This window comes from Winslowiella sp. 2C04, assembly GCF_050037805.1.
In the GTDB taxonomy this organism is placed as follows: domain Bacteria; phylum Pseudomonadota; class Gammaproteobacteria; order Enterobacterales; family Enterobacteriaceae; genus Erwinia; species Erwinia toletana_A.
The window spans coordinates 806,306-1,729,051 of record NZ_CP188300.1; the positions used below are offsets into that span (position 1 = coordinate 806,306).

Annotated in this window: 772 protein-coding genes, 17 tRNA genes, 3 rRNA genes, 1 other RNA gene, 9 pseudogenes, 1 riboswitch and 2 other annotated features (2 of these 805 only partly in view); of the genes and pseudogenes, 486 read left to right on the plus strand and 316 right to left on the minus strand. The window is 51.7% G+C overall.

The window, feature by feature from the left end; genetic code table 11:
- A protein-coding gene (locus ACP3TC_RS03475) for an MFS transporter (RefSeq protein ID WP_313853539.1) crosses the window boundary here: on the plus strand, nucleotides 1-203 show its 3' end. It extends 961 nt beyond the left edge of the window; the window shows 203 of its 1,164 coding nt (coding positions 962-1,164); its start codon lies beyond the left edge, outside the window; the stop codon is at nucleotides 201-203.
- Here the strand turns inward: ACP3TC_RS03475 and ACP3TC_RS03480 are convergent.
- Complete coding sequence (locus ACP3TC_RS03480) at nucleotides 200-1,120, minus strand: LysR family transcriptional regulator (protein ID WP_426817528.1); 921 nt, start codon at nucleotides 1,118-1,120, stop codon at nucleotides 200-202. The genes ACP3TC_RS03475 and ACP3TC_RS03480 overlap by 4 nt on opposite strands.
- A gap of 115 nt (nucleotides 1,121-1,235) precedes the next feature.
- Here ACP3TC_RS03480 and lysA point away from each other — a divergent pair, with 115 nt between their 5' ends.
- A complete protein-coding gene (lysA, locus tag ACP3TC_RS03485) occupies nucleotides 1,236-2,489 on the plus strand; it encodes a diaminopimelate decarboxylase (protein WP_313853536.1) in 1,254 nt (417 codons plus the stop codon).
- A 59-nt stretch (nucleotides 2,490-2,548) separates the two neighbouring features.
- Here lysA and ACP3TC_RS03490 read toward each other — a convergent pair whose 3' ends face one another.
- A complete protein-coding gene (locus tag ACP3TC_RS03490; RefSeq protein ID WP_313853535.1) occupies nucleotides 2,549-2,860 on the minus strand; it encodes a PTS lactose/cellobiose transporter subunit IIA in 312 nt (103 codons plus the stop codon).
- 185 nt (nucleotides 2,861-3,045) lie between these two features.
- Here ACP3TC_RS03490 and ACP3TC_RS03495 point away from each other — a divergent pair, with 185 nt between their 5' ends.
- The 5 genes from ACP3TC_RS03495 (at nucleotide 3,046) to ACP3TC_RS03515 (ending at nucleotide 8,212) form a co-directional block, all read left to right on the plus strand.
- On the plus strand, nucleotides 3,046-4,383 hold the full coding sequence (locus tag ACP3TC_RS03495; protein ID WP_313853534.1) for a PTS sugar transporter subunit IIC: 1,338 nt from the start codon (nucleotides 3,046-3,048) through the stop codon (nucleotides 4,381-4,383).
- Entirely contained in the window at nucleotides 4,380-5,807 is a 1,428-nt protein-coding gene (locus tag ACP3TC_RS03500; protein WP_426817529.1) for a glycoside hydrolase family 1 protein, read from the plus strand. The genes ACP3TC_RS03495 and ACP3TC_RS03500 overlap by 4 nt, the downstream gene beginning before the upstream one ends.
- An 11-nt stretch (nucleotides 5,808-5,818) precedes the next feature.
- Nucleotides 5,819-6,136, plus strand: a complete 318-nt coding sequence (locus ACP3TC_RS03505; RefSeq protein WP_313857794.1) for a PTS sugar transporter subunit IIB — start codon at nucleotides 5,819-5,821, stop codon at nucleotides 6,134-6,136.
- A 118-nt stretch (nucleotides 6,137-6,254) separates the two neighbouring features.
- Nucleotides 6,255-7,028, plus strand: coding sequence for an FCD domain-containing protein (locus ACP3TC_RS03510; RefSeq protein WP_313853531.1), 774 nt, complete (start codon nucleotides 6,255-6,257; stop codon nucleotides 7,026-7,028).
- 128 nt (nucleotides 7,029-7,156) lie between these two features.
- The gene (locus tag ACP3TC_RS03515) at nucleotides 7,157-8,212 is read left to right on the plus strand and encodes an RHS repeat-associated core domain-containing protein (protein WP_426817530.1); all 1,056 of its coding nucleotides are present in this window, start codon (nucleotides 7,157-7,159) and stop codon (nucleotides 8,210-8,212) included.
- A gap of 34 nt (nucleotides 8,213-8,246) precedes the next feature.
- Here ACP3TC_RS03515 and galR read toward each other — a convergent pair whose 3' ends face one another.
- Nucleotides 8,247-9,248 carry an HTH-type transcriptional regulator GalR gene (galR, locus tag ACP3TC_RS03520; protein ID WP_313853526.1) on the minus strand — a complete coding sequence of 334 codons (1,002 nt, stop codon included), beginning with the start codon at nucleotides 9,246-9,248 and terminating at the stop codon, nucleotides 8,247-8,249.
- 220 nt (nucleotides 9,249-9,468) lie between these two features.
- Between galR and ACP3TC_RS03525 the strand changes: the two genes are divergently transcribed.
- Nucleotides 9,469-11,748 (plus strand): molybdopterin-dependent oxidoreductase, encoded by a 2,280-nt coding sequence (locus ACP3TC_RS03525; protein ID WP_313853525.1) that lies wholly within the window; start codon nucleotides 9,469-9,471, stop codon nucleotides 11,746-11,748.
- Between the two features lie 277 nt (nucleotides 11,749-12,025).
- A complete protein-coding gene (locus tag ACP3TC_RS03530) occupies nucleotides 12,026-13,741 on the plus strand; it encodes a penicillin-binding transpeptidase domain-containing protein (protein ID WP_313853524.1) in 1,716 nt (571 codons plus the stop codon).
- Nucleotides 13,742-13,851: 110 nt separating this feature from the next.
- On the opposite strand, the gene ACP3TC_RS03535 is transcribed toward ACP3TC_RS03530, so the two are convergent.
- Entirely contained in the window at nucleotides 13,852-21,630 is a 7,779-nt protein-coding gene (locus ACP3TC_RS03535; RefSeq protein ID WP_426817531.1) for a hypothetical protein, read from the minus strand.
- Between the two features lie 283 nt (nucleotides 21,631-21,913).
- On the opposite strand from ACP3TC_RS03535, the gene aas reads away from it, so the two are divergent.
- Both aas and lplT read left to right on the plus strand, forming a co-directional pair.
- Nucleotides 21,914-24,070, plus strand: a complete 2,157-nt coding sequence (gene aas / locus ACP3TC_RS03540; RefSeq protein WP_426817532.1) for a bifunctional acyl-ACP--phospholipid O-acyltransferase/long-chain-fatty-acid--ACP ligase — start codon at nucleotides 21,914-21,916, stop codon at nucleotides 24,068-24,070.
- Complete coding sequence (lplT, locus tag ACP3TC_RS03545) at nucleotides 24,067-25,275, plus strand: lysophospholipid transporter LplT (RefSeq protein WP_313853518.1); 1,209 nt, start codon at nucleotides 24,067-24,069, stop codon at nucleotides 25,273-25,275. The genes aas and lplT overlap by 4 nt, the downstream gene beginning before the upstream one ends.
- A 116-nt stretch (nucleotides 25,276-25,391) precedes the next feature.
- On the opposite strand, the gene ACP3TC_RS03550 is transcribed toward lplT, so the two are convergent.
- The 3 genes from ACP3TC_RS03550 to mutH all read right to left on the minus strand — a co-directional run bounded on the left by ACP3TC_RS03550 (nucleotide 25,392) and on the right by mutH (nucleotide 27,601).
- Nucleotides 25,392-26,432: an NADP(H)-dependent aldo-keto reductase gene (locus tag ACP3TC_RS03550; protein ID WP_313853516.1), complete on the minus strand. Its 1,041-nt coding sequence runs from the start codon at nucleotides 26,430-26,432 to the stop codon at nucleotides 25,392-25,394.
- A 162-nt stretch (nucleotides 26,433-26,594) separates the two neighbouring features.
- The gene (locus ACP3TC_RS03555; RefSeq protein ID WP_313853513.1) at nucleotides 26,595-26,804 is read right to left on the minus strand and encodes a YgdI/YgdR family lipoprotein; all 210 of its coding nucleotides are present in this window, start codon (nucleotides 26,802-26,804) and stop codon (nucleotides 26,595-26,597) included.
- A gap of 110 nt (nucleotides 26,805-26,914) precedes the next feature.
- On the minus strand, nucleotides 26,915-27,601 hold the full coding sequence (mutH, locus tag ACP3TC_RS03560) for a DNA mismatch repair endonuclease MutH (protein WP_313853511.1): 687 nt from the start codon (nucleotides 27,599-27,601) through the stop codon (nucleotides 26,915-26,917).
- A gap of 686 nt (nucleotides 27,602-28,287) precedes the next feature.
- Between mutH and rppH the strand changes: the two genes are divergently transcribed.
- The 12 genes from rppH (at nucleotide 28,288) to recD (ending at nucleotide 46,703) form a co-directional block, all read left to right on the plus strand.
- Nucleotides 28,288-28,815: an RNA pyrophosphohydrolase gene (gene rppH, locus ACP3TC_RS03565; protein WP_017803569.1), complete on the plus strand. Its 528-nt coding sequence runs from the start codon at nucleotides 28,288-28,290 to the stop codon at nucleotides 28,813-28,815.
- 12 nt (nucleotides 28,816-28,827) lie between these two features.
- Nucleotides 28,828-31,074 carry a phosphoenolpyruvate--protein phosphotransferase gene (gene ptsP, locus ACP3TC_RS03570; RefSeq protein ID WP_426817533.1) on the plus strand — a complete coding sequence of 749 codons (2,247 nt, stop codon included), beginning with the start codon at nucleotides 28,828-28,830 and terminating at the stop codon, nucleotides 31,072-31,074.
- A 116-nt stretch (nucleotides 31,075-31,190) separates the two neighbouring features.
- Complete coding sequence (lgt, locus tag ACP3TC_RS03575) at nucleotides 31,191-32,063, plus strand: prolipoprotein diacylglyceryl transferase (protein WP_313853508.1); 873 nt, start codon at nucleotides 31,191-31,193, stop codon at nucleotides 32,061-32,063.
- A gap of 6 nt (nucleotides 32,064-32,069) precedes the next feature.
- Nucleotides 32,070-32,864 (plus strand): thymidylate synthase, encoded by a 795-nt coding sequence (thyA, locus tag ACP3TC_RS03580; RefSeq protein ID WP_313853507.1) that lies wholly within the window; start codon nucleotides 32,070-32,072, stop codon nucleotides 32,862-32,864.
- 192 nt (nucleotides 32,865-33,056) lie between these two features.
- On the plus strand, nucleotides 33,057-33,530 hold the full coding sequence (locus tag ACP3TC_RS03585) for a prepilin peptidase-dependent protein (RefSeq protein WP_426817534.1): 474 nt from the start codon (nucleotides 33,057-33,059) through the stop codon (nucleotides 33,528-33,530).
- Nucleotides 33,521-34,069 (plus strand): prepilin peptidase-dependent protein, encoded by a 549-nt coding sequence (locus tag ACP3TC_RS03590; protein ID WP_426818232.1) that lies wholly within the window; start codon nucleotides 33,521-33,523, stop codon nucleotides 34,067-34,069. The genes ACP3TC_RS03585 and ACP3TC_RS03590 overlap by 10 nt, the downstream gene beginning before the upstream one ends.
- Nucleotides 34,066-34,503: a DUF2509 family protein gene (locus ACP3TC_RS03595; RefSeq protein ID WP_313853505.1), complete on the plus strand. Its 438-nt coding sequence runs from the start codon at nucleotides 34,066-34,068 to the stop codon at nucleotides 34,501-34,503. The genes ACP3TC_RS03590 and ACP3TC_RS03595 overlap by 4 nt, the downstream gene beginning before the upstream one ends.
- On the plus strand, nucleotides 34,493-34,798 hold the full coding sequence (locus tag ACP3TC_RS03600) for a prepilin-type N-terminal cleavage/methylation domain-containing protein (RefSeq protein ID WP_313853504.1): 306 nt from the start codon (nucleotides 34,493-34,495) through the stop codon (nucleotides 34,796-34,798). The genes ACP3TC_RS03595 and ACP3TC_RS03600 overlap by 11 nt, the downstream gene beginning before the upstream one ends.
- A gap of 121 nt (nucleotides 34,799-34,919) precedes the next feature.
- On the plus strand, nucleotides 34,920-38,288 hold the full coding sequence (gene recC / locus ACP3TC_RS03605; protein ID WP_426817535.1) for an exodeoxyribonuclease V subunit gamma: 3,369 nt from the start codon (nucleotides 34,920-34,922) through the stop codon (nucleotides 38,286-38,288).
- A 146-nt stretch (nucleotides 38,289-38,434) separates the two neighbouring features.
- Nucleotides 38,435-41,326: a pitrilysin gene (gene ptrA, locus ACP3TC_RS03610; RefSeq protein WP_426817536.1), complete on the plus strand. Its 2,892-nt coding sequence runs from the start codon at nucleotides 38,435-38,437 to the stop codon at nucleotides 41,324-41,326.
- Nucleotides 41,323-44,874: an exodeoxyribonuclease V subunit beta gene (gene recB / locus ACP3TC_RS03615; protein ID WP_426817537.1), complete on the plus strand. Its 3,552-nt coding sequence runs from the start codon at nucleotides 41,323-41,325 to the stop codon at nucleotides 44,872-44,874. Before ptrA ends, recB begins: the two co-directional genes overlap by 4 nt.
- Complete coding sequence (gene recD, locus ACP3TC_RS03620) at nucleotides 44,862-46,703, plus strand: exodeoxyribonuclease V subunit alpha (protein ID WP_426817538.1); 1,842 nt, start codon at nucleotides 44,862-44,864, stop codon at nucleotides 46,701-46,703. The genes recB and recD overlap by 13 nt, the downstream gene beginning before the upstream one ends.
- An 81-nt stretch (nucleotides 46,704-46,784) precedes the next feature.
- Here recD and argA read toward each other — a convergent pair whose 3' ends face one another.
- Entirely contained in the window at nucleotides 46,785-48,131 is a 1,347-nt protein-coding gene (argA, locus tag ACP3TC_RS03625; RefSeq protein ID WP_313853496.1) for an amino-acid N-acetyltransferase, read from the minus strand.
- Nucleotides 48,132-48,346: 215 nt separating this feature from the next.
- Between argA and amiC the strand changes: the two genes are divergently transcribed.
- Nucleotides 48,347-49,591: an N-acetylmuramoyl-L-alanine amidase AmiC gene (gene amiC / locus ACP3TC_RS03630; protein ID WP_313853494.1), complete on the plus strand. Its 1,245-nt coding sequence runs from the start codon at nucleotides 48,347-48,349 to the stop codon at nucleotides 49,589-49,591.
- A 115-nt stretch (nucleotides 49,592-49,706) separates the two neighbouring features.
- On the opposite strand, the gene ACP3TC_RS03635 is transcribed toward amiC, so the two are convergent.
- The 3 genes from ACP3TC_RS03635 to ACP3TC_RS03645 form a co-directional block, all read right to left on the minus strand.
- Nucleotides 49,707-49,783 (minus strand) — tRNA-Met (locus ACP3TC_RS03635).
- A gap of 60 nt (nucleotides 49,784-49,843) precedes the next feature.
- Nucleotides 49,844-49,920, minus strand: a tRNA-Met gene (locus ACP3TC_RS03640).
- Between the two features lie 50 nt (nucleotides 49,921-49,970).
- Nucleotides 49,971-50,047 (minus strand) — tRNA-Met (locus ACP3TC_RS03645).
- Between the two features lie 205 nt (nucleotides 50,048-50,252).
- On the opposite strand from ACP3TC_RS03645, the gene mltA reads away from it, so the two are divergent.
- Both mltA and tcdA read left to right on the plus strand, forming a co-directional pair.
- The gene (mltA, locus tag ACP3TC_RS03650; protein WP_313853493.1) at nucleotides 50,253-51,362 is read left to right on the plus strand and encodes a murein transglycosylase A; all 1,110 of its coding nucleotides are present in this window, start codon (nucleotides 50,253-50,255) and stop codon (nucleotides 51,360-51,362) included.
- 121 nt (nucleotides 51,363-51,483) lie between these two features.
- Nucleotides 51,484-52,287 carry a tRNA cyclic N6-threonylcarbamoyladenosine(37) synthase TcdA gene (gene tcdA, locus ACP3TC_RS03655; protein ID WP_313853491.1) on the plus strand — a complete coding sequence of 268 codons (804 nt, stop codon included), beginning with the start codon at nucleotides 51,484-51,486 and terminating at the stop codon, nucleotides 52,285-52,287.
- A gap of 14 nt (nucleotides 52,288-52,301) precedes the next feature.
- Here tcdA and csdE read toward each other — a convergent pair whose 3' ends face one another.
- Nucleotides 52,302-52,739 (minus strand): cysteine desulfurase sulfur acceptor subunit CsdE, encoded by a 438-nt coding sequence (gene csdE, locus ACP3TC_RS03660; protein WP_426818233.1) that lies wholly within the window; start codon nucleotides 52,737-52,739, stop codon nucleotides 52,302-52,304.
- A gap of 2 nt (nucleotides 52,740-52,741) precedes the next feature.
- Nucleotides 52,742-53,947: a cysteine desulfurase CsdA gene (gene csdA, locus ACP3TC_RS03665; protein WP_426817539.1), complete on the minus strand. Its 1,206-nt coding sequence runs from the start codon at nucleotides 53,945-53,947 to the stop codon at nucleotides 52,742-52,744.
- Nucleotides 53,948-54,156: 209 nt separating this feature from the next.
- On the opposite strand from csdA, the gene ACP3TC_RS03670 reads away from it, so the two are divergent.
- The 4 genes from ACP3TC_RS03670 (at nucleotide 54,157) to rlmM (ending at nucleotide 57,207) form a co-directional block, all read left to right on the plus strand.
- Nucleotides 54,157-54,381, plus strand: a complete 225-nt coding sequence (locus tag ACP3TC_RS03670; protein WP_313853488.1) for a YgdI/YgdR family lipoprotein — start codon at nucleotides 54,157-54,159, stop codon at nucleotides 54,379-54,381.
- A gap of 348 nt (nucleotides 54,382-54,729) precedes the next feature.
- Nucleotides 54,730-55,647, plus strand: a complete 918-nt coding sequence (locus ACP3TC_RS03675) for a transcriptional regulator GcvA (protein ID WP_426817540.1) — start codon at nucleotides 54,730-54,732, stop codon at nucleotides 55,645-55,647.
- A gap of 68 nt (nucleotides 55,648-55,715) precedes the next feature.
- Nucleotides 55,716-56,111 (plus strand): DUF423 domain-containing protein, encoded by a 396-nt coding sequence (locus ACP3TC_RS03680; RefSeq protein WP_052899522.1) that lies wholly within the window; start codon nucleotides 55,716-55,718, stop codon nucleotides 56,109-56,111.
- A complete protein-coding gene (gene rlmM, locus ACP3TC_RS03685; RefSeq protein ID WP_426817541.1) occupies nucleotides 56,104-57,207 on the plus strand; it encodes a 23S rRNA (cytidine(2498)-2'-O)-methyltransferase RlmM in 1,104 nt (367 codons plus the stop codon). Before ACP3TC_RS03680 ends, rlmM begins: the two co-directional genes overlap by 8 nt.
- 82 nt (nucleotides 57,208-57,289) lie before the next feature.
- Here the strand turns inward: rlmM and ACP3TC_RS03690 are convergent, their stop codons facing one another.
- The 5 genes from ACP3TC_RS03690 to queF form a co-directional block, all read right to left on the minus strand.
- Nucleotides 57,290-57,727, minus strand: a complete 438-nt coding sequence (locus ACP3TC_RS03690; RefSeq protein ID WP_426817542.1) for a DUF943 family protein — start codon at nucleotides 57,725-57,727, stop codon at nucleotides 57,290-57,292.
- Nucleotides 57,684-58,481: a DUF3289 family protein gene (locus ACP3TC_RS03695; RefSeq protein ID WP_426817543.1), complete on the minus strand. Its 798-nt coding sequence runs from the start codon at nucleotides 58,479-58,481 to the stop codon at nucleotides 57,684-57,686. The genes ACP3TC_RS03690 and ACP3TC_RS03695 overlap by 44 nt, the downstream gene beginning before the upstream one ends.
- A 211-nt stretch (nucleotides 58,482-58,692) precedes the next feature.
- On the minus strand, nucleotides 58,693-59,451 hold the full coding sequence (gene xni, locus ACP3TC_RS03700; RefSeq protein ID WP_426817544.1) for a flap endonuclease Xni: 759 nt from the start codon (nucleotides 59,449-59,451) through the stop codon (nucleotides 58,693-58,695).
- 42 nt (nucleotides 59,452-59,493) lie between these two features.
- Nucleotides 59,494-60,858 (minus strand): nucleotide 5'-monophosphate nucleosidase PpnN, encoded by a 1,365-nt coding sequence (ppnN, locus tag ACP3TC_RS03705; RefSeq protein ID WP_313853478.1) that lies wholly within the window; start codon nucleotides 60,856-60,858, stop codon nucleotides 59,494-59,496.
- Nucleotides 60,859-61,040: 182 nt separating this feature from the next.
- Nucleotides 61,041-61,886, minus strand: a complete 846-nt coding sequence (gene queF / locus ACP3TC_RS03710) for an NADPH-dependent 7-cyano-7-deazaguanine reductase QueF (protein WP_426817545.1) — start codon at nucleotides 61,884-61,886, stop codon at nucleotides 61,041-61,043.
- A 213-nt stretch (nucleotides 61,887-62,099) separates the two neighbouring features.
- Here queF and syd point away from each other — a divergent pair, with 213 nt between their 5' ends.
- The 5 genes from syd (at nucleotide 62,100) to ACP3TC_RS03735 (ending at nucleotide 64,828) form a co-directional block, all read left to right on the plus strand.
- The gene (gene syd / locus ACP3TC_RS03715) at nucleotides 62,100-62,642 is read left to right on the plus strand and encodes a SecY-interacting protein (protein WP_313853476.1); all 543 of its coding nucleotides are present in this window, start codon (nucleotides 62,100-62,102) and stop codon (nucleotides 62,640-62,642) included.
- A gap of 167 nt (nucleotides 62,643-62,809) precedes the next feature.
- The gene (locus tag ACP3TC_RS03720; protein ID WP_313853475.1) at nucleotides 62,810-63,007 is read left to right on the plus strand and encodes a hypothetical protein; all 198 of its coding nucleotides are present in this window, start codon (nucleotides 62,810-62,812) and stop codon (nucleotides 63,005-63,007) included.
- Between the two features lie 254 nt (nucleotides 63,008-63,261).
- The gene (locus ACP3TC_RS03725) at nucleotides 63,262-63,591 is read left to right on the plus strand and encodes a YqcC family protein (protein WP_313853474.1); all 330 of its coding nucleotides are present in this window, start codon (nucleotides 63,262-63,264) and stop codon (nucleotides 63,589-63,591) included.
- Nucleotides 63,591-64,370 carry a tRNA pseudouridine(65) synthase TruC gene (truC, locus tag ACP3TC_RS03730; RefSeq protein ID WP_313853473.1) on the plus strand — a complete coding sequence of 260 codons (780 nt, stop codon included), beginning with the start codon at nucleotides 63,591-63,593 and terminating at the stop codon, nucleotides 64,368-64,370. Before ACP3TC_RS03725 ends, truC begins: the two co-directional genes overlap by 1 nt.
- Nucleotides 64,371-64,381: 11 nt before the next feature.
- Nucleotides 64,382-64,828 carry a flavodoxin gene (locus ACP3TC_RS03735; protein ID WP_313853472.1) on the plus strand — a complete coding sequence of 149 codons (447 nt, stop codon included), beginning with the start codon at nucleotides 64,382-64,384 and terminating at the stop codon, nucleotides 64,826-64,828.
- Nucleotides 64,829-64,864: 36 nt separating this feature from the next.
- Here the strand turns inward: ACP3TC_RS03735 and garD are convergent, their stop codons facing one another.
- The gene (garD, locus tag ACP3TC_RS03740) at nucleotides 64,865-66,424 is read right to left on the minus strand and encodes a galactarate dehydratase (protein WP_426817546.1); all 1,560 of its coding nucleotides are present in this window, start codon (nucleotides 66,422-66,424) and stop codon (nucleotides 64,865-64,867) included.
- A 518-nt stretch (nucleotides 66,425-66,942) separates the two neighbouring features.
- Between garD and ACP3TC_RS03745 the strand changes: the two genes are divergently transcribed.
- The 6 genes from ACP3TC_RS03745 to ACP3TC_RS03770 all read left to right on the plus strand — a co-directional run bounded on the left by ACP3TC_RS03745 (nucleotide 66,943) and on the right by ACP3TC_RS03770 (nucleotide 73,953).
- On the plus strand, nucleotides 66,943-68,289 hold the full coding sequence (locus ACP3TC_RS03745) for an MFS transporter (protein ID WP_313853468.1): 1,347 nt from the start codon (nucleotides 66,943-66,945) through the stop codon (nucleotides 68,287-68,289).
- Nucleotides 68,290-68,298: 9 nt separating this feature from the next.
- Complete coding sequence (locus ACP3TC_RS03750) at nucleotides 68,299-69,636, plus strand: enolase C-terminal domain-like protein (protein ID WP_426817547.1); 1,338 nt, start codon at nucleotides 68,299-68,301, stop codon at nucleotides 69,634-69,636.
- A gap of 29 nt (nucleotides 69,637-69,665) precedes the next feature.
- Nucleotides 69,666-71,006 (plus strand): glucarate dehydratase, encoded by a 1,341-nt coding sequence (gene gudD / locus ACP3TC_RS03755; protein ID WP_313853466.1) that lies wholly within the window; start codon nucleotides 69,666-69,668, stop codon nucleotides 71,004-71,006.
- A gap of 48 nt (nucleotides 71,007-71,054) precedes the next feature.
- On the plus strand, nucleotides 71,055-71,825 hold the full coding sequence (gene garL, locus ACP3TC_RS03760; protein ID WP_426817548.1) for a 2-dehydro-3-deoxyglucarate aldolase: 771 nt from the start codon (nucleotides 71,055-71,057) through the stop codon (nucleotides 71,823-71,825).
- Nucleotides 71,826-71,850: 25 nt separating this feature from the next.
- Entirely contained in the window at nucleotides 71,851-72,735 is an 885-nt protein-coding gene (gene garR, locus ACP3TC_RS03765; protein ID WP_313853464.1) for a 2-hydroxy-3-oxopropionate reductase, read from the plus strand.
- A gap of 72 nt (nucleotides 72,736-72,807) precedes the next feature.
- Nucleotides 72,808-73,953, plus strand: coding sequence for a glycerate kinase (locus ACP3TC_RS03770; RefSeq protein ID WP_426817549.1), 1,146 nt, complete (start codon nucleotides 72,808-72,810; stop codon nucleotides 73,951-73,953).
- A 53-nt stretch (nucleotides 73,954-74,006) separates the two neighbouring features.
- On the opposite strand, the gene barA is transcribed toward ACP3TC_RS03770, so the two are convergent.
- The gene (gene barA, locus ACP3TC_RS03775) at nucleotides 74,007-76,748 is read right to left on the minus strand and encodes a two-component sensor histidine kinase BarA (RefSeq protein ID WP_426817550.1); all 2,742 of its coding nucleotides are present in this window, start codon (nucleotides 76,746-76,748) and stop codon (nucleotides 74,007-74,009) included.
- A gap of 107 nt (nucleotides 76,749-76,855) precedes the next feature.
- Between barA and rlmD the strand changes: the two genes are divergently transcribed.
- The 6 genes from rlmD (at nucleotide 76,856) to ACP3TC_RS03805 (ending at nucleotide 86,707) form a co-directional block, all read left to right on the plus strand.
- The gene (gene rlmD, locus ACP3TC_RS03780; RefSeq protein ID WP_313853460.1) at nucleotides 76,856-78,172 is read left to right on the plus strand and encodes a 23S rRNA (uracil(1939)-C(5))-methyltransferase RlmD; all 1,317 of its coding nucleotides are present in this window, start codon (nucleotides 76,856-76,858) and stop codon (nucleotides 78,170-78,172) included.
- 33 nt (nucleotides 78,173-78,205) lie between these two features.
- Complete coding sequence (gene relA / locus ACP3TC_RS03785; protein ID WP_313853459.1) at nucleotides 78,206-80,443, plus strand: GTP diphosphokinase; 2,238 nt, start codon at nucleotides 78,206-78,208, stop codon at nucleotides 80,441-80,443.
- 54 nt (nucleotides 80,444-80,497) lie between these two features.
- Nucleotides 80,498-81,280, plus strand: coding sequence for a nucleoside triphosphate pyrophosphohydrolase (mazG, locus tag ACP3TC_RS03790; protein ID WP_426817551.1), 783 nt, complete (start codon nucleotides 80,498-80,500; stop codon nucleotides 81,278-81,280).
- 269 nt (nucleotides 81,281-81,549) lie between these two features.
- Nucleotides 81,550-83,187, plus strand: a complete 1,638-nt coding sequence (gene pyrG, locus ACP3TC_RS03795) for a glutamine hydrolyzing CTP synthase (RefSeq protein WP_313853457.1) — start codon at nucleotides 81,550-81,552, stop codon at nucleotides 83,185-83,187.
- 128 nt (nucleotides 83,188-83,315) lie between these two features.
- Entirely contained in the window at nucleotides 83,316-84,611 is a 1,296-nt protein-coding gene (gene eno, locus ACP3TC_RS03800) for a phosphopyruvate hydratase (RefSeq protein ID WP_313853455.1), read from the plus strand.
- A gap of 209 nt (nucleotides 84,612-84,820) precedes the next feature.
- Entirely contained in the window at nucleotides 84,821-86,707 is a 1,887-nt protein-coding gene (locus ACP3TC_RS03805) for an acyltransferase family protein (protein WP_426817552.1), read from the plus strand.
- 44 nt (nucleotides 86,708-86,751) lie between these two features.
- On the opposite strand, the gene ACP3TC_RS03810 is transcribed toward ACP3TC_RS03805, so the two are convergent.
- Nucleotides 86,752-87,630 carry an MBL fold metallo-hydrolase gene (locus ACP3TC_RS03810; protein ID WP_390902400.1) on the minus strand — a complete coding sequence of 293 codons (879 nt, stop codon included), beginning with the start codon at nucleotides 87,628-87,630 and terminating at the stop codon, nucleotides 86,752-86,754.
- Between the two features lie 103 nt (nucleotides 87,631-87,733).
- Between ACP3TC_RS03810 and ACP3TC_RS03815 the strand changes: the two genes are divergently transcribed.
- On the plus strand, nucleotides 87,734-88,645 hold the full coding sequence (locus ACP3TC_RS03815) for a LysR family transcriptional regulator (RefSeq protein WP_313853453.1): 912 nt from the start codon (nucleotides 87,734-87,736) through the stop codon (nucleotides 88,643-88,645).
- 95 nt (nucleotides 88,646-88,740) lie between these two features.
- The gene (queE, locus tag ACP3TC_RS03820) at nucleotides 88,741-89,412 is read left to right on the plus strand and encodes a 7-carboxy-7-deazaguanine synthase QueE (protein ID WP_313853452.1); all 672 of its coding nucleotides are present in this window, start codon (nucleotides 88,741-88,743) and stop codon (nucleotides 89,410-89,412) included.
- 42 nt (nucleotides 89,413-89,454) lie between these two features.
- On the opposite strand, the gene queD is transcribed toward queE, so the two are convergent.
- Entirely contained in the window at nucleotides 89,455-89,814 is a 360-nt protein-coding gene (gene queD, locus ACP3TC_RS03825; RefSeq protein ID WP_313853451.1) for a 6-carboxytetrahydropterin synthase QueD, read from the minus strand.
- A 295-nt stretch (nucleotides 89,815-90,109) separates the two neighbouring features.
- Between queD and cysJ the strand changes: the two genes are divergently transcribed.
- The 4 genes from cysJ (at nucleotide 90,110) to ACP3TC_RS03845 (ending at nucleotide 95,401) form a co-directional block, all read left to right on the plus strand.
- Nucleotides 90,110-91,915 carry an NADPH-dependent assimilatory sulfite reductase flavoprotein subunit gene (gene cysJ / locus ACP3TC_RS03830; RefSeq protein ID WP_313853449.1) on the plus strand — a complete coding sequence of 602 codons (1,806 nt, stop codon included), beginning with the start codon at nucleotides 90,110-90,112 and terminating at the stop codon, nucleotides 91,913-91,915.
- Complete coding sequence (gene cysI, locus ACP3TC_RS03835; RefSeq protein ID WP_426817553.1) at nucleotides 91,915-93,627, plus strand: assimilatory sulfite reductase (NADPH) hemoprotein subunit; 1,713 nt, start codon at nucleotides 91,915-91,917, stop codon at nucleotides 93,625-93,627. Before cysJ ends, cysI begins: the two co-directional genes overlap by 1 nt.
- A 10-nt stretch (nucleotides 93,628-93,637) precedes the next feature.
- A complete protein-coding gene (locus ACP3TC_RS03840; protein ID WP_313853447.1) occupies nucleotides 93,638-94,372 on the plus strand; it encodes a phosphoadenylyl-sulfate reductase in 735 nt (244 codons plus the stop codon).
- A gap of 165 nt (nucleotides 94,373-94,537) precedes the next feature.
- A complete protein-coding gene (locus ACP3TC_RS03845; RefSeq protein WP_426817554.1) occupies nucleotides 94,538-95,401 on the plus strand; it encodes a GNAT family N-acetyltransferase in 864 nt (287 codons plus the stop codon).
- 52 nt (nucleotides 95,402-95,453) lie between these two features.
- On the opposite strand, the gene ACP3TC_RS03850 is transcribed toward ACP3TC_RS03845, so the two are convergent.
- Nucleotides 95,454-95,738, minus strand: a complete 285-nt coding sequence (locus ACP3TC_RS03850; RefSeq protein WP_313853445.1) for a YciI family protein — start codon at nucleotides 95,736-95,738, stop codon at nucleotides 95,454-95,456.
- The gene (locus ACP3TC_RS03855; RefSeq protein ID WP_313853444.1) at nucleotides 95,738-96,757 is read right to left on the minus strand and encodes an aminopeptidase; all 1,020 of its coding nucleotides are present in this window, start codon (nucleotides 96,755-96,757) and stop codon (nucleotides 95,738-95,740) included. The genes ACP3TC_RS03850 and ACP3TC_RS03855 overlap by 1 nt, the downstream gene beginning before the upstream one ends.
- Nucleotides 96,758-97,011: 254 nt before the next feature.
- On the opposite strand from ACP3TC_RS03855, the gene cysG reads away from it, so the two are divergent.
- The 5 genes from cysG to ACP3TC_RS03880 all read left to right on the plus strand — a co-directional run bounded on the left by cysG (nucleotide 97,012) and on the right by ACP3TC_RS03880 (nucleotide 101,840).
- The gene (cysG, locus tag ACP3TC_RS03860) at nucleotides 97,012-98,427 is read left to right on the plus strand and encodes a siroheme synthase CysG (protein ID WP_313853443.1); all 1,416 of its coding nucleotides are present in this window, start codon (nucleotides 97,012-97,014) and stop codon (nucleotides 98,425-98,427) included.
- A gap of 9 nt (nucleotides 98,428-98,436) precedes the next feature.
- Nucleotides 98,437-99,345 (plus strand): sulfate adenylyltransferase subunit CysD, encoded by a 909-nt coding sequence (cysD, locus tag ACP3TC_RS03865; RefSeq protein WP_313853442.1) that lies wholly within the window; start codon nucleotides 98,437-98,439, stop codon nucleotides 99,343-99,345.
- An 11-nt stretch (nucleotides 99,346-99,356) separates the two neighbouring features.
- Nucleotides 99,357-100,784 (plus strand): sulfate adenylyltransferase subunit CysN, encoded by a 1,428-nt coding sequence (gene cysN / locus ACP3TC_RS03870; RefSeq protein ID WP_313853441.1) that lies wholly within the window; start codon nucleotides 99,357-99,359, stop codon nucleotides 100,782-100,784.
- A complete protein-coding gene (gene cysC / locus ACP3TC_RS03875; protein ID WP_313853439.1) occupies nucleotides 100,785-101,393 on the plus strand; it encodes an adenylyl-sulfate kinase in 609 nt (202 codons plus the stop codon).
- 126 nt (nucleotides 101,394-101,519) lie between these two features.
- On the plus strand, nucleotides 101,520-101,840 hold the full coding sequence (locus ACP3TC_RS03880; RefSeq protein ID WP_313853438.1) for a DUF3561 family protein: 321 nt from the start codon (nucleotides 101,520-101,522) through the stop codon (nucleotides 101,838-101,840).
- Between the two features lie 44 nt (nucleotides 101,841-101,884).
- Here the strand turns inward: ACP3TC_RS03880 and ACP3TC_RS03885 are convergent, their stop codons facing one another.
- From ACP3TC_RS03885 to ACP3TC_RS03895, 3 genes are read right to left on the minus strand one after another with little or no spacing between them, the layout of a single operon-like run.
- Nucleotides 101,885-102,607, minus strand: a complete 723-nt coding sequence (locus ACP3TC_RS03885; RefSeq protein WP_313853437.1) for an amino acid ABC transporter ATP-binding protein — start codon at nucleotides 102,605-102,607, stop codon at nucleotides 101,885-101,887.
- On the minus strand, nucleotides 102,594-103,358 hold the full coding sequence (locus tag ACP3TC_RS03890) for an amino acid ABC transporter permease (RefSeq protein ID WP_313853436.1): 765 nt from the start codon (nucleotides 103,356-103,358) through the stop codon (nucleotides 102,594-102,596). The genes ACP3TC_RS03885 and ACP3TC_RS03890 overlap by 14 nt, the downstream gene beginning before the upstream one ends.
- A gap of 51 nt (nucleotides 103,359-103,409) precedes the next feature.
- Nucleotides 103,410-104,171: a basic amino acid ABC transporter substrate-binding protein gene (locus ACP3TC_RS03895; RefSeq protein ID WP_313853434.1), complete on the minus strand. Its 762-nt coding sequence runs from the start codon at nucleotides 104,169-104,171 to the stop codon at nucleotides 103,410-103,412.
- A gap of 182 nt (nucleotides 104,172-104,353) precedes the next feature.
- Between ACP3TC_RS03895 and ftsB the strand changes: the two genes are divergently transcribed.
- The 8 genes from ftsB (at nucleotide 104,354) to rpoS (ending at nucleotide 110,565) form a co-directional block, all read left to right on the plus strand.
- Entirely contained in the window at nucleotides 104,354-104,671 is a 318-nt protein-coding gene (gene ftsB / locus ACP3TC_RS03900) for a cell division protein FtsB (RefSeq protein ID WP_017803635.1), read from the plus strand.
- 3 nt (nucleotides 104,672-104,674) lie between these two features.
- Nucleotides 104,675-105,382 carry a 2-C-methyl-D-erythritol 4-phosphate cytidylyltransferase gene (gene ispD / locus ACP3TC_RS03905; RefSeq protein ID WP_313853433.1) on the plus strand — a complete coding sequence of 236 codons (708 nt, stop codon included), beginning with the start codon at nucleotides 104,675-104,677 and terminating at the stop codon, nucleotides 105,380-105,382.
- Between the two features lie 12 nt (nucleotides 105,383-105,394).
- On the plus strand, nucleotides 105,395-105,874 hold the full coding sequence (ispF, locus tag ACP3TC_RS03910; RefSeq protein ID WP_313853432.1) for a 2-C-methyl-D-erythritol 2,4-cyclodiphosphate synthase: 480 nt from the start codon (nucleotides 105,395-105,397) through the stop codon (nucleotides 105,872-105,874).
- The gene (gene truD / locus ACP3TC_RS03915) at nucleotides 105,874-106,923 is read left to right on the plus strand and encodes a tRNA pseudouridine(13) synthase TruD (RefSeq protein WP_313853431.1); all 1,050 of its coding nucleotides are present in this window, start codon (nucleotides 105,874-105,876) and stop codon (nucleotides 106,921-106,923) included. Before ispF ends, truD begins: the two co-directional genes overlap by 1 nt.
- Nucleotides 106,904-107,665 carry a 5'/3'-nucleotidase SurE gene (gene surE / locus ACP3TC_RS03920; protein ID WP_313853430.1) on the plus strand — a complete coding sequence of 254 codons (762 nt, stop codon included), beginning with the start codon at nucleotides 106,904-106,906 and terminating at the stop codon, nucleotides 107,663-107,665. Before truD ends, surE begins: the two co-directional genes overlap by 20 nt.
- Complete coding sequence (locus tag ACP3TC_RS03925) at nucleotides 107,659-108,285, plus strand: protein-L-isoaspartate(D-aspartate) O-methyltransferase (protein WP_426817555.1); 627 nt, start codon at nucleotides 107,659-107,661, stop codon at nucleotides 108,283-108,285. The genes surE and ACP3TC_RS03925 overlap by 7 nt, the downstream gene beginning before the upstream one ends.
- A 183-nt stretch (nucleotides 108,286-108,468) precedes the next feature.
- Complete coding sequence (nlpD, locus tag ACP3TC_RS03930; protein WP_313853427.1) at nucleotides 108,469-109,515, plus strand: murein hydrolase activator NlpD; 1,047 nt, start codon at nucleotides 108,469-108,471, stop codon at nucleotides 109,513-109,515.
- A 57-nt stretch (nucleotides 109,516-109,572) separates the two neighbouring features.
- On the plus strand, nucleotides 109,573-110,565 hold the full coding sequence (gene rpoS / locus ACP3TC_RS03935) for an RNA polymerase sigma factor RpoS (RefSeq protein ID WP_426817556.1): 993 nt from the start codon (nucleotides 109,573-109,575) through the stop codon (nucleotides 110,563-110,565).
- Between the two features lie 84 nt (nucleotides 110,566-110,649).
- Here rpoS and mutS read toward each other — a convergent pair whose 3' ends face one another.
- On the minus strand, nucleotides 110,650-113,205 hold the full coding sequence (gene mutS / locus ACP3TC_RS03940) for a DNA mismatch repair protein MutS (RefSeq protein WP_313853425.1): 2,556 nt from the start codon (nucleotides 113,203-113,205) through the stop codon (nucleotides 110,650-110,652).
- Between the two features lie 1,462 nt (nucleotides 113,206-114,667).
- Here mutS and ACP3TC_RS03945 point away from each other — a divergent pair.
- From ACP3TC_RS03945 to ACP3TC_RS03980, 8 genes are all read left to right on the plus strand, one after another.
- Nucleotides 114,668-115,321 (plus strand): helix-turn-helix transcriptional regulator, encoded by a 654-nt coding sequence (locus tag ACP3TC_RS03945; RefSeq protein ID WP_426817557.1) that lies wholly within the window; start codon nucleotides 114,668-114,670, stop codon nucleotides 115,319-115,321.
- Between the two features lie 1,399 nt (nucleotides 115,322-116,720).
- A complete protein-coding gene (locus ACP3TC_RS03950; RefSeq protein ID WP_313853422.1) occupies nucleotides 116,721-117,305 on the plus strand; it encodes a fimbrial protein in 585 nt (194 codons plus the stop codon).
- A gap of 69 nt (nucleotides 117,306-117,374) precedes the next feature.
- Nucleotides 117,375-118,058 carry a fimbrial biogenesis chaperone gene (locus ACP3TC_RS03955; protein ID WP_426817558.1) on the plus strand — a complete coding sequence of 228 codons (684 nt, stop codon included), beginning with the start codon at nucleotides 117,375-117,377 and terminating at the stop codon, nucleotides 118,056-118,058.
- Nucleotides 118,059-118,077: 19 nt separating this feature from the next.
- On the plus strand, nucleotides 118,078-120,552 hold the full coding sequence (locus tag ACP3TC_RS03960) for a fimbria/pilus outer membrane usher protein (protein ID WP_426817559.1): 2,475 nt from the start codon (nucleotides 118,078-118,080) through the stop codon (nucleotides 120,550-120,552).
- Nucleotides 120,553-120,571: 19 nt separating this feature from the next.
- Nucleotides 120,572-121,105 (plus strand): fimbrial protein, encoded by a 534-nt coding sequence (locus tag ACP3TC_RS03965; RefSeq protein WP_313853419.1) that lies wholly within the window; start codon nucleotides 120,572-120,574, stop codon nucleotides 121,103-121,105.
- 90 nt (nucleotides 121,106-121,195) lie between these two features.
- Nucleotides 121,196-121,621 (plus strand): fimbrial protein, encoded by a 426-nt coding sequence (locus ACP3TC_RS03970; protein ID WP_426817560.1) that lies wholly within the window; start codon nucleotides 121,196-121,198, stop codon nucleotides 121,619-121,621.
- Nucleotides 121,614-122,261 (plus strand): fimbrial biogenesis chaperone, encoded by a 648-nt coding sequence (locus ACP3TC_RS03975; RefSeq protein WP_426817561.1) that lies wholly within the window; start codon nucleotides 121,614-121,616, stop codon nucleotides 122,259-122,261. Before ACP3TC_RS03970 ends, ACP3TC_RS03975 begins: the two co-directional genes overlap by 8 nt.
- A 7-nt stretch (nucleotides 122,262-122,268) precedes the next feature.
- Nucleotides 122,269-123,327, plus strand: coding sequence for a type 1 fimbrial protein (locus tag ACP3TC_RS03980; protein ID WP_313853416.1), 1,059 nt, complete (start codon nucleotides 122,269-122,271; stop codon nucleotides 123,325-123,327).
- 177 nt (nucleotides 123,328-123,504) lie between these two features.
- Here the strand turns inward: ACP3TC_RS03980 and ACP3TC_RS03985 are convergent, their stop codons facing one another.
- The 3 genes from ACP3TC_RS03985 to ACP3TC_RS03995 form a co-directional block, all read right to left on the minus strand.
- Nucleotides 123,505-124,656, minus strand: a complete 1,152-nt coding sequence (locus ACP3TC_RS03985; RefSeq protein ID WP_426817562.1) for a porin — start codon at nucleotides 124,654-124,656, stop codon at nucleotides 123,505-123,507.
- Nucleotides 124,657-124,995: 339 nt separating this feature from the next.
- On the minus strand, nucleotides 124,996-125,385 hold the full coding sequence (locus tag ACP3TC_RS03990) for a winged helix-turn-helix domain-containing protein (RefSeq protein WP_313853413.1): 390 nt from the start codon (nucleotides 125,383-125,385) through the stop codon (nucleotides 124,996-124,998).
- Nucleotides 125,386-125,898: 513 nt separating this feature from the next.
- The gene (locus ACP3TC_RS03995) at nucleotides 125,899-127,962 is read right to left on the minus strand and encodes an alpha-amylase (RefSeq protein WP_426817563.1); all 2,064 of its coding nucleotides are present in this window, start codon (nucleotides 127,960-127,962) and stop codon (nucleotides 125,899-125,901) included.
- Between the two features lie 296 nt (nucleotides 127,963-128,258).
- On the opposite strand from ACP3TC_RS03995, the gene ACP3TC_RS04000 reads away from it, so the two are divergent.
- Nucleotides 128,259-128,600, plus strand: coding sequence for a zinc ribbon domain-containing protein YjdM (locus ACP3TC_RS04000; protein WP_313853411.1), 342 nt, complete (start codon nucleotides 128,259-128,261; stop codon nucleotides 128,598-128,600).
- Nucleotides 128,601-128,663: 63 nt separating this feature from the next.
- On the opposite strand, the gene ACP3TC_RS04005 is transcribed toward ACP3TC_RS04000, so the two are convergent.
- Nucleotides 128,664-129,566 (minus strand): dihydrodipicolinate synthase family protein, encoded by a 903-nt coding sequence (locus tag ACP3TC_RS04005; RefSeq protein ID WP_426818234.1) that lies wholly within the window; start codon nucleotides 129,564-129,566, stop codon nucleotides 128,664-128,666.
- Between the two features lie 123 nt (nucleotides 129,567-129,689).
- On the opposite strand from ACP3TC_RS04005, the gene tam reads away from it, so the two are divergent.
- From tam to luxS, 15 genes are all read left to right on the plus strand, one after another.
- Entirely contained in the window at nucleotides 129,690-130,463 is a 774-nt protein-coding gene (tam, locus tag ACP3TC_RS04010) for a trans-aconitate 2-methyltransferase (RefSeq protein WP_426817564.1), read from the plus strand.
- Nucleotides 130,464-130,628: 165 nt separating this feature from the next.
- The gene (gene pncC, locus ACP3TC_RS04015) at nucleotides 130,629-131,138 is read left to right on the plus strand and encodes a nicotinamide-nucleotide amidase (RefSeq protein ID WP_426817565.1); all 510 of its coding nucleotides are present in this window, start codon (nucleotides 130,629-130,631) and stop codon (nucleotides 131,136-131,138) included.
- 80 nt (nucleotides 131,139-131,218) lie between these two features.
- Nucleotides 131,219-132,283, plus strand: a complete 1,065-nt coding sequence (recA, locus tag ACP3TC_RS04020) for a recombinase RecA (RefSeq protein ID WP_313853407.1) — start codon at nucleotides 131,219-131,221, stop codon at nucleotides 132,281-132,283.
- 299 nt (nucleotides 132,284-132,582) lie between these two features.
- The gene (locus ACP3TC_RS04025) at nucleotides 132,583-133,092 is read left to right on the plus strand and encodes a regulatory protein RecX (RefSeq protein WP_426817566.1); all 510 of its coding nucleotides are present in this window, start codon (nucleotides 132,583-132,585) and stop codon (nucleotides 133,090-133,092) included.
- 138 nt (nucleotides 133,093-133,230) lie between these two features.
- Nucleotides 133,231-135,858, plus strand: a complete 2,628-nt coding sequence (gene alaS / locus ACP3TC_RS04030; protein WP_426817567.1) for an alanine--tRNA ligase — start codon at nucleotides 133,231-133,233, stop codon at nucleotides 135,856-135,858.
- Between the two features lie 247 nt (nucleotides 135,859-136,105).
- Nucleotides 136,106-136,291, plus strand: coding sequence for a carbon storage regulator CsrA (csrA, locus tag ACP3TC_RS04035; RefSeq protein ID WP_026112062.1), 186 nt, complete (start codon nucleotides 136,106-136,108; stop codon nucleotides 136,289-136,291).
- A 295-nt stretch (nucleotides 136,292-136,586) separates the two neighbouring features.
- Nucleotides 136,587-136,679: transfer RNA gene (locus ACP3TC_RS04040), tRNA-Ser, on the plus strand.
- Nucleotides 136,680-136,687: 8 nt separating this feature from the next.
- Nucleotides 136,688-136,764 (plus strand) — tRNA-Arg (locus ACP3TC_RS04045).
- A 107-nt stretch (nucleotides 136,765-136,871) separates the two neighbouring features.
- A tRNA-Arg gene (locus ACP3TC_RS04050) sits at nucleotides 136,872-136,948 on the plus strand.
- Between the two features lie 54 nt (nucleotides 136,949-137,002).
- Nucleotides 137,003-137,079 (plus strand) — tRNA-Arg (locus tag ACP3TC_RS04055).
- Nucleotides 137,080-137,134: 55 nt separating this feature from the next.
- Nucleotides 137,135-137,211 (plus strand) — tRNA-Arg (locus tag ACP3TC_RS04060).
- Between the two features lie 216 nt (nucleotides 137,212-137,427).
- On the plus strand, nucleotides 137,428-137,994 hold the full coding sequence (gene yqaB, locus ACP3TC_RS04065; protein WP_426817568.1) for a fructose-1-phosphate/6-phosphogluconate phosphatase: 567 nt from the start codon (nucleotides 137,428-137,430) through the stop codon (nucleotides 137,992-137,994).
- Entirely contained in the window at nucleotides 137,991-138,419 is a 429-nt protein-coding gene (locus ACP3TC_RS04070) for a YqaA family protein (protein ID WP_313853402.1), read from the plus strand. Before yqaB ends, ACP3TC_RS04070 begins: the two co-directional genes overlap by 4 nt.
- Nucleotides 138,420-138,491: 72 nt before the next feature.
- Nucleotides 138,492-140,054, plus strand: coding sequence for a glutamate--cysteine ligase (gene gshA, locus ACP3TC_RS04075; protein WP_313853401.1), 1,563 nt, complete (start codon nucleotides 138,492-138,494; stop codon nucleotides 140,052-140,054).
- 150 nt (nucleotides 140,055-140,204) lie between these two features.
- A complete protein-coding gene (gene luxS / locus ACP3TC_RS04080; protein WP_313853399.1) occupies nucleotides 140,205-140,720 on the plus strand; it encodes an S-ribosylhomocysteine lyase in 516 nt (171 codons plus the stop codon).
- Nucleotides 140,721-140,829: 109 nt separating this feature from the next.
- On the opposite strand, the gene ACP3TC_RS04085 is transcribed toward luxS, so the two are convergent.
- Together ACP3TC_RS04085 and ACP3TC_RS04090 are read right to left on the minus strand one after the other, a co-directional pair.
- The gene (locus ACP3TC_RS04085) at nucleotides 140,830-142,116 is read right to left on the minus strand and encodes an HlyC/CorC family transporter (RefSeq protein WP_313853397.1); all 1,287 of its coding nucleotides are present in this window, start codon (nucleotides 142,114-142,116) and stop codon (nucleotides 140,830-140,832) included.
- Nucleotides 142,117-142,141: 25 nt separating this feature from the next.
- Nucleotides 142,142-142,930: a cytochrome C assembly family protein gene (locus ACP3TC_RS04090; protein ID WP_052900044.1), complete on the minus strand. Its 789-nt coding sequence runs from the start codon at nucleotides 142,928-142,930 to the stop codon at nucleotides 142,142-142,144.
- A gap of 168 nt (nucleotides 142,931-143,098) precedes the next feature.
- Here ACP3TC_RS04090 and ffh point away from each other — a divergent pair, with 168 nt between their 5' ends.
- The 6 genes and pseudogenes from ffh to ACP3TC_RS04120 all read left to right on the plus strand — a co-directional run.
- On the plus strand, nucleotides 143,099-144,460 hold the full coding sequence (ffh, locus tag ACP3TC_RS04095; protein ID WP_313853395.1) for a signal recognition particle protein: 1,362 nt from the start codon (nucleotides 143,099-143,101) through the stop codon (nucleotides 144,458-144,460).
- Nucleotides 144,461-144,608: 148 nt separating this feature from the next.
- Entirely contained in the window at nucleotides 144,609-144,857 is a 249-nt protein-coding gene (gene rpsP / locus ACP3TC_RS04100) for a 30S ribosomal protein S16 (RefSeq protein WP_012442365.1), read from the plus strand.
- An 18-nt stretch (nucleotides 144,858-144,875) separates the two neighbouring features.
- Nucleotides 144,876-145,424: a ribosome maturation factor RimM gene (gene rimM, locus ACP3TC_RS04105; RefSeq protein ID WP_313853392.1), complete on the plus strand. Its 549-nt coding sequence runs from the start codon at nucleotides 144,876-144,878 to the stop codon at nucleotides 145,422-145,424.
- A 35-nt stretch (nucleotides 145,425-145,459) separates the two neighbouring features.
- Complete coding sequence (gene trmD / locus ACP3TC_RS04110) at nucleotides 145,460-146,224, plus strand: tRNA (guanosine(37)-N1)-methyltransferase TrmD (protein ID WP_426817569.1); 765 nt, start codon at nucleotides 145,460-145,462, stop codon at nucleotides 146,222-146,224.
- A 52-nt stretch (nucleotides 146,225-146,276) separates the two neighbouring features.
- Nucleotides 146,277-146,624: a 50S ribosomal protein L19 gene (gene rplS / locus ACP3TC_RS04115; protein ID WP_031374778.1), complete on the plus strand. Its 348-nt coding sequence runs from the start codon at nucleotides 146,277-146,279 to the stop codon at nucleotides 146,622-146,624.
- A gap of 205 nt (nucleotides 146,625-146,829) precedes the next feature.
- Nucleotides 146,830-147,105: pseudogene (locus ACP3TC_RS04120) on the plus strand (GNAT family N-acetyltransferase); the annotation flags it as partial.
- On the opposite strand, the gene ACP3TC_RS04125 reads toward ACP3TC_RS04120, so the two are convergent.
- Entirely contained in the window at nucleotides 147,076-147,603 is a 528-nt protein-coding gene (locus ACP3TC_RS04125) for a GNAT family N-acetyltransferase (RefSeq protein ID WP_426817570.1), read from the minus strand. The pseudogene ACP3TC_RS04120 and the gene ACP3TC_RS04125 overlap by 30 nt on opposite strands.
- Before the next feature lie 351 nt (nucleotides 147,604-147,954).
- On the opposite strand from ACP3TC_RS04125, the gene ACP3TC_RS04130 reads away from it, so the two are divergent.
- Together ACP3TC_RS04130 and tyrA are read left to right on the plus strand one after the other, a co-directional pair.
- On the plus strand, nucleotides 147,955-149,034 hold the full coding sequence (locus tag ACP3TC_RS04130; protein WP_313853385.1) for a 3-deoxy-7-phosphoheptulonate synthase: 1,080 nt from the start codon (nucleotides 147,955-147,957) through the stop codon (nucleotides 149,032-149,034).
- 2 nt (nucleotides 149,035-149,036) lie between these two features.
- Nucleotides 149,037-150,158 carry a bifunctional chorismate mutase/prephenate dehydrogenase gene (gene tyrA / locus ACP3TC_RS04135; RefSeq protein ID WP_313853383.1) on the plus strand — a complete coding sequence of 374 codons (1,122 nt, stop codon included), beginning with the start codon at nucleotides 149,037-149,039 and terminating at the stop codon, nucleotides 150,156-150,158.
- A gap of 130 nt (nucleotides 150,159-150,288) precedes the next feature.
- On the opposite strand, the gene ACP3TC_RS04140 is transcribed toward tyrA, so the two are convergent.
- From ACP3TC_RS04140 to bamD, 5 genes are all read right to left on the minus strand, one after another.
- A complete protein-coding gene (locus ACP3TC_RS04140; protein ID WP_426817571.1) occupies nucleotides 150,289-151,341 on the minus strand; it encodes an ABC transporter substrate-binding protein in 1,053 nt (350 codons plus the stop codon).
- A gap of 107 nt (nucleotides 151,342-151,448) precedes the next feature.
- A complete protein-coding gene (pheA, locus tag ACP3TC_RS04145; RefSeq protein ID WP_313853380.1) occupies nucleotides 151,449-152,609 on the minus strand; it encodes a bifunctional chorismate mutase/prephenate dehydratase in 1,161 nt (386 codons plus the stop codon).
- A 22-nt stretch (nucleotides 152,610-152,631) separates the two neighbouring features.
- Nucleotides 152,632-152,756: a sequence feature (Phe leader region), on the minus strand.
- Nucleotides 152,708-152,755 (minus strand): hypothetical protein, encoded by a 48-nt coding sequence (locus ACP3TC_RS04150; protein ID WP_313857788.1) that lies wholly within the window; start codon nucleotides 152,753-152,755, stop codon nucleotides 152,708-152,710. Its footprint overlaps the feature before it by 48 nt.
- A 93-nt stretch (nucleotides 152,757-152,849) precedes the next feature.
- Nucleotides 152,850-153,185, minus strand: a complete 336-nt coding sequence (gene raiA, locus ACP3TC_RS04155) for a ribosome-associated translation inhibitor RaiA (RefSeq protein WP_313853379.1) — start codon at nucleotides 153,183-153,185, stop codon at nucleotides 152,850-152,852.
- Between the two features lie 268 nt (nucleotides 153,186-153,453).
- A complete protein-coding gene (gene bamD / locus ACP3TC_RS04160; protein ID WP_313853378.1) occupies nucleotides 153,454-154,185 on the minus strand; it encodes an outer membrane protein assembly factor BamD in 732 nt (243 codons plus the stop codon).
- Nucleotides 154,186-154,315: 130 nt separating this feature from the next.
- On the opposite strand from bamD, the gene rluD reads away from it, so the two are divergent.
- The 8 genes from rluD (at nucleotide 154,316) to ACP3TC_RS04200 (ending at nucleotide 165,773) form a co-directional block, all read left to right on the plus strand.
- The gene (gene rluD, locus ACP3TC_RS04165; RefSeq protein WP_313853377.1) at nucleotides 154,316-155,296 is read left to right on the plus strand and encodes a 23S rRNA pseudouridine(1911/1915/1917) synthase RluD; all 981 of its coding nucleotides are present in this window, start codon (nucleotides 154,316-154,318) and stop codon (nucleotides 155,294-155,296) included.
- Nucleotides 155,293-156,024, plus strand: a complete 732-nt coding sequence (yfiH, locus tag ACP3TC_RS04170) for a purine nucleoside phosphorylase YfiH (RefSeq protein WP_426817572.1) — start codon at nucleotides 155,293-155,295, stop codon at nucleotides 156,022-156,024. Before rluD ends, yfiH begins: the two co-directional genes overlap by 4 nt.
- Nucleotides 156,025-156,138: 114 nt before the next feature.
- Nucleotides 156,139-158,724, plus strand: a complete 2,586-nt coding sequence (gene clpB, locus ACP3TC_RS04175; protein WP_313853375.1) for an ATP-dependent chaperone ClpB — start codon at nucleotides 156,139-156,141, stop codon at nucleotides 158,722-158,724.
- A gap of 472 nt (nucleotides 158,725-159,196) precedes the next feature.
- Nucleotides 159,197-160,739 (plus strand): 16S ribosomal RNA (locus tag ACP3TC_RS04180).
- A gap of 88 nt (nucleotides 160,740-160,827) precedes the next feature.
- A tRNA-Glu gene (locus ACP3TC_RS04185) sits at nucleotides 160,828-160,902 on the plus strand.
- Nucleotides 160,903-161,111: 209 nt separating this feature from the next.
- Nucleotides 161,112-164,020: ribosomal RNA gene (locus ACP3TC_RS04190) — 23S ribosomal RNA — on the plus strand.
- A 140-nt stretch (nucleotides 164,021-164,160) separates the two neighbouring features.
- A 5S ribosomal RNA gene (gene rrf, locus ACP3TC_RS04195) occupies nucleotides 164,161-164,276 on the plus strand.
- Together the 16S, 23S and 5S rRNA genes with 1 tRNA gene alongside form the textbook arrangement of a ribosomal RNA operon.
- 195 nt (nucleotides 164,277-164,471) lie before the next feature.
- Nucleotides 164,472-165,773: an MFS transporter gene (locus ACP3TC_RS04200; RefSeq protein WP_426817573.1), complete on the plus strand. Its 1,302-nt coding sequence runs from the start codon at nucleotides 164,472-164,474 to the stop codon at nucleotides 165,771-165,773.
- Here ACP3TC_RS04200 and ACP3TC_RS04205 read toward each other — a convergent pair whose 3' ends face one another.
- From ACP3TC_RS04205 to trxC, 5 genes are all read right to left on the minus strand, one after another.
- On the minus strand, nucleotides 165,774-166,094 hold the full coding sequence (locus ACP3TC_RS04205) for a YfiM family lipoprotein (RefSeq protein ID WP_313857787.1): 321 nt from the start codon (nucleotides 166,092-166,094) through the stop codon (nucleotides 165,774-165,776). It lies immediately after the preceding gene.
- 49 nt (nucleotides 166,095-166,143) lie between these two features.
- Nucleotides 166,144-167,502, minus strand: coding sequence for a CDP-diacylglycerol--serine O-phosphatidyltransferase (pssA, locus tag ACP3TC_RS04210; protein ID WP_426817574.1), 1,359 nt, complete (start codon nucleotides 167,500-167,502; stop codon nucleotides 166,144-166,146).
- Nucleotides 167,503-167,598: 96 nt separating this feature from the next.
- Complete coding sequence (locus ACP3TC_RS04215; RefSeq protein WP_426817575.1) at nucleotides 167,599-170,274, minus strand: bifunctional acetate--CoA ligase family protein/GNAT family N-acetyltransferase; 2,676 nt, start codon at nucleotides 170,272-170,274, stop codon at nucleotides 167,599-167,601.
- A 33-nt stretch (nucleotides 170,275-170,307) separates the two neighbouring features.
- Nucleotides 170,308-171,009: a tRNA-uridine aminocarboxypropyltransferase gene (locus tag ACP3TC_RS04220; protein ID WP_313853371.1), complete on the minus strand. Its 702-nt coding sequence runs from the start codon at nucleotides 171,007-171,009 to the stop codon at nucleotides 170,308-170,310.
- 88 nt (nucleotides 171,010-171,097) lie between these two features.
- Nucleotides 171,098-171,517, minus strand: coding sequence for a thioredoxin TrxC (gene trxC, locus ACP3TC_RS04225; protein WP_313853370.1), 420 nt, complete (start codon nucleotides 171,515-171,517; stop codon nucleotides 171,098-171,100).
- A gap of 206 nt (nucleotides 171,518-171,723) precedes the next feature.
- Here trxC and ACP3TC_RS04230 point away from each other — a divergent pair, with 206 nt between their 5' ends.
- Nucleotides 171,724-172,758 carry a tRNA/rRNA methyltransferase gene (locus tag ACP3TC_RS04230; protein WP_313853368.1) on the plus strand — a complete coding sequence of 345 codons (1,035 nt, stop codon included), beginning with the start codon at nucleotides 171,724-171,726 and terminating at the stop codon, nucleotides 172,756-172,758.
- Nucleotides 172,759-172,836: 78 nt separating this feature from the next.
- Here ACP3TC_RS04230 and emrB read toward each other — a convergent pair whose 3' ends face one another.
- The 12 genes from emrB to ACP3TC_RS04290 form a co-directional block, all read right to left on the minus strand.
- Nucleotides 172,837-174,372, minus strand: coding sequence for a multidrug efflux MFS transporter permease subunit EmrB (emrB, locus tag ACP3TC_RS04235; protein WP_313853367.1), 1,536 nt, complete (start codon nucleotides 174,370-174,372; stop codon nucleotides 172,837-172,839).
- Nucleotides 174,373-174,389: 17 nt separating this feature from the next.
- Nucleotides 174,390-175,562, minus strand: coding sequence for a multidrug efflux MFS transporter periplasmic adaptor subunit EmrA (gene emrA / locus ACP3TC_RS04240; RefSeq protein WP_313853365.1), 1,173 nt, complete (start codon nucleotides 175,560-175,562; stop codon nucleotides 174,390-174,392).
- A gap of 153 nt (nucleotides 175,563-175,715) precedes the next feature.
- Nucleotides 175,716-176,246, minus strand: coding sequence for a transcriptional repressor MprA (gene mprA, locus ACP3TC_RS04245; protein WP_313853364.1), 531 nt, complete (start codon nucleotides 176,244-176,246; stop codon nucleotides 175,716-175,718).
- 451 nt (nucleotides 176,247-176,697) lie between these two features.
- Nucleotides 176,698-177,882 carry an MFS transporter gene (locus tag ACP3TC_RS04250; protein WP_313853363.1) on the minus strand — a complete coding sequence of 395 codons (1,185 nt, stop codon included), beginning with the start codon at nucleotides 177,880-177,882 and terminating at the stop codon, nucleotides 176,698-176,700.
- Nucleotides 177,883-178,039: 157 nt separating this feature from the next.
- Nucleotides 178,040-179,038 (minus strand): glycine betaine/L-proline ABC transporter substrate-binding protein ProX, encoded by a 999-nt coding sequence (gene proX / locus ACP3TC_RS04255; RefSeq protein ID WP_426817576.1) that lies wholly within the window; start codon nucleotides 179,036-179,038, stop codon nucleotides 178,040-178,042.
- 67 nt (nucleotides 179,039-179,105) lie between these two features.
- The gene (gene proW, locus ACP3TC_RS04260; RefSeq protein ID WP_313853359.1) at nucleotides 179,106-180,281 is read right to left on the minus strand and encodes a glycine betaine/L-proline ABC transporter permease ProW; all 1,176 of its coding nucleotides are present in this window, start codon (nucleotides 180,279-180,281) and stop codon (nucleotides 179,106-179,108) included.
- Nucleotides 180,274-181,473, minus strand: coding sequence for a glycine betaine/L-proline ABC transporter ATP-binding protein ProV (gene proV / locus ACP3TC_RS04265; RefSeq protein ID WP_313853358.1), 1,200 nt, complete (start codon nucleotides 181,471-181,473; stop codon nucleotides 180,274-180,276). Before proV ends, proW begins: the two co-directional genes overlap by 8 nt.
- A 396-nt stretch (nucleotides 181,474-181,869) precedes the next feature.
- Complete coding sequence (gene nrdF / locus ACP3TC_RS04270) at nucleotides 181,870-182,832, minus strand: class 1b ribonucleoside-diphosphate reductase subunit beta (RefSeq protein WP_313853357.1); 963 nt, start codon at nucleotides 182,830-182,832, stop codon at nucleotides 181,870-181,872.
- Between the two features lie 30 nt (nucleotides 182,833-182,862).
- Nucleotides 182,863-185,013: a class 1b ribonucleoside-diphosphate reductase subunit alpha gene (nrdE, locus tag ACP3TC_RS04275; RefSeq protein WP_426817577.1), complete on the minus strand. Its 2,151-nt coding sequence runs from the start codon at nucleotides 185,011-185,013 to the stop codon at nucleotides 182,863-182,865.
- Nucleotides 184,986-185,396: a class Ib ribonucleoside-diphosphate reductase assembly flavoprotein NrdI gene (gene nrdI, locus ACP3TC_RS04280; RefSeq protein WP_313853355.1), complete on the minus strand. Its 411-nt coding sequence runs from the start codon at nucleotides 185,394-185,396 to the stop codon at nucleotides 184,986-184,988. Before nrdI ends, nrdE begins: the two co-directional genes overlap by 28 nt.
- A 4-nt stretch (nucleotides 185,397-185,400) precedes the next feature.
- Nucleotides 185,401-185,637, minus strand: a complete 237-nt coding sequence (gene nrdH, locus ACP3TC_RS04285) for a glutaredoxin-like protein NrdH (RefSeq protein ID WP_426817578.1) — start codon at nucleotides 185,635-185,637, stop codon at nucleotides 185,401-185,403.
- A 288-nt stretch (nucleotides 185,638-185,925) separates the two neighbouring features.
- Nucleotides 185,926-186,240: a DUF883 family protein gene (locus ACP3TC_RS04290; protein WP_426817579.1), complete on the minus strand. Its 315-nt coding sequence runs from the start codon at nucleotides 186,238-186,240 to the stop codon at nucleotides 185,926-185,928.
- Between the two features lie 163 nt (nucleotides 186,241-186,403).
- Between ACP3TC_RS04290 and ACP3TC_RS04295 the strand changes: the two genes are divergently transcribed.
- The 4 genes from ACP3TC_RS04295 to ACP3TC_RS04310 all read left to right on the plus strand — a co-directional run bounded on the left by ACP3TC_RS04295 (nucleotide 186,404) and on the right by ACP3TC_RS04310 (nucleotide 189,764).
- Complete coding sequence (locus ACP3TC_RS04295; RefSeq protein WP_313853352.1) at nucleotides 186,404-186,739, plus strand: DUF2002 family protein; 336 nt, start codon at nucleotides 186,404-186,406, stop codon at nucleotides 186,737-186,739.
- A 150-nt stretch (nucleotides 186,740-186,889) separates the two neighbouring features.
- Nucleotides 186,890-188,308: an S-methylmethionine permease gene (gene mmuP, locus ACP3TC_RS04300; protein ID WP_313853351.1), complete on the plus strand. Its 1,419-nt coding sequence runs from the start codon at nucleotides 186,890-186,892 to the stop codon at nucleotides 188,306-188,308.
- Entirely contained in the window at nucleotides 188,298-189,236 is a 939-nt protein-coding gene (mmuM, locus tag ACP3TC_RS04305) for a homocysteine S-methyltransferase (protein ID WP_426817580.1), read from the plus strand. The genes mmuP and mmuM overlap by 11 nt, the downstream gene beginning before the upstream one ends.
- Nucleotides 189,237-189,344: 108 nt before the next feature.
- Nucleotides 189,345-189,764 carry a hypothetical protein gene (locus ACP3TC_RS04310; RefSeq protein WP_426818235.1) on the plus strand — a complete coding sequence of 140 codons (420 nt, stop codon included), beginning with the start codon at nucleotides 189,345-189,347 and terminating at the stop codon, nucleotides 189,762-189,764.
- 92 nt (nucleotides 189,765-189,856) lie between these two features.
- Here the strand turns inward: ACP3TC_RS04310 and speG are convergent, their stop codons facing one another.
- From speG to ACP3TC_RS04340, 6 genes are all read right to left on the minus strand, one after another.
- Nucleotides 189,857-190,414: a spermidine N1-acetyltransferase gene (speG, locus tag ACP3TC_RS04315; RefSeq protein WP_313853349.1), complete on the minus strand. Its 558-nt coding sequence runs from the start codon at nucleotides 190,412-190,414 to the stop codon at nucleotides 189,857-189,859.
- A gap of 161 nt (nucleotides 190,415-190,575) precedes the next feature.
- Nucleotides 190,576-191,262, minus strand: a complete 687-nt coding sequence (locus tag ACP3TC_RS04320; protein WP_313853348.1) for a sugar phosphate nucleotidyltransferase — start codon at nucleotides 191,260-191,262, stop codon at nucleotides 190,576-190,578.
- A gap of 60 nt (nucleotides 191,263-191,322) precedes the next feature.
- Nucleotides 191,323-192,312 carry an aminotransferase class V-fold PLP-dependent enzyme gene (locus ACP3TC_RS04325; RefSeq protein ID WP_426817581.1) on the minus strand — a complete coding sequence of 330 codons (990 nt, stop codon included), beginning with the start codon at nucleotides 192,310-192,312 and terminating at the stop codon, nucleotides 191,323-191,325.
- Between the two features lie 474 nt (nucleotides 192,313-192,786).
- Complete coding sequence (locus tag ACP3TC_RS04330) at nucleotides 192,787-193,857, minus strand: iron-containing redox enzyme family protein (protein WP_313853345.1); 1,071 nt, start codon at nucleotides 193,855-193,857, stop codon at nucleotides 192,787-192,789.
- Between the two features lie 397 nt (nucleotides 193,858-194,254).
- Nucleotides 194,255-194,806, minus strand: a complete 552-nt coding sequence (locus ACP3TC_RS04335) for a TetR/AcrR family transcriptional regulator (RefSeq protein ID WP_426817582.1) — start codon at nucleotides 194,804-194,806, stop codon at nucleotides 194,255-194,257.
- Nucleotides 194,807-195,081: 275 nt separating this feature from the next.
- A complete protein-coding gene (locus ACP3TC_RS04340; RefSeq protein ID WP_313853343.1) occupies nucleotides 195,082-195,417 on the minus strand; it encodes an SMR family transporter in 336 nt (111 codons plus the stop codon).
- A 373-nt stretch (nucleotides 195,418-195,790) separates the two neighbouring features.
- On the opposite strand from ACP3TC_RS04340, the gene ACP3TC_RS04345 reads away from it, so the two are divergent.
- From ACP3TC_RS04345 to ACP3TC_RS04365, 5 genes are all read left to right on the plus strand, one after another.
- Nucleotides 195,791-197,227, plus strand: coding sequence for a glycoside hydrolase family 1 protein (locus ACP3TC_RS04345; protein WP_426817583.1), 1,437 nt, complete (start codon nucleotides 195,791-195,793; stop codon nucleotides 197,225-197,227).
- 1,121 nt (nucleotides 197,228-198,348) lie between these two features.
- Nucleotides 198,349-199,575, plus strand: coding sequence for a TolC family outer membrane protein (locus tag ACP3TC_RS04350; RefSeq protein ID WP_313853340.1), 1,227 nt, complete (start codon nucleotides 198,349-198,351; stop codon nucleotides 199,573-199,575).
- 122 nt (nucleotides 199,576-199,697) lie between these two features.
- A complete protein-coding gene (locus ACP3TC_RS04355) occupies nucleotides 199,698-222,191 on the plus strand; it encodes an Ig-like domain-containing protein (protein WP_426817584.1) in 22,494 nt (7,497 codons plus the stop codon).
- A gap of 175 nt (nucleotides 222,192-222,366) precedes the next feature.
- The gene (locus ACP3TC_RS04360) at nucleotides 222,367-224,571 is read left to right on the plus strand and encodes a type I secretion system permease/ATPase (protein ID WP_313853334.1); all 2,205 of its coding nucleotides are present in this window, start codon (nucleotides 222,367-222,369) and stop codon (nucleotides 224,569-224,571) included.
- On the plus strand, nucleotides 224,568-225,743 hold the full coding sequence (locus ACP3TC_RS04365) for an HlyD family type I secretion periplasmic adaptor subunit (protein ID WP_313853332.1): 1,176 nt from the start codon (nucleotides 224,568-224,570) through the stop codon (nucleotides 225,741-225,743). Before ACP3TC_RS04360 ends, ACP3TC_RS04365 begins: the two co-directional genes overlap by 4 nt.
- Nucleotides 225,744-225,836: 93 nt before the next feature.
- Here the strand turns inward: ACP3TC_RS04365 and ACP3TC_RS04370 are convergent, their stop codons facing one another.
- Nucleotides 225,837-226,688 (minus strand): MarR family transcriptional regulator, encoded by an 852-nt coding sequence (locus ACP3TC_RS04370; protein WP_313853330.1) that lies wholly within the window; start codon nucleotides 226,686-226,688, stop codon nucleotides 225,837-225,839.
- Nucleotides 226,689-227,268: 580 nt separating this feature from the next.
- Here ACP3TC_RS04370 and ACP3TC_RS04375 point away from each other — a divergent pair.
- The gene (locus ACP3TC_RS04375) at nucleotides 227,269-228,720 is read left to right on the plus strand and encodes an EAL domain-containing protein (protein ID WP_426817585.1); all 1,452 of its coding nucleotides are present in this window, start codon (nucleotides 227,269-227,271) and stop codon (nucleotides 228,718-228,720) included.
- A gap of 8 nt (nucleotides 228,721-228,728) precedes the next feature.
- Here the strand turns inward: ACP3TC_RS04375 and ACP3TC_RS04380 are convergent, their stop codons facing one another.
- From ACP3TC_RS04380 to ACP3TC_RS04400, 5 genes are all read right to left on the minus strand, one after another.
- Nucleotides 228,729-230,183, minus strand: a complete 1,455-nt coding sequence (locus ACP3TC_RS04380) for a TolC family protein (RefSeq protein WP_426818236.1) — start codon at nucleotides 230,181-230,183, stop codon at nucleotides 228,729-228,731.
- A 29-nt stretch (nucleotides 230,184-230,212) separates the two neighbouring features.
- On the minus strand, nucleotides 230,213-232,102 hold the full coding sequence (locus ACP3TC_RS04385; protein ID WP_426817586.1) for an FUSC family protein: 1,890 nt from the start codon (nucleotides 232,100-232,102) through the stop codon (nucleotides 230,213-230,215).
- Nucleotides 232,086-233,135 (minus strand): multidrug transporter subunit MdtN, encoded by a 1,050-nt coding sequence (mdtN, locus tag ACP3TC_RS04390; RefSeq protein ID WP_313853327.1) that lies wholly within the window; start codon nucleotides 233,133-233,135, stop codon nucleotides 232,086-232,088. The genes ACP3TC_RS04385 and mdtN overlap by 17 nt, the downstream gene beginning before the upstream one ends.
- A gap of 4 nt (nucleotides 233,136-233,139) precedes the next feature.
- Entirely contained in the window at nucleotides 233,140-233,385 is a 246-nt protein-coding gene (locus ACP3TC_RS04395; RefSeq protein WP_313853326.1) for a hypothetical protein, read from the minus strand.
- 117 nt (nucleotides 233,386-233,502) lie between these two features.
- Nucleotides 233,503-234,969, minus strand: coding sequence for an amidohydrolase family protein (locus tag ACP3TC_RS04400; RefSeq protein WP_426817587.1), 1,467 nt, complete (start codon nucleotides 234,967-234,969; stop codon nucleotides 233,503-233,505).
- A gap of 675 nt (nucleotides 234,970-235,644) precedes the next feature.
- Here ACP3TC_RS04400 and ACP3TC_RS04405 point away from each other — a divergent pair.
- Together ACP3TC_RS04405 and gadC are read left to right on the plus strand one after the other, a co-directional pair.
- Nucleotides 235,645-237,045: a glutamate decarboxylase gene (locus ACP3TC_RS04405; RefSeq protein ID WP_313853322.1), complete on the plus strand. Its 1,401-nt coding sequence runs from the start codon at nucleotides 235,645-235,647 to the stop codon at nucleotides 237,043-237,045.
- A gap of 98 nt (nucleotides 237,046-237,143) precedes the next feature.
- The gene (gadC, locus tag ACP3TC_RS04410) at nucleotides 237,144-238,682 is read left to right on the plus strand and encodes a glutamate:gamma-aminobutyrate antiporter (RefSeq protein WP_426817588.1); all 1,539 of its coding nucleotides are present in this window, start codon (nucleotides 237,144-237,146) and stop codon (nucleotides 238,680-238,682) included.
- 345 nt (nucleotides 238,683-239,027) lie between these two features.
- On the opposite strand, the gene ACP3TC_RS04415 is transcribed toward gadC, so the two are convergent.
- Nucleotides 239,028-239,771, minus strand: coding sequence for a DNA -binding domain-containing protein (locus tag ACP3TC_RS04415; RefSeq protein ID WP_390902397.1), 744 nt, complete (start codon nucleotides 239,769-239,771; stop codon nucleotides 239,028-239,030).
- A 180-nt stretch (nucleotides 239,772-239,951) separates the two neighbouring features.
- On the opposite strand from ACP3TC_RS04415, the gene ACP3TC_RS04420 reads away from it, so the two are divergent.
- The 18 genes from ACP3TC_RS04420 to ACP3TC_RS04505 all read left to right on the plus strand — a co-directional run bounded on the left by ACP3TC_RS04420 (nucleotide 239,952) and on the right by ACP3TC_RS04505 (nucleotide 263,678).
- Nucleotides 239,952-240,947: an ImpA family type VI secretion system protein gene (locus ACP3TC_RS04420; protein ID WP_426817589.1), complete on the plus strand. Its 996-nt coding sequence runs from the start codon at nucleotides 239,952-239,954 to the stop codon at nucleotides 240,945-240,947.
- Between the two features lie 9 nt (nucleotides 240,948-240,956).
- Nucleotides 240,957-241,511 carry a type VI secretion system contractile sheath small subunit gene (tssB, locus tag ACP3TC_RS04425; RefSeq protein WP_313853316.1) on the plus strand — a complete coding sequence of 185 codons (555 nt, stop codon included), beginning with the start codon at nucleotides 240,957-240,959 and terminating at the stop codon, nucleotides 241,509-241,511.
- 8 nt (nucleotides 241,512-241,519) lie between these two features.
- Complete coding sequence (gene tssC, locus ACP3TC_RS04430) at nucleotides 241,520-243,022, plus strand: type VI secretion system contractile sheath large subunit (RefSeq protein WP_426817590.1); 1,503 nt, start codon at nucleotides 241,520-241,522, stop codon at nucleotides 243,020-243,022.
- Between the two features lie 177 nt (nucleotides 243,023-243,199).
- Nucleotides 243,200-243,718 (plus strand): Hcp family type VI secretion system effector, encoded by a 519-nt coding sequence (locus ACP3TC_RS04435; protein ID WP_313853312.1) that lies wholly within the window; start codon nucleotides 243,200-243,202, stop codon nucleotides 243,716-243,718.
- A gap of 71 nt (nucleotides 243,719-243,789) precedes the next feature.
- Complete coding sequence (locus ACP3TC_RS04440) at nucleotides 243,790-244,233, plus strand: type VI secretion system baseplate subunit TssE (RefSeq protein WP_313853310.1); 444 nt, start codon at nucleotides 243,790-243,792, stop codon at nucleotides 244,231-244,233.
- Between the two features lie 33 nt (nucleotides 244,234-244,266).
- Complete coding sequence (gene tssF, locus ACP3TC_RS04445; RefSeq protein WP_426817591.1) at nucleotides 244,267-246,111, plus strand: type VI secretion system baseplate subunit TssF; 1,845 nt, start codon at nucleotides 244,267-244,269, stop codon at nucleotides 246,109-246,111.
- On the plus strand, nucleotides 246,104-247,087 hold the full coding sequence (gene tssG / locus ACP3TC_RS04450) for a type VI secretion system baseplate subunit TssG (RefSeq protein WP_426817592.1): 984 nt from the start codon (nucleotides 246,104-246,106) through the stop codon (nucleotides 247,085-247,087). The genes tssF (ACP3TC_RS04445) and tssG (ACP3TC_RS04450) overlap by 8 nt, the downstream gene beginning before the upstream one ends.
- A gap of 18 nt (nucleotides 247,088-247,105) precedes the next feature.
- Nucleotides 247,106-249,694, plus strand: a complete 2,589-nt coding sequence (gene tssH / locus ACP3TC_RS04455; protein WP_426817593.1) for a type VI secretion system ATPase TssH — start codon at nucleotides 247,106-247,108, stop codon at nucleotides 249,692-249,694.
- Between the two features lie 37 nt (nucleotides 249,695-249,731).
- Entirely contained in the window at nucleotides 249,732-252,080 is a 2,349-nt protein-coding gene (gene vgrG, locus ACP3TC_RS04460; protein WP_426817594.1) for a type VI secretion system tip protein VgrG, read from the plus strand.
- 12 nt (nucleotides 252,081-252,092) lie between these two features.
- Entirely contained in the window at nucleotides 252,093-254,312 is a 2,220-nt protein-coding gene (locus tag ACP3TC_RS04465; RefSeq protein ID WP_313853298.1) for a DUF2169 family type VI secretion system accessory protein, read from the plus strand.
- A 24-nt stretch (nucleotides 254,313-254,336) separates the two neighbouring features.
- Nucleotides 254,337-255,440, plus strand: a complete 1,104-nt coding sequence (locus ACP3TC_RS04470; RefSeq protein ID WP_426817595.1) for a pentapeptide repeat-containing protein — start codon at nucleotides 254,337-254,339, stop codon at nucleotides 255,438-255,440.
- Nucleotides 255,433-256,050 carry a DUF3540 domain-containing protein gene (locus ACP3TC_RS04475; RefSeq protein ID WP_426817596.1) on the plus strand — a complete coding sequence of 206 codons (618 nt, stop codon included), beginning with the start codon at nucleotides 255,433-255,435 and terminating at the stop codon, nucleotides 256,048-256,050. The genes ACP3TC_RS04470 and ACP3TC_RS04475 overlap by 8 nt, the downstream gene beginning before the upstream one ends.
- A gap of 5 nt (nucleotides 256,051-256,055) precedes the next feature.
- Nucleotides 256,056-256,421: a PAAR-like domain-containing protein gene (locus ACP3TC_RS04480; protein ID WP_313853291.1), complete on the plus strand. Its 366-nt coding sequence runs from the start codon at nucleotides 256,056-256,058 to the stop codon at nucleotides 256,419-256,421.
- The gene (locus ACP3TC_RS04485; RefSeq protein ID WP_426817597.1) at nucleotides 256,414-256,923 is read left to right on the plus strand and encodes a type VI secretion lipoprotein TssJ; all 510 of its coding nucleotides are present in this window, start codon (nucleotides 256,414-256,416) and stop codon (nucleotides 256,921-256,923) included. Before ACP3TC_RS04480 ends, ACP3TC_RS04485 begins: the two co-directional genes overlap by 8 nt.
- Before the next feature lie 4 nt (nucleotides 256,924-256,927).
- The gene (gene tssK, locus ACP3TC_RS04490; protein WP_313853288.1) at nucleotides 256,928-258,283 is read left to right on the plus strand and encodes a type VI secretion system baseplate subunit TssK; all 1,356 of its coding nucleotides are present in this window, start codon (nucleotides 256,928-256,930) and stop codon (nucleotides 258,281-258,283) included.
- The gene (icmH, locus tag ACP3TC_RS04495) at nucleotides 258,280-259,800 is read left to right on the plus strand and encodes a type IVB secretion system protein IcmH/DotU (protein ID WP_313853287.1); all 1,521 of its coding nucleotides are present in this window, start codon (nucleotides 258,280-258,282) and stop codon (nucleotides 259,798-259,800) included. Before tssK (ACP3TC_RS04490) ends, icmH begins: the two co-directional genes overlap by 4 nt.
- Before the next feature lie 8 nt (nucleotides 259,801-259,808).
- The gene (gene tssM / locus ACP3TC_RS04500; RefSeq protein WP_426817598.1) at nucleotides 259,809-263,303 is read left to right on the plus strand and encodes a type VI secretion system membrane subunit TssM; all 3,495 of its coding nucleotides are present in this window, start codon (nucleotides 259,809-259,811) and stop codon (nucleotides 263,301-263,303) included.
- A 21-nt stretch (nucleotides 263,304-263,324) separates the two neighbouring features.
- A complete protein-coding gene (locus tag ACP3TC_RS04505) occupies nucleotides 263,325-263,678 on the plus strand; it encodes a DUF6277 family protein (RefSeq protein ID WP_313853283.1) in 354 nt (117 codons plus the stop codon).
- A gap of 268 nt (nucleotides 263,679-263,946) precedes the next feature.
- Here ACP3TC_RS04505 and ACP3TC_RS04510 read toward each other — a convergent pair whose 3' ends face one another.
- From ACP3TC_RS04510 to ACP3TC_RS04535, 6 genes are all read right to left on the minus strand, one after another.
- The gene (locus ACP3TC_RS04510; RefSeq protein ID WP_426817599.1) at nucleotides 263,947-264,630 is read right to left on the minus strand and encodes an outer membrane protein; all 684 of its coding nucleotides are present in this window, start codon (nucleotides 264,628-264,630) and stop codon (nucleotides 263,947-263,949) included.
- A gap of 218 nt (nucleotides 264,631-264,848) precedes the next feature.
- Entirely contained in the window at nucleotides 264,849-265,466 is a 618-nt protein-coding gene (locus tag ACP3TC_RS04515; RefSeq protein WP_426817600.1) for a response regulator transcription factor, read from the minus strand.
- Nucleotides 265,466-266,785 (minus strand): sensor histidine kinase, encoded by a 1,320-nt coding sequence (locus ACP3TC_RS04520; protein WP_426817601.1) that lies wholly within the window; start codon nucleotides 266,783-266,785, stop codon nucleotides 265,466-265,468. Before ACP3TC_RS04520 ends, ACP3TC_RS04515 begins: the two co-directional genes overlap by 1 nt.
- A gap of 329 nt (nucleotides 266,786-267,114) precedes the next feature.
- Complete coding sequence (locus ACP3TC_RS04525; protein ID WP_426817602.1) at nucleotides 267,115-267,531, minus strand: hypothetical protein; 417 nt, start codon at nucleotides 267,529-267,531, stop codon at nucleotides 267,115-267,117.
- A gap of 172 nt (nucleotides 267,532-267,703) precedes the next feature.
- On the minus strand, nucleotides 267,704-268,006 hold the full coding sequence (gene hdeB, locus ACP3TC_RS04530; RefSeq protein ID WP_313853272.1) for an acid-activated periplasmic chaperone HdeB: 303 nt from the start codon (nucleotides 268,004-268,006) through the stop codon (nucleotides 267,704-267,706).
- 48 nt (nucleotides 268,007-268,054) lie between these two features.
- On the minus strand, nucleotides 268,055-268,651 hold the full coding sequence (locus tag ACP3TC_RS04535) for a DUF308 domain-containing protein (protein ID WP_426817603.1): 597 nt from the start codon (nucleotides 268,649-268,651) through the stop codon (nucleotides 268,055-268,057).
- A 242-nt stretch (nucleotides 268,652-268,893) separates the two neighbouring features.
- Here ACP3TC_RS04535 and ACP3TC_RS04540 point away from each other — a divergent pair, with 242 nt between their 5' ends.
- The 5 genes from ACP3TC_RS04540 (at nucleotide 268,894) to yfdE (ending at nucleotide 274,876) form a co-directional block, all read left to right on the plus strand.
- Nucleotides 268,894-269,520 (plus strand): YfdX family protein, encoded by a 627-nt coding sequence (locus ACP3TC_RS04540; protein ID WP_426817604.1) that lies wholly within the window; start codon nucleotides 268,894-268,896, stop codon nucleotides 269,518-269,520.
- Nucleotides 269,521-269,644: 124 nt separating this feature from the next.
- Entirely contained in the window at nucleotides 269,645-270,895 is a 1,251-nt protein-coding gene (gene frc, locus ACP3TC_RS04545; RefSeq protein ID WP_313853269.1) for a formyl-CoA transferase, read from the plus strand.
- Nucleotides 270,896-270,948: 53 nt separating this feature from the next.
- Entirely contained in the window at nucleotides 270,949-272,643 is a 1,695-nt protein-coding gene (gene oxc / locus ACP3TC_RS04550) for an oxalyl-CoA decarboxylase (protein WP_313853267.1), read from the plus strand.
- A 67-nt stretch (nucleotides 272,644-272,710) separates the two neighbouring features.
- Nucleotides 272,711-273,655, plus strand: coding sequence for a transporter YfdV (gene yfdV, locus ACP3TC_RS04555; protein WP_313853265.1), 945 nt, complete (start codon nucleotides 272,711-272,713; stop codon nucleotides 273,653-273,655).
- A 78-nt stretch (nucleotides 273,656-273,733) separates the two neighbouring features.
- Entirely contained in the window at nucleotides 273,734-274,876 is a 1,143-nt protein-coding gene (gene yfdE / locus ACP3TC_RS04560; RefSeq protein ID WP_313853263.1) for a CoA:oxalate CoA-transferase, read from the plus strand.
- A 48-nt stretch (nucleotides 274,877-274,924) separates the two neighbouring features.
- Here yfdE and ACP3TC_RS04565 read toward each other — a convergent pair whose 3' ends face one another.
- Both ACP3TC_RS04565 and evgA read right to left on the minus strand, forming a co-directional pair.
- Nucleotides 274,925-278,509, minus strand: coding sequence for a response regulator (locus ACP3TC_RS04565; RefSeq protein WP_426817605.1), 3,585 nt, complete (start codon nucleotides 278,507-278,509; stop codon nucleotides 274,925-274,927).
- A gap of 4 nt (nucleotides 278,510-278,513) precedes the next feature.
- Nucleotides 278,514-279,128, minus strand: a complete 615-nt coding sequence (gene evgA, locus ACP3TC_RS04570) for an acid-sensing system DNA-binding response regulator EvgA (protein ID WP_313853258.1) — start codon at nucleotides 279,126-279,128, stop codon at nucleotides 278,514-278,516.
- 426 nt (nucleotides 279,129-279,554) lie between these two features.
- Between evgA and ACP3TC_RS04575 the strand changes: the two genes are divergently transcribed.
- From ACP3TC_RS04575 to ACP3TC_RS04585, 3 genes are all read left to right on the plus strand, one after another.
- The gene (locus ACP3TC_RS04575; RefSeq protein WP_426817606.1) at nucleotides 279,555-280,718 is read left to right on the plus strand and encodes an EmrA/EmrK family multidrug efflux transporter periplasmic adaptor subunit; all 1,164 of its coding nucleotides are present in this window, start codon (nucleotides 279,555-279,557) and stop codon (nucleotides 280,716-280,718) included.
- Nucleotides 280,718-282,250 (plus strand): DHA2 family efflux MFS transporter permease subunit, encoded by a 1,533-nt coding sequence (locus ACP3TC_RS04580; RefSeq protein ID WP_313853254.1) that lies wholly within the window; start codon nucleotides 280,718-280,720, stop codon nucleotides 282,248-282,250. The genes ACP3TC_RS04575 and ACP3TC_RS04580 overlap by 1 nt, the downstream gene beginning before the upstream one ends.
- 279 nt (nucleotides 282,251-282,529) lie before the next feature.
- Nucleotides 282,530-283,114: a Slp family lipoprotein gene (locus ACP3TC_RS04585; protein WP_426817607.1), complete on the plus strand. Its 585-nt coding sequence runs from the start codon at nucleotides 282,530-282,532 to the stop codon at nucleotides 283,112-283,114.
- 700 nt (nucleotides 283,115-283,814) lie between these two features.
- On the opposite strand, the gene ACP3TC_RS04590 is transcribed toward ACP3TC_RS04585, so the two are convergent.
- Together ACP3TC_RS04590 and ACP3TC_RS04595 are read right to left on the minus strand one after the other, a co-directional pair.
- Entirely contained in the window at nucleotides 283,815-289,238 is a 5,424-nt protein-coding gene (locus tag ACP3TC_RS04590) for a hypothetical protein (RefSeq protein WP_426817608.1), read from the minus strand.
- A 138-nt stretch (nucleotides 289,239-289,376) separates the two neighbouring features.
- The gene (locus ACP3TC_RS04595; protein ID WP_313853250.1) at nucleotides 289,377-289,553 is read right to left on the minus strand and encodes a helix-turn-helix domain-containing protein; all 177 of its coding nucleotides are present in this window, start codon (nucleotides 289,551-289,553) and stop codon (nucleotides 289,377-289,379) included.
- Nucleotides 289,554-290,280: 727 nt separating this feature from the next.
- Between ACP3TC_RS04595 and ACP3TC_RS04600 the strand changes: the two genes are divergently transcribed.
- Complete coding sequence (locus ACP3TC_RS04600) at nucleotides 290,281-290,502, plus strand: hypothetical protein (protein ID WP_426817609.1); 222 nt, start codon at nucleotides 290,281-290,283, stop codon at nucleotides 290,500-290,502.
- A 287-nt stretch (nucleotides 290,503-290,789) separates the two neighbouring features.
- Here ACP3TC_RS04600 and ACP3TC_RS04605 read toward each other — a convergent pair whose 3' ends face one another.
- The 9 genes from ACP3TC_RS04605 to ACP3TC_RS04645 form a co-directional block, all read right to left on the minus strand.
- Entirely contained in the window at nucleotides 290,790-291,164 is a 375-nt protein-coding gene (locus tag ACP3TC_RS04605) for a TA system toxin CbtA family protein (RefSeq protein ID WP_426817610.1), read from the minus strand.
- A 49-nt stretch (nucleotides 291,165-291,213) separates the two neighbouring features.
- On the minus strand, nucleotides 291,214-291,573 hold the full coding sequence (locus ACP3TC_RS04610; RefSeq protein WP_426817611.1) for a type IV toxin-antitoxin system YeeU family antitoxin: 360 nt from the start codon (nucleotides 291,571-291,573) through the stop codon (nucleotides 291,214-291,216).
- A gap of 20 nt (nucleotides 291,574-291,593) precedes the next feature.
- Complete coding sequence (locus ACP3TC_RS04615; protein ID WP_426818237.1) at nucleotides 291,594-291,815, minus strand: DUF987 domain-containing protein; 222 nt, start codon at nucleotides 291,813-291,815, stop codon at nucleotides 291,594-291,596.
- Nucleotides 291,816-291,828: 13 nt separating this feature from the next.
- Nucleotides 291,829-292,308, minus strand: a complete 480-nt coding sequence (gene radC, locus ACP3TC_RS04620; RefSeq protein WP_426817612.1) for a RadC family protein — start codon at nucleotides 292,306-292,308, stop codon at nucleotides 291,829-291,831.
- 7 nt (nucleotides 292,309-292,315) lie between these two features.
- On the minus strand, nucleotides 292,316-292,780 hold the full coding sequence (locus ACP3TC_RS04625; RefSeq protein WP_426817613.1) for an antirestriction protein: 465 nt from the start codon (nucleotides 292,778-292,780) through the stop codon (nucleotides 292,316-292,318).
- A 344-nt stretch (nucleotides 292,781-293,124) separates the two neighbouring features.
- A complete protein-coding gene (locus ACP3TC_RS04630; protein WP_426817614.1) occupies nucleotides 293,125-293,943 on the minus strand; it encodes a DUF932 domain-containing protein in 819 nt (272 codons plus the stop codon).
- A gap of 617 nt (nucleotides 293,944-294,560) precedes the next feature.
- Nucleotides 294,561-295,595 (minus strand): hypothetical protein, encoded by a 1,035-nt coding sequence (locus ACP3TC_RS04635; RefSeq protein WP_426817615.1) that lies wholly within the window; start codon nucleotides 295,593-295,595, stop codon nucleotides 294,561-294,563.
- A gap of 101 nt (nucleotides 295,596-295,696) precedes the next feature.
- Nucleotides 295,697-296,209 carry a DUF4234 domain-containing protein gene (locus tag ACP3TC_RS04640; RefSeq protein ID WP_426817616.1) on the minus strand — a complete coding sequence of 171 codons (513 nt, stop codon included), beginning with the start codon at nucleotides 296,207-296,209 and terminating at the stop codon, nucleotides 295,697-295,699.
- A gap of 59 nt (nucleotides 296,210-296,268) precedes the next feature.
- A complete protein-coding gene (locus ACP3TC_RS04645) occupies nucleotides 296,269-296,733 on the minus strand; it encodes a hypothetical protein (RefSeq protein ID WP_426817617.1) in 465 nt (154 codons plus the stop codon).
- A gap of 126 nt (nucleotides 296,734-296,859) precedes the next feature.
- Here ACP3TC_RS04645 and ACP3TC_RS04650 point away from each other — a divergent pair, with 126 nt between their 5' ends.
- Nucleotides 296,860-296,997: a hypothetical protein gene (locus ACP3TC_RS04650; protein ID WP_426817618.1), complete on the plus strand. Its 138-nt coding sequence runs from the start codon at nucleotides 296,860-296,862 to the stop codon at nucleotides 296,995-296,997.
- A 633-nt stretch (nucleotides 296,998-297,630) separates the two neighbouring features.
- Nucleotides 297,631-298,260, plus strand: coding sequence for an inovirus Gp2 family protein (locus ACP3TC_RS04655; RefSeq protein ID WP_426817619.1), 630 nt, complete (start codon nucleotides 297,631-297,633; stop codon nucleotides 298,258-298,260).
- A gap of 218 nt (nucleotides 298,261-298,478) precedes the next feature.
- Here ACP3TC_RS04655 and ACP3TC_RS04660 read toward each other — a convergent pair whose 3' ends face one another.
- Complete coding sequence (locus ACP3TC_RS04660; protein ID WP_426817620.1) at nucleotides 298,479-300,086, minus strand: YfjI family protein; 1,608 nt, start codon at nucleotides 300,084-300,086, stop codon at nucleotides 298,479-298,481.
- Nucleotides 300,087-300,330: 244 nt separating this feature from the next.
- On the minus strand, nucleotides 300,331-300,543 hold the full coding sequence (locus ACP3TC_RS04665) for a helix-turn-helix transcriptional regulator (RefSeq protein ID WP_426817621.1): 213 nt from the start codon (nucleotides 300,541-300,543) through the stop codon (nucleotides 300,331-300,333).
- Between the two features lie 117 nt (nucleotides 300,544-300,660).
- Between ACP3TC_RS04665 and ACP3TC_RS04670 the strand changes: the two genes are divergently transcribed.
- The 4 genes from ACP3TC_RS04670 (at nucleotide 300,661) to ACP3TC_RS04685 (ending at nucleotide 307,413) form a co-directional block, all read left to right on the plus strand.
- Nucleotides 300,661-301,368 carry a hypothetical protein gene (locus ACP3TC_RS04670; RefSeq protein ID WP_426817622.1) on the plus strand — a complete coding sequence of 236 codons (708 nt, stop codon included), beginning with the start codon at nucleotides 300,661-300,663 and terminating at the stop codon, nucleotides 301,366-301,368.
- A gap of 531 nt (nucleotides 301,369-301,899) precedes the next feature.
- Nucleotides 301,900-303,888 (plus strand): ABC-three component system protein, encoded by a 1,989-nt coding sequence (locus ACP3TC_RS04675; protein WP_426817623.1) that lies wholly within the window; start codon nucleotides 301,900-301,902, stop codon nucleotides 303,886-303,888.
- Nucleotides 303,878-304,477, plus strand: a complete 600-nt coding sequence (locus ACP3TC_RS04680) for a hypothetical protein (protein WP_426817624.1) — start codon at nucleotides 303,878-303,880, stop codon at nucleotides 304,475-304,477. Before ACP3TC_RS04675 ends, ACP3TC_RS04680 begins: the two co-directional genes overlap by 11 nt.
- Nucleotides 304,474-307,413 carry an AAA family ATPase gene (locus ACP3TC_RS04685; RefSeq protein ID WP_426817625.1) on the plus strand — a complete coding sequence of 980 codons (2,940 nt, stop codon included), beginning with the start codon at nucleotides 304,474-304,476 and terminating at the stop codon, nucleotides 307,411-307,413. Before ACP3TC_RS04680 ends, ACP3TC_RS04685 begins: the two co-directional genes overlap by 4 nt.
- Nucleotides 307,414-307,659: 246 nt before the next feature.
- On the opposite strand, the gene ACP3TC_RS04690 is transcribed toward ACP3TC_RS04685, so the two are convergent.
- The 3 genes from ACP3TC_RS04690 to smpB form a co-directional block, all read right to left on the minus strand.
- Nucleotides 307,660-308,901, minus strand: coding sequence for an integrase (locus ACP3TC_RS04690; RefSeq protein ID WP_426817626.1), 1,242 nt, complete (start codon nucleotides 308,899-308,901; stop codon nucleotides 307,660-307,662).
- A 204-nt stretch (nucleotides 308,902-309,105) separates the two neighbouring features.
- Nucleotides 309,106-309,469: a transfer-messenger RNA gene (gene ssrA / locus ACP3TC_RS04695) on the minus strand.
- 49 nt (nucleotides 309,470-309,518) lie between these two features.
- Nucleotides 309,519-310,001, minus strand: coding sequence for an SsrA-binding protein SmpB (gene smpB, locus ACP3TC_RS04700; protein WP_313853241.1), 483 nt, complete (start codon nucleotides 309,999-310,001; stop codon nucleotides 309,519-309,521).
- Nucleotides 310,002-310,160: 159 nt separating this feature from the next.
- On the opposite strand from smpB, the gene ACP3TC_RS04705 reads away from it, so the two are divergent.
- The gene (locus ACP3TC_RS04705; RefSeq protein WP_313853240.1) at nucleotides 310,161-310,595 is read left to right on the plus strand and encodes a type II toxin-antitoxin system RatA family toxin; all 435 of its coding nucleotides are present in this window, start codon (nucleotides 310,161-310,163) and stop codon (nucleotides 310,593-310,595) included.
- A complete protein-coding gene (locus ACP3TC_RS04710) occupies nucleotides 310,588-310,875 on the plus strand; it encodes an RnfH family protein (protein WP_426817627.1) in 288 nt (95 codons plus the stop codon). The genes ACP3TC_RS04705 and ACP3TC_RS04710 overlap by 8 nt, the downstream gene beginning before the upstream one ends.
- A 42-nt stretch (nucleotides 310,876-310,917) precedes the next feature.
- Here the strand turns inward: ACP3TC_RS04710 and bamE are convergent, their stop codons facing one another.
- From bamE to nadK, 3 genes are all read right to left on the minus strand, one after another.
- Complete coding sequence (gene bamE / locus ACP3TC_RS04715; protein ID WP_313853238.1) at nucleotides 310,918-311,265, minus strand: outer membrane protein assembly factor BamE; 348 nt, start codon at nucleotides 311,263-311,265, stop codon at nucleotides 310,918-310,920.
- 177 nt (nucleotides 311,266-311,442) lie between these two features.
- A complete protein-coding gene (gene recN, locus ACP3TC_RS04720) occupies nucleotides 311,443-313,104 on the minus strand; it encodes a DNA repair protein RecN (RefSeq protein ID WP_426817628.1) in 1,662 nt (553 codons plus the stop codon).
- 87 nt (nucleotides 313,105-313,191) lie between these two features.
- Nucleotides 313,192-314,070 carry an NAD(+) kinase gene (gene nadK, locus ACP3TC_RS04725; protein WP_313853236.1) on the minus strand — a complete coding sequence of 293 codons (879 nt, stop codon included), beginning with the start codon at nucleotides 314,068-314,070 and terminating at the stop codon, nucleotides 313,192-313,194.
- Nucleotides 314,071-314,194: 124 nt separating this feature from the next.
- On the opposite strand from nadK, the gene grpE reads away from it, so the two are divergent.
- Nucleotides 314,195-314,773: a nucleotide exchange factor GrpE gene (gene grpE, locus ACP3TC_RS04730; RefSeq protein ID WP_313853235.1), complete on the plus strand. Its 579-nt coding sequence runs from the start codon at nucleotides 314,195-314,197 to the stop codon at nucleotides 314,771-314,773.
- Between the two features lie 68 nt (nucleotides 314,774-314,841).
- Here grpE and ung read toward each other — a convergent pair whose 3' ends face one another.
- Nucleotides 314,842-315,522, minus strand: coding sequence for a uracil-DNA glycosylase (gene ung / locus ACP3TC_RS04735; RefSeq protein ID WP_426817629.1), 681 nt, complete (start codon nucleotides 315,520-315,522; stop codon nucleotides 314,842-314,844).
- A 304-nt stretch (nucleotides 315,523-315,826) separates the two neighbouring features.
- Here ung and grcA point away from each other — a divergent pair, with 304 nt between their 5' ends.
- Nucleotides 315,827-316,210, plus strand: a complete 384-nt coding sequence (gene grcA / locus ACP3TC_RS04740; RefSeq protein WP_426817630.1) for an autonomous glycyl radical cofactor GrcA — start codon at nucleotides 315,827-315,829, stop codon at nucleotides 316,208-316,210.
- Nucleotides 316,211-316,454: 244 nt separating this feature from the next.
- On the opposite strand, the gene srmB is transcribed toward grcA, so the two are convergent.
- Nucleotides 316,455-317,780, minus strand: a complete 1,326-nt coding sequence (gene srmB / locus ACP3TC_RS04745) for an ATP-dependent RNA helicase SrmB (RefSeq protein ID WP_313853231.1) — start codon at nucleotides 317,778-317,780, stop codon at nucleotides 316,455-316,457.
- A gap of 132 nt (nucleotides 317,781-317,912) precedes the next feature.
- Between srmB and trmN the strand changes: the two genes are divergently transcribed.
- Nucleotides 317,913-318,650, plus strand: a complete 738-nt coding sequence (trmN, locus tag ACP3TC_RS04750) for a tRNA(1)(Val) (adenine(37)-N(6))-methyltransferase TrmN (protein ID WP_426817631.1) — start codon at nucleotides 317,913-317,915, stop codon at nucleotides 318,648-318,650.
- On the opposite strand, the gene nadB is transcribed toward trmN, so the two are convergent.
- The gene (gene nadB, locus ACP3TC_RS04755) at nucleotides 318,643-320,253 is read right to left on the minus strand and encodes an L-aspartate oxidase (protein WP_313853228.1); all 1,611 of its coding nucleotides are present in this window, start codon (nucleotides 320,251-320,253) and stop codon (nucleotides 318,643-318,645) included. The genes trmN and nadB overlap by 8 nt on opposite strands.
- A 467-nt stretch (nucleotides 320,254-320,720) precedes the next feature.
- On the opposite strand from nadB, the gene rpoE reads away from it, so the two are divergent.
- The 5 genes from rpoE to ACP3TC_RS04780 all read left to right on the plus strand — a co-directional run bounded on the left by rpoE (nucleotide 320,721) and on the right by ACP3TC_RS04780 (nucleotide 325,114).
- The gene (rpoE, locus tag ACP3TC_RS04760) at nucleotides 320,721-321,296 is read left to right on the plus strand and encodes an RNA polymerase sigma factor RpoE (protein ID WP_052901323.1); all 576 of its coding nucleotides are present in this window, start codon (nucleotides 320,721-320,723) and stop codon (nucleotides 321,294-321,296) included.
- Between the two features lie 29 nt (nucleotides 321,297-321,325).
- Nucleotides 321,326-321,979 carry an anti-sigma-E factor RseA gene (gene rseA, locus ACP3TC_RS04765; protein WP_313853227.1) on the plus strand — a complete coding sequence of 218 codons (654 nt, stop codon included), beginning with the start codon at nucleotides 321,326-321,328 and terminating at the stop codon, nucleotides 321,977-321,979.
- Complete coding sequence (gene rseB, locus ACP3TC_RS04770; protein ID WP_426817632.1) at nucleotides 321,979-322,932, plus strand: sigma-E factor regulatory protein RseB; 954 nt, start codon at nucleotides 321,979-321,981, stop codon at nucleotides 322,930-322,932. Before rseA ends, rseB begins: the two co-directional genes overlap by 1 nt.
- The gene (gene rseC / locus ACP3TC_RS04775) at nucleotides 322,929-323,393 is read left to right on the plus strand and encodes a SoxR-reducing system protein RseC (protein ID WP_313853224.1); all 465 of its coding nucleotides are present in this window, start codon (nucleotides 322,929-322,931) and stop codon (nucleotides 323,391-323,393) included. The genes rseB and rseC overlap by 4 nt, the downstream gene beginning before the upstream one ends.
- Before the next feature lie 491 nt (nucleotides 323,394-323,884).
- Nucleotides 323,885-325,114: a tyrosine-type recombinase/integrase gene (locus tag ACP3TC_RS04780; protein WP_426817633.1), complete on the plus strand. Its 1,230-nt coding sequence runs from the start codon at nucleotides 323,885-323,887 to the stop codon at nucleotides 325,112-325,114.
- Here the strand turns inward: ACP3TC_RS04780 and xis are convergent.
- The 19 genes from xis to ACP3TC_RS04875 form a co-directional block, all read right to left on the minus strand.
- On the minus strand, nucleotides 325,092-325,373 hold the full coding sequence (xis, locus tag ACP3TC_RS04785; protein ID WP_426817634.1) for an excisionase Xis: 282 nt from the start codon (nucleotides 325,371-325,373) through the stop codon (nucleotides 325,092-325,094). The two genes, ACP3TC_RS04780 and xis, sit on opposite strands and share 23 nt — an antisense overlap.
- Nucleotides 325,370-327,223, minus strand: coding sequence for a DNA cytosine methyltransferase (locus ACP3TC_RS04790; RefSeq protein WP_426817635.1), 1,854 nt, complete (start codon nucleotides 327,221-327,223; stop codon nucleotides 325,370-325,372). Before ACP3TC_RS04790 ends, xis begins: the two co-directional genes overlap by 4 nt.
- The gene (locus ACP3TC_RS04795; protein ID WP_426817636.1) at nucleotides 327,220-328,104 is read right to left on the minus strand and encodes a phage N-6-adenine-methyltransferase; all 885 of its coding nucleotides are present in this window, start codon (nucleotides 328,102-328,104) and stop codon (nucleotides 327,220-327,222) included. The genes ACP3TC_RS04790 and ACP3TC_RS04795 overlap by 4 nt, the downstream gene beginning before the upstream one ends.
- 91 nt (nucleotides 328,105-328,195) lie before the next feature.
- Nucleotides 328,196-328,390 carry a hypothetical protein gene (locus ACP3TC_RS04800; protein ID WP_426817637.1) on the minus strand — a complete coding sequence of 65 codons (195 nt, stop codon included), beginning with the start codon at nucleotides 328,388-328,390 and terminating at the stop codon, nucleotides 328,196-328,198.
- Between the two features lie 199 nt (nucleotides 328,391-328,589).
- Nucleotides 328,590-328,934 (minus strand): hypothetical protein, encoded by a 345-nt coding sequence (locus ACP3TC_RS04805; protein WP_426817638.1) that lies wholly within the window; start codon nucleotides 328,932-328,934, stop codon nucleotides 328,590-328,592.
- Complete coding sequence (locus ACP3TC_RS04810) at nucleotides 328,927-329,622, minus strand: hypothetical protein (RefSeq protein WP_426817639.1); 696 nt, start codon at nucleotides 329,620-329,622, stop codon at nucleotides 328,927-328,929. Before ACP3TC_RS04810 ends, ACP3TC_RS04805 begins: the two co-directional genes overlap by 8 nt.
- Nucleotides 329,622-330,098, minus strand: a complete 477-nt coding sequence (locus ACP3TC_RS04815) for a class I SAM-dependent methyltransferase (protein ID WP_426817640.1) — start codon at nucleotides 330,096-330,098, stop codon at nucleotides 329,622-329,624. The genes ACP3TC_RS04810 and ACP3TC_RS04815 overlap by 1 nt, the downstream gene beginning before the upstream one ends.
- Before the next feature lie 33 nt (nucleotides 330,099-330,131).
- On the minus strand, nucleotides 330,132-330,641 hold the full coding sequence (locus ACP3TC_RS04820; protein WP_426817641.1) for a hypothetical protein: 510 nt from the start codon (nucleotides 330,639-330,641) through the stop codon (nucleotides 330,132-330,134).
- Complete coding sequence (locus tag ACP3TC_RS04825; RefSeq protein WP_426817642.1) at nucleotides 330,613-331,167, minus strand: HD family hydrolase; 555 nt, start codon at nucleotides 331,165-331,167, stop codon at nucleotides 330,613-330,615. The genes ACP3TC_RS04820 and ACP3TC_RS04825 overlap by 29 nt, the downstream gene beginning before the upstream one ends.
- 62 nt (nucleotides 331,168-331,229) lie before the next feature.
- Nucleotides 331,230-331,925 carry a hypothetical protein gene (locus ACP3TC_RS04830; RefSeq protein WP_426817643.1) on the minus strand — a complete coding sequence of 232 codons (696 nt, stop codon included), beginning with the start codon at nucleotides 331,923-331,925 and terminating at the stop codon, nucleotides 331,230-331,232.
- Nucleotides 331,925-332,590, minus strand: a complete 666-nt coding sequence (locus tag ACP3TC_RS04835; protein ID WP_426817644.1) for an ATP-binding protein — start codon at nucleotides 332,588-332,590, stop codon at nucleotides 331,925-331,927. The genes ACP3TC_RS04830 and ACP3TC_RS04835 overlap by 1 nt, the downstream gene beginning before the upstream one ends.
- Nucleotide 332,591: 1 nt before the next feature.
- Nucleotides 332,592-333,257 (minus strand): exodeoxyribonuclease X, encoded by a 666-nt coding sequence (exoX, locus tag ACP3TC_RS04840; RefSeq protein ID WP_426817645.1) that lies wholly within the window; start codon nucleotides 333,255-333,257, stop codon nucleotides 332,592-332,594.
- Complete coding sequence (locus ACP3TC_RS04845) at nucleotides 333,235-333,435, minus strand: hypothetical protein (RefSeq protein ID WP_426817646.1); 201 nt, start codon at nucleotides 333,433-333,435, stop codon at nucleotides 333,235-333,237. The genes exoX and ACP3TC_RS04845 overlap by 23 nt, the downstream gene beginning before the upstream one ends.
- Nucleotides 333,426-333,560 (minus strand): hypothetical protein, encoded by a 135-nt coding sequence (locus ACP3TC_RS04850; RefSeq protein ID WP_426817647.1) that lies wholly within the window; start codon nucleotides 333,558-333,560, stop codon nucleotides 333,426-333,428. The genes ACP3TC_RS04845 and ACP3TC_RS04850 overlap by 10 nt, the downstream gene beginning before the upstream one ends.
- The gene (locus ACP3TC_RS04855) at nucleotides 333,557-333,964 is read right to left on the minus strand and encodes a hypothetical protein (RefSeq protein ID WP_426817648.1); all 408 of its coding nucleotides are present in this window, start codon (nucleotides 333,962-333,964) and stop codon (nucleotides 333,557-333,559) included. The genes ACP3TC_RS04850 and ACP3TC_RS04855 overlap by 4 nt, the downstream gene beginning before the upstream one ends.
- Nucleotides 333,965-334,087: 123 nt before the next feature.
- A complete protein-coding gene (locus tag ACP3TC_RS04860) occupies nucleotides 334,088-334,228 on the minus strand; it encodes a hypothetical protein (RefSeq protein ID WP_426817649.1) in 141 nt (46 codons plus the stop codon).
- A 132-nt stretch (nucleotides 334,229-334,360) separates the two neighbouring features.
- Nucleotides 334,361-334,558, minus strand: coding sequence for a hypothetical protein (locus tag ACP3TC_RS04865; RefSeq protein WP_426817650.1), 198 nt, complete (start codon nucleotides 334,556-334,558; stop codon nucleotides 334,361-334,363).
- A gap of 198 nt (nucleotides 334,559-334,756) precedes the next feature.
- The gene (locus ACP3TC_RS04870) at nucleotides 334,757-334,954 is read right to left on the minus strand and encodes a hypothetical protein (RefSeq protein WP_426817651.1); all 198 of its coding nucleotides are present in this window, start codon (nucleotides 334,952-334,954) and stop codon (nucleotides 334,757-334,759) included.
- A 790-nt stretch (nucleotides 334,955-335,744) separates the two neighbouring features.
- Nucleotides 335,745-336,386: a helix-turn-helix domain-containing protein gene (locus tag ACP3TC_RS04875; protein ID WP_426817652.1), complete on the minus strand. Its 642-nt coding sequence runs from the start codon at nucleotides 336,384-336,386 to the stop codon at nucleotides 335,745-335,747.
- Between the two features lie 109 nt (nucleotides 336,387-336,495).
- Here ACP3TC_RS04875 and ACP3TC_RS04880 point away from each other — a divergent pair, with 109 nt between their 5' ends.
- The 40 genes and pseudogenes from ACP3TC_RS04880 to ACP3TC_RS05075 all read left to right on the plus strand — a co-directional run bounded on the left by ACP3TC_RS04880 (nucleotide 336,496) and on the right by ACP3TC_RS05075 (nucleotide 368,450).
- Nucleotides 336,496-336,723 (plus strand): transcriptional regulator, encoded by a 228-nt coding sequence (locus ACP3TC_RS04880; protein WP_426817653.1) that lies wholly within the window; start codon nucleotides 336,496-336,498, stop codon nucleotides 336,721-336,723.
- 24 nt (nucleotides 336,724-336,747) lie between these two features.
- On the plus strand, nucleotides 336,748-337,071 hold the full coding sequence (locus ACP3TC_RS04885; RefSeq protein ID WP_426817654.1) for a hypothetical protein: 324 nt from the start codon (nucleotides 336,748-336,750) through the stop codon (nucleotides 337,069-337,071).
- A complete protein-coding gene (locus ACP3TC_RS04890; protein WP_426817655.1) occupies nucleotides 337,064-337,252 on the plus strand; it encodes a DUF4222 domain-containing protein in 189 nt (62 codons plus the stop codon). The genes ACP3TC_RS04885 and ACP3TC_RS04890 overlap by 8 nt, the downstream gene beginning before the upstream one ends.
- Nucleotides 337,253-337,452: 200 nt before the next feature.
- Nucleotides 337,453-337,950: pseudogene (locus ACP3TC_RS04895) on the plus strand (replication protein); the annotation flags it as partial.
- Nucleotides 337,951-338,504: 554 nt separating this feature from the next.
- The gene (locus tag ACP3TC_RS04900; protein ID WP_426817656.1) at nucleotides 338,505-339,890 is read left to right on the plus strand and encodes a replicative DNA helicase; all 1,386 of its coding nucleotides are present in this window, start codon (nucleotides 338,505-338,507) and stop codon (nucleotides 339,888-339,890) included.
- Nucleotides 339,890-340,246, plus strand: coding sequence for a RusA family crossover junction endodeoxyribonuclease (locus tag ACP3TC_RS04905; RefSeq protein WP_426817657.1), 357 nt, complete (start codon nucleotides 339,890-339,892; stop codon nucleotides 340,244-340,246). The genes ACP3TC_RS04900 and ACP3TC_RS04905 overlap by 1 nt, the downstream gene beginning before the upstream one ends.
- A gap of 97 nt (nucleotides 340,247-340,343) precedes the next feature.
- Nucleotides 340,344-341,078, plus strand: coding sequence for an antitermination protein (locus tag ACP3TC_RS04910; RefSeq protein WP_426817658.1), 735 nt, complete (start codon nucleotides 340,344-340,346; stop codon nucleotides 341,076-341,078).
- A 166-nt stretch (nucleotides 341,079-341,244) separates the two neighbouring features.
- The gene (locus ACP3TC_RS04915) at nucleotides 341,245-341,586 is read left to right on the plus strand and encodes a phage holin (RefSeq protein WP_426817659.1); all 342 of its coding nucleotides are present in this window, start codon (nucleotides 341,245-341,247) and stop codon (nucleotides 341,584-341,586) included.
- Nucleotides 341,587-341,588: 2 nt separating this feature from the next.
- Nucleotides 341,589-342,101 (plus strand): lysozyme, encoded by a 513-nt coding sequence (locus ACP3TC_RS04920; protein ID WP_426817660.1) that lies wholly within the window; start codon nucleotides 341,589-341,591, stop codon nucleotides 342,099-342,101.
- Nucleotides 342,082-342,624, plus strand: coding sequence for a hypothetical protein (locus ACP3TC_RS04925; protein WP_426817661.1), 543 nt, complete (start codon nucleotides 342,082-342,084; stop codon nucleotides 342,622-342,624). The genes ACP3TC_RS04920 and ACP3TC_RS04925 overlap by 20 nt, the downstream gene beginning before the upstream one ends.
- Nucleotides 342,625-342,627: 3 nt before the next feature.
- Complete coding sequence (locus ACP3TC_RS04930) at nucleotides 342,628-342,864, plus strand: DUF7681 family protein (protein WP_426817662.1); 237 nt, start codon at nucleotides 342,628-342,630, stop codon at nucleotides 342,862-342,864.
- A gap of 421 nt (nucleotides 342,865-343,285) precedes the next feature.
- Complete coding sequence (locus tag ACP3TC_RS04935; RefSeq protein ID WP_426817663.1) at nucleotides 343,286-343,579, plus strand: hypothetical protein; 294 nt, start codon at nucleotides 343,286-343,288, stop codon at nucleotides 343,577-343,579.
- Nucleotides 343,580-343,714: 135 nt separating this feature from the next.
- Nucleotides 343,715-344,599: a hypothetical protein gene (locus tag ACP3TC_RS04940; protein ID WP_426817664.1), complete on the plus strand. Its 885-nt coding sequence runs from the start codon at nucleotides 343,715-343,717 to the stop codon at nucleotides 344,597-344,599.
- A 6-nt stretch (nucleotides 344,600-344,605) separates the two neighbouring features.
- Nucleotides 344,606-344,854, plus strand: a complete 249-nt coding sequence (locus ACP3TC_RS04945; RefSeq protein ID WP_426817665.1) for a hypothetical protein — start codon at nucleotides 344,606-344,608, stop codon at nucleotides 344,852-344,854.
- A 6-nt stretch (nucleotides 344,855-344,860) separates the two neighbouring features.
- Entirely contained in the window at nucleotides 344,861-345,877 is a 1,017-nt protein-coding gene (locus ACP3TC_RS04950) for a terminase small subunit (RefSeq protein ID WP_426817666.1), read from the plus strand.
- On the plus strand, nucleotides 345,816-347,162 hold the full coding sequence (locus ACP3TC_RS04955) for a terminase large subunit domain-containing protein (RefSeq protein WP_342098396.1): 1,347 nt from the start codon (nucleotides 345,816-345,818) through the stop codon (nucleotides 347,160-347,162). The genes ACP3TC_RS04950 and ACP3TC_RS04955 overlap by 62 nt, the downstream gene beginning before the upstream one ends.
- Nucleotides 347,163-347,165: 3 nt before the next feature.
- Nucleotides 347,166-348,584: a DUF4055 domain-containing protein gene (locus tag ACP3TC_RS04960; protein ID WP_426817667.1), complete on the plus strand. Its 1,419-nt coding sequence runs from the start codon at nucleotides 347,166-347,168 to the stop codon at nucleotides 348,582-348,584.
- Nucleotides 348,556-349,641, plus strand: a complete 1,086-nt coding sequence (locus tag ACP3TC_RS04965) for a phage minor head protein (RefSeq protein WP_426817668.1) — start codon at nucleotides 348,556-348,558, stop codon at nucleotides 349,639-349,641. The genes ACP3TC_RS04960 and ACP3TC_RS04965 overlap by 29 nt, the downstream gene beginning before the upstream one ends.
- A 125-nt stretch (nucleotides 349,642-349,766) precedes the next feature.
- Nucleotides 349,767-350,519, plus strand: a complete 753-nt coding sequence (locus ACP3TC_RS04970) for a DUF6651 domain-containing protein (protein WP_426818238.1) — start codon at nucleotides 349,767-349,769, stop codon at nucleotides 350,517-350,519.
- An 84-nt stretch (nucleotides 350,520-350,603) separates the two neighbouring features.
- Nucleotides 350,604-351,740 (plus strand): P22 phage major capsid protein family protein, encoded by a 1,137-nt coding sequence (locus ACP3TC_RS04975; protein ID WP_426817669.1) that lies wholly within the window; start codon nucleotides 350,604-350,606, stop codon nucleotides 351,738-351,740.
- A gap of 39 nt (nucleotides 351,741-351,779) precedes the next feature.
- Nucleotides 351,780-352,022, plus strand: a complete 243-nt coding sequence (locus tag ACP3TC_RS04980) for a hypothetical protein (RefSeq protein WP_426817670.1) — start codon at nucleotides 351,780-351,782, stop codon at nucleotides 352,020-352,022.
- Nucleotides 352,022-352,504: a DnaT-like ssDNA-binding protein gene (locus tag ACP3TC_RS04985; protein ID WP_426817671.1), complete on the plus strand. Its 483-nt coding sequence runs from the start codon at nucleotides 352,022-352,024 to the stop codon at nucleotides 352,502-352,504. The genes ACP3TC_RS04980 and ACP3TC_RS04985 overlap by 1 nt, the downstream gene beginning before the upstream one ends.
- Before the next feature lies 1 nt (nucleotide 352,505).
- Nucleotides 352,506-352,856 carry a hypothetical protein gene (locus tag ACP3TC_RS04990; protein WP_426817672.1) on the plus strand — a complete coding sequence of 117 codons (351 nt, stop codon included), beginning with the start codon at nucleotides 352,506-352,508 and terminating at the stop codon, nucleotides 352,854-352,856.
- Nucleotide 352,857: 1 nt separating this feature from the next.
- On the plus strand, nucleotides 352,858-353,442 hold the full coding sequence (locus ACP3TC_RS04995; protein WP_426817673.1) for a hypothetical protein: 585 nt from the start codon (nucleotides 352,858-352,860) through the stop codon (nucleotides 353,440-353,442).
- Nucleotides 353,439-353,849, plus strand: a complete 411-nt coding sequence (locus ACP3TC_RS05000) for a DUF4128 domain-containing protein (protein WP_426817674.1) — start codon at nucleotides 353,439-353,441, stop codon at nucleotides 353,847-353,849. Before ACP3TC_RS04995 ends, ACP3TC_RS05000 begins: the two co-directional genes overlap by 4 nt.
- Nucleotides 353,850-353,902: 53 nt before the next feature.
- Complete coding sequence (locus ACP3TC_RS05005; protein ID WP_426817675.1) at nucleotides 353,903-354,580, plus strand: phage tail protein; 678 nt, start codon at nucleotides 353,903-353,905, stop codon at nucleotides 354,578-354,580.
- A gap of 47 nt (nucleotides 354,581-354,627) precedes the next feature.
- A complete protein-coding gene (locus tag ACP3TC_RS05010) occupies nucleotides 354,628-354,939 on the plus strand; it encodes a phage tail assembly chaperone (protein WP_426817676.1) in 312 nt (103 codons plus the stop codon).
- On the plus strand, nucleotides 354,939-355,250 hold the full coding sequence (locus ACP3TC_RS05015) for a DUF1799 domain-containing protein (protein ID WP_426818239.1): 312 nt from the start codon (nucleotides 354,939-354,941) through the stop codon (nucleotides 355,248-355,250). Before ACP3TC_RS05010 ends, ACP3TC_RS05015 begins: the two co-directional genes overlap by 1 nt.
- Nucleotides 355,250-358,618, plus strand: coding sequence for a phage tail tape measure protein (locus ACP3TC_RS05020; protein ID WP_426817677.1), 3,369 nt, complete (start codon nucleotides 355,250-355,252; stop codon nucleotides 358,616-358,618). The genes ACP3TC_RS05015 and ACP3TC_RS05020 overlap by 1 nt, the downstream gene beginning before the upstream one ends.
- 40 nt (nucleotides 358,619-358,658) lie before the next feature.
- Nucleotides 358,659-359,006 (plus strand): phage tail protein, encoded by a 348-nt coding sequence (locus ACP3TC_RS05025; protein WP_426817678.1) that lies wholly within the window; start codon nucleotides 358,659-358,661, stop codon nucleotides 359,004-359,006.
- An 8-nt stretch (nucleotides 359,007-359,014) separates the two neighbouring features.
- A complete protein-coding gene (locus ACP3TC_RS05030; protein ID WP_426817679.1) occupies nucleotides 359,015-359,767 on the plus strand; it encodes a phage minor tail protein L in 753 nt (250 codons plus the stop codon).
- 2 nt (nucleotides 359,768-359,769) lie between these two features.
- Nucleotides 359,770-360,492 (plus strand): C40 family peptidase, encoded by a 723-nt coding sequence (locus tag ACP3TC_RS05035; protein ID WP_426817680.1) that lies wholly within the window; start codon nucleotides 359,770-359,772, stop codon nucleotides 360,490-360,492.
- A 339-nt stretch (nucleotides 360,493-360,831) separates the two neighbouring features.
- A complete protein-coding gene (locus ACP3TC_RS05040; RefSeq protein WP_426817681.1) occupies nucleotides 360,832-361,374 on the plus strand; it encodes a hypothetical protein in 543 nt (180 codons plus the stop codon).
- Nucleotides 361,375-361,386: 12 nt separating this feature from the next.
- Entirely contained in the window at nucleotides 361,387-361,824 is a 438-nt protein-coding gene (locus ACP3TC_RS05045; RefSeq protein WP_426817682.1) for a type II toxin-antitoxin system YafO family toxin, read from the plus strand.
- An 85-nt stretch (nucleotides 361,825-361,909) separates the two neighbouring features.
- Entirely contained in the window at nucleotides 361,910-362,308 is a 399-nt protein-coding gene (locus tag ACP3TC_RS05050; RefSeq protein ID WP_426817683.1) for a hypothetical protein, read from the plus strand.
- Nucleotides 362,309-362,350: 42 nt separating this feature from the next.
- Nucleotides 362,351-362,956 carry a tail assembly protein gene (locus ACP3TC_RS05055; RefSeq protein ID WP_426817684.1) on the plus strand — a complete coding sequence of 202 codons (606 nt, stop codon included), beginning with the start codon at nucleotides 362,351-362,353 and terminating at the stop codon, nucleotides 362,954-362,956.
- Between the two features lie 56 nt (nucleotides 362,957-363,012).
- Nucleotides 363,013-366,192, plus strand: a complete 3,180-nt coding sequence (locus tag ACP3TC_RS05060) for a host specificity protein J (RefSeq protein WP_426817685.1) — start codon at nucleotides 363,013-363,015, stop codon at nucleotides 366,190-366,192.
- Complete coding sequence (locus ACP3TC_RS05065) at nucleotides 366,192-366,452, plus strand: hypothetical protein (RefSeq protein WP_426817686.1); 261 nt, start codon at nucleotides 366,192-366,194, stop codon at nucleotides 366,450-366,452. The genes ACP3TC_RS05060 and ACP3TC_RS05065 overlap by 1 nt, the downstream gene beginning before the upstream one ends.
- Nucleotides 366,452-367,132 (plus strand): hypothetical protein, encoded by a 681-nt coding sequence (locus ACP3TC_RS05070; RefSeq protein WP_426817687.1) that lies wholly within the window; start codon nucleotides 366,452-366,454, stop codon nucleotides 367,130-367,132. The genes ACP3TC_RS05065 and ACP3TC_RS05070 overlap by 1 nt, the downstream gene beginning before the upstream one ends.
- A gap of 46 nt (nucleotides 367,133-367,178) precedes the next feature.
- Nucleotides 367,179-368,450 carry a phage tail protein gene (locus ACP3TC_RS05075; protein WP_426817688.1) on the plus strand — a complete coding sequence of 424 codons (1,272 nt, stop codon included), beginning with the start codon at nucleotides 367,179-367,181 and terminating at the stop codon, nucleotides 368,448-368,450.
- A gap of 244 nt (nucleotides 368,451-368,694) precedes the next feature.
- Here the strand turns inward: ACP3TC_RS05075 and ACP3TC_RS05080 are convergent, their stop codons facing one another.
- From ACP3TC_RS05080 to ACP3TC_RS05090, 3 genes are all read right to left on the minus strand, one after another.
- Nucleotides 368,695-369,210: a hypothetical protein gene (locus ACP3TC_RS05080; RefSeq protein ID WP_426817689.1), complete on the minus strand. Its 516-nt coding sequence runs from the start codon at nucleotides 369,208-369,210 to the stop codon at nucleotides 368,695-368,697.
- On the minus strand, nucleotides 369,207-369,458 hold the full coding sequence (locus ACP3TC_RS05085; protein WP_426817690.1) for a hypothetical protein: 252 nt from the start codon (nucleotides 369,456-369,458) through the stop codon (nucleotides 369,207-369,209). Before ACP3TC_RS05085 ends, ACP3TC_RS05080 begins: the two co-directional genes overlap by 4 nt.
- Nucleotides 369,459-369,575: 117 nt before the next feature.
- On the minus strand, nucleotides 369,576-369,788 hold the full coding sequence (locus tag ACP3TC_RS05090) for a hypothetical protein (protein ID WP_426817691.1): 213 nt from the start codon (nucleotides 369,786-369,788) through the stop codon (nucleotides 369,576-369,578).
- A 387-nt stretch (nucleotides 369,789-370,175) separates the two neighbouring features.
- Between ACP3TC_RS05090 and ACP3TC_RS05095 the strand changes: the two genes are divergently transcribed.
- The 9 genes from ACP3TC_RS05095 (at nucleotide 370,176) to acpS (ending at nucleotide 377,417) form a co-directional block, all read left to right on the plus strand.
- Nucleotides 370,176-370,412, plus strand: coding sequence for a DNA polymerase V (locus ACP3TC_RS05095; RefSeq protein WP_313852463.1), 237 nt, complete (start codon nucleotides 370,176-370,178; stop codon nucleotides 370,410-370,412).
- Between the two features lie 2 nt (nucleotides 370,413-370,414).
- Complete coding sequence (locus ACP3TC_RS05100) at nucleotides 370,415-370,738, plus strand: hypothetical protein (protein WP_426817692.1); 324 nt, start codon at nucleotides 370,415-370,417, stop codon at nucleotides 370,736-370,738.
- Between the two features lie 172 nt (nucleotides 370,739-370,910).
- Nucleotides 370,911-372,710 (plus strand): translation elongation factor 4, encoded by a 1,800-nt coding sequence (lepA, locus tag ACP3TC_RS05105; RefSeq protein WP_313853223.1) that lies wholly within the window; start codon nucleotides 370,911-370,913, stop codon nucleotides 372,708-372,710.
- A 12-nt stretch (nucleotides 372,711-372,722) separates the two neighbouring features.
- A complete protein-coding gene (gene lepB, locus ACP3TC_RS05110; RefSeq protein WP_426817693.1) occupies nucleotides 372,723-373,697 on the plus strand; it encodes a signal peptidase I in 975 nt (324 codons plus the stop codon).
- Between the two features lie 146 nt (nucleotides 373,698-373,843).
- Nucleotides 373,844-374,524: a ribonuclease III gene (gene rnc, locus ACP3TC_RS05115; protein WP_313853221.1), complete on the plus strand. Its 681-nt coding sequence runs from the start codon at nucleotides 373,844-373,846 to the stop codon at nucleotides 374,522-374,524.
- A 56-nt stretch (nucleotides 374,525-374,580) separates the two neighbouring features.
- Nucleotides 374,581-375,486 (plus strand): GTPase Era, encoded by a 906-nt coding sequence (era, locus tag ACP3TC_RS05120; protein ID WP_313853219.1) that lies wholly within the window; start codon nucleotides 374,581-374,583, stop codon nucleotides 375,484-375,486.
- 7 nt (nucleotides 375,487-375,493) lie between these two features.
- Nucleotides 375,494-376,231, plus strand: coding sequence for a DNA repair protein RecO (gene recO, locus ACP3TC_RS05125; RefSeq protein WP_313853217.1), 738 nt, complete (start codon nucleotides 375,494-375,496; stop codon nucleotides 376,229-376,231).
- A gap of 74 nt (nucleotides 376,232-376,305) precedes the next feature.
- A complete protein-coding gene (gene pdxJ, locus ACP3TC_RS05130) occupies nucleotides 376,306-377,037 on the plus strand; it encodes a pyridoxine 5'-phosphate synthase (protein WP_313853216.1) in 732 nt (243 codons plus the stop codon).
- Nucleotides 377,037-377,417 carry a holo-ACP synthase gene (gene acpS / locus ACP3TC_RS05135; RefSeq protein ID WP_313853214.1) on the plus strand — a complete coding sequence of 127 codons (381 nt, stop codon included), beginning with the start codon at nucleotides 377,037-377,039 and terminating at the stop codon, nucleotides 377,415-377,417. The genes pdxJ and acpS overlap by 1 nt, the downstream gene beginning before the upstream one ends.
- 43 nt (nucleotides 377,418-377,460) lie before the next feature.
- Here acpS and ACP3TC_RS05140 read toward each other — a convergent pair whose 3' ends face one another.
- Both ACP3TC_RS05140 and ACP3TC_RS05145 read right to left on the minus strand, forming a co-directional pair.
- Nucleotides 377,461-377,715, minus strand: coding sequence for a YfhL family 4Fe-4S dicluster ferredoxin (locus ACP3TC_RS05140; RefSeq protein ID WP_426817694.1), 255 nt, complete (start codon nucleotides 377,713-377,715; stop codon nucleotides 377,461-377,463).
- A gap of 408 nt (nucleotides 377,716-378,123) precedes the next feature.
- Nucleotides 378,124-378,963 (minus strand): MurR/RpiR family transcriptional regulator, encoded by an 840-nt coding sequence (locus ACP3TC_RS05145; RefSeq protein WP_313853210.1) that lies wholly within the window; start codon nucleotides 378,961-378,963, stop codon nucleotides 378,124-378,126.
- Nucleotides 378,964-379,208: 245 nt separating this feature from the next.
- Between ACP3TC_RS05145 and yfhb the strand changes: the two genes are divergently transcribed.
- Complete coding sequence (gene yfhb / locus ACP3TC_RS05150; protein WP_313853208.1) at nucleotides 379,209-379,847, plus strand: phosphatidylglycerophosphatase C; 639 nt, start codon at nucleotides 379,209-379,211, stop codon at nucleotides 379,845-379,847.
- Between the two features lie 68 nt (nucleotides 379,848-379,915).
- A complete protein-coding gene (gene tadA, locus ACP3TC_RS05155; protein ID WP_313853206.1) occupies nucleotides 379,916-380,446 on the plus strand; it encodes a tRNA adenosine(34) deaminase TadA in 531 nt (176 codons plus the stop codon).
- A gap of 27 nt (nucleotides 380,447-380,473) precedes the next feature.
- Here tadA and mltF read toward each other — a convergent pair whose 3' ends face one another.
- Nucleotides 380,474-381,931, minus strand: coding sequence for a membrane-bound lytic murein transglycosylase MltF (mltF, locus tag ACP3TC_RS05160; RefSeq protein ID WP_313853204.1), 1,458 nt, complete (start codon nucleotides 381,929-381,931; stop codon nucleotides 380,474-380,476).
- A gap of 268 nt (nucleotides 381,932-382,199) precedes the next feature.
- On the opposite strand from mltF, the gene purL reads away from it, so the two are divergent.
- From purL to glnB, 5 genes are all read left to right on the plus strand, one after another.
- Nucleotides 382,200-386,090, plus strand: coding sequence for a phosphoribosylformylglycinamidine synthase (purL, locus tag ACP3TC_RS05165; protein ID WP_426817695.1), 3,891 nt, complete (start codon nucleotides 382,200-382,202; stop codon nucleotides 386,088-386,090).
- A 601-nt stretch (nucleotides 386,091-386,691) separates the two neighbouring features.
- Nucleotides 386,692-388,119 carry a sensor histidine kinase gene (locus tag ACP3TC_RS05170; RefSeq protein WP_313853202.1) on the plus strand — a complete coding sequence of 476 codons (1,428 nt, stop codon included), beginning with the start codon at nucleotides 386,692-386,694 and terminating at the stop codon, nucleotides 388,117-388,119.
- A gap of 4 nt (nucleotides 388,120-388,123) precedes the next feature.
- Nucleotides 388,124-388,894, plus strand: coding sequence for a two-component system QseEF-associated lipoprotein QseG (gene qseG / locus ACP3TC_RS05175; RefSeq protein WP_313853200.1), 771 nt, complete (start codon nucleotides 388,124-388,126; stop codon nucleotides 388,892-388,894).
- On the plus strand, nucleotides 388,891-390,228 hold the full coding sequence (gene glrR, locus ACP3TC_RS05180) for a two-component system response regulator GlrR (protein WP_390902395.1): 1,338 nt from the start codon (nucleotides 388,891-388,893) through the stop codon (nucleotides 390,226-390,228). Before qseG ends, glrR begins: the two co-directional genes overlap by 4 nt.
- A gap of 137 nt (nucleotides 390,229-390,365) precedes the next feature.
- Complete coding sequence (glnB, locus tag ACP3TC_RS05185) at nucleotides 390,366-390,704, plus strand: nitrogen regulatory protein P-II (RefSeq protein ID WP_052901288.1); 339 nt, start codon at nucleotides 390,366-390,368, stop codon at nucleotides 390,702-390,704.
- A 36-nt stretch (nucleotides 390,705-390,740) separates the two neighbouring features.
- Here glnB and hmpA read toward each other — a convergent pair whose 3' ends face one another.
- Nucleotides 390,741-391,925 carry an NO-inducible flavohemoprotein gene (gene hmpA / locus ACP3TC_RS05190; protein WP_426817696.1) on the minus strand — a complete coding sequence of 395 codons (1,185 nt, stop codon included), beginning with the start codon at nucleotides 391,923-391,925 and terminating at the stop codon, nucleotides 390,741-390,743.
- A gap of 341 nt (nucleotides 391,926-392,266) precedes the next feature.
- On the opposite strand from hmpA, the gene glyA reads away from it, so the two are divergent.
- A complete protein-coding gene (glyA, locus tag ACP3TC_RS05195; protein ID WP_313853195.1) occupies nucleotides 392,267-393,520 on the plus strand; it encodes a serine hydroxymethyltransferase in 1,254 nt (417 codons plus the stop codon).
- A gap of 122 nt (nucleotides 393,521-393,642) precedes the next feature.
- Nucleotides 393,643-394,800 carry a 3-phenylpropionate MFS transporter gene (locus ACP3TC_RS05200; RefSeq protein WP_426817697.1) on the plus strand — a complete coding sequence of 386 codons (1,158 nt, stop codon included), beginning with the start codon at nucleotides 393,643-393,645 and terminating at the stop codon, nucleotides 394,798-394,800.
- Here ACP3TC_RS05200 and csiE read toward each other — a convergent pair.
- On the minus strand, nucleotides 394,786-396,054 hold the full coding sequence (csiE, locus tag ACP3TC_RS05205) for a stationary phase inducible protein CsiE (RefSeq protein WP_313857782.1): 1,269 nt from the start codon (nucleotides 396,052-396,054) through the stop codon (nucleotides 394,786-394,788). The genes ACP3TC_RS05200 and csiE overlap by 15 nt on opposite strands.
- A 126-nt stretch (nucleotides 396,055-396,180) precedes the next feature.
- Here csiE and ACP3TC_RS05210 point away from each other — a divergent pair, with 126 nt between their 5' ends.
- Nucleotides 396,181-396,843 carry a DUF1007 family protein gene (locus ACP3TC_RS05210; RefSeq protein WP_390902394.1) on the plus strand — a complete coding sequence of 221 codons (663 nt, stop codon included), beginning with the start codon at nucleotides 396,181-396,183 and terminating at the stop codon, nucleotides 396,841-396,843.
- Nucleotides 396,834-397,835, plus strand: coding sequence for a nickel/cobalt transporter (locus tag ACP3TC_RS05215; protein ID WP_426817698.1), 1,002 nt, complete (start codon nucleotides 396,834-396,836; stop codon nucleotides 397,833-397,835). The genes ACP3TC_RS05210 and ACP3TC_RS05215 overlap by 10 nt, the downstream gene beginning before the upstream one ends.
- Nucleotides 397,836-397,873: 38 nt before the next feature.
- Here the strand turns inward: ACP3TC_RS05215 and suhB are convergent, their stop codons facing one another.
- Nucleotides 397,874-398,677 carry an inositol-1-monophosphatase gene (gene suhB / locus ACP3TC_RS05220; RefSeq protein WP_313853190.1) on the minus strand — a complete coding sequence of 268 codons (804 nt, stop codon included), beginning with the start codon at nucleotides 398,675-398,677 and terminating at the stop codon, nucleotides 397,874-397,876.
- A gap of 122 nt (nucleotides 398,678-398,799) precedes the next feature.
- On the opposite strand from suhB, the gene trmJ reads away from it, so the two are divergent.
- From trmJ to sseB, 5 genes are all read left to right on the plus strand, one after another.
- Nucleotides 398,800-399,528 (plus strand): tRNA (cytosine(32)/uridine(32)-2'-O)-methyltransferase TrmJ, encoded by a 729-nt coding sequence (trmJ, locus tag ACP3TC_RS05225; RefSeq protein WP_313853188.1) that lies wholly within the window; start codon nucleotides 398,800-398,802, stop codon nucleotides 399,526-399,528.
- Between the two features lie 174 nt (nucleotides 399,529-399,702).
- Nucleotides 399,703-400,209, plus strand: a complete 507-nt coding sequence (iscR, locus tag ACP3TC_RS05230) for a Fe-S cluster assembly transcriptional regulator IscR (protein WP_313853187.1) — start codon at nucleotides 399,703-399,705, stop codon at nucleotides 400,207-400,209.
- A 133-nt stretch (nucleotides 400,210-400,342) separates the two neighbouring features.
- A complete protein-coding gene (locus tag ACP3TC_RS05235) occupies nucleotides 400,343-401,536 on the plus strand; it encodes an IscS subfamily cysteine desulfurase (protein ID WP_313853186.1) in 1,194 nt (397 codons plus the stop codon).
- A 288-nt stretch (nucleotides 401,537-401,824) separates the two neighbouring features.
- Nucleotides 401,825-403,111: an aminopeptidase PepB gene (pepB, locus tag ACP3TC_RS05240; RefSeq protein ID WP_313853185.1), complete on the plus strand. Its 1,287-nt coding sequence runs from the start codon at nucleotides 401,825-401,827 to the stop codon at nucleotides 403,109-403,111.
- A gap of 86 nt (nucleotides 403,112-403,197) precedes the next feature.
- Entirely contained in the window at nucleotides 403,198-403,965 is a 768-nt protein-coding gene (gene sseB, locus ACP3TC_RS05245; protein ID WP_313853184.1) for an enhanced serine sensitivity protein SseB, read from the plus strand.
- A 41-nt stretch (nucleotides 403,966-404,006) separates the two neighbouring features.
- Here sseB and sseA read toward each other — a convergent pair whose 3' ends face one another.
- On the minus strand, nucleotides 404,007-404,855 hold the full coding sequence (sseA, locus tag ACP3TC_RS05250; protein WP_313853182.1) for a 3-mercaptopyruvate sulfurtransferase: 849 nt from the start codon (nucleotides 404,853-404,855) through the stop codon (nucleotides 404,007-404,009).
- Nucleotides 404,856-405,119: 264 nt separating this feature from the next.
- Here sseA and ACP3TC_RS05255 point away from each other — a divergent pair, with 264 nt between their 5' ends.
- The 11 genes from ACP3TC_RS05255 (at nucleotide 405,120) to der (ending at nucleotide 422,436) form a co-directional block, all read left to right on the plus strand.
- Nucleotides 405,120-410,099, plus strand: coding sequence for an alpha-2-macroglobulin family protein (locus tag ACP3TC_RS05255; RefSeq protein WP_426817699.1), 4,980 nt, complete (start codon nucleotides 405,120-405,122; stop codon nucleotides 410,097-410,099).
- Between the two features lie 36 nt (nucleotides 410,100-410,135).
- Nucleotides 410,136-412,457 carry a peptidoglycan glycosyltransferase PbpC gene (pbpC, locus tag ACP3TC_RS05260; protein WP_426817700.1) on the plus strand — a complete coding sequence of 774 codons (2,322 nt, stop codon included), beginning with the start codon at nucleotides 410,136-410,138 and terminating at the stop codon, nucleotides 412,455-412,457.
- 241 nt (nucleotides 412,458-412,698) lie between these two features.
- Nucleotides 412,699-413,130: a nucleoside-diphosphate kinase gene (gene ndk / locus ACP3TC_RS05265; protein ID WP_052901254.1), complete on the plus strand. Its 432-nt coding sequence runs from the start codon at nucleotides 412,699-412,701 to the stop codon at nucleotides 413,128-413,130.
- A gap of 194 nt (nucleotides 413,131-413,324) precedes the next feature.
- Nucleotides 413,325-414,491 carry a bifunctional tRNA (adenosine(37)-C2)-methyltransferase TrmG/ribosomal RNA large subunit methyltransferase RlmN gene (locus ACP3TC_RS05270; RefSeq protein WP_313853178.1) on the plus strand — a complete coding sequence of 389 codons (1,167 nt, stop codon included), beginning with the start codon at nucleotides 413,325-413,327 and terminating at the stop codon, nucleotides 414,489-414,491.
- Between the two features lie 95 nt (nucleotides 414,492-414,586).
- Nucleotides 414,587-415,321 (plus strand): type IV pilus biogenesis/stability protein PilW, encoded by a 735-nt coding sequence (gene pilW / locus ACP3TC_RS05275; protein WP_313853177.1) that lies wholly within the window; start codon nucleotides 414,587-414,589, stop codon nucleotides 415,319-415,321.
- The gene (rodZ, locus tag ACP3TC_RS05280) at nucleotides 415,311-416,294 is read left to right on the plus strand and encodes a cytoskeleton protein RodZ (RefSeq protein ID WP_426817701.1); all 984 of its coding nucleotides are present in this window, start codon (nucleotides 415,311-415,313) and stop codon (nucleotides 416,292-416,294) included. Before pilW ends, rodZ begins: the two co-directional genes overlap by 11 nt.
- A 39-nt stretch (nucleotides 416,295-416,333) precedes the next feature.
- Nucleotides 416,334-417,455: a flavodoxin-dependent (E)-4-hydroxy-3-methylbut-2-enyl-diphosphate synthase gene (gene ispG / locus ACP3TC_RS05285; RefSeq protein ID WP_313853174.1), complete on the plus strand. Its 1,122-nt coding sequence runs from the start codon at nucleotides 416,334-416,336 to the stop codon at nucleotides 417,453-417,455.
- A gap of 192 nt (nucleotides 417,456-417,647) precedes the next feature.
- Nucleotides 417,648-418,922: a histidine--tRNA ligase gene (gene hisS, locus ACP3TC_RS05290; RefSeq protein WP_426817702.1), complete on the plus strand. Its 1,275-nt coding sequence runs from the start codon at nucleotides 417,648-417,650 to the stop codon at nucleotides 418,920-418,922.
- Nucleotides 418,923-418,955: 33 nt separating this feature from the next.
- Nucleotides 418,956-419,573, plus strand: coding sequence for a YfgM family protein (locus ACP3TC_RS05295; RefSeq protein WP_313853171.1), 618 nt, complete (start codon nucleotides 418,956-418,958; stop codon nucleotides 419,571-419,573).
- Between the two features lie 19 nt (nucleotides 419,574-419,592).
- Nucleotides 419,593-420,774 (plus strand): outer membrane protein assembly factor BamB, encoded by a 1,182-nt coding sequence (gene bamB / locus ACP3TC_RS05300; protein WP_313853170.1) that lies wholly within the window; start codon nucleotides 419,593-419,595, stop codon nucleotides 420,772-420,774.
- 165 nt (nucleotides 420,775-420,939) lie between these two features.
- Complete coding sequence (gene der, locus ACP3TC_RS05305; protein WP_313853169.1) at nucleotides 420,940-422,436, plus strand: ribosome biogenesis GTPase Der; 1,497 nt, start codon at nucleotides 420,940-420,942, stop codon at nucleotides 422,434-422,436.
- 53 nt (nucleotides 422,437-422,489) lie between these two features.
- Here the strand turns inward: der and xseA are convergent, their stop codons facing one another.
- Nucleotides 422,490-423,851, minus strand: coding sequence for an exodeoxyribonuclease VII large subunit (gene xseA, locus ACP3TC_RS05310; protein ID WP_426818240.1), 1,362 nt, complete (start codon nucleotides 423,849-423,851; stop codon nucleotides 422,490-422,492).
- A 169-nt stretch (nucleotides 423,852-424,020) separates the two neighbouring features.
- Here xseA and guaB point away from each other — a divergent pair, with 169 nt between their 5' ends.
- From guaB to ACP3TC_RS05330, 4 genes are all read left to right on the plus strand, one after another.
- Nucleotides 424,021-425,487, plus strand: a complete 1,467-nt coding sequence (guaB, locus tag ACP3TC_RS05315; RefSeq protein ID WP_426817703.1) for an IMP dehydrogenase — start codon at nucleotides 424,021-424,023, stop codon at nucleotides 425,485-425,487.
- 78 nt (nucleotides 425,488-425,565) lie between these two features.
- Nucleotides 425,566-427,146: a glutamine-hydrolyzing GMP synthase gene (guaA, locus tag ACP3TC_RS05320; protein ID WP_313853166.1), complete on the plus strand. Its 1,581-nt coding sequence runs from the start codon at nucleotides 425,566-425,568 to the stop codon at nucleotides 427,144-427,146.
- A gap of 365 nt (nucleotides 427,147-427,511) precedes the next feature.
- The gene (locus tag ACP3TC_RS05325; RefSeq protein ID WP_426817704.1) at nucleotides 427,512-428,453 is read left to right on the plus strand and encodes an Rpn family recombination-promoting nuclease/putative transposase; all 942 of its coding nucleotides are present in this window, start codon (nucleotides 427,512-427,514) and stop codon (nucleotides 428,451-428,453) included.
- Between the two features lie 259 nt (nucleotides 428,454-428,712).
- Nucleotides 428,713-429,639, plus strand: a complete 927-nt coding sequence (locus ACP3TC_RS05330; RefSeq protein ID WP_426817705.1) for a LysR family transcriptional regulator — start codon at nucleotides 428,713-428,715, stop codon at nucleotides 429,637-429,639.
- Here the strand turns inward: ACP3TC_RS05330 and mdcH are convergent.
- The 8 genes from mdcH to mdcA form a co-directional block, all read right to left on the minus strand.
- The gene (gene mdcH / locus ACP3TC_RS05335) at nucleotides 429,629-430,531 is read right to left on the minus strand and encodes a malonate decarboxylase subunit epsilon (protein ID WP_426817706.1); all 903 of its coding nucleotides are present in this window, start codon (nucleotides 430,529-430,531) and stop codon (nucleotides 429,629-429,631) included. The genes ACP3TC_RS05330 and mdcH overlap by 11 nt on opposite strands.
- Nucleotides 430,528-431,148 (minus strand): malonate decarboxylase holo-ACP synthase, encoded by a 621-nt coding sequence (locus ACP3TC_RS05340; protein WP_426817707.1) that lies wholly within the window; start codon nucleotides 431,146-431,148, stop codon nucleotides 430,528-430,530. Before ACP3TC_RS05340 ends, mdcH begins: the two co-directional genes overlap by 4 nt.
- 1 nt (nucleotide 431,149) lies before the next feature.
- The gene (locus ACP3TC_RS05345) at nucleotides 431,150-432,109 is read right to left on the minus strand and encodes an AEC family transporter (RefSeq protein ID WP_313853159.1); all 960 of its coding nucleotides are present in this window, start codon (nucleotides 432,107-432,109) and stop codon (nucleotides 431,150-431,152) included.
- Nucleotides 432,110-432,241: 132 nt separating this feature from the next.
- Nucleotides 432,242-433,042, minus strand: a complete 801-nt coding sequence (mdcE, locus tag ACP3TC_RS05350; protein ID WP_313857777.1) for a biotin-independent malonate decarboxylase subunit gamma — start codon at nucleotides 433,040-433,042, stop codon at nucleotides 432,242-432,244.
- Nucleotides 433,043-433,046: 4 nt separating this feature from the next.
- Nucleotides 433,047-433,874 carry a biotin-independent malonate decarboxylase subunit beta gene (locus ACP3TC_RS05355; RefSeq protein WP_426817708.1) on the minus strand — a complete coding sequence of 276 codons (828 nt, stop codon included), beginning with the start codon at nucleotides 433,872-433,874 and terminating at the stop codon, nucleotides 433,047-433,049.
- Nucleotides 433,864-434,166, minus strand: coding sequence for a malonate decarboxylase acyl carrier protein (gene mdcC / locus ACP3TC_RS05360; protein WP_313853157.1), 303 nt, complete (start codon nucleotides 434,164-434,166; stop codon nucleotides 433,864-433,866). The genes ACP3TC_RS05355 and mdcC overlap by 11 nt, the downstream gene beginning before the upstream one ends.
- 8 nt (nucleotides 434,167-434,174) lie before the next feature.
- Nucleotides 434,175-435,038, minus strand: coding sequence for a triphosphoribosyl-dephospho-CoA synthase (locus ACP3TC_RS05365; protein WP_426817709.1), 864 nt, complete (start codon nucleotides 435,036-435,038; stop codon nucleotides 434,175-434,177).
- On the minus strand, nucleotides 435,038-436,693 hold the full coding sequence (gene mdcA / locus ACP3TC_RS05370; protein ID WP_313853155.1) for a malonate decarboxylase subunit alpha: 1,656 nt from the start codon (nucleotides 436,691-436,693) through the stop codon (nucleotides 435,038-435,040). The genes ACP3TC_RS05365 and mdcA overlap by 1 nt, the downstream gene beginning before the upstream one ends.
- 518 nt (nucleotides 436,694-437,211) lie before the next feature.
- Here mdcA and ACP3TC_RS05375 point away from each other — a divergent pair.
- Entirely contained in the window at nucleotides 437,212-437,985 is a 774-nt protein-coding gene (locus tag ACP3TC_RS05375; protein WP_313853154.1) for a DUF3750 domain-containing protein, read from the plus strand.
- A gap of 37 nt (nucleotides 437,986-438,022) precedes the next feature.
- Here ACP3TC_RS05375 and mgtE read toward each other — a convergent pair whose 3' ends face one another.
- Both mgtE and ACP3TC_RS05385 read right to left on the minus strand, forming a co-directional pair.
- A complete protein-coding gene (mgtE, locus tag ACP3TC_RS05380; RefSeq protein ID WP_426817710.1) occupies nucleotides 438,023-439,459 on the minus strand; it encodes a magnesium transporter in 1,437 nt (478 codons plus the stop codon).
- Nucleotides 439,460-439,587: 128 nt separating this feature from the next.
- Nucleotides 439,588-439,776, minus strand: coding sequence for a YfgG family protein (locus ACP3TC_RS05385; RefSeq protein WP_313853151.1), 189 nt, complete (start codon nucleotides 439,774-439,776; stop codon nucleotides 439,588-439,590).
- Nucleotides 439,777-440,090: 314 nt separating this feature from the next.
- Between ACP3TC_RS05385 and ACP3TC_RS05390 the strand changes: the two genes are divergently transcribed.
- A complete protein-coding gene (locus ACP3TC_RS05390) occupies nucleotides 440,091-442,325 on the plus strand; it encodes a sensor domain-containing phosphodiesterase (protein ID WP_313853150.1) in 2,235 nt (744 codons plus the stop codon).
- Here ACP3TC_RS05390 and tehB read toward each other — a convergent pair.
- The 3 genes from tehB to ppk1 form a co-directional block, all read right to left on the minus strand.
- Nucleotides 442,315-442,923, minus strand: a complete 609-nt coding sequence (gene tehB, locus ACP3TC_RS05395) for a tellurite resistance methyltransferase TehB (protein ID WP_426817711.1) — start codon at nucleotides 442,921-442,923, stop codon at nucleotides 442,315-442,317. The genes ACP3TC_RS05390 and tehB overlap by 11 nt on opposite strands.
- A 91-nt stretch (nucleotides 442,924-443,014) precedes the next feature.
- Complete coding sequence (gene ppx / locus ACP3TC_RS05400) at nucleotides 443,015-444,541, minus strand: exopolyphosphatase (RefSeq protein WP_313853147.1); 1,527 nt, start codon at nucleotides 444,539-444,541, stop codon at nucleotides 443,015-443,017.
- A 6-nt stretch (nucleotides 444,542-444,547) separates the two neighbouring features.
- Nucleotides 444,548-446,608, minus strand: coding sequence for a polyphosphate kinase 1 (gene ppk1 / locus ACP3TC_RS05405; RefSeq protein WP_313853146.1), 2,061 nt, complete (start codon nucleotides 446,606-446,608; stop codon nucleotides 444,548-444,550).
- Between the two features lie 154 nt (nucleotides 446,609-446,762).
- Between ppk1 and ACP3TC_RS05410 the strand changes: the two genes are divergently transcribed.
- The 3 genes from ACP3TC_RS05410 to pstB are packed head-to-tail and all read left to right on the plus strand — an operon-like array spanning nucleotide 446,763 to nucleotide 451,344.
- A complete protein-coding gene (locus ACP3TC_RS05410; protein ID WP_426817712.1) occupies nucleotides 446,763-448,898 on the plus strand; it encodes an ABC transporter permease subunit in 2,136 nt (711 codons plus the stop codon).
- Complete coding sequence (pstA, locus tag ACP3TC_RS05415; protein ID WP_426817713.1) at nucleotides 448,895-450,547, plus strand: phosphate ABC transporter permease PstA; 1,653 nt, start codon at nucleotides 448,895-448,897, stop codon at nucleotides 450,545-450,547. Before ACP3TC_RS05410 ends, pstA begins: the two co-directional genes overlap by 4 nt.
- A gap of 14 nt (nucleotides 450,548-450,561) precedes the next feature.
- On the plus strand, nucleotides 450,562-451,344 hold the full coding sequence (gene pstB / locus ACP3TC_RS05420; protein WP_426817714.1) for a phosphate ABC transporter ATP-binding protein PstB: 783 nt from the start codon (nucleotides 450,562-450,564) through the stop codon (nucleotides 451,342-451,344).
- Between the two features lie 55 nt (nucleotides 451,345-451,399).
- Here pstB and purN read toward each other — a convergent pair whose 3' ends face one another.
- Together purN and purM are read right to left on the minus strand one after the other, a co-directional pair.
- A complete protein-coding gene (purN, locus tag ACP3TC_RS05425) occupies nucleotides 451,400-452,038 on the minus strand; it encodes a phosphoribosylglycinamide formyltransferase (protein WP_313853142.1) in 639 nt (212 codons plus the stop codon).
- Complete coding sequence (purM, locus tag ACP3TC_RS05430; protein ID WP_313853141.1) at nucleotides 452,035-453,075, minus strand: phosphoribosylformylglycinamidine cyclo-ligase; 1,041 nt, start codon at nucleotides 453,073-453,075, stop codon at nucleotides 452,035-452,037. The genes purN and purM overlap by 4 nt, the downstream gene beginning before the upstream one ends.
- Before the next feature lie 229 nt (nucleotides 453,076-453,304).
- On the opposite strand from purM, the gene upp reads away from it, so the two are divergent.
- The 3 genes from upp to hda all read left to right on the plus strand — a co-directional run bounded on the left by upp (nucleotide 453,305) and on the right by hda (nucleotide 456,083).
- A complete protein-coding gene (gene upp, locus ACP3TC_RS05435; protein WP_313853139.1) occupies nucleotides 453,305-453,931 on the plus strand; it encodes a uracil phosphoribosyltransferase in 627 nt (208 codons plus the stop codon).
- A 71-nt stretch (nucleotides 453,932-454,002) separates the two neighbouring features.
- Nucleotides 454,003-455,286: a uracil permease gene (gene uraA / locus ACP3TC_RS05440; protein WP_313853138.1), complete on the plus strand. Its 1,284-nt coding sequence runs from the start codon at nucleotides 454,003-454,005 to the stop codon at nucleotides 455,284-455,286.
- A gap of 89 nt (nucleotides 455,287-455,375) precedes the next feature.
- Nucleotides 455,376-456,083 (plus strand): DnaA inactivator Hda, encoded by a 708-nt coding sequence (hda, locus tag ACP3TC_RS05445; protein WP_313853137.1) that lies wholly within the window; start codon nucleotides 455,376-455,378, stop codon nucleotides 456,081-456,083.
- 36 nt (nucleotides 456,084-456,119) lie between these two features.
- Here hda and arsC read toward each other — a convergent pair whose 3' ends face one another.
- Together arsC and ACP3TC_RS05455 are read right to left on the minus strand one after the other, a co-directional pair.
- The gene (arsC, locus tag ACP3TC_RS05450) at nucleotides 456,120-456,467 is read right to left on the minus strand and encodes an arsenate reductase (glutaredoxin) (protein WP_313853135.1); all 348 of its coding nucleotides are present in this window, start codon (nucleotides 456,465-456,467) and stop codon (nucleotides 456,120-456,122) included.
- Between the two features lie 10 nt (nucleotides 456,468-456,477).
- Nucleotides 456,478-457,944, minus strand: a complete 1,467-nt coding sequence (locus tag ACP3TC_RS05455) for a beta-barrel assembly-enhancing protease (protein ID WP_313853134.1) — start codon at nucleotides 457,942-457,944, stop codon at nucleotides 456,478-456,480.
- 45 nt (nucleotides 457,945-457,989) lie between these two features.
- Here ACP3TC_RS05455 and ACP3TC_RS05460 point away from each other — a divergent pair, with 45 nt between their 5' ends.
- The 3 genes from ACP3TC_RS05460 to ACP3TC_RS05470 all read left to right on the plus strand — a co-directional run bounded on the left by ACP3TC_RS05460 (nucleotide 457,990) and on the right by ACP3TC_RS05470 (nucleotide 461,028).
- Nucleotides 457,990-458,184 carry a hypothetical protein gene (locus tag ACP3TC_RS05460; RefSeq protein WP_426817715.1) on the plus strand — a complete coding sequence of 65 codons (195 nt, stop codon included), beginning with the start codon at nucleotides 457,990-457,992 and terminating at the stop codon, nucleotides 458,182-458,184.
- A gap of 49 nt (nucleotides 458,185-458,233) precedes the next feature.
- Nucleotides 458,234-459,805 (plus strand): sensor domain-containing diguanylate cyclase, encoded by a 1,572-nt coding sequence (locus ACP3TC_RS05465; RefSeq protein WP_426817716.1) that lies wholly within the window; start codon nucleotides 458,234-458,236, stop codon nucleotides 459,803-459,805.
- Nucleotides 459,806-459,945: 140 nt separating this feature from the next.
- Complete coding sequence (locus ACP3TC_RS05470) at nucleotides 459,946-461,028, plus strand: AI-2E family transporter (protein WP_313853129.1); 1,083 nt, start codon at nucleotides 459,946-459,948, stop codon at nucleotides 461,026-461,028.
- A gap of 82 nt (nucleotides 461,029-461,110) precedes the next feature.
- Here ACP3TC_RS05470 and bcp read toward each other — a convergent pair whose 3' ends face one another.
- Both bcp and ACP3TC_RS05480 read right to left on the minus strand, forming a co-directional pair.
- The gene (gene bcp / locus ACP3TC_RS05475; protein ID WP_313853127.1) at nucleotides 461,111-461,578 is read right to left on the minus strand and encodes a thioredoxin-dependent thiol peroxidase; all 468 of its coding nucleotides are present in this window, start codon (nucleotides 461,576-461,578) and stop codon (nucleotides 461,111-461,113) included.
- A complete protein-coding gene (locus ACP3TC_RS05480; RefSeq protein WP_313853126.1) occupies nucleotides 461,556-462,149 on the minus strand; it encodes a glycine cleavage system transcriptional repressor in 594 nt (197 codons plus the stop codon). Before ACP3TC_RS05480 ends, bcp begins: the two co-directional genes overlap by 23 nt.
- A 158-nt stretch (nucleotides 462,150-462,307) precedes the next feature.
- Here ACP3TC_RS05480 and dapA point away from each other — a divergent pair, with 158 nt between their 5' ends.
- From dapA to ypfH, 6 genes are all read left to right on the plus strand, one after another.
- Nucleotides 462,308-463,186 (plus strand): 4-hydroxy-tetrahydrodipicolinate synthase, encoded by an 879-nt coding sequence (gene dapA / locus ACP3TC_RS05485; protein ID WP_313853125.1) that lies wholly within the window; start codon nucleotides 462,308-462,310, stop codon nucleotides 463,184-463,186.
- 14 nt (nucleotides 463,187-463,200) lie between these two features.
- Complete coding sequence (gene bamC, locus ACP3TC_RS05490) at nucleotides 463,201-464,235, plus strand: outer membrane protein assembly factor BamC (protein WP_313853124.1); 1,035 nt, start codon at nucleotides 463,201-463,203, stop codon at nucleotides 464,233-464,235.
- Nucleotides 464,236-464,359: 124 nt separating this feature from the next.
- Nucleotides 464,360-465,073, plus strand: a complete 714-nt coding sequence (gene purC / locus ACP3TC_RS05495) for a phosphoribosylaminoimidazolesuccinocarboxamide synthase (RefSeq protein WP_313853123.1) — start codon at nucleotides 464,360-464,362, stop codon at nucleotides 465,071-465,073.
- 139 nt (nucleotides 465,074-465,212) lie between these two features.
- Nucleotides 465,213-466,067, plus strand: a complete 855-nt coding sequence (ypfJ, locus tag ACP3TC_RS05500; protein ID WP_313853122.1) for a KPN_02809 family neutral zinc metallopeptidase — start codon at nucleotides 465,213-465,215, stop codon at nucleotides 466,065-466,067.
- A gap of 32 nt (nucleotides 466,068-466,099) precedes the next feature.
- Nucleotides 466,100-468,070 (plus strand): tRNA(Met) cytidine acetyltransferase TmcA, encoded by a 1,971-nt coding sequence (locus tag ACP3TC_RS05505; RefSeq protein WP_426817717.1) that lies wholly within the window; start codon nucleotides 466,100-466,102, stop codon nucleotides 468,068-468,070.
- Between the two features lie 80 nt (nucleotides 468,071-468,150).
- Nucleotides 468,151-468,849 (plus strand): esterase, encoded by a 699-nt coding sequence (ypfH, locus tag ACP3TC_RS05510; RefSeq protein WP_426818241.1) that lies wholly within the window; start codon nucleotides 468,151-468,153, stop codon nucleotides 468,847-468,849.
- A 46-nt stretch (nucleotides 468,850-468,895) separates the two neighbouring features.
- Here ypfH and ACP3TC_RS05515 read toward each other — a convergent pair whose 3' ends face one another.
- From ACP3TC_RS05515 to ACP3TC_RS05525, 3 genes are read right to left on the minus strand one after another with little or no spacing between them, the layout of a single operon-like run.
- Nucleotides 468,896-469,084 (minus strand): YpfN family protein, encoded by a 189-nt coding sequence (locus ACP3TC_RS05515; RefSeq protein WP_313853120.1) that lies wholly within the window; start codon nucleotides 469,082-469,084, stop codon nucleotides 468,896-468,898.
- 24 nt (nucleotides 469,085-469,108) lie between these two features.
- The gene (gene dapE, locus ACP3TC_RS05520) at nucleotides 469,109-470,236 is read right to left on the minus strand and encodes a succinyl-diaminopimelate desuccinylase (protein ID WP_426817718.1); all 1,128 of its coding nucleotides are present in this window, start codon (nucleotides 470,234-470,236) and stop codon (nucleotides 469,109-469,111) included.
- Nucleotide 470,237: 1 nt separating this feature from the next.
- A complete protein-coding gene (locus ACP3TC_RS05525; RefSeq protein WP_426817719.1) occupies nucleotides 470,238-470,621 on the minus strand; it encodes an ArsC family reductase in 384 nt (127 codons plus the stop codon).
- Between the two features lie 317 nt (nucleotides 470,622-470,938).
- Here ACP3TC_RS05525 and ACP3TC_RS05530 point away from each other — a divergent pair, with 317 nt between their 5' ends.
- Together ACP3TC_RS05530 and ypfM are read left to right on the plus strand one after the other, a co-directional pair.
- Complete coding sequence (locus ACP3TC_RS05530; protein ID WP_313853117.1) at nucleotides 470,939-471,091, plus strand: Hok/Gef family protein; 153 nt, start codon at nucleotides 470,939-470,941, stop codon at nucleotides 471,089-471,091.
- A gap of 413 nt (nucleotides 471,092-471,504) precedes the next feature.
- Nucleotides 471,505-471,564: a protein YpfM gene (gene ypfM / locus ACP3TC_RS05535; RefSeq protein WP_101505280.1), complete on the plus strand. Its 60-nt coding sequence runs from the start codon at nucleotides 471,505-471,507 to the stop codon at nucleotides 471,562-471,564.
- Between the two features lie 99 nt (nucleotides 471,565-471,663).
- Here ypfM and acrD read toward each other — a convergent pair whose 3' ends face one another.
- From acrD to ACP3TC_RS05570, 7 genes are all read right to left on the minus strand, one after another.
- Nucleotides 471,664-474,780 (minus strand): multidrug efflux RND transporter permease AcrD, encoded by a 3,117-nt coding sequence (acrD, locus tag ACP3TC_RS05540; protein WP_426817720.1) that lies wholly within the window; start codon nucleotides 474,778-474,780, stop codon nucleotides 471,664-471,666.
- Nucleotides 474,781-475,010: 230 nt separating this feature from the next.
- Complete coding sequence (locus ACP3TC_RS05545; RefSeq protein ID WP_313853114.1) at nucleotides 475,011-475,643, minus strand: response regulator; 633 nt, start codon at nucleotides 475,641-475,643, stop codon at nucleotides 475,011-475,013.
- Nucleotides 475,644-475,723: 80 nt separating this feature from the next.
- Nucleotides 475,724-477,418, minus strand: a complete 1,695-nt coding sequence (gene narQ / locus ACP3TC_RS05550) for a nitrate/nitrite two-component system sensor histidine kinase NarQ (RefSeq protein WP_426817721.1) — start codon at nucleotides 477,416-477,418, stop codon at nucleotides 475,724-475,726.
- A gap of 51 nt (nucleotides 477,419-477,469) precedes the next feature.
- Entirely contained in the window at nucleotides 477,470-478,330 is an 861-nt protein-coding gene (locus ACP3TC_RS05555) for a metal ABC transporter permease (protein WP_313853112.1), read from the minus strand.
- The gene (locus ACP3TC_RS05560) at nucleotides 478,327-479,178 is read right to left on the minus strand and encodes a metal ABC transporter permease (protein WP_313853111.1); all 852 of its coding nucleotides are present in this window, start codon (nucleotides 479,176-479,178) and stop codon (nucleotides 478,327-478,329) included. Before ACP3TC_RS05560 ends, ACP3TC_RS05555 begins: the two co-directional genes overlap by 4 nt.
- A complete protein-coding gene (locus ACP3TC_RS05565; RefSeq protein ID WP_313853110.1) occupies nucleotides 479,175-479,963 on the minus strand; it encodes a metal ABC transporter ATP-binding protein in 789 nt (262 codons plus the stop codon). The genes ACP3TC_RS05560 and ACP3TC_RS05565 overlap by 4 nt, the downstream gene beginning before the upstream one ends.
- Nucleotides 479,960-480,811 carry a metal ABC transporter substrate-binding protein gene (locus ACP3TC_RS05570; protein WP_313857774.1) on the minus strand — a complete coding sequence of 284 codons (852 nt, stop codon included), beginning with the start codon at nucleotides 480,809-480,811 and terminating at the stop codon, nucleotides 479,960-479,962. The genes ACP3TC_RS05565 and ACP3TC_RS05570 overlap by 4 nt, the downstream gene beginning before the upstream one ends.
- Before the next feature lie 538 nt (nucleotides 480,812-481,349).
- On the opposite strand from ACP3TC_RS05570, the gene ACP3TC_RS05575 reads away from it, so the two are divergent.
- The 4 genes from ACP3TC_RS05575 to ACP3TC_RS05590 all read left to right on the plus strand — a co-directional run bounded on the left by ACP3TC_RS05575 (nucleotide 481,350) and on the right by ACP3TC_RS05590 (nucleotide 485,441).
- Nucleotides 481,350-481,625, plus strand: a complete 276-nt coding sequence (locus ACP3TC_RS05575; protein WP_313853109.1) for a YdgH/BhsA/McbA-like domain containing protein — start codon at nucleotides 481,350-481,352, stop codon at nucleotides 481,623-481,625.
- A gap of 327 nt (nucleotides 481,626-481,952) precedes the next feature.
- The gene (gene ansP, locus ACP3TC_RS05580; protein ID WP_426817722.1) at nucleotides 481,953-483,449 is read left to right on the plus strand and encodes an L-asparagine permease; all 1,497 of its coding nucleotides are present in this window, start codon (nucleotides 481,953-481,955) and stop codon (nucleotides 483,447-483,449) included.
- A 119-nt stretch (nucleotides 483,450-483,568) separates the two neighbouring features.
- Nucleotides 483,569-484,147 carry a GDP-mannose pyrophosphatase NudK gene (nudK, locus tag ACP3TC_RS05585; RefSeq protein WP_313853106.1) on the plus strand — a complete coding sequence of 193 codons (579 nt, stop codon included), beginning with the start codon at nucleotides 483,569-483,571 and terminating at the stop codon, nucleotides 484,145-484,147.
- Nucleotides 484,148-484,382: 235 nt separating this feature from the next.
- A complete protein-coding gene (locus ACP3TC_RS05590; protein WP_426817723.1) occupies nucleotides 484,383-485,441 on the plus strand; it encodes a DUF1176 domain-containing protein in 1,059 nt (352 codons plus the stop codon).
- Nucleotides 485,442-485,622: 181 nt separating this feature from the next.
- Here the strand turns inward: ACP3TC_RS05590 and tkt are convergent, their stop codons facing one another.
- The 3 genes from tkt to rpiB form a co-directional block, all read right to left on the minus strand.
- Nucleotides 485,623-487,623 (minus strand): transketolase, encoded by a 2,001-nt coding sequence (tkt, locus tag ACP3TC_RS05595; protein WP_426817724.1) that lies wholly within the window; start codon nucleotides 487,621-487,623, stop codon nucleotides 485,623-485,625.
- Between the two features lie 93 nt (nucleotides 487,624-487,716).
- On the minus strand, nucleotides 487,717-488,667 hold the full coding sequence (gene tal, locus ACP3TC_RS05600; protein ID WP_313853103.1) for a transaldolase: 951 nt from the start codon (nucleotides 488,665-488,667) through the stop codon (nucleotides 487,717-487,719).
- A gap of 358 nt (nucleotides 488,668-489,025) precedes the next feature.
- Nucleotides 489,026-489,487 (minus strand): ribose 5-phosphate isomerase B, encoded by a 462-nt coding sequence (gene rpiB, locus ACP3TC_RS05605; RefSeq protein WP_313853102.1) that lies wholly within the window; start codon nucleotides 489,485-489,487, stop codon nucleotides 489,026-489,028.
- Nucleotides 489,488-489,929: 442 nt separating this feature from the next.
- On the opposite strand from rpiB, the gene ACP3TC_RS05610 reads away from it, so the two are divergent.
- The 7 genes from ACP3TC_RS05610 (at nucleotide 489,930) to maeB (ending at nucleotide 499,121) form a co-directional block, all read left to right on the plus strand.
- A complete protein-coding gene (locus tag ACP3TC_RS05610; RefSeq protein ID WP_426817725.1) occupies nucleotides 489,930-491,270 on the plus strand; it encodes an MFS transporter in 1,341 nt (446 codons plus the stop codon).
- The gene (locus ACP3TC_RS05615) at nucleotides 491,267-493,024 is read left to right on the plus strand and encodes a dihydroxyacetone kinase family protein (RefSeq protein WP_426817726.1); all 1,758 of its coding nucleotides are present in this window, start codon (nucleotides 491,267-491,269) and stop codon (nucleotides 493,022-493,024) included. Before ACP3TC_RS05610 ends, ACP3TC_RS05615 begins: the two co-directional genes overlap by 4 nt.
- Nucleotides 493,021-493,812: a triose-phosphate isomerase family protein gene (locus tag ACP3TC_RS05620; protein ID WP_426817727.1), complete on the plus strand. Its 792-nt coding sequence runs from the start codon at nucleotides 493,021-493,023 to the stop codon at nucleotides 493,810-493,812. Before ACP3TC_RS05615 ends, ACP3TC_RS05620 begins: the two co-directional genes overlap by 4 nt.
- Nucleotides 493,813-494,619, plus strand: a complete 807-nt coding sequence (locus ACP3TC_RS05625; RefSeq protein ID WP_426817728.1) for a sugar phosphate isomerase/epimerase family protein — start codon at nucleotides 493,813-493,815, stop codon at nucleotides 494,617-494,619.
- A 3-nt stretch (nucleotides 494,620-494,622) separates the two neighbouring features.
- The gene (locus ACP3TC_RS05630) at nucleotides 494,623-495,480 is read left to right on the plus strand and encodes a phosphogluconate dehydrogenase C-terminal domain-containing protein (RefSeq protein WP_313853097.1); all 858 of its coding nucleotides are present in this window, start codon (nucleotides 494,623-494,625) and stop codon (nucleotides 495,478-495,480) included.
- Nucleotides 495,481-495,662: 182 nt separating this feature from the next.
- Entirely contained in the window at nucleotides 495,663-496,625 is a 963-nt protein-coding gene (locus ACP3TC_RS05635) for a sugar-binding transcriptional regulator (RefSeq protein WP_313853095.1), read from the plus strand.
- A gap of 216 nt (nucleotides 496,626-496,841) precedes the next feature.
- Nucleotides 496,842-499,121 carry an NADP-dependent oxaloacetate-decarboxylating malate dehydrogenase gene (gene maeB, locus ACP3TC_RS05640; RefSeq protein WP_426817729.1) on the plus strand — a complete coding sequence of 760 codons (2,280 nt, stop codon included), beginning with the start codon at nucleotides 496,842-496,844 and terminating at the stop codon, nucleotides 499,119-499,121.
- A 41-nt stretch (nucleotides 499,122-499,162) separates the two neighbouring features.
- On the opposite strand, the gene hemF is transcribed toward maeB, so the two are convergent.
- Together hemF and amiA are read right to left on the minus strand one after the other, a co-directional pair.
- Nucleotides 499,163-500,077, minus strand: a complete 915-nt coding sequence (gene hemF, locus ACP3TC_RS05645; RefSeq protein ID WP_426817730.1) for an oxygen-dependent coproporphyrinogen oxidase — start codon at nucleotides 500,075-500,077, stop codon at nucleotides 499,163-499,165.
- A 36-nt stretch (nucleotides 500,078-500,113) separates the two neighbouring features.
- Nucleotides 500,114-500,983: an N-acetylmuramoyl-L-alanine amidase AmiA gene (amiA, locus tag ACP3TC_RS05650; RefSeq protein ID WP_426817731.1), complete on the minus strand. Its 870-nt coding sequence runs from the start codon at nucleotides 500,981-500,983 to the stop codon at nucleotides 500,114-500,116.
- A 207-nt stretch (nucleotides 500,984-501,190) separates the two neighbouring features.
- Here amiA and ACP3TC_RS05655 point away from each other — a divergent pair, with 207 nt between their 5' ends.
- From ACP3TC_RS05655 to ACP3TC_RS05670, 4 genes are all read left to right on the plus strand, one after another.
- Nucleotides 501,191-501,616 (plus strand): GNAT family acetyltransferase, encoded by a 426-nt coding sequence (locus tag ACP3TC_RS05655; protein ID WP_313853090.1) that lies wholly within the window; start codon nucleotides 501,191-501,193, stop codon nucleotides 501,614-501,616.
- A 59-nt stretch (nucleotides 501,617-501,675) separates the two neighbouring features.
- Nucleotides 501,676-502,125 (plus strand): DUF2919 domain-containing protein, encoded by a 450-nt coding sequence (locus tag ACP3TC_RS05660; protein ID WP_426817732.1) that lies wholly within the window; start codon nucleotides 501,676-501,678, stop codon nucleotides 502,123-502,125.
- A gap of 66 nt (nucleotides 502,126-502,191) precedes the next feature.
- Nucleotides 502,192-502,806 carry an RpoE-regulated lipoprotein gene (locus ACP3TC_RS05665; protein WP_426817733.1) on the plus strand — a complete coding sequence of 205 codons (615 nt, stop codon included), beginning with the start codon at nucleotides 502,192-502,194 and terminating at the stop codon, nucleotides 502,804-502,806.
- A gap of 111 nt (nucleotides 502,807-502,917) precedes the next feature.
- Nucleotides 502,918-503,814 (plus strand): Dyp-type peroxidase, encoded by an 897-nt coding sequence (locus ACP3TC_RS05670; protein WP_426817734.1) that lies wholly within the window; start codon nucleotides 502,918-502,920, stop codon nucleotides 503,812-503,814.
- 98 nt (nucleotides 503,815-503,912) lie between these two features.
- Here the strand turns inward: ACP3TC_RS05670 and ACP3TC_RS05675 are convergent, their stop codons facing one another.
- Nucleotides 503,913-505,373 (minus strand): PhoPQ-activated pathogenicity-related family protein, encoded by a 1,461-nt coding sequence (locus ACP3TC_RS05675; protein WP_426817735.1) that lies wholly within the window; start codon nucleotides 505,371-505,373, stop codon nucleotides 503,913-503,915.
- 375 nt (nucleotides 505,374-505,748) lie between these two features.
- Between ACP3TC_RS05675 and ACP3TC_RS05680 the strand changes: the two genes are divergently transcribed.
- The 5 genes from ACP3TC_RS05680 (at nucleotide 505,749) to cysM (ending at nucleotide 510,520) form a co-directional block, all read left to right on the plus strand.
- Nucleotides 505,749-506,765: a sulfate ABC transporter substrate-binding protein gene (locus ACP3TC_RS05680; RefSeq protein ID WP_313853084.1), complete on the plus strand. Its 1,017-nt coding sequence runs from the start codon at nucleotides 505,749-505,751 to the stop codon at nucleotides 506,763-506,765.
- Nucleotides 506,765-507,598 carry a sulfate/thiosulfate ABC transporter permease CysT gene (gene cysT / locus ACP3TC_RS05685; protein ID WP_313853083.1) on the plus strand — a complete coding sequence of 278 codons (834 nt, stop codon included), beginning with the start codon at nucleotides 506,765-506,767 and terminating at the stop codon, nucleotides 507,596-507,598. Before ACP3TC_RS05680 ends, cysT begins: the two co-directional genes overlap by 1 nt.
- Complete coding sequence (cysW, locus tag ACP3TC_RS05690) at nucleotides 507,598-508,473, plus strand: sulfate/thiosulfate ABC transporter permease CysW (protein ID WP_426817736.1); 876 nt, start codon at nucleotides 507,598-507,600, stop codon at nucleotides 508,471-508,473. Before cysT ends, cysW begins: the two co-directional genes overlap by 1 nt.
- Nucleotides 508,463-509,551, plus strand: coding sequence for a sulfate/thiosulfate ABC transporter ATP-binding protein CysA (gene cysA / locus ACP3TC_RS05695; protein WP_313853080.1), 1,089 nt, complete (start codon nucleotides 508,463-508,465; stop codon nucleotides 509,549-509,551). The genes cysW and cysA overlap by 11 nt, the downstream gene beginning before the upstream one ends.
- A gap of 84 nt (nucleotides 509,552-509,635) precedes the next feature.
- A complete protein-coding gene (cysM, locus tag ACP3TC_RS05700; RefSeq protein ID WP_426817737.1) occupies nucleotides 509,636-510,520 on the plus strand; it encodes a cysteine synthase CysM in 885 nt (294 codons plus the stop codon).
- A gap of 66 nt (nucleotides 510,521-510,586) precedes the next feature.
- Here cysM and ACP3TC_RS05705 read toward each other — a convergent pair whose 3' ends face one another.
- A complete protein-coding gene (locus tag ACP3TC_RS05705) occupies nucleotides 510,587-512,527 on the minus strand; it encodes a MacB family efflux pump subunit (protein WP_426817738.1) in 1,941 nt (646 codons plus the stop codon).
- Nucleotides 512,528-512,530: 3 nt separating this feature from the next.
- Entirely contained in the window at nucleotides 512,531-513,721 is a 1,191-nt protein-coding gene (locus tag ACP3TC_RS05710; RefSeq protein WP_426817739.1) for an efflux RND transporter periplasmic adaptor subunit, read from the minus strand.
- 171 nt (nucleotides 513,722-513,892) lie between these two features.
- Here ACP3TC_RS05710 and ACP3TC_RS05715 point away from each other — a divergent pair, with 171 nt between their 5' ends.
- Nucleotides 513,893-514,573, plus strand: coding sequence for a response regulator transcription factor (locus ACP3TC_RS05715; protein ID WP_313853073.1), 681 nt, complete (start codon nucleotides 513,893-513,895; stop codon nucleotides 514,571-514,573).
- Nucleotides 514,570-515,916 carry an ATP-binding protein gene (locus ACP3TC_RS05720; protein ID WP_313853071.1) on the plus strand — a complete coding sequence of 449 codons (1,347 nt, stop codon included), beginning with the start codon at nucleotides 514,570-514,572 and terminating at the stop codon, nucleotides 515,914-515,916. Before ACP3TC_RS05715 ends, ACP3TC_RS05720 begins: the two co-directional genes overlap by 4 nt.
- Nucleotides 515,917-515,968: 52 nt before the next feature.
- On the opposite strand, the gene crr is transcribed toward ACP3TC_RS05720, so the two are convergent.
- The 5 genes from crr to cysZ form a co-directional block, all read right to left on the minus strand.
- Complete coding sequence (crr, locus tag ACP3TC_RS05725; RefSeq protein ID WP_313853070.1) at nucleotides 515,969-516,472, minus strand: PTS glucose transporter subunit IIA; 504 nt, start codon at nucleotides 516,470-516,472, stop codon at nucleotides 515,969-515,971.
- A 43-nt stretch (nucleotides 516,473-516,515) separates the two neighbouring features.
- Entirely contained in the window at nucleotides 516,516-518,243 is a 1,728-nt protein-coding gene (ptsI, locus tag ACP3TC_RS05730) for a phosphoenolpyruvate-protein phosphotransferase PtsI (RefSeq protein WP_313853069.1), read from the minus strand.
- Nucleotides 518,244-518,402: 159 nt separating this feature from the next.
- Nucleotides 518,403-518,660: a phosphocarrier protein Hpr gene (gene ptsH / locus ACP3TC_RS05735; protein ID WP_128179220.1), complete on the minus strand. Its 258-nt coding sequence runs from the start codon at nucleotides 518,658-518,660 to the stop codon at nucleotides 518,403-518,405.
- 535 nt (nucleotides 518,661-519,195) lie between these two features.
- Nucleotides 519,196-520,167: a cysteine synthase A gene (gene cysK / locus ACP3TC_RS05740; RefSeq protein WP_313853068.1), complete on the minus strand. Its 972-nt coding sequence runs from the start codon at nucleotides 520,165-520,167 to the stop codon at nucleotides 519,196-519,198.
- Between the two features lie 182 nt (nucleotides 520,168-520,349).
- Entirely contained in the window at nucleotides 520,350-521,120 is a 771-nt protein-coding gene (gene cysZ, locus ACP3TC_RS05745) for a sulfate transporter CysZ (RefSeq protein WP_313853066.1), read from the minus strand.
- A 218-nt stretch (nucleotides 521,121-521,338) separates the two neighbouring features.
- Between cysZ and zipA the strand changes: the two genes are divergently transcribed.
- The 3 genes from zipA (at nucleotide 521,339) to ACP3TC_RS05760 (ending at nucleotide 524,624) form a co-directional block, all read left to right on the plus strand.
- Nucleotides 521,339-522,316, plus strand: a complete 978-nt coding sequence (gene zipA / locus ACP3TC_RS05750) for a cell division protein ZipA (RefSeq protein ID WP_313853064.1) — start codon at nucleotides 521,339-521,341, stop codon at nucleotides 522,314-522,316.
- Between the two features lie 69 nt (nucleotides 522,317-522,385).
- Complete coding sequence (ligA, locus tag ACP3TC_RS05755) at nucleotides 522,386-524,404, plus strand: NAD-dependent DNA ligase LigA (RefSeq protein ID WP_313853062.1); 2,019 nt, start codon at nucleotides 522,386-522,388, stop codon at nucleotides 524,402-524,404.
- Nucleotide 524,405: 1 nt separating this feature from the next.
- Complete coding sequence (locus ACP3TC_RS05760; RefSeq protein WP_313853061.1) at nucleotides 524,406-524,624, plus strand: DUF3820 family protein; 219 nt, start codon at nucleotides 524,406-524,408, stop codon at nucleotides 524,622-524,624.
- Between the two features lie 32 nt (nucleotides 524,625-524,656).
- Here the strand turns inward: ACP3TC_RS05760 and ACP3TC_RS05765 are convergent, their stop codons facing one another.
- Nucleotides 524,657-525,679, minus strand: coding sequence for a bile acid:sodium symporter family protein (locus ACP3TC_RS05765; RefSeq protein WP_313853060.1), 1,023 nt, complete (start codon nucleotides 525,677-525,679; stop codon nucleotides 524,657-524,659).
- A 97-nt stretch (nucleotides 525,680-525,776) separates the two neighbouring features.
- On the opposite strand from ACP3TC_RS05765, the gene ACP3TC_RS05770 reads away from it, so the two are divergent.
- Nucleotides 525,777-526,697 (plus strand): LysR family transcriptional regulator, encoded by a 921-nt coding sequence (locus ACP3TC_RS05770; RefSeq protein WP_426817740.1) that lies wholly within the window; start codon nucleotides 525,777-525,779, stop codon nucleotides 526,695-526,697.
- A gap of 24 nt (nucleotides 526,698-526,721) precedes the next feature.
- On the opposite strand, the gene ACP3TC_RS05775 is transcribed toward ACP3TC_RS05770, so the two are convergent.
- The 5 genes from ACP3TC_RS05775 to ACP3TC_RS05795 form a co-directional block, all read right to left on the minus strand.
- The gene (locus ACP3TC_RS05775) at nucleotides 526,722-528,275 is read right to left on the minus strand and encodes a methyl-accepting chemotaxis protein (RefSeq protein WP_313853057.1); all 1,554 of its coding nucleotides are present in this window, start codon (nucleotides 528,273-528,275) and stop codon (nucleotides 526,722-526,724) included.
- A 214-nt stretch (nucleotides 528,276-528,489) separates the two neighbouring features.
- Nucleotides 528,490-528,565 (minus strand) — tRNA-Lys (locus ACP3TC_RS05780).
- Nucleotides 528,566-528,569: 4 nt separating this feature from the next.
- Nucleotides 528,570-528,645, minus strand: a tRNA-Val gene (locus tag ACP3TC_RS05785).
- Nucleotides 528,646-528,687: 42 nt separating this feature from the next.
- Nucleotides 528,688-528,763 (minus strand) — tRNA-Val (locus ACP3TC_RS05790).
- Nucleotides 528,764-528,804: 41 nt separating this feature from the next.
- A tRNA-Val gene (locus ACP3TC_RS05795) sits at nucleotides 528,805-528,880 on the minus strand.
- Between the two features lie 271 nt (nucleotides 528,881-529,151).
- On the opposite strand from ACP3TC_RS05795, the gene gltX reads away from it, so the two are divergent.
- Entirely contained in the window at nucleotides 529,152-530,567 is a 1,416-nt protein-coding gene (gltX, locus tag ACP3TC_RS05800) for a glutamate--tRNA ligase (protein WP_313853055.1), read from the plus strand.
- A gap of 53 nt (nucleotides 530,568-530,620) precedes the next feature.
- Here the strand turns inward: gltX and ACP3TC_RS05805 are convergent, their stop codons facing one another.
- Nucleotides 530,621-530,974: a YfeC-like transcriptional regulator gene (locus ACP3TC_RS05805; protein WP_313853053.1), complete on the minus strand. Its 354-nt coding sequence runs from the start codon at nucleotides 530,972-530,974 to the stop codon at nucleotides 530,621-530,623.
- Between the two features lie 130 nt (nucleotides 530,975-531,104).
- Nucleotides 531,105-531,893: a formate/nitrite transporter family protein gene (locus tag ACP3TC_RS05810; protein WP_313853052.1), complete on the minus strand. Its 789-nt coding sequence runs from the start codon at nucleotides 531,891-531,893 to the stop codon at nucleotides 531,105-531,107.
- A gap of 397 nt (nucleotides 531,894-532,290) precedes the next feature.
- Between ACP3TC_RS05810 and ACP3TC_RS05815 the strand changes: the two genes are divergently transcribed.
- Together ACP3TC_RS05815 and ACP3TC_RS05820 are read left to right on the plus strand one after the other, a co-directional pair.
- Nucleotides 532,291-532,366: transfer RNA gene (locus tag ACP3TC_RS05815), tRNA-Ala, on the plus strand.
- A gap of 45 nt (nucleotides 532,367-532,411) precedes the next feature.
- Nucleotides 532,412-532,487 (plus strand) — tRNA-Ala (locus tag ACP3TC_RS05820).
- A 170-nt stretch (nucleotides 532,488-532,657) separates the two neighbouring features.
- Here ACP3TC_RS05820 and ACP3TC_RS05825 read toward each other — a convergent pair.
- The gene (locus ACP3TC_RS05825; protein ID WP_313853050.1) at nucleotides 532,658-533,842 is read right to left on the minus strand and encodes a NupC/NupG family nucleoside CNT transporter; all 1,185 of its coding nucleotides are present in this window, start codon (nucleotides 533,840-533,842) and stop codon (nucleotides 532,658-532,660) included.
- 358 nt (nucleotides 533,843-534,200) lie between these two features.
- Here ACP3TC_RS05825 and ACP3TC_RS05830 point away from each other — a divergent pair, with 358 nt between their 5' ends.
- Nucleotides 534,201-535,439: an Nramp family divalent metal transporter gene (locus ACP3TC_RS05830; protein ID WP_313853049.1), complete on the plus strand. Its 1,239-nt coding sequence runs from the start codon at nucleotides 534,201-534,203 to the stop codon at nucleotides 535,437-535,439.
- Nucleotides 535,440-535,484: 45 nt separating this feature from the next.
- Here ACP3TC_RS05830 and ACP3TC_RS05835 read toward each other — a convergent pair whose 3' ends face one another.
- Together ACP3TC_RS05835 and mgrA are read right to left on the minus strand one after the other, a co-directional pair.
- A complete protein-coding gene (locus ACP3TC_RS05835; protein ID WP_426817741.1) occupies nucleotides 535,485-535,853 on the minus strand; it encodes a DUF2502 domain-containing protein in 369 nt (122 codons plus the stop codon).
- Nucleotides 535,854-536,014: 161 nt separating this feature from the next.
- The gene (mgrA, locus tag ACP3TC_RS05840; protein WP_426817742.1) at nucleotides 536,015-537,004 is read right to left on the minus strand and encodes an L-glyceraldehyde 3-phosphate reductase; all 990 of its coding nucleotides are present in this window, start codon (nucleotides 537,002-537,004) and stop codon (nucleotides 536,015-536,017) included.
- A 218-nt stretch (nucleotides 537,005-537,222) separates the two neighbouring features.
- Between mgrA and ACP3TC_RS05845 the strand changes: the two genes are divergently transcribed.
- On the plus strand, nucleotides 537,223-538,878 hold the full coding sequence (locus tag ACP3TC_RS05845; RefSeq protein WP_426817743.1) for an alpha-keto acid decarboxylase family protein: 1,656 nt from the start codon (nucleotides 537,223-537,225) through the stop codon (nucleotides 538,876-538,878).
- Between the two features lie 157 nt (nucleotides 538,879-539,035).
- Entirely contained in the window at nucleotides 539,036-540,001 is a 966-nt protein-coding gene (glk, locus tag ACP3TC_RS05850; RefSeq protein WP_313853045.1) for a glucokinase, read from the plus strand.
- A gap of 51 nt (nucleotides 540,002-540,052) precedes the next feature.
- Here glk and ACP3TC_RS05855 read toward each other — a convergent pair whose 3' ends face one another.
- From ACP3TC_RS05855 to ACP3TC_RS05865, 3 genes are all read right to left on the minus strand, one after another.
- A complete protein-coding gene (locus tag ACP3TC_RS05855; RefSeq protein ID WP_313853044.1) occupies nucleotides 540,053-540,790 on the minus strand; it encodes a LytR/AlgR family response regulator transcription factor in 738 nt (245 codons plus the stop codon).
- A gap of 25 nt (nucleotides 540,791-540,815) precedes the next feature.
- Nucleotides 540,816-542,498: a LytS/YhcK type 5TM receptor domain-containing protein gene (locus tag ACP3TC_RS05860; RefSeq protein ID WP_426818242.1), complete on the minus strand. Its 1,683-nt coding sequence runs from the start codon at nucleotides 542,496-542,498 to the stop codon at nucleotides 540,816-540,818.
- 167 nt (nucleotides 542,499-542,665) lie between these two features.
- On the minus strand, nucleotides 542,666-543,907 hold the full coding sequence (locus ACP3TC_RS05865) for a DUF1479 domain-containing protein (RefSeq protein WP_426817744.1): 1,242 nt from the start codon (nucleotides 543,905-543,907) through the stop codon (nucleotides 542,666-542,668).
- Between the two features lie 134 nt (nucleotides 543,908-544,041).
- On the opposite strand from ACP3TC_RS05865, the gene ACP3TC_RS05870 reads away from it, so the two are divergent.
- The gene (locus ACP3TC_RS05870) at nucleotides 544,042-544,569 is read left to right on the plus strand and encodes a GNAT family N-acetyltransferase (protein WP_313853042.1); all 528 of its coding nucleotides are present in this window, start codon (nucleotides 544,042-544,044) and stop codon (nucleotides 544,567-544,569) included.
- Between the two features lie 120 nt (nucleotides 544,570-544,689).
- On the plus strand, nucleotides 544,690-545,901 hold the full coding sequence (gene alaC, locus ACP3TC_RS05875) for an alanine transaminase (RefSeq protein ID WP_313853041.1): 1,212 nt from the start codon (nucleotides 544,690-544,692) through the stop codon (nucleotides 545,899-545,901).
- Between the two features lie 58 nt (nucleotides 545,902-545,959).
- On the opposite strand, the gene ypdK is transcribed toward alaC, so the two are convergent.
- The 3 genes from ypdK to ACP3TC_RS05890 all read right to left on the minus strand — a co-directional run bounded on the left by ypdK (nucleotide 545,960) and on the right by ACP3TC_RS05890 (nucleotide 548,865).
- On the minus strand, nucleotides 545,960-546,031 hold the full coding sequence (ypdK, locus tag ACP3TC_RS05880; protein WP_156322224.1) for a membrane protein YpdK: 72 nt from the start codon (nucleotides 546,029-546,031) through the stop codon (nucleotides 545,960-545,962).
- Nucleotides 546,032-546,229: 198 nt separating this feature from the next.
- Nucleotides 546,230-547,258, minus strand: coding sequence for an HlyD family secretion protein (locus tag ACP3TC_RS05885; RefSeq protein ID WP_426817745.1), 1,029 nt, complete (start codon nucleotides 547,256-547,258; stop codon nucleotides 546,230-546,232).
- Nucleotides 547,259-547,260: 2 nt separating this feature from the next.
- Entirely contained in the window at nucleotides 547,261-548,865 is a 1,605-nt protein-coding gene (locus ACP3TC_RS05890; protein WP_426817746.1) for an MFS transporter, read from the minus strand.
- Nucleotides 548,866-549,030: 165 nt separating this feature from the next.
- Here ACP3TC_RS05890 and ACP3TC_RS05895 point away from each other — a divergent pair, with 165 nt between their 5' ends.
- The 4 genes from ACP3TC_RS05895 to ACP3TC_RS05910 all read left to right on the plus strand — a co-directional run bounded on the left by ACP3TC_RS05895 (nucleotide 549,031) and on the right by ACP3TC_RS05910 (nucleotide 551,732).
- Nucleotides 549,031-549,819 (plus strand): IclR family transcriptional regulator, encoded by a 789-nt coding sequence (locus ACP3TC_RS05895; RefSeq protein WP_313853036.1) that lies wholly within the window; start codon nucleotides 549,031-549,033, stop codon nucleotides 549,817-549,819.
- Nucleotides 549,820-549,830: 11 nt separating this feature from the next.
- Nucleotides 549,831-550,283: a universal stress protein gene (locus ACP3TC_RS05900; protein WP_426817747.1), complete on the plus strand. Its 453-nt coding sequence runs from the start codon at nucleotides 549,831-549,833 to the stop codon at nucleotides 550,281-550,283.
- 63 nt (nucleotides 550,284-550,346) lie between these two features.
- Entirely contained in the window at nucleotides 550,347-551,198 is an 852-nt protein-coding gene (locus tag ACP3TC_RS05905; protein WP_426817748.1) for a hypothetical protein, read from the plus strand.
- A gap of 252 nt (nucleotides 551,199-551,450) precedes the next feature.
- Nucleotides 551,451-551,732 (plus strand): hypothetical protein, encoded by a 282-nt coding sequence (locus ACP3TC_RS05910; protein WP_426817749.1) that lies wholly within the window; start codon nucleotides 551,451-551,453, stop codon nucleotides 551,730-551,732.
- 474 nt (nucleotides 551,733-552,206) lie between these two features.
- Here ACP3TC_RS05910 and ACP3TC_RS05915 read toward each other — a convergent pair whose 3' ends face one another.
- Nucleotides 552,207-552,362 (minus strand): hypothetical protein, encoded by a 156-nt coding sequence (locus ACP3TC_RS05915; RefSeq protein ID WP_426817750.1) that lies wholly within the window; start codon nucleotides 552,360-552,362, stop codon nucleotides 552,207-552,209.
- A gap of 276 nt (nucleotides 552,363-552,638) precedes the next feature.
- On the opposite strand from ACP3TC_RS05915, the gene ACP3TC_RS05920 reads away from it, so the two are divergent.
- Nucleotides 552,639-553,529, plus strand: coding sequence for an SMP-30/gluconolactonase/LRE family protein (locus ACP3TC_RS05920; RefSeq protein WP_426817751.1), 891 nt, complete (start codon nucleotides 552,639-552,641; stop codon nucleotides 553,527-553,529).
- 33 nt (nucleotides 553,530-553,562) lie between these two features.
- Here ACP3TC_RS05920 and ACP3TC_RS05925 read toward each other — a convergent pair whose 3' ends face one another.
- Nucleotides 553,563-554,798 (minus strand): L-lactate MFS transporter, encoded by a 1,236-nt coding sequence (locus tag ACP3TC_RS05925; protein ID WP_313853031.1) that lies wholly within the window; start codon nucleotides 554,796-554,798, stop codon nucleotides 553,563-553,565.
- A gap of 306 nt (nucleotides 554,799-555,104) precedes the next feature.
- A complete protein-coding gene (locus ACP3TC_RS05930; RefSeq protein WP_313853030.1) occupies nucleotides 555,105-555,263 on the minus strand; it encodes a hypothetical protein in 159 nt (52 codons plus the stop codon).
- Between the two features lie 209 nt (nucleotides 555,264-555,472).
- Between ACP3TC_RS05930 and ACP3TC_RS05935 the strand changes: the two genes are divergently transcribed.
- From ACP3TC_RS05935 to ACP3TC_RS06145, 43 genes and pseudogenes are all read left to right on the plus strand, one after another.
- Entirely contained in the window at nucleotides 555,473-555,721 is a 249-nt protein-coding gene (locus ACP3TC_RS05935) for a hypothetical protein (protein ID WP_052897134.1), read from the plus strand.
- A 249-nt stretch (nucleotides 555,722-555,970) separates the two neighbouring features.
- The gene (locus tag ACP3TC_RS05940) at nucleotides 555,971-556,705 is read left to right on the plus strand and encodes a PAS domain-containing protein (protein WP_313853025.1); all 735 of its coding nucleotides are present in this window, start codon (nucleotides 555,971-555,973) and stop codon (nucleotides 556,703-556,705) included.
- An 82-nt stretch (nucleotides 556,706-556,787) separates the two neighbouring features.
- A complete protein-coding gene (locus tag ACP3TC_RS05945; protein WP_426817752.1) occupies nucleotides 556,788-557,525 on the plus strand; it encodes a PAS domain-containing protein in 738 nt (245 codons plus the stop codon).
- Between the two features lie 1,068 nt (nucleotides 557,526-558,593).
- Entirely contained in the window at nucleotides 558,594-559,091 is a 498-nt protein-coding gene (gene tssB, locus ACP3TC_RS05950) for a type VI secretion system contractile sheath small subunit (protein ID WP_313853021.1), read from the plus strand.
- Nucleotides 559,092-559,124: 33 nt separating this feature from the next.
- On the plus strand, nucleotides 559,125-560,672 hold the full coding sequence (gene tssC / locus ACP3TC_RS05955) for a type VI secretion system contractile sheath large subunit (protein ID WP_313853020.1): 1,548 nt from the start codon (nucleotides 559,125-559,127) through the stop codon (nucleotides 560,670-560,672).
- Between the two features lie 12 nt (nucleotides 560,673-560,684).
- Nucleotides 560,685-562,025: a type VI secretion system baseplate subunit TssK gene (gene tssK, locus ACP3TC_RS05960; protein WP_426817753.1), complete on the plus strand. Its 1,341-nt coding sequence runs from the start codon at nucleotides 560,685-560,687 to the stop codon at nucleotides 562,023-562,025.
- On the plus strand, nucleotides 562,022-562,711 hold the full coding sequence (tssL, locus tag ACP3TC_RS05965; RefSeq protein ID WP_313853016.1) for a type VI secretion system protein TssL, short form: 690 nt from the start codon (nucleotides 562,022-562,024) through the stop codon (nucleotides 562,709-562,711). Before tssK (ACP3TC_RS05960) ends, tssL begins: the two co-directional genes overlap by 4 nt.
- Nucleotides 562,708-564,426, plus strand: coding sequence for an OmpA family protein (locus tag ACP3TC_RS05970; RefSeq protein ID WP_426817754.1), 1,719 nt, complete (start codon nucleotides 562,708-562,710; stop codon nucleotides 564,424-564,426). The genes tssL and ACP3TC_RS05970 overlap by 4 nt, the downstream gene beginning before the upstream one ends.
- 5 nt (nucleotides 564,427-564,431) lie before the next feature.
- Nucleotides 564,432-564,923 (plus strand): type VI secretion system effector Hcp, encoded by a 492-nt coding sequence (gene hcp, locus ACP3TC_RS05975; RefSeq protein WP_313853013.1) that lies wholly within the window; start codon nucleotides 564,432-564,434, stop codon nucleotides 564,921-564,923.
- Between the two features lie 162 nt (nucleotides 564,924-565,085).
- Nucleotides 565,086-567,752 carry a type VI secretion system ATPase TssH gene (tssH, locus tag ACP3TC_RS05980; RefSeq protein ID WP_426818243.1) on the plus strand — a complete coding sequence of 889 codons (2,667 nt, stop codon included), beginning with the start codon at nucleotides 565,086-565,088 and terminating at the stop codon, nucleotides 567,750-567,752.
- The gene (locus ACP3TC_RS05985; RefSeq protein ID WP_426817755.1) at nucleotides 567,749-570,124 is read left to right on the plus strand and encodes a type VI secretion system Vgr family protein; all 2,376 of its coding nucleotides are present in this window, start codon (nucleotides 567,749-567,751) and stop codon (nucleotides 570,122-570,124) included. Before tssH (ACP3TC_RS05980) ends, ACP3TC_RS05985 begins: the two co-directional genes overlap by 4 nt.
- A gap of 9 nt (nucleotides 570,125-570,133) precedes the next feature.
- Nucleotides 570,134-570,970 carry a DUF4123 domain-containing protein gene (locus tag ACP3TC_RS05990; RefSeq protein WP_426817756.1) on the plus strand — a complete coding sequence of 279 codons (837 nt, stop codon included), beginning with the start codon at nucleotides 570,134-570,136 and terminating at the stop codon, nucleotides 570,968-570,970.
- Nucleotides 570,971-570,998: 28 nt separating this feature from the next.
- On the plus strand, nucleotides 570,999-573,587 hold the full coding sequence (locus ACP3TC_RS05995) for a T6SS effector BTH_I2691 family protein (RefSeq protein WP_426817757.1): 2,589 nt from the start codon (nucleotides 570,999-571,001) through the stop codon (nucleotides 573,585-573,587).
- Between the two features lies 1 nt (nucleotide 573,588).
- Entirely contained in the window at nucleotides 573,589-574,560 is a 972-nt protein-coding gene (locus ACP3TC_RS06000; protein ID WP_426817758.1) for a DUF6708 domain-containing protein, read from the plus strand.
- A gap of 63 nt (nucleotides 574,561-574,623) precedes the next feature.
- Nucleotides 574,624-575,595, plus strand: coding sequence for a DUF6708 domain-containing protein (locus ACP3TC_RS06005; RefSeq protein ID WP_426817759.1), 972 nt, complete (start codon nucleotides 574,624-574,626; stop codon nucleotides 575,593-575,595).
- Nucleotides 575,596-575,658: 63 nt separating this feature from the next.
- On the plus strand, nucleotides 575,659-576,630 hold the full coding sequence (locus ACP3TC_RS06010) for a DUF6708 domain-containing protein (RefSeq protein WP_426817760.1): 972 nt from the start codon (nucleotides 575,659-575,661) through the stop codon (nucleotides 576,628-576,630).
- Nucleotides 576,631-576,693: 63 nt separating this feature from the next.
- On the plus strand, nucleotides 576,694-577,665 hold the full coding sequence (locus tag ACP3TC_RS06015) for a DUF6708 domain-containing protein (protein ID WP_426817761.1): 972 nt from the start codon (nucleotides 576,694-576,696) through the stop codon (nucleotides 577,663-577,665).
- Between the two features lie 61 nt (nucleotides 577,666-577,726).
- Nucleotides 577,727-578,698, plus strand: coding sequence for a DUF6708 domain-containing protein (locus tag ACP3TC_RS06020; RefSeq protein WP_313852998.1), 972 nt, complete (start codon nucleotides 577,727-577,729; stop codon nucleotides 578,696-578,698).
- Between the two features lie 77 nt (nucleotides 578,699-578,775).
- On the plus strand, nucleotides 578,776-579,747 hold the full coding sequence (locus tag ACP3TC_RS06025; RefSeq protein ID WP_426817762.1) for a DUF6708 domain-containing protein: 972 nt from the start codon (nucleotides 578,776-578,778) through the stop codon (nucleotides 579,745-579,747).
- Nucleotides 579,748-580,155: 408 nt separating this feature from the next.
- Nucleotides 580,156-580,782, plus strand: a complete 627-nt coding sequence (locus tag ACP3TC_RS06030) for a DUF6708 domain-containing protein (RefSeq protein ID WP_426817763.1) — start codon at nucleotides 580,156-580,158, stop codon at nucleotides 580,780-580,782.
- A 61-nt stretch (nucleotides 580,783-580,843) separates the two neighbouring features.
- Nucleotides 580,844-581,197: a hypothetical protein gene (locus ACP3TC_RS06035; protein ID WP_426817764.1), complete on the plus strand. Its 354-nt coding sequence runs from the start codon at nucleotides 580,844-580,846 to the stop codon at nucleotides 581,195-581,197.
- A 743-nt stretch (nucleotides 581,198-581,940) separates the two neighbouring features.
- Nucleotides 581,941-582,207, plus strand: a complete 267-nt coding sequence (locus ACP3TC_RS06040; protein WP_313852994.1) for a PAAR domain-containing protein — start codon at nucleotides 581,941-581,943, stop codon at nucleotides 582,205-582,207.
- Nucleotides 582,204-583,427, plus strand: coding sequence for a hypothetical protein (locus tag ACP3TC_RS06045; protein ID WP_426817765.1), 1,224 nt, complete (start codon nucleotides 582,204-582,206; stop codon nucleotides 583,425-583,427). Before ACP3TC_RS06040 ends, ACP3TC_RS06045 begins: the two co-directional genes overlap by 4 nt.
- Nucleotides 583,428-583,495: 68 nt before the next feature.
- Nucleotides 583,496-586,954, plus strand: coding sequence for an ImcF-related family protein (locus tag ACP3TC_RS06050; RefSeq protein ID WP_426817766.1), 3,459 nt, complete (start codon nucleotides 583,496-583,498; stop codon nucleotides 586,952-586,954).
- Nucleotides 586,954-588,549 (plus strand): type VI secretion system protein TssA, encoded by a 1,596-nt coding sequence (gene tssA / locus ACP3TC_RS06055; RefSeq protein ID WP_426817767.1) that lies wholly within the window; start codon nucleotides 586,954-586,956, stop codon nucleotides 588,547-588,549. Before ACP3TC_RS06050 ends, tssA begins: the two co-directional genes overlap by 1 nt.
- Before the next feature lie 159 nt (nucleotides 588,550-588,708).
- Nucleotides 588,709-588,972, plus strand: coding sequence for a hypothetical protein (locus tag ACP3TC_RS06060; protein ID WP_426817768.1), 264 nt, complete (start codon nucleotides 588,709-588,711; stop codon nucleotides 588,970-588,972).
- Between the two features lie 185 nt (nucleotides 588,973-589,157).
- Nucleotides 589,158-590,912: a type VI secretion system baseplate subunit TssF gene (tssF, locus tag ACP3TC_RS06065; RefSeq protein ID WP_426817769.1), complete on the plus strand. Its 1,755-nt coding sequence runs from the start codon at nucleotides 589,158-589,160 to the stop codon at nucleotides 590,910-590,912.
- The gene (gene tssG, locus ACP3TC_RS06070; protein WP_426817770.1) at nucleotides 590,876-591,961 is read left to right on the plus strand and encodes a type VI secretion system baseplate subunit TssG; all 1,086 of its coding nucleotides are present in this window, start codon (nucleotides 590,876-590,878) and stop codon (nucleotides 591,959-591,961) included. The genes tssF (ACP3TC_RS06065) and tssG (ACP3TC_RS06070) overlap by 37 nt, the downstream gene beginning before the upstream one ends.
- The gene (tssJ, locus tag ACP3TC_RS06075; protein WP_426817771.1) at nucleotides 591,939-592,484 is read left to right on the plus strand and encodes a type VI secretion system lipoprotein TssJ; all 546 of its coding nucleotides are present in this window, start codon (nucleotides 591,939-591,941) and stop codon (nucleotides 592,482-592,484) included. Before tssG (ACP3TC_RS06070) ends, tssJ begins: the two co-directional genes overlap by 23 nt.
- Entirely contained in the window at nucleotides 592,484-592,939 is a 456-nt protein-coding gene (gene tssE / locus ACP3TC_RS06080; RefSeq protein ID WP_313852982.1) for a type VI secretion system baseplate subunit TssE, read from the plus strand. The genes tssJ and tssE overlap by 1 nt, the downstream gene beginning before the upstream one ends.
- 39 nt (nucleotides 592,940-592,978) lie before the next feature.
- Nucleotides 592,979-593,449, plus strand: a complete 471-nt coding sequence (locus tag ACP3TC_RS06085) for a hypothetical protein (RefSeq protein WP_313852980.1) — start codon at nucleotides 592,979-592,981, stop codon at nucleotides 593,447-593,449.
- 53 nt (nucleotides 593,450-593,502) lie between these two features.
- The gene (locus ACP3TC_RS06090; protein WP_426817772.1) at nucleotides 593,503-594,750 is read left to right on the plus strand and encodes a VasL domain-containing protein; all 1,248 of its coding nucleotides are present in this window, start codon (nucleotides 593,503-593,505) and stop codon (nucleotides 594,748-594,750) included.
- Between the two features lie 84 nt (nucleotides 594,751-594,834).
- Nucleotides 594,835-595,236, plus strand: coding sequence for a hypothetical protein (locus tag ACP3TC_RS06095; protein ID WP_426817773.1), 402 nt, complete (start codon nucleotides 594,835-594,837; stop codon nucleotides 595,234-595,236).
- A gap of 331 nt (nucleotides 595,237-595,567) precedes the next feature.
- Nucleotides 595,568-596,380, plus strand: a complete 813-nt coding sequence (locus tag ACP3TC_RS06100) for a DUF6387 family protein (RefSeq protein WP_426817774.1) — start codon at nucleotides 595,568-595,570, stop codon at nucleotides 596,378-596,380.
- A 281-nt stretch (nucleotides 596,381-596,661) separates the two neighbouring features.
- Nucleotides 596,662-597,861 carry a GTPase gene (locus tag ACP3TC_RS06105; protein WP_426817775.1) on the plus strand — a complete coding sequence of 400 codons (1,200 nt, stop codon included), beginning with the start codon at nucleotides 596,662-596,664 and terminating at the stop codon, nucleotides 597,859-597,861.
- A gap of 254 nt (nucleotides 597,862-598,115) precedes the next feature.
- Nucleotides 598,116-598,328 carry a helix-turn-helix transcriptional regulator gene (locus ACP3TC_RS06110; protein ID WP_426817776.1) on the plus strand — a complete coding sequence of 71 codons (213 nt, stop codon included), beginning with the start codon at nucleotides 598,116-598,118 and terminating at the stop codon, nucleotides 598,326-598,328.
- A 40-nt stretch (nucleotides 598,329-598,368) separates the two neighbouring features.
- Complete coding sequence (locus ACP3TC_RS06115) at nucleotides 598,369-598,794, plus strand: hypothetical protein (protein ID WP_426817777.1); 426 nt, start codon at nucleotides 598,369-598,371, stop codon at nucleotides 598,792-598,794.
- Nucleotides 598,791-598,991 carry a hypothetical protein gene (locus ACP3TC_RS06120; protein WP_426817778.1) on the plus strand — a complete coding sequence of 67 codons (201 nt, stop codon included), beginning with the start codon at nucleotides 598,791-598,793 and terminating at the stop codon, nucleotides 598,989-598,991. The genes ACP3TC_RS06115 and ACP3TC_RS06120 overlap by 4 nt, the downstream gene beginning before the upstream one ends.
- Nucleotides 598,992-599,306: 315 nt before the next feature.
- Nucleotides 599,307-600,527, plus strand: a complete 1,221-nt coding sequence (locus tag ACP3TC_RS06125) for a tyrosine-type recombinase/integrase (protein WP_426817779.1) — start codon at nucleotides 599,307-599,309, stop codon at nucleotides 600,525-600,527.
- Nucleotides 600,514-601,828: pseudogene (locus ACP3TC_RS06130) on the plus strand (tyrosine-type recombinase/integrase). Before ACP3TC_RS06125 ends, ACP3TC_RS06130 begins: the two are co-directional and overlap by 14 nt.
- Nucleotides 601,825-603,456: a DNA-binding protein gene (locus ACP3TC_RS06135; protein ID WP_426817780.1), complete on the plus strand. Its 1,632-nt coding sequence runs from the start codon at nucleotides 601,825-601,827 to the stop codon at nucleotides 603,454-603,456. The pseudogene ACP3TC_RS06130 and the gene ACP3TC_RS06135 overlap by 4 nt, the downstream one beginning before the upstream one ends.
- Nucleotides 603,457-603,873 carry a hypothetical protein gene (locus ACP3TC_RS06140; RefSeq protein WP_426817781.1) on the plus strand — a complete coding sequence of 139 codons (417 nt, stop codon included), beginning with the start codon at nucleotides 603,457-603,459 and terminating at the stop codon, nucleotides 603,871-603,873. It abuts the gene before it with no gap.
- An 83-nt stretch (nucleotides 603,874-603,956) separates the two neighbouring features.
- Nucleotides 603,957-604,364 (plus strand): hypothetical protein, encoded by a 408-nt coding sequence (locus ACP3TC_RS06145; protein WP_426817782.1) that lies wholly within the window; start codon nucleotides 603,957-603,959, stop codon nucleotides 604,362-604,364.
- 185 nt (nucleotides 604,365-604,549) lie between these two features.
- On the opposite strand, the gene ACP3TC_RS06150 is transcribed toward ACP3TC_RS06145, so the two are convergent.
- The 6 genes from ACP3TC_RS06150 to ACP3TC_RS06175 form a co-directional block, all read right to left on the minus strand.
- Nucleotides 604,550-605,704 (minus strand): hypothetical protein, encoded by a 1,155-nt coding sequence (locus ACP3TC_RS06150; RefSeq protein WP_426817783.1) that lies wholly within the window; start codon nucleotides 605,702-605,704, stop codon nucleotides 604,550-604,552.
- A gap of 249 nt (nucleotides 605,705-605,953) precedes the next feature.
- Complete coding sequence (locus ACP3TC_RS06155; protein WP_301253493.1) at nucleotides 605,954-606,535, minus strand: DUF4755 domain-containing protein; 582 nt, start codon at nucleotides 606,533-606,535, stop codon at nucleotides 605,954-605,956.
- A gap of 296 nt (nucleotides 606,536-606,831) precedes the next feature.
- Nucleotides 606,832-607,938, minus strand: a complete 1,107-nt coding sequence (locus ACP3TC_RS06160) for a relaxase/mobilization nuclease domain-containing protein (protein ID WP_426817784.1) — start codon at nucleotides 607,936-607,938, stop codon at nucleotides 606,832-606,834.
- 9 nt (nucleotides 607,939-607,947) lie between these two features.
- Nucleotides 607,948-608,340: a hypothetical protein gene (locus tag ACP3TC_RS06165; RefSeq protein WP_426817785.1), complete on the minus strand. Its 393-nt coding sequence runs from the start codon at nucleotides 608,338-608,340 to the stop codon at nucleotides 607,948-607,950.
- A gap of 229 nt (nucleotides 608,341-608,569) precedes the next feature.
- Nucleotides 608,570-608,764 (minus strand): hypothetical protein, encoded by a 195-nt coding sequence (locus ACP3TC_RS06170; protein WP_426817786.1) that lies wholly within the window; start codon nucleotides 608,762-608,764, stop codon nucleotides 608,570-608,572.
- Nucleotides 608,757-610,388 carry a patatin-like phospholipase family protein gene (locus ACP3TC_RS06175; protein ID WP_426817787.1) on the minus strand — a complete coding sequence of 544 codons (1,632 nt, stop codon included), beginning with the start codon at nucleotides 610,386-610,388 and terminating at the stop codon, nucleotides 608,757-608,759. The genes ACP3TC_RS06170 and ACP3TC_RS06175 overlap by 8 nt, the downstream gene beginning before the upstream one ends.
- A gap of 622 nt (nucleotides 610,389-611,010) precedes the next feature.
- Here ACP3TC_RS06175 and ACP3TC_RS06180 point away from each other — a divergent pair.
- Nucleotides 611,011-613,038, plus strand: a complete 2,028-nt coding sequence (locus ACP3TC_RS06180; RefSeq protein ID WP_311972908.1) for an ATP-dependent nuclease — start codon at nucleotides 611,011-611,013, stop codon at nucleotides 613,036-613,038.
- On the plus strand, nucleotides 613,035-614,711 hold the full coding sequence (locus tag ACP3TC_RS06185) for a UvrD-helicase domain-containing protein (RefSeq protein WP_426817788.1): 1,677 nt from the start codon (nucleotides 613,035-613,037) through the stop codon (nucleotides 614,709-614,711). Before ACP3TC_RS06180 ends, ACP3TC_RS06185 begins: the two co-directional genes overlap by 4 nt.
- 165 nt (nucleotides 614,712-614,876) lie before the next feature.
- Here the strand turns inward: ACP3TC_RS06185 and ACP3TC_RS06190 are convergent, their stop codons facing one another.
- The 5 genes from ACP3TC_RS06190 to ACP3TC_RS06210 all read right to left on the minus strand — a co-directional run bounded on the left by ACP3TC_RS06190 (nucleotide 614,877) and on the right by ACP3TC_RS06210 (nucleotide 619,590).
- Nucleotides 614,877-615,803, minus strand: a complete 927-nt coding sequence (locus ACP3TC_RS06190; RefSeq protein WP_426817789.1) for a sce7725 family protein — start codon at nucleotides 615,801-615,803, stop codon at nucleotides 614,877-614,879.
- Complete coding sequence (locus tag ACP3TC_RS06195) at nucleotides 615,785-616,651, minus strand: sce7726 family protein (protein ID WP_426817790.1); 867 nt, start codon at nucleotides 616,649-616,651, stop codon at nucleotides 615,785-615,787. Before ACP3TC_RS06195 ends, ACP3TC_RS06190 begins: the two co-directional genes overlap by 19 nt.
- Nucleotides 616,652-617,069: 418 nt before the next feature.
- Complete coding sequence (locus ACP3TC_RS06200) at nucleotides 617,070-618,329, minus strand: tyrosine-type recombinase/integrase (protein WP_311972912.1); 1,260 nt, start codon at nucleotides 618,327-618,329, stop codon at nucleotides 617,070-617,072.
- Nucleotides 618,330-618,508: 179 nt separating this feature from the next.
- Nucleotides 618,509-618,583: transfer RNA gene (locus tag ACP3TC_RS06205), tRNA-Arg, on the minus strand.
- Nucleotides 618,584-618,657: 74 nt separating this feature from the next.
- On the minus strand, nucleotides 618,658-619,590 hold the full coding sequence (locus ACP3TC_RS06210) for a formate/nitrite transporter family protein (RefSeq protein WP_426817791.1): 933 nt from the start codon (nucleotides 619,588-619,590) through the stop codon (nucleotides 618,658-618,660).
- A gap of 250 nt (nucleotides 619,591-619,840) precedes the next feature.
- On the opposite strand from ACP3TC_RS06210, the gene ccmA reads away from it, so the two are divergent.
- From ccmA to mlaA, 10 genes are read left to right on the plus strand one after another with little or no spacing between them, the layout of a single operon-like run.
- Nucleotides 619,841-620,458 carry a cytochrome c biogenesis heme-transporting ATPase CcmA gene (ccmA, locus tag ACP3TC_RS06215; protein ID WP_313852975.1) on the plus strand — a complete coding sequence of 206 codons (618 nt, stop codon included), beginning with the start codon at nucleotides 619,841-619,843 and terminating at the stop codon, nucleotides 620,456-620,458.
- Entirely contained in the window at nucleotides 620,458-621,117 is a 660-nt protein-coding gene (gene ccmB, locus ACP3TC_RS06220) for a heme exporter protein CcmB (RefSeq protein ID WP_426818244.1), read from the plus strand. The genes ccmA and ccmB overlap by 1 nt, the downstream gene beginning before the upstream one ends.
- 59 nt (nucleotides 621,118-621,176) lie before the next feature.
- Nucleotides 621,177-621,920, plus strand: a complete 744-nt coding sequence (locus tag ACP3TC_RS06225) for a heme ABC transporter permease (protein ID WP_313852973.1) — start codon at nucleotides 621,177-621,179, stop codon at nucleotides 621,918-621,920.
- Nucleotides 621,917-622,144, plus strand: a complete 228-nt coding sequence (gene ccmD / locus ACP3TC_RS06230; RefSeq protein ID WP_426817792.1) for a heme exporter protein CcmD — start codon at nucleotides 621,917-621,919, stop codon at nucleotides 622,142-622,144. Before ACP3TC_RS06225 ends, ccmD begins: the two co-directional genes overlap by 4 nt.
- A gap of 2 nt (nucleotides 622,145-622,146) precedes the next feature.
- Nucleotides 622,147-622,635 (plus strand): cytochrome c maturation protein CcmE, encoded by a 489-nt coding sequence (gene ccmE / locus ACP3TC_RS06235; protein WP_426817793.1) that lies wholly within the window; start codon nucleotides 622,147-622,149, stop codon nucleotides 622,633-622,635.
- On the plus strand, nucleotides 622,632-624,587 hold the full coding sequence (locus ACP3TC_RS06240; RefSeq protein WP_426817794.1) for a heme lyase CcmF/NrfE family subunit: 1,956 nt from the start codon (nucleotides 622,632-622,634) through the stop codon (nucleotides 624,585-624,587). The genes ccmE and ACP3TC_RS06240 overlap by 4 nt, the downstream gene beginning before the upstream one ends.
- Nucleotides 624,584-625,141 (plus strand): DsbE family thiol:disulfide interchange protein, encoded by a 558-nt coding sequence (locus tag ACP3TC_RS06245; protein ID WP_313852968.1) that lies wholly within the window; start codon nucleotides 624,584-624,586, stop codon nucleotides 625,139-625,141. The genes ACP3TC_RS06240 and ACP3TC_RS06245 overlap by 4 nt, the downstream gene beginning before the upstream one ends.
- Nucleotides 625,138-625,605 carry a cytochrome c-type biogenesis protein gene (locus ACP3TC_RS06250; protein ID WP_313852966.1) on the plus strand — a complete coding sequence of 156 codons (468 nt, stop codon included), beginning with the start codon at nucleotides 625,138-625,140 and terminating at the stop codon, nucleotides 625,603-625,605. The genes ACP3TC_RS06245 and ACP3TC_RS06250 overlap by 4 nt, the downstream gene beginning before the upstream one ends.
- The gene (gene ccmI, locus ACP3TC_RS06255) at nucleotides 625,602-626,822 is read left to right on the plus strand and encodes a c-type cytochrome biogenesis protein CcmI (RefSeq protein ID WP_313852964.1); all 1,221 of its coding nucleotides are present in this window, start codon (nucleotides 625,602-625,604) and stop codon (nucleotides 626,820-626,822) included. Before ACP3TC_RS06250 ends, ccmI begins: the two co-directional genes overlap by 4 nt.
- Nucleotides 626,823-626,845: 23 nt before the next feature.
- Nucleotides 626,846-627,607 carry a phospholipid-binding lipoprotein MlaA gene (mlaA, locus tag ACP3TC_RS06260; protein ID WP_313852962.1) on the plus strand — a complete coding sequence of 254 codons (762 nt, stop codon included), beginning with the start codon at nucleotides 626,846-626,848 and terminating at the stop codon, nucleotides 627,605-627,607.
- A gap of 81 nt (nucleotides 627,608-627,688) precedes the next feature.
- Here mlaA and fadL read toward each other — a convergent pair whose 3' ends face one another.
- Nucleotides 627,689-628,966: a long-chain fatty acid transporter FadL gene (fadL, locus tag ACP3TC_RS06265; protein WP_313852961.1), complete on the minus strand. Its 1,278-nt coding sequence runs from the start codon at nucleotides 628,964-628,966 to the stop codon at nucleotides 627,689-627,691.
- Nucleotides 628,967-629,341: 375 nt separating this feature from the next.
- Between fadL and ACP3TC_RS06270 the strand changes: the two genes are divergently transcribed.
- The 4 genes from ACP3TC_RS06270 to sixA all read left to right on the plus strand — a co-directional run bounded on the left by ACP3TC_RS06270 (nucleotide 629,342) and on the right by sixA (nucleotide 633,928).
- Nucleotides 629,342-629,638 (plus strand): YfcZ/YiiS family protein, encoded by a 297-nt coding sequence (locus ACP3TC_RS06270; protein WP_313852960.1) that lies wholly within the window; start codon nucleotides 629,342-629,344, stop codon nucleotides 629,636-629,638.
- A 168-nt stretch (nucleotides 629,639-629,806) separates the two neighbouring features.
- Nucleotides 629,807-631,117, plus strand: a complete 1,311-nt coding sequence (gene fadI / locus ACP3TC_RS06275) for an acetyl-CoA C-acyltransferase FadI (RefSeq protein WP_426817795.1) — start codon at nucleotides 629,807-629,809, stop codon at nucleotides 631,115-631,117.
- Complete coding sequence (gene fadJ, locus ACP3TC_RS06280; protein WP_426817796.1) at nucleotides 631,117-633,276, plus strand: fatty acid oxidation complex subunit alpha FadJ; 2,160 nt, start codon at nucleotides 631,117-631,119, stop codon at nucleotides 633,274-633,276. The genes fadI and fadJ overlap by 1 nt, the downstream gene beginning before the upstream one ends.
- A 169-nt stretch (nucleotides 633,277-633,445) precedes the next feature.
- Nucleotides 633,446-633,928 (plus strand): phosphohistidine phosphatase SixA, encoded by a 483-nt coding sequence (sixA, locus tag ACP3TC_RS06285; protein WP_313852956.1) that lies wholly within the window; start codon nucleotides 633,446-633,448, stop codon nucleotides 633,926-633,928.
- Between the two features lie 85 nt (nucleotides 633,929-634,013).
- Here sixA and smrB read toward each other — a convergent pair whose 3' ends face one another.
- The gene (smrB, locus tag ACP3TC_RS06290; protein ID WP_313852955.1) at nucleotides 634,014-634,568 is read right to left on the minus strand and encodes an endonuclease SmrB; all 555 of its coding nucleotides are present in this window, start codon (nucleotides 634,566-634,568) and stop codon (nucleotides 634,014-634,016) included.
- 178 nt (nucleotides 634,569-634,746) lie between these two features.
- On the opposite strand from smrB, the gene prmB reads away from it, so the two are divergent.
- The 6 genes from prmB to ACP3TC_RS06320 all read left to right on the plus strand — a co-directional run bounded on the left by prmB (nucleotide 634,747) and on the right by ACP3TC_RS06320 (nucleotide 639,390).
- Nucleotides 634,747-635,679: a 50S ribosomal protein L3 N(5)-glutamine methyltransferase gene (gene prmB / locus ACP3TC_RS06295; protein WP_313852954.1), complete on the plus strand. Its 933-nt coding sequence runs from the start codon at nucleotides 634,747-634,749 to the stop codon at nucleotides 635,677-635,679.
- Nucleotides 635,680-635,717: 38 nt separating this feature from the next.
- Nucleotides 635,718-636,803: a chorismate synthase gene (aroC, locus tag ACP3TC_RS06300; protein ID WP_426817797.1), complete on the plus strand. Its 1,086-nt coding sequence runs from the start codon at nucleotides 635,718-635,720 to the stop codon at nucleotides 636,801-636,803.
- 4 nt (nucleotides 636,804-636,807) lie between these two features.
- On the plus strand, nucleotides 636,808-637,632 hold the full coding sequence (gene mepA / locus ACP3TC_RS06305) for a penicillin-insensitive murein endopeptidase (protein WP_426817798.1): 825 nt from the start codon (nucleotides 636,808-636,810) through the stop codon (nucleotides 637,630-637,632).
- An 8-nt stretch (nucleotides 637,633-637,640) separates the two neighbouring features.
- Nucleotides 637,641-638,441 (plus strand): sulfite exporter TauE/SafE family protein, encoded by an 801-nt coding sequence (locus ACP3TC_RS06310; protein WP_313852949.1) that lies wholly within the window; start codon nucleotides 637,641-637,643, stop codon nucleotides 638,439-638,441.
- A gap of 84 nt (nucleotides 638,442-638,525) precedes the next feature.
- Complete coding sequence (locus ACP3TC_RS06315; protein WP_313852948.1) at nucleotides 638,526-639,071, plus strand: elongation factor P hydroxylase; 546 nt, start codon at nucleotides 638,526-638,528, stop codon at nucleotides 639,069-639,071.
- Between the two features lie 37 nt (nucleotides 639,072-639,108).
- Nucleotides 639,109-639,390 (plus strand): YfcL family protein, encoded by a 282-nt coding sequence (locus ACP3TC_RS06320; protein ID WP_313852946.1) that lies wholly within the window; start codon nucleotides 639,109-639,111, stop codon nucleotides 639,388-639,390.
- 38 nt (nucleotides 639,391-639,428) lie between these two features.
- On the opposite strand, the gene mnmC is transcribed toward ACP3TC_RS06320, so the two are convergent.
- Nucleotides 639,429-641,438 carry a bifunctional tRNA (5-methylaminomethyl-2-thiouridine)(34)-methyltransferase MnmD/FAD-dependent 5-carboxymethylaminomethyl-2-thiouridine(34) oxidoreductase MnmC gene (mnmC, locus tag ACP3TC_RS06325; protein ID WP_426817799.1) on the minus strand — a complete coding sequence of 670 codons (2,010 nt, stop codon included), beginning with the start codon at nucleotides 641,436-641,438 and terminating at the stop codon, nucleotides 639,429-639,431.
- Between the two features lie 156 nt (nucleotides 641,439-641,594).
- Between mnmC and fabB the strand changes: the two genes are divergently transcribed.
- Together fabB and ACP3TC_RS06335 are read left to right on the plus strand one after the other, a co-directional pair.
- On the plus strand, nucleotides 641,595-642,818 hold the full coding sequence (gene fabB / locus ACP3TC_RS06330; protein ID WP_313852944.1) for a beta-ketoacyl-ACP synthase I: 1,224 nt from the start codon (nucleotides 641,595-641,597) through the stop codon (nucleotides 642,816-642,818).
- Between the two features lie 301 nt (nucleotides 642,819-643,119).
- Nucleotides 643,120-643,359, plus strand: a pseudogene (locus ACP3TC_RS06335) (arabinose transporter); the annotation flags it as partial.
- Here ACP3TC_RS06335 and ACP3TC_RS06340 read toward each other — a convergent pair.
- Nucleotides 643,348-644,778 carry a PLP-dependent aminotransferase family protein gene (locus ACP3TC_RS06340; protein WP_426817800.1) on the minus strand — a complete coding sequence of 477 codons (1,431 nt, stop codon included), beginning with the start codon at nucleotides 644,776-644,778 and terminating at the stop codon, nucleotides 643,348-643,350. The pseudogene ACP3TC_RS06335 and the gene ACP3TC_RS06340 sit on opposite strands and share 12 nt — an antisense overlap.
- 89 nt (nucleotides 644,779-644,867) lie before the next feature.
- Here ACP3TC_RS06340 and ACP3TC_RS06345 point away from each other — a divergent pair, with 89 nt between their 5' ends.
- Both ACP3TC_RS06345 and ACP3TC_RS06350 read left to right on the plus strand, forming a co-directional pair.
- The gene (locus ACP3TC_RS06345) at nucleotides 644,868-645,317 is read left to right on the plus strand and encodes a rhodanese-like domain-containing protein (protein WP_426817801.1); all 450 of its coding nucleotides are present in this window, start codon (nucleotides 644,868-644,870) and stop codon (nucleotides 645,315-645,317) included.
- Between the two features lie 111 nt (nucleotides 645,318-645,428).
- Nucleotides 645,429-646,085: a hypothetical protein gene (locus ACP3TC_RS06350; RefSeq protein ID WP_426817802.1), complete on the plus strand. Its 657-nt coding sequence runs from the start codon at nucleotides 645,429-645,431 to the stop codon at nucleotides 646,083-646,085.
- 257 nt (nucleotides 646,086-646,342) lie between these two features.
- Here ACP3TC_RS06350 and flk read toward each other — a convergent pair whose 3' ends face one another.
- The 4 genes from flk to ACP3TC_RS06370 form a co-directional block, all read right to left on the minus strand.
- Nucleotides 646,343-647,383, minus strand: coding sequence for a flagella biosynthesis regulator Flk (flk, locus tag ACP3TC_RS06355; protein ID WP_313852939.1), 1,041 nt, complete (start codon nucleotides 647,381-647,383; stop codon nucleotides 646,343-646,345).
- A 148-nt stretch (nucleotides 647,384-647,531) separates the two neighbouring features.
- Entirely contained in the window at nucleotides 647,532-649,037 is a 1,506-nt protein-coding gene (locus tag ACP3TC_RS06360; RefSeq protein WP_313852938.1) for a tripartite tricarboxylate transporter permease, read from the minus strand.
- Nucleotides 649,038-649,047: 10 nt separating this feature from the next.
- Nucleotides 649,048-649,479: a tripartite tricarboxylate transporter TctB family protein gene (locus ACP3TC_RS06365; protein WP_426818245.1), complete on the minus strand. Its 432-nt coding sequence runs from the start codon at nucleotides 649,477-649,479 to the stop codon at nucleotides 649,048-649,050.
- A gap of 12 nt (nucleotides 649,480-649,491) precedes the next feature.
- Nucleotides 649,492-650,463 carry a Bug family tripartite tricarboxylate transporter substrate binding protein gene (locus ACP3TC_RS06370; protein WP_426818246.1) on the minus strand — a complete coding sequence of 324 codons (972 nt, stop codon included), beginning with the start codon at nucleotides 650,461-650,463 and terminating at the stop codon, nucleotides 649,492-649,494.
- Nucleotides 650,464-650,594: 131 nt separating this feature from the next.
- On the opposite strand from ACP3TC_RS06370, the gene tctD reads away from it, so the two are divergent.
- Entirely contained in the window at nucleotides 650,595-651,266 is a 672-nt protein-coding gene (tctD, locus tag ACP3TC_RS06375) for a transcriptional regulator TctD (RefSeq protein ID WP_313852935.1), read from the plus strand.
- Entirely contained in the window at nucleotides 651,257-652,663 is a 1,407-nt protein-coding gene (locus ACP3TC_RS06380) for a sensor histidine kinase (RefSeq protein ID WP_313852934.1), read from the plus strand. Before tctD ends, ACP3TC_RS06380 begins: the two co-directional genes overlap by 10 nt.
- On the opposite strand, the gene ACP3TC_RS06385 is transcribed toward ACP3TC_RS06380, so the two are convergent.
- A complete protein-coding gene (locus ACP3TC_RS06385) occupies nucleotides 652,647-653,546 on the minus strand; it encodes a DMT family transporter (protein ID WP_426817803.1) in 900 nt (299 codons plus the stop codon). The genes ACP3TC_RS06380 and ACP3TC_RS06385 overlap by 17 nt on opposite strands.
- A 97-nt stretch (nucleotides 653,547-653,643) precedes the next feature.
- Here ACP3TC_RS06385 and ACP3TC_RS06390 point away from each other — a divergent pair, with 97 nt between their 5' ends.
- The 16 genes from ACP3TC_RS06390 (at nucleotide 653,644) to hisP (ending at nucleotide 668,889) form a co-directional block, all read left to right on the plus strand.
- A complete protein-coding gene (locus ACP3TC_RS06390) occupies nucleotides 653,644-654,423 on the plus strand; it encodes an AraC family transcriptional regulator (RefSeq protein ID WP_313852932.1) in 780 nt (259 codons plus the stop codon).
- 80 nt (nucleotides 654,424-654,503) lie between these two features.
- A complete protein-coding gene (gene pdxB / locus ACP3TC_RS06395) occupies nucleotides 654,504-655,643 on the plus strand; it encodes a 4-phosphoerythronate dehydrogenase PdxB (RefSeq protein ID WP_426817804.1) in 1,140 nt (379 codons plus the stop codon).
- A 91-nt stretch (nucleotides 655,644-655,734) separates the two neighbouring features.
- Nucleotides 655,735-656,745, plus strand: a complete 1,011-nt coding sequence (locus ACP3TC_RS06400; protein ID WP_313852931.1) for an aspartate-semialdehyde dehydrogenase — start codon at nucleotides 655,735-655,737, stop codon at nucleotides 656,743-656,745.
- Complete coding sequence (gene truA / locus ACP3TC_RS06405) at nucleotides 656,745-657,566, plus strand: tRNA pseudouridine(38-40) synthase TruA (RefSeq protein ID WP_313852930.1); 822 nt, start codon at nucleotides 656,745-656,747, stop codon at nucleotides 657,564-657,566. The genes ACP3TC_RS06400 and truA overlap by 1 nt, the downstream gene beginning before the upstream one ends.
- A 30-nt stretch (nucleotides 657,567-657,596) precedes the next feature.
- Nucleotides 657,597-658,256 carry a DedA family protein gene (locus ACP3TC_RS06410; protein ID WP_313852928.1) on the plus strand — a complete coding sequence of 220 codons (660 nt, stop codon included), beginning with the start codon at nucleotides 657,597-657,599 and terminating at the stop codon, nucleotides 658,254-658,256.
- 164 nt (nucleotides 658,257-658,420) lie between these two features.
- Nucleotides 658,421-659,332 carry an acetyl-CoA carboxylase, carboxyltransferase subunit beta gene (gene accD / locus ACP3TC_RS06415; RefSeq protein ID WP_313852926.1) on the plus strand — a complete coding sequence of 304 codons (912 nt, stop codon included), beginning with the start codon at nucleotides 658,421-658,423 and terminating at the stop codon, nucleotides 659,330-659,332.
- An 83-nt stretch (nucleotides 659,333-659,415) separates the two neighbouring features.
- Nucleotides 659,416-660,684, plus strand: coding sequence for a bifunctional tetrahydrofolate synthase/dihydrofolate synthase (gene folC / locus ACP3TC_RS06420; protein ID WP_426817805.1), 1,269 nt, complete (start codon nucleotides 659,416-659,418; stop codon nucleotides 660,682-660,684).
- Complete coding sequence (dedD, locus tag ACP3TC_RS06425; protein WP_313852923.1) at nucleotides 660,674-661,414, plus strand: cell division protein DedD; 741 nt, start codon at nucleotides 660,674-660,676, stop codon at nucleotides 661,412-661,414. Before folC ends, dedD begins: the two co-directional genes overlap by 11 nt.
- Nucleotides 661,415-661,651: 237 nt before the next feature.
- On the plus strand, nucleotides 661,652-662,137 hold the full coding sequence (gene cvpA / locus ACP3TC_RS06430) for a colicin V production protein (protein ID WP_052897382.1): 486 nt from the start codon (nucleotides 661,652-661,654) through the stop codon (nucleotides 662,135-662,137).
- Between the two features lie 36 nt (nucleotides 662,138-662,173).
- Complete coding sequence (gene purF / locus ACP3TC_RS06435) at nucleotides 662,174-663,691, plus strand: amidophosphoribosyltransferase (protein ID WP_313852921.1); 1,518 nt, start codon at nucleotides 662,174-662,176, stop codon at nucleotides 663,689-663,691.
- Between the two features lie 143 nt (nucleotides 663,692-663,834).
- A complete protein-coding gene (locus ACP3TC_RS06440; protein ID WP_426817806.1) occupies nucleotides 663,835-664,821 on the plus strand; it encodes a LacI family DNA-binding transcriptional regulator in 987 nt (328 codons plus the stop codon).
- Nucleotides 664,822-664,962: 141 nt separating this feature from the next.
- Nucleotides 664,963-665,532 carry a UbiX family flavin prenyltransferase gene (locus tag ACP3TC_RS06445; protein WP_313852917.1) on the plus strand — a complete coding sequence of 190 codons (570 nt, stop codon included), beginning with the start codon at nucleotides 664,963-664,965 and terminating at the stop codon, nucleotides 665,530-665,532.
- A gap of 276 nt (nucleotides 665,533-665,808) precedes the next feature.
- A complete protein-coding gene (gene hisJ / locus ACP3TC_RS06450; RefSeq protein WP_313852916.1) occupies nucleotides 665,809-666,591 on the plus strand; it encodes a histidine ABC transporter substrate-binding protein HisJ in 783 nt (260 codons plus the stop codon).
- A gap of 112 nt (nucleotides 666,592-666,703) precedes the next feature.
- Nucleotides 666,704-667,390, plus strand: a complete 687-nt coding sequence (locus ACP3TC_RS06455) for a histidine ABC transporter permease HisQ (RefSeq protein ID WP_313852915.1) — start codon at nucleotides 666,704-666,706, stop codon at nucleotides 667,388-667,390.
- Entirely contained in the window at nucleotides 667,387-668,103 is a 717-nt protein-coding gene (locus ACP3TC_RS06460) for an ABC transporter permease (protein WP_313852914.1), read from the plus strand. The genes ACP3TC_RS06455 and ACP3TC_RS06460 overlap by 4 nt, the downstream gene beginning before the upstream one ends.
- 12 nt (nucleotides 668,104-668,115) lie before the next feature.
- Nucleotides 668,116-668,889 carry a histidine ABC transporter ATP-binding protein HisP gene (gene hisP, locus ACP3TC_RS06465; RefSeq protein ID WP_313852913.1) on the plus strand — a complete coding sequence of 258 codons (774 nt, stop codon included), beginning with the start codon at nucleotides 668,116-668,118 and terminating at the stop codon, nucleotides 668,887-668,889.
- 64 nt (nucleotides 668,890-668,953) lie between these two features.
- Here the strand turns inward: hisP and ACP3TC_RS06470 are convergent, their stop codons facing one another.
- Nucleotides 668,954-669,847 (minus strand): TIGR01777 family oxidoreductase, encoded by an 894-nt coding sequence (locus ACP3TC_RS06470; protein ID WP_313852911.1) that lies wholly within the window; start codon nucleotides 669,845-669,847, stop codon nucleotides 668,954-668,956.
- 202 nt (nucleotides 669,848-670,049) lie between these two features.
- Between ACP3TC_RS06470 and yfcF the strand changes: the two genes are divergently transcribed.
- Together yfcF and yfcD are read left to right on the plus strand one after the other, a co-directional pair.
- Nucleotides 670,050-670,691 (plus strand): glutathione transferase, encoded by a 642-nt coding sequence (yfcF, locus tag ACP3TC_RS06475; protein ID WP_313852909.1) that lies wholly within the window; start codon nucleotides 670,050-670,052, stop codon nucleotides 670,689-670,691.
- Nucleotides 670,692-670,796: 105 nt separating this feature from the next.
- The gene (yfcD, locus tag ACP3TC_RS06480) at nucleotides 670,797-671,318 is read left to right on the plus strand and encodes an NUDIX hydrolase YfcD (protein WP_426817807.1); all 522 of its coding nucleotides are present in this window, start codon (nucleotides 670,797-670,799) and stop codon (nucleotides 671,316-671,318) included.
- Between the two features lie 44 nt (nucleotides 671,319-671,362).
- Here the strand turns inward: yfcD and pta are convergent, their stop codons facing one another.
- Together pta and ackA are read right to left on the minus strand one after the other, a co-directional pair.
- Nucleotides 671,363-673,507, minus strand: a complete 2,145-nt coding sequence (gene pta / locus ACP3TC_RS06485) for a phosphate acetyltransferase (protein WP_426817808.1) — start codon at nucleotides 673,505-673,507, stop codon at nucleotides 671,363-671,365.
- A 69-nt stretch (nucleotides 673,508-673,576) separates the two neighbouring features.
- Nucleotides 673,577-674,779 carry an acetate kinase gene (gene ackA / locus ACP3TC_RS06490; protein WP_313852904.1) on the minus strand — a complete coding sequence of 401 codons (1,203 nt, stop codon included), beginning with the start codon at nucleotides 674,777-674,779 and terminating at the stop codon, nucleotides 673,577-673,579.
- Nucleotides 674,780-675,115: 336 nt separating this feature from the next.
- Between ackA and yfbV the strand changes: the two genes are divergently transcribed.
- The 4 genes from yfbV to ACP3TC_RS06510 all read left to right on the plus strand — a co-directional run bounded on the left by yfbV (nucleotide 675,116) and on the right by ACP3TC_RS06510 (nucleotide 677,106).
- Nucleotides 675,116-675,568: a terminus macrodomain insulation protein YfbV gene (gene yfbV / locus ACP3TC_RS06495; RefSeq protein WP_313852903.1), complete on the plus strand. Its 453-nt coding sequence runs from the start codon at nucleotides 675,116-675,118 to the stop codon at nucleotides 675,566-675,568.
- A 150-nt stretch (nucleotides 675,569-675,718) separates the two neighbouring features.
- Complete coding sequence (locus ACP3TC_RS06500) at nucleotides 675,719-676,213, plus strand: YfbU family protein (protein ID WP_313852902.1); 495 nt, start codon at nucleotides 675,719-675,721, stop codon at nucleotides 676,211-676,213.
- Between the two features lie 13 nt (nucleotides 676,214-676,226).
- A complete protein-coding gene (locus ACP3TC_RS06505) occupies nucleotides 676,227-676,886 on the plus strand; it encodes a sugar phosphatase (protein ID WP_313852901.1) in 660 nt (219 codons plus the stop codon).
- A 70-nt stretch (nucleotides 676,887-676,956) separates the two neighbouring features.
- A complete protein-coding gene (locus ACP3TC_RS06510) occupies nucleotides 676,957-677,106 on the plus strand; it encodes a hypothetical protein (RefSeq protein WP_426817809.1) in 150 nt (49 codons plus the stop codon).
- Between the two features lie 112 nt (nucleotides 677,107-677,218).
- Here ACP3TC_RS06510 and yfbR read toward each other — a convergent pair whose 3' ends face one another.
- Entirely contained in the window at nucleotides 677,219-677,818 is a 600-nt protein-coding gene (yfbR, locus tag ACP3TC_RS06515; protein ID WP_426817810.1) for a 5'-deoxynucleotidase, read from the minus strand.
- A 79-nt stretch (nucleotides 677,819-677,897) separates the two neighbouring features.
- The gene (locus tag ACP3TC_RS06520; RefSeq protein WP_313852896.1) at nucleotides 677,898-679,115 is read right to left on the minus strand and encodes a pyridoxal phosphate-dependent aminotransferase; all 1,218 of its coding nucleotides are present in this window, start codon (nucleotides 679,113-679,115) and stop codon (nucleotides 677,898-677,900) included.
- A gap of 1,022 nt (nucleotides 679,116-680,137) precedes the next feature.
- Between ACP3TC_RS06520 and lrhA the strand changes: the two genes are divergently transcribed.
- From lrhA to ACP3TC_RS06605, 17 genes are all read left to right on the plus strand, one after another.
- Nucleotides 680,138-681,064, plus strand: a complete 927-nt coding sequence (gene lrhA, locus ACP3TC_RS06525) for a transcriptional regulator LrhA (RefSeq protein WP_313852895.1) — start codon at nucleotides 680,138-680,140, stop codon at nucleotides 681,062-681,064.
- A 667-nt stretch (nucleotides 681,065-681,731) separates the two neighbouring features.
- Nucleotides 681,732-682,169 (plus strand): NADH-quinone oxidoreductase subunit A, encoded by a 438-nt coding sequence (locus ACP3TC_RS06530; RefSeq protein ID WP_052897292.1) that lies wholly within the window; start codon nucleotides 681,732-681,734, stop codon nucleotides 682,167-682,169.
- A gap of 15 nt (nucleotides 682,170-682,184) precedes the next feature.
- A complete protein-coding gene (locus ACP3TC_RS06535; RefSeq protein WP_052897294.1) occupies nucleotides 682,185-682,859 on the plus strand; it encodes a NuoB/complex I 20 kDa subunit family protein in 675 nt (224 codons plus the stop codon).
- A gap of 106 nt (nucleotides 682,860-682,965) precedes the next feature.
- Nucleotides 682,966-684,780 carry an NADH-quinone oxidoreductase subunit C/D gene (gene nuoC / locus ACP3TC_RS06540; protein ID WP_313852894.1) on the plus strand — a complete coding sequence of 605 codons (1,815 nt, stop codon included), beginning with the start codon at nucleotides 682,966-682,968 and terminating at the stop codon, nucleotides 684,778-684,780.
- Nucleotides 684,781-684,782: 2 nt separating this feature from the next.
- Complete coding sequence (gene nuoE / locus ACP3TC_RS06545; protein WP_052897296.1) at nucleotides 684,783-685,298, plus strand: NADH-quinone oxidoreductase subunit NuoE; 516 nt, start codon at nucleotides 684,783-684,785, stop codon at nucleotides 685,296-685,298.
- The gene (gene nuoF, locus ACP3TC_RS06550; protein ID WP_313852892.1) at nucleotides 685,295-686,635 is read left to right on the plus strand and encodes an NADH-quinone oxidoreductase subunit NuoF; all 1,341 of its coding nucleotides are present in this window, start codon (nucleotides 685,295-685,297) and stop codon (nucleotides 686,633-686,635) included. The genes nuoE and nuoF overlap by 4 nt, the downstream gene beginning before the upstream one ends.
- A 100-nt stretch (nucleotides 686,636-686,735) precedes the next feature.
- The gene (gene nuoG, locus ACP3TC_RS06555; protein WP_313852890.1) at nucleotides 686,736-689,462 is read left to right on the plus strand and encodes an NADH-quinone oxidoreductase subunit NuoG; all 2,727 of its coding nucleotides are present in this window, start codon (nucleotides 686,736-686,738) and stop codon (nucleotides 689,460-689,462) included.
- Nucleotides 689,459-690,436: an NADH-quinone oxidoreductase subunit NuoH gene (gene nuoH, locus ACP3TC_RS06560; protein ID WP_313852889.1), complete on the plus strand. Its 978-nt coding sequence runs from the start codon at nucleotides 689,459-689,461 to the stop codon at nucleotides 690,434-690,436. Before nuoG ends, nuoH begins: the two co-directional genes overlap by 4 nt.
- A 12-nt stretch (nucleotides 690,437-690,448) precedes the next feature.
- Nucleotides 690,449-690,991, plus strand: a complete 543-nt coding sequence (nuoI, locus tag ACP3TC_RS06565; RefSeq protein WP_313852887.1) for an NADH-quinone oxidoreductase subunit NuoI — start codon at nucleotides 690,449-690,451, stop codon at nucleotides 690,989-690,991.
- 10 nt (nucleotides 690,992-691,001) lie between these two features.
- Nucleotides 691,002-691,556: an NADH-quinone oxidoreductase subunit J gene (gene nuoJ, locus ACP3TC_RS06570; protein ID WP_313852886.1), complete on the plus strand. Its 555-nt coding sequence runs from the start codon at nucleotides 691,002-691,004 to the stop codon at nucleotides 691,554-691,556.
- Nucleotides 691,553-691,855 carry an NADH-quinone oxidoreductase subunit NuoK gene (gene nuoK / locus ACP3TC_RS06575; RefSeq protein ID WP_052897308.1) on the plus strand — a complete coding sequence of 101 codons (303 nt, stop codon included), beginning with the start codon at nucleotides 691,553-691,555 and terminating at the stop codon, nucleotides 691,853-691,855. Before nuoJ ends, nuoK begins: the two co-directional genes overlap by 4 nt.
- On the plus strand, nucleotides 691,852-693,690 hold the full coding sequence (gene nuoL / locus ACP3TC_RS06580; protein ID WP_426817811.1) for an NADH-quinone oxidoreductase subunit L: 1,839 nt from the start codon (nucleotides 691,852-691,854) through the stop codon (nucleotides 693,688-693,690). Before nuoK ends, nuoL begins: the two co-directional genes overlap by 4 nt.
- 217 nt (nucleotides 693,691-693,907) lie before the next feature.
- Nucleotides 693,908-695,428, plus strand: a complete 1,521-nt coding sequence (gene nuoM / locus ACP3TC_RS06585; protein ID WP_426817812.1) for an NADH-quinone oxidoreductase subunit M — start codon at nucleotides 693,908-693,910, stop codon at nucleotides 695,426-695,428.
- Between the two features lie 6 nt (nucleotides 695,429-695,434).
- Nucleotides 695,435-696,892 carry an NADH-quinone oxidoreductase subunit NuoN gene (nuoN, locus tag ACP3TC_RS06590; protein WP_313852882.1) on the plus strand — a complete coding sequence of 486 codons (1,458 nt, stop codon included), beginning with the start codon at nucleotides 695,435-695,437 and terminating at the stop codon, nucleotides 696,890-696,892.
- 155 nt (nucleotides 696,893-697,047) lie between these two features.
- Entirely contained in the window at nucleotides 697,048-698,424 is a 1,377-nt protein-coding gene (locus tag ACP3TC_RS06595) for an HdeD family acid-resistance protein (RefSeq protein WP_313852881.1), read from the plus strand.
- Nucleotides 698,421-699,548, plus strand: a complete 1,128-nt coding sequence (locus tag ACP3TC_RS06600; protein WP_426817813.1) for an MFS transporter — start codon at nucleotides 698,421-698,423, stop codon at nucleotides 699,546-699,548. The genes ACP3TC_RS06595 and ACP3TC_RS06600 overlap by 4 nt, the downstream gene beginning before the upstream one ends.
- Before the next feature lie 23 nt (nucleotides 699,549-699,571).
- Complete coding sequence (locus ACP3TC_RS06605) at nucleotides 699,572-700,021, plus strand: GNAT family N-acetyltransferase (RefSeq protein WP_313852879.1); 450 nt, start codon at nucleotides 699,572-699,574, stop codon at nucleotides 700,019-700,021.
- 46 nt (nucleotides 700,022-700,067) lie between these two features.
- Here ACP3TC_RS06605 and ACP3TC_RS06610 read toward each other — a convergent pair whose 3' ends face one another.
- Nucleotides 700,068-701,726, minus strand: coding sequence for a glucan biosynthesis protein D (locus ACP3TC_RS06610; protein ID WP_313852878.1), 1,659 nt, complete (start codon nucleotides 701,724-701,726; stop codon nucleotides 700,068-700,070).
- Nucleotides 701,727-702,122: 396 nt separating this feature from the next.
- On the opposite strand from ACP3TC_RS06610, the gene elaB reads away from it, so the two are divergent.
- The 3 genes from elaB to ACP3TC_RS06625 all read left to right on the plus strand — a co-directional run bounded on the left by elaB (nucleotide 702,123) and on the right by ACP3TC_RS06625 (nucleotide 709,361).
- Nucleotides 702,123-702,434, plus strand: a complete 312-nt coding sequence (gene elaB, locus ACP3TC_RS06615; RefSeq protein ID WP_313852877.1) for a stress response protein ElaB — start codon at nucleotides 702,123-702,125, stop codon at nucleotides 702,432-702,434.
- 304 nt (nucleotides 702,435-702,738) lie between these two features.
- Nucleotides 702,739-708,012: a hypothetical protein gene (locus ACP3TC_RS06620; protein WP_426817814.1), complete on the plus strand. Its 5,274-nt coding sequence runs from the start codon at nucleotides 702,739-702,741 to the stop codon at nucleotides 708,010-708,012.
- Nucleotides 708,013-708,164: 152 nt separating this feature from the next.
- Nucleotides 708,165-709,361 (plus strand): nicotinamide mononucleotide deamidase-related protein YfaY, encoded by a 1,197-nt coding sequence (locus ACP3TC_RS06625; RefSeq protein WP_426817815.1) that lies wholly within the window; start codon nucleotides 708,165-708,167, stop codon nucleotides 709,359-709,361.
- Between the two features lie 74 nt (nucleotides 709,362-709,435).
- On the opposite strand, the gene yfaE is transcribed toward ACP3TC_RS06625, so the two are convergent.
- The 4 genes from yfaE to ubiG form a co-directional block, all read right to left on the minus strand.
- Nucleotides 709,436-709,696 carry a class I ribonucleotide reductase maintenance protein YfaE gene (yfaE, locus tag ACP3TC_RS06630; RefSeq protein ID WP_313852873.1) on the minus strand — a complete coding sequence of 87 codons (261 nt, stop codon included), beginning with the start codon at nucleotides 709,694-709,696 and terminating at the stop codon, nucleotides 709,436-709,438.
- Nucleotides 709,697-709,699: 3 nt separating this feature from the next.
- Nucleotides 709,700-710,830 carry a class Ia ribonucleoside-diphosphate reductase subunit beta gene (gene nrdB / locus ACP3TC_RS06635; RefSeq protein WP_313852872.1) on the minus strand — a complete coding sequence of 377 codons (1,131 nt, stop codon included), beginning with the start codon at nucleotides 710,828-710,830 and terminating at the stop codon, nucleotides 709,700-709,702.
- 71 nt (nucleotides 710,831-710,901) lie between these two features.
- A complete protein-coding gene (gene nrdA, locus ACP3TC_RS06640; RefSeq protein ID WP_313852871.1) occupies nucleotides 710,902-713,187 on the minus strand; it encodes a class 1a ribonucleoside-diphosphate reductase subunit alpha in 2,286 nt (761 codons plus the stop codon).
- 540 nt (nucleotides 713,188-713,727) lie between these two features.
- Complete coding sequence (gene ubiG / locus ACP3TC_RS06645; RefSeq protein WP_313852870.1) at nucleotides 713,728-714,456, minus strand: bifunctional 2-polyprenyl-6-hydroxyphenol methylase/3-demethylubiquinol 3-O-methyltransferase UbiG; 729 nt, start codon at nucleotides 714,454-714,456, stop codon at nucleotides 713,728-713,730.
- Between the two features lie 181 nt (nucleotides 714,457-714,637).
- Between ubiG and gyrA the strand changes: the two genes are divergently transcribed.
- Entirely contained in the window at nucleotides 714,638-717,274 is a 2,637-nt protein-coding gene (gyrA, locus tag ACP3TC_RS06650) for a DNA topoisomerase (ATP-hydrolyzing) subunit A (RefSeq protein WP_426817816.1), read from the plus strand.
- A 58-nt stretch (nucleotides 717,275-717,332) separates the two neighbouring features.
- Here gyrA and ACP3TC_RS06655 read toward each other — a convergent pair whose 3' ends face one another.
- Nucleotides 717,333-717,650, minus strand: a complete 318-nt coding sequence (locus ACP3TC_RS06655; protein ID WP_426817817.1) for a hypothetical protein — start codon at nucleotides 717,648-717,650, stop codon at nucleotides 717,333-717,335.
- A gap of 155 nt (nucleotides 717,651-717,805) precedes the next feature.
- On the opposite strand from ACP3TC_RS06655, the gene rcsC reads away from it, so the two are divergent.
- Nucleotides 717,806-720,655 (plus strand): two-component system sensor histidine kinase RcsC, encoded by a 2,850-nt coding sequence (rcsC, locus tag ACP3TC_RS06660; protein ID WP_426817818.1) that lies wholly within the window; start codon nucleotides 717,806-717,808, stop codon nucleotides 720,653-720,655.
- A 75-nt stretch (nucleotides 720,656-720,730) separates the two neighbouring features.
- On the opposite strand, the gene rcsB is transcribed toward rcsC, so the two are convergent.
- From rcsB to ACP3TC_RS06675, 3 genes are read right to left on the minus strand one after another with little or no spacing between them, the layout of a single operon-like run.
- Nucleotides 720,731-721,381, minus strand: coding sequence for a response regulator transcription factor RcsB (gene rcsB, locus ACP3TC_RS06665; RefSeq protein WP_052897352.1), 651 nt, complete (start codon nucleotides 721,379-721,381; stop codon nucleotides 720,731-720,733).
- A 1-nt stretch (nucleotide 721,382) separates the two neighbouring features.
- The gene (gene rcsD, locus ACP3TC_RS06670; RefSeq protein ID WP_313857767.1) at nucleotides 721,383-724,043 is read right to left on the minus strand and encodes a phosphotransferase RcsD; all 2,661 of its coding nucleotides are present in this window, start codon (nucleotides 724,041-724,043) and stop codon (nucleotides 721,383-721,385) included.
- 21 nt (nucleotides 724,044-724,064) lie between these two features.
- Complete coding sequence (locus tag ACP3TC_RS06675) at nucleotides 724,065-725,219, minus strand: MFS transporter (RefSeq protein WP_426817819.1); 1,155 nt, start codon at nucleotides 725,217-725,219, stop codon at nucleotides 724,065-724,067.
- 830 nt (nucleotides 725,220-726,049) lie between these two features.
- Between ACP3TC_RS06675 and ACP3TC_RS06680 the strand changes: the two genes are divergently transcribed.
- The 5 genes from ACP3TC_RS06680 to ompC all read left to right on the plus strand — a co-directional run bounded on the left by ACP3TC_RS06680 (nucleotide 726,050) and on the right by ompC (nucleotide 751,260).
- Nucleotides 726,050-744,763, plus strand: a complete 18,714-nt coding sequence (locus tag ACP3TC_RS06680; RefSeq protein WP_426817820.1) for an Ig-like domain-containing protein — start codon at nucleotides 726,050-726,052, stop codon at nucleotides 744,761-744,763.
- Between the two features lie 83 nt (nucleotides 744,764-744,846).
- Nucleotides 744,847-746,199 carry a TolC family outer membrane protein gene (locus tag ACP3TC_RS06685; protein WP_426817821.1) on the plus strand — a complete coding sequence of 451 codons (1,353 nt, stop codon included), beginning with the start codon at nucleotides 744,847-744,849 and terminating at the stop codon, nucleotides 746,197-746,199.
- A gap of 37 nt (nucleotides 746,200-746,236) precedes the next feature.
- Entirely contained in the window at nucleotides 746,237-748,387 is a 2,151-nt protein-coding gene (locus ACP3TC_RS06690) for a type I secretion system permease/ATPase (RefSeq protein ID WP_313852862.1), read from the plus strand.
- Complete coding sequence (locus ACP3TC_RS06695) at nucleotides 748,384-749,553, plus strand: HlyD family efflux transporter periplasmic adaptor subunit (protein ID WP_313852861.1); 1,170 nt, start codon at nucleotides 748,384-748,386, stop codon at nucleotides 749,551-749,553. Before ACP3TC_RS06690 ends, ACP3TC_RS06695 begins: the two co-directional genes overlap by 4 nt.
- Nucleotides 749,554-750,153: 600 nt before the next feature.
- Nucleotides 750,154-751,260 (plus strand): porin OmpC, encoded by a 1,107-nt coding sequence (ompC, locus tag ACP3TC_RS06700; protein WP_313852859.1) that lies wholly within the window; start codon nucleotides 750,154-750,156, stop codon nucleotides 751,258-751,260.
- A gap of 85 nt (nucleotides 751,261-751,345) precedes the next feature.
- Here ompC and ACP3TC_RS06705 read toward each other — a convergent pair whose 3' ends face one another.
- The 3 genes from ACP3TC_RS06705 to ACP3TC_RS06715 are packed head-to-tail and all read right to left on the minus strand — an operon-like array spanning nucleotide 751,346 to nucleotide 753,938.
- Entirely contained in the window at nucleotides 751,346-752,146 is an 801-nt protein-coding gene (locus tag ACP3TC_RS06705) for an ABC transporter ATP-binding protein (protein WP_313852857.1), read from the minus strand.
- Complete coding sequence (locus ACP3TC_RS06710) at nucleotides 752,143-752,907, minus strand: ABC transporter permease (protein ID WP_313852856.1); 765 nt, start codon at nucleotides 752,905-752,907, stop codon at nucleotides 752,143-752,145. Before ACP3TC_RS06710 ends, ACP3TC_RS06705 begins: the two co-directional genes overlap by 4 nt.
- A gap of 11 nt (nucleotides 752,908-752,918) precedes the next feature.
- A complete protein-coding gene (locus ACP3TC_RS06715; protein WP_313852855.1) occupies nucleotides 752,919-753,938 on the minus strand; it encodes an ABC transporter substrate-binding protein in 1,020 nt (339 codons plus the stop codon).
- Between the two features lie 499 nt (nucleotides 753,939-754,437).
- Here ACP3TC_RS06715 and apbE point away from each other — a divergent pair, with 499 nt between their 5' ends.
- The 3 genes from apbE (at nucleotide 754,438) to ACP3TC_RS06730 (ending at nucleotide 757,895) form a co-directional block, all read left to right on the plus strand.
- Nucleotides 754,438-755,457 (plus strand): FAD:protein FMN transferase ApbE, encoded by a 1,020-nt coding sequence (gene apbE, locus ACP3TC_RS06720; protein ID WP_426818247.1) that lies wholly within the window; start codon nucleotides 754,438-754,440, stop codon nucleotides 755,455-755,457.
- A 21-nt stretch (nucleotides 755,458-755,478) separates the two neighbouring features.
- On the plus strand, nucleotides 755,479-756,120 hold the full coding sequence (gene alkB / locus ACP3TC_RS06725; protein ID WP_426817822.1) for a DNA oxidative demethylase AlkB: 642 nt from the start codon (nucleotides 755,479-755,481) through the stop codon (nucleotides 756,118-756,120).
- A gap of 122 nt (nucleotides 756,121-756,242) precedes the next feature.
- On the plus strand, nucleotides 756,243-757,895 hold the full coding sequence (locus ACP3TC_RS06730) for a multidrug ABC transporter permease/ATP-binding protein (protein ID WP_313852852.1): 1,653 nt from the start codon (nucleotides 756,243-756,245) through the stop codon (nucleotides 757,893-757,895).
- A gap of 178 nt (nucleotides 757,896-758,073) precedes the next feature.
- Here ACP3TC_RS06730 and ACP3TC_RS06735 read toward each other — a convergent pair whose 3' ends face one another.
- Entirely contained in the window at nucleotides 758,074-758,955 is an 882-nt protein-coding gene (locus ACP3TC_RS06735) for a LysR family transcriptional regulator (protein WP_426817823.1), read from the minus strand.
- Nucleotides 758,956-759,054: 99 nt separating this feature from the next.
- On the opposite strand from ACP3TC_RS06735, the gene ACP3TC_RS06740 reads away from it, so the two are divergent.
- Nucleotides 759,055-759,561, plus strand: a complete 507-nt coding sequence (locus ACP3TC_RS06740) for a phenolic acid decarboxylase (RefSeq protein ID WP_313852850.1) — start codon at nucleotides 759,055-759,057, stop codon at nucleotides 759,559-759,561.
- Nucleotides 759,562-759,627: 66 nt separating this feature from the next.
- On the opposite strand, the gene ACP3TC_RS06745 is transcribed toward ACP3TC_RS06740, so the two are convergent.
- From ACP3TC_RS06745 to ACP3TC_RS06775, 7 genes are all read right to left on the minus strand, one after another.
- On the minus strand, nucleotides 759,628-760,422 hold the full coding sequence (locus ACP3TC_RS06745) for an amino acid ABC transporter ATP-binding protein (RefSeq protein WP_313852849.1): 795 nt from the start codon (nucleotides 760,420-760,422) through the stop codon (nucleotides 759,628-759,630).
- A complete protein-coding gene (locus tag ACP3TC_RS06750; RefSeq protein ID WP_426818248.1) occupies nucleotides 760,406-761,350 on the minus strand; it encodes an amino acid ABC transporter permease in 945 nt (314 codons plus the stop codon). The genes ACP3TC_RS06745 and ACP3TC_RS06750 overlap by 17 nt, the downstream gene beginning before the upstream one ends.
- A gap of 10 nt (nucleotides 761,351-761,360) precedes the next feature.
- Complete coding sequence (locus ACP3TC_RS06755; protein WP_426817824.1) at nucleotides 761,361-761,873, minus strand: GNAT family N-acetyltransferase; 513 nt, start codon at nucleotides 761,871-761,873, stop codon at nucleotides 761,361-761,363.
- A gap of 10 nt (nucleotides 761,874-761,883) precedes the next feature.
- The gene (locus ACP3TC_RS06760; RefSeq protein WP_313852847.1) at nucleotides 761,884-762,825 is read right to left on the minus strand and encodes an ABC transporter substrate-binding protein; all 942 of its coding nucleotides are present in this window, start codon (nucleotides 762,823-762,825) and stop codon (nucleotides 761,884-761,886) included.
- 12 nt (nucleotides 762,826-762,837) lie between these two features.
- On the minus strand, nucleotides 762,838-764,154 hold the full coding sequence (locus ACP3TC_RS06765) for an LLM class flavin-dependent oxidoreductase (protein ID WP_426817825.1): 1,317 nt from the start codon (nucleotides 764,152-764,154) through the stop codon (nucleotides 762,838-762,840).
- A 127-nt stretch (nucleotides 764,155-764,281) separates the two neighbouring features.
- Nucleotides 764,282-765,439 (minus strand): amidohydrolase, encoded by a 1,158-nt coding sequence (locus ACP3TC_RS06770; RefSeq protein WP_313852844.1) that lies wholly within the window; start codon nucleotides 765,437-765,439, stop codon nucleotides 764,282-764,284.
- 69 nt (nucleotides 765,440-765,508) lie between these two features.
- Nucleotides 765,509-766,507: an LLM class flavin-dependent oxidoreductase gene (locus tag ACP3TC_RS06775; protein WP_426817826.1), complete on the minus strand. Its 999-nt coding sequence runs from the start codon at nucleotides 766,505-766,507 to the stop codon at nucleotides 765,509-765,511.
- 206 nt (nucleotides 766,508-766,713) lie between these two features.
- Here ACP3TC_RS06775 and ACP3TC_RS06780 point away from each other — a divergent pair, with 206 nt between their 5' ends.
- On the plus strand, nucleotides 766,714-766,890 hold the full coding sequence (locus tag ACP3TC_RS06780) for a hypothetical protein (RefSeq protein ID WP_313852842.1): 177 nt from the start codon (nucleotides 766,714-766,716) through the stop codon (nucleotides 766,888-766,890).
- Here the strand turns inward: ACP3TC_RS06780 and ACP3TC_RS06785 are convergent.
- Complete coding sequence (locus ACP3TC_RS06785; RefSeq protein WP_313852841.1) at nucleotides 766,887-767,636, minus strand: 4'-phosphopantetheinyl transferase family protein; 750 nt, start codon at nucleotides 767,634-767,636, stop codon at nucleotides 766,887-766,889. The genes ACP3TC_RS06780 and ACP3TC_RS06785 overlap by 4 nt on opposite strands.
- 136 nt (nucleotides 767,637-767,772) lie before the next feature.
- Nucleotides 767,773-767,979, minus strand: a complete 207-nt coding sequence (locus tag ACP3TC_RS06790) for a hypothetical protein (RefSeq protein WP_313852839.1) — start codon at nucleotides 767,977-767,979, stop codon at nucleotides 767,773-767,775.
- A gap of 226 nt (nucleotides 767,980-768,205) precedes the next feature.
- Between ACP3TC_RS06790 and ACP3TC_RS06795 the strand changes: the two genes are divergently transcribed.
- Nucleotides 768,206-768,442: a putative hemolysin gene (locus ACP3TC_RS06795; protein ID WP_313852837.1), complete on the plus strand. Its 237-nt coding sequence runs from the start codon at nucleotides 768,206-768,208 to the stop codon at nucleotides 768,440-768,442.
- A 209-nt stretch (nucleotides 768,443-768,651) separates the two neighbouring features.
- Here the strand turns inward: ACP3TC_RS06795 and ACP3TC_RS06800 are convergent, their stop codons facing one another.
- From ACP3TC_RS06800 to ACP3TC_RS06860, 13 genes and pseudogenes are all read right to left on the minus strand, one after another.
- Complete coding sequence (locus tag ACP3TC_RS06800) at nucleotides 768,652-768,999, minus strand: DUF1493 family protein (RefSeq protein WP_426817827.1); 348 nt, start codon at nucleotides 768,997-768,999, stop codon at nucleotides 768,652-768,654.
- Nucleotides 768,984-769,433 (minus strand): STM2901 family protein, encoded by a 450-nt coding sequence (locus ACP3TC_RS06805; protein WP_313852834.1) that lies wholly within the window; start codon nucleotides 769,431-769,433, stop codon nucleotides 768,984-768,986. The genes ACP3TC_RS06800 and ACP3TC_RS06805 overlap by 16 nt, the downstream gene beginning before the upstream one ends.
- Before the next feature lie 11 nt (nucleotides 769,434-769,444).
- Nucleotides 769,445-769,588, minus strand: a pseudogene (locus ACP3TC_RS06810) (type VI secretion system tube protein Hcp); the annotation flags it as partial.
- Between the two features lie 51 nt (nucleotides 769,589-769,639).
- A pseudogene (locus ACP3TC_RS06815) lies at nucleotides 769,640-770,733 on the minus strand (IS3 family transposase); the annotation flags it as partial.
- A gap of 364 nt (nucleotides 770,734-771,097) precedes the next feature.
- Nucleotides 771,098-771,811 (minus strand): hypothetical protein, encoded by a 714-nt coding sequence (locus ACP3TC_RS06820; protein ID WP_426817828.1) that lies wholly within the window; start codon nucleotides 771,809-771,811, stop codon nucleotides 771,098-771,100.
- 10 nt (nucleotides 771,812-771,821) lie between these two features.
- Entirely contained in the window at nucleotides 771,822-772,022 is a 201-nt protein-coding gene (locus tag ACP3TC_RS06825) for a hypothetical protein (RefSeq protein ID WP_426817829.1), read from the minus strand.
- 333 nt (nucleotides 772,023-772,355) lie between these two features.
- Nucleotides 772,356-774,677, minus strand: coding sequence for a chromosome segregation protein SMC (locus ACP3TC_RS06830; RefSeq protein WP_426817830.1), 2,322 nt, complete (start codon nucleotides 774,675-774,677; stop codon nucleotides 772,356-772,358).
- The gene (locus ACP3TC_RS06835; RefSeq protein ID WP_426817831.1) at nucleotides 774,640-775,326 is read right to left on the minus strand and encodes an ABC-three component system middle component 1; all 687 of its coding nucleotides are present in this window, start codon (nucleotides 775,324-775,326) and stop codon (nucleotides 774,640-774,642) included. Before ACP3TC_RS06835 ends, ACP3TC_RS06830 begins: the two co-directional genes overlap by 38 nt.
- Nucleotides 775,316-776,554: an ABC-three component system protein gene (locus ACP3TC_RS06840; RefSeq protein WP_426817832.1), complete on the minus strand. Its 1,239-nt coding sequence runs from the start codon at nucleotides 776,552-776,554 to the stop codon at nucleotides 775,316-775,318. The genes ACP3TC_RS06835 and ACP3TC_RS06840 overlap by 11 nt, the downstream gene beginning before the upstream one ends.
- A gap of 151 nt (nucleotides 776,555-776,705) precedes the next feature.
- Nucleotides 776,706-777,962, minus strand: a pseudogene (locus tag ACP3TC_RS06845) (integrase domain-containing protein).
- A gap of 206 nt (nucleotides 777,963-778,168) precedes the next feature.
- Nucleotides 778,169-778,245: transfer RNA gene (locus ACP3TC_RS06850), tRNA-Pro, on the minus strand.
- Nucleotides 778,246-778,316: 71 nt separating this feature from the next.
- Entirely contained in the window at nucleotides 778,317-780,071 is a 1,755-nt protein-coding gene (gene yejM / locus ACP3TC_RS06855) for an LPS biosynthesis-modulating metalloenzyme YejM (protein WP_313852821.1), read from the minus strand.
- 21 nt (nucleotides 780,072-780,092) lie between these two features.
- Nucleotides 780,093-780,320 carry a YejL family protein gene (locus ACP3TC_RS06860; protein WP_313852820.1) on the minus strand — a complete coding sequence of 76 codons (228 nt, stop codon included), beginning with the start codon at nucleotides 780,318-780,320 and terminating at the stop codon, nucleotides 780,093-780,095.
- 152 nt (nucleotides 780,321-780,472) lie between these two features.
- Between ACP3TC_RS06860 and yejK the strand changes: the two genes are divergently transcribed.
- Complete coding sequence (gene yejK / locus ACP3TC_RS06865) at nucleotides 780,473-781,477, plus strand: nucleoid-associated protein YejK (protein ID WP_313852819.1); 1,005 nt, start codon at nucleotides 780,473-780,475, stop codon at nucleotides 781,475-781,477.
- 86 nt (nucleotides 781,478-781,563) lie between these two features.
- Here yejK and rplY read toward each other — a convergent pair whose 3' ends face one another.
- A complete protein-coding gene (gene rplY, locus ACP3TC_RS06870; protein ID WP_313852817.1) occupies nucleotides 781,564-781,848 on the minus strand; it encodes a 50S ribosomal protein L25 in 285 nt (94 codons plus the stop codon).
- 141 nt (nucleotides 781,849-781,989) lie between these two features.
- Nucleotides 781,990-783,744 carry a DEAD/DEAH box helicase gene (locus tag ACP3TC_RS06875; RefSeq protein ID WP_426817833.1) on the minus strand — a complete coding sequence of 585 codons (1,755 nt, stop codon included), beginning with the start codon at nucleotides 783,742-783,744 and terminating at the stop codon, nucleotides 781,990-781,992.
- Between the two features lie 194 nt (nucleotides 783,745-783,938).
- Between ACP3TC_RS06875 and rsuA the strand changes: the two genes are divergently transcribed.
- The 3 genes from rsuA to ACP3TC_RS06890 all read left to right on the plus strand — a co-directional run bounded on the left by rsuA (nucleotide 783,939) and on the right by ACP3TC_RS06890 (nucleotide 786,629).
- Nucleotides 783,939-784,643, plus strand: coding sequence for a 16S rRNA pseudouridine(516) synthase RsuA (rsuA, locus tag ACP3TC_RS06880; protein ID WP_426817834.1), 705 nt, complete (start codon nucleotides 783,939-783,941; stop codon nucleotides 784,641-784,643).
- Nucleotides 784,644-784,681: 38 nt separating this feature from the next.
- The gene (locus ACP3TC_RS06885; RefSeq protein ID WP_313852814.1) at nucleotides 784,682-785,881 is read left to right on the plus strand and encodes a Bcr/CflA family multidrug efflux MFS transporter; all 1,200 of its coding nucleotides are present in this window, start codon (nucleotides 784,682-784,684) and stop codon (nucleotides 785,879-785,881) included.
- A gap of 403 nt (nucleotides 785,882-786,284) precedes the next feature.
- Entirely contained in the window at nucleotides 786,285-786,629 is a 345-nt protein-coding gene (locus ACP3TC_RS06890) for a YejG family protein (RefSeq protein ID WP_313852813.1), read from the plus strand.
- A gap of 5 nt (nucleotides 786,630-786,634) precedes the next feature.
- Here ACP3TC_RS06890 and yejF read toward each other — a convergent pair whose 3' ends face one another.
- From yejF to ACP3TC_RS06930, 8 genes are all read right to left on the minus strand, one after another.
- Entirely contained in the window at nucleotides 786,635-788,224 is a 1,590-nt protein-coding gene (gene yejF / locus ACP3TC_RS06895) for a microcin C ABC transporter ATP-binding protein YejF (protein WP_313852812.1), read from the minus strand.
- Between the two features lies 1 nt (nucleotide 788,225).
- On the minus strand, nucleotides 788,226-789,251 hold the full coding sequence (locus ACP3TC_RS06900; RefSeq protein WP_313852811.1) for a microcin C ABC transporter permease: 1,026 nt from the start codon (nucleotides 789,249-789,251) through the stop codon (nucleotides 788,226-788,228).
- Nucleotides 789,248-790,345 carry a microcin C ABC transporter permease YejB gene (locus tag ACP3TC_RS06905; protein ID WP_426817835.1) on the minus strand — a complete coding sequence of 366 codons (1,098 nt, stop codon included), beginning with the start codon at nucleotides 790,343-790,345 and terminating at the stop codon, nucleotides 789,248-789,250. Before ACP3TC_RS06905 ends, ACP3TC_RS06900 begins: the two co-directional genes overlap by 4 nt.
- A gap of 10 nt (nucleotides 790,346-790,355) precedes the next feature.
- Nucleotides 790,356-792,164 carry an extracellular solute-binding protein gene (locus ACP3TC_RS06910; RefSeq protein WP_313852808.1) on the minus strand — a complete coding sequence of 603 codons (1,809 nt, stop codon included), beginning with the start codon at nucleotides 792,162-792,164 and terminating at the stop codon, nucleotides 790,356-790,358.
- 117 nt (nucleotides 792,165-792,281) lie between these two features.
- Nucleotides 792,282-793,853, minus strand: coding sequence for a cyclic di-GMP phosphodiesterase (locus ACP3TC_RS06915; RefSeq protein ID WP_426817836.1), 1,572 nt, complete (start codon nucleotides 793,851-793,853; stop codon nucleotides 792,282-792,284).
- A gap of 265 nt (nucleotides 793,854-794,118) precedes the next feature.
- A complete protein-coding gene (gene mepS, locus ACP3TC_RS06920; protein WP_313852806.1) occupies nucleotides 794,119-794,691 on the minus strand; it encodes a bifunctional murein DD-endopeptidase/murein LD-carboxypeptidase in 573 nt (190 codons plus the stop codon).
- Nucleotides 794,692-795,196: 505 nt separating this feature from the next.
- The gene (locus tag ACP3TC_RS06925; protein WP_426817837.1) at nucleotides 795,197-795,904 is read right to left on the minus strand and encodes a phosphatase PAP2 family protein; all 708 of its coding nucleotides are present in this window, start codon (nucleotides 795,902-795,904) and stop codon (nucleotides 795,197-795,199) included.
- Between the two features lie 35 nt (nucleotides 795,905-795,939).
- Nucleotides 795,940-796,923 carry a CobW family GTP-binding protein gene (locus ACP3TC_RS06930; protein WP_313852804.1) on the minus strand — a complete coding sequence of 328 codons (984 nt, stop codon included), beginning with the start codon at nucleotides 796,921-796,923 and terminating at the stop codon, nucleotides 795,940-795,942.
- A gap of 112 nt (nucleotides 796,924-797,035) precedes the next feature.
- Between ACP3TC_RS06930 and ACP3TC_RS06935 the strand changes: the two genes are divergently transcribed.
- Complete coding sequence (locus tag ACP3TC_RS06935) at nucleotides 797,036-797,368, plus strand: hypothetical protein (protein ID WP_313852802.1); 333 nt, start codon at nucleotides 797,036-797,038, stop codon at nucleotides 797,366-797,368.
- Nucleotides 797,369-797,464: 96 nt separating this feature from the next.
- Here the strand turns inward: ACP3TC_RS06935 and yeiP are convergent, their stop codons facing one another.
- The gene (yeiP, locus tag ACP3TC_RS06940; protein ID WP_313852801.1) at nucleotides 797,465-798,037 is read right to left on the minus strand and encodes an elongation factor P-like protein YeiP; all 573 of its coding nucleotides are present in this window, start codon (nucleotides 798,035-798,037) and stop codon (nucleotides 797,465-797,467) included.
- 193 nt (nucleotides 798,038-798,230) lie between these two features.
- On the opposite strand from yeiP, the gene ACP3TC_RS06945 reads away from it, so the two are divergent.
- Nucleotides 798,231-798,485, plus strand: coding sequence for a YkgJ family cysteine cluster protein (locus tag ACP3TC_RS06945; protein ID WP_426818249.1), 255 nt, complete (start codon nucleotides 798,231-798,233; stop codon nucleotides 798,483-798,485).
- A gap of 6 nt (nucleotides 798,486-798,491) precedes the next feature.
- On the opposite strand, the gene ACP3TC_RS06950 is transcribed toward ACP3TC_RS06945, so the two are convergent.
- A complete protein-coding gene (locus ACP3TC_RS06950) occupies nucleotides 798,492-799,670 on the minus strand; it encodes a sugar efflux transporter (protein ID WP_426817838.1) in 1,179 nt (392 codons plus the stop codon).
- 406 nt (nucleotides 799,671-800,076) lie between these two features.
- On the opposite strand from ACP3TC_RS06950, the gene fruB reads away from it, so the two are divergent.
- From fruB to fruA, 3 genes are read left to right on the plus strand one after another with little or no spacing between them, the layout of a single operon-like run.
- Nucleotides 800,077-801,210 carry a fused PTS fructose transporter subunit IIA/HPr protein gene (gene fruB, locus ACP3TC_RS06955; RefSeq protein WP_426817839.1) on the plus strand — a complete coding sequence of 378 codons (1,134 nt, stop codon included), beginning with the start codon at nucleotides 800,077-800,079 and terminating at the stop codon, nucleotides 801,208-801,210.
- The gene (gene fruK, locus ACP3TC_RS06960) at nucleotides 801,207-802,145 is read left to right on the plus strand and encodes a 1-phosphofructokinase (RefSeq protein ID WP_313852797.1); all 939 of its coding nucleotides are present in this window, start codon (nucleotides 801,207-801,209) and stop codon (nucleotides 802,143-802,145) included. Before fruB ends, fruK begins: the two co-directional genes overlap by 4 nt.
- Nucleotides 802,146-802,161: 16 nt before the next feature.
- Nucleotides 802,162-803,862 carry a PTS fructose transporter subunit IIBC gene (gene fruA, locus ACP3TC_RS06965; RefSeq protein WP_426817840.1) on the plus strand — a complete coding sequence of 567 codons (1,701 nt, stop codon included), beginning with the start codon at nucleotides 802,162-802,164 and terminating at the stop codon, nucleotides 803,860-803,862.
- Nucleotides 803,863-803,916: 54 nt separating this feature from the next.
- Here fruA and nfo read toward each other — a convergent pair whose 3' ends face one another.
- Nucleotides 803,917-804,759, minus strand: a complete 843-nt coding sequence (gene nfo, locus ACP3TC_RS06970) for a deoxyribonuclease IV (RefSeq protein WP_313852793.1) — start codon at nucleotides 804,757-804,759, stop codon at nucleotides 803,917-803,919.
- Nucleotides 804,760-804,815: 56 nt separating this feature from the next.
- The gene (locus ACP3TC_RS06975) at nucleotides 804,816-805,871 is read right to left on the minus strand and encodes a YeiH family putative sulfate export transporter (RefSeq protein WP_426817841.1); all 1,056 of its coding nucleotides are present in this window, start codon (nucleotides 805,869-805,871) and stop codon (nucleotides 804,816-804,818) included.
- Nucleotides 805,872-805,979: 108 nt separating this feature from the next.
- On the opposite strand from ACP3TC_RS06975, the gene ACP3TC_RS06980 reads away from it, so the two are divergent.
- The 6 genes and pseudogenes from ACP3TC_RS06980 to cirA all read left to right on the plus strand — a co-directional run bounded on the left by ACP3TC_RS06980 (nucleotide 805,980) and on the right by cirA (nucleotide 813,145).
- Nucleotides 805,980-806,345 (plus strand): YkvA family protein, encoded by a 366-nt coding sequence (locus ACP3TC_RS06980; RefSeq protein ID WP_426817842.1) that lies wholly within the window; start codon nucleotides 805,980-805,982, stop codon nucleotides 806,343-806,345.
- Nucleotides 806,346-806,354: 9 nt separating this feature from the next.
- Complete coding sequence (gene yieE / locus ACP3TC_RS06985; protein WP_313852789.1) at nucleotides 806,355-807,221, plus strand: DNA-binding transcriptional regulator YeiE; 867 nt, start codon at nucleotides 806,355-806,357, stop codon at nucleotides 807,219-807,221.
- Between the two features lie 146 nt (nucleotides 807,222-807,367).
- Nucleotides 807,368-808,834, plus strand: coding sequence for an amino acid permease (locus tag ACP3TC_RS06990; protein WP_313852788.1), 1,467 nt, complete (start codon nucleotides 807,368-807,370; stop codon nucleotides 808,832-808,834).
- Nucleotides 808,835-809,113: 279 nt separating this feature from the next.
- Nucleotides 809,114-810,196 (plus strand): FecCD family ABC transporter permease, encoded by a 1,083-nt coding sequence (locus ACP3TC_RS06995; protein WP_313852786.1) that lies wholly within the window; start codon nucleotides 809,114-809,116, stop codon nucleotides 810,194-810,196.
- Nucleotides 810,196-810,987 carry an ABC transporter ATP-binding protein gene (locus ACP3TC_RS07000; protein ID WP_313852785.1) on the plus strand — a complete coding sequence of 264 codons (792 nt, stop codon included), beginning with the start codon at nucleotides 810,196-810,198 and terminating at the stop codon, nucleotides 810,985-810,987. Before ACP3TC_RS06995 ends, ACP3TC_RS07000 begins: the two co-directional genes overlap by 1 nt.
- Nucleotides 810,988-811,173: 186 nt before the next feature.
- A pseudogene (cirA, locus tag ACP3TC_RS07005) lies at nucleotides 811,174-813,145 on the plus strand (catecholate siderophore receptor CirA).
- An 87-nt stretch (nucleotides 813,146-813,232) separates the two neighbouring features.
- Here cirA and fghA read toward each other — a convergent pair.
- From fghA to ptrR, 3 genes are all read right to left on the minus strand, one after another.
- The gene (fghA, locus tag ACP3TC_RS07010) at nucleotides 813,233-814,075 is read right to left on the minus strand and encodes an S-formylglutathione hydrolase (RefSeq protein WP_313852782.1); all 843 of its coding nucleotides are present in this window, start codon (nucleotides 814,073-814,075) and stop codon (nucleotides 813,233-813,235) included.
- A 12-nt stretch (nucleotides 814,076-814,087) separates the two neighbouring features.
- The gene (locus ACP3TC_RS07015; RefSeq protein WP_313852781.1) at nucleotides 814,088-815,212 is read right to left on the minus strand and encodes an S-(hydroxymethyl)glutathione dehydrogenase/class III alcohol dehydrogenase; all 1,125 of its coding nucleotides are present in this window, start codon (nucleotides 815,210-815,212) and stop codon (nucleotides 814,088-814,090) included.
- Nucleotides 815,213-815,308: 96 nt separating this feature from the next.
- Complete coding sequence (gene ptrR / locus ACP3TC_RS07020) at nucleotides 815,309-816,190, minus strand: putrescine utilization regulator PtrR (protein ID WP_313852780.1); 882 nt, start codon at nucleotides 816,188-816,190, stop codon at nucleotides 815,309-815,311.
- Between the two features lie 151 nt (nucleotides 816,191-816,341).
- Between ptrR and ACP3TC_RS07025 the strand changes: the two genes are divergently transcribed.
- The 7 genes from ACP3TC_RS07025 to mglC all read left to right on the plus strand — a co-directional run bounded on the left by ACP3TC_RS07025 (nucleotide 816,342) and on the right by mglC (nucleotide 824,620).
- Nucleotides 816,342-817,469, plus strand: a complete 1,128-nt coding sequence (locus tag ACP3TC_RS07025) for a YbfB/YjiJ family MFS transporter (RefSeq protein WP_313857763.1) — start codon at nucleotides 816,342-816,344, stop codon at nucleotides 817,467-817,469.
- A gap of 135 nt (nucleotides 817,470-817,604) precedes the next feature.
- Nucleotides 817,605-818,270: a GTP cyclohydrolase I FolE gene (folE, locus tag ACP3TC_RS07030; protein ID WP_313852779.1), complete on the plus strand. Its 666-nt coding sequence runs from the start codon at nucleotides 817,605-817,607 to the stop codon at nucleotides 818,268-818,270.
- Nucleotides 818,271-818,330: 60 nt separating this feature from the next.
- The gene (gene yeiB, locus ACP3TC_RS07035) at nucleotides 818,331-819,491 is read left to right on the plus strand and encodes a DUF418 domain-containing protein YeiB (RefSeq protein WP_426817843.1); all 1,161 of its coding nucleotides are present in this window, start codon (nucleotides 818,331-818,333) and stop codon (nucleotides 819,489-819,491) included.
- 159 nt (nucleotides 819,492-819,650) lie between these two features.
- Complete coding sequence (gene galS / locus ACP3TC_RS07040) at nucleotides 819,651-820,673, plus strand: HTH-type transcriptional regulator GalS (RefSeq protein ID WP_426817844.1); 1,023 nt, start codon at nucleotides 819,651-819,653, stop codon at nucleotides 820,671-820,673.
- 342 nt (nucleotides 820,674-821,015) lie between these two features.
- Nucleotides 821,016-822,011: a galactose/glucose ABC transporter substrate-binding protein MglB gene (gene mglB / locus ACP3TC_RS07045; RefSeq protein WP_313852774.1), complete on the plus strand. Its 996-nt coding sequence runs from the start codon at nucleotides 821,016-821,018 to the stop codon at nucleotides 822,009-822,011.
- A gap of 58 nt (nucleotides 822,012-822,069) precedes the next feature.
- A complete protein-coding gene (mglA, locus tag ACP3TC_RS07050; protein ID WP_313852773.1) occupies nucleotides 822,070-823,590 on the plus strand; it encodes a galactose/methyl galactoside ABC transporter ATP-binding protein MglA in 1,521 nt (506 codons plus the stop codon).
- A gap of 19 nt (nucleotides 823,591-823,609) precedes the next feature.
- Nucleotides 823,610-824,620, plus strand: a complete 1,011-nt coding sequence (mglC, locus tag ACP3TC_RS07055) for a galactose/methyl galactoside ABC transporter permease MglC (protein ID WP_313852772.1) — start codon at nucleotides 823,610-823,612, stop codon at nucleotides 824,618-824,620.
- A gap of 96 nt (nucleotides 824,621-824,716) precedes the next feature.
- On the opposite strand, the gene sanA is transcribed toward mglC, so the two are convergent.
- The 6 genes from sanA to metG form a co-directional block, all read right to left on the minus strand.
- Nucleotides 824,717-825,439 carry an outer membrane permeability protein SanA gene (sanA, locus tag ACP3TC_RS07060; protein ID WP_426817845.1) on the minus strand — a complete coding sequence of 241 codons (723 nt, stop codon included), beginning with the start codon at nucleotides 825,437-825,439 and terminating at the stop codon, nucleotides 824,717-824,719.
- A gap of 133 nt (nucleotides 825,440-825,572) precedes the next feature.
- A complete protein-coding gene (locus tag ACP3TC_RS07065; protein WP_313852770.1) occupies nucleotides 825,573-827,270 on the minus strand; it encodes an NAD-dependent malic enzyme in 1,698 nt (565 codons plus the stop codon).
- Nucleotides 827,271-827,398: 128 nt separating this feature from the next.
- Complete coding sequence (gene cdd, locus ACP3TC_RS07070; RefSeq protein WP_426817846.1) at nucleotides 827,399-828,289, minus strand: cytidine deaminase; 891 nt, start codon at nucleotides 828,287-828,289, stop codon at nucleotides 827,399-827,401.
- 129 nt (nucleotides 828,290-828,418) lie between these two features.
- Nucleotides 828,419-829,111, minus strand: a complete 693-nt coding sequence (locus tag ACP3TC_RS07075) for a CidB/LrgB family autolysis modulator (RefSeq protein ID WP_313852768.1) — start codon at nucleotides 829,109-829,111, stop codon at nucleotides 828,419-828,421.
- On the minus strand, nucleotides 829,104-829,496 hold the full coding sequence (locus tag ACP3TC_RS07080; RefSeq protein ID WP_313852766.1) for a CidA/LrgA family protein: 393 nt from the start codon (nucleotides 829,494-829,496) through the stop codon (nucleotides 829,104-829,106). The genes ACP3TC_RS07075 and ACP3TC_RS07080 overlap by 8 nt, the downstream gene beginning before the upstream one ends.
- 92 nt (nucleotides 829,497-829,588) lie before the next feature.
- Complete coding sequence (gene metG / locus ACP3TC_RS07085; protein WP_426817847.1) at nucleotides 829,589-831,622, minus strand: methionine--tRNA ligase; 2,034 nt, start codon at nucleotides 831,620-831,622, stop codon at nucleotides 829,589-829,591.
- Between the two features lie 172 nt (nucleotides 831,623-831,794).
- Here metG and apbC point away from each other — a divergent pair, with 172 nt between their 5' ends.
- On the plus strand, nucleotides 831,795-832,907 hold the full coding sequence (apbC, locus tag ACP3TC_RS07090) for an iron-sulfur cluster carrier protein ApbC (RefSeq protein WP_313852763.1): 1,113 nt from the start codon (nucleotides 831,795-831,797) through the stop codon (nucleotides 832,905-832,907).
- 41 nt (nucleotides 832,908-832,948) lie between these two features.
- On the opposite strand, the gene ACP3TC_RS07095 is transcribed toward apbC, so the two are convergent.
- Nucleotides 832,949-833,374: a GNAT family N-acetyltransferase gene (locus tag ACP3TC_RS07095; protein WP_313852762.1), complete on the minus strand. Its 426-nt coding sequence runs from the start codon at nucleotides 833,372-833,374 to the stop codon at nucleotides 832,949-832,951.
- A gap of 198 nt (nucleotides 833,375-833,572) precedes the next feature.
- On the opposite strand from ACP3TC_RS07095, the gene mltB reads away from it, so the two are divergent.
- Nucleotides 833,573-834,652 (plus strand): lytic murein transglycosylase B, encoded by a 1,080-nt coding sequence (mltB, locus tag ACP3TC_RS07100; protein WP_313852760.1) that lies wholly within the window; start codon nucleotides 833,573-833,575, stop codon nucleotides 834,650-834,652.
- A gap of 71 nt (nucleotides 834,653-834,723) precedes the next feature.
- Here the strand turns inward: mltB and ACP3TC_RS07105 are convergent, their stop codons facing one another.
- Nucleotides 834,724-835,056, minus strand: a complete 333-nt coding sequence (locus tag ACP3TC_RS07105) for an RcnB family protein (RefSeq protein WP_426817848.1) — start codon at nucleotides 835,054-835,056, stop codon at nucleotides 834,724-834,726.
- 213 nt (nucleotides 835,057-835,269) lie between these two features.
- A riboswitch (TPP riboswitch) is annotated at nucleotides 835,270-835,370 on the plus strand.
- A 32-nt stretch (nucleotides 835,371-835,402) separates the two neighbouring features.
- On the opposite strand from ACP3TC_RS07105, the gene thiM reads away from it, so the two are divergent.
- From thiM to fbaB, 3 genes are all read left to right on the plus strand, one after another.
- Nucleotides 835,403-836,197 carry a hydroxyethylthiazole kinase gene (thiM, locus tag ACP3TC_RS07110; RefSeq protein ID WP_426817849.1) on the plus strand — a complete coding sequence of 265 codons (795 nt, stop codon included), beginning with the start codon at nucleotides 835,403-835,405 and terminating at the stop codon, nucleotides 836,195-836,197.
- Nucleotides 836,194-836,994, plus strand: a complete 801-nt coding sequence (gene thiD, locus ACP3TC_RS07115) for a bifunctional hydroxymethylpyrimidine kinase/phosphomethylpyrimidine kinase (RefSeq protein ID WP_313852755.1) — start codon at nucleotides 836,194-836,196, stop codon at nucleotides 836,992-836,994. The genes thiM and thiD overlap by 4 nt, the downstream gene beginning before the upstream one ends.
- A gap of 163 nt (nucleotides 836,995-837,157) precedes the next feature.
- Complete coding sequence (gene fbaB / locus ACP3TC_RS07120) at nucleotides 837,158-838,210, plus strand: class I fructose-bisphosphate aldolase (RefSeq protein ID WP_313852754.1); 1,053 nt, start codon at nucleotides 837,158-837,160, stop codon at nucleotides 838,208-838,210.
- A gap of 44 nt (nucleotides 838,211-838,254) precedes the next feature.
- Here the strand turns inward: fbaB and ACP3TC_RS07125 are convergent, their stop codons facing one another.
- From ACP3TC_RS07125 to ACP3TC_RS07185, 13 genes and pseudogenes are all read right to left on the minus strand, one after another.
- The gene (locus tag ACP3TC_RS07125) at nucleotides 838,255-838,941 is read right to left on the minus strand and encodes a GntR family transcriptional regulator (protein WP_313852753.1); all 687 of its coding nucleotides are present in this window, start codon (nucleotides 838,939-838,941) and stop codon (nucleotides 838,255-838,257) included.
- A gap of 90 nt (nucleotides 838,942-839,031) precedes the next feature.
- Entirely contained in the window at nucleotides 839,032-840,477 is a 1,446-nt protein-coding gene (locus ACP3TC_RS07130) for a mannitol dehydrogenase family protein (RefSeq protein WP_426817850.1), read from the minus strand.
- 45 nt (nucleotides 840,478-840,522) lie between these two features.
- Entirely contained in the window at nucleotides 840,523-841,806 is a 1,284-nt protein-coding gene (locus ACP3TC_RS07135; RefSeq protein WP_313852751.1) for an MFS transporter, read from the minus strand.
- 78 nt (nucleotides 841,807-841,884) lie between these two features.
- Nucleotides 841,885-842,895: a Zn-dependent oxidoreductase gene (locus tag ACP3TC_RS07140; RefSeq protein WP_313852749.1), complete on the minus strand. Its 1,011-nt coding sequence runs from the start codon at nucleotides 842,893-842,895 to the stop codon at nucleotides 841,885-841,887.
- Nucleotides 842,896-842,905: 10 nt separating this feature from the next.
- Nucleotides 842,906-844,120: a D-mannonate dehydratase ManD gene (gene manD / locus ACP3TC_RS07145; RefSeq protein ID WP_313852748.1), complete on the minus strand. Its 1,215-nt coding sequence runs from the start codon at nucleotides 844,118-844,120 to the stop codon at nucleotides 842,906-842,908.
- A 266-nt stretch (nucleotides 844,121-844,386) separates the two neighbouring features.
- Nucleotides 844,387-844,584: pseudogene (locus tag ACP3TC_RS07150) on the minus strand (DUF2645 family protein); the annotation flags it as partial.
- Nucleotides 844,585-844,728: 144 nt separating this feature from the next.
- Nucleotides 844,729-845,628 carry a lipid kinase YegS gene (yegS, locus tag ACP3TC_RS07155; RefSeq protein ID WP_313852747.1) on the minus strand — a complete coding sequence of 300 codons (900 nt, stop codon included), beginning with the start codon at nucleotides 845,626-845,628 and terminating at the stop codon, nucleotides 844,729-844,731.
- A gap of 302 nt (nucleotides 845,629-845,930) precedes the next feature.
- Nucleotides 845,931-847,262 carry a tRNA 5-hydroxyuridine modification protein YegQ gene (gene yegQ / locus ACP3TC_RS07160; RefSeq protein WP_426817851.1) on the minus strand — a complete coding sequence of 444 codons (1,332 nt, stop codon included), beginning with the start codon at nucleotides 847,260-847,262 and terminating at the stop codon, nucleotides 845,931-845,933.
- A 127-nt stretch (nucleotides 847,263-847,389) separates the two neighbouring features.
- Nucleotides 847,390-848,094, minus strand: a complete 705-nt coding sequence (gene baeR, locus ACP3TC_RS07165) for a two-component system response regulator BaeR (protein ID WP_313852745.1) — start codon at nucleotides 848,092-848,094, stop codon at nucleotides 847,390-847,392.
- A 10-nt stretch (nucleotides 848,095-848,104) separates the two neighbouring features.
- Entirely contained in the window at nucleotides 848,105-849,487 is a 1,383-nt protein-coding gene (baeS, locus tag ACP3TC_RS07170) for a two-component system sensor histidine kinase BaeS (RefSeq protein ID WP_426817852.1), read from the minus strand.
- A 54-nt stretch (nucleotides 849,488-849,541) separates the two neighbouring features.
- A complete protein-coding gene (gene mdtC / locus ACP3TC_RS07175) occupies nucleotides 849,542-852,613 on the minus strand; it encodes a multidrug efflux RND transporter permease subunit MdtC (RefSeq protein ID WP_426817853.1) in 3,072 nt (1,023 codons plus the stop codon).
- Nucleotides 852,610-855,732, minus strand: coding sequence for an MdtB/MuxB family multidrug efflux RND transporter permease subunit (locus ACP3TC_RS07180; protein WP_426817854.1), 3,123 nt, complete (start codon nucleotides 855,730-855,732; stop codon nucleotides 852,610-852,612). Before ACP3TC_RS07180 ends, mdtC begins: the two co-directional genes overlap by 4 nt.
- Nucleotides 855,732-856,964 (minus strand): MdtA/MuxA family multidrug efflux RND transporter periplasmic adaptor subunit, encoded by a 1,233-nt coding sequence (locus tag ACP3TC_RS07185; protein WP_426818250.1) that lies wholly within the window; start codon nucleotides 856,962-856,964, stop codon nucleotides 855,732-855,734. The genes ACP3TC_RS07180 and ACP3TC_RS07185 overlap by 1 nt, the downstream gene beginning before the upstream one ends.
- 295 nt (nucleotides 856,965-857,259) lie before the next feature.
- Between ACP3TC_RS07185 and ACP3TC_RS07190 the strand changes: the two genes are divergently transcribed.
- On the plus strand, nucleotides 857,260-858,219 hold the full coding sequence (locus ACP3TC_RS07190; RefSeq protein WP_313852741.1) for an aldo/keto reductase: 960 nt from the start codon (nucleotides 857,260-857,262) through the stop codon (nucleotides 858,217-858,219).
- On the opposite strand, the gene yegD is transcribed toward ACP3TC_RS07190, so the two are convergent.
- From yegD to ACP3TC_RS07205, 3 genes are all read right to left on the minus strand, one after another.
- On the minus strand, nucleotides 858,220-859,575 hold the full coding sequence (gene yegD, locus ACP3TC_RS07195) for a molecular chaperone (RefSeq protein WP_426817855.1): 1,356 nt from the start codon (nucleotides 859,573-859,575) through the stop codon (nucleotides 858,220-858,222).
- Between the two features lie 110 nt (nucleotides 859,576-859,685).
- Nucleotides 859,686-863,024: a diguanylate cyclase gene (locus tag ACP3TC_RS07200; protein WP_426818251.1), complete on the minus strand. Its 3,339-nt coding sequence runs from the start codon at nucleotides 863,022-863,024 to the stop codon at nucleotides 859,686-859,688.
- Nucleotides 863,025-863,201: 177 nt separating this feature from the next.
- Nucleotides 863,202-863,819, minus strand: a complete 618-nt coding sequence (locus ACP3TC_RS07205; RefSeq protein WP_313852737.1) for a phosphatase PAP2 family protein — start codon at nucleotides 863,817-863,819, stop codon at nucleotides 863,202-863,204.
- 248 nt (nucleotides 863,820-864,067) lie between these two features.
- On the opposite strand from ACP3TC_RS07205, the gene udk reads away from it, so the two are divergent.
- The 3 genes from udk (at nucleotide 864,068) to asmA (ending at nucleotide 867,288) form a co-directional block, all read left to right on the plus strand.
- On the plus strand, nucleotides 864,068-864,709 hold the full coding sequence (udk, locus tag ACP3TC_RS07210; protein ID WP_313852736.1) for a uridine kinase: 642 nt from the start codon (nucleotides 864,068-864,070) through the stop codon (nucleotides 864,707-864,709).
- Between the two features lie 116 nt (nucleotides 864,710-864,825).
- Nucleotides 864,826-865,407, plus strand: coding sequence for a dCTP deaminase (dcd, locus tag ACP3TC_RS07215; protein ID WP_313852734.1), 582 nt, complete (start codon nucleotides 864,826-864,828; stop codon nucleotides 865,405-865,407).
- A 33-nt stretch (nucleotides 865,408-865,440) separates the two neighbouring features.
- On the plus strand, nucleotides 865,441-867,288 hold the full coding sequence (asmA, locus tag ACP3TC_RS07220) for an outer membrane assembly protein AsmA (protein ID WP_426817856.1): 1,848 nt from the start codon (nucleotides 865,441-865,443) through the stop codon (nucleotides 867,286-867,288).
- A 52-nt stretch (nucleotides 867,289-867,340) separates the two neighbouring features.
- Here asmA and ACP3TC_RS07225 read toward each other — a convergent pair whose 3' ends face one another.
- Nucleotides 867,341-868,912 carry a TerC family protein gene (locus tag ACP3TC_RS07225; protein ID WP_426817857.1) on the minus strand — a complete coding sequence of 524 codons (1,572 nt, stop codon included), beginning with the start codon at nucleotides 868,910-868,912 and terminating at the stop codon, nucleotides 867,341-867,343.
- 964 nt (nucleotides 868,913-869,876) lie between these two features.
- On the opposite strand from ACP3TC_RS07225, the gene ACP3TC_RS07230 reads away from it, so the two are divergent.
- From ACP3TC_RS07230 to galE, 14 genes are all read left to right on the plus strand, one after another.
- Nucleotides 869,877-871,007 carry a polysaccharide export protein gene (locus ACP3TC_RS07230; RefSeq protein ID WP_426817858.1) on the plus strand — a complete coding sequence of 377 codons (1,131 nt, stop codon included), beginning with the start codon at nucleotides 869,877-869,879 and terminating at the stop codon, nucleotides 871,005-871,007.
- A gap of 5 nt (nucleotides 871,008-871,012) precedes the next feature.
- Nucleotides 871,013-871,441 carry a protein tyrosine phosphatase gene (locus tag ACP3TC_RS07235; RefSeq protein WP_426817859.1) on the plus strand — a complete coding sequence of 143 codons (429 nt, stop codon included), beginning with the start codon at nucleotides 871,013-871,015 and terminating at the stop codon, nucleotides 871,439-871,441.
- A gap of 19 nt (nucleotides 871,442-871,460) precedes the next feature.
- Entirely contained in the window at nucleotides 871,461-873,620 is a 2,160-nt protein-coding gene (wzc, locus tag ACP3TC_RS07240; RefSeq protein ID WP_426817860.1) for a tyrosine-protein kinase Wzc, read from the plus strand.
- Nucleotides 873,621-873,654: 34 nt separating this feature from the next.
- Nucleotides 873,655-874,926, plus strand: a complete 1,272-nt coding sequence (wcaK, locus tag ACP3TC_RS07245) for a colanic acid biosynthesis pyruvyl transferase WcaK (RefSeq protein ID WP_426817861.1) — start codon at nucleotides 873,655-873,657, stop codon at nucleotides 874,924-874,926.
- A gap of 1 nt (nucleotide 874,927) precedes the next feature.
- The gene (locus ACP3TC_RS07250) at nucleotides 874,928-876,157 is read left to right on the plus strand and encodes a glycosyltransferase (protein ID WP_426817862.1); all 1,230 of its coding nucleotides are present in this window, start codon (nucleotides 874,928-874,930) and stop codon (nucleotides 876,155-876,157) included.
- Nucleotides 876,150-877,484 (plus strand): lipopolysaccharide biosynthesis protein, encoded by a 1,335-nt coding sequence (locus ACP3TC_RS07255; RefSeq protein WP_426817863.1) that lies wholly within the window; start codon nucleotides 876,150-876,152, stop codon nucleotides 877,482-877,484. Before ACP3TC_RS07250 ends, ACP3TC_RS07255 begins: the two co-directional genes overlap by 8 nt.
- A 25-nt stretch (nucleotides 877,485-877,509) precedes the next feature.
- The gene (locus ACP3TC_RS07260; RefSeq protein ID WP_426817864.1) at nucleotides 877,510-878,427 is read left to right on the plus strand and encodes a glycosyltransferase family 2 protein; all 918 of its coding nucleotides are present in this window, start codon (nucleotides 877,510-877,512) and stop codon (nucleotides 878,425-878,427) included.
- 12 nt (nucleotides 878,428-878,439) lie between these two features.
- The gene (locus ACP3TC_RS07265; protein ID WP_426817865.1) at nucleotides 878,440-879,531 is read left to right on the plus strand and encodes a glycosyltransferase; all 1,092 of its coding nucleotides are present in this window, start codon (nucleotides 878,440-878,442) and stop codon (nucleotides 879,529-879,531) included.
- Nucleotides 879,531-880,628, plus strand: a complete 1,098-nt coding sequence (locus ACP3TC_RS07270) for a hypothetical protein (RefSeq protein ID WP_426817866.1) — start codon at nucleotides 879,531-879,533, stop codon at nucleotides 880,626-880,628. Before ACP3TC_RS07265 ends, ACP3TC_RS07270 begins: the two co-directional genes overlap by 1 nt.
- Before the next feature lie 12 nt (nucleotides 880,629-880,640).
- On the plus strand, nucleotides 880,641-881,726 hold the full coding sequence (locus ACP3TC_RS07275) for a glycosyltransferase (RefSeq protein ID WP_426817867.1): 1,086 nt from the start codon (nucleotides 880,641-880,643) through the stop codon (nucleotides 881,724-881,726).
- Nucleotides 881,727-881,798: 72 nt separating this feature from the next.
- On the plus strand, nucleotides 881,799-883,205 hold the full coding sequence (gene wcaJ / locus ACP3TC_RS07280) for an undecaprenyl-phosphate glucose phosphotransferase (RefSeq protein WP_426817868.1): 1,407 nt from the start codon (nucleotides 881,799-881,801) through the stop codon (nucleotides 883,203-883,205).
- A gap of 200 nt (nucleotides 883,206-883,405) precedes the next feature.
- Nucleotides 883,406-885,925, plus strand: a complete 2,520-nt coding sequence (locus ACP3TC_RS07285) for a hypothetical protein (protein ID WP_426817869.1) — start codon at nucleotides 883,406-883,408, stop codon at nucleotides 885,923-885,925.
- A gap of 178 nt (nucleotides 885,926-886,103) precedes the next feature.
- Nucleotides 886,104-887,000 carry a UTP--glucose-1-phosphate uridylyltransferase GalF gene (gene galF / locus ACP3TC_RS07290; RefSeq protein WP_313852711.1) on the plus strand — a complete coding sequence of 299 codons (897 nt, stop codon included), beginning with the start codon at nucleotides 886,104-886,106 and terminating at the stop codon, nucleotides 886,998-887,000.
- Nucleotides 887,001-887,045: 45 nt separating this feature from the next.
- Nucleotides 887,046-888,059, plus strand: a complete 1,014-nt coding sequence (gene galE / locus ACP3TC_RS07295; RefSeq protein WP_426817870.1) for a UDP-glucose 4-epimerase GalE — start codon at nucleotides 887,046-887,048, stop codon at nucleotides 888,057-888,059.
- 67 nt (nucleotides 888,060-888,126) lie between these two features.
- On the opposite strand, the gene ACP3TC_RS07300 is transcribed toward galE, so the two are convergent.
- Nucleotides 888,127-889,185, minus strand: a complete 1,059-nt coding sequence (locus ACP3TC_RS07300; RefSeq protein WP_426817871.1) for an acyltransferase family protein — start codon at nucleotides 889,183-889,185, stop codon at nucleotides 888,127-888,129.
- Between the two features lie 1,027 nt (nucleotides 889,186-890,212).
- Between ACP3TC_RS07300 and ACP3TC_RS07305 the strand changes: the two genes are divergently transcribed.
- The 8 genes from ACP3TC_RS07305 (at nucleotide 890,213) to wzzB (ending at nucleotide 898,689) form a co-directional block, all read left to right on the plus strand.
- Nucleotides 890,213-890,971, plus strand: a complete 759-nt coding sequence (locus tag ACP3TC_RS07305; RefSeq protein WP_426817872.1) for a glycosyltransferase family 2 protein — start codon at nucleotides 890,213-890,215, stop codon at nucleotides 890,969-890,971.
- Between the two features lies 1 nt (nucleotide 890,972).
- Nucleotides 890,973-891,791 (plus strand): glycosyltransferase, encoded by an 819-nt coding sequence (locus tag ACP3TC_RS07310; RefSeq protein WP_426817873.1) that lies wholly within the window; start codon nucleotides 890,973-890,975, stop codon nucleotides 891,789-891,791.
- Nucleotides 891,778-893,034 carry an EpsG family protein gene (locus ACP3TC_RS07315; protein WP_426817874.1) on the plus strand — a complete coding sequence of 419 codons (1,257 nt, stop codon included), beginning with the start codon at nucleotides 891,778-891,780 and terminating at the stop codon, nucleotides 893,032-893,034. The genes ACP3TC_RS07310 and ACP3TC_RS07315 overlap by 14 nt, the downstream gene beginning before the upstream one ends.
- A gap of 5 nt (nucleotides 893,035-893,039) precedes the next feature.
- Nucleotides 893,040-894,350, plus strand: coding sequence for a flippase (locus tag ACP3TC_RS07320; protein WP_426817875.1), 1,311 nt, complete (start codon nucleotides 893,040-893,042; stop codon nucleotides 894,348-894,350).
- Nucleotides 894,332-895,207: a glycosyltransferase family A protein gene (locus ACP3TC_RS07325; RefSeq protein ID WP_426817876.1), complete on the plus strand. Its 876-nt coding sequence runs from the start codon at nucleotides 894,332-894,334 to the stop codon at nucleotides 895,205-895,207. Before ACP3TC_RS07320 ends, ACP3TC_RS07325 begins: the two co-directional genes overlap by 19 nt.
- Nucleotides 895,204-895,863 (plus strand): glycosyltransferase family 32 protein, encoded by a 660-nt coding sequence (locus tag ACP3TC_RS07330; RefSeq protein ID WP_313852699.1) that lies wholly within the window; start codon nucleotides 895,204-895,206, stop codon nucleotides 895,861-895,863. Before ACP3TC_RS07325 ends, ACP3TC_RS07330 begins: the two co-directional genes overlap by 4 nt.
- 232 nt (nucleotides 895,864-896,095) lie before the next feature.
- Nucleotides 896,096-897,502, plus strand: a complete 1,407-nt coding sequence (gndA, locus tag ACP3TC_RS07335) for an NADP-dependent phosphogluconate dehydrogenase (protein ID WP_052897548.1) — start codon at nucleotides 896,096-896,098, stop codon at nucleotides 897,500-897,502.
- A 173-nt stretch (nucleotides 897,503-897,675) separates the two neighbouring features.
- Complete coding sequence (gene wzzB / locus ACP3TC_RS07340) at nucleotides 897,676-898,689, plus strand: LPS O-antigen chain length determinant protein WzzB (RefSeq protein WP_313852697.1); 1,014 nt, start codon at nucleotides 897,676-897,678, stop codon at nucleotides 898,687-898,689.
- A gap of 134 nt (nucleotides 898,690-898,823) precedes the next feature.
- On the opposite strand, the gene hisIE is transcribed toward wzzB, so the two are convergent.
- From hisIE to hisL, 9 genes are all read right to left on the minus strand, one after another.
- Nucleotides 898,824-899,435 carry a bifunctional phosphoribosyl-AMP cyclohydrolase/phosphoribosyl-ATP diphosphatase HisIE gene (gene hisIE, locus ACP3TC_RS07345; protein WP_313852696.1) on the minus strand — a complete coding sequence of 204 codons (612 nt, stop codon included), beginning with the start codon at nucleotides 899,433-899,435 and terminating at the stop codon, nucleotides 898,824-898,826.
- The gene (gene hisF / locus ACP3TC_RS07350) at nucleotides 899,429-900,205 is read right to left on the minus strand and encodes an imidazole glycerol phosphate synthase subunit HisF (RefSeq protein ID WP_426817877.1); all 777 of its coding nucleotides are present in this window, start codon (nucleotides 900,203-900,205) and stop codon (nucleotides 899,429-899,431) included. The genes hisIE and hisF overlap by 7 nt, the downstream gene beginning before the upstream one ends.
- Nucleotides 900,187-900,924, minus strand: coding sequence for a 1-(5-phosphoribosyl)-5-[(5-phosphoribosylamino)methylideneamino]imidazole-4-carboxamide isomerase (hisA, locus tag ACP3TC_RS07355; protein ID WP_426817878.1), 738 nt, complete (start codon nucleotides 900,922-900,924; stop codon nucleotides 900,187-900,189). Before hisA ends, hisF begins: the two co-directional genes overlap by 19 nt.
- 5 nt (nucleotides 900,925-900,929) lie before the next feature.
- Nucleotides 900,930-901,520, minus strand: coding sequence for an imidazole glycerol phosphate synthase subunit HisH (gene hisH, locus ACP3TC_RS07360; RefSeq protein WP_313852693.1), 591 nt, complete (start codon nucleotides 901,518-901,520; stop codon nucleotides 900,930-900,932).
- Entirely contained in the window at nucleotides 901,520-902,587 is a 1,068-nt protein-coding gene (gene hisB, locus ACP3TC_RS07365) for a bifunctional histidinol-phosphatase/imidazoleglycerol-phosphate dehydratase HisB (RefSeq protein ID WP_313852692.1), read from the minus strand. Before hisB ends, hisH begins: the two co-directional genes overlap by 1 nt.
- The gene (gene hisC, locus ACP3TC_RS07370) at nucleotides 902,584-903,678 is read right to left on the minus strand and encodes a histidinol-phosphate transaminase (RefSeq protein ID WP_426817879.1); all 1,095 of its coding nucleotides are present in this window, start codon (nucleotides 903,676-903,678) and stop codon (nucleotides 902,584-902,586) included. The genes hisB and hisC overlap by 4 nt, the downstream gene beginning before the upstream one ends.
- A complete protein-coding gene (gene hisD / locus ACP3TC_RS07375; protein WP_426817880.1) occupies nucleotides 903,675-904,982 on the minus strand; it encodes a histidinol dehydrogenase in 1,308 nt (435 codons plus the stop codon). Before hisD ends, hisC begins: the two co-directional genes overlap by 4 nt.
- A gap of 4 nt (nucleotides 904,983-904,986) precedes the next feature.
- A complete protein-coding gene (gene hisG, locus ACP3TC_RS07380) occupies nucleotides 904,987-905,886 on the minus strand; it encodes an ATP phosphoribosyltransferase (protein ID WP_313852688.1) in 900 nt (299 codons plus the stop codon).
- A 68-nt stretch (nucleotides 905,887-905,954) separates the two neighbouring features.
- Nucleotides 905,955-906,076, minus strand: a sequence feature (His leader region).
- Entirely contained in the window at nucleotides 906,052-906,099 is a 48-nt protein-coding gene (hisL, locus tag ACP3TC_RS07385; RefSeq protein ID WP_124231649.1) for a his operon leader peptide, read from the minus strand. It overlaps the preceding feature by 25 nt.
- A gap of 184 nt (nucleotides 906,100-906,283) precedes the next feature.
- Here hisL and ACP3TC_RS07390 point away from each other — a divergent pair, with 184 nt between their 5' ends.
- Nucleotides 906,284-907,111: an SDR family oxidoreductase gene (locus tag ACP3TC_RS07390; protein ID WP_313852687.1), complete on the plus strand. Its 828-nt coding sequence runs from the start codon at nucleotides 906,284-906,286 to the stop codon at nucleotides 907,109-907,111.
- 57 nt (nucleotides 907,112-907,168) lie between these two features.
- On the opposite strand, the gene ACP3TC_RS07395 is transcribed toward ACP3TC_RS07390, so the two are convergent.
- Together ACP3TC_RS07395 and puuD are read right to left on the minus strand one after the other, a co-directional pair.
- Nucleotides 907,169-908,446 (minus strand): NAD(P)/FAD-dependent oxidoreductase, encoded by a 1,278-nt coding sequence (locus ACP3TC_RS07395; RefSeq protein ID WP_426817881.1) that lies wholly within the window; start codon nucleotides 908,444-908,446, stop codon nucleotides 907,169-907,171.
- A 50-nt stretch (nucleotides 908,447-908,496) separates the two neighbouring features.
- Nucleotides 908,497-909,261 carry a gamma-glutamyl-gamma-aminobutyrate hydrolase gene (gene puuD / locus ACP3TC_RS07400; RefSeq protein WP_313852685.1) on the minus strand — a complete coding sequence of 255 codons (765 nt, stop codon included), beginning with the start codon at nucleotides 909,259-909,261 and terminating at the stop codon, nucleotides 908,497-908,499.
- 201 nt (nucleotides 909,262-909,462) lie between these two features.
- Here puuD and ACP3TC_RS07405 point away from each other — a divergent pair, with 201 nt between their 5' ends.
- From ACP3TC_RS07405 to ACP3TC_RS07425, 5 genes are all read left to right on the plus strand, one after another.
- Nucleotides 909,463-910,878 carry a glutamine synthetase family protein gene (locus tag ACP3TC_RS07405; protein WP_426817882.1) on the plus strand — a complete coding sequence of 472 codons (1,416 nt, stop codon included), beginning with the start codon at nucleotides 909,463-909,465 and terminating at the stop codon, nucleotides 910,876-910,878.
- A 95-nt stretch (nucleotides 910,879-910,973) separates the two neighbouring features.
- Nucleotides 910,974-912,284, plus strand: coding sequence for a 4-aminobutyrate--2-oxoglutarate transaminase (gabT, locus tag ACP3TC_RS07410; protein ID WP_426817883.1), 1,311 nt, complete (start codon nucleotides 910,974-910,976; stop codon nucleotides 912,282-912,284).
- A 373-nt stretch (nucleotides 912,285-912,657) separates the two neighbouring features.
- Nucleotides 912,658-914,025, plus strand: a complete 1,368-nt coding sequence (locus tag ACP3TC_RS07415; RefSeq protein ID WP_313852683.1) for an APC family permease — start codon at nucleotides 912,658-912,660, stop codon at nucleotides 914,023-914,025.
- A gap of 230 nt (nucleotides 914,026-914,255) precedes the next feature.
- The gene (locus ACP3TC_RS07420) at nucleotides 914,256-914,684 is read left to right on the plus strand and encodes a CesD/SycD/LcrH family type III secretion system chaperone (protein WP_313852681.1); all 429 of its coding nucleotides are present in this window, start codon (nucleotides 914,256-914,258) and stop codon (nucleotides 914,682-914,684) included.
- A gap of 15 nt (nucleotides 914,685-914,699) precedes the next feature.
- The gene (locus tag ACP3TC_RS07425; RefSeq protein WP_426817884.1) at nucleotides 914,700-915,629 is read left to right on the plus strand and encodes a hypothetical protein; all 930 of its coding nucleotides are present in this window, start codon (nucleotides 914,700-914,702) and stop codon (nucleotides 915,627-915,629) included.
- A gap of 48 nt (nucleotides 915,630-915,677) precedes the next feature.
- Here the strand turns inward: ACP3TC_RS07425 and sbcB are convergent, their stop codons facing one another.
- Nucleotides 915,678-917,102, minus strand: a complete 1,425-nt coding sequence (sbcB, locus tag ACP3TC_RS07430) for an exodeoxyribonuclease I (protein WP_426817885.1) — start codon at nucleotides 917,100-917,102, stop codon at nucleotides 915,678-915,680.
- Between the two features lie 183 nt (nucleotides 917,103-917,285).
- Between sbcB and ACP3TC_RS07435 the strand changes: the two genes are divergently transcribed.
- A complete protein-coding gene (locus ACP3TC_RS07435) occupies nucleotides 917,286-918,467 on the plus strand; it encodes a tyrosine-type recombinase/integrase (RefSeq protein ID WP_426817886.1) in 1,182 nt (393 codons plus the stop codon).
- Here the strand turns inward: ACP3TC_RS07435 and ACP3TC_RS07440 are convergent.
- The 9 genes from ACP3TC_RS07440 to ACP3TC_RS07480 all read right to left on the minus strand — a co-directional run.
- Complete coding sequence (locus ACP3TC_RS07440) at nucleotides 918,448-918,639, minus strand: helix-turn-helix transcriptional regulator (protein WP_426817887.1); 192 nt, start codon at nucleotides 918,637-918,639, stop codon at nucleotides 918,448-918,450. The genes ACP3TC_RS07435 and ACP3TC_RS07440 overlap by 20 nt on opposite strands.
- 60 nt (nucleotides 918,640-918,699) lie before the next feature.
- Nucleotides 918,700-919,038, minus strand: coding sequence for a hypothetical protein (locus tag ACP3TC_RS07445; RefSeq protein ID WP_426817888.1), 339 nt, complete (start codon nucleotides 919,036-919,038; stop codon nucleotides 918,700-918,702).
- Nucleotides 919,031-919,249 (minus strand): hypothetical protein, encoded by a 219-nt coding sequence (locus tag ACP3TC_RS07450; protein WP_426817889.1) that lies wholly within the window; start codon nucleotides 919,247-919,249, stop codon nucleotides 919,031-919,033. Before ACP3TC_RS07450 ends, ACP3TC_RS07445 begins: the two co-directional genes overlap by 8 nt.
- A complete protein-coding gene (locus tag ACP3TC_RS07455) occupies nucleotides 919,242-919,985 on the minus strand; it encodes a DUF2786 domain-containing protein (RefSeq protein ID WP_426817890.1) in 744 nt (247 codons plus the stop codon). The genes ACP3TC_RS07450 and ACP3TC_RS07455 overlap by 8 nt, the downstream gene beginning before the upstream one ends.
- Nucleotides 919,982-920,638 (minus strand): hypothetical protein, encoded by a 657-nt coding sequence (locus ACP3TC_RS07460; protein ID WP_426817891.1) that lies wholly within the window; start codon nucleotides 920,636-920,638, stop codon nucleotides 919,982-919,984. The genes ACP3TC_RS07455 and ACP3TC_RS07460 overlap by 4 nt, the downstream gene beginning before the upstream one ends.
- Nucleotides 920,631-921,128 carry a hypothetical protein gene (locus tag ACP3TC_RS07465; RefSeq protein ID WP_426817892.1) on the minus strand — a complete coding sequence of 166 codons (498 nt, stop codon included), beginning with the start codon at nucleotides 921,126-921,128 and terminating at the stop codon, nucleotides 920,631-920,633. The genes ACP3TC_RS07460 and ACP3TC_RS07465 overlap by 8 nt, the downstream gene beginning before the upstream one ends.
- Before the next feature lie 11 nt (nucleotides 921,129-921,139).
- A complete protein-coding gene (locus ACP3TC_RS07470) occupies nucleotides 921,140-921,298 on the minus strand; it encodes a DUF1317 family protein (protein WP_426817893.1) in 159 nt (52 codons plus the stop codon).
- Nucleotides 921,285-921,563 (minus strand): hypothetical protein, encoded by a 279-nt coding sequence (locus ACP3TC_RS07475; RefSeq protein WP_426817894.1) that lies wholly within the window; start codon nucleotides 921,561-921,563, stop codon nucleotides 921,285-921,287. The genes ACP3TC_RS07470 and ACP3TC_RS07475 overlap by 14 nt, the downstream gene beginning before the upstream one ends.
- A gap of 539 nt (nucleotides 921,564-922,102) precedes the next feature.
- Nucleotides 922,103-922,746, minus strand: the 3' portion of a protein-coding gene (locus ACP3TC_RS07480) for a S24 family peptidase (protein WP_426817895.1). 79 nt of this gene lie beyond the right edge of the window; the window shows 644 of its 723 coding nt (coding positions 80-723); its start codon lies beyond the right edge, outside the window; the stop codon is at nucleotides 922,103-922,105.

Genomic DNA, 922,746 nt, shown 5'->3' on the forward strand with positions numbered 1-922,746 from the left:
CAAACCTGGTCTCGACCCTGAACATTTCGGCGTTTAACGTCGGTAATGCGCTGGGTGCGTGGGTCGGCGGCGCGGTGATCAGCGGTGGCTTCGGTCTGACGGCGGTGCCGGTTGCTGCCGCCGTGCTGGCGGCGATTGGGCTGGTAGTTTGCCTGATCACCTTCCGCAATGCATCTGGCCGCCCGGAAGCGGTCAGCGCTTAAGCCAGTAACGCGTCGAGGCGCTGGCTGAACAGGCCAATATGCTGTTGCAGATGCTGACTGAAGGCATCCACCAGCGCCGAGGCCGGGCGATGACGCGGCCGGATCAAACTGACGGTAAAAGGCACATCGACACTGAACCGGCGAATCACCACTCCACTGTCGGCGTAATCCAGCGCCGTCAGTGGATTCACCACTGAAATTCCCACTCCGGCTTTAACCATCGAGCAAACCGATGCCGCACTGTGCGTCTCCATTACCATACGGCGCTGCACGCCATGTTCCGCAAACAGCTTATCCAGCAGCTGCCGATAACTGTCGCTGCGCGACAGGCTGATGTAATTTTCCCCTGCGAAATCCTGTGGCTCCAGCTGCGTGCGCGCCGCCAGGCGGTGGCCTGTTGGCAACACGCAGACCTCATTGCGCGTCAGCAATTCGATGCGATCGGTGCCCGCTGGCGTCAGAGTTGTTTCGGTCAGCCCCAAATCGTGGCGCTGGGCAGAGAGCCACTCTTCCAGCAGCGGTGACTCCTGCGGAATGATATTCAGGCTGAGATCGGGATAGCGTTGCAGAAACGGCTGGCAAAGTAGCGGCAGCAGCGACTGAGAAAATACCGGCAGACAGGCGATGGAAAGCTCGCCCTGGCGAAACTGACGCAGGCCTTCTGCCGCATCAATAATGCGATCCAGCCCGTACCATGAGCGCTGTACCTCTTCGAACAGCCGTAAGCCCTGCACGGTCGGTTGCAGTCGGCCCCGCACCCGCTCAAATAGCTGTAAACCAATCAGTTTCTCGAAGCGTGCCAGTTCGCGGCTGACGGTGGGTTGGGAGGTATGCAGCATTGCTGCCGCTTCGGTGAGATTACCGCTGGTCATCACCGCATGGAAAATCTCAATATGCCGCAGGTTGATATTGGCCATTTTCGCCATCCGTCAGTGAAAACCATATCATATTTGCATAGACATGGATTAAACAGATATTTTTCAGCAAGAACAGCCTGTGGCGTAATAGCGTCACTACTTCAGGAGAATTGCTATGCCACGCCCGCTGAATAACACCGAAACTGCCCTGACCGGCGAAAACCTGCTGCAACTGGCCCGTCGCTACGACTGCCCGGTATGGGCTTACGACGCCAGCATCATTGCCGAGCGCATCCAGCAATTGCAGCAGTTTGATGTGATTCGTTTCGCGCAAAAAGCCTGTTCGAATATTCATATTTTACGCCTGATGCATCAGGCTGGCGTTAAGGTCGATTCCGTTTCGCTGGGTGAGATTGAGCGCGCGCTGGTGGCGGGTTTTCAGCCGGGCGGCGATGAGATTGTGTTTACCGCTGACGTATTTGATGCACCGACGCTGGCACGGGTTGCGGAACTACAGATCCCGGTCAATGCTGGTTCAGTGGATATGCTGCATCAGCTTGGTGAGGTTTCGCCAGGGCACCGCGTTTGGCTGCGGGTGAACCCAGGTTTCGGCCATGGACACAGTCAGAAAACCAATACCGGCGGTGAAAACAGCAAGCACGGAATCTGGCATACCGATTTAGCGCTGGCGCTGAAGGCTATTCAGCAGCATGGTCTGAAACTGGTTGGCATTCATATGCATATCGGCTCTGGCGTTGATTACGGCCATCTTGAGCAGGTGTGTGATGCGATGGTCGACCAGGTGGTGAGCTTTGGTGAAGATCTTGAAGCGATTTCTGCCGGTGGCGGCCTGTCGATTCCTTATCACTTTGGTGAAGAGGCGATTGATACCGAACACTATTTTGGCCTGTGGAATGGCGCGCGTCAGCGAATTGCCGCGCATCTCGGTCATGCTGTAAAGCTGGAAATTGAACCGGGTCGCTATCTGGTGGCGGAATCTGGCGTGCTGGTTTCCCAGGTCAGAGCGGTGAAAGCGATGGGCAGCCGCCACTTTGTGCTGGTGGATGCCGGGTTTAACGATTTGATGCGTCCGGCGATGTACGGCAGCTATCACCATATTTCAGCACTGGCCGGAGACGAACGTCAGATCGATCCCCAGCAGACGATTGAGAGTGTGATTGCCGGGCCGCTTTGTGAGTCCGGTGATGTGTTTACCCAGCAGGAGGGCGGTAAAGTGGAAACCCGCGCGCTGCCAGCGGTGCAGGTGGGGGATTATCTGGTATTTCATGATACCGGCGCTTATGGCGCGTCGATGTCATCAAATTACAATACGCGCCCGTTATTGCCGGAAGTGCTGTTTGAAAACGGACAACCGCGTGAAATTCGTCGCCGCCAGACGATTGCCGAATTGCTGGCGTTAGAAAGTTAATTATCAGATAAATAACAGTCATATGCACAGGCTGCGTTCTTGCCGCCTGTGCCAAACGATTATCCGCCAAACATCTCCTTTCTGAGCAACACAATCTCCTCGGCCAGATCGCGGCACAGCATGGCATTCATCAGATGATCCTGCGCATGTACCAGGATCAGCGTCACCGGCACCTTACCGACACCCTCGTCAGCACCAATTAACCGGGTCTGAATATGGTGTGCCGCTTTTGCCGCTTCCACAGAGGCCGCCAGCGCGTCATCCGCACTCTGCCATTGGCGTTTACGGGCAAACTGGATAGCGCTCATCGCGTGGGATCGCGCTTCGCCTGCATTGATCAACAACTCCATCATGGTTTGTTCGAAATCCATACTCACCTCGGTTATTGGTATACCAAAATTTGAAAGTTAATCTTACTGGAATGCCAAAATAGCGTTCCGAGAGCTTAATCACAGAAAAATAAATCGATATGGTTAATTTTGGTATGCCAGGTGAATGGAATTTCGCCAGTAACTCAATAACCGGACGCTGACACTTTTACTTTGAGGTATCACTCATGTCTCTACAGGATCGTCTGATCGACTCTCTGGGGAGTTTCGCTACTAAATTTAATAGTTATCGCTACATCATGGCGATCAAGGCGTCGTTTATCACCCTGATGCCGGTGATTATTGTCGGTGCCTTTTCCGTATTGATCTCTAATATGGTGTTGGATCCGAAAAATGGTCTGGCAAGCTTCAGTTCCCTTGCCTTTCTTGCCGAGCTGAAACCGATCACCAGCAGTATTAACTATGCCACTTTAAGCTTTCTGAATATTGGCGCGGTATTTCTGATTGGTATTGAACTGGGCAAAATCAACGGGATCAGGACGCTGTTTCCCGGGCTGTTAGCGATTATCTGCTTTATTGCCGTGACGCCCACCACCTTGCAAATGATGGTTGGCGGCCAGATGCAACTGGTAACCGACGTGCTGGCGAAGCAGTTCTCCGATACTAAAAGCCTGTTTCTCGGAATGTTTATCGCCATCCTGTCGGTAGAAATCTATTGCCGGCTGGAGAACATCAACCGCCTGAAAATAAAAATGCCGGATACCGTGCCGCCGAATGTCGCCGCCTCGTTTTCCGCGCTGATCCCGGCAATTATCACCGTCTCCGCTATCGCCACCTTTGGCTTTATTTTCCACCGCGTTACCGGCATGTATCTCTATGATGCAGTGTACAAAGTGGTGCAGGAGCCGTTGGAATCGGTGGTGCAGAGCCTGTGGGGCATTCTGCTGCTGATGTTTGTCGCGCAGCTGTTTTGGGTGATTGGTATTCACGGCAATCAGATGATTAAGCCGATCCGCGAGCCGCTGCTGTTAGGGGCGATTCTGGTCAATATGAATGCTTTTGAGCAGGGTATCGAAGCGCCGAATATCATCACTATGCCGTTCTGGGATGTGTATATGAGCATTGGCGGCTCCGGCTTGACGCTTGGCCTGCTGACGGCGGTCATGCTGGCAACCAAACGTAAGGAGATGCGTGAAATTGCCAAACTCTCCTTTGGACCCGGGCTGTTTAACATTAATGAGCCGGTGATCTTCGGTATGCCGATTATGCTAAACCCGATCCTGGCGATCCCTTTCATTATTACGCCATTAATTACCGGTTCGATTGGCTACTTCGCGACCCTTACCGGCTTCGCCGGTAAGGCGGTAGTGATGGTGCCGTGGACTACGCCGCCGATTATCAATGCCTGGCTGTCCACCGCCGGTTCAATGGGCGCGGTAGTGACGCAAATCGTCTGCATCCTGGTCTCAGTGGTTATCTACTTCCCGTTTGTCAAAATCGCTGCCCGCCGCGCACAGGCAGCGGAAGAGAAATTGCTGCAACCCGAAAAACAGGAGCTGGCATGAGCAAAGTGAGTGTCTCCATCCCGCAAGATTTTATTCTCGGCGCTGCCGCCTCAGCCTGGCAAACCGAAGGCTGGAGCGGCAAAAAACCGGGGCAGGATTCTTATCTTGATGCCTGGTATCAGCACGATCGCCACGTCTGGCATAACGGCTATGGCCCGGCGGGGGCCACCGATTTTATTAACCGCTATCAGGAAGATGTGGCATTAATGAAAGCTGCCGGGCTGACGCACTACCGCACCTCCATCAACTGGTCACGGTTTCTCACCGACTATGAAAATGGAGTGGTGGATGAAGAGTACGCCCGCTACTACGACAACCTGATCGATGAGATGCAGCGCCAGGGCATTGAACTGATGCTATGCCTTGAACACTATGAGCTTCCGGCTATTTTACTGGAGCAATATGGCGGCTGGGCGTCGAAAAAAGTGGTGGAACTGTATCTGCTGTATGCCGAACAGGTGTTTGCCCGCTACGCGCATAAAGTCACGCGCTGGTTCACTTTTAATGAGCCGATTGTGGTGCAGACCCGCGTCTATCTGGACGCGCTGCGCTGGCCTTACGAGCAAAATACACATAAATGGATGCAGTGGAATCACCATAAAAATCTGGCAACCGCCAAAGTGGTGAAGCTGTTTCGTGAAAAAGGCTATCCGGGCACTGTAGGGACTATCCTAAATCCGGAAGTGACTTATCCACGCTCCAGTGCCGCGCATGATGTTAAAGCGGCGCATCTCTACGACCTGTTTTATAACCGGGTATTTCTTGATCCGGCGATGAAAGGCGAATATCCACCAGAGCTGATCGCGCTGCTGCAACAGCATGGCGTGCAGTGGGATTACGACGCTGCTGAGCTGCAACTGATCGCTGACTATCGCGTCGATGAAGTCGGCATCAATCTCTATTATCCGCATCGCGTTAAGGCGCCTTCTCGCGCCTGGCATGCGGAAACGCCTTTTCATCCGGCTTACTACTACGAGCATTTTGAGCTGCCAGGCCGCCGGATGAATAAGTCCCGCGGCTGGGAAATTATGCCGCAGATTATTTTTGATATGGCAATGCGGATTAAGAATGAATATGGCAACGTCCCGTGGTTTGTGGCGGAGAGTGGCATGGGCATTGAAAACGAAGCGCAGTTTAAAAATGCCGACGGCGAGATACAGGATGATTATCGCATTGAGTTTATCGCCGAACATCTGTATCAGACGCTGAAAGCGCGCGAGGCGGGCGCCAATTGTCAGGGCTATATGCTGTGGGCATTTACCGATAACGTATCGCCGATGAACGCCTTCAAGAACCGTTATGGATTAATCGAGATCGATCTGGAAAACCAGCGCCAGCGCCGAATGAAAAAATCGGCTCACTGGTATCGCGGCCTGCGTGACTGCCATCAGCTGACGCTAACGCTTGATGATGAATGGAAATAAGGAGTCTGATGATGAAACGTATCGTACTGGCCTGCGCGGCAGGCATGTCGACCTCAATGGTGGTGACTCGCATGGAGAAAGAGGCGGCAGCGCGCGGCCTTGAGTATCAAATCTATGCGATTCCCGAGCAGAATCTGCGTGACGAGCTGCAAAATTACGGCGCTGAGGTGATAGCCGTGCTGTTAGGGCCGCAGGTACGCTTTAAACTTGAAGAAAATCGTAAACTTACCGACAGTTATCAAATCCCGATTGCGGTAATCGATTCGGTGGCTTACGGCACACTTAACGGTGCAAAAGTACTCGATCAGGCGCTGGCTTTGGTAGACTAAAGGCGAATATCGTCGTAAACGGGTCAGATATTCTGTTCTGACCCGCATAACGTTACAGCTCGAAGCGGAAGCGAGTCGGCGATATTATCAACATCGTCAATGGGTTAAGGGTGATTAAGTGGATAAGGTCGCACCTCCGCAAGAGAAGAAGCAGTATCAGGAAATTGGTCAGCATCTGCGTCAGCAAATTATTGATGGCCACTATCCGGTGGGGTCGCGTCTGCCGCCAGAGCGCAATATCGCCGAGACCTGGGGCGTCAGTCGCACTATTGTGCGTGAAGCATTGCTGATGCTGGAGCTGGAAGGCACGGTGGATATTCGGCAAAGTTCCGGGGTTTACGTCATGCGGATTCCTTCGGAAAGCAGTGATGAAGAAGAGGCCTTTTTCCGCAGTGACGTCGGGCCATTTGAGATGCTGCAGGCGCGTCAGCTGCTGGAAAGTAATATCGCTGCGTTTGCCGCAAAAATGGCGACCAAGGCGGATATCGAAAATTTAAAACGCACGCTGGAGCAAGAGCAGAAAGCGATTGCGATGAACGATTACAGCCACGACAACGACAAAATGTTCCATCTGCTGCTGGCTGGTGCCACGCAGAATCAGATGCTGCTGGATACGGTGAACAGCGTCTGGCGACATCATGAAAGCAGTCCACTGTGGCAGCAACTGCGCAGCCACATCGAAACCCGCAGCTATCGTCTGAAATGGCTTGGCGATCATCAGACTATCCTCGCTGCGCTGCGCCGTCGCGATGTCATGGGGTCGTGGCAGGCAATGTGGCAACACCTGGAAAACGTCAAAAATACATTGCTGGAGTTGTCTGATGCAGACGCACCAGACTTTGACGGCTATTTATTTGAATCGGTTCCGATCTTTCAGGGAAAACTGGTGTAAAGCTGCGCAGCGTCCCCGACATCATGATGTGTACAACACATCATGATGATCTTTTAGATGTTATCCGCACTGGTTACCGGCTGACCGAAGCAGTATTACAGAGTTATTTGATCAACAGGAGCCTGTTAATGAATAACTCCGTACTGACATTTAATGGCCAGCGTCTTGATTTCGTCAGCCACGCTTTTCATCCCGGTAATGGCTATCGGGGTTACAGCCCGACGCTGATGCGCTGTGATTGCCCGGATAGCAGTAGCCCGTTTGCGGCTGGCGGTGTTAATCCTTATGGCTGGTGTGCAGGCGATCCGATTAACCGCAGCGATCCGTCCGGCCATATGAGCTGGCTGAACTGGCTCGGTTGGGGAGTGGGCATGGGCGTTGGTATTCTTGGCGCGTTATTTACCGGCGGTAGTTCACTGGCAATTAGCGCAGCGCTGGCGACCACGGTCATCAGTTCGACGCTGGGGTTGGCCGGTCAACTGGAACAATCAACGCATCCGCAGCTGGCAAAGGCATTAGGCTGGGCGTCGCTGGCGCTGGGAATTATCGGTGCTGGCGGCATGCTGGCCGCCGGACGTAGCGCGGCACTGGCTGAGGACACTATCGATATGGATCTGGCTAGTGAGTTTCGTTATCGGGCAACCCTGGGGCGTAGCTCGCCGCGTGGGGCAACGGATGGCGCCCACTCGCTGATGTCGGTGATTTTTGAGGATACTTATCAGGATGCTAACCACCAGGCGCAACAACGGCTGAATATATGGGCTTTTACTAATGGAAACCGCATTGCTCTCGGCGGGCGCCCGGTCACTCCCCGGCAACTGGTTAACTTGTTAAACGAGCAAGATATTGCGCTGGATGAATATCATGAACTCAGATTTATTAGTTGTAACTCAACGCGCTTTGCCCGGGAGTTTACCCAGCAAACTCTGTGGCCAACCAGCGGTTTTCGTGGCGTGGTGACGGTGCAGGGCGAGGCGGTCCGTGCCTTCCGGGAATATTCAAGCCGGGGATTGTTTATATCCGCTTTTAATCAGCTGGGCGATATCTTTCCAGAAAGGACCATGGCCGCAGGGGTGAATATTTTCGACAACGATAGGGCATTTTTCCGTATCGTGGCCGGTAATCCGGTTTCATTTCGCGTACGACCGGGAGACCAAATAATCATCGACAGGTTCGAGGGTTAATCACCGGAGCGGGCCGCAATCGCTGCCCGCTGAATTATCCCGGCGTGCCGACGGAATGACGGCGTACCAGCGTCGGGCTAAACATATTGGTCACTTCCGGCAGGGGCGCGTTATTGGCCAGCGCCAGCGCCAGTTCAGCCGCCTGCTGAGCCATGGTAACAATCGGGTAGCGTATTGTCGTCAGACGCGGGCGAACGTAGCGCGACACCAGTACGTCATCGAAGCCAATCAGTGAAATCTCTTCGGGAATGCGGATACTGTTATCGCTTAACACCGCCAGTGCGCCAGCAGCCATCGAATCGTTGTAGCAGGCGACGGCAGTAAAGTTTTTACCGCGTCCAAGCAGTTCGGTCATTGCCTGCTCGCCACCCAGTTCGTCCGGTTCACCAAACGCGACCAAACGATCGTTTTCCGGCAGATTATGTTCGCGCAGCGCATCGTAATAGCCTTGCAGGCGATCTTCCGCATCAGAAATGGCATGGGTTGAGCAGATAAACGCGATATTTTTATGGCCTTGCTGAATTAAATGGCGGGTCGCCAGCCAGGCGCCATAGCGATCGTCCAGCGCAACACAGCGATTTTCGAAGCCAGGCAGCAGGCGATTGACCAGCACCATACCGGGCACCTGCTTCATCAGGCCGATCAGTTCGTCGTCGGGCACTTTCTTGGCGTGGACCACCAGCGCCGCGCAGCGATGACGCATCAGTTGCTCAATCGCCTGGCGCTCTTTTTGCTCATTATGGTAACCGTTACCAATCAGCAAAAAGTTGCCGGTTTGCCAGGCCACTTCATCGACAGCTTTTACCATTGCACCGAAAAAAGGATCGGAAACGTCGCCAACCACCAGACCAATGGTTTCAGTCGATTGCTGCGCCAGCGCGCGCGCATTGGCATTCGGATGGTATTGCAGTTGCTCCATGGCGCGGGTGACCGCCAGCCGGGAGCTTTCACTGGCCTTCGGTGATTTATTAATCACACGTGATACGGTGGCGACGGAAACGCCGGCCATTTTTGCAACATCCTTTATGGTAGCCATCTGTTTACCTGATCCTGGGAAAGCGTTTACACATAAATTCAGTGTTGCGGAAAACGCGCCCTTGTTCAAGCTGAGAGAATGCCAGGGGTGTCGCAAAGCGGGAGGAAATATCAGGCATCACCCGATCAATTGCCCGGATGCGGATCGGCAGATTGCCGCTGACGGCAGTCTAAAAAATGCTATGCTGGCGACAGAATTTTAGCTGCCTGCCGGACAACTTATGACAATTAAAAAAGTGCCACACCTCGCCCACTGGGGCGCATTTACCGCTGTAACTCAAAACGGCAAGCTGACCGGCTGTGAGCCTTTTTTTGCCGATAGCGATCCGTCGCCGATGCTGAACACCATTCCGGAACTGGTCTACTCCGATAAACGTATCCGTAAACCCATGGTGCGTCGCTCCTGGTTAACGTCACGAGAGAACAGCGACCGAACGCTGCGTGGCCGTGAAGGCTTCGTTGAAGTGGACTGGGAAACCGCGCTGGATCTGGTGGCTGAGGAAAATCGCCGGGTGCGCGATCGCTACGGTGCTTCAGGCATTTTCAACGGATCTTACGGCTGGTCATCGGCTGGTCGCGTGAACCATGCGCGTACTTTAGTGCGCCGTTTTTACTTTAACGGTGGCGGTGGCGTCGATCAGCAAGGTAACTACAGCTGGGGCGCCGCGCAATTTTTCCTGCCGTATGTCATCGGTACTTACATGCCGCTGACCGGGCGCGTCACCGACTGGCCGAGTGTAGTCGAGCACTGCCAGCTGTTTGTTGCCTTTGGTGGGCTGGCGCTGAAAAATGCTCAGGTGGCCTCGGGTGGTGCCGGACAACACAGCCTTAAACCCGCGTTACAGCAGCTGGCAGCGAAGGGCACGCGGGTGATTAATATCAGCCCAATGCGTGATGACTGCCCGGAATTCGTTAATGCCGAATGGATCCCGATTCGGCCAAATACTGATGTGGCGCTGATGCTGGCGCTGGGTTACGAGATTGAACGGCTTGGCGCGGTGGATAATGCTTTCCTGCAAAGTCACTGTGTCGGATACACCGAGCTGCGCGCTTATCTGACCGGTGAAAGCGACGGTGTGGCTAAAACGCCACAGTGGGCCAGTGAGATTACCGGCGTGCCAGCGGCGCGCATTGCCCAGCTGGCGCAGCAGCTGATTGGCGTGCGCAGTTTTATCACCTGTTCCTATTCCGTTCAGCGCGCGCATCGCGGCGAGCAGCCTTACTGGATGATGATTGCCTTATCCTCGATGCTTGGCCAGCCTGGATTGCCGGGCGGCGGTTTCTCCTTCGGGCATGGTTCGATGAACAGCGTGGGTAATCCGCGTGTCGAAGCGCCCGCACCATTAATGTCGACCGGACCGAATCCGTCCGGGCTTTCCATTCCGGTGGCGCGCATCAGCGATATGCTACTTAATCCTGGCCAGCCCTACAGTTTCCAGGGGGAAACCCACCACTATCCTGATATTCATCTGGTGCACTGGGCGGGCGGTAACCCGTTCCACCATCATCAGCAGCTTAACCGGTTGGTAGAGGGCTGGCAGCGCCCGGATACGGTTATCGTACAGGACATTGTCTGGACGCCAGCGGCGCAGATGGCCGATATCGTGCTGCCGGTCACCACCACGCTGGAGCGTAATGATATCGGTGGCTCATCGCGTGACCGCTATGTATTAGCCATGCATCAGGCAATTAAACCGCAGCACCAGGCACGTAATGATTTTGATATTTTTGCCGATATCGCCGATCGTCTTGGCTACCGCGAGCAGTTCACCGAAAACCGCAACGAAATGCAGTGGATAGAGCATCTTTATCAGCAGTGTGCGCTGGCACATGCCAATAAAGGCGTGTACTGGCCGGAATTTGGTGAGTTTTGGCAGCGCGGTTTTGTCGAAATCCCACAGGGCGACAAACCGTATATCTTTATGGAAGATTTCCGTAATGATCCACAGGCTAACCCGATTAAAACTCACAGCGGCAAAATTGAGCTATTTTGCAAAACCATCGCCGATTATCAACTGGATGATTTTGCTGGTCACCCGCAATGGCAGCCGCCGAAAGAGTGGCTTGGGGCCGAACTTAGTCGGAATTATCCGTTACATATGATCTCGATCCAGCCGGGCGATCGTCTGCACAGCCAGCTTGATGGTACCGCCAGCGTCCAGGCGAATAAAACTGCCGGCCATGAAACCTTGTGGATGCATCCGCAGGACGCGGTGGCGCGCGGCATTAATGATGGCGAAGCGATAAACGTCAGCAACAGCCGTGGCGTTATGCTGGCCGGCGTCCGGCTCACTGATGGCGTCACTCAGGGGGTGGTACTGATTTCAACCGGTGCATGGTTTGATCCTGGCTTTGGCAAAGCCAACTGGCAGCCGTATGACCGCGCCGGTAATCCCAATGTATTAACCCTGGATATCGGTACCTCGTCGTTAACCCAGGGACCGAACGCCATGAGCTGTCTGGTTGAGGTGAAAAGCGCCGTCAGTAGCAAAACCGCCTAACAATCTAATGGCTGGTTACACTTTGCGGATAACTGTTGCGAATCAGTGATGGCGGCCCATCAGTGGGACTTGCTAGATTTTAAGTCCCAGAGGTATTGATGGGTGAACATCAAAAAGTTTTTGTATTTTGCTTGATTACACCAACCTGCGCAGATGCGCAGGTTTTTTTTGCCCGAAAAACGGCAATCACGAAATGAAACACAGTTTTTCTGTTATCTGCCCAGACTCTTCTTTATAACCTTCAGTTAGTTATCATCTAAAAATCTGCCAAAGCCATATGCCGCGACTAAAAAAAATATTGGGTAAAGACCAGATTAAAGCACCGTTCAATCCCTTCCGGTTTCGCCTGATCTGTCTCGGCGTGCTGGGTTGCATGGCGGTACTGCTGGCCAGAGTGGCCGATCTGCAACTGATTAACCACCCAATGCTGGAGCATCAGGCCGATCAGCGCTCGTTACGCACCGTTACGCTGCCGACTAACCGCGGCACGCTGCTGGATCGTAACGGTGAGGCGTTGGCATTAAGCGTGCCTTCGCGCGATATCATTGCCGATCCCAAACGGGTGCTGGAAGCCCACCCTGATTTCACCAGTGAAAAATGGCAATATCTCGCCAATGCTTTGAATCAGCCGGTCGATCAAATCGCTCAGCAAATTAATGCCAATGCCAGTCGTCGCTTTCTTTATCTCGGGCGCAAAATCGAGCTGGGCATCGCGAAAGATATCTCTCAGCTGCATCTGAAAGGCATCAGCACGGTTTATGACGACAGCCGGTTTTATCCGATGAGTGAAGCCACCGCACCGTTACTGGGCATTGTCGGCACCGACAATAAAGGGCTTAACGGCCTGGAGCATGGCTACGACAAGTTGCTACAGGGCGAACCGGGACATGAGCAGTATCGCCAGGATGGTGAGGGTAATATTATCGCAATGATCGATTATCAGCCGCCCCAGCAACCGCCGACGCTGCAGCTGAGTATCGATAAGTTTGACCAGTACACCATGTATACCAAACTGCGTGACGGTGTGTTGCTGAACAAGGCCGATTCCGGAGCGGCAGTATTAATTAAAATCGATACGGGCGAAGTGCTGGGCATGGCGTCGTACCCCTCTTTTAATCCGAATAATTTTGCCGACGTTTCACCGGCACAGATGCGTAATTCGGCGATTAATGACAGTTTTGAACCGGGTTCTACCGTGAAGCCGCTGGTGGTGATGGAAGGGCTGGAGCGTAAACTGGTGCGCCCGGATTCGGTTATTGATACCACGCCTTACCGGGTCAATGGCCATTTAATCCGAGACGTTGGTCACTGGCCGCGTCTGACGATGACCGGTATTTTGCAGAAATCGAGTGATATTGGTGTCTCGCATATTGCGCTGGCGATGCCTGCACAGGTGTTGGTCAATACTTTCAGTAACTTTGGCCTCGGCAAACCGACCGGGCTGGGGCTGACCGGGGAGAGCGTCGGCTATTTCCCGCTGCATCGTCAGCGCTGGGCAGATATCGAACGTGCAACCTTCTCGTTTGGCTACGGCCTGCGGGTGACGCCATTACAGATCGCCCGCGAATACGCCACGCTCGGTTCATATGGTATCTATCGTCCGCTGTCGATCACCAAAGTGACTCCACCGGTTATCGGTACCCGGGTAGCCAATGCTGATACGGTTAAAGCTGTCATTCATATGATGGAAAGTGATGCATTGCCCGGTGGCAGCGGCGTGCGTGCGGCGGTGCCGGGTTACCGACTGGCGATCAAAACCGGTACTGCAGAAAAGATGGGGCCGGAAGGAAAATATGATGGTGGTTATATCAACTATACCGCCGGAGTCGCCCCTGCCAGCGATCCGCAGGTGGCGCTGGTGATTATGATTAACCATCCGACCGCTGGCGATCACTTCGGTGGTTCGGTGGCTGCGCCAGTCTTCGGCAATATTATTGGTCCGGTACTGAAACATATGAATGTGGCGCCGGATGCGCTGTATGGGCATGGCTAATCACACAGGGCTATGCAGTTTCCCGTACCAGTGATACTGATACGGGAAACTCAATTTAATGCAGGTCACGGCTTCTTCGGCGATGCAGAAGAGGCTTGTTATCCCTGCATTCAGGATACCGATGGTGTTCCAGGCATCTTATTCAGGTTCTTTACCGAGATCGCCGAGAACGTTTCTGCATCTTCTGGGTTCCACATTGCATATATCTTTATCGTCTGATTGGCAAAGAATTTATTATAGTTTGTCTTCCAGCTTTTTTCGTTAGAGATTGGTTCTCCTTTGAATTTATCACCGTACGCTGCTGTCGATAAATCAAATACCATACTCTCTCCATCTTTCTTGGCAGTGACAATAAAGTGAGGTTGCATCATTTTGTCGCCATTATCATTTTCTTTCCAGATGTAGACAGCACAATAGCCAATGTCTGTGTATTTTAATTTTTTAAGTTCAGCAGTAACTGATGCTATCAGTTCAAGAGACTTATCTTCTTTCGATTCCATTAAAGCATTGATCGTCGAATTCTTCTTCAAATCAAGAAGTAACGGAGTAAAGTCAAAATAGGTAGAGTCACCGGACTGTAAAACCTTCTCATTTGGCATCAGGTCAAAACTATTGCCTGTTCTTTGCTTACTGTGGCTGATTGCTTCATCGGCTGAATGAAAGTCACGGTAGGTAATGTATTTTCTTGTTAACAATGTATTGTATTTTGCAGCCCATTCTTTCTGAGAAAGGATTAAGGGCTCCTTAAATCCTTTACCCAAGGATTGATTAGAAAAGTCGAATACAAAATCCTTGTTGTTTTTTGTGGCAGTCACAACAAAGTGCGATTGTGGTTTTCCATGATTCTTAGACTTTTCATCCCACACATAGACGGTACGATAACGAATGTTATCAAAATTCTGTTTTGTTAACTCTTTACCTGTCGCGGCGATAATCCTGTCGGATCTATCTTTCAGGGTGTATGCATACAATCCAATTGAAAGATCGCTGTTCATGAGATTTTCCAACAATACTTCTGGCCGGGTTGAGAGTATAAGCTGGTAAGCAGACTCTGTATCCTCTGGTTTGGACATGTAGCCTTCTGCAATATTTTTATTTACAAAAAACGCTTTATACTGTTGCTGCCAGTCACTTTCATTAGATATTGCTTTGCCTTTAAAGCCTTCGCCGTATACCTTGGTCGATAAATCAAATACCAGAGTATTTCCAGCTTTACTGGCAGTGACAATATAATGGGGTTGTCCCATGTTTTGATTATCATCACTTTTATCCCAAACATACACCGCCCGATAGGCAATATTTTGATAATTTAAGCTGGCCAGTTCCTTAGTGAGAACCGGCATCAACTCCATGGATTTATCTTCTTTTGCATTTGTTAACTCATTGATTTCTGGCTTTTTAACTAGCTCAGTCATCAATAAATTAAAATCATATTCATCAGATGTCTTGGTTGTCAGCATTTTCTCACTGCCAATAATTTCAAAGCTACTACTTTCTCTTTTTCCAAGACTTTCTAACGCATCTTTTGGAAAGTTGAAATCACGATAGACAATGTATTTATCAGGCAGCATCTCGGAATATTTTTCACACCATTCTTTCTGTGAAAGTATCAACGGTTCTTTGAATCCATCACCTAACGCTCTGGTCGCAAGATCAAAAACAAAATCTTTGTTATTTTTAATCGCCGTCACAGCAAAATGTTGTGTTGGCTTTCCAGTTTCCATTGACTTTGCATCCCATAAATAGACGGCACGATAGCGGATGTTCATATATCCCTGTTTTTCAAGTTCTTTTCCAAGCGGTAATATAAGCTTTTTTTCAAGTACCGGCAGTAATGACTTATGCGTGTCCTGAATGCTTTTTAACATGTCCTCTATGGTTTTGTTGTTATTAGTTATCTTTTTTAATAACTGTTCGGGGCTGGTGTCTCGTTCGGTATAATAGGCTTCGTGTGCCGATGTTATTATATTTATGAGATGTGTTCCGGATTCAAGCCCTTCTGAAAAACGACCGGAAGAACGAGGTTTTACAATATTTATATCACTGGATTCATTGATGGATATCAGCTTGCTGTCAAATTCTTTAGCGTACCTGGCTGTCCACTCTTTTATAGGAAGGATAATCGGTCCAGTAAAGGTTGATTTTAATTTTCCGGCATCCATATCAAAAACATAATCCTCGCCATCTATCTCTCCTACAACGACATAATGACGCGTTGGGTTACTATCTGTAGTATTGTCCCAGATATCGATCGCACGATAATAAACATTATCAAATCCAATGTTACTGATCGCTCTTGCTACTAATGGCATTAATTCTTCAGATCGGTTATAGGGAATAATCATGTTGTATCGTATAACAGCATCCTGCCTGTACAGACTCCCCAACAACTTAACCACACCAATCTTTCCGTTTTCATCTTTAAAATGGTTGCCAACCTCCTGGTCAGGAATAAAAATATTTGAGCCAGTATGAAGTATGCCATCATTAGTTATCGCAGGATTGTTATACATTAATCTTGCAAGGTGGGCATTTGAAAAGCCCAGTTCTCTGGCAAGAGTAAGGATATCCGTTACTCCCTCAGCCTGATAAATAAAGCCATTTTCGTCTTTGACGATTTCTGCAATTTTCTCCTGCTGCACTTCATTCTGCGGCTTCTTTGGCTGGCTTTTAAGCCAGGCCTCGGTCTCAATTACGTGCTCTCCCGCTAGCTGCTCAGGTTTCTTAGAGGCTCTGTGCCGGTAGCTATCAACTGCCACCCGCACATCGTCAATGTCAAAATCGTTGTATATAACATGTCCGTTGCTGAAGGTATCCTGATATTTAGCCTGCCAGCTTGATGTCGGAAGGAGTATGGTGTCGCCAAGCCCGACATCGAATTTTCCAGCGCCGATATCAAATACATAGTCTTTGCCATATTTATTGCCAATAACAACATAATGGACTTTTGCTTCTTCTTCATTAGGCCTTCCAGTCCATATATACATGGCGCGGCACCGGACATTATCAAATCCCTGACGCTGTATATTTTCTGAAACATAGTCAATTAATTGTTTAGAAATAGGATAATTTAGCGTCAATAAATATCTGATATGATTTTCTTTTTTCCCTTGAACCTTCTCAAGTAACGTTCCATCCTGGATGGATTCTTCAAGTTTTTTTACATCATCCGGAGTCCAGGTTATTTCTCTGAGAATTTCATTTTTCTGTATGCCAATTTCTTCTACCGGAGTAAATGACATCACTTTTGCATGATTTCTTAACAGTGATTCGTACGGGATAAATATTTGATCCCCAGGTGATAAAACATCAAAATCTGCGATCTGTGGATTGGTATAAATCAGCAGAGCTAATTGTCTGGATGAAATTGAATATTTTTCGGTGATTGTGTGAATAGTTTCACCTTCTACAACCCGGTGGGTCGTTCCTCCTGGGATAGCTTTTGTATTAACTTCACTTGTTTTGGCTATTTGCTCATGGTCAGCGTTTGTTTTCAGTTCCGCTAATCTTGCTGCTGCCTCGGAACCGACTTCATTGGCCTTATGATACCCGGGTATGCCAAGCATCAACTCTTTCGCGGGATTGATTCCTTTTGCTGCAGACACCCAGTGAAGTTTAATATTGCCTTTTGCCAGTAGTTTTTTTGCCAGTTCAGGACCGATATTCATGCTGCCATCAACATACAGACTGGCAATAAGATTCGCGGGTATGGCTTCTCTGGCCGCATCCTTTGCTGCCAGATTATCGGCAAAATGTATCTTGGTTAAATCTTTCAGGTAGGTTAATAACGCCGACTTAGCTATTTGTACCATAACCGAGCCCACGGTGCCCAACGGCAGCGTTCCGGCCGCAATACCTGTAACGATATCTGTGCCGATATACAGAGCATCGATTACGAAGTCTATTAAATACTCCGTACTGGTAGTTATCAGAGCGTCACAGTCTTTATCTGCCTGGGCAATTTTTCTGTCCAGCATTTCCTGACCGAGACCGCCTTCCAACCTGCGAAACGCCAGGGCCGTGGGCGAAGCGAGGGTGGCGAATACACGCTCTCTCTCCTCGGGCTTACTATATTTATACCGTGCATTGGTGTTCATGTGATTTAACAACCAATCTTGCTGATCTTTATAGGGTATGCCCTTCGTACTCACATCGATTAGCTGATATGACCCCATAAAATCCCAGGCAAGTAATTGATCACCAACACGTAATGCAATACATTCTGACAACTGATTGTCATCATGGTCGCCTAGTGTTAATACGAAGGGTTTTATCTTTCCATCAATAAATTTTTGCAGTTCAGGCTTAAAGCTGGCCAGCTTTGCATCCTGTTGCAGATCCCTTGCTGATGTCTTGAATGAGGTTTCATACATTTTCCCCAGGCTGATGTTATAGTCACTTTTAATATTGCTTAAACGCTTTTTATAAGTCTTTTCAAACACGTCAGCCATTGAAGGGCCATAACTTTTAGCGTTAAGGTTGGCTCTTATTTTTTTTCCGGCAAATTTGGCATATCTGGGAATATCCATATACGGACTCACGTTGCCTATCAGTGCTTTCCTGAATGCTACACTGCTGCCTTCTGGCCACTCCGGGTACTTATCCCGATAATTAAAACTTCCGGTCAGTATATCCATCAAGTTGGCAGGATAGCCGCCTTCTGTATAGCGGTGTTGTCGCCAAAGCATAATGGAGTCAGGAGAGTCCAGACCACCACGCTGGTCTGCCGGGAAGCTATTAATAATATTCTGAATATGATCACGTGCCGCCTGCCGGATATTCAGATCGGTCATCCGCACAATGGCAGCATTGGTAAAATCCTTCAGGTCATCTTCTACTTTGTTTTTGATATCATTCATTACCACAGGATCATCAGTATCAATGTCATGCTGAATATCCGTGGTGTCAGCAGTTCTTTTCACCCTGCTTACTGTCTCAGTAGGTGTAAGCGATTGGACCTCAGCCGCTTGTCCTTTGAGGCTCTGCTCCTGAGCCGCCTGAATTTTCGCTTTCTCTGCTGCCAGCTGTTTCTTTAACCCAACCGTGAGGCGTTTTTGTTGCTCCTCAGGGTAGTTTGCGACCAGCCGATCAATTTCCTTGTTTTCCTCTGCCTGGCGTTTCTTCAGCACAGTGGCGATCTCTTCGCGCGCAAATTCCGGATAGTTCTCCAGCTCCGCGGCAATCTGCTTATCATCCGCGGCCTGTAATGTTCGCAGCTGATGCTCAAAATAGGCATCCGTCCCTTGTTCATAGCCTTCATAAAACGGCTTCGACCCGACGGCAAAGGTCCCACTGTCCACCAGATCTTTCATTAAATTATGAGCAAATTTATCCGGGCCATTACGATACAGGTCATAGCCGGTCAAGGCAGCATCTGCGACAAAGCGGTAAAGATGCGGCACCGCAAAGTCGACCAGCTTTTTCGTCAGTTGAATGGCGAAGCTCGCTGCCAGCGTCAGTTTCTCACTTTTCGGCTCCGCCTGCCCTGGCATCACCGCCTGTTTAAGATTGGATAATGCCAGCATATAAGCAACCGGCAGCATGGTCGCCTTTATCAGCCCCAGGCTCGGCAGAAAACTGCGGGGCAGGGTTGAGAGCAGCCGATCGGCGGCCCTGTCGACGCTGGCGTTTACCACTTTCCCTACCATGCCGCTGCGGCCTGCTCTTGAGAGAAAATCGGCAGCTCCTGGAATCTTCTCCATCACTTCTTCAAGAATTTTAGGCGTCAGCAGGGTGCCCGCTTCCGCATCGCTGGCTGCCTGATGCACTTTTGCCAGCATGATTTTCCCGTCCGGATCGTGCGTCTTGCTAAAGTGACCGGGTATTTCTTTATCGACGATCTCCGTGACCATTCTGTCGAACAGCCACGGCTTAAACTCAGGTACTGACTGCAATAAGGTTTGTTTCTGCTGCGCAAAAAACTGGCCGAGATGTAACGCGATGCGCGCGTCCTTTGAGAAGATATCCTGTGGCCTGCCGGTGGCGTTTAATACCGCGCTGCTCAGTTCCAGTACCGCATCCCGGGTGCGGTAATCTGCTTTTTTTCCGTCTGTTGCCGCATAGTTAAACGCCTCCCTGCTGGCCGACGCTGAACCGGGCGCGGTTTGCGTCATGTCCTGCACCGCCCGTTGCAGACGGTCGGCAGCTTTACGAAAATGGCTCTCTGCTTTGTCAATTTCCGTTTTAAACGTCACGAGTTTTTTCAGCTGCTTTTGGTGCTGCCCATACTGCTCAGCGGTCTGTGCTACCGTCGCCCTTAGCTCATCTGAGCAGCTGTCCACCTCGCCACGGGCCTCTGTCAGTGCGGCTGATGCCGCGTTAAACGTCCTCTGCGCCCGTTCCCGCTGCTGCACTTCACTGAGCACCTGCTTTTCCTTTCCGGAGGCTGCGCCGCCGGCCCGCGCTGCCGATGTCTCTACGGCAGCTGAAATGAGCGCCGCGCCTCCCGACACATCTCCCATCTCACCCAGCGTTGCTGCAATCGCATCCGATGGCCCGGAATGGGATGAACTTGACCTTACCAGCGTTTCCGCCGCCCCTAACAGCTTTTCGGCTGCATTCTGGTGCTTCTGCATGGCCACCTTTAGCGGATGGTAAGCCGCCCTCAACTGGGTATTGACCTTTTGTTCTGCCGCATCCGCACCCGATTGCTCATTCTGCAGCCGGGTGATTGGCGAGGTGTGGGCCTCACTGACCGCCTCCGCGACCTTTTTGAGCGCCTGGCTACCTTTATTAACCGTACTTTCAATGACCTTGAGTGTGTGCTTTGTTGCTGCCGACAGCGTCCTGACCTGGTTTGCGGTATTTCTCATTAGGTCCTGAAATAAAGCCGGTGTGTCATGCCAGGCTTTTTCCATTCCTTTCTCCAGCTTTTGCAGCGAGCCGGGAGAGGTCGCTTTCTTCACCAGGTAGAAGGCTTTTTTATCAAAATCTTCCAGTTTTTTTTCCATGCGCGATTGTCCCGCACGAAGCCGGTGCTCCATCGCCTTGAGATTTTCCCGAATCAGCTTCAGCTTTTTGTTAACCAGCGCGGTTTGTATTGTCATCGCCTTCGCTCCACCTTCCCCTTCAGAAAGGGGGAGAAGCTTGCCCAGCTCTTTGTCTAACACCTTTTCTGCCCGGTCTATCTCCTTCGCCGCGTCATACAGAGCTTCTGCCGTCCGGCCCCGCGTCTCGGGATCTTTTGCCGCCGCACTCTTAACCAGCTTGTCGTATTCACCCACGGTAAAAGCGGCTTTCGCCAGCGCATCAGTCTGGGCGCGCAGCGTCTTTTTTAAACTGGTCACATCTGCCTGCACGTCTTTGTCAGCCGAGGCGATCGCCAGCGTACCGCTTACTGCTTTTTGCAGTGCTTCAGCCACCGCCAGCAGCGGTACACTCCCGTCGTCAGCCGCAATTTTTTCCTTCAGCGACTGAATCAGTGAGCTGTCCAGCTCCAGGCTCATAATTTCGCTGTTATGCCCCTTGAGACGAAACTCATCCAGCATCGGGTAGGTGTGTTCGAGTTTTTCCGTCAGTAACTGGCGCAGCTGATCAAGTTGATACTGTGTCGGATGACTGCCGGAGGGCAGCAGTTTAGTCAAACCCGAGGCTGTCATACTGTCCGGTGCTGCCGGCGCTAACGGCAGGCCGGTTGCGGCCAGAATTTCTTTGATAAACGCGGGATCATTCAGCAGATCCTGCAGGAACATGATGACGTCTTTGCGCTCAGTCCACTCTTTCCCGGCGCCGAGTACCATGTGTCCCAGTTCTGCTCTGGCTTCAGGGCAGGCAGAAACGTCAACACCCTGACGCCCTCCGGTGGCGGTGTTAGTTTCACCTACCGTGGCGTCTGTGGTTTTTGTTGTTACCGGTAACATTTGGCGGCTAAGAGAATTATGGATAGACATCAGGTAAAGATCCTGTAAATGAAGTCAAAAAAAAATAATGTCGCTATGATCGTTAGCTGGCGCGTCAACTTCTTCTGTTTTTTACTGGATCTTTTTAGTTTTATAGCGAGAAGTTCCTCGCGCTGAAGTGTGGCTGGCAGAACAGAACGGGGGCACGCGAGGAGAAACATTTGTGCGGTTATATTTTAGAAAATATCACCGGTTTTATCGTTTAGCGCATTGAGTTAAATCGTCATATCCTGCATCGTGATGCGTAATGTTTATAGATGCTAAAGGAGTCGGCATGTTGTTCTCGTTTTTCCGCTTTTTGTTCCGTCTTATGTATCGCGCTGAGTTGCGTGGGGATATAGCTGCGCTATATAAAGAGCGGGTGCTGATTACGCCTAACCATATGTCGTTCCTCGATGGCGTACTGCTGGCGGTATTTTTGCCGGTTAAACCCGTGTTCGCCGTCTACTCTTCCGTCAGTGAAAAATGGTACATGCGCTGGGTGAAGTCCGTAATCGATTTTGTGCCACTCGATCCGACCAAACCGCTGGCGATTAAGCATCTGGTGCGCATGATTGGGCAGGGGCGTCCGGTTGTGATTTTTCCGGAAGGGCGCATTACGGTCACCAGCTCACTGATGAAAATTTACAGCGGCGCCGGTTTCGTTGCTGCCAAATCACAGGCGACGGTGGTGCCGCTGCGTATTGAAGGCGCAGAGTACACGCCGTTTGGTCGTCTTGGCGGCGTTTTTAAGCGGCGTCTGTTTCCACGCATTACCCTGACGGTGCTGCCTGCGACCACCATTCCGATGCCCGATGCGCCGCGCGCGCGCGATCGCCGCGCGCTGGCAGGTGAGCATTTACATCATGTGATGATGGAAGCACGGATGGCGGTGCGGCCGCGTGAAACGCTGTATGAAGCCTTTCTTAGCGCACGTACCCGTTATGGTTATTTTAAGAACTGCATCGAGGACATTAACTTCAAACCCGACAGCTACACCGGCCTGTTAAAAAAATCGCTGGGCGTTGGGCGTATTCTCGAGCGCTATACCACTCAGGGCGAGGTGATTGGCCTGATGCTGCCCAATACCACTGTTACCGCGGCGGCAATTTTTGGTGCATCGATGCGCGGACGCATTCCGGCGATGCTGAATTACACCGCCGGGGCGCAGGGATTAACCAGCGCGCTGAAAGCTGCCGAAGTCAAAACAGTATTTACCTCGCGTCAGTTCCTTGAGAAGGGCAAGCTGATGCATCTGCCGGAGGAAGTGACCGGCGCGAAATGGATCTTCCTTGAGGATCTGAAAGATACCGTCACCTTGCAGGATAAATTGTGGATCCTCGGCCATCTGCTGATGCCGCGCCGCGCGATGGTGCCGCAGCAGCCTGAAGATGCCGCCATGGTGCTGTTTACTTCCGGTTCAGAAGGCAGCCCGAAGGGCGTGGTGCATTCGCATAAAAGCCTGCTGGCTAACGTCGAGCAGATTCGCACCGTGGCGGACTTCACGCCGCGCGATCGCTTTATGTCAGCGCTGCCGCTGTTCCATGCTTTCGGCCTGACGGTCGGCATGTTTACTCCGCTAATGACCGGTGCGGAAGTATTCCTCTATCCAAGTCCATTGCATTACCGCATCGTGCCGGAACTGGTCTATGACCGTAACTGCACCGTGCTGTTCGGCACCTCGACCTTCCTCGGTAACTATGCGCGCTTTGCCAATCCTTACGACTTTGCTCGTCTGCGCTACGTGGTCGCCGGTGCAGAGAAGCTACAGGAGCAGACTCGTCAGGTCTGGCAGGAGCGTTTTGGCGTGCGCATTCTGGAAGGTTATGGCGTTACCGAGTGCGCGCCGGTAGTCGCGATTAATGTGCCGATGGCAGCGCGTCCGCACAGCGTCGGGCGTATCTTACCGGGCATGGATTCGCGGCTGATCTCGGTACCGGGCATTGAGAATGGCGGCCTGCTGCAACTGCGTGGCCCGAATATTATGAAAGGCTACCTGCGCGTCGAGCGTCCTGGCTTCCTTGAAGAACCTCAGGCCGACAACGGTGAAGGCCAGATGGAAGCGGGCTGGTATGATACCGGTGATATCGTCAGCTTTGACGAGCACGGTTTTTGCCAGATCCAGGGCCGGGTAAAACGTTTTGCCAAAATTGCCGGTGAAATGGTTTCGCTGGAAATGGTGGAACAGATCGCGCTGAAAGCGTCATCAGAGCAGCAGCACGCGGCATCAATTAAACCAGATGGCAATCGCGGTGAAGCGCTGGTGCTGTTTACTACCGATAAAGCGCTGACGCGTGAGCAGTTGCAGAGTGCAGCGCGAACGTTAGGCAGCCCGGAACTGGCAGTACCGCGTGATATTCGCTATATGAAACAGCTGCCGCAGCTCGGCAGTGGAAAACCCGACTTCGTTACCCTGCGTAAAATGGCAGAAGAAGAGGCTAAATCCGCATGAACAGGGCGTTGAATGACGATAAGCCGCTGCTGTCGCGCGGTATGATGGCGGTGATTACCGCCCAGTTTTTCTCGGCTTTTGGCGATAATGCGCTGTTGTTTGCTACCCTGGCGGTGATTAAAAACCAGCTTTATCCCGACTGGAGCCAGCCGGTATTGCAGATGGTATTTGTCGCCACCTATATCATTCTGGCGCCTTTTGTCGGGCAGATTGCCGACAGCTTTGCTAAAGGGCGAGTGATGATGTTTGCTAACGCGCTGAAATTGCTTGGTGCGTTGGTGATCTGCTTTGGCTTTAATCCATTTATCGGTTACAGCCTGGTTGGCGTAGGCGCCGCGGCGTACTCACCGGCGAAGTATGGCATCCTCGGCGAAATTACCAGCGGTGAAAAGCTGGTGAAAGCGAACGGTCTGATGGAAGCTTCAACCATTGCTGCCATCCTGCTGGGTTCGGTAGCGGGCGGGGTGCTGGCCGACTGGAGCCTGCTGGCGGCGTTAATTGCCTGTGTGCTGGCCTACGGGCTGGCAGTTGCGGCTAACCTGCTGATTCCGAAACTGTCTGTGGCGCGGGCCGGCCAGAGCTGGCATCCGTTAAGCATGTCTCGCAGCTTCTTCAGCGCCTGTAAAGTGCTGTGGCGCAATGGCGAAACCCGTTTTTCACTGCTGGGCACCAGTCTGTTCTGGGGAGCGGGCGTCACGCTGCGCTTCCTGCTGGTGCTGTGGGTGCCGGTGGCGCTGGGCATCACCGACAATAAGACACCGACGCTGCTGAATGCGATGGTGGCGATTGGTATTGTGATTGGTGCGGCGGCGGCGGCAAAGCTGGTGACGCTAAAAACGGTCGGGCGCTGTATGCCTGCCGGGGTGCTGATTGGCGTAGCGGTAATCTTTTTCGCCATTCAGCACAGCCTGTTTAATGCCTATGCGCTGCTGGTGATTATTGGTGTGCTGGGCGGATTCTTTGTGGTGCCGCTTAATGCGCTGTTGCAGGAACGTGGTAAAGCCACGGTCGGAGCCGGTAACGCCATTGCGGTGCAGAATCTGGGCGAAAACAGTGCGATGCTATTGATGCTGGGACTCTATTCGCTGGCCATCAAACTGGGCGCACCGGCAGTGGCAACTGGCGTGGGTTTTGGCGCACTGTTTGCGCTGGCGATTGCCGTGCTGTGGGGCTGGCAGTTAGCGCAAAAAAGACGCGCTGGCTGACGGATTGCACAGTGAGAGCCATCTGAACGGCAGCCGAAAATGGCTCCCCTGAAGACGTAAGAGGCGGCGATTTCGCCGCCTCTGTCGGCATACTGAATTTCAGCAATACCGTAAGATTAAGGTGCCGGATAGGTATAACGACGATGAATCGCTTCCAGCTCCTGTACCACGTCTTCCGTCAGCGTCAGGTTAAAGCTGTCGATATTAATCTGTAATTGCTCCAGCGTGGTGGCGCCCAGCAGGGTACTGGCAACAAAAGGCTGCTGACGGACAAAGGCCAGCGCCATTTGTGACGGGTCCAGATTATGCTTGTTGGCTAACGCCACATATTCCGCAATCGCCTGCTGTGACTGCTCGCCACTGTAGCGGGTAAAGCGGCTGAACAGCGTATTACGCGCGCCCACCGGTTTCGCCCCATTCAGATATTTACCGCTCAGAGTACCGAACGCCAGGCTTGAATAGGCCAGCAGCTCCACACCTTCGTGCTGGCTGATTTCTGCCAGGCCAACCTCAAAACTGCGGTTCAGCAGGCTGTAAGGGTTTTGAATCGTCACGATGCGCGGCAGCTCGTGCTTTTCCGCCAATTGCAGGTAACGCATTACGCCCCATGCGGTCTCATTGGATACGCCGATATATCGAATCTTGCCGGCTCGCACTTGCTCATTAAGCGCTTCCAGCGTTTCCAGCAGCGTGACCGGTACGCTGGCATCATTGTACTCATAGTTCAGTTTGCCAAAGTAGTTGGCCGGACGCTGTGGCCAGTGCAGCTGATAAAGATCGAGATAGTCGGTATTCAGACGCTTAAGTGAAGCATCCAGCGCTTCGCGGATGTTTTTACGATCCAGCGCCTGATTCGGGCGGATCGAAGCATCATTGCCCCGTGACGGCCCGGCCACTTTTGATGCCAGCACGATCTTATCGCGGTTGCCGCGTGATTTAATCCAACTGCCAATATAGCTTTCAGTCAGTCCCTGGGTTTCCGGGCGTGGTGGCACCGGGTACATCTCGGCGGTATCAATCAGGTTGATACCGGAACGTAATGCCAAATCCAGTTGAGCATGGGCGTCGGCTTCGCTATTTTGCTCACCAAACGTCATGGTTCCTAACCCCAGCGTGCTGACTTCCAGTGTGCTATGGGGGATACGGTGATATTGCATTTGCCGGCTTCCTTTTTTCATTTTGGAAAGGGTAAAACGAATTAACGCATTTTTGACTATAACCGTGGCAGCGCAGAGGGGGAAGTGTGCATTTTGCCTGTAAGGCTGGTGGAGAGCCTGCTGCATCACCGATGATGCCGCAGCAGGTAACATTAAGCAGGATTAACGCTCGATAATGGTGGAAACTTCGTCGCCGTTGATCTGAACTTCATGACCTGACTGATCAACATATTTTACCAGTCCGGTCTCTTTATCGATAACCGGCTTGCCTTCGGTCATAATCATATTGCCATCTTTAGTCGCCATTACATAATCACTGCTGCAACCGCTAACCAGCATTGCGGCTGCGACTGCACTTAACATCCACTTCATCCATGTTCTCCCGCTGTGTTTTCGTCAGTTTACCAGTGTAGTAATAAACTTATTTGGCTGAGACGTTAATCGCAACTTTCTGAAATGTGATAACCCGCACTACTTACAATTTATAACAAAAAATGGCGCGCCAGCAGCGGCCCGGTAAAGGTTTTTTTCAGATAGAAGCCGCGCGGCAGAGTCATAATGGGTTGACCATTTTCGCCAATTCCTTCAGTCAGCGCTTTACTGTTGGCGGCTTTAGGCCTGATTTGCAGCACCTCACCATGGCGTGCAGTAATGCGTTCTACCTTGCCCAGCACGATCAGATCCATCAACTCTTCCCAGTCACGCTGCAACTGTTCCTCTTCTTCAGCGCTGGGGCTCCAGAGCAGCGGTGCCCCTACCCGACGCTCGGCCAGCGGAATGGCGCGGTCGCCTTCAACCGGGATCCATAACACTCGCGAAAGCTTATGACGCACGTGGCTGCTGTGCCAGGTCACGCCAGTGTTGCCGGTCAGTGGGGCAACGCAGACGAAAGTGGTTTCCAGCGGACGACCCAAACTGTCAATCGGGATCGTTTTCAGTTCAACGCCGATATCGGCGAAATCCTGCTCGGGTTTGCTGCCGGCATTGGCTCCCAAATGAATCTCCAGCAAAGTACCGACCCAGCCTTTATCACGTTTCAGATTCGCCGGAATTGCTAACTGCGCCCGAATAGCCAGTTCACCCAGTGTATAGCCCGCTAATGATTGCGCGCGTGCCAACAGCGTGGCTTCGTCGTCAGGGGGAGTAACAGGGGAAAAATCAACGGCCATCTTAGTTCCTGCGATTAGGTTAAAAAACAAACAGATGTTACGTGATAGTATTTATGCAGCGGTATGATTGTGCAAAACAGGAATAATAGCATGATTACACATGATTTTTTATGCCACTCTAAACCCAAGAATGGATCAGCCGGCTGTGGTTTTACCATGTTGTCATCGACAATGAACAGGATCTTACCCCCGGTTATCCACAGAAATCTGGGATAAGTCGCTTTTCAGCAGAACACTGTTTTGATTTACAGCCTTGACGACCGGCTTTTTTGCGCGAACAGTGCATTTTGTGCGTAACTTATTGGCATAATCTGTGGATAAAATCTTCAGCGTTCGATCTTTCACCAGTTGGCGATCGATGGCGAATCAGGACCACTGAATGTGGTTTTTTAACCTGTGATAAACCTTATCATCATTTTGATTAATATAGGTTAATTCCTAAGATAAAATTTCCTCGTTTTCGCTCTGGCGAAAGTTTTATCCCGCTATGTACCGAGTTCTTCACAAAGCTATCCACAGAAAACGTGAATAAGATCGCCTTTTTGTCATGGCCTCTGTTTATAACTTTGATGATATCTGTGAGTTATCCCATTGTTATCCGATGTTCGGCACCGCAACCAGTGGTTTACCGTCTGTAAGGAGTATGAAACAATCAGAACATCCGAGTTTTAGTTTGAGGTAGTCCGGTGATCGATGATGATGGCTACCGCCCGAATGTTGGTATCGTAATCTGTAACAAGCAGGGACAAGTGTTGTGGGCCAGACGTTATGGACAACACTCCTGGCAGTTTCCACAGGGAGGGATCAATCCTGGTGAAACTGCGGAACAGGCGATGTACCGCGAACTTTTCGAAGAAGTTGGTTTACACCGGAAAGACGTCCGTATTCTTGCTTCTACCCGTAACTGGTTACGTTATAAGTTGCCAAAACGTTTGGTGCGTTGGGACACAAAGCCGGTTTGTATCGGCCAGAAACAAAAGTGGTTTCTTCTGCAGTTGATGTGTAATGACGCGGATATCAATATGCAAACCAGCAGCACGCCTGAGTTCGATGGCTGGCGCTGGGTGAGTTTTTGGTATCCGGTGCGCCAGGTGGTCTCTTTTAAACGCGACGTCTACCGCCGCGTGATGAAAGAGTTTTCTGGTGTGGTAATGCCGTTGCAGGAGAGTTCTGTGCAGCGCAATGCGCCTGCTTATCGACGTAAAAGAGGTTAATCCAGGCAGATTATGCTCACTCAGTTGCGCGATATTGTTGAGAAAGTAGCGGGGGCGCCGCGATTAAGTGAATCTCTTGAGATTCTGGTCAACGAGATTTGTTTTGCGATGGACACTGAGGTCTGCTCGGTTTATCTCGCTGACCACGATCGTCGCTGCTACTACCTGATGGCGACGCGCGGGCTAAAAAAGCCGCGCGGGCGTACGGTCGCCCTTGCATTTGATGAAGGTATCGTCGGCTTAGTCGGGCGTCTGGCTGAGCCGATTAACCTCGCCGATGCGCAAAAACATCCCAGCTTTAAATATGTGCCCGCGGTTAAAGAGGAGCGTTTTCGCTCCTTCCTCGGCGTGCCTATTATCACGCGTCGCCAGTTACTCGGCGTGCTGGTGGTCCAGCAGCGTGAGCATCGTCAATTCGACGAGAGCGAAGAATCCTTCCTGGTTACCCTTGCCACTCAGATGGCTGCTATCCTGTCACAATCGCAGCTGCATCAGCTGTTTGGACAGTTTCGCCAGACGCGCATTAAAGCGCTGGCGGCCGCACCCGGCGTGGCGGTAGCACCGGGATGGGTAGATGTCACTCAGCCGTCACTCGATCAGGTTTCTGCCGCCTCAACGCTGGATACCCACCGCGAGCGCGAGCGCCTGCTATTGGCAATGAGCGAAGCCGCGAGTGAATTCCGTCGGTTCAGCAAACGCTTCACCGCCAGCGCGCAGAAAGAGAGCGCGGCGATCTTCGATCTCTACTCGCATCTGTTGACCGACGCCCGACTGAAAAACGATCTGTTTGCTGAAATTGATCGCGGCTCGGTGGCTGAGTGGGCGGTCAAAACCGTGATTGAGAAATTTGCCGCGCAGTTCGCCAGCTTGCAGGACAACTATCTGCGCGAGCGCGCCGGCGATCTGCGGGTGCTGGGGCAGCGGCTGCTGTTTCACCTGGACGACAGCCTGCAAGGCACCAATGCCTGGCCAGAGCGCTTTGTGCTGGTGGCTGATGAACTGACCGCGACGACACTGGCGGAGCTGCCGCAGGATCGCCTGGCAGGCGTCGTGGTGCGCGATGGCGCAGCCAATTCCCATGCCGCGATTCTGGTGCGCGCGATGGGCATTCCGACGGTGATGGGCGCTGATATTCAGCCTGAACAGCTGAACAAGCGTTTATTGATCGTTGATGGCTATCGCGGTGAGCTGCTGATCGATCCTGAGCCGGTGCTGGTGCAGGAGTATCAGCGGCTGATCAGCGAAGAGAATGCGCTCAGCAAAACGGCTGAGGACCTGGTTGAACAGCAGGGTGAATTAAAGAGCGGAGAGCGGGTTCAGGTGATGCTGAATGCCGGTCTGAGCGCGGAGCATGAGCAGGCACTGGGTAGCTGGGTGGACGGCGTTGGCCTCTATCGCACCGAAATTCCGTTTATGCTGCACAGCGGCTTTCCGTCAGAAGAAGAGCAGGTGGCCCAGTATCAGGGCATGCTGCAACTGTTTCTCAATAAGCCGGTGACGCTGCGCACGCTGGATATCGGTGCTGACAAACAGCTGCCTTATATGCCGATCAGTGAAGAGAATCCCTGTCTTGGCTGGCGCGGTATTCGCCTGACGCTCGATCAGCCGGAAATCTTCCTGATCCAGGTGCGCGCGATGCTGCGTGCCAATGTGGCAACCGGCAACCTGAGCATTTTGTTACCGATGATCACCAGCATTGATGAGATCGATGATGCTAAACGGCTAATTGAGCGTGCCGGTCGTGAGGTCGAAGAGATGCTGGGATATCCAATCCCACAACCGCGCATCGGCATTATGATCGAAGTGCCATCCATGCTGTATATGATCCCGCATTTGTCGTCACGGGTTGATTTTGTCTCGGTGGGCACTAACGATCTGACTCAGTATCTGTTGGCGGTCGATCGCAATAATACCCGGGTTGCCAGCCTCTACGACAGCCTGCATCCGGCGATGCTGCATGCTTTACAGAATATTGCTCAGCAGGCTGAGCGTGCCGGCGTTCAACTCTGTTTGTGTGGTGAAATGGCCGGTGATCCAATGTGCGTAATGCTGCTTATCGGCCTCGGTTATCATCATCTCAGCATGAACGGCCGCAATGTGGCGCGGGTTAAATATCTGCTGCGGCATATCGACCGCGAAGAAGCGCAAAGACTGGCCTCCGAGTGCCTGCAGGCACAAACCGCCGGAGAAGTACGCCAGCGGGTGTCCGCGTTTATGGAGCAGCGTGGATTAGGCGGTTTAATTCGCGGTGGCCGTTAACGGCGGTTGTATTAAATTACAGTTATCGGGATCGCTCAATTTAGGGCTGTGCTATGATTCGCAGCCTCAAATCAGAGTCAACCCGCCATTCAGGGCAGAAAATTTTATGGTGACAGATGAATAACGGCTACCTGGCTTTCCCGCAATTCGATCCGGTGATTTTTTCCATCGGGCCGGTTTCCCTACACTGGTACGGCCTGATGTACCTGGTCGGCTTTGTTTTTGCAATGTGGCTGGCGGTGCGCCGTGCCAACAAACCAGGCAGCGGCTGGAAAAAAGAGGAAGTGGAAAACCTGCTGTATGCTGGTTTCCTCGGCGTGTTCCTTGGCGGCCGCATCGGCTATGTATTGTTCTACAACATGCCGCTGTTCCTCGATAACCCGCTGTATCTGTTTAAAGTCTGGGATGGCGGTATGTCGTTCCACGGCGGCCTGATTGGCGTGATCTGCGTGATGATCTGGTTTGCCCGCCGCACCAAACGTAACTTCTTCCAGGTGGCTGATTTTATTGCTCCGCTGATCCCGTTTGGTCTCGGTGCGGGTCGCCTGGGCAACTTTATTAATGGCGAACTGTGGGGCCGTGTGGCACCTGATCTGCCATGGGCGATGCTGTTTCCTGGTTCTCGTGGCGAAGATGTGGCGCTGGTCGCCAGCCATCCTGAATGGCAATCGCTACTGGCAACTTACGGTGTGCTGCCGCGTCATCCTTCGCAGGTGTACGAACTGCTGCTGGAAGGGGTGGTGCTGTTTATCATTCTCAACCTGTTTATTCGTAAGCCACGTCCGATGGGCGCGGTCTCAGGCCTGTTCCTGATCGGTTATGGCGCATTCCGCAGTTTTATCGAGTTCTTCCGCCAGCCGGATGCTCAGCTCGGCCTGTTTGATAACGTCATCAGCATGGGACAAATTTTGTCGATTCCGATGGTTCTGGCCGGCGTGATCATGATGATTTGGGCGTATCGTCGTCGCCCGCAGCAACAAATTTCGTGAGGAAAAATGAAACAGTATCTGGATTTAATGCAGAAAGTGCTCGCTGAGGGCACAGCGAAAAACGATCGCACCGGCACCGGCACGCTGTCGATTTTTGGCCATCAGATGCGTTTCAACCTGCAGGAAGGCTTTCCGCTGGTGACCACCAAGCGTTGCCATTTGCGCTCGATTATTCATGAGCTGTTATGGTTTTTGCAGGGGGACACCAATACCGCTTATCTGAAAGAGAACAAAGTATCGATCTGGGATGAGTGGGCGGATGAAAACGGTGATTTAGGGCCGGTGTACGGTAAGCAATGGCGTAGCTGGGGCGCGGCTGATGGTCGCCAGATTGACCAAATCAGCAAGGTGCTGGAACAGCTGAAACAGGACCCGGATTCACGGCGTATTATTGTTTCGTCGTGGAATGTGGGCGAGCTGGATCAAATGGCACTGGCACCTTGTCACGCCTTCTTCCAGTTCTACGTGGCAGATGGCAAGCTCTCCTGTCAGCTTTACCAGCGTTCCTGCGACGTGTTCCTGGGCCTGCCGTTTAATATCGCCAGCTATGCGTTGCTGGTGCATATGATGGCGCAGCAGTGTGATCTGGAAGTGGGTGATTTTGTCTGGACCGGTGGCGACACCCATCTGTACAGCAATCATCTGGAACAGACTGACCTGCAGCTATCGCGTGAGCCGCGTCCGATGCCGAAGCTGGTAATTAAGCGCAAACCTGCGTCGCTATTTGATTATCGCTTTGAAGATTTCGACATTGAGGGCTACGATCCTCACCCGCCAATTAAAGCGCCAGTCGCGATCTAATCTGGCAACCTGCGGTGGTCATCCTGTTGACCACCGCACCTTATTAATTCCCACGTTATCCCCAATAAATTCTGAAGGCTGTACGCAAAAAACTGCCGCCTACTGCAAGGTTAAAAAGTTTTTTGCGAGACATGCCGATCACTGCATCTTTGTCTCTCGCCTGTTGTTCGCTACTCAGCAATAGTAGCCGTCATGAAAACTCAACATGCTCAAGGTTACACCTTACCTGAACTGCTGATCGTGCTGGTGATTGTTGGCGTTCTTAGCGCCAGCGCTTTTTCTGGCTGGCTGCGCTGGCAGCAGCAGCAGCGGCTGGCTGAAACCGCCCAGCAGATTCAGCACTTTCTCCATCAGTTGCGCGCCTGGGCCAACTGGCACAATGCCGATCAGGTGCTGTGGCTTAAGCCCGGCGCCCGTTGGTGCCTGGGAAGTGGGGTGATGCCGGCTGACCAATGCCAGCCGGGGCGACGTAATCAACTGATTGCACCCCATGACGATGTGCGGCTGATAAATATCACTCAGGATATGGGGTTTTACGGCCGGCGTAATGTGGCGCGGGCGGGCAATATTGAATTCGCTAATGCTGCTGGTCAGTGGCGAATAATTGTCTCTGCCAGGGCGCGTATTCGCCTTTGCAAACCGGAAGAGCAGGAGAACTGCCAGTGAAAAATGCCGGATTCAGCCTGACTGAAATGCTGATCGCCATGGCGATCTGCGGCGTATTAATGCTGGGAGCAGTCCGGCTGTTACCGCAGTTACACGGGCAGAATTTGCAGCTGCTGGCGCAATTGCGTCTGGAAGAGGAGTTACAGCAGATGATGATGACGCTGGAGAAAGCGGTGCGCCGCGCCGGTTACTGCAATGGGCAGTGCAGCGGAGACGGGCTGCAAATTGCCGCTAACGGGCAATGTTTACTGATTAAATGGGATGAAAACAGCAACGGACGGTGGGAGGAGAGTACCCACGCGGACAGCGAATTTTACGGCTATCGCTGGCGTAACGACAGTATCGAGATGCAGCGTGGCGTCACCAGCTGTGACAGCTCCGGCTGGGAGCGCCTTAACGATCCGCGCTTTGTTACCGTCAGCCAATTTCAGGCGCTGCGCAATAACCGCACCATCAGGCTGAAAATAAGCGGTTATGCGCAGGTTTTTCCTGCGCGCACCGTGGTACTGGAGCAGTGGATAGACGGAATCAATCTATGAGGCAGCAACAGGGAAGTGGGGCGTTAACCATGGTCGTGATGATACTACTGTTAGGTACTGCGCTGCTGAACGCTACCCGTCAGCAGCTTGCGGCTTCACTGTCGCTGGTGGCGGATGAACGCCAGCACATCATTGAATTTTATGCCGCGCAGGCGGCACTGGCGTGGGGAAGCCAGTTGTCATGGCCCGTCAGTGACGGCTGGCACTGCCAGAGTGAATTACAGCAGATGTGGCATGCCTGTTTTAATCGACTTCATCCGCAGCGTGGCCTGCTGCGCGGCCAGCTGCTTACCAGCAACCATCAACCGATTGTCCACTGGCAATGGGTTGAGGATGCGCCAGACGGCGGGCGACAGGTGCGCCGGTTAGCTCACGGCTGGATTGATTTCTGCCCGCTGAGCAATGCGACAGGCTGCATCCCCAATGCGCTCTGAGCGGCAACGTGGTTTTAGCCTGGCGGAGGTCCTGTTCGCGCTGCTGCTGTTTAGCCTGAGTTTAACCGCATTGCTACAGTATCAACGTGTGCTGACACAGGGATTCGCCTTACAGTGGCAACAGCGACAGGCGTGGCGTTATGCTGCTCAGCGCATCGAGGGGCAGGCGGCTGACGGCTGGCAGACAGAGCTACAGCAGCAAAGCGGGCCTGAGGGATGTGTGTTACTGACGGCACAAGCGCGCGGCTCACTGGGGCGCGAAGCCCGGCTGACCACGCTGCGCTGTGAACCCTGAGGGCGATATCAGTACAGAAGTCGCCAGTTAAAATGCGCTTAGCTGCGTTTGCATCAGGCTGTATACGGGTTACAGTGTCGGCGCGGTCGCTGCGCATCAGCAAGATTGAACAGGAGCAACAATGTTTACGGTTTACCACTCTAACCAGTTAGATTTACTGAAATCACTGGCGGCTTATCATATTGAGAATCAACCGTTACGCGATCCTTTTCAGTCGGAAGTGGTGCTGGTGCAAAGCCCGGGAATGGCGCAATGGTTACAGATGTCGCTGGCCGAGCAGTTCGGCATCGCCGCCAATATCGAATTCCCGCTGCCAGCCAGCTTTATCTGGGATATGTTTGTCCGCGTCTTGCCGGATATTCCTAAAGAGAGTGCCTTTAATAAAGCCAGCATGAGCTGGAAACTGATGACGCTGTTGCCGGAAATGCTGACGCGTCCGGAATTCGCGGCGCTCAGTCACTACCTCACTGATGACGAGGATAAGCGTAAGCTGTTTCAGCTGGCGGCACGGGTCGCCGACCTGTTTGACCAGTATCTGGTTTATCGATCTGACTGGCTGAACCGCTGGGAAAAAGGTGAATTGGTTGATGGCATCGGTGAGGCACAGCAGTGGCAAGCGCCGCTGTGGGCGGCGCTGGTTGAATATACCCGCCAGCTTGGTCATCCGGAATGGCACCGTGCAAACCTCTATTCGCGCTTTATCACTCAGCTTGAGAAGGCCAGCGAGCGTCCGGCTGGCTTACCCGATCGGGTATTTATCTGCGGCATTTCCGCGTTACCGCCGGTTTATCTGCAAGCATTGCAGGCGTTGGGTAAACATATTGATATCCACCTGCTGTTCACCAACCCTTGCCGCCAGTACTGGGGAGATATTCAGGACTACGCCTTCCTGGCGAAGCTGCAAAGTCGCCGCCGCCGCCATTTCCAGCAGCAGCGTGAAAGCGCGTTGTTTCGCGATCCGGATAATGCCGCCTCGCTGTTTGATGCCGCAGGTGAGCAGCAGCTGAGTAATCCGTTGCTGGCATCCTGGGGGAAACTGGGGCGTGACAATCTGTTTTTGCTGGCGCAAATGGAGTCGCGTGAAATCGATGCTTTTGTCGAGGTTGCGTCAGACAGTCTGCTGCACACCATGCAACATGATCTGCTGGAGTTGGAAGATAATGCGGTGATTGGCTTAACCGCCGATGAACTGGCAAACAGCGCACAGAAGCGGCGGCTGGAGCCGGATGACCGCTCAATTTCGCTGCATGTCTGTCATAGCCCACAGCGTGAAGTTGAGGTTTTGCAGGATCGTTTACTGGCGATGATGGCCGACGATCCCGACCTGTCACCGCGTGACATTATCGTGATGGTGGCAGATATCGATGCCTGTACGCCGTTTATCCAGGCGGTATTTGGCAATGCGCCACCTGACCGCTATCTGCCCTTTGCTATTTCTGACCGCCGCGCCAGCCAGGCGCATCCGGCATTGCAGGCCTTTCTCAGCTTGCTCAGCCTGCCAGACAGCCGTTTTGCCAGCGAAGAAGTGCTGGCGCTGCTGGAGGTTCCGGCGCTGGCGGCGCGGTTTAATATTGATGAAACCGGCTTACGGCGTTTGCGACAGTGGGTCGGTGAATCAGGTATTCGCTGGGGGCTGGACGATGATAACGTGCGCGAACTGGCGCTACCGGCCACCGGCCAGCATACCTGGCGTTTCGGCATTACCCGCATGCTGCTGGGGTACGCGATGGAGAGCGAATCCGGCGACTGGCAGGGGATTTTGCCGTATGACGAATCCAGCGGGCTGATCGCCGAACTTGCAGGTAACCTGGCCGAACTGCTGATGCAGCTCAATCAATGGCGGCAGCGCTTGTCACAGCCGCGCGCGCTGGAACACTGGCTGCCGCTGTGCCGCGAGCTGTTAAGCGACTTTTTTGTCGCCGATGCCCTGACCGAAGCGGCGCTGGCATTGATTGAAGAGCAGTGGCAGCAGGCGATTAGCTATGGCATTCAGGCGGAATATCAACAGGCGGTGCCGCTGACGCTGCTGCGCGATGAGCTATCCTCTCGCCTCGATCAGCAGCGTATCAGCCAGCGCTTCCTTGCCGGGCCAATTAACTTCTGTACCCTGATGCCGATGCGTTCGATCCCGTTTAAAGTGGTCTGTCTGCTGGGAATGAACGACGGAGTCTATCCACGCACGTTGCCACCGCTGGGCTTTGATTTAATGAGCCAGAAACCGCAGAAGGGCGACCGCAGCCGCCGTGATGACGATCGCTACCTGTTTCTGGAAGCATTACTCTCCGCACAAAAACAGCTTTACATTAGCTATATTGGCCGATCAATTCAGGATAATACGGAACGTTATCCGTCGGTGCTGGTCAGTGAATTAGTGGATTACATTGCGCAAAGTTTCTGCTTGCCGGGTGATGAGGCGCTGGATGTGGACAGTAGCGCTCAGCGAGTGTTGGCGCATTTACATCATCTGCACAGCCGAATGCCGTTTGCTGCGGAAAATTTCAGTGAAGATGCCGAGTTTCGCAGCTTTGCCGCTGAATGGCTGCCTGCCGCCGCCGCACGCGGAGAGCCACATCCCGTATTTATGCAGCCGCTGGAGAGACAGCCGTTGAGTGAGCTGAATTTTGAGCAGCTGGTGCGTTTCTGGCGTCATCCGGTGCGTGCTTTCTTCAGTATGCGTCTGGGCGTGAGCTTCACGCTGGACGAAACCGAGTTGCCGGACTCCGAGCCATTTGAGCTGGACAGCCTTGGGCGTTATCAGATCAATGCACAGTTACTGAACGCACTAATCGACGGTAAAGATACCGACAGGCTGTTTGCTTATCATCGTGCGGCAGGCGATTTGCCCTATGGTGCTTTTGGCGAGCTGTTCTGGCAGGGGCAGTTCGATGAAATGGCGTTACTGGCTGAACAAGTTCGTGAGCAGCGTAGCAGCAGTGAGAGCTGGGAAATTAACCTGCAAGTTGGCGAGGTGCGTCTGAGCGGCTGGCTGCCACAGGTTCAGCAAGATGGCTTATTGCGCTGGCGTCCGGGAATACTGAATTTTAACGATGCGCTGGCCTTATGGCTGGAACACCTGGTCTACTGCATGATGGGCGGTACCGGTCGCAGCCGAATGTTCGGGCGTAAAGAGAGCCAGTGGGCATTTGATGCTCTTGAACCTGATGCTGCAGCTGAATGGCTGGCGCGCTTTGTCGAAGGTTACCGGCAGGGAATGTCGGTTCCGCTGCTGCTGCTGGCAAAAACCGGTGGCGCCTGGCTGACATCCAGTTATGACGAGAAGAGTGACAGTTTGCTGCTGGATGATGCCAGCCAGGCGAAAGCGCGCGTCAAGCTGTTGCAGGCCTGGCAGGGAAATTATCAGCTTGAGGGCGAGGGCAGCGATCCTTACTTACAGCGTCTTTTCCGCACGCTGGACGAGGATCGCGTCCGACAAATTTGTTATCAGGCTGAGCAGTGGCTGCTGCCGCTGCTGCGCTATAACCGATGCTGAACGGCAAACGGTGAGACAACAGGCTGATGATGCTGTAGTGTTACTTTATAACGATTTTCAGGACATATTTCGCGGCGTTCACAGCGGACGTGAGAAAAATTTGAGTAAGCGTCTGCGCAAGCAGGCGCCATTGTTGAGGGGTTTGAATGCGTAAGCACGTTGTCTGGATTACTAGTCTGTTTATTTGCTTTACCTTCTGGAGCCAGTTTTCACAGGCGGCAGAGGGCTGGCAGCCGATGGCTGAAACTATTCGTAAAAGCGAAAAAGATCCGCGCCAGTACCAGGCAATTAAACTGGATAATGGCATGACGGTACTACTGGTATCGGACAAACTGGCACCTAAATCGCTGACGTCAGTGGCGTTGCCAATTGGTTCGCTGGACGATCCGGACAATCAGCTTGGGCTGGCGCACTACCTCGAACATATGGTGCTGATGGGTTCTAAACGCTATCCGCAACCTGATAACCTGGCTGAATTCCTGAAGAAGCATGGCGGCAGCCACAATGCCAGCACCGCGTCTTATCGCACTGCATTCTACCTTGAAGTGGAAAATGATGCTTTGCAGCCCGCTGCCGACCGTCTGGCAGATGCGATTGCTGAGCCGCTGCTTGACCCGGTTAATGCCGATCGCGAGCGCAATGCGGTGAATGCTGAACTGACCATGGCGCGTTCACGCGACGGACTGCGTATGGCACAGGTTGGAGCGGAAACTCTTAATCCTCAACATCCGAGCGCTCGCTTCTCGGGTGGCAATCTGGAAACCCTGAGCGACAAACCTGACAGTAAGTTGCATCAGGCGCTGACCGATTTCTACCAGAGATACTACTCTGCCAACCTGATGAAAGCGGTGATTTACAGCAATAAATCGCTGCCGGAGATGGCGAAAATCGCCGCTGAGACCTTTGGCCGGGTACCGAATCACCAGGCGAAAGTGCCTGAAATTACCGTGCCGGCAGTGACAGATGAGCAGAAGGGTATCGTGATTCATTACGTGCCCGCACAGCCGCGCAAGCAGCTGAAAATTGAATTCCGTATCGATAACAACAGCGACAAATTCCGCAGTAAAACCGATACCTTGATTGGCTATCTGATCGGCAACCGCAGCAAAAATACTTTGTCAGACTGGCTGCAGAAAAAGGGCCTGGCTGATTCAATTAATGCCGGTGCTGATTCAGTGATCGATCGTAATGGCGGCCTGTTTGCTATCTCGATCTCTCTGACGGATAAAGGCCTGGCGAATCGCGATGAAGTGGTGGCAGCAGTATTCAGCTATCTCAACATGCTGCGCAATCAAGGTATTGATAAACGCTACTTCGATGAAGTGTCGCACGTGCTGGATCTCGATTTCCGCTATCCATCCATCACCCGCGATATGGACTATATCGAATGGCTGGTCGATACCATGCTGCGTGTACCGGTAGAACATACGCTGGATGCGCCTTATATCGCCGATCAATACGATCCGCTGGCGATTAAAAGTCGTCTTGAGGGAATGACGCCGGAAAATGCACGTATCTGGTATATCAGCCCGAATGAGCCGCACAATAAAACCGCTTACTTTGTCGATGCGCCTTATCAGGTGGATAAAATCACTCCGCAGCGTTTTGCTGACTGGCAAAAACGTGGCGCGGCCATCGAATTATCGATGCCGGTACTGAATCCGTATATTCCGGATGATTTCACGCTGATTCCGTCTGACAACAAGAGCTATACCCATCCGCAGAAGCTGCTGAACGAGCCGGGACTACGCGTGTTCTATATGCCGAGCCAGTTCTATGCCGATGAACCAAAAGCCAATATTACCCTGGCACTGCGTAATAAAGATTCGGTTAACAGCGCGCGTAATCAGGTGCTGTTTGCACTGAACGATTATCTCGCTGGTGTGGCGCTGGATGAGCTCAGTTCACAAGCCTCGGTGGGCGGAATCAGTTTTTCCACCAGCGAAGATGATGGTGTGATTTTCAATGCCAGCGGCTTTACCCAGCGCTTACCAAAACTGATGACTACGCTGCTGGAAGGCTACAGTAGCTTTACTCCAACCGGCGATCAGCTGGAGCAGGCAAAGTCATGGTATGCCGAGCGACTGGATGCGGCGGAAAAAGGCAAAGCGTTTGAGCAGGCGATTCAGCCGGTGCAGATGTTGTCGCAGCTGCCTTACACCGAGCGCAGCGAACGCCGTGAGCTACTGAAATCAATCAGCATTAAAGAGTTACTCGATTACCGTAAACAGTTGCTGGAAAATGCCACGCCGGAAATGCTGGTGGTCGGCAATATGACGCCAGATGCTGTTACTACGCTGGCGCGTGATATTCGCAGCCAGCTGAAGTGCAGTGGCGAAAGCCGTTGGCAGAGCAACTATGTTGTTATTGATCAGCAGACGCTGGCTAATATCGAAAAACAGGGCAGTAGCAGCGACTCGGCGCTGGCGGCGGTCTATATTCCGCTGGGGTATGGGGAGTATCAGAGCGCGGCCTATAGCGCAATGTTAAGCCAGATTGTCCAGCCGTGGTTCTACAATCAGCTGCGCACCGAAGAGCAGCTTGGCTACGCGGTGTTTGCCTTCCAGATGCCGGTTGGTCGTCAGTGGGGTATCGGCTTCCTGCTGCAAAGCAACAGTAAGCAACCGGCCTATCTGTTACAGCGTTATCAGGCGTTTTATCCAACCGCTGAGAAGCGCCTGCGTGAGATGAGTAAAGAAGACTTTGCCCAGTATCAGCTGGCGATGATTAATGAGCTGAAACAGCGTCCGCAAACGCTGGATGAAGAAGCTGGTCGCTTTACTAAAGATTTCAGTCGGGAAAATCACAGCTTTGATACTCGTGAAAAAGTCATCGAACAGATCAAACTGCTGACGCCTGAAAGCCTGGCGGACTTTTTCCATAAGGCGGTAATGCAGCAGCAGGGTATGGTGCTGATGTCGCAGATCTCCGGCGCGCAGCATGGCAAAGCCGATTATGCGCAAGCCGAAGGCTTCAAAACCTGGCAAAATGTCTCCAGTTTGCAACAAACTCTGCCGGTAAAAAGTGAGAAGAAATGAGTGATCCGATTCCGCAGCGGCTCGATCCGCTAACCCTGCCACTGACTGGCGAGCGGCTGATTGAAGCCTCTGCGGGAACCGGTAAAACCTTTACCATCGGCCTGCTCTATCTGCGGCTGTTGCTGGGATTAGGGCAGAGTGCCGCTTATCCACGTCCGCTGTCGGTGGAAGAGATTCTGGTGGTAACCTTTACCGAAGCGGCCACCGCCGAGCTGCGTGGCCGTATCCGTCATAATATTCATGAATTGCGTATCGCCTGCGTGCGAGGCGTCAGTCAGAATCCGATGCTGGCGCAGCTACTTAGCCAAATCGACGATCTGTCGCAGGCTGCTGCGATGCTGCTGGCCGCCGAGCGGCAAATGGATGAAGCGGCAATTTTTACCATCCACGGTTTCTGCCAGCGCATGCTTAACCTCAATGCGTTTGAGTCCGGAATGCTGTTTGAACAGCAGCTAATCGAAGATGAGCATGCGTTGCGCAAGCAGGCGACGGCAGATTTCTGGCGACGCCACTGCTACCCCTTGCCGCTGGCGATTGCGCAGGTGGTGGCTGAGCAGTGGAGCGGGCCCGATGCGTTGCTGTCAACGCTCTCTCCCTGGCTTCAGGGAGAGTCCCCGGCGCTGAAATATCCGCCAGCGGCAGATGAAACCCTGACTGAGCGTCATCAAAAGCTGATTGCCCGTATCGACCAGTTGAAAGCGCAATGGCTGGCGGCGGCCGGTGAACTGCACGCGCTAATCAGCGATTCCGGAGTGGATAAACGCAGCTATAGCAGTAAGCATTTACCGAACTGGCTGGAAAAAATCGGCCAGTGGGCGCAGGAAGAGACGCAAACCTACAGTGTGCCAAAAGATCTGGAGCGCTTTGCCCAGAGCACGCTGGAGGAGAAAACAAAAAAAGGTGTGGCACCGCGCCATCGCCTGTTTGAGGCTATTGAACTATTTCTTGCCGAACCGCTGTCGTTACGCGATCTGGTTATTGCCCGCGCTCTGCATGAGATCCGCTTTGCCACCCGCAAAGAGAAACGGCTGCGCGCCCAGCTCGGATTTGATGATTTACTCAGCCGGTTTGACGAAGCATTACAGCAACCCGCTGGCCCATTGCTGGCACAGGCGATTCGTGGCCGTTATCCGGTGGCACTCATTGATGAATTCCAGGATACCGATCCGCAGCAGTACCGTATTTTCCGCACCCTGTATGTCGGCCAGCCGGAGAGTGCGCTGTTACTGATTGGCGACCCGAAACAGGCGATCTACGCCTTTCGTGGTGCGGACATCTTTACCTACATGAAAGCGCGCGCAGAAGTGAGCGCGCACTATACGCTGGACACTAACTGGCGCTCATCACCAACTATGGTGGACAGCGTCAACCAGCTGTTTTCGCGTCTCGATAATCCATTTTTATTTCAGGAAATCCCGTTTCTACCGGTGCAGGCGGCGACGGCAAACAGTGAACTGCGCTTTACTCTTGATGGTGCAGAACAACCGGCGCTGCGCTTCTGGCTTCAGCCGGGCAGCGGCGTCGGCGTCAGTGAATATCAGCAATTTATGGCGCGCCAGTGCGCCGCTGAGATTCGTCACTGGCTGTCGTCGGGTCAGCAACAGCAAGCGCTGATCGGCAAAGGCGACAAGATGCGTCCGGTGCAGGCCTCCGATATTACGATTCTGGTGCGCAGCTACGGCGAAGCAGCAGTGATGCGTGAGGCGCTGAATGCGCTAAATATTCCTTCGGTGTATCTCTCCAATCGCGACAGTGTGTTTACCACGCCGGAAGCGCGTGAGCTGCTGTTGCTGTTGCAGGCGGTGCTGGCACCGGAACAGGAGCGAGCAGTGCGCAGTGCGCTGGCGACCAGCATTATGGGGCTGGATGCGCCAACACTGGAGGGGCTGAGTCAGGATGAGCGCGCCTGGAACCAGCTGGTGGATGAGTTTGATGGTTACCGTCAGCTGTGGCTGAAACGTGGCGTGCTACCCATGCTGCGCGAGCTGATGGTGTCGCGCCATATTGCCGAAAATCTGCTGGTGTCTGAGAGTGGCGAACGTCGGTTGACCGACCTGCTGCATCTCGGCGAACTGTTGCAGGAAGCCGCATCACAGCTCGACAGCGAACACGCGCTGGTGCGCTGGCTGTCGCAGCAGATTGCACAACCGAACAGTCAGGCGGCGAACCAGCAGTTGCGCCTCGAAAGCGACCGCCATCTGGTGCAAATTGTCACTATTCACAAGTCAAAAGGTTTGCAGTATTCGCTGGTATGGCTGCCGTTTGTCGCCAATTTTCGCGAAGCGGAGCAGGGAATTTATCACGATCGTCAAACTTTTCAGGCGCTGCTGGATTTAAACGGTGATGAAGAGAGTCAGCAACTGGCTGAGCAGGAGCGACTGGCGGAGGATTTACGTTTGTTATACGTGGCGCTGACGCGTTCGGTATGGCATTGCAGCATCGGTATTGCGCCGCTGGTAAAAGGAAATCGTAAGAAAGAGGGCAGCAGCGATCTGCATAAAAGCGCTCTCGGCTTTTTGCTGCAGCGCGGTGAGGAAGCGGACAGCGAACAGCTGCTGGCTATCCTGCAACAGACTACCAGTCAGGCAATTGCGCTGACGACCGAAGCGGTAACCGATGAATCGCCCTGGCTGCCTGAAATGCAGGACAACCAGCCGTTAAGCAGCGAGGTTATCAACCGATCGCTGCGTGACGAGTGGCGTGTTACCAGTTATTCCGGTCTGCAACAGCACGGTCCGGCGATGACGCTGGATCTGCTGCCGCGTTTTGACGTTGATGCCGCCGGCGAGGCGGGTGAGGTCAGTGAGCCAACACTTACTCCGCATAGCTTTCCGCGCGGCGCTTCGCCGGGAACATTTCTTCACGGACTGTTTGAGAATATCGATTTTACTCAGCCGGTTGAAACCGGGTGGTTGCAGCAGCAGTTGCAGCAGGCGGGTTATGACGAGATATGGCTGCCGATGCTGCAACAGTGGATGACACGTATTATGGCGACACCGCTGGATGACAGCGGCGTCAGCCTGAATCAGCTTGCACCGCAACAGAAGCAGGTTGAGCTGCAGTTTTACCTGCCGATTGATGCCATGCTGACCGCGCCTGCGCTGGATCAATTGATACGCCAGCATGATCCACTGTCAGCACAGGCACCCCCACTGGCTTTTCATCAGGTGCGCGGCATGCTGAAAGGTTTTATCGACTTAGTCTTCTGCTGGCAGGGAAAATACTATCTGCTGGATTACAAATCCAACTGGCTGGGGGAGGAGAGTGCTGCCTATACCCCGCAGGCGATGGAGCAGGCAATGATTTCCCATCGCTACGATCTGCAATACCAGCTGTATACCCTGGCGCTGCATCGTTATCTGCGCCACCGACTGGCTGATTATGATTATCAGCGCCACTTTGGCGGCGTGCTGTATCTGTTTTTACGCGGTGTTGATGGCAGCGCCAGCGACAACGGCGTATTCCACACTCGTCCCTCGGTGGAGTTTGTCGATGCGCTGGATAACTTGTTTGCCGGTTCCATTCAGGAGGCGACATGTCAGAGTTAAGCGAGCTGCTGCGCCAGGCTGGTGAAAAGCACCTGCTGCGGGCGCTTGATGTGCAATTTGCTCATATGCTGGCGGATGAGTCGCAACCTGCTTTAATGCTTGCTGCTGCATGGCTTAGTGCTGAAGCGGGAGAAGGCCATGTTTGTCTGCCGCTGTCACAGCTTACCCCATCGGCGCTGTTTGGCGGGCGTCATCCTGAATTTGCGGCCTCCCTGTGGCAGGCCGCGGGTGCGCCGGAAGAGTGGCAAACATTATTACTCAACAGTGAGGCAGTAAGTGATGGCTCACTGGCTACACCGCTGGTATTGCACCAGCAGCGGCTTTATCTCAACCGCATGTGGCAGGGCGAAGGCAAGGTGGCGGAGTTTTTTGCCGCCGACCCGGCAATTGAACCTCCTGATGCGGAGCTGCTGCGTGAAATACTCGATCAGCTTTTTGGTCAGCAGCCGGATGACTGGCAAAAAATCGCCGCGGCAGTAGCGATAACCCGTAAGATTTCGGTGATTTCCGGCGGGCCAGGCACCGGTAAGACCACCACGGTGGCAAAATTACTGGCGGCGTTGATTCGCCTGACGCCGGGCGCATTAAGGATTCAGCTAGCGGCACCGACCGGTAAAGCGGCGGCCAGGCTGACGGAGTCACTGGGTAAAGCACTGAATGGGCTGCCGCTCAGCAGTGAGGATAAGCAGAAGTTCCCCGCCGAAGCGACCACTCTGCACCGTTTGCTGGGCGCACAGCCGAACAGTCAGCGAATGCGCTATCACGCCGGAAATCCCCTGCATCTGGATGTGCTGGTGGTGGATGAGGCATCGATGGTCGATTTGCCGATGATGGCGAATCTGATCGCGGCACTACCACAACAGGCGCGGGTCATTTTTCTCGGCGATCGCGATCAGCTGGCCTCGGTCGAGGCGGGAGCGGTGCTGGGCGATATCTGTCGCTGTGCTGAGGCCGGATACAGCGTTGCTCGCGCCCGGCAGTTAACCCAGTTGACCGGATGTACGCTACCCGGTCATGACGATGAAACGGTTTCTCCGGTACGTGACAATATCTGCCTGCTGCGCAAGAGTTATCGCTTCGACGCCGGTTCGGGAATCGGCCAACTGGCGCTGGCGGTTAATGCCGGTGACGTATCGGCTGCCGAATCAGTATTCAGCGCAGGATTCAGCGATATTGCACGGCATCCACTGGCAACCCCCGACGAGTATCAGCAGTTGTTAAACGACTGCGTGGCGGGCTATCGCCCTTATCTGCAAATGGTGGCACAACAGGCAGCGCCACAGCAGGTTATGGATGCTTTTGCCCGTTATCAGCTGCTGTGTGCGCTGCGTGAAGGACCATTTGGCGTAGTAGGATTAAATGAGCGTATCGAACTGGCGTTACAGCAGAAGGGGCTGATACAGCGCCCGCCAGCCGCCAGTGGTAAATGGTATGCCGGGCGACCGGTGATGATTGCCCGCAACGATCGTGCGCTGGGGCTGTTTAACGGTGATATTGGCATCGCGATGCGTGATGACGAGGGCGAGTTAAAAGTCTTTTTCCCGCTGCCGGATGGCACAATTAAAGCGGTGCAGCCAAGCCGTTTACCGCCGCACGATACCGCGTTTGCCATGACGGTGCATAAATCGCAGGGTTCGGAGTTTGAGCATACTGCGCTGGTGTTACCGAATCACTTTTTGCCGGTACTGACGCGTGAGCTGGTGTATACCGCCATTACCCGCGCGCGCGATCGGTTGACGTTATATGTCGATAATAGCGTATGGGGCAAGGCGGTAAGAGCGCGTACCCAGCGGCGCAGTGGTTTGCAGCAGCGACTGAATATGATGTAGAAAGCCATTTTCGGCACGGGCGGAATTTGCTGCAGGGGAGCCGTTTTCGGCACCCCTGCAGAGAATCTGTGGGGATGATTATCAGCCTAAATCCGCCATTAACACCTTCGAACGACGCTGATAGTTATACATCTGCTTCTTACTTTCCGGCAGCACTTCGATATCCACCGGCGTAAAGCCGCGCTCCTGGAACCAGTGAATACTGCGGGTGGTCAGCACAAACAATTTTTTAAGCCCGATCTGGCGCGCCTGTAACGCCACGCGCTGTAATAAAGCTTCGCCGCGCGATGAGCTGCGGTAGTCAGGGTGAACCGCGACGCAGGCCATCTCGCCAATCTGCTCTTCCGGGAAAGGATAGAGCGCTGCACAGGCGATGGTCAGATTATCGCGTTCGATAATAGTGAACTTATCGATCTCCATTTCCAGCTGTTCGCGAGAGCGACGCACCAGAATTCCCTGCTGCTCCAGCGGACGAATCAGCTCAAGAATACCGCCAATATCATTAATGGTCGCGCGGCGAATCTGCTCGGCTGACTCCATCACGATTTGCGTACCAATACCGTCGCGTGAGAACAGCTCCTGCAACAGTGCACCGTCTTCCTGATAGCTGATCAGGTGGCTGCGGCGCACGCCGCTGCGACAGGCTTTAACGGCGCCACGCAGAAAGCGCACGGTGCCGGAGAGGTAATCGCCGTGCACTTCCTGCGCTTCGATGCGCTGCTGGGCATCATTTGGGAATAGTTCAGAGATGATCTCACCCTGATCATTGGTGACGCCCTGTTCAGAGCAGAAGCCGATCATCTTTTCAGCTTTCAGCTTAATCGCCAGCTGGGTTGCCACTTCTTCAGACGTCAGGTTAAAACTCTCGCCGGTGACTGAAACCGCAACCGGCCCCATCAGCACAATCGCGCCGCTGTCGAGCTGGCGATGGATCGCCTCTTCGTCGATGCGACGAATGCGTCCACTGTGGCAGTAGTCGACGCCGTCATCTATGCCCAGTGGTTGGGCAATAATAAAGTTACCGCTTACCACATTAATATGCGCGCCCTGTAACGGTGTGTTGTTCAGGCTCATCGACAGACGAGCCGTAATATCCAGTTGCAGTCGACCCGCTGCCTGCTTAACCAACTCCAGCGCCTGCGCATCGGTGACGCGCGTATGCTTGTGATAAATCGGTTCAAGCTGATGCTCAGCCAGGTTGGCGTCAATTTGTGGGCGTGCGCCATAAACCACTACCAGCCGGATGCCGAGGCTGTGTAGCAGGCCGATATCATTGACGATGCTGGAGAAATTTTCATGCTCAATCGCTTCACCCCCCAGCATAATGACAAACGTCTTGCCGCGGTGCGCATTGATATAGGGAACGGTATGGCGAAAACCCTGAACCAGCTCAGTACTACGTTCCTTCACGGCCAACCCTCTTTGCATTTTTATTCGTAATTTCTGTATTTTTATTCTTTTATTGCCTGTGATGCAAGAGGCAATTATCCTTACTTATCACCAGCTATGCGTCTTTTCCCCAGCTAATTCTCTGCATTTATTCGCTTTTTCCGGGTGACAGCGTTTAAGGGATTCGCTAAAGTTTTTGCCATCTTGTTTTTTTTTGGCTGTTTTTTAGACACACCACAGTAAACCGGAGCGGCATGTCCCAATCAAACTCTTTCCTTAGTCGTCGCCAGTTGTTAAAAAGCGCCGGCGCGGTTTGGCTGCTAAGCGTCAGTCAGGTTGGCATGGCTGCCAGCAGTCATGTGGTTGCCGTGCGCATCTGGCCCTCGTCAACGTACTCCCGCTTAACGCTGGAATCTAACGTTCCGCTTAAATATAAGCAGTTTGCCCTGAGCAATCCGGAACGCGTGGTCATCGATATCGAAAATCTGCACCTTAATCAGGTTCTGAAAGGGGTGGGGAAGCTGGTGCTGGATAACGATCCCTATATCAAGAACGCCAGAGTAGGGCAGTTCGATAAAAATACCGTGCGGCTGGTGCTGGAACTGAAACGCAATGTGGCCCCACGTATTTTTACCCTGCCGCCGGTTGCCGGTATCAAAGATCGTCTGGTGCTGGATCTCTACCCGTCACAAGGGAATGTGGTTGATGATCCGCTGCTGGCATTACTGGAAGATTACAACCAGGGTACGCTGGAAAGAACACAACCCGCCGCCGCGCCATTACCGGGTAAAGCCGGACGCGATCGACCGATTGTGATTATGCTCGATCCAGGCCACGGCGGCGAAGATCCGGGGGCGATAGGTAAGCATAAGACGCGCGAAAAAGATGTGGTATTAAAGATCGCCCGCCGTCTGAAAGCGCTAATCGATAAGCAACCGAATATGCGGGCTTATATGACGCGTAATGAGGATGTGTTTATTCCGTTGAAGGTTAGGGTTGCTAAAGCACGAAAGCAGCGCGCCGATCTGTTTGTCTCTATCCATGCCGATGCTTTTACTAACCGGGCGGCGCGTGGTTCATCAGTGTTTGCCCTGTCGACGAAAGGGGCGACCTCAACCGCCGCGCGTTTCCTCGCGCAAACGCAAAACGAATCCGACTTGATCGGTGGGGTGAGTCGTAGTGGCGATCGCTATCTCGACCATACCATGTTCGATATGGTGCAGAGTCTGACCATCAATGACAGCCTGAAATTTGGTAAAGAGGTGCTGTCGCGCTTGGGTAAAGTAAATCATCTGCATAAACGAACCGTCGATCAGGCGGGCTTTGCGGTACTTAAGGCGCCGGATATTCCCTCTATTCTGGTTGAAACGGCATTTATCAGTAATCTGGAAGAGGAGCGCAAGCTGCGCACGTCTAAATTCCAGCAGCAGGTAGCTGAGTCAATTCTGGCAGGGATTAAAGCCTATTTTGCTAATGGTGGGGCGGTGGCAAGAAAATAATAGCTTATCAGGGCGGCGCGCTGGTCGCCTGTGCTGTTGGCAACGCGCTGAAGGGGAGTGCTGAAAACTGACAAATGCCAGATACAAAAAAACACCCTTTCAGGTGTTTTAATAGTGGTTGCGGGAGCCGGATTTGAACCGACGACCTTCGGGTTATGAGCCCGACGAGCTACCAGGCTGCTCCATCCCGCGTCCGATTTGCTGCCGCTTCCGTCACGACAGGTACTGCTGTTTCGCTTAAACTCAGCGAATTGGTTGCGGGAGCCGGATTTGAACCGACGACCTTCGGGTTATGAGCCCGACGAGCTACCAGGCTGCTCCATCCCGCGTCCGTAATACTTCTCTTCTTTACTGCCTGTTTCGCTTAACTTCAGCGAATTGGTTGCGGGAGCCGGATTTGAACCGACGACCTTCGGGTTATGAGCCCGACGAGCTACCAGGCTGCTCCATCCCGCGTCCGTGGATGCGCACTATACTCTTCGCGCGTTTTGATGCAACCCATTTTTGAAAAAAAGTGGTTTTAATACCGTCTGTTGTCGAATTTTTCCACCATCTGGGGATTTGTTGCACAACATGGGCCGCTCTTTTTTTGCCGACGCATTTAAATCTGATTTAGCCTTTGCTATCTTCGGCCTGCAAACCGGCGAAATAAGAGAACGAAATGAAAGGATGTTGGGCAAAGTATGTAATGACAGGCGCGTTGTTCGCGCTTCTGGCGGGATGCTCGTCAAAACCCACTGACAGAGGACAGCAGTATATAGATGGTAAACTGGATCAACCGCTGGCGCTGGTTAATCAGCCGAATGCCAAAGGTCGTCCGGTTAATGGTAAAGACTTTGTCGATCAGGTCGGTGCAATCAAATCGGCTTCGCCGCGAATGTTCACTCGCCAGAACAGTACCTATAGCTCAATTGAAAGCTGGTTAATCGCCGGTGGTGATACTCGCCAGCTGCGCCAGTTTGGTCTTGATGCATTCCAGATGGAAGGTGTCGATAACTACGGTAACGTGCAATTTACCGGTTACTACACTCCGGTAATTGAGGCGCGCACTACGCGGCAGGGTGAATTTCAGTATCCGCTGTATCGCCTGCCACCACGCAGTAAAGGTCGCAAGCTGCCAAGCCGTGCAGAGATTTATGCCGGTGCGCTCGACGATCGCTACATCATCGGATACAGCAATTCGTTGATGGATAACTTTATGATGGATGTGCAGGGCAGTGGCTACGTCGACTTTGGCGATGGCCGCCCATTAATGTTCTTTGGCTATAGCGGTAAGAACGGGCACGGCTATCACAGTATTGGTAAGACATTAATCGATCGCGGTGAAGTGAAGCGTGAAGATATGTCGATGCAGGCGATTCGTAAATGGGCGGATGAGCACAGCGCGTATGAAGTGCGTGAACTGCTGGAAACCAACCCGTCATTTGTCTTCTTTAAGCCAGAAAACTTTGCGCCGGTGCGCGGTGCCAGCGCAGTACCACTGGTGGCGAAGGCATCGGTTGCTGCCGATCGCGCTCTGATTCCGCCAGGCAGCGTATTGCTGGCAGAAGTGCCGCTGCTTGACAATAACGGCAAGTTTACCGGCAAGTATGAGATGCGTGTAATGGTGGCACTGGATGTCGGTGGCGCAATTAAGGGCCAGCACTTTGATATCTATCAGGGTATCGGACCGGATGCTGGTCATATGGCGGGCTTTTTCAACCATTATGGTCGCGTCTGGATCCTGCGTGCGGCACCCGGTGCTGGCACGAGTGTGTTCAGCGCCAGCTAAAACGGCAATAATGGTGCAATGCTGAAAGGCACGAACCATTAAACTCTTCTCTTAATTGCGGGTCAGTTCTGGCCCGCAATAACTGACATCCCGATTTATTAATGTTAACCAGGGTAGATTCATGACTTCTCTTTCCGACGCCTGGCTGCAACGCTTTGGCGGCACCGCACGTTTATATGGTCAGCATGCATTGCAGCTGTTTGCTGAGGCGCATATCTGTGTAATTGGTATTGGCGGTGTGGGTTCCTGGGCAGCAGAGGCGCTGGCGCGTACCGGTATCGGCACCATCACCCTGATTGATATGGATGATGTCTGCGTGACGAATACTAACCGTCAGGTGCATGCGCTGCGTGATAACGTCGGCAAAGCAAAAACTGAGGTAATGGCAGAACGTATTCTGGCAATCAATCCTGAGTGCCGGGTGATCTGTATTGATGACTTTATTACCGCGGATAACACCTCTGAGCTGATGAGCGGAGGTTTTAGCTACGTGATTGATGCTATCGACAGCGTGCGGCCAAAAGCCGCGTTACTGGCCTGGTGCCGCCGCAATAAGATTCCGCTGGTGACAACCGGTGGTGCCGGTGGCCAGATAGATCCGACGCAAATTCAGGTAGCCGACCTGGCAAAAACCATTCAGGACCCGCTGGCGGCTAAGCTGCGTGAGCGGCTGAAACAGGATTTTGGCATAGTGAAAAACAGCAAGGGTAAGCTGGGAATTGATTGTGTGTTCTCAACCGAGGCGCTGGTTTATCCGCAGCCGGACGGCAGTGTTTGCGCATCGCGCAGCACCGCTGAAGGGCCGAAAAGAATGGACTGCTCTGCCGGATTTGGTGCGGCGACCATGGTAACGGCAACTTTTGGTTTTGTTGCCGTATCTCATGTGCTGAAAAAGATGATGGCAAAGGCCGCACGTCAGTCGTAAAACTGTTGTGGCGTTTAGCTTGCCGCGCGCTTTACTGCATCCGTTAACGCCTGCAAACCGCTACTGCGCGAGCTGCTTAACTGCTGACGTAGCCCAAGCTGGTCAAACAGCGCCAGCGGATCGCTGTCTCGCAACTTCGCGGCGGATTGCCCTTCAACGGCGGTCAGCAGCACCGCCAGTAATCCCCTTACGATGCGCCCTTCACTGTCACCATAGAAGTGCAGGGTGCCATCGGCATTCAGCTGGTGTCCGAGCCAGACGCGGTTTTCACAACCGCTGAGTTCAATGTCTGCGGTCTTTAGTTCAGCCGGTAACGCGGGAAGCTGCTTGCCGAGTAGAATCAGCTGACGATAACGATCTTCCCATTGATGAAAGGCAGAGAACGTCTCCTGTAAGCTGGCAACGGTAATCACGTCGCCAAACGGATGGGGGGCCAGTGGTGCTGAACTCATCATTAATCTGCCAGTAAAGTGATTGCAGTATGCATGGCGGCGATCAGCGCATCGACATCCTGCAAGGTATTGTAGGGAGCAAAGGAGACGCGCAGCGTGCCGCTGACGCCCAACGCGTTCATTAGCGGCTGCGCGCAATGTTGCCCGGCGCGCAGCGCGATGCCGCTCTCTGCCAGTAACGTCACCAGATCGCTGTGATGTATGCCTTGAATATCAAAGGCCAGTACGCTGGAGCGGCTGCTGCGATAGCTGCGGAAACCGTCCAGTTCTGCCAGCCGCTCTTCGGCCAGACTGGCGAGGCCGCAGCTCCACTCTTCTGCCGCGGGCAGATCGATTTCAGCCAGCCACTCCAGCGCTGCGCTCAGGCCAATAACCCCGGCAACATTAGGCGTGCCAGCCTCAAAACACCAGGGAGCGGATTGAGCAGTAAAACCGTCGAATGAGACGTCAGTCAGCATCTTGCCGCCACCCTGTATCGGTTGCATTTCTGCCAGCCGTTCGGGTTTGGCGTACAGCGCACCAATGCCCATCGGCCCATACAACTTATGCGCTGAGAAAGCGTAGAAATCGATATCCAGCGCCTGCACATCCGCTGGATTGTGAACCACTCCCTGTGCGCCATCAATCATTACCGGCACGCCGGCCTGATGAGCGAGAGCAATCGCCTCCGCGATATCCGGGCATCCGCCGGTAACATTAGACATCTGGCCCAATGCCAGCAGGCGGGTACGCTGATTCAGCAAGCCAGGCAGAGCCGTGATATCCGGCAGGCGATTCGGATCCAGTGACCATTTAATCACCCGCGCGCCGGTTTGCTGTGCCAGCATCAGCCAGGGAACCAGATTAGCATGGTGCTCGGCTTCGCTGACGATAATCTCATCGCCCGGCTGAAGTCGTGGACGCAGGTAGCTTTGCGCCACCAGATTGATGGCGTCGGTGGTGCCGCGCGTCCAGACGATCGCCAGTGGCGACGGCGCATTGAGCAGTTGCGCCACCTGACTACGGGCATTTTCATAGCGCTCGGTCAGCTTACGCGCTTCGGCAAACTGGCTGCGATGCACGGTTCCTGCACTGAGACTGTAAAACTGGCGTGTTGCTTCGATAACCACCTGCGGCTTAAGTGCGGTAGCAGCGCTGTCAAGATAAACGCCAGCATCGGCCAGAGCAGGAAACTGCTGACGAAACTGCGCCGGATTAAAAGACTTCATACTGTTCTCGTGGTTCATACGTTCAGAAGATGGCTAAATTCATGGTCTTAAACTGGAAAAGCTGAAAAAGAGCGTTATGCTAATTATTGCAAGGTTTAAACATTACCCGCATATAGATTTTGCTGCTCACCGAAGATCGTTCTTCTGTCGCGACTAAATTTAGCCATTTACGGGTGGTTTATCGCAATTTATCTGCAAGGAGATATAAAATGAAAAAATTAGCCGCAGTACTGGCCGCATGCGCCATGACCTTTACTTTAGCTGCCTGTTCCAGCAACTATGTGATGCACACCAATGATGGGCGCACCATTGTTGCCGATGGCAAGCCGGTTGTAGATTCAGATACCGGTATGATCAGCTACAAAGATGCGAATGGCAACAAGCAGCAGATCAATCGTTCTGATGTAAAAGAAATGGTTGAGATGGGCCAGTAAGATTCAGGTAAAAAAAAGCACCGCAATTTGCGGTGCTACTAAATCACTATGGACAGACAGGATAAATCTACAGGAATTAAAAGGGCAGCTAAGCTACCGGATCTGAAAAGCGTCAGATCAATTGCAAACACAACATCACGACCACAAGCCAAAAGTTTTCGAAAATTCCGCGATCTCTCACACAAATTTCAAACAACTTTTCGTTCCGGCTCTGGAAGTGCGGCAACTATAGGTATTTGCTGGAGCTTCCTCAACGGACAATTTATAATGTCTCGGATAAAAAAATCTAATACGTAACACGCGCTTGTCGAGTTACGTCTGGTTGTAACAGAAAACATTGCGGAAACCATGTCAAAACGACTTCCTCCCCTGAATGCGCTGCGAGTTTTTGATGCAGCGGCACGGCATCTCAGCTTTACCAAAGCGGCTGAAGAGCTGTTTGTGACGCAAGCTGCGGTTAGCCATCAAATCAAATCTTTAGAGGATTTTCTCGGCCTGAAGCTGTTTCGCCGCCGTAACCGCTCGCTGCTACTTACCGAGGAAGGGCAAAGTTATTATCTGGATATCAAGGAAATCTTCTCCGCGCTGAATGATGCCACGCGTAAGCTTCAGGCGCGCAGTGCGAAAGGGGCACTGACGGTCAGTTTGCTGCCGAGTTTTGCCATTCAGTGGCTGGTTCCACGACTCTCAAGCTTTAACTCAGCTTATCCGGGTATTGATGTGCGTATCCAGGCCGTCGACCGTGAAGAGGAAAAATTAGCCGACGATGTCGATGTGGCGATTTTCTATGGTCGCGGCAACTGGCCAGGGCTGCGAGTGGAGAAACTGTATGCCGAATATCTGCTGCCGGTCTGCTCTCCGCTGCTGCTTACCGGCGATAATCCCTTAAAAGTGCCGGCTGACCTGGAAAAAGTCACGCTGTTGCATGATGCCTCGCGCCGTGACTGGCAATCCTATACCCGCCAGCTAGGCTTGCAGCATATAAATGTGCAGCAGGGGCCGATCTTCAGCCATAGCGCGATGGTATTGCAGGCGGCAATCCATGGTCAGGGGATCGCGCTGGCTAACAATGTGATGGCGCAGACCGAGCTGGAAGCGGGAAGGCTGGTCTGCCCGTTTAACGATGTTTTGGTCAGTAAAAACGCTTTTTATCTGGTTTGTCATGACAGTCAGGCAGAACTGGGTAAAATAGCCGCCTTTCGCCAATGGATCCTGGCAAAAGCCGCAAGCGAACAGGAAACATTTCGCTTTCGCTACGAACACTAATTGATGCGGTGCGTGGTGCATTTTCCGTTGGGGAAGCATGGCGCATCTTCTGTTTTGAGGATAGGTTAATGTCCAGTCGTGCAATGATGATCTTTTCCGCCATCAGCGGATTTGTCTTCGTGATGTTTGGGGCATTTGGTGCCCATGTACTAAGCCAGTCTCTTGGTCCGCAAGAGATGGCATGGATCCATACCGGGCTGGATTATCAGGCTTATCATACGCTGGCGATTCTCGGTCTTGCCGCGGCAATGCTGCGTCGCGCCAATATCTGGTTTTACTGGAGCAGCGCATTTTTGGCGCTGGGCACGGTACTGTTTAGTGGCAGCCTCTATTGCCTGGCGCTGTCACATCTGAAGATGTGGGTTTTTGTTACACCGGTTGGCGGCGTCTGTTTCCTTATCGGCTGGGTTTTAATGTTAATTGGCGCACTGCGTCTGAAGAAAAGGGCAGATCGCCATGAATAAAGTATTGCTGTATTGCCGTCAGGGTTTTGAGAAAGAGTGTGCCGCCGAGATTACCGATAAAGCTACACAGCGCGAAGTGTTTGGTTTTGCAAGGGTAAAAGAAGATTCAGGCTACGTGTTATTTGAGTGTTATCAGCATGAAGACGCTGACAAGCTGGTGCGCGAACTGCCCTTCAGCGAGCTGATTTTCGCACGTCAGATGGTGGTCGTGGGAGAACTGTTACGCGATCTGCCGCCGGAAGACCGTGTGTCGCCAGTCGTCGGCATGCTGACCGGAGTGGTCGAAAAAGGTGGTGAACTACGGGTCGAAGTGCCGGACACCAACCAGAGCAAAGAGCTGCTGAAATTCTGCCGTAAGTTCACCGTGCCGCTGCGTGCCAGCCTGCGCAGTAGCAATATCCTGCTGAACTATGAGTCAGCCAAACGCCCGGTGGTGCATGTATTCTTTATTGCGCCGGGCTGCTGCTATGTCGGTTATTCTTACCCGGATAATAACTCAACGTTCTTTATGGGAATTCCGCGCCTGAAGTTTCCGTCAGATGCACCAAGCCGTTCGACGCTGAAACTGGAAGAAGCTTTCCACGTTTTTATCCCTGCCGATGAGTGGGATGAGCGCCTGGCCAGCGGCATGTATGCCGTCGATCTCGGCGCCTGCCCGGGCGGCTGGACCTATCAGTTGGTACAGCGCAGCATGATGGTAGATGCGATTGATAATGGTCCAATGGCACCAAGCCTGATGGATACCGGACAGGTTACCCATCATCGTGAAGATGGATTTAAATATCGTCCAACCCGCACCAATATTTACTGGCTGGTATGCGACATGGTGGAAAAACCGGTACGCGTTGCCAATCTGATGACCGAATGGCTGGTTAACGGCTGGTGCCGTGAAGCGATTTTCAATCTTAAGTTGCCAATGAAAAAGCGCTACGAAGAAGTGTCGCAGAATCTGGCAATGATGAATGAAAAACTGAAAGCCAGCGGCATCAATGCACAGATTAATGCGCGCCAACTTTACCACGATCGAGAAGAGGTCACGGTTCATGTACGCCGTATCTGGAGTGCCACTCCGGGTCGTCGTGATGAGCGCTATTAATTAGCTATTTAACCCCGGATCAGGGATGATCGCGGGGTTAGAATGAACACACTCTTGAAATGCTCTAAAAAAACGTTAACGTTCAATTGAAAAGATAGATAGTTTCATTTTTGTCTTTTCGATACCAAATTTTCATTGGGCGATGATCTTTTTCAATGCAATTTTTTTTAGTGTTCATCTCATCAAAACAGAGTAAGTCACTGTCCTGATCGGTTCCCGAGTCAGTTTTATAGTTTCCAACCCAAAAGCTTATACCATAGTCGCATTCTCCTATGGGAACATGATACTTTTCTTTAAACAGAGATTTATTTTCCTCCCACCAGAGAATTTTATTGTTCCTGGTTAATGGAAAGTGTTCAACGATAACGAAATAGTTGTCAAATTTTTTTGAGTAATGGACGTCAATAACTTTGGTTGGTTGAAATAACCATCCGAAAAAAACAGCTCCTGTGAAGATAGAGGCTATTGCGATTAGTTTAAAACGTATCAAATCTGCTGCCCTCAATCGTTTTAATTGCATTCATTTCAGTGATAAATGGCTGATAACCATAGCCTTGCCAGCGTTGCAATGTAAACCAGATACGAAAGATACGGAACTCTCGATATAACAAATTGCTAATATCATCATTATCGAGTCCAAAATGGTCCTGGACTCTGTAGTGGATTTTCGCTTTGTAACGATCTCTGTTCACCTCATAGCTTTCAAGAGTGATATGTGTAGCCCAAGTGTCATGTACGCTAATGGCTAACCCATTGATTCTATCCATGAGGCTGTTGAATTTTGGTAATTTAGATTCTGCAATCTCAGCAGTTAATGCTTTGATGTTACTTTCAGGATAATGACCATGTCCCCAGTCAGTGAGCTGTGTGAAAGTTTGTTTGATTTTCTGCAAAGAGCTCTCCATCGAACTATGATTTTCCAGCGCCGCATCCAGCATCGGGTCGAAAAATCTGTCGCCTTGGCCATATTGCATATGGTCTATCAATTTACCAATCAGTGACTGATACTCACCGACAAAAGAGAGGCTGGTTGATAAGCTGCGAAACTCGTCAAACAGTATGCGCGCGCTTTCCAGTCGGTTGGGAAAGGTAAACGGATTAATACGTGTAGAGATGTCACGTAACCTGTAGCGCTCTTTAAGCACTTTTTCACTGATATCGCCGTAATGCATATCATCGGCAAAGTAGTCATCCATTTTACGCTGGGTTTCATAGATGCGTATTGGCAGTTGCAGCGCCGCTGTCTGCGGCTTGTGGTCGGCGTGAGTATCCATAATTAACGTCCCGGTTAATTGACTTCAATCCCTTCAGGTTATTAATATACGAGACAATGAAAAACAAAGATAGCCTGCAAAAAAAGAAGAGTCAGTACGAAATAGATGATTTTTATGATTACCTTTTTATTAAATTTATAATTAATATCATCGATATAATTAGTATATCTGGACGGGTGACCCGATTATCATGTCATCCGATTTAAATAAGTTAACCTGCCTCATAACGCAGTTCTTTAAGATTACCATCTAAGATTAAATCGGTTTTCAGCGTCGCCACCTGTTGGCAGATAAACGCCATTTCACGGTGCTCTTCGAGTTTCTTTCGCCATTTTTCGGGAACGGCATCAAGATGCTGATAGACACCTGCCAGCGAGCCAAAGTCCGTTAATAGCTGACTGGCACTTTTTGGTCCAATGCCGGCAACGCCGGGAATCTTGCTGCTGCTGATACCTGCCAGCCCCCAGTAATCGGTGAGCTGCTGTGGCGTAACGCCAAACTCTTTGGCAATAAAAGGCATATCCAGCCAGCGCTTCTGAAAGTAATCACGAATAAAAATCGACGGCGCTAACAGCTGGCAATAGCCTTTATCGGTCGAAACAATCGTCGCCTGATGACCGCCCGAAGCGACTTTTACCGCCAGCGTAGCCGCCAGATCGTCGGCTTCATCGCCGGGAGAGGTCCAGCAGGTGACGCCAGCGGCGGCAAAGGCATCGCGTAAGAGCGGCATTTCCACTTGCAGGTTATCCGGCATTGGTGGGCGTCCGGCTTTATAGTCGGGCAACAGCTGATGACGCCAGCCGTCGCGGCGCTCGTCGTCGTCAAATACCGCGACGACATGGGTCGGACGAGTGTGCAGCAACAGTTGCTGTAACGCCTGCACGCAGGTTTGCTGGCAGGGAGAGCCCTGAACAGCGTGAATGCGGCGAATCAGATTCAGTGCATCAACAATTAACAGATGATTAGTCATAAGCTCGAAGTCAGAGCGGCACGGATGCCGCTCCGTAGCAGGTTACTTTATGATTTCATAGCAGGGGATATAGGCGGTGCCCGGCAACTTCATGCGGTGCTGAGCGACAAATCCCTGTAGTAAATCGTCCATGTGATGCATCATTTGCGCATCGCCGTGCAGTTTATACGGCCCTTTCTCCTGAATCTCACGGATACCCATCTCTTTAACATTGCCGGCAACGATGCCGGAAAATGCCCGACGCAGTGCGGCGGCGAGTTTCTCTGGCGGCTGATTCGGATAAAGATTGAGATTAGCCATATTCTCATGGGTTGGTATAAACGGTACCTGAAGATCCGGCGCAATACGAATTGACCAGTTAAAGCTGTAGGCATCTCCGGTTTCACGACGATTCTCTTTAACCTTCGGCATCGCTTTTTTCATCTGACGGGCGACTTCGGCTGCATCGTCAATGATGATGGTGTAGTGGCGGCGCGCCTGTTCACCCACGGTATTGACGATAAACTCATCCAGCACGCGGAAGTAGTCGGCACTCTCTTTCGGCCCGGTAAGAATCAGCGGCAGCACCTGATCGTGGTTTTGCGGATTCATCAGAATACCCAGCAAATACAGTAGCTCTTCAGCGGTGCCAACCCCGCCCGGGAAGATGATGATACCGTGCGCAATGCGGACAAACGCCTCAAGGCGTTTTTCAATATCCGGCATAATGATCAGTTCATTGACCAGTGGATTCGGCGGCTCAGCGGCAATAATTGATGGCTCCGTCAGGCCAATAAAGCGGCCATCTTTGTAGCGCTGCTGGGCATGTCCAACGGCGGCACCTTTCATTGGTGCTTCCATGACGCCCGGTCCGCAGCCGGTACAGATATTCAGCTCGCGCAGGCCAAGCTGTGAGCCAACGCTACGACAATACTGATATTCAGTGGCGTTAATCGAGTGTCCGCCCCAGCAGACCACCATATTAGGTTCTTCGCCGATATGCAGTGCCCGCGCATTACGCAGAATCGAGAACACCATATTGGTGATATGGATGGAGTCTTCCTGGTTCAGATGCTGGAAACGTTCGGCATGAGTAATCTGGCCGTTAACGAACAGGATATCGCGCAGTACCGCAAACAGGTTGGCTTGCAGTGATCGAATGATACGGCCGTCAACAAACGCGTCTTCCGGCGGATTGATCAGCTCCAGCTTCACGCCGCGCTCACGACGCAGCACATTGATATCAAAGTTTTCGAAACGGGAGAGCAGTTCATGGCTGCTGTCGGTTTGACTTCCGGAGTTAAGCACGGCGAGTGAGCAGTTACGAAACAGTTGATAGAGGTCACTGCTGGCTGTGCGCTTCAGCATGTCGACTTCCAGCTGTGAGAGCAAATCCATCGAGCCAAGAGGGCTAATATGTGTAATCAAATGAACTCCTTTACACCCGCCAGGGTGATTTGTGACTCTGCGCCCAGCGGGCGGAGCAGAGACGAAAAATCCTTTGGTAACGCCAGCTTGTCACTTAGCGCCAGACTTCAGATTAACGCTCTCAGTACCGGTTTCACAACTGATTCCTGAAGCGGTTAACCGGCCTGCGAGATATCTCGCAATTACTGGCGAACCAGCCGTGAATGCGACGGTATAAAATCGCAATTGCTACGCCACGGGTTGATGTCAAGACCACCGCGGCGGGTATAACGCGCATAAACCGACAGCGTTTCCGGCTGGCAGAAGCGCTGGATATCATTGAAAATACGCTCAACACACTGCTCGTGGAATTCGTTGTGGTGGCGGAAAGAGACCAGATAACGCAATAGCGCTTCGCGATCGATGCGCGGGCCACGGTAGCGGATCTGCACTGAACCCCAGTCGGGCTGATTGGTGATCAGGCAATTAGATTTCAGCAGGTGGCTGACCAACGTTTCTGACACCACCTCACTCGAGGTGGCATTTTCCAGGTAGTCAGCATTGAACTGATAGTTATCAATGGTGATGTCCTGTTCATCAATGCAGTTGCCGTCAAAATGCCCCATCGGCTGCCCTTCAATTTCCTGCAGACGAAACAGCGCCACACTGACGTCACCCTGCGCGCAGGCGCTGAGATCGCGCTCAAGCGTCTGACGCACTTCGCCCCAGTCGGCGAACGGCGTCTGATTAAAGCTGTTGAGATAGAGCTTAAAGCTTTTTGACTCTATCAGATTAAGGCTGCTGGCATTCAGCACCACTTCGCCGATGGCAACCTGCGGTACGCCTTTGTTGTTAAGCCATGACAGCTCATACAGCGTCCAGATATCGGCACCGCTAAACGGTAAATAGTCCGGATAGAGGCCGAGCGGCTCGCGGTTCATACTGCGTGGTACCGCCTGCAATAAACTGGCGTCGTAACTGTCATGATATTCTGTTGCTTTACCCAGGGTCAGGCCGTGCAAAGCCAGGTGCTGATCGTGTGTAGACATACTCTTACCTTAATTGCCCGCTCTGCGGGCTAAACTGTCGAATCCACCTTCATAACTGAAGCAGCAGCGATGTTCACTGATCCGCATCACTGACCTCTGTCAGCCGAGGGTGACGCGCTGCCTTACCGCAACGCCAATCTCTTTAGGTATACTAATCGCTGATACCAGGGTTTATAAGTGTAACTTAGCTGGCCAACAGTGAGAAAATTAAAGATGGAACAGACCACCCAAGCGCTGACCGATTTTACCACCCGCTACTGTGAGTTCTGGCAGCAGCAGTGCGGACATCCGCCCGCCAGCGCAGCGTTGTATGGGGTGGCATCTCCCTGTATTACACAAACGCTTGATGACGAAATCTTCTGGCAGCCGCAGCCGTTTACGCTGGCCAAAAATCTTGATGCGATTGAGCGCGCCATCGGATTGCAACTTCAGCCCGCGCTGGTGGCATTCTATACCACACAATTTGCTGGTGACATGTCAGCTCAGTTGAACGGAAATGAACTGTCTCTGGTACAGGTTTGGAGCGAAGAGGACTTCGTCAGGGTGCAGGAAAACCTGATTGGGCACCTGGTGATGAAGCGTCGACTAAAACAGACGCCCACGCTATTTATCGCTACAACTGAGTCTGAATTGGAGGTGATTTCACTATGTAATCTCAGTGGTGAAGTGATTATTGAGCAATTAGGCAAAAATAAGCGTGAAATCCTCGCCGGTTCAATAACGGATTTTCTCAAGTTATTACAACCTGTTAGATGATCCTTTTTGCGATATTGCCTTATGTTTTTGTGAGATATCTCTTACATGGAGTGTGAGAGATCGCCAGAAAATCCATGTCGTTATTTCACTGTTAAAATGTGAAAATATTGTAAATCATGAGGTTAGGTTAGTCGGGTCATTCTGATGGTCGTAAGATGATGCCATAAATGCGGCAACTATCTTGTTTACTGGCGCTGATCTGGCAGAATGCCTGGCATCAGGAAGGATACTGTGGACTGGACGACATCAGGATGATGTCTCTTCAGGATGAAGCGGAACAACATCCGGACGATGCATGGAAAGGCTTCAGGAAGAAGCAAGGATATCTCAGGATGAGATATGGACACCTCCAGGAAGGAGAATGAGAGCTATACCAGGATGGTGTGGTGGGCCAGGATGCCAAAGGAGTGTAAGCCGGGATGGCTTAGGGTGTCAGGATGGCACACAGGAAAAGTTTTCAAGGATGAGCAGGGAGCACAAAAGTAGCTGGAGCGCTGCAAACGAACCGGGAGCACTGTTTATACAGTGCTCCCTTTTTTTTGTTCATCCTTTTTACCCGCTCGTCGCGGAGTGTTATTCTTGCCGCCCATTTTTATTGTCTCTTCACCAGAGGTTGCCGATGAGTCGTGAACAACAGGTTCGCCAACGTTTGCTGGACATAGCCCAGATCATGCAGGACAACGGATTGTGGCAAAGCAGCGCGCCAGATACTGCGGCGTTTAACAGTACCGAGCCTTTCAGCGTCGACACCATGTTGCCACTGGAGTGGTTGCAATGGGTGCTACTGCCGCGCATGCAGGCCTTGCTGGATGCCAACGCGCCACTACCGAAAAACTTCGCGATCACCTCTTATTACGAAGAGGCGCTGGAAGCCAGTGTATCCGGCCGCGTGCTGCTGCTGAGCCAGCTGAAAGCGCTGGATGATCTTTTCACGGACAGCGCCCACTGATGCTGGAAATTATTTATCAGGATGAACACCTGGTCGCGGTGAACAAGCCCGCAGGCTGGTTGGTTCACCGCAGCTGGCTCGATCGCAAAGAGAAAGTCGTCGTGATGCAAACGGTACGCGACCAGATTGGTCAGCACGTATTTACTGCCCATCGCCTCGACCGACCGACTTCTGGCGTGCTGTTGATGGGGCTGTCGAGTGAGGTTGGCCGTTTGTTGTCGCAGCAGTTTGAGCAACATCAGATGCAGAAAACCTATCATGCACTGGTACGTGGCTGGCTTGATGGCGAAGAGCGCATTGACTATCCGCTGACGGAAGAGCTGGACAAAATTGCTGATAAGTTCGCCTCGGGCGATAACGCGCCAAAGTCGGCGGTTACCGATTATCGTTCCGTTGCGCAGGTCGAGATGCCGTATGCGATTGGCCGCTATGATTGCGCGCGCTACACGCTGGTCGAGCTGCAGCCACACACCGGGCGTAAGCATCAGTTGCGCCGTCATATGTCGCATCTGCGCCATCCGATTATTGGCGACAGCGCACACGGTGACTTAAAGCAGAATCGCGGCGCAGCGCAGCACTTTGGCTGTCAGCGCCTGATGCTGCATGCCAGCAGTCTGGCGCTTAACCATCCGGTGACCGGGCAGCCGCTGGTGATTCGCGCCGGGCTGGATGATATCTGGCAAAAGATGATGCAGCAGTTCGGCTGGCAGCATTGTCTCCCTGATGTTCCGAGGGTTGAGTTTGCCGCGACAGCAAGTCAGGATAGTGCATCAATCTAAGGAGATAAGTTATGGCGCAGGTGGGTATTTTTGTCGGAACCGTTTACGGTAATGCACTGTTGGTGGCAGAAGAGGCGGAGCCAGTTCTTCAGCAGGCCGGCCATCAGGTAAAGATTTTTGAGGACGCCACGCTGGCGGACTGGCAGCAGTACAGCGACCATGTCGCGCTGATTATTACCTCCACCACCGGTCAGGGTGATTTTCCCGACAGTATCGCGGCGCTGTATCATGCGGTCAGGGATCAGCTGGGCCATCAGCCGCAGCTGCAATACGGTGTGATTGCGCTTGGCGACAGTAGCTATGACCATTTCTGCGGCGCGGGCAAAAGCTTTGATCAGTTGTTGCAGGAACACGGCGCTAAGCGGGTGGGTGAACTGCTGACCATTGATGCGATGGAAAATCCTGAGCCAGAAGCGGTTACCACGCCATGGGTTGAAGCCTGGGCAAAACTGATCTGATTTGTTGGGGCCGCATTGGCTGGCCCCGTAAAAATCTCAGGTCACCGGAGCCGGATTAAACACTGCCAGCGCATTGCGAATTCCCCAGCGATCGGACCAGGTCTGCTGCCTGCCGCTGGCAATCTCCAGAATTAACTCAAACAGACGCCAGCCAACCTGCTCAATGGTTTCTTCGCCAGTAGCAATGGTGCCGGCGTTAATATCCATTAAGTCATGCCAGCGCTCTGCCAACGCATTTCGCGTTGCCATTTTGATCACCGGAATCGCCGCCAGGCCGTATGGCGTGCCGCGTCCGGTGGTAAACACCTGCAGGGTAATGCCGGAAGCCATTTGCTGAGTGCCGCAAACGAAATCACTGGCGGGAGTTGCCGCGTAGATTAGGCCGCGTTGAGTCGGGCGCTGACCGGGCGAAAGTACCTCAACAATCGGGCTACGGCCTGATTTGGCAATCGATCCCAGCGCTTTTTCCACTACGTTAGCCAGCCCACCTTTTTTATTGCCCGGCGACGGATTAGCGCTGCGGTCGGTTTGTCCCTGACTTAGGTAGTCGTCATACCATGCCATCTCTTCCAGCAGACGTTTACCGACGGCCTCATTGACCACGCGCGGCGTCAGCAGATGGATTGCATCCCGTACTTCGGTGACTTCAGAAAACATCACCGTGGCACCGCAGCGCACCAGCAGATCGGAGGCGAAGCCGACCGCAGGATTAGCGGTAACGCCGGAAAAGGCGTCACTGCCGCCGCACTGCATGCCGACTATCAGTTCTGATGCCGGGCACTGTTGGCGCTGGCGCTGGTTCAGCCGCTGCAAATGGCGTTCAGCTACCTGTAAAATTTCCTGCACCATTGCCTGAAAGCCAACCAGCTTCTCATCTTGTAAGCGCACAATATCCTGCTCATCAAGCGAGATAACCTGTACGTCTTCGGTGCCGGTCAGTAGTTTCTCCGGCTGCAATTTCTCACAGCCGAGACCGACCACCATCACTTCACCGCCAAAGTTAGCGTTAAGCGCCAGATTATGAATTGTGCGAATTGGCACTACTGCTGCCGGTGCATTGATCGCGACCCCGCAGCCATACAGGTGATTCAGCGCGACTACGCCGTCGACGTTGGGATAACGCGGCAGCAGCTCGCGCTCGATAATCGCTACCACGTAATCCACCACCCCGGCGACGCAATGTACGCTGGTGGTAATTCCCAGCAGATTGCGGGTTCCGACACTGCCATCGGCGTTGCGATAGCCAGCAAAGGTGTAACCTTCCAGCGCTGGCAGCGCGTCGGGTACGCGGTTAGCCAGCGGTAAACTGGCCAGTGGTGGTGCTTCGGGTAGCGCTACCAGCGATTCTTCAATCCAGCTGCCCTGCGCGATATCACGCAGCGCATAACCAATCACTTCGCCGTAACGAATAATATTACCGCCGCAGGCGATTGGATTTAACGCCACTTTATGTCCCTGTGGAACATGTTCAGTTAATTGCAGGCCGCAGTTAAACGTGGTGCCTGCCGGCAGACCATTATTATTCACTACAATCGCCACGTTATCGGTTTCATGCACCTTTATATACAACGGTACTTCATCAGTTATTTTATTCATTGCTCTAATGTCCTGTTTTTTATCTGCAGGTACAGGCTTTTGGAATACGGGTTACTGCCACGACATCAATCATATTTGCTGAAAGAAAGTATATGTTGCGCTGGCTGCCGCAGACACTATGCAAATGTCGGTGTTTACGCCTCTCTGACGCCTTGATTTCGTGCAAATCTACTAAGGCAAGAGAAGGTGCTCACAAACAAAAGCCAGCAAAATCACAGTGTGCGGCAAATCTCACTGAAAAAACCAATTCCGTGAGCGGTCGCGCATCGTATTGTGCAAGTGCAAAAAAATAGGGCTTAAAACATCTTTAATATCATGCAGAGTTCTAATGTGCCGTTGGCGCGGGCTTCTTATACTTCTTCTCGTGTTGAACGTTAGGTTATTCACCACGCTGCGTAATCAAAGTATTTGCTAATAAATAAATCGCTGTGTTTAACCCAACATCATTCTGATACCCACGCATGGTGTCTGTTGTTCAGAGTGAAAGTAGCTAACTGCTCTATTTTCAGGAGTACATCATGAATTCTGTGAGCCAGGCCGCGAGCGCAGTACAAAAGCGAACCAACGCGCGCTATTGGATAGTGGTGATGTTATTTATCGTCACTTCATTTAACTATGGTGACCGCGCCACGCTGTCTATTGCCGGTTCCTCGATGGCAAAAGAGATAGGGCTGGACCCGGTCGGCATGGGTTACATCTTCTCCGCTTTTTCCTGGGCATACGTTATTGGTCAGATTCCAGGGGGCTGGCTGCTAGACCGTTTTGGTTCCAAGCGCGTCTACTTCTGGAGCATTTTCATCTGGTCACTGTTCACTCTGTTACAGGGCTTCGTCGATATCTTCAGCGGCTTCGGCATTATCGTGGCGCTGTTTGCCCTGCGTTTTCTGGTCGGGCTGGCCGAAGCACCCTCGTTTCCGGGCAACAGCCGCATCGTTGCGGCCTGGTTCCCGGCGCAGGAGCGTGGCACCGCTGTGGCGATTTTTAACTCGGCACAATATTTTGCCACGGTAATTTTTGCGCCGATTATGGGCTGGCTGACCTCTGAAGTGGGCTGGGCACACGTGTTCTGGTTTATGGGCGGGCTTGGCATCATTCTCAGTTTTGTCTGGCTGAAAGTGATTCATGATCCTAACGACCATCCGGGGGTTAATAAAGCCGAGCTGGAATATATGGAGCAGGGCGGTGCGCTGATCAATATGGATCAGAAAAAGGATGAGCGAAAAGTCAGCTGGAACGAAAAAATGTTCCAAATCAAGCAGCTGGTTACTTCACGTATGATGATCGGCATCTACCTCGGCCAGTACTGCATCAATGCCATGACCTACTTCTTTATCACCTGGTTCCCGGTTTATCTGGTGCAGGCGCGCGGGATGTCGATCCTCAAAGCCGGCATTATCGCTTCCGTTCCGGCCATATGCGGTTTCCTCGGTGGCGTGCTGGGCGGGATTATCTCTGACTGGCTGATGCGCAAAACGGGTTCGCTGAATATTGCCCGTAAAACCCCGATTGTACTGGGCATGTTGCTGTCGATTTCGATGGTTATCTGTAACTACGTCGATACCGAGTGGATGGTGGTGTTCTTTATGGCGACCGCGTTCTTCGGTAAAGGCATCGGTGCGCTGGGCTGGGCGGTAATGGCTGATACCGCACCGAAAGAGATCAGTGGTCTGAGTGGCGGATTGTTCAATATGTTTGGTAACGCCTCCGGCATCATCACGCCGATTGCCATCGGTTACATCATTGCCACTACCGGTTCTTATAACGGGGCGCTGATTTATGTCGGTATCCACGCTTTTGTGGCGGTACTCAGCTATCTGGTACTGGTCGGTGATATCAAACGTATCGAACTGAGAGTGAAAGCTTAAGGAGTCTGCATGAGCACGCAAAGCACGCCGGTGATCACTGATATGAAAGTTATCCCGGTCGCCGGTTATGACAGCATGCTGCTGAATATCGGTGGCGCACACGGCGCCTTCTTCACCCGCAATATTGTGGTGCTGACCGACAGTGCCGGTCATACCGGCGTCGGTGAAGCGCCGGGCGGCGAAGTGATTTATCAGACGCTGGTCGATGCTATCGATCGGGTTAAAGGACACGAAGTGGCGCGGATGAACCGGCTGGTGCAGCAGGTGCATCAGGGGAATCAGTCAGCTGATTTCGATACCTTTGGAAAAGGTGCCTGGACTTTCGAACTGCGGGTGAATGCGGTGGCGGCGCTGGAAGCAGCCCTGTTGGATCTGCTTGGCCAGTGCCTGAATGTACCGGTAGCCGAGCTACTGGGGCCGGGCCAGCAGCGCGATGAAGTGACGGTGCTGGGCTATCTGTTCTATATCGGTGACCGGGAAAAAACCGATCTGCCTTACCTGCGCGGGGAAAGCGCCAGTCACGACTGGTATCACCTGCGCCACCAGCAAGCAATGGACAGCGCGGCGATTGTGCGGCTGGCCGAGGCGGCGCAGGACAAATATGGCTTCAAAGATTTCAAGTTGAAAGGCGGCGTACTGCGTGGTGAACAGGAAATCGATGCGGCTAAAGCGCTGAAAAAGCGCTTTCCTGATGCGCGTATTACCGTCGACCCCAACGGTGCCTGGCTACTGGACGAGGCGATTGCCCTGTGCAAAGGGATGCAGAATGTCCTGACCTATGCCGAAGATCCCTGCGGGGCTGAGCAGGGCTATTCCGGGCGCGAAGTGATGGCGGAGTTTCGGCGCGCCACCGGCTTGCCGGTAGCGACCAATATGATCGCTACCAACTGGCGTGAGATGAATCACGCGCTAATGCTGAATGCGGTGGATATTCCACTGGCTGATCCGCACTTCTGGACGCTGAGCGGCGCGGTGCGCGTGGCGCAGCTGTGCGATGAGTGGGGCCTGACCTGGGGCTGTCACTCCAATAATCATTTCGATATTTCGCTGGCGATGTTTACCCATGTCGGTGCCGCTGCGCCGGGCAAGCCGACCGCAATTGATACTCACTGGATCTGGCAGGAAGGCGACCAACGGCTCACCAAACAGCCGCTGCAAATTCGCAATGGCAAGATTGCGGTGCCGGATAAGCCGGGGCTGGGAATTGAACTGGACTGGCAGCGGGTCGAACAGGCACACGCGCTGTTTAAGAAGCTACCGGGTGGCTCACGCAACGATGCTGCGGCGATGCAGTATCTGGTTCCCGACTGGAAATTTGATCGTAAGCGTCCGGCATTTGGCCGCTGAACCGCTATCTGAATAAAAGGATAACCGTTATGAATCAACAGAGTGCGACACCATTAATTAAATCACTTCAGGTCATTCCGGTGGCCGGTTACGACAGTATGCTGCTGAATCTGAGTGGTGCGCATGCGCCATTCTTTACCCGTAACATTGTGATTATAAAAGATAATGCCGGACATACCGGCGTCGGTGAAATTCCCGGTGGCGAGAAAATTCGCCAGACTTTGGTTGAGTCGGAAGCCCTGCTGACCGGTAAAGGTATTGGTGAGTACAAAAACCTGCTGAGCGAAGTGCGCAACACCTTTGCCGATCGCGATGCCAGCGGACGCGGTAACCAGACTTTCGATTTGCGCACCACGATACATGTGGTGACCGGTATTGAAGCGGCGCTGCTCGATCTGTTGGGCCAGCACCTGGGCGTCAATGTCGCCAGCTTATTAGGCGATGGTCAGCAGCGCGATCGCGTAGAGATGCTGGGCTATCTGTTTTACGTTGGCGACCGCCGTAAAACCTCACTGCCATATCAGAGCCAGAGCGACGAGCAGTGCGACTGGTATCGTCTGCGCCACGAAGAGGCCCTGACGCCAGACAGCGTGGTGCGGCTGGCCGAAGCGGCATATGAAAAATACGGCTTTAATGACTTTAAATTAAAGGGTGGGGTGCTGGCAGGCAGTGAAGAAGCCGAAGCGGTCACCGCGCTGGCAAAACGCTTTCCGCAGGCACGGATTACCCTCGATCCGAATGGTGCATGGTCGCTGAATGAAGCGATTGAATTAGGGAAGCAGTTACGTGGGGTACTGGCCTATGCTGAAGATCCTTGCGGGGCTGAACAGGGGTATTCCGGGCGTGAAGTGATGGCGGAGTTCCGTCGCGCCACCGGTTTGCCGACGGCCACCAATATGATTGCCACCGACTGGCGGCAGATGGGGCATACGCTCTCTTTACAGTCGGTGGATATTCCGCTGGCCGATCCGCATTTCTGGACCATGCAAGGTTCGGTTCGCGTTGCGCAAATGTGTCACGACTTCGGCCTGACCTGGGGTTCTCACTCAAATAACCATTTCGATATTTCGCTGGCGATGTTTACCCATGTTGCCGCCGCCGCGCCGGGCACTATTACCGCCATTGATACCCACTGGATTTGGCAGGAGGGCAATCAGCGCCTGACCAGACAACCTCTGCAAATCAAGGGCGGCATGGTGCAGGTACCGCAACAGCCGGGGCTGGGCGTCGAGCTGGATATGGATCAGGTGATGAATGCCCATGCGCTGTATCTAAAACATGGTCTTGGCGCACGCGATGATGCGCAGGCGATGCAGTTCCTGGTGCCTGACTGGCGCTTTGATAATAAACGTCCTTGTCTGGTGCGCTAAACCTTATGGCCGTGCCGATGCCGTGCGGCCAAATTTACAGGAGTGATTATGAGCGAGACACATTATCCCAACCGTTTTCGTCAGCGCCTGCTGAGCGGTGAAACCTTGATCGGCAGCTGGTGTGGGCTGGCGAATCCAATTACCACCGAAGTGTTGGGATTAGCCGGATTTGACTGGTTATTGCTGGACGGTGAGCACGCACCCAACGACATCACCACTTTTGTCCCACAGCTGATGGCGCTGAAAGGCAGCCCGAGCGCGCCAGTTGTGCGTCCGCCGTGCAATGAGCCGGTGATTATTAAGCGCCTGCTGGATATCGGTTTTTATAACCTGTTGATTCCGTTCGTTGAAACGGAAGAGGAAGCGCGGCGGGCGGTCGCTTCTACGCGGTATCCACCGGCGGGTATTCGTGGCGTCTCGGTTTCGCACCGCAGCAATATGTATGGCAGCCAGGCAGATTACAATCTGACGATTAATGACAACATCAGCGTGCTGGTGCAGATCGAAACTCAGCAGGCGGTGGATAACATTGATGCCATTGCTGCGGTTGACGGGGTTGATGGCATTTTCGTCGGCCCGGGCGATCTCTCTGCGGCGCTCGGTTATCTCGGCCAGCCGGCACATCCTGAAGTGGTAAAAGTCATTAAGTATATTTTTGACCGCGCCAAAGCCGCCGGCAAACCGAGTGGCATTCTGGCACCGGTGGAGGCTGATGCCCGTCGTTACCTCGAGTGGGGTGCCGGTTTCGTGGCGGTAGGCAGTGATTTAGGCGTATTTCGTGCCGCCACTCAGGCGTTGTGCGACCGTTTTAAAAAATAACTGAATAATCAGGGGAGACGCAGCAATGAAAATTGGATTTATTGGTCTTGGCATCATGGGTAAGCCAATGAGTAAAAACCTGCTGAAGGCGGGTTACAGCGTGGTGGTGCGCGATCACAATGTCGAAAATGAGGCTGAACTGGTCGATGCCGGTGCCACCGTGGCGAAAAGCGCTAAAGCGGTAGCGGAACAGTGTGAAGTGATCATTACCATGCTGCCAAATTCGCCGCAGGTTAAGCAGGCGGCGCTGGGTGAAGATGGCATTATTGACGGTGCGAAGCCGGGCACAGTAGTGATCGATATGAGCTCTATCGCGCCGCTTGCCAGCCGTGAAATTCATGATGAGCTGGCGAAGAAAAATATTCGCCTGCTGGATGCGCCGGTCAGCGGCGGTGAACCTAAAGCGATCGACGGCACGCTGTCGGTAATGGTCGGCGGTGATAAAGCGTTGTTTGATCAATGTTATGACATCATGAAAGCGATGGCCGGTTCGGTGGTGCATACCGGTGAAATTGGTGCCGGCAATGTGACCAAGCTGGCGAATCAGGTGATTGTGGCGCTGAATATTGCCGCGATGTCCGAGGCGCTGACGCTGGCTACTAAAGCCGGAGTTAATCCGGATCTGGTGTATCAGGCTATTCGCGGTGGACTGGCAGGCAGCACGGTGCTGGATGCCAAAGCGCCAATGGTGATGGATCGTAACTTCAAGCCGGGTTTTCGTATCGATTTGCATATCAAAGACCTCGCCAATGCGCTGGATACTTCCCACGGCGTCGGCGCGCAGCTGCCGCTGACCGCCGCGGTAATGGAGATGATGCAGGCGTTAAAAGCCGATGGTCTGGGCACTGCCGACCACAGCGCACTGGCCTGCTATTATGAGAAGTTAGCCAGGGTTGAAGTCTCACGGTAATACAGCCATTCGGCGTCTGGCCGCGCCGATGGATTGTCTTTTTCGACCAGCTCAACAGCGCTCGGACAACCTATGAAAATAGTTATCGCACCGGATTCATATAAAGAGAGTTTATCCGCCTTACAGGTCGCCACGGAGATAGAGGCGGGCTTTCGTGAAATTTTTCCTGACGCGCAATACGTGAAGCTGCCGGTTGCGGATGGCGGCGAAGGAACGGTTGAAGCGATGGTGGCGGCGACGGAGGGGAAGATTGTCAGGCTGAACGTGACCGGCCCGCTGGGTGAGCAGGTCGAAGCGTTTTATGGTCTTTCCGGTGATGAAAGCTGTGCCTTTATCGAAATGGCCGCCGCCAGCGGCTTAGAGCTGGTACCGGCGGCGCAGCGCGATCCGTTAATTACCACCTCATGGGGAACCGGTGAACTGATCCGCAATGCGCTGGATAACGGCGTGCAGCATTTTATTATTGGCATCGGCGGCAGTGCGACTAATGATGGCGGCGCAGGGATGGTGCAGGCGCTTGGCGCACGGCTGCTGGATAAGCAGGGTCAGCAAATTGGTTATGGCGGTGGTGAGCTTACTCAGCTGGACAGCATTGATATCAGCCAGCTGGATAAGCGCATCCGTGATTGCCGGTTTGAAGTCGCCTGTGACGTGACCAATCCCCTGACCGGTGATGAAGGCGCATCGGCAGTTTTCGGCCCGCAGAAGGGAGCGACGCCGCAGCTGGTGGCACAGCTGGATCGGGCACTGGAACACTATGCGAAAATTATTCAGCGCGATCTGAATATCGATGTGCTGCATGTGCCGGGCGGTGGTGCTGCCGGTGGTATGGGCGCCGCGCTACAGGCTTTTTGCCATGCGGAACTGCGCCGCGGCATTGAGATAGTTACCGAGGCACTGGGTCTGGACGCACTGGTGCAGGACGCCACGCTGGTGATTACCGGCGAGGGGCGTATCGACAGTCAGACCATTCACGGTAAGGTGCCGATCGGCGTGGCAAAAGTGGCGAAGCGCTATAACAAGCCGGTTATTGGTATTGCCGGTAGCCTGACCGAAGATGTCGGAATAGTACACCAGCATGGTCTGGATGCGGTTTTCAGTGTGATCTACAGTATTTGTACGCTGGAAGAGGCGCTGGATAACGCTGCAGAGAATGTGCGGATGACCGCGCGTAATATTGCCGCGAGTATCGCGATTGGGCGCGCGACAGGCAATTAACACCCGCCGCGGTGGGTGGCGTAGGGGAGCCGTTATCGGCTCCCACTCTGCGGTCAGGCTTGCGGCAACAGCCGACTCAACACTTCTTTCGCCAATCCAACCACATTTTCCATCTCATCCAGTAACTCCAGCAGCTCTGGCTCGATGGTTATGAGGTCGGCATCCAACCGTAGATGATGCTCAAGCTGCTGACACAATTGCTTCAGTCGGGGCACGCCGCTGTAACTGGCGCTGCCGTGCAGCTTGTGAATCATGTCACGCAGGCCGATGGTGTTATTATCACGCAGATTTTGCTCAACTTTTTCTCGTACTTCCGGCAGAAAATCGACCAGCATTTGCAACAGATCGCGCGCCAGATCGGTTTTGTTGGCCGCCTGTCGCAGCGCCAGCTGCCAGTCGAGAGAAGGAGAAACCTGCGGCAGCAGTGGCATGTCGCGTTGCACACCCGGAGAATAACGCGCCAGCAGATGGCTGAGTTTTACCTCATCAATCGGTTTAGCCAGATAATCATTCATGCCCGCTTTAATCAGCCGCTCGCGTTCGCCATCAATGGCATGAGCGGTAACGGCAACAATCGGAGTATTAACGTGCTGTGGCAGCTCACGAATGATTTCACTGGCGCGAATGCCGTCGATTTCCGGCATCTGAATATCCATCAGAATAATATCCAGCTTCTGCGCGCGCGCCTGCTTAATCGACTTCTCACCGCTGTCACATAACACGATATGGTCAACCTGCTCTTCGAGTAAGGCGCCGATCAGTTTCAGGTTGGCCGGATTATCATCCACTGCCATTACCGTCAGTGGCAGGCGGCTGCGTACCGGCAGATCGTAGAGTTTACGCGCCAGCAGATCGAGAAACAGCGGGATCAGGCGCGTCATTGACACTGGCTTAATCATGCAGCCATCAACACCACGCGCTTTTAGCTCTTCAGCATAAATCTGCATCTGGCACGGCAGCGCCAGAATCAAGCAATCGGTGCGCTCCAGTAATGAATCCAGCAGTTCATCCGAAATCTCCGTATTCTGGCTTTGCATTACCGGAATTCCCATCAGCAGCACATCGTAATGGCTTTCCGACAAGCCGTTAATCGAGGTGCTGTAGCTGACGCACATTGGGGTCGCGCTGAGAATATCCAGCGTAGCCTGTGCAGCCGCCGGGTTGGCTTCAACATAAGCCATGCGCTTACCTTGCAGGCAGTCAAGCGCCCGTGGATCGCTGGCAGCGTTCGGATTAAGTTCCAGATTGACGTGAAACCAGAAGGTTGAACCGTGATTCAGCCTGCTGTGAAAAGAGATATCACCACCCATTTCATTGACCAGCTTTTGCGTAATCACCAGCCCTAATCCGGTACCGCCGTGGCGGCGGGAGATACTGGCATCAGCCTGACGAAATGCCTGGAACAGCTGCGACTGCTGCTTTTCCGAAATGCCTATGCCGGTGTCATGCACCTGAACTTCCAGTTCGATCTTGTTATTGCCCTGCGATCGTTTTTCAATGCGGATATCGATGTTGCCGCGTTCGGTAAACTTAATCGCATTCCCCAGCAGGTTGGTGACAATTTGCTGCAGGCGTAGCGGATCGCCAATGACGTTATCCGGCACGTCGCCCTGAATATTGATGGTCAGCTCCAGACCTTTCTCATGAGCGGCCTGAGCCAGCAGCACTACGGTTTCATCCAGCGTGGCGCGCAGCGGGAATGGAATGGTTTCCAGCACCAGTTTGCCAGCTTCCAGCTTCGAAAAGTCGAGAACGTCGTTAATAATGCTGAGCAGGTTATTGGCCGAGCGCTCAATGGTATGCATATAGTCACGCTGGGTGACGTTAAGCGGCGTTTTCAGCGTCTGGCGGGTAAAACCAATGACTCCGTTGAGCGGAGTTCGCAATTCATGCGACATATTGGCGAGGAATTCAGATTTAATACGCGCCGCTTCCTGAGCGCGCTTCTTCGCCAGGTCGAGCTCTACGTTCTGAATCTCCATCTGTTCCAGCGTTTCACGCAGATCGGAGGTGGCCTGATCGATATTTTGCTGCATCTCTTCGTGATAGGCGGTCAGCGACATTGCCATCGAGTTGATACCGTTTTTCAGCACGTCCAGCTCGCCAAGCATATAGCCCTCGACCCGGCTGTCGAGCTGGCCACGTCGGATGCGGTCTACGGTACTGACCATATTGCGAATCGGCCCGGTCACGTCGCGCATCAGACGGTAGGCAAACAGCATGGCGATACACAGGCAGAACAGCAGCAGCAGGGTAGAGATAAATACCTCTTTGTACTGCTGTAAACGCACCGATTGCAGATCCAGTTCAATGGCGACATAGCCGAGTGGATTACCGGTCGGTTTAGCATCGTGCCCTGGTGACTCATCGGGATAATAACTTTCCGAGACAATCGGCGTGCGCAGGATCATTGCGTTGCCGCGTCGCTCTATTGAGATTGAGGTAGGAAGCTTCTGATTGTCGGGAATGCGCAACAGATCGGGATTAAGCTGATAATTCGAGGTGACGAACAGCTGATTTTTATCATTAAACACGGTTATGGCACGCACGATATCCGAGTGGCGGCGATGCAGCAGGCTGACTAACTGACGCACCGATTCGCGACTGTGAAACGTCATGCCATATTCACTGGCGACCGCCAGCGGTTCAATAATATTGGCACCTGCATCCACCAGCTGGCGCTGCAATTCGTTATAGCGGTGAACGACAAAAAAGGTACTGAGCAGCAGCCCGATCATTAAGGTCGGTGCCAGTATTAAAATCATCATTCTTGCCCGCAGGCTGTATTTGGTCATGGATTTCCAATATGCGACAATAGAATTATCTACGTCCGGGCTTTCATCGCGAACATCACTGTTCCGCCAGCTCACCGTATCTACGAATTCAGAGACTTAATTTTATAATGGCGCAATTCTACTCTGCAAAACGGCGCGTGACGACCCGCCAGATAATTACTGTCACCGTTGATGAACTTGATCCCTTCGGACAAGGCGTGGCTCGCCATAATGGCAAGGCGCTGTTTATCAGCGGCGCACTGCCCGGAGAGCAGGTCGAGGTCGATATCACCGAAGATAAACGCCAGTTTTCCCGTGGCAAAGCCAGGCGCATTTTAACTGCCAGTGAGCAGCGGGTTAAGCCGCTCTGCCCGCATTTTACCCAATGTGGAGGTTGTCAGCAGCAACATGCCGCGCTGCCGTTGCAGCAACAGAGTAAAGCCCGTGCGCTGGCACGCATGCTGTCGCGTGAATCCGCTCAGCCGGTCGCAGTGGATGAAATCATCGGCGGCAGTGCTTACGGCTATCGCCGTCGTGCACGGCTTGGGCTTAATTATCAGCCGAAAAGTCAGAGTTTGCAGATGGGTTTTCGTAAAGCGGCATCAAACGATCTGGTTAATATCACCCAGTGCCCCATTTTGAAGCCCGAACTTAATGCATTAATTCAGCCATTGCATCAGTGTCTTAGCAGTTTACAGGCGGTGCGACGCCTTGGTCATGTTGAGCTGGTACTGGCGGATAACGGTCCACTGCTGGTTTTACGCCATCTTGATAAACTTAATGCCGCTGACAGGTTAAAACTGGAACAGTTTTCGCATAAGCACCAGCTGGCGCTGTTTCTTGCCGCCGATAGCGACAGCCTGGAGCAGGTCAGTGGCGAAATGCCTTATTATCAGTCAGATAGTATGAAACTGACGTTCAGCCCACGCGATTTTATCCAGGTCAACGATCGGGTGAATCAGCAAATGGTGGCGCAGGCATTGGCGTGGCTGGATCTGCAAGCGGATGACAAGGTGCTGGATCTGTTTTGCGGTATGGGCAACTTCACGCTTCCGCTGGCAAAATCAGTACAAAATGTTGTTGGTGTGGAAGGTGTTGCAGCATTAGTCGCTAAGGGTGCGTATAATGCTCAACTTAATAATCTGAGTAATGTGACGTTTTATCATCAAAATCTTGAGGAAGATGTCACACGCCAGCCCTGGGCGGCGCAAGGATTTACAAAAGTGTTACTGGATCCCGCCAGAGCGGGGGCACCGGGTGTGATGCAACATATTATCAAACTTGCACCGCAACGCGTTGTCTATGTTTCTTGTAATCCGACTACACTTGCCCGTGATAGTCAGGAATTACTGACATCCGGTTACCAACTGGAAAGGGTCGCGATGCTCGATATGTTCCCACATACCGGCCATCTTGAGTCCATGGTGCTGTTCAGCAAAACGTAGTGCCCGAACGAACGGGCTTTGCCAGGAGAGGATATGGTTGCGGTAAGAAGTGCACATTTGAATACGGCTGGCGAGTTTGCGCTCGACCAATGGATCACCAGTTTGGGGATCTCAAACCAGCAGTCATGTGAACGACTGGCCGAAACCTGGCGATATTGCGAAGCTGCCACCAGCGGACATGCCGATCAGGCAATTTTACTGTGGCGCGGCATCGAAATGGTGGAAATCCTGACGATGCTGAGCATGGACAATGACAGCCTGCGCAGCGCCTTGCTGTTCCCGCTGGCGGATGCGGGGGTCGTCACTGAAGACGTCCTCGAAGAGAAGTTTGGCAAAGCTATCGTCTTGCTGGTGCATGGCGTACGCGATATGGATGCCATTCGTCAGCTTAAAGCCACCCATAACGACTCAATGGCCTCAGAGCAGGTGGATAATGTCCGCCGCATGCTGCTGGCGATGGTGGAAGATTTCCGCTGCGTGGTGATTAAACTTGCAGAGCGTATTGCCCATCTGCGTGAAGTCAAAGATGCGCCGGAAGATGAGCGCGTGCTGGCGGCCAAAGAGTGTACCAATATCTATGCACCGCTGGCTAACCGCCTCGGGATTGGTCAGCTGAAATGGGAGCTGGAGGATTTCTGCTTCCGTTATCTGCATCCTGAAGAATATAAGCGCATTGCCAAACTGCTGCATGAGCGCCGCATCGACCGTGAACAGTATATCGATACCTTTGTCGACAATCTGCGTACTGAGATGGCGAAAGAGGGCGTGAAGGCCGAAGTTTATGGCCGCCCGAAGCATATCTACAGTATCTGGCGCAAAATGCAGAAGAAGTCGCTGGCCTTTGATGAACTGTTTGACGTGCGTGCCGTACGCATTGTTGCCGAGCGTTTACAGGACTGCTACGGCGCGCTTGGCACGGTACATACGCTGTACCGCCATTTACCCGACGAATTCGATGATTATGTGGCGAATCCAAAGCCTAACGGCTATCAGTCGATTCACACCGTGGTATTAGGTCCGCAGGGTAAAACCGTAGAGATTCAGATCCGTACGCGCCAGATGCATGAAGATGCCGAGCTGGGCGTGGCGGCACACTGGAAGTACAAAGAGGGGCCGTCTGCCAGCCAGGGCCGCAGTGGCGCTTCCGGCCATGAAGAGCGCATTGCCTGGCTACGTAAACTGATCGCCTGGCAGGAAGAGATGGCGGATTCCGGTGAAATGCTGGATGAAGTACGCAGCCAGGTATTTGACGATCGTGTGTATGTGTTTACGCCAAAAGGTGATGTGGTCGATCTGCCGGCCGGTTCAACGCCGCTCGACTTCGCTTATCATATTCACAGTGATATCGGTCATCGCTGCATCGGTGCCAAAATCGGTGGGCGTATCGTGCCCTTCACCTATCAGCTGCAGATGGGCGATCAGATCGATATCATCACCCAGAAACAGCCGAACCCAAGCCGTGACTGGCTTAATCCTAACCTCGGCTATGTCACCACCAGTCGCGGGCGCTCGAAGATTCACGCCTGGTTCCGCAAGCAGGATCGTGACAAAAATATTGTTGCCGGCCGCCAGATCCTCGACAACGAACTGGATCAGCTGGATATCAGCCTGAAAGAAGCAGAAAAACTGCTGTTACCGCGCTATAACGTCAATAGCCTCGATGAGCTGCTGGCGGCGATTGGCGGCGGCGATATTCGTCTCAATCAGATGAGCAACTTCCTGCAATCGAAGCTGAATAAGCCGAGCGCCGAAGAGGAAGATCGCGAAGCGCTGCGCCAGTTGACGCAGAAAACGCAATCGGCCACGCCGCGCTCTAAAGAGAGCGGCAGGGTAGTGGTGGAGGGCGTTGGTAATCTGATGCATCACATTGCCCGCTGCTGCCAGCCGATTCCCGGCGACGATATCGTTGGCTTTATCACCCAGGGGCGAGGTATCTCCATTCACCGCGCCGACTGTGACCAGCTGGCTGAGCTGATCGATCATGCGCCGGAACGAATTGTTGATGCGGTTTGGGGGGAAAGTTACTCCAGCGGTTACTCGCTGGTGGTACGGGTTACCGCCAACGATCGCAGCGGGCTGTTGCGGGATATCACCACCATTCTGGCCAATGAAAAGGTCAATGTGCTCGGCGTATCCAGCAGGAGCGATACCAAAAAGCAGCTGGCTACCATCGATATGGATATCGAAATCTATAACCACCAGGTACTGAGCCGCGTACTGGCACGACTGAATCAGTTGCCGGATATTATTGACGCCAGACGGTTACACTAATTCCAGGATGGGAGCCGAAAGCGGCTCCCGACACAATAAATTTCAAGGACCTCAATGAACGCTCTCGATCGCCTGCTGGGCATCATGAAAACCCTGCGCGATCCGCAGAACGGCTGCCCGTGGGATCGCCAACAAACCTTCGCCACCATCGCTCCTTACACGCTGGAAGAAACCTATGAAGTGCTGGACGCCATCCAGCGCGAAGATTTTGCCGATTTGCGCGGCGAGCTTGGCGATCTGCTGTTTCAGATCGTGTTTTACGCGCAAATGGCCAGCGAGCAAGGCCAGTTCAACTTCGACGATATTTGCCACGCCATCAGCGATAAAATGGAACGCCGTCATCCGCATATTTTTGGCGATGCACAGCCGGCAGACAGCGAACAGCGAGTGGCGCAGTGGGAACGCAACAAAGCGGCCGAACGTGCTGAGAAAGCACAGCATTCGGCGCTGGATGATATTCCTGATGCGATGCCTGCGCTGATGAAAGCCTATAAAATACAGAAGCGTTGTAGCGCGGTCGGTTTTGACTGGGACTCGCTGGGCCCGGTGTTGGGAAAAGTGCACGAAGAGATTGATGAAGTGATGCACGAAGCGCAGCAGGCGGTAGTGGACGAAGAGAAGCTGGAGGAGGAGATTGGCGATTTGTTATTTGCCACCGTTAATCTTTCGCGCCATCTCGGCAGCAAGGCGGAAACGGCACTGCAAAAAGCCAACCGTAAATTCGAACGTCGCTTCCGTCAGGTCGAACACATTATTGCCGAAAGAGGGCTGACGATGAGCGAAGCCACTCTTGAGCAGATGGAAGAAGCCTGGCAACAAATCAAGCAGCGAGAATAGTATTGCTCCAGCGGCGGCCTTTTCGCCGCCGCTGCTGAGTATTTACCCAATTTCATTTTCACTAACTCGATTCAGCAAAAAATATTTTAACAAGGTTATTATGACCAAAATCAATCTGGCTAACGGCTTAGTGCGATAATTTAGTCTGATAAATACGGCGGCGCGCACACAACCAGAAACGATCAATTGTGGGCTCAGGGGGTTTCAAGTATACTGTTTTCCCGTCCTGGTTATTCCATCGTCTTTAAACCTAAACTCTCAGGTTCAGCATGACAACGAATTATATTTTTGTGACCGGCGGGGTCGTATCCTCTCTGGGCAAAGGCATTGCCGCAGCCTCACTGGCCGCTATCCTCGAAGCTCGTGGTCTTAACGTGACCATCATGAAACTGGACCCGTATATCAACGTGGATCCGGGCACCATGAGCCCTACACAGCACGGTGAAGTCTTTGTTACCGATGACGGCGCTGAAACCGATCTGGATTTAGGTCACTACGAGCGTTTCATCCGTACCAAAATGTCACGCCGCAACAACTTTACCACTGGCCGTATCTACTCTGAAGTGCTGCGTAAAGAACGCCGCGGCGACTATCTGGGTGCGACCATCCAGGTTATTCCGCACATCACCAATGCCATCAAAGAGCGCATCATTGAAGGCGGCGAAGGTCATGACGTTGTACTGGTCGAAATCGGCGGTACCGTTGGTGATATCGAATCGCTGCCATTCCTTGAAGCAATTCGCCAGATGGCGGTTGAAGTTGGCCGCGAGCATACGCTGTACATGCACCTGACACTGGTGCCGTACATGGCGGCAGCGGGTGAAGTGAAAACCAAGCCGACCCAGCACTCGGTTAAAGAGCTGCTGTCGATTGGTATCCAGCCAGACGTGCTGATCTGCCGTTCCGATCGTGCGGTACCCGCCAATGAACGTGCGAAAATCGCGCTGTTCTGTAACGTGCCGGAGAAAGCAGTAATTTCTCTGAAAGACGTTGATTCTATCTATAAAATCCCAGGCATGTTGAAATCACAGGGCCTTGACGATTATATTTGTAAACGATTCAGCCTGAACGCGCCGGAAGCTAATCTGTCCGAGTGGGAGCAGGTAATTTATGAAGAAGCCAATCCGGGCGGTGAAGTCACCATCGGAATGGTCGGCAAATATGTTGAATTGCCGGATGCCTATAAATCAGTGATTGAAGCACTGAAGCATGGCGGCCTGAAGAATCGTGTTACCGTCAATATCAAGCTGATCGACTCGCAGGATGTTGAAACCCGAGGTGTCGAATTACTGAAAGATTTGGACGCTATCCTGATCCCGGGTGGTTTTGGTTACCGTGGTGTGGAAGGCAAGTTGATGACCGCGCAGTACGCGCGTGAGAACAATGTGCCTTACCTTGGTATCTGCTTAGGTATGCAGGTGGCACTGATGGAGTTCGCCCGCAATGTCGCAGGCATGGAAGGCGCAAACTCTACAGAATTTGTGCCAGACTGTAAGTATCCGGTAGTTGCGTTAATTACCGAATGGCGTGATGAAGAAGGCAATGTTGAAATGCGCTCCGAACAGAGCGATCTGGGCGGTACTATGCGCCTTGGCAGCCAACAGTGCCAGTTGACCGATGATAGCCTGGTTCGTCAGATGTATGGTTCTGACACCATTGTTGAGCGTCATCGTCATCGCTATGAAGTGAACAATATGCTGTTGAAGCAAATCGAAGCGGCTGGATTACGTGTTGCAGGTCGCTCCGGGGATGACCAACTGGTTGAGATCATTGAGATCCCGAACCATCCATGGTTTGTTGCGTGTCAGTTCCACCCGGAATTTACCTCAACACCTCGTGACGGGCACCCGCTGTTTGCCGGCTTCGTCAAAGCGGCAAGCGAGTACCAGAAGCGTTTAGCGAAATAATATAGCAACGCACGCGCACCAGCGATGCCGTACATTTCGAGCTGCAGCAATGCTGCTGCGGCTCGAAAGATAAAGGTTTAGTGTGTTGTTTGTCTGAGTCTTAGCTAACTTGTACTGAGGAAAATCTAATGTCCAAAATCGTTAAAGTCATCGGTCGCGAAATCATCGACTCTCGCGGTAACCCGACCGTTGAAGCTGAAGTTCATCTGGAAGGCGGCTTTGTAGGTATGGCAGCAGCGCCATCAGGTGCTTCTACCGGTTCTCGCGAAGCGCTGGAACTGCGTGACGGTGACAAATCTCGTTACCTGGGCAAAGGCGTAACCAAAGCCGTTGCCGCAGTAAATGGCCCAATCGCTGATGCGGTGAAAGGCAAAGATGCAAAAGACCAGGCAAACATCGATAAGATCATGATCGAGCTGGACGGCACCGAAAACAAATCTAACTTCGGCGCTAACGCTATTCTGGCGGTTTCTCTGGCTGCTGCGAAAGCTGCTGCTGCTTCTAAAGGCATGCCGCTGTATGAGCATATCGCTGAGCTGAACGGTACTGCGGGCAAATTCTCTATGCCTCTGCCAATGATGAACATCATCAATGGTGGTGAGCACGCCGACAACAACGTCGACATCCAGGAATTCATGATTCAGCCAGTGGGCGCGAAAACGCTGAAAGAAGCCGTGCGTATGGGTTCTGAAGTGTTCCACACCCTGGCGAAAGTACTGAAATCTAAAGGTATGGGTACTGCGGTTGGTGACGAAGGTGGCTATGCGCCAAACCTGGGTTCCAACGCTGAAGCACTGGCTGTTATCGCTGAAGCAGTTAAAGCAGCGGGCTACGAGCTGGGCAAAGACATCACTCTGGCGATGGACTGTGCAGCGTCTGAGTTCTACAAAGACGGTAAATACGTTCTGGCTGGCGAAGGCAACAAATCCTTCACTTCAGAAGAGTTTACCCACTTCCTGGAAGACCTGACCAAACAGTATCCAATCGTTTCTATCGAAGACGGTCTGGACGAATCTGACTGGGCGGGCTTTGCTTACCAGACCAAAGTTCTGGGCGACAAAATCCAGCTGGTTGGTGACGATCTGTTCGTGACCAACACCAAGATCCTGAAAGAAGGTATCGACAAAGGTATCGCTAACTCCATCCTGATCAAATTCAACCAGATCGGTTCTCTGACCGAAACGCTGGCTGCGATTAAAATGGCGAAAGATGCGGGCTACACTGCCGTTATCTCTCACCGTTCAGGCGAAACCGAAGATGCAACCATCGCTGACCTGGCGGTAGGTACTGCAGCTGGCCAGATCAAAACCGGTTCTATGAGCCGTTCTGACCGTGTTGCTAAGTACAACCAGCTGATTCGTATCGAAGAAGCGCTGGGCAGCCGTGCACCATTCAATGGCCTGAAAGAAGTTAAAGGTCAGTAATGGTTTTAATTCAGCGCTGACTCTTTGATTGAGCGCTGAGGAAAATCTGAAAAGCCTTATGCTTGCATAAGGCTTTTTTTTATTCTTTATTTTAATCAGTGAGTTAGATTGAAAAGTGCTGCCTTTTCTGGCGGGATTCATTACTGTCCGTTTTGGTGAGGCTGTGTAAGTATTACGTAATTAAATGTAATTATGTAAAGGCTCACCTTATGAAGTATCGCGCAGATATTGATGGCCTGCGGGCATTAGCTGTGCTGCCTGTTATTGCTTATCATATGGGCATTCCCGGCATACCTGGCGGTTTTACCGGTGTAGACATTTTCTTTGTTATTTCCGGATATCTGATCTGCGGCATCATATGGCAGAGTGCGATTAAAGGAGCATTTTCCTACCTCGATTTCTATAAGCGACGCTGCTTACGTATTTTACCGCCATTATTTGCCGTATTGGCGACCACCCTGATATTTGGCTACCACCATTTGTTGCCGGCGGCTTTTACCGATCTGAGCAATAGCGCCATCGCAACCACGCTGTTTTCATCGAATATTTTTTTCTGGCGAGAAGTCGACTATTTTGCTGGTCCGGCAGAGCTTAAACCACTGCTACACACCTGGTCACTGGCGGTTGAAGAACAATTCTATATTATCTTCCCGATAGTACTGCTGTTGGCGGTGAAGTGGTGCCGTCAACGCGTAACGCAAATGATGCTGCTGATTATTGCCGGTTCGTTTTTGCTGAGTATCGTGGGCGTGCTAAAAAAACCTGACTTTACCTTCTACATGCTGCCTACCCGCGCGTGGGAGCTGGCATTGGGTGGGCTGATTGCGGTTTCCACGCTGGAGACGAAGGTCAGCGCGCTGCGATTATCCACCAGAAATCTGATGAGTGTTATTGGCTTATTACTGATTTTGTTTGGTTTTTTATGGCTTGATAGCAGTAAACCTTTTCCTTCATGGAATGCGCTCTGGCCGTGCGTCGGCAGTTTTCTGCTCATTCTGGCCGGTCGTGATGCGTTAATAAACCGTCTGCTGGCGCTAAAGCCAATTGTCTATATCGGCATGATCTCGTATTGCCTCTATCTCTGGCACTGGCCGATTATTGTATACACTAAAATGTTCTATAATTTCAGTGGGATAAATCTATATCTGGTTATCGTTGCCAGTACTTTTGGGCTGGCAGTCGCTTCGCGTTATCTGATCGAAATTCCTTTTCGCTACAAGCTTACAGCTATACGTCCTGCCGGAATCGTAGCGGCATCCGTTGCGGGTCTGGTGGCGCTGGGCGGCGCCACGCTTTATATGGGGCACTTCAATAATCACTCTGGTCAATTTTCTGATGAAGCACTGGCGCTGGCTAAGTTTTCTCAGTACCACGGTTCTGATGAGTATTACTATCAGTTCCGCACCGGCCGCTGTTTTATTGATGGCAATAACGAAGCCAAAGGTAAATATGACTACGATTTTTGCCTGAAAACCGCCAGTGCGGAAAAGAATTATTTGCTGATTGGCGACAGTCATGCGGCCCACTTATGGCGTGCGCTGAGTCTGGCAGCGGGTGAAAAAGTAAATCTTATTCAGGTGACCGCGGCTGGCTGTAAGCCTGTCAGCAGGCAGGCGGTGAATAATAAATGCACCGAACTGATGGACTATGCCTTCAGGCAGTGGATACCGAAGCATAAGCTTGATGGGGTGATTATCTCTGCTCGCTGGAAGCAGGCCGATATTGCGCCACTCGAAGCGACGCTGAAAGAGCTGAAGAAAACCACGGACAATATCATTGTGCTGGGCCCAACGGTGGAGTACAGCGAGCCGCTACCAGACCTGTTAGCCTATCAGCAGGGTGGACGTCAGGATTTGGTGGCAAATTCGGTGGACGGTAAGATCAAAGTCACCGATCACCAGCTGAATCAAAGCATGGGGCAGCAGCAGGTGCGGTATATCTCGGTATATAACATTATTTGTCCGGATAATGTGTGCCGTGCACTGGCATCTAACCATCAACCCAGTGCCTTTGACTATGGCCACTTTACTCTCAGTGGTGCAAATGACGTCGCTCAACAGGTAATGTTACAGATGCACCATAATAAATTTATGTGATAGGGTCCGGCCACCCGGGTCAGTCCGGGTGGCCGAAATTATGCCTATGGCCAGCGCATTTCACCTTTCAGCACTTTAGCACCCAGTTCCAGAGACGACGCCTCTTCTAAATCCGGATACTGCGCTTTAATAATTTTGATCAGCTCAGCAGAGTTTTTGCTCTCGGGCAGGGCTTTCTCGACCGCGCGCAAATAGTCCTGGGTAAAAGTGATTGATTTAACATTCTCATCCGCTCCCGGCAGGAAGTGGCCTGGGATCACCCGCACTGGTCTTAATGCAATCGCTTCATCCAGCGTTTTCAGCCAGTCGGCGCGCTGTTGTTGGGTCTGCGTATCAGCCAGCCAGACGTGAATGTTGTTGCCGCTGACCACTACACCACCGAGCATGGTTTTCAGTGATGGCACCCACAGCCAGCTGCGTTCCGGTGATGGCCCCTTCAGACCTTTAACTTCAATACGCTCTCCGTCTACGCTGAAGCTATCGCCGTGCAGCGGTTGCGGAGTGATTAATTCCTGCGGCGCATTCTCTTTCAGTATCGGTCCCCAATACTTCAGCTTCAGATCTTTAGTTTGATCGATCAGCGCAATAGTTTGTGGCGTGGCGAGAATTTTAGCCTGAGGAAACGCCGCTTTAATGGTATCGAGACCGAAATAGTAGTCAGGATCGGAATGGCTGATATAGACCGTTGTCAGCGTTTTGCCGCTGGCCTTAATCCGTTTTACCAACTCCTGCGCGTCATTGCGCTGGAACTGCGCATCAATCAGCGCCACTTCACTTGGGCCGGAAATAATCTCGGAGCTGACGGCAAACACGCTGGCTTTACCGGGATTATAAACATCAATATTGAGTTTACTGGCGGCAAAAAGGGGAGAAGAGAGGCTGAGGGCGGCAACGCCCATCGATAATAACAGACGAATTTTCATATTGTTCAATTCCTGAAGTGAAGATACAGGCGATAGTAATTTGACCGGATCAAAAGAAAAACCGGATAATCAGCAATAGATTGTTTACTGAAACGAGCAAATCATGGATCGTCTGATCGCCAGTCGGGTTTTTGTCACTATTGTTGAGCGCAACAGCCTCACCGCTGCTGCGGAAGCGCTGTCGATGTCACGCGGTATGGTGACGCGTTATCTGACGCAGATGGAGCAGTGGGCCGGTGCGCGCTTGCTGCATCGCACCACTCGTCGCCTGAGCCTGACTGATGTGGGTGAACGCACCTTATTACGCTGTCGTGCGCTGCTGGAGTTAACCGAGCAGATTGAGAACGACTCACTGCATCACAGCGGTGAGTTAACCGGATTGCTGCGCGTCTCGTGCTCGTTATCGCTGGCACACAGCACCATGGCGGCGGCGGTGCTGGCATTTCAGCAGCAGCATCCGAAGGTGCGGATTGATATGCATATCAGCAATCAGCAGGTAAATCTGGTGGAAGAGCGGATTGATTTGGCGCTGCGTATCACCAATGAGCTATTGCCGGGAGTGATTGCGCGGCCCCTTGGCATATGCGACTCGGTGCTTTGCGCGACGCCGGACTATCTGGCGCAGCATGGCCAACCGCAGAATCCACAGGCGCTGGCAGAGCATAACTGCCTGACTTACACCTGGTTTGGTAAAAGTTTATGGCGTTTCAGCCGCGATGACACGCTGACTGAGATGGCGGTTAGCGGAAATCTCAGTGCCAATGACTCATTCTTTTTGCTGGCGGCAACGCAGGCGGGTAGCGGTATCAGTATGCAACCTTACTATTCCGTTGCCGGATTGCTTGCCCGCGGCGAATTGCAGGAGGTGTTACCGGATTACAGGCTGGAACCGTTGCATATCTATGGCGTGTACAGCTCGCGCCGTCAGCTGCATCCGGCACTGCGGGCGCTGATTGATTTTCTGGTGCAATGGTTTGCCAGTACACCGCTGTTACAGTCGCGCTGGGGCGGCTAAAGTGCTTTTGTGCCTTTTTTGTCGGTGAAATTTGGCGCAACTGTCGCGATCTGACATAATCTGCGCCCCTGATTCTACCGGTTAGCGAGAAAGTGATGCAGTACCCGATTAATGAGATGTTCCAGACATTGCAGGGCGAAGGTTTTTACACCGGCGTTCCGGCAATTTTTATCCGCTTGCAAGGATGTCCGGTTGGCTGCAGCTGGTGCGATACCAAACATACGTGGGATAAGCTGGCCGATCGGGAAACCTCGCTGGGCGATATTCTGATTAAAACCGTTGAAACCGATGCCTGGGGTTCGGCGGATGCTGAAGCGCTGCTGGCGACCATTGCTCAGCAAGGCTGGACCGCACGCCATGTGGTGATCACCGGCGGTGAGCCGAGCATTTATGATCTGACGCCGTTAACCGTTGCGCTTGAAGAGGCCGGTTTCAGTTGTCAGATTGAAACCAGCGGCACGCACGAGGTGAAGTGTTCAGCCCGCACCTGGGTGACGGTGTCGCCAAAGGTGAATATGCGTGGTGGCTATGATGTGCTGTCACAGGCGCTGGTTCGTGCCGATGAGATTAAGCATCCGGTAGCACGTCAGCGTGATATTGAGGCATTGGAAGCGTTGCTGGCGACACTGGCAGACGATAAGCCGCGAATTGTGGCCCTGCAGCCGATCAGTCAGAAGGACGATGCGACGAAATTGTGCATTGAAACCTGCATTGCGCGTAACTGGCGTTTGTCGATGCAGACGCATAAATATCTGAATATTGCCTGATCTGTGGAGGGCGGCAAGCGCCGCCCCTTACAGACAGTGCTGTTAACCTTTATAGACGCATCCCGCCGTACAGGTCTCTTTCACCATAACCGCACTCAGTTCCGGCAGCGTCGGTTTCATCTGATCCCAAATCCATTTCGCCAGCACTTCGCTGGTTGGATTTTCCAGGCCGGGAATATCGTTCAGATAATAGTGATCAAGCCGATCGTATAGCGGTTTGAACGCCGCTTTTAGCTCAGCAAAATCCATTACCCAGCCGGTATGCGCATCCACTTCGCCGGTGATTTCAATACGAACCATAAACGAGTGTCCGTGCAGGCGACCACATTTATGGCCTTCCGGCACGTTAGGTAGATGGTGCGCGGCTTCAAACTGGAAATCTTTAAATAGCGTGGTTGCCATTGTCTCAGTCTCAATCTGTCAAAAAAACCGACGAAGTCTAACGGAAAACACCTTTTTTCGCACCCGTTTAGCGCCAGATGATGCAATCAACTGGGGGCTGCTATTCGGGCAATAATTAACTGACTGATTAACTTATTCTTTATTAACCAGTTTTGCTGCTAAGGCTTACCCGAAAAACCATTTAGTCATTTTGGTTATTTATTATTTCTAACCCTTATTTAATGGTTATTATGCTGATCGGTAACCTACCCCCATTCATATGTCCCGGACCACTGATACTGGAATTCTCAACGCAATGACGACTCAGGCTCCCCCAAGTTCTCTGCTTCCGCTAAACCCGGAGCAACTCGCGCGCTTGCAGGCGGCGACAGGTGATTTTTCTACCACGCAGCTCGCATGGCTCTCAGGTTATTTTTGGGGGATGGTCAATCAGACTCCGGGTAGTGCTGTGGTCAGCGCGCCTGCGCCGGTTGACGTGCCGGCAATCACCCTGCTTTCCGCTTCGCAAACCGGTAATGCCCGTCGCCTGTCAGAACAGCTGCGAGACGATTTACTGGCGGCCAAACTGAACGTTAATCTGGTGAATGCCGGTGACTATAAGTTCAAGCAAATCGCCCAGGAAAAACTGCTGGTGGTCGTGACGTCTACCCAGGGCGAGGGCGAGCCACCGGAAGAAGCGGTTGCGCTGCATAAATTCCTGATGTCGAAGAAAGCGCCGAAACTTAACGATACCGCGTTTGCAGTATTTGGTCTGGGTGATACTTCTTACGAGTTCTTTAGTCAGGCCGGTAAAGATTTTGACGGCAAGCTGGCTGAGCTGGGCGGCGATCGGCTGCTGGCGCGCGTCGATGCTGACGTTGAGTACGCTGCCGATGCTGAGCAGTGGCGTAAGCAGATTGTTGAGATTCTTAAAGCGCGCGTGCCGAGTGAATCACCGGCTCAGGCCGCAGCAACCGCGGCGGGCAGTGTAAATGAAGTGCACTCCAGCCCGTATACCAAAGAGCAACCGCTGACCGCCAGCTTTGCCGTCAACCAGAAAATCACCGGCCGCGACTCGGATAAAGACGTGCGCCATATTGAAATCGATTTAGGTGATTCCGGGCTGCGCTATCAGCCGGGTGATGCGCTGGGCGTCTGGTTTGAAAACGATCCAGCGCTGGTGCAGGAGCTGACAGAACTGCTGTGGTTAAAGGGTGACGAAAGCGTTGAGGTGAATGGCAGTACCTTGCCACTGTCCGAAGCGTTGCAGAAGCACTTCGAATTGACGGTCAATACGCCGCAGATTGTCGAGCGCTTTGCTCATTTGTCACGTAATGAAGCTTTACTGGCGTTGGTTGCCGATAAAGCGCAGCTTCAGCACTACGCGCAGAACACGCCAATTGTCGATATGGCGCGCCAGGCGCCCACTGAGCTGCATGCCGAACAGCTGACGGAATTACTGCGTCCGCTGACGCCACGCCTCTACTCCATTGCCTCGTCGCAGGCGGAAACTGAGAATGAAGTGCATATCACCGTCGGTGCGGTGCGTTATGAAATTGATGGCCGTCCACGTGCCGGTGGTGCATCGAGCTATCTGGCCGATCGGCTGGAAGAAGATGCTGAGATCCGGGTGTTTATCGAACACAACGATAATTTCCGTCTGCCTGCCAATCCGGAAACTCCGGTAATTATGATTGGCCCGGGCACCGGTATTGCGCCATTCCGCGCCTTTATGCAGCAGCGTGATAATGATGCTGCCGGCGGCAAAAACTGGTTGTTCTTTGGCAATCCTCATTTCACCGATGATTTCCTGTATCAGGTTGAGTGGCAGCGCTTTGTCAAAGATGGCCTGCTGACCAATATCGATTTAGCCTGGTCCCGTGACCAGCAGCATAAAATATACGTACAAGATAAAATCCGTGCGAAAGGTGCGGAAGTGTGGCGCTGGATTGAGGAAGGTGCCCACATTTACGTCTGCGGCGATGCCAATCGTATGGCAAAAGACGTTGAGCAGGCATTACTGGAAGTGGTAGCCGAACACGGTGGCATGGACACCGAAACGGCTGACGAATTTTTAAGTGAGCTGCGCATTGAGCGCCGTTATCAGCGAGACGTTTACTAATGAGCGAAAAACATCCTGGACCGCTGGTCGTTGAAGGCAAGCTAACCGACGCAGAGCGCCTGAAAAAACAGAGCAACTATTTGCGTGGCACCATCACTGAAGATCTCGATGATGGCCTGACCGGTGGCTTTAAAGGCGATAACTTTCTGCTGATCCGTTTTCACGGTATGTACCAGCAGGATGACCGCGATATTCGCGCCGAGCGCGCCGAGCAGAAACTGGAGCCGCGTCATGCGATGATGCTGCGCTGCCGCTTGCCGGGCGGTATCATCACGCCAACTCAGTGGCTGGCAATTGAAAAATTTGCCACCGACAATACCCTTTACGGCAGCGTGCGCCTGACTAACCGTCAGACCTTCCAGTTTCACGGCATCCTCAAGGGTAATGTCAAGCCGGCTCACCAGATGCTGCACGAGGTGGGGCTTGATGCGCTGGCAACGGCCAACGACGTTAACCGCAACGTGCTCTGCTCGTCGAACCCGGTTGAGTCTGAGCTGCATCAGGAAGCCTATGAGTGGGCAAAGAAACTTTCTGAGCATTTGCTGCCGCAGACGCGGGCGTATGCCGAAATCTGGCTGGATAGAGAGAAAGTTGCCACCACCGATCAGGAACCGATTCTTGGTGAAACCTATCTGCCGCGTAAGTTTAAAACTACCGTGGTGGTACCGCCGCATAATGACGTTGATCTGCACGCCAACGACTTGAACTTTATCGCTATTGCCGAGAACGGCAAGCTGGTGGGCTTTAACCTGCTGGTCGGTGGCGGTTTGTCGATTGAGCACGGTAATAAAGCCACTTACGCGCGCACTGCCAGCGAATTTGGTTATCTGCCGCTGGATAAAACGCTGGCGGTAGCGGAAGCGGTGGTGACCACTCAGCGAGACTGGGGTAACCGTACCGATCGTAAAAATGCCAAAACCAAATATACCCTTGAGCGTGTTGGCGTTGAAACCTTCAAACAGGAAGTGGAGCGCCGGGCCGGTATCACTTTCGAACCGATTCGCCCGTACGAATTTACCACCCGTGGCGATCGTTTTGGCTGGGTGAAAGGCATCGATAATAAATGGCATCTGACGCTATTTATTGAAAATGGTCGTCTGATGGACTATCCAGGTCGTCCACTGAAATCCGGCGTAGCTGAGATTGCGCGAATTCATCAGGGTGATTTCCGACTGACCGCTAACCAGAACCTGATTGTTGCTGGGGTGCCGGAAGCCGATAAAGACAAGATCGAACAGATTGCCCGCGCCTCGGGGCTGATGGAAAGCGTCACCGCCCAGCGTGAAAACTCAATGGCCTGTGTCTCATTCCCGACCTGCCCACTGGCAATGGCGGAAGCCGAACGCTTCCTGCCTGAATTTGTGACCCGGGTCGAAGGCCTGATGAATAAGCACGGCGTTGGCGAAGAGCACATAGTGCTACGCGTAACCGGTTGTCCGAACGGCTGCGGACGTGCCATGCTGGCTGAAATTGGTCTGGTCGGTAAAGCGCCGGGGCGTTATAACCTGCATTTAGGGGGTAACCGCATCGGCACGCGTATTCCGCGCATGTATCGCGAGAACATCACAGAAGATGAGATTCTGGCGAGCATTGATGAGCTGGTTGGCCGTTGGGCAAAAGAGCGTGAAGCCGATGAAGGTTTTGGCGACTTCACTATCCGTGCTGGCGTGGTAAAAGCGGTTCTCGATCCGGCGCGTGATTTCTGGGAATAACGGAGGCGATATGTCGGTACTCGATCTCGCAACATTGCGTGAATTACCAAAAGTAGAGCGCGTAATGGCGCTGGCAGAAGTGAATAATCAGCTGGATAAACTCTCCGCACAGGAGCGCGTCAGTTGGGCACTGGAAAATCTGCCGGGTGATTTTGTTCTCTCTTCCAGTTTTGGTATTCAGGCTGCGGTCTCATTGCATTTGGTCACTCGTCAGCAGCCGGATATCCCGGTCATTCTGACCGATACCGGCTATCTGTTTCCTGAGACTTATCAGTTTATCGACACGTTGACTGAGAAGCTGGATTTGAATCTGCAAGTGTTTCGCGCCGGGCAGTCAGCGGCGTGGCAGGAAGCGCGCTACGGTAAACTGTGGGAGCAGGGCGTTGAAGGCATCGAAAAGTACAATCTGATTAATAAGGTTGAACCGATGAATCGTGCGCTGCAAACGCTCGGCGGCCAGACGTGGTTTGCCGGTTTACGCCGCGATCAATCCGGCAGTCGCGCACATTTACCGGTGTTGGCGATTCAGCGTGGGGTATTTAAGTTCTTGCCGATTATCGACTGGGACAATCGCCAGGTTTATCAATATTTACAGCAGCATGGCCTCAGCTATCATCCGCTGTGGGACCAGGGCTATCTGTCGGTCGGCGATACCCACACCACGCGTAAATGGGAACCCGGTATGGCAGAGGAAGAAACTCGCTTCTTCGGCCTGAAGCGTGAATGCGGCTTGCATGAAGGTTAATGATAAATTTAACTAAACTTATCTCCATGTAGTTTAGCCGTGTTTATTAATAATTGTGTGTGGTATCACGGTTTCATTAATTTTTTGCCATTCCATTGTTTAATTAAACTTATCGATCAATCCTTGTTGGGTGACATTTTACTCACTCAGCAAGGAGATACTCTGGTGTCAGATAAAGACCTGATGTTGTCTGGATCAATCAACGATCCATCTTCAGTTCTGAAGAATTCACTGCGTTTTGGTAAACCGTATTCATCTGACGAAATTGATATCCAGCAGGTCGGTACTCTGCAGGATTTTTTTACCGGCATGAGCAAATTACATGCTGCGTATCTGAAATTGGGTCTGGTTACTGCCCAACCCGGTAATATGCTTTTTTCTCCCTGGTTTTTCACGGCAGCTAACCGGCTGTTTCTGGCTAAAGTCGATGAAGATGTGATTGGAACCATTGCGCTGATTAAACAGAGCGGGCAAGGGCTGCCTGCTGAAAAAGTGTTTGCCAGGGAAATTGACCAGTCTGGCTGCTGTCCGGAGCGCACCGCAGAGATTGGCTCGTTATGTATTGATGAGAGTTATCGTGGCGGCGGCGTTCTGCGTGAGCTGTACGCGTGGATTATTCTGTATGCCGTATTTTTCCAGCGTATCGATACCTTGTTTATTCAGGTTGAAGCGCGCAAGGCGCGTTTTTATCGTGATGTGCTGTTCTTTAAGCAGGTGGGGGAGAGCCGCCTGCATCCGGCATACCAGAATAAACCGACGGCATTGCTGCGGGCAGATGTGAAACCGACGCTGGCTTTTTTAAGAAAGCAGCTATCGCCGCATAAGCATCTGAGCCTGAGAGAAGTGCTGAAATCGATGAATATCAATCATCTTTACAGCAAACTAGTGGAGCGGATGAAGCGGGAACAGGCCTGGTGCTGGACCGCGGAACATGCGCGTCACTACTGCGACCGCTGTTGCGTCAGAGACGAAGCGCTGAACAGCATCCAGCGCGCCGAGTTACAGAAAATTCTCAATCGTAGTAACTGACAGACTTTCACGGGCGGAGGCAGGAAGTCAGGCCGCCCGTATCCTCAGCGAGTCAGCTGGCCACCAGTCCGCTAAATGCCGCAGCCGCTCGCGTCACATTCACTTTTGTCACCTCGTAATGAGCCACCGCGACAAACGGATCTTCAGCCAGAATGGTTTCCAGCCGCTGGCGATCGATATCTTTCACCATGATCATTCCGCCGGTGCGCGGATCTTTGCGACCCGCCGCAATAAACACCCCGGCGTCGAAGTAGCGATCAAGCCACTGAATATGGGGTTCCAGCAGGGCTTCAACTTCTTCAACCGGGCGATGATAGTTCAGATAAACGATATACATTACGGCTCCTTTTTTTCGGCCGGATTAGCCAGTTCGGTAATTAACGGCAGCAGAATTTTTACGCTGTCGCGGCTGCGTAGCGCGATACGCCCAGGCAACCAGCGATCGATATAGCTGAGGTTATCACGCTCGGTTTGATGGCGGCTAATACCCTCCGGGAAGTGCGGTGACTTACTGCGCTGCTGACTGCCATCCTGATGGCCCAGTTTCCAGTTTGCCGCACGCACGCTAAGCAGTGGAAAACCAGCGCTGTCGAACGGATCGGCTGGCTTGTTTAGCGGGTGGCTGCTGGCGTTGATGCCGTAACGATGAGCAATCGCCAGCGCACGGTCGCGGGTCTGACGTGCTACCGCTGCCGGAGTATTGCTGCCGCTGTTAAAGTAGAGCTTATCGCCCACCAGCAGACTGTCGAGATTAATCACCAGCAAAGTATGCTGTTTCTCGTTGGCTTTCATTCGCGCGAGGTAATCTTCGCTGCCCCGATGACCAATCTCTTCGCCGCTCAAGGCAACAAAGCGAATGCCATAGTGCAGCGGCTGGCTGCTGAGTCGCTGTGCCAGCTCAAGCATTACGCCCAGGCCGGCGGCGTTATCATCCGCTCCCTGTAAGCGTAAGCCGCCAAGATTGTTTTCGACATCGCTGTCGCTTAGCGGGCTCCAGGTATCAAGATGGGCAACGATCAGGATCTCCTGTGGCGCTTTGCCCGGGCGTGCGGCAATCACCGAACTTCCGGTAACCTGACGCCAGCTGGTACTGCCATCTTTATGCTGGTATTGATAACGGGTATTAAAATCCCGTTTGTCGCTGTGATAGCCCATATCGCTGAACTGCTGCTGCAAATAGTCAGCGGTCAACAACTCGGCCGGGCTTCCGACCATGCGGCCAGGAAAAAGGGTAGCAATATTGCGCAACTGCTGTTCAGCAAACTTGCCGATAGCGGGCTGTGCCGCCATGACCGGTAATGTGATGCCGCAACTGAGTAGCGAGGCCAGCACTCTCAGGCGGAGGGTGGAAAACATTTCAGAATCCTTAGGCGTCATGCCATAGCGCGAGCGAAATTTTTTTGCTGCAATATTATGAAATTGTGATCGCCGTTAGACAATTTCATTCGCTCTGAAACGCCCTAAATATCATCCGTTAAGCACATTTTGTTCTCAGCTTAGCCGGTTCGTTATTCCATTAGGTAACTACTCATTCCAATTAGTAATTTCATCTGCCCGAACCTGCAGACGTATAGTCGCGTTAACTTTCTGTTATTTCATATAAGGTCGACGTGGACTATCTTCCGATTTTTGCCGATCTCAAGTCTAAACCGGTTCTGGTGGTAGGCGGTGGTGATATTGCGGCGCGCAAAATTGAATTACTGCGTCGTGCCGGGGCGCGGGTGCAGATTGCTGCTCGCGAGCTGTGTGAAGAACTTCAGGCGCTGGCCGACCACGACCAGCTTGAATGGCTGGCGACCTCTTTTGACGAGACACAGCTTGATAGCGTGTTTCTGGTGATTGCCGCCACTGATGACAGTGCGCTGAATGCCCGGGTATTTGAAGCGGCCAGTCAACGCCATCTGCTGGCGAACGTGGTGGACGACCAGCCAAAATGCTCCTTTATCTTCCCCTCGATTGTCGACCGTTCACCGCTGGTCGTCGCGATCTCCTCCAGCGGCACCGCTCCGGTGCTGGCCCGTTTGCTGCGCGAAAAACTGGAAACGCTGTTACCGGCCAATCTCGGGCAGATGGCAGACATTGCCGGTCAGTGGCGCGACAAGGTTAAACAGCGCTTTAGCAAGATGTCAGATCGCCGTCGTTTCTGGGAACGTGCCTTTAATGGCCTGTTCGCCAGCCAGGTGGCTGCCGGTAACGTGCAGGGTGCCCGGCAGACGCTGGACAGTCAGTTGGATAACCCCGAGCAGGCGCAGGGGGAAATTATTCTGGTGGGCGCCGGGCCGGGTGACTCTGGTCTGCTGACATTGCGCGGTTTGCAGGTGATGCAGCTGGCCGATGTGGTGCTGTATGACCATCTGGTCAGTGACGAAATTTTGGATCTGGTGCGCCGCGATGCCGACAGGATCTGCGTGGGTAAACGTGCCGGAGCGCATTCGGTGCCGCAGGAAGAGACCAATCGCCTGCTGGTGACGCTGGCGCAAAAAGGTAAACGGGTGGTGCGGTTAAAAGGCGGCGATCCGTTTATTTTCGGTCGCGGTGGTGAAGAGTTACAGGCCGCGCAGCAAGCGGGCATTCCGTTTCAGGTGGTGCCAGGAATTACAGCCGCAGCCGGCGCTACCGCTTACGCTGGTATCCCGTTAACACATCGTGATTACGCGCAGAGCGTGCTGTTTATTACCGGCCACTGCCGTCCCGACGGCGAGGGTATCGACTGGCCTTCACTGGCGCGTGCGCGTCAGACGCTGGCGATCTATATGGGAACGGTAAAAGCGGCGGAAATTAGTCAGCAGCTGATTGCTCATGGCCGTGACGCCAGCACCCCGGTGGCGGTCATTGGCCGCGGCACCCGTCAGGATCAGCAGGTATTAACCGGTACGCTGGAACATCTCGAAGAACTGGCGCAACGCGCCCCAACGCCAGCGCTGTTGGTGATTGGCGAAGTCGTCAATCTGCACGCGCAGCTGGCCTGGTTTCAACATTCAGCACAGCAGGCCGGACGTGAGTCCGCCGTTGTGAATTTGGCTTGAGGAAAGATTATGGATCAAAAACGACTCACCCATTTGCGTCAACTGGAGGCGGAGAGTATCCATATCATCCGCGAAGTGGCGGCGGAGTTTGCTAACCCGGTGATGATGTACTCCATCGGCAAAGATTCTTCTGTGATGCTGCACCTGGCGCGTAAAGCCTTCTATCCGGGAACCCTGCCGTTTCCGCTGCTGCATGTTGATACCGGCTGGAAATTCCGCGAAATGTACGAATTTCGCGACCGCATGGTTAAAAATATCGGCGCTGAACTGCTGGTTCACCGTAACCCGGAAGGGGTGGCAATGGGGATTAACCCGTTTGTCCACGGCAGTGCCAAGCACACCGATATTATGAAGACCGAAGGTCTGAAGCAGGCGCTAAATAAATGGGGCTTTGATGCTGCGTTTGGCGGTGCTCGCCGTGATGAAGAGAAGTCGCGTGCGAAAGAGCGTATCTATTCATTCCGTGACCGTTTTCACCGCTGGGATCCGAAGAACCAGCGCCCGGAGCTGTGGCACAACTACAACGGCCAGATCAACAAAGGCGAAAGCATCCGCGTTTTCCCGCTGTCGAACTGGACCGAACTGGATATCTGGCAATATATCTTCCTGGAAAACATCGAGATCGTTCCGCTGTATCTGGCGGCACCTCGTCCGGTGCTGGAACGTGATGGCATGCTGATGATGATCGACGATGACCGTATCGATCTGCAACCTGGTGAAGTGATCGAGCAGCGTATGGTGCGTTTCCGTACCCTGGGCTGCTGGCCGCTGACCGGTGCGGTTGAATCTGAAGCGCAAACGCTGCCGGAGATTATCGAAGAGATGCTGGTATCCACCACCAGCGAACGTCAGGGGCGCATGATTGACCGCGACCAGGCCGGCTCGATGGAGCTGAAGAAACGCCAGGGTTATTTCTAAGGAGCCGCCAAATGAATAACGTTATTGCACAACAAATTGCCGATCAGGGTGGCGTAGAAGCCTGGCTGCACGCGCAGCAACATAAAAGTCTGCTGCGTTTTCTGACCTGCGGCAGCGTCGACGACGGTAAAAGTACGCTGATTGGCCGACTGCTGCACGATACCCGTCAGATCTATGAAGATCAGCTCTCTTCGCTGCATAACGACAGCAAACGTCACGGTACGCAGGGCGAAAAACTTGACCTGGCGCTGCTGGTTGATGGTTTGCAGGCCGAGCGTGAACAGGGCATCACTATCGATGTGGCGTATCGCTATTTCTCCACCGAGAAGCGCAAATTTATTATTGCCGATACCCCGGGCCATGAGCAGTACACGCGCAATATGGCTACCGGTGCCTCAACCTGCGATCTGGCGATTCTGCTGATCGATGCGCGTAAAGGCGTGCTGGACCAAACTCGTCGTCACAGCTTTATCTCCACGCTGCTGGGAATTAAACATCTGGTGGTGGCGATCAATAAAATGGATCTGGTCGACTATAAGCAGGAAACGTTTGAGCAGATTAAACAGGATTATCTGGATTTTGCTGAGCAGCTGCCGGAAGACCTGGATATCCGCTTTGTGCCGCTGTCGGCGCTGGAAGGCGAAAATGTCGCGACGCCGAGCGCTGAGATGAACTGGTATAGCGGCCCGACGCTGCTGGATGTGCTGGAAACCGTCGAGGTGCAGCGCGTGGTTGAGCAGCAGCCGATGCGTTTCCCGGTGCAGTATGTGAATCGTCCTAATCTCGATTTCCGTGGTTATGCCGGTACGCTGGCATCAGGTACGGTACGCGTTGGTCAGCGGGTAAAAGTGCTGCCATCAGGCGTTGAATCTTCGATTGCCCGCATTGTGACCTTTGATGGCGATTTACAACAGGCCGCAGCCGGTGAAGCGCTGACGCTGGTTCTCAAAGATGAGATTGATATCAGCCGTGGCGATTTGCTGGTGGAAGCCGATGCCACGCTGAAAGCGGTGCAGGGCGCATCCATTGATGTGGTGTGGATGGCGGAACAGCCGCTAACCCCGGGTCAGAGTTACGATGTCAAAATCGCCGGTAAGAAAACCCGTGCGCGTATCGAAAACATTCAGCATCAGGTCGAGATTAACAGCCTGACACAGCGCGAAGTGGAAAACCTGCCGCTTAATGGTATTGGCCTGGTTGATGTGACCTTTGATGAACCGATGGTGCTGGATGCCTATCAGCAAAATCCGGTGACCGGCGGGATGATCTTTATTGATCGCCTGAGCAACGTGACCGTCGGTGCGGGAATGATTCGCCAGCCGCAGGAAGATGTGCAGCAGAGCCGCGGTGAATTCAGCGCCTTTGAACTGGAGTTAAACGCGCTGGTACGTCGCCACTTCCCACACTGGAATGCACGCGACCTGTTGGGTGGCAAATAAATGGCCGCCACACATGATGAAAATGTCATCTGGCATTCGCACGCGGTAACGCGTGCGGAGCGCGAGTCGTTAAATGGTCATCAGGGCGTGGTGTTATGGTTTACCGGGCTTTCAGGCTCGGGTAAATCGACGGTGGCCGGTGCGCTGGAACAGGCGCTGCATCAGTTGGGCGTCCGTACTTACCTGCTGGACGGTGACAATGTGCGTCATGGACTGTGCCGCGATTTAGGCTTCAGCGATGATGACCGCAAAGAGAATATCCGTCGCGTGGGTGAAGTGGCAAAACTGATGGTTGATGCGGGCCTGGTGGTGCTGACGGCGTTTATCTCTCCGCATCGCGCCGAGCGTCAAATGGTGCGTGATACGATTGGTGAAGGGCGTTTTATCGAAGTGTTCGTCGATACGCCGTTAGCCATCTGTGAAGCGCGCGATCCGAAGGGATTATACAAAAAAGCCCGCGCCGGAGAGCTGCGTAATTTCACCGGTATTGATGCGGTATATGAAGCGCCGGAGCAGGCCGAAATTCAGCTTGATGGCGAACAATTGGTAACAAAATTGATAGCGCAATTGTTAGACCTGCTGCGTGGTCGCGATATTATCAAGTCCTGAGATAGCTACGGCTGATCCGCTATGTTTCAGGTTGCAGGTGTGCTGGTTCGCCATCTGCCTGCAACCTGACTGATTCAGGATTATTAACGCCAGAGAGCGAGCCGACAACGCGTCAACAGGATACTTATGCAGAACGTTACCCCGATGCTTGCCCGAAAAGATGAATCTGACCTTGAAGAGCACAGCTGGTCATTCCCCGGTGGGGTGATAGGCTTTGTTGCTTACTGGTTTGCGCTGGCGATTCCCCTGGTACTCTACGGTTCCAATACGCTGTTTTTCTTCCTCTATACCTGGCCTTTCTTCCTTGCTCTGCTGCCGGTTTCGGTATTAATGGGGATTGCCATGATTTTGTTGCTGCGCGGGCGCTTAATCTGGACGCTGATTCTGACCACGCTGCTGGTGGTGTGCCTGTTCTGGCTGGTGTTTTCGTATCTTACCGGCTGGTAATTAGCATCATGGTAACAGGGGAGCCGTTATCGGCTCCCGCTGCGTTACAAAACTTTGCTGAGAAATGATGCGGTACGCGGGTTAACAGGGGCAGTGAACAGTTGTTCGGGATGACCCATTTCCTGAATCACGCCCTGATCGATAAACATCACCCGATCGGCGACTTCGCGGGCAAAGGCCATCTCGTGGGTGACAATCACCATCGTCATGCCTTCCTGCGCCAGAGTTTTCATTACCGCCAGCACTTCACCGACCAGCTCAGGATCGAGTGCCGAAGTCGGTTCATCAAACAGCATGATTTTCGGCTCCATCGCCAGCGCCCTGGCAATTGCCACGCGCTGTTGCTGACCCCCGGACAGGCTGTTTGGCCAGGCGTCGATTTTATCGCTCAGCCCGACTTTTGCCAGCAGCACTTTCGCCTGTTCAGTCGCCACCTTACGCGACAGTTTACGCAGCTCCATTGGCGCCATAATCAGGTTTTCCAGCACTGTCATGTGCGGGAACAGATTGAAGCGTTGGAACACCATGCCGACCGATTCGCGCAGCTGGTTAATATTGGTTTTTACATCGTGCACCGCAAAGCCGTTGACCTCAACGCTGCCGCCCTCAATGCTTTCCAGCCCGTTAAGGCAGCGCAGGAAAGTACTTTTTCCCGAGCCTGATGGACCGATAACGCACACCACTTCTTGCGGATCAATATCGCAGCTGATGCCACGCAGTACGAGATTATCGCCAAATTGTTTCTGCAAATTATTAACGTGAATCACTTTTGCCGAACCTCTTTTCCATATATTGAACCAACAGCGACAGCAGGAAAGTAAAGACCCAGTAAATCACTGAAATCACCAGGTAGGGTTCCCAGTAAGTCGCATAGGCGCCGGAAACGGTACGCGCGGCGTAGGCCAGATCGGCGAGGCCGATGGCGGAAGCCAGCGAGGAGTCTTTCACAATCGCAATGGCATTATTGCCCAGCGGCGGCAGCATGCGACGAAACGCCTGTGGCAAAATCACCTTGCGCATGGTGCTGCCATACGGCATACCCAGTGAACGCGAGGCTTCCATCTGACCGCGATCGATTGACTGAATGCCGGCGCGGAAAATCTCTGACACATAGGCACCGGAATTCAGCGTGATTGCCACGATGCAGGAAAGAAACGCGCCATAGTCCGAACGTAAGGTACGGGCAAAGTCAGAGGACATCAGCCCGCTGGTTACCAGTAAGCCATCGCGCGGATTAATAAACAGCGGAATCAGGGCGAAGTGCACCACCATAATCTGCACAAACAGCGGCGTACCGCGAAATGCACTGATATAGATGCGTACCGGCCACTGAACAAAATAGTGCAGAATAAATTTCCACGGGCCATGCGGAGCCTGTGCCAGCCGGCCCAGGCCGAGGGTCAAACCCCAGAGCGTACCGGTGATCACGCAGATCAACGTACATTTCAGGGTCATCATCGCGCCGTCGATAAACAGCGGCATATATTCCTGAATGATTTCCCAACGAAATCCTGTCATACCACAATCCTGTAAAAAGAATTCGCCGCACCCGGCGGCGAAAAAGAGGGGTTATTCAGCGGGCAGAGTGGGGACGTTGCTGTCGAACCAGGCGCTGTAGATTCTGGCGTAGGTGCCATCGGCAATGATAGTTTTCAGGCCAGCGTTAATTTTTTCACGCAGTGCATCGTTACCCTTTGCTACCGCGATACCGAAGTACTGGCGTTCAAATTTGGCGTCAGATACCAGCTTAAACTGTTTTTCCGGGTGGGTTTTGATGTAGTACTTCACCACACCGACATCGCCGACCGCGGCACTGATACCCTCTTCATACAGCTCTTGCAGCAGCAGTGGAGTATTATCAAAGCGTTTGATCGCGGTGCTGTTTTTGCCTAACACGTCGGAAACCACGATATCGCCGGTACTGGAGTTGACCACCCCGACTTTTTCATTTTTCAGTGCCTCAAGAGAGTCAATTTTTGAATCTTTGGCCACGACGATAGACTGCTCCGCCGGGAAGTAGGGCGCGGAGAAATCCACCATCTGTTTACGTTTGTCGGTAATAGTGATACCGGAAATAATAATGTCGCGATCGCCGGAGCCAAGGGTAGCGAAAATGCCTTCCCAGGGGGTATTGATCAGCTTGACCTCAGCGTTTTGCGCCTTAGCTACCGCTTTAATTATATCGATATCAAAACCTTCCAGCTGTTTTTGACTATTCTCAAACTCGAAAGGGCGGTAAGTCCCCCCTGAACCGACGACCCAGGTTTCCGCCTGAGCGGCTGAGGTCAGCAACGCCAGCAGGGTGCCGATCAGTGCAAATCTTTTTAACATATGTGCTCCCGGTATTTTAAAATAGTCTTAATTATGCATTTTAAGTGCATAAAAATACATTTTCATTGGCGGTCAGGCAAGCGCTGTTTGAGTGCAGCTCTGATAAAGCTGTTCAATTTCGCCTGCGTAGTGGAGTCGGGCGAAAAGTTATGGGATGATTGAGCCGTTTTTCAGGGGGCGGGATGGGTAAACTTACGCTGCTGTTACTTGTACTGTTAGGCTGGCTGCAATATTCGCTCTGGCTGGGCAAGAACGGCATTCATGATTATACGCGGGTCAATGACGACGTCGCGGTGCAGCAGGCGAATAACGCCAAACTTAAAGCGCGCAACGATCAGCTTTTTGCCGAAATCGACGATTTAAACGGCGGTTCGGAAGCGATTGAAGAACGTGCACGTAGCGAGCTGGGAATGATTAAACCCGGCGAGACTTTCTATCGCCTGGTGCCGGATCAAAACAGACGAAACGCGCAACAGGCTGCTCAAAACCAACAACGATAAATAATGACCAACATTGCAGGTTCCTTCCCGGACGTTATCGCCGTGGTTCCCGCGGCCGGTATCGGCAGCCGCATGCTGTCTGAGTGTCCGAAGCAGTATCTGACCATTGGCAAGCAAACCATTCTCGAACACAGTATTGCCAGCTTGCTGGCGCATCCGGCAGTGACGCGCGTGATTGTGGCGCTTAGCCCTGAAGATGTGCAGTTCCGGCAGCTGGCGATTGCGCACGATCCGCGTATTATCCCGGTAACCGGCGGGAATCAGCGCGCCGAATCGGTACTGGCCGGGCTCAACGCTGCCGGTAACGCTGGCTGGGTATTGGTGCATGATGCCGCACGACCTTGTCTGCATGCGGACGACCTGGCGCGCCTGCTGGCGATAGCGACCCACAGCCGCGTAGGTGGCATTCTCGCTGCGCCGGTGCGCGATACCATGAAACGCGCGGAGCCGGCAAAAGCGGCGATTGCTCATACTGTCGATCGCGAAGCGTTATGGCATGCGTTAACACCACAATTTTTCCCGCTTGATCTGCTGCGCGGCTGTTTGCTGCGCGCGCTCAATGAAGGCGCAATCATCACTGATGAAGCATCGGCGCTGGAGTATTGCGGCTATCATCCTGAGCTGGTGGTCGGGCGCAGTGATAATATTAAAGTCACGCGGCCGGAAGATTTGGCGCTGGCCGCGTTCTATCTGACTCAATCAAATAATTAAGGAGAGCGCAAAATGCGTATCGGTCACGGTTTTGATGTCCATGCTTTTGGTGGCGAAGGCCCGCTGATTATGGGTGGCGTGCGAATTCCTTACGATAAAGGTTTGCTGGCACACTCTGACGGTGACGTGGTATTGCATGCGCTGACGGATGCGCTGCTCGGCGCTGCGGCGCTGGGGGATATCGGCAAGCTGTTTCCGGATACCGATCCGGCGTTTAAAGGCGCTGACAGCCGCGAATTGTTGCGTGAGGCGTGGAATAAAATTCAGCAAAAGGGCTATCGACTCGGTAATGTCGATGTGACCATTATTGCTCAGGCACCGAAAATGCTGCCGCATATTCCACAGATGCGAATCAATATTGCAGAAGATCTGGGTATCCATATGGATGACGTCAACGTGAAAGCGACCACCACGGAAAAGCTGGGCTTTACCGGGCGGGGTGAAGGTATCGCCTGTGAAGCAGTGGCGCTGCTGGTAAAGGCGCAGTCTTAATGGATATGTTAAATCTGAGCCGGTTGCACGGTAAGCCAGCGGCACGCGGTAAGCTGAAAGCTAACCCCGAAGATTTTGTGGTCATTGAAGATCTGGGATATACCCCGGATGGTGACGGCGAGCAGCTGCTGGTGCGCCTGCGTAAAACCGGCTGTAATACCCGCTTTGTTGCCGAAGCGCTGGCAAAATTTGCCGGTATTCATCCCCGCGACGTGAGTTTCGCTGGCATGAAAGATCGCCATGCGGTGACTGAGCAGTGGTTCTGCCTGCGCCTGCCGGGCAAAGAGACGCCGGTGATGAGTACCTTTCAGCTGGAAGGTTGCGAAGTGCTGGAAAGCGCGCGCCATCGTCGCAAGCTGCGTACGGGTGCTTTGCAGGGCAATGCTTTTAAACTGATTCTGCGTCAGATTAGCGATCGTGATGCGGTCGAACAGCGGCTGGAACAGATTCTTCAGGCGGGTGTACCCAACTATTTTGGCCTGCAAAGATTTGGTCATGAGGGTAACAACCTGACGCTGGCCCGGCGCTGGGCGGCAGACGAAATTCGCGTGCGTGAGCGCAATAAGCGCAGTTTCTTGTTGTCAGCAGCGCGCAGTGCCATGTTTAATCAGGTCGTCAGTCAGCGACTGGCGCAGCAGCATTCGCTGTGCAAAGTCATGGCAGGTGATGCACTTCAGCTGACGGGGCGCGGTAGCTGGTTTGTGGCAGAAGACGCTGAGTTTGAGACGCTGCAACAGCGCGTTGATAATAATGAGCTACGTATTACCGCGCCGCTGCCGGGCAGCGGCGAATGGGGAAGCCGTGATGCGGCGCTGTCATTTGAACAACAGTGCCTGTCAGCAGAGGCAGAATTGATTACACTGCTTGAGCGTGAACGCGTCGAAGCGGCACGCCGTGCGATGTTGGTTATCCCGCGCGAGCTTCGCTGGGACTGGTGGGATGATGTTACGGTAGAGCTGAATTTCTGGCTGCCGGCCGGTAGCTTTGCCACCAGCGTAGTGCGTGAAATCCTCGAACAAGAAGGTGACGATGCGGATATTGCTGAGTAACGATGATGGTATTCATGCGCCGGGCATTCAGGCTTTAGCCAAAGCCCTGCGCGAGTTTGCTGACGTGCAGATTGTGGCGCCCGACCGTAACAGGAGCGGCGCCTCAAACTCACTGACGCTGGAAACACCATTACGCACTTTTCCTTACCCCAACGGTGATATTGCCGTGCAGATGGGCACGCCAACCGACTGTGTCTATCTTGGCGTCAATGCGCTGATGCAGCCGAAGCCGGATATCGTGGTGTCAGGCATCAATGCCGGGCCTAACCTTGGCGATGACGTCATCTATTCAGGCACCGTTGCTGCGGCAATGGAAGGGCGCCATCTGGGCTTGCCGGCACTGGCGGTATCGCTGGATGGCCATCAGCATTATGACACTGCCGCGGCGATTACCTGTTCTATACTGCGCGCACTGCAGCGCGAGCCGCTGCGTACCGGACGCATTCTGAATATCAATGTGCCGGATCTGCCGCTCGATCAGATTAAAGGTATTCGGGTAACGCGCTGTGGTAGCCGTCATCCCTCCGATCAGGTGATTCCGCAGCAGGATCCACGCGGCAATACCCTGTACTGGATCGGCCCGCCTGGCGATAAGTTTGATGCTGGCCCGGATACCGATTTTGCTGCGGTCGATGCGGGTTATGTGTCGGTTACCGCGCTGCACGTCGATTTAACTGCGCACGGTGCGCAGGATGTGCTCTCCAGCTGGATAACCAAAGCCGGAGTTAATAAGGAATGGTGAGCAAGCGTATTGATACGTTGCTGGCACAGCTGCGCCAGCAGGGCATTGACGATGAGCGTTTGCTGAAGGCAATTGAAGAGGTGCCGCGTGAGCGTTTTGTCGACGAGGCTTTTGAACATAAAGCCTGGGAAAACGTGGCGTTACCGATAGGTTCCGGCCAGACCATTTCGCAGCCTTATACGGTAGCGAAAATGACCGCGCTGCTTGACCTGACGCCGACCTCCCGGGTGCTGGAGATCGGCACCGGCTCGGGCTATCAGACGGCAATCCTTGCGCATCTGGTAGAGCATGTTTGTTCGGTTGAACGGATAAAAGGCTTGCAGTGGCAGGCGAAACGCCGGCTTAAGCAGCTGGATTTACACAATGTATCCACCCGCCACGGTGATGGCTGGCAAGGCTGGCCGTCACGCGGGCCTTTTGATGCGATTATCGTTACCGCTGCCCCACCGGAAATCCCGCCAGAACTGCTGTCACAACTCGACGAAGGCGGCATTATGGTGTTGCCGGTTGGGGAAGAGCAGCAGGCGTTGAAGCGCATTCGGCGTAAAGGGAATGAGTTTGTTGTCGATACCGTCGAGGCGGTGCGGTTTGTCCCGCTGGTTAAGGGCGATTTGGCATAAAATTATGTGCCAGCCACTATTATCAGTATTTATACACAACTGCGTAATGGCACGCTGCGGTTGATATTGTTAGTATCCATTGTTATCTACCAGCTTGTAGATGCCGGGCAAACGCCGCGCATTGCGTGAGCCACCCGGTTTTAAGCCAATAATTGGTCACAGTTTTGCCGTCACGGGGGATAAATGAGCACGGGAAGCCCAGTTTTTAAATTAAGCCGTATTGCGGCCGTTTCACTTGTTGGTTTTTGGTTGGCAGGTTGCTCTAACGACTCAACACAGGCCCCCATCAGCTCCGTAGGCAGTAACTCCGGCATGAGCAGCCAGAACGCCAGCAGTGGTGGCATGATATCCGGTAGCGCGCCAGCGACGCCGATGGCCGCATCCAGCGACGTGCAGACGCAGAATGGTCGTATCGTCTACAATCGTGCTTATGGGAATATTCCCAAAGGAAGTTATAACGGGGATACCTACACGGTTAAACGTGGCGATACGTTGTTCTATATCGCCTGGATTACCGGCAACGATTTCCGTGATTTAGCCCAGCGCAATAATGTGCCGGAGCCTTTCAGCCTCAACGTTGGCCAGACTTTACAGGTGGCTAACGGCTCCGGTACCCCGATTACCGGTGGTAATGCCATTACGGCGGCGGATGCAACACAGGCGGGTGTGCAGGCTCCACCAACTGCAACGCAAATTAAAGCACCAACGGTTGCACAGCAACCCGTTATTACGTATTCTGAGGACTCTGGTAAATCAAATGGAGGCAAAATGTTGCCTTCGTCGGGAACAACTGTTGCAACGACAACAGCCCCGGTTACCGCTCCGACAGTCAGTAGCACCACTAACAGTTCCACTCCGGTTGGAACCTGGCGCTGGCCTACTGATGGTAAGATCATCGACAACTTCTCTGCTTCCGAAGGTGGCAACAAAGGAATCGATATTGCGGGGTCGCGCGGACAGCCGATCGTGGCCACTGCCCCTGGGCGTGTGGTGTACGCAGGTAATGCGCTTCGCGGTTACGGTAATTTGATAATCATCAAACATAATGATGATTACCTGAGCGCCTATGCGCACAACGACACAATGCTGGTCCGTGAACAACAAGAAGTGAAAGCGGGTCAGAAGATTGCGACGATGGGCAGCACAGGTACCAGTTCAGTAAGATTGCATTTTGAAATTCGTTACAAGGGGAAATCCGTCAACCCGTTGCGATATTTACCGCAGCGATAAACCGGCAGAACCCGAGAAAATGATGTTCTGCCCTGGAGTCACGGGTAGGAGCCGCTTATGAGCCAGAATACGCTGAAAGTTAACGAGTTACACGAAGACGCGGAATTCGACGAGAACGGAGCTGAGATTTTTGACGAGAAGGCTCTTGTCGGAAACGAACCTGGTGATAACGACTTAGCTGAAGAAGAGTTGATGTCGCAGGGTGCGACACAAAGAGTCCTGGATGCGACGCAGCTCTATTTAGGAGAGATCGGATATTCTCCGCTGTTAACGGCTGAAGAAGAAGTTTTCTTCGCTCGCCGTGCACTTCGCGGTGACGTTCCGTCTCGTCGTCGTATGATCGAAAGTAACTTACGTCTGGTGGTAAAGATTGCCCGTCGTTACAGCAATCGTGGTCTGGCGCTGCTGGATCTGATTGAAGAAGGTAACCTCGGTTTGATCCGCGCAGTTGAGAAGTTCGATCCGGAAAGAGGTTTCCGTTTCTCAACGTACGCCACCTGGTGGATTCGACAGACTATTGAACGGGCGATCATGAATCAAACCCGTACCATCCGTCTGCCGATTCACATTGTGAAAGAACTGAATGTTTATCTGCGTACAGCACGCGAACTTTCTCACAAGCTTGATCATGAGCCGAGTGCGGAAGAGATTGCTGAACAGCTCGATAAACCTGTTGATGATGTCAGCCGTATGCTGCGTCTCAACGAACGCATTACTTCAGTCGATACACCGTTAGGCGGTGACTCTGAAAAAGCGCTGCTGGATATTCTGGCCGATGAGAAAGACAACGGTCCGGAAGACACCACGCAAGACGATGATATGAAACAAAGCATCGTTAAATGGCTGTTCGAACTGAACGCCAAGCAGCGTGAAGTACTGGCTCGTCGTTTCGGCCTGTTGGGCTATGAAGCGGCAACGCTTGAAGATGTGGGTCGTGAAATTGGACTGACCCGCGAACGTGTACGTCAGATTCAGGTTGAAGGTCTGCGTCGTCTGCGTGAGATTTTGCAGACACAAGGACTGAGCATTGAAGCGCTGTTCCGTGAGTAAAGACAGGCTTTAATCTACGATGAGTAAATGCGAAAAGCGGTGGTTTAATACCACCGCTTTTTTATTGTCTGAAGAAAACTTTCCCTACACCAGAGACTTAAGACGGTAAATCCATTCCAGAGCCTGGCGTGGCGACAGAGAATCCGGGTCCAGCGCTTCCAGCGCCTCAACGGCAGGCGAGGTCTCTTCTACCAACAGGGGTAACTGCGGGCCTTCGCCACTGGAGGCTTTCGCGCCTGCAGATAACGCCTCCAGCTCCTTAAGTTTCTGACGTGCGCGTTTAATCACATCTTTTGGCACTCCGGCCAACGCAGCGACGGCCAGACCATAGCTTTTGCTGGCGGCGCCATCCTGAACACTGTGCATAAAGGCGATGGTATCGCCGTGCTCAACCGCATCCAGATGGACATTAACCACACCTTCCATCATCTCTGGCAGAGTAGTCAGTTCAAAGTAGTGAGTTGCAAACAGCGTCATCGCTTTAATGCGATTTGCCAGGCTTTCAGCACAGGCCCACGCCAGCGAAAGACCATCGTAAGTTGAGGTACCGCGACCAATTTCGTCCATCAGTACCAGACTGTACTCGGTAGCGTTGTGCAGAATATTGGCAGTCTCGGTCATTTCCACCATAAAGGTGGAGCGGCCTGAAGCTAAGTCGTCAGCTGCACCGACACGGGTGAAAATACGATCGATTGGTCCGACAGTTGCCTGTTCAGCCGGCACAAAGCTGCCGATATAGGCCATCAGCGCAATTAGCGCGGTCTGACGCATATAGGTGCTTTTACCGCCCATATTTGGCCCGGTAATCACCAGCATTCGGCGCTGCGGCGAAAGGGCAAGCGGGTTAGCAATAAATGGCTCTTTCAGCACCTGCTCGACCACCGGATGACGACCCGCTGTCAGTTTAATACCGGGTTTATCACTTAAGGTCGGACGGCTGTAATTCAGCGTCCAGGCGCGCTCGGCCAGGTTGGCTAATACATCAAGCTCGGCCAGTGCCGCCGCACTCAGCTGTAGCGCCTCCAGGTGAGGCAGCAGCAGTTCGAACAGCTCATCATAGAACTTCTTCTCAAGCGCCAGTGCTTTACCTTTAGAAGTCAGTACCTTGTCTTCATATTCCTTCAGTTCAGGAATGATGTAACGTTCGGCATTTTTTAGCGTCTGACGGCGTACATAGTTGATAGGTACCAGATGGCTCTGTCCACGACTGACCTGAATGTAATAACCATGCACGGCGTTAAAGCCAACTTTCAGCGTATCCAGCCCAAGCTTTTCACGTTCACGAATTTCCAGTCGATCGAGATAATCAGTGGCACCATCGGCCAGCGCGCGCCATTCATCCAGCTCAGCATTGTAACCGGGAGCAATGACGCCACCGTCACGCACCAGTACCGGTGGTGATTCAATAATCGCGCGTTCGAGCAATTCGCGCAGTTCATTGAATTCACCCATCTGATCGCGCAGCGTTTGCAGATGTGTCACCTTACTGGTTTCCAGCAAGGCGCGTAAATCGGGTAGCTGCTGGAAAGCGTGGCGCATACGCGCCAGATCGCGCGGACGGGCGGTGCGTAACGCCAGGCGTGCCAGAATTCGTTCTAAATCTCCTACCTGACGCAGTGCCGGCTGTAACTCTGAGCCATTTTCCAGCAGCGACTCAATGCTTTCCTGGCGATTGTTAATCACTGCGGCATCACGCACCGGCATATGCAGCCAGCGTTTCAGCATGCGGCTGCCCATTGGCGTTACGGTACGATCCAGCACTGAGGCCAGCGTATTCTCGATGCCACCGGCGAGGTTCTGTGTGATTTCCAGATTACGCCGGGTCGCCGCATCCATAATGATGCCGTCCTGCTGACGTTCCATCGTCAGTGAACGAATATGCGGCAGTGAAGTGCGTTGCGTATCTTTAACATATTGCAGTAAACAACCTGCTGCACGCAGCGCCATATGTGCCTGTTCCACCCCAAAGCCACTCAGATCGCGTGTACCGAACTGCATATTCAGCTGCTGACGCGCGGTATCGGGTTCAAACTCCCACAGCGGACGGCGGCGCATACCACGACGATTGTCGATCAGCTCCATTGCGGCAAAATCTTCCGGATAAAGCAGCTCGGCAGGATTGGTGCGTTGGAGTTCAGCTGCCATCGTCTCTTTATCGGTCGGTTCTACCAGACGGAAGCGGCCTGAGCTGATATCGAGAGTAGCATAACCAAAGCCGCGCGAGCCTTGCCAGATTGCCGCCAGCAGATTGTCCTGACGCTCCTGCAACAGAGCCTCATCACTGATCGTGCCAGGGGTGACGATACGCACTACTTTACGTTCTACCGGACCTTTGCTTAGCGCCGGATCGCCAACCTGTTCACAAATTGCCACTGACTCACCCAGCTGCACCAGCTTAGCCAGATAATTTTCCACCGCGTGATAAGGCACACCCGCCATTGGAATCGGCTCACCTGCCGAAGCACCGCGTTTGGTCAGAGAGATTTCCAGCAGCTGCGATGCACGTTTGGCATCGTCATAAAACAGCTCGTAGAAGTCACCCATGCGGTAAAACAGCAAGATATCCGGATGATCGGCCTTCAGACGCAGGTATTGCTGCATCATTGGAGTGTGGGCGTCGATTTTGTCAGTACTGTTCATAATTTTACCGCTTCCAGTCCATTGAAATTAAAGTTAATTGTGATTTCATTTTCATCATTAGCAATCACAGCATCCTGTCAAAATTTATTCAATTATACCGGTTGAGCCGTTATCAATCTGCTCAGGTCAATCAATCAGTGGGTCAGAAAGTGGCGCTTATCCGACAGGTCAGCGGCTGATAAAACTGTATCCTGTACAACTCTCCTGTTAAAACCCTTTGCAGAACCCGGCGTTACGCGCTGAGGGAAGGGTTCCGACTATGCGCGTTATACTAGCCTGGTGAGCAATCCACTGTCACAGCTAAAAACTGAAAGTGTCTCGCAATTCTCGCTGGCAATGGTAAGGATGAAGTCGCAAGAACTCAAACCGGGCACGAGTGAAGGGCGCTGTTCGACACAAAGAGAAACAGCAAGAGGAAGTCCGCCAGTCACTCGAATTCTTTCTGAACAAATCTTTTGTCATCATTGAATTGAAGTCGTTGCTGAGCATATATAAATCGGTAAAAACCACATTAATTAGAAATGTATCAAGATCTCGAGTGAAATGGATTTTGCGATAATGTTAAATCTATATCTGTTGAATGTGAATTAAAAGGTTTTAGCTTTATAAATAATAGTATATCCCAACATTAATGATGTTTTTTAGGCCACGTCTAAGTTAATTTTAAAAAAGAGAATTCAGTTTATTTGTTACTATCTACCTGATTAGTAACGATTTTATTAAAGTATCTGGATTGGCTTGGCCCATTCGGCTTTTCATGATTAATTAAATGCTGAATAAAGTTGGTTGTAATCGTAAGGATATAAATGGCGAAGGTATATTTTTGTGAGCTTGTTCAGGAAGCGTATTTTTATATGTTTTTTAATTAAATAGTTACTGTGTAATTCAATACGGATAGTGTGGTTTTAGTAGTGTTTAGGTTGGAGATGTTAACGTTATCACTACTAAAGAACCTGAGTTGAATTAAGTGAATTTATTCAAAATATAGTGAAGGGAATTAAATTAATTCCCTTCTGTTCGCTCTTTTTTAGCAAGCTGTCGGCAGGCTGGTTCTTAATACCTTTTAATCCAATTAACGGGAGGGAGTTCAAGCTGGTTCGGTGAAGAACAAGGGGCCTGGCTAACTCACGGATGAGAGATATCCATTTTTTTAACTATCAATTAACCCAAAATTGATTATCTTAAGCTATTGAAAAATTTTTGTGAACATCGCGTAAATTATGTTGTTTTTTCGAATTGCGTGCGAAAAGTCTTATTAATTAATTTAATACTATCGAAGTGAGGTAGATGCCAGGCAGTACATAAGTCTATGTTATTAGAAATATCTTAATTATGAAGATTGGGCGCGTAAAATTAAACGCGTCGGCATCGTTGTTTCTAAAGAAAACGTAGTGGGATGAGTTATCATTATTAGATTTTCTCCACCTTGCTATTTTATCAAATGGTTGTTAGAAATGACTTCTTGGCAGTACTTAATGCTGAAGAACGGATTGAATGTATGCGGGCATATAGGAATGTATTGTTTTCTTTTTTTTGTGAAGATCTATTTTTCAAAAAGGGATTGTTTGAATTATTAGATAGCGTTTATTATGAATCGAGCTCTAAATGTGAAAACATAAAAAGCCTCAATAGAGTGGAAAGTGATGATTACTTTTGGATAGAGATAGTAGTATTGTCGTCAAAAAGTATTTTTGAAAAATTACCCAAAAGGGATAGAGCATTTGGTGATGATGGTGCGGGTGTTGTTGTTTTTTGCTCAGAAAACATTACCCATGTCATCAAAGGTATGAGTGGTTATGAGAATGCGATCTTCTTTACGGATGACTTAAAGTTATCAGACGTGAAAAGAGTATTCAGGAAAATAATTTTTGGTGGGAGTGATAATCGAAAGGAAATTTTTGAAAGAATAAGTTTTGATAGATTAACTGACAGGGAAAAGTTGGTATCAGAGCTTTTAGAAAAAGGAAAGAGTCAACAACAAATAAGTAAACTTACCGGAATGACGGTTAAGACGGTCAGCTCACATTTACGCTCTGCAATGTGCAAGCATCATGTAAATAGCGTTGTGGAATATAGAGTTAAACTATCGTACCTTAAAGATGTGAAATCTAACTAGCTAAAATCCAGGATGATTTATTTATATTTTGTAAGATTAGGCACCATCTGCTCACCAGGTGGTGACTGATTTTATTTTCCGTACCCACAGCAATACTTCAAAAAAGAGAGTTGAAAAAGCAATTTATTTATCCTGCAATCGATATTGTGAACAGGATGAAACGATAATAAGTGTAGGTAATTTGCATTTATATCAATTACTTACCGATTTCAGTGCTGCGAGGGTATCCTAAGAGTGGTGTCACTGTAGTGATGATTTTACCCACCCCTGGTAAAACTGTTTGCCGATACGTTTTTTCTGGAAATTCTCACCTCTCCTCGCTATTTCCTGCTCTGTTTCCGCTTGAAAATACTAACAAACCCCAGACCTTTATTATTAAAAAACCACAAGAATATTTCCCATCTTTTTTAGCCGATGAGTTTCACTGGTTGGTTGTTGTACGCGGAACCTGAACGGCAAATTAAGGTAATAAACTGCGTAAACGAAAGCCTGACGAAGAAATGGTAAGTTACAGGCATCCAGACTAAAAGCGCAGCGGCACGGTAAGCATACTGAACCGGCTGTTTCATACATCTTAATCCAGAAGATTGCTGACGGATGAAGCCTGTCAGAAAGAGAGCCCGAACTGAAGCTGTATGTTAATGAGCAATTTTTTATTGCTAAACACACATTTCACCCTTCATATCATCTGTTCAGCATGATTTTTTCTGTCTGCTGAGTCTCCTCAACTGCCGGACTGCCCATCGAACCAAGCCAGCCGGAGCAAAGTAATTATAAAGAGTTACGCATATAATGCTGGTTTTAATTATTTACAAAAATTTAAAATAGAGATTTTGATCAGGTGTGGGCGAAATGTCCTAAGTGTTAAATTTGCTGATGAACGAATTATCCTAATTTAATGACTTCATAATATCCAGGGAAAAGGATTCGCTGTGCACAACGCTATGCATCGCCTTGGAATTGTCTTAGAAGTGACTGATTGCAGTAGTTTGGTTAATTAAGAACATCCTGAGACGCTGCTCCATAGCGCCTAAAACACACCTCTGGCAGCTGGTTGCCATCAATTTTTATGCGGGGTAATATCGTCGCTCATCTGTTGTTGATCTTATTTATTTCAAATGGAAAAGTTTTAGTTAATCACCCTTAAGATGATGGAAAATATTGCAGAGTGTGCATTGTTATAGAGTCTTAAAATCTTCTAAAGCGATAATTCATAGCCAGGCGTCAATCTTTGGCGTGTGATTTTAATAGAGGATAAGCAGTTAACGTGTTTATCGGGCTTGATGCTTTTGGAAATATTGCAAAGCATGCTTGTAGGATAATCAATGACATCTTCGACAAAGTCGTCATTAACTATCTTAGAGAGATAGATATAAAAACCATTATATAAGGAATGTATATGAAACTTAACAAAAACAAAGCTGTAATTTCTATTCTGGCATCACTTGTTATCAGTAATTTTGCATTTGCAGAAGATGAAGTTACGCCACCGGGGAATCCACCGGCAGCACAGACTCCACTGACAGTTAGCGGTGGTAAAGTGACTTTTAATGGCGAAGTCACCTCAGGTGCCTGTGCTGTGTCAGGAACTGATACAGATAAAGTTGTGACTTTAGATACCGTCAGAGCAGCGACTTTTACCGCGGCCAATCAGCTGGGCAACGCCAAGAAGGCGTTTGAACTGAACCTGGTAGATTGCGACACCTCTATTCGCGAAACCGTACAGGTAAGTTTTAACGGTCAATCTATCGATGGTAATCCTAACCTGCTGGAGAATACTGCAGGTGCGGGTTCAGCACAGAATGTCGGTCTGCAACTGTTTGGTCCAGATGGTGCGGCATTGAATCTGGGTGAAATGAGCTCAACTGTTAATTTGAACAACACCACAACTATTCCGCTTTCTGTTGATTATATGTCAACTGCAGCGGCAGTAACTGCCGGTAAAGTACAATCCGTAGCTAACTTCCAGTTAACCTACAACTAATACTTTTAACGCTAAAAATGATTGGCTGAGTAAAACAGCCAATCATTTATTATTTAACAGGAATTATTAATGCTAAAAAAATATGCCTTAATCTTGATCTCTGCTTTTTGTTGTCAGCAATCCTATGCTGGCGGAGTATCACTTGGTGCGACTCGGTTAGTTTACCCTGCATCCAAAGACCAGGTGACGTTAAAAATATATAACACCGATGATAAAGGTAATTACCTGGTTCAGTCATGGATTTCAGATGAACATAATGAAAAAAATAAAGATTTTATCATCACGCCGCCGCTTTTTGTTATTAAGTCAGGAAGTGATAATTTACTGAAGGTTGTTTATACCGGTGATAAAGACAGCTTGCCAAAAGACAGAGAAAAAATGTTTTTTCTAAACGCTAAGGTCATACCGTCACTGTCTGAGCAGGAGCAGAAAATTGATAATGCGTTGTTAATATCCACAACGACGAAAATAAAAGTGTTCGTCAGACCTGAATCAATAAAAGAGGATCCGTTTGAATCTTATAAATTGCTGACGTGCAGCTATCAAGATGGAAAAATAAAAGTGACTAACCCTTCACCATTTTATATGAATCTGGTGTCTCTTTCTGTCAATGGAAAAGAAGTGTCTGATGCAGAAACAATATCGCCAATGTCATCGGTCTATCTGAATAGTAACCAAAAAAGTAAATATTTATCGTTTAACTTTATTAATGACTACGGTGTTCAGATAAAAGACAGGCAGTGTCATTTATAATCAGTATCTGGAGTTTTTTATGCGGGCAGTTAAAGGATTTTGCTTGTTTTTTTTATGCATTAATATCAAAAACGCATTCGCACAAGATTATTTTAATCCCCAATTTTTAGGGAGTGATGTAGCCTCACTTGAGGACTTATCATATATAACGTCTGGAAGTAACTTGTCACCCGGAGATTATTACTTATATCTTTATTCAGGTGAGCAGTTTCTTAAGAATGTTAAAGTAAAATTCGCAACTGTGAAGGGAAAGGTTCAGCCCTGCTTTACCAAAGCAATTATTAATGAAATTCCGCTCAATGAAGAAGCGAAAAAGTATTTTCATTCTTTGTCAACAGAGGCTGATGATTGCGTAGATATAGGGAAGTATATCAAGGGTTTTGACTATGAAGTTGATCTTACTAAATTAATCCTTCGCTTGTCAATTCCTCAAATATATTTAGATTCTACCCGGACTACAATGGCGGCTGAAACTGACTGGGATGATGGAATCGCTGCTTATTTAATGAATTATAATTTTAATGGTTCGTACGCTAAAAATGAAAATAATAATAACTTTTCATCGAATTATCTCAATCTAAATAACAGAGTCAACCTCGGTGCATGGAGGTTGAATGCTAACGTATATTTTAGTGAGACTAAATCAGGAACTAACAGTAGTCATGAGGTCGATACCAATGGTGTTTACCTGTCAAGAAAAATAAATTCTCTGAAAAGTGAACTGCTGATCGGTCAGAGCACTATCGGTTCAAATTTATTTGATGCGAACAGCTACATCGGGATGACGCTGGCTACCTCATCTGAAATGCTTCCGGATAGCGACAAGGGATACAGTCCGGCGATTCGAGGAATTGCGGAGTCTCGATCCAGGCTGACGGTTAAACAAAATAATAGCATTATTTACCAAACGTATGTTAATCCAGGCCCTTATAACATCAATAACCTTAATTCGGTAGGTACCAGCGGTGACTACGAAGTTGAGTTAACCTCTGCTGAAGGTGTGGTACAGAAGTATTCAGTACCTTATTCTTCACTGCCAAACCTGCTCAGGCCGGGAAAATACAATTATGCCGTTACAGTAGGCAAACTGGATCTAAACTCAGTAGATGATGTTAATTTTTTCCAGAGTACCGTAGCTGTCGGCATTCCTTTCGAATCGACTTTATTTGTTGGTTCGCAGGTTTCTGCTGATTACAGTTCGGTTGGCGTTGGTGCAGGTAAGGATTTTGGCGATTTTGGCGCGTTATCCGTGGATGCTCTCCATGCTATTTCTAAAATTGACAATGATAAGCTTTCAGGTGAGTCTTATCGTATCCTGTATTCTAAATCGTTTAACGAAACAGGAACGAATTTTCAGCTGACAGGATATCGCTATTCAACTTCAGATTACTACACATTGAGTGAAGCTTCTAACAGGAATCAGTTGTCTGATAAAGGCTTCGACACTTATTATTATGGTCGAAGAAAAGACAGTTTTCAGCTTAATGTTTCTCAGAGTTTAAACGATTACGGTCAGGTTTATGTCTGGGGAAATGTAAATTCATATTGGGGAGGGGAGACTAAAAGCAAAAACATTCAGATTGGCTGGAATAAAAACTTCTCTCAGTTCAATAATATCATGCTTTCAGCTAGTTATAATAAGAAAACCTACGGCGCGCTGAATGATGATATTTTTTATTTGTCGTTTAGTATGCCTCTTTCGAGCAGGTCAAGTAAGAATTCGATGTTTGTTTCAAACAGTACAACATACAGTAATTCGGATCACAGCAACGCAACCAGTCTGTACGGAAATACGCTGGATAACAAACTCGATTATAACATTTATCAAGTGTTGAATAAAAATTCATCCTATAACAATACAAATATGAATGTAAGCTATAAGGCGAATTCGGCTACGCTGCGCGCAGGTTCATCCTATTCAGAACAGTCAAAACAACTCGATTATGGGGCAAGTGGCGGTGTTTTATTTCATAAAGACGGTGTTGTTTTCACTCAAGAAGCTACTGATACCGCAATTCTGGTTGAAGCTAAAGGGGCCGAAGGTGCAAGAGTAAGCCAGGCGGGTGAAAATATTAGTATTAATAAAAGTGGCTATGCATTGGTTCCCTATGCTACACCGTATCACTATAACGATGTTGAGTTAGATCCCTCAACTTTCTCTAATAGTTATGACGTGGAAAATAAAGTAGCGAAAGTCGCTCCAACCAGAGGCGCGATCAGCAAAGTCACTTTTGATGTGAAAAAAGGATACAGCTTCCTTATTTTAGTCAGGTATAAAAATAAGCCTGTCAAGTTTGGTACTATTGTTAAAAACAATGAATATAACAATATTTCTATTGCCGATGATGACGGAACTGTATATCTGACCGGTGTAAAGAATCATTCATCTTATACTGTCGCATTAGATGAAAAAAATAGTTGCCGTTTCGTGATTAATTACAGTGATGAATCCAGCTTGAAAACGGTAAATAAAAAAGAAGTTGTTTGCTTGTAAGTATACTGCGGAGTCAAAAATGAAAATACCGTACAGATTATTTCTCATTGTTTTCAGTCAATTATGCTCTGCAGCATATGCTGAGGATGTGACAGTTCAAATAAATGGGGCGATTTTAGCGCAAAGCTGTAATGTAAAAAGCAGCGATCTGACTAAAAATGTCATATTTGATGATATCAATCCTCAGGATCTTATCCCAACAGGATCGACAACCGCATCGACGAAAGTATCGATTGGTCTGGAGAACTGTACAGGCAATGTTAACAATATGTCTTATATGTTTTCTGGCACTGGCGATGAAAGTAATCCGGCGCTGCTAAAAGTAACCGGTAAACCCAGCACGTCTTCTGAAGGTCTGGCAACCGGATTGGCGATTGAGATTCTGGATATGAATCAGAAAGCGGTACCGCTGAATCAAAAGCAGACTTTTAGTCAGTCAGTGACGACCTCAACCTATGATTTTAATTTTTATTTAAGATATAAATCAACCAGTTCGACCATCGGGGCAGGGGATGCATCATCTTTACTTTATCTGGATTTTTATTATGATTAAAAATTTTCTCTCTGCTATTTTGATTGCGCTGAACTTTTTACCAGTTCACTCTTATGCCGATCAGGTTAAATCAATATTACAGCAAAAGTAATGGTCAGAACGTGCACTATTTCATCAGGGTCGAAAGATTTTTTGGTTAGCCTGATGCCGGGAGACCTCCGTAATGCAGCGATTGGCGTTCCCTTTTCTGCAACATCTTTTGCTATTAATCTGGAAGATTGTCCTGCAAATATTAAGATGGCACATGTTAATTTTACTGCTGAGAGCGATCCTGTCATGCCAAATTTATTAAAAACAACCAGTGATACGGATTCAGATGCTTCAGGTATTGCTATTGGACTTTACGATAGTGATAACAAAAACATTGATATCAGAAATAACTTAACTGATTTCGTTATTAATCATGATGTAACTGTTAATTCTTTAAGCTTTTCGGCTGCATACCTGAAAACCAATGATAATGCTCTGCCCGGAAAAGTAAGAAGCTTTGCTTATTTCGAGATAGCGTATGATTAAGTATTTTTTATGTATATTGATCTACGCCCTTATTTCAGATTCTTGTCTGGCTGGCGTGTCAGTTTTAGGAACGCGTTTCTTTATTGATGATTCAACTAAGGCGCTGAATATCAAGGTAATCAATGATAATGAGAGTGATTACTTGATCAAGGCGACTATCAATAGTGACGGGTTTATTATTTCTCCACCGCTCTTTATTTTGCCGAAAAATAACAGCAACATAATAACAATCATTCCTGAAGAAAAGATTAAGAATAATAAAGATAAGGTGTATTCGTTAACCATTACTACGATACCGAAATCAGCGATTAATGATGATAGTAATGTGGTTTCACTTGCGATCAGATCTCATTTCAATCTTATCTATCAGCATAGTTTGCCAACAGATAAGGATTTTAATGAGATAAAATTGATTCGCTCTCAGGATGGTAACTGGTTTTTAAGTAATAAAACTGATTTTTCTTTCATAATTTCTTTATCAAAAGAATTTGTGTATAGGTCTGATGATTCAAAAGTATTAGCTCCAGGAACGGATATTTCTGTCAATAAATATTGTTCTGAAACTACCTGTTCGCTAGGGTTAACCATCCTTGATGGTGAGCAAAATATTGTAAAAAAATTAAATTTAATTTCTCATTGAGAGGTCTATGATGAAAGTTATTATGACATGCTTTGTTTCTTTATTGGTGTTTTTTTTAGGTTTCTCATCATCATGGGCGCTTCCTGATGCCAGACATCCGATCCTTTTAAGGGATATCAGAATATCAGGGCCAGCAGACCGAAATCCTGTGGGAACGATTTTTTATAATAGTGGGTCTCAGTGGGAAACAATATGCAGAAATACTAGTCTGGTTTACGACCTGGCAAGGATTGAATATACTCCGCTTTTACCCTTACAAAATGGCCGCACCACTTTACCCTACATGTATGAGAGTGGAGTTAAGGGAATAGGTCTGGGTCCGCAGATCCGTGGAGATTCATTTAATGTTGCAATAACAGGAAACGGGATTTTCAACTCAGCGCCACCGGTACAGCAGGATGTGTGGAGAGGAAAGATGGTAAATTCGGACAGAGTGAATGTTCGCTTTAGTGTCTTTAATTTGTTGTACATCTCCCGAGGGATCGACAGGCTTGAGAATAGTCCTATGCTACCTTTGACGGAGTTGTACAGGTATACATGTTATGATGATAAAAATGTGGCTCAAGAAACGGATACGTTCTACTTCAATGCGAGACCGATCTATATTAACGTAACAGGCTGCACACCTGACGCTAAAGTAAGAACCATCAATATGGAAGGTGTTGCTGTAGCAAATATTGAAAATGCTGCCGCTTCTACTTTGATTGGCACTAAACAGCAGACTTTCTCACTTAAATGCGATCCATCGATTGTGGTGCGGTACTCAGTGGTTGATCTCAATAATCCGACAAACAAGACCACCACCTCAACTCTGACGTCGGATTCTACTGCCGCTGGTGTTGGCTACGCCATTACATCATCCAATGGAACAAGACTGCAATTCGGACCTGATGGTTCCGCTGCTGGTGTGCCTGGCCAGACAAAATACCTTTTAGGTGTTGCTGGAACCACCGCTAATAGTCCAATGTCATTGCAGCTGGGATTCAGCTATGTTCGTAAACCAGAGGAAGCACTTAAGACCGGTTCTGCCAAATCGTTGATTGGTATTACTTATTCATACCAGTAAAATGATTGCATATCATCGCGAGATTCTGGTGCATGTGGCTTATTTAAATAATATTAATTAAACTTACTGGCGATTTATAAACGTGCCTTATTAAACTTCAGTATGGGGCAGATAGAAAAAAAAGCCCCGTTTGGGGCTTTTATCTCATGTAACCTGTTTATCGAAGGTTATGAGTTATCAGAAATCGTAGCGCAGTCTTACCAGGGTCATATCACCAAGATTGTCAGTGCTTGACGTCAGCACATGTTCGACATCGACGCGGAAGCCGTAATCAAACTGGAAGGCTAATCCCAGACCATTATCAATACGATGATAATCACGACCGCTGACGTACTCGAGGCGATCGCCCATAAAGTAAGGCATCACTGATTTCACCGCATACTGTCCTACCGGCACAGTATAGCCAGCAAAGTATTCAATGCCCCAGGCATCACCAGCGAAATAGTTCGCTGTATCAACCTTTTTGGTGGTCAGGAAGTTGCTGTACCAACCGCCGCCGATGCTTAGCGTCCAGTTATCTGGCTTCCAGCTCAAGGCGGTGCCGACGATATTCTGGTCGTACTCTTTATTGTTGTTGTCGGACGGGTTACGCATCTCCGCACGGGTGTAGTTCCAGGCCGTACCCCAGCTCAGATCTTTGGTCAGGTGATAATTAACACCCAGTGAACCGCCGCCCTTACGCTTATAATGCAGGCCGTTACCTGGCAGATATTCATTGTCGCTAAACAGGTAAGAAGCGTAGATATCGGCATCGCCAACGCTTTTTTTGTATTTCAGCATTTTACGCGAACGGTATGAGCCATCGTAATCACCGTTAATGCCGTTACCTGACGCCTGGGCCAGCATGTCGTAATCCCAGATATCGGTTTTGGCACCAACCACATCATAGTAGACACTGTTTTGTTGACCAAAGGTCAGTTGCCCCCAGGTGTCACTTTTCAGACCGGTATACAGCATACGTCGGCTGGTGTTGTTGGCACCTTCGGCGTAGTGATTGTCCCAGTTAAACAGCGCCGGAATATTGACACCCAGCTCGTAGTAGCTGATCCAACTGATATCATCAAACAGATAGTAGTCAGCGGCGAAGCGGAAGCGTGTACCGCCGTCATAGCCGTTACGCTTGTAGGAGCCTTTATCACCGTCGCCGGTCATATTATTGAACTGCGGACGGATACTGCCGCCGAAGGTAAAGTTAAGGCGGCTGAGTGGATCGCCTGCTTGCGGATCTTGTTTAAGTAAGGTGATTTCAGCCTGGGCTGCAAAAGAGGTGCTGCCAACAACCAGAGCTAAACCTACAGCCTGGCTTAAAACGCGCAAATTCATTGCCATGATTATACCTGTTAAACATTGCCATAATGACTAACGGATTAGCGTTAGACTTACAATTTAGCGAGATAGCTTCCCGCGACAGCATTTTTATCATTATTGTGATCTAATTTATTAACAAAAGACGTTAAAGCCATTTAACCGGGCTTGATACAAGCCGTCTTAACTAAAATCGATATTGCGATGGATAATAAATGAGCGCAAGCGTCACGTTGTTACTCAAGCCCGGCGATAACTGTTTCGTACCAGGACAGAGGCTACCTTACTTCTGACTTAGGTGGCTGCAGCTGCATGACCGAACATCTCCCCTGGAGCACAGGCTGCACAACCTCGGCAGTCATGCTAAGCGTGATACCAAAGTTTACTGACATGGACGTTTTCAATCGAGTAACCAACGCCTTTGGTGTAAACAATAAAATCTGCCGGACAGTTGAGGAACTCAATTTTATTTTTAAGACTTTTAAATACTTGCCACATCCGCTGACTGGATGAACTAAGATTATTTTCGTCCCAGACGTGCCTGAGAAGATCCTCTTTTTTAACGGTTTCGCCAAAACCGTAGCAAAGCAGATATTCCAATAGCAATTTATTCGTTCCTTTCAGCTTTACTGAGGTGGTTTTTTTCTCTTCCAGACGGATGAGATTGCCACTGCTGCTGACGAAGATCAGTGAAAGACCACCATCAAATATTATATAGTATCCTAAGCATTTTTCAGTCGTGACATCAAACATATTATTACCTGACTATAAATTAGAACTCGTTCGTAATAATTAACTGGCAGTAGAGGTATCAGACCGTCAGAACAATTTAAAAATTTTAAGATTGTGATTTATTAAGTCTGTATGCCAATTTTTTGTCAACGATTTTTATTTTAATTTTTTATTAATGATGTCTGGCTGATGATAATTTAATAAATCATACGTTTATATTAATCTTTGTGAGAGTTCTCTGAATAAAAATCGTCAGAAAAATGAAGGGGAGAATAATTTCGCTGTCATTTACTGTTTTTTTTAGTGTGTGATTTGGTTTATAGCACTGGTTTTTAATTAATTTTTTTGGATTGGTTCGGACCAGGTGATATTTACTCAGCTTTTTATATCGTTTTGATTGGTTTTCACCGCTTTCAGTATCGATAAGGGTTGAGATTATGCAGCACACTGGCGACCATTGAGAATGGCTTAATGGTCGCCAGCGCTATCCTATTTTTTGCTTAAGATCTTCAGTTATCAGAAAATCTGCGGTAATTACTGACTGTCACCCACCCACACTACCATCACCCGGTCATTCTCATACTGGCGGCTGAAAGCGTAGTAGTTTGTCTGCAGCTGGGATTGCTGCACGCCAGCGCCAACTGCCGGATGGCGGGCGCGGAAGGCTCCCAGTTTCTGCCAGTGTTGCAGTAATGCTGCTTTGGTACCCTGCAATTCATTCCAGTTCATATCTGAACGGGTGCCTTGCAATGGGTCAGAACCGGTCGGTCCAAACGGACGACCACTTTCGTCACCATAATAAATTTGCACCGCACCAGGTGCCAGCAGCAGCAGGTCCGCCGCGCGCTGCTGTAGGAAGAGCGACTGCCCGGCATCGTGTTCGAAAAACAGTCGGGTATCATGTGAGGAGATATAGCTCAATACATTGAAGCTTTGCAGTTTATCGGCCATGAGCTGATAAGTGCTATCAATAGCGGAGTAACAGCTTAGCGCCTGGGCGGCTTGCTCTTGAAAATCGAAATTAATCATCGCGTCAAAACCGTGCTGATAATAATCACTCTGCATTACGCCGTGACCCCAGGCTTCACCGGTCATCCAGAACGGTGCGTTATCCACGGCTTGCTCAGGATGCTGTGCTTTCCACTGTGCCAGTGCCGTGACAGCCTGTTGCTTTAACTGTGCCAGCGTGGCTTTATCAACATGTTTAGCCGTATCAACGCGAAAACCATCAATGCCATATTCGCGCACCCACTGAGATAACCAGTGGGTCAGATAATCGCGGGGAGTCGCACCGGGAATTTCACGCGCGCCGCTATCGGACTTATGGCGATAAAATAGCGGCAGACCGCTCGGCGCGGAGGCTTCGGTTTTCATATCCGGCAGGAATGCCAGTGACATCGTCAGGTCATCATATCCCGGCGAGTCATAATCGCCGATGTCGGTACGAATCCAGTTTTTACCCCACCATTGGCTCCAGCCGGTAGGGTCAGAGAAATTGATATAGTCATTAAAGCTGTGCCAGTTCTGACCCGCCGCCGGTTGCCAGTCACCCCAGTGTTTACCGAGGACTTTTTCCCGCTCGGCTCCTTGCAGATATAGCGCACCAAACTGATAGTCCTGCATATCGGCAAGCGTGGCGTAACCGGCATGATTGACCACGACATCAAATAACAAACGAATACCCCGTTTATGCGCCTGTTCAACCAGCGTGCGCAGATCCTGCTCGTTACCCATATTGGCATCAAGCCGCGTCCAGTCGAGGGTGTAATAGCCATGATAGGCATAGTGGGGGAAGTCGCCTTTGGTGCCACCGCCGATCCAGCCATGAATCTGCTCCAGCGGAGAACTGATCCACAGCGCGTTTACCCCAAGCTGTTGCAAATAATCGAGCTTTTGCGTTAATCCGGCCAGATCGCCGCCGTGAAAAGTACCCATTTCCTGCTGGCCGTCGCTGCGTCGGCCATAGCTGTGATCGTTAGTGGGATCGCCATTGGAAAAACGATCGGTCAGCACGAAATAGATCGTGGCGTTGTGCCAGTTAAACACGGCATTCTTTTCCGTGAACGCAGGCTCCAGCAGTAAGAGCCCGCCGCCAGTGGCCGCTGGTTGCAGGCTGATTTTTCCTTGCTTAACGGTTGCCGTCTGGCCTGAGTAAAAGTCGCGAACGGTTTCCCCTTCGGCAAAGCTGTTACCAACGTTAATTGTGACCGGCTTGCCATCCCAGCGCGGGCAGGTCTGGCTGACCACGGTATTAAGGGGCTCAGTCAGGTTTTTCACACTGAGTTGCAGCGTTGGCGTGCCGCTGCGGGTATCGATCCGCAGCTGATATTCCCCGGCGCGAAATTGCCGCCAGTTGACCGCAGGCTTATCGCCACAGGGCTGCAATGAAAGTGTCTGATTCAGTTTGATCGGCTCTGTGGGTTGCCAGCACTGTCGATCCTGATACAACCGGAGTGGCAACTGGCCTTTTGCCAGCTTAGCACTGCTGGTGAACTGCCCGTCTCCAATGGCAGTAAAGGCGGGGAAGCTTTCCTGAGTCCAGCTGGCTGTGGCCAGCGGTGACAGTAACATCAGCAGCGAAAGGGGCAGAGTTTTCATCACTCTCCTTGTCAGGGGCAGTTAGCGGAATTTCCAGACATAGCATTAATATGAACGCTGCTGAAAAAAACACCTCATCCTGTCGGCTGAATCGCGGGGGATGAGAGGTCAGGTGGAGTGATAAGTAGCTGGTGAAAAACATATTTCAGTGTTGGCTGTGAGTATAATCCGCATTTTATCCGCTAAAGATACTGTTCTTCAGGCGATTAAACAGTGTAAAATGTACACACACAAACCTTGTGGTATATGATTCGCAAGGTTTTTAATTTTATTTAATTAAATTTTAAGGGGTTAAGGTGCAACAGTTACCAGAGTGTCCAAAATGTAGCTCCGCATTTACCTGGCAGGATGGCGAGCAGCTGAACTGCCCTGAGTGTGGCCATGAGTGGCCAGTCAATGCGGCGGCCGCGACAGAAGAAGAAGGGCTGGTGGTGCGTGATGCCAATGGCAATTTGCTGGCGGACGGCGATGCGGTTACCGTGGTGAAAGATCTTAAAGTGAAGGGCAGCTCTTCAACGCTGAAAATCGGTACTAAAGTGAAAAGCATTCGCCTGGTTGAAGGCGACCACAATATCGATTGTAAAATCGATGGCTTTGGTCAGATGAAGCTGAAATCAGAGTTCGTTAAGAAGAACTGATTCTCCTGCGATTCACTGCCGTTGCCACTTTATAGCGTAACGGCAGTGGCACTTTGCCGTGGGTTACTGCTGACTCTCTTCAGCGAACAGCCGGTCTACGGCCTGGCACTGTTCTTCATCCAATCCGCCGCCAATATTGCGTGAGTCAGGTGTCATGTAGCCGAAGCGGCGTGACACGCTGGTTTTGATGGCGCTAACAAAATCGTCACCGAGGGTATAAATCGCCATCAGTCTGCCGATGCGCTGCTGAATTTGCGTCAGCGCGGCTAAATCCTCGCTCTGCCATGCCCGCATTGCCGCGGCAAACAGTTCAGGCACCAGATTATTCAGGCCGCAGATTACCCCGGCGCCACCGGCCAGCAGGTTAGGCAGTAAATATTCATCATAACCTGACAGTACTGCAAAATCTGCCCGCACTTTTTTCGTCTCTTCTGTCATTAAACGGTTGTGCGACAGGCAGTCGACCGTATCTTTAATGCCAATAAATTTCGGCAGTTCAGCCGCCAGCTCTGCCACCAGTGCCGGATCAAGATCGCAGCCGGTTCGCGCCGGAAAGTTATAGGCTAACCACTTGCCCGGCAGACGTTTATCCAGCTCATGGTAGTAGCTCAGCAGCTGTTTACGCGTCTGAGCAAAGTAATAGGGCGGTAACACCATTACGGCATCGTAGCCGGATCGATCTGCCTGTTCCGCCAGCTGAATCATATCTGCAAAGCAGGTGCTCGATACGTTGGCGACCATAGGCAGTGGCGACATGCTGCGCGCTTCGCGTAACAGTAACAGGCGCTCTTGCTGATTCAGCGAGGCGAATTCGCCAATGCTGCCCATCAGTAATAGCGCATCAATACCGGACGCCGTTAAGCGAGCAAAATGTTGATTTAGTGCCGAAAAATCAATTCTGTCCTGGCCATCAAATGGGGTGACGGAAGGGCACCAGACTCCACTTAATTCAGATTGGTGACTCATCATATTCTTCCTGTTCGAAAAAATGAAACGTCGTTTTAACTTAATGCTTAACGGCGACAAATGTCATAACTGCTATCTTGATTACTCGAGCTGGATCGCATTTTTACCTGTCGTGAGGTGTGTATGAATGACTGGAATCCCGATCTTTATCGTCGGTTTGAAGCAGAAAGAACGCGTCCGGCGCGTGAGTTAATCGCCCGTATTCCGGCAATTCACGTCGGCAGCGCTACCGATCTTGGTTGCGGGCCGGGTAACAGTACTGAACTGCTGTGGTGCGCATGGCCACAGGCGAAAATCACCGGGTTGGACAGCTCGCTTTCGATGCTGGAACAGGCGCAAGCGCGCTTGCCCGATTGCCATTTTATGCCAGCCGATATCCACAACTGGCAGGCGACAGCACCACAGGATGTCATTTTCGCCAATGCATCATTGCAGTGGCTGGATCAGCATCAACAGTTATTGCCGCAGCTGGTTGCGCAGCTGGCTGCTTATGGGGTGCTGGCGATACAGATGCCGGATAATCTGGAGGAGCCTTCGCACCGACTGATGCGTGAGGTAGCGGCGCGTGCTGAATGGCAGCAGAAAATCAGCAGTCGTGCCGCCGAGCGTAAAAAATTGCTGACTGCACAGCAATATTACGACTTGTTAAGCCAGGCGGGCTGTAGCGTGGATATCTGGCGTACCACTTACTACCATCTGATGCCGGATGCGGCGGCGATTATCGACTGGCTTAAGGCCACCGGACTGCGGCCATTTCTTGCTTCACTGAATGAAAACGAGCAACAGCGCTTTTTACAGCAGTATCTGGCCGAAATTCGTCAGGCTTATCTGCCGCAAACCGACGGCAAAGTGCTGCTGGCATTTCCTCGCCTGTTTATGGTGGCGCAAAAGCGTTAAGCGGGAAGGGAGGGCTGCTTGTATTTAATGCTGCATGTCCCCATCTGTGATCCTGAATGCCTCTCGCAAAACGGCCATCCAGCGGGCAAGCCCGATAAAAAACGTTACGTCTTCGCGACGCTTTATTGCTAACGTTGCTTCTTAACCGTAGTCAGGAAACTCGATATGACAGATGACCAACTGAACCAACTGAGCGCCGCCGTGGGCCATCTTTTACAGCGCGATAATGCTACGGTAACCGCCGCAGAATCCTGCACCGGTGGCTGGATTTGTAAGGTGCTGACGGATATTGCTGGCAGCTCTGCCTGGTTCCATCGCGGCTTTGTGACCTACAGCAATGATGCCAAGCAGCAACTAATTGGCGTCAGTGGCGAATCGCTGGCGCAGTGGGGAGCGGTCAGTGAACAGGTGGTTCATGAAATGGCGCAGGGAGCCCTGCGCGCCGCCGATGCGCAGTTTGCGGTAGCAGTCAGCGGTATTGCCGGGCCGGATGGCGGCAGCGCAGAAAAACCGACCGGAACGGTGTGGTTCGGCTTTGCTACGGCCGACGGCAGGGCGCTGACCAGACGACAGCTTTTTGCTGGCGATCGTGAGGCAGTGCGTCGTCAGGCAACCGCTTACGCGCTGCAAACGCTGCATGATGAATTTCTCGAAAATAAACTTGATACTGTATGACTATACAGTATAATTACTGTCATTCGTATTACAGCAAAGCAACCTCGAGTGTGCTTTACCCTGCATGATTAGGAGTGGAAATGGCTATTGACGAAAACAAGCAAAAAGCACTGGCAGCCGCGCTGGGCCAGATTGAGAAGCAATTCGGTAAAGGCTCCATCATGCGCCTGGGTGAAGACCGCTCTATGGATGTGGAAACCATCTCTACCGGTTCACTCTCACTGGATATCGCGCTGGGTGCTGGTGGTTTACCAATGGGGCGTATTGTTGAGATTTATGGCCCTGAGTCCTCCGGTAAAACCACGCTGACGCTGCAGGTGATTGCCGCTGCACAGCGTAAAGGTAAAACCTGTGCCTTTATCGATGCCGAGCATGCACTGGACCCGGTTTACGCGAAAAAACTGGGCGTGGATATCGATAACCTGCTGTGTTCGCAGCCGGATACCGGTGAGCAGGCGCTGGAAATCTGTGATGCACTGGCGCGTTCCGGCGCGGTTGATGTCATCATCGTCGACTCCGTTGCCGCACTGACGCCGAAAGCAGAAATTGAAGGCGAAATCGGTGACTCACATATGGGCCTTGCTGCACGTATGATGAGCCAGGCGATGCGTAAACTGGCCGGTAACCTGAAGCAGTCCAATACTCTGCTGATCTTTATCAACCAGATTCGTATGAAAATCGGTGTGATGTTCGGTAACCCGGAAACCACTACCGGCGGTAACGCACTGAAATTCTATGCCTCTGTTCGTCTCGACATCCGTCGTATCGGCGCGATTAAAGAGGGCGACAATGTGGTCGGCAGCGAAACCCGCGTCAAAGTGGTGAAAAACAAAATCGCTGCACCCTTTAAGCAGGCTGAATTCCAGATTATGTACGGCGAAGGTATCAACGTTTACGGTGAACTGGTTGATCTTGGCGTCAAGCATAAGCTGATTGAGAAAGCCGGTGCCTGGTACAGCTACAATGGTGACAAGATCGGTCAGGGTAAAGCAAACGCAGGTAACTATCTGAAAGAAAACCAGGCGGTTGCCAACGAGATTGAATCGAAACTGCGTGACATGTTGCTGAATAACCCAAGCGATAAACCAGATTTCGTTGCTGACGATCTTGAGAAAGAAGCCAGCGAATCGAATCAGGACTTCTGATATTTATGTCTGAGGCGGCACAGATGCCGCCCTGATTGCAGTAAATATCAATACACTGGCGGCATTTTGCCGCCTTTGCTATAAATGGAGCAGCAACTGGCTCGCACCTGCGTTCACCATCTGGTTTATCTTCATCATTAAACGCCTTTCGCTCTGTTTTCTGCGCTTTATCCTGCTTTTTATTTACCAATCGCTCAACTTCCTTTGTTTCTGTGTTGATTTCTCGTTACGCTCTGCTGATCAGCCAGTAAATTTTGTCTGATTAAGTTGTAATTAGCCTTTAACTGCTCCGGAGTGTTATGTCTGACGCCACCACCAGCCGAAATTCACTCTCGCGTCTGCTCGATCGCGCAATGCGCATTCTGGCGATGCGTGACCACAGTGAAGCCGAGTTTCGTCAAAAGTTGACGCTGTCCGTTCAGCGCGCGGCGCGCTTTCGTCAGGAGGAAGTGCCAGAGATCTCTGAAGAGGATATCGAAAAGGTGGTGGCATGGTGCTATCAGCATGGCTGGCTCGATGATGCACGTTTTGCGGAACGTTTTGTCATAAGTCGTGGTCGTAAAGGTTATGGCCCACAACGTATTCGTATGGAACTGGGGCAAAAAGGCGTGAGCAGGGAGCTGACTGAAGCAACGTTAGCGTCGACAGAAATCGACTGGTCAGCGCGAGCTTTTGAAGTGGCTGAACGTAAGTTCGGCTTGCCGCTGCCAACAGAATGGAAGGAAAAAGCCAAATTGCAGCGTCATTTGCTGTCGAAAGGCTTCTTTATGGAAGATATTCAGGCCATTTTCAGAAATTTTGATGATTGAGCCCCGATGGGATTTTACTTCGCACTGAAGAAATTTTATCTTATTCCCACTTTTTGTTCGTGTATCACCGGGCTGCCATAAGGCTGGTTCGCGTTGCAAGATACACGGAACGTTCGTTAGCGTGATTCCAGGACAATTATGAGCAAGAGCACTGCTGAGATCCGTCAGGCGTTTCTCGACTTTTTTCATAGCAAGGGACATCAGGTTGTAGCCAGTAGCTCCCTCGTACCCAATAACGACCCTACGTTACTGTTTACTAACGCCGGGATGAACCAGTTTAAAGACGTTTTCCTCGGTCAGGACAAGCGTAATTATACGCGTGCCACGACTTCGCAGCGCTGCGTGCGTGCCGGTGGTAAGCATAACGATCTTGAAAACGTCGGTTATACCGCACGTCACCACACTTTCTTTGAGATGCTGGGCAACTTCAGCTTCGGCGACTACTTCAAACATGAAGCTATCGCTTTTGCCTGGGAACTATTGACCAGTGAGCAGTGGTTTAATCTGCCGAAAGATCGTCTGTGGGTGACCGTTTACGAAACTGATGACGAAGCGTTCGCCATCTGGGAAAAAGAAGTGGGTGTGCCGCGCGAGCGTATTATCCGCATCGGTGATAACAAAGGCGGAGCCTACGCGTCAGACAACTTCTGGCAGATGGGCGATACCGGCCCTTGTGGTCCCTGTACCGAGATCTTTTTTGACCATGGCGATCATATCTGGGGTGGCCCACCTGGCTCTCCAGAGGAAGATGGCGATCGTTATATTGAAATCTGGAATATCGTCTTTATGCAGTTCAACCGTCAGGCCGATGGCACTATGCTGCCATTGCCAAAACCTTCGGTTGATACCGGTATGGGCCTTGAGCGCATTACCGCAGTTCTGCAACACGTTAACTCCAACTATGAAATCGACCTGTTTGAGAAACTGATAAAATCAGTCGCTCAGGTTACCGGCGCTACCGATTTGTCGAATAAATCACTGCGCGTGATAGCCGACCATATCCGTTCCTGTGCCTTCCTGATTGCTGATGGCGTCATCCCGTCAAACGAAAACCGGGGCTATGTGCTGCGCCGTATTATTCGTCGCGCAGTGCGTCACGGAAATATGCTCGGTGCAACCGGCACTTTCTTCTACAAGCTGGTTGCGCCACTGATTGATGTGATGGGCAGTGCAGGTGAAGAACTGAAGCAGCAGCAGTCGCAAGTTGAGCTGGTGCTGAAAACCGAAGAAGAGCAGTTTGCTAAAACGCTGGAGCGTGGTCTGGCGCTGCTGGATGACGAGCTGGCTAAGCTGGAAGGCGATACGCTGGATGGCGACACCGTTTTCCGTCTCTACGACACCTTTGGTTTCCCGGTGGATTTAACCGCGGATGTTTGTCGTGAGCGCAATCTGAAAATCGACGAAGCCGGCTTTGAGCGGGCGATGGAGCAACAGCGTCGCCGGGCACGTGATGCCAGCGGCTTCGGTACGGATTACAATAATGTAATCCGTATTGATTCCGCTTCTGCTTTTAAAGGTTATGACCAGCTGGAACTGAACGCCACCGTGAAGGCGATCTTTGTTGATGGTCAGCAGGCAGATGAAATCACCGCAGGTCAGGAAGGGGTGATTGTGCTTGATGAGACGCCATTCTATGGTGAATCAGGCGGACAGGTTGGCGATACCGGTGAACTGAAGGGAACGGCGGCGCATTTTGCGGTGAACGATACCCAGAAGTACGGTCAGGCTATTGGCCACGTCGGCAAACTGGTTTCAGGCCAGCTGCGCGTCGGTGAACGCCTTAATGCACAGGTTGATAAAGCGCGTCGTGCGCGCATTCGCCTGAACCACTCCGCAACGCATTTGCTGCATGCTGCACTTCGCCAGGTTCTCGGCGATCACGTCGCGCAGAAAGGCTCGCTGGTTAATGATAAATATCTGCGCTTTGACTTCTCTCACTTCGAAGCGATGAAACCTGAACAAATTCGTCAGGTGGAAGATATTGTCAACGCACAAATTCGGCGTAATCTTGCAGTAGACACCAATATCATGGAGCTGGAAGAGGCGAAAGCGAAGGGTGCAATGGCGCTGTTCGGTGAGAAATATGATGACCAGGTTCGCGTGCTGAGCATGGGAGACTTCTCTACCGAGCTGTGTGGTGGAACTCACGCCAGCCGTACGGGTGATATTGGCCTGTTCCGCATTACCTCTGAGTCAGGAACAGCTGCCGGTGTACGTCGCGTTGAGGCGGTTACCGGTGAGGGTGCATTGGCACAGATGCATGCGCAGAGCGAGCAGCTGCAGGATATTGCGCATCTGGTTAAAGCCAACAACAGTAACCTGAATGAGAAAGTGCGTTCGGTTATTGAGCATGTACGACTGCTGGAGAAAGAATTACAGCAGTTGAAAGACCAGCAAGCTGCGCAGGAGAGTGCTTCACTGAGCAGTAAAGCGGTTGAAGTTAAAGGGGCAAAATTGCTGGTTAGCGAACTGAGCAATGTTGAACCTAAAATGCTGCGTACGATGGTCGACGATCTGAAAAATCAGCTCGGTTCGGCAATCATTGTGCTGGCAACGGTAGCAGAAGGTAAAGTATCCCTGATTGCCGGGGTGACAAAAGACCTTACCGACCGTGTGAAAGCGGGTGAGCTGGTTGGTGCGTTAGCCCAACAGGTTGGCGGTAAAGGTGGTGGACGCCCTGATATGGCCCAGGCAGGCGGTACCGATGCACAGGCGCTGCCTGCTGCACTGGCTGGCGTCGAGTCATGGGTTGCTGCAAAACTGTAACGATAAAAAATGCAATGTCGGAGAGCGCCGGGGTGGCAAAATCCCGGTGATTTTCCAGATGCTGCGCACCCTGTAATCATAAAGTCAGGTTGATGTAGTGTATTTCGGCTAAACTATGTATCAGCAGAATGTATTGGCGTGATGATGAGCAATGCGTTATTTGTCATAGTCTATGTTCAGCGTTATATGATGGATATTGCCGGGAACTCTACAAACCCGACTCTTTTAATCTTTCAAGGAGCAAAGAATGCTAATTCTAACTCGTCGAGTTGGTGAAACCCTCATGATCGGTGATGAGGTGACTGTAACAGTGCTGGGGGTTAAGGGTAACCAGGTTCGCATCGGTGTGAACGCCCCTAAAGAAGTTTCGGTACATCGCGAAGAGATCTATCAGCGTATTCAGGCCGAAAAAACTCAGCCTACGAGTTACTAACGGATCCTGCGCCTCGCTGTTTTAGCGAGGCGCTACCGGTTTTCCTGCTATTTCCCGCGATTTCTTTTCTTTCTCAATAAAGTCACCGTCCTGTTTTTGTGAACTGCATCAGCGCTTTTTAGTTGATAAATCACTCTTTTTGTCGTCAAAGTGGTCAAATTGACTGTGATTTGTGCAAACAAACAAATAGCTCGGAAAAATTGTTTGACTTATAAGTGCGGGAAAGTAATATGTGCGCCACGCAGTGCCGATGAGCAGAAACAAGTTCAGCGGTGCAGTTCGAAAGAACGCGTATGGTGAGGTGGCCGAGAGGCTGAAGGCGCTCCCCTGCTAAGGGAGTATGCGGTCAAAAGCTGCATCGAGGGTTCGAATCCCTCCCTCACCGCCATTACTGATGCATCCGTAGCTCAGCTGGATAGAGTACTCGGCTACGAACCGAGCGGTCGGAGGTTCGAATCCTCCCGGATGCACCATACTACGAAGTAGTATTAACTACTGAGTAGCGAGAATTTCGATATCGTGTTAGCAGCGCGTATCAAGGTGAGTAGTTGGCACCCTGCGTTATACAAGAATTAGCAATGCATCCGTAGCTCAGCTGGATAGAGTACTCGGCTACGAACCGAGCGGTCGGAGGTTCGAATCCTCCCGGATGCACCATTCTCTGGTATTCCCTCAGGTCAGTCGCATTATCTCCCAAATTGCTTTTCCGATGCATCCGTAGCTCAGCTGGATAGAGTACTCGGCTACGAACCGAGCGGTCGGAGGTTCGAATCCTCCCGGATGCACCATATTGTTTAGCATTAATCAGTATCCTGCAGTCACTTTTCAACATGCTTTTCCGATGCATCCGTAGCTCAGCTGGATAGAGTACTCGGCTACGAACCGAGCGGTCGGAGGTTCGAATCCTCCCGGATGCACCATATTCCCCTGGTTTTGTTTCCTCTCCTTAACGTCTTGTCCTTCAATTCCTGTTGTTATCAGAATTCCCATACCAGCCCTGTTCTGCCCCATACACTTTTAATCTCATCGTCAATTCCCGATTGCTTTCAAAGCATTTGCTGTTAATCGCTGACAGCGACAATCCGGGCACTTTGCGATAAAGTAAAAGGCTCATTGATTCAATGGCTGGAGAGAACATGTACGATCGTTATGACGGCTTGATTTTCGATATGGATGGCACCATTTTGGATACGGAGCCGACGCATCGCAAAGCCTGGCATCAGGTGCTGGCCCGCTACGGCATGACCTTTGACGAAACGGCTATGATTGGCCTTAACGGTTCTCCCAGCTGGCGCATTGCTGAAATGATTATTGCCAGCAATAAGACAGATCTTGATCCTTATGTATTGGCGGCGGAGAAAACCGCTGCTCTCGACAAAATGTTGCTGGATTCGGTAAAGCCGTTGCCGCTGGTTGAAGTGGTAAAGGCGTATCACGGCCGACGACCAATGGCGGTCGGTACCGGCAGTGAGCATGAGATGGCCGACAGATTACTGCGTCATTTAGGTATTCGCGACTGTTTTGACGTGATTGTCGGTGCTGATGATGTTACGCGTCATAAGCCGGAACCGGATACATTCTTACTCTGCGCACAGCTGATGGGCGTCGAGCCGGGCAAATGTGTGGTGTTTGAGGATGCCGATTTTGGCCTGCAGGCGGCAAAGGCTGCCGGCATGGATGTTGTTGATGTCCGTTTACTGTGAATGAATGGCTGACCTGGGGGTCACTGTTTGCCAGTAGCTTTCTGAGTGCCACGCTGCTTCCGGGAAGTTCTGAAGTGTTGCTGGCGGCGCTGTTGATTGCCGGTAAGTCATCAGTGGTGAGCTTGATTGGTATCGCCGCACTGGGAAACACACTGGGTGGTTTGACCAATATCGTTATTGGTCGCTTACTGCCACAAAAACAGCAAGGACGATGGCATGCCACAGCAATGACGTGGTTGCACCGCTTAGGGCCAGCAGCGCTATTATTTAGCTGGCTACCGGTGATTGGCGACCTGTTATGCGTTATTGCTGGCTGGCTGCGCTTTTCGTGGTTTCCGGTAGTACTGTATCTGGCTATCGGTAAGACACTACGTTACATAGTGGTTGCGTTTGCAACCTTACAGGGCATGGAGTGGTGGCATTGATTCTCGCTGATTCAGGGCTACGGTTAACATTATGCTGAACAATAATAATTTTTCTCTGAGCGGGAGGTCAATTTGATCCCGGACGTATCACAAGCGCTTTCCTGGCTGGAAGCTCATCCCAACGCGTTAAATGGCATTGGCCGCGGTATTGAACGTGAAACGCTGCGTGTTAAACCAGATGGTCATCTGGCAACTACCGGACATCCCGACTCTCTCGGCTCAGCGCTGACCCATAAATGGATCACGACCGATTTCGCTGAGACGCTGCTGGAATTTATTACCCCGGTTGAGCAGGATATCGATCGCCTGCTGGCGTTTCTGCGTGATATCCACCGCCATGTATCACGTGATATTGGTGAAGAGCGCATGTGGCCATTCAGCATGCCGTGCTTTATCGATGAAAGCGATAATATTGAACTGGCACAGTACGGCAGTTCCAATATTGGTCGTATGAAGACCTTATATCGTCAGGGGCTGAAAAATCGCTATGGCGCGCTGATGCAAACCATCTCCGGCGTGCACTATAACTTTTCGCTGCCGCTGTCGTTCTGGCAGGAGTGGGCGGGGGTAAAAGATAGCGAGAGCGGCAAAGAGGCGATCTCTGACGGCTATTTGCGGCTGATCCGTAACTATTACCGTTTCGGCTGGATTATTCCTTATCTGTTTGGTGCCTCTCCGGCGATCTGTTCTTCATTCTTACAGGGTAAAGAGAGCAGCCTGCCGTTTGAGCGCAGCGATAAGGGCATGCTGTATATGCCTTACGCCACGTCGTTACGCCTGAGCGATCTGGGCTATACCAACAAGTCGCAGAACAGCCTTGGTATCACCTTTAACAATCTACCGGATTACGTCACCGCGTTAAAGAACGCGATTAAAACGCCTTCAGAGCAGTATGCTGAAATCGGCCTGAAAGATAAAAATGGCGATTATTTGCAGCTGAACACCAATGTGCTGCAGATCGAAAACGAACTGTATGCGCCAGTGCGTCCGAAACGCGTGACTAAGTCGGGTGAAGCGCCCTCCGATGCGCTGCTGCGCGGCGGTATTGAATATATTGAAGTGCGTTCACTGGATATTAATCCGTTCTCACCGATTGGCGTGGATGCCGACCAGGTGCGTTTCCTCGATCTTTTCCTGATTTGGTGTACTCTGGCTGATGCGCCGGAAATGAGCAGCGAAGAGCTGCTGTGCAGCCGACAGAACTGGAATCGTGTCATTCTGGAAGGGCGCAAGCCGGGGCAGACTATCGGCATGGGCTGCGAAACCGCTCAGCAACCGTTGCTCGACGTGGGCAAACAACTGTTTGGCGATCTGCGTCGTGTGGCGGAAACTCTCGATGGTAATCAGGGCGATCGTCGTTATCAGGAAGTCTGCGATCAGCTGGTCGCGTCGTTTGACGATCCTGAACTGACCTATTCAGCCCGAATTCTGCATGCGATGAAGGAAAATGGCCTTGGTGGCAGCGGTCTGGCGCTGGCGGAGCAATATCGTCAGTTGCTGGCTGAAGAGCCTTTAGAAGTGTTGACTGAGCAGCAGTTTGCACAGGAAGCCGAGCGTTCGCGAGCGAGTCAGCAGCAGATCGAAGAGAGCGATACAATAAGTTTTGAAGAATTTCTCGCCACTAAGGCGGGCTAGAAAAGAAAAAGGCCACATCACTGTGGCCAAATTAACATCTCTGTTGTCAGGGATGATGATAACAAAATGCGCGTCTTTCACTTACTCAGACGCACGGCGAGCAGAAAAGTTTCATTTATTTTTAAATTTTCTTAAACAGGAGGTGACTGTATGCCACTACTGGATAGTTTTACTGTTGATCATACGATCATGGCCGCACCTGCGGTACGCGTTGCGAAAACCATGAATACGCCGCACGGCGATGCCATCACTGTTTTCGACCTGCGTTTCTGCAAGCCGAATAAAGAAGTGATGCCGGAGCGGGGTATTCATACGCTGGAGCACCTGTTTGCTGGCTTTATGCGTAATCACCTGAACGGCGACGGTGTGGAAATCATCGATATTTCCCCAATGGGATGCCGCACTGGTTTCTACATGAGCCTGATTGGTACACCGGATGAGCAGCGCGTTGCCGATGCCTGGAAAGCGGCGATGAGCGATGTGTTGAAAGTGACTGACCAGCGTAAGATCCCGGAACTGAACGAGTATCAGTGCGGAACTTATGAAATGCACTCGCTGGATGAAGCGCAGGAGATTGCGCGTCATATCGTTGACAGCGAAATCCGCGTCAACCATAACGACGAACTGGCGCTGCCGAAAGAGAAACTGCAAGAACTGCATATCTAGTTTTCTCTTTAGAGAAAACGGGCAGGAGCGGCGTTTTCGTCGTCTATGCCGATGATTTGCACAGGCAAAAAAGGCGACCCTGAGGTCGCCTTTTTTAATGGATGACAGATTATGAACCGACCGACTGCTTCAGCGGTTTCTGCGGAGTGATTTTGATCTGTTTGACCATATTTTCCTGCACATCAAGAATATCGATGGCGTAGCCACCTAACTGGATGGTGGTGCCAGCTGACGGTATCTCTTCCAGCGCTTCCAGCAGCATGCCGTTAACGGTACGCGCTTCCTCTTCCGGCAGGTTCCAGTTAAAGGCTTTATTCAGTTCGCGTACGTTAGTGCTGCCTTCGACCAGTACCGAGCCATCATTCTGTGGCATCACTTCTTCCGCCAGCGTCGGTGACATTGAGGTGGTAAAATCCCCGACAATCTCTTCAAGAATGTCTTCGATCGTCACCAGCCCTTTAATATCACCGTATTCATCAATCACCAGCCCGGCTTTCTTTTTGTTGCGCTGGAACTTCACCAGTTGCACATTCAGCGGCGTACCTTCCGGGACATAGTAAATTTCGTCGGCGGCACGCAACAGATTCTCTTTGGTGAACTCTTTCTTCTCGGTCATCATGCGATAGGCTTCGCGCACGCGCAGCATGCTGATTGCGTCATCAAGCGAATCACGGTACAGCACAATGCGGCCGTGAGGCGAGTGGGTTAGCTGGCGCACAATCGCTTTCCAGTCGTCGTTGACGTTGATGCCGACAATCTCATTGCGCGGCACCATGATGTCATCAACACTGACTTTCTCCAGATCCAGTACCGACAGCAGCATATCCTGATTGCGGCTCGACATCAGGGTACGCGACTCATGCACAATGGTACGCAGCTCATCTTTGCTCAGCGCGGCGCTGATCGCGCCGTCAACTTTCATACCGACCATGCGCATCAGGATGCGCGTGATGGTATTCAGCAGCCAGACCAGCGGCAACATAATGATCTGTAGCGGCCCCAACAGCAAACTGCTGGGAAAAGCCACTTTTTCCGGGTAGACCGCCGCGATGGTTTTCGGCAGCACCTCAGCAAACACCAGTACCACAAAGGTCAGAATACCGGTTGCGATGGCGACGCCGGCATCACCGTACAGGCGCATGCCGACAATCGTCGCCAGTGAGGAGGCGAGGATATTAACGAGGTTATTACCGATCAGCACCAGGCTTATCAGACGATCGGGACGACGTAACAGCTTCTCAACGCGGCGAGCAGCACGATTTCCATTTTTCGCCTGATGCCTCAGGCGATAACGGTTGAGCATCATCATCCCGGTTTCTGAACTGGAGAAGTAGGCTGAGACGAGCACCATGATCACCAGCGTGATGATCAGGGTAGTGGTTGAAACATGTTCCAACGCAGCAATTCCTTGTGGTGAGAGGTCAGGACATGAGGTGTTGCAGGACGCGGCTACCAAAATAGGCCATGGTCAGCAACAGTGCGCCGCCGCAGTTAAACCAGACGACGCGACGACCGCGCCAGCCCTCATGATAATGGCCCCAGAGTAATACGATATAAACAAACCAGGCGATAATCGACAGCACCGCTTTGTCGACGTTTTCGCGGCTGAAAAGATCCTGCATAAAGAACAGACCGGTGCACAACACCAGCGTCAGCAACACAACACCAACCTGGGTAATGTGGAACATTTTGCGCTCAATGACCATCAATGGTGGCATATCATTGCTGAATGCGAGCTTTTTATTTTTCAGCTGATAATCGATCCACGCCAGCTGTAGCGCATACAGTGCGGCGATAATCAGCGTGGCATAAGCCAGCAGCGCCAGACCAATATGGATCATCATCCCCGGCGTGGTTTCCAGGTGTGTGATAAAGGCATTGGGAACAAATGTCGCAAACGCGAGGTTAATCAACGCAAAGCTATAGATGATCGGCAACAGCATCCAGCCACGATTGCGCGAAGCCACAATCGTCATAATGGTACAGATCAGCAAGCTGACCAGTGAGCCAATGTTCAGCAGGCTGAGATTCTGGCCACCCTCCATGCCAAATATCCGCTGCTCCAGCGCAACGCCGTGAGCAACCAATGCAACGCAGGCAGAAATAACCGCCAGACGCCGCCATGCGCTGTTTTTACGGACCAGGCTTGGGATGATCAGGGCAAGGCTGAGTGAGTAGGCGAAAAGCGCCACAATCGCGAATACGAACATAGATGTTGTCAGGTACCGGCCGTTAAGAAAAACAGCAGTATAGCGCCAGCGGCAGCATGCACCAAACGATCTCATCGCCGATTGCAGAGATCGCCATCGCTTCGTGTTATAATCCGCCGAATTGTGTCGCCTGTGCGGCCTCTCTTATACGACGTTGAGCGAGAGACAATGTTTGATAATTTAACCGATCGTTTGTCGCAGACCCTGCGCAATATCAGTGGCCGCGGAAGGCTGACCGAAGAGAACATTAAAGAAACCCTGCGCGAAGTGCGCATGGCGCTGCTGGAGGCGGACGTAGCTCTGCCGGTGGTTCGTGACTTTATTAATCGCGTCAAAGAGCGCGCGGTAGGTCATGAAGTTAATAAAAGCCTGACGCCAGGCCAGGAATTCGTCAAGATCGTTAAGAACGAACTGGTCGCGGCGATGGGTGATGAAAATAACACCCTGAATCTGGCTGCACAGCCGCCGGCGGTAGTGCTGATGGCCGGTTTGCAGGGTGCGGGTAAAACCACCAGCGTAGCGAAGCTGGGTAAGTTCCTGCGCGAGAAGCATAAAAAGAAAGTGCTGGTGGTCTCTGCTGACGTCTATCGTCCGGCGGCAATTCGTCAGCTGGAAACGCTGGCCGAACAGGTTGGCGTGGATTTCTGCCCTTCTGACCTCAGCCAGAAACCGGTCGATATCGTCAACAATGCGCTGCAACAAGCGAAGCTGAAATTCTACGATGTGCTGCTGGTGGATACCGCCGGTCGTTTACACGTTGATGAAGCAATGATGGACGAAATCAAACAGGTACACGCCGCGATTAATCCGGTAGAAACCCTGTTTGTCGTCGATGCAATGACCGGTCAGGATGCGGCAAATACCGCGAAAGCGTTTAATGAAGCGCTGCCGCTGACCGGTGTGGTACTGACCAAAGTTGACGGTGATGCACGTGGTGGTGCGGCGCTGTCGATTCGTCACATCACCGGTAAACCGATTAAATTTATGGGTGTCGGCGAAAAAACCGAAGCCCTTGAGCCGTTCTATCCGGACCGTATTGCGTCGCGCATTCTCGGTATGGGTGACGTGCTGTCACTGATTGAAGATATTGAAAGCAAAGTTGACCGCGCACAGGCGGAAAAACTGGCCAGTAAGCTGAAGAAAGGTGATGGTTTTGACCTGAACGATTTTCTTGAGCAGCTGAAGCAGATGCGCAACATGGGTGGTATGGCCAGCCTGATGGGTAAACTGCCAGGTATGGGCCAGTTACCCGATAATGTGAAATCGCAGATGGATGACAAAGTTCTGGTACGCATGGAAGCGATGATCAACTCGATGACGCGTAAAGAGCGTGAGAAGCCAGAAATCATTAAAGGTTCGCGTAAACGCCGTATTGCCACCGGTTCCGGTATGCAAGTGCAGGACGTCAACCGCCTGCTGAAGCAGTTCGACGACATGCAGCGCATGATGAAGAAGATGAAGAAAGGCGGCATGGCGAAAATGATGCGCGGTATGAAAGGTATGATGCCACCAGGATTCCCTGGTCGCTAACAGGGTCCGAAATATCATAGCGTAAAAGGATAGTGAGCTTTAGATTGCTTTTTGCGCCAAAATGAGTAAAATTTTCGGGCTTTTTATATTGCACCTGGGCCCCGTTCCTCGATGGGGCCCGGTTGTTTTATTAACTAAAGAGGATGTTATGGTAACAATTCGTTTGGCACGTCACGGCGCTAAAAAGCGTCCGTTCTATCAGGTAGTCGTAACTGACAGCCGTAATGCACGTAACGGTCGCTTTATCGAGCGCGTAGGCTTTTTCAACCCGATCGCTTCTGGTCAGGCTGAAGCACTGCGTCTGGATCTGGACCGTATTGAGCACTGGGTTGGCCAGGGCGCAACGCTTTCTGATCGCGTTAACGCGCTGATCAAGCAAGCTAAAAAAGCAGCTTAATCTGTCACGGTGGTCAACATGAGCAAGCAACTCGCCGCCCAGCCCCCTGTTAAGCCGCTTATTCTCGGCAAAATGGGTGCGGCATACGGTATCCGTGGTTGGCTCAAAGTGTTTTCCTCCACCGAAGACGCCGAAAGCATTTTTGACTATCAGCCGTGGTTTATTCAACGTGCGGGTCAATGGCAGCTTATCGAGCTGGAAGGCTGGAAGCGCCACAATCAGGATCTGATCATCAAAGTCAAAGGCATTGACGATCGTGATGCTGCAGGACTCTACACCAATTGCGAAATTGTGGTCGATTCCGAGCAATTGCCAGAGCTGGATAGCGGTGACTATTACTGGAAAGACCTTATCGGTTGCCAGGTTGTCACCACTAAAGGCTATGAGCTGGGTAAAGTCACTGAGTTGATGGAAACCGGTTCTAACGACGTTCTCGTCGTGCAGGCAAACCTGAAAGATGCCTTCGGTGCGAAGGAGCGGTTAATTCCGTTTCTTGATGAACAGGTTATCAAGAATGTCGATCTCACTACCGGCACCATCGAAGTAGATTGGGATCCTGGTTTTTGACCTCCGAACAAAGCGGTAAGCAGGCAGCTCCATCGATGTGGATTGGTATAATCAGCCTTTTTCCAGAGATGTTTCGCGCGATTACCGACTACGGGGTAACTGGCCGGGCAGTAAAAAATGGCCTGCTCAGCATTCAGAGCTGGAGTCCTCGTGATTTCACTCATGACCGGCACCGTACCGTAGACGAACGTCCTTACGGCGGCGGACCGGGAATGCTAATGATGGTTCAACCCTTACGGGATGCCATCCACGCAGCAAAAGCGGCGGCAGGAGAAGGTGCTAAGGTGATTTATCTTTCACCTCAGGGGCGCAAACTTGACCAGAATGGCGTTTGCGAACTGGCGACTAACCAGAAGTTAATTCTGGTATGTGGTCGCTATGAAGGGATTGATGAGCGCGTAATTAAAACCGAGATCGACGAAGAGTGGTCTATAGGTGATTACGTTCTCAGTGGTGGCGAGCTGCCAGCAATGACCTTGATTGATTCAGTATCCCGGTTTATTCCAGGCGTACTGGGCAAACAAGCCTCAGCCGAAGAAGATTCGTTTTCTGATGGTTTGCTGGATTGTCCGCACTACACCCGGCCTGAGGTGTTGGAAGGGATGGAAGTTCCGTCAGTTTTACTGTCGGGCAACCATGCTGATATTCGCCGCTGGCGCCTGAAACAGTCGCTGGGCCGTACCTGGCTTAGAAGACCTGAACTTCTGGAAAACCTGGCTCTGACTGAAGAGCAAGCAAGGTTGCTGGCAGAGTTCCAACGGGAATTCACCATGCACCAAAACGATGATGCGGTAGGTTAAGCGTATCGCTAACCTCCTTAAATATCAGTTTACCCAGGATAAGAGATTTATTATGAGCAACATTATTAAGCAAATTGAACAAGAGCAGATGAAACAGGACGTACCTTCATTCCGTCCGGGTGATTCCGTGGAAGTGAAAGTATGGGTCGTTGAAGGTTCTAAAAAACGTCTGCAGGCATTCGAGGGCGTGGTTATCGCTATTCGTAACCGCGGTCTGCACTCTGCATTCACTGTTCGTAAGATTTCCAACGGCGAAGGTGTTGAGCGTGTATTCCAGACTCACTCACCAGTAATCGACAGCATTACTGTTAAACGTCGTGGCGCTGTGCGTAAAGCCAAACTGTACTACCTGCGTGAGCGTACTGGTAAGTCAGCTCGTATCAAAGAGCGTCTTAACTAAGATACAGCTTACGCTGCATCCAAAAGTTAATAGCAAACAAGGGGTTGACCGACTGGTCAGCCCCTTTTTTTTCTGGTAGTAACCGCTCAGTGCTGTCACATTAATGGCAACGACACATCCACAAACTGGGGCTTTGTATGCAGCGAATCAATCAGTACCAGCAACCCATCGGTGAAGCATTACCTGACTGGCAACCGGTGTTGTCGCCACCGCGAGCGGTGATCGCCGTTGCGAATGGAAGTGTGATTCATTGAATGCCCCCTCGCGAGTGGCGGCCGAGCGTCTGGGATTTCGCTGGGAAGGACGATTTCGTCAGATGATGGCGCGCAATAATCGCAACCGCGATACGGACTGGTTGTCGATTATTGACAGCGAATGGCCAGCGATAAATCTGGCAATCAGTACATGGCTTGATCCGCAGAACTTCAGCGCAGAGGGGCAGCAGATCCATTCACTGCGCAGCCTGATGCCTGCGGCGTAAATGATAAATAGCGGTATTAACCGGGCCGCTATCGAGAATGATTAAGCCATAGCGCATATCAATAAACTCTGCGCCACTGGCTTTGGCTACCGCCCGGCTGGCAAGGTTGGCTTCTGCCGCCAGAATCTCGACGGTGTTCACTTCTGCGCATCTGAAAGCCAGCGCTGCAAGGTCGCTGACCGCCTGACGGGCAATTCCCCTACGCTGGTGACTGCTGCGAACCCAGTAGCCGATTGCCGGTAAGCTGAATTTATCGCGCGCATAGCGCAGGCCGGCTCCACCTAACAGATGACCTTCATCATCGTAAATGCCAAACTCATCCGCCTCGCCTTTACTGCGCTGCATCGCAGTAAAAGCAAACCACTCACGTGCATCCTGTTCACTGTAACCCGCATGCGCCCAGACCATCCACGGCAACAGGCTGTCCAGTGACTCATTCACCGCCTGCGCAAAAGCAGCGGCATCCTGCATCGCAAAAGGACGAAGGCGTATATTCATGATATCTCCGGCATAAATGATAGTAGGTTGTCCGCTCTGCTATACATCATAGAAGGATGAAGGAAAGATTGCGATCGTGATGCAGGTTGCAGATTTAAAAGCGTTTTTTTTGGCTGATGCTCATGAGATAAAAAATGACTGTAATTATATCTTTACGGTTTATTTGCTGCTTTGGTATGCAATAAACTATTGATTAATAAGTTATTATATGAAAAAAATCGGTTGATTTTAATTGAGTGGTAAATAAAGTGTACATATGTGGATTGCAGGCTTTACGTTATATGGTAAAGTAATCCCTACCTCATTGAGGATCTTAACGAACGCATAAACGAGTGAGAAAGGATCAGGATCATGCAAAAAGACGCGCTGAATAATGTTCATATCGCCGACGAACAGATATTGATTACTCCGGAAGAGCTGAAAAAACAGTTTCCGCTAAATGCCCAGCTGGAAGCGCAGATTGCTGCTTCCCGTCAGACCATTTCTGACATTATCAGCGGTAAAGATCATCGCCTGCTGGTGGTATGCGGACCTTGTTCAATTCACGATCCTGAAGCTGCGTTGGAATATGCCCGTTATTTAAAAGATCTCTCTGAGCAGTTGAAGGATCAGCTGTATATCGTTATGCGCGTCTATTTTGAAAAGCCTCGTACCACCGTCGGTTGGAAAGGGCTGATCAACGATCCTTATATGGATAACTCATTTGATATGGAAGCCGGTCTGCACATTGCGCGTCGCTTGTTGCTGAACCTGGTGGAAATGGGTCTGCCATTGGCGACCGAAGCGCTCGATCCTAACAGTCCGCAATATCTTGGCGATCTGTTCAGCTGGTCAGCGATCGGCGCGCGTACCACCGAATCGCAAACGCACCGTGAAATGGCCTCTGGCCTGTCGATGCCGGTTGGCTTTAAAAATGGTACTGACGGCAGCCTGGGTACGGCAATCAATGCGATGCGTGCTGCGGCAATGCCACACCGTTTTGTTGGCATCAACCAGGCGGGGCAGGTTTGTCTGTTGCAGACCAAAGGCAACCCGGATGGTCACGTCATTCTGCGCGGTGGTAAAGCACCAAACTACGGCCCGGAAGATGTTGCGCAGTGTGAAAAAGAGATGCTTCAGGCGGGACTCCGTCCATCCTTGATGATAGATTGCAGTCATGGCAACTCAAACAAAGACTATCGTCGTCAGCCCGGCGTGGCTGAGTCTGCAATAGCGCAGATCAAGGATGGCAACCGTTCAATTATCGGTCTGATGCTGGAAAGCAACATTAATGAAGGCAATCAGTCATCTGAACAGCCACGCAGCGCGATGCGCCACGGTGTTTCCGTTACCGATGCTTGCATCAACTGGGCGTCTACCGAAACGCTGCTGCGTAATATCCATCAGAATCTGGCTGGAGTGCTGACGGCGCGTCTGTCACAAGAGGTTTAATTATGGTGGCTGAACTGACCGCGCTACGCGATCAAATTGATGAAGTTGATAAAGCGCTGCTCGATCTGCTGGCCAGACGACTGGAACTGGTTGCCGAAGTTGGCGAAGTTAAAAGCCGTTACGGATTACCGATTTATGTTCCTGAACGCGAAGCTTCAATGCTGGCTTCGCGGCGTAAAGAGGCGGAAACACTGGGTGTGCCGCCTGATTTAATTGAGGATGTATTGCGTCGTGTAATGCGCGAATCCTACTCAAGCGAAAATGATAAAGGTTTCAAAACTCTCTGTCCTGAACTGCGTCCGGTGGTGATTGTCGGGGGCAGAGGGCAGATGGGGCGGCTGTTTGAAAAGATGCTGACCCTGTCGGGTTACCAGGTGAAAATTCTGGATAAGGGCGACTGGGAACAAGCAGAAGCCCTGCTCAGTGATGCGGGCATGGTAATTATCAGCGTGCCGATTCATCTGACTGAGCAAGTGATTGCCGAACTGCCAAAACTGCCGGATGACTGTATTCTGGTGGATCTGGCATCGGTAAAAAATCGTCCGTTGCAGGCGATGCTGGCGGCACACAGTGGCCCGGTTCTCGGGTTGCACCCGATGTTTGGCCCGGACAGCGGCAGCCTGGCGAAGCAGCTGGTCGTCTGGTGTGACGGTCGTCAGCCGGAGGCTTATCAGTGGCTGCTGGAACAGATTCAGGTCTGGGGCGCGCGTTTGCACCGTATCAGCGCCGTTGAACACGACCAGAATATGGCGTTTATCCAGGCGTTGCGCCACTTCGCGACCTTTGCTTATGGTCTGCATCTGGCAGAAGAGAATGTTAATCTGGAACAGCTTCTGGCGCTGTCGTCACCGATTTATCGTCTGGAACTGGCGATGGTCGGGCGTCTGTTTGCTCAGGATCCGCAGCTGTACGCAGACATTATTATGTCTTCAGGCCGCAATCTTGAACTGATCAAACGCTATCATCAGCGATTTGGCGAAGCTATCACGCTGTTGGAGCAGGGCGATAAGCAGGCATTTATCGACAGTTTCCGCCGGGTAGAGCATTGGTTTGGTGATTATGCCAAAAGCTTCCTGGTGGAGAGTCGAACGCTGCTGCGTCAGGCGAATGACAGCCGTTTGTGACAGCGAGCCGGTTGAACGTCAAAATCGGCGCTTAGCCGCCGGATAGTCAATATGCGCAGAGTCTGGTCAGCCATCAGTGCCGGCCAAATTTTGCGCAATCTGTCAGCTGCCAGTCCCCCGCTGTCTGAGACTAGTTAAAACCCTGATAGTTACTACGATAAAAGCGTTGATACCACTGCTGCGCCAGCTTCTGCATATCAATATCGGCAAATCTCTGCGGATAGAGTTTTTTAGCCATCCAGAGTTCACCCAGTCCGATTGCTTCCGGCATCGGATAGCCCCACGCTTTGGCGTACTCTGGCATCAGATAGACCCGATGATTTTTTACCGCGTCAATCGCCTGCCATTGCTTGCTGTTGTTGATCTCTGCCGGCACCTGCGGATAGCGATCCTGAACAAAGATCACCTGTGGATTCCATGTCAGCACTTGCTCCATCGCCACTTGTTTGTAGCCTTTGACCGTTGCGGCGGCAACATTAAGTGCGCCAGCATGCGACATCATCAGGCCGGTATATTTCCCGGATCCATAGGTCGTGAGTTCGGGATTAGCCATATAGACACGAATGCGCTGCTGGGGCGCAATATCCTTTAATCGCTCAGTGATTACCGCCCGTTGCGCAAAGGCAGCCTGAATTAGATCTTCCGCCTGCTGCTGGCGATTCACCACTTTGCCAATCAGGCGGATACCGTCTTTAAGACCTTCATCGTATGCCCGATCGTCATCCTGCCACGAGGGATTCAGCTGATTCTGGTGCTGCGCATTCCCTGCATGCAGGGAAATGGCGATCACCGGGATGCCCAACTGCGAGATTTGATCAATCATCTCCTGCGGCGCGTAGTTAGTAACAAACACCACCTGCGGATGTAGCGCGACCAGTTTTTCCAGGTCGACGTGGGTTAAATCACCCAGCAATGGAATGCTGTTTAAGGCCGGTACCAGCCGCTGATAATTATCGCCCAGCTGCTGTTTCCAGTTGCTTAAAATACCAACCATGGTTTGCGTCGCATCAAGCTGAACCAGCAGATTAAGCGTCTGATGTTGTAGTACTACCACGCGATCAACCTGGTCCGGAATAGTCACTTCGCGACCTAACTGATCGGTAACCTGGCGCGAGGCCAGTGATGAAAACGACGTTAAAAGTAGAAAAAACAGTAGGCTGAAGTGCTTTACTCGTGAATACATGATGATCACCTTATCGCTATGTAATTTATTATATAGCGATGGGCGCTCAGCGTAAATTGCTGTTTATCTCGTGGCCAGCCCTTGCACGGACTGGCCCTTATCGGAAATTATTGCGGATCGACCGGCACTACGTTTTCACCCGGATAACATCCCAACACTTTCAGCGAACGGGTGATTGGTGTCAGCTCCCGCAGCGCCTGCTGCATCTCATCAGAACGCAGATTGCCCTGCACATCGATATAGAACATCTCTTCCCATGGGTTGCCGTTAATTGGCCGTGATTCCAGCTTGCTCATTATCAGGTTGTGCTGGCGCAGCACCAGTAACGCTTCAACTAACGCACCAGCCTGCTGGCCGGTAGCCATAATCAGCGTGGTTTTCGCCGGCACCTGCGGTGATACATCAACCGGCTTACGTGCCAGAATAATGAAGCGGGTAATATTCTGTTGCTGATTAGCCAGATCGCGTTCCAGTACCTGCAAGTTATACAGCTCACCGCCCGCCTCACTGCCCAGCGCTGCTACTTTCGGCGAGTTCATCTCTGCCACTTTCTCCATCGCGGCAGCAGTGCTTTCGGTGTACTCAATTTTCCAGTGCGGGAAGCGATTAATAAACTGGCTGCACTGCTGGAATGGCTGCGGATGGCTGTAAACAGTTTCAATTTGCTGCAAATCAGTGGTGCCGGATACCAGCACGCAGTGGTTAATCGGCACGGTCATTTCACCGACGATAGACAGACTGGTCTGCTGTAGCAGGTCGTAGACATCATTGATGGAGCCGGAGCTGGTATTCTCGATCGGCAGCACGGCGTAATCGGCCTGGCCGGTCTCTACCTGATTAATGATGTCATGAAATTTCAGGCAACCGCTTTCAATAAACTGTTCAAAGTGACGCGCAGCGTAACGACGCGCGGCAAGATGTGAATAAGAGCCTTTCGGGCCGAGGAAAGCGATGCGCGCTGAATGCGCATTGGTCTGATTAAGATGCTTTTGCAGCAGCGCCTGCTGCGTCAGCACCGAGTCTTCAATGATTTGTTGAAACAGGCGGGTGATGTAATGCGCATCAAGCTGGTGGCTCTTACCAAGGGTTATCAGATGTTCCAGCAGATTGCGCTCACGGTCGATATCACGAATCGGCCGCTGGGTTGCCATTTTTGCCTTCGCCACGTCAATTGCCAGTCCGCGGCGCTCGGCAAGTAGCGCTAATAGTTTTTCATCAACGGCGCTGATTTTATCGCGCAGGGCTAACAGAGGGTTTTCGGTGTTCATTATCGCTACCTGTCAGATATCCAAAAAAAAAGCCTCCCGTTTGGGAGGCTTTGTTGTTCGTCTTCGCATTCATTCTCACACGACGAATTGCCTCCCATTCAGGGGAAGGTAAAAAAGAATGCGAAGAAAAACGTTTGGGGTTTCATGGTGATTTCCGTAAATGTCGAACGGTTACAGTAACCGCTGCAATTTATTTCTGTCAATAAAAAACGCGCCCGCAGGCGCGTCGATAACAGCTAATTACTCTTCTTGTTCAACAACGCTCAGGTCTTTGACACTGGCCACCGCGCGGCGGGCTTCGCCTTTGTGCTGGACTTTATTCAGCTGGCGTTCCAGTTTATTAATCAAATCGTTGATTGCCGCATACATATCTTCGTTTTTAGCGCTGGCAATCAGGGGACCATTTGGCGTGTTAATGGTAGCATCAGCGACAAATTCCTTCGGCTCTTTCGAAAGAACAATGTGCGGATTAATCAGATGGGTTTGCCACTTTTCTAACTTGGCGAGACGGTCTTCGACATGCTGGCGGATGGCCGGCGTGATATCCATTTGCTTACTGGTAATGTTCAGAACCATAGTACTTACCTCTCTGTCATTTCCGTCTTGGTGAGTCCAGCATAGCGCGAAAAACATCAAGATGTGTGATTCAAATCACGAAAATTTGTCACTTTTTGTCAATCAGCTGAAATCTGTGATGTTGGCTAATAAATCTGGCGACAGAGCTTGCCGGAGCCGGTTTAACGGGGCATTATTGATAGGTTAACCTGGCTGAAAAATGTGGCGATTGATGTTTTTATGGCCAATAAAAAGGCAGCCAACAGGCTGCCTTTTTTGTCTCAGCAATTTACGCCGGGTTAGCTGCAATCAGCTTCGCGACTTTATCCGCTTCAGCGTTCAACTCCAGCTTACGGTAAGCATTTTCCATTAACGGCAGAGCGGCACGGGTCGCCTCAGTGTCCGGATAATCTTTCATCATCTGCTCAACGCGATTAACTACAGCGACATATGCCCCACGCTTAGTATAGAATTGCGCCACCGACAGCTCATACTTGGCCAGGCGATCTTTCAGATACACCAGACGCTTGCGTGAATCAGTAGCATACTGGCTGTTCGGATAGCCGCGCAGCAGTTGTGAGAAGTCACGGAAAGCATTACGTGCATGTTCAGGATCGCGGTCAGAACGATCAACACCGAAGAAGCCTTGCAGCGCGGAATCATCCAGCGCCATATCCGTCAGACCTCTCATGTAAATGACATAGTCGATGTTCGGATGGGTAGGATTCAGTCGCATAAAGCGATCGATTGCGGCCTGCGCCAGCGGTAAATCGGCATTTTTGTAGTAAGCGTAGATCAGATCTAGCTGAACTTGCTGGGAGTAAGGGCCGAACGGATAGCGGTTATCGAGCGCTTCCAGTTGCGTTATTGCTCCTTTAAAGTTACCGTCCTGCAGTTTTTGCTGGGCCGTAGCGTAAAGCTCAGATGGTGGACTGTCAGGAACCACATCCTTGGAGCTGGAACAACCAACCAGTGCCAGGCTCAACGTGGCCGCAGCCACCAGATATTTCATACGCGTCATGACGATTTGATTATCCTCAGAGTGTTATTGCGGAAGCTGTCCGTTAAGCTCCCTTTAGTGACCAGGTACGATAGCACATTATATTAAACGGCATCGCCGTGAAAACCCAACGTTAACGAAGAAGCTGTTTATGGCACAACAAGTACAACTCACCGCAACGGTGTCCGAATCACAACTCGGACAACGCTTAGATCAGGCTTTAGCGGAAATGTTCCCTGATTATTCACGTTCTCGCATAAAAGAATGGATCCTTGACCGTCGTGTGATGGTTAACGGCAACGTGGTCGATAAGCCGAAAGAAAAAGTGCTGGGTGGCGAAAAGGTCGCTATCAACGCTGAGATTGAAGAAGAAGCACGCTGGGAAGCGCAGGATATCGCGCTGAACATCGTCTATGAAGATGATGACATCCTGGTGATTAATAAACCACGCGACCTGGTGGTTCACCCTGGCGCAGGCAATCCTGACGGCACGGTGCTGAATGCTTTACTGCATTATTATCCGGCTATTGCCGACGTGCCTCGTGCCGGTATCGTCCACCGTCTCGACAAAGATACCACTGGTTTAATGGTGGTGGCAAAAACTGTCCCGGCGCAGACGCACCTGGTAGAAGCGCTGCAACTGCGTGAAATTACTCGTGAATATGAAGCGGTAGCCATTGGCACGATGACAGCAGGCGGTTCGGTTAACGAGCCTATCAGCCGTCACTCGACCAAGCGAACTCATATGGCGGTGCATCCGATGGGGAAACCAGCGACCACGCATTATCGTATTATGGAGCATTTCCGTGCCCATACGCGCCTGCGTTTGCGCCTTGAAACCGGCCGTACTCACCAGATCCGCGTACATATGGCGCATATCGCCCATCCGCTGGTGGGCGATCAGCTGTATGGCGGTCGTCCGCGCCCACCGAAAGGGGCATCGGATGCTTTTATCAGTACGCTGCGTCAGTTTGATCGCCAGGCGCTGCACGCAACTATGCTGCGTCTGTATCATCCGATCACCGGTATCGAAATGGAATGGCATGCTCCGTTGCCGCAGGATATGGTCGATCTTATCGACGCATTGAAAGCCGATACGGAAGAGTTTAAGGATCAGCTGGACTGGCTATGAGTGAACTGATTATTCCCGACTGGCCTGCACCGGCCAATGTGCGCGCCTGTTCAACTACCCGTTCTGGCGGCTTCAGCCACGCGCCATGGGATGCAATGAATCTGGGATCGCACGTTGGGGATGATGAGTTAACTGTGCAAGCCAATCGCCAGCGCCTTATGGCGATGGCGGAGTTACCTGCGATGCCGGTCTGGCTTGAGCAGGTACACGGCACTGACGTGCTGCGTCTGGACGGTAATGTACCGGCGTCACTGCGTGCCGATGCGGCGTGGAGCGATCGCCAGGGTACGGTTTGTGCTGCGATGACGGCAGATTGTTTACCGGTACTGTTTTGTTCTCAGGACGGCAAGCAAGTCGCTGCAGCCCATGCCGGATGGCGCGGGCTGTGTGCGGGCGTATTAGAGGCGACGCTGGCGAACTTCTCCTGTCCTGCCAGTGAAATTCACGCCTGGCTGGGACCGGCTATCGGACCCGATGCCTTTGAGGTCGGGAGCGAGGTGTACCATGCCTTTGTCTCTCAGAATCAGCAGGCTGCTGCGGCATTTAAACCCGTTGGCGAGAAGTATTATGCTGATATCTGGCTGCTGGCGCGTCAGCGCCTGGAGGCGCAGGGTATTCGTTCAGTCAGCGGTGGAGGTCTGTGTACCCTGACGCAGGCTGAACAATTTTTCTCCTTTCGACGCTATGGCGTCACCGGCCGCCTGGCAAGTTTGATCTGGCTGATATAACCTGTAGTTTCAAGACGATCCAGTTAGCGTATTTTTTCGCCTGATATTTAAGGTCATTAACCTTGAAAAATTTGAGGGATGACCTCATTTAATCTCCAGTAGCATTTTGACCTTATGGGAGGAATTATGCGTCTGGATCGTCTTACTAACAAATTCCAGCTGGCACTCGCCGACGCTCAGTCACTCGCACTTGGGCGCGACAACCAATTTATCGAACCTTTGCATCTGATGAGCACTCTGCTTAATCAGGAAGGCGGATCGGTGCGTCCGCTACTCACCACTGCAGGCGTAGATGTCGCCTCGTTGCGTAACGGTATTGAGCAGGCGATTAGCCGCTTACCGCAGGTGGAAGGCACCGATGGCGATGTGCAACCTTCGGCCGACCTGGTCCGGGTTCTTAATCTTTGTGACAAGCTGGCGCAAAAGCGCGGCGACAACTTTATATCATCTGAATTATTTGTTCTGGCAGCACTCGACTCGCGCGGCTCGGTAGCGGATTTACTGAAATCTGCGGGCGCAACCAGCGAAAAGCTGACGAAGGCCATTGAGCAAATGCGTGGAGGGGAAAGCGTGAACGATCAAGGGGCTGAAGATCAGCGCCAGGCTTTGAAAAAATACACTATCGATCTGACTGAGCGTGCTGAACAGGGCAAACTCGATCCGGTGATTGGCCGTGACGAAGAGATTCGTCGCACTATTCAGGTGTTGCAGCGTCGCACCAAAAATAACCCGGTACTGATCGGTGAACCCGGCGTGGGTAAAACCGCCATCGTTGAAGGACTGGCGCAGCGTATTATCAATGGCGAAGTGCCGGAAGGTCTGAAAGGACGTCGGGTGCTGGCGCTGGATATGGGCGCGCTGGTGGCGGGAGCCAAATATCGCGGTGAATTTGAGGAGCGCCTGAAAGGCGTGCTTAATGACCTGTCTAAACAGGAAGGTAATGTCATCCTGTTTATTGACGAACTCCATACCATGGTCGGCGCCGGTAAAGCCGATGGCGCGATGGATGCCGGCAATATGCTGAAACCTGCGCTGGCGCGTGGTGAACTTCACTGCGTGGGTGCCACCACGCTGGATGAGTACCGGCAGTACATCGAAAAAGATGCTGCGCTGGAGCGTCGTTTCCAGAAAGTGTTTGTCGCAGAACCGAGTGTTGAAGACACCATCGCTATTCTGCGTGGGCTGAAAGAACGCTACGAGCTGCACCATCATGTGCAGATCACCGATCCGGCCATCGTGGCAGCGGCCACGTTGTCGCACCGATATATCGCCGATCGCCAGCTGCCGGATAAAGCCATCGACCTGATAGATGAAGCGGCTTCGAGCATTCGTATGCAAATCGACTCCAAGCCAGAATCACTCGATCGCCTTGAGCGCCGTATTATTCAGCTTAAGCTTGAACAGCAGGCGCTGAAAAAAGAATCAGATGATGCCAGCATTAAACGTTTAGAAATGCTGGAAGATGAGCTGGGCCAGAAAGAACGCGAATACTCTGAGCTGGAAGAGGAGTGGAAAGCGGAGAAAGCCTCGCTTTCTGGAACGCAGACGATTAAAGCCGAACTTGAGCAGGCGAAATTGTCGCTGGAGCAGGCGCGTCGTGTTGGTGACCTGGGGAAAATGTCCGAACTGCAATACGGGCAGATTCCTGAGCTGGAAAAACAACTGGCATCGGCCACCCAGTCTGAAGGCAAAACCATGCGTTTATTACGCAACCGCGTAACCGATGTTGAGATTGCCGATGTGCTGGCACGCTGGACCGGGATTCCGGTGGCACGCATGATGGAAGGTGAGCGCGATAAACTGCTGCGCATGGAGCACGACCTTCATCAGCGGGTGATTGGACAAAACGAAGCGGTTGAAGCGGTTTCTAATGCGATTCGTCGCAGCCGGGCCGGCTTAGCCGATCCGAATCGCCCAATTGGTTCATTCCTGTTCCTCGGCCCAACGGGTGTCGGTAAAACCGAGTTGTGTAAAGCGCTGGCTAACTTCCTGTTCGACAGCGATGACGCGATGGTGCGTATCGATATGTCCGAGTTTATGGAAAAACACTCAGTGTCACGTCTGGTGGGCGCGCCTCCAGGTTATGTTGGTTATGAAGAAGGTGGCTACCTTACTGAAGCGGTGCGTCGTCGTCCTTATTCAGTGATTCTGCTCGACGAAGTAGAGAAGGCGCATCCGGATGTGTTCAACATCCTGTTGCAGGTACTGGATGATGGTCGCCTGACGGACGGACAGGGCAGAACGGTCGACTTCCGTAATACCGTGGTCATTATGACGTCGAATCTTGGTTCGGATCTGATTCAGGAACGTTTCGGTGATTTGGACTATCCGGAAATGAAAGATTTGGTGATGTCGGTCGTTGCGCACCACTTCCGTCCTGAGTTTATTAACCGTGTTGACGAGCTGGTGGTGTTCCATCCATTGGGTGAGCAGCATATTGCGTCGATTGCCAAAATCCAGCTCCAGCGTCTTTATCAGCGTCTGGAAGATCGTGGCTTTACTCTGCACATCTCAGATGAAGCGTTGCAGCTGCTTGGCGAGAACGGTTATGACCCGGTTTACGGTGCACGACCTTTGAAACGCGCTATTCAGCAGCAAATTGAGAACCCGCTGGCGCAGCAGATTCTCTCCGGAGCGTTGATTCCGGGTAAAACTATCGAGATGATAGTGAAAGATGGCGTGATTGTTGCTCATCAATAAACAGAGAGTACTGATAAAAACGGGCCGTTAAGGCCCGTTTTGGTATGTTAATCACACGATATGCAGCAAATTACAGCGGGTGTGATTGAAAACTGAGCGTCTGAACAATTATTTCAATTTAGTACTTGTCACCCGTCAGAAACTCCCTATAATGCGCCTCCACTGACACGGAACAACGGCTTACCAGCCACGGTGTTGAGAGGTTCAGGAAGTTCTGAACCGCCGGAGAAAAACTTCTGAAAAAGAGGTTGACTCTGAAGGAGGAAAGCGTAATATACGCCACCTCGCAACAGCAAGCCAAATCGCTGATTGCACTGCTCTTTAACAATTTATCAGACAATCTGTGTGGGCACTCGCAGGGTTGATATCGCAAACCATCCTCGGATGGAAAAAATTTGAAATATCAAGTCTCAAGAGTGACTACTATATTCATTACGAATAACAGTTTTAATTCTTTGAGCATCAAGCTTTTTAATTGAAGAGTTTGATCATGGCTCAGATTGAACGCTGGCGGCAGGCCTAACACATGCAAGTCGAACGGTAGCACAGGGGAGCTTGCTCCCTGGGTGACGAGTGGCGGACGGGTGAGTAATGTCTGGGGATCTGCCCGATGGAGGGGGATAACTACTGGAAACGGTAGCTAATACCGCATAACGTCGCAAGACCAAAGTGGGGGACCTTCGGGCCTCACACCATCGGATGAACCCAGATGGGATTAGCTAGTAGGTGGGGTAACGGCTCACCTAGGCGACGATCCCTAGCTGGTCTGAGAGGATGACCAGCCACACTGGAACTGAGACACGGTCCAGACTCCTACGGGAGGCAGCAGTGGGGAATATTGCACAATGGGCGCAAGCCTGATGCAGCCATGCCGCGTGTATGAAGAAGGCCTTCGGGTTGTAAAGTACTTTCAGCGGGGAGGAAGGGATGAGGGTTAATAACCTTCGTCATTGACGTTACCCGCAGAAGAAGCACCGGCTAACTCCGTGCCAGCAGCCGCGGTAATACGGAGGGTGCAAGCGTTAATCGGAATTACTGGGCGTAAAGCGCACGCAGGCGGTTTGTTAAGTCAGATGTGAAATCCCCGGGCTCAACCTGGGAACTGCATTTGAAACTGGCAAGCTTGAGTCTCGTAGAGGGGGGTAGAATTCCAGGTGTAGCGGTGAAATGCGTAGAGATCTGGAGGAATACCGGTGGCGAAGGCGGCCCCCTGGACGAAGACTGACGCTCAGGTGCGAAAGCGTGGGGAGCAAACAGGATTAGATACCCTGGTAGTCCACGCCGTAAACGATGTCGACTTGGAGGTTGTGCCCTTGAGGCGTGGCTTCCGGAGCTAACGCGTTAAGTCGACCGCCTGGGGAGTACGGCCGCAAGGTTAAAACTCAAATGAATTGACGGGGGCCCGCACAAGCGGTGGAGCATGTGGTTTAATTCGATGCAACGCGAAGAACCTTACCTGGCCTTGACATCCACGGAATTCGGCAGAGATGCCTTAGTGCCTTCGGGAACCGTGAGACAGGTGCTGCATGGCTGTCGTCAGCTCGTGTTGTGAAATGTTGGGTTAAGTCCCGCAACGAGCGCAACCCTTATCCTTTGTTGCCAGCGAGTAATGTCGGGAACTCAAAGGAGACTGCCGGTGATAAACCGGAGGAAGGTGGGGATGACGTCAAGTCATCATGGCCCTTACGGCCAGGGCTACACACGTGCTACAATGGCGCATACAAAGAGAAGCGACCTCGCGAGAGCAAGCGGACCTCATAAAGTGCGTCGTAGTCCGGATCGGAGTCTGCAACTCGACTCCGTGAAGTCGGAATCGCTAGTAATCGTAGATCAGAATGCTACGGTGAATACGTTCCCGGGCCTTGTACACACCGCCCGTCACACCATGGGAGTGGGTTGCAAAAGAAGTAGGTAGCTTAACCTTCGGGAGGGCGCTTACCACTTTGTGATTCATGACTGGGGTGAAGTCGTAACAAGGTAACCGTAGGGGAACCTGCGGTTGGATCACCTCCTTACCTATGTGAAGATACCCGCGCAGTGCCCACACAGATTGTCTGATGAAAAAGTAATGAGCAAGGCGCCTGCGAAGTCGCGACACCCCGTGTCCCCTTCGTCTAGCGGTTAGGACTCCGCCCTTTCACGGCGGCAACAGGGGTTCGAATCCCCTAGGGGACGCCACTTGCTTGGTGACAGGTGAAAGGTGTCGCTGAAAATATCTTAAAGCTGACTTTCGAGTCAGGTTTTAAGATATTGCTCTTTAACAATCCGGAACAAGCTGAAAATTGAAACGACGCGTCGTCTCATTTCTCCGTAATAAGAAATGAATCGCGATGTGTTCGAGTCTCTCAAATGCTTACAGCCGCAGTGGAAACACTTGTGGGTTGTGAGGTTAAGCGACTAAGCGTACACGGTGGATGCCCTGGCAGTCAGAGGCGATGAAGGGCGTGCTAATCTGCGATAAGCGACGGTAAGCCGATATGAGGCGCTACAACCGTCGATACCCGAATGGGGAAACCCAATGCAATTCGTTGCATTATCATTAAGTGAATACATAGCTTAATGAGGCGAACCTGGGGAACTGAAACATCTAAGTACCCAGAGGAAAAGAAATCAACCGAGATTCCCCCAGTAGCGGCGAGCGAACGGGGAACAGCCCAGAACCTGAATCAGTTTGTGCAGCAGTGGAAGCCTCTGGAAAGTGGCGCGATACAGGGTGATAGCCCCGTACACGAAGCTGCACTTATTGTGAGTTCGATGAGTAGGGCGGGACACGTGACATCCTGTCTGAATATGGGGGGACCATCCTCCAAGGCTAAATACTCCTGACTGACCGATAGTGAACCAGTACCGTGAGGGAAAGGCGAAAAGAACCCCGGCGAGGGGAGTGAAACAGAACCTGAAACCGTGTACGTACAAGCAGTGGGAGCCTTGATTTATCAGGGTGACTGCGTACCTTTTGTATAATGGGTCAGCGACTTATATTCTGTAGCAAGGTTAACCGTATAGGGGAGCCGCAGGGAAACCGAGTCTTAACTGGGCGTTAAGTTGCAGGGTATAGACCCGAAACCCGGTGATCTAGCCATGGGCAGGTTGAAGGTTGGGTAACACTAACTGGAGGACCGAACCGACTAATGTTGAAAAATTAGCGGATGACTTGTGGCTGGGGGTGAAAGGCCAATCAAACCGGGAGATAGCTGGTTCTCCCCGAAAGCTATTTAGGTAGCGCCTCGTGAACTCATCTCCGGGGGTAGAGCACTGTTTCGGCTAGGGGGCCATCCCGGCTTACCAACCCGATGCAAACTGCGAATACCGGAGAATGTTATCACGGGAGACACACGGCGGGTGCTAACGTCCGTCGTGAAGAGGGAAACAACCCAGACCGCCAGCTAAGGTCCCAAAGTCATGGTTAAGTGGGAAACGATGTGGGAAGGCACAGACAGCCAGGATGTTGGCTTAGAAGCAGCCATCATTTAAAGAAAGCGTAATAGCTCACTGGTCGAGTCGGCCTGCGCGGAAGATGTAACGGGGCTAAACCATGCACCGAAGCTGCGGCAGCGACACTATGTGTTGTTGGGTAGGGGAGCGTTCTGTAAGCCGTCGAAGGTGGACTGTGAGGTCTGCTGGAGGTATCAGAAGTGCGAATGCTGACATAAGTAACGATAAAGCGGGTGAAAAGCCCGCTCGCCGGAAGACCAAGGGTTCCTGTCCAACGTTAATCGGGGCAGGGTGAGTCGACCCCTAAGGCGAGGCTGAAAAGCGTAGTCGATGGGAAACAGGTTAATATTCCTGTACTTGGTGTTACTGCGAAGGGGGGACGGAGAAGGCTAGGTTATCCGGGCGACGGTTGTCCCGGTTTAAGCGTGTAGGCTTGCATTCCAGGCAAATCCGGAATGCTCTAAGGCTGAGGCGTGATGACGAGCCACCACGGTGGTGAAGTAACTGATGCCATGCTTCCAGGAAAAGCCTCTAAGCTCCAGGTAACACGAAATCGTACCCCAAACCGACACAGGTGGTCAGGTAGAGAATACCAAGGCGCTTGAGAGAACTCGGGTGAAGGAACTAGGCAAAATGGTGCCGTAACTTCGGGAGAAGGCACGCTGGCGCGTAGGTGAAGGGACTTGCTCCCGGAGCTGAAGCCAGTCGAAGATACCAGCTGGCTGCAACTGTTTATTAAAAACACAGCACTGTGCAAACACGAAAGTGGACGTATACGGTGTGACGCCTGCCCGGTGCCGGAAGGTTAATTGATGGGGTTATCCGCAAGGAGAAGCTCTTGATCGAAGCCCCGGTAAACGGCGGCCGTAACTATAACGGTCCTAAGGTAGCGAAATTCCTTGTCGGGTAAGTTCCGACCTGCACGAATGGCGTAATGATGGCCAGGCTGTCTCCACCCGAGACTCAGTGAAATTGAACTCGCTGTGAAGATGCAGTGTACCCGCGGCAAGACGGAAAGACCCCGTGAACCTTTACTACAGCTTGACACTGAACATTGAGCCTTGATGTGTAGGATAGGTGGGAGGCTTTGAAGCGTGGACGCTAGTCTGCGTGGAGCCAACCTTGAAATACCACCCTTTAATGTTTGATGTTCTAACCTGGCGCCGTAATCCGGCGTGGGGACAGTGTCTGGTGGGTAGTTTGACTGGGGCGGTCTCCTCCTAAAGAGTAACGGAGGAGCACGAAGGTCAGCTAATCACGGTCGGACATCGTGAGGTTAGTGCAATGGCATAAGCTGGCTTGACTGCGAGAGTGACGGCTCGAGCAGGTGCGAAAGCAGGTCATAGTGATCCGGTGGTTCTGAATGGAAGGGCCATCGCTCAACGGATAAAAGGTACTCCGGGGATAACAGGCTGATACCGCCCAAGAGTTCATATCGACGGCGGTGTTTGGCACCTCGATGTCGGCTCATCACATCCTGGGGCTGAAGTAGGTCCCAAGGGTACGGCTGTTCGCCGTTTAAAGTGGTACGCGAGCTGGGTTTAGAACGTCGTGAGACAGTTCGGTCCCTATCTGCCGTGGGCGCTGGAGAATTGAGAGGGGCTGCTCCTAGTACGAGAGGACCGGAGTGGACGCATCACTGGTGTTCGGGTTGTCATGCCAATGGCATTGCCCGGTAGCTAAATGCGGAAAAGATAAGCGCTGAAAGCATCTAAGCGCGAAACTTGCCTCGAGATGAATTCTCCCTGACTCCTTGAGGGTCCTGAAGGGACGTTGAAGACTACGACGTTGATAGGCCGGGTGTGTAAGCGCAGCGATGCGTTGAGCTAACCGGTACTAATGACCCGTGAGGCTTAACCTTACAACGCCAGAAGTGTTTTGGTGGTTGTGTGTGAGAGAACCATCAATTTCAGCTTGTTCATACGGATTAAAGAATTTGCAGAAACGAAAGATTTTGTGCTGGTTAAGCGCAAAAGATTCGTTTCACGCACAAAGAATTTGCCTGGCGGCTTTAGCGCGGTGGTCCCACCTGACCCCATGCCGAACTCAGAAGTGAAACGCCGTAGCGCCGATGGTAGTGTGGGGTCTCCCCATGCGAGAGTAGGGAACTGCCAGGCATCAAATTGTGATAACCCCCAGCGTAAGCTGGGGGTTTTTTGCGTTTAAAGCCCCTCAGTAATTTTCTTCCGGAAACCCCGCCTGCTTCACAAAACTTCAGCTAAAAATACAAAACATTTACTTAACAATCGTTGTAATGCTTTACTGAACCCTTTGGCGCTGAAGATCAGCAAGGAAAATAAGAGGGTGATTAAATGGCTGAGGTAGCAACAGGGCAGGAAAAGCAGCCGGAATCGGCAGAGCAGACGAAAAAACGTATCTGGGCGATTGTTGGCGCTTCATCGGGGAACCTGGTCGAGTGGTTCGATTTCTATGTTTATTCATTCTGCTCACTCTATTTTGCGCATATTTTCTTCCCGGCAGGGGATACCACCACTCAGTTAGTGCAAACCGCAGGGGTATTTGCCGCCGGCTTTCTGATGCGCCCAATTGGCGGTTGGTTATTTGGTTATATTGCCGACAAGCATGGGCGTAAAACCTCAATGCTGATATCGGTTTGCATGATGTGCTTTGGATCTCTGGTAATTGCCTGTTTACCGGGTTACGCCACATTGGGAATTTGGGCACCGATACTGCTGCTGCTGGCGCGACTGTTTCAGGGGCTTTCAGTCGGTGGCGAGTACGGCACCAGTGCCACCTATATGAGTGAAGTGGCGGTGGAAGGGCGTAAAGGTTTCTATGCCTCATTTCAGTATGTCACGCTGATTGGTGGTCAGCTGATGGCCCTGCTAACGGTGGTTGTTCTGCAACACATTCTTTCAGACGAAGATCTTCGTAGTTGGGGCTGGCGTATCCCGTTTGCGATAGGCGCGGCATTGGCGATTGTCGCGCTGTATCTGCGTCGTTCGCTTAATGAAACCTCCGATGATAAAACGCGTGCACATAAAGACGCTGGCAGCCTGCGCGGCCTGTGGAAGCATCGCCGCGCCTTTATTATGGTACTGGGATTCACAGCGGGCGGCTCACTAAGCTTTTATACCTTTACCACCTATATGCAGAAATACCTGGTGAATACTTCCGGGATGGATGCGAAGACCGCCAGCGGATTAATGACGGCAGCGCTATTTGTCTTTATGTTAGTGCAGCCGCTGATTGGCGCCTTATCGGATAAAATCGGACGCCGTAGCTCCATGCTGATCTTCGGTGGCTTTGCGGCGCTGCTTACGGTGCCAATTCTGACGGTACTACAAAGTGTTAACAGCACATGGATTGCCTTTGCGCTGGTCATGCTCGCGCTGTTAATCACCAGCTTCTACACCTCCATCAGTGGTATTCTGAAGGCTGAGATGTTTCCACCGGAAGTGCGCGCACTGGGTGTGGGTCTGTCCTATGCGGTGGCGAATGCTATCTTTGGTGGATCGGCGGAATATGTTGCGCTGTCACTGAAAGCGGCAGGTAATGAAACCAGTTTCTTCTGGTATGTGTCGGTTATGGGTGCGGTAGCATTTTTAGTGTCGCTGATGCTGCATCGCAGAGGAAAGGGCATCAAGCTCTGATTATTGTCCGAGATTCCATAATGCATAGCCGGTGGCAGCACCGGCTACATCCCAGGCAAAATCCTTCCAGCTCCAGCCGGTTCCTGTTGCGCGGCTGTCATATAACTCTTTAGCGGCTCCAAGACTGATGGCGAACATCAGGCCAAAGGTATTGCTGCGTGTATCGCTCCAGTGCTGTTTCTGCCCATACTCATTACCGGCGGCAGAGAGCACTGCCGAAGCGATAAAGTGCTGAGCTTTATCTTTACCGGTCCACTGGTCCTGCGCCATATGGCTACAGCCTGAACAGAAAATAACGGCGATAATCAGATATTTAATCATCATCAGCCCAATAAAAAGCCCCGTCAGATCGCGGGGCTTACAGCATTAATCAGAGGATCCGGCTAATTAGCCGATCGATACGAATGCGGCGTAAGCGGCGAATCAGCTTCCGCACTTTAACCGGATATTCCGCAATACTGTCCAGATCGCGGAAGTGTTTGACTACCGTCGTATGCGTGCGGATTAACGCCAGTTCGCGTTCTCGCTGTTCTGCCAGCTGCTGCAGCGGATCGTGGATCAACACTGCGTTTTCCAGATCCAGTCGCCATGCGCGCGGATTGAGGTTATTTCCGGTAATCAGCATCCATTCGTCATCCACCCACATACCTTTCAAATGATAGCTGTTTTCACCATCTTTCCACAGTCTGACCGTCAGCTGGCCACTGGTCACATAGTATTGCAGCCGACTCAGGAAACGACGCAAATTGATTTCATACAGATAAGGCAACGCGCCGATAATCTTAAATGGCTGATCTTCCGGGATGTAAAAATCGTTAGCGGTCTTATCACCGATTATGATTTCCACTTCTTTCCCCTGGCGCAGCAGATAAATAATGTTGCGCACCAGCAGCGCTGGCAGATTGAAGTAAGGGGTGCAGAGCGTCAGTTTCTGCTCGGCGCACGGCATCAGATGGTAGATGGTCTTGTTCAGCAGACTACGCTTGCCGAGGCCTACTAATGGCGTGACCGCCAGCTGTTCATTGTTAGCATCACCGATAAAATGATAGTCATAACCACGCAGGTCCTGGCGGAACTGGCGGGTCTCATTTTTAATTTCCGGGCTTTTAGGACGCTCGTGCTGGTCGAGGCGATGAACCGCATCTGCCGCTTTAAGATTATTGTCGATCCAGGCCAGCATGGTATCTGTCAGCCGGGCATTGCGGATTAGCTGATAGCGGTCATAGCGATATTTGTCGTGCTGATGCAGATAGACGTCGTTGATACTGGCACCGCTATACAGCAGAGTATCGTCAATGATAAACCCTTTAAGGTGCAGCACGCCAAGCGCTTCGCGGGTATTGACCGGAATGCCATAAACCGGAATGGCAATATCGGGATTCTGATCGGCCATCTCACAGTACCAGTCGGCATTAGTCGCCGCTGCTGCCGCACCAATTCGCCCGCGCTGTGCACGATGCCAGTCAACCAGTACGCTTATCTCAAGCTCCGGGCGTGCGCGTTTCGCAGCATAGAGCGCTGACATAACGCCGCGACCGCCATCGTCATTTTCCAGATAGAGCGCCACAATGCAGATGCGACGCGTTGCAGCCGCAATTTTTTCCAGCAATGTTTCACGAAAATCTGCCGGCGAAAATAGCGTTGTTACATCAGCAACTGACTGGGACAGTTTTGGCAGTTGAGCAAGGTGTTGTTGGTGTTTATTGCGCTTAAATTTAGACAACATCACAGTGCGCTTCTTCTCTATTCATTGAGTGGCCTTTTGCCATTAAATCATGGCTGTAACCGACAATATTACCATCAACCGCAGCGGAAGGCGTTAATTTTACCTTTCTCTACAAGGTTCGGATATTGCTGGCGTGAGTGGTAAAGCCAGGCTGACAATTCCATCTTCCAGCTGCACATCGACGGAGAATCCCAGCTTGCGTGCCAGTGAAATCATTCCGCGATTACCCGGCATGGTAATGCCGTTCAGCTGCAGCAGGCCATGTTCGCGAGTGTAGGCGATCATTTTTTCCAGCAGACGACGTCCGAGCCCCAGCCCCTTGAGATCGGAACGCACCAGTACCGAGAACTCGGCGTCAGTATTGTCCGCATCGGAGATTGCCCGCGTAACGCCAATAATCTCATTCTCGCCCTGATGCTGACGTATCGCGACGATCGCCATTTCACGATCGTAGTCGATCTGCGTCATGTTGGCTAAGTCATCGTGGGTGAACTCGTTGATCTCACTAAAGTAACGGTAGTAAAGATCCTCTTTGGTTACCAGGGCAATAAAGCGCCGTAGCAGGGGTTCATCTTCCGGCAGGATCGGGCGAAACAGACAACGCTGGCCATTTTTCATCTCGACCAGCTCTTCCAGCGCATGCGGATAAGGGCGAATCGCCAGGCGAGCTTCGGCATCCCCGGTAAAGGGTACCAGCTGCATTGTCACATCGAGCAGGGTGAATTCATCGCCGGCTGCCAGTAGCGGATGAATATCAAGTTTATGGATATCAGGGCAATCGACTATCAGGTTGGATACCTGCACCAGCACCTGACTGATACCGGCGATATCCAGTGGACGCAATGCGCTGCGCCCGCGAATTTTGCCGCTGTTGATGGCCTGAATGACCAGGTAGCGTGCCAGCGTCATATTCAGCGGCGGTAGTGCGACCACTGCCTGGCGATCGGCATGCCACGCGATGCCGCCTTCACCCAGCAGGATAATCGGGCCAAACAGCGGATCCTGCTCGACCACTATGCGTAACTCCTGTGCGCCTGCGCGATTGGCCATGCTTTGTACCTGCAGACCATGAATGCGTGCTTGCGGCCAGGCCTGTTTCACGCGGTCAATAATTGCATCGGCGGCCTGTTGAACTTCACTGGCGGTCCGCAGATAGAGCATTACGCCCTGAACTTCTGATTTATGCGGGATATCAGGCGAACGCAGCTTCAATGCTACCGGATAGCCAATTTGCCCGGCGATATGCACCGCTTCGACACTGTCATTCGCAATCCAGGTCGGCAAAGTACTCAGCCCATAGGCTTGCAGTATCGACTGAACTTCATGGGTATCCAGTGTAGTCGGACCGGCGTTTAGCGCCTGCTGAATAAGCTGATGGGCATAAGCAGTATCCTGCTGCAAATTCGGCGGGAGTGCCGGTGTCTCGCGCAGCTGCTTCTGGTTGCGTCGGTATTCCACCATATGCATAAAGGCGGTAATGGTGCCTTCCGGGGTGCGGTAAGTGGGAATCCCGGCATCGCTGAATGCCCGTCGGGCTTGCATTGATGAGTGCTCACCGCACCAGTTCGTCAGTATAGTGACGGCATTGCCGCGTGAATGCTGTTTGATGCCGTCAATTAACCGCTGCGCTGTCACGGTGGCTGGAGCCACCGCACTCGGGGCATGGACAACCATCAGAGCATCAAAATCATGGCTGTCCAGCAACAAGTTTAGGGTGTGCTGATAGTGCTCGGGCGCGGCATCATCTTTTAGATCGAGCGGATTACCAGGCGTGATGCCTTCCGGCAGCGCGGCAGCCAAAGCAGCGAGCGTGCTGTCGCTAAGCTGGGCCAGCTTACCTTTACGCGCATCAAGTGCATCAAGTGCCAGCGCGGCAGGAGCCGCACCGTTACTGACGATCATCAGGCGTTCGCCACGAAGCGGGCGCATATGGCTCAGGGTTTCGACCGCTGAAAATAACTCATGGGTATCCTGTACGCGCAGTAATCCGGCACGCTGAATCGCGGCATCCCAGGCAGCATCGAGTCCCGGATGGGTTTTTAACAGCAGCTGCGCCTGCGCGCTACGACCACTTTTGATCACCAGGATCGGTTTATTACGAGAGGCGCTGCGCGCTGCCGAGACAAAGCGGCGTGCGTCGCTCAGATGTTCAAGATACAGCAAGATGGCGCTGGTTTTACCGTCGCGAGCGAGGAAGTCGAGCAGGTCATCGGCATCAATATCCAGGCTGTCACCCAGCGCGATAAACCAGGAGAAGCCCAGCTGGCGCTGTTGCGCCCAGTCAAGAATGGTATTGGATACCGCTGCCGACTGCGAAATAAATGCCAGCTTCCCTTTCTCAATCGGTACCGGGGAAAAACTGGCATTCAGCCCCTGCCAGGGGGCCAGCAATCCAAGGCTGTTAGGCCCAAGCAAGCGGATTTGCCACTGGCTGGCACAGGCTTTCAACGCAGTAAGCTGGCTTTCAGGAGCGGAGAGAATAATGCAGGCTTTGCAGCCGCGTTCTCCCAGTTGTTGCAATAAACTGAGATTACGGCTGGCGTTGGTACAGATAATCGCCAGGTCGGGTGCCAGCGGCAGGCTGGCGATATCGGGCCAGGCGAGCACGCCGCACACTGCTTTATATTGTGGCGTAACCGGCAGAATCGGGCCGCTGAAGTTGCCATTGAGCAGATTGCGCATCATCAGGTAACCGGCACGCTGCGGTTTTATTGATGCGCCGATTACCGCAATCGATTTTGGACGTAACAGCGCTTCCAGCCCACGTTGGCTCATTTCCTGCTCCCGAAGAAATTGATTAGCCTGATTCTAAACGTTTTCGATCGCTTCTGCCGTGAGATGGATTGGATGATGAGGTTTTCCTGCCAGATAACGTTGGCGGAACAAGTTGAAGTGATCGGCCAGCGCCTGGGAAGCGGCGTTGTCACCGGCCTGTGCTAATAATTCGGCAGCGACTTCTGCGGTGCAGTGTTGTCCGGCGCCGTGCGCTTCCCGCAGCGTATAATTGGAGGGGGTAGTCAGCGTCAGCGACATCACCGGCAGGCGGTCGAGCCAGGGGCTTTTACGAAACATTTTTCGCGCTTCGGTCCAGGTGCCATCCAGCATAATAAACAGCGGCGGTTTTCCAGTTAGCGGCGGGGCGTTGAGTATTGGACGTCCGGCATCAGCATAAGACTCGGGAAACACCACCATCGGCTGTACGTCCGGGTTCTGTACCGCGGCGAGCAGCGCCGGATCAGGCTCGGTGCGCGACCAGCCAAAAGCCTCGGTATCCGGCAGAATATCGGCAATCAGCCGACCGGTATTGCTGGGTTTCATTGGCTCGGTGTCGAACATCACCAGACAGAAACGACTACGTGCAGGTTGAGGCGAGATGGTCGCGCACAGGCAGTTTTTCTGCGGCAGCAGGCAACGCTGGCAGCGGATAGTGCGGTTTCCACGAGCGAGAAAAGGGCGGGTGGCGCGGGCGAGACGCTCAGCGCGTAAACGAAGGACGGCGTTTTCGATCATAAGGTGATATCTGAGGAAAACCCCATATTAGCCGAAAACCATCGACAAACGTAGGGCGGTTTTTACACCGCCCGTGATGGTGCTTAAATCAGAGTGATTCATCCAGCCATGCAGAGAATGGCGCTTTAGGCATTGCGCCATTCAGCATATCGACCATCTGGCCCTGCTTAAACAGCATAATGGTTGGAATACTGCGGATGCGAAAGCGTGCGCTCAGCTCAGGCTGCGCTTCGGTATTCACTTTTATGAAGCGGACTTTGCCACTGCGTTCTGCCGCCACGTCTTCATAAACCGGCGCGAAGTTTACGCAAGGGCCACACCACGGCGCCCAAAAATCGACCACTACCGGCAGGTCGTCCTGCAGATATTTATCAAATGTCTCAGTGGTGGCGTTAATCACTTCACCGTCGAATAACTCGCTACCGCAACGACCGCATTTGGCATTATCAGTGATACGCTCTTCCGGAACGCGATTCGTTGCCTGGCATGATGCACAAACCGTATTCATTGTTCACCTCTAAAATTTGGTTATTGGTGAGCGTTTACTTACCGCTCTTCACATTTCTTAGGCTAATTATCGATCGGGCTGGTCACATCAACAACGTGGAATACTCAATGGGTATAATAGTTAATAGCTTTTGGTGGAAGTTAATAGCTTAGCGTGGTCACATCAGGTAATCTGCGCGCTTCGCGCTCAGCCAGGTGGAGGAAAAGATGAACGACGAATTTAAAGGTAAAAGCGGCAAAGTCAAAGTGATGTATGTCCGCGGTGATGACGAGAATGAAAAGCGTGGCAGCGGTAATCCACGTACCGGTAAAGGTGGCCGTCCGGCCGCATCTCGTCAGGATGGCAATCGTCGTCCTTCCCGAAATGCTGATGATAAGCCCCGCGGCGGGCGCGATAGCGGTCATAGTGACTCGCCATGGCGCACGGTTTCACGTGCTCCAGCAGATGATAATAAGCCCGATCACGGTGGTATCAGCGGGAAAAGTTATATCGATCCAGAGCAGCTGCGCCGTCAGCGCATGGAAGAAACCCGCGTGTATGGCGAAAATGCCTGTCAGGCGCTGTTTCAAAGCCGTCCTGAATGCATCGTGCGTGCGTGGTTTGTTCAGGAAGTTACGCCACGTTTTCGTGAAGCATTGCGCTGGATGGCAGCCAACCGTAAAGCCTACCATGTGGTAGACGAAGCGGAACTGGCAAAAGCATCTGGCACTGAACACCACGGTGGTGTTTGCTTCCTGATTAAGAAGCGCTCTGGTATGCCGGTGAGCGAGTGGTTATCTACCGCTGGCGAAAAAGATTGTGTGCTGGCGCTGGAAGATATCGGCAATCCGCATAACCTCGGTGGCATTATGCGCAGCTGCGCCCACTTTGGTGCTAAAGGATTGCTGGTGGATGACGCGTCATTGCTGGAGTCCGGTGCGGCTGTTCGTACCGCCGAAGGTGGTGCGGAGCATGTGCAGGCAATCAGCGGCGAGAGCTTTGTTGCCGGTCTGGATGCATTCCGTAAAGCGGGTTACACCATTGTCACCACTTCCAGCCATAAAGGTACGCCGCTGGCGAAAGCACAGCTGCCAGCCAAAGTGGTACTGGTATTGGGACAGGAGCGTGATGGCCTGTCAGACAGCGCATGGCAGCAGGGCGATCTTAGCGTGTCGATTGGCGGAACCGGGAAGGTGGAAAGCCTGAACGTTTCCGTTGCGACGGGCGTGCTGTTAGCAGAATGGTGGCGTCAGAATAGCTAATTGACTATCTGGCTGGCCATTTTGGGCTTGCATGACCAATAAAAAACGGGCTTTCGCCCGTTTTTTTATAGCTGAAAATCAGTGCGCGCCACCGCCGCCGCTGCCGGAACCAAACGGCGGACGGGCAAACCACACCAGCACCAGCAGAATCAAAAACACGCCCGCTGAAGCCCAGAAGATCTCATTAGCAGAAATAATCAGCCCCTGATTGGTAATCTGCTGCGCGATCCAGGCGGAAGCCTGCTGCTGCGTCATGCCGAGCTGTTCCAGTTGCCGGTAGGTCTCCTGCGAGTTGAGGTTATAAGGATTAATCGACTCGGTCAGATAACTGTGGTGCATCGACTCGCGGTTAGTCCACAAGGTGGTGGTGATCGAGGTGCCAATCGAACCGGCAAGAGTTCGGGTAAAGTTCGACAAGCTCGATGCTGCCGCCAGCCGCTCAGGCGGTAAGCCTGAAAGGGTAATGGTAGTCAGTGGCATAAAGAAGCAGGCTACCGCAAAACCCTGAATAAACTGCGGCCACGCGGACGCGCCAAAATCCATACCCGGCTCGAAGGTGTAAGCGCGCCAGTAGAAGCAGACGGCATACATAATAAAGCTGAAGGTAACCAGCCGGCGCATATCGAGCTTATGGGCAAAACGACCAATAATCGGCGACAAAATCACCGGAATAATTCCCACCGGTGCCGATGCCAGACCCGCCCAGGTGGCGGTATAGCCGTAGACCTCCTGCAATAGCTGCGGCAGCAGGACTATTGAGCCGAAATACAGCATATAAGCCAGGCTGATCGACAGACAACCGATAGTAAAGTTGCGTGATTTAAACAGCGACAGATCGACTATCGGGTTATCGTCGGTCAACTCCCATACCAGCAATGCCACCAGCGAGATCACCGCCACCACTGCGAGGATGATTATCTCCGTCGAGCTAAACCAGTCCAGCTCTTTACCCTGATCGAGCATGACCTGCAGGCAGCCGACTCCCAACACCAGTAGTACCAGCCCGACGGTATCAATCGGTCTGATTTCGGTTTTGGTTTCGCGGCTGCGCAGCGTTTGCAGTGCCAGCATCACCACCACCGCACCAATCGGCACGTTGATAAAGAAGATCCAACCCCAGTGATAGTTATCGCTAATCCAGCCGCCGAGTATCGGGCCGCAGATTGGCGCAACAATCACCGTCATCGCCCAAAGTGACAGGGCAATGCTGCGCTTGGCGGGCGGATAGTTACTTAACAATAAGCTCTGGGACAGCGGAATCAGCGGGCCGGCAACAACGCCCTGAATTACGCGGAAAAAGATCAGCATGCCGAGGCTGTCTGCCATTCCACACAGCCATGAGGCTACCGCAAAAGCAGCGGTAGACCACAGGAACAGTTTGACCTCACCGACCCGTTTCGCCAGCCAGCCGGTGATCGGAATCGAGATAGCGTTGGCGACGCCAAACGAGGTGATCACCCAGGTGCCCTGAGAGTTAGAGGCACCAAGATTACCGGCAATCGTTGGGATTGCCACGTTAGCGATGGTGGAGTCCAGAACCTGCATAAACGTCGCCAGTGACAAGGCGATGGTCATCAGAACCAGCTGGGCTCCCTCAAGCGGTTTTTGTGCCATAACAGACTCCCGCTTTCTTAACCCGCATTGGCACGAATAATATCGGCAATCAACTGGTTAGCTGGCGCTAAATCCAGTGCCAGAGCATTACTTTCATATGCCGGAGTCTTGCGCACGTTGTCAGCCAGCACCCTACCGTCGGTATTCTGGGTATCAACTTTCACCAGCGTCGACAGGCCAATACGCAGCGGATGCTGCGCGACCTGCTGCGGATCGAGTTCGATACGCACCGGCAGTCGCTGAACCACTTTGATCCAGTTACCGGTGGCATTCTGCGCGGGCAGCAGTGAGAAGGCGCTACCGGTTCCCATATCGAGACCAACAACTTTACCGTGATACACCACGTCATCACCGTAGATATCGCTGACTACCGTCGCCGGTTGGCCGATGCGTACTTTGGCGAGCTGCGTCTCTTTAAAGTTGGCGTCGACCCACAGGTTGTTCGCCGGAACCACCGCTAATAGAGGGGTAGAAGTACTGATCTGCGAACCGACCTGCACACTGCGACGGGAGACAAAACCGTCCATCGGGCTGACGATTTCGGTGCGCTGTAACGCCAGCCATGCGTCGCGCAATGCTGCCGCGCTCTGTTTAACTGCCGGCTGGTTTTCCAGCGAGGTGTTCATGACTACCGCCTGATTGGCATTGTACTGCTGCACCGCCACGTCGAGCTGAGCTTTAGCAGAGGCGACGGCATTGCGTGCGTGTTGCAGTTCCTCACGACCAATTAAGTTAGCACTTCCTAACGGCTCACGGCGTCTCAGGTCTGATTCAGCCTGTGCCAGCGCCGTTTTTTGCAGTTCAATGGTTGCCTGATACTGTTTACCGTTAATCATCAGCTGATGAGTCTGGCGAACGCTGGTGGCCAATGCGGTCTGCGCTTTTTCAAACGCTTGCTCGGCATCGGTTTTATCCAGCGTGATCAACACATCCCCTTTTTTCACAAAGTCGGTATTATCAAACCACACCGTATTGACGCTGCCGGAAACTTGCGCCATCACCTGAACCTGGTTACCGGCGACATACGCGTCATCGGTTTCCTGATAGTGGCGTAACACCAGGAACCAGTAAGTCAGATAAGCGATACCAATCACAATAACCACGACAGCCAGAATCAGCAGCGCTGTTTTACGCTTTTTCTTTTTATTAGCTGGCTGCTGCGGTGATTGCAGCTCCGCATTTGCACTCATGGTGTTCTCCACGTTTTTCACGTATTACGGGGTTACGCACATCCATGCACGCAAAGTCCCGAGCCTAAAATGCCAGCGGGATTAGCGCTGGCATGGGTAAATGGGCGGTTAAAATAGCGGTTTATTGGCGTGATTGTGTCGCAGTAATTGCTATTATCGGGAAAGAGAAGCGATAACTTGTTCTTCGTCCATTTGGTCGAGACGGTTAAGCAATTTACGCGTAATCCCTTCCAGCTGGCTCTTTTCAGACGTGCTCAGCGAAGACCACAGATGTTGCAGGCTCTGATGCTGCGGTGGCAGCAGCTGGCGCAGGAATTCATTCCCTTTTTCGGTAAGGTGCAGATACAGGCAGCGGCGGTCGTTGTCACTTTCACGGCGCTCAATCCAGCCACGCTTTTCCAGTTCGTCGGCAATGCGCGTGGCGTTGGTGCGTGATGAGCCAAGTGCAGAACTCAGCTCAGATGGTTGAATGCTGTGATTTTCCTGTGCATCGAGCGTAATCAACGCCATAAACAGCGTCTCGTTAATCCCTTGAGCTTTCAGCATTTTATTGCGGTTATCCAGCAATTTGCTTTGCATATGCATGCACAGACGCGTCAGCATAATTTCCTGCAAAGGAAAATCTTTCTGGCGATTAGCGCGAAAATTTAGCATCTGTTCAATGGGAGTAAACGAACTTTCCATCTTGGGGGAACCTCACTAGTTGCAACTGGTATAGTAACGATGGTGATTTGATAAGTGCAGGCACTTTGCCGGTGGTAACCTTTTCAGGTTCACAGAATCACCATCAATAATTTCCAGGTCACTCCTTAACCCAGGGCGGACAACAGCGTGAAAAATCCGGTGCTGTTGGGCAGAAATTTGGCCATCTACGACTTTGCTGCGAAGAGGCAGAACTGGACGACAGGTCGATACGGCAGGAACAGAATGGCGGGTGATATCAGCATGCGGCAAGCCGTCGCAAGCTGCCGGTGGCGTGTCAGACACGTCTCCGCAGAGCATTGCTTTCCGATTGCTTAATAATTGCATGCGTAAAAATAACCGTCCTGAATAAGTAACGTTAAACAATACCAGAGAGGGCAAGGGCTTAATACCCCTGCACAATCTGAAAATTACTCAATTTACTATATGCAGGCTAATTACTGTCATTTTCATGACGGTAGCCGCTCCACCAGCAGAGCAGATTCAGCAGCGTCATGACGACGCCTGCCGCGCAGACGCCATACCAGCCCGCGTACTGAAAGGCGCTGGCGGAGACCAGTGAACCAACGGCACCGCCGATAAAGTAGCTGGTCATGTAGCCGGAAGTCAGACGGTTACGCGCTTCCGGCATTCGACGATAAATCACGCTCTGGTTGGTAATGTGCACGCCTTGTACCGCAAGATCGAGCAGAATAATTCCCACGATCAGCGCCAGAAGTGAGTGAGCACCAACTGCGGTGATACCCCATGACGCCAGCATGATCAGTAATCCTGCCGTAGTGGTGATGCGCGCTTTACCCTTATCCGCCAGGCTTCCGGCCTGCCGTGCAGCCAGTGCTCCTGCCGCGCCGACCAGGCCGAGCAGCCCAATCATGCCTTCCGAGTAGTTATAGGGCGGTGAGGCCAGCAAAAAAGCCATTGATGTCCACAGCACGCTAAAGTTGGCAAAGGACAGACAGCCGACCATCGCGCGGGTTCGCAGCACCCGGCTGGCGCCATACAGTTTGAAAATCGAACGTAGCAGCTGCGGATAGTTAAGTGGAACCGACTGACGATAGCGCGGCAAATAACGCCACAGTGCCAGCGCCATCAGCGCCATCAAAATACTGGCAACCCAGTAAACGGTGCGCCAGCCGCCAAGTTGCGCTAAGCCACCGGCAACGGTTCGCGCCAGCAAGATACCCAGCAGCAGGCCACTCATCACGGTGCCGATCACTTTACCGCGTTTTTCCGGCGCGGCCAGCGTGGCGGCCAGAGGCACCAGGATTTGCGCCACCACTGAAAACAGCCCGGTTAATATCGTGCCTGCCAGCATCATCTTGAGGGACGATGACAGCGCGGTAATCACCATGCCGCCGGCGGCCAGCAGGCTCATCACCACAATTAAGCCGCGCCGTTCCAGCATATCGCCAAGTGGAACCAGCAGCAGTAAACCGGCGGCATAGCCCAGTTGGGCAGTGGTAACGATAAAGCCGGCCTGATTTACGGATAAATCAAAACTGCGGGCGATAGTTTCCAACAGGGGTTGAACATAATAGTTACAGGCAACAGAAAGGCCTGTCGCAACTGACATCAAAGCGACAAGCGCAGGGCTTAGCCCCTGTGGTGCGGATTTCATAAGCAGTTAACAGCATTGATAAGTGGAATACGCTAATAGTAACCTAAAAAACTATTTCATTGTTGCGATGATTAACAGGCCAAACCAGTCACAGACAAAAAAGCAGCCCTGAGGCTGCTGGTGTAATGTTTAACAATGGGCGTTGTTGCCTGTTTAATCAGGATTTTGCCGCAGCGGCTGCGTCAGCAACCCACTTATCAAACTGCGCCTGGTGAGCTTTAATCCAGCCATCAACATGACGGTTGATATCGCTTTCAGACGCTTCGCCGTCATGCATGCGCGCATTCTGCGCATTGATATCGGCGATAGGCAGCTTCATTTCAGCAAACAATTTGGCGGCTGCCGGGTTTTTCTCAGCCCACTGTTTATTCGCCACGATATGCATGCTGTTGACCGGGAAGCCATAATTGGCACCATTCGGTAATTTAGTATCAAGATCTTTCTGTTCACCCGGCAGAGAAGAGAACGGCACCTGCAACCAGACGACATCTTTACCCGGAACCAGTACGTCGCTTAACCAGTAGGGTGTCCAGGTATAGTAGATAACCGGTTTGCCCTGCTTAAAGCGCGCCATCACGTCTGCGATCATCGCAGAATAGTTACCCATATTGGCTTCGACCGTCTTACTTAGACCGAAGGCCGGCATCTGATGATTGATCACCGCCTCACAGCCCCAGCCTGGGGTACAACCGGTCAGGTCAGCTTTGCCATCACCATTGGTATCAAACAGTTTGGCGATCTTCGGATCTTTCAACTGGTCGATACGCGTAATGTGATACTTCTCGGCAGTTTTTTTATCGATCAGATAGCCCTGAGCCGCGCCTTCAACGTAATTACCCTCGCGATAAAACTTTTTGTCACCGCCTGCCGCTTTGTACATATCGTCATGCAGCGGTTGCCAGTTAACGGCAGTAAAAGTGGCATCGCCAGAGGCAATGGAGGTGTAGCCAACGTTGTAATCAACTTCACTGGTGCTGTCCACGGTGTAGCCCAGTTTTTCCAGCGCTCGACTGACCAGCAGCGTCTGAAAACTCTCTTCGGAAATGGTGCTCTGTACTGGCTTAACCGTAATGCCTTTACCCGGCAGGTCTGCTGCGGAAACCTGTGTCGCGGCCAGAGTGGTTAAGGCGGCTGCCAAAATTGCTGTCTTGCGCATAGTGATTCCTTATTAGTGATGTTATTGCGGTATTAGCCGGCGGTGCCACTGACGCACCGCCGGAAAATCATTTCTTGATAAACGGACGAGTCAGCAGGCCAACCGGGCCGGTGGTGTACCAGCGGCGACTGCCACGGCTGCGGCTGTCGCGGCCCAGTGACTGTGTCAGGCGATCGAGGATGATCGCCAGGATCACGATGCCGACGCCACCGACGGTTGCGAGGCCCATATCCAGACGGCCAATGCCGCGCAGTACCATCTGTCCCAGACCTCCTACAGCGATCATTGAGGCGATAACCACCATCGACAGTGCCAGCATCAGCGTCTGGTTAACCCCGGCCATAATGGTTGGCATTGCCAGCGGCAGCTGAACTTTAAACAGCATCTGGCGCGGATTAGCGCCAAAGGATTCGGCGGCTTCGATTAAATCGGCCGGTACTTGCTTAATGCCGAGAATCGTCAGGCGCACAATTGGCGGCAGGGCAAAGATGATGGTGACCACCACGCCTGGCACATTACCGATACCAAACAGCATCACAATCGGCACCAGGTAGACAAACGCCGGCGTGGTTTGCATGGCATCCAGCAGTGGCCGAATAATTTTCGCTGCCCGCTCGCTACGCGCCAGCCAGATGCCAAGCGGCAACCCGATGACAATACAGAACAGCAAGGCGGTGAGTACCAGCGCCAGCGTCACCATCGCCTGCGACCAGGCGCCAATCGCTCCAATGGCAATCAGTGAAACCAGCGTGGCGATACCCATGCCGAAGCTGGAAAGCTGCCAGGCAATCAGCGCAAAGACGATGATTGCCACCGGCGCTGGCATCCCCAGTAGCAACTGCTGGAAGGCGCTGAGGATATAATCTACCGGTACGCGAATGCCCTGGAACAGCGGACGGAAATGCGAGACTACCCAGTCAATACCTTCTGTGACCCAGCTATCCAGCGGGATCAGGGTCTTATGAAAGGGATCGAGGATATTGAAGTGCTCCGCTTGTGGCGCAGGCGCGCTACTCAGCCAGTCGCTGCTGCTGGCAGCCGCATCGTGACCGCCGGCAGACGCCGGTGAACCCCAGGCATCGCTACCACCGCTGGTGGACGCCGCATCCGCAGACGCACTGCTGGTATCGGCAGGAGTGGACCAGGGATCGCTGGCTGAGGCGGCACTGCTGCCGTCAGTTGTCGGTGCGGTATCAGTCTGCGCGGGTGCGGTTTCCCACGGATTTGCCGTTTGATTACTCATTGTTTGCCCCCTCGCGATCTAATGCCTGTAGTAACGTGCCCTTGGAAATGATGCCGATATACTGATGGTCTTCGCCGACGATCGGCACGGCACAAGGTGCCTGCGCCACATGCGACAGCAGTTCATTCAGTGAGGTATCACCCGGCACTGCGGCAGGTGAGGTCAGCAGGGCCGAATCCAGCCCTTCGCCAGCGGCCAGCGCGACTTTCAGCGAGTCGACAGAGACGATACCGACAAACTTTTGTCGCTCCAGCACGTAACCGTATTCGCGGTCGGCATCCTGCAACAGTTTGATGGCGGAGCGAGGGCCGAGGCCCGGCGCTTTACGAATCAACGCGCCAGCGCTGCGGCGGGCAATATCTTTGGCGCTGAACACATGGCTGATATCAACCCCGCGGAAGAAGGTGCGCACGTAGTCATTGGCGGGATTATTCAGAATTTCGTCCGGGGTGCCGACCTGTACCACTTCACCGCCCTGCATAATGGCGATGCGATCGCCGATGCGCATTGCTTCATCAAGGTCATGGGAGATAAACACAATGGTGCGCTGATGTTTTGACTGTAGTTTGACCAGCTCGTCCTGCATTTCAGTACGGATTAATGGATCGAGTGCCGAGAAGGCTTCATCCATCAGTAAAATATCCGGGTTAATTGCCAGCGCACGGGCTAATCCAACACGCTGACGCATACCGCCAGAAAGTTCATCAGGATAAGCATGAGCGTAATTATCCAACCCGACCTGACGCAGCGCGTCGAGTGCTTTTTCCTGACGTTCCTGCAATGGCACGCCGGCTAATTCCATACCAAATGCTGCATTATTTAATACCGTCATATGCGGCATCAGAGCAAATGACTGGAATACCATACTGATTTTATTTCGGCGTACCTGACGCAGGTCGCTTTCAGATATTTTCGCGATGTCGACACCATCAATTATGACCTGGCCGCGAGTCGGTTCTATCAGACGATTGAGAAGGCGAACCATGGTGGATTTTCCTGAGCCGGATAACCCCATGATGACAAATATCTCGCCTTCTTCAATGGCCAGACTGGCGTCTTTTACCCCGAGAGAGAGGCCGGTTTTCTCCAGTAGTGCCTCTTTGCTGATGCCTTTCTCGATGTGCTTAAACGCACGCTCGGGATTTTCCCCAAATACTTTATATAAATTCTTAACTTCTAATTTAATTGCCATGCGGTAATTAAGTTCCCGTTAGTTGATTAATTATCTTATTTTTCTTGTTATATCCTGGTTAAATAAAAGCGGCATATACCCTAACACACTGAGAGTATCTGACAACCCTTCGCGGGCGAGCAGGGGAATTTGATGAGACGATAATCTCTGATAATGTCAGGGCACATAAGGGATTGCGGCTAATGAAAAAAGTTAAAAATAGTCTGATATTTTCATCGGAATTTACCTGGGATGGATGAAAATAGTGACGTTTAGCGAAGTGGATATTTAATCAAATATGCAGAATGTGACGAATTTATTATAAGTAAATAGTCTGGCTTGCTGGTTGAAATCTTGGGAATTAAGTGGAATTAATTTGAAATACAGGGTGCCTGAGCAGCACCCTCGTTGTAACGGTCAGAAGTTCCAGTCATCGTCCTCAGTATCGACCGCTTTGCCCATCACATAGGAAGAGCCGGAGCCGGAGAAGAAATCATGGTTTTCATCGGCATTGGGCGACAGCGCCGAGAGGATCGCCGGGTTCACTTCGGCCATTTCCGCCGGGAACAGTGCATCATAACCCAGATTCATCAGCGCTTTATTGGCGTTGTAGTGCAGGAAAGCTTTGACCTCCTCACTCCAGCCAACGTCGTCATACAGCGCTTCGGTATAGGCCAGTTCATTCTCATACAGCGCCATCAGCAGATCATAGGCAAATTGTTGCAGCTCTTCGCGACGCGCATCATCGACCTTTTCCAGCGCTTTCTGATACTTATAGCCGATGTAATAACCGTGTACCGCTTCATCACGAATGATCAGGCGAATCAGGTCAGCGGTATTGGTCAGCTTGCCGCGACTGGACCAGTACATTGGCAAATAGAAGCCGGAATAGAACAGGAAGGATTCCAGGAAGACGCTGGCGATTTTTTTCTTCAGCGGATCGTCATTGTGATAGTGCTCAAGAATAATCTCGGCCTTACGCTGCAATGGCGGATTCTCTTCGCTCCACTGATAGGCGGCATCGACATCGCTGGTGTGGCACAGCGTCGAGAAAATCGAACTGTACGAGCGGGCATGCACGGCTTCCATAAAGCTGATATTCGACATCACCGCTTCTTCGTGCGGCGTCAGTGCGTCGGCCATCAGTGCCGGTGCGCCCAGCACATTTTGAATGGTGTCGAGCAGTGTCAGGCCGGTAAATACCCGGATAGTCAACTGTTGCTCCTGCGCATTCAGACTGTTCCATGACGGCAAATCATTGGATAACGGCAATTTTTCCGGTAGCCAGAAGTTAGCGGTCAGACGGTTCCACACTTCCAGATCTTTATCATCCTGAATCTGGTTCCAGTTAATGGCTTGTACGCGTTTTAATGTGTTCATGATTTCATCTTTAACGGTGAAAAGTGCGGCTTACAGGGAACAGGAGACGCAGCCCTGAACTTCGGTACCTTCCAGCGCCATTTGACGCAGGCGGATGTAGTAGAGCGTTTTAATCCCTTTCTTCCAGGCGTAAATCTGCGCTTTATTAATATCGCGGGTGGTGGCGGTATCACGGAAGAACAGGGTTAACGACAGCCCCTGATCGACATGTTGCGTGGCTTCGGCATAGGTATTAATAATTGCCTCTGGCCCGATGTCGTAGGCATCCTGATACAGCGACTGGTTGTGGTTGTTCATAAACGGCGCCGGATAATAGACGCGGCCGGTTTTACCCTCTTTGCGAATCTCAATACGCGAAACGATAGGGTGGATACTGGAGGTGGCGTGATTGATATATGAGATCGAACCGGTCGGCGGAATTGCTTGCAGATTCTGGTTATACAATCCGCTGCTCATTACCGCCGCTTTCAGCGTGCGCCAGTCTTGCTGGGTCGGCAGTGTGATACCCGCCGCCGCAAACAGTGCAGCAATGCGGGCAGTGCGCGGCTGCCAACTTTGATCGATATACCGATCAAAATATTCGCCGCTGGCATAGCGTGACTCGCTAAATCCGGCGAAGCTTTGTTGACGCTCACGTGCCAGTTGATTCGACGTGCGCAGCGCGTGGTACGTCACGCAATAAAAGTAGATATTGGTGAAATCCAGCGCTTCTTCTGAACCGTAAAGCATACCTTCACGCGCCAGATAGCCATGCAGATTCATCTGACCAAGGCCGATAGCGTGTGACTGAGCATTACCTGCGGCAATCGACGGTACTGAAGCAATATTGCTCATCTCTGACACTGCCGTCAGGCCGCGAATGGCGATTTCCACCGTACGGGCAAAATCCTCCGAGTCCATCGCATGGGCAATATTCAGCGAGCCGAGATTGCAGGAGATATCTTTACCGATATGACGATAGCTGAGATCGTCGTTATAGTCGGTCGGTGTATTCACCTGCAAGATTTCAGAACACAGGTTGCTCATATTAATCCGCCCCTTAATAGGGTTGGCGCGATTCACCGTGTCTTCATACATGATGTAGGGATAGCCGGATTCAAACTGAATTTCCGCCAGCGTCTGGAAAAACTCACGCGGATTAATGAAGGTCTTACGAATACGTTCGTCAGCCAGCATCTCGTGATATTTTTCACTGACGCTGATATCAGCAAAAGGCAGGCCGTACAGACGCTCAACGTCATACGGTGAGAACAGCGCCATCGGCTGATTGGTTTTTGCCAGCTGGAAAGTGATATCCGGAATTACCACCCCAAGTGACAGGGTTTTGATGCGAATTTTTTCATCGGCATTTTCACGTTTGGTATCAAGAAAACGCAGAATATCCGGATGGTGCGCATGCAGATAAACCGCGCCTGCGCCCTGGCGTGCACCCAGCTGATTGGCGTAGGAGAAAGCATCTTCCAGCATTTTCATTACCGGAATAACGCCGGATGACTGATTTTCAATACGCTTGATCGGCGCACCGGCTTCGCGCAGATTCGACAGCAGAAACGCCACGCCGCCGCCGCGTTTCGACAATTGCAGCGCCGAATTAACCGAACGGCCAATCGACTCCATATTATCTTCGATACGCAGCAGGAAGCAGGAAACCAGCTCACCGCGCTGCTGTTTGCCGCAGTTGAGAAAGGTGGGGGTGGCTGGCTGAAAACGTCCGCTCAGCATCTCTTCCATCAGCGACGTTGCCAGCTGCTCATCACCGCGTGACAGCGTCAGCGCCACCATACAGACGCGATCTTCAAAGTTTTCCAGATAGCGTTTGCCATCAAAAGTCTTCAGCGCGTAGCTGGTATAGAACTTATAGGCACCGAGAAACGTCCGGAAGCGGAAGCGACGTTGATAAGCCTGGGCAAACAGTTCAGCGACAAACTCAAAGCGCCAGGCGTTCAGCACTTCGGCTTCGTAATAACCTTCCGCCACCAGAAATTGCAGGCGTTCGGCCAGCGAATCGAAAGCTACGCTGCCAGGAATCACATGCTGCAGATAAAACTGGCGCGTTGCTTCGTGGTCTTTCTCAAACTGGATATTACCGTCGGCATCATAAAGGTTAAGCATCGCGTTCAGCGCGTGATAGTCGAGCGCGGTGGCGGCGGGTTTTATAACGGTGCTGTCTGTTGTTGCCAAAATTGGGTTACTCCCGATTTTACGTTAGCAATATCGTCGGCGGTCCCCAGCAACTCAAAGCGATAGAGATAAGGAACCTGACATTTTTGCGCAATGATGTCGCCCGCCATGCAGAACGCGGTACCAAAGTTACGGTTCCCGGCTGCAATCACGCCGCGGATCAGGCGGCGATTGGCTTCATCATTAAGAAATTGAATCACCTGTTTGGGGACGGCCCCGCGAGCGGTGCCACCGCCGTAGCTTGGCACCACCAGAATATAGGGACGATCAACCTGTAAGTGTTGTGCTCCATCCAGTGGAATTCGCCGCGCCGGCAAGCCCAAACGGCTGATAAAACGGTGCGTGTTTTCCGACTGGCTGGAGAAATAGACCAGTGGGAACATATTTTTAGCCTTGAGTCATCTGGCTCAGCGCGGAAATTTTGTCCGGACGAAAGCCACTCCAGTGTTGGTCGGCTGCCATCACCACCGGTACCTGGCGATATCCGAGCGATTTCAGGGTTTCCACTGCGTCCGGTTCGCTATCGAGATTGATCAGCTGATAACCGATGCCTTTTTTATCCATGGCATTTTTTGTCGCGTTGCACTGGACACAGTTATCTTTAGTGTAAATAATAATGCGCATGATTCGTATTTACCTCAGCGGTGAGAGATATCGCCTGATATGAATCGTTTTACTGTCGATTCGCGTAGATTGTGCCACCAGCTGTAGTGGTGAACTGATGTGGCTAATACTAGATGTAGTGGTTAATGAAATCAACCTGACTATATATAGTGTTTTTAGCAAAGCTGATGAGCAGGATGGCTAAAGCCTGATAACGCGGGCTTTTTGCGACGAGAATATTTTTTTTATCAATTTTGGCAAAAAAAATCCCCGCCCGAGGGCAGGGACAGAACAGGGGGAACAGAGCTGTTAGCGGCGGGAAGCCAGCAATGCACCGATCACAATACCGACCGCAGTACCGATGCCCACGCCGTGCCATGGTTTATCATGGACATAATCATCAACATGTTCGCCGGCATCTTTCGCCGCCTGAGTAACGCGATTACGACCGTTCAGCTTAGCGCGCGTCTCTTTTAACAGCGATTCAGCTTTACCGCGCGCGGAGTCGACCTCTTCCTTTGTTTTGCTGCCGTAAGATTTCAGCAGATCATCAAGTGTATCAGCCAGCAAAGAAACGTCCTGATTGATATCGGTATCATTATTTTTCGTCGTTCTGTTAAACATTTTTCGCTCCCTTCGCGTTAATAACTAATACTCAGTGTAGACCATCATTAATCTGCGCAGTGGTTTTGACCCGGTATTGTCGCCTTTATGGATAATTCCGAAAGCCCTGAGCGCCTGGCCTGAGGTAAGGTTGTGGTGCTTTGTAAGACTAAGAGGATCGAGCATGTATTTACGACCTGATGAGGTGGCACGCGTACTGGAGAAAGCCGGATTCGAGATGGATGCGGTAACGCCCAAAACCTACGGTTATCGTCGCGGTGAAAACTATGTCTACGTCAATCGCGAAGCGCGCATGGGTCGTACCGCATTGATTATTCACCCAACGCTGAAAGAGAAAAGCCAGAGCATTGCTGAGCCGGCCTCGGAAATTAAAACCTGTGACCACTATGTGCAGTTTCCAATGTACCTGGTTGGCGATGCACAGGATCACTACGGCATTCCACACGGCTTCAGCTCGCGTGCGGCGCTGGAGCGCTATCTGGACTGTCTGTTTAATTAAGCATTGTTCCCCAATGGATAACGCTGTCTGCTGGGGAAGTACTTTCCCGCCTGCCGTAATAGCTTACCGTTTGCAACGTTGCATTCTGTCGACACGCCCTGTATAACAATTTTCCATATAGCAGTTTAGACGTCCATATGGTTATACACGATGCAGTCAACTCAAGAAAATCCCCCTTCCGGTCAGTTTAAACGCACTATGAAAGCACGCCACCTGGTGATGCTGTCACTGGGCGGTGTAATCGGCACCGGACTGTTTTTTAATACCGGTTATATTATCTCTACCACCGGCGCAGCCGGCACTCTGCTGGCCTATACGATTGGTGCGCTGGTGGTTTATCTGGTGATGCTGTGCCTCGGTGAACTGTCGGTGGCGATGCCGGAAACCGGCGCTTTTCACGTTTATGCCGCCCGTTATCTCAGCCCGGCCACCGGCTATACCGTCGCCTGGCTCTACTGGCTGACGTGGACGGTGGCACTGGGTTCCAGCCTGACTGCCGCCGGCTTCTGTATGCAGTACTGGTTTCCGCAAACCCCGGTTTGGGTTTGGTGCCTGCTGTTCTGCGCGATTATCTTTTTGCTGAATGTGGTGTCGTCACGCTTCTTTGCCGAAGGGGAATTCTGGTTCTCGATTATCAAAGTGGTCACCATCCTGGCATTTATCATTCTCGGTGCTGGCGCGATGTTTGGCTTTATTCCGATGAAAGATGGCTCCAGTGCACCTTTCCTGCACAATCTGACCTCTTCTGGCTGGCTGCCGCACGGTGGGCTGCCGATCCTGATGACCATGGTGGCGGTCAACTTTGCCTTTTCTGGTACTGAGCTTATCGGCATCGCCGCCGGTGAAACCGAAAATCCGCATAAAGTGGTGCCGATGGCGATCCGTACCACCGTGGCACGGCTGGTAATTTTCTTTATCGGTACCGTATTCGTGCTGGCGGCGTTGATCCCCATGGATCAGGCCGGCATTGTTAAAAGTCCGTTCGTACTGGTATTTGAAAAAATTGGTATTCCCTATGCGGCCGATATTTTTAACTTTGTGATTCTGACGGCGATCCTGTCGGCGGCGAACTCGGGGCTGTATGCGTCAGGTCGTATGCTGTGGTCGTTGTCTAATGAACGCACGCTGCCGCGCTGTTTTTCCCGCATGACTAAACGCGGCATTCCGCTGGTGGCGATTTCAGTCAGTATGCTTGGCGGCTTGCTGGCACTGTTCTCCAGCGTAATCGCGCCGGATACGGTGTTTGTTGCGCTGTCGGCGATTTCAGGTTTTGCCGTGGTTGCCGTCTGGCTGAGTATTTGCGCTTCGCATTACGCTTTCCGTCGTCATCATCTGCGTTCAGGGCTACCGCTGTCCGATCTGAAATATCGCGCACCCTGGTTCCCGCTGACGCCAGTGGTTGGTTTTTCACTCTGCCTGCTGGCCTGTGTTGGCCTGGCATTCGATCCTGAACAGCGTATTGCTTTATGGTGTGGCCTGCCATTCGTCGCCATCTGCTATGGCGCATACTATTTCACTCAATTGCTGAAAAAGCGTGAGCTTGCTAAGGAAACCGAACATGTCGCTTAACAATCCCGTTGCCGAAATCCTCGAGCACAGCACGACCCTGGTGCTTGATGGCGCGCTGGCTACTGAGCTGGAAGCGCGCGGCTGTGATTTAACCGACAGTCTGTGGTCGGCTAAAGTGCTGATGGAAAATCCTGAGCTTATTTATCAGGTTCACTACGATTATTTTAGCGCCGGGGCGCAATGCGCAATCACCGCCAGCTACCAGGCGACGCCGCAGGGTTTTGCTACGCGCGGGCTGGATGCCGCGCAGTCGCAGGCGTTGATAGCACGTAGCGTAGAGCTGGCCGCACGGGCGCGTACTGACTATCTGGCTCTGCATCCGCAAAGCGGAAAATTATTGATTGCCGGTTCGGTCGGCCCCTATGGCGCTTATCTGGCCGACGGCTCTGAATACCGCGGTGATTATCAGCTGCCACACGTTGAGATGATGGCGTTTCACCGGCCGCGCATGGCGGCGCTGGTGGCCGCCGGGGTGGATCTGCTGGCCTGTGAGACGCTGCCGTCATTTGCTGAAATTAAGGCGCTGGCAGAATTATTACAAGAGTTTCCGGCAACGCCAGCATGGTTCTCTTTCACGCTGCGTGACAGCGAGCATCTCAGTGACGGTACGCCGCTATCCGAAGTGGTGGCGCTATTGGCGACTACTCCGCAAGTGGTGGCTATGGGCATCAACTGTATTGCACTGGAGAGTGTAACTGCCGCGCTAACGACCCTGAACGCGCTGACGACGGCACCGCTGGTGGTTTATCCCAATTCCGGTGAACACTACGATGCCAGCAGTAAAACCTGGAGCAACGACGCAGACGGCTGTGCATTAAGTGACAAATTACCGCAGTGGCATGCGGCAGGCGCGAAGCTGATAGGCGGCTGTTGCCGCACCACACCGGCGGATATCGCTGCCATCGTAAAATGCTGCCATAAGAGATAACCCACTGAAAATTTGCGTTATTACGCCTGGCTCTGCCGGGCGTGATTAATGAAAAGCCCGCGCCTGGCGTTTAGACTGTCTGCATGATTTATTGACGCAGGAAGTATGATGAAATCGATTCTGCTGGCACTGGTCTCGCTGGGAATGTTAAGTGGCTGCGCCACAATAGTGGGTAATGAAACTCAGGCGGTAGTGATAGATTCGCGCCCACAGGGCGTCAGCTTCGTGGTACAGGATGAAACAGGACGCGCAGTGGCGCAGGGTATCACGCCACAAACCGTGATTCTGCAGAAGTCCGACGGCAGCTATTTCGGCAAAAAAAAGTATCAGGTGATGCTGGAAGCGCCGGGCTATGTGCCGCAAACACTGGCGTTAAAACAGCAGATCAGCCATTGGTACAGCCTCGGTAATATTCCGCTTGGCGGCTTTATCGGCTGGTTGCTGGTTGATCCTTTTCATGGCGGCATGTACTGCATTGAGCCGCAAGGCGTGCAGCCAATTATGAATCCGGTCGGTGCCCGAAGTTGAGGGTTTGATGACATAAAGGGTTAATCACTGGTACGGGCGGCGAGAGCGCCGCCCTGCAACTTGCTGTTAATTGAGGTATTATTCCGGCTGGCTTATTGCGCGGTTGGCTTAACCATTGCACCATGAGGTTTATATTTTTCCAGATACTGATGCTGGAAAATGCACATGCGAATGGTGTTGCGGTATTCACCATTAATAAAGAACTCGTGGATCAGTTCTCCTTCAATCTCAAATCCCAGCTTAGTGTAGATATGAATCGCTTTTTTGTTCTCTTTATCAACAATCAGATAGAGTTTGTAGAGGTTAAGCACCGAAAAGCCGTAATCCATCGCCAGCTTCGCCGCCTGACTGGCTAAGCCTTTACCCTGATGTGTAGGATCGATGATAATCTGAAATTCTGCGCGACGATGAATATGGTTAATCTCAACCAGCTCAACCAGTCCGACTTTCACGGCGTTATGTTCCACCACAAAGCGGCGTTCACTCTGATCGTGAATATGCTTGTCATACAGATCTGACAGCTCGACAAAAGCTTCATACGGCTCTTCAAACCAGTAGCGCATCACGCTGGCGTTGTTATCCAGTTGATGAACAAAATGAAGATCTTCGCGCTCCAGCGGTCGAAGTTTGACCGCGGTATTGGTAACCATTCTGACTTCCTTATTATGCTGATTTGCGCGGATTATAGCGCTAAAACCCGGCAATTTCTGCCAGCCAGTAATGGACAGGTTATTTCCCTGCTTCGCCAGCAAATAAATGCAGAGTCAGCGGCAAGCTGAACAGCGCCATCAGCAGCGAGATAATCTGTGGCTTATGAGTTTACAATCTTCTCTGCCAGTTGGCTGGCGCGTTGCAGTTGCTGCAGATTATCGATTCTGATCCACGGGCGGCCTGCTGCTTCAATATAAGTGGTGGAAAACAGCATAAAAGCGCGCTGCAAAATCTTATACAGTTGGATTTCGCCCTCGTAGGGCTGCATTGCCAATTGCTCAACCACAAACTGGCGCGCGGCACTTCCCAATTTTACCAGGGTAATAAACCCCCCGCAGGGACCGTGTTGCTGCGCGCTGAGTCTCAGGGCATTATCATCAGCATTCTGGCAGGATGAATCCATCGCGACACAAATCTCGTCCGGATGGCTGTTTACCTCCTTCAGCAACGAGGAGGATATCAGCAGGTCGCCTTCGTAATAGATAACCGGTCCGTCATCCTGATGCAGCGCCAGCCAGGCACTCCAGTCGAGATTAAAGGAGTGATAAAGCGGATTGTTTAATAACGTAAAATGGCTGTTTTGCAGCGACTCAAACAGCACTCGGGAAAGCTCCGCCGCACCATGGCCGACAACAAAGGTTTTATGACCAATGCCCGCTTGCTCAAAGGTGCTGAGCTGATAATCAATTATTCTGCGCTTATCCAGCGCCAGGCAGCTTTTATGATGTAGCGTCGTTAACGGCATCAGACGGCGTCCGGTTCCTGCCATCAGACATGCAAGGCGCATAATTGATCTCCTTTCAGGGGCGCAGGGTTAGCGGCAACGCCCGGTTATAATCGGGCCAGCTTAGCCTGACGGCAACTCACTCAGATTATCGATTCGCTCCGCCCAGTCCAGATCGCGAAAGACGTTTAACAGGCTATCGATATCGCTGAGACTGAGTTCACCGATCACACCAATGCGTAATGATCCCGCAGCCTCACCTGGCGTAACGCGCATTACCAGCTGCCGCTGGCGTAAGTATTCATTAAGCTTGTCGATATCGAAGTGCTGGTCATCCTGTGCGGCCAGCGTAACCAGCAATGGCGCACAGTACTGCGGCTCAATGCAGGGTCTGAATCCCAGCGCTGCCATACCTTTCAACAGATAAATCATTCGCTGACAATACAACTGATAGCGCGCTTCGCGCCCCCCCTGTTGCAGGTAGTGCTCCATCGCCTGGTGCAGTGCCTGCATCATCGACAGAGAGGGGGAAATACGCCAGTGGCCATGTTGCTCCAGTGCGCGATTTTGCGCTTTGAGATCGAGGCTAAAAGTGCGTGGTGGCGTTCGCTCTGCCAGTTCACTTTTGCATACCAGTACAAAGGCAATGCCTGGTGGCGCATGCAGGCAGTTACTGGAGGAGAGTGCGACGGCGGCCAAAGCTGGCGCCGCGTAGTTGAGGGGGAGCAGGCCAAAAGTAGTGATCGCATCTACCATCAGGCGACAACCGTGCATCTCTGCCAGTTGAGCCAGGCCGTCGATGTCGTTTTTCACCCCGTACAGTTTTTCAAAATGTGCCGCGGCGATATGCGTAATCGAGCGATCGTTTTCCAGCGCCAGGGCAACCTGGTTAAGTTCAATGCCTCGCGTGGGATCAAAATGCATTATTGAATGACGGATATGATGAATATGACAAATCTCTGCCATGCGGCCACTATAATTGCCATTCTCGACGATTAACAGATGGTCAGTGGCGGTCAGCAGTGAGCAGAGCATTGCTTCAACGGCAAAGGCATCGCTACCCTGCAATGGAATGGCGCTCCAGTGGCGATTGCACCCAGCAATTTTTAACAAGGATTTGCGCAACGAAGTATTTAAGCTTCTGAGGCAATTCAGATTCTTACTTACTGGTGATAAAGGGGAAACGGAATTTATCTGTGGACTGAGCCGATCCGGATAAATATCCCTGTTTTTCATAACTCTGTTTAAATTACTTGAGTGGGAGCATCCCTGAATATTCATGAGTCCATTCTCAGTTGTTGTGTTACAGGCGAAGGTGGGCCTGAACCGCAGGCCCGGAATTCTGAGTCTTCAGTTCAGGTTAAACGACAGATTAAGCCAGAAAGAGAGGGAAGCTCTCACTTCCAGTTGAAGCACTGGCATATTTTGTGGTGCTGCCATTTATGCATTAAAACCTTCCGGCGTCCATCCTGAGAACGTGCCGGAACCGCATATTTCGCCTGATATCAAGAGTAAGCTTCGTTAATGCGGCAGAAATTGACAGAGCCGTCAACGATATTGCTGTGCGAAAAATATTTCTTTCGTCAGCTAATTTATTTTTATAATTTTTTCAAGCAGGTAGTCATAATACTTATCAATGCTACTGAGCCGCAGATTGGCACCAATCCATATTTCTGTCATCGCTGCCGGCGTAAGAGCGACGATGGGGGTGATAACGTTTTGCAACCAGCCATTGGCGTGAATAACATCGACATCGATATGCTCGGTATAGTAATGCAGCTGCTGATCGCTCATCCCCAGCCGTTTACTGCCACAAACTAATTTCTGGTAATGGCTGGGATCAAGCAACTCGGTCATCGCCAGTGCACCTACCAGCTTGAAGTAATGCTCACGGTTTATACCGCCCAGCAAAAATAAGTTATAGCCGCTCAGCCCTTGCCAGCTTAACAGGTGCACATAATTATCCTCCGGTAGAGGAATTTGGTTTTCAGTCAACAGTGCTTTATACAGATTCACGTGCGTGAAGTAATCGCTCCCCATGCCCGACTCATCCCACATATTCCGGCTTAATTCACTGCGTGTATCCTGACGCGCGCCGACCATCGCCATCGCAATCAGGTCGAAAAACAGCAGGTTAAGCGCACTATCACATTTAAAGAAATAGCTGAGCTGTGTTTTTGACGCCTGATGCTGCAGATAGTCATAGAGCGGATGTTCAGCCGCGCGATGATTGAGCCATAGCTGCTGTAAATGTTGGGAAAATGAATCGGGTGAAACCGTCAATGGCAATCCAGGCATGAAACAATTTTGCATCTCATAAGCCAGCCAACTTTTTTCAATCATGGTTCGCAGCGTGACCATCACCGCATTGTGTTGATTTTTACTCTCCGGCGCCAGTGGGTCGACCAGCGCGGTCTGATAAAGCCAGAATAACGTTTTTTGTATAATCTTACGGCTGTTGTCGGCATTGCTGACGCCATAAGCTAAATTGAGTTCAGTTTCTACCGCTTCGGTCAGTTGGGCGACAAGAGAAGGGTAGTGACTGAAAATAGCATCCAGATGCATGGTTCCCAGCAGCGTACATATATATTCATCTAAAGCTGCAGGTAAAAATTTCCCGGAGATAACTGTGGGTTTATGGCTGACTATACTTTCCATAGATTTGAATCCTGAAGCTCCTGTTAAAAAGAAACTAAAGTAAACAGATCTGTTTTTCAATAAAAATATTAAATTATTGTTTATATTTAATCTATGCTATTGATTTGGTTTGCGGCAATTTTCTTACAATTAAGAAAAACCCTGTTCTGAATCACATGTTTGTATTCAAAGTAATACCGCTCGGTCTGTATGGGTAATGCTAAAAGCTTGCTGATAATTATGGATGGTTTATCAGATTTATGACTTGTCAGGTGACTGGAGTCTTAATAATTAAAAGGTTTATAAAAAAAAGCCATATCAGTTGATGAATATTGACTTTTTAGAACCAAAATGAAGCATAGCATCGGATGTAAGAGGGTAATGTGTTAAACTTTCATGGCAGACTACGTCAAGGTTATCAAAAATGAATGCCTTCAGATTCAAGAATTGTTTTGGCCGTTGACCATGCCGCCAGTGCAGGTGAGTATTCATTTTGATCGCGCCATGTCAGCTCTGCAGTAATAGAACCATCAATAAGAATAATAAAAACATAGGCTATACGATGTGCTCTTTCGCCTTTGACTAAGGGAGATAAAATTGTCAAAAGTATCTGCATAAGATGCCGTTTTATTTCCTGATTAATTTCCAATACCGTTGTCGATTTGCGACCAAATTCTGACAGCGAATGAGTAAACATACAGCCGTGAAAATCTTCATGCTTGAACCAGTCATGATAATAACAAAAAAAAGAGAAAAGCTGCTCTTTGGTGGTTGGCTGATGTTGAATAACAGCTGAAATGTCCTGCAAGAAATCATCTTTGCGTTTACGCAGAACTTCATTAATCAGGCGCTCCTTAGAAGGAAAGTGCCGGTAAAGCGTTAGCTTCGAGACCCCGGCTTCGGCGGCGATTTTATCAACACCGACCGACTGATAGCCTTCTCTATTGAAGAGATCGGTAGCAACATCCATGATGCTCTCTTTTTTTAATGACATGATAAGTACTTAACTAATTATTAATATTCAAAAATGGTAGCATGAATACAACGTTTATCAAATGAGATGAGATATATTGATAATGTTATTGACCCCTTTTCCTGTGTTATAAATAAAATGTTAATGCAACAAAAAGTTGAGATGCAAAGCCCGTTGCATAAATTTAATTTTCAGAGAGGACTATCTTACGGTAGATTGAAAAGGGTCATGTTTTGCATGAATAAATCACCAGCAGATTTTTTGCATTAGACTTAATGTGGGACCGCTTTAGAAAATACGTTTACGATGATGACGCCAACAATAATAAACGCAAGGCCGATAATTGCTGCCAGATCAAGCTTCTGACCATTAAGCACCCAGGCTGCTAACGAAATCAGCACGATGCCGACGCCAGACCAAATAGCGTAGGCAATACCGGTCGGAATATGTTGCAGAGTTAATGACAGGCAGTAAAAGGCCACGCCGTAACAGGCCAGTGTAGCCACGGTGTAACCGGGTTTTGTAAATCCTTCAGCGAATTTCATCAACGTCGTGCCAATTACTTCGAACACGATGGCAATGAAAAGCGGTAGATAAATCGTCTTCATGATTGAACCTGATATGTGGAGAGCTTCTCTGTCCAGCTGAACAACAGCTTAACCCTATTTCGGGATAAATAACTATTAAAAATTAAGTTACAGATCAAAAAATGATAAAGTTTAATGTTGTTAATAATTAAATGTAATATTATTAATTTTAAATTAATAAGTACAAACTCAATAATACATAATGTCTTTATCCGATCAGGAAAAGGATACGGATGTAAACAATTGATGTAAATCAGTGATATGACTGTTCTGCCTGCCAATCACTGTTGCGTCGTGCCATTTTCACATACACTCGAAAAAAGCCTGAGTGCTCAGCAGTCATAGTGCTGCAGGTGCCGTTGATCTTTAGTTGTTTACAACAGGAGTGTGGTTAATGAGAGATAAGTTTCCGCAAGGTTTTTTATGGGGTGGTGCCACCGCGGCAAATCAGGTTGAAGGGGCGTGGGACGAAGATGGCAAAGGGCCATCGATAGTTGATGCCATTCCAGGCGGTAAACAACGGTTAGCGATCGTCTCTTCTCCGGAGTTCGATTTTTCACTGAACTCGCAACGGTTCACTTATCCAAACCATAAAGGCATTGATCACTATCATCGCTTCAAACAGGACATTGCACTGTTTGCTGAGATGGGCTTTAAGTGTTATCGCTTTTCGATCGCCTGGACACGCATTTATCCGAATGGCGTGGAAGAGTCGCCAAATGAAGCGGGCCTCGCTCATTATCAGCAGGTGATTGATGAGTGTCTTGCCCACGGCATTGAACCGGTTATCACTCTTTCCCATTATGAGATGCCGCTTAAGCTGGCAGTGGAGTACGGTGGCTGGAAAAACCGTGCGCTGGTGGCATTTTTCGAGCGTTTCGCCCGCACGGTGATTGAGCGATTTGGTCGTAAGGTCAAATACTGGATGACCTTTAACGAAATCAATAGCGCAGCCCATTTCCCGATTATGAGTCAGGGGCTAATCGTTAATACTGGCGCGCTTGAGCCACAGGCAAAATTTCAGGCCTGGCATAATCAGTTTGTTGCCAGCAGTACCGCAGTGAAAATCGCTCGCGAGGTAAATCCGCAAATTCAGATGGGTTGCATGATCCTGTATGCGACTACCTATGCTTATGACTGTAATCCGATTAATCAGTTAACGGCATTTCAATCCCAGCAGGCTTTTAACCTCTATTGCGCTGATGTTCAGGCCGGTGGCAAATATCCTTACTACGCCAAAAGCCTGTGGAAAAAGCTGGGCGTGGAACTGGCGATCGAGCCGGGCGATCTGGCGCTGATTGCTGACTATACCGTCGACTACATTGGGTTCAGCTACTATATGTCAACCACGGTTAATGACACTAACCCGGATGCGGATGGTGCGCAAGGTAACCTGTTGGGCGGGGTGCGTAATCCATTCCTTGAAGCCAGCGAGTGGGGCTGGGAAATTGATCCGGTTGGCCTGCGTATCGCGCTTAATCAGCTATATGACCGCTACCAGAAGCCGCTGTTTATTGTTGAAAATGGACTCGGCGCTGTCGACAAACCGGATGAAAATCATTACATCGCTGATGATTACCGTATCAACTATCTGCGTAAACATATCGAAGCGATGGCCGATGCCATTGACGATGGGGTTGAGCTGATGGGATATACGCCGTGGGGATGTATTGACCTGGTCAGTATGTCGACCGGAGAGATGTCCAAGCGCTACGGATTTATTTACGTTGAACTGGACGACAATATTGAAGGAAGCGGTAACCGCTATAAGAAGAAGTCATTCAGCTGGTATCAGCAGGTTATAGCCTCTAACGGTGCCGATCTCGATTAATCGCCGGCGTTAACTATCCCGCAGTCGTTGATAATCCGTCACCGATTGTGGGGTTTTAATGATGGTTTTATTGTCACGCTGATTTTATACCGCAAGCGGGACATATTCGTCAGAATCATCCGCAAGGCGATTTCTTAAGCTTTTCCTAAGGATGTTATTCTGTATTACTAAGAATTCCTTTCCTAAAAAGTCTTAAATATCTTGCAGTTAGGCCTGGTTGACAGCTCTGTGTCTTGCCAGGAATATCTCCGAACCAGTCGGTTTAATTCCACTTTACAGCCCGTAACGGATCAAAAATACGCAATTTTCTCAAGAGTAATCTCAAAAGATTTTTCAACAGTCCATGGTGGTAATTTTATAAAATAATGGAAAAATCTGAGATCGCGAAAATTATCTTGCGAATATTCTGACAAAAATTTAACAGATAGATTAATGTTCTAATTATGATTTTATTAAAGGAATTATATTCTATTTTGTTTGCTTTGCTAAGGTTGTTGTACTGCCCGAGACGTTAATAAAGTTATTTTTGTCAAGCAAATATCGTGCGTAGTTCGAAAATTGACAATTGTTTGAAAATCTTTGTGTTAGATTTCTCGAGAAATTAACGCAAAAATGTCCACTCAGCTATACTGCTTAACCCACTAAATAAACAAGATTTTTCCGAGAAGCTCAAAAATGATTATTTCTTTGAATTGTCTGGAAACCACAGAAATTTTCTCTTTGTTAACACCGCTTTAACATTGGGGGTATAGTCCAATTTCGGACAATTTGGTATGCTCTGCGGAAAATAACATTTGCGATTAAGCTAATTCCTATTAGGATTATTTGGATAACTTCTTCCTTTGTTATTACAGTGCGTTACAGCATGGGTTTAGCGATGCGTTAAAAGGAATTAACCATGTTGGGATTTTTCGTTAATCAGAAACGAAGAGACTCAGCAAGCCTGCGGAGGTTATCTGCGGCTCAATTTCTTAGATCATCCTTAGGGGGCTTATAAGGGAAGGAGAACATTCTTGCGGAAATTAATTACACCTCCACTGTTAGCAGCATTTATCTTAATCTCAGGCTTCACTTTTAGCACTGTTGCTTCGGCCTATAGCGGCCCACCAGGTACCGCCAGAGTGGCTTCTGCCTCACTTAAAGAGAGTATTCTCTTCGCATTTGACCGCGATCCTTCTGTTAGCCAGCAGGCTGCACAAATGGGTATTGGACAGGCTCAGATTGACGAGGCTCGTAGTGGATGGATGCCGCAAATTGGGCTCAGTGGCAGCGCGGGGCACAGTCAAACCACTGACTCCAGCGGCTCGCTGAGCAATTCCGCCTCCTGGGGGCTAAGCCTCACTCAGTTGCTTTATGATTTTGGTAAAACCAATAGCGCCATTAATCAGTCAACGGCTCAGACTGAAAGCTATCGCTATCAGCTGATGGCCACCTTGTCCGATGTCGCTGAAAAAACCGCGTTGAGTTATGTTGAAGTCAGGCGGTTTACCGAACTGACCCAGGCGGCACAGGAAAATATCATAGCGTTGCAGAATGTTCAGCGCATGGCGCGGCTCCGGGCGGATGCAGGCCTGAGCTCGACCTCAGATGAACTGCAAACCCAGACTCGTGTATCCGGTATGCAGGCGACGCTTGAGCAATACAAGGCCGCGCTGCTAAGCGCCAGAGCAAAACTGTCAGTATTGACCGGCATTGATGCTGGCCAGTTGTCCCCATTGCCAGCTTCGCTGGAGGTGAGGCAGGCGTCGCTCGACAGTATCGACTATTCGCTAATCCCTTCTATCCTTGCGGCACAAACCATGGAAACGTCGACCGAGTATGGCGTTGATAAAGCCCGATCTGAGCACTGGCCGACGCTAAGTCTCAGAGGTGGACGCACGCGTTATGAATCTGATAACCGGGCCTACTGGGATGACCAGATCCAGCTCAATATTGATGCTCCGCTGTATCAGGGCGGTGCGGTTTCTGCCCGGGTTCGGCAGGCCGAAGGCGCAAGGGCGATGGCTTCTTCTCAGGTTGACCAGGCTCGCTTTGACGTGCTGCAAAAAGCATCGGTTGCAATGGCCGACTGGTCAGGCGCGCGCGGCAGAATGGATGCCGGCAAGATGCAGCTGGAAAACGCCTTACGCACCCGTGAGGTTTATAAAAATGAATATACACTTAGCAAAAGAAGCATCAATGACCTGCTGAGCGTCGAACAGGACGTATGGCAAGCAACATTATCAAAAATAATGGCTGAATATGACAGCTGGAGCGCAGCAATTAATTATGCAACAGCAATAGATAACTTACTGCCAGCGTTAGGAATTGAAAAAAACGCAGCAGCAAAACTACCCAATCTTAGTTAGGAAACACATAGCGGCTGCGGCTGCTGAAATAATTCTTGTAACGATGGGAAATTTTCTCAGGGATCGCTACATCCTTTTTAGCGGAATACTCACAGGCACTTCACACCTGGAAGGAAAACAATATGAGTTCAGTAAAGAATATTAATGTAATTATTCGTAATTCAGCCGAAAAAACGGTAATTACCGGCGAAGGAAATTTATCCGTTGCCGTTTCAGCACCCAGCGTAATCGAAATCAACGGATCAGCCCAGGATGTCGCACGCTACGTCCGCCAGGGTAAAGACCTGCTGATCTACATGAAGGATGGCAGCGTCATCCGTTGTAATAATTACTTCGTTGAAGATGCTGAGGGGAAAACCCACTCTGAGCTGGTTTTCAATGATCAGCAAGAACTGACGCATATCACGTTTGCCGACACCGGTGAAAGCGCCGGACTGGCTGCTACAGAGTTAACCGCACAGGCCACGCCCATTAGCAGCATTGAGCCATTGCTTGAGCAGGGCAGCCTGCTGAGTGATGCGCCATGGGGATGGATTGCCGGTGCAGCCCTCGGCGGCGGAGCCATTGGCGCGCTGCTGGCGAATGGCGGCAGTGGCGACACCAGAACCGAAGTTATCGACAATACTCAGGAAGTCGAAAGCGCGACGCCGACCTTTTTGGTGAGCGATAAGCAGGGCGATAAGCAAGGCTTACTGAGCGCGGGGGATGTGACTGATGACAGCACCCCGACTTTCAACGGTACCGGCCAGCCCGGCGCAACGATTCAGATTAAAGACAGCAGCGGTAACACCATTGCCAGCACTATGGTAGGCAGCAACGGCAGCTGGACAGTCAAACTGCCGGTGCAAACCGACGGTGAACATAGCTGGTCGGTAGTGCAGATCGATGGCAGCAAAACCACTTCTGCGGGCAATATCACGTTAACCGTCTCAACTGCTGAGGCGACGGTGACGCCTGGTACGATTGCCGGTGATAACGTGATCAATGCCAGCGAGCAATCGGCTGGCTTCACCCTTTCTGGCGCCAGTACCAACCTGGCACAGGGCACCGCACTTAGCGTAACGCTGAACGGTAAAACCTACTCTGCGGAAGTGGGGGCTAACGGTGCGTGGAGCGTGAATGTACCGGTGGCCGATGCAGCTGCGCTGACTGATGGCACCTGGACGGTAGCGGTAAGCGGTAAAGATGCTGCGGGCAATAACGTCACCGCTAATCAGACGCTGAATGTCGATACCCGTGCGCCAACGCTCTCAGTAGACACTGTTGCGCAGGATAATATTATCAATGCGGCTGAGCAGGGTCAGCCGGTGGTCCTCAGCGGAAAAACCAATGCTGAAGCCGGCCAGACGGTAACCGTAACGTTGAACGGTCAGACCCACACGGCGACCGTAGGCAGTGATGGCACCTGGTCACTCACCCTCAGTGCCAGCGAGGTAAAAAACCTGGCTGAAGGCGATCACACCCTGACAGCCAGCGTCAGCGATAAAGCCGGCAACACCAGTTCCAGCACGGCCAATTTCGCGGTGGATACCGCAGCACCTGTCGTCACTGTGAATACCGTGGCGGGCGATGATGTGCTTAATACCAGCGAGCAGGGTCAGGCACAGATCATTTCCGGCCAGGCTGCTGGCGCGGCGGCGGGTGATGTCGTTACGGTTACGCTTAATGGACAAACCTACACTGGCGTTGTGCAGGCTAATGGCAGCTGGAGCGTAGGCGTGCCGGCTTCTGCCATCAGCGCGTTAGGTGAAGGCAATCACACCCTGTCGGTATCGGTTACCGATGCAGCCGGCAACACCGGTAATGCTACTCACAACGTCACCTTGAGTGGTGCACCTCCTGAATTCGCCCTGGATACGATAAGCCAGGATAACGTACTCAATGCTCAGGAAGCGTTGCAACCTCTGACGCTGAGCGGCACCAGTAATCTGGCTGACGGCAGTAATGTCACTGTCACCCTGAATAATGTGACTTATCAGACCACGGTAGAAGGTGGCGTCTGGTCTTTACAGGTTCCGGTTACCGACGTGCTGAACCTTGCGAACACCATATACAAGGTCACCGTCAGCGGTACAGACAGCGTGGGTAATTCAGGTTCCGCAGAGGGAAATCTGCTGGTGGATACCGCGTTACCACAGGTATTCATTAACACATTTGCCGGCGATAACCTGGTGAACAACGCCGAAGTCGCGGTTGACCAGACGTTAAGTGGCCGTGTAACAGGCGCCAGCGCCGGCGATATCGTCTCGATTATTGTCGGGGGCAAAAACTACAGCGCAGAGGTTGGCAGTGATCTGACCTGGAGCGTGACGATTCCGGCGAGTGACCTACAGTCATTCGGTGATGGTAACCTGACCTTCAGCGCTTCGGTAACCAATACTAATGGCAATACCGGAAGCGGTGAGCGCGACATCAACATCAACGCGGAGCTGCCAGGGCTGCGTGTAAACACCATTTCTGGTGATGACGTCATTAACGCCATTGAGCAGCGCCAGGACCTCACCGTTACCGGCTCCAGCAGCCATCTGGCAGCGGGCTCGCAGGTTACTGTATCGATTAACGGTATTGACTACCAAACGGTAGTGACCAGCAATGGCAGCTGGCAGATTGGGGTGCCTGCGGCAGACTTGCAAAACTGGCCGGAAGGTCAAATTGATGTGACCGCCAGCGCAGAAGATAACTGGGGCAATACGGTGAGCGTTGAGCATCCTGTTGTGCTTGATCTTAACGCTGTCGCCGTCACTCTCGATACCGTATCCAGCGACGACATGCTTAATGCTGCAGAAAAAGGCAGCGATCTGACGCTCTCTGGACAGACACAAGGTGTTGAAGCCGGACAGACGGTGGTGGTGAAATTTGCCGGTCAGACCTTTACGGCTCAGGTAGAAGAAGATGGCTCGTGGAGCCTTACGCTGCCGGCCAGTGCAATGGAAAATCTGACCGATGGACGCGCACAGATTGATGTCAGTGTGACCAATGTTAACGGTAATAGCGCTGATACTTCACGCGTAGTGACGGTGGATACTCAGGCACCGACCCTGACGATTGATAGTATCGCCTCAGACAACGTCATCAATGCTGCAGAAGCGCAACAGGATCTGGTCCTTAGCGGAACATCTAATGCCGAGGCCGGTCAGCCTGTAACCGTTATGCTTAACGGTAAACAGTATGAAACCACCGTGCAGAATGACGGCACCTGGCAGCTGAGTGTTCCCGCTGCGGATGTCGCTGAGCTGAATGACGGTATCGTTACTGTTACTGCCAGCGTTAGCGATGTCGCCGGCAATAACAGCAGTGCCGATCGTGCCGGGCTGGTTGATGCAACCATTCCTCAGGTCACAATCAATGATTTTGTCACCAGCACCAATACTATTAACCAGGCTGCACACGGCCAGGCGCAGGTACTGACCGGCTCCGTGACCGGCGCAGCAGCGGGCGATATTGTCACCGTTACCCTCAATAATCAGCAATACACCACTGTGGTTGATGCCAACGGTAACTGGAGTCTGGGGCTTCCTGCATCGGTTATTCAGGGGCTGGCAGACGGCAGCTTGAGCATTAGCGTTTCTGTTACTGATCAGGCTGGTAACACCGGAAGCAATGTGCTGGATGTGACAGTCAATACGGCAACGCCGGAAATTAGCATCAATACGCTGGCTGTCGACGATGTGATCAACGCCGTCGAAAAAGTGTCTGGCCTGCAGCTTTCCGGCAGCAGCAACCAGCCGGAGGGTACCCAGGTAACGGTGACCCTGAACGGCATTAATTACACCACCACCACCGCGGCGGACGGCAGCTGGAGCCTGATCGTACCTCCAGCTGCGGTAGGCGCGCTGGGCGAGGCCAACTACACCGTCAGCGCCGCCGTCACCGACGCGATTGGCAATAGCGCTTCAGATACGCACGACGTGCGCGTCGACAGCGCGCTGCCGGTGGTCACCATCAACACGCTGGCGGGCGACAACGTGGTTAACGCCGCGGAAGTGGCGTCCGGCCAGACCCTGAGCGGGCGGGTAACCAACGCGGCCGCGGGCGACACGGTGACCGTGACCGTCGGCGGCCGGGAGTACACCACCACCGTCAACGACGACCTGAGCTGGAGCCTTGAGCTGGGCAGCGACGTGCTGACGGCGCTGGGCAACGGCGCGCTGACCGCGGGCGTCAGCGTGACCAACGGCGTGGGCAACAGCGGCTCGGCGTCGCTTGATTTTGTGATTGACGCCAACCTGCCGGGGCTGCGCGTCGACACGGTGGCGGGCGACGACGTGATCAACGTCATCGAGCACGGCCAGAACCTGATCGTCACCGGCAGCAGCACCGGGCTGGCGGCGGGCAGCAACCTGACCGTGACCATCAACGGGGCGGAGTACCCGGCGACGGTGCTGGCGGACGGCAGCTGGAGCGCGGCGGTGCCGGCGGCGGACGTCGGCGGCTGGGCCGCGGGCAGCGTCACCGTGACGGTGGCGGGCGAGAGCAGCGCCGGCAACCCGGTGAGCATCAGCCACGGCGTGACCGTGGACCTGGCGGCGGTGGCGATCACCGTCGGCAGCGTGACGGCGGACAACGTGCTGAACGCGGCGGAGAAGGGCCAGGACCTGGTGCTGTCGGGCGCGACGGCGAACGTGGAGGCCGGTCAGCCGGTGACCGTGACGTTCGGCGGCAGGACGTACCGCACCGAGGTTGACGCCGACGGCAACTGGAGCCTGACGGTGCCGGCCGCGGACCTGGCGGGGCTGAAGGACGGCGACGCGGCGGTGCAGGCGAGCGTCAGCAGCGTCAGCGGCAACGCCGCGGCGGCGCAGCAGGGCTACAGCGTGGACGCCACGGCGCCGTCGCTGACCATCGGCGTTATCAGTGAAAACAACATTCTGAACGCGGCGGAGGCGGGGCGCGACCTGACCCTGAGCGGGACCAGCACGGCGGAGGCGGGGCAGACCGTCACCGTGACCTTTAACGGGCGGGAGTACAGCACCGGGGTGCAGGCGGACGGCAGCTGGACGCTGGACGTGCCGGCGGCGGACCTGGCGGGCATCGCCGACGGTGTTGCCGGCGTGACGGCGAGCGTGGCGGACAAGGCGGGCAACCCGGCAGGCGCGGGCAGCAGCGTGCTGGTGGACACCACCGTGCCGGAGCTGCGCATCAACACCGTGGCGGGCGACGACGTGATCAACGCGGCGGAGCACGGGCAGGCGCTGATCGTCTCCGGCTCGGTGAGCGGGGCGGCGGCGGGTGACGTGGTGACGGTGACGGTCGGCGAGAAGTCGTACACCACGGTGCTGGACGCGGCGGGCAACTGGAGCGTGGGCGTGCCGGCGGCGGACGTGGGCGCACTGAATGCCGGTAATTACACCATCACGGCGGCGCTGACGGATAAGGCGGGCAACAGCGGCAGCACCACGCACGACGTGGCGATCAACCTGAGCGCGCCGGAGCTGGCTGTCGACACCATTTCTGGCGACGACGTGATCAACGCTACCGAGAAAGGGGCCGACCTGCAGCTTTCCGGCAGCAGCAACCAGCCGGAGGGCACCCAGGTCACGGTGACCCTGAACGGCATTAACTACAACACCACCACCGGCGCGGACGGCAGCTGGAGCGTGACCGTGCCGGCATCGGCGGTGGGCGCGCTGGGCGAGGCCAACTACACCGTCAGCGCCGCCGTCACCGACGCCATCGGCAACAGCGCCAGCGCCACGCACGACGTGCGCGTCGACAGCGCGCTGCCGGCCGTCACCATCAACACGCTGGCGGGCGACAACGTGGTTAACGCCGCGGAAGTGGCGTCCGGCCAGACCCTGAGCGGGCGGGTAACCAACGCCGCCGCGGGCGACAACGTGACCGTGACCGTCGGCGGCCGGGAGTACACCACCACCGTCAACGACGACCTGAGCTGGTCGGTTGAGCTGCCGGCCGGGGTGCTGACGGCGCTGGGCAACGGCGCGCTGACCGCGGGCGTCAGCGTGACCAACGGCGTGGGCAACAGCGGCTCGGCGTCGCTTGATTTTGTGATTGACGCCAACCTGCCGGGGCTGCGCGTCGACACGGTGGCGGGCGACGACGTGATCAACGTCATCGAGCACGGCCAGAACCTGATCGTCACCGGCAGCAGCAGCGGGCTGGCGGCGGGCAGCAACCTGACCGTGACCATCAACGGGGCGGAGTACCCGGCGACGGTGCTGGCGGACGGCAGCTGGAGCGCGGCGGTGCCGGCGGCGGACGTCGGCGGCTGGGCGGCGGGCAGCGTCACCGTGACGGTGGCGGGCGAAAGCGCCGCCGGCAACCCGGTGAGCATCAGCCACGGCGTGACCGTGGACCTGGCGGCGGTGGCGATCACCGTCGGCAGCGTGACGGCGGACAACGTGCTGAACGCGGCGGAGAAGGGCCAGGACCTGGTGCTGTCGGGCGCGACGGCGAACGTGGAGGCCGGTCAGCCGGTGACCGTGACGTTCGGCGGCAGGACGTACCGCACCGAGGTGGACGCCGACGGCAACTGGAGCCTGACGGTGCCGGCCGCGGACCTTGCGGGGCTGAAGGACGGCGACGCGGTGGTGCAGGCGAGCGTCAGCAGCGTCAGCGGCAACGCCGCGGCGGCGCAGCAGGGCTACAGCGTGGACGCCACGGCGCCGTCGCTGACCATCGGCGTTATCAGTGAAAACAACGTGCTGAACGCGGCGGAGGCGGGGCGCGACCTGACCCTGAGCGGCACCAGCACGGCGGAGGCGGGGCAGACCGTCACCGTGACCTTTAACGGGCGTGAGTACAGCACCGGGGTGCAGGCGGACGGCAGCTGGACGCTGGACGTGCCGGCGGCGGACCTGGCGGGCATCGCCGACGGTGTTGCCGGCGTGACGGCGAGCGTGGCGGACAAGGCGGGCAACCCGGCAGGCGCGGGCAGCAGCGTGCTGGTGGATACCACCGTGCCGGAGCTGCGCATCAACACCGTGGCGGGCGACGACGTGATCAACGCGGCGGAGCACGGGCAGGCGCTGATCGTCTCCGGCTCGGTGAGCGGGGCGGCGGCGGGTGACGTGGTGACGGTGACGGTCGGCGAGAAGTCGTACACCACCACGCTGGACGCGGCGGGCAACTGGAGCGTGGGCGTGCCGGCGGCGGACGTGGGCGCACTGAATGCCGGTAATTACACCATCACGGCGGCGCTGACGGATAAGGCAGGCAACAGCGGCAGCACCACGCACGGCGTGGCGGTCAACCTGAGCGCGCCGGAGCTGGCTGTCGACACCATTTCTGGCGACGACGTGATCAACGCCACCGAGAAAGGGGCCGACCTGCAGCTTTCCGGCAGCAGCAACCAGCCGGAGGGCACCCAGGTCACGGTGACCCTGAACGGCATTAACTACAACACCACCACCGGCGCGGACGGCAGCTGGAGCGTGACCGTGCCGGCATCGGCAGTGGGCGCGCTGGGCGAGGCCAACTACACCGTCAGCGCCGCCGTCACCGACGCCATCGGCAACAGCGCCAGCGCCACGCACGACGTGCGCGTCGACAGCGCGCTGCCGGTGGTCACCATCAACACGCTGGCGGGCGACAACGTGGTTAACGCCGCGGAAGTGGCGTCCGGCCAGACCCTGAGCGGGCGGGTAACCAACGCGGCCGCGGGCGACAACGTGACCGTGACCGTCGGCGGCCGGGAGTACACCACCACCGTCAACGACGACCTGAGCTGGTCGGTTGAGCTGCCGGCCGGGGTGCTGACGGCGCTGGGCAACGGCGCGCTGACCGCGGGCGTCAGCGTGACCAACGGCGTGGGCAACAGCGGCTCGGCGTCGCTTGATTTTGTGATTGACGCCAACCTGCCGGGGCTGCGCGTCGACACGGTGGCGGGCGACGACGTGATCAACGTCATCGAGCACGGCCAGAACCTGATCGTCACCGGCAGCAGCACCGGGCTGGCGGCGGGCAGCAACCTGACCGTGACCATCAACGGGGCGGAGTACCCGGCGACGGTGCTGGCGGACGGCAGCTGGAGCGCGGCGGTGCCGGCGGCGGACGTCGGCGGCTGGGCCGCGGGCAGCGTCACCGTGACGGTGGCGGGCGAAAGCAGCGCCGGCAACCCGGTGAGCATCAGCCACGGCGTGACCGTGGACCTGGCGGCGGTGGCGATCACCGTCGGCAGCGTGACGGCGGACAACGTGCTGAACGCGGCGGAGAAGGGCCAGGACCTGGTGCTGTCGGGCGCGACGGCGAACGTGGAGGCCGGTCAGCCGGTGACCGTGACGTTCGGCGGCAGGACGTACCGCACCGAGGTTGACGCCGACGGCAACTGGAGCCTGACGGTGCCGGCCGCGGACCTGGCGGGGCTGAAGGACGGCGACGCGGTGGTGCAGGCGAGCGTCAGCAGCGTCAGCGGCAACGCCGCGGCGGCGCAGCAGGGCTACAGCGTGGACGCCACGGCGCCGTCGCTGACCATCGGCGTTATCAGTGAAAACAACATTCTGAACGCGGCGGAGGCGGGGCGCGACCTGACCCTGAGCGGCACCAGCACGGCGGAGGCGGGGCAGACCGTCACCGTGACCTTTAACGGGCGGGAGTACAGCACTGAGGTGCTGGCGGACGGCAGCTGGACGCTGGACGTGCCGGCGGCGGACCTGGCGGGCATCGCCGACGGTGTTGCCGGCGTGACGGCGAGCGTGGCGGACAAGGCGGGCAACCCGGCAGGCGCGGGCAGCAGCGTGCTGGTGGACACCACCGTGCCGGAGCTGCGCATCAACACCGTGGCGGGCGACGACGTGATCAACGCGGCGGAGCACGGGCAGGCGCTGATCGTCTCCGGCTCGGTGAGCGGGGCGGCGGCGGGTGACGTGGTGACGGTGACGGTCGGCGAGAAGTCGTACACCACGGTGCTGGACGCGGCGGGCAACTGGAGCGTGGGCGTGCCGGCGGCGGACGTGGGCGCACTGAATGCAGGCGCTTACACCATCACGGCGGCGCTGACGGACAAGGCGGGCAACAGCGGCAGCACCACGCACGACGTGGCGGTCAACCTGAGCACGCCAGTGCTGACTATCGATACTATTTCCGGCGACGATCTGATCAATAACGCTGAAAAAACCCAGGATCTGGTCATCAGTGGTAGCGCCACCGGGCTGGTTAGCGGGACTGTCGTTACAGTGGTACTGAATGGCAAAGCTTACAGCGCTGAGGTGGATGCCGAAGGTAACTGGAGCACCACTGTTCCTGCAGATCAGGTTAGCTCGCTGGGCGAAGCGTTGTATGACGTCAGCGCATCGGCCACCAATAGTGTAGGTAACAGTGCCAGTACGACGCACACCATCAATGTCGAATCCGTCCTGCCGGGCGTGATCATCAATGCCGTGGCCGGTGACGACGTGATTAACGCCGCCGAGCTGGCGGCGGGCCAGACCCTGAGCGGTCGGGTAACCAACGCGGCGGAGGGCGACACGGTGACCGTGACCGTCGGCGGCCGCGAGTACACCACCACCGTCAACGCCGACCTGAGCTGGAGCCTTGAGCTGGGCAGCGACGTGCTGACGGCGCTGGGCAACGGCGGGCTGACGATCGGCGCCAGCGTGACCAACGGCGTGGGCAACAGCGGCAGCGGCACGCGCGACGTCACCGTCGACGCCAACCTGCCGGGGCTGCGCATCGACACGGTGGCGGGCGACGACGTGATCAACGTCATCGAGCACGGCCAGAACCTGATCGTCACCGGCAGCAGCAGCGGGCTGGCGGCGGGCAGCAACCTGACCGTGACCATCAACGGGGCGGAGTACCCGGCGACGGTGCTGGCGGACGGCAGCTGGAGCGCGGCGGTGCCGGCGGCGGACGTTGGCGGCTGGCCGGCGGGCAGCCTGACCGTGACGGCGGCGGGCGAAAGCGCCGCCGGCAACCCGGTGAGCATCAGCCACGGCGTGACCGTGGATCTGGCGGCGGTGGCGATCACCGTCGGCAGCGTGACGGCGGACAACGTGCTGAACGCGGCGGAGAAGGGCCAGGACCTGGTGCTGTCGGGCGCGACGGCGAACGTGGAGGCCGGTCAGCCGGTAACCGTGACGTTCGGCGGCAGGACGTACCGCACCGAGGTTGACGCCGACGGCAACTGGAGCCTGACGGTGCCGGCCGCGGACCTGGCGGGGCTGAAGGACGGCGACGCGGTGGTGCAGGCGGGCGTCAGCAGCGTCAGCGGCAACGCGGCGACGGCGGGGCGCGAGTACAGCGTGGACGCCACGGCGCCGTCGCTGACCATCGGCACCGTCAGCGGCGACAACGTGCTGAACGCGGCGGAGGCGGGGCGTGACCTGACCCTGAGCGGCACCAGCACGGCGGAGGCGGGGCAGACCGTCACCGTGACCTTTAACGGGCGGGAGTACAGCACCGGGGTGCTGGCAAACGGCAGCTGGACGCTGGACGTGCCGGCGGCGGACCTGGCGGGCATCGCCGACGGTGTTGCCGGCGTGACGGCGAGCGTGGCGGACAAGGCGGGGAACCCGGCGTCGGCCAGCCACAACCTGACCGTCGACGTGACCGTGCCGGTGGTGACCATCAACACCGTGGCGGGCGACGACGTGATCAACCTGGCGGAGCACGGCCAGGCGCAGGTTATCAGCGGCTCGGCGAGCGGCGCGGCGGCGGGTGACCGGGTGACGGTCACCGTCGGCGGGCAGTCTTACACCACGGTGCTCGACGCGGCGGGCAACTGGAGCGTCGGGCTGCCTGCGGCGGCGGTCTCCGCCCTGCAGGACGGCACGGAGACCATCGCCGTGTCGGTGACCGACGCGGCCGGCAACACCGGCGGCGGCACGCGCGACGTGTCGGTCGACACCGGGCTGCCGTCGCTGGGCTTCGACGCCATCAGCGGCGACAACGTGCTGAACGCGGCTGAAAAGGGTCAGGACCTGACCGTCAGCGGCACCAGCAGCGGGCTGGCGGAAAATACCGCGGTGACGGTGACGCTGAACGGCAAAACCTACGACGCGACCACCGCGGCGGACGGCAGCTGGAGCCTGACGGTGCCGGCGGCGGACCTGGCGGCGCTGGGCGAGGCGAACTACACCCTGAGCGCCACCGCCAGCAGCGGCGTGGGCAACAGCGTCAGCGCGGGCGCGGGGCTGCAGGTGAATACCGCCCTGCCGGGCGTGTTCATCAACGCGGTGGCCGGTGACGACGTGATTAACGCCGCCGAGCTGGCGGCGGGCCAGACCCTGAGCGGGCGGGTAACCAACGCGGCGGAGGGCGACACGGTGACCGTGACCGTCGGCGGCCGCGAGTACACCACCACCGTCAACGCCGACCTGAGCTGGAGCCTTGAGCTGGGCAGCGACGTGCTGACGGCGCTGGGCAACGGCGGGCTGACGATCGGCGCCAGCGTGACCAACGGCGTGGGCAACAGCGGCAGCGGCACGCGCGACGTCACCGTCGACGCCAACCTGCCGGGGCTGCGCATCGACACGGTGGCGGGCGACGACGTGATCAACGTCATCGAGCACGGCCAGAACCTGATCGTCACCGGCAGCAGCAGCGGGCTGGCGGCGGGCAGCAACCTGACCGTGACCATCAACGGGGCGGAGTACCCGGCGACGGTGCTGGCGGACGGCAGCTGGAGCGCGGCGGTGCCGGCGGCGGACGTTGGCGGCTGGCCGGCGGGCAGCCTGACCGTGACGGCGGCGGGCGAAAGCGCCGCCGGCAACCCGGTGAGCATCAGCCACGGCGTGACCGTGGACCTGGCGGCGGTGGCGATCACCGTCGGCAGCGTGACGGCGGACAACGTGCTTAACGCGGCGGAGAAGGGCCAGGACCTGGTGCTGTCGGGCGCGACGGCGAACGTGGAGGCCGGTCAGCCGGTAACCGTGACGTTCGGCGGCAGGACGTACCGCACCGAGGTTGACGCCGACGGCAACTGGAGCCTGACGGTGCCGGCCGCGGACCTTGCGGGGCTGAAGGACGGCGACGCGGTGGTGCAGGCGGGCGTCAGCAGCGTCAGCGGCAACGCGGCGACGGCGGGGCGCGAGTACAGCGTGGACGCCACGGCGCCGTCGCTGACCATCGGCGTTATCAGTGAAAACAACGTGCTGAACGCGGCGGAGGCGGGGCGTGACCTGACCCTGAGCGGCACCAGCACGGCGGAGGCGGGGCAGACCGTCACCGTGACCTTTAACGGCCGTGAGTACAGCACTGAGGTGCTGGCAAACGGCAGCTGGACGCTGGACGTGCCGGCGGCGGACCTGGCGGGCATCGCCGACGGTGTTGCCGGCGTGACGGCGAGCGTGGCGGACAAGGCGGGGAACCCGGCGTCGGCCAGCCACAACCTGACCGTCGACGTGACCGTGCCGGTGGTGACCATCAACACCGTGGCGGGCGACGACGTGATCAACCTGGCGGAGCACGGCCAGGCGCAGGTTATCAGCGGCTCGGCGAGCGGCGCGGCGGCGGGTGACCGGGTGACGGTCACCGTCGGCGGGCAGTCGTACACCACGGTGCTCGACGCGGCGGGCAACTGGAGCGTCGGGCTGCCTGCGGCGGCGGTCTCCGCCCTGCAGGACGGCACGGAGACCATCGCCGTGTCGGTGACCGACGCGGCCGGCAACACCGGCGGCGGCACGCGCGACGTGTCGGTCGACACCGGGCTGCCGTCGCTGGGCTTCGACGCCATCAGCGGCGACAACGTGCTGAACGCGGCTGAAAAGGGTCAGGACCTGACCGTCAGCGGCACCAGCAGCGGGCTGGCGGAAAATACCGCGGTGACGGTGACGCTGAACGGCAAAACCTACGACGCGACCACCGCGGCGGACGGCAGCTGGAGCCTGACGGTGCCGGCGGCGGACCTGGCGGCGCTGGGCGAGGCGAACTACACCCTGAGCGCCACCGCCAGCAGCGGCGTGGGCAACAGCGTCAGCGCGGGCGCGGGGCTGCAGGTGAATACCGCCCTGCCGGGCGTGTTCATCAACGCGGTGGCCGGTGACGACGTGATTAACGCCGCCGAGCTGGCGGCGGGCCAGACCCTGAGCGGGCGGGTAACCAACGCGGCGGAGGGCGACACGGTGACCGTGACCGTCGGCGGCCGCGAGTACACCACCACCGTCAACGCCGACCTGAGCTGGAGCCTTGAGCTGGGCAGCGACGTGCTGACGGCGCTGGGCAACGGCGGGCTGACGATCGGCGCCAGCGTGACCAACGGCGTGGGCAACAGCGGCAGCGGCACGCGCGACGTCACCGTCGACGCCAACCTGCCGGGGCTGCGCATCGACACGGTGGCGGGCGACGACGTGATCAACGTCATCGAGCACGGCCAGAACCTGATCGTCACCGGCAGCAGCAGCGGGCTGGCGGCGGGCAGCAACCTGACCGTGACCATCAACGGGGCGGAGTACCCGGCGACGGTGCTGGCGGACGGCAGCTGGAGCGCGGCGGTGCCGGCGGCGGACGTTGGCGGCTGGCCGGCGGGCAGCCTGACCGTGACGGCGGCGGGCGAAAGCGCCGCCGGCAACCCGGTGAGCATCAGCCACGGCGTGACCGTGGACCTGGCGGCGGTGGCGATCACCGTCGGCAGCGTGACGGCGGACAACGTGCTTAACGCGGCGGAGAAGGGCCAGGACCTGGTGCTGTCGGGCGCGACGGCGAACGTGGAGGCCGGTCAGCCGGTAACCGTGACGTTCGGCGGCAGGACGTACCGCACCGAGGTTGACGCCGACGGCAACTGGAGCCTGACGGTGCCGGCCGCGGACCTTGCGGGGCTGAAGGACGGCGACGCGGTGGTGCAGGCGGGCGTCAGCAGCGTCAGCGGCAACGCGGCGACGGCGGGGCGCGAGTACAGCGTGGACGCCACGGCGCCGTCGCTGACCATCGGCGTTATCAGTGAAAACAACGTGCTGAACGCGGCGGAGGCGGGGCGTGACCTGACCCTGAGCGGCACCAGCACGGCGGAGGCGGGGCAGACCGTCACCGTGACCTTTAACGGCCGTGAGTACAGCACTGAGGTGCTGGCAAACGGCAGCTGGACGCTGGACGTGCCGGCGGCGGACCTGGCGGGCATCGCCGACGGTGTTGCCGGCGTGACGGCGAGCGTGGCGGACAAGGCGGGGAACCCGGCGTCGGCCAGCCACAACCTGACCGTCGACGTGACCGTGCCGGTGGTGACCATCAACACCGTGGCGGGCGACGACGTGATCAACCTGGCGGAGCACGGCCAGGCGCAGGTTATCAGCGGCTCGGCGAGCGGCGCGGCGGCGGGTGACCGGGTGACGGTCACCGTCGGCGGGCAGTCGTACACCACGGTGCTCGACGCGGCGGGCAACTGGAGCGTCGGGCTGCCTGCGGCGGCGGTCTCCGCCCTGCAGGACGGCACGGAGACCATCGCCGTGTCGGTGACCGACGCGGCCGGCAACACCGGCGGCGGCACGCGCGACGTGTCGGTCGACACCGGGCTGCCGTCGCTGGGCTTCGACGCCATCAGCGGCGACAACGTGCTGAACGCGGCTGAAAAGGGTCAGGACCTGACCGTCAGCGGCACCAGCAGCGGGCTGGCGGAAAACACCGCGGTGACGGTGACGCTGAACGGCAAAACCTACGACGCGACCACCGCGGCGGACGGCAGCTGGAGCCTGACGGTGCCGGCGGCGGACCTGGCGGCGCTGGGCGAGGCGAACTACACCCTGAGCGCCACCGCCAGCAGCGGCGTGGGCAACAGCGTCAGCGCGGGCGCGGGGCTGCAGGTGAATACCGCCCTGCCGGGCGTGTTCATCAACGCGGTGGCCGGTGACGACGTGATTAACGCCGCCGAGCTGGCGGCGGGCCAGACCCTGAGCGGTCGGGTAACCAACGCGGCGGAGGGCGACACGGTGACCGTGACCGTCGGCGGCCGCGAGTACACCACCACCGTCAACGCCGACCTGAGCTGGAGCCTTGAGCTGGGCAGCGACGTGCTGACGGCGCTGGGCAACGGCGGGCTGACGATCGGCGCCAGCGTCACCAACGGCGTGGGCAACAGCGGCAGCGGCACGCGCGACGTCACCGTCGACGCCAACCTGCCGGGGCTGCGCATCGACACGGTGGCGGGCGACGACGTGATCAACGTCATCGAGCACGGCCAGAACCTGATCGTCACCGGCAGCAGCAGCGGGCTGGCGGCGGGCAGCAGCCTGACCGTGACCATCAACGGGGCGGAGTACCCGGCGACGGTGCTGGCGGACGGCAGCTGGAGCGCGGCGGTGCCGGCGGCGGACGTCGGCGGCTGGCCGGCGGGCAGCCTGACCGTGACGGCGGCGGGCGAAAGCAGCGCTGGCAACCCGGTGAGCATCAGCCACGGCGTGACCGTGGACCTGGCGGCGGTGGCGATCACCGTCGGCAGCGTGACGGCGGACAACGTGCTGAACGCGGCGGAGAAGGGCCAGGACCTGGTGCTGTCGGGCGCGACGGCGAACGTGGAGGCCGGTCAGCCGGTAACCGTGACGTTCGGCGGCAGGACGTACCGCACCGAGGTGGACGCCGACGGCAACTGGAGCCTGACGGTGCCGGCCGCGGACCTTGCGGGGCTGAAGGACGGCGACGCGGTGGTGCAGGCGGGCGTCAGCAGCGTCAGCGGCAACGCGGCGACGGCGGGGCGCGAGTACAGCGTGGACGCCACGGCGCCGTCGCTGACCATCGGCGTTATCAGTGAAAACAACGTGCTGAACGCGGCGGAGGCGGGGCGTGACCTGACCCTGAGCGGCACCAGCACGGCGGAGGCGGGGCAGACCGTCACCGTGACCTTTAACGGGCGTGAGTACAGCACCGGGGTGCAGGCGGACGGCAGCTGGACGCTGGACGTGCCGGCGGCGGACCTGGCGGGCATCGCCAACGGCAGCGCCAGCGTGACGGCCTCCGTAGCGGACAAGGCGGGCAACCCGGCGAGTACCGGCAGCACCCTGTTTGTAGACACTACCGTCCCGGTGCTGACCATCAACACTGTGGCGGGCGACGACGTGATCAACGCGGCGGAGCACGGCCAGGCGCAGATCATCAGCGGCTCAGTAACGGGCGCGCAGACCGGTGACGTGGTGACGGTCACCCTCGGTGACAAGTCGTACACCACCACGCTGGACGCGTCAGGTAATTGGAGCGTGGGCGTGTCGGCGGCGGACGTGAGCGCACTGAATGCAGGCGCTTACACCATCACGGCGGCGCTGACGGACAAGGCAGGCAATAGCAACAGTGCACAACACACGGTGAATGTAACGCTGTCTTCACCTGAGCTGACGATTAACGCCATCGCTATCGATGATGTGATCAACGCGGCGGAAAAAGGTGCTGACCTGGTGCTGTCTGGTACCACCACGAACGTTGAGGCGGGGCAGCAAGTGACGCTGACCTTCGGCGGAAAAACTTACAGCGCTGAGGTAGGTACTAATGGCAGCTGGAGTTACACCGTGCCGGCCGCCGACCTGGCGGGCCTGAAGAACGGCGACGCGGTAGTGCAGGCCAGCGTCAGCAACGTTAGCGGCAATGGCGTCACGGCAGAGCGCGGATATACCGTGGATGCCAGCACGCCTACGCTGACCATCGATACCATCAGCGGCGACAACATGCTGAATGCTGCCGAAGCGGGTCAGGATCTGACGCTGTCCGGCACCAGTAGCGCTGAAGCGGGACAAATTGTCACCGTGACCTTTAACGGCAAGGATTACAGCACCGAGGTGCTGGCAAACGGCAGCTGGACGCTGGACGTGCCGGCGGCGGACATGGCAGAGATTGCTGATGGCACCGCTATCGTGACGGCTTCCGTGGCAAATCAGTCTGGCAACCCGGCATCGGCGAGCCATAACCTGACGGTGGATGTGACCGTGCCGGTGGTGACCATTAATACCGTGGCGGGCGACGATGTGATCAACGCGGTGGAGCATGGCCAGGCGCAGATTATCAGCGGATCGGCGAGCGGCGCAGCAGCGGGAGATGTGGTGACGGTCACCATCGGTGACAACTCCTGGACGACAACTCTGAATGCGGCGGGTAACTGGAGCGTCGGGATTCCGGCAGCGGCTATCTCTGCCCTGCAGGACGGCACCGTGACGATCGGCGTATCGGTAACCGACGCGGCGGGCAACACCGGCGGCGACACGCACAACGTGACCGTGGAAACCGGTGTGCCATCGTTGGGCTTCGATGCCATCAGCGGTGATAACGTGTTGAACGCTGTGGAAAAAGGTCAGGATCTGACCGTCAGCGGCACCAGCAGCGGTCTGGCGGAAAATACCACCGTGACTGTGACGCTGAACGGTAAAAACTATGAGGCGAGCACCACCGCGAACGGCAGCTGGACCCTGACGGTTCCGGCCACTGACGTCGCGAATCTGGTGGATGGCGGCAGCTATTCACTGAGCGCCTCGGCGCAAAGTAGCGCAGGCAACAGCGCTGCCGCGACGGATAGCATCAGTGTCGACACCACTGCGCCAGTGATCAGCATCGCTACTCTGGCCGGGGATAATGTACTTAATGCTGCTGAGCAACAGCAGCCACTGACCATTAACGGCTCCACCAGTGCGGAAGCGGGACAAACCGTCAGGGTAACGCTGGGCGAGAAAACCTATGAAACCACCGTGTCGAGCGATGGCACCTGGACGCTCAATGTTCCGGCCAGCGACCTCGCTGAGCTCGATGAGGGCGCGCTGACGGTAACAGCATCGGTTAATGATAAAGCGGGCAACAACGGTCAGGCGACGCATCCACTGACGGTCGATACCGTGGCACCTACTGTCACCATCAATACCGTGGCAGGCGATGATATCGTCAATAACAGCGAGCAACTGGCGGGACAAACCGTCAGCGGCACCAGCACGGCTGAACAAGGCCAGACGGTAATCGTGACGTTTGGCGATCGCAACTGGCAGACGACAGTGGATGCCGACGGAAACTGGTCGGTGTTTATTCCGGGACGAGATTTCCTCGGCCTGAGCGATGGTGGCTATGAAATTACGGCCTCCGTTAGCGATAAAGCGGGTAACCCGGGCAGCACCAGTCGTGATGTCACGCTGAGTGGTGAGGTGCCGACAATTACCGTCGATACCTTTGCCGGTGATGACATTGTCAGCGCCGCCGAGCACGGTACGCCGCTGGTAATTAGCGGAACGACTACGGCACCGGTTGGCGAAAGGGTAACCATTACGCTGAACGACAAAACCTATACCACAACCGTGCAGGAAGGAGGCCGCTGGAGCTATACCGTAGGCAGTGCAGATGTGACGGCTCTCGCCGATGGCGGAGCCTATGTGATTAACGCCCAGGTCAGCAATGCCATTGGCAATAGCGCCAGCGACGATCGCACCGTAACCGTTGAACTGGCCGCGCCATCGATGGGTATCAGCATTGATTCGCTGCAAAACGACACCGGGCTGAGCGCCACCGACTTCATCACCAATGATAGTCAGGTGGTCGTGCAGGGATCGCTGACGGCGCAACTTGGTAATAATGAGAAGGCGCAAATCAGCCTTGACGGCGGCGTAAGCTGGATCGATCTGACCGTTACCGCAACCAACTGGAGCTATAGCGACAGTCGGACCCTGACCGATGGCTCGTACACCTATCAGGTGCGGGTAGTCGATAACGCCGGGAATGTCGGCGCGACGGACAGCCAGATCGTGGTCGTAGATTTGACTGCGCCAGTAGCACCTACCATTACAGTGGATGCTATCACTCAGGATACTGGCCTGTCAGACAGCGACTTTATCACCAGTGATAATCAGATAACCCTGAGCGGAACGCTGGGTGCAGGACTGGGTAATGGTGACCATGCGCAGATCAGTATCGACGGCGGTGTAACCTGGACGGATGTTAACGTCAGTGGTCTGAAGTGGACTTATGTAGATGGTCGGACGTTGCAGGATGGTGATTATAACTACCAGCTTCGTATTATCGATGATGCGGGTAATATCAGCGCCACCACCAACCAGGTGGTGACGATTGATACCACCGGCCCGGCTGCCAGTAAAACCGTCAGCATCGACAGCATCAGCGACGATACCGGACTGAGCAACAGTGACTTTATCACCAATGATACCTCGCTGACGCTGCACGGCTCACTGGGCGCAACGCTGGCCGCTGACGAATTTGTCCAGATCAGCCTGGATGGGGGTAACAGCTGGCAGAACGTCACGGTGATCGGTACTAACTGGAACTTCACCGATGGTCGTACGCTGGAAAACCAGACCTACAATTATTGGGTTCGGGTGGTCGACACCGCAGGTAACGTCGGTGCGACGGCACAGCAACAGGTGACGGTCGATACCATTGCGCCTGATGCGGCTATCACCGTATCGGTGGACAACATCACGGTTGACACCGGCTTTGATAATAACGATTTCCTGACCAGCGCAACCTCGTACACGCTGCACGGCACGCTTGGCGCAGGTCTCGGTGCGAACGAGTTTGTTCAGGTTAGTATGGATGGCGGCACGACATGGGTGTATGCGACGGTAGATGGCACCAGCTGGAGCTACACCGATGCACGCACGCTGATTGACGGTGCGTATAACTATCAGGTACGCGTGGTGGATGTGGCGGGTAACGTTGGCGCAACTACTTCGCAGAGAGTGACGGTTGATACCGAGGCACCGCAGTATGGCATCACAGTTGATGCTATCAGTGAAGATACCGGACAGTCTGACAGTGACTTTATCACTAACGACACCTCGTTAACCGTTAGCGGTTCGATTGGCAGTACGCTGGCCAGCGATGAACGTGTGCAGATTAGCCTCGACGGCGGCACCACCTGGGTTGATGCTACGGTAACCAATCGAAGCTGGAGCTATACCGATACCCGTGAACTGACTGACGGCGACTACACCTATCAGGTGCGGATTATTGATCAGGCAGGAAACGTCGGATCAACCGCCCAGCAGGTAGTGACGGTAGATACCACGCCGCCATCGACCCAGGGGACGGTGGTCAGCTACACCGATGAAACCGGAGAGCGTCAGGGTGATTTCGGTGCTTCTGTCGCTACCGATGACACCTCGCCGGTCATTAACGGCTCGCTGAATCAGGCGCTGGCAGACGGTGAAATCGCCGAGCTGTACCGTGATGGTGTGCTGTTGGGTCAGGTAACGATGAATGGTGCCACCAGCTGGTACTTCCAGGACAGTTCTTTGCGGGACGGTAATCACACCTACGTGATGCGCATTACCGATACGGCAGGGAACTATACCGATTCGGACGACTTTGTGCTGAAGGTGGATACCAGCGTGCCCACCACTACCGCTGTGATAACTGCACAGACTACCACCGATACCACGCCGATTATCAGCGGCACCGTATCGGCGGCGCTGGCTAATGGCGAGTATCTGGTGGTTACCGTTGACGGTAAAACCTACACCTCAGAAACCGGTGGTGCCGTGGTTGTCGATCCGAATCACAGCACCTGGTATTTGCAGATTCCGGACAGCGCTGTACTGGGCATTAACAGCTACGATGTGACGGCGCAGGTGAAAAGCAGTGCGGGCAACGGTAATACCACCGGTATTGCCAACGGTAGCCTGACGATAGGCACTGAATCAATAGATACTGCCTGGGCTAGCGCCAGTGGCACTGTCAATAATTCGACGATGACCCTTGGCTTAAACGGTAGCGGCCTGTGGAATATTATTGCCAACGGGCAGTCATACTCCAGCAGCGGCATATCGAGCTATAGCGATACGGTGCTGACAAACACCCGAGCCATAAATGTGGTGAGCCAGACATCGGTTGACTTTGATCGTAACGGTACCGCGGATGTTTTTGCCACCGAGGTCTCTTATGCTGGAGCCACCCAGGTGATGTGGACCTACAACGGCTCCAGCTATACCGCCAGCCAGCTGGCGATGGGGACCACCATCTGGTACGGCGGTGTTATGGCCTACGATAAGACCGGTGACGGCTATGTCGATCTTGCCTACGGCGATGCGGGTTTTGACTCCAAAACCTATATGGTCAACAACAACGGCGTAATGACGCCCGATGGCACCAATGGGAATGGAGGGTTTGCTGGCCAATTCGTCACCGGGCGCGAGATTTCCGGCGTTGATATTAATAACGACGGTACGGTGGATATTGTTCAGCACACAAACATCAGCGGCACATACTCGATGACCGTTATTAACAACAACGGTAATGGTACGCTGTCTATTGGGCAGAACCTTACTAACGTGTTTGTGAATATCGCCACCGATACCACAACAGCAGCGTCGATGACCTGGGCAGATTTTAATGGCGACGGCTATATGGATCTCTACATCGGCAGCAGCTTTGGCAATACCGGCGGCGTGATCTATTACAACAATGGTAGCGGTCAGCTCTCGGCAGCCAAAAGCGCGGTAGAAGCCTCGAACGCCACGGCAGGTTACTTGTCGGTAGCGGTGGACTGGAACGGCGATGGCCAGATGGATGTGATTAAGCTCAGCACCTATAGCGCATCACAGACTGCCACTTTGTTTACTAATAACAATCATGGCAGTTCCTGGACGACCACTCAGTTGGCGTCCAGCCTGGTGAACGTGACCGGTATTGCTGCGCTGGATTACAACTGGGACGGCACGCAAGACCTGCTGATTTCCCAGCGTAATGGTCAGGTCGTTTACGTGCAGAACAACCAGGCAATTGCTGACGGCACCGCAATGCATCTGCGTATCGTCGACAGCGAGGGGATCAACGTTTACTACGGTAACACCGTTAATCTGTATAACGCTGCTGGCGCACTGGTGGCCTCGCAGATTATCAATGCCCAGTCGGGGATTGGGGTAAACGACAGCTCGGCGCTGGTGAGTTTCTATGGCCTGAACCCGAATGAAACCTACAGTGCTGAAATTGTGAAGATCACTAACGGGGTCTCTGACAATGTCACCTGGGATGGACTGGAAGCGGGCAACGGTAAGGAAAGCTATGTTCTGACGGCGGAAGCGGCCAACGGAGGCAATAGCGGTACTATCACCGGTACTGGCTATAACGACACGTTTATTGCTGAAGAGGGAACCTATACCTATAACGGTTCCGGCGGCTGGAACACGACATCCGATCATGATACCTGGAGCAGCACCGGTGGTATGGACGTGGTGGATTATCGTAACGCAACGTCTGGTGTAACGGTTGACCTGAGCATTTCCACCGCGCAGGACACCGGTTTTAACACTTCACGACTGGTGAATATTGAAGGTATTACCGGCTCCGATTTCGATGACGTTATCACCGGCAACAGCGGCGATAACCTGTTCGAAGGACGCGGCGGCAATGACACCTTTAATATCGGTAGCGGCGGTCACGATACGCTGTTGTACAAGCTGATCAACGCAGCAGATGCTACCGGCGGTAACGGCAGCGATGTGGTGAACGGCTTCACCGTCGGAACCTGGGAAGGAACGGCGGACACTGACCGGATTGATCTGCGTGAACTGCTTACCGGCAGCGGTTATACCGGTAGCGGATCGGCGAGTTATGTAAACGGCGTGGCGGCTCTCGATGCCGGAGCGGGCAACCTCACCGATTACATTCGCGTAGTACAGAACGGCAGTAACACCGAGATCCAGATCGATCGTGATGGCAGCGGAGGCCAATTCGATCCGACCACGGTGGTAACGCTGAATGGCGTACAAACCGATCTTGCCACCTTGCTGGCAAACCATCAGTTGTTAGTTGTGTAGTTAAACGGGCCGCGGAGAGTGAATCTCCGCGGCATTTTGCTGTTCTTTACAACACTATCAGTAACCATAATAAAAACATGGTATTTTCGATCCAGTTGGCAATTATTCGATTTCTAACCAATTGTTTTAGAAATCATTTAAGTTTGTAACGATCGCGCTGACAGGAAGTAACATTATGAAGACTCATCCGCAGTTTGAACCCTGGCTTCAGGCCATGCTCATCGTTGCTAAACACTATCGCCTCGACTTTTCTCAGGAACATGTTCGGGTCACTATCAGTCATGAAAGTCAGTCGCCTCGTCAGTTGGTACTGGAAGATATGGCGCGTCAACTCGGTCTCGGATTACGCATCGTACCGGCGGATAGCGCACTGCTCGATCCCTGGCGTTTACCGCTGTTGGCGGAATTTACCGGCGGACAAATCGCGGTCATCAACCGCATGGATAAAGACGGCAACGTTTGCCTGCAATTCAGCGGCGACGGCGGCCTTGAAACCGTATTAACACGTGAAGAGCTGGGCACGCGACTCAAAATGTTGGTGGTGCTGCGCCCATTGGAGTCCACTCCGGATGCACGCGTTGATGACTATATTAAACCGTATGAGAAAAACTGGTTCTGGCAACTGGCGCTGAAAGACTGGCGTCGGTACAGCGATATTATGCTGGTCGCGCTGGCGGCTAACGTACTGGCGCTGTCAGGAATGGTTTTCTCCATGCAGGTGTATGACCGCGTGGTGCCATCGCAGTCTGAAGCAACATTGTGGGTATTGTTCGGCGGCGTAATGCTGGCGATTTTTTTTGAATTTATTATGCGCATGCTGCGCGTGCATATTTCTGATGTAATCGGTAAACGTGCCGATCTGCGTATCTCTGAACGCGTCTTCGCTCATGCCATGCGCATTAAAAACGGTGCGCGTTCGAAATCCACCGGTTCGTTTATCGCCCAGATCCGCGAACTGGAATCGGTGCGTGAACTGATCACGTCCACCACCATCGCGGCGATATCGGACCTGCCGTTCTTCCTGCTGTTTGTGTTTATTCTGTGGATGATCGGCGGGCCGCTGGTATTGGTGGTTCTGCTGGCGGTGCCGCTGCTGCTTATCCCCGGACTATTGGTTCAGCGGCCGCTGGGCAGGCTCTCAAGTGAAGGAATGCGCGAATCGGCAATCCGTAACGCCACGCTGGTTGAGGCGGTGCAGGGCCTTGAAGACATCAAACTGATGCGTGCAGAGCAACGTTTTCAGAATCAATGGAATAATACCAGTGACGTAGCGGCCAGTGTGGGAATGAAACAACGCTGGCTGACCGGATTACTGCTTACCTGGACGCAGGAAGTTCAGTCCATCGTCTATGCGGTGGTGCTGCTTGTTGGCTGCTATCTGGTGATTGCCGGTGATATGACCACCGGCGCACTGGTGGGCACCTCGATCCTTGCCTCACGCACCATTGCGCCGCTGGCGCAAATTTCCGGCGTGCTGTCACGTTGGCAGTCGGCGAAAGTAGCGCGTAAAGGGCTGGATGATTTGATGCAGCGGCCAATCGATGAGCCGCAACGCGGCAAAAAAGTCCATAAAGCGCATCTGCGCGGTAATTATCAGCTTGAAGATCTCGGGTTTTATTACGATGAAGAAGAGAAGCTGAATGTACTGAATATCTCACGCCTGCAAATCAAGGCCGGTGAAAAAATTGCGCTGCTGGGCCGCAACGGTTCAGGAAAAAGTACCTTGTTACAGCTGCTGGCCGGTATGCAGGAGCCGCAGCAGGGCAGCATTCTGCTGGATGATATTTCTCTCAGTCATCTTGACCCGGCGGACGTACGCCGTGACATGCAGTTACTCAGCCAGCAGGCGCGGCTGTTCTTTGGTTCGGTGCGGGACAACATTATGTTGGGCAACCCACTGGCAACCGATGAAGAGATTCATCATGCGCTGACTATCAGCGGTGCGCTGGATTTTGTGCGTAAGCAGAAAATGGGGCTTAACTATGTCATTAGTGAAGGCGGTGCCGGATTGTCTGGCGGGCAGCGTCAGGCACTGTTGCTGGCCCGTGCGCTATTGACCTCGCCGAATATTCTGCTGCTTGACGAACCGACGGCCTGGCTGGATGAGGTCAGTGAGAAGCAGTTTATCCATCATCTGAATAACTGGCTCGGTAAGCAGCGCACACTGGTGGTGGCAACCCATCGCCTGCCGATTCTCGAACTGGTAGACCGCATCATCGTGCTGGATAACGGCCGCATAGTCATGGACGGGCCGCGTGATGCCATTTTACGTGAGCACGGTATGACGCCGCAGAAACCCGCGCCGAAAGCGCCGCAGCGTACCGTGACAATGAAGAAAGAGCCGCCGGCGAAAACCACTTCAGAGCGAGGAACGGTATGAATGATTTTAGCCGTTTTAATCGCGGCCTGCGTGAGCCGCGCCTGCCGCGCTCCACGCTGGTTGCATGGAGCCTGTTTGCGCTACTGGCGGTATTTGTTATCTGGGCGAGCCTGTTTAATCTGGATGAGGTAACGACCGGCAGTGGCAAAGTGGTGCCGTCCTCGCATGAACAAGTGATTCAGTCGCTGGAAGGCGGCATTATCCATAAATTGTTTGTTCATGAGGGCGATATTGTTGAACGTGGCCAGCAGCTGGCGCAGCTGGACCGGACAAAAACCGAGTCGGGCGTGCTGGAGAGCGGGTCGCGTCTTAACGCTGCTTTAGCCACCGCGGCACGCCTTAACGCTGAAGTTAACTCGCGAGAACTGGTGTTTCCCGCCGAGCTGGACGACGATACCGATTTGGTCAGGCAGGAGACGGCACTTTATCAATCACGCCGCGAAAGCCTGGAAAAGGGATTAGAAGGTTTACGTCAGGGCGTAGCGCTGGTGCAGCGCGAACTTTCGCTGACCCAGCCGTTAGTCAAGCAGGGGGCGGCAAGTAGTGTTGAAGTGCTTCGTCTTCAGCGTCAGAAAAACGAGCTGGAGAATAAGATCACCGAAATGCAAAATCAGTATTATGTGCGCGCGCGTGAAGAGTTAGCCAAAGCGAATGCGGAAATTGAAGCTCAGCGCTCGGTAATGCGCGGGCGTGAAGATTCCCTGACCCGGCTGACCTTTAATGCGCCGGTTCGTGGCATAGTAAAAGATATCGACGTTACTACCGTCGGGGGGGTTATTCCACCCAACGGAAAATTAATGAGTCTGGTGCCGCTGGACGATCAGATGTTAATTGAGGCTAAAATTTCACCACGCGATGTCGCCTTTATCCATCCCGGACAAAAAGCGCTGGTAAAAATTACTGCTTACGACTATTCGATTTACGGTGGGCTGGAAGGTGAAGTTACGTTGATTTCACCGGATACCATTCAGGATGAAGTTAAGCGAGATGTGTACTACTATCGGGTATACATTCGTACTTCCAGCAATCATCTGGTCAATAAACAAGGTAAGGAATTCCCGATCTTTCCTGGCATGATTGCGACCGTTGATATTAAAACCGGCAGTAAAACCATCCTCGATTACTTGCTGAAACCGTTAAATAAAGCGAAGGAAGCGCTGCGCGAAAGATAAAAAATGGCGATCGCTAATAGCGGTCGCCATTTACATTTATGCCGGCAGGTTACAATCAGTCGTCATCTTATGAGCATCGGCTGAAAGGTGAGTTTATTCAGTCGGGTGAATGTTAAGATAATGGGTAATGTAAGCAAAGTATAACCCGGCGTAATTTTCTACCAGCTGAATAAAGCTGGGATAAATTTCAATTGAGCCATTTTCACGCTCTTTCAAGTATCCGGCATTTTGTGCTGCTTTGATCAACCTGTTGACATGGATGCGTGATACACAGAACTCTTTTGCCAGTATGCTGGCAGAATAATCAATCACTGCTCCTCGACCATTCATGTTTTTGGTCGCCTGTAGATAAAGATACAGCATGATCATGCGCCCGCCATCTTTTTCTATAAACAGGCCGACTTCTGGCAGTATTTTTTTAAATGTCACTCCGCGAAAAAGATATTCAGCAGCGCGACGAAAAAAATTATGGCGTAAAGTGTCATTATCCAGCATATCAACATTTGTGTTGTACGCGGGAAACAGTATGTTTACCGGTAAAAATGCACCTGACATATATCTTTTAAGCTCATCCAGACCCTTTTGCGTTGGCTGGATTAAAACTTTGCGCCGATCCTCCTCGCTACGCCAGGTCTTAATGCGATGGGTGGTTTTCAGTAATGTAATAATCGCGATAACACTGTTAGGGCTGGCAATTTTATAGCGTGAGCATAAGGTTTTTATATCTGAAACGGACGAGGCCTGGTTGCCAAAAACGAAGCAACACATTGAAAGTATTATATTAAATCTCGATTCCTGTAGCATTGTTTTATAAAAAAGCGGTTGTTTCTTATAAATTTCATCATTGATGCGAAAGTGTTCTCTGATGGCTTCGTTAAATCGCGGGTTATTTTTTATAATGTTACTTCGGCACAGCAATGCCTTTGAGGAAATATGTATTTCCATATATTTTCCTGTGTCAAATCGTATCAATGATTGTTGATTTGTATCTCTCTCTTATATGAGTCGACATCTATATTATACATGCAGTGAATGCATATTACTTTTTATATTTGCAAAGAACGGCAGTTTGATGTGCCGATTTGTGCGTTATCCAGTTTTTAGCATCTGTGATGTAAATCAGATGTTAAGACTCTATTTCAATGAAAATCTTTGCGTTAACTTACTATGGTAATTAGTTCAGATATGTACACCGTGGTCATAATAACAATGATTTTTATAATGTTTTTAAACAGGCAGGATAATCAGAGCAGTTGGCGCCGTTTTTTTGTGGTAATTTAATTATGGTGGTAATGTTTTTCATTTGTTATCATTCTGGCTGTTGACAATAGAGTGAAGACCATTGATCAATGGTTTGCTTTGGTTTTTAACAGTATATTAACTTCTGTCTGTGATTATAAATTTGCTATGCAAAGAGGCAGTGACATTTAATTCCTTATTTTTTCTTTCACCAGTTTTAAGATAAGTTCACTTTTATTTTAGATGTTGCTTATTTTTTTTAGGATATTACTTAAAGGAGAGGGTCATGGCCAGGATTGCTGATGGTAACGCTCAGAACCCCTATACAAACGCTTATATAATCTCAGCGTGTAGCTTTGCCTATGAAGGCCTTTCGCGCCTTCTGGCAGGTAAAGGTATCGACGCTTCACGCGTTGTATACGATGCTGATCATGTTAAAAAAGATGAGCTTGACGTTATTTTCAGAGCCAGTGAAATTCGCATTTCCGTGTTTTTGCAGGGGGATGTTAGCTCGGTTCTCAGTACGCTTAAAAAACTGGTTTTCCTGCTGAATTATTCTCATAAGCCGGTTTCGGTGCTGATCCTCTGTAGCCTGCCCTTAAGTTGGTTATACCGCATGTTGTTATCGCTGGTTTATGATAAAGATAAAATATCAGCGATTCGCGTGGCGGGCTCATCGCTGACGTGCCATGAGATTGTTCAGGATGATTTCCACCTGCTGGAAGTGGCGGCAAGAATGGAAGAGCGCCTGACCGGCAGCGTTTATAACGGATTAAGCAGCCGGGAGCTGGACGCGGTACTGAGTTTTTATCGCGGCGTGCCGGTGAAAGTACAATCTCGCCGGTTGGGGCTTGCCGATAAAACCATCTATACCCATCGGCATGAAGGTCTGCGCAAAATGCAATTTATTCAGCGCTGGCTCAATGATGCAAAAATGACCAGGGATTTATCGCGTAATATCCGGGATTCTCAGCTATCAAAAATACAGAATGTTGAAAGTGTTTTTAATGATGACATTGAAAGTAAAGGAATTTTCCCTGTCTATCAGGTGATAACCAACAGAAAAAAACAGGCCACCGGTTTTGAAATTTTGTTGCGCTGGCGTCGAAACGGGCGCATTCAGAAACCGGCAGAATTCCTGACGCATCTGAATAACAAAAATACCTGGCTGAAACTTACAGCATTGGTACTGGATGCTGCGGTACGTGGAATCAATAAATATAACGGCAAATACTTTTTCTCAGTAAATATACCACCCGAGCTCTCTTCAGGAGATGCCTTGCCGGGCATGGCAAAGAAAGCCGTTGAACTGCTGCATCAGCCAGAATGGGCTGACAGACTGGTGTTTGAGTTTGCTGAAAGCATCGACGTAACCAAAGATCCAAGAATTCCGGTTACCATGAACCGTATCCGTCAGATCGGTTGTCGCCTGGTGCTTGATGACTGCTTCTCCAACGACCATGTTATGTTTCCGGTACGGCATGTTCATTTTGATGGTCTGAAGCTCGATAAAGATCTGGTGGATAAATTTGGCAGTAATGAGAGTGATTGCAGCCTGATAAAAGCTATCTTGTATTACAGCGAAATGACAGAAACCCTCTGCACTGCCGAAGGTGTCTACAGTGAGGATAAATTTGAAACGCTGATCGCAATGGGAGTGAATAGCTTCCAGGGATTCTATCTCTCCGAACCGGTCAAAGAAGCCGAGATGGATCGCATGGTGCGGCAGTTCAGCTGATATTCCGTTTAGTCTGCCGACGTCATTTGACCCATAACAAAGGCGAGATTAGCCGCCGCGATTAATGCGGCGGCATGGGCATCACTGCTCATCTGTTTCGCATACAGCAGGCCATTCGAGGCCTCATTGGCAAAGGTGATGGTCCCTACGCCGTTTCGCCAGGAATCCAGTGCGGCATCGAAAGTAATAAATGCCGTTTCTACCAATTCAGATGCCGCCTTATCGGCTTCAAGCGCGGATCGTAGCGTATCGGCAGCCACCACAATTTCCCGCACCGCATCCTCCTGAATCTTCTGGAATGTTTCGTTTGCCGCCGCGGCGCGAGATTCAGCCTCTTTTACCCGGGCTGCGCGTAATCCTCCATCATAAAGCGGTACGCTAACGCCCAACAAAATACTTGAGGAAGAAGTTTGCTGACCAATCGAGGGCAGCCCCTGAATATCAAAGCGCCCGTGCCCGCCGGCGACCGCGCTGGCAAGGTAAACTTTGGGCAAAAAATCCGCCTCGCTTGCTTTGATACCTGCCGTCGCGGCCTGAAGGGCAGCATAGCTTGCCAGCACATCCGGACGGCGGGAAAGTGCCAGTTTTATCATTTGCTGGGTCGGAACGCTGGCGGTTTGCGGCAGAGGTTTATCCCCCGCATCTGCTACCTTGATTTGCGATGAGGCAGAAATGCCCATCGCTGCCAGTAATGCCTGCAACGCGTCACGTTCTGTTCCCTGCGCCATCACACGATTCAATTTCGACTGCGCGACCTGCTGACGAGCCTGCGCCACTTCTATCGTGGTCGCAACGCCATTTTTGTTACGCGTCTGAGCAGCATCAAGAATTTTCTGGCTATTCAGCAGTGTCTCTTCGGCTATTTTTCGTCGTGACTGCGCGGCACCGTATTGATAATAGGTGCGAGTGACATCATAGATAATCTTTTGATGCATCCCGTTGAAAGCCACATTGGCGGCCCAGGAGGTGTGTTTTGCCGCCTCCTGCAAGGCACTTCGCTGGCCAAAATCGAAGATTAACCACTGTAATGCCAGTGCAGGAACCACGGCGCTGGCGCTGGTATCCAGATCGTGTTGATCGCCGATTGCATAGGGCAAGGGCGTGCGCGTGCTTTGATATCCACCGATAACACTTGCTGAGATCATCGGTAAAAAAGTGGCTTCAACCATACCAACCGCCAGCGCCGCCTGGCGCGCCTGTTGCCAGGCGATGCGGGTATCCGGATTTTGCATCTGGGCAATATTGATCAGTTCAGATAATGGATAAACGTGCTGCTGATTTATCGCCGGAGGTGGAGAGAGGTCAGCCACTGCAGAGTTTGCCGGAACAGCAAAATTATTTTGGTTGATGCCGTCAGGCGCCCAGGGGGAAACCGGGCTGGCAGGTGCCAGATCCAGACTTCCCGTGGCACATCCGGCCAGCAGACATACTGCGGCTGCTGTCGCGAAAACCGGTATTTTCATTAAATGAGCGACAAATACTAAGCGCTTTATCATCCCAGAAGTTCCTCAAGTCGCTTGATACTGCGTTGAATCTTATGTTCAACCGATTGTTCTGCTGGCTGCGGCGCATCGTGACTGCTGCTTTTTACTGCTGCTGAACGGATAACCGTTTCGCCGTTGCAAAGCCGACTGAGCCGTTCCACATCTGAGGATGATGTTTCTGAAGATAAAAATAGTGCCGGACACAGTTTTTCCATTTCTTTAAGGATATCTTTCAGGCGTTGGTACTCTTCTTGCGACGGGCGCAGCGAAGAGGGTTCAAAAGAGATTAATTTCATTGACTCGCGGGCGCTGGTGAGCTCTTCCTCAATACTGGCCGCTTGTCTTATCGCTGCCAGGCGAGCGGCAGATGGCAAGGCCGCCTGGTCGCGTAAACTGCTGAGCAGATTACGGATGTGCTTGCGAACAGAATCGGCAATGGCGACCGGCCACAGATAAGTAAAGACTAAATACACCACCAGGTTGCCTAACAGAATCCCGAGTATTCTGTCGAGCGCAACCGACAAATCGCTGCTCGGGGCAAAGTTATGTAATACGGTAAGTAAAAACGCCAGCCCGATCTGGATTCCCCCATAAGCGATCCGTTCATTACCACTCGATACCCATGCAGCCAGCAGCAATGCGACGAAAACCAGTAACATCAACTGGCCAATATCACTCATATAAGGAACGATAAAAATAAGCGACAGCACCCCCATCAATGCGCCAATAAGGCAGCCGATAATGCGAAGCGTTAGCTTATGTACGGTCTCTCCGGTCGTTCCGAGTGCTGCGACATAACAGGTGATCATTGCGGTATGAATATCCTGCCAGTCCAGTGCGGTATAAACCAGGTAACAAATAATGCTGGCCGCCGTGGTCTTTAAGGCAAAGTACTGGTGCACCGGATTGGTCAATGCGTCTTTGGCTAAAAAGGGGGTAGAAGCCACACCGGTATCGGCTGTGGTATCTGGCGTGGCGAGTTTCACCAGCGCGGTATGTATTTCTTCAGCGTTGCCAGGCTGGGTAAACGATGGCGGTTCAATTTTCCGGCCAGCGGCAACAGCCTGCGCGGCGGAACGGCAGCAGGCGGCCAGTTCTGCACGAGTCGACTCCGGCAGCGTTCTGCTGAGGGCAGACGTAGCCAGCAGCAGCTGATAGCTGTTGGCTACGGCGGCTGAAAGCCAGGTGACCTCGGCGGCAGGCCGCAGATGAAAAATCCGCACCAGCATTACGCGCTGCTGATGTTCACTTTGCCCTTCCTGAAGCAGTTCTTTCACTTTACGCAGATTGCTGGCGTCTGGCTGTTGTAATGCTTCAGCGGCAAGCTGTAAGCGTTCAGCCAGCGTTACACGTAACAATTTCCACGGTGGACGGCCGATAAAAAGATTAAAAGCCACTAACAACAGCATCGGTGATGCCGCCATAAGCCAGGCGTACAGCACTGCGCGAACCGCTAACTCACCATTTGGAGCATCGCCAAGCAGACTCATAATAAAAGCGATCACCAGAGCGATAATGCTGCCTACCGGTCCCAGTTTGCTGGCCGAGCCCAGCCAGAGAAAGAAAAAAGAGCTGGCGGCCAGCACTGCCATCCGTAATGGCGCAGATTCAAGAGTGAAAGGAAGAATCAGCAGAATTAATCCAACCACCAAAGAGACCAATAGCGTTACCGCAATTGCCATCACCATGCTTTCGACGGCGTCCGGCTTCATCACGAACAAAATAAGGTAACAGCTAATCGCTGATTCGGGGATGCCATACAACATAGCAACCAGCGCCATCAGCGCGCAGAGTGCGCCGACGCGCCACGCCGTGGCGAATCGCCCGGGGAAGGGGGCCAGGTCGCGCTTTACCTGGCGAAGCATTTTGCTCCAGAAGCCGTCAACAACCATCTTCATTTCGTACAATCGCTACCGCACTGGCACCTATTCGCATCAATTCTGCCGGCGGGTCCTGCAGATTAATCCGCACCGGGAAACGTTGCTCAACGCGTACCCAGTTCAGTGACTTGGGTACATAAGGCAAATTACGCGGGATGTTAATTTGATCTTCTGAACTTATCCCCCAGCCAATACCTTCAACTTTGCCCTGTAGCGCCCGTTGACGATCGGCCAGTACGTAGACAGTCGCGCAGTCTCCCACTTTAATGTGTGCGAGTTCTGATTCGCGAAAGTAAGCCGATGCGTGCCAGTGCTCACTGTTGATCAGCGTAAAAATCGACTGATCGGGCACCACGTATTCTCCCGCTGAGACATTAAGCCCCACCACTAAACCATCGTGTGGCGCACGTATTTCGGTATTTTCCAGCTCTCGTTCAGCGATGGCGAGAACTGCACGGCGCGCTTTAAGCAACGCCTCAGACTCTTCAGCACTGGTTACCAACGCTGCGGAAGCAACAGTTTGCTTCAGTGCCTGTCGCAGGCTGATCTCAGCATCTTTTTTTGCTGTGCGCGCATCGTCAATCTGCTGCGCGGTGACGTAACCTTTTGCCAGCATTGGTTGCAGACGTGCCAGCGTTTGCGTGGCAAGCTGCAGGTTGGCACGCGCACGGATAACCTGCTCATCAGTTATTGCCGCGTTGGATTGTTCTGCGACCATCGTGCGGTGCTGCGTGTCCCAGGCGGCTTGCGCCATTTGCACTTCCGCTTTTGCCTGCTCGACCTGCAAGCGATAGAGCCAGGGATCGATGGTAAACATTACATCACCCCGTTTGACTTTGCCGTTCTCCTTCACATTAATGGTCTGGATGCGCCCCGGGACAGAGCTGCTGACGTTCACCACGCTGGCACCGATTATCGTATCCTGAGAGGAGGGATTTAAGGTACTTTGACGCAGCGTCAGCCAGCCCAAAATAGCGGCAATAATCACGATAATCACGGCGATAATTACCGCTATCCGACGTTTATTCACTTTCACCTTCACCGTATTCATTTTTTTAACGCAGATTAAACAGCAGCAGTGACAAAAATGCGCCGGCAAGTGCCACGCATACATAAACAAGTAATCGGCAGGGAAGCACATCGTCAATACCGGCAAAAATCAGCAGCACGCGAGCTAAGATCGCCGCGATGATGCCAACGCCTGCACAGGCTAACCAGAGTGGAAACCAGGAACCAAACAGGGAAAATGTTGGCGCACCCGCGTCGCGGCATCCGATAAGAAAAAAGGTACTTATCAGCATTAAAGCCAACGGCCTGAAACGTAAATGCCTGGAACGAAATGACAGAGGCCAGCGACGTTGGCGTAAGGAGTCCGTATTTTCCATTTAATCTCTCATTAACCTGATTATGACGCTTTACTAAGCTGCACGGTGTTCCAGGGTATTTTTATAAATATGTCCATTTTTCATGATCACCCGGAAAGCTTGTTCGGGTTGTGCAATAAGCTGGATATCGGTTAGCGGATCGCCATCAACAATAATCATATCTGCCAGAGCATTCGCCTCAATCACCCCCAGCTTTTCGGGATAAGGATTGCGCGGCCCGGAAAGGGCACACAGCTCTGCATTTACACTGGTCGCCATCTTGAGAATTTCGTAAGGCGTATACCAGCGAATCAGCTTAGCCAACTGAGCACCCTGACGGGTAGCGAGCCGGGCATCGAACAGCGTATCAGTACCCCAGGCCGTTTTAATTTTGTGCTTTTTGGCTAGCTGATAGGCGTTATCGGTTCCTGCGGACATCACCAGCTGTTTAGCGCGTGAGGCCGCAGTCGCCATCGGAACCGCATCTTCATCATCAAGGAAAGGTTGAAGACACCACCACATGTTTTCTTGCGCCATCAACTGGACGGTTTCTTCATCCACCAACTGACCGTGTTCAATACATTTCACCCCGCCTTTAATCGCCATGGTGACGGCCCGCGCCGTGTAGGCGTGAACGGTAACGTAAGTTCCCCAGTTCTCTGCGGCAGTTACCGCTGCCTGGATTTCAGGGACTGAACCTTCAGTGACATCAATACCGTCATACAGTGATGCTACGCCGCCGCCGGCCATAAATTTGACCTGCGAAGCGCCTCGCATCAGCTGTTCTCTGGCGCGTAGCAGCACTTGATCGGCACCATCGGCTATCGCCGTTATTCCCACTCGTTCGATATAACTCAGAGGATCGGCTGAGGCGCGCGGCACTTCGCTGAGCATACGAAAATCACCATGACCACCAGTCTGCGAGATAAAGGCGCCGGAAGGATAAATTCGCGGTCCAACCGTAATCTGTTCGTCAATCGCACGCTTCAGGCCAAATACCGGCCCACCCATATCGCGTACCGTGGTAAATCCACGCAGCAGCGTTGCCTGTGCTTCGGCAATCGCCAGTACCTGAATATAGTTAAAGTCAGCGGTCATTGCCGTCATCATTGAAGGTCTGGCCATGATGGCATGCCAGTGGGCATCAATCAGGCCTGGCATCAGCACGCCACCCCCACCGTTGATAATTTCTGCCTCAGGAGGGATTGCGGTGTTTTCTGGTTCAACCGATCTGATTTTATTGCCTTCGACAATCACCTGCATTCCTTCGCGCAGCTGGTCAGAAACACCGTCAAAAATGCGAACATTGATAATGGCTTTTAATTGCGCAGCATTATGGGCGATGTTGGCATGCTGCAATTGCCCTTCAGGGATAGCCGCCGCGACGGTTGCAGCGCTAATAGGCTGCGCTTTTGCCGCTTGCCGGGTTAATACGGTGTTAATACGTTTAAATGCCGGGCTATGACATAAGCAAGCTTCAGAATGTTCATGGTCAGGCTGAATCAAAGGGGGTTGCTGCATAACACCGCTCCTGGCAAGCTTATTTATTGGATTGTTGGGGTATGTTTGTCGTAATTGTAGAAGCTAATTTCGATAATGCTTTATTCTGAGGTAATTTTTATAACTGCGGATAGTAAAGTCAATAGAGGATATTTCGCATTGCCCTAATAATCACTTTTAGTGACGAATTGTTTAATTAACCCTATTAATATAAGTGGCGCTTAACTCAGGTTTTACCTGCATATATACCAGCTATTTTATTCACAAATTATGATCTGAATTGGCTTAATCCCTGCCCTGCAAACCTTGTTACAAGCAAGGTGCTAACCGGCTAAATAGTTAACTTTAATTTATGATTGATATTTTTCATGAGTGAGGGAGAGATACGGGTGTTCTCATCCTTTGCCCGGTTGGCAGGCGATAGCTGATCGGGGGATGGATTGCACGATATGGCCGATTGCAGAAAATTATTAAATAATTTTATATTTATTCATTTCAGTGACATAACCAATCACGGCCGGGATTTTAGACGACAATTAGCTTTTCATTGTTTAACTGTTGATATTTTTACCAGGAATTGTCCTAGACTCAAAAAGTAAATCTGATAGCACTTTTCGATCGCCGGATGGCGGTCGGATTTTGCACTTTCTGGTGAGCTCGCCGAATGAATTTTATGTAAATATTATGAGGGTTGTTATGATCAAAAATAATGAATTTAGTAACCACAATGATAATGATGACGTATATGCTTCAGTCGATTTAGCCGCCTCGTTGCCAAAATCCCAATTTCCTGATGAGGAGCGTAATCCCCGTAACGTATTTAGCGCCATCCGTGATGAATTAATGCTGGATGGAAATTCACGTCAAAATCTGGCGACATTTTGCCAAACCTGGGTGGATGATGAAATTCGTGAACTGATGGAACTGTCAATCGATAAAAATATGATCGATAAAGACGAATATCCACAAACTGCGGAAATTGAAGCACGCTGTGTGCGTATGCTGGCTGACCTGTGGCACTCACCTTCATCTGAAACTACGCTGGGCTGCTCCACGATTGGCTCTTCAGAAGCGGCCATGTTGGGTGGCCTGGCATTGAAATGGCAGTGGCGTAAAAAACGCGCCGCGCAGGGGCTTTCTACCGATAAACCCAACCTGATCTGTGGACCCGTGCAGATTTGCTGGCATAAATTTGCCCGTTATTTTGATGTCGAGCTGCGTGAAATCCCGCTGGAAGGCGAGCGATTGATTATGAGTCCTGAAGAAGTACTCAAGCGCGTAGATGAAAATACCATTGGTGTGGTGCCGACTCTGGGTGTGACCTTCACCTGCCAGTATGAGCCGGTAAAAGCGGTGAGTGACGCGCTCGACAAATTGCAACAAGATACCGGACAGGATATTCCAATGCATGTAGATGGTGCCAGCGGCGGCTTTCTGGCCCCGTTCTGCGCGCCAGACCTGGAATGGGATTTTCGCCTGCCGCGCGTAAAATCAATTAATACCTCGGGTCATAAATTTGGCCTGGCGCCGTTGGGAGCAGGCTGGGTGGTATGGCGTGAAGCGACAGATTTGCCTGAAGAACTTATTTTTAACGTCAATTATCTTGGCGGTAATATGCCGACGTTTGCGCTGAACTTCTCGCGCCCGGGTGGCCAGATAATCGCTCAATACTACAACTTCTTACGCCTCGGTCGTGAAGGCTACTCCAAAATTCATAATGCCTGCTACGCCACGGCGCAGCATCTCTCTGATGAAATCGGCAAGTTAGGGCCGTTTGAAATTCTGTTTGATGGCGACAGCAACAAAGGTATTCCGGCGCTGGCATGGAAACTGAAAGAGGGGGCAAATATCGGTGGTTATACCCTGTATGACCTTGCAGACAAATTGCGGTCGCGCGGCTGGCAGGTACCGGCTTACTCAATGCCGGCTAATCGGGAAGATCTGGTCATTCAGCGCATTCTGGTGCGGCATGGGGTCAGTTATGATCTCGGCTGCCTGTTAATTGAAGATATGAAACGTGCGCTGCAGCATTTCGAACAGCATCCGGTGATTAATCCGCTGTCTGAAGATGAAGCGAGTGGTTTTAACCACAGCTAATCTGAATCCGGCCTGTTAATGGAGTGGCTTTCACTCGCCACTCTTTTTAATGATAAAGATTAACCGAAAAGCGATTTCGCTTATTGCGGAGAAACGTCATGGCTAGCACACAAACTATAGCCGCGCCAAAACAATTAACGCTGTTGGGCTTTTTCGCCATAACGGCATCAATGGTGATGGCCGTATATGAATATCCAACCTTTGCCACATCCGGTTTTGCACTGATCTTTTTCCTGATATTAGGCGGGATTCTGTGGTTTATTCCGGTCGGACTTTGCGCCGCTGAAATGGCGACGGTTGAGGGCTGGGAAGAGGGCGGGGTGTTCACCTGGGTTTCGAAAACCTTAGGTGAAAGATGGGGATTTGCCGCCATTTCCTTTGGTTATTTGCAGATTGCCGTCGGCTTTATTCCCATGCTCTATTTTGTGTTGGGAGCACTTTCCTACATTCTCAACTGGCCGGAGCTGAACAACGATCCGATAGTGAAAACTGTCGCCGCACTGATTATTTTGTGGGGGCTGGCGCTAACCCAGTTTGGTGGCACCAAAAATACCGCGCGTATCGCCAAGATTGGTTTTTTTGCCGGTATTCTTTTACCTGCGGCAATTCTGGTGATCCTGGCGGTCAGTTACCTGCGTTCAGGCGCACCGGTTGCGATTGAAATGAGTGCTGACACGTTCTTCCCGACCTTCAGCAGCATGAGTACCTTAGTGGTGTTTGTTGCCTTTATCCTTAGTTATATGGGTGTTGAAGCTTCGGCGACGCACGTCAACGAAATGAAAAACCCTGGCCGCGATTATCCTCTTGCCATGCTGCTTTTGATGTTTGCTGCGATTTGCCTGAGTTCTCTCGGTGGCCTTTCGATTGCGGCTGTGATACCACACGAACAGATCAATCTCTCTGCCGGTGTAATGCAGACCTTTAGCGTGCTTATCAATCACTTTGGTAGCGGTTTTGAGTGGGCGATTCGCATTATCGCTGCGCTATTGCTGTTGGGCGTGCTGGCGGAGATAGCCGCCTGGATTGTCGGCCCTTCCCGTGGAATGCTGGTGACGGCGCAAAAAGGAATTCTGCCTGCGCAGTTCGCCAAAATGAATAAGAATGGCGTGCCGGTAGTGCTGGTGATCTCTCAGCTGATTATTACCTCGGTGGCGCTGATTATCCTGACCAACACCGGAGGCGGCAATAATATGTCCTTCCTGATTGCGCTGGCATTGACGGTGGTGATTTATCTTTGCAGCTATTTCATGTTGTTCCTCGCTTATATCACTCTGATTCGTAAGCAACCGAACAACAAACGCACCTTTAATATCCCTGGTGGTAACAAGGTCAAAATCTCGGTTGCGGTGGTGGGGCTGCTGACTTCGCTGGTGGCATTTATTGTCTCTTTCTTTCCGCCTTCAGGCTTACCAGGCGCGGAGGCTAACGATATCTATGCCGGTTTACTGGTGGTCTGCTTCCTGGTTGTGCTGGCGATTCCTTTTGCGATTTACGCGTTACACAACAAGAAAGCGGGAGCTAAAAACCTTACGCTGGTGCATATCAAGGCGCATACCGCGCCGGAAGGGCATTTCTTTATCCACCCGAAAGCACGCAGTACCCATCACATTATTGTTGATGGTAAAAAACTTCACTGACGTTTGATTATTGAGTGGATGTTCGCTAGCGGCATCCACTCAAATTATCCGCAATTCGATGCGATCGGCTTCCCAGTTTAGAGAGGGAATAGCAACAGAAGATTACCCTAACATTTTCAATTTCAGACCGGAGACGTTTTTGCAGAGGTAATGAGAAAGTTCTCGATAATTAATGATTCTGGGAGGGTGTCTCTTTATTAATCGAGGGTTAAGGCGGTTTTTTTGCAGATGTCGAATTTAAATCCTACATCGCGGTGGGGGAAATCAAAAATCTGTGGCCAATTTTTATTGACCACGTTAGTCATCGTTGGCATGCAGTAATGTTTAGAACAGCGAGGCTGATCTTCAGAGAAAATTAAGATAACCGTGATTTATCAGTTCATTCGCTTTTTTTATGCGATAGCGAATTTTTGCCCTTACCCAACTGTCCGCTGACCATTCACTGTTGACCAGCTCATTACCAAATAATTTTGATGCTATATCCCGATGTGAAAAGCCTTTTTTTATGTAGTCTATGGTTTTCAGCAGGCTCAGATACTGATCCTCTTTGGCTTCAACATCAATCTTGGGGTTAACAATGCTCTGTAATATCTCAATGTTTTTTGAAATAGCATCAAGTTCCAGATGTAGGGGGATGTTAATATAAATTCCTGAATCCTCGGTCAATACCGTTGTACTTTCAAGAAATAGTTGAAAATATGCATTTTGATTAAATATTTTTACGCACAGCGTATTATCATGCATGCGGAGAAATTGATGTTTAATTCCCGGCAGGTTAGACATATCACCCCAGGTATATCCTCCTTTAATTTTTTCGCTATTGCTTAGGGTAACTCTGACAGAACGATTGCTTAATTTTGGCGACCAAAAAACATTTGTTGGGTTGGGATCGGAGGGAGGAATGTATTTTAATAGCCCCCATTTGTCTTCTGCGTTCAGGTCTAATTCTGACTGAGTCAGTTCGGATTTATCTTGAATGGCCACAATTTCTGTATGGTTTTTGCCCATGGCAAACTCCCAATCTTTAATATATTTCGGATTTCTGCGCAAGCATTCCCACGCGAAGTCATTATATATCTTGTTTTCCATACTCAGTATCCTTCCCTTGGGACGATTCATCCACGTCATTCGACTACACAATAACTTTATGAATTCTATGAGTTTATGAAGGGTGAAAAAACGCGCAATAACTTTATCCCTATGGCTAATTATGAGTTAAGTTATTATTAATGTACATGGAAGGACAACGTTAAAAGGGACGGAAAAAATATGAGTGATATATCTTCTGAAACATTATTCGGTGTCGAATACGAGCCAGAATATGGTGAGATTGAGTCTATTTTATCTCAATTGGATGAGTCTGCCGATCCTCTCTCTCGCTCATCTGAGCCGCCAAAAATTAACTGGCATCATATTAGTGAAATGGCTGAAAAATTACTGGAACAGTGTTTTGACTTGCGCGTAATGGTTTGGTTTATAAGGGCAAATGTACAGATTAAAGGTGTTTTTGCGCTTTATGAGAGCCTGATGAGTTTGCATCAGCGCATCCAGGACGATTCTGCTGTTATCTATCCGCGTTCAGAAGAAGCGCCAGTGAATAGTGGTCACGCTGCTGCCCTCGGCTGGTTAGCGACGGCACAATGTATTGCGGAAATTAAAGCGATGCGCATCACGCCGGAGCATTCTTTCACTTTACAAAACCTGATTGTTAATGAATCCACTTCCGGTGGTCAGGAACGGCACGCTGTTTCATCTTCTGCGTTAGTGATAGCGGTAAATAATTATTTTCAGAAAAATGGCCTGCCAGAACTCACGGAACAACTCTCAGGGATTGATAAATTTCTCGAAGAAATTTCGCGCTACGCAAATCAATGCAGTGAAGGATATCAACTAAATTGTGATTTATTACATAATTTTTTTAAGACCAGTCTTTCACAGCTTAACCAGCTTTCACGACTCAACGAACCGCCACGTGATGACTCAGAACTTTCCGATTCAGAGGAGAGGGGCAGTGACGGTTATGACAACGTGAATTCAAATTTAAGTGACAAAAGAATTAGCTCCAGGCAAGAGGTCATTATGATGCTGGACCGTATTTTGGAGTATTTCCAATGTTACGAACCAAGTCATCCAGCACCCATGTTCATTTACCGAACCAAGGAGATGATAGGTATGGATTTCTATTCCATTGTTGAAGAAATTCTACCGGAAGCTGTTGTTACATTGAAGCAGCTGGCCGGGAAAAACAACCCAACGTTTCAATAAGGACAGATAATGGCTAAAGATTCTGGCTCACAAAAATTTATTGGCAGGAATAATGCACCGCGCGTGCAAATTGAATACGACGTCGAAATTTATGGCTCGAACAAGAAAGTTGAGTTGCCTTTTGTTACTGGTGTTATGGCCGACCTGTCTGGCCATCGGGAAAAACCGCTGCCGGCTGTTGAAGAACGTAAATTTCTGACTTTTGACCAGGATAACTTCGATGCGCGAATGAGAGCAATCAAACCGCGCCTGAAATTCAACGTAGATAACACTTTGAGTGAAGATGATGAGTTGCTCAATGTTGAACTGGAATTTGAGTCAATGGATGACTTTTCTCCTGGCGCATTAGCCAGGCGTATTCCGCAAATGGAAAAATTACTTGAGGCGCGGACGCATTTGGCTGAGCTGATTACCTATATGGACGGGAAAACCAGCGCGGAAGAGGTGGTAAAACAGCTGCTTGAACAACCCGACTTCTTACAAAGTCTGGCGACCGATGCACAGGGAACGGTTTCGAAGCTCGGTGAAGATAACGATGCTTTAGTGGAAGACGGAGAAAAATAGTGGAGAACATGGCGCAGTCCCAGCTCAATAATACACTCGATGTCGGTGTCGATATTGTCGAGAACGAGTTAGACGATATTTTAAAACGCTCTTTTCGCCCGAGAACTGATGAAGCCAGCGCCACCGTGCGCAGAGCTATCGGCACGCTTGCTGCTTACGCCAACAAAGGCCAGGTAAAAGTCAGCCGTGATGTGGTGCTGACCATTGAATCTTTGGTGGCTGAAATTGATGAAAAGCTCTCCGAGCAAATGAACCATATTTTGCATCACAAAGAGTTTCAAAAACTGGAATCTGCCTGGCGCGGCCTTGCTTATCTTGTAGATAACACTGAAGTCAATGAGACGTTAAAAATCCGCGTGCTCAATATAAGCCAGGATGAGCTGGCAAAAACCCTGCGCCGTTATCGTGGTTCAGCATGGGATCAAAGCCCGATATTCAAACAGATCTATGAACATGAATATGGGCAATTTGGTGGTGAGCCCTTTGGTTGCATGATTGGCGATTATGAGTTCGATCACAGTCCACAAAGCGTGGCTCTGTTGACTGAGTTAGCCAAAGTTGCGGCAGCGGCGCACTGCCCTTTTATTGCCTCTTCTTCTCCAAGCATCATGCAAATGAACAGCTGGAAGGAGCTGGGTAATCCGCGCGATATTGGCAAAATTTTCACCACCCCTGAATATGCGCCATGGCGTCGTTTGCGTGAAAGTAATGACTCCCGTTATCTGGTACTGACGCTGCCACGCTTTCTTTCTCGCCTGCCGTACGGTTCGAAAGGCGACCCGATTGACGATTTCGCTTTCGAAGAAGTGGTCAGCCCGTATGCGACAGAGGACTTTACCTGGGCCAATGCCGCCTATGCGATGGGCGTTAATATCAACCGTGCTTTTAATGAATATGGCTGGTGCTCGCGCATCCGTGGCATTGAATCTGGTGGTTCAGTAGAGGAGCTCCCGGCCTATGCTTTCCCCTCTGATGAAGGAGGATATGAACTCACTTGTCCGACAGAGTTAGCTATTTCCGACCGTCGTGAGAACGAGTTATCCAGCGCTGGCTTCTTACCGCTGGTTTACCGAAAAAACTCGGACTTCGCGGCATTTATTGGCTCCTGTACTTTGCATTCACCTGCCAATTATGACGATCCGGACGCCACGGCAAATGCCAAATTATCCGCCCGTTTGCCTTATATTTTTGCGACCTGTCGTTTCGCTCACTACCTGAAATGCATTGTGCGCGACAAGATTGGTTCATTCCGCTCACGGGATGATATGCAAGTGTGGCTTAACGACTGGTTGATGAACTATGTCGATGGTGACCCTTCAATTTCTACCGAAGCGACCAAAGCTAAACGCCCATTAGCTGCGGCTGAAGTGCAGGTGGAGGATGTGGAAGACGATCCGGGTTTTTATCGTGCCCACTTTTATTTGCGCCCTCACTATCAGCTGGAAGGTATGACCGTTTCTCTGCGACTGGTTTCTAAACTTCCCTCCAGCAAAGAAAGTGAAACAAAGTAATTTTTAATCCCATTCATTATTAGTCCAAATATAGATAAACATAGTAGTAGGAATATCAATGTATTTTTCAAGGAGGTAATAAGCGAACAGAAGGATTTAAGAATTTATTGAGGCAATATTTTATTGCGGAATAGTTATTTAACCCAACTTTAATGACATTAATTCAGGAGTGAAAAAATGGCAGCTTTAGTCGATTACTTTCTAAAAATCGAGGGTGTAGAAGGCGAATCCCCTGACCAGAATTATGCTGGATGGATTCAGTTACAGGCCTGGCAATGGGCAGAGGAAAACGCAGGGCGCTGGGGTTTTGGCAGTGGCGGTGGCTCCGGAAAAGTCGAAATGAAGGACTTCGAATTCCGCATGGTCAGCAATAAGGCATCACCAAAGCTGTTCCTGATGTGTGCTACTGGTGAGCATATTCCACAGGCTAAATTGGTGTGCCGTAAATCAGGCAGTGGTCAGCAAGACTTCCTGACGGTGACGTTCAGTAACTGTCTGGTGTCTTCTTTCAAGACGGTCGGCAATATGCCTCTTGGCAACAGCGATCAGGAAGAAAACGGCACTGTGCTGCCAACAGATGCTATCAGCCTTAACTTTGCCCGTATCGAAGTTGAATACAAAGAGCAGAAAAATGATGGCTCGATGGGCGCTGTAATTAAATCAGGCTACGACCTGAAACTGAACGCCCGTATTTAACACCGTAATGCATCAAGACTGCTCTCGGTTCAGGAGAGCAGTCTTAACAACAGGATGAGTAAGGGCCAATTATGGATATTTCAGCGCCGATGCTTTTCGACAAATTAAGTCTTCGTCACGAACACGCACGCTTACCACACTGGCGTGAGGTTATTTTGCGTGACATCGAGACGTTATTAAATGATTCGGCGCACAGTGCCGAACTGAAGTTGAAGGGCTATCCCTATTGCGAAACTTCAGTGCTGAACTTCGGCTTGCCTTCACTCAGTCAGCAAGTTCCGGTACACACCGATTTGATGGAATTGGCCAGGCGTATACAGCGCATTATCGCCACCTTTGAATCACGTCTGGACCCGCGTTCGATCAAAGTCGTACCACTGATTAATAAAGACCAGACCTGGGTGCTCGCTATTCTGTTCGACATCCATGCCCTGTGTAATTTGCCCGGTGAAGGGCATTTAGTGAATTTACGTATCGCACTTGATTACTCCTACGGAATGGTTCGCGTTGTTTGAATAACGCGTAGCAATAAAACAGGGACAGCCGTCATGCTAAACGAAAGTTTTCTGACTTTATATAACGAAGAGTTGCGTTATTTGCGCGAGGATGGGCAGCGCTTTGCGCATATGCATCCGCAAGTGGCTCAACATCTTGGATTACACGCAGACGGTGTGCTCGATCCTTTTGTAGAGCGGCTGCTTGAGGGCACTGCCTTTCTCAGCTCGCGTATTCAGCAGCGGCTGAATAACGAACATCCCGAGTTTGCGCTGCAAATGCTCGGGCGGCTGGCACCACTTTGGTATACGCCGTTACCTTCTATTGCCACGATTGCGTTGATCCCGGATCTCACCTCACCGCAATGGCATTCGCATGTGGTATTGCCTAAAGGCAGCCGGGTAACGCTGAGTGACAGTTCGCTTAATAATCGGCGGGCCAATTTTTCAACCGGCCGAAATCTGAATATACAGCCGCTCATCATTGAAAATGCTGAGTGTGCCAGCACGCCGCCGGCCTATTTGCCACAGACGGTTGCCCAGCAATTGCAGGCCGGGCAGGCCCATTTACGGCTGCGTTTTACCACGCAGGGCGTGGCTTCGCTATCCGAACTGGATTTTTCCCCGATGAATCTGACGCTGGCTGCGGGAACGATTCATGCAAATCAGTTACTCACCACACTGCTGAACAACACGCTGCGTATTGTTTTATGGGCCAGCACCGAGGGAGAACCTTTGGTTAAGGTTCTGACCAAAGAACACCTTTGCCAGGGAGGATTGAGTGAGCAAGAAGCGCTGCTGCCGGTGGGAATCAGTGAACTGCCCGGCAGCCGTTTGCTGCGGGAATATTTCGCTGCACCTTCACGGTTTTTCGATCTCGAATTACAGGGAATCAATGATTTTCTGCAGCAGGGAGAGGGCATTCACAGCTTCGAAATACTGTTTGTACTCGATCAACGACCGTTACATTTAATTGGCCGAGTCGGTCGCGACGACTTCCGCCTGTTTGCGACACCAATAATTAATCTGTTTAAACGTCGCTGCAGTCCGGTACTGATTAATGGGGAACATACAGAATATCCGGTGGTGGTTGATCCGTTGAATCCGGCGCTGTATGAGATTCATCATGTCACGGCGGTTAACGGTTTGCTGACCGAGGGAGGCAGCGTGCCATTCTCTTCGCTGCATGGACATGCTCGCTTTGATGATGACGATAAAGTCGCGGGTTACAGTATCCGCCGCCGCCGCGAGTTTACCGATAAACATCGGGCTAAAAACTCCCCGTTACCCCATGACAGTCTGTTTATCGCCATTTCCCCCGGCGCCAGTGGCGTCGATATCGATCACGTCAAATCGTTGTCCATCGAGGCAATGGTCTGCGAACGCCACTTAGTCCCCAGTCAGTTACAACAGCCGGAATTTCAGCTGGAAATTGCTCTGCCGGTTGGCCAGATACAGATGCTACGCCAACCGAGCAAACCGCAGGGAGTGCCTGATATGGCGCAAGCCTGGCAGGCATTGCAGCTGATTGCTAATAATCCACTGCGCTACGCGCTACCGGAAATTACCGATTGCTCACCGCTGCTGAAAGACTGGCTATCTCTGTTTTGTCAGCCTGAAGAGGTGAATCAGTACAAAAGGATCACCAGTCTTATTCATGCCAGCATGGCGCATAAATTTGAGCGCCATGCAGTAGCAGGGCCTATTGCCTGGTCGCGAGGGGTTGAAGCCACCCTGAATTTCAGCAGTAGCCACCACAGTGATAAAGGTGCCTTTCTGTTCGCCCGTATCCTGCATCACGCCTTATCAGAATATTGTGAATTAGGGCAAACCCTGAGAATGCAGATGCAGCTTGATGGCGAAACCTTCGCAGAGTGGGGGCCTGTGCGTTATGACTAATCTTCAGCCCCGGGACAGTGCTTTTTTGCCTGGCCTTTCGGCCAGCCAGGACTTTTTTGAATTACTGCGACGCATTGAGCGCGCCACGCCGGAACAAAGACGCCTCGGCACTTTGGGGGATAAAAGTCATATTCGGCTGCGGATTATTCAACCTGCTGATATGTCTTTTGCGCCGCGTGAAGTGAGCGATGTTCGACAAACGCTGAATACCCGACATCGGTTGTCGGAGATTACGATTTTCTGCCGTCACTTTGGCTTGTTCGCGCCGTATGGACCCCTGCCGATTCATGTCACCGAGCATGCCCGCAATGAGGCGCTGTCCAAACGCAACGCGGCCTTTGAGCAGTTTGCCGGCATCCTCAGCCAACGAATGGCGATTTTGCATTATCGGGCATGGGCGCAAACGCATGTCGCTGTTGGCCACGATCGGCCATCGGATAATGCCTTTCAACAACATTTATGCCAGCTGGCCGGGCTGACGCCTCAGCAGGCACAGAATCCCCACCTGGAGCGGATCAGGCGCTGCTTCCCTGGCGCCTATCTGCCGGGCAGAGGCTCGCTGCGCAAGCTACAGGACATTCTCAGCCAATACTTTGCTGTCCCTGTCCGTCTTGAGGCGCATAAAGGGTTGTGGATTGATGATTCCCGCAACCAACAAAACCAGCGAATGGGCCGCTTGGGCAGCACGCGTGTCGGGCGTCGCTTTTTCGATGTGCAGCATAGCCTGCAGCTGTCAATTGGTCCGGTCTCCGATCCGCAATATCTGGATTTTCAGCGCAATAGTGAACGCATCAACACGCTGGTGCGCATCTGTCATGACTTTGTCCGCTACCGCATGGTGCTGGACGTGCAATTGATCATCAAAACCTCCCCCAACATGGCCTGTCGCCTGGGAGGGGGAACCCTTAGCCGCCATTGCTGGTTAAAGCCAGACTCAGCACTGCGCATACAGCCAATTTACAGAACAGTTACCTAACTTATGGGAGCGATAACGGTGTATCAACGTGAACGTCTTTTTAATCGATTGGGTGCCTTTGCCTATAAAACTTTTGTTGAGGCAACCCGACTTTGCCGCAGTTATCGACATGAGTATGTGGAGCTGGAGCATTGGTTGAAAGTGCTGATGGATCAACAACGTGGTGATATTCCTCTGCTGTTGGCGCATTACGACCTGAATCAGGAAATTATCTCAGCTCAGCTTGATCATATTATTCAGCATATGCCGGTGACTAAAGTCTCGGTACAAGATTTGTCATCCAGGCTTGAAGCCGCGGTTGAAGGCGGGCTGGTGATGAGCCAGTTAATGGGCTCACCTTCTCCTATTCGTACCTCGCACATTTTGCTGGCGTTACTGCAAGACACGCAGCATCAGCGTTGGTTGTATCGCCTGTGTGGTGAGTTTAAAAAGCTGCCGATTCCTCAGGTCGCAGAAGAGTATGAGGATCTGCTGCGTAACTCTGTTGAGTATGCAGAAGATGTGCCGAAAGGCGATGCGCTGGCGACGGAAACTCCGGGTAGTTCGTCAAGCGAAGCTCAGGCGGCGCTAAATAAGTGGTGTAACGATCTAACCCAACAAGCGCAGGCTGGTGATATCGATCCGGTGATTGGTCGCGATGCTGAACTGCGGCAGGTTGTCGATATTTTGCTGCGTCGCCGTCAGAACAACCCGATTCTGGTCGGGGAAGCGGGCGTTGGTAAAACCGCAGTGGTTGAGGCGCTGGCGCGCAAATTAGCCAGCGGCGATGTGCCTCCGTTGTTAAAAGGGGCGCGTCTGCTCTCTCTGGATCTGGGGCGGATGCAGGCGGGTGCCAGTATGCGTGGTGAGTTTGAATCGCGGCTTAAATCGCTGATTGACGGCATCAGCCAGTCCGATACGCCGATTATCCTGTTTTGTGATGAGGCTCATACGCTGGTCGGTGCCGGTGGACAAGCAGGCACCGGGGATGCGGTGAACCTGCTTAAACCAATGCTCGCCAGAGGGGCGCTGCGAATGATCGCTGCCACCACCTGGTCAGAATATAAGCAGTTTATTGAACCGGATGCCGCTCTGACTCGCCGCTTCCAGCGGGTATTGATAGGTGAGCCGAACGAGTCTGTCGCCATCGATATGCTGCGGGCGATTGCGCCACACTTTGCTCAGCACCATAACGTCACTATCCGTGACGGTGCTATTGCTGCTGCCGTCCGTTTGTCACTGCGCAATTTGCCTTCCCGACAGCTGCCCGATAAAGCCATCAGCCTGCTGGATACCGCTTGCGCACGCGTCGCGCTTAGCCAGCACGCCGAGCCACAAGCGATCGAGCAATTATCAGCCCAGCTGGATGTACTGAAAACTGAGCATCACTATTTGATTCGCGAGCAACAGCTCGGGGCGAACGTCGAACTGCGACTGGCTGAAGTCGTGACGCAGATTGAGAGGTCAGAAAGCGAACTGACGGCGCTGAAAATTCGTGATTATAAGGAAAAACAGCTGGTTAATGAGGTGATTCCCGATGCCAAAAGTCACGATACGCTGGCCGGACATGCGCGCTGGTCTGAGCTGCTGGCGCTACAGGAAGGTACGCCGTTGGTATACCCGTGGGTCGATGAGCAGAGCATTGCGGCGGTGCTTTCCGACTGGACCGGTATCCCTTCCGGCAAGATGTTGCAGGACGATATTGAGAATGTATTGAATCTCGAACAGCGGCTTGGTGAGCGTATCTTTGGGCAACAGCACGGCATCAAAGAGATCTCTCAGGCGATACGCATCGCCCGGGCAGGCATTCAGTCGCAGGACCGTCCGCTGGGAATCTTTCTGTTGGCCGGCTCCACCGGAACCGGAAAAACGGAAACCGCCAATGTACTGGTCGAAACACTCTACGGCGGTGCTCATAACCTTATTACCTTTAATATGAGCGAGTTTCAGGAAGCACACACGTTATCGACGCTGAAAGGCGCGCCTCCGGGCTATGTCGGTTATGGCAAAGGTGGGAAATTAACCGAAGCGGTAAGGCGCAAACCCTATTCGGTTATTCTGCTGGATGAGTTTGATAAAGCGCATCCCGATATTCAGGACGCTTTTTATCAGGTGTTCGATAAAGGCTGGATGGAGGATGCCGAAGGGCGTTTAGTCAGCTTCCGCCAATGTTTTATTCTGCTGACCTGCAATCAGGGCGCCGAAGAGATCGAACAGGCTTACCTGGCTGAAAGCGATATTAAACCTGCGGCGCTGAAGCCTCTGGTATACGACGCCTTGCTGCGCCGCTTTGCTCCCGCGCTGTTAGCCAGAGTTCATATCATTCCCTATATCCCATTGGATCAAGCCGCGCTGGCGCAAATAGCCTCTTATCATCTTTCACGTTTGCAGCAGCGTTTAGCGGATGAAATCGGCGCCGGTTTGATTATCGAAGGCGATATTCCTGGATGGATCGCCAGCAGAGTCAGTAGTCATCCCAATCATGGCCGAGCGGTTGAAGAGCTGTTGCGCCAGACAATTCTTCCCGTTGTTGGCAATGAAGTTTTGCAGCGTCGTCACGAGGCTGAACCGTTGAAAGAGATACGCCTGATCGTTGAAGAAACCGAACTGGGTATTGAATTCGCATAACTGATATCAGCGCAGATTAATTTTAAACGGAGTCGTTATGCCATTAATTGAGATAGAGAATGAAGTGTTATCAGGTCTGAATGCCTTTCCTCTTAGTTTCACTACGGAAGAACGGCTCTCGGATAACCCGGCTTATAAACTGGAGTTTCAGGCTGCGGATGCGGATATTAATCTGATCGGTTTATTAGGGGAAGTCATCAAGGTAAAAATTGAATTACCGGATTCTGCCGGTTACCGAACCTTTTTTACCTATGTGGTGGCGGGAAATGATGAAGGACAGCGACAAAATCAATTTATTTATCGCCTTGAACTGAGTACCTGGCTGTGGTTTTTACAGCAAAACCGTAACTGCCGGATTTTCCAGAATCTGAGCATTATCGATATTATTGAGCAGGTATTCTCGCGCTATAACTTTGCTGACTACCGGTTCGATATTGTCAGCAGCTATCCCTCGCGTGAGTATTGCGTACAGTTTGAAGAGACAGACTTCGCGTTTGTTAATCGTCTGATGGAGGATGAGGGAGTCTGGTACTACTTCGAACATCACGACGATAAACACACTTTAGTTATTACCGACCAGCAGCAGTTTCCGGCACTGGAAGCGCCGTATGCCGAACTTACTTTCCTGCCGGATAGTGAAGAGATGCGGGCGATTCGTGAGGGCGTTCAGCGCATTCAGCGCTCACAGCGTATCCACTCCAGTGAGGTGGTACTGCGCGATTTTGATTTCCGTAATCCGCGCAATACATTGCAAACGCATATAGAAGAAAGCCGCCAGTATCTGCAAGACGTGCCGCTGGAATGGTACGACTATGCGGCGGGATACACCGACACGCAACATGGTGAAGATATTGCCCGTTTACGCCTTGAGGCTATTCAGAGCCATGGGCAAATGTTGTCGGGTGAAAGTAATGCCACAGGATTGTCAGCGGGTCGCTCTTTCTCTTTGGTACTGCATCCTGACAGTAATCGTAATCGTGGATTTAAGCTGATCGGCTGTGACTACAGTTTTGTCCAGGACGGGCCGGACAGCGACAGCCAGGGGCGGAATATTGTTTGTCGGTTTAAAGCCTTAAACGATGACATTATTTTCCGTCCGCAATGTGTGACGCCGCATCCACAGGTTTCAGGTTTGCAAAGCGCGACGGTGGTGGGAGCAAAAGAGTCAGAAGTGCATACCGACAAGTTTGGCCGTATTCGCGTGCACTTTCACTGGGATCGCTATAAAACCACCGAAGATGACAGTTCCTGCTGGATCCGCGTAGTGCAGGCATGGGCCGGGAAAGGCTGGGGCGTGCTGGCGATGCCGCGCGTCGGCCAGGAGGTATTGATCAGCTACGTCGATGGCGATCTGGATCGCCCGATGGTGACCGGGATCGTTTATAACGGTGAAAATCCACCGCCTTATCGCTTACCGGAGAATATTAACTATTCGGGATTTGTCTCCCGATCCCTGCGCTTTGGCCAGCCACAGCATGCCAGTCAGCTCACTTTTGATGACAATCGTGGTAATGAACGCATCATGCTGCACGCTGAGCGTGACCTGCAAAACACCATTGAACGCAACAGTTCCACGGCGGTAGGGCAGGATAGTTATGCCACGGTAGAACGCACCGCTACCGAGTGGATCAGTAACCATGTCTCTTATAAAGACGTCAGTTTTTCGGTCACCGGCATGGATGTTTCTGCCAAAGGACTGGGGATCTCCAGTACCGGGGCCAGCCTGTCTCTAACCGGCATGTCCGTCAGTGCGACCGGCGTGAGTGTGAGTGGCACGTTGCTGAGTACCTCATTTACCGGCGTTGGCTGCTCCTTTACCGGCGTGAGTACTTCTTTTACCGGTGCCAGCACCAGCGCAACCGGAGTCAGCAGCAGTATGACCGGATGCAGCTCTTCCTTTACCGGCACCAGTAATGGCATCACCGGCAGCAGTCATAGTATTACCGGCTTAAGTTCCAGTATCACCGGCCAGAGTATGAGTCAGACGGGATCCAGCCATAGCATTACCGGCAACAGCCAGTCCTTTACCGGCAGCAGTGTTGGCTTCACCGGAAGCAGTACCAGCACCACCGGCGTGAGTCATAGCACCACCGGCAGCAGTACCAGCATGACCGGGAGCAGCATCAGCACCACCGGAAGTTCTGTCAGCATGACCGGCAGCAGCCTCAGCACGACGGTGAGCAGCATCTCCACCACCGGCAGTTCGGTTTCTGCTACCGGCAGCAGCATAAGCACCACCGGCAGCAGTATCAGCACCACCGGCAGCAGCATCAGCACCACCGCCAGCAGTATCAGCAACACCGGCTTTTCCCTCTCGTATACCGGCGTTGGCTATTCGCAAACCGGCGTTGACCTTAAAACCGTCGGTATGCAGAGCAAAAACTGATAAGGAGTCGTGATGCGCATTATTCGTCCACAGCAGCTGGTGGTGCTGAAAAACTGTTATCAGATAGGCTATGAAAGTCATATGGGGATCAGCGTGGTAGCCGGATGCTACCTGTCTAAACCTGAGCATCTGGTAACTGAACCACAAATCTGGCAGGCATGGAAATCAGCCCCGCTTTCGCTGCAAATGCTCGACAGTGCTGAACCAAAGCCGTTTGCCGAGTTTTTACTGGCAGGCCATGCCGGTATTGGCGAAGAAGTGACATCGCTGTATCCCGAGGTAGACGTCGGGGCGATTAACCGGCGCTGGTGTATTGAAGGGGAAGGCAGCAAAACAGGGCTGGGTATCAAACCCTTCCTGCGTATTCCGATGGATCATACCCAGAGCTGGGGAGGAAAAGGCTGCAAAGAAAATCCTTTGGGCCGCGGTTATGACGACGATCGTAAACCGACAGTTATGGCGATCGGGGCGGATGGTGCTGCGACGGTTCGTTCGCCGCTGGCGGCCCCGACTCCGGTTCCTTACGGTTTTCAGTTACGCAAGGCACATCTGGATGCCGTCGCCTCTGGTATGACAGACCCTAAATATCTGGAGACCTTTTTCCCGGGCTTGCCACCGAATATTAACCGTCGTTATTTTCAGATGGCACCCCCTGAACAATGGCTGAAAAAAGCCGAGTGGCCAGACAATGTGCCTTTCAGACTGACGGGATTCCGCCCACAGGATGCGGTTATCTCAGGGGTATTTCCGTCCGTCCGTGCCAGAGCTTTCATCTGGAATAAAAACGCACAGTCGCCAAGTGAATTAACATTACAGCGTAAAACGCTGTGGCTGCTACCGGATAATGACATTGGCCTGATGGTGTTTACCGGTAGCCTGCCACTGACGCATCTTTTTGATGAGCCGGTTGAGACCCTGTTGGTCGGCATGGATCACGCCGACGAGTTGCGTAGCCCGGAGTATTACCAGCAAATCTATAAGAAACGCAGTGTGACCGACGCTCCAACATTTGAATTTCTTAAAGATACTGAGTTAATGCCAACCGGTATGCCATTAAATGTTATTCGGGATTTGGCCGATCATCCTGATTCATTACGCTATAACGCCACAGCTATGCCTGAAATCGATGTCGAATCTTTTTATCAGGATATCCAGAAAGCTATTGAGGCACAGGAACGGCAGGAAGCGGAAGGGCAGGATACGTTGCGTAATCTGAAGATCCCATCTTCCGATTCGGATGAGCTGGCGACCCAGTGGTTAGCCAGCGGCGAAGAGACGGCTACCAATATTTTGTTTTCAGCCAGCGCTCTGTCCGGCATGAGGCTGGACAATAAACATTTTCGGCATTGCACCTTTAATAACAGCCATTTCGATAACGCCACACTGAATAACTGCACGTTTGAACATTGCCAATTTATTCAGGGTGATTTTGCCGATTCATGCTGGAATACCGTCTCTTTTACCGACTGTTTATTCAGGCAAACGGAGTGGCAGAAGGCCCATTTTAACCATTGCAAATGGGAAAAAATCACCTTTGAACACGTCAGGTTTCAGCAAAGCCACTTTATCGGCAATTCTTTCGATAATTGTTTGATTAACAGCAGTGATTTTGGCCTTGGGCAGTTTGAACACAGTACCTTACAGAGCTGTTTCCTGTCTGAATCGCAGTGTCAGCAGACCGTATTTAACCAGAGCAACATCCTGTCGTGCGTATTTGATGAGTGTAACGTATCGCGAGCGCGTTTCACGGAGAGCACTATCGAGAAAACGTCGATTATCACCAGCCAGTGGGCCTCTGTGCGCTTTAGCCACTGTTATTTCAACAGTGTAACCACCGGGTTAAATACCGATCTTTCTGATACGCATTTTGAGCATTGCAGCATGAATAAAATGGGTTTTCTCAGCGCTAATTTGCACTCCAGTACCTTTAGCTATTGTTCGATGCTGGAGAGCTGCTGCGACAAAGCCAATTTATCGCAGGCGACGCTGATCGCCTGTGATATGGCCGCGGTGCGCCTGAAAGACGCCCAACTGACGCACAGTCACTGGCAGAGCACCAGTCTGCAACAGAGCTTGCTATACAACGCAGATCTGCGCGACGCCAGTTTCCTGCGTTGTAACCTGGCTGGTGCCAATTTGGCGATGATTAATCAAAATCTGACCACGTGCTTTGAACATTGCCTGACGGAAAAGACGCACTGGATACCGCGTCGTTATCACGCTTCAGCATAGACGTCGCTTTAAAAGGAAAATGGAATGATACCTTACGATGGCACGATGCTGCCTCCTGATGGACCGCGTCAGATAGTGGGTCAGCAATTTACCCAGCGTGAATTACAGACGTTAATATTGTCTGATGTTCACTTTATACAATGTACCTTTACGGATATTACCCTGACGGATATCGAGCTGTGCAATATTCATTTTGAGCATTGCCATTTTACCCGCCTGCGTCTGAATCGTGGCAGGGCAGAAAACAGCACGTTTCGTTATTGTCAGTTCGATGATATTTCAATAGAGGACGTTGCAGTCATCAATGCGTTATTTATTGAGCTTCGGTGGCAGGGTGGGTATTTCAGCAACTGCTTAATTGAACGCTGGGTATTAACGCTCTGTCAGCTTGATGATGTTCAGTTAGACAATATTCAGCTGCATTACTGGACGGTACAAGATACGCCAATAAACAGCCTGACGATAAGCAACAGTAAAATGCAGGATGCCAACATACATGGATGTGTTATTCAGCAGTCAGTATGGAAAGAGTGCGAACTTATCCGTCAGGTGATGAGCAGCTGTATTTTAAAAGCGTGTGAGTATCAGCTGACCGGCTGCGATATTTTGGTCTGGAGCCAGTGCCAACTGGAACAGGTTGATTTCCGTAATCAGCCGCTGGCAAACAGTAATTTTCATAAAACCCAGCTGACACAGTGCTGGTTTAATAAAGCCAACCTTACGGCAGCGCTGTTCGATGAAGCGCAGATCAGCGCTTGCGATTTAAGTCAGGCACAACTGGCCGCGGCACGGTTTGCCGACGCCAGATTGACTGACTGCAATCTTCAGGCGGCCCAATTGCCAAAAGCCTGTTTATTACGGGTAAACCTGACGCGCTGCAATCTGACGCAAACCAATCTGGCGCAGGCGGATATGCGCAGTTGCATGCTGAACGCTTCGTCATTACAGGCCAGTCAACTCAGTAAAACACGACTTCACGGCGCACAAATACCGCTGCTGGACGCGACTTTGCAAATGCCAGATCCGTTACTGAGCCAGATTGATAACTGGTACAGCCTGCATAAGCCAGGCCCAAAAGACACCTCCCAATTTCCCTCTGTCCCTTCAGGAGCCAGCCGTTATGTCTGAATTAGCCACTTTACTGAAATTCCAACGCGATTTAACTGACCATCCCGCCTGTTCAGCGAATAAAGCCGTAGCGCGGAGAACCGATCGGCCGCAAGTAATCACTGCTGAGGTTCGCAATACGGATAACGGCAGTGTGTTACTGCATGGGTATGAAACATTGCCGGTAGCTCAAGCCGCCAGTTGCCTGGTAATGCCTGAAACCGGCGATTGGGTCAGTGCGATTATTGAACAGCAGCAGGTTTACATCACCGCCATCTTATTACGCGCGGCTCCTGACTCGCCACTGGTAATCAACAGTGGTGAGATGCCTTTGCACTTTATTACCCCCGCGCTGGAAATTCATAGCCCGGAAAAAGTTGAGATCCATACCAGACATTTTTCATTAATGGCACGCACTTCGTTGTGGGTGGCGAAAACCCTGCACCAGGTTGCTGACTCGCTATTTGTCAGAGCGAAGCAGGCGAGTAAAGAGGTGGAGAATACCGACACGACTCATGCCCGCCACATTAATCAACAGGCCGATCAGAGCTTAATTATTAATAGCCGGATTGGATCATTAAATGCCTCCGCGGTTCTTAAAATCGATGGCGGACAGGTTCATATGGGGTAATCACGATGACAGCAGCTAATACCCGAGCAGGTGGCAACAGTTTTACCGGTTGTGACCCAATGGTGCCGATCTCTGCACCGAATATTGCGCCAAACGCCAATGGTATACCGAATGTGAGCAATTACTTTTGTTGCGGAGGTAATGAACAAAATCTCAACACTATTCGTCCGTCCACCATTGATAGCGGGGGATTTACCGGAGCCGCTTCCGGAACGCATTCGGCCAAGATGGACCCGATGCAAGGTTCAGGTAAGTACTTTATTCAGGGAAGCCCGGCAACCCGTCTGGGAGACATGAGTATGACCAACAACAACAACGCGTCATCGACGCAAATTGCCCCCAGTCAGACGAAGTATTTTATCAATGCCTAGTTTATTCAGATTAATTCCCGGGCTGGTGCTGGTGGGAAGCACACTGCTAAGTGGCTGCAGCTGGTTTTCTTCAGCGCCGGAAATACCGCCACAGCAACGCCGGATTGAGCTGCGGATTGTTACTGATCCCTGGATCAATCCGGGTGCCAGCGGACAAGCACAGCCGTTGAAATTATGCATCGTTGAACTGAACAGCGAAGGGTGGTCACCTCCGGGTTTATATCAGGGCACGCTGTGCAGCGGTATTAATACCAGCGCCGAGGTGGTCAGCGTAACGGAATATATGCTTGCCCCAGCAGAGGAACGTCGATATTTCCGCGAGATTCCTTATGAACAAGATCGCTGGTGGGCAATTGCTGCTGAGTTTCAGGACATGAATAACGGCAAAGGGCTGTTAACGTTCAAGTCTGCTGCTCGTCACAATTTAAGCCAGGTCATTTCCGTTGAGGGTAAGAACCTGTCATTAAAAGCCACAACTGAGACAAAAGTTTTAGAGGACTAGTAATATGCTGCCAAAACAACGTGTTGCATGGGTTGAAGGAATGCTCATGGAGCCTCAGCATTTTCAACAACAGGAACGTTATTTAGAACATCTCACTGAAATGCGTGCGCGAAGCCTCAGTGCGCTGGCGTGGGGATTCCACACATTAGGTATTAATCAGGGCTTACTCGATCAGGGAAAAATTGCGCTGAATTACGCGGGCGGTATTTTTCCAGACGGCACACCTTTTAATATGGGCGAGAATGAAGCATTACCCTTGCCATTTGATCCCGGTGAAAACTGTCAGGGGAGTATCGTATGCCTCTCGATCCTGATGGATATTCCCGGCAATACCTATATTGATTTAACACAAAGCCGCCACGGTAGCCGTTTTATTGCTCTGGATGCGGAAGTGAAAGATCGTAATCACGGCATTGCAGCAGAAGGAACGCCGTCAATTGCCACGCTTCAGCTGGGACAATTGCAGTCCAGGCTCAATTTGCGCGGCAGTATCAGTGATGCAGAGTCGATGCTGCCCATCGCGTATATTAAAGAACGCACCCGTGACGGACGCTTAATTCTGGATGACAATTTTTTGCCGCCGATGTTGGATTTTCGCGCTATCGGCTGGTTGGAAAATGCGGTAACCGAGTTATTGGGTCTAATCGTTCAACGACTTGAGGCGGTTTATCGTCCTGATGTGCTGCTGTCAATCGGCGGGTTGTCCGAGCTACTGGAGCTGTTATTACTGCAAACACTCAGCGAGTATAATCTTAAACTCTCGCATATTCTGATGCAAAAACAGGTGCATCCTGAACAGTTATTTCAATTGTTACTGGGGCTGCTTGGGCAACTGAGCACCATCCCCGGTGGAGACAAACCCTGGGCCAGGCAAGATTTGGTCTATGCGCATCATGAACCGCATAAGGGATATTTTGCGCTGTTTGCGGCTTTACGCCGCGCGCTGTCACTGGTGATTGAAGCTCCGGCGGTCGCCTTGCCGTTTGTTGAACGCGGCGACAATATTTACCTGTGCCAGAACGATGCACAACTGCGTCTGGAAAAACTGATTTTTACCGTCAGCTCCAAATTGCCTGCCGAAACTATCCGCTCGTATTTCCCAACCCAAAGCAAACTTGGCCCGGTGGAGAAAATTGTCCAGCTGATCGATTTGCAGTTACCGGGAGCGAGGATGATCCCCATGTCCTCACCACCAAGATATATCCCTTATTACCCGAACAGTGTCTATTTCGAAGTGGATCATACCGATCCTATGTATAAGGAAATGATGTCGGGTTCGGCTATCGCACTCAGTATTGTGGGAGATTTCCCTGAACTGCATTTTGAAGTTTGGGGTCTGCGGCAAGGAAGACTCGGATGAAAGATTTCGAACGCCAGATTCTCGAAGCCATTTCCACCGCCCGGAATGGTGCCAGACAAGCGGAACAGTCATTAACCGATCCAATGTGGCAGGCCAAAAGTGCAGTGGCCTCTTTGGGCGGTATGATGGTAAAAGGAAGCCGCCAGCCTGATGCATCCTCAGCAGAGCAGCAGGATAAGGCAGTGGTTGATACTCTGGCGACTCCGGCCAATGAGCATGCACTCGCGACAAATCAGCCGCTACCGCTTACGCATGACACCAATACGCCGCGAATAACGCCATCCCGGGGGCTCTATGAGCGCCCGGGCTTACTGCAAGGGCTTTGGGATAATACTTACATTGCAGCAGCGATGCCGTTATTACTGTTGGTGGAGAATATTCGCCGCTGGCCGAGCCGTGTTGCCGCTGAAGTCAGGCCGCCGATCGTCCGGGAATTACAATTCTTCCAGCAGAGCCTGCAAAAGAAGAATTGCCCGCAGGAGGATGTCGGTCATCTCTCTTATCTGCTTTGTACCTATATAGATGGCATTTTCAATGGGCTTCAGACGGCAGAATCCTACAACCAAAGTTTGTTGGTCGAATTTCACCGTGATGCCTGGGGGGGTGAGAACTGCTTCGAGCATTTACGCGTTTATATGAACTCCCCGAAAGAGTACCGGGAAGTGCTGGAATTCTATGATTTGATTATGTGCCTGGGTTTTGAAGGTAAATATCAAATGTTAGAACATGGGTCGGTATTGCTGATGGATTTACGCAACCGGCTCCATACGCAACTTTATGGTCAGGAGTTCACCCAGTCTTTGGCTATCGTGCAGACCATTCAGGGTTCAGCACGCCGCCAATATATTAAAGCGCGAAAAATCTTTATTTATGGCTTCGCATGCTGTTTATGTGCTTATGGAATTACCGCCTGGTATTTACATCAGCAATCTCAGCAAATTCGCAGCAATATTTTGACCTGGGTTCTGCCTGAACCACGGAAAATAAACATCATGGAAACCTTGCCGAATCCTTTATCTAATATTCTCAATGAAGGTTGGCTCGAGGTGCGCAAGGATCCACGCGGATGGCTACTTATCTTTACTTCCGATGGAGCGTTTCGCACCGGAGAAGCGACTCTTTCCGAAGAGTTTATCAAAAAACAAAATATTGAGCGTCTTGGCAAAGCACTGGCTCCGTGGCCGGGTGATATGGAAGTGATTGGGCATACGGATAACAAACCGTTTCGCAGTACATCTGGCAACAATAATCTTAAGCTTTCCGCCGCCAGAGCCGCCGTGGTAGCTGAAAAGCTACGGGAATCCACGCAGCTTAACGAAACCCATCAGCGTGAAATCAGTGCAATTGGCCGCGGTGAAAGTGAGCCTCTGGCAGACAACGCCACGGAAGAAGGCCGCCGTCGTAACCGCCGTGTCGATATCTTATGGAAGATTGGTCAGCGTGATGCCAATCAGGCTATGCAGCAATATCTGGAATCGCCTCGTACCGAATCTCAGGGAACAGATACTCAACAATAGGAATTGTTATGATACGCAGAATGCTGATTTTATTTATTGCGCTGTTATTGTGCTATGCCGTGTGGTGGATAGGTCCGCTGATCGCCATTGGCCCTTATTTTCCGCTGGGAAGTGCCTGGGTTCGCCAGGTTATTATTGTGCTGGTGTTATGCTGGGCACTATGGCCTTTTGTCGCCATCTTCTTTGGTTGGATTTTTCGTTATGCCCGCGCACCGCTACCCCGGCGCAAGAAAAAAACGGTTCAGCTTGATCGTGTTTCTGCCCGTTTTCATGATGCGATGTTAACGCTGAAACAGGCGTATTTATCGCATTATAAAACCCGCTGGCAGCGTTGGCGGCAACAGCGTAAAAGGCAATATATCGATGCTAAACCGTGGTTTTTGGTAATGGGGCCACAGGGCTGCGGTAAAACCTCGATTATTTATGAGAGCGGTGAAAAATTTCTGATGTCAGAACAGTATGGTCTGGCGCAGACCACTGATATCGGTCCCACTCAGGACTGCAATTGGTGGCTGACCGATCGTGCAGTTTATATTGATACGGCGGGCGAGTGGATTTTACTGCATGGACAGAGTGAGGAGGCGGGTAACGCCCGGCATAAACTGTTTTCGATGATCCGTAAGCATCGCCACTATCCGGGAATTGACGGAATTATTCTTTGCCTTGATGTTGATGTATTACTGCAGGCGTCACTGACGGAACGTAAGTCACTGGCTGATACATTGCGTCTGCGGGTGATGGAAGTGGCCTCAACCTTTCAGGCTGATATTGCCGTATATCTGTTGCTTAATAATATCGATAAATTGCCTGGTGGCGAAACTTTTCTCTGCCTGATGAGTGACGATCTGCTGGCTGAAGGACTGGGTATTAGCATGTCCTTTAATGAGCAGGGGGCGAATAATTTTTCAGCTGACGCGCAGCGTTACCGGGATTTCCTGTCAGGCATCAGCCGCTATGTGCTGGAAATCATGCATGACTCGCTCAATATGGAAATGCGCCATCAATTATTACTGTTCACCGAAAGCCTTGGGGCAATTCAAAAACCCCTGTTTGGTCTACTGGAACAAATATTCCCGGCAACGCCAGTGGGCTATAGCGGTTGTCTGCGGCAATGCTGGTTAGGCAGCACCCAGAATCTCACTTCCTGGGAGGCGATGTATTACCCGTCATCAACCAATATTGTTGAAGACCGGCCTGCGGGGCAGATGTATTTTCCGGCGCTGAGCCAGGCGATTAGCGAACGGGGAGTGTTACACGGCAGCGGGCCGATGCCTTTGCGTAACCGACTGCTGGCGACAGGCAAATATGTTGGTGTGACGCTGGCGCTCGGAATTATACTGCTGCTACTGGCGGGGCGTTACTTCTGGGAATATGACTATATTGGCTACGCCACCGCCCGCTTTGAGGAAACGCGGCGCATCGTGCGCGATATTCCACTGACTAATCAGGTGAATGATAATTTAGTCGCCGCCTACGAGCAGTTGGGATATATCAACACCCACTATCTGGAGAGCTCTCCGCCATTATTAACCCCTTATTTCGAACATCGCTTACTTAATCAGGCAATGTTCGACACTTATCATCGTCATCTGAATAAAGTGTTCTGGCCGGCGGTCGAGAATTACGTGGCGAATGAGCTCAAAAAAGATACTCAGTCTTTTGATGTCGATAGCTATGACACGTTAAAAATCTACCTGATGCTTGGCCAGCCTGACAATCGTTCAACGAAGGCTTTGGTGCAATGGTTTATGGCGCGTTGGGAAAATTTTGCTCCGCAAGGTTATACCCCGGACGACCGAAAACTGTTCAGTTACCATCTGAGTCAGTTGTTCAATGGCTCATCCACAGCGGCGCCTGCCGCTAAACTGAATAATGAATTAATTCGCGAGTCGCGTATTAAGGCGATGAAAACGCCAATACATATTCGGGTGATCCATCGCATTGAAGATGCGCCGCTGCCCCCACGGATTGAAAATATCAGCCTGGCAGATGCCGCCGGTTCCAGTGTTACGCTGATGCTCAGGCGTAAAAGCCCGAAGACCGTGACAGATATGGCGATCCCGGCGTTTTACACGCGTGCCAGTTACTATGACGTGGTGAATTCACAACTTCAGGCCGCATCAGAAGCGATGATTGATGAGGAGAAGTGGGTGCTGAGCGACGGTAAATCATCGGTCAGTAAAGTCAGCCTACTCGCAGCGGCACAAAAATTATCCGACGAAGCCCGTAAGTATTATCTGACGGAATATGCCAACCACTGGGATGCTTTCCTGCAGGATATTCGGGTGCGCCCGATCAACGGACTGGATGATGCCGCATTATTAGCCCGGCAGTTCTCCGATCCTTCGTCTCCTTTAGCCAATCTGGTGCGGTTCGCCTCACGTGAAACCACCCTGAGTATTGATAGCTCAACCAAAGGAGGAATGTCCTCTGGCTGGTTTGATACTCAACGCAATAAGCTCACCAATGCACGCCGCAGCATTATTGACGAAATATCGGGTGAGCGTTCACGTTTTCGTTTGACGCCGGAAAAGGCCGTAGAAGATCGCTTTGAGATGTTACGACGGCTGGGTGTTGCTCTGGAAAGCACCTCGACCAGTAATTCCGATCCGCTGGCTAAAACCTTTGAGCAAATTTATAACCAGCTGATCACGCTTTCAACTTCACTACGAGCGGGGCAGATTCTGCCGCAAAGCAATGATTTCAATCGGTTGCAAATCGATATGGCCCGTCAGCCAGAGCCGATACGCAGCGTGATGCGGGATCTGCTTGAGGTCGGTCAGTCACAAAGCTTGCAGCAAAGTAAGGCCAATCTCAGTAAAGGTGTGGCTTCAATCGCATCCGATTTATGTAACACCACAGTTAACGGTCGCTATCCGTTTAATCGCCGGTCGACTGAAGAAATCGGCATTGGCGATTTCAGTCGAATGTTTGGCCGTACCGGTGCGATGCAAAGTTTCTTTGATCAGAATCTGGCGCCTTATGTCGATATCAATGGCAGCCGCTGGAAGGTGAAATCCAACAGTAACGGCGTGGTAACGGAAAAAACGCTGCGGGCGTTTGAGAACGCAGCCCGAATCCGTGACACCTTTTTTGATGCTGGCGACAGAATGGCGATGTCGATGATTATACGACCCGTTTCACTGACGCCCTCAATTCTGGAGGCCGTGCTTGATGTTGATGGTCAGATACTGACTTACAGCCACGGTGCCAGTCAGCCAATGCGGGTTGAATGGCCGGGTCCGAAGGGCGGGGTCTACATCCGTCTGACGTTTAAAACCCGCGATGGCAATGTGGAAACGGTCAGTTTCAATGGTCCGTGGGCTATTTTCCGCATGTATGACGCCAGTAACGCAGTGCCACTGGGGCCAAATAGCCGCGAACTGACGATGGCAATGAATAATGTCAGCGGTTTTTTCAACCTTGAACTGAGTTCCACCATGAAAGATTACCCGCTGTGGTCAAAAGCATTGACCCAGTTCTCATGCCCTAAAAATCTCTAACTGCAAAATAAGGAAATACCGATGCTTGATCCTAAAAATATGCAAAATGTATTGAAATCAGCAGCTGAGCTTGGTCAGCAATCTCAATCTGATTTGCAAAAACCCTTTGTGAAGGGCATGCAAAATATGGAAATGTCAGGGGCTGATGCGGCACGCACCATTATGCAATCCGTTAATCAATCTTGTCAGACCATGATGAGTGATATGAATAAGGTATTAGCCGGCGTGCAGGATAATGTCGATGCGCATCAAAAAATGCAAAGTGAAGAACGTCCGAAGGATTTTGAGACCGCAATGAATGACCTGCGTAATACGCTCTCCAATGGTTTTCCGGAAGAGATGAAAAGTATGTTTGATAAACTGCCAAAAATTTAAGGTAATATCTTAAATTAGCCGGTTGATAATAAATCACCATGCTATTTCGCTAAGTGTCAGTGAAGTGGTGAATAATAGCATCTGGCGCTGTTGGTGTTAAAAGAGCGGAGAGTGTCGTCAGATATTCTCCGCTCTTTTTCGCTCCACCACGGATAATAAGATTACTGTGGTGCTCGTACCGAAAAGCAAACAGATCGTTATTGCGGGCGGCTGATAAAACCGAGGTCAGCTTTAACTGATTACTACCGGGCTGGCGATGGGTTCATCGTCAGAAAAGATAACGCGTACCGACAGTAAATTCGCTGGAGGCCAGGCGAGCTTTCATTTGCTCGTCCTTCAGGCCGCGCACGTTGCCAAAGGTATTGTAGCCACTTTCAACTTTTCCCATGTCGATATAGCGATAGCCCACATCAATGCTCAGACGCTCCAGCGGCGAGTAGCTGACGCCTGCACCCAGTGACCAGGCAAGATTATTCTGGGTGCTGGATGCATATTCGCGTGAAGTGTTGCCCTGCCAGCCGTCGGCTTTAACCTTCGCAATCCCCAATCCAGCCGTGCCGAACAGTGATACGCCATAGCCGAGATCATAGTCGCGATAGACGTTCATCATCAGTCGTTCGGTTTTCAGCTTCAGGTGGTTGTAGCTGCTCGGGAAAGCGGTGGAGCCGCTGGTAAATTCGCTTTTCTGGCGGAAAGTATACTCGCCTTCAGTGCGCCAGCCGTTGCCGTACTGATAACCCGCCGCCAGTGAGGCACCGCTCCGGCGATCTTTTTCCTTGCCGTCAACAAACTGTCCGACACCCGGACGGCTGCTGGTATCCTGATCGCTGGCACGTTGTTCGCTATACAGGTATTTGGCCGAGCCGTAATAACCTTCATCGCTGTTTGCTGCCAGTGCATGGCCAGCACTCAGAATAAGAGGAAACGCCATCAGTCCTGATAAATATTTCATTGTTAATGCTCCTTATTGTGTTATCCGGCATTCAATTCGTTTTCAATGCTCTTCAGCGCTTCCGGCGCGCGTGCCTGGCGCAGATGGCCGCCGGCCAGCGGCAGGGCGTTTATAAGGATACGCTTCATCGCCTGGCTCCCTTTGTTCGTCATGGGCCAATACTATGAAACGCTTAACAGAAGGGGAATTAACGCGAACACCTAACTTTCCAGGTGTTTTTACTTAGTCTGTTTGGCAACATCACCATAAACTTTCAGCAGCCTGGGCAGCGAGTTGACTTCAAGCTTGCTGAAAATATTGGCGCGATGCGCCTCCACGGTTCGCGGGGAGAGCGAGCACTGCAGGGCTATTTCCTTGCTGGAATAGCCCTGCACGATCTGCCCGAACATCTCTTTTTCACGGGCGGTCAGGGTCGAAAGTTTTTGCTGTAATGGCAACAGCCGCCGCTGCTCTTCCTGGCGTATTTTCTGCTGCGCCATCGCGGCGCCGACGACCTCAAACAGCAGGTCGGCATCGATGGGTTTGGTCAGAAACTCCCAGGCTCCGTTTTTAAACGCGCGGCGGCACAAATCAATATTTCCATGCCCGGTCATAATGATCACCGGCAGGGTAAGCCCCTGTTGGATCCATTCGTCCAGCAGGGTTAACCCGGTTTTTCCCGGCATGCGGATATCCAGCAGCATGCAGCCTGCCAGCTCGCAAAGGTTTCCGGCCTGCTGCTGAAAGGCGTGGGCGCTGTCAAAAGTATGGGTCTGCCAGCCGACGGTTGACAGCAGCAGGCTGAGGGAGTCACGGATTGCCGCATCATCATCAATAAGCCAGATACGCTGTTTCATTACTTCTCCTCGTCAGGCAGAGGGAACCAAAGTCTGAAGCAGGCACCACGCCCTGCAATATTACTTGCCTCAATGGTGCCGTTAAGACGCTGCACCAGAGTGTCGGTCAGCGCCATTCCCAGGCCGACGCCTTCGGCACGGGTGGTAAAAAACGGGATAAAGACATGCTTCAGCGCCTCTGGCGATAGCCCCGGGCCACCGTCGGTTAGTTTCAGCACGATACCGCGCTTTTCCTCGCGGATTTCAAGGTGGATCCAGCTCGAACCTGGCGCATTCCCGGCCTGCGCCTGAATCGCATTGCTGGCAATATTATGCAGGATTTGCTCAATCCACAGCGGTGGCGCCATTAGCGGCGGCAAACCGTCGCTGAAATGGCTGCTTACGCGCACTTTTCCCGCCTGCAATTCGTTATCCAGCAGTTGGCAAACCCGAAGCCACAGCGCCTGCAGTTCAATTGGCTGATAGTCGGCGCGTTCACTGCTTAGCTTCTGCCGAAACTGACCAAGCAGAGCATCAATGCGCTTTATTTGCGCCACCGACGCGTCCAGCAGGCTGGCAACCTGATCCGATTTGTGCTGTTTGAGCAGGCGTACCGCCGCCTGGCTATAGCTCATGATGGCGGTCAGGGGTTGGTTAAGCTCGTGCATCATCCCTGCCGCCAGCTCGCCCATGGTATTCAGCCGGGTGAGTTCGGTGTAGCGGGCGCGCAGAGCGGCAATATCCCGGCGACGTTTATTCGCCTGATACTGAGCCAGCAGATAAAGCGCCAGCGCCCAGAACAGCGCCGGAGAAACCATCAGCCACCACGGCAGCTTTGCCCACTCCGGGTTGTCGCCCGCCGAAACAATAAACGGCTGAGTCGGACTGGCGACGATTTTATCCCAGCGCCACCAGCTTGTGACGCTGGCAAGACCCCTTTCGTAGAGCGTGGTTGAATCCCGGGTGATGGCGAGATAGGTAAAGGTCTTTTTCTCTGCGAGGGTGTCGAGCAGAACGTTTAAATCAATTAACAGCGAGAGGTTAGGGCGGTTTAGCCAGTAGCGGCCGTTGCCTTCAGGAACAATCAACTGACGGGGCTCAGGCGTATCGTGCCGCCGCCACTCCACGATCTGCGGCAGAATATGCTGCACTTCGGTGGCGTTTTGGCTGGCGGGCAGTAGCGGGATGATGGCGTCATGTTGAGAGAGTTTCACCGTTATTTCGCGATAAAGTATGCGAAAGTCAGCGGACTTTTCTTCGTACTGCTGTTGTAAATACCAGGCACCCATTGCCGCGCAGCTAAGCAGCGTTAGCAGTAGCCAGCTGACTATCCTCAACATGCAAAGTCCTTTTCATCCTGCCGGGAAAAAACAGGGCATCAGTATGGAGTAAGTTTCAGGCAAAAAAAAGCGGACGCTTAGGCGTCCGTTTCAGGTGGTAAAGAAATCTCGCAACAGTGAAAGCTTCACAGGCGATTAATAATCAGATAAAAATAATAAATTCAATATATTAAAAATAAAACGACGACCGCTGGCTGAGTCTGACTGGCGCTTTCCGGTTCATTTTGCCGATACCCGTTGTTATCAATTTCGCTTCCGACAAAAATAAAAACCTGTCTTAAGACCTCAATATATTCCTGTAAAATCAGGCGAGAGAAAGCCAGTTATGCTCACTGGGTTGAGGCATTTGCGACTGGCGTTGCAGAATGGCTGTGTCGTGACGCTCTGATAACCGTAACAATTTCTTTAGCTGCCTCTTTTAACGTATTATGTTTGGTCGTGTAGTGTTTATTTTCTTCTGCCTCAAAATCCAGAACTTTCAATGATTTCTTGGTTTGATGCGCGTCAGGAATAAAATCACTCTTCTTCTCAAGGCGCGTGATGCCTGAAACGATGATCTCTCTAAACTTACCATCTGAAAAAAACGCAAAGTTTTCAATTTTTTTAGTCCAGGATTCTATTAAATTATCTGACTGAACTCTGGTGTTTATTAAGGCATGACTCTCATTTTTAAAATCATTGGTGTCGCTCCCTAAGTAAGCCAAAATAATTGCACACGAAAATGAAAAGACGAGTAAAAATTTCATTGGTTTTCTGATGACACACAGGCAAGCGTAATAATCTAATCACGCAGAGGATGTAATTAACTTAAGATTCAGCAATCGACCCGGCGTGATCGCCTAACGCCAGGCCGATGACATCATTCTGAAGCCGGATGAGTTATGACATCTGCACTCAAGGTTGGCATCTGATAAAAAACTATTTGATGTCGTTGATCCATTGCTTGAGTTTGCTTTCCGGGTTTTCTTTGCAAATTTTTATCAGCAGCGGCACCGACGTTGTGCCCACTTCATGCCAGTCAACATAATCCCCGCCTTTAAAATCCGTATCCTTGTTGATCACCCAGAATGCGACCGGCATCATTGCCTTTGGATTCATATCCACAAACTCTTTGCAGGTCATATTTTCTGGAATGTTTTCATTAAGCGTCTCCGCGCTGGCGATATTAACCGAAGCAGAGAGTGCAGCGATGGCAATAAGTGATTTTACTAACGTTTTCATAGTGTTTTCCTGGGTTTTAGATCGCGATTCGTGGTTGATGATGCAGAGTTACAGCTGAACATCAGATGTTTTTTTTTTCAGATGCTCAATTTTATTGCTCAGGGTAAAGTAAATACACGCGCTAAATATCATCTCCAGCCCAATAAATACTGAGACCAGAATATAGGTTGTGTCTTGATTCGCGCTCATCCAAAGGAACGCAATGATCAGATCAAGGATCCCGATGAACATGCACCAGTAACGTCCAACCATATGGGCGCTTTTAATCGCCGCAGATAAGCGGCTGACACCGGCAAGGATAAATAAAAAGCAGATAAAGATAGAGAGAATATTCATCCCCAGCATCGGACTGAGGAACACGCCCATCCCCATAACCGCGTAGATGACCCCGAAAATAATTAAGGAAAGTGTTGCGCCCTTGCCAATTTTTTTAAAATTATAAGCACAGACTAGCGAATAAATGCCGCAAAAGGTCAGCAGAACACCGGTCAGGTAGCTCAGAACCATCCCGGCATAGATCGGAAAGAATAAACATAAAATGCCGCATACAGAAAGCATCAGTGCAAGGCTGAATGCGCTTCTTTTGTAATTTGCCAAAACCCGATGGTTTAGCTTACTTATGAGGTTTCTATCAATGAGTAGCATTATCTTACCTTAAATGTATCGGTTGAATTTGGTTGCGAAATAATTATGATGGAAAGGATATTCTGTTCTGTTAACGCTGTATATCGGATAAACGGGTGAGGGTTATCATCTCATTCTTACAGCTGTCATCCTGGTCGTTCAAATCTATATCCGCCCTCCCATGCCAATACATTTCCTTGTCGATTAATATGCTCGCATCTTCACTGAGTCTTCAAACCAAATTAATTTAAAGGAAAGTAATTATGAAACGTTTTGCACTCGCAACAGCTTTTGCTGCAATGGTAGCTGCGGCTCCGGTAATGGCAGCAACCGCAACCTCCGATACTTCTGATGCAACCCCGCATGTTACTGCACAGCAGGTTAAAGCCGCTGACCAAATTGCTGTGCAGGGCCTGAACGCCCTGCGAGATGTCCAGTTTGCCCGTATGGCGTTGTTCCAGGGAAACCCGCAAAAAGCAGAAGCGCTGACGAATCACGCTGCTACCTTATTAGCAAATGACAGCCTGGACTGGTCAAAATTCTTCCGCTCGGACAAGAAAGCCAATTTAAACGATGACAACTATGTCGCCGTTGATGCCGCGATGGGTATTTCTGAAGATTATGTCGTTTCGCCAGAAAAACAGGAAGCCATCAAGCGTGCCAATAGCAAACTGGAAAAAGGCGATAAAAAAGGTGCCGTTGAGGAGCTGCGTCTGGCCGGTATTGGCGTGATGGAAAATGTTTACTTAATGCCACTGAAACAAACGCGTAATGCGGTAGCGCAGGCGCAGAAGCTGATGGGCGAGCATAAATATTATGAAGCCAACCTGGCGCTGAAAGGCGCTGAAGACGGCGTGATCATGGACAGCACCGCGCTTTTCGCAAATTGATCACTCATCCATTTGGCTGAACGTATTAGCGAGCAGCTGAAATAACCCTATTGATATCACAAGGCCATATGCATAAACGGCATATGGCGTTGTAGAGTCACATTTATTGATAAAAGGTACTGCAATGTCTACTCCACTTCAGGGCATTAAAATTCTCGATTTTACCGGTGTTCAGTCCGGTCCTTCCTGCACCCAGATGCTGGCATGGTTTGGTGCTGACGTAATTAAAATTGAACGTCCGGGCGTTGGGGATGTAACTCGTCACCAGCTGCGCGATATTCCAGATATTGATGCATTGTATTTTACCATGCTGAACAGCAATAAACGTTCGATTGAGTTAAATACCAAAACGGCCGAAGGCAAAGAGGTGATGGAAAAACTCATTCGTGAAGCCGATGTTCTGGTGGAAAACTTTCACCCGGGCGCCATCGATCATATGGGCTTTACCTGGGAACGCATTCAGGAAATTAATCCGCGACTGATTTTCGGCTCGATTAAAGGTTTTAATGAGTGTTCACCTTATGTGAACGTGAAGGCCTATGAAAACGTCGCCCAGGCTGCCGGTGGCGCAGCATCCACTACCGGTTTCTGGGACGGCCCACCGCTGGTCAGTGCCGCTGCGTTAGGCGACAGCAACACCGGGATGCATCTGCTGATTGGCCTGCTTGCGGCGCTGCTGCACAGGGAAAAAACCGGCCGCGGCCAGCGTGTGACAATGTCGATGCAGGATGCGGTGCTCAACCTGTGCCGCGTAAAACTGCGCGATCAGCAGCGCCTGGAAAAAGTCGGTTATCTGGAAGAGTATCCACAATATCCTAACGGCACCTTTGGTGACGCAGTACCGCGCGGCGGCAATGCTGGCGGCGGCGGTCAGCCAGGCTGGATCCTGAAATGCAAAGGATGGGAAACCGATCCTAATGCCTATATCTATTTCACTATTCAGGAACAGAACTGGGAAAATACCTGTAAAGCCATCGGCAAGCCTGAATGGATTGAAGACAGCGCTTACAACACGGCAAAAGCGCGTCAGCCTCATATTTTCGATATTTTTGCCGTGATCGAAAAATACACCCTGACCATGGATAAGCATGAAGCGGTGGCATATCTCACCACCTTTGATATTCCTTGCGCGCCGGTGCTGAGCATGAAAGAGATCGCCCACGATCCTTCCCTAAGAGAGAGCGATAGCATTGTTGAAGTTGAACAACCTCTGCGTGGTAAATATCTGACTGTCGGTTGCCCGATGAAATTTTCAGGCTTCACCCCTGAAATTAAATCTGCCCCTCTGCTGGGTGAACATACCGTAGAGATTCTGAAAGAGCTGAACTATAGCGAAGAAGAAATTACAGCGCTGAAACAGAATAACGCGATCTGATCTCAGAGGAGCCTTTGGCTCCTCGTACTTATTTAATATTGAGGCAACTGATTATGTCGGATGAACAAGCACTGACAGATGGTATGCACATCATCGTCGAAGCACTGAAACAAAATAATATTGAGTGTATTTATGGCGTCGCAGGTATTCCTGTTACCGATATGGCGCGACATGCTCAGGCGGAAGGGATTCGCTTTATCGGTTTTCGTCATGAACAATCGGCCGGCTATGCCGCAGCGATTCGTGGATTTATCACGCAAATTCCTGGCGTTTGCCTGACTGTTTCCGCTCCCGGTTTTATGAACGGGCTGACTGCACTCGCGAATGCGACGGTGAACGGTTTTCCGATGATCCTGATCAGCGGATCCAGCGATCGCGCCAAAGTAGATCTTCAACAGGGCGATTATGAAGAGCTGGACCAGATGAATGCAGCGAAGCCCTATGCGAAAGCGGCGTATCGGGTGAACCGACCTGAAGATCTGGGTATTGCGCTGGCTCGCGCCATTCGGGTAGCGGCATCAGGTCGTCCGGGCGGTGTTTATCTTGATTTAACCGCCGATGTGCTGGCTGCCACCATGCTGGAAACCGAAGCGGCGAAAACCATTGTTAAAGTTGAACATCCTGCATTGAAACAGTTGCCAGACGCTGAGTCGATTGAGAGCGCGATGGCGCTGCTGGCGAAAGCTGAACGCCCGTTGATCATTTTGGGCAAAGGGGCCGCTTATTCTCAGGCCGACAAAAAGATCCGCGACTTTATTGAAAGTACCCACATTCCTTATCTGCCAATGTCGATGGCGAAAGGCCTGCTGGAAGATACCCACCCGCTTTCTGCCGCGGCCGCGCGCTCGTTTGCGCTGAAGAATGCCGATGTTGTCATGCTGGTCGGCGCTCGCCTCAACTGGCTGCTGGGACACGGCAAAAAAGGTTGGGCTGAGGATGTTCAGTTTATTCAGCTGGATATTGAGCCACAGGAAATTGACAGCAATCGCCCGATCGCTGCACCGGTAGTGGGGGATATTGATTCAGGCATGACGTTGATGCTGGATGCACTGGCAACACGCCCTGTCACGGCTCCGCTGATGTGGCGCGATATGCTTGAACTTCATAAGCAGAAAAATATCGACAAAATGCAGCTGAAGTTAACCACCACAACGTCACCGCTTAACTACTTCAATGCGCTGCGAGTGATTCGCGATGTACTGACGGAATATCATGATATTTACCTCGTTAATGAAGGGGCAAATACCCTCGATAACGCGCGCAATATTATCGATATGTACAAACCTCGTCGTCGTCTGGATTGCGGCACCTGGGGAGTCATGGGCATTGGAATGGGATATGCCATCGGCGCGGCGACCACCGCCGATCTGCCGGTCGTGACTATTCAGGGCGATAGCGCGTTTGGCTTCAGCGGCATGGAGATTGAAACTGTCTGTCGCTATAACCTGCCCGTCACGGTGATTATCTTCAACAACGGCGGCATTTATCGCGGCGACGGCGAGGATCTCAGCGGTAAAGGCGACCCTTCGCCGACGGATCTGTTACACCACGCGCGCTATGACAAGTTGATGGATGCCTTTGGCGGTATTGGCTATCACGCCACTACTGAAGATGATATTCGCCAGGCCCTGGTTGCCAGTATTCAGGCGAGAAAGCCGTCAATCATTAATGTGGTCATCGATCCTGCCGCCGGTACGGAAAGTGGACATATCACCCAGCTTAATCCTAAGCAAATCGCTAAAAATTGATGCTGCAAACTGCAACCTGTTTTCCCTCAGCTCTCCGCTGAGGGGATGTCTGAATGGATAAACCATAATGTTTACTTTCTTCACCGGCGATTTGCTGCCGATTATCGTTATTATGCTGCTGGGATATGTCAGCGGTAAGCGTCAGGCTTTTGATGAAGAGCAGGCTCGGGCGCTTAATAAACTTGTACTGAATTACGCATTACCTGCGGCACTGTTTGTTTCTATTGTGCGTGCTAACCGTGACATGATTTTTGCGGATGCTCGTCTGACGATTGTCTCTCTGGTGGTGATTGTTGGCTGTTTCCTTTTTTCCTGGTTCACCTGCTATAAGTTTTTTAAACGCACACATGCCGAAGCGGCGGTTTGCGCGCTGATTGCAGGGTCACCAACGGTGGGTTTTTTGGGCTTTGCCGTGCTGGACCCGATCTATGGAGCCAATGTTTCGACCGGACTGGTAGTCGCCATCATTTCAATTATTGTTAATGCGATTACCATTCCTATCGGTCTGTATTTACTCAATCCTTCTGCTGGCAAGGATGGTAAGAAAAGCAGCAACTTTGCTGCGCTGATTTCTGCGGCGAAAGAGCCCGTGGTATGGGTACCGGTGCTGGCAACGCTGATTGTGATGGCAGGTATTAAAATTCCGGCGGTATGGGACCCGAGCTTTAATTTAATCGCTAAAGCGAACTCCGGCGTGGCGGTATTTGCGGCAGGTTTGACGCTGGCTGCACATAAATTCGAATTCAGTAAGGAAATTGCCTGGAACACCTTCCTTAAACTGATCCTGATGCCATTGGTACTGCTTATCGTCGGAATGTTATTCCACCTCGATGCGGAACAGCTGCAGATGACCGTGCTGATTGGTGCGCTGCCTCCGGCATTCTCAGGAATTATTATCGCCAGCCGTTTCAATGTTTATACCCGTACCGGCACCGCCTCTCTGGCCGTCAGTGTGCTTGGCTTTATCGTTACCGCGCCGATGTGGATCTATATCAGCCGTCTGGTTTCATAAGCGCCTATATTAATAAATCAATCAGTCATCCAGAATACAATACGCTTGTATTCTGGAGCTGTTTCCGAGTGCAAAGTAATGAATGAAGATAAAAAAGCCGGGCCGTTCGACGGGCTGCTGGTTATCGATCTGACTCATGTGCTGAATGGTCCGTTTGGCACACAAATATTGTGTGACTTAGGCGCGCGCGTTATCAAAGTTGAGCCGCCAGGACACGGCGATGATACCCGGACGTATGGCCCCTATCTCGATGGCCAGTCCCTGTATTACAGCTTTGTGAATCGGGGTAAAGAGAGTGTAGTGCTCAATCTGAAAGACGAATCCGATCGGCATATCTTTACCAATATGCTGAAGCAGGCCGATGTGCTGGCGGAAAACTTTCGCCCCGGAACGCTTGAGAAACTCGGTTTTTCATGGGAACAGCTACAGGCGATTAATCCTCGTCTGATCTACGCCTCTTCTTCCGGTTTTGGACACACCGGCCCAATGAAAGATGCACCCGCCTACGACACCATTATTCAGGGCATGAGCGGTATTATGATGGAGACCGGCTTTCCTGATGGGCCGCCGGTTCGCGTCGGCACGTCGATTTCCGACCTCTGCGCGGGGGTTTATCTGTTTTGCGGCATAGCCAGTGCGCTGTATGGCCGGGAAAAAACCGGGCGCGGCGCGCATGTGGATATCGCGATGTTCGATTCGACGCTCACTTTCCTTGAACACGGCATGATGAGCTATATCGCCACCCATCAGACGCCGAAACGCCTTGGTAACCGCCATCCTTATATGGCGCCTTTCGACGTGTTTACTACGGCGGATAAACCGATCACCATCTGCTGCGGCAATGACCACCTCTTTGCTGCGCTATGTGGGGCATTACAGCGCCCTGAGCTGGCTGTCGACCCGCGATTTGCCAGCAATGTGCTGCGGGTAGAAAATCAGGCGGTTTTGAAACAGGCGATAGAAGCGGTGCTGAATACCCAGACCTCAGAAATCTGGTTGGCGCGTATCGGCGAGGCGGGAGTACCGGTGGCACCGCTGTTAAGCGTTGATGAAGCCATAGCACTGCCGCAGACCGCGGCGAGGAATATGATGATTGAAGCGGGTGGAGTGAGAATGCCGGGGAATCCAATAAAAATCAGTGGATATCCCGATCCGCACATTCGTCCCGGCGCCGCGACCCTCGATCAGCATGGGGAACAATTGCGCTTTGAATTTGCGTAACAGGGATCGCTCCGGTAAGCAACCGGAGCGAAAAACGTATTACAGCGGCTACCCGAGGAAAAGCGCGATCTCCTGATCCAGCTCAGCAAGATGTTCCGCCAGCGTCTGCATTAATTCAGCGTGGTCCGGTGAGTCGCTGCCGGTAAAGGGCCGGGATTCCAGCTGGAAACAGATATCCCTTAAACGCGTCAAATTAAGTATGCCGGCAGAGCCGTGAATACGGTGGATGTGCTTTTTAAACGTGCGCCAGTCTCCCTCATTCAGCGCCTGTCGGGCATGCGCTAAATCATCCCGTGACTCCTGGCTGAAAGTCAGTACGATTTCGCGCATCAGCTCAGGATCGTTATCGGTATTCTCCTGTAAGAAGTTGATATCCAGATATTGGGTGGCGCTGGCTGACGGCGCCGCCGGAGAGAGCTGGCTTAAGTGTCTTTTCAGCACATCAATCGTCAGCGGTTTAAAAAGACAGAGATCCATGCCGAAGCCAAGTCCGCGATCGCGTTCGAGAGTTTGTGCATTGGCGGTTAATCCCCAGATGGTTATGGGATTTTTTTCCTGGCGTAATACCTGCGTTAATTCAAACCCGTCGAGATGAGGCATGTTGATGTCGGTGATCAGTAAATCAAAGTGATGCTGACTGATTTTTTTAAGCGCGTCTTCGCCGTCGCAGGCTTCGCTGACATCATAGCCAAGCGTGCTTAACTGCCGCTTGAGCAGCAGCCGGTTGGTAGGGTGATCGTCCGCCACCAGGATTCGCAGGTTAGCGGGCAGCGTTAGAGATTCGTGGCGCTCTTCAGCAATGACGCACTGGTGCGTTGATACGGCTACCGGAATAGATACGCTGAAGGTTGATCCGACGCCCGGACGACTTTTCACGCTGAGTTCCCCCTGCATTTTGCCCACTAACTGTTTACAGATCATCAGCCCGAGGCCAGAACCGGTTTGCTGACGCCCTGAATGAGTCTGGCTGTAGGGTTTGAACAGCAGCTTTTGCTCTTCTTCGCTGATTCCACTGCCGGAATCCACCACGTCGATAACCAGTTTGGCCGTCTCGTGATGATGTTCAATCAGCCTGGCATTCAGCCTGACGCATCCTTTATCGGTAAACTTCAACGCATTGCTCAGCAGATTGGTCAGCACCTGTTTGATGGCCTGCGGGTCAATCATAATTAAGCAGTGATGGCTGAGTGGATTGTCGATCAGCAGCTGGATATTTTTTCTGGCGGCCAGCGCGTGAAAGGCGCGATAAATCACCGTGAGGTGTTCAGCCATATCCAGCCATTCTGGCTTAAGCTGATATTTGCCGGATTCTATTTTGTCGACATCCAGAATTTCACCGATCAGCCCGAGCAGGGATTGCCCGGTCGAATAAGCCAGTTTTACCGCTTCCGCTTTTTGCTCTTCCGTCTGCTGTTGGTTGGTTAACAGTTCCAGGAATCCCATAATTGAGCTGACCGGCGTTCTGATTTCGTGGCTCATATTTGCCAGAAACTGACTTTTGGCAACGGTGGCATTAATGGCTTTGTTTTTCTCAATTTCCAGCGCGCTGATAAGCGAACGCGTTTCAGTGATATCTTCCCAGCCGCAAATAAATATTCTGTCGTCACTGGCGGGCATATCACACAACGTCAGCCAGTGTTGGACGTAGCGCGTCTCACGGCCATTGCTGATTTCCAGCTCGCAGGTATTGATCGGCCGGTTACCGTGCTCATCAAGCTGGATGTGGGCGAATTCGGGCATCATGGCAGAGAATGGCGAATCAGGATTGGTCAGCGGCAGCGAGGCATTTGCGTAGTAATCCTCAGTAAAATATTGTGAAAATGCGCTGTTGTGACTCACGATTTGACCCTGAGAATTGACGACATAGCTTGGAGTAGGCAGCGAGTCTGAAAGCGCTTTGCGAAAGGAGATCTGATTTTCAAGATGGCCTTGTATCGCTTTGCGTCGCTGCACTTCTCGTAACAGATAAAACCCCCACAGCAGGCTGCTCAATATCAGTGACACGGCAAGTGCGGTAACGATATAAAACTGCTGGCTGTAGAGATCCCACGTATCAATGGTTACGTTGGGCATCTGTGTCCATTTTTCGGTCAGGCGAAGTATTTCACTTGGCGGCAGATTGTTCAGCGCTTTATCGATGATGCTCTTGAGCTCAGGTTCACCTCTGGGATAGGCAAAAGTGATCGCTGCGTGGGGCACATTCTTAATGCGAAAGAAATCCTGAGTGTCCGGATAATAGTGATCGACCATATAGCGTGCCGTCGACTGCGTGGCGACCAGCGCATCCAGCTTCCCTTCCTGTATCTGATGAAACGCCGCACTGGCATTGGCAACGGACACCCACTGCACCTTCGGGTGGCGCTTTTTAAGTGTGTCATCTAACCCGTAATAAGCGGGCAGTCCAACCTTCATGCCTGGCTTGAGCGTATGTTCTTTCATCCGGGCTTTTTGCATCACATACACATAAGGAGACATGATCAGCGTGTTGGAAAAGGCGACCTGGTGTTCACGCTCTTCTGAATATATCGCACCAGGGAAAATATCCCACTTTCCTTCCGGGCGCAGTACGTCTCCCGGAGGGGTAATTGGCGTAAAGACCGGAACGAACTTCATCCCGGTTTGCAGCTCAATAATATTCAGCAGATCGCCCATCATGCCGCGCGGATCGCCATTTTCGTCCGTCATTGAAAATGGCGGATGAAAAGATGAGACCAGCACGTTGACCGCCGGATGATTCTTGATCCATTTTTTTTCCTGCGAAGTCAACTTCAGCGGTTGATTGATAAACCCCAGGTTACCGGAGTTAAGCCGGTTCTGGATCACATCCCTTCTTATTTCATTGCTGAGACTGTCAACAAATCGATTCAGAATGTCCGGCAGCATGGTCATTTCTTTACGGGTAAAAAAGTAATTGAGCTGGCAGGGGCAGTCGTAATATTTGATGGCATTCAGTGAATGCGCAAAGTAGCGGGAGATAAGCGTGCTGGTAATAATATTGCTGCCAATAAAGTACTGATTATCGCCGGAGGAAACTGAGGCCAGTGCCTCGTAGTAGTCAGGATAATCGATGACCGCGGCATTGGGAAAGGAACGGGCAATCATCGCCTTAGCGGGGTAATCGTTTACCCGTGCAATTTTGACGGGTTTGATGGTGCTGAGCGGGCTCATGGTGTTATTAACCGTTGTCACCAACACAGGAAAGGTGGTTATCAGCGGCTGAGACAAATTGAGGGTGGGTTCTTGCGGACGTGAGTTCATCAGATCTGTCAGCATAACGTCCACTTCCCCTTCCTTCAGGGCCCTGACTGCATCCTCCGCGCGGGGATATTTCCGCAGAATCACTTTTACTTTCAGATTCTGTTGCAGCAACCCGAGGTAATCAGCATTAATTCCCTTGGCCCGCAAACCCGGTTCGGTCTGCAGGAGTGCGGAGTGCATGGAGCTATCGACTGCGACGATAAAATGCTTTTTACTGTTCAGCCAACGAAGTTCATGACTGGTTAAGCGTAAATCATCAAGCTCGATGCTGCCGTTGGTAAACTTAACGTCATAGTCAGTATAGGAAGGGGCTGCATTGGCCTGTACAGAAAAAAAAAGAACAACAGAGACCAAAAAACAAGTAAGAAAATTCATTCTGTTACCAGATTTTATTGTTCTGAGCGAAAGTAAACAGGTTCATTAATGATTTGCACTCAAGTTTCTCCATTAACCGACCTTTATAAGTGCTGACCGTTTTGTTACTGATAAACATTTTCTCTGCTATGGTGTTGTTATCATTACCATCCAGTATGTAGTTTAGCACCGTAATCTCCTGTCGGGAGAGAGAATCCAGTCTTTGCTGATCGGATGTCAGACGGCCGGTGAAGCGATCCATGGAAAACGGAAAGTAGCAGTAGCCATTTTTTGCGGCATCAATGGCGGCAATAATATTGTTTATGCCTTCTTTTTTGCTGACAAAACCATTTGCCCCAGCCTCTGCGCTGTAGCGGCCGTAGAAGTAATCATTCTTGGCTGACACAATAATGACGATGCCGGTGTAGTGGCGCTTGCGCAGCATCTCAAGCACCTGGATACCGTTATGGACCGGAATATCCACATCGATAATCATAATGTCCGGCTTTAGCGTTTCCATGCTCTGCACTGCTTTAGCGCCATCGCTCAATTCAGCCAACACCTCAATATCATTTTTACGCAGGAGATTGCGAATAGCTGTAATGGCGAGTGGATGATCGTCAATGATAATTGCTTTCATTTATAATTCCTTTGTCAGCTAAATCTTATGCTTTGGAGTGCACAAACAGCTCGTAACAGAGAGGGTGTTTAAATGACGAGCCAGAATAATGTCAGGGACTGAGCTTCAGTGCAGGGAAAAGTAATTCTTGATATGTATATTAAATCGTGGAAATTAAATGAAACATCAACGAATGTAAGGTGTTGTATATTCGTAGTATTTTCAGTGTGTTAAGAATATTATGACGGAGTTAAATTACAGCTGTAGGAATAATATCTCAATCATTTCAGGATTATCCCCTGTTATATCGCAGCCAAGGTTTTAACCTATTCGCATTCGCAACGGGCATATGATGTTTGACTCACGTAATAGAGATAATGCAGTTATTGCATTTTCGTAAAGCTTTATCGTGAATTGTTAAACATGCTATTAACATGAGATATTACAGTGGAACGGTCTGAAACGGCATCAAAGAAAAAATCAAGAAAGAAGTATTTTATTATTTTTTTTAGTATTTTACTTCCCGTGTTTATTGGTGCGTCTGTTTACTGGGATTTAATTATCAGTCATCAGGTCAGCACTGATGATGCCTACGTAACGGGTAACATGAACAGCATCTCCTCACAGATCGGAGGCAGCGTTACCGCAGTTAATAATACGGATACGGATTTCGTGCACCAGGGAGATGTTGTCGTCACGCTGGATAAGACGGACTCGACGATTGCCTTCAATCAGAAAAAAAGCAATCTGGCCAACACGGTGCGCGAGATGCGCAAACTCTATGTGCTGGATACTCAGTATCAGGCCAATATCACCGCGGCGCGAATTCAGTATAAGCAGGCGTCGGAGGATTATCAGCGGCGGCTGGAGCTGGTGGGTAAGGGCGTAATCACCCGAGAAAACCTTGAGCATGCAAAAGACACTGCAATAAGCAGCCAGGCTTCGCTGGATGCGGCTATCCAGGCTTATAAAGCGAATAGGGCGCTGATCATGAACACGCCTCTTGACCATCAGCCGCAGGTGCTGCAAGCAGCCGATCAGGTGAAACAGGCATGGCTTTCGCTTCAGCGTACTGATATTCGTAGCCCTGTTACCGGCTATGTCGCTCAACGTAGCGTGCAGGTTGGGGAGACGATTAATCCTGCTCAGGCGCTGATGGCGGTGATTCCGGCCCAGGAAATGTGGGTCAATGCCAATTTTAAAGAAACCCAGCTGACGAATGTTCGTATTGGCCAGCAGGTCACTTTGACCAGCGACCTGTATGGCGACAACGTCGTTTTTCACGGCTATGTCAAAGGCGTCAATATGGGTACCGGTAATGCATTTGCACTGCTTCCGGCACAGAATGCCTCAGGGAACTGGATCAAAGTCGTTCAGCGGGTACCCGTCAAGGTGGTACTGGAAGAGGGCGAACTCCGCCAGCATCCGCTGCGTATCGGCCTGTCAATGAATGCCACCATAGAGACCGGCGAGGTGAACAGCACCTCCCTTCACGAGCTTTCGCCTAAGGCGGCCATCACACCGGCATACCTCAGCGAGGCGCTGGTCATCGATACCGCCCCGGTAGATACCATTATCGCCAACATTATTAAACGTAATGGGCAGCTTTAATGGAGACCGTGAAATCACTGCCAGCCCCATTACGTGGGGCAATGTTGATCTGCATGACCTTTGCACTGTCGCTGGCGACATTTATGCAGATGCTGGACTCCACCATTTCCAACGTGGCGATCCCGACGATTTCAGGTTTTCTGGGAGCTTCAACGGATCAGGGGACATGGGTCATCACCTCGTTTGGCGTAGCAAACGCGATCTCAATTCCTCTGACCGGGCGACTGTCGCAACGGTTCGGCGAGTTGCGTTTGTTTCTTCTTTCAGTTGTCTGTTTTTCTCTGGCATCGCTGGCGTGCGGGCTTTCAACCAGCCTTGATATGCTCATTTTCTTCAGGGTGATTCAGGGGCTGATGGCAGGGCCGCTTGTTCCGCTGTCGCAGAGCCTGCTGCTGAGGAATTATCCACCGGAAAAACGCACCTTCGCCTTATCCATGTGGTCGATGACGGTGATTATTGCGCCGATTTGTGGGCCGATACTGGGTGGGTATATTTGCGACAACTTTAGCTGGGGTTGGATATTTTTCATCAATGTCCCGATGGGCATAATTGCCGTTTCACTGTGCGGAACTTTGCTGAAAGGCCGAGAGACAGAAACGCAGTCGGTGAAAATGAATTACGTCGGTCTGGTGCTGTTGGTGCTGGGCGTCGGTGCGCTACAGTTGATGCTTGATAAGGGTAAGGATCTGGACTGGTTTAACTCCACCACGATTATTACTCTGGCGATAGTGTCCGGCGTTTCGCTGATTTCCCTGATTATCTGGGAATCAACCGATGAAAATCCGATTATCGATATCAGTTTGTTCAAATCGCGTAATTTTACCATTGGTATCGTCTGCATCACCTGCGCCTTTCTGTTCTACTCTGGCGCTATCGTACTGATGCCGCAGTTGCTTCAGGAAACCATGGGGTACGATGCCATGTGGGCAGGACTGGCCTATGCGCCAATCGGATTGGCGCCGCTGATTTTGTCACCGATAATCGGCTTCTATGGTAATAAAATTGATATGCGTGTTCTGGTGACGTTCAGTTTTATCGTCTATGCGATATCTTATTACTGGCGTTCGATCACCTTCACCACCGGCATTGATTTTATGGGGATTATCTCTCCTCAGCTGTTACAAGGCTGCGCAGTGGCGTGTTTTTTTCTGCCACTGACCACTATTTCTCTTTCAGGTTTGCCGGATAATAAATTTGCCAATGCCTCCAGTATCAGCAATTTTTTCCGTACCTTATCAGGCTCGATTGGCACCGCGCTGACAATGACGCTGTGGAGTCGCTGGGAGTCAGGGCAGCACAGCGTGTTGACGGGGGCGATAAACCCGTTTAACCCGATATATAACGCATTCTCGCAGCGTATCGAATCTTCCGGAATCTCTTTTTCTCAGGAACTGAATGAAATAAACAATATGATCACGCAGCAGGGGATGCTCATTTCTGCCAACGAAATTTTCCGTCTCTCTGCAATAGCCTTTGTGATGCTGACGATTCTGGTGTGGTTTGCTAAACCTCCTTTTACTGCGAAAAAATAACCGACGCAGCTTAACTATTTTTATGACTCTATTTTAGTGAAGTAAGTTGTTGGTATGAATATTCGGATTGCGTACCTGATCTGGTATTGATTACGTTTGTAAGACTGTGATGACAAACTGTTATCCACGGTCCTATATTTCTGACTTTTATAATTTTATAGAATAGTGCCTATGCTGCGCTATGGTTTTTAGAGTCAATGCTATTACGAATTTAATTCCCGGCGCTATGTAACTTAATGGATTACATAGCCAATTAAAACTTTACGTCATGAGAAAACTATGTTGAAGAAAAAAGATGTTCAAAGAACGCTGGCGGGCCTGGCTGTGGTATCCGCGCTACTGTTATCCGGTTGCTCATCAATACCGAAAAGCATCAGCGGAGCCGAAGGGGCGGTCAATCCTGCGACCTATCAGCAACTTGCTATGGCGCCTGGTTTATACCAGGGGCAGGAAGTTCGTGTCGGTGGTAAAGTAATTAATGTGATTAATCTTCCCTCCAAAACGATTCTTGAGTTAGCGGTATTGCCACTCAATGATTATGCCCGTCCGAAAATTCACGAGGCATATCAGGGCCGCGTTTTAGTCTACACGGACAAATTCCTCGATCCTGATAATTTCCGTAATCGCTTTGTCACCGTGCTCGGAAAAATGGAAGGAACAGAAAATCAGTTGATTGGTAAGCGTCCTTACCCGTTCCTGAAGATGTCTGCTGTGGGTTATCAGGTATGGCAGCTTGATACGACTGTGATGCCTGCCAGTGGCTGGGTTTATGCCTGGTCTCCGGAGTGGGGCATTGCACCACCACCGGGATATTTCTACGGAGCTCCTGAAGTCGTGACCCAGAATACTTATCTGGAGCCGTAATTCTCATTTGTATTGTCAAAAGCGTCATGGTTAAACATGGCGCTTTTTCGTATCCGATGGATAAAAAAGAGATAAGGATTTAGTCTGATTATGTAGGGGGGGTAACACAGAAGTATGCGCCCGCGCGAGGGCTTATATGCACATAATCCACATCTGCAGTTGATATTGATGCTGTTGACGGGAAAGTCTGGATTATGATGATGCTGAATAAACTAGATTAAAGCTTTTGTCGCTATCAAGAGCTGGCGGAAGCTGAGTTTAGTGAGCAACGGGATGCCTGAAATTTCTATGAATCTCATTTTAATAGGTGTACCTGAGCGTGCTCCAATGTTGATTAGTTTTGCTGTTTTATCGTCTGCCATCAACCTTGGCCGGGGCAGGGGAGGAGAAGATATCAATGTATTTTCTCCGCCCCGGTCGACGGCTCACCCCACGGGGCTCAGTAAAAGGCATCCTTAGCGACGGTGCTTTAAGTATCCTGATTTTCCATACAATTACCTCTCTCCGTTATCGGAATGTAGATATCAAAAACAGGCAATTACACCATATTAATTAGGCTCCTTTTGCTATATAACTCTTGATATTATCTGGTACTGGAGTGTGATATTCACCGCCACCCCATTTAATGAGATAATCAGCATAACTCATATTGAGCCTGTCTTTCATTTCTGACAAAGAGCCTATTCACGATCTTGGTAAATTATCTATTTTTAATATTATTGTCAGTAGCATAACCTATAAAATTCCACCATTCATTATCTGTTTTTGATGTCGGGAAGTAGCCATAATCCCCATCTTTTTTTAAGGTAAAATACATTTTTGTTGTCTCGCAATAATAGAGATCTCCTTTATTGCCATTTTTATCTGGCTGTCCCCAGGTATGGAAGGGTGGGCCAGAATGTTCTGTGAAATGCCACCATTCATTATCTGTTTTTGATGTCGGGAAGTAGCCATAATCCCCATCTTTTTTTAAGGTAAAATATCCTTTTATTGTATCACAAAAATAGAGATCTCCTTTATGACCATTTTTATCCGGCTGGCCCCAGATATGGATGGGTTGGGCAGGTTGACTTATAAATTGCCACCATTCATTATCTGTTTTTGATGTCGGGAAGTAGTCATAATTCCCATCTTTTTTTAAGGTGAAATACATTTTTGTTGTCTCACAAAAATAGAGATCTCCTTTATGACCATTTTTATCCGGCTGGCCCCAGATATGGAAGGGTAGGGCAGAATGATCTGTAAAATGCCACCATTCATTATCTGTTTTTGATGTCGGGAAGTAGCCATAATCCCCATCTTTTTTTAAGGTGAAATAGCCTTTTGTTGACTCACAAAAATAGAGATCTCCTTTATGACCATTTTTATCCGGCTGGCCCCAGATATGAACGGATAGTTGAGTGCGGGTATTCGTACTCCCAGCGTTATCCTTGTTGATAAACTTACCTATATTTGAACCCACGTCGTTCGCCAGGTTATATCCGGGAACACCTACCATGGTGTCTTTCACGGTATTTAACTCTTTGGCCCACGGGACTTTGATGTTTCCCTTCGCCAGTATTTTTTTTGCCAGCGGGAGCCCCAGGGTGATGCTGCCGTCCACAAGCAGGCTGGCCAGCAAGTTCGCAGGTATGGTTGAGATAATACCCTCCGCTTGTTCCCTACTGTCAGCGAATGCCAGTTTGACGAGATCTTTTTTCAACGTCAGCCCTGCGGCCAGAGCGACCTGTTTTAAGAGTAACGCGATGCCAGATCCGGGAACCACCGACGACAAAACGATCCCTGCGCCGATAAACAGACCATCAATCAGACCATCAAGAAAAAACTCACTCCTGGTGGATATCGTACTCTTGATGTCCTGCTCTGCCCGCTTCAGCAGGTTTGCTACGGTATCCTGGCCAATGTTTTCTATTTTTTCAAGAGATAATGGACTGCCATATTCTAGCGGCCCAAGATGACTCCAACCTTCTGAAATGTTACGAAAATTAAAATTCTGGGCTCTTTTATCTGGATCTCTACAGGTATATTGCGTATTAGCCGATAGGTGTTTCAGGATCCAGTCCTGAACATTCTTCTTACCCATTCCCTGCTCTGTTTCGATAAAAGGTAACATGGTGCCAGCGGCGTCCCATGCCAGCACATTGTTGCCTGCACGCAGTGCAACAACCTCAGTTAAGCACTCATCATGGAAAGTTAATTGGTGTGGCTTTATCTCCCCCTTCAGATATTGTTCAAGCTGCGGTTTGAACACCGCCAGGCCGGGGTCAACCGCTAATGCCTTCGCGGTTTTATAAAAAGAGAGCGAGTAGAATTTAGCCATCTTCTCTCTTTTTGTACCGTCAGATTTGATGCTGTCAAGCTGGTCGATAAAGGCACTCTGGACACGATCAGGTAGGGCCCTCCCTGCTCCTCCTGGCAGGTTATAGCCACCCCTGCTCATATAGGGGCTGGCATCATTCAGTAATGCCGTACGAAACGCCACCGTCTCAGCGCTGGTGTAGAATGCCTGTTTTTCACCTCTCCACTCCGGCCATTTCGCTAAATAATTAAATTTCCCCATCGCCAGATCGATCAGCGTAACGGGCGTGCTTCCCTTGCCGGGTGCTTTGCCCTCTCTCATGATGATGACACTGTCCGGCGACGTCAGCTCGTCGCGCTTCGCCGCCTCAGGGTGCTTATCAATAATGTCCTGGATAAATTTACGGATAAACTGTTCAGGGGCGAACTCTGCGCCCATTCGGATCACGGCCCCCTCCTGCACCCCCTGCAGCCAGGTTGTCACTTTCCCTTCCAGATAGGCTTCTGACCAGCTGTTTCTGATGTTGTCAATGCGCACCTGCCCGGCAATGCGTGCCTGTTCGTGTAACTTTTCTTCTGCAGCGATCTTTTGAATTTTGGTTTCTCTTACCTTCATGGTATGGGTAACAAAATTCGATCGTTTTACACGGCTGTTGCTTTGTTGCAACCCGGCATCCTCCTGCGCAGGGTTCGCGCCCTCCGCCAGAATAATCCCCTTCGTCACCCCGTCCTCACCCAACACCCTGTGCAAGCGTCCGGGCCCGGTCAGCGCCGTGTTCATCCCCTGTGGCACGTCATGCTCGTCCCGTTTCTCGCGGATCGCCGGGTTCACCGCCGCGGCAACCCCGGCCCCCGCCGCAGCCCCCGCCACAACCGGCAGCGCCAGCGCCAACCACCGCTTCCACTCGCCGCCCGCCTGAGCGACAGGCTGGGTCGTGGGCCCGTACACCCCCGCACGCGACGGCGACAGCCGCACGATCTGCGCGCCGCTCTCCCCGTCAGTGGTCGTCACTGTCCTGTTCAGGGTGACCGGGCGGTCACCCGCGGTCCCTTTTATGCCCGGCTCGCCCTCTCTGGAAAGCAGCAGGAACATCGCCGACAGCAGCGCGCCCGACGCGGCCCCTGCCGCCGCTCCCGTCGCCAACTGCCCCACCGACAGCTCTCTTTCCATCACGAACCAGCCCTGCGCCTTCTCCTCCGCCGTCAGCTCCACCTCTTTGGTGAACAGCTGGGCGGTTTTGCCGGCCACCCAGTGGACGCCGTCGTGAATAGCGTCTGACGCGGCGTTGGTGAGCAGCGTCTCCAACTTCGCCACCGCGGCCTCCAGTCCCGGTTTTTTGCTGGCCTGCAGCAGCGCGATAACATCCATGGCCAGGGCAGGGAGGGACGACAGAGAGGAAAACGAGGTGAGCGACGGCAGGGCGAGCGTGTCCGGCACCTGGCTCAGCATTTTTTTCATATTTTCCACCTGCGCCAGCGCCATGTTCTGCGCGGGCACCCCCTCTTCTGCCAGCGTCTGGCGCACGGCGTCATGCAGGCGCGTCTGGGTCGGCAGCAGTCCCGACGCCTCCCCCTGCGCCTTCAGGGCAGCCAGGCCCGGCTCCAGCGTCTCCAGTTCGTTTTGCAGACGACTGCGTTGCTCTCCGGCGGGGAGGCGGGCGACGGCGGCCCGCAGCACCTCACCGTCGGCCAGCAATTGGTCTGACGGCGTCACGCGGATACCGCTCTGCTGTTGCAGGCGGGCCAGGTCCCGTTGCAGCATCGTCAGCGGTGGGAGGGTGCTCAGCAACTCAGGATGCTTCAGCATGATGGTCTGCCGCTGCTGCAGGCGGCCGCTCAGCTCGCGCTGGGGGGTGTTGCTGTCCCTGACCGCCTGGTGGATATCGCACAGCGCGGGGAGGAAGGTCACCAGCGAGGCCATCCTGCGCAGGAACAGGCGATCGCCGGCGCTATTCTCCAGCGCCCGGCCCAGCGGCTCCAGCAGTTTTCTGGCCTGAACGTAGTCTCCGCTCTGCAGGGCGTCGCGGATTTCGACAGCCAGCCGCGTATCCAGCACCGCATGGATAAGGGTATGCTCCAGCCGCGAAAAGGTGGCCGGATCGGTGCGGGCATACTCCTCAAGCAGCTCGGCGGTATTTTTCCCTATCAGCGCGCTGACGCCGCTGGCGCACTTCAGGGTCCCGGAGACGATGGCCGAGAGGGTGCTCAGGGTGTCGAAGGTGTAGTCCGCGGGGTGGCTCTTATAATCGTCCTGAATATAGTGGATAAGGCTGCGGTAAAAGGTGTTGACGCTGGTAGTGCTGCCGGGGGCATGTTCACTCTTGTAAAAGCCGTAGGCTTTTTTGGCGGGCAGGCTGGCCGCCTGGGCGATATCATACAGTGCGCCGCCACACTTTTTCAGCACCGCGAGGCTGCTGCCGAGCAGCGCCTCACCGGTCGCGTAGCCGACCTTTTTGCCGTCCATCAGGCCGGCAAGCTCCCGGGCCTGTTCCCAGGTGCCGGAGGCGTTGGCCATCCCGCCGAGGTCCGACAGGTGGAGGCCATCCTTCATCAGCGGGCCGAGCAGCGGGACCGTGTCATTCAGAGAGACGTTCATCATGCCGAACAGGCCCGCCAGTCCGGGCATGCGGGCCAGCGCGCTGAGCTGGGCCGCCGGCGTGCCTTTGAACGGGAAATCGGCCAGCGCCTGGGCATGCCTGAGCAGCCCCTCCTGCACAAAGGTGGCCTCGTTGTCATCCAGCTTCAGGCCGGTCCGCAGCCACTGCCCATCATTTGCCTCCAGTTTTTCACGCAGGGCAGGAGACTGCACAGCCTCCATCATCCAGCGCAGGGAGGCGCCTGCTGACGCCTTCCCGGGCATGGGCGGGAGCTCACGGCCTAATGCCGACAGCGCGCCGCCCTCCGCGGCGGCGGTGTTGAGCTTCCTGGCGACGTTCAGCATCAGGGTCACCTGCTGCGGTGCCACGCTCTCCAGCATCCGGACGGCCAGCGCGTCGTTGGTCAGTTTTCCCTCTTTCCACTGCTGAAACATCTCTGCCTGCTCGAGCAGGGGGGTGAGCGTCGCGCAGATATTTGACAGCCCCAGCTCGCGGATGGTCTGCAGTTTTGACAGCGAGTCTTTGAGCGCACCGACCGACAGGCCCTGACTCAGCACGTCCACGGTGTCACACAGCGCGTTGACCCAGCGGCAGGCGGCCGAGTCCGGGCTGGCCTGCTTCAGGCTGGCCTGTGCGGTGTTCAGCTTAAACGTGATGCTCTTTAGCCGGTCGGCCAGGGTGGTCTCTTTCTCACTCACCACGGCCAGCGCGTTGCGGACGAGTTTAATCAGCGGCAGCACCGCCTGGGCATGGTCCCGGGACATCCCGGTCAGTTTGAGCCCGCTTTCCAGCAGAATACCGAGCGCCGCCTCCTTTACTGCGTCGGAGAGGATAGGCGCCGGGGCGAACGCCGGTGAGCGCGCGGGAGCGGAGAGTGAAGCGCGCTTCAGGCCGAGGAGCGCGGCGCTGAGTTTGTTGAGGGCGTCATCGTGGATAAAGCCGGCGCGGTCCAGCAGGTCCTCCATTTTTTGGGGACGCTCCGGCAGCGTGGCGGAAAACGCTAACCCGGTGGCGGTCTCCAACTGTTGCCGGAAGTCATCAGACAGGGTCAGCATATCCCTGAGCGCCGCGCAGACGGCGGGGGCGTCGCGCCAGCTCTCTCCCGCCTGGCTCATGGCGCTGTTCAGCCGTAAGCGGGCATCGGGCAGCGTTGCAGGCGTCTGTGGGAGGGGCGGGGTGAGCCCCTGCCGGAGGCGCTGGGTGAGGTTGGTCATAGAGGGGTTGAGCATGGATAAATCCGTCATAAAAATAAAATTATGGGGGAATATGACATGGCAGGACGGGGCGAACTGTCGTTTTTAGGCGGGAGTTTGTGGTTTTGTGCACAACCTTATTCTCAATGCTTATATCAGTGCAGTTTTTACGCCTCAGATAGGCGTTTCCTGCCGTTTAAGTGGGCGGCTCCCACCTTCTTTAAGAAGTCGTCTGTGGCGGTAAATTGTATCGCGAGACACACCGCTCAGGCGTGATGCTTCAGCGACAGTACTCAGCTTGTCAGCCAGGCCCAGTACATCGAGTTTTTTCTGAACATCAGTCTCTTTCATTGAGGCTTTTACAGGCTCGGTTACCTCTGATACCTGTAATTGTCTGCCTGCAAAATAGGCGCTGAACTGTTTATCTTTTCCTGCTCGGATTTCGATTTTATGATTGGCGATAGAATGCTTGAGCGGTGATTCAATAAAACAGAGTTTATTGCCGTAGCTGAACGTATGGTCGTTAAGGATCTTGCGGTAAACCTTGGTGATACAGAGTATCTATCCGGGGAACTCTCATTGTGATATAGAGGCATCAACTTCGCGCTGCGATCTCTTCTTTTATTCACAAAGCGAGACCCGCGATGACCAGAAAAAGCGGCACTCCCCACAGCAGCAACGCCAGCATATTCAGGCATGGCAGACATCCGGACTGACTGAACAGGCTTACGCCCGCCGGGCTGGGGGAGTCTGAATTGGTTATGTAATTCATTGAATTTACTTTGGTAACTACTGGTTCAACTTTTCGCAGGTGCCTATTTAGGTGCCTAAAAGTTTTTTCACCCTTTTGGAGTGAGAAAAAGAGCCGATAATCAAGCTGTAATCTCTGAAGCATTCTAAGGGGGAGATGGTCTGAAGTGCACGTACTGGATCATCGTACTAATCACAGTTCATGTGGTTGTCTTCCCCATTAATACTGGGTTGTTTTAGAAGTTCGGGCTTGCCTGCTAACTTCTTATGGAATCAGCATTTCATCCTAGGTAATATTGATAGCACACAAAAAATGAGGACTAACACGATGCCGTCAATTGAATGCAGTAATGAAGAATGTGGGATTGAATTTGAGTTTGATTTAGCTCAGTTACACAAAGAAAGCAATGGTCCATCAGGAAATCACACAACTTCTTACACCTATACTGGTGAGGTCAAATGTCCGGAATGTGAATGCGGCCAAGAAGTCGAGTACATTACGGACGAGTTAAATGATACTGGTGAAATACTTACAATTGAAAGAGTTTGAGCACTGTTTTACAAGTTGATCCTGCCGAGTATCAGTTGATGATGACTCGATAAAAGCGCCAGTCATTATGCTGGCGCTAGCCTGATCCGGGAACCAATAACTCTCGTTCAGGCGTCCGTGGGCCTTCACCGAGGGGCTGCAACGCGAAGTAAGTAATCGTGATCACTAACTTCGGCAATCAGAGCAGCGAATTCGATTGTGTGATCTCTCCCCTTTGTTCTGTATTGGCCTCATGTTGAAGGGAAGATCGCTGCTGGTGTCGGATTCAACGATCAAGGTTAACGTCATTATTTGCCTCTGCTGAACTTACCGCTGGTGATGCCAGTAACGGTTTGATAGCCATTGTGTGTCATCAGCCCGGTAGCCTTCCGGGCGCGGAGCATATCGATGCTGCCGATAAACGGAGACTGCTCTTTCACGCTGAAACCGTGACGGTCAGTACGCACCAGGTCGTACTTTTCCACAATAAAATTTACCGCGTCACACAGTGAGATACCCGCATCAATATGCTCCTGGATCAGTCCATCGTTGCCAAACGGTGTGTCGTGCAGCATCAGACCGTAGTGTTGTTCCAGCAGATACTTCAGTAGTTTTCGCCAGATTTCGACTGACGACAGACGTGGCGATGTCACCCTTTGAGGGGACAGGGATTGTATTTGCATGGTTTGAGCTCTTTGTTGGTTGATTTGACTAAGGAAAAGCGTCCTGGATTTATGCGGTTGTTGCTGATGTCGGATAAATTACGATATATAAATAGCCACAGGAGCCGAGCGTATCAGCCTCACATATCAGCCCTTTTGCATGGAGCGTGATGCAGCGCTGAATACGGGGCTTGAGTTTGCTACTAGTCAGCATCAGTTCCATCTGCTTCATGAGTACCGGAAATGCCTGGTCCAGATGGCGTAAATCTGCGTCATTAAATATCCCGGCAATGCTGGCGCGGTCAGCCAGGTAATGCAACTGGTTATCCTCCTGTACCAGGCGGGCACTAAAACACGGTGAGAAATCGCGTCGGAGTCCCCACCACGGTTCAGCAATATCCTGAGCTGCGATCTTGCTTTTATTCTGCATTTTTGCACTCCTTAAAAAGGTTAATTGAGGGTAACGCTGCGCAGGCAGACATAAGGCCCGCTGCAGTCCTGGCGACGCTCAGCAAAGACCGCCAGTACGCCGTTGATATCCTGCACTTCCCGACCGTAGTAGTAGCAGACGCTACCGGACCAGTGATATTTCCCGGTACAGAAACGAAACAGCCGGGTCTGTGGATGCTGGCGATATATCGTCATCGCCTGACGTTTGCTGATGATTTTCATCACGATTTACTCCCTATAACCAGCCTCTTTCAGCGAAGGAGGTGACGTCCATCCCGCCAACCACCAGATGGTCCAGCAGGCGCATGCCCACAAGGTCGAGCGCCTGTTTAAGGCGTTCGGTTATCTGCCGGTCAGCCTGACTGGGCTCAGCGAGACCCGAGGGATGGCTATGAGCGACAATGACAGCAGCGCAATTATGTTTCAGGCCGGCCTTCACCACTTCGCGGGGATGGACCTGCGTATGGTTGATGGTGCCGGTGAACAGCGTTTCGTTGGCTATCAGGCGGTGTTGATTGTCCAGAAAGAGCACCACAAACTCTTCGCGTTCCAGTGAGGCAAGCTGCAGACGCAGCCAGTCACGAACGGCGGTGGTGGAAGTAAATGACGTGCCGGGCTCCCGTAGCTGGTATTCCAGCAGGGTTAACGCTTCCCGGATGGTCTGTTGTGCAGATGCCGGGAGTCCGACAGCAAACAACGGTAACTGTTGTTCCATGTTGTCCTCAGTCGATGATGTGCATGATGGCGCTGCATTCCGTGTGGTTGAGCGCGTAGTCCCGCAGGCGGTAATAGTGCTCCGTCATGGTGTCACATTCGGTGCGCATAGCGTGGTGGCTGTACGCCATCAGGCTGACGGCTATTCCGGCGGCCTCACTGCTGAGTTCGCCACAGTTGCCATTCATGGTGTTGAACAGCGACCAGGGTGCACTGCTGGCATCGTCAGCTTCTGGTGCCATAAAGGCACCGGTGTTGCTCAGCGTGTAAAACTGCCAGATACCCCCGCTGTAGTCCGCGCATAAGCGGTCCATCCAGGCGAAGACTGTCGGTTCGAGCAGTATCCATTGAGGAATGGTGCCAAAGTGCTGCGGCCAGAAGTTCGGGCGCAGGTGATCGGACAGCAGAGTCGCGGTGATGGCATTAGTATTTTCAGGATCTGTAACGATGTGCTGATTTATGGCGTTATTCATCGGTTGTTCCTTTTGAAAGGTAATAAACAGGGCCCGTTGAACGGGGCCTTACTGGCGAGAAACAAGGTTCGGGGCGTCAAGGGAGATCGGCATTACCTGCAGGTAACATCAGCAAGTGGTCAGGTGCAGTTCCGGGCAGAATTGCGCATAGCCGTCAGCATTGCATCGTGAAGGCCAGATGCCGTCAGCCTCAGCCTGCCGGCACAGACTGAGTTCGCCGGGGCGGTAACAGAGATGTGTACACCAGGCGCACAGGTCATCATCAGAAACAGAACGACAGGTGGCGTGGTTTAGAGGCACAGGCCAGACCTCCGCCTGGCTGGCATTTGCAGGCACTTGCAGCCTCATTTCAGTGCCTGCTGCAGTTCTTCGGCCATGACCCACAGCGCACGGTTTAACCTGATATCACCATCAATACCGTTGACCGCACGGGTGCGGCTGCGTTTGCCCTGCGCCGAACGCCCGGACAGGCCGCCCTTACTCAGATTCTCCTGGCAACGATTGAAGACTGACCACAGGTCGTCTTTCCGGTCTTCATATCGACGCGGGGTCAGTATTTGCTCCTCGGTCACCGGCTGGTGCTCTTGTCCAAACCGGTACGTCAGCGCCGCTTTTGCCAGAGCGTGTTGCGCAGGCGGCGGCAACAGTAGCGACTGCATCGCATCGCGCTTCTCCTCGACCCGGTCAAATATCCCCAGCACCTCGTAAGCCCCTTCAATTACCTTTCCAATGATATCGCCGCGGTGCGGAACCCTTATTTCACCAAACGACTGTCCGCAGACGAGTGAGTTCGTGCACACGCTTCTGAAGATCCCGGGAATTAACTGAAAACTGGATTCGCCACCGTGCGAATTAAGAATAATGATTTCCGGCACCTGCTGACCGTTTATCTGACCGGCGCGGCGCAGGCGCAGCATGTGTTTGGTGTGCTCGCGGCGGCCCGGGTCACGTACGCGGGTCTGACAGGCGAAGAAGGGTTCAAAGCCTTCGCGCTGAAGGTTCTCCAGCAGGGTAATGGTGGGGATATAGGTGTATTTCTCGCTTCTGGACGCGTGCTTGTCTTCCCCGAACACGCTGGGGACGACCTGCATCATCTCTTCGCGGGTCAGTGGGCGGTCACGGCGAACGAGATTGACCGCACCAAAGCGGCTGGTTAAACGCATGGTTCATTCCTTATCGGTTAATCCGATGGCATAAAAGTAAAAGCCCCTGCTCCGTGAGGAGGCAGGGGCGGGAGGTGTTGCTCACGGGATACGGATGTTGCTGGTGGAGGGCGGCTACACGGGAGCCAGAATCAGCAGTATCTGCGCCATCAGGGCAGTAATGAGCGCGGTGACCAGCAGCGTGACCGCTTCTCTGGCCGCATCAATGCTGTTGTCATCATAGCCAGCCTGACGAAAGCGGATTTCAATAAACTGCCGTGCCTGATGACTGCCGCACGAGGCCCAGTGCGGTCACCAGCATTTTCAGAAAGGTCATAGGTGTAATCTCTCAGCTACCAGTGGGTAGCGTGTAATACAAAGGAAAGGGTGTCTGACGGTGGGCGCATCCGTTTCGGACGAAACGGATGGGGCAAATATGTATAAAATTAGGGCTATTCAGCGGTGACGGGCGTGTATTCAGACATGCCAAAAAGTACTTTGCTCATATGCCCCCGGAAAGGCAGAGGGAACGCACCCGTCCGGTACGACATCAGCCGAACTGATGGTCCCGGCAGGGTGGTGGCGAATGCTGATTCATTATTAATGCCTTACGGGGGGCGGGATATCTGTGCCGCAACTTAATCTGTGATGTGGTACATAACCGCGACCAGTCGCCACAGCCGGTCTTTATAATCTGAGAAATTATTACCCTGATAAGCCTCCCTGAGGGCGCTGGTGTATGCGTTGCCTGCATCATTGGGTGATGTGACGTCCATATCGGGATGATTTTTCACGCTCAGGGTAAGGGCGTGGTAGTACAGGACGGGCTCTTCATTCGGGATGACGCTCCAGCGAAAAGTCTCCTGGTACGCAATGGCATCCACACTGACGTTAACCCTGCCGAGTGAGGCCTTTATGCGCTCTATTCGGCTGCGGCTGTCCCTGACGCTGTAGCTGTCACCTCGCTGACTCATTTTCGCCTGGCAGTCATCCAGCGACTGTCTGACTTCGGCTGGCGAGGACATGGGGGCCAGCAACAGATCCGGCGGTGAGCAAAACTCATTACGGGCATTACGTCCGTATTCGTTTTCCAGACCGGCCTGCCTGAGGGCGGCATAAATCCGGTTAATCGTCCCTCTGGCGTTCGGGTCGCCTTTCAGTTCATCAGCAATAAAACGTTCTCCCCGTTCATCGGAGAAAAATTCGTTCAGTTGCCTGGCAGAACTCATGGCCATAACCGAGTCGAAATGTCGGGATATGGCCTGATAGCGCTGTAAATCACCGCTTTTATTGAGTGCATCAAAGACACTGCGGGCCTTATCAAGGCGCTGTAATTCTGCCTGTTGTTCCGCGAGCGCATCATTAAGCCTGTCGTTATAGTGGCGTAAGTTGTCATTCAGCGTGTTCAGGTAGTTGACTCTCAGTGACTGGAACGCCGGTAAGTATTTTGACTCAGGGAACATGCAGCGATATTCCACCACGGTGCGTCCTTTCTCGTCATCAAATTGCGACCAGCGCGTTTGCTCACAGACTTCGCGATGGTCGAGGGCATTGCCGAGGGTAATGCTGGTATCGTTATCCATCACCAGAGATTTTACCTGATTGATATGGGCTTCGTCCTGACAGGCGGATAACAGAAGCAGGATGGACATCAGCCATAGTTTAATTTTCACAGAATCGTCCTTTTGGGAGGCTCATCGGGTCACGAATCGCGGTGGCTAAATGGCGGTCAGTAACGTCAGTAACGTGCATCGATGTGCCGGTGAATGAAGGGTTACGGCTGAAGTGGAGTATCGGAAGAGGCCTGAACCTGCTGATGAATGATGCGGTGCTTTGCCAGCGCCTGCGGCATGGCGTTAATGCAGTAGGTGATGTAGAAGACGTTAAAGATGACGGTGTAGAACGCGTTCATCTTCAGGTCAAAGTGGAAGGTATTCAACGCATAATGGCGCAGGGCGGCACGGGCCTTAAAGGCCCAGACGATGTACATCACCGCGCAGGCCAGCGACAGCACGGCACTTAACCCCAGCAGGGTGTCACTGGTCGGGTCGTATCCCGCGAGGTCCGGGGAGGCCATCGCCGCCAGCTGCCGTCCGACGCCGAAGCAGACCGCCAGCCAGATGATAAACAGGTTGCCGTAACCCGGCATGCCTGTGGTTTCGCGGATAATATCCTGCTTTTTGTACAGCCAGAGCAGCGGCCAGACGCCGAAGGTGGCAATGCTGAGCAGAACAAAATGCAAGGTGGGCGTCGCCAGGCGTTGGCTGAGAGTGGAGATATCGTTCATACAAAATGTATCCTTACGGGTTTTTATTGAGAAATCAGGCCGTGGCCTGGGGTGAATGATTACAGTGCAAACTTTGATATGCACCCTTGCGTGTTAAAGGCGGGCAGGACTTTCCCCGCACCGTTCAGTGTGAACAGGGCTGGCCTGAGGCCGTCACCCGTGACGAGGACCTGCTCACCGGTTCTCAGTGCGTTCCAGGCCTGGGTAATCAGGTCGTCCCCGACCCGGCTGTCGGAGTCGCTGATATCAACAGGCTCTCCTCCGTCAATCCGGACCTGAAGCCGTTTACCGCTGTCTATGCTGACCTGGTGCCCGCTGGCGTCCGTGAATATGAGGGTGGCAGGTTGTGAACCCGCGTCGTCACAGGCGAGATACAGCTGAGATTGACCTTTGCCCTTGATGACAAACTCCGACACGCCCTGGCCCCAGCCACTCGTCCAGGTATCGTGATTGCCGAAGGCCTGAGCCATTGCGGGCATCAGTGCACAGACCAGCAGCACTGTGTGAATCATTTTTCTGTTCATTTCTACGCTCCTTAGATTGTCGTATTCCGCTACACGGAAGGGGTATTTACATGATTTTTAATGGAACACTGACAGCTATAAACATCCCGTGCGGATTTTATAGCCACAAAAGCGAAGGGGATAACGATGAAATTCGATCGTACCGATCGACAAAATCGATCGTGGTTGAGCACTGCTTATCGACATTCACCACAGGGGTTGCTGACAACACGTAAAAAAACGGTGCAATATGGCGGACAGCAGGAAGGGAAACCTGGGATGTAATAACAAACAGGATTACCCTTCGTGGTGGTGATATATATCTAAAAATTTTCTGAAAGTGGGGGCATGGAGGTGCGCTCAACAGGTGTTCACGCAGAGCTGCCTTTGTTGCTATGAGGGAGTGGATTGTCTGTCAAATTTCAGGCGCTCTGAGATGAGGTATAATGATTTCTTAAAAGATCAGTTTATTACTATTACGTGTGTCATATTATATGCGTAATTAACGTTAACTTGAGAGTGAAATGATTATCTCAATTGTCTAACTAATGCCCATTATTGATATTTTCTTCTTTTATTGTATTTCATGGACTATTGGTTGGTTTACATGTCGGGTTGGTAATATAACTATAAAGTACACTCATTGTTTTTATATGCTGTAAGTGTTGTTTTTGTATAGTGCAATAGCCAAGTGTCTGTAGCCTGTTGTTTAGATATACGGCATCGAATTATATACATCTTAGTCAAATCCATGAACGTAACCAACAGGATTATGATTATATCATTAAGCCAGTTACATGCTATGAACTCTTGTTGTTGAATTATCAATGTCAGATTTGATAGTGCTCATTTCTGCTATGTAAGTAAATAAATACATTTCCCAGTAATTACTTTGATGAAATACGCAAGGTTAATCTCATGAATATGAATGTCAGTAGTTACGGTCCTTTAAATCAACAATCGGTAAAGCGTATCAGCGAAACACTGGATAAAGCATTACAGGAATATCCGCGTACGTTAGTTGTACGTGTTGACCTCAGACTTCCTGACTCAGACTATATTCTATATAGTGACGACTCATCTCTGATAACCCGATTTATAACTTCCCTCAAGGCACAAATATCTGCTGATTTAAACCGTAGACAAAAATCAGGGAAGCGGGTTCATCACTCCCGTTTAAGGTATATCTGGGCAAGGGAGTTTTGCGAGGGGTTGAAGAAACATTATCATCTGGTACTATTGATTAATAAAGATACCTATGCTTATCCTGGTGCATACTTCGAAAAAGATGGCGTGTATAAACATAATTTGTCCTTGATGATAATGGAGGCATGGGCCCGTACGCTGAATAAAGGGTTTTCTGCAAATTCTCAATTGCATTATCCGTTAGTGGAGTTTCCCAATAATGGGTATTATCATTTGAATGTTAGCAGTAAATGTTTTGAAGCTGATTTGAGAACTGTCATTGACAGGGCCAATTACCTTGCGAAGATTTACAGTAAAGACTATACGGACAGACAGCGGTGTTTTGGTTGTAGTCAGTACTAATACGCAGCATTTTTCTCATTCCGTAGAACCGGGTAATTTGTTTAAATATTGACCTGTTGGTCGCGTTTTTTAATTGGAACAACAGTAAAAGGCCGCACAAGTTGCTACAGTAGCGACCCGCGCGGCTTTTTTGTATGTCAGATTGAATTTTTCAGTGCGAGGGGAGACGCATTCTGGTTCTCAGGATCCCACTCAATGTTTTCATGAACCAGCCAGAATTAATATTTAAGCCTGTCTAAGTCGAAGTATTTCCGCCCATATTTCCCTTTGATATTCATTTTAGAACCAATGATGGGATTATGATTTTGGGCCCAATAGTTTGTCGGGATTGCCCATTCGTTGTATTTATTAATAATTGGCATTGCAATAGACACAGCAGAGTGAGGTCCCGATTTAATCAGACAAATGAGTTCAAGTGCGATTAATTGTTCAAGAATAGGCTGTGACGTCTTTGTATTACGTAAACGATTCGGGCCGATTTTATTGACGTCATTTTTCCTGATAGGAGCCCCTTCGCTTTTAAAGAACTGCTCTTTCAACCATTCAAACATTTCATATACGCTTTCCACAAATGTATTACGTTCCGAGAATGGATAAAAAAGGCGGTCTGCTTCATCAAGATGCCATTCAATGATGCCAAAGGCGCACCTCATAATCTCAACCGGAATACATGTGCGCTCATTTGAATCAATATAAGAGAGGATAGCTGCTATCCTGAGGGCATTCGCCCCCGACTTTACTACGATCTCACTAATATGCTCTAACGCCTGCCCGGAGCCGATTTTACTGTTGAGCTCAGACTGTTTGCGCGTCCATAATGCTTTGGCATCCTCAGATAACGTGAGGGTTAGTTTTTCCGTGTTGTTTTTATAAAAGCGATCCTTCTGTCTTTCAAGTAACAGATTAATTTTCCCGTGAAACGCGCATAACGCTTCATCTGAACGGGAGTGGTCGATATTTGAACGGCGGTTGTTCAATGTACTGATGGTGTTAATATAAAGAAACCGGGAAAGAAAACCACTGCCCTTGCTGATTTCGCCATGCTTGCTAAGGTAATTTTCAAATACCGGAGGTTGAACCATTAATGCCAGTGTCAGGCTGGGTTTAATGGTATGGGGAATATCATCAGCACGACGATACTCATAGGTGTCTCCATCCCAGGCTTTGTTTAGCAGGCCAAGGTTGTTTTTCGCATATCCCTTGAAGAAGGTAATGGCTTCGTCAGAGAGTAATCCCGCTTCAGAATATTCCTCCAGCCCCTCAAGAAGTGCTTTCGGTGTAGTGTCTTCATAGAGCATTGCCATGCGAGGCGGCTTTTGTGGTATGGCTTTATCGTGTTCATCGCACATCCGTTCCTCCTCCTGGTTTTCAGCCCCCTTTTTGATTGCAGTGTAGAGAAGCGCGGCCAGCGCTTTACGGCGTATTTTCCAGATATTGTACAAACGCAGATAAGAATCCATGCGGGGAAGGTTCTCCTGAATCATTTTTTCGGCGAACTGGTAAAAAGGCTCCATGACTTTTTTGCTAATGGTAGTTTTGCCTTCTCCGGACACGGCTAGCGTGAGCAGAAACAATGAGCAGGGCATGGGGGCTGATGAGTAGGGGGGCAGCACTTGAATATGTGACTGGCAGGCAAGCGAACCCGCTGAAAGAACCGCCGCTGCAATGAGTTCTTCAGGAACTCGGGTCTCATCATTTAAGGTCCTGACAACATTTTTCATTACCGGAGGGAAGGATCCTGTTGGGTAGCCTGCAGGCTCCCGTTTATTTGTCGGAATATAAGGCTCCGGGAGTGCCTGAATAACCGATCCTGATAAACTGTACATATTGTATTCTCCTGAGTTACTGTGGTTCAGTAATGGGATAAGTTGTGAATATGATTAAATAAAACAGTTCGAATTAATTAACTGTGCTTATTTTATTAAAGTGACAGTTATTTTAAATAAACCGTCTTGTTTCTGAATGTGAGTTATTTTTTCCCTGATATATGTCTGATTAGACCCTGTTTAACATTAAATTAAAGTTGTTAGACTTATCTACAATTGTTTTTTGCAGAACAGATGACCGTTTTTATGCGTGTGTCGTACCACGTCGCAGCAGCCACTCATCAAGTTCTGATTCCAGCCAGCCTACCGATTGCAGCCCAAGTCGGCGTTGTTTCGGGAACGTGGCGTCATAACGTGGCGACTTGGGGTTAATCCAGTCATAAATAGTCGAACGGGCAATCCCCAGTTTGTTAACCACCTCGCGAATACGAAGTATTTTTACAGTTTGCGTTGTCATGTCCGTTGTATCCTGTTGGTCCAGTGTGGATGTGGTGAAGATTACACAGTGGAAAACAGGAAAAACATACGTCAAGTAAAGTAAAAAAAAACAGCAACTGATCATGATGGTAACTGAATGAATAATATAGAAATTGATGCGTTTTTTACTATGGCAAAACAAGAGGCTGAGAGACTTCTTTTCCAGTATGGAGGTAATGAAAAAAGCAGTGGCGACTATCAAAATCTGCGCAAGAAGCTGGAAAAAGTGGCGGAAAGAAAAGTCACGGTGCTTGCCAGGGGAGAGCTCAAGTTAGGTGAAGTCGCAAATGAATGGGACTTTGTTGAGTCTGAGGCTAATTTTTCCGCTCTTTTTAAAGGAGATTACAACCCTTACTTGTATGCTTCTTTTTTTCTCTACCACTGGGGGTTGTACATTTATTCGACAGGTGAATGCTTAAGCAGTGCGCGATTTATGATTCAGGCGTCAACATATGCCGGATATTGGAAGGGGGCAAGAGAACGTGATGAGTGGCTGCAGGCACAGGAGGTTGCCAAAAAAACTAAAATTGATAGTGGTAAAAAAGTAGGTGAGGGGAGAGCTGCCTACTTTCAGCCCGTTAGAGAGGAGCTTGTTCGCTTGTTAATGACAGAATGTCCAGCTGAAGGATGGAGGTTCAAAACAAAAGCTGCAGAAGCTGTTTCAGGTAAGTTGCAAATTTTCATTGATACGCACGAGTTAGAATTAAAAGCGGATAATCTGGAGAGCACGATTTTGAGATGGTCATCAGCAAAATATCCTGAGGTTGAGGCGGCTTTTGCTAAGGTGGTACAAAAGCATGGCTGATTTAGCTTTTCATTCGCAAAGGTCCGTATCGTTATGAGGTCCCAGAAAGGTAATCTTGCGCTGATATTGCCAACACTGTCATGTAATGGGCAACTAATATCACGCACTAGAATTTCTGGATTTGAAACTCAGCCTTTTGGCTGTTTCGTGCGATTGACCCTGTTGATGCTGCTTTCCCTGAGTACATTACCTGGTGTGCCTTGATGGCACAGGGACATGAATCTGAGTCGTGAGCAAGGTGATGGAGTCAAGAAAGACGGCTGGATATGGCAACGACCGCCTACGTGTGTCAAACCGCACGCATGCGTGCAGGTTCAAATCTGGAAACCGGGCCGAGGATGCCAGGGATGTGGAAAAGTGGCGAATGCCAGTCCCTTAAGGAATAAACAGAGAGCGAACTTGGAACAGTGCGATTCGCGAAACGTGGGCGTGAGCATTGTATTTTGCTTGTCAATTATTTGCGTTAATGATTTTTTTCTTCCAGAATCAGTTGTTTAATATATCTCTTTAGTTAACCGCATTGAGAATGGATTGACGTCATCCAATTCTGTCAGATTGGCGACTGCAGAGATAAAAACCGAAATTTCTCTATTTAATAACGACGAGTTATTGATTCTCATGCAGAAAAAGTTACGCCTGAAGCAGGCAGATGATTATGACTATCGTGTTGCAACTCTGTACGCTGTTAAAGCTGTTATTGCCTATATGGGCGGTATGGAGCAATGCCAGCGTATTGGCAACGAGCAGGGTGACGTAGATGAGTGGGATGATATCGTTTTACATGGAGCAGCAAATGTAACGATCCACTGCCAAGTGAAACGTCAGATGGGCAATTTTTCTGATGATGAGCCAATACGTGGTGTGAAAACGAGTGGCAAAAATAAGGGAGAATTAAAGAATCTTACTGCCCTCGACTCCGCGTTCGAAAAGTTGGCTAAACATTTCGCGAAGCCTGTTTCTGAACGCGGTGGTTCGAAGATATTCCGCTTGGCAATTCCGAATGCAAATATTCAGATTAAGAAAAATCTAACAATTGTGCACCTTCGGGCCGTCTGCACAGAGTGGAGCAAGGCTGGAGCTAACGTAGAGGGCTTTTCCAAGGCGGGGAACCCAACCGCAACAGTTCGAACTTGGTTGTCTTCCTGGTGTGATTTCTCAAGTGACGAGGCGATGTTTGAATGCTTGCGCGCTTTGGAAATAAGGGAGCATGGGGATGAGGAACGTGTTGATGGGGACTGCTGCAGTAGTCTCATTGATTGGTATTCATCTCCTGATGATGTCCGGCGTGAAGTTCGGGATTTTCTGGTAATGAATGCTTCCTCTGATCAGTCAATCACTCCCCGAATGATTGCTTGTCAGATTGAGCGGTACGTCCGCCCGCAAAAACGTGCTTGGGCGCGCTATAACATGGCGAGCCCACTTGAGTGGGAGATATCTGGCACGTTGTCGGGACACGGTACTGATATAGAGTTTCCAGAAACGGTGGTTGATCGGTTATGGGAGCCCTTAAGGGACCGTAGCTATGAACTACAATTTGGGCACAAATGTAATAGTGAGCCTTTTAGTCCCTTGCAGCTGTCGCTTATGCGACTTGCACTACATGTTGCTCAAGGTGTTGCTGTCTCTGCCTCTGGTGTTGATGGTTGGCATGCAATGGTAGCCCAAATCGTGCGCAGGACGCTTGGGCAGTCTGCGGACGAGCTCTCTGCACTGAGATGGTCTAACTGGGGGGCTACTTCTACTCCTGCCGACCATAGAAAACTACGTAATACCTCGCTTATGGATGGAGAAGCTTCGCAGTTGAACATGCGAATGACCGCTTTGACTTGGAAATATGTGAATAATCGGGTGAGTGAAAAAATTTCCCGAGGTCAATCAAGCGAAGTACGCGATGCCGTAGAAGCCCTCTGGTGTGAATGGCAAGACGAAATAAATGCTGACACTATGCTCCAGCAAGAACTTCTAACAGATATGCTCTATGCCAAGAGCGAGGGTAGTTTCATTATCGGTGAACTGCGTTCGGGACTTCGTACTGTTATCTTGATTGCAGATGCACTCTTCATGCTTCTACATCTTGCGATTGCATTAGACACGAAGGACCGAAGTTGGCGAAAGTTTTGCGATGACTTTTCTGTAAGGGCGGTAGCGCTAATGTATTGGGCTGGTCCAAATCAGCAAACCGAGGACTTACGGAGATTTTTCGATGATGATGACAGATCTCAGAGAGCGGAGTTCCTAGGTAAAGAGACAGCGCGTGTGCTGGTGTTGCCACAAGCTCGTTCGTCGGTATCTGCTATCTACGGTAAGACACTGGCTGATGGTCGGGATGGAGGGGACAGCATCGCAGAGCCGCGCGCGCCAACATCGATTGTTACGGATTCACAGGAGTATAAGGATGCTCTTGGCCAGAAGACCATTGCGAGCTTAAAAGATTTTCTTGCTAAAGCGCTGCAAGGGCGCGAAGCACAGCGCGCGCTGCATATTAACATGCTTACGACGGAGAATCCTGATGCAGATTGAACATTGGATTGCTAGCTGGCGGGATTTTGCCAATCCCCGATTTAAATTCTGCGAACCAACCAGACAGTCGGCCGATTTGGAAAAACTGGCGGGCGAAGAATTTTTAGCCCGTGTCTTATTGGTCCGTCGTACTGGCATTGAACATGGGGGGGGGCGCACCATTCTGGTCGCCCATGCGGAAACACTGCATGCCTCTGGCTCTGCACTGCGTTGGGCGGCAGATGTACGCGATGTTTTAGCTGAGCCCGCCACCGCAGATATCTACCTCTTTTTGGAGATCGCATCGGCATCTTTAGATGATTGTCTTAGGCTCGAGGCCGACGATCAATATTGCAGAAAGTATGTCAAGCGACCGAACGAAAGTGGAGAGGTGTTCTTGAGGCGTACTTTCCTTGCTGCACCAGTCGCCCCTAGGAGAGTGGGGGATATGGCGGACCCACTGTCAGCCTCACTTGTGCAAGCAGCCAAGCTACACAGTTGGTTTTCGCCCGAGGAGCAGGCACATTGGCGTCAGGCTTTAATGTCTGGCGTCACAGGCCAGGAACTTGCGGCACAAATCCTTGAGAATGTTTCCGGGGAAGACGCATGACGGTTTTGAAGAATATAACACTTAGCAACATCAGGAGATTCGCTGCGGACGTTACGGTCCCTATCTCTTCACAAGCGACGATATTTTTAGCTCCGAATGGTACTGGAAAAACAGCGTTGTTTGAGGCGATCGAATTGGCATTGACTGGCACTGTAGCCCGTCTTAATGAGGATATGTTCGCTCTTGTGCGGGAAGGTGCGCAGCGAGCAGAAGTTAACCTGGATTTCGGGGATTTTGAACACAGAGCTATCGTTACCACAGATGCGACGCCAGTATACTGGAGTGGGCGATCCCAATTGCATGGTAACGTCAATCAGGAAGACCTTGGGTACTTACTACGACTGACTCATTTGCTTGATCAACGCGATAAGCACTGGTTCACGCAAGAAGAATCATCAAGCGCTGGTGATCAGCTGACTAGGCTGCCGATTGGAAAGGATGCCCAATATGCTAGTGGTTTAATAACAGGCCTTAAGCAGGCTGTGACTAAAGTGCGGACGGAGCAGGAACGGAATACTGTCGATGCTCAGAACAAAGTTCAGATTTGGAATAACCTCTTGCAACAGCGTAACGAGGCGAAAGAGCGGGTCAGTGGAGAATTGCCCACGTTTGAGCAAATTGCTATGGCACTGCAATTATATTCTTCAGACCAGATAAGCGCAGATAATCTGGATAGTCTAGAAGCTGCTCAGGCCGTTTGCACGAGTAACATTCAGACGGAATTGCTGGGGCTGAGAGAAAAGTATGTTGCGCTGCAACAGATGAATGAGGTCTGTAGTGCATTTACATTAGCGGTGGATGCATCAAACCGACTAGCAGAATTGAAGTCTCTGCGTCAACAAGCCCATGAAGAAGCGCAGCGAATACGTGATGCGTCTGCGGTTAAAGTTACACAAGCTGCTGCTGCGCACATTGAAGCGGATCTTGAACTGAGGCGTGTCAGGGACGAGCTTATTAAGGTAGAGGAACGGGAGCGGCTGCATCAAACCCTTCAAATCGAAAACGAAGCGTTGGAAAGAGAGCGCCAAGCATACGTTCAGTGCGTCTCAGTCCGCGCATCGACTGCTAGTACACTGAAAGAGGCGGAAGATGTTGAAGACGCCTATATACAGTGGACTGCCGTACGAGCCGATTGGCAAACCAAGGCAGCCGAGCTCGAAGTGGCTTCTCGCATGTGGTTTGAGTGGAGTGCCGATGCCGAGCAGATTCGAGTCATCGACGAGCAGATTAAAAGCTTCAACCAATCAATAGGAGATCAACAGCGAGTGCTCGGCGAAAAAGTGGCTGAGCATGAAATAGCTGTTAAGCGTGCGACTGAAGCAAGAGGGCGTCTGCACACCTTGCAACAATCCAGCGATAGTATCAGGGCCGCAGTGGCAGCAATCGCCGCAGATCTATCGGATAAACGAGGAGACTGTCCTGTTTGTGGGGTCGAGCACGGAGTGGCTGAGCTTAGGCGCCGAATTGACAACCAGTTGCAGGCGGTCGACCCAGTTTTGCGCAGCCTTGCAGAACATGAGCGCGAATGTCGGGATGCGGTTGCACAGTCTGAGCGGAATAAGGATGAAGCCACACAATTGCACGGTCAAAGCGTCGCCTTACGCGATCGCGCGATCAGTGACCGAGATTCTCTTCTGGGGCGAGTCGATTTAGTGCGCCAACTTCAAATCTTCGAGGAAGCGAATCTTGAGATCGCAAGCGAACGGCTGGCTGCACGACGTAAGGAACTCGACTTGGCTAAGGTGGCACTTGATGAGTTTTCACAGCAGCTAGCACCACGCCACTCGGTTGAGGCGGTTACGCAATATCGCCAACATGCTCATCGCGCGGTTGAAAACGAAAACCAAACAGCGCAAACCTTACGCCGTCGCGAAACGATAGTTTCAATGCTCCAGCAACAGTTTGAGGAGTTCTCATCACTACCAACACCGCCTCGCTCCCTAGAATTGATTAAAGAAGATGTGGCTAGGTTGGGGGAACTCGCAGATACTAAGCTATTTGAACGGCGGCAAGCCGAAGCACTCGTCGATGTCGGGGAAGCGAATCTGCGCCAATCTAAATCGCTTTTTGATGGTACGCATGCAGAGTGGCAATCCTACTTTAATCGGGTAGTGGAATGCCGTGAACGTTGGACATTACAACATCTTTCCGGTGAACCTGAACAGTCTATTTTGACCGCAACGTTGGCTGATTGTGAGTTGGCAACGTCGCGCTTAGTCGGTTCACTCTCCGAGCTTGGTGAGATTAGACGGGATATCGCACGATTGCGCGGCTCAGTTGACTATCGGAAGTCGCAGGAAATCATCGACAGCCAGCGGGGAGATCGTAGCGAGTTGGAGCACGGTATTTATCTCATACAAAATCTTGACGCAGCATCAAATGAATTGAAGCGTGTTGATGAAAGAAGATTGACGCTGGATACCTTCTCAACAGCTTTAACGAATGAAGTTGAGCAGATTCATACTCGCTTGCTTGATATCGAACCATTATGGCAATCGCTCCTTAGTCGAATTGTTCGCGAGCCAAGATTTAGTCAGACTGGCCTTCAATACCTTCGCCGCCGTAATAAACCTCATGCCCATGTACAGGTGCCTGTTGGAGAGCGTGAGGCACCGGCTTACAAAGTGGCCAGCGAAGCGCAGAAAGCGGACTTACAGCTTTCATTCCTATTATCAATGGCACAGGTTCATCGTTGGTCGCCCTGGAAAGCTTTACTGCTGGATGACCCAACGCAGCATCATGACTTGGTACATGCCTCAGCCGTGTTTGATGTGCTTCGCGACTATATTGTTGACTATGGGTTTCAAACGATTGTAACGACGCATGACCCTGTGCAAGCCCGATTCTTTGCTCGCAAGCTTTCAAATGATGGCGTGCAAGTACAACTAGTGACACTGGCTCCGGTTGGTGGAGGTGTTGGAGTACGGTCACTTTGAGCCGACTACGTTGTTGAAAATATAGCTCTGAACGAAGGGATCACTATATATGACTGGGGCGCAAATTAAAGCCACGTTCGGCAAGTGTGACAATGCGCATTCCGGCTACGATGACATGTCTAACGTGTTTAATTCGAACTTGTCCGCAACTGGATACGCATTCACGCTTTTAAACTGAACGCAGACATCGTGTTTTTATCAGCCCAGCCCAGCTCAAAACCCTGAGCTGGTCTTGGTTCACGTAAGTCATCCAACCAACCGCATTCCTTTTATCCCACTCTCAATCACACTTCCATTATCTGCTGTTTTCACAAAGTCAGCCCACCATTGCATCATTGGACGACGTTGCTCGAGATAATCGCTGCGGTTATATGCGCGGCGTACTTCGTTTTTGTCTATGTGTGCCAATGCTGCCTCAATAACATCAGGCGGAAAGCCTTGCTCATTTAGGGCCGTACTAGCAATAGATCGCAGACCGTGTGAAACAAGTACACCACCAAAACCTGCACGTTTCAGTGAAGCGTTTACGGTTTGGCTATTCATTGGCTTAGTCGGTTTGATACGGCTGGGGAAGATAAATTCTCTATTTCCACTTAACGGCTTCATCATATCCAATAGCGCAATTGCTTCATCTGACAATGGAACAGTGTGGTCGCGGTTCATTTTCATGCGTGTTGCAGGGATTTTCCATTCTCGTGCTTCTAGGTCTATCTCGTCCCAGCGGGCTTCAGCTGCTTCCGCTGGGCGGGTGATCGTAAGAAGTTGCCACATAAACAGGCACCGTGTTGGTAGGATAATGTGGGCGGTACGCATGGTCCGCATTAGTTGAGGTAGCTGGTCTGGACGGATACTTGGCATGTTCTTTTTCTGAGGCTTCTCGAATGCCTTTCCAATATTGACGCTGGGGACAGCATCAATTAGACCTGTGTTTTGAGCATATACCATGACCTCATTGATTCGTTGGCACAGGCGACGGACGGTTTCCAGCGCTCCTCTGGCCTGAACCGGTTGAACGGCCTGAACCAGTGTATGAGCTTTAATATCTGTAATACTGATATCGCCAATCGCTGGTAAAACATCTCTCTCCAGCGAGCGCCAGATATCCTCTGCGTAGTCCTCGGTCACACTGGCTTTCTTCACATTCCACCAACGTTCAGCTACGAGTTGGAAAGTGTTGGTTTTGGCTTCAAGTGAACTGCGGAGTTGTTCTTGCTGATGCTCCTGAGGATCGATTTGTTTTGCCAGGAGAACGCGAGCCTCTGCCCGGTAGCTTCGTGCATCAGCAAGGGTAACTGATGGGTAAGCCCCAACACTTTTTTTCGCACGTTTCTTCGTGACAGGGCGAATGTAGCGAAACTGCCAGATTTTACTGCCGCTTGATTTGATGAGTAGCTCAAGGCCATCGCCATCATAGAGAACGTAGTCCGCTTCCTTGGGTTTGGCGGATTCAATTTCCTTGACGGATAAAGGTTTGGTTTGTCTTGCCATTGCTGGGTTTCCATAGTTTTAGGCACCTCAAAAACAATAATGCTTTATGAGGTGCCTAACAAGGTGCCTAAAAGGTTCGGATTTAATTAGTTTGCTTCAGACTACCCAGGACAAATTGCAGGCACAAAAAAGCCCGCAGGGCTTGCGCCGTGCGGGCTCTTAGGACTTCATCGGATGACTCTGGTAATCACCGATGGAGAATTTTGGTGGAGCTGGCGGGAGTTGAACCCGCGTCCGAAATTACTACACCGTCGGCACTACATGCTTAGTCCAATCTTTACATTCGCCAGTCAGCTGCGGATGGACACGCCACTAACAAACTAGCCTGATTAGATTTAACGCTTCAACCCCAGGCAGGATATTCACGCGATCTCTTTTGGGTTTGACCTCTCTTGATCCCCGTCCTAAGAGCGGAGGCTAGGGAGAGAGGGCTCTAAGCAGGTTATTAAGCTGCTAGTGCGTAGTTTTCGTCGTTTGCGACTATTTTTTTGCGGCTTTTTACGAGGCAAACCGCCCCTCGGCATGCTCCTTGGGCTTCGCAAATCCCGTCGAATCCAGAATCAGCCCCAAGTACTGTGAAGCAGTATATCAGAAAAAGCAGTCGTTACACCAGAGGGTTAGCGATTTGCGTGTTTCATAATACGTGCTTTGTCTAACTTCCATTCGCGATCTTTGATGTCATCGCGCTTGTCGTGCTCTTTTTTACCTTTAGCCACGCCGATTTTTAGCTTGGCCCAGGCATTTTTCCAGTACATAGACAGCGCAACCACAGTATAGCCTTCGCGATTTACGCGGCCATACAGCGAATCCAGCTCGCGCTGTTTCAGCAGCAGCTTACGGCTGCGGGTTGGGTCACAGACCACGTGCGAAGATGCCACGCTCAGGGCCTGGAATGTTGAGCCAAACAGATAAGCCTCTCCATCGCGCAGCAGAATATAGCTGTCGCTGATGTTGGCCTTGCCGGCGCGGAGTGATTTGACTTCCCATCCTTGTAACGAAAGTCCTGCCTCGAACTCTTCCTCAATGGAATATTCATGGCGGGCACGTTTGTTCATGGCAATGGTAGCGGAACCGGGTTTATTTGCTTTTTTCTTTGTCATAGTGCGGCTTAGTCTACATCAAGCAGTGAATAATGGCATCCCCTGACCAAAACCAGTCGAGGAAATACGCTATTTTAGCACGCCATTGGCGGTAGAGAATTTTTGTTTGATGGCCGGGAATGATATTATTTACATGTTTTGAGATTAACAGGAATCGTTATGGCCCAGATTAGCCGTTCAGCACTTGTGCCCTATAGCGCTGAGCAGATGTACCAGTTAGTGAATGATGTCGATGCGTATCCCGAGTTTCTTCCGGGCTGCACCGGCAGCCGCGTGCTGGAGTCCGGTGATCATCAGATGACGGCAGCGGTTGATGTCTCTAAAGCCGGCATCAGTAAGACCTTTGTTACCCGCAATACGCTGACGGATAATCAGAGCATTAATATGCAGCTGGTTGATGGGCCATTTCGCAAGTTAACCGGTGGCTGGCGCTTCACCTCACTCAGCGAAGATGCCTGCAAGGTTGAACTCAACCTCGAGTTTGAATTCACCAATATGCTGGTTGAGCTGGCTTTTGGTCGTGTGTTTAAAGAGCTGGCCAGCAGTATGGTGCAAGCCTTTACCCTGCGGGCGAAAGAGGTTTATCGTGCCTGATATCGCGGTTGAGGTAGTGTACGCATTGCCCGAAAAACAGTATCAGCTTGCGGTAAAACTGGCTGAAGGTAGCACGGTGGAGCAGGCAATTCAGGCTTCAGGCGTCCTTGAGCTGCGTCGCGATATTGATCTTAGCGAAAACAAAGTCGGCATTTTTAGCCGGCCCGTTAAGCTGGGCGATGAGGTACAGGATGGCGATCGCATTGAGATTTATCGTCCATTGATCGCCGATCCGAAAGAGCTACGGCGCCAGCGAGCGGAAAGAGCAGCAAAAAAATAAAGGCGCCGGTTGAGCGCCTTTTTTTTTACTCGCCGCTGACAATCAGTTTTCGGGAGTGGTCAGCTTAGGTTTGTTATCAATGTTGGCCAGCGTACCGTTGCTGTCAAAAGTCAGCGTCAGGGTTTGCTGCTTCACCGGCTCATGGCCCGGCTGTTCACGGAACACGTAATACCAGGTATTGCTGCCAAACGGATCGCGCATCATCGGGGTACCCAGCGTGTAAGCAACTTGCTGTTGCGTCATGCCGGTATGAATTTTTGATACATCATTAGCAACCAGGTAATTGCCCTGGTTGATGTCTGGACGGTAAACCACTCGCTCCAGAGTGGAACAGCCAGCGGTCATCATCAGAAGTACCACTGCAGCAGCAGTCAGCGTTTTACAGCGCATTAATTGATTCCTTATTGGGGCTCGACGCCTTGCATGAGGCGACTTCACCCGGGTCACTAAGCCTTTTTAAGCTCTGGTTTCGCACATCGATAAGATGCCGATGATAATAAACCTTACCGCAGTTTGAAACCTTTACAGAGCAAGCTTATGACCACAGGAATAAAAAAAAGTGCTGGGTCATGCCGCTAAAAGCTCTTTAGCGTTCGCCAGGGTGTTGCGTGTAACCTCGCTTCCACCCAGTAAACGCGCCAGTTCTTGCAGGCGGGCACGCTTATCCAGCGCCTGCATATGCGTTTCTGTCACTGCGCCATCCGTTTCTTTACTGACAAAGAAGTGATGGTGGCCGCAACCGGCTACCTGCGGCAAATGCGTCACACACATTACCTGAGTCGATTCGCCAAGCTGACGCAGCATCTTGCCCACAACCGCAGCGGTAGGTCCACTGATTCCGACATCCACCTCATCAAAAATCAATGCCGGCGTATCCATTTTTTGCGCGGTAATTACCTGAATCGCCAGCGCAATACGGGAAAGTTCACCGCCAGACGCCACTTTCGCCAGAGGCTGCAATGGCTGCCCGGGGTTAGTGCTGACGCGAAAATCGATGCGGTCGGCGCCATCGGCGGTCAGTTGTTCGGCGTTAAACTGAACATCAATCGCCAGTTTACCGTGCGGCATAGACAGGGCATGCATACTTTCAGTAATCAGCTGACTGAGTTCGCTGGCGTAATGCGCACGGCGCTGATGCAGCTGCTGCGCGGTTTCCAGTGCCGCCTGGTGATGTAAGGCTACTGCGCCGGAGAGTTCTTCCTGATCGCTCTCCTGCTGCGATAACTGCTGCTGTTCTGCCAGCAACTGCTGATGGAAGACCGGCAGCTCCTCAGGCGTCACATGGTGTTTACGCGCCAGGTTAATCTGACGTGATAAGCGCTGTTCCAGTTCATACAGCCGGTTAGGATCGAGATCCAGACGGTCACAGTAATGGCGCAGTTCATCGCTGGCTTCACTGATCTGAATCGCGGCCTCTTCCAGCATAGTAAATACGCCGCTCAGTTTGTCATCCATGCTGATTAATTCACCCATCATCTGACGGGCGTTATACAGCTGACTTTGCAGATTGCTGTCATCGCCGTCGGCGAGTAACTGAAGGGTTTGCTGGCTGATGGACAACAGCTGCCCGCTGTTGGCTAGGCGCTTATACTCTTCGTCGATATTTTCATACTCACCGGCTACTGGCGCAAACTCATTCAGCTCTTTCAGCTGATATTGCAGCAGTTCGCGACGTGCTTCGCGTTCCTGTGCCAGTTGCTGGTGACGTGCAAGCTCGCGGCAGCTCTGATGCCAGAGGCGATAACGTGCCGCCATGGCTTGCGTCAGCAGGCTTTCATCGGCGTAAGCATCCAGCAGATGTTTCTGATAATCGGGTTTTAACAGCAGCTGATGAGCGTGCTGACCGTGAATCTGAATCAGCATCTGACCAAGATCACGCAGCTGAGAGAGCGGCACAGAGGTGCCATTGATAAAGCCACGCGAGCGACCATCACTGCTGATTACCCGGCGCAGCAAGCATTCACTGCCTTCATCCAGCTGGTTTTCTTCCAGCCAGCGCTGCGCCGATGGCGTGTCTTTCAGTGAGAAGCGCGCACAGATATCTGCTCGCGCCGCTTGCTGGCGCACCATATCTGCTTCAGCACGACCGCCGAGGCAGAGGCCGAGGGCATCGATAGCAATCGATTTACCCGCGCCGGTCTCGCCGGTGATCGCCGTCATGCCACGTTGAAAATCAATCTCCAGCTCACGAACGATAGCAAAGTTACTGATGGTCAGTTGTGCCAGCATAATTATTTTCCTGTATACAAACACAGATATGGGTTTTCATACAGTATAAACTGGTTTTATATACAGTAAAGTGGCTGGGGACGATTTTTAAAACAATTTTTTCGACCAGCCAAGCTTTGAGCTAAGGGTATTGAAATAATTGTAGTTTTTAGGATGAATCAAGTTGAGCCGATAATCGCTGCGGCGGATCAGCACATCGTCACCTTCCTGAATGGGCAGTGCAATCTGGCTATCACAGCTAATTTCCAGGTCGTTGCGCATATGGGAAAAACGCAGGCGAATAGTGCTGCTGCTGTTAATCACCAGCGGCCGGGCCGACAGCGTGTGCGGAAACATCGGCACCAGCGCGATAGCATCCAGTGACGGGGTCAGAATCGGCCCGCCTGCCGACAGCGAATACGCGGTTGAGCCGGTTGGCGTTGAGATAATCAGGCCGTCTGAGCGCTGAGAGAAGGCAAAGTTTTCATCAATATAAACTTCAAATTCAATCATATGCGCTACTTTACCCGGATGCAGCACCACTTCATTGATGGCAGTACCAATGCGCGGAGCATTATCTTTTCTGCATACCTGTGCTTCCAGCAGAAAGCGGCTTTCAACGATATACTGGCCTTCCAGTACATCGGCGAGCTGCTGTTGGGCGTTATCCGGATCGAGATCGGTCAGAAATCCTAAGTTACCCCGGTTAATACCGATCACTTTGATGTCGTAACGCGCCAGTACCCGTGCGGCGCCCAGCATATTACCGTCGCCGCCAACCACCACGGCCAGATCGGCGCGTTGGCCAATTTCCGCCAGCGTGCCGGTTTCCACATTTTCCAGCGCCAGTTCACGGGCAATCTGCTGCTCGATTATCACTTCATAGCCTTTTGCCGTTAGCCAGCGATAGAGCATTTCATGCGTCGTCAGAGCGGTTGGATGGCGTGGATGGCCGACAATTCCAATGCAGTTGAAATGATTGTTCATTATGCTGGTATTCCTCTGGGGGATATTCTGCCCCGACAATGTGACTGGCTTCCCTTGAAACCGCGATTCTGATCCCCATAATAAGCGAACCAGCGAGATGAATGTGCAAAACGCGGAGAAATTCATGAGTAGTAAAGAACAGAACACACCAAACGAGCAAGTCTCAGATGAGATTGAGATGGAACAAATGAAAAATCAGGCGGATACAGCAAACGAGGTGGACCCGCGTGATGAGCGTATCGCTCAGCTTGAAGCTGAACTGGCGATTTCTCAGGGCGGCGTGCGTGAAGCACAGCTGCGTGCGCAGGCAGAAATTGAGAATATTCGTCGTCGCACCGAGCTGGACGTCGAGAAAGCGCACAAATTTGCACTGGAAAAATTTGCTAACGAATTACTGCCGGTAATCGATAGTCTTGAGCGTGCGCTGGAGCTGGCGGATAAAGCCAACCCTGAGCTGGCTGCGATGATCGAAGGTATCGAACTGACGCTGAAGTCACTGCTTGATGCGGTGCGTAAATACGGCGTTGAAGTGGTTGGCGATATCAATGTGCCGTTCAACCCGGAAGTTCACCAGGCGATGTCAATGATGGAGTCTGAAGATGTGGCACCTAATCACGTACTGATGGTGATGCAGCGTGGTTACACGCTTAATGGCCGTCTGTTACGTCCGGCGATGGTTGCCGTCGCGAAAGCCAAATCCTGAATGCTTTAGTGGCTGATGCTGTCGGCCATGATGATTTAACGAAAAAGCACCGATATCGGTGCTTTTTTTTATGCCGGCAGATAAGGCGTCCAGTCGATTGGGGTTTCACCCCGCTGGCTTAGATAAGCATTAGTTTTCGAGAAGTGGCCGCAACCCAGAAAACCGCGATGTGCCGACAGTGGCGAAGGGTGAGGAGCCTGCAACACGTGATGGCGCTGACGATCGATAATGCTGCCTTTTTTCTGCGCGTGTGAACCCCACAGCAAAAACACCACGCCTTCACGATGCTGATTAATGGCCGCAATTACGTTATCCGTGAAGGTTTCCCAGCCAAAGCGTGCATGGGAGTGCGCCTTGCCACCTTCAACGGTCAGCACGGTGTTCAGCAACATCACACCTTGTGTTGCCCAGCTTTCCAGAAAGCCGTGAGTGGGGCGCTCAAAACCTTCGATATCAGTCACCAGCTCTTTGTACATATTGACCAGCGAGGGCGGAACCGCCACGCCAGGCAGTACTGAGAAGGCTAAACCGTGCGCCTGGTTCGGCCCGTGATAGGGATCCTGGCCCAGAATGACCACTTTAATTGCGCCCAGTTCCGTCAGGCGAAACGCATTAAACACATCTTTTTGCGGTGGATAGATGGTTTTGCCCGCCGCCCGCTCGTTGGCTACTGCGCTAAGCGTTTCGATGAAATAGGGCTTTTGCTTTTCTTCTGCCAGCACATCGTGCCAGGTTAATGCGTTGACCATAACATTCTCCCTTAGGGCCTGTTTGAACAGGCTGACTCCAGTTTGATGGCGTAGTTTAACGTTTATCGACAGCAGGCAAAAATTTAAAAATTAGTTGAAATTTACAAAAATAATCATAAATCGCTATGGGCTGAATAGTGATGTAAATCATAAAGTTGACTAAAACAGCCGCTGAAGTTCGGCCTATAGATTGATTTATATCAAGGCTGCATGGCGGCGCAGTTGATATAAACCTTAGTAATGTCAATTTAATCAAACCGTCGCTGGCCGCGATGCCAGCGCTGAAACGCCTGGGAGGCACGACATGATTACTGGAATTCAAATCACTAAAGCTAACGACAGTGCACTGCTGAACTCTTTCTGGTTGCTGGATGATGAAAAAGCACAGGCGCGCTGCGTGTGCGCGAAAGCAGGCTACAGCGAAGATCAACTGGTTTCGCTGAGCGATCTTGGCCAGATTGAGTATCGCGAAGTTCCGCTGGAAGTTAAGCCGGAAGTACGCGTGGAAGGTGGGCAACATCTGAACGTTAACGTGCTGCGCCGTGAGACGCTGGAAGACGCGGTTAAGCATCCGGAAAACTATCCGCAGCTGACCATTCGTGTTTCTGGCTATGCGGTGCGTTTTAACTCGCTGACCCCTGAGCAGCAGCGTGACGTGATTGCGCGTACTTTTACCGAAAGCTTGTAACAGTAACAACAGAAAAAGGAGCCTTCTGGCTCCTTTTTTATTGTGTAGTACAAACTGTCATCAGTCTGCTGGCAGGTTTATATGTTATAAATCATTATGATATAAGTAAGTATATCCTGCGTATCATCCTGTGAATTAGATTTATCCCTGCCGGGGCCTCTACAGGCTTGCAATACCCTTAATTCAGTACGTATCGATAAAGAAAAACCGCCTTATAAGGCGGTTTATTTGTTAAGCGGTGCGATTATTCGGCATTATCAGTTTTGACTTCGCTGCTTGGTTTGCGGCGCTTTCCGATATTTTTAGTATCACGGTGACGATTCTTAACGCGCGGTTTCGTCTCTTCGCTGGCTTTTTTCTCTTTACGCTTCTCTAATACTTTTTTCGATGGCTTGCCTTTCAGCTTCTCACTTGGCACACGCGTGGTCGGGCGCAGCTCATCAATGGTACGAGATTTCAGCGGCTCATCGATATAGCGGGCAATTTTGCCCAGCAACAGGTGATCGTGGGCTTCAACCAGCGACAGCGCCGTGCCTTTCTTACCGGCGCGGCCGGTACGGCCAATACGGTGCAGATAGGTATCGGCAGTGCGCGGCATATCAAAGTTAAATACGTGACTGATGTTATCAATATCAATCCCGCGCGCGGCGATGTCGGTGGCAACCAGCACGTTCACCCGGCCTTCGCTCAGACGCTTAAAGGCTTCGTTGCGCTTCGCCTGAACCATCTCGCCTTCAAGATAGCTGGTATTGATACCTGCTTCACGCAGCCAGCCGCACAGTTCATGCACGCGGTCGCGTTTACGCACGAAGACAATAGAGCGCGTCACTTCCGGTTGCTTCAGCAGATGAATCAGCAGCGCGGTTTTATGTTTAATGTCGTCGGCGCGATAGTACCATTGCAGGATTTTTTTGCGTTCGCGCCGCGCCGGATCGGCTTCTACTTCTACCGGCTCATTCAGAATACGTTTGGCGAACTCCGTGACCGCTTCGCTTTCCAGCGTGGCTGAAAACAGCATGGTCTGTTTGCGCCAGCGGGTCTCGGCCGCGATGGTTTCGATATCCTGCGCGAAGCCCATGTCCAGCATGCGGTCAGCTTCATCGAGGATCAGCGTTTCAACCGCGCGACAATCAAAATTCTCTTCTTTAATGTATTGCAGCAGGCGTCCGGTGGTGGCGACCACCACATCCTGGTTTTCGCTGAACACTTCCGCGTGGTTCATAAACGCCACGCCGCCCGTGATGGTAGCAATATCCAGATGGGTATTTTTTGCCAGTTCACGTGCCTGTTCGGCAACCTGCATCGCCAGTTCGCGCGTTGGCGTCAGCACCAGAATACGCGGCGGGCCGGATTTTTTACGCGGAAAGTCGAGCAGATGCTGCAATGCCGGTAGCAAGAAGGCAGCCGTTTTTCCGGTGCCGGTTGGCGCCGAACCTAAAACATCACGGCCCTCCAGCGCGGGCGGAATTGCTGCTGCCTGGATCGCGGTTGGGCGAGTGAAGCCTTTTTCCTGCAGGGCACCCAGCAGGCTTTCATCAAGTTCGAGTTCGGAAAAAGTGGTTACAGTCATGTTCTACCTCAGTTTGGGGCGCTGATTATAGACAGATTGAACACGATCTTCATCTGTTTGTGTTCAGTTGATGACTTTTCTCAAGCCTTATATTGTCCTATGCTAGCGCCGTTTCCACTTCAGGTCAGTGTTATGTCTCAACAAAAGGCTACTTTGCGCGCCAACGGTTTTACTTTTAAACAATTTTTTGTCGCTCACGATCGTTGTGCAATGAAAGTCGGCACTGACGGCGTTTTACTGGGAGCCTGGGCACCGGTAGCCGGTGTGAAGCGGGTACTGGATATTGGCTGCGGCAGTGGCCTGATTGCGCTGATGCTGGCGCAGCGCACCGGACAAAGCGTGAAGGTGGATGGCGTCGAGCTGGATGCGGAAGCAGCATCGCAGGCGCAGGAAAACTGCGCGGCTTCGCCGTGGGCCGCGCGGCTGTCCATTTATCAGCAGGATATCAGCCAGTGGGCCAGTCAGTGTCAGTGGCGCTATTCCCTGATCGTCAGCAATCCGCCTTATTTTGCGGCAGGATCGGCCTGTGCGTCACCCGAGCGGGCCGCCGCGCGCTATACCGATACGCTTGATCACCCGACTTTATTAAGTTGCGCCGAGTCGTTAATCGACGAGGACGGCTTTTTTTGCGTGGTGCTGCCAGCGGATGTCGGCAACCGCTTTGTAGAAATGGCCTGCGAGCGCGGCTGGTTTTTACGCTATCGCACCGATATCGCGGATAATGAAACCCGGCCGCCGAATCGGGTCATGCTGGCATTGTCGCCGAAGTCGGGTGAACAATTTTACGACAGCATGGTGATTCGTGGGCCAGACCAGCTCTATTCAGAAGCGCATTGCAGTCTGACCCGGGATTTTTACCTGTTCAGATAGCCTCAGGTTGTAATATGGTCGGTAGCGCTTGCGCCAGCTGGTTGGGGTAGTCGAGGGTGAAATGCAGGCCCCGGCTCTCTTTGCGCGCCATTGCGCAGCGCACCATCAGCTCTGCCACCTGTACCAGATTACGCAGTTCCAGCAGATTGTTGGAAATGCGGAAATTGGCGTAATACTCGTCGATTTCCTGTTGCAGGGTGGTAATGCGGCGCAGCGCTCGCTCCAGCCGTTTGCTGGTGCGGACAATGCCCACATAGTCCCACATAAACAGCCGTAGCTCATGCCAGTTATGCTGAATCACTACCCGTTCGTCAGAATCATCCACCCGACTTTCATCCCATGCCGGTAATTCGTTTACCGTTGCGATTTGCGGCAGGCGTTGCATGATATCTTCTGCCGCTGACCAGCCGTACACCAGACACTCCAGCAGCGAGTTGGATGCCATGCGATTTGCGCCATGCAGGCCGGTGTAACTCACTTCACCAATGGCATACAGCCCGTCGACATCGGTGCGGCCATGTTGGTCGACCATTACGCCGCCACAGGTATAGTGGGCGGCAGGGACGATGGGAATCGGCTGGCTGGTCAGGTCAAAGCCCAGCGTCAGCAGTTTTTCATAGATGGTCGGGAAGTGGGCGCGGACAAAATCGGCCGGCTGGTGGCTGATGTCAAGATACATACAGTCAGCGCCGAGGCGTTTCATTTCATGATCGATGGCACGCGCGACGATATCACGCGGCGCCAGTTCCCCACGGGGATCAAAATCCGGCATAAAACGCGTACCGTCCGGGCGTTTTAGCCAGGCGCCTTCGCCACGCAGCGCTTCGGTCAGCAAAAAGTTGCGTGCCTGCGGATGGAACAGGCAGGTAGGGTGGAACTGATTAAACTCAAGATTGGCGACCCGACAGCCGGCACGCCAGGCCATGGCGATTCCGTCTCCGGAGGCGACGTCCGGGTTGGTCGTGTACTGATACACCTTGGCGGCGCCGCCGGTCGCCAGCACCACTGAACCGGCGCGCAGGGTTTCCACTTTTTCGCGATTACGGTTCCAGATATAAGCACCGACGACCCGGCGCGGACCGGCGATGCCGATTTTATCTGAGACGATCAGATCGACCGCATTGCTGCGTTCGATAATATGAATATTCGGGTGACTGAGTGCCTGGCTGACCAACGTGGTTTCGACCGCTCTGCCGGTGGCGTCGGCGCTGTGCAGAATGCGGCGATGACTGTGGCCGCCTTCACGCGTCAGATGATAGTGCTGCTCGCCATTGGCGCGGGTTTCGGTATCGAAGGCGACGCCATTGTCGATCAGCCACTGTACGCAGTGGCGCGCATTAGTGGCGATAAACGACACCGCCTCGCGGTCGCACAGGCCATCGCCGGCAATCAGCGTATCTTCGATATGCGATTCAATGCTGTCGGCTTCGTCGAACACGGCGGCAATGCCGCCCTGCGCATACAGCGTTGAGCCTTCGTTCACCGGCCCTTTACTCAGCACGGTAACCTGATGCTTCGCGGCCAGCCGTAATGCCAGTGACAGCCCGGCGGCGCCGCTGCCTATAATCAATACGTCACAGCTGTAGTCGGTCGAATGGGTCATGGTGTTTAATTTACTAAACAGGTTGTTTGCTGAGCATAACACTCAATTTCAGCAGGAAAAAAGTCTTTTTTCTGAGCTTTCGACGCGTGCTGCTGATGAGCTTGCTATTCTGAGGTTTGTGATTCGTCGCTTTTACCTCAGCTTTAGCCGTGCTCTGTTTATTATTGCGAACTTTAGCGAATAAACGGCTTTTAGAGATGAAAAGCGCGGCTTCATGCGTTACTCTGCGGGCGTCCGTCGGGATTCATATCAGGTTGAGATGTGAAAGGAATGGTGGTGGCATACACTTCATGAGAAAGCAAAATAACCATCCGAAGTGTTAAAAAACCCGGCGGTACGACTAATATGATGGTGTAAATGAACTTACGACAGAATGGTTACTCTAAGCGAGTGCTTGCTCAGAAAGTTGAGTCATTGCTGGTATTTCAGTTACGCGTGGAGACAAATTTGGGGAGACATTACCTCGGATGAGCGAGCAGTTAACGGATCAGGTTCTCGTCGAGCGAGTGCAGAATGGAGATCAGAAGTCATTCAATTTACTGGTTGTTCGTTACCAGCATAAAGTGGCAAGCCTGGTTTCGCGCTACGTTCCATCGGGCGATGTGCCTGATGTGGTGCAAGAATCATTCATCAAAGCGTATCGCGCACTGGAGTCATTCCGTGGCGATAGCGCATTTTATACCTGGCTGTACCGCATCGCGGTGAATACAGCGAAGAACTATTTGGTTGCTCAGGGGCGTCGTCCGCCATCCAGTGACGTGGATGCCATCGATGCTGAAAACTTCGAAAGTGCAGGTGCGTTGAAAGAAATTTCGAACCCTGAGAACTTAATGTTGTCTGAAGAATTGAAACAGATAGTTTTTCGTACCATTGAGTCACTCCCTGAAGACCTGCGTATGGCGATAACGCTACGTGAGTTGGATGGCCTGAGCTATGAAGAGATAGCGGCTATAATGGATTGTCCGGTGGGTACGGTACGTTCACGCATCTTTCGTGCGCGTGAAGCTATCGATAATAAAGTTCAACCGCTTATCCAACGTTAGCGATAACGGACACAGGAAGGTACTAAGGCATGCAGAAAGAAAAACTTTCCGCTTTAATGGACGGTGAGGCTTTGGATAACGAAGTTTTATCCGCATTGTCTAAAGACGCCACACTGCAACAAAGCTGGGAAAGCTATCATCTTATCCGCGACACTTTGCGTGGCGATGTCGGAGAGGTTGTGCATTTTGATATTGCAGCACGCGTTGCTGCGGCCATCGAAAATGAGCCTGTTCGTAAAGTCACTACACTGATTCCGGAAGTGCAGCCCAAGCCTGAACGCTGGGAAAAAATGCCATTCTGGGCCAAAGTGCGTCCGTGGGCCGCGCAAATCACTCAGGTGGGGGTTGCGGCATGTGTCTCACTGGCGGTAATCGTCGGTGTGCAGCACTATAATCAACCACAGCAGGATGGTAGCCAGCAATCTGAATCTCCGGTATTCAATACTTTACCGATGATGGGGAAAGCCTCTCCGGTGAGCCTTGGCGTGCCGGCCGACAATGCGAATGCCTCTAATGCGCCTCAGCAGGTGCAGGAACAGCGTCGTCGGGTCAATGCGTTGTTGCAGGATTATGAATTGCAACGCCGTTTGCACTCAGAGCAGCTGCAGTTTGAACAGAACACGCCACAGCAAGCGGCTGTTCAGGTTCCAGGAAATCAGTCTTTAGGAATTCAACAGCAGTAATGAAGCAATTCTGGTGTGCCGTCAGCCTTATGGCTGGTAGCCTGTTGTATTCATCTGTCGCCCCGGCACAAACCACGTCCGGGGCGCTATTACAGCAGATGGAGCAGGCTAGTCAGTCTCTCAATTACGAACTTGCCTATATCAACGTCTCCAGACTGGGGATCGAATCGCTACGTTATCGCCATGCGGTTATCGACGACAAAGTCTTTGCACAGCTGTTGCAGATGGACGGACCGCGTCGTGAAATCATTCAGCGTGGTAACGATATTAGCTATTTCGAACCCGGCCTTGAGCCTTTCACCCTGGCAGGGTCGCATATTATTGATTCGTTGCCGTCAGTGGTTAATGCCGATTTCCAGAAATTAACTGACAGCTATGACTTTATCGCCGTCGGCCGTACGCGTATTGCCGATCAGATGTGTGAAGTGATTCGTATCGTGGCACGCGATGGCACGCGCTACAGCTATATTGTCTGGATGGACAGCGAAACTAAGCTGCCATTGCGCGTTGACTTACTGGATCGTGACGGTGAGACACTGGAACAGTATCGCGTGGTGAGCTTTGCGGTTGATGAAGGTGTGCGTAACCTGATGCAGGGGCTGGAAAAAGCCAGCCTGCCGCCATCGCTTTCGGTTCCTGCGATGGAAAAGGTAACGCTGAACTGGAAACCAGACTGGTTGCCGGGCGGTATGAAGCAGATTTCCCAGAGTCGCCGTACGATTCCCTCGCTGAATAAACCCGTTGAATCACGGCTTTACTCTGATGGTCTGTTTAGTTTCTCGATTAATATCAGCCCGGCCGATAAAAGCAGTTCTGCGCAGCTATTGCGCACAGGACGTCGTACGGTGCAGACTGTAGTGCGCGATAATGCTGAAATTACCGTGGTCGGTGAGCTTCCGCCATCAACCACTAAACGCATTGCTGACAGTATTGATTTTGGAACCAAACGATGATGAGAGAATGGGCCACGGTGGTTTCGTGGCAAGACGGAATCGCTACGCTACATTCCGAGATTAAAACCTCATGTAACAGTTGCTCAGCGCGTAAGGGCTGTGGCAGCCATATGCTAAATAAACTTGGGCCGAAAAATGCCCATGTGATGCATATTGCCAGCGAAAAGCCGCTGCAAGCCGGGCAGCGTATCGAGCTGGGTATCAAAGAGAGCAGCCTGCTGGGATCGGCACTGCTGGTGTATATGACGCCATTACTGGGGTTATTTGTGTTGGCCGGTGTGTTTCAGAGTCTGTTCCACAGCGATCTGGCGGCGGCGGTTGGCGCATTGCTGGGGGGGATCGGTGGTTTTATCGTAGCGAAAGGAATTTCCAGCCGTTTTGGTGACCGTGAAGCCTTCCAGCCGGTTATTTTAAGCGTTTCTTTACCGCCTGATATTCTGCGCGTTGAGAGTGAGGTTTAGCTGGCCGAAGCCGCTGTAGCGGCGGCCAGTTATCGATTACAGCCCGCAATTTCCCCCCTAATCCTGCTAAAAATTCCTCAACTTGCTTTTTCTTACGTTTATCGCTTGCTGACGATGATTCCACGACTCTGATATGTAGTGTAGAATGCAGCCTTTCGGACAAAAGTCCGCCTGTGAAATGATACTCTCCAGGATTTCCCGTCGCGAGAGTTCCAGAATTTGTAAGGCAGAAAAGTCTCCATAATGAAGCACATACGAAATTTCTCCATCATCGCTCACATCGATAATTAACTGCCCGACAAGCTACGACAACCTACGACAAAAACACCTCATCAAGCCGCGCCCCTTCTGAATTAAACCCAAACCACCCCCGACAACCTACGCCACGATCCGACCATGTAAGCCACCATTTTACTGTCCATAAGCGTGTCCATATTTTACTATTGGCTCGTTGCAGTGTGTCCATCATGGACACGGGGGGGCAAAACAATATGGCTATTTCAGATAGCTACCTGAAATCCTGCCTGAATAAAGAGCGGGAAAAGGTAGTGGAAAAATCAGACCGCGATGGTCTGTGGGTACGCGTGTCGGTTAAGGGAGCAGTGACGTTTTTCTATCGTTACCGGTACCTGGGTAAACAGGACAAAATGACGATCGGCAGCTATCCGCAACTGGGGTTAAAGGATGCCCGTGAAGAAGTTGAAAAGTGGGCTGCGGTTCTAGCGCGCGGCGATAACCCGAAAATCAAACGTGATCTGGAACGTGGGAAGATCAAAAATCAGTTCACGTTCGAAGAGCTGTTCCGCGAATGGTTTGGCGTGGTCTGCATTCAGAAAGAAAGCTCACCTCTGATTCTACGGTCGTTCGAACTTCACGTTTTCCCGAAGGTCGGGAAGTATCCGGCGGGAGAACTGACGCTGCACAACTGGCTGATGCTGCTGGACCGCCTGTCAAAGGCTTACAGTGAAATCACAAAACGGGTAATCAGCAACACGAAGCAGTGTTACAGCTGGGCTGTGAAGCGGCAAATTCTGACCGTTAACCCACTAAGTGAGCTGACCGGCCGCGACTTCGGTATTAAAAAGGGAATGGGTAAGAGGGTGCTGGACCGAAAGGAAATAGCCATGGTCTGGATGGCGATCGACGATTCGAGGCTTATGGAGAGGAACAAACTACTGCTTAAACTGCTGCTGTTCTTCGCATGCCGCCTGTCAGAATTGCGACTGGCCAGAGAAGGGGATTTCGATTTCGTTGACGGGATATGGACTGTGCCAGCTGAGAACCATAAAACCGGGCGACAGACCGGACAACCTATTCTGCGCCCAATCATTCCGGAGATTGTTCCGCTGTTGAAGCAGGCGATGGAAATAGCGCCAGGTGAGTTTGTTTTTTCTGGTAAGAAGGATGAGCCAATGCAGGAAGGAAATCACCTGAGCATTACTGCCAACCTGCGGCAATTCATGCTCAAAGCTTATCAGGAGAATGTCCCGCATTTCACCGTACACGATTTGCGGCGTACCGCCCGCACAAACTTCTCTGAGCTGGCAGATCCCATTGTTGCTGAGAAGATGCTGGGGCATGCGCTGCCTGGCGTGCTGGGCGTGTACGACAAATATCAGTATATGGATGAAATGCGGGAGGCGTACGGTAGGTGGTGGGCGCGGTTAATGAGTATTATTGAGCCTGATATTTTGGAGTTCACGCCGCGCAGTGCCGGGTGATACGCCCGAACTGATCACGATGGAACTTGCCGTGGATGTGCTGCAGCGGCTTTCTTTTTGGCTGCTGCACTTCAGCCTGCTGCCACGCCAGCACTTTTGCGCGCTTCCACTTATTTGCGCGTCCGATGCAGTAATCATCCGGTTCCGGAAATGGGTTAGATTCATCTTCTCTTTTCCGGTACCGCTCAAGTGTTCGTGCTGAAACGCACAGATGTTCACAAACTTCTTTGGTGTCCATCCAGCTCTCGTTATCTTTCATGCTACTTTTTCCTCCGTAATACACATTTCTGGTAGATTGGCGCGCACCAGAGCCTCAGCTAATGGCGGCGGTACCGCATTGCCACAGCGGGCAACCTGTTTATCTTTTGCGTATTTAGTGCCGCGATAATCCCGATCGATGATGTACCAGGCCGGGAAGCCCTGCGCTCGATACAGTTCATGTGGCTGCAGCATGCGCATACCGATATCAACGATCCGGAATTTCACTCCGTCGATGAGGGTGAACTCATTCAGCCCGTGCTGGTGCAGAAACTCTCTGACCATCGCCGCACGCGCTTCATCGTAGTTCTCAACCGCCAGACACGTCTGCACCTCGCCAACATGCTGACCGCCAGCGGTAATCGTTGGCATCGGTTGGTCGGTTCGCTGGCCATCTTTGCAGGTTCCGCGCAGCTTTATCAGGCTGGAGGTGACCAGCGCGTGATGATCGGTAGTCGTCACCGTATGCGCTGGGCCATCCAGTGAGGCACCTGGGCCGGTATAATTCCCGCCAAAGTGTTTAGCGAGGAACGCTGAAACAAGTTGGCTTTTACCGCCGCCACCGGCAGTTACCGTTGCGCTGGGCTGATCCACACTGTGACCTGTACTGTTTCCAAACTGCCTGGCGATCACCGGGGCAATGAGGCAGGAGCGGGACTCCTTGAGAATCGTGTGAGTGGGCTTTTCACAGCTTCGCGGCTTGCCCTGGTATTCTGAACCGCCAGCGCCAGCGATGAACGGCGTCAGCCTGGCTTCAACCATACCCAGCGCATGACCATTACCACCCGGGCGCACGGCGGTGCCGGCAGTTACGGTAGGCACTGGCTGATTCATTTCCTGCCCGGTGGCTCCGGTGCGGAATTTGGTGATGTGCGGGGTAACGACCGCATAGCCATGTTTACGGGTGATCGTCTGCAGTGGCGCATCCAGACCCTGCCCCCGGAAGCAGTCGTAACTGCCTTTGCTGGTGGTGTGATTGCACTTCACGATAAACGGCGTCGGGTTATCCAGCACAAAGCGCTGAATGCCGCGGGCAATTCTACGCAGCGTATTTTCAGCCAGCGGTCGTGGCCGTTCAAAAATGCTGGGGCAGGGTAATGACCAGTCGATACACTCAGCGGCAGTGCGCCAGGGCATAAGCTGGCCACTCTGCACCGCCAGGCTTTTCGGATCACCGTGTGAAGGCTTTGGCCACGATACTGGCTGGCCGTCACAACGCATCACCATAAAGAAGCGTTTGCGGATAGTTGGTGCGCCATAATCACATGCGCGCAATTCGCGAGATTCCACAACGTATCCCAGGCCGGTAATCAGTCGTTGTGCATCAGCGCTATAGCGTTCAATCTGCAGGAAGTCACACACTTCATCCAGTGCAGGATGATTAGCATCAATGCCGGTACCCAGCATGCCAACGAATGAGGCGAACGTCTCACCAGCGCGCGCCGGATCGGGACGTTCTTCTTCTGCAAGCAATGGCCCCCACGTTTTAAATTCTTCGACATTCTCAAGCATCATTACGCGCGGTCGTTTCGCCAGCGCCCAGCGCACAACAATCCACGCCAGCCCGCGAATTTCCTTTTTAACGGGTTTACTCCCTTTAGCTTTGCTGAAATGACGGCAGTCCGGCGAGAACCAAGCCAGGCCAACAGGAGCGCCAGCGGTTGCAGCAACCGGATCGATATCGAATACCGACTCGCAATAGTGAAGCGTGTCCGGGTGATTGGTTGTATGCATGGCGATCGCGTTAGGGTCATGGTTTATAGCGATATCCACGCTGCGCCCGGTTGCCATTTCAATACCGGTGCTTGCGCCGCCGCCGCCGGCGAAGTTGTCGACGATGATTTCTCTCATAGGGCGTGTTCTCCGAAGGTATCAGTTAGTGCCTGAGCTGCAATCATGATCAGGCCGGTTGGCTGGCGTTCCAGCAGCATCGTATTGATGTGCTGCATGACTTTTCGGCGGTGCATCGCTGGCAGATCAGGGAGGCATTTAATCTGGCTGGCTATCAGGTTTACCTCTGCAGGCCAGACGTCATTAGGGGGATCAGGAATATTTTCCTGAATATTCTGTCGCTGGATTTGTGGCTGCATTCTGGCTGCCGCCAACTCAATCTGACGCATAAATGCCGCGCCGCGCGCTTCCAGTTCGTCACGGCTGATATAGCCCATCGACGGACCACGCCAGTTTTTATCGAACACCGCAATTGCCGCGCCAAAACCTGCTGTTGACTCTGAGGGTTGTCCCGGTGCTGGACGGTACCAGGCCGGAAGGTCGAAGCTGACACGCCCGCGAATAAAAGCGATGTGATCCGCTTCTTCCGGCCACCATGTTTCGCTTGTTGCCGCTTTAATCAGGTAAACGTAGCGACCGCCTGCATCACGCATTGCCATCGTGTGGGCGATGATATGGCGCATGCCGGTGATGTACTGCTCTTCATGCTTGCTGGCGCGGGAATAGGGCGGGTTGGCATATGCTGCACCGTTCAGCTCTGCCAGCCGCGCTGACCAGTTCTGCGTCAGCGCATTATCCTCAGCGGTGTAAAACGCTTCGCATTTGGCATTATCCCGATCGGCGAACAGGTCAAGCACGAACGGACCATAAAGCGAGTTGATACCCCACCAGAGCGCATCAGGTGATCGCCATTGGTCGCCGACTTCTTTTAGCTTGTGCGTGGGCGCTGCGCGTAGGGCTTTGAGCGCAGCGCAGTAAGGGTTTTTAATGTGATCGGTCATTGTATTGCCGCTCCGGATCAGCTGATTTTTATTTGGTAGTAAGTGCAGAAATCAAGCACGTAGGGGCATTCAGAAGGGCTTTCGGTTTCGTTTACAACGTCACAACCGCCAGCGTGCAGACAGTTGCAGTGCATGCAGCTGAGACGGTTTTCAAAGCAGTTTTTAGCCATGTGATAGCCATTGCATCGGCCACCAGAAAAACGGTGCGGGAACTCATATGCGGAACAGCGGCAGGTAACCTGCCGGCCGTCCCAATAGGCTTTCCCTCCAGCAGTTGAGTTTGCATAGAATCACCTCGTCAGAGATACAGCTCCACAGTTAACGTGGCGATAAGTAGCAGGATCAGCACGGCCGCCGTGCGGATGCTGGAATAGAGAAAATGGTGTCGTGCGAGGTGCGCCCGAATAATTGATTTCATGGTGAATCGGCATAAAAAAGCCGCTCAAGGCGGTCAGGTAAAATTTAGGTGTTGTGACCTGTCACGATTACAGTTTTAAGTCATGCCATCCGAAAGTTTGCCAGCACTCAGAATCCCCAATCGACTGGAAGTAACATCCGTTTGGATCACCAGGCAATTTGTCTTTGCACTCCTCACAGCAGCGGTTATTGAGTTCAGCCAGCTGCTGTTGCAGGTCGGCATTATCTTTGCGGATGAGAAGAGATAAATACTCGTTTATGTCGTAAGGATCACGGAAGGGGCGTCGGGCTGCGCAGTTCTGCTCGAGCATTTGCACTTCCTGCGCATCAAGTGTCAGATCCAGTCTTTTGATACCTGACTCTGCCTGGCGCGCCCGCTGCTCGGCTTTGCGTTCGGCGGAGGATTTAGCCATTGCTCACCTCCCCCCGATCATCAGAGCGCATTGGACTAAAAGCGAGGAAGGTTTCCATGGCTTTTAGAGTTAGTTTTTGATTGTTGTAGCGCTCGATACCCCACACGATCGCGTAGCAGATCCAGATATAGTGGTGGCTGTGCTTTTGCAGACTTCCCATTTCGTCCAGAATGTCCCAGTTACTCACGTCACTGGGGAAGACGGCATCATTCACAGCCTGACCAGCCATCCACGCGTTACGGTATTCTTCGCTAACCAGTTCAGATACGGCATCTTTCGCCATTTCACGATCGTGCTCGTCTTCGCATTCTGCAATGTAGCAAGCCAGCCACTCGTTCAGACTCTTTTGGAAATCCTCATCGTCGAACTCAAAGCAGGGGCTGTCATATCGTGAACCTCCAGCACCGGACTCGAATTTCTCAGACCAGTATTGAGGATTTATCTGGAAGCTCTCCCGACTCCCGAAATGGCTGTCGGTGAAAAATTCGAACATGTCGGTGATACGGCTGAACGTCCACGTTCCCATATCGCCGGTAACGGTCAGGTATCCCGGCCATGTGACGATATCGAAGTAATATGCGTTGGTGTTTGGGCGCTCAAATCGCAGATGACGGTATAAGCCATCATCACGGATAACGTGTAGATGGTGGCTGCTTACATCACGGATAAAGCGGATAAGGCTGGACATTAGATAACCTCCTTCATAAAGCAAACCCAGTGTGTATTAGCTCTTTTACCTGACGGGTGGCCAAACGCTGGTTTCTGGTCGGTAAGTGCCAGAATTTCCCTTGTAGCAATCTGAGTTTCATTCCATTTAAAAATTAAAGCGCCGCCCGGCTTGAGTACGCGAAATGCTTCACTGAAACCGGCTGAGAGGTCACTGCGCCATGTATCCCGATTCAGGACGCCATACTTTTTGCGCAGCCAGCCATTTTCGCCCGCGCGTTCCAGATGGGGTGGGTCGAATACGACCAGACCGAACGTGTCTGGTTCAAACGGTAATTTGCGGAAGTCTGCAATCACATCGGGGGCGATTTCCAGCTGCCGCCCATCGCAGAGAACATGGCTTTCACTGCGGATGTCGCAGAATACGACGCGCGGATCCGCACGGTTGAACCAGAACATGCGTGAGCCGCAGCACATATCGAGGATGGTTTTATTCATGGTTAATACCCTGAAGCAGTATTGAGCAGTTAATCAGGCTTTTGCTGCGGACTTAGCCTCATTGAACTCGCTGCCAATTATTTCGATGGCCCCTGCCGATGTTTTAGGCCTTGCTCCGGTTTCAACGTAGATGGCATCACCATGTCGGAAGTAATGGCAGCCGGTTATAAACAGCATCCCCCAGTCGAGGCCGAGAGCATCAAGCATTGGCTCACGATCAAGTTTCAGCGTGGGATAATTCTCTTTCCATTTAGCTGCCAGCGCTTTAGCTTCCTTGCCCATCCCTTTTGGCGCTTTAACTTTTGGAGTGCTGGAATAGCCATTGTTGCCATTCGGTTTTGTCCACAGCTCCGCTGAGATATACGGATTGCTTTCGAAGCGCACGCCATAAAAGCTGGCGCGGGTGAGGTCGTTGCGGAAAACAGGGTTGCCGCCAAACAAAGCAGCGAATTCTTTACCATGCTGACGCACTTCGGCTTCTTTCTTTTCCATCGCATCCCATGCAGCCAGCGCATCAGGCGTGGTGAATTTGTAATAGCTCACTTGAAATGCCTCCTTTCAGGTCATTGAATCTCCGCAGAAACCGAACTCGCGCCTGCCGTGGATTTTGTGGACATATGCTGAAATCCGCACATGGGATACCTTCCAGAATCGGCCAGGGCGTGCCGTCGTCCATGTCGAAATCGCGGCGTTCAGTTGCCAGCATAATCAGGTCGGCGTATTTAACTGGCGTGGACATTCTCGGCGGCAGGCTGAAATGAGAGCGGATCACCAGCTCGACGCGCTTCCCAACCTTCTGATAGTCCGGCAGCAGTGCTTTGAGCGGTGTGGCAATATCGTTGCAGTAAGCCTCGGCGGCATCGTGGAGCAGAGCCTCCATCGCGAACTCATCCGGTACCAGATAGCTCACATGAACCGAATGCTGTGCCACGCTGTAAAACTCCTGCAGGTGGCCGGTGAAGCGGCAAATATTGGATAGCGCAGCGGCAATGTCATCGATGCAGATGCTTTCAGGCGTGACGTTCAAAAAGTTAAAGTGCTTACCCGACAGGGTATTACTCCAGGACATTCGAAATCCTCAGAATGAGAAAGGGGATGGCGCCGGGCGACGCCACGATTAAGAGGGATCATTCAGAACGGGATGTCATCGTCGAAGTCAGGAACTTGCTGCTGAAGCTGGTTGCGGCCGCCGGCGTTTTGCTGCAGACGAGACTGTGGCTGATTGTTCTGCTGATTACCGAGCATAGAACTTTGCTTGCCGCTCACGGCAGGACCGCCAGCGCCGCCATGCTGGCGCTCGTCTTTATCAGTCAGGGAAGCGACTAACTTATCAACCACCTCTGCAGGCAAGTTTTCCATCGCTTCTTTATAGGTTTTCCGGGTTTTGGTACCAAAGGCCTGGCGAATTTCAAAGCGATAGCCGTCTTTCCCGTCATTTTTGGTATAGAGAACCTTTTGCAGCACAAAGCCGATCGGCTTACCTTCAAGCTCTTTGCAGTGATACTCGGTTTCGCCTTGCTCGTTGCGTGACTCGGTGGCATGCAGAGCTTTGACATTCGTCAGGCCCATAATGGCGTTGATCATCGCGGTACCGCCCCGGAGAGGATTTCCATCGCGCCCGATGTAAGACACGCGCAGGAAGTTAATCGTGCCCACGTCAGCATCAAGTGCGAACTCCATCGACTGAGACTGTGAATCTGTATCACGGGCAGAGGTGAACATTGCAGTTTTGATGATGCCTGCGTATGCACCACCCTCTGAAGCACCAGCGGGTCCGGCTGCTTTTGCTGATTCAGGATCAAAGGTAAAGATTGGTTGTGGCTGCATTATGCGGTTACTCCATTATTGAGTTCGTAGTAATCCCTGATCGCCGCATCAACGGCGTTCAGGTCGTTATCTATCTGGAAACTGTCGAATAGCCCGATCGGCGATTTAACCGGGTCGGTGCCATCTGATTGGGTGGTGAACTGGTAACGGCCATCGGTGACCGAGGTGCGCAGGGCGATAGTGAACATGCCCTCAACAGTGATTTTTTCGTCCAGCATCTTGCCGATGGTCTTCATCTTGATGCGGCCTGCGGGCGTCTCTTCGGTATGCGCGAGGAAGTAGACAATCAGGTCATCCTCAGCGGCCTGCGCTGCCTTGACCACGTCCCAGGCGCCGCCGCCTATTTCAGTGAATTTCTCGAAAGATTTTTCGCTGCGGCGCCGCATGAAGGAGTTACCCATTACGTACTGAAAGTCGTCAATCACGACGAACTTACGACCAGCGCGCCAGGCGTGTTTGATAATCATCACAAGGTCAGAAGCCAAATCCGTGTGAAACACGTTGCCGGTTTTCGCTATGAAGTCGCGCGCCTGCCAGCCTTTAGATTTGAACGGAAGCCGCTTGTTTTCGGGGTTGATAAGAAAGCCATCATCAGGATTAAGGTGCATCATGCTGGCCGACTTACCGGACCCTGAGTCACCAAGAATAAGAACGGGAATACCCATATCAGCCTCCGAGATAGTGCTGCATGGTGAATTTCTGATCCTCGTCGAGGTCCATGTTTGCCAGGCACCACTTGAGATAGCCGCGATCGATGGCGCCGATTTCCTCGAATGACTTACCCTTATGCTTGCCGAACCGCATGCTGTGCAACAGGGAAGGATTGGCCGTAATTTCGCGCATCTGAGCGATAGTGAGGCGGGCGTGGCGGTTAATCTCGATCAGCACTGCCGCTGTCACGTAGCAGTCATACAGAGCGCGGTGAGCGTGCAGGCCCTCCGGCACGTTGGCGTTAACGCCGAGGTGGTAACGCATGAACTGGTTACCGTGGCTCTCCAGCTCCGGCCAGAGCTTGCGCGACAGCTTCATGGTGCAGATCCACGGCGCGGTGATTTGCGGCAGCTTGCCGCGATCGAATTTGGCGTTGTGGGCGACGTACACATCAGCGCCGAGGTAACGGTCGATAGCAGCGTCGATAGGCGGCGCACCGGCCACATCCTCGTTCGTGATGTGGTGGATAGCCATGGCGCTAATAGTGATTGGCTCCGGCGGCTTAACGAAATTGCTCATTGGGTTGCAGATAACGCCGTCGATGATGTCGACGCTGGCAATTTCACACACACCGCCTTCGAGGCTGGTGGTTTCGGTGTCAATTATGCGTGATACGGGCATGCTGTTCTCCGGTTAAGGCATCGGCAGCTGCGTCGCGCTGCGCCAGCTGGTGGGCCAGCTGCTCAAGGTCAGCCGGGCCGAGTTGATTTTGTTCGCAGATGGCGATGATGGCCCTCTGTGCGACATCGCGCATTGCCTCGTTTATGGCAAAGCTGGTGGGGATCAGTGTTACATCCATCCGATGCACATCCCCGCAGCAATCAGGGCGGCGCCAATTACCGGCAGTAACCAGGTGCGGCGACGCGGATGGAAATCGGCACCGGTCAGCCGGTACAGGAACTGAGCTTTGTAGAGCTGATTCATCGTGAGAGATTCCTTTTGATGTGCTGGCGTTTACTCGAGGGGATACGGATGGTCTGCTGGTAGAGCTGCGCGCAATCTCTGTCTCTACAAAAATCATCACGCTCGTTGCGGTTCCAGAACACAATGAGCCGTTTTTCTGTGTCTTCGGGATGGCGAAACCTCCCGCAGTAACGACACATAACAGACTCAAGAAACTCTGTAGCGGCTTGCCGGACTGTGAATTCGTCATGCGACTGCTGAGTGCCGTCTGGCAGGGTGTAATCGATGAAGGTGGTTTCCTCGCCCTTATAGTTAGGGCTGATGCGACAGCCGGTGAATATCACCAGCTTTGTGCCGATGCGGATCGGCGTTCCCGGCGGCAACTCAGCCAGGCGGTTAGCGGTTAATTTGGGGATTGCCTGCATGCTTACCTCCATTATCAGGGCGAAAAAAAGCCCCCTGAGGCGGGGGCAAACAACTACACAGCAATTGAGGGTTGTGATGGCCGGTACTGAGATATTCCGGCTTAGGTCCATGACGGCCCGGATTTACGGACTGGTCACGGCGCATTGAAATAGCGCATCAGCCTGCGCATTCACCACAACGAGAAGAGCACTGCCTTTGACCACCTTGCCCTGCGTGGCTTGAACGCGGTTTTCCGGCCTAACTACCTCGCCGATAACTTGCATCAGGGGCTGCTTGGCACATATCCGGCGCAGTGCTCTTTTCGTTGGGTGCCGGGATGATGCCCGGCTATCCACCGCCTTTACTTTTAAGTCCAACAGACTGCCGCGGTACTCCGGACTTGCCCTGGTGAGGCGTTAATCATTCGTGAAAGGGAATCTTTCAGCGTTACCGAAGCGGTTTTTAATCATTTTGTTTTGATAAATAATGATATCCGCCTCAAGGTTGGCTTTATCCACTTCTGGCTTCAGGGCGCCATAACCAAGAGGTGCGGCTGGATCCTGAATATCAGAATCATCAATGAACATAACTCTAACGTTTTCAACTTTATACATAGGAATCCCAATGAGTTCTGAAGATAATTTACAGAGACTTGCATACAATCTAACCATTGCCTTTCTACAGAGTCAGAAAGGTTCAAACACCCCTAAGTCTTTTTTTGAAAAATACGATGAGGTTTACCCGGAGTTTCTTCATTTGGTCGTTGAACGGTATGGCCCACTAAGAGAGAAAAAGGCACCCAGAGAGGATTTTTAACCGCAGGAAAATAATTGCTCGGCAGCGTCTTTTACTGGCATGTCGAGCATCTGAGTCTTGCCGTTGTTCAGAATAATTAGAGTGTACTGCCCCTGGGTATCAGAATGCTTGTCAACCAAATAACATATTGACGAATGGGGAATTACTAACAACTCCTTCGTCTCGTCATCTTCAATTAAAAGTACATTTTTCATTCCAAATCCTCTGCTGGTTAAAAATTTTCTCTGATGCTGCGCTGCCGCACCTCAAAGAAAACTTCGCCACACTCTCGCAGTGGCCAGCGCCGGTTGCCCGGTCTTCATTTTTAAGCTGCTTACGCGTTAGCCGGGCGCTAATCGGTTACTAAGTGATGCCTGAGCTTCCTCTCCCTCACTACGTCGCCGTGGGAGCCAGACCGTAATACGTCGTCTTCACGATGCGAAACCCATAAGGGTACGCATGAGCGGCCTAACCGCGTTAGTGCTTCATTTGCCTGTCTCCTCTTGGTTGATGGGGCCGACATATGTCGCTGGCCCTTGCACCGGTCCGTCTCTCGCATTGCGCCTCTTTGACTCACCCCAAGTCAGTTAGGGATGGACGCTATTTCAGTTTGCCAGGGATGCGATTGATTACCCGATGCGCGACTGCCAGATTGTTAAAGAGCGTTCAGCGTTCTGCGGTGGGCTGCGTCGTGCTGATGGCTATTAACATACCCCTAGGTATTAAGCATTGCAATACCCTAGGGTAAGATAATGAATCCTTAGGGTATAAGCATATGATGTGTAATAGAAAAAAAATTGAGTTTGATAGTGCTGGGTTTTGACGGATGGGCTTGACCTGGAAGGGAGTAAAGTTTAATGTTAAAGAATACTGTATGAATGAACAGTGTTTTGGTTTGAGAAATTGGGGGTGGGAGGTGGCTAGATCTTTGAGGCGGGTGGGCGTGGGAAAATATTTAGAGGTTGCCCCTGTCTATCTCTATTCAAGACAGGGGTTGGATAGAATTTATTTTCTGAAGAAACGAGAGAGAAACACGACTACGCCGACAATATTGATCTCATCTGTCACAGCTAACAGAGGAATGCGACTGTCACCTGAATCAAGATATCCGGAGTTTCCCTTGGATAAAAACTTGTAAACTGAATGGGTTCCATTCACATTTACATAGACATAATCTTCATTTCCCGGTTTCTCGGTTGTGTTAACAACGATGATAGATCCTTGGGGTATCTCGTTGAATCCACTAGGGTGTTTCATCCGGAATGCTAGAACATCACCAGCACCAAAGACCTCATCGGGTACTAAAATACTGTCACCAGTAATGCCGTTATCATCATGGATGCTTACTATCCCATAATTTCTATCATCTTGATTCAAAATGTTTTTTCCGGCAAGGAAATCTTCTTCACCATAGCTCACGCTGCTGGTTTGATAATCCATATCACCAGATCCGTTCAGTAGCCACTCAGGTCTAACTTTTAGTGCATTGGCGATATCAACTAATTTCTTTGAGCTTTGCGTCCTCCCGGATGTGATCTTCCACACACTAGGCTGAGCTATTCCTGCAGCCTCAGCTAACGATGCCTGAGACATGTTTCTGGCGCTCATTGCCGCTTTTAATCGTTCCGCAAGATTTGATGTTTTCATGTTTTCGAACATATATCTAGGGGTATTGTTAGTCAAATACCTTAGGGTATTGCTATTGCTTGTACTCAAGGGTATTATTCCTCTTAATTTAAAACCCAAGGGTGTTTATATGATCAATCAAGCTATCCATCGCGCTATTCAAACAGTGGGAAGTCAGAAAAAATTCGCTGATCTTGTTGGAGTTAGCCAGCCGAATGTCTGGTGTTGGCTGCATGGAAAAAAACGAGTATCCCCTGAAAAAGTGCCTGCAATAGTGGAAGCAACTCAAGGTGAAGTCTTAGCTCATGAGATTCGTCCAGACCTTCCTGATCTTTTTCCCCACCCAATTAACCAATAAACGTTTCGTTAAGGAGAATTATCAATGGAATCAGTAGCAACAAGTTGCAATTCAGTTCGAGTGAATTGCAAACCGGAAGCGTTAGAGAGTTTTTTTCACAAAGAAGCGATTAGCCGCGGCAACAAACCGCTGGCGCTTGATATGGGGATACACCCATCAGGCCTCAGCCGTAAAAAAGTCAGCCTTGTTGGTCTGGCCTGCAAATTAATCCATGAACTTGGCTTGCCTGCCGGCTGCGTTGCGGCGCCTGGTTGCGAACAAAACGTGGTGATCACCGGGGAAGAGGCGAGAAAGCTGTTGTCGATGCTTGAGCACATCCGTAAACCAGCCGGGGGAAGCGGTGGATGATGATCGTTTTATTGGTGCCGACAAAGAATACCGCGACAGGCGGGGCATTGTCGTCCGCGTTATCAGTTACGACCGGCAAGAACGCAGAGTTATTTTCATGCGGCCAGGTTATCCCGAAGAGTGTTTCGTACCGAAATGGTATTTCCAGAAATATTTCAGGGAGTTTGAAGGGAAAGGCTGAACAGCGGCAACTGGTCAGCCCGGTACTGCAGTGCTTATCCAAAGCGAGGTTAATTATGCGACAAAAAACCAAGCCAGCGCAACCACAAAATACTGTACATAAAAACATTACCCGTGCGCAATTTGCGCACGGGTTCAGTCCGGATGCGGTCAGTAAATTGAGGCTGCTTCTCGAAGCCAACAAGCGCGAGAAAATGGCTCATGAGTAATACCGCAGAAATCATTCAATTTCGCGCTCGTACAGAGCGTGAGGAGCAGCGCGTGGCCGATACCGACGATGGTTTCATGCGTGTGGCGAACGAGCTTACGGACAGCTTACTTCTCGCAGATCTTACCGCTCGACAGCTGAAAATCATGCTGGCGGTTATGCGTAAAACCTACGGATTTAACAAGCCAATGGACAGGATTACCAATACGCAGATAGCAGCCATGACCGGGATTCACCATACGCATGTTTGCTCAGCCAAGAACCAACTGATTGAGCGGGGTTTTCTCATCAGCGGCGGGTCTAAGGTTGGGGTCAATAAGTACATATCGATGTGGGATATGAAGAAGGTTAGCCAAGTCAGCGAAACATTAGCTGATACAGCTAATAAATCTTTAGCTGAATCGGCTAATACCCATTCGCCAAAGCAGCTAAACACAAAAGACACTATTCAAAAGACAATAAAAACAAATCCCCCTAAAGCCCCCAAGGGGGAATTTTCGGAGGAGGTAATCTCACAGGCAAAACAGGTCCTGGAGTATTACAACCAAATCACAGGCACCACCTGCCGCTCTGCAGAAGCCTTTGCCGTTTTACTGACAGAGCGTTCTGCCCGTGATGCATACACCGTGGATGAATTGAAGCTGGTGGTGCGCTGGGTGACCCTGACCTGGAAACGCCGTAACGGCACTGTGGCAAAGCCGGCCAATATCTGCCGCGTAAACCGATTTGATGGCTATCTGGCTGAGGCAAACGCATGGGACGCAAGCTATGTAGATATCGATTGTGCTGCCGTTGTTGATGCTTACAACGAACTGGCTGGCCACCGCATGCCGGTGGCAGAGCTGGATAGCGATCGCGAATCGTTGATCCGTGAATTTGTCACTCACATGAGTAAAAAAACCGTTGATGCTTTCCGCGCTTATTTCACGGCGTTTCTGACGGAGGCTCGGCCATATTACTTCGGTGAAAGCCCATCCCAGTGGCGCGCCAATTTTGATTATCTGATGAAGCCTGACACTTTGCGCAAGGTGCGGGAGGGGGCGCTGTGAGAAACGAACCGATCGATAACTACCTGGAAGGCAGCGTGATTGGTGGGCTGCTGTTGGGCGGGCTTACTCAGGAAGCAAGCGACGTACTGGCAACGCTGGTGCCGGAAGCATTTCAGATTCCTTTCTATCGCAAAGTTTTTTGCGAGATTGGGCGCCAGGCTAAGCAGCGAAAACTGATTGACGCCATGCTGATTGCGGAAGGCGTTGCGCGTGAAGGTCATGAATTCGCAACCCTGATGGAGGCGGCGAAAGCGACGCCAAGCGCAGCAAACCTCAAGGGCTATGCGAAGGCGGTGCATGAAAAACACCTGATCCAGAGCTTCGGCAAACTGATGGAAACGCATTACGATCACATTTCTACTGCCGGGAACCATGAGAATGCGCTGTCTGCCATTGATAATTTCATTGCTGAGATCGGGAAGGTAAAACGGCGTAGTGATGAAGTTGAGCCGGTACACATCGATGAGATGCTGGGTGTGTACGCCGAGGTGCTGGAGCAGCGCGTTACCAATGGCGAAGAGTCAAACACGCTGAAAACCGGCATCGCTGAACTGGATGAAATCACCGGCGGTATGAACGATGAGGATTTTGTCGTTGTTGCTGCGCGTCCGGGCATGGGTAAAACCGAGTTTGCCCTAAAGGTGGCCGAGGGCGTTGCCTCGAGAGAGCGCGTAATGGGCGATCACAAAGTTCGCCGCGGCGTGCTGATTTTCACCATGGAAATGAGCAACCAGCAGGTGATCGAACGCCAGCTCGCCGGTGCAGCAAATATGCCGGTATCCAGCCTGCGCAAGCCGTCCCGTATGAACGATGAGGACTGGGGACGCATTTCCATGGGGATTAAGCGCCTGATGGGGCTTGATGTTTGGATGGTTGACGCTGCAAACCTGAGCATTGAGCAGATCCGCTCTATCGCCGAGCGTCACAAACGCCGTTATCCCGGTTTGTCCCTCATCCTGGTGGATTACCTCGGCCTGATCAAAAAGCCCAAGGCCGAACGTAACGACCTCGCGATCGCTGTTATCTCTGGTGGACTTAAGAACATGGCGAAAGAGCTTAAAACGCCTGTGCTTTCGCTGAGTCAGCTATCGCGTGACGTGGAGAAGCGACCGAATAAGCGCCCCGTGAATGCGGATCTGCGTGATGGCGGGAGTATTGAGCAGGACGCGGACAGCATCATCATGCTTTATCGTGATGCGGTCTACAACGAGAACAGCCCGGCTGCGCGCTTAGCCGAGATTATCGTGACCAAGAACCGTTTCGGCACCCTTGGCACCGTGTACCAAGAATTCCGTAATGGTCATTTTCTCGATACTAACCAGGAAGAAGCCGCGCGCATCAGTCGTGAGAAGCCCGGCGCCGTCAGCAGGAGAGATTTTTAATGCAGGTGTTCGATATTTGCCCTGTACCAAAGCCAAGGCAAACGCAGCGCGACCGCTGGGCAAAACGTCCCGCCGTTCTGCGGTACCGCGCTTTCTGCGATGAGGTGCGATTTCGTGGCGTGACGCTACCGGAATCAGGCTGGCATGTGACGTTTGTACTGCCGATGCCTGACAGCTGGAGCAAGAAAAAGCGTGCGGCAATGAACGGCATGCCCCATCAGCAGAAGCCCGACAAAGACAACCTCGAAAAGGCGCTGCTTGATGCCATTTTTGACGATGATGCGCGCATCTGGGACGGGCGCGTAACCAAAATCTGGGGGGAGAGAGGCAGCATACAAATTACTGAGAACGCCTGAAAAGAACAGCCACACCACAAATGAGCAGACCGAAACGATGAGGGGAAAAACAGTGAGAGTCGAATCAGCATTAAAACATTTCAGCCCAAAGAGCCTGATGATCACCGACAGCCCCGGCGCAACCGCCTCAGACAGCCTGACTGGTACCGATGTGATGGCAGCTTTTGGCATGTGTCAGGCGAACGCCCGTTTCGGTATAAGCGCATACCTGGGTAAAGCGGGCATTAGCCAGCAGGACAGGGAAAATACGATTAAAGAGCTGGCGCTTTATGCCCGAAAAACTGCGCCAAAGCTGGTAAGCAAAGCGGCAGGAAACAGGTTGGGTCATTGCATGCTTATTCTGGCAAAGTTCGCCTATGACGATTACGCTCGCTCTGCGGCTGATGCAAAAAAATGCTCTGACTGTAACGGGCGTGGAGTAACCAACACGCTAGCAAGAGTAATGACGCATCCCGGCTGTGGCGAACCAGGAACGTCCGGGCATACGCCGCCTAATTATAAGTTGCAGCTGGTGGAAAAAATGTGTGTGACCTGTCACGGTAAAGGTGAGTTGTCAGCGCGTTGCCGCTGCAATGGCACAGGCAAGGTTCGTGATATCGAGAAATCAAAAATTCAGGGTGTTCCGGTGGAAAAAGATTGCGGGCGGTGTAATGCCAGAGGATTCAAGAGAGTGCCGTCGAGCATTGCTCAGACAGCTATAGGCAAACTGATCCCGGAACTGACGCAATCAACCTGGTCGCGCAACTGGAAGCCATTCTATGAAAAGCTGGTGGCTAAATGTGATATAGAGGAAAGCCGCGCTGATGCAGTTTTCAGTATGATTACGAGATAAAAAAAAGCGTGATGACTATTGCTTTTTGCATGAAACTGGATAAATATACAACCCATAGTGCGATATTAGCGCTCAAAGACAATCAAACGAATTCGAAGGCTCCGCAATCGCGGGGCCTTTTTGCATTCTGAGCCAGACGAACGGCTACCTACTTCAGCGCCTCCCCATGATTTATTCGGTTCCCCCATTTCAACTGCAGGGGCGGCGCTCTTTTATTTTTCTCACCAGACACAGCACCACGGCAGAGCCGGGGGTGATCATGAGCATAGATATGAGCAAACTGGCATCTGGCGCTGCGTATGGCGCATCTGCTGGAACGGTAGCCAACGGCTTACTGAACCGGCTAAGTCCTGACGAGTGGAGCGCCGTTGGTGTTCTGGCAGGCATCATTGTTGCCCTGCTGACATTTGCCATTAATTTTTACTTCAAGCGCAAAGTTTCACTGGCGAAAATTAAAGCGCTGGAGGAACGCGGCTACATTCATACAGAAAAATTTGGTGAGGATTAACAATGGCTATCTCATCAGGTTTAAGAAATAAATTGATTGCGGCAGCTGGCGGCGGAGCAATGCTTATTACAACCATCTTTCTCGGCGGTAAAGGCGGGGTAGAGGGGCGCGAGTATGTGGCTTACAAAGATGTTGCTGGCGTCTGGACAGTCTGCGATGGCATTACCGGTCAAGGCGTTATCAGGAATAAAACCTATACCGATCGCGAATGTGACCAGCTGCTCTGGAATCGTGTTAGCCTGGTAAAAGCCCAGGTAGATCCGCTGGTACAGGTTCCGCTGGGTGAGTACCAGCGTGCGGCGCTTTACAGCTTCACTTACAACGTAGGCATTGGTGCATTCTCAAAATCAACGCTGCTGAAAAAGCTTAATGCTGGCAACGTAGACGCCGCTTGCGAAGAGTTGCGCCGTTGGATTTACGCCGGTGGTCAGAAATGGCGTGGCCTGATGAATCGCCGTGACATGGAACGTTCACTTTGTTTAGCGGAGGCAGCTGATGATCTGGCTGGCAAATAACTGGCGCAACCTGATTTGGTTCGCTCTGGTGCTCTGCGTTGTGCAGCTGGCTTATATCGCTAATCACTACCGTAGCGAGTACAGCAGCCAGTCAGCCGCCAATCAGCGCCTGCAAAGCGATAACGATCGGCAAGCAGCAGTAATCGCAACGCAGTTAATACAGTTCAATCGCTTTAATCAGATAGCCGCCCAGCAGCAGCAATACGCAGTGAGAGTCGGCGGCAAGGCTCAGGAGAAAGAGATTGAGTATCGCAACATCATCAAAACTGAACCGACCTGTGCTCTCGCTGTGCCTGTTGATATCGCTGGCCGGCTGCTCGACTACGCGAACCGTCTACGTGCCAGCGCAATGCACGCCAATCCCGACGTCACTGACAGCGCCAGTGATGGCACCGAAGCCGCCAGCTCGTTGACTTACTGTCAGGCGGTGCTGTGGATTGACCCGCTGCTGACGGCGATTGACCAGGCCAACAGTCAGCTGGCTGGTATCCGAAACATTGAACAAACCCGACAAGGCAAATAACCCATGAGTGAAGCAAAGCCGCAGGACGGAAGCACCGTGAAGGGCTACCGCACGTTAACTACAGGCGATATCGAAGTCATGAATCGATTGAAAGATGTAAGTCGTCACTTTCTCAACCTCCTGGAAACCTCCAAAGAGACAGGTGCTGATCCGCGCTGGGTAGCTCTGGCTAAAACGCAAATGCAGCAGGCTTGCATGTTTGCCTGTCGCGCAGTTGCTCAACCAGACGACGACTGCTGAGTGAGCATCACAAGGCGCATTTGCGAGTGCGCCTGATGATGAAGTTACTTACTAGTGAAACCGTTTATGACCCATCCGAACAATCGGAATACTATATAGATAGCCAAACAAGCAAGAAACACAATTAAGCAGGGCTTTATCGAAGAAGCAATATGCCCATTGTTGGCCGCCTCTAAGACTAGCGCCCCAGAGAAGATCACGAAAATGACGAGTGCGGCTGATAGCCCTGCCCTATGAAATCCATTACTTATTCTGTTCTTCATGAGAAACGCCATTTAGTTGAAAGTAAATATGTTACGACAAGGAGTGGTTGTTAGCTAAGCTGTGAGGCGCTGAAATTTAGTTAGTGGAAGAATCAGCTTCACCACGATAAGATGTAAGGGTATTTTTTAACCTCCCTTAGCGAATATGGATGTTACACATGAAATACCTTCTGAAAACCATTATTAAAGAGCTGAATAATGGGGCGATTGAAAAATTTGAAATTTTCAGTGATTTTTCATCGATTGGTCACTACAGAAAGGTTCCTGAAGGCTCTTGTCGGATATTAAAGTACTACTTTGAGCCAGAAAGCACAGGCTTTAAACTTGTGAATCCAGATGTAAATGTTCAGGACTTATTTGATGCTAATCAACCAAAGCCAAATACATGGTACTCAGATGGAAGTGACCGAGTTAATATTGATATGCTTATTAACCACTTGATTAATAATTAATAAAGCCGCCTCCGGGCGGTTTTTTATTGTCATCACAATGCTCGGCGTACCGGGCATCATAATGGCTCTAAACAAATAGACGCCACATAAAAAACTGGACCGGGATCCATTTGGAAAGATTAGGGAGTGGAAGCAATGTTAGCAATGCAGAGCGCTCCAGTCATCGGATCGACAAAACGCAGTGGCATCTGGATTCCCGGCGTTTTAACGATTGGCGGCGGTAAGAGATTAGATTCGATTAACCTGCTTTCATCTATACTCGATCCCCGCATCACTTTTACAGGCCCACCTCATTTTTACTGGACTGCTGACAATGTGCTGGTAACGTCAGACGAAAATGTGTGGCCGCTTGAGTATAGGAACGGGCTGGTGGTAGGCAGGCATGAACCGGAGCCATCAGCGACAAACTACCAGCGCCTGATGCGCGGGAATGTCGCAACGTCGTCAGCTACAGGAGCCTGGCGTACAACGCTGCCGCTGGGTACTGGCATCGGTCCGGACGGGGGAAACATCGGGGAGGTTTCATCATCCTACGATCTTTATGCGGTTTATAATGCAACCAACAGTTCCTGGATTCTTGAGCAAACCACGCCAGAGGTTATTCCTGATTTCTGGAATCGAATAGTCGTTCCATTCACGCTAACCGCTGTTGCTCAAATTCGCACTTATACAGCGCGAAAAGATTCAAGTACGTATCTGCTGGCGCTCAGCGAGCGATTACAGCCGGGCAATTTCGTCACGTCGTTCTATCGTCAACACGGCAGTACTTCAATACTCACCGGATTTGTTCAGGTAGAAACAGGCTCACTGGCAACGTCACCGATTATTACCAATGACGATACAGCAATCCGCGCCGCTTCATCCGTCGTTGTAGATACGTCAGCAGTTCAATCAATCATAGTCCGCTATAGCGACGGTACGTCAGACGATTACAACACGCCTGATGATACGTTCTCGCTGCCTTTCGCGCAGAAGAACTGGTCTGAGCGATACATTCAAGAAATTGTATTTGGAGGGTAGTAGGGAATGCCGACGATAAACCTGAGCGTAAGTAACACGTGGACGCTGGTGCTGGAGAGTGCAAGCAATGCGCTTTTATCCTGCGTTGAAGGTTACGGTGATATTTGCCAGTCTGATTCGATGCCCTCTAATCAACTACGTGGTCATGTTATCCAGGCTGGCGCAGCCAATAACGCATTTCAGGCAAGCGGAAAGATTTATGCCAGAGCGCACAGCAATTCCGGGAATATGCTGCTGGCTGTTACACAGGACTAATAACCCATGGCAAAACCGGATTGGGGGGCCATTCAAAAAGAGTTCCTCGCCGATCACGCCATATCTGGAATCTCACCGAAAGAGTGGTGCGAGGCGCGGGGTTACAACTACTCCACGGCCCGCCGCTATATCAAGCACCCTTCTGCGCATAATGCGCAAACAACTGCGCAGGAGAAAGTGCGCAGTGCGCAGTCAAAGCGCAGCGCAAAACAGCTCGTTGCTAATGACAACCTGACCGACCAGCAACGTCGGTTTGTTGCCGAGTATCTCAAAGATAACAACGCTACTCAGGCCGCTGTCCGCGCCGGGTACAGCGTTGCGTCTGCCGGGCAACTTGGATATCAGTTGCTTCAAAAACCTTCAATAATCGACGCCATCACTGAGCAGCAGACTGCGCAGATGTCCCGCGTGCTGATTTCGGCGGATACCGTTCTTACGCAGATGTGGCAACTGGCCACGTTCGATGCTAACGAGCTGTCGCAATACCGGCGGGGCTGCTGTCGATACTGCTGGGGCTTCGGCCATAACTACCAGTGGCGCGATATGGTCGAGTTTGACGAGAAGCATCTTGAGGCGATTGAGCGAAAGCAACGTGAACCAGTTGACGCAGGTGGCTACGGCTACGATGCAACGAAGCCCGCTAATCCAGAATGCCCGCGCTGCAATGGCGAGGGGCTTGGCCGTCCGTATATTCAGGACACACGCGAACTGCCGCCGATTGCCCGCCTCGCTTACTCCGGTACGAAGGTAGGCAAAAACGGCATTGAGCTGGCCAGCATAAGCCGGGAACGGATGTTCGAAGCGGTGGCGAAGCGGATCGGCCTGGCAGATACCGAATTCACGCAGAAATTGCAGCAGATCGAGATTGAGAACCGGCGGCTGGAGCTGGAGCGGAAGCAGCTCGAGGTTGATCAGCTCCGTCGTGAACTGGCGCGCTCCGATAAGCCGGACGGGCTTGAGGATGATTATCAACTGCAGAGCCTTAACCCTGATGAACCACTCCCGGACAACCCAATTCTCTGAAGGCTCAGTAAGCCTCACGCCGAAACAGGCAAACATCTATGCGTGGGGCTGGCAGCGATCTGCACGTTTTCGGGATGCTGTCTGCGGACGGCGTTTTGGCAAAACCTTCCTGGGTAAAGCTGAGATACGCCGCGCTGCTCGTCTGGCCGTGAAATGGCAGGTCAGCGTTGAGGATGAAATCTGGTACTGCGCCCCGACGCAGAAGCAGGCAAAACGTGTGTTCTGGAGGCGGTTAAAGCAGGCGATCCCCGCTCACTGGCGCGCAACCAAGCCGAATGAGACTGAGCTGTCTATAACGTTGCGTAGCGGGCATATCATTCGCTGCGTTGGACTGAACAACTATGACGATCTGCGTGGGTCAGGTCTGTTCTTTGTGCTGGTGGATGAATGGGCGGACTGCCCATATGCAGCATGGGAGGAGGTTATCCGCCCGATGCTGTCAACATGCCGTTATGTCGTCAATGGCGTGCTCTACATCGGCGGGCATGCGTTGCGGATCGGCACACCCAAAGGCTTCAATCATTGCTATGACACCTATCTTGCCGGACAGGATGGCAGGGAGCCAGACCATCGCAGCTGGAGTTATACGTCTGTTGATGGCGGCAATGTTCCAGAGGAGGAACTGGAGTCTGCCCGGCGAAAAATGGATCCGCGCACTTTTCGCCAGGAGTATGAAGCCAGTTTCGAAAACTATCAGGGGGTTGTTTACTACTGTTTTGACCGCCGCCAGAACCACACCGACGAAAGCCTACGCCCAAATGACGCGCTGCACATCGGTATGGACTTTAACGTCAGCAAGATGGCCGCCGTTGTTTACGTCATGCGCGAAGGGTTGCCATGCGCAGTTGATGAGTTGATGGAGGTGTTCGACACGCCAGCGATGATCACCAAACTGCAGGAACGTTTCGTTGGGCATAAAATCGCCATATATCCTGATGCCTCCGGCGATAACAGAAAATCGAGCAATGCCAGTGAGTCAGATATAGCACTTCTCAAAGCCGCTGGTTTTACGGTGAACGTGAATCCAACCAACCCAGCAGTGAAAGACAGGGTGAATGCGATGAACGGCATGCTTTGCAATACATATGGTGAACGGCGCATGCGCGTTAACACCCATAAATGCCCCAAGTATACGCACTGCCTTGAGCGTCAGATTTATAACGATGCTGGAGAACCTGACAAGAAGGGAGGCTTTGACCACGGAAATGACGCCGGCGGTTATCCAATCGCATACCTTTTCCCAGTCAAGAAGCCGCAGGGCAAATCAACCCCACTACGGATGTAAACCATGCCAGATATTTCAACCCCCAATCTCGACTATGGGAACATGATCGAGGCGTGGGACATCAACGACGCCCTGATGGGCGGCACGCTGTATATGCGCACGTTAGGCAAGGCTTATTTGCCGAAATGGCCTAACGAAGAGGAAGAGGCGTACAAGCACCGCCTGAGCGTCGCCACGCTGTTGCCTGCGTATGAGGAAACCATCAGCCAGAATGTCGGGCGGGTTTTTGCTGAGCCGGTCAAGATGAGCGATGAAACGCCTGACCAGATTGTCAATTACGCTAAAAACTTTGATTTGGCCGGTAACCGGCTTGATGTATGGGCGCAGGAGTTCTTCCGCCTCGCATCACAGTATGGGCTTGCTCATGCGCTTGTGGATTATCCCCGCGTTGATACTCAGAAAACACGGACGAAAGCCCAGGAGAAGGCCAGCGGCGCCAGACCTTACGCTACCCTGATTAATCCGCGGCAAGTTATTGGCTGGGAATCCGCTGCGGTTGACGGTCGGGTAATACTGACCGAGCTGCGCATCAAAGAGGTGGTGATCGAGAAGTCCGGGGATTTCGGCCAGAAGAAGGTCGAGCAAATCCGCTACATGACGCCCGGGAAAGTCCAGATTTACCGTAAATCAACGGGTGACGATGGCGCTATAACGTGGGCGCTCCACGATGAGTGGTCCACCTCCCGGCAGGATATCACGCTGGTTACTTTCTATACCAAGCGTACCGGCTTCATGTGTGGATCCCCGCCGCTAATGAATCTGGCAATGCTGAATATCAAGCACTGGCAGAGTCAGAGTGAGCAAGACAACATCCTGCACGTTGCGCGGGTGCCGATCCTCAGCGTGTACGGACTGGCTGAGGGGCAGGAGCTGACAATAGGTTCTGCCAGCGCCATGCGCTTTGACAATCGTCAGCTACAGGGTATTGAATACACCGAGCATACCGGCGCTTCAGTAGATTCCGGCAAGGAGTCACTGGCCGATCTGGAACAGCAGATGCGTCAGGCGGGCGCTAAACTGCTGCGCGCTGAAAACACCTCCACCAAATCAGTCGATCAGACCAACGAAGAACGCATGCAGGAGCACTCGCCGCTCTACACTATGGCGAACTCGCTTGAGGATGCGCTGGATAATATTTTGCAGGTCATGGCCGAATGGCTCGGCTTGCCGGATGGCGGCAATGTCGATGTGCGCACGGAGCTGGAAGCAGCCGAACAGAGCATTAACGCGCCAGCAGCGCTGGCTATACAGTCATTGCGTGCTGGCGGCGATATTCGTCAGGTCGATGCAGTCCGTGCATTGCAGAGCCTACGTATTATCGATCCGGACGCTAAACCGGAAGCGATTATCGACGAACTTAACAATCCACCTCCTAACATGATTGGCGGTAAGAATGGCAACGGTAAACAACCGACTGAGTGATGAGAGTATCGCGCACTCACTGTTTGTCAGTCGCTACGGTACGGGCGCTGCACGCAGCATGGTTGAAATCCTCAACGAGAGCGACGCTGAGCTTACAGCGCGCCTGCTGGTGGCAATGGACAATCTTGGCCGGGATGGCTTCACTGTGAACCGTCTGGAGAGCCTGCTGGGAAGTGTTCGCAAGGTTAATCAAACGGCGGTGCAGGGCGCATTTGGTACGCTGGCCGATGAGCTGCTGGCTTTTGCTGAATATGAAGCCGGCTATCAGTTCGACCTGTTTCACAACCTGTTACCGCAGGCGGTGCTACGGCATTATCCGTTGGCGGCTATCACGCCGGATATGGTTTACGCCGCTGCGATGGCCCGGCCATTTCAGGGCCGGCTGCTAAAAGAATGGGCTGATAATCTGGACGCCGATCGCATCACGCGGATCAGTAATGCTGTTCGCGCCGGCTACATGGCTGGCGATACCACGGAACAGATAGCCAGAAAAGTACGCGGTACCGTCAACAGTAATTATCAGGATGGCGCGCTGCAGATAAGCCGTGCCAATGCAATGAGCATCGCTAAATCTGCTGTCAACCATTTAGCTGCGGAGGCGCGCGACAGCTTTGCCCAGGCTAATAAAGATATCGTCGATTGCAAGGACTGGCTTTCCACCCTCGATAACAAAACCACGCCAACCTGTATCATTCGCGACCGTAAACGCTACACACTGGATAACAAACCCGTCGGACACAAAATCCCGTATTTGCAGGGGCCGGGGCGCATTCATTTTTGCTGCCGATCGACTGAAACGCTGGTGACCAAGTCATGGCGTGAACTGGGAATCGACAGCGACGAGATGGATGCAGGAACACGTGCCAGCATGGATGGGCAGGTACCGGAAAACACCACCTATCTTGAATGGCTGGCGCGGCAGTCACCCGATCGACAGGATCAGGTACTGGGTACCGAGCGGGGAAGAATGTATCGCGCCGGTGAACTGCAGCTGGGCGATATGTTCACCGACAGAGGCGAATGGCTAACGCTGGCACAACTCAAAGTGCTGAAATAGTCGCTAATAAATCATCTTTTATCAGGCTGCCAACAGGCGGCCTTTTTTATGCCAGCCGATAGCGGATGCAACGCGGCGCCGGGTCGGATGACCCCTTAACAGCGGCCGGAAGGCCCGGAGAAACCATGAAACTGAAACTTGATGCAAACGGCCATGTAGTTGTTGAAAACGGTATGCCGGTTTATATCCACGATGACGGCAAAGAAATCGCGTTCGATGCAGCGCAGGCCGTTGGCAAAATCACCGCGCTAAATGGGGAGGCAAAAAGCCATCGTGAAGCCAAGGAGGCGGCTGAGTCACAGCTCAGCAAGTTCTCAGGCATCACTGATCCTACTAAAGCGCTGGAAGCACTGGAAACCCTGACAAAGATTGACCAGAAGAAACTGATCGACGCGGGAGCTGTAGACCAGGTGAAAGCTGATATCACCAAATCATTTCAGGCTCAGCTGGAGGAAGCTAACAGTAAGAGCCAGAAGCTTGAGCAACAGCTTTACGGTGAAATGATTGGCGGGCGCTTCGGCGGCTCTAAGTTTATTCAGGAGAAGATGGCGATCCCGGCTGACTTTGTTCAGTCACGCTTTGGAAACTCCTTCAAAATTGAAGACGGTAAGGTTGTTGCCTACGACGGCAGCGGCAATAAAGTTTACTCGCGGGCCAAGCCCGGTGAGCTTGCCGATTTTGATGAAGCCCTTGAGTTCCTGGTCGAGCAATACCCCCAGAAAGACCACATTCTTAAAGCATCCGGTACCAGCGGTGGTGGCTCTCAGCAGTCACAACATCAGGCAGGTCAGAAAACCATGAAGCGCGATGCGTTTGATTCGCTCGATATCGCGGGCAAGCAGTCTGCACTTAAAGACGGTGTCAGCATCGTCGACTAACCCTTTGTCGTGCTTTGGAAAAGGTGCGGCGCCAGAGCTGGATAGCTCAAATATCATCCCTCAAATCGCAAAGGAAATTACCAAATGTCTAACACCCTCACTGGGTTGATCCCGACTATCTACACCGCTCTGGATGTGGTCAGCCGCGAGCAGGTTGGCTTTATCCCCGCCGTCTCTCGTAATGCCAAAGCCGATGCTGCGGCCAAAGGGCAGACGGTTACCGCCCCGGTGGCACCAGTGGCTACGACCGTAGATATCGAGCCGGGACCGACCGCGCCGAACAACGGTGATCAGGACATTGGCACCGTTGATGTAAAAATCACTAAGTCAAAAATGGCTCCGGTTAAATGGAACGGAGAAGAGCAGCTGGCTATTGGCCCATCCGGTACCTATAACACCATCCTGGCCGATCAGTTCAAACAGGCATTCCGTGCGCTGGCTAATGAGGTGGACGCCGATCTCGGTTCGCTTTACTACGGCACATCGCGCGCCGTTGGCACCGCCGGCACCACGCCTTTTGGTGTTAAAGAGGATTTTACTGATGCGGCACAGGCTCGGCAGGTTCTTTCGGATAACGGTTCCCCTACCACTGATATGCAGATGGTGCTGGGTTCCTCTGCCATCACCAATCTGCGTGGCAAACAGTCCGTTCTGTTTAAGACTAACGAGGCCGGTACTGACTCCTTGCTGCGTGAAGGGGTAATCGGTCGCCTTGAAGGTTTTAACATTCATGAATCTGCAGGCGTTAAACGCGTAACAGGTGCCGCCGGTACGGGCTATCTGGTGAATGGCGCTAAACAGGAGGGCGATATCATTATCGCTATTGATACCGGCACTGGAGGTATCGATCAGGGGCGCGTGGTGACCTTTGACGGAGACGATAACCAGTATGTTGTTGCTGCTTCCACCGCATCGACAATTACTCTTGCCGCGCCAGGCCTGCGCCAGTCTCTTGCCGACAATACTGAAATCTCAGTTGGTGGTACTTTCACGGCAAACATGGCATTCGATCGCAACGCCTTCCTGCTGGCAGCCCGTACTCCTGCAATGCCAGAGGGCGGTGACTCAGCTGATGACGTAATGAACGTTACCGATCCGATTTCCGGTATCACCTTTCAGGTGGCGCTGTACCGCCAGTATCGTCAGGTGCGTTATGAAGTTGGCCTGGCGTGGGGGGTGGCTTCCGTTAAACCGGCTCATGCTGTCCTGCTGCTGGGCTAATCGATGGGGCTACGGCCCCTTTTTGGATCAGGAGGCTATATGGCTGGATTAACCAAAGAACAGCGCGCAGAACGTGAGGCGCTAAAGCAGAAAGAGATTGCCGGACAGGATGAGAATGAGATTACAGGCCTGCCGGAAGTCCCGGAAGTCCCGGAACTGATCCGCATGTACCGCCTTGCACCCTCTCACTCACGCGGCCCGGTCAAGGCAGATGTTCACCCGAATGATGTAGAACTCTGGATCGATGAGGGCTGGCTGAAGGAAAGTGGTGAGGAGGCTTAATGCTAGTCACAGACACTGGCTCACCAGACTTCGAGAGCTACGCAAGCGTTGCCGATCTGCGCGACCTGGCTGACCGTCGCGGTTATGAATTACCCGTCGAAGATGCTGAGTGCGAACGGTTGCTGCTGCAGGCAATGGATTACCTGGCCGGGATGAAATGGAAGGGCATCCGTACACGGCCCGAGCAGCCGCAGGCGTGGCCGCGTACATGCGTGGTGGTGGATGGCGCAACGCTTCCCGGCAGCACGATACCGAAACAGCTGATTCAGGCACAATGTCGTCTCGCTGTTGAAGCGCAGGAAACGGACCTGCAACCTTCATTCACCGGCGGTGCTGAAGTACTGCAGGAAGCGGTATCGGGGGCGGTCAGCGTGACGTATGCACAGGGTAGCCGTGCAGCGGCACCGTCTTTTACATGGCTTGGCGGGCTGCTACGCGGAATGGTAACCGCCAGCGGTCAGATTAGTGTTGTGAGAGGCTGAGATGGCGATCAATTACCTGCGGATGCGCGCTACCACCAAACGCCTGCTGACTGACAACGGCATGGCGTACGACGTTATCCGCAAAGGCGGTATCAGCATGGTTGGCGGCAAAGAGGTTCACGACCCTGACCTGGCGTTCACCGCGACTGGCGTTCGCACCGAATACAAGCCGGAAGAAATCGACGGGAAATTGATTCTCTCCGGTGACGTGCGAGTCGTATTTACCGCAGATGCCGAGCTGGCTATTGGTGATCTGGTCGATGTTGATGGCAAACGCCACCGCATCGTTAAACCCAATCCCGTAAAGCCCGGCGCGCTGGTGCTCTGCTATCGCGCACAATTGAGGGCGTGACATGTCACAAAACCAATCCTTTATGGCGTCGATTAATGCGTTTGTCAGCCAGGCAAAAGCCAATCAGGAAGCAGTGGTACGCACGGTTTCCATCAAGATACTGGCGCGGCTGGTGCAGATGTCCCCGGTTGGTAATCCTGAGTTATGGGCGATCAATCAGACGGCGGCCGCTTATAACAGTGCAGTGGCCGAACACAACAGCCTGCTGCGCCAGAATCCGGACAACCTGACGAAAGCCGGGCGGCTGCGTAAGGGGATGAAGGTGAACGACAGCATGGGCCTCAAGGCACCGCCCGGCTATACCGGCGGTCGCTTTCGTGGTAACTGGCAGGTGTCGTTCAATCAGCAGGCAGAGGGCGAAACTGGCCGCATAGATAAATCAGGTAATACCACCATCGCCGCCGGAAATCTGGTGATCGAGCAGTTTCGTGTTGGCATGACATCGGTTTATTTCTGCAATAACGTGCCTTATGCCTATCCGCTTGAGTTCGGGCATTCGAAGCAGGCGCCCGGCGGTATGGTGCGGATCACCGCCGCTGAAGTTCAGCGTTACTTTGATGAAGCCGCGCGCGAGGTGCAGCCGTGAGCCGCCCTGATATCACCAGCCTGCTGGAAGCCCGACTGGGCGAATGGGCTGATGAGAAGGCGCTGCCAGTGGCATATGAAAACATCAGCTTCGATCCGCCCGGCGGAGTTTACCTTGAATCTCACGATATGCCCGCCGCGCCCTATGCCATCGACCTTAGCCAGCGCAGTAAAGTGTTTATCGGTGTTTATCAGGTGAGCGTTGTGATACCGGCGGCGCAAGGGCGCGCGTCCGGTAAAGCTATCGCCAGCCAGATAGAAGCGCTCTTTGCCAACGGTACCGAAATGCAGGGCGATGGTTTCAGCTGCTATATCAACGGTGAACCCGCGCAATATGCAGGAATAACCAACGATACCACCTACACCATCCCAATCAGCATGAACTATCGCGCTGATATCTCGCAGTAACCCTGTACCGGCCGGTGCCGGTTTTTTTAATACACACTTCGGAGAAGACCATCGTGGGTTTTGCTTTGCCTAATGGCGCGACCGTATTCGTCGGTTCGAAACTTGCTGCAGCAGTAGCGGTGACGGCTGTGTCGAATGCTAATAGCGCTGTATTTACTGTTGCGACCGGTCACGGGCTGGCGGTCGGCGATGTTGTACTGATTTCCAGCGGCTGGAGCCTGATCGACAATCTGGTGGCGCGCGTGTCGGCGCAGACCGCTACCAGCGTGACGATCGGTGTGATTAACAGTTCTGATACCAACTACTTCGCCGCTGGCGCAGGTGCTGGTTCACTGCGAAAGGTCACTGAATGGACTGAAATCCCGCAAATCACTGAAGTGGCGCAGTCCGGCGGTGACCAGCAGTATACGCAGGTTCAGTTCCTCGCCGACGATCGCCAGCGTAACCTGGCGACCTATAAAGCGGCCAAGTCGCAGACCTTTACCATGGCGCACGACTCCACCTTGCCGATTTATACGTTGCTTGCCGCTGCCGATCGCTCAGGCGATACGCTGCCGCTGCGCATGTACGTACCCAAGGCGAAAGAAATGCGTTACTGGTCAGGTCAGGCGTCTTTCGACTCACAGCCAACCACTGCCGTTAACAGTATTGAGACGGTGCAGCCGGCTTTTGCTATCCAGTCGCGTGATATGACCTTTTATAAAGACACGGTTCAGGCTCCGGCTGACTAATCATTGAATCACAAGCCCGGAATCGGGCTTTTAATGCAGAGAATATTATGACAGCAAAATTTCAGCTTCAGCCAAATCCAACGTTTAAAGTCGACGTCTCGATCCCGCGCGCCGGGCAAGAGGACGGCGTAATCACGTTCACCTTTAAACATAAGCCGCTCAAAGCGCTGGCAAGCATTGAAAGTATGGAAGGCAAGAATGCAGTCGATTTCCTGCTGGACATCACTGAAGCCTGGGCGCTTCCCGATGAGTTTGGCCGCGACAACCTTGAAACCTTACTGGACAACTACCCGCGCGCACTGGAGTCGGTGACCCGAGCTTATTACACCGAACTGATGTCTAACCGAGAAAAAAACTGATAGCGGTTGCCTCGGCATTCTATACGCCTGACCCCTCGACCGAAGACCTCGCCGCATTCGGCCTCAGCGCTGACGACTACACCGAAGAGGAACAGACCATTGATGTCTGGCCCGACGTATGGCCGGCGTTCGAGGTTTTCCGCTCGATGAGCACGCAGTGGCGAACCGGCATGGGCGGCGTGATCGGCCTCGACTACAACGTGCTGCCGTGGCTGATGAAGCTGATCGGCGTAGAGAATGAGGCAACCGCACTTAATGATGTCCGGGTGATGGAAAGCGCGGCGCTGACGATGATTCACAGGAGGGCGTAATGTCCGATATCGCTACAATTTCGCTCCGGGTGAATACATCAGAGCTGGAACGAGGCAATCAGGAACTCGACAGATTCCAGCAGACAGCCGGCGGTGCGGCAAATAAGGCTGATGATCTGAATCGCGTTTTCAGGGCTGGTGCTGAGCCGCAAAAGAAGAACGCGCAGTCGCTAAAGGAGCAACAGCAGGAGTTGCAAAACCTGCTGAATAAAATCAGCCCGGTAAACCGTGCGCTTAATGAGCTGGAGGACCTGCAAAGCAGCCTGGCGACGTTTCGCGGCAAGGGCATGATCGATGATGAAGACTTTGCCCGCTATGCGGCCGTGCTGGATACTACCCGGGATAAGCTCGGCAAAGTTATGGAGGCAGAGACTGCTGAAGGCCGCGCCAAACTTGAGCAGGCTCAGGCAGCACAGAAGGCCGCCGCCTCGCAGGAGGCGTTTCTCAAGACCATAACTGCCCAGACCGCGACCTTCAAAGCCTCAAAAGCGGATATTGCTGAGTACCGTGCCGCGCAGATGGGTATCAGTGAGCAGGCCGCGCCCATTATCGCGCAGATGCGTGAGCAGGAACGGGCGGTCGCGCGTGAGGCCGATCAGAAACGTGCCGCAGCCATTGCCACCCGGGGATTAAAGCAGGCAATAGCAGAGCAGGAGGCAGCAGAACGTTCCGCTGCTGCAGAGGCGCGTCGCGCTGAGAACACCCGTAACAGCTATATCCGTTCATTGCAGGATCAGGCAAGCGCGATTGGTAAAACGCGTACTGAACTGATGCAGATGAAAGCGGCTGAACTTGGAGTGACAGACCAGGCCGCGCCCTTTATTGCCCGCCTGCGAGAGCAGGATGAGGCGTGGAAGAAAGGGACCATATCTGCGGGTCAGTATCGCCAGGCGCTGAGGATGCTACCCGCACAGTTCACTGACATCGCGACATCGATTGCAGGCGGCATGCCTCTCTGGATGGTGATGATGCAGCAGGGCGGCCAGATTTCGGATTCATTTGGTGGACTGGGTGGATTATTTCAGGTTATCAAAGAGGAATTGTTGGGCGTAAAGGATGCGTCAGAGGATTCCTCCGAGTCACTTTCTGAAAATGCTAATGCACTGGCAGAGAATGCAGACCATGCGAAAGGGCTTGTTGGCTATCTCACTCCTGCACGCCTGCTGGTGGGCGGGTTCGGCATCGCTCTGACTGCGATGGCGGTTGCTGCGTGGCAGGCTGAGGATGCCAACCGCTCCCTGTACCGAGCCATAGTGATTACCGGGGGGGCTTCGGCCACAACCACCTCGCAACTTTGGGATATGGCTGCGGCTGTCAGTAACAGCACAAATTCCGGCCTTGGTGCAGCCGCTGACACACTTTCACGGCTCGCCGAAACAGGAAAATACACGGCTTCCCAGTTAAAAATTGTAGCGCAAACATCTCAGCAGTGGACGCAGGTTATGGGTGAGGGGGCAGGCAAAATTGAGGCCGCTTTCTCTGAAATCAAAAAATCACCTGTCTCGGCCCTGGCTGAGCTTAACCGGCAATATAACTTTCTCAGCGTCGCCCAGCTTAAACATATCGCGCATCTCGAAAGTACCGAGGGAAAACAGGCCGCCGTCACGGAAGGAATTAAAATCTTTGCTGATACCATGCAGGACCGCATGCAGCAGATTGATGATGCCAGCACCCCACTTGAACAGATGTGGGACAACGTAAAGCGCTGGGCCTCAGAGTCATGGGCGTCAGTGGGTGAGCATACCATCGGCGCGCTCAGCCTCATCACGGATGTGGTGGCGGGCACCGTTGAGCAGGTTCAGATACTTTTGAAGCAGGGCGATGTGCTTATCGCTCAGTTTGTTGACTCGGCGTGGGATAAAACAAAAAAAATCCCCGGCATGAAGTCAGTATTCGGTGATTTGGCAACCGAGAATAAAAACTTCATTGCAGAAACCAATCAACAAATTGCCGATTTACAAAAGTCAGTTACGGAAAGAGACGCGCGCGTCCGTGAGGGGGAGATGGGGTATATCACCCGTTCACGGCAAAGTCGCGTCAGCAGTGGGCCGGGCCAGCAGGATGAAGTCACCGCTACGGCGGAAGAAATCATCAAGAAAAGGCGACAAAAAACACGTGAAGGCAGTACAACCGCAGGCGACCGCGCTGGGGACACCGCTCAGGCTGAATTGCTGGCGCTGCAGGCGCAGTTAAGAACGCTGCAGGACCACAAATCTGTCACCGATGTTATCAGCCAGCAGCGTAAGGATTTGCAACTCACCGAGGCGAAGTTTGCTGTACTGGAAGAGGCATCCACTACGCGCAAGCTGTCAAAACAGGAACAGTCACTGCTGGCCAGCAAAGAACAGGTGCTGCAGCTGGCCCGCCAGAAAGCGCTGATCGGAGACCAGATTACCGCACAGGAACAGCTGAATAGGCGGATGGATACCGCACGGAAGTATGTTACCCAGATGACGGAGAAACGCGGCGCGCTGGAAACCGGCTCGACGATGAGCGACCGTCTGGCCCAGCGTGAACTGGCAAAAGGACAGCTGGCCTCCGGCTGGCAAAACGCGGGGGGGAGCCTCTCTGATAAAGGCTATCAGGAAGAGCTGAAAGCCGCTGAGGATTACTACGCCGCTGAAGATAAATTGCGGGGTGACTGGTTGTCTGGCGCTGAAAAGGGCTGGGCTGAATATGCCGACAGTGCGACCAATGCTTTCGGCTCGGCGCAGCAAGTGGCGCAGGCAGGGTTTAATGGCCTTGCCGATATGATGACCAACCTGGTGACGACCGGCAAATCCAGTATCAAAGAGTTCGGCGTCTCAATGCTTAAAATGATCGTCGAGGTTATCAATAAACTGCTAATCGCCCAGGCCATTCAGCTGGCAATGGGCTGGATCAGCTCGGGGGCGTCAGCCAGTGCTGGCGCAACGTCCAGCAACGCCTTTTCTGGTGGTGCTTACAGCAATCTGTCCATGGCTTACAACGGCGGTTTTATCCCTGAGTATGATTCAGGGGGCTATACCGGTGATGGTGGTAAATATGAGCCAAAAGGCGTGGTTCACGGCGGTGAATTTGTCTTCACCAAAGAGGCAACCAAAAGGATTGGTATCCCGAACCTTTACACAATGATGCGGGGTTATGCCGGGGGAGGTGTAGTTGGCGGTGCTGCGCCGATGTACGGGCTGCAATCGTCCGGCGAAGCGGGTGTAAATGTCCAGACGTCAGTCGTGGTGCAACCCGGCGCCACTCAGCAGAAAACCTCTGGTAGTAACGAGGCGCTGGGGAAGGCCTATAAGCAGACAATTGACCGTGCTGTCACTGAAGGGATTCAGCGAGAGTCGCGCCCTGGGGGACTAATATGGTCAGCCAGCAAATCACGTTAACAACCCGCTTCCGGCGGGTTTTCTTTTGCCCGGAGTAAATATGGCGATCGAAACATTCACCTGGCGAACGCAGATTCAGGCCGGTATGGAAGGCGAATTTGATTACCGGGTGCGAGAAGCACAGTTCGGCGACGGCTACAAACAGGTTTCCGGTGATGGCATCAATCCGGAAACGCAGAGCTGGCCGGTCACCGTCACTGGTCGTCAGGTCGATGTGATGCCGGCGCTGACCTTCATGCGCACCCACATAACGAAATCCTTTATCTGGACGCCACCGTTTGGCGTGCCGGGACTCTGGCGGGTGGTTAAGGATTCCATACGGCCTTCGCCAGCAGGCGGCAACGTGATGACGGTGAAGGCCACTTTTGAACAGGCATTTGCCCCATAGGATAAATCATGGCTTTAAACAGCGATTTGCAAAAGCTTGAGCCGGGAAACCGGATCAGGCTGTTCGAGGTTGATGGTTCTAAGTTTGGCGCGGACATACTCCGCTTCCATGCGCACACCATCGCCCACACGCCGGAAGAGATAGCCGCGGCTGGCGGCGATGAATCAAAGCTGCTGGCGAAACCTGTCTGGTGGCAGGGTAATGAGTACAGCGCGTGGCCCTGTCAGATTGAAGGTATCGAGGCCGGTACCAGCGGTACCAGTGCGCAGCCAAAGCTGACGGTCGCCAATCTGGACAGTTCAATCACTGCTCTGTGCCTGGCTTATGACGATATGCTGCAGGCAACCGTCACTGTTCATGACACGCTGGCGCAATATCTGGATGCGCGCAACTTCGCGGAGGGTAACAGCACCGCCGACCCGACGCAGGAAAAGCAGCAGGTATTTTATATCGACTCGAAAAGCCTGGAGACCAACCAGGCTGTTGAGTTTACCCTCACCAGCCCGATGGACTTGCAGGGGCTGATGATCCCCACGCGCCAGCTGCATTCCCTGTGCACGTGGTGCATTCGCGGAAAGTACCGCACCGGCGATGGTTGCGACTATGCCGGTACCCGATACTTCGACAAAAACAACAATCCAGTCAGTGACCCTTCACAGGATGTCTGCAACGGCACATTATCAGCCTGCAAACTTCGCTTTGGCGACAACAACGAGTTGCCGTTTGGCGGGTTTCCCGGCACCTCCCTGATCAAGAGCTAATCATGCGTGATAAAACGATTAAGGCCATTATGGCTCATGCGGAGTTGTGCTATCCGCTGGAGTGCTGCGGAGTGGTCGCGCAAAAGAGCCGGGTAGAGCGTTATTTCCCGTGCCGCAATCTGGCCGCTGAGCCGACCGAGCATTTTCATCTCGATCCGCAGGGCTATGCTGACGCGGAGGACTGGGGAACGGTGACAGCCGTAGTCCACAGCCACCCAGACGCAACAACGCAGCCGAGCGATCTGGACAAGGCCCAATGTGACGCCACTGAATTGCCCTGGCATATCGTCAGCTGGCCGGAGGGGGATTTACGTACCATCATGCCGCGCGGGGAACTGCCGTTACTCGAGCGACCATTCGTGCTGGGACATACGGACTGCTGGGGGCTGGTGATGAGCTATTTCAGGCAGCAGCACGGCATAGAGCTGACAGATTACCGGGTCGATTATCCGTGGTGGGAGAGCGGCGCAGAAAACCGCTATCTGGATAACTGGTATGAGTGTGGATTCCGGGAGTTTAGCGGAGAGCCACAGCCGGGAGATCTGGTGATTATGCAGGTACAGGCACCGGTCGCGAATCATGCTGGCGTACTGCTGGCCGATAACATGCTGTTGCACCACATGTACGGCATGCTGAGCCAGCGCGTGCCGTATGGCGGTTACTGGCGCGACAGAACTGTCAAGATAGTCCGATACAAAGAATTTTGCTTATTGAGATCTACTTAACTGGCATGAATTGCGGGGAAAGGTTTGATGCTTCCAGGTACCACAAACTACCTACGAACGTCCTGCCCAAAACATCATTTTTTGCATAAAGTGCTATTTAAACATTGCACGGATGAATAATGATAGCTGACTAAGCGTATGAACTTTGACGCCATCAGCATTTATCAACTGGATAAAGTGAGTCTAAAAGCTTTGAACGTGTATGTTTGCCAATTCGAACTTCGCCGAACATGCTTTGATCATGAAGGTTTTAAGATTGCTCATATATAACTAAAGGTATTAAACTTTGACCCGATAACTTGAGTTGTCAGAAATTCTAAAGGTCTAGTTGAGGTTGTTATGAATCCGTTTAATGCCATTACATTTGCTGCTTTGTGTGGGCCATTGGCTCAACCAGCTGCTATGGCTCAGGATTTCATAGTTCAACCTGCACCTATTATGGCTAGATCCATTAGTGGTTCGCCATCACTTGATGACTACGCTCGAAGCGTGGAAGAAGGGCGCAAGGCTCTTGCCAAGTTGACGAATGCAATGGATGACTATTACATCAGGTTGGTCGAGACGGACTCTGATGCAGCCAGAGCGTATGTTTTGGAGAGTGGCATTGAAACCACTGAAGCGTGTGAGCTTTTTCTGAGAGCTTTTGAAGAAGACATTAAGAAAACATTTTCGTCTGGTGATCTTCCTGATTTTATCGCTACCGAGTTACGAGCATATTGGCGACACATAGCAAAAGCCAGGTCCTCTGCTACTCGATTGAATGATTTCTCAAAAGGCCTTATGCACAATGCTATTGAGTATCATTCTGAAACGGACTTGCTAGCCGTTAAAGAATTAGCGACTTTGACTACAGCCAAGATGAAGTTGTTAAAACTTCATTAAGGCAAATCATAAGTGGATCATATTGAAGTCTCAATAAATAGTCATACTAAGGAAGAGTTTTTCAACGAAGCCTTCTTTAGGTTTCCTGAGCTAGAGGCTTCAATACTCCAAGACTTTCAGCGTTACAAAGCCACTGGTGAATTGCCACATTATTTTGGCAGGGATGTAGCTTATACCCAACCGTATAGTGCTTTTAGATCTGGACTGATGCACATCCATCTGTGCTTACCTCCTAACTCCTTCCCAAAGAATCGTCCTCAAAATGACAGGGTCTGCAAACGCGACGATCCAGAGCGTGACGCGTGCTTGGTTTATGTTCAAGGAGAGCTTTATGAGAATAGGTACTCACTGATTGCAATCATGCATCCAGATGCACATGAAAAAGCCAGGCAGCATTCAATAATGAGTTATTTATCAACAGTTGCTCAAGACTTCAAAGACAACAACTAATCTATAAACCCGCTCCGGCGGGTTTTTTGCGTTGCCTTGCGCCTCGCCGCTGCTATCATTTGACCACTTGTGAAGTAAGGGATGAATGATGAAAAATATTATACTTCTGTCTGCGTTAGTGTTGGCTGGGTGTGCTTCAAAACCGTATGAACCAACTAAAACAGTATACGAGCCTTCAATAACCATACAAAAGAATGGTGCGACCCAAGTACGCGTCCACAGAGCTAAGCAAGTTTCTGGTTCGGCATTGGGAGAAAGTTGCCCTCTTGTACTAAGGGTTGATGATATTGAAGTTGCTGGCCTTCAGCAGAATCAATATGTGGATCTGTATCTTCCCAGTGGCAAGCATACTCTATCAGTCAGATTCAAATGTGCCCTTACTGAATGGAGAAAATCAGTTGTGCTAGAAGCAAACGGTACATATCAAGAATATGAAACAGAAACGGGTGCCGCCGGGCAATATCGAATGTGGCAAACTAGATAATTTTAAAGGTCGCTCAGGCGGCCTTTTTTAATTGAGGTAAGTATGCAAGAAATAATGACAAAAATTCAACTGAGCGGCACGCTTGGGAAGACTTTCGGTAAATATCATGAGCGACTGGTCAGCACTACATCTGAAGCAGTAAAGGCATTATGTTGCACCATAAACGGCTTCGAGCAATTTTTGAATAATAGTAAGAAACGCGGATTGACCTACGCCGTTTTTAAGGGTGAGAAAAATATCGGAATAGATGATTTGGGCTATCCAGTAACAGGAGAGATTATTAGAATTGTTCCGGTAGTGATTGGTAGTAAGAAAGCTGGCCTGCTCCAAACCGTATTGGGAGCAGTACTTATTGCTGTTGGTGCTGTTGTTGGAGTTATGACTTCCTGGACTGGTATAGGTGGCGTTGTAGGCGCTGGAATGGTGAGTGCCGGTATCGGACTTATGGCTGGCGGCGTCATCCAGATGCTATCCCCACAAACTACTGGCCTCGCCAGCAAACAAGACGCTGACAATCAGGCATCCTATGCGTTTGGCGGCGTGACAAATACCGCAGCGCAGGGTTATCCGGTACCGCTGCTTTACGGTAAGCGTCGTATCGGCGGGGCAATCATTTCAGCGGGCATTTACGTTGAAGATCAGCAATAAATAGAATCCTATCTTTTCTAAGGTCACCTTCGGGTGGCCTTTTTTATGGACGCAATATGCCAACAGCAACCGCAATTAAGGGCCGTAAAGGGGGCAGCTCAGAGGCCCGCACGCCAGTCGAGCAACCGGATGATCTACAGTCGGTCGCTAAAGCAAAGCTGCTCTTCGCACTGGGTGAGGGAGAGTTCGGTGGTGGGCTGACCGGCCAGACTATTTTCGTCGATGGCACGCCGGTTGAGAACGCAGACGGATCGAGCAATGTCAGCGGCGTTTACTGGGAGTTCCGACCGGGTAACCAGGCGCAGAGTTATATTCAGGGTCTGCCAGGCACTGAAAATGAAATCAATGTGGGTACCGAATTACACAGCGCGACCGCCTGGACGCACACCTACACCAACACGCAGCTGTCAGCGGTGCGCGTGCGCCTGAAATGGCCTTCGCTGTTCAGGCAGGAAGATAACGGTGACCTGGTGGGTAACTCGGTTAAGTACGCTATCGAACTGCAGACCGACGGCGGAGCATTTAAAACGGTGCTGGATACCGCTGTGACCGGCAAAACCACCTCGGGCTACGAACGCAGCCACCGCATCAATCTGCCGCAGGCCGGGACCTCCTGGACAATCCGCGTTCGTAAGCTGACCGCCGATGCCAACAGCGCGAAGATTGGCGATACGATGACGATCCAGAGCTATACGGAGGTTATCGACGCCAAGCTGCGTTATCCCAATACCGCATTGCTGTATATCGAGTTCGATTCCAGCCAGTTTAATGGCTCTATACCGCAGATTGCCTGTGAACCAAAGGGGCGGGTGATCCGGGTGCCGGATAATTATGACCCGATAACCCGGTCATATTCCGGCACATGGTCAGGCGTATTTAAATGGGCGTGGACGGATAACCCGGCATGGGTTTTCTATGACCTTGTGCTTACTGAGCGCTTTGGACTGGGCAACCGGCTGACCGCCGCGAATATCGATAAGTGGGAGCTGTACCGGGTTGCGCAGTACAGCGACCAGCTGGTGCCGGACGGTAAGGGCGGCAGCGGGACCGAGCCGCGCTATAAGTGCGACGTGTACGTACAGAGCCGCAACGAGGCCTATACCGTGCTGCGCGACTTTGCGGCCATCTTTCGTGGCATGACCTACTGGGGCGGCAATCAGATTGTTGCGCTGGCCGATATGCCGCGCGACGTCGATTACAACTACACCCGCGCCAACGTTATCGACGGTCTGTTCAACTATTCCAGCAGCACCGCGAAAACGCGCTATACCACCGCGCTGGTATCCTGGTCCGATCCGGATAACGCTTATGCGGATGCGATGGAGCCGGTATTTGAACAGGAGCTGGTTGCCCGCTACGGCTTCAATCAGCTGGAGTTGACCGCTATCGGCTGCATCCGTCAGTCGGAAGCAAACAGAAAAGGGCGCTGGGGCATCCTGACCAATAACAAAGACCGCATGATAACGTTCGGTGTTGGTCTCGACGGTATGATCCCGCAGCCTGGCTACATCATTGGTGTTGCCGATGAGCTGTTGTCCGGCAAGGTGACCGGCGGGCGCATCCGTTCGGTAAATGGCCGCGTGATTACCCTGGACCGCAAGCCCGATGCAGTGGCCGGTGATCGGCTTCAGCTTAACCTGCCTTCAGGAGCCTCACAGGGCCGCACCATTCAGTCCGTCAGTGGTAATGCTGTCACCGTCAGCACCGCATACAGCGAAACGCCGGAAGCGGAAAGCGTGTGGATTGTGGAGTCAGACACGCTTTACGCGCAGCAATACCGCGTGGTGAGCGTTTCAGATAACAACGACAACACGTTCACCATTACAGCTGCTTATCACGATCCGGATAAGTACGCCCGGATTGACACCGGCGCAATCATCGATCAGCGCCCGATAAGCGTTGTCCCGGCTGGAAGCCAGTCGGCACCGGCCAATATCCATATCAGTACTTTTGATGTGGTGAGCCAGGGCATCAACGTGCAGACCCTGCGTGCGGCGTGGGACGACGCCGCCAGCGCCATTTCGTACGAGGCGCAGTGGCGGCGAAATGATGGCAACTGGATCAGCGTGCCGCGCAGCGCCACCACTTCCTTTGAGGTGCCCGGTATTTACGCCGGTCGCTATGTGGTGCGCGTCAGAGCGATTAACGCCGCCGAAATCTCATCGGGATGGGCCTACTCAGAAGAGAAAACGCTGACCGGCAAAGTGGGTAATCCACCAAAGCCGGTTGGCTTTAAGGCCGATCCGCTGGTGTTTGGTGTTCAGCTTACGTGGGCTTTTCCGGCGGGCACCGGTGACACGCTGAAAACCGAAATCCAGTACGCCGAAACGTCAGACGGGTCGGGAGCGCTGCTGCTGGCGGACGTACCGTATCCGCAGCGGAAATATCAGCAGATGGGGCTGAAGGCCGGGGTCACCTTCTGGTACCGGGCGCAGCTGGTGGACAAGACCGGTAACGAAAGTGGCTTCACTGACTGGATTATGGGGCAGTCCAGCACCGACATAGATGACATCATCGGGGATATCGACGAAAAAATTAAAGAATCGGATGCCTTCAAGCAACTTATCGCGCCCGTTAACACCAATATTGAGGGGCTTCTGCAATTAGCGCTTGATTCAGATGCGTCAGTGACACACCAGATGCAAGCCAGCGGTAAAAACAGGGCCGATATTCTTGAGGTCAGAGAAACGGTCGCCACCAACGACAGAGCCTATGCGCAGAAGTTTGAGCAGGTGCAGGCAAGCGTGGGTGAGAATACCGCCGCCATTCAGCAGACGTCTACTGCACTGGCCGACACGGAAGGCAAGCTGTCGGCGCAGTACAACATCAAAGTTGCTGTTGACGCCAATGGCCGGCAGTACGCTGCAGGGATGGGGATCGGCGTTGAAAGTACACCATCAGGAATGCAGTCGCAGGTTCTTTTCCTCGCTGACCGGTTCTCGATAATGAACGCCATCAACGGCACCGCTTATTCTGTTTTCCTGGTGGAAAATGGTCAGATATTTATGCGTGACACCATCATCAAAGACGGGACGATAACTAACGCGAAAATCGGCAGTCACATCCAGTCCGATAACTACAGCGCCAGCGCCAAAACTGGATGGAACCTGAGTAAAGACGGCCTGCTGACTATGTTCGGTAATGGAGGCAGTAGCGGATATGTCCAGCTGGATCAGGACGGTCTGGCGGTTTACAACGCAGATGAACTCACGGTTGTTTTAGGGAAAAAAAGATAATGTCTTACGGCGCACAGATATTTATCAACGGCACGTCTTTTGACGTGCTGAATTCTATGGCTGCAAATTACATGCTGGACTTTATTACGGGAGGCGCAGGGACAAGAACATACGACATACCGGAAGGAAAAGCGTTGAAAACTGTCACCTACACGACCGGACCTAACGACGCCACGCCGCCCACCGTGACTGTCTCAGGCAAAACGGTAAGCTGGTCGGCATCGGCAAACTATACCATTCTCGTTTATGCGGGGGCGTGATGGCCGAATATACGTTAGAGATAAGGAATGACGCGGGGGAGTTTTTTGCCTCACCTGATTTTACTCCCCTGGTGCTGACGCAGGTTATCGACAGCGGCGACATCGCGCACGCCGCCACGCCCGGAAGGGTGTTTATGACGAACGTCCCGGCGTCGCGTAAGTGCGTAATATTCTGTAAGCAGAATTACGATCTGGTTTCCTGCCTGTTTGAGGTAATAAACTCGGGAGGATATAAAGCGATAAGGCTTCACGGCAGCGCTGGCTCTACGGGTTACAATAACCTCAATTGTCGCTTTTATGTCTTTTCGGATTTTGTTGCGTGGTCGCCGGACTACGGAATTTATATTTATCGTAATAAAACGATGGTTTATTCCGGCAACTGCCTCCCGCTCACAGTGAAATACTACACGCGGAATAATAACATCAAAGGGAAAGCCTGCGCTGCAATTGGTGGCTTTGCAAAGGTGGAGCTGTACGGCATTCCGGGGAGTAATCCTCCGCAGGTAACGTATGCGCTCTTCTGTTATGCAGGATATTCAGGAGGGCTGAGAGAGCTTCCTTATAACGTCAGTACTGCAGGGACAACCAACCCGCCAGCCTTCAAGTCAACGGCTGGTTGTATCTATATCGAAACTGAAATCTACGACCAGTATTACAGACAATCACTTGGATTAAATTAAATCTCAACCCGCTACAAGGCGGGTTTTTTATTGCCCGGAGAAAACTATGCCAGCAGGCACTATCGCTTTAAGAAATAATACCGCTACTGTAACCGGCACCGGAACGTCATTTACCACTGAGATTAAAGCCAATGATTTCATCGTCGTGATTATTGGGCAGGTTACCTACACGCTGGGCGTCAAGTCGGTCAACTCAAACACTTCCGTAACGCTGATCCGCAATTTTGACGGGCCGACATCATCAGGTCTGGCCTGGACAGCCATACCAAACGCAACCCTGGTCGGGATTACTGCTCAGGTGGCTGCTGATACAGCGAAGGCCATTCGCGGGCTGAATCTGGATAAAGTGAACTGGCAGCAAATACTGACCGGTACCGGAAACGTGACCGTCAATCTCCCTGATGGCAGTGCGTTTTCCGGGCCTGCATGGGGTGGAATCAATGAAGAGCTGAAAGGTAAGGCACCACTGACAAATGGAGTTGTAGCCGTTAAGGACGGTGGTACAGGCGGGAAAACTCAGGCTGATGCCAGAAAAGGGCTGGGACTGGGTACGGCTTCAGTTGTCGATATTATGACGCAGTCTGATGATGCTACAGGCGGACGAGCGATGACGGTCGGTGCATTCGGGCTTGGCGCAACTACCGCGCCGACAGCACCGACTGATATGTATTCACTTACCCGATGCGGGGTGTATGCAGCACCGGGGGCGGCGGGTATTAATTACTTCGACCAATATTCGCCGGTTCTGGCGATGGTCCGTTATGACAATATTGTCACCTACTTGCAAATATCACCCGCGAGTGGCCGCGCTGCAGTCAGGGGGCAGAGTGGCGGTAAGATGACAGGCTGGAACGAGCTGTACACGACCGGTAATACAACCCGAAGCTCAGACGGGACGTTGAAAGCTGCCTCACCAATTGCGCGCGTTGTTAAATCTCAGGAATTTTCCGCTCGCGAAGATATAGCCGAAAGTGGTTTCGAGTGGTGCGGTTGCGGAACGGCGAATGAGGAGGCGCGGGGCATAGCTATCAGTCGTCAGGATACGGGCGTTTATACTGTAGACGGTTCGCTAGGGCTTGCTACAGAAGGCTGGCGAATGATGCCGCCGCGTGACCCGGACGGTTCCGGTGATTTGGGTATCGTTGAAGCGGAAGAGGATGAAAACCACGTCATTACGATTCGACTGTATCGCAAGAAATACATGCTCACTGACGACGGTGAGATGGTGCTGACAAAGGGGAATCTTATTGATGTGCCAGCCAACAGCTGGATCGATATTCGTCTGGATATGACACCGATAGATAACGAGCAGCCTTGACATAAACAGTAATAAAAGTACTCCTGTTAAAAAGAACCCGCGCACGGTGAGGGTGAGCGGGTTAATTCATGCCAATTCATCATGTGTCAACTGGAGTGGATACGTGCAGCTCCTGAGTCAGACAAAATAAAGGTAGCTGCTAACTATGGATCTGACAATTTTTTTAATGAATCGATTTTTGAGATTTAACAAGCGTTATCGGCCAGCAGGCACAAAAAACCCGGCGCGGTGGCCGGGTTGGTCATTAATGGAAGTGTGCTTTTCTTGCTGTTTGAGATGTTAAAATAGTGAATAAGTTTGCTATTCCGGCTGGGGTCGGTATCGATGATAATCGATTTAAGAACAACCCAACCGGGATAGCTATAGCAAAGCAGACCCCAATAAACGCCATAGAAAGAATCGATGTGATTGGATTTCTACTTATGGCCATCTTAAGGCATTGTTCAAAAGCAGCATCATGAAGCTTTTGGTTGGTTCTGGCTATGGGTTTAGCATCTATTTTCTTTTTTATAACAATCATGTACATCAATAAAAAAGGTGTAATTATTGCAAAAAGTGGCAAGCTGTACCATTTCCTAGAGATTTTATAATCCAGCAATAAAGAATCTTTGTCTTTTTCAGAAACCGATCTGTCAGCAAAATATTGCTCTAGCAGGGAGGCTGCGGCAGCCTGGTATTTAAGAGCTCGTTTTCTACAAAGAACCCAGTAAAACACAACCAGAAGAGCAAGGGCAAATGCAAGTGTAAGATTAATAATCATTTTTTCCTCCCCTTTTTCTTTGATTTCTTGTGGTTGGCCAAGACTTGTTTATCTATAGACTTCTCTTTATTAAAGATAGTTCCGATAGTATAGATTAAATAGCAGATAGTGAATGGCACCATCATCATCAGTGCCAAGGCAACTATAGGGCACTTATCATACAGGAATTCCCACCAAAGCCTTAGCTGTTTGATGCTTTCTGGCATACCACTTAGATCAATGTCACCACTAAAAAGAGAAAAATTCATCTGCAAATCCCATCGCAAACGTAGAAATTAGCTCTAAACCATAAGTGTTTATCGGTAGCTTCATAACAAACTTGAGGTCGCATCTTTTCGTCCTCACCCGAGCGTCTCTTCCGGCTACTACTCGCCAGCAATACGCTGCTTCATTTCACGCTTATGTTTATGGTAATCCTCTCCGCATTCAGCAGAGCAGAATGCGGTATCGGCAACTACCGGCTCTTCTTTGCACCAGATACAGTTTCCATCGCGGCTTACTAATCGTGGTTTACGTGCTGACAGAGAAGCAGACAAATGTGCTTCTTGCCGCTCCTGTGCCAAATCTGCATCATCCATAAAATATCCTGTCAGTGTTTTTTTTATTAATTTCGCCCATATGCTTTCGCGAAGATCTAGCCATTGCAGATATTTTAACTCAAAAATAATGCAATATTTAATGGGAATTTATTCAGGGTGGATGAATGATCAGGTTGGGCTGAAGATCTCAGTCCGTCGTATCCGTTTTGGCTCACTATCTACATATCCATCAAGGTGCTGACTGATCACGATTTACATCATCCGATTTAAGCAGAACAGCCTGACACTTTCGCAACGCACGGACTCCTCGCATCTAAATTCACCCGTATCTCAACGCCCTACCAAAACCTGTCCTTTAGTCACTTGATCAATCCTCCCGATCAATAATACTGTATATGCATACAGCAATTATCAGGCTAATCATTCATGGCAAGACGATACGAAATCGACGCGGCTTTCCGCTCAGCCGTCAAAATCAACCCGCGCACCGGGCGAACGGTCACAACAAGAGACTTCACGACAGAGCTGGCTAAGGTCAACTGGCACTGGACGCTCGCGGAGGCCAACCGCTGGATAGAGCACCACGTCGATCAGTTCAGGGACATATCCACCCAGGAAGGGGATGACAGGACATTCATGCTGTTTAACCCGAACGTGAGGTAACTATGGGATTTCCATCACCGGCTAACGATTACATTGAGAAGCGCCTGACGATTGACGACTTCGTTGTTGCTAACCCGGCATCGACGATGATTTGTGATATCGGGGATCGGCTACTTGTCATTGACCGCAGCGTGCCACCTAAAAGCGGCAGCATGATTTATTACGAGCTGATGGGGGAATGTGGGGTCGGAAAGATAATGGGAAGGAGCCTGATAACGCCTGACGGGGAAGCGTTCGAAGGTTCTGTGCTGGAAGAACTGGAAGTGGTAGGCGTGGTGACGGCTGAGATTTTAAAAATGCATGAACCCGACAGGCCGATAATTTAGGTTACTCTTCATAATAAATCTTCATCAGGTTGCATGTCGTCGAATTCTTTCGTGAAGTCGGGTAACAGTGTAAGATGCGTGCACATAAATGGTGGGTACATGACAGAAAGTGTCCATAGCTGTGTCCATCGAGAAGCAATCACCGATTTTAAATGCGAAAAAATTCATATAAATGAAGCACATACGAAATTTCTCCATCATCGCTCACATTGACCACGGTAAATCGACGCTTTCTGACCGTCTGATTCAAATCTGTGGCGGTTTGACCGAGCGCGAAATGGCTGCGCAGGTTCTGGATTCAATGGATTTAGAACGTGAGCGTGGCATTACGATTAAAGCGCAGAGCGTAACGCTCGATTACAAAGCACTGAACGGTGAAACTTACCAGCTCAATTTTATCGATACGCCGGGCCACGTTGACTTCTCTTATGAAGTTTCGCGTTCGCTGGCCGCTTGTGAAGGCGCGTTATTGGTGGTTGATGCAGGACAGGGCGTTGAAGCTCAGACCCTGGCGAACTGCTACACCGCTATGGAAATGGATCTGGAAGTGGTGCCGGTGCTGAATAAGATCGATCTGCCGGCGGCCGATCCCGATCGCGCTGCTCAGGAAATCGAAGATATCGTTGGTATCGATGCCACCGATGCGGTGCGCTGTTCTGCGAAAACCGGCGTTGGCGTACCGGAAGTGCTGGAACGTTTAGTGCGTGATATTCCGGCGCCGGAAGGTGATGCGGATGCGCCACTGCAGGCGCTGATCATCGACTCATGGTTCGATAACTACCTTGGCGTGGTTTCACTGGTGCGTATTAAAAACGGCACCATGCGCAAAGGCGACAAAATTAAAGTGATGAGCACCGGTCAGGTGTATAACGCCGATCGTCTGGGTATTTTTACCCCGAAACGTGTTGATCGCGATGTGCTGAACTGTGGCGAAGTAGGCTGGCTGGTCTGTGCGATCAAAGACATTCTCGGTGCGCCAGTGGGCGATACCCTGACTCAGTCGCGTAATCCAGCGGATAAAGCACTGCCTGGCTTTAAAAAAGTGAAGCCGCAGGTGTATGCCGGTCTGTTCCCAATCAGCTCTGACGATTATGAAGCCTTCCGCGATGCGCTTGGCAAACTGAGCCTGAATGACGCTTCACTGTTCTATGAGCCAGAAAGCTCTACCGCGCTGGGCTTCGGCTTCCGCTGTGGCTTCCTCGGCTTGTTGCATATGGAGATCATTCAGGAGCGTCTGGAACGTGAATACGATCTGGACCTGATCACCACCGCACCGACGGTGGTGTATGAAGTGGAAACCACCAGCGGTGAAACGGTGTACGTTGACAGCCCGTCGAAGCTGCCAGCGCTGAATAACATCGCTGAACTGCGTGAACCGATTGCAGAGTGTCATATGCTGCTGCCGCAGGAGTTCCTCGGTAACGTGATTACTCTGTGTATCGAGAAGCGCGGCGTGCAGACCAATATGGTTTATCACGGCAACCAGGTGGCACTGACTTATGAAATTCCGATGGCGGAAGTGGTTCTCGACTTCTTTGACCGTCTGAAATCGACCTCACGCGGTTATGCGTCGCTCGATTACAACTTTAAGCGTTTCCAGACTTCTGACATGGTACGTGTCGACGTACTGATCAACGCCGAACGTGTTGATGCGCTGGCGTTGATTACCCACCGCGAAAACTCGCAGTATCGTGGCCGTGAGCTGGTGGAAAAAATGAAAGATCTGATTCCACGTCAGCAGTTTGATATCGCTATTCAGGCGGCGATTGGCACGCACATTATTGCCCGTTCAACCGTTAAGCAGTTGCGTAAAAACGTGCTGGCCAAGTGCTACGGCGGCGACGTCAGTCGTAAGAAGAAACTGTTGCAGAAACAGAAAGACGGTAAGAAACGTATGAAGCAGGTCGGTAACGTTGAGCTGCCTCAGGAAGCGTTCCTCGCTATTCTGCACGTCGGAAAAGATAGCAAATAAGGAAATCGGTTAATGGCTAATACTTTCGCCCTGATCCTGGCACTGGCAACGTTGGTGACCGGCATCATCTGGTGTATCGATAAGTTCAAATGGGCGCCTGCGCGCCGTGCGAAGCAGGCTGAGGTGCGGGCGCAAACCGGCACCGCTGTCGATGAAAAAACGCTGGCCAAAGTGGCTAAACAGCCGGGTTGGGTCGAAACGGCAGCCTCGGTATTTCCGGTGCTGGCAGTGGTATTTATTGTGCGTTCGTTTGTTTACGAACCCTTTCAGATCCCTTCCGGTTCAATGATGCCAACTTTGCTGATCGGTGATTTTATTCTGGTGGAGAAATTTGCCTACGGAATTAAAGATCCGATCACCCAGACTACGCTGATCCCGACCGGGCATCCGAAACGTGGCGATGTTGCGGTGTTTAAATACCCTAAACAGCCGAGTGTGGATTATATTAAACGGGTAATCGGCGTGCCTGGTGACCGTGTCAGCTACGATCCGGACAGCAAAACGCTGACGATTAATCCGGCCTGTGATAATGGCCAGCCTTGCGACAAAGCGCTGGCGGTGACTTACACCGACGTGCAGCCAAGCGGCTTTATTCAGACCTTCAGCGGTTTTGATAGCAATGAATCCGGCAGCGGATTCTTCCAGGTACCGCAGGGCGAATCGATGAAGGGTGGCCTGCGCCTCGCCACGCGTGAAGAAACGCTGGGTGACGTGAAGCACAACATTCTGATGACGCTTCAAGTGCCAAGCCAGCCGGGCGCGTATTATCGTCAGCCGGGCCAGCCACAGTCAACGTGGGTGGTGCCGCAGGGCCAGTACTTTATGATGGGCGATAACCGCGATAACAGCGCAGACAGCCGTTATTGGGGCTTCGTTCCGGAGAAAAATCTGGTCGGTAAAGCGACGGCGATCTGGATGAGCTTTGAGAAGCAAGAAGGTGAGTGGCCGACCGGCGTGCGTTTAAGTCGTATTGGCGGTATTCATTAATTGCGCCCGCAGTGATGCGGGCAACAAAGATTTAAAGGTTGGCTTCCTGCGGGAAGCCACTGCAAACGAAACTGTTTAGTGTTGGTCTTTCAGTCAGCCCTGTTCCGTGTGCAGAATAATTGACGCATTCTTGAAATTGGTAACGCATGAACCCCATCGTAATTAACAGGCTGCAGCAAAAGCTGGGCTACACTTTTACTCATCAGGAATTATTGCAGCAGGCATTAACCCACCGTAGCGCCAGCAGCAAACACAATGAAAGACTCGAATTCCTGGGTGATTCCATTCTTAGTTATGTGATTGCCAATGCCCTTTATCACCGTTTTCCGCGGGTTGATGAAGGTGATATGAGTCGTATGCGCGCCACTCTGGTGCGGGGAAATACCCTGGCGGAGATGGCACGCGAGTTTGATCTCGGTGAGTGCTTACGCCTTGGGCCGGGTGAACTTAAAAGCGGCGGCTATCGTCGTGAGTCGATTCTGGCGGATACCGTCGAAGCATTGATTGGCGGCGTCTTCCTGGATAGCAATATCCAGACTGTCGAGCAGCTGATTCTGAACTGGTATCAGTCGCGTCTCGACCAGATTAGCCCGGGCGACAAACAGAAAGATCCAAAAACGCGTCTGCAGGAGTATCTGCAGGGTCGTCATCTGCCGCTGCCATCCTATTTGGTGGTGCAGGTACGTGGCGAAGCGCATGACCAGGAATTTACTATTCACTGTCAGGTTAGCGGTATGGCAGAGCCGGTGGTGGGCACCGGATCAAGCCGTCGCAAAGCTGAACAGGCAGCGGCCGAACAGGCGCTGATCAAGCTGGGACTTGAATAGGTGAATAACAAACTAAAATCAGCTGCCAGTCAGGCGCTGATCAAGCCAGGACTCGAATGAGCGAACAACAGACCCATTGCGGCTTTATAGCTATTGTAGGCCGCCCAAACGTTGGAAAATCGACACTGCTGAACCAGTTACTGGGGCAGAAGATTTCCATCACCTCGCGTAAACCGCAAACCACCCGTCACCGTATTATGGGTATTCACACTGAAGGCGCTTATCAGGCGATCTATGTGGATACGCCGGGCTTGCACATGGAAGAGAAGCGCGCCATTAACCGTTTAATGAACCGCGCCGCCAGCAGCTCTATCGGTGATGTTGAGCTGGTGATCTTTGTGGTTGAAGGCACGCGCTGGACCGCTGACGATGAAATGGTGTTGAACAAGCTTAAAGATGGCAAAGTGCCGGTGCTGTTGGCGATCAACAAGGTTGATAACGTCACGGATAAAAGCATTTTGCTGCCCCATATGCAGTTCCTCTCACAGCAGATGGACTTTATGGATATGGTGCCGATCTCTGCCGAAAGCGGTAAGAATGTCGATACTATTGCCAGCCTGGTGCGTAAACGTCTGCCGGAAGCGATCCATCACTTCCCGGAAGACTATATCACCGACCGTTCGCAGCGCTTTATGGCCTCGGAGATCATCCGTGAAAAGCTGATGCGTTTCCTCGGTGCTGAACTGCCGTACTCGGTAACGGTTGAGATTGAGCGTTTTATTACCAACGAACGTGGCGGCTATGATATCAATGGCCTGATTCTGGTTGAGCGTGAAGGCCAGAAGAAGATGGTGATTGGTAACAAGGGTGCCAAGATCAAAACTATCGGTATTGAAGCGCGTAAAGATATGGAAGATATGTTCGAGGCGAAAGTGCACCTTGAACTGTGGGTAAAAGTGAAGTCTGGTTGGGCGGATGACGAACGTGCGCTGCGCAGCCTGGGCTACGTTGACGATCTTTAAGCGCTAAATGGAAGGCTGGCAACGCGCGTTTGTCCTGCATGGACGCCCCTACAGCGAAACCAGTCTGCTGTTAGATCTGTTTACCGAAAGTCACGGTCGCGTGCGGGTACTGGCGAAAGGTGCCCGCTCAAAACGCTCCAGCCTGAAAGGTGCTTTGCAGCCTTTCACCCCGCTGCTGATTCGTTGGGGTGGGCGCGGCGAAGTGAAAACCTTACGCGGTGCCGAAGCGGTGTCGCTGGCGTTGCCGCTAAGCGGCATTACGCTCTACTGCGGCCTGTACGTCAATGAGCTGGTCTCCCGCGTGCTTCAGCACGAAACCGCCTTTTCTGAACTGTTCTTCGATTACCTCCATTGCATCCAGTCGTTAGCGGCTGCCAGCGGTTCACCTGAACCCGCGCTGCGCCGCTTTGAGCTGGCGATGCTGGGCCACCTTGGCTATGGCGTTGATTTTCTTCACTGCGCAGGCAGCGGGGAAGAGGTAGCCGATGAGATGACCTACAGCTATCGTGAAGAGCGAGGTTTTATCGCCAGCATGGTGGTTAATAACCGCAGCTTTACCGGCCGCCATTTGCGCGCGCTGTATGAGCGTGAGTTTCCGGATGCCGACAGTTTACGCGCGGCGAAACGCTTTACCCGCATCGCGCTAAAACCCTATCTTGGCGGCAAGCCGCTTAAAAGCCAGGAGCTTTTTCGTCAGTTTGTGCCGAAAAAACGCGCAGACGCATCGCCACCCGCCGGGGAATAGCAGCAGGTCATACCGCCTCTGGCGCTGAACGTTGTAAACTGCATCTAACGTTGGCAAAAAATTTGAGGATTGTCATGGCTGAGTTGTTGTTAGGCGTCAATATCGATCACGTGGCTACCGTGCGTAATGCGCGTGGCACCAACTATCCCGATCCGGTTCAGGCGGCTTTTGTTTCCGAACAGGCTGGCGCAGACGGTATTACCGTTCACCTGCGTGAAGATCGTCGTCATATTACCGACCGCGACGTGCGCATTTTGCGTCAGACCATTCAGACGCGGATGAATCTGGAGATGGCGGTAACCGACGAGATGGTCGATATTGCCTGTGAAATCAAACCCCATTTTTGCTGCCTGGTGCCGGAAAAACGTCAGGAAGTCACTACGGAAGGGGGGCTGGATGTTGCCGGTCAGCTGGAAAAAATCAGCGCTGCGGTAACGCGTCTGAACGCGGTCGGCATCCTGGTTTCACTGTTTATCGATGCGGATGAAGCGCAAATTGATGCAGCCGTGGCCTCCGGTGCACCCTATATTGAAATCCATACCGGTGCCTATGCGGAAGCCGAAGAGGGTGCGGCGCGTGATGCTGAGCTGGCCCGAATCAGCCATGCTGCTACTTATGCGGCGGGTAAAGGCCTGAAGGTGAATGCCGGACACGGGCTGACCTATCATAATGTGCTGCCAATTGCTGCGCTGCCGGAAATGCATGAACTGAATATTGGTCATGCGATTATTGGCCGTGCGGTAATGAGCGGGCTGGCAGATGCGGTGAAAGAGATGAAGCAGCTGATGCGGGAAGCGCGACGCTAATGGCTATTCTCGGCCTCGGCACAGATATCGTTGAGATTGCGCGCATTGAAGGGGTGATCTCTCGTTCTGGTGATCGCCTTGCCCAGCGGGTGCTGAGTGCCAATGAGTGGGCGCAATATCAGGCACATAAGCAGCCGCTGCGTTTTCTCGCCAAGCGTTTTGCCGTCAAAGAAGCCGCTGCCAAAGCTTTTGGTACGGGGATTCGTGGGGGTTTAGCATTTAATCAGTTCGAAGTGTATAACGATGAGCTGGGCAAACCTGGGCTGCGTTTTTTCCAGCATGCAGCCGAAGTGGCAGAGAAGCTTGGGGTCAAACATGTGCACGTGACGCTGGCTGATGAGCGCAACTATGCCTGCGCAACGGTGATAATCGAAAGTTGAGTACGGCTATACCGGCGGCGTTACTGCCGCCGTTGTTGCATCATCAAAGCGGATGATGCAGCACCACAAACTTCTCCCACAGCGCTTCTTTTGCTTCTATATGCAGCGGGTCAGTAATGATGGTGTTGTCGATCGGGCAAACCTGCTGGCAGGTTGGCGTGTCATAGTGGCCAACGCATTCGGTGCAGCGATCGACATCGATCTGATAGATCTCATCTCCCATCGAGATCGCCTGATTCGGGCACTCCGGCTCACACATGTCGCAGTTAATACAGCGCTTGGTTATTAATAAAGCCATTTCAATATTTACACTTAAATCGATTTAAAATCAGTTGGTTATATACTGTTAAAATCCTTTTCAGCAGCACACACGGCAAAAGCTGATCGGATTACCCTCATATATGAGCACAGTATATCAGTCGGCAAAAAACAGGGATTTTCTGTGTCGCAGACGTTAACACAAAAAGAAATTGCCCCCAATGATCCCCGTCATAAAGCAGCCTTCTCGCGAGCGGAGGAGTGTAAGCCCAATTCCAGCATGCCCTTGTGGATGGCTTGAGATTTGGCAAGCGTTTTGCGTTGCTGAAATGCAAACCAGGCGGCCTCGCATCTCACAGTTAAAACATTTTTTGGTGATCGGCCGCGGCATAACCCTCTCAATCAATAACAGGATTAAATGCGCGGGTGTTATACGCCGCACGGCTAATCAGACCAACTTTTTCACCAGCTCTTCACTGTGACGAATATGGCTGGAGGCGCGCTGCGGATCGTTCTGAACCAGCGCCATAAACAGCAGATCGGTCAGCGCCAGCTGAGCGGTGGTCGAAGAGATGGCTGCGCTGCGCGTGCTTTGCTCCTCCGCTACCGTATACAGGCAGTGGGATGCACACTGTTGCAGGGTATTTGGCGTAAAGCCGGTAAATGCCAGCACGCTGGCGCCGGCGCGCTGTGCCTCTTGTGCGGCAAGATTAATTTCACGTCGTTCACCGGTATAGGAGATTGCCAGCAGTAAGTCGCCGGTGCTCAGCGCCTGCACGCTGGCCAGCAACGCGTGCATATCCTGCTCTGCCACCGCGCTGATACCTATTTTCATCAGCTTCCATGAAAAATCTTTTGCGACCAGCCCGGAAGCGCCGATACCAACCAGCACTATACGGCGTGCCGATTTCAGCAGCCGCAGAGTCTCCAGCAGTTTTTCTTCACTGTTAATATCCAGCGTTGCGCGGATTGCCGACTGCTTTTCGGCAAATAACTTTTCCCCCACCACTTTGAGCGGGTCATCGCTTAAAATTTGGTTGTGTACAGTGATCGCATCTTTTTCGGCCAGCGACTCGCTCAACGCCAGTTTCAGCGCCGGAAAGCCTTTATAGCCCAGCTTTTGCGCGAATTTAACCACGCTGGACTGACTGACGCCGGACTCTTCCGCCAGCTTTTGCGAGCTGAGATGACGCGCGCGATCCGGCTGTGACAGCAAAAAATCCGCCAGTCGCCGTTCGTTCAGCGCCAGTGTGGGATACAGCTGACGAATGCGCAGCAGTGAACTCATTCTGTTTTCCTCTGATTGGTGCGACCTGATGATAATCATGAAGCCCTGAATATGAATAACTTAGTCTAGTGTGCCACACTGTGCGATCCATGATTAAAGCAGGTAAAAAGGTTAAGTGGTATGGAAACATCATCGGCATAAACCCCGATCGGCTTTACCGCTTCTGACTACACTTGTTACTGTAACCCTGACGATGGCGACGCAGATTGCCTGATTTATGGATTTATTGTCCTGAGGAGAGAGGTTTGACTAAGGGAACACCAAGGCGCGTAGTATTTTTTGATTTAGACGGTACGCTGCATCAACAGGATATGTTTGGCACTTATATGCGCTATCTGCTGTGGCGTCAGCCGATCAACCTGTTATTAGTGGTGCCTTTGCTGCCAGTGATAGGGCTGGGGCTGTTAATAAAAGGTCGTGCAGCCCGCTGGCCGATGAGTCTGCTGCTGTGGTCGATTACCTTTGGTCACAGCGAAGCGCGATTACAGCAGCGCGAAAAAGCTTTTGCCCAGTGGTTTCGCCAGCGCGTGACGGCCTTTCCGGTGGTGCAACAACGCCTGAAGGAGTACCTCAGCAGCGAGGATGCCGATGTCTGGTTGATCACCGGGTCGCCGCAGCCGCTGGTTGAGCAAGTTTACTATGACTCGGCGTTTCTGCCGCGGGTGAAGTTAATCGCCAGCCAGATGACGCGCGGTTATGGCGGGCGGGTACTGTCGATGCGCTGTTTAGGCCATGAAAAAGTTGCGCAGCTGGAAGAGCAGATTGGCACGCCGCTACAGCTGCACAGTGGTTACAGCGACAGTAAGCAGGATAACCCGCTGCTGTTCTTCTGCCAGCATCGCTGGCGCGTGACCCCGGAAGGTAAGCTGCAACAGCTGGAATAAGCCGGTCAATTCTATGGGCGGCGTTCTCGTCGCCTGTAACAGCTTTCAGTTAGTCTCCCCGCAGTTTTATGTATAATGCCCCGCGCTTTTTGCCACTGGAGACTCAGGTGACCGATTACAACGATGAATTTTGGATGCGTCATGCCTTAACGCTGGCACAGCGTGCCTGGGATGAAGGCGAAGTGCCGGTCGGCGCGGTGCTGGTGCAAAACAATCGGGTGATTGGCGAAGGCTGGAATCGTCCTATCGGGCATCACGATCCGACAGCCCATGCGGAAATAATGGCGCTGCGTCAGGGCGGAAAAGTGCTGGAGAACTATCGTCTTATTGATACCACGCTGTACGTTACACTTGAACCTTGCGTGATGTGCGCCGGTGCTATCGTACACAGCCGCATCGGACGTTTAGTATTTGGCGCGCGCGATGAGAAAACCGGCGCTGCGGGTTCATTGCTTGATGTGCTCGGTCATCCCGGTATGAATCATCAGGTTGAAATGACCGAGGGGATTCTGGCGCAGCAGTGTGCCGGAATGTTAAGTGATTTTTTCCGCATGCGTCGTGAACAGAAAAAAGCGCTGCGCAAGCCGGTAAATCAGTAAGGCGACACGCTCGCGCCGCCTTACCTATTAATGCATTGCAATATCCGGCTGCACCGCCGGATAACCCTTGCCCAGCTCCGCTTCCAGCGCCGCACGCTGCGCAATTTTCCGCTCCTGCTCCTGCAGGTATCCTACCAGGCTAATCTGATATTTACGGATATTTTCTACGTAAGCATAGGCTTCATGGCCGCGTGCATAGCCGTAGGTGGTCTGGCTGTAATAGCGTTTCTGACTGAGCATTGGCAGACGCGTCTTTACGTCGGCCCAGCTGTCCGGATTCCCCTGCTGCTTTTCAGTCAGCCGGCGCGCATCCAGCATATGCGCGTATCCCATGTTATAGGCCGCCAGCGCAAACCAGATGCGTTCGTCCTCCGGGATTGTCGATGGCACTTTTTCCATCATCCGCTGTAAATATTCGCTGCCACCACGAATGCTCTGCTCGGGATCAAGCCGATCATCGACATTGAGGCTGTCCGCTGTGTTGCGCGTCAGCATCATCAGACCACGCACGCCGGTAGGAGAGGTCGCCTGCGGATTCCAGTGCGACTCCTGATAGGAGATAGCCGCCAGCAAGCGCCAGTCAATATTGCTGGAATATTGTTTAAACAACGGTTTGATATCCGGCAGGATATCGTCGATGGCACGCAGGAAGGTGCGGGTATCAACGTAGTCAAAGGTGCCGACGTGGCCAAGATACTTCTCTTCCAGTCGCGCCATGCTGCCTTCTTCACTCATCTGACTGAAGAAGTCCAGCATCGCTGCATCGAGGCTATGATCCTCATCGCGCTGCAAATACCAGGTTACCGGCTCTTCATCGGTAATATCAAAAGCCACGGCCAGCTGCGGATGAATGCGTTGCAGCAATCCGACAGTCACGGAATCGCCGATGGTGTATTCGAGTTTGCCGTCAGCTACCGCTTCCAGCAGCGCCTTTGGGCCTTGATCGGTCGAGATGGCCCAGTCGAGATCGGGATACTCGTTCTCTTTGATATTGCGCAGTGTGGATAAGTAGGCGGAGCCGGAAGCTACCGTCAGACGTCCTTTCAGATCGCCGAGGCTTTTTGGTCGCGGCTTCCCGATACGGTACACCAGCTGCTGTGAAACCGAATAGTAAGCAGGACCGGCGCGGAACCGCTCCAGTCTTTCACTGTTATAAATCAGTCCGGCAGCCAGCAAATCCGCTTTATCATCATCCAGATCGTCAAACAGGTCGCTGAGGTTCTGTCGAACCGTCACTTCCAGTCTGACACCGAGATAATCGGCGAAGCGTTTTGCCAGCTCGTAATCCATACCCGCTGGTGATTTATTGATGGTGAAATATGTTAGCGGGGAATTTATCGTGCTGATGCGTAGTACGCCCCGCGATTTTATCTGTGCAATTCGGTCTTCCGAACTCCCGTACCAGGGGATCGACGGCCACAGCGCAAGCGCGAGCAGCACGGTGATCAGCCCGATCAGCAGATAATTAATTTTTAGGCGTTTCAAATAGTTATCTCTCGGTAGCCCGTGGGCTTCTGTCTCTTACGGCAGTATTAGTTATGGTAGATTTCCCAGAGCGTGAGGCATTTTGCGCAACAAAGTGCCGCGCCGCAACTTATTCAGCAGGATTTGCGCAAATTTAAGCCGATTCTGGTATCCGAGAAATTATGCGCAAACGGTTTCGTTGGCTGCGCGGATTCTCTATAATAGCGCCCGTTTTCCCTGTTGCGCCCAAAGAAGCGTCGCCCGGCGCTTCGAAGACGAGAGATCTTTGATGATGGAAATTCTGCGTGGTTCGCCCGCTCTGTCGGCATTTCGTATTAACAAATTGCTGACCCGCTTTCAGGACGCTCACCTGCCGGTGAGTGATATTTACGCCGAGTACGTCCATTTTGCTGATGTCAGCACGCCATTAAACGCTGATGAAAAGAGCCGCCTTCAGCGTCTGTTGAAGTACGGTCCGTCTCTCGCTGAGCATACGCCGGAAGGGCGTTTATTGCTGGTGACCCCGCGCCCAGGCACGATTTCTCCCTGGTCTTCAAAAGCGACAGATATTGCCCACAACTGCGATCTGCCGCAGGTATTGCGCCTTGAGCGTGGTCTGGCCTTCTATATTCAGGCACCGCAGCTGACTGAAGCACAGTGGTCACAGCTGGCCGGATTGCTGCATGACCGCATGATGGAAACGGTGTTTACTGAACTGGAGCAGGCGCAGCAACTGTTTGCCCATCATCAGCCACAGCCGCTGCAAAGCGTGGACGTGCTGGGTGAAGGCCGCAATGCGCTGGTGCAGGCTAACCAGAAGCTGGGTCTGGCGCTGGCCGACGATGAAATTGATTACCTGCTGGCGGCATTTGAAAAACTGGGGCGCAACCCGAACGACATCGAACTGTATATGTTTGCCCAGGCAAACTCCGAGCACTGCCGTCATAAAATTTTCAATGCCGACTGGATTATTGATGGTCAGCAACAGCCTAAATCGCTGTTCAAAATGATTAAAAATACCTTTGAGCAAACGCCGGATCACGTGCTGTCTGCCTATAAAGACAACGCGGCGGTAATGGAAGGCTCGCAGGTTGGCCGCTTCTACGCTGATGCTGATAAAGGTGTTTACGATTTCCATCAGGAAGACGCGCATATCCTGATGAAGGTGGAAACCCATAACCACCCAACGGCGATTTCGCCATGGCCAGGTGCGGCGACCGGCTCCGGTGGTGAAATTCGTGATGAAGGCGCGACCGGACGTGGTGCAAAACCGAAAGCTGGCCTGACAGGATTTTCAGTATCCAACCTGCGTATTCCGGGCTTTGAACAGCCGTGGGAAGAAGATTTCGGCAAGCCCGATCGCATTGTGACCGCGCTGGATATTATGACTGAAGGCCCACTGGGCGGCGCGGCATTCAATAACGAATTTGGTCGTCCGGCGCTGGTGGGTTATCTCCGCACTTATGAAGAGCGGGTAAACAGCCATAACGGCGTTGAGCTGCGCGGTTACCACAAGCCGATTATGCTGGCGGGCGGTATCGGTAACATCCGTGCTGACCATGTGCAGAAAGGTGAAATCACTGTGGGTGCCAAGCTGATTGTGCTGGGTGGCCCGGCAATGAATATCGGCCTCGGCGGCGGCGCAGCGTCATCAATGGCCTCTGGCCAGTCAGATGCCGATCTGGACTTCGCTTCGGTACAGCGCGATAACCCGGAAATGGAGCGTCGTTGTCAGGAAGTGATCGACCGTTGCTGGCAGCTGGGCGAAGATAACCCGATTCTGTTTATTCATGACGTGGGCGCTGGCGGTCTTTCCAACGCCATGCCGGAGCTGGTCAGTGATGGTGAGCGCGGTGGTCAGTTCAACCTGCGCGATATTCTCAGCGACGAGCCGGGTATGAGCCCACTGGAAGTGTGGTGTAACGAGTCGCAAGAGCGCTATGTTCTGGCAGTAGCACCGGAGAAGCTGGCGCAGTTTGACAGCCTGTGCCAACGCGAACGCGCACCTTATGCGGTCATCGGTGAAGCGACCGAAGAGCTGCATCTGACGCTTTCCGACAGCCATTTCGAAAACAAACCTATCGATATGCCGCTGGACGTGCTATTAGGCAAAACGCCGAAAATGACCCGCGATGTCACCACTTTACAGGCGAAAGGCGAAGCGCTGGTCCGTGACGGCATCACCATTGCCGACGCGGTTAATCGCGTGCTGCATTTGCCCACCGTGGCTGAGAAAACCTTCCTGATTACTATCGGTGACCGTAGCGTAACCGGCATGGTAGCACGCGATCAGATGGTTGGACCGTGGCAGATTCCGGTCGCTAACTGTGCGGTTACCACCGCCAGCCTCGACAGCTACTATGGCGAAGCGATGGCGCTGGGCGAGCGCGCACCGGTTGCGCTGCTGGACTTCGCCGCATCGGGCCGTCTGGCAGTGGGCGAGGCGCTGACCAATATTGCCGCGACCCAAATTGGTTCGCTGAAGCGGATTAAGCTGTCAGCAAACTGGATGGCGGCAGCCGGGCATCCGGGTGAAGATGCTGGCTTGTATGAAGCGGTAAAAGCGGTGGGCGAAGAGCTGTGTCCGGCGCTGGGTATTACCATTCCGGTGGGCAAAGACTCAATGTCGATGAAAACCCGCTGGCAGCAGGGCAGCGAACAGCGTGAAATGACCTCGCCACTGTCGCTGGTGATTACCGCGTTTGCCCGCGTTGAAGACGTGCGCCGTACCGTAACGCCACAGCTGCAGCCGCAGCAGGATAACGCGCTGCTGCTGATCGATTTAGGCCAGGGCCAGAATGCTTTGGGCGCTACCGCACTGTCGCAAGTCTATCGTCAACTGGGTGATAAACCTGCCGATGTCCGTGATGCTCAACAGCTGGCTGGTTTCTTCAATGCTATTCAGACGCTGGTAGCCGATGAAAAACTGCTGGCTTACCATGATCGCTCCGATGGCGGTCTGCTGGTTACGCTGGCAGAAATGGCCTTTACCGGCCATTGCGGTGTGGAAGCCGACATTGCCGCGCTGGGCAGCGATACGCTGGCTGCGTTGTTTAACGAAGAGCTGGGCGCAGTGATTCAGGTTGCCGCGCAGGACCGTGCGCAAGTCGAACAGGTACTGGCTGATAACGGCCTCGCAGCTTGTGTGCATTACCTCGGTAAAGCGCAAATCGGCGACCGCTTTGTTATCCGTTCCGGTGACAGTGCCGTGTACAGCGAAAGTCGTACTACGCTGCGTACCTGGTGGGCAGAAACCACCTGGCAGATGCAGCGTCTGCGCGATAATCCGCAATGTGCCGATCAGGAACATGACGCGAAGAAAGATGACAACGATCCGGGTCTGAACGTTAAGCTGAGCTTTAAACCGGAAGAGGATATTGCCGCTCCGTTTATCGCCAAGGGTGCGCGTCCTCAAGTGGCGGTGCTGCGCGAGCAGGGCGTCAATTCCCATGTCGAAATGGCAGCGGCCTGGCATCGTGCTGGCTTTGATGCTGTCGACGTGCACATGAGCGATCTGCTGGCGGGGCGTCGTGGTCTGGAAGAATTCCAGGCGCTGGTGGCCTGTGGTGGATTCTCTTACGGTGATGTGCTGGGAGCTGGCGAAGGCTGGGCGAAGTCTATTCTGTTCAACAGCCGCGTGCGCGACGAGTTCGAAACCTTCTTCCATCGTCCGCAGACGCTGGCGCTGGGCGTATGTAACGGTTGCCAGATGATGTCTAACCTGCGTGAACTGATTCCGGGTAGCGAAAACTGGCCGCGTTTCGTGCGTAACCAGTCAGAGCGTTTCGAAGCGCGCTTCAGCCTGGTAGAAGTTGCAGCCAGCCCGTCGCTGCTGCTGCAAGGCATGGCCGGTTCTCGTATGCCAATCGCCGTCTCTCACGGCGAGGGCTTTGTTGAGGTGCGGGATAACGCGCATCTGGCCGCACTGGAGAATCAGGGGCTGGTGGCACTGCGCTACGTCGATAACTTCGGTAAAGTAACGCAAAACTATCCGGCGAACCCTAATGGTTCACCAAACGGCATCACTGCGGTATCCAATGAAAGTGGTCGCGTGACCATTATGATGCCACATCCGGAGCGTGTATTCCGTACCGTCAGCAATTCCTGGCATCCGGCCGAGTGGGGCGAAGACAGTCCGTGGATGCGCATTTTCCGTAACGCGCGTAAACAGCTGGGTTAAGTCACCACCACAAGATAAAGGCCGGGTTCTCCGGCCTTTTTTTTAGGGTAAATTCGTTGCGTTGCAAATTTGCGACAAGTCGTGGTTTCTAGTGTCTCCATAAGGAGACATTTAAGCTCATGATATTTAAAGTATATTATTAAATTTAACGCTACTGTTTCTTTTTGGCGACACTTTTGCAGATCGTCCGGGCAAACGTGCCGAAGGGTTAAAAATCAATTTAAAATTTTTATGATTAAAATCATATATTTATAATTAATTTTAAAAGTTGGCACGACGATTGCTATATTATATTCAGTGGCTCATTCACCCTGTTATGACAGCCCTGCGTAAGCGGACAAGCGCTTCATAAAACTTCGAATGACGCACAATACGGTGCCTGCCGTCCACCAAACCGATAACAGATCACTTTGTGACTTTATCAAGCATCGGACGCAACGTTGAGTTAGGCACCACCTCTTCAGTTGCGATGACCACTGTGTCATCGTGATATAAACGGCAGATTCTTTGAATCTGCCGTTTTTCTTTTGCGCTCTGGCGCTTTCCTCCCGTTGCGCACTCAGCTAGCATCAACAGCAGAATTTGCACAGGGATCAACTTCGTGAAGAAATGGCTGCTCTTTCCGCGTTCATTGCGGCAACTGGTTTTGATGGCTTTTCTGCTGGTACTGTTACCACTGCTGGTACTGGCATGGCAGGCATGGGAAAGTCTGGCGGCGTTGAGTGACCGCGCGGCAGATACCAACCGGACAACGTTAACCGATGTACGTCGTAGCGAGGCGATGGCGCGTACCGCGTTGGAGCTGGAGCGTAGTTATCGCCAGTATTGCGTACTGGACGATCCGATGCTGGCGCGCCTGTATCAGACTCAGCACGGCCGCTATTCACGAATGCTTGATGCGCATGCGCCGGCACTGCCTGATATTCGTTATTACCGCAGCCTGCGGCAACTTCTTACTCAGCTCTCCCAATTACACTGTCAAAACAGTAACCCTCTGCAGGAGGCAGCGGAGAATCTGGACGATTTTTCTAATGCTAACGCGCAGATGGTCCAGGCAACACGCGAAGTGGTGTTCTCGCGCGGGTTACAGTTGCAGCGTGAGATTGCCGATCGTGGTCAGTATTTTGGCTGGCAGGCACTGATTCTGTTTTTAGTTAGCCTGGCGTTGGTGCTGCTGTTTACCCGCATGATCATCGGCCCGGTAAAAGGGGTCGAGCGGATGATAAACCGGCTGGGAGAAGGGCGGCCGCTCGGTGACAGCGTGCTGTTTAAAGGTCCAAGAGAGATTCGATCGCTGGGGCAGCGAATTATCTGGCTCAGTGAACGTCTGGCGTGGCTGGAGTCACAGCGCCATGAGTTTTTACGCCATATTTCGCACGAGTTGAAAACGCCATTGGCCAGTATGCGTGAGGGAACCGAGCTGCTGGCCGATCAGGTGGCCGGCCCACTGACCGCCGATCAGAAAGAGGTTGTAAGTATTCTTAACCAGAGTAGTCGGCATCTGCAGAAGCTGATTGAGCAACTGCTGGATTACAACCGCAAACTGGCGGATGGCCCGACCGAACTGGAAGATGTGGCGCTGGATGAAATCATCGATATTGTTGTCTCGTCGCACAGTCTTACCGCACGCGCTAAGCTAATCCACACCGCTATCGATCTGCAGGTAACACACTGCCGTGCTGAATCGACTTTATTAATGCGTGTCATCGATAATCTCTACTCTAACGCGGTGCACTACGGCAGCGAATCCGGTAACATCTGGCTGCGCAGTTATCAGCAAGGACAGCGCATTTTTATTGATGTGTCTAATACCGGCACGCCAATCCCAGCTGGAGAACAGGCAATGATTTTTGAACCCTTTTTCCAGGGCAGCCTGCAACGCAAAGGCGCGGTAAAGGGCAGTGGTTTGGGGTTGAGTATTGCCAAAGATTGTATACGGCGAATGCAGGGTGATCTTCACCTGGTGGCGGCAGACGATGCAGATGTCTGCTTCCGTATCGAATTGAATTTAACCGCCGGGAAAGAATAATCGAATGAAATTTCAATTTTTTTCTGCCGTGGTCTCCCGCCCGTTTGGCAGGATCACGGCGATGATTGTGCCAGTACTCCTGGCAGCGTGCAGCCAGCCAGCTCATCAACCACAATCCAACAGTAAAAAAAATATGGTGGTGGAGCCGGAAATCAAAATCGTCGATTATCTGTCGGTAGGCTGCGATCGTGTCTTGCAGATAGAAGATGAAGAGAGCATGAAAAATCCACTTTACTGGATGCGGGTAATGGATTGCGGCACGCGGCTTTCTCCGGTGGAAGCGCGAGCGCATGCACGTGAGTGGCCGGCAGAAAGCTGGCAAAACACCTTCAAACAGGGGGTGCTGCTGAGCAACGGCAATGTGACGCCGGTCGAGCGACGTCAGTATATGGAGCACCTGGACAGCTTCAGCTTCGCTTATCCGCCATCAATTCGCCCTTTATTACAATTGTGGCGTGATAATCAGGCGGCGCAGTTACAGCTGTCTCAGGAGCGAACACGCTACTATCATCTGCAACAAACCAGCGACAGCGAGCTTGATGCTCTGCGACAGCATCAGCATCTGCTGGCGCGTGAGCTGGCAGATACCCGACGCAAACTGGAAACGCTGACCGATATTGAACGGCAACTGTCGTCACGCAAATCGGCTGATGTTTCTGATAATGCCCATGTGGCAGGGAAGGGGGATGCGCCAGGCGCAGTGCAGGCAGATGAGACTTATGTGCCGTCAACATCAGATCAAACAGCAGGCGCAACGGAGAGCGATAACCCATGATTCAAGGTAAATCAGCCCGTTTACTGCTGGTCGATGACGATCCGAGTTTACTCAAGCTGCTCGGGATGCGCCTGACCAGCGAGGGCTTCCAGGTAACCACCGCCGCCAGCGGGCCGGAGGCATTGCGCCAGTTAGCCAAAGAGAAAGTAGAGCTGGTGATCAGCGATCTGCGCATGGACGAAATGGACGGGTTGGCGCTGTTCAGTGAAATCCAGAAGCTGCATCCGGGAATGCCAGTGATTATTCTTACCGCGCACGGTTCGATTCCAGAAGCGGTCTCAGCCACTCAGCAAGGGGTATTCAGCTTTCTGACTAAACCGGTCGATCGCGACGCGCTGTATAAAGCGATTGATGAAGCGCTGGCACACAGCGCACCGGCCACTGATGATAGCTGGCGGGATTCGATTGTCACGCGCAGCCCGCTGATGCTGAGGCTGCTGGAGCAGGCGCGGATGGTGGCGCAGTCGGATGTCAGCGTATTGATTAACGGCCAGAGCGGTACCGGGAAAGAGGTGCTGGCACAGGCCATTCATGCTGCCAGCCCGCGTGCCAAAAAGGCGTTTATTGCGATTAACTGCGGCGCACTGCCCGAGCAGCTGCTGGAGTCCGAGCTGTTTGGTCACGCCAAAGGTGCATTTACCGGCGCGGTCAGTGCCCGTGAAGGATTGTTCCAGGCGGCAGAAGGCGGCACGCTATTTTTAGATGAAATTGGTGATATGCCGCAGACGTTGCAGGTTAAATTACTGCGCGTGTTGCAGGAGCGTAAAGTGCGCCCGCTCGGCAGCAATCGCGATCTGGAGATTAACGTCCGCATTATTTCCGCTACCCATCGCGACCTGCCGAAAGCGATGGAGAAGAAAGAGTTTCGTGAAGATCTGTTTTATCGTCTGAACGTGGTGAATCTGCGTATTCCGGCACTGCATGAGCGCGCGGAGGATATTCCGCTGCTGGCTAATCATCTGCTGCGCCAGTCGGCGAGTCGCCATAAACCCCAGGTACGAAGTTTCTCCACCGACGCGATGAAACGGCTGATGGCTGCCAGCTGGCCAGGTAATGTGCGTCAGTTGGTCAACGTGATTGAGCAGTGCGTGGCGCTGACTTCTTCGCCAGTAATCGGTGATGCGCTGGTAGAGCAGGCGCTGGAAGGGGAAAATACCGCTTTGCCGACCTTTGTCGAGGCGCGTAACCAGTTTGAACTCAATTACCTGCGAAAACTACTGCAAATGACCAAAGGCAATGTCACAAATGCGGCTCGTCTTGCCGGGCGTAATCGCACCGAGTTTTATAAGCTGCTGTCGCGCCATGAGCTGGATGCCGCCGATTTTAAAGAGTAGTTTTTATGCCGCTTCGGCATCGAGTTATGTTAGCTTAGCTGCCACTCAGAGAGACAGGCCGCATTCGGCTATCTGTCCGTAACTCGTCTAGTTAATGTTACCCGTCCGGCCACGGAGGGAGCGAAAAAGGGGCTGCCATGAAAAAGATTGATGCGATTATTAAACCGTTCAAACTCGATGACGTGCGTGAGGCACTGGCCGAAGTCGGCATCACCGGGATGACCGTGACTGAAGTGAAAGGCTTCGGTCGTCAGAAAGGCCACACCGAACTGTATCGCGGCGCGGAGTATATGGTCGATTTTCTGCCAAAGGTGAAAATTGAAATTGTGGTTGCCGACGATATCGTTGATACCTGCGTCGAAACCATCATGCAGACCGCGCAAACCGGTAAAATTGGCGACGGTAAAATCTTTGTGTTTGATGTGGCCCGCGTTGTGCGCATCCGCACCGGCGAAGAAGATGAAGAAGCGATCTAATCCTTGTGGGCGGCGTTCTCGCCGCCCGTGCCCGGATTACACGACTTTGTGCGGGCCAAATACTTCATAATGAATATTTGCCGACCGCACGCCTGCATCCAGTAACTGTTTCACCGCAAACTGCATAAAACCAATCGGACCGCAGATATAAAACTGCATCTCAGCGCTGGCCAGATTCGCGTCGGTTGAAGCCATATCCATTAGTCCGGCGCTGTCAAAATGACCTTTGTCGGCTGCTTCAGGCTGGTTATACCAGATGTGGCTGTTGAAGGCGGGCAGTTTGGCACCCAGCGCGTTAACTTCATCCCTGAACGCATGCACCTGACCATTTTCTGCCGCGTGCAGCCAGTTTACTGCTGCGCGATGCTGATTGTCAGCCAGGTTATGCAGCATTGCCAGCATCGGTGTCTGGCCGACGCCTGCTGAAATCAGCGTTACCGGGGTCTCTGGGCTGATATCCATAAAGAAATCACCGGCTGGCGCTGCCAGCTGAACGACGTCGCCAACCTGAGCTTTCTGATGCAGCCAGCCAGAGACGGTGCCCATCGGCTCACGCTTTACCGCAATACGATAGCTCTGGCCATCCGGAGAGCGGGTCAGTGAATACTGACGGATTTCCTGATTTTCAAAGCTCTCGTCGTTGATAGTGATACCAAGGTATTGCCCTGGAAGATAGTCGGCTACCGGCTGTCCGTCGACCGGCGTCAGCACAAAGCTGTTAATCAGGCTACTTTCAGCATTGATCGCGCTGATACGAAATGCACGGGTATTACGCCAGCCGCCGGGTTTCTGCTCCGACTGCTGATAAATGGCCTCTTCGCGCTGAATAAACACGTTCGCCAGTACGCCATAAGCTTTACCCCAGGCTTCCAGTACCTCATTTCCCGGGCTCATCAGCTCATCGATGGTTGCCAGCAGATGCTGGCCGACGATCTGGTATTGCTGGGGCTGGATATTAATGCTGGCGTGTTTCTGCGCGATGCGTTCCACCGCCGGCAAGATTGCTGACAAATTTTCAATGTTGGTCGCATAAGCGCAGATAGCATTAAATAATGCCTCGCGCTGATCGCCATTTCGCTGATTGCTCATATTGAACACATCTTTCAGTTCAGGGTTATGGGCAAACATGCGGTCATAAAAATGGGCGGTAAGTTTTGGACCAGTGGCAGCGATGGCCGGAATCGTCGATTTGATGATGGCGATGGTATGTGCATCTAGCATGGTGTCACTCCTCACAAAGAGATAATCTTAAAGATGTATTTTAAATGCATCTTATAGCGAAGGGCGGCAGGTTGTAAATAACCACGGGTTAAAAATGGTTTTTTATCAGCTTAACGAATTTAACTGGACATGAAGAAAGCGCAACTGGTGATGAAGAACAATCGTGAAGTAAAAGCTTGCAAAAACTGTATTAAACCCTTGCCAGCATTGAAGCCAATCGTTTGCGTAAAAAGCTGTGTTTGACGCTATCCATCACCCGGTAAAACAGTTTAAACTGTGGGCCTTAGCCCTGAGGGGCCATTCACTGCCGTTTTTTAAGTTAGCTGAGTCAGGAGATGCGGATGTTAAAGCGTGATATGAACATTGCCGATTATGATGCCGAGTTGTGGCAGGCGATGGAGCAAGAGAAAGTGCGTCAGGAAGAGCACATTGAGCTGATTGCTTCTGAAAACTACACCAGCCCGCGTGTTATGCAGGCGCAAGGTTCACAGCTGACTAACAAATACGCCGAAGGGTATCCGGGCAAACGTTACTACGGCGGCTGCGAGTATGTTGATATCGTCGAGCAACTGGCGATTGATCGTGCAAAAGAGCTGTTTGGTGCTGATTACGCCAACGTGCAGCCGCACTCAGGTTCGCAGGCTAACTTCGCGGTCTACACTGCGCTGTTGCAGCCAGGCGACACCATTCTTGGTATGAATCTGGCGCACGGTGGTCACCTGACCCACGGTTCCCCGGTTAACCTGTCCGGTAAACTGTACAACGTGGTGCCTTACGGCATCGACGAAACTGGCCAAATCGATTACGAAGAGCTGGCGGCACAGGCGCAGAAACATAAACCGAAAATGATCATCGGTGGTTTCTCTGCTTACTCTGGCGTCTGCGACTGGGCAAAAATGCGTGAAATCGCCGACAGCATCGGTGCCTATCTGTTTGTGGATATGGCACACGTTGCGGGTCTGATTGCGGCAGGCGTCTATCCTAACCCGATTCCTCACGCTCATATCGTTACCACCACCACCCACAAAACGCTGGCAGGCCCGCGTGGCGGCCTGATTCTGGCGAAAGGCGGCGACGAAGAACTGTACAAGAAACTGAACTCTGCTGTGTTCCCTGGTGGACAGGGCGGCCCGCTGATGCACGTGATTGCCGGTAAAGCGGTAGCGCTGAAAGAAGCGATGGAGCCTGAGTTTAAGGTTTATCAGCAGCAGGTTGCTAAAAACGCCAAAGCGATGGTTGACGTGTTCCTGGAGCGTGGCTACAACGTGGTTTCCGGCGGTACGCATAACCATCTGTTCCTGCTGGACCTGGTTGATAAAAACCTGACCGGTAAAGAAGCGGATGCTGCGCTGGGTCGCGCGAATATCACGGTTAACAAAAACAGCGTGCCTAACGATCCGAAAAGCCCGTTTGTCACTTCCGGTATCCGCATTGGTTCACCTTCCGTGACCCGTCGCGGCTTCAAAGAAGCTGAAGTGCGTGAGCTGGCTGGCTGGATTGTTGATATTCTCGACAATATCAACGATGAAGCCAATATCGAACGCGTTAAGCAGAAAGTACTGGAAATCTGCGCGCGCTTCCCGGTTTACGCCTGAGTAAATCGCTGCCGGTCTGGCAATAAACAGAGTTAACGGGGCATTTTGTGCCCCGTTTTTTTTTGCTGATTGCTTATTAAATGCCTGTCTGCCAAAGTGATGCCCTCATTGTCGGAGGGAAAATGGCAATCCGTTCTGCATACTGGCTGGGTCTGGCCTACTTCACATATTTCTTCGCTTATGGTGTCTACTTACCTTTCTGGGCCGTCTGGCTGAAAGGCACCGGGCTTGAAGCGGAAAAAATCGGCTTACTGCTTGGCGCCGGAATGATTGCGCGTTTTGTCGGTAGCTTGCTTATTGCCTCTCAGGTTAAAAATCCCTCTCAGTTAGTTACCGCGCTGCGCCTGTTGGCGCTGTTAACTGCGCTGTTTGTGCTGGGGTTCTGGATCAGCGCTGGTTGGGTCTGGCTGTTGCTGGTGATGATAGGCTTTAACCTGTTTTTCTCGCCATTAGTGCCGCTCAGTGACGCACTGGCTGCCACCTGGCAACAACAAATCTCGCTGGTGTACGGGCCGGTGCGGCTGTGGGGATCGCTGGCGTTTGTCGTCAGTTCAGCGCTGACCGGCGTGCTGGTCAGCGCCTGGTCATCGCAGGCGATACTGATGCTGTTGATGATTGGCGTCGTCAGCCTGTTCAGCGGAATGATGATTAAACCCGCGGTAATGCCGGTGGGGGAAACCCGGCAGGGTGAACATGCCGGCTGGCAAGTCTGGCTGACCATGCTGAAAGAGAATGCGGTGTGGCGTTTTTTACTCTGCGTCACGCTGCTACAGGGCGCACATGCGGCCTATTACGGCTTCAGCGCTATTTACTGGCAAGAGGCCGGTTACTCTGCCAGCACCGTCGGCTATTTATGGTCGCTGGGTGTAGTGGCGGAAATCATTATCTTTGCCTCCAGTGGGCGGCTGTTCCGCCGCTGGAGCGCGCGCGACCTGCTGCTACTGTCGGCGGTATGCGCGCTGGTGCGCTGGAGTGTGATGGGGGCAACCACCGCGCTGCCGTGGCTAATCGTGGCGCAGCTGCTGCACTGTGGCAGCTTCACCGTTTGTCATTTAGCCGCGATGCGCTTTATCGCCGCGCGGCAGGGCAGTGAAGTTATTCGTTTGCAGGCGGTCTATTCGGCGCTGGCGATGGGCGGCGGAATTGCGGTGATGACCATGATGTGTGGTGTACTGTTCCAGCACCTGCAGGGCGGCGTGTTCTGGGTTATGGCGCTGGTGGTGCTACCGGCACTGTTTCTGCGTCCGAAGGTGGCCGCGAAAACGTCAGGCCTCGAGTAAAGACTGGATACGATGCTGCTGAGTTTCACTCAGCGGCAATTCCGCATGAATTAGCGGTGGTGAGAAGAGCGGCAGTGGGGTGGCGTAAGGTGAGATCACCAGTGTTATCTCCTTCGGCGCGCCATCGCGCTGAAATTCATGCATATCCTGATATTTGATATTCAACGGCAACAGCGTCAGTTCGCGCAGTTGCTGCTCAATTTCCTGCTCAAGCTGGTGATTATTACCGGTCAGCAGTAACACCTGTTTTTCCTGCATGACGCTTTCCTGCATTAGCCAGGCACCAAAAATAATCGCAATCAGCCCGGATTCCTGTGGCGAAAAATGGACGTCATAATCAGCTTCGAAGGGTGCCATGGCGCGGCAGGTGGTGCGCAGCAGGCGCGGATAAAGCCGGATAATCTCTTCGGTCAACGTATTGTCGATACCAATAGAAAAATGGCTGCGATCGAGCGCCTGGGCCAGATGGGTATACAACTGACTGCTCAGCCCATGCTCATCGCCAAATTGCTTGCCGGACAGCGTCTGAAAACGCTCAATTAACTGCCGTACTGACTGCATCAGCTGGCGCTCATTTTCATGCCGGATGTTATCGATAGTCGGCGCATGCAGGATGCTGAATAACAAGGCATAAAAATCGATTTCATTAGGATGTGGCGCGGTGCGGCAGCGCTTCTGCCAGTGTATGACCACATCTTCGGCCGCCAGCCGTTCAGCTTTGCTGGCCAGCCACTGCTGTTGGCTTGGGGTAAAATCAGCATAGCTTTGTTGGCAGAGGGAAAACTGCATAAAAAGCTGCAACAGTTGGCGATCGCGCTCGGTAAAGCAACGGTTAAGTCGGCCTGCGCAGTGCTGTATCAGCGCCTGCAAATTTTTCTCGTCACAGACGGCTTTTTCAATCTGCCGCGTTTTCAGCCATTGGCGAATAGCCGGGGCAAACTGCTGTTCGACAAACGCCGGTGACTGTCGTAATGCACGGCGTAGCCAGTGCAGCAGGCACAGGCGGAGATCCAGTTCAGCGCCCTTAAGCTGATAGCTGCCATCGTGAAGAGGATGAATATCAAGCTGATGATAGCGCTGGATTTCTTCTCCAACCTCGGCTATATCTTGCCGGGCAAGCTGCCGATCCACGCCATTCAGCTGGCAGAGTGAATCGAGTGTAACCGCAGAATCAGGCAGATAAAGTGCTAATAGCAGATGGCAACGACGCTGTGAACCGGAGAAGAGAGGTGCAGAAGGTGGCGCATCACGCATCATTCGCTATTCCAGTTGGTCATAACAGAGCTAAGAGTAGACAAAAAGCGTTACATCGCGTGGGATACGGCCGTTTTTTCTTCAGACGTTTTAGGCGGGTCACAGAATTTTTAATCAGGAAAGCGGATGAACTGGATTTTGTTACATTATAACACTAAGCTGTCGCGCACTCTGGGCATTATCATGGCGTTGTTTGCGCCGGTTGTCTGGGCACATCCACATAGCTTTATCTCGGTCAACACTACGCTGGTAAGCAAACAGCCGGATACCCTGAATGGATTACTGATGGTGTGGAAGATGGATGAAATCACCTCCGCTGACCTGCTGTACGATGCCGGAGATGCAAAGCCTGGTTCGGAAGTGTGGAAGAAGCTGGCGGCGGAAGTGATGGCTAATGTTTTAGGCCAACACTATTTCACCGAGATTTGGCACGACGGCAAGCCGGTGAAGTTTGAAAATCTGCCCACTGAGTATCATCTGACGCGTGAAGGGCATCAGGCAGTGTTAACTTTTGTACTGCCGCTGGCCGAGCCGCAAAAGGTGAAGGGGCAGACCTACACTTTTCTGACCTTTGATCCTACTTACTTTGTAGATATGTTTTACGACGACGAAAAATCGCTGAAATTACCTGAAGGCTGGCAGGAGCACTGCAAGCTGAGCTTAAAAACGCCGAAACCCAGCGCTTCGATGAAAGCTTATGCATTGGCGCTGGATAAAGCCGATGCGCCACCAGAAGATATGGATCTCGGCCGTCAGTTTGCCCAGACGGTGACGCTGATATGTCAGTGAATACGCTGCCGGGTAAAACGGGACGGCGCTGGCTGAGCGTCTGGCCATTGCTGCTGCTGGTGCTGGTGCTGATTATCGCCGCAGGCTGGCTATGGCAGCAGTGGCCGCAGCTGTTATTACAGAGCGTGCAGTGGCAGAAAATTCTGCACCAGCAATTGACCGCACTGCTACAGCAGGTGGCATTAAATCCTCATCAGGCTGGTCTGGCGCTTATTGGATTCAGCCTGCTGTATGGCATTTTGCACGCGGCGGGCCCCGGCCATGGCAAAGTGGTCATCGCCACTTTTTTAGCCACCCATCCGACTAAAGTGAAAACCAGCCTGCAGCTGACGCTGGCAGCGGCCATTGTGCAGGGATTCATGGCGATTGCGCTGGTTACAGTGATGCTGGTGGTACTGAAACTCTCATCGCGCCAGCTTCATCTCAGTAGTTACTGGCTGGAAAAAGGTAGCTACCTGATGGTGATCGTGCTGGGTGCATGGCTGTCGCTACGGGCATTGCGCAAGCTGTGGTCGCTGTTGCGCCCGCCGGTTACAACGCTGAAAATCTCCGCCATCCGCGCCGCCGATCATGCTCATCATGCCAATTGCGGCTGTGGCCATCAGCATGTTCCTGACAGTGCGATGCTGGCGCAGGCAGTGGGCTGGAAAACTAAAGCGGTAGTGGTGCTGTCGATGGGGTTGCGCCCCTGTTCCGGTGCAATAATGATGCTACTGTTTTCTAAGGTCATCGGTGTCTATCTGTGGGGAGTGTTATCGGCAGTGGCAATGGCGCTGGGAACCGCGGTGACCGTCTCGACGATGGCATTGCTGGTGCAAAGCTCACGCGCACTGGCGATCAGATTGAGCCGTCATTCGGCTACCGCTGGCTGGCAAAAAGTGGCGCTGCAAAGTCTCGGTCTGGCAGGCGGTGTGGTGTTAATTGTCGCGGGTATTATCTTATGGCAAACCGCTCAACCGGCGATGTCTGGTGGGATACGTCGAATTTTTTAAGTCTGCGGGCCAGCAGTTACTGGCCCGCACGTAACGAATTAACGCTTCAGCGCTTCGCTCAGTTCATCACGCATATTCGCCAGCAGGGCTTTAACTACGCGTGGATTGCCGGCAACGATATTACCGGAAGAGAGATAGTTGTGGCCGCCAACAAAGTCGGTTACCAGACCACCGGCTTCACGCACCAGCAGTTCGCCCGCGGCGAAATCCCATGGCTTCAGGCCGATTTCAAAGTAACCATCAACACGACCTGCCGCAACGTAAGCCAGATCCAGCGCAGCCGAACCGGTACGACGGAAGTCTGCACACTGGGTGAACAGTTTGCCAACGATGTTGATAAATGGTGTGGCGTGCTGCTTCAGTTTGAACGGGAAACCGGTGGCCAGAATAGTGCCATCGAGGTCGCGAGCGGTGCCGCCACGCAGACGGTAGCCATTTAACTGGGTACCCTGGCCGCGCACTGCGCTGAACAGTTCATTACGCATTGGATCGTAAACCACAGCCACTTCGGTACGGCCTTTAATGCGTACGGCGATAGAAACAGAGAAGTGTGGTAAACGTTTAATGAAGTTGGTGGTGCCATCCAGTGGATCGATAACCCATTGCACATCCTGGTCTTCGCCCGGCAATTCACCACTCTCTTCAGTGATAATGGTATGTTGCGGATAAGACTTGCGAATCACCTCGATAATCAGGCGTTCAGCGTCGCGGTCAACATTGGTGACGAAGTCGTTGCTGCCTTTCTGGCTCGCTTCAACTGCGTCCGGGGTTTCATAATTCTTGGCGATCAAATTTCCGGCCTTGCGCGCAGCGCGCACGGCGATGTTGAGCATCGGATGCATCAGTATCTCTCACTGGATGTTAAAGAACGGGGAAAACGGCGCGGAGTATAGCAGGGGGTTCGGAAAATGTCCTGCATTTATGCTAGTATTCGACAACTATCTCACAGACGCTCCTAAAATCTATGCTGCAGAACATCCGTATTGTCCTGGTTGAAACCTCTCATACCGGTAACATGGGCTCCGTCGCGCGCGCGATGAAAACCATGGGCCTGACCAACCTTTATCTGGTTAATCCACTTGTAAAACCTGACTCTCAGGCGATTGCTCTCGCCGCCGGAGCCAGTGATGTGATTGGCGATGCCAAAATTGTCGACACCTTTGATGAGGCAATCGCCGGTTGTCGTCTGGTGGTCGGTACCAGCGCGCGTTCACGCTCGCTGCCGTGGCCGATGCTCGATCCGCGTGAGTGCGGTTTGAAAAGTATCGAAGAAGGCCAGCAGGCACCGGTGGCGCTGGTGTTTGGTCGGGAGCGCGTAGGTCTGACCAACGAAGAGTTACAGAAGTGTCACTACCACGTGGCCATCGCTGCTAACCCGGAATACAGCTCGCTGAACCTGGCGATGGCGGTGCAGATTATCGCTTATGAAGTGCGAATGGCGTTTCTCCAGTCGCAGGAAGTGGCGCAGGCTGAGTTTGCCGAATCACCGTATCCGCTGGTCGATGACCTCGAGCGTTTTTATCAGCATATGGAGCAGCTGATGGTCGGCAGTGGCTTTATTCGTGAAGGCAATCCAGGCCAGGTAATGAGCAAAATGCGCCGTCTTTATACTCGTGCGCGTCCTGAACGTGACGAGTTAAATATTCTGCGCGGTATGCTTTCATCGCTGGAAAAAACGAAGGGTATTAAATAACCCCATTATTTTAAAAGGAATTTAGCGGCGGCAGCCTTGGTTTTAGTCTGACAATAATACTTGAGTAATTTACTTGGTTAAATAGTTGACCAAAACACTCGGGAATGTCAGACTTGGCTCAATAAATTTTGTTAACACCCCAACAACAGGGGTATAACCGAGGTTGCCAAAGCTATGAGACTGACATCTAAAGGCCGCTATGCCGTTACCGCCATGCTTGACGTTGCACTGCACTCTCATCAGGGTCCGGTGCCGTTAGCGGATATTTCAGAACGCCAGGGGATCTCGCTTTCCTATCTTGAGCAACTGTTCTCGCGCCTGCGTAAAAATGGCCTGGTTGCCAGCGTTCGTGGCCCGGGCGGCGGTTATCTGTTGGGTAAAGATGCCGGTGCTATCGCAGTTGGCGCGGTGATTACCGCTGTCGATGAGTCGGTTGATGCCACCAAATGTCAGGGTAAAGAGGGGTGTCAGGGTGGTGAGCGCTGTCTGACTCACGTGCTGTGGCGTGACCTTAGCGAGCGTATCAGTGATTTTCTGAATAATATCACCCTGGCTGAGCTGGTGAACAATCAGGAAATCCTTGATGTCGCCGATCGTCAGGACAGCGTCGATACCCGTCGTTTACCTAACGGTCGCCTGCAGGAAACGATTAACGTTAATACCCGTTTGCTCGCCAGTTAATTTCGTTCTTTCCGATTTAACGGCGATTGTCCGGTCGCCGTGTGCATTCCCACCTTGCCACCTCGACGTGGCAAGGGTAAAAATAACACCAGCATTTATTAATATTGAAGCGAAGTACGGAGCTTAACGAGCAATGAAATTACCGATTTATCTGGATTACTCTGCCACCACCCCGGCTGACCCGCGCGTTGCCGAGAAAATGATGCAGTATCTGACTCTGGATGGTACTTTCGGTAATCCGGCTTCCCGCTCTCACCGCTATGGCTGGCAGTCTGAAGAAGCGGTTGATATCGCCCGTAATCAGATTGCTGAGCTGGTTGGCGCAGATCCCCGTGAAATCGTGTTTACTTCCGGTGCCACTGAGTCTGACAACCTGGCGATTAAAGGCGCAGCGTCTTTCTACCAGCAGAAAGGCAAGCACATCATCACTTGCACCACAGAACATAAAGCGGTGCTGGATACCTGCCAGCAGCTGGAAAGTGAAGGCTTCGAGGTCACTTATCTGGCGCCACAGCGTAACGGCCTTATTGACCTGAAAGCGCTTGAAGCCGCAATGCGTGAAGATACCGTTCTGGTGTCAATTATGCATGTTAATAATGAAATTGGTGTGATTCAGGATATCGCTGCCATCGGTGAACTGTGCCATGCGCGTGGCGTGCTGTATCACGTTGATGCGACGCAGAGCGTCGGCAAACTGCCGATCGACCTCAACCAGCTGAAAGTCGATTTAATGTCTTTCTCTGCGCATAAAATTTACGGACCAAAAGGTATCGGCGCGCTGTACGTGCGTCGCAAGCCGCGCATCCGGCTGGCAGCCCAAATTCACGGTGGTGGACATGAGCGCGGTATGCGTTCCGGCACGCTGCCAGTGCACCAGATCGTCGGCATGGGCGAAGCCTATCGCATCGCGAAAGAAGAGATGACCAGTGAAATGGCTCGTCTGCGCAGTTTACGCCATCGTCTGTGGAATGGTATCAGCCAGATCGAGGAAGTTTACCTTAACGGTGAGCTGGAAAATGGCGCGCCTAATATCCTTAACGTCAGCTTTAACTTCGTTGAAGGTGAGTCGCTGATTATGGCGCTAAAAGATCTTGCGGTATCTTCTGGCTCAGCCTGCACCTCTGCCAGTATGGAATCTTCCTACGTGTTGCGCGCCCTCGGCCTGAATGATGAGCTGGCACACAGTTCGATTCGTTTTTCGCTTGGCCGCTTTACTACGGAAGAAGAGATTGATTACACCATCGTGCTGGTGAGCAAATCTATCGCTCGTCTGCGCGAGCTTTCGCCGCTGTGGCAGGAAAGGCAACTCTCCCGCGCCGCTCTCTGAGAATGTGCCTGATAACAGGCTGATGATCAGTAAATAATCACAGATTATCGAGGGCCGATCTTACGATACGGCCCTTTTTATATCTGAGGAAATAACAAGAAATGGACTGACAGTCGCGAAATTTCCTAAGCGATGTATGATGCTTGTCCGGCAGCATCCAATGAAAAGATTCTGTAAGCGAGCCTGTTAGTCTGGTTGGATAAATATCTTCAGGGCGGCACGGGTGCTGCCGATGCTGTAAAATTTACCGATATCCTATTGAGCGATAAAAGAACAAGGAGCCATGCGATGACAACACAAGCAATGAACATCACACTGTCAACGGCAGCGGCAGATGCACGCTGGGGCGAAAAAGCGATCCTCAGCACTAATGACAGCGGTATGACTATTCATCTGAATGGCAACGATCCGCTGGCGACCATTCAGCGCGCAGCGCGCAAAATTGATGGTCAGGGCATTCGTCAGGTCACTCTGAGCGGCGCTGACTGGGATTTAGAAAAAAGCTGGGCGTTCTGGCAAGGCTATCGTGGGCCAAAAGGCGAGCGAAGCGTGGAATGGGCGCAGCTGAGCGAGAAAGATCGCGCTGAGTTCGATCGTCGTCTGAAGATCGTTGACTGGGTACGCCATACGATCAACCTGCCAGCCGAAGAGCTTAGCCCGTCAACGCTGGCACGCAGCGCGGTTGACCTGCTGAGCGACGTTGGCGGTGACGCAGTAAGCTACCGCATTACCAAAGGCGACGATCTGCGCGAGCAGAAGTATATGGGTATTCATACCGTTGGGCGCGGCTCACAGCGCAGCCCGGCGCTGCTGGCGTTGGATTACAACCCAACTGGTGATGAAAACGCACCGGTATTCGCCTGCCTGGTAGGTAAAGGCATCACCTTTGATACCGGTGGTTACAGCCTGAAGCAGAGCGCTTTTATGGATTCGATGAAATCTGATATGGGCGGTGCCGCAACGGTAACTGGCGCACTGGCACTGGCGATTTCACGTGGACTGAAAAAGCGCGTGAAACTGTATCTCTGCTGTGCAGAAAATATGGTCAGCGGTAATGCGTTCAAACTGGGCGATATTATTCGTTACCGCAATGGTAAGACGGTTGAAGTGATGAATACCGATGCCGAAGGGCGTCTGGTACTGGCGGATGGCCTGATTGATGCCAGCGAACAGAATCCTGAACTGTTAATCGATGCAGCGACGCTGACCGGCGCAGCGAAAACGGCGCTGGGCAACGACTATCACGCTTTATTCAGCTTTGACGATCAGCTGGCGCAACAGTTGATGGAAAGCGCGGCCAGTGAGAATGAACCATTCTGGCGTCTGCCGCTGGCTGAGTTCCATCGCAGCCATCTGCCGTCAAATTTTGCCGATCTGAACAATATTGCCAGTCCGGCTCATGCCGCGGGTGCCAGCTCTGCTGCTGCTTTCCTGTCATACTTTGTGAAAAACTATCAGAAAGGCTGGCTGCATATTGACTGCTCCGCGACCTATCGCAAAGGAGCGGTGGATCAATGGTCTGCTGGCGCAACCGGCTTAGGCGTGCGCACCATCGCTAACCTGTTATTAAAATAATGGTCAACCAGCCGGAGCGAACCGGCTGGTTTGTCACCGGGCGGCGTTGATGCAGCCCGGACAAATGTTTGCCGCGGAATATCACCATGAATCAATCGAATAACCGTCTGGAAGAGGTGCTGAAACTGGCAGCCACTGAGGCGGCGCATCGTCCTGAATTTTTTGAGCTGTTAATGAGTGCCAGCGTATGGGTACCCGGTGAAAGTGAATCAGAGCAGCCGGATGCCAGCTCAGCCGTTGATCTCCAGCACTGGGAAAAAGAGGATGGTGCCAGCATCATACCTTTTTTCACTTCTGTCGAAGCATTGCAGCAGGCGGTTAAAGATGAGCAGGCTTACCTGATCATGCCGGTGCGCAACCTGTTTGAAATGACGCTGGGTGAAACTCTGTTCCTGAATCCAAAATTACCGACAGGAAAAGAGTTTTCCCCAAGTGAAATTGCCAGACTGATCGGTGAAGGTGGCGATGCCCTGAGCCAGCAAACGGTGCTGGAAGGCGGCACGCCGCTGCTGTTGTCAGAAATCGCAGAGCCGCCAGCGCAGGTTATCGACTCACTGACTCAACTGTTTGCTAAACATAAGCAGGTTCGCCGTGCTTATGTTGCGCAGATTAAAGAGTCGGCAGAAGAAGCACCTAATCTGTTGATTGGCATCGAAGCAGACAGCAATATAGACGCGATTATTCGCGCCGCCGGCAGTGTGGCAACGGATACCATGCTCGAAGACGAACCGGTCGATATCTGCGAGGTGGTTGACGGTGAGAAAGGCATCAGCCATTTCTTTACCGCGCATATCACGCCGTTTTACGAACGCCGTTGGGGCAGCTTCTTGCGCGAATTTAAAAACGCCAACTAGTGCTACTGGCGAACTGGCCGGGTTAGCCCCGGCCGGTTTATTCAGACATTTTTCTTAATCGGTAAATCATCACGGCTGCCCCATTCTCCCCAGGAGCCGTCATACAGTTTGACGTTTGCCACACCCAGCGTGGTCAGTGCCAGAATCACCACCACCGCAGTCACGCCGGAACCACAGCTGGCAACAATCGGCTTTTTCAGGTCAACACCGTGCCGCTGGAAAATAGCGTCCAGTTCCGCTGCCGGCTTCAATTGACCATCTCTCACCAGCTCATTCCATGGCACGTTCAGACTGCCCGGAATATGGCCGCGGTGCAGCCCGGGACGCGGTTCATCGACTTCACCGTTAAAGCGATTTGCTGCGCGTGCATCAATAATCTGCGCGGTACCTTCATGACTGATCAACAGCACATCGGTAACCCGACGGACTAAATCGTTATCATATTGCGCGTCGAACTCACCTTCCGGCAGTGAGACTTCTCCGCTTTCAATCGGTAATCCAGCCGCTTTCCAGCCCTGTAAACCGCCAGCCAGAATCGACACCTGCGTGACGCCAAAAGCACGCAGCATCCACCACGCACGCGGTGCGGAAAACAAATTGCCTTCGTCGTAGACCACCAGATGCTTATCGCCGTTGATCCCCAGTTCACGCATTGCTACGGCAAAGCTTTCGGCACGCGGCATCATATGCGGATAAGGGCTGGTATGGTCGGAAAGTGCCTCGATATTAAAGAATACGGCATCGGGCAAATGGCCGGCCAGATATTCGGCGGTGATATCACGTACCAGCTCCTGACCAGGAGGAAGCATACGCGCATCGATGACCTGCACCTCATTTTCACTCTGGTGTTCGGCAAGCCAGTCGGCGGTAACAAAGAAGGAGGTTGTCATAGCGGCCTCGTTAGGGTTCTGTGTTGAAGAAAAGCTTAGTCTGAGTGTCGACGATCTATCCTGACTCCACAAGACAATTTAGATTATGCGAATGATCTTAAATGAAATTTACGAGCCAGCTCGTAAAAAGCTGCACCGCGCGTAGCGAATCAACACTCCTCTGCGTAATCCCTCGCAAATTGATAAATTTACCTGGTCGTTTTGGCTGATTTCCCGCCATACTATCGTTCTCATTTCGCAGGCTTATCAGGCCATGGAGACAGTATGAACGGGTTGAGGAACGGTGCGGGTTTAGCTGCGTTATTGGCGCTGGCGCTGCTGACAGGATGTGATGATGCGGAGACAAAAACGCCTGTTGCTACGGCGGCAGAAAAAAACGCCTCATCGCAAAGTACGACAGCACAGCAAAAAGTGGAGCTGACGGATGCGCAACGTGCAGCGCAAGCGGAACGTGACAAAGGAAAGCCGCTGACGGTGGTGGACCTGTCAGAAGTGCAGCTGGAAGGTGCCAGCGCGCTGGTGGCAACTTTTTCCGTGGCACTGGATGATAAACAGAACTTCGCCGATCGCTTGCATCTGATTGACAGTAAAAATGGTGCAATTGACGGCGGCTGGGAGCTTTCCGCCAACCGTAAAGAGCTGCGTTTTCGTCATCTCGAACCAAACCGTAAACTGATCGCCACCGTAGATAGCGGATTAAAAGCCGCCAACGGTGCCGCGCTGGATAGTGCCTTTGAGCAGGAAATTACCACTCGCGACGTGCAACCAATGGTCGGTTTTGCCAGCCGAGGTTCACTGCTACCGACGCGCGTTACTCAGGGACTCCCGGTACTGGCACTGAATGTTAACAGCGTCGATGTCGATTTTTTCCGCATTAAATCCGCCTCTTTACCTTCATTTCTCTCTGCCTGGGAGTACGGTAACAGCTTACAAAGCTGGCAGTCTGAAGAGCTGCTGAATAAGGCCGATCTGGTGTACAGCGGACGATTTGACCTCAATCCGGCGCGCAATACCCGTGAAAAACTGCTACTGCCGCTAAGCGATATCGAAGCATTCCGGCAGCCGGGTGTCTATCTGGCGGTAATGAAAAAAGCCGGCTCTTATAATTACAGCAATGCCGCGACGTTGTTTACCCTCAGTGATATCGGTGTATCACTGCATCTGTTCCCAACGCAAATGGATGTCTTCAGTCAGAGCCTGGAGAATGGCGCAGCACTGTCGGGCATTACGCTGACCATGCTCGATGAAAAAGGGCAAACACTCCAGCAGGTGCAAAGCGATAAGCAGGGGCATGCGCAGTTAAAACGTTCGGCCAAAGCGGCTTTGCTTTTGGCGACCAACGATAATCAAACCACGCTACTGGATCTTAACCGACCAGCACTTGATTTGGCCGAATTTGCCGTGGCCGGTCCGGAAGGCTATGACAAGCAACTGTTTATGTTTGGCCCGCGCGATCTATACCGGCCTGGTGAAACGGTGATTGTGAATGCACTGCTGCGAGATGCCGATGGTCAGCCTCTGCCTGCACAGCCGGTCAGGCTCGAAGTGGTCAAACCCGATGGTGAGGTGGCGCGCACGCTGGTGTGGCAACCGGAAAATGGCCTGTATCAGTACCGCTTCAGTTTGCCTGAGTCCGCTGCGACCGGCAGCTGGACGCTGCGGGTAAATACCGGCGACGATCGTCCACGCAGCTGGCGCTTTAATGTTGAAGATTTCTTGCCGGAGCGTATGGCGCTGTCGCTGAAAGCTGATGAGCGCCCACTGCTGCCCGCTGATGACGTCACTTTCCAGGTTAATGACCGCTACCTGTATGGTGCACCGGCGGCGGGCAACCGTCTGCAGGGCCAGCTGTTTTTACGGCCCAATCGCGAGGCCGTTGCTGCACTGCCGGGTTATCAGTTTGGTGATATTACTGAAGAGGGGCTGAAGCGTAGCCTGGATGAAATCGATCTGACGCTGGATGCCGGGGGCGACACCGTGGTGGCCGTGGAGTCAGGCTGGAAAGATGTGCATTCGCCGATTAATTTAATTTTGCAGGCCAGCCTGCTGGAAACCGGAGGTCGTCCGGTTACGCGGCGTAGCACGCAGTCAATCTGGCCGGCCGAGGCATTGCCGGGTATTCGTCCGCTGTTTGGTAATCAGGATGTCTACGACTACCGCAGCGACAGTTATCGCAGCCAGCCAATGGTTGAAGAGGGCAGCACGGCGGCCTTTGATATTGTGCTGGCCAATGCTCGCGGTCAGAAACTGGCCGCGCAGAACCTTGATGTGCGCCTGATTCGTGAGCGCCGCGACTATTTCTGGAGCTTCTCTGATGGCGAGGGCTGGCAATCACGCTATGAACAGAAGGATTTGCAAGAGGAGCAGCAGCAGGTTTCACTGGCAGCGGATGGCACCGCGCGCGTTGAGTTCCCGGTTGACTGGGGCTCATACCGTATTGAAGTGCGGACTGCCGATGAAAAAACACTAACCAGCCTGCGCTTCTGGGCAGGGTACAGCTGGCAGGACAACACTGATGGCAGCGGCGCACTGCGTCCCGATCAGGTCAAACTCAAACTGGATAAACCCGCCTATCTTCCGGGTGAAAAAGCCAGTGTGCATATCGAAGCACCGGCAGCAGGGAAAGGCTATCTGATGCTTGAGTCCAGTAATGGTCCGCTCTGGTGGCAGGAGATTGATGTGCCAGCGGGAGGCATTAATGTTGATGTGCCGATTAACCCGCAGTGGCGTCGACACGATCTTTACCTCAGCGCATTAGTTATTCGTCCTGGCGAGAAAGAGAAAGGCACTACGCCAAAACGTGCAGTGGGACTATTGCATCTGCCGCTGGCTGATGATAACCGTAAACTGGCTTTAACCCTTGATGCGCCGCAAAAGATTCGTCCAAATCAGACCCTGACGGTGAAAGTTAAAGCCGCGCGTCAGGGAGGTGAACTGCCCAGAGATATCCATCTGCTGCTGTCAGCGGTAGACAGCGGTGTACTGAGTATTACCGATTACAAAACTCCCGATCCGTTCAACGGTTTCTTTGGACGTAAGCGCTATAACGCCGATCAATATGATGTCTATGGCCAGCTGATTGAAGGGCAGGGGCGGCAAGCTACGCTGCGTTTCGGTGGTGATGGTGATGAGGGCGATCCGCTGGCGCGCGGCGGTAAAAAACCGGTGACGCACGTCAATATTGTGGCACAACAGGCGCAACCGATAACGCTCGACGCCAATGGTGAAGGCAGTATTGAACTGCAAATTCCTGAGTTTAACGGCGAGCTGCGTTTGATGGCGCAGGCCTGGAGCGATGCGGAGTTTGGTCAGGGAGAGCAGAAGGTTGTGGTTGCCGCGCCGCTGGTGACTGAACTGGCGACACCGCGCTTTATGGCCGGAGGCGACAGTGCACGTCTGGCGCTGGATATCTCTAACCTGTCTGGTACGGCGCAAACGCTAAACTTGCGCCTGATGGCGCAGGGCCTGGTGAAGCTTGATGGCGCAGAAAATCAGAGTGTTTCGCTTAAAGCTGGGGAACGCACCACGCTGTTTGTACCGGTAAGTGCCCTGACTGGTTTTGGTGATGGTGAACTGGCAGTTGATATTACCGGTATCAACTTGCCGGGAGAAAAAGTTAACCCGAGCCATTACAGCTGGAAAATTGGCGTACGCCCGGCCTGGCCGGCAGAGACGCGTAATTTCGAGTCTGTGGTGCGGGCTGGCGAAGCGTGGAGCGTGCCAGCCGAGGCGCTTAGCGGACTGGCTCCTGCCACTCTGCAAGGGCAACTGGCCATCGGCAGCCGGCCACCACTGAATATTGCCCGTTATATTCGAGAACTTTATGCCTATCCGTACGGTTGTCTTGAACAAACTGCCAGCGGTCTTTATCCATCACTGTTTACTAATCACGCACAGCTGGTGGCGTTGGGAATTAAGGGTAGCAGTGACAAGGTGCGACGTGAGTCGATCGACACCGGCATTGACCGGCTGGCTGGGATGCAGCGCTACAACGGCAGTTTTGGCTTGTGGAGCAAAGACAACCCGGAAGAGTTTTGGCTAACGGCTTATGTCACTGATTTTCTGATTCGAGCCAGCGAACAGGGCTACAGCGTTCCGAAACCGTTACTGGACCGCGCCAGTCAACGACTGCTGCGCTACTTGCAGGATGCCAATCAAATTGAGGTCTATTACAGCAACGATCCGGCGGCAACGCGTTTCAGCGTACAGGCCTATGCGGCACTGGTGCTGGCGCGTCAGCAAAAAGCACCGTTAGGCGCGTTGCGCGCGCTGTATGATAAAAAAGAGAGTGCCAGGGCCGGGCTGCCGCTGGTGCAACTGGGACTGGCGCTTAAACTGATGGGCGATGCGCCACGTGGCACCGAGCTGATCGCTGAGGGCATTAATCATCCGCGTCCGGCTAATAATATCTGGCTGGAGGATTATGGCAGTGAACTGCGCGACAATGCGCTGATCCTCAGTCTGCTGGCAGAAAACCAGCTACTGCCAGATGAGCAGGGTAAGTTACTGTTAAAACTCTCGCAGCAGCTTAATGGTAAGCGCTGGCTATCAACCCAGGAAAATAACGCGTTGTTCCTTGCGGGCAGAACGCTGCAGGAGCAGGCGGGCGTAAACTGGCAGGCCAGTCTCAACGGGCAATCTCCTGCATTAAGTGGCAGTGAAACGCTGAACAAAACGCTGACAGCAGCCCAGCTCACCGCGGGTATTGAAGTCAGCAACCAGGGCAGCAGTAATCTCTACACCCGGCTGGATGCCGTGGGCTATCCGCAGAGTATGCCTGCTCCGTACAGTAATAATTTGCAAATCAGCCGGAGCTATTTAGGGCTGGATGGTAAAGAGAAATCACTCGCCAGCCTGAAAAGTGGTGAGCTGGTGCTGGTGGTGCTGAAGGTTTCAGCGCAGCAGCGGGTGCCGGACGCGCTGGTAGTTGATTTGCTGCCTGCCGGACTGGAGCTGGAAAACCAGAACCTGGGAGACAGCAGCGCCAGTCTTGGCGAGAGCGCTACGGAGGTTCAGGAGCGGGTGAATGATATGCAGCAGGCCAACATTAAGCACCTTGAGTTCCGTGACGATCGCTTTATTGCAGCAGTAGATGTAGATGGCTATCGGCCACTGACCTTGCTGTATCTGGCTCGCGCCGTAACCCCCGGTAGCTATCAGGTGCCTGCGCCGCAGGTAGAATCGATGTATGTACCGCAATGGCGCGCGCTGGGTGCCACTCCTGAGCGGCTGAATGTGCAATAAGGTCCGGCGTCCGGCACCGTGTCGGGCGCATTGATAATGAGGCGTGGTTTCGCTCTGCTGCATGCGTTGCTGATATTGCTGGCGCTCTTTATGCTGTTGTTAATTGGCGACAGGCTATTTCCGCTGCCATTGCAGCAGCCAGAGCCTGCGCGCGTGGTGGTGGCTGAAGATGGCACGCCGCTGTGGCGCTTTGCCGATCGTAACGGCATCTGGCGCTATCCGGTTACCGTCGATGATGTGTCGCCGTACTATCTCCAGGCGCTGCTGACTTACGAAGATCGTTGGTTCTGGCACCATCCAGGCGTCAATCCGCTGGCTATAATTCGCGCGGCCTGGCAGGACATAATCGGTGGTGAAATTATCTCCGGCGGTAGCACCCTGACGATGCAGGTAGCGCGGCTGATCGATCCGCAACCGCGCACCTTTGCCGGTAAAATGCATCAGGTGTGGCGCGCCTTCCAGCTGGAGTGGCATCTGTCGAAGCGCGAGATTTTGACGATCTATCTTAACCGTGCGCCTTTCGGCGGTACCATTGAAGGCATAGGTGCCGCCAGCTGGACGTGGCTCGGTAAGCCACCTTCCGCGATGACGCGCAGTGAGGCGGCGCTGATGGCGGTGTTGCCACAAGCGCCAAGCCGTTTACGCCCCGACCGCTGGCCGCTGCGTGCGCAGGCAGCGCGTAATAAAGTGCTACAGCGCATGATCGATTACCAGGTCTGGTCATTACCTCAGGTCGAAGAGATCTTTGCCGAACCGGTGTGGCTGGCACCTCGACAGATGCCGGAGCTGGCACCCTTATTGGCAAGGCGGCTGATTGCTCTGTCACCCCGGCAAAAAGTTACCTCCACGATTGATGCCTCGATGCAGCGTCAGCTGGAAGCGATGGCACAAGGCTGGAAAAATCAGCTTCCACCGCGCACGTCGATGGCGGTGATGGTAGTCGATCACCGCAATATGAAAGTGCGCGCCTATCTTGGTTCGATCGATCTTAATGATGACAGCCGTTTTGGTCATGTCGATATGATTAGCAGCATACGTTCACCGGGATCGGTACTGAAACCATTCGTCTATGGGCTGGCAATTGACGATGGCTTAATCCATGCAGAATCACTGTTGCAGGATGTACCGCGACGTTTTGGTGATTATCGGCCAGGTAATTTTGACACTGGATTTCACGGCCCGGTCAGCGCCAGCGAAGCACTTTCCCGATCGCTTAATCTTCCTGCGGTGCAGTTGCTTGATGCATACGGGCCAAAGCGCCTTACGGCGGCGCTGCGCAATGTTGGTCTGCGGTTACGTTTTCCGGCGGCGGTGGAGCCTAATCTTTCGCTGGTTCTGGGCGGAACGGGCGCGCGTATGGATGAGATTGTCGCCGCTTACAGTGCTTTTGCGCGTCACGGGAACGTGGCGCAACTGCGCTTTCTGCCAGAACAGCAACTGGAGCAGCGTGCTTTGATGTCACCCGGTGCGGCGTGGGTCATCCGGCGCATTCTGGCGGGTGAGGCGCAGCCACAGCCCGACGGTCAGCTGCCTGCGGTGGTGCCGCTGGCGTGGAAAACCGGTACCAGCTATGGTTACCGCGACGCCTGGGCAATTGGTCTGAATGCACGCTACCTGATTGGCGTATGGGTAGGGCGTCCGGACGGCACGCCAGTTGCCGGACAATATGGTAACGCCAGCGCGATACCGGTAATGAATCAGGTCAGTAACCTGTTGATGTCGTCACCGGGCTTTCGTGGCACGGTATTGCCGAGCGATCCCCGCCCGCAATCAGTTGGCGTGACATCGATCTGCTGGCCGGGGGGGCAAACGTTGCCCGCTGGCGATACGAATTGCCGTCAGCGGCGTCAAAGCTGGATCGTCGACCAAACCGTGCCGCCAACACTGCTGGCACCAGGGCAGGAGAGTTTAACCGGCATTCAGCAGCCGGTGTGGCTAAATGCGCAAGGCAAACGCGTCGCGGCAGATTGTAGCGGCGCGCGGGCGCAGATCGTCACTCTGTGGCCATTGCCGCTTGAGCCGTGGTTGCCGCAGGGCGAGCGACGCGCCAGCCGGTTACCGCCAGTTGATGCGCAGTGCCCGCCATTGAGCCAGGGTAATGCGGCCCCTCTGCTGTTAACCGGCGTGCGTGATGGGCAGATTCTGCATCGTTTACCGGGCCAGCCTTTACTGACGGTAACGGCCAGTGTGCAGGGCGGGCAAGGAAGTCAGCGCTGGTGGTTTATTAATGGCAATCCGCTGGAAAGTCAGCGTGATATGTCATCACTGGCATTACCTTTTGAAAAGCCCGGTGACTATCAGGTAACCGTGCTGGATGAGGATGGACAAGTGGCGAGCGCTGCTTTTAGCGTAGAGTGATTAATTTTCGACCCTGATAAGCAGATATGAAGGGGATGTCGCGACGGAGATCATGTTTTTTTAATGAATTGTTGAATCTTCGATAGGCAACCGCCGAACGCGCCCCTATAATCTGCGCCATTTTCTCGGGCCGGAACCCAAATTTACTACCCGAAAGCATTCAGAATATAACCGTTTAAACGGCGTCTGAAGGATGAAGGGGAAAATCCGGCTTAATTTGGCAGTTAATACAGAGGTCAACATGACAACAGAACGTACTTTTTCCATCGTTAAACCTAATGCGGTGGCAAAAAACGTAATTGGTGCTATTTACAACCGTTTCGAAAGCGCTGGCTTTAAAATTGTTGCTGCAAAAATGCTGCACCTGACCACTGAGCAGGCGCAGGGCTTCTACGCAGAACACGCTGGTAAGCCTTTCTTTGATGGCCTGGTTGAGTTTATGACTTCAGGTCCAATCGTGGTTTCCGTTCTGGAAGGTGAAAACGCCGTTCAGCGTCACCGTGATCTGATGGGTGCAACCAACCCGGCAAACGCACTGGCTGGTACCCTGCGTGCAGACTACGCTGACAGCTTCACCGAAAACGCAACCCACGGCTCTGATTCTGCTGAATCTGCTGCCCGTGAAATCGCGTTCTTCTTTGGCGAAGGCGAAGTGTGCCCGCGTACACGTTAATTCGTGTCGGGAAAGTTAACAGGTAAGCTGCGTTTACAAAATTAATGTGTTCGCATGCTGCCGTAAGTTGGCATCCCGTTAAAGATGTTTGTACAATAATGCGCCCCTGATGAGCATGCTCAGCGGGGGCGCTTCTTTTTTTAATCATTCATCCCCCAACGCCATAACGTGTAATAACGAGGCGAGAGAATATTATGTCAGAACTTATTGTGACGCCGTCGTCCGAAACTCCTGTAGTTGTCAGCCAGAAACAAAAAATCAATCTGCTGGATCTTAACCGTCAGCAAATGCGCGAATTCTTCCTTTCCATTGGTGAGAAGCCTTTCCGCGCTGATCAGGTCATGAAGTGGATTTATCATTACTGCAGCGATGATTTCGATCAGATGACCGATATCAACAAAGTGCTGCGCGGCAAGCTGAAAGAGCTGACCGAAATCCGTGCACCTGAAGTGGCTGAAGAGATGCGTTCAACCGACGGCACCATTAAATGGGCGATCCGCGTTGGCGACCAGCTGGTAGAGACTGTCTACATTCCGGAGAAAGACCGCGCCACACTCTGCGTCTCATCGCAGGTAGGTTGTGCACTTGAGTGTAAATTCTGTTCCACCGCGCAGCAGGGCTTTAACCGCAATCTGCGCGTTTCGGAAATTATTGGTCAGGTATGGCGCGCCGCGAAAATTATCGGTGCTGCACGCGTTACCGGTCAGCGTCCAATCACTAACGTGGTGATGATGGGCATGGGCGAGCCGCTGCTGAACCTGAACAACGTCGTTCCGGCGATGGAAATCATGCTGGATGACTTTGGTTTTGGTCTTTCCAAGCGCCGTGTGACTCTGTCGACCTCTGGCGTTGTGCCAGCGCTCGACAAGCTGGGCGATATGATTGATGTCGCGCTGGCGATTTCACTGCACGCCCCGAACGACAAAGTGCGCGATGAAATCGTGCCAATTAACAAAAAGTACAATATCGCTACCTTCCTTGATGCTGTGCACCGCTATATTGGCAAATCAAACGCCAATCAGGGCCGTGTCACCATCGAGTATGTGATGTTGGATCACGTCAACGACAGCACCGATGATGCGCATGAACTGGCGGAATTGTTAAAAGATACGCCGTGCAAAATCAACCTGATCCCATGGAACCCCTTCCCGGGCGCACCTTATGGCCGCAGTTCCAACAGCCGCGTTGACCGCTTCTCCAAAGTATTGATGGAGTACGGCTTCACCACTATTGTGCGTAAAACCCGTGGTGATGATATTGATGCTGCTTGTGGTCAGTTAGCGGGTGATGTTATTGACCGTACCAAGCGTACCCTGCGCAAAAAAATGGCAGGTGAAACAATTTCTGTGAAAGCGCTCTGAAACCGGTGATTTAATTGTTTTTACAACAATTATCGGATTTGGGGCTTGATATGTTTGGCGTAACATAACAAGCTTTATCACCTCAGGGAGAGGTTATGCGTAACGGACTACTATGCGCGCTGCTGAGTGCTTTTCTTGTAAGTGGTTGTGTCACTGACCACGCAGCAACAGGTTCAGCGCAGACACGCCTTCAGCTCGGTTTAGAATATCTTGCGCGCGGCGACATTGCCGCTGCGCAACGCAATCTGCAGCGAGCTGAAGCCGCCGCGCCGCAGGATTATCGCATTCAGCTGGCAATGGCTCGTCTTTCTCAGATGAGTGGAGATAACCCTTCCGCTCAATTGCGCTATGATCAGGCATTACGGCTGGCACCGTTAAATAGTTTTGTTGTTAACAATTACGGTGCGTTTCTTTGCGGATTAGGGCAGTATGATGCGGCGCAACAGCAGTTTAGTCAGGCACAACGTCTGCCGCAGCCCGGAGCCAGAGCGGACAGCTTTGAGAATGCCGGTTACTGCTATCTGAACGCAGGAGAGCCTGAGCAGGCAAAAGCATCGTTGCTGCTGGCGATCCAGGCTGATGCACAGAAAGGGACACCCTTGCTGGCTGAGGCTGAAAGGCGATTTGGAAAGGGAGAACGTGTCCAGGCGCGACTCTTATTAGATGTATATCAGCACAGCTTGCCTGCTTCGGCAGAGAGCCTGTGGTTAGAGATTCGTTTCGCCGCGTTGGTTGAGCGTAACGCTGATGTTAAGCGTTACGGCATACAACTGGCGCGAAATTTTCCACAATCGATACAGTACCAGCATTTTTTAGCTAATGAATACTGAAGCCACTCAAGAAAAATCTGCAGTAAATTCCACGGGCGAACGCCTGCGTACTGCCCGTGAGCAAATGGGCCTTACCCAGCAGAATGTTGCTGAGCGTCTCTGCCTGAAACTTTCTACCGTTCGTGATATTGAGGAAGATAAGTCCCCAGCCGATCTCGCATCGACCTTCTTGCGTGGTTATATCCGCTCTTATGCTCGTCTGGTTCATGTACCAGAAGAGGAACTGCTGCCGATGATGGCTAAGCAGGCGCCGGTTCGTGCGGCAAAAGTTGAGCCGATGCAAAGTTTCTCACTCGGCAAGCGTCGTAAAAAACGTGATGGCTGGCTGATGATCTTTACCTGGCTGGTGTTGTTTGTGGTGGTCGGTCTGACTGGCGCATGGTGGTGGCAAAATCACAAAGCGGCGCAGGATGACCTGGTATCAATGGCCGATCAGAACTCTGGTGCAGAAGGCGATAACAGCCAGTCTATTCCGCTGACTGACAGCAGCAATGCTAATGACAGTGTGACTGATACGGCAGCCCAGCCTGTTGCTGCTGATAACAGCAGCGCAGCCGCATCTGACAATGCCAGCGTACCTGCCAATACCTCAACTGACACCGCCAATGCGGTGGTGTCGCCGAGTCAGGCACCGATTGACAACGCTGCAGCGCCGGTGGCGAACAGCCAACCGGCTAACGGCCTGTTGCCAACCGGCAATGCAGACGTTAGCGCACCTGCGGTTGATCCAAATGCTATTGTGATGAATTTTAACGCCGACTGCTGGCTGGAAGTGACTGATGCTGCTGGCAAAAAACTGTTCAGCGGCATGCAGCGCAGCGGTGGTAAACTGAGCCTTGCCGGTACTGCACCTTATCGTTTGAAAATTGGTGCTCCGAGCGCAGTACAGATTCAGTACCAGGGGCAACCTGTTGATCTGAGTCGTTTTATCCGTAGCAACCAGGTTGCTCGTCTGACCTTAGGTGCGCAATAACGCATCTTCTCTGGTCGCGAGTAATTGTGGAGAAAGAATATGCATAACGAAGCACCCATTATCCGTCGCAAATCAACACGTATTTACGTCGGCAAGGTGCCGGTGGGCGATGGCGCACCAATAGCCGTTCAGTCCATGACCAACACGCGTACGACGGATGTCGCCGCGACGGTCAACCAGATTAAAGCGCTTGAACGTGTAGGCGTCGATATTGTCCGTGTTTCCGTTCCGACCATGGACGCGGCAGAAGCCTTTAAGCTGATCAAACAGCAGGTCAACGTTCCGCTGGTGGCGGATATTCACTTCGACTATCGCATCGCGCTGAAAGTTGCGGAGTATGGCGTCGACTGTCTGCGCATTAATCCGGGTAATATCGGTAATAACGAGCGTATCCGTCAGGTAGTTGACTGCGCTCGTGATTACAATATTCCAATTCGCATCGGTGTTAATGCCGGTTCGCTGGAAAAAGATCTGCAGGAAAAATATGGCGAGCCAACGCCACAGGCACTGCTGGAGTCAGCAATGCGCCATGTTGATCATCTTGATCGCCTGAACTTTGATCAATTTAAAGTCAGCGTCAAAGCCTCCGACGTTTTCCTTGCCGTTGAATCTTACCGCTTACTGGCGAAACAGATCGATCAACCACTGCATCTCGGTATCACTGAGGCCGGTGGCGCACGTGCAGGCTCGGTGAAATCAGCCATTGGCCTTGGCCTGCTGCTGGCGGAAGGTATTGGCGATACGCTGCGAATTTCACTGGCCGCCGATCCGGTGGAAGAGGTGAAAGTTGGCTTTGATATCCTGAAATCGCTGCGCATTCGCTCACGCGGAATTAACTTTATTGCCTGTCCGACCTGTTCACGTCAGGAGTTTGATGTGATTGGCACGGTCAATGCCCTTGAGCAGCGGCTGGAAGATATCATCACGCCGATGGATATTTCGATAATCGGCTGTGTGGTCAATGGCCCGGGCGAAGCGCTGGTTTCAACGCTGGGTGTGACCGGCAGCAATAAAAAAAGCGGTTTCTACGAAGATGGCGTGCGCCTGCGCGAGCGTCTTGATAACGACGACATGATCGATCAGCTGGAAGCGCGTATCCGTGCCAAAGCCGCGATGCTCGATGAAAGCCGTCGTATCGACATTCAGCAGGTTGAGAAATAGCCATCATTTGTCGCCCTGTCATTTAAAGATGAAGGGGATACCCAATTGAACCTGTTCGGTGCCATCCTCATGGGGTAAGATGCCGGGTCAGGTTCTTTTTTGTATTTAAGATACTGAATATGATGCGTGGAAAATACGCTCAGCGCGCAGGCGGCCGCGGTCGATTCAGTATCCCATTTAGAGAGATTATTTGTGGCGAAGAATATTCAAGCTATTCGTGGCATGAACGATTACCTGCCTGCTGACACAGTAGTCTGGCAGCGTATTGAAGGCATCCTGAAGCAGGTGCTGGCCGGTTATGGTTACAGCGAAATTCGTTTGCCGATTGTAGAGCAGACCCCATTATTCAAACGCGCCATTGGTGAAGTTACCGACGTGGTTGAAAAAGAGATGTATACCTTTGAAGACCGCAATGGTGAAAGCCTGACGCTGCGTCCGGAAGGTACGGCGGGCTGCGTGCGTGCTGGTATCGAACATGGTCTGCTGTACAATCAGGAACAGCGTATGTGGTACATCGGGCCGATGTTCCGCTACGAGCGTCCACAGAAAGGGCGCTATCGCCAGTTTCATCAGTTGGGAGCTGAAGTCTTTGGCCTGCAAGGGCCGGATATTGATGCAGAATTGATTCTGCTGACCGCTCGCTGGTGGAAAGCTCTGGGGATCGCCGATCATGTTGCGCTGGAACTGAACTCTATCGGCTCGCTGGAAGCGCGTGCGAACTATCGCGATGCGCTGGTGGCCTTCCTTGAGCAGCATAAAGAGGTGCTGGATGAAGATTGTCAGCGCCGTATGTACAGCAATCCATTACGCGTGCTGGACAGCAAAAATCCTGACGTGCAAAAACTGCTGAATGATGCGCCGACGCTGGGTGACTATCTGGATGAAGAGTCGCGTGAGCATTTTGCCGGTCTTTGCGCCATTCTGGACGGTGCCGGTATCGCTTACACTGTGAATCAGCGTCTGGTGCGTGGCCTCGATTACTACAACCGTACGGTGTTTGAATGGGTAACCACCAGTCTTGGCGCGCAGGGCACAGTCTGTGCCGGTGGCCGTTATGATGGTCTGGTTGAACAGCTCGGCGGTCGTGCCACTCCGGCGGTGGGTTTTGCCATGGGCCTTGAGCGTTTAGTATTGTTGGTTCAGGCAGTTAATCCAGAATTTGAACCGACGCGCGTTGTTGATGTCTATGTTATCGCTTCCGGTCAGGGTGTGCAGTCCGCAGCCATGCTGCTGGCAGAGAAACTGCGTGATGCATTGCCAGAACTGAAACTGATGACCAACTACGGCGGCGGTAACTTTAAGAAGCAATTTGCCCGTGCAGATAAGTGGGGTGCTCGCGTTGCGCTGGTGGTGGGTGAAGATGAAGTTAAAGCCGGCCAGGTCGTAATCAAAGATTTGCGCACGGGTGAACAGCAAGTGCTGGCACAAAGTGAAGCGGCAGCCGCGTTGTCGGCGCTTTTAAAATAAGCGCAGCAGGAAACAAGTAAGGAGAAGGATTGCGTGGAAGTTTATAGCAGCGAGAACGAACAAGTTGATGCACTCCGTCGCTTCTTTGCCAACAATGGCAAAGCGCTGGTGGTTGGCGTGGTATTAGGCGTGGGCGCACTGGTGGGCTGGCGTTTCTGGAGTAACAGCCAGGACGGTAATGCCAGAGTAACATCTGCTGCTTATCAGCAGGTAACCTCTGCGCTGGATGCCAGCAAGCCACAAACGCTGGAAGCGGCGAGCAAGTTCGCCAGTGAAAACAACAATACTTACGGTGCGCTGGCTTCGCTGGACCTCGCCAAACAGTTTGTTGATAAAAATCAACTGGATGAAGCGGCTACGCAATTGCAGAACGGCCTGAAAAGTACGGATGATGCTAATCTGCAGGCGGTACTGAATCTGCGTCTGGCGCGCATTCAGCTACAGCAGAAGAAAGCCGATGACGCGCTCAAAACCCTCGACACCGTTAAAGGTGATGGCTGGGCGGCGATTATCGCTGATATCCGTGGCGAAGCGCTGTTAAGCAAAGGCGATACCCAGGGTGCGCGTGATGCATGGAGCAAAGGTATCGAATCTGATGCTTCTCCAGCGCTGAAAGAAATGATGCAGATGAAGATGAATAATCTAGGTTAAGCCATTCAAGAGAGAGCGCATGGAATTACGTAAATACCTGCTGCCCGGGCTGATTTCAGTCACGTTACTCAGCGGTTGTTCGCTGTTCAGCGGCGAAGAAGATGTAGTGAAAATGGCCCCGTTGCCGAAAGTCGAAAACCAGTTCACACCGGAAAAAGTGTGGAGCACTTCGGTGGGTGATGGTATCGGTGATTTCTATTCCAATCTGCACCCTGCATGGCAGGACAGCACGGTATTTGCTGCTGACCGCCACGGTATCGTTAAAGCGCTTGATGCTGCTAACGGTAAGCAGAAGTGGAAAGTGGATCTGTCAGAGAAAACCGGTTTCTTCTCACGCAATCGTTCTGCGTTACTGTCAGGTGGCGTGACGGCGGGTGGTGAGCATATTTATATCGGCAGTGAGCGTGCACAGGTTTACGCTCTTAACAGCGCTGATGGCTCGATTGCCTGGCAGACTAATGTGGCAGGCGAAGCGATGTCACGCCCGGTAGTCAGCGATGGTTTAGTGCTGATCCATACCAGCAACGGTATGTTGCAGGGGCTTGATCAGGCGAGCGGCGCGGTAAAATGGTCGGTTAACCTGGATATGCCGGCACTGTCGCTGCGTGGTGAATCTGCTCCAGCCACTGCGTTTGGTGCGGCAATTGTCGGCGGTGATAACGGTCGTGTCAGTGCGGTGATGATGAATCAGGGACAACTGATTTGGCAGCAGCGCATCTCTCAGCCAAGTGGTGCTACCGAGATTGATCGCCTGAGTGATGTTGATACCACTCCGGTTGTGGTTAACGGTGTGGTGTATGCGCTGGCGTATAACGGCAACCTGACGGCGCTGGACCTGCGCTCTGGCCAGATCCTGTGGAAGCGTGAAATTGGTTCCGTCAGCGATCTGATCGTTGATGCTGGCCGAATTTATCTGGTTGATCAGGATGATCGCGTGATGGCGTTGAGTGTTGAGGGTGGTGTTTCCATCTGGCGTCAAAGCGATCTGCTGCATCGCAACCTGACTTCACCGGTACTGTACAACGGTTATATCGTTGTCGGTGACAGTGAAGGTTATCTGCACTGGATTAATACCGATGACGGTCGCTTTGTTGCGCAGCAAAAAGTCGACAGTTCCGGCTTGCAAAGCGAGCCGGTGGTAGCCAGTGATAAGCTGTTGATTCAGGCCAATAATGGTGAAGTTTACGCCTTTACGCGTTAATTTCTGACCTGAAAACTATTAGTTTAGCGGCTCCTGATTATCAGGGGCCGTTTCGTTTTTTAGCAGGCGTGTTATCCTTAGCGTCTTCAGCCTGACCAGAGCGGTGTATGCCGTTTACAACAATCTATCGAGTCAGGCATTTAATATTAGTAATGAGGCTTCAATATGGTACCTGTGGTCGCGCTGGTTGGGCGTCCCAATGTGGGCAAATCCACCTTGTTTAACCGTTTAACGCGTACGCGAGATGCGCTGGTGGCGGATTTCCCCGGGCTGACACGCGATCGCAAGTACGGTCGTGCCGAAGTAGAAGGGCGCGAATTTATTGCTATTGATACCGGCGGTATCGATGGCAACGAAGAGGGCGTTGAAACCCGTATGGCTGAACAGTCGCTGCTGGCGATTGAAGAAGCTGACGTGGTGCTGTTCCTCGTCGATGCGCGTGCTGGCCTGATGCCTGCCGATCAGGCAATCGCCAAACATCTGCGTTCACGTCAGAAACCCACTTTTCTCGTCGCCAACAAAACCGATGGGCTGGACGCCGATTCTGCCGTCGGTGATTTCTACTCTTTAGGTCTTGGCGAAATTCATGCCATTGCCGCTTCACATGGTCGCGGTGTTACCAGCCTGCTGGAAACTGCATTACTGCCGTGGATGGAAGTGGTTGATCCTAAAGAGCTGACTGAAGAAGAAGAGAACGAAGCTTACTGGGCCGACCTGGCTGCCAGAGAGCGCGGCGAAGATCCGGATGCAGAAGTCGAAGAAGAAGATGATTTCGACCCACGTACGCTGCCGATCAAGCTGGCGATTGTGGGGCGTCCTAACGTAGGTAAGTCCACACTGACTAACCGAATTCTCGGTGAAGATCGCGTGGTGGTCTTCGATATGCCGGGCACCACCCGCGACAGTATCTATATTCCGATGGAACGTGACGATCGGGAATATATTTTGATCGACACTGCGGGCGTGCGTAAGCGCGGTAAAGTGACGGATACCGTTGAAAAGTTCTCGGTAATCAAAACTCTGCAGGCGATTGAAGACGCCAACGTGGTCATGCTGGTTATTGATGCGCATGAAGGTATTTCCGATCAGGATCTCTCGCTGCTTGGTTTTATCCTCAATAGTGGGCGCTCACTGGTTATCGTGGTCAACAAGTGGGACGGCCTGTCGCAGGAAGTCAGGGATGAAGTGAAAGAGACGCTGGACTTCCGTCTGGGCTTTATCGATTTTGCCCGCATTCACTTTATCTCCGCGCTGCACGGCAGTGGTGTTGGCAACCTGTTTGAGTCGGTGACTGAAGCGTATGACTGCTCAACCCGCCGCGTTAATACCTCAATGCTGACGCGTATCATGACCATGGCAGAAGAAGATCATCAGCCGCCATTGGTGCGCGGACGTCGCGTGAAGCTGAAATATGCGCATGCCGGTGGTTATAACCCGCCAATAGTTGTGATTCACGGTAACCAGGTGAAAGACCTGCCGGATTCCTACAAGCGTTATCTGATGAACTATTTCCGTCGTTCACTGAACGTGATGGGCACGCCGATTCGTATCCAGTTTAAAGAAGGTGATAATCCATTCGCCGGTAAACGTAACCTGCTGACACCTAATCAGCAGCGTAAACGTAAGCGCCTGATGTCGCATCTGAAAAAGAATAAACGTTAATAAAAAACGGGAGCCTGAAAAGGCTCCCGTTTTTTTATACGGCATCGTTGGATTTAACGTGGTTTTTTCTTGATCGCGCTGACGCTGGTCACCTGGCTCTCTACCCAGCCATCGTCCAGACGGGTTTTAAGCGTATCGCCAGCCTGAATCTGTTTGGTTTTCCGTACCACTTTACCGTCGACGGCAGTGGTAACGCTGAAACCGCGCGCCAGCGTCGCCAGTGGGCTGACGCCTTCCAGCTGTGCAGCAAGGGTTGAAAAGCGCTGCTTATCGCGGTTTAACTCACTTTGCATGGCCTGTTGCAGACGATATTGCCACTGCTGAAGCTGCTGTTGCGCGCGATGGATGCGCCCTTGGGGTTGCTGGGCCGCCAGACGCTGCTCAACGCGTTCCTGCTGGCGCTGTGACTGACGTAGGCGTAACTGTACCGCATCGTCCAGACGGCGCTGTAGCCTGAACAGGGCCGTCTGCTGGCGTGCCAGCCGCAGTTGCGGGTGCTGCTGCTGTAAACGATGATGTAAACGGGTAAAAGCGCGCTGTTTTTGCGCCAGATAATAATCCATCGCCATTTCCATCCGCTGCTGTTGCGATTGCAGCTGACGTAACAGTTCAATCTGATTGCGGCTGACCAGTTCAGCGGCGGCAGACGGTGTCGGTGCTCGCAGGTCGGCAACAAAATCAGCGATAGTGACATCGGTCTCATGGCCGACGGCGCTGACAACCGGAATACGGCTGGCGAAAATCGCGCGCGCCACGCGTTCGTCGTTAAAGCTCCACAGATCTTCCAGCGAGCCACCGCCACGCCCAACAATCAGCACATCACATTCGTTACGCTGGTTGGCAAGCTCAATTGCCCGCACCAGGCTGGCAGGCGCTTCAGCACCCTGTACCGGCGTAGGATAAATCACTACCGGCAGTGAAGGATCGCGACGATGTAACACGCGCAACACATCGTGTAATGCCGCACCGGTCGCGGAAGTGATCACTCCGACCTGGCGTGCCGGGTCAGGTAGCGGCTGCTTGAACTGCTGATCGAAAAGTCCTTCAGCCGCCAGGCGCTGCTTAAGCTGCTCAAATTGCTGTTGCAACAAGCCGTCACCGGCAGGCTGCATACTCTCGGCAATCAGCTGATAATCACCACGCGGTTCATACAGCGTAATACTGGCGCGAACCAGTACCTGCTGACCGTTTTGTGGTCGAAAGGTGACGCGTCGGTTACTGTTGCGAAACATCGCGCAGCGAACCTGAGCACCATCGTCTTTCAGCGTGAAGTACCAGTGACCGGAAGAGGGCTGGGAAAAATTTGAGATTTCCGCGCTCAGCCAGATTTGACCCATCTCCATTTCCAGCAGCTTGCGCACTGTCGTATTAAGACGGCTGACGGTAAAAATATTTGCAGATGGCGGTAGCGACATGTGACGAAGATCAAATTTCAAATCAGAGGGTTAATCAGTCGATACTACATGGCTGATACAGAGGATCAAGAGTTTTTCTTAAATAATGCTGGAGGCAATCGATTACGCCCTGTATAATGCCGCGGCAATATTTTATCTGTTCTCATTCACCCCAGGTTGAGATATTGCCATGCTAAGAATCGCTAAAGAAGCACTCACATTTGACGACGTTTTACTCGTTCCAGCACACTCTACTGTCCTGCCAAACACGGCAGATCTCAGTACCCAGCTGACAAAATCCATCCGTCTGAATATCCCAATGCTGTCCGCTGCAATGGACACCGTCACCGAAGCGGGTCTGGCAATCGCCCTGGCTCAGGAAGGCGGCTTAGGCTTTATCCACAAAAACATGTCTATCGAACGCCAGGCGGAAGAAGTTCGCAAGGTGAAGAAGCATGAGAGCGGCGTGGTTACTGACCCACAAACCGTTCTGCCAACCACGCCTCTGAGCGACGTTCAGGCTCTGACCGAACGCAATGGCTTCGCTGGCTATCCGGTAGTTAATGGCGAAAACGAACTGGTGGGTATTATTACCGGCCGTGACGTGCGCTTTGTTACCGATTTAAGCCTGCCGGTTTCTGCTGTGATGACGCCGAAAGAGCGTCTGGTTACGGTGAGAGAAGGTGAAGCACGCGAAGTTGTGCTGCAGAAAATGCATGAAAAACGCGTTGAAAAAGCGCTGGTCGTTGATGACAGCTTCCACCTGCTGGGCATGATCACCGTTAAAGACTTCCAGAAAGCTGAACGTAAACCTCACGCCTGTAAAGATGAACACGGTCGCCTGCGCGTCGGTGCTGCGGTCGGTGCCGGTGCCGGTAACGAAGAGCGCGTTGATGCGCTGGTCGCTGCGGGTGTGGACGTGCTGCTGATTGACTCTTCTCACGGTCATTCTGAAGGCGTGCTGCAACGTATTCGTGAAACGCGTGCCAAGTACCCCGATCTGCAGATTCTGGGTGGCAACGTTGCGACCGGTGCCGGTGCACTGGCGCTGGTTGAAGCCGGTGTAAGCGCGGTTAAAGTCGGTATCGGCCCTGGCTCAATCTGTACTACTCGCATCGTTACCGGTGTCGGTGTACCGCAGATTACTGCGGTTTCCGACGCGGTTGCCGCACTGGAAGGGACCGGCATTCCGGTTATCGCTGACGGCGGCATCCGTTTCTCTGGTGATATCGCGAAAGCTATCGCGGCAGGTGCATCCTGCGTGATGGTCGGCTCGATGCTGGCAGGTACTGAAGAATCTCCAGGTGAGATCGAGTTGTATCAGGGTCGTTCATTTAAATCCTATCGTGGAATGGGCTCACTGGGCGCGATGTCCAAAGGTTCTTCAGACCGTTACTTCCAGACTGACAATGCTGCTGACAAACTGGTGCCGGAAGGGATCGAAGGCCGCGTGGCATACAAAGGTCGTCTGAAAGAGATCGTTCACCAGCAGATGGGTGGTTTGCGTTCCTGTATGGGCCTGACCGGCTGTGGTACTATCGACGACCTGCGCACCAAAGCGGAGTTTGTTCGCATCAGCGGAGCCGGTATCTCCGAAAGCCACGTGCATGATGTGACCATCACCAAAGAGTCGCCTAACTACCGTATGGGTTCTTAATCGCGCATCAGATTCACCGCCCGACTTACTAGTCGGGCGATTTCATTATCAGTTATACATCGCTCTGGAATAGCCTCAATGACGACGGAAAATATTCATAAACATCGCATTCTGATCCTCGATTTCGGTTCTCAGTACACTCAACTGGTGGCACGTCGCGTGCGTGAACTGGGTGTCTATTGTGAACTGTGGGCGTGGGACGTCACCGAAGAGCAAATTCGTCAGTTCAATCCTAGCGGTATCATTCTGTCCGGCGGCCCGGAAAGTACCACCGAACACGACAGCCCACGCGCGCCTGATTACGTTTTCAATGCGGGCGTGCCGGTTCTGGGTGTTTGCTATGGCATGCAGACCATGGCGATGCAACTGGGCGGTAAAGTTGAAGGCTCCACCGAGCGTGAATTTGGTTACGCGCAGGTAGAAGTGAAAGTGGCCAGCGCGCTGATTCGTGATATCGAAGATGCCATCAGCGATGCGGGTAAGCCGCTGCTGGACGTCTGGATGAGCCATGGTGACAAGGTTACCGCCATCCCGTCTGACTTCGTTACCGTTGCCAGCACCGAAACCTGCCCGTTTGCCATTATGGCTAACGAAGAGAAGCGTTTCTATGGTGTGCAGTTCCACCCGGAAGTGACCCACACTCGTCAGGGTCTGCGCATGCTGGAGCGCTTTGTGCTCGATATCTGCCAGTGTGAAGCGCTGTGGACACCGGCTAAAATTATTGAAGATGCGGTTGAACGCCTGCGCGAGCAGGTAGGCAACGATAAAGTGATCCTCGGCCTGTCCGGTGGCGTTGACTCTTCTGTAACGGCGATGCTGCTGCACCGTGCTATAGGCGACCGTCTGACCTGCGTCTTTGTCGACAACGGTCTGCTGCGCCTGAATGAAGCTGAGCAGGTGATGGATATGTTTGGTGACCATTTTGGTCTTAACATCATTCATGTGCCAGCCGAAGCCCGTTTCCTTGATGCACTGGCCGGTATTGATGAGCCAGAAGCCAAACGTAAAACCATTGGCCGGGTGTTTGTTGAACTGTTCGATGAAGAAGCCACCAAACTGACCGATGTGAAGTGGCTGGCGCAGGGCACCATCTATCCTGATGTTATCGAGTCTGCGGCTTCTGCCACCGGTAAAGCGCATGTGATCAAATCACACCACAATGTGGGCGGCCTGCCGAAAGAGATGAAGCTTGGACTGGTTGAGCCGCTGAAAGAGCTGTTTAAAGACGAAGTGCGTAAAATCGGTCTGGAACTCGGCCTGCCGCACAGCATGCTGTTCCGTCACCCGTTCCCGGGGCCGGGTCTGGGCGTGCGTGTATTGGGTGAAGTGAAGAAAGAGTACTGTGACCTGCTGCGCCGTGCTGATGCGATCTTTATTGAAGAGCTGCATAAAGCCGACCTTTACAACAAAGTCAGCCAGGCATTTACCGTGTTCCTGCCAGTTCGTTCAGTTGGCGTTATGGGCGATGGCCGTAAGTACGACTGGGTAGTTTCGCTGCGTGCGGTTGAGACGATCGACTTTATGACCGCACACTGGGCGCATCTGCCGTATGAATTCCTCGGCCGCGTTTCTAACCGCATTATTAATGAAATTGACGGTATCTCCCGCGTTGTCTATGACATCTCCGGCAAGCCGCCAGCGACGATTGAGTGGGAATGATTTCTCGCTGATTTCTGCTATATCGTGATGCGATAATATCTGAAAAGCCCTCTGTTTATACAGGGGGTTTTTTATTTATGGCGCTGTCTGACACAAGCCTGGGAAATCGCTCCCTCGATCGCATCATCCTTTACTCCTCATTCCGTGAGCTTGGATGAGGGGAAATTATAAGTTGCCGCATCATGATGCGTTAAATAGTGAAAACCCCTTTGTTTTTACAGAGGTTATTTCATCTATGTAGCGTTATAAGATTTTAGTCCAGCATGGATTTTTTGAAGTTAGCTAAAGTGATTTGTATATATTTTATCCAGGATTTGGCTGTGATAGAGTCATAACCTGTCAAACTGGATGACAGGTATCGGGAAATGGGCTTTACTCCAACACCACATGATGCTGTTTTTAAACAATTTCTTAGCCATTCTGAAACGGCACGGGACTTTCTGCAGATACACTTGCCTCCGGCGCTGTTGCAGTGCTGTAATCTTGCCTCTCTGCAACTTACTACCGGCAGCTTTATCGAGGATGATCTGCGATCGTATTGCTCTGACATGCTTTATTCGTTAAAGGCCGGCAGTGGGGAAGGGTATATTTACTGCCTGATAGAACACCAAAGTTCACCCGATAAACTGATGTGCTTTCGTCTGATGCGCTATGCCATTGCGGCAATGCAGCAGCATCTTGATGCCGGACATAAACAGCTGCCGCTGGTTATTCCATTGCTGTTTTATCACGGGCGAGTGAGTCCTTATCTGCATTCGCTGAACTGGCTGCAGGGATTCAGCGATCCGAAACTGGCTGAACAGGTTTACGGCAGCGATTTTCCGCTGGTGGATGTGACGGTCATTCCCGATGAAGAAATTATGACTCACCGGCGGATGGCTGCGCTGGAATTGTTACAGAAGCATATTCGTCTGCGTGATATGTCAGAGTTGCTTGAGCAACTGGTCACGTTACTGAGCAGCGGTTACACTACCAACGAGCAGCTTTCTGTACTGATAACTTACATGTTTCAGGCCGGAGAGACGGCTGATGCCGGAACCTTTATCCGCACGCTGGCACGGCGTTCACCGCAACAGGAGGAATTACTGATGACAATGGCAGAACAACTGGAGCAGAAAGGTCTGAAGAAGGGGCTGGCAAAAGGTATGGAGAAAGGCCGCAAGCAAGGTCGTCAGGAAGGTATTCTGCTGGGTGAACAGAAGGGGATAATGAAAGTGGCGCGCAATATGCTGGCAAGCGGGCTGGATTTTAAAACGGTGCAGAAAATGACTGGCCTGACAGCAGAAGAGCTTAATCAGCTCCACTGAAAGACAGTGCGTTTCTGAAAGTAAGAGAGGAATAAATCAATGTCACTTGACGTTGTGCCGTTAATCAAACGATCTCAGACAGGCTGTTGATACCCCACACCACTGTGTTTTAATCGGTGAACTAAACCTGGATGCCTGATAGCGATATTGGCTTCTGCATCGTGCGCAAACAGCCTCAATCTTTCCCGGTTTAAACACCGACAGCGGAGATGACGATGCGCGTAGTTCGAATCCCTGACTCGCGATACCAGGGTACAAAATGAAAAACGAAATAAACCCGAATATCACCTTCCGAAAGCTCAACGTGTTCATCATGTTTATGTCGAAAGGCAATATCGCCCGTACGGCTGAAGCGCTGGATCTAAGCACAGTCAGTGTTCATCGCGCACTTCATACACTTGAAGAAGATATTGACTGCATGTTGTTTATTCACAAGGGGCGCAACCTTGAACCGCTGCCTGCTGCATGGACGCTGCTGGAGTATTGTCAGGATGTCGTGAACATGATGGATAAAGGTCTTGAGCAAGCACGTAAGACTGCCGGTGTGGGTCGTGGCCGTCTCAGAGTAGGCACGCTCTATTCACTGACCCTGGAAACTGTCCCTAAGCTGATTATGGGGATGAAGTTGCGGCGGCCCTCTCTGGATCTGGATCTGACAATGGGATCCAATCAGATGCTGATGAATATGCTTGAGGATGATGCACTTGATGCTCTGCTTATCTCAATTGAAGATGACAAAGTTATTAGCTCTGGGTTTGACGTTGTACCGCTTTTTCACGATGAAATTTATTTAGCTGCGCCAGCCAGTGAGAGGCTGGGCAATACCCTCGAGGCAGATTTGCGCGATTATGCAGATCGTAGCTTTGTCACTCTGACAGAAGGGTTTGCGACTTACGCAGGATTTCAGGAAGCATTTAACATTGCCGGTTTTGGACCTAAAATTGTCACTCATGTAAATGATGTTTTCTCCATGTTGAATCTGGTGCAGGCAGGAATAGGTTTTTCGCTGGTACCTGGCAGGATGAAAAAAGTTTACGAGCACGATGTTCAATTGTTGAAGCTTGCAGAGCCTTATCAGATGCGCCAGCTAATCGCCATGGTCTATTCTCACCATCGCGAACGGGATAAGGATTTGCTGGCGCTGGCGGCAGAGGGGCGCATGTATGCAAGCAGCCTCAATCAATAAGGCGCTTTGCCAGATGTAATGCGACATTGATGCTATTGCGCTCAAGACAAATGGCTTCGCCCTTCCAGCCAGCCTGGTGCGTCAGCGCGGTAAGCACGCTGCCCGGCGGCATCTCGATTGCCAGCCTGGCATCACGTTGGTTGGCGGAGACCATCGCATCCTGCCATTGCACGGTTCGCGCCATATTAAACGCCAGGTCGTCGGCGATTTTCTGCGGTTCCCTCAAAACGCGCCCGCTTGAGCCGCTAAGATAGGTGCAGACAGGAGATGCTAAAGACACGGATTTAAAGGCTTTTGACAGCTCAGCGGCGGGTTTATCCAGTAATGCACAGTGTGACGGAACGCTGACCGCCAACCGTGTTGCCTTGCTCGCCCCAGCCTCCAGAGCCTTTTGCGCGACTTTCAACATATCCTCATCACGTCCCGCAATGACAATCTGCGTTTCTGCATTCAGGTTAGCGATATAGGTATTGCTGCCAGTCATGAGATCCTCGAGTCGGCTCAGGGGCAAACCAACAATGGCTGTCAGTCCGTAGCCATGCGGATAGGCCTGCTCCATTAAATCTCCACGCAGGGCAACCAGCCTGAGGGCATCGCGTAGAGTAAGCGCGCCTGCAATCACCGCTGCCGGAAATGCGCCGATTGAAAGACCGCTCACAATATCAGGCTTCAACCCTTGTTTAATTAACTCGCGAGCCCATGCGACGCCCGCAATCAACAAACACAGCTGTACCGCACGGGTATGGCGCAGCGCATCGGGCGTATCCAGCTTGTCAGTTTCGTCACCCAGAACAGCGCGAACTTCGCCAAGAATGGCATCTCTGTCAGGAATATGTCGCAGCATTCCGGGATTCTGTGTGCCCTGGCCGGGAAAAGTGAAGAGTATTTTCATAATGATTCATTGTTCCAGGGGGATGGAGTCAGCCGCGGACCGGTAGCTGTTTTAAGTAACACTCGTCCATCGCGCAGCCATTCGTTCAGTGCAAAAGCGCCAGACGGCGTTTCAACCTGAGTATCTGTGCGGCAGGGCAGCGCGTTTACCGCGCTCTGCCACTGCTGTAATTTTAGGTTATTGACCGGCTGCGGCGCACGGATCATCAGATCGAGATCGCTGTCGTCATGCAGTACCGGGATCCCTGTGGCGAGCTGATAGCCCGTGCTGCCAGTGATGCCCCAGTGCCAAGGCCAGGGGCAGGCAGTGAGCGCAATCGCTGCCTGAACCGGCCGCTGAGATACAAATAGTGAATGCTGTAGTCTCTCGCGATCGACCAGTGCTTCTGGCGTCACTATCCGGCAGATATCCTCTGCCTTGATCCATCCAGCGGCGCGCTGGTCACGTTGCGTACCGCGCACGCCAACTGGAATATCACCACTTTCATTCACATCACGCCTTACCACCACTGGCAGGCCAGCGTGCCACTGGCTGTCCACCCAGCTCTCCTTGATACCCATTAAGGCACTGGCTGAACGAAGCCAGACAAGATCGTGTGGGCGTGCTGTGAATTTCATATCAAATGCCTGAAGTTAAAGTAATAAAAAGCGGTAACGTCAGAATACACAGAACCGAGCTCAACAACAGCACAGCCTCTGCATCTGGTGACTGCACGCCAAAGCGATTTCCGAACACTACGCCAAAGAAACCGGCTGAGAGCGCGATCATCAGGATTGCCGTAACAGCCACTGAACCCTCAAGACCAAAGCCGAGAATGATTCCCCAGGCAATGAATGGCTGAATCAACAGTTTAGTAATGGTTGAAATACCGACCATAGCATTGAGCTGCAACTTGCGAGCAGAGAGAATTACCCCTGTCAGAAACAGCGCTGCGGCAGTTGCGGACAGTCCTAATGGTTTAATCGATGTCAGCAGTAGATCGGGCATTTTGATACCCATTGCCGACAGTATCACCCCAAGTAGCGGGCCCCAGACGATAGGCTTTTTGAACGAACGCCACATCAGTAATGGCAGCATAGTGAGCGTAGAACCCGTATTTTCACCGGCCGCGCGCGCTTTTTCACGCTCAAGGATTAGCAGGCAGAACGGCGTCAACAGCACGGAGCCGCAGGCTATCGACACGGCAACGGACAGTGAAGTCGCAGAGTTTTCACCCAGCACGCTGCCGAGGATTGGCAGGCCCAGCGCCGCATAGTTTGGCAGGGCAACGGTCAGCGTCAGCACCGCTGCATCCTGCGGCGATTTCTTGAAGACGCTGGTCGCCAGAAAATAGACAGCCGCATAGGTTATCCACATGGCTCCCGTCAGCACCACAATCAGCGGTGATTGCGCGACAATACCGGACCAGGAGGTCTGGACAGTGGCGCTGAATAGCGCAGCGGGTAGCGCAAAGTCCATAACAAAGATATTGAGTAATGAAACATTTTTGTTATCGACCATTTGGGCTTTTCCAGCCCAGAAGCCCAGAAGCATGATGATAAAAATTGGAGCAAGGGCATGAACAATCACATAAGTCATAGATCACCTGTATTCTGAAGGGAGATTACACTAACGCGATGTTATTATTCTTTAGGCCGCCGGACCGTAAGGCACACAGTGGTGCGCTCCGCTCCGGCCGCTTCAGGCAGGTTTTTTTTAAGACTTTAATGGCTACCAGACCGCGCGCATCCGCTCGCGAACCAATGCAGAGCTGCGGCGATTTTCGGCGCCCAGACGTGTTTTAAGTGTTGGATCCTTGCGTGCGTCGGTGATGGCTGCTTGAACAGTGATTTCAATTAACGCCAGGTCGGCATCGGAAGGATCATCCGGATTACTGACGTCCAGAAGATCGGAAAGCAGTCCAAGAGTCGCAAAATTACTGACGTCGTAGGCCATCGGTGGAATGTCGGCCGCCAGTTTTTCCAGTGCCTCGACGCTACGCAGAGTAATACGCGCGGCCGATTCTTTCCCCATCGCATGTACCAGCACACCGGTATCGTTAATTGCTATCAAACGATTTGCCTGATAGCCGTGTGCCAGAAATGCCCCTGACATTGCTTTACCGACAATAAGGCCGATTACCGGATGACCAGCCAGACGAGCCTTCGCATAAGCACCCGCGGCACCGGCCAGCGCCTGATGGATGCCAAATGCCTCTTCGCGGCGGCCGTAAGCCTGGCTCGGTACGTCGATCACCGCCACAATCGGGCGTTTCACTTCGCAGTCTTTGTCTGCATCAATGGTTTCGTTGACCACTTTTGCCAGCGTCCAGCCCTCCAGTAGCCCCACTTCGCCTTTGCTCGCTCGCGGATAGTGGTTGTCAGCGTCAGGGATCACGGAGATAAAGCGAACGCTTTCACCGTTCAATTGGCTATCTGCAACCTGAACGGAAGGACACAAGCCACTCATACGCTGCGCATCAGGTGCCAGTTTATTTAGCCAGGTTGCACCGCGGCTATTAGTCTGAGTCATCATTTCATCTCCGTGCAAAAAGCTGTTTAATCTGTGCGGTATCGGCTTGCTGACGTGTATCGAAGTGAGTCAGTCGTGGCAAATAATCACTGTAATTATCGCTACGATGTTGAGCCGGAACGCCTTTGGCAATGGATTCATTCATCGCGTTTTTCACAGCATTGACGCCATCATTAACCAGCGTGTCTACAAAACCGCTCTCATAGCGAATTTCGCCGCCGGTCATGCTCCAGATAAAGGGGCGATCGCGGGAATCGTATTCTTCAATACCGGCTTCCTGCTCAATAACCTGCGGGCCGTTGAGGCCCAGGCGCGCTTCACGGGTTACAATCAGATAACTACAAAGCGCTGCGGCAATAGACATACCACCAAAACAACCAACAGTGCCGGCAATAATGCCCACTACCGGGGTATAGCGGCGCAGATCGACAATCGCCGCATGAATATCAGCAATAGCCGCCAGGCCCAGGTTGGCTTCCTGCAGGCGCACACCGCCGGTTTCGAGGCACAGCACGGCTTGAGTTGGAATACCGTTACGATTGTCTTCCGCTGCCAGTTCCAGCGCCGCCGCCATTTTCGCGCCGGAAACTTCTCCCATGCTGCCGCCCTGGAAGGTGCCTTCAATGGCAATGACCACCGAAGGCTGGCCGTTGATGGTGCCACGTGCAACGACCATACCGTCGTCGGACTGTGGTACCACTCCCTGAAGCCCAAGCCACGGAGACATAATATTTTCAAACGGATCTAACAGTTCACGATAGCTGCCCTGATCAAGCAGAGCATGCGCGCGTTCACGGGCTCGTAATTCAATAAAGCTCGGATCATTTCGCATCACTCACCTCCTCAAAAACCTGTTCGATGCGGATTCTGGCAACGCCTGGTGTCGCACCAAAATCGTGGATAACCAGTTTTCCAGCAGGCAGACCACTGATCAGGCTCAGACGGTCAAATAGCGCGTTCCAGCGCGTGTCGCTGTTGTCCACTGAGGTAGTGATATCGATGCTGAGCGTTTGGTCTTCGGTTGCGGTGAAAAGCACTTCCATATCACCGGAGCCAACAACCCCTGCCTGGGCTCTGCCGCTGAGCATGCGGTTAGCAGGGAAAGATAATGTGATGTATTCCATAACGTCCTCTAAATAAAAGAGTGGATTGCGGGCTGGCATACCCTGTCAAGAAACAGCGTGGCAGCCAGTAAGTCCGCTGCACCACCGGGTGATGCATTGAGTATCAGCATTTGCGAATCAAGATGGGCCAGCCGTTTTCGGCCTTCATCTGTCATACAGCCCCCGGCTATCAGTACCGCGCGAGCCCCGTTCTGCATTGCTTCCAGCCCGGACATTCCGGCGCGTGAGAGCACGCAGGTATCGCTGAGCGAGGTCATGATCGCCATTAACGCGTCCAGATGAGCTTCCGTTTCGCTGGCGCCGTTAGCACGGCTGCGTAACAGCTGAGGGAGTGCAAGCTTCATCACGTGCGGAAATCCCTGCTGGGCTTCTTCACGGGCACCCGGTACCCGATAGCGATGCGTGGCCTTCAACCCTTTGCTGAAAAGCTTTGGCGCATTGCGATCCGGCAATGCAGCCAGTACGGCGGCAGTTTTGGCGACCTGATGCACGTCGGCATCTGCGCCAGTCATTGCCACTGCGCTCACCAGCAGGCCCAGTGCCCAGATCGCCCCACGGTGGGTATTGACGCCGTGGGTGGCAGCCATCATCTGCTGTTCACCCTGGCGGCCCAAATGGCCGATGGTTTCTCGCAGGGCGATATCAGCGGGGCGCTGCCAGCTTTGCAGGGCTAATTGCTGAAATGTCGCGGTCAGGCTGTGGGCAGAGCACTCCATCAGAGCAAGCGTCAGGTCGTGATGGGCACCGTTACCCCGGCTGTCCACCAGACCCGGCTTCGGGCTGAGTCGCGCTTCGTCGATCAGGCAGTCGCGGGCGAGGATCGCCAGCCGCTCAGCCTGCGCCTCAACTCGAGTCTGTGACAGTAGCTTCATTACCAGCTCCGGAATTTAGCAGGCGGGTTATAAAGGCCGTCGGACCATTCAACGAGATCCGCTACGCTTCCTGCGGCGAGCAACGAACGGGTAGCATCTGAGCGGCGAATACCCATATCTTCCGGATAAGCGACTTTACCGCTCTGACGAAGTTCAGCCACACGTTTGGCGTCAACGCCAAGGCCTATATCGGTAATCCCGGCAACGGCGGCAACCATTGCGCGGCGCTCCTCGATACTGTCAGCGCGGTAAAGGTAGGCAATACCTTCCTCTGTCAGCACGTGGGTCACGTCATCGCCATAAATCATCACCGGTGCCAGCGGCATACCGGAAGATTTGGCAACCTCAATGGCATCAAGCTTTTCAACGAAAGTTGGTTTTACACCGGCCTGGAAGGTTTCCACCATCTGCACGACAAGTTTCTTACCCCGCTGCATTGGGTCTGGCTCGGTGATCATATCCAGCCAGGCAGGAGTAGCATGACGGCGACCGTGCGGATCATGGCCCATATTGGGTGCGCCGCCGAAGCCGGACAGACGACCACGGGTAACGGTGGAGGAGTTTGCCAGCCCGTCGATTTGTAGGGTGGATCCGATGAACATATCAACAGCATACTGGCCAGCCATCTGACAGAAGGCTCGATTGGAACGCATGGATCCATCGGAGCCGGTAAAGAAAATGTCCGGACGGGCGCGGATATACTCTTCCATCCCCAGCTCACCGCCGAAGCAGTGAACACTTTCGACCCAGCCGCTCTCAATGGCCGGGATTAGGGTTGGATGGGGATTAAGGGTCCAGTGCTTGCAGATTTTACCTTTCAGACCGAGCTGTTCACCATAGGTTGGCAGCAGCAGCTCAATAGCGGCGGTGTTGAAACCAATGCCATGATTCAGTGACTGAACCTGATGTTCAGCATAGATACCCTTGATGGCCATCATCGCCATCAAAATATGTTCTTGTTTGATCAGGCGAGGGTCTCGGGTGAACAGGGGCTCAATAAAGAACGGTTTATCAGCCACCACAACGTAATCAATCCATGAGCCCGGAATATCCACGCGCGGCAGATCGGACTCGTCATCGACCAGTTCGTTAACCTGAGCAATAACGATACCATCCCGAAAGGCGGCTGCCTCGACCAGCGCCGGTGTGTCTTCGGTACTCGGCCCGGTGTAAAGATTGCCTTTTCGGTCAGCTTTAAACCCGGCTATCATCGCCACATTCGGGCAAAGATCGACATACAGACGAGAGTAGAGTTCGATATAGGTATGGATCGATCCGATTTCCAGTTGACCGTCCTGAAGCAGCTGCGAGATACGCAGGCTCTGAGGCCCAGAGAAGGAGAAATCAAGTTTACGGGCGATGCCTTTTTCAAACAGGTCGAGGTGTTCACTGCGCCCCACGCTTGGCATAATCATATGTAAGTCGTGGATTTTTTTTGGATTAACCTCAGCAAGCATGCGGGAGAGAAAATCGGCCTGTTTCTGGTTATTGCCTTCCAGCACCACGCGATCGCCGGAGACAATCAGTTTTTCAAGTGCTCCCACCAGACTATCTGTCGGGATTATCTTATCCTGTATGGCAAGAGACGCCATGCGCCGCGCTTTTTCACTGCGACGTGTGTTCCATTCCCGTGCCGGAGTTTGGACTACATTCATTATTAACCTCATGATTCAGATGATCATTTTCCGTCATTTATGCTGGGTTCATACTGCTCCCTAAATGGCAGACATTCAATTAAGGCAAAGTCACAATTGTTAGCTTGAGAGTAATAATTTTTTGAGAGTCATCAAAGCCAGAAAATAGAGTGTAGGCACTGTGGTGATTTTATTGTTATCAGTTTGTAAATAATTATTTGACAGGGTTAATTAACGACATCCTGCCGTCATCTGGCTTATACTATTAAAATCTCTGTTTTAACTCTGTGATGACAATGATGTTTACCTTTAGGCTAACGTTTATCGGAAATAGGATTTAAAAAATTTATTATTAACTATCGATTATTTTCTGGATTTATCGGTGTTTTTTTTATTCATTAAAATCAAGTGGTTATCTTTTTAGTGTATCCTCCTTCATCTTCAATTTCCGTAACAAATCTGGCAGTGAAAAACGGTGGGTTGTTACTGCAGGCGAAGACAATTTTTACTTTAATGGTTTTATCCAGGTCAGCTGAATTATGAATGTAGTTAAAGTGCTGAGTGCTGTTTTTATTTGCGTACTGTTGCTCTCTTTTTGCCAAAGTCTGGTTAAATCGATGCGCAGTAACGAAGGAGCAAAAGTTGAAAACTGGTGGTCGGCACGGCGTGATTCGGCCGGCATAGCCCCCAGTCCGCAGCAATATGCCAGTACGGCGATTGTTCAGGTCTATGCCGCGCATACTTTTGGCTGGAAAGGGCTGTTCGCGGTTCATCCATGGATTATTTTTAAAAAAGCCGGTGAAACCGAATATCAGCGCTACGAAGTGGTCAGTTGGGGCAGTGATAACCGGGTGCGGCGCAACTATGCCACGCCGGATGGCTTCTGGTATGGCGCAAAGCCAGGATTGCTGGTTGAGCATCGCGGCGCGGCAGCCGAAGCGATGATACCCGCAATTGAAGCCGCGATTAAAAGTTATCCGTGGCCGCATACCTACCATGCCTGGCCTGGACCGAACAGCAACACTTTCCTCGCCCATATCGGCCGGGAAGTTCCCGGGCTGAAACTGGATCTACCGGCTAACGCCATTGGTAAAGATTACCGCCCGTTGCTGCATCCGGTTGGATTGCCGCCGTCAGGCAATGGGCTGCAAGTCTCGCTGTTGGGCGTGCTGGGAGTGATTATCAGTGGTGAGGAGGGGATGGAAGTGAATGTGCTTGGCATCAATCTTGGTGTCGGCTTTAAGCCGCTGACCCTGCGTTTACCATTTATCGGCCAGCTTGGTGATAATAATCTGGCAAAGCCGGACAGCTGAAGCCCGTGGGGGATTGCCCCCCACGGGTTGCTAAAGGTTAGTGCAGTAAAAACACCGTCGCCAGACCGAGAAAGATAAAGAAGCCGCCGGTATCGGTTATCGCGGTGATTAATACGCTGGAGCCAACTGCCGGATCGCGTTTCAGTTTGGTCATAATTAATGGGATCATTACGCCCATGAACGCCGCCAGCAGAAGGTTCAACACCATCGCCAGCATCATTACGCCACCCAATGCCGGATTGTCATACATCAGCCAGGTAATCACGCCCATAATGCCGCCCCAGAACAGGCCATTAATCAGCGCGACACCTAATTCACGGATGACCAGGAATGAGAAGTTACCCGGCTCGACCTGATGCAGCGCCAGTGCGCGCACAATCATGGTGATAGTCTGGTTGCCGGTGTTGCCGCCAATACCGGCGACAATCGGCATCAGTGCCGCCAGTGCTACCAGCTCCGAGATAGTGGCTTCAAACAGCCCAATAACGCGTGAGGCGACAAACGCCGTGCAGAGATTGATCGCCAGCCAGGCCCAACGGGTGCGCACCGCCTTTTTAACTGGCGCAAACACATCTTCGTCCGGGCTAAGGCCACCCATCTTACGGATATTGCTGTCGCTCTCTTCGTTAACTAAATCCACCACATCTTCGATGGTGACACGACCAATCAGCTTACCTTTCTGATCGATAACCGCCGCTGAGATCAGGTTATAACGTTCGAAGGCACCGGCTGCATCTTCTGCTTTATCATCCAGCCGGAAAGTGGTCGGTTGCTTATTCATCACCTCGAACACTTTTTTATCCGGTGTATTCAACAAAATATCGGTCAGCGGCAGTTCGCCGAGCAGCACGTTATTTTTATCGGTGACAAACAGTTTATCGGTACCGTCCGGCATCGACTTCTTGCGGCGCAGAAAACGCTGCACGGTTGCCAGCGAGATGTCGGCACGCACCGTCAGCAAATTGAAGTCCATGATGCGACCGACGCGATCGCGGTCGAAATGCATCATGTTCAGCACGTGCGCACGCTGGCTCTGTTCCAGCGAGGTCAGTAAGCGGCCGGTTAAATCACGTGAGAGATATTTGGCGAGATAAGCCTGATCGTCTATATCCAGCGGCTCAATCGCCTGCAGGATGGCTTTATCACTCATCTCCTCAATCAGACTTTCCCAGACGCTTTCAGATGCTTCAACCAGCACCTGACCGCGGCGCTCGTTATCGATCAGACGCCAGAATGCCTGGCGTTCGTCTTCGGGAAGCGCTTCGAGAATGTCGGCGAGGTCAGCGGCGTGCAGCAGCGTGATGGACTGCTTCAGTTCCTCGGTTTGTTGTTCGACCGTCTGCTTTTCCAGATCGGTTTCGTTATGCGGCCGTTCAAGCAGGGTATCAACTAAATCATTATTATTAAGTAGCAGGTTAAGAATTCGACTACGAATTTCAGCCAGCTGCTGGGCGTGAGAAGCAGGTGCAGACATAAATATCCCTTGTGTCTGTAGAGCAACACGTCAAAAGTGGCTTAAAGCCGACAAAAAATGTATGAAATGAGGGTAAGTTGTCTCATGCAAGGCAACTTAACGCTCGTATCATAACGTGACGCAGAGCATTATTCAGTATTGACGGGTGTGGCGATTGTCGATGTTTCAGGCATCGCTTTTTTTTGCTGATGATGGTCAATCGCGCCTGGAATGGAATAAATCAAACGTCCAAGCAGAATGATAAAACTGATCAGCAATACGATGCGCGTCATCCGCCCCGTTTTTTTGTGTCGTTTCATAGTCATAGCGTTGTGCACGCAATGGGCTCCTGTGGTTGGCTTACGAAAGTAAGCGACTTAGTTATTTAGGCACAGCATAGCGGCCAGGTCAATCTGCTGCGGATGCTTACCGTGCAAAAATATCACCTGATTACCTGCCGTTAATTAAACAGGTTGGCTGTACAAAAATTTATCTGATGATGAGTTGATTTATGTCAAACTGGCAATGACCTGGTTGCATGTCAGGTAGCTCCCGTCGCGGGGGCGGGCCAGCCCCAATGGGCTTCTTCAGGATGAAGAGCAGCAAAACGGCACGGAATGCTTGCCGGGTTCTGCAATATACGATGATGCATATGCGCAAAAAATTCTGTTTTAAACAGTTCAGCACTCGCTGGTGGGGATTACCGCTGATACTGCCGTTAATCCTGATGCCGTTTTCCAGTCATTTCTCTGCTCGTCTGCAACTTCCCGACGGTGATGTCTATCTTATTTATCTGCCGCTGGCGATGATGGTCGCGATGCTGATGGTATTTGACTGGGCGGCGCTGCCAGGGGTGGGTATCGCATTGCTGTGCCGGTTTATTCTGCATATCTCACCGGCTCAGGCGCTGATTGCCAGCATCATCTTTTTGGCCGCGATGAGCATCAGCTGGACCGGCTACCGCATGCATGCGCGCAGTCGCTGGAGTGCCGGTTTTGGTGAATTCAGCATGATGCCGGTTCGTCTGTTCTGGTTGGGTTTTTTTCTGCCGACGTTGATGCTGATCCTGCTACAGACCGTGGTGACGCTGGGCGTGCTGCCGGAAGCCAGCGGGATCTTTTCCCCGGATCCTTTTACCATCCGAACGTTAATCAACTACCAGTCGCTGCTACTCTCCTGTATTTCTCTGATGCAGGTCTACTACTGGTTGATTCGCATTATCAAAAGACCCCGTTTCGCCCCATTGCTATGGGGACGCCTGAAGCGACAAATCGCCGATGAGGTGACCTGGCGCGAATTAATCTGCTGGGCGATGCTGATGGCCGTGATACTGGCTATTCTTACCCATTTCCGCCTTGACCGGGAAAATCTGCTGACCAGTGATTACACCCTGACGCTGTTGCTGCCGCTGATGCTATGGGCCGCGATGCGCTTTGGCTATCTGATGACCTCACTCAGCTGGTCACTGATTCTGGTGGCGCTTTATCAGTTTCGTGAGCAGTTTGTCGATATGCAGACTCAGCTACTGCACCTGGCGATTATCTCCTCGAATTTGCTGGTATTTACCCTGACTATTTTTATGATGGCGGCGATTGGTAACCGCCAGCGGCGGATTATTTTTAAATCCCGGCGCGCCGCGCTGACCGATCCGGTGATTGGCTTGCCCAATCTGCGGGCACTTAATGTCGATCTCGCGAGCCGCGCCCAGTCTACGCTGTGCTTTTTGCGTATACCTGAACTGGATCTGTTAAGTCGGACCTATGGTCTGCAACTGCGCATTCAATATAAGCGTTGTCTGGCAGGTCATCTCCGTCCTTTGCTGCGCCCGGGAGAGGACGTCTACCAGTTACCGGGATTTGATCTGGCGTTGCAACTGGAAAGCGCTACCCACCTGGTCCGTATCGAAGAGATTGCTACCCGGCTAAAAAACTATCGCCTGACGTGGGATGGTTTACCGCTGCAGCCGAGCGTCGGGCTGAGTTTTTGCACCGTCAGACCGCCGGTGAGCCATCTGCATGAACTGCTGGGAGAGCTGAGTGCGATGGCGGAAGTGTCGCTGAATAGCGGACTGCCGGAGAATTTGCAGCAGGGGGGCGTGCCGGTGCAGCGCAAGGTAAAAGACAAACTGTCGATGTTGCATGAAGTGCAACATGCGCTGGATGACAATAAGTTTGTGTTACTGGCTCAGCGTATACAGGGGCTTCGCGGCGATGACTATCACGAAATCCTGCTGCGAATGGTAGATTCTCACGGCAATCAGCTGAAGCCGGAGGTATTCCTGCCGGTGGTGCACGAGTTTGGCATGAGCTGGGAGATCGACCGCTGGGTACTTGATCATACGCTGTGCTTTATCGATCAGCATCGTGAGGCGCTGCCTGCGGCACGCTTTTCGGTTAATCTTTTTGCCTCCACTTTGTGTCGTCCGTACCTGGCGCGTGAAATTGATACCATGCTGAAAACCTACAATGTGGAGCCGTGGCAGCTGATCGTTGAAGTAGAAGAGTCGCATATGCTCAGTGATTTCAGCTGGGGAAATCGCTCGATCAATCAGTTGCGCTATCTGGGGTGTCGGGTGGCAATCGATGACTTTGGCACCGGCTATGCCAGCTATACCCGTCTGAAGGAAGTGCAGGCCGATATGCTAAAAATAGATGGCAGCTTTGTGCGCAACATTCTGACCAGCAGCCTCGATTATAATATTATCGAGTCTATTTGCTGCGTCGCCCGCCTGAAGCGAATGAAGGTGGTGGCTGAGTTTGTCGAATCAGATGAAATAGCCGCCGCGCTAAAAAAGCTCGGGGTCGATTATTTGCAGGGCTATGCCATCAGTATGCCGCAGCTCCTGTCGAGCTTAGCCCCTGCAGTTAACCCTGATATCAATCCTTAGTCGGAGCCTTTTGCGCCAGCAGGGTGGCGAAACGCAACTTAATGCGGTTGCCGTTTTCGTCGGTTTTAAACAGCTCACCGACTTCCTCGTTGTACTTCAGAATATGCCATTTGCGGTAATAGTGGCTGAGCTCACCGGATTTAAAGGTGAACGGGAAGGGCAGAGTGCAGGGATAATCGTCGGTGTTCATCGCGGCAACGATCAGGTTATAACCATTTTTTACCGTGCTGGCCTGCATATCGGCAATCATCTGCGGGATGGTTTCCGGTTGCAGAAACATCATGACCACGGTAGAGAACACCAGCTGGTACTCGCCATTAAAACGCAGGGTATCCAGATCTTTAATATCGGTGCTGATACCGTCTAACGACTCTTGCCCGATGATGTGATTCAGTTTGGCGATGCTCTGCGGATTTTTATCCCAGGCGGTAAGTTCATAGCCTTGCTGATTCAGGTACAACGTATTGCGTCCGTTGCCGCAGCCAAGATCCAGCGCTTTACCGGGGGCAATGCGACTGGCAGCCTCGACGATTTCAGAATGGGGCGCGCTGAGTGCATACTTTTGGAACAGATCGTTGCGGGTATCTGGGGTTGTCATAATAAAACCGTTATTAAATGATAGCCGGACATTATCAGCAACGGCGAGGTTCGAATCGCCGTTGCTGGCGGCTTTAAACTGTGCCGGATTTTTACGGCGCTTCCTGGATCATCAGCTTCCAGCCGACCACATCTTCCCAGTACGCCTGCTCGCGCTCAAGATCGAGTTGTACCAGGTTATTCTGAGCAAAGTAGCCGGCAGGGAAGGTCAGCGTCCAGTGGCCATCATCCGTTTCCAGCAGCAAGGTGTCGGGTTTAGTGGTTGCCTGACGCTGATTGTTCAGCAGCGCACCTAACCGCAGCAGAAACACCAGCGGCAAAAATTGCTTCTTCTTAAACAGGGTAAAACGCGGCATCTCATCCACTTTCACCGCTTTACGATGATAGCGTACCAGCATCGCCAGCAGTGATTGTTGATCCTGATTAAAGCCCGGCATATTGGTATTTTGCAGGATATAAGAGGAGTGGCGCTGTAAGCCGCTGTGATTAATGCTCAACCCGACTTCATGCAGCATGGATGCCCATTTGAGCAGCGCTGCCAGCTGGGGATTGGCCTGTTTTGGATTTTGATTTTTCCATTGCAGATAGAGTAGCTCAGTGGTGTCGAGTACCCGACGGGCCTGGTCGGTGTCGATGTTGTAGTGATTCGCCAGGCTTTGTGCCGTGCGGCTACGAATATCCTGATGGCGGAAACGGCCTTCCATCTCATACAGCACACCTTCACGCAGCGCACCGTCCGAAAGGCGCAGCTCGCGGATCGCCAGCGCATCAAACACGCCGCACAAAATCGACAGTCCCGGAACAAATACCGCTTTACGCTCATCCGACAAGCCCGGCAGGCTTAAGGCATCAAAGGACTTATGCTTAATCACCTCGTCATACAGCATTTCGAGGCGCTCCGGGGTAATCAGCTTATCTTTCTCACCCATTGCCTGTAGCACTTCACAGGCTGCTTTGATGGTGCCTGATGCGCCAAGGGCAAACTGCCAGCCGAGCAGGCGATATTGCCAGGCAAGGGTTTCCAGCTTTTGCGCGGCGGCCAGCCGTGCGCGGCGGAAATTCTCTTTACTGATCTCGCGCTGCGGGAAATAGAGATTGGCAAAACTGACGCAGCCCATGCGTCGGCTTTCAACCAGCTTGGGTTCAAAATCTTCGCCGATCACCAGTTCGGTTGAACCACCGCCGATATCAATCACCAGCTTACGGCCTTTCTCTGGCTGGGTGTGTTCCACCCCCATAAAGATCAGGCGTGCTTCTTCATGACCAGAGATCACTTCGATCGGATACGGAATGACATCGGCGGCGCGCTGGAGAAAATCCTCCGCATTAACCGCCTGACGTAAAGTATGGGTGCCGACAATAGTGACATTGGCCGGGCTGAAGCCTTGCAAGCGCTCGGCAAACAGCGCCAGGCAATTCAGACCTCGCTGAATCGCATCTTCACTCAGCACATTGTTGGCATCCAGCCCATCGGCCAGATGTACCCGCTGTTTCAACCTTCCCAGCACCTGCATGGCACCATCCACCACGCGTGCAATCACCATGTGGAAACTGTTTGAACCGAGGTCAATAGCAGCAAATTCCTGCGGTTTGGGCGTACTTTTATGGGATATTGGCATAGTGAATTATTCAGGTTGTTCCAGGGATTTGATGTAATCGTAAATGGCTAACTGTGCGCGAACCTTACGGCGGTTGCCACGCGGCACATAACGATTACTCAGCTCTTTATCAACGAAGCGAGCTTTCAGGGTATCACTGAACAGGATGCCAATAATATCCAGTATGCGCTGTTTCAGCGTGGGATCGAGGATCGCCACCGCCACTTCGATACGGTAATCAATATTACGGGTCATCCAGTCGGCAGAAGAGAGATAGACTTTTTTATCGCCGCCGTTATCAAAAATATACACCCGGTCATGCTCAAGATAGCGATCTACGATACTGATTACCTTGATATTATCGCTGATGCCTTCAAGATTCGGGATCAACGAACACATACCGCGGATCAGCAGATTAACCTGCACCCCAACGCTTGATGCGGTGTACAGCCTGTCGACTAAACCTTTATCCACCAGGTTGTTCACTTTCAGCGTAATGCCAGCCGCAATACCGTTCTGCGCATTGGCAATTTCATTATCGATCAGCTGATAAAGCATCCGGCGCGAGTTTTGCGGCGAGACCATCAGATGTTCAAAACTGACCGGGCGGTAAGGATTTTCGATAAAGTTAAACACCCGGCGCACTTCATTTGTAATGCGCGCATCGGCGGTCAGTAATGAATAGTCGGTATAGATGCGTGCGGTCTTCTCATTAAAGTTACCGGTGCCAATATGAGCGTAGCGCACAATTTCATCGTTCTCACGGCGTGAGATTAAAAACAGTTTGGCGTGGATCTTTAAGCCCGGCGCGGAGAAGATCACATGAACACCCGCTTCGGTTAAGCGTTTTGCCCAATGAATATTGGCGGCTTCGTCGAAACGTGCCTGTAACTCGACCACGACCGTGACTTTTTTGCCGTTATATGCGGCGTGGATCATTGCATCAATAATGCGCGAGTTTTTCGCCACGCGATAAATATTAATTTTAATCGCCAGTACGCTCGGGTCAAACGACGCCTGGCGCAGCAGCTCCAGCACGTGCTCGAAGGTGTGATAAGGATAATAGAGCAGCACGTCGCGATGACGAATAGCATCAAAGCCGTTACGGAAGCCATCAAACCAGATATGGCGCAGCTGCGGCAGTGGCTTGTTGACCAGATTGGCTTTGCCGACGTTAGGGAAACTAATAAAGTCTTTAAAGTTATGGTAACGGCCGCCAGGTATAATTGAGTCGTAATTCGAGATGCTGAGTTTGCCGCGCAGCAGTTCGACCATCGCATCCGGCATATCACGCTGATAAACAAAGCGTACCGGCTCAGCGGTCAGACGCTGTTTCAGGCTGGATGACATCAGTTCCAGCAGGCTGGATTCCATCTCAGTAACCAGATCGTACTCGGCGTCACGCGTCATTTTCATTGAGTAAGCGTTGAGCGCGTCATAATCGAAAAAGCCTTTAAAGATATCATCCAGGCAATAGCGCAGAATGTTATCGAGCAAGATCATCGGCTTGCGGCGACGTGGCGTTTCCGGCGGCAGATTAACGAAGCGCGGCACTTTATCCGAAGGGATCTCCAGCAGTGCATAGCGGATATCTTCGCCGCGAATAATCTCGATCGCCAGATAGGTATAGTCGTCTTTCAGAAACTCGGTCAGATCGGTATCACGGTTGATCAAAATCGGCGTGATGTGCTGGCGCAGATGGTGTTTAAAGTAGTGCCGCAGCCAGTTCTGTTGATTTGGCGACAGCTGACGCTCATTGATCAGAAAGATCTGGTTGCGCGCCATTTCCAGCAGCAGATCGTTATACAGGCCGTCGAACTCCTGATCGGCTTTCATTACCCGCTGCTGAATCTTTTTCAGCAAGTGGCGCGGCGTACTGGGCGAACCCTGTTCTTCGCCTATCAGAATGCGGCGCTTCAAATCGGCAAAGCGGACCTTATAAAATTCATCAAGATTATTGGAGTAAATGCCGAGAAAACGCATCCGCTCAATTAGCGGATTGCTCTTGTCTGCTGCTTCCTGCAATACACGTTCATTAAAAGATAACCAGCTCAGTTCTTTTTCAATGTATAACTTTTCCTGACCCATTTTTACTCCGATGTGCTGATTCAGGACCAAGGTATCCGGTGTCCAAATCCATTATGGCGAGAGTATGGCTGCATTGTCCAACCTCAATAGTTGTCTTATCAAGCGGCTACGGGCAACATAGCGGCCTCAAAGCGAAACGGAACCTTTTTCTGGCATGATCGACAACCATATTCCGGTGCAATACAGCGACTCAAGGCGGCGATTTTTCGACCGGCTGACGCATCGCGTGGTCACGGCCTGTGGCGTCGGTATCCTGCTGGTCATGATGCTGCTGTTTTTCTGGTTAATCTGGGTAGTGACGCCGCTGTTTACTGCGCCTTCACTCCAGCAAGTCAGCCACTTTGCTTTATGGCAACCGCAACCTGCGGTGGCGATTGGCCTGAATGGCAAGTGGGGCTGGCGTATCGATCAGCATGGCAGCGCCCGTTTTATTCCGCTCAGCGGCGAGCCGGCTGAACCGGCACTGCAGCTGGCCACTGGCCCGGTTCAGGCGGCGGTTACCGCCGATAAATCTGCGGTGGCATTGTTACAGCCTGATGGCAGTATTAAATTAATTACCGCCGATTTTACCGCCAGCGAAGATGAGCCACGCTGGAAATTTCCGCTCGGCGACCGCGCGCTGGCGATTTCAGCACGGTCTTTGCGTCATCCCGCCGTCGCGCATCCCGCAGACGATCGCTGGCTGTTTGCCGCCGCCAGCGATAATACCATTGAGCTGGCACGGCTACAGCCCAACCAGACGCCGCAAATTCAGACCATCAATCAGGCAGGGACAGATCAGCTGCTGCTGACGCCAGATGGAAAGCTGCTGTTTGCGCTGGCAGATAATCTGCTGCGCGTCTGGCGCATTACGGCGGACAATATTACCCTGCGCGATACCATCACGCTGCAGGAAAAACCGCAGGAAATGCTGCTATTAAGCGGCGGTGACTCGTTGTTGCTTGCCGGGCCATCCGGCATTGCGCAATGGTTTGATATCGCCAGCCCTACAGGTCCGCACCTTAACTTTATCCGCAATTTTACCGGCGCTAAGGCGCAACCGCTGTTCTTCAGTGAAACTCATCGCCGGGTGTTCGCCACCCTCAGCCCGCAAGGCCAGCTTACGCTATTTGCCAGTAAACAGGACGGCGCGATTTTCTCGCATTCGCTGCCTGCCGGGATTACTGCCGCCGAGTTTGCACCACAGGGGAATGGACTGCTGGTGGAAAGTCAGGGTGAGTGGCGCTACTTCAGCTTGCACAATCCTTTGCCGGATTTTAGCTGGCGCAGTCTGTGGCAGAAAGTCTGGTATGAAAACTATCCGCAACCGGCGTGGGTATGGCAATCGACGGCGGCTGAAGATTACTACCAGGGAAAATTCAGTCTGGTGCCGATGGTATCCGGCACGCTGAAAGCCGCCGCGTTGGCGCTGCTGTTCGCCACGCCGCTGGCGCTGGCTGCTGCAATTTATACCGCCTGGTTTATGTCACCCGCGCTGCGGCGCTGGGTGAAACCGGCTATCGAAATGATGGGCGCGCTACCCAGCGTGGTGGTGGGCCTGATTGCCGGGCTGTGGCTGGCTCCACGTATTGCCGATCATCTGTCCGGCGTGCTGCTGCTGCCGTTTGTGCTGGCCGCAACGCTGTTGCTCTGTGGCTGGGGCTCACGCCGCTTGCCGCCGCGCTGGCGACATCGGCTGTGCGCCGATGGCCGTGAGGTGTGGATACTGGTGCCGCTGTTGCTATTGGTCAGCCTGCTGACGCTGTGGCTGGTGCCCTTACTGGACGGCTGGCTGTTTAGCCGCGGGCTGGCGGAACGTCTGGCGCACGGCTATGAGCAGCGCAATTTGCTGGTTGCTGGCGTGGCGATGGGATTTGCGCTGGTGCCGCTGATTTTTACCCTGGCAGAAGATGCAATTTTTAGCGTTCCCGCCTCGTTGGGGCAAGGTTCACTGGCGCTGGGTGCCACGCCATGGCAAACCTTGTCACGCGTGGTGTTACCCGGCGCATCGGCAGGTATTTTCGCCGCGCTGATGATCGGTTTTGGTCGCGCGGTGGGGGAAACCATGATTGTGCTAATGGCTACCGGCAATACACCGGTTACCGATGGTGGTTTGTTCCACGGTTTGCGAACGCTGTCGGCCAATATTGCCGTCGAAATGCCGGAAGCGGCGGCGGGTAGTGCACATTACCGTATTCTGTTCCTCAGCGCGCTGGTGCTGCTGTTGTTTACTCTGGTGGTGAATACGCTGGCAGAAGTGGTGCGCCAGCGGTTGCGTCAGCGCTATGGTCAGCATGAGGGGCAGGGATGAATAAGTGGATGGCGCAGAACGACCGCTGGCGCTGGTTAACCGCCGGTGCAGTGGCGTTCAGCCTGCTGGCGTTTTTGCTGCTGATTAGCTTACTGGCCTGGCAAGGATTACGCGGTTTCTGGCCCCAGCCGGTAACGCTGTTCACGCTTAATCAATCTGCTGCGGGCAACGTGCAGTTACTGGGCGAGGTGGTGAATCACAGCCAGGTTTCTCGCCAGCAGTTGCAGGATAGCGGTAGCCGCATCGCTGAGTCGTTACCGGAAACGGTCACGCGTTATCTGATCAAAACCGGCAACCGTGATTTTGCCGCGCCGGATTTTCGCACGCTGTTGTCCAGCGATATCGCTCAGCGGCAGCAACCGGAAGAGATTATCGTGTTGCAGCGCCGCACGGGTGGCAACGCATATGGCTGGTTTGCCGGTTTGCGCGACGGCACTCAGCCTTTAGTGGCGCAAAATATGAAAGCTGCGCTTCAACAGCGGCTGCAGCAAACTCGCCTGCAACTGGAGCAGGCGGCGCATATTCGTCGCGTGGAGATGGCGCAGGTGAATGCTCAGCTGGAAGCTCTGCAGCTACAGGCGCAGGAGTTGCGTGAAGAGAAACAGTACGACGCGCAGGAGCAGTCGATTCATCAGGCGGGGCGGGCCGAACTACAGCGCCAGTTTAACCGGCTGGCGGCGCGGCTGGCGTCGCTTAACAGTGAAATTGAACGCAGCGCGCTATTGTTGCGTGATGCCAGTGGCAACGTGCAGCGTATTCCGCTGACGCAGATCGTCGCCGCCTGGTATCCGAATGCGATGACGTCTGGGCAAAAATGGCAGCATTTCGCCATGCAAATCTGGCATTTTATCAGCGACTCACCGGGCGAAAATCAGTCGGATGGCGGCGCGTTTCCGGCGATTTTTGGTACGGTGCTGATGGTGCTGTTGATGTCGGTGATGGTGATGCCGTTAGGCGTGATCGCTGCCGTCTGGCTACATGAGTATGCTGACCGCAATGCATTAACGCGCCTGGTGCGGATTGCGGTAGTGAATCTTGCTGGCGTACCGTCGATTGTTTACGGCGTTTTTGGCCTCGGTTTTTTTGTCTGGCTAATTGGCGGCACGCTCGATCAGCTGTTTTTTCCGGCTTCGCTACCTAATCCGACTTTTGGCACCCCTGGCTTATTATGGGCCTCGCTAACGCTGGCACTGCTGACGTTACCGGTAGTGATTGTTGCGACCGAAGAGGGGCTGTCGCGGATCCCTTCCGCTTTGCGTCAGGGCTCGCTGGCGCTGGGCGCCACCCGGGCGGAAACCCTGTGGCACATCACCTTACCGCTGGCATTACCGGCGATGCTGACCGGCCTGATTCTGGCGGTGGCACGCGCCGCAGGCGAAACTGCGCCGCTGATGCTGGTCGGGGTAGTGAAGCTGGTACCGGAATTGCCGATTGACGGCATTTTCCCTTATCTGCATCTTGATCGTAAATTTATGCACCTTGGCTTCCAGATTTACGACCTGGCGTTCCAGAGTCCGAACGCCGAAGCGGAGCGCCCGCTGGTTTATGCGACGGCCTTGTTACTGGTAAGCATTGTATTAGGACTGAATCTGGCGGCGATGGGCTTGCGCCATCGCCTGCGCGAGCGCTATCGTGCGCTGGTGCAATAACTGTGGACACTGTAATGCATTCAACCGTGGATTTTGCCGCAACAGAAACGGCGCTGGAACTGAATCAGCTGTCGTTGTGGTATGGCGATAAACAGGCGCTGAAAGATATCTCACTGCGGTTACCGAAAAACCGTATTACCGCGCTGATTGGCCCTTCCGGCTGTGGCAAATCGACGCTGCTGCGCTGCTTTAATCGTATGAACGATTTGATTGATGGCTGTCGGGTGGAAGGCGATATTATGCTGGAGCAGCAGTCGATTCTGCAAAATGCTGGCGACCTTTCCGCTCTGCGCCGCCGCGTGGGTATGGTATTTCAACGGCCAAATCCTTTTCCCAAGTCGATTTATGAAAATGTGGTATACGGACTGAGATTACAGGGCGTGCGCGACCGGCGGGTGCTGGATGAAGCGGTTGAGCGCGCGCTGCGCGCTGCGGCACTGTGGAGCGAGGTTAAAGACAGTCTGCGGCAGAATGCGCTGACGCTCTCCAGTGGTCAGCAGCAGCGCTTAGTGATTGCACGTGCCGTGGCGATTGAACCGGAGGTGTTGCTGCTTGATGAGCCAACCTCGGCACTCGATCCAATCTCGACGCTGGTGATTGAAGAGCTGATGACCACGCTAAAGCAGCATTTCACGCTTATTCTGGTGACGCATAACATGCAGCAGGCGGCACGCGTCTCGGACTACACCGCGTTTATGCATAATGGCAGCGTGGTGGAGTTTGCGCAGACCGACGATCTGTTTACCACACCGCAGGCGCGTCGTACTGAGGATTATATTACGGGCAGGTATGGTTAAAGATTAAAGCAGAGCAGCAAGAGTAACAGGCCAGCCATTGCTGGCCTGTTCTCATTTAGTCAATCGCATAACCTTCGGCAGGCAGTTTTACACCGTCCATCCAGGCGGCATTATTCTGCATGGTCAGGCGACCATCGATAAACCAGCTGACAACCCGTGGATAGATAGCATATTCCTGCTGCTGCACGCGGGCATTGACTGCTTCTTCGCTATCACCGGCAAAAATCGGCACTTTAGCCTGTAAAATCACCGGGCCACCGTCCAGCTCATCGGTAACAAAATGCACCGAGGTGCCGTGCTGATCATCACCGTTTTCAATGGCTTTGCGATGGGTGTGCAGGCCGGGATATTTCGGCAGCAGCGAAGGGTGGATATTCAGCAGACGCTGCTGATAATGCGCGACAAATGCCGGGCTGAGAATGCGCATATAGCCCGCCAGCACCACTAAATCCGGGCCGTAAGCGTCGATTTCCAGCATTAGCTGACGATCGAAAGCTTCACGGTCAGAAAACTGGGCGGCTTCCAGCGCATGGCCGGGAATGCCGGCGGCGCGTGCGCGTTCCAGACCAAAAGCGTCGGCTTTATTACTGAAAACGGCAGCAATGCTGCCGTTGATTTGTCCTTGCTGGCAGGCATCTAAAATGGCCTGGAGATTACTTCCGTTTCCGGAAACCAGCACGACTATCTTTTTCATGGATTAATAACCACACGCTCTTCAGCATCGGAAGCTTTAATCACGCCGATCTTCCACGCGAGTTCGCCAGCATCAGTCATTAACTGCACCGCTTTGTCGGCATCTGCCGGGCTGAGCGCGATAACCATACCGACGCCACAGTTAAAGGTGCGATACATTTCATGACGGCTGACATTACCTGCCTGCTGCATCCAACTGAAAATGGCGGGCCACTGCCAGCTTGACTCTTCCAGCACGGCTTGGGTGTTGTCTGGCAGCACGCGTGGGATGTTTTCCCAGAAGCCGCCGCCGGTCAAATGAGCAATGGCGTGCACATCAACCTGTTCGATCAGGCTGAGAATGTTTTTCACGTAAATGCGGGTCGGAGCCAGCAGATGATCGGCGATCGATTTGCCTTCCAACTGGGTGGTTTCCGGTTCGGTCTGGCTGACCTCGAGGATTTTGCGCACCAGTGAATAACCGTTAGAGTGCGGGCCACTTGAACCCAGCGCGATCAGTACATCGCCGTCCTGCACTTTGCTGCCGTCGATGATTTCTGATTTTTCCACCACGCCGACGCAAAAACCCGCCACGTCATAATCTTCGCCATGGTACATGCCCGGCATTTCAGCGGTTTCGCCGCCGACCAGAGCACAGCCAGACTGCTGGCAGCCTTCAGCAATACCGGTGATTACGCTGGCTGCGGTGTCCACATCCAGTTTGCCGGTAGCATAATAGTCGAGGAAGAACAGCGGCTCAGCACCCTGAACCACCAGGTCGTTAACACACATGGCGACCAGATCGATACCGATACTGTCGTGGCGTTTCAGATCCATTGCCAGACGCAGCTTGGTGCCGACGCCGTCAGTGCCGGAAACCAGAATTGGTTCGCGGTATTTTTGCGGCAGCGCACAAAGGGCACCGAAACCGCCCAGTCCACCCATCACTTCCGGGCGACGAGTCTTTTTCACTACGCCTTTAATACGATCGACTAAAGCATTACCAGCATCGATATCTACGCCGGCGTCTTTATAGCTGAGAGAGGTCTTGTCGGTCACTGCGAAATCCCCACGCGGTTGCGGTTGGTGGTTTGAAATTAAAGCGCGGCAATTCTATCAGCGCAGGCAAACGTTTGCGAGTCTCATCTTAGCTGACATTGCGTATCGCTAAATTTTAGACAATCCTTAGCTAATTGATCTTAATTGCTTCAAGTCATATGGCGTGCTGAAAAAAAGGCGGTATAATCCCGCGATTTTTTTTGCCGCTAACCACTCCGGGAGAACAACAATGAAGATCGTGGAAGTCAAACACCCGCTCGTCAAACATAAACTGGGCCTGATGCGTGAGCATGATATCAGCACCAAGCGTTTTCGTGAGCTCGCCTCAGAAGTGGGAAGTTTGCTGACCTATGAAGCTACCTCGGATCTGGAAACCGAAAAAGTCACCATTGAAGGCTGGAATGGTCCGGTTGAGATCGAACAGATCAAAGGTAAGAAAATTACCGTCGTCCCGATTCTGCGTGCCGGTCTTGGCATGATGGAAGGGGTGCTGGAGCATGTACCTAGTGCGCGTATCAGTGTTGTTGGCGTCTATCGTGACGAAGAAACGCTGGAGCCGGTGCCGTATTTCCAGAAGCTGGTGTCAAATATTGAAGAGCGTCTGGCGTTGGTCGTTGACCCAATGCTGGCGACGGGCGGTTCAATGATTGCCACCATCGATCTGCTGAAAAAAGCCGGTTGTAACAGTATTAAAGTTCTGGTGCTGGTTGCCGCGCCGGAAGGGCTGGCGGCGCTGGAGAAAGCGCATCCGGATATTGAAGTCTATACCGCGTCGGTCGATCAGGGGCTGAACGAGAAAGGCTACATTATTCCTGGGCTCGGTGATGCCGGCGATAAGATTTTCGGAACCAAATAACTTCTTAAAAAAATGAAGCCGACCGCAGAGTCGGCTTTTTTATGGCAAAAATAACATCTCAAGGGGATACCATGACTCGTCGCGCCATCGGCGTTAGTGAGCGGCCACCGCTGCTCCAGACCATTCCACTCAGTTTCCAGCATCTGTTTGCCATGTTTGGCGCAACGGTGCTGGTGCCGATTCTGTTTCATATCAATCCGGCAACGGTGCTGCTGTTTAACGGTATTGGTACGCTGCTGTACCTGTTTATCTGTAAAGGCAAAATTCCCGCTTATCTTGGTTCCAGCTTCGCCTTTATTTCTCCGGTACTGTTACTGTTACCGCTGGGTTACGAAGTGGCGCTGGGTGGTTTTATTATGTGCGGCGTGCTGTTTTGCCTGGTGGCGCTGATTGTGAAAAAAGCCGGTACCGGCTGGCTGGATGTGATGTTTCCGCCAGCGGCAATGGGCGCAATCGTCGCGGTCATCGGGCTGGAACTGGCGGGAGTGGCTGCCAATATGGCCGGCCTGCTGCCCGCTGATGGCAGTTCTGCCGACAGCAAAACCGTGATTATCTCGCTGGTAACGCTGGCGGTGACGATTTTTGGCTCGGTCCTGTTTCGCGGTTTTATGGCGATAATCCCGATTCTGATTGGTGTGCTGGTTGGTTATGCGTTGTCATTTGTACTGGGCATTGTTGACTGGACGCCGGTGCGCGATGCGCCTTGGTTCGCGCTGCCAACGTTCTATACGCCACGCTTTGAGTGGTTTGCCATCTTTACCATTTTGCCTGCGGCGCTGGTAGTGATTGCCGAGCACGTTGGTCACCTGGTGGTGACGGCGAATATCGTTAAAAAAGACCTGATGAAAGATCCGGGCCTGCATCGTTCGATGTTTGCTAACGGTATCTCGACCGTATTCTCCGGTTTCTTTGGCTCAACGCCGAATACCACTTACGGCGAGAACATTGGCGTGATGGCGATTACCCGCGTTTACAGTACCTGGGTCATTGGCGGTGCGGCAATTCTGGCGATTCTGCTTTCCTGCGTGGGTAAACTGGCCGCCGCGATTCAGGTGATTCCGGTTCCGGTGATGGGCGGTGTATCACTGTTGTTGTACGGAGTGATCGGTGCCTCCGGTATTCGGGTACTGATCGAATCGAAAGTGGACTACAGCAAAGCGCAAAACCTGATCCTGACCTCGGTGATCCTGATTATCGGCGTCAGCGGTGCGAAAGTGCACATTGGTGCGGCAGAACTGAAAGGGATGGCGCTGGCGACCATTGTTGGCGTCGGATTAAGCCTGATCTTCAAAGCGATCAGTGTGCTGCGCCCGGAAGAAGAGGTGCTGGATGCGGAAGATGATTCGCCGCATTGATCGACCAGTGGGCAGCTCAGGCTGCCCATTTCATTTAAAGACAGAAGTTGTGATAAACTTTTGCTGTTTTCTGCCCGTTCACACTTGAGGTGCTTCTGAACACGCCGGCACAGCTTTCATTGCCACTCTATTTGCCCGACGACGAAACCTTTGCCAGCTTCTGGCCAGGGGAGAATCCGTCGCTACTGGCTGCGCTAAAAGGCGCGCTGCATCAGGAACATGGCAGTTATTTCTACTTCTGGTCACGCGAAGGCGGTGGGCGCAGTCATTTGCTGCATGCCGCTTGCGCGGAGCTTTCGGCACAGGGCGAAGCGGTCGGTTATGTTCCGCTTGATAAACGCACCTGGTTTGTGCCCGAAGTGCTGGATGGTATGGAGCAACTGGCGCTGATATGCATCGATAATATTGAATGCATCGCGGGTGATGAGCTGTGGGAGATGGCGATCTTCGATCTGTATAACCGGATTCTCGAAACCGGCAAAACACGGTTGTTGATTACCGGCGATCGTCCGCCGCGTCAGCTTAATCTGAAACTGGCCGATCTCGCGTCACGCCTCGACTGGGGGCAGATTTACAAGCTGCAACCGCTCTCCGATGAAGACAAGCTGCAGGCGCTTAAGCTGCGCGCAGACCTGCGCGGTTTTGAACTGCCGGAAGATGTCGGTCGCTTTCTGCTGAAACGGCTGGATCGTGAAATGCGCACGTTATTTGATACGCTGGATAAGCTCGATCGCGCCTCCATCAGTGCTCAGCGTAAGCTGACCATTCCCTTTGTTAAAGAGACGCTCGATCTATAGTGCCGGAGGCGCAAGCCTCCGACTGAGAGTACAATCCTACAGAATTTCCAGCACTTGCTCAGGTGGGCGACCGATACGCGCCTGGCCGTTAGCCACCACAATTGGGCGTTCGATCAGCTTTGGATGATCGATCATTGCCTGTAACAGCTGTGCTTCACTTAGAGATGCATCTGCCAGATTCAGCTGCTTATACTGCTCCTCTTTATTACGCAGCAGTTGACGTGCGCTGTTAAACCCTAACTGTTGCAGCAAAGACTTGAGCGTCGCTTCATCCGGCGGCGTATCGAGATAGAGCACCACTTCGGGTGTAACTCCGTGCTGTTGCAACAGATTCAGGGTTTCCCGGCTCTTTGAACAGCGCGGATTATGATAAATAGTGACCATCGATTTTCCCTTACGATTTTGAATACTGGCGGAAGCGCTGCTGTAACTGACGTAGCTGATCGATACGCGCGTCATAACGTGCCTGCTTCAGGCTTCCCAGTGGAACTTGTGAACTGGCACCGCTCAGAGTGGTAATCGCTTGATCGAGGCGACCGGCCAGTGCCAGACCTTCGGCACGTGCCGACAACTCTTCATCACGCAACCCCTGCGCAGCCGAGGCCTGCGCCAGTAAATCCCAGCCGTTAGGATCGTTAGGATGCGCCCAGGTGTAGCGATTAAGAATGCGGCTGGCGGCGGCAGGCTGTTTAGCTTCGACATAGGCATTCGCCAGGTTAAGTTGCAGCACCGGATTGCTGGCGGAGGCGCTAACGGCAGTCAGGCGTTTAATCGCCTGCGGAGCCTGATTCAGCCCGATATCAATATCGGTCATAATATCGAGATACCAGACATTGCCGGGCTGTTTCGCCAGCAGCGGTTCGATAATACGTTTAGCATTAGCGTAACTTTGTGCCTGGAGAAACTGAATCGCTTTGCCGTATTGCGCCGCCTGCTGTGCACGGATATTGCCCTTTTCCCAGCTTTCCAGCAGATCGTCATTCAGCTGATTGCGGCCGGTTGAGTACATGCCGAGTGCGCGCACTTTAGCCATATAAAAATCCTGTGAAGACTCCACCACTACCTGACGCATCTGATTAGCACGGTTACGCGCATCGGCCAGACGGCTATCGGGTAAGGGGTGCGTCAGCAGAATTTCCGGTGGTTTAGAAGCGTAACGTGACTGATCGGCCAGCTTTTGCAGAAATTCTGGCATCGCTTGTGGATCGAAGCCCGAACGCTGTAATACCTGGAGGCCGATACGGTCGGCTTCCTGCTCGTTATTTTGCGTAAAACTGATCACGCCCTGACGAGAGCCGGCCAATGTACCGGTCAGCGCCGCCATTCCTGCCTGCGGATTGGCCATGGCCAGTAAAATGGAACCGAGTGCGCCAACCCAGGTGAGCGGTGCATTGCGCTGCTGTTCTTCCATTGCGCGCGCGAGATGGCGCTGGGTAACGTGAGAGATCTCATGCGCCATCACCGACGCCAGCTGACTTTCATTATCGGCATAGCGAAACAGCGCCGAATGCAGTACTACGTTACCGCCAAAAAAGGCAAAGGCGTTAATTTCGTCGTTACGGATTAAGTAGAAGTTAAACGGGGTACGCACTGAATTGGCGTGTGATACCAGCCGTTGACCCAACTGATTGATGTAGTCATTAAGCAGCGGATCGTTAATCAGGGGCGCGCTGGCGCGCAGCTGGCGGACATAAAAATCCCCCATTTGCAGCTCCTGATTTATCGACAGTGTTCCACCCGCGGTGGTGCCAATATCCGGCAGTGAATCGACCATATTATCAGCCCTGGAAGGGATGACACTGCTTGCCAGCAGTGTCGCGATTAATGAAGCGACCAGACTTTTCTTCAACCGGTTAAACATGCATCAGTCCCATAACAAGAAAGTAGTGTTTTGACAGGCCGCAGGATGAAACGTTCTTCGATTGCTGCACTGACGTTTCGCACTCAGACCAACAGTTTAGCGACAGCGGTGCAGGAAAGGAATCCTGCGATTAGCCGCATCGGACCGCTAAAGCTATTTGCAGTAAAAGCTAAGGCAGGCTTACAATTATACGGTGCTTTACCAGGGCATACACCGCATCCAAATCAACGCGCAAAATAAATTTATACTAAGGCGCTACCATTATGTTCAGCAAAATTAAGGTAAGTCTATGTTGAGGCTGTTACGGCCAAAAACCGACTTACGTACCCTGATTACTCTGCTTGCCATTGCCAGCATCGTGATCACCCTGGCTAATTCTCTTTATGCCACATGGCGCGTGCAGCGCGATTTGTTGATTAATAATACTCTTGAGTCGAATCGGGTGTACGCCACCAAGCTGGCGGCCACCACCGAAATTTTCTTCCAGCTGGCGCAATCACAACTCGCTTACAGCGCGAGAATGCTGAGTGATGGTCTTGATGACAAAAGCGCGTTGCAGGGAGAGGTCGACCGTTTGCGCGAACAGACTGCCAGTTTTAACTCGGTAGTGATTGTCGATGCGCAGAGCCAGGTTCGTGCCATTTCACCGGAGTCGCTGAAGCTGGAAGGGATGCAGTTGACCACTGAGACTGCGCGTCAGGCGCTGAAGGAGCGTAAGCCACTTATCAGCCAGCCAGCAATCTCGGCGGCGAATAATTTGATGGTGTTTGTCTCCACGCCGATCTGGTCAAAGGATGGCACCTATCTGGGATATATTGGCGGCGCGCTCTACCTGAAGAAAAAAAGTATTATGAATGCGTTGCTGGGCGAACAATTTTATCGCGATGGCTCCTCGCTGTATGTGGTTGATAAACAGAATCAGGTGCTTTATCACCAGAATGCACAATTGATTGGTCAGACGATTGAGCCGCTAATCAGCGAAGAGGATAAGCAGTCGCGCAGCAGTGGTTATCAGCAAATCACCCATCAGGGGAGTGAGCCGATGCTGGCGGGCTATGCTGTTGTGCCAGCTTCCGATTGGACGATCGTCGCGCTGAAACCGACGCAGTCGACGCTGAATCCGTTAACCAGCTTGTTATTTAAGGTATTAAAGCATTCGGTGCCGTTTGCACTGTTGACCCTGATTGCCGCATGGCTTCTGGCAAGACTGATCGCGCTGCCACTGTGGCAACTGGCGCGTAAAGCCAGCCAGATGGATAATCAGGGGGTGTCGAATGAGATCGGCAGCATCCGATCCTGGTACTTTGAAGCGGCGCAGATTAAACGAGCATTGCTGGCCGGGATCGGTCTGTTACAGGATAAAATTGGCCGGTTAAAGTTTGAAGTGCAAACCGACCCGATGACGCAATTACTTAATCGTCGCGGCCTGAGTGCCGTGCTGGAATATTTCCTCACTACCCGTCAGGCTTTTGCCGTTCTGGCGTTGGATATTGACCATTTTAAACGCGTTAACGACACCTTTGGTCATGACGCCGGTGATGCAGTGATTATCCGCATAGCGCGCGAGCTGGAGCAGAGTTCGCGTCAGACCGATGTGGTATGTCGCAACGGTGGCGAAGAGTTTCTGATGATTCTGCCGGGTGCCGATAACGAGATGGCGCTGATGATTGCCGAACGCGTGCGTCAGCGGATTAACCAGTTGCAGATTGATCAACTGGAAAATATCTCGGTATCCATTGGCGTCTCATTATGGCAGCCCGATCACCAGAGTATCGAAGAGGTGTTTAAGGCGGCAGATGATGCGCTGTATCAGGCAAAAAAAGCCGGTCGCAACTGTGTGATTCGGGCTGCTGGACCGTAACCTCAGGTAACAGAACTGACGAGAGGTAAGGCCAGAAAGGTCTCAGAAAAGCAGGCATCCCTGCTTGCTGCCTTTCTGTTCGCCGTGCCTTTCAGGTACAATCCCGCCTGGTCCAAAATGAACTCAAGGAAGTAAATGTCATGCTGGCATTGTTAATACAGTGGTATCGCCGTCGTTTTAGCGATCCACAAGCCATAGCGTTGTTGATCATTTTGGTGGCCGCATTCTGTATTCTGTTCTTTTTTAACGGATTGCTGGCGCCACTGCTGGTGGCTTTGGTGCTGGCGTATCTGCTGGAATGGCCAACCGTCCGGCTGGAACGGTTAGGATGCTCGCGTAGCTGGGCGACCAGCATCGTGCTGACGATTTTTGCCGGTGTTCTACTGCTGATGGTGTTGGTGGTGGCGCCGGTGGCGTGGCAGCAGGGTATCAGCCTGACGCGCGATATGCCGAATATGCTGAATAAGCTTTATCACTTTGCTGCCGGTTTGCCGAAGCGTTTTCCGGCGCTGGTTGATGCGGGCATTATCGATATTATTGTCGAAAATTTGCGCAGTCGCCTGACCGACCTCGGCGAGTCGGTAGTGAAATACTCACTGGCATCACTGGTCGGATTAATGACGCTGGCGATCTACCTGGTATTGGTTCCGCTAATGGTGTTCTTCCTGCTGAAAGATAAAGAGCAGATGCTTAACGCCGTGCGCCGCGTGCTGCCGCGTAATCGTGGGCTGGCAGGGCAGGTGTGGAGCGAGATGAATCAGCAGATCACCAATTACATCCGCGGTAAAGTGCTGGAGATGGTGGTAGTCGGTATTGCTACCTGGATCGGTTTCCTGGCGATTGGCCTTAACTATTCACTGCTGCTGGCGGTGCTGGTTGGCATCTCGGTGTTAATCCCTTATGTCGGCGCGCTGGTGGTGACGATTCCGGTGATTTGTGTTGGTCTGTTCCAGTGGGGGCTTGGCAGCGACTTCTGGACGATGATTATCGTCTATCTGATTATTCAGGCGCTGGACGGTAATTTACTGGTGCCGGTGCTGTTCTCCGAAGCGGTGAACCTGCATCCGTTGGTGATTATTCTTTCGGTAGTCATCTTCGGCGGGCTATGGGGATTCTGGGGCGTATTCTTTGCCATTCCGCTGGCAACGCTGGTGAAAGCGGTGGTACATGCCTGGCCTGATGGCATGCTGGTTGAAGAAGAAAACCGATCTCATTCAGACTGATGTAGAGGCGGCGTTCTCGCCGCCTGTGCCTGGCATCAGAACCGGAGCCGAAAACGGCTCCTCTACAGTAAAATCGCCCGTATCAGGCTGATTTCAGATATTCCATCACAATATCGTGGTGGTTGGTGGTTTTGAAATTATCGAACACTTTCTCAACCTTACCTTCACCGTCCAGCAGGAAACTGATGCGGTGTATGCCGTCGTAGGTTTTACCCATAAAGGTTTTTTCGCCCCAGACGCCAAACTGCTCGCTAACCTGGTGATCTTCATCAGAAAGTAGCGTGAAGTTCAGTAACTCTTTTTCGGCAAAACGAGACAATTTTTCAGCTTTATCGGTGCTGATACCCAGCACTTCGACACCTGATTTTTTCAACTCATCCATGTTATCGCGCAAGCCACAAGCCTGAACCGTACAGCCCGGCGTCATCGCTTTGGGGTAGAAATAGACCAATACGCGCTGTCCCTGGAAGTCGGCCAAATTTACTTGTTCGCCGTCTTGATCGGGCAAGCTAAATTTCGGTGCAAAATCACCGGCTTTCAGTGGATTCATCACTACTCTCCGTTTTTTCTTCATGCTGTGGGTAATTCACGGCACTAATAGTGCCCTGAGCCAGCAGTTCTGTACATAGCTTGTTAAACGCTTGTTCAATAAATGATGCATCCTGGCTGGCAGGACTGTGCGCAGTAATCTGAATATAGAGCAACGGCGGCTGATTTTCTTCTGCTGGCTGAGTGCGTGACACCAGCTCAGCGATATTCATTTGATGAGAATAAAACAGATCGGTGAAGCGCTCGATGATATGGGGTGAGTCGGTGACTTCCACCTGCACCCGTACCGTTGAGGGCATCGCCGGACGGCTGCTGGCGTTGGTACGCTTCATCACGATCAGCAACTCCAGTTCGGCGCCCTTCAGCGGCAGCGTTGATTCAATCAGCGTAATCGCATTCCAGCTGCCGGAAAGAAACATGATAAAGGTAAACTCATCGCCGAGCATCGCAAGCCGACTGTCTTCAATATTGCAGCCACAGCTGCTGACATGTCGGGTAATGGTATTGACAATTCCTGGGCGATCAACGCCCAGAGCGGTAATGACCAAATGATGTTGCTGTGACTGCGGCAAAATGATACGTCCTGTCCGTCATGGTGATTAGCAATAGTAATAACCTTAAGGTAAACATAAAAAATACCCTCTGCCAAGCGCCTCTGTCCTGTTGTCTGCTTGCTTTTCAATGCCCGTCAAACGTACCATGAAGGACTTGTTTGTGGAGGGGATGGCCAATGTTCACGGGAAGTATTGTTGCGCTCGTTACGCCGATGGATGACAAAGGTAATGTCTGCCGGGCGAGTCTGAAGAAACTGATTGATTATCATGTCGCTAGCGGCACTGCGGCGATTGTATCTGTGGGGACCACTGGTGAATCTGCTACCCTCAGCCATGAAGAACATGGTGATGTGGTAATGCAAACGCTGGATCTGGCTGATGGCCGTATTCCAGTGATTGCCGGAACCGGTGCAAATGCCACCGCAGAAGGCATCTCTCTTACCAAACGCTTCGAAAATTCAGGTGTTGTCGGCTGCCTGACCGTCACACCGTACTACAATCGTCCGACTCAGGAAGGGTTGTATCAGCACTTTAAAGCGATTGCGGAAAGTACTTCTCTGCCGCAGATGCTGTATAACGTTCCTTCTCGTACCGGCTGCGATATGCTGCCAGAAACGGTTGGCCGTCTGGCCAGGATAAAAAATATTATCGGGATTAAAGAAGCGACCGGGAACTTATCGCGGGTCAGTCAGATCCAAGAGCTGGTTGATAAAGACTTTGTGCTGGTAAGCGGCGATGACGCTTCGGCACTGGACTTTATGCAACTGGGCGGTCAGGGCGTGATCTCGGTAACGGCAAACATCGCTGCACGTGAAATGGTTGAACTCTGTGCGCTTGCGCAGCAGGGTAATTTTGCTGAAGCGCGCCGCCTAAACCAGCGCCTGATGCATCTGCATCAGAAGTTATTTGTTGAACCGAATCCTATCCCGGTGAAATGGGCCGCGAAGAAGTTAGGATTAATAGCAACCGATACGCTGCGTCTTCCAATGACGCCAATAACCGACGCCGGGCGTCCGGTTGTGGAGCAGGCGCTCAAGCATGCGGGTCTGCTGTAAATTAGGGAGATTTGATGGCTTACTCAGTAAAGAAGTCCACGGTAATTAAAGTTGTTGGACTGTCAACGGTGATGCTGCTTGCAGCTTGTTCCAATGATCAACGCTATAAGCGTCAGGTCAGTGGTGATGAGTCATATTTGCAGGCGACCGAACTGAAAGATTTAACCGCACCAGCAGGAATGCTTCTGCCGCTGCAAAACGGCGAATATGATATCGCGACCACTACCAGTAAAGGCGCGGTTGGCAAACAGCTTGATATCCGTCCACCGGCCCAGCCTCTGGCGCTGATGAACGGTACCCGCACCCAGTTTACCGGCAATACCGGTATGCTGATGCTGGAGAGCAGCCGTAATGGTTCTATCTGGCCGCAGGTAGTGAATGTGGTTCAGTCGTATAAGTTCCCGATTGCCGATCGTCAGGATGCCAGCCAACAGCTGACTACCGACTGGGTACAGTGGAATCGTGCCGATGAAGATAATCAGTACCGTGGCCGCTATCAGATCAGCGTGCAACAGCAGGGTTATCAGCAAGCGCTGACGGTGCGACTGCTGCAACTGCAGCAGCAGGACAAAGACGTTACCTCACCGGTGCAAATTCAGCGTTATACCGCGCAGATGCTTAACGATATCAGTACCGGTTTAGATAAGATGGAATCCGCGCAGCAAGATGCGTCGGCAAATCGCAGCGTCTCGCAGATCGATGTGCAGAGCGGCGCTGATGAAACCGGCTTGCCAAATCTGATTCTGCGCGCACCGTTCAATGCGGTCTGGCAGCATCTGCCAGATGCACTGAAGCGTGCAGGAATGGAAGTGAAAGACAGCAACCGTTCTCAGGGTAGCCTGTCAGTGGCCTATAAGGCACCAGGCAGCAGCCATTGGGATCAGCTGGGCGCGAAGGATCCTGAGTTGCCGAATGGTGATTACAAACTGCAAGTGGGTGATTTAGATAACCGCAGTAGCCTGCAGTTTATCAACCCGAAAGGGCAACCGCTCACGCAGTCTCAGAATGACGCGCTGGTCGCCGTATTCCAGGCGGCATTCAGCAAGTAAATCAGAGGGCCGGATCACTCCGGCCTTTTTTCATTGTGAAAATAATTTAGTCGACGCAGGGGCAAACTTTTTCCGCCCGTGCAGATGTAAAGCAACACTTCTATCACGTTTGGAGTTAATCAAGATGCAAAAGCAAGCTGAGTTGTATCGCGGCAAAGCGAAAACCGTTTACAGCACCGAAAATCCGGATCTGCTGATACTCGAATTCCGCAACGATACGTCAGCAGGAGACGGTGCGCGTATTGAGCAGTTCGATCGCAAGGGTATGGTCAATAATAAGTTTAACCACTTTATTATGACCAAACTTGAGGAAGCAGGTATCCCGACGCAAATGGAAGCGCTGCTGTCCGATAACGAAGCACTGGTGAAAAAGCTGGAAATGGTGCCGGTTGAATGCGTTATTCGTAACCGTGCCGCAGGATCGCTGGTAAAACGCCTCGGCGTGGAAGAGGGCATTGCGCTGAATCCACCGCTGTTCGATCTGTTCCTGAAAGATGACGCCAAACACGATCCAATGGTCAACGAGTCTTACTGCGAAACCTTTGGTTGGGTTAACAAAGAGAATCTGGCACGTATGCGCGAGCTGACTTATCAGGCTAACGACGTGTTGAGCAAGTTATTCTCTGATGCCGGCCTGATTCTGGTTGATTTCAAACTGGAATTTGGTCTGTTCAATGGTGAAGTGGTGCTGGGCGATGAGTTTTCTCCCGATGGCGCACGCCTCTGGGACAAAGAAACCATGGCTAAAATGGACAAAGACCGTTTCCGCCAGAGCCTGGGCGGTGTGGTTGAAGCCTATGAAGAAGTTGCACAGCGTCTGGGCGTAAAATTAGACTAGCCGCGCAATCGTTTCCCTTTCTGCAATTTTCATCGAGGCCGGTTAATCCCGGCCTCTGTTTTTGCATCAGCTGTGGTTATTCAATCGCGGCGCGACTAAAATCCCTGTAATAAGCCAAAAAAAAATACAGGGGTAAGTTATGCGTTGGCAAGGGCGTCGCGAAAGCGACAATGTGGAAGATCGCCGTAATCAGTCGCCATCAATGGGTGGTGGCCGTATGCGCATCCCTCGTGGCAAAGGGGGTATTGCGCTGCTGATTATTGTGATGGTCGCCGGCTATTACGGCTATGATCTGACGCCATTATTAACCGGTGGCGAACCTGCAACCCAGCAATCCTCCCAGCAGCACGTTAGTCCTAAAGACGACGAGGCGGCAAAATTTACTTCAGTGATATTTGCCACGACTGAAGATACCTGGCAAAAGTTATTTCAGCAGATGGGCAAAGAGTGGAAGTCTCCAACGCTGGTGATGTACCGTAATCAGACCTCAACTGCCTGCGGTACCGGGCAGTCGGCGATGGGTCCCTTCTACTGTCCGGCTGACCAGAAGGTGTATATCGATCTCTCTTTCTACGACGAAATGAAAAATAAACTGGGTGCAGACGGTGATTTTGCTCAGGGCTACGTGGTTGCCCACGAAGTCGGCCACCATGTGCAGAAGCTGTTAGGTATCGAACCAAAAGTGCGTCAGATGCAGCAGAATGCTTCACAAAAACAGGCGAACCAATTGTCGGTAAAAATGGAGTTGCAGGCTGACTGCTTTGCTGGCGTCTGGGGGCACTATATGCAGCAGGAACAGGTGCTGGAGCCGGGCGATCTGCAGGAAGCGCTGAACGCCGCTGAAGCCATTGGCGATGACCGCTTGCAACAGCGGAGTCAGGGGCGAGTGGTGCCGGACAGCTTCACCCACGGTACTTCAGAGCAGCGCTACAGCTGGTTTAAACGTGGTTTCGACAGTGGCGACCCGGGTCAGTGTAATACCTTCGGCAGCTGATTTTGAGGCAGCGTGTTGAAATAACGGCTGACATGCAGCAGAAAGGCGTGCGCCGCTTGCTGGTAATCAGCGGCGACGACGACTGGTGTCAGCAGCAGACTGAACAGTGGATGCAGTCGTTAGCGGGTGACTGGCTGTGGGTCAGTGAGATACCACAGTCAGGGCTTTGCTGCGCACCCGCCGCATTACGTACGCTGTTGGGGCAGGAGTTTCGCCATGCGGTGTTCGACGCGCGCGCCGGTTTTTATGCGGAAGCGTTCGCTGCACTGGCGGGCACTTTGGTTGCCGGAAGCTGGTTAATTTTATTGGTTCCCGAATGGGAGTCCTGGCCCGCGAAGCCTGATAATGACTCGCTGCGCTGGAATGATGCCTCCGGGGCGATTGCTGCGCCACAGTTCGTCACCCATCTTCAACGGGAGTTTTTAAGCGATGCAGACGTGGTGCTGTTGCGTCAGCACCATCCCTTTACGCTGTCACCGTTGCCAGCACTACCAGACTGGCAACCGGATGGCGAACGGCAGCAGCAGCACATTTTACAGTCACTGCTTGACGCGCCACCCGGTGTGTCAGTACTGACTGCGCCTCGCGGCCGGGGTAAATCAGCGCTGGCGGGGATGCTGGCGCAGCGCTGGCCGGGAAAATGCTGGGTTACCGCACCGGCAAAAATATCCACCGCCGTAATGGCACAGTTTGCCGGAGAAGCGTTTCATTTTTTCGCCCCTGATGCACTACTTGCCGGTTGTGAACAGCAATTTCCGGCTGATGTTGACTGGTTACTGATTGATGAAGCGGCGGCGATTCCGGCACCGGTATTACAGCGTTTAATCAGCTATTTTCCGCGCGTATTACTGACCACCACCGTGCAGGGCTATGAAGGCACCGGGCGCGGTTTTTTATTGAAATTTTGCGCCTCGTTACCGGATGCGCGATTCTGGATGCTCGATGCTCCGCTGCGTTGGGCGCAGCACGATCCGCTGGAACGAATTGTTGATGCCGGTCTGCTGTTTGACGATGCGGCAAGTGGCGATGTGGCAGGTGAAGTGGTTTTCCAGCCGCTTGAGCCTGCTGACTGGCAAACGCGGCCCCAACTGCTCACCGCCCTCTATCAACTGTTAGCCAGTGCTCACTATCGAACATCACCCCTCGACCTGCGCCGGATGATGGATGCGCAGGGAATGCATTTTCTCGCGGCTCAATGTCAGCAGCAGGTGTGCGGCGCGCTTTGGCTGGTGGATGAGGGCGGACTGCCGGCCGAACTGGCGGATGCCGTCTGGGCCGGCAAGCGTCGGCCACGCGGCAACCTGGTTGCTCAGTCGCTGGCGGCGCATGCCGGGCTGCCCGAAGCCGCACAGCTAAAATCGCGCCGCATCAGCCGGATAGCCATCACGCCGCAGCAACGACGGCAGGGGCTGGGTCGTCAAATGATCAAGCATTGCCTGACCAGCAATCGCGGGCTGGATTTTTTCTCGGTCAGTTTTGGTTATACCTGGGAATTATGGCAATTCTGGCAGGCCTGCGGATTTCAGCTGGCACGTATTGGCAGCCAGCGTGAAGCCAGCAGTGGTTGTTATACTGCGATGGCAATACTGCCGCTGACTCCGGCAGGTACAGCGCTGACAGCGCGCGCGGTTAAACGGCTGGCGCGAGACTATCGCTGGCTGCAGCAGCATATCGATCAAACAATCGCTATTGATATCGACCCGCAGCAAAGCTTTAACACGGATGACTGGCAGGAAGTGGCCGGATTCGCTTTCGCCAGCCGCCCATTTGAAGCTGCCGGCGCAGCACTTGAGCGCCTACTCAGCCTGTCGACGCTGGCACTTCCGGCGCTGCGTGGCGCTATCACTCAGCGCTTGCCTGATGCTGAGTTATGCCAGCGGCTGGCGTTATCCGGACGTAAATCATTGATTAAGCGCTGGCGACAGGAAGCGGGCGAGGCATTATTTGCCGCCGATCCGCACTCTGCCCGGCGCTGGCACCAGCGGCTGATGTTGTTGCAATAAATCCACTCTCTTGTTCAATTTTTCCCAATTTTCTTCCGCTAACAGAGGCGTATAGTCTTGGTTAATCTCAGGAGGAAATGATGAAACACGATTACTTTGTCGTCCAGAATCCCACCAACACCCCTGAACAGCTAATGTTATTATTTCATGGCGTTGGCGATAATCCGGTCGCAATGGGACAAATTGGTAGCTGGTTTGCCGAGGCCTTTCCGCAGGCGCTGGTCGTCAGCATCGGTAGCCCGCAAGTCAGTGAGTCGCAGGCTGGCAGGCAGTGGTTTGATGTACAAAGCATCACTGAACAGAACCGCCAGACGCGGGTCGATGAAATTATGCCCACGTTTATCGCCGGCGTGCAGCACTGGCAGCAACAGAGCGGGATTAAGCCAGAAGCGACAGCGCTGATCGGCTTTTCACAGGGAAGTATCATGGCACTGGAGGCGATCAAAGCACAACCGGGTTTAGCCGGAAGAGTGGTTGCGTTCAGTGGACGATTTGCATCGCTGCCCGAACAGGCTTCAACACTGACCACTGTTCATTTGATTCACGGTGAATACGATGAGACGATCGCTCTGCAGCACGCAGAGTCTGCTGAGCAGCGGCTTAGCGAGCTGGGAGGAGATGTCACGCTGGATATTGTTGAAGATCTGGCTCATGCCATCGATCAGCGTAGTATGCAGCTGGCGCTGGATCACTTACGCTATACCGTGCCTCGTCGTTATTTCGATCAGGCACTCAGCGGCGCGAAGCCGGGCGATGATGATGTGGTGGCTTTACTTTAAGTGCTGTCCTCTCCCGTCGGGGAGAGGACAATCAGGCGCTTATTGGCTATTTCTTTTTCGGCCAGTCGTCTTCGTCATCCCATTTATCATTAAAATCACGATGCGGTGGCAGTTTGGGTCTGTTTTCCATAAACTTTTTATGGTCGATACGTTTCAGGTCTTTGTAGACGTTCATCAGTACGCCAACCATCAGTACGATCAGCAGAATCCACCAATACTCTTTGAACCATTCCATGATGCTTTCTCCCCAGCGTCGCGCTTAAGCGACCAGCTGTTCCATAATGCGTTGATACATGCGGCTTAGCAGTTGCAGATCGGAAGCCTTCACACATTCGTTGATTTTGTGGATAGTGGCATTCACCGGACCCAGCTCAACAACTTGTGCCCCCATCCGGGCGATAAAGCGACCGTCGGAAGTGCCACCGGTGGTCAGCAACTGCGGCTTAATTTCATTATAGTGCGTAACCGCATTCACTACTGCATCAACCAGCTTACCGCGTGAGGTCAGGAAAGGTTGACCTGAAAGTCTCCACTCCAGCGTGTAGCGCAGCTGATGACGTTGCAGCAGCTCTTCCACGCGCTGTTTAATCAGTGCATCGGTCAGTTCGGTGCTGAAGCGGAAGTTAAACTGCACAAACAGTTCACCGGGAATCACATTGTTGCTGCCGGTTCCTGCCTGCACATTAGCAATTTGCATGCTGGTTGCCGGGAAGAATTCATTACCCTGATCCCATTCGGTGGCGACCAGCTCGTTTAACGCCGGAAGTGCGCGATGCACCGGATTATCCGCCAGATGCGGATAAGCAACGTGGCCCTGCACGCCATGCACCGTCAGGTTGGCGGTGATCGACCCGCGACGGCCATTTTTAACTACGTCACCCACGACTTCGGTGCTGGAAGGTTCGCCAACCAGGCAGTAGTCGAGACGCTCTTTACGCGCCATCAGTTTTTCGACCACTTTGACGGTGCCATTAGTGCCGCTGGCTTCTTCATCAGAGGTGATTAAAAACGCCAGACGTCCTTTATGATTAGGATTCGCAGCGACAAAACGCTCGGCTGCCACCACCATTGCCGCCAGTGACCCTTTCATATCCGCAGTGCCGCGACCAAACAGCATGCCGTCACGAATAGTGGGTTCGAAAGGAGGATTAATCCAGCGGCTGGCATCGCCGGTCGGCACAACATCAGTGTGGCCAGCAAATGCCAGCGTTTCACCCTGACCGCGCCATGCCCAAAAATTCAGCGTATCGTCGATGTTCATCGGCTCGATAGTGAAACCAATCGCCTGCAGGCGCTCAATCATGATGGCCTGGCATCCGGCATCATCCGGGCTAAGGGAAGGGCGACGAATGAGCTGCTGCGTCAGCTCAATGACCGGACAAAACATATTATGACTTCTCCTGAATAAACTGCTGATAAGTTGCTTCACTAAAACCCAGCAGCATAGAGCCGCTGGCGTCGCAGAGCAATGGGCGTTTAATGATGGCGGGTTGCTCCAGCATCAGTTGCCGTGCCGCATCCGCATTATCAATGCTATCACGTTGCGCTTCCGGCAGCTTACGCCAGGTGGTGCCACGGGTATTCAGTAATGCGTCATAGCCGAGTTTATCAATAAAAGTTTGCAGCAGGGCGGCGTCAAGACCATCGACGCGATAGTCATGAAACTGATAGTCAACTTCATGGCTTTCCAGGTAGCGGCGCGCTTTCTTAATGGTATCGCAGTTTTTAATGCCGTACATTTTCAGGGTGTTTTTCTGAGTTGAATTTGCCATAGTGAATAATACCTAAAATAATAGTTCGAATTATATTATATCAATCCTGACTTAAATGGTCATGTAATAACGTCGTCAGCTAAAAAATATTAATTGCGACATCGCTCGATTTTGCTGATTTATTAATGAAGTGACTAATGACGGCGATATAAGGAGTGAGGTAGCATTCTGCCGGGTGCCTGAAGCTGCTTGCTTCAGGCTTTACAGGAGCAGACAGAAGAAGGCCCCAGGTCAATTATCATCAACCTGAGGCCACTCCTGCACATCCAACAATGTCAGGATAGCCTCTTAACTGCAGAATTGCAACGGAGGTTCAGATGCTTAAAAAATATTTATTACAACGGCTGATTGTGCTTTGCCTGACAATATTGGCCGGCCTGTGGTTAATACGTGGCAGTTTATGTGAAGTACGTATTACTTATGGCAGTAATGAATATGCGGCGTTCTTGAACTACGAAGTTAAGCGCTAACCGCGGGCGGGGGAAACCCCGCCTGATTTATTGTGGTTGTCGGGGCTTCGGGCACCCTTTATTATTTAATAATAATTTCCGTGCAAATTAATGCAATTACCATCTTACCGGTGGGTTAGTATGTTAGCGGCTCGCATCACTGGCGCTGAAATCTGCTTTTTCTGTCAGCTCCTTCATTTTTTCAGTCAATTACAGAAGACGTTAGAGGCTAAGGTAATCAAGCTTATTATTATCATGCTGATGATTTAAATTGAAGAATAATTAATCACCTGTTTTGCTGATTTATTCAACTCCAAAACGACAGCGATTAAACATAATTATGATGGGTGGGATGACATCACAATTGCTTTATTAAAATGTTTTCCCGTGCAATCAGCAGGTGTATACTGGCGATAATAATAAGAGAGGATATCATGATTGATTTAGAACTGGGGAACTGGAAAGACTTTATCGAAGCAATGTTACGTAAGTAAGCTCTTCTTTATTAAAGCTTCGACGGTATCAATTGCTGTAAGCTCTGACCATCAGCTAACAGATTAAAGGCAGCCAGATTACTGGCTGCCTTTTAACTTTCAGGGCCTGACTTTCTCTTTCAGTGGAAAGCGTTGACGTACCACGACAAAAAACAGCGGCACGAAGAAGATCGCCAGAATAGTGGCAGAAATCATCCCGCCCATTACCCCGGTGCCAACCGCATGCTGGCTACCCGAACCGGCACCACTGCTGATCGCCATCGGTAATACGCCAAAAATAAATGCCAGTGAAGTCATCAGAATCGGTCGCAGCCGCTGACGTGAGGCCTCCAGCGTTGCCTCGATTAAATCGCGCCCTTTGGTATTCATTTCATTGGCAAATTCCACAATCAAAATCGCATTTTTTGCCGATAAACCAATTACCGTTAGCAGCCCGACCTGGAAATAGACATCGTTTTCCAGCCCGCGCATCCAGGTTGCAACCAGCGCGCCGAATACTCCAAGCGGCACCACCAGCATCACCGAGAACGGGATGGACCAGCTTTCATACAGCGCAGCCAGGCAGAGGAACACCACCAGCAGTGAGATGGCATACAGAGCCGGTGCCTGTGAACCGGACAGGCGCTCCTGGTACGATGCTCCGGTCCACTCAAAGCCAACGCCCAGTGGCAGCTGGCCGACCAGTTTTTCCATTACGTCCATTGCCGTGCCGGTACTGACACCGTTTGCTGCTTCACCGACAATCTGCAGAGCTGAATAGCCGTTATAGCGTTCAAGTCGCGGAGAGCCTGTCTCCCATGAGGTTTTAGCAAAAGCGGTAAAAGGCACCATGCCGCCTGAGCTGTTACGCACATACCACTTGCTGATATCGTCAGGCAGCATGCGGAATTTTGCAGCCGCCTGTACATAAACTTTTTTTACCCGGCCGCGGTCAAGGAAGTCATTGACGTAGGTCGACCCCCAGCCGGTTTTTAGCGTGTTGTTAATATCATCGAGCGAGACACCCAGCGCCTGAGCCTTACGCTGATCGATATCGATACGTAATTGCGGACTGTCATCCAGACCATTGTGACGTACGCGCGCCAGATCCGGATTATTGCCCGCCATTTCCAGCAACCGATCGCGCATCTGCATCAGTTTGTCATGGCCCATTCCCGCGTGATCCTGCAGCTCCATATCAAAACCGGCGGAGTTACCCATGCCGGTGATGGCTGGTGGGCTGCTGGCGATCACGCGGGCTTCGTTAATTTTACTGAAGGCCTTAGTCGCACGTTCAATGATGGCAAAGGAGGTGCGGTCAGCGCCTGGGCGTTGGTCCCAGTCTTTCAGACGGACAAACAGACGCGCAACGTTCTGCCCGTTGCCGCCGGGACCAGAGCCAACCGTGGCAAATACCGACTGAATATTATCCTGCTCCTCGGTCATGTAATACTGCTCGACCTTCTGCACCACCTTCAGCGTTTGCTGCTGAGTCGAACCCGGTGGCAGCTGAACCTGAGTGGTGAATACGCCGCGATCTTCCAGCGGCAGGAATGAACCAGGCAGGCGCCAAAACAGCAACGCCATCATGCCGATAATGGCGATATACAGCAGCATCCAGCGGCCACTTTTCAGCAGAATTTTGGCGACGCCGCGTTCATAACGTTCGCTGCTGCTGTTGAATTTGCGGTTAAACCAGCCAAAAAAACCACGTCGCCCATGGTGATGGCCTTTCGCCAGGGGTTTCAGCATCGTGGCACACAGCGCCGGGGTCAGTACCATTGCCACCAGCACCGACAGCACCATTGCGGCGACGATGGTTATTGAGAACTGGCGATAAATAGCGCCGGTGGTGCCGCCAAAGAATGCCATCGGAACAAATACTGCCGACAGCACCAGTGCGATACCGACCAGTGCGCTCTGAATCTGGCCCATTGATTTTCGTGTCGCCTCGCGCGGCGACAGGCCTTCTTCACTCATTATTCGCTCGACATTTTCCACTACCACAATGGCGTCGTCGACCAGCAGGCCTATTGCCAGTACCATCGCGAACATGGTCAGGGTATTGATACTAAAGCCGCAGATATACAGTACTGAGAAGGTACCGAGTAACACCACCGGCACGGCGATGGTTGGAATAATCGTGGCGCGGAAATTCTGTAAAAACAGATACATCACCAAAAATACCAGCAGCACCGCTTCAAATAACGTTTTCACCACGTCATTGATTGAGGCGGTAACAAACGGGGTAGTTTCAAAAGCGACTTTGGCTTCCAGTCCGCGTGGAAAAAAGTGTGACAGCTCTGCGATACGTGCTCGTACCAGCTTGTCAGTTTCCAGTTCATTGGCACCTGAGGCCAGCTTCACCCCCAGCCCGGAGGCGGCCTGGCCGTTATAGCGGCTGAGATAGTCATACTTCTCCGCGCCCAACTGCACTTCGGCGATATCGCCGAGCGTCACCACCGAGCCGTTCTGATTAGTGCGTAGGGTAATCGCTTTAAACTGCTCCGGCGTTTGCAGTAATGACTGAGAATTAATTGTGGCATTCAGTGTCTGATCGTCGACCGATGGCGTTCCACCTACCTGACCAACGGCAATTTGGCTGTTCTGCGAGCTGATGGCGTTGACCACATCTTCGGTGGTCAGGGAATAGTTAATCAGTTTGTTCGGGTCCAGCCAGATACGCATGGCATATTGTGAACCGTAGGCATCAACCTGGCCGACGCCACTGATACGGCTTAATGGGTCCTGGATGTTACTGGCAACATAATCAGCAATATCCTGCTTATCCATACTGCCGTCGGTCGAAACGAAAGCCAGCATCAGAATATTGGTGTCGCCGGTTTTATTAACCGTTACCCCCTGTTGCTGCACATCCTGCGGAAGTTTACGCAAGGCTGACTGAAGTTGGTTCTGCACCTGCTGACGTGCTTCATCCGGATTGGTTCCGGCATCAAAAGTCAGGGTGATCGTTGCCTGGCCGGTGTTGCTGCTTTGCGAAGACATATACATCAGATTATCGATGCCGGTCATACTTTGTTCGATAACCTGGGTAACGGTGTTTTCCAGCGTTTGCGCAGAGGCACCAGGATAGTTGGCGGTAATTCTCACATTGGGCGGTGCGAGGTCAGGATATTGCTCAACGGGAAGTGACATAATCGACAATACGCCGGTCAGACACATAATGATCGCCAAAACCCAGGCGAAAATCGGGCGATCAATGAAGAAATTCGCCATCGAATCAGAGCTCCTCAGCAGCGTTTAATCAAAATAGCAAAAAAAAACGCCAGCGATGCTCTGATTGGCGAAAGTATGGGGTGTCTGCCGGGCTAAAATTTGTCAGTTGTTTCAAGCCGCTCCGGCAAGAATTTACTTTACCCCTGGCGGATTGAAGAATCGTGGATAAATTAAGGAGAAAATGTAAATAATCGTCGTAAAGCCCGACGACCAGTTTCTCCCCGTCTTATTCAGCTATTTTTACTCTCAAGATAAAGTACTGTCGCCGCCACGCGTGAACGAACATCCAGCTTGCGCAGCAAATTACGAATATGCACTTTCACCGTCTCTTCAGAGATATGCAATGTGGCTGCTACCTCTTTATTTGACATGCCGCGTGCGACCTGCTGCAGGACATCCAGTTCGCGCTCGGTCAGTGCGCTGAAAGGATTAGAGCTAAAGTCACGACTGGAAAGATAGTCACTAACCAGCTCGCTAAAAACGTTCTGCCCCTGTGCGCCCTGCAAAATTTGTGTCAGCAACTTTTCAGGTTCGCTGTCTTTCAACAAATAGCCGTCAGCACCGGCATCGATCAGCGCGTAAATATCACTACGGGCATCGGAAACGGTCAGAATCAAAATACGTGAACTGATTGTTTCCTGGCGCAGTGCTTTCAGCGTGTCGAGGCCGGACAGGCCTTTCATATTTAAATCGAGCAGGATTAAATCGGGTGACAGGCGACGAGCTTGTGCAACGGCTTCACTACCGTTACTGGCTTCTGCCACGACGCTGAGCTGCGGCTCAAGTTCAAGTAATTGACGAATACCACGACGCATGAGCGGATGGTCATCGACGATCATCACAGTAATATTTTTGCGTTCCATAAAATTGGTTCCCTGTGCAAACTCCAGACAGATAACTATCTGGCAAAGAAAATGAGCGGTTAACTGCCAGTAACGCTGTGTTAGCTTACCGGCGGTTTATGCTGTGGCGAAAATGCCAAAGTTACCTGTGTACCTGTGGGTAAATGACGGCGAATACTCAGCACTCCCCCCAGCCGCTCTGCCCGCTCGTTCATAATCGTCAGGCCATAATGTCCGTGCGGCTCTTCAAGGCTGGCGATGCCGATGCCGTTATCGACGATGGCGATATGACTATCACCATTCGGCAGCGACTGTATCTCTACGTCAATCTTGCTGGCCTGCGCGTGCTTAATGGCGTTAAGCAGGGCTTCGCGAATGATTTGCAATACATGAACCTGCTGCGGCGCGTCGAGGACGAGGGCATCAGCCTGGCAGTTCAGTACAATTTCTGCCTGGCTTTGCTGCCGCAGAGAAGCAATCATCTCCTGCAATGCCGCCGTCAGATCGGCCTGATCGATGGTCAGCCGGAAGGTGGCAAGTAATTCTCGCAATTGATGCCAGGCGTCGCTTAGCGCCTGATCAAAGTCCTGGATGATTTTTTGCGCACGTTCCGGCTGATTATCGACGCTACGTTTCAGTAACGTTAGCTGAATCCGTAAATAGGAGAGTGCCTGCGCCAGTGAGTCATGCAGTTCCCGCGCAATGGTGGCACGTTCTTCCATCAGCATAAGCTGCTGCGACTGTTTCTGCGCCTGATAAATCTGCGCATTGCGCGCCAGCATATTGGCAACACTTTGCATTAAGCGCGGCGAAGGTATCCGGTGGGCGGTTTGCCAGCGCAGTTCGCCGACGCTGCTTCCTTCCTTCAATAGCGGCAGCTGATGCCACTCCAGAGCGCTGTCGGCGGAGCCTTGCATCACGCACCATTCGTTATTAATCACAATTTCAATGCAGCGTAACTGTTCATACTGATAAACCCGCTCAAGCACCTGTTGCAGCGCACTGCGATCGAGTTTATTTACCGCCAGCGCCAGCGAGCACTCATATAACGTGCTCAGCATATGATTGGCCTGCGTCAGATTGCGGGTCTTTTCATCGACAGTTTTTTCCAGCAGCTGATAATGTTTTTCCAGTTCGCCTGACATGCGGGTAAAAGCGGTTGCCAGCACCCCCAATTCATTGGGCAATGCGGTATTCAGCGGCGGATAACTAAATTTTCCCTGTTCGATATAGCGGCTGGCGGTGACCAACTGATTCAGAGGGGTAACAATTTGTCGGCGACTCAGGCGGATAGTCCAGAAGGTCAGCGCAGCGATGGCGATAAAACCCAGCAGGCTGGTAACCGCCACCACGCGTATTTTAAGCTCAGCGTAACGCTGCAAATCCAGTACAAAGCGATCGATTTCTCCGACCCAACTTGCCACTTGTTGCTGATAACGTAGCGGATCGCCGGTCTGCAAAAGTTGTCGAAGTTCAGGCCAGTCGGTTTTTAACTTTTGATAACGAGAGTTAAGTGCCGAGGGGACATAGAAACGGTCAAGATTATGCAGCGCCGCCGCATCAAGAGAGTGTTGGTAATGTTGCAGATGAGCAGGAAAATCAGCAGATTGTGTGCTGGCGTCCCACGCCAGCCGGTAACTTTGCATACGCAGAGAACCGGCAACGTTCAGCGCTTCGGCATCACGCAAGCTGCCGGATAGCGTTAAAAGTGCCAGACCGGTGGACAATACTGACAGCATAACAATGCCAGCCAGTGCACGAGCAATACTGCCAGTTACCGAACGTTTTACCATCACTTGCCGATTTTCCACAAACAACAAGCGGTTATTATAGCGCTGTTTTTGCTATCAAGGCGCTTTGATAAGCTGTTCAGGATGGTTTTTATTGGGCCTTTTAATCGCCGTTAACAACCAGGCAAGCAAAAACAGGCTGGCCTGAGTCAGCACGATGCAGGGGCCCGTTGCAGCATCCAGCCAGAAACTGGCCAGCGTACCGAACAGTGAAGAAAACAGTGAGGTCAGTACGGCACACATCAACATGGTATTAAAACGGCGGCACAGCATAAAAGCGGTGATGCCTGGCGTAATCAGCATTGCAATCACCAGCACGATGCCAATCGCCTGTAATGCTGCGACAATGGTTAACGCCAGCATGCAGAGCAAGCCATAATGCAGCCATTTTACCTTCAGCCCAATCACCCGCGCCTGTGCCGGATCAAAGCAATACAGCAGCATATCTTTGCGCTTGATGAGCATCACCAGCGTAACAATCAGACTGATAACCAGACACTGCCACAGTTCTGAGTTACTGATACCAAGAACATTACCAAACAAAATATGACTCAGATGCTGATCGGTTTCAATACGCGCAAACAGCACCAGCCCGATGGCAAACATGCCGGAAAAAACGATGCCCATGACGGTATCTTCTTTGATACGACAGTTATCTTTGATATAGCCGGTGAATACTGAACACAGCAGGCCGGAAGCAAAAGCGCCGATCACGATAGGGGCGCCAGCGACCCAGGCCAGCACGACGCCAGGCAATACCGCATGAGAAATGGCATCGCCCATCAGCGACCAGCCTTTCAGTACCAGATAGCAGGAGAGAATGGCACATACCATGCCGCTGACCATCGCCGCCAGCAGTGCCCGTTGCATAAAAGGGAAGCTAAGTGGCTGGGTAATCAGCTCCATCAGACTGCTCATGTAACGGCACCTCGCGATTTACCACGGCGTGAAAACATGCCGTATTTCGGAGCAAAGAAGAACGCCAGCAGGAAAATTGCGGTTTGCAGCGTGACAATGACGCCGCCAGTGGCACCATCAAGGAAATAGCTCAGCCATGCACCAACCGCACTGGTTGACGCACCCAGCAGCACTGCAATGATTAACAGTCGCGGAAAACGGTCGGTCAGCAGCCAGGCGGTGGCGCCCGGCGTAATGACCATGGCAATCACCAGAATAGCACCGACAGTTTGTAGCGCTGCTACGGTTGAGGCACTGAGCAGGGTAAAGAAAATAATTTTCAGCTTTAACGGTGAGATGCCGACGGAAACCGCATGGCCTTCATCGAAAAACACCGCCAGCAGATCTTTCCAGATCACTAACAATACCAACAGCGATATCGCGCTGATCAGTGCAACCTGGATGACATCGCTGTCGGCAATACCCAGAATATTACCGTAAATAATCGACTGAATATTAATTGCTGTAGGATTGAGCGAAATGATTAACAGCCCGGCGGCAAAAAAGGTCGAAAATACAAAACCGATGATGGCATCTTCGCGCAAACGCGTCAGATGACGCACCAGCGTCATGCCGAGTGCGGCCAACATGCCGGTAATAAAGGCTCCCAGCGCGTAGGGCAAGCCGAGTGCATAGGCGGCAGCAACGCCAGGTACCACCGAATGCGACAGCGCGTCGCCCATTAACGACCAGCCTTTCAGCATCAGATAAGCGGATAAAAAGGCACAGCTGGCACCGACCAGCGCGCTGACGGCAATCGCCTTAACCATATAGTTGTAGTTAAACGGCTCCAGCAGCAGTTCAATCATGGCTGTGCGTCTCCGGCGGGCGGCAGATCGGTTTGCGACGTTGGCAGGTTGATATAGCGCAGTACGCCACCAAAAGTCTGTTGCAGATTGTCATGGGTAAAGGTGCTTTCCGTCGGGCCGGCGGCAATCACCGTGCGGTTTATCATCAATACCCGATCGCAAAAGCCCGGAACGGCGCTGAGATTATGGGTGGAGACCAGCAATAAATGCCCTTCATCCCGCAGCGCTTTTAGCATATCAACGATGGCATTTTCCGTTTGCACATCGACACCGGTAAAAGGTTCGTCGAGCAGCAGAATACTGGCCTGTTGCGCCAGCGCCCGTGCCAGAAATACCCGCTTGCGCTGGCCACCGGAGAGTTCGCCAATCTGCCGATCGCGCAAGTGCAACATGCCGACGCGATCCAGTGCCTGTTCAACCTGACGTTTATCTTCGGCGGAGGGGATGCGCAGGAATGACATTTTGCCGTAACGGCCCATCATCACCACCTCGCTGACCAGCACCGGAAAATTCCAGTCCACCTCTTCGGTTTGTGGCACATAGGCCACCAGATTATTGCGTAGCGCTTTGCCCACCGGCTGATGGTTAATTTCCACCTTACCGCTCACCGGCTTTACCAGTCCCATAATGCTTTTGAACAGCGTCGACTTGCCGCTGCCGTTAACGCCAATCAAGGCGCACAGGCAACCGGCATCAAGTTCAAAGCTGGTATCAGCCAGTGCGGTATGGCCATTACGCCATGTCACGGTGATATCCTGTACGGAAAGGTGGGCGGGCGCGGTCACTGGCCAAATCCTTCAGCGATGGTATTAACCGTCACTTGCAGCAGGTCAATATAGGTTGGCACCGGACCATCAGCCTGTGACAGCGAATCAACGTACAGCACGCCACCGTAATGTGCGCCGGTCTCTTTACTAACCTGTTTAGCCGGTTTATCAGAAATGGTACTTTCACTGAATACCACCGGAATCTGATGCTGACGTACGCTATCAATCACCCGTTTTACCTGCTGCGGTGAGCCTTGCTCATCAGCGTTAATGGGCCATAGCCATAGTTCTTTTAACTGATAATCACGCGCCAGATAGCTGAATGCGCCCTCACTGGTTACCAGCCAGCGCTGACTGGCTGGAATTTTGTCCAGACGAGCACGCAGCGGAGCATCCAGTGCAGAGATTTTCTCAGCATAGGCTTTCGCATTCCGGTTATAGGTTTCAGCATGCTGTGGATCGTACTTCACCAGCGCCTGACGGATATTCTCAATATAGATCAGAGCGTTGGCAGGTGACATCCAGGCGTGCGGATTAGGATTGTTGGCATAAGGACCCTCACTGATCGGCATTGGCTCGATGCCGTCGGTCACGACCACGGAAGGGACATCATGCAGGTTGGCGAAAAATCGGCTGAACCAGCGTTCAAGATTAAGGCCGTTCCATAAAATCAGATCGGCGGACTGCGCCTTCATCACATCGCGCGGAGTCGGCTGATAATCATGGATCTCAGCGCCTGGACGAGTAATGGATTCCACCACCGCAGCATCTCCGGCAATGTTTTGTGCCATGTCCTGAATAATCGTAAAAGTGGTAACAACTTTAAATTTTTCCGCTGCGTTGGCGCTGGCTGCGGAAAAAAGCATCAGTAAACCGAGCGAGCAACTCGCCAGTAGCTTATTAAAAACAGGTAACTTCATTGCAGAGACTATTGTCATAAAAGTCTTTCCTCAGACCAGATGGCATCAAAACCCAACAACCAGAGACGGTTTTGTATACAGGTATAGCATTGGCTATATTAGTTAGCAATAGCTATAAGTTGGTAAATGATAATTACTCTTGATTCAGGTTGCCGGAGTGGCCATCTGGCGATTTGAAACCGCAGGGTTTGATCTTACTGGCGCTTGAAGTGTGCGGGGAAGGGCATTACAGTGGGGACTCTTCAGCCAATTTCAGCCCTGACTATTTCTGCTTTACCTATATTGTTCACATCGCGTTACCTGGCGAACAAAAAATAACCAATACTGACATTTCCCTGGACTGCTCCTCATTCTCTTCACAATGCTTTAACGCTTTTACTTGCTCGTAACGTTGATTTTCATTGTAACGGTAATAATCAATCTCGTGATTAACGAAAAGCTTACGACTTACGAATAGCGTAAAACGAATTCCGAGGAGCATCAGATGAAAATTAAATTACCAGCAGTTATCGCTGTCGCCTTGTTCGCCACTACCTCATTTACTGCCATGGCAGCGACTGAGATCAATCGTCAGCAGGCGCATGATTTACAAAGTATGGGCAGTGTTTCTGTCTCGGCCGTTAGCGGCTCACTGGATGACGCAACGCGTATGCTTTCGCAAAAAGCGGAAGCTATGGGCGCTACCCATTACCGTGTTGTTGGCGTCGATAACCCGGGTGACTCCAGCCTGTGGAGCGGTACCGCAGAGATTTATCGCTAATCCTTATTATGCCTGTTCCATCCCTGTAGCCTTAGTTTGCCTTCTGGCATCGACTAAACCGACCGACCTTTACGGTCGGTTTTTTTTGTCTGTCACGCCACATAATTACAAATCATAACGAATTCTCCGGGGTGATATTTTGCTTCGCCCTGAGAGAACGGGTAGGATTCATCGCCGTTATTTTGGCTGCACTCGTAACATTATAAATAACAGAGTGATAGCGATTTAACCCATTTAAGACGGCGCAGCGCAAACGTTTGGTTGCGCCATCCGGCGATGGGAAGAGCGTACAGGCGCTCTATCAATGGACAGGAAAATAGGACAGGTATGAAAGCTACGAAAAAAAACGCAGCTGAACTTCGCGCTGCAAAACGACGCTGGTTGAATTCCCATGATACCGGTTATCAAAAAGCGATGGGTAATCGTCACGTTCAGATGATTGCTATTGGCGGTGCCATCGGCACCGGTCTGTTCCTCGGTGCCGGCGGACGTCTGCAGGCTGCTGGTCCGGCACTGGCTCTGGTCTATTTAGTCTGCGGGATCTTCTCTTTCTTTATTCTGCGCGCATTAGGCGAACTGGTGCTTCATCGCCCCAGCAGCGGCAGTTTTGTTTCTTATGCCCGTGAGTTCCTGGGTGAAAAAGCCTCTTATGTTGCGGGCTGGATGTATTTCGTTAACTGGGCGATGACCGGTATTGTCGATATCACCGCTGTGGCGCTGTATATGCACTACTGGGGCGCGTTCGGCGATGTACCGCAGTGGGTGTTTGCACTGGGTGCGCTGGCGATTGTGGGCACCATGAATATGATTGGTGTGAAATGGTTCGCTGAGATGGAGTTCTGGTTTGCACTGGTGAAAGTTCTGGCGATTGTCGTCTTCCTGGTGGTCGGCGTCGTGTTTCTGGGCAGCGGTAAGCCGCTGGATGGCAACGCTACCGGTTTCCATCTGATCAGTGATAACGGTGGATTTTTCCCACATGGTTTGTTACCGGCTTTAGTGCTGGTGCAGGGCGTGGTATTTGCTTTCGCTTCGATTGAGCTGGTGGGTACGGCAGCGGGGGAGTGTAAAGACCCGCAAACCATGCTGCCGAAAGCAATTAACAGCGTAATCTGGCGTATTGGTCTGTTTTACGTTGGCTCAGTGGTACTGCTGGTGCTGCTGTTGCCGTGGAATGCTTATCAGGCAAACCAAAGTCCGTTTGTCACCTTCTTCAGTAAACTCGGCGTGCCGTATATTGGCAGCATCATGAATATTGTGGTGCTGAGTGCGGCGCTTTCCAGCCTTAACTCCGGACTTTATTCTACTGGTCGTATTCTGCGATCGATGTCGATGGGCGGTTCCGCACCGCAGTTTATGTCGAAGATGAGCAAACAGCAGGTGCCGTTCGCCGGTATTTTGGTCACGATTGGCGTGTATATCATTGGGGTAGTGCTGAACTACTATGTGCCGTCACAGGTGTTTGAGATTGTCCTTAACGTGGCATCGTTGGGAATTATCTCTTCCTGGGCATTTATCGTGGTATGTCAGATGCGACTGCGGAAGGCGATCAAAGAAGGTAAAGCTGATGACGTCAGCTTTAAGCTGCCGTGGGCACCGTTTACCTCCTGGCTGACGCTGCTGTTCCTCGTCAGCGTGCTGGTACTGATGGCATTCGATTATCCGAACGGCACTTACACCATTGCCTCGATTCCACTGATTGCGGTGGTGCTGATTCTCGGCTGGTTTGGCGTGCGTAAACGCGTTCATGCGCTCGGACACAGTGAGCAGGATCATCAAGACGCTGACCAACAAGATCGCCCGGCATCAGAGCAGCCACACCCATAGCATCACGGTGGGCTGGTCTGTGCTGGCCCACTGCAACGGCTAATTCTTCGCTTTCAGATAGTTTTCTCTCGCTACGCATCTTAAGATGACAGGCTCCCTTATTGTGGTATGGAGACGGTATGTCGGCGAAAGTTGAAATTATTAAAAATAAACTCCTGTCAGAAAACTGGTTCGTTTTACGCAATTTCACCTATGACCTTATCGGCAAAGATGGCTCCACGCTGCGCCATAAGCGCGAGGTCTACGACCGCGGTAACGGTGCCACTATCCTGTTATATAACCGCGATAAAAATAGCGTGGTACTGACCAGACAGTTTCGCATCGCGACCTATGTTAATGGTAATCACAATGGCATGTTGATTGAAGCCTGTGCTGGCCTGCTTGACGATGACTCGCCGGAAGATTGTATCCGTAAAGAGGCGATTGAAGAGACTGGCTATGCTATCGGACAAGTAGAAAAGATTTTTGAAGCCTATATGTCGCCGGGAGGCGTCACTGAACTGATTCATTTCTTTGCCGCTGAATACGATGAGTCGCTGCGTGATAATCGCGGCGGTGGGGTTGAAGATGAAGATATTGATGTGATGGAACTGCCTTTTCCCGAGGCACTGACCATGGTGAAAGATGGCCGTATCCGTGACGGGAAAACGATTATGCTGCTGCAACATGCGCAGATTGCCGGTTGGCTGAAAGCCTGATGTTATCGCTTAACGTGTTACGCAGCACCCCCACTACCGGCGATTAATTGTCCGATAAATCCGATTGAGCCACTGACTCTGCGTCAGGATGATAACGGCTTACCCCTTCGCTTAGTGACGCACGATCTTTCACCGCCTGGTTCAGCTTTATGGGCCAGGTCACAGATAAAGGCATGTTGATGGGTTGGCGTTGCGTTATCATCACCGCTTCAATTATTTTGGATCTGATTACTTAATGCCTTATTGGATGAAATCGCTGCTGTTATTGCCTTTTCTTTTCGTCGCCTGTGCGCGGGCAGAGCCGCTGCAAAAGACTTTTTCCGACTGGCAAGTCACCTGTAATAACCTTAATTTTTGTCAGGCCAGAAGCCTTCCTGGCGACAACGGTCTGGCGATGAGCATTTCCCGTCACGCCGGTGTCAACGATCGCCCATTATTACGCATTGATTACGGTAATCGCCTGAGTGGCGAGCTGAGTGGTGGCAGCTTAAAAGAGAATCTGCTGCTCGATCAGCAGCGTCTGCGCCCCGATCTGAAACACTGGACGGTCGAGCCGCATCATCTCTCGACCTCACATCCTATTTCAATTGACGAATTCCTCTCGCAGGTGCTGGACGCCGATACGATTCAGCTGACATTTCGCCCGCAGGCGGCGATTTCCCTGCATGGTATGAAGGCCGCCCTCTTGCTGATGGATGATCTTCAGGGCAGGGTGAATGGCATGAGCGCATGGGTGCGGCGCGGAGATCGTGTGGCATTTGATGTCCCCCCTGAGCCGCCGTTGCCGCTGCTGCATGGGCCGGAACATCCGCCACAGCCGCTGACGCGCGAAGAGAGCACGGGATTAATCGATTTCGGTACCTGGCGGGTAAACACCGATGAGTGTTCGCTCGACCCGATGCGCCGTGAAGTCAGCGTTGCGCCGCTAAGTGATAAAAAAGCGTTACTACTGGTCAGCTGTGAAATGGGGGCATACAACGTCATTCAACTGGCGTTTGAAGTGAGCCGGGCGCTGCCTTATGTGGCGCGTGGCCTGTCGCTCAGTCTGCCTTTTACTCCGCCCAACCGCAGTGAAAAGCAGATGGAACTGATTAATGCAGAATATGACGCGGCGACCAGCCAGCTACTGACCTTTGCCAAAGGGCGTGGGTTAGGGGACTGCGGCAACGCTTCGCGCTGGCAGTTTAATGGCAGCAGTTTTGTGCTGGCGGAATATGCTGAAGAGTCGACCTGCGATGCCTGGCACAGCAGCGACGACTGGCCGACGCTATGGGTGAGTCAGCGAGCAGAATGATGTCTGCTGTAAACGCTGGTGTGCACCAGTCGTCGTTCTGGCGGGCTGTCCGGTTTGTTTTTTCGTCACGGCGATCGCGAAGGTGATTCAGAAGCAATTTGGGGTAGAGAATCAAAAAAATCCGTAACCCCTGGCAGGATTACGGATCGGATCATTAACGACTTTACTGCCTGAGCCAAAATCAGTGCGGCTTTAACAAGGCTTCCGCTTTGCTGACAATGTTTTCAACCGTGAAGCCAAACTCGGCAAACAGTTTCTCCGCCGGGGCGGACTCACCAAAGCTGGTCATGCCGACGATGGCACCGTTCAGGCCAACATATTTGTACCAGTAGTCGGCGATACCCGCTTCGACCGCTACGCGGGCAGTAACGGTTGACGGCAATACTGACTCGCGGTAAGCGGCATCCTGCTTGTCAAACAGGTCGGTTGATGGCATCGAAACCACGCGTACTTTATGGCCCGCCGCTGTCAGTTTTTCTGCGGCGCCCAGGGTGATTTCCACTTCGGAGCCGGTTGCAATCAGAATCACATCCGGTGTGCCATCGGCATCCCGCAAAATGTAAGCACCGCGCGAAATATCTTCCAGCTGCTGATTACTGCGCTGCGGCTGCGCCAGATTCTGCCGTGACAGGATCAGCGCGGTAGGGCCGTTATGGCGCTCCACGGCATGTTTCCATGCCACTGCGGTCTCCACCTGGTCGCACGGACGCCAGACGCTCATATTTGGCGTGACGCGCAGGCTGGCCAGCTGTTCAACGGGCTGATGCGTCGGGCCATCTTCGCCGAGGCCAATCGAATCATGGGTATACACCATAATCTGACGCGCTTTCATCAGTGCAGCCATACGCACCGCATTACGCGCATATTCGACAAACATCAGGAACGTGGCGGTATAAGGCACAAAGCCACCGTGATGGGCGATACCGTTGGCAATCGCGGTCATCCCGAACTCACGGACACCGTAATGGATATAGTTACCGGCAATATCATCCTTGATCGATTTAGAGCCGGACCAGATCGTCAGGTTACTTGGGGCAAGATCGGCAGAACCACCGAGGAACTCCGGCAGCAGCTTGCCGTAAGCTTCCAGTGTATTTTGCGAAGCTTTACGGCTGGCGATTTTCTGCGGATTAGCCTGTAACTGTTCGATAAATTTCTGCGTTTCAGCCTGCCAGTTTTCCGGCATTCCGCCATCCATACGACGGCTAAATTCGTTAGCCAGTTCCGGATGCGCAGCCTTATAGGCGGCGAACTTATCGTTCCAGCTTTTCTCGCGTTGCTGACCAGCGGTTTTCGCATCCCACTGGCTGTAGATCTCTTTCGGTACTTCAAACGGCGGATAATTCCAGCCCAACGCTTTACGCGTCAGTGCCACTTCTTCATCACCGAGTGCTGCACCGTGCGCTTCTTCTTTGCCCGCTTTATTGGGTGAGCCAAAGCCGATAATGGTGCGGCAGATAATCAGTGACGGTTTGTCAGTGACGCTTTGCGCTTCTTTAATCGCGTTGGCGACCGCCTGTGGATCGTGGCCATCAATTTCGTGCACCACATGCCAGTTATAGGCTTCGAAGCGCTTCGCGGTGTCATCGGTAAACCAGCCCTTGGTTTCACCATCAATGGAGATACCGTTGTGGTCGTAGAAGCCGATCAGTTTACCCAGCCCCAGCGTACCCGCCAGTGATGAGACTTCATGGGAGATGCCTTCCATCAGGCAGCCATCGCCCATAAACACATAGGTGAAATGGTCAACAATCTCATGATCCGGGCGGTTAAATTGCGCGCCCAGCGTACGTTCGGCAATGGCTAAACCGACGGCATTAGCCAGCCCCTGACCCAGCGGGCCGGTGGTGGTTTCCACGCCTGGGGTGTAACCAATTTCCGGGTGACCCGGCGTTTTCGAGTGCAGCTGACGGAAGTTTTTCAGCTCTTCCATCGGCAGATCGTAGCCGGTGAGATGCAGCAGGCTGTACAGCAGCATTGAGCCGTGGCCGTTTGACAGCACAAAGCGGTCGCGATCGGCCCAGGCCGGATTGGTCGGATTATGCTTGAGGAAATCGCGCCACAATACTTCAGCGATATCCGCCATGCCCATCGGCGCACCGGGATGGCCCGATTTGGCTTTTTGCACCGCATCCATACTGAGTGCGCGAATGGCGTTAGCAAGCTCTCTGCGTGAGGACATATGTTCCCCCCTGTTGAATTGATTCAGGAAATTTGTCGGGCGGCGCTGGTGCCGCCCGGTCGTGCGGATTGCACAATAAATACCGCGGACGAACTACAGTCTGGCTGCCAGCACATCTTCCAGTTTCTGCTGATCAACCGCGAACTGACGAATACCTTCCGCCAGTTTTTCCACCGCCATCGGATCCTGATTATGTTCCCAGCGGAACTCGGATTCAGACAGTGGCGTTGGCGGGTTAAAGGCTTCGGTGGATGGCGACAGCTTACGCTCAACCGGCGCATCGCTGGCCTGCAGCTCTTCCAGCAGGTTTGGTGAAATGGTCAGACGATCGCAACCGGCCAGCGCAAGGATCTGCTCAACTTTGCGGAAGCTGGCACCCATAATCACGGTGTTGTAGCGATGCTGTTTGTAATACTCATAAATGTTGCGCACGGATTTCACGCCTGGATCTTCATCAACCACATACGGATCGAGAGGTTTACGCGTGTTGTACCAGTCGTAAATACGGCCAACAAATGGCGAAATCAGGAATACGCCCGCTTCGGCACAGGCGCGTGCCTGAGCAAAGGAGAACAGCAGCGTCAGGTTACAGTTGATGCCATTTTTTTCCAGTTCTTCTGCCGCGCGGATGCCTTCCCAGGTAGACGCCAGCTTGATCAGGATGCGTGAACGGTCAATGCCGTGTTCTTCATACATCCTCACCAGCTTTTCAGCTTTAGTGACACACATACCGCGATCGAAAGAGAGGCGGGCGTCGACTTCAGTCGATACGCGACCCGGCACGCTTTTCAGAATTTCGAGGCCAAGGTTAATTGCCACTTTGTCACTGGCGTTAATAATCTGCGTCTCTTTGCTGCCGCCCTGTTTTTTGGCGTAATCGATGGCATCGTCAATCAGGTGTTTATAGGAGTCGAGGCCGGAAGCTTTCAGGATCAGAGAAGGATTGGTGGTTGCATCTTCAGGATGATAATTGCGGATCGATTCAATATCTCCACTGTCAGCGACGACGGTAGTGAACTGTTTTAATGCCTCTAGCTGGTTCATCTTATGGCTCCTTGATGTGCAATCAATAATGCGAATTGAGCCGTGGCGCAGTTATCGCCGCAGTTGTCTTGCCAGAGGGGGCGTGCGCTTTAACCAGCGGGCGACCTGGAGTGGCATGTCGCGGTCTTGACCCGATCGGGTTTCAGCACCAACGACACAACGACGCTAACCGACACGGCTGAGTGTTCTTAGGCGAAACATTGCATCAGACGTCCAGGAATGAAAATGCGTTTTCTCTGATTGTTGCGATGGGTTCGCTCAATGACCGCGTAGCGGACAGTTAAAAAGCTGAACAAAAAGTATAGCAGCTGGATGAAAAAGCGTGATGGCGCACGCAGAAGGTGCGCCGCATGTCGGATTACTTTTCGCTGACCGCTGCCTGCTCGTAATAACCGATCTTCTCAACTTTTTCCGTTGAGCCGCCGCCCTCAAACTCTGAATTCAGCCAGCTGTTAATAATGCTGCGCGCCAGCTCTGGACCAATCACGCGTGCTCCCAGTGTGATCACCTGTGCATTGTTACTTTTACGCGCCCGCTCGGCGGAATAGGTGTCATGACACTGCGCTGCGCGAATGCCCGGCACTTTATTGGCGACAATCGCCATGCCGATACCAGTGCCGCAAATCAGAATACCGCGCTGATGTTTACCGTCGCGAATGGCGTTAGCCAGCGTCCAGGCGATATCCGGATAAATCGGTTTGGTGGTCTGCGCATCGTTACTGTAGTCGCTGACATCAATATTTTTATCCTGCAAAAACTGCTTAATCAGGTTTTTCAGTTCCAGAGCCGCGTCGTCGGCACCAATTGCGATTGAAGACATAGGGTTACTCCCGCTGGGTTATCAGAGCCGCTGGGTTGGATTGCATGGCCGGGCAGCCCAGGCGGCGGTTCTCTATTACCCTGCCACACAATTGTTCATATGTTCAAGTGTTGTTCTTTTGTTTATGGTGAGGTAACACACTGCTCCCGTTTCGCGACCCTCGCCGCCGTTGAGTCTGGCGCTATATTCGCGATAATTGTCACAATTAAAGGTTTTGAGCTTGGTCACAGATTTCATTTTACAGGGTAGGGTTTGAACATTAATTCATGTAGCGTTCATATGTTCACGCATTGATGCAATGCACAAGAAGACCCACTGAGGACTCAACCATGCGTCAAATCTGCCTTCTGCTGACCTACCATCCGGCACACCCTCGCCGGAATGCACCTACACCAGGGTACTTACGCTTTGCCAGCGCACTGCAAGCTGGCGGAGGTGTTCAATGAACGTGACTGAACAACAGGCAATTGAGAAATCTGCCATTCGTAAGGTTTCGTGGCGACTGGTGCCCTTTGTGGCACTGATGTTTTTTATTAACTTCCTTGACCGTACGGCAATCTCCTTTGCCGGTCCTAATGGCATGACGCAGGATCTCGGGCTAAGTGCAGCACAGTTTGGTCTTGCCTCTGGCATCTTCTTTATTGGTTACATCCTGCTTGAAGTACCAAGCAATCTGGCGCTGCACCGCTATGGCGCGCGGAAATGGCTGGCGCGCATTATGGTCAGTTGGGGGATCGTCTCGCTGCTGTTTACCTGGGTCAGCAGCATCGAAGGGTTATATACTCTGCGCCTGCTGCTGGGCATCGCCGAAGCCGGTTTTTTCCCGGGCGCGATTCTGTTTCTTAGCATGTGGGTACCGGCGCAACACCGCAGTAAAGTGCTGTCGCTGTTTTACCTGGCCCAGCCGCTGACGGTGGTGCTGGGTGCACCGCTGGCCGCCGCGCTGATTGAGCAGCATGGCCTGTTTGGTTTATCCGGATGGCGGGTAATGTTCCTCGGCGTGTCTCTGCCGGCAATTATCATCGGCATTATCGCGTGGTTCTATCTGGTGGATTCGCCGCGTGAGGCAAAATGGCTGAATAAGCAGGAAAAAGAGTGGCTGACCCACGCGCTGGAAAAAGAGCATCGGCAGAAAAGCCCGAATGGTCACGCCAGCGTACGCAGCGTGATGTTTAACGGCCGCGTCTGGATGCTGTGCCTGATCTACTTTGGCTTTATCTATGGTCTTTATGCGCTGGCATTTTTCCTGCCGACCATTATCTCTGGGTTCCAGCAGCAGTTTGGCACCTCATTTAACGTGATTGAGAAAGGACTGATCACCGGCGTGCCGTATCTGTTTGCCGCGGTGGTGATGTACTTCTGGTCGAAAGATGCCACCCGTCGCGGTTGTAAAACCTGGCATATTGCGCTGCCAGCGTTAACCGGTGCCATCAGTGTGCCGCTTGCTTTATATATGGAATCGCCGATGGCGACCATTCTGATGATTTCAATTACCGCCAGCTCGATCTTCGCCGCGTTACCCAACTTCTGGACGCTACCGACGCAGTTCCTCACCGGTGCTTCGGCAGCGGCAGCGATAGCGCTAATCAATACCCTGGGCAATGTTGCCGGTTTTTCGGCGGGCTATCTCACCGGCATGCTGCATGACGCGACCGGCGGTTACACCGTTGCGATGATGGTGGTCGGCGGGTTCATGCTGCTCTCCTCGCTACTGATGCTGTTACTTAACGCGAAACGTTCAGGATTTCAGTCTGCCCATATTGCACAGGAGCAATCTCAATGACCTATCTGTTTAATCAACCCTCGGCGTTTGCCAGCGAACTGATTGAAGGTTTTGTCGCCGCCAATGCCGATAAAGTCCGTCAGGTGTCGGGCGGCGTAGTCCGCAGCACCCGCAGTAAACCGGGCAGTGTGGCGTTGGTGATTGGCGGGGGTTCCGGCCACTATCCGGCATTTTCCGGGCTGGTAGGACAGGGCATGGCACACGGCGCGGCAATGGGAAATCTGTTTGCTTCACCTTCGGCGCAGCAGATCTATAACGTCGCACGTGCTGCCGAAAATGGTGGTGGGGTGCTGCTGGCATTCGGTAATTATGCCGGAGACGTGCTGCATTTTGGCCAGGCCTGTGAGCGCCTGAAAGCGGAGGGCATAGCCTGTGAACTGTTGGCGGTAACCGATGATATTTCCAGCGCGACGCTGGACGAACGCGATAAACGCCGCGGCGTGGCGGGCGATCTGGCGGTGTTTAAAGCAGCTGCAGCCGCTGCGGAAGCGGGCTATTCGCTGGCCGAGGTGGCGCGTCTGGCACGTCATGCCAATCATCGTACCCGCTCGCTCGGCGTGGCGTTCTCCGGCTGTACGCTGCCAGGCGCGCAACAACCGCTGTTTGAAGTGGCGCACGGCACCATGGCGCTAGGGATGGGCATTCACGGCGAGCCTGGCATCGACGAGTGCGCTATCCCAGCCGCCGATACGCTGGCGGAACTGTTTGTCAGCCATCTGATGAAAGAGCGTCCGGAAGAGATGAGTGCGCGCAGCGATCAGCGGGTGGCGGTGATCCTCAATGGTCTTGGTTCGGTCAAATATGAAGAGCTGTTTGTGGTGTATCGCCGGGTGGCGCAGCTGTTGGCCGCTGAAGGTCTGCAGGTGGTGGAACCGGAAGTTGGGGAGTTCGTCACCAGCTTTAATATGGCCGGCGCCTCGCTGACGCTGATGTGGCTGGACGATGAACTGGAAACCTTCTGGCGTGCGCCTGCCAATGCTCCGGCTTTCCGCAAGGGCAGCGTGATAATTGCCGAACCGCTAAGCGATATCGAACAACTTTTGCCAGAGATCGACACCGTGCCTGCTGCCAGTAAAGTCTCACAACAGGCGGCCAGCTGCGTGCTGTCGATGATTGAAGCGATTGCCGAAGTGATTGAGATTAATGCCAATGAGTTGGGACGTATCGATGCGGTGGCCGGTGACGGCGACCACGGCATTGGTATGGAGCGCGGCTCTCTTGGCGCACTGGAAAAAGCCCGCGAGATGCTGCAGCGCCAGGCCGGTGCCGGCACCTTGTTATGCCGCGCTGCAGATGCCTGGGCAGACAAAGCTGGCGGCACCTCCGGAGCATTATGGGGCGTAGCGCTGACCGCGATCGGCACCGCCATTGGCGACCAGCAGCGACCGAATGCACAGCGTGTGGCCCTCGGCGTGCAGCATGCGAAAGAGGGCATTATGCATTTCGGTAAGGCGAAACCGGGTGATAAAACGCTGGTGGATGTGCTGGTGCCGTTCAGTGACTGCTTAACCAGCCGGGTGAATGCCGGAGATTCCTTAGCGGATGCCTGGGCGGCGGCGGCTAAACAGGCCAGCCGAAGCGCTGAAGAGACTGCCGGGCTGCTGCCAAAAATGGGGCGTGCGCGGCCGCTGGCGGAAAAAAGTCTCGGCACGCCGGATGCCGGGGCCGTTTCGCTGGCGCTGATTGTGAACAAAGTGCTGGCTCAGCTGCAGGCTGGTACGCCGGTGCAGCAATTACAGGAGATCAGCGAATGACACAGCCGCGTATCACGCTGGGCGTTAGCCTGAAGATGTACTTCAGCTATCAGCAGACGCTGGACTGGAGCCAGCAGGTAGCGGAAATTGCCCGCCGCCATCCGGCGATTGTCACCGGCGAGGTCGGCCTGTTTGTATTACCGGCTTTTCCGGCGATTCCTGCGGTAAGGGCCGCGTTTCAGGGGAGTGAAGTGCGCGTCGGCGCACAGGATCTCTGCTGGGAGGATAGCGGTGCATGGACCGGCGAAGTGAGCGGCACCATGCTGGCGGAAATCGGTTGTCGCTATGTCGAAATTGGCCATGCCGAGCGCCGTCGCCACTTTGCGGAAACTGATAAGCAGATTGCTGCCAAGCTGGCCGCCGCGCTGCGCAATGGTTTAACCCCGGTATTGTGTCTGGGTGAGGAACAGCACGTCACCAGCCAGCAGGCGATTGCCATCTGCCGCCAGCAACTGATGGCAGCATTAAGCGAGGCGCGTCAGCAGCAGCTGAGTGGTGAGATTGTTGTTGCCTGGGAGCCGCAGTGGGCGATTGGTGCGCCGGCTCCGGCTCCGGACGATTTTATTGCTGAAGTTTGTCAGGGATTACGCCAGATAAATGACCTCGGTGATGTTCACTGCCGCGTTATTTATGGTGGCAGTGCCGGGCCAGGTTTACTCGGCCGCCTCGGTCATCATGTCAGCGGACTGTTCCTTGGGCGTTTTGCCCATCAGCCATCGGCGCTGGCACAGATTATCGACGAGGCTGCCGCGCTGGCGGCAGCGGCACAAGCGGTTACGGAGGGATAAATGGCGATTGGATTAAGTACCTATGCGTTTTTCTGGCGCAGTTCTGCACGGGTGCCCGCACCCCTGACGCTGCCGCAGATGCTGGAACAGACTGCCAGCATGGGAGTAAGACTGTTCCAGATCTGTGACTATCCGCAGATTGAAAGCTGGAGTGATATCCAGTTACAGGCGCTGCGCCAGCAGGCGGATACGCTGGGAATACAGCTGGAGCTGGGAACGCGCGGGCTGGAAACCGCTCACTTACAGCGTTATCTGCAACTGGCCGAAATATTGCAGGTCAGGGTAATTCGTTCGATGTTTAACAGCGCGCAGCATCGCCCGACGATGGCGGAAGCGGCGGCGCTGATCGAAACCATTTTGCCGCAGCTGGAACAGCAGGGCGTGCAGCTGTGTCTGGAAACTTACGAGCAGGTGAACAGCGCCATGATGATGTCGGTGATCAATCGTTTCCCAGCGGCGGCCGTCGGCGTCTGCCTCGACCCGGCCAACTGTGTGGCGGCACTGGAGCTGCCGCAACAGGTAATCGCCAACACTGCCGGGCGGGTACTTAATCTGCATATCAAAGATTTTGCTTTTAGCCGCCAGGATGGCTGGGTCGGCTTTACGCTGGCCGGCTGTCCGCTGGGTGAAGGGCTGCTCGACTATGACCTGCTGATTGAGCAGGTGCGTCCCGCAGAGCGCGGCATTAATCAGATCGTCGAACACTGGCTACCCTGGCAGCAGGATGCGGCAAGCACCTGCCTGCGCGAAGCCGAGTGGACCCAACAAAGCGTTGATTTTTTACGTCACAGACAACCCCAGGAGTAACTGATGAGCACACAATTAACCACCATTACCGTGATTGGCGCAGGCGGTAAAATGGGCATGCGTATTTCGGCCAACCTGCAAAATAGCGACTATCAGGTGTTTTACTGTGAGAGCGCTCCGCAGGCTCAGGCTCAGGTAACGGCACAAGGACGCGAGCTGTCCAGCGCGGAATCGGTGATACCGCACAGTGATGTGGTGATCCTCGCGGTGCCGGATATTGTGCTGGGCAACGTGTCTGAATCCGTGGTGCCGCAGATGAAAGCCGGCGCCACGCTGTTAACTCTCGATCCCGCCGCCGCCTATGCCAATCTGATTGCGCAGCGGGAAGGCATACACTATGCGGTGGCGCATCCGTGTCATCCGTCGGTATTCCTTCAGCGTTATACCAAAGAAGAGCATGCCGACGCCTTTGGCGGCGTGGCGGCAATTCAGCATGTGGCGGCTTCATTTGAGAGCGGCAGCGACCAGCAGAAAGAGCAGTTGAGCAAAGTGATCAGCGTGATGTACGGCCCGGTAGAACATGTGCACTGGGTAACGGTTAAACAGCTGGCTTATCTGGAACCGACGCTGGTGGAAACCGTCGCCTGTATGGTCGGTGCTTTTATGAAGGAAGCGCTGGATGAAACCGTCAAGCATTCAGGCGTACCGGAAGAGGCGGCCAAAGCCATGTTGTACGGCCATATTCAGATCGCGCTGGCGGTGGCGTTCCGCGCCACTAATCCTTTCTCCGATGCCTGCATGATCGCCATGGAATATGGGCGGGAGAAAATTGTTAAGCCAGACTGGAAACAGATCTTTGATGAGAAAGAGCTGGATATTGTGATTGCCCGCATGCTGAAGATTGACGCCATCCGTCGTTAATCCTCCCACGACGTGCCAGCGCTGATGGTGGCTGGCACGCTATCATTTCGGGTGCCCCCGCGTGATGACTGCAAAAAGAAATTCGCCTGCCGGATCGCATAAAATGATATAAATTAACGCCCCGGCGTGGCAAATCAGCCCGCGCCAGCCGACGAAAGCGATAAGAAGAGGCGACTGTCCGGATGGAAAAAAATACGCTATCTCAGGATACCGAGCTACTGACAGAAATTGCGGTGGCTTACTATCAGGATGAAATTACTCAGGAGGAGATTGCGCGTAAATTCGGTATTTCGCGGATTAAAGTGGGGCGCTTATTAAAGCGTGCCAAAGAGGAAGGCATTGTTGAAATTAACGTGCGCTATCATCCGGTTTTCAGTACCCGCCTTGAACAGCAGTTGTTGCAGCGTTTCCCACTGCAACGCGCGTTGATTGCTCTCGACCATCATGATGACGAAGAACAGCGACGGCAGGTGGCTGCGCTGGTGGCGATGTATCTGTCGCAAAGTTTAAAAGATGACTCAGTGGTGGCGGTCGGTCAGGGCCGTAATATCGCGGCGGTCGCCGATCATCCCGGCAGCGTGCCGACGCGTAATTGCCATTTTATCAGCGGTATTGGCGGCACTCATCGACCCGGTGATGCGATCAATGCCGACCATATCAGTCGCCGCCTGGCCAAAAAATTTGGCGGTATCAGTGAAACCCTGTACGCCCCGGCCTATGTGGAAAATCGTGCGCTTAAAGACGCTTTTATGCAGAACGGTACGATTAAAGAAACGCTGGATCGCGCACGCAAAGCCGATATTGCCCTGGTGGGAATTGGCGATATGAACGAGAACAGCTATATGGTTAAGCTGGGCTGGTTCAGCCCGCATGAAATTATCGACGCCAGCCTCAATCAGGGAGTGACAGGTGATGTGGCGGGCTATGATTTTTTTAATGCCCAGGGGCAACACGTTGATACCGTAATGAACGATCGGGTGATTGGGCTGAGCATCGAAGAGTTGCGCAAGATCCCGTGTGTGATCGCGATTGCGGCAGAAAATACCAAGGCGATGGCGATTCTTGGCGCGTTGCGCACTGGCGCAATTGATATTATTGCTACCTCGGCGCAGAACGTTCGCACCTTGCTGAATATGACCAAATAATTACCAGTCGATTGGCGCTCTGCATGCCATTATCACGGGAGTCGAAAATGGCTCCCGCACCGTTTTTCAGGCTATAGATAATCCTTACTTTGGAAATTATTTCCACATCCTCGTCTCGTTGCGGCAAAGTTTGAAGCGGCTCAAGTTTTTTCCACTTTCGCCGCTTTTATACTGTTCGGTTCCAGCCTTTCATAATAAAAGCCAAGGAATCAGACGATGGATGAACAACTGAAACAGAGCGCGCTCGATTTTCACCAATTCCCCACCCCGGGTAAAATTCAGGTTTCTCCGACCAAGCCGCTGGCAACCCAGCGCGATCTGGCGCTGGCCTATTCGCCGGGCGTCGCCGCGCCTTGTCTGGAGATCGCCCGCGATCCGTTAGCCGCGCATAAATACACCGCACGCGGCAATCTGGTGGCGGTGATATCGAATGGCACCGCGGTGCTGGGATTGGGCAATATCGGTGCGCTGGCAGGTAAACCGGTAATGGAAGGCAAAGGGGTACTGTTTAAGAAATTCGCCGGCATCGACGTGTTTGATATTGAGATCGATGAACTGGACCCGGACAAACTGATTAACGTGATTGCCGCACTGGAACCGACCTTCGGCGGCATCAATCTGGAAGATATCAAAGCGCCGGAGTGTTTTTATATTGAAAAAGCGCTGCGCGAACGGATGAAAATCCCGGTATTTCATGACGACCAGCACGGCACCGCGATTATCTGTACCGCTGCGGTGCTGAATGGACTGCGGGTGGTGAAGAAAAATATCTCCGACGTGCGGCTGGTGGTGTCCGGCGCTGGCGCATCCGCGATTGCCTGTATGAACCTGCTGGTGGCGCTGGGAATGCAGAAGCACAATATTGTGGTGTGCGACTCGAAAGGGGTCATTTATCAGGGTCGTGAAGAGAATATGGCCGAAACCAAAGCGGCGTATGCGGTAGTGGATGACGGCAGACGTACGCTGGATGAAGTGATTACCGATGCCGATATTTTCCTCGGCTGTTCCGGCCCGAAAGTGATGACGCCGGATATGGTACGACGAATGGCGAAAGATCCGCTGATTCTGGCGCTGGCCAACCCGGAGCCGGAAATTTTGCCGACGCTGGCGAAAGAGGTGCGCCCGGATGCGATTATTTGCACCGGCCGATCGGACTTTCCGAATCAGGTTAATAATGTACTGTGTTTTCCCTTTATCTTTCGCGGCGCGCTGGATGTCGGTGCCACGGCGATTAATGAAGAGATGAAGCTGGCGGCAGTACATGCAATTGCCGAGCTGGCGTTGGCGGAACAGAGCGAGGTGGTGGCTTCAGCCTATGGCGATCAGGAGCTGTCGTTTGGGCCGGAGTATCTGATTCCGAAACCTTTTGATCCGCGTTTGATCGTGCAGATCGCCCCTGCCGTGGCAAAAGCGGCGATGGATTCGGGTGTTGCCACCCGACCCATCGAGAATTTTGATGCCTACCGCGAAAAACTGGCGGAGTTTGTTTATACCACCAACCTGTTTATGAAGCCGATCTTCGCTCAGGCACGCAAAGATCCGCAGCGGGTGGTGCTGGCTGAAGGGGAAGAAGCGCGGGTGCTGCATGCGACCCAGGAGTTGGTGACTCTCGGGCTGGCGAAACCGATTCTGATTGGTCGCCCCAGCGTGATTGAGATGCGGCTGAAAAAGCTCGGTCTGAAAATTGAGGCCGGTAAAGATTTCGAAGTGGTGAATAACGAATCCGATCCGCGCTTTAAGGCCTACTGGAACGAGTACTACCAGATCATGAAGCGTCGCGGCGTTTCACCCGAAGAGGCACAGCGCGCGGTAATTGGTAATCCAACGTTAATTGGCGCGATTATGGTTCATCGGGGGGAAGCTGACGCGCTGATTTGCGGCACCATTGGTGATTACAAATCGCATTATGACATTGTAGAAAAACTGTTTGGTTTTCGTCCGGATATGAAAATGGCCGGCGCGATGAATGCGCTGTTGCTGCCGAGTGGCAATACCTTTATTGCCGATACCTATGTTAACGAAGATCCGACGCCGCAGGAGCTGGCGGAACTGACGATTATGGCGGCGGAAACCGTGCGCCGTTTTGGTATCGAACCTAAAGTGGCGCTGCTGTCACACTCCAGTTTTGGCACTTCAGATGCACCGGCGGCGCGTAAAATGCGTGAAACTCTGGCGCTGGTGAATGCCCGTGCGCCGGAACTGGAGATCGACGGTGAGATGCATGGTGATGCCGCGCTGGTCGAGAGTATTCGTCACGATCTGATGCCGGACAGCCCGTTAAAAGGCGCAGCGAATATTCTGATAATGCCCAATATGGAAGCTGCGCGAATCAGCTATAACCTGTTGCGCGTTTCCTGCTCGGAAGGAGTAACGGTGGGGCCGGTATTAATGGGGATCGCCAAGCCGGTGCATGTACTGACGCCGATTGCTTCCGTACGCCGGATAGTCAATATGGTGGCACTGGCGGTGGTGGAAGCGCAAACGCAGCCGCTGTAAAACCTGTCGTCCTCCCCCTTAAAATGGGGGAGGACGCGTTGTTATTTTGCCAGCCAGTCTCTGACCGGCAGGAAGTCGCTGTACAGCGCCGCTTCCGGCGAACCGGCTTGCGGCTGGTAATCATACTCCCAGCGTACCAGTGGTGGCATCGACATCAGAATCGATTCGGTGCGACCGCCGGTTTGCAGGCCAAACAGCGTGCCGCGATCCCACACCAGATTAAATTCAACGTAACGCCCACGACGATACAGCTGGAACTGACGCTCGCGTTCGCCCCACGGCAGCGCTTTGCGGCGCTCAACAATCGGCAGGTAGCCATCCAGAAAACCGTTACCCACCGCCTGCATAAAGTCGAAGCAGCGGTCAAAATCCGGCGTATTCAGGTCATCAAAGAATAAACCGCCAATGCCGCGCTGTTCATCACGATGTTTGATATAAAAATAATCATCACACCACTGTTTGTAGCGGTCGTATACCTCGTCGCCAAACGGCTGACAGAGATCGAATGCGGTTTGATGCCAGTGCTGTGCATCTTCAGTAAAGCCGTAGTAGGGGGTTAAATCAAAGCCGCCGCCAAACCACCATACCGGCTCCGAGCCGGGCTTTTCGGCAATAAAGAAGCGCACATTGGCATGGCTGGTCGGGATATAGGGGTTTTCCGGATGGATAACCAGCGATACGCCCATCGCTTCAAAACTGCGTCCGGCCAGCTCAGGACGATGCGCGGTGGCGGAAGCAGGCATTGCATCGCCATGCACGTGAGAAAAATTGACGCCAGCCTGTTCAAATAGCCCGCCATTGCGCAAAACGCGGCTGCGCCCGCCACCGCCACCGGCACGCTGCCAGCTGTCCTCTTCGAACGGTGCAACGCCGTCGGCCAGCGCCAGTTGCTGACAAATATTATCCTGCAGCGAGAGCAGAAACTGTTTTACGCGAGCAATATCAGGAGTGTTCATAAGCCTGCCATCTGCAAAAATTTAAGCTGATTATACCTAACCTGGACGACGATTGTGACGATCAAACTCATCGAAGAAGCTGACAATGCCCTCTGCGATAGCGCCAGCAATCTTTTGACGAAAGGCCGTAGTGCCCAGTAGCCGCTCTTCAGCCGGATTAGTAATAAAGGAGGTTTCGACCAGCACCGAAGGAATGGACGGTGATTTCAGCACCGCAAACGCCGCCTGTTCGGTATGCTGACTGTGCAAATGGTGCACCGGACGGATCTGATTCAGCACGTGTTTGCCGAGGATCAGACTGTTTTTGATTGTGTCGGTCTGCACCAGATCGAACAAGACCTGTTGCAGATAGCGATCTTTCTCAGTGGCTTTGACGCCGCCAACCTCGTCAGCAGCGTTCTCTTTGTCTGAAAGATAGCGCGCCATCGCGCTGCTGGCACCGCGATTCGACAGGGCAAACACCGAGGCGCCATTGGCATCCGGGCTGGTAAAGCCGTCAGCGTGAATCGACATAAACAGGCTGGCACCATGCTGATGGGCAATTTCAACGCGCTGATACAAAGGGATAAAGTGATCGCTCTCGCGGGTCAGGCGTACTTCAATACTCTGGTGACTGCTGAGTTTATGGCGAATGTAATTAGCGATTTCCAGTACAACATGTTTCTCTTCCGATCCCTGATGGCCGATGGCACCGGAGTCAATTCCGCCGTGACCCGGGTCGATCATCACGATCTTTTTATCGCGGGTGGCGGTTGAAGAAGATTTACTGTGGGGCGAAGCGATTTTCAGCGTCACGTTCTCTGTTTTAGCCTGGAGATATTTCGCCGGCAGTAACGCCAGCGCTACGCCGGAAAGTAATAGCTGGCGGCGCGAAGCCAGCGGGGTGAGTTGAGAAATCTTTTTCATATCGGTTCCGGTTGGCGTAAGAATCGTATGTTATATCGTAACGATTACCCGCTGGCGACCGAGTAACTATTTCAGTGTTTTACTTTTTATTTCAGCAAGCTAACCTGCCAAAAACGTTTTTTTTTCCTGATAAGCGGATTCGAGACTTGCACCTGTAAAAGAAAGCGTGATAATCAGCAAATTCTGCTTAACATCTGAGTAAATTTCATGGAAATCCGCGTATTCCGCCAGGAAGATTTTGAAGAAGTGATCACCCTCTGGGAACGTTGTGACCTGTTACGTCCGTGGAACGATCCTGAGATGGATATTGAACGTAAACTGAATCATGATGCCGATCTGTTTCTGGTGGCAGAGGTGGGTGGCGAAGTGGTCGGTACGCTGATGGGCGGTTACGATGGCCATCGCGGGTCGGCTTACTATCTCGGGGTTCATCCTGATTATCGCGGTCGTGGTTTTGCTAATGCGCTGATTAATCGCTTAGAAAAAAAGCTGATCGCGCGCGGCTGCCCGAAGATCAATTTGATGGTGCGTGAAGAGAATGATGCGGTCATCGGCTTTTATGAAAAGCTCGATTACGAAATGCAGGATTCTGTCTGCCTCGGCAAGCGCCTGATTGAAGATCGCGAATATTAAGCTGTCTGCGGGCGAGTGTACTCGCCCATTTTTACCTCATCAACGGTTCCCGCTTAGCGATGTTTTCTCCCGACGATTACGACCATAAAGGTCAGCTGCGGCTGCCATTGACCTTCTGGCTTATTTTGCTGTTACAGGCGCGCACCTGGCTGTTATTTGTCATAGCCGGCGCTTCGCGTCAGCAGGGCAGCGGCTTACTGGAACTGTTTTATCCCGATACGCGCGCGTTCTGGATTGGCATGGTATCAGGCATCCCGGCGGCGCTGGGGCTGCTGCTGACCGGCTACCGTCAGCGGCTGCCACGATTATGGCAGGCGTGGCGCTGGGTGTTATGCGGCACGCTGCTGGCGATGATGCTGATGCAGAGTATTACCATCTGGCAGGGCGATGAGCGAGTGTCGTTGCCGGTGGTGCTGTTTATCTTGTTCGATTTACTGGCGCTGGGCTATTTATTGCTGAGCCAGCGGCTGCGCAACTGCTTTGACCCGCAGCTAAACGCGACGGAATAAAACTTTTTCGCTATTCAGCACTCAAAGCTGACTCACACGCATAACGTGTTGACTACAGGAGTTGCAATGAAATCTGTTCGCCCGGCGCTGATAATCGCCGCATTAATGTTATCCGGCTGCGCCAGTTCTGGTTCCGGTTCGTCATCTGATTCCAGCTGGTGGAATCCGTTCTCCGGCATATCCTGGTCAAGTCTGTCACCGCTCAACTGGTTTGGCTCTTCGCTGGAGGTCAGTGAAAGTGGCGTCGGCGGAATTAACGGCAGTACGCCGATGACCGAGCAGGCGATTGATAAAGGTCTTAAAGGGGATTACACCTTGCGTAAGGGAATGCGCAGCAGCAACGGCGAGGTGGTCTCATTCTGGCAGGCGCTGGACGACGGCAAGGTTAAGCTGGTGATTAACGGTCAAAGTACGGTCAGCAGCGTTGAAGTGATGGATAAGGCGATTGCCAGCGCAGATGGCAGCAAAATCGGCAATAAATTCAGCGATCTTTACAGTAAAGCTTATGGTGCCTGTGAGAAAGTGCCAGCAGCAGAGAGCAGCGCTGTAGAGTGTAAAGCGCCATCCAGCCAGCATATCAGCTACGTCTATAGTGGCGAGTGGCATGGTCCGGAAGATTTAATGCCGTCCGATGACACCCTGAAAAACTGGACGCTGAGCAAAATTATCTGGCGTCGTTAAACAGGTGCATTTCCGTGGCTAACTTGCCATGGCGCAAGATGCCGCCTGAAACATCGGGTATGATACGCGCCACACCCTGTCGGTAAAATCATATTCCAGGAGAGCTTTAGCATGTCTCAGTTTCAGAGCGGCATTTTATTGGAACATCGCCGTTTCGCGATTTATCTTGAAGCCCGAGTGCAAGGTGATATCGCGGCTATTGTCAGTGGTAGCAAACAGTTCCTGCAACAGCTGACCGAGCTGCAACAAACCTTTCCTGATGCGGGTCTCGGTGCGGTTATCGCCTTTGGTAACACTCTTTGGCGCGATCTGAGCGGCGGGCAGGGCGCAGCGCAGTTAAAAGAGTTCCTGCCACTTGGCAAAGGCATCGCCCCTGCTACCCAGCGCGATCTGCTGATTCATATCCAGTCGCTGCGCCATGATGTGAATTTCAGCCTGGCGCAGGCAGCACTGTCATCGTTTGGTGCTGCCATTACTGTCGAGGAAGAAACTCACGGTTTCCGCTGGGTTGAAGATCGCGATCTTTCCGGATTTGTTGATGGTACTGAAAACCCCCAGGGTGAGAAGCGCAAGCAGGTGGCGATTATTGCTGACGGTGAAGACGCTGGCGGCAGCTATGTCTTCACTCAGCGCTGGCAGCATAATCTGAAGCAGTGGCAACGGTTGGATGTCAGCAAGCAAGAGCAGGTTATGGGGCGTACTAAGGTAAGTAACGAGGAGCTGGACAGCGAGACGCGCCCAGAAACATCGCATGTGAGCCGGGTCGATTTAAAAGAGCATGGTCAGGGGCTGAAAATCTTACGTCAGAGCTTGCCTTACGGCACCGCCAGCGGCACTAACGGACTGTTCTTTATCGCCTACTGCGCCACCTTACATAATATTGAGCAGCAGCTGTTGAGTATGTTTGGTGAAACCGATGGTAAGTACGATGCGATGCTGCGTTTTACCAAACCGGTTACCGGCAGCTACTTCTTTGCACCCTCGGTTGAGAGGTTGATGGCGTTATAAAAAAAAGGCGGATTTTCGCTGCCCGTGCCTGAAATAAGCACTGTTATGCCATCACCTGGGGAGCCAAAAACGGCTCCCCGGGGTTATTCAGTGTTCAGTCATGTGCCCAGCCCGCGTCCGGGCAACGTTTTGCAGTTGTCTCCTGTCTCCGCAGGCGCGGTATCAGGATATTTGCCGTCGGGTGTGATCCAGACCTGCGAAGTAGCCACAAAGCCATCATTGAACGTCGCTTCTATAAAACTGGCCTGCCATCCCAGCGGTGGCGTATCCAGTGTAATGGCTATCTGTTTACTTACCGGAATAGCCGCCGCGTGATATCGAATGCCGCAGGCGTAGCGAAAATCGCGCGCCTGTTTATTAACTGCGGTCCAGCGCTGAATTTTTTTTGGTTTTTCGGAAAAAGAGAGCGAAAGTTTTTGCTGGTGCCGTACGATGTTAATCTCTGGCAAATGTTTACCCTGTTGCAGGCGATTGATAAAGGGTATCAACGAAGATTCGGTATAATTTTTAATATCATAGTGACTACTGTTGGCAACCACGCGCAGTGATTTTTCACCGGCCAATTGCTCATAATAAAAACGCGTATTGTCCGGGACATAAAAATCATCACCGCTGGCGTTAATAATATATTTCGGCACGGTAAGCCGATTCTGATAAATCGTATTTTTATAGTGTAGCGGATCAATGATTGTCAGCAGCTGAGTGAAGCGGCTGCTGGCAATTTGCGTATCAATATTCTGCATGTAATAAGGATAAAAAGCGGCTGGCCAGTTATTACCGTACGAGCGATACATATGGGTTAATGCCGGGCGAATACCCGGCAAGTCAAAAACGAAAGGGGCGATGGCATCTACGCGCGGGTCGGAAATCAGCGTCAGCCAGGATGTCCAGCCGCGCTTGGACAAGCCGCTTACCACAAACCGGTCAATCTTCCAGTCGGCTAACTCTCGCTCAGCGAGCGACATTGCCTGAGAAACAGCAGCGGCCATTGGAATGTGTAACGGGACTTTTGCATTTTTAACTGGATCCTGCAGAAACAGTGACCAGCTGTATGCCACAGCGTCATCCTCCTTACGGAGAGTGTTGTCCCCCGCCAGACTAAGATACTGATTGGGGATATTACTGACCGAAACCACAATGGTTCGCGTCATCCGGGCTATTGATGCCAGTGACTGCTGGCCCATATCGGAAGGCATTCCCGGCGGTTTACCCTCAATATTACGATTTATACCATTATTGATAACAACCACTGCGCGTTGCGTGAGCGGATTCTCCGGAATATAGATATCAACTTTATGTTGCCAGTTTGATAGCGCTGACTTTTTTTCAGGCCAGTTTTGCGAAATGAGTTCGTAATGGCGCAGTTCAACTTTGGGTAATTTCTGTTTATTTATTAAGTTATACTTCAAAGGTAGTGACAGCAATTTTTGTTTATAGCAGGATAATATATGTGAATAATCCTTATCTTCATTCAGACAGGGATTGTCAGAACTTCCGGCCCAGCTATTGCCGCTGATAATTAACAGCGCAACAACAGGTATATGTTTTGCACGTAGCATAGCTATTCTCCTTGTGCAATGAGTGTCGCAGCGAGATCTCTCGCTGGAATTAGTTCGCCTGATAATTTTTATTACCCCGAATGGAGTGGTTAAATTATATACAGCAGTACCGCATCGCGGCAAATGATTTGTATAAAATATTTCATTTTCACGTATATGAAACAAATGGTTCAAATTAATCTTCGGGACGGAGCGAAGACAGCGCCGTGGTTGCCGGCGATTTGCATCTCGCGCATAACCTTTCCAGCGGGCTTATAGCTTTTTCGACTTCCAAATCACCAAACGGTATATAAAACCGTTACAGCTTTTAGTCGGGTTATAAATACACTGGCATGACATGGTGGTATGGGCCAACTCCGAAACTCAGGGTGCGAAATGACTTCTCCGATGGTGAAAAAATTCGTAAGCGGTGCAGCATTCTCTTTGCTGCTGGCGAGCGGTGCGCAGGCGACTGAGCTGCTGAACAGCTCTTATGACGTCTCACGCGAGCTGTTTGTCGCACTGAACGCACCTTTCGAAAAGCAGTGGGCTGAGCAGCATCCCGGTGACAAGCTCACCATCAAACAGTCTCACGCCGGCTCATCCAAGCAGGCGCTGGCAATTTTGCAGGGGCTGAAAGCTGATGTAGTGACCTACAATCAGGTGACTGACGTGCAGATTTTGCACGATCGCGGCAAGCTGATTGCTGCTGACTGGCAGCAGCGCCTGCCGAATAACAGCTCGCCGTTTTACTCAACCATGGGCTTTTTGGTGCGTAAGGGCAATCCAAAAAACATTCATGACTGGAGCGATCTGGTTCGCGACGATGTGAAGCTGATTTTCCCCAATCCAAAAACCTCTGGCAATGCGCGTTACACATACCTGGCGGCATGGGGCGCGGCGGATCAGGCCGATGGCAATGATAAAGCCAAAACCCAGCAGTTTATGACCAAATTCCTTAAGAACGTCGAAGTCTTCGATACCGGTGGCCGCGGCGCGACCACCACTTTTGTCGAGCGTGGACTGGGCGACGTGCTGATCAGTTTTGAATCAGAAGTGAACAACATTCGTAATCAGTACGGAAAAGATGATTACGAAGTAATTATTCCAAAAACCAATATTCTGGCCGAATTTCCGGTGGCATGGGTCGATAAAAATATCGCTGCCAAAAACACCACTGAAGCAGCCAAAAGTTACCTGAACTATCTCTATACGCCACAGGCACAGCAGATCATCACGCAGTTCTACTATCGCGTGAATAATCCTGAGCTGATGGCGCAACAGCAAGCGCGCTTCCCGGCCACGGCTCTGTTCCGGGTGGAAGACGCTTTTGGCAGTTGGGAGCAAGTGATGAAAACCCATTTCGCCAGCGGTGGCGAATTAGATAAGTTGTTAGCGGCGGGGCGCGGTTAATGTTTGCAGCAAGCAGTAAACGGGTGCTGCCCGGTTTTGGTATCAGTCTCGGCAGTAGCCTGTTTTTCACCTGTCTGGTGTTGTTGCTACCGCTGAGCGCGTTGTTAATGCAGCTGTCACAAATGACGCTGGCGCAGTATTGGGAAGTGATCACCAACGAGCAGGTGGTGGCGGCGTATAAAGTTACCCTGATTTCTGCGGGCGTGGCCTCTATTTTTAATGCGCTGTTTGGCATGCTGATGGCGTGGATTTTAACCCGTTATCGCTTTCCGGGGCGCAGCATTCTGGATGGCTTGATGGATTTGCCTTTTGCTCTGCCGACCGCCGTGGCGGGTTTGACCCTCGCCGGACTGTTTTCAGTTAACGGCTGGTACGGCGAATGGCTGGCGCAGTACGACATCAAGGTCTCCTACACCTGGCTCGGCATTGCGGTAGCAATGGCATTTACCAGCATTCCATTTGTGGTGCGTACCGTGCAGCCGGTGCTGGAAGAGTTAGGGCCGGAATATGAAGAAGCCGCGCAGACGCTGGGCGCGACTCCGTGGCAGAGCTTTCGCCGGGTAGTGTTGCCGGAAGTGGCTCCGGCGCTGCTGGCCGGTACTGCGCTGTCGTTTACCCGCAGCCTCGGTGAATTTGGCGCGGTGATCTTTATCGCCGGAAATATTGCGTGGAAAACGGAAGTGACCTCGCTGATGATTTTTGTTCGCCTGCAGGAATTTGATTATCCGGCGGCCAGTGCGATTGCGTCAGTGATTCTGGCAGCCTCGCTGCTGCTGCTGTTTAGCATTAATACCTTGCAGAGCCGCTTTGGCCGTCGTCTGGGAGGTCAATAATGGCTGATGTATCTGAATTTAAGCGGGCGGTGAGTCCACGCTTTAACTGGGGTAAATGGATTCTGATTAGCCTCGGCATGCTGATTTCGCTGTTTTTGCTGGTGGTCCCGCTGATTGCCATTTTCGCTGAAGCCTTTGCCCAGGGGATTGGCGCGGTGTTCAGCAACCTGCAAGACCCGGATATGCTGCATGCCATCTGGCTGACGGTGCTGGTGGCGTTAATTACTGTCCCGGTTAACCTGGTGTTCGGTACGCTACTGGCCTGGCTGGTGACGCGCTTTACATTTCCGGGGCGTCAGCTGCTGTTAACGCTGTTTGACGTGCCGTTTGCGGTTTCTCCGGTGGTTGCCGGTCTGATTTATCTGCTGTTTTACGGCACCAATGGCCCGGTTGGCGGCTGGCTCGATGCGCACCATATTCAGCTGATGTTCTCCTGGCCTGGCATGGTGTTGGTAACGGTATTTGTTACCTGTCCGTTTGTGGTGCGTGAACTGGTGCCGGTAATGCTGAGCCAGGGCAGCCACGAAGATGAAGCTGCGGTGCTGTTAGGGGCATCCGGCTGGCAGATGTTCCGCCGCGTCACGCTGCCCAATATCCGCTGGGCTTTGCTGTACGGCATCGTGCTGACTAACGCCCGCGCGATTGGTGAGTTTGGTGCGGTCTCGGTGGTCTCGGGATCGATACGCGGCGAAACCTATACGCTGCCATTACAAGTTGAATTGCTGCACCAGGATTACAACAGCGTCGGTGCCTTTACCGCCGCTGCGCTGCTGACCCTGATGGCGATAGTGACACTGTTTCTGAAAAGCGCACTGCAATGGCGATTAGAGAACCAGCAGAAGCGTTTGCAACAGGAGGGAAATCATGAGCATTGAGATTAATTACATCAATAAATCGTTTGGTCGCACTAAGGTGCTGAATGATATCTCGCTGGATATTCCTTCTGGCCAAATGGTGGCGCTGCTTGGGCCGTCCGGCTCTGGTAAAACCACGCTGCTGCGCATTATTGCCGGTCTGGAACATCAGAACAGCGGTCAGCTGAGTTTTCACGGTAAAGACGTCAGCCGTTTGCATGCGCGCGATCGTCAGGTTGGCTTTGTTTTCCAGCACTATGCGCTGTTCCGCCATATGACGGTATTCGACAATATTGCTTTTGGCCTGACGGTATTGCCGCGTCGCGAGCGACCTTCGGCCGAAGCAATCAAACAGAAAGTGACCAAACTGCTGGAGATGGTGCAACTGGGCCACCTGGCGAGTCGCTATCCGGCACAGTTATCCGGCGGTCAGAAACAGCGTGTGGCGCTGGCGAGAGCGCTGGCGGTTGAACCGCAGATTCTGCTGCTGGATGAGCCTTTCGGTGCGCTGGATGCTCAGGTACGTAAAGAGCTGCGCCGCTGGCTGCGTCAGCTGCATGAAGAACTGAAATTTACCAGTGTGTTTGTGACTCACGATCAGGAAGAAGCGATGGAAGTCGCCGATCGGGTGGTGGTGATGAGCCAGGGCAATATTGAACAGGTCGGCACGCCGGATGAAGTCTGGCGCGAACCCGCGACCCGCTTTGTGCTGGAATTCCTCGGTGAAGTTAACCGCTTTGACGGTGAAGTTCACGGTTCACAATTCCACGTTGGTGCGCATCACTGGCCGCTGGGTTATGCGCCAGCCCATCAGGGCAAGATTGAGCTGTTTCTGCGTCCGTGGGAAATTGACGTCAGCCGTCAGAGCAGCCTTGAAACGCCATTGCCGGTACAGATTCTGGAAGTCAGCCCGCGTGGCCACTACTGGCAGCTGGTTGCACAACCCGCCGGCTGGCACGACCAGCCGATTACGCTGGTGCTGGAAGGCGACCATGTTGCACCGGTTCGCGGCGAACGCTTGTTTGTCGGATTGCAGCAGGCACGCCTGTATAACGGCGATGTTCCACTGCGCGCGGTTGCCTTAGCCGAAAGCGCCTGATATTTTCTCTGCATATCTCATAACTTGTCAGAGGCGGGATTTTTCCCGCCTTTTTCTTTGTCTATTTGCCGTCAGGAACACACAGTGACCACTCTCGAACAGACCATCGGTAATACGCCGCTGATTAAATTACAACGCCTGACGCCGGACAACGGCAGTGAAATCTGGCTAAAGCTGGAAGGCAATAATCCTGCCGGTTCGGTAAAGGATCGCGCGGCGTTGTGGATGATTCAACAAGCGGAGCAGCGCGCTGAGATTCAGCCCGGCGATGTGTTGATCGAGGCAACCAGTGGTAATACCGGTATTGCGCTGGCAATGATTGCGGCGATGAAAGGCTACCGGCTGAAGTTGCTGATGCCGGATAATATGAGCATCGAACGTCAGGCGGCGATGAAAGCCTATGGTGCAGAATTGATTCTGGTCAGCCGCGAACTGGGTATGGAAGGCGCACGCGATCTGGCGCAGGCGATGGCAACCCGCGGTGAAGGCAAGGTATTGGATCAGTTTAATAATCCGGATAATCCACTGGCGCATTACTGCACCACCGGGCCGGAGATCTGGCAGCAGTCCGGCGGACGTCTGACCCACTTTGTTTCCAGCATGGGCACCACCGGCACCATTACCGGCGTTGGACGTTTTCTGAAAGAGCAGAGTCGCGGCGTTCAAATTGTTGGTTTGCAGCCGGAAGAGGGCAGCGCAATTCCGGGAATTCGTCGCTGGCCGCAAGCTTATCTGCCGGGAATTTATCGTCCGGAGCTGGTGGATCAGGTGCTGGATATCAATCAGCAGGATGCTGAGCAGACGATGCGCCTGCTGGCTCAGCGTGAAGGGGTCTTTTGTGGCGTCAGTTCTGGTGGTGCCGTCGCCGGCGCGCTGCGCATTGCGCAAGCGCAGCCAGGCAGTGTGGTCGTGGCGATTATTTGCGATCGCGGCGATCGTTATTTATCAACTGGCGTTCACAATGCTTAGTTAATGGCAGGATGCGAATTTTATGGGCCGGGCGGCGAATGGCCGCCCGCTGTCCCTCGGATATTCTTACTCGCGCTCCAGCGCATGAATCGGGTCCATTCGTGCTGCGCGTCGCGCCGGAAAGAAGCCAAACAGCACGCCAATCATACTTGAACAGATAAATGCCGCGATGATCGAGAAGGGCGAATAGATCATCGCGAAGTTACTGCTGGTTTGCGCCAGTAAAATACCCGGCACCAACGCCAGTAACACGCCGAGAATGCCGCCCGTCAGGCAAACCAACACCGCTTCAATCAGGAACTGCTGCATAATATCGCTGGCACGTGCGCCTACCGCCATACGCACGCCGATTTCACGCGTCCTTTCGGTGACCGACACCAGCATGATATTCATTACGCCGATACCACCAACCAGCAGTGAAATCAGGGCGATAGCTGCCACCAGCAAGGTCATGGTATTGGTAGTACTTTCGATGGTTTTCCGAATACTGTCGGTATTAAAGATAAAGAAATCTTTGCTGCCGTGCCGCTGAGTCAGCAGTTTGGTAACGCCCTGTTCCGCGACGCTAAGATCGACATTATCTTTAATTCGTACCGTAATGCCGCTGAGAAAGTTTTTACCGATCATTCGTTTCATCGCGGTGGTGTGGGGCACCCAGATATTCAGACTACTGTCGCTGCCAAACGGGCTCTGATGGGTGGCAACGCCGACAATACGCACCGGCATATTGCCGAGCAAAATCACCTGACCAATGGGATTCTGATTGCCGGGAAACAGCTTTTTCAGGGTGTTTTCATCAATGACTGCTTCCTGCGCAACCGCATCAACACTGGCGCGATCAAAAGCCATCCCCTGAGAAATGGTGTAGCCGCGAACGGTAAAAAACTGTTCGCCAACGCCATTTACCGTTACGGTTAACGCCTGATTACGGTACTTCAGCGTGGTGCTGTTAGTAATGGTTGGCGTAACGCTATGCACATACGGCTGTTGCGCCAGCGCGTCGGCGTCACTGGGGCGCAGCGTCTCGATGCGTGCCGAATTCATATCGCCGAAATCGGCGCCGGGAAAGACTTCCAGTGTGCTGGTGCCCATGGCGCTGATGTCGGCCAGGATTTTCTGCTGAGAGCCTTTGCCCAGCGCCACCACCGAGACTACCGACGCGATACCAATAATAATGCCCAGCATGGTCAGGAAGGTGCGCAGCCGCTGTGACATCATCGACACCAGCGCCATTTTAAAGGCTTCACTCAGCCGGTCGCGCAGTGCACGCCACGGATGAGCAGCATAACGCGTCGGCTCGGGAAGACGTGGCGGAGTCTGGCTAATCTGGCTACGGGTATCCGAAATTATTTCGCCGTCATAAATCTCAATAATGCGGTCGGCGTTTTGCGCGATGCGCATATCGTGGGTCACTATCACCACGGTATGCCCCTGCTGATGCAGATCGCGCAAAATAGTCAGTACTTCCTCACCGCTGTGGCTGTCGAGCGCACCGGTCGGCTCATCGGCAAGGATCACCTCACCGCCGTTCATCAGTGCGCGTGCAATACTGACGCGCTGCTGCTGACCACCAGAGAGCTGGCCCGGACTATAGTGCAGGCGTTCACCCAGCCCAAGGCGCGTCAGCAGCGCAGTGGCGCGCTGACGGCGTTCTGTGTGGCTCTTACCGGCATAAATCGCCGGAATTTCGGCATTGCCCAGCGCGCTGAGATCGCCCAGCAGATGGTAGCGCTGAAAGATAAAGCCAAAATGCTCGCGACGCAGTTCGGCCAGCGCATCACTTTCCAGCCGGGTTGTCGATTTCCCGGCAACCTGATAATCACCGCTGCTCGGTTTATCAAGACAGCCCAGCAGATTCATCAGCGTTGATTTGCCGGAGCCGGAAGCACCAACAATCGCCACAAACTCGCCAGCTTCAACCGACAGGTTGATATCTTTCAGAACCCGGACGCGCTGCTCACCGCTGATAAACTCGCGATTAATATGACTAAGCTGTAGAAGCGCCATTGGTTACATCCCCATTGGTGAGCCGTGCGAACTGTCCGGAGCGGCTCCCTGGCTGATGATGACCCGTTCGCCTGCCTTCAGGCCGCTGATAATCTGCGCTTCAACATTGTTATTAATCCCGACTTCTACCTCACGACGGCTGACTTTCTGTTTGTCGTCTACCACCTGCACAGAGGTTTTTCCGTTAAGAGTATCCAGCGCGGTGGAAGGAATAACAATCGCATTGGGTTGATCGCTGACCACAATATGCACTTCTGCCGTCATTGAGATTCGCAACACTTGCCCGGGATTATCGACATCAAACAGACCGTAGTAGTAAATCGCTTCGGTTGTAGACGAGCTGTCCGAACTGGAGCTGGAGGTACTGGTGTCGGTATTGATTGAATCTGGCGCAGGTTCAATCGCTCTTAGCGTGGCGCTGTAGCGCTTGTTCGGCTGGCCGAGAATGGTAAACCACACTTTCATCCCTGGCTTAACGTTAATCACGTCAGCTTCCGATATCTGTGCTTTCACCGTCATGGTATTGAGATTCGCCACCTTGATAATGGTAGGGGCGCTCTGCACGGCGTTAACCGTCTGTCCTTCTTCTACCGGAATCGATACCACGGTGCCATCAATAGGCGAGGAAATTTTGGTGTAACCCAGATTTACCTGCGCATTGTTGGCCTGAATCTGCGACTGAACGATTTGGGCATCCAGCGCCTGGATATCGGCCTGGGTGCTGTTAAGGTTTGCCAGTGCGGCATCGTAGTCAGATTTTGCCGTCAGGTTTTTCGCCAGCATGGCTTTCTGACGTAAGAAGGCTGCCTGATAATTGGCAAGTATTGCCTGTTTCGAAGCGCGCTGCGCCTGGATAATTTCCAGCGCCGCCTGCGCATTTTTCAGCTCATTTTGCTGCGTCATGCTGTCGATTTCAGCAATCAGCTGGCCCTGTTTGATGTTGTCACCCAGCGAGACCTGCAGCGACTTTATCTGACCAGAAGCCTGTGCACCGACGCTGACCTGTTTACTGGCGGTGATTTTCCCATCGGCCAGCACCGTTTGCTGCAAATCGCGTTGCTCAACAAGGGCGGTGATATAATTGGTCTTTTGCTGGCCCTGATGAAGAAAATACCAGCCTGTGATTGCCGCAAACGCCACAACAACTACGATAATGATAATCCAACGACGGCCTGGTGAACGGCGAAATTCCATAGCAAAAAAATCCTTTATCCATACCGGGACAGACATAACGTAAATTTTACGCCATTAAAGCTAAACATCAGTTCAAGTGTACGCTGTTTTACTGTAAGGATTGAGTAAAATCAGCTGCTAAACCGCCTGGCAAAGGTGAAAATAGCGGCAATGATCACCAGGATAGCCAGAATGAAAATTTTATTAGTCGACGATGATGTTGAATTAGGCACCATGCTCAGTCAGTACCTGATTGGTGAGGGTTTTGATGCTTCGCTGGTACTGACCGGTAAAGCCGGGGTGGAAGGGGCGTTGTCCGGTGACTACACCGCGATGATCCTCGATATCATGCTGCCGGATATGAGTGGTATTGATGTGCTGCGTCAGGTGCGGCAAAACAGCCGTATACCGGTGATTATGTTGACGGCGAAGGGCGATAATATTGATCGCGTGATTGGCCTGGAGATGGGCGCCGATGATTATATGCCCAAGCCATGCTATCCGCGTGAGCTGGTGGCGCGCTTGCGGGCGGTACTGCGCCGTTTTGAAGAGCAGGCGCCGGTAGCCGAAAAAAAGGATCTGATTAGCTGGGGTGATCTGGTGCTGAATCCGGCGACGCGCATCAGCGAATGGAAGAATCAGCCATTTGATCTGACGGCTTCAGAGTTTAACTTGCTTGATCTGTTGCTACGCTCGCCGGATCGGGTGGTATCAAAGGATGAACTGTCAGAAAAAGGGCTGGGTCGTCCGCGCGAAGCTTATGACCGCAGCGTTGATGTGCATATCAGCAATATTCGTCAGAAGCTGTCGCAGCTGACCGGCGATAACGTCAACATTGAGACGGTTCGCAGCATCGGCTATCGCATTCGATGAACAGCCGTTTTCGCGGTCGCTTGTTCTGGAAGATTCTGTTCGGCTTCTGGCTGGTGTTTCTGCTAATCAGCCAGCTGTTATGGTTGGGATTCTCGCTTAACGGTAAACATCGTGAGCCACCGGAAAATGTTACCGTGCGGCGTATTGTTAACCTGCAAATGACCTCGGCAATGTCGGTGCTGCAACGTGGTGGCCTGTCGGCACTGAACGATATGATGGCCGGCTGGTCGCCCGGCGACCGGCGCTTTTTCTCGGTAGTGGCGATGCCGATGCCGCCGGAGGAAGGGGCGCGCCGCGATCTTGAGCGTGCTTTATCACCCGGAGAGATTCCCAGCGAAGTGATTGAGTGGGTTACCGGCGCTGATGGCCAGCAATATCAGTTGCGTTATGACGTAAAAGGATTACGCGACGACAGTAAAATCGGGCGGCCACGCAGCTTTCTTAATATTCCCGAGCCGATGTTTATTATTGCCGGTGCCGCCGGTTTACTGTTCAGCCTGTTACTCGCCTGGAATCTGACGCGGCCAATGCGCCAGCTGCGCGAAGGATTTGCCAAGGTTTCTAACGGCGATTTATCGGTGCGGTTGTACCCGGTCATGCGCCGCCGCCATGATGAACTGTCCATGGTGGCGAGTGATTTCGATGCGATGGTAGAGCGACTGTCAGTGCTGGTGCGCGCACGCGAAGAGCTGCTGCATGATGTTTCCCATGAATTGCGCTCACCGCTGGCGCGTTTGCAGCTGGCAACCGGCCTGGCGCGTCAGACGCCAGAATCAGTCAACAGCTCGCTCGACCGCATTGATGAAGAAGCGCGTCGGCTGGATAAGATGATTGGCGAGTTGCTGACCTTGTCGCGTGCCGAAAATGAAACCATGCCGGACGAACAATATTTCGATCTGTCAGGCTTGCTGGAAGCGGTGGTGACCGATGCGCGCTTTGAGGCGCAGGTGACAGGGGTAGAGATTCAGCTGGAAGTCAGCCAGCACGCAGACTTTACCGTAAAGGGAAATGCTGAACTGATCCGACGTGCGGTTGAAAATGTGGTGCGTAACGCACTGCGCTTCTCTCTGCAAGGGCAGCAGGTTAACGTCAGTCTGACGCAGGAGAGTAGCTGGCTGACCATTTGCGTCAGCGATCAAGGGCCGGGCGTCGATGCGGACAAACTTTCCAGCATTTTTGATCCGTTTGTCCGCGTCAACTCGCCGCTGATGGGCAAAGGTTATGGTCTGGGCCTGTCGATCGTGCGCAAAGTGGTACTGGCACACCATGGCGAAGTGCAGGCAGTGAACGGTAAGCAGGCTGGGCTGGAGCTGACCATCCGCCTGCCGCACTGGCAGATGTAAACGGCCAAAAAAAAACGGCACCCTTGGGTGCCGTTTTTTATTATCGGGCGAATTACTTCTTGATGCGGATAATAGGGGTTTCACCCACCGTCACGCTACCCGTCAGCTTAATCAGCTCTTTGATTTCATCCATATTGGAAATCACTACTGGCGTCAGCGTTGATTTCGCTTTCTCTTCCAGCAGGGCCAGATCAAACTCGATTACCACGTCGCCTTTCTTAACCTTCTGACCTTCTTCAGCAATACGTTTGAAGCCTTCACCTTTCAGCTCAACCGTATCAATACCGAAGTGGACAAACAGCTCGATACCATTGTCAGATTCGATAGAAAAAGCATGGTTAGTTTCGAAAATTTTACCAATGGTTCCGTCAACCGGTGCGACCATTTTGTTGCCAGCAGGTTTGATGGCAATACCGTCGCCAACAATTTTCTCTGCGAACACGACATCCGGCACGTCTTCGATATTTACGATTTCGCCAGACAGTGGTGCAACGATCTCAATGGCACCAGAGGTGGTGTCTGATTTTTCGCCAAAAAGTTTTGAAAACAAACCCATGATCTTCTCCTAAGCAGTAATATTGGGCCAGCGTCTCGCGGAATCAGCAGAGTGTTTTTTCTTCAATGAACTTGTTGACCAGGTTCATTAACTCTTCCGCGGTCGGTTGAGCCAGAGCCTGCTCTGCTAATGCCTTCGCATCTTCAAAATTCGTATTACGAATGATTTTTTTGATGCTTGGGATAGAAATGGCACTCATGCTGAATTCATCCAGCCCCATTCCCAATAACAGTAGTGTAGCACGTTCATCACCAGCCAGCTCACCACACATACCGGTCCATTTGCCTTCAGCATGAGAAGCATCAATAACTTGCTTGATCAGGCCAAGGACTGAAGGGGTCATTGGGTTGTAGAGATGGGAGATCAGATCGTTACCACGATCAACCGCCAGAGTGTACTGCGTCAGGTCGTTGGTTCCAATACTAAAGAAATCAACTTCCTTAGCCAGATGACGCGCAATCACTGCTGAGGCCGGGGTTTCAACCATAATGCCGACTTCAATGCTTTCGTCAAAGGCTTTAGCTTCATCGCGCAGTTGCGCTTTCAGCAGCTCCAGCTCGGCTTTCAGCGTCCGCACTTCTTCAACCGAAATAATCATCGGGAACATGATGCGCAGTTTGCCGAACGCGGATGCACGCAGAATCGCACGCAGCTGAGCATGCAGAATTTCTTTGCGGTCCATAGCAATACGAATGGCACGCCAGCCGAGGAACGGGTTGTCTTCTTTCGGCAGGTTCATATACGGCAGGTCTTTATCACCGCCGATGTCCATGGTACGGACGATAACTGCCTGAGAGCCCATGCCTTCAGCGACGGCTTTATAGGCCTGGAACTGCTCTTCTTCGCTTGGCAGCGAGTCGCGATCCATAAACAGGAATTCGGTACGATACAGACCAACACCTTCCGCGCCATTGCGCTCTGCACCGGCGATATCACGCACGGTACCGATGTTGGCACAGACTTCAACCTGATGTCCGTCCAGCGTGATAGCAGGCAGATCTTTCAGTTTAGCCAGATCGTTTTTCTCAGTAACATACTGATTATTTACAGCTTTCAGTTCCTCGATAACTTCAGCAGTCGGGTTAACATAAATTTTGTTGTTAACGCCATCGAGAATCAGATAATCATCGTTTTTAACGCGACTGGTGACATCACCGGTGCCGACAATGGCTGGCAGCTCAAGGGAACGCGCCATAATCGAGGTGTGAGAAGTACGACCGCCTAAATCGGTGATAAAGCCCAGTACCTTCTTCAGGTTCAGCTGTGCGGTTTCTGAAGGCGTCAGGTCTTTAGCAACCAGCAGCACTTCATCTTTGATCGCGCTCAGATCAACAATATGCAGACCAAGAATGTTCTGCAGCAGGCGCTTACCGATATCACGTACGTCAGCCGCACGCTCTTTGAGGTATTCGTCGTCGAGTTCTTCCAGCGCTTTAGCCTGACCTTCAATCACTGAGTGAGCCGCAGCGTCGGCTGAAGCCAGCTCGTCTTTGATCAGGGCTATGATCTCTTGCTCAAGCTCTTCATCTTCCAGCAACATAATGTGGCCTTCGAAGATCGCTTCTTTTTCTTCACCGAATGTTTCACCGGCTTTGATTTTGATTGCTTCGAGCTGCTCTGCGGCCTTAGAACGGCCATCAAGGAAGCGTTTTACTTCCTGGTCCACTTGTTCAGCAGAAATCTTTTTCCGGTTGATGACGATTTCATCTTCCTTCAGCAGAAGTGCCTTGCCGAAAGCGATACCCGGTGATGCTAAAATGCCTGAAATCATAACCCTACCTTTTTATAACGATGGCTCATTAGGCGAAGTGCAGTGCCAATGTTGCAAAAGCATACTTTACGGAAGCAATAACGCGGACAATATGTCCGCGATCAAAGTGTTTGCACTCAGCTAGCCTGATGAAACAGCTTTCTTGAAAGACTGGGCGAATTACTCGAGCTCAGCCATCAGTTTTACCAGATGCTCAACAGCTTGTTGCTCATCTTCACCTTCAGCAGACAGTGTGACAACTGTTCCCTGAGTCAGACCCAAAGTCTGCAGCTTGAACAGGCTCTTCGCGCTGGCAGATTTGCCATTGGAGGTTACGGTGATTTCAGAAGCGAAGCCTTTAGCTTCTTTAACGAACTGTGCAGCCGGGCGAGTATGAAGACCGTTTGGTGCGGTAATTGTCACTTCTTGCTGGAACATTATGTTTCCCCAACTTAATTGGTTTGGTGTTGTGGATCTAAAGTCTAGCCTGGAGACGGGACTTTAGCCTGTGTTGGTCGCGCTGGCATGAGTACAGGACTCGCCAAAAAATGCGCAATTAAGGGTATTAAGATACAGCGTCACAACATCATAAAAATGTTTCGCTGTCTCACTTCCCATTATGCCGCGCTTTACGCTGCTGCGCCAAACCAGTAAATCGATTCAGCTCGATCCATTTTGCGCGGCGATTAATTTTGTGGATCGAAATAATTGGCAGCTTAAATACCAGACCAGGGAGGGTAAAATCAATCTGTACCCCCATTAAAATTTGATGGCGGTCACAAAAAAACCTCGTTGCGCAGGTTGCGCAAGGCGAATTTTCGGCGATTTTGCGCTGAAATTTTACCCGAAAATCGATATGTAAAGCTGCGCAAATAAGACTAATTGCAGTGCTATAAAAAAACGCTCCGGGGAGCGTTTTCGATGGATGTGGCTTTTTCGCGTCACAAATAATCGCTGACAAGCAGAGTCTGTGTTACTGCTGCAACTCTTTTTCAGTGAACAGATCGGCAAACAGTGCGGTACTGAGGTAGCGTTCACCGGAAGAGGGCAGGATCACCACGATATTTTTATTGGCGAAAGCTTCGTCTTCCTGCAGTTTCAGCGCGGCAGCTACCGCTGCGCCTGAGGAAATACCGGCCAGAATGCCTTCTTCTTCCATCAGACGACGGGCAGTTGAAATGGATTCTTCATTGGTGATCGCCACGACGCGGTCGACCAGTTTAAGATCGAGGTTACCAGGAATAAAGCCTGCGCCGATACCCTGGATTTTATGCGGTCCTGGTTTAATTTCGTCACCCGCCAGCGCCTGCGCGATAACCGGGGAATCCGTCGGCTCAACGGCGACGGTAATCAGCTCTTTCTTGCCTTTGGTATTCTTGATATAGCGGCTGACGCCGGTCAGCGTACCGCCAGTACCGACACCGGCAATAAATACATCCACTTCACCATCGGTATCTTCCCAGATTTCCGGGCCGGTGGTTTTTTCATGCACTTCCGGGTTGGCCGGGTTGCTGAACTGCTGCAGCAGCACAAACTTGTCTGGATCGCTTGCCACAATCTCTTCGGCTTTGGCAATCGCCCCTTTCATCCCCTTGGCACCTTCGGTCAGCACCAGGTTAGCGCCCAGCGCTTTCAGCAGCTTACGACGCTCTACGCTCATGGTTTCTGGCATGGTAAGCGTTAATTTGTAACCCCGTGCAGCCGCAACATAAGCCAGCGCAATACCGGTGTTACCACTGGTAGGCTCTACCAACTCAATGCCGGGTTTCAGAATGCCACGTTTTTCTGCGTCCCAAATCATATTGGCACCGATACGGCATTTGACGCTGAAACTTGGGTTACGGGATTCTACCTTCGCCAGAATGCGCCCATTACCGATGCGGTTCAGTCGAACCAGCGGCGTATGACCGATTGTCAAAGAGTTGTCTTCATAGATCTTACTCATAGCCCGTCCTTAACTGTATGAAATATTGGCAACCCTAAGAGCATACCCTTTCAAATTCTGCAAGGAAGGAAAGAAATCGTATATGTATATGATTGACTGAAATAAGGCTTAGCGAAATGGCATAAGGCGCGACAGTCAGCAGGATGAGGGCGACCAGAACGTCGCCCTCAGGATCGGCAGGATTACGGTGTCCGCAGGTGTTGCCCCAGCTGACCACGATAACGGTCTACCCACATGGCGGTGGCACCGCAGACGGCAACCGGCATAATCGCCAGGTTGAGAATTGGGATCATGGTAAACAGGCTGACCAGCGCGCCGAACTGCATATTGTCGGTTTTGTTCTGGCGCAGCGCCGCACGCATCTGCTGAAAACTGACTTTATGGTTATCAAACGGATAGTCACAGTACTGGATCGACAGCATCCAGGCGCTGAACAGAAACCACAGCACCGGCGCCACCGTCTGACCGAAGCCGGGAATAAAGTAGAGCAACAGCAGCCCCAATGCGCGCGGCAGGTAATAGGCCAGCTTCTGCCATTCGCGCTTCATAATGCGCGGAGTATCTTTCATCAGGCCAATCCAGCCGCTATCCGGCAACGGCTGGCCGGTGAGACGCGCCTCCAGCTGTTCGGCCAGCAGGCCGCAAAACGGTGCGGCAATCAGGTTGGCTATAGTAGAAAACAGATAACTGAATACCAGCACAATCGAAATGACGGTCAGCGGCCACAGCAGGTAGCTCAGCCACTGTAGCCAGTCAGGAATATGCGCCATCAACGCCGGGATCCATTGACCCAGTCGCCAGAACAGCCAGATAAATGCGCCGCCCATCAGTAAGATATTGACCAGTAGCGGCAGGATGACGAAACGACGAATGCCCGGCAGGCGAATCAGTTTCCACCCCTGGCTGAAGTAATGAATTCCATTATGTCTATTAAGACTATTCTCACTAACCATCGACAGCTTTTCTCCATTTGGCGGTGGTGCAGGCTATCATAACGCAGCTTTTTACGCTGACCAGCGGGTAATTGGACGAAAAAACAGCAAATAAGTGTCCGGACGCAATCTAATTTGTCAGAAAATACTGCACAGACTTGCACTTGTGTACTTGGGCAAATACAGTTAGAGGATAAAGTTTGCCGCGGTGGCAAGGTATTGGAACAACAGAGAATACAATGATGCAGGATTTGCGTCTGATATTAATCGTTGTTGGCGCGATCGCCATAATAGCGCTTTTGCTTCACGGCCTCTGGACTAGCCGTAAAGAGCGTTCATCCGTTTTTCGCGATCGCCCTCACAAGCGTTTAAAGCACGATAAACAACAGAGCCAGACCGACGACGATGAAGGCGTTGGTGAGGTGCGTGTGCGTCGTTCACCGTCTAAGCATGATGAACCGTCATTTGGCGGCTTCGATGCGGCTGATGATGATGAACCGCCGCGTCAGCCTGCGCCTCGCAAGCAGCCCGAGCCGGCGCGCCATCTGCCTGCGGTTGAAGAATCGCCTGAACTTGACCCGCTGTTCGATGCTGAACCGCCGTATGCCGCTGAGCCTAAAGCGCAGCCGCCACGTGCGGCAGAACCCGCGCGTCGATCAGAACCTGCTGCTGCACCGCAGCCGGTGAAAGCCGCACCGCAGTTTGATCCGCTACTGGACGATGAGCCGGATGAAGACGAGGATGACGTTGAAGAGCTTCAGCCGCAGCCGGTTGCTGAGCCAGTAAAAGAGCGCAGTAAAGAGACCGTACTGGTGCTGCACGTTGCCGCACATGCCGGTGGCGTGATTAACGGTGAAGCGCTGTTGCAGGGTGTGCTACAGGCTGGTTTCCAGTTTGGCGAGATGAATATTTTCCATCGTCATCTGAACCCGGCGGGCAGCGGCCCGGTGCTGTTCAGCCTGGCGAATATGGTGAAACCCGGTTCGTTTAACCCGGATGAGATGTCTGATTTCTCCACGCCTGGCGTCTCGATCTTTATGATGGTGCCGTCCTATGGCGATGCCAACCAGAACTTTAAGCTGATGCTGCAATCGGCTCAGCGCATTGCTGACGATGTTGGTGGTGTGGTGCTGGATGATGAGCGTCGTATGATGACGCCGCAGAAGCTGGAAACGTATAAAGCGCGTATACGCGATGTGATCGACGCAAACGCCTGAACGACGACGTTTTAATCATTATCCCCTGAACCCCCGCTTGTCGGGGGTTTTTTATCTCCGATGGTGCTTATGGAATCCATACAGAACAAAATCACCCATTTGCGAACCACGCTTGTTCATCACGAATACCAGTATCACGTTATGGATGCGCCGGAAGTGCCGGATGCAGAATATGATCGCCTGATGAATGAACTGCGTGAACTTGAAGCGCAACACCCTGAATTAATCACTCCCGATTCACCTACGCAACGCGTCGGTGCCGCGCCACTGAGCGCATTTGAGCAGGTGCGTCATGAAGTGCCAATGCTGTCGCTGGATAACGCCTTTGATGAAGCCACTTACCTCGCTTTCGATAAGCGGGTAAAAGATCGGCTGAAAACCACTGACGATATTACCTTCTGCTGCGAACTGAAACTTGATGGCCTGGCGGTCAGCCTGCTGTACGAAGAGGGTTTGCTGGTACAGGCGGCAACCCGTGGCGATGGCACCACCGGTGAGAATATCACTGCTAACGTGCGCACCATTCGCGCCATTCCTTTGCGTCTGAAGGGGGAAAACATTCCGGCACGCGTTGAAGTGCGCGGTGAAGTGTTTATGCCGCAGGCGGGCTTCGAAAAGCTTAATGAGGAAGCACGGCGCAGCGGCAATAAGGTGTTTGCCAACCCGCGTAATGCCGCAGCAGGCTCATTGCGCCAGCTTGACCCGCGCATTACCGCTAAACGTCCACTGACGTTTTTTTGCTACGGCTTTGGCCTGCTGGAGGGCGGAGAAATGCCTGCCAGCCACTGGCAGCGTCTGCAGCAGTTTAAAGCCTGGGGCTTACCGGTCAGCGATCGTATTCGCCTGTGTCACAGTGCGGAAGAGGTGCTGGAATTTTATCATCAGGTTGAGGCCGATCGCCCGACGCTCGGTTTTGATATTGATGGCGTAGTGATCAAGGTCGACTCTCAGCAGTTGCAGGAGCAGCTTGGCTTTGTGGCGCGTGCGCCGCGCTGGGCGGTGGCGTTTAAGTTTCCGGCGCAGGAGCAGATGACCACGGTGCGTGACGTCGAGTTTCAGGTCGGACGTACCGGCGCCATCACGCCGGTAGCGCGGCTGGAACCGGTGCAGGTTGCCGGCGTGATGGTCAGTAATGCCACGCTGCATAACGCCGATGAAATTGAGCGCCTTGGCTTACAGATTGGTGACCGGGTTGTGATTCGTCGTGCTGGTGACGTCATTCCGCAGGTGGTCGGCGTGGTGGAGTCAGAACGCCCGCAGGATACGCGCGCGATTGTGTTCCCCGAACATTGTCCGGTGTGCGGCTCTGATGTTGAGCGGGTTGAGGGTGAAGCCGTGACCCGCTGTACCGGCGGCCTGATTTGCGGTGCGCAGCGTAAAGAAGCGCTCAAGCATTTCGTCTCGCGCCGCGCGATGGATGTTGACGGTATGGGCGAGAAGATTATCGATCAGCTGGTGGACAAAGAGTATGTCAAAACGCCAGCCGATCTGTTCCGCCTGAGCGCAGGTGTGCTGACCGGATTAGATCGCATGGGGCCGAAATCGGCACAGAATGTGGTCGACGCGCTGAATAAAGCCAAACAGACCACGCTGGCGCGTTTTCTCTATGCGCTAGGCATTCGGGAGGTGGGAGAAGCCACCGCAGCCAATCTGGCGGCGCATTTTGGCGAGCTGGAAAAAATCATGGATGCCGACCTGGACGCGCTGATCGCGGTACCGGATGTTGGCACCGTGGTGGCCAGCCATCTGCGTAATTTTATGGAAGAAGAGAGTAACCGCGAGGTTATTCGGCAACTGGTTGAGGATATCGGCATTCACTGGCCGGCAGTGGAAGTGATTAAGCCAGAAGAGATCGACAGTCCGTTCTCTGGCAAAACCGTGGTGTTGACCGGTAGCCTGACTATTCTGTCGCGTGATGACGCCAAAGCCAGGTTAGTCGCACTGGGCGCTAAAGTGAGCGGCAGCGTGTCGAAGAAAACCGATCTGGTGATTGCCGGTGAAGCGGCAGGCTCGAAACTGGCGAAGGCGCAGGAGCTGGGCATTGAAGTCATTGATGAAGCTGAAATGATTCGTCTGCTGGGTGAGTAAAATGGAAAAAGAGCACCTGATTGAGATCGCCAATACCGTCATGCCGTTTGGTAAGTACCGTGGAAGAGTGTTGATCGACCTGCCGGAACCTTATCTGCTGTGGTTTGCCCGCAAGGGGGAGTTTCCTGAAGGGCATTTAGGCGAGCTGATGGCGTTAACGCTGGCGATTAAAGTTGAGGGGCTCGAAGGCCTGGTTCAGCCTTTACGGCGTAACGATTAAAAAAGCGGCTCGTGTTCACGAGCCGCTTCAGTTTATTTCTGCGATTCAACCACCGCTTTGTTTTGATGACTTGCCAGCTCTTTGGCCGCTTCTGCTTCGCCTTTTTTCTTATAGTGCTGAGCAATCATCGAACAGACCATCAGCTGCACCTGGTGAAAAATCATCAGCGGCAGCACGATAATCCCCACCGCTGAGGCCGGGAACAGAATATTGGCCATCGGTACGCCGTTTGCCAGGCTCTTTTTCGAACCACAGAACAGAATGGTGATCTCATCCGCCCGGCTGAAGCCAAACAGGCGAGCCGCCAGCAGGTTGATAACCAGCACCACAAACAGAATGCCGATACAGCCGACGAGGATAAACAGCAGTGTGGTAATGCCAACGCTGTTCCAGATGCCATTAACTACCGCTTCACTGAAGGCGGTGTAAACCACCAGCAGAATCGATGTCTGATCGATTTTGCCAATCAGGCTGCGATGTTTTTCTACCCAGGCCGCAATCCAGCGGCGGGAGAGGTGCCCGATAACAAACGGCAGCAGCAGTTGCAGCATAATACTGCCGATCTGTTCGAAATTGCCGCCCGCGCCGTCACTGTGAATATCCATCACCAGGCTAACCAGCAGTGGCGAAATAAATACCCCGAGCAGACTGGAGGCTGAGGCGCTACAGATGGCAGCGGCGACGTTACCGCCGGCCAGCGAGGTGAGGGCGATGGCGGACTGCACGGTAGCGGGCAGAATACACATATACATAAAGCCGGTATAAATGTCGTCACCGACTTTTAGCGGATGCCACCAGGCAAACAGCAGGCCGATGGCCGGAAACAGCACAAAGGTGCTGAACATCACCCACAGATGCAACCGCCAGTGGCTGCTACCGGCGATAATTTTATCGCGCGATAGCTTGGCACCGTGCATAAAAAACAGCAGCGCAATTGCGGCGGTAGTGAGCCAGTGGAAAAACACCACGAAATCACCGCGCGCTGGCAGGAAGCTGGCCAGCAATACGGTGATAATCAGTTTCACCATCATTGGATCAAGTCGGAAAATACCCATTTGTTAATGCCTGGTTAATTTAGAACATTCGGCTATTGTGCGATGACTGGTTTTAGAAATAAAATTGATTTATTGAATTTATATATGAATTAAATCGATGAATTACAGTATTCGCCAGCTCAGAGTTTTTGTCGCCGTCGCGCAGCACGGCAGTTTCAGTCAGGCGGGCCTGCATATTGGCCTGAGCCAGTCGGCGGTCAGCCACAGCATTAAAGAGCTGGAAGCTGAAATGGGAATTCGTTTGCTGGACAGAACCACGCGTGAAGTGATGCTGACCGAAGCCGGGCAGCAGCTGGCCACGCGACTGGAGCGCCTGCTGGAGGAGCTGAATACCACCTTGCTGGATGTGCGTAGCTATGGGCAGCAGCGGAGCGGGACGGTGCGTGTTGCCGCCAGCCAGACCATTTCAGCGCAGCTGATGCCACAAACGCTGGCGGCCAGTCAGCAGACTTTCCCGGATATCAAAATCATGTTGCGCGACCGGCCGCAGCAGTGGGTATTGCAAAGCGTGCGTAATGCCGAAGTGGATTTTGGCATCGTGGTTGGCCCGTTACAATCGCCGGACTTTGCCTGTGAGCCGATTCTGGATGAGCCGTTCCTGCTGTTGTGTCGGCGTGACGACACGCTGGCGAGCGCGCCTCAAATCAGCTGGTCGCTACTGAATGGTCGTACGATGGTTTTACAGGATTATGCCTCGGGCAGCCGCTGGCTGATCGATGAAGCGTTACGCGAACAGCAGGTGCAGGCAGAGATAGTGCAGGAGATTGGTCATCCGGCAACGCTGTATCCAATGGTCGAAGCGGGGATAGGCATCAGTATTTTACCGGCGCTGGCATTGCCGTTGCCAGAAGGGCGGCCCCTCATGGTGCGGCGTATTTTCCCGGAGATAAACCGTACGCTGATGCTGATTCGGCGCAAAAATCGCTCGTTATCGCCAGCAGCAGAAGCTATCTGGCAGGAAGTGCGTCAGCAGGCGATACTGCTGACGCAACAGCGAGAAGCGAATCCGGCGTTTTAATCCGTTGTTATGCCGGGCGGTGATTTAGGCGGTTTTAAATACCTGCATCGCCTGAGATAGCTGGTCGGCCTGTTCCTGCATCGACTGTGCTGCCGCCGCTGATTCATTCACCAGCGCGGCGTTTTGCTGGGTAACCTGATCCATTTGGGTGATCGCCATATTAATTTCGTCAATGCCGGTGCTTTGCTCGGAGCTGGCGATAGAAATTTCCCCGATAATTTCGCTAACGCTTTTCACGCTGCTCAACACTTCTTCCATGGTGGTACCGGCTCTGGCAACCTGCTTGCCGCCTTCATCGACTTTCGCTACCGAATCGCCGATTAGCTGTGCAATCTCTTTGGCAGCGGAAGCGGAGCGCTGTGCCAGGCTACGCACTTCAGCGGCGACGACGGCAAAACCACGACCTTGTTCACCGGCGCGTGCGGCTTCCACCGCGGCGTTCAGTGCCAGAATATTGGTCTGGAAAGCAATGCCGTCGATAACGCTGATAATATCGACAATCTTTTTCGACGAACTGTTGATCATCTCCATGGTGCTCACCACCTGTTTCACCGCATCGCCGCTCTGTAGCGCCACTTTTGAAGCCTGAGCGGCCAATTGGTTAGCCTGGCGCGCGTTATCGGCATTCTGCTTAACGGTGGAGGTCATCTGTTCCATCGCCGAAGCCGTCTCTTCCAGTGAGCTTGCCTGCTGTTCGGTACGTGCAGAGAGATCCATATTGCCGGCGGAAATTTCACCGGAAGCGTTGGCAATCAGATCGGTGCCGGCGCGTACTTCAGTCACAATTTTCAGCAGGTTATCATTCATATTCTTTAGCGCCTGCATCAGCTGGCCAGTCTCATCGCCAGAATTGATCTGAATGTCGGTGCGCAAATCGCCTGCGGCGACGTTTTCAGCAATACTGACCGCTTCGCGTAACGGACGAACAATCGAGCGCGTCAGCAGCAGGCCGAGAATAATCGCGGCAATGATCGCCAGCGCGGAGAAAATTAAGGTGACATTGATCGCGGTAGTGGCATCCGCTACGGCTTTCTTGCCTTCGTCCTGTAACTGCCCGGATTGTGAATCAGCAAATTTGACCACGATATCGAGAAATGCATTTTGCGTGGCGGTGATATTGCGCAGGGCAAACTCTGCGGCTTCCTCGGCGTTACCCGCCTGAATCAGAGCAATCAGCTGTTGTCTGGCACGGGCATACTGTTGTCCGGCCTCGATAACCGCCTGAATTTTTTTCTGGCCGACGGCGGTAGATTGCAGTTTGGCTATTTGCGCAATGGCAGTATCCGTTTGCTGAACCGAGCGTTCGAGCTGCACCAGGCGTTTTTGGTTATAATCGGTCTTTGCCGTATCAATCACCATCCCGCGCAAAAATTTAATCTGATCGTTTACACCGTCACGCGCTTCAAACGCCAGCCGTACTTTGGCGTAGCGGTCGTTAACGATATTTTCAATCGCCTGATTAATATTGCTGGTTTTTACAATCGCCGTGGCGCTGACGATGATCAACAGTAGAATCACCAGGCCAAAGGCCGCGCCAAGCCGAATGCCGACTTTTAAATTTTTAACTGAAGCTTTCACTTATATCCCTCTGAATTAAATACGCTTAGCGCTTATCGTTGCGCTGGTCGAAGAGGGGTAAATCGGCATCAGTGTCGAAAACTTGATGTAATTTTGTGATCTGTGTCGATTTCTTTAGCGGCGAGTGTGCCTGATGCGGGTCAGGTGATTACAGGTGAGCGGTTTTCAGCGTCAGAAACAAAAAAAGCACCCAGAGGGTGCTTTTTTCTAAATTTGGTGGGTCGTGCAGGATTCGAACCTGCGACCAATTGATTAAAAGTCAACTGCTCTACCAACTGAGCTAACGACCCGAAATGGTGGGTGATGACGGGCTCGAACCGCCGACCCCCTCCGTGTAAAGGAGATGCTCTACCAACTGAGCTAATCACCCATTTCGTTACTGCTTAGCAAGACACTTATGTGTGTTGAGTCATGGTGGGCGATGACGGGCTCGAACCGCCGACCCCCTCCGTGTAAAGGAGATGCTCTACCAACTGAGCTAATCGCCCATGTCTCAACTCTCTTGCTACCACTGCGGCCATCTTAGAGATGGTGGGTGATGACGGGCTCGAACCGCCGACCCCCTCCGTGTAAAGGAGATGCTCTACCAACTGAGCTAATCACCCCCGCTGTGTGGAGTCGCATTATAGGGATCCGACGAAATGAGTCAACGCTTTTTAAAATTAAAATGTTCGTTCGGCTTAATTTTAGTCAGGCTGTTGTCGTTTTAAGCAAAACCGCTGTTTTCCTGTGCGTTATTCCACCATCCACCGCGGGCGGCCGGGGGAAGGTCGTTGAGGAATCGCCGTCAGGTGGTAGAATGAAGGCAATTAACTCAGCGCCAAATTAGTCCATCAGGTAATTTGTCAGCGCATCCGCGTAATAAGGCACCGTTTAATGAAAATCAAAACCCGCTTCGCCCCAAGCCCAACCGGCTATTTGCATGTCGGTGGCGCTCGTACCGCGCTTTACTCCTGGCTGTTTGCCCGTCATCAGGGTGGCGAGTTTGTACTGCGTATCGAAGATACCGATCTGGAACGCTCCACGCAGCAGGCTATCGACGCCATTATGGACGGTATGAACTGGCTGAGCCTCGACTGGGATGAAGGCCCGTACTATCAGACTAAACGTTTTGATCGCTACAACGCGGTGATTGACGAGATGCTGGAAGCGGGAACCGCCTATAAGTGCTACTGCTCAAGAGAGCGTCTGGACGCGCTGCGCGAAAACCAGATGGCGAATAATGAGAAGCCACGCTATGACGGCCACTGCCGTGACAGCCACGAGCATCATGCTGCTGATGAACCTTGCGTGGTACGTTTCCGTAACCCGCAGGAAGGCTCAGTCATTTTTGACGACCAGATCCGTGGTCCGATTGAATTCAGCAACCAGGAGCTGGACGATCTGATTATCCGTCGTACCGACGGTTCTCCGACCTATAACTTCTGTGTGGTAATTGACGACTGGGATATGGAAATCACCCACGTTATTCGTGGTGAGGACCATATCAATAACACGCCTCGCCAGATCAATATCCTGAAAGCCATTGGCGCACAGGTGCCGGTGTATGCTCACGTGTCGATGATTCTGGGCGACGACGGTAAAAAGCTCTCCAAGCGTCATGGCGCGGTCGGCGTAATGCAGTATCGTGACGACGGCTATTTACCGGAAGCATTGCTGAACTATCTGGTACGTCTGGGCTGGTCCCACGGCGATCAGGAGATCTTCAGTGTTGATGAGATGAAAGAACTGTTCGATATCGATGCGGTAAGTAAATCTGCCAGTGCGTTTAACACCGAAAAGCTGCAGTGGCTGAACCATCACTACATCAACTCGCTGGCGCCGGAATATGTTGCTACCCATCTGCAATGGCACATTGAGCAGGAAAATATCGATACGCGCACCGGCCCGGAGCTGGCACAGCTGGTTAAACTGCTGGGCGAGCGTTGCAAAACCCTGAAAGAGATGGCTGCTTCCTGCCGCTACTTCTATGAGGAGTTTGACGAGTTTGATGCGGATGCGGCGAAAAAACACCTGCGTCCGGTTGCACGTCAGCCATTAGAAGTGGTGCGTGACAAACTGTCAGCAATCACTGACTGGACGGCCGAAAATGTTCACCATGCCATTCAGGCTACGGCAGATGAGCTGGAAGTGGGCATGGGCAAGGTGGGTATGCCGCTGCGTGTGGCGGTGACCGGTGCTGGTCAGTCGCCAGCGCTGGACGTGACCGTTCAGGCGATCGGTAAGTCTCGTTCAGTGGCGCGGATTGAAAAAGCGCTGGGCTTTATTGCAGAGCGCGAAGCCCAGGCTTAATCCTTAAGCCATCAACAAAAAACCGGAAACAGCCTGGCTGCTTCCGGTTTTTTTTACTCTTCGCTGATACCCAACCGCTGCAAAATACCCTGAATGCCTTCACGCACCAGTAATGCCGACAGTTTCGCCTGTTCTTCCGACGTCATCTGCTGTAGAGAGGTGATCAGCAGGCCTGGCAGAGGATTCTGATTCACCACATAGGCAGCAGAAGGTTCAGCTGCATGACGCGTTGATTTCAGAAACTCTTTTACCCGCTCATCGATATGAATCATCCGCGCTTTACCACCCTGAACTCCGGGTTTAGGCGCAGTGGTCCAGCATTCACGTTTAATCCATTTGTTGATGGTTTGACGACTATATCCCGTCACCTTCGCCAGCTCTTCAGGTGTTAACCAGTCCTTTTTCACGTTTCAGTCCCTGTAACGAATGTATTAGCGGAACATATTACAATAATTCGCTAAAGGAATAACTAACGGATCGGAAATTGCGAGCCAGAGCATAAATTGCCCTCTGCCGGACGGCAAAGGGCAGGGGGAATTAGCGCGTAGCGTTAATGTTTTGAGTGGCAGGACGGTAAGCGAGATAGTAAGCGAGGCCAACAAATACGGCACCACCGACGGCATTACCGAGGAACACGGCAATAAAGTTAGGCAAGTATTCTGCCCAGCTCAGATAACCCGCGAAAATCGCCGCCGGAATGATAAACATGTTGGCAACAACGTGCTGGAACCCGATGGCAACAAACGCCATCACCGGGAACCACATACCGAAGATTTTGCCGACCACATCTTTACTGGCAAATGCCAGCCACACTGCCAGACAAACCAGCCAGTTACAGCCGATGCCGGAAATAAACGCATGCATAAAGTCGGCATTAACTTTAGCTGTGGCAATCGCCACGGTTTTTTTCAGGTAATCGCCTTCAGTCAGGCCGAGCATATGGCCGAAGAACCAGGCGACCGCAATGCTGCCGGCAAAGTTAGACACGGTGACCCAAAACCAGTTACGCATCACGCTAACGCCGCTGATCTGACGCGCAAACCAGGCAACCGGCAGCGTCATCATATTACCGGTCAGCAGCTCGCCGCCGGCCAGTACCGTCATAATAATCCCCACCGGGAACACCGCCGCGCCTAACAGGCCGCCAAACGAGCCCCATTCTGCTGGCAGGCTATTGATAACGTGGATGTCGAGCAGGAAGCCGGTAGCGATAAAGGCGCCAGCCATAAAACCAAGAATCAATAAAGTGGAAACAGAAGCGTGACTCTTCGTCACACCCGCCTGGATAGCGATTGCTGCGATTTCTTTAGGTGAATGCAAGGACATAATAGCTCTGGTGTATTTGTTAAATAAAAATAAGACCAAAATCTGCCGCGGAATGCTGGCTGAGCAGGTCTGGCGCAGCAGCGGGGGATTTTGATTAATAATTAGCGCGCGAAGTCTTGCACGGGAAATTAACAAAAACAAGTGACTTTTTGTGTCATTGTTAACCTGTCATTAACAGCTGCCGGGCCAGCGGCGCTAAAGCAGTGATAAATCTTAACTGTTTGTCATTTGGCCAGCCGAAGGGGCAATAACCGGCAAAGCATCAGCAAATATCAGTTATTTCAGCCACTGTTGACGCCTTTTTCAGCGATCGCACTCAGAAAGCTATTTTGCCGTTGACACCCTTCTGACGGTTTCATATTATGCCGTCCGTCGATACGACACTGTTTTTCGGTTTGGGGCTATAGCTCAGCTGGGAGAGCGCTTGCATGGCATGCAAGAGGTCAGCGGTTCGATCCCGCTTAGCTCCACCAAATCTACTCCAGCAGATTTGGAACTGAAAAACGCATCTCTGTAGTGGGGGTATAGCTCAGCTGGGAGAGCGCTTGCATGGCATGCAAGAGGTCAGCGGTTCGATCCCGCTTATCTCCACCAAATTATCTGAAACTCCTCGATTGTGATAATAATCTGCTCAGGCGGATGTTTTTTCGTTGCTGTTTTTTACGTTTTATTCGCGGAGTGAAGACGTAGGAAGCGCTTACTGGCGGGAGTGTGACGGCAGATAAGAAACGCAGGAGCCAGCTAAAGCTGACCCCTGCGGCTGATTACAGTACCAGACCGGCAATCGATGCCGAAAGCACGCTGACCAGCGTTGAACCGTACAGCAGTTTCAGGCCAAAGCGCGAAACCACGTTACCCTGTTCTTCATGCAAACCTTTAATCGCACCGGCAACAATCCCGATGGATGAGAAGTTAGCGAATGAGACCAGGAACACTGACAGGATGCCTTCACCGCGTGGTGACAACTGACCCGCGATTTTCTGCAGATCCATCATCGCAACAAACTCATTCGACACCAGTTTCGTCGCCATAATACTGCCAACCTGTAACGCTTCATGCGTCGGCACGCCCATCATCCAGGCAAACGGGAAGAAGACATAACCGAGAATCGCCTGGAAGCTGATACCAAAAACGGCATCAAACAGCGCATTGACCGCCGAGATCAGCGCGATAAAGCCGATCAGCATCGCCGCAACGATAATTGCCACTTTAAAACCGGCCAGAATATACTCGCCCAGCATTTCAAAGAAGCTCTGGCCTTTATGCGTATTGGCCAGTTGCAGATCTTCCTCACCGTCTACCCGATACGGGTTGATCAACGACAGCACAATAAAGGTACTGAACATATTCAGGATCAGTGCTGCTACCACATATTTCGGCTGAAGCATGGTCATATAGGCACCGACAATCGACATCGACACCGTGGACATCGCCGTAGCGGCCATGGTGTACATGCGACGCTGTGACATTTTGCCAAGAATATCCTTATAGGCGATAAAGTTTTCTGATTGTCCCAAAATCAGTGAGCTTACCGCATTAAAGGATTCCAGCTTGCCCATGCCGTTGACTTTTGACAGCACGGTCCCGATTGCGCGAATAACTATCGGCAGGATACGGAAGTGTTGCAAAATACCGATCAGTGCAGAGATAAAGACAATAGGGCAGAGTACATTCAGGAAGAAGAACGCCAACCCTTTATCCGACATTCCGCCAAAGACAAAATTTGTCCCTTCTGCGGCAAATTTGAGTAATTTCTCAAAGAAATCCGAAAAGCCTTGTACAAATCCGAGGCCGATTTCCGAGTTCAGGAAGAACCAGGCAAGCAGAACCTCAATTACCAGCAGCTGTATGACAAAACGAACGCGGATGTTTTTGCGATCGCTGCTGACCAGTAAGGCCAGTAACGCCACAACCCCTAGCGCCAAAGCAAAGTGCAGAATGCGGGACATGATTGCTCCAAATATGAGGCAGGTTATATTTCGCTGTGTATTCTATGTAACGCGAGGCGCAAAAACGAGATCAAAACCACATTATAACAATTAGCTATACCTTGAGGCGTCAGAAAAGCCTGACAGATCACATCTGCAAGCGGTTTGAAAAAGCGGCTGGTGAGTTGTTAACCTTCTGTTTCTGTCTTACAGTGGGGCGACAGCTGATAATTATCGCTCAATTATTGTGTTTCAATTTATAGCAAAGGCTATACTTTATAGCGCTGGCTATTACACTAATCGCTATAAACTCATTCACACCCGCTTGAGAATCCTTATCCTGAAGGATAGTTAAGCATTTCAGGCAAGAGGCAGCAAAATGTCAGAGAGCCGCACCGCGCAACGTGCTGCACGCGGAGTTCGCAAAGTTAAATTAGCCCTGATGGGGCCAGCCTTTATTGCGGCGATTGGTTATATCGATCCCGGCAACTTTGCCACCAATATCCAGGCGGGTGCATCCTACGGCTATAAGCTGCTGTGGGTGGTGGTGTGGGCCAACGTGATGGCGATGCTGATCCAGCTGATGTCGGCCAAGCTGGGTATCGCTACCGGCAAAAATCTCGCGGAACATATTCGCGATCGTTTTCCACGTCCGGCGGTATGGTTCTATTGGGTGCAGGCGGAAATTATCGCCATGGCAACCGATCTGGCGGAGTTTATCGGCGCGGCGATTGGTTTTAAGCTGCTGCTTGGCGTCACTCTGTTGCAGGGAGCGGTACTGACCGGCGTCGCGACCTTCCTGATTCTGATGCTGCAAAGCCGAGGGCAGAAACCACTTGAACTGGTGATTGCCGGTCTGCTTCTGTTCGTTGCGGCCGCCTATATCATCGAGCTGGTTTTCTCACAGCCGAAAGTGGTCGATCTGCTGCAGGGCATGGCGATCCCTTCACTGCCGACCGCCGATGCGGTGTTCCTGGCAGCCGGTGTGCTGGGGGCGACCATTATGCCGCATGTGATTTATTTGCACTCATCGCTGACGCAGCGCGGTGATGGTAACTCGCGCGCTGAGCGCTATTCAGCCACGAAACTGGATGTGGCGATAGCCATGACGATTGCCGGTTTCGTTAACCTGGCGATGATGGCGACGGCAGCGGCGGCATTCCACTTTAGCGGACACAGCGGTATTGCCGATCTTGAACAGGCTTACCTGACTTTAGAGCCGTTGCTCAGCCATGCGGCTGCCACGGTATTTGGTCTGAGTCTGGTCGCGGCGGGGCTGTCGTCAACGGTGGTGGGTACGTTGGCGGGGCAAGTGGTAATGCAGGGCTTCATCCGTTTCCATATTCCGCTGTGGATTCGTCGGGTAGTGACAATGCTGCCTTCCTTTATTGTCATTATGGCGGGTTGGGATCCGACGCGAATTCTGGTGATGAGTCAGGTGCTGCTGAGCTTCGGTATTGCACTGGCGCTGGTGCCGCTGCTGGCATTCACCGGCAATCGCGAACTGATGGGCGATATGGTTAATTCCCGCCTGATGCAAAATACCGGCAAAGTGATAGTGCTGCTGGTGGTGGCGTTAAATCTCTATCTGCTGGTGGGAATGGCGCTGGGGCTTTAGCTTAGTCCTGTCGGGGAGCCGAAAAACGGCCCCCCGATTCAGCTATCAGTCATCGTGATGATGGCGATGATGTTTTTTCCATTCGTGTTGCTGATGGCGGCGTTCGCGCTCACGATGTTTCCACTCGCGCTTGCGCTGCTGTTCATGCCAGGCGTGCTCGCGCTCACGCTCTTTATGACGACGCCACTCTTCATGTCGCCACCAGCGTCCTTTTTCCCACTGATAATTATCACGCCACCAGCGATCATCGCGCCAGCGGCCACCGTCCCAGTACTGGCCACGGTCGTCACGGTCTCCCAGATGCAGCGTCACACCGGGTAATAAAGTAATTTCTGCGCTATTGGCTTGTGCTGTGTGGATAGCCAAAGGCGATAAGCTTGCCAGCAAGGCGGCAAAAATAATGGCACGTTTCATATTATCTCCTTATCAACGGCAGGCTACACCGCTGGGTCAGGCAAGATTATCCTGAGTGCGCAACGTAATCTTTCGGGGAGTTTCTGAAAAATAGCAACAAAATTGAATTTGAGACAAATCTGCATCGGGGAAAACCGCCGTCGAAACGGCGGGGTAAACGCTTACACTAAAATGGCTTCAATCTGTTCCAGCTGTTGTGCGCTGAAGTGACGATTGGCCAGCATGCCAACTGCATCATCAATCTGGCTGGTTTTACTGGCACCGATCAATACCGAGGTGACGCGATCGCCGCGCAGCACCCATGCCAGCGCCATTTGCGACAGCTTCTGACCGCGCTCTGTCGCCAGCTGATTAAGCTGACGCACTTTTGCCATCTTCTCTTCTGTCAGTTGCTCGCTGCTCAGGAAACGACTGCCGCTGGCGGCGCGTGAATCTTGCGGTACTCCCTGCAAATAACGATCGGTCAGCATGCCGCCAGCCAGCGGTGAGAAAGCGATACTGCCGACGCCGCCTTGTTCCAGTACATCCAGCAATGCGTCTTCTGGGGCGCGTTCAAACATGGAGTATTTTGGCTGATGGATCAGGCATGGCGTACCGAGATCGCGCAGGATAGCGATCGCCTGTTGCGCCAGATCCGCCGGATAATTTGAGATCGCGGCATACAGCGCCTTGCCCTGGCGTACCAGATGATCCAGCGCGCCCATGGTTTCTTCCAGCGGGGTTTCCGGGTCCGGACGATGGTGATAGAAGATATCAACATACTCCAGCCCCATGCGCTTCAGGCTTTGATCAAGGCTGGTAACCAGATACTTACGCGATCCCCAGTCGCCGTAAGGCCCGTCCCACATGGTATAACCCGCTTTGGACGAGATAATCAGTTCGTCACGGAAGGGGCGAAAATCCTCGCGCAGGATACGCCCGAAATTCTCCTCAGCCGAACCTGGCGGTGGGCCATAGTTATTAGCCAGATCAAAATGGGTAATGCCACGATCAAAAGCATGACGCAGCAGATTACGGCTGTTCTCCAGCAGTGTGTTATCGCCGAAGTTATGCCATAAACCCAGCGAAATCGCTGGAAGTTTCAGGCCGCTACGTCCGCAGCGGCGATATTCCATCTGTTGGTAGCGCCCGGCATCGGGAAGATAGTGCATGTTTTTATCCTGCAGTATTGAGGGTCGGTAAGCCTTACAGCATAGCAGTGTATGCGTTTACACTAATCGGTTCCGCGCCCTGCATCGCAACTTACAGAAAATTCCGCACGCGTAACGTTCAGTTTCCAGCATCTGTTGTTTCAGCATCGATCGGCAGGTCGCTGTTATGGCTATTTATCCAATACTTAAAGCTCAGTCCGCTCGTAAGGAGTCCGATAATGAGCATTACCACGGTTGGCGATTATCTGCTGCATCGACTTAATGAAATCGGTATCGATCATCTTTTTGGCGTTCCCGGCGACTATAATCTGCAATTTCTCGATCATGTGATTGACCATCCGCGGCTCGCCTGGGTCGGTTGTACCAATGAGCTGAATGCTGCCTATGCCGCCGACGGTTACGCCCGCTGCAAACCTGCCGCTGCGCTGCTTACCACCTTTGGCGTTGGCGAATTAAGTGCGATTAACGGCATTGCCGGCAGCTATGCCGAGTATGTACCGGTAATACATATTGTGGGGGCGCCTTCACTGAGCGCCCAGCAGCAGGGTGATTTGATTCACCATTCGCTGGGGGAAGGAGATTTTACGCCGTTTCTGCGCATGGCGCAGCCGGTCAGCGTTGCACAGGCGGCGTTAACCCCGACTAATGCCTGCGAAGAGATTGATCGCGTGCTGGCTGAAGTGCTGGTGCAGCGCCGCCCCGGCTATCTGTTGCTGTCAACTGACGTGGCGGCATCTCCGGCGGACTTGCCGCAGTCAGCGCTAAGCTTGCCAGCGGCTGCGGATTACCGCGCCGCGCTGGCGGCGTTCAGCGACGCGGCAGAACAGATGTTGGCACAGGCGAAAAGCGTTTCGCTGCTGGCCGATTTTCTCGCCGATCGTTTTAAAGTGACACCCGAGCTGGCGAGCTGGCTGCAACAGGTTAATTTGCCGTATGCCACCTTATTAATGGGCAAAGGCGTGCTGCCGGAACAGCTGCCGGGTTTTGTCGGGACCTATGCCGGTGCCGCCAGTATTGAGTCCACGCGCCGCGCCATTGAAGAGGCGGAGGTGATAATTGCCGTCGGCGTGCGCTTCAGCGATACCATTACCGCCGGCTTTACCCAGCAAATCGACCCGCAACGGTTTATCGATATTCAGCCGTTTTTCAGCCGGATTGGCGACCGTCAGTTTGATAACCTGCCAATGCAGGCGGCCGTTGCGGCACTGCACCAGCTAAGTTTACATTATCAGCAACAGTGGACCCACACCGCGCCCGCCCCACCGGCGCTGCCGCCGGCGTCAGGGGCGAAACTGAGTCAGAATGCGTTCTGGCAGGCTATGCAGAATTTTATCCAGCCGGGTGACCTGCTGGTGGCCGATCAGGGTACTGCCGCGTTTGGTGCCGCCGCGCTGCGCCTGCCGCAAAATTGCCAGCTGCTGGTACAGCCATTATGGGGATCGATTGGTTACAGTTTACCGGCAACATTTGGCGCGCAAACCGCCGATACCGAACGGCGGGTGATCCTGATTATCGGCGACGGTTCGGCGCAGCTGACCATTCAGGAGCTGAGTTCGATGATGCGTGATGGCCTGAAACCGATTATTTTCCTGCTGAATAATGATGGCTACACGGTAGAACGGGCCATCCATGGTGCTGAGCAGAGCTATAATGATATTGCAGCCTGGAACTGGACCCAACTCCCGCAGGCGCTGAGCCTGCATTGTCCGGCACAAAGCTGGCGGGTGGTCGAGAACGTTCAGCTGACTGAAGTGATGAAGGTCATTGACGCCAGCCCGCGTTTATCGCTGGTAGAAGTGGTATTGCCACAGATGGATGTTCCGCCGTTGTTGCAGGCGGTCAGCGCGGCCTTAAATCAGCGCAATTCATGCTGATTTTCAGAAAGATGCCAGTGGGCAGCCCGCCCGCTGGCATATAATGTAGAACGCGCTTTTTTCAGTCAGACGCTCGCCTTTCTTCCCGGTGAGCGTTGTTGTTTTATCGGGGGAAATTTATAGTGGTACTCATTGACGTTAACGGAGCAGCAGAATAATGACAAAATATGCTTTGACAGGCGATGTTGGCGGCACCAACGCACGCCTCGCCCTGTGCGAGGTGGAAACGGGCAACCTGTCGCAGGTCAAAACTTTCCCGACATCAGAATATGACAGTCTTGAAGCCGTGATTCGCGTCTATCTTGAAGAGCAACAGCAGGATATTAAAGACGGCTGTATCGCTATCGCCTGCCCAATAACCGAAGACTGGGTCGAGATGACCAATCACGACTGGGCGTTTTCCACCCGTCAGCTGAAAGCAAATCTTGGTTTTGAGCATCTGGAAATTATCAACGACTTTACTGCGGTATCAATGGCAATCCCGATGCTGTCGGCGGCGGATGTCATCCAGTTTGGTGGTAAAGATGCAGTTAAAGACCGTCCGATTGCGGTTTACGGTGCCGGAACCGGCCTCGGCGTGGCGCACCTGGTGCACGTCGATAAGCGCTGGGTGAGTCTGCCGGGCGAGGGCGGTCACGTAGATTTTGCGCCTAACAGTGAAGAAGAAGACCTGATTCTGGAAGTGCTGCGTGCGGAAATCGGCCATGTATCCGCCGAACGCGTGCTGTCCGGGATGGGGCTGGTCAATCTGTATCGGGCGATTGTTAAATCAGATGACCGTGTACCAGAAAACCTGTCGCCGAAGGATGTTTCTGCGCGTGCGCTGGAAGACAGCTGTATTGACTGCCGTCGGGCGCTGTCACTGTTCTGCGTGATTATGGGGCGTTTTGGTGGCAACCTGGCGCTGACGCTTGGCACTTTTGGCGGCGTGTATATCGCCGGGGGCATTGTGCCGCGCTTCCTCGAATTCTTTAAATCCTCGGGTTTCCGCGCGGCATTTGAAGATAAAGGGCGTTTTCGCGACTACGTTACCGATATTCCGGTGTATATGATCACCCACGATCAACCGGGCCTGCTGGGTGCCGGAGCGCATCTGCGTCAGACGCTGGGGCGCGTGCTGTAACCGCTGATTTTCCCGCTGGGGCGGCGTTCTCGCCGCCTAAGCCCGCGGTGATTACAACCGCATTAACTGGCGGAATGCCTTAACCTTACTTCTGCTGACCGGCACCTGAAAATCCAGATCGCGCAGCTTCAGAATATAGGTATTGTTGAACCAAGGCTCGATTTCGCGAATTTTACTCAGATTAACGCACCATGAGCGGTGGCAGCGGAAGAAATACTCTTCCGGCAGGCGGCTGCAAAACTCGGTGATATTCATCGACATCACGTACTCTTCACGCCGCGTATAAACAAACGTCATTTTTTCATGCGCTTCAGCATAATAAATATCGTTAATATCGGTGACGATAATCCGATCATCTTTCTCTAAATTGATGGTCATCGGTGTGTGACGCGCCTGCGGGGTGCCAGCGGTTTGCGCCTGCTGATTCTGCTGGTGGGTCAGTTCCAGCTTGCGCAACATGGTGACAATCCGCGACTCATGGTATGGCTTGAGAATATAGTCGAAGGCTTCCAGCTCAAAGGCTTCTACCGCATGTTCTTTATAAGCGGTGATAAATACAATCAGCGGCTTATGGGTGAATTTGCTGATGTTTTGCGCCAGCAATACCCCATCCAGTGATGGAATGTTGATATCGAGAAAGATCACGTCGACCTGATGATTTTGCAGATATTTCAGCACGTCGAGACCGTCATCAAAACGGCCTTCAATCTTAATCTGGCTATGTTGCTGAATCAGCCAGCTTAGCTCTTGCTGAGCCAGAAACTCATCTTCAACAATAATCGCATTCACAAGTTATTCCCCAAAAAACGGTGCATCACACCGAAAGTGAACCATTATTTTCTGTCAGCGAACTGCCATTTTTACTGACGTAGAAAGCGATTTCTGTCCCGGGATTAAGCCGGTAAATCTGTAACCCTTCACCGTACAGTAACTTCACGCGATGATGCACGTTGAGTAAACCAATTTTATTGCCCGGCATTTCGTTATTTTCGACGCGTGCTATTACTTCGTCACTGATGCCATTCCCGGTGTCGCGTACCGAAATACGCACCCGGTTACCCTGATCCTGTACTGCCAGCACCACCACGCCTTTGCCCCGGCAGGGCTGAATACCGTGCACGATGGCATTTTCCACCAGCGGCTGGATTAACAAACTCGGCACTTTACAGGCGACATCTTCATCGACCTCATAAATTACCGTCAGTTTGTCACCAAAGCGTGCCTGTTCAATCGCGATATAATCTTTAACTTGATACAGCTCTTTCTTGATATCGATAGCGTCATCATCGCTGAACTCCAGGTTATAGCGCAGATAGCGTGACAGATTGATAATTAACTGACGTGCAGTATCCGGATTCAGCCGAATCGAAGAGGAGATGGCATTCAGCGCATTAAACAGAAAGTGTGGATTAATCTTGCTTTGCAGCGCGCGCAATTCAGCTTTATTCGCCATTTCACGCAGCTGCTCGGCGCGTGAGACTTCCAGCTGGGTCGAGATAATCTGCGACAGCCCGATAGCCATCTCCTTCAGCGACCAGGTAATTCGGTGCGCGTGCCGGTAATAAATTTTCAGCGTGCCGGTCACTTCGCCTTTTTCCCGCAGCGGAATCACAATCATAGAGTGAATATCTGGCGTGCGGTGCGCTTCATCATTGTTCTTAATGATAATTTTCCCGCTGGCAATCGCCTGCGCAGTGGTCGGGCTGATGCCATCATCGCCGTTATGATAGTTGTGCTCGCCAAAGCCAACATAGGCAAGAATCTGATGTTTATTGGTAATTGCCACGGCATCGGCATTGATATCGCAGCGGATAATATCGCAGACCTTGCGCAGCGACTGGCTGTTGACCTGGCGAAACAGCGGCAGGGTTTTATTGGCGATATCCAGCGCCAGCTTGGCCTGCCGCGCGGCAATCGCCTCTTTTTCGCCCTCGACGCTCTGCACCAGTAATACAATTAAGCCAATGCACACCGCGCCAAGAATCATCGGCAGGGCAATTTCCGATACGATAGCCAGACCGAGTGATTTAGGTTCGGCCCACAGCACAATCAGCAGCATGGTCAGTGACTCACACAGCATGCCGCCAATAATACCGACGCTCCACTGTTTGTCCTTCGCCACTTTCAGGTTGATCCAGCCAGCGATAAATCCGGCGGCAATACTGGTGACTAAACAGGGAACCGACGTCACGCCGTGAATATCGATCAGAAAACGGTGAACCCCGGCAATGACGCCGGTAGCAATGCCAACCCACGGGCCAAACAGAATCCCGCCGGACATCACCGCAATCACTCTGACGTTAACCAGCGATCCGTCGACGTTAATGCCGGTCCAGGTGCCAAACAGCGCAAACAGTGAAAAGATAGCGCTAACGGCAACCAGCTCCTGACGCGAATGCTGATCTTTTTGCAGTAACTGGCGAAAGTGACGCGTGCGCGTCATAAAGAATAAGCTGATTAACATCAGCGCCGCGCGGTCAAACACCGCCAGCAGCATGTCAAAGATGGATTGCACAGGCATCCCGCAAGGCTAAAGTTGAAGCCACAATAATAAGGAAACTCATGGTAATGTGCCAGGCAACTGCGCGGAAGATTGCCGCATCGCGGCTTAAGATCAATTTTGCTGCAATAAATAGCGGGGCGAAAGCCTTCGCCCCGTCAACGTCAGCCTTTAAGTTGCACTTTTCCTAATGCTGTCAGGCTCTGTTCACCAGCGCGGCCAGTAAAATCGACCTCGAAGTCATCGGCGGCAAAGTCCGGCGGCGACCTTCCCTCAACAAACGCCGGCCACTGGCGGTGCAGATAAGCGGCGTTTTTCTCACACCAGGGCGCGGCAGCGATATACATCACGTTACTGTCAAACTCGCCATGATGCTCGTTTTCCACCGCATGAATCACATCGCAGTGCCAGAAAACCGTATCACCCGGCTCCATATCCGGAATTGAGGAAATCCCTTCCAGTAAAAGAGGATGCCAGCTTTCACTGACCGATAATGCCCGGCCAGGGGCCGCACCACACAGATCGTCTTCCGGCACGTCATCCTGTAGCGCACGCAGCAAAATATAGGCCATGGCGTTGGCTACCGGCAGTAACCGCAGCGTACCGCCATGCTGGCGTTGCGGCGTCAGCGCCGTCCAGCCCTGAAAAGTACGAAACATCGAACAGACCGCCGGTGACGGGCATTCGCGCACTTCGGTACGTTTTTCCGCATCAAATGGATTGTATTGCTGCCAGTTACCGCTGAATACCGCGCGGTATACATGACGGAAGTTCTCATCCAGCCAGCGCTCAATCGAACCGCCATCCACATGTGGCGACAGCCCCAGTGACGTGGAGTTTGACGGGCGGCGACGGGTGCGATCGGCATAAGTCACCACGCGCTGCGGATCAAAATGCTGCTGACCGTGGCTTTCGCTTTGCCACAGGCTGTTAAGAAACACCTGAACTGCGGTCATGCGCGCATGCTGGCGCGCTTCCACCTGTGGCGCAGACCAGTAAATGCCATAGATTTGTGGCTTACTGGCTTTCAGATCGCCAAAATAATTATCTTCCGCCGCATGTTTGAGTCGTTCGACAAAATTATTCCGCTCAAGGTAGTCACCCACTTCCTGATTCCACTGGCGCGCGGTCTCCTGCGGGAATACGCCACGAATGGTGCAGCAGCCGCGTTGCCTGACCCGCTGTTTCTGTTGTTCGCTAATCCGCCCCTGGATAATGTCTTCCGCGTCCAGTTGCGGCACCGGATGTTCGCCCGCAGCCTGCGCGCTATGCAGTTGATCGATCTGCCGGCGCATATCCGCTTCAACTTGTTGAAATACGTCACGGTAATCAGGTAGCTCAGCGCGTAACTTGATCTTGATCTCACGAATGGCGGTGGGTATATCGTCGATATGTAGTGATGGCATAAGATGTTCTCCGGGTCTGTTATACAGCTCAGAATATTTTTCTATTGGTAGGTTCGTAGCCATCAGAACGCAAAAAAGCGGAATTAAACAGGGTTGAGTTTATAACTAAATTTCCCCTTATCAGGGAGTGTGCTATGCATTTGACGACGGAACGGTTGGTATTAAGCAAGCTGCAACCGGAAGACTGGCAGTTATTTAACGCGCTGCACAACGATAAACAGGTCATGCGCTGGATCAGTGAGATCCCTTCGCACGCAGATATTCTTCAGCGATTTAACGAGCGTCTGGCCCCGTGGCAAACCAGCAGTTACCACATGTTGTGTATGGTGCTGCGGCTGCGTGAAACGGGTGAAGCGCTGGGAATGCTGGGCGCTAATGCCGACTGGATTCCATGGCGTCAGGTTGAAGTCGGTTATTCATTGCTGCCGCAACATTGGGGAAAAGGCTACGTCAGTGAGGCCTTACAGTTGATGTGTCAATTTTTAACCGTTCAGTGCGAATTCCACAAACTGAAAGCCTCGGTAGTGGAAGGGAACTGGGCGTCACGGCGGGTACTGGAGCACAGTGGTTTTGAGCTGGAGGGGACACTGCGGGATAATTATCTGCTGCGTGGGCAGTGGGTAAACGATTGGGTGTTTGGTCGGCTGAATAATGCCAATTGAAAAAATTTTATCCTGCCCCCTCGACAGCCTGGCAAACAGTGCGATATGTTCATTCCTCGACCACCGCAGTGGTCAGCGTCGCTCGGACGGTCCGGGCGCTTACGTAAATCAGAGGATGCTATGGCTGACAACGGCTCAACTCGTCGTTTTTCTCGTATTGAACGTCTCCCCCCTTATGTGTTCAACATCACTGCTGAGCTGAAAATGGCTGCGCGTCGGCGCGGCGAAGATATTATTGATTTCAGCATGGGTAACCCGGATGGCCCCACGCCACCCCACATTGTCGAAAAACTCTGTACCGTTGCCCAGCGCGAAGATACTCACGGTTACTCGACTTCGCGCGGAATCCCGCGCTTGCGCCGGGCGATCTCCCGCTGGTATGCCGATCGCTATCAGGTAGATATCGATCCAGAGTCGGAAGCTATCGTTACCATTGGATCGAAAGAGGGGCTGGCGCATCTGATGCTGGCAACGCTTGATCATGGCGATACCGTACTGGTGCCGAATCCCAGCTATCCGATTCATATTTATGGCGCAGTCATTGCTGGTGCTCAGGTGCGCTCGGTGCCGCTGGTAGCCGGCGTCGACTTCTTTAATGAGCTGGAGCGAGCGATACGCGAAAGCTATCCGAAACCGAAGATGATGATCCTCGGCTTTCCGTCTAACCCGACCGCGCAGTGCGTCGAGCTGGATTTCTTCGAGCGGGTTATCGCGCTGGCAAAACAGTATAACGTACTGGTGATCCACGATCTTGCCTACGCCGATATCGTGTATGACGGCTGGAAAGCGCCCTCAATTATGCAGGTGCCGGGCGCGCGTGATGTGGCGGTTGAATTCTTTACCCTGTCAAAAAGTTACAATATGGCCGGCTGGCGCATCGGTTTTATGGTGGGCAACAAAGAGCTGGTCAGCGCGCTGGCGCGCATTAAAAGCTATCACGATTACGGCACGTTTACGCCGTTGCAGGTGGCCGCAATTGCCGCGCTGGAAGGCGATCAGCAGTGCGTGCTTGATATCGCCGCGCAGTATAAACGCCGTCGCGATGTGCTGGTAAAAGGTTTGCATGAAGCGGGCTGGATGGTTGAAGTGCCAAAAGCGTCAATGTACGTCTGGGCGAAGATTCCCGAGCACTACGCACATTTAGGTTCGCTGGAGTTCGCCAAGCATATGTTGCAGGAAGCGAAAGTCTGCGTGTCACCAGGTATCGGTTTTGGCGATTACGGCGATACCCACGTGCGCTTTGCGCTGATTGAGAACAGCGATCGTATTCGTCAGGCGGTCAGGGGAATTAAAGCGATGTTTCGTGCTGACGGTGTTATCACGTCTGAGTAATGAAAACGTTATGAAGGGGCGGCGATTTTCGCCGCCCTGACAGAATGCCTGCGCTGTATTAAACCATTAACATAAAAGTGCCGACCCAGATGCACAGGAAGAAAGAGATTCCCATCAAAGCGTATTTCACCAGATAACTCCTCTGAGCAGTTACGACAGTGGTGATCCCAGGCCCACGTAACGCAACAGATTGAGAGAAAGATGTGCTTATTAAGGTGCATCACGCTTTCATCTCAGGTTGCCCCGGGAAACCCGGAGCAGGATCGGGACTAATCTACGCTGAAATATCTGTAAAATAAATAGTCTTGTTCTGAGACGTTCTTCACAATTATTTAACCATAATCTGCGGCACCACTGACATTCCGACGCGCAGGCGGGAAAGGTCCGGCTGGTCGGCATCCAGCACGATTTTAACCGGCAAACGCTGTACCACTTTGGTGAAATTACCGGTGGCATTATCCGCCGCGATAGCGGAGAAAGTGCTGCCGGTAGCTGGCGCAACGCTGTCAACGTGCCCACTAAAATGGCTACCGGGAAGGGCATCGACTTCAATAGAAACCGCCTGACCCGGCTGCACATTAGCCAGCTGCGTTTCAAGGAAGTTCGCCACCACATAGCTTTGCTGTAGCGGCACCACTGCCAGTAAACGCGTACCCGCCGAGACAAAAGCCCCCTGACGCAGTGAGCGCTGACCAATCACGCCGTCAACCGGTGCGGTAATGCGGGTATAAGAGAGGTTTAACTGAGCCTGATCGACGCTGGCCTGCGAGGCGGCAATATCCGCTTTCGCCTGCTTCAGGCTGGCCTGCAAAATCCCCACCTGCTTGGTTGATGCCAGCAGCGCGGCCTGATCCTGCTGCACCTGCGCGGCGGCGGAGCGCATGGTCGAGCTGGCCTTTTGCTGTTCGTCGGCGGTAGCGGTACCGGATTTCAACAGCTGACGATAGCGGTCGGCATTTTGCCCGGCGTAGCTGAGCGTTGCCTGGCTGGAGCTAACGGCGGCACGGGATTGGTTAATCACCGCTTGTTGCTGATCCAGCTGAGCTTCAATGCTGATGAGCTTGGCCTGACTGATCTGCAGATTGGCATTGGCGGTTTCCAGCGCCACGCGATAGTCGCGGTCGTCCAGCGTTGCCAGCAAATCGCCAGCCTTAACCTGCTGGTTATCGGTGACATTCACGTTGGCGATATAGCCAGAGATCTTCGGCGCGACCAGCGTGTAGTCGGCGGTAATATAAGCATCTTCGGTGCGATAACTTTTTTGCGTCATCGTCGACCAGATAAACAGCGCTATCGCCAGCAGCATAACCAGCAGCAGCGTCAGCAGAAGAGTTCGTTTTGCAGGAGTGAAACGCATAATCATTTTCCCGGGGTGTGCGTGACAGATTGAATAAGAGTTTGCGGCGGCCAGACGCGTTTTGGCAGCCAGACGGTAAGCAGGACCAGCAGTATTGCGAAGCCAATCAGCATCAGGTAGCTGTCACTGATGCTCAAAACCACACTCTGATGTTTTACCAGCGTGGCGAAGTGGCCAATATTTTCCGCCGAACTGATGCTGCCGTCTGGCAGCAGCGGAGCGGAGCCGCTGGCGCTGGCGGCTGAATCAGCCGTCATCAGCCACGAGCGGTTTGCCGCCTGATCGAGCAGGTTATGTGAATGAAACTGCTGGCGATGGCTGAGAAACCATTCAACTAATGCGCCCGCGGCGACGCTGGAAAAACCGCGTACGGTATTAAACATCGCCGAAGCAAACGGTCCTTCCGGCGGCAGAACGACGCTGGTGGCACTCATCAGCACCGAGACGATCATCATCGGCTGACCAAACGCCTGCATAGCCTGAATCATCCAGAAATTTTCCCGCGCCCAGTCGCTGGTCAGCTGCGACCCCATCAGGCAAGAGGCCGCCATCAGCGCCGCGCCCAGCGACAGCATCCAGCGGCTGTCTATCCAGCGTAGATTAAGCAGTGCCGCCACCAGCGGCGCAATAATCAGCTGCGGCAAGCCAATCGCCAGCGCCAGCGGCGCAAACTGCGCGGTGCGAAAACCCTCAACCTGAGCAAAATAGGCAGAAGGCAGCGCCGAGCCGGATAGCGCAATGGTCAGCACGATGGCCAGCACCAGCAAGCCATGTGCGAGATTGGTGCGCGCCAGAATCTGCAGTTTGAACAGCGGCAGCGGATGAAACCACTCGTTAATAAAGAACACCAGCAGCAGGGCCAGCGAACTGAGCAGCATCGCGCAGATTAGCGGCGAGTTCAGCCAGTCCAGGCGTTCACCTTGCGTCAGCGTCATCACCAGCAGCGCCATTCCGCTACAGCCGGTCAGCATGCCGAACAGATCGATTTGCTTAAAGCGTTCGAAACGGGTGGGATCCTGCGGCAGGCCCCAGGCGATCAATAATCCGGCCACTATCATTGGCGGGATCACCTGCCAGAAAACAAACTGCCAGCCTACCGAGTCAGTCCAGAATGCCGCCAGTGAAGCGGCCATATTGGGTCCGAAAGTTGCGGTTAACGCATAGGCGCTCAGACCAAACAATTTTATTGGCGGCGGCAAAAAGCGCAGGGCGACGGTCATTAACAGTGGCGGCAGCGCCCCGCCAAAAATACCCTGTAAAACGCGCAGGGCGATAAACAGCGTAATATCCGGCGCGAAGGGCAGCAGTGCGCCGGTCACGGCAAAACCGATCGACACGCCAATGGCAAAGCGGCGCAGTGAAAGAGTGACGGCAAACCACGGTGCGATCATCATGGTGGCGACTTCAGCCGCCTGATAAACCGTCGTAATCCAGCTACCCTGGTCATAGCTGATGCCGAGTGCCGCGCGCACGTCAGCCAGTGCAATATCACTGACGCGATCGTTTAAACCCGAGGTGAGCGCAGCGATCAGTACTCCCACTAAACCGAGCGCCAGACGCAGGGTAAAAGGATGGGGGACCGGTGCCGCAGCGGGCTGGCCGTTCATAGCAGATGCTCCATAAGAAATTATTATATTCGGTGCACTGTATTGCGATGTGATACAGCGGGCTGCATATTACATCGTGGTTTGCTGTATTGCAATGTGGTACAGGCTGTAAAAAGTGCGCAAGAAGCGCTAAAGTATCTTTGCCCTGATAATAAAGAGAACATCATGTCTGTATCTGAAAACCCTCAACGCCGCGACGATGAAAAAGCGGGTGGCATTCAGGTCATCGCTCGCGCCGCGAAAATTCTCAATGCCTTAGGTGAACAATCAAATGGCATGAGCCTGGGGGAAATTGCCCAGGCGGTGGATTTACCGCGCTCGACCGTGCAGCGTATTGTCGCTGCGCTTGATTCTGTCCAGATGGTGCGAATTCAGGGGGCGGGCGGCGTGCGCCTCGGGCCTGCGCTGCTGCGACTGTTGTCCGGAGTGCATACCGATGTGGTAGAAATCGCCAAACCCTATTTACAGACGCTGTGTGATGCGACCGGAGAAACCGTATCGTTGTCGCGCGCCAGCGGCACGCAGCTGGCAATTTTGCATTACGTGGTCGCCGATCGCGAGCTGCGGGTGGTGCCGCGTATCGGCCTTAATCTGCCACTGTACAGCACCTCGGGTGGCCGCGCGCTGCTGGCGCTGGAGTGTGATGACGATGCGCGAACGCTGGTGGGTGAGGCGTATATGGCGATAACGCAAAATACGATTAAAACGCTGCCAGAGCTGCTGGCACACTTGAAAGAGGTGCGCCAGACCGGCGTCTCTTACGATCGCGGTGAAACGCTGGAGGGCATCTCCACCATGGCGGTGGCGATTGATACCGTGCTTGGGCGTTTCAGCATTTCATTACTGGTGCCCTGCGCACGATTTCAGCTGAATGAAGCACTGTACCGTGCTGAAATTCTCAAGTGCAAAGAGGCAATGACGCGTGAGATTGGTAAAATTACCGCTCGCGATTAAGGGAGAGAGAGATGAAAACGCTGTTAGTGGCAGTCGATAATTCAGATTTAGCCCGGAAAGTGGTTTCGCTGGCAACCGAACAGGCGCTGGCGATGCAGGCTGAAGTGGTGGTGATATGTTGTGTTGATCCCAGCTACTCGACTCCGGCTGGCCCGCTGGACATTACCGCCGGTGAAGATCCGGCAGATTTTGGTGCTGCCCAGGATGAGCAAAACACCGCCGAAGCCGCGGTGCGACACGCGCTGGCGCAACTATTGCGTGCCGGCATCAATGCCCGTGGCCGGGTCGTGGCGGGCGAGTCGGCAGAAACCATTGTGGCACAGGCAAATGAGCTGCAAGCCGCGATGATTATCATGGGACGTCGTCATCTGTCGCCATTCAACCGTCTGCTGAAAGGCTCGGTCAGTGCTGCGGTCATCGAACGTGCGCATTGCCCGGTGCTGGTGGATGTGCGCGCAGAATAACCCTCTGCCTGGGCGGTGCGCCACGCGCCGCCTGAAATCTCAGTCTGACTCGGGAAACCTGTTTTGAATAACCCAACCCTGATCCCTTCGGTTATCGCGCTGTTGGTGCTGTCACTGCTGGCATTGTTGCTGGTTAAAAAAGGTAAAATTGGTCGCCTGAGCGCGCTGTTATTGGTAATTATTCCGCTGGTGGTGGGCAATGGGGTCTGGCTCGGCTGGATTTATCCGCAGCAAAAACAGCATCAACAGCAACAGCAGCTACAACGACAGCAACAACGGCAGGCGGATAAAATTGCTGATGCACAGCAGCAGCTGGCCGCGACGCCGCCGTACAGCACCATCAGGCAGCAGCAGCCAGCGCTGTATAAGCAGATAAATGAGCAATTAGTCGCTGCGGTACGCGCCGGAACTGACCCGGACAAAGCAATAGGCCAGCTACGCCCAATGGTGGCTGAACTGCTTAATCAGCGGGTAGGTCGCGCAGATGACGACAGCATCATCAACTATATGCGCCTCTCGGTCAGCCAGATGGAAAACCTGCGGCAGCAGAATGGGGAGCTGTGCTTTAAGTTTTTGTTCCCGCAAATCCGCGGCGGTGTGAACAGCGAAGAGCTGTTGCCGCAAACGTTACTGCAACAGGATCGGCAGCAGATGGATGCGCTGCTACGCGCCAGTCAGGGGGCAGAGAAGCCGATCGATATTGCGCAGGCGCGCCGGAGTCTGCAAAGCATTGTGCGTAAGCTGTATGCCAAATGGGGCAGCGATCTGCAATTGCTGAATTCTCCCACTGACAGCCGTGTCGAACCTGAAAAAATGTGCGATATGACCATCGATCTCTACAGCGCGGTGTTGGCACTTCCGACCAAACAATCCGCCAATGTTCTGCGTATGATGCTGAGCACTAACGCCGGATAACAGATAAAAAAAAGCCCGCTCGCCGCGGGCTTAAAGGTCAATTCATTGTCATTATGGTTAAAAAACCTGGTGTGGCACAGACTGGCTTTCGCTGTCTGACAGCATAATCTCACCAGTGCCAGGATAGCGCCATTCGGTTAATTGAATCGATTCAATCGGCAAAAATTTCCAATTTTTCTGACAATTAAGCTTCTGTCCGATTGTTGCCTGCTGCCGGATTGCTATCATGCCGCATCAAAAAGAGGAAAAGTGATGAAAATCAAAATTATTAGCGCAATGGCGCTGCTTTTATTAGCGGGATGTACCTCCAGCAAACCCGGTGCCTTCGAGAGAGTAGACGAAGACCCGCTGTCAAATACCGTGCAATATCGCTTTAATCCAGAAACGGTCAACCGTGATGCGATGCTCAGCGATCTGACAAACTATTATGTCAACAAGGGTTTTGATATCGCAGAATCGTTACCAGAGCAAAAGAGTCATGTTCCGGGATTGAAGAAGGTGTGGTATCAGTGTAATTACAGCATTAAAGGCTAATCCTCTGCGTAATTAAAGCCGCAGCGGCGTTGGCTGCGGTCGCTCACCCGAATCACTGACTTGAGTCAGCTCATCGGGATTCTCTCCTTGCCGCCTTGCTGCAACTCTAATTACTTTGAGGATTTCCGCGGCGTAATTAAAGCCGCAGCGGCGTTGGCTGCGGTCGCTCATCCGAATCACTGACTTAAGTCAGCTTATCTGGATTCTCTCCTTGCCGCCTTGCTGCAACTCTAATTACTTTGAGGATTTTTCCGGCGTAATTAAAGCCGCAGCGGCGTTGGCTGCGGTCGCTCACCCGAATCACTGACTTGAGTCAGCTTATCTGGATTCTGTTCTTTTTCGTCGCTACAAATAATAAGGGCGGGAAAAATTCCCGCCCAAGTTTACTGCTTTATTTTCTTATATTGCTGTGTGCAGGCTTTGCCCACGGATATGAGACCCTGGTGTGGCTCATATTTTTACTGAATTCTTCACTTATCTGCCGCGATGGTGTCCGTGACCATGTCCACCACCGTGCCAGCCGCCGCCGCCATGCCAGCCACTATTGTGATGATGCCCTGGCGCGACGATACACCCACTCAACATTGTCATCAGTGCGACGACTGAGACCGCTTTAATTATTTTTTTCACGGTGTAAATCCTTCCTCTTTTCAATGACTACAACTTTACGAAACAAAAGTGGAGGAATAATGCCTGCTTTGTAGAGTTATTTAATAAGATATTTAAAAATATTTCAGTTGGAGTTTTTGACAGGGCAGTAAGCGGATTGGAATAAGAATTAACTGAATAAGATATCATAATATAAGGCGTATTCCGAAAAGCAAAAAGAATTAGATAATCATTCTCATCTGAAATCCAGCTACAATAAGTGGCACCATTGTGGAATCAGGACATAAAGAGGGAAAGATGGCTTATCAGGTTGAATGTGTGCTGCCGTTGCAGGCTGAACTGGGGGAGTGTCCGCTATGGTCGCCGGAACATCAGGTGCTGTGGTTGGTGGATATTCTGGCACCGGCGATTCATCGTTTTCATCCGCAAAGTGGTGAGTGCCAAAGCTTTCCACTGACTGAAGAGGTGGGCTGCATCGGTCTGCGTGCCGGTGGCGGTATCGTCGCTGCGCTGCGTAGCGGCGTATGGTTCCTCGATGAGCAGGGAAAAATCGAACGGAAAATTGCCGATAACCCAGGCGAGGCCAGCAAAAGCCGCTTTAACGACGGCCGGGTTGATCCCTTTGGGCGCTTCTGGTGTGGCAGCCTGTGGGAGCCGCAGGATCGCAACGGCGGCAAGTTATGCTGCCTGGATTCTCAGCTCAACCTGACGGTCGTGAATGACGATGTGAAAATTTCCAACGGGCTGGCTTTCTCACCAGACCGCCGCTGGATGTATCACAGCGATACGCCGAATGCGGTGCTCTGGCGCTATCCCGTTGACCCAACCAGCGGTGAAGTGGGCGCGCGTAAGGCGTTTAAACGCTTTGACTCTCAGCAGGGTGGTTTACCGGATGGCGCGGCAATCGACAGCGAAGGCTACTACTGGTCGGCAATGTTTGATGGGGGACGCGTGGTGCGAATTCATCCTGAAAGCGCTGAAATTGTTGATGAAATCATATTGCCGGTACGTTGGCCGACAATGGTGGCTTTTGGCGGGGAAGATTTGAAAACCCTGTATATCACCAGTTCTCGTGAGGATCGTACCGAAGAAGAGCTGGAGCGTTATCCACTTTCCGGCAATGTGTTCGCCGTGCGGGTAGAGGTAGCTGGAATGGTGGAACCGCTGTTTCGTTATCATCAGCGTTAAAAGCACGGGCCGGAGATTCTCCGGCCCGTTGAATCAGGCTTTACTTTGTTGATAAGCCGTTTTTACTTTCGCCGGCTGATGCGGCAGGCGAATGGTGGTGGAGATAATCAGCGAAATCACCAACAGCGTCATAATCAGGCTAAAGGTCACGGTGAAGCCGCCAAACAATGAAGCAATCAGTGAGCCCATCACGCTGCCGATACCAAAGCCGAGATAAAGTACACCGTAGTTTTTCGTCAGGTTATTCAGGCCAAAGAAGTCACTCACCAGCGACGGATAAACGGTAATGGTGCCGCCAAAACTAAAGGCCACACAGGCAATAGAAATAAAGAAGGTGGTTTGATTCATACTGGTAAACAGCAGAATGCTCATGCCGACCAGAGAAACCACCTGTGCCAGCGTAATGACCCGGATACGCGCAATCTTATCCGACAATACCCCAAGAATCAGGCGTCCGCTCAGATTGGCGATGGCGATAATCGTGACCGCATTGGCCGCAGTTTGCGTACTGAGATTCACCAGCCCTTCGCCAATGTCTTTTGCCACGCCGATAACATACAGGCCACTCATACAGGCAGTCAGAAACATTAAAGCCAGCAGCCAGTATTGCGGCAGACGCATGGATTCAGCCAGCGAGAAATCACGCACGCTCTCTCCGCTGCTGGTGGTGGTATTCGGCTGCTGTTTTGGCGCATCTTTCATCAGTAATGCACCGGTAATAATCATCACCATCGCCATGCCGCCCCAGATAATAAAGGTGGTTTCCAGGCTATTGACGCTTAACAGATAACTACAGATAAATTTGAACCCCAGGCTGCCTAAGCCGTAGGCACCGATTGCGCAGGCAGAGATCAGCCCTTTGCGCTCCGGGAACCATTTTACACAATTGGATAGGGTAATCAGATAACCAGCACCGTCCGCCAGGCCGACCAGCAAGCCAGCACTGAGGTATAACATAAACAGGCTGTTGGCATGAGCGGTAAGGAAGAAGCCGACCGCCATCAGCAAACCGGCACCGATAGTGACGTTACGCACGCCAAAGCGTTCCTGCAATTTGCCGGCAACCGAAGAGGCAAGCGCCAGCCCGAGGCTAAGCAGACCGAAAGAGAAGGCGACCTGACTGATGGGGGCGTCCAGCTTTTGGGAAAGCTGACTGTTAAACAGGCTCCAGGTATATACCGAACCCAGCGCAAACTGAGTAATAATGGTGCCAAACAAGGTAAGCCAGCGCGTGCGATTATTGGGATTCACTGCCGTCTGCGTACTCATAGGTATTCTCCCGGTGGGGAATGCTGAAATTGCAGTAATAGTAAGTTGCCGCAGCGGGGAACGGGGGAATCCGGCATGAACTGACGCAGGCGCGGAATGAAATGCATTGAAAACAGCATAAACGGCATTGATTACGCTTTTCTGCCCTTAGAAGTGGGCGGGGAAGGCGTTAAATAGGTTATCGGTACGGAAATTTAATGTAAACAGTTTTCGCGCTGAAGCAGCATTCTGCTTACCTTTTCAGCGGAAAAACAACGGCTGAGTAACTTGCTATCCGGTTACTCAGCCTGAGAAAACCGTCAGCGATTATCGCGACGGTCTGTCATTAAGCGGATACAGCAGATCTTTAACGATGGCGATGCGTTGTTCAGGCGTCAGATAGAAAATACCCGGCATTTTTCTGCGCTGGGGTTCATTGCGCCAGAGGCGCTCGAGCTGTTTTAAAAAAGCAGTTGTAGAGTGCATAATGGCCTCCCGTGATGTTAATCAGGAAGATAAGCGGTTAAACGCGGAACAAATAGTGATGGAATAATTAAATATCTTCCGGGTTTATTGATGTTTCTGAAACAGCCAGATAATTCTGAATAGCGTTTCAAAATGTTGCTCAGTGCCGATTATTTCGACCTGCAACCGATTTTTTTGCCAGGCTTAAAGTCCCAACAACAGGAGGCTATATGAAAGACCGAGCATATGAATCCGCATCAAACGAGGACGAGGTCTGCTGTTTAATCGGTCAGGCTGTAATTGAACTGAGTGATGCAAACCAACCTGTCAATAAATCCACGCTATCGCTTAAGTTATTGTCGATGGCTGACAGGGACAGTGATGATGATAAAGTGATTCTTTACTGGATTGCCAGAAAGGCCATCACTCAACCCCATAAGTTCAATATTGGTGTCACGCGCTGGGCAAATACCCAGTAGCTGAATGGCAAGCAGGGATGCTTGCCGAAAAGCGTAGTGCTCAATTTACCCGAGCGTAACCCCCCTGATAATTTCCATCCTAAGTAATCAGCCATCCTGCAGGTAGCCAATCAGTGTAACAACGGATAAAGCGCTATCTTGTGGTGACTGTTCGAAAAGTATACGATAGCGTAATGCCTGTACTTAGATACAGGTTTGGTATGGAGCCATGGTGGGCTTCTAATGGAGTATTTTATACAAGGAGTTAATATGACTGAGCTCGTAGAAAAGAATCAGTTAAACAGAAAGGCTTCACAATTAATATTACCTGGAATGTTAATACGTACTCTTGATCAATTTCAAGAGCCTTATTTTATAAAGGATCTTGATTCAAGATTCATTTATGCCAATTTTGCAACTGCGAAACTTACTGGTCTTCGCTCACCCGATGAGATGCTTTACAAGCGAGAAAATGATTTTCATTCTCGCCTTACGGAAAATGAGGTTATTGTTTCAGAATGGCAAGCGCAGGATAAAAAGATATCGCAAAGCAGAAAGGCATTAATTTTGCTTGAAATTCATCCTAAGGCTGTTGATTTCCCTTATATTGTTAGGAAGTTACCTTTTTATGATGATGATAATCAGTGCGTAGGAGTGATTACATATTGCAGAAACCTTGAGGTTTTTACTCTTAAAGATTTTGTTAAAGGTAATACTCCTGGATCCTTACTATTAAGTAAACCTGATGATTTTTTTACTGAAAAAGAATGCGAAATTATATTCCTAAAACTTCAAGGAATGACTAGCAAAGAGGTAGGAAATAGATTACATCTTTCATCAAGGACTATTGATAATCGTTTAAAGTGTTTGTACGACAAGGTAGGAGTGAATCACTTTGATGATTTTAGTGATTTTTGCGAAAGGCGAGATTATAATCGATATCTGCCTAAAAAGTTTATTCTGCAGCAAAAAATAACCTTTGAAAAGAAGTTAAATCAGCTATAAATTCAATTAATTTATGAGAAATTAAAAATATTGGCATGCCTTAAGATTGAAAATTATTATAGATAAATATAAAGGAACTATTATGTCTAGTGATGCATTTTCCGAGAAGAATAAATCAATCTCAAATCATATGTCCTTACCTAAAATGCTTACAAATACACTCGATCAGATGCATGAACCATATGCAATAAAGGATATAAACTCTCGTTATATCTATGCTAATAGAGCGATTGCGAAATTAGTGGGATTAAGTTCGCCCGACTATATGCTTACAAAACAGGAGAGTGAGTTGGAGTCAAGGCTGACAGAGAGTCAGTATATTGTTGATGAATGGCAGCATCAGGATAGAATAGTTGTGCAGAATCATAAGTCGATTACTATGCTGGAAATACATTTACAACAATTGAATCATCCGTACATCATCAGAAAACTACCTTTTTATGACGATGGTGGGCATTGTGTTGGGGTGGTACTGCATTCCAAAAGCATAGAAAATTTCAACCTAAACAAATATATAAAAATAAATGCACCCAGTTCCCTATTGCTTAATAAACCCGATGAGTTTTTTAGCGAACCAGAGTGCGAGTTTGTGTTTCTGAAGCTTCAAAGGATGAGTAATAAGGAAATCGCCACTGTTTTGCAGCTCTCTTATGCGGCGGTTGATGAACAGATTGGAAAAATCTATGAAAAATGCGACGTCACGCATACGGATGATTTTATCGAATTTTGTGAACGGCGTAACTATCATCGCTATCTTCCTGAGAGCTTCATTCAGCAGAAAGGAAATGTATTCAAGAAGGATAATAATTTTATTATTTAATAGTTAATTATTAAATTTAATAGCGATAAGCAGAGTGTTTAGTCGCCAACCAAAAAACGCTCTGCTTTAGCTATTGGTGGTATTTTAGCCGATCGATCAGAGTAAACGTCACGCTGTTAAAATGAGGCAGTAGTCTCATTTTAACCGGCGTTGTCGTCGATTCTGATGCCAGCAGGTGAGGGTTAGAGAGAGTATCAATTACTCAATTTGCCGGGTAGTGATTACACTTAAAAGTAGCGTTTTTAGCGGTAGAATTTTCAATGATTACAATATCTCAAAGCATTTATATAATTGTTAGTGCAATTTTATTCGTTGCAATAATTAGCTCGAAAATTAACCAGTCTCAGGCAAAAAAAAGCCCCTTACCGTGGGTAAGGGGTTGCCACTTTGGCCAACACCAGGGAAATCGTTTTTGTAGGTGAACCTATCCTTTGGTATAGGTTTTAAAACATCGTATACGGTTTTTACAGATTGAGCAAGAGAATAAATAAATAACAATGACGATATTTTGTACGATGCGGTTATTTAATAAACCTCATTAATATCCCGCTAAGTGAATTTCGGCGAGACTGAAGTCGCAAATTAGCCGCACAGGTTGTAATATCAATGTTATAGCGAGTTATCTTATTCGTTATCAAACTTATTATTTTCTCAGAGCAGAGATTATAATTACGTAAAGTTAATCGGTCACGCTACCATAACCGTCTTAGCCCCTCTCCAGCCCCATTTCCCCGGCAATCAATCGCAGCGCAAGCATCGGTTGTCATTATTTGTAACTTACATAACCACTAATAGTTAAATATGAGTGATTATTTCGCTCAAAAAACCATCGATTACATCACAGCTTTCACAATAAATTTTCCCTGTCTTTCGGATAAATCCTGGTATTCTTAAGTGATTTTTATCAATAACTTATCTCAAATTGTTGGAAAATTCTTAGTTAAATCAGTAACAAGGATCGAAATTGCTCACTTGCTACCTGTAAAAGTTTTGCTATATAGTCGCCTGGAATCACATATGGAAAGTGTGCTTACTCTCGCTTTCCGGGGCAATATTACAGGAATTAATATGAGCAATTCTTATCAGAATGAAATCCCGAAAGCGCGTGTTAATATTAAATTAGACCTGCATACGGGTAACGCTGCGCTTAAGACCGAACTGCCGCTGAAACTGCTGGTGACCGGTGATTTCAGCAATGGCCAGGAGCAGCGTGTGCTGTCCGAGCGCGAAAAGGTCAACGTTAATAAAAATAATTTCGACAGCGTGCTGGCGGAATTTTCTCCTGCTGTAAATCTCTCCGTTGAAAACACGCTGGCCGGCGACGGCAGTGATGAGAACGTCCGCCTGACCTTCCGCGATATGAAAGATTTCACGCCGGAGCAGGTCGCCCGCCAGATCCCTCAGCTGAAAGCGATGCTCGCCATGCGCAACCTGCTGCGTGACCTCAAATCAAACCTGCTGGATAACGTCACTTTCCGCAAAGAGCTTGAGTCCATCCTGAAAAATCCTGCCCTGAGTGACGAATTACGTCGTGAACTGTCTGCACTGGCGCCAGAAAAAGCCTGATCGCTGACGTTATTAACGGATTAATACGAGAGAATGCTGATGTCTGTTCAAAATGAAACCACCTCTGCCGGTGAAACCATCGTGCTGGATCGCCCGGTTGTGGGCGGCGTTTACGCTTCACTGTTTGAAAAAATTAATCTCAGCCCGGTTGCGCAGCTAAGCGACCTGGATATCTGGCAGGATGCTCAGGCTATGTCTGATGCTTCGGCGGATGAGCGCCTGACGGCCGGTATGCAGGTGTTCCTGGAGTGCCTGAGTAAAGCCGGTTCAAAGGTCGACAAGCTGGACAAAACGCTGATTGACCACCACATCGCCGAGCTGGATTTTCAGATTAGCCGCCAGCTGGATGCGGTCATGCACCACGAAGAATTCCAACGCGTTGAGTCACTGTGGCGCGGTGTGAAATCGCTGGTGGATAAAACCGATTTCCGTCAGAACGTAAAAATTGAATTGCTGGACCTGTCTAAAGATGACCTGCGCCAGGATTTTGAAGATGCGCCGGAAATTATTCAGAGTGGCCTGTATAACCACACCTACATTGCTGAATACGACACCCCGGGCGGTGAACCGATTGGGGCACTGATTTCCGGTTACGAGTTTGACGCGTCTGCTCAGGACGTGGCACTGCTGCGTAATATCTCTAAAGTTGCCGCAGCGGCACATATGCCATTTATCGGTTCCGCTGGCCCGAAATTCTTCCTGAAAGACTCGATGGAAGAGGTGGCTGCGATTAAAGATATCGGTAACTACTTTGACCGTGCCGAATATATCAAATGGAAATCTTTCCGCGAAACCGACGACTCCCGCTACATCGGTCTGGTGATGCCGCGCGTGCTTGGCCGCCTGCCGTACGGCCCGGATACCGTTCCGGTGCGCAGTTTTAACTACGTGGAAGAGGTGAAAGGCCCGGATCACGGTAAGTATCTGTGGACCAACGCCTCTTTTGCCTTTGCCGCCAATATGGTGCGCAGCTTTATTAACAACGGCTGGTGCGTACAAATTCGCGGCCCGCAGGCCGGTGGTGCGGTGCAGGATCTGCCAATCCATCTTTACGACCTGGGCACCGGTAATCAGGTGAAAATCCCGTCAGAGGTGATGATCCCGGAAACCCGCGAGTTCGAATTCGCCAACCTCGGTTTTATTCCGCTGTCGTATTATAAAAACCGTGATTACGCCTGCTTCTTCTCGGCCAACTCCACGCAGAAACCGGCGCTGTACGACACCGCTGATGCGACCGCCAACAGCCGCATCAATGCACGTCTGCCGTATATCTTCCTGCTGTCGCGTATTGCTCACTACCTGAAGCTGATTCAGCGTGAAAATATCGGCACCACCAAGGATCGTCGCCTGCTGGAACTGGAACTCAATACCTGGATTCGTGGGCTGGTTACTGAAATGACCGATCCGGGCGATGAACTGCAGGCCTCACACCCACTGCGTGATGCAAAAGTGGTGGTGGAAGATATCGAGGACAACCCGGGTTTCTTCCGCGTGAAGCTGTACGCGGTGCCGCACTTCCAGGTGGAAGGAATGGACGTGAATCTGTCACTGGTTTCCCAGATGCCTAAAGCTAAATCGTAAGGCGGGTAATCTGTGAAAACGGAACAACCGTTATGGGGCAGGGGGATCATGGTCTCGCCCCAACATTTCCAGCAACAGGCCGCATACGCGGCCTGGTCAGCAGAGTGTATTGCACGAATGGGCCTCAGCCATCCCTGGGGAATTATTGAGGCCCTATTTGAGCCGGCGGCACTTAAGCTCGGTCGCTTGCAGGCTCGTCATCTGCACGTTCGTTTTCAGGACGGAACGCTTGTCGATACCGGCAATGCTGATGCGTTGCCGCCAGTGCTGTCTCTTGACGGTGAGTCACATGAAACCGTGGTGGTATTGGCACTGCCGCTGCTGCGCGCCAATGGTGGCAACTGCCTGAAGCCTGATGAGGTGGCAGAGCGGCCTGTGCGCTATCGCCAACGCTGGCATGATGTTCGTAACCAGTTTGGTGACGATACCCGCCAGATTGCCGTAATGCAGCCAGAGCTGACCCTGCGTTTTGCCCATCAGAATAACAGCGACTATCTGACCTGTCCGGTGGCGCGCCTGCAGCAGGATTCTCAGGGGCTCTGGACGCTTGATGAGGCTTTTCTGCCGCCGTTACTGACGATACAGAGCAGCAGCTGGCTGATGATTCAGCTGGAACAACTGATGAGTCAGCTCCGCGCCCGTTTAACGCGTCTGATGGCGATGCGCCGTGAAAGCAATGAACGAATGGCGGATTTTGCCGTAGCTGATGTCTCGTTGTTCTGGTTGCTGAATGCCCTGAATAGTGCTGAGCCGGTATTGGGGCAGTTTCAGCGTTTTCCTCAGAGCGCACCGGAGCGTCTGTATCCGGAACTGGCACGTTTGGCGGGTAGTCTGCTGACTTTTTCGCTGGAGCATCAGGTCAGCGCCATCCCTGTCTGGCAACACGAGCAACTGAATACGGTATTCCCGCCGCTGTTTGACTTGCTGAGTGACCTGCTGGAAGCCAGCCTGCCGTCGCGAGTAGTAGCTATTGAGCTTACTCATGACAAACGACTGCGCCAGTGGTTGGCACGTCTGCAGGATCCACGACTGCGCGAAGGCGCTGATTATTATCTGTCTGTTCGCTCTCCACTTCCGGCGGCGCAGCTGCAGGAGCAGTTCGCGCGCCAGTGCAAGGTGGGCAGTCCGGATTACGTCACCAGTCTGGTGAATGCCTCTCGTCAGGGAATTCCACTGAATCCTCTGCGTCATGTGCCGGCCGCGATTCCACTGCGTCTGGAAAATCAGTATTTCTCCCTCGATCTGTCCCATCCGGCAGCACGGGAGATGCTGGAGAGCGGCAGCTGTATGTTCTATACCCCAGGTACGCTCGGCGAGCCTGATCTTGAACTCTATGCGGTACTGAGAACATGAGTGACAACAAACGCGGGATAGCCGCGTCCTGCAATATCGATGCGCTGTTGCAGGATACCTGGTTGCAGGTAATCAGCCTGCGTCATGGTCCGGAGTTCAAAGATGGTGAAGGCCGGATGCTGTGGGATCGCTGCGTGGCGGACGTGGAGCGCGTGCAGCAGGCTCTCAAAGACGCTGGTGTGGATGAAGCGAGCTGCCAGCATATCCTCACCGCTCAATGTGCGCTATTGGATGAGGCGGTAAAAAGTCGGGGTGTACAGGATGATGCCTGCGTGCAGTGGTATGACATCCCTCTGCAGGGGCATTTTCTCGGCACTATGGAAGCGGGCGATACCCTGTGTGACCGTATGCGTGACGTTCTGCGCGAATCCTCACCGGACGAGACAGTGCTGACCTGCTTCCAGCGAGTGATGATGCTGGGCTTCCTCGGCAGCTTTCGCTCAATACACGATCCGCAACGTCAAAAACTGGTAGCCGCGCTGAGTGAGCAGGTTGCGCCATTCAGTTTTCCACAGAGCCATCCGATACTGGCCGAGAGCCGCGCCGGACGTGGGATGAGTGGTTGGCTTTCCAGTTGGCCTGTGCGAATTGGCCTGAGCATACTTATCCTTGCCGCATTGTGGTGGGGCCTCAGCCATTGGCTGGATCAGTTGCTGACAACCCTGTTGCCTGAGGCGGTGAAATGAGTCCTGCTCAACAGCGCCTGCTGGTGTTGTGGGCGGTGCTGCTGAGCGGCGTCGTCTGTCTGGGGTTTCTGCCTGCGTCACGACTGGTGGCTGTTTTACTGATGCTCGCTATTTGGGGCCTGATTTCGGTGGTTTGGTTTATCACCCGCCGCCGGGCTGAGCATACCGCAGTGGCTCGTCTTGATAATTTGCCGGAGGTGGCATATCGCCAGCCAATCGTGCTGGTTTGCGGCGACCTGCCGCAGGACTGGCCGGAAGTATCACAGGTACTGACGGTCACTCAGGGCTGTTGGATTCGGGTCGAAGATCATCAGGATGTGGATCAGGTGGCGCGACAGGTGCTGGAACTGCGTCCGGACTGGGGACGTCAGCTGTCGGTGATGGTCAGCGTCTGTCCGCAGAAGCACACCGACACCGAAGCGCTTACCAGCCGTTTACTGGTCCTGCGCTGGCAAATCAGCCAGCTGCGTCGTGAAACGGGTCATACGGTGCCGCTGGTACTTAACGGTCAGGTGGGCAGCGCCTTAATGAGCGATATGCTCTGGCAGGCTGCGATTCCGGGGGAAGGCATCAGCGTATGGCGTGAATCCTCCGCACCCTGTTCGATTGCGGCCTGGGTCACCACCGGCGGTGCGATGGCAATGCAGCAGCAGGTGCTGATGAACAGTCTGATGAGCTGGTTTAAGCAACACGTCAAGACGGTGTTTATGGACGAGAACCCGGACATTCCGGCCATTGCGCCGACCGCTGTGCTGTGGGGAATTGGCCCGGCTTTAAGTGGTGTAAAAACTTTATCGCTCTGGACGGCCTGGTTAACGCGCCATACCGCGATGCAGAACGTGGCTGGCTGGCATCCTGCCTGTGCTGAAACTTCGGCGATGTCGCTGATGCCAGATTTTGTGCTGCCAATATTGCCGGAAGGTCAGGGACTGACTGGCCTGCAAAAAGCCTGGCGCTGTGGGCTGGTGATTTTCACCCTCGCTGCAGCCGCTGCTCTGTGCAGCAGCGGCTGGAATAACCGCCAGTTACTGCAGCGTCTGAGCTTCGACATTCAGCATTACGATCGTATCTCAATGGATGATTACGGTCCGAAAGCGGCTGCGGTGAACGTACTTCGCCAGGATGCGGCTCAGCTGGATCAATGGGCACGCAACGGTGAACCATTACGCATGAGCCTTGGTTTGTATCAGGGCGAGCGCCTGCGCCTGCCAGTACTGAATGCAGTCCGCTCTTACGTGCCGCCACCTCCACCGCCGCCGCCGCCACCAAAACCAGAGCCAAAGCCGGTGCCGAAAATCATCCGCCTCGACAGCATGTCGCTGTTCGACTCCGGTAAAGCCTTACTCAAAACCGGCTCGACCAAAATGCTGGTGAACTCGCTGGTCGGCATCAAGGCCAAACCGGGCTGGCTGATTGTGATAGCCGGGCATACCGATATCACCGGTAACCCGCAGCTTAATCAGACGTTGTCGCTAAAGCGTGCTGAAGCGGTACGTAACTGGATGCGAGACACCGGTGACGTGCCGGAAAGCTGTTTTGCGGTGCAGGGCTATGGCGAAAGCCGTCCGATCGCAACGAACGACACGCCGGAAGGCCGTGCGCTTAACCGGCGTGTCGAAATCAGTCTGGTACCGCAGGCGGACGCCTGTCAGCTACCAGGTAATACCCCCACGTCATCTCAGGATGATGACGTTGATAACAATCTAATGGAGTAAATCTCATGGCAATTCCTGTTTATCTTTGGCTGAAAGACGACGGCGGCGCGGACATTAAAGGATCAGTGGACGTTCAGGATCGTGAAGGCAGCATCGAGATCGTTGCTCAGGAACACAACCTGTACATCCCGACCGATAACAACACCGGCAAACTGACCGGTACCCGCATCCACACGCCGTTCCTGTTCACCAAGGAAATCGACTCTGCCAGCCCGTATCTGTACAAAGCGGTGACCACCGGCCAGACCCTGAAATCGGCTGAGTTTAAGTGGTTCAAAATCAACGACGCCGGTCAGGAAGTTGAGTATTTCAACACCAAACTGGAAAACGTGAAGGTAGTGAAGGTCAATCCAGTGATGCACGACATCAAGGATCCGTCCTTTGAGAAGCACAACCACCTCGAGCAGATCGAGCTGCGTTACGAAAAAATCACCTGGACCTACAAAGACGGCAACATCATTCATTCCGATTCCTGGAACGAACGCGCCACCGCGTAAGTCGCTGGCGGGCAGGTTTCTGTCCGCCATTTCTTTCCTGAGTGCCCGGCCTCTCGGGTACTGAGCAAAGCATCCCTCAATTTGGAAATCTGACCTGATGCGCTTTGGTTACAGCGATGGGCGGTAGCGTGCCTGAAGGTCTCTGACAGCGAGTTAATGAACATGGAAAACCCGGCTATCCTATTGCGTCGTCTGAATCCTTACTGTGCCCGTGCTATGGAAGGCGCAGCTTCACTGTGCCAGACCCGTGCGCATGCGGAAATCCTGCCGGAACACTGGCTGCTGAAACTGCTGGAGCAGGGTGAAGGTGACCTGACGGTGCTGGCGCGTCGCTACGAATGGGACATGGATGCAATCTGGCAGGATCTGCTGGGCTGGCTGGATAAACTGCCGCGTTCGGTGCGCGGTCGCCCTCAGCTTTCCGCCAGCATTCAGTCTCTGATGCAGGAGGCCTGGCTGCTGGCGTCGCTGGCGGGTGAGGAGAGCATTCGCGGTGTGCATCTGCTGATGGCGCTGGTCGATAAACCGGCGCTGGTCGGTTGTGATGGCCTGTGGCCACTGCTGACCCTCGGTCAGAGCCAGCTGGTACGGTTACGCCCGCTGCTTGATGCGCAGTCTGATGAGCGCCCGGAAGTTCAGCAGCAGGCGGAGCTGGCGCAGCATCACGGCGGGGAAGTCGAATTTGTCGGTCTTCCGGCTGAGGCCGGGCTACAGGAAGGTGAGCTGTCACCGGCGCTGCAGAACGCGCTGGACAAGTTTACCCTCGATGTCACCGCTAAAGCGCAGCAGGGCAACATCGACCCGGTATTTGGCCGTGACAGTGAAATCCGTCAGATGGTGGATATTCTCTCTCGCCGTCGCAAAAATAATCCGATTCTGGTCGGCGAGCCGGGAGTGGGTAAAACCGCACTGGTGGAAGGGCTGGCGCTGCGTATTGCCGAAGGTAATGTGCCGGAAAGTCTGAAAACTGTCTCACTGCGCACTCTCGATCTCGGGCTGTTGCAGGCAGGAGCTGGCGTAAAAGGCGAATTTGAACAACGGCTAAAAAACGTGATCGACGCAGTCCAGCAATCACCGACGCCCATTTTGCTGTTTATCGATGAAGCCCACACCATTATTGGCGCGGGTAACCAGGCCGGTGGGGCAGATGCCGCCAACCTGCTGAAACCGGCACTGGCGCGCGGTGAACTGCGCACTATCGCGGCCACCACCTGGAGCGAATACAAGCAATATTTTGAGCGCGATGCTGCGCTGGAGCGCCGCTTCCAGATGGTGAAAGTCGATGAGCCGGACGACGATACCGCCTGCCTGATGTTGCGCGGCCTGAAATCCCGCTACGCCGAACATCATGGCGTACATATCACCGACGACGCGGTGCGCGCCGCTGTCACGCTTTCCCGTCGCTACCTTACCGGACGCCAGCTGCCGGATAAAGCGGTTGATCTGCTGGATACCGCGGCGGCGCGAGTGCGCATGAGCCTGGATACCGTGCCGGAAGCTATTACCCAGCTTAAAGCACAGCTGACGGCGCTGGAACTGGAGGCGCAGGCGCTGCTGGAAGATATCGCCGTCGGCGGAAATAAACATGGTGACCGCCTGTGCGCGATTGAAACACAGCGTGCACAGCTGGAAGAGACCCTGCAACAGCAGCACGCCCACTTTGCTGAGGAACAGCGGCTTGCGCTTCAGCTGATGGCGTGTCGCCAAGATATCAGTCGTCAGGCGGAAATCCACTCTCTGCAGCAGCAACTCGATACTTTGCAACAGCACAGCGCTCTGATTCAGATTGATGTCGATACCCGCACCGTGGCGAACGTGATTGCCGACTGGACCGGCGTGCCGCTGTCTTCGCTGATGAAAGATGAGCAAAGCGAACTGCTGACGCTGGAAAATGAAATCGGTAAACGCGTGGTAGGGCAGGATGTGGCGCTGGTCGCCGTTGCGCAGCGCCTGCGCGCCGCCAAAACCGGGCTTACTTCTGAAAACGGGCCGCAGGGAGTATTTCTGCTGGTAGGGCCAAGCGGAGTGGGTAAAACCGAAACCGCGCTGGCGCTGGCCGACGTGCTGTATGGCGGTGAAAAATCACTGATTACTATCAACCTTTCAGAATACCAGGAGCCGCATACCGTTTCGCAGCTGAAGGGTTCTCCGCCGGGCTATGTCGGTTACGGCCAGGGCGGGATTCTTACCGAAGCGGTACGCAAACGTCCGTACAGCGTGGTGCTGCTGGATGAGGTGGAAAAGGCGCACCGCGACGTCATGAACCTGTTCTACCAGGTATTTGACCGTGGATTTATGCGTGACGGTGAAGGGCGTGAAATCGATTTTCGCAACACGGTGATTCTGATGACCTCCAATCTGGGCAGCGATTCTATTATGCAGCTGCTGGACGAACAGCCGGAGGCCACTGACGGCGCGCTGCAAGAACTGCTGCGGCCAATGTTGCGCGACCATTTCCAGCCCGCACTGCTGGCGCGTTTCCAGACGGTTATCTACCGCCCGCTGGCGCCAGCCGCGATGCGCACTATCGTTGAGATGAAGCTCGGCCAGGTCAGCAAGCGCTTACATCGACATTACGGCCTGACTACCCATATCGAAGACAGCCTGTACGACGCACTGACCGCCGCCTGCCTGCTGCCGGATACCGGCGCACGTAATGTCGACAGCCTGCTTAATCAGCAAATATTGCCGGTACTGAGTCAGCAACTGCTCACACACATCGCCGCGCAGCAGAAACCTCAATCACTGACCTTCGGCTGGGATGAAAATGAAGGTATTGCGCTTGAGTTTAATATGGATGTTGCCCTGACAGAGGGATACAAGGAATGAGTAATAATCCGTTATCACTCATCTTCAGCCACAGCCACCATGTGCTGGCGGTTCGTGACTGCCAGTCGCCGCTGGACGTGCTGGTTTTTGATGGTGAAGATGCTCTCAGCCAGCCGTTTAAATATCGGGTTGAGTTTACCAGTCCAGACCATACCATCAGCCGCGAAGCGATGCTGATGAAATCCGCCTCCCTGACATTACAGGCACCGGTCGACCAGGGTTACGGCATTAAAATTCAGCAGCCGGTGCGGGTGATGCAGGGGGTTGTGACCGGATTTGAGCGACTCAGCACCTCAAAGGATGAAACCCACTACGCCCTGACACTGCAGCCGCGGCTGGCGCTGCTCGACCGCTCGCACCAGAACGCTATTTACCAGGATTTGTCGGTGCCGCAGATTGTGGAAAAAATTCTGCGTGAGCGCCACAACCTGCGCGGTCAGGATTTTCTGTTCTCCCTCACCCGCGAGTATCCGCGACGCGAGCAGGTAATGCAGTATGGCGAGGACGACCTGCACTTTATTCGCCGCCTGCTCGGCGAGGTGGGAATCTGGTTCCGCTTCACCACCGACACACGTCTGAATATTGATGTGGTGGAGTTTTACGACAGCCAACAGGGCTACGAGCAGGGCCTGACCTTGCCGTCAGTGCCGCCCTCCGGTCAGCATGACCAGGGGGTGGAATCTGTCTGGGGTATGGAAAGTCGTCACAATGTGGTGCAGAAACAGGTCAGCACCCGTGACTATAACTATCGCCAGGCGATGGAAGATATGAACACCCTGGTGGATGTGTCCCGTGGCGACACTACCACCTACGGCGATGCCTATCACTATGCGGATAACTACCTGACCCGGGGCAGTATGCATGACCGCAATCCGTCACCGGAGTCCGGTGCGTTTTATGCCCGGATTCGTCATGAGCGCTATCTGAACGGTCAGACCCGGCTGGCTGGCATCACCAACTGCGCGACGCTGTCGCCGGGCCAGCTACTGCAAGTGACCGGAGGTTATGAGGTCACTGAGACCTTTACCAAAGGGGTGGTTATCACCGCGATGACCAGCCACGCGCAGCGCGACAGAAGCTTTGAGGTTCATTTTAACGCCATTCCGGACAGCAGCGACTACGGCTTTCGCCCGGAGCCAGGCGCTCGCCCGGTAATGGCGGGCACGCTACCGGCGCGCGTGACCAGCACCACCGAAAACGATACCTACGGCCATATCGACAAAGATGGTCGCTACCGCGTCAGTGTTTTGTTTGACCGCGACAGCCGGGAGACCGGCTTTGAGAGCCTGTGGGTACGCCAGTCGCGCCCTTACGCCGGGGGCGCCTACGGCTTGCACCTGCCGCTGCTGGCTGGCACCGAAGTGGCGATTGGTTTTGAAGGCGGTAATCCGGATCGTCCGTATATTGTTGGCGTACTGCACGACTCGGCGCATACCGACCACGTCAGCATCCGCAACTTTAAGCGCAACGTACTGCGCACACCCGCCAACAATAAGATTCGACTGGACGACAGCCGTGGTCAGGAACACATCAAAGTTTCGACCGAATACGGTGGCAAAAGCCAGCTGAACCTCGGGCATCTGGTGGATGGGGAGAAGCAGAAGCGCGGGGAAGGTGTTGAACTGCGCAGCGATGACTGGGTTTCAGTTCGCGGTGGTAAGGGGCTGCTGCTTACCACCCAACTGCAACCGAAAGCGATGGCCCAGCAACTGAGCATGGATGAAATTAAACGTCAGTTGTCAGATGCACTGTCATTGGCGCAATCTCTCTCTGATTTATTGCAGACAGCGCGTATTGATCCAATGGATAACAGTACCCAGCAACAGTTTTTACATCAAAATCTGGATCAGTTACAGCAACCTGCCATTGTTGCCGGAGCCCCCGGGGGTATAGCCCTGTCGACCCCTCAGCATCTTCAGTTAAGTGCAAACCAGAATCAGATGATAACAGCCGGTGGGAATACGGAAATCAGTGCGTTAAAACGTATGGTCCTGGCATCGAAAAAAGGCTTTGTTGCATTTGTTCATGAACTGGGCATGAAGCTGGTAGCCGCCTCAGGCAAGGTGGAAATTCAGGCGCAAACTGATGCGATGGATATTACCGCCAGCAAAGCACTCTCTGTCACCAGCACCGGTGACGAAATTATCATTTCGGCAAAGAAAAAAATTACTCTGCAGTGTGGAGGTTCCTGTCTGACGATCGACCCGACAAAAATTGAGCACAACACCGGCGGAAGCTTTTCTGTTAAAAGTGCTGATTTTGATTATGCCGGACCGGCAAAAAAGGAGGCGCCTTTCCCTAAATTTACCGCATGTGAATCTATCTCAGCGGAAGCAGCGAGTCAGGGTGACGCCACTGTGCCACTCAAATAAGGAGCGGTAATGACTATTGAATACATCACTCCACACCGGGCTATAGGGGCACATCAATATGCGGTGATTGACCGTCTGCTCGTCCCTGAGCTACCTGACTCGTGGCCGGTTATTGAATTAGTATTGCCGATGCTGGTTCCCCAGGCTCATCTTTATCCCTGGTTGGTGCCACTGCGTGAACTGCCTTCGCAGGAGTGGGATAGTTTGATGACAACGCTGTCGCGACATAGTGGATCTCGTTCACCGGAGAAATGCAGCCTGCTGTTATCCAGCGTCTGTTCACCTCAGCAGGTTCGAAGCGCGCTGCTCAATACTCTTTATTTTAAGGATACCCAGCAGAACGGCCATATTCTGCGCTTTTACGATCCCAGGGTGCTGTTTTATCTGCACTGGAAGCTCAGTTCGCGGCAGTTATGTAACCTGCTTTCAATAAAAGAGATACCGAGCTGGACATTCTGGCTTGATGGCAGCTGGCATACCCTTGAATTTTCTGAACATGCTGCTGGCCGTCCGTCAGAAGAGGCTGGCATGAACCTGCATCAGTTGGCGCATTGTGGGCTGATAAACCAGGCGTTACAACAGCTGCCAGCGTGTGCGGATATCAACCAGCGCCAACAGACCAGCCGTCGGTTGGAAATGTTATTGGTGCAGGCGATGCAGTGTGAGCTTCCCACCGAGAACGATCGTATTGCGTTTGCGGTGCATGGTCTGGTACAGCGTGAAAGATTCTGGGCTGCGCCTAAGATGTCTGCATTTTTACAGCAGGCGAGCCACTGCCCGAACTTATATCGTGATGAAACCAGTGGGTGGGACGAAAACCGCTGGCGGACTATGACCAGTAGCTAGCCTTACAACGCAGGGAGCAACTTCTGACATGAGCACCAAACAAGGCTGTAAATTTTGTATCCGGTACGGGTTACCCATCCTGCCCGCACGTCCGGCAGTGATGTCACAGGACGACGTTTTACCTAAGCTATCCTCATCTCTGACTGCGCCGCTGGAGGCAAAAGGTGAGACTGCATGGACAGCGCGCCTGTTACGCGAAGGTTTCCTCTATATCTGGGCTGAGTCCGGTAAGCGCTGGATAAGTTATTTCGCTACCGCTGACGGCTTCTATTATCCCTTGCCTGAATATGGCGACGTTCCACCAGATATTATCAGTGGCAAAGTAAAGCCCTGCATTACCGAGCCTTCTGAACTGGCGACTGCCTCACTGATTACCCTGCCGATAAAGTCAGCGGGCATGAAAAACGGCCTGTTCTGGTTTGCCTGGTCTGAGGTGGAGTGGACAGATGCTGTACGCAAACAGCATGAAGATCCCGCCCGGCGCAGCCTGTCTATGCAGTGTTTTGATATGGATGCGTGGATCAACAGTGGTCAGGCAGACCAGGCGGTTTCGATCGCCGGATTAAGTGACACCATAGCGGAGTACAGTGCAAAGGCCGCTAACGGTAAGGTAAAAAAATGGTCTCCGGCACCGTGGAAGAACGCGAATCCCATGGCGGCAGAAAATATCAGGCTGGCAGCGGATTCACTGTACGCAGATAAAGGAGCAATTCTGCTGCTGCAGGATCCACCCGCTATCCTTCAGGATCTTTCTGCGCTGATTGATTATGACTTACAGGATCAGATCTACAATAATTCGCTTTATAAGCGCGAGCTGGCGTTGGCTTCGGCGATCGGTGGTTTGAAAGAGGCGATAACGCGTCAGTTTGAGCGAGACTATATCGAAAAAAGCGAGAGTGAAGAGCGCCAGGCGCTTTATGGTCCGTTCGGCTACAGTGCCAACAGTGACGTGCCTGATAATATGTACACACCGCTCGCCGACAGGAAGATGAATAGCACGGTAGCCAAGAAATGGGCGCAGTATGAACAGTATTACGATCCTGAAAAAATGGCGGCCTTTCAGCGTACCTTCAGCCAGGCATTAGCACAATACAATGACCGTATCGTCAGTCCACGCACCGACATGTATCTCGAATGGATGAAAAGCGAGGGGCTGCTGAATTACTTCCGGCAAAACTTTGATACCACTGAGCTGAGTAGCGGCATCGACTATGTTCAAACCCTCAATTATTGCATCGTCGGTATGCAGGACAAAACCGGCGTCATCCGCCATTTTTCAGATTTATTGTCAGGTTTGCCAACCGACCCCAATAATATTTTGGCAAGGGCGCTGGTGCTGAATCAGGATGTTCTGGCAGATAAAATAACCAAAGCTGTCGAAGGGTTTTCCGAGTGGTTGACGATTCCCTGGAGTGGTCTGGCGGACATCTATAAGACCGTAATTGAGAAAACAAATGAGGGCGCTGCCGGCGCGGTTTCAATATTCATTGGCATGCTTACAGGAATTGTCGCCCGAAAAATTACTCAGGCAATGGAATCAAAACAGGTCTTTGCCTGCCTGGTGGCAATGGGAGCACTAACCAATAAAGCTTATGTAACCATCGAAAAAACCGGCACCTACAAACAGTTTCTTTCTGAAGTAGTCACTCAACTGGCGAAAGAGAGCGGGCTGAGCAGCAGGGCGAATAGCGACAGATTGCGGCATTATGTCCGACAGGAAATCAGGCGACTGAGAATTAACGGAGTGCCGATGGAGGGCGTGGAAGTTAAACGGTTCCTTGTAATGATCGATATCGACAAGGTTAATGAGCTGCAGGCGCTGCCGCCGAAAGAGCGCCCTGCCGCACTGGTGAAGCTGCTGCGTCTTTCAGCGGACGTTGAGGCCCAGCAGTTCAGTCAGTGGCAGGGTGCAGTGAGGCGCGGCGCCAGCCAGATTGGAGAAGCGATGCCGTTTGCCCTCGGCGTAATTTCAGCCGTTCTGCAGACCGCTGCGCTGCTTACAACGGCTGATATAAAAAATAAAAAAACGCTTACCGCTGACCAGGGCGAAGCACATGCCAAATTCTGGGCCGGTGTAGCTGGCCTTGCAAGTGCAAGTCTCAGCGTAGTTGAAACCGGCATCAAGCAGTTCAATCTGTTTGCCGACGCCTCTTCCAGAGTGCGATTGTTACGATCAGAGCCATTTATGAAATGGATAGAGATCATAGGGAAAGTGTTGGGGATAGTGGCAGGTGTGGTTGCCACCTGGTGGGATTTTAATCATATGTATGACGAAAATAGTAAAGGCCATTTAGGCCTTGCCATAGCTTACGGTTTATCAGGAACCGCAGGAGCATGGTTAGTTATAGCCTTAATGGCGAATGCGCTACCAGTAATTGGTAGTATTATTGCGGTAGTACTGCTTGTATTTACCGCTATTTATTTGGCGTTTTATAGCCGGGACAATATTCAAAAGTGGTTGGTTCAATGTTTATGGCGCAGGATACCCGTGAATACGGATGATACCAAAGAAAATCAGGTGCTCTTTAGGGAGAGGGAAACCGCAGATCTTCCCATCTGGCCAGATATCACGATGGAAATGAATGAGCTAAAACTGGCTCTGGGAGTAGAGGACTAATATGGACTACTATGGATTATTTCCTAAGTTTAAATTTAATCGACCACTTAAAGCTGATGAGAAAAAATACCAACTAAAGCAGAATAAAAAAATTGATCTTGACGGTCAGTCATTGGTGCCGGATTTGAAAGTAATCGCCATGAACTCTCACTGTCTGGAACTGGTTGATAAATATTATTCTGCAAAAGGCTTGATAAGCCTGCCGGCGGCGTCTGCAGTAATTATGTTCTCATTTGGTGCTCTGGTTTTGTGTTGTTCTATAGTTTTTGATTATGGTTGGAGTAATTGGCGTGCTGTAAGTTTATATGGTTTGCTTATTATTATATTTATATCAATGGATATATTTATGTTTAAAATTTTAAAAGCAGAATGGTTTGCCTGGACGCATTATCCCATTCGTTTTGACAGAATAAATCGTCAGGTTCATTTTTTCCGGCCGGACGGTACGATCCGTAGCGTACCCTGGGAAAAGGTGTTCTTTACCTCCGGCCTGAGCCATCGAAAAGAGTTTAATAAATACTACTACATCAGCGGTCATATCCTGGCGGACGATACCGAGACGGTGATAGATTCTTTCTGCCTGCCAGCAACACACTCAGATCGCAAGCAGCTTGAGCGCCACTGGGAGTTTGTCCGCCGTTATATGGAGGAGGGGCCGGCGTCGGTGGCGCCGGCGGTGAATTTTTGCCTGCCGATAGCCGGCAAGAGAGAAGGATATTGGTTTGGGCTGCTGTATTTACTATCCGCATATAACGGCGCGCCGATGTTTCTTTTACCGTTGCTGTTTGCATTGAGTTTCATCTTCAGTATCCCACGCTATATCGCGATGGTTACCAGTAAGGTTCCGGTCTGGCCGGAAAACATCGAGGCGCAGTGTGCCGCGGCGGTGGATGACCCTTACGCGATTGATGCCTCGAGCAATCCTAAACATCCGCTTCGCGATCTGTTCCGCAAAACGCCCGAGGAAAAGTAGGTACTGTTGGGCATAAGCGGACTGGGTGAGTGTGGAATCTGGAGCAGGGAGCAGGGGACCAATATGGACTACTACGGACTATTTCCCAAGTTTAAATTTAATAGACCACTTAAAACTGATGAGAAAAAAAACCAACTAAAGCAGAATGAAAAAATTGATCTTGACGGTCAGTCAGTGGTGCCAGATTTGAAAGTAATCGCCATGAACTCTCACTGTCTGGAGCTGGTTGATAAATACTATTCTGCAAAAGGGGTGATGAGTCTGCTTGGGGCGTCTGGCGTAACTATGTTCTCACTGGGTTCTCTTTTTCTATGTTATTCTCTTTTTTTTGATTATGGTTGGGGGAGGTTGGCAGGTATAAGTGCATATTTTTTACTCATTATTATATGCATATCGATGAATATATTTATGTTTAAAATGTTAAAAGCAGAATGGTTTGCCTGGACGCATTATCCCATTCGTTTTGACAGAATAAATCGTCAGGTTCATTTTTTTCGGCTGGACGGTACCATTTGCAGCGTACCCTGGGAAAAGGTGTTCTTTACCTCCGGCCTGAGCCATCGAAAAGAGTTTAATAAAGACTACTATATCAGCGGTCATATTCTGGCGGACGATAACGAGACGGTGATAGATTCTTTCTGCCTGCCATCGACAGACTCAGATCGCAAGCAGCTTGAGCGCCACTGGGAGTTTGTCCGCCGTTTTATGGAAGAGGGGCCCGCGTCGGTGGCGCCGGCGGTAAATTTCTGCCTGCCTATAGCCAGCAAGAGAGAGGGTTTTAAGTTTGGGCTGCTGTATTTACTATCCGGCTTTAACGGCGCGCCGATGTTTCTTTTACCGTTGCTGTTTGCATTGAGTTTCATCTACAGTATTCCACGCTATATCGCGATGGTTACCAGTAAGATTCCGGTCTGGCCAGAAAACATCGAGGCACAATGTGCCGCGGCGGTGGATGACCCTTACTCGATTGATGCCTCGAGCAATCCTAAACATCCGCTTCGCGATCTTTTCCGCAAAACGCCCGAGGAAAAGTAGGTACTGTTGGGCATAAGCGGACTGGGTGAGTGTGGAATCTGGAGCAGGGAGCAAGAGAACAATATGGAATACTACGGACTATTACCTAAGTTTAAATTTAATCGACCACTTAAAACTGATGAGAAAAAAAACCAACTAAAGCAGAATGAAAAAATTGATCTTGACGGTCAGTCATTGGTGCCGGATTTGAAAGTAATCGCCATGAACTCTCACTGTCTGGAACTGGTTGATAAATACTATTCCGCAAAAGGGGTAATAAGTCTGCTGGGGGCGTCATTAGGAATTATGCTCACAGCTACTTTCTTGGCTATATCGTACTCCTTTTTTTTTGAGTATGGCTGGGGGCGACTTAGTGGCGTAGTTTTAAATTTTTTAAGCCTTCTTTTACTAATATCAATGGATATTTGTATGTTCATAGTTTTAAAAAAAGAATGGTTTGCCTGGACGCATTATCCCATTCGTTTTGACAGAATAAATCGTCAGGTTCATTTTTTCCGGCTGGACGGTACCATTTGCAGCGTACCCTGGGAAAAGGTGTTCTTTACCTCCGGCCTGAGCCATCGAAAAGACTTTAATAAAGACTACTATATCAGCGGTCATATCCTGGCGGACGATAACGAGACGGTAATCGATACTTTCTGCCTGCCATCGACAGACTCAGATCGCAAGCAGCTTGAGCGCCACTGGGAGTTTGTCCGCCGTTATATGGAAGAGGGGCCCGCGTCGGTGGCGCCGGCGGTGAATTTCTGCCTGCCGATAGCCGGCAAGAGAGAGGGTTACCAGTTTGGGCTGCTGTATTTACTATCCGGCTTTAACGGCGCGCCGATGTTTCTTTTACCGTTGCTGTTTGCATTGAGCTTTATCTTCAGTATTCCACGCTATATCGCGATGGTTACCAGTAAGGTTCCGGTCTGGCCGGAAAACATCGAGGCACAGTGTGCCGCGGCGGTGGATGACCCTTACGCGATTGATGCCTCGAGCAACCCTAAACATCCGCTTCGCGATCTGTTCCGCAAAACGCCCGAGGAAAAGTAGGTACTGTTGGGCATAAGCGGACTGGGTGAGTGTGGAATCTGGAGCAGGGAGCAAGAGACCAATATGGACTACTACGGACTATTTCCTAAGTTTAAATTTAATCGACCACTTAAATCTGATGAGAAAAAAAACCAACTAAAGCAGAATAAAAAAATTGATCTTGACGATCAGTCAGTGGTGCCGGATGTGAAAGTAATCGCCATGAACTCTCACTGTCTGGAACTGGTTGATAAATACTATTCTGCAAAAGGGTTAATGAGTCTGCTGGCGGCGCCAGTAGTTATTATGCTCACAGCTACTTTCTTGGCTACATCGTACTCCTTTTTTTTTGTGTATGGCTGGGGGCGATTTAGTGGCGTAGTTTTAAGTTTCTTAAGCCTTCTGGTACTAATATCAATGGATATTTTTATGTTTAAAGTTTTAAAAGCAGAATGGTTTGCCTGGACGCATTATCCCATTCGTTTTGACAGAATAAATCGTCAGGTTCATTTTTTCCGGCTGGACGGTACCATTTGCAGCGTACCCTGGGAAAAGGTGTTCTTTACCTCCGGCCTGAGCCATCGAAAAGACTTTAATAAAGACTACTACATCAGCGGTCATATCCTGGCGGACGATAACGAGACGGTGATCGATACTTTCTGCCTGCCAGCAACACACTCAGATCGCAAGCAGCTTGAGCGGCACTGGGAGTTTGTCCGCCGTTATATGGAAGAGGGGCCGGCGTCGGTGGCGTCGGCGGTGAATGTCTGCCTGCCGATAGCCGGTAAGAGAGAGGGCTATCAGTTTGGGCTGTTGTACTCGCTTTATTTGTTCAACGGCGCGCCGATGTTTCTTTTTCCGTTGCTATTTGCATTGAGCTTTATCTTAAGTATCCCACGCTATATCGCGATGGTTACCAGTAAGGTTCCGGTCTGGCCGGAAAACATCGAGGCGCAGTGTGCCGCGGCGGTGGATGACCCTTACGCGATTGATGCCTCGAGCAACCCTAAACATCCGCTTCGCGATCTGTTCCGCAAAACGCCCGAGGAAAAGTAGGTACTGTTGGGCATAAGCGGACTGGGTGAGTTGAATCTGGAGCAGGGAGCAGGAGACCAATATGGACTACTACGGACTAATTCCCAAATTTAAATTTAATCGCCCGCTTAACGCGGATGAGAAAAATAATCAACTAAAGTATGATCAACGGATCGATCTTAACAGTCAATCAATGGTGCCGGACTTAAAATTGATCTCCATGAACTCTTATTGCATGGAGCTTGTTGATAAGTACTATTCAGCAAAGGGATTTGTAAGTCTAATAGGATTTATTTTTTTCTCATCATATTTAATTTCATTTTCATTGATTGTTATTTATACTTTTCCTAATGGTGGGTGGGGTTCATTTTATAATTTGCGTTTTATTTTTTTTATTGCCTTAATTGCATTGCCTATGGCACTTTGGATGATTTATCTTCTTAAAACTGAATGGTTTGCCTGGACTCATTATCCGATTCGATTTGACAGAAAAAATCGGCAGGTTCATTTTTTCCGGCCGGACGGTACCATCCGCAGCGTACCCTGGGAAAAGGTGTTCTTTACCTCCGGCCTGAGCCATCGAAAAAGTTTCAATCAAGACTATTATATTAGCGGTCATATCCTGGCGGACGATAACGAGACGGTAATCGATACTTTCTGCCTGCCAGCAACACACTCAGATCGCAAGCAGCTTGAGCGCCACTGGGAATTTGTCCGTCGTTATATGGAAGCGGGGCCGGCGTCGGTGGCGCCGGTGGTGAATTTCTGCCTGCCGATAGCCGGCAAGAGAGAAGGATATTGGTTTGGGCTGCTGTATTTACTATCCGCATATAACGGCGCGCCGATGTTTCTTTTACCGTTGCTGTTTGCATTGAGCTTTATCTTCAGTATTCCACGCTATATCGCGATGGTTACCAGTAAGGTTCCGGTCTGGCCGGAAAACATCGAGGCACAATGTGCCGCGGCGGTGGATGACCCTTACGCGATTGATGCCTCGAGCAACCCTAAACATCCGCTTCGCGATCTGTTCCGCAAAACGCCCGAGGAAAAGTAGGTACTGTTGGGCATAAGCGGACTGGGTGAGTGTGGAATCTGGAGCAGGGAGCAGGGAGCAGGGAGCAGGAGACCAATATGGACTACTACGGACTATTTCCCAAGTTTAAATTTAATCGACCACTTAAACCTGATGAGAAAAAAAACCAACTAAAGCAGAATGAAAAAATTGATCTTGACGGTCAGTCAGTGATGCCGGATGTGAAAGTAATCGCCATGAACTCTCACTGTCTGGAACTGGTTGATAAATACTATTCTGCAAAAGGATTTATGAGTCTTCTGGCGGCGCCAGTAGTAATTATGCTTACAGCTACTTTCTTGGCTACATCGTACTCCTTTTTTTTTGTGTATGGCTGGGGGCGACTTAGTGGCGTAGTTTTAAATTTTTTAAGCCTTCTGGTAATAATATCAATGGATATTTTTATGTTTAAAGTTTTAAAAGCAGAATGGTTTGCCTGGACGCATTATCCCATTCGTTTTGACAGAATAAATCGTCAGGTTCATTTTTTCCGGCTGGACGGTACCATCCGCAGCGTACCCTGGGAAAAGGTGTTCTTTACCTCCGGCCTGAGCCATCGAAAAGACTTTAATAAAGACTACTATATCAGCGGTCATATCCTGGCGGACGATAACGAGACGGTGATCGATACTTTCTGCCTGCCATCGACAGACTCAGATCGTAAGCAGCTTGAGAGGCACTGGGAGTTTGTCCGCCGTTATATGGAAGAGGGGCCGGCGTCGGTGGCGCCGGCGGTGAATTTTTGCCTGCCGATAGCCGGTAAGAGAGAGGGCTATCAGTTTGGGCTGTTGTACTCGCTTTACTTGTTCAACGGCGCGCCGATGTTTCTTTTCCCGTTGCTGTTTGCATTGAGTTTTATCTTAAGTATCCCACGCTATATCGCGATGGTTACCAGTAAGGTTCCGGTCTGGCCAGAAAACATCGAGGCGCAGTGTGCCGCGGCGGTGGATGACCCTTACGCGATTGATGCCTCGAGCAATCCTAAACATCCGCTTCGCGATCTGTTCCGCAAAACGCCCGAGGAAAAGTAGGTACTGTTGGGCATAAGCGGACTGGGTGAGTGTGGAATCTGGAGCAGGGAGCAGGAGACCAATATGGACTACTACGGACTATTTCCCAAGTTCAAATTTAATCGACCACTTAAACCTGATGAGAAAAAAAACCAATTAAAGCAGAATAAAAAAATTGATCTTGACGGTCAGTCATTGGTGCCGGATTTGAAAGTAATCGCCATGAACTCTCACTGTCTGGAACTGGTTGATAAATATTATTCTGCAAAAGGGTTAATGAGTCTGCTGGCGTCGCAAGCAGTAATTATGCTCACGCTTGCTACTCTGACTCTTTTTTATTCAATCATTTTTGATTATAGCTGGAGTAACTGGCGTGCTTTAAGTGGGATTTGTTTACTCATTATTATATTTATCTCAATGGATATATTTATGTTTAAAATGTTAAAAGCAGAATGGTTTGCCTGGACGCATTATCCCATTCGTTTTGACAGAATAAATCGTCAGGTTCACTTTTTCCGGCCGGACGGTACCATCCGCAGCGTACCCTGGAAAAAGGTGTTCTTTACCTCCGGCCTGAGCCATCGAAAAGAGTTTAATAAATACTACTACATCAGCGGTCATATCCTGGCGGACGATACCGAGACGGTGATAGATTCTTTCTGCCTGCCAGCAACACACTCAGATCGCAAGCAGCTTGAGCGCCACTGGGAGTTTGTCCGCCGTTATATGGAGGAGGGGCCGGCGTCGGTGGCGCCGGCGGTGAATTTCTGCCTGCCGATAGCCGGCAAGAGAGAAGGATATTGGTTTGGGCTGCTGTATTTACTATCCGCATATAACGGCGCGCCGATGTTTCTTTTACCGTTGCTGTTTGCATTGAGTTTCATCTTCAGTATCCCACGCTATATCGCGATGGTTACCAGTAAGGTTCCGGTCTGGCCGGAAAACATCGAGGCGCAGTGTGCCGCGGCGGTGGATGACCCTTACGCGATTGATGCCTCGAGCAATCCTAAACATCCGCTTCGCGATCTGTTCCGCAAAACGCCCGAGGAAAAGTAGGTACTGTTGGACATAAGCGGACTGGGTGAGTGGAATCTGGAGCAGGGAGCAGGAGACCAATATGGACTACTACGGACTATTTCCCAAGTTTAAATTTAATCGACCACTTAAAGCTGATGAGAAAAAAAACCAACTAAAGCAGAATGAAAAAATTGATCTTGACGGTCAGTCATTGGTGCCGGATTTGAAAGTAATCGCCATGAACTCTCATTTTCTGGAGCTGGTTGATAAATATTTTTCTGCAAAAGGGTTAATGAGTCTGCTGGCGTCGCAAGCAGTAATTATGCTCACGCTTGCTACTCTGGCTCTGTTTGATTTTTTGAACCTGGTGAAATTGAAGTGTCTGTCTCTAACGAGGCAATTGAGGCAGAGGATTACTGGCCATGGCTATGTATGGACTCTATCAATCCTATAAGATTAATCGAGTTCTAACGCGAGCTGAAAAAAAATTAAGTTACATCAGGGAAGAATTTGATGAGAAAAAACGTTAACTGTGGTGAATCTGTTATCAGAGTTAACTCTATCTATATGGAGATAATAGATAAATTCTACAAGCAGGCTGGGACCAATACCTGGCTGGTAGTTGTGCTTTTCTTTGGTTTTTCAGAATGTCACTTATTGTAATTCTGAGAGGTTTTACAGATTTATTTTTTCATGGGGTTGGAAAGGTGATAGTTGTTAGCCTTATACCTGTTCCATTTATACTCTGTGGCGGCTATCCTTTATTAAAGGAATGGCTAAGATTGACTTATTATCCGATTCGATTTAATCGTAAAAATTAAAAAAATCATGTTTTTTATGAACGAATCTGTGTTGACTTTACTCTGGATGTAGATTCGGTCTCATCGCGAGACTGGTGTGTTCGCGGTCATATTCTGGATGAAGATGGTTACACTACTTTATTATTCTATATCTTCAATATTTCCCTATATCGGCAGCCAGACCAGTAAAACTTCCCACTGGCCGCACAACGTACTGAATGTCTGTAAGCCAGAAGACGATGATCCGATAAATATCAGTGCAGCTAATCATCCTGAACATATGCGACTGATATTTGCTTATTAACCCTACCATATATGGAAAGAAAAATACGACTGTATGGATGCCGAAACCAACAGGTTCCATTCACTATTGGTAAAACGTTATGGAAAAAACTAAATGAAGGGTGTTGTTCGTATTGGAGATAAAACGACCGGTGGTGGTCAGGTCCAGTCAGGTTCAACAAAAATGAAATTCGATGGGATCGGTGTTGCCCGATTGAACGATCCGATTAACTGTCCAGTTGAAGGTCACAGTTCGTCATATATTGCGGAAGGACATCCAACGATGAAAGATAATGGTGTTCCAGTCGCCTTCCATGGCTATAAATGTTCCTGTGGCTGCTCTCTTATTACTTCCCTGTCGAATGCCACTACGAGTAAATGATGCCTGTTAATCTCTCAGCCATTCCTGATAATGCAAAACGTAAACGACCACCATCGTTAAAACGCTGGCTGGTTATTTTACTCATTTTTATGATTTTCGGCGGTTTTTTTACCTCCTGGCTGTGGCCAGTAAGTACGGTTCGAGGGGCATTATTCTGGCACTGTTTTATCAGTGCGCCGTTGGTTATCTGGATATTTCTTGCGGGTAGCCGCTGGCTTGTCTGGCTGGCTTCTGAGTGGCCCGCAGGTGGCTGGGATGATGAGCGAGAGCGTGATATTGCCGATGAAGTTCAACGCGGACAGCGCGCTCTGATTCTGGATTCTATGTGCGTACATTTACCGCATCTGGTGACTTCTGGTGCACTCACTGAACAGTTTCTGTTGCCACAGGGAGTCGTGTTACCGCCAGTGATTGATGAAACAGCACAGACAGTGAGTTACATCGCTCAATTTAGCGATGTCGGGCAACCAGCACCTGTACGGATAGAAAGGCAATTACGCGAACTTCTGGAAGATGCGATGCTAAGGGCGGCATTATTGAAAGTAAAGCCCACAGGAATGCCAACTGTAATCATACAAATAGACAGTGAAGTCACGCTATCTTCGGATGAAATTGCAGATATTCGGAAATGTATTACCTCACTGTTATCTGTCCCTGCCAGGATCCAGTTCTTACCTTACTTTGGTTTGTCTGAAATCGACAGCTGGCTGGATGAACCTAAGGTCATGAGTACGCTGCTCCTTCTTTCAGTTAGCTTGCGTAATACGCTATCAGATGGTGATGGAGAGGCCGCTGTGGCATTACTTCTGCATCAGGAGTGTGAAAGTTATGATGATGAACACGGTGGACTTGCTCGCATTCATCGACCTGAGCACTCGTTAAACAGCACAGCATTACAAATTTCAGCAATGCAGTCTTTACTTTGGGGAAAAACCTGCACAGAAGAAATTGCTTCTGTCTGGGTAGCAGGGATGGGAACCAATAATGAGACACAAAGCCTGCTTGCAAGTAACAACCTTAAATTTCAGCTTGCTGAAACTCATGGGCAGCTTACTGATATTGATATGAAGAGTGGGCGTACAGGGGCAACATCTCCCTGGCTTGCTATTGCTCTGGCGGCAGGAAATTCGAGACCATATCCATTTCCTCAATTGATTATGAGCATGCCGGAAGACGGGCTTCCATGGTGGATGGTTGTTCATCCTCTAATAGGAAAATAGTTACAACGATCATTAATAGTTCGTTATGGAAAACATTAAATACGGTCGTTTCGTGTTGGGAGAAAAAGGTGAAACGCATATCACAGGGATTAAAAAACACCACATTTCAGTTGTGGTTGATCTTGTTTGTATTTTTATTTCTGGGGATCGCGGCTTGTTTTATACTTAAAAATGATCCGGCCCAACTGGGCGTTACGCCAGATTCAACCCCGCAAACAATCTTATTCTTTGCTTGTTTGATTATGACCGGCGGATTGCTAATTTTTATTCTGCTTTTTTTTATCGCCACCTATCTCTTTGGTAAAAAAGCCTATCTGAAAGCTAAAGCGCTTGCGGGTGACAATAATTCCTTTTCCGGACAGACGCAGGCAAAAAATGAATCTCCTGTAGTCGGTACCGTTTGGAAATTAAAAGTGCATTTGCGTAAGCGCTACACTCTCTTCTGGCGCCAAAAAGTTCGTATTCTGTTGGTAACCGGAGACGAAGCGGCTATTAGTCTGCTCCTGCCGGGCTTGCAGGAAAGCCAGTGGCTTGAAGGCAATCGTACCGTGCTGATTTACGGCGGTAGCCTGGCGGCGGATATCGATACAGAAAAATATAGCGCACTGCGTAAACTGCGCCGCGGCCGTCCGCTGGATGGTGTGGTGCGCGTCATTGCTCAGGATCAGCCTCTGACGCCACAGATGAGCGATAATGATCTGCGCGGTCTGGAAAAGATTGGAGAAGTGTTGCGCTATCTGCCACCCGTCTGGCTGTGGCAGTTGTGCGAAAGTGACTGGTCTCAGTCTGACAGACCAGACCAGGCGGTTGGGATTTCGTTACCAGCCCGCGCCATGCCAGAGGATGTGGCGGCACAGCTTAACAAACTGCTACCGCAGCTTCGTGAACAGGGGCTTTCACAGGTATCGGAGAATCGCGCGCATGATTTCCTGCTGCGCCTGGCGCAGCAACTGGAGCAGGGTGGGAGCGAGCGCTGGAAAACGCGCCTGACACCCTGGCTGTACAGCGCACAGCAACGCGTGCCGCTGCGTGGGCTGATGTTCAGCCTGCAGGATAGAACAGCGCAACGGGATGACGCGTTCAGCGAAATTGCTGCTGGGTTATCCCATCAACATGCTTTGACGTATTCCGCCAGCTGGCAGGGAGTGATCGACGACTGCACGCGGGTGCGTGGGCGCCGCGTCGGGATGGCCTGGGAGCAGACGCTGGCCTGGGCACTGATGGTGGTTATTGGCGTCTGGGGAGCGGGGCTGCTGCTCTCCTTTGCCCTGAACTATCATCAAATTTCCTCGGTGGCAAACAAGGCCCGTGCCCTGATGGAGCATCAATCGGTCTCTGATTCTCAACTGACTGATCTGCACGACTTGCGTAATGATGCTGGCCGCCTGCAACACCATATCCAGAATGGCACTCCCTGGTATCAACGTTTTGGGCTGGATCATAACTCGTCACTGCTAAGCGCCATGCTCCCGTGGTACGGCGTGGCAAATAACCGCCTGATCCGCGACCCGGCAAACGCTGCACTGACGGAGAAACTGATCGCGCTGGCGAATTCAGCGCCGAATAGCGATAAGCGCGCGGCATTAGCCAAACCCGGATACGACCAGCTGAAGGCCTGGCTGATGATGGCGCGACCGGACAAAGCAGACGGGGCGTTCTTCGCACAGACGATGAAGACGGTGCAGTCCACGCGTGCGGGTATTTCGACCGGATTGTGGCAGAGCCTGTCAGCGGATTTATGGGCGTTCTATATTTCTGAATTAACCCAGCAGCCGCAGTGGAAAATTGTGCCGGATAGCGCACTGGTCGCTCAGAGCCGCCAGGTTCTGTTGCAGCAAATTGGTCGTCGCAACGCCGAAAGTACGCTGTATGAAAATATGCTCCGATCGGTACGGCGTAATTTTGCGGATGTCTCGCTGGAAGATATTACCAGTGGCACAGACGCCCGCCGCTTGTTCACCACCGATGAAATTATTCCGGGTATGTTTACCCGTCAGGCCTGGCAGGGCGGTATTCAGCAGGCGATCGAGAAGGCGGCGAACTCCCGACGCGATGAAATCGACTGGGTATTAAGCGACAGTCGCAAAGCCGTTTCAGCCGATCTTTCACCTGAAGCGCTTAAAGCACGCCTGACTGAGCGTTACTTCACTGATTTCGCCGGCAGCTGGCTGAACTTTCTGAACAGTCTGCGGCTTAACCCGGCGCAGAATATCGCCGATGTGACCGACCAGCTCACGCTGATGAGTGACGTGCGTCAGTCGCCGATGATTGCTCTGATGAACACCCTGGCATGGCAGGGGCAAACGGGTCAGCAACGCGAAGGACTCTCAGACTCAATTATCAAGTCAGCAAAAGACCTGATCGGTAACAAAGATAAACCGGTGATAGATCAGAGCGCTTCCGGTCCACATGGGCCGCTGGATGATACCTTCGGGCCATTGCTGACGCTGATGGGCAAAAATAACGGCAGCAATATGATGTCCGCGGACAACACGCTGAGCCTGCAGACTTACCTGACGCGTATTACCCGCGTACGCCTGCGGCTGCAACAGGTTGCTGGGGCCTCCGATCCGCAGGAGATGATGCAGACGCTGGCGCAGACGGTATTTCAGGGTAAGAGTGTTGATCTGACGGATACCCAGCAGTACGGCAGTCTGGTGGCGGCAAGTCTCGGTGAGGAGTGGAGCGGATTTGGTCAGACGATGTTCGTTCAACCGCTTACTCAGGCATGGGAAACGGTGCTACAGCCGTCAGCCGCCAGCCTGAACGATCGCTGGGCCCGTTCAGTGGTCGCCAACTGGCGTACCGCTTTCGATGGACGCTTTCCTTTTGCCGCCAGTAAAAGCGATGCCTCCCTGCCTATGCTGGCAGAGTTTATTCGTAAGGACAGCGGGCGTATTGACCGCTTTCTGACGACGGAACTGAGTGGCGTACTGCATAAAGAGGGCAGTCAGTGGGTGCCGGACAGCGCCCATAGCCAGGGGCTGACGTTTAATCCCGCATTTTTAAAAGCGGTCAACCAGCTGAGCCAGCTGTCTGACATTCTTTTTACCGATGGTACTCAGGGAATCACTTTTGAGTTGCAGGCTCGTCCGGCAGCGCAGGTGGTAGAAACCCAGCTCACCATTGACGGGCAAAAGCTGCATTACTTTAATCAGATGGCTGACTGGCAAAGTTTCCGCTGGCCTGGCGATACCTGGAAGCCGGGAACCATGCTGACCTGGACGTCGACCCATGCTGGTGCACGTCTGTTCGGCGACTACAGCGGAACCTGGGGCTTTATCCGTTGGCTGGAACAGGGTAAACGCCAGCAGCTCGACCGCAGTCAGTGGATGATGAGTTATACCGCGCCGGATGACAGCACATTGCAATGGGTGCTGCGCTCACAGCTGGGCAACGGTCCGCTGGCGTTGCTGACGCTGCGGGGATTTAGCCTGCCGGAGCAGATTTTCAGTGTTGATGCCAGCGCGACTGCGCAGGCATTTGCCAGTAACAATGACAGCATGGACATGGACGAAGCCGAATAATGACCACTCTGCAGAATTTACTTCACGCCTGCGCCGCCGAGGAAAGCACGCTGCTGAACTCGGCGCGCTCGCACAGCGCTGACTGGAACCGCTGGCTGGCACCCGTTAATAACAGTCAGCCGACCGGTGAGGATCCGGGTTATGACGACGACTTTCAGCAGATCCGTGAAGAAGTGAACAAACTCTCCGGGATCGATACCGGGCTGATTTGTACCCTCGCAGAAAAGTTGCTGACCGGAGTCGGCAAAGACTTACGCGTGGTCACTTTTTACATCTGGGCGCGTCTGCATCAGGACGGTGAACCGGGATTAGCCGACGGACTGGAACTACTGGCTGGTATGCTGGAGCGCTTTGGCACGAAGCTTCATCCGCAGCGCGATCGCAGCCGTAAATCGGCACTGGAGTGGCTCAGCAGTAGTCGGGTGCTGGACAGCCTGTCGCTATATCCGGAAGTTGATGTGACCATGATGCAGCGCATTACCGGTGCGATGCTGCTGACAGAGCGGGTTTTGCAATCAACAGATGAAGCCAGCCGCCCGCAATTCTCAGGGCTGTATCAGGCGCTGGAAAACCGGCTGATACAAAGCGGTGGGGCGAACAGTCTTGTGCCGCAAACCAGTCGCGAAGAGAGTCTGGCTACAGCAGCTTCGATCTCATCTGCCCCGGTAATGGCTACAGTAACCTCCGGGCGCGATCTGCTGGATCAGGCCAAAGTGCTGGCTAAGTATCTGCGCGATCAGCCCGGCGGCTGGCTTGCGAGTCACCATCTGATTAAAAGCGTGCGCTGGGACACGTTATCGGAGTTGCCGCCGCTGGATGCCAGTGGGCGCACACGTCTGGTCCCGCCAAAACCGGATCATCGCGCTCATCTCAAACGTCTGTACCTGCAACAGAGCTGGGGTGAATTACTCGAGCAGAGCGACAGCCTGCTGGCGCAAGGCGTCAACCATTTGTGGCTGGACGTGCAGTGGTATACCTGGCAGGCGCTGGTAAAGTTCGACAGTGACAGCGTGCGCGCTGATATTGTTTGCCGCGATCTGAAAGGATTACTGGTACGCCTGCCGGGGCTGGAATCACTGGCTTTCAATGACGGCACGCCTTTTGCGGATGAAGTCACGCTGAACTGGATTAACGAAAAAGTGCTCGATGATCTGCCGGGCTGGAAGAGTGAGCCGGTCAGTGCCGCGATATCTTCAGATGACGATATGCTGGCCCTGGAACCTGAAGTACTGGCGCTGGCTGACAGTGACGGTATTGAAGTTGCGCTTAACTGGCTGCAGGCGCGCCCTGGTTTTACCTCTGCCCGCAATCAGTGGCTGATGCGTTTACTAATGGCCCGCGTTACTGAGCAATACGGCAAAAACGAAATGGCGCTACACCTGCTGGGCGAACTCGATAGTGGTGCAATGACACTGACGCTGGAAAAATGGACGCCGGAACTGATATTTGAGGTCAAAGCACGCCGGCTCAAGCTGCTGCGGGCAAAAGCCAGCCGGGCTGAAGCGGATAAAATACGGCTACAACCGCAAATGGATACGCTGCTTTCGGGTTTGATTATGCTTGACCCGGCGCGAGCTGCGGTACTTTGCGGATAATTCAAATAACAGAAATTTGGTTAGTAATACTTTATGACGTTAAAAGAAAGGCAGGAAATGAGTTAAAAATGGAACTTAATCTAAAAGATCGTCGACCGATTGCAACATGGGATAAAAGCTGGGCAAAAAAATAGCACCCGCTGATTAAAGAATAAAGGCGTGACGCCAAATCAGATTTTACTTGCCAGTATTGGCTGCGTATTTATTTCAGGACTTTATTTTTATATTGCCTTTAAGTTTGACGGCCAATGGCTAAAAATTCTGTTTCTTATACTGGCCGCTGTGATGATTCATGGACAACTTATCTGTAATTTACTCGATGGTATGGTTGCCGTGGAAGGTGGAATGTCCAGCCCTGCAGGCCCGGTATTCAACGAATTACCTGACAGGATCTCTGACACGCCGAAGTTATTGGTGGAGTGATTTTTTCTAATTTATATCCCAAGGGACTTAGAAAAAGAGGATATGTATCTTGTAAAGGTATTCCGTCAGGATGGATGCCTGGCTTGGCCAAGAAATATGTCAAAGAATCTTCACTTTGCTCTCATTAAATCCGACTGCTTGTATTTATCGTAAAAAATGCAGCAATTAATTAAGCAGAGATTATTATGGACGACTTAACCCTACGTTATTACGACGCAGAAATGCGCTACCTGCTTGAAGCTGGTGAAGAGTTTGCCCGTGCCCATCCCGATCGGGCGGCGATGTTAAACCTCGACAAGGCTGGGGCGCGCGATCCTTACGTGGAACGCCTGTTTGAGGGATTTGCCTTTATGATGGGGCGGCTGCGTGAGAAGCTCGACGACGACCTGCCGGAACTGACCGAAGGGCTGGTCAGTATGCTATGGCCGCACTATCTGCGTACCATCCCTTCGATGTCAGTGGTGGAGTTCACTCCAGACTGGCGTGAGATGAAAGAGATGATGCGTATCGCCAGGGGCTTTGAGGTACTTTCGCGCCCGATCGGCGAGAAGAGTACGCGCTGTCGTTACAGCACCACTAAGGAGATCAACCTTCAGCCGCTGTCGCTGGAAAAAGCGACGTTGACTACCGATTCGGATGGGCGCTCCGTTGTCAGCCTGCGATTTAACTGCAGCAGCCTCGCCGACTGGAGCCGTATCGATCTCAGCCGTATTCCTCTCTATTTAAACGCCGACGCGCCGCTGGCCTGTGCCATGCATGAAGCCTTTACCATGAATGTTGCCAGAATGTGGCTGCGGCTTCCCGGCGATACCGACAGGCGCCCATTTGACGGCTCTCTCGTCGCGCTGGGTTTTGGTGATGACGACGGCTTATGGCCGAAAGGCAGCAGTAGTTTCAGTGGCTATCAGCTGTTGCTTGAGTATTTTACCTTCCGCGAGAAGTTTATGTTCACCGGGCTGCAAGGACTGGAGACGGTCGATTTTCCGGCAGAGTTGCCGTGGTTTGACATCGACGTGGTGCTGGCGGAACGCTGGGAGCATGATTTCAGCTTTAACGAGAAGCATCTCCGTCTCAATTGTGTGCCGGTAATCAACCTTTTCCCGTTGGAATCTGACCCGCTGACGCTTAACTCGCTGCAGACGGAATATATGCTGCGCCCGATGCGTATCCAGGACGGACATACCGAGATTTACGCAGTTGATTCCGTGATGTCATCCAGCCAGCATGTCTACGTACCGTTTTCCAGCTTCCGTCACAAGGGCGGCATGATGCGACACGAGGCACCAGAATATTACTACCATACCCGTGTGCGTCGCGGGCCATCCGGGTTACACAATACCTGGCTGATCCTCGGGGGTGAAGCTTTTGATAACCACACTGTGCCGCAAGATGAGAGCCTCTCATTGACGCTGACCGGTACCAACGGCCAGTTACCGCGCCGCGCGCTGCAAAGCACCGTACTGGATACGGTGATGAAAACCACCTCAGCAAGTATCGTCGTGCGCAACCTGTGCGCCCCAACGCTGCCGTGCTATCCGCCAGATCAGGATCGTTTTCACTGGCGCGTGCTGAGCCATCTTGGCAGTGGTTTCCTGTCGATGATGGATAATGCCGAAGTGTTACGTGGCACGCTGGCGCTGTACGAGTGGACAAACAGCGAGGTGAACCGACGCCGGCTGGAGGCGATTATCGACGTCCGCCATAGTGAAACTGAACGCTTTGAACAGGGCTATCTGCTGCGCGGTGTGCAGATTGAAGTGACCCTTGACAGTAATGGTTTTGCCGGGAAAGGGGATATCTGTCTGTTTGGTGAAATGCTCAGCCGCTTTTTTGCGCTGTATACGGATATCTACCTGTTTAATCGACTGATTATTATTCTGCAACCAACTGGAGAGCGCCTGGAATGGGAAGAGAAACACAATCGCCGCATTCCCGGCTGACCCCGCGGCTGGAAGCCGAACTGAACCGGATTAATTTTTACCGCTTCTGCCAGTTACTGGAAAAAAGCCAGCCAGCCAAACCGCTGCTGGGTTCAACCAGTCATCCATCGGACGATCCGGTTCGTTTCAGCCCTCATCCTGGAATGGGTTTCCCTGCCAGCGAACTTAAAGCGGTTGAATATGACGAAGAGGATGAAAGCAAACCTCCGGTGGTGCGCACGACCTTTATGGGAATGTACGGTGTCGACTCGCCGCTGCCGACGGCATATCTCGATGATATCACTCAGCGCAGGGAAGGGCATGAAGCGCTACAGAGCTTTCTCGATCTCTTCAGTCACCGCATTCTGACGCAGTTTTATCGTATCTGGCGTAAGTATTCCTATCCGGCCACCTTTGAAGCCGGCGGTAGTGACGCGATATCACAGTCGCTGCTGGGGCTGGTCGGTCTTGGCATTCCTGGTACAGCAAAACAGATTGCCACACCAGTCTCACGCTTTCTGGCACTGTTGAGCGTGCTGCGTCAGCCTGGGAAAACCCAGGAAGGGATGCAGGCTCTGGTCAGTCTGTTGGCACCGGAGACCTCGGTGAAGGTCAGTCCCTACAGCCTGCGACCGGTGGAGATCAGTCAGCCACTGGGTTTTTACGACGATCAAGATTTTCTGCTGGATGGCAACACACCGTTGGGCGATGAAGCGATGGATGCCAGCAGTCAGCTACTGATTGCGCTCTCGACGGAGAGTGAGCAGGAAACCAATGGCTGGCGGCCGGATGGGCTGTTGTATCAGGATTTTTTGGTGATGCTACGGGTGTATCTTGGCTGGCGGTTTAAAGCTCGTATTACTTTGACGGTAGGTACCCGGCTGTTAGCTGTTCCGCCACTGGGCGACGCGCCTTTCTGGCTGGGAATGAACGGCGTGCTGGGTATTGAAGAAGAGAGCATGCCAGATGACATCTCACCGACCTTCACCACTGAACTGGGATATTACAGCGGCTTGCAGCCTGCAACGCTACAACAAGGAAATCGACGTGTTACTTACAAATTTGACTAGAACCGCGTTCTGGCTGACGCCGCTGCTGGCGCTTAGTCTCACCGGTTGTGGCCTGACGCAGAGCGTCACGGATGGCAGCAAATCGGCTTTTAACTCAGTGTTTTATAAAAAAATTAAAGTTCTGCATCTCGATTTTACCGCTCGTGAAGCGCTTAATACCGATGCCAGGGAGAGTAATTCTCTTTCCGAACCAGTGGTGCTGCGTATCTATCAATTAAAAGATCGAAAAACTTTCGACAAAACGGTTTATCAGCAATTGCTGAGGGACGGAGATAATCTACTACAAGCGGATCTGCTTGCCAGCCGCGATGTGGTTGTTAAGCCTGGCGGTGATGCCTCACTGGATATGCCGATGGAAGCTGAGGCAAAGTTTGTCGCAGTGGTGGGCCTGTTCCGTCATCCTGATATGGCAAAGAATAACTGGAAGCGAGTGCTGGAGCGTGAGGAGCTGGATCCTGATAAACCACGTGTTCTCGAGGCCGGTAACAACAGCCTGCGGCTGTTGCCGATAAAGGAGATCTGATGCCACAGGGACACAATGCACCTTCACTGTACGAAATGCTGACGGGCAACTTCAGCGGCGGTCTCGATCTGCATCAGGTCAGCGAGCAGAATCAGGTAATTTTATCGGTGCTGGACAATATGCAGCGCATCCTCAACTGTCGTGCCGGCACGCTGGCGCATTTGCCGGATTATGGCCTGCCGGATATGACCAAAATCCTGCAGGGGATGCCCGGTACCGCTCATCAACTGATGACCACGCTGTCCACTGTCCTGCTGAAATATGAGCCCCGGCTAAAAAGAATTAGCGTGGTGATGCTGGAGCAGGAGATTCCCGGTGAATTGCGGTATGCCATCGATGCTGAGCTGAAAGGAATTGGGCTGGTTCGCTATGGTACCGAATTTATGCCGGAAGGACGGGTGTTGATTCGCCATCTTAAGCAGCAAAACTACTTCGATAATCAGACACGATTATAGGTCGCTCCGGGCGCCGGACGGGAAATTACAGGGAAAAAGATGTCAGTAAAAGCGCGATTTTTGAAAAGGCTTCTGGAGCAGCAAGGGCGTCACGATAGCTTTGAAAATAAAAGCCAGGCAGATCTGGCGTTGTTTCGTCAGCGGATGCATTTGCTTCAGGAAGAGATGGAAAACTGGCTCAAGGATTCGGGGATCCGGGTTGAAACTTTCACCGTGCGGCTGATCGATTTGCTGGTGGGCAACAGCGCTTTTGACGTTCCCGGGCATCAGCTTCGCTATGAAGGCAGGACGATCAAATTTACGCCAATTTTTTTATACGGGCAGGGCGTGACGGGCTGTGTTGAAGCTACGCTTTGCGTTGAAGGAAAGATCACCCCCCTCTGCCGTTTATTTATGCGCTCGGGTAAGGCCACCGACTGGACCTGCACACAGACTGGCATATTGTCCAGGCCCGATCGTCTGTTAAACGAAGAAGTATTTTTCGGCATTATCGAAGGTCTGCTGCCCTGACTGATTCGCTGCCTTTCGCCATTATCACTCTCATTTTTATCAACTGACGGAAATTGTCCGTGAATAATCATAATCAACTTAAAACCGGCAGCGACCCGCGCGCGCTGCCGGATTACGTCGCCCTGCGTGATGAGCTGGCTAAGTTGTCACATCCGGCGCGACCCGATGTGAACTGGGCGCGAGTGGAGCAGCTGAGTCTGTCGCTGTTTCGCCAAAACGGTGTGGAGCTGCAGACGGTGTGCTGGTATACGCTGGCGCGCACCCGTCAGGCCGGAATGAACGGCCTTAACGAAGGGCTGGCGATTATTGAAGCACTGCTGATGCATCAGTGGGGCGTGATGTGGCCGCAGCCGGTCCATGCGCGGATGGAAATCCTCGCCGCATTCAGTCAGCGTCTGCAATCGGTGCTGCGTACTCTCAGTTTGCGGTACGCCGATTTACCTCTGGTTTATCAGGCAGAACAACATCTCAACGGTATTCGTCAGGTATTGCAGCGCCTGGAGCTGAAAAATGTCAGCCAGATGGGCGAACTGTGCACGTTTATGCACAACGCGGCAACAAGGCTTGAGAATATGGATGCAGAGAGCAGTGATAATAATGCGGTGATATTACCCGCGTCATCCTGCGACTCGCCTGGCCCGACACCCGCAGCGCCTTCTGAACCGCTGGTTTATGTAGCCCGTGAAGAACCTGTTGCACCACGCATCGTCACTGACTCTTCAAAGCCTGCAGCCAAAAAGCCGTGGAAAAGTTTTGCTGCCGGTATGCTGACCATGCTGATACTGGCTGCAGCAGGTTTATGGAGCTGGCAGATTATTCGTCCGGTGGAAAGTAGTCCCGTGCCTGTATTGGCAGATAAAACTGCCCTGACAGAACTGGGGCAGTTTTCGCCACTGTGGCTACAGAACTACGGTTTTGAACTGGCTGCCAGAGCGAAACCGGAAGATTCAGACAGTCTGAAAGCGCAGTGGCAGCAGCATATTATTGGCAATGCTCTGCCATCTGAGGCGCTTTCAGGCTGGCATCAGGGAATGGAAGGCCTTCGCGAGCTGACCAGACGCCTCAATGCACTTGATGAGCGTAAAGGTAAATACCTGACCGGTTCTGAGCTGAAGTCGATGGTGTTTGCGATAACGCAGAACTTCGGGCGCTCGGTTCCGGTGGAAGAGCAGTTAAACCAACTGGCTCAGATTGAGAGCGGGGCGCCGCTCCCCGCTGCGCTGCTGTCGCAAACCGATATGCGCCTGAACCAGCTGCTTAACCGTTACGCATTAATAAAGCAGCAAGTGGAAAAACCATGATTTTAAGTAATGGCTCAGATTGGCTATGCGGGAGAGCATTAAGATCGAACACTGAATAGCGTTGAATTATATTTAGGAGGATAAATGAAAAAAATAATACCACTGTTGATGCTGAGCCTGCTGGTAGCCACACAGACAGATGCCGCACGTGGTCGGCAGCCTTGTTCAGGATCTAAAGGCGGAATTTCTCATTGTACGACAGGTGGTGCGTTTGTTTGTAACGACGGCAGTTTAAGTCAGTCGAAACGAGTCTGTTCAGGTTATGGTTCAGGTTCCAGTCAGCAGATAACATCTTCAGCAACGGTCAAAAAAGTTCAGCAGAAGAAAGCAGTAACAGCACCCAAAAAAAATGTAGTATCTCCACCTGTTGTGGAAAATGAGGAGTCGGTACAGCTACAACCAAGAAAACCTACCTGTGCGCCGCTCTATATGGCAAGTAAGCCTGGTTTTACCCACTTACCCATTTGTTCCGGAAACCAGTATTAATTAGCGTAACACTTAGCTGAATTGAGGGTAAGTGAATTATAGCGGGTTCAAAAAAGCGTTCTGTGGCGTCCCCTGCAGAAATCGAACTAGTGGTTAGTTTGCTGATTTAAAAGGTTTTTATTGAAGTTGAACTTTTTATACCATCATAGATACCAACACTCAAAAATAACCTTAAAAACTGTTGTGAGACACTGAAAAAAGCGTCTTAATTATACTCAATTTTATCAGCCGTTGTTACTGTTTTACAGCTTCTTGAATCAAGAGCTGGTTCAAGGTGATGATGAGCTGACTTCTACATTGAGCTATAAAAACACAAATGTAAGGCCTCGGTATGGATACGGTTCAGATCTACAAAGAGCTACAGGCTTGGTTTAACTACGACAACTATGTTGATGTTGAGTCTTGCACTTTGAAAGGTTTACATAAGGAGTTACAGGTCAGAAAGAACATCCTCGATTCAATTGAGTTTTTTGGAGAAGGGGATGTTTATTTTGACCAGATCCTTGCAGGTAAGCCTTTAATCAGTAAAACGTTTGATAGCAACACTCATCTGGCAGAAAGCCAAACACACATACGACAAGTCACTTTTGGTCATATTGAAAGCCTCAGAAGATCTCTTGAAATGTTCTCGCAAGAATCATTTGTCAAAGGTAGTGATCAACTTAAGAAAGAGGTCAGGGAGAAGCCACTTACTCAAAGTATGAGAGCCGTTGTTCTGGGAACAAACGAAAGCCGTGTGTATACCTACTTTGACCTCGAAAGCTCATCGGATGACGAAATCATAGGCTCGCTTCGCGCACTACTTCCTGTGTGGAGGAAAGAGTATGGAATCAAGGGCAGGAAGCAAGAGGCTTTCGGGCTGGGAAAGATTCTAAAGTTGGCAGACTACCGTATCCTTCCAATGATGGATCTGCTTATGTGGGCTAAGTTGAAAGATATTTCTCTGTCAAACACCATCCTTTCCAGAGTGCTTTATCCTAAGCTCACAGATGAGGTTCGAGGAGATGAGCAACTCAAAGACACTGATCGTCCAATAGCTGAGAAAGCTATGTCAGGGGAAACCAGTAAAAACATTGAGAGTTTCATAAACAAGAATTGTCATCTCATAGATATACCGTTGTCAAAGCTAAGAGAACTAACTTAGATATATATTTGCTTATCACCAATGGTTAAATTTTGCCCATTTTACCAAAAAATCAAGTGTTAGAATGAGTTAGAGCGAAGGCCGTATCGTAGGAGGCTTTAAGCTCTATAGATAAGCAAAAGATATCTGAAAAATACGTAGTAATTAAGAAAAATCCGAAATACAATCATTTCAGAACCATCGTTAGGCTTCGTAGACCAACAAAAATTTATTACACAGAAATGCCGTAGATTATTACGGTAGCTATGATTGTTTTTATCTTATTAATTAAGGAAAATTAAATGGTAAGTAAAGCCTCTAATGTATTTGATGCTTTTGATAAGTTTGTTGGTGATGCATATAATAAAGAAACTAATACTTTCGATTCGAAAAAAGCTGAAGACAACGCTTTTAATGGAAAAGATAAATTCAATATAATTCTTTTTGGAGCTACAGGTGTTGGAAAAAGCACTTTAGTTAATTCATTTTTTGGCGAAGATTTAGCAGAAGCAGGGAAAGGTAAGCCTGTAACCCAACATCTCACCAAAATAAAATCTAAAAAGAAAGGCGTCGTTCTATGGGATACAAAAGGAATTGAAGCAAAAGATTACGATCTAACCATTAATCAACTTAAAAAAGATATCAAGAATAGCTTTGAAGAGTATAAACATGTTGATGATGTGCCTCATCTTGGCTGGTTATGTGTGGATTCGTCAAGCTCAAGAATTGAGCCAAGAGATATTGAACTTTTAAAGCTAACGGAAGAATATGAAATTCCAACAATTGTAGTATTTACGAAAGCTTATGGTGAGTCTGAGGATGAGTTTATAGAATGTGCGATTGAAGAAATTACCAGCGAGAAAAATAAAATAAAAAACCTAAATTATGTGAAGGTTCTTTCTTCTGACTATAGGATTAACAAAAGTATTACTATACCATCTCATGGTATGGATAAGTTACTTGGTATTAGTTTGAAACTACTCCCAGAGGGAGTTAAAGGGGCAACTAACGCCCTAAAAAAGGCTCAAGTGGTAAAGTCTGAAATTCGACTTGAAGCAATGAAAAGCAGTGCAAGAAAAGTTGTTCATGCGGCATCCGTTGCTGCGGGTGTAGTCGGTGCATCACCAATCCCAGGTTCAGATGCACCACTGATAGCCGCTGCACAAAGCACTATGATTTATAAAATAAATGCGGAGTTTGAACTTAGCTCTGATATATCAAATGCAACAAGCGTCGTTACTGGAATATTAGGAATAACTGCTATTGCTCAGGTTGGAAAAGCTGTTGTTTCGAATTTATTAAAATTCATTCCAGGTGTGGGCAGTGTCATTGGTGGAGCGATCTCGGCAACAACAGCTATAGCATTGACTGAGGCAGTTGGACACGCTTACATAGCAGTTCTTGAAGCATATTTTAATAAAGAAACAGGTGTTGTTGAATTACCGAGCAATACAACAACTATTTTAAACACATTTAAAGAATATTTTTCTTTCAAAAGATAGCAATTCTATATTTATGAAGTGATTAGTGGTGTTCGAAAAAAATTGTCATTAGTCTTTAATGATTGAGACTAATCAGATTTATTAGAGTTCGATTTCCTTTTTTTTAAAATGTCAAGGGGGAGCTTTTAAAAAAAAACGTCCCCCAAGACACTAATGTAGTAATGGCCCACAAGTAATAATGTCCATTAAATCCCTTCAAAGCCTGTTCCCGTCTACTTAGTATCAACTCATCGACAAGACGAGGAGATACAATCATGAACACATCTACTAAACAAACCACACGACTTATCCGCTTACCAGAAGTCATGCATAAAACAGGTTACAAGAAAGCATGGATTTACCGATTGATTTCCGAAAATAGATTCCCTAAACCTATCAAGTTAGGTTCCAGGGCTGTGGCTTTTATTGAGGCGGAAATAGATCAGTGGGTTTCTGACACCATCAACAGTTCGAGAATGGCTCGATAGTAAAAATCCAGACCAACGACTACGACAAAGTGAGGACAATGTGGAAATCAAAGAATTCCTAAATATTGGGAATCTTTCAAGGCATGTGAGTCAAAAAACCTTCGATAAGATTTTCGATGCTGAAGCTATCAGGCTATTAGCTATGAATCCATTGAATAAGAAATCTGTGGTGTGTTTAAGCTATTACCTCGGAGATAGCCAACTAAACCCATTCAAATTTTTACCTGAGTTAAATGAAAAAAGTCGAAATTATATTTATGAAACCATACTGTCAGTGGTCAAATGTAATGAGCTACTCAGGGGGTTATCAAAGAAAATCACACAGAATGAAATTAATATCGCAGTAAAAAAGACTGAAAAGGGCGAAGACTATGTGTTGCTATGTGGCTTAAGTATTAAAAGAAGTATGCTTAACTATTATGTTGACACAATGCCGGATCTCTCCCAGATGAAGATTCATTCATGACAGATGACATTGACCTTCTTAAGCTAAGCACTGAATATATAACAAAAATTTTGCTGGGTGACATGTTGGAAAGAGGAGCATTGATAATTCATATGGGAGATGAACTCCGCAGTAAAGTTAAAGTTATTCAAGAGGAATACTGGAACGAAGTAGAAAGTATTTACAATGGACGAACAACAATACAAATTACTATTTAAAATCTCATCATTTTAAAAATGTAAAGTTTTAATATTAAAAAATAGTAAAATTTAACAGAATACTTTCCAAATTATTTTTTGGCGCCGCTGTATTACTTATGCAATAAGGCTTTATTAGTTTTTCTTCTTGAATCGGGTATGACTACTTATAACTAGCCGTACTGGTTTCTTTCACGTGAAAGAAATTTTTTTAAGTATCTAAATGGATTATAAATAAAACCAAAAATAACAAAATAAAATTGCAAAGTTTGAATCGATAAAATAATGATAAGCCGTAGTGATTACTAAATGTAAAGTTTTCGGAGGGTTATTACAATGTCATTCAAAATAAAAAAATTTGTCATGAGCAGTGGAGAACGAGGTTGCTTAATTCTCAACAAAGAAACACTGCTACCAGTTTACTACCAGAACCTTTATCTCACAACTAATGTCAGGAACAGAAGTGCGACTGCATCAACGATGGAGATAGTTGCAACGAACCTACTTATCCTTAGCAATTTTATGAAAAGTAGGAAAATCAAAATCATTGATAGGATTGAAAGCAAGCTGTTCTTGAGTGTAGCCGAAGTCGATGACCTGATACGGTATGCAAAGCAAAGATTCGATCAACAAAAAATTCCGAATGTAAGATTACTCAAAGGAAAGCAGATTGCTACAAGAACTTTTAGTTACAGGATACACGTTTTTTCAAATTACCTAAAATGGTTGTGCGGATTGATTCATTCTATGAAGGGAATCCATGCCAGATATGAAATCGATACTTTCATAGAAAATTTGAGAGCACATCTCCCACGAAATAAATCACACAGCATGAACGACAGAAAAGACAAATCATTGAGTGAAGAACAAATAAAAACTCTGTTTAAGCTGTTGGAAGTTGAAGGGAGCCAAAACCCCTTTCAGAAGGAGGTTCAAGTGAGGAACAGGCTCATTTTTACCTTGCTACTGAATTGTGGGATGAGAGCAGGTGAATTACTAAATCTTAAAGTAAATGATCTAAATCTTAGAAATAACACACTGAGTATCTTCAGAAGACATGACTACATTGAAGACCGGAGGCTGAATCAGCCACTAGTCAAAACTGGCGAAAGGATAATCCCATTATCAGACGATTTAGTGATGGAGATCTTCGATTACATACATACTTGTAGAAGTAAAATTACTAAAAAGAAAAAACATGACTTCCTATTTGTAACTCATAGCGCAGGTAAAACTGTAGGAGAACCATTATCTGTTTCAGCATATGAGAAAATAATTTCAACTATTAAAAAAGCAAACCCGGAATTAAAGGATTTATCAGGGCATAGATTGAGGCATTCATGGAACTATTTCTATTCAAATGAAATGGATAGTTCAAATTTGGAAATCTGTCGAAAATCAGGATTGAGATGCTATCTCATGGGGTGGTCAAAAGATTCTAAAATGTCTGAAAACTATAATTTCAAACATATATCAGAAAAAGAAAAGGAAGTTATTGGAAGAGTTTATGAATCTTTGAAAAAGATAACTGAGGGTCAATATAATGGAAACATGTAATCTAAGAAAAGAGAATCTGGTTTTTGCAACGATGCAGGGGTATAGCTTCAAGCTTTCTGATATCAAATGGCAATTAGATAAAGAGACTTGTATTTTTCCACATAAGATTGCCGACAAAATGCCAGAGTCGATGCGTATTGGTTACCTTACTACTTTGGCTTACTTTTCGGCTGAATACAGTGCAGGTTACACAAAAAACATAAACCAGATTTTTAGTCAATGGTTAGGGATGATAGACATTAAGACGATAGATGCTAATGCGGTTTATCAATTTAATGTTAGTTTAGGCCCTGAGAAAAACTACAAGCTCAATTCTATAAAGAAGTTTCTAACGAAGTGGAAAAAGCTCGGTTATGTAGGAGTTGAAACCTCAGCTTTAACAATGCTGGCAAAAATGAAGGGTTAAAACTAATTTGACAGGAGAAGCCGTCAAACGAAGAGATCCAAATAGTGGACCGCTAACTGGAGAAGAACTGGAAATCGTTCTTGAGAGTATCAGCAATTTGTTGAAAGAAGAAAAAATTCCTATGTATCTTTATTGCTATGTGATTCTTTTAGCAACCACGGGAAGGAGGCCATTACAGTTAACGTCCTTAAAAGCGAAAGATCTGATCAGAACGGGAGAAGGTTGTTTTCTAAATATACCTAAAGTAAAACAAAGGAAGGACTTTAGAAGTGAGTTTAGCTTGGTAAGTATCGATGATTGCCTTTATGAGAAACTAACAACCTTGATTGATATGAATCAAAAACATATTGAAGATGGTGTTAGTCAGAGTATTGGTCATATAAAAAATGAATTACCTATATTCATGGATGTAAAAAAATCCGTATCAATTCAGTCTGGTCAGAGTTTAGATACCATTATGGCAACTGATTTTTTACATATGAAGAATTCATTTATCTCAAGGAAACTAAATATCTTGACTACTAAATTTAACATTTGGTCGTCAAGAAATAACGAGGCTATACGGCTTAATGCAAGACGATTCAGGTATACCCTTGGATCTCGTTTAGCAAAGGAAGGAGCCTCAGTTGAAGTGATCGCTAAAGCATTAGACCATAAATCTATTAACTCATCAGGGATATAGGTAAAAAATAGCCCAGATAATGTTCACGATATTGATATGAAACTTCATTTATTTTTTGAACCTTTATCGAAGATATTTCAGGGTAGCGATAGCACACAGAACAAGAAGCTCTTTACAGAATATGTTTTAAATTCTTTTGGATTCACTGATTGTAATCACGAACACATAGAGTGTTTTACCTGCATAAACTTTAGAGCATGGAGTTCTGAATGACCAATGTGATTTTATTCGAGCCAATAAATACAAATAATCCATCATTAAACGTTGAAGGTTTTATTGAGTTTTGTAAGAGTAATATATTCAACTCAAAGTTAGCGATTACATGGGAAAGCAATGTATGGAAGGGATGTTACAGATTCAACAAGTTTGACATGAAAAATAATCGAAATAGCAAAGATAGATTAAATGATAGCTTCATTGATTTTGCTAAAGCTTATATGTTTCATATTCATTCTTTTAACAAGTCAAAATCAAACCAGAATGCTTTGGCAATGTTGAAGATCGTTGAGTTTGTATTATTGAAATCATACGGTGAAGCTAAGGTAGTCAAGTGTAATAATAACATTTTTGATGAGTGTGTAAGATTAGCATCTGCTAAATATACAAAATCACAAGCAGTTGTAATTGGTAAAGAACTTGAGAACCTATGTTCATTCTTGAGTGAAAACAGAATGACAATCTCATCATACTTTTTTTGGGTAAATCCGTTAAGGCATAAGATAACTCAGAGTTGGCAAGGTTATGAACCTTCACTGGAAGGGCACTCAAAATTACCAGACATAAAATCCGTCATAGCTATTGCAGAGATTTTTTCCAAAGATGAAAGCCGACTGTCTGTGAGGGACATTTTCACAACGTCTGTTCTTGCACTCCTGATGTGTGCACCAGGACGAATCTCGGAAATTTTAAACCTTCCTGCGGATTGTGCGATTACAGAGCATGATGAGAAAGGCATTGAACGATATGGTTTAAGGTTTTTTTCAGCGAAGGGGTATGCTGGAGACATCAAATGGATTCCTTCAGTAATGGTCCCTGTAGCTAAAAAGGCCATAGCCCGGCTGAGAAAGTTGTCCACCCATCCAAGGTTTGTTGCAAAAACGATGGAAGGGAAGGTTCCAGAGTCATATAGATATGAACTCTTTAGTAAAAAACCTCAAAATTTTCCCTGGTATGATGAAGAGAAGAAAATCAAATATTCAAATGCTTTGTGTCTGTTATTTGAGGGACAATTATGTAAGAAAACGAGCAATCATTTGGCACCTTTGTTCAGACCCACTGCTCAGTTTTTTAGATCGGATATTGATGCCTTTGCAAGTATCAAAGGCACTACCAACCTGTTTAAAAGACACGGTTATATTAACGATGATGGTAGTCCATATTCGATTAGGACTCATCAGTTAAGACATCTATTAAATACGTTTTCTCAAATCAATGGTATGGACGAGTTTAGCATCGCCAGATGGTCTGGAAGGAAGTTGGTATCACAAAATGTTTCCTACGATCACCGATCACACATACAAATGATCAATCTCATGAAAGATAAAACTTCAATCGGAGCCGGTAATAGCCATAGGAAAAAAGAAATAGCTGTTATGGACATAACTGATTTCGATTTATTGAATGATGGAGCTGTGCTCGTCACTAAGCATGGCTACTGCAAGCACTCATATGTTTTTGAGCCTTGTAGTTATTATCCCTTACAAGACTCTGGAACGGATGATGGCCAACTAATGATGATACACACTAAAATTCTTGAAAAAACCAATTATGATAAAAATGATGGGAATATTAATGCTGATAAATGGTATAAATTTCAAACTAAAATAATAAAAGGAGAATAAATGGCTAAACACATTACTGGTTATGATGAAAAATTGATAATGAAAGTTATTAATACCTGGAATGACGATGAGAAGCTGACCTGGGAGTCTTTATGCGACGAGTTGATAAAGATAATTGGGAAGAGACCTTCAAGGCAATCTTTAAGTAGTCATATTAAAATTGCGGATTGTTTTAATTCAAAAAAGAAGCTTCTCAAGTCTGGAGTGAAAGAAATATGTGCGGTTAAACCTGCTAATTTAAAAATTGCTTGTCAGAGAATAAAAAGGCTCGAAACTGAAAACGAAGCCTTGATAGCATTGAATAACAGATATTTAGAGCAGTTTAAGATATGGCTATATAATTCTCATTTAAAGCAAATAACAGCCGAAGAGCTTAATCGTCCCTTACCTAAAAAAGATATTCAATTAGAAATTTGATAGGTTTTAACTATTGACATGAATGAATATTATGATATTTCTTTAAATGTCAGGATGACATTCACAACAGCAAGGATGCTACTATGAATAAATTAAACAGATATTTGCCAGATCAAAAATTTTTGATACTCCTCAATCGCTTCATTCTTAGATACGATGAATCAGACTGCAATAAAGAAAAAATCGTAAAAGATGCCTACCTGTTTTGTGTAGGATACTTTTTGAAGTATCAGCAAGACTATCAGAATCCCTATCTGAAGGGACCAAGCAACATTATTGCAGTTTTGAGTTCGGCTTTACTAAGTCCAAACTTCTATACAATACCTTCAACTGTCAGTCTCGAACGGGTGCTGTATTTCTATAAGTTTATTATTGAATACATTATCTGGAATGAGTATGAAGTAGAAAGAATATTTGCTACTCAAAAACAAAGCTTTACGCCTTCAGCAGAGCTTAAAGCGGATGGTTTCAAATTGAAGAAAAGGGTATAGGATATACTTTTTATTCAATATGGCGATACAATAAATATGCCATATGATCTTTACACTTAACTTAGGGCGAGTGTTCTGCAAATGAAAAAAAATGGCATGAAAGAAAATTGCTACGTATGGATTAATAACTAAAAATTAGAAAGTAGGATCATATTTATAAAAATAATTACGATCCTTTATTTTATTTAATTCGTGTCATTCCATTGAATGATTTTGTTTTTATCAAAAACAAAACATGACTGCATTTTTCTTTCCAACTCCTTCAAAATGTCCGTGTCAAAGCTTAGATCAAATATTGAAAATTTCCTTGCTTCTTTGTATGTTTTTTCAATGCCTAATGGACATACTAAGCTGACATTTTTATAAGCGAAAAAAGTAATACCTTTTATTGTGTATTTGTTTTCACTTTTATCAGCTTCTTTTTGCCAAACAGGGTTGTTAAAAATCTTTTCAGAGTAGTCTTCTGATTTAATGAAATAATTATGCTCTCTATAATCAGTTAAACCTGCTAATTTCATGGTTATATCTATAATTATTATAGGTATTGGTTTTATAACAAAAGAAATAGGAATTAATAATAGCAGCGCAAATCCTATGGCCAAACATGCTCTTTTAAAAGATGATGTTTTTTTGTCATCTCTCAGAAAAATAGTTGCAGGTATCTGAGAGAACATTATAACAACAACAGAGATCATTACGACACTCATAAAGCTAAGTGGTGATGTTTCATTATTTATTTTCAATAACGGTATAAAAAGTGCCAGTGCCGTTATTGGAGCAAGTGATATAATGGTAATTGATATAGGTGTTATCAAGAAATAGGCCTTGAGCTTTCTCATGAGACTGATTCTATTTTGTTTTATTTCCTTCCTTTTGCTTAGGTAAAGGGAGGTTAGGTTGATTACTATTATTGCTATGAAACTTAATAGCATTTCCGTTCGTGTGGGATCTAAAGAAAAAAAGTAAGTGCCAGTTAAAAATATAGCTAAAGTCAAAAGTGAGGTTATAAATACAGCTTTTATAGAATACTCAATTGTTTCAGGGAAACCGTCTTTTTTATAAAACTTATTATTAAAACAAACCACCATAAGCAACGACGGGGTGTAAAAAATTAATAAAAAAAGAAAAAGCGATATAAATAGAGAAGTTGTTATTATGTCAAATGATTTTTCACCTTCTAATGCAGCATGGAAAACGTCAAGTCTTCCTAATCTGTCAAAGTATATCCATAAACTTGTGACACCTAATGAATATATCAGTCCAGCTATAGGAACTAAATTTAATAATTTGAAAAATAGTGAATGATATTTTTCTTTATTTGAATCTACATTACTAAGCACTTTCTAACATCCTTATTCAATTTTTCATCGTCCGTTTTTATCAAAGGACTATTTTCAATGAAGGTTTTGCGAGCGACATTTCCAACAATATTTGTTGATACACTATCGAAAGTGCCCTCTATGATTCCGCCTATAATAGGTATCATATCGCCAAAGTTTATAGCAACTTTTTCACCAAACTTCGTCAGCAGCCTAAAAAAACCAATCAGGCGATTGGTTTTTAAGTCACTGATAAATAATAAATAAAATTTATCTGTTAATTAAGTTGTCAAAGATATGCATCCATCTTTTAAGCTGAAGCTCCGTATCTCGAATGCCTTCCTGAGAGTTGAAGTCGCCATGCTGCGGGAAAAACATTACTCTCCACTCAGGATGCTGAACATCATCTACTGCGATGTAAAAGCCTGACTCTCTGAAATCATGAGTGCGGTCGAGTTCTTTGTTGATACCAGCCCGTTCTCTCGTAGTAGACAAATCGTATCGCCACTCTTTGATTGCTGAGAACGGATAGGTTTTTTGTTTGTTCTCTTCCTTGAGATGGATTAGTCCCCGTTTTTCATCGAGCTTCATAGCAGTTGAACCAAACTCATGGCTCCACATGCCGTCAGACTCTCCGAACACATCTCTGGTGCTGGCATTCCACTTCTTAATTCGGAATTTTTTGTAGGCAAACATCAAGAGCATGATGCTTGCGAAAATCCATACGATTGCAAGCTGGACCAACCCCTGAATTCCAGAGAAATAGAAAATGACAATCGGAAGTGCAATTGCAATCCATACCCGTTTCATCATAAGGAAGTTGGGCTGTTTTACTTCAGTTGTTGCTGTCATAGGTTCGTCCAAGGTTAGTTTCTCTGAATCGAAGGCGCACGTATGCATCAGCTTATTCTGCTGATAAATCAGTGTGCTAGGTGGTTTCGTTTGAAGTTACATTACGGCTTGGAAACAGGGTCTAGCAAATCATTTATACCGATCGATTGCTTTCTTTTGATAGTCAATGGCTATCATGAATAGATAATTGATCAGTAATAACGATCGATCGTTTTTATCTATCAATCTGATTTGAAATGAAAATATTTGTTGTGTTTGGCTTAGGGAATGATTTTAACTATCTGAAAACTAGCCGTTTAAAGAGGTTTAAATTGCGGTTTTCTTGCCGAGTCTTGAGAATTTACCTCAGGAAACTCTGGTGTTTCAGAGTTGCCGGTTCGTATTGCTGTATAGATGACATTACTTTTGAGAGGATTGAGTATCGTTGAACTAACAGCTTTTAAACTGGCAACAAGCTCGTCGAGGTAAGGTATCCATTGCAACCAGCGAGATCGGATATGTTCTCTGGTATTTGCAGTAAGGGGTGTTGGTGTAGCTGTGGGAGGAACTTCAATGGGATTCGAAACGTTTTCATTGTCGGCAATCGATTCAGGATCAACAGCCTCTATAGGTTCAGTCACGGTGATTCGCTTACTCATGTTTGACCAACTGTATGCCTTACCGAGCTGTGATGCCTTAAAAGCTACTCTCTGATGCTCAAATGAAAAACCGTTCATCTTGCCAGTGGATGCGATGTTTGCTGTCACTGATATGTTTTGCTTTTGTAATTCATATACGAAGTTTTCGATAGTGATGGTATCGAAGAAGGTAAGGATCGCATCTATAGCTTCTTGTATCACTTTCTTAGAAGCTTTCTCTCCGGTCCTTTCCTGCATCATCTTTTCGTTACGAGTGAGCTTCCTTTGCTTCTTGCGCGGTTTAGCAGGAGAGGGACCTTTCGTTCGAGTGAGTTTGTGGTCTTGCTCAAGATCTTGGATCACACGGGTGCTTATCAGGTTTTCGTTCTTACCCAAGTAAAGTTGGCGGTCTACTAAAACGTTTATACGGGAAGCAATGATGTGTATGTGCTGACCAGCTTCATCATTGTGTAGGACATAACAACGAAGGTGAGTGTCTGAGAAGCCCATTCGCTTCATGTAGTCGTCAGCAATGTTCCTCCATTGTTGATTTGTGAGTGATTCACCAACAGGGAGACGAAGGGAGTTATGCCAAACTGGTTTCGTAACATCCTCTCTTAGCTTCTGAGTCTTTACGAACTCGGCGTTCAGCTCGTCTACAGTGATGCCGACAAGATTGCCACCAATCACCATTGGTATAGTCATATGATGAGGAGCAGGGGCAAGCGCATACGAGATGACTCCTCGAAAGTTCTTACCCCTTTTTATTTTATTCATACCCTTCATCAGCGATGATCACTTTTCAAGAGCCAGCAAAGCATCTCTTACATGCAACAGCTTCACTTTTAAAGCACTTACTTCCTGCGATAGTGGCTGAGCATCTTCGCCTCTGCGAAGCAGGAACGACGTAAGATCATTCAGTTTCTGTAGGGAACCAGTAAGCTCCTGCCAGGCTTCTTTGTTAATTTCGGGAACAGAAGGGGGTAGTTGCTGAAGAGCTGAGGATCTCAGCCAACAGCTCCTGCTTAGCTGTCCTCTGAACTGGTTTACTTTGCTCAACTCGACTTCGTTTAATCTGACAGTTACTGAGTGTTTGCGAAGACGATTAGGGGGTGATTTTTTAACGGCAGGCTCATTGGAAAATGTAGAAGGAAAATCATCGTCGAACATAATATTGTTTTTTTTCATATCAACTCCTTTTGATATTTTTATTAATAGCATATCCATATGCTAACAATAATAAATACCATAAAGATCAATTGCGTCAATGGGTTGGGATTGAAGTTTTTGCTTTGATCTTTCTTTTTCAACCGAAGGGCAGAAAAAGCAAGGCAACTGAGCATCGCTCAGTTAGCCCTTGCTAAAATGAAATTATATTCATAAGTGAATGAATTATTTGATATCTCTACCTTTAAAATTAACTCTCAACAAATTTAAGCTTTTTATTGCTTAATTGTGATTTATCAATAAGGTTTGATTTAAGGCGAGATCTGGCTGCTCTCATTAGACCTACATCATTTAAAGAGAAAAACTCTTCTTTAGTTGTAGTCCTGTCAGAACCCTCCTGCCTTTCAGAAAGAACTTTTACTTTAAACTCTTGATTTTTATACATTTTCGATACCTCCACGATTTTCATGAAAAAGCATCTGATGACCAAGTATTGCGTTTCGGATGATTTTTGCACTTCTAAATAAAATCATACTAATATCTTCGGAGATGTCAAGTTCAAAGGAACAAGTTGAGTCTTGCGAATTATTTATAACCTTGACCCAATTACAGTCTAAAACGTGTTGTTCTACTGATATAGTTAAAACAGCTATCATTTCGATTTTTCTTTGCTTAGCCTTATTATCAGGAGTTGATGAGATTTTAATAGGATAATTAATAAAAGTTTTTCCCTTACTTTCATCATAAAATATTGTAGTGTTGGTTGATTTCCAACATCTCACACAACTAAATCCAGTGTTGATTTTGTCATCATGATTCAGATCAAAAATATGGTCTTTAATTTGATTGTCGCAGTCTTTATTCGTAGTCTTAGCAAAAGAGACAAGCTTGTCAGCATAATGATTAATGGTCGTATAGAGCCATACTTTAACTACTTCTTCTTTTTCAGGCAGATATGAGATTAAAAATTCAAGCATTGGCTCGAGTTTACCATAAAGAAGCCTAGCTATGCTGTGCACATCTTGCGAAGGATCTAAAAAAGACATCAATTTAGTATTGTTTATAAAAAACCGAGTGAATTTCTCACCCCTTTTAAATAAATTTAACATTTGTTTATCTGTCAATTTGAAATCAGTTGCATTAATCGTATTTGGAACTCTTATCGGTATTGCAATTCCACCTGAAACATCTGAAATAATATTGGTGCTAGCATCAAGAGAAGAGTTAATTAAAGAGTTAACGTGTTCGAAGAAATTAACTTTAGTTGTTATTGTTTTTTTTGGTGGGGTTGAAACTAAATCGAATGCAAATATAGGAAGCCTTTTGAAAGAGTCCTTGTGAAACAGATAGGTTGGTAGATTACATGATAATCCGCCATCAGCTAAATAATTACCATTAAAATTACTTGGCTCAAATACTATAGGATATGATGCAGATGCTAATAATGCTTGGATCACACAAATGTCAGGAGTTTTCTTATGGGAGAACTCTACTGCATTGCCAGAAGTAATGTCAGTAGCAATGATTCTCAGATCAATATTTGTATGTTTAAAATGGGCTGCGAAACTTAAAAATACGGCATTAGAAGTTTTATTAATTGTTAATTTCTCATGAGAATAAGCTTTTAATAATTCCTCAATCTTAGTTTTCTTATAAAATCCATTATTATCAAATAAACGATTCATAGCATCGTCAAAGATCTTTCTTTCTTTGTTGGAAACACAATAATACAATTTCCACAATTGCTTCAAAATCCTGAGAAAGTTTGGTTTTTTCTTAATCCAACCAATTGCTTTTCTTTTAACAATAACACTCTTCACTATATGGAGTTCATCAGTAACAGGTTGTTCTAATAAGCCAATAAAATCAATGAATTGAATTTTTTTAAATATTTCGTCACCTGTAAATCCAATTGAAGATAAAAAGGCTATAATGGCTCCTGCTGATGCACCTGCATAACCTGCAAACTTTATATTTGACTCGCTTACAGCTTTTAATGCGCCAGCAAAGGCAATACCCTTAACTCCACCACCATCAAAAACAGCATAAGCGTCTATTTTATTCACCATGTTTTATGTCCTAAATTTATATTAAGTGACATATTGTATAATATATCCATTTTAAATTTAATGTCTAAAATACAATTAGTTTCTCTTAAACCTTAAGGTGTAAATGTGATTATGTCATGTTCATTCATTTCTTAAATATAAAACTTAGTTTTAAATATATTAAGGTAGCCTTGATATTCAATAAGCAGTATTGCTTTGTTTATGCCAAAAATAGGGATGGGATGTTAAAATATCGTTCTTTCAAATTAATATCCCTTAATAGAATGCTTAATTATTATGGTAGAGAGCTGCTATACTATGTTAGAAAAATCTAGTAAATTTGTTATATTGATTTAAGTATAACCTATCGAGAATAAAAAGTAACAAAATAAAAACGTATATATTTCAGTGGCTTGTTGATTTTACTTATTTTTTTTGATTAATTTAGTTCATTTTTTCTTATGAAATCTTTAAGGTGAATCGCTCTGGAGTAGACATCTTCAATTTGGTTTTATTTAGGTTTATTTATATTCATAGAGAGATTATGTATTTTTATAAAATATAAAAATTAGATTTTTAATCAAAAAGGAAATAAAGCACTATTGATTATTATAGTAAATCTCTGACACTTACAGGAATGATTATGCAATTAAAAAAAATATTTATCTCTGGTTTTAAAAGTATATCAACCGATAAACCTCAAACAATATACTTCGACAATACACTAACAGCACTTGTAGGTTCTAACGGCACAGGAAAAAGCACGATTATGGAAGCCCTGTGTAAACTCTTCAGTGTAGATCATTCTTTGAGAATAATAACAGTGAATGATTTTCACAATGCTGGTGCGGATTATGATCAAGAAAAAAATCTAATAATAGAAGCTTGGTTTAATTTCCCTGAAGTCAATGAAGGTGAATTAGGGATTCCACCTTTAATAGAGCACCTAACCTTCAGTGATGAGAGTGATGAACTTGTTTTTCGTATCCGGTTTGAAGCAAATCTTAGTTATGAGATTAACCCTTTAGGAGATATCGACGAGAACTTATGGATTATCGATAGTTGTGATGAGGAGCCAGACGAAGTTGACATGACAAGATGCTCTTCTGCAATTAGAAATTCAATACAATTAAGTTATGTGCCCGCTAACCGTGATCCAATGATTCAACTTAAATACTCATCAAAAGCAGTCTTAGGTCGGTTGCTCAAAGCTATTGAATGGACTGGGGAACATAGGGGGTTGTTAGAAAATCATGCGAATAGCCTAAACGAGTTAACTGATACGAATCCAGCATTTGCAGAAATTGCTAAATCAATAAATAAAAGTTGGAACAGTATTTATAAAGGTCAATATTTATCAAAGGCTCAACTTAAATTTCCTATATCAAATATAGATGAAATATTAAAGTTGTTACAATTGCATTTTAATCCTGATGAGTTAGGAAATATAGTTAGTGTTGATAGGTTAAGTGATGGGCAGAAATCGCTAGTGTATTTTTCTTTAATAAAAGCTATGTTTGAGATTGATAGGAATACACGAGAGCTTTTAATTGAGGGTAAAGAATGCAACTTTAATTATGAAAGAATGCGCTTGCCTGTTTTCAGTCTAATTTGCCTTGAGGAACCGGAAAACCATCTATCTCCACACTACTTAGGTAGAATTATTTCTTTGATCCGGGAATATAGTAATTATGATTTCTGTCAGGCAATCATTTCGTCTCATTCTCCATCCATATTAAGTAGGATTGAGCCGGAGCAAATTAGGCACTTCAGAATTGATAACGAGAATAGATGCACTATCGTTTGCGAACTATCTCTTCCCGATGATACAGATGAAAACTCCAAGTTTGTAAAGGAAGCTGTTAAAGCATATCCTGAAATTTATTTTTCTAAGATTGTCATATTTGTAGAAGGGGATAGTGAAGAGATTGTTTTACCAAAGTTACTTCAAATATATTCAAAAGAAATGGATTCTAATTCAATATCTGTTGTTCCTTTAGGAGGAAGACATGTTAATCATTTTTGGAGGTTGCTGAAATATCTTAAGATCCCTTATGTGACTCTTCTTGATTTTGATATCGATAGAAAAGGCGGTGGTTTTGGTAGAATGAAGTATGCTGTTGAGCAGGTATTAAATGTAGGTAAAGCGACGGGGTTTATAAAACCCTCAATTCTACGAATAATACCTGAATGGGATGATGAGAAAGATCCTAATAAATATAAAATAAGGTTTATAAGAGGAAGACCCGAGCCTATTTCAAAAAATATTGTAGAAGCTCTTGAAGAGTGTAATGTTTTCTTTTCATCTCCGCTAGACCTCGACTATTCAATGATCTGTGCATTCCCTGACATTTTTTGTGTTGCTGATAAGGTTTATGAAGAGCAAGGTCCTAATAAAATAGCAAAGGGAAAGGATAAAAACCTTATCGATGCAGTGTTGAAAAGTAGTAATACTGGTATTCGGTATAATTTTGGGGATGAGTATTTAGATAAATTCCTTTGGTATCGTTATAGATTTTTGTCAAACAAAAGTAAACCAGCATCGCATTTAAGAATGTTTTCGATAATTGAAGAAAAGTATACAAATAAAAAAATTATTACTAAATTACCACCTGAGCTGATTCGTTTGTTAGATAGAGTTGTGAAACTTTCAGAGGATACAATTGAATGACTAAAATCTGGAATTTACCTGAGGGGATTTTAGCTACTGATGAATTAATTGATCTGATTGAAGAGAAAGGATCAGTTTCTATCTTAGCTGGTGCAGGTTCTGGTAAAACAGAGTTCTTGGCACAAAAAGCAAATTATTTACTTCAGACGGGGCTTTGCTCATGGCCTAAAAGAGTATTATGCTTATCGACTAAAAAAGAAGCTCAAGTTAATATCAAAGAACGTATTATGAAAAGATGTGGTTCTAATGGTAATCGATTTGATTCTTATACATTTGATGCTTTTTGCAAAAGCATTGTTGATCGCTTCAAAAATGTTTTACCCTTGGATATCCGGCCACCTGGAAATTATGATGTTGAAACCGATCAAAAAAAATCAAATGGAAAAGATAAACTTAGTTTTGAGGATTTAAGAAGATATGCAATAAAAATTGTCAAATTGAGACCAGATATAGCCGATGTTTTTGCAGTTAGTTATACCCATGTGTTTATTGATGAATTTCAAGATACAAGAGCCGAACAATATGAATTAATTAAGCTATTATTCCTAAATAAAGCAACCATATTGATCGCAGTAGGTGATATTAATCAAAGTATAATGTTGTGGGCTAAGGCATCCCCTACTTTTTTTAAAGATTTTCAAAAAGATTTTTCGGCTAAAAACAAATTTCTTACTAAAAATCATAGAGCAAGTGAAGAAATACAGAAAGTACTTTCTTGTTTCATTAGTTTTATTGATTCTTCCCAAAAGCCATTTACTATTACTCATAAAACAAAAAACTGTTTTATTCATGTCTATAATAATGAGTTTGAAGAAGCGGACGATTTGGTTTTGCAAATTAGAGAGTTAATTGACAGTGGAACGGAAGAGAAGGATATCTGTGTTTTAACAAAACAACAATCCTCCTTATATACCTCAGTTATTAGGGATAAACTTACTCAAGTTGGAATTAATAACCTTGATATGTCGGAATTGCAGGATGCTTTAAAAGAGCCTTTAGGAAGAATATTTGCAAATTTATTCAGAATTTATACTGATATATCACATGCTTGTTACAGCGATTTATGTGACTTATATCTTGAGTTAAACAATGTTAGTAGAGGTGATGATAATGAATCTGACCTCATCAATAAATTATCTATTCACATCTCAGATACCAAGAGAAGCCTTAGTGCTGATTCGGGTGAAGATTCTTTGTTGGCTGTAATTAATGAAACTTTCAAGTTTATACAGTTTAAGAGAATAATTTCAAAATGGGGGCAATATAAATCTAAATCATTTAGAGATGCTCTCTGGGAAAAACTTGAAACTCATCTCCGTAACACTATAAGCATTACAAACTCTTTATCTGAAGCATCAAAAATGTTCAAAGCTGAAAATTGCATTCAACTGATGAACATACATAAATGCAAAGGATTAGAGTATAAAGTTGTATTTTTCATCGGTATTGAGGATCAGGCTTTTTGGAATTATTCTTCTAAAAATTTCGAGGATAAGTGTGCTATTTATGTTGCTCTTTCCCGAGCAAAAGAAAGATTAATTATATCAACTTCTAAATATCGAGAATTTAGAATTAGTCCAAAGTGGGATAATCGAACTTCAAAATATGAAAAGGTGAAAGAGATATATTCTTTCTTAAGGGAAAACTGTTTGTTCCCGTTAGTTAAACACTAATTCCTTTTTTCAGTGAGGCTTTACTATTTTTAATGTTTATTTAAATATCAAAGCTTGATTGGGTGAAGGCTGGATTAATTTTAGATGGTAAAAAAGGGAGGTCTTTATCAAACCTTCCTTTTTTAAGCAGTGTTTTTAAAATATTGAATTGCATTAATTTTATATTTAATATTGATAAATGCTTTCTATATGATGTTTTATCGACAATTTTTTAGGTATACCTAAACCAGGATAATGGTTTGATTGATGATACACATAAAATCCCTTAAGACCTTCAGTATGCACAAATTTATGAGAATTTGAATTAACATGATTTACTAAAAGATTAAGTGCTTCTTTAAATTTACCACCAGGATTACTCTGTGTTTGAGTATTAGTATAAGAAGAAAAATGACGCACGTATACTTTGTTAAACCTGGTATTATCAATATAAGAAAGATGCAATGTAATTACATAAGCAGGCCCACCACCTTTTTTAAACTTTTCAGGTAGTATTGTATAATCTCCAAATCCAATGGCATTATGATATTGGTTATAAGTTAAATGTAAACTGTCATAATCAGATTCAGCAGGGTAATCGAGGTTCCTTTCTTCTTTACTAAATCCGTCAGAGAAAACAACTACTTTTGACAAAGTATTCCATACCACGTGGTTTGTATTTTTTGCGGGATTCAACAATACAAGTTCTGCTCGTTGCAGGATTGGAATCATTTTTGAAGTAATTGTTCCTTCAATATAAATTGCGAACGATTCATCAAAAGTTGATGCAAAGGAAAGGGCATTTGTATCATTTTCATCAAAAATTTTTATACAAGGATGAAACGTCGAACCTTGCGATACATTTATTCCCTTTTTTAGATCTGATGAGATATTTGAATTTACTGTGGTTTCATACTCATCTTGCCTTGGGTTTATAACGACCAAAGGGATAAATCCTTTTGGCGATATTTTATCAATTGTTTCGATTAAATAATCTTTTTTTATATTGAGTGGTTCTATAACTGGATACAAATTTCCAGGGGAAAGGTGGTCAACTAATTCACGAAGTGCTTTAAGCTCAAATTCTTTACCTTTTAGTATAGGGAAGTACATAACAAGTCCTTGCTGTATGTAGAATGAATATTGTTTATCAAATTTTCACGATGTTGCTTCTTCAGATCAGAGTTTATCCCTGTAATTTTTAAAGAAGATGGCAATGAATATAAGAAACTTTTATCTATATCTCTTGTTTTTAAAAGAGTTTTTTTATAATTGGTCCTGACTAGAGCATTGTCGCAATTTAAGAGAAGTTCTTCACAGGCACTAAAGATTTCTGTATTGGAAACTTGAGGAACGTATCCGTATATGCTTTTAACTAAATATTTATATTCTTCGATCCTAAGTGAATGCATAAGCATAGAAATATTTAATTTTCTTTTGACAACTTCTGCTTTCTTTATCTCTTTTAGTGTGCTTTTGTTAGTGAGATTGATGATCCCAACCTCAACAGGAATTAAGGTTGATACAGTTTGAAGATGTTTGTCAGAAACTACTACATACACTTTATCAAATAGCTCAATGTAAGATTTCAATTGCCTTTCGAGTCTATTGAGATTATCAAAATCAGTTTTTATTTCGTAACATGTTGATACTTGATTTATAATCACGCAGTCGGCTTTATTACCACCCACACGAAACTCTGAAAGCATAGTTGAACTACTGAGCGAATGTCTTCCCATTAGTAATTTATTTGCTATGATATTTTTATAGAAATATTCATTTCGATATTCTTTTCTCAGTATGTCAAAACAGAAATCGAATATGTCAGCTAAAGTGAAAACTTTATTAAAATTATTTGTGTATGCTTTTACTATTTTAGCTAAATGACTAAAGTCTCCATTTGATACATTTTCAATGTTATTTTTAGAGAAAACTTTGGCTATACAATTTGTTGTTAACATTCAAAAAACCAGTTTAGAATTTTGGATAATGATAAGAAACATTATCTTTCTTTTAAAGATGCGTTATCATTAGATTAGTTTTTTTTACATAAAAAATCAATTTTTTATTTTCTATTCTTTTCAATGGTTTACGTGTTATATAGTAATTGATAACATTAAACGTAACAGTGGTCATTGATTTAATATAGCACTTTTTAAAACTTTAAAAGATTTGAAACCATATGAGGGGATTAGTGGATATGAAAAATGGTATAAATAAACTGACTAATTGCAGATTCGTGTTCTGTATAACAAGCATATTTACTGTTTATTAAGATTGTTTTCGCTTTGCCTATAAGTGCTATATATTATTTTTTAGGTTTTCATAGCCCCCACTGAGGAGACCATTACAAAATATCAATTGTGTGTGACTTGAAACTCACCGAATTGCTTGATGATTTGAGAAGGAAAAAGGTGTAAGTGCTTCTTCTTTACAAACTTCCAGATAGTCAGCCCACCATTGCAACATGAGTCGCCGTTCTTCCAAATGCTCCGCTTTATGTATGTAAGCAGCCCGGACACTGTTGCGTTCCTGGTGGCTCATTTGTCTTTCCACAGCATCTTTCGACCATAATCCCGATTCGATTAAGGCACTACATGCCATAGTCCTGAAACCATGCCCGCAGACTTCTACTTTCGTATCATAGCCCATTGTCCTGAGCGCTTTGTTGACAGTGTTTTCACTGATAGGTTTGTCGTCCCCAGTAAAACTGATAAACATAAGTTCTTTGTCACCACTGATCGAGTGAAGCTCTTCCAAGAGTGCTTTAGCTTGTGTGCTTAGTGGAACCAGATGTGGGGTTTTCATCTTTGCCCCTCTTGCAGAATATTTTACCCCGTTCATAGGTTTTCGCTTTCCGGGAATAGTCCACAATGAGTTCTTCAGATCAACTTCTGACCAGCGGGCAAATCGCAATTCACTCGAACGGACAAAGGTCAGGAGTGTTAACTGCACTGCAATTTGAGTAATACCTTTTCCTTTATAAGCTTCCAGTCTATTCATCAGTTCTGGCAAGCGCTCTAAAGAAAGGGCAGGGCGATGAACACTTTTAGTGGAAACAACAGCACCAGCGAGGTCGTTTGCAGGATTCTGTTCAATCAACGCATTGTGAACGGCATACCTCATTACCGCCGTAATGCGCTGTTGTAAGCGGGAAGCCAGTTCATGGTGTCCAGAAGCTTCTGCTTTTTTTAAAGGAACCAATAAATCACGAGTTTTTAGTTCGCTGATATTACGTTTGCCGATGACTGGGAACACATGGGAAACAAGGCTGTTCAAAACAGTTGTTCTATGACTGTCTGACCAGGTTCTGTTACTGGTATGCCATTCTCTGGCAACTTGCTCAAATGTTAGCAAGCCTTTGCTCTCAATCTTTTGCGCTTTTCGCTTTTCACTTGGGTCTACATGGTTTGCAATGAGCTGACGGGCTTCATCTCTTCTTCGTCTGGCTTCTGACAATGAAACCTCTGGATAAACACCCAGTGCGAGAATTTTCTGTTTACCAGCGAAGCGATACTGAAAACGCCAATACTTGGAACCACTTGTGGTGATCAACAGGTGCATACCATTACCGTCTGTCAATTTGACAGGTTTATCAGAAGGCTTTGTATTTCTTACTGTTAACTCAGTTAGCGCCATACTAAAAACCCTCTTCTGATGGTATATGCATTATCGAACTTAAAATACCAACATATGTACCAACAAAACAGCGTGGATTTTGAAATATGACGGTGTACGTTAATGGGCTACAAATGGAAGGTAAGTGTTTGAAGTTGAAGAGTTGACTAGACTTTAAAATACTTAGGTGGGCTAACATATGGCGTCCCCTGCAGGAATCGAACCTACAACTAGCCCTTAGGAGGGGCTCGTTATATCCATTTAACTAAGGGGACGAGGACGGGCAGTATAGCGCATTTTTACACGCAGATTAACTACTTACCCGTCCAATTGCTTATTCTGTCGCCAGTCAGGACTGACTATTTTCTTCTGATTGCTCTTCGCGCTCTGCTTTGCGTTTTTTCGCTGCCGCTTCTGCCTTGGCTTTCTGGCTAATTTCATTACGAATTTGCGCATGGCTGATCAGCGCAAAAATAAAGGTTCCGCCAATAATATTGCCAGCCAGCGTCGGCAGCGCGAAAGGCCAGAAAAACTCATACCACGGGATCGTGCCGTCAAATACCAGATAGAGCACCTCGACCGAACCCACCACGATATGGGCTAAATCGCCCAGCGCCACCAGCCATGTCATCATAATGATTACCACGATTTTGGCTGCGCCGGCTGAAGGGAACATCCACACCATTGTGGCGATAATCCAGCCTGAAACCACTGCGTTAGCAAACATTTCGGCAGGCGGGTTGGCCATCACTTTTTCACTGATATGGGTAAAGGCTTCACGCGTGGCGTCGTCGAAAATAGGCATATGATTAAATGCCAGCGCGGCCAGCCCGGTGCCAACAATATTGCCCATTAATACAATGCCCCACAGGCGGAGCAGCAACAGAAAATTGCTGCCGGTAGGTTTGTGCATAATCGGCAGCACGGCGGTTACGGTATTTTCCGTAAACAGTTGTTGGCGTGCCATGATGACAATGACAAAACCAAAGGTGTAGCCGAGGTTTTCCAGCAAAAATCCACCGGGAAGGTCGCCAAGGTGTACCTGGAAAATCCCTTTGGCCATCAGCGAAGCGCCCATTGATAAACCCGCGGCAATCGCCGACCACAGCAGGGCCATGCCGTCGCGTTCCAGCTCCTTTTCGCCGTCTGAACGAATTTGCTCATGAACAGCTGCCGCAGCCGAAGGTAACTCTTCCTCATCTACTTCAATTTCTTTTCCCTGTTCACTTTCTTCACTCTCTACTTCTACATCATCCAGTTGATTTTTATCTTGCTGCGCCATGATTTTCCTCGGTGATAGCTGACGTTACGCTCTTTAAGCGTAGTGGGTTTTTATCACCGTGATAAAATGTAACCTTAAGTTATAAGAAGGGTAACAAAGCTTTAACTTTGGGTTATTTTTAAGCAATAAAAGGTGCAATTGATGGCATATCCATCATAACGCCAGGGTCAATAAGGGCGATCGGGCTGCGAAGTAATGCTCCCTTATGTTATTATTCTGATCTTAATTATTCTGTGTGACTCTCTCCCCGATGCTGGAAGCTAAAAATCTGACATGTATCCGCGATGAACGATTTCTGTTTAGCGACCTGAGTTTTCTGGTTTCAGCAGGCGATATCGTGCAGATCGAAGGACCGAACGGAGCCGGTAAAACGTCGTTGCTGCGTTTGCTGGCTGGGCTTAGCCGGCCGGAAAGCGGTGAGGTGCTGTGGCATCAGCAGGATATTCGCCAGCAGCGCGATCGGTGGCATAGCGAATTACTCTATCTCGGCCATCAGCCGGGAGTTAAAGCGGTATTAACCCCGCTGGAAAATCTTGCCTTTTATCATGCCGGCTGCGATGAAGATCAACTGTTTGCCGCGCTGGAAGCAGTAGACTTGCTCGGATTTGAAGAGCTGGCGGTGGCTCAGCTTTCCGCCGGACAGCAGCGGCGTGTAGCGCTGGCACGTTTATGGTTGAGTCGCGCCAAATTATGGATTCTTGATGAGCCACTGACGGCTATCGATAAATCAGGCGTAGAAAAACTGATGTCTCTCTTTTCACAGCATGCGCAGCAGGGTGGGGCGGTGATTTTAACCACGCACCAAGATCTGCCCGATGCGTTTCAGACGGTGCGCAAAATTCAGCTGACCGCTGCGGAGGCGGTGTGATGCTGTGGCGGGTAATAATGCGCGAGCTGCAAATCGCCTTTCGCAGTGGTGCTGAGATTGTCAATCCCCTGTGGTTTTTCCTGATTGTCATCACCCTGTTTCCACTCGGCGTTGGGCCGGAGCCTCAGCTGCTGGCGCGTATTGCCCCCGGCATCGTCTGGGTTGCCGCATTGCTTTCTTCACTGTTAGCGCTTGAGCGACTGTTTCGCGACGACTTTATGGATGGCTCGCTGGAGCAATTGTTGCTGTTGCCAACGCCGCTGGCGATTACCGTGCTCGGCAAGGTTATCGCGCACTGGCTGATCACCGGTTTACCGCTGCTGCTGCTGTCGCCTCTGGCGGCCCTGCTGCTGTCGCTGGATTTTGCCAGCTGGCGCGCGATGGCGCTGACGCTGTTACTGGGCACGCCGACCTTGAGTTTTCTCGGCGCGATTGGCGTGGCGCTGACGGTTGGACTGCGCCGCGGTGGCGTGTTGTTAAGTTTGCTGGTGTTGCCTCTGGCGATTCCGGTACTGATTTTTGCCAGTGCGGCAATTGATGCCGCCGGTCAGGGATTAGCGATTGACGGTTATCTGGCGATCCTCGGCGCGATGATGGTTGGCAGCGCCACGCTGGCTCCATTTGCCACGGCGGCAGCACTGCGCATCAGCCTGCATTAACGGCTGTCGCAGCATGATAATAACGACAACTTTTTTTATTTTATTGTGAGCAATTAAACATGTGGAAGTGGTTACATCAGCTGGCGAAGCCGGAGCGGCTTTATCAGTTATGTGGGCGACTGGTGCCCTGGTTTACCCTTGCTGGTCTGGCATCCCTGCTGCTCGGTTGGATATGGGGCTTCGGCTTCGCACCGGCGGATTATCAGCAGGGTGACAGCTATCGCATTATCTATATTCACGTGCCGGCCGCCATGTGGTCGATGGGTATTTATGCCTCAATGGCTATCGCGGCGTTTGTTGGGCTGGTGTGGCAGATCAAAACCGCCGATTTGGCAGCGGCGGCGATGGCACCGGTTGGTGCGGTGTTTACCTTTATCGCACTGGTAACCGGTTCCGCCTGGGGTAAACCGATGTGGGGAACCTGGTGGATCTGGGATGCGCGACTGACTTCCGAGCTGGTGCTGCTGTTCCTTTATATGGGCGTGATAGCGCTTTACAGCTCCTTTGAGGATCGCCGCGTGGCCGGGCGCGCCGCCGGGATACTTATCCTGGTCGGGGTGGTAAATATCCCGATTATTCATTACTCGGTTCAGTGGTGGAATACTTTGCATCAGGGGTCGTCCGGCGTGCTGCAACAGGCCATTGCGCCAAGTATGCGCACCCCGCTGCGCTGGTCGATTCTTGGTTATCTGCTGGTGTTTATTGCCCTGACGCTGATGCGCTTGCGTAATCTGTTACTGCTGACCGAACGCCACCGTCCATGGGTGGCAGACGTGGCGGCAAAGGGAGGGCGCAAAGCATGACGCCGGCTTTCTCATCCTGGCAAGCATTCTTCGCCATGGGCGGCTATGCCTTTTATGTCTGGCTGGCCGTCTGTTTCACCGTGATCCCGCTGATCGCGCTGTTTATTCACAGCGTGCTGCAACGCCGTCGGTTACTGGCTGAAATCCGCCAGCGCCAGTCACGTGAACGTCGTATCCGTGCGGCAAAAACAAAAAAAGCCGTCACTGAAGCGGCAGGAGAGTAACAGTGAATACCCGTCGTAAGAATCGCCTGTATCTGATACTGGCGATACTGATTGGCCTTGGTCTGGCGACCGCGCTGGTAATGTACGCCCTGCGATCGAATATTGACCTGTTTTATACACCCAGTGAAATTATTAATGGCAAAGGTGCGGCGCAGGAAAAACCTGAATCCGGTCAGCGCCTGCGCGTTGGCGGCATGGTGATGCCGGGCAGTGTAAAGCGTGACCCGCAGACGCTGCGTGTCTCTTTCAAACTGTATGACGCCAACGGGGTAGTCAGCGTCAGTTACGAAGGCATTTTGCCGGATCTGTTCCGTGAAGGGCAGGGGGTAGTGGCTCAGGGCGTGCTGGAATCAGGCAACCAGATCAATGCCAAAGAAGTGCTGGCTAAGCATGATGAAAAATACACTCCGCCGGAAATTGAAGACGCGATGAAGCAGAATCATCAGCGTCCTGCAGATGCCTATCAGCCAGCACAAGGTGGTCAGTCATGATCCCTGAAATTGGCAGTTTTCTGCTTTGTCTGGCGCTGGCACTTTCGCTGCTGCTGAGTATCTATCCGCTGTGGGGCGCATCGCGCCAGGATGCGCGGCTGATGGCGCTGGCGCGCCCGCTGACTTACGGGCTGTTTTTCTGCATTGCCGCCGCCTTCGCGATACTGGTTCATGCTTTTATCGTCAATGATTTCAGCGTGGCTTATGTAGCGACCAACTCCAACACCCTGTTGCCGGTTTATTACCGTATTGCCGCCACCTGGGGTGCGCATGAAGGTTCGCTGCTGCTGTGGGTGCTGCTGTTAAGTTGCTGGACGCTACTGGTGGCGCTGTTGAGTCGCGGTATGCCGCTGGATTCCATTGCCCGCGTGCTGGCAGTGATGGGAATGATTAACCTCGGTTTTCTGCTGTTTATCACTCTGACATCCAATCCGTTTACCCGCACGCTGCCGGATATTCCGATTGATGGTAATGATCTGAATCCGATGCTGCAGGATATCGGGCTGATTTTCCATCCGCCGCTGCTGTATATGGGCTATGTCGGATTTTCGGTGGCGTTTGCGTTTGCGATTGCTTCGCTGATGGCGGGTCGGCTGGATACCGCGTGGGCGCGCTGGTCGCGTCCGTGGACTACCGCCGCGTGGGTGTTTCTGACCATTGGTATCGTGCTGGGCTCGGCCTGGGCTTACTATGAGCTGGGCTGGGGCGGCTGGTGGTTCTGGGATCCGGTTGAAAACGCTTCATTTATGCCGTGGCTGGCTGGTACTGCACTGATTCACTCACTGGCGGTGACGGAAAAGCGCGGCACTTTTAAAGCCTGGACGGTATTGCTGGCAATTAGCGCGTTCTCGCTTAGCCTGCTGGGCACCTTCCTTGTTCGTTCCGGCGTACTGGTTTCGGTGCACTCTTTTGCCTCCGATCCGGCGCGCGGCATGTTTATTCTCGCCTTCCTGGTGATTGTGATCGGCGGTTCGCTGCTGCTGTACGCGGTGAAGGGCGGGAAGGTGCGCGGTCGGGTGCTGAACGAGCTTTGGTCGCGCGAGTCGTTTCTGTTGGGCAACAACGTGTTACTGGTCGCCGCCATGCTGGTGGTGTTGCTGGGAACGCTACTGCCGCTGGTGCATAAGCAGCTGGGCCTCGGCACGATTTCTATCGGTGAACCCTTCTTTAATACCATGTTCAGCTGGCTGATGGCTCCGCTGGCGCTGATGCTCGGCATCGGGCCGCTGGTCCGCTGGCGTCGTGACGAGCCGCAAAAACTGTGGAAACGGCTGGCGCTGGCGCTGGTGGCAACGCTGGCGTTATCGGTGCTGCTGCCGTGGCTGATGCAGGACCGTATTGAAGCGATGACGGTGGTGGGGCTGATGATGGCGCTGTGGGTGATTATTCTGACGCTGATGGAGTTGCATGAGCGTGCCACCCATCGCCATAGCTTCTTTAAAGGTTTAACTAAACTGTCGCGCAGCCACTGGGGCATGGTTCTGGGCCACCTTGGCGTTGCGGTAACGGTAATTGGCATCGCCTTTAGTCAGAATTATAGCGTCGAGCGCGACGTGCGGATGAAAGCTGGCGACAGCGTTGATATTGATAACTATCACTTTGTTTTCCGCGATGTGCGCCAGCTGAATGGCCCGAATTACAGCGGCGGCGTGGCGCTGATTGACGTCACCCGCAACGGTAAACATGAAGCGACGCTGCATGCGGAAAAACGGTTTTACAGTGTGACCCGTTCAATGATGACCGAAGCGGCCATTGACGGTGGATTAACCCGCGATCTCTATGCGGCGCTCGGTGAAGAGCTGGGCGACAACTCATGGGCAGTGCGCATTTACTTTAAGCCGTTTGTGCGCTGGATTTGGTTCGGTGGCCTGTTTATGGCATTAGGCGGCATTCTTTGTCTGCTCGATCCGCGCTATCGCTCGCGTAAAAAAGTTCAGCAGGAGCCCGCATGAACAAAAAGATTCTTTTTATTCCGCTAATTCTGTTTCTGCTGCTGGCAGCGGCGCTGCTGTCTCAGCTGTCGCGCAATGCCGATGGTGAAGATCCTACGCTGCTGGAGTCGGCATTAATTGGCAAACCGGTACCGGTATTTAAGCTGGAGTCGCTGGATCAGCCCGGTAAAACTTACGATCAGGCCGTACTAAACGACGGCAAGCCGATTTTGCTGAATGTCTGGGCCACCTGGTGTCCGACCTGTCGTGCTGAACATCAGTATCTTAACTCGCTGGCCCGGCAGGGTATTCGGGTCGTCGGGCTGAACTATAAAGACGATCGCAATAAAGCAGTGAACTGGCTGAATACGCTGGGTAATCCCTATGCGTTGAGTCTGTATGACGGCGACGGCATGCTGGGACTGGATTTGGGCGTCTATGGCGCGCCAGAAACCTTCCTGATCGACGGCAACGGCATTATCCGTTATCGCCACGCCGGTGATATGAATGAGCGCGTCTGGCAGCAGGAAGTGAAACCGCTGTGGGATAAATACAGTCAGGAGTCCGCTTCGTGAGATCGCTGATGACACTGCTGGTGGGAATGCTGTTGAGTTTCAGCGCGTTTGCCGCCATCGATACCTGGCAATTTGATTCGCCGCAGCAAGAACAGCAGTACCGCGAATTGACGGAATCGCTGCGCTGCCCAAAATGTCAGAACAACAGTATTGCCGATTCCAACGCGATGATTGCCGCCGATATGCGCCTGAAAGTTTATCAGCTGACGAAGCAGGGGCAGAGTAAACAGCAGATCACCGATTATATGGTGGCGCGCTACGGTCATTTTGTGACTTATCAGCCGCCGCTGACGCTGTCCACGCTGATTCTTTGGGCAGGCCCGGCGCTGTTTGTGGTGATGGGGGCCTTAGTGATTATCCTGCGCAGCAGAAAGCGTCAGCCGTCGCAGCAACAGCAGCGATTCGATGCCGCCGATCAGCAGCGTCTTGATGAGCTATTGAAGAATAACAGGAAGCAACCATGAGCGTGTTTTGGCTAACCCTTGGCGGGTTGTTGTTGGCGGCCAGTGCATTACTGCTGATTGCTGGCTGGCGCAGCCGTAATGCCAGCGCCGACGATCGCGATACCCTGAATAAAGCGTTTTATCATCAGCGTTTACAGGAGCTGGAACAGGATGAAGCGCAGGGCGTGGTGGCAGAACGACCTGAAATGGTGCGCGAGTTACAGCAAACGCTGCTGACTGATATTCCGGCTGGCCAGCAGGCGCAGTCGCGCAGCGTCAGTCGTTGGGTATTGCTGCCGGGCGTGCTGGTGATTTTTATTGTCAGCCTTGGGCTCTATTTTAAAGTCGGCGGCCTGCCACAGTTAATGGTCTGGCAGCAGATTAATAACGATCTTCCTGCGCTGCGTGCCCGGGTAATGGACCCGAACGGCAAACCGCTGACGATGGAAGAACTGGCGCGTCTCGGCCTCGGCATTCGGAGCGAGCTGCAAAACGATCCGCAAAATATTAATGACTGGCTGATGCTGGGAAGAATTGGCATGGTGCTGAATAATGCCACAACCGCCAGCCAGGCATTTCAGCATGCGCTGCAACTCTCACCGAACGACGCCGGGATTAAACTCAGCTACGCTGAAGTACTGACCCGCTCCAGCGATCCGCAGGATAATCGTGAAGCCGAACTGCTGCTGCAACAGATGTTGCAGGCGGATAAAAACGATCTGCAGGTGCTGGGCTTGTTGGCATTTAATGCTTTCCAGCAGCAACAATACGATCGCGCCATCAGTTTCTGGCAGCAAATACTGACACTGCTTCCGGCGGGCGATCGCCGCGTGGAGAGGGTTCAGCGTAGTATCGAGCAGGCGAAAACTGATTCCGGCAAGCAATCCAGTAAGCTGGCTGTTACCGTCAGTCTGTCGGCAGAGGCAGAAAAAATGTTACATGAAGACGGAGTATTGTATATTTCTGTTTCTGACGGTGTTTCACCGGTTCCGGTGGCGGTGAAAAAACTGCCGCTGAGTCATTTTCCACTATCGCTGACGCTTGATGACAGCAATGCCATGATGCCCGAGCGTCTGCTTTCGGCGCAGCATCAGGTGCAAGTACGCGTGCGCATCTCGCGTGATGGCAGCGCGAATCCTCAGCCGGGTGACTGGCGGGGGGAAAGCGCTGTGACGCCATTCGACGGTCATCAGCAGCTGGCGGTAGAGATTAATCAGCTGGTTCAAAGCACCAGATAATCTATCAGTACAGGGAGAACAACATGAATTACCGCCTGACGGGATTGGCACTGGCAAGTGTGCTGCTGGTTGGCTGTGCCAGTTCCAATGACGCGAACGAGCCGCAAGGGCGTTCCGATCCGCTGGAAGGTTTCAACCGTACCATGTTTAACTTCAACTATAACGTGTTGGATCCGTATGTGGTGCGCCCTGTAGCCGTAGCATGGCGAGATTACGTGCCAGCGCCGGCGCGTACCGGGTTGGGAAACTTCCTCGGTAACCTTGATGAGCCAGCGGCGATGGTCAACTCCTTCCTGCGTGGTGACCCGTATCGCGGTATGGTGCACTTTAACCGTTTCTTCCTGAATACCATTCTCGGTATGGGCGGCTTTATTGACGTCGCAGGCATGGCTAACCCGAAACTGGCGCGTGAAGAGCCACAACGTTTTGGTGGCACGCTGGGTGCCTGGGGTGTCGGCTACGGTCCGTATGTTGAATTACCGGCCTATGGCGGCTTTACGCTACGTGAAGATGGCGGTGATTATGTTGATACCGTGTATCCGGCATTGAGCTGGCTGACCTTCTGGATGTCGGCAGGCAAATGGGTGCTGGAAGGGGTAGAGACACGTGCTCAACTGCTGGATTCCGACGCGATGCTGCGCAATACCAGCGATCCTTATGCCTTTGTGCGTAACGCTTACTTCCAGCGTCATGACTTCCTGGCAAGTGGCGGTAAGCTGAGACCGATGGAAAATCCGAACGCTGCGGCGATTCAGGACGATCTGGACGATATCGATTCGCAATAGGTCAATTATTCGACGTCCTGCAAACAGCATACTTTGAGAAAGGGAGCCGATATAACGGCTCCCTTTTTGTATTGACTCAAATCAGAAGCGGTAGTTCAGGTTAGCGCCATACAGCCAGGCTTTGCCTTCAGATTCGAAGGTGTACGGGCCTTCTTTCACCGTTACGTGCTGGCCGTGCATATAGGAAACACCGACGTCGACCGAAGCATCCTGGTTAATAGCGTAGGAAGCACCAGCGCTTAACCACAGACGATCCTGGTCAGGAATAGAGATTGAACGTTTATCGGCTGGCACCGGGCTGTCATCAAAGGCGATACCGGTACGGAAAGTCCAGTTGTCGTCATAGAAGTAGCTGGTACCCAGCGCGATGCGGTAAGCATCTTTAAAGCCTTCATCTTTCTGGAAAAGCGTCTGGCCATTGTTACCGGTGGCTTTCAGCTCCTGGAACTGGCTCCAGCTGGTGTAAGCCAGGCTGTAGTGAACCGCCCACTGTGGTGCGACTTTATGGTAACCCGACACTTCCCACATTTCCGGCAGGTTCAGCGTCAGAGAACCCGGTATGGTATTGCCGTCGGTGCCGTAAGGCAGGCCAAGCAGACCGCCAATCGGGTTGATTGCTGATGGCAGATCGCTTTTATAGTCACCGTCGAAGTCGATTTTAACTTCTGAGCGATAGGTAAAGCCAAAGCGGTTTTTGTCATCCACTTCATACAGAATACCGGCGTTCCAGCCGTAGCCCCATTTATCGCCTTTCAGGTGAGCAATCTGGGTATCAGGCGCAAGACCCAGCTGTGAGCCTGCTTCACCGGCGTAGCGCTCAATTTTTGCTTTGGCATAAACCGCGTCAAATCCGACACCAAAACTGAAGTGTTCATTCAGTCGATAAGCGGTGCTGATATTAAAGTTACCGGTCATCAGGTCAGTGGTACCGGCGAAACCGCCCGCGGCATAGCCTTTATTAAATTCGGTTGCCAGGCCGTAATTACTGGTAATGGATGCGCCAACCCACCACTGATCGTTAATCGGCTGCACATAGTGAATATTCGGTACCCACTGCGTTGGCGCAATATTATCGGCTTTCAGACTGGCGCCTGAACTGCTGGTGCCATCAATATTGACATCAGGGTCGATAAATACCGCACCGATCGAGAATTCTGGACGATTCATTAGTGCCATGGTTGCCGGGTTACGGCTGGCTGAGGCTGCAGTATCTCCCATCGCACCTTCGCCAGAATATGCGCGACCTAAACCAATCGAGGAGAATTCATTGAGCTGAAAGCCCGCTGCATACACCTGAGAAGAGACTAATGCTACTGCAGCTGCCACAGCTGACTTTGCAAACAGGTTCTTATGGTTCATGACCACAACCTCATTATCTGATTTTTATTAAACTCTGTTACGAAGCGTAACAAGGATCGCGGATTGTAGGGACTGACAGTCTGTTAACAAATCAGACCAGTGCGCCAAGTATAGGGCTGACAGGTATATATGTTGCAATCTTGTTTTCAAGATATTGTCAAAATGATGTGTGAAATAAGATCTGCTTAACAAAAAAGGGACGATTGAAATCTTCGTAAACATTCAGATTTGTCATGGATCAAATTTATCTGTGATATTCGTCACTGTACGCGCTTCAGGTCGACTAAATCTGGTTGCGTTAATAAGGCAGGAGTAAACTATTGCATAGTGAATTAATTTTCTTGCCGCTGGGGTGGCATGATTGAGGAGAGAATAATGACTAACGCAATTAATAAATGTAGCGCTAATGAAACAGCCGCCTGCTGCTGTGTTGATGTTGGCACCATTATGGATAATACCGACTGCACTGCGTCATACAGCCAGCTATTTAGCGATCGTGCAGCGGCTGAGGCGATGCTGGCCACCCTGAGCGAAAAAGCGCGTGCGGTTGAGTCAGAGCCTTGTGAAATTAATGCCCGCTTTAGCGAAGAGCGTGACGGCGTTCGTCTTGATATTGATTTTATCTTTAGCTGCCAGGCGGAGACCATGATCTTCCAGCTCGGCCTGCGCTAAACCCTCCTTCCGAGTGGCAGCTGGTCTGCCACTTGTCGCTAAATTCGTGTCAGCACTCGCATTTTTATGCCGGGGTGCTTGGCGCATTGTCACATTCTGGTTAACACTGGATCAGGTCAGACCTCTTTTGGCAATGATGCCTCCGATCTCGGTTAACAGGTGATAATAATGAGCAAAGCGCTACCTTTGCTGACGCGTCAGGGCGAACGCATCGCGATAACTCACGGATTACGTACTCCTTTTGCCCGCCAGGCCAGCGCGCTGCACGGTATTCCGGCGGTTGAGCTGGGCCGGATGGTGGTCAGTGAATTACTGGCTCGCAGTGATATTCCCCCTGAAGCGATAGAACAACTGGTTTTCGGCCAGGTAGTGCAAATGCCAGAAGCGCCGAATATTGCGCGCGAAATCGTGCTGGGTAGCGGTCTCAGTGTGCATACCGATGCCTACAGCGTCAGCCGAGCCTGTGCCACCAGTTTTCAGGCGGTGGCCAATGTGGCGGAAAGTCTGCTGGCGGGCACCATTCAGGCTGGTATTGCCGGTGGCGCGGATTCCTCATCGGTATTGCCAATTGGCGTCAGCAAAAAGCTGGGCCGCACGCTGGTCGATCTCAGTAAAGCGCGTTCGTTCTCACAAAAAATGAAGCTGATTAGCCAGCTGCGTCCGCGTGATTTGTTGCCGGTGCCACCGGCGGTGGCGGAATACTCCACCGGACTGCGCATGGGCGATACCGCCGAGCAGATGGCTAAAAGCCATGGCATCAGCCGGGAACAGCAGGATGCTCTGGCCCATCGCTCACATCAGCGCGCCGCTCAGGCCTGGCAACAGGGCAAGCTGGCCGGTGAAGTAATGACGGCATTTGTGCCGCCGTGGCGCGCTGCCTTTGAGCAGGATAACAACGTGCGCCTTGACTCAACGCTGGAGGATTACGCGAAGCTTCGTCCGGCTTTTGACCGTCAGCACGGCACCGTAACTGCCGCCAACAGTACTCCGCTGACCGACGGTGCCGCGGCGGTGATCCTGATGACCGAATCGCGCGCGCGCGAACTGGGCATCGTACCCTTGGGGTATCTGCGCAGCTATGCCTTTACCGCTATTGATGTCTGGCAGGATATGCTGCTCGGCCCGTCATATGCTTCGCCGCTGGCGCTCGATCGTGCCGGTATCACCCTGAGCGATCTGACGCTTGTCGATATGCACGAAGCGTTTGCCGCGCAGACGCTGGCGAATCTGAAAATGTTCAATGATGAACGCTTTGCCCGCGAAGTGCTGAATCGTCCGCACGCGCTGGGTGAGGTTAATGAAGAGCGTTTTAATGTACTGGGCGGTTCGATTGCCTACGGGCATCCGTTCGCCGCTACCGGTGCGCGCATGATTACCCAAACCCTGAATGAACTGAAACGGCGCGGCGGCGGCTTGGGGCTGGTGACGGCCTGTGCGGCAGGCGGACTGGGTGCGGCAATGGTTCTGGAGGCCGAATAATGGAACAGTCATCTGCATTTCACTTACAGATGCGTCTGGATAACGTCGGGGTGATTACCATCGATGTGCCGGACGAGAAAATGAATACCCTGAAAGCCGCGTTTGCCGATCAGGTTCGGGAAGTGATTCAGCGTGCACAGGAAAATCCTCATTTGGCCGGGCTGGTGATGATTTCCGGTAAGCCTGACTCTTTTATTGCCGGGGCGGATATCGGCATGATCGCTGGCTGTGACTCCGCGCAGCAGGCCGAAACCCTGGCGAAGCAGGGGCAAAAAGTGATGAATGATATCGCCGGGCTGCCATTTCCGGTGGTAGCGGCGATACATGGAGCCTGCCTCGGCGGTGGGCTGGAGCTGGCGCTGGCCTGTAGTCAGCGTATCTGTACGCTGGACGATAAAACCCGGCTCGGCCTGCCGGAAGTGCAGCTGGGTTTACTGCCGGGTTCCGGCGGCACCCAGCGTTTGCCACGGTTGGTCGGCGTTTCACCGGCGCTTAACCTGATGCTGACCGGTAAAACTCTGCGCGCCCGTCAGGCGCTGAAACTGGGTCTGGTGGATGACGCGGTGCCGCACAGTATTCTGCTGGAGTCGGCGGTCGCGCGGGTATTGCAGGGCCATCAGACGCGTGGCCGCCTGCCGGTGCGCGAACGTCTGGCTAACGGCCCCTTGGGCCGTGCGCTGATATTTATGCTGGCGGCACGCCAGACGCGAGCGAAGACGCACGGTAATTATCCGGCAACGGAAAAGATTTTGACGGTGGTACGAGATGGGCTGGAGCACGGTAGCCAGAGTGGTTATGCGGCAGAAGCAAAAGCCTTTGGCGAGCTGGTGATGACGCCGCAGTCACAGGCGCTGCGCAGCCTGTTTTTTGCTACTACGGCGATGAAAAAAGAGCATGGCGCGAATGCTGAACCCGTCGCACTTCACCGTATTGGCGTGTTGGGCGGCGGTTTGATGGGCGGGGGAATCGCCGCTGTCACCGCCACCCGTGCAGGTTTACCGGTGCGGATCAAAGATATCAACGCCGAAGGAATTAACCATGCAATGAAATACAGCTGGGATGCGTTGAGCAAGAAAGTTAAACGTCGGCATATCAAGCCTGCTGAGCGGCAGCGGCAGATGGCATTGATTTCTGGCGATATCCAATATCGCGGTTTTCAGCAGCGGGATGTGATGATTGAAGCGGTATTTGAAGATTTGTCACTGAAACAGCAAATGGTGGCGGAGGTCGAGCAGCACTGCGCACCAGCCACCATTTTCGCCTCCAATACCTCTTCATTGCCCATCGCTGATATCGCCGCGCAGGCGCAGCGGCCAGAAAATATCATTGGTCTGCACTATTTTAGTCCGGTGGATAAAATGCCGCTGGTGGAAGTGATTCCTCATGCCGGAACCAGTGCGCAGACTGTCGCGACTACTGTGGCGCTGGCGAAGAAGCAGGGCAAAACGCCGATTGTGGTAGCCGATCGCGCCGGTTTTTATGTTAACCGCATCCTGGCACCGTATATCAATGAAGCGATGCGCTGCGTGCTGGAAGGTGAGCCGATTGAGAATATCGATAATGCGCTGGTAAAGTTTGGTTTTCCGGTCGGGCCGATTCAGCTGCTGGATGAAGTGGGAATTGATGTCGGCACTAAAATCATGCCGATTTTGCAGCAGGCGTATGGCGAGCGATTTGCTGCTCCCGCCGAGTTTGACGCGGTATTGCAGGATAACCGTAAAGGTCGCAAAAATGGCCGTGGTTTTTATCGCTATCCGACCTCAGGCTGGCAGCGCAAAAAACAGGTAGATGCCAGTATTTATTCGCTGATCAAGGTGAAACCGCAAGCGCAGCTTGATGCGTCATCTGTTGCTGAACGCTGCGTGATGATGATGTTGAATGAAGCGGCACGCTGTCTTGACGAGCAGGTGATTCACAGCGCGCGGGATGGAGATATTGGTGCGGTATTCGGTATTGGTTTTCCTCCGTTTTTGGGCGGTCCGTTCCATTATATCGACAGCACAGGTGCCACAATGGTGGTCAGCACATTGACTCGTCTGAGTCAGAAGTACGGTGAGCGTTTTGCACCTTGCGAGGCGCTGCAATGCATGGCTCAGCAGAATATAAAGTTTTACAAAGCTGAGAAAGACAGTGATAACCATATTGATTCAGTGGCTTAGCTGAGGCACCCGACAGCGCAGGCGGTGGCGCTGTCGGTACAGGCGCTTATTAAATGCACAATCGGTTGACTTAACTTCCGGCATTAGGGTACAACACAGCGTTCATTCGCAGAATGAAGAGTCAGCGAACCTCTGTTCGCGGCGATTTTTTCAACAACAGTGGTGCAATATGCAAGTTTTTATCATGCGTCACGGCGATGCGGCATTAGATGCAGCAAGTGATTCTGTCAGGCCCCTAACTCATTGTGGCTGCGATGAATCTCGCCAGATGGCCAACTGGCTTAACGGCCAGGCTGTGGATATAGAACGTGTGCTGGTGAGTCCCTATCTGCGCGCGCAGCAGACACTGGCCACGGTTCGTGAAGTGCTGCCGTTGCCTGAAGAGCAGGATGAATTACCTGAGCTGACGCCGGGAGGCGATCCTGGTTTAGTGGCCTGCTATTTGCAGACGCTGGCAAATGAAGGGGTAAAATCGGTGCTGGTGATTTCACATCTGCCGCTGGTGGGTTACCTGGTTTCTGAACTCTGCCCGCAAGAGGCACCACCGATGTTCTCCACCTCGGCCATCGCCTGTATTGATTTCGATGCGGCAAACAGCCAGGGTAAGCTGGAATGGCAGGTTAGCCCGAAAAAATTAGCCAAAGCGATATAGAGCGGGCGCTCTGCACGGAATGATGACGGGAGCCGACAACGGCTCCCCTGAAGAATTTGAATTATCCCGGCACCCAGCGGCAAGGTTACAACAGCAGCTCTGGCGGCTGCCACTCTTCCACTTCAATCAATACCAGCAATGCGGCATCGCCGCCAAACTCTTTCGGTGCCTGATGAAAGGCCATCACCCATGGGTGCTGGGCTAACCATAATGGCGTCTGCTGTTTAAGCACCCGTTTGCCGTGCCCGTGCATCACGCTGGCGCAAAAAATATGTTCGCGACGACAGGCGGCGATCAATGCTCCCAGCTCCTGCTTAGCCTGATTTTGCGTCAGCCCATGGAGATCGAGAAAAATCTCTGGCGTATAGTCACCGCGGCGCAGCTTTTTCATTTCGTAATGGCTGACGTCGCTGCGCACATAGCGCACCGGGCCCTCCGACGACAGCAGCGGCTGAAACTCATCGGAAAAATAGTGGCTATTATCGGCCTGTTCGGACAGCAGCCGTTTCACCGGCACCTCACCGAGTTTTTTGCGCTTTGGCGGGTGAACAATGGTGTCCTGCGCCAGTTTGCGCGTACCGCTCATTAGCTGACGAAACAGGGCTTTATCATCTGCGCTAAGTTTTTCTTTCCGGGTCATTAGTCTTCACAGTCATGTTAATTTGCGGCAAGCCGGGCAAACGGCTTCGGCCCGTCAGACTCCTACCTTAACTCGCCGTTGTAACAAAAGTCAGCTTTTTCGCCTCTCTGCGCTGAATTATTGCCGGCTTCGTGGCAAACTAGCGGCCGAGTTTACAGAACGGCCTGCGGAGGGCAACTTGGACAAAATTTTCGTCGATGAAGCAGTGAACGAACTGCATACCATTCAGGACATGCTGCGCTGGACGGTGAGCCGTTTTTCAGCAGCCAACATCTGGTATGGTCATGGCACCGATAACCCATGGGACGAAGCCGTTCAGCTGGTGTTGCCAACGCTGTATTTACCGCTGGATATTCCTGAAGATATGCGCCTTGCGCGGCTGACTTCCAGTGAGCGTCATCGGATTGTTGAGCGCGTGATACGCCGCATCAACGAGCGTGTTCCGGTTGCCTACTTGACCAATAAAGCCTGGTTCTGCGGTCACGAATTCTATGTCGATGAGCGGGTACTGGTGCCACGTTCGCCAATCGGCGAGCTGATCAATAATCACTTTGCCTCGATTATCGACCATCAGCCACAGCATATCCTTGATATGTGTACCGGCAGTGGTTGTATCGCCATCGCCTGCGCCTACGCTTTCCCGGAAGCGGAAGTTGACGCGGTGGATATTTCGTTGGATGCGTTGGCCGTCACCGAGCAGAATATTGACGCTCATGGCATGCTGCATAACGTGACGCCAATCCGTTCCGATCTGTTCCGCGATCTGCCAAAAATTCAGTACGACCTGATCGTTACCAATCCACCTTACGTCGATGCCGACGATATGGACGATCTGCCGGATGAGTATCGCCATGAACCGGAACTCGGTCTGGCCGCCGGCAGCGATGGGCTGAAACTGACACGCCGCATTCTGGCCTGTGCGCCTGATTTCCTGACTGATAACGGTGTTCTGGTGTGTGAAGTCGGCAACAGCATGGTGCACATGATGGATCAGTATCCTGACGTGCCGTTTACCTGGCTGGAGTTCGATAACGGCGGTGACGGCGTGTTTATGCTGACAAAGCAGCAGATTATCGATGCTGCCCATCACTTCAAAATGTATAAAGATTAAATAAAAAGTAGCCTCCTGACAGAATAGAGGGATTAGAAATGGCGGGTAACACTGTTGGTCAACTCTTCCGCGTCACCACTTTCGGTGAGTCGCATGGTATCGCGCTGGGCTGTATCGTAGATGGTGTGCCGCCAGGTATTCCACTCACCGAAGCCGATTTGCAGCACGATCTCGATCGTCGCCGTCCCGGCACGTCACGCTATACCACCCAGCGTCGCGAACCGGATCAGGTGAAAATCCTTTCCGGCGTGTTCGAAGGGATAACCACCGGAACGCCGATCGGCCTGCTGATTGAAAATACCGATCAACGTTCGCAGGATTACAGCGAAATTAAAGATCTGTTCCGTCCGGGACACGCCGATTATACCTACGAACAAAAATATGGTCTGCGTGATTACCGTGGTGGTGGCCGCTCGTCCGCGCGTGAAACCTCGATGCGCGTGGCTGCGGGTGCGATTGCCAAAAAATACCTCGCGCTGAAGCACGGCATTATCGTGCGCGGTTATTTGTCGCAGATCGGTGAAGTGGCTTGCGAACTGAAAGACTGGGATCAGGTCGAACAGAACCCGTTCTTTTGCCCGGATCCGGACAAACTGGAGGCGCTGGATGAGCTGATGCGTGCGCTGAAGAAAGAGGGCGATTCCATCGGCGCTAAAGTCACAGTGATGGCAGAAAACGTCCCGGCTGGCTGGGGTGAGCCGGTGTTTGATCGCCTGGATGCCGATCTGGCGCACGCGCTGATGAGCATCAACGCGGTGAAAGGGGTAGAAATCGGTGACGGCTTTGCGGTGGTAAATCAGCGCGGTAGCCAGCATCGTGATGAGATTCGCGCCGATGGTTTCCAGAGCAACCATGCCGGCGGCATTCTCGGCGGTATCAGCAGTGGTCAGACGGTGATTGCTAATCTGGCAATGAAACCGACCTCCAGCATTACCGTGCCGGGTAAAACCATTAACCGCCATGGTGAAGAAAAAGAGATGATCACCCGTGGCCGTCACGATCCGTGCGTGGGCATCCGTGCGGTGCCGATTGCCGAAGCGATGATGGCGATTGTGTTAATGGATCACCTGATGCGTCAACGCGCGCAGTGTGGCGACGTTAACAGCAACGTACCGCGTTGGTAATCTGATGAAAAAGCTGCTGCTCGCACTCTGCACTCTGCTGGTCAGTACTCCGCTGCTGGCCGCTACGCCCTGGCAATCGATTCATCAGCCGATTAGCGGTAGCCCGCAGTCGATTGGGGCCTTTGCCAATGGTTGTATTATTGGCGCGCAACCGCTGCCGCTTGAGGCTGCCAACTATCAGGTAATGCGTCAGGATCAGCGTCGCTATTTTGGCCATCCCGATCTGATTCTGTTTATTCAGCGCCTGACCTCACAGGTGGGAAGTCTCGGTCTTGGTGAAGTGCTGATTGGCGATATGGGCATGGCGGCAGGTGGGCGCTTCAGTAGCGGTCACGCCAGCCATCAGTCCGGTCTTGACGTTGATATCTGGCTGCAGTTGCCGAAGAAACGCTGGACGGCGCAAATGCTGTTGAAACCTCAGCCGCTCGATTTGGTCAGCGCTGATGGACGTAATGTGGTGGCGCGTCACTGGCAGCCACAGATCGACAGCCTGATTAAACTGGCGGCGAAAGATGAGGAAGTAACGCGTATCTTCGTCAATCCGGCGATTAAAAAGCAGCTTTGTGCTGATGCCGGCAGCGATCGTGACTGGCTGCGTAAAGTGCGGCCGTGGTTTGGCCATCGCGCGCATATGCATGTGCGTTTGCGCTGCCCGGTGGGTAGCAGCGAGTGTGAAGAGCAGGCGCCGCCACCGCCGGGTGATGGCTGTGGTGCCGAGCTGAACAGCTGGTTTGAACCAAAAAAACCGGGTAGTGGATCGTCAGTAAAACGCGAACCGCCACCGTTGCCACCCTCATGTCAGGCATTACTGGATAAGCACTTACTTTAGGAACAGCGATGGACTGGTTCGTTGTCAGCCCGATGCTGGTCGGGCTGCTGTTTTTTGTGGCAGTACTGGCGGCATTTATCGACTCCATTGCCGGCGGCGGGGGATTACTGACCGTTCCGGCTCTGCTGGCGGTTGGCATGTCGCCGGCGCAGGCGCTGGCTACCAATAAGCTACAGGCGGTGGGGGGCTCTTTCTCTGCCAGCCTGTACTTTGTCCGCCGCAAGGCGGTCAATCTTGCCGAGCAGAAACTCAATATTGCCATGACCTTTATCGGCTCGGTAAGCGGTGCGATTCTGATTCAGCATATCCAGCCCGGCCTGTTGCGCCAGGTGCTGCCGCTACTGATTATCGCCATCGGCCTCTATTTCCTGCTGATGCCGCGCCTCGGTGAAGAAGATCGCGTGCGCCGCCTGCACGGTCTGCCGTTTGCGTTGATTGCCGGGGGTTGCGTCGGTTTTTACGACGGCTTTTTCGGTCCAGGTGCCGGTTCCTTCTATGCGCTGGCGTTTGTCACCCTGTGCGGTTACAACCTGGCAAAATCCACCGCCCATGCCAAGGTACTGAACTTCACCTCCAATATTGGCGGACTGCTGTTCTTTATGTTTGGTGGCAAAGTGGTGTGGGGCACCGGGCTGATTATGCTGCTGGGCGCTATCTGCGGCGCGCGACTGGGTGCGCGTATGGTGTTAAGCCGCGGGCAAACGCTGATTCGTCCAATGGTGGTCACTGTCTCGGCAGTGATGAGCAGCAAGCTGCTGTATGACAATTACGGCACACAAGTTGGCGCGTGGCTGCACACGCTGTTCTGAGAATAGCTCAGGGGCATTAGTGCTCGAAACTGCTCAGGCTTAATGCGACAATCGCACGGTTTTTTTTATCTGATGACAAGTCCAATGACCACAACGCACCATTATCAGCAGCTTATTAACCTGTTTGATGACTGCTTTAACCAGGATTTTCAGACCCGCCTGATCAAAGGCGACGACGAACCTATTTATCTGCCCGCCGATGACCAGTCACCGTGGAATCGGGTGGTATTTGCCCACGGCTACTACGCCAGCGCACTGCACGAAATTTCGCACTGGTGTATTGCCGGTGCTGAACGGCGCAAGCAGGTGGATTTCGGCTACTGGTATTGCCCGGATGGCCGTGATGAAACCACGCAAAACCAGTTCGAATCGGTTGAGATTAAACCGCAGGCGCTGGAATGGCTGTTTTCCGTTGCCGCAGGGTTTCCCTTCAATGTAAGTTGTGACAATCTCAACGGAGATTGTGAACCCGACCGTATCGCCTTTCAACGAAAGGTGCAGGCTCAGGTTATTGAATATCTGAACAATGGCATTCCTGCGCGCCCGGCACGCTTTATTGAAGCACTTCGTTCGTATTACTCAACGCCCCCGATTACCGCAGCACAGTTTCCGTGGCCGGAAGATCTGTGATGCCTGTGGGAGTGAATTTTGAAGAAGAGGAAATGACATGATCGCAGAATTTGAAGAGCGCATTCTGGCCCTGATTGACGATATGGTTGAGCACGCCAGTGACGATGAGCTGTTTGCCAGCGGGTATCTGCGCGGTCATCTTACGCTGGCGGTTGCCGAGGTAGAGTTGGCCGGCGAACACACGCCGGAAGCGTTGCAGATTCAGGTGCAAAGAAGCCTGCATACTGCCATTGATGCCGGCGAGCTTTCGCCACGCGATCAGGCGCTGGTGATTGGCATGTGGGACAATTTGTTCCTGCAAGCACGTCAGTCAGCATAATGCTGAGGGGCGAAGCGATTCGCCCCTGACATAAATGGTTATAACACTGCTTTACCCTTCAATAATTTTCTTATCCAGTAACGATTCGGATTGAGCGCTGCCAGCGTGGTGGCATCCAGCGGAATCGGCTCGTCGCACAGCTGTGCCGCCAGAATCTCTGCCGCCAGCGGCGCACTGCATAAACCACGTGAACCAAGCGCACCCAACGCAAAAAGCTGCGGCCAGAGCGGCGAGGATGGCAGCGTTTCTCCGTTTGCCAGCCGGTCTCGCAGATCGCCATACTGTGCCAGCGTTTGCTGATAATCCGGCAGTGCGCCGACCATTGGCAGATGGTCGCGGCTGGCGCAGCGTACGCCGCAGCGCGCTTCCCCGGCGCTGACGTCGACATCTTCTGGCCAGTCAGTGTCAGGCAGACAGCGCAGCAGGCGCGCGCGATTTTCCTGTTGATCGCTGTCGCGATAATCGGCCGTAACTTCCCCGCGACGATAACTGGCACCGATACAGTGGGTGCCAAATTGCGGACTGCGCGGCGTCAGATAGCCGTCATAGCACAGCACTTGTTTTAATGCGCTGAGTCCACCGCGTGAAGGAACATGGCTGACCTGTCCGGCCACAGCATAGACCGGCAGTTTGCTGCTTTGCGCCAGCGTTGCCAGCGTATGACCGGTCGCCAGCACCACGTTCTGATGCGTAACCGAGTGGCCATTGGCAAAATTAAGCTGCCAGCCAGGTTGCAGCGCGTCGAGCGTATCCAGTCGGTGCAGCCAGTGAATGCGTAACCCCTGTTTTTCGGCGAGGTCAAAGAGCATTGCCGTCAGTTCTGCCGGAGATAACCAGCCGCCGAGTGGGTAGGTGATGCCGCCGCAGCCAGTTTCTACCTCCGCCAGTGCGGCAACCTGTTCACTGTCAACAATCTGCGCCAGCTGAGGGGGTAATCCCATCTCGCCCATTTGGGCAATTTTTTCGCAGCTTTTTTCATCCCAGCCGAGCTGCGTGACGCCGCACCAGTGATGTTCAAACGACTGCGGCAGCTGGTCATACAGGCGGCGGGCAAAGGTGAAGGCCGTCGGGAAAAACTGCTTCAGCGCCTCATCGTGATGATTAAGTAATGGATAGAGCGCCCCCTGACGATTACCGGATGCGCCCAACGCCGGTGCTTCGTCGGCACAGTAGAGAGTGACGCGCTTATTACGACGCAACAGCGCCAGCGCCAACAGCGCACTGGCGACGCCACCACCGATAATGGCGATATCCTCACCCTGTGCGGCCGGACGGGCGTACCACGGCGTGCTGGCAGGGATAGCGCCAGCCTCATTCAGCGTGCCGACCAGCATTTCGCGTTTCTGACCAAATCCTTTACGGCGCGTAGCGGCAAATCCCGCCTCCAGCAGGCCACGGCGCACAAAGCCGGCTGCGGTAAAGGTGGCAAAACTGCCACCCGGACGCGCCAGACGGGCCATGGCGGTGAACAGTTCCGGCGTCCACATCTCCGGATTCTTCGACGGGGCGAAACCATCGAGGAACCATGCATCTACCTGCCGATTAAGACTGTCATCAAAATTATAAATGAGTTGGTTAATATCACCGAACCACAGATCGAGCGTGATGCGTCCGCCGTCGAGCAGCAGACGATGGCAACCGGGCAGCGCCAGTGGCCACTGGGCGCGCAGCTGTTCTGACCATGGCGCCAGTTCCGGCCAGTGGGCGTGCGCCTCGGCTAAATCAGCGGCTTTTAATGGAAATTTTTCGACGCTGATAAAATGCATGCGCTGCAACGTCGCTTCGGGATGCTGGCGATGAAAGCCGTCAAACGCCTGCCATAGCGTCAGAAAATTAAGCCCGGTTCCGAAGCCGGTTTCGGCGGTAATAAATAATTCGCGCGGATGTTCGGTAAAGCGTGCGGGTAAATTATTGCCCTCAAGAAACACGTAGCGCGTCTCTTCCAGCCCGTTCTGATTGGAAAAATAGACATCGTCAAAGGTTCGCGACACAGGTGTACCCTGTTCATTCCAGGACAATTCAGCATGTTCAATCGGGGATAATTTCACGACAATGGCTCGTTAATCAGGCAGTGGCGCGATTTTAGCGATGTCGCTCACATGACGCAAATTTACAAAAGTTAAAAGCTGATCGGACTTGTTCGGCGTACAAGTGTAAGCTAAAGTGCTCGTCGTATCCTAATTTGAAGTGGAAGAGGTATTTGAATGAAACGTGCAGTGATTACTGGCTTAGGGATCGTTTCTAGCATTGGTAACAACCAGGAGGAAGTCCTGGCTTCTCTGCGTGAGGGCCGTTCGGGCATTACCTTCTCGCAAGAGCTGAAAGATTCCGGTATGCGTAGTCACGTCTGGGGTAACGTTAAGCTGTCTAAAGACGAAATCTCCAGCCTCATTGACCGCAAAGTGCTGCGCTTTATGAGTGATGCATCGATCTACGCTTATATCTCCATGCTGGAAGCGGTTAAAGATTCCGGTCTGACCGTTGAGCAATACCAGAACAACCCACGTGTGGGTCTGGTTGCCGGTTCCGGCGGCGGTTCCCCTTACTACCAGGCAGCCAGCGTTGATGGTATGCGTGCCAAAGGTTTGCGCGGCGTTGGCCCTTATATGGTCACCAAAGCGATGGCATCGGGCGTCTCTGCTTGCCTGGCAACACCGTTTAAAATCCACGGTGTGAACTACTCTATCAGTTCAGCCTGTGCCACTTCGGCACACTGTATCGGTAATGCGGTTGAGCAGATCCAGCTGGGCAAACAGGATATCGTATTTGCTGGCGGCGGCGAAGAGCTGTGCTGGGAAATGTCCTGTGAGTTTGACGCGATGGGCGCGCTCTCTACCAAGAATAACGAGTCACCAGAAAAAGCTTCACGTACCTATGATGCAGGCCGCGACGGCTTTGTCATCGCCGGCGGCGGCGGTATGGTGGTCGTTGAGGAGCTGGAGCATGCGCTGGCACGTGGTGCGCATATCTATGCTGAAATCGTTGGCTACGGCGCAACTTCTGATGGTGCTGATATGGTGGCTCCATCCGGTGAAGGCGCAGCACGCTGCATGCGTATGGCGATGGAAGGTGTCGACACCCCAGTTGACTACCTGAACACTCACGGGACTTCCACGCCGGTAGGTGATGTGAAAGAACTGGGTGCAATCCGCGCGGTATTCGGTGATAACGCGCCAGCAATGTCGGCAACCAAAGCAATGACTGGTCACTCTTTGGGTGCGGCAGGCGTTCAGGAAGCTATCTACTCACTGCTGATGCTGGAAAATGGCTTTATCGCACCAAGCATCAACATTGATGAGCTGGACCCGGCGGCTGAAGGTCTGAATATCGTGACCAAACCGACCGAGCAGCAACTGACGACGGTAATGTCCAACAGCTTCGGTTTTGGTGGTACCAACGCCACGCTGGTGATGCGTAAATACCAGTAATAACCAGCAGGGGCGGTGTTTTCGCCGTCCTTAGCAGAGGTTGACACTCTGCCTGCCGTCAGATGGGGAGCCGAAAATGGCTCCCCTTATTATTATCCGTCCATTAAGCGCCAACTCCCGCCAGAAACCTACCCCAAATTATTGCTACCCTAATTCATGTCGATATGCTGAGTGATGGGATTGAGTTGCCACACAATTTTCTTTGAAATAATAATTTCATCACGATGGCTGTGATATTGCGAGGGGAGTGGTAACAGATGGCCAGTTCTGCCGCCGTTGATAATCAGAACAGCCGACACCAGCGCTGGCCAGCTGCGGCTTCCCGGCATTAGGGATGAAGTGATCAAGCGGGTGCCGCCACCGATACGCGGCACCGCGCTGGGTGGCTATTCGGCGTTTCAGGATATTGCTTACGATAAGGCCCGTTAGCTGATTTGCTGGCGAACGCTGCCGGGGTTATGGTGCAGTATTTATCGCCGATTTGGTGGCTGCCGCAAGCGGTATTTTGGTCACGCTGTTGTTTGCGGGATCAGTAATTTAGCTGTGCCAGTTTATCTACCGCCTGAATAATCTCCGCGCGTTCCAGCGCGGAGAATCCAAGAATCCATCCTTGCTGCGGCGCACACTGTTCGTTACAGAGCGGTGCCAAAGTAGGTAACAGTAAGCCACGCGATGCCGCCTGCATACTCAATTGCTGTGCATCACCGCTGGTTAGCCTGACCGTAAGTTGCAGGCCGCCGTGGCTGTCTGCAGGTAACAGACGATCGCCGAGTTTTAGCGCCAGCTGCTCAAGTAACAGATCGCGACGGCTGTGATACAGCTGACGCATTAGACGTAAGTGTGCGGCAAAATGGCCGTTATCCATAAAGTCGGCGGTAATTGCCTGTGGCAGCTGTGCGCTGTGGCCATCTATAACGCTGCGCAAACGGCACAGCGGTTCAATCAGCGCGGGCGGCACCACCATATAAGCCAGACGCAGTGAGGGAAACAGCACTTTTGAAAAGGTGCCGAGATAGATTACGCGTCCAGCTTTATCCAGTCCCTGCATAGCGGGCATTGGCATCCCGTCATAATGAAATTCGCTATCGTAATCATCCTCAATCAACCAGCTCTGACTGGCTGCAGCAAAGTTCAGCCACTGCAGACGCCGCTCCAGATTCATGGTAATACCGGTCGGATACTGATGCGATGGCGTGAGGTAAACCAGTTTAGGCGTCCCTGACCCCAACTGTGCGCCCTGATAATCGAGAGCTAACGGTGAAAGCCGCGCGCCTGCGGTGATAAATGCGTTACGAGCCCCGGCATAACAAGGATCTTCCAGCCATACCGTATCGTTAATGTCCAGTAACAGTAACGAGATCATCTGCAAAGCCTGCTGTGAACTGCTGATGATCATCACTTGTCCGGCATCGCAGCGCACGCCGCGTGACTGCCCAAGATAACGCGCCACTGCCTGACGTAACGGCAGATAGCCCTGAGGATCACCATAGCGCATCAGCTGTTCTCCGCGCTGGCGCTGCTGGCTGGCGGTGATGCGACGCCAGACTGCATGCGGAAAAGCGCGCAATTCTGGCGAACCAGCCGCGAAGGCATAGGGGTAGGGTGGATCCTGACAACCCCCGGTGGCGACAATTTGTTGCCCACGTTGTGATAATGCCAGCGTAGCGGAGCGTAAAGGAGCTGGCTTTTCATCAGCGATCATCGTAATCGCTACAAAGGTTCCCTGGCCGACTTTTCTTATCAGATAGCCTTCACTTTCCAGCTGGCTGTAAGCCGCTTCCACCGTCACTCGCGACAGGCCAAGATCTTTTGCCATCAGGCGTGAAGAGGGTAAACGCTGGCCCTTTTGCAGCGTGCCCAGAGCAATGGCCTGTCGCAGCGTAGCGCTTAAACGTTCGCGGCGCGTTTCTGCCTGCTGCGAGGCTAACAGGACCAGCAGCGGCGCGGTAATAATTGCCATAAAATCGGTCTTATCGATGACTCAATATGGGTATCAAGTGTAAGGCCGATTTATCGTATTATCGAATGAAATAACCACAGGAGAAAAGTATGCACGCATCATCAGTATTGGCTTTCCCACCACCAAAGGCATCAGAGAGCGCCGAATGGCTGAGCAAAAAATTAGCCTGGTATGCCGATGCCTGGGATCTGGCTGAGGATCTGTCACGGGGAGTCGAAGCGATTGTCGTCATTGATACTCGTTCGGCAGAAGCTTATCGTCTCGGTCATATCTGTGGCGCTATCAGTTTTCCTCATCGCACCATGACGCCTGAAAGCACCGCGCAACTCGATCGCAGTAAAGTTTATGTAACCTACTGCGACGGCATCGGTTGTAATGGCTCAACCAAGGGCGCGTGGAAACTGGCCTGTGCTGGATTTCAGGTTAAAGAGCTGATTGGCGGACTGGATTTTTGGCAGCGCGACAATCATCCGCTGGTAAAAGGTAACGAACCGGGAAGCTGGCCATTAACGGCAATACTTTCTGACTGCGGCTGTTAATTAAATCATTAACGTTTAATCCTATTTGTTATTATTTTTAGTTTGCCATTTCATTAAATCAAAGGTTATATAAATCACGGATTGATTAATTTCTCTTGGTAAGGATACCAGATGGACAGTTATACGGATATTGCAAGACGGATTGCCAGCATGCTGGTTTCGCCAGAAACGATGGTCGGCCTGACGCAGGGAATGGTCTCAGTACCTGTGGACCTAAGCTATCTGGCTTATGGATTTATTGATACTGAGACCAGAAACATACGTCAGGATGAAAAAATTCGCTTAGCGTTTGCTGTAAAGCGAGGATTATTTCATCAGCAAAAGGTGATAAAAGCGGTACAGATTATTATCGATGAGTTTGCCGAATATATGCCGGCGTCAATGCAGCAACGACTTTACGGTGGAACGCTGGGTTTGGTCGGCGGACGTTTTCTCACATCAGCTGCGATATCGCAGATAACAATGAATTATATATTCTATAAAAATGGAGTATGGATCAGTGTAGCCAAAACGTTAGCTCCCTCACTATTTCTTTTTGCTGGTATTGCTGAACGCTCTATTTATCGATCATTTTATCTGCGTAAAACAGCTCCACGGGTTTATCGTGCAATGAGATTTAATGGCGATCTTGATCTGCTGTACTTTTTAATCGAACCTTTAATTCAATCTTTTGTCGAGGCGATTAAAATATGGAATACGCAAAGTGAGGCAAACTTTAATCAACTCATGGAAATGATTGATGATGAAATTACCAATTTGGAAGGTTAAGAAATTACTCTGGCATTTTTTCTGCTGGTCACTAAATTTTATGATTTATTTATTAGGGTTAATAACGTCATTGCTCTGTTTTTACTGGCTTTTTCATTTTGAGTTTTGGTCAGAGCGTTTGATATATATCATTATTACTCTAATTATTTTTATCGTTGTTACAGGCCTGGTACTCAGGCTGACTAAAGCAGAAAAGGATTGATGCTTAGGTTAAGGGCAACCAACACTCAGCCAGATTGCCCGATAACAACGTTCAATCAGAGCAGAATCCACAGCAGTATGATCAACAATATCACCACGGCAAAAGCTGTCATTGCCGGGCGGTTAGCCAGTGGTTGCAGCAGCGATGGCGTTGATGCTGTCTGGGAGTGATAGAGCGGTTTTGGATTGATTTCGCTGTCGGCCAGCGGCAGCTCCGCATTTTTCTCAGCGCGGCGCGCAAACAGCAGATTAAGCAGATCCTGAGCCTGCGCGGCGGTCAGCACCGACATCGGCGTCGCATGGAAGCGCTGCTGGCTGTAATGTTCCAGCATTTGCTGCTCGTCACGATCCGGTGGCTGCTTCAGCGCGGCGATAAGCATCGGTAAGGTTGGGGCGTTTAGCTGGCTAAGAGTCTGACGTACCTGCAAATACTGCGTCAGCAGCGGAAAGTGGCGGGACGGAATCGGATCGCCACTTTTCAGATTTACCAGCTGCAACAGTGACGCCCAGAGTTTTACCGGCTGCTCGTCGGTTGCCGCAGCCAGTCGGGCGATCTGCTGATTAAGCGTATGATGCTCGGCCGGTAACAGTGTACGATCGGTGATCATACTGCGCTGCGGCTGTGGAATGGCCAACTGACCGTTTTGCAACATGGTCAGTACCTGGCGCAGCTGATCCTGCGACAGTGAGCTTAACACCGTATGGCCAAACTGTTGGCGAATAAAGTCACTGACGGCCTGACGATTATTGCCCTGCGGCAGCAGGTCAGTCAGTTGTTGCATCAGCTGACGCGTGGCGTGGCTGTTTTGCACCTGTGCCAGACGAGCATTCAGAAACTGTTCCGCAGCCGGGAAGTGCTGTGAGCGCAACTCGGCATCGCTTTTTACCCCGACTTCATGACGCAGTCCGGCCCACAGCTCCACCGTTTTTAGCGTACTGAGCGACATAATGCGCACAATCAGGCGTTCCAGCGTGGTGCGCTGGGCAGGGGAAAGCGGTTGATCGCCGCCACTGGCCGGAGGTTGCTGACCTGGGGAGGTGGTTATCGCTGCGCGATCGCCGGAAAGCGGCGCACCTGGGCCACTGAGAGGTTGCATGGCGTAATCCTTTCCAAAACAGGTCAAGTTCCGGGGCGCGCCGGAAAAGAAACAGGGTAATCCGCTATGATAACAATCCCGCCGGGGAATCGGTAGTGGTGAACTCAATTAACTCCTTCCCCCGGTGGGGGAGGAAGGAGTGGAGAAGTTACTCGGTTGCCAGCGCGGCACGCTTACGACGCCAGTACTTCCAGAGTGGTGGCAGCAGCAAAACAGTGATTGCCAGAATTAACAGCACCTTACTGATGGCGCTTTCCCAGAGAATCGGCAGATTACCGTTACTGATTGACAGTGCCCGACGTAAATTTTGCTCAAGCATTTCTCCGAGCACAAAGCCAAGAATCAGCGGCGACATCGGAAAATCCATTTTGCGCAGAATATAGCCGAAGATACCCAGTCCAACCATCAGCAGCAGGTCGAAGGTGGTGCTGTGCACCGCATATACGCCGACCGCAGAAATCGCGGCAATCGCCGGAACCAGAAACCACAGCGGAATGGTCAGCATACGAGCGAACAGATTAATCATTGGGATATTCATAATCAGCAGCATTACGTTACCGATTAACAGCGCGGCAATCAGCCCCCAGACGATATCCGGCTGTTCGGTAAACATCGCCGGGCCCGGCGTGATGTTGTACAGCGTCAGCGCGCCGACCATTACCGCCGTGGTGCCGGAACCGGGGATCCCCAGCGTCAGCATCGGAATAAACGAGCCACAGGCCGAGGCATTATTGGCCGCTTCCGGCGCGGCAACACCACGAATATCACCCTTACCGAAGGTATCACCACCGCTGATTTTTTTCTCACTCATATAGGCGATGGCGCTGGCGATAGTGGCACCGGCACCGGGCAGCACGCCGACAAAAAAGCCGAGCAGCGAAGAGCGCAGCGTGGCTCCCACGCACTGTGATGCTTCCTTCATATTGAACAGCATGCGTCCGCTGGCGCGCACCATTTTTTGTCCGCTGCTGGTGGATTCCAGCATCAGCAGGATCTCACTGACGGAGAACAGGCCGATTACCACCACCACAAACTGAATACCGTCAGAGAGATGTACGCTATCAAAGGTAAAGCGATAAACGCCGGAGTTGGAATCTACGCCGACGGTTGCCATCGCCAGGCCGATAAGCGCGGCGAGTATCGATTTAAGCGGATTATGGCTCATCATGCTGCCCAGACAGGCGATGGCAAACACCATCAGGGCAAAAAACTCGGCCGGGCCAAATGCCAGCGACCAGTTGGCGAGCAGGGGAGCGAACAGAATGATGCCGACAATCGAAATGGTCGAACCGACAAATGAGCTGACCGCCGAAATCGACAGCGCGACGCCGGCCTGACCTTTTTGCGCCATCGGATAGCCATCCAGCGCGGTCATGATCGCACCGGCATCCCCCGGCACATTCAGCAGAATCGAGGAGATGCGCCCACCATATTCGCAGCCAATATACACTGTAGCCAGCAGGATCAGCGCCGATTCGGCCGGCAGATGCAGTGCAAAGGCCAGCGGCATCAGAATAGCGACGCCATTAATTGGCCCCAGACCGGGCAGTAAGCCAACAATGGTGCCGATAAAGCAGCCAATCAGCGCGATTAACAGGTTTTCCGGCGTCATAGCGACAGAAAAACCCTGCATTAAAAACGACCAGGTTTCCATGATTGTTCCTTTAGCTCAGCCAGCTGCCGAGCGGTAACGTGACGTCCAGCAGACGATCAAAGGCGTAAAACAGCACGCCACCCATCACCACGCCGGAAAGCGCGGCTGCCCACCAGACGGCACCGAACAGCATGCCGAGACCGAAGGTCAGCAGCGCGGTACTGAGTGGAAAACCGAGCGTTTCAAACAGCCAGCCATACAGCAGCATCATCACCATCAGCGCCAGCAGCCGCCCGAGCACCGATTTTGTGGGCCAGCTAATCAGGTCCGGTTTACGTATCAACAGCATCACCGCACAAATTGCCATCAGGCTAAGAAGAATGACCGGAAACGGGCGCGGACCGACCGGTTCGTAGCTGTATTCGCTGTGGATGCCCCAGCCGATAAACAGGCCGGCAATACACAGCAACAGCCAGATCGCCGCAAAAATACGATCGCTCATCATCGCCTCCGTTTATTTTGCCAGGCCAAAGGATTTGGCCTTTTCACGGTAATCGGCCACCTGCTGTTTGACGTAGCTGTCGAGCGCGTTGCCGGTCAAGTTGAATTCAAACAGGCCTCGCAGATCGCGCTGATGTTTGAACTCGTCGCTGGCGGTCATCTTTTTAAACGCGGTTTCCCACCACTGATATTCGGCGTCGCTGACTTTTGGGCCGAGATAAAAGCCGCGAATAATCGGCCACTCAATATCAAACCCTTGTTCTTTAGCGGTCGGAACTGCTTGCAGGGGTTCCGGCAGGCGTTTATCTGACATCACCGCCAGTACGCGCATTTTGCCGCCTTCCAGATGTGGCACCATTTCACTCATATCGCCGGATACCACCTGAATATGGTTGCCCAGCAGCGCGGTAACCGCTTCACCGCCGCCTTCAAACGCGACATAGCGCATTTTGCGCGGATCGATTCCGGCTTCACGCGCCAGTAATGCGGTTTTCATCCAGTCCTGGCTGCCAATCGATGCGCCTGCCCCTACTACCACCGAGTTGGCATCTTTTTTCATCGCCGCCATCAGTTCGTTAAGCGTTTGGTACGGCGAGTCGGCGCGAACCGCAATCATGCCGTAATCAGTACCGACCGCCGCCAGCCACTTCACGTCATCTACCGAATAGCGGCCAAACTTGCCCTGCGACAGATTCAGCAGTGAACCGCCGGAGAAGGCGACCAGCGTGCCAAACTCTGCCGGACGTTGAGCGATAATCGCGTTGTATGCCACCGCGCCGACGCCGCCAGGCATGTAGGTGACGCGCATCGGCGAGTCGACCAGCCCGGTTTGCTGCAAAGAGATCTGCAGCAGTTTGCAGGTCAAATCAAAGCCTCCGCCGGGTTTGGCCGGGGCAATACATTCGGTGCGGGAAGGGGGTTCTGCCGCAAAACTTGCCTGGGTTGTCAGACAGAGCACGGTACTGGCTAACGCGGTGCGGATCATTGTTTTCATCAGCTGCTCCAATTAATTCTTCCAGAGTGTGAACCTTACCGAGTTTTCGGGGTTGCTGAATTGTTAAAACATTAACCTTTCATTTACCTTTCATCGGACGGAAAAAAACAACAGGATGTGATATGCGTCTCTTACTGGTTGAAGATACGGCGGAGCTGGCATGCTGGTTGCGAAAGGCGCTGACCCATGCGGGGTTTGCCGTCGACTGGGTCGCTGATGGTCTGGCAGCCGATCAGCTACTGCAAACCGAGCAATATGCGCTGGTGGTGTTGGATGTTTCATTGCCGCGCCTTAATGGGCTGGAGTTGTTAGCGCGTATGCGTAAGCGCGGGCAGAGCCTGCCGGTACTGTTGCTGACCGCCCGGGTGGAACTGGCGGATCGGGTGCGGGGGCTGAATCAGGGAGCGGATGACTATCTGACCAAACCTTTTGAGCTGGAAGAGCTTGAGGCGCGCATCCGTGCGCTGCTGCGTCGCAGCCAGGGCCATCATGAGTCAGCGCAAGTGTTTGGTGAGCTGGTTTTGCATGACGAAGGTTTCTTTGTGTTGCAGGAAAAACCGCTGGCGCTGACGCCGCGTGAATCGAGCGTGCTGACGACGCTAATGCAGCGCCGTGGCCGGCCGGTTTCGCGTCAGCAGCTGTATGAACAAACTTTTACCCTTGCTGATGAAGCCAGCCCGGAAAGTATTGAGCTGTATGTGCACCGGGTGCGAAAAAAACTCTCCGGTAGCAATGTATCCATCGTCACGCTGCGTGGGCTTGGCTACAGCCTGGAGTGCCAGCCGTGCGCCTGATTCATTCATTACGCGGCGAACTGCTGCTGTGGCTGGGGCTCCCGCTGTTACTGCTGTGGGGCTTATCTGTGTATACCCACTATAAAAGCGCCTCGCAGGCGGCAACGCAGGCCTATGACCGCTCACTGCTGGCTTCGGCGCGCACCGTGGCAGAGCGGCTGGCAGTGCGGGATGGTCATCTGGAAGTGGATGTTCCCTGGGTGGTGCTCGACAGCTTCGAGCGCAATATGCAGGATCAGCTGTTCTATCAGGTGATTTCACCGGCCGGTAAAACGCTGTCCGGCTATGACGATCTGCCCGCTATTCCGCCGGATGTTCGGATGTCCACTCACTATCCGGCGCTGGTTTACTTCTATGACGCCGAATATCACCAGGCGCCGATTCGTATTGCCGCGCTGTGGCAGCCGGTCAGCGAAGAGGGGGTTGGCGGTATGGCGCTGATTCTGGTGGCGGAAACGTTGACTTCACGCCAGCAGTTTGCCGCCGGGCTGCTGCGTACCGCCATCTGGAGTCAGGGCGCGCTGGTGCTGATTACTTTGCTACTGGTGGGGCTGATGCTACGAAAGGTGCTGCGTCCGCTGCGCCGCTTATCACGGATTATGTCGCGTCGTGAGCCGGGCGAACTGTCGCCGCTACCGTCGGTGATGCCGTGGTCGGAAATGCAGCCGCTGATTGCCGCATTTAATCGCTATCTGGCGCGACTGCGCGATCTTCTGGCGCGTCAGGAACGATTCAGCGGCGATGTATCACACCAGCTGCGCACGCCGCTGACCATTCTGAAAACCCAGGTATCGCTGGCGTTAAGCAGCCCACGGCCGGAAATCTGGCAGGAGAGTTTGCAGGGGATGCGCAGCACGCTGGATGACACTATTCGGCTGACCGATCGCTTATTACAGTTGTCGCGTATCAAAGGGCGGCACGGCGATGAGAACGCCTTTCAGCGCGTTGATCTGGCCGAACGGGTGCGCGAGGCTTGTCTGACACGCTACTCGCAGGCAAGAAGTAAAAGCATCGACTTAGGCTATGAGGGCGATGAGCACTGCGACGTAATGGGTGATTCGCTACTGCTGGCAGAGCTGTGCGCCAATTTATTGGATAACGCCATTAAATACAGTCCGCAGGGGGGCGTGGTAACCGCACGACTGCGCAATGGCCTGCTGGAAATCGAGGACAGTGGGCCAGGTATTGCGGAATCAGAGCGGCAACAGGCGATGTTGCCATTTCAGCGGCTGGAGAGTACCGGCGGCCAGTCCGGTGCCGGACTCGGGCTGGCGCTGGTTAAAGATATTACCGCATGGCATTACACCGATGCTGAACTGCTCCGCAGCCCGTCACTGGGCGGGCTGCTGGTGCGTATCCGGTTTAACTGCCTGCCGCTGGTCAGGCGGGCGGGGTAACCAGCGGTTTTCTGCGGGTTAATGGCGTGCGCAGGCGCTGCGCCAGCAATACGCCGAACAGAGTAACGCCGCCGCCAATAAAGTGATAACTGTGCAGCGACTCATGGAGAAACAGCACGGCGATAATGGCGGTAAAGATCGGTGCGAGGTTCATAAAGATGGTGGCGGTATTGGCGCCCATACGCTGGACTCCCTGGATCCACAGGAATGGCGCGATGATCGAAGCCGGAATTCCGGCGAACAGCACCAGCGGAATATTGTGGAGATTCAGTGACACCTCAGGCGCGGCCAGGAAGCCTGGCGTCAGCAGCAGCACGCCAAACACTATCTGTACATACAGGCTCTGCCAGTTGGGCAGCGGAATCGCCCAGCGTTTGGTCAGCACGCCGTAAAGCGCATAGGAAGTAGAAGCGGCAAACATCATCAGTTCGCCTTTGCCCAGCCCATGCATCAGCAACTGCTGTGGATTGCCCTGGCTGACCAGCCACACCAGGCCAGCAAACGACAAAATACTGCCCAGCAGAATGCCGAGGGTCGGGGCCAGTCGCAGCACCACCAGGCTAATCAGCACCGTCAGCAGCGGGATCAACGCATTAAGAATCCCCATAAACAGCGCTGTCACGCTGTGCGCAGCATAGTAGGCGAGGCTCTGATACAGCACCATGCCCAGCAAGCCAAGAATTAATAGTTTCCACCACTGTGCGGCTATCTGTCGACGGTTGCGCCAGGCCCCCGGCAACACAAATGGCGTCAACGCGATCAGCGCCAGTAGCCAGCGATAAAACGAAATCGCCGCCGGATCGATGGCGTCGGCTGACAACTTGCTGACGATGGCATTGATCGACCAGATCAATACCGCGAACAGGGGAAACAGGAAATTCATAGCGTGTCTCAGTCATTCAATTATCGCAGCAGTGTACGCTTGTCGGTTTTCATTGAGATAGTTAAAATCAGACAAAATTAATCGTGGACCGGACAGAATGACTCAGCAGCTGACTTATCATGCGCCTGAACATGCCAGAGATGCGCGCTTTTTCTTTCGCTACGAACAGGCCAACGCACGCACTGAATATCTGCCGCATGCGCACAGCTGGGGGCAGGTGATTTTCGTTAAATGCAACGTGCTGGAGATGAATGTCGAAGGCCAGCGCTTGCTGACGCCAGCCGAATTTCCCATCTGGATTCCACCGGGGAAACTGCACGCCAGTTACAACAATAAACAGGCCAATTTCCGTACCTTTAATATTGCCGCCAGCCTGTGTCACGGCCTGCCAGACAAAGCCTGCCTGCTGAAAGTCGGGCCAATTGTTAAAGCGATTATTGATGACTGCGCGGAGCGTCAGCTGCTGGTGGCGGAACGGCCGGCGGATATTCGCCTGTGCGAAGTGCTGCTCGATCAGCTGTCAACAGCGCAGGAGCAGGAGAGCTATTTGCCCAGTTCGCAGGATAAATACCTGACGCCGATTCTGCAGGCGCTGGAGCACAATCCGGCCGATAACACCACGCTGGCGCAGTGGGCGCAGCGGGTCTACACCACCGAGCGCACGCTGTCGCGCCGTTGCCAGGCGCTGCTCGGGATGTCGTTCAGCGAATGGCGGCAGCGCTTACGCTTTCTGCACGCCATTTCGAAGCTGGAGCAGGGGATGTCGGTGCAAAATGTGGCGCTGGATGTGGGCTACAGTTCCGCTTCAGCGCTGATTGTGATGTTTCAGCAGCAGAGCGGTATGACGCCGGAGCGCTATCGACAGCGGGCGGGATAACGGTACGCCACAATGCTACACCGCAGGGCGACATTATGGCAGAATGTTGGCCCTCACTGTGCTGATGCAGGAAACGATCTGTGAAAATCCTCGTTGATGAAAATATGCCCTATGCCCGCGAACTGTTCAGCCGTACCGGCGATGTGGTGGCGGTGCCGGGACGTCCGATTCCCGAAGCGCAACTGAGTGATGCCGATGGTTTGATGGTGCGTTCAGTAACCAAAGTGAATGCCGAATTGCTAAACGGCAAGCCGGTGAAATTTGTTGGCACCGCCACCGCAGGCACCGACCATATTGATGAAGATTTTCTTGCGGCGCAGGGTATCGGCTTTTCAGCAGCGCCTGGCTGCAACGCGATTGCGGTAGTGGAATATGTGTTTTCTGCGCTGCTGCTGCTGGCGGAGCGTGATGGCTTTCAGTTAACCGATCGCACCGTGGGTATTGTCGGTGTCGGTAACGTCGGCGCTCGCCTGCAGGCGCGGCTGGAAGCGCTGGGGATCCGCACGCTGCTGTGCGATCCGCCGCGTGCCGATCGCGGTGATGAAGGCGAGTTTCATCCGCTGGAAAAACTGGTCGCCGAGGCTGATATCCTCACTTTCCATACGCCGTTGTTTAAAGACGGTGCATATAAAACCCTGCACCTTGCCGATGCGGCGCTGCTGCGGGCGCTGAAATCCAACAGCATTCTGATTAACGCCTGTCGCGGTGCGGTGGTGGACAATGCTGCACTGCTCGAGGTGCTGAACCAGCGCGACGATCTCAGCGTGGTGCTGGATGTCTGGGAGCCGGAACCGGAACTGTCACTGCCGCTGCTGGATAAAGTGGACATCGGCACCGCCCATATCGCCGGTTATACCCTCGAAGGCAAAGCGCGTGGCACGACTCAGGTGTTTGAAGCCTGGACACAGTTTATTGGTCAGGCCCAGCAGGTGGCGCTGGACACTCTGCTGCCGGCACCGGAATTTGGCCGAATTACGCTGCACGGTCCGTTAGATCAGCCAACGCTGAAACGTTTAGTGCATCTGGTGTATGATGTGCGCCGCGATGACGCCCCGCTGCGTCATGTTGCCGCCATCGCCGGTGAATTTGATCGCCTGCGCAAGAATTATCAGGAGCGACGCGAATGGTCGTCATTGCACGTGCAGTGCGATAACGCCGAAGCTGCCGAATTACTGAATAAGCTGGGCTTTAATGCCGTTTATCAGCAGCTTCGCGGATAGAAAGCGTTGCCGCTGTCAAAATTTGTACTGTTCGTTATGGCGGTGTCATCACCGCCGTCGATTTTTGAGTCATTTTCTGGAGTAAACCAACATGTCTGACGGCTGGAATATTGCGCTTTTGGGCGCGACAGGCGCAGTAGGGAACGCTTTACTGGAATTACTGGCGGAACGCCAGTTCCCGGTTGGTGAGTTATATTTGCTGGCCAGCGAACGCAGTGCCGGTGAAAACATGCGCTTCGAGGGCAAGACACAGATAGTTAAAGATGCCAGCGATTTCGACTGGTCACAGGCGCAGCTGGCGTTTTTCGTCGCGGGTCGTGAGGCTTCAGCACGTTATGCCGAAGAGGCTGCCAGTGCTGGTTGCCTGGTGATCGACAGCAGCGATCTGTTTGCTCTGGAGCCCGATGTGCCGTTAGTGGTGGCAGATGTCAATCCACAGGTACTGGCCGATTACCGCAATCGCAATATCATTAGCGTGGCTGACAGTCTGACCAGCCAGCTACTGTGTGCGATTAAACCGCTGGTAGAGCAGGCTGGCCTTAGCCGTCTGCAGGTGACTAATCTGCTGTCTGCCTCTTCATACGGCAAAGCCGCAGTGGACTCACTGGCTGGTGAAAGCGCGCGGTTACTGAACGGCATTCCGGCGGAAGAGCACTATTTTGGCCGCCAGCTGGCATTTAATATGTTGCCATTGCTGGCTGACAGCGAAGGCAGCGTGGCGCAGGAGCGTCGGTTGGTCGATCAGGTGCGTAAAGTACTGCAGGATGAAGGCTTACCGATTGCCGTCAGCTGCGTGCAGTCTCCGGTGTTTTACGGCAATGCGCAAATCGTGCATGTTGAAGGTTTGCGTCCGCTGTCAGCGGAAGAAGCGCGTGATGAACTGGCGCGTGCCGATGATATTCTGCTGTCTGAGGAAGATGACTATCCGACGCAGGTGGGTGATGCCTCCGGCAATGTCCAGCTCAGCGTAGGTTGCCTGCGTAATGATTATGGCGTGCCTGAGCTGCTGCAGTTCTGGTCGGTAGCTGATAACATCCGCTTCGGTGGTGCTCTGATGGCAGTTAAAACCGCTGAGAAACTGGTGCAGGAGTATCTGTACTGATGTCTGAGGGGGCGTTACCAGCCGAAGCCAGCACCATTAAGCTGGCGCTCGGTGTGGAATATGATGGCAGCCGTTATTACGGCTGGCAGCGTCAGCAGGAAGTGCGCAGCGTTCAGGCGCGGCTGGAGCAGGCGCTGTCAAAAGTGGCCAACCAGCCGGTAAATGTGTTTTGCGCCGGACGAACCGATGCTGGCGTGCACGGCACCGGCCAGGTGGTGCATTTCGAAACCACTTCGCAGCGCAAAGACGCCGCCTGGACGCTGGGCGCTAACGCCAATCTGCCGGCTGATATCGCGGTGCGTTGGGTGAAGCAAGTGCCGGATGAGTTTCATGCCCGCTTCAGCGCCACCGCACGGCGTTATCGTTATGTTATTTATAATCAACGGCTGCGTCCGGCGATTTTAGGCGGCGGCGTCACCCATTTTTACCATCCGCTGGATGCGGAAAAAATGCAGCGTGCCGGGCAGTGTCTGATTGGTGAAAACGACTTTACCTCGTTTCGCGCCGTGCAGTGTCAGTCACGTACGCCATGGCGTAACGTGATGCATCTGAATGTCAGTCGTCACGGCAGCTATATTGTGGTGGATATCAAAGCGAACGCTTTTGTTCATCATATGGTGCGTAATATTGTCGGTAGCCTGATGGAAATAGGCTGCGGCAATCAGCATGAAGGCTGGATGGCCGAATTGCTGGCGGCGAAAGATCGTACTCTGGCGGCAGCCACAGCGAAAGCTGAAGGGCTGTATCTGGTGGCGGTCGATTATCCGCAGCATTTTGCATTACCACGTCCACCGATGGGACCGTTGTTCCTCGAGGATTAATACCGGGCCGAAGGATTTTGAGAGAGAACTATGGATCTTATTCGTTTTGTCATCGATTTTATTCTGCATATTGATGTTCACCTGGCGGAGTTGGTGGCGCAGTATGGCATCTGGATTTACGCCATTCTGTTTTTGATCCTGTTCTGCGAAACCGGATTAGTGGTCACGCCGTTCCTGCCTGGCGATTCACTGCTGTTCGTTGCTGGCGCGCTGGCCGCACTGCCAGGTAACGATCTTAATGTTCACCTGATGGTGACTCTGCTGGTGATTGCAGCGATTCTGGGTGATGCGGTGAATTACACTATCGGAAGGCTGTTTGGAGAACGATTATTCAGTAATCCGAACTCCAAAATTTTCCGTCGCAGCTATCTCGATAAAACCCATGCGTTTTATGAGCGTCACGGCGGTAAAACCATTATTTTGGCGCGTTTCGTGCCTATTGTCCGCACATTCGCGCCTTTTGTGGCCGGTATGGGCCATATGTCTTACCGTCACTTTGCGTTTTATAACGTCAGCGGCGCGCTGATTTGGGTGCTGCTATTCTCCTATGCTGGCTATCTGTTTGGTGACTTACCGATAGTGCAGGAGAACCTCAAATTGCTGATCGTAGCAATTATTGTGGTATCAATTCTGCCGGGTGTAATTGAGGTGTGGCGCCATCGCCGCGCCGCGCGACAGCAGAAACAATAGCCATTTCGAAGGCTAAAAACGCCATAACCCAGCCGGACGGACCAGATTTCTATCCACAGCGCCGGAAGGTTATGGTTTAATGAGCGACATTTACGGCCTGCTGAAGTCGCTTTCAGCAGCAACAAGAAAACTGGTTTCACCAGGTTCAAACAGAAAGGTCATCAATGAGCTGGATTGAACGAATTCTCAACAAGAGCACCATCACCCCTTCGCGCAAGGCTAGTATTCCTGAAGGGGTTTGGACAAAGTGTGATAGCTGTGGTCAGGTTCTCTACCGCGCCGAGCTGGAACGCAATCTGGAAGTCTGCCCGAAATGCGATCACCACATGCGTATGCATGGACGTGACCGCCTGCACAGCCTGTTAGACGAAGGCTCGCTGGTTGAACTGGGTAGCGAACTGGAGCCAAAAGATCTGCTCAAGTTCCGGGATTCAAAAAAATATAAAGATCGTCTGGTAGCTGCACAGAAAGATACCGGCGAGAAAGACGCACTGATCGTGATGAAAGGTACGCTGCATGGCGCACCGGTTGTTGCTGCGGCGTTTGAGTTCTCCTTTATGGGCGGCTCAATGGGTTCCGTGGTCGGCGCGCGTTTTGTCCGTGCGGTCGAGCAGGCGCTGGAAGATAACTGCCCGATGATCTGTTTCTCGGCCAGTGGCGGTGCGCGTATGCAGGAAGCATTGCAGTCGCTGATGCAGATGGCGAAAACCAGCGCAGCGCTGGCGAAAATGCAGGAACGCGGTCTGCCGTATATTTCGGTGCTGACTGACCCAACTATGGGTGGTGTTTCCGCCAGCTTTGCAATGCTGGGCGATCTGAACATCGCCGAGCCAAAAGCTCTGATCGGTTTTGCCGGTCCGCGTGTTATTGAGCAGACGGTACGTGAAAAACTGCCGCCGGGTTTCCAGCGCAGTGAATTCCTGATCGAGAAAGGTGCGATTGATATGATCGTTCGCCGTCCGGAAATGCGTCTGAAACTGGCCAGTATCCTCGCCAAACTGATGAACCTGCCAGCGCCGCAGCCGGAAGCGGAAGAGATTGCTGCTGAAGCACCTTCCCAGACCCCTGAGGCCTGACAGATGATGGAAAGGTACAGCCACTGTCGATACGGCAATGCTGTACCTTTCACCAATGAACCGTAACGTTGTGAACGGGACACATGGATAATCTTCACCTTCCTCAAGCCACGTCGCCTTTGGCCACGTGGCTTCACTATCTTGAGCATTTACATTCTCAGGCTATCGAACTCGGGCTGGATCGTATCCGGCGCGTTGCTGACCACCTTGATCTGTTAACACCCGCGCCAACGGTGTTTACCGTCGCCGGGACTAACGGTAAGGGCACCACCTGCCGTACGCTGGAAACGCTGCTGATGGCAGCGGGCTATCGGGTTGGCGTCTACAGTTCCCCGCATCTGATACGTTACACCGAGCGCGTGCGTATTCAGGGAGCCGAACTGGAGGAGTCTGCTCATACCGCCAGTTTTGCCGCGATTGAAGCCGGGCGCGGTGAGACATCGCTGACCTATTTTGAGTACGGCACGCTGTCGGCGCTGATGTTGTTTAAGCAGGCGGCGGTTGATGTGGTGATTCTGGAAGTTGGCCTTGGTGGACGTCTTGATGCCACCAATATTGTCGATGCTGATGTGGCAGTCATTACCAGTATTGCGCTTGATCATACCGACTGGCTCGGCCCGGATCGCGAAAGTATTGGTCGCGAAAAAGCGGGCGTGTTTCGTGGTGCCAAACCAGCGGTGGTTGGTGAACCGGATATGCCGCAGTCGATCGCCGCAGTGGCGGATGCACTGGGTGCAACGCTGTTACAACGCGATCGTCACTGGCGTTATCACCTTGAGGGTAACCGCTGGAGCTATACCGACAGCCACGGCAATTTAAATGACCTGCCGCTGCCTCAGGTGCCGCTGCCGAATGCGGCTACCGCATTGGCAGCACTGCGCGCCTCGACGTTGCAGGTGGACGAAGCGATTATCCGTGAATGGCTGGACAAAGCCATTCTGCCGGGGCGTTTTCAGACCGTGGCCAGCGCGCCGCGCGTTATTCTTGACGTTGCTCATAATCCGCATGCCGCCAGTTATCTGGCCAGCCGACTGGCTGAATTGCCAAAGCAGGGGAAAGTGCATGCGGTTGTCGGTATGCTGCACGATAAAGATATCGCCGGAACGCTTGCCTGTTTAGCGCCGCAGGTAGATAACTGGTATTGCGCTCCGCTGGAAGGGCCACGCGGGGCGACAGCCGACCAGCTGATCGCCTGTCTGCCGGATGGACAGAGCTTTGCCAGCGTAGTTGAAGCATGGCAGGCAGCGTTACAGCAGGCGCAGCAACAAGATATTGTGCTGGTGTGCGGATCGTTCCACACCGTGGCACAGGTAATGGAAGCGATGGAAACGGAGAACGGCAGTGGCAAGTAAGTTTCAGAACCGTTTAGTCGGAACCGTCATTCTGGTCGCCGTTGGCGTTATCGTATTGCCAGGTCTGCTTGACGGTAAGAAGAAGCACTATAAAGAGGAATTTGCGGCGATCCCGCTGGTGCCTAAACCGGGCGATCAGCAGGAAACTGATATGGTGCCGCCTGTCACCCAGTCATTGCCATCGCAGCCGCCAGAGGGCGCGGGCAAGGCAGTGGAGGGTGACAGCGATCGCACTTCGCAGCCAGCGGATAATGGCGCAACGATGCCGCAGACAGAAAGCAAGCCGACGGTGATTTCACCGCCACCGATGCAGCCGTCGAAACCGGTGGAGCAGCCAAGGCCGCAGACAAAACCGCAGCAGCAGCCGAAGCCGGTCGAACAGCCGAAGCCTCAGCCGAAACCGGTAGAGAAACCGAAGCCGGTTGAGCAGGCCAAACCGGTCGAACAGCCGAAGCAGGAAAATAAGCCGCAGGAGCAAGCACCGAGCGGTCAGGCGTATGTGGTGCAGCTGGGCGCATTGAAAAATGCGGCGAAAGTGAATGAGATTGTCGCGCAGCTTAGGTTGTCGGGCTATCGCGCTTATACCGTGCCGTCAACGCCGGTACAGGATCAGATTACCCGTATCTATGTTGGCCCGGACGCATCAAAAGCCAAAATGCAGGCCTCTGTCAGTGAACTCAAAGGGATTACTGGCCTGGGTGGCGTGGTTAAGCCTTATAGCGTGCGGTAAATAATCGCGTTTTCACTGACCAACGGGAGCCGTTTCGGCTCCCGCTCTGATGGCATACGGAATGCTGAATTCTCGTCGCCGGGGTCGCTAATTAATGTAATAACCCGTGGCGATTGAGGTTTTTTTAATCGCCTCTTTTTATTTGGTCTGGCAAAGGAAAATGTTACGCAAACGTTTTCTTTTTCTGTTAGAATTCGCCCCGAACTGGATGCAGGGGCACTGTCGCTGGAAGAGTTCATGGTCTGGATAGATTACGTCATCATTGCGGTTATCGGTTTTTCGGCTCTGGTTAGCCTGATCCGCGGGTTTGTTCGGGAAGCGTTATCTCTCGTTACCTGGGGATGCGCATTCTTTGTCGCCAGTCATTACTACTCCTATCTTGCGGTCTGGTTCACAGGTTTTGAAGACGAACTGGTTCGAAATGGAATTGCCATTGGCATACTCTTTATTGCCACCCTGATCGTGGGGGCTATAGTGAATTATGTGATTGGCTCCCTGGTCGAAAAGACCGGCCTGTCAGGTACCGACAGGGTGTTGGGCGTCTGTTTCGGGGCACTGCGTGGCGTACTGATTGTTTCTGCCATTCTGTTTTTCCTCGATACATTCACCGGCTTCTCAAAAAGTCCGGACTGGCAACAGTCTCAACTGGTTCCCCAGTTCAGTTACATCATCAGGTGGTTTTTTGACTACCTGCAAAGCACGTCGAGTTTTTTACCCCGGTAATCGCGCCGGGGGTGCGGCTTATGAGGATATGACAACATGTGCGGTATTGTCGGTATCACCGGTTTCATGCCGGTAAACCAGTCGATTTATGACGCGTTAACGGTGCTTCAGCACCGTGGTCAGGATGCTGCAGGCATCGTCACCATCGATGCATTAAATTGCTTCCGTCTGCGTAAGGCGAATGGCCTGGTCAGCGATATATTTGAAGCGCGTCATATGCAGCGTCTGCAGGGTAATATGGGTATCGGTCACGTCCGTTATCCGACCGCCGGAAGCTCCAGTGCTTCTGAAGCGCAGCCCTTCTACGTTAACTCCCCTTACGGCATTACCCTTGCACATAACGGCAACCTGACTAACGCACATGAATTGCGTAAGCAGCTGTTTGAAAGCGGTCGTCGCCACGTTAACACCACGTCTGATTCAGAAATTCTGCTGAATATCTTTGCGCAGGAACTGGATCGCTTTCAGCACTATCCGCTGGAAGCTGAAAACATTTTTGCGGCGGTGGCTGCGGTGCACCAGCGGGTGCGCGGTGCTTACGCTGTGGTGGCGATGATCATCGGTCACGGTATGGTGGCTTTCCGCGATCCAAACGGCATTCGTCCGCTGGTGATCGGCAAGCGTGCAATGGCTGATGGTCGCGTTGAGTATATGGTAGCCTCGGAGAGCGTGGCGCTGGATACACTCGGCTTCGAGTTCCTGCGTGATGTCGCGCCGGGCGAAGCGGTGTACATCACCGAGAAAGGGCAGCTTTCTACGCGTCAGTGCGCGGAAAATCCGAAAAGCAATCCGTGCCTGTTCGAATACGTCTACTTTGCCCGTCCTGACTCGTTTATCGACAAGATTTCGGTCTACAGTGCCCGTGTGCGTATGGGAACCAAGCTCGGTGCCAAGATTGCGCGCGAATGGGAAGACCTGGATATCGACGTGGTCATTCCTATTCCGGAAACTTCCTGCGATATCGCGCTGGAGATTGCCGGGATTCTGAATAAGCCTTATCGTCAGGGCTTTGTGAAAAACCGCTATGTTGGCCGCACCTTCATTATGCCGGGCCAGCACCTGCGCCGCAGCGCGGTTCGCCGTAAGCTGAACGCCAACCGTGCAGAGTTCCGCGATAAAAACGTGCTGTTGGTGGATGACTCGATTGTGCGAGGCACCACCTCTGAGCAGATTATTGAGATGGCGCGTGAGGCCGGAGCGAAGAAAGTTTATCTCGCGTCTGCAGCACCGGAAATTCGTTTCCCGAACGTGTACGGCATCGATATGCCAAGCGCCACCGAGCTGATTGCTCATGGGCGTGAGGTAGAAGAGATTCGCCAGATTATTGGCGCCGACGCGCTGATTTTCCAGGATCTTGACGATCTGATCGAAGCGGTACGAGAAGAGAATCCGGATATCGCGCAGTTTGAATGCTCGGTGTTTAACGGTATTTACGTCACTAAAGATGTCGATCAGCAATATCTTGAGTATCTCCAGTCACTGCGTAATGACGATGCCAAAGCACTGGCGCGCCAGAATGAAGTGGAAAACCTTGAGATGCACAACGAAGGTTAAGGCTGACGCGTCAATTGCTCTGACTTTTGCTGAAAATCATGCCAGCCGGTTTAAACCGGCTGGCTTTTTTATTGGCAAATTTCTCATTACTAATACAGCAGGCATAATGGCGCAACGTAGTGGCCGTGTGACGGACATGAATAATGAAAATGCAACGCATAACGTTACATGATATTGCCACCCTGGCTGGTGTAACAAAAATGACGGTCAGCCGCTATCTGCGCACGCCTGAAAAAGTCAAAGCAGAGACCGCCGCGCTGATCGCCAGCGTTATCGCGGAAGTCGGTTATCAGCCTGATACTGATAATCTGGTCAGCCATCAGCTGCCGCGTATCGGGGTGCTGATCCCCTCTTTTCACAATCAAATCTTCGCCGATCTGTTAGCGGGTATCGAATCTGTTACCCGTGCGCAGGGCTATCAAACGCTGGTGGTCAATTACGACTACGACCAGCAACGCGAGGAACAGCAAATCGCCACGGTGCTGGCCTTTAATGTTAAAGCGCTGCTGCTGACCGAAACCACTCATACGGTACGCGCCGAAAAATATCTTAACGCCGCCGCGATTCCGGTGGCTGAAGTGATGGGGCTAAGCCAGACGCCGGGGCGGATCAATGTCGGTTTTGATAATACTCGTGCCGGTTTTGATATGACCAATATGCTGATTGCCAGCGGCAAAAAACGGATTATTTATTTCGGGTCAATGTCAGACGCCCGCGATCAACAGCGCTATGCTGGCTACAGCGAAGCCATGGCGGCGGCGGGATTAGCGGCTGGCCGTATTGTGCCGGGTAAAGTGTCATCAGTGTCGATTGGCAGCGGCATGATGACGCTGGCGCGGCAGATGTACCCGGATATGGACGGTATTCTCTGTACCAATGATGATCTGGCGGTTGGGGTGTTACAGGAGTGCCATGCGGCGGGCATCCTTGTTCCGCAGCAGCTGGCGATTGCCGGGTTCCACGGTCTGGAAATTGGTCAGGTGATCACGCCTAAACTCGCCAGTGTGATTACGCCGCGCTTTGATATGGGCAAAATTGCCGCCGGGATGCTGATTAAAAAGATTCAGCATCAGCCCACCATTGAACAAGTAGATTTGCATTATCGCTTGTCGATGGGGGAGACGATTTAAGTCATGTTTCAGGTAAATATCTTTTTGCGCTGCTGCTGGATGTCCCGCAAAGGGATCATCGCCGCACTGGCAGCGCAGTTGTAATTTAGTGCGTCAACGTCCAAACTTGCGCGATTAAGCGTGACTGAACAAGGCAAAAGTATGAAGCGACTCATTATCGGAATTTCCGGCGCCAGCGGCGTAATTTATGGCGTGCGTATGCTGCAAGTTTTGCAGCAGGTAGCGGAAGTGGAGACTCACCTGGTGATGAGTCAGGCGGCACGCCAGACGCTGGCGCTGGAAAGCGATCTGTCGGTGCGTGACGTGCAGGCGATGGCCGACGTGGTGCATGACGTGCGCGATATTGCCGCCAGTATTTCATCCGGCTCGTTTAAAACCGATGGCATGGTGATTTTACCCTGCTCAATGAAGACGCTGTCGGGCATTGTCCACAGCTATACCGACGATCTGCTGACGCGCGCAGCCGATGTGGTGTTAAAAGAGCGGCGGCGGCTGGTGCTCTGCGTGCGTGAAACCCCGCTGCATCTGGGGCATCTGCGGATGATGACCAGCGCGGCAGAGCTGGGTGCGATTATTATGCCGCCGGTGCCGGCGTTTTATCACCGGCCAGAAACTATCCAGCAAATAATCGACCAAACGGTGAACCGGGTGATCGATCAGTTTGAGATTTCCCTGCCACAGGATCTGTTTACACGTTGGCAGGGTGCGTAACATTTAGCCAATTGCATCGCGATGGTGCAATAATCAGGACTGGATCACTATTCGTGCATCGCGCGCACTAAAAAGCAACATAATTGCCGCCAGGCCACAACAACCCTGTTATATTTCCCTCGCAAACTAAGCGCCAGCGCCCGGTTTTAGCCGTGTACATTGCACACTCATTCCGGGCAGCAACATGCCAAAGAACTGGCATGAAATCTGCAAAAAGAAACGGCGCAAACACATCTCGCACCATATAAAAATAAGCAATTTACTTGAGGGTAATGTATGAAAAAGCAGGTCCTGGCTCTTTCTCTGGTGCTGGCCTTCTCCAGCGCAAGCAGTGCGTTCGCTGCTGTACCAAAAAATCTGCGTATCGGAACCGATCCGACCTATGCGCCGTTCGAGTCGAAAAACGCGCAGGGGCAACTGGTCGGTTTTGATATCGATTTGGCCAACGAGATTTGCAAACGTATTGAAGCGAAATGTAGCTATGTCGAAAGTGATTTCGATGCGCTGATCCCTTCGCTGAAGGCGAAGAAAATCGATGTGATTATCTCTTCACTTTCCATCACCGAAAAACGTCAGCAGGAGATCGCCTTCTCTGAAAAGTTGTATGCTGCCAATTCTCGTCTGATCGCCCCTAAAGGTTCGCCAATTCAGCCGACGACTGAGTCACTGAAAGGCAAAACTATTGGCCTGCTGCAAGGCACCACACAAGAAACTTACGCTAACCAGTACTGGCGTCCAAAAGGGGTGACGGTCACGCCTTACGCTAACCAGGATCTGGTCTATCAGGATCTGACCGCCGGTCGTATTGATGCTGCATTTCAGGATGAAGTCGCTGCCAGCGAAGGCTTCCTGAAGCAACCGGTAGGTAAAGATTATCAGTTTGCCGGCCCGGCAGTGAAAGATGATGCGATTTTTGGCGTCGGTACCGGTATGGGCATGCGCAAAGATGATACCGAGCTGAAAGCGGCAATTGATAAAGCTTTCGCTGAGATGCGTGCAGACGGCACCTACGACAAATTGGCGAAGAAGTACTTTGACTTTGATGTCTACGGTGGCTGAGTAACACCTGTCGTCAACCTCAATCAGTGAAAGGCGATTGAGGTTGCCTGTGATGGTTGCCCGCAGCAGGCGGGCGGCCATTTGTTCGACTGTATACGACAGGATTACATCCATGCTGTATGGCTATTCTGAAGTCATCTTAAAAGGCGCAGCGGTCACGCTGGAGCTGGCGTTAAGTTCGCTGTTAATCGCGGTAGTGCTGGGTCTGATTGGCGCGGGTGCAAAGTTATCCAGCAATCGTCTTATTGCTCTCATTTTCGAAGGTTACACCACCCTGATTCGTGGTGTGCCCGATCTGGTACTGATGCTGCTGATCTTTTACGGATTGCAGATCGCCCTCAACGCGGTAACCGATGCTGTCGGGATTCAACAGTTCAATATCGACCCGATGGTGGCCGGTATCCTGACGCTGGGTTTTATTTACGGCGCTTACTTTACTGAAACATTCCGGGGTGCTTATCTGGCGGTGCCGAAAGGCCAAATTGAAGCGGCGACCGCGTTCGGTTTTACCGGCTCGCAGGTTTTCCGTCGCATTCTGTTTCCAGGCATGATGCGCTTTGCTCTGCCGGGTATCGGCAATAACTGGCAAGTTATTCTGAAAGCCACTGCGCTGGTGTCTCTTCTGGGTCTTGAGGATTTGGTAAAGGCAACCCAGCTGGCAGGAAAAAGTACCTGGGAACCGTTTTATTTTGCCATTGTGGCCGGGGTGATTTATCTGATATTTACCACGCTATCGAACGGTGTGTTGTGGTGGCTTGAACGCCGCTACTCGGTAGGGGTGAAAAGGGCAGAACTATGATCGAGATTATTCACGAGTACTGGAAAGCCCTGCTCTGGACCGACGGCTATCGCTTTACCGGCGTGGCGATCACTCTTTGGCTGCTCATTATTTCGGTGGTGCTCGGCGGTTGCATGGCGGTGCTACTGGCGATTGCCCGGGTATCGCCGAATCGCGCGGTGCGTTTTCCTGTCTGGCTGTTTACTTATGTGTTTCGCGGTACACCGCTGTATGTGCAGCTGTTGGTATTCTATTCCGGCATGTATACGCTGGAGGTGGTGAAAGGCACCGAGATGCTGAATGCCTTTTTCCGCAGCGGCCTGAACTGCACCTTGCTGGCTCTGACGCTGAACACCTGTGCCTATACCACCGAGATTTTTGCTGGTGCAATTCGTGGTGTACCACACGGTGAAATCGAAGCGGCACGCGCATATGGTTTTTCAACTTTCAAACTTTATCGCTGCATTATTCTGCCTTCAGCCCTGCGCTCCGCGCTGCCGGCCTATAGCAACGAAGTGATTCTGATGCTGCACTCTACCGCGCTGGCATTTACCGCTACGGTGCCGGATTTACTGAAGGTTGCGCGTGATATTAATTCGGCAACCTATCAGCCGTTTACCGCCTTTGGTATTGCTGCCGTGCTGTATCTGGTTATTTCCTATGTGCTGATCAGCCTGTTCCGCATGGCGGAAAAGCGCTGGCTGGCGCATGTTAAACCCTCATCGTCCCATTGAGTAAGTAACACTATGGCCGAAAATAAATTAAACGTAACTGAACTCCATAAGCGCTATGGAAAACATGAGGTGCTGAAGGGCGTTTCATTGCAGGCCAATGCCGGTGACGTCATCAGTATTATTGGTTCATCAGGGTCCGGAAAAAGCACATTTTTACGCTGCATTAACTTTCTCGAAAAACCCAGCGAAGGAGCGATTGCGGTAAATAATCAGGCGATTAATCTGGTGCGCGATACTGACGGCCAGCTTAAAGTATCCAATAAGGAGCAGCTACGCACGCTGCGCACCCGGCTGACGATGGTATTCCAACACTTCAATCTCTGGAGCCATATGACGGTGCTGGAGAATGTGATGGAAGCGCCGATCCAGGTGCTGGGCCTGAGCAAGCAGGCAGCGCGTGAACGTGCCGTTCGTTATCTGGATAAGGTCGGTATTGATGAACTGGCGCGCGGTAAATACCCTGTCAATCTTTCCGGCGGTCAGCAGCAGCGTGTCTCTATTGCCCGTGCGCTGGCGATGGAACCCGAAGTATTACTGTTCGATGAGCCGACTTCTGCGCTCGATCCTGAGCTGGTGGGTGAAGTGCTGCGTATCATGCAAAAGCTGGCGGAGGAGGGGAAAACCATGGTGGTCGTAACCCATGAAATGGAATTTGCTCGCCATGTTTCCAGCCATGTCATCTTCCTGCATCAGGGTAAGATTGAAGAGGAGGGGCCACCGCAAGAGCTGTTCAACCATCCCAAAAGTGCCCGTTTGCAGCAGTTTTTATCGGGTGCATTGAAGTAGTTTTATTTGATACTGAATGCAGGGGCGCCGAAAACGCTGCCCCTGCAATCATCACCGGCGGTGATCACACTACGTCGCGCAGAGCCTCATCCAGCTGATACCAGCGAAAAGCGAAACCGGACTCTTCCAGCCGTTTTGGCAGCACATGTTGCCCGCCCAGGACCAGGACGGCCGACTCTCCCATCATCAGTTTAATCGCGCTGGCTGGGGTGCGCATAAACGCCGGCCGATGCATGGCATGCCCGAGAGCGGCGGCAAATTGCTCATTGCGCACCGCATAGGGTGACACCATATTAAACGGCCCCTCTAACTGCGGATTATTCAGCAGCCAAAGAATTGCATTCAACATATCGTCGAGATGGATCCACGGCATATACTGCTTACCGTTGCCCAATGGCCCGCCAATTCCCAGTTTAAACGGCAGTTTCATTTTTGCCAGCGCACCGCCTTGCTTCGCCAGCACTACGCCGGTGCGCATCAGACAGACGCGGGTACGCTCACTTGCGGCGCCGAGCGCCAGTGCCTCCCAGCGTGCGCAAAGTTGATGCGTAAACTCATCGTTTCCGGGGTCGTCCTCGGTCATTACCAGATCGCCAGTATCGCCATAAAAACCGGTAGCCGAGCCGGAAATAAACACCGAGGGTGGATTGCTGCTGGCATTTATCAGTGAAGCCAGCCGCTCGGTAATCTGCCAGCGGCTTTCACACAGTTTCTGTTTTTGATGTTCACTCCAGCGCTTATCGGCGATCGGCTCGCCCGCCAGGTTGATTATCGCGTCAATTTCATTCAGATCGCGCTGCTGCGCCAGGCCTGACCACAGATTAACGGCCGAATCGAGCCGGGCTCTGGCGGCTGCAACGTCACGCGTTACCACACTGATCTGATGACCCGACTGCAGCAAACGCGGGATAAGATGGCTGCCAATCAGTCCGGTGCCACCGGTGAGTAAAATATGCATGCTGAATATCCTTATGCGTTGTGTGACAGCCTGTTTTCAGCATAGAAGAGAACCGGCTGTGACGCGAAATGATCGAAAAAGGAAGCTGCGCCCGGCATTAGGCGAAAGCCAGCCCTAATCCCCGCAGTTGCCGATTGCCTTTGTCGGGAAAAATCGGTAAACAATGAGATTCCGTCTGCGTCACTCTGTCAAAGGAATCAGAATGGATTATCCGAAAATTACCCTATGGTCCGATGCGTCGTTTTTCAGCCCTTATGCGATGTCGGTTTATGTGGCGCTGACTGAGAAAGGGGTGCCCTTTAGCCTGAAGCGAGTCGATCTGGCATCAGCTGAACATCTGAGTGAACGCTATCGTGACATCTCACTGACTGCCAGGGTTCCCACCCTGCAGGTTGACGACTTTCTGTTAAGCGAGTCGTCGGCAATTGCGGAGTATCTGGAAGAGCGCTTTCCGGCACCCGAGTTTGAACGCCTTTATCCGCGTGACCTGCAAAAACGCGCCCGCGCGCGTGAAATACAGGCCTGGCTGCGCAGCGATCTGTTAGCGCTGCGTGCGGAACGTCCAACAGAAGTGCTGTTTGCCGCAGAGAAGTTTCCACCGCTCTCTGAGGCAGGACAGTATGCGGCACAAAAGCTGATTGCGGTCGCTGAACGCTTGATTGTCAGCGGCCAGCAAAATCTGTTTGGTGAATGGTCAATTGCCGATACCGATTTAGCGATTATGCTTAATCGTCTGGCTTTGCACGGTGACGATCTCCCTGAAAAATTGGCTGATTACGCTTTTTTCCAGTGGCAACGTGCGTCCGTGCAGCTGTGGTCAGGAGAATCGGGCAAAACACGTTAACTACCCGTTGCGCTTATTGCGTCCGATAACATAAGCCATTACTTTAGGCGGTTGCGACAACCATATGCGCAACCATGCGCCAGAACAGAAAAAAAAGGGTCACTGATGGTGGAACAAAGTCAGGCTGCCGGTACGGAGTGGGTGGATATCGTTAACGAAGATAACGAGGTGATTGCTCAGTCGAGTCGGACTCAGATGCGTGCACAATGCCTGCGCCATCGCGCAACCTATATCGTGGTTCACGATGGTATGGGAAAAATTCTGGTGCAGCGCCGTACCGATAATAAAGATTTTATGCCGGGTATGCTGGATGCCACTGCGGGTGGCGTAGTGCAGAGTGGGGAAGTGTTACTGGAGTCAGCACGTCGTGAAGCGGAAGAAGAGCTGGGTATCGCAGCGGTGCCTTTTGCCGAGCACGGGCAGTTCTATTTTGAGGATCCACACTGTCGCGTCTGGGGCGGGCTGTTTAGCTGTGTCTCACATGGCCCGTTCGCCATGCAGGAAGAGGAGGTTGCAGAGGTATTCTGGATGACGCCGGAAGAGGTAACCAGCCGCTGTGATGAGTTCACCTCTGACTCGCTGAAAGCGCTTTCGTTGTGGTTAAGTCGTAACAAAGAGCAGCACTAAATAGCAGAAAAACCGCTTGCAGGCGCAAGCGGTTTTTTTTCGGCTTAGCCTTCAGCCTGTAAGGACTGAATCGCAGTCAATGCGATGGTGTAAACGATATCGTCTACCAGCGCACCGCGTGACAGATCGTTGACCGGCTTGCGCATACCTTGCAGCATTGGGCCAATCGAGATCAGGTCAGCTGAACGCTGTACCGCTTTATAGGTGGTGTTACCGGTGTTCAGATCCGGGAAGATAAACACGGTAGCACGGCCTGCAACCGGTGAGTTTGGCGCTTTAGATTTTGCCACATCGGCCATAATCGCTGCGTCATACTGTAGCGGACCGTCAATGACCAGGTCAGGACGTTTTTCCTGCGCGATACGCGTCGCTTCACGTACTTTTTCCACATCACTACCGGCTCCGGAGTTACCGGTTGAGTAGGAGATCATAGCCACGCGCGGATCGATACCAAACGCCGCTGCGGAGTCTGCCGACTGAATGGCAATCTCTGCCAGCTGATCGGCGGTAGGATCCGGGTTGATAGCGCAGTCACCGTAAACCAGCACCTGCTCAGGCAGCAGCATAAAGAACACTGAAGAAACCAGTGAACTGTTTGGCGCGGTTTTGATCAGCTGCAACGGTGGACGAATGGTGTTGGCAGTGGTGTGTACTGCACCGGAAACCAGTCCGTCTACTTCGTTTTGTTCCAGCATCATGGTACCAAGTACCACGTTGTCTTCCAGCTGCTCGCGTGCGACCACTTCGGTCATGCCTTTGCTTTTACGCAGTTCTACCAGGCGGGCAACATAGTTTTCACGTACCACTTCCGGATCAACGATGTCGATGCCTGCGCCCAGCTCAACACCCTGTACTGCTGCAACGCGCTGAATCTCTTCAGGATTACCTAACAGTACGCAGTGCGCAATACCGCGTTCGGCGCAAATCGCAGCCGCTTTAACGGTACGTGGCTCATCGCCTTCTGGCAGTACGATGCGTTTACCGGCTTTGCGTGCCAGCTCGGTCAGCTGGTAGCGGAAGGCTGGTGGCGACAGGCGACGGCTGCGCTCGGAGGTGGCAGTCAGTGACTCTATCCAGTCGGCATCAATATGGCTGGCGACGTACTCCTGCACGCGTTCGATACGCTGGGTATCATCGCTGGGCACTTCCAGATTAAAGCTTTGCAGGCTCAGTGAGGTCTGCCAGGTGTTGGTGTCGACCATAAATACCGGCAGGCCGGTCTGGAACGCACGCTCACACAGTTTGTTAATACGGTCATCAATTTCATAACCGCCGGTCAGCAGGATGGCACCGATTTCCACGCCGTTCATCGCCGCAAGGCAGGCGGCAACCAGCACGTCCGGGCGATCTGCGGAGGTGACCAGCAGGGAACCTGGACGGAAATGCTCCAGCATATGTGGAATGCTACGTGCGCAGAAGGTCACCGACTTAACGCGGCGGGTATTGATATCGCCTTCGTTAATGATGCGCGCATTCAGGTGGCGGCACATATCGATGGCGCGGGTGGCGATAAGCTCGAAGCTCCATGGCACACAGCCCAGAACCGGCAGCGGGCTGTTGGCAAACAGCTGCTTCGGATCGATATTCGCGACGCTGGCTTTGGTCGAGTCATCAAAAATTTCAGACAGGTCAGGGCGAGTACGTCCCTGATCGTCAACCGGCGCATTCAGTTTGTTGATAATCACGCCGGTGATGCTTTTGTTTTTACTGCCGCCGAAGCTGCTTTGCGTCAGTTCGATACGCTCTTTCAGCTGAGCCGGTGAGTCATTGCCCAGTGCGGTAACGAAAACGATTTCTGCATTCAGCGTTTTAGCAATTTCATAGTTCAGTGCGTTGGCAAACTGATGTTTACGTGTTGGCACCAGGCCTTCAACCAGCACCACTTCCGCATCTTTGGTGTTTTCGTGATAGCGGGCGATGATCTCTTCCATCAATACATCCTGCTGATTCGAGCCCAGCAGTGATTCAACGCGGCTCATTTCCAGCGGCTCGGCCGCCGGGATTGAGGAGTTTTTGCGAATGATGGTGGTGGTCTGGTCTGGCGTGTTACCGCCGAGGCGCGGTTGTGCGATAGGTTTGAAGACGCTGAGACGAACGCCTTTACGCTCCATGGCCCGGATAACGCCAAGGCTGACACTGGTCAGGCCGACGCTGGTACCGGTTGGAATCAACATAATTGTACGTGACACGGTAAACCTCTCAGGTGTTGCGTGGTGTCCAAAACAACTCCGCCAGCCTGAGCTGACGGAGGAGAAGCATTAAGCAGTAAGGCGGGCAGCGTCTTGCGCGATCACCAACTCTTCGTTGGTTGGGATCACCACCGCAGGGCGGGTGCCTTCTTTATTGATAAAGCCTGATTTGCCAAAGCGCGCTGCAAGGTTACGCTCGTGATCGACATCAAAGCCCAGCAGAGCCAGTTTAGCCAGCGTCAGCTCACGCACCATGGCGGCGTTTTCGCCGATACCACCGGTGAATACCACTGCATCCAGACGGCCATCCATCAGCGCAGTGTAAGAGCCGATATATTTCGCCAGGCGGTGGCAGAATACATCCATCGCGCGTTTAGCATCTGCTTTATCGTTGTAATTATCTTCCACGTAACGGCAGTCGCTGGTGACTTCGGTCAGGCCGAGCAGGCCGGACTCTTTGGTCAGCAGTTTGTTGATCGCATCAACGCTCATACCGAGAGTATCGTGCAGGAAGAAGATAATAGCCGGATCGATATCACCACTGCGGGTGCCCATGACCAGGCCTTCCAGCGGCGTCAGACCCATTGAGGTGTCAACGCAAACGCCGTTACGGATGGCTGAAACTGAACCACCATTGCCGAGATGGCAGGTAATAATATTCAGCTCTTCCAGCGGCTTGTTCAGCATTTTAGCTGCTTCGTGCGTCACGTAGAAGTGGCTGGTGCCGTGCGCGCCGTAACGACGAACGCCATGCTCTTTATATAAGGAATACGGCAGGGCGTAGAGATAAGACTCTTCCGGCATGGTCTGATGAAAAGCGGTGTCGAACACGGCGACATTTTTATCAGACAGCAGCGGGAAGTTTTTCATTGCTTCGTCGATACCGATCAGGTGTGCCGGATTGTGCAGCGGAGCGAATGAGGAGGCGTCTTTGATTCCCTGAACCACTTCATCAGTGATGACTACCGACTGGGTCAGTTTTTCACCACCATGCACAATGCGATGGCCGATTGCAGCGATTTGTGCTGACAGCTCAGGTTTTTGTGCCAGAATAGTTTTAACCATAAAGTTAAGTGCTTCACTGTGTGCTGCACCTGCACCCAACGCGGCTTCATGTTTAGCGCCGTCGATCTTCCATTTAATACGCGCTTCAGGCAGATGGAAACACTCAGCTAAACCAGACAGATACTCTTCACCGTCTGCCGGATTGATGATGGCAAACTTAAGTGAAGAACTACCGCAGTTCAGAACCAGTACTAACTTACTCGACATGGAAGTACCTATTTGTTAAAAGTGGCTAAAATAAACTCAATCAGACTATCAGCGTAGCGCATGAAAGCTGGTACATTAATGATTAAAATCATACTGACGGGAAAAATTGTCTCCGACAGCAAAAAAACTTGGTTATTTTACAGTTTTTTTTGAAGGCCAGCTTAACTAATCATGTCCCGGCCAACAGTTGATTAAGATTGCTCACGTTCCAGTCCTAAAAATCGCGCTCAGGATAACGACAGTGACAGTTAAAGACAAAATATATTGAAGGATGTAATGTAAAGTTGTTTGGTTACTTAATTTTTTTATTTTTTATCTCTGAAGTTGAGGTCCGCCATGGCTAATCACTCCGGCTCCGTCAGTTGGTTCAAATTGTTCCAGCTTGGACAGCATTATATGAAGACATGGCCTGTCGATAAGCGCCTTGCTCCAATGTTCCCGGAAAACCGTGTCACTCGCGCCACGCGTTTCGCCATTCGTTTTATGCCTCCGTTGGCGATATTTACCCTCACATGGCAGATTGCTCTTGGCGGCCAGCTCGGCCCGGCGGTGGCCACGGCGCTATTTGCCTGTACCTTGCCAATGCAGGGGCTGTGGTGGTTGGGTAAGCGCTCTGTCACGCCGCTGCCACCGACGTTGTTACAGTGGTTCCATGAGGTAAGGGCGAAGTTGCAGGAAGCCGGACAAGCGATTGCCCCGGTAGAAGGTAAACCCACCTACCAGTCGCTGGCTGAAGTGCTGAAACGCGCATTTAAACAGCTCGATAAAACCTTCCTCGACGATCTTTGAGTGACTCGCGGGTTCCCACCGAAAAAAAATTGGTGGAAACCCGCGCTAAATCAAAGAAGCCGCTGCTTGCGATACCCTGGTCTTCCGCGTTGTGCGATTCTTGGTCATCTGATTTAAATTACTACTGTCCAGGTGACACAGGAGTTCAAGATGGAAATGACCCACGCCCAGCGTTTAATTCTCTCCAACCAGTACAAAATAATGACGATGCTTGATGCGGATAATGCCGAGCGCTATCGTCGTCAGCAGACCATTGTTGAACGCGGTTACGGTTTGCAGCTGCGCGAACTGGATCGCGAATTCGGTGAGCTTAGCGAAGAAGTGTGCCGCACGCTTATCGACATCATGGAGATGCATCATGCGCTGCATGTTTCCTGGACAAATCTGAAAAATAACAGCGGGCTGGAAGAGCGGCGCCTGGCATTTCTCGGCTTTGATGCCGCGACGGAGGCGCGCTATCTCGGCTATGTGCGCTTTATGGTGAATATTGAAGGACGCTATACCCAGTTCGATTCCGGTACCCATGGCTTTAATGCGCAGACGCCAATGTGGGAAAAATACCAACGGATGCTGACAGTGTGGCAAACTTGTCCACGGCAGTACCATCTGAGTGCGAACGAGATCGCGCAAATCATCAACGCCTGAGAAGGAAACGCAAGTGAAGTGTAAAGGTTTTCTGTTTGATTTAGACGGCACGCTGGTTGATTCACTCCCTGCTGTCGAACGTGCATGGACCAACTGGGGCAAACGTCACGGCATCGATGCTACAGAGATTCTGAATTTTATCCATGGTAAACAGGCGATTACCTCACTGCGTCATTTTATGGCTGGTGCCTCTGAAGAGGAAATTCAGCGTGAATTCTACGCGCTGGAAAAAATTGAAGCGGAAGATACTGATGGCATTATCGCTCTGCCCGGTGCGCAGCAGCTGCTGGCAACGCTGGACGAGCTGGCAATTCCGTGGGCAATTGTTACCTCAGGTTCAGTACCGGTCGCTTCAGCGCGTCGTGCCGCTACCGGCTTGCCCGAGCCGGAAGTGTTTGTTACCGCAGAGCGCGTGGCGCGCGGTAAACCTGAGCCGGATGCCTATTTGTTAGGTGCACAGCTACTGCAACTGGAACCGGAAGAGTGTGTGGTCGTGGAAGATGCGGGCGCAGGTATCCTGTCTGGACTGGCGGCGGGTAGCCATGTGATTGCGGTCAACCCACCGTCTGATGCACCACGCCTCGAAGACGTTAATATGGTGCTCTCCTCACTGGAAGAGCTGATTATTAACAAAAATGCTGACGGTAGTTTTGAGGTGCACAGAAAGCACTGAGCATGATTTAGCCCGGCATGAGTTGATACTCATATCCTGCGCTGCCTGACAAGCATATGACCTTCCGGCAATGCGTTACGCTATCGCGGCGATGCAGCGTCATCTTGAGCAGGAAGGATTAAATAAAGGGCTTGAGAGAGGATTGCAGCAACGGCGACAGGAAGCAATGAAAGACGTCGCCGTTAAAATGCTTGCAGAAGGGCGGAAATTAGCCAGATAACCGGCCTGACAGAAGAACAGCTGAATCAGCGTCGTCACTGAGCCGTGTTTACCGGCGTTGTCAGCACTGTTTACCGCCGCCTGCATGCGCTCCCGTGCACTCAGGCAGCGAGTTATAACGGCGTATCCTGGCTAATCTCATCCAGCGACAGATTAAAACTCGGTACGAATACCTCGAGAAAATAATCCATCTCCGGGCTGCGCCGGTCATTAAGCGTTTTTTCCAGTCTGGTCTTTGCCTGACGGAATTCATTGTTGCCCGCCGACAGCTCTTCCAGGCATTTCAGATAAGCGCACAACGCATCAGCCTGTTTTACGACCGCGCTCTCTTCTGGCGAGTGCAGATGTTCATCCAGCAGTGGCCGGAAAGCATCCTGCAGATCCTCTGGCAGCATTTCGATCAGCTTTTGCTGGGCGATCTTTTCGATCTGCTTATATTCATGGGCGATCTGAGCATTGTAATATTTAACCGGGGTCGGCAGATCGCCGGTCAGGACTTCGCTGGCATCGTGATACAGCGCCAGCATGGCGATGCGTTCCGCATTAAGCTGACCGGAAAACTTCTGGTTTTTGATCAGTGCCAGTACGTGCGCCACCATGGCCACTTGCAGACTATGCTCAGAGACATTTTCGGTGCGCACATTGCGCATCAGCGGCCAGCGATTGATCAGTTTCAGACGGGAAAGATGAGCGAAGAAATGGCTTTGGTTCATAGCGATCTATCCTGTTGTGCAGCGCGAGAGCCGTCAGCTGAGGTACGGGCAGCAATAACACTGCCCGCAACGTTACGGCTTATTGACGATAGCCTTCAAGGAAACGGCCAAACTTGTTCACCGCCATTTCCAGTTCATCGACGCGCGGCAGCGTGACGATGCGCACGTGATCCGGCCATGGCCAGTTAAATGCGGTTCCCTGTACCAGCAGCACTTTTTCCTGTAGCAGGAAATCGAGCACCATTTTCTGGTCGTCATGAATATTAAAGCGTTTAGGATCAATGCGCGGGAACATATACAGCGCACCCTGAGGTTTCACGCAGCTGACGCCGGGGATCTCATTAATCAGTTCCCAGGCACGCTGGCGCTGTTCGTACAGGCGGCCGCCCGGCGCGATAAATTCACTGATACTCTGATAACCACCCAGTGCGGTCTGAATGGCGTGCTGCGCCGGCACGTTAGCACACAGTCGCATCGATGCCAGCATCTCCAGACCTTCAATATAGCCTTTTGCATGTTTTTTCGGACCGTTCAGTACCATCCAGCCCTGACGGAAGCCGGCAACACGGTAGGTTTTCGACAAACCATTAAAGGTGATGGTTAACAGATCCGGCGCCATTGCGGCAATCGAGTGGTGCTGCGCGGCATCATACAAAATCTTATCGTAAATCTCGTCGGCGAAGATGATCAGGTTATGCTGGCGCGCCAGTTCAACCACTTCCATCAGCAACTCTTTGCTGTAGACCGCACCGGTTGGGTTATTCGGATTGATAATCACAATGCCGCGAGTGCGCGGAGTGATTTTGCTGCGAATATCATCAAGGTCCGGGAACCAGTCAGATGACTCATCGCATAAATAGTGCACCGCTTTGCCGCTGGAGAGGGAAACCGCCGCGGTCCATAACGGATAGTCGGGCGCGGGAACCAGCATTTCGTCGCCACTGTTCAGCAGCGCCTGCATCGATTGCACAATCAGCTCAGAAACACCATTGCCGATATAGATATCTTCAACGGTGACGTCGCGCATGCCGCGCGCCTGGTAGTGCTGCATAATGGCTTTACGGGCGGAGTAGAGACCTTTTGAATCGCAATAGCCCTGCGCGCTCGGCAGGTTGCGAATCACATCGACCAGGATTTCATCGGGCGCTTCAAAGCCGAAGGGGGCCGGGTTACCGATGTTGAGTTTAAGGACTTTATTGCCTTCTTCTTCGAGACGTTTTGCTTCTTTTAACACCGGGCCACGAATGTCATAGCAGACGTTGTCCAGCTTACCTGATTTATCAATTTGAAAATTCATCTACATCGCCTTAACTGGCAGAGCCGCGTTCCTGCCGTGGAAAATAACCCTGCACAATTTACTCCTCTGTTCAGCGCTTTTGAAGCGCTGAGTCAGGTTTTGGCGCGATAGCCACGGTTTTACTATCACGCCGGTACGCAACAGGGGCGCTGACGGTATCTTTGGTACAATAATCTCATTATTGGTTTTTACAAAGCATATGCTTCTGGCTGAGATTTGCTCAGTTTCATGCCGGCATTAAAAGCAGGGTGTTCAGCGGCAGATATGCTGCACATTTGATAGAAAATGATAAATAGATGAATGGCTAAATAATCAAAGCTTTCTAATTGAAGTTACGGTTTTAAGTGCTGGTGTGACCAGATTATGGTCGAGACTGGCGATGAGGTTTATTCGCATCAACAACTAAGTGGGGGTTTTGATCGTTGTCTGGACAACTTTTTTTGTCGCACGAGGTCAGAGAAAATGGGTGTTCATTGATAAAATCCTGCTTTACTGAAAAGAATTAGAAGATTGGGGCTTAAAATATAATCGACAGTATGCCAGGATAACAATCAAGGGGATTTACTGTAAAAAAGCAGATAAATCCGGCGATAAAATCTACCATTTTGTCGCAACAAATATTAAGTATTATTTACTATTTGGCGTCACCCGGTCACTCTGACGGAGCGTCGATTCCAGGTCAGTGCTCTTGACCAGTACATGAGCAGTCATGTGCTTTTAAGTGGCTGCAGTGTTATTTAACGACGACGACGCAGCCTTCTACAACTTATGGGTTAGTGCCGTGCGCACTGACAATGTATCAGACGAAAGATACTATTTATCTCAGGGTCCGATCGTGAGAGATCGACAGGGCCGGTATCGTGAAAAGGAGTTTCAGAGGTTCGCCGACAAGCTAATGAGTTGAGAGACATCACTGTTTAGCACTCTCGCCATGACGTCTTGTCACCGCTTTATCTGACTGATAAAGCATGTAGTAACACCAGGGTAGCTGTTTGTAAAAAATCTAATAAGTGAAGAAAAACATGACTAATGCAAATCGTCCGATTCTCAACCTCGACCTCGATCTGCTGAGAACGTTTGTTGCGGTTGCCGATCTTAACACTTTCGCAGCGGCTGCTGCGGCCGTGTGCAGAACGCAATCAGCAGTAAGCCAGCAGATGCAGCGTCTGGAACAATTGGTGGGCAAAGAGTTATTTGCCCGACATGGACGCAACAAATTGCTGACGGAGCACGGTATTCAATTGCTGGGTTATGCCAGAAAAATACTGCGCTTCAATGACGAGGCCTGTACATCTCTGATGTACAGTAACATTCAGGGGGTTCTGACTATCGGCGCGTCCGATGATACCTCTGATACTATTCTGCCTTACCTGCTCAACCGGGTCACCTCGGTCTATCCAAAACTGGCTATTGATGTGCGTGTGAAGCGTAATCCGTACATGATGGAGATGCTGAACCAGGGAGAAGTGGATTTAGTGGTTACCACCTCCAGCCCAGGCAGCTTTACTCATCAGGTACTGCGTACTTCACCGACGTTATGGTATTGCGCGGCTGACTATATCTTCCAGCGTGGTGAAGCGATTCCACTGGTGCTGCTGGATGAACCAAGCCCGTATCGTGATATGGCCATTGATCACCTTAACGAAGCGGGTATCCCATGGCGCATCTCCTACGTCGCTTCTACGTTGGCGGCAGTGCGCGCTGCGGTGAAAGCCGGTCTGGGTGTAACGGCTCGTCCGGTAGAAATGATGAGCCCGGAACTGCGCGTCATGGGTGCAGCAGAAGGTCTGCCTGCACTGCCAGATACGCAATATCTGCTGTGCCGCAATCCTGAAAGCGAAAATGAACTGGCTCTGGCAATTTTCAATGCCATGGAGTCCAGCAGCGATCCTTACACTCTGACCGCTGTCGGTCAGGGTAGTGATGTGCTGTTGGATGACGAAGAGTAAATGTGTTAATCGAAACGATACCTGTTCTCATTAAATCAGCGTATTTAGCTTGTTAACCATTAAAAATAAGCCCTTCACTAATTTATTTTAGTGAGGGGCTTTTTAATGGGTGCTTGTTTCATTTTTTCAGGCATTTTTTTGCCACTTAATTAATATTGTCATTATTCCTGTCTGATGATGCCACCCGACAAGTATCACGGCATAAAATTCGCCGGAGATTGATTACTTGCGGTTGGCAATCGTTTCAAATATTGCTCTTTTTTTTATCATAAAGGGCAAAAGTGTGTCCTGGATCAAAAAAATAACCCTATTAAGGGGCAGGAAAACCGGCCAATTCCTGTCAAAATACGATTGTTAAATGCACGATCCATGCAACTCAATACCCGCTACACTCTATTTACAGCGTTAGACTGACACGATTTAGCTTATTATCTGCGCATCATATGTTAATAAAATGCTGCGGGTGTAAAATAACGTGTGGATACTTTTGTCAAAGTTGACAAAAGGTTATAGAAAGGAGTAAAAAACCCCATAAAATTGCTGCTTAATCATTAAAGACAGCAAAGTTTATAAGGTTTTTCATCCTTCCCTTGAATCGATGTGGTGTGTTAACTGCCGTTAAGAGAGCAGGACGCTAATCGCCACTTTTGATGAGTAAGCAGAGAGTATGTCAACAACCACTGAAGTCATCGCTCATAACTGGGCATTCGCTGTTTTCCTGATCGTCGCCGTGGGCCTCTGTTGCCTGATGTTAGCTGGCGCGTGGTTTTTGGGCGGAAAAGCCCACGGAAGACATAAAAACACACCTTTTGAGTCTGGTATCGAGGCGGTTGGTACGACGCAGATGCGTCTGTCCGCCAAGTTCTATCTGGTGGCGATGTTCTTCGTCATATTCGACGTTGAAGCCCTCTATTTATACGCATGGTCTACTGCGATTCGTGAAAGCGGATGGGTAGGTTTTGTCGAAGCCGCAATTTTCATTTTGGTACTGTTGGCCGGACTGGTTTATCTGGCGCGCATTGGCGCACTGGACTGGGCTCCTGCACGTCGTCGTGTCGTAGTCAAAACCACCACGGTCAGTCACACCAACCGTCATACGCAGTAACAGCGAGGCATTAAGATGGACTATACGCTCACCCGCATAGACCCGAACGGTGAGAATGACCGTTATCCCCTGCAGAAACAGGAAATCGTTACCGATCCCCTGGAGAAGCACGTTCATCAGAATATCTACATGGGCAAGTTAGAGAATGCCCTGCACGATATGGTGAACTGGGGCCGTAAGAACTCCCTCTGGCCGTTTAACTTCGGTCTTTCCTGTTGTTATGTCGAAATGACCACTTCGTTTACTGCGGTTCACGACGTTGCACGATTCGGCTCCGAAGTTATCCGTGCTTCGCCGCGTCAGGCTGACTTTATGGTGGTTGCGGGTACCTGTTTCACCAAAATGGCCCCGGTAGTACAGCGTCTTTATGACCAGATGCTGGAGCCGAAGTGGGTGATTTCAATGGGTGCCTGTGCCAACTCCGGTGGCATGTACGACATTTACTCCGTGGTGCAGGGCGTGGACAAGTTCCTGCCGGTCGACGTGTATATTCCTGGCTGCCCACCGCGTCCGGAAGCTTATATGCAAGCGCTGTTGCTGCTGCAGGAGTCAATCGGTAAAGAGCGCCGCCCGTTATCGTGGGTGGTAGGCGATCAGGGTGTTTATCGCGCCAATATGCAGTCCGAGCGTGAGAGAAAACAGGCCGAGCGTATTGCAGTGACTAACCTGCGTACCCCTGACGAAATTTAAGCCAGCAGTTGATGGATGTGGTCAAGATAAGCGCGTAAGAAAATCACAATGTAACGTGCGCTGACCCACCTGACGCCAACACTGAGTGCCTGTCAGACAGGCCAGAATGGTGAACAACCTTATGACAGATTTAACCGCGCAAGATCTCGCTCAGCCAGCATGGCAAACCCGCGATCACCAGGATGACCCGGTGATCGGCGAGCTGCGTAATCGTTTTGGGCCGGATGCCTTTACCGTGCAGCCTACCCGTACCGGCGTGCCGGTGGTGTGGGTAAAACGTGAGCAGTTACTGGAAATTATTGAGTTTCTTCGCAAGTTGCCGAAACCGTACGTCATGCTGTATGACCTGCATGGTATGGATGAACGCCTGCGCACCCACCGTGACGGTTTACCGGCGGCGGATTTCTCCGTTTTCTACCACTTCATCTCCATTGAACGCAATCGCGATATCATGCTCAAGGTGGCGTTGTCTGAAAACGATTTGAATGTGCCTACCATCACCAAAATGTTCCCGAATGCCAACTGGTATGAGCGTGAAACCTGGGAGATGTTTGGTATCAATATTCAGGGCCACCCGCATCTGACGCGCATTATGATGCCGCAGACCTGGGAAGGGCATCCGCTGCGTAAAGACTATCCGGCACGCGCCACCGAATTCGATCCTTTCGAGCTGACAAAGCAGAAAGAAGACCTGGAAATGGAAGCGCTGACCTTTAAGCCGGAAGACTGGGGCATGAAGCGCAGTACCACCAATGAGGACTTTATGTTCCTCAACCTCGGTCCTAACCACCCCTCAGCGCACGGTGCATTCCGCATCATTATGCAGCTGGATGGTGAAGAGATCGTCGACTGCGTACCGGATATCGGCTACCACCACCGCGGTGCGGAAAAAATGGGTGAGCGCCAGTCCTGGCACAGCTACATTCCCTATACCGACCGTATCGAATATCTCGGTGGCTGCGTTAACGAGATGCCGTATGTGCTGGCAGTAGAAAAACTGGCCGGGATTAAAGTGCCAGAACGCGTGGATGTGATTCGCGTGATGCTATCAGAGCTGTTCCGTATCAACAGCCACCTGCTTTACATCTCCACTTTTATTCAGGACGTCGGTGCTATGTCTCCGGTGTTCTTTGCCTTTACCGATCGCCAGAAAATTTATGATGTGGTGGAAGCCATCACCGGTTTCCGTATGCATCCGGCATGGTTCCGTATTGGCGGTGTGGCGCATGATCTGCCGAAAGGCTGGGACCGTCTGCTGCGCGAATTCCTCGACTGGCTGCCAAAACGTCTGAAAGCCTATGAGCAAACCGCACTGAAAAACTCGGTGCTGATTGGTCGTTCGAAAGGCGTGTCTGCTTACAATATGGATGAAGCGCTGGCATGGGGCACCACCGGTGCTGGCCTGCGCGCCACCGGTCTCGACTTTGACGTGCGTAAATGGCGCCCGTACTCCGGTTATGAAAACTTCGATTTCGAAGTGCCAATCGGTGCCGGTGTCAGCTGTGCTTATACCCGCGTGATGCTGAAGATGGAAGAGATGCGCCAGAGCCTGCGTATTCTCGAGCAATGCCTGAACAATATGCCGGAAGGCCCGTTCAAGGCCGATCATCCGTTGACAACGCCGCCACCGAAAGAGCGCACGCTGCAGCATATTGAAACCCTGATCACCCACTTCCTGCAGGTTTCCTGGGGGCCAGTAATGCCAGCCAACGAATCCTTCCAGATGATCGAGGCGACCAAGGGAATTAACAGTTACTACCTGACCAGCGATGGCAGCACGATGAGCTACCGCACCCGCGTGCGCACGCCAAGCTTCCCGCACCTGCAGCAGATCCCATCGGTGATCCGCGGCAGCCTGGTATCCGATCTGATCGTTTACCTCGGTAGTATCGATTTTGTTATGTCAGACGTGGACCGCTAATTATGCACGATCAAAAAATTGCGATCGAAACGATCGATGTGAGTGAGGTCTTTGTGCTGAGTGCCACAGAACGTGACGCTATTGAGCATGAAAAACATCACTACGAAGACGCACGCGCAGCCTCAATTGAAGCGCTGAAGATCGTGCAGAAACAGCGTGGCTGGGTGCCGGATGGCGCGATTAATGCCATTTCTGAAGTGCTGGGTATCCCGGCCAGCGACGTAGAAGGCGTGGCGACGTTTTACAGCCAGATTTTCCGTCAGCCGGTTGGCCGCCATGTGATTCGCTACTGCGACAGCGTGGTCTGCCATATCACCGGTTATCAGGGGATTCAGGCGGCGCTGGAACAGAATCTGAATATCAAGCCTGGCCAGACCACCACCGATGGCCGCTTTACCCTGCTGCCAACCTGCTGTCTCGGTAACTGCGACAAAGGCCCAACCATGATGGTCGACGAAGATACCCACGTGCATCTGACGCCGGAAACCATCGCTGACTTACTGGAGCAGTATCAATGAAACAGATCATTCGTACTGCCGAAATGCATCCACTGACCTGGCGCATGCGTGAAGACAAACAGCCGGTATGGCTGGATGAATATCGCAGCAAAAACGGCTATGCCGGTGCTGAAAAAGCGCTGAAAGGCATGGCGCCAGACGAGATTGTGGCGCTGGTAAAAGATTCAGGCCTGAAAGGGCGCGGCGGCGCGGGCTTCTCCACGGGTCTGAAGTGGAGCCTGATGCCGAAAGACGAAAGCATGAATATCCGTTACCTGCTGTGTAACGCCGATGAGATGGAGCCGGGCACCTATAAAGACCGCCTGCTGATGGAGCAGATGCCGCATCAGCTGGTGGAAGGCATGCTGATCAGTGCTTTCGCGCTGAAAGCTTACCGTGGCTACATCTTCCTGCGCGGAGAGTATATCGAGGCGGCGGTTAATTTGCGCCGTGCGATTGCTGAAGCGACCGAAGCAGGTCTGCTGGGCAAGAACATTCTCGGCAGCGGGTTTGATTTCGAACTGATCGTGCACACCGGCGCGGGTCGTTACATCTGCGGTGAAGAGACAGCGCTGATTAACTCGCTGGAAGGCCGCCGCGCGAACCCGCGCTCCAAGCCACCATTCCCGGCCTCCGCCGGCGTATGGGGTAAGCCGACCTGCGTGAATAACGTTGAAACGCTGTCGAACGTGCCGGCCATCCTCGCTAACGGCGTGGAGTGGTACAAGGGCATTTCAAACAGCGATGACGCCGGGACCAAAATGATGGGCTTCTCTGGCCGGGTGAAAAATCCAGGCGTCTGGGAGCTGCCGTTTGGCACTACTGCCCGCGAGATCCTTGAGGATTACGCCGGTGGCATGCGCGATGGCCTGAAATTTAAAGCCTGGCAGCCAGGCGGTGCCGGAACTGACTTCCTGACCGATCAGCACCTCGACCTGCCGATGGAGTTTGCCAGCATTGGTAAAGCCGGCAGCCGTTTGGGTACCGCGCTGGCGATGGCGGTCGATCACGAAATCAATATGGTGTCGCTGGTCCGTAACCTGGAAGAGTTCTTCGCCCGTGAATCCTGTGGCTGGTGTACCCCATGCCGCGATGGTTTGCCGTGGAGCGTAAAAATCCTGCGTGCGCTGGAGCAGGGCAAAGGTCAGCCGGGCGATATTGAAACGCTTGAGCAGCTTTGTCGCCAGCTTGGTCCGGGCAAAACCTTTTGCGCCCATGCGCCAGGTGCAGTAGAGCCACTGCAAAGCGCGATTAAATATTTCCGCGAAGAATTTGAAGCCGGCATCGCGCCGCAGGTCTTTGGTAACGCTCGTGCAATCAGCGGTATTCAGCCAAACCTGTTAAAAGCACGCTGGTAAAAACGTGCGGGCGCTGCTGGGGCGGCGTTTCTCCCCGCCCGACGCGCAGAGATTTATGTTTAACGCTTGAGAGATCAAGCCTTACGGAAGCATGTTCACTATGGCTACAATTCATGTAGACGGTAAAGAATATGATGTCGACGGCGCAGACAACTTGCTTCAGGCATGTCTGTCCCTCGGCCTTGATATTCCTTATTTTTGCTGGCACCCGGCGCTGGGCAGCGTAGGTGCTTGCCGCCAGTGTGCGGTGAAGCAATACCAAAATGCCGAAGATACCCGTGGTCGCCTGGTCATGTCCTGCATGACGCCAGCGTCAGACGGCACCTTTATCTCAATTGATGACGGCGAAGCGAAAGAGTTCCGTGAGAGCGTGGTTGAGTGGTTGATGACTAACCACCCGCACGACTGTCCGGTGTGTGAAGAGGGCGGTAACTGCCATCTTCAGGATATGACGGTGATGACCGGCCATAGCTTCCGCCGCTATCGTTTCACCAAGCGTACCCACCGTAATCAGGATCTCGGGCCGTTTATTTCTCACGAAATGAACCGCTGTATCGCCTGCTACCGCTGCGTGCGTTACTACAAAGACTATGCCGACGGCACCGATCTTGGTGTGTATGGCGCGCACGACAACGTCTACTTTGGTCGTCCGGAAGATGGCACGCTGGAAAGCGAGTTCTCCGGCAACCTGGTAGAGATTTGTCCTACCGGCGTCTTCACCGATAAAACCCACTCCGAGCGTTACAACCGTAAGTGGGATATGCAGTTTGCACCGAGCATTTGTCAGCAGTGCAGCATCGGCTGTAACACCAGCCCGGGCGAGCGCTATGGCGAACTGCGCCGTATTGAAAACCGCTATAACGGTAGCGTAAACCACTATTTCCTCTGTGACCGCGGTCGTTTTGGTTATGGCTACGTTAATCTGAAAGATCGCCCACGCCATCCGATGCAGCGTCGCGGTGATGACTGGATTACGCTGAATGCGGACCAGGCGATGCAGGGTGCTGCCGACGTGCTGCGTCAGGCGAAAAAAGTGATTGGTATTGGTTCACCACGCGCCAGCGTCGAGAGTAACTTTGCGCTGCGCGAACTGGTGGGCGCGGAAAACTTCTCCACCGGTATTCCGGCGGCGGAGCAGTCGCGTCTGGAACTGATGCTGAAAGTCCTGCGTGAAGGTGGCATTCATACTCCGGCACTGCGCGAGATTGAGAGCTACGATGCGGTGCTGGTATTGGGTGAAGATCTGACCCAGACCGGTGCACGCGTGGCGTTATCAGTACGCCAGGCGGTTAAAGGTAAATCACGCGAAATGGCAGCGGCACAAAAAGTGGCTGACTGGCAGATTGCGGCGATCCTGAATATTGGCCAGAACGCTAAACATCCGTTGTTTATCACCAATGTCGATACCACCCGTATGGATGATATCGCCGCGTGGAGCTATCGCGCGCCAGTTGAAGATCAGGCGCGTCTGGGCTTTGCCATCGCTCATGCGCTGGATAACAGTGCGCCAGCGGTGGACGGTATCGAGCGCAGCCTGGCAGGTAAAATCGACGTGATCGTGCAGGCGTTAGCCGGCGCGAGAAAACCGCTGATCATCTCCGGCACCCATTCCGGTAGCCAACAGATGATTGAAGCGGCGGCGAACGTGGCTAAAGCGCTGAAAGGGCGTGGTGCTGATGTGGGCATTACCCTGCTGGCTTCCGCTACCAACAGCGTTGGCCTCGGCATGATCGGCGGCAACACGCTGGATAGTGCGCTGGAGCAACTGACCAGCGGTAGCGCAGATGCGGTAGTGATCCTTGAAAACGATCTGTATCGCCAGGCACCGGCCGCGCAGGTTGACGCTGCATTAAGCAACACGCCAAACGTGATCGTTATCGATCATCAGCGCACGGCCACCATGGATAAAGCCGGGCTGATTCTTTCCGCTGCCAGCTTTGCTGAAAGTGATGGCACAGTAGTCAACCAGGAAGGCCGTGCTCAGCGCTTCTTCCAGGTTTATGATCCGGCTTACTATGACACCACGGTAGAGATGCTGGAAAGCTGGCGCTGGCTGCACTCGTTGCACAGCACCGTTGAGAGCCGCCATGTTGACTGGACGCAGCTTGATGATGTGATCGATGCGGCGGTTCAGGCATTGCCACAGCTGGCAGCGATCAAGGATGCGGCACCGGATGCCAGCTTCCGTATTCGCGGTCAGAAACTGGCGCGTTCTCCGCACCGTTACAGCGGTCGTACCGCCATGCGCGCCAATATCAGCGTGCATGAGCCACGACAGCCGCAAGATAAAGACACCATGTTCGCCTTCTCAATGGAGGGTAACAACAGCCCACTGGCCGATCGTCAGCAGATCCCGTTTGCCTGGGCGCCAGGCTGGAACTCACCGCAGGCGTGGAATAAGTTCCAGGCTGAAGTGGGAGGCAAACTGCGTCATGGCGATCCTGGCGTGCGACTGTTTGAGGCCAGCGAAGGTCAGCTTCAGTGGTTTGACAGCGTGCCTGCTGCCTTTGCCGGTAATGAAAATCAGTGGCGCGTGGCGCCTTACTACCACTTGTTCGGTAGTGAAGAGATGACCCAGCGCGCCCCGGTGATTCAGACGCGTATGCCGCAGCCGTATGTAATGGTTAATCCAGCTGATGCCGCCCGTCTGGGCGTTAACGACGGTACAGCCGTTGAGTTCAGCTGTGCAGGTCAGACGCTGCGCCTGCCGGTGCGTTTCTCCGACGCGTTACAAGCAGGGCAGGTAGGTTTACCGATCGGTATGCCGGGTATTCCGCCATACCTTTCCGGCGCCAATATTGACGATCTGCGGGAGGCTGCGCAATGAGCTGGCTCACTCCGGAATTAATTGACGTGCTGATCGCCGTCGGCAAAGCGCTGGTGATCTTATTAGTCGTGGTGGGCTGTGGTGCCTTTATGAGCTTCGGTGAACGTCGCTTGCTGGGCCTGTTCCAGAACCGTTACGGACCGAACCGTGTTGGCTGGGGCGGCTCGCTGCAGCTGGTCGCGGACATGATCAAAATGTTCTTTAAAGAGGACTGGATCCCACCGTTTACCGACCGCGTGATTTTTACCCTGGCACCGATGATTGCCTTTACCTCGCTGCTGCTGGCAATGGCGATCGTACCGGTAACGTCAACCTGGATGGGCGCTGACCTGAATATCGGTCTGCTGTTCTTCCTGATGATGGCGGGCCTTGCGGTATATGCGGTGCTGTTTGCTGGCTGGGCGAGTAATAACAAATACTCGCTGCTGGGCGCCATGCGTGCTTCTGCCCAGACCCTGAGCTATGAAGTGTTTCTCGGCCTGTCGTTGATGGGCGTGGTTGCACAGGCTGGCTCGTTCAATATGGTCGAGATTGTTAACAGCCAGACGCACTTGTGGAACGTAATTCCGCAGTTCCTCGGCTTTATCACCTTCTGTATTGCGGGTGTTGCGGTGTGTCACCGTCATCCATTTGACCAGCCGGAAGCCGAGCAGGAACTGGCCGATGGTTACCACATTGAATATGCCGGGATGAAATTTGGCCTGTTCTTTGTCGGTGAATATATCGGTATCGTTACCGTTTCTTCACTGATCGTCACGCTGTTTTTCGGCGGCTGGCACGGTCCATGGTTGCCACCGATTTTCTGGTTTGCCATCAAGACGGCATTTTTCATGATGATGTTCATTCTGATTCGTGCTGCGTTGCCGCGTCCGCGCTATGACCAGGTGATGTCTTTCGGCTGGAAAGTTTGTCTGCCGTTGACGTTGTTGAACCTGCTGGCGACTGCCGCAGTGATTTTGTACACGGCGCAGTAAGAGGTTAAGAACATGACATTAAAAGATATTGTCGTTGGTTTCGGTACTACGGTTCGTAGTATCTGGCTGATTGGGATGAATGCTTTCGCCAAGCGCGAAACCATGATGTACCCGGAAGAGCCGGTTTACCTGCCACCGCGTTATCGTGGCCGCATCGTGCTGACGCGCGATCCGGACGGCGAAGAGCGCTGCGTTGCCTGTAACCTGTGTGCGGTAGCTTGTCCTGTCGGCTGTATTTCACTGCAAAAAGCCGAGCATCAGGATGGCCGCTGGTATCCGGAGTTCTTCCGCATCAACTTCTCGCGCTGCATTTTCTGTGGTCTGTGTGAAGAAGCCTGCCCGACCACCGCGATCCAGTTGACGCCGGATTTCGAACTGGGTGAGTTTAAGCGTCAGGATCTGGTGTACGAAAAAGAAGACCTGTTGATTTCAGGACCGGGTAAATACCCTGAGTACAACTTCTATCGTATGGCGGGTATGGCGATCGAGGGTAAAGACAAGGGCGACGCCGAAAACGAAGCCAAACCTATCGACGTCAAAGGCTTGTTACCTTAAGGAGCCAGACATGGAATTTGCATTTTATATTTGCGGACTGATAGCGGTACTGACGACTCTGCGCGTTATTACCCATACCAATCCGGTGCATGCGTTGCTGTATCTGATCATCTCGCTGTTGGCGATTGCTGGCGTGTTCTTCTCCATGGGCGCCTATTTTGCCGGTGCGCTGGAAATCATCGTTTACGCCGGTGCCATTATGGTGCTGTTCGTCTTCGTAGTGATGATGCTGAACCTCGGCAAAGCGGTGCAGGAGCAAGAGCGCCAGTGGTTGCAGCCGTCATTATGGATTGGTCCTGGTCTGGTGGCGCTGGTGCTGCTGGCGGTACTGATTTACGCGATTACCACGGTTAACGATCAGGGCATTGACGGCACAATTATCGACGCGAAAGCGGTCGGGATTAGCCTGTTTGGTCCTTACGTTCTGGCGGTTGAGCTGGCTTCAATGCTGTTGTTGGCGGGTCTGGTGGTGGCATTCCACATCGGACGTGAAGATCGTCAGGGCGAGGTGCTAAGCAACCGCCCTGGTGATGCAGCGAAAAGTAAAAAGGAGGAACACGCATGATCCCTCTGCAACATGGGCTTATCCTGGCGGCGATTCTGTTCGTTCTCGGACTGACCGGGCTGGTGATGCGTCGCAATCTGTTGTTTATGTTAATTGGCCTCGAAATCATGATTAACGCTGCGGCACTGGCGTTCGTGGTGGCGGGAAGCTATTGGGGACAAGCCGACGGTCAGGTGATGTATATTCTGGCTATCAGCCTTGCGGCCGCCGAAGCCAGTATTGGCCTTGCGCTGCTGCTGCAGCTCTACCGTCGTCGTCAGACTCTCAACATTGACACAGTGAGCGAGATGCGCGGATGAACCTTCTCTATTTAACTATTCTGTTTCCGCTGATCGGCTTTTTGCTGCTGGCGTTCTCGCGAGGCCGCTGGTCTGAAAACGTCTCCGCGACCATTGGTATGGGGTCGGTGGGCTTGTCAGCGCTGGTGACTCTGTATGCCGGTATCGACTTCTTCAATCAGGGCCAGCAGGTTTTCAATCAGCCACTCTGGACCTGGATGGATGTCGGCGACTTTAATATTGGTGTCAACCTGACGCTGGACGGCCTGTCGCTGACCATGCTGTCTGTGGTCACCGGTGTCGGTTTCTTCATTCATATGTTTGCCTCCTGGTATATGCGGGGAGAAGAGGGCTATTCGCGCTTCTTCGCGTATACCAACCTGTTTATCGCCAGCATGGTGGTTCTGGTTCTGGCCGACAACCTGATGCTGATGTATCTCGGTTGGGAAGGCGTTGGTCTCTGCTCTTATCTGCTGATCGGTTTCTACTACACCAATCCGGACAACGGCGCGGCGGCGATGAAAGCGTTCATCATTACCCGTGTGGGTGACGTGTTCCTGGCGTTTGCGTTGTTCATTCTCTACAACGAGCTGGGTACGCTGAACTTCCGCGAGATGGTTGAGCTGGCACCGGCGCACTTTGCCGCAGACAACCACATGTTGCAGTGGGCGACGTTGATGCTGTTAGGTGGCGCACTAGGTAAATCTGCCCAGCTGCCGTTGCAGACCTGGCTGGCCGATGCGATGGCAGGCCCGACGCCGGTTTCCGCACTGATTCACGCGGCAACCATGGTGACGGCGGGTGTCTATCTGATCGCCCGTACTCACGGCCTGTTCCTGCTGACGCCGGAAGTGCTGCATCTGGTGGGGATTATCGGTGCGATTACACTGGTGCTGGCGGGCTTTGCCGCACTGGTACAGACCGATATCAAACGCGTGCTGGCATACTCAACCATGAGTCAGATTGGCTATATGTTCCTTGCTCTGGGTGTACAAGCCTGGGACGCGGCCATTTTCCATCTGATGACCCATGCCTTCTTTAAAGCGTTGCTGTTCCTCTCTTCCGGTTCGGTGATTCTGGCATGTCATCACGAGCAGAATATTTTCAAAATGGGTGGCCTGCGTAAAAGCATTCCGCTGGTGTATGTCTGCTTCCTGGTGGGCGGTGCGGCGCTGTCAGCACTGCCGCTGATTACCGCAGGCTTCTTCAGTAAGGACGAGATTCTTGCTGGTGCGCTGGCGAATGGCCATATCAATCTGATGGTGGCGGGCCTGGTGGGGGCATTTATGACCTCGCTGTATACCTTCCGTATGATCTTTATCGCCTTCCACGGTGAAGAGAAGATTCACGCGCATGCGGGTAAAGGCATCACTCACCATCTGCCGCTGATTGTTCTGCTGATTCTCTCAACCTTTATCGGCGCGATGATTGTTCCACCGTTGCAGGGCGTACTGCCGAATACCACCGAACTGGCGCATGGCACCGTATTGACGCTGGAAATCGCCTCCGGCGTGGTGGCAATTGTCGGTATTCTGCTGGCTGCCGCTCTGTGGCTGGGCAAACGCACGCTGGTGACCAGTATTGCTAATAGTGCCATTGGCCGCTTCTTCAGCACCTGGTGGTTCGCCGCGTGGGGCTTTGACTGGCTGTACGACAAAGTGTTTGTTAAACCGTATCTCGGTATTGCCTGGCTGCTGCAACGCGATCCGTTAAATGGTCTGATGAATATTCCGGCTATCCTGTCGCGTTTCGCGAACAAAGGGCTGGTGGTCAGCGAGAACGGTTATCTGCGCTGGTATATCGCCTCAATGAGTATCGGTGCCGTCGTGGTACTGGCACTAATGCTGGTGGTTTAAGGTTAGTGAGCGGGATGGAGCGGAATTGTCCATCCCAACAAGAAGAATATTGAAAATATACCCCGTATAAATGGGCGTTATCGGCGCAGTCAGTTTGTTCGCCGCCAGCGCGGAGCAACCGCAGCGTACTAAAGTACGTGAGGATTGCGAGCACTGCCGGCGAACAAAATGGCAAGCAAGATAGCCCAAACGGGGCCAAGAAAGGGAAAGACTCGCCATGTTATTGCCTTGGCTTATATTTATACCCTTCGTCGGTGGCTTGCTGTGCTGGCAGTGCGAACGCTTTGGCGTCAGAGCGCCGCGCTGGATCGCACTGATCACTATGGGGTTGACGCTGGTGCTGTCGCTGCATCTCTGGATGCAGAGTAACTATGCGCTGACTCAGGCAGCAGGTTTGCCACAGTGGCAATCTGAATTCTCCGCATCATGGATTCCGCGTTTCGGCATCAATTTCCACCTGGCTCTCGACGGACTGTCGCTGCTGATGGTGGTACTGACCGGGCTGCTGGGGTTAATGGCGGTACTCTGCTCCTGGAAGGAAATTGAGAAAAATCAGGGCTTTTTCTACCTCAACCTGATGTGGATTTTGGGCGGCGTGATCGGCGTGTTCCTCGCCATCGACCTGTTCCTGTTCTTCTTCTTCTGGGAAATGATGCTGGTGCCGATGTACTTCCTCATCGCACTCTGGGGTCATAAAGCGTCCGACGGTAAAACCCGTATCAGCGCAGCCACCAAGTTCTTTATCTACACCCAGTCCAGTGGTCTGGTGATGCTGATTGCGATTCTGGGTCTGGTATTCGTTCATTACAATGCGACCGGAGTCTGGACGTTCAACTATGAACTGCTGCTGAACACGCCAATGTCGCACGGTGTTGAATATCTGCTGATGCTCGGCTTCTTTATCGCTTTCGCGGTGAAAATGCCGGTGGTGCCGTTACACGGCTGGTTACCGGATGCGCACAGCCAGGCACCAACGGCTGGCTCCGTTGACCTCGCAGGCATCCTGCTGAAGACCGCTGCTTACGGTTTGTTGCGCTTCAGCCTGCCGCTGTTCCCGAATGCCTCAGCTGAATTTGCGCCGATTGCCATGTGGCTGGGTATCATTGGTATCTTCTACGGCGCGTGGATGGCATTCTCCCAGACCGATATCAAACGTCTGATTGCTTACACCTCAGTATCCCACATGGGCTTTGTACTGATTGCCATCTATACCGGCAGCCAGCTGGCTTACCAGGGCGCGGTGATTCAGATGATTGCTCACGGTCTCTCAGCGGCGGCACTGTTTATCCTGTGCGGTCAGCTGTATGAGCGTCTGCATACGCGTGATATGCGTCAGATGGGCGGTCTGTGGTCGCGCATCAAATGGTTGCCGGGTCTGTCTTTGTTCTTCGCCGTGGCTAACCTCGGTATGCCGGGCACCGGTAACTTCGTCGGTGAATTTATGATTCTGGTCGGCAGCTTCCAGGTTGCGCCAGTGATTATCGTCATTGCCACTTTCGGTCTGGTGTTTGCTTCGGTCTACTCATTAATCATGATGCAACGGGCTTATTATGGTCCGGCAAAATCTGACAAGCCGCTGAAAGGCATGTCGCCGCGCGAATTCCTGATGATTATGGTGCTGGTGGTTCTGCTGGTACTGCTGGGGGTTTATCCACAGCCGATTCTGGACACCTCACATGCTGCGATGAGCAATATTCAGCAGTGGTTTACCGCTTCAATTTCAACTACAAGGCCGTAATTCGCCATGACAATAACTCCTCAACATTTGATCGCGCTGCTACCGCTGTTGATCGTCGGATTGACGGTGGTGGTTGTGATGCTGTCCATTGCGTGGCGACGCAACCACTTCGTCAACGCGACCCTGACGGTGATCGGTCTTAACCTCGCACTGCTGTCACTGTTCTTTGTTGGCCAGGCTGGCCCAATGGATGTCACGCCGTTACTGCGCGTCGACGGTTACGCCATGTTCTATACCGGGCTGGTAATACTGGCGAGTCTCGCAACCTGTACCTTCGCGTATCCGTGGCTTGAGGGCTACACCGATAACCGTGAAGAGTTCTACCTGCTGGTGCTGATTGCGGCACTTGGTGGAGTGGTTCTGGCGGGTGCGAATCATCTGGCTGCGCTGTTTATCGGTATTGAACTGCTGTCGCTGCCGCTGTTTGGCCTGATTGGTTACGCTTTCCGTCAGAAACGTTCGCTGGAAGCCGCCATTAAGTACATGATTCTCTCTGCTGCGGCATCATCGTTCCTGCTGTTCGGTATGGCACTGGTGTACGCTGATTCAGGCAGCCTGAGCTTTATGGCGCTGGGCAAAACCCTAAGCGATGAGATGCTGCATCAGCCGCTGTTGCTGGCGGGTCTGGGCCTGATGATTGTTGGCCTCGGCTTTAAACTGTCGCTGGTTCCGTTCCACCTGTGGACGCCAGACGTCTATCAGGGGGCACCGGCACCGGTCTCCACCTTCCTGGCAACCGCCAGCAAGATCGCCATTTTTGGTGTGGTGATGCGTCTGTTTATGTATGCGCCGGTAACCGACAGCGAAGCGGTCAGAACGGTACTCGGCGTGATTGCCTTTGCCTCGATTCTGTTTGGCAACCTGATGGCTATCTCGCAGAGCAACATCAAGCGTATGCTCGGTTACTCTTCAATCGCTCACCTCGGCTATCTGCTGGTGGCGCTGATTGCGGTGCAGACTCATCAGCTGTCGCTGGAAACCGTTGGCGTCTATCTGGCCGGTTACCTGTTCAGCAGCCTCGGTGCATTCGGCGTAGTCAGCCTGATGTCCAGCCCGTATCGTGGTCCGGATGCTGATTCACTTTACTCGTATCGTGGTCTGTTCTGGCATCGCCCGATTCTGTCAGCGGTTATGACGGTGATGATGCTGTCACTGGCGGGTATCCCGATGACGCTCGGCTTTATCGGTAAGTTTTACGTGATTGCGGTCGGCGTGAATGCACACCTGTGGTGGCTGACGGCGGCGGTGGTGCTGGGTAGTGCAATTGGTCTGTACTATTATCTGCGCGTCACCGTCAGCTTATACCTCAGCCCACCAGAGTCGCTACAGCGTGATACGCCGGCTAACTGGGCGTTTACCGCCGGTGGCGTGGTAGTGCTGATTTCAGCAATTCTGGTACTGCTGTTAGGTATTTACCCGCAGCCGCTGATCAACCTGGTACAGATGGCACAGCCGCTAATGTAACCGGTATTGATTGTTGCGATATAAAGAAATCAGGCCTGTCGGGCCTGATTTTTTTTTAATATTGTATTTTCCGCACATTATTAATGTTTATTCTTTGTGCTATTTCGGCCTTCTTGCTAATTTGGCATCATCCTCTTCCTCGCTGGAGAAGCCCCTTGATAAGATTAATTTTCTTACTGGTGGGTGCTCGTCAGTTAAAATCCCGCTGGTTATTCCTCGCCTTCATTGGGGCATGCTGGATCGCGCTCGGCGTGGCGATCTTTTACGACATCGCCAGTGACGGTCGCCTGTCGGTGCCGCTGGATACCTTAGCACTGTTACTGGTTATTGAAGGTTTGGTTGAAATCGCCGCGGCGATGATTATTGGTATCCGCATATACTGGCCTGGTATCTGGAAAGGGTTGGGCTTTCTGGTTATCGCGTTATTGGTGTTTGATTTACCCTGGGATAACAATATTCTCGCCTCAGTGCTGTTTGGTACGGCATTTCTCGGCGACGGCTTATTCCGCATCGCTTCGTCGTTGGTGCTGCGTACGGTGAAATGGCGGCGGGAGTTTTCCTTTGGCGTAATAGAAGTTGGCCTCAGTCTGCTGATTTTCAGCAACTGGCCGTTCCATCATCATATTGCCGTACCGCTCTGTTTCTCCTTACTTCTGCTTACTTCCGGCCTGTCATTAATTAAGATGGCGCGCCAGGTATTGCTGTTACCGGAAAGCGCCTCGGTGATGTCGTTACCGTTATTTACCTCACGCGGGCTGCGTCGCTGGAGTGAGCTGGCTTACGAGCATCCGCCATTTCCGCAGCAGTCGCCGACCCTTCCGCTGAAGGTGCTGGTATGGACGCCGGTGGGATCGGCGATAGTTACCGAGCGGCGGCGAGTCATCGATCGCTATATCGCAGCAGTGGATAAAGACGGTGTGATCTCTACCGGACATATATCGCTGATCATCGAGAACGAACTCTATATCAGCCACTATCCGTTTGAGGAGATCGATCGCGACAGCGGTAATTTCCGCGCCATGCTGCGGGCGGGGGAGGACAATGATATGCCGGGGCGATTTAACGACGATCTGGCGGCGGAGATTGCTGACTGGTGTCCACCGGACCAGCAGGTGCCGTTTAACCACTATAACGCCGAGGCATTGCATAATTACTGGCAGGTTTTTTCCACAGATACCACCTATAACCTGACCTCACGCAACTGCTCGTCAACGGTGGTGCAGGCGCTGGACGTGGCTATCGAGGGTTCGATGGGCCACTATCGTTTTCCGGCGATACATCTGTTGTTAGATCCTAATTTCTGGCTGCTGGGGCTGGTGCGCGGCCGGGCCGAACAGATGACCTGGACGCCGGGCCTGGCGCTTGACTATGTACGCCTGCTGAAGCTGGTGGTTGAGCCGACCCGCAGCCGCGCGTGGCACAAACGCGTGCACGAAGCTTTTCTGATACGGCGCGCGGTAATTAAACAGGAAATCCGCCTGAAAAAAGGAACGATCGCCGCGCAAAGTAAAGGTGCGCCGGAGGAAAAATGAAGTCTGAACTGCGGGCTAAATTTTCTGTCATTTCGGCGGTCACGATTTTTGGTCTGACCTACGGTCTGAGTGCGCCACTGATCGCCATCACGCTGGCCAATCATGGCTATAGCGAAGCCTTTATCGGTATCAATGCCGCAATGCATGCGCTTGGGGTATTACTGATTGCCCCCAAACTGCCGTGGTTATGCCGCACTTTCTCAACGCGTCAGCTAATGTCTACCGCAATACTGGCTGCTGCGGCTTTACTGATGATGTTTCCATGGTTGCCGATCGCCAGCTGGTTTGTGCTGCGGTTGCTGTTGGGAATGGCAACCGAAGTCATTCTGGTGGTCACCGAAACCTGGCTAAATCAGGTGACGGTGGAGCAGCATCGGGCGAAGAATTTAGCCATTTATACCGCCATGCTGTCGCTTGGCTTTGCCCTCGGCCCAATGATTCTTAGCCTGATGGGGAGCGGTTCCAATGCCTTTATGCTGGGTGGCGTCATCGCGCTGGCTGCCGCACTGGCGATGATACTGTCGAAGACCGGCTTTATTTCCTCTGATCATGAGGTGAAGCGCTCCCTGGCGGCCTGGCTGAAGTTGATTCCGCTGGCGCTGGCGGCGACGGTATTGAATGCGGCGCTGGAGTGTGCCGGGATGAACTTACTGCCGCTGTATGCCATCAACCTCGGCTGGAGTGAGTCCGAGGCCACTTCACTGATCGCTATTCTGCTGGTTGGCGCCATCGTGCTACAGCTGCCGGTCGGCTGGCTGGCAGATCGCTTTGATCGTCAGCGTTTGATCGTGATACTTGCCGCACTTTCTACCCTCGGCGCGCTGGTCTGGCCGCTGGCGTTACAACATATCTGGCTGGCGCGCGCACTGCTGTTTGTCTGGGGCGGAGTGTTCGTTGGCATCTATACCGTGATTATTACGCTTATTGGTCAGCGTTTTCGCGGTGCGGAACTGGCAGGAGCTTATGCTATTCTTTCGGTCGGCTGGGGCGTGGGGGCGTTAATCGGCCCGATGTTGGGTGGCATTTCAATGTCAATGACCCTGCATGGTTTACCGTTGATGACCGCGCTGCTGTGCGGCATATTTACTCTGTTCGCGCTGCGTACCCGGCAGGAAGCGTGTTAACAGAAAAAAGCAGGAGAGGGAGTATGGATCTTATCTGGCAGGACTTACACCACAGCGAGCTGAGCGTTGCACAGCTCTACGCTATTCTGGCGCTGCGCAGCAGGGTGTTCGTGGTTGAACAACATTGCGCTTATCAGGATATTGACGGTGCCGATCTGGCGCAGGATAACCGTCATATTATCGGCTGGCTGGATGATAAGATCGTGGCATATGCGCGTGTTCTGACGCCGCAACAATCAGATCAACCGGTAAGCATTGGCCGGGTGATCATCGCTCCTGAGGCACGAGGCTTAAGCCTTGGATATCGATTAATGGAGCAGGCAATTGCCAGCTGCGAGCAACACTGGCCGGGACAATCGATCTTTCTCTCTGCGCAGGCGCATTTGCAGGAGTTTTATGGTCGGTTAGGATTTAAGCCGGTTGGCGAGATTTATCTTGAGGATGATATTCCGCATATTGGGATGCAGAACTAGTTAAATCGGGCGGCGCAAACGCCGCCCGTTAAAACATGCTGATTAATTAGTCAGCATGCATCTGCCGATCGTCAATATACTTACGTTTATCCGGCGGTGGCGGGAAGTACTGATACAGCCACGTCTCGCTCAGCGTTTCTCCCTGCGAACGCAGGAACATCCGCATCTCAACCGGTTTGGTATCGTCGCTGTTCGGATACCAGTCAAACAAGATGCGATAACCGTTTAGCGGTTCAACGAACAGAATCTCCACTTGCTTAAGGGTGCCTGAAGAGACGTCGATCACCGGCTCAATGCCTTTCGCTGCCGCGGCTTTCAGATCGCCACCGACAAAATCTACCGCAATGCGGCGTGCCCAGACATCCGGATAATGTTCACCAGGTGCCCAGCCTTCCGGGAAGCCACCCATACCGGTTCGGGTCGCATCGACGCGCGCTAAATCACTGCGCACCGGCGGTAAGCCGCTCCAGTAAAGCTTATAGTGGAAGCTGTGTTCACTACCCGCCTTGATCGGCTCTTCCGGCTGCCAGAAGCAAACAATATTATCCAGCGTTTCACCGGTCGTAGGGATCTCCATCAGATTGATGGCACCTTTACCCCATTTGCCGATCGGTTCAACCCACAGGCTCGGGCGCTTGTCATACCAGCCAATCACATCCTGGTAGTCCTTGAAATCATGGTTCAGCTGCAACAGGCCAAACCCGCGCGGATTATTGTCCTGGTAAGCATTAAACTGTAATTTCTGCGGATTATTCAGCGGACGGCTGATCCACTCACCACTGCCGGTCCACATTGCCAGGCGGTCGGAGTCGTGAATCTGCGGATGAATGGTGTCGCACATGCGGCGTTCGTTGGTGCCACAGCTGAACATACTGGTCATCGGTGCAACACCGAGCTGCTTGATGTCCTTACGCGCGAAGATATGATTTTCAATCTCCATCACCACGCGTTTCGCTTCGCAGTCGATAATAAACTTATAGGCTCCGGTGACGCTTGGACCGTCCAGCAGTGCGTAGACAGTGAATGTCGTGTCTTCAGCTTTCGGCGTTTCGAACCAGAAAGCAGTAAAATCCGGAAATTCTTCCTGACCACTGCCGAAGGTGTTTACCGCAATACCCCGAGCCGATAGGCCGTATTGATAAGTTTCATCCACCGCGCGGAAATAACTGGCACCAAGGAAGGAGACAATATCGCGCTTCGCCAGTTCCGGCTTTTTAAATGCGCGGAAACCGGCAAATCCAAGATCGGTCTTGCCTTCCAGCTGCTGAGTATCAACTTTGGCGTTATTGTAGTTGAACAGTTCCGGACGGAAGTGAACTTCACGCGCTTCGCGACTCTGTTCATCAACGGCAAACATGCGGATGCGTCGCTTAAAGCCCATGCCAACGTGGAAGAACTGCACATCCAGTTCGCGGTCAGCGATATCATTCCAGAGCGAATGACTGGCATCGTATTGGATCTCGTTATAGGCCTGCGGTGTCAGGGTTGCCAGCGTTTCCGGCAGCGGGCCTGGAGCGCCGCCCCACGGCTGTTTAGCCATGCCTGCGGCCATTTTTTTCAGAACGTCAAAATCAAATCGCATCGCGGTGCCGTCAGCAATATCGGCATCTGCCCAGGCGGACTGCGCAAATAGCGTGGATAAGCCAGACATACCGCTTACGGTAGCGAATGCCATTGACGCTTTCATAAACATTCTTCGATTCATGCCAGAAGTATTTTCCTTTGCTGAACGGAGTTTGTAGTGACTGTCGTGCTTGTGCACCCATTTGCATCTCCTGGCGTGGCCAGGGTTACAGGGGGATACGACAGCTTGCTGATACAAAAATTCAAACCTCAGGAAATTTATCAGATTAATCGAATAAACCCACGGTTTTCCGCTACGCCAGCGGCAGATTTAACGCATTTTACGTTCGGTGATTTTTTAGCCGCAACCCGCTGTCAGCGCCTGATGGCGTGATAACAGCGCAAATGAACAAATAACCAGCGTTTAAATCATTAATCTGTTAATTCTCAGGTTATTCCTGGAGGCTATAGCGCGCAGGACGCTGAAAACTGTCTATAGTTAACAGACATGCATGTTATTCGTACACGGAGGAATAAAATGGCTATACCTGATGAAACGCATGAGACCCGACTGGATGACGATCTGACACTGCTTACAGAAACGCTGGAAGAAGTGCTGAAGTCCTCGGGCGACCCTGCCGATCAGAAATACATTGAGCTCAAGGCGAAAGCTGAGCAGGCACTGCATGATGTAAAATCACGCGTCAGTGAGGCGTCCGATACCTACTACATCCGCGCCAAACAGGCGGTTTACCGTGCTGATGACTATGTGCACGAAAAACCCTGGCATGGTATTGGCGTCGGTGCCACTGCTGGCCTGGTGATCGGCTTATTGCTGGCTCGCCGCTAACTCTGTCCTGCCAATAAAATTTGTGGGTCGGAAATCCGACCCCAATTCCTGATTACTCTCCTCGCATTATTCTTTGATTATTATTTTCTGGCTTATCATTTTTTCTGAATAGCGCCATCATTTAGAGTTAATATTGCCAGAAATCACGATTTAAAAAATGAGACGATAAGCTTTTTTTATAAATAAATATTTAATTTTTAACTATTATGGCTGCCAGTTTAACCAGTCTGACAAAAATCTATTAATTCCCGTAATTGTTAATTATTGAATAATATCCCAAATGGGTAATATAAGGAATGCGCTGATGTTGGACGAAATAAGCGGTCTCTGGCAGAGCTTTATTAACGCAGGCATTCGGGATACTCCGACAGATAAATTACCCTTTATCGCGATTATGAACACCTCGGCCGCTATACCCGCAAAGAATTTTACTCCAATTGAAACAAAGTCGATTAAAGGGAGAAAAATAAGGCGACATCATTTGGCGCTGAAAGCGGTCAAAGTGGCGTCTGAAAATGAGAGAGTTGCACCGCGAATGGGCCTTCTGCCAGCCGAAGCGACATTCAGGCCAATAGCTTCTGATGGCAAGCTGGTCTCTGCCGGCAAAAAGCAGACCATTCAACGGCTGGCATATTTTTTTCAGGGGCAGGAAAAAATTTACGCGGGTATGGCTCCGCAGAGCAGAGAGCTTGGCAACGTTTTTCCCGCGCAAACGCTGGCGCCCTGGCATAACATTGTCCCGGTTATTAACAGCGATCAGGCTGATGGGGCACGGCAGAAGCGAGAATTGTCAGAGCCGTTTCTTCCCCGGAATACCACCGGGGAGCCTGCATTGCCGAACGCTTTGGCAGAAGATATTGTTCACCTGCCGGGCGATAGCGAGGCCAGCTTTTGCCAGCAAGCGGCGGCGTTTTTCAATCAAATGGATCTGATGCTGGACCGTGAACAGCAGCAGCAACTGGTTGCTTCGCTGGGCGACTCATGGATGGTTTTCAGCAGCCCGTCTGACGGCGCACAGCGTTATAAGCGGGCGCATGAGGATGTCATGCGCTGGCGTATTAAACAGCATCAGATGACGATAAAAAATAAATCAATGAATAATGCCAGTATCGGCGCGAAAATAACCCGCTGGTCAGATGAAATTACCGAGCAGGGGCGAACGCTATTTATTAAGGGCACCAGCAGCTATAACCCGGGGCATTTTTTACTGAGTGGCGGCGCGGCGGTGCTGGGTTTTTTTTCCCGAAAGGTTGGGGAAACGGTTACCGGAGAAATTTTTGAGCGGCAGCCTGGCCAGAGCAGAGCGGAATTTGTGCTTGAATGGGGCATGGCTGTTTCAATGATGCCGGAAGCCCAGGCGAATAAAGCCTTTAACCCACCAAGGGTGAAACCTTCCAGCCGGTTAGTTAATTCGCTGGCGGCGGTGAAAAATCCTATCACTGAACTTCCAGGAACGGTCGTTAACCACGCGCAAACCGGGCTAACGGTTCACACTATTCTGGAAAAGAACATCGCCGGTCAACAATGGCGACTTTATCCTGATGATGTCAACCGGGGTATGGCAGAGAGAGTCGGATCGAACCCGGTGGTTAAATATCCGGCAACGCGTAATTCACAAAATAACGCCTGGCAAATAAAAGACATTGAAGGTGAGCATGTTTTTACCTACAGCAAACAATCTGAATTTTATTTGAAAGTTGAAGACAGCTATCATCCGCTCACCCACAATGCTGCTGACGCGACCTGGGTTATGTCCAGCGGAAAGAAAATTTACTTTAATCAGCTTAACTCTGAATGGAGAGAGTTTTATCCGGCCAATACCCATCTTAATGGCAGAGTGTTATCTGCAATACCGCAAGCATTAATTAATAGCTTACCCGGCGAAAGAAGAGTGCTGTCTCCGGTAGCGGGATGGGAGCGTCAGGTATGGGCAACACAGCCGGGAGAGCACTATCTGGGGATTAAGTCACGTGGTCGTCATAACCCGAATAACGTCGAAATTGGCTATGTACGCGGCAATCTTGAAGGCGATTTTTTTACGCTTGGCAGCGTGGGGCAGCAGTCAATAAGCCGGCAGACGGTGTTGAAGTGGCAGCCAATGACCGGTAACTGGGATGTCGTGCATTCACCGTTTAGTTTATTGCAAAAAGCGGAAGCAAAAATTGATCGGAGCTGGTTGCAGCAGAATGTGGCAGCGCCAGGATGGCTTAATGTGGCAGATAATATTCCCGGGCTGTACTGGAATGGCAAAAGCCATTTTCTACGCTGGAACACGGCAGCAGATGGAACCGTGCAGTATCTGCCCGTCAGGCCAGGTAAAAAACCTGGAGAATATTTCCCCGAGCAGCCTGTGGCCGACGATATGCTATTTCGTTATAGCCCTCAGGTGGGCGAATGGCAATTTCAGCAGTTAAAGAACCCGGTATTCTATGCATTGCCAGCGGAAGTTAAAGTGCGACCCACCGAGCCATTCTCACCCAGCATGGCGCTGGAAGATTATCATGATATTTACCGGAGCAGCGAAAGCGGTGATCTCTATATTCATACCGGTACAGATCACAAGGGTACGCAGGAGTATATCCGGGTAGAGCAGGATGCAGAACAAAGCGATCTGTTCAGTTTACGGGTACCGAATTCACAAACTCCGGATGGAGCGGATGATCTGTATGTTTACCGCCTGGATGAAAACGAGGAATTTGTGCTGGAAGAGATACGGCCATGCCAGCTACGGGTAAAACGTGCTGGCGATGAATTTTGCGCCGGTCCTTCTGGAATCAATAAGCCGTCGGGCAGTGGTGAAAATCTGCCAGCGGAGAAGAAAAACGAGCTGGAAATTGATTACAGCGGCTGGCTTTACGATCACCCGCGCGTGGAACAAGAAACGGTGCGCGTAGAAGATGAAGAAGTGATGATTAAATACCGGAATATGGTTTATGCCGTGCGCCTGAGCGGAATCGCGCCTAAAACCTTGCCGTTAAATGTTATTGCCACCCACGCTGAAGTATCATTGATCAATCTGAGAGCAGAGCTACGGGAAAACCAGCCGCAAGTTGCAATATGGCTTGCCAGCAATCCCCGACACAGATCAGAGCAAGCGCTTAATTATGCCTTACGGCTGTGCAGAATTGCACCGGAAGGGATATCGATTACCGCGATTGCCGATCACACCAAGATGAGAGAGTTCGCGATTATTTCCTGGCTAAAGACGCGCGCATCCGAGGCGGAACCCTGGTTTGAACAATATCCTCAGCAGCAGGGCGAGGGTGATCTCGACTACGCGACACGCCTTTATCATTTGCGTGGAGAAGGAATTACTCTGAGCATGATAGCCAATCGTACTGAGGTGAAAAAAAGCCTGCTTGAAGCACAGGTGAAAAGAGGATCGCCAAAAATACTGCAGTGGCTGAGCACGCATCCACGTAAAGCGCAGGAAACCGACGGTGATTATGCACTGCGTCTGCTGCTGATTGCTGATAATGGCGTTAGTCTGGCGAATATCTCTGCTCATACCAATGTGCGCGAAGTGCCGCTCAGAAAAAGATTTGACAGAGTTAATGCTAAAACCAGGCAATTTCTGCGAAAAAATGTGCGGCATGAAAATGAAACTGATATGGATTATGCCGCGCGTTTGCACCAGCTGAGGCAAGCGGAAGTAGAGAAAGACGAAAAAGCCAACAATAACGATAAACTGGATAAAGCGAATAAAGTGGAGAATAAATACCTCGCGATTTACGCCGGGGTGCCATTGTTTGATCTCAGGCAAAGAGTTGGTGTGGCAGTGGCAGTTAAGACGGTTACTGCTGAGCAGCATCAATGGTTCGCAAATTATCCGCGTATTCAGGGTGAAACCGGGAAAGAGTACGCCTTGCGCCTGCTTCAGAAGCGTGATGAACCCAATATGGCCGCCGTTACATTTAATCTGAATATCACTAAAATGCTTATTGCAGAGCAGGCTGGGATTGATTCAATGACGTTATCGCGCGCCTTAAAAAAACAGAACGAAATGCGCGAATGGTTTAATGCCAATCTACGTTTACCGCAGGAAGAAATAACTGACGGCGATAGTAGAGATATCCGCGAAGAGAAAAATAAACAATATGGCTTACGCCTGGTAAACTCACGCAATTTGCAGCAGGAGAAGGTAGCAGTACTGGATGGCGATATTGCTAATCATATTGGCGTTAGTGCTGAGCAACTGAAAGGATGGTTAAACAGAAAAAGATTCGAATGGTTTAACAGTATGCCGCGAATCCCTGAAGAAATGATCAGCGAGCAGGACAGTAGCATCATTGTTGAACGAAAGAATCAGCTGTATGGTCTGCGAATGATTGAGATTTGGGAAAATAGCCAGCATCCTGATAGGGCGCTGATTACCCTGCGCGACATTGCCGCTGCTGCTAAAGTCACTAAAAGTTCGTTATATGATGCTCTGACCCCTGAGTTTCTTGGCATCAACCCGTTATTGGCACGTCCTTATGATCCGGAAACTGGCTGGGCACCGGAGTATGGCTTGCTGCATCTGAATTTGCAGCAGAATCCTCCACTGCTGACCGATCCGATTAATCCAGCACTTAGCATTACCCAGCAGATTCTCGGTGACGAGCCACTCACCATCACCAATGCTAATTATTTGCTGAATGCTGCACAGATAAAAAAAGTCGATCAGCGTGTAGCGACGCAACAGCGCTGGCTTAGCGAATTAAAGCATATTGTTGAGACTGATGGCAAAGAGCAGAACTCTTATATCAAGGACGGTGTCAAGGTTGATGGCGTTTTGAACGAGTACCTCGAGGTGCTCAATACGCTGGAAGCGGATAATCCGGTTGGATTAAGTGTTATCGCCAGAAAAAAAATCCCGCGTGGTACGCTGCTTGGCATATATACCGGCGTCCGGCATAACAACGATGCGACGTTGCGTACCGAATTTCGCAAGGTGGGTACCCAGCAGGTTCTTAAATATCTCTGGGGAGACATGAATAATGGACAAGGATCAACCAGCAGCTATCAGAATGCCAATATACTCTCTTTGGTCAATACCGGAAAAATGTACGACTTGCAATCACTGGGGGATAATAATCTGGTAGCAGGCTACCTTAACGACAAGGTTGTTTTCTACGTTGCCAAAAATGATATTGAAAAAGGGAATCAGCTGCTGATTTCATACGGTAAGCATTACAATCCTGATTATGGCATTCAGACGACACTCAATAATGATATTATTCGTATCATTGCCCGTAGCAATCAGTGTTACTTCAGCGTTTATGATGTCAATAATAACGTAAGAATTATTGGCCCTGAAGGCCCGCTTGATACTATTCCTGAGCAAGCCCGGTCTTATTTTCTCAAAGAGACAACGGAAAAGTCAGGCGTTCTTAAATATAATGTCATGAAAGATGGTAAAGTGATCACTGCCCGGCTACGTAATGGTGATGAAAACAACCTTTATCGCGCCATGGCGGTAGCGATGCAGAATGGATTGGGCGAAAAAGCCACCGAAGAGGCCATTCTGAACATGAAGGCGTCAGTGAAAGCAGAGTACCCTAATGAAGAGGGGGCGATGAAGCCAGAACCGGTCTAATCGCTGAAGGCTCAAACCCGTATTGCAACCGCGCGGTGTTCATTGCGTGCGTTAGTGCAGATAAACGGTTTACCTGACTGCCAGATCCCGCTACGGTAATTAACAGCCAGATAACAAGGCATAACGGCGTGCTAATCCGACAGGAGAAAACAGTGATCAGAGTGGAGATGCTCTCAACCGGCGATGAAGTGCTGCACGGGCAAATTGTTGATACGAATGCTGCATGGCTGGCAGATGAACTGTTTCAGCATGGGTTGCCGATGACCAGTCGCTCGACGGTCGGGGACAGTTTGCAGGCGCTGGTTGCCGCGTTAACCGAGCGCAGTCAGATTGCTGATGTACTGATTGTTAACGGTGGCCTTGGGCCGACCAGTGACGACCTCAGTGCACAAGCGGCTGCGACGGCGCTGGGTGTCGGGCTGGAACTCCATCAGCCATGGCTGGAGAAGATGGAAGCGTTCTTCGCCAGCCGCGGTAAACCAATGGCCGCCAGTAATCGTAAGCAGGCAGAAATCCCGGCCGGCGCTGAGCTGGTCGATAATCCGGTCGGTACTGCCTGTGGCTTTGCGATTAAGCTGAACCGCTGCTGGATTTTCTTCACTCCCGGCGTGCCATCAGAATTTAAAGTGATGGTCGGGCAGCAAATTTTGCCGCGCCTGAAGCAGCATTACACCCTACCCGAACCGCCAATCTGTTTGCGCCTGACCACCTTTGGCCGTGGCGAAAGCGATCTGGCTGGCGAGCTGGAGTCGCTGCCGCTGCCGGAAGGGGTGGTGATGGGCTATCGCTCATCGATGCCAATTATCGAATTAAAGCTGACTGGCCCGGCATCACAGCGCGTGGCGATGGAACAGAGCTGGCAGCAAGTGCGGCTAATGATGGCCGAGTGCACTATTTTTGAAGGCACCGAAGGATTACCGGCTTTGCTGGCGCGTTTACTGCAACAGCGTGGACTGACGCTGAGCGTCAGCGAGCAGTTTTCTGCCGGATTATTGCAGTGGCAGCTGGCATCGGCCGGTGTCGCCTTAGCCGCGGGGAATGTGCTGCCCTCGCAGCCAGAGTCGTTACCGGTGTTAGCCGCGCGCACCGCCGCGCTGGCGCAGAGCAACGGTTCGGCACTGGCGTTATCCGTCGGCGGTTTTACTGACGAACAGCTTGGCTTTGCGCTGCATACGCCGGATGGAACCTTTGCCCAGCAGGTAAAATTTAATGTAAGCCGTGACGGACTGAAAACACGGCAGGAGGTGGTGGCGATGATGGCGATGAATATGCTGCGCCGCTGGCTGAAGGGCAGTGATGTTACTACCGGGCACGGCTGGATTGATGTGGTGGAGACGATTAAGGTTTAACGATGATTTGAATCATATCCTGGCGAAGACAGGCAGGATGCAAACTCCTGACGCGGGCGGCGATAACGCCGCCGCTACATTTCTATCTCGATATCACCTTTCGCCCGGCAGCAGCAGGGCAAAATTTCACCATCCTGCACAAAGGCTAATGGCCGGGCAGCATAGCAAACTTCGCCTTTCAGCAGGCGCGTGCGGCAGGAGCCGCAATAGCCTTCGCGACACTGGTATTCGACGGACAGATTATGTGATTCCAGCACCGCCAGTAGAGAAGGGTGCTCTTCATCGCATTGAAGCTGCGCACCTGATGTGCGCAGCGTAATAATCGAACCGGCCATAAATTACAGCTGGAAATCGCTAAAGTCGTCGCCGTTGACTTCGGAGTCAATCTGGCCAACGAGGTAGGAGCTGACTTCCACTTCCTGCGGTGCCACCTGGACGTTGTCAGACACCAGCCATGAGTTGATCCATGGAATTGGGTTCGAACGGGTCTTAAACGGCAGATCAAGGCCAACCGCATTCATACGGATATTGGTGATGTATTCAATGTACTGCCAGAGAATATCTTTGTTCAGACCGATCATAGAGCCGTCGCGGAACAGATATTCTGCCCACTCTTTCTCCTGCTCTGCCGCCAGAACAAACAGATCGTAACACTGCTGGCGACATTCACGGGCAATCTCCGCCATCTCCGGATCGTCTTCACCGCTGCGCATCAGGTTCAGCATATGCTGAGTACCGGTCAGGTGCAGCGCTTCGTCACGAGCGATCAGACGAATGATCTTGGCATTGCCTTCCATCAGTTCGCGCTCGGCGAAGGCGAAGGAGCAGGCAAAGCTGACGTAAAAGCGAATCGCTTCCAGCGCATTAACGCTCATCAGGCAGATATACAGCTGCTTTTTCAGTTCGCGCAGGCTGACGGTGATGGTTTTACCGTTGACCTGATGTGAACCTTCACCCAGCAGATGCCAGTAGCTGGTCATCTCAATCAAATCATCGTAGTAACCAGAGATATCTTTAGCACGCGACAGGATCTGCTCATTGGTGACGATATCATCAAACACAATCGCCGGGTCGTTAACGATATTACGAATGATGTGCGTGTAAGAGCGCGAGTGAATTGTCTCAGAGAACGCCCAGGTTTCCACCCAGGTTTCCAGCTCTGGAATCGAGATCAGCGGTAACAGCGCGACGTTCGGGCTGCGGCCCTGAATTGAATCCAGCAGTGTCTGGTACTTCAGGTTGCTGATAAAGATATGCTTTTCATGATCCGGCAGGCCCTGATAGTCAATACGGTCACGAGACACGTCGACTTCTTCCGGACGCCAGAAGAAAGAGAGCTGCTTTTCAATCAGCTTTTCAAAGATGTCATATTTCTGTTGATCATAACGCGCAACATTAACCGGCTGACCAAAGAACATTGGTTCGTCCAGCTGATTATTTTTGTTCTGTGAAAACGTGGTGTAAGCCATGATGGTAATCCAGTCATTAAGGGTAGTGGCCGGGCTGTGCCGACCACTACTGAAGTGTCATCCGGGGAGGATTAAATCTTACAGGCGCCGCTTTCGCAGCCATCATCCTGAATGGACGGTGCCAGATCGTCCTGCGCATCTTCCGCGCCATCACGGGTGTTCTGGTAGTAAAGCGTTTTAACCCCGAACTTATACGCAGTCAGCAGATCTTTAAGCAACTGCTTCATTGGTACGCGACCGTTAGCAAAGCGCGTTGGATCATAGTTGGTGTTCGACGAAATCGCCTGGTCAATAAATTTCTGCATCAGGCCAACCAGCTGCAGATAACCGTCGTTATTTGGCATATCCCACAGCAACTCATAGCTGTCTTTCAGGTTCTCATAATCCGGCACCACCTGGCGCAGAATGCCGTCTTTGGAAGCTTTGATACTGATATGACCGCGCGGCGGCTCAATACCGTTAGTGGCGTTAGAGATCTGCGAAGAGGTCTCCGACGGCATCAACGCAGAGAGCGTCGAGTTACGCAGGCCGTGGGTTTTAATCTGCTCGCGCAGGTTTTCCCAGTCCAGATGCAGCGGCTCGTTGCTGATAACATCCAGATCTTTCTTGTAAGTATCAATCGGCAGAATGCCCTGTGCATAGGTGGTTTCGTTGAACCACGGGCAGGCACCTTGCTCTTTCGCCAGCTCGTTGGATGCTTTCAGCAGGTAAAACTGAATTGCTTCGAACGTCTTGTGCGTCAGATTGTTGGCGCTGCCATCGGAGTAGCGCACACCGTGCTTCGCCAGATAGTAGGCGAAGTTGATCACGCCAATGCCGAGGGTACGACGGCCCATTGCGCCGCGTTTTGCCGCCGGAATCGGATAGTCCTGATAATCCAGCAGCGCATCCAGCGCGCGAACCGCCAGTATTGCCAGCTCTTCCAGATCGTCAAGGCTGTTGATTGCACCAAGGTTGAACGCTGACAGCGTACAGAGTGCGATTTCGCCGTTTTCGTCATTCACATCCAGCAGCGGCTTGGTTGGCAGCGCGATTTCCAGGCACAGGTTGGACTGGCGTACTGGCGCGATTGCCGGATCAAACGGGCTGTGGGTGTTGCAGTGGTCAACGTTCTGGATGTAAATACGACCGGTTGACGCGCGTTCCTGCATCATCAGTGAGAACAGATCGACCGCTTTCACTCGCTGTTTGCGGATGCTGTCATCTTTCTCATATTTGGTGTACAGACGCTCGAACTCATCCTGATCGGCGAAGAAGGCATCGTACAGGCCCGGGACGTCAGACGGGCTGAACAGCGTAATATCTTCACCTTTCAGCAGGCGCTGATACATCAGTTTATTCAGCTGTACGCCGTAGTCCATATGACGGACGCGGTTGCCTTCAACCCCACGGTTGTTCTTCAGTACCAGCAGGCTTTCCACTTCGAGATGCCACATCGGGTAAAACAGCGTGGCGGCACCACCGCGTACGCCACCCTGAGAACAGGATTTCACTGCGGTCTGGAAGTGTTTGTAGAACGGGATACAACCGGTGTGGAAAGCCTCACCGCCACGGATTGGGCTGCCCAGTGCACGGATGCGACCGGCGTTAATACCGATACCGGCACGCTGTGAGACATATTTTACAATCGCACTGCTGGTGGCGTTGATGGAATCAAGGCTGTCACCACATTCAATCAGTACGCAGGAGCTGAACTGACGAGTCGGGGTGCGCACGCCAGACATGATTGGCGTCGGCAGTGAGATTTTGAAAGTCGAGATCGCATCGTAGAAACGCTTGATGTAATCAAGACGGGTTTCACGTGGATAGCCGGAGAACAGGCAGGCAGCGACCAGAATGTACAGGAACTGCGCACTCTCGTAGATTTCACCGCTGACGCGGTTCTGCACCAGATATTTACCTTCCAGCTGCTTAACCGCTGCGTAGGAAAAGTTCATATCGCGCCAGTGGTCGATAAAACCGTCCATCTGCTCGAACTCTTCCGCCGAGTAGTCTTCCAGCAGATGCTTGTCGTATTTTCCCATGTCAATCATACGTTTGACCTGGTCGATCAGTTTTGGTGGCTCAAACTGACCGTAAGCTTTTTTACGCAGGTGGAAAATCGCCAGGCGTGCTGCCATGTACTGATAATCTGGCGCTTCACGTGAGATCAGATCGGCTGCTGCTTTGATTACCGTTTCGTGGATATCAGAGGTTCTGATGCCGTCGTAGAACTGGATATGCGAACGCAGCTCTACCTGGGAAACAGAAACGTTTTGCAGACCTTCAGCTGCCCAGTCGAGAACCCGGTGGATTTTATCAAGATTAATACGTTCTTTGCGACCATCGCGTTTTGTGACCAGCAGACTCTGATTCATGTCGGGTTTTACCTGTCCGTAAAAAATATCCCCTGTTTATGCACAGAAATCTCATTGTGAGTAACTCTGTGGATAAACACTATATGTAGTAGTCAGGGGAGGATTGTGTAACTAGATGGTGAGTATTCTAGTAACTTATCCGCGCATAACAAGAGTTGATTTCTGATCGTTTTTCGGTTCCAGATGCAGACTTTTTACTAAGTCCGCGTTTCTCTAGGGCCGTAGCGCTGTCAATCCTTTAGATAAAAAAATCAAAATTTTGATCGAACGCTGATTTTCTATCCATTGCTTATTGCGGGCAATTTTCTTTGCGGAAAAAGTGTTCTGAGCCGGACGATTTTATCGCCCAGCAGGTTTTAAGCGATAGATTCATTTGCAGGCGGCATCATTCTGACAAATAGCTCACCAGACGTACAACAGGAAAAAGATCTGTCGATGACGGGTAATACTATGAAAATCCGATGGCATTTTGATGAAAGGGTTTCGCGGAGCAGGGAATTTATTGCTAAGGGCGGCAGCAACGCCGCCCAGGGCAGAAAGTTACTCAATCACGCTGTGGGTATGCACCATATAGTTCACGTCTACACCGCGACCTAAACGGAATTTATTGGTCAGCGGGTTGTAGTGCAGGCCGATAATGTGGCGCTCGCGCAGTGGCGTTTCATCAACCCAGTTCAGCAGCTCGGCAGGGCGGATAAACTTTTTAATATCATGCGTGCCGCGTGGCACCATGCGCAGCACATACTCTGCGCCGAAAATCGCCATTAACCAGGATTTACTGTTGCGGTTCAGGGTAGAAAAGAACACTTCGCCGCCCGGTTTTACCAGACGGGCGCAGGCGTGTACCACAGAACGCGGATCCGGCACGTGCTCCAGCATCTCCATGCAGGTGACAACATCGTATTGTCCGGCAAATTGATCGGCATGATCTTCCACCGTCTGCTGCACATAATCAATTTTTACGCCGCTTTCCAGCGCATGCAGACGCGCCACTTCCAGCGGTTCAGCACCCATATCGAGGCCGGTAACTTCGGCGCCTTCACGCGCCATACTTTCAGCCAGTATGCCGCCGCCACAGCCGACATCGAGCACTTTCTTACCGTACAGACCGTTAGCGTGCTGGGCAATATAGCCGAGGCGCAGCGGGTTAATCCGGTGCAGAGGTTTGAACTCACCTTCCATATCCCACCAGCGCGAAGCGACCGCCTCAAATTTAGCGATCTCCTGGTGATCGACGTTAGGGACGCCAGTATTAGGGTTTGCATTCATCGAATTAGTGCTCCAGCAACAAAATTTCTCTGAAGTATACATCTTTCCGTCAGTGAAGGGCACGAGAGCGCTCCTGGCGAATAAAGCATGCATTACGACGCTTTCCATTCACCGTATCAGTGCAGTGTGATATACTTTCGCACCTTTGAATCCGGGACTAATGTAGAGGGATAGCGGCTCCATGAGCGACCTTGCCAGAGAAATCACACCGGTCAATATCGAGGAAGAGTTAAAGAACTCCTACCTTGATTACGCCATGTCGGTCATCGTTGGCCGTGCATTACCAGATGTTCGGGATGGACTCAAACCAGTCCACCGTCGTGTGCTCTATGCCATGAACGTTCTCGGTAACGACTGGAACAAACCATATAAAAAGTCTGCCCGTGTTGTCGGCGACGTAATCGGTAAATATCACCCGCACGGCGATACCGCCGTCTATGACACCATTGTGCGTATGGCGCAGCCATTCTCGCTGCGCTACATGCTGGTCGATGGTCAGGGTAACTTCGGTTCCATTGACGGCGATTCCGCGGCAGCAATGCGTTATACCGAAGTGCGCATGTCGAAAATCGCCCACGAACTGCTGGCGGATCTGGAAAAAGAGACCGTCGACTTTGTGCCGAACTATGACGGCACTGAGCAGATCCCGGAAGTGATGCCGACCAGAATCCCGAACTTGCTGGTTAACGGCTCGTCCGGTATTGCCGTTGGTATGGCGACCAATATTCCTCCTCATAACCTGACAGAAGTGATTAACGGCTGTCTGGCTTATATCGATGATGAAAACATCAGCGTAGAAGGGCTGATGGAGCATATTACCGGGCCAGACTTCCCGACGGCGGCGTTTATCAACGGTCGTCGTGGTATTGAAGAAGCCTATCGCACCGGTCGCGGTAAAATTTATATCCGCGCTCGTGGTGAAGTAGAAACCGATGCGAAAACCGGTCGCGAGACCATCATCATCAATGAAATTCCTTATCAGGTGAACAAAGCGCGCCTGATTGAGAAAATTGCTGAGCTGGTGAAAGAGAAACGTCTGGAAGGCATCAGCGCATTGCGCGATGAATCCGATAAAGACGGTATGCGCATCGTCATCGAAATCAAACGCGATGCGGTTGGCGAAGTGGTGCTGAATAACCTCTACTCGCTGACGCAGCTGCAAACCTCTTTCGGCATCAACATGGTGGCACTGCATCAGGGCCAGCCGAAGATTATGCCGCTGAAGGATATTATCGAAGCCTTTGTGCGCCATCGTCGTGAAGTTGTCACGCGTCGTACTATTTTCGAACTGCGTAAAGCGCGCGATCGTGCTCATATCCTTGAAGCACTGGCGATTGCGCTGGCGAATATCGATCCAATTATCGAACTGATCCGCCAGGCGCCATCGCCAGCCGAAGCGAAAGCCGGTCTGATTGCGCGTCCGTGGGCTCTCGGTAACGTTACCGCTATGCTGGAACGCGCTGGTGATAATGCGGCGCGCCCTGAATGGCTGGAAGAAAAGTTTGGTATTCGTGACGGTCAGTACTACCTGACCGAGCAGCAGGCTCAGGCGATTCTTGATCTGCGTCTGCAGAAACTGACCGGCCTTGAGCACGAAAAACTGCTGGACGAGTACAAAGGTCTGCTGGAGCAGATTGCTGAACTGCTGCACATTCTGGAAAGCGCAGAGCGCCTGATGGAAGTGATTCGCGAAGAGCTGGAGCTGATTCGCGATCAGTTTGGTGACGAACGTCGTACCGAAATTACCGCTAACAGCGCGGATATCAACATCGAAGACCTGATCAACCAGGAAGATGTGGTGGTTACGCTGTCGCATCAGGGCTACGTCAAGTATCAGCCTCTGACTGATTACGAAGCGCAGCGTCGTGGTGGTAAAGGTAAGTCGGCAGCACGTATTAAAGAAGAAGACTTTATCGATCGTCTGCTGGTGGCCAACACCCACGATACCATTCTGTGCTTCTCAAGCCGTGGCCGTCTCTATTGGATGAAGGTTTACCAGCTGCCGGAAGCCAGCCGTGGTGCTCGTGGACGCCCAATCGTCAACCTGTTGCCGCTGGAGCCAAACGAGCGTATCACCGCAATTCTGCCTGTACGTGAGTACGCGGAAGGGCTGAATATCTTTATGGCGACCGCCAGCGGCACCGTGAAGAAAACCGCGCTGACTGAGTTCAGCCGTCCGCGCAGTGCCGGTATTATTGCCGTCAATCTGCGTGATGACGATGAGCTGATTGGCGTTGCGCTAACTGACGGTAATGACGAAGCGATGCTGTTCTCAGCCGCAGGTAAAGTGGTGCGCTTCTCCGAGCAGGCAGTGCGTGCCATGGGCCGTACCGCATCCGGTGTTCGCGGTATCAAGCTGGCGGCAGGCGACAGCGTGGTCTCGCTGATCATCCCACGTGAAGATGGCGCGATCCTGACGGTAACGCAGAACGGTTACGGTAAACGTACCGAGAACAGCCAGTATCCGACCAAGTCGCGTGCGACTCAGGGCGTTATCTCGATCAAAGTCACCGAACGTAACGGACCGGTTATCGGTGCGGTACAGGTGGTCGACAGCGATCAGATTATGATGATCACCGATGCCGGCACGCTGGTGCGTACCCGCGTTTCTGAGGTCAGCATTGTCGGACGTAATACGCAGGGTGTTATCCTGATTCGTACTGCGGAAGATGAAAACGTGGTTGGCCTGCAGCGTGTGGCTGAGCCGGTAGCAGAAGAAGAGCTGGATGCTATCGACGGCAGCGTCGCGGAAGGTGATGACGAGATCGTGCCAGAAGTGGATAACGATGACGAAGCCACCGAAAGTGACGAAGAATAATCGTTACGCTTAAAGCACCAGATAAAAAGGCCAGCATTGCTGGCCTTTTTTAATTCTGTTACTCCGCGATAATCCGATTCTGCCGCAGAAAAGCGATAACCTTGTTCACCACCAACTGATGAATCGCCGCGCGCTCCGCCGGTGGGATTTCACAGAGAAATTCCTCTCCTTCTTCGGCCAGCACCGCTGCCGCCTGCGGCTGGCACAGCGGCAGGACATCGAAATGAGCGGTATGTGGCAGACGCTGTTGCGGTAAGTGGAGCGTTTCTACGCCTGAATCCAGTGGTTTGGGCGTGCGAATATAGTCGTCAGCGGTGATCAATAACACCGGCAGGTGAATGCTGGCGACACTTTGCGGCGTAATCACATAAGCCATCCCCGGCAAAACGCCTTCACAGTGGCGTGCGGCGCATTCAGAACAGGCTGGATTATCGTGAAGCACCGCGCCAGTTCTGGCTTTTTATAACCAGTACCGCTACTGTATCGGGATCGCAAAACGCACCACTGACCCTTAGCCGCCATAGGTTACACTTGAAATATTTTGTCTCTTTTCGCACTACGTTAAGAATTTCCCGCTATCTGTTTCGGGCGCTGGCTCTAATGCTCTGGGCGCTTGGCGCACTGCTTACCGTTTTCTATATTATTAACGTGTTGCACGATAAAGAGTCGCAGGTGCGGCAGGAGTTTGGTGCCAATTACGACCAGGCGCAATGGTATATTCATCATTCGGTCGACATCACCCGCGAGCTGAAGTTTATCGCCGAAAACCGGCTGAGTTTCCCGGAAAATGGCTCCGATATCATCAATGGCAGTGCTGCTGCTAAATCGATGCCGCCGCAGTTTTATCCGCTGCGGGCAAATTCTGATTGCTCAACTATGAGTAATACCTGGCGTAGTTCGCTGGATTCGCTCAGCTATTATCTCAATTACTGGAAAAGCAATTTCTCTTCTGCCTGGGGACTGAACCGGGTGTTCTTTGTTGGCGATGAAAGTTTGTGTCTGGCGGATTTTGCGACGGGTACCGCCTCGGTTGAGCGCGAAAGGGCGATTAAGTCGCTGAATGAGCATGTTTTACGCTATCGCGATGCCAACGAGGAGGAGCGTAAAAACAGCCTGTACTGGATTGCTCCCGGTACGCAGCCGGGCGTCGGCTATTTCTATATGGTCACGCCGGTGTATGTCGCTAACAAAATGAAGGCGTTATTGGGTATTGAGCAAAATATCCGACTGGATGATTTTATCTCTCCGGGTAATCTGCCGGTGGTAGCAACCTTTGTTGACCAGAATAATCAGCCGATTCTCTCCACTGCCCACAACAACGGTGGTTTCTCGCTCGACGATCTGCCGGATAATAAAGCCTGGTTTGGCTATCTCAACGGTTATAAGCAGCTGGTGCTGAAAAAAACGCTACAGCCTTCCACACTCAGCGTGGTCTATTCCATCTCGACTGATGTGTTAGTAGACCAGCTGAAGATGCTGATGATTAATGCACTACTGCTTAATCTGCTGAGCGGCTTGATTATCTTCTCGCTGTCGTGGCTGTTTGAGCGACGCATGTTTTCGCCGGCAGAGGAAAATGCGCATCGCCTTGAAGAACATGAGCAGTTTAACCGTAAGATCGTTGCATCGGCCCCCGTTGGTATCTGTATTCTGCGAACCAGTGACGGCACCAATATTCTGAGTAACGAACTGGCGCATAATTATCTGAATCTGCTGACCCAGGAAGACCGTCAGCGACTGACGGAAATTATCTGCGGCCAGCAGGTTAACTTTGTCGATGTATTAACCGGCAGCAACACCAATTTGCAGATCAGCTTTGTCCATTCGCGCTATCGGAATGAAAATGTGGCGATCTGCGTGCTGGTGGACGTCAGCGCCCGCGTGAAAATGGAAGAGTCGTTACAGGAGATGGCGCAGGCCGCCGAGCAGGCCAGCCAGTCCAAATCGATGTTTTTGGCCACCGTCAGCCATGAACTGCGCACCCCGCTGTATGGCATTATTGGTAATCTCGATCTGCTGCAAACCAAAGTGCTGCCAAAAGGCGTCGAATCGCTGGTCACGGCAATGAACAACTCTTCCAGCCTGCTGTTAAAAATCATCAGCGATATTCTCGATTTCTCAAAAATTGAGTCTGAGCAACTGCGGATTGAGCCGCGCGAGTTTGCGCCGCGTGAAGTGGTTACCCATATTGCCTCTAACTATCTGCCGCTGGTGGTGAAAAAGCGCCTGACGCTTTACTGCTGTATTGACAGCGATGTGCCGATATTGCTGGATGGCGACCCGCTGCGATTACAGCAGGTGATTTCTAACTTGCTGAATAACGCCATTAAATTTACCCATACCGGCTGCATTATTCTGCATGCCTATGTCAGGGATGGTTATCTGGCGTTTCGCGTGCGCGATACCGGCGTCGGGATCCCGGCGAAAGAGATCACCCGCTTGTTTGATCCTTTCTTCCAGGTCGGTACCGGCGTGCAGCGCAACTTCCAGGGCACTGGCCTCGGGCTGGCGATCTGCGAGAAACTGATCAATATGATGGATGGCGATATCGAAGTCGATTCCGAACCGGGAATGGGTAGCCAGTTTATTGTGCGTATTCCGCTCTATAACAGCCGGGTGATTGTGCCGCCGTTGCACGAAGGCTTGCAGGATAAGCAGGTGTGGCTGGCGCTGAGAAATGAATACCTTGCCGATTTCCTTGAAAACTTGCTGAACGATCACGGTATCCGGGTTCAGCGCTTTGAAGAAAATGGCTATGGTGCTGATGATGTGATTATCACCGACTACGATTTTGACGCAGCAAGGCAAGTGCGTGCGGTAATTGTATTCGACGGCAAGCATATTGATATGCCACAGGAAGTTTCGACCGGGCGTTGGGTTTACAGCACCGCCACGCCGCATGAACTTCCGGCATTACTGGGGCGGATCTACCGTGTGCCGGTTGATGTTCCTGACGGGCTGGCGCTGCTGCCGGCACCAGAGGAGAGCGTCAACAACGAGGATATTCTAATCCTGGTGGTGGACGATCATCCTATCAACCGGATGTTGCTCTCCGATCAGCTCGGATCGTTGGGTTTCCGGGTGAAAACGGCCCAGGACGGTGTGGATGCGCTGAATGTGATCAGCCGCAGTGAAATCGATATCGTGCTGAGCGACGTCAATATGCCGAATATGGATGGTTATCGCCTGACGCAGCGCCTGCGACAGTTAGGTCATACTTTTCCGGTGATCGGCGTTACCGCTAATGCGCTGGCAGAAGAGAAGCAGCGTTGTATTGAAGCCGGAATGGATAACTGTTTGTCGAAGCCGGTAACGCTGGATACTTTGCAGAAGACCTTAGCGTTTTATGCTGAGCGGGTCAGAAAAGTACGGGAAGGGTAGCCACTCAGTCGCCGGATAGTTACGGGCGGCGTTTTCGCCGCCCGTAGCAAACAGCATCGACCGTAAGGCGATATGTCAGTCTTTCTCGACCGGCATGGAACTGACAGAAGAGAGGTAGTTCAGCAGTGCGATATCGTTATCAACACCCAGCTTCATCATCGCTGATTTCTTCTGGCTACTGATGGTTTTAATGCTGCGGTTCAGCTTTTTGGCGATTTCTGTTACCAGGAAGCCTTCAGCAAACAAACGCAACACTTCGCTCTCTTTCGGTGACAGGCGTTTGTCACCATAACCACCGGCGCTGATTTTTTCCAGCAGTTTTGCCACGCTGTCCGGGGTATATTTCTTCCCTTTTTGCAGTGCTGCCAGCGCTTTCGGCAGATCGGTTGGCGCACCCTGTTTCAGCACAATGCCTTCAATGTCCAGATCCAGTACCGCGCTAAGAATTGCCGGGTTATTGTTCATCGTCAGAACGATAATCGACAGGTCCGGATAGTGACGTTTGATATATTTGATTAGCGTGATACCGTCGCCGTACTTTTCACCCGGCATCGATAAATCGGTAATCAATACGTTGGCATCTAATTTAGACAGGCTGTTAATCAAAGCAGTAGAGTCTTCGAACTCACCAACCACGTTTACCCATTCAATCTGTTCAAGTGACTTACGAATGCCAAACAGGACAATCGGATGGTCATCAGCAATAATTACATTCAAATTATTCATCTTATTGGTTACCTTGCTGCAGCAGTTCATTAACGTAGCCGTCAATGTTACTGGTGGTATTTTTAATGTTTGAATCGTCACACTCTTTAATGTGCTGTTCTAACGTTTCACAAAGCTGCTTGCCGGGTACCAGATTAAGCATGGCAAACACGCCTTTGAGGCGATGTGCGGTCTGAGCAAGCGAACTGTATTCCTTGTTCGTCGCCTCAGTATACAATCTCTTTACATCATCCGGTACTGTGTCGACAAACAGCTGGTAATAACCGCTACTAAGCAGCGGTGTGGCGTCCTGTTCTTCAACAGGTTCATCACCCAGCGCATCTTGCGCCAGCTGTTGTTCAATCAGCTGTAACAATGCATCTTGCATTGCACTACTGATATTAAAGTTCACCCGGTACTGATTATCGTTAATCGCCCGATAGCCCATTTCGTCGTCCGTGAGCAGTAACGACCAGGGCGTTAAACGCGCCGGGTCATCCGTCACCAGGACATCATGATCCTGGCCTGAGAAGCGCTCATCTGGTGTTATGCAGTTTGCCCCCCAATTTTCCAGCTGATGACAAACAATCTTACGTACATCATCAACCGTAATCTCAATTAATGCCGTTAATCCTTCCAGCAGTTTCTCTTCCTGCAATTGCTGATTTTCCAGCGGCAGGTGCAAGTTAATGCTGTAACGGGTGCCAATATCTGGTCTGGCATGGATATCTAAATGCCCGCCGAGTTGTTTACACAACTGTTTGCACAGGAAGAAGGCAAGGCCAGAAGCCTGACCAAAGCGATCCTGTGAGGTTTCGCCAAGAAACGGAAAATCATTATTGCCCAGTTCATCGACCGTCAGACCCGCCCCGGTATCGACGATTTGAATCGTCAGGCGGTCTGGCCGTTCGGAAGGGGAGTCGACGTCCAGCGTAATTTTGCCCCAGTCGGTAGTGGTCAATGAATAGTGCAGCAGCGTTGACAACACTTTGCGGATAGCGCGTCGATCGCCAAAACGCATCTCGTCACTGTTCAGGCGGTTGCGCATCAGCAGCGTCAGCCCTTTGCGGCGGGTAAGCGGCAGCAGCTCCAGCGCCAGTTCATCCAGCAGCGATTGCAGATTGAATGAAGCCGCGTCTGGCGTCCAGTCATGGGCTTCCAGCCGGTTGAGTAACACAATATCGTCCAGCATCCGGCTCAGTGCTTCCGTTTGTTGCAACACATTCAGCCGAGCTTCTTCATCACTGTCATCATTCAGCTGCTGTAACTGGCCGACAATATTGCTCAGTGGGCGATTGAGCGTATGGCCGAGATTCTGCAACAGCTGCTGGCGCATCTGATGATTTTTATCCAGTACCTGCTGCGCCTTTTGCAATTTTTTATTGACCAGCAGCTCCCGATCCTGGTCGCGCATCATAAACAGCTGGGTGTGCGGCGAAACTACGCTACGCGCATGGCGGATCTCATACACTTCATTATTGACGGTTGCCTGCAGTACACCCTGATGCTGATCGGACATATTGATGATTTTTTGCAGGTTAAGATGCGGCAGCAGGTGTTCGGCAATCTTATTACTGATAATGGTGCGATTACTGGCGAAGTCATAGACCAGCAACCCGACCGGCAGACTGGCAACAATCTCTTCATTCAACACCCGCAGCGAATCAAGTTCGGCGCTCTGATTTTCACTGGGGCGCAGTGATTGCTGACGGAGCAAAAACAGGCCGGCCAGCGACATCAGCAGTAGCGCCAGATTAGCCAGCAGCGGCCACATCAGATTGTGCAGCGTATCGAATAGCAGGCTGGTGATCGGCACGCGGTAAACCAGTTGCAGCGGTGAGCTGCTCAGTGAAGAGGCAATTTCAACGTTAGGGTTAACCAGCGAAATATGGGTATTCTGGCCGTCGTCATCACTCTGGGCACCTTCGCTAATCACCGCGCTGTCTTGTTTAAGCTGGAAGTTTTCCAGCGGCATATTATGTGGAATCAGATCGTTGATCGGCAGGTCAAATGCGACCACCGTTGCCAGATGGCCGGGCTGATTAAAGGTGGTGCGTAAGGTAAAGTAGTGATCGTTTTGCCACGCAAAACGGCGCAGCGGTGAGAAGCTTTCGCGCTCATCAAGCGCATTAGCCTGCTGCAGCATTTCCGCACGGCGGGCATCGACAATGTTGGTGATGGCACTCTCTTTATAGCGCGTCGCCATATCTTTTAGCGGCAGGGTAGAGATCAGAATCAGACTGTTGTCCTGACCATTAAGAAAATACATCGACCAGGTGCTGTTTTCCGCACCCCACAGCGTATCAAGATAGCCCGACATGCGCTGGGTCATATCCAGCGTGCTGCTGTCGTGAGATCCGAAGATCAAGGCTTCTGTTTTGCGGCGGGTTTTTTCCAGATAATAGACGTCGGGACGCAGGCGCGTCTCTTGCAAACTATTGGGCGGCGTTCCTGCCGCGCTGGCTGCCAGATTTTCATAAATTTGCCAGGTCGCAAAGCGATAGCTGTCGATACGCTTTTGCATCGCGTAAGTAATATCGGACATTGCATAACGTTTTTCTGTCAGCCATGCGTTCACCGCGTTATGGATCATAAAACCCAACGCCAGCAGTAATACCAAAATAAACATCACAAAAAAGCGTGTGACATTGCCAGAAGTGAGGGGAAACTTATATGGCACCATAACGTAATGTGACACCCAAAATTATCGTGTGACCAGCCGGGCGCTGGCAGCAACAGCTAAAAGCAGCACAGCAATGGCAGAAAAGGCCGTCGTCAGGTTAGACCACTGGGAAACAAAGCCGACCAGTGCCGGGCCAGCCAGAATACCCGCATATCCAATCGTTGTCATGGCAGAAATTGCCAGGTTTACCGGCATGGTTTCCTGCTTGCCTGCGGCACTGAACAGGATTGGCACGGTGTTGGACGCACCAAAACCCACCAGTAAAAAAGCCAGTAGTGTCACCCGCGCATCATTGACGCTGACGGCGAGTAAAATTCCGGCGGCGGCGCACAGACTGCCGAGCAATAAAATCATCGCGCTGCCGAAATAGTTAACGATGCGATCGCCTGTCAGGCGGCCAATGGTCATAGCGATGGAAAACACCGCATAGCCCAGCCCGGCTTGTGAGGCGGGCATGTCGCGCACGCTGGTCAGGAACAGTGCGCCCCAGTCAAGAATCGCCCCCTCAGCCAGAAACAGAATAAAGCAGAGTGCGCCCAGGAACAGTACCCAGCCGCGCGGCAAGACAAACAGGGGGGAATCGGCGTGGTGCAGACGATCGCTTAACAGATGCTTCTGACTACTCAGCAGCAGCAGAATAACCAGTGCGGCGATAATCAGCACCGCATTCAGCGGCGACAGGCCGAGCCACAGCATTGCACTCACCAGCCCGGCACCGGCGATGCCGCCAATACTAAAGAAACCATGAAAACCAGACATCATGGCGCGCCCGGAGGCTTTTTCCACCTCGACTGCCTGAATATTCATCGCCACATCCATTAAGCCGATTGACGCGCCGAATGCCATCAGGCAGAGCGCCAGGGTAACCGGCGTGGGTAACACTGCCAGAAGCGGCAATGTCAGCATAATCAGCAGGCCGGCAACCACAATTACCGCCTTACAACCGTACTTGCCAGCCAGCATGCCGGTCAGTGGCATTGCCGCCAGCGAGCCAGCGCCCAGAAACAGCAGTAAACCGCCCAGTGAAGCATCACTCAGCGCTACGCGTGCTTTAGCATACGGCACGAGGGGCGCCCAGGCGGACATGCCCATGCCGGCAATAAAAAATATCACACGCGTGGCTATCTGCGTGGCAAAGGGTGATCGCTGGAGTTGTACAGCATCTGATGTGGTCATTTTTATCGTGTTATTTCCGCGCAGTAAGTCTGTCTTTTTACCACAATCGGCTCCGCCTTAGAATGGGAGACGTCGCAGTGCTCAGCGTTACCTGCTGATTAAGTTCAGTCTGCAATTATGCAGATGTAAATAACCGATAAAAACAGCAATGTTAAGTTAAAAATGATGCCGGGCTACGTTTTCCAGACGGTTCCTGGTGGAGAATCCACACCACTGAGCGTGTTAATTGCTTTGATGCTGCCACTACAATCGCCGGTTTATTCCAGCGCTGTTTCTGAGACAGTAGTGATAATTTATTGTTTTTACGACGGTTGTCTCGTGATCTCAGGCATTTATCTGACCGCTGTGACCTGCCGCTAATCACAAATCTGTGTAAATTTAAAACTTCCCACGCCTGTAACCACTGCGTTTTTTTAGTCCTTTCCTTGCTATGCCGGCGTGCAACCGCGGCTTCGCTGAAAATAATTTGTATCAGCCAAATCAAAACATTAGGCAGCGTTTGTCTGACCCTCAGTATTGCCAGTAAAAAATAACATTAGAATATCTAAACTGTTCAATCTGTTTATTAAATCGAAACGATTAATAATTATCACCACTCAGTTGCCGTTTGTTGATTATATCTGAAGGGCGGAATAGATAAATAGAAATCGATATTCCAGGGGTTATGACGTAAATTTGTGCTTTAGATTGGTTTTTTACTCACTAGTGATGCCAGGTTTAGATATCAATAAACGTAAACATTAACGATTATGTCGCACGCAATTGTGAAGGTTTAATTAAGTTTATGCGCGCGACATATCACCTCAACTGGTGTGTAAGGGGTCATATAAATGGCACAGCTTAATCAAGGCCGCGTCGATGTTATCTCGCGCGATAATGGAACACTTATCTCTCAGGTCAACGGCGGTTTTACCCACTCGGTGATGCTGACTGAACCGAGTGTGATAAAGATAAATGGCACTCGTGAGATGGTCACCGAGTTTGAACGGCAGGGTAATGACCTGATCCTGCATATGCGTGACGGCAGCGTGGTGCGCTATAAACAATTTTTCCTCGATGATGTGGATGGCCTGCACAGTGAGCTGGTGTTTGATGATGGCATCAACCCTCCACAACATGCGCTGTTCCCGCTGACCAGCGCTGCGGCAGATCCCAATGCGGTGGTAGTGCTAAATCCGCAGTATGAATCGCTCAGTAATATTGATGCGCTGTTGCTGGCGGATAATCAGAATAATGATGACATCTTTACCGCCGCTGGCTTCGGCTTGCTTGGTATTGCCGGGGGAGCCATTGCGGCGGCTAGCGGAGGCAGCAGCGGCAGCGGTCGTCGGGATGGGGAGAATAATAACCCGCCCGCGCCGCAACAGCCGACCATCACCATTAACACCTTTGCCGGTGACAATATTCTCGATGCCGATGAGAAAGGCAGCAGCCAGACCATTTCCGGCACCACCACCAATGTTGAAGCGGGCAGAATCGTCACCATTACGCTGGGCGGCGTCAGTTACACCGCCACCGTTGCGGCTAACGGCAGCTGGAGCGTATCGGTACCGCCTGCGGCACTGCAGGCGCTGGCTAACGGCAACACCACCATCAGCGCCACGGTCAGCGACGCGGCGGGCACCAGCGCCAGCGATACTCAGGCGATTACCGTAACCGGGCCGACGGCGGAGATCCCGACCATCACCATTGGCACCTTTGCCGGTGACAATATTCTCGATGCCGATGAGAAAGGCAGCAGCCAGACCATTTCCGGCACCACCACCAATGTTGAAGCGGGCAGAATCGTCACCATTACGCTGGGCGGCGTCAGTTACACCGCCACCGTTGCGGCTAACGGCAACTGGAGCGTATCAGTACCGCCTGCGGCACTGCAGGCGCTGGCTAACGGCAACGCCACCATCAGCGCCACGGTCAGCGACGCGGCGGGCACCAGCGCCAGCGATACTCAGGCGATTACCGTAACCGGGCCGACGGCGGAGATCCCGACCATCACCATCGGCACCTTTGCCGGTGACAATATTCTCGATGCCGATGAGAAAGGCAGCAGCCAGACCATTTCCGGCACCACTACCAATGTTGAAGCGGGCAGAATCGTCACCATTACGCTGGGCGGCGTCAGTTACACCGCCACCGTTGCGGCTAACGGCAGCTGGAGCGTATCGGTACCGCCTGCGGCACTGCAGGCGCTGGCTAACGGCAACACCACCATCAGCGCCACGGTCAGCGACGCGGCGGGCACCAGCGCCAGCGATACTCAGGCGATTACCGTAACCGGGCCAACGGTGGAGATCCCGACCATCACCATCGGCACCTTTGCCGGTGACAATATTCTCGATGCCGATGAGAAAGGCAGCAGCCAGACCATTTCCGGCACCACCACCAATGTTGAAGCGGGCAGCACCGTCACCATCACGCTGGGCGGCGTCAGTTATACCGCCACCGTTGCGGCTAACGGCAGCTGGAGCGTATCGGTACCGCCTGCGGCACTGCAGGCGCTGGCTAACGGCAACGCTACCATCAGCGCCAGCGTCAGTAATAGCGCCGGAAGCAGCGCTAATGACACGCTGAATATTACGGTGACCGGCGATGCGGGGGAGCCACCCACTCTGTCACTGAATGATTTCGCCGGTGACAATGTGCTGGATGGCGCAGAGAAGCAAATCGACCAGACACTTAGCGGCACGACCACAAATGTTGAAGCGGGCAGAACCGTCACCATCACGCTGGGCGGCGTGACCTATAGTGCGTTGGTGCAGGGAGATGGCAGCTGGAGCGTTGTGGTGCCTTCCTCGGCGCTGGCAGCGCTGGCGGCCGGAACTATCACGATTAATGCCAGCGTCAGCAATGCCGCAGGCGTTAGCGCCAGCGACAGCAGTTCACTGATTGTCGAGCCGGATACCAGCGGCAGTATTGCCCTTGAACCGATCAGCGAAGATGGCTATCTCAATGCCACCGAAGCGCAATCACCGCTGATTATCAGCGGAACCACTACCGGGGTTGCTGAAGGCAGTACCGTTACCATTAGCTTTAACGGTGTCAATTACACGGCAACAGTCGGGGCTGATGGTCGCTGGAGTGCCACCATTCCGGCTTCGGCACTTGGCGTGCTGGAAGATGGCACGCTGGTTGTTACCGCCAGCGTCTCTGACAGCGCAGGCAATACCGTGACCAATAGCGGTCAACTGGATGTGGTAATCAACAACCTGCCGGATGCCACCATCGATCCGCCATTTGGCGGCGACGGCGTGCTGAACGGCGATGAAGCGGGCAGCGACCAGACCATCAGCGGCAACACCGGAGTAAGCGGTCCGGGACAGACGGTGGTGGTGACCCTCGGCGGCAACGACTATCCGGCGACGGTCGGCAGTGACGGCGGCTGGACGGTGACGATTCCTGCTGGCGATCTCGGCAACCTGCCGCAGGGCAGCGGCAATCCGATCGTGGTGGTGGTTACCGATCCGGCGGGCAACACCAGTACCTCGACCACGCCGGTGCTGGTGGATACCGTCGCGCCAGCGCTGGCGCTGGACGGCCCGATTTCCGGTGACGGCTACCTGAACGCGCAGGAGCAGGGCGAACCGTTAATTATCAGCGGCAGCGGTGAGGCGGGCGCGGCAATTGTCGTCACGCTGAACGGCGAGCAGTACAGCGCCACGGTCGGCAGCAACGGCCTGTGGAGCGTCACCGTTCCGGCCGCCGATTTAGAAAATATCGCCGACGGCAGCTACAGCGTGGTGGTCACCGCCACCGACGCAGCGGGTAACATCAGCAGCGTCAGCAGCCCGCTGACGGTGATTGCCGATCCGGCCAATCAGCCGACGATTACTCTCGATCCGTTTGCCGGTGACGGGGTGCTGGACGGCGCGGAGCAGCAGGTCGACCAACAGCTGAGCGGCTCGACCACCCATGTGCAGGCGGGCCAGGTGATTACCGTCACGCTGGGCGGCGTGAATTACAGCGGCGTGGTGGCGGCCGACGGCAGCTGGTCGGTGACGGTCCCGGCCAGCGCGCTGGCGGGGCTGGGCAACGGCACGCAGAACTTCAGCGTCAGCGTCGATGACGTGGCGGGCAACAGCGCAAGCCGTGACGGCAGCTTTGAAGTGGACAACACCCTTGCTTCGCTGGCGTTCGATCCCATCAGCGACGACGGCTATCTCAACGCGGTGGAGGCGCAGAGCGATCTGACGGTAAGCGGCACCTCAAGCAACGTGGCGGCGGGCAGTATTGTCAGCTTTGAGCTGGGCGGCAATACCTATACTGCCACCGTTGGTGCGGACGGCAGCTGGAGCACCACCGTGCCGGCCAGCGTACTGGCCGGGCTGGCGGACGGCCCGTTAACCCTTACCGCCACCACGCCGGGGCCAAACGGCAGCACTATTTCTGCCAGCGGAACGCTGATTGTGGCAATCAACAACCTGCCGGATGCCACCATCGATCCGCCATTTGGCGGCGACGGCGTGCTGAACGGCGATGAAGCGGGCAGCGACCAGACCATCAGCGGCAACACCGGAGTAAGCGGTCCGGGACAGACGGTGGTGGTGACCCTCGGCGGCAACGACTATCCGGCGACGGTCGGCAGTGACGGCGGCTGGACGGTAACGATTCCTGCCGGCGATCTCGGCAACCTGCCGCAGGGCAGCGGCAACCCGATCGTAGTGGTGGTTACCGATCCGGCGGGCAACACCAGTACCTCAACCACGCCGGTAATTGTGGATACCGTCGCGCCAGCGCTGGCGCTGGACGGCCCGATTTCCGGTGACGGCTACCTGAACGCGCAGGAGCAGGGCGAACCGTTAATTATCAGCGGCAGCGGTGAGGCGGGCGCGGCAATTGTCGTCACGCTGAACGGCGAGCAGTACAGCGCCACGGTCGGCAGCAACGGCCTGTGGAGCGTCACCGTTCCGGCCGCCGATTTAGAAAATATCGCCGACGGCAGCTACAGCGTGGTGGTCACCGCCACCGACGCAGCGGGTAACATCAGCAGCGTCAGCAGCCCGCTGACGGTGATTGCCGATCCGGCCAATCAGCCGACGATTACTCTCGATCCGTTTGCCGGTGACGGGGTGCTGGACGGCGCGGAGCAGCAGGTCGATCAACAGCTGAGCGGCTCGACCACCCATGTGCAGGCGGGCCAGGTAATTACCGTCACGCTGGGCGGCGTAAATTACAGCGGCGTGGTGGCGGCCGACGGCAGCTGGTCGGTGACGGTTCCGGCCAGCGCGTTGGCGGGGCTGGGCAACGGCACGCAGAACTTCAGCGTCAGCGTCGATGACGCTGCAGGTAACAGCGCCAGCCGTGACGGCAGCTTTGAGGTGGACAACACCCTTGCCGCGCTGGCGTTCGAGCCAATCAGCGACGACGGCTATCTTAATGCGGTGGAGGCGCAGAGCGATCTGACGGTAAGCGGCACCTCAAGCAACGTGGCGGCGGGCAGTATTGTCAGTTTTGAGCTGGGCGGCAATACCTATACTGCCACCGTTGGTGCGGACGGCAGCTGGAGCGCCACCGTGCCGGCCAGCGTACTGGCCGGGCTGGCGGACGGCCCGTTAACCCTTACCGCCACCACGCCGGGGCCAAACGGCAGCACTATTTCTGCCAGCGGAACGCTGATTGTGGCAATCAACAACCTGCCGGATGCCAGCCTTGATACCCCATTCACCGACGGAATACTCAACGGTGAAGAGTCGCAGAGCGATCAAACCCTGAGCGGTAATACCGGTGTGACGGGCGCGGGTCAAAGCGTTATCGTCACCCTCGGCGGCAACGACTATCCGGCACAGGTAAACAGTGACGGCAGCTGGAGCGTGCAGATTCCGACCGAGGTGCTGCAAGCGTTACCGAACGGCAGCAGCACTATTGTGGTAGTGGTCAGCGATGCTGCGGGCAACACCAGCACGATAACCACGCCAGTCACCGTCGATACTTTGGCACCACAGCTCAGTATTGAGCCGATCTCTGATGATGGCCTGATTAATGCGAATGAACAAAATCAACCGCTGACGATTGACGGCAGCGCTGAACCGGGAGCGACGGTAACCGTGACGCTAAACGGCGTCGATTATCCGGCCATCGTCGATAACAATGGTGACTGGAGAGTCACTATCCCGGCGGCAGTCCTGCAAGGGCTGGATGACGGCAACTACTCAGTGACGGTGACTGCTACCGACGCTGCCGGTAACAGCAGCACGCAAACCAGTGATTTCTCGCTGATCACCGCACCTCCGGCCTTTACGCTGGCACCGGTGGCCGGTGATGGCATTCTTAACAGTGTCGAACAGGGGCAGCCACTGACGCTGAATGGCACGGGTACGCCGGGCGACAATGTCAGCGTCACGCTGAATGGCAAGAATTACAACGCGACAGTGGCGGCGAATGGCGACTGGTCACTAATTGTGCCCGCCGCCGATCTGGCCGTGCTGGCCGACGGCAGCAGCTATACGGTAGCGGTTACCGTAACCGATGCGGCGGGTAATACCGCGACGCAGCAAAGCTCGCTGGCGGTAGATACTACCGCGCCGAACTTTACCCTCAATCCAGTTGCCGGTGACGGCGTGCTTAACGCCAGCGAGCAGGGCGAGCCGCTGCTGATTAGTGGCAATGGCAGCGCGGGCGATAGCGTTATCGTAACGCTAAATGGCAAAGAGTACGCCGCTACCGTTGGCGCGAACGGTCAATGGTCAGTGCAGATTCCGCCAGCCGATCTGGCGGCACTGAATGAGGGTGACTACACACTGAGCGTGGCAGTCAGCGATGCGGCAGGTAACACCAGTACGCAAACGACGCCACTGACGGTGGATACCGCCGAGCCGTTGCTGACGGTCGATCCGATTGCCGAAGACGGGGTGATTAATGCCACCGAGCAAGGGCAGCCGTTGATAATCAGCGGTACCGCCAACGCCGGAGACATTATTACCCTCACGCTGAATGGTCAGCAGTACACCGCCACCGTCGGCAGTAATGGTGAATGGAGTGTGAATATTCCGGCCTCGGCGCTGGCCGCGATTGATGATGGCGACTACCCACTCACGATTACGGCCACCAATGCGGTTGGCAACAGTACGACGGACAGTTCTACGCTGATTGTAGATACCGCCGCGCCAGCGCTTAGCGTAGAGCCGATTTCCGGTGACGGTTATCTGAACAGCGCCGAGCAGGGGGAAACCCTGACGGTTAACGGCAGCGGCGATGCTGGCGACAGTGTAACCGTGACGCTGGACGGCGTCGAATATCCGGCGATCGTCAGCAGCAATGGACAATGGAGCGTGGATATTCCGGCATCGGCGCTGGCCGGGCTGGCCGATGGCGCTTATACCGTTAGCGTTACGGTAATTGATGCGGTGGGGAATACCACCACCGTCACGCGTCCGTTAACCGTAGCGGCCGATCCGGCCAATCAGCCAACCATTAGCGTCGATCCGTTTACCGGTGACGGCGAGCTGAATGGTGCCGAGCAGGGTGAGGATCAGCTGCTTACCGGTACCACCAGCAATGTACAAGCCGGGCAAATAGTCACCGTCACGCTGAACGGCGTGGAGTTTACCGGTCTGGTACAGTCAGGTGGCGGCTGGAGCGTGGTTATTCCGTCATCGGCGTTTGCTGGTTTACAGAACAGCACGCAAACATTTACCGTTACCGTCAGTGATGCGGCGGGGAATAACGCCAGTACCAGCGAACAGTTCACCGTCGATAATAGCTTTAGCGCCGTGGCGATTGGCATTATCAGTGGTGATGACTATCTGAATGCTACTGAAGCACAGTCCGATCTCACCATCAGCGGCAGTTCGAATAATGTTGCTGCGGGCAGTATTGTCACGGTCAGCTTTAATAATGTTGATTACAGCGCTACCGTCGGGGCAGATGGCAAGTGGAGCACGAATATTCCGGCTGCGGCACTGGCAGGTTTGCCGGATGGTCCACTGACGGTAACCGCCAGCGTGGTGGATATTAATGGCAATACGGTTAGCAGCGACACCACCCTTAACGTATTGATCAACGATTTACCACAGCCAACGCTGGATACGCCATTCGGCGATGGTGTGCTGAGTGGTGATGAAGCTGATACTCCGCAAACCCTGACCGGCAGCACCGGTGTTACGGGCAACGGTCAGAGCGTCACGGTCAACATTGGCGGCGTGAATTATCCGGCTACCGTTGATGGTGACGGAAACTGGACGGTAACGATACCGTCGGCGGCATTGCAGAATCTGCCGGACGGCAGCAGCAGCGTGGTGGTGACGGTAAGCGATATTGCGGGCAACGGCGGCAGTTTAACCACGCCGGTAGCGGTAGACACCACGCCACCGAATATTGTCATCAACCCGATTTCTGGCGACGGGCTGATCAATGCCAGTGAGCAGGATCAACCGTTAACCGTTAGCGGTACCGCAGAAGCTGGCAGCACGGTGATTATCACGCTGAATGGCGTCGATTATCCGGCGACGGTAGCGGCCAATGGCAGCTGGAGCGCGACTATTCCGGCGACGGCATTACAGGCGTTGGCCGACGGCGCCTGGGATATCAGGGTCACCGCTACCGATGCCAACGGCAACAGCGCCAGCGCGCTCGGTCCATTTACCGTCGATAGCGCTGCGCCATCCTTTACCATCGGTACGCTGGCTGGCGACGGCATTCTTAATGCCAGTGAACAGGGGCAACCGCTGGCGATAAGCGGCACCGGCACCGCCGGTGACAGCGTCAGCGTAACTCTTAACGGCACCAGCTATAGCGCGACCGTCGGGCCAAATGGCCAATGGTCGATTAGCGTGCCGGCCAGCGATCTTGCCACACTGACCGACGGCAGTTATCCGGTCAGCGTTACGGTCAGTGATGCGGCGGGCAACACCACCACGCAGCAAACCAGCCTGGCGGTGGATATCAGCGCACCGGCATTATCGCTTAACACGCCATCCGGTGATGGTGTTCTTAACAGCGCTGAACAGGGGCAACCGCTGCTGTTAAGCGGCAGCGGCAGCGCAGGTGACAGCGTGACCGTCACTCTGAATGGCAAAACGTACCAGGCTACGGTTGGCGTCAATGGCATCTGGTCGCTGGAAGTACCGGCTACGGATCTGGCGGCGCTGGATGAGGGAGCAAACCCACTTAGCGTGACGGCACGCGATGCGGCGGGAAATAGCACCACGCTGCAGAGCAATCTGACACTCGATACCGGGCAGCCAACATTGACGGTAGCCGTGGATATTTTTGCCGGCAACGGCATTGTCGACAATGCGGAATCGCGGGTTGATCAGCGGCTGACCGGCACCAGCACCAATGTAGAAGCCGGGCAAATTGTCACGGTAACGCTGGCTGGCGTCAGCTACAGCGGCGTAATACAGAGTAGCGGTGCGTGGAGCGTAACGATTCCGGCCGGAGCGATGGCCGGACTGAGCGATGGCAGCCAGAGCCTGACGGTCAGCGTCAGTAACGCCGCAGGCAACAGTGTCACCGTTACCGGCAGCTACACCGTAAATACCAGCGGCAGCAGCCTGGCGATAGAACCGATCGCCGGTGATGGCTATCTGAACGCCAACGAACAGCAGGCGGCGATTGAAATCGCCGGTCAGACCAGCAATGTGCTGCCAGGCAGTCTGGTGCAGGTAACGGTCAATGGTATCAGTTATAACGCTACCGTCAGCGCCGACGGCAGTTGGACGGCCATCGTCCCGGCCGGAGCGCTGGCCGGCGTCGCAGATGGTCCGCTGATCATCAGTGCCACGGTCAACGATGCTGCCGGAAATCCGCTTACCGCTACCTCAACGCTGAATGTGCTGGCGAATCCACAGCTGGCAGTCAGCATTGATCCTCCATTTGGTGACGGCTCGCTTAACGCCGGGGATGTTGAAAATAACGGCACGCTGACCGGCAGCACCGGCGTCAGTGGCGATGGCCAGACGGTGACCGTCAGCTTTGGCGGTAACGACTACAGCGGCACTGTTGCCAGCGATGGCAGCTGGAGCGTGACCATTCCGGCGCAGGTGCTGGAAAACTTACAGCAGGGCAATACGCCTTTCACCGTCACGGTGGGCGATATTGCCGGTAACACCGCCAACGGCAGCGACAGCGTGCTGGTCGATACGCTGCCACCGCTATTGCTGGTTGATACGTTGTCCGGCGATGGCGTGCTGAACGCCAGTGAACAAGGGCAACCTTTGCCGGTGAGCGGCAGTGGCGAAGCCGGTGCGGAAATTAGCGTCAGCCTGAATGGTATCGACTACACCACCACCGTGGCTGCTGACGGGAGCTGGACGCTAACCATTCCCGCCGCGGCGCTTGGCGAGCTGGCCGACGGCGACTATAACCTGACGGTGATTGCCACCGATGCCGCAGGCAACAGCAGTCAGCAAAACAGCCCGCTGACGGTAAAAGCCGATGCCAATAATCTGCCGACCATCAGCATTGATACTTTTGCTGGTAACAATATTGTCGATGGTGCCGAGCAGCAAACGGCTCAGACGCTGTCGGGTATTGCTACTCAGGTTGAGGCCGGTCAGACGGTAACCGTTACGCTGAATGGTCAAATTTATACCGCTCAGGTGCAGCCAAGCGGTGGCTGGAGTGTGTTAATTCCATCCGGTGCGCTACAGGGTTTAGCTGACGGCAGCGCCACCATTACCGTTGCGGTCAGCGATGCCGCAGGCAATACCGCCAGTAACACGCTTGATATTGAGGTTAACAGTGCGGCATCCGGGCTGGCGGTTAATACCCTCAGTGACGACGGTTATCTGAATGCGGCTGAAGCGCTGGAAGAGCTGCTGATTAGCGGCTCCTCAGTGAATGTACCGCAGGGTAATGTTGTCACTGTCACATTTAATAATCAGACCTTTACTGCTGAAATCGGCGCTAATGGTGTCTGGAGCGTGCTCGTTCCTCCGGCCTCGCTGGCAGGATTGCCGGATGGCCCGGCCACGATTAGCGTCAGCGCTATTGATGCGGCGGGCAATGCGGTCAGCAGCAGCGCCACGTTGAATGTGCTGGTTAATCAACTGCCTGATGCCACTATTCAGCCGCCGTTTGGTGACGGCGTGCTGAATGCCGCCGAGGCGGGCAGCGACCAGCCGTTGCGTGGCACTACCGGCGTCAGCGGTGACGGACAAACCGTCAGTGTTGTTATTAACGGCACCAGTTACAGTGGCACGGTTGATGGCAACGGTAACTGGACGATAAACCTGCCGACGGCAGTATTGCAGGCGCTGGCAGAGGGCGACAGCAGTGCACAAGTTACGGTCAGTGATGCCGCTGGCAACAGCAGTACGATTGATGCGCCATTTACCGTCGATCGCGAAGCGCCGGTATTAACCATCGATACCATTGCGGGCGACGACCGGGTTAATGCGCTGGAATCGGGGGCTGTGATTAGCATTTCTGGTAGCACCAGCGCTGAGCAAGGCCAGATCGTCACCGTTGTGCTTAATGGTCAGACCTACAGCGCCACCGTCGACGCCAGCGGCAACTGGAGCTTTGATTTGCCAGCCGGTGCACTGGCGGGAATTGTTAATGGCAGCTATACCCTGACCGCCACGGTCAGTGATTCAGCGGGCAACCCGGTAACCTCCACCAGTGAAATTGAGGTTGAAACCGCCGCGCTGGTACCAACGCTGGATACACCCTTTACCGATGGTTATCTCAATATCGACGAGGCGCAAACCACCCAGACGCTGAGCGGCACGACCGGCGCAACCGGTGACGGCCAGTCGGTGGTGGTCAGTGTGGGGGGCAACGATTATAACGCCACGGTTGATGCCGATGGCAACTGGTCGCTGGAGCTGGATGCGGACACCCTGCAAGGACTGGCGAGCGGTAATCTGCCGATTGTGGTGACGGCTACCGACAATGCCGGAAATCAGGGAACCATCGACAGCAACGTCAGCGTCGATTTCGACGCGCCGACGCTGGATATCAATGATATTGCTGGCGATAACATTATTAATGCCGCCGAGGCACAACAGGTGGTGGTGGTCAGCGGTACCGCGTCGCTCAGTGAGGCAGGTCAGCAGGTTACCGTACTGTTTAATGGTCAAAGCTACCAAACGCTGGTGCAGAGTAATGGCAGCTGGAGCGTTAATCTTCCCGCCAGTGCATTACAGGGGTTAGCGGACGGTGACTATCCGGTCAGCGTTTCGCTAACTGATGCCGCAGGCAACAGCACCACGGTCGAACAAACCCTGACCCTTGATGCCAATATCGCGACTCTGCCGACGCTAAGTATCAATGCGGTGTCGGAGGATGACTACATTAATCAGGCTGAGTCAGGCGAAGCGCTGGTTATCAGCGGCACCAGCAGTAATCTGGAAGCCGGGCGCACCGTCAGCGTGTTACTGAACGGCAAAACCTACAGCGCAACCGTCGATGACGAGGGTAACTGGAGCGCCACCGTGCCCGCCGCCGATGTTGGCGCGTTGGCGGACGGTGCACAAACCATTACCGCCAGCGCCACTGATAATGCGGGCAACCCGGCGAGTAACACGCACACGGTGACGGTGATTGCCGATGCGGACTCACAGCCACTGTTAACGATTAATCCGGTCAGCGGGGATGATATCGTCAATGCCCAGGAAGCCAATAGTCCACTGGTAATCAGCGGCTCCAGCCAGCGAATCCCCGATGGCGGTACGGTAGTGGTGACGCTGAATGGCAATAGCTATAACGCCACGGTTGATGCCAACGGCAACTGGAGCACCACTGTTCCTGCGGCAGATGTGCAGGCGCTGGATCAGGGCAGCAATACCGTTACCGCCAGTGGTGAGGATATCGCCGGTAATCGCGCCGATGCCAGCCACGACTTTATCGTCGACAGCGAAGCGCCGTTGCTGGATATCACGCTGGATGTTGGGCTGGACGGTATTCTCAATCTGGCAGAAGCACTGGCCGGGCTGCTGGTCAGTGGCTCGACCGAAGCTGGATTAACGGTAACGGTAACGCTGAACAATAAACAGTACACCGCTACCGCCGACAGCAGCGGTGACTGGAGCCTGACTATTCCGGCCGGAGATTTACTGCTGCTGAATGACGGCACGCTGGAAGTGGGCGTATCAGTCACTGACAGCGCGGGCAACACCACCACTGAGCTGGTCGATTTAGATGTGGCAATCAACGCGCTGCCGCTGCTGACCATCAGTACACCGTTTATTGACGGCCTGTTAAGCGCCGGTGAAGCGGCCGCCGCGCAGTTACTGAGTGGAACCGCCACCCATCTTGCCGCCGGAACCGTGCTGGAGATTTCTGTCGGCGGCCTGACTTTTGCAGGCTTGGTTAATGCCGATGGAACATGGAGCGCCACGCTGCCGGCCGGTGCACTGGCCGGGCTGCCCGATGGCCCGCTGCAGCTGGAAGTCAATGCGACAGATGCGGCAGGCAATCCGGCGGCAGTCACGACTACCGTTGATTTGCTGATTAATAATCTGCCAGTGGCTACCATTCTGCCACCTTTTGTGGATGGCGCACTGAACGCGGTTGAAGCTGGCATCAATCAGACGATTAACGGCACTACCGGTATTACCGGAGCAGGCCAGACCGTTACGCTGAATATTGACGGTAATCCGTTTACCACTACGGTGGACTCCAACGGTAACTGGAGCACGACGCTGACGCCAGCGCAGCTGGCCCAACTGGGTAACGGTGATCATACTATCGATGTGGTAGTAACCGATCGTGCTGGTAACAGTAACGAAGCGACCCTCGACTTTACTGCGATTATCACCGGTCTGCCGCAGCCAACGCTGCTGACGCCATTTATTGATGGCATCCTCAATGTGGCAGAAGCGGCAGCGGGCGGAACGCTGGATGGCACCAGCGGTATCACCGGTGAGCAAACCGTCACCGTGATTATTAATGGCAGTGCTTATCAGGCCAGCGTCGATGAAGCAACCGGAGAGTGGTCGCTGGATCTGCCCGCCAGTCTGTTGCAGACACTGCCGGACGGCAACTGGCCGATCACCGTGTCGGTGACCGGCAGCGTTGGTAACGTCGGCAGCGTGTCGGGAGCGGTGGTGGTAATGATCAACGATCTGCCACAGCCTACACTCAATCTGCCGTTTGGCGATGGTGCGTTGAATATTGCTGAAGCAGCAGCGGGGCAGCTGTTAAGCGGTAAAACCGGCATTATTGGCGGTGATCAGAGTGTTTCGGTGCTGATTTCCGGCTTTAACGGCGATAATCCGCTGACCGCCACGGTGGATGCCAACGGCAACTGGTTACTTAATCTGACGCCGACCCAGCTGGCAACCCTGGCTGACGGTCCTCATACCATTACCGTTACCGCCACTGATATGGCGGGTAATAGTGCCAATATTAGTCAGCAGGTGACTTCAGCACTGACGCTGCCGGACCCGGTAATCAACCTGCCGTTTATCGATGGCATCCTGAATATCGCCGAAGCCGGCACAACTCTCACTCTGACTGGCAGCACTGGCGTTAACGGACTGAACCAGGGCGTTCAGCTAAAAATTGATGTTAACGGCATCAGTTACACCGGTATCGTTGATGCCGACGGTAACTGGCAGGTGGCTATTCCAGCTGGCGCACTTAGCGGACTGACTAACGGCACCCACAGCATTATCGTCACGGTCACCGACGGCGCCGGTAACACCAATACGCAGAGTCAGGACTTTACCGCCGCACTGACGCCGCCGTTACCGACGCTGACGCTGGCATTTGATGATGGTTTTCTCAATGCCGAAGAGGTGATGACCGGCGCTACGCTGAACGGAACGACCGGGTTAACCGGAGCCGGGCAGCAGGTAACGGTGACGATTGCCGGAAATAATTATGACGCGGACGTTGATAACGCGGGTAACTGGACGCTCGACCTGGCAAACCCAGTGTTGGCCGGGCTGGCGCAGGGCAACACCAGTCTGGCAGTTGAAGTAACCGACTTTGCGGGTAACACGGCGAATATCACCAGCAGTTTTGTGGTGGATACGCTGGCTCCGGCGATCGCCATTACGCCATTTACCGGCGATAACACCCTGACCTATCTCGAAAGCCTGACTACGCAGACGCTCAGCGGCACCACCAGCGGAGCCACCACAGGCTCGATTGTTACGGTGACTATCGGTTCAGCCACGCTGACTGGCGTGGTGCAGGCGAATGGCAACTGGACGGTCAATGTCACGCCGGCTGCCATGGAGCAGTTGGGTACCACCAGCGGTAATATTGGCGTCACGGTCACCGACGCCGCTGGCAATATCGGTAATGCCTCCATCACCGTCGCGGTCAATCTGACGCCGCCGCCAGCGACGCTGGTGACGCTGATGCCAGTGAACGGCGACAACATTATCAACGCCGCTGACGGCAGCGCTGCGGTCACGCTTAGCGGCAGTTACGCTAATCTCGGTTTGTTGGGCGGTACCATTAGCGTCACGGTGAACGGCATCAGTGTCGGCAGCACGCCGGTGATTGGTGATGACGGTAACTGGAGCATTAATGTGCCAAATGGCATCTTTATTGATGGCAACGCCAGCGTCACCGTTACCGCTGTCGGCCCCGGCGGCACGGCATCCACCACTTCGACGCTGCTGGTGGATCGCGGCATACCCACGCTGACGATCAATGCCTTTGCTACGGATGATGTGCTGAATAGCAGCGAAACCACAGTCAGCCAGAGCATCAGCGGCAGCGCCTCGACCAGCGAAGCCGGTCGTACGGTGAATATCACCCTGAACGGTAAAAACTACAGCGCAGTGGTGCAGGCCAACGGCAGCTGGTCAACTTCCGTTCCGGTAGCTGATTTGCAGGCGCTGGGCCAGGGGGCGCAGACAATATCGGCCACCCTCAGCGATGCGGCAGGCAATACCGGCTCGGCCAGCCATACCATCGACGTCGATACCGTCGCGCCGTTGCTGCAGATCGATGCCCTGCTGGGCGATAACATCCTCAACGCGCTGGATATTCTGTTAACTCAGACCCTGACCGGTCGTGCGCCGGGAGCAGAAGGCGAAACCATTGGTCTCTATCTCGGTGACGGCAATCCAATTGCCACCGGCGTGGTTAATCCGGACGGCACTTTCAGTATCGATCTGACACCGCAGGTGCTGGGAAGCCTGACCGAAGGCCCGCTGGTATTTGGCGTGCGGGTCAGTGATGAAGCCGGTAACCGCACTGAAGCCACGCTGACCGTGAATAAAGTGGTCAACAGCGCGCTGAACCTGGTGGTGGATTCGGTGTTCGGCGATGGCTTCCTTAATGCCGCCGATACGCTGGTTGCTCAGACCATCAGCGGCGTGGCGACCTCGGCGGGTATTGGCGCCAAAGTAGAATTAACCCTTGGCGGCACGACGCTTAGCGCCTCGGTCGGTCAGGATGGTAAATGGGCGATTGTGGTACCGCCTAATCTGCTACAGCTGTTGGATGACGGCAATATTGGGCTGAATCTGACCCTGACGGATGCCGCGGGCAACAGTCGTACCGTGACCGAAACCGTAACGGCGATTGTCGATAACCTGCCGGTGATTGGCAATCTTACCGGGCTGTTTGGCGGTGATAATCTGCTGAATGTGCTGGAGTCAACGCTGGCGCAAACCGTCGGCGGGGTGATTAATGCTGCCAGCGGTTCGGTGGTTACCGTCACGCTGGGCAGTAAATCCTACCAGAGCACGGTCAATGCGCTGGGCCAGTGGAGCGTCACGATTCCGCCGCTGGATCTCGGCGCATTACTCGACGGCACGCTGGCGCTGGGCGTTAAAGTGGTCGATCCGGCGGGGAATACTGCTTCCAGCTCGGTGAATGTCGGCATCTTCAATACGCAGCCGACCATCAGTCTCAGCCCGATCTTTGGCGACGGCATTCTGAATGTTGCTGATCTGCTGACCGGTCAGACCATCAGTGGCGTGGTTAATCATGTTGCCGCAGGCAGCATTGTCACGCTGAATATTGGCAGCAGTAATGTTACCGCAACCGTTGGGCAGAACGGCGCGTTCAGTGCCGTGGTGTCGCCAAATATTCTCGGCACGTTACTCAATGGCAACCTGACGGTAGGTGCCAGCGTGACCGATGTGGCAGGCAATACCGCCTCGACCAGCGCCGGCCTGGTGGTAAAGGTGACGTCACCTACGGTTACGCTTTCGCCGCTGTTTGGTGATGGTCTGCTGAATGCCGCGGATGCGCTGCTGACTCAACTGATTGGCGGTACGGTTAGCGGTGCGGAGCCTGGCGCAAAAGTGGTGGTGAATATTGCCGGGCAAGATTTTGTTACCAGCACTGCCGCCAACGGCAGCTTTGGTATCTCGCTTTCACCGGCGATTCTGCAGGGCTTGCTGGATGGTAACCTGACGGTGGGGGTGACGGTGACTGACAGCGCAGGCAATACCGGCAGCGCCAGTGCTGGAGCGCTGGTGGGTATTCATAATCTGCCGGTCATTACTCTTAATCCACTGTTCGGTGACGGTGCGCTGAACCTGCTGGAATCGCTGGTCACCCAGACCATTAGTGGAACCATTGCCAATGTCGCCGCTGGCTCCATTGTTAAAGTCAATATCGGCAATTCAACGGTCACCGCGACGGTCGGTAATAACGGGCAATTCAGCGCACAGGTCACGCCAGATATTCTTGGCACCTTACTTAATGGCAATCTGACCGTCGGCGTCTCGGTAACGGATAACGTCGGGAATGTTTCCAGCGTTAGCGCTGGCGTGCAGGTGGGTATCAGTAACCCACCAACCCTGACGCTCAATCCGATATTCGGTGATGGCGTGCTGAGTGCCGCCGACCTGGTCACGGCGCAGACCATTAGCGGCAGCAGTACCAATTTGACTGCGGGATCGACGGTTAACGTCACTTTTGCCGGACACAATTACAGCGCACTGGTAACCAGCAATGGTAACTGGACGCTGAGCGTGCCGAAAACCGACCTTGCGACGCTGGCAAACGGCACGCTGACGATCGGCGCCTCAGCATCTGACGCTTACGGAAATATCGCCAGTAAAACCGGCGCGGTCAGCATTATCGCCAATACACCACCGACCGTCAGCGTCAGCGCGGTCTTTGGCGATGGCTTATTGAATGCCGTCGATGCCCAGAGCGGCCAGACCATTACCGGTACTTCCACCAATGCCGAAGGCTCCATCATCAGTGTCAAAATTGGCACTCAGACTTTCACCGGCACGATTGGCGCCAGCGGCAGCTGGAGCGTTTCGGTACCGTCCGCCAGCCTGCTGGCGCTGGCCGATGGCACGCAAACTGTCACCGCCAGTGTGACCAATCCCGCAGGCAATAGCGGCACCGGCACCGGCAGCGCCATCGTCGGTACCCATACTATGCCGGGCGTAGCGATTGGCTCGATTTTTGGCGGTGACGGTTATCTGAATCTGGCAGAGGCTTCAATCGCGGAAACTATCAGCGGCACCTCGACTAATGCGGCTGGTGGGCAGATTTCACTGGATGTGGCGGGAACGGTGTATACCACCACTGTCGCTGCCAACGGCAACTGGAGCGTCAACATCCCATCCTCCGTACTGCGCAGTATCGCCGACGGCAGCTATACCATTTTGGCTACCCTGACCGATGCGGTGGGGAATATTGCGGTGGCTGGCAACAGCTTTACCGCGAAAACGCATGCGCTGCCGGTCATCGGCGTTGACCCGATACTCAGCCTGGTAAGTGTGTTGATTACCGGATTAACCATCAGTGGTGGAACGCTAAATCTGGCGCAGGGCACCCGGCTGAATGTCACGCTGAATGGCTCAACTCTGCAGGCATCCACCGATGCGCTGGGTCGTTATAGCGTGAAATTCCCGGGTGGGTTGTTAACCGCACTGAGCCTCAGCTCGATTGTGACGGTAACGGCGGTAGATATTGCCGGCAACCCGGCAGCGACCAGCAACACTCTGTTGCTCGGCTCGTTGCTGCCGGTGTCGGCGGCGGCGGCAGAGTCGACATCGCTGTTCTCAGCCAACGGTGAGGAGACCACTCATGGTGAGACTCACTCGCTGGCGGCGAGCAGCAGTGAGCAAGCCAGCGAAAAAACCCATGACGAGGCCAGTAGCGCGACAGCGGCCAGCGGCACGATCGATTCGACTATGGCGGATTTCACCGCCAGCACGCCTGTGACGGAGGGCAGTTACACCATCGGCGGAGTAGTGATTACGCTGGCGGATGGCAGTACACAGCAAGGTGCTTCTGTCACCGGCAGCGACGGCGATGACAGGGTAGCGGTCAGCGATCTGAACGTTGACCATATCGACGGCGGACAGGGTATCGATACGCTGGTATTAACCGGCGAACATCTGAATCTTGACCTCAGCGCACTGGGGCTGAAAGTCGGCAATATTGAAGTGCTGGATCTTGGCAAATCAGGTACCAACAGCGTCAGGCTTGATCTGAATCAGGCGTTAAATCTTACCGACTCACCGGAGGATGATCTGCTGATCAGAGGTGCCGATGGCAGTCAGGTGACGCTCAGTAATACCGACGGCGGCGTCTGGGCCACTGTCGGGCAGCGCACGGTAGACGGACAGATTTTTGACGTCTACCACAACTCGGCGCTGGTCAGTGACAACAACCTCGGCGATGTGCTGGTACAGCACAATTTGCAGGTGCATGTCGTTTAATCGGGTCACGCAACGGGTAAGGGTCACGCATGGCGTGACCCTTTTTTTCGCTCCCGCTGAGCATTAACCATTCGGTGTTCATCATGAAGAAAGTATTAGCGACATGCTGCTTAGGCGCCTGTTGCAGTCTCGCCGGGCATCCAGCCCAGGCTGCGGCTGAATCCATTGCGGAATTTAACTGGCGTGCTGCTCCCAGCGAGGAGCAGGTCGCCACTCTGACGCTGCGCGAAGCGATCTTGCGCGCATTTGCCCGTAACCCGAAAATAGCCGAAGCCGCAGCGCAAATTCATGTCGGTGAAGCTGAGCTGGACGCGGCGAAAAGCGGCTGGTATCCGCAGATTTCATTGCAGGCAAGTGGCGGCCGATCCAGCCAGACCGACTCTGCCGGCAGCATCAATAACAGTGCCTCCGGCGGCCTGAGTCTCAGCCAGTTGTTATATGACTTCGGGCGCACCGGTGGTGCCATCGACGAGCAACATGCGCTGTCCGATGCTTATCGTTACAGCTTATACAGCACCATGACCAGCGTGGCACAGGACACCTTGCGGGCCTATCTGGAAGTAAAGCGCTATCAGGCTTTAACCCAGGCTTCGCGAACCAATATCCGCTCGCTGGATCATGTCAGAGAGATAGCTCTCATGCGTGCGGATGCCGGGCTAAGTTCGCAATCTGATGTATTGCAGGCGCAAACGCGACTTGCCGGGATGCGGGCCACGCTGGAGCAGTATCGCGCCCAGCAGCGCTCTGCTCAGGCGCAGCTGACTGTGCTGACCGGCGTCGTGTCAGATAACTTACCGGAACTGCCGCAAAGCCTGCTGCAACAGCAGGTGACATTGAACAACATCGCCTACGAAAAAAGTGCCGCAGTGCGCAGTGCGCAGGCCAGACAGGAGGCGGCGCGCGAACGCGTGCGTCAGGCACAATCCAATCACTGGCCAACGCTTAAAGTCGAGGCTGGTCGAACCCGCTACGAAAACGATAACCGCTCTTACTGGGACGATCTGCTGCAACTGCGCGTTGAAGCGCCGCTTTATCAGGGCGGTTTAGTCAATGCAAAAACCCGCGCGGCAGCAGGCCAGCGTGAAGCGGCGCTGGCGGATATTCAGCAGTCGAAACTGGAAATTAATCAACGGGCCTCTACCGCTTACGCCGATATGATTGGCGCGCAGCAGCGCCAGCAGGCGGGGGAGGATCAGCTGGCCAGTGCTGACCATACCCGCTCGGTCTATGCCGATGAATACAAACTGAATAAGCGCAGCCTGAACGATCTGCTGAGCGTAGAACAGGATGTTTTCCAGGCTGACAGCATGCGCACTATGGCGCTATATGACGGCTGGGATGCCACGGTGCGTTACGCCGCGGCGGTCGATAATCTGCTCGACATTATGGGTATCGACCGCGAAGCCAATAGCGGACAAACCTTGCCTTCACTGTAAGCACTCATCTGCGAACCCCGTATAAAAGGCAATAAAGATGACGATACAAAGCCCCACTACCGAAAACTGGATTGATGCGATGCTGCGTGTGGCGGCGCGGTTTGGTAAACCGGCGGAAGGACAAAATCTACGCCAGCAGATGCGCTGGTTTGAGCATCTCAGCGCCAGTCAGCAGTTGGAACGGTTGGCCGGGCTGTTGGGACTGCATCTCACCATGATGCCACGCGACAGCATTCGCTGGCGTCAGGAAGTCACGCCGGTGGTGCTGATACTGGAAAGCGGCAGCGTGGCGGTGGTTGAATCGATTGATGGTGAAGCCAGAGCGCGCTACTGGATCAGCGACGGAGGAGACGTGGTGCGCGAAACGGAGCTGGCTTTACTGCTGGCGCAAAGTCGGCAGCAGGTGGCGATTATTGGCGTCGCGGCGCGCGGTCGCGATGCGCGCATTGACGAGTTTGTCCAGCCGTTTAAAAAGCACTGGTTTTGGCATAATTTTCGCGGCATGGGACGCCGCATTATGGAGATCTCACTGGCATCGGTGGTTGGCAATGTGCTGGCGCTGGCGGGGATTCTGTTTTCCATGCAGATTTACGATCGGGTGATCCCGGCACAGTCAGAATCAACACTCTGGGTGCTGTTTGTTGGCGTGCTGGTGGCTGCCGGAATTGAATATCTGATTCGCCTGATGCGAACCCAGGTATCTGATTCGATGGGAAAACGCATTGATTTAAAGGTGTCATCGATGCTGTTTGCGCGCGCGATGAATATTCGCAATGAAGCACGGCCAAAATCTACCGGCTCGTTTATTTCGCAGCTGCGGGAAATCGATCAGGTACGTGAGTTGCTGACCTCCACCACCGTCGGCGCGGCGGCCGACATGCCGTTTGTGATCCTGTTTCTGTTTATTATGGCGTTTATCGGCGGTCCACTGGTGATCATTCCGCTGCTGGCTATTCCGCTGATCGTGATTCCGGGTTTGCTATTACAGATTCCGATGGCGAAGCTGGCAAAAGAGGGGATGCGTGAAGGCGCGTTGCGCAATGCGGTGCTGGTGGAAACTATCGAGGGCATTGAGGATATCAAAGCGTTACAGGCTGAACCCTATTTTCAGCGTCAGTGGGAGCAAACCCATGAGGTCAGCGCTGCGGTTGGCATGAAACAGCGTTTGTGGGGCGCACGGCTGACCGGCTGGGCCTCAACGGTCCAGCAGTTAACCTATGCCGGAATGCTGGTGTTTGGCACCTATCTGGTACTGAGCGGCGATATCACTACCGGTACGCTGGTGGCCAGTAGCCTGCTGTCGTCACGCACCATTGCGCCGCTGATGCAGCTCACCATGGTGTTTTCCCGCTGGCAGCATGCAAAAAGCGCCATGAACGGGCTGGATGAGCTGCTGAAACGGCCGCTCGATCAGCCGGAAGAGGGCGATGTGGCTCATTGTCCGAGCCTGACCGGGCACTACGATCTTCGTAATGTGCAATATAGCTATGATGAAGAGAATGTGAAAAACGTGCTCAACGTAGCGAAACTGCAAATCAAACCCGGCGAGAGATTGGCGATTGTTGGCAAGGTCGGCGCAGGAAAATCGACGCTGCTGAAACTGCTGGCCGGGCAGGCAAGTGCGACACAGGGCAAAGTGGTGGTCGACGGCGTGGATATCAGCCATATCGACCCGGTAGATTTACGACGACAGCTGGGCTGGCTGTCACAGGATTCGCGGCTGTTTTTCGGCACGCTGCGGCAGAATCTGATGCTGGGCAACCCGCATGCCAGTGAGCAGGAGATGTTACAGGCGTTACGCGTCAGTGGCGCGCTCAGCATGGTGCAACAGGATGCAGCCAGTCTTGACCGGATCATCAATGAAGGCGGGCGCGGCCTGTCCGGCGGCCAGCGGCAAATGGTGATGCTGAGCCGGATGATCCTGCGCCAGCCGCAGGTGGTACTGATGGATGAGCCAACCGCCGCAATGGATGAGCAACTGGAAGAACACGTGCTGCGCCAGATGCATAACTGGCTTTCCGGACGCACGCTGGTGCTGGTGACGCACCGCCCGGCGCTGCTGAAACTGGTTGATCGTATCGTGGTGATGGATAACGGCCGGATTATTGCCGATGGTGCTCGTGACGATATTCTGCGCGCCGTTAATCCTGCCGCAACCCCAGCCAATCAACCAGGAGATGCCGCATGAGCCTGTTGCTGATCGATCGTGATTTAAAGCGCAATGAAAAACGCACCTCGGCAATTATCTGGGTCTGCGCTGCCGCATTGCTGCTATTTTTTATCTGGGCATACTTCGCCGTTCTTGATGAGGTTACGGTGGGTAGCGGTAAAGTGACGCCTTACACCCACGCGCAGGTTATTGAAACGCTGGATGGCGGTATCGTCGACCAGCTGAGCGTGCATGAAGGCGATATTGTTGAGAAGGGCGAGATACTGGCGCGGCTGGACCCGACCCGTTTTCAGTCCAACTTTGGTGAGGCGCAGTCAAAAGTACGTACCTTGCGCGCCTCGGCTGAACGCTTACGCGCCGAGCTGACCGGCGCACCGCTCCGATTCAGTGCTGAAACGCTGAAGGAGCCGGAGCTGGTGGCGCGTGAAACCCAGTTGTATCAGTCGCGTCGGCGTAATCTGACGGAAAGCGTCAGCAACCTGCAACAATCAATGAAACTGGTGCAGGATGAGCTGCGCATGACTCAACCGCTGGTGGCCAGAGGTGCGGCAGGTAAAGTGGAGGTGATTCGCCTGCAACGTCAGATCAGCGATCTGCGTGGAAAAATTGATGAAGCAACCAATGCCTATGCGGTGCGCGCGCGCGAAGAACAGGTAAAAAACAATGCCGATCTTGACGCACAGTTACAGGTATTGACCGGTAAACGCGATCAGCTTAACCATGCCACGCTCTATTCGCCGGTGCGCGGCATTGTTAAAGATATTCAGGTGACCACTGTCGGTGGCGTATTACAGCCGGGTGATAAGCTGATGGAGATTGTTCCGCTGGAAGACCAGTTGCTAATCGAAACACGCATCAACCCGCGTGATATTGCTTACATCCGTCCAGGCCTGGCGGCCACGGTAAAAATCACTGCCTATGACTCATCAATCTATGGTGACTTAGCCGGAGAAGTTGAAACGGTTTCACCGGACACGCTGCAGGATGAAGTTAAGCGAGACCAATATTACTATCGCGTCTATGTTCGCACGCAAACAGCGGAATTAACCAACCGGGCCGGACGCAAATTCCCTATATTGCCAGGCATGGTGGCCAGTGTGGACATTAAGACCGGTGAGAAATCAGTGATGGATTATCTGATTAAGCCCCTGAACAAACTTAAAGAAGCATTACGCGAGCGTTAGTCATTACGACCACGTTACAATTTGCCGTCGGTTATTTCCGGATAGTAATTAAATGGAAAAAATTGGCGATTATTTCTTAACATATTGTGCGGAAATAAATGCGGCAAATCTACCGTTGCGGTGGATAATTGAGTGCTGATATTAACTTCAGGCTGGATGATCGCGGCTGAAAAACGGGCAAAAAAATGCCGGACAAAACGTCCGGCGGGAAATATAAGGGTAAAACATCTCATTCGGGGTGAATGAAGGTAATAATGAAATAAAATGATGATAGCGGGATCTATTCTATAACCTGATAGATAAAAAAAATTATCATTCAGTGCTCAAAAATGTAATCTTCTGTAAGTGTCTGAATAGAAAGCTTTGCTTATTTTTTTGACAATTAGTGCGATGTCCTTAGATTATGCGTGCTGGGTAAAAGTTCCTCTCCATTAATATTTTGTAATATGTTATTAGTACTTTGAAACACTTTCGGAAATTTAGTAGCATTTTCTTGATAGATTATTACTGCCCTCAAATTGACAATGGCTTCTCGGCTGAATTTTTAGACATTCAGCACGCAGTGGCAAATATAAGACACAATTAGAGGGTAATAAAAAAATGAAAATTCGCGTTCTTTCCCTGATGGTTCCGGCGCTGCTGATCGCTGGTTCAGCTGGCGCAGCAGAAATCTATAACAAAGACGGCAACAAATTAGACCTGTACGGTAAAGTCGATGGCCTGCATTATTTCTCCGATAATGATGGCAGCGATGGCGACCAGTCTTACGTCCGTTTCGGCTTTAAGGGTGAAACCCAGATTTCTCAACAGCTGACCGGTTATGGCCAGTGGGAATATCAGGCAGCACTGAACAACGCTGAGTCTGAAGGAACTAAAGACAGCTATACCCGTGTTGGTTTTGCTGGTCTGAAATTCGGCGAAGCCGGTTCATTCGACTACGGTCGTAACTACGGCGTGGCATACGATATCGGCGCATGGACTGACGTGCTGCCAGAGTTCGGTGGCGACACTTACGGCGCTGACAACTTCATGTTCTCACGCGGTAACGGCATGGCGACCTACCGTAACAACAACTTCTTTGGTCTGGTAGATGGCTGGAACTTCGCCGTTCAGTACCAGGGCAAAAACAGCAGCTCAACCGAATCCCCTAACGGCCGTAATGTGCTCGGTCAGAACGGTGACGGCTGGGGTCTGTCATCAACCTACGAGCTGGGCGATACCGGTCTGGCATTGGGTGCTGCAATGTTCTCTTCTGACCGCACCACCGAGCAGAACTCTGCACGCGTACTGGGTAACGGCGATAAAGCGACTGCATACACCGGTGGTCTGAAATATGACCAGAACAACATCTACCTGGCGGCGATGTTCACCAAGTCTTATAACGCCACCCGCTTCGGTAGCGTTGACTCAACTGCTTACGGTTATGCTGACAAAGCTGAAAACTGGGAGCTGGTAGCTCAGTACCAATTTGACTTCGGCCTGCGTCCTTCCCTGGCCTTCGTGACCTCTCGCGGTACTGAAGTACAAGGTTTCGGTAAACAGAACCTGAAAAAATACATCGATGTAGGCGCGACCTACTACTTCAACAAGAACATGTCCACCTATGTTGATTACCAGATCAACCTGATGGATGAAAACCAGTTCACCCGCGCTACCGGTATCAATACTGATGATATCGTCGCTCTGGGTCTGGTTTACCAGTTCTAAGTTGCTGACAGGAGCGCAGCCAGGCTGCGCTCCTGTTAATTTTGCTTCTCTTCGCTAGCGTTTTCTCAATCCTTTAACTGCTTCCTTAAGTCTGCGAACACCCTGCTGCCATCTCCCGCTTAAACACCGCCAGCGTATGCGCTTTGACCCGGATAAACTCTGGATCGCTCATCGCTTCGGCCCCGCGTGGGCGCGGCAAGTTAAACGGGACGATTTCCGCGACGCTGGTCGGGCGGCGGGTCAGCAGCAGTATCTCATCAGCCAGAAACACCGCATCCTCCAGGTCATGTGAGACAATCAACATAGTGACGCCGGTGGCTTGCTGCACCTCTTGCAGTTTATCGCGGATAAACAGCGTCATCTCAAAATCCAGCGCGGAAAACGGTTCATCAAGGAACATCACTTCCGGCTTGGGAGCCAGCGCGCGCATAATGCACACCGTTTGCTGCTGACCGCCCGACAATTCATACGGATAGCGCTGCAAATCAAAGCGAATATCAAACATCCTGGCGAGTTCTTCGACGCGTGCGGTGACCTCGGCTTTTGCCATTCCCCGGCGGATCAACGGATAGGCAATGTTTTTCCATGCGCTCATCCATGGAAACAGCGCATCGCGATAGTTTTGAAACACATAGCCAATGGTGGTTTCAGCCAGCGTTTTACCATCAAACAGCACCTGGCCTTTATCGATCGGAATTAACCCGGCAACCATATTCATCAGCGTTGACTTACCGCAGCCGTTCGGGCCAAAAATCGACACGATTTTGCCTTTAGGCAGATCGAGATTAAGGTCCTGATACAGCGGCTGGCCAGCAAAAGATTTATACAGACCACGAATAGTCACATGGGTATCGGGCGCAGGGTAGTGAATTGCAGGTGTCGTCATGCTTTGCCACTCCAGTGAACGAAGCTTTTTTCAATCAGTAAAAAAGCCAGATTAAGCAGATAGCCAAAGGCACCGGTTATCAGAATCGAGGCGTACATATCTTTAATGTTAAACACCTGCTGCGCGTCAATAATGCGGTGTCCCAGGCCGGTTTCCGAGCCGATAAACATCTCGGCGACGATCACAATTACCAGTGCCATTGACACGCCGGTGCGCAGGCCAACAAAGGTTTGTGCCAGGCTCTCCATTAACATGATGTCTTTAAAAATATGCCAGCGCGAAATGCCCATCACCTGCGCCGCCATCAGCCGGGTCTTTTTGGCATTCATTACGCCGTAGGCGCTGTTAAACAGAATCACCAGTACCGCCGCAAAAGCCGCAATGGCAATTTTATTGGCATCGGTAATGCCAAATATCAGCAGAAACAGCGGAATTAACGCCGAAGAGGGCGTCGAGCGAAAGAAGTCGATCAGGAACTCAACGCTGCGATAGACCTTTTCGTTGCTGCCTAAAATAATGCCCAGCGGCACACCGATAACCGCTGCAAAGGCGAATGACATCAACGTGCGGTACAGCGTCGCGCCAATATCTTGCATCATGCTGGCATCGCCGAGCATTGAAAACAGATAAGCCAGCGTCTCACCCGGTGACGGCAACAAAACCGGATTCAGCCATTTAGCACTGACGGCGGTTTGCCAGAAAAGGTACAGCAGAATCGGGCCGATAAACGGCAACAGACGATGTTTCCAGTTAGATTTCATACCACCTCCGATCAGGCCTGCCAGATGATTTTTGCCACGTCCACCGGCTGGCGGAAGATTTTGCGTTCGGTAAATACATCGTAAAATTTCTGGAACCATTGCAGATTGTCACCGGTCAGCTGGTCGTACATCACAAATCCCGGTAACGGTACTTCTTTGGCTAAAGCAGGTTCGATACTGGTATAACCCGCGACATTTTCGCGGGCGGCATCCGGGTTCTGCTGAATAAACTGCACCGCCTGACCATACGCGGCGATAAAGCGTTTGGCCTGATCGTTGTCACTGCTGATGAAGTTGCTGGTCAGGGCGGCTGCGCCACCAAACCACGGTGCACTGGCGTCGCCGAGCACATATTTCGAGATCACACCGGTTTCCAGCACCCGCGCCAGTCCTTTCATCCGCGCCACGGTTCCGGTTGGCTCCAGCGTGTAGACGCCATCGATTTGTCCGGCGGCAAGTGCAGGGGCGTGCTGGCCGACCGGCAACTCAATCACCTTAGGCTGCGTAAAGCCGTTTTTCTCCAGAATGATTTTGGCCATGGTGACGTTCTGAATGCCGGGGCCACAGGCAATCTTCTTACCTTTCAGCTCGCCGATGGTTTTTACCGTGCTGTTGACCGGGACTAAAAACTCATCAAGTACCATTTTCTCATTTGACGGATTGGAGCAGATTATTTTGAACAGATTCGGGCTGGTGATTTCACCGAGGCCCAGCGCACCGGTTGCCGTACCGTTAGCACAGCCATCAATACGCCCGGTGATCATCGCTTCGACGATCTGCTGGGCGCTGGCGAATTTTACCGCTTTCACATTCAGTCCGGCCTGCTTAAACAGCCCTTGTTCAAGTCCGACATACAGCGGTAAGCCGCCGACAATCGGCCAGTAACCAATACGGATTTCCTCTTCCGCCGCCCATGCCATGCGGTTTCCCAGCATGCCTTCCAGCGCCAGGCCACCCAGCGTAAGGGCAGAATATTTCATCAGACGGCGACGCTGTTGGTTGATATTTCCTGCTTTGTTATTTTCGCTCATAGCCAGCTCCTGGTGCTTAAGGTTGTGTCCGCACTTGTATACAAGATGAAAAACACTAAGCAGGAGTTGTGCCAGGTTTGCAGGCCTTTGTTTATCCGGGATTGATGGCCTTAAGGTAAGATGGCCGGCATCTATTTGGTGCAGCGTGGTCAGAGATGGTGCTGAGGGCAAATAAAGAGGCCCCAAACAATTGGGGCCTTAACGAGTGTTACCGATGGCGTTGGCGGGCAAGCGCTTTGGCGCGATTCTCTTTATGATATTTATAACCGGAAAAGACCACCAGTCCGGCGAGAATCACGAGGAGCACGATATTTTGCATAAGGGTCTCCTTTATAGCTAATACACATATCGATCGGTCTGAGGTAATTTTCTCAGACTGAGCATTCTGGTGAGCCAGCATAGTCTGGTCAATGAGACATTTGCTGGTTTACAAAAACTTTAACTATGTTAATCAATGCTAACAAAGTGAAATAAACAAGGATATTCAATGAAGTTGTTTATGCTGCCCGTCATGAGTCTACTGCTATCTTTGACTGTTTCTGGTTGCGATCGGCAACCGGCATCAACGTCGCTGGTGCTGGAAGGCAAAACCATGGGAACTTACTGGCGAGTCAGTCTGGCGGGAGTGGACGGTGAACGTGAAGCTGAACTGAAGCAGGCCATTCAGCAGCAGCTGGATGCTGACGATCGGGAGTTATCGACGTGGAAAAAAGATTCAGCCCTCTCCATCTTTAATCAATCCCGCAGCCAGCAGCCGCAGGCAGTTAGCGAAAATATGGCGGATATCATTACGCTGGCGCTGCGCATCGGTAAAAAAACCGATGGTGCGATGGATATTACCGTTGGGCCGCTGGTGAATTTATGGGGCTTTGGCCCGGATAAACAGCCGGTGGAAACTCCCACTCAGGCACAGATCGATGCCGCTCGTGCGTTGACCGGGTTACAACATCTGAAAGTGATCCAGAGCGGAGAAGGGCAGTGGCTGCAAAAAGATCTGCCGGCGCTCTATGTCGATCTGTCTACGGTCGGTGAGGGGTTTGCCACCGATCATCTGGCACGCCTGATGGAGCAGCAGGGCATTAATAACTATCTGGTATCAGTAGGCGGTGCGGTATTGACGCGTGGTCGCAATGCCGAAGGGAAACCCTGGCGGGTGGCGATTCAGAAACCGACGGATAAAGAGAATGCGGTTGAGGCGATTGTCGACCTGCAAGGTCACGGTATCAGCACCTCTGGCAGCTATCGCAACTATTACGAGCTGGATGGCAAGCGGATCTCTCACGTGATTGACCCGATGACCGGGCGACCGATTGAGCATAAACTGGTGTCAGCAACGGTTATCGCGACCACCGCGCTGGAAGCGGATGGCTGGGATACCGGGTTAATGGTGCTGGGCACCGAAAAAGCCAAACAGCTGGCGATGCGGGAAAAACTGGCGGTTTACCTGATTACCAGGCAGGATGACGGCTTCAGTACCTGGATGTCGCCGCAGTTTGAAGCGTTTTTGCAGCAGCCATAACTTACTGGCGAGGAGATAAAGATGCTGGATTTATTCAGCGATGAAGCGCCTTGGGCAGAACCGCTGGCCGAAGGCGCGGTGATTTTGCGTCGGCTGGTGCGTGATGAAGGTGAAGCGCTGCTCAACACGGTATTAAGCATTGCGGCGCAAAATCCTTTTCATCATCGCATTACTCCCGGCGGCCATCGTATGTCGGTGGCGATGACTAACTGTGGCGATCTCGGCTGGTCAACGGACTCGCGCGGTTATCAGTACAGCGAACATGATGCGGCCACCGGCCGCAAATGGCCGCCGATGCCGGACCGTTTCCGCGCGCTGGCAACATCAGCAGCGGCTCAGGCAGGATTCAGCGGTTTTAATCCCGACGCCTGCCTGATCAACCGTTATGAGCCGGGTGCCAAACTGACCTTACATCAGGATAAAGACGAAAAAGATCTTCGGCAGCCGATTGTCTCCGTCTCGCTCGGTTTACCGGCGGTGTTTCAGTTTGGCGGTTTCGATCGCGCTGACGCCAGCCAACGCGTGTTGCTGGAGCATGGCGACGTGGTGGTATGGGGTGGGCCGTCACGCTTACGCTTCCATGGCATTATGCCGTTGAAAGCCGGTATCCATCCGCTGGCCGGGCCATTCCGCTATAACATTACCTTCCGACGCGCGCTTTGATGCTGTGCTACAAACGTCTCATTCTGAATGATGAAAAACCTGCTTCAGAATGAGAATTATTATTGCTATCGATTAGCTTCTCATTAAACTGCAGGCAGCTTTTTTAAAACCAGGAAGTTGTCATGGAGTTGCTGCACGTCGTTTATAAACAGTACCGCTGGCCATTTATTATGGTGATGGTGCTGAGTCTGCTCAGCGCAGTACTGGGGATCGGGCTGATTGCCTTTATCAACCGCGAGCTGATCGTCAGCATCAATTCGTCATTGCTGGTACTGCCGAAGTTTTTAGGCTTACTGCTGCTGCTGATGGCGGTGACGCTGGGCGCTCAACTGGCGCTGACTCAGTTAGGGCACCACTTTATCTATCGCCTGCGCGGCGAATTTATCAAACGTATTCTTGATACCCGCGTTGAACGTATTGAGCAGATTGGTAATGCTCAGCTGCTGGCAGGCCTGACCAGCGACGTGCGCAATATTACGCTGGCATTTGTGCGCCTGCCGGAATTGATCCAGGGGATTATCCTGACCATCGGCTGTGCTGCCTATCTGGCATGGTTGTCACCCAAGATGATGATTGTCACGGCGGTATGGGTGACGATTACCATCATTGGTGGCTGGCTGCTGGTTTCCCGCGTCTACCGCCATCTGGCTACGCTGCGTGAAACCGAAGATCGACTGTATAAAGATTACCAGACGGTGATTGACGGGCGCAAAGAGCTGGCGCTGAATCGCGATCGCGCGCGTCAGATCTATGAAACGGTTTATCAGGAAGACGCCAAAAATTATCGCCATCATATTGTGCGTGCGGATACATTCCACCTGAGTGCGGTCAACTGGTCGAATATTATGATGCTCGGCGCGATTGGGCTGGCGTTTTTTATGGCCAACAGTCTCGGCTGGGCCGACACGGGCGTGGCGGCTACCTATTCCCTGACGCTGCTGTTTTTGCGTACTCCGCTGTTGCAGGCGGTCGGGGCATTGCCGACGCTGCTCAGTGCGCAGGTGGCATTTAATAAACTGCGCGCGTTTAAACTGACCGATTATCGCGAAGATTTTAGCGCGCTGGCGCCATCAAAAAACTGGCAGACCCTTGAGCTGCGTGATGTGGTATTCCATTACGGTGATGCAGGTTTCGCCGTCGGGCCGATCAACATGACGCTGAAACGCGGTGAACTGGTGTTTCTGATTGGCGGTAACGGCAGCGGCAAATCAACGCTGGCGATGCTGCTGACCGGACTGTATCAGCCGGTATCCGGTTCGATTTTGCTGGATGGAGAAGAGATCGGACTGGCGCGGCTGGAGGAGTATCGCAAACTGTTCTCTGCGGTGTTTACGGATGTCCATCTGTTTGACCGCCTGATTGGTCGCGAAGGTGAAGCTGCCGACCCTGCGCTGGTACAGCAGTGGCTTGAGCGCCTGAAAATGCAGGATAAGTTACAGCTGGAAGGCAATAAAGTGCTGAACCTGCAATTATCGAAAGGGCAGAGCAAACGTCTGGCGCTGTTGCTGGCCACCGCCGAGCAGCGTGACATACTGCTGCTGGATGAGTGGGCGGCCGATCAGGATCCGCATTTCCGCCGGATCTTCTACCGCGAGCTGCTGCCATGGTTGCAGGGAATGGGTAAAACGGTGTTTGCCATCAGCCATGACGATCACTACTTTATTCATGCCGATCGCTTACTGGAAATGCGCGAAGGTCAGCTAAGTGAGCTGACCGGCACCGAGCGTGAGCAGGCGACGCTTGATGCGGTCAAACGTACCGATACGGCGCATTAATGGCTATGACAATCACGCATAACGTGCGCATTTATTGTTGTTAGTCATGACGATAGCGGTGGGTTAAGGTAATGACAGACCCAGGCTGCACCGCCTGACGTCTTTCCTGGACCTTTCTGTCGTCTTGCCAAATGGTTAATACCGGTTTATCACGCTGATAAACCGGTTTTTTTATCGCTTATTCTTCCTGCCGGGTGAACAGTTCCGTCAGGGTAGCAATCTCCGCATCCCACGCCAGATTCTGCTGGCGAAGAATCAAATGCAACGCCGTTGTACGCCTGACGCCATGCTCTAATGGCAATATTTTCAATTGATTTTGGTCGAGTAATGGCGCGATGCGTTCTGCGGGCAGCCAGCCGTAACCTACCTGATGCACTACCGCCTCTATCGCCGCCTCAATCGTGGTAAAGGTCCAGCTTTCAGCTAAGGCTGCTGGCTGCTGTTGAGCCTGCTGTAGCTGGTCGGTGATTTTAATCAGTGGATAGTGATGCAGCTGGGCACTGCTGAGTGGAGCAGGCAGGCTATGCAGCGGATGCTGTGAGTGCGCCACTGCGATGAAATCCACATTCATCAGCCACTGGCCGGGATCCTGAGCATGATGATTACGCGTCAGCACCAGTAAATCAGCCGGGCGTTGCGCCAGCTTTGCCGGGCTTTCGCTGTTTAACACTTCGGTAAGATGAATCTGCGTCAGCGGATGCCGTTGCTGGAAGTGGCGTAATACATTAAATAATCGGGCGCGCGGAAAAATACTGTCCACTACCAGGTCGATACGCGCTCGCTGTCCGCTCTTTAACGCGGCGGCACGCCGCTCTATCTGATGAAAGTCGCGCAGCAGCGGACGCACCTGAGCCAGCAGCAGCTCACCCGCGGGCGTCAGTACTGCGCGTCGGCCTTCGGGTTGCAATAACGCCACCCCCAGCCTCTGCTGCAATAACGAAATATTATAACTGACGGCTGACTGGCTGCGATTAGCGGCCTTTGCTGCCAGTGCAAAACTGCCAAGATCAACCAGACTTTCCAGTAATGACCACTGCTCAAGTGATGTTTTATGTAACATGATTAATCTATTTTTTAGATGATTTACCCGCAAAATTAGCGTTATTCATCGAATTAATAAAGCGATAAAGTGTTCTCAACGAAACAAAGGAGAACAACCATGAGCCAGTTTGATAAAAATGACCTGAGTGGATTTACCGGCAAACACCTGGTGTATACCTATGATAATGGCTGGAATTATGAGATTTATGTAAAAAATTCCACCACCCTCGATTACCGTATTCATAGCGGTCTGGTGGGAAATCGCTGGGTAAAAAATCAGCATGCGTACATTGTCCGGGTTGCCAGCGACGTGTATAAAATTTCATGGACCGAGCCGACCGGCACTGATGTTAGCCTGATCGCTAACCTTGCCGATAATGTGTTCCACGGCACTATCTTTTTCCCACGCTGGGTGATGAATAATCCGGAAAAAACCGTCTGCTTCCAGAACGATCATATTGCGCAGATGGAAAGCTATCGTGATGCCGGCCCGACTTACCCAACCGAAGTGATTGATGAATTTGCCACTATTACTTTTGTACGTGACTGTGGTGAGAATGATGAGTCGGTCATTAATTGTGCGGCCAGCGAGCTGCCAGCCGATTTTCCGGCTAACCTGCGGTAATTAAGCAGAAGGCGGCGTAAACGCCGCCCCGATCCACGGGAGCCGCTTTTGGCTCCCGTTTTGTCGCTATAATACGCGCGCCAGAAAACGTCGGGTACGCGGATGCTGCGGCTGATTGAGCACCTGCTGCGCACGTCCTTGTTCAACCACCTTACCATCGACCATAAACACCACCCGATCTGCCACCTCACGGGCAAAGCCAATCTCATGCGTCACCACCACCATGGTGGTGCCCGATCGCGCCAGCTTTTTAATCACATCCAGCACTTCTCCCACCAGCTCAGGATCGAGAGCAGAAGTTGGCTCATCAAATAACATCACCCGTGGATTCAGCGCTAACGCCCGGGCAATAGCAATACGCTGTTGCTGACCACCGGAGAGGTGGCGCGGCCAGGCGTGCGCCTTCTCGCGCAGGCCAACGGTATCCAGCAGCTGGTAAGCCAGCTCAATGGCCTGTGCCCGCGTCTGCTTTTTATGCACAATCGGCGCTTCAATAATATTTTCCAGCACTGTCATATGCGGGAACAGATTGAAGTTCTGGAACACATAGCCCACTTCCGTGCGCTGGCGCAGAATGGCTTTTTCTTTCAGTTCATATAAACGATCGCCTTTACGCTGATAGCCGATATAGTCGCCGTCGATACGGATGAAGCCTTCATCGACGCGCTCAAGGTGATTGATGGTGCGTAACAGCGTTGATTTGCCGGAGCCGGATGGCCCGAGAATCACCGTTACCGAGCCGGGCTCCAGTTCCAGCGACACATCATCCAGCGCCTTATGCTTACCAAAGCTTTTGCTGACCTGGGCGATACTGACCTGGCCGCGTAATGGATTGTTCGAGTAATCAATAGCCTCTGACATGGCTGACTCCCTGGGTAACCGGTTGACGTTGCAGGCGCTGGCGTAGCTGACGCCATAATCCCGGACGATGTTCGCGGGTGGCGCTACGCGCCAGCCAGCGTTCGACATAGTGCTGAATCACCGACAGTACGGTAGTCACCAGCAGATACCACACCGCGCCGACCATCAGCAGCGGAATGACCTGCTGAGTACGGTTGTAAATCATCTGGATGGTGTAGAACAGTTCCGGCATTGCCAGCACATAAACCATCGCCGTGCCTTTTGCCAGACTGATAACTTCGTTAAAACCGGTGGGAATAATGGCGCGCAGCGCCTGCGGCAGGATAATTCGCAGAGTGCGACGGCGTGCCGGTAAACCGAGCGCCATTGCCGCTTCAAATTGTCCTTCATCGACGCCGAGAATGCCGCCACGGATAATCTCTGCGGTATAAGCCGCCTGCACCAGCGTCAGGCCAATCACCGCGGTGGCAAACTGGCCCAGTACATCAATGGTCGGATAGCTGGCAAACACCAGCGGAGTAAAAGGAATACCCAGCGACAGCGTGTCGTACAGATAGGAGAAGTTATACAGAATAATCAGCACCACAATCAGCGGCAGCGAACGGAACAGCCAGATATAGATCCAGGCCAGGCCGGAAAGCAGCCACGAGGGTGACAACCGCGCCAGCGCCAGCAGTGCGCCGAGTACGATGCTGAACAGGGTGCCAAGTAGCGTCAGCAGCAGCGTCTGCGCCAACCCCTGTAAAATCACCGGATCGAAGAACCAGCGGGCGAATACCGCCCATTCCCAGCGCGGATTAAAGGCGACGGACTGAACGACAGCCGCCAGAATAAACAGCGCGACCAGCGCGCCCAGTTGGCGCAGCGGATAGCGTGCGGGTACCACGCGCAATGTCGATGTCGATGTTGATGTCGGTGTCGGTTTCATCATCGGCTCCTTAACTGGCCTGAGCGGTTGCCGCGATGGCTAACGGTTTGGTAAAGCGCAGGCGACCATCGTGTGGCGGCAGGCTGTAACTTTCCGGATCGCGGTTGATATCGAACTGCGGCTGATAGCCGTGGGCGAGATAAAGACGCACCGCTTCAGGCTGGCGAAAACCCGTGGTCAGATAGACCTGCTGATAGCCAGCGAGACGCGCGCGCCGCTCCAGCTCCTGTAAAATTATCAGTGCCAGCCCCTGGCGGCGTAAATCACTGCGTGTCCAGATACGTTTTAGTTCGGCAGTTTGCGCATCAAGGGCTTTGTAAGCGCCCATCGCAATGATCTCGCCGCCACGCTCCAGCACGATAAATAAGCCCTGCGGCGGCAGATACCATTCGGTAAGTTCCACCTCGTTTTTACTGTCAAAATAGTCACCGTAACGCGCCTGATATTCAGCAAACAGCCCGGTGATAATCGGCTCCAGCTCCGGGGCTTCCGGCGAGAGCTGACGAAAATGTGTCTGGCTCATTATTTTTCCCCTAGTCGCCGAGGCCTGGCGGGTTAATTTCAGACTGTCCGATGCGTTCAATACCTTCACCCCAGCGGTTCAGCACTTTGTCGTATTCACCGCCTTTAATCACGCCGTTCAGCGCGGTGTTTACCGGTTCGACCAGACCACCGCCTTTCTTCAGCGTGACCGCAATGTGCGCCGCTTTCGGCCAGCCGCCATCGACACTGCCGACCAGCCTGGTTTTACCGGTCAGCGCGGCTTTCCATGCGCCAATCACATTGGGGCCAAAGTAAGCGTCAGCACGTCCGGACTGTAATGCCAGCGTTTGCGCGGCATCATCTTTGCTGTAGACCGGAGTAAAAGGCTTAAGCCCTTTGGCCTGATTTTCTTTGTCCCAGGCGAGCAGGATCGCCTCCTGATTCGTGCCTGATCCGACGATAATTCGCAGACCGGCAATATCTTCGGCTTTCTCAATGCTGGCAATTTTGCTGGTGGATTTGACGTAGAAACCGAGCGAGTCTTTGCGGTAGGTAGCGAAATCGAACTTCTCTTTACGCTCCTTAGTCACGGTGACGTTGCTGATGGCGGCATCATATTTGCCGGAGGCGACGCCAAGCGGCCAGTCTTCCCACGAGGTCGGCACCACATTCAGTTCCAGACCAAGGCTGTCGGCTACCAGACGGGCAATATCTGCCTCGCTGCCCAGCAGGGTTTTATTGTCGGCGGCAAATAATGTCAGCGGTGGCGAGTTCAGTGCCGCCACTGCCACGGTGAATTTTCCCGGTACGGCAAAGCGATGCCCGGCAGGAATTTGTGCGATAGCGGCGGGATTTTTCGGCGCGTTAACCGGTTGCTGATTGGCTTCAACGCTAACGCCCTGGCCGTTCAGTGTCACTTCCTCTGCGGCTGCCAGCCCGCTGAACATCAGTGAGGAAAGCAGGGCGACGGCAAATAGTTTTTTAGTTTTCATCGATTCACACTCTTATTGTGCAGAAAATTGATTGGCTGGTGTGGCTAAACCAAGGCTTGCGCGCAGGGTGGTGCCGGGATATTCACTGCGTGACAGGCCGCGAGCCTGCAAAATAGGCACCACGCGATCGACAAAGCGCGGGAAGGTGTCCGGGGTACCGCCGTTGATAATGAAACCGTCAGCGGCGCCGATTTCAAACCAGTGCTGCAGACCATCGGCGACCTGTTCCGGCGTGCCGTGGAACAGCGGGCGTGGGGTCGCGGCTTCCAGCGCGGCCTGACGCAGGCTGTGGTTATGCTCACGCGCTTTACGCTTAATTTCATCGGTAGTGCTGCGAAAGCTGTTCTGACCCAGCTGGCCCAGTTCCGGGAAGGGCGCATCCAGCGGATACTGACTGAAATCATGATGTTCAAAGAAGCGCCCGAGGTAGTTGAGCGCATCCTCAATTGAGACCAGTGCGGCAGTGGTCTGATACTGCCGTTCGACATCTTCAGCATCGTCACCGACGATGACGCTGACGCCCTGGAAAATATGCAGATCTTCTGGCCGACGTCCGTTTGCCACTAACTGATGCTTAACGTCCTGATAAAACTGCTGCGCTTCCTGCGGCGTTGGATGATGGGTAAAAATGGCATCCGCGTGGCGGGCTGCCAGTTTTTTCCCATCTTCCGATGCGCCGGCCTGAAAAATAATCGGGCGCGCCTGTGGCGTACGTCCAATATTAAGTGGCCCCTGCACCTGGAAGAAATCACCGTGATGATTCAGGGTATGCAGCTTATCTGGGTCAAAAAACTCACCGCTCTGCTGATTGCGAATAAACGCATCTTCTTCCCATGAATCCCACAATCCTTTGGTGACGGTGAGAAACTCATCGGCAATACGGTAACGCAGCGCATGTTCCGGATGCTGCTGGCGTGAGAAGTTTTTGGCCGACCCTTCCAGCGGGGACGTCACCACATTCCAGCCAGCGCGACCGGCGCTTAAATGATCCAGGCTGGCGAACTGACGTGCGACGGTAAATGGATCGCTGTAAGAAGTGGACAGGGTGCCGACCAGACCTAAGTGGGTGGTGACGCTGGCCAGTGTACTGAGCAGAGTAATCGGCTCGAAGCGATTTAAAAAATGCGGGATCGATTTTTCATTAATATACAGTCCGTCGGCAACGAACAGAAAATCGAGTTTTCCTTGCTCGGCTTTTTTCGCCACGCTTTTGACGAAGTCTAAATTAATACTGGCATCAGGTTGGGCATTGGGATGACGCCAGGCAGACATATTTCCCGATGCGCCGTGTAATATTGTTCCTAAGCGTAATTGTCGTTGCGTTGCCATATTTCACTCAATGTATTCAACTGGTAAACAGCACTATTCCTGAGTGAGCTAATTTAGTAAAACAACAAATCCGGCAATTAACAGCAGTAAATATCAATAAGCCCGGCGGGAATATCCCGCCGGACAATCAGGCATTCACTGCCTGTGAAGGGGTTTGCGTCAGCGAAGTCAGTGCCTGTTCCGCCAGCCGGGCGAAATAATTCGCGGCGGGATGAATCAGCGCTTCATCGGGATTAAATTGTGGATGATGCAGGCCATATTCACTGGCGCTGCCAATACTGACAAATACCCCCGGCACATGATGCAAATAGAAGGCAAAATCCTCACCGCCCATCTGAATCTCTGCCGGTTTTAGCTGATAGCCGCTGGCGGCAGCCACCTGCTGGCTAAAGGTTGCCCAGTGCTCGCTGTTCACCAGTGCCGGCGGTCCGGCCTGCCATTCCAGCTCAACTCGTGCGCCGAAAGCTGCCGCAACACCCTGTATTATCTGGCGTATTTTCTCCGGTATTGCTGCGCGCACGCTGTCGTTATGGGTACGCACCGTACCTTCCAGCTCCACTGTCTGCGGCAGCACATTCCAGGTATTACCGCCTTGGAAGCGGGTCACGCTGACCACCACCGACTCCAGTGAGCTGAAACTGCGGCTGGGCAGAGTTTGCAGCGCGGTAACGATCTGGCTGGCGGTGACAATCGAGTCTACGCCTTCCTGCGGACGTGCGGCGTGGGCCCCTTTACCGGTGACGCGAATCACGAAGCGATCAACGTTTGCGTAGAACGGACCACCCCGCGCGGAGAAGGTGCCGACCGGTAATTCAGGTGCATTATGCATACCAAAAATTGCCTGTACGCCTTCCAGCACGCCAGCATCAATCAGCTGCTGTGCGCCGGTAAAGGTCTCTTCAGCAGGCTGGAACAGTATGCGCACGCGTCCAGGCAGATCGGCTTCACGCGCTTTCAACAGCAGTGCGGCTCCCAGCATAACCGAGCTGTGGACGTCGTGCCCACAGGCATGCATTACGCCAGGGTGATGTGATGTGAACTCCACTCCGCTGCTCTCTTCAATCGGCAGAGCATCAATATCAGCGCGCAGCGCAATTAACGGTTCACCTGTGCCTATTTCGGCGATTACACCGGTTTTCAGTGGATAATTAAGCTGACGGATATTTGCCTGTTCCAGCCAGCGCCGAATACGCTCGCTGGTGGCAAATTCCTCGCCGGAAAGTTCCGGGTTTTTATGCAGCTCACGTCGCCAGGAAATAAGCTGCTGACTCAGTGCAGTGGTCATCAATACTCCATTTGTTAATATTGATCAGGCCTTATTGACCTTTTATTTTGGCTATCATCATTTTTACTGTTATGCCGCCACCAGTTGGTGACTTGCTAATAATTCGAGGGATTTAATTCTGTCGTGCCCATTACTGATTGGCGTATCAATTATAAATTCTTCAATGGCAAATCGCTGGTGCAGTGCCTCTAATTGCGCATGAACCTGTGCGGCGGTGCCTTTTAATACCGCAGCGGATCGCGGCTCAATTCGCGCGCCTTCAGCGCCTGACTGGCGAATAAAGGCTTCGGCCTGTTTTAGATTACCGACGGTCACGCTCTGACCGGCAGGCGTATGTACGCGGTATTGTTGTAGATCCTGCGCCAGAATATTCGCTTCGGCCGGTGAAGAGGCAACAATAACCTGAACCGCCAGTATCGCCCGCTGGCCGCCGCTGTCGAGATGATAGGCAGTCAGCGCCCGCGCCTGCTCTTCACTGTCGCCATTAAGATGTGCGGCAAACACAAATTGCCAGCCAAGACTGGCCGCCAGACGCGCGCTGCCTTCACTGGCTCCCAGCAAAAAACGCTGCGCGGGCAGTGCCGGCAGCGGAGTCGCATGCAGGGTGTCCTGCTGTTGATCTACGGGGGAAGGGCGCAACCAGCCATCCAGCTGTTCCAGCTGTGCGGTAAAGTCGCCTTTCTCGTCCTGATGCAAACCCTGCTGCAAGGCGCGTGTTGAGAGCGGCAATCCGCCCGGCGCTTTACCCACGCCCAGATCGACGCGGCCCGGTGCCAGCGAGGCCAGTAAATTGAAGTTTTCTGCCACCTTATACGGACTGTAATGTTGCAACATTACGCCGCCAGACCCGACGCGTATCCGGCTGGTCTGCGCCAGAATCCAGGCGATCAGCACTTCTGGAGACGGGCTGGCCAGCGAGGGCGTATTGTGATGTTCCGCCAGCCAGAAGCGGTGAAATCCCCACTCTTCAGCACGTTTCGCCAGTTCGAGGGTGCGTGCCAGGGCCTGTGCTGGCGTTTCACCGTCGGCAAGCGGGCTTTTGTCTAACAGGCTCAGTCGCCAGGTCATCAGCTTGATTCCTTAAAAGCATTCAGTACCGGCAATTATTGAAGTTGCTGTCAGATGATGTAAAACAACAAAAATTGCTTAATGAAGCCATTAAACGGGATAAGCGGCGTATTGCTGTTGGATGGGTTTTGTTGGCAGAAATTAGCATTTTGCTCTCGCCGCATGTCGCGCTTTAATGGCACTTCATTCGACAGAGGAGAGCAACGATGAAAGGTTTATGGCTGCATTTTACGCACTTTTTCCATGTACCCTCTGGCATGGCAACGCTGGACAGTTGTCGGGTGATAGAGGCGATGATGCCGATGATGGAGCTGTACGGTGTTGATATCCGCGATCTGCCTGCGCAGCGCTCTGACAGCGAGTCGCATCAGATCCGGGATTAACCGCCAGCAGGGTGAATCTCATCCGCGACCAGCGTGATGATTTCATCCTGTTGCTGTTGAAAATAGCCGCTGAACTGGCGTCCGGCCGGAAATTCAGCGCTGAAACTGCGCGTCAGTCGCAAACACGCCTCGCCAGTCTCGCCATCCAGCTTCGTCACTTCCGCACTGTGAAAATCCATAAACTGCCGCAGGTGCGGATACAGCGCTTTGTACAGACTCTCTTTCAGCGAAAAAGCCAGCGTGAGTGCGGTAGTCAGCGGCAGACCGCACTGCCTTAAATGATGCAGTTCGCTGGCCGAGACAATCATTTCACTCAACTCCAGCGCATTGTCCGCTTTCATCAGTTGTTCAACATCAACCCCAGCCAGGCGCTGCGGCCGGTCAGCTGCGCTGATAATCACCGCCCGTTGTGCGGTGTGTGACAGTGAGCCGATGATACCCCTGGGCCACATGGGTGCGCGGTCGGCGTCATTTTCCAGCGTAAAATCAACGATTCCTGACGATGCCAGTGCAACTCGCGCGGCATAGCGACTGGCGAGATATTCAGCGCGGCGCTTGATTACCGCCTGGCTCAAATGAGCCGGTTGCGGGATATGATAGAAAGCAAACAGCGCCGGATCAAACTGCTGAACATCAAAACGAATTTCCGTCAGGCTCAGCCACGGGTTAGCGAGCAACGTGGTCTGCTGCAGCTGGCTGATAAACCGGCTGGCCGGGAAGGCAATAGCTGAGAAGGGGTTAAACATAGCCTGCAGAGAGTGAGTAGTGTGAGGTTCGATTACAGCAGCAATGAGGGATAATTTCAATCAACGGGCAGGGCGATGGAGAGTCAGAGCAGCCGTTGCGCTGCTCTGAATTAACGATTAGTCAGCAACCGTGCGTTTAATCATTCGGCGGAATGGAGAAGCCCTTCAGCGACACGATAAAATGGTTGTGGCCTTTGGTAATTCTCGCGCCTTTATCACACCAACGGCTGGCAAGACGAAAGAAATCGTCGCTGCCGATATCATAAGCCAGTTCTACTTTATTAATCCCTGAGTGCAGCAACTCTTCAGCGTCCCGGTCATTTTTTGCTTTGATGATTACCATGATAAATGAGTCCGAATGGGTAATTTTGTGCTAACAGCTTAAGAGAGTTATGTGACATTTTTGTTGCAATCAGATGAATTGAGAAAAAGGCCAGACGGATTTGCTGCCTGAAGCGGTACGTTCAAGGCTAATTAGCGGTATCGGCGGGATACTGTGATTCGGTGCCAATCCTGATAGTATGCAGGGTGTAAACCCCGACAGTTAACTTATTTAATTAAGGTTATCGATGAAGAAATTAGTGAGTTTGATGATGTTAACGTTATTGGCGGGATGTTCGGCGCAGCGTGAAGCACCCGTACCGCCAAATGTTATGGGAATGGCGAATCCGGCTTCAGTATATTGTCAGCAGAAGGGCGGCAAGTCAGAGAATATTCAGACGACTCAGGGCACCCGATCGGACTGTTTACTGCCGGGTGGCGAGCGTATAGACGAGTGGGCGTTGTATCGCCGCGATCATCAATAGAGCTGATGCTTTGCCCGCTCCTCAGTTACGGCTTTAAACTGCCAGATAAGTGATTTATGCAATGACATTAAACACCCCAAGTAGGTCATTCTTAAATCCAACTAAAAAAGCATCAACGACAGGACAGATGAGCATCAGTTAAGATCATATAAGAGCCAGTAAAATTGCTGGCTTGCCCTTATAATAGGGCAGGTGTGGTATGAACTTGTTTAATCATACAGCCATCTTCCAGCTTTTGCAGATTCAGCGAACATTCTTACGGTTAATGGTTGGCGTGTCTGCTCAATTTGTTCCCGTTTTGCTTTGAACCATCGGGTCACCAGGGGAGTGTTTTCCCAGGGAAAGTAACAAGACCAATCAACAACAGATAAGTCCACTTTAAAGGTTTTTTCAAATTTCCTAATCGCATCTTTAAAGTCATCGCCAGGTGATTCAAACAGGTCTGAATCAAGTTCAAGAGGTATTTCTTTCCAGTCGCTGTCTAAATATCCGGGAATTTCTTCCCGGAATAGTGCCAGCACTTCGTTTTGAATAGTACTCATCAGAAAGATGTCCACATTATGCGATCTTTCGGTCGGGCAATCAGGTTGTATTTAGCCTGAGTCTTTCTTGATACCTGGTAAAGTGAGTTTATAAGGCCAATCCACCCCAACCACGGAACGTAACGTGCTATAACTGCGGCAAGTTTGTTGGTCTTCTGTATCCTTAAGCCGACAGGTGTAGGAACTCTGATCCCGAAAGGTATTCGCGTGTCTCTAAGAAGCATTCTTCCATACTTAGAAATGACGCTTGTACCTTTGATAGCGGCACCAGGTTTTTGACGCGTCTTTAACCATGGTTGACCGGATAAAATAGCCGCACCGGATTCAATGCCAATTCCAAGCTCATCGCAAAATTGCTCAAGAAAAATCACGTCGAAAAGTTCACCTGACGACAGATTACTTTGTCCGTGGTAGAAGTACGTTCCATTAAGCTCCTCAGTCGTATCCATTCAATCACCTATCAAGCGGTTTGACGGTCGTTCCATGCGTCGCTGTAGATTATATTGCCTTCGCAATGCTTCCAGGTGATTTTCTCATAGCGTAACTCGACTGTTTCGATATGATTATTATTGTTATCTTCTGGCGCAGCCATAGTTGGAGTGACCTGCCCCCAGTAGTAGATACAACCATCAGTTAGTAATGTCGGGTTGTTTACATCACATTTTCCATTCCGCCACCGTGCTGCAAACTCTGATGGCGTCTGATAATTAAGTGCTGAATGTGGACGATACTCGTTATAATCCTGCCGCCAGTCATTAATGATTTTCCTGGCATGAACAATATCGCTGAACCCGTGCTCATTCAGACATTCATCGCGAAATCGTCCGTTAAAGCTCTCAATAAATCCGTTCTGCGTTGGCTTGCCCGGCTGGATTAAGCGCAACTCAACATCATGCTCAATAGCCCATTGATCCAGTGCGCGGCAGGTGAACTCCGGCCTCTGGTCAGTTCTTATCGTCGCCGGATAGCCTCGAAACAGTGCAATGCTGTCCAGAATACGCGTTACCTGAACGCCTGAAATCCCGAATGCGGTGGTAATTGTCAGATACTCCTTCGTGAAGTCGTCCACACAGGTCAGGCACTTGATCCTGCGACCGGTGGCGAGCGCGTCCATGACAAAATCCATCGACCAGGTCAGGTTGGGCGCCGCCGGGCGGAGCAGCGGCAGGCGTTCTGTTGCCAGCCCTTTACGGCGTCGTCTGCGTTTTACGCCCAGCCCGCTCAGATGATAAAGGCGGTACACGCGCTTGTGATTAACATGAAGGCCTTCACGGCGCAGTAACTGCCAGATGCGGCGGTAGCCAAAACGCCTGCGCTCCAGTGCCAGCTCAGTGATGCGCCCTGATAAATGCGCATCAGCCGCCGGACGCTGAGCCTCATAGCGGCAGGTCGACAGGGACAAACCTGTAAGCCTGCAGGCACGATGTTGCGACAGACCGGTCGCATCACACATAAACTCAACGGCTTCCCGCTTCTGGTCTGTCGTCAGTACTTTCGTCCCAGAGCCACCTGAACTGCCTCCTTATCCAGCATGGCTTCGGCAAGCAGCCTCTTGAGTCTGGCGTTCTCTTCCTCAAGCGACTTCAGGCGCTTAACCTCGGGCACCTCCATACCGCCATACTTCTTACGCCAGGTATAAAAGGTGGCGTCGGAAATGGCGTGCTTGCGGCAGAGCTCACGGGCAGAAACCCCGGCTTCAGCCTCGCGGAAGATACTGATGATCTGTTCGTCGGAAAAACGCTTCTTCATGGGGATGTCCTTATGTGGCTTATGAAGACATTTCTAACATCGCGGTGTATTAATCAAAGGGGAGCAGGCCACTTACACAGTGTATTCGTAATGATTTAGCAATGCCTCTCGTGTTATTATTATATTTTGGGGTTGGATTTCTTGTAATAGATTGAGTTATGGTTTCTTTCATAGAAGCTCCTTTTCGTATGTGCATAATTGTATTTTTTATGGAGAGCAATTCCTTTGCTGCACTTTTTATATTTAAATTTAAAAAAACAATAAGTCAATATTTTGAATTTGACCCGGTTCTTCTTTTTCAACCGCAGGGCGAAAAACAAGTGAAATCAAAGAATCTTAGCTTCAATGAGTTAGCCCTTACTTGTTATTGTTTGATGGCAATAAGATATTCTAGAGTTAGGTTTTGAATTTCATTATATTTTAATATCATTCTATCGACATTTATTGTTTCTTCTTTCCCTCTGTGGGAGTTATTTTTTAATTCTAACCTTGATATTCCTATGATTGCGATTCTATCTAAACTACCATCAATATTTAAATAGAAATCGTTAAGAATCCCACTATAGAGATATGTGTTTTTACCTGAAACAATCATGCATGTTATGCGGATGAACTCACTTACACTATTTTTATCAATAGAGGTGGGTTCTATTTTACCTTTAAGCTCATAATACCAAGGTAAATTGAAGGCAAAGGCTGAAGACTTATAAGGATTCAATTTAAACATTAGCTTTTGTAAGGCCAATCCAGAAGCATATGCAAGTGTGAACACTAAAAAGAAATAACTTATAATCCATCTTCTACTATCGATTATTTTATTAATATCAATTGGTTGTAATTTTTCGTTGGTTAATATCTTTATGATTATTGAATAGTCCACCGATTTACAAAATAAAAAATAAGAGATAGTTAATGAAACAGTATGAAGGATTAAAGTTGCAAAAACAGATTGAGCTGATGTCGCGTCTAAACCCTTAGATTCAAGGGTGGTGTTTTCCTTTTTGTCGTACCTTTTAATATAAAGAAAACCTGGCAGCATAAGAAATAAAATGAAGAAAGCTTGAAAAGCAAGATTCACTATAATATCCCTATTTAGTTACAGGTTCTTTACTTTTTATATAGTCATAAAATTCTTTAGAATTAGTAGACATAATTCTATAAGTATCACCATTAGATAATTCTACACTTCCTAAACTCTGATTACTACCTATGAAGGTTTGCATTTGTTCTTTCCCCTTAGGGTCTCTAAGGATAGTTTTAATATCTTTACCCATAAGCGCTTTCATCATTCACCTCAACTTAAACTGTTAATATACTGTGTGTTATAGCACACAATCACGATAAAGTCAAAAATCCATTTGCATATCAGATGTATCATGTGATATGGACATACTCCAACTTAGGAATTTCCGTAATGATCAAGAAGTAAATCCATTTTGATATAAAATGACTAAATACTTAATTATCGGTTATCATAAAAAATATTTTTAATTCAGCAACCTACAAATTGAGAAGAGTCTCTAAAGTCCATTGATGTAATTGAATATTGTTAGAGTATAAACCCTCCTAAATTTAAATTTATTTATACGGCTGAGATAACAAATATCTCAGCCGCTGGGTATTTACTTGCCAATATGTGTTTGCATATTAAATGGTTTTTGCGTCAAGCCTGCACGCATAAATCTAAACCTGAGATATGAAGAAATATTATCTTCATGTGATGAGAGTATCAACTGCCTATTACTTAACTCACAGCGTAGCAAGTCGCTTAAAGAAGCTATATTGATCTCGTCAAGAGATTGAGCTGGATCATCTATTAGAACCAGAGGGGACTTTGCATACACTTTATTGAGTGATAGGAAAAAGGCCAAGCTTAATGCCGATAGTTGTCCAGAACTCATTGACATGGTTGCGTCATGTTCTGATTTTTCTGCTGTGCAGAACCTCAGTCTATCACCATTCCCTTCATCTATAAATAGTCCTAAGCCACGTTGGTAGTTTTGGATAAGTCTACCGCTATAAATATGGAACGTTAACTCTATATCAGCGATTGTTTTTTTAGAATAATCTTTGTTTAGTATAGTGAGTTGTTCCTTTAATGTGGTAATTTTCTGTTTAGCATTTGTTAAGGCTTTATCCATATCTAACAAATCGTTAAGCTCTTTTTTTAAAGCTTTAAGTCTAAGATTATTCGCTTCATTCTTTTTGTATAAGAAATATTTATCTTTTCGATTGAGCTGTTCTAAGTCTATGTTGAAAATATCATCTGGTGTAGCGAATGATTCATTCAAGACTGATTCCCATCCTTCAGGAAGTGAAATCAGCTCGGTTTTCTTTTGTTGACGTATCAACAATACCAATGATTGTTTCCTTGATTCTATTTCTTCTGGTAAATCTGTAAAGGTCTGCGGGTAAGATATTCCGATTTGTGAAAGTCTTTCATTTATTTTTTTTATTTTTTCGAATATGCTTTCTGACTTTTGTAAACTGTCAAATATTTTTTTGTCATATTTAAGCTGAGTTTGTGCTTCTACCAAACGCTGAATCTCAGCATCCTTAGATTGCTTTATTTCATCGAGTTCGGCTTGTAGCTGTTTCCCTACATTATCTAATAAACTTTCTAAAGATTTACTTTTAATATCGATTGCGTCTAATAGCAGATCTTTTGTTATCCAGTCATGCCCACAAAGTAGACAATGCTTTTCTGATAGAGAAGTTTTCTTTTGATGTTCTTCTATTAATTTCTTTCTTGCTTGGCTAATCTCTACAAGAATAGCATTTTTCTCACCTATTTCTTTTTTGTAATTATCTCTAAGTTGTAAGCGTCTTTTGAAATCGATAATATCTATATTTGTATTATCTTTAATTTTATCAATATCATCCTGACTTATGGAATCTTCTTTCTTGCGCAAAATGCTTAAAGATAAATTGATCTCATTGTTAATCTTATTCTTTTGAGCCAGTTCCGGGTAGGCTTCAATATGATGTCCTACTTTAATTACCTCGGTTAATAGCTTTTCATTTTTGCTTATGAAATTTTCTATTCTGGCATTATCAATAATTACGCGAAGCTGTTCTTTGTTAGTAATTAGGTTTTTAAGTAATGAAATTTTATTCTCATTTTTTTCTGTTGTTTCAATATCAGAAAAAATTGAAGGGTTCTCAACATCCCATGATGGAGTAGACAGATGAGTTGATATTTTTTCATACTGCACATGATTATTATCATTTGTTCCTGGTACACCTATCGCTTGAATTTGAGATGTGATTGAATCCCTCTTTTGAATGAAATTCAGACCGGTTGATTTCCTCGTCAATGCACTTTGAACTCGTCCACATAAATTTATGTTTTCAGTTAGTTCACTAACGTTCATCAGGCCACTGATAGCATTTTTTCGCTGCCTAATACTGTTAGCAAAAATAAATGAACTCTGTCCTTGTTCAAGATAGTTAAGAAAGTTGTAGTTATCAGTGAATTTTTCACCTAATATTTCATCGAGTTCATTTTGTGTAATTAAGGTGCTGTTTTCGTAAGAGTCTAATAAACCTAATTTATAGAGTTTAAATATGCTAAAATTATCTGCTTTATTATTCTGTATTATTTTTAAATCTTTTGCATGTGCTCTGCGTGAAAAGTAAAGTTTCTCATTATTATCATTCGACATCTCGACACTGATTTCGATATCATCCTCTCCATTTGTTTTGTTCCAGAAAAGATTATCACTATAATTTTTAGTGCCTCCTGGCATTATTGTTTCACATAGTTGTACAATTCTTTTTATTTTTCCTGTAAACAATAATTCTAAAGCATCATATACGCTTGTTTTGCCATATCCATTAGGGCCTTCAAGTGTCAACAAAGAAGAACTCTCAAAATCGAATTCGACTTTATCAAAAGCTTTGAAGTTATTTATTCTCAGCTTTGATAGCTTCCAGTTCTTCATTTATTAATTCCTCAATTAGCATGTCTAAATTTACATCACTTTGTTTATTTGCTGTGCTGATCCTAGTATATATCTCAGATAAATTTAATGAATCTACCAGCGTGTTGATTTGGAGATCAATTGGAACAATATCCTTTTCTATATCAGGCATTTCTAAAAAAGGTAGTTTAATGAAAATTCTAGCTGCCATGTTATACAGGCTGGGGCGGGATGGATTTGCTTTATATGTGGAGAATTCTTCATGATCTGAGAGAACTGCTCTAAGATTATTGAAGTTCTTCCCGGAAATTAATTGATTCTCTTCATTTGAATAATACAATACATACTTTTTGAAATGATAAGCATTTTCTTCTATATCAAATATACTTTTTTCATATTGCTTGTAATTTGAAAGTTTGTCGAGTTGAAAAACTATTATAAGATCAGTGTTTTTTGCAAAAGCTGGAGCTTCTAAAAGTTCAGTTGGGGTGTTGTTAATAATTAACTCATTAATGAAACTCGCATCTTCAAGTTTATCAGTTCTGTAGGTTATTATATATCGACGTAATGCATCTTTCTCCTTTTTAAAAAAAGAAATATTTTCTAACGTACTTTCAACTTCTATAAATTGGTGATCTTCAATAGCCTGTTTTATAAAATTATTTAGCATTTAGTTCCGCCTCTGCTTTATCAGTAGATATAACCCTTAAATTAAATTCCCTAACAATATGGTTATTGTTCACTTTAGAGTGGTTAATTTTTGTGATTTTTTCTGAGGTTGCTGAAATTATCGTATCATCTGATACTTTATAGGCTATTATGTTATTATATTCATAAAGCAATGATGCAAGTGTAGCATTATCCCTTATGTGTTTTTTAAGATCTTCTTGGAATGAGGTATTTCGTCGTCTTCCGTCTCTAATTTCCAATGCTGTTGGAAGATATTTATTTATTTTTTTTGAATAATGGGGTAAGCCTAATAATTTTGGTATGTGAGATATAGCCGAAATCACATCAAAATAATCTCTAATGTCATCCTTATTTATGACATTATTTACCCGGTGAGGCTGCAATGATGTATGCATTTGGATAGCAGAACTATCATTCAAACTATAAATGAACCTAAAAACGTTTGAGATTGATTCAATTTGCTTTTCATTAAAATGGTCCAAATCATTGTAGAATTCAGTTTCAATAATAGTGGTTATTTTCTCTTTGGTTAATAATGCTTGGTATATTTCGTCTGTTCGATTCAGAGGTGGGGATGTTAATAACTCCCAAAAAATGCTACTAGCTATTCTATTATGGTATGCAGCATAGTTCTGAGTTTGTCCATTGTGGACTAAGTTATGAATTATAATTACTTTATTAGTTATAAGCTCAGAGAGTAAAGTAGACTTTTCAATAATTAAATTGCTTGATCTTATTAAATTATTTTTGACTAAAAAATTTTCAATTTGTCTATCAATTAAATCATTTATTTCAGATATAGCACAGTATTTATTATCTCCATAACTATAAAACTCTACTGTTTTTCCATCTTGGCTTGTATAGTTTTCAAACTTATTTAATTTTTTCGCTACATGAAAATATCGGATTGTGTTTTCATCACAATCAGTATCAATACATGCAGCTTTATAGATAGCCTCGACATATTCAGAGCGGTATTGTGAAAGCTTTGCTTTCACTTGATGAGTTGAAATCACTTTGCCATCACAATAAATAGCAAAGTCGTCAGTGCTATCTAATTGCAACTCAAAATTATCAACTGTTCGCTCTTGAAATGATTTCTCTGTTAATAGTTTCAGGCAGTGATAAAGAGCTACTTTCCCCTGATAAACAAAGCCCCCCCAAGAACTAATCGCACTTCCTGGCAGCGTTTCCTCTATGTTAGACATTTTTTATCCTATGAAATATTTACTAAACACAGCTATATATCAGAATCCTTACATAGACATACTAATCATTTTTAGTGTGATTGAAATGAAAAATGTTAACTATCTTGATCATAACTGTGAGAAAGCTCAATTATGAGAGCAGCTAAAGATTTTAATTGGTATATCCTTCTGTTGAGGTTAGCTTTCCAATAACACTAATTGATGAGTTTCCGAAGGATGCTGCTTCTACATACTCACCCCACCAGTTCATCATCTCTCTACGCTGTTCCAGATACTGTGATCTGTTATAGTCTCTCCTGACTTCGTTAGTATCGATATGTGCTAACGCAGCTTCGATCACATCAGGAGGAAAACCTTTCTCGTTAAGCACTGTTGAGGCAATGGCTCTCGTCCCATGAGCGACAAGAAGATCTTTGAAGCCCATCCGTTTAAGCGCCATGTTTGCTGTCTGACTATTCATTGGTTCAAGCGGATTACGGTAGCCAGGGAAAACATAATCTCTGTGCTTACTGATGGGCTTCATCACTTCCAGAATAGCCAAAGCTTGCTTAGAAAGCGGAACGATATGCTCACGCTTCATCTTCATGCGACCAGCAGGGATACGTCATTCTTTCGCGTCAAAGTCGATCTCATCCCAGCGAGTCGTTGACGCTTCGGCAGGTCGGATCATCGTAAGTAATTGCCATTCGATAAGACAGCGGGTTTGTCGTCCGATACTGGCAAATGCCAAAGTTTTCATTAAAAGGGGGAGTTGCTCTGGAGGTAGGGCAGGGCGATGCTTTACCTTTGGTTTATGGAATGTTCGCCCGATTCGAGCTGCGGGGTTTACAAATACCAGCCCAGAATTGAGGGCGTAATCCATCACTTCATTGATACGCTGGCTTAGACGTTTAACCGTTTCGAGTCTTCCGGCTGCGTGTGTTGGCTCTAACGCTCCGATGAACTGCTGAGCCGTGATGTTAGCAATGGGCATAGAGCCAATATGTGGGAATACATATTTACTCATAGAACGCCAGATATCGTTTAACGTATGGGTTGTCAGCCCCGCTGATTCTTTGGTTTTAAACCAGTCTCCTGCAACCTTTTCAAAAGTGCTTTCAGTGGCACTTTTTTGCCGCAACTGTTCGATTTTTTTATGCTCCTGCGGATCAATATCTTTGCTCAATAGAAGACGGGCATCTTCACGAAATTGACGAGCCTCAGAGAGAGATACAGCAGGGTAAGCACCAAAGCTAATCATGGCGCGTTTGCGAGTGAAAGGTTTGTAATAGCGGAATCGCCAGAGTTTTGAGCCTCCGGGCTTAACCAGTAGCTCTAAGCCATCCCCGTCATACAGGATAGTGGCACGTTCAGTCGCTTTGGCATTTTTGACTTCGGTGTTGTTAAGGGGCTTTGTCTGACGCGCCATATTATTCTCCAATCACTAGTTAGGCATATGGCTCAGACGACACGATGGATTGTATGCCTAAAGATATGCCTAAAAATGTTGGATTTCACTGTATCAGTGTGGACTTTGCTAGACAACAGAAAAACAGCAGGTCAGTGCAACCTACTGTTTATTCTGTTTTTTATAGTCTTGTCTGGACTTGAGTAGACAAAACGCTGGGGATAATTTGGTCGGCACGAGAGGATTTGAACCTCCGACCCCGGACACCCCATGACCGTGCGCTACCAGGCTGCGCTACGTGCCGAACAGTGATTTTATACTACCTTTTCCGCGATCGATTGCAAGCCAGAAATCGCTTAACTGCTTAATTAATAATCAGTTAGCAATGAATCGTTTTTCTTCCGTCAGCACCTGTAACAGCAGCGCCAGCTGCGGTTTATGGTCCTTCAGGCGCTCGCCTTGCCGATCGTAAGCCTGATAGCTGCCGTTGTTATCCAGGACCAGCGTAATTTGCGGCGTGGTGATCACTAACTGGTGTGCCTCGGTGCTGGCGACCCAATTATGACGACGTTGGGCAGCAAACAGATCCTCACCCTGAGAGTACTCTCCCGGTGCGGTACGCACATGTAACAGGCGTTGCATCAGCGTGGTCATCACATCCTGATGATTGGTCAGCTTATTCACCTGCTGCGCCGGTGTATTTGGCCAGTGCACTACCAGCGGAACTTGCAAGATGGCGCGGTTACCCTTGCTGTTATCATGATCATTAAGTGCCACACCGCGCTGTGCGGTGATCACCACCACGGTGTTTTTCAGCAGGTCTTTCTCTTTTAATCGATCCAGTACTTGTTGAATCTGCTGATCTACCTTGCTAGCGCTGCGCAGATAACGACGGCTGAAATCCTCAGCGTTACTGTCCAGATCGTTCAGGCCATCGTAGGAAATATAGGAGAACCACGGCGTGCCGTTAGGTTGCTGTCTGTCCAGCCAGTTTTCCCACTGCGCGGTGGTTTGCGCGTTGGACTGGTTTGCCGAAGAGGGCAGGGAGAAGTCGGTCAGCAGCGCCTGGCGATACAGTGGCGAGCTGAAGCCATCCGAAGCGAACAGGCCGAACTGGTAACCTTGTTTACTCAGCGCATTCATCAGCGCCGACGGAATGCGTGAGGACAATACGCCGTCCATATAGCTGGGTGAAATACCATAAAACAGGCCGAACAATCCGGCATCGCTGGAACTACCCGCACTGAAATGCTGGTTAAAGCGCACGTTTTCCGCGGCAAATTGACTCAGATTCGGCAGAGCTTTGGCCATCGAGGCTTCATTCAATCCATCAACGGTAATCACCAGCAGATTGTTTTTACTGCCAGCATCGCGGAAGCTGATATCGCTCAGCGGATAAGCCACCGACAGCGCTTCCGGATTACCCTGCTGAACCAGACGGCGCTGGTATTCCTGGGCATCCAGCAGGCCATGTTTCTCAAGGAAACGACGAGCGGTCATCGGATAAGAGAGCGGCAGATTAGCGCGCTGCATGGTTATCGGACGATAGAAGTTGGCATCAGCCCAGATATACATCAGGTGGCTGGTAAAGAAGGCGGTGATAAACAGCGCCGCCAGCGGCTTACCGAAGCTGCGCCGGTTCAGGCTGCGCAGCTTCTGCCAGCTCCAGGTAGCAAACAGCATCTGCACGAGGAAAATCAGCGGCAGGCTGATAAACATCAGCTGCCAGTCGCGCGCCATTTCGCTTTGATCGGGGTTGACCACCAGTTCCCACACCACCGGGTTAAGGTGCAGGTGGAAACGGTTAAACACCGCGCTGTCAACTAACAGCAGCGTCATCCCGGCCGTGGCAACAATCGCTGAGAGGAATCTCATCAGCCGTTGTGACATCACAATAAACGTCAGCGGGAAGATGATCAGCAGATAGGCAGCAAACACCAGGAAGCTAAAGTGACCAATCCAGCTGGTAAACGCATAGATACGACCGGGTAATGAAGAGGGCCAGTCGGCTATCAACAGGAAGCGGCTGCCTAAAATTAAGGCAAAAATGATATTAAACAGAGCGAACCAGTGCCCCCAGCTAATCATCTGGGAGACTTTTTCACGGTAGCGCTGCCGGTTGGTTACCATAGTCGGGTCTGGATCATCACATTAATGGGCTTTATCTTCGCGGACTGAAGACTGAAGTGCATCGGCGAAGGAACGAGCCAGCACGCGGCGTTGAGCCGGCGCAACGCTGGTATTGATTAAATTGGTCACCATATTTCCTAAAACCATCAGGGAAAGATCGGTTGGCGTCTGGTTTTTTTCCAGCACGTTGACCAGTTCGGCGAGGAGCTTCTCCACGCGTTCGTCGCTATAACGGGATGATTGTGGCATAAGTAGAATTATTCAAGTATTAAAGGGCGGTATCTTACCGTATCAGCGCGATTTTTACCGCACTTTTATCGTAAGAAGCATGTTAATTGGTGGTTGATTGAGGCGTCGCGCAGTGATTGAATACGCGCCTGTGCCATAAAGGAGAGTCTACCATGAGTCTGGATATCGACCAGATTGCCCTTCACCAGCTGATTAAGCGAGACGAGCAGACGCTGGAGCTGGTATTGCGTGAGTCGCTGCTGCCAACCAATGCCACCGTTGAAGCGATGGTGGAAGAGCTGCATCGCGTTTACAGCGCTAAAAGCAAAGCCTACGGTCTGTTCAACGAAGAGAGCGAGCTGGCCGATGCACTGCGCAATTGTCGTAAAGGCGAGGACGATTTTCTCGCATTTAGCCGTGCAGCAACCGGCCGGTTGCGTGACGAGCTGGCAAAATATCCCTTTGCTGAAGGCGGCGTGGTGCTGTTTTGTCACTATCGCTACCTGGCGGTGGAATATTTGCTGGTCGCGGTGCTGAGCAGCCAGAACAGTATGCGTGTCAATGAAGAGCTTGATATCAGCACGACGCATTATCTTGATATTAATCACGCAGATATTGTAGCGCGCATCGATCTGACCGAGTGGGAAACCAATCCGGAGTCAACACGCTACCTGACTTTCTTACGCGGGCGAGTTGGCCGTAAAGTTGCGGATTTCTTTATGGATTTCCTTGGTGCCAGCGTCGGCCTGGATACCAAAGCGCAGAACCGCGGCCTGCTGCAGGCGGTTGATGATTATTGTGCGGAATCACAGCTGGATAAAGGCGAGCGGCAGAATTATCGTCAGCAGGTTTACAGCTACTGTAACGAGCAGTTGCAGGCCGGTGAAGAGATTGCGTTGGAAGATCTCTCTAATGAGTTGCCGCCACTGGGCGAGAAAAGCTTCCAGGCGTTTACTCAGGATCAGGGCTATGAGCTGGAAGAGAGCTTCCCGGCGGACCGTGGCACCCTGCGTCAGCTGACCAAATTTGCTGGCAGCGGTGGCGGTTTAACCCTGAATTTTGATGCCATGCTGCTGGGCGAGCGCATTTTCTGGGATCCGGCGACCGATACGCTGACGATTAAAGGTACGCCACCAAATCTGCGCGATCAGCTGCAGCGTCGTACCGGCGGTAAGTGACGGATGTGGCGGAAGCTGTTCCGCCCGATCGTCAGACAAAAAAAAACGCCGCAAATGCGGCGTTTTTTCTTCAACCCGTTCGGCAATTAAGCGCGAACGAAGTCGATGTGGTGCAGTTTTGGCTTGAACGGGTGACGCTGAACAGCCTGAACTTTAACCTTAACTTCTTTACCATCAACAACCAGAGTCAAAACGTCGGTATAGAACTCAGGCTTAACCTGCATGTTCATTACGGAGTCGTGGTCCAGTTCGACAGCAACAGCTGCATCTTCACCGCCATAAATGATGGCCGGGAATTTGTTAGCTAAACGCAGGCGGCGGCTCGCACCCTTACCCTGCTCTTTACGGGTTTCTACATTGATAGTGATCATTGTTGATTCTCTTCAATAAATGTTCCTGCTACAGGCGACCCAGCAACAGGTTGGATAAACGGTTTAAATCGTTCAGCTTCCGCATAGCAAAAGCGGGCGGCATTATAGCGATGTTTGCCGGCTCGGGCAATCAATACAGCGTCAGCGCAACTCATTAGCGCGCCGGAAGCGGCCCTGATAGTCGAAAATTTTTTCGCGAACCAGCCAGAACTGGCGCTGCTGGCGCGCGACGACAAAGTCGGGATGGCGCAGCAGCGGCTGCATTGCTACCACGTCCGCTGCGCTTTCCCAGCCGAGCGGAACGCCGGGGGCGCGCTGATGAGGGCGCATAAACAGCTGTTCAAAAGCCTTACGCTGCGCGGGAGTTTTCAGCCGGAAGCGCTCACTGACGCTGGTGCCATCTTCATCAAAATAGCTGGCCTTCAGCCATTCACCTTTCTCATCGCTGCCGTGGGTCAGTTCCATACCGCCGCAGCGCAGTACCAGCGCATCCTTCAGCTTTAGCGCCGCTTTCAGCATATCGTCGGGGTCGACCAGTATTGCATCACATTGATGGCAGCGACGGGCGGCAATATCATTTTCTGCATTGCAGTGAGGGCAGCTTTTAAAGCGAAAACGGTAATCACACTGTTCGCGATGGCCATCATCATCTTCCAGTACTCCCTGACAGCGACGGCCAAAATGCTCAATGATGGTGCCATCGGCGGTGGTTTTTCCCCAAAAGGTATTGGCAAAACCGCAGCCGGGGCAAAACACCTGCACCGGCTGATTATCGCTTTTTCCCTTGGGTGCGCCGACTTCCGGCGTGTAAAGATCATGAGGATTTCCGGCATAATCCAGGATCAGGCAATCGCTTTTGCCTTCACACAGGCGTAAACCGCGACCGACAATTTGCTGATAGAGGCTGACGGATTCGGTAGGGCGCAAAATGGCGATCAGATCAACGTGCGGCGCATCGAAGCCAGTGGTTAACACCGACACATTCACCAGATAGCGTAACTGCTGATCTTTAAACGCGTTGATAGTGGCATCGCGCTCCGGCCCCGGCGTATCGGCACTGATTAACGCTTTACCCTCCGGCAGTAAGCCGAGGATCTCTTTGGCATGCTCGACGGTGGAGGCAAAAATCATCACGCCTTTTCGGTCGGCGGCAAACTCAACAATTTGTTGAATAATAAGCGGGGTGACTCTTTGCTGCTGTTTCAGCTCACGGTTCAGGTCGGCCTCACTGAACAGACCGTTTGCCTGCGCGCTAAGCCGACTAAAATCATATTGCACCACTGGCATATCCAGCCGCTCGGGCGGCACCAGAAAGCCGTGTTTAATCATATAACGCAGTGGCAGTTCATAAATGCAGTCGCGAAACAGCGCTTTTTGGTCACCGCGCACCATGCCGTGATAATGAAACTGATAAATCCAGCCTTTACTGAGGCGATAAGGGGTGGCCGTCAGGCCAAGCAGACGCAACTGGGGATTATGTTGGCGCAGATGCTGGAGGATTTGCTGATACTGACTGTCTTCGTTATCGCTGATGCGGTGGCATTCATCGACAATTAACAGTGAAAAGGCGCTGTCAAACAGCGGCAAATTGCGCGCGACCGATTGCACACTGCCGAATACCACTTTACTGCGGCTCTCTTTGCGTTGCAGCCCGGCGGCAAAGATATCGGCCTCCAGTCCGTACGCCTGGTATTTACTGTGGTTTTGCGCCACCAGTTCTTTGACGTGCGCCAGTACCAGCACGCGACCACGCGCCAGTCGCGCCAGTTCGGCGATCACCAGGCTTTTGCCGGCACCGGTCGGCAGTACAATCACCGCTGGTTGCTGAGAACGACGGAAGTAGCTGAGCGTAGCATCAACCGCTTCCTGCTGATAGGGACGCAGAGTAAACGACATGACAAGACAACAATTCTGGAAACAGAGTCGCATTATGCCATGAAAGCCAGTGAACGGCGCGATCGCCTCTGTTAGCCGCGCGGAACTCTGGTTATACTGTTGCAAATACCTTTCCGGGCGTACGCCGCCTTTCAAACGTTTGTCGCAAGGCAGACGTCGGACTTCATTTCAAGAAAACAGGCAAAGCAGATTTAATGCGACTCGATAAATTTTTATCTCAGCAACTGGAAATCAGCCGGGCAATCGCTGCACGCGAAATTCGCGGTAAACGTGTCACGGTCGATGGCGAAATCGTTCGTGATACCTCATTTAAACTGGAGCCAGAGCACCAGGTTGAGTATGACGGTAACCCGCTGCAGCAGCAGTTCGGCCCGCGCTACTTTATGCTGAATAAACCCGAAGGTTATGTCTGCTCGACTGACGACCCCGATCATCCCACAGTGCTCTATTTCCTCGAGGAACCGACCGCACACAAACTGCATGCGGCGGGGCGTCTGGATATTGATACCACCGGGCTGGTGCTGATGACTGACGATGGTCAGTGGTCGCACCGTATCACCTCACCGCGTCACCACTGTGAGAAAACCTATCTGGTGACGTTGGAAAATCCGCTCAGTGACGATACCGCGCAGCAGTTTGCTGATGGCATCCAGCTACATAATGAGAAATCACTGACTAAACCGGCACAGCTGGAAGTGGTCAGCGACAATCAGGTGCGTCTGACCATCAGCGAAGGGCGCTATCATCAGGTAAAACGCATGTTTGCCGCAGTCGGTAATCATGTGGTGGCACTGCATCGTGAGCGTATCGGTGAAATCACGCTGGATGAAGATCTGCAGCCAGGCGAATATCGCGCGCTGACGGCAGAAGAGATCGCCAGTGTCGCGGTACCGCGCTAATAAACGTCAGCTATTGCATAAGGTATTAAGGAGCCCGGGTGCGGAAGGATAAAAACTCTTCAGTGGGATTAGTGGTTATTCTCGGCCTGCTGGCCATGTTAATGCCATTATCAATTGATATGTACCTGCCGGCACTGCCGCAAATCGCCAAAGAGTTTGCGGTTCCGGCGGGCAGTGTGCAGATGACGCTGAATGTCTACATCCTCGGTTTTGCGCTCGGTCAGCTGTTTTACGGGCCAATGGCAGACAGCTTCGGACGCAAGCCGGTGATCACCTTTGGCACGCTGGTGTTTGCGCTGGCGGCTGCCGCTTGTGCCATGGCACAAACCATCGATCAGTTGATCAATATGCGCCTGCTGCACGGTCTGTCGGCTGCTGCCGGTAGCGTGGTGATAAGCGCGCTGATGCGCGACAGCTACTCGAAAGAGGAGTTTTCGCGCATGATGTCGTTTGTCATGCTGGTGACTACCATTGCGCCGCTACTGGCACCGATTATCGGTGGCTGGCTGCTGATATTCTGGAGCTGGCACGCTATTTTCTGGGTGATCTCTGCGGCAGCGGTAGTGACTACCGTGCTGGTGGTGACGCAAATCAAAGAGACGTTGCCCAAAGAGAAGCGACAGCGGTTTAACTTGCGCACGATGCTGGGTAATTTTCTTTCGCTGCTGCGCCATAAGCGAGTCTTCAGCTATATGCTGGCCAGCGGTTTTTCATTCGCCGGACTATTCTCGTTTCTGAACGCCGGGCCGTTCGTTTATATTGAAATTAACCATATTTCGCCGCAGGACTTTGGTTACTACTTTGCGCTTAACGTAGTTTTCCTGTTTGTCATGACGCTGATTAACAGCCGCTTTGTGCGCCGTTTTGGCCCGCTGGCGATGTTCCGCCTCGGGCTGCTCATCCAGTTTGCCATGGGCATCTGGCTGCTGGTTGTCAGTGCGCTGGATCTCGGCTTTATACCGCTGGTGTTGGGTGTGGCGATGTTTATCGGCTGTGTATCAATGGTGTCATCTAATGCGATGGCGGTCATCCTCGATGAGTTCCCGCATATGGCGGGTACGGCTTCATCGCTGGCAGGCACCATGCGATTCGGTATTGGTGCGCTGGTGGGCATCCTGCTGTCCACTTCCACCTTTAACAGTGCCTGGCCAATGGTATGGGCTATTGCGCTCTGCGCCACCGCCTCGATTCTGTGTTACCTCTACGCCAGCCGCCCACGTAAGGCCAGCATCAGTTGATGGAATACGGGATGGGAGCCGTTTTCGGCTTCCATCCAGACGATATTCCCGCCGCTGGTTTCAATGATTTTCACATCAAACAATCATCGCGTAGAGTCGCCAGGTCGCGTCCTTACTGGATCTACTCAGTTAATTCTGAATTATGTTGCTTTAATGTAAAATTAGGCGCATAAAAAAGTAACCAAATTGCAGCAAAAATGGTTGTGATCCCGGCTTTAACGCGGTACATATAACGATAAAACGAGAGCTGACTCTCAAAAATAATGTCGTAATAGTAAATTTTTTCAAAAACGCGACGGCTTGCATTGACGTAAATCGCAGTATTTGACCAAGGGAATCTAAGGTCGCTGCTTGTCTGCAGCCAAAGCAGTCGTGGATTTTTGCTCACCGCTGGGGATTTGATTTGAATACTTTACAGCTTTCGGTTGTTCATCGCCTGCCGCAAAGTTATCGCTGGTCTGCCGGACTGGCTGGTGGCTCTGTTGAGCCGCTGGAAATCAGCGCATTAGCCCATGATAACGATCTTATTGGCCTTAAATTATTAAGCCATGATGGTGAACTGGCCTGGGAAATCATGCATAAGCTGAAGGCGGCGCTGGCCGACATTCAGGTTGAGTGCGCGGTAGTCGAATGGCAGGGCGAACCCTGCCTGTTTGTTCATCGTGATGATGAAAGTGCGACAAACTGTCGTTTGAAAAATCAGGGTGTGGCGATTGCCGAAACCTTTTCGGCGATCAATCCTTTTTGATTTCGCTATGCCAGCGCCAGCAACTGCCGGGTATACTCCTGTTGCGGCGCGGCAAAAACCTGCTCGCACTGACCTTGTTCAACCACTTCGCCCTGACGCAGTACCACCACCTGATGACATAATGAACGCACCACCTGCAGGTCATGGCTGATAAACACATAGGCCAGACGGTGCTGCTGCTGCAATTTTTTCAGCAGGGTCAGGATCTGCTTCTGCACTGAACGGTCGAGCGACGAGGTCGGTTCATCCAGAATAATCAGCTCTGGTTGCAGAATCAGTGCGCGTGCAATTGCGATGCGCTGGCGCTGGCCGCCAGAAAATTCAGCTGGGTAGCGATGGCGTGTTGCCGGATCCAGCCCGACTTCCTGCATGGCCTGAATCACCTGCTGCTCGCGCTGCTGTTGCGTCAGCTGTGGGCGATGCACCTGCAAACCTTCCGCAATAATTTGTGTCACATTAAGCCGCGGATTAAGTGATGAGTTAGGATCCTGAAACACCACCTGGATGCGTGGACGCACCGACAGCATCTGCTTACGGCCCCAGCTGTGCAGCGGTTTATCATCGAACCAGATATCCCCTTGTGACGGGATCAGGCGCAGTAGCGCCAGGCCGGTGGTGCTTTTGCCGGAGCCAGATTCACCTACCAGCCCAAGGCTTTCGCCCGGACGCAGCTCAAAGCTCAGCGCTTTCAACGCGTGATGGTGATCGACTACCCGACGTAACAGCCCACGCTTGATCGGAAAGGAAACCTGCAAATTTTCAACGCGCAGCAGCGGCGCTTTGTCACTGTCGGCTGGCGCCGGCCGTCCTTCCGGTTCGGCATCGAGCAATTTGCGCGTATAGGCATGTTGAGGGGCGGCAAATAGCTGGCGAGTAGAGTTATGTTCCACCGCCTGGCCGTTTTGCATCACCGTGACGTTATCTGCCAGTTGTCGCACGATATTCAGGTTATGGGTAATAAACAGCAACCCCATATTCAGCTCTTGTTTCAGCTCTTGCAGCAGCCTGAGAATTTGCGCCTGTACCGTGACATCCAGTGCGGTAGTCGGTTCATCGGCAATTAACAGTTCAGGCTGGGTCAGCAGCGCCATCGCGATCATCACGCGCTGGCGTTCACCGCCGGACAGCTGATGCGGAAAGTCATTAAGCCGGCTTTTTGCCTGGCGAATACCAACCCTATCGAGGCAGTTCAGCATCTCCGCGCGGGCGGCTTCACGCCGCATACCGCGATGCAGTGACAGCACTTCATACAGCTGCTTTTCAATATTATGCAGTGGATTCAGCGAGACCATCGGTTCCTGAAAAATCATCGCCATCCGATTGCCGCGCAGGCTGCGCAAGGTGCGGTCGTCGGCCTGCAACACATCGTGACCAGCGAAATAAATTTCACCGCTCGGATAAAGGGTGGGCGGCGTAGGCAACAGGCGCATAACCGATAAGGCCGTGACGCTTTTGCCCGAGCCGGACTCGCCGACCAGCGCCCGGGTTTCACCGGCTTCAACCGACAGCGATAAATGACTGACCACCTGCTGTTGGCTGCTGCCCTGACGAAAGGCGATGCTGAGATCCTGAATAGTAAGAAGTGGCGTACTCATATCAATGCACCTTGCTCGGATCGAAGGCGTCCCGTACGGCTTCGCCAATAAAAATCAGCAGCGACAATAAAATCGCCAGTGAAAAGAAACCCGCCAGCCCCAGCCACGGTGCCTGCAGATTATTTTTACCCTGTAATAACAGCTCACCTAACGATGGCGAACCGAGAGGTAAACCGAAACCGAGGAAATCCAGAGAGGTCAGAGTGGTGATCGAGCCACACAGGATAAAGGGTAAAAAGGTCAGCGTAGCGACCATGGCGTTAGGCAATATATGGCGCAGCATAATACGGCTGTCGCTGACGCCCAGCGCCTGCGCCGCGCGGATGTAATCAAAGTTACGCGCGCGCAAAAACTCGGCGCGCACCACCCCAACCAGGCTCATCCAGCCAAAGATCACGGTGATGGCCAGCAGCCACCAGAAGCCCGGTTGCACCACGCTGGAGAGCAGGATAATCAGGAACAGCGTCGGCATGCCGGACCACACTTCAATAAAGCGCTGACCAATCAGATCAACTTTGCCACCGAAGTAGCCCTGGGTAGCTCCGACCGCAATGCCAATCACGCTGGAAACCAGCGTCAGCATCAGGCCAAACAGTAATGAAATCCGCGTGCCGTAGAGAATACGCGCCAGTACATCTCCGCCGTTGGCATCAGTGCCCAGCCAGTTCTGACTGGAGGGCGGCGAAGGGAAGGGGACATCGGTGGCGAAGTTAATCGTGCTGTCGCCAAAGCGGATCGGTGCCCAAAGTACCCAACCGTGCTGTTCCAGTCGCTGCTTCAACCACGGATCCTGATAGTCTGCCGTGGTCGCCAGCGGTCCACCAAAATCTGTCTCGCTATAATTAAACAGTACAGGCGCATACCAGCGATTCTCATAATGCACCATTAACGGTTTATTATTCGCCAGCAGTTCTGCACACAGGCACAGTACAAACAGTACGGCGAAGATCCACAGTGACCAGTAGCCCCGCCGGTTCTGACGAAAACGCCCCCAGCGCGCCTGGTTAATCGGTGATAAGCGGCTCATCGGCGTCCCTCAAAATCAATACGTGGGTCGACCAGCGTATAGGTGATATCACTGAGAATATTCAGCAATAAACCCAACAGGGTGAAAATATACAGAGTGCCAAACATCACCGGATAATCACGCTGGATAGTGGCGTCATACCCCAGCAGGCCGAGGCCATTTAACGAAAACATCACTTCAATCAGTAATGAGCCGGTAAAAAACATACTGATAAAAGTGGCCGGGAAACCGGCAATCACCAGCAGCATGGCATTGCGAAACACATGGCGATAGAGAATTTTCTTCTCGTCGAGTCCCTTGGCGCGTGCGGTGACCACATACTGTTTACGAATCTCATCCATAAATGAGTTTTTAGTCAGCATGGTCAGGGTGGCAAAGCCGCCAATCACCGTCGCCAGTACCGGCAGGGTGATATGCCAGAGATAATCGGTGATTTTGCCGTACCACGGCAGCGTATCAAATTGCGGTGAAGTCAGGCCGCGCAGCGGGAACCAGTCAAAATAGCTGCCGCCGGCAAACAGGACTATCAGCATAATAGCGAACAGGAAAGAGGGAATGGCGTAGCCGACGATGATCATCGTGCTGCTCCAGATATCAAAGGCGCTGCCGCTATGTACCGCTTTTCTGATCCCGAGCGGGATCGACACCAGATAGATAATCAGCGTGCTCCATAGCCCAAGGGTGATCGAAACCGGCAGGCTCTCTTTAATCAGCTCAATCACAGAGGAGCTGCGGAACAGGCTGTCACCAAAATCAAAGCGCGCATAATTCCACAGCATAGTGAAATAACGCTCGTGCAGCGGCTTATCAAAGCCGTATCGTTTAGTGATTTCGGCTATCACTTCAGGATCCAGCCCGCGTGAGCCGCGATACTGATTATCGCCGGGATTACTGGCATTCAGCGCCTCGCGTCCGCTACTGCTGCCGGCGGAATCGCCGCCAGGCAATCCGGTCGTCTGGCCGAACTGGATATTGGCAATTGCCTGATCGACCGGGCCACCCGGCGCGATTTGCACAATAAAAAAGTTAATGGTGATAATCGCCCACAATGTCGGGATCACCAGCAAAAGTCGACGTATAAGATAAGCGCCCAAACTCTACTCCTTAACGGCGTTGGGCCGGCAACTGTGCGGCTTTGTTAACATCGTACCACCAGTTGTCTAAACCAACGGAATAGGTGGGGATAACGGCAGGCATGGAAAACTTATTCCAGTATGCATAGCGATCGTCGGCGTTGTACCACATCGGGATCATGTAGTAGCTCCACAACAATACCCGATCCAGCGCCTGACCGAGCGGAAGCAGCGCGGTTTTATCGCCCTGATGCTGCATAATCTGCTTAACCAGCCCGTCGATTATGGGGCTTTGCACGCGCGGTGTATTCCAGCTGGAATCAATATATTCCGATACCCAGCGGGTCTGCAGCGCGCTGCCGGGTGAGGGGATCGCACGGTAGACGGTTGGAATCATATCGTAATCACCGGTGCGCCAGCGCCGCAGATATTGCGAGCTGTCGACCTGACGGATATTAATTTTAATACCGAGCCGCTCAAGGCTGTGCTGATAAGGCAGCACCCATTCGATATTGCTGCCACTGCGTAACAGCAGCTCAAAGCTGAAGGGTTTACCGCTGTCGACATTAACCAGCTGCCTGTTTTTCAGTTCCCAACCCGCCTGTTTCAGCAGATCGAGCGCTTTCAGCAGGTTTTTTCGGTCGTAGCCGCTGCCGTCGGAAACCGGCGGCTGATAGACGGATGTAAAGACTTCATCGGGAATTTTGCCTTTCAGCGGCGCCAATATTTCCAGCTGGGCGGCATCGGGATACCCCTTCGCGGCATACTCGGTATTCTGGAAGTAACTGTCAGTGCGCTTATAGGCGTTGTAAAACAATGCCTTATTCATCCACTGGAAGTCAAACACCAGGCCAAGCGCTTCACGCACCCGACGATCGCTGAACAGCGGTTTCTCGGTGTTAAATGCCAGCCAGGCGGTATCGGTGGTGACGGTATTTGGCCGGACATCTTTAATAATCAGGTTGTTAGTAAAATTATTACCGCGATACTGCGTTGCCCATTTTTTCGCAGAGCCTTCAGCGCGGAAATCGAAAGCGCCGGCTTTGAATGCTTCAAAAGCGACATTATCATCGAGATAGTAGTCGTAGCGTTTGGTATCAAGGTTATAGCGCCCGCGGTTAACCGGCAGATCGGCCGCCCAGTAATCTTTTACCCGGGAATAAGTAATGTACTGTCCGACCTTGTACGACGTAATACGGTACGGCCCGCTGGAGAGAGGAGGATAGCCAATAGGTTCGTTAAATTTATGATTTTTCCAGAATTTTTCCGGTAAAACTGGCAGGCTTAAAAAGCCAAGCACCAGATCTCTGTCGGGCTTCTCCAGCTCGATGCGCACCGTCAGGCGTGAAATTGCTCTTACTTTCACACCTCTATACACCACGCGGAACTGTGGCACGCCTTCCGTCATAAATTTGTCGAAGGTAAAGGCGACATCAGCAGCGGTAATTGGCGACCCATCCTGAAAGCGGGCGTGGGGATTAATATTCACTTCTGCCCAACTGAAATCACTGGGATAGCGGGCCGATTCTGCAATCAGCGGATAATAGCTACCGATTTCATCATCGGAACTGGTAAACAGCGTGTCGTACAGGCTCTCGGTACCGATGCCGGGATTACCTCGCGAGGCAAAACGATTGAAATTATCGTAGGTACCGATTGCCGACAGCGTCATTTTTCCGCCTTTCGGTGCGGCGGGATTAACGTAATCGAAATGGGTGAAGTCAGTCGCGTATTTAGGTTCGCCCAACTCTGAGAAAGCGTAGCTCTCGTTAATGACTACTGCCTGTGCTGACAGCCCGACAACACTGAACGAAAAAAGAATAACCAGGCGCAATAACATCGTGTTGGTCAGCTCCAAAGCGAAGAGGAAAACAGAATTAACTCAGCGTAGCAGCATTGACCCCTTTACCGGTGGCTTAGCGTGGTGATGCTGCTTTTATTGTTTATTAGCTGGCTATCAGGATAAAGCGGTTTGCCGCGTTTGAAAATATCCAATCAGCTGAGAAACCGCCATTGGTCGCGCAAACAGATAACCCTGCATATGAGTCACGCCACGCTTAACCAGCCAGTTGGCCTGCTCATCGGTTTCTACACCTTCGGCAACGGTACTGAGATTTAGTTTCTTCGCCAGATTTAATACCGCATCCAGCACCGGTGAGGTGACGGTTTCCATGCCGATGCTTTGCACAAAACCACGATCGATTTTCAGATAGTCAAACTTAAACTTCTCGAGATAGATCAATGCGCTGTGTCCGGTACCGAAATCGTCAATCGCGATCTTAATCCCCTGCTGATGAATCCAGTCAAAGATTTCGCAGGCGTTGCGCTCGGAAACCATCGTGCGTTCAGTAATTTCAAACACATAACTAAAATGATTCGCTGGCATGGCGTTGATCCAGTTGCTGACGTCATCACGAAAAGTGCAGGAAGAGAGGTGAGCAGGCGAGATATTAATCCCCATTTTGCTACCCGCTGGCACCACCTGGCGTAGCTTGTGCGCATCCTGAGCCACCAGCTGAAACAGATGGCGGGTCAGAGGGATGATCATGTTTTGCCCTTCGGCATAGCTGATAAAAGTATCCGGTGGGATATTACCTGCGGTGGGGTGGGTCCAGCGCATCAGCGCCTCAAGGCCGTAAGGCTCCCCGGTCGCGGCTTCTATCAGCGGCTGGTACTCAACGTGAAACTCACCGCGTTTAATCCCCAGCAGAATCTCTTTACCCGGGCGTGGGCGCAGCGTCAGTAAAACAAAGCTGCTGCTGCTTACCAGCACCGCCAGTAATAAACCAGCCAGCAACAGCGTGTGAATATCACCTTTTGGCAGCGCATTGCCGTACAGATAAATGGTTAGCGGGTATCCCGGCACGTTGATGGTGCGCAGCGATTTTCCCGGTAGCTCAGCAGCAACCATCATCCGATCGCTCCAGCTGGTTAACGCTTTATCACCTACCACCAGCGCCATACCTTTTATTTCCTGCCGCTGTGAAGCCAGCATCATATAAGGTGAAAGATTGATATTCAGCGTGGTCATTATGCCGGTGCGGTCTGAGCCTGGCTGCTTAAGCCAGAATACCAGCGCTGGCCTGTCCGGCACCTTTGGCGTACCCGGGATCAGCGTCAGGTCGAGATCTTTATCAAGATCGGTTTGTGGGGTAAAAGTGCTGACCGCGAGGGAAAACGCGCCGGTGGCGGAAGAGCAGTAAGCGATACCGTTATTCACCAGCAAAATGGCACGAATACTATTGGTAAACGCTGCCCGCGAAGTCAGCTCACTGTTGATCGGTCTGCAGGGAGCAAGGCTTAAAGCGTTCAGCGGTTCCAGCGTGGTTTTTACTTCAGTTAGCAGGTTGAGAATAATGGACTGCGTGTGCGATGCCAGCTGGTCGTGGTTTTGAGCGCGTTTCTGGACAGTCATCATCAAGGTGATAGTGATAAATAGCAGGAAAAAAGTGAAACCAACTGCAGCACTGACCCACGCAATTTTACGCGTATTTGTCACAGGATGCGTAACCAGTGTTGATAGTGGCATTGCGTTTTATCTCCCGCTTTAGCCTGATTTTTATAGGAATTTTGACACTGCCATTCTCTGGAAATCTGCTCTGCAGGATATAACGTTGCTGGGGCGGTTGTCTCGATATTATTATGATTAGCAAAACTATTTTTTGGATATAAATAGTTGAATAATGTTAATAGTACCTCATCATTAAGCGCTGCGGATGGCGAATTACGCCCATAAAAAAACGCTGCCGTAGCAGCGCTTTTATCAATCTCATTTCGCAGACTTCAGGGTAAAATCAGCTTTGCGTTCGGCTCAGAACACGTCGGCCATCGCGGTAACGTTTTTTCCAATATGAATCATTCAGATTGGAAATCATTACACCGCTACTGGTCGATGCATGCACGAAGTTGTCATTACCTAAGTAGATGCCAACATGTCGTCCTGTTGAACCGGCGCGGAACAGCACCAAATCACCGGGACGCAGCTTACTGCGTTGAATACTTTTACCGCTGCCCTGCTGCTCTGAGGTTGAGCGAGGCAGATCCAGACCAAACTGTTCACGGAAGGTCACCTGAACAAAAGCGGAGCAGTCGATGCCGCGTTTGTTGGTGCCGCCAAGACGATAACGAACGCCTTTCCAGTCAGCATATTGTTCAAGGATACGTGACTTGATGTCCACGTTCTGAACCATCTGTTCGAATTCATCCTGAGACGCTTGAAGTAAAAAACCGTTCTGATTTTTAACTGCATGGGTCTCAGTTTGTGCGTTGTGACCGTTACTGGTAGTACATGCCGAAAGCATTGTCGCGAGAGCGACCGCGGGAATGGCCCGCAGAATATATCTCAGTATAGGTTGAGACTTGACCATTGTGTTTGTTATCCCTTGAAGTCCTTAACGACACAGGCCGTTAGCAAGTTTGCGAAACGAAATGAGATTAATTAGGCCAACCGCGTAAGACAAATCCTGAATTACTAAAATGTGTCAACGAGCACACTTTATATGTAAAAAAAGGAAAAATTACACTGCTTTTGCCCAATCCGAAACGAGATTACCCGATTAAAAGCCCGGTGGCGAGGGGTTTTAACCACTTTTTTGTTAGTTTTTTTTATTAGAAACAATAGAGTAAAATTCAGGTTAAATTATCAACAACCTTAAGTTAAGAACGGCTCAACCGAAGGCAGAATTAAGCGGCCAGCGAGGATATGAAAGGTAAATAAGAGTAATCCCGCTGGACAGCAGCGAAATTAACGACTTAGACGTGAAGAGTGATACGGATTTTTTGCTGGTATTTGATTAGCGAGCTAACAATATATATTGCTGCAATTTATCCGCGACTGAGATACAGGTTTCAGACTCAGCCGCGGAAACGACTTTACCGCGTTGGCTTATATTTGCCGGGTAAGATGCGGATAAGCCAGTTAACTAACAGATCGCTGGCGGGTGTCATCAGCCACCAGCTCAGACCAACCAGCACCACCGACAGGGAACCGACAGCGATATCGGTAAACCAGTGCGCACCGGCCATCACGCGCGGCAGGCCAAATACCACAAAGATCAGCAAACCGGTCAGGAATGCGCCTTTGCCGAAATAGCGCAGCATAAACCCGGCGAAAATCATCAGCATCATACCGTGATCGCCAGGGAAGCTGTCGCTGGAGGCATCTTTTGCCGGAATGCCGGTGATTTCACTGACGCGATGCACATTGTCAAAGTACAGGGTAGGGCTGGAGTGTTTAACCGGTAACAGATGCCCCAGTTGATTAAGCACCACAGCAGTCAGCAGCATCGTGATACCAATCGCAATCAGTCGCCGACGCCCGGGCGGTGTTTCGCGCAGCCAAAACTTCAGATACAGCAAACCCATTGCCAGCAATGAAATTGCATCAAATCCGCGGAAGTTAGTAATCGCGATCAACCATACCAGCGGCTTGTTAGTCGCCATATGATCGTTGAACCAGAAGAAGATTGATTTATCGATGGGGAACCAAAAACCGTGCCCGGGAAGTAAGTACCAGGATAAAAACAGTGCGATGCCAAGGACGTTCAGACCCAGTATCGCTACTAAGCGATTAGTATTCATAAGGATTCAGTGTAAGTTAAAAATAACAGCGTAGACTATGTCAACGTTTCTAAACGAAGCTTCAACAAGCTAGCTTGAAAATTATTCCATTCAATATCATTTTCATGGATCAGTTCTATACGGCTATCGGGCGGCGCGGCCGGGCGCGTTTCGATTTGCAGATCCTGTCCCTGACGGTTGATACTCAGTAGCCCTTCAGCGATGCGAAGTACGCCTTTCACCCGCGTCACGGGTGCAAGACGTGCCCACTCCAGCACGCCGATGGTATCAAACACCGTATCCTGATCGAAGATCCAGCCGCAGGCATAATAGCCCTGACCCTGATTCAGTGCCCGCCGCCAGCGCGCATTAGCATCGAGACGAAGCGCCGCGAGACCACTTTTGGCATGGCTGTGGGGATGCTGCCGGGCATCAGGCAGTTGACGCAAATTGCTGCGCGGGGTATCGAGTAAGGCGGGATCGATGTTGCCAAACTCAGCGCTGACTAACTGACGGTCGTCGAGATATTGCTGTTGCCACGCTGCCAGCGCCGCCCGATCGGCTGGCTGCCAGCGATCCTGTTTGTTGGCGATAATAATGTCTGCTGCCGCCAACTGATCGCGGAAGTTTTCATTATCAGTCACTCTGGTATCACTCAGCTGCCGGGGGTCGAGCAGTGCCAGAGTCGCGTTAAGCGTCAGCCACGGCTGATAAACCGCATCATTCAGCATCGCCAGAATCTGTTTAGGATGGCCGAGACCAGTGGGCTCAATCAGTAAGCGATCGGGTTTGGCCTGCTTTAGCAGCATATTCAGGCCGACCTGCATCGGTAAGCCATTGACGCAGCACATACAACCGCCGGGAATCTCTTTCAACACTGCGCCGCTCTTAGCCAGCAGCGCGCCATCAATGCCAATTTCACCGAATTCGTTAACCAGCACCGCCCATTTTTCATGCTGCGGCTTTTGCGCCAAAAGATGCAGTAACGTGGTGGTTTTTCCGCTGCCGAGAAAGCCAGTTATCAGATTCACGTTTGTCACATCTTGCTCCTCGCACCAGGAAATTCTGCATTATTTATTAAAGTGTTGTTTACCACTGCCGTTTAACTCATCAGTGAAATAAACCAGCTACAGTTAAAGGTGAGGTTAATCAATGTATGAGGTCAAAATGAACAGCATTCAGTCAGCAACCCTGATAGTGCTTTTAGCCTCATGGACGAGCAGTGCAGTTGCCGGTAATGGCGCAGTTTCAAACTCAGGTGTTATCCATTTTCACGGCACCATCGTTGATGGCGGCTGTGATATCAATCCGCAAACAAATGATAAACTGGAAATGTCTTGCTTCGATACGGGCAAGACCATTACCAATACCGCTTATCTTAACGCCTCGCTGCAACATAAGTTGCCACTCAACCGGGGAACCACAGAGATGCGCTGGATAGATCACAGCAAAAAAATGGGCATACTCACCGTAAGCTATAACTGATTAACTGCACTGTCTGAGCAACATTAAAGGCGTAGTTTAATTGTTATAACATAACAATATCGGCGATGCACGTTGCCATCGCCGATAACAAAATCGTTACTCACTGCGGCCCATATAGCGACGCTCAGCAATATGGATGCGAATTTTATCGCCGTTGCTGAGATATTCAGGTACCTGAATGACTAAACCGGTCGCCATCGCAGCAGGTTTGGTTCGCGCACTGGCAGAAGCACCTTTGATGCCCGGCGTGGTTTCCACGATCTCCATATCTACCGTTTGCGGCAGTTCCAGCGCCAGAATCTGGCCATCCATGGTCAATACCTGGATACCCGGCATGCCACCCTCAGGAATAAACAGCAATTCTTCGGCGATCTGATCCTGTTTAAAGTTATAAGGCGTGTAGTCTTCATCATCCATAAATACATATTCATCACCATCAATGTAAGAGAAGGTGACCTGACGACGGCTCAGGGAGATGGTATCAATGATATCGTCGCCCTTAAAACGCTCCTCAACCTTCATGCCAGTACGGATGTCGGTAAAGCGCATTTTATACAGAGTTGAGGCGCCGCGTGCGCTTGGGCTCTGAACTTCAATATCTTTTACCAGCAGTAATTTGCCGTTGTGGCTGACGGCCATGCCGCGCTTAATTTCGTTTGCTCTTGCCATTGGATAGTCTCATAAAAGCGGTGTGCTGAATTTATCGCGACAAGTTACTCGCGGCGGGGCATTCAGGCAAGATCTGCGCAGCGCAGAAAGTGAAATTTGCGGGATATTATGGAAGGTAAATTGTAACGGTTGTCATAGCTTTCATGCCTGGCGACTGCTATTGTCGCGCTTTGCTTTAATCCTGAGCGTGCAGATGCAGTGTCGTCCTGATTGTGGTGCCTGCTGCACCGCCCCTTCTATCTCTTCGCCGATTCCCGGCATGCCAAACGGTAAACCCGCCAACACGCCATGCATTCAGCTTGATGCGCAGCAACGTTGCAAAATCTTTGCCTCGCCGCTGCGGCCAAAAGTGTGCGCCGGGTTACAGCCGGCGGCTGAGATGTGCGGCAACAATCGCAAGCAGGCGATGGTCTGGTTGTTGCAACTGGAAGCGGATACTTGCGCCTGAACTGCATCAGGCATCTTTAATTTGCCACATGCAGTAGAGTGTGCCGAGCATCATCAGTAACGTGCAGTAGAATACCGCGTGATAACCCCACAATTCAGCCACTACGCCGGTCAATGAACCCGCGAGGATCCAACCAACCCGGCTGGCGTTACTGAACAGTGTCGTCGCCGCGCCTGCCTGTCCGGGCATTAAATCCTGAAAATAGAGCATGCCGATACCGACCAGTATGCCTATAAAAATCGCGTTCAGCCCCTGTAACAGCAGCAGTGGCACGGTGCTGTGCACCAACAGTAATCCGGCAAAGAATAACAGGCCTGAAACCGTCGCACAGCGCATCAGAGTGCGTTTACTGAAGCGTCTGGCGCAATAACCGGCGATCAGCATCACCGGAATTTCCAGCCCTGCCGCCAGCCCCATCAGTTGCCCCGCCAGCTTTTCCGGCAAATCCAGTTCGTGTACCAGATACAGTGGCATATTTATCAGATAGATGCCGGTAGAGGCCCACATCAGGGTGCAGCCGATAAACAGCAGCAGTGTATCGCGACGATGTCCGATTGGTGCTTGCAGCGTCGCGGTAGTTTTTACCACCGTTTTTTGCATTGAGGGCAGCAGAAATCTGACGATCAGCGCACAGCAGATAAAAGCGCAGGCGGCGCAGGCGTACATCACCTCAAAACCGAAACCGAGTGCCAGCGCGAAGGCCACCGGAGGCCCAATCACCCATGCCAGTGAGATCTGGGCGCGCATAAAGGTGGTAAACATCACCGCTTCGCGGCCGGTGCGATCGGCATGTTCCCGCGCCAGCGCGAACATTTGCGGATTGGCAGTTGAGCCAAAGCTGGAAAGCAGCACGCCGATAAACAGCAGGACAAAGTAGTTTCGGTTCCAGGCAAACAGCATTGAGGCGAGAGCGCCGAGCAGGCAACAGAAAAAGATCAACGATCTGCGGTCGCCTTTGCGGTCGGAACGTGCCGCCAGTAGCTGACTGACCGCAATACCAATCACCGCGCTGCCGGTGAAAAATAGCCCGACCATAAAGGGACGCGCATGAACTTCAGTCGACAGAAACAGGCTGAGCGTCGGGGTCTGTAGAGCGCCGGCAATACCGGTCAGAAAAGCCACCACCAGAAAGGCTGCCGAACTGATATCGGGCAGGCGGCGGGTGGTTGCACCTGGAGTTTGCATGAAAGATGAATAGCCTTATGAAATGAGCGTGCAATTCTACGCTTCTGATCTATTTTTAAAAAGGCGTTTCATTTGTTGAAAATGCTCTCCGGCATTTTTTGCAAAAGCGCAGCGTTAGCGTGAAAAGCTGAAGTTTGCTGATGTTGCTGAAGCCAGCTTATCGTAAATTCCTATTGCTTCAGCAAAATCGGCATGCACCCCCGCAGTTTTCTGAAAAATCCTGACGAAATGTGCGTGAGGTCAAAAATCTGCTATATCACTTCGGTTAAAACTTGCCAGTAAGGAGCATGCTGTACCAAACTCCTTGAAACGTTTCAGCGTTGTCTCCTCAGTTTGTTCGTCGGCAGATGACGCTTTTTTTCTCAATATAGCTGAAACGATTCAATTTCGGCGGGAGAGGAGAATTATGTTCCAGTTAGATGTTAAAGCCATTCACACCGGCGCCAGTGCCAGCGATAAAGAAGACGCTATTCGTCAGGTTGCTGCCGCGCTCGCCGCTGCGGGCAATGTTGGCGATGCTTATGTTGATGGCATGCTTGCGCGCGAAAAACAGACCTCAACCTATCTCGGGAATGGCATTGCGATTCCTCACGGTACCACCGATACCCGCGATCTGGTGCTGGAAACCGGCGTTCAGGTTTTCCAGTTCCCAGAGGGGATTGCCTGGGGTGAGGATCAGACTGCTTATGTCGCGATCGGCATTGCCGCGCGTTCTGATGAGCATCTGGCGCTGTTGCGTCAGTTGACTCATGTTCTGAGCGACGACAGCGTAGCTGAACAGCTGAAAACCACCACTTCCGCCGAAGAGCTGCGCAGTATCCTGATGGGCGAGAAGCAGGGTGCAGAATTTAAATTTGATACTTCATTGATTGCACTTGATGTCGCTGCCAGCGATCTGATAACGCTTCAGGCACTGAATGCCGGCCGCTTACAGCACGCGGGCGCGGCGGATGCGAGTTTTGTCAGCAGCGTTATCTCCGCTCAACCTCTGAACCTTGGTCAGGGCATCTGGCTGAGTGACAGCACCGTGGGTAACCTCGGCAGCGCTGTGGCCGTCAGCCGGAGTGCGAAGGCTTTTGAGGTTGAAGGTGAGAAAGCCGCAATGCTGATCACCGTGGCGGTTGCCGATGAGCAGCCGCTGAAGGTGCTGAACTATTTAAGCGATCTGCTGATTAATCAGAAAGCTGATCGTCTGTTAAATGCCGATGCTCCGGGAGTATTAGCGCTGTTAACCAGCGTTGTTGACGAGCAGGCAGAAGTGCTGACCGCAGAATTTACCATTCGTAATGAGCACGGTTTACATGCGCGCCCGGGTACGGCGCTGGTCAGCGTGATTAAACAATTTAACAGTGACGTTACCGTGACTAACCTTGATGGCAGCGGTAAACCGGCTAACGGGCGCAGCCTGATGAAAGTGGTGGCTTTAGGGGTGAAAAAAGGTCATCGCTTACGCTTTACCGCCAGCGGCGAAGATGCACAGCAGGCGCTGGATGCCATTGAACAGGCGATCACAGCCGGACTTGGCGAGGGGGCAGCATGAGCAGACGTGTCGCAACGATTACCCTGAATCCGGCCTATGACCTGGTGGGTTATTGCCCTGAGATCGAGCGTGGCGAAGTTAACCTGGTGAAAACCACCGGCCTGCATGCGGCGGGCAAAGGAATTAACGTTGCTAAAGTACTGAAAGACTTGGGTATCGACGTCACTGTTGGTGGTTTTCTTGGTAAAGAGAATCAGGATGGTTTTCAGCAGCTGTTCAGCGAGTTAGGTATTGCCAACCGCTTTCAGGTGGTGCCGGGTCGTACCCGTATTAACGTTAAACTGACGGAGAAAGACGGTGAAGTGACCGATCTGAATTTCTCTGGTTTTGACGTCAGCGGGCAGGACTGGGAGCGCTTTAGCGCCGATTCCCTGAGCTGGCTTGGCCAGTTCGATATGGTGTGCGTTAGCGGCAGTTTGCCAGCGGGCGTGTCGCCGGAAGCCTTTACTGACTGGATGACTGCACTGCGCACCCATTGCCCTTGCATCATTTTCGACAGCAGCCGTGAAGCGCTGGTTGCCGGACTGAAAGCGGCACCGTGGCTGGTTAAACCTAACCGTCGCGAGCTGGAGATCTGGGCCGGTCGTAAACTGCCCACGATGCAGGATGTCATCGAAGCCGCTCATGCGCTGCGCGAGCAGGGCATTGCCCACGTAGTGATCTCTCTCGGTGCGGAAGGCGCACTGTGGGTGAATGCTTCCGGCGAGTGGATCGCGAAACCACCAGCCTGTGAAGTGGTCAGCACCGTTGGTGCCGGTGACTCAATGGTCGGCGGCCTGATTTATGGCCTGCTGATGCGCGAGTCCAGTGAGCACACGCTGCGTCTGGCAACGGCAGTGGCGGCAATGGCCGTCAGCCAAAGTAATGTAGGCGTTACCGATCGTACCCAGTTGGCCGCAATGATGGCGCGCGTCGACCTGAAACCTTTTAACTGACAGCAGGAGAGGCATAATGAAAACGCTGCTGATTATTGATACTTCGCTGGGACTGGCGACCAGCTATCTGGCAAAAAATTTACTCACCGCCGCTGCGGCGAAAGCCGGCCTGACCCTGACGGAAAACCCGGCAGAAGCAGACCTGGTGGCGGTAGCAGGGAACTCAGTACCTTCTGACAATGCGCTGAATGGCAAAGCAGTATGGCTGGGCAATATTGAACAGGCGCTGCGCCAGCCGGAAAGTTTTCTGGCCAGTGCGCAGGCTGAAGCCAAACCCTGGCAGGCTCCGGTCGCGGCTGCGGCTGCACCGGCTGAGTTGAGCCAGAGCAGCGGCCAGAAGCGAATTGTGGCGATTACCGCTTGTCCTACCGGTGTGGCGCACACCTTTATGGCGGCGGAAGCTATTCAGACCGAAGCGACTAAACGCGGCTGGTGGGTGAAAGTTGAAACCCGCGGTTCCGTCGGTGCCGGTAATACTATTACTGCGGAAGAAGTGGCGGCGGCCGATCTGGTGATTGTCGCAGCTGATATTGAAGTGGATCTGGCAAAGTTTGCCGGTAAGCCGATGTACCGTACTTCTACCAGCCTGGCGCTGAAGAAAACCGCTCAGGAACTGGATAAAGCAGTAGCTGAAGCGAAGACTTACAAGCCGCAGGGCGGCCAGCAAGCGGCAGCGGCGGGCGATGAGAAGAAAGAGAGCGCGGGCGCATATCGTCACCTGCTGACCGGCGTTTCTTATATGTTACCGATGGTGGTCGCGGGTGGTCTGTGTATCGCGCTCTCCTTCGCGTTTGGTATCGAGGCATTTAAGGAAGAGGGCTCACTGGCCGCCGCGCTGATGCAAATCGGTGGTGGTAGTGCCTTTGCGTTAATGGTACCGGTGCTGGCGGGTTATATCGCCTTCTCGATTGCCGATCGTCCAGGTCTGACGCCGGGTCTGATTGGCGGTATGTTGGCGACCAGCATCAACGCCGGTTTCCTCGGCGGTATTATCGCCGGTTTTATTGCCGGTTACGCCGCCAAACTGATCAGTGGCAAAGTGAAGCTGCCACAAAGTATGGAAGCGCTGAAACCGATTCTGATTATCCCGCTGTTTGCCAGCCTGATTACCGGCTTGCTGATGATCTACGTGGTCGGTAAACCTGTTGCAGGCATCATGACCGGCCTGACCAGCTGGCTGGCGAATATGGGTACGGCAAATGCGGTACTGCTGGGCGCTATTCTTGGCGGCATGATGTGTACCGATATGGGTGGGCCGGTAAACAAAGTAGCTTATGCCTTTGGCGTTGGCTTGCTGAGTTCACAAACCTATGCGCCGATGGCGGCGATTATGGCAGCGGGTATGGTGCCACCGCTGGCGATGGGTCTGGCAACGCTGATTGCGCGTAGTAAATTCAACAAGGGTCAGCAAGAGGGCGGTAAAGCGGCGCTGGTTCTCGGCATGTGCTTTATCTCCGAGGGTGCGATTCCGTTTGCGGCACGTGATCCGATGCGCGTACTGCCATGCTGTATCGCCGGTGGCGCGTTAACCGGTGCGATTTCCATGGCGGTCGGTGCCAAACTGATGGCACCACACGGTGGCCTGTTTGTGCTGCTGATTCCGGGCGCGATCTCTCCGGTAGCCGGTTACCTGGTGGCGATTATCGCCGGTACGCTGTTAGCTGGCATCAGTTACGCGATTCTGAAACGTCCGGAAGCTGAACTGGCGAAAGCCTGATGAGATGCTGAATAAACCCAAAAAGGCGCGGATTTCCGCGCCTTTTTTATTGAGCTATTTCTGCTCCGATTTTAGCCAGGCAATCTCATCCTTCCAGATATCCGGATTGACGGTTTCGAGAATCATCGGAATACCGTCGAAGCGGCTGTCTTTCATCAGCCAGCTAAACACCGTTTTACCGATATTGCCTTCGCCGAGGCTGTGATGGCGGTCAACACGGCTGTTAAATTCGCTTTTGGCATCATTCAGGTGCATGCCGCGCAGATACTGGAAGCCGACTATGCGTTCAAACTCGGCAAAGGTTTTGACGCACTCTGCTTCAGTACGCAGATCGTAACCACCGGCAAAGGCGTGACAGGTATCAATACAGACGCCGACGCGCGATTTATCTTCCACACCGGCAATAATTTCTGCCAGATGTTCAAAACGGAAACCGAGGTTGCTGCCCTGACCGGCGGTATTTTCAATCACGGCGGTCACGCCTGCCGTTTTATCGAGCACGATGTTTATCGACTCGGCAATACGCTTCAGGCACTCATGCTCATCGATCTGATGCAGGTGGCTGCCAGGGTGAAAATTCAGTAATGACAGTCCCAGTTGCTCACAGCGTTGCATCTCATCAAGAAAGGCTGCGCGGGATTTTTCCAGCGCTTCCTCAACCGGATGACCGAGGTTAATCAGATAGCTGTCATGCGGCAGGATCTGTGCTGAGCTGTAGTGGTATTTTTCACACGCGGCGCGAAACGCTGCAATCACTTCAGCACTCAGCGGTGCGGCACGCCACTGTCGTTGGTTTTTGGTGAACAGCGCAAAGGCTGTGGCTTCCAGTTCGTGTGCGCGAATGACCGCCTGATCCACGCCGCCTGCTGCACTGACGTGGGCGCCAATATATTTCATGCCGTTCTCCTGTTGAGGTTCTGCAATACTGCAACGGCTTATGATAACCGAAGCGACTAGCCCATCAAATGCTGAACCCCGAGATTGATCATTCCACCGCCGACGATCAGCCAGATAAACAGCAGCAGCGCCATGAATAATGGCCGTATGCCCGCACGTTTCAGCGCGCTGAGATGGGTGGTTAAGCCCAGAGCGGCCATTGCCATCGCCAGCAGTAAGGTATCCAGTTGATTAATGGTACTCACCATTGATACCGGTAATAAATGCAGTGAGTTAAACAGTGCCACCACAATAAACAGCAGCGCAAACCACGGAAAACGAATGCCGCCCTGAGCCATCCCGGCCGGAGCATCGCGCCGAATCAGCAGGGTGAGGAACAGCAGAAACGGTGCCAGCATCATGACGCGCAGCATTTTGGCGATGACCGCCGCGTTTTCCGCTTCCGGACCAATGGCATGTCCGGCAGCCACCACCTGTGCCACTTCATGCATGGTCGAACCGGTAAAAATACCGTACTGCGTGGCGGTTATGCCAGGCAGCAGCGTGCTGACCAGCGGCCAAAGCAGTGGATAGATAAAGATAGCCAGCGTGCCGAAAATCACCACGGTAGCAATCGCTACCGCCACTTTAGCCGAATCTGCTTTGATTACCGGCTCGGTCGCCAGAATCGCCGCGGCACCGCAGATACTGCTGCCTGCACCAATTAACCAGCGGGTCTCGCGATCCAGACCAAACACCCGGCGTCCCAGCCAGCAGGCGAGGGCAAAAGTGGAGCACAGCGTCAGTAGATCAATCACGATGCCGCTGAGCCCGACATCAGCAATTTGCTGAAAAGTCAGGCGAAAGCCATACAGCACGATACCCAGTCTTAACAGACGCTGTTTAGCCATGACCACGCCGGGATCGCAGGCACGTTGCAGGCGTGGCCAGAGGGTGTTACCCACCAGCATGCCCACCACAATCGCCAGCGTCAGCGCGCCAAGGCCAAGCGACGCAACCGACGGCTGGTTGCCCAACCAGATAGCCGCGCCAGCGATTGCCGCCGATAACAGTAGCCCGGCCGCTAACGGAGCAGGGCCAGACTGAGGTTTAAAGAGTGTAAGTTCAGCCATCGAAGACCTCCTGTTTCAATGCTGATAGTGTGGGGCTGACTGGCTTAAAAGAGAAATTGATTATATATTTATTATTAACCGGAATAAGTGTTAAGAGTGGAGCGCAGAATGTTCAAACGCATAGTGAAATTCAAAAGCAATTTGACCATGATGTGGTACGCCTGCCGCAATCCGCATACTCCGCTGTATATCAAAGGATTGCTCGGCGTGGTTGCGCTGTATCTGATTAGCCCGCTGGATATCATTCCCGATGTGATACCGGTGATTGGCTGGCTGGATGATGCGATAGTCGTGCCGCTGGGCATCAGTTTGCTGTTAAAGCTACTGCCGGATGAGGTCAGAGCCGATGCCGCGATGCGCCTCGCGCGATCGCCGGACGATAATAAAAGAAAGGGCCTGAGCACCACGCTGCTGATTATTGTGTTGCTCTGGCTGATATTGCTGGCGTATGCCATTTTTCACTGGATGTCGTAAGGAATCACGATGCATATCACATTGCGTCAGGTAGAAGTGTTTACCGAAGTGCTGAAGAGTGGCTCAACCACGCAGGCTTCACAGGTGCTGGCGCTGTCGCAATCGGCGGTCAGCGCCGCGCTGGCCGACCTGGAAGGGCAGCTGGGGGTGCAATTGTTTGACCGCGTCGGCAAACGACTGGTGGTAAACGAACATGGGCGTCTGCTTTATCCGCGAGCCGTTGGGCTACTGGAGCAGGCGGGCGAAATAGAGCAGCTGTTCCGTGAAGATAATGGTGCCATCCGCATTTATGCCAGCAGTACCATCGGCAATTATCTGTTGCCGGGCATGATTGCGGGTTATCGCCGCGACTTTCCCCATTTACCGCTGGAGCTGAGCGTTGGTAACAGTCAGGACGTGATTAATGCGGTGGCTGATTTTCGCGTTGATGTCGGCCTGATTGAAGGGCCGTGCCATATGAGCGAACTGATCAGTGAGCCGTGGCTGGAGGATGAGCTGGTGGTGTTTGCCGCGCCGGATACAGCTTTACTGCATCAGCCGGTGACGCTGGAAAGCCTGGCAAAAATGCAGTGGATCCTGCGTGAGCGTGGTTCCGGCACCCGTGAAATCGTCGATTATCTGCTGTTATCGCATTTGCCGCAGTTTGAGCTGGCAATGGAACTGGGTAACTCGGAGGCGATAAAACATGCGGTGCGCCACGGCATGGGGATCAGCTGTTTATCGCGCCGGGTGATTGCCGACCAGCTGGAGGTGGGATCGCTGGTAGAGGTGAAGATTCCGCTGCCAAAATTGTCGCGTACCTTATATCGCATCCGTCACCGACAGAAACATGTCTCCAAGGCGCTGTCGCGATTTCTGAGCTATTGCGTGGAATAAAGCCGCATCTTATTAAGGCTTACCCTGCTATTACTAATGATCTTCGGCCGATTATGAAGCTAACTTATAACCTCGCGGTATCGCTATACCTGCGGGGGAGATTTGCTACAATCGCGCCTCATTTTAACTCAGGATAGCGTTAATTCATGGTTCAGGACAAAAAAACAACACAACCACCTGCGTTAAGACGCGAACTGAAGGCCCGTCACCTGACGATGATCGCCATTGGCGGATCGATCGGTACCGGCCTTTTTGTTGCCTCAGGGGCAACCATTTCTCAGGCGGGCCCGGGCGGCGCGCTACTGTCTTATATGCTGATTGGCCTGATGGTTTATTTCCTGATGACCAGCCTTGGCGAGCTGGCGGCATTTATGCCGGTATCCGGCTCGTTCTCTACTTACGGCTCTAAATATGTTGAAGAAGGCTTCGGCTTCGCGTTGGGCTGGAACTACTGGTACAACTGGGCAGTAACCATCGCGGTCGATTTGGTCGCCTCGCAGCTGGTGATGAGCTACTGGTTCCCGGATACCCCCGGCTGGATCTGGAGTGCATTATTCCTGTCGCTGATGTTCCTGCTGAACTACATTTCGGTCAAAGGTTTTGGTGAAGCGGAGTACTGGTTCTCACTGATCAAAGTGGTGACGGTCATTATCTTTATCGCCGTCGGCGTACTGATGATCACCGGTATTATGCGCGGTGGTGAGACGGCTGGCTGGCATAACTGGCAAGTAGGCGATGCGCCATTCGCCGGCGGATTTGCCGCCATGATCGGCGTGGCAATGATTGTTGGTTTCTCTTTCCAGGGCACCGAGCTGATTGGTGTTGCCGCAGGGGAATCAGAAGATCCGGCGAAAAACATCCCACGCGCGGTGCGTCAGGTATTCTGGCGTATTCTGTTGTTCTACGTGTTTGCCATTCTGATTATCAGCCTGATTATTCCCTATACCGATCCCAGCCTGTTGCGCAATGACGTGAAGGATATCACCGTCAGTCCGTTTACTCTGGTATTCCAGCATGCGGGTCTGCTGTCGGCGGCGGCGGTGATGAATGCTGTCATCCTCACGGCGGTACTTTCTGCCGGTAACTCAGGGATGTATGCTTCCACGCGCATGCTGTACACCCTCGCCAGCGAAGGTAAAGCGCCGCGTATTTTCGCCCGGCTGTCGAAAGGCGGTGTGCCGCGTAATGCGCTGTATGCCACTACAGTGGTGGCGATGCTGTGCTTCTTTACCTCAATGTTTGGTAATCAGGAAGTTTATCTCTGGCTGCTGAATACCTCGGGAATGACCGGCTTTATCGCCTGGCTGGGTATTGCCATCAGTCACTACCGTTTCCGTCGCGGCTATGTGGCACAGGGGCTGGATATTGCCGATCTGCCGTATCGTTCTGGTTTCTTCCCGCTGGGGCCGATCTTTGCCTTTGTGCTCTGTCTGATTATTACGCTGGGCCAAAACTATCAGGCGTTCCTTGAAGACCGTATTGACTGGTATGGCGTAACCGCGACTTACATTGGCATCCCGTTATTCCTGCTGATTTGGATGGGTTACAAGCTGTCACGCGGCAGCCGCTTCGTGAAGTACAGCGAGATGGAGTTTCCTAAATTTAACGGTTAATCCTGACGAATTAATCAATGAAAGGCGCGGTTTCCGCGCCTTTTTTTTATCCGTCACGCGCAGTTACAAATTGCATTGATAACTATTATCATTTGCTTTATTGTTACAGCCGTTACATTTTCTGCATCGAACAGCAGAATTCTGGCCGTCATTCAGGGAACAGAGCCAGAGAAGGATGCGGTTACGCAGCGGGGTATAAGTTTTACAATTCTCCGCATACCATGCCGGGCAGTTTGCTTTATCACAGAATTAAAATGCAGAAATAGCAGGTAGAGAAAAATGAGTGTCACCCACGAGCCCATTCAGTACGCAAAGAAAAATCCCGTTCAAAGCGTAATGGGACGCTATCAACAATTGCTGCGCCACCGCCTGATGATTATGGGCGTATTGCTGCTGGCGATCCTTGCCTCACTGGTGCTGGATTTTACTCTTGGCCCCTCCGGCTTATCGCTGGAAACCCTGTGGCACGCGTTGATCAGCCCTGAAACGGTAGATGCCGGTACCCGGGTTATCGTCTGGGATATCCGTCTGCCTTACGCCCTGATGGCGGTGGTGGTGGGTATGGCGCTCGGCCTGGCCGGTGCAGAAATGCAGACCATCCTGAATAACCCGCTGGCCAGCCCGTTCACGCTCGGTGTTTCTTCAGCGGCGGCATTTGGTGCCGCGCTGGCGATTGTGCTGGGAATCGGTATTCCGGGTATCCCCGCTCAATGGTTTATTTCTGCCAACGCCTTTGTGTTTGCACTGTTTGCCGCTCTGATGCTGGATGGCGTCACGCGCTGGACGCGGGTTGCCACCTCGGGCGTAGTGCTGTTCGGTATCGCGTTGGTGTTTACCTTCAATGCGCTGGTGTCGATGATGCAGTTTATCGCCAGTGAAGATACCTTACAGGGGCTGGTGTTCTGGACCATGGGCAGCCTGGCGCGCGCATCGTGGGAAAAACTTGGCGTGCTGACGCTGGCATTTCTGATTCTGGTGCCGTTTTCGATGCTCAGTTCGTGGAAGCTGACTGCGCTGCGCCTTGGCGAAGATCGCGCGGTTAGTTTTGGTATCGACGTGCGCCGCTTGCGCCTCGGTACGCTGCTGCGCATCAGCATTCTTTCGGCACTGGCGGTGGCCTTTGTCGGGCCGATTGGTTTTATTGGCCTGGTGGCTCCGCATATTGCGCGGATGATTTTTGGTGAAGATCATCGCTTCTATTTACCGGCCAGTGCGCTGACCGGTGCGCTGGTGCTGTCGATGGCTTCCGTGGCGTCAAAAAATCTGATTCCTGGCGTCATTATCCCGGTCGGCATCGTCACCTCGCTGGTGGGCGTGCCGTTCTTCCTGAGTATTATTTTGCGTCATCGGGGGAATGTCTGATGCAGGGATTATCAATTCGCGGATTCAGTACCGGTTATCCGAAACGCCCGGTGATTGAAAATCTGAGTGTGCCATTGCTGCCACGCGGCAAAATCACCGTATTGCTGGGGCCTAACGGCTGCGGTAAGTCGACGCTGCTGCGCTCTCTGGCCGGGCTGAACCGCGCCAAAGGTGAGCTGTGGCTGAATGGCGAAGAGCTGATGGCACAGCCGTTTGCGCGGCGCGCGGAAAAAGTGGTCTATCTGCCGCAGTCATTGCCCGCCGGGGTGCATCTGCACGTGCTGGAGTCAATTATTGTTGCGCAGCGTGCGTCCGGTGGCCGCAGTACCGCCACCAGTGAAAACGAAGTGATGTCTCTGCTGGAACAACTGGGTATTGCGCATCTGGCATTAAGTTATCTCGATCAGCTTTCCGGCGGTCAGAAACAGCTGGTGGGATTAGCGCAATCGCTGATTCGTCGACCGGAACTGTTATTACTGGATGAGCCGCTCAGCGCACTGGATTTAAATTATCAGTTCCACGTAATGGATTTAGTGCGGCGTGAAACGCAAAAACGAAATATTGTCACCGTGGTAGTCGTGCACGATATTAATATCGCGCTGCGTCATGGCGAGCATGTATTAATGTTGCAGAATGGTGAGTTAATTGCCGATGGTCAGCCAGCAGAGGTGATCACACCGGAAAGTCTGGCGCGCGTCTACGGGGTAAAAGGGCGGATTGAACGCTGCTCGCAGGGCACGCCGCAGGTACTGATTGACGGGCTGGTAGCAGAACCGGAACCCGCACTGTAACAACGCAACGTAACAAGTCTGGTATTATCAGGGAGGCATTTAACGTCTCCCGCTATTAAAAAACCTATTCCGGAATATAACCGGAGAATTAAGCGAAAATTTATTCGCATTTTTATTGTGAGCAACCAGCTGCCTTAGTCGCGCTGACAATTTTTTATTTATATTTTATATCTCATGGAGAGAAGTATGTTCCGTTTAAATCCAGTGGTTCGTGGGGGCCTCTGCGCGTCTGCTCTCACCTTAAGTTTTCCAATCCTTGCTGACGAAATTGAAAAACAGTCTGAAGAAACCATGGTGGTGACCGCCTCTGCCACTGAAGTGAATCTGAAAGATGCGCCTGCCAGTATCAGCGTGATTACTGCCGAAGATATCAAACGTAAGCCGGTACAGAATTTACGTGATGTGCTGCGTGAAGTGCCGGGCGTTCAGCTGACCAACGAAGGTGATAATCGTAAGGGGATTAGCCTGCGCGGCCTCGACAGCAGCTATACGCTGATTCTGATTGATGGCAAGCGCGTTAACTCGCGTAATGCAGTATTCCGCCACAACGATTTTGATCTTAACTGGATTCCGGCCGACGCCATCGAGCGCATCGAAGTGGTACGTGGGCCGATGTCATCGTTATATGGCTCCGATGCGCTGGGTGGCGTGGTCAATATTATCACCCGCAAAGTGGGAAAGGCCTGGCACGGCACGCTAAGTGCAGACACCACTGTGCAGGAGAATCGCGACCGTGGCGACAGCTATAACGGCAACTTCTTTGCCACCGGCCCACTGGTTGACGACCTGCTCGGCGTCAAAGTATTTGGCGGCGGCGGCAAGCGTGAGAAAGATAAACAGCAGCCCTCTGACAGCGCCAGCAGCGGTTTATCGCCGCGTATCGAAGGCAACACCCTGCGCAACGGCAGTATAGAATTTGCCCTGACGCCGACTGACAATCAGGATATGAATTTCGGCTACGGTTTTAACCGTCAGGACCGTAATTCAGATTCGCTGGATAAAAACCGCCTTGAGCGCCAGAACTACTCGATTGATCATAATGGCCGCTGGGATTTCGGTAATACCGAACTGCGTTTTTACGGTGACAAAGTCGATAACTTCACCACCAGCAAAATCACCTCACAAAATAACTCGCTGGATGGCAAACTGATTCTGCCGCTGGGCGATATCAATCAGTTAGTCACCTTTGGCGGTGAGTGGCGTCACGATAAGCTCAGCGATCCGGTTAATCTGACCGGCGGATCCAGCAGCAAAGTTTCAGCCAGCCAGTACGCGCTGTTCGTTGAAGATGAATGGCGGATGCTGGATTCGCTGGCGATGACCGCTGGCGTGCGCATGGACGATCATGAAACTTATGGCGATCACTGGAGCCCGCGCGTCTATCTGGTCTACAACGCCACCGATACCGTTACGGTGAAAGGCGGCTGGGCAAACGCGTTTAAAGCACCGTCTTTATTACAGCTTAGCCCGGACTGGCAGACCAACTCCTGTCGCGGTGGCTGTTCGATTGTCGGTAGCCCGGATCTGAAGCCGGAAACCAGCGAAAGTTTCGAACTGGGCCTCTACTATGCCGGTGATGAAGGCTGGCTGGATGGCATTACCGGCAGCATCACCGCTTTCCAGAATAACGTCGACGATATGATTAATATTGCGCGTACTGCCGATCGCGATCTGGCGAAAAGCTATGCCAACTATGTCGGTGAAAAAGACGGGAAACCGGTGTTCCGTTATTACAATGTCAATAAAGCGCGGATTAACGGGATTGAAACTGAGTTGAAGGTGCCGTTTGACGACCAGTGGAAGCTGACGTTGAATTATACCTATTCCGACGGGCGCGATTTAAGTAATGGCGGTAATAAACCGTTGAAAGAGATGCCACTGCACACCGCCAACAGCACGCTGGACTGGGCACCGCTACAGGACTGGTCATTCTATTTGCAGGCTAACTATTCAGGTGAGCGTCGCACGCTGAACAATGACGACGCGACGCCGGGTGGTTATGTGCTGTGGAATACCGGTGCATCCTGGCAGGCGACGAAAGCAGTGAAATTGCGGGCGGGGGGTATTAAACCTGACCGATAAAGATCTGAATCGCGATGATTACAGTTACAACGAAGATGGCCGCCGTTACTTCCTGGCGATGGACTATTCGTTCTGATGAAAAAAACGGGAGCCGAAAACGGCTCCTGTAAATAATTTCTGACGCCGAATTTCGCCGCCTCTTTTAACGATTCCCACGATCCCGTCAGGCAAATAAATGCCTGGCGTGGAAACGCAGATGATCCTCAATAAAACTGGCGATAAAGAAATAGCTGTGGTCGTAACCCGGCTGAATACGCACGGTTAACGGCCAGCCAGCTTCTTTCGCGGCTTCCTCTAAACGCTCAGGTTGTAACTGATCGGCAAGAAATTGATCGCTGTCACCCTGATCGATCAAAATCGGCAGTGTTTCGCGCGCCTGACGCATCAGCCAGCAGCTGTCATACTCACGCCACGCCAGCTTATCGTCGCCGAGATAGCTGCTGAACGCCTTTTGTCCCCAGGGAACGTAGCACGGGTTAACAATCGGCGCGAACGCCGACGCTGAGGTAAATTTCCCTGGATTGCGCAACGCCAGCATAATCGCACCGTGACCGCCCATCGAGTGACCGGCAATCGCCTGACGATCGCTGACGTTGAAATTATCCGCGATCAGCGCCGGCAGCTCTTCATTGATGTAATCATACATACGAAAATGCTGATTCCACGGTGCCTGAGTGGCATTCAGATAGAAACCGGCACCCTGGCCCAGATCGTAACCGTCATCATTTGGCACCGCTTCACCACGCGGACTGGTATCTGGCATCACCAGAATCAGCCCCAGCTCGGCGGCAATACGCTGCGCGCCGGATTTGGTGGTGAAGTTCTCATCGGTGCAGGTCAGTCCGGCAAGAAAGTACACCACCGGCGGCGGCGATTCCTGCTTCGGGCCTGGCAAAAAAATGCTAAAGGTCATCGAACAATTCAGCGTTGATGACGGATGGCGATAGCGCTGCTGCCAGCCGCCAAACATGCGATGCTCTTCCAGTAACTCCAGCGTGGATGGCATTAATCCTCCTGATTACTTATTAAAGTGCACCACGGTACGAATCGATTTGCCTTCGTGCATCAGATCAAATGCGTCGTTAATCTGCTCCAGCGGCATGGTATGGGTAATAAAATCGTTAAGCTGGAACTCGCCGTCCATATAACGCTGAACGATACCCGGTAGTTCTGTACGACCTTTGACGCCACCAAAGGCGGAACCGCGCCATACGCGACCGGTAACCAGCTGGAATGGACGAGTGGAGATCTCTTCGCCCGCGCCAGCCACACCAATAATTACCGATTCACCCCAGCCTTTATGACAACATTCCAGTGCGGAGCGCATCACATTGACGTTGCCGATACACTCGAACGAGAAGTCGACGCCGCCATCGGTCAGTTCAACAATCACATCCTGAATCGGCTTATCGTAATCTTTCGGGTTAATCACCTCGGTCGCGCCCAGTTTGGTCGCCAGATCGAACTTGCTGGTATTGATATCGATAGCAATAATGCGACCGGCTTTCGCCATCTGTGCACCAATAATTGCCGAAAGACCGATGCCGCCGAGGCCGAAAATCGCCACGGTATCGCCTTCTTTCACTTTCGCGGTATTCATCACTGCACCCATACCGGTAGTGACGCCACAGCCCAGCAGGCAAACTTCTTCCAGCGGTGCTTCTTTACTGATTTTCGCCAGCGAGATTTCCGGCAGCACGGTGTATTCAGAGAAGGTCGAGGTGCCCATGTAGTGGAAAATTGGCTGACCGTCTTTAAAGAAGCGTGTGGTGCCGTCCGGCATCAAACCTTTACCCTGGGTCGCACGAATGGCCTGACACAGGTTTGTTTTGCCGGAAAGACAGAATTTACATTCGCCACATTCCGGAGTGTAAAGCGGGATGACATGATCGCCGACCGCCACGCTGGTTACGCCTTCGCCAACCGCTTCAACAATGCCGCCGCCTTCATGACCAAGGATCGCCGGGAACACGCCTTCCGGATCTTTGCCGGAAAGGGTATAGGCATCAGTATGGCAAACACCGGTGGCGACGATGCGCACCAGTACTTCACCTTTTTGTGGTGGCATCAGATCCACTTCTTCAATTTTCAGTGGTTCGCCAGCGGCCCAGGCAACGGCGGCGCGAGTTTTGATCATTTCCACGGTATCTTCCTCTGTTTAAAATTGCTCCAGGCTAGCGTTCTGTTAGTACCTGGTGTTATTGCGTAAATTTTGTGCTCTGGTAAGTATGGACCAGATTCACGGGTTCTCGGGTTTGTCATCAAATTGTTCAATAATCAGGTATTTCAGTGCTTCCACATTCGGCGTAAACGCATCGCGTCGCCAGATAAGCCAGGTGGCGCTATCGCGATACAGCGGCGGTAACGGATGCACTTTCACTCGTTCCTGGCCTGGCATCTGACGCAGTACGGAGAGTGGGATCATCGCCAGGCCGGCACCGCTGGCGACGCAGGCCATCATGCCGTGATAAGACTGAATCTCCATAATATTGCCGTGCTGCACGCCGCTTTCACGAAACCACGACTCAAAGCGCAGGCGATAGGAGCAGCTGGGGCGGAAGGCAAACAGCGTATCGTCACTGGCATCTGCGGCGCTGTGGATATCGGCATGCTCGGGACTGGAGATCAGCACCATCTGTTCACGAAATGAGATACAGCCATTCAGTTCGTCATACGGCACCGGGCCATCAACCAGCGCAGCGGCCAGCGTTCCGGCGCGCACGCGTTCGATAATTTCGCCGGAAGTACCGGTAATCAGCGATAGCGCCACCGCCGGAAAGCGTTGATGATAAGCTGCCAGCAGTGCGGGCAGGCGAGTGGCGGCGGTGCTCTCCATCGAGCCGAGGGCAAAATTACCGGCAGGCTCGCCGGTACGCGTCATACTCAGCGCTTCCTCACTCAGGGCCAGAATGCGCTGGGCATAACAGAGAAAGTTATGGCCCATTGGCGACAGGCGCAGCCGCTGCTTTTCGCGGATAAACAGGTCGGTACCCAGTTCCTGCTCCAGCTGGCGCAGGCGAGTTGTCAGATTGGACGGCACGCGATGCAACTGCTCAGCAGCACGCGCAACCGAACCGGTTTCGGCGACAGAACAAAACATACGTAACTGGGTTAAATCCATCCGTTCACTTCCCGTAAGCAACTTGCTTATGATTATTCACTTTCCGTGAGTTTAACCAGCGCGCATGATACTGGCAACCGTTATGATGCGTTGGCAGCAAAATGATTCGAATAATGCCCGCGCTACAGTAGAAAAAATTCAGGAGATTGATATGGCACTGCGCGTCGCGTTAAGCGCATTTTTATCGCTGGTGGTGGCAATGGGCATTGGCCGCTTTGCTTTCACCCCACAAGTTCCGCTGATGATTAACGAACATCAGCTGACATTAACCAGCGCCGGACTGGTGGCCGCACTTAATTACCTCGGTTATCTGTGCGGCTCTTTCGATGCGATGCGCGCCAGCCGCAGGGTAGAGTGGCGGCTTAAGGCGGGAGTCTGGGGAGCAGTGATTCTGACCTTGCTTTCCGCCTGCGTTGACGGCCCGTGGTGGCACGGCATCCTGCGGTTTTTAATTGGCTGGGCCAGCGGCTGGGCGATGGTGCTGGTGGCGGCGTGGAGCAATGAACAGCTGCTGCACCACGGCCGTCCCGGCCTGTCGGCGGCGGTATTTGCCGGGCCGGGCACCGGAATCTTTATCAGTGGAATGCTGGCAGTATTGCTGCATGCCTTCAATGTCAGCGCCGCTTTTGCCTGGGCCGCTTATGGTCTGCTGGCGCTGGTGCTGATTACGTTAATTGCGGCGAACCTGCCGCGCAGCGGCCAGCTGCATCGTCCGGAGACCGCGCCGCAGCCGCTGTTACTGACGCCAGCGCTGAAACGGCTGGTGCTGAGTTACAGTCTGGCAGGCTTTGGCTATATCCTGCCGGCGACATTTTTATCGCAGATGGCAGCCGCACGTTTTCCTGACAGCGCTTTTGCGCAGTTTGTCTGGCCCATTTTTGGCGGTGCAGCGGTAGTAGGGATCGGGCTTGGCATCATAACCCGTCGCTACTCATCGACTCACCGGCGTCTGGCGTTGACGCTATGGGCGCAGGCGCTGGGGGTATTTGCCGCTGATATTATTCCAGGCATGAGCGGGCTGGTGATTGGCGCAGTGCTGGTCGGCGGCGGCTTCCTCTGTGTGGTTCAGCTGTCATTACAGTACGGCCGCGAACTGGCGCCAGAACATGCGCGTTATCTGGCGGGTTTACTGACGACCGGCTATGCCATTGGACAACTGGTTGGGCCGGTGCTGTCAGCGCTCTCCACCCAGCTGACGCACCGGCTGGAACCGGCGCTGTACGTGGCAGGAACTGGGCTGGCAATCGCCGGAATGCTGGTATTTCGCAAAGGTAAATGAAACACTTTCACCGCCATTTAAATTGATTCACTGGATAAACCTCGCGGAGTGTTCCAGAATACGCGCTCAGAAACCTGTCCGTCTGATGAATTGCTGCATTGGTCGGGTGAATCACCTGCTGGAGAAAACAATAAAATGGCTACGTTAAGTCAGGAAGCTGCCCTGGTTCATGAAGCGCTACTCGCGCGTGGACTGGAAACCCCATTACGCTCGCCAGCGCGTGAATTGGACGACGAAGCGCGTAAGCACCTGATTACCGGTCATATGACTGAAATCATGAAGTTGCTGAATCTGGATCTGGAAGATGACAGCCTGGCGGAAACGCCGCATCGCATCGCTAAGATGTATGTCGATGAAGTATTTTCCGGCCTCGATTACGCCAACTTCCCAAAAATTACCGTGATTGAAAACAAAATGAAGGTGGATGAGATGGTGACGGTGCGTGACATCACCCTGACCAGCACCTGTGAACACCATTTTGTGATTATCGACGGTAAAGCGACCGTGGCGTATATCCCGAAAGAGAAAGTGATTGGCCTGTCGAAGATCAACCGCATTGTGCAGTTCTTCGCCTCGCGCCCGCAGGTGCAGGAGCGCCTGACGCAGCAGATTTTAGTCGCGCTGCAAACCCTGCTCGGCACCAGTAACGTCGCGGTATCCATTGACGCGGTGCACTACTGCGTTAAAGCGCGCGGCATTCGTGACGCAACCAGTGCGACCACCACCACCTCACTGGGTGGTCTGTTTAAGTCCAGCCAGAATACCCGCCAGGAATTTCTGCGCGCGGTGCGTCACAGCTGATCAGCGATTGCTCTTCCCTGACTGCGGGGAAGAGCGTTAATTTCTTTACGGGAAGCCTGAATGCAACGCAATATCACGCTGGACTTTATTCGTGGTCTCGCCGTTCTCGGTATCCTGTTGCTGAACATTTATGGCTTTGGTCTTCCCTCGGCTGCTTATCTTAATCCCGCCTGGCAAGGGGTGCCCCCCGGACGTGAGATCTGGACCTGGGCCACGCTCGATCTGCTGGCGCAAATCAAATTCCTGACGCTGTTCGCCTTGCTGTTTGGTGCCGGGCTGCAAATGCTGTTGCCGCGCGGCAAGCGCTGGTTGCAATCCCGCCTGACGTGGCTGGCTATTTTCGGTTTTATTCACGCGGTTTTTTTCTGGGAAGGCGATATCCTGCTGGATTATGGCATCGTAGGCCTGATTGCCCGGCGAATGATCCGCGACGTTCCTTCTACCCGTTCGCTGTTTAATACCGGTGTGATGCTGTATCTGGTCGGCGTGGCGGTGCTGGTGGTATTCAGTATGATCTCCAGCGGTGAGGCCAACAGTTCCTGGCTGCCCGGTATTGCCGATCTGCAATATGAATCATTCTGGAAGCTGGCAGGCGGCTGGGAAGCGGTGCAGAATCGTCTCGATCATCTCTCATCGAGCCTGCTGGCGCTCGGCGCGCAATATGGCTGGCAGCTGGCCGGACTGATGATGATTGGCAGCGCATTAATGCGTAACGGCTGGCTGAAAGGCGAGTTCAGCGCCCGGCATTACCGCCGCACGGCATGGCTACTGATTGGCATCGCCTTTCTGATTCAGATTCCGGGTATTTTTCTGCAGTGGTATTTACGCTGGGATTTTCGCTGGACCGGCTTCTTGCTGCAGGTTCCACGCGATTTAGCCGCGCCGTTGCAGGCCATCGGTTATGCTGCGCTCTGTTTTGGTTACTGGCCGTTACTGGCAAAACTGAAAATCACCCGGGCTATCTGTTGCGTCGGCCGTATGGCGCTGACTAACTATCTGCTTCAAACTCTGATCTGCACCACGCTGTTCTATCGCTTTGGCTGGTTTATGCAGCTGGATCGCCTGCAATTACTGGCAATAGTGCCGGCGGTATGGGCGATCAATATTCTCTTCTCACTATGCTGGCTGCGTCTGTTCCGTCAGGGGCCGATGGAGTGGCTATGGCGTCAGCTGACCAGGCTGGCCGCCGGTAAACCCGCAGACAGTTCCCGCGCCGGATAATGACCGCCATCACAAAGGTTGCACAATTGTATGTAACCGTTTTCATCAGTGTGACCTGATTCACGCTGTTAACCGTTAACGCCTGACAAAATAGCCGACAGAAACACTTCAGATGTCGGAAAGAGCGATGCGATCAACTATTTTCAGGGTCAGGCGTTCATGATAACAATCCGTGATGTGGCACGTCTTGCTGGCGTTTCCGTGGCAACGGTTTCCCGCGTGCTGAATAACAACTGTGTGGTGACCGCAGAAACGCGTGAAAACGTGTTACACGCTGTCGAATCATTGGGTTACCGGCCAAATGCTAATGCTCAGGCGCTGGCGACCCAGGTCAGTGACACCATTGGCGTAGTGGTGATGGACGTTTCCGATCCTTTTTTTGGTGCGCTGGTCAAAGCGGTCGATACCGTGGCGCAGCAGATGAACAAACATGTGCTGATCAGTAACTCATGGCATCAGGAAGCGAAAGAGCGTCACGCGATTGAAGTGCTGATTCGCCAACGCTGTAACGCGTTAATCGTTCACGCAAAAATGTTGTCAGATCGGGAGCTGGCCGATTTTATGGATCAGGTACCCGGCATGGTGCTGGTAAATCGTATTGTGGCGGGCTATGCCCATCGCTGCGTCTGTCTGGATAACGTCAGCGGCGCGCTGATGGCGACGCGGATGTTGCAGCAGCAGGGGCACACGCGCATTGGCTATCTCAGCTCTTGTCATCCGATTGAGGACGTCGTACAGCGGCGTGACGGCTGGCAGCAGGCGCTGGCCGAGCAGGGCATTGTGCCAGCGGAAGGATGGATCGCCAGCGGCGAAGCCGATTTACAAGGTGGCGAGGCGGCAATGGTCGAGTTGCTGGGGCGTAATCAGCACCTTAGCGCGGTATTCGCCTATAACGACAGTATGGCAGCCGGTGCGCTAACCGCATTGAAAGATAACGGAATCCTCGTCCCGCAGCAGGTTTCAATTATCGGATTTGATGATATTCCTGTCTCGCGTTATACCGATCCGCAACTGACGACGGTGCGCTATCCTATTGTTTCTATGGCGAAACTTGCTACCGAGCTGGCACTTAAAGGTGCAGCGGGTCAGCTCGATCACACTGCTCAGCATTGTTTTATGCCGACGCTGGTACGCCGCCATTCGGTAGCGCAGCGGCAAACTGTGGAGCCGGTCACTAATTGAAGCGATTTCCTCATGTAACCGTTTTCAATTTGTGAGTAAATTCACAGTTAATTAACATCGCGCTCTCTATGATGACAGCGCAATGCAGGGGCTGAAACATAATGTAACGCGTTAATCATTCCAGCCACTGCGTCCAAATCTTTAGCAAAACAGTTCTGAATATCTATTACAGGAAGCATTACCGAATAAGGAAGTCAGGCTTGTGTTAACACGCCGATGGCTTTGCGTACCTGTTAATCACACCTACGCGTCGCCGATGGTTAATTACCGATTGTTTTAATCTGATCGCCTTAAGGTGACAGGCCAAAACGAAGAAATACCCTGCCAAAACCCGGAGATAATATGAATAAGAAGGTTTTTACGCTTACAGCCTTGGTAGCCAGTATGATGTTTGGTGCAACGGCACATGCAGCGGATACGCGCATTGGCGTCACTATCTACAAATATGACGATAACTTTATGTCTGTAGTGCGCAAAGCTATCGAAAAAGAAGCAAAAAATAGCCCGGACGTTCAGCTGTTAATGAATGACTCGCAGAATAGCCAGTCAACGCAAAACGACCAGGTAGACGTGCTAATGGCGAAGGGCGTAAAAGCGCTGGCGATTAACCTGGTTGACCCGGCGGCGGCGGCAGTTATTATCGATAAAGCCCGTTCAAACGATGTCCCTATTGTGTTCTTTAACAAAGAACCGACCGCCAAAGCGCTGGCCAGTTACGACAAAGCTTATTATGTCGGAACCGATTCGAAAGAGTCTGGCGTGAAGCAGGGTGAACTGATCGAGAAACACTGGAAAGCCAATCCAAACTGGGATCTGAATAAAGATGGTCAGATTCAGTTCGTGCTGCTGAAAGGCGAGCCGGGCCACCCGGATGCAGAAGCACGTACTAAGTATGTTATTGATACGCTGAATAAAGACGGCCTGAAAACTCAGCAGCTGCACTTGGATACCGCGATGTGGGATACCGCTCAGGCAAAAGATAAAATGGATGCCTGGTTATCCGGCCCGAACGGCAACAAAATTGAAGTGGTCATTGCCAACAACGACGCAATGGCGATGGGCGCAGTCGAAGCGCTGAAGGCACATAATAAATCCTCAATCCCGGTATTTGGTGTTGATGCGCTGCCAGAAGCGCTGGCGATGGTGAAATCTGGGGCGATGGCCGGTACCGTACTGAACGATGCGGATAACCAGGCGAAAGCGACCTTTGAGATGGCGAAAAACCTTGCGGCCGGCAAGCCTGCTGCCGAAGGGACTAACTATAAACTGGAAAACAAAATCGTCCGCGTACCTTATGTGGCGGTGGATAAAGATAACCTGTCTCAGTTCGTGAAATAAAATACCCGGGCGCAGAGTCATTCTGCGCCCATGCATGACTCTTTCAGCCAGGTAAATTATGGCCAGTGATAAAACCATACCGCAGCGTGAATTCCTGCTGGAAATGAGCAATATTAATAAATCATTTCCTGGCGTGAAGGCACTAGACAACGTTAATTTAAAAGTTCGGCCGCACTCTATTCATGCTTTGATGGGCGAAAACGGTGCGGGTAAATCGACGTTATTAAAATGCCTGTTTGGCATTTATAAAAAAGACTCGGGGAGCATCCTGTTTCAGGGTGAGGAAATCGATTTTAAAAGCTCCAAAGAGGCGCTGGAAAACGGCGTGTCGATGGTGCATCAGGAACTGAATCTGGTATTACAGCGTACGGTAATGGATAACATGTGGCTTGGCCGTTATCCACGTAAAGGGCTGTTTGTCGATCAGGATAAAATGTATCGCGATACCAAAGCGATATTTGATGAATTAGATATTGATATCGATCCGCGTGACAAAGTGGCGACGCTTTCTGTTTCACAGATGCAAATGATCGAAATCGCCAAAGCGTTCTCTTATAACGCCAAAATCGTCATTATGGACGAGCCAACCTCTTCGTTAACGGAAAAAGAGGTAAACCATCTGTTTACCATTATCCGTAAATTAAAAGATCGCGGCTGCGGTATTGTCTATATTTCGCACAAAATGGAAGAGATTTTCCAGCTATGTGATGAGATAACCATTCTGCGCGATGGTCAGTGGATTGCCACCCAGTCGCTGGAAGGGCTGGATATGAACAAGATCATTGCGATGATGGTCGGACGTTCGCTGAACCAGCGTTTCCCGGATAAAGCCAACGTGCCGGGTGAAGTGATACTCGAAGTGCGTAATTTAACCTCGCGCAGCCAGCCTTCAATTCGCGATATCTCCTTTGATTTGCATAAAGGTGAAATCCTGGGTATCGCCGGGCTGGTGGGGGCAAAACGTACCGATATCGTCGAGACGTTATTTGGTATTCGTGATAAATCCGGCGGCACCATTAAGCTGCATGGCAAAGCGATTAATAATCACAGCGCCAACGAAGCGATTAATCACGGCTTTGCACTGGTCACCGAAGAGCGCCGCTCAACCGGGATCTATGCTTATCTGGATATCGGTTTCAACTCGCTGATTTCCAATATTCGTAAATATAAAAACAGCATTGGCCTGCTGGATAACCGCCGGATGAAAAGTGATACCCAGTGGGTGATCGATTCAATGCGGGTAAAAACACCGGGGCACCACACGTCTATCGGTTCGTTGTCTGGGGGTAATCAGCAAAAAGTGATTATCGGTCGTTGGTTGCTCACCCAGCCTGAGATATTGATGCTGGATGAGCCGACACGCGGTATTGACGTTGGGGCTAAGTTTGAGATTTATCAGCTGATTGCTGAACTGGCGAAGAAAGAGAAGGGAATTATTATCATCTCCTCCGAAATGCCGGAGCTGTTGGGGATTACCGACCGGATACTGGTAATGAGTAATGGCCTGGTTGCAGGCATTGTCGAAACCAAAACTACCACGCAGAACGAAATATTGCGTTTAGCGTCGTTACACCTTTAATGATGTAAGGGCTGTTACCATGAAAGCTGTTAATAAGAAAAATGCGCTCACCTGGTTAAAAGAAGGCGGTATTTACGTCGTCTTGCTGGTTCTGTTGGCAATCATAATTTTCCAGGATCCAACGTTCCTCAGTTTAATGAACCTGAGTAATATTCTGACCCAATCCTCAGTACGCGTGATTATTGCACTGGGCGTGGCGGGGCTGATTGTCACCCAGGGTACTGACCTCTCGGCAGGGCGTCAGGTTGGCCTTGCCGCGGTGGTTGCGGCTACCATGCTGCAGTCAATGGACAACGTCAATAAGGTATTCCCGGGCATCGGAACCATTCCGATTCCGCTGGTTATCCTGACGGTGTGTCTTATCGGTGCCTTTATTGGTCTGATCAACGGTATTATTATTGCTTACCTGAAGGTCACGCCATTTATTACCACTTTGGGTACCATGATTATTGTCTATGGCGTTAACTCGCTGTATTACGATTATGTTGGTGCCTCACCGATTGCCGGCTTCGATTCGGGCTTTTCTACCTTTGCTCAGGGCTTCCTGCGCTTCGGTGATTTTAAGCTCTCTTACATTACCTTCTATGCGATTATTGCGATTATATTCGTCTGGATTCTGTGGAATAAAACGCGCTTCGGTAAGAACATTTTTGCTATCGGCGGTAACCCGGAAGCGGCGAAAGTCTCCGGTGTTAACGTGTCGCTTAACCTGATTATGATCTATGCGCTGTCCGGGGTGTTTTATGCCTTCGGTGGGTTGCTGGAAGCTGGACGTATCGGCAGTGCCACCAACAACCTCGGCTTTATGTACGAGCTGGATGCGATTGCCGCCTGCGTGGTGGGGGGCGTTTCCTTTGCCGGGGGGGTGGGTACGGTAGCGGGAGTGGTGACCGGGGTGATTATCTTTACGGTGATTAACTACGGTTTGACTTATATCGGCGTTAACCCTTACTGGCAGTACATAATTAAGGGCGGCATCATTATTTTCGCGGTGGCACTGGATTCACTGAAGTACTCACGTAAGAAATAGTGATTGCTGGAGTTTAAAACGGGAGCCATTTTCGGCTCCCGTTTTAAGGGTATACAAGATGCAAATCCCCTGATCCACCCGGCTAACTTTCCGCCGTTATTTCTTTTCCCGCTTTTGCTGCAACTCCAGTAGCTGTTCCGGCGAAACGGCCGGATAACTTTGCGCGTTTTCCGGCACTTCATGCACCGCCGGAATCGGCACCAGCGGCCCGAGAAAACGCGGCTCGCGCTTCATCAGATAGAGATCCGCCAGTGCGCCGAGCCGTGCACCCACTTCACGAAAACGAATTGTCAGCATATTTTTTGGTGACGGCACCGCATAACACTGCGCCTGAATGCCCATATGCAGGGCAATAAACAGCGCGCGTTCACAGTGGAAGCGCTGGGTAATAATGATGAAATCGTTGGTATCAAACACTTTGCGCGTGCGCACAATCGAATCCAGCGTGCGGAAGCCGGCAAAGTCGAGCACGATATCAGAAGGGGGGACGCCAGCGGCAATCAGATCGCGCCGCATCGTCATCGGTTCGTTATAGCTTTGCAGTGCATTGTCGCCGCTTAACAGCAGATAATTCACCTTGCCGCTGTTGTAAGCGTTGATCGCACCCTGCATTCGATAACGGTAGTACTGATTGACCCCGCCGGTGCGGTAGTACTTGGCGGTTCCTAATACCACACCAACCTGACGATGGGGCAGTGAAGTCAAATCGTCATAAACATAGGGCGCGGTCTTCCAGCTAATCCAGCGATCGAGGCCGAGCGCGGTCACTACCATCAGAACCACGATGATAATCAGACCATATATCAAGCGTTTCAACATGCTCAGGGGCGCTCAGTCGGGCAGGTAACAGGATAATTTAAGGCTACTTGAGCCGCTGCTGTGAAGCAAGCACAGCAGCGTTCAGTCGCCGCATTTTTACCCATATTCGGGCGCAAACGCCCGATGCATGAGATTATATTGAGGTGCGGCGGTAATTACGGTACTGCGGAAGCCAGAAGTTGTTAGCGATCGACTTCGACAGCACATCTTCCGAAGTGACTACCGCAACACCAGCCAGCTGCGCTGCTTTACCTACTGCCATGGCGATCAGTTTCGACACGCCCTGGATATCTTTGATTTCCGGCAGTACTGCACCAACGCCTTCATTCGCCAGTGGCGAACAGTCAGCCAGCGTGCGGCTTGCCGCCATCAGCATGCTGTCAGTGACGCGGCTTGCGCCGGAAGCGATCACGCCAAGGCCGATGCCAGGGAAGATATAGGAGTTATTACACTGCGCAATCGGATAGGTTACCCCTTTCCAGCTGACCGGTGAGAATGGGCTGCCGGTCGCCACCAGCGCTGCACCATCGGTCCAGGCGAGAATATCCTGCGGCGTGGCTTCAACACGTGAGGTTGGATTGGACAGCGGCATAACAATCGGACGCGGGCAGTGTTTGTGCATTTCACGAATAATTTCTTCACTGAACAGGCCAGGCTGTCCGGAAACGCCAATCAGGATATCCGGCCGCGTGTTGCGCACCACATCCAGCAGCGACAGCGAGTCAGTGCTGACATCCCAGCCGCTGAGATTTTCACTTTTCTGCACCAGTTTGCTCTGGAAGTTCAGCAGGTTTGGCAGTTTATCGGTCAGCAGGCCAAAGCGGTCGACCATAAAGACGCGGGCGCGGGCTTCTTCGTCGCTCAGGCCTTCAGATTTCATCTGGGCGATAATTTGCTCGGCAATACCGCAACCGGCGGAACCGGCACCGAGGAATACCACATTCTGATCGCGCAATTTGCTGCCGGCTGCGCGGCTGGCGGCAATCAGCGTACCCAGCGTGACCGCAGCGGTACCCTGAATATCGTCGTTGAAGCAGCAGACTTCATCACGATAGCGTTCCAGCAACGGCATGGCATTTTTCTGAGCAAAATCCTCAAACTGCAACAGCACATTTGGCCAGCGGCTTTTCACTGCATTAATAAATTCGTTAACGAAAGCATCATACTCTTCACCGGTGATGCGCGGATGACGCCAGCCCATATACAGTGGATCATTTAACAGCTGCTGGTTATTAGTACCGACATCCAGGACTACCGGCAGGGTGTAGGCCGGGCTGATGCCGCCACAGGCGGTGTACAGTGACAGTTTACCAATGGGAATGCCCATGCCGCCGATACCCTGGTCGCCAAGACCGAGAATACGTTCGCCGTCAGTCACCACGATGACTTTTACGTTTTGTTTAGTGGCGTTCTGCAGCATATCTTCGATATTGGCGCGGTTCGGGTAGGAGATAAACAGACCGCGGGCGCGACGATAGATTTCGGAGAAGTGTTCACAAGCGGCGCCGACCGTCGGGGTATAGATAATCGGCATCATCTCTTCGAGATGATTATCCAGCAGGCGGTAGAACAGAGTTTCGTTGGTGTCCTGAATATTGCGCAGATAGACGTGTTTATCGTTATTGTTTTTGAAGTCATGAAACTGGCGCCAGGCACGTTCGGCCTGTTCTTCAATCGTTTCCACGGTTTCTGGTAACAGGCCGCGAAGGTTGAAATCATTACGTTCTTCGATTGAGAAGGCGCTGCCTTTATTCAGCAGTGGAAATTCCAACAGAATAGGTCCGGCGTAGGGAATATATAACGGTCTTTTACTCTCGTACTCGAGTTCCATTTTAAAAATAGCCTCTGGCTCAATGATATTGTGTGCCCATGATCCTATGAAAAAAAGCGCAGAAGTACAGCTTTTGTTAATAATTGATAACAAAAGCTGCGAACTTCATCGAGGTATTGGGTGAAAGCTTACGCTTTTTGCAGTTCGACGTAGCGGATGTTCTGGCAGCCCAGCGCCTGAAGGGTGGCTTCCGTTGCCTGGCGCTGAATCAGCTTGCCACTGGCACGCTCTGCCAGCACCGCACGGCCAATCTGCGAGCAGCTTTCGCCGTGCATGTTTAACAGAATTAGTGCGGCCTGAAGCGGCGGTAAGCTCGGGTTAAAGGCGGCATTTTCGGCATAACGGCCGGCATAAATCCTGCCGCTGAGGGTTTCTACGGCCACACCGCTGTGTGAATGGCTGTAAGGCGCATGACTGGCATTGGCGGCTTTTATCGCCTGCTGTTCCAGCGCATCGCCACTGATGCTATAGCCGTGATCGATCGGATCAAGCAGCAGGGTTTCAATCGCCAGATCGCGTGGACCAAAGGCGTAAGGCAGGTAGTCGCCCAGTGTGGCAGGCTGGCGGCCTGGCAGACAGATGCGCAGGTCAGTACCGCTATTCAGTTCGTTCATAAACTGACGACAGTGGCCGCAGGGAGAATAGTTAACGGTAACCGCTTCCAGCGCGGTTTCTCCGCTCAGCCAGGCATGCGTCACCGCGCTTTGCTCGGCATGAACCGTTTGCTGCATGGTGGCGCCAGCAAATTCCATATTGGCACCAAAGTACCAGTTCCCGCTTTTGCCACGCGCCACCGCGCCGACATCGAAGTTTGACAGCGGAGCGACGGCACAGGCGGCCGCTAACGGCAGCAGCGCCAGCGCCAGCGCATCATCATCAAGTGCGGTGTGCTGTTTAATCGCCGCAATCTGTGGCGCGCTAAAACGGGCGCTGAAATCATCAGCATCAAGAATTGGCTTTAGCGCAGTCTGTAATTCGGGCGACAGAGCTGCAAAAGAGGGTTGAAAACGTGGATGCATTAAGTGCCTCTCATTGGCGTTGTTGGCTACGCATTTTACGGTGCAATCAGCAGGTTATATGTGATCTGCATCGCGCTATCAATGCAATCAATGAAAGTTGATGCTGAATTGCGAGATCTCTCGCAAGATTTAACTCAACCAGTGTAGCAATAGCGGGAAAATAAACGGTGCCAGCAAAGAAGTAATAATGCCGCAAATGACCAGAGCCAGTGAGCTGAAGGCACCTTCCTGAAAATCAATCTCGGCGCAGCGTGCAGTACCCAGTGCATGAGAGGCGTTACCAATGGCGAGGCCCCGCGCTGCTTTACTGCGCACCCGCAGCAGGTTAAGCAGCATATGGCCGAATACTGCGCCCAAAACGCCTGCCACTAAAACGCAGATGGCGCTGATAGCGGGAATGCCGTGCAGTGAGTCAGAAACCGCCATGGCAATCGGTGTGGTCACTGATTTTGGCAAAATAGTGGCGGCGATTTCCGGCGTTGCCCCTAGCCACAGAGCGATAGCAGTGCCGGAAATCATCGCCGTCAGGCTGCCAATAAAGCAGACGCTGATAATCGACTTCCAGCGCGCCCGAATCTGATGCATCTGTTCATACAGCGGCACCGCTAACGCCACCACCGCCGGTTGCAGCAGGTGATTCAGCAGCGCGCTGCCCTGAAAATAGCGCGCGTAGGGCATATTAATCAGCAACAGCAGCGGAATAATGACCGCCATCGAGATCAGCAGCGGATTGAGCAGTGAAATTTTAACTTTTTTTGCCAGCAGGCGTGCGGCAAAGAACACCGCCAGCGTTAGCGGCAGTGACCACCAGATATCACTCATCGGCGCTCTCCTGACGCAGGCTGTGATCGTGCAGCCGCTGAGACGTCAGGCCGACCACCACCAACACAATCAGGGTACTGACGACGCAGGAGACAACAATCGGGCCAAACTGGGCGCTGAGAATCTCGGTGTAGCTCATAATGCCGACGCTGATCGGTACAAACAGCAGCGCCATATAGCGAATCAGCAGATGGCAGCCCGGCTTAACCCAGCTGACCGGCAGAATTTGTGACGCCAGTAGCGCGAACAGCAGTAGCATACCAATGATACTGCCGGGAATGGTCAGCGGCAGCAGAAATGAGATGCCGTTACCGGCATACAGGCAGAGGTAAATGATGGTAAAGGCGCGAAGATAACGCCAGCAGACAGATAGCACGCTGAGCATGGCAGGCTCCTGGGCAAGCGGCGAGTCTTGATTACCGAATGATGGGATCAGGGCAGGGAAGCCGTTTTCGGCTCCCCTGCTGATGACCTGGATTACTTAACCTGCTGACCTGGCTGTGCGCCGCTGTCCGGGCTAAGCAGGAAGATATCTTTACCGCCAGGACCGGCAGCCATCACCATCCCCTCAGAGATGCCAAAGCGCATTTTGCGTGGTGCCAGGTTAGCCACCATCACCGTCAGACGGCCTTCAAGTGCGGCCGGATCGGGGTAGGCCGCGCGAATACCGGAGAACACCTGACGGGTTTCGCCGCCCAAATCCAGTGACAGGCGCAGTAGCTTATCGGAACCTTCAACTAATTCTGCCTTCTGAATCAGCGCAATACGCATATCCACTTTGGCAAAATCGTCAAAAGTAATGGTGTCCTGAATGGGATCGTCTGCCAGCGGGCCGGTCAGTGCCGGTTTTGCAGCCGCCGCCGCGTCTTCTTTTGACGCTTCAATCAGCCCATTCACTTTGTCCATCTCAATACGGCTGTACAGCGCTTTAAAGCCGGCAATCTCGTGGCCGAGCAGCGGCTGATGAATACCTTCCCAGCTCAGCTCAACATTGAGGAACGCTTCAACACGTTCTGCCAGCGACGGCACTACCGGCTTCAGCCAGGTCATCAGCACGCGGAACATGTTGATGCCCATTGAGCAGATCGCTTGCAGTTCAGCATCGCGGCCTTCCTGTTTCGCCACAACCCACGGTGCCTGCTCGTCGACATAGCGGTTCGCCATGTCGGCCAGCGCCATAATTTCCCGGATGGCACGGCTGAACTCACGGCTGTTCCACGCTTCACCGATGCTGGATGCCGCATCGGTGAAGGTTTGATACAGCGCCGGATCGGCCAGTTGGTCGGACAGTTTGCCGCCAAAACGCTTATTGATAAAGCCAGCGTTACGCGAGGCGAGGTTAACCACTTTATTAACGATATCGGCGTTAACTCGCTGGACAAAATCTTCCAGATTCAGGTCGATATCGTCAATGCGGGAAGAGAGTTTCGCCGCATAGTAGTAACGCAGGCTGTCGGCATCAAGATGTTGCAGCCAGGTGCTGGCCTTAATAAAGGTGCCGCGTGATTTCGACATCTTGGCGCCATTGACCGTGACATAACCGTGGACAAACAGGTTGGTCGGCTTGCGGAAGTTGCTGCCTTCCAGCATCGCTGGCCAGAACAGGCTATGGAAATAGACGATATCTTTGCCGATAAAATGATACAGGTCGGCATCAGAATCTTTATTCCAGAACGCGTCAAAATCGATATCGCCGCGTTTGTCACACAGATTCTTAAATGAACCCATGTAGCCAATTGGCGCATCCAGCCAGACGTAGAAATATTTGCCCGGTGCATCAGGAATTTCAAAGCCGAAATACGGCGCATCGCGAGAGATATCCCACTGTTGCAGTCCGGATTCAAACCACTCCTGCATTTTGTTCGCCACCTGCTCTTGCAGCGCACCGGAGCGGGTCCAGGCTTGCAGCATCGCGCTGAATTCTGGCAGATCAAAGAAGAAGTGCTCTGAATCGCGCAATTCTGGCGTAGCGCCCGAGACCACTGACTTCGGCTCAATCAGCTCGGTTGGGCTGTAGGTTGCGCCGCACACTTCACAGTTATCGCCATATTGATCGGCTGCTTTACATTTCGGGCAGGTGCCTTTAACGAAACGATCGGGCAGGAACATGCCTTTTTCCGGATCGTAAAGCTGCGAAATGGTGCGATTTTTAATAAAACCATTTTCTTTCAAACGGCCATAGATCAACGATGACAGCTCACGGTTTTCGTCGCTGTGCGTCGAGTGATAGTTGTCATAGCTGATGTTAAAGCCAGCAAAATCAGTCTGATGCTCCTGACTCATTTCGGCAATCATCTGCTCCGGTGCAATGCCCAGCTGCTGAGCTTTCAGCATGATTGGCGTGCCGTGCGCGTCATCTGCACAGATGAAATATGCCTGATTGCCGCGCATTCGCTGGTAACGGACCCATATATCTGCCTGGATATGCTCGAGCATGTGGCCGAGATGGATAGAACCGTTGGCGTACGGCAGTGCGCACGTTACCAAAATTTTTTTCGCGACTTGAGTCATAGTAGAACTTGCTTTCTTCTGGTTTGAAAAGGACTTCTGATGTTAACCGAAAGGCCGTCCCTGCGTAAACAAGGGGTTTGACGCACCGGGGGTAAAGCCGAATTTTCTTGCATCTGATATGATTAATCACAGGTCTGACTGACAATAACCATTAAGCTATCAAGGAGCCGGGATGAATTCACGATCCCAAGGTCCACACTCCCCTGACACCCTGCGCGCCATGGTGATGGGGGTGCTGACCGCATTTGAACATCCGACGCTACAGCGCAATTTGACCAGCCTGAAAGCGCTACATCATGTGGCACTGATGGATAACACGCTGCATATCGAGCTGGTGATGCCGTTTGCCTGGCAAAGTGGTTTCGAGCTGCTGAAAGAGCAATGCAGTGCTGATCTATTGCGCATTACCGGTGCCAGCGCGATTAACTGGCGTCTGCGTCACGATATCGCCACGCTGAAGCGGGTTAAAAATCATGCCGGCGTTAACGGTGTGAAAAACATTATCGCCGTCAGCTCCGGCAAAGGCGGGGTGGGTAAATCCAGCACCGCGGTGAATCTGGCGCTGGCGCTGATTGCTGAAGGGGCCAGCGTTGGAATCCTTGATGCCGATATCTACGGACCTTCGGTGCCAAATATGCTCGGCACTGAAGATCAGCGGCCTACTTCGCCCGATGGCACCCACATGGCACCGATTATGGCGCATGGACTGGCGACTAACTCGATTGGCTATTTAGTCACTGATGACAATGCCATGGTCTGGCGCGGCCCGATGGCCAGCAAAGCATTGATGCAGCTGCTGAATGAGACGCTGTGGCCGGAACTGGATTATCTGATTCTGGATATGCCGCCGGGTACCGGTGATATCCAGCTGACGCTGGCGCAAAATGTGCCGGTGACCGGTGCGTTGGTCGTGACCACTCCGCAGGATATTGCACTGATTGATGCGCGCAAGGGCATCGTGATGTTCGAAAAAGTGCAGGTTCCGGTGCTGGGCGTGGTGGAAAATATGAGTATGCATATTTGCAGCAACTGCGGTCATCACGAAGCGATTTTCGGCAGCGGCGGCGCGCAGCAGCTGGTGGAACGCTATGATACCCGCCTGTTAAGTCAGCTCCCGTTGCATATCACGTTACGTGAAGATCTGGATAGCGGTGTGCCGACGGTAGTACGCCGTCCGGACAGTGACTTTACCGCGCTGTATCGCCAACTGGCGGGCGCAGTAGCGGCGCAGCTTTACTGGCAGGGTGAGGTGATTCCAGGGGATATTGCTTTCCGGGCTTTATAAACATCAGTCATATGAGGGGGGAGCATGCTCCCCCCTTGCCTTTAGGGCAAAACAAAGTGCATCAACAGATACTCTCCCTGCGGACTGTCGCCGCGGGAAATCACTTTCCAGCCGTGCTGCTGGTAAAATTTGCACGCCGCCTGATTTGCCGCCAGACATTTCAGGGCGCCGGTCGAGCTAAAGCGCTGTTGCACCGCATGCAGTAATGCGCTGCCAACGCCCTGGCGCTGGGCATCCGGCGCAACAAATAGGCTGTGCAGGAAATTATCGTTGTCCAACAGCGCAGCAAAACCGAGTCGATGACCATTTTGTTCAGCCACCAGAACCGTTTCCCCCAGCGTAATCGCATCAAAATCTTCCAGCCGCCAGTCACTGCTGTTCAGCCAGTGCCAGCTGGCCTTACGTGCGGCTAAAAACAAGGTGCGTAAAAACGGGCGGTCGGTTTCGGTAAAGGGGCGAATATGCACTGTTATCTCCTGAAAATGCAGCTGCGGGCAAAACTGACATCTATAATAGTGCATGGGAATTTGTTCGTGGTTTTGATTGCCGCTGGCACATTTGTAAATCTGGTAAAATTTAGCTCTGCACCTGCCGGATTTTATTGTACTCGGTACGCCGCAATGCTTACCATTTAACTCTTTTTGGCCCTGATATTGGGATTTTTAATGCGTTCTTTTGTCACGTTGTTACCAGTAATCACTTTACTGGCTGCCTGTAGCAGCAAACCAACCCCGCCAGAAACGCCGGCATCAGGTAACCCTTTCCGTGGCGATGTAAAGGGCGGTTTTGTCCTCGAACCCTCGCATGCGGTTCATCCCTTAGGCGGTGATTTTGCCGGCAATCCGGCAACCGAGCGCTTTATCAATAATATGGTCAGTAAGCACGGCTTCGATCGCCAGCAGCTGCATGATGTACTGGCGCAAACCAAACGCCTCGATTATGTGCTGCGGCTGATGGATCGTCAGGCACCCAGCTATGGGCCACCAACCGGCCCGAACGGGGCGTGGATCCGCTATCGCAATAAATTCATCACCCCGGATAACGTGCAAAACGGCGTAGCATTCTGGCATCAGCATCAGGATGCCCTGACGCGAGCCTACCAGGTGTATGGGGTGCCGCCGGAGATTATCGTCGGTATTATTGGTGTTGAAACGCGCTGGGGACGTGTGATGGGCAAAACCCGCATCATTGATGCGCTGGCGACGCTGTCATTTGCCTATCCACGGCGCGCAGAATACTTTAGCGGTGAGCTGGAAACCTTTTTGCTGATGGCGCGTAAAGAGCAGAAAGATCCGCTGGACCTGCGCGGCTCTTACGCCGGAGCGATGGGCTACGGCCAGTTTATGCCGTCATCGTTTAAAGACTATGCGGTAGATTTTAATGGTGATGGTCATATCAATCTGTGGGATCCGGTAGATGCCATTGGCAGCGTGGCTAACTACTTTAAACAGCACGGCTGGCAGAGCAACCAGTCAATCGCGATTCCGGCCAGTGGCCAGGCGCCAGGGCTGGAAACCGGCTTTAAAACGCGCTACAGCCCGGCAACACTGGCCGCTGCTGGCCTGCAACCGCAGGTGCCGTTGCAAAACAATCAACAGGTGAGTTTACTGCGTTTTGATATGGGTAAAAGCTGGCAGTACTGGTATGGCTTGCCAAACTTTTATGTGATTACCCGTTATAACCACAGTAACCATTATGCGATGGCGGTCTGGCAGTTGGGTGAGGCCGTGGCGCTGGCGCGCTAGGGCGTTCTCATCACTGAAACTATTCCCCACTGTGAGCAAGACAGTGGGGAAGCGTCAACCGCGTCGCACGATCAGCGTTGATAGAAAATATTGCCATCGTAAGCTTTCAGCATTTTTCCGTCGCTGTCGCTAATCAGTACGTAATTCGATCCCATATAGGTCCAGTGACTGCCGGCATCCGGCGCTGGCAGATTACGCACCTGCCACTGTTTTATCTGGTATTTATCACTGCGATAGAGCGCCGGAGCGGTGTCACCAAGGGTGTAATGGATAAAGTCAGCGGTAAATTCGGTGATTTCATACGACGGTTTTTCCGCGCCAGGCGTCATCACCGCCGGTGCCGCGAAACAGACGCTGGTGGTCGCCAGCAGCGTTGCCAGCAGCATTATTTTTGTTTTAGCCATACAGTCTCCAGTGAGTAAGCCGATTCCATCTGTCCGATTTCCTATCATTCCGTCAGTTACGCTTAACAGGCAAGAGCAAATGTGTGTTGAAGGATTACAGCAGCTTAACGCGTTATCCTTGCTGGCGAAAAATGACGATAAGTTTACAACTGAACAGCTGCGCTTTATTCTTATCAGCTGCTGGCGTAAGCGCCAGCAATTATAGCGTGAATTATCAATGACTCGGGGTGCCTGCTCTGTGAAGAAAAGGCTGAGAATTACCCGCTGAACCTGAACTGGATAATGCCAGCGGAGGGAAGTCAGATGCCTGAGTGCATCGCCTTCTTGATCGCCGGTTGGGAGTGTTATGAATCTTCAACCTGAGCCTGTTTCTGGCGCGTCCGTCGCCCAATCCCTCTCTCTGTTTCGTCAGCATGCGCCACTGGTGCACTGTATGACTAACGACGTGGTGCAAACCTTTACCGCTAATGTGCTGCTGGCTCTGGGAGCGTCACCGGCGATGGTCGTCGATGCTGAAGAAGCCGCGCAGTTCAGCGCTATCGCTGATGGCCTGTTAGTCAACGTTGGCACCTTAACCCGCGACCGCGCGCAGGCAATGCTGGCGGCCATTGATGCTGCTAATCAGTCACAGAAACCCTGGACGCTGGACCCGGTCGCCGTGGGTGGCCTGACTTTCCGCAGTGAATTTTGCCAGCGTTTGTTGCAACGGCGACCGGCGGCGATTCGCGGTAATGCCTCTGAAATTCTGGCGCTGGCGCAGCATGCCGTCAGCGGTCGCGGCGTCGATAGCTTACACGATTCCGCGTCAGCGATAGCGGCGGCAAAGCAGCTGGCGCAGGTCAGTGGCGCAGTGGTGGCGGTAACCGGTTCGGTGGATTACGTCACTGACGGCACACGCACGCTGAGTGTTGCCGGTGGCTCGCCGCTCATGACTCGGGTGGTCGGCACCGGCTGTGCGCTTTCTGCGGTAGTGGCGGGGTTTGCCGCGCTGCCCGGCGAGCGGATTCACCACGTTGCCAGTGCCTGCCGGGTGATTTCTGCTGCCGGAGAGCGTGCTGCGGCAGTGGCAAATGGGCCGGGAAGCTTTATTCCCGCTTTTCTTGATGCACTCTATCAACTTGATAAGGATGAATGGCTATGAAAAGGATTAACGCTCTGACAATTGCCGGTACCGATCCCAGCGGCGGCGCAGGGATTCAGGCCGACCTGAAGGCGTTTTCGGCACTGGGTGCTTATGGTGCCAGCGTGATTACCGCGCTGGTGGCGCAAAATACCCGTGGTGTGCAGTCAGTTTATCGTATTGAGCCGGAGTTCGTCGGCGCGCAGCTGGATTCGGTGCTGTCGGATGTGCGTATCGACAGCGCTAAAATCGGCATGCTGGCGGAGTGCGATATTGTTGATGTGGTGGCCGATCGTTTACAACAGGCGGCGCTGCCGTGGGTGATACTGGATACCGTGATGCTGGCAAAAAGTGGCGATCCGCTGCTGTCGGTAAAAGCGATTGATACTATGCGTCAGCGTTTATTGCCGCAGGTTTCCCTGATTACGCCGAATATCCCCGAGGCAGCGGCACTGCTGGATTGCCGCATGGCGCGCAACGAGCATGAGATGCAGGCGCAAGGGCGTGCGATGCTGGAGCTGGGCTGCCAGGCGGTACTGATGAAAGGCGGCCATCTCGGCGAGCACGAAAGTCCGGACTGGCTGTTCACCGCCGATCTTGAGCAGCGCTTTACCGCACCGCGTGTGGCAACGCGTCATACCCACGGCACCGGTTGTAGCCTGTCAGCGGCGCTGGCAGCGCTGCGCCCGCGCCATGAAAGCTGGCCAGCCACGGTTGAAGTAGCCAAACACTGGCTGCAGGGCGCGCTGGAACATGCGGATTCGCTGGAAGTGGGCGGCGGGATTGGCCCAGTACACCATTTTTACCGCTGGTGGTAGAGCGGTATACCAAAACGGCGATTATTACCTGCGAATCGTTCTGAAAAATGGAGTCAGCAGTTTGCCTTAAGCGTATGTTTTGGGCCAGGCTTTGTTGGGGCGGCGACAGTCGACCGGTCGGGCCGAAGAAATTCGGCCCATCACTTATCTTTCAGGAGTTAGCATGACGGACATCGTACAGTTATTGGGTAAAGAAGCTGATCAACTTCTGCAACATCGCTGCATGACCATTCCAGCCGAAAGCCTGTATTTACCCGGCGCGGATTATGTCGATCGCGTAATGATCGATAACAACCGTTCTCCAGTCGTGTTACGCAATATGCAAACGTTGTACAACACCGGGCGCCTGGCAGGCAGCGGATATCTGTCGATTTTGCCCGTTGATCAGGGAGTAGAGCATTCGGCGGCGGCCTCGTTTGCGGCTAATCCGCTCTATTTTGACCCCAAAAATATTGTTGAACTGGCGATTGAAGCCGGTTGTAACTGTGTGGCTTCCACCTATGGCGTGCTGGCCTCGGTATCGCGCCGCTATGCGCACCGCATCCCGTTTTTGGTCAAGCTGAATCACAATGAGACGCTAAGTTATCCGACCCAGTACGACCAGACGCTGTACGCCAGCGTCGAGCAGGCGTTTAACCTCGGCGCGGTGGCCGTCGGTGCCACTATCTATTTCGGTTCTGAACAGTCGCGCCGCCAGATTGAAGAGATCTCTGCCGCTTTTGAACGTGCGCATGAGCTGGGAATGGTTACCGTACTGTGGGCCTATCTGCGTAATAACGCGTTTAAAAAAGACGGCACTGATTATCACGCCAGTGCGGATCTCACCGGGCAGGCCAACCATCTGGCGGCAACGATTGGCGCAGATATCGTCAAGCAGAAAATGGCGGAAAATAACGGCGGTTATCAGGCGGTCAATTTCGGCTATACCGATGAGCGCGTTTACAGCAAACTGACCAGTGAAAATCCGATTGATCTGGTACGTTACCAGTTAGCCAACTGCTACATGGGCCGTGCCGGACTGATTAACTCCGGTGGCGCGGCTTCCGGTGATACCGATATCGCCGAGTCGGTGCGGACGGCGGTGATCAATAAACGTGCCGGTGGAATGGGGCTGATTCTGGGACGTAAAGCGTTTAAGAAGTCGATGAAAGAGGGCGTAGCGCTGATTAATGCGGTACAGGATGTCTATCTGTCGAAAGATGTGACTATCGCTTAACGGCTCTTCGGGCGGCGAAAGCGCCGCCCGTGGAAAAGTAATCGTTAAGGCTGTTCGAACCAGTCGCTGTTCTGTTCGGCAATCGGCGTAATCGAGAAAATCATCTGTTGTAAGTGGCGGCGCAGAGCATTTTCGGCGGCATCGGCATCGCCATCGACAATAGCCTGATAAATCTGCTGATGCTGTTCGATTAAACTTTCCGGTGGCGACACTTCACTCAGCGTCAGAAAGCGCACGCGATCCATAGTTGCTTTGATATTTTCTACCGTCTCCCACGCCAGTTCACAGCGAATGCTTTGTGCAATCAGCCGGTGAAATTCATCATCCAGCAGTAAAAATGCCTGGCTGTCATGGCGCTGAGCCGCCAGCCGCTGTAGCTGTAAATTGTGTTCCAGCTCGGCTAAGGCTGCGGGATCGGCTTGTGCTGCCGCGCGACGGACTACCGCCACTTCAACCGCCTCACGAATAAAACGGCCATCGGCAACGCGCTGCGCCGAAATTTTGCGCACAAAGGTGCCGCGTTGCGGCAGTACCTGCACCAGCCCGGCCTCTGCCAGTTTAATAAATGCTTCCCGCACCGGCTGGCGTGAGACATTAAAGCGGGTGGAGACCTCTTTCTCAGACAGCAACGCGCCGGGATGAATGGCGCAGGTGACAATGTCCTGGCGCAAAAAGCGGTAAATCTGCTGATTAACCGGTTCGCTGGCAGTAATAATGTAGGGTAGCGACATTCAGCAACATCCTTTTTGCGGCTAACGCAGTGGTCAACCGGGCTGTAAAACGTTCAGTCTAAACAGCCCGTTGCGCCAGCGCCAGCGCTTTTAATCGTGGCTAATCATCTGCCTTACCGTCTCTCTGGCACCCTGGGTTTGCAGCTGATGATAGAACTCGCCGATGCGGGCTGCCACCAGTGGACTGGCCGCCAGATCGCGGCCGAAAATCGCCTCCAGTGCCAGCAGTGCCTGAACGCGCGCCGGGCCATCCGGCGTGCTGGCAACACATTGAGCTAATTGTTCTTTTAACGGGTCGTTGATGATGATGGCGGCACCTTGTTCATCGACGCCGCTGACATAGCGCATCCAGCCCGCCACGCCCAGCGCCAGCAGGTCAAAATCACTGCCGTTGTTCAGATGCCAGCGGATACTGTCGAGCCAGCGCTGCGGCAACTTCTGGCTGCCATCGCTGGCAATCTGATAAGTGCGGTGTTTAATCGCCCGGTTCTGGTAACGGGTTATCAGTGAATCCGCATAAGCGGGCAGATCAACTTGAGTAATATTGAGCGTCGGTGCCTGTTCGGCCAGCATCAACCGGCGGGCAGCGATCAGGTAGTTTTCATCTGCCATGCAGTCGCTGATATGCTGATAACCCGCCAGATAGCCGAGGTAGGCGAGAAAAGAGTGGCTGCCATTCAACATCCGCAGTTTCATCTGTTCAAACGGCAGCACGTCGGCGACCAGCTCTGCGCCGGCCTTTTCCCACGCCGGGCGGCCACTGACAAATTTGTCTTCAATTACCCACTGAAAAAACGGTTCACAGACCACGGCAACCTCATCGCGACAGCCCAGTTTGTCGCTCAGCGTGCTTAAGGTTTCTGGCGTCATCGCCGGTACAATGCGGTCGACCATCGTGGACGGAAAGGCTATATGTTCAGCGATGTATTTTGCCAGCGCAGCATCCTGCTGCTGCGCCAGTTGCATCACGACCTGGCGAGTCACCTGACCGTTTTCCGGCATATTGTCACAGGACATCACGCTGAACGGTGGCAAACCGCGCTGGCGACGGCGTTTAATCGCCGCAACAATCAGGCCGGGCAGCGACACCGGCGCATCGGGCTGGCTGATATCATGCTGAATTGACGGATGTTGCAGATTCAGCTGGCCGCTGGCCGGCTGATGACAGTAGCCTTTTTCCGTTACCGTCATGGAGATAATCGCCACATCCGGCTGGCTCATCGCTTCAATAACGGCGTCAATGCCGTCGCCCTGCGCGTGCAGCGCATGGGTTACCACGCCAATCACCCGGGTCGACAGGCTGTCATCAGTCATTTCGGTCACGCTGTACAACAGCGACTGCGCGCGCAGGGCGGTAATCAGCTCGCCGCTGTTGAGGTTTACTTCGCAAATACCCCAGTCGCTGTGATGATCGCTGGCCAGCAGGTCGCTGCACAGCGCCTGGTGGGCGCGATGAAAGGCACCAAAACCGATATGGACGATGCGGGTGCGCAGCGCGGAGCGGTCATAGTTCGGGAGCAGTTCAGCGGAGAACATAATCAATCCTTGTGAAGAGAAGGGCGCGGAAAGCGCCCTGAGCAATCAGACCGAAACCGTATCAGTGGAGGCTTTCGGGCTTTTAATCAGCACCAGAACCAGCACGGCACCCAGCGCGGCAATCACCCCTGCCAGCACAAATGCGCTGTCGAATTTACCGGTATTCTGCACGATATAGCCGGTCGCAATCGGGCCGATAATGCCGGAAATACTGCCGATAAGATGGATAAAACCACTAATACCGCCGACGCGACTTTTATGTACCACGTCCTGAATGATCGCCCAGTAGATGGCGCCGGTGATATACAGGAAAAAGATTGATACCGACATCAGCACCACTGCGGAAGTCACCCCTTGTACCGTACCAGCCAGCGCCACACAAATTGCCGCCGCCAGCAACGAGACGACCAGCACAATTTTTCTCGACAGCAGTAACCTGCCGGTAATTTTAAAGATCTTGTCGGAAATCAGTCCGCCCAGTGCCAGCCCAACAAAGCCAACTATCCATGGGATCATGGTGGTAATGCTCATCGACTTGATATCGAGATTGTGCGCCTGCACCAGATAAGCCGGAAACCAGCTGAGGAAGAAAAACAGGATGTAGTTGTAGCAGAAGAAGGCGAAGGCGGTGACCAGAATCACCGGCTGGCGCAGATAGTAACCAAGGCCATGAGCCGCCTGCGCTAAATCCTGCTCGGCACTGATTGGCTCTTGTTTCAGCTGGTCGATCAGTTCGCGCTCTTTTGCCGAAACCAGCCGACTTTTAGCCGGATTATCCGATGCGATAAAGAACCAGAACACCATCCAGACGATACCAATTGAGCAGATAATCATAAACGCCGGACGCCAGCCAAAGGAGAGCGCCAGATAGCCAACAATCGGCCCGGCGACCGCGCCGCCGAGCGGTGAACCGGCGCTGAGAAAGCCCATCGCCGTTGCCGCCTGTTTTTTCGGGAACCAGCCATTAATCGCTTTATTCGCTGAGGCGCATATCGGGCCTTCCGCCATCCCGAACAGTACGCGCAGAATCAGCATCGACCAGAAACCGGTGGCAACCGCCGTCAGGCCGCAAAACAGTGACCACATGCCGACCGCGACGCCGAGTACCAGCGTCGGGCCATATTTATCGGTAGCGAGGCCGCCAATAAAGTTAAACAGCGCATAACCGAAGAAGAAGCTGCCAAAGATCATGCCGAACTGTTCGGCATTCAGCAGCAGATCTTTTTCAATCATCGGTACGGTCAGCGACAGGGCGACACGATCGAGGTAGTTGATCATGTAGACCAGAAATAACAGCAGTACGATTGTCCAGCGCAGGTTCTTGAACATGTTGACTCCGTAGGGTTTTTTATTTTTCAGGTACAGCATGCCTGGTAGAAACCGGCAAATGCCGGTTCCGTGAAACAGTTAACTCACTTTTAAAATCACTTTGCAGCAGCGACGCGGCTGCTTTTCAAACAGGGTCATCGCCTGCTCAACATCACTGAGTGCGAAGGTGTGGGTGACCAGCTTCTCCGGCTGAATGAATCCCTGCTCCATCCACTCGATGACCTGCGGAAAACGATTGCTGTTCAGCCGTGAGGTAAACAGCGACAGCTCTTTGCTGGTCAGGCTCTGCTGCGTCAGCGTGCACGGCTCGCCGGAGAAACCCAGCAGACCGATGCGCGCCGCCGGTGAGGCGAGCGCGACGGCTTCGGCTAAAATCGACGGATGGCAGGCGGCATCAATAATCAGCGTGGGCTTTATGCCATTTAGCTGAGTATCCAGCGACTGCTGGCTATTATCGATCACCCAATCTGCGCCGTTTTCTTGCGCCAAAGCCAGTCGTTCAGGCAGGCGGTCAACGACGATAACTTGCCGGACGTTATAGACGCCTTTCAGTACCTGGATCGCGGTCAGGCCCATCGGACCGGCACCGTAAATCAGCGCGATATCGTCAGTCGTCGGTTGCAGAAAGGCGGTGATATTGGCGGCGATGGTAAAAGGCTCCACCAGGCTGGCCAGCGTATCGGGAATGCTGGCCGGTAGCTGACAGGCGTTTTTAGCCGGTGCCAGAGCGTACTCGCTAAAACCGCCGTCGCGATGGACGCCAATCACCTGCAGTTCGCTGCACACGTTGGGGCGGCCTACCGAACAGGGGTAGCAATCACCGCAGCTGACGACCGGATCGACCGCCACCCGTTCGCCGATGCGGCTGCTGTCGACACCTTCACCAACCGCATCAATCCGGCCAAAAAACTCATGGCCGATAACGCGTGGATAGCGCGCAAAAGGATTATGGCCGTGCCAGATATGCACATCGGAACCGCAGATACTGGCATACTGGACTTTGACGCGCACTTCACCTGCTGCGGGCAGCGGCAGCGGGCGCGTTTCAATGCATAAGCTGCCGGGACGTTCAATGACTACACTTTTCATCGTCGTCTCCTTACCAGTTCCACAACGTGCCGTCTTCAAGACGCGCAACGGGCAAATAAGCCGGTTCATAGGGATATTTGGCTGCCAGCTTTTCATCGAACTCGATACCGAGTCCTGGTTTTTCACCCGGATGCATATAGCCGTTGTCAAAGCTCCAGCTGTGGTTAAACACCTCCAGCATCTGCTCGGAGTATCCCATATACTCCTGCACGCCAAAGTTCGGCACCCAGAGGTCGAAATGCAGCGCAGCCGCCATACAAATTGGTGACAGATCGGAAGGGCCGTGGGAGCCGGTGCGCACCTGATACAGCGAGGCGAAGTCGGCAATGCGCCGCATGCCGCTGATGCCACCGGCATGGGTGATGGTGGTGCGGATATAGTCGATTAACTGCTCTTCTATCAGCTGTTTACAGTCCCAGATACTGTTAAAAACCTCCCCGACGGCAATCGGCGTCACGGTGTGCTGGCGAATCAGGCGGAAACTCTGCTGGTTTTCTGCTGGCGTCGGATCTTCCATCCAGAACAGGCGATAATCTTCAACGCTTTTACCAAAACGCGCGGCTTCAATCGGCGTCAGGCGGTGATGCATATCGTGCAACAGATGTTCGTTAAAACCGAATTTGTCACGGATAGATTCAAACAGCTTTGGCGTAAAATCGAGGTACTTTTCTGTTGACCACAGCTGCTCTTCCGGCCAGTTGCCTTTGGTCGCTGGTTCGTAGGCCAGACCTTTGCCTTTCGCCATTCCGTAAGTGGTTTTCATGCCGGGCACGCCGCACTGGGCGCGAATCGCTTTAAAACCCAGCTCTTTATGGCGCGCGTAGTCATCCATTACTTCATCAATGCTGTGGCCAGTGGTGTGGCAATAGACCATTACACCAGTGCGCGATGCGCCGCCCAGTAGCTGATAAAGCGGCATATTGGCGGCTTTACCTTTGATATCCCATAGCGCCATATCAACAGCTGAAATGGCTGACATGGTAACCGGACCACGACGCCAGTAAGCGCCCTTGTAGAAGAACTGCCAGATATCTTCGATTTGATGGGCATCGCGGCCAATCAGCTGCGGGCAGACATGATCTTTCAGGTATGAAGCGACCGGCAGTTCGCGGCCATTTAGCGTGGCATCGCCGATGCCGGTCAGGCCTTCATCGGTAGTAATTTTGACGGTGACAAAGTTTCTTCCCGGGCAGGTGACAAATACTTCCGCGTTAACAATTTTCATCTTGATGACCCTGTGACTGCGTTCGATGATGAAAAAATACGCGCGTTTATACTACCATACAAGTTAGATGCTCAGATTTGCGGCAGCGATCACGTTGTCAGTCCGTTAACCGTTTGTGACGCCTTTTGCATCCTGCAACCGTCAGGACGGGAACCGAAAAATGGGATACTGGCAGTCAAATAATTAATCAGTTAACTACACCACCGCAATCTGCCAAAAAATTGCCAGAACCACAGGCAGCATAAAAATAGCGTTATTTAAGTTAACTATCCGCAACGCGTGCTTTTTTTCAGGCTAAAGAAAATAGACGGTGAAATGACTAATAAGGTAAGCGCGGCAGTGAAGTCACGAATAATATCGACGACAAACACGCGCCGTGCATCGCAGACGTTTTTGATTTCATCTCCGTCGATATAAAGTTCTTCTTCAAATAAGAGCAGTAAAAATAAAGAACAGACAAAGTAATAGGCTAATAATACTGAGAGTAAACTCTTTCCAGTTCATTAGTATGCCATCAAAATCATACTCATTATCAATATAAAGTAATTTATAAACAGCATGATAAAATTTCTGCCTTCCCCCTTTAACTGAGGAAGGCAGAATACTCGTTACGCCAGCAGTTCACATGACGGCGGCAAACGGCATTGCAGCGCATCAGGCATAACTTCAATGCGGAATTCGCTGCCGCTCAGTGGTTCACCGTCGAGGTTAAATGTCATTTCGTTTGGCGCACGAATCGTCAGCCACGGCAGGGAGGCGGTGACCATATTCGGATTATCATCATCACGGGTTAACGAATGCAGCAGGGTCGGGAGAATCTCCTGTGAGGTGACGATACTCAGTTCCAGCGCGCCATCATTAATCAGTGCGCTCGGGCATAAACGCTGCCCGCCACCCGCCTGGCGGCCATTGCCAATGCCAATCACCAGCGCATCGCCTTGCCAGTTAAAATCCGGGCCGTTGATTTCACAGCTGTCGGCTTTCAGCTGATCCATACGCATCAGGCCGTGAATAAGATAGGAGACGCCGCCCAGCGCCGATTTCAGCTTCTCTGGCGTTTCGGTGGTAATGCGCGTGCCGAACCCGCCGGTGGCCATATTAATAAAATAGCGTTGCTGGTTCACGCAGGCCAGATCGATGCTGACCGCTTTGCCGACAATCGCCAGTCTTAGCGCCTGCTCCATATGGTCGGGAATACTGGCGCTGGTGGCGAAATCATTGGCGGTACCGAGCGGCAAAATACCCAGCACCGGGCGGATATGGCTTTCCAGTTTTGCCAGCGCAGTGGCAATTTCATTAATGGTGCCGTCACCGCCGCCCGCTACCACCGTTTCGGCATTCATATCCAGTGCTTCACGCAGATAACGTTCGCCGTCGCCGTGTTCCCAGGTCACACGAACTTCTATCGGGTATCCTTCATCGCGCAGAGTGGTGATTGCGGCACGCAACTCCTCGTTGCCTGCGCCTTTGCCATTTAAGATCACCAGCGTAAGTGCATGCTTGTCCATTATTGATCCTTGTAATGCGCTGGCCGAAGTGGCCGGTAAATCAGGGTCTGATGCAGATTTTATAGCATATCACGACGGGAATTTTTATCAGACAGACGGCTAACCGGAGATAAAAAAAAGAAAAACCCGCACGGGGGAGCCGGGCGGGCGAATTGAGGTGGTTCTGTAAAACCTTGCTATTTGGTGTTGGTCGTTTTTAGCAAGCGAGATAGTAGCCAGAAAACCCGCAGATGAATGTGATCAAATTCTAAGATCTGTAACGGCGGGTAAATTAGCTGAAGGCCAGTTCTCCCGCCATTTTCTTAGCTGAGATTACGCATCAGCAGCGCGTAACTCAGATCGATCTCTGGAGGAATCGGCACCCAGACAAAATGGCCGTTGCCCGGTGCGACGTCAACCGCCTGCGACCGGTTATTCTCCATCTCTTCGAGAGTGAAGTTGACATTACCCGCTGGCGTCATCAGCTCCAGGCTGTTACCAATGGCGAATTTATTTTTAACGTCGACCTGCGCCAGATGACCGCGACGCTCGCCGGTGAACTCGCCGACAAACTGCTGACGATCCGACTGCGAATGGCCGCTTTCATAGCTCTGATAGCTGTCGTGAGTGTGACGACGCAAAAAACCTTCGGTATAGCCACGGTGTGCCAGACCTTCCAGCGTCTCCAGCAGCGAGGCGTCGAAAGGTTTACCCGCTGCGGCATCGTCAATCGCCCGGCGATAAACCTGCGCGGTACGGGCGCAATAATAGAAAGATTTGGTGCGGCCTTCGATTTTCAGCGAATGCATCCCCATTTGCGTCAGTTGTTCGACGTGGGCGACCGCGCGCAGATCTTTCGAGTTCATAATGTAGGTGCCGTGTTCATCTTCAAACGCGGTCATATATTCGCCCGGACGCTGGGCCTCTTCGATCATAAAGACTTTATCGGTTGGCTGGCCCTGACCGAGCGTTGGCTCGATATTCCTGACCGCAATCGGCTCATACTGATGAACAATATTGCCGACTTCATCCTGTTTACCTTCTTCGACCTTATACTCCCAGCGGCAGGCATTGGTGCAGGTTCCCTGGTTGGGGTCGCGTTTATTCAGATAGCCGGAAAGCAGGCAGCGTCCGGAGTAGGCCATGCACAGTGCGCCATGAACAAAGATCTCCAGTTCCATTTCTGGCACCTGCTGACGAATTTCCGCAATCTCTTCCAGCGACAGTTCGCGCGACAGAATCACGCGCGTCAGCCCCATCTGCTGCCAGAATTTTACCGTGGCCCAGTTTACCGCGTTAGCCTGAACCGACAGATGCACCGCCATCTGTGGGAAAGCTTCGCGCACCAGCATAATCAGCCCGGGATCGGACATAATCAGCGCGTCCGGCCCCATCTCAATCACCGGTTTCAGATCGCGAATAAAGGTTTTCAGCTTGGCGTTATGCGGCGCGATATTCACCACCACGTAAAACTTTTTACCCAACGCGTGCGCTTCATTGATCCCGATGGCGAGATTCTCATGATTGAATTCGTTGTTGCGCACCCGCAGGCTGTAGCGTGGCTGACCGGCATACACCGCATCTGCACCATAGGCAAAGGCGTAACGCATATTTTTCAGCGTTCCGGCCGGAGAGAGGAGTTCCGGTTTAAACATATTTTTCTCAGTCTGATGTCAGGTCAGAACGGCATTCAGCCGCCAGCCAGCGCCAGACAAGAGTGTCGGGCTGGCCTTACAAATTGTGCGGGGATTGTAGGAGGTCGGCAGTAGAATGTAAATTGCGCTAGATCAAACGACAGACATCTGCCTCCCAGCGGTAGCCCATACCATAGACAGCGCGGATAAAAGGCTGATCGCTGTCGAGCGCTTCCAGCTTGCGGCGCAGATTTTTTATATGGCTGTCAATGGTGCGATCCGTCACCACCCGGTAGTCGTCATACAGGTGATTAAGCAGCTGTTCGCGGGAGAAAACTTTGCCGGGTTCCTGCGCGAGCGTTTTCAGCAGACGGAACTCTGCCGGGGTCAAATCAAGCGGGCGTTGATTCCAGCTGGCCTGAAAACGTCCTTCATCTACCAGCAGCAGTGAGGCTTGCTGTGCTTCTTCCGGCGTCTGCCTGACGCGGCGCAAAATAGTTTTCACTCGCGCCACCACCTCGCGCGGGCTGAACGGCTTGCAGATGTAATCATCAGCACCGATTTCCAGCCCCAGCAGGCGATCGATCTCTTCGGTTTTTGCCGTCACCATCATTATCGGCAAATCGGAGAAGCGCCGCATCTCACGGCACAGCGTCAGGCCGTCAACTCCCGGCAGCATCAGGTCGAGCAGCACTAAGTCCGGCTCACTTTGCCGCACATAGCTAAGAACCTGATTGCCATCGGCAATATGGTGGGTGCGGTAGTTCGATGCCTGTAAGTAATCGATCATCAACTGAGCCAGTTTCGGCTCATCTTCAACGACCAGAATCAGGGGCTGGTGATATTCAGTCATTTTCTCTTATTCAGTTAGAGTCCAGCGGTAATGCTACCGTAATGCGCAAGCCACCTAAATCAGAGTGCTCCGCACTGAGGGTGCCGCCGTGCGCCTCGACAATATTTTTGCAAATCGACAGCCCCAGTCCGGAGCCGCCGCTGGCACGATTACGCGAGCTTTCGGTACGATAAAAGCGTTCAAAAATTTGCTGGCGCTGCTCATCGCTTACGCCAGGCGCAGAATCATCAAAATGCAGCAACATCTTATCAGCTTCTGACGTCAGTGAAATCCTCAGCCCGCCACCGGCGTCGGTATAGCGCAGGCTGTTCTCCATCAGATTGGTAAACAGCTGCATCAGGCGGTCAGCATCAGCAAAAAGCGGTGCCTGATCCGGCAGCGACAGGGTTAAAGATAGCTGGCGGCTGGCAAAGCGCGCGCGGAAAATCCCGCTGACCATTTCCAGTAAGGAAACCACATCGGTGGGGCTTTTGCGGTAGGCCAGCGCGCCTTCATCCGACAGCGAGAGCTGATGCAGATCGTCGACCAGTTTGGTCAGCGTGGCCACTTCCGCCTGCAGTGAGACAATGGCTTCCGGCGTCAGTTTGCGCACGCCATCCTGCATTGCTTCCAGCTCGCCGCGCAGGATGGCCAGCGGCGTTCGCAGCTCATGGGAAATATCCGCCATAAAGGCCCGGCGCATACTCTCATTTTTTTCCAGTGAGCTGGCAAGTTTGTTGAAGTCCTGCGCCAGCCGGCCAAGTTCATCGCGGCTGCTGACTTCAACCCGCTTGGAAAAATCACCGGCGGCCAGGTAATAGGTGCCTTCCACCAGCCGTTTTACCGGCGCTAACAATCCGCGCGACATCAGCCAGGTGACGGCAGCGGCTAACAGCATCGACAGCCCGACAATCAGCCAACTGGTGCGCCGTTGCTGCTGGTCAAAGTTAATATCGGCACTGCGGGTCAGCCGTTCTGGCGGCGAACCAATGACCCAGCCGACAATTTTGTTATTGCTGGTGGTGATATTGTGCCGTATTCCTTCATGCGGCACCGGTTCGCGCGGGCCAGCCAATACGTGATATTGCTGATCGATTATCCAGAACTGAGTGCGCCAGCCGTGTGGCGGAATCGCATTACTGGCCTCGGAGCTTTGCTCCAGCGAGCGCAGAATGGAAAAAATCCGCTTGTCATTGTTGCGCAAAAAGTCCCAGTTACCGTGCTGCTCATACTGATCGGCCAGTGCATCGCTGAGCAGCGCCAGCCGCTGTTCATTGCCGCGCTTAATATAGTCAATAAAGCCATGTTCAAAGCTGAGGCGCACGCCCCAGTGCATGATAATCAACACCAGCATACAGGTGGAAAAGATGGCACAAAACAGTTTGGCGCTGATGCCGACACGCATTCTTTTCATCGATCTCTCTTACTCCTGCGGCTGGCGTTAATCTCCAGGCGCGATACCGCGTAGTTAAGCATCATACTGAGGCTGATAACGTTTTTTTCGCCGCAGTTTATCCATATACAGATAGACGACCGGAGTCGTGTACAGCGTCAGCAACTGACTCATTACCAGCCCGCCGACAATGGTTATTCCCAGCGGCTGGCGCAGTTCCGCGCCGTCGCCGCTGGTCAGTACCAGTGGCAGGGCACCAAACAGCGCCGCCAGCGTGGTCATCAAAATCGGCCGAAAACGCAGCAGGCAGGCCTGATAAATTGCGTCACGCGCACTCTGATTACCGTTACGCTGCGCGTGCAGCGCGAAGTCCACCATCATGATCGCATTCTTTTTCACGATACCAATCAACAGCATAATACCAATCAGTGCGATTAGGCTAAACGGCGCGCCAAACAGCTCCAGCGCCAGCAGTGCGCCGACACCCGCAGAGGGCAGGGTAGAGAGAATTGTCAGCGGATGGACGTAGCTCTCATACAGAATCCCCAGCACGATATACACGGTGGCAATCGCCGCCAGAATCAGCAGCAGCTGACTGTTCTGCGTATCCTGGAAGACCTGCGCGGTACCGGCAAAACTGCCGCGCACGCTGGAAGGAACGCCGAGTGCAGTAACGGTGCGCTCAATCGCCGCTGACGCTTCCGACAGCGAGATGCCAGCTGGCAGGTTGAAGGAGATGGTCGAAGAGGCCGACAGTCCCTCATGATTAACCGACAGCGGGGCGTTGGCCGGTTGCCATTTGGCAAACCCGGAGAGCGGAATGGATTTACCTTCGCTGTTAATCACAAACATATGGTCTAACGCGCTGATATCCTGGGTATAACGCGGATCGACTTCCATCACCACTTTGTACTGATTCAGCGGCTGATAAATGGTGGAGATCTGGCGCTGTCCAAAGGCGTTATTCAGCAGTGCGTTAGTGTCGGAAACCGAAATGCCCAGCCGCGACATCGTTTCCCGATCGTAAATCAGCGCCATTTCCGAGCCGTTATCCTGCTGATCCGAATTGACATCCGTCAGTTCAGGCAGCTTGCTAAACGCCTGGCGAATTTTCGGCTCCCACTCACGCAGGGAGTCGAGATCATCGGACAGCAGCGAATACTGATATTCGGCATTCGACTGACGACCACCGACGCGAATATCCTGCACCGCCATCAGAAACAGGCTGGCTCCCGGCTCTTTCGCCAGTTTTCCCCGCAGCCGCGCAATCACCTGTTGCGAGCTCTCTTTACGTTCGGAGAGCGATTTCAGCGTGATAAACATCATGCCGCTGTTGGTGCGGGAACCGCCGGTAAAACCGGTCACATTGGTCACGGCCGGATCTTCGCGCACGATCTTCATAAAATCTTCCAGCTTGCCGCGCATTGCCTGGAAGGAAATGCTCTGGTCGGCAGAAATATTGCCCATTAGGCGGCCGGTGTCCTGTTCCGGGAAGAAGGTTTTTGGAATCGAAATATAGAGATAGACCGTCAGGCCGATGGTAGCCAGAAGCACCAGTAACGTCCAGCGAGCATGGTCAAGCACCCAGCGCAGTGAGCTGCCGTAGCCCTGTTGCAGCCGGAACATCAGCTTGTTAAACCCACGGATGCGCGGCTGGCTGCGCGGTTTATGCGCTTTTAACAACCAGGCGCACATCATTGGCGTCAAAGTGACCGAGATCAGTAGCGATATCCCTATTGCCACCGACAGCGTGACGGCAAATTCGCGGAACAATCGCCCGACCAGCCCACTCATCAGCAGCAGTGGAATAAATACCGCCACCAGCGAAATGCTCATCGACAGCACGGTAAAGCCGACTTCACGTACCCCCTGCAGTGAAGCCTGCAGCGGTTTCATGCCAGCTTCAATATGGCGCGAGATATTTTCCAGCACCACAATTGCATCATCGACGACAAAACCGGTGGCGATAGTCAGCGCCATTAGCGACAGGTTATTAAGGCTGAAGCCGCACAGGTACATGGCGGCGAAAGTGCCGATTAGCGAAACCGGAACCGCTACCGCCGGGATAAGCGTGGCGCGAGCAGAACGCAAAAAGACAAATACCACCAGAATCACCAGCGCCACGGCAATCACTAACGACTGCTCAACTTCCGCCAGCGAAGCGCGGATAGTGGGTGAGCGATCCTGGGCGATTTCCAGCTGAATTGACGCCGGCACGATATTCGCCAGCTCCGGCATTTCCGCGCGGATACGATCAACGGTCTGAATAATATTGGCTTCAGGAGACTTGCGAATCATCAGCAGAATCGCCGGGCGCGCGTTGGACATCCCGGCATTACGCAGATCCTGTACGGAGTCTTCGACGGTGGCGACATCCTGTAATCGTACCGCCGCACCGTTATTGTAATGCACGATCAGCGGCTGATATTCCTCGGCGGTTTTCAGTTCATCGTTGGTTCTTATCTGCCAGCGCTGCTGTGGGTTCTCTATCGCCCCCTGCGGCTTGCGCACGTTGGCAGCGGCAATCGCCGTGCGCACCGCATCCAGCGACACGCCCTGGTTAAACAGCGCCTGCGGATTAAGCGCCACGCGCACTGCCGGTAACGAGCTGCCGCCTACCGAGACGTCACCAACGCCGTCGATTTGCGCCAGTTTTTGTGCCAGTTGAGTAGAGGCGTAATCATAAAGCTGACCCTGAGAATAAGTATCGGAGGTCAGCGTCATAATCATAATCGGCGCATCGGACGGGTTAGCTTTGCGATAGGTCGGGCGACTCGGCATGCCGCTTGGCAACAGCGCCTGGGCGGCATTGATGGCGGCTTGCACATCACGCGCGGCACCGTTGATATCACGATCGTAATCAAATACCAGAATAATACGCGTACTGCCGAGCGAGCTGCTGGAGCTCATTTCACTGACGCCAGCAATGCGGCCCAGCGAACGCTCCAGCGGTGTCGCGATCGACGATGCCATGGTTTCCGGCGAAGCACCCGGCAGTGAGGCACTGACCATAATCACCGGGAAATCGACCTGTGGCAGCGGCGCCACCGGCAACAGACGAAAACCGAGAATACCGGCAAGAGTGATGGCAATCGTCAGCAGAATGGTCGCGACCGGCCGGTGGATAAACAGCGCGAAAAACTTCACGATGCATTCTCCGTGCGCTTAAAGCGGCGGCGCGTGGCCAGCGACAGGCGATCAAACAGCAGATAGATCACCGGCGTGGTAAACAGCGTCAGGATCTGGCTGAGGATCAGCCCGCCAACCATCGTCACGCCGAGTGGCTGGCGCAGTTCTGCACCAACGCCGGTGCTGAGCATCAGCGGCAGCGCACCAAACAGCGCCGCCAGCGTGGTCATTAAAATCGGACGGAAGCGCAGCAGACAAGCCTGATAAATCGCGTCATACGGCGTCATACCCTGTTCGCGTTCGGCGGCGAGGGCGAAGTCGATCATCATGATGGCATTTTTCTTAACGATACCAATCAGCAGGATGATGCCGATTATCGCAATCACATCCAGTTCGTTGCCGCTCAGCATCAGCGCCAGTAACGCGCCAACACCGGCGGTCGGCAGCGTCGACAAAATGGTGATCGGATGAATAAAGCTCTCATACAGCACGCCGAGCACGATATACATCGCCACCACCGCCGCAACAATCAGCCACACCGTGCTGCCGAGCGCCGCCTGGAACGCCAGCGTACTGCCCTGAAACTTGGTAATAATGTCTGACGGCATTTCCAGCTGCTGTTCGGCCTGAGTAATCGCTTTGGTGGCTTCTTCCAGTGAATAACCGTCGCCAACGTTAAACGAGAAGGTGGTCGACGGGAACTGATCGAGATGATTGATCGCCAGTGCAGTATGACGCTGCTCAACGCTGGCGAGGGTATTCAGCGGCACGCTGCTGCCGTCGCTGCTGGTCAGGCGAATGCCATCCAGCGCCGCCAGCCCCGGCGTGCTGCTGGTATCCTGTTCCAGTACCACGCGGTACTGATTCGCCTGGGTGTAGATAGTGGAGACCAGCCGCTGACCAAAGGCGTTATACAGCGCGTTATCCACGTCGGCCATCGAAATGCCCAGCCGACTGGCGCTGTCGCGGTCGACTTTGATATAGGCTTCCAGCCCCTGATCCTGCCAGTCGCTGCTGACATCCTGCAACTGCGGCAGCTTCTGCAGTTCGGTCAGCAGGGCAGGGACCCATTCACTGAGGGCATCCAGCGAACCGGTCTGTAAGGTAAACTGATACTGGGTGCGGCTCAACTGGGTATCAATGGTCAGATCCTGCACCGGCTGCAGATACAGCGTAATGCCCGGCACGCGTGCGACTTCTCTTTGCAGCCGCTCAATCACCGCCGGAATGCGATCGTCGCGTTCGTCCAGTGGTTTCAGGTTGATTTGCAGTCGGCCACTGTTCAGCGCCGGATTAGTGCCATCGACGCCGACAAACGAGGTCAGGCTCTGCACCGCCGGATCTTTCATAATGATCGAGGCGACGGTCTGCTGGCGCTGGGCCATACTGGCGTAAGAGACCGACTGCGGCGCCTGTACCGTGCCCTGAATAATGCCGTTATCCTGTAATGGGAAGAAGCCTTTCGGAATCATCATCCACAGCAGTATCGTCAGCAGCAGAGTGCCAATCGCTACTCCGAGCGTCAGCCACGGATGATTCAGCACGCGCTTGAGCACCCGGCCATAGGCAGCAATCACCCGATCAAACATCGCCTCGCTGGCACGGGAAAAACGGTTCTGTTTGCGCAGTGATTCTGCGCTGAGCATACGCGCGCACATCATTGGCGTCAGCGTCAGTGACACCACCGCCGAGATTAATATGGCAACCGCCAGCGTGACAGCGAATTCGCGGAACAGCCGTCCAACAATATCGCCCATAAACAGCAACGGGATCAGTACCGCAATCAACGAAAGCGTCAGTGAGATAATGGTAAAACCGATCTCTCCGGCCCCTTTCAACGCTGCTGCTACCGGTTTCTCGCCTTTTTCGATATAGCGCGAAATGTTTTCAATCACCACAATCGCATCATCGACGACAAAGCCGGTGGCGATAACCAGCGCCATCAGCGTCAGGTTATTGATCGAGAAATCGAGGAAATACATCACTGCAAAGGTGCCGACCAGCGACAGCGGCACTGCAACCGCCGGGATAATCGTCGCCGGGACGTTGCGCAGGAACAGATAGATGATCATCACCACCAGCGAAATCGCCAGCAGCAGTTCCAGCTGCACGTCATGTACCGAGGCGCGAATATTGGTAGTGCGATCCGACATCAACTGTACATCAACTGATTTAGGCAGTGATGCGGTCAGCGCGGGCAGCATCTGACGAATGCTGTCGGCGGTAGTAATAATATTGGCACCGGGCTGGCGCTGCACATTCAGTACAATTGCCGGCTGGCGATTGGCCCAGGCGCCGAGCCAGCTGTTTTCCGCACCCTGCTCAACGGTAGCCACATCGCCAAGCCGCACCGCCGCGCCATTTTTATAAGCGACAATCAGTTGACGATAATCTTCCGCCGATTTCATCTGATCGTTAGCCGACAGCGTGACTGAACGTTCCGGGCCATCCAGGCTGCCTTTTGCCGAATTGACGTTGGCAGAGGTAATAGCAGTACGGATAGTTTCACTGTCCAGCCCCAACGCGCCAATCGCCTGAGCATTCATTTTTACCCGCACTGCCGGGCGCTGGCCGCCGGAGAGCGTAACCAGACCGACACCAGAAACCTGCGAGATTTTCTGCGCCACCCGGGTTTCCACCATGTCCTGCACCTGAGTCATTGGCATGCTGGTGCTGGTCACCGCCAGCGTCATAATCGGCGGATCGGCCGGATTTACTTTGCTGTATACCGGTGGATTGGGCAGATCGGAGGGCAGCAGATTAGTGGCTGAGTTAATCGCCGCCTGCACTTCCTGCTCGGCGACGTCGAGCGGCAGGCTTAGCTGAAACTGTAAAGTGACCACGGAAGCGCCGCCGGAACTTTGCGATGACATCTGCTTCAGCCCGGACATCTGACCAAACTGACGCTCCAGCGGGGCGGTAATTGCCGAGGTGACCACGTCCGGACTGGCGCCGGGATACAGCGTCACGACCTGAATGGTCGGATAGTCAACTTCCGGCAGTGCCGAGACCGACAGGGCGCGATAACCGATAATCCCTGCCAGCAGAATAGCGACCATCAGCAGGGTGGTAGCAACCGGGCGCAGAATAAACTGACGTGATGGCCCGCCGCCGGACTCAGGAGGCATGACCTGCATCAGGAACGCTCTCCCTTCGCGCGTTGAGCGGTTTTATCGGATGACAGTGGGGTGTTTTGCGCCGCCACCACTTCAACCGTGGCTCCTTCCGTCAGGCGGTCCAGCCCGTCGGTAACCACCCGCTCGCCGCTGTCCAGGCCAGCTTTAATCACCACTTTTTCACTGTCCTGAATCCCGACGCTGACGCCTTTTTTACTGACTTTATTCTCGCTGTTCACCACCCAGACAAAGTGGCCTTCACTGCCCATTTGTAGCGCGGCGGCCGGGATGACGATGGCATCATCCAGCGTGTTGACCTTCAGGCGCACGTTAACAAACTGATTAGGAAACAGTTTGTCGTCTTCATTAGCAAAGCGCGCCTTCAGCTTAATTGTACCGGTAGTACTGTCGATCTGATTATCCAGACTCAGCAGCTTGCCGTCGGTGAGGTGAGTTTTGTTGCTGCGATCCCAGGCTTCGGTCAGCAGTGAATCGCCGCTTTTTTGCGCTGGTAAAATCATCGCAATATTATTTTCTGGCAGGCTGAATACCACATCTACCGGGTGGGTTTGGGTGATCACCACGATGCCATTGGTATCACCGCTGGTAATATAGTTGCCGATATCGACCTGTTTCAGGCCGACGCGTCCGGCAATCGGTGAGGTAATCCGGCTGTAGGTCAGATTGAGCTGGGCGCTGGCGACACTGCCTTCATCGGCTTTGATACTGCCCAGTGTTTCACTGACCAGCGAGCGCTGAGTATCCAGCTCCTGCTGCGATACCAGTCCGGTTTTTGCCAGCTTTTCATAACGCGCCAGGTCGCGGCGTGCATTTGCCAGCGTCGCCTGGTCTTTTGCCAGTTGCCCCTGCGCCTGGGTCAGCGCCACCTGATACGGGCGCGGATCGATTTCTGCCAGCAACTGACCCGCTGCCACCTGTTGACCTTCGGTAAAGTGCAGCGCCATCAGCTCACCGTCGACGCGGCTGCGCAGCGTTACGGTGCTGGCAGCGTTCACCGTACCTAAACCGGTAAGATATTGCGGTACGCTCTGCGTGACGGCAGTAGCGGCCTGTACTGGAGCCGCAGGCATTCCACGGCGTGCACCGCCTTTGCCGCGCTGCTGCTGAGATTCTACAGCGCCCGGCGATGACGGGGTGCTGTTATGGTGCCACCACCAGAGCGCACCGGCGGCAACAACTGCCACGATGGCAACAATAATAATTTTTTTTGGCGTGCGGCGTGCGGCGTTCATATTGTCAGTAGCTCTCCAGCGGTGCGAACGATAATTCTGGTGGGTCATAACGCAATAACCCACAAAGACCTTAGTGTAGACAGCTAAGGCGATAAAAAAATGAAGGAAATAAGGATAACTGTATAGTTTAGTTGTGTCGCCTGATTCGAGGGTTCTGGCGGCTATTATGCTGGCCTCAGCCGTCGGCACTATTCATATCCTGAAAATCTTTCGCCAGAAATCCGCAAAGCGAGGTAAAAAATGTTTGCTAAGCTGATGGTCGCGCCAGAAATCATTTAATTTCAGGAGAAACAGCATGAGTCAATTACCCTTACGTCAGTTAGGCCGTAGTCAGATTCAGGTTCCACCACTGACCTTCGGCGGCAATGTATTTGGCTGGACTGTCGACCAGGCCACCTCTTTTTCCCTGCTTGATGCGCTGGTAGAGAAGGGGTTGTGGTTTATCGATACCGCCGATGTCTATTCGCGCTGGGCGCCCGGCAACGAGGGGGGCGAATCCGAAACCATTATTGGCAACTGGCTGAAGAAAAGCGGCAAGCGTGACCAGATAGTACTGGCGACCAAAGTGGGGATGGAATTAAGCCCGCAGAAGACCGGGCTGGCTCCGGCATATATTCGTCAGGCGGTAGAAGATTCACTGCGTCGCCTGCAAACCGACTATATCGACCTGTATCAGGCGCACCGGGATGACGAGGATACGCCGCTGGCTGAAACGCTGGCGACCTTTGATGCGCTGGTTAAAGAGGGCAAGGTGCGGGCGATTGGTGCCTCCAATTACAGTGCGCAGCGGTTGTCGGAAGCCCTGAAAATCAGCGAGCAGCAAAATCTGACTCGCTATGAAACGCTGCAACCGGAATATAACCTCTACGATCGCAGCGAGTATGAAAGTGGTCTGGAGCAGGTGGCGATTGAGCACGGACTCGGCGTGATTAACTACTATTCACTGGCCAGTGGTTTTCTCAGCGGTAAATACCGTACTCCCCAGGATGCCAGCAAAAGCAAACGTGGTGAAGGGGTAGTGAAGCAATATCTTAACCCACGCGGTTTGCGGATTCTGGCGGCGCTGGATCAGATTGCCGCCGCGCGTGATGCCACACCAACCCAGGTGGCGCTGGCGTGGCAGATTGCGCGTCCGGGTATCACCGCACCGATCGTCAGTGCCACTTCCCTGCAACAGCTTGATGAGCTGGTCAAGGCGGCGACGCTGAAACTTTCACCGGAAGAGATTAAGCAGCTGGCCGAAGCCAGCAGCTAATTAACCGGCAAAAGTGACCTGTGCCCAGCGCGCCAGACCGGCGGTGACCGAACCAAAGTCATCGCCAGTGGCCAGCGGGATATCCGGCAGTTGCTGTTGCAACGCCTGACGCAGCAGCGGGGAACGGGCACTGCCGCCTGTAAGATAGATAACATCAGGACGGGTGCCGCTGGTGGCCAGTGCCAGTTTCACCTGCTCCTGAATACGCTCTAATGGTTGAGTAATCGCCGCCTGAAATCCTTCAACGCTGACTGAGGTAGCCAACGCTGGCTCGATAAAATCGAGCGCGGCTGCCACTTCACGGCTGTCCGACAGGGCAATTTTACTCTCTTCCGCGCTACGTACCAGACGATAGCTGAGCCGCTGTTGCCAGACTTTCAGCAGGCGCTTCACCACCTCAGGCTGCTGCGCATCGCGAATCAGATCCTGCAGCATTTTACGGCTGGCGGCAGCATAGAAATCGCTTTGAGCCGGAACATCGTTAATGGCTACCGCGTTCCACCACGGCAGAGCCGGCAGCGCAATACCTTTTGCCGTCTGGCCGCCGAGGCCAAGCAGCGGCATCAGCTCTTTAAATGCCAGCATAATATCCAGATCGTTACCGCCGACGCGGCAGCCGCTGTGACCGAGCAGGCTGGCGCCGCGCTCGGCTTTCGTGCTCCACTCCGGGCCCATCAACAGCATACTGCAGTCAGTGGTACCACCACCGATATCCACCACCAGCACTCGCGTCTCTTTTTGCAGCGTGGCTTCAAAGTCCAGCCCGGCCGCAACCGGCTCAAACTGAAACACCACGTCACGGAAACCGGCGCGATGTGCAGCGCGTTCAAGTATGCCCTGCGCCTGATGGTTGGCGTCTTCACCGCCTAAGCCCTGAAAGTTAATCGGACGACCAATCACCGCCTGCTGAATGTCACTGCCCAGCTGGTTTTCAGCGGTGTTGCGGATATGCAGCATCATGGCGCACACCAGGTCTTCAAACAGCGCGATCTGCTGCGGCTTCAGCCCGCTGGCACCGAGGAAGGATTTCGGCGATTTAACAAACCACACCTCTTCCGGGTCATCCATATACTGCGCCAGCGATGCCAGACCAAACTGCACGCTGTTACTGTTGACCTCGATATCTTCTTCGCGGTTAAAGGCGATGGCGCGACGCAACAGCGCCTGATTTTCAGCGTCCGGCGTGGCGACTTGATGATGGCGGAACAACCACTCGCTGATCGCTTCACGCGTAGGTGCACATAACATTGAGGGCAACCACGGCGAATTATTTTCCAGCGGCAGCAGGCGCGGCGAGCCCTTCTCCATCACAGCTACCGAGCAGTTTGCCGTCCCGTAATCGAAACCGATAAACATGTTTACCCTCCCAATGGCGAAAAAAGGGGGCGACTTTAGCGCAGTACGTCGTGCAGGGCAATCAATACCACGCGGTTGGCGACAGGCGGGACAATATAGGCGGAGAAGGGCTATTTAATCGCGAAGTAACTGTTGCTCAGCAGGGTTGTGAGCGTCTGCGGGCTGCCGACCGCCTCACCCCATACCACGTCGATACCAATAGTGGCCAGCGTGGTTAACGCCAGCGGTAACTCTACCGGGCCGGCAAGGGTGGCGATGTTCAGCCGCTGGGCGTGACCATGGATAATTGACACCATCATTTCGTCCATCAGATTACAGTGGACGTTAGTCACCAGGTCCGCGCTGAGCATCAGATAGTCGATTTCGTCGGCATGCAGCAGATTAAATGCATCAAGATTACGGCCAAAATCGCGTAATACAATGCCGCAGCCCAACTGGCGTAAGCGGGCAATATTAGCATGCAGGGTTTCATGCTGTTCGAGCAGGGTATCAATGTCGAGCATAAAGTGCAGCAGATTACCCGCCACGCCGCCACTGCTGATTTTATCCAGCAGATAGCGAATAAAAACGTCGTCTTTCAGGCCATAAGCCGACAGCGGTAGCGCCATGCTGATGGCTTTGCGTGCCACGCCGGCGCCATAGCTGGCATAAAAAGTATCGATAACTTTGCGGTCGAGCGCGATAAACCGGTCTGGCTCATGCAGGTTGGCGCGAAATTCTGCTTCACTGATCTCCTGACCGGTGCGCGAAAACAATTGCAGACCGATCAGCCAGAAACTGACCGCCTGAGTTTTGCGCGGCGGCGTGACGGGTGAGGCCATCATTCGCAGCGGATGCTCCTGCAGAGTGCGGATATTCTCTTCTCGCGTCATTACCGGTCGCAGCTGGCGTTGCAGGCGCGCCTCGTACACTGAGATCTGACCGCGACCATTATGTTTGGCGTTATAACAGGCAAAGTCAGCCTGGGCCATCACTTCGCTGGCGATACAGTTGCTGCTGGTAATTTGCGTTAGTCCGGCGCTGGCACCGATGCGAAACAGCCGTCCTTCCCACAGGAAGCGGTACTCATTAATGCTGCTGACCAGACGCTGTACCACTTCGATGGCAGCGTCAGTTGAACTGTCGCTTAACAGCAAGCCAAACTCATCACCGCCCAGGCGCGCCAGCAGATCGTGGCTGCGCAGTTGCGACTGCATTAATTTCGCCAGCTCATGCAGCAGCGCATCGCCAGCGGCATGGCCCGCGGTATCGTTGATAGCTTTAAACCGGTCAAGATCAATAAAGGTCAGTACGTGCTGATGCTGATGTTCGCTGGACGAAACCAGCAGCCGCTTCAGCTGGTGTTCGAAACTGGAGCGGTTGGGCAGGCGCGTCAGCATATCGTGTGAAGCGCTGTAGCTGAGGCGTTTCAACATTTCCCGAGATTCGCTGACGTCATGAATCACCATCACGCAGCCAATAATGCGGCCTTCGATAGTGTTGAGTGGGGTAATGCTGTAGTGAATATCAAACTGGTCGCCGCCAGGGCTGTGCAGCACCAGGTCCTGCTCAAAATCTGGCGTGACTTTCACTTCAGGCAGCTTACTCAGCAGCAGATTTTCAATTTCTGGCCCTTTACTGCCGTGGGTAATATGCAAAATTTTGCTGATATGGACACCCGCCGCGCGCTCCTGAGACCAGCCGCTCATCTGCTCAGCGACCGGATTCATAAAGGTTACCAGCATCTCCTGGTTGGTACTGATCACCGCCTCGCCGATCGAGTCGAGAGTAATCAGCATGCGCTCTTTTTCCTGGAACAGCGCTTCATTTAGCGCCCGAACTTCGGTCACATCCTGACTGATACCCAGAATGCGCTCAATACGCCCGTCATCGCGTAAAATTCGGTTGGCCTGAGTGTGGATATAGCGGATCCCGGTGCTGCTCTGGATACGGTACTCAAGATCTAACGGCTCACGCAGTTTTATCGACCGTTTTAACGCTTGCTCCGCTTTGTCGCGATCTTCTGCAATCACGCAACCTAACCAGTAGCGATCGGTGGGCGTTTCATCGCTGGAAAGCTCAAACATTTCGTACATCCGCCGGTCCCAGCTGAGATCGTTATCGTCAATATTCCACTCCCAGACGCCGATACCGCCGGCTTCATTGGCGATGGTAATACGTTCCATTAACAGACGGTTCTGTTCATTGGAGTGTTTCAGCGCGGTGATATCCTCTATTTGCGAAATAAAATAGAGTGGCTGATGATCGGTATCATGCACCACTGACACCGCCAGTCGCGCCCAGACGATTTTATGATCTTTACGCAGGTAGCGCTTTTCAGTGGTGTAGCTGTCAATGGTGCCGGCCAGCAGGGCGTTAAGCTGGGCGAGATCGGCATCAAGATCGTCGGGATGGGTAATTTTCTGGAAGTTCAGACGTTTCAGCTCATCGGCCCGATAGCCGAGAAAATGGCACAGCGCATTGTTGGTTTGCAGCCAGCGGCCGTCAGGAGAAACCAGCGCCATACCGATCGCCGAATACTCCATCGCATGGCGGAAACGGCGCTCGCTTTCGCTGATATGTTTTTTCTCTTCCCTGAACGAATGCATCGCCAGCGTCATCATATGGCTGGGAATCAGCACCAGCAGAAACGGTAGCCACGGGGCGCCGGCGATTTCATGGGTGCTTTCGGCGTACACATCGAAAAAGCGCCAGGCCAGCATCAGCGACATCATGGCGATGTTGGCGAAAAAAATAATAAAGGCTTCAAGTCGTGGCAGGCGCACCGCACTCCAGAACAGCACCACAATCATAAAGGTGAACGGCCACGGGAGATAGCGCAGCGCGATATAACTGAGTGCCAGGGTGGCGATCAGCGTAATAATCGCTTCCGCCAGCGTTTTACTCACTAAGGGTTTACCGAAATAGCCTGCACGCCACAGCAGACACACCGGCGCCAGCGCCAGCATACCGATCATTTCTGATACCGCCCACGAGGCGATAAAGTGTAACGCCGGGGCACCGGCATGGTTCAGCAGGCCATTTGCCAGCAACCCACCGAACAGCGGGGCGGCAATGCCGATTGTAGCCAGCATCTTATACCAGCTGCTGAGTGAGCTGAGCGGCGCTTTGCGCCCGAGAACCAGTCGCAGCAGCAGTCCGCCAGCCAGAGCTTGTAACAAGTTAACCAGCGGAAAACTAATGATGGCCAGCGAAACGCCAAACATTAATGCATTGGCCAGCACCAGGCCAGTCATACAGCTGAGCAGCAATGGCAGTAACTCAGCATTGGAATAGCGGAAAACCACCACGGTCATCAGGGTAGTAGGGAACCATAGCGGCGAGAGAGTGCCGCTGACCATGATCAGCTCAATACAAAATAGCGTTAGCGCGAAACTTAACGCGCCAAGTATTAATGATTTTGCCCACCATGAGCCGGTGAGTCGGGATGAGAGAATATCGGTTGTCATCATCGATTCCAGCTGCATGCCTGCGAGCCTGACAGGCTGATTTACATGCTTTCAACAAGACTCAATGCTCGTTGCATGCTAGCACATCCGTTATGCAATGCTGTGGGTAAATCGAAATTATGCGCGCTGTAACCAATAAACTTTGCGGCCGAAATCAGAGTGATAAAAAACAGCTAATTAAGGCTGCTGCAACAGTTCACTACGGGTAAAAGGTTTCTCTAATCCGGTAATCTTAGTGGAGAGGTGGGTCAGAAAGCCCTGGGTGGTCGCCACACGGCCATGACTGAACAGCAGCACCGGAACCAGCAGCGCGACACAAAGCTGCACCACACTAAAGCCTTTAAGCTGAGAGCTGCGTTGTGAGAGTAAAAATGCACTGCTCAGGGTATAGCCAAGCAGCAGGCCGCTGACCACTTCGCTGGTGGAGTGAACGTCCAGCTCAAGGCGGGAGAAACCGACCATTAGCGGAATCAGATAGCCGACCGCCAGCGCCGCGCCGCGCAGCAGCGCGGATAAACGCCCGGACAGCAGCCAGAACATCACCGGCCACAGGGTCGCGGACATCGCACTGTGGCCGCTGAAGCCGGTGAAATTAAAGCGCGCACTGCCGATACCAAAGCCCATAAAGGCGATTTTCGACAGGCTGACCAGCGCCCCTGCCAGGCAGAAAACCACAATCCAGAACCACACGGCGCGGCGATCGTTATTTTTCCACGGCATCACCAGCGCAATAATCACTGCGGTGGGAAGCAGCAACATGCTGTCGCCAAGATAGCTTAGTGTGTTCCAGGACATAGTTTTCCTTCGGGTCAAAACGGACTTCAGGCCAGTACGCCAGATGAACACTAGTTTATCGGGGAAAGTACTTTGCGCCAAAGGGGTAATTTCCGAAAATCAGCAGGCGGGGTTTTTTCTGGCATCAGTTCAGCTAAATCCCTATAATTGCCAGCGAAACAACCCTCTCATTCCTGACCCGTCAATGAGGCAGAGCAAATCGACTTCGCCTTATCGATAAGTCACATAGTTATCAGGTCTTTAATTTTATGACTGACAAGTCTCACCAATGCGTCATTGTAGGAATCGCAGGCGCATCAGCGTCGGGGAAAAGCTTAATCTCCAGTACCTTGTATCGTGAAGTGCGCGATCAGGTCGGCGATGAACATATCGGCGTGATCCCGGAAGATTGCTACTACAAAGACCAAAGCCACCTCACCATGGAAGAGCGGGTAAAAACCAATTACGACCATCCCAGCGCAATGGATCACAATCTGCTGTTGCAACATCTGCAGATGCTGAAATCGGGACAGGATATAGAACTACCGGTTTACAGCTATGTTGACCACACCCGCACCAAAGAAACTGTCCATCTGAAGCCGAAAAAAGTGATTATTCTGGAAGGCATTTTGCTGCTGACCGATGCGCGTCTGCGTCAGGAGATGAACTTCTCTATTTTCGTTGATACGCCTCTGGATATTTGTCTGATGCGTCGTATGAAGCGTGATGTCAATGAGCGTGGCCGTTCAATGGATTCAGTGATGGCGCAATATCAGAAAACGGTGCGTCCGATGTTCCTGCAGTTTATTGAGCCATCCAAACAGTATGCTGACATTATTGTGCCGCGCGGCGGTAAAAACCGCATCGCGATTGATATTCTGAAAGCGAAGATTAATCAGTTTTTCGAGTAGCGACGGCATTGCTGCTACGATAAGATAAAATTCCTTAAAAATGACAGGGTTGGCATAGCGTTTATGCTAACCCTGTGGCAGTGTTAGCAACCAATACATTGATGGAGTAGACGGCGATGAGATTATGCGATCGCGATATCGAAGCCTGGCTTGATAGCGGCAAGCTTGACATTACGCCGCGCCCACCGGTAGAGCGCATCAGTGGCGCGACGGTGGATGTTCGCCTCGGCAATAAATTTCGCACCTTTCGCGGTCATACCGCTGCCTTTATTGATTTAAGTGGGCCAAAGGATGAAGTCAGCGCAGCATTAGACCGGGTAATGAGCGATGAAATTGTGCTGCCGGAAGGTGAAGCATTCTTTTTGCATCCCGGCGAACTGGCACTGGCGGTGACCTTTGAGTCAGTTACGCTTCCCGACGACCTGGTCGGCTGGCTGGATGGTCGCTCGTCGCTGGCGCGTCTGGGCTTAATGGTTCACGTCACCGCGCACCGCATCGATCCCGGCTGGCAGGGACGAATTGTGCTGGAGTTCTATAATTCAGGTAAGCTGCCGTTAGCATTACGTCCCGGTATGCTGATTGGTGCGCTAAGCTTTGAACCGCTGTCTGGTCCTGCTGCGCGCCCTTATAACCGTCGTCAGGATGCGAAATATAAGGATCAGCAAGGCGCGGTTGCCAGCCGAATTGATAAAGACTAACAGCCTGGCGCTTCAGGCGAATAAGAGGATCGGATGAGAAGATTAATTACCACGCTGGCCATACTGTTGGTAGTGATTGTGGCAGGCATGTCAGCGCTGGTACTGCTGGTTAATCCCAACGATTTTCGTGCTTACATGGTGCAGCAGGTTGAACAGCGCAGTGGCTATAAACTGGAGCTGCAAGGCAATCTGCGCTGGCACGTCTGGCCGCAGCTCAGCATTCTTGCCGGGCGCATGTCGATTACCGCGCCTGGCGCGCAACAGCCGCTTATTAATGCAGAAAACATGCGCCTCGACGTGCATCTTCTGCCGCTGTTATCCCACCAGCTCAGTGTAAAACAGGTGATGCTGAAAAACGCGGTGATCCGCGTTACCCCGGAAAGTGAAGCGCAGCGTCCTCAGGATGCTCCGGTTGGTCCGTCGGGTTCCTCGGTGCCGGAGACGGCCAGCGGCTGGAAATTCGATATCGCCAAATTGCAGGTGGTGGACAGCCTGCTGGTCTGGCAACAGGCTGGCGGTGAGCAGATCAATTTCCGCGATATCAATCTCGAGCTGTCACAAAATGCCCGTAAGCAAGCCAGTGTGGATCTGACTACCCGCGTCAGTCGCGATCAGCGCGAACTGCAGCTGGCGTTGAAAGGAGCGATGGATGTTACTGAATATCCACAGCGCATCTCCGGCAATATCGAGCAGCTAAGCTGGCAATTAAGAGGCGCGGACCTACCGCCGCAGGGTCTACAGGGTGAAGCCTCACTGCTGGCCGACTGGCAAAATGAAACCCAGCAATTCTCGCTCAAAAATATCGCTTTAACGGTAAACAACAGTCAGCTTAATGGCGCTGTTTCCGGTAAATTAAGCGGTAGCCCGGATTTCAACATCGATCTGCATGCGCCGACGCTGGATATTGATGCGTTGACCGGCAATAACTTCCTGCAAAACGCCACTGACGGCCAGCCCGCTACGCAACAGTCGACTGGCCGCGCGCCGGTGATTGCCGAGCCGATCGAACGCAGTAATGAAAACTCAGCGCTGAATGACATCAGCGGTAAGCTGAATATGCAGATTGATACACTGCGCTGGCGCGGCATGGATTTCAGTCAGGTCCAGTTTGTCGGCAGCAACGATCACGGTGCAATGAATATTGCCACCCTGACCGGCAAAACGGGCTCCGGTGACTTCTCACTGCCCGGCACAGTAAATATTCATAATCCACTGACTCAGGTCACCTTCCAGCCGGTACTCAATCAGATTGAGCTGGCGCCGCTGCTGAAAGCTTTCGAACTGCCGGAAACCGTCAGTGGCAAGCTGTCGATGAGTGGCAAACTGCACGGCCATGGGCTCAGTGTGGAAGATTTTAAACACCACTGGCGTGGCAACGCTGAAATGAGTATGCAAAACGCACGGCTGGCCGGGCTTAACTTCCAGCAAATGATCCAGCGTGCGGTTGAACGCAGCAGCGACCAGGTGCGTGGCACTGACTCTGATGTCAGCTATACCGAAGTTCAGCAGCTGAAAGGCTCACTGCAGCTCGATAATGGCTCAATGGCGCTGGTTAATCTGCAAGGGCGCTCCGCAATGCTGGACCTCGCCGGTAAAGGAATTGTTAATCTCGACAGCCAGCAGTGTGATATCACCTTTAATATTAAGGTAACCGATGGCTGGAAAGGGAATAACCAGCTGGTGCAGACGCTAAAAGAAACCGCGATTCCACTGCGGTTGTATGGCTCGTGGGACAGCCTGCAATACTCGTTGCAGGTTGACCAGGTGCTGCGTAAACGCATTCAGGACGAGGCCAAATCGCGGATTAACAGCTGGATTGAGCGTAATCAGGGCAATAAAAACAGCGAAGATGCGAAGCAATTATTGAAAGAGAATAAGTAATTGTCGGGGCAGGGGAGTCGTTTTCGACTCCCCTGAATCTATGTCACTGATGTTAGCTGTCCGACTCCGGCAGCCGTAACTGAATAATCTGCACCTTCTGCACCCGATGGCTGTCAACCTGCAGAATCCGAAACAGAAAATCGCCAACCTGCAGTTCTTCGCCTTCCTGCGGAATCCGTTGCAAATGCTCCATTAAGAGTCCGGCAATGGTGTGATACTCGCGCTTTTCATCCAGCGGCAGTCGCAAGTACATGACCAGATCGTCCAGCGGCATATAGCCATTGGCTGTCCAGCTACCGTCGGCGTTTTGCACAATATCATGACGCGCATCCAGCTCTTCGCTCTCGTTGGGTAAATTACCGGCGATGGTTTCCATCACATCACTTAGCGTCACCACGCCTTCCACCGAACCAAACTCATCGACGACAAAAGCAAAGTGCGTGCGTGCATTACGGAACTGCTCCAGCGCCTGTAACAGCGGCAATTGCTCGGGAAACACCAACGGCTGGCGAATCAGCGCGCGTAAATCGAGAGCGTTTTCATGCAGCGACTGGTGCAGAAGGTCGATAACATGCACCACCCCCAGCGGGTCGTCACTCTTTTCGGTGATGATGATGCGCGTGTGCTGATTGCGATCGAGCTGCTCCATGATTTTTTCTGGATCGTCAGCCAGATCGATATTCTCAATATCGTGGCGTGAGGTCATGATACTGCGAACGCTGCGCTGCCCCATCCCCAACACCCGGGCGATCATTAATCGTTCCTGCTTATTAAAGATCCCCTGGTTCTCATTATGGTCGGCAACCAGCGAGGATGTCTCGGCATCCAGTTCGGCATGCTCATGATGCCCGCGCAGTAAACGCAGCACCGCTTCGGCAGTGCGTTTGCGCAGCGGCAGCTTGGCAGACAGGAAGCGACGACGATTAAAATGTGCCAGCTGATTCAGCGATTCGATAATTACCGAAAACCCGATAGCCGCGTAGAGATAACCTTTGGGTATATGGAAGCCAAAACCGTCTGCGATCAGGCTAAAGCCTATCATTAACAGGAAACTCAGACAGAGAATAACAATCGTCGGGTGACTGTTAACGAAGCGGGTGAGGGGCTTACTGGCCAGCAACATCAGAAAAATTGCTACCACTACGGCGGCCATCATGACCGGAAGATGATCAACCATCCCCACTGCAGTAATCACCGAATCCAGTGAAAACACCGCATCCAGAACCACAATTTGTGCCACCACCGGCCAGAATCGCGCGCCACGTTTCTGCGTATTCTGCTCTTCGTCCTTACCTTCAAGCCGCTCATTAAGTTCCATGGTGGCTTTAAACAACAGGAACACTCCTCCCACCAACATAATAATATCCCGCGCGCTAAACGGATGACCTGCAAGGGTAACCAGCGGTTTAGTCAGTGTGGCAAGCCAGGAGATGGAAGTCAGCAGCAGTAAACGCATAACCAGCGCAAGTAACAAGCCGGTTACCCGAGCACGGTCGCGTTGCGCTGGGGGCAGTTTTTCTGCGAGAATGGCGATGAAAACAAGATTATCAATACCCAGTACCAGCTCCAGCACGATTAGCGTAACCAGACCGGCCCAAATTGACGGATCGGCGATCCATTCCATACGACGTATTTAACCCTATAAGATGTATTAATTAGATTAATGTTGATATTGGTACGCTAAACAAAAAAACGCAATGCTATCTAGGAATAATCTCAGGATGAATCTATTTAAGTTTCGAGACAGTCGTGCCGTGTGACTTTGATCGGTATTGAGGTACTCAGAAATTCTTATACTGATGGAAATTGCAGCGAATTTGGCTTAACTACGATAAAAATATTATTATCAACATAGAACTATCCGGAAAAGACTATTTTCTTTATTAACTCTAACCTGTTGATTATCAATGTGATAAAATGGGCAAAGTTAGTCTTAATCTGAAAGTGACCGGGATCTGCCGTCCCGCCCTTGTAACAAACATTCAATAGTATGAAAATCTGGTCATAACTTATGTGATCACACCGTGATAAATGCGCCTTTTGTAAGCAGAGGGCCATGAAACGGTTCAAATGATGATTTCGGATTTATCAGTGGAATTATCCTAATTATCATCCTCGCAATAGCATTATTCTTATTTACAGCATTGGTAGCTGCAAGCCAGGGGCGGTAGCGTGTCTGAATTCAGATGAGTATTACTTCCCTTCAGTCAACATAAATATCGCGGATAAGAACTTTTTAGGATAATAGCCACATAATAGGTATGAAAAATCTAATGTGATAATCTCCTTAAATAAGTAACTGCTGACTAATCCGGCAAAAATCAGGAATTTCGTACAGTTACAGCTTGTCGGTTAGCCGCATATTGCTACACTTCCAATTTCGGTTGGATGCTAACTTTATTGGACTTTCTGAAGAGAAGCATTATCAGCAATTCATTAAGCTCACTGCTGTGAGCAACGCCCTGATGACGGAACTAAACAGTTGGGTAAAAAGCTGGACGTGGATGTGCGTGGATGGAAGTAGTTCACGAACACTTTGCGGTGTTGGCCGCTCAAGATAATAAATCAGCAACAGCGATGACAATTCAATGATGAAAACAAAACTTAAGTTGGCTCCTTTACTGGTGTCAATAACACTGCTCGGTGGTTGTACCATAATTCCTGGGCAAAACCTTTCGACAAGCGGTAAAGACGTTATCAAGCAGCAAGATGCTGATTATGATATCGATAAAATGGTCAACGTTTACCCAATGACACCGATGTTGATTGAGCAGATGCGGGTCGCGCCGGTGGTAGCGCGTCCTAATCCTCAACTCGATCGTGAGTTAGCTGGTTATGAATACCGAATTGGTATCGGCGATGTCCTTAGTGTCACCGTCTGGGATCACCCGGAGTTAACTACGCCGGCAGGGCAATACCGCAGTGCCAGCGATACGGGCAACTGGGTTCACTCAGATGGCACCATTTTCTATCCTTATATTGGCAAAGTCGCGGTTGCAGGCAAAACTATCCAGCAAGTGCGCGAAGAGATACAGCGGCGACTGGCGACCTATATTGAAAGCCCACAGGTTGATGTGAACATTGCAGGTTTCCGCTCTCAGAAGGTCTATGTTACCGGGGAAGTTGGAACCTCAGGTAAACAACCTATCACCAACATTCCGTTGACGGTGCTTGATGCTATTAATACTGCTGGTGGTTTAGGTGCCGATGCAGACTGGCGCAATGTGGTGCTGACTCATAATGGCGTTGAGAAACGTATTTCGCTGCAAGCATTGATGCAAAATGGCGATCTAACGCAGAATCACTTACTTTACCCTGGCGATATTCTTTATGTGCCACGTAATGATGATCTGAAAGTGTTTGTAATGGGTGAAGTGAATAAGCAACAAACACTTAAGATGGACCGCAGTGGGATGACTCTGACTGAGGCGCTGGGCAGTTCTAACGGTGTTGATCAGACTGTGGCTAATGCAACAGGGGTATTTGTTATTCGTCCAAATCGTGAACAGGGCGGTAAAATGGCGAATATTTATCAGTTAGATACTTCCGATGCTACTGCAATGGTAATGGGAACTGAGTTCCAGCTTCAGCCTTACGATATTGTCTATGTAACTGCAACGCCGCTTACGCGCTGGAATCGTGTAATTAGCCAGTTGCTGCCGACTATCAACACAGTTCGCTATGGGGTATCGACTACCCATCAGATTAAATCCTGGTAATAAGAATGTTTAATTCTATTTTGGTTGTCTGTGTCGGTAATATCTGTCGCTCGCCTACGGGGGAGCGGTTATTACGTAAATATTTACCGCACAAAAACATCGCTTCGGCAGGTGTTAACGCTTTGAGTGGCTATGAGGCTGATGCAGCTGCAATTAATGCAGCGAACGAACATCAGCTTTCTCTGGATTCGCATTGTGCTCAGCAATTGACCAAAGAGATGTGTCAACAATATGACCTTATTCTGGTTATGGAGAGAGGACACATTGAGGCAGTATGTAACATATCGCCATCTGTCCGCGGAAAAACAATGCTTTTTGGTCACTGGACAGCACAGGAAATTGCTGATCCTTACAAAAAAAGTCATGAAGCCTTTCAGTCGGTGTATCGCCAACTTGATGAGGCTGCAAAGGCTTGGGCCAATAAATTAAATTAAGCTAATCAGGATATTAATTTTGAAAACCACAAAAACAACTTCCAAGGCTGAGAGCCATAATGAAGTCGATATTGGGCGACTGATTGGTTCACTTATTGATGGTAAATGGTTGATATCAGCAATCGTTATTTTTAGTGCCTTGCTGAGCGTTTTATATTGCATATTTGCAACACCCATTTACCAGTCCGACTCACTGGTTCAGGTTGAGCAGAATGTTGGCAATCAGATTATGGATAATCTGAATTCATTTATGCCAAATAAACCAGCTTCCGTGGCTGAGATTGAGCTAATTCAGTCGCGCCTGGTATTAGGCAAAACAATCGATGACTTGGGGTTAGATACAGTAATTAACCAGCACTACTTTCCAATATTTGGTAAAGGTTGGGCAAGATTAACGTCTGAAAAGAAAAATGATATTGCCGTTTCTCGCTTTACTGTACCAAAAGTGATGGAAAATCAAGGTTTTCAGATCGAAGTTAAGGATGAGAAGTCATATACCTTATTCAATTCTGATGGCGATGTAGTTTTGAATGGCACCGTTGGTGAACGCGCAACTGCTAACGAGATATCACTTTTAGTCAGCGATATTAAAGCAGAGCCAGGTACTGTCTTTGATGTCGTAAAATTGCCTTTCTTGTCTGTTGTTAAACAGGTGCAAGGGAATTTAATGGTTCAGGATATGGGTAAAGATACTGGCGTACTATCACTCACTTATACCGATCCTGATCCGGTGCGAGTGTATCAAGTACTTGACCGTATAACTAAAAATTATCTGCTGCAAAATGTTGAGCGAAAGTCTGAAGAAGCGGCTAAAAGTTTGGCTTTTCTGGATAAGCAAATTCCAAGCGTACGTAATGACCTTGATGCAGCAGAGAATAAACTTAACCATTATCGACAGCAAAATGACTCGGTGGACCTGTCACTAGAAGCTAAGTCAATGCTCGATACGATGGTAAATGTTGAATCACAACTCAACCAGTTGACGTTCAAAGAAGCTGAAATATCCAAGCTGTATACTAAAGATCACCCAGCATATCGTACGTTGTTGGAACAGCGGCAAGTATTAGTGAATGAAAAAGATAAATTAAATAAAAGAATCAATACATTACCTCAAACACAGCAAGAGATTCTGCGTTTGACTCGTGACGTACAGTCTGGGCAGGAAGTATTTATGCAATTGCTGAATAAGCAGCAAGAGCTCAAAATATCGCAAGCCAGTACTGTCGGGAATGTGCGCATCATTGATAATGCAGTCACATTGCCTGGAACGGTTAAGCCAAATAAACCACTTATTGTAGCGGGTTCCATTTTAGTAGGCTTTGTCATTGCCATCCTGGTTATTCTATTCCGCGCGATCCTTCACCGTGGAGTGATGAATCCATCAGAATTGGAAGAGGCAGGTATTAACGTTTATGCCAGCATTCCAATTTCATTATGGCAGCAAAAACAAGATCGGGAGTTAAGCAAGAATCATCGAAAACTCCAAAAAGCAGGTGCTTTGCTGGCTATTAATCAGCCCGCAGATATGGCGGTAGAAGCTGTAAGAAGTCTGCGTACAAGCTTGCACTTTGCCATGATGGATGCAAAAAATAATGTACTGATGATTTCTGGTGCCAGTCCTTCAACGGGTAAGACATTTGTCAGTTCAAACCTCACGTCACTTATTGCTCAAGCAAAATTGAAAGTCGTTTTGATTGATGCTGACTTAAGGAAGGGCTACTTGCATGACTTGCTGGGACTTAATAATGCTAAAGGATTATCCGAAGTACTTTCACAGCAGTGCACCATAGAAGATTCTATCCAGCGCTACACGGATTCCAACTTCGATGTGATTACTCGTGGGCAGGTGCCACCAAATCCAGCTGAGCTATTGATGAGTTCTCGTCTTGGTGATGTTGTAGAGTGGGCATCTAAAAATTACGACATTGTAATTGTGGATACTCCACCAATTTTGGCTGTTACTGATGCTGCTATTATTGGTAAGCACGCAGGAACCTCACTTCTGGTGACCCGATTTGCGGTGAATACACTTAAAGAAATTGAGATCAGTATCAATCGATTTGAACAAAATGGTATTGAAATTAAAGGTGTAATCCTCAACTCAGTATTTAAACAAGCGAAAGATGCTTACAGTGCTTATGGCTACTATGCCTACGAATATAAGTCCTCGGACAAGTAGTTAAAATATTGCCAGAAAAAACTTGGGAAAATCTATGAAATTATTGTTAGTTGGTAATCACACGTGTGGGAACCGCGGTGATGCTGCAATACTACGCGGTTTAACCGAATCCTTACATCGTGTGGATGAACAAGTAGAAATTGATATTATTAGTCGTTTTCCCGTAAGTTCCCAGTTGCTGCTTGGCCGTGAGGTCAAGCAGGATAAGTTAGACAAGCATATTAAGCGCTCAGTCAATGGATTGATAAAAAAAATAAAAAAACGCATTTCAACCAGGTTGCAACCAGCCATTCTGGTAGCACATCATAAAAGAGCGGGTTTACTATCAAAAATTTCCCTTCCTGGGGTTTATCTCGAATGCATCAATGAAATGAAAAATTATGATGCGATTATCCAGGTTGGCGGATCATTTTTTGTAGATCTATATGGCTCAAATCAGTTTGAACATGCGCTATGTGCATTATTAGCAGAGCGACCAATTTATATGATTGGCCATAGCGTTGGGCCTTTCAACAGAAAAGGCTTTAACGAAATAGCCGATTATGTTTTTTCCCAGGTTAATTCACTCATTCTTCGTGAGAATGTTAGCCTTGAATATATGAACAAAAGCAATATCAGTACTATCAAGGTTCAAGAGGGCATTGATACCGCTTGGTTAGTTTCCGCCGATTATCATTTAAAACAAGCCTTAAGTTATAACGTTGAACACTGGCATGAAGTTATTTCTAAGCATCAGACTGTTGCAATCACACTTCGTGAGTTAGCGCCCTTTGACAAACGTCTTGGGGTGACTCAACAAGAATACGAGCATGCTTTCGCTCGCTTAGTTAACAGTCTGACTGAAAAAGGTTATCAGGTTCTTGCCCTATCAACATGTACTGGCATCGATCGTTATAATAAAGACGATCGAATGATTGCGTTGAATATTAAGCAACTAGTTGAGAATCCTGAGAAATTTCATGTTGTGATGGATGAACTCAATGATGTTGAACTTGGACAGATTGTCTCACGTTGTACAATGACAATTGGGACGAGATTACATTCAGCAATCATTTCAATGAATTTCAATACACCAGCCATAGCAATTAATTATGAACATAAGTCCTTAGGTATAATGCGTAAAATGGGACTGGATGAAATGGCTGTTGATATTAAGGAGTTAATGAACGGTAGCATAATCCGCAAAGCCGAAAATGTGCTAGACAACATTGAATCCTATGAGAAAAGGATGACGGAAATTCTCGCCATACAAAGTCAAGCAGGCGATGAGATCAATAAAACCATCCTTGATAATATCAAGGGCTGATATGAAAATTACTTATTTTTTAACACACTTCCCTGTAGCATCTGAAACATTTGTTCTTAACCAAATTACTTCATTAATCGATTTAGGATATGACGTAAAAATAGTATCTATTTGGAAGGGTGATTTCACAAGGTTACATCCTGATTTCGAAAACTATAAACTGCGCGAAAGAGTGAAATATTTATTACCCGATGAGAATGGGGGGCTAATAAAGAAAACTATAAATCGTCTGTATAAAATAATTTTTAATCTGAATAAAAAACCTGTTCGTGATGCATTAAATTTTTGTGAGTATGGAAATCATGCTAAAAAGCTGCTACTTCCTTATATCACAGCTCTGAATCATGATTCAATTAAATCTGATGTATTTATCGCTCATTTTGGTACCACCGGAGTGTTAGCAAATAAATTACGACAAGTTAACTTTTTACAAGGAAGCGTGTGTACCGTATTTCATGGTATTGATATGTCCCTGTATGAAGTGATCAGGAATTATGAAGCTGATTACAAAAAGCTTTTTGAACAAACAGAGTTAATGCTTCCAATAAGTTATTTATGGAAGAAACGTCTTCTTGAAATGGGTTGTCCATCCAGTAAAATAGAAGTGTTACGGATGGGAGTTGATGTTGAAAACTTTACCTACAATCAACGTGAGCAGGTACAACTTCCTATTAAGATCATAAGCGTTGCTCGTTTGACTGAAAAGAAAGGTATTGATGATGCAATCAATGCCTGTGCGCTATTAAAACAGCAAGGTGTTCCATTTAGTTATACCATTTTAGGCGACGGGCCACTCAAAGAAGAGCTAAAAAAAATCATTGAAAATAATAATTTACAGCAGTATGTAGGCCTTGCTGGATTTAAAAATCAGGACGAGGTGAAAACATTATTGTCTGAGTCTGATGTTTTTCTATTACCTTCAGTGACTGGTAAAAATGGAGATATGGAAGGTATTCCAGTTGCATTAATGGAAGCCATGGCCAGAGGCCTACCAGTGGTTTCGACTTTCCATAGTGGTATTCCAGAGTTAATTGAAAATGAGGTCTCGGGATGGTTAGTCGCTGAGCATGACCCGGTTAGTCTTGCGGCTGTACTGAAAAAATTAGCACTTAACGAAGTACAACTCGGCGCGGTACTCGCAAAGGCCAGAGAGAAAATTGAAATTGATTTCAATGAAAAGTTAATCAATCAATCTTTGGCATACAAGCTGGAGTCAAAATTCCGTGAGTGATTTAAAAAAACAAGCCATGTGGTTATTTGGTGGAACTTGTTTTGCTGCAGCATTGCAAATAATACAGCTAGGCTTTCTTTCGCGTCACTTAGAAGCTCGCGATCTGGGGGTACTAGCCTTAATAAATTCTGTTTTGTTGATAGCCACAGTATTGCAAGACATGGGAATGAGTAGTTACTTGATTCACAGGCAACAACTAACATCTCGTGAACAGAGTACGATTTTTTGGATAAATCTTGCGTTCGGTGGGCTTACCGGTTTTTTAATGTTAATCCTAAGTTGGCCATTAGCGATCTTTTTTAAATTACCTGAGCTTAAAGGATTACTCATTCTTGCAAGTTTAAACTTTTTTATACTCGGTATGATGACGCAGTATCAGTCGCATTTTGTTAAGGTTAAAAGAGTTGTATTACTTGCTAAAGTTGAAATGTTTTCTAAATTTATTGCTTTTATTTTCGTGATTATGGCGCTTCTTTATACACCATTAAGGGCATCGAGTGTGGTTATTGGTTTATTTATCAATGCTGCACTGCGTGTAGTAATAATGATGTACCTTGCAGAAAGAAGCTGGCATCCAACGCGAGAATTCTGTAAAAATACGGCATTTAAAGCAATGCATTATGGTAAATATCAACTTGGTTCACAAACAATCAATCAGCTTCGTACGCAAGCTGACTCACTGCTGATCGGTAAGTTTCTCGGGGCCGAATTATTAGGGATATATTCGTTGGCCAAAGAGTTAGTCCTTCAACCTTTGAAACTGATTACTCCGGTGATTAACCGTCTAACGTTACCTCGCTTTGCTGAGCGGCAGCACTCTGGTGAAGACGTTAAAAAAATATTTTTAAAGGCCACATGGTGGATTAGTGTATTAAGCACATTGATGTTTCTTACAATTAATATTTTATCACCAGTAGTTGTACGAGTAATTTATGGCCCAGGTAAAGAGCAAGTTGCTATGTTGATTCCAATGATATTGTTGTTCGGCATGCTAAGACCAATGGGGGGGCTTACCGGTTCTATTTCTCAAGCGAATGGTAAAACTAACGTAGAATTCTGGTGGAATATCTGGGCAAGCGTCATAATGTTAACGATTATAGCTTGTGCTCTTTACTGGAATAGTTTAATTGCAGTTGCAATTGGTTTATCACTTTCTCAGTTCGTAATATCCTTAATTGTGCATCCTCTATTTATCAAGCCAGTAGTTGGGGTGACTTTCTTAAAATATTTGCGCAGCTGGGGCATAGTTACTTTAATGGCTATAATTATCATATTTTTAGTTCAGTCATTAAATCTTTACGTCTATCCAGAAAGTATTGGTATCTAAATGGCGTATAATTTAGGGGTGAAAGATGTCAGCGGTACATGAAGAGTTGTCTATTGTAATTCCTGTATATAATAGTTCGAAATTTATCGGCGAAACTATCGAAAGCATTATTAATTCATGCGGGGAACACAAGTATGAGATTATTCTTGTCGATGACTTATCTGCTGATTTAGATGTACTCAAAAAAGTGATTGATCAATATAAAAACATAAAGCTAATTGAGAAATCAGAAAAATCTAATGCTGCGCACTCGCGTAACTTAGGATTTGAGAATAGTCGTTACGAGAAGGTGTTTTTTCTTGATTCGGATGATCACTTTACCAGAGAATATATTCAATGCCGACTGAATTTGATGAACACGCAGCCATACGGTGTTTTTTTTGGCGGTTACACAACTGTAATAAATCGTAAAAAACGTATCCCGTATGATATCGAATATAGTGATGGCGATATTCGTGACTATTTATTTCTTAGGCATGGAGATTTCCGCACTTCGACTGTTTCAATTAACAAACGTTTTCATAAAGGGACTGTCTTCGATTCCGATATGCGTAAGCATCAGGACTGGGGGCTAGGCATTCGCTGTTATGATGCGAAAGAAAGTATTTACTATGATAAAAATACTTTAGTGATTATAAATATCGGACGCTTTGATCAAATGAGCGCAACGATGAACATCGAAGCGAGTAAGTATTTTCTTGATAACTATATTACTGATGACAAGCACCTCATTAAGTTCATTGAATTACATATTATTCGTGCGATTTGTAATAAAGATATAAAGGCACTAAAATTCTTTTTCACCAGCCTCAAAGATGTCGAAATGACTAGTAAAAAGAAAAGAATATTTCGCATCTATAAATTTCTGTCTCTGAGAGGAATTATTCAATTTTCATCCCCGACATTATCAGGAATGAAAGTAGTTAAGAATCTATTTAAATAGCACGGAATTACAATGAATAGCAAAAAAAACACTTTAGTTTATGTTATCAATAGTCTCGAGCCCGGCGGCGCTGAAATGGGATTTGAGTTATTACTGGATAACGGGTTATTTGATAATGTGTTTTTACATCTGGTTGTGATTAGCCGTAGCGGTAGCCTACTTGAAAAACGCATTGCTGAAAAGATAGGTGACAACATCCATTTTTTAAGTGAAGATCCAATCAGCAATAAAAAATTATTCAATTATGCGTTTTTAATCAGACGCTATCTGCAGAAAGTCGAGCCGAATGTAGTTATCTCAGCATTAACTCAGTCAGTATTAATTACGCGCTTTGCTCGTCTGACAATGCGATTCAAACATATCACATTCGAGCATAATACAGAGTTTCAAAATAGAGCAGCATTTTTCCTCACAAAGTGTAGCGATTTTCTTTCAGATAAGTTTTGGTGTGATTCAACAGCCACACAACGTTCACTGCTTGTCAGAAAAGATAACGCTAAGAATATCATCGTGCCACTTTTTCATGCTCAATCGTCAACCATAGCCAAAGTCTCTTATGATTCTGGCAATCTATTCCGAATTATGTCAGTAGGGCGTTTGATGCAGCAAAAAAATTATCGTCAATCACTCAAGGTTATTCAATTGCTGATTGAATCTGGCATCAAAGCCAGTCTTGATATTTTTGGCAACGGAGAAATGAAAAGTGAACTTGAAGAAATAGCAAAACAGGAAGGTCTCAAGGAAGCGATACGCTTCTGTGGGTTTGTGCAGGATTGGCAACGGGAAGCTCATAAGTATGATGCTTACTTACTTTCAAGCGAATTTGAAGGGCTTAGCATCGCAACACTTGAGGCAATGGGGGCTGGGCTGCCATGTGTTGTGAGGCCGGTAGGTGAACTTGCTAATTATATTGTTCCTTATCAGAATGGAATATTTGCTGAAACCCCTGATGAAGCAGCTATTGTGCTAGCTAAAATCTACCGCAGCCCGGATCTGGCAAAACAACTGGGTGAAAATGCGCGTAATTACGTTAATGAGAATCATTCAGAAGTCAAATTTGAAGAGCAAATCAGATTGGCGAGAATGGAAATAGGAATGGCTTGATGAAACCTACACAGCTACAGTTCCGATTCGGGCAGAATAAAATTTATACATTTGATGCACATTTGTCGATGCTTGTATGGATTTTTATTTTTCTCGCTTTCCCATTATTTGCTGTAATCAAAGAAAATATTTTTCCTATTTACTATTTCTGGGATGCTAATACGATAGAAACATTTATGATGAGGAATAATCCTCTTATAATGTTTGATTCTTATGCCAGTACGGCTGCATTTTTTAATGTATTCAATGTAAGTCGGGATTCTGTTATATTTCCAATAGTTTCATCTTTGATCATTATCGCTAACTTCTACTTCATTCTTAAAAAAAGTGAAGCAGAGAAAATTACTTTACTTGAATTTTTGGTGTATCTTTATTGTATGCTGTTGTCTATCGTATATATGACGCTGCTCAGTAAAGATTTTGTTGTGCTTCTTTTTATTATTCCTTTTCTGCCCCTGTCAAAAAAAGGTGTGGCCGGGTTGATTTTTTGGTCATTGCTTGCGTTATTCTATGCGATTTATTTCCGAAGTTATTGGTTTATCTTATTGGGCATGTTTTGGTTCTTTTACATTGCATTAGGGATATTCAGGCGTCCTATTGTAATACTACTTCTCGGTTTCTTTATCCTTTTCTGTCTGGCTGTAGTCTTTAAGGTTGGAATGGGGATAGATGTGGATAATTTCCGCAATATTGTGAATGAAACTCGACTTGAAAATGCTAACGAAAATGCACGTACAATGATAGTTTCCATCATTCCTGGCGGTGGATTAATCATTAGCTGGCTCAATGTTTGCCTCACGTGGGTATTTATGATGGTGCCAATACCCTTACTTGTATCATTTTCTCCGTTTTATATTATCATCTCATTTTTCATTATGCTCTTGTGGTATAAATTTTGGCGCTCTGTAAAGATTGAAATGATCAATCAGGGTGATAAGCAATTACGAGCTATTATTGCATTAATTATTTCCTTTACCGCTGTGCAAAGTATATTTGAACCAGATTATGGTAGCTATGTAAGACACTTATCTCCATTCTATCCACTATTTTTCTATGCACTTTTTGCCTCTTATCGTACGGTAAAAGAAGTTGAATAAAAGGAACAACTAATGAAAGTTTTGCATGCTGCTGAGACGATTAAAGGTGGAGTAGCGACAGTATTAAAGCAGATTGCCAGCTCACAAATAAATCGCAATGCTCATGATAAGATTATTTGTATTGTTCCAGATTCTCAGCGGAAAGAATTGGATTGTATAGCAGATAAAAATATTGTGACGTTTAAACGCAATCGTCGCGATATCAGTGCTTTTATTGCTTTTGCTCGTGTCTTTACCAAAAAAGTATGGCAAGAAAAACCAGACTTCGTCCACTTACACAGCACTTTTGCAGGCGTTTTAGCACGCGTTGTGCTGCTTTTAATGTGGCCTGTAAGAAGGCCTACAGTAATTTACTGCCCGCACGCATTCTCTTTTTTGATGGTGTCGACACCAATGAAAAGAAAAGTGTACATCTTGATTGAAAAAATTTTGCTTGGCATCACTGATAAAGTCGTTTGTGTAAGTGACTTTGAATATCAGGAAGGTTTAAAAGCTGGTCTCAATGAAGACAAGTTAACAACTATCTATAACGGTGTTCCTGTTAAGCTTGACAGAGTTAAGAAGGGTAAGACAGATAAAGTCAATCTACTTTTTGTTGGTCGATTTGATCTGCAAAAGGGCTATGATGTGCTCATTAATGCCTATCGGCAATGTAATAAAGAAGATTTTACATTAACTATAGTAGGCGATAGTGTTAATCATCAAAATGAAAAAGTTGAGTTGGAAAACGTTACTTATACAGGCTGGCTGGCCGCTAAAGATATTGAAAGTTATTTTATAGCTGCTGATGCATTGGTAATTCCAAGCCGTTGGGAAGGCTTTGCAATGGTCCCTTTAGAAGCAATGAGTTATTCTTTACCCGTTATTTCAAGTAACTCCACGTCGCTTCCTGAAGTTGTGATAGATGGTGAGACAGGTTTTTTATTTGACAATGGTGATGTAAACGCTTTAGCAAACATATTATCAAACCTGAAAAAATATGATCTCGTGGAAATGGGTAGAAAAGGTAATAAATTCTTTAATGAAAATTTCACCTCTCAAAGTATGATCGATAAAACTAATGAACTGTATTCCATACTCAAGTCCAGTAATAAGTAACAATCAAGTTACAAAATATAGAAATTCAAATCGTGTCTTCGATAATGCATGAATTGAGCAGGAAAGTAAAAAATGAATACGGTTAATGATAAACGAACGCGAACTAATGCATCTATCATTTCAATGATGCAGCGCTTTTCTGATATTTTTGTCATGTTTTGCGGTTTTTATATCATCAATTTAATTGACTCCAGAGTTGTTGATTCGCCTTTATGGTTGCATATGTTAACAGCTTTAGTTGTCTTTCAAATGGTAGGAGGTATCACAGACTTTTATCGCTCCTGGCGTGGTGTGAACTTTGGTTCAGAATTACAGCTTATATTGCAAAACTGGACAATCAGTCTCGTTATAAGTGCAGGGTTAATGTCATTTGTAAATGTTATTTATCTTGATTTCAAACAATATATGTTGCTTTTCTTTACTGTTTCAGTGGGCTTTCTTTTTTCGCGCGCGAGTATCCGTTTTCTATCGGGCTTTATCCGAAAACTCGGTTACAACACTCGCAATGTCGCGATTGTAGGTAATATGCCTATTGGAATATCATTAGCCAATAGCTTTTTGAATGCACCCTGGATGGGAATGAATGTTGTAGGTCATTACTCGAATGTTAAAATAAAATCAGATGATGAATCCGAAAAAAATATAATATATTGTGGTGACATTGATCAGTTATTAGTTGATGCGAGAGAGGGCCGAATAGATAAAATCTATATTGCGATGGCAATGTCGGAAGAAGTGACTATAAGAAGACTTGTAAATCAACTAACTGATACAACATGTTCAGTAATGTTGATTCCCGATATTTTCACGCTAAATGTTCTACATTCTCGTACAGAAGAAGTAAATGGTGTGCCCGTGGTTCCTCTTTTTGAAACACCTATGAGCGGTATGAATATGGTGTTCAAACGTATTGAGGATATTATTGTTTCATCTCTCATATTGCTTTTTATTTCACCGGTTTTATTAACAATATCTCTGGCAGTAAAAATAACCTCGCCAGGACCGATAATATTTCGCCAGTTGCGCTATGGGATGGATGGCAAGCCTATTATGGTGTGGAAATTCCGTTCTATGTCTGTCATGGAAAATGGTGATAAGGTCGTGCAGGCAACTAAGGGCGATGTGCGAATTACACCTATAGGACGTATTTTACGTTCAACGTCATTGGATGAGTTGCCGCAATTTATCAATGTGTTGAAAGGTGATATGTCGATAGTTGGTCCCCGTCCTCATGCAGTCGCACATAACGAACAATATCGTGCAATCATTCAGGGTTATATGCTTCGTCATAAGGTAAAACCAGGTATCACGGGATGGGCGCAGATTAATGGCTGGCGGGGCGAAACTGACACTTTAGAAAAAATGGAAAAACGTGTAGAGTTCGATCTACAGTACATTCGTGACTGGAGCATTTGGCTCGATTTAAGGATTATCTTCCTGACAATCTTCAAAGGTTTTGTTAGTAAAACTGCATATTGAAGAAGAAGTAGCATAGCGTAAAGTTGGAATATTCTTTTATTATTCATTACGATGATGATCTTGATAGCACTTCTGTATTCCAGAAGTGCTTTTTGTTTTTAATAATATCTTCAGCTTATCATTATATGTCTGAAAGTATTTGATTCTCTATTTAATCAATACCCTGTCATTCTTGCTAGTACTCATAATTAGGAATGTACATGAAAGAGATTGATAAGTTTAAAGATAAAGTTGCTGCTGTAAAATCAGAACGCCGCAGCTTCATGAAAAAGTTGGCTATCACACTCAGCGCCGCGCCACTTTTGCTGGATACTAAGTCACAAGCTGCAGATATCACGTCACTCACATCCAACTCCCCAGCTATGCCCTCAGAAGTATCATCAAATCCCACTCTTAAAATCTTATCTGAACATGACGGATTAAAGTTTGTCGGTACATGTTCAGATGTTCAAAATCTGAGTAAAACTATTCCTGAATTTCCTGGGCAGATAATTTTTGTTAGTAGCTGGAGTGAAAATCATTCACAAAATGGATGCGGATTTTTTACAGCAGTAAAGGACTCTACTTTAGATACAAATGGTGGAACACAGTTTAAGGCACCCGGAGGGTGGTGCTGGGTGCGCGTAATCGAAGGAGATACGATTGATGCAACTTGGTTTGGCGTTAGTGCAGATGGTACTGATTGCGGTGATAACATAGCTAAAGCAATAAGTTACATAACACACAATGGTGGAGTACTTTCTTTTCCTGCTGGTGAGATAAATTTCGGTAAATATCGTGTTAGCGTGAACTGGTTTAAGGGTATTAAGCCATTCACGATTAAAGGGCAGGGAGCTTCTACCATATTTACTTTCGATAATATCGATCCACCAGAACGACCTGAAAACAAAAACTGGGTCATGGAACCTAACCTGTTCCATTTTCGAGGTAATACTGATGATTGTCTCATCGATAGCGTAACAATTCAGGACCTTTGTATAAATTACACCCGACAGAGAAATCGCGGTGGTACCAACTTAGATCAACTTTCTGAATGCCATCCAACACCTCATTCTAAAGGTGTAACTGCTCTCTTTTTTGACAGATGTCTAAATCCCAAAGTGAGCAATGTTCGATTGACTGATATTTACGGCAGCGGAATATATGTCCGGCGCTGTTTCAACCCCTTGATGGAACGCGTGCATATGTATGATGTTTCATCTAATCAGATACTTGCTCGCGACAAACGGATGGATCGTGATGAGTTTGGTGGAGGTATATTTTACTGGGCTTGTTACGGCGGTAAAATGAATGACTGCGTTGCATGGAATACTCGTAAATACACTGTTGATATACTCTCACCCGATAATAAACAGCAGATAAAAAAAACACTTTGTGGTTACATAGGTTTTTGGACGGAGTTCGGTAGTAAAGAAGGTATTCATGCTGCTCCAATGATTGACTGGTTGAACATAACCGGTGGTCAGTTGGATCGTGTCTCACGTGGAGTTGAAATATCTAATTGCATTGCCTATGGATATGTCATAGGTATCAAGGCTGAAGCGAAAGTTGATGTAAGTATAATCAATAACATTGTTCTTAATTGCTATTTGCCAATCAATTGCAGTGGTGTTCGGGGAGTTGTGCAACGCAACTTCACAGACATGTTACAAGCAGAGGATGTTAAATGTCCACAGGGCGGTTATGAAGAAAGACGCTCTCATTTAGGTGGGGTTACCTTTACTAAATATGGGCCCTCAAATTTAACCCTCGAAATATCACATAATTATGTTCACACAAAAAACTATGCTGCAGTAAACGTGAGTAGAACAAATCTCAAGTTTTTATATAATTATATTGAAATCAATGGCGTTGCAGACATGTTCAAATCTTCTGGAAAAGGAAGGCTGTTTGGATTAGAAATAAGTGGTAATACGTTTTACTACAGTAGACTGTCTGCCCCTAAACCCTCTACGATCGCCTATAATATCACCGGTATAATTGAACGAAACAGTTTTATTATAAACTCTAAATCACCAGCGGTAATTATTATACGCAATAATGAACAGTCTCCGAATATACAGTTTAGAGATAATGTTATTACAGGACCCTTAGACATAAAATCTGCTTCAAGCATAAACATTAGAAATAATGTTTTTTCTAATAGAACATTAAATCCTTCACGAATTGAACTGAATGCAGACCATTGTTCAATCTGTGGAAATATCTTTGAGTTACCCAGCACAATGATTAATGAACCCATTGTATTGCGGGGGAGTAATCACAGAATTGAAAATAACAATTTCCACTTAATCCCTTTTTCAGAGTATCCAGTCAAAATCGCTGCTTATTTTCGGCTTGCTCGGGGAACTAAAAACTTAATTTTTCGTAGCAATCATTTACTTGATGAAAAAAATAACATTTCGCTGGTAGTTGCTAGCGAAGTTTCATCTCTATTGTTCTTTGATAACACCAACAGCGGTGATGGAGTAATGCTGTACACTGAGGGGAAAATTTATGGACCTGTCGTTAATGAGCGTAATCAATTCAAAGCCGGTCTTTTAAGTGGTAAGTTTAAGGAAGATCCGAACCGTGTCAGTAACCTGGACGATGATTTTAAACCAATGATTGGTGAAAGACTTTATTACCAACTACCGGCTATTAACGGTGCTGAGGGGATTGTGCTGACATCCAAAGGATGGCGAGAGTTTGGCCATATCAGTAATGATGAGCCTATTTGATATGGTCCATTAAATATCATGAGTAGCATTACATTTAATGATGTTGAGGATTTAATTGTAAATTCAGGTTATTATCCGGTAAGAAATCTCGTTGAATTTTCAGATAAAGATTATACTTACCAATCATACCTTTAATGCATAATGAATGAGTATCTTTACAACATAATGTGGAAAAATCATGACGAAGCTTAAAGCAGTTATCCCGGTAGCGGGACTCGGTATGCATATGCTCCCGGCCACTAAAGCCATCCCTAAAGAGATGCTGCCTGTTGTTGATAAGCCAATGATTCAGTACATCATTGATGAGTGTGTTGCTGCAGGTATCAAGGAGATTGTGCTGGTTACCCACGCGTCCAAGAACGCGGTTGAAAACCATTTCGATACCTCTTATGAGCTTGAAGCACTGCTGGAAGCGCGCGTTAAGCGACAATTACTGAGTGAAGTTCAGTCTATCTGCCCGCCGGGCGTAACCATTATGAACGTGCGTCAGGCTCAACCACTTGGGCTGGGACACTCCGTTCTTTGTGCTCGCCCAATGATTGGCAATAATCCGTTTGTCGTGGTGCTGCCAGATGTGTTGCTGGACGATTCTACCGCTGATCAACTGCGCTACAATTTGGCCGCGATGGTTGCGCGTTTTGAAGAGACTGGGCGCAGTCAGGTCCTGGCGAAGCATATGCCGGATGCCGACCTCTCTGAATACTCTGTGATTGTGACAGATGAAAATCTGGAAAATGAAGGTCAAACTGCGGCGATTACTGAGTATGTCGAAAAGCCAGAAAATCCTCAAACACTGAATTCTGACCTTGCCGCGGTAGGTCGCTATGTCCTTTCTGGTGATATCTGGCAAGAATTGGAAAATCTTGAGCCGGGAGCATGGGGTCGCATTCAGTTAACTGACGCAATTGCTAATCTGAGCAAGAAGAAACCGGTTGATGCCAGTCTGATGACCGGTACCAGTTTTGACTGCGGTCGTAAACTTGGCTATATGCAGGCTTTTGTCTCATATGGACTGCGCAACAACGACCAGGGGCGTGAGTTCCGCGAACAAATCAAGAAACTGCTGGCGAAGTAATTTAATATTTATCCCGCGTATCTTTCGCGGCTGGAAGGAGTTGAAATGGCTATTTTAGTAACCGGTGGGGCTGGCTATATTGGTTCCCATACGGTTCTGGCGCTTCTGGAGCGCGGTGATGATGTAGTAGTGCTGGACAATCTCAGCAATGCTTCGCGTGAATCACTTAATCGCGTTGAAAAGCTTGCCGGTAAAAGTGCGGTGTTCTGCGAAGGTGATGTTCTTGATCGTGCCTGTCTACGAGATATCTTTGCCAGTTATAACATCAGTGCTGTGATTCATTTTGCCGGATTAAAGGCGGTAGGTGAATCTACACGCAAGCCGCTTAAATACTATGAGAATAACGTTTCAGGTACCGTGGTATTACTGGAAGAGATGCATAGCGCTGGCATTTATCAAATAATTTTCAGTTCAAGTGCAACGGTGTACGGTGCTGATGCGCCAGTTCCTTACGTTGAAACCACTCCTATTGGTGGCACCACCAGCCCTTACGGCACCTCAAAGCTGATGGTTGAACAGATTTTACAGGATTATGCAAAAGCAAACAGCAACGTTAAAGCGATCGCGCTGCGCTATTTTAATCCTGTTGGCGCGCATGAGTCCGGGGAAATCGGTGAAGATCCTAACGGGATTCCAAATAATCTGTTGCCTTATATTGCGCAAGTAGCTATTGGTCGGCTGGAAAAATTGGGCATTTTTGGTGATGATTATGACACTGAAGATGGCACAGGCGTACGTGACTATATCCACGTTGTTGACCTTGCAGAAGGGCATCTGAAAGCGCTTGATCACTTGTCCGCGATCAACGGCTACAAAGCCTACAATCTTGGGGCAGGTAAGGGATATTCAGTGCTTGAAATGGTTCATGCATTTGAAAATGCCTCGGGTCGTAAGGTGCCGTACCAGATATCTTCCCGACGTGATGGTGATCTTGCCGCCTTCTGGGCAGATGCTACGCTGGCCGATCAGGAGCTTAACTGGCGAGTTACGCGTGGAATCGATGCAATGATGCGCGACACCTGGAACTGGCAGTCGAAAAATCCGCAGGGTTTTAACTAACAAATATTATTCATTAAACAGCCTCCTTTAGTTCCAAAAAGGAGGCTTTTTTTTTCTGGCAGCAAAGTTAAGTTGTTGTTGCACTACGCCTGCTGTTTCTAATTCCAAATAAAAATCGAGTAAAATTGAAAAAATTGATGATATGATAAATAATTACGCAACTCATAAGCGTGGCCAGGCAGAGATAAATATAGAAGTCATAAACATTGTCAGATATTTTATCAACCTGCGGTGCAAGAAGCTGAATAACTCCAAAATGTGATACATAAATAATTAAAGAACTATCTTTGAGGAAGTTAATCAACCGGCTACTATAGTCAATTCTCAGAAATATGAATAGCAGTGACAAGCTGATAAACATGCCTGAAAGGAAGTCTGAACATGTTTTGAAAAGTTGCTCAACGAATGAAATATTTTGTATAATATATTTTTTATCATAAAGGTAAGTGGATGCTATACTAAAAACAACTGCAAAGAATGCGATGTAATAAATCCTATTTTCGATGATTTTTAGGTTTTCTCTTTTGAAAAGCATAAAGCCAGTCAAGTAAAAAACAGAAAAATATAATGGTCTCAATATCATATTTTCAAAAAGCTCATTGGTTATTCCATTCGTGTTTATTTTAGTTCCCACAAAGCTTAACACGGCCCATGTAAAAAATATAAATGAAATCGCACAACAGAACTTGACATTTAAAGTGAGCTTTTTGATAAGGTTAAGTACTGGCTGATAACAGCTTATCAGGGACAGGATAAGTAGCGTCAAAAGAAACCACAGATGCTTGAGTTCGTAGGTTAACTGATTTTTTATCAAAATATTTGGTATGAGAATGAAAAGTATAAAGCTGGAAAGCAAAGGTACCATTACACGTTCTTTACGATTATTTAGAAAGTATTTTCTATCTTTATGAGTAAAGAGCATGCAGGCAAGAAATCCACATAAAATAAAAAAGCATTCCATTCGGAACAAACTTACATACTGAAAAACGAGGCTAATAATTGTACTTGTACCATGAACACTTTTATAAGACCAATCTGAGTAATTAACAAATAGAGCAGCGTGAATAAAAATGCCGAAAATCATCATTATTGCTCTTAATGAGTCAAGGCCGTAATAATAACGCATTGTGAATACCTTAGGAACGTGAAAGTTCCCCCTATTATTGGTAACTATTGGTAAATTAATACTGGTTTTATCCGAAAGTTGTTATCATGCTTATCGTATTACTGATAATGATTTATTGTGGTGATAATTTCCGGTAAAAATGGCTATACTTGTAACCTTTCTGATGAACATACGTTATTAGTCAGGCTGTCATAATTACCTCTGTGAACTTAAATAGTGATTGCGACGTGTATACCAATTTTTTCAATTTCCGATTACAAATAAACGAGACTATCGTTTATTTGTAATCCTCTCCATTTGTCTATCAAAGTATAAGAATCTTGTGGTGTGTAAAGGTGCCTGTTTTATATAGCACTGAAATTATGAAGTAGCAAAAGAGAAGTGTTATTTGATTGAAGGGGGATGCTACTCGAATCTTAAATTGAGAAAAGTCTTCATTAGCTGGATGAAAAAAATACCTTCGTTCAAATTAAAGTATCGTTTTCAATTGATGCTGCCATTGATGATTGATGATTGATGATTGATGATTGATAATTTATGAGGGCAAGATCGACTCAGATCTGATCGTCTTAAGGGTATCTTTTTACGCAGGACATCGAGGTATCTGAGTCACCATTACTGTATGTAATGTAACCGCTTCATCATCCGTTCGCCTATCATTTTACAACTCAGCCAATACTTTTACACTTAACACTTGTGTAAGAGATCAGTTAGTACCAAAATTATCGCTTACCCTAGCGAGCTGATGCCACACACAAGGTGTTTACCATGATGCTCCAGGATAAATCCTGAGTGAAATCCTCTGGCAAAACGCGTATCCTGTCGCCTGAGTTCACATCGCTGGCGTTACTGCAGCAACTGGTTGCTGGAAGCCAGGGGCGGTAGCGTGGTTTCAAAAAAGTTGTGTTTAGGACAACGTTAATTATATTCATAAACCGACTTATTGGTCTCGTAAATAGATGAACGATAAAATTTATACAAATTTTGATACTACACGCATTCGTGATTAATCTTTTGAGGTGTTTTTGTGAATCCTAAAGTCAGTATTATAACTGCAACCTATAATTCGGCTGAGTTTATCGAAGCGCTTTTCGCTTGTCTGCTGAATCAGACTTATGAAAACTGGGAGTGGTTGATCACCGATGATTGTTCAAAAGATAATACATGGTCTTTACTTGAAAGAATAGCGGCACAAGACTTGCGCGTTTGTATTAAGAAAAACATTGTTAACCAAGGTGCAGCAGTATCTCGTAATGAAAGTCTGCGTCGCGCTAAGGGCGAATATCTGGCTTTTGTTGATAGCGATGATTTATGGCACCCTGATAAACTCAGTAAGCAGATTGCTTTTATGCGTGAGAATAATTATCAGTTTACTTTCACTGCATATCGATTAATTAATGAGCAGGGAATTGTTTTAAATAAAAAAATTGATTTAAAAAACAAGCAAACCTCGTTCACTTACAGTGATATGCTGTGCAAAAGGGCTACCCTGGGTTGTTCAACCGTAGTGATCAAAAACGGTATTATTAGCGATATGACCATGCCGTTGTTACGTACCGGACAGGATTATGCATTCTGGTTAAAAATTTTAAAACAACATAAAACAGCTTATCTCCTACAGGAATGCCTAACTGATTATCGTATCGTTCAGAACTCTATCTCACGAAATAAATTTAAAAAAGCTGCAAGACAATGGCAAATTTATCGTGACGTGGAAAAGCTTAATTTTATCAAAACGATATATTCATTTGTTAACTATGCATATCGTGCAGTGTTTCGGGGATAAGATGAAAGTTGCTATTGGCATCTCTACCATGAATGATGGTGTATATAGTGCACTTTCGAATTCAAAAGATATAAGTCGAGAGTGTGATATTATAATTTGTCAGCAGGTCTCAGATGCGTCTGCTGTCTTCCCAATGGAAAGTTATGATCTTAGCTCAATAAATGTTATCGTCAAATACGAGAAAGGTTTAAGCCGTAGCAGAAACACCTTACTGCAAGCGGCAATGGATCAGGGTTATGATTTTCTAATTATCAGTGATGACGATGTTAAGTATATTCCCGAGGGATTGAGTAATTTGATCGATCATCTTTCCACTCATCGCCATCAGCATCTACAGTTCCAGAGCACCAATGAACACGATGAGTTAAGGAAAAAATATAAAAAAAAATCATTTACTTTAAGTTCATTGGATATACTGAAGGTCTCTTCCATAGAAATGTGTCTTAACATCGGATTGTTGAAAAAGCAAAATATACGGTTTGATGAATCTTTCGGTTTGGGGGCGGGTTGGCCCGTAGGAGAAGAGGCAGTGATGCTGTCTGACATACAAAATTCAGGTCAGGAAATTGTTTTTCTGCCAATATCAGTGACTAATCACCCTGATGAGAGTACTGGAGAAAAATTATTCTTTGATGCGCTAATGCTTAAATCGCGTGGCGTATTATTCCGTCGCTGCTATGGTGCTGCGAAGGGGTTAATCATTACATTACTCTTCTGGATGCGAAAGTTTGTTTTAAAACCTTCTAAAAGGAATGCATTCCGCAAATTAACTTCTTTGAAATTACTAATTAAAGGTTATAATGAGTGTGGGAAAAGTTAATTATCTCTGTGGGCATGAGCCTTCTAAACAACAAATAAAATTATATTCAAATTTATCTGCACTAGTATTGAGTCTTATATTATTATTTTTGTCGCCATTGATATTTATCCTGTTTTTTTGCTTTATATCCCCTTTTGTTGACTCTCGCTTACGGATTTTATTCTCTCCGCTGATTCTTCTCTGCGCTGTTACCTTTTATGCAACATTGCAACCTTTCTCCGATCTAGCGGAGTACATGAATGTTTATCATCAGATCAATAACGGAACAATAGATATATTTAATTATCAACGTTTCGGGCATGGTGTAGAAATACTTGTTCTGCTAATTATGAAAGCCACTGGTTGGCTTTTCTCGAACAATGATCAAATGTTTTTAATTACTGTATACTTTATAATATTTTCAGTAATTTATGCAACGTGCATTAAGGTCAATCGACGCTATCATTTGGCATTATTTGGTTCGCTTTTTTTTACACTAGGTTTTATAGAGTCACTTTCATATGTATTAAGACAAAATCTCTCTTTGGTTATTTTTATTTATGCCGTCTATGCAACGCGTAATAGTAAAGTCAGATTTTTGCTGTTTTTATTGAGTTTTACCGCGCACATTTCTGGCATCATTAATATTGCGGTGTACTATTTTGCTGTTTTGTATAAGAAAAAAATAGCTGGCATTCAAAGCGTGTTCAAGATAATGATTATGGTATTATTTATTGGGCTTGCACTGTTAGCATTTGTAAAGTTTACACCTCTTGGAGAATCACTGTTGCAAAAATCAAACTCAGTGGTTAACAATAGCAGGTTTAGTGTTATGCCATTGTCGTACGTTGTCCTAACGGCCATCAATGCACTGGCTTTGCTTTACTTGATTAGTAAATCTAAAGGTATTGATACAGTTACCTATTATCTGTTTTTAAAAGAAGTGTTGATATTCTTTTTGATGTTACCGTTTCCTACTGTATCCAATCGGTTGGGAATTATTATATTTTCATACTCTTCGGTGTTCATCTTCTACTTCTTCAAAAATCCGGCGAATAATTCTATTGCCTATAAGCGTATTGCAGTTTTACTGGCAATCAATATATTACCATTTATGTATTCGATGAGTGTGGTTAGCTCAAATGGTAATGATTACACTTTCTATAACAACCAGCCTATAACCTATAACCTGTTCCAGGTCATTGATGAATTGTCAGACCGAGTTCAGCATGGCGTAGTTTATCTGGATAATGGTAACGATTAATCCAGATGAAAAAATATCTATTCAACCTAATCTGGATGCTGGCTGACCGGTTTCTTATGTTGGTCTTCCAGCTGTATATATTCGTCTCTATCAAACGACTTTACGATCTGGAAATACTGGGGGGCTGGTCGACCATTAACAACCTTTCTCAGCTGTTAATGTCCCTGTTTATGCTGGGGATTGATGTGGTGGTGGTCAAAAGGATTGTCGAAACTAAAGAGCGTGCTGGAGTAGAGATCGGTTCGGCCATTACCATTCAGTTTTTCGGTGCAATTGCTTATAGTATATTTTTCTGGTTGATAATCAGGGCTTTTTATCAGGATATTGCTCACGTCAACACCTACTTTATCGTCTTTGTTGTTGCCAATTTCTTTAGTATATTCAGTAAGACAATTTTTTGGCATTACAGCGCGCTGGTCGAATCGAAGTTTCGTGCTATCACCATTATGTTATCGATGGTATTTGGTTTTGGTTTCACCTTCTTAGCCAATTTGCAGTGGCCAGAGCTAATTTTCTTTTCATTTGCGTTTTATTATTTTGTGCAGTTCCTCGTTGCGGTCGCTATCTATTTTTTTTATTTCGACAGGCGCGTTCTGTGGCGTTATGACAAAACTATTACCAAAAGCTATCTGGTTGTCGGCTCGAAGCTGATTATCTCTACCCTGAGTGTGGCGATATTTGTTCAGGTTGATAGCCTGATGCTGGAGAAGTTTTCAGGAGTCGAGGAAGTTGGGGTGTTTAACGCAGCATTGAAAATATCGACGATCTGGTTTTTCATGGCTGGCGTTATAGCCAGTGCGTTTTTCCCCAAAATAATACATTTGAAAAACCGTAAAAGTGACTGTTTATTCCTGTTACAGTGGATGATTACGTTGGTCATTTATCTGACACTGTTCGCCTCAATATTTATCACCATTTTCGGTGGTTATATTCTGCAGGTATTATACGGCGAGCCTATGGTGGCGTCGGCAAAAGTGCTGTCGATTCATATTTGGTCCAGTTTGTTTGTCTTTATGGGCGCTTTTTCTTCGAAGTGGCTTTATGCCAACGATGAAATCAATCTTGATATCTATAAAACGGTAGTTGCCGCAGTATTCAATGTCGCACTGAATCTTCTGGTTATCCCTGCATACGGCGCAGTTGGAGCTTCAGTTGTTTCACTGGCTTCCTACTTTATCGCGAACTTCTTGTTTTTCCTCTTCATTAAAAGAGTTAGATCGATATTTGTACTGCAATGTCAGGCATTGCTGGCGGTGTTTAACCCTCTGGGTGTGTTTCGTGACTATCGGAAAATAAAATGCTTATTTCAGTCCTGACGCCGGTCTATAACCGGAAGGATATTATAAAATCCCTGTTTGAATCCTTACTATTGCAAACTGACCAGCGATTTGAATGGATCGTTGTTGACGACGGGTCGGTTGACGGTTTGGAAGATGAGATTGACGGTTTTCGTCAGCGAGCCAGCTTCGGCATAAATTTCATCCGTCAGCATAACCAGGGTAAGCATGCCGCTGTGAACCAGGGAGTGGCCGGGGCACACTCTGACTGGATATTTATTGTTGATAGCGATGACACTTTGGTGCCAGATGCGATAGCCATCCTCAATCTGCAGATTCAGGAAAGTCAGGATTCAGTCAAGGGGCTGGTTTACCTCAGGGGAATGACGCGAGGTTATGCAGATACACCAGTACCTGATGGGCATTTCCCACAAGATTGCTGTGAGCTTAACAGCTGCAAATTTGTTGCAGTAAAAGGGGATAAGGCAATTATTGTGCGCAAAGCGCAGATGATTGAACATCCTTTTCCACTTTTCGCCGGCGAAAAATTTGTTACTGAGTCTTATGTATGGAACCGTATTTTCGAAAGTGGTGGGTTGCTGGGCTTTAATAAGGTTATCTATCTTGGTGAATATTTATCCGGTGGATTAACAAATAATTATTTTAAATTGTTACAGGCTAACCCACAGGGTGTGCTGGCATTTATCAAATCGAATATGCAACTTAAAAATATTGATGCAAATATCTACAAGCAAAGCGCTTACCATTTTTGCCCGATTTTTTCTTTTAGAAATCTGCGTGAGATTTATAGTGCCAGTTCGCCAGGACGCTTTTTATCTTTTTCCTTGATGACGCTGTTAATGTTTGTAAAATTAAAATTGGAAAAGAAATTATGATACCAAAAGTCCTTCACTTCATCTGGTTTGGCGGCCGTGATTTCCCGGCGCTGGAGACGAAGTGTATTGAATCCTGGAAAAGGTATTTGCCAGATTACGAAATCAAACGCTGGGATGAAAGCAACTATTTCTCTGACGATCCCGGTTTTGCCAAAGCTTTTGAAAAAAAACAGTGGGCCTTTTGTGCGGATTTCGCAAGGTTAGATATATTGGTTAAGCATGGTGGTGTTTATCTCGATACTGATGTGGAACTGGTTAAAAGTTTTGACTCCTTTCTCGAACATCAATGCTTTGTCGGTATGGAGTCTGAGCAGTACATGGGATGCGCTATAATAGGTGCGCAGGTGGGTGATGCATTTATGACTAAATGTTTAGATGAAGTCAGGGCGTCTTTACTAAAAGATTTCATCCCAATGCCTAAAATTTTTCAATATGTTTATGAAAATAATAGCTTCCCGATGCTAAAGGTTTATTCGCGCGACTATTTCTATCCCTATAATCCTTTTGCATATCCTATAAAAAATCTTATGTTTAGCGATCTCACTGAGAACACTCATGCAATACATCACTGGAATTATTCCTGGAGACCTTCGGTGCCGGAGCGCATCGTGGCAAAAGTTAAACGGATAATTTCTAAGAATAAGTTTATAAAATAATCGTGTGCATGAACGTGGCAACGGACTGACTGAAAAAGCCCATCAGCTCACCCGAAGTCACACATCAAGCGGTGAAATATTAGCCTCTTGAACTAAGGTTTATAAGGTTATTATTCTTCCTCATCTATCACACCAATTGCTACCTACTTTGATATGTTCTGAGTTAACATCAGAAGTATTATCTAATTGCAGGTTTGGCCTGCATAGGGTTTTAATCAGACAGGAGTATGTAATGTCCAAGCAACAGATCGGCGTTGTAGGTATGGCTGTAATGGGCCGCAACCTGGCTCTGAATATCGAGAGCCGCGGCTATTCAGTTTCTATCTTCAACCGTTCACGTGAAAAAACAGATGAAGTCGTTGCTGAGAACCCAGGCAAGAAGCTGGTTCCACACTACACCATTGAAGAGTTTGTTGATTCACTGGAAAAACCACGTCGTATCCTGCTGATGGTGCAGGCAGGTGAAGCAACCGATAAGACTATCGCTTCCCTGACCCCACACCTCGATAAAGGCGATATCCTGATCGATGGTGGTAATACCTTCTATAAAGATACCATCCGCCGTAACCGTGAGCTGTCCGAGCAGGGCTTTAACTTTATTGGTACCGGTGTTTCCGGTGGCGAAGAGGGCGCACTGAAAGGCCCTTCTATCATGCCTGGTGGCCAGAAAGAAGCTTATCAGCTGGTTGCACCAATCCTTGAAGAGATTGCTGCACGTGCAGAAGGTGAAGCTTGCGTCGCTTATATCGGTCCGGACGGCGCGGGTCACTATGTGAAGATGGTGCATAACGGTATCGAATATGGCGATATGCAGCTGATTGCTGAAGCTTATTCTCTGCTTAAAAATGCACTGAACCTGAGCAATGAAGATCTGGCTAAAACCTTTAGCGAGTGGAATGAAGGCGAGCTGAGCAGCTATCTGATCGACATCACCAAAGATATCTTCACTAAGAAAGATGAAGAAGGTAAATACCTGGTCGATGTGATTCTGGATGAAGCAGCGAACAAAGGCACCGGTAAGTGGACCAGCCAAAGCTCACTGGATCTCGGCGAGCCGCTGTCACTGATTACTGAATCGGTATTTGCGCGCTACCTGTCTTCACTGAAAACACAACGTGTTGCGGCTTCTAAAGTTCTGAGCGGCCCAACTGTTCAGGCGGTAAGTGGTGATAAAGCCGAGTTTGTTGAGAAGGTGCGTCGCGCTCTGTACCTCGGTAAAATCGTCTCTTATGCTCAGGGCTTCTCACAGCTGAAAGCAGCTTCTGATGAGAATAACTGGGATCTGCACTACGGTGAGATTGCTAAAATCTTCCGCGCGGGTTGCATTATCCGCGCCCAGTTCCTGCAGAAAATTACCGATGCATACGCCGATGACGCTAACATCGCTAACCTGCTGTTGGCTCCTTACTTCAAAAACATCGCTGATGAGTATCAGCAAGCGCTGCGTGACGTGGTGGCTTATGCCGTTCAGAACGGTATTCCAACTCCGACTTTCTCTGCCGCGATTGCCTACTACGACAGCTACCGTTCAGCGGTACTGCCGGCTAACCTGATTCAGGCGCAGCGTGACTACTTTGGTGCGCATACCTATAAGCGTATCGATAAAGACGGTGTGTTCCACACCGAGTGGCTGGACTAAGACAGTCATAAACTCCCGCTTCGGCGGGAGTTTTTCCTCCGAATGTAAATTTCAGATGTTTTCTCTTCGATTTTTCCCATATTTCAGCTATTTTTCTCAGTCCATTGGCAGAACACTCTGGTACTGCCACTATTCGTACTGTTTTCTTCGTTGAGTGATTTTGCAAGGAAATTATGAGTAACAACAACAAGCCTGAAGTCGTTGAACAGTCCCCGCTGCGTCAAACCTTTTACAATAATAATGATGAGCTGGATTTGCTCGATGTGATTGCTCAGCTGTGGCGCGGAAAAGTGACAATTATTGTTGCTACTGTCGTTATGATGATTATTGCCGGTCTCTATTTGGTGGTTGCTAAAGAGAAGTGGACTTCTGAGGCGATTATTACCACGCCAAGTGCGGGACAGGTTGCCAACTATAATGCGGCGTTAAATGTGCTTTATGCCCAGTATCCGCAGGATAAGCTGGCGATTAACGATCTTCAGCGTCAGCTGTTTGGGCGTTTCAGCGCCTCAATTTCTGCGCTTTCCGGATCGCTACAAAATCTTGAAGAACCACTGGATCTGAAAGTTGATCAAGTAGTGAAAGGACAAAATGATCCATTGAGCATCACTTTTAGCGCTGAAAGCGCTAAGCAGGCCCAGCAGGAGCTGACGAAGTATATTCAGACCGTTAATGATGATGTGGTCGATGATTTCGGTGCTGATATTAAGCGCAACCTGGCGGTAAAAGAGCGTGAGCTGGGTGAATCATTGATATCGCAGGTGGAAGTTGCTAAGGACAAAAAGCAGCAGCGTATTGAGGTGCTGAAGCAGGCGCTAAAAATCGCTGAAGCCTCAGGTATTGATAAGTTAGAGTTACGTCAGGCCGAATTTTTATCCGATGATACGCTCTATCTGCTGGGCACTACGTCATTAAACGCAATGATCGTCAACGAGAGTACTAAGCCATTACCGTTTGACGATCATTATTACGCTACCCAACGTGCATTATTATCCATCCAGAATCTCAAAATTCAGGTAGATAACCTGCAATCATATCGCTTTATTATGAAACCCGACCTGCCAATTCGTCGCACCAGCCCGAAAAGAACACTGACCATGTTGCTTGCGATTGTATTTGGTGGAGTTATTGGTTCAGCGATTGTGCTGGGACGTAATATGGCGCGTAACTATCGTGAAAGCCACTAATTGCGTTAAGCATCATTGATAGCGAAAAAACCCGGCTGAGGCCGGGTTTTTTTATGGTGCTTAGAATCATTAAGGCAGAGTACCAATCGCCGGCACCAGCGGCGAAAACGGCGCTCTTACAGGTTTAGTGGGGCTTATTTATGGCGTTCACGCAGGTTGGCGATAATGGCGCTCAGATCGAGTTCCTGATCCTGTAGCAGCACTAACAGGTGATAAATCAGGTCTGAAGCTTCGTTAGTCAGCTCATGGCGGTCATTGACCGTCGCGGCCAGCGCCGTTTCCACACCTTCTTCACCAACTTTTTGTGCAATACGCTTGGTGCCACTGGCGTACAGGCTGGCGGTGTAGGAGCTTTTCGGGTCGGCATGCTTGCGCTCTGCCAGCAGCTGTTCCAGCTGGTAAAGGAAAGTCCAGTCCGCAGCAGCCGGCGAGAAGCAGCTGGAAGTGCCAAGGTGGCAGGTTGGGCCAATCGGGTCCGCCAGCACCAGCAGGGTATCGTTATCGCAGTCCGGCGTGATGCTGACCACCTTCAGGAAGTTCCCTGAAGTCTCACCTTTGGTCCACAAACGCTGTTTAGTGCGCGAGAAGAAGGTAACATGGCCTTCACTCAGGGTTTTATCCAGCGCTTGCTGATTCATATAACCGTGCATCAGCACTTCGCCAGAGACGCGATGCTGTACCACAACCGGCATCATACCGTCAGTTTTTACCCAATCCAGTTGGGACAATTGTTGTTCTGTTAACACACGCGAATCTCCACACCATGTTCCACCAGGAACCTTTTCAGCTCGCCAATATTGATAATCTGTTTGTGAAATACCGATGCAGCCAGCGCGCCATCAACGTCAGCGTCACGGAATGCCTGATGAAAATGTTCTATGGTGCCGGCACCGCCAGAGGCAATTAGCGGCACTTTACACACCTCACGCACTTTTTTCAGCTGAACGAGATCGTAGCCGTTTCGTACGCCGTCCTGATTCATCATATTCAGTACGATTTCCCCGGCACCGCGCTTCTGTACTTCCTGTACCCACTCCAGCGTTTCCCACTGGGTGACGCGGGTGCGGCTTTCGTCGCCGGTATACTGGTTGACGTGATATTTACCGCTCTGTTCGTCAAACCAGGTATCAATGCCGACCACAATGCACTGTACGCCAAACCGGTCGGCGAGGCGGGTGATTAGCTCAGGATCGGCCAGCGCCGGTGAGTTAATCGAAATTTTATCCGCGCCAAAAGACAGAATCTGTGCCGCGTCTTCTGCGGATTTAATGCCACCGGCGACGCAGAACGGAATATCAATCACTTCTGCCACGCGTGATACCCAGCTTTTATCAACTACCCGACCATCGGAAGAGGCGGTGATATCATAAAATACCAGTTCATCAGCGCCTTCCTGCGCATAGCGTTGTGCCAGTGGCACAATATCACCAATAATTTCATGATTGCGGAACTGTACGCCTTTAACCACCTGGCCGTCACGCACATCAAGGCAAGGAATTATCCGTTTTGCCAGCATGAAATCGCCTCCGTCACGGTAAATTTATCTTCAAGCAGCGCGCGACCAACAATCACGCCCTGAACGCCACAGCCGCGCAGCGCAGCAATATCCTCCAGCGAACCAATGCCGCCGGAGGACTGGAAAGCAATTTGCGGATAACGCGCGGTCACTTCTTTATACAACTCGACGTTAGAACCGCTCAGGGTGCCATCACGTGAGATATCGGTGCAGAGTACATGTTTCAGGCCAACCGGCAGAAACTGCTCAATCACCTGTTCCAGCGTGACGCCCGCCGCTTCCTGCCAGCCACTGATCGCCACTTCTTTGCGGTTATCCGCATCAATGCGCACGTCCAGCGCCAGTACAATCGCATCCGCGCCGTACTCTTTGAACCATTGCTGTACTTCATCCGGCTGCTTCACCGCCGTTGAGCCGACCACCACGCGCGCTGCACCCGCGTCAAGGAGCGCCGCCACGTCCTGCTTCGTTCGAATGCCGCCGCCGACCTGTACCGGAATAGTGACGCCAGCCAGCAGTTTTTGCAGCAGAGGAATCTGCCGCGCCGCCGGATCTTTTGCTCCGGTTAAGTCGACCAGGTGCAATACTTCAGCGCCCTGGCGCTGATAATCCTGCAGGCGTGGCAGCGGATCGCTGCCATAGTCACGCTGCTGGCCATAATCGCCCTGATGCAGACGTACCACTTTGCCATCAATTAAATCTAAAGCCGGGATAATCATCGCGGTTACATCTCCAGGAAGTTTTTCATCAGCTGTGCACCAGCGGCACCGGAACGTTCAGGGTGGAACTGCACGCCAAAGAAATTATCTTTCTGCACAGCGGCAGTGAAGGGTTCGCCGTAGTTGCACTGCGCGATAGTGAATTCATTGATCGGCATGGCGTAGCTGTGGACAAAGTAGAAGTAAGCGCCGTCATCGATGCCACGGAACAGATGATTGCCCGCCTGCGGCGTAATCTGGTTCCAGCCCATATGCGGCAGCGGCAGGCCGACGTCCTGCATCTTATTGACCGGCTGATCGATAATGCCCAGCGTCTTAATGCCGCCACTCTCGTCGCTGGAAGCACCCAGTAACTGCATGCCAAGGCAGATACCCAGCGTTGGCTGGGTACAGGCTTTGATCAGCTCAATCAGCTCGCGCTGGCGTAACTGGTCCATCGCCGCCTGCGCGGTGCCAACGCCCGGCAGAAACAGTTTATCGGCCTGGAGCACGACTTCGGCTTCACGGCTGACCAGCGGGTCATAACCGAGGCGCTGAATCGCCCATTTTACCGACGACAGGTTAGCGCAGCCGGTATCAAGAATGACGACGTTCATCACAGCACTCCTTTCGAGCTCGGCAGGGTGTTGCCCTCAACGCGGATTGCCTGACGCAGCGTGCGGCCAAAGGCTTTAAACAGGCTTTCAACGCGGTGGTGATCGTTTTTGCCTTTGGTGCGCAGGTGCAGGGTGCTGGCCATCGAATAAGAGAGCGAACGGAAGAAGTGCTCGACCATTTCAGTGCTCAGGTCACCAACACGCTGATAGCTGAATTCGGCTTTATATTCGAGGTGCGGGCGGCCGGAGATATCCAGCGCACAGCGTGCCAGACACTCATCCATCGGCAGCACAAAGCCAAAACGACCAATGCCACGTTTATCGCCCAGCGCTTTCAGCAAGGCCTCACCGAGCGCCAGACCGGTATCTTCCACCGTATGGTGATCGTCGATGTACAGATCGCCTTTAACATCGATAAACATGCGGAAACCGCCGTGGGTAGAGATCTGATCGAGCATATGGTCAAAGAAGCCGACGCCGGTATTGATCTTGCTGCCGCCTTCACGGTCCAGCCAGACTTCAACTTCAATCTGTGTCTCTTTGGTATTACGGTTTACCTTTGCGTAGCGGTCACGTTTAGTCAGCTGCTGACTGATTTGCTGCCAGTCGAGTCCATCTTTGCTGTAGCGCAGGCCGCCGATGCCCATATTTTCGGCCAGCTCAATATCGGTCGCACGATCGCCAATCACATAACTGTTGGCCTTATCCAGCACGCCTTCTGCCAGCCAGGCTTCAACCATCTGTACTTTCGGCTTGCGGCAATCACAGTTATCTTCCGGTTTGTGCGGGCAAATCAGAATATCGTCGAACTTTACGCCCTGCGAGTTGAGGATCTGCATCATTAAATTATGCGGGCCGTCAAAATCTGCCTGCGGGAAGCTGCTGGTGCCGAGACCATCCTGATTGGTGATCATCACCAGTTGATAACCGGCCTGTTGCAAAGCCAGCAGCGCGGGAATTGCGTCTGGTTCGAAGGCCAGTTTGTCCATGCGGTCAACCTGAAAATCTTCAGGTGGCTCGGAAATAATCGTGCCGTCACGGTCGATAAAAAGCGTCTTCTGGCTCATGCTTGCTCCCTGGTTACAGCTGCGCCGGGTAAAGGTTTCAATGCGGCGATGGCACGCTCGCACTCTTCACGGGTGCCAATTGAGATGCGCAGGCATCCGGCAAGACCCGGTTGTTTATTCTGGTCACGTAAGATAATGCCTTGATCCCAGAGAGTTTTAAATACCTGACTCGAGGCGGTAAAGCGCGCGAGAATATAATTGGTATTGCTGTCGAACACCTGTTCAACACAATCGCAGCCTTTCAAAGCGTCAATCAGCCATTTGCGGTTGGCAATCAGCTCATCGGTATGTTGACGCATCAGGATAATACCCTGTTCGCTTAGCGCCTGTGCGGCGATATCGGCCACCGGAGTTGAGAGCGGATAGGGGGCAATCACTTTCATCAGCAGGTCGATAACCGGCTTGTTAGCCAGCGTGAAGCCGCAGCGTAATCCTGCCAGCGCAAAGGCTTTTGACAGGGTACGCAGCACCACCAGCTGTGGGTAGTCCTTTAACCAGCCTGCCAGCGTCGCTTGCGGGCAGAACTCAATATAGGCTTCATCCGCCACCACTAATGCTTTACCGGCCGTCATTTCCAGCAGCTGACGGAAATCGTCCGGGTTGATCAGGTTACCGGTCGGATTATTCGGGCTGCAAACATAGACCAGTTTGACGCCGTCAAGCTGTTCAGCAATCGCTGGCAGATTCAGCTGCCAGTCGGCACGAGCTTCAACGGTGCGGTACTCAATGCCGATGGTTTCGGCACTGACGCTGTACATGCCGTAAGTTGGCGGGCAGAACAGTACTGCATCTTTACCCGGCTCGCAGAAAGCGCGCATCAATAGCTCAATGCCTTCATCAGCACCGCGACTGACCAGCACCTGCTCCGGCGTCAGGCCCGCATAGGCGGCATAGCGCTCGATAACCCGTTTTGGCTGGCATTCAGGATAGCGATTCAGCGTTTGCTGACTTAATTCAAACGGTATCGCCAGCGGATATTCGTTGGCGTTCAGCCAGACGTCTCCGTTGCCGCCGAGACGGCGTGCCGACTGATACGGGGTCAGAGCGCGCACATTGGCGCGCGCCAGATCTTCAATATTCAGCGTAGTCATGCTTTCTCCCGCAGCGCAGCAACGCGCAGTGTGACGGCATTTTTATGGGCAGTCAGCTGCTCGGCGGCGGCCAGTGTTTCAATAGTGGCCGCCAGGTTCATAAAGCCCTCTGGCGTCAGTTCCTGCACCGTCATCCGCTTCTGGAAGTCCGCCAGCCCAAGACTGGAGCAGGTGGCGGTATAGCCATAGGTTGGCAGCACGTGATTAGTACCGGAGGCGTAATCACCGGCCGATTCCGGCGACCAGTCGCCGAGAAACACCGAACCGGCGCTGGTGATGCTGTCGACCAGATCGCGAGCCTGACGGGTCTGAATGATCAGGTGCTCCGGTCCGTAACGGTTCGAAATGTCGATACACTGTTGCAGGTCGCGCGTCACGATCAGGCGGCTGCTGGCTAAGGCCTGACGCGCGGTTTCGGCGCGCGGCAGTTCGGCCAGCTGCTGTTCAACGGCAACGGCGACCGCTTCAGCCAGCTCGAAGGATGGCGTCAGTAAAATCACCTGCGAGTCCGGGCCGTGTTCTGCCTGCGACAGCAGGTCCGAGGCAACGAAAGCCGGCGTGGCTTCAGCATCGGCAATTACCAGCACTTCAGAAGGACCGGCAGGCATATCAATGGCTGCACCATCGAGACGCTGGCTCACCTGGCGTTTCGCCTCGGTAACCCAGGCGTTGCCCGGACCAAAAATTTTGTCTACTTTCGGTACTGATTCAGTACCCAGCGCCAGCGCGGCAATCGCCTGCGCGCCGCCAACCTGAAACACTTCCTGCACCCCACACAGCTGCGCGGCGTAGAGAATTTCATCGGCAATCGGCGGTGGCGAGCACAGCACCACGCGCTGACAACCGGCGATGCGTGCCGGGGTGGCCAGCATCAATACCGTTGAGAACAGCGGAGCGGAACCGCCGGGAATATACAAGCCTACCGACGCCACCGGACGGGTAATCTGCTGGCAGCGTACGCCGGGCTGAGTTTCGATATCCACCACTGGCAGCTGCTGCGCAAGGTGGAATTTCTCGATATTACCGATCGCTACCGCCATCGCCTGTTTAAGGTCGTCCCCAAGACGTGCCGCGGCGGCGCTGATTTGCTGTTCGCTGACCCGCAGCGCATCAACCTGGGTTTTATCAAAGGTGGCGCTGTAATAACGTAGCGCTTCATCACCTTCATTTTTTACTTTATCGAGAATGCCACGCACGGTCTGCGCGATGTTCTCAGAAGCCGAAATAGCCGGACGCGTCAGTAAACTCTGCTGCTGTTCGGCGTTACATGCCTGCCAGTCGATAACGGTATTGAACGCGCTCATGGCCTTACTCCATCATCTTCTCAATTGGCAGCACCAGAATTGAGCTGGCACCGAGCGCTTTCAATTTTTCCATGGTTTCCCAGAACAGCGTCTCACTGCTGACCATGTGCATGGCAAGACGGCTTTGATCGCCAGCCAGCGGCAGCACGGTAGGGCGCTCGGCGCCAGGCAGCAGGGCAATCACCTCTTCCAGCCGATCGCTTGGCGCGTGCAGCATAATGTATTTGGATTCGCGTGCTTTAATGACGCCCTGAATGCGGGTCATCAGCTTGTCGATCAGTTGTTGCTTCTCGGCTGGCATCTCGCCGTCGCGCTGAATCAGGCAGGCTTTTGAACGGTAGATAACTTCGACTTCACGCAGGCCGTTGGCTTCCAGCGTGGCGCCAGTGGAAACCAGGTCGCAGATGGCATCCGCCAGACCGGCGCGAGGTGCCACTTCGACCGAACCATTCAGCAGGCAGGATTTAAAGTTAACCGCTTGTTTATCGAGATATTGCTTCAGCAGGTGAGGATAAGAGGTGGCGATACGGGTATTTTGCAGGCATTGCGGACCGGTGTACTCATCATCGACCGGCATCGCCAGCGACAGGCGACAACCGCCGAAATCGAGGCGGCGCAGCGTCAGATAACGCGGATCCTCACCCTGAGCGCGACGGGTCAGCAGCTCTTCTTCCAGTACGTTCTCACCGATGATACCGAGGTCAACCACGCCGTCCATCACCAGGCCCGGGATATCGTCATCACGCACGCGCATGATATCGATAGGCATATTTTCAGCGAAGGCGATCAGGCGCTGCTGCTGGAGATTAATTTTGATGCCGCAGCGTGCCAGCAGCTCGCGTGATTCATCACTTAAACGGCCTGATTTCTGCATAGCTATGCGTAAACGGCTTTTATCTAACATTTGTTCTGTCCTCTGTCTGCTGGTTTGCAATCTGATATTTGCTACGGTTCTGATGCCGCGTTAAGTCCAAAAAAAAGCCCCCGGAAGACGATCTTCCGGGGGCTCTCTGTGCGTTCTGCGCCACTGGAAGATCTAAATGTCTTCCAGCACTCATCGCCTGAAAGACTAGTCAGGGTGATGGTGATGATGGTGGCTGAACTGAACGCGTGTCATAAAAATTCCGTATGAATGTGTATTCATTTAATGTGTAAATAACCTAACCGGGAATAGCGCTGATGGCAACACTTTTTTACCAACCATGAAAGATTCTCTCATTAAGCGATGTAAGCGTTGATTGTCAGTATAGCGTCTGTGGCGTAGCCTTAACCTTCAGAGCGAAACTGCATGGAGTTGAGGCATGAAAAAAGTCGCGATAGTGGGACTGGGGTGGTTAGGAATGCCACTGGCGATGGCGCTGGCTGCTCGTGGCTGGCAGGTTAGCGGCAGCAAGACCACGCCGGACGGTGTGGAGGCGGCGCGCATGTGCGGCATTGATGGTTATCAGCTGGAGTTAACGCCAGAATTGATCTGCGATTCTGACGATCTTGAGGCGCTGCTCAGCGTCGATGCGCTGGTGGTGACGCTTCCGGCCAGCCGCACGGTTGAGGGCGGTGAGCAATATGTTCAGGCGGTGCAGCAAATAGTCGACAGCGCACTGGCATTTGAAGTGCCGCGCATTGTGTTTACCAGTTCAACCTCGGTTTACGGTAAAGGCGCGGGAACTATGCGCGAGGACAGCCCGCTGGAGCCGGAAACGGTGGCCGGCAGAACGCTGGTGGAGCTGGAAAACTGGCTGCATGATTTGCCAGGCACCTCCGTGGATATTGTGCGCTTATCCGGGTTGGTCGGGCCAAATCGTCATCCGGGGCGTTTTCTGGCTGGCAGAACGGATGTGGCCGATGGCGCACATGGCGTTAATTTAGTGCATCTGGACGATGTGGTGGAGGCGATAACTCTGCTGCTGCAAACGCCGGTAGGCGGACGTGTCTACAATCTGAGTGCGCCGCAGCATCCGGCGCGCAGCCAGTTCTATCCGGCCGTTGCCCGCCAGCTTGGTCTGACACCCCCGACTTTTTTAGCAGACAGCGGGGCGTCGAGCGGCAAAATTATCGACGGCAATAAGATTTGCAGCGATCTCGGATTTGAATATAGCTGGCCCGATCCGCAGAAAATGCCGCTGGCATAGTGCGGATAACTCACGGGCGGTGTTCCTGCCGCCCGTGACGGAAACGGGCTTCTCAAACTAAACACCCAGTCGATCGCGCAGCGCATACCAGGCGGCACCGATGGCGGTCAGCGGGACTTTAAAGCGGCGACCGCCGGGAAAAGGCAAATGTGGAATACTGGCGAAGGCGTCAAAACGCTCGGCATCACCGCGCAGTGTTTCAGCAATCAGCTTGCCCGCAAGGTGGGTGCAGGTGACGCCATGCCCACTGTCGCCCTGCATATAATAGACGTTGTTCTCCAGTCGACCAAACTGTGGCATCCGTGACAATGTCAGCAGGAAGTTACCGCTCCAGCGGTGGCTGAATTTGATGTTGCCAAGCTGCGGAAAGGTTTTCAGCAGTTTGGGACGAATCAGCGCATCAATATCCTGCGGGTCGCGCGCGCCATAAATCACGCCGCCGCCATACAGCAGGCGGTTATCTGCCGTAAGCCGAAAATAATCCAGCAGATAGTTGCAGTCTTCCACACAATAATTAGACGGCAGTAACGCACGCGCCAGTTCTGCGCTCAGCGGCTCGCTGGTAATAATCTGCGAGCCGCAGGGCATGCTTTTACTGCTGAGTCGTGGCTCCAGCTGCGGTGCCAGATAAGCATTACCGGCAAATATCACAAACTTTGCGCTAACCTCGCCGCCAGCGGTTTTTATCCGGTTCGGGCTGCCATACGCCACCGCAGTAGCGGCGGATTGTTCATAAATACGACCACCATGGCGGCGAATCGCTTCGGCCTCGCCAAGCGCCAGATTAAGCGGATGCAAATGCCCTCCGCGCCGGTCGAGCAGCCCGCCGACGTAGCGTTCAGATGCAACTTCGCGCTGCATGCCTGCGCTATCCAGCAGGGTTAATTCACGGTTACCATAACTTTCCCACAACGTTTTCTGTGCGCGTAAGTGGCCCATTTGTCGCGCGTTCAGCGCGGCAAAAATCCCGCCCGGTCGATAATCGCAGTCAATTGCATAGCGATCGATACGGTCACGGATGATATCTGCACCCTCAAACATCATACTGCCCAGCATTTTGGCGACGTTTGGCCCATATCGCTGCTGAATCACCTCAATATCACGACTGTATGAGTTGACCACCTGTCCGCCGTTACGGCCACTGGCACCAAAGCCAATCTGCGCGGCTTCCAGCAGCACCACATCGTAACCGGCTTCGGTCAGAAACAGCGCTGAGGAGAGGCCAGTAAAGCCGCCGCCAATAATGCAAACGTCGCACTGAATGCTCTCTGTCAGCTGCGGCCAGCGCTGATGATGGTTTGCCGTGGCCGCGTAGTAACTCTCCGGGTGTTTCATACCAGCTCCAGAGTCATCATGTTGGTTTAGTCTCGCCCGTATGGCCTGGTTTATCGGCGGATCTCTTTTTGATAGCGGTGGCAGGCGTGAATAAAGCCAGCAAATAAATCTCGTGACTGCGCCGAGTTTTCGCTCTGCCATTCCGGATGCCATTGCACGGCAAGCGCAAACGGATGCTGGCGCAGACTGACCGCTTCGATTAGACCATCGGCCGCGCGCGCTTCGATGCAAAGTTGCGCGCCTGTGGTGCGGATACCTTGTTGATGTAATGAGTTAACCCGCAGTTTTTCGCTGCTGTTAAGCAAGCTCGCCAGCAATCCGCCGGGTTCTGGCTGCACCTCATGAGCAGGGGCATATTGATCTTCCAGCGGCAGCGCTTCATTTTCACGGTGATCCTGCAAGCCGGGTTGCAGGTGTAACTGGCGATGTAAGCTACCGCCGGTTGCCACTACCAGTTCCTGTAAGCCGCGGCAAATCGCCAGCAGTGGCATTTTTCGCTTAATTGACTGGTCGATCAGCGCAAAGGCAAGTTTATCGCGGCCAGGATCAGCCAGCGGCTCGGTGCCGGCTGCACCATAGTGAAAGGGTTCGATATTGCTCGGGCTACCGGTAAGTAAAATCCCGTCCAGCACGGACATCGCATTGGCTAATGCCTCGGGTTGATTGGTCAGGCAGTGCGGCAGGCAAAGCGGCACGCCACCGGCGGAAAAAACGGCGTCGAGATATTTGTTATGTACACTCTGGCTGCGGTGGCCAGCATCAACAATCTGGCACATCACTACGCCGATCAATGGCTTGTTATAAATAATGCCCATCACTCCCTCACAGTGCTGTCAGGCTATCTGGCGGCTGGGCAAAAACTGAGCACCCGATTTCCAATCTAGCAATCAGCTGTTCATTATTCAAACCAATTTGTAACATTTGCACACTTTTTCTGTTGGCGCTATGTTAGAGATGTGGTTGTTATTTTGAGCATCACGCACAACCGAAACCTTAGGTCAATGGCGGGTGGAATCATGACAAATCTGGTGGAAGTAGAAGACTTCACGAGACAAAGTGAAGAGAAACGAACCAGCGCGTTCCAGATTGAGGTTAAAACCTATCTGGAACGCCATCCTGAAACGCAGTATGTCGATCTTCTTCTTAACGATCTCAATGGTGTCTTTCGCGGTAAACGCATTCCCTTCGCCAGCCTGGCAAAAGCAGAAAAAGGTTGTTACTTCCCGGCATCAGTCTATGCCATGGATATTCTCGGCAATACCGTTGAAGCCGCCGGTTTAGGCCAGGCGCTGGGTGAACCCGATAATATTTGTCTTCCGGTCAGCGGCACGCTGATCCCTTCCGCTTCCGACCCGCGACATCTTGCGCAGGTGCTGTTGACCATGCGACATCAAGATGGCACTCCCTTTGACGTTGAACCGCGAAATGTCCTTAATAACCTCTGGCAGCAACTGCGTAACCGAGGTTTGTTTCCGGTGGTAGCGGTAGAGCTGGAGTTCTATCTGGTGGACAAAAAACGCGATGCTGAAGGCTATATTCAGCCACCCTGCGCTCCGGGTAGCAACGATCGTAATATGCAGAGTCAGGTCTACTCGCTGGATAATCTTGATCGCTTTGCCGCGGTGCTGGGGGATATTGATGCGCTGGCTGGATTGCAGGGTATCCCGGCAGATGGGGCACTGGCGGAAGCCTCGCCCGGTCAGTTTGAGATTAACCTGCACCATACGCGTAATGTACTCAGCGCCTGCGACCATGCGATCCTGCTGAAGAGGCTGGTGCGCCAGGTGGCGGAGCAACATCAGATGAACGCCACTTTTATGGCGAAGCCGTATGAAGAGTATGCCGGCAGCGGGATGCATGTGCATATCAGTATGCTGGATGCTGCCGATCATAACGCTTTTGCCCGCGATGACGGCAGCGACTCACCGCTGCTGGAACGTGCGCTGGCCGGGATGATCGATCTGATGCCGGCGTCAATGGCGCTGCTGGCTCCCAACGTTAATGCCTTTCGCCGCTTTTTGCCCGATGCCTTTGTGCCGTTGCAGGCCTCGTGGGGCCACAACAATCGCACGGTGGCGCTGCGCATTCCCTGCGGTGACCTCGATAATCATCGCGTGGAGTATCGCGTCGCTGGCGCGGATGCTAATCCGTATCTGGTGGTGGCGGCAATTCTGGCCGGTATTCTGCACGGCATTGATAACCAACTGCCTTTACCCCCTCCGGTAAAAGGTAACGGTCATCAGGCCGCAGGAAATCCATTGCCGATTCGCCAGAGCGATGCGCTGGTTGAGTTTGAACAGAGCTATCCATTGCAAAAGCTACTCGGCAAACGCTTCGGCTTTGTCTGGCACAGTTGTAAGCATCATGAACTGATGCATTTTGAGCGGCTGATCACAGCGACAGAGATCGACTGGATGTTAAAAAATGCCTGATACGTTACGTGAATGACTAAACGTAATCCTGAACGGCGGTGCTGATAGCGGCCGCCGATGCTGATGATTTGCACTTATGCCAAAGGGATCACTATATGAAGCAGAGTAATCAGCAGTGGCAGACGCGTCGTGAGGCGGCGGTAACGCCGGGCGTCGGCAATTCTTTACAGGTTTATATCGAAAAAGCGCGTAATGCTGAGTTGTGGGATGCAGAGGGCAAGCGCTATATCGACTTCGCCTCCGGCATTGCGGTGCTGAATACCGGTCATAATCATCCGAAAGTTATCCAGGCCGTCAGCGCACAGCTGGAGAAGTTTACCCATCCCTGTTTTCAGGTCACGCCTTACGGCAGCTACATTGAACTGGCAGAAAAGCTGAATCAGCTGGTGCCGATTAACCAGCCAACACAGACGCTGTTAATGTCGACCGGTGCGGAAGCCGTGGAAAACGCGATTAAAGTGGCGCGGATTGCCACTGGTCGTACTGCGGTGATCGCTTTTCGTGGGGCGTTTCATGGCCGCACCTTACTGGGGATGGCGCTGACCGGCAAAGTGCAACCGTATAAAAAAGGTTACGGCCCGTTTCCCGGCGGAATTTTTCATGCGCCTTATCCGGCAAGTTATCTTGGCATCAGCGAATTGCAGGCAATTGGCGCATTACAGGGCATTTTTGCCGCTGACGTGGCGCCGGACGATGTGGCGGCGATTATTATTGAGCCGGTGCAGGGGGAAGGGGGATTCTATGCTGCCTCCACCCACTTTCTGCAACAGCTGCGTACTCTCTGTGATGAGCACGGCATTGTGCTGATTGTCGATGAAATCCAGAGTGGTTTCTGTCGGACCGGAAAAACCTTTGCCATTGAACACAGCGGTGTTGAGCCGGATTTAGTGACCATGGCAAAAAGTCTTGCTGGTGGTTTTCCGCTGTCGGCGCTGGTCGGCAAACGGGCGTTAATGCAGAAAGCACAGGCTGGTGGCTTAGGTGGCACCTATGCGGGGTCGCCGGTGGGAATCGCCGCCGCGCTGGCGGTAATCGACTTAATCGAAGAGGAACAGCTCAATCTCAAAGCGCAGGCGCAGGGCGAGTGGGTAACGCAGCATCTGCAACAGCTGGCTGAACGCGTTGACTGCATCGGTGAAGTGCGCGGTATCGGCGCGATGATCGCTATTGAGCTGGTTGAGCAGCGGGACCGTCACAAACCGGATAAAGCGTTGACTCAGGCACTGGTACAGGAAGCAGGGCGGCAGGGGCTGGTGTTATTGTCCTGCGGCGTACGGGGGAATGTGATCAGGTTTCTGATTCCATTGACCGCCAGCAAAGAAATTGTTACTGAAGGTCTCAACATCTTGTCTTCTGCCCTCGAGGTGGTGCAGAATATGCGCCCTGCAAAACGTACCCAGAATTAATGATGTTGCAGCGATGCCTCCGGCATCCATAATGATTTTGGGTACAGAAACAATAACCGACGCGTACAGCGCCGGTTATTTTTTGCATTTTACTAAATCGCACATACAGAGGCCGGACCTGGTTCCGGATAGATAGTCGCTTTAAGCACGCATGAACGTGACTTGTTGAGGAAAAGAAAGATGGGGCAACATTTTAACACTGCACCGGTTACTACCGGTATTCGCCAACGTGATGACTACGGCGCCGCTGCGGGACGCATTTCGCCTGCCTGTTCCACTATTTCCCCTCTGATAAAAAGTAGTTTCTATCGCACCTCGCGAAGTTTCCCTGTGGTTCAACCCAGAAAGGTTGGCACTATGGGGAGGCTGAATCATGTCGCATAATTCTGCATCTGCTGCGCCGCAGTCGCGCCCACAACTGAAAAAAACGCTGACGCTATTACCTGTTGTAATGATGGGTCTGGCTTATATGCAGCCAATGACGCTGTTCGATACCTTTGGCATCGTTTCAGGTCTGACTGATGGCCATGTTGCCACCGCATACGCCTTTGCCCTGATTGCTATTCTGTTTACCGCGTTAAGCTACGGTAAGCTGGTACGCCGCTTCCCATCTGCGGGATCCGCTTACACTTACGCACAGAAAGCCATCAGCCCGCACGTGGGCTTTATGGTGGGCTGGTCATCACTGCTTGATTATCTGTTTATGCCGATGATCAACATTCTGCTGGCGAAAATTTATTTTGAAGCACTGGTGCCGGGCATTCCTTCGTGGATATTTGTCCTGCTGCTGGTGGGCTTTATGACCATTTCCAACCTGCGTGGCATCAAAACCGTTGCTAACTTTAACAGCGTGATTGTGGTGTTACAGGTTGCGGTAATGGTGGTAATTATGGGGATGGTGGTTTACGGCGTTGCTCACGGTGAAGGTGCCGGTACGCTGACCAGCAGTCGCCCATTCTGGTCTGAGAATGCCAATGTCGTGCCGATGATCACCGGTGCGACCATCCTGTGCTTCTCGTTCCTCGGCTTTGACGGTATCAGTTCGCTGTCAGAAGAGACCAAAGATGCAGGCCGGGTGATTCCAAAAGCCATCTTCCTGACCGCGCTGATTGGTGGGGTGATCTTTATTGTCGTCTCCTACTTCCTGCAGCTGTACTTCCCGGATATCAGCCGTTTCAAAGATCCGGACGCTTCGCAGCCTGAAATCATGCTGTATGTGGCAGGTAAAGCCTTCCAGGTCGGCATTCTGATTTTCTCCTGCGTTACGGTACTGGCTTCTGGTATGGCGGCACATGCTGGCGTTTCTCGTCTGATGTATGTGATGGGGCGTGATGGCGTGTTCCCGGAGCGTTTCTTCGGTTACATTCATCCGAAATGGCGTACTCCGGCGCTGAACGTGGTGCTGGTAGGCGTAATTGCGCTCTCTTCCGTGACCTTTGATCTGGTGACGGCGACCGCGCTAATTAACTTCGGTGCGCTGGTGGCGTTTACTTTTGTGAACCTGTCGGTCATTTCGCAGTTCTGGATTCGTGAAGGACGCAACAAGTCACTGAAAGATAATATCAACTTCCTGATTCTGCCGCTGTGCGGCGCGTTAACCGTTGGTGCGCTGTGGGTTAATCTTGAAGAAAGCTCGATGATTCTTGGCCTGGTATGGGGGGCAATTGGCCTGACCTATCTGGCAGTAGTCACGCGCAGCTTCCGTAACCCGGTACCGCAGTGCAGTGAAGATTTGATGTAATCCCTACCTGGCTGATGCCACTGGCGGCATCGACTAAGACAAAAAACGCTTATGATAAATTCATAAGCGTTTTTTTTTGCCTGTAGCGGGCTGGAAAATAGCATCAGCAATCCAGAAGTATTTGAATTAAAATAATTTCATTTCATGGTAATTCCGTCAATAACCTCTCGAATAAAACTATTACTCTGGATAATAAGAGCCATTGAAATTATTACCAGCAGGTATAAAAGATGGAAAACCGCGACGGAATGCAGCAGTGTTATTTTCTCTCTGCCAGCGAGCAGGAAGAGATTTATCAGCGTGGATATCAGCTGTGGAATGAAGGCGCTTTTGAACAGGCCGTCACCTGCTTTGCCGAAATCGCCATCAGTAATCCACAGGACCGTCGGTTTATTTTTGCTTTTGCCTGTGCCCAGCTGCAGCAGGGCGAGTCCCTGCACGCGCTGAAACTGTTTATGCACTGCCTGCGGCTGCAGGCAGATGAGCCATGGGCTTATTTTCATATTGCCTGCTGTCTGAACGCGCTGGGTAGTACGCTGGAAGCTCGCGATGCGCTCGACGCCACGATTATTCTCTGCCAGGCCACCGACAGTGATGAAATGAATTATGCACATCTTTATCAGCAGGCAAAAAAATTGCTGGCTGAATTAAGCTGGTAACGTTTCGGAGGTTTAATGTGCCCACGAAAGATTAGCTGTGAGAATTTGCATCAATTAGTCAGTCGACTTAACAGCACCAGTACCGCTTCCGATATCTCGCTGGCTGCCAGTTTTGGCATGATCCCTCCAGGCTGCCCGCAGCGGATTGATGAATTCAACAGCTCAATTGATTGTCTGGTTAAAAAAAGCCATGACTGCCTGGATAAAGCGAAGATGCACGGGATTAATGCGGCACAGCGGATGTTTTATAAACAGGCGCTGTTATTGGTTACGATGTCGGCGTTATCCATTCCTTCTGTACTGATGGCCGTCATGACAAACGACTTTTATGACACCTTATCACTGACGGTAAACTCCATTTGGCTGTGCTCGGTAGGGATGGATGTGTGGTACGCGTGGAAAGACTGGTCTGCGAAAGTAAAAGGTGAGGCGGAGCTGCCAATGGCGTCGGATTCACTGGCTAATCTGCTGCATTATTTCGCCCACAAGCGTGGCTATTCCGATACCTCTTCGCAAAGTATTGCCGTGGTTGGCAGCAGCATCTTCCGTTTTATTCGCGCCACGGCGACCGTATTAAGCGGCAGACTGGTGCCGTTTGACACGCCACATAATTTAAGGATATGGAATGAAATTTGTAATGATATAAAAGTTGGCATTGATTTTGTGCTGGCACTGGCTGAAGCTTCGGCGAATATTGCCAGTTTTAAAAGTGCGAAAAATCAGGAGCTGGCGCATATTAATCTGCTGCGGGTGACTAACATACTGAAAGACGAGGTAAGCAATCTGGATGCGACTGGCTCGCGCCAACCGCTGGAAACGGTGATCGAATTAATGAATGACTATGTCGATTCAGTGCAGCGTATTATTGATGAGCTGCCAAAGAAAACCGTGTCGCAGCACAGGATGATTAATATTGAGCAGACAAATAACAGTAGCCAGGTATAAACCTTACCGCCAGAGCGGCCGCCGTGCGACCACTCTGCCAGCTGCGGCTTAAGAAACCAGCTCGCGGGCGTAATCAAACAGCGCCTTCAACTGCGCTATTTTGTCGCTATCCCCTTCATGCAGATTAAACAGTGACTCCAGCTCCAGCAGATAGCTTTGCACCCGCTCCGGATTCAGGGCTTCACGGCGATGTTGCAGCCAGCGCTGCTGTTCACTGTCGTCAAGCGTGCCGGGAAAGTTGCGTGCCCGATAGCGGAACAGCAACTGCTCAATACGTGAGTCGTTAAAGGTTAAATCCAGCGCCGGTAAATTTGACGATGCCGTCTGCAAAATAATGTTCATCGCCGAACGGTCGGCATCACTAAAGAAACCATCATACAAGCGGGCATCAACATCGTCGGCTGCGGTAAAGGGTTCGGCCTCGGCAAACAGCGTGACGACTTTTTCGCGGATCTCCGGATGCTGACGCAGCAGCGTCAGATTAGCCAGACAGCGCTCACGGTCTATGCCAATGCGTTCCGCATCTTCCGGGCGTAGGGTGTTAGCTGGCGCCAGTACCGGACATTTATTGATATGAACCAGTTTAATGGGTACCGCCGCCGCGTCGCCCAACTGGTCACGCGGGGTATACAGACGTGCGCGCAGCGCATCGGCATCCAGCTCCAGCAGCGGCGACATATCACCGGCCAGATCGCAGGTAATCAGCGCATTGCGATTATCCGGATGCCAGGCCAGCGGCGCTATCCAGCTGGTATTGCCACGAAACGCGCCAAACATCCCGGAGATATGCACCAGCGGTTTCATTTGCGGAATATCGACCAGCGTCGTGATTTTCTGTTTGCTGCGATGGCTGAACAGGTAGTCGTACAATTTAGGCTGTTGCTGTTTCACCAGCTTTGCCATGTCGATAGTGGCATAAACGTCTGACATCGCATCGTGCGCATTGGCATGTTCGACGCCATTGGCTTTCGTCAGATGCTCAAGGCGAAAACTTGGCATGCCATCCTCGTTTTCCGGCCAGTTGATACCCTCGGGACGAAGCGCATAGCAGGCGCGCATCACATCCAGCAGATCCCAGCGGGTATTGCCGTTTTGCCAGCTCCAGCCATAGGGATCGTAGAAGTTACGATAAAAGATATTGCGTGTCACTTCATCATCGAAGCGGACATTGTTATAGCCAACCACACAGGTGTTGGGTTCGCTGAACAGGGCATGGATACGGCGGGCAAACTCGGCCTCGGTGACGCCGCGTGCTTTCGCCTGCTGCGGCGTGATTCCGGTAATCATCACCGCTTCCGGCTGCGGCAGATAGTCGTCAGCGGGCTGGCAGTAAAACACTTCCGGCTCACCAATAATATTGAAATCCAGATCGGTGCGTACGCCAGCAAACTGCGCCGGACGGTCCAGTGACGGACTTTTGCCGAAGGTTTCGTAGTCATGGAAGAGAAATGTTTTCTGTATTTCGTTGCTCATGGATAACCATCTTTGCTTATGTTTTCTGTGTTATTCCATTGAAAACATTAGTTTTAAAAACAAATTTTGTGTCTCTTTAATTGCTGTTGCTCATAGTTGTATATTGATGTTTTAGCTCGTACATGTCACATTTAGTACATAATGAGTACAAACATTCAATTTTAGCGAGTACAAAATATTGCTATGGCTATCAGCGACACAAAACTACGCGGCCTATATGGTAAACCATATTCCGGCCCGGCAGAAATTACAGATTCAGATGGACTCGGAGTAAGAATCACTCCTCGTGGGGTCATCAATTTTCAGTATCGCTACCGGTGGCAGGGAAAGCAGCATCGAATGGGTATCGGCAAGTATCCTGCGATTACGTTAAGAGAAGCTCGCAACATGGTTTCCGATCTTAAAGAGCATTTGGATAAGGGGATTGATCCCCGAAATGCCAAAACTCATAAAAGGCTCAATTCGAAGCCCACCGTATCTGACTGTCTGGCATATTGGCAAGAAACATACGTAAACGTCAATCTGCGAAAAAAAACGCAGGCGCTGTACAAGTCTACAGTCGTAAAGCACATGACTGATGTGTTTCCGGGATTGGCGGCAGAGGATATACCGGTTCGAAGCTGGGTTGAATTGTTTACTGAACAGGAAAAAATAAATCAGATAAGAGCACGGCAGTTGCTCGTTCAGATGCGCTCTGCGATGAACTGGTGTATGCGCCGACAATATATTGATAATTGCAGCGTGATGAAAATTAGTCCCAAAGATATTGGCGTTAAGCCTTCTCGTGGAGAAACAACGCTGAGCTACAACCAACTGGCAAAAGTCTGGCTTGCTATTGAGCGCAGCCGTGCATCTACGGCCAATAAATTACTGCATCAAATGCTGATGCTTTATGGAGCCAGGAATAGTGAAATCCGGGAATCAGTAAGAGGTGAGTTTGATAAAGAAGAAATGGTGTGGTTGTTGCCAGCGAATCGTAGCAAAAGTAACAGAGTGGTGCGCCGCCCCATTTTCAGGCAAGTAGTACCCTTAATTGAAAAGGCCATTACCGCTTACGGGAATGTTTTGATTCCAGGTCCTGACTTGGAAAAGCCGATGACAATCGCGGGAGCAAATCGTTTCATGGGAAGAATCAGTTCATCGTTAGGTATTGGTGAGTTTACAGCACATGACTTTCGAAGAACCTTAGCAACTCGTTTGTCAGAAGAGGGCGTGGCCCCGCACGTTATCGAAAAGATGCTGGGCCACGAACTAGGAGGCGTGCTTACCGTATACAATAAGCACGACTGGATTGAAGAACAGAGACAAGCTTATGAGCTCTACGCTGAAAAAATCTTCGAACACGTCAGGATGATCTCTGGTTAACGCCACCGTTTAAAATCCAGCTATCAACCTCGGCCAGTAAAAATTGCTTCGGGTACATTGTTACTGGCTTGGGGAAGTTGTATTTAGCGATATATTTAGCAATCGTATTCCTTGAGGATATATTTAGCTTAGCCATCGCATCTTTTTCGTAAATCATCGTTAATTCAGCCATAAATTTCTCTCCACATTGTTTATCACTCGCCCGCCGCTACGAACGTTTATTCGTGACATGTCACACTATTAATTTAACTTCGTGCCAGCCTTTTGTTACCCAACACCGAGAATCACCTTCACAAGGGCAATTCTGCACAGGTAGTGACTCACAACACTTTTTGCAGTTGCGTTTACTCAGCGCTTCTTGTTTTTCCATCAGTTCGCCGTGGTATTTGCGGATCATTAAAGCGACCAATTCAGCGCGTGAATAAGACTCACGGCCCGGACGCCTTGCTGCACAATCGTAGTCGAGCATCTCCAGTTCCTGTGAATCAAGGAAAAGCTCCAGTTTGGTTTCTCCTGCTTTTGCCTGCCGTGCCCGTTGCGCTGCTTTACGCTCAGCGGCTGATTTAGCCACAATAACCACCTTTCGCTGGCGAAGTTTCCAGCATAGTCAGAACTAATACTGCAAGCTGTGTCACGTCTGCTGCACTGGCAAGCCCTGTCTCAGCCATCACTTTCAATTCGCCAGTACTGAATGAAGTGTTAGCCTCTGCTCTAACCGTCCGGCGCACTGCACTTTTAGTGATTAACTTATTTATTGGCGCTGCTTTAGTTGAATTATCCATTGTTGCTACCCGAGGAAAATCCGATAGCACCCGGTTCGTTATGCGTGGTGCCAACACCGTGATAGACCTTGGCGTTTTTCCCTTCGCTGTATCCAAGCCATGCCGCCTGCTGGTGACCGTTACACTCTTTAGCTAACCGAGTTTTAGCCTCTTCCGTACCATCCGATTTCATTCGCTCTGCATAGGCTTTCATTTGCTGGGCCTGCTCTTCTGGAAGCACCATCGCGCTAACAGCGTGATATGCACCTGCTGCCCAGCCTTCACAGAATTGATCAGCCAGCGCCGTGATGTTCTTTCTTGCGTAACGTCTGAGATGAGTATCCTTAAAATTCTTGCGAGCAGCGCGTAGTTGGCGGCTCAACACGTCAAAGGCATATGCTGCAACAACATCCCGGCCATCCTGCCCACAGAAACTGACGACCCTTTTAAGTGTCCAGCTAGCTGTCCTGCGCCATGTGAGCACGCATTTCACTGCAAAAGCTTTTTCTATGGTTGCTGCGAGGTGAGCCATATAGAGCGGAATTTTCTTTGCATCACTCGGTGCGCCTTTGCTTGAGCTGGAACTGATCTCTGAGAAAGTTACTTCAGTGTCACTTATTCCGTGCTCACGCATAAACGCCTGAGCTTTAGAAATCGCGCTGGCCGCTTCTTCGGGGCTGCTGGTGTTGTTAGCGAGTCGCATCAGTTTTTGAATTTTCGCCATGTATTTTTTACGGGCTACATCTTCTCTGCTCATAACTTCGCCTCACATGACGGTTTATAGTCAGCACATTTCCAATCCCTGCACCCGTCAAAGTCATAAGGGTTGTACTGCCAAGAGATTTTTCCGCAGCATGGGCAATTCCATCGCTTTTTACCGGCTGACACTTTCCGACGCTGCTGACGCTTTAGCCAGGCAGGCATGCGCAGACCTGCACCTTGAATCATGGTGCGGCGGTTAAGCTGGTTGATATTGAATGTGCGCCGTTTTTTGCTATCAGCCGTGGCGAATGGAATCCAAACCAGTCCGCTTTCTGACTCCTTAGGATGAGCAAATACTCGCGCTTTGCTGAAATCGTCTGTAGGCATCATGTCTGATAGCCAGTAAACGTCATTGCCGTTCCACCGTCCTTTCATGAATGCCACGTACTCGTTGCAGCCGGGAGTAATGATGTTTTGACCAGGTATATACTGATGGTCGACGTGCCATACGGTAGCCGCATCAATGGCATCTGCTGAAATCGGCAAATCGATATCACGCCCGAACTCCCAGCCTCGTTGAGCCTCCTCAAGAGTGTAGACTTGAGCTTTATCAATATTGCTGCTGTAGCCTAAGCCATTCTGACAATGGAACGACATGTTGCTGCCCACGGTTTCGCGTAGGCACGCAAGATAAAACCGATTAGCCATTGCACATCTCCCCGGAACGCAGGCGCTTGGCGCGTGCTCTTGCTGACTCTGCCATCAGTACAAAAAACTCATCATCCTCTGGTTCAACAAGACCGAAATTATCATCGCATTGCTCTGCAAACTCCTCCATCGCCCGCGCCTCAATCTCACGAATAGCAGCATCGGTGGTAGCAAAAGGATTTTGTGCGTTAACATCACGAGAAACATGTGCATTGATTTCTGACACGTAGTCCAGAGGCACACCAGCAAACATGCCATCCTCACCTTCTGAAAAATACTCGACGTGGTTTTCACTGATATCAGTCAACAGGCGTAGCATTACTGCATTCTCAGCCGCCAGCGCATTACTACGCACACTGACGACATCTAAGCGAGTAGCTAAGTCACCGATCATTTTTACGATTTCATTTACCGGAGTAAGGCCGCTGATCTGTTTTGCAAAAGTGAAACCGGCGTTAACGAGCTCTCTGTTTGTTTTTTCAGTAGTCATGCTGGTGGACCTCAATGAATAACGATGTTGTTGTTAAGCTCATCAGCGATACGCTGAGCCTTAATAGGGTTACGGATAACCATGCCCTCTGGAGTCAGCCAACCCTGCAGGATGGAGCTGTAGGGCAGGGTGATACGTCCGACTGTGATAGGGTCGTCAGGCTTGTGCATTTTCAGTTCCACACGAACATTTACCGGTCAGGGCAAGTGAGATAGGGCTGGGGTCTTCTGGATGAGATACGCTGCCTGCGTGATAGACAGTGCCGCGATAGATAACGCTGAACCCATCAGCTTTAATCAGCATCAACTTTCCGGTACGCGCCGACATCTTGACTGAGTTATTTTTTCGACGCTCAATCACGAAACCAACGTTATCGCCGACCTTCACTTCACGCGGCTTGCCCACATACCCTTTACATACATCACAGCGTTTCATACTGTTCGCCTTTATTAATCGGCAAATACCGCCGATTTTTGGTTGCACGAATCCCTTGCCGTGATGGCAATAATTCAGCAACGTATTGTTTTAAATTTAGCTAAAGGGTTACCGCTATAACCCTCAGCCGTGATAACTCCACATAGGATGTGTCGTCAGGAGTTGAACCTGAGCCGGGTAGGGAGCCCGACTATCACCGGATATGGACACAATCGATTGAGCACTGAATAAAGCGGCATTTGAAGTTTGACACGTTCGCCGACCAGACCTTAACAGTGCTCAAGCGATTGTGAGCTTAAGAAAAAAGTGCGGTCACACTGGTTGATTACCCTGGTGAGGAAAGCCCGGGTGACCGCCAACACTACACAGCATCATTTCCAGCAAGTCATTGTGGTCCTGATGAAATTAATATTGCTACTTAAAGTAGATAAAATCAACTACAAAAAGTAGAAAAGTGGCATTGATTTGTTGAAATCTAAGTTAATGATTGATTTTTAGGCAAAAAAAAACCGGCTAAGCCGGTGTTTTTTTAGAGAGAATTAAGCAAAGTCATGAAATTTGAATGGTAGTTGCTTGATAAGTTTGCCAAATATATAAATTTCGCTCATCTCATGAGATTCAATTTCAAAAGGCGGATATTTAGGATTATCTGAAAGAACTGATAATTTTCTTCCCTTAACTTTCTGAAGACGCTTCACAAATGTGGAATCTTCAAAGTTAAAGACATAGATTCCATCACCATTGAAGTGATCAATTTTAGTGTCAATAAACAAAAGATCACGCGGGTTAAGAGTTGGCATCATACTATCGCCGTCTACATTTATCAGCTTAACACCGTCTAAGGACGATCTTCCGAAAAGCTCATAAATTCTGTCTTCAGGAATTTCAATGGCACTGATTAAAGCTGGAAATTCAGGATTTATATATCCAGTACCTGCCGCCGCATAAACATCTAGCTGCCTTAAAGTTACCACCGCGCTGGAGCGATTTCGTTTGCCATCTTCACCAATACCGTAATCCAGAAATGCTGGCGAAACGCCAAGTTGCCCGGCAATCATAAGCATTTTTTCATCCCGTGGCTTAGCAGTGCCGAGAGTGTACCGTCGCGCCATCTCGTAAGTGACACCACCAAAATTTGCGAGTTCACGTACCGAATGGCTCCTCTCATTAAGCAGAGTGTTGA

What these genes read in the sequence shown, in the direction of transcription:
- ACP3TC_RS03480 (WP_426817528.1), bottom strand. Translation starts at nt 1,120, where the DNA reads ATGGCCAATATCAACCTGCGGCATATTGAGATTTTCCATGCGGTGATG.
- lysA (WP_313853536.1), top strand. Translation starts at nt 1,236, where the DNA reads ATGCCACGCCCGCTGAATAACACCGAAACTGCCCTGACCGGCGAAAAC.
- ACP3TC_RS03490 (WP_313853535.1), bottom strand. Translation starts at nt 2,860, where the DNA reads ATGGATTTCGAACAAACCATGATGGAGTTGTTGATCAATGCAGGCGAA.
- ACP3TC_RS03495 (WP_313853534.1), top strand. Translation starts at nt 3,046, where the DNA reads ATGTCTCTACAGGATCGTCTGATCGACTCTCTGGGGAGTTTCGCTACT.
- ACP3TC_RS03500 (WP_426817529.1), top strand. Translation starts at nt 4,380, where the DNA reads ATGAGCAAAGTGAGTGTCTCCATCCCGCAAGATTTTATTCTCGGCGCT.
- ACP3TC_RS03505 (WP_313857794.1), top strand. Translation starts at nt 5,819, where the DNA reads ATGAAACGTATCGTACTGGCCTGCGCGGCAGGCATGTCGACCTCAATG.
- ACP3TC_RS03515 (WP_426817530.1), top strand. Translation starts at nt 7,157, where the DNA reads ATGAATAACTCCGTACTGACATTTAATGGCCAGCGTCTTGATTTCGTC.
- galR (WP_313853526.1), bottom strand. Translation starts at nt 9,248, where the DNA reads ATGGCTACCATAAAGGATGTTGCAAAAATGGCCGGCGTTTCCGTCGCC.
- ACP3TC_RS03525 (WP_313853525.1), top strand. Translation starts at nt 9,469, where the DNA reads ATGACAATTAAAAAAGTGCCACACCTCGCCCACTGGGGCGCATTTACC.
- ACP3TC_RS03530 (WP_313853524.1), top strand. Translation starts at nt 12,026, where the DNA reads ATGCCGCGACTAAAAAAAATATTGGGTAAAGACCAGATTAAAGCACCG.
- ACP3TC_RS03535 (WP_426817531.1), bottom strand. Translation starts at nt 21,630, where the DNA reads ATGTCTATCCATAATTCTCTTAGCCGCCAAATGTTACCGGTAACAACA.
- aas (WP_426817532.1), top strand. Translation starts at nt 21,914, where the DNA reads ATGTTGTTCTCGTTTTTCCGCTTTTTGTTCCGTCTTATGTATCGCGCT.
- lplT (WP_313853518.1), top strand. Translation starts at nt 24,067, where the DNA reads ATGAACAGGGCGTTGAATGACGATAAGCCGCTGCTGTCGCGCGGTATG.
- ACP3TC_RS03550 (WP_313853516.1), bottom strand. Translation starts at nt 26,432, where the DNA reads ATGCAATATCACCGTATCCCCCATAGCACACTGGAAGTCAGCACGCTG.
- ACP3TC_RS03555 (WP_313853513.1), bottom strand. Translation starts at nt 26,804, where the DNA reads ATGAAGTGGATGTTAAGTGCAGTCGCAGCCGCAATGCTGGTTAGCGGT.
- mutH (WP_313853511.1), bottom strand. Translation starts at nt 27,601, where the DNA reads ATGGCCGTTGATTTTTCCCCTGTTACTCCCCCTGACGACGAAGCCACG.
- ptsP (WP_426817533.1), top strand. Translation starts at nt 28,828, where the DNA reads ATGCTCACTCAGTTGCGCGATATTGTTGAGAAAGTAGCGGGGGCGCCG.
- lgt (WP_313853508.1), top strand. Translation starts at nt 31,191, where the DNA reads ATGAATAACGGCTACCTGGCTTTCCCGCAATTCGATCCGGTGATTTTT.
- thyA (WP_313853507.1), top strand. Translation starts at nt 32,070, where the DNA reads ATGAAACAGTATCTGGATTTAATGCAGAAAGTGCTCGCTGAGGGCACA.
- ACP3TC_RS03585 (WP_426817534.1), top strand. Translation starts at nt 33,057, where the DNA reads ATGAAAACTCAACATGCTCAAGGTTACACCTTACCTGAACTGCTGATC.
- ACP3TC_RS03595 (WP_313853505.1), top strand. Translation starts at nt 34,066, where the DNA reads ATGAGGCAGCAACAGGGAAGTGGGGCGTTAACCATGGTCGTGATGATA.
- ACP3TC_RS03600 (WP_313853504.1), top strand. Translation starts at nt 34,493, where the DNA reads ATGCGCTCTGAGCGGCAACGTGGTTTTAGCCTGGCGGAGGTCCTGTTC.
- recC (WP_426817535.1), top strand. Translation starts at nt 34,920, where the DNA reads ATGTTTACGGTTTACCACTCTAACCAGTTAGATTTACTGAAATCACTG.
- ptrA (WP_426817536.1), top strand. Translation starts at nt 38,435, where the DNA reads ATGCGTAAGCACGTTGTCTGGATTACTAGTCTGTTTATTTGCTTTACC.
- recB (WP_426817537.1), top strand. Translation starts at nt 41,323, where the DNA reads ATGAGTGATCCGATTCCGCAGCGGCTCGATCCGCTAACCCTGCCACTG.
- recD (WP_426817538.1), top strand. Translation starts at nt 44,862, where the DNA reads ATGTCAGAGTTAAGCGAGCTGCTGCGCCAGGCTGGTGAAAAGCACCTG.
- argA (WP_313853496.1), bottom strand. Translation starts at nt 48,131, where the DNA reads ATGCAAAGAGGGTTGGCCGTGAAGGAACGTAGTACTGAGCTGGTTCAG.
- amiC (WP_313853494.1), top strand. Translation starts at nt 48,347, where the DNA reads ATGTCCCAATCAAACTCTTTCCTTAGTCGTCGCCAGTTGTTAAAAAGC.
- mltA (WP_313853493.1), top strand. Translation starts at nt 50,253, where the DNA reads ATGAAAGGATGTTGGGCAAAGTATGTAATGACAGGCGCGTTGTTCGCG.
- tcdA (WP_313853491.1), top strand. Translation starts at nt 51,484, where the DNA reads ATGACTTCTCTTTCCGACGCCTGGCTGCAACGCTTTGGCGGCACCGCA.
- csdE (WP_426818233.1), bottom strand. Translation starts at nt 52,739, where the DNA reads ATGAGTTCAGCACCACTGGCCCCCCATCCGTTTGGCGACGTGATTACC.
- csdA (WP_426817539.1), bottom strand. Translation starts at nt 53,947, where the DNA reads ATGAAGTCTTTTAATCCGGCGCAGTTTCGTCAGCAGTTTCCTGCTCTG.
- ACP3TC_RS03670 (WP_313853488.1), top strand. Translation starts at nt 54,157, where the DNA reads ATGAAAAAATTAGCCGCAGTACTGGCCGCATGCGCCATGACCTTTACT.
- ACP3TC_RS03675 (WP_426817540.1), top strand. Translation starts at nt 54,730, where the DNA reads ATGTCAAAACGACTTCCTCCCCTGAATGCGCTGCGAGTTTTTGATGCA.
- ACP3TC_RS03680 (WP_052899522.1), top strand. Translation starts at nt 55,716, where the DNA reads ATGTCCAGTCGTGCAATGATGATCTTTTCCGCCATCAGCGGATTTGTC.
- rlmM (WP_426817541.1), top strand. Translation starts at nt 56,104, where the DNA reads ATGAATAAAGTATTGCTGTATTGCCGTCAGGGTTTTGAGAAAGAGTGT.
- ACP3TC_RS03690 (WP_426817542.1), bottom strand. Translation starts at nt 57,727, where the DNA reads ATGCAATTAAAACGATTGAGGGCAGCAGATTTGATACGTTTTAAACTA.
- ACP3TC_RS03695 (WP_426817543.1), bottom strand. Translation starts at nt 58,481, where the DNA reads ATGGATACTCACGCCGACCACAAGCCGCAGACAGCGGCGCTGCAACTG.
- xni (WP_426817544.1), bottom strand. Translation starts at nt 59,451, where the DNA reads ATGACTAATCATCTGTTAATTGTTGATGCACTGAATCTGATTCGCCGC.
- queF (WP_426817545.1), bottom strand. Translation starts at nt 61,886, where the DNA reads ATGTCTACACACGATCAGCACCTGGCTTTGCACGGCCTGACCCTGGGT.
- syd (WP_313853476.1), top strand. Translation starts at nt 62,100, where the DNA reads ATGGAACAGACCACCCAAGCGCTGACCGATTTTACCACCCGCTACTGT.
- ACP3TC_RS03720 (WP_313853475.1), top strand. Translation starts at nt 62,810, where the DNA reads ATGCGGCAACTATCTTGTTTACTGGCGCTGATCTGGCAGAATGCCTGG.
- ACP3TC_RS03725 (WP_313853474.1), top strand. Translation starts at nt 63,262, where the DNA reads ATGAGTCGTGAACAACAGGTTCGCCAACGTTTGCTGGACATAGCCCAG.
- truC (WP_313853473.1), top strand. Translation starts at nt 63,591, where the DNA reads ATGCTGGAAATTATTTATCAGGATGAACACCTGGTCGCGGTGAACAAG.
- ACP3TC_RS03735 (WP_313853472.1), top strand. Translation starts at nt 64,382, where the DNA reads ATGGCGCAGGTGGGTATTTTTGTCGGAACCGTTTACGGTAATGCACTG.
- garD (WP_426817546.1), bottom strand. Translation starts at nt 66,424, where the DNA reads ATGAATAAAATAACTGATGAAGTACCGTTGTATATAAAGGTGCATGAA.
- ACP3TC_RS03745 (WP_313853468.1), top strand. Translation starts at nt 66,943, where the DNA reads ATGAATTCTGTGAGCCAGGCCGCGAGCGCAGTACAAAAGCGAACCAAC.
- ACP3TC_RS03750 (WP_426817547.1), top strand. Translation starts at nt 68,299, where the DNA reads ATGAGCACGCAAAGCACGCCGGTGATCACTGATATGAAAGTTATCCCG.
- gudD (WP_313853466.1), top strand. Translation starts at nt 69,666, where the DNA reads ATGAATCAACAGAGTGCGACACCATTAATTAAATCACTTCAGGTCATT.
- garL (WP_426817548.1), top strand. Translation starts at nt 71,055, where the DNA reads ATGAGCGAGACACATTATCCCAACCGTTTTCGTCAGCGCCTGCTGAGC.
- garR (WP_313853464.1), top strand. Translation starts at nt 71,851, where the DNA reads ATGAAAATTGGATTTATTGGTCTTGGCATCATGGGTAAGCCAATGAGT.
- ACP3TC_RS03770 (WP_426817549.1), top strand. Translation starts at nt 72,808, where the DNA reads ATGAAAATAGTTATCGCACCGGATTCATATAAAGAGAGTTTATCCGCC.
- barA (WP_426817550.1), bottom strand. Translation starts at nt 76,748, where the DNA reads ATGACCAAATACAGCCTGCGGGCAAGAATGATGATTTTAATACTGGCA.
- rlmD (WP_313853460.1), top strand. Translation starts at nt 76,856, where the DNA reads ATGGCGCAATTCTACTCTGCAAAACGGCGCGTGACGACCCGCCAGATA.
- relA (WP_313853459.1), top strand. Translation starts at nt 78,206, where the DNA reads ATGGTTGCGGTAAGAAGTGCACATTTGAATACGGCTGGCGAGTTTGCG.
- mazG (WP_426817551.1), top strand. Translation starts at nt 80,498, where the DNA reads ATGAACGCTCTCGATCGCCTGCTGGGCATCATGAAAACCCTGCGCGAT.
- pyrG (WP_313853457.1), top strand. Translation starts at nt 81,550, where the DNA reads ATGACAACGAATTATATTTTTGTGACCGGCGGGGTCGTATCCTCTCTG.
- eno (WP_313853455.1), top strand. Translation starts at nt 83,316, where the DNA reads ATGTCCAAAATCGTTAAAGTCATCGGTCGCGAAATCATCGACTCTCGC.
- ACP3TC_RS03805 (WP_426817552.1), top strand. Translation starts at nt 84,821, where the DNA reads ATGAAGTATCGCGCAGATATTGATGGCCTGCGGGCATTAGCTGTGCTG.
- ACP3TC_RS03810 (WP_390902400.1), bottom strand. Translation starts at nt 87,630, where the DNA reads ATGAAAATTCGTCTGTTATTATCGATGGGCGTTGCCGCCCTCAGCCTC.
- ACP3TC_RS03815 (WP_313853453.1), top strand. Translation starts at nt 87,734, where the DNA reads ATGGATCGTCTGATCGCCAGTCGGGTTTTTGTCACTATTGTTGAGCGC.
- queE (WP_313853452.1), top strand. Translation starts at nt 88,741, where the DNA reads ATGCAGTACCCGATTAATGAGATGTTCCAGACATTGCAGGGCGAAGGT.
- queD (WP_313853451.1), bottom strand. Translation starts at nt 89,814, where the DNA reads ATGGCAACCACGCTATTTAAAGATTTCCAGTTTGAAGCCGCGCACCAT.
- cysJ (WP_313853449.1), top strand. Translation starts at nt 90,110, where the DNA reads ATGACGACTCAGGCTCCCCCAAGTTCTCTGCTTCCGCTAAACCCGGAG.
- cysI (WP_426817553.1), top strand. Translation starts at nt 91,915, where the DNA reads ATGAGCGAAAAACATCCTGGACCGCTGGTCGTTGAAGGCAAGCTAACC.
- ACP3TC_RS03840 (WP_313853447.1), top strand. Translation starts at nt 93,638, where the DNA reads ATGTCGGTACTCGATCTCGCAACATTGCGTGAATTACCAAAAGTAGAG.
- ACP3TC_RS03850 (WP_313853445.1), bottom strand. Translation starts at nt 95,738, where the DNA reads ATGTATATCGTTTATCTGAACTATCATCGCCCGGTTGAAGAAGTTGAA.
- ACP3TC_RS03855 (WP_313853444.1), bottom strand. Translation starts at nt 96,757, where the DNA reads ATGTTTTCCACCCTCCGCCTGAGAGTGCTGGCCTCGCTACTCAGTTGC.
- cysD (WP_313853442.1), top strand. Translation starts at nt 98,437, where the DNA reads ATGGATCAAAAACGACTCACCCATTTGCGTCAACTGGAGGCGGAGAGT.
- cysN (WP_313853441.1), top strand. Translation starts at nt 99,357, where the DNA reads ATGAATAACGTTATTGCACAACAAATTGCCGATCAGGGTGGCGTAGAA.
- cysC (WP_313853439.1), top strand. Translation starts at nt 100,785, where the DNA reads ATGGCCGCCACACATGATGAAAATGTCATCTGGCATTCGCACGCGGTA.
- ACP3TC_RS03880 (WP_313853438.1), top strand. Translation starts at nt 101,520, where the DNA reads ATGCAGAACGTTACCCCGATGCTTGCCCGAAAAGATGAATCTGACCTT.
- ACP3TC_RS03890 (WP_313853436.1), bottom strand. Translation starts at nt 103,358, where the DNA reads ATGACAGGATTTCGTTGGGAAATCATTCAGGAATATATGCCGCTGTTT.
- ACP3TC_RS03895 (WP_313853434.1), bottom strand. Translation starts at nt 104,171, where the DNA reads ATGTTAAAAAGATTTGCACTGATCGGCACCCTGCTGGCGTTGCTGACC.
- ftsB (WP_017803635.1), top strand. Translation starts at nt 104,354, where the DNA reads ATGGGTAAACTTACGCTGCTGTTACTTGTACTGTTAGGCTGGCTGCAA.
- ispD (WP_313853433.1), top strand. Translation starts at nt 104,675, where the DNA reads ATGACCAACATTGCAGGTTCCTTCCCGGACGTTATCGCCGTGGTTCCC.
- ispF (WP_313853432.1), top strand. Translation starts at nt 105,395, where the DNA reads ATGCGTATCGGTCACGGTTTTGATGTCCATGCTTTTGGTGGCGAAGGC.
- truD (WP_313853431.1), top strand. Translation starts at nt 105,874, where the DNA reads ATGGATATGTTAAATCTGAGCCGGTTGCACGGTAAGCCAGCGGCACGC.
- surE (WP_313853430.1), top strand. Translation starts at nt 106,904, where the DNA reads ATGCGGATATTGCTGAGTAACGATGATGGTATTCATGCGCCGGGCATT.
- ACP3TC_RS03925 (WP_426817555.1), top strand. Translation starts at nt 107,659, where the DNA reads ATGGTGAGCAAGCGTATTGATACGTTGCTGGCACAGCTGCGCCAGCAG.
- nlpD (WP_313853427.1), top strand. Translation starts at nt 108,469, where the DNA reads ATGAGCACGGGAAGCCCAGTTTTTAAATTAAGCCGTATTGCGGCCGTT.
- rpoS (WP_426817556.1), top strand. Translation starts at nt 109,573, where the DNA reads ATGAGCCAGAATACGCTGAAAGTTAACGAGTTACACGAAGACGCGGAA.
- mutS (WP_313853425.1), bottom strand. Translation starts at nt 113,205, where the DNA reads ATGAACAGTACTGACAAAATCGACGCCCACACTCCAATGATGCAGCAA.
- ACP3TC_RS03950 (WP_313853422.1), top strand. Translation starts at nt 116,721, where the DNA reads ATGAAACTTAACAAAAACAAAGCTGTAATTTCTATTCTGGCATCACTT.
- ACP3TC_RS03955 (WP_426817558.1), top strand. Translation starts at nt 117,375, where the DNA reads ATGCTAAAAAAATATGCCTTAATCTTGATCTCTGCTTTTTGTTGTCAG.
- ACP3TC_RS03960 (WP_426817559.1), top strand. Translation starts at nt 118,078, where the DNA reads ATGCGGGCAGTTAAAGGATTTTGCTTGTTTTTTTTATGCATTAATATC.
- ACP3TC_RS03965 (WP_313853419.1), top strand. Translation starts at nt 120,572, where the DNA reads ATGAAAATACCGTACAGATTATTTCTCATTGTTTTCAGTCAATTATGC.
- ACP3TC_RS03970 (WP_426817560.1), top strand. Translation starts at nt 121,196, where the DNA reads ATGGTCAGAACGTGCACTATTTCATCAGGGTCGAAAGATTTTTTGGTT.
- ACP3TC_RS03975 (WP_426817561.1), top strand. Translation starts at nt 121,614, where the DNA reads ATGATTAAGTATTTTTTATGTATATTGATCTACGCCCTTATTTCAGAT.
- ACP3TC_RS03980 (WP_313853416.1), top strand. Translation starts at nt 122,269, where the DNA reads ATGATGAAAGTTATTATGACATGCTTTGTTTCTTTATTGGTGTTTTTT.
- ACP3TC_RS03985 (WP_426817562.1), bottom strand. Translation starts at nt 124,656, where the DNA reads ATGGCAATGAATTTGCGCGTTTTAAGCCAGGCTGTAGGTTTAGCTCTG.
- ACP3TC_RS03990 (WP_313853413.1), bottom strand. Translation starts at nt 125,385, where the DNA reads ATGTTTGATGTCACGACTGAAAAATGCTTAGGATACTATATAATATTT.
- ACP3TC_RS03995 (WP_426817563.1), bottom strand. Translation starts at nt 127,962, where the DNA reads ATGAAAACTCTGCCCCTTTCGCTGCTGATGTTACTGTCACCGCTGGCC.
- ACP3TC_RS04005 (WP_426818234.1), bottom strand. Translation starts at nt 129,566, where the DNA reads ATGAGTCACCAATCTGAATTAAGTGGAGTCTGGTGCCCTTCCGTCACC.
- tam (WP_426817564.1), top strand. Translation starts at nt 129,690, where the DNA reads ATGAATGACTGGAATCCCGATCTTTATCGTCGGTTTGAAGCAGAAAGA.
- pncC (WP_426817565.1), top strand. Translation starts at nt 130,629, where the DNA reads ATGACAGATGACCAACTGAACCAACTGAGCGCCGCCGTGGGCCATCTT.
- recA (WP_313853407.1), top strand. Translation starts at nt 131,219, where the DNA reads ATGGCTATTGACGAAAACAAGCAAAAAGCACTGGCAGCCGCGCTGGGC.
- ACP3TC_RS04025 (WP_426817566.1), top strand. Translation starts at nt 132,583, where the DNA reads ATGTCTGACGCCACCACCAGCCGAAATTCACTCTCGCGTCTGCTCGAT.
- alaS (WP_426817567.1), top strand. Translation starts at nt 133,231, where the DNA reads ATGAGCAAGAGCACTGCTGAGATCCGTCAGGCGTTTCTCGACTTTTTT.
- csrA (WP_026112062.1), top strand. Translation starts at nt 136,106, where the DNA reads ATGCTAATTCTAACTCGTCGAGTTGGTGAAACCCTCATGATCGGTGAT.
- yqaB (WP_426817568.1), top strand. Translation starts at nt 137,428, where the DNA reads ATGTACGATCGTTATGACGGCTTGATTTTCGATATGGATGGCACCATT.
- luxS (WP_313853399.1), top strand. Translation starts at nt 140,205, where the DNA reads ATGCCACTACTGGATAGTTTTACTGTTGATCATACGATCATGGCCGCA.
- ACP3TC_RS04090 (WP_052900044.1), bottom strand. Translation starts at nt 142,930, where the DNA reads ATGTTCGTATTCGCGATTGTGGCGCTTTTCGCCTACTCACTCAGCCTT.
- ffh (WP_313853395.1), top strand. Translation starts at nt 143,099, where the DNA reads ATGTTTGATAATTTAACCGATCGTTTGTCGCAGACCCTGCGCAATATC.
- rpsP (WP_012442365.1), top strand. Translation starts at nt 144,609, where the DNA reads ATGGTAACAATTCGTTTGGCACGTCACGGCGCTAAAAAGCGTCCGTTC.
- rimM (WP_313853392.1), top strand. Translation starts at nt 144,876, where the DNA reads ATGAGCAAGCAACTCGCCGCCCAGCCCCCTGTTAAGCCGCTTATTCTC.
- trmD (WP_426817569.1), top strand. Translation starts at nt 145,460, where the DNA reads ATGTGGATTGGTATAATCAGCCTTTTTCCAGAGATGTTTCGCGCGATT.
- rplS (WP_031374778.1), top strand. Translation starts at nt 146,277, where the DNA reads ATGAGCAACATTATTAAGCAAATTGAACAAGAGCAGATGAAACAGGAC.
- ACP3TC_RS04125 (WP_426817570.1), bottom strand. Translation starts at nt 147,603, where the DNA reads ATGAATATACGCCTTCGTCCTTTTGCGATGCAGGATGCCGCTGCTTTT.
- ACP3TC_RS04130 (WP_313853385.1), top strand. Translation starts at nt 147,955, where the DNA reads ATGCAAAAAGACGCGCTGAATAATGTTCATATCGCCGACGAACAGATA.
- tyrA (WP_313853383.1), top strand. Translation starts at nt 149,037, where the DNA reads ATGGTGGCTGAACTGACCGCGCTACGCGATCAAATTGATGAAGTTGAT.
- ACP3TC_RS04140 (WP_426817571.1), bottom strand. Translation starts at nt 151,341, where the DNA reads ATGTATTCACGAGTAAAGCACTTCAGCCTACTGTTTTTTCTACTTTTA.
- pheA (WP_313853380.1), bottom strand. Translation starts at nt 152,609, where the DNA reads ATGAACACCGAAAACCCTCTGTTAGCCCTGCGCGATAAAATCAGCGCC.
- raiA (WP_313853379.1), bottom strand. Translation starts at nt 153,185, where the DNA reads ATGGTTCTGAACATTACCAGTAAGCAAATGGATATCACGCCGGCCATC.
- bamD (WP_313853378.1), bottom strand. Translation starts at nt 154,185, where the DNA reads ATGACGCGTATGAAATATCTGGTGGCTGCGGCCACGTTGAGCCTGGCA.
- rluD (WP_313853377.1), top strand. Translation starts at nt 154,316, where the DNA reads ATGGCACAACAAGTACAACTCACCGCAACGGTGTCCGAATCACAACTC.
- yfiH (WP_426817572.1), top strand. Translation starts at nt 155,293, where the DNA reads ATGAGTGAACTGATTATTCCCGACTGGCCTGCACCGGCCAATGTGCGC.
- clpB (WP_313853375.1), top strand. Translation starts at nt 156,139, where the DNA reads ATGGGAGGAATTATGCGTCTGGATCGTCTTACTAACAAATTCCAGCTG.
- ACP3TC_RS04200 (WP_426817573.1), top strand. Translation starts at nt 164,472, where the DNA reads ATGGCTGAGGTAGCAACAGGGCAGGAAAAGCAGCCGGAATCGGCAGAG.
- ACP3TC_RS04205 (WP_313857787.1), bottom strand. Translation starts at nt 166,094, where the DNA reads ATGATTAAATATCTGATTATCGCCGTTATTTTCTGTTCAGGCTGTAGC.
- ACP3TC_RS04215 (WP_426817575.1), bottom strand. Translation starts at nt 170,274, where the DNA reads ATGAGCCAACGTGGGCTGGAAGCGCTGTTACGTCCAAAATCGATTGCG.
- ACP3TC_RS04220 (WP_313853371.1), bottom strand. Translation starts at nt 171,009, where the DNA reads ATGATCGAAAACGCCGTCCTTCGTTTACGCGCTGAGCGTCTCGCCCGC.
- trxC (WP_313853370.1), bottom strand. Translation starts at nt 171,517, where the DNA reads ATGAATACGGTTTGTGCATCATGCCAGGCAACGAATCGCGTTCCGGAA.
- ACP3TC_RS04230 (WP_313853368.1), top strand. Translation starts at nt 171,724, where the DNA reads ATGAACGACGAATTTAAAGGTAAAAGCGGCAAAGTCAAAGTGATGTAT.
- emrB (WP_313853367.1), bottom strand. Translation starts at nt 174,372, where the DNA reads ATGGCACAAAAACCGCTTGAGGGAGCCCAGCTGGTTCTGATGACCATC.
- emrA (WP_313853365.1), bottom strand. Translation starts at nt 175,562, where the DNA reads ATGAGTGCAAATGCGGAGCTGCAATCACCGCAGCAGCCAGCTAATAAA.
- mprA (WP_313853364.1), bottom strand. Translation starts at nt 176,246, where the DNA reads ATGGAAAGTTCGTTTACTCCCATTGAACAGATGCTAAATTTTCGCGCT.
- ACP3TC_RS04250 (WP_313853363.1), bottom strand. Translation starts at nt 177,882, where the DNA reads ATGAAATCCGCACCACAGGGGCTAAGCCCTGCGCTTGTCGCTTTGATG.
- proX (WP_426817576.1), bottom strand. Translation starts at nt 179,038, where the DNA reads ATGCGCAAGACAGCAATTTTGGCAGCCGCCTTAACCACTCTGGCCGCG.
- proW (WP_313853359.1), bottom strand. Translation starts at nt 180,281, where the DNA reads ATGAGTAATCAAACGGCAAATCCGTGGGAAACCGCACCCGCGCAGACT.
- proV (WP_313853358.1), bottom strand. Translation starts at nt 181,473, where the DNA reads ATGGCAATTAAATTAGAAGTTAAGAATTTATATAAAGTATTTGGGGAA.
- nrdF (WP_313853357.1), bottom strand. Translation starts at nt 182,832, where the DNA reads ATGAACACATTAAAACGCGTACAAGCCATTAACTGGAACCAGATTCAG.
- nrdI (WP_313853355.1), bottom strand. Translation starts at nt 185,396, where the DNA reads ATGTTCCCACTGGTCTATTTCTCCAGCCAGTCGGAAAACACGCACCGT.
- nrdH (WP_426817578.1), bottom strand. Translation starts at nt 185,637, where the DNA reads ATGCGCATTATTATTTACACTAAAGATAACTGTGTCCAGTGCAACGCG.
- ACP3TC_RS04290 (WP_426817579.1), bottom strand. Translation starts at nt 186,240, where the DNA reads ATGTTTAACAGAACGACGAAAAATAATGATACCGATATCAATCAGGAC.
- ACP3TC_RS04295 (WP_313853352.1), top strand. Translation starts at nt 186,404, where the DNA reads ATGTATTTACGACCTGATGAGGTGGCACGCGTACTGGAGAAAGCCGGA.
- mmuP (WP_313853351.1), top strand. Translation starts at nt 186,890, where the DNA reads ATGCAGTCAACTCAAGAAAATCCCCCTTCCGGTCAGTTTAAACGCACT.
- mmuM (WP_426817580.1), top strand. Translation starts at nt 188,298, where the DNA reads ATGTCGCTTAACAATCCCGTTGCCGAAATCCTCGAGCACAGCACGACC.
- ACP3TC_RS04310 (WP_426818235.1), top strand. Translation starts at nt 189,345, where the DNA reads ATGAAATCGATTCTGCTGGCACTGGTCTCGCTGGGAATGTTAAGTGGC.
- speG (WP_313853349.1), bottom strand. Translation starts at nt 190,414, where the DNA reads ATGGTTACCAATACCGCGGTCAAACTTCGACCGCTGGAGCGCGAAGAT.
- ACP3TC_RS04320 (WP_313853348.1), bottom strand. Translation starts at nt 191,262, where the DNA reads ATGCGCCTTGCATGTCTGATGGCAGGAACCGGACGCCGTCTGATGCCG.
- ACP3TC_RS04330 (WP_313853345.1), bottom strand. Translation starts at nt 193,857, where the DNA reads ATGGAAAGTATAGTCAGCCATAAACCCACAGTTATCTCCGGGAAATTT.
- ACP3TC_RS04335 (WP_426817582.1), bottom strand. Translation starts at nt 194,806, where the DNA reads ATGGATGTTGCTACCGATCTCTTCAATAGAGAAGGCTATCAGTCGGTC.
- ACP3TC_RS04340 (WP_313853343.1), bottom strand. Translation starts at nt 195,417, where the DNA reads ATGAAGACGATTTATCTACCGCTTTTCATTGCCATCGTGTTCGAAGTA.
- ACP3TC_RS04345 (WP_426817583.1), top strand. Translation starts at nt 195,791, where the DNA reads ATGAGAGATAAGTTTCCGCAAGGTTTTTTATGGGGTGGTGCCACCGCG.
- ACP3TC_RS04355 (WP_426817584.1), top strand. Translation starts at nt 199,698, where the DNA reads ATGAGTTCAGTAAAGAATATTAATGTAATTATTCGTAATTCAGCCGAA.
- ACP3TC_RS04360 (WP_313853334.1), top strand. Translation starts at nt 222,367, where the DNA reads ATGAAGACTCATCCGCAGTTTGAACCCTGGCTTCAGGCCATGCTCATC.
- ACP3TC_RS04365 (WP_313853332.1), top strand. Translation starts at nt 224,568, where the DNA reads ATGAATGATTTTAGCCGTTTTAATCGCGGCCTGCGTGAGCCGCGCCTG.
- ACP3TC_RS04370 (WP_313853330.1), bottom strand. Translation starts at nt 226,688, where the DNA reads ATGGAAATACATATTTCCTCAAAGGCATTGCTGTGCCGAAGTAACATT.
- ACP3TC_RS04375 (WP_426817585.1), top strand. Translation starts at nt 227,269, where the DNA reads ATGGCCAGGATTGCTGATGGTAACGCTCAGAACCCCTATACAAACGCT.
- ACP3TC_RS04380 (WP_426818236.1), bottom strand. Translation starts at nt 230,183, where the DNA reads ATGAAAATACCGGTTTTCGCGACAGCAGCCGCAGTATGTCTGCTGGCC.
- ACP3TC_RS04385 (WP_426817586.1), bottom strand. Translation starts at nt 232,102, where the DNA reads ATGAAGATGGTTGTTGACGGCTTCTGGAGCAAAATGCTTCGCCAGGTA.
- mdtN (WP_313853327.1), bottom strand. Translation starts at nt 233,135, where the DNA reads ATGAATACGGTGAAGGTGAAAGTGAATAAACGTCGGATAGCGGTAATT.
- ACP3TC_RS04395 (WP_313853326.1), bottom strand. Translation starts at nt 233,385, where the DNA reads ATGCTGATAAGTACCTTTTTTCTTATCGGATGCCGCGACGCGGGTGCG.
- ACP3TC_RS04400 (WP_426817587.1), bottom strand. Translation starts at nt 234,969, where the DNA reads ATGCAGCAACCCCCTTTGATTCAGCCTGACCATGAACATTCTGAAGCT.
- ACP3TC_RS04405 (WP_313853322.1), top strand. Translation starts at nt 235,645, where the DNA reads ATGATCAAAAATAATGAATTTAGTAACCACAATGATAATGATGACGTA.
- gadC (WP_426817588.1), top strand. Translation starts at nt 237,144, where the DNA reads ATGGCTAGCACACAAACTATAGCCGCGCCAAAACAATTAACGCTGTTG.
- ACP3TC_RS04415 (WP_390902397.1), bottom strand. Translation starts at nt 239,771, where the DNA reads ATGGAAAACAAGATATATAATGACTTCGCGTGGGAATGCTTGCGCAGA.
- ACP3TC_RS04420 (WP_426817589.1), top strand. Translation starts at nt 239,952, where the DNA reads ATGAGTGATATATCTTCTGAAACATTATTCGGTGTCGAATACGAGCCA.
- tssB (WP_313853316.1), top strand. Translation starts at nt 240,957, where the DNA reads ATGGCTAAAGATTCTGGCTCACAAAAATTTATTGGCAGGAATAATGCA.
- tssC (WP_426817590.1), top strand. Translation starts at nt 241,520, where the DNA reads ATGGCGCAGTCCCAGCTCAATAATACACTCGATGTCGGTGTCGATATT.
- ACP3TC_RS04435 (WP_313853312.1), top strand. Translation starts at nt 243,200, where the DNA reads ATGGCAGCTTTAGTCGATTACTTTCTAAAAATCGAGGGTGTAGAAGGC.
- ACP3TC_RS04440 (WP_313853310.1), top strand. Translation starts at nt 243,790, where the DNA reads ATGGATATTTCAGCGCCGATGCTTTTCGACAAATTAAGTCTTCGTCAC.
- tssF (WP_426817591.1), top strand. Translation starts at nt 244,267, where the DNA reads ATGCTAAACGAAAGTTTTCTGACTTTATATAACGAAGAGTTGCGTTAT.
- tssG (WP_426817592.1), top strand. Translation starts at nt 246,104, where the DNA reads ATGACTAATCTTCAGCCCCGGGACAGTGCTTTTTTGCCTGGCCTTTCG.
- vgrG (WP_426817594.1), top strand. Translation starts at nt 249,732, where the DNA reads ATGCCATTAATTGAGATAGAGAATGAAGTGTTATCAGGTCTGAATGCC.
- ACP3TC_RS04465 (WP_313853298.1), top strand. Translation starts at nt 252,093, where the DNA reads ATGCGCATTATTCGTCCACAGCAGCTGGTGGTGCTGAAAAACTGTTAT.
- ACP3TC_RS04470 (WP_426817595.1), top strand. Translation starts at nt 254,337, where the DNA reads ATGATACCTTACGATGGCACGATGCTGCCTCCTGATGGACCGCGTCAG.
- ACP3TC_RS04475 (WP_426817596.1), top strand. Translation starts at nt 255,433, where the DNA reads ATGTCTGAATTAGCCACTTTACTGAAATTCCAACGCGATTTAACTGAC.
- ACP3TC_RS04480 (WP_313853291.1), top strand. Translation starts at nt 256,056, where the DNA reads ATGACAGCAGCTAATACCCGAGCAGGTGGCAACAGTTTTACCGGTTGT.
- ACP3TC_RS04485 (WP_426817597.1), top strand. Translation starts at nt 256,414, where the DNA reads ATGCCTAGTTTATTCAGATTAATTCCCGGGCTGGTGCTGGTGGGAAGC.
- tssK (WP_313853288.1), top strand. Translation starts at nt 256,928, where the DNA reads ATGCTGCCAAAACAACGTGTTGCATGGGTTGAAGGAATGCTCATGGAG.
- icmH (WP_313853287.1), top strand. Translation starts at nt 258,280, where the DNA reads ATGAAAGATTTCGAACGCCAGATTCTCGAAGCCATTTCCACCGCCCGG.
- tssM (WP_426817598.1), top strand. Translation starts at nt 259,809, where the DNA reads ATGATACGCAGAATGCTGATTTTATTTATTGCGCTGTTATTGTGCTAT.
- ACP3TC_RS04505 (WP_313853283.1), top strand. Translation starts at nt 263,325, where the DNA reads ATGCTTGATCCTAAAAATATGCAAAATGTATTGAAATCAGCAGCTGAG.
- ACP3TC_RS04510 (WP_426817599.1), bottom strand. Translation starts at nt 264,630, where the DNA reads ATGAAATATTTATCAGGACTGATGGCGTTTCCTCTTATTCTGAGTGCT.
- ACP3TC_RS04515 (WP_426817600.1), bottom strand. Translation starts at nt 265,466, where the DNA reads ATGAAACAGCGTATCTGGCTTATTGATGATGATGCGGCAATCCGTGAC.
- ACP3TC_RS04520 (WP_426817601.1), bottom strand. Translation starts at nt 266,785, where the DNA reads ATGTTGAGGATAGTCAGCTGGCTACTGCTAACGCTGCTTAGCTGCGCG.
- ACP3TC_RS04525 (WP_426817602.1), bottom strand. Translation starts at nt 267,531, where the DNA reads ATGAAATTTTTACTCGTCTTTTCATTTTCGTGTGCAATTATTTTGGCT.
- hdeB (WP_313853272.1), bottom strand. Translation starts at nt 268,006, where the DNA reads ATGAAAACGTTAGTAAAATCACTTATTGCCATCGCTGCACTCTCTGCT.
- ACP3TC_RS04535 (WP_426817603.1), bottom strand. Translation starts at nt 268,651, where the DNA reads ATGCTACTCATTGATAGAAACCTCATAAGTAAGCTAAACCATCGGGTT.
- ACP3TC_RS04540 (WP_426817604.1), top strand. Translation starts at nt 268,894, where the DNA reads ATGAAACGTTTTGCACTCGCAACAGCTTTTGCTGCAATGGTAGCTGCG.
- frc (WP_313853269.1), top strand. Translation starts at nt 269,645, where the DNA reads ATGTCTACTCCACTTCAGGGCATTAAAATTCTCGATTTTACCGGTGTT.
- oxc (WP_313853267.1), top strand. Translation starts at nt 270,949, where the DNA reads ATGTCGGATGAACAAGCACTGACAGATGGTATGCACATCATCGTCGAA.
- yfdV (WP_313853265.1), top strand. Translation starts at nt 272,711, where the DNA reads ATGTTTACTTTCTTCACCGGCGATTTGCTGCCGATTATCGTTATTATG.
- yfdE (WP_313853263.1), top strand. Translation starts at nt 273,734, where the DNA reads ATGAATGAAGATAAAAAAGCCGGGCCGTTCGACGGGCTGCTGGTTATC.
- ACP3TC_RS04565 (WP_426817605.1), bottom strand. Translation starts at nt 278,509, where the DNA reads ATGAATTTTCTTACTTGTTTTTTGGTCTCTGTTGTTCTTTTTTTTTCT.
- evgA (WP_313853258.1), bottom strand. Translation starts at nt 279,128, where the DNA reads ATGAAAGCAATTATCATTGACGATCATCCACTCGCCATTACAGCTATT.
- ACP3TC_RS04580 (WP_313853254.1), top strand. Translation starts at nt 280,718, where the DNA reads ATGGAGACCGTGAAATCACTGCCAGCCCCATTACGTGGGGCAATGTTG.
- ACP3TC_RS04585 (WP_426817607.1), top strand. Translation starts at nt 282,530, where the DNA reads ATGTTGAAGAAAAAAGATGTTCAAAGAACGCTGGCGGGCCTGGCTGTG.
- ACP3TC_RS04590 (WP_426817608.1), bottom strand. Translation starts at nt 289,238, where the DNA reads ATGCTCAACCCCTCTATGACCAACCTCACCCAGCGCCTCCGGCAGGGG.
- ACP3TC_RS04595 (WP_313853250.1), bottom strand. Translation starts at nt 289,553, where the DNA reads ATGAAAGAGACTGATGTTCAGAAAAAACTCGATGTACTGGGCCTGGCT.
- ACP3TC_RS04600 (WP_426817609.1), top strand. Translation starts at nt 290,281, where the DNA reads ATGCCGTCAATTGAATGCAGTAATGAAGAATGTGGGATTGAATTTGAG.
- ACP3TC_RS04605 (WP_426817610.1), bottom strand. Translation starts at nt 291,164, where the DNA reads ATGCAAATACAATCCCTGTCCCCTCAAAGGGTGACATCGCCACGTCTG.
- ACP3TC_RS04610 (WP_426817611.1), bottom strand. Translation starts at nt 291,573, where the DNA reads ATGCAGAATAAAAGCAAGATCGCAGCTCAGGATATTGCTGAACCGTGG.
- ACP3TC_RS04615 (WP_426818237.1), bottom strand. Translation starts at nt 291,815, where the DNA reads ATGAAAATCATCAGCAAACGTCAGGCGATGACGATATATCGCCAGCAT.
- radC (WP_426817612.1), bottom strand. Translation starts at nt 292,308, where the DNA reads ATGGAACAACAGTTACCGTTGTTTGCTGTCGGACTCCCGGCATCTGCA.
- ACP3TC_RS04625 (WP_426817613.1), bottom strand. Translation starts at nt 292,780, where the DNA reads ATGAATAACGCCATAAATCAGCACATCGTTACAGATCCTGAAAATACT.
- ACP3TC_RS04630 (WP_426817614.1), bottom strand. Translation starts at nt 293,943, where the DNA reads ATGCGTTTAACCAGCCGCTTTGGTGCGGTCAATCTCGTTCGCCGTGAC.
- ACP3TC_RS04640 (WP_426817616.1), bottom strand. Translation starts at nt 296,209, where the DNA reads ATGAACGATATCTCCACTCTCAGCCAACGCCTGGCGACGCCCACCTTG.
- ACP3TC_RS04645 (WP_426817617.1), bottom strand. Translation starts at nt 296,733, where the DNA reads ATGAACAGAAAAATGATTCACACAGTGCTGCTGGTCTGTGCACTGATG.
- ACP3TC_RS04650 (WP_426817618.1), top strand. Translation starts at nt 296,860, where the DNA reads ATGAAATTCGATCGTACCGATCGACAAAATCGATCGTGGTTGAGCACT.
- ACP3TC_RS04655 (WP_426817619.1), top strand. Translation starts at nt 297,631, where the DNA reads ATGAATATGAATGTCAGTAGTTACGGTCCTTTAAATCAACAATCGGTA.
- ACP3TC_RS04660 (WP_426817620.1), bottom strand. Translation starts at nt 300,086, where the DNA reads ATGTACAGTTTATCAGGATCGGTTATTCAGGCACTCCCGGAGCCTTAT.
- ACP3TC_RS04665 (WP_426817621.1), bottom strand. Translation starts at nt 300,543, where the DNA reads ATGACAACGCAAACTGTAAAAATACTTCGTATTCGCGAGGTGGTTAAC.
- ACP3TC_RS04670 (WP_426817622.1), top strand. Translation starts at nt 300,661, where the DNA reads ATGAATAATATAGAAATTGATGCGTTTTTTACTATGGCAAAACAAGAG.
- ACP3TC_RS04680 (WP_426817624.1), top strand. Translation starts at nt 303,878, where the DNA reads ATGCAGATTGAACATTGGATTGCTAGCTGGCGGGATTTTGCCAATCCC.
- ACP3TC_RS04685 (WP_426817625.1), top strand. Translation starts at nt 304,474, where the DNA reads ATGACGGTTTTGAAGAATATAACACTTAGCAACATCAGGAGATTCGCT.
- ACP3TC_RS04690 (WP_426817626.1), bottom strand. Translation starts at nt 308,901, where the DNA reads ATGGCAAGACAAACCAAACCTTTATCCGTCAAGGAAATTGAATCCGCC.
- smpB (WP_313853241.1), bottom strand. Translation starts at nt 310,001, where the DNA reads ATGACAAAGAAAAAAGCAAATAAACCCGGTTCCGCTACCATTGCCATG.
- ACP3TC_RS04705 (WP_313853240.1), top strand. Translation starts at nt 310,161, where the DNA reads ATGGCCCAGATTAGCCGTTCAGCACTTGTGCCCTATAGCGCTGAGCAG.
- bamE (WP_313853238.1), bottom strand. Translation starts at nt 311,265, where the DNA reads ATGCGCTGTAAAACGCTGACTGCTGCTGCAGTGGTACTTCTGATGATG.
- recN (WP_426817628.1), bottom strand. Translation starts at nt 313,104, where the DNA reads ATGCTGGCACAACTGACCATCAGTAACTTTGCTATCGTTCGTGAGCTG.
- nadK (WP_313853236.1), bottom strand. Translation starts at nt 314,070, where the DNA reads ATGAACAATCATTTCAACTGCATTGGAATTGTCGGCCATCCACGCCAT.
- grpE (WP_313853235.1), top strand. Translation starts at nt 314,195, where the DNA reads ATGAGTAGTAAAGAACAGAACACACCAAACGAGCAAGTCTCAGATGAG.
- ung (WP_426817629.1), bottom strand. Translation starts at nt 315,522, where the DNA reads ATGGTCAACGCATTAACCTGGCACGATGTGCTGGCAGAAGAAAAGCAA.
- grcA (WP_426817630.1), top strand. Translation starts at nt 315,827, where the DNA reads ATGATTACTGGAATTCAAATCACTAAAGCTAACGACAGTGCACTGCTG.
- srmB (WP_313853231.1), bottom strand. Translation starts at nt 317,780, where the DNA reads ATGACTGTAACCACTTTTTCCGAACTCGAACTTGATGAAAGCCTGCTG.
- trmN (WP_426817631.1), top strand. Translation starts at nt 317,913, where the DNA reads ATGTCTCAACAAAAGGCTACTTTGCGCGCCAACGGTTTTACTTTTAAA.
- nadB (WP_313853228.1), bottom strand. Translation starts at nt 320,253, where the DNA reads ATGACCCATTCGACCGACTACAGCTGTGACGTATTGATTATAGGCAGC.
- rpoE (WP_052901323.1), top strand. Translation starts at nt 320,721, where the DNA reads ATGAGCGAGCAGTTAACGGATCAGGTTCTCGTCGAGCGAGTGCAGAAT.
- rseA (WP_313853227.1), top strand. Translation starts at nt 321,326, where the DNA reads ATGCAGAAAGAAAAACTTTCCGCTTTAATGGACGGTGAGGCTTTGGAT.
- rseB (WP_426817632.1), top strand. Translation starts at nt 321,979, where the DNA reads ATGAAGCAATTCTGGTGTGCCGTCAGCCTTATGGCTGGTAGCCTGTTG.
- rseC (WP_313853224.1), top strand. Translation starts at nt 322,929, where the DNA reads ATGATGAGAGAATGGGCCACGGTGGTTTCGTGGCAAGACGGAATCGCT.
- ACP3TC_RS04780 (WP_426817633.1), top strand. Translation starts at nt 323,885, where the DNA reads ATGGCTATTTCAGATAGCTACCTGAAATCCTGCCTGAATAAAGAGCGG.
- xis (WP_426817634.1), bottom strand. Translation starts at nt 325,373, where the DNA reads ATGAAAGATAACGAGAGCTGGATGGACACCAAAGAAGTTTGTGAACAT.
- ACP3TC_RS04790 (WP_426817635.1), bottom strand. Translation starts at nt 327,223, where the DNA reads ATGAGAGAAATCATCGTCGACAACTTCGCCGGCGGCGGCGGCGCAAGC.
- ACP3TC_RS04795 (WP_426817636.1), bottom strand. Translation starts at nt 328,104, where the DNA reads ATGACCGATCACATTAAAAACCCTTACTGCGCTGCGCTCAAAGCCCTA.
- ACP3TC_RS04800 (WP_426817637.1), bottom strand. Translation starts at nt 328,390, where the DNA reads ATGCAAACTCAACTGCTGGAGGGAAAGCCTATTGGGACGGCCGGCAGG.
- ACP3TC_RS04805 (WP_426817638.1), bottom strand. Translation starts at nt 328,934, where the DNA reads ATGGCTAAATCCTCCGCCGAACGCAAAGCCGAGCAGCGGGCGCGCCAG.
- ACP3TC_RS04810 (WP_426817639.1), bottom strand. Translation starts at nt 329,622, where the DNA reads ATGTCCAGCCTTATCCGCTTTATCCGTGATGTAAGCAGCCACCATCTA.
- ACP3TC_RS04815 (WP_426817640.1), bottom strand. Translation starts at nt 330,098, where the DNA reads ATGAATAAAACCATCCTCGATATGTGCTGCGGCTCACGCATGTTCTGG.
- ACP3TC_RS04825 (WP_426817642.1), bottom strand. Translation starts at nt 331,167, where the DNA reads ATGTCCTGGAGTAATACCCTGTCGGGTAAGCACTTTAACTTTTTGAAC.
- ACP3TC_RS04830 (WP_426817643.1), bottom strand. Translation starts at nt 331,925, where the DNA reads ATGCAGCCACAACCAATCTTTACCTTTGATCCTGAATCAGCAAAAGCA.
- ACP3TC_RS04835 (WP_426817644.1), bottom strand. Translation starts at nt 332,590, where the DNA reads ATGGGTATTCCCGTTCTTATTCTTGGTGACTCAGGGTCCGGTAAGTCG.
- exoX (WP_426817645.1), bottom strand. Translation starts at nt 333,257, where the DNA reads ATGCCCGTATCACGCATAATTGACACCGAAACCACCAGCCTCGAAGGC.
- ACP3TC_RS04845 (WP_426817646.1), bottom strand. Translation starts at nt 333,435, where the DNA reads ATGGATGTAACACTGATCCCCACCAGCTTTGCCATAAACGAGGCAATG.
- ACP3TC_RS04850 (WP_426817647.1), bottom strand. Translation starts at nt 333,560, where the DNA reads ATGAATCAGCTCTACAAAGCTCAGTTCCTGTACCGGCTGACCGGTGCC.
- ACP3TC_RS04855 (WP_426817648.1), bottom strand. Translation starts at nt 333,964, where the DNA reads ATGCAGGCAATCCCCAAATTAACCGCTAACCGCCTGGCTGAGTTGCCG.
- ACP3TC_RS04860 (WP_426817649.1), bottom strand. Translation starts at nt 334,228, where the DNA reads ATGCAAGTTATCGGCGAGGTAGTTAGGCCGGAAAACCGCGTTCAAGCC.
- ACP3TC_RS04865 (WP_426817650.1), bottom strand. Translation starts at nt 334,558, where the DNA reads ATGTATAAAGTTGAAAACGTTAGAGTTATGTTCATTGATGATTCTGAT.
- ACP3TC_RS04870 (WP_426817651.1), bottom strand. Translation starts at nt 334,954, where the DNA reads ATGAAAAATGTACTTTTAATTGAAGATGACGAGACGAAGGAGTTGTTA.
- ACP3TC_RS04875 (WP_426817652.1), bottom strand. Translation starts at nt 336,386, where the DNA reads ATGAAAACATCAAATCTTGCGGAACGATTAAAAGCGGCAATGAGCGCC.
- ACP3TC_RS04880 (WP_426817653.1), top strand. Translation starts at nt 336,496, where the DNA reads ATGATCAATCAAGCTATCCATCGCGCTATTCAAACAGTGGGAAGTCAG.
- ACP3TC_RS04885 (WP_426817654.1), top strand. Translation starts at nt 336,748, where the DNA reads ATGGAATCAGTAGCAACAAGTTGCAATTCAGTTCGAGTGAATTGCAAA.
- ACP3TC_RS04905 (WP_426817657.1), top strand. Translation starts at nt 339,890, where the DNA reads ATGCAGGTGTTCGATATTTGCCCTGTACCAAAGCCAAGGCAAACGCAG.
- ACP3TC_RS04910 (WP_426817658.1), top strand. Translation starts at nt 340,344, where the DNA reads ATGATCACCGACAGCCCCGGCGCAACCGCCTCAGACAGCCTGACTGGT.
- ACP3TC_RS04915 (WP_426817659.1), top strand. Translation starts at nt 341,245, where the DNA reads ATGATTTATTCGGTTCCCCCATTTCAACTGCAGGGGCGGCGCTCTTTT.
- ACP3TC_RS04920 (WP_426817660.1), top strand. Translation starts at nt 341,589, where the DNA reads ATGGCTATCTCATCAGGTTTAAGAAATAAATTGATTGCGGCAGCTGGC.
- ACP3TC_RS04925 (WP_426817661.1), top strand. Translation starts at nt 342,082, where the DNA reads ATGATCTGGCTGGCAAATAACTGGCGCAACCTGATTTGGTTCGCTCTG.
- ACP3TC_RS04930 (WP_426817662.1), top strand. Translation starts at nt 342,628, where the DNA reads ATGAGTGAAGCAAAGCCGCAGGACGGAAGCACCGTGAAGGGCTACCGC.
- ACP3TC_RS04935 (WP_426817663.1), top strand. Translation starts at nt 343,286, where the DNA reads ATGAAATACCTTCTGAAAACCATTATTAAAGAGCTGAATAATGGGGCG.
- ACP3TC_RS04940 (WP_426817664.1), top strand. Translation starts at nt 343,715, where the DNA reads ATGTTAGCAATGCAGAGCGCTCCAGTCATCGGATCGACAAAACGCAGT.
- ACP3TC_RS04945 (WP_426817665.1), top strand. Translation starts at nt 344,606, where the DNA reads ATGCCGACGATAAACCTGAGCGTAAGTAACACGTGGACGCTGGTGCTG.
- ACP3TC_RS04950 (WP_426817666.1), top strand. Translation starts at nt 344,861, where the DNA reads ATGGCAAAACCGGATTGGGGGGCCATTCAAAAAGAGTTCCTCGCCGAT.
- ACP3TC_RS04955 (WP_342098396.1), top strand. Translation starts at nt 345,816, where the DNA reads ATGATTATCAACTGCAGAGCCTTAACCCTGATGAACCACTCCCGGACA.
- ACP3TC_RS04960 (WP_426817667.1), top strand. Translation starts at nt 347,166, where the DNA reads ATGCCAGATATTTCAACCCCCAATCTCGACTATGGGAACATGATCGAG.
- ACP3TC_RS04965 (WP_426817668.1), top strand. Translation starts at nt 348,556, where the DNA reads ATGGCAACGGTAAACAACCGACTGAGTGATGAGAGTATCGCGCACTCA.
- ACP3TC_RS04970 (WP_426818238.1), top strand. Translation starts at nt 349,767, where the DNA reads ATGAAACTGAAACTTGATGCAAACGGCCATGTAGTTGTTGAAAACGGT.
- ACP3TC_RS04975 (WP_426817669.1), top strand. Translation starts at nt 350,604, where the DNA reads ATGTCTAACACCCTCACTGGGTTGATCCCGACTATCTACACCGCTCTG.
- ACP3TC_RS04980 (WP_426817670.1), top strand. Translation starts at nt 351,780, where the DNA reads ATGGCTGGATTAACCAAAGAACAGCGCGCAGAACGTGAGGCGCTAAAG.
- ACP3TC_RS04985 (WP_426817671.1), top strand. Translation starts at nt 352,022, where the DNA reads ATGCTAGTCACAGACACTGGCTCACCAGACTTCGAGAGCTACGCAAGC.
- ACP3TC_RS04990 (WP_426817672.1), top strand. Translation starts at nt 352,506, where the DNA reads ATGGCGATCAATTACCTGCGGATGCGCGCTACCACCAAACGCCTGCTG.
- ACP3TC_RS04995 (WP_426817673.1), top strand. Translation starts at nt 352,858, where the DNA reads ATGTCACAAAACCAATCCTTTATGGCGTCGATTAATGCGTTTGTCAGC.
- ACP3TC_RS05010 (WP_426817676.1), top strand. Translation starts at nt 354,628, where the DNA reads ATGACAGCAAAATTTCAGCTTCAGCCAAATCCAACGTTTAAAGTCGAC.
- ACP3TC_RS05020 (WP_426817677.1), top strand. Translation starts at nt 355,250, where the DNA reads ATGTCCGATATCGCTACAATTTCGCTCCGGGTGAATACATCAGAGCTG.
- ACP3TC_RS05025 (WP_426817678.1), top strand. Translation starts at nt 358,659, where the DNA reads ATGGCGATCGAAACATTCACCTGGCGAACGCAGATTCAGGCCGGTATG.
- ACP3TC_RS05030 (WP_426817679.1), top strand. Translation starts at nt 359,015, where the DNA reads ATGGCTTTAAACAGCGATTTGCAAAAGCTTGAGCCGGGAAACCGGATC.
- ACP3TC_RS05035 (WP_426817680.1), top strand. Translation starts at nt 359,770, where the DNA reads ATGCGTGATAAAACGATTAAGGCCATTATGGCTCATGCGGAGTTGTGC.
- ACP3TC_RS05040 (WP_426817681.1), top strand. Translation starts at nt 360,832, where the DNA reads ATGAATCCGTTTAATGCCATTACATTTGCTGCTTTGTGTGGGCCATTG.
- ACP3TC_RS05050 (WP_426817683.1), top strand. Translation starts at nt 361,910, where the DNA reads ATGATGAAAAATATTATACTTCTGTCTGCGTTAGTGTTGGCTGGGTGT.
- ACP3TC_RS05055 (WP_426817684.1), top strand. Translation starts at nt 362,351, where the DNA reads ATGCAAGAAATAATGACAAAAATTCAACTGAGCGGCACGCTTGGGAAG.
- ACP3TC_RS05060 (WP_426817685.1), top strand. Translation starts at nt 363,013, where the DNA reads ATGCCAACAGCAACCGCAATTAAGGGCCGTAAAGGGGGCAGCTCAGAG.
- ACP3TC_RS05065 (WP_426817686.1), top strand. Translation starts at nt 366,192, where the DNA reads ATGTCTTACGGCGCACAGATATTTATCAACGGCACGTCTTTTGACGTG.
- ACP3TC_RS05070 (WP_426817687.1), top strand. Translation starts at nt 366,452, where the DNA reads ATGGCCGAATATACGTTAGAGATAAGGAATGACGCGGGGGAGTTTTTT.
- ACP3TC_RS05075 (WP_426817688.1), top strand. Translation starts at nt 367,179, where the DNA reads ATGCCAGCAGGCACTATCGCTTTAAGAAATAATACCGCTACTGTAACC.
- ACP3TC_RS05080 (WP_426817689.1), bottom strand. Translation starts at nt 369,210, where the DNA reads ATGATTATTAATCTTACACTTGCATTTGCCCTTGCTCTTCTGGTTGTG.
- ACP3TC_RS05085 (WP_426817690.1), bottom strand. Translation starts at nt 369,458, where the DNA reads ATGAATTTTTCTCTTTTTAGTGGTGACATTGATCTAAGTGGTATGCCA.
- ACP3TC_RS05090 (WP_426817691.1), bottom strand. Translation starts at nt 369,788, where the DNA reads ATGGATGATGCAGATTTGGCACAGGAGCGGCAAGAAGCACATTTGTCT.
- ACP3TC_RS05095 (WP_313852463.1), top strand. Translation starts at nt 370,176, where the DNA reads ATGGCAAGACGATACGAAATCGACGCGGCTTTCCGCTCAGCCGTCAAA.
- ACP3TC_RS05100 (WP_426817692.1), top strand. Translation starts at nt 370,415, where the DNA reads ATGGGATTTCCATCACCGGCTAACGATTACATTGAGAAGCGCCTGACG.
- lepA (WP_313853223.1), top strand. Translation starts at nt 370,911, where the DNA reads ATGAAGCACATACGAAATTTCTCCATCATCGCTCACATTGACCACGGT.
- lepB (WP_426817693.1), top strand. Translation starts at nt 372,723, where the DNA reads ATGGCTAATACTTTCGCCCTGATCCTGGCACTGGCAACGTTGGTGACC.
- rnc (WP_313853221.1), top strand. Translation starts at nt 373,844, where the DNA reads ATGAACCCCATCGTAATTAACAGGCTGCAGCAAAAGCTGGGCTACACT.
- era (WP_313853219.1), top strand. Translation starts at nt 374,581, where the DNA reads ATGAGCGAACAACAGACCCATTGCGGCTTTATAGCTATTGTAGGCCGC.
- recO (WP_313853217.1), top strand. Translation starts at nt 375,494, where the DNA reads ATGGAAGGCTGGCAACGCGCGTTTGTCCTGCATGGACGCCCCTACAGC.
- pdxJ (WP_313853216.1), top strand. Translation starts at nt 376,306, where the DNA reads ATGGCTGAGTTGTTGTTAGGCGTCAATATCGATCACGTGGCTACCGTG.
- acpS (WP_313853214.1), top strand. Translation starts at nt 377,037, where the DNA reads ATGGCTATTCTCGGCCTCGGCACAGATATCGTTGAGATTGCGCGCATT.
- ACP3TC_RS05140 (WP_426817694.1), bottom strand. Translation starts at nt 377,715, where the DNA reads ATGGCTTTATTAATAACCAAGCGCTGTATTAACTGCGACATGTGTGAG.
- ACP3TC_RS05145 (WP_313853210.1), bottom strand. Translation starts at nt 378,963, where the DNA reads ATGAGTTCACTGCTGCGCATTCGTCAGCTGTATCCCACACTGGCGCTG.
- tadA (WP_313853206.1), top strand. Translation starts at nt 379,916, where the DNA reads ATGTATAATGCCCCGCGCTTTTTGCCACTGGAGACTCAGGTGACCGAT.
- purL (WP_426817695.1), top strand. Translation starts at nt 382,200, where the DNA reads ATGATGGAAATTCTGCGTGGTTCGCCCGCTCTGTCGGCATTTCGTATT.
- qseG (WP_313853200.1), top strand. Translation starts at nt 388,124, where the DNA reads ATGAAATTTCAATTTTTTTCTGCCGTGGTCTCCCGCCCGTTTGGCAGG.
- glrR (WP_390902395.1), top strand. Translation starts at nt 388,891, where the DNA reads ATGATTCAAGGTAAATCAGCCCGTTTACTGCTGGTCGATGACGATCCG.
- glnB (WP_052901288.1), top strand. Translation starts at nt 390,366, where the DNA reads ATGAAAAAGATTGATGCGATTATTAAACCGTTCAAACTCGATGACGTG.
- hmpA (WP_426817696.1), bottom strand. Translation starts at nt 391,925, where the DNA reads ATGCTAGATGCACATACCATCGCCATCATCAAATCGACGATTCCGGCC.
- glyA (WP_313853195.1), top strand. Translation starts at nt 392,267, where the DNA reads ATGTTAAAGCGTGATATGAACATTGCCGATTATGATGCCGAGTTGTGG.
- ACP3TC_RS05200 (WP_426817697.1), top strand. Translation starts at nt 393,643, where the DNA reads ATGGCAATCCGTTCTGCATACTGGCTGGGTCTGGCCTACTTCACATAT.
- csiE (WP_313857782.1), bottom strand. Translation starts at nt 396,054, where the DNA reads ATGCGTGATGCGCCACCTTCTGCACCTCTCTTCTCCGGTTCACAGCGT.
- ACP3TC_RS05210 (WP_390902394.1), top strand. Translation starts at nt 396,181, where the DNA reads ATGAACTGGATTTTGTTACATTATAACACTAAGCTGTCGCGCACTCTG.
- ACP3TC_RS05215 (WP_426817698.1), top strand. Translation starts at nt 396,834, where the DNA reads ATGTCAGTGAATACGCTGCCGGGTAAAACGGGACGGCGCTGGCTGAGC.
- suhB (WP_313853190.1), bottom strand. Translation starts at nt 398,677, where the DNA reads ATGCATCCGATGCTCAACATCGCCGTGCGCGCTGCGCGCAAGGCCGGA.
- trmJ (WP_313853188.1), top strand. Translation starts at nt 398,800, where the DNA reads ATGCTGCAGAACATCCGTATTGTCCTGGTTGAAACCTCTCATACCGGT.
- iscR (WP_313853187.1), top strand. Translation starts at nt 399,703, where the DNA reads ATGAGACTGACATCTAAAGGCCGCTATGCCGTTACCGCCATGCTTGAC.
- ACP3TC_RS05235 (WP_313853186.1), top strand. Translation starts at nt 400,343, where the DNA reads ATGAAATTACCGATTTATCTGGATTACTCTGCCACCACCCCGGCTGAC.
- pepB (WP_313853185.1), top strand. Translation starts at nt 401,825, where the DNA reads ATGACAACACAAGCAATGAACATCACACTGTCAACGGCAGCGGCAGAT.
- sseB (WP_313853184.1), top strand. Translation starts at nt 403,198, where the DNA reads ATGAATCAATCGAATAACCGTCTGGAAGAGGTGCTGAAACTGGCAGCC.
- sseA (WP_313853182.1), bottom strand. Translation starts at nt 404,855, where the DNA reads ATGACAACCTCCTTCTTTGTTACCGCCGACTGGCTTGCCGAACACCAG.
- ACP3TC_RS05255 (WP_426817699.1), top strand. Translation starts at nt 405,120, where the DNA reads ATGAACGGGTTGAGGAACGGTGCGGGTTTAGCTGCGTTATTGGCGCTG.
- pbpC (WP_426817700.1), top strand. Translation starts at nt 410,136, where the DNA reads ATGAGGCGTGGTTTCGCTCTGCTGCATGCGTTGCTGATATTGCTGGCG.
- ndk (WP_052901254.1), top strand. Translation starts at nt 412,699, where the DNA reads ATGACAACAGAACGTACTTTTTCCATCGTTAAACCTAATGCGGTGGCA.
- ACP3TC_RS05270 (WP_313853178.1), top strand. Translation starts at nt 413,325, where the DNA reads ATGTCAGAACTTATTGTGACGCCGTCGTCCGAAACTCCTGTAGTTGTC.
- pilW (WP_313853177.1), top strand. Translation starts at nt 414,587, where the DNA reads ATGCGTAACGGACTACTATGCGCGCTGCTGAGTGCTTTTCTTGTAAGT.
- rodZ (WP_426817701.1), top strand. Translation starts at nt 415,311, where the DNA reads ATGAATACTGAAGCCACTCAAGAAAAATCTGCAGTAAATTCCACGGGC.
- ispG (WP_313853174.1), top strand. Translation starts at nt 416,334, where the DNA reads ATGCATAACGAAGCACCCATTATCCGTCGCAAATCAACACGTATTTAC.
- bamB (WP_313853170.1), top strand. Translation starts at nt 419,593, where the DNA reads ATGGAATTACGTAAATACCTGCTGCCCGGGCTGATTTCAGTCACGTTA.
- der (WP_313853169.1), top strand. Translation starts at nt 420,940, where the DNA reads ATGGTACCTGTGGTCGCGCTGGTTGGGCGTCCCAATGTGGGCAAATCC.
- xseA (WP_426818240.1), bottom strand. Translation starts at nt 423,851, where the DNA reads ATGTCGCTACCGCCATCTGCAAATATTTTTACCGTCAGCCGTCTTAAT.
- guaB (WP_426817703.1), top strand. Translation starts at nt 424,021, where the DNA reads ATGCTAAGAATCGCTAAAGAAGCACTCACATTTGACGACGTTTTACTC.
- guaA (WP_313853166.1), top strand. Translation starts at nt 425,566, where the DNA reads ATGACGACGGAAAATATTCATAAACATCGCATTCTGATCCTCGATTTC.
- ACP3TC_RS05325 (WP_426817704.1), top strand. Translation starts at nt 427,512, where the DNA reads ATGGGCTTTACTCCAACACCACATGATGCTGTTTTTAAACAATTTCTT.
- ACP3TC_RS05330 (WP_426817705.1), top strand. Translation starts at nt 428,713, where the DNA reads ATGAAAAACGAAATAAACCCGAATATCACCTTCCGAAAGCTCAACGTG.
- mdcH (WP_426817706.1), bottom strand. Translation starts at nt 430,531, where the DNA reads ATGAAAATACTCTTCACTTTTCCCGGCCAGGGCACACAGAATCCCGGA.
- ACP3TC_RS05340 (WP_426817707.1), bottom strand. Translation starts at nt 431,148, where the DNA reads ATGAAATTCACAGCACGCCCACACGATCTTGTCTGGCTTCGTTCAGCC.
- ACP3TC_RS05345 (WP_313853159.1), bottom strand. Translation starts at nt 432,109, where the DNA reads ATGACTTATGTGATTGTTCATGCCCTTGCTCCAATTTTTATCATCATG.
- mdcE (WP_313857777.1), bottom strand. Translation starts at nt 433,042, where the DNA reads ATGACTCAGACTAATAGCCGCGGTGCAACCTGGCTAAATAAACTGGCA.
- ACP3TC_RS05355 (WP_426817708.1), bottom strand. Translation starts at nt 433,874, where the DNA reads ATGCGAAATGATCCGAGCTTTATTGAATTACGAGCCCGTGAACGCGCG.
- mdcC (WP_313853157.1), bottom strand. Translation starts at nt 434,166, where the DNA reads ATGGAATACATCACATTATCTTTCCCTGCTAACCGCATGCTCAGCGGC.
- ACP3TC_RS05365 (WP_426817709.1), bottom strand. Translation starts at nt 435,038, where the DNA reads ATGAAGCTACTGTCACAGACTCGAGTTGAGGCGCAGGCTGAGCGGCTG.
- mdcA (WP_313853155.1), bottom strand. Translation starts at nt 436,693, where the DNA reads ATGAATGTAGTCCAAACTCCGGCACGGGAATGGAACACACGTCGCAGT.
- ACP3TC_RS05375 (WP_313853154.1), top strand. Translation starts at nt 437,212, where the DNA reads ATGAATGTAGTTAAAGTGCTGAGTGCTGTTTTTATTTGCGTACTGTTG.
- mgtE (WP_426817710.1), bottom strand. Translation starts at nt 439,459, where the DNA reads ATGTCTGCACCTGCTTCTCACGCCCAGCAGCTGGCTGAAATTCGTAGT.
- ACP3TC_RS05390 (WP_313853150.1), top strand. Translation starts at nt 440,091, where the DNA reads ATGCGCAAAAAATTCTGTTTTAAACAGTTCAGCACTCGCTGGTGGGGA.
- tehB (WP_426817711.1), bottom strand. Translation starts at nt 442,923, where the DNA reads ATGACAACCCCAGATACCCGCAACGATCTGTTCCAAAAGTATGCACTC.
- ppx (WP_313853147.1), bottom strand. Translation starts at nt 444,541, where the DNA reads ATGCCAATATCCCATAAAAGTACGCCCAAACCGCAGGAATTTGCTGCT.
- ppk1 (WP_313853146.1), bottom strand. Translation starts at nt 446,608, where the DNA reads ATGGGTCAGGAAAAGTTATACATTGAAAAAGAACTGAGCTGGTTATCT.
- ACP3TC_RS05410 (WP_426817712.1), top strand. Translation starts at nt 446,763, where the DNA reads ATGATCGACAACCATATTCCGGTGCAATACAGCGACTCAAGGCGGCGA.
- pstA (WP_426817713.1), top strand. Translation starts at nt 448,895, where the DNA reads ATGAATAAGTGGATGGCGCAGAACGACCGCTGGCGCTGGTTAACCGCC.
- pstB (WP_426817714.1), top strand. Translation starts at nt 450,562, where the DNA reads ATGCATTCAACCGTGGATTTTGCCGCAACAGAAACGGCGCTGGAACTG.
- purN (WP_313853142.1), bottom strand. Translation starts at nt 452,038, where the DNA reads ATGAAAAAGATAGTCGTGCTGGTTTCCGGAAACGGAAGTAATCTCCAG.
- upp (WP_313853139.1), top strand. Translation starts at nt 453,305, where the DNA reads ATGAAGATCGTGGAAGTCAAACACCCGCTCGTCAAACATAAACTGGGC.
- uraA (WP_313853138.1), top strand. Translation starts at nt 454,003, where the DNA reads ATGACTCGTCGCGCCATCGGCGTTAGTGAGCGGCCACCGCTGCTCCAG.
- arsC (WP_313853135.1), bottom strand. Translation starts at nt 456,467, where the DNA reads ATGGTCACTATTTATCATAATCCGCGCTGTTCAAAGAGCCGGGAAACC.
- ACP3TC_RS05455 (WP_313853134.1), bottom strand. Translation starts at nt 457,944, where the DNA reads ATGTTTAACCGGTTGAAGAAAAGTCTGGTCGCTTCATTAATCGCGACA.
- ACP3TC_RS05460 (WP_426817715.1), top strand. Translation starts at nt 457,990, where the DNA reads ATGAAACGTTCTTCGATTGCTGCACTGACGTTTCGCACTCAGACCAAC.
- ACP3TC_RS05465 (WP_426817716.1), top strand. Translation starts at nt 458,234, where the DNA reads ATGTTGAGGCTGTTACGGCCAAAAACCGACTTACGTACCCTGATTACT.
- ACP3TC_RS05470 (WP_313853129.1), top strand. Translation starts at nt 459,946, where the DNA reads ATGCTGGCATTGTTAATACAGTGGTATCGCCGTCGTTTTAGCGATCCA.
- bcp (WP_313853127.1), bottom strand. Translation starts at nt 461,578, where the DNA reads ATGAATCCACTGAAAGCCGGTGATTTTGCACCGAAATTTAGCTTGCCC.
- dapA (WP_313853125.1), top strand. Translation starts at nt 462,308, where the DNA reads ATGTTCACGGGAAGTATTGTTGCGCTCGTTACGCCGATGGATGACAAA.
- bamC (WP_313853124.1), top strand. Translation starts at nt 463,201, where the DNA reads ATGGCTTACTCAGTAAAGAAGTCCACGGTAATTAAAGTTGTTGGACTG.
- purC (WP_313853123.1), top strand. Translation starts at nt 464,360, where the DNA reads ATGCAAAAGCAAGCTGAGTTGTATCGCGGCAAAGCGAAAACCGTTTAC.
- ypfJ (WP_313853122.1), top strand. Translation starts at nt 465,213, where the DNA reads ATGCGTTGGCAAGGGCGTCGCGAAAGCGACAATGTGGAAGATCGCCGT.
- ACP3TC_RS05505 (WP_426817717.1), top strand. Translation starts at nt 466,100, where the DNA reads ATGCAGCAGAAAGGCGTGCGCCGCTTGCTGGTAATCAGCGGCGACGAC.
- ypfH (WP_426818241.1), top strand. Translation starts at nt 468,151, where the DNA reads ATGAAACACGATTACTTTGTCGTCCAGAATCCCACCAACACCCCTGAA.
- ACP3TC_RS05515 (WP_313853120.1), bottom strand. Translation starts at nt 469,084, where the DNA reads ATGGAATGGTTCAAAGAGTATTGGTGGATTCTGCTGATCGTACTGATG.
- dapE (WP_426817718.1), bottom strand. Translation starts at nt 470,236, where the DNA reads ATGTTTTGTCCGGTCATTGAGCTGACGCAGCAGCTCATTCGTCGCCCT.
- ACP3TC_RS05525 (WP_426817719.1), bottom strand. Translation starts at nt 470,621, where the DNA reads ATGGCAAATTCAACTCAGAAAAACACCCTGAAAATGTACGGCATTAAA.
- ACP3TC_RS05530 (WP_313853117.1), top strand. Translation starts at nt 470,939, where the DNA reads ATGCTTAAAAAATATTTATTACAACGGCTGATTGTGCTTTGCCTGACA.
- acrD (WP_426817720.1), bottom strand. Translation starts at nt 474,780, where the DNA reads ATGGCGAATTTCTTCATTGATCGCCCGATTTTCGCCTGGGTTTTGGCG.
- ACP3TC_RS05545 (WP_313853114.1), bottom strand. Translation starts at nt 475,643, where the DNA reads ATGGAACGCAAAAATATTACTGTGATGATCGTCGATGACCATCCGCTC.
- ACP3TC_RS05555 (WP_313853112.1), bottom strand. Translation starts at nt 478,330, where the DNA reads ATGAGCAGTCTGATGGAGCTGATTACCCAGCCACTTAGCTTCCCTTTT.
- ACP3TC_RS05560 (WP_313853111.1), bottom strand. Translation starts at nt 479,178, where the DNA reads ATGATTGAACTGCTGCTGGAGCCGTTTAACTACAACTATATGGTTAAG.
- ACP3TC_RS05570 (WP_313857774.1), bottom strand. Translation starts at nt 480,811, where the DNA reads ATGCTTTTTTCCGCAGCCAGCGCCAACGCAGCGGAAAAATTTAAAGTT.
- ACP3TC_RS05575 (WP_313853109.1), top strand. Translation starts at nt 481,350, where the DNA reads ATGAAAATTAAATTACCAGCAGTTATCGCTGTCGCCTTGTTCGCCACT.
- ansP (WP_426817722.1), top strand. Translation starts at nt 481,953, where the DNA reads ATGAAAGCTACGAAAAAAAACGCAGCTGAACTTCGCGCTGCAAAACGA.
- nudK (WP_313853106.1), top strand. Translation starts at nt 483,569, where the DNA reads ATGTCGGCGAAAGTTGAAATTATTAAAAATAAACTCCTGTCAGAAAAC.
- ACP3TC_RS05590 (WP_426817723.1), top strand. Translation starts at nt 484,383, where the DNA reads ATGCCTTATTGGATGAAATCGCTGCTGTTATTGCCTTTTCTTTTCGTC.
- tkt (WP_426817724.1), bottom strand. Translation starts at nt 487,623, where the DNA reads ATGTCCTCACGCAGAGAGCTTGCTAACGCCATTCGCGCACTCAGTATG.
- tal (WP_313853103.1), bottom strand. Translation starts at nt 488,667, where the DNA reads ATGAACCAGCTAGAGGCATTAAAACAGTTCACTACCGTCGTCGCTGAC.
- rpiB (WP_313853102.1), bottom strand. Translation starts at nt 489,487, where the DNA reads ATGTCTTCAATCGCAATTGGTGCCGACGACGCGGCTCTGGAACTGAAA.
- ACP3TC_RS05610 (WP_426817725.1), top strand. Translation starts at nt 489,930, where the DNA reads ATGAACGTGACTGAACAACAGGCAATTGAGAAATCTGCCATTCGTAAG.
- ACP3TC_RS05615 (WP_426817726.1), top strand. Translation starts at nt 491,267, where the DNA reads ATGACCTATCTGTTTAATCAACCCTCGGCGTTTGCCAGCGAACTGATT.
- ACP3TC_RS05620 (WP_426817727.1), top strand. Translation starts at nt 493,021, where the DNA reads ATGACACAGCCGCGTATCACGCTGGGCGTTAGCCTGAAGATGTACTTC.
- ACP3TC_RS05625 (WP_426817728.1), top strand. Translation starts at nt 493,813, where the DNA reads ATGGCGATTGGATTAAGTACCTATGCGTTTTTCTGGCGCAGTTCTGCA.
- ACP3TC_RS05630 (WP_313853097.1), top strand. Translation starts at nt 494,623, where the DNA reads ATGAGCACACAATTAACCACCATTACCGTGATTGGCGCAGGCGGTAAA.
- ACP3TC_RS05635 (WP_313853095.1), top strand. Translation starts at nt 495,663, where the DNA reads ATGGAAAAAAATACGCTATCTCAGGATACCGAGCTACTGACAGAAATT.
- maeB (WP_426817729.1), top strand. Translation starts at nt 496,842, where the DNA reads ATGGATGAACAACTGAAACAGAGCGCGCTCGATTTTCACCAATTCCCC.
- hemF (WP_426817730.1), bottom strand. Translation starts at nt 500,077, where the DNA reads ATGAACACTCCTGATATTGCTCGCGTAAAACAGTTTCTGCTCTCGCTG.
- amiA (WP_426817731.1), bottom strand. Translation starts at nt 500,983, where the DNA reads ATGAAAAAGATTTCTCAACTCACCCCGCTGGCTTCGCGCCGCCAGCTA.
- ACP3TC_RS05655 (WP_313853090.1), top strand. Translation starts at nt 501,191, where the DNA reads ATGGAAATCCGCGTATTCCGCCAGGAAGATTTTGAAGAAGTGATCACC.
- ACP3TC_RS05660 (WP_426817732.1), top strand. Translation starts at nt 501,676, where the DNA reads ATGTTTTCTCCCGACGATTACGACCATAAAGGTCAGCTGCGGCTGCCA.
- ACP3TC_RS05665 (WP_426817733.1), top strand. Translation starts at nt 502,192, where the DNA reads ATGAAATCTGTTCGCCCGGCGCTGATAATCGCCGCATTAATGTTATCC.
- ACP3TC_RS05670 (WP_426817734.1), top strand. Translation starts at nt 502,918, where the DNA reads ATGTCTCAGTTTCAGAGCGGCATTTTATTGGAACATCGCCGTTTCGCG.
- ACP3TC_RS05675 (WP_426817735.1), bottom strand. Translation starts at nt 505,373, where the DNA reads ATGCTACGTGCAAAACATATACCTGTTGTTGCGCTGTTAATTATCAGC.
- ACP3TC_RS05680 (WP_313853084.1), top strand. Translation starts at nt 505,749, where the DNA reads ATGACTTCTCCGATGGTGAAAAAATTCGTAAGCGGTGCAGCATTCTCT.
- cysT (WP_313853083.1), top strand. Translation starts at nt 506,765, where the DNA reads ATGTTTGCAGCAAGCAGTAAACGGGTGCTGCCCGGTTTTGGTATCAGT.
- cysW (WP_426817736.1), top strand. Translation starts at nt 507,598, where the DNA reads ATGGCTGATGTATCTGAATTTAAGCGGGCGGTGAGTCCACGCTTTAAC.
- cysA (WP_313853080.1), top strand. Translation starts at nt 508,463, where the DNA reads ATGAGCATTGAGATTAATTACATCAATAAATCGTTTGGTCGCACTAAG.
- ACP3TC_RS05705 (WP_426817738.1), bottom strand. Translation starts at nt 512,527, where the DNA reads ATGGCGCTTCTACAGCTTAGTCATATTAATCGCGAGTTTATCAGCGGT.
- ACP3TC_RS05710 (WP_426817739.1), bottom strand. Translation starts at nt 513,721, where the DNA reads ATGGAATTTCGCCGTTCACCAGGCCGTCGTTGGATTATCATTATCGTA.
- ACP3TC_RS05715 (WP_313853073.1), top strand. Translation starts at nt 513,893, where the DNA reads ATGAAAATTTTATTAGTCGACGATGATGTTGAATTAGGCACCATGCTC.
- ACP3TC_RS05720 (WP_313853071.1), top strand. Translation starts at nt 514,570, where the DNA reads ATGAACAGCCGTTTTCGCGGTCGCTTGTTCTGGAAGATTCTGTTCGGC.
- crr (WP_313853070.1), bottom strand. Translation starts at nt 516,472, where the DNA reads ATGGGTTTGTTTTCAAAACTTTTTGGCGAAAAATCAGACACCACCTCT.
- ptsI (WP_313853069.1), bottom strand. Translation starts at nt 518,243, where the DNA reads ATGATTTCAGGCATTTTAGCATCACCGGGTATCGCTTTCGGCAAGGCA.
- ptsH (WP_128179220.1), bottom strand. Translation starts at nt 518,660, where the DNA reads ATGTTCCAGCAAGAAGTGACAATTACCGCACCAAACGGTCTTCATACT.
- cysK (WP_313853068.1), bottom strand. Translation starts at nt 520,167, where the DNA reads ATGAGTAAGATCTATGAAGACAACTCTTTGACAATCGGTCATACGCCG.
- cysZ (WP_313853066.1), bottom strand. Translation starts at nt 521,120, where the DNA reads ATGGTTAGTGAGAATAGTCTTAATAGACATAATGGAATTCATTACTTC.
- zipA (WP_313853064.1), top strand. Translation starts at nt 521,339, where the DNA reads ATGATGCAGGATTTGCGTCTGATATTAATCGTTGTTGGCGCGATCGCC.
- ligA (WP_313853062.1), top strand. Translation starts at nt 522,386, where the DNA reads ATGGAATCCATACAGAACAAAATCACCCATTTGCGAACCACGCTTGTT.
- ACP3TC_RS05760 (WP_313853061.1), top strand. Translation starts at nt 524,406, where the DNA reads ATGGAAAAAGAGCACCTGATTGAGATCGCCAATACCGTCATGCCGTTT.
- ACP3TC_RS05765 (WP_313853060.1), bottom strand. Translation starts at nt 525,679, where the DNA reads ATGGGTATTTTCCGACTTGATCCAATGATGGTGAAACTGATTATCACC.
- ACP3TC_RS05770 (WP_426817740.1), top strand. Translation starts at nt 525,777, where the DNA reads ATGAATTACAGTATTCGCCAGCTCAGAGTTTTTGTCGCCGTCGCGCAG.
- gltX (WP_313853055.1), top strand. Translation starts at nt 529,152, where the DNA reads ATGAAAATCAAAACCCGCTTCGCCCCAAGCCCAACCGGCTATTTGCAT.
- ACP3TC_RS05810 (WP_313853052.1), bottom strand. Translation starts at nt 531,893, where the DNA reads ATGTCCTTGCATTCACCTAAAGAAATCGCAGCAATCGCTATCCAGGCG.
- ACP3TC_RS05825 (WP_313853050.1), bottom strand. Translation starts at nt 533,842, where the DNA reads ATGTCCCGCATTCTGCACTTTGCTTTGGCGCTAGGGGTTGTGGCGTTA.
- ACP3TC_RS05830 (WP_313853049.1), top strand. Translation starts at nt 534,201, where the DNA reads ATGTCAGAGAGCCGCACCGCGCAACGTGCTGCACGCGGAGTTCGCAAA.
- ACP3TC_RS05835 (WP_426817741.1), bottom strand. Translation starts at nt 535,853, where the DNA reads ATGAAACGTGCCATTATTTTTGCCGCCTTGCTGGCAAGCTTATCGCCT.
- mgrA (WP_426817742.1), bottom strand. Translation starts at nt 537,004, where the DNA reads ATGCACTATCTTCCCGATGCCGGGCGCTACCAACAGATGGAATATCGC.
- ACP3TC_RS05845 (WP_426817743.1), top strand. Translation starts at nt 537,223, where the DNA reads ATGAGCATTACCACGGTTGGCGATTATCTGCTGCATCGACTTAATGAA.
- glk (WP_313853045.1), top strand. Translation starts at nt 539,036, where the DNA reads ATGACAAAATATGCTTTGACAGGCGATGTTGGCGGCACCAACGCACGC.
- ACP3TC_RS05860 (WP_426818242.1), bottom strand. Translation starts at nt 542,498, where the DNA reads ATGCTGCTGGCGGTGTTTGACCGCGCGGCGCTGATGTTAATCAGCTTA.
- ACP3TC_RS05865 (WP_426817744.1), bottom strand. Translation starts at nt 543,907, where the DNA reads ATGCCATCACTACATATCGACGATATACCCACCGCCATTCGTGAGATC.
- ACP3TC_RS05870 (WP_313853042.1), top strand. Translation starts at nt 544,042, where the DNA reads ATGCATTTGACGACGGAACGGTTGGTATTAAGCAAGCTGCAACCGGAA.
- alaC (WP_313853041.1), top strand. Translation starts at nt 544,690, where the DNA reads ATGGCTGACAACGGCTCAACTCGTCGTTTTTCTCGTATTGAACGTCTC.
- ACP3TC_RS05885 (WP_426817745.1), bottom strand. Translation starts at nt 547,258, where the DNA reads ATGCGTTTCACTCCTGCAAAACGAACTCTTCTGCTGACGCTGCTGCTG.
- ACP3TC_RS05890 (WP_426817746.1), bottom strand. Translation starts at nt 548,865, where the DNA reads ATGAACGGCCAGCCCGCTGCGGCACCGGTCCCCCATCCTTTTACCCTG.
- ACP3TC_RS05895 (WP_313853036.1), top strand. Translation starts at nt 549,031, where the DNA reads ATGTCTGTATCTGAAAACCCTCAACGCCGCGACGATGAAAAAGCGGGT.
- ACP3TC_RS05900 (WP_426817747.1), top strand. Translation starts at nt 549,831, where the DNA reads ATGAAAACGCTGTTAGTGGCAGTCGATAATTCAGATTTAGCCCGGAAA.
- ACP3TC_RS05910 (WP_426817749.1), top strand. Translation starts at nt 551,451, where the DNA reads ATGAAAATCAAAATTATTAGCGCAATGGCGCTGCTTTTATTAGCGGGA.
- ACP3TC_RS05920 (WP_426817751.1), top strand. Translation starts at nt 552,639, where the DNA reads ATGGCTTATCAGGTTGAATGTGTGCTGCCGTTGCAGGCTGAACTGGGG.
- ACP3TC_RS05925 (WP_313853031.1), bottom strand. Translation starts at nt 554,798, where the DNA reads ATGAGTACGCAGACGGCAGTGAATCCCAATAATCGCACGCGCTGGCTT.
- ACP3TC_RS05930 (WP_313853030.1), bottom strand. Translation starts at nt 555,263, where the DNA reads ATGCACTCTACAACTGCTTTTTTAAAACAGCTCGAGCGCCTCTGGCGC.
- ACP3TC_RS05935 (WP_052897134.1), top strand. Translation starts at nt 555,473, where the DNA reads ATGAAAGACCGAGCATATGAATCCGCATCAAACGAGGACGAGGTCTGC.
- ACP3TC_RS05940 (WP_313853025.1), top strand. Translation starts at nt 555,971, where the DNA reads ATGACTGAGCTCGTAGAAAAGAATCAGTTAAACAGAAAGGCTTCACAA.
- ACP3TC_RS05945 (WP_426817752.1), top strand. Translation starts at nt 556,788, where the DNA reads ATGTCTAGTGATGCATTTTCCGAGAAGAATAAATCAATCTCAAATCAT.
- tssB (WP_313853021.1), top strand. Translation starts at nt 558,594, where the DNA reads ATGAGCAATTCTTATCAGAATGAAATCCCGAAAGCGCGTGTTAATATT.
- tssC (WP_313853020.1), top strand. Translation starts at nt 559,125, where the DNA reads ATGCTGATGTCTGTTCAAAATGAAACCACCTCTGCCGGTGAAACCATC.
- tssL (WP_313853016.1), top strand. Translation starts at nt 562,022, where the DNA reads ATGAGTGACAACAAACGCGGGATAGCCGCGTCCTGCAATATCGATGCG.
- ACP3TC_RS05970 (WP_426817754.1), top strand. Translation starts at nt 562,708, where the DNA reads ATGAGTCCTGCTCAACAGCGCCTGCTGGTGTTGTGGGCGGTGCTGCTG.
- hcp (WP_313853013.1), top strand. Translation starts at nt 564,432, where the DNA reads ATGGCAATTCCTGTTTATCTTTGGCTGAAAGACGACGGCGGCGCGGAC.
- tssH (WP_426818243.1), top strand. Translation starts at nt 565,086, where the DNA reads ATGGAAAACCCGGCTATCCTATTGCGTCGTCTGAATCCTTACTGTGCC.
- ACP3TC_RS05985 (WP_426817755.1), top strand. Translation starts at nt 567,749, where the DNA reads ATGAGTAATAATCCGTTATCACTCATCTTCAGCCACAGCCACCATGTG.
- ACP3TC_RS05990 (WP_426817756.1), top strand. Translation starts at nt 570,134, where the DNA reads ATGACTATTGAATACATCACTCCACACCGGGCTATAGGGGCACATCAA.
- ACP3TC_RS05995 (WP_426817757.1), top strand. Translation starts at nt 570,999, where the DNA reads ATGAGCACCAAACAAGGCTGTAAATTTTGTATCCGGTACGGGTTACCC.
- ACP3TC_RS06000 (WP_426817758.1), top strand. Translation starts at nt 573,589, where the DNA reads ATGGACTACTATGGATTATTTCCTAAGTTTAAATTTAATCGACCACTT.
- ACP3TC_RS06005 (WP_426817759.1), top strand. Translation starts at nt 574,624, where the DNA reads ATGGACTACTACGGACTATTTCCCAAGTTTAAATTTAATAGACCACTT.
- ACP3TC_RS06010 (WP_426817760.1), top strand. Translation starts at nt 575,659, where the DNA reads ATGGAATACTACGGACTATTACCTAAGTTTAAATTTAATCGACCACTT.
- ACP3TC_RS06015 (WP_426817761.1), top strand. Translation starts at nt 576,694, where the DNA reads ATGGACTACTACGGACTATTTCCTAAGTTTAAATTTAATCGACCACTT.
- ACP3TC_RS06020 (WP_313852998.1), top strand. Translation starts at nt 577,727, where the DNA reads ATGGACTACTACGGACTAATTCCCAAATTTAAATTTAATCGCCCGCTT.
- ACP3TC_RS06025 (WP_426817762.1), top strand. Translation starts at nt 578,776, where the DNA reads ATGGACTACTACGGACTATTTCCCAAGTTTAAATTTAATCGACCACTT.
- ACP3TC_RS06030 (WP_426817763.1), top strand. Translation starts at nt 580,156, where the DNA reads ATGTTTAAAATGTTAAAAGCAGAATGGTTTGCCTGGACGCATTATCCC.
- ACP3TC_RS06035 (WP_426817764.1), top strand. Translation starts at nt 580,844, where the DNA reads ATGGACTACTACGGACTATTTCCCAAGTTTAAATTTAATCGACCACTT.
- ACP3TC_RS06040 (WP_313852994.1), top strand. Translation starts at nt 581,941, where the DNA reads ATGAAGGGTGTTGTTCGTATTGGAGATAAAACGACCGGTGGTGGTCAG.
- ACP3TC_RS06045 (WP_426817765.1), top strand. Translation starts at nt 582,204, where the DNA reads ATGATGCCTGTTAATCTCTCAGCCATTCCTGATAATGCAAAACGTAAA.
- tssA (WP_426817767.1), top strand. Translation starts at nt 586,954, where the DNA reads ATGACCACTCTGCAGAATTTACTTCACGCCTGCGCCGCCGAGGAAAGC.
- tssF (WP_426817769.1), top strand. Translation starts at nt 589,158, where the DNA reads ATGGACGACTTAACCCTACGTTATTACGACGCAGAAATGCGCTACCTG.
- tssG (WP_426817770.1), top strand. Translation starts at nt 590,876, where the DNA reads ATGGGAAGAGAAACACAATCGCCGCATTCCCGGCTGACCCCGCGGCTG.
- tssE (WP_313852982.1), top strand. Translation starts at nt 592,484, where the DNA reads ATGCCACAGGGACACAATGCACCTTCACTGTACGAAATGCTGACGGGC.
- ACP3TC_RS06085 (WP_313852980.1), top strand. Translation starts at nt 592,979, where the DNA reads ATGTCAGTAAAAGCGCGATTTTTGAAAAGGCTTCTGGAGCAGCAAGGG.
- ACP3TC_RS06095 (WP_426817773.1), top strand. Translation starts at nt 594,835, where the DNA reads ATGAAAAAAATAATACCACTGTTGATGCTGAGCCTGCTGGTAGCCACA.
- ACP3TC_RS06100 (WP_426817774.1), top strand. Translation starts at nt 595,568, where the DNA reads ATGGATACGGTTCAGATCTACAAAGAGCTACAGGCTTGGTTTAACTAC.
- ACP3TC_RS06105 (WP_426817775.1), top strand. Translation starts at nt 596,662, where the DNA reads ATGGTAAGTAAAGCCTCTAATGTATTTGATGCTTTTGATAAGTTTGTT.
- ACP3TC_RS06110 (WP_426817776.1), top strand. Translation starts at nt 598,116, where the DNA reads ATGAACACATCTACTAAACAAACCACACGACTTATCCGCTTACCAGAA.
- ACP3TC_RS06120 (WP_426817778.1), top strand. Translation starts at nt 598,791, where the DNA reads ATGACAGATGACATTGACCTTCTTAAGCTAAGCACTGAATATATAACA.
- ACP3TC_RS06125 (WP_426817779.1), top strand. Translation starts at nt 599,307, where the DNA reads ATGTCATTCAAAATAAAAAAATTTGTCATGAGCAGTGGAGAACGAGGT.
- ACP3TC_RS06135 (WP_426817780.1), top strand. Translation starts at nt 601,825, where the DNA reads ATGACCAATGTGATTTTATTCGAGCCAATAAATACAAATAATCCATCA.
- ACP3TC_RS06140 (WP_426817781.1), top strand. Translation starts at nt 603,457, where the DNA reads ATGGCTAAACACATTACTGGTTATGATGAAAAATTGATAATGAAAGTT.
- ACP3TC_RS06145 (WP_426817782.1), top strand. Translation starts at nt 603,957, where the DNA reads ATGAATAAATTAAACAGATATTTGCCAGATCAAAAATTTTTGATACTC.
- ACP3TC_RS06155 (WP_301253493.1), bottom strand. Translation starts at nt 606,535, where the DNA reads ATGACAGCAACAACTGAAGTAAAACAGCCCAACTTCCTTATGATGAAA.
- ACP3TC_RS06160 (WP_426817784.1), bottom strand. Translation starts at nt 607,938, where the DNA reads ATGAAGGGTATGAATAAAATAAAAAGGGGTAAGAACTTTCGAGGAGTC.
- ACP3TC_RS06165 (WP_426817785.1), bottom strand. Translation starts at nt 608,340, where the DNA reads ATGAAAAAAAACAATATTATGTTCGACGATGATTTTCCTTCTACATTT.
- ACP3TC_RS06170 (WP_426817786.1), bottom strand. Translation starts at nt 608,764, where the DNA reads ATGTATAAAAATCAAGAGTTTAAAGTAAAAGTTCTTTCTGAAAGGCAG.
- ACP3TC_RS06175 (WP_426817787.1), bottom strand. Translation starts at nt 610,388, where the DNA reads ATGGTGAATAAAATAGACGCTTATGCTGTTTTTGATGGTGGTGGAGTT.
- ACP3TC_RS06180 (WP_311972908.1), top strand. Translation starts at nt 611,011, where the DNA reads ATGCAATTAAAAAAAATATTTATCTCTGGTTTTAAAAGTATATCAACC.
- ACP3TC_RS06185 (WP_426817788.1), top strand. Translation starts at nt 613,035, where the DNA reads ATGACTAAAATCTGGAATTTACCTGAGGGGATTTTAGCTACTGATGAA.
- ACP3TC_RS06190 (WP_426817789.1), bottom strand. Translation starts at nt 615,803, where the DNA reads ATGTACTTCCCTATACTAAAAGGTAAAGAATTTGAGCTTAAAGCACTT.
- ACP3TC_RS06195 (WP_426817790.1), bottom strand. Translation starts at nt 616,651, where the DNA reads ATGTTAACAACAAATTGTATAGCCAAAGTTTTCTCTAAAAATAACATT.
- ACP3TC_RS06200 (WP_311972912.1), bottom strand. Translation starts at nt 618,329, where the DNA reads ATGGCGCTAACTGAGTTAACAGTAAGAAATACAAAGCCTTCTGATAAA.
- ACP3TC_RS06210 (WP_426817791.1), bottom strand. Translation starts at nt 619,590, where the DNA reads ATGGCGCAGCAAGATAAAAATCAACTGGATGATGTAGAAGTAGAGAGT.
- ccmA (WP_313852975.1), top strand. Translation starts at nt 619,841, where the DNA reads ATGCTGGAAGCTAAAAATCTGACATGTATCCGCGATGAACGATTTCTG.
- ccmB (WP_426818244.1), top strand. Translation starts at nt 620,458, where the DNA reads ATGCTGTGGCGGGTAATAATGCGCGAGCTGCAAATCGCCTTTCGCAGT.
- ACP3TC_RS06225 (WP_313852973.1), top strand. Translation starts at nt 621,177, where the DNA reads ATGTGGAAGTGGTTACATCAGCTGGCGAAGCCGGAGCGGCTTTATCAG.
- ccmD (WP_426817792.1), top strand. Translation starts at nt 621,917, where the DNA reads ATGACGCCGGCTTTCTCATCCTGGCAAGCATTCTTCGCCATGGGCGGC.
- ACP3TC_RS06240 (WP_426817794.1), top strand. Translation starts at nt 622,632, where the DNA reads ATGATCCCTGAAATTGGCAGTTTTCTGCTTTGTCTGGCGCTGGCACTT.
- ACP3TC_RS06245 (WP_313852968.1), top strand. Translation starts at nt 624,584, where the DNA reads ATGAACAAAAAGATTCTTTTTATTCCGCTAATTCTGTTTCTGCTGCTG.
- ccmI (WP_313852964.1), top strand. Translation starts at nt 625,602, where the DNA reads ATGAGCGTGTTTTGGCTAACCCTTGGCGGGTTGTTGTTGGCGGCCAGT.
- mlaA (WP_313852962.1), top strand. Translation starts at nt 626,846, where the DNA reads ATGAATTACCGCCTGACGGGATTGGCACTGGCAAGTGTGCTGCTGGTT.
- fadL (WP_313852961.1), bottom strand. Translation starts at nt 628,966, where the DNA reads ATGAACCATAAGAACCTGTTTGCAAAGTCAGCTGTGGCAGCTGCAGTA.
- ACP3TC_RS06270 (WP_313852960.1), top strand. Translation starts at nt 629,342, where the DNA reads ATGACTAACGCAATTAATAAATGTAGCGCTAATGAAACAGCCGCCTGC.
- fadI (WP_426817795.1), top strand. Translation starts at nt 629,807, where the DNA reads ATGAGCAAAGCGCTACCTTTGCTGACGCGTCAGGGCGAACGCATCGCG.
- fadJ (WP_426817796.1), top strand. Translation starts at nt 631,117, where the DNA reads ATGGAACAGTCATCTGCATTTCACTTACAGATGCGTCTGGATAACGTC.
- sixA (WP_313852956.1), top strand. Translation starts at nt 633,446, where the DNA reads ATGCAAGTTTTTATCATGCGTCACGGCGATGCGGCATTAGATGCAGCA.
- smrB (WP_313852955.1), bottom strand. Translation starts at nt 634,568, where the DNA reads ATGACCCGGAAAGAAAAACTTAGCGCAGATGATAAAGCCCTGTTTCGT.
- aroC (WP_426817797.1), top strand. Translation starts at nt 635,718, where the DNA reads ATGGCGGGTAACACTGTTGGTCAACTCTTCCGCGTCACCACTTTCGGT.
- mepA (WP_426817798.1), top strand. Translation starts at nt 636,808, where the DNA reads ATGAAAAAGCTGCTGCTCGCACTCTGCACTCTGCTGGTCAGTACTCCG.
- ACP3TC_RS06310 (WP_313852949.1), top strand. Translation starts at nt 637,641, where the DNA reads ATGGACTGGTTCGTTGTCAGCCCGATGCTGGTCGGGCTGCTGTTTTTT.
- ACP3TC_RS06315 (WP_313852948.1), top strand. Translation starts at nt 638,526, where the DNA reads ATGACCACAACGCACCATTATCAGCAGCTTATTAACCTGTTTGATGAC.
- ACP3TC_RS06320 (WP_313852946.1), top strand. Translation starts at nt 639,109, where the DNA reads ATGATCGCAGAATTTGAAGAGCGCATTCTGGCCCTGATTGACGATATG.
- fabB (WP_313852944.1), top strand. Translation starts at nt 641,595, where the DNA reads ATGAAACGTGCAGTGATTACTGGCTTAGGGATCGTTTCTAGCATTGGT.
- ACP3TC_RS06340 (WP_426817800.1), bottom strand. Translation starts at nt 644,778, where the DNA reads ATGGCAATTATTACCGCGCCGCTGCTGGTCCTGTTAGCCTCGCAGCAG.
- ACP3TC_RS06345 (WP_426817801.1), top strand. Translation starts at nt 644,868, where the DNA reads ATGCACGCATCATCAGTATTGGCTTTCCCACCACCAAAGGCATCAGAG.
- ACP3TC_RS06350 (WP_426817802.1), top strand. Translation starts at nt 645,429, where the DNA reads ATGGACAGTTATACGGATATTGCAAGACGGATTGCCAGCATGCTGGTT.
- flk (WP_313852939.1), bottom strand. Translation starts at nt 647,383, where the DNA reads ATGCAACCTCTCAGTGGCCCAGGTGCGCCGCTTTCCGGCGATCGCGCA.
- ACP3TC_RS06360 (WP_313852938.1), bottom strand. Translation starts at nt 649,037, where the DNA reads ATGGAAACCTGGTCGTTTTTAATGCAGGGTTTTTCTGTCGCTATGACG.
- ACP3TC_RS06365 (WP_426818245.1), bottom strand. Translation starts at nt 649,479, where the DNA reads ATGAGCGATCGTATTTTTGCGGCGATCTGGCTGTTGCTGTGTATTGCC.
- ACP3TC_RS06370 (WP_426818246.1), bottom strand. Translation starts at nt 650,463, where the DNA reads ATGATCCGCACCGCGTTAGCCAGTACCGTGCTCTGTCTGACAACCCAG.
- tctD (WP_313852935.1), top strand. Translation starts at nt 650,595, where the DNA reads ATGCGTCTCTTACTGGTTGAAGATACGGCGGAGCTGGCATGCTGGTTG.
- ACP3TC_RS06385 (WP_426817803.1), bottom strand. Translation starts at nt 653,546, where the DNA reads ATGAATTTCCTGTTTCCCCTGTTCGCGGTATTGATCTGGTCGATCAAT.
- ACP3TC_RS06390 (WP_313852932.1), top strand. Translation starts at nt 653,644, where the DNA reads ATGACTCAGCAGCTGACTTATCATGCGCCTGAACATGCCAGAGATGCG.
- ACP3TC_RS06400 (WP_313852931.1), top strand. Translation starts at nt 655,735, where the DNA reads ATGTCTGACGGCTGGAATATTGCGCTTTTGGGCGCGACAGGCGCAGTA.
- truA (WP_313852930.1), top strand. Translation starts at nt 656,745, where the DNA reads ATGTCTGAGGGGGCGTTACCAGCCGAAGCCAGCACCATTAAGCTGGCG.
- ACP3TC_RS06410 (WP_313852928.1), top strand. Translation starts at nt 657,597, where the DNA reads ATGGATCTTATTCGTTTTGTCATCGATTTTATTCTGCATATTGATGTT.
- accD (WP_313852926.1), top strand. Translation starts at nt 658,421, where the DNA reads ATGAGCTGGATTGAACGAATTCTCAACAAGAGCACCATCACCCCTTCG.
- folC (WP_426817805.1), top strand. Translation starts at nt 659,416, where the DNA reads ATGGATAATCTTCACCTTCCTCAAGCCACGTCGCCTTTGGCCACGTGG.
- cvpA (WP_052897382.1), top strand. Translation starts at nt 661,652, where the DNA reads ATGGTCTGGATAGATTACGTCATCATTGCGGTTATCGGTTTTTCGGCT.
- purF (WP_313852921.1), top strand. Translation starts at nt 662,174, where the DNA reads ATGTGCGGTATTGTCGGTATCACCGGTTTCATGCCGGTAAACCAGTCG.
- ACP3TC_RS06440 (WP_426817806.1), top strand. Translation starts at nt 663,835, where the DNA reads ATGAAAATGCAACGCATAACGTTACATGATATTGCCACCCTGGCTGGT.
- ACP3TC_RS06445 (WP_313852917.1), top strand. Translation starts at nt 664,963, where the DNA reads ATGAAGCGACTCATTATCGGAATTTCCGGCGCCAGCGGCGTAATTTAT.
- hisJ (WP_313852916.1), top strand. Translation starts at nt 665,809, where the DNA reads ATGAAAAAGCAGGTCCTGGCTCTTTCTCTGGTGCTGGCCTTCTCCAGC.
- ACP3TC_RS06455 (WP_313852915.1), top strand. Translation starts at nt 666,704, where the DNA reads ATGCTGTATGGCTATTCTGAAGTCATCTTAAAAGGCGCAGCGGTCACG.
- ACP3TC_RS06460 (WP_313852914.1), top strand. Translation starts at nt 667,387, where the DNA reads ATGATCGAGATTATTCACGAGTACTGGAAAGCCCTGCTCTGGACCGAC.
- hisP (WP_313852913.1), top strand. Translation starts at nt 668,116, where the DNA reads ATGGCCGAAAATAAATTAAACGTAACTGAACTCCATAAGCGCTATGGA.
- ACP3TC_RS06470 (WP_313852911.1), bottom strand. Translation starts at nt 669,847, where the DNA reads ATGCATATTTTACTCACCGGTGGCACCGGACTGATTGGCAGCCATCTT.
- yfcF (WP_313852909.1), top strand. Translation starts at nt 670,050, where the DNA reads ATGGATTATCCGAAAATTACCCTATGGTCCGATGCGTCGTTTTTCAGC.
- yfcD (WP_426817807.1), top strand. Translation starts at nt 670,797, where the DNA reads ATGGTGGAACAAAGTCAGGCTGCCGGTACGGAGTGGGTGGATATCGTT.
- ackA (WP_313852904.1), bottom strand. Translation starts at nt 674,779, where the DNA reads ATGTCGAGTAAGTTAGTACTGGTTCTGAACTGCGGTAGTTCTTCACTT.
- yfbV (WP_313852903.1), top strand. Translation starts at nt 675,116, where the DNA reads ATGGCTAATCACTCCGGCTCCGTCAGTTGGTTCAAATTGTTCCAGCTT.
- ACP3TC_RS06500 (WP_313852902.1), top strand. Translation starts at nt 675,719, where the DNA reads ATGGAAATGACCCACGCCCAGCGTTTAATTCTCTCCAACCAGTACAAA.
- ACP3TC_RS06510 (WP_426817809.1), top strand. Translation starts at nt 676,957, where the DNA reads ATGCGTTACGCTATCGCGGCGATGCAGCGTCATCTTGAGCAGGAAGGA.
- yfbR (WP_426817810.1), bottom strand. Translation starts at nt 677,818, where the DNA reads ATGAACCAAAGCCATTTCTTCGCTCATCTTTCCCGTCTGAAACTGATC.
- ACP3TC_RS06520 (WP_313852896.1), bottom strand. Translation starts at nt 679,115, where the DNA reads ATGAATTTTCAAATTGATAAATCAGGTAAGCTGGACAACGTCTGCTAT.
- lrhA (WP_313852895.1), top strand. Translation starts at nt 680,138, where the DNA reads ATGACTAATGCAAATCGTCCGATTCTCAACCTCGACCTCGATCTGCTG.
- ACP3TC_RS06530 (WP_052897292.1), top strand. Translation starts at nt 681,732, where the DNA reads ATGTCAACAACCACTGAAGTCATCGCTCATAACTGGGCATTCGCTGTT.
- ACP3TC_RS06535 (WP_052897294.1), top strand. Translation starts at nt 682,185, where the DNA reads ATGGACTATACGCTCACCCGCATAGACCCGAACGGTGAGAATGACCGT.
- nuoC (WP_313852894.1), top strand. Translation starts at nt 682,966, where the DNA reads ATGGTGAACAACCTTATGACAGATTTAACCGCGCAAGATCTCGCTCAG.
- nuoE (WP_052897296.1), top strand. Translation starts at nt 684,783, where the DNA reads ATGCACGATCAAAAAATTGCGATCGAAACGATCGATGTGAGTGAGGTC.
- nuoF (WP_313852892.1), top strand. Translation starts at nt 685,295, where the DNA reads ATGAAACAGATCATTCGTACTGCCGAAATGCATCCACTGACCTGGCGC.
- nuoG (WP_313852890.1), top strand. Translation starts at nt 686,736, where the DNA reads ATGGCTACAATTCATGTAGACGGTAAAGAATATGATGTCGACGGCGCA.
- nuoH (WP_313852889.1), top strand. Translation starts at nt 689,459, where the DNA reads ATGAGCTGGCTCACTCCGGAATTAATTGACGTGCTGATCGCCGTCGGC.
- nuoI (WP_313852887.1), top strand. Translation starts at nt 690,449, where the DNA reads ATGACATTAAAAGATATTGTCGTTGGTTTCGGTACTACGGTTCGTAGT.
- nuoJ (WP_313852886.1), top strand. Translation starts at nt 691,002, where the DNA reads ATGGAATTTGCATTTTATATTTGCGGACTGATAGCGGTACTGACGACT.
- nuoK (WP_052897308.1), top strand. Translation starts at nt 691,553, where the DNA reads ATGATCCCTCTGCAACATGGGCTTATCCTGGCGGCGATTCTGTTCGTT.
- nuoL (WP_426817811.1), top strand. Translation starts at nt 691,852, where the DNA reads ATGAACCTTCTCTATTTAACTATTCTGTTTCCGCTGATCGGCTTTTTG.
- nuoM (WP_426817812.1), top strand. Translation starts at nt 693,908, where the DNA reads ATGTTATTGCCTTGGCTTATATTTATACCCTTCGTCGGTGGCTTGCTG.
- nuoN (WP_313852882.1), top strand. Translation starts at nt 695,435, where the DNA reads ATGACAATAACTCCTCAACATTTGATCGCGCTGCTACCGCTGTTGATC.
- ACP3TC_RS06600 (WP_426817813.1), top strand. Translation starts at nt 698,421, where the DNA reads ATGAAGTCTGAACTGCGGGCTAAATTTTCTGTCATTTCGGCGGTCACG.
- ACP3TC_RS06605 (WP_313852879.1), top strand. Translation starts at nt 699,572, where the DNA reads ATGGATCTTATCTGGCAGGACTTACACCACAGCGAGCTGAGCGTTGCA.
- ACP3TC_RS06610 (WP_313852878.1), bottom strand. Translation starts at nt 701,726, where the DNA reads ATGAATCGAAGAATGTTTATGAAAGCGTCAATGGCATTCGCTACCGTA.
- elaB (WP_313852877.1), top strand. Translation starts at nt 702,123, where the DNA reads ATGGCTATACCTGATGAAACGCATGAGACCCGACTGGATGACGATCTG.
- ACP3TC_RS06620 (WP_426817814.1), top strand. Translation starts at nt 702,739, where the DNA reads ATGTTGGACGAAATAAGCGGTCTCTGGCAGAGCTTTATTAACGCAGGC.
- yfaE (WP_313852873.1), bottom strand. Translation starts at nt 709,696, where the DNA reads ATGGCCGGTTCGATTATTACGCTGCGCACATCAGGTGCGCAGCTTCAA.
- nrdB (WP_313852872.1), bottom strand. Translation starts at nt 710,830, where the DNA reads ATGGCTTACACCACGTTTTCACAGAACAAAAATAATCAGCTGGACGAA.
- nrdA (WP_313852871.1), bottom strand. Translation starts at nt 713,187, where the DNA reads ATGAATCAGAGTCTGCTGGTCACAAAACGCGATGGTCGCAAAGAACGT.
- ubiG (WP_313852870.1), bottom strand. Translation starts at nt 714,456, where the DNA reads ATGAATGCAAACCCTAATACTGGCGTCCCTAACGTCGATCACCAGGAG.
- gyrA (WP_426817816.1), top strand. Translation starts at nt 714,638, where the DNA reads ATGAGCGACCTTGCCAGAGAAATCACACCGGTCAATATCGAGGAAGAG.
- ACP3TC_RS06655 (WP_426817817.1), bottom strand. Translation starts at nt 717,650, where the DNA reads ATGGCTTATGTGATTACGCCGCAAAGTGTCGCCAGCATTCACCTGCCG.
- rcsB (WP_052897352.1), bottom strand. Translation starts at nt 721,381, where the DNA reads ATGAATAATTTGAATGTAATTATTGCTGATGACCATCCGATTGTCCTG.
- rcsD (WP_313857767.1), bottom strand. Translation starts at nt 724,043, where the DNA reads ATGGTGCCATATAAGTTTCCCCTCACTTCTGGCAATGTCACACGCTTT.
- ACP3TC_RS06675 (WP_426817819.1), bottom strand. Translation starts at nt 725,219, where the DNA reads ATGACCACATCAGATGCTGTACAACTCCAGCGATCACCCTTTGCCACG.
- ACP3TC_RS06680 (WP_426817820.1), top strand. Translation starts at nt 726,050, where the DNA reads ATGGCACAGCTTAATCAAGGCCGCGTCGATGTTATCTCGCGCGATAAT.
- ACP3TC_RS06685 (WP_426817821.1), top strand. Translation starts at nt 744,847, where the DNA reads ATGAAGAAAGTATTAGCGACATGCTGCTTAGGCGCCTGTTGCAGTCTC.
- ACP3TC_RS06690 (WP_313852862.1), top strand. Translation starts at nt 746,237, where the DNA reads ATGACGATACAAAGCCCCACTACCGAAAACTGGATTGATGCGATGCTG.
- ACP3TC_RS06695 (WP_313852861.1), top strand. Translation starts at nt 748,384, where the DNA reads ATGAGCCTGTTGCTGATCGATCGTGATTTAAAGCGCAATGAAAAACGC.
- ompC (WP_313852859.1), top strand. Translation starts at nt 750,154, where the DNA reads ATGAAAATTCGCGTTCTTTCCCTGATGGTTCCGGCGCTGCTGATCGCT.
- ACP3TC_RS06705 (WP_313852857.1), bottom strand. Translation starts at nt 752,146, where the DNA reads ATGACGACACCTGCAATTCACTACCCTGCGCCCGATACCCATGTGACT.
- ACP3TC_RS06710 (WP_313852856.1), bottom strand. Translation starts at nt 752,907, where the DNA reads ATGAAATCTAACTGGAAACATCGTCTGTTGCCGTTTATCGGCCCGATT.
- ACP3TC_RS06715 (WP_313852855.1), bottom strand. Translation starts at nt 753,938, where the DNA reads ATGAGCGAAAATAACAAAGCAGGAAATATCAACCAACAGCGTCGCCGT.
- apbE (WP_426818247.1), top strand. Translation starts at nt 754,438, where the DNA reads ATGCTGCCCGTCATGAGTCTACTGCTATCTTTGACTGTTTCTGGTTGC.
- alkB (WP_426817822.1), top strand. Translation starts at nt 755,479, where the DNA reads ATGCTGGATTTATTCAGCGATGAAGCGCCTTGGGCAGAACCGCTGGCC.
- ACP3TC_RS06730 (WP_313852852.1), top strand. Translation starts at nt 756,243, where the DNA reads ATGGAGTTGCTGCACGTCGTTTATAAACAGTACCGCTGGCCATTTATT.
- ACP3TC_RS06735 (WP_426817823.1), bottom strand. Translation starts at nt 758,955, where the DNA reads ATGTTACATAAAACATCACTTGAGCAGTGGTCATTACTGGAAAGTCTG.
- ACP3TC_RS06740 (WP_313852850.1), top strand. Translation starts at nt 759,055, where the DNA reads ATGAGCCAGTTTGATAAAAATGACCTGAGTGGATTTACCGGCAAACAC.
- ACP3TC_RS06745 (WP_313852849.1), bottom strand. Translation starts at nt 760,422, where the DNA reads ATGTCAGAGGCTATTGATTACTCGAACAATCCATTACGCGGCCAGGTC.
- ACP3TC_RS06750 (WP_426818248.1), bottom strand. Translation starts at nt 761,350, where the DNA reads ATGAAACCGACACCGACATCAACATCGACATCGACATTGCGCGTGGTA.
- ACP3TC_RS06755 (WP_426817824.1), bottom strand. Translation starts at nt 761,873, where the DNA reads ATGAGCCAGACACATTTTCGTCAGCTCTCGCCGGAAGCCCCGGAGCTG.
- ACP3TC_RS06760 (WP_313852847.1), bottom strand. Translation starts at nt 762,825, where the DNA reads ATGAAAACTAAAAAACTATTTGCCGTCGCCCTGCTTTCCTCACTGATG.
- ACP3TC_RS06765 (WP_426817825.1), bottom strand. Translation starts at nt 764,154, where the DNA reads ATGGCAACGCAACGACAATTACGCTTAGGAACAATATTACACGGCGCA.
- ACP3TC_RS06770 (WP_313852844.1), bottom strand. Translation starts at nt 765,439, where the DNA reads ATGACCACTGCACTGAGTCAGCAGCTTATTTCCTGGCGACGTGAGCTG.
- ACP3TC_RS06775 (WP_426817826.1), bottom strand. Translation starts at nt 766,507, where the DNA reads ATGACCTGGCGACTGAGCCTGTTAGACAAAAGCCCGCTTGCCGACGGT.
- ACP3TC_RS06780 (WP_313852842.1), top strand. Translation starts at nt 766,714, where the DNA reads ATGAAAGGTTTATGGCTGCATTTTACGCACTTTTTCCATGTACCCTCT.
- ACP3TC_RS06785 (WP_313852841.1), bottom strand. Translation starts at nt 767,636, where the DNA reads ATGTTTAACCCCTTCTCAGCTATTGCCTTCCCGGCCAGCCGGTTTATC.
- ACP3TC_RS06790 (WP_313852839.1), bottom strand. Translation starts at nt 767,979, where the DNA reads ATGGTAATCATCAAAGCAAAAAATGACCGGGACGCTGAAGAGTTGCTG.
- ACP3TC_RS06795 (WP_313852837.1), top strand. Translation starts at nt 768,206, where the DNA reads ATGAAGAAATTAGTGAGTTTGATGATGTTAACGTTATTGGCGGGATGT.
- ACP3TC_RS06805 (WP_313852834.1), bottom strand. Translation starts at nt 769,433, where the DNA reads ATGGATACGACTGAGGAGCTTAATGGAACGTACTTCTACCACGGACAA.
- ACP3TC_RS06825 (WP_426817829.1), bottom strand. Translation starts at nt 772,022, where the DNA reads ATGATGAAAGCGCTTATGGGTAAAGATATTAAAACTATCCTTAGAGAC.
- ACP3TC_RS06830 (WP_426817830.1), bottom strand. Translation starts at nt 774,677, where the DNA reads ATGAAGAACTGGAAGCTATCAAAGCTGAGAATAAATAACTTCAAAGCT.
- ACP3TC_RS06835 (WP_426817831.1), bottom strand. Translation starts at nt 775,326, where the DNA reads ATGCTAAATAATTTTATAAAACAGGCTATTGAAGATCACCAATTTATA.
- ACP3TC_RS06840 (WP_426817832.1), bottom strand. Translation starts at nt 776,554, where the DNA reads ATGTCTAACATAGAGGAAACGCTGCCAGGAAGTGCGATTAGTTCTTGG.
- yejM (WP_313852821.1), bottom strand. Translation starts at nt 780,071, where the DNA reads ATGGTAACCAACCGGCAGCGCTACCGTGAAAAAGTCTCCCAGATGATT.
- ACP3TC_RS06860 (WP_313852820.1), bottom strand. Translation starts at nt 780,320, where the DNA reads ATGCCACAATCATCCCGTTATAGCGACGAACGCGTGGAGAAGCTCCTC.
- yejK (WP_313852819.1), top strand. Translation starts at nt 780,473, where the DNA reads ATGAGTCTGGATATCGACCAGATTGCCCTTCACCAGCTGATTAAGCGA.
- rplY (WP_313852817.1), bottom strand. Translation starts at nt 781,848, where the DNA reads ATGATCACTATCAATGTAGAAACCCGTAAAGAGCAGGGTAAGGGTGCG.
- ACP3TC_RS06875 (WP_426817833.1), bottom strand. Translation starts at nt 783,744, where the DNA reads ATGTCGTTTACTCTGCGTCCCTATCAGCAGGAAGCGGTTGATGCTACG.
- rsuA (WP_426817834.1), top strand. Translation starts at nt 783,939, where the DNA reads ATGCGACTCGATAAATTTTTATCTCAGCAACTGGAAATCAGCCGGGCA.
- yejF (WP_313852812.1), bottom strand. Translation starts at nt 788,224, where the DNA reads ATGAGTACGCCACTTCTTACTATTCAGGATCTCAGCATCGCCTTTCGT.
- ACP3TC_RS06900 (WP_313852811.1), bottom strand. Translation starts at nt 789,251, where the DNA reads ATGAGCCGCTTATCACCGATTAACCAGGCGCGCTGGGGGCGTTTTCGT.
- ACP3TC_RS06910 (WP_313852808.1), bottom strand. Translation starts at nt 792,164, where the DNA reads ATGTTATTGCGCCTGGTTATTCTTTTTTCGTTCAGTGTTGTCGGGCTG.
- ACP3TC_RS06915 (WP_426817836.1), bottom strand. Translation starts at nt 793,853, where the DNA reads ATGCCACTATCAACACTGGTTACGCATCCTGTGACAAATACGCGTAAA.
- mepS (WP_313852806.1), bottom strand. Translation starts at nt 794,691, where the DNA reads ATGGTCAAGTCTCAACCTATACTGAGATATATTCTGCGGGCCATTCCC.
- ACP3TC_RS06925 (WP_426817837.1), bottom strand. Translation starts at nt 795,904, where the DNA reads ATGAATACTAATCGCTTAGTAGCGATACTGGGTCTGAACGTCCTTGGC.
- ACP3TC_RS06935 (WP_313852802.1), top strand. Translation starts at nt 797,036, where the DNA reads ATGTATGAGGTCAAAATGAACAGCATTCAGTCAGCAACCCTGATAGTG.
- yeiP (WP_313852801.1), bottom strand. Translation starts at nt 798,037, where the DNA reads ATGGCAAGAGCAAACGAAATTAAGCGCGGCATGGCCGTCAGCCACAAC.
- ACP3TC_RS06945 (WP_426818249.1), top strand. Translation starts at nt 798,231, where the DNA reads ATGCAGTGTCGTCCTGATTGTGGTGCCTGCTGCACCGCCCCTTCTATC.
- ACP3TC_RS06950 (WP_426817838.1), bottom strand. Translation starts at nt 799,670, where the DNA reads ATGCAAACTCCAGGTGCAACCACCCGCCGCCTGCCCGATATCAGTTCG.
- fruB (WP_426817839.1), top strand. Translation starts at nt 800,077, where the DNA reads ATGTTCCAGTTAGATGTTAAAGCCATTCACACCGGCGCCAGTGCCAGC.
- fruK (WP_313852797.1), top strand. Translation starts at nt 801,207, where the DNA reads ATGAGCAGACGTGTCGCAACGATTACCCTGAATCCGGCCTATGACCTG.
- fruA (WP_426817840.1), top strand. Translation starts at nt 802,162, where the DNA reads ATGAAAACGCTGCTGATTATTGATACTTCGCTGGGACTGGCGACCAGC.
- nfo (WP_313852793.1), bottom strand. Translation starts at nt 804,759, where the DNA reads ATGAAATATATTGGCGCCCACGTCAGTGCAGCAGGCGGCGTGGATCAG.
- ACP3TC_RS06975 (WP_426817841.1), bottom strand. Translation starts at nt 805,871, where the DNA reads ATGGCTGAACTTACACTCTTTAAACCTCAGTCTGGCCCTGCTCCGTTA.
- ACP3TC_RS06980 (WP_426817842.1), top strand. Translation starts at nt 805,980, where the DNA reads ATGTTCAAACGCATAGTGAAATTCAAAAGCAATTTGACCATGATGTGG.
- yieE (WP_313852789.1), top strand. Translation starts at nt 806,355, where the DNA reads ATGCATATCACATTGCGTCAGGTAGAAGTGTTTACCGAAGTGCTGAAG.
- ACP3TC_RS06990 (WP_313852788.1), top strand. Translation starts at nt 807,368, where the DNA reads ATGGTTCAGGACAAAAAAACAACACAACCACCTGCGTTAAGACGCGAA.
- ACP3TC_RS06995 (WP_313852786.1), top strand. Translation starts at nt 809,114, where the DNA reads ATGAGTGTCACCCACGAGCCCATTCAGTACGCAAAGAAAAATCCCGTT.
- ACP3TC_RS07000 (WP_313852785.1), top strand. Translation starts at nt 810,196, where the DNA reads ATGCAGGGATTATCAATTCGCGGATTCAGTACCGGTTATCCGAAACGC.
- fghA (WP_313852782.1), bottom strand. Translation starts at nt 814,075, where the DNA reads ATGCCATCCACGCTGGAGTTACTGGAAGAGCATCGCATGTTTGGCGGC.
- ptrR (WP_313852780.1), bottom strand. Translation starts at nt 816,190, where the DNA reads ATGGATTTAACCCAGTTACGTATGTTTTGTTCTGTCGCCGAAACCGGT.
- ACP3TC_RS07025 (WP_313857763.1), top strand. Translation starts at nt 816,342, where the DNA reads ATGGCACTGCGCGTCGCGTTAAGCGCATTTTTATCGCTGGTGGTGGCA.
- folE (WP_313852779.1), top strand. Translation starts at nt 817,605, where the DNA reads ATGGCTACGTTAAGTCAGGAAGCTGCCCTGGTTCATGAAGCGCTACTC.
- yeiB (WP_426817843.1), top strand. Translation starts at nt 818,331, where the DNA reads ATGCAACGCAATATCACGCTGGACTTTATTCGTGGTCTCGCCGTTCTC.
- galS (WP_426817844.1), top strand. Translation starts at nt 819,651, where the DNA reads ATGATAACAATCCGTGATGTGGCACGTCTTGCTGGCGTTTCCGTGGCA.
- mglB (WP_313852774.1), top strand. Translation starts at nt 821,016, where the DNA reads ATGAATAAGAAGGTTTTTACGCTTACAGCCTTGGTAGCCAGTATGATG.
- mglA (WP_313852773.1), top strand. Translation starts at nt 822,070, where the DNA reads ATGGCCAGTGATAAAACCATACCGCAGCGTGAATTCCTGCTGGAAATG.
- mglC (WP_313852772.1), top strand. Translation starts at nt 823,610, where the DNA reads ATGAAAGCTGTTAATAAGAAAAATGCGCTCACCTGGTTAAAAGAAGGC.
- sanA (WP_426817845.1), bottom strand. Translation starts at nt 825,439, where the DNA reads ATGTTGAAACGCTTGATATATGGTCTGATTATCATCGTGGTTCTGATG.
- ACP3TC_RS07065 (WP_313852770.1), bottom strand. Translation starts at nt 827,270, where the DNA reads ATGGAACTCGAGTACGAGAGTAAAAGACCGTTATATATTCCCTACGCC.
- cdd (WP_426817846.1), bottom strand. Translation starts at nt 828,289, where the DNA reads ATGCATCCACGTTTTCAACCCTCTTTTGCAGCTCTGTCGCCCGAATTA.
- ACP3TC_RS07075 (WP_313852768.1), bottom strand. Translation starts at nt 829,111, where the DNA reads ATGAGTGATATCTGGTGGTCACTGCCGCTAACGCTGGCGGTGTTCTTT.
- ACP3TC_RS07080 (WP_313852766.1), bottom strand. Translation starts at nt 829,496, where the DNA reads ATGCTCAGCGTGCTATCTGTCTGCTGGCGTTATCTTCGCGCCTTTACC.
- metG (WP_426817847.1), bottom strand. Translation starts at nt 831,622, where the DNA reads ATGACTCAAGTCGCGAAAAAAATTTTGGTAACGTGCGCACTGCCGTAC.
- apbC (WP_313852763.1), top strand. Translation starts at nt 831,795, where the DNA reads ATGAATTCACGATCCCAAGGTCCACACTCCCCTGACACCCTGCGCGCC.
- mltB (WP_313852760.1), top strand. Translation starts at nt 833,573, where the DNA reads ATGCGTTCTTTTGTCACGTTGTTACCAGTAATCACTTTACTGGCTGCC.
- ACP3TC_RS07105 (WP_426817848.1), bottom strand. Translation starts at nt 835,056, where the DNA reads ATGGCTAAAACAAAAATAATGCTGCTGGCAACGCTGCTGGCGACCACC.
- thiM (WP_426817849.1), top strand. Translation starts at nt 835,403, where the DNA reads ATGAATCTTCAACCTGAGCCTGTTTCTGGCGCGTCCGTCGCCCAATCC.
- thiD (WP_313852755.1), top strand. Translation starts at nt 836,194, where the DNA reads ATGAAAAGGATTAACGCTCTGACAATTGCCGGTACCGATCCCAGCGGC.
- fbaB (WP_313852754.1), top strand. Translation starts at nt 837,158, where the DNA reads ATGACGGACATCGTACAGTTATTGGGTAAAGAAGCTGATCAACTTCTG.
- ACP3TC_RS07125 (WP_313852753.1), bottom strand. Translation starts at nt 838,941, where the DNA reads ATGTCGCTACCCTACATTATTACTGCCAGCGAACCGGTTAATCAGCAG.
- ACP3TC_RS07130 (WP_426817850.1), bottom strand. Translation starts at nt 840,477, where the DNA reads ATGTTCTCCGCTGAACTGCTCCCGAACTATGACCGCTCCGCGCTGCGC.
- ACP3TC_RS07135 (WP_313852751.1), bottom strand. Translation starts at nt 841,806, where the DNA reads ATGTTCAAGAACCTGCGCTGGACAATCGTACTGCTGTTATTTCTGGTC.
- ACP3TC_RS07140 (WP_313852749.1), bottom strand. Translation starts at nt 842,895, where the DNA reads ATGAAAAGTGTAGTCATTGAACGTCCCGGCAGCTTATGCATTGAAACG.
- manD (WP_313852748.1), bottom strand. Translation starts at nt 844,120, where the DNA reads ATGAAAATTGTTAACGCGGAAGTATTTGTCACCTGCCCGGGAAGAAAC.
- yegS (WP_313852747.1), bottom strand. Translation starts at nt 845,628, where the DNA reads ATGGACAAGCATGCACTTACGCTGGTGATCTTAAATGGCAAAGGCGCA.
- yegQ (WP_426817851.1), bottom strand. Translation starts at nt 847,262, where the DNA reads ATGTTTAAACCGGAACTCCTCTCTCCGGCCGGAACGCTGAAAAATATG.
- baeR (WP_313852745.1), bottom strand. Translation starts at nt 848,094, where the DNA reads ATGACTGAATATCACCAGCCCCTGATTCTGGTCGTTGAAGATGAGCCG.
- baeS (WP_426817852.1), bottom strand. Translation starts at nt 849,487, where the DNA reads ATGAAAAGAATGCGTGTCGGCATCAGCGCCAAACTGTTTTGTGCCATC.
- ACP3TC_RS07180 (WP_426817854.1), bottom strand. Translation starts at nt 855,732, where the DNA reads ATGCAGGTCATGCCTCCTGAGTCCGGCGGCGGGCCATCACGTCAGTTT.
- ACP3TC_RS07185 (WP_426818250.1), bottom strand. Translation starts at nt 856,964, where the DNA reads ATGAACGCCGCACGCCGCACGCCAAAAAAAATTATTATTGTTGCCATC.
- ACP3TC_RS07190 (WP_313852741.1), top strand. Translation starts at nt 857,260, where the DNA reads ATGAGTCAATTACCCTTACGTCAGTTAGGCCGTAGTCAGATTCAGGTT.
- yegD (WP_426817855.1), bottom strand. Translation starts at nt 859,575, where the DNA reads ATGTTTATCGGTTTCGATTACGGGACGGCAAACTGCTCGGTAGCTGTG.
- ACP3TC_RS07200 (WP_426818251.1), bottom strand. Translation starts at nt 863,024, where the DNA reads ATGACAACCGATATTCTCTCATCCCGACTCACCGGCTCATGGTGGGCA.
- ACP3TC_RS07205 (WP_313852737.1), bottom strand. Translation starts at nt 863,819, where the DNA reads ATGTCCTGGAACACACTAAGCTATCTTGGCGACAGCATGTTGCTGCTT.
- udk (WP_313852736.1), top strand. Translation starts at nt 864,068, where the DNA reads ATGACTGACAAGTCTCACCAATGCGTCATTGTAGGAATCGCAGGCGCA.
- dcd (WP_313852734.1), top strand. Translation starts at nt 864,826, where the DNA reads ATGAGATTATGCGATCGCGATATCGAAGCCTGGCTTGATAGCGGCAAG.
- asmA (WP_426817856.1), top strand. Translation starts at nt 865,441, where the DNA reads ATGAGAAGATTAATTACCACGCTGGCCATACTGTTGGTAGTGATTGTG.
- ACP3TC_RS07225 (WP_426817857.1), bottom strand. Translation starts at nt 868,912, where the DNA reads ATGGAATGGATCGCCGATCCGTCAATTTGGGCCGGTCTGGTTACGCTA.
- ACP3TC_RS07230 (WP_426817858.1), top strand. Translation starts at nt 869,877, where the DNA reads ATGATGAAAACAAAACTTAAGTTGGCTCCTTTACTGGTGTCAATAACA.
- ACP3TC_RS07235 (WP_426817859.1), top strand. Translation starts at nt 871,013, where the DNA reads ATGTTTAATTCTATTTTGGTTGTCTGTGTCGGTAATATCTGTCGCTCG.
- wcaK (WP_426817861.1), top strand. Translation starts at nt 873,655, where the DNA reads ATGAAATTATTGTTAGTTGGTAATCACACGTGTGGGAACCGCGGTGAT.
- ACP3TC_RS07250 (WP_426817862.1), top strand. Translation starts at nt 874,928, where the DNA reads ATGAAAATTACTTATTTTTTAACACACTTCCCTGTAGCATCTGAAACA.
- ACP3TC_RS07260 (WP_426817864.1), top strand. Translation starts at nt 877,510, where the DNA reads ATGTCAGCGGTACATGAAGAGTTGTCTATTGTAATTCCTGTATATAAT.
- ACP3TC_RS07265 (WP_426817865.1), top strand. Translation starts at nt 878,440, where the DNA reads ATGAATAGCAAAAAAAACACTTTAGTTTATGTTATCAATAGTCTCGAG.
- ACP3TC_RS07270 (WP_426817866.1), top strand. Translation starts at nt 879,531, where the DNA reads ATGAAACCTACACAGCTACAGTTCCGATTCGGGCAGAATAAAATTTAT.
- ACP3TC_RS07275 (WP_426817867.1), top strand. Translation starts at nt 880,641, where the DNA reads ATGAAAGTTTTGCATGCTGCTGAGACGATTAAAGGTGGAGTAGCGACA.
- wcaJ (WP_426817868.1), top strand. Translation starts at nt 881,799, where the DNA reads ATGAATACGGTTAATGATAAACGAACGCGAACTAATGCATCTATCATT.
- ACP3TC_RS07285 (WP_426817869.1), top strand. Translation starts at nt 883,406, where the DNA reads ATGAAAGAGATTGATAAGTTTAAAGATAAAGTTGCTGCTGTAAAATCA.
- galF (WP_313852711.1), top strand. Translation starts at nt 886,104, where the DNA reads ATGACGAAGCTTAAAGCAGTTATCCCGGTAGCGGGACTCGGTATGCAT.
- galE (WP_426817870.1), top strand. Translation starts at nt 887,046, where the DNA reads ATGGCTATTTTAGTAACCGGTGGGGCTGGCTATATTGGTTCCCATACG.
- ACP3TC_RS07300 (WP_426817871.1), bottom strand. Translation starts at nt 889,185, where the DNA reads ATGCGTTATTATTACGGCCTTGACTCATTAAGAGCAATAATGATGATT.
- ACP3TC_RS07310 (WP_426817873.1), top strand. Translation starts at nt 890,973, where the DNA reads ATGAAAGTTGCTATTGGCATCTCTACCATGAATGATGGTGTATATAGT.
- ACP3TC_RS07320 (WP_426817875.1), top strand. Translation starts at nt 893,040, where the DNA reads ATGAAAAAATATCTATTCAACCTAATCTGGATGCTGGCTGACCGGTTT.
- ACP3TC_RS07325 (WP_426817876.1), top strand. Translation starts at nt 894,332, where the DNA reads ATGCTTATTTCAGTCCTGACGCCGGTCTATAACCGGAAGGATATTATA.
- ACP3TC_RS07330 (WP_313852699.1), top strand. Translation starts at nt 895,204, where the DNA reads ATGATACCAAAAGTCCTTCACTTCATCTGGTTTGGCGGCCGTGATTTC.
- gndA (WP_052897548.1), top strand. Translation starts at nt 896,096, where the DNA reads ATGTCCAAGCAACAGATCGGCGTTGTAGGTATGGCTGTAATGGGCCGC.
- wzzB (WP_313852697.1), top strand. Translation starts at nt 897,676, where the DNA reads ATGAGTAACAACAACAAGCCTGAAGTCGTTGAACAGTCCCCGCTGCGT.
- hisF (WP_426817877.1), bottom strand. Translation starts at nt 900,205, where the DNA reads ATGCTGGCAAAACGGATAATTCCTTGCCTTGATGTGCGTGACGGCCAG.
- hisA (WP_426817878.1), bottom strand. Translation starts at nt 900,924, where the DNA reads ATGATTATCCCGGCTTTAGATTTAATTGATGGCAAAGTGGTACGTCTG.
- hisH (WP_313852693.1), bottom strand. Translation starts at nt 901,520, where the DNA reads ATGAACGTCGTCATTCTTGATACCGGCTGCGCTAACCTGTCGTCGGTA.
- hisB (WP_313852692.1), bottom strand. Translation starts at nt 902,587, where the DNA reads ATGAGCCAGAAGACGCTTTTTATCGACCGTGACGGCACGATTATTTCC.
- hisC (WP_426817879.1), bottom strand. Translation starts at nt 903,678, where the DNA reads ATGACTACGCTGAATATTGAAGATCTGGCGCGCGCCAATGTGCGCGCT.
- hisD (WP_426817880.1), bottom strand. Translation starts at nt 904,982, where the DNA reads ATGAGCGCGTTCAATACCGTTATCGACTGGCAGGCATGTAACGCCGAA.
- hisG (WP_313852688.1), bottom strand. Translation starts at nt 905,886, where the DNA reads ATGTTAGATAAAAGCCGTTTACGCATAGCTATGCAGAAATCAGGCCGT.
- ACP3TC_RS07390 (WP_313852687.1), top strand. Translation starts at nt 906,284, where the DNA reads ATGAAAAAAGTCGCGATAGTGGGACTGGGGTGGTTAGGAATGCCACTG.
- ACP3TC_RS07395 (WP_426817881.1), bottom strand. Translation starts at nt 908,446, where the DNA reads ATGAAACACCCGGAGAGTTACTACGCGGCCACGGCAAACCATCATCAG.
- puuD (WP_313852685.1), bottom strand. Translation starts at nt 909,261, where the DNA reads ATGGGCATTATTTATAACAAGCCATTGATCGGCGTAGTGATGTGCCAG.
- ACP3TC_RS07405 (WP_426817882.1), top strand. Translation starts at nt 909,463, where the DNA reads ATGACAAATCTGGTGGAAGTAGAAGACTTCACGAGACAAAGTGAAGAG.
- gabT (WP_426817883.1), top strand. Translation starts at nt 910,974, where the DNA reads ATGAAGCAGAGTAATCAGCAGTGGCAGACGCGTCGTGAGGCGGCGGTA.
- ACP3TC_RS07415 (WP_313852683.1), top strand. Translation starts at nt 912,658, where the DNA reads ATGTCGCATAATTCTGCATCTGCTGCGCCGCAGTCGCGCCCACAACTG.
- ACP3TC_RS07420 (WP_313852681.1), top strand. Translation starts at nt 914,256, where the DNA reads ATGGAAAACCGCGACGGAATGCAGCAGTGTTATTTTCTCTCTGCCAGC.
- ACP3TC_RS07425 (WP_426817884.1), top strand. Translation starts at nt 914,700, where the DNA reads ATGTGCCCACGAAAGATTAGCTGTGAGAATTTGCATCAATTAGTCAGT.
- sbcB (WP_426817885.1), bottom strand. Translation starts at nt 917,102, where the DNA reads ATGAGCAACGAAATACAGAAAACATTTCTCTTCCATGACTACGAAACC.
- ACP3TC_RS07435 (WP_426817886.1), top strand. Translation starts at nt 917,286, where the DNA reads ATGGCTATCAGCGACACAAAACTACGCGGCCTATATGGTAAACCATAT.
- ACP3TC_RS07440 (WP_426817887.1), bottom strand. Translation starts at nt 918,639, where the DNA reads ATGGCTGAATTAACGATGATTTACGAAAAAGATGCGATGGCTAAGCTA.
- ACP3TC_RS07450 (WP_426817889.1), bottom strand. Translation starts at nt 919,249, where the DNA reads ATGGATAATTCAACTAAAGCAGCGCCAATAAATAAGTTAATCACTAAA.
- ACP3TC_RS07455 (WP_426817890.1), bottom strand. Translation starts at nt 919,985, where the DNA reads ATGAGCAGAGAAGATGTAGCCCGTAAAAAATACATGGCGAAAATTCAA.
- ACP3TC_RS07460 (WP_426817891.1), bottom strand. Translation starts at nt 920,638, where the DNA reads ATGGCTAATCGGTTTTATCTTGCGTGCCTACGCGAAACCGTGGGCAGC.
- ACP3TC_RS07465 (WP_426817892.1), bottom strand. Translation starts at nt 921,128, where the DNA reads ATGACTACTGAAAAAACAAACAGAGAGCTCGTTAACGCCGGTTTCACT.
- ACP3TC_RS07470 (WP_426817893.1), bottom strand. Translation starts at nt 921,298, where the DNA reads ATGCACAAGCCTGACGACCCTATCACAGTCGGACGTATCACCCTGCCC.
- ACP3TC_RS07475 (WP_426817894.1), bottom strand. Translation starts at nt 921,563, where the DNA reads ATGAAACGCTGTGATGTATGTAAAGGGTATGTGGGCAAGCCGCGTGAA.